General features: G+C 48.1%; 823 protein-coding genes, 28 tRNA genes, 3 pseudogenes and 2 riboswitches (2 of these 856 only partly in view). Of the genes and pseudogenes, 344 read left to right on the top strand and 510 right to left on the bottom strand.

The genetic code is table 11. The annotated features are described in order from the left end of the window. On the bottom strand, nucleotides 1–430 hold the 5' portion of the coding sequence (locus tag K0H59_RS06795) for a FlgO family outer membrane protein (RefSeq protein WP_088212103.1). Its footprint begins 203 nt before the window's first position; 430 of the gene's 633 nt are visible here — the first part of the coding sequence; it begins with the start codon at nucleotides 428–430; the stop codon falls past the left edge of the window. 239 nt (nucleotides 431–669) lie between these two features. Between K0H59_RS06795 and K0H59_RS06790 the strand changes: the two genes are divergently transcribed. The 5 genes from K0H59_RS06790 (at nucleotide 670) to K0H59_RS06770 (ending at nucleotide 6,113) form a co-directional block, all read left to right on the top strand. Continuing rightward, nucleotides 670–1,836 carry a flagellar assembly protein FlgT gene (locus K0H59_RS06790; protein ID WP_220055043.1) on the top strand — a complete coding sequence of 389 codons (1,167 nt, stop codon included), beginning with the start codon at nucleotides 670–672 and terminating at the stop codon, nucleotides 1,834–1,836. A 55-nt stretch (nucleotides 1,837–1,891) separates the two neighbouring features. Further along, a tRNA-Arg gene (locus tag K0H59_RS06785) sits at nucleotides 1,892–1,967 on the top strand. A 48-nt stretch (nucleotides 1,968–2,015) separates the two neighbouring features. Then, the gene (locus tag K0H59_RS06780) at nucleotides 2,016–3,305 is read left to right on the top strand and encodes a motility associated factor glycosyltransferase family protein (protein WP_088212018.1); all 1,290 of its coding nucleotides are present in this window, start codon (nucleotides 2,016–2,018) and stop codon (nucleotides 3,303–3,305) included. Beyond that, nucleotides 3,305–3,556 carry a hypothetical protein gene (locus K0H59_RS06775; RefSeq protein WP_088212019.1) on the top strand — a complete coding sequence of 84 codons (252 nt, stop codon included), beginning with the start codon at nucleotides 3,305–3,307 and terminating at the stop codon, nucleotides 3,554–3,556. Before K0H59_RS06780 ends, K0H59_RS06775 begins: the two co-directional genes overlap by 1 nt. Nucleotides 3,557–3,611: 55 nt before the next feature. Beyond that, nucleotides 3,612–6,113, top strand: a complete 2,502-nt coding sequence (locus K0H59_RS06770) for a 6-hydroxymethylpterin diphosphokinase MptE-like protein (RefSeq protein ID WP_220055042.1) — start codon at nucleotides 3,612–3,614, stop codon at nucleotides 6,111–6,113. Nucleotides 6,114–6,196: 83 nt separating this feature from the next. Here the strand turns inward: K0H59_RS06770 and tnpA are convergent. The 7 genes and pseudogenes from tnpA to pseB all read right to left on the bottom strand — a co-directional run bounded on the left by tnpA (nucleotide 6,197) and on the right by pseB (nucleotide 13,423). Then, nucleotides 6,197–6,653, bottom strand: a pseudogene (gene tnpA, locus K0H59_RS06765) (IS200/IS605 family transposase). A 410-nt stretch (nucleotides 6,654–7,063) separates the two neighbouring features. Beyond that, nucleotides 7,064–7,696: a pseudaminic acid biosynthesis-associated methylase gene (locus K0H59_RS06760; protein ID WP_088212022.1), complete on the bottom strand. Its 633-nt coding sequence runs from the start codon at nucleotides 7,694–7,696 to the stop codon at nucleotides 7,064–7,066. A 25-nt stretch (nucleotides 7,697–7,721) separates the two neighbouring features. Further along, nucleotides 7,722–8,771 carry a pseudaminic acid synthase gene (pseI, locus tag K0H59_RS06755; protein ID WP_088212023.1) on the bottom strand — a complete coding sequence of 350 codons (1,050 nt, stop codon included), beginning with the start codon at nucleotides 8,769–8,771 and terminating at the stop codon, nucleotides 7,722–7,724. A 7-nt stretch (nucleotides 8,772–8,778) separates the two neighbouring features. Next, entirely contained in the window at nucleotides 8,779–10,299 is a 1,521-nt protein-coding gene (gene pseG / locus K0H59_RS06750) for a UDP-2,4-diacetamido-2,4,6-trideoxy-beta-L-altropyranose hydrolase (protein WP_088212024.1), read from the bottom strand. Next, nucleotides 10,296–10,988 carry a pseudaminic acid cytidylyltransferase gene (gene pseF / locus K0H59_RS06745; protein WP_220055041.1) on the bottom strand — a complete coding sequence of 231 codons (693 nt, stop codon included), beginning with the start codon at nucleotides 10,986–10,988 and terminating at the stop codon, nucleotides 10,296–10,298. The genes pseG and pseF overlap by 4 nt, the downstream gene beginning before the upstream one ends. A gap of 291 nt (nucleotides 10,989–11,279) precedes the next feature. After that, on the bottom strand, nucleotides 11,280–12,431 hold the full coding sequence (pseC, locus tag K0H59_RS06740) for a UDP-4-amino-4,6-dideoxy-N-acetyl-beta-L-altrosamine transaminase (protein ID WP_220055040.1): 1,152 nt from the start codon (nucleotides 12,429–12,431) through the stop codon (nucleotides 11,280–11,282). Then, nucleotides 12,428–13,423: a UDP-N-acetylglucosamine 4,6-dehydratase (inverting) gene (gene pseB / locus K0H59_RS06735; RefSeq protein WP_088212027.1), complete on the bottom strand. Its 996-nt coding sequence runs from the start codon at nucleotides 13,421–13,423 to the stop codon at nucleotides 12,428–12,430. Before pseB ends, pseC begins: the two co-directional genes overlap by 4 nt. A 503-nt stretch (nucleotides 13,424–13,926) precedes the next feature. Here pseB and K0H59_RS06730 point away from each other — a divergent pair. Beyond that, entirely contained in the window at nucleotides 13,927–14,406 is a 480-nt protein-coding gene (locus K0H59_RS06730) for a DUF2947 domain-containing protein (protein WP_220055039.1), read from the top strand. Between the two features lie 245 nt (nucleotides 14,407–14,651). Beyond that, nucleotides 14,652–15,212 (top strand): chalcone isomerase family protein, encoded by a 561-nt coding sequence (locus K0H59_RS06725; RefSeq protein ID WP_220055569.1) that lies wholly within the window; start codon nucleotides 14,652–14,654, stop codon nucleotides 15,210–15,212. Here K0H59_RS06725 and K0H59_RS06720 read toward each other — a convergent pair whose 3' ends face one another. Both K0H59_RS06720 and K0H59_RS06715 read right to left on the bottom strand, forming a co-directional pair. Next, nucleotides 15,213–16,094 (bottom strand): autotransporter outer membrane beta-barrel domain-containing protein, encoded by an 882-nt coding sequence (locus K0H59_RS06720; RefSeq protein WP_258405915.1) that lies wholly within the window; start codon nucleotides 16,092–16,094, stop codon nucleotides 15,213–15,215. It abuts the gene before it with no gap. A 178-nt stretch (nucleotides 16,095–16,272) separates the two neighbouring features. Then, nucleotides 16,273–16,893, bottom strand: a complete 621-nt coding sequence (locus K0H59_RS06715) for a TetR/AcrR family transcriptional regulator (protein ID WP_220055037.1) — start codon at nucleotides 16,891–16,893, stop codon at nucleotides 16,273–16,275. A 137-nt stretch (nucleotides 16,894–17,030) separates the two neighbouring features. Here K0H59_RS06715 and K0H59_RS06710 point away from each other — a divergent pair, with 137 nt between their 5' ends. Next, a complete protein-coding gene (locus tag K0H59_RS06710; RefSeq protein WP_220055036.1) occupies nucleotides 17,031–18,152 on the top strand; it encodes an efflux RND transporter periplasmic adaptor subunit in 1,122 nt (373 codons plus the stop codon). 2 nt (nucleotides 18,153–18,154) lie between these two features. Next, the gene (locus K0H59_RS06705) at nucleotides 18,155–21,235 is read left to right on the top strand and encodes an efflux RND transporter permease subunit (protein WP_220055035.1); all 3,081 of its coding nucleotides are present in this window, start codon (nucleotides 18,155–18,157) and stop codon (nucleotides 21,233–21,235) included. Here K0H59_RS06705 and K0H59_RS06700 read toward each other — a convergent pair. Then, the gene (locus K0H59_RS06700; RefSeq protein WP_088212034.1) at nucleotides 21,232–21,465 is read right to left on the bottom strand and encodes a YdcH family protein; all 234 of its coding nucleotides are present in this window, start codon (nucleotides 21,463–21,465) and stop codon (nucleotides 21,232–21,234) included. The two genes, K0H59_RS06705 and K0H59_RS06700, sit on opposite strands and share 4 nt — an antisense overlap. Nucleotides 21,466–21,723: 258 nt before the next feature. On the opposite strand from K0H59_RS06700, the gene K0H59_RS06695 reads away from it, so the two are divergent. Then, nucleotides 21,724–23,727, top strand: a complete 2,004-nt coding sequence (locus tag K0H59_RS06695; protein ID WP_220055034.1) for a methyl-accepting chemotaxis protein — start codon at nucleotides 21,724–21,726, stop codon at nucleotides 23,725–23,727. Between the two features lie 457 nt (nucleotides 23,728–24,184). Here K0H59_RS06695 and cydX read toward each other — a convergent pair whose 3' ends face one another. The 4 genes from cydX to purL all read right to left on the bottom strand — a co-directional run bounded on the left by cydX (nucleotide 24,185) and on the right by purL (nucleotide 32,153). Further along, nucleotides 24,185–24,301: a cytochrome bd-I oxidase subunit CydX gene (gene cydX, locus K0H59_RS06690; RefSeq protein WP_011622029.1), complete on the bottom strand. Its 117-nt coding sequence runs from the start codon at nucleotides 24,299–24,301 to the stop codon at nucleotides 24,185–24,187. Between the two features lie 18 nt (nucleotides 24,302–24,319). Next, nucleotides 24,320–25,459: a cytochrome d ubiquinol oxidase subunit II gene (cydB, locus tag K0H59_RS06685; RefSeq protein ID WP_037420654.1), complete on the bottom strand. Its 1,140-nt coding sequence runs from the start codon at nucleotides 25,457–25,459 to the stop codon at nucleotides 24,320–24,322. A gap of 15 nt (nucleotides 25,460–25,474) precedes the next feature. Continuing rightward, complete coding sequence (locus tag K0H59_RS06680; RefSeq protein WP_220055033.1) at nucleotides 25,475–27,031, bottom strand: cytochrome ubiquinol oxidase subunit I; 1,557 nt, start codon at nucleotides 27,029–27,031, stop codon at nucleotides 25,475–25,477. A 1,240-nt stretch (nucleotides 27,032–28,271) separates the two neighbouring features. Further along, on the bottom strand, nucleotides 28,272–32,153 hold the full coding sequence (purL, locus tag K0H59_RS06675) for a phosphoribosylformylglycinamidine synthase (protein ID WP_220055568.1): 3,882 nt from the start codon (nucleotides 32,151–32,153) through the stop codon (nucleotides 28,272–28,274). A gap of 279 nt (nucleotides 32,154–32,432) precedes the next feature. On the opposite strand from purL, the gene mltF reads away from it, so the two are divergent. After that, nucleotides 32,433–33,869 carry a membrane-bound lytic murein transglycosylase MltF gene (gene mltF / locus K0H59_RS06670; RefSeq protein ID WP_011716320.1) on the top strand — a complete coding sequence of 479 codons (1,437 nt, stop codon included), beginning with the start codon at nucleotides 32,433–32,435 and terminating at the stop codon, nucleotides 33,867–33,869. A gap of 439 nt (nucleotides 33,870–34,308) precedes the next feature. Here mltF and tadA read toward each other — a convergent pair whose 3' ends face one another. From tadA to guaB, 3 genes are all read right to left on the bottom strand, one after another. Continuing rightward, nucleotides 34,309–34,827, bottom strand: coding sequence for a tRNA adenosine(34) deaminase TadA (gene tadA / locus K0H59_RS06665; protein ID WP_258405914.1), 519 nt, complete (start codon nucleotides 34,825–34,827; stop codon nucleotides 34,309–34,311). Between the two features lie 256 nt (nucleotides 34,828–35,083). Next, nucleotides 35,084–36,661, bottom strand: a complete 1,578-nt coding sequence (guaA, locus tag K0H59_RS06660) for a glutamine-hydrolyzing GMP synthase (RefSeq protein ID WP_220055031.1) — start codon at nucleotides 36,659–36,661, stop codon at nucleotides 35,084–35,086. Between the two features lie 117 nt (nucleotides 36,662–36,778). Further along, nucleotides 36,779–38,245 (bottom strand): IMP dehydrogenase, encoded by a 1,467-nt coding sequence (guaB, locus tag K0H59_RS06655; protein ID WP_011622022.1) that lies wholly within the window; start codon nucleotides 38,243–38,245, stop codon nucleotides 36,779–36,781. Nucleotides 38,246–38,367: 122 nt separating this feature from the next. On the opposite strand from guaB, the gene xseA reads away from it, so the two are divergent. Further along, nucleotides 38,368–39,714, top strand: a complete 1,347-nt coding sequence (gene xseA / locus K0H59_RS06650; protein ID WP_220055030.1) for an exodeoxyribonuclease VII large subunit — start codon at nucleotides 38,368–38,370, stop codon at nucleotides 39,712–39,714. A 156-nt stretch (nucleotides 39,715–39,870) separates the two neighbouring features. On the opposite strand, the gene der is transcribed toward xseA, so the two are convergent. The 8 genes from der to K0H59_RS06610 form a co-directional block, all read right to left on the bottom strand. Further along, nucleotides 39,871–41,337, bottom strand: a complete 1,467-nt coding sequence (der, locus tag K0H59_RS06645; RefSeq protein WP_011622020.1) for a ribosome biogenesis GTPase Der — start codon at nucleotides 41,335–41,337, stop codon at nucleotides 39,871–39,873. Nucleotides 41,338–41,416: 79 nt separating this feature from the next. Beyond that, complete coding sequence (gene bamB / locus K0H59_RS06640) at nucleotides 41,417–42,604, bottom strand: outer membrane protein assembly factor BamB (RefSeq protein ID WP_220055029.1); 1,188 nt, start codon at nucleotides 42,602–42,604, stop codon at nucleotides 41,417–41,419. Nucleotides 42,605–42,615: 11 nt separating this feature from the next. Next, the gene (locus K0H59_RS06635) at nucleotides 42,616–43,236 is read right to left on the bottom strand and encodes a tetratricopeptide repeat protein (RefSeq protein WP_220055028.1); all 621 of its coding nucleotides are present in this window, start codon (nucleotides 43,234–43,236) and stop codon (nucleotides 42,616–42,618) included. Nucleotides 43,237–43,248: 12 nt separating this feature from the next. Further along, nucleotides 43,249–44,526 carry a histidine--tRNA ligase gene (gene hisS, locus K0H59_RS06630; protein WP_011716313.1) on the bottom strand — a complete coding sequence of 426 codons (1,278 nt, stop codon included), beginning with the start codon at nucleotides 44,524–44,526 and terminating at the stop codon, nucleotides 43,249–43,251. A 159-nt stretch (nucleotides 44,527–44,685) separates the two neighbouring features. Further along, nucleotides 44,686–45,801 (bottom strand): flavodoxin-dependent (E)-4-hydroxy-3-methylbut-2-enyl-diphosphate synthase, encoded by a 1,116-nt coding sequence (ispG, locus tag K0H59_RS06625; RefSeq protein WP_011622016.1) that lies wholly within the window; start codon nucleotides 45,799–45,801, stop codon nucleotides 44,686–44,688. A 41-nt stretch (nucleotides 45,802–45,842) separates the two neighbouring features. After that, nucleotides 45,843–46,970, bottom strand: coding sequence for a RodZ domain-containing protein (locus K0H59_RS06620; RefSeq protein ID WP_220055027.1), 1,128 nt, complete (start codon nucleotides 46,968–46,970; stop codon nucleotides 45,843–45,845). Beyond that, nucleotides 46,967–47,755, bottom strand: coding sequence for a type IV pilus biogenesis/stability protein PilW (pilW, locus tag K0H59_RS06615; RefSeq protein ID WP_220055026.1), 789 nt, complete (start codon nucleotides 47,753–47,755; stop codon nucleotides 46,967–46,969). The genes K0H59_RS06620 and pilW overlap by 4 nt, the downstream gene beginning before the upstream one ends. A gap of 32 nt (nucleotides 47,756–47,787) precedes the next feature. After that, nucleotides 47,788–48,909, bottom strand: a complete 1,122-nt coding sequence (locus K0H59_RS06610; protein WP_220055025.1) for a bifunctional tRNA (adenosine(37)-C2)-methyltransferase TrmG/ribosomal RNA large subunit methyltransferase RlmN — start codon at nucleotides 48,907–48,909, stop codon at nucleotides 47,788–47,790. Between the two features lie 144 nt (nucleotides 48,910–49,053). Between K0H59_RS06610 and K0H59_RS06605 the strand changes: the two genes are divergently transcribed. Next, nucleotides 49,054–50,145, top strand: coding sequence for a CNNM domain-containing protein (locus tag K0H59_RS06605; RefSeq protein ID WP_088212047.1), 1,092 nt, complete (start codon nucleotides 49,054–49,056; stop codon nucleotides 50,143–50,145). Between the two features lie 97 nt (nucleotides 50,146–50,242). Next, a complete protein-coding gene (locus tag K0H59_RS06600) occupies nucleotides 50,243–51,994 on the top strand; it encodes a bifunctional UDP-sugar hydrolase/5'-nucleotidase (RefSeq protein ID WP_220055024.1) in 1,752 nt (583 codons plus the stop codon). 130 nt (nucleotides 51,995–52,124) lie between these two features. On the opposite strand, the gene K0H59_RS06595 is transcribed toward K0H59_RS06600, so the two are convergent. Next, nucleotides 52,125–53,018, bottom strand: coding sequence for a LysR substrate-binding domain-containing protein (locus K0H59_RS06595; protein WP_220055023.1), 894 nt, complete (start codon nucleotides 53,016–53,018; stop codon nucleotides 52,125–52,127). A gap of 164 nt (nucleotides 53,019–53,182) precedes the next feature. On the opposite strand from K0H59_RS06595, the gene K0H59_RS06590 reads away from it, so the two are divergent. Both K0H59_RS06590 and K0H59_RS06585 read left to right on the top strand, forming a co-directional pair. Further along, nucleotides 53,183–53,626, top strand: a complete 444-nt coding sequence (locus K0H59_RS06590) for a DoxX family protein (RefSeq protein ID WP_011716306.1) — start codon at nucleotides 53,183–53,185, stop codon at nucleotides 53,624–53,626. Between the two features lie 10 nt (nucleotides 53,627–53,636). Continuing rightward, nucleotides 53,637–54,332 carry a pirin family protein gene (locus K0H59_RS06585; RefSeq protein ID WP_220055022.1) on the top strand — a complete coding sequence of 232 codons (696 nt, stop codon included), beginning with the start codon at nucleotides 53,637–53,639 and terminating at the stop codon, nucleotides 54,330–54,332. Between the two features lie 97 nt (nucleotides 54,333–54,429). Here K0H59_RS06585 and K0H59_RS06580 read toward each other — a convergent pair whose 3' ends face one another. From K0H59_RS06580 to K0H59_RS06560, 5 genes are all read right to left on the bottom strand, one after another. After that, nucleotides 54,430–54,960 carry a GNAT family N-acetyltransferase gene (locus K0H59_RS06580; protein ID WP_220055021.1) on the bottom strand — a complete coding sequence of 177 codons (531 nt, stop codon included), beginning with the start codon at nucleotides 54,958–54,960 and terminating at the stop codon, nucleotides 54,430–54,432. A gap of 63 nt (nucleotides 54,961–55,023) precedes the next feature. Beyond that, nucleotides 55,024–55,545: a GNAT family N-acetyltransferase gene (locus K0H59_RS06575; RefSeq protein ID WP_220055020.1), complete on the bottom strand. Its 522-nt coding sequence runs from the start codon at nucleotides 55,543–55,545 to the stop codon at nucleotides 55,024–55,026. Between the two features lie 159 nt (nucleotides 55,546–55,704). Continuing rightward, entirely contained in the window at nucleotides 55,705–56,007 is a 303-nt protein-coding gene (locus K0H59_RS06570) for a hypothetical protein (protein WP_011622005.1), read from the bottom strand. Nucleotides 56,008–56,134: 127 nt separating this feature from the next. Beyond that, complete coding sequence (locus K0H59_RS06565; protein ID WP_011622004.1) at nucleotides 56,135–56,344, bottom strand: DUF3820 family protein; 210 nt, start codon at nucleotides 56,342–56,344, stop codon at nucleotides 56,135–56,137. A 147-nt stretch (nucleotides 56,345–56,491) separates the two neighbouring features. Beyond that, the gene (locus tag K0H59_RS06560) at nucleotides 56,492–56,950 is read right to left on the bottom strand and encodes a GNAT family N-acetyltransferase (RefSeq protein WP_220055019.1); all 459 of its coding nucleotides are present in this window, start codon (nucleotides 56,948–56,950) and stop codon (nucleotides 56,492–56,494) included. Between the two features lie 530 nt (nucleotides 56,951–57,480). On the opposite strand from K0H59_RS06560, the gene K0H59_RS06555 reads away from it, so the two are divergent. The 6 genes from K0H59_RS06555 to K0H59_RS06530 all read left to right on the top strand — a co-directional run bounded on the left by K0H59_RS06555 (nucleotide 57,481) and on the right by K0H59_RS06530 (nucleotide 63,597). Continuing rightward, nucleotides 57,481–58,263 carry an AAA family ATPase gene (locus tag K0H59_RS06555; protein ID WP_220055018.1) on the top strand — a complete coding sequence of 261 codons (783 nt, stop codon included), beginning with the start codon at nucleotides 57,481–57,483 and terminating at the stop codon, nucleotides 58,261–58,263. Next, nucleotides 58,223–58,705 carry a CopG family transcriptional regulator gene (locus tag K0H59_RS06550; RefSeq protein WP_220055017.1) on the top strand — a complete coding sequence of 161 codons (483 nt, stop codon included), beginning with the start codon at nucleotides 58,223–58,225 and terminating at the stop codon, nucleotides 58,703–58,705. Before K0H59_RS06555 ends, K0H59_RS06550 begins: the two co-directional genes overlap by 41 nt. A gap of 135 nt (nucleotides 58,706–58,840) precedes the next feature. Continuing rightward, on the top strand, nucleotides 58,841–60,334 hold the full coding sequence (locus tag K0H59_RS06545; RefSeq protein WP_258405899.1) for an ABC transporter substrate-binding protein: 1,494 nt from the start codon (nucleotides 58,841–58,843) through the stop codon (nucleotides 60,332–60,334). After that, nucleotides 60,331–62,067, top strand: a complete 1,737-nt coding sequence (locus tag K0H59_RS06540) for a GGDEF domain-containing protein (protein WP_220055016.1) — start codon at nucleotides 60,331–60,333, stop codon at nucleotides 62,065–62,067. Before K0H59_RS06545 ends, K0H59_RS06540 begins: the two co-directional genes overlap by 4 nt. Nucleotides 62,068–62,170: 103 nt before the next feature. Further along, on the top strand, nucleotides 62,171–62,995 hold the full coding sequence (locus tag K0H59_RS06535) for a zinc-dependent peptidase (protein WP_088212059.1): 825 nt from the start codon (nucleotides 62,171–62,173) through the stop codon (nucleotides 62,993–62,995). 62 nt (nucleotides 62,996–63,057) lie between these two features. Further along, nucleotides 63,058–63,597 carry a nuclear transport factor 2 family protein gene (locus tag K0H59_RS06530; RefSeq protein ID WP_220055015.1) on the top strand — a complete coding sequence of 180 codons (540 nt, stop codon included), beginning with the start codon at nucleotides 63,058–63,060 and terminating at the stop codon, nucleotides 63,595–63,597. Between the two features lies 1 nt (nucleotide 63,598). Here the strand turns inward: K0H59_RS06530 and K0H59_RS06525 are convergent, their stop codons facing one another. Continuing rightward, nucleotides 63,599–65,065, bottom strand: coding sequence for an HDOD domain-containing protein (locus tag K0H59_RS06525; RefSeq protein WP_220055014.1), 1,467 nt, complete (start codon nucleotides 65,063–65,065; stop codon nucleotides 63,599–63,601). A 164-nt stretch (nucleotides 65,066–65,229) separates the two neighbouring features. Continuing rightward, on the bottom strand, nucleotides 65,230–66,243 hold the full coding sequence (gene ltaE / locus K0H59_RS06520; protein ID WP_220055013.1) for a low-specificity L-threonine aldolase: 1,014 nt from the start codon (nucleotides 66,241–66,243) through the stop codon (nucleotides 65,230–65,232). Between the two features lie 287 nt (nucleotides 66,244–66,530). Here ltaE and K0H59_RS06515 point away from each other — a divergent pair, with 287 nt between their 5' ends. From K0H59_RS06515 to tpx, 3 genes are all read left to right on the top strand, one after another. Further along, nucleotides 66,531–67,121 carry an OmpA family protein gene (locus K0H59_RS06515; protein WP_220055012.1) on the top strand — a complete coding sequence of 197 codons (591 nt, stop codon included), beginning with the start codon at nucleotides 66,531–66,533 and terminating at the stop codon, nucleotides 67,119–67,121. Nucleotides 67,122–67,152: 31 nt separating this feature from the next. Next, nucleotides 67,153–67,980, top strand: coding sequence for a mechanosensitive ion channel family protein (locus K0H59_RS06510; RefSeq protein ID WP_220055011.1), 828 nt, complete (start codon nucleotides 67,153–67,155; stop codon nucleotides 67,978–67,980). 111 nt (nucleotides 67,981–68,091) lie between these two features. Further along, nucleotides 68,092–68,685 (top strand): thiol peroxidase, encoded by a 594-nt coding sequence (tpx, locus tag K0H59_RS06505; protein WP_011716290.1) that lies wholly within the window; start codon nucleotides 68,092–68,094, stop codon nucleotides 68,683–68,685. Between the two features lie 316 nt (nucleotides 68,686–69,001). Here the strand turns inward: tpx and K0H59_RS06500 are convergent, their stop codons facing one another. Further along, entirely contained in the window at nucleotides 69,002–69,643 is a 642-nt protein-coding gene (locus tag K0H59_RS06500; RefSeq protein ID WP_220055010.1) for a trimeric intracellular cation channel family protein, read from the bottom strand. 353 nt (nucleotides 69,644–69,996) lie between these two features. After that, nucleotides 69,997–70,557: a DUF4136 domain-containing protein gene (locus K0H59_RS06495; protein WP_011621990.1), complete on the bottom strand. Its 561-nt coding sequence runs from the start codon at nucleotides 70,555–70,557 to the stop codon at nucleotides 69,997–69,999. Nucleotides 70,558–70,736: 179 nt separating this feature from the next. On the opposite strand from K0H59_RS06495, the gene K0H59_RS06490 reads away from it, so the two are divergent. The 4 genes from K0H59_RS06490 to ruvX all read left to right on the top strand — a co-directional run bounded on the left by K0H59_RS06490 (nucleotide 70,737) and on the right by ruvX (nucleotide 72,618). After that, the gene (locus tag K0H59_RS06490; protein ID WP_011716287.1) at nucleotides 70,737–71,051 is read left to right on the top strand and encodes a hypothetical protein; all 315 of its coding nucleotides are present in this window, start codon (nucleotides 70,737–70,739) and stop codon (nucleotides 71,049–71,051) included. A 149-nt stretch (nucleotides 71,052–71,200) separates the two neighbouring features. Then, the gene (gene yciH / locus K0H59_RS06485) at nucleotides 71,201–71,530 is read left to right on the top strand and encodes a stress response translation initiation inhibitor YciH (RefSeq protein WP_220055009.1); all 330 of its coding nucleotides are present in this window, start codon (nucleotides 71,201–71,203) and stop codon (nucleotides 71,528–71,530) included. Between the two features lie 68 nt (nucleotides 71,531–71,598). Continuing rightward, nucleotides 71,599–72,162 carry a YqgE/AlgH family protein gene (locus K0H59_RS06480; protein WP_011621987.1) on the top strand — a complete coding sequence of 188 codons (564 nt, stop codon included), beginning with the start codon at nucleotides 71,599–71,601 and terminating at the stop codon, nucleotides 72,160–72,162. Nucleotides 72,163–72,192: 30 nt separating this feature from the next. Then, complete coding sequence (gene ruvX / locus K0H59_RS06475; RefSeq protein WP_220055008.1) at nucleotides 72,193–72,618, top strand: Holliday junction resolvase RuvX; 426 nt, start codon at nucleotides 72,193–72,195, stop codon at nucleotides 72,616–72,618. Nucleotides 72,619–72,678: 60 nt separating this feature from the next. Here the strand turns inward: ruvX and hemH are convergent, their stop codons facing one another. The 4 genes from hemH to K0H59_RS06455 all read right to left on the bottom strand — a co-directional run bounded on the left by hemH (nucleotide 72,679) and on the right by K0H59_RS06455 (nucleotide 76,601). Next, entirely contained in the window at nucleotides 72,679–73,662 is a 984-nt protein-coding gene (hemH, locus tag K0H59_RS06470) for a ferrochelatase (protein ID WP_220055007.1), read from the bottom strand. Nucleotides 73,663–73,731: 69 nt separating this feature from the next. Continuing rightward, nucleotides 73,732–74,265: a glutathione peroxidase gene (locus K0H59_RS06465; RefSeq protein ID WP_220055566.1), complete on the bottom strand. Its 534-nt coding sequence runs from the start codon at nucleotides 74,263–74,265 to the stop codon at nucleotides 73,732–73,734. Between the two features lie 176 nt (nucleotides 74,266–74,441). Then, nucleotides 74,442–75,554, bottom strand: coding sequence for a PilT/PilU family type 4a pilus ATPase (locus K0H59_RS06460; protein WP_011716283.1), 1,113 nt, complete (start codon nucleotides 75,552–75,554; stop codon nucleotides 74,442–74,444). Between the two features lie 9 nt (nucleotides 75,555–75,563). After that, a complete protein-coding gene (locus K0H59_RS06455; protein ID WP_011716282.1) occupies nucleotides 75,564–76,601 on the bottom strand; it encodes a type IV pilus twitching motility protein PilT in 1,038 nt (345 codons plus the stop codon). A 35-nt stretch (nucleotides 76,602–76,636) separates the two neighbouring features. On the opposite strand from K0H59_RS06455, the gene K0H59_RS06450 reads away from it, so the two are divergent. The 8 genes from K0H59_RS06450 (at nucleotide 76,637) to K0H59_RS06415 (ending at nucleotide 83,746) form a co-directional block, all read left to right on the top strand. After that, complete coding sequence (locus tag K0H59_RS06450) at nucleotides 76,637–77,353, top strand: YggS family pyridoxal phosphate-dependent enzyme (protein WP_220055006.1); 717 nt, start codon at nucleotides 76,637–76,639, stop codon at nucleotides 77,351–77,353. Between the two features lie 221 nt (nucleotides 77,354–77,574). Beyond that, nucleotides 77,575–78,393 (top strand): pyrroline-5-carboxylate reductase, encoded by an 819-nt coding sequence (proC, locus tag K0H59_RS06445; protein WP_220055005.1) that lies wholly within the window; start codon nucleotides 77,575–77,577, stop codon nucleotides 78,391–78,393. 76 nt (nucleotides 78,394–78,469) lie between these two features. After that, entirely contained in the window at nucleotides 78,470–79,018 is a 549-nt protein-coding gene (locus K0H59_RS06440; protein ID WP_220055004.1) for a YggT family protein, read from the top strand. After that, nucleotides 79,018–79,308, top strand: coding sequence for a DUF167 family protein YggU (yggU, locus tag K0H59_RS06435; protein WP_011621978.1), 291 nt, complete (start codon nucleotides 79,018–79,020; stop codon nucleotides 79,306–79,308). The genes K0H59_RS06440 and yggU overlap by 1 nt, the downstream gene beginning before the upstream one ends. Before the next feature lie 68 nt (nucleotides 79,309–79,376). After that, complete coding sequence (locus tag K0H59_RS06430) at nucleotides 79,377–79,811, top strand: DUF4426 domain-containing protein (RefSeq protein WP_011621977.1); 435 nt, start codon at nucleotides 79,377–79,379, stop codon at nucleotides 79,809–79,811. A gap of 160 nt (nucleotides 79,812–79,971) precedes the next feature. Next, nucleotides 79,972–80,589, top strand: coding sequence for an RdgB/HAM1 family non-canonical purine NTP pyrophosphatase (gene rdgB, locus K0H59_RS06425; RefSeq protein WP_220055003.1), 618 nt, complete (start codon nucleotides 79,972–79,974; stop codon nucleotides 80,587–80,589). Beyond that, a complete protein-coding gene (gene hemW, locus K0H59_RS06420) occupies nucleotides 80,589–81,746 on the top strand; it encodes a radical SAM family heme chaperone HemW (protein WP_220055002.1) in 1,158 nt (385 codons plus the stop codon). The genes rdgB and hemW overlap by 1 nt, the downstream gene beginning before the upstream one ends. Nucleotides 81,747–81,898: 152 nt before the next feature. Next, nucleotides 81,899–83,746, top strand: coding sequence for a DUF885 family protein (locus K0H59_RS06415; protein ID WP_220055001.1), 1,848 nt, complete (start codon nucleotides 81,899–81,901; stop codon nucleotides 83,744–83,746). Nucleotides 83,747–84,368: 622 nt separating this feature from the next. Here K0H59_RS06415 and K0H59_RS06410 read toward each other — a convergent pair. From K0H59_RS06410 to trmB, 5 genes are all read right to left on the bottom strand, one after another. Continuing rightward, the gene (locus K0H59_RS06410; protein ID WP_011625622.1) at nucleotides 84,369–85,310 is read right to left on the bottom strand and encodes a LysR family transcriptional regulator; all 942 of its coding nucleotides are present in this window, start codon (nucleotides 85,308–85,310) and stop codon (nucleotides 84,369–84,371) included. Nucleotides 85,311–85,728: 418 nt separating this feature from the next. After that, nucleotides 85,729–86,550, bottom strand: a complete 822-nt coding sequence (locus K0H59_RS06405; RefSeq protein ID WP_220055000.1) for a YggN family protein — start codon at nucleotides 86,548–86,550, stop codon at nucleotides 85,729–85,731. Nucleotides 86,551–86,728: 178 nt separating this feature from the next. Beyond that, nucleotides 86,729–87,643 carry a glutaminase B gene (gene glsB / locus K0H59_RS06400; RefSeq protein WP_011621971.1) on the bottom strand — a complete coding sequence of 305 codons (915 nt, stop codon included), beginning with the start codon at nucleotides 87,641–87,643 and terminating at the stop codon, nucleotides 86,729–86,731. Continuing rightward, on the bottom strand, nucleotides 87,643–87,969 hold the full coding sequence (locus K0H59_RS06395) for a YggL family protein (protein ID WP_011621970.1): 327 nt from the start codon (nucleotides 87,967–87,969) through the stop codon (nucleotides 87,643–87,645). Before K0H59_RS06395 ends, glsB begins: the two co-directional genes overlap by 1 nt. A 45-nt stretch (nucleotides 87,970–88,014) precedes the next feature. After that, entirely contained in the window at nucleotides 88,015–88,731 is a 717-nt protein-coding gene (gene trmB, locus K0H59_RS06390) for a tRNA (guanosine(46)-N7)-methyltransferase TrmB (protein ID WP_220054999.1), read from the bottom strand. A gap of 179 nt (nucleotides 88,732–88,910) precedes the next feature. Here trmB and mutY point away from each other — a divergent pair, with 179 nt between their 5' ends. Both mutY and K0H59_RS06380 read left to right on the top strand, forming a co-directional pair. Then, on the top strand, nucleotides 88,911–90,029 hold the full coding sequence (gene mutY / locus K0H59_RS06385; protein ID WP_220054998.1) for an A/G-specific adenine glycosylase: 1,119 nt from the start codon (nucleotides 88,911–88,913) through the stop codon (nucleotides 90,027–90,029). Between the two features lie 9 nt (nucleotides 90,030–90,038). Then, nucleotides 90,039–90,317: an oxidative damage protection protein gene (locus K0H59_RS06380; RefSeq protein WP_088212075.1), complete on the top strand. Its 279-nt coding sequence runs from the start codon at nucleotides 90,039–90,041 to the stop codon at nucleotides 90,315–90,317. Nucleotides 90,318–90,402: 85 nt separating this feature from the next. Here the strand turns inward: K0H59_RS06380 and K0H59_RS06375 are convergent, their stop codons facing one another. After that, a complete protein-coding gene (locus K0H59_RS06375; RefSeq protein ID WP_023266530.1) occupies nucleotides 90,403–90,978 on the bottom strand; it encodes a YceI family protein in 576 nt (191 codons plus the stop codon). A gap of 4 nt (nucleotides 90,979–90,982) precedes the next feature. Then, complete coding sequence (locus K0H59_RS06370) at nucleotides 90,983–91,534, bottom strand: cytochrome b (RefSeq protein WP_088212077.1); 552 nt, start codon at nucleotides 91,532–91,534, stop codon at nucleotides 90,983–90,985. A 388-nt stretch (nucleotides 91,535–91,922) separates the two neighbouring features. On the opposite strand from K0H59_RS06370, the gene K0H59_RS06365 reads away from it, so the two are divergent. From K0H59_RS06365 to K0H59_RS06350, 4 genes are all read left to right on the top strand, one after another. Continuing rightward, nucleotides 91,923–91,998, top strand: a tRNA-Phe gene (locus K0H59_RS06365). Between the two features lie 6 nt (nucleotides 91,999–92,004). After that, nucleotides 92,005–92,080: transfer RNA gene (locus tag K0H59_RS06360), tRNA-Thr, on the top strand. A 465-nt stretch (nucleotides 92,081–92,545) separates the two neighbouring features. Continuing rightward, nucleotides 92,546–92,621: transfer RNA gene (locus tag K0H59_RS06355), tRNA-Phe, on the top strand. Nucleotides 92,622–92,627: 6 nt separating this feature from the next. Further along, nucleotides 92,628–92,703 (top strand) — tRNA-Thr (locus K0H59_RS06350). Nucleotides 92,704–92,760: 57 nt separating this feature from the next. On the opposite strand, the gene K0H59_RS06345 is transcribed toward K0H59_RS06350, so the two are convergent. Further along, on the bottom strand, nucleotides 92,761–92,946 hold the full coding sequence (locus tag K0H59_RS06345) for a hypothetical protein (protein WP_011716270.1): 186 nt from the start codon (nucleotides 92,944–92,946) through the stop codon (nucleotides 92,761–92,763). A 153-nt stretch (nucleotides 92,947–93,099) separates the two neighbouring features. On the opposite strand from K0H59_RS06345, the gene K0H59_RS06340 reads away from it, so the two are divergent. Next, on the top strand, nucleotides 93,100–93,444 hold the full coding sequence (locus K0H59_RS06340; protein ID WP_011621963.1) for a DUF3634 family protein: 345 nt from the start codon (nucleotides 93,100–93,102) through the stop codon (nucleotides 93,442–93,444). Between the two features lie 75 nt (nucleotides 93,445–93,519). On the opposite strand, the gene K0H59_RS06335 is transcribed toward K0H59_RS06340, so the two are convergent. The 12 genes from K0H59_RS06335 to K0H59_RS06280 form a co-directional block, all read right to left on the bottom strand. Beyond that, a complete protein-coding gene (locus tag K0H59_RS06335) occupies nucleotides 93,520–93,729 on the bottom strand; it encodes a hypothetical protein (RefSeq protein ID WP_258405898.1) in 210 nt (69 codons plus the stop codon). 96 nt (nucleotides 93,730–93,825) lie between these two features. After that, nucleotides 93,826–94,374, bottom strand: coding sequence for a DUF3833 domain-containing protein (locus tag K0H59_RS06330; protein ID WP_220054996.1), 549 nt, complete (start codon nucleotides 94,372–94,374; stop codon nucleotides 93,826–93,828). Beyond that, the gene (locus K0H59_RS06325) at nucleotides 94,362–94,934 is read right to left on the bottom strand and encodes a chalcone isomerase family protein (RefSeq protein WP_220054995.1); all 573 of its coding nucleotides are present in this window, start codon (nucleotides 94,932–94,934) and stop codon (nucleotides 94,362–94,364) included. Before K0H59_RS06325 ends, K0H59_RS06330 begins: the two co-directional genes overlap by 13 nt. A gap of 54 nt (nucleotides 94,935–94,988) precedes the next feature. After that, a complete protein-coding gene (locus K0H59_RS06320) occupies nucleotides 94,989–95,534 on the bottom strand; it encodes a DUF2878 domain-containing protein (protein WP_220054994.1) in 546 nt (181 codons plus the stop codon). Between the two features lie 12 nt (nucleotides 95,535–95,546). Next, nucleotides 95,547–96,803 carry a cyclopropane-fatty-acyl-phospholipid synthase family protein gene (locus K0H59_RS06315; protein WP_220054993.1) on the bottom strand — a complete coding sequence of 419 codons (1,257 nt, stop codon included), beginning with the start codon at nucleotides 96,801–96,803 and terminating at the stop codon, nucleotides 95,547–95,549. 1 nt (nucleotide 96,804) lies between these two features. Then, the gene (locus K0H59_RS06310; protein ID WP_220054992.1) at nucleotides 96,805–97,596 is read right to left on the bottom strand and encodes a DUF1365 domain-containing protein; all 792 of its coding nucleotides are present in this window, start codon (nucleotides 97,594–97,596) and stop codon (nucleotides 96,805–96,807) included. Beyond that, complete coding sequence (locus K0H59_RS06305; protein ID WP_220054991.1) at nucleotides 97,593–98,843, bottom strand: NAD(P)/FAD-dependent oxidoreductase; 1,251 nt, start codon at nucleotides 98,841–98,843, stop codon at nucleotides 97,593–97,595. The genes K0H59_RS06310 and K0H59_RS06305 overlap by 4 nt, the downstream gene beginning before the upstream one ends. Further along, on the bottom strand, nucleotides 98,840–99,640 hold the full coding sequence (locus tag K0H59_RS06300) for an SDR family NAD(P)-dependent oxidoreductase (RefSeq protein WP_220055565.1): 801 nt from the start codon (nucleotides 99,638–99,640) through the stop codon (nucleotides 98,840–98,842). The genes K0H59_RS06305 and K0H59_RS06300 overlap by 4 nt, the downstream gene beginning before the upstream one ends. Further along, complete coding sequence (locus K0H59_RS06295) at nucleotides 99,640–100,086, bottom strand: nuclear transport factor 2 family protein (RefSeq protein WP_011625607.1); 447 nt, start codon at nucleotides 100,084–100,086, stop codon at nucleotides 99,640–99,642. Before K0H59_RS06295 ends, K0H59_RS06300 begins: the two co-directional genes overlap by 1 nt. A 45-nt stretch (nucleotides 100,087–100,131) precedes the next feature. Beyond that, on the bottom strand, nucleotides 100,132–101,613 hold the full coding sequence (phrB, locus tag K0H59_RS06290; protein ID WP_220054990.1) for a deoxyribodipyrimidine photo-lyase: 1,482 nt from the start codon (nucleotides 101,611–101,613) through the stop codon (nucleotides 100,132–100,134). Beyond that, a complete protein-coding gene (locus tag K0H59_RS06285; RefSeq protein WP_220054989.1) occupies nucleotides 101,603–102,676 on the bottom strand; it encodes a MerR family transcriptional regulator in 1,074 nt (357 codons plus the stop codon). The genes phrB and K0H59_RS06285 overlap by 11 nt, the downstream gene beginning before the upstream one ends. 73 nt (nucleotides 102,677–102,749) lie before the next feature. Then, nucleotides 102,750–103,703, bottom strand: coding sequence for a DUF523 and DUF1722 domain-containing protein (locus K0H59_RS06280; protein WP_220054988.1), 954 nt, complete (start codon nucleotides 103,701–103,703; stop codon nucleotides 102,750–102,752). 201 nt (nucleotides 103,704–103,904) lie between these two features. Here K0H59_RS06280 and K0H59_RS06275 point away from each other — a divergent pair, with 201 nt between their 5' ends. Continuing rightward, on the top strand, nucleotides 103,905–104,414 hold the full coding sequence (locus tag K0H59_RS06275; RefSeq protein WP_220054987.1) for a hypothetical protein: 510 nt from the start codon (nucleotides 103,905–103,907) through the stop codon (nucleotides 104,412–104,414). Between the two features lie 262 nt (nucleotides 104,415–104,676). Here the strand turns inward: K0H59_RS06275 and K0H59_RS06270 are convergent, their stop codons facing one another. After that, on the bottom strand, nucleotides 104,677–105,906 hold the full coding sequence (locus K0H59_RS06270) for a DEAD/DEAH box helicase (RefSeq protein WP_220054986.1): 1,230 nt from the start codon (nucleotides 105,904–105,906) through the stop codon (nucleotides 104,677–104,679). Between the two features lie 130 nt (nucleotides 105,907–106,036). Next, nucleotides 106,037–108,676, bottom strand: coding sequence for a GGDEF and EAL domain-containing protein (locus tag K0H59_RS06265; protein WP_220054985.1), 2,640 nt, complete (start codon nucleotides 108,674–108,676; stop codon nucleotides 106,037–106,039). A gap of 396 nt (nucleotides 108,677–109,072) precedes the next feature. On the opposite strand from K0H59_RS06265, the gene K0H59_RS06260 reads away from it, so the two are divergent. After that, nucleotides 109,073–111,490, top strand: coding sequence for a Lon protease family protein (locus K0H59_RS06260; RefSeq protein ID WP_220054984.1), 2,418 nt, complete (start codon nucleotides 109,073–109,075; stop codon nucleotides 111,488–111,490). 67 nt (nucleotides 111,491–111,557) lie between these two features. Here the strand turns inward: K0H59_RS06260 and K0H59_RS06255 are convergent, their stop codons facing one another. Beyond that, on the bottom strand, nucleotides 111,558–112,625 hold the full coding sequence (locus K0H59_RS06255) for an alkene reductase (RefSeq protein WP_220054983.1): 1,068 nt from the start codon (nucleotides 112,623–112,625) through the stop codon (nucleotides 111,558–111,560). Between the two features lie 129 nt (nucleotides 112,626–112,754). On the opposite strand from K0H59_RS06255, the gene K0H59_RS06250 reads away from it, so the two are divergent. Next, a complete protein-coding gene (locus K0H59_RS06250; RefSeq protein WP_220054982.1) occupies nucleotides 112,755–113,336 on the top strand; it encodes a TetR/AcrR family transcriptional regulator in 582 nt (193 codons plus the stop codon). A 126-nt stretch (nucleotides 113,337–113,462) separates the two neighbouring features. On the opposite strand, the gene K0H59_RS06245 is transcribed toward K0H59_RS06250, so the two are convergent. Together K0H59_RS06245 and K0H59_RS06240 are read right to left on the bottom strand one after the other, a co-directional pair. Next, nucleotides 113,463–113,687: a TIGR02922 family protein gene (locus K0H59_RS06245; protein WP_011621944.1), complete on the bottom strand. Its 225-nt coding sequence runs from the start codon at nucleotides 113,685–113,687 to the stop codon at nucleotides 113,463–113,465. 314 nt (nucleotides 113,688–114,001) lie between these two features. Beyond that, nucleotides 114,002–115,573, bottom strand: coding sequence for a methyl-accepting chemotaxis protein (locus K0H59_RS06240; RefSeq protein ID WP_220054981.1), 1,572 nt, complete (start codon nucleotides 115,571–115,573; stop codon nucleotides 114,002–114,004). A 391-nt stretch (nucleotides 115,574–115,964) separates the two neighbouring features. Here K0H59_RS06240 and K0H59_RS06235 point away from each other — a divergent pair, with 391 nt between their 5' ends. Beyond that, a complete protein-coding gene (locus K0H59_RS06235) occupies nucleotides 115,965–116,687 on the top strand; it encodes a YebC/PmpR family DNA-binding transcriptional regulator (RefSeq protein ID WP_220054980.1) in 723 nt (240 codons plus the stop codon). Between the two features lie 70 nt (nucleotides 116,688–116,757). On the opposite strand, the gene K0H59_RS06230 is transcribed toward K0H59_RS06235, so the two are convergent. Continuing rightward, entirely contained in the window at nucleotides 116,758–117,303 is a 546-nt protein-coding gene (locus K0H59_RS06230; RefSeq protein ID WP_220054979.1) for a cysteine hydrolase family protein, read from the bottom strand. Nucleotides 117,304–117,693: 390 nt separating this feature from the next. Here K0H59_RS06230 and K0H59_RS06225 point away from each other — a divergent pair, with 390 nt between their 5' ends. Continuing rightward, complete coding sequence (locus K0H59_RS06225; protein ID WP_408733570.1) at nucleotides 117,694–118,821, top strand: sensor histidine kinase; 1,128 nt, start codon at nucleotides 117,694–117,696, stop codon at nucleotides 118,819–118,821. A 46-nt stretch (nucleotides 118,822–118,867) separates the two neighbouring features. Beyond that, nucleotides 118,868–119,545 carry a response regulator transcription factor gene (locus tag K0H59_RS06220; RefSeq protein WP_258405897.1) on the top strand — a complete coding sequence of 226 codons (678 nt, stop codon included), beginning with the start codon at nucleotides 118,868–118,870 and terminating at the stop codon, nucleotides 119,543–119,545. A gap of 141 nt (nucleotides 119,546–119,686) precedes the next feature. Here the strand turns inward: K0H59_RS06220 and hpf (K0H59_RS06215) are convergent, their stop codons facing one another. Both hpf (K0H59_RS06215) and K0H59_RS06210 read right to left on the bottom strand, forming a co-directional pair. After that, a complete protein-coding gene (hpf, locus tag K0H59_RS06215) occupies nucleotides 119,687–120,043 on the bottom strand; it encodes a ribosome hibernation-promoting factor, HPF/YfiA family (protein ID WP_023266557.1) in 357 nt (118 codons plus the stop codon). Nucleotides 120,044–120,272: 229 nt separating this feature from the next. Then, nucleotides 120,273–121,841: a PAS domain-containing methyl-accepting chemotaxis protein gene (locus K0H59_RS06210; protein WP_220054977.1), complete on the bottom strand. Its 1,569-nt coding sequence runs from the start codon at nucleotides 121,839–121,841 to the stop codon at nucleotides 120,273–120,275. Nucleotides 121,842–122,262: 421 nt separating this feature from the next. Between K0H59_RS06210 and K0H59_RS06205 the strand changes: the two genes are divergently transcribed. The 5 genes from K0H59_RS06205 to K0H59_RS06185 all read left to right on the top strand — a co-directional run bounded on the left by K0H59_RS06205 (nucleotide 122,263) and on the right by K0H59_RS06185 (nucleotide 125,759). Continuing rightward, nucleotides 122,263–122,637: a DUF3649 domain-containing protein gene (locus K0H59_RS06205; protein ID WP_220054976.1), complete on the top strand. Its 375-nt coding sequence runs from the start codon at nucleotides 122,263–122,265 to the stop codon at nucleotides 122,635–122,637. Between the two features lies 1 nt (nucleotide 122,638). Next, nucleotides 122,639–124,321, top strand: coding sequence for a PepSY domain-containing protein (locus K0H59_RS06200; protein ID WP_220054975.1), 1,683 nt, complete (start codon nucleotides 122,639–122,641; stop codon nucleotides 124,319–124,321). Continuing rightward, nucleotides 124,318–124,668 (top strand): DUF3325 domain-containing protein, encoded by a 351-nt coding sequence (locus tag K0H59_RS06195; RefSeq protein ID WP_023266561.1) that lies wholly within the window; start codon nucleotides 124,318–124,320, stop codon nucleotides 124,666–124,668. Before K0H59_RS06200 ends, K0H59_RS06195 begins: the two co-directional genes overlap by 4 nt. 99 nt (nucleotides 124,669–124,767) lie before the next feature. After that, nucleotides 124,768–125,205 (top strand): OsmC family protein, encoded by a 438-nt coding sequence (locus K0H59_RS06190; protein WP_220054974.1) that lies wholly within the window; start codon nucleotides 124,768–124,770, stop codon nucleotides 125,203–125,205. 131 nt (nucleotides 125,206–125,336) lie between these two features. Next, nucleotides 125,337–125,759: a hypothetical protein gene (locus tag K0H59_RS06185; protein WP_220054973.1), complete on the top strand. Its 423-nt coding sequence runs from the start codon at nucleotides 125,337–125,339 to the stop codon at nucleotides 125,757–125,759. 106 nt (nucleotides 125,760–125,865) lie between these two features. On the opposite strand, the gene K0H59_RS06180 is transcribed toward K0H59_RS06185, so the two are convergent. The 6 genes from K0H59_RS06180 to thrA form a co-directional block, all read right to left on the bottom strand. Continuing rightward, nucleotides 125,866–129,147: a S41 family peptidase gene (locus K0H59_RS06180; protein ID WP_220054972.1), complete on the bottom strand. Its 3,282-nt coding sequence runs from the start codon at nucleotides 129,145–129,147 to the stop codon at nucleotides 125,866–125,868. 207 nt (nucleotides 129,148–129,354) lie between these two features. Beyond that, nucleotides 129,355–130,233 carry an ABC transporter substrate-binding protein gene (locus K0H59_RS06175; protein ID WP_220055563.1) on the bottom strand — a complete coding sequence of 293 codons (879 nt, stop codon included), beginning with the start codon at nucleotides 130,231–130,233 and terminating at the stop codon, nucleotides 129,355–129,357. A 167-nt stretch (nucleotides 130,234–130,400) separates the two neighbouring features. Next, nucleotides 130,401–130,670, bottom strand: a complete 270-nt coding sequence (locus tag K0H59_RS06170; protein ID WP_041412956.1) for a hypothetical protein — start codon at nucleotides 130,668–130,670, stop codon at nucleotides 130,401–130,403. Nucleotides 130,671–130,960: 290 nt separating this feature from the next. Then, entirely contained in the window at nucleotides 130,961–132,244 is a 1,284-nt protein-coding gene (thrC, locus tag K0H59_RS06165) for a threonine synthase (protein ID WP_220054971.1), read from the bottom strand. A 66-nt stretch (nucleotides 132,245–132,310) separates the two neighbouring features. Further along, entirely contained in the window at nucleotides 132,311–133,249 is a 939-nt protein-coding gene (gene thrB, locus K0H59_RS06160) for a homoserine kinase (RefSeq protein WP_220054970.1), read from the bottom strand. Further along, nucleotides 133,246–135,714, bottom strand: coding sequence for a bifunctional aspartate kinase/homoserine dehydrogenase I (thrA, locus tag K0H59_RS06155; protein ID WP_220054969.1), 2,469 nt, complete (start codon nucleotides 135,712–135,714; stop codon nucleotides 133,246–133,248). Before thrA ends, thrB begins: the two co-directional genes overlap by 4 nt. 642 nt (nucleotides 135,715–136,356) lie before the next feature. Between thrA and slyD the strand changes: the two genes are divergently transcribed. Further along, entirely contained in the window at nucleotides 136,357–137,016 is a 660-nt protein-coding gene (gene slyD, locus K0H59_RS06150; protein WP_220054968.1) for a peptidylprolyl isomerase, read from the top strand. A gap of 192 nt (nucleotides 137,017–137,208) precedes the next feature. Beyond that, nucleotides 137,209–137,586 (top strand): hypothetical protein, encoded by a 378-nt coding sequence (locus K0H59_RS06145; RefSeq protein WP_220054967.1) that lies wholly within the window; start codon nucleotides 137,209–137,211, stop codon nucleotides 137,584–137,586. A 30-nt stretch (nucleotides 137,587–137,616) separates the two neighbouring features. Here the strand turns inward: K0H59_RS06145 and trpR are convergent, their stop codons facing one another. Next, nucleotides 137,617–137,892: a trp operon repressor gene (trpR, locus tag K0H59_RS06140; RefSeq protein ID WP_011621923.1), complete on the bottom strand. Its 276-nt coding sequence runs from the start codon at nucleotides 137,890–137,892 to the stop codon at nucleotides 137,617–137,619. Between the two features lie 189 nt (nucleotides 137,893–138,081). On the opposite strand from trpR, the gene K0H59_RS06135 reads away from it, so the two are divergent. Continuing rightward, nucleotides 138,082–138,531 carry a cytochrome c gene (locus tag K0H59_RS06135; protein ID WP_220054966.1) on the top strand — a complete coding sequence of 150 codons (450 nt, stop codon included), beginning with the start codon at nucleotides 138,082–138,084 and terminating at the stop codon, nucleotides 138,529–138,531. 64 nt (nucleotides 138,532–138,595) lie between these two features. Here K0H59_RS06135 and K0H59_RS06130 read toward each other — a convergent pair whose 3' ends face one another. Then, complete coding sequence (locus K0H59_RS06130; protein ID WP_220054965.1) at nucleotides 138,596–139,285, bottom strand: cytochrome b/b6 domain-containing protein; 690 nt, start codon at nucleotides 139,283–139,285, stop codon at nucleotides 138,596–138,598. Nucleotides 139,286–139,581: 296 nt separating this feature from the next. Between K0H59_RS06130 and hpf (K0H59_RS06125) the strand changes: the two genes are divergently transcribed. From hpf (K0H59_RS06125) to K0H59_RS06115, 3 genes are all read left to right on the top strand, one after another. Beyond that, a complete protein-coding gene (gene hpf / locus K0H59_RS06125; RefSeq protein ID WP_011716231.1) occupies nucleotides 139,582–139,938 on the top strand; it encodes a ribosome hibernation-promoting factor, HPF/YfiA family in 357 nt (118 codons plus the stop codon). Between the two features lie 1,230 nt (nucleotides 139,939–141,168). Then, nucleotides 141,169–141,633, top strand: coding sequence for a DNA polymerase III subunit chi (locus K0H59_RS06120; protein ID WP_023266576.1), 465 nt, complete (start codon nucleotides 141,169–141,171; stop codon nucleotides 141,631–141,633). A 15-nt stretch (nucleotides 141,634–141,648) separates the two neighbouring features. Continuing rightward, nucleotides 141,649–144,525: a valine--tRNA ligase gene (locus K0H59_RS06115; RefSeq protein WP_220054964.1), complete on the top strand. Its 2,877-nt coding sequence runs from the start codon at nucleotides 141,649–141,651 to the stop codon at nucleotides 144,523–144,525. A 432-nt stretch (nucleotides 144,526–144,957) separates the two neighbouring features. Here K0H59_RS06115 and K0H59_RS06110 read toward each other — a convergent pair. The 13 genes from K0H59_RS06110 to recA all read right to left on the bottom strand — a co-directional run bounded on the left by K0H59_RS06110 (nucleotide 144,958) and on the right by recA (nucleotide 152,192). Beyond that, nucleotides 144,958–145,034, bottom strand: a tRNA-Arg gene (locus tag K0H59_RS06110). Nucleotides 145,035–145,128: 94 nt separating this feature from the next. Beyond that, nucleotides 145,129–145,220, bottom strand: a tRNA-Ser gene (locus tag K0H59_RS06105). A 36-nt stretch (nucleotides 145,221–145,256) separates the two neighbouring features. Beyond that, nucleotides 145,257–145,333, bottom strand: a tRNA-Arg gene (locus tag K0H59_RS06100). Nucleotides 145,334–145,377: 44 nt separating this feature from the next. Further along, a tRNA-Arg gene (locus K0H59_RS06095) sits at nucleotides 145,378–145,454 on the bottom strand. Nucleotides 145,455–145,497: 43 nt separating this feature from the next. Further along, nucleotides 145,498–145,574, bottom strand: a tRNA-Arg gene (locus K0H59_RS06090). Nucleotides 145,575–145,656: 82 nt separating this feature from the next. Further along, nucleotides 145,657–145,733, bottom strand: a tRNA-Arg gene (locus K0H59_RS06085). 28 nt (nucleotides 145,734–145,761) lie between these two features. Continuing rightward, nucleotides 145,762–145,838: transfer RNA gene (locus K0H59_RS06080), tRNA-Arg, on the bottom strand. An 18-nt stretch (nucleotides 145,839–145,856) separates the two neighbouring features. Further along, nucleotides 145,857–145,948, bottom strand: a tRNA-Ser gene (locus K0H59_RS06075). A 203-nt stretch (nucleotides 145,949–146,151) separates the two neighbouring features. After that, on the bottom strand, nucleotides 146,152–146,349 hold the full coding sequence (csrA, locus tag K0H59_RS06070; RefSeq protein WP_006082602.1) for a carbon storage regulator CsrA: 198 nt from the start codon (nucleotides 146,347–146,349) through the stop codon (nucleotides 146,152–146,154). Between the two features lie 118 nt (nucleotides 146,350–146,467). After that, on the bottom strand, nucleotides 146,468–147,724 hold the full coding sequence (locus tag K0H59_RS06065) for an aspartate kinase (RefSeq protein WP_220054963.1): 1,257 nt from the start codon (nucleotides 147,722–147,724) through the stop codon (nucleotides 146,468–146,470). 9 nt (nucleotides 147,725–147,733) lie between these two features. Then, nucleotides 147,734–150,358 (bottom strand): alanine--tRNA ligase, encoded by a 2,625-nt coding sequence (alaS, locus tag K0H59_RS06060; RefSeq protein ID WP_220054962.1) that lies wholly within the window; start codon nucleotides 150,356–150,358, stop codon nucleotides 147,734–147,736. Between the two features lie 275 nt (nucleotides 150,359–150,633). Further along, complete coding sequence (locus K0H59_RS06055) at nucleotides 150,634–151,101, bottom strand: regulatory protein RecX (protein ID WP_408733577.1); 468 nt, start codon at nucleotides 151,099–151,101, stop codon at nucleotides 150,634–150,636. Nucleotides 151,102–151,118: 17 nt separating this feature from the next. Beyond that, nucleotides 151,119–152,192, bottom strand: a complete 1,074-nt coding sequence (gene recA, locus K0H59_RS06050) for a recombinase RecA (protein ID WP_011716225.1) — start codon at nucleotides 152,190–152,192, stop codon at nucleotides 151,119–151,121. Between the two features lie 382 nt (nucleotides 152,193–152,574). Here recA and mutS point away from each other — a divergent pair, with 382 nt between their 5' ends. Then, a complete protein-coding gene (mutS, locus tag K0H59_RS06045) occupies nucleotides 152,575–155,160 on the top strand; it encodes a DNA mismatch repair protein MutS (protein WP_220054961.1) in 2,586 nt (861 codons plus the stop codon). 182 nt (nucleotides 155,161–155,342) lie between these two features. On the opposite strand, the gene rpoS is transcribed toward mutS, so the two are convergent. The 11 genes from rpoS to mazG form a co-directional block, all read right to left on the bottom strand. Next, on the bottom strand, nucleotides 155,343–156,323 hold the full coding sequence (gene rpoS / locus K0H59_RS06040) for an RNA polymerase sigma factor RpoS (protein WP_011621912.1): 981 nt from the start codon (nucleotides 156,321–156,323) through the stop codon (nucleotides 155,343–155,345). A gap of 80 nt (nucleotides 156,324–156,403) precedes the next feature. Next, on the bottom strand, nucleotides 156,404–157,300 hold the full coding sequence (locus K0H59_RS06035) for a peptidoglycan DD-metalloendopeptidase family protein (protein WP_220054960.1): 897 nt from the start codon (nucleotides 157,298–157,300) through the stop codon (nucleotides 156,404–156,406). Between the two features lie 97 nt (nucleotides 157,301–157,397). Next, the gene (locus K0H59_RS06030) at nucleotides 157,398–158,033 is read right to left on the bottom strand and encodes a protein-L-isoaspartate(D-aspartate) O-methyltransferase (protein ID WP_011621910.1); all 636 of its coding nucleotides are present in this window, start codon (nucleotides 158,031–158,033) and stop codon (nucleotides 157,398–157,400) included. Continuing rightward, nucleotides 158,030–158,779: a 5'/3'-nucleotidase SurE gene (gene surE, locus K0H59_RS06025; RefSeq protein WP_220054959.1), complete on the bottom strand. Its 750-nt coding sequence runs from the start codon at nucleotides 158,777–158,779 to the stop codon at nucleotides 158,030–158,032. Before surE ends, K0H59_RS06030 begins: the two co-directional genes overlap by 4 nt. After that, complete coding sequence (gene truD, locus K0H59_RS06020) at nucleotides 158,776–159,918, bottom strand: tRNA pseudouridine(13) synthase TruD (RefSeq protein ID WP_220054958.1); 1,143 nt, start codon at nucleotides 159,916–159,918, stop codon at nucleotides 158,776–158,778. The genes surE and truD overlap by 4 nt, the downstream gene beginning before the upstream one ends. A 29-nt stretch (nucleotides 159,919–159,947) precedes the next feature. Continuing rightward, entirely contained in the window at nucleotides 159,948–160,427 is a 480-nt protein-coding gene (gene ispF, locus K0H59_RS06015) for a 2-C-methyl-D-erythritol 2,4-cyclodiphosphate synthase (protein ID WP_011621907.1), read from the bottom strand. A gap of 51 nt (nucleotides 160,428–160,478) precedes the next feature. Further along, nucleotides 160,479–161,228: a 2-C-methyl-D-erythritol 4-phosphate cytidylyltransferase gene (gene ispD, locus K0H59_RS06010; RefSeq protein WP_220054957.1), complete on the bottom strand. Its 750-nt coding sequence runs from the start codon at nucleotides 161,226–161,228 to the stop codon at nucleotides 160,479–160,481. Nucleotides 161,229–161,238: 10 nt separating this feature from the next. After that, nucleotides 161,239–161,538, bottom strand: a complete 300-nt coding sequence (ftsB, locus tag K0H59_RS06005; protein WP_011625569.1) for a cell division protein FtsB — start codon at nucleotides 161,536–161,538, stop codon at nucleotides 161,239–161,241. Nucleotides 161,539–161,638: 100 nt separating this feature from the next. Then, the gene (gene eno, locus K0H59_RS06000) at nucleotides 161,639–162,934 is read right to left on the bottom strand and encodes a phosphopyruvate hydratase (RefSeq protein ID WP_011621904.1); all 1,296 of its coding nucleotides are present in this window, start codon (nucleotides 162,932–162,934) and stop codon (nucleotides 161,639–161,641) included. A gap of 213 nt (nucleotides 162,935–163,147) precedes the next feature. Next, nucleotides 163,148–164,788, bottom strand: a complete 1,641-nt coding sequence (locus tag K0H59_RS05995) for a CTP synthase (protein ID WP_023267550.1) — start codon at nucleotides 164,786–164,788, stop codon at nucleotides 163,148–163,150. Between the two features lie 116 nt (nucleotides 164,789–164,904). After that, nucleotides 164,905–165,783 carry a nucleoside triphosphate pyrophosphohydrolase gene (gene mazG, locus K0H59_RS05990; RefSeq protein WP_088210811.1) on the bottom strand — a complete coding sequence of 293 codons (879 nt, stop codon included), beginning with the start codon at nucleotides 165,781–165,783 and terminating at the stop codon, nucleotides 164,905–164,907. Between the two features lie 817 nt (nucleotides 165,784–166,600). On the opposite strand from mazG, the gene K0H59_RS05985 reads away from it, so the two are divergent. Further along, nucleotides 166,601–167,302 carry a hypothetical protein gene (locus K0H59_RS05985; protein ID WP_140418325.1) on the top strand — a complete coding sequence of 234 codons (702 nt, stop codon included), beginning with the start codon at nucleotides 166,601–166,603 and terminating at the stop codon, nucleotides 167,300–167,302. A 780-nt stretch (nucleotides 167,303–168,082) separates the two neighbouring features. On the opposite strand, the gene relA is transcribed toward K0H59_RS05985, so the two are convergent. Together relA and rlmD are read right to left on the bottom strand one after the other, a co-directional pair. Then, nucleotides 168,083–170,290 carry a GTP diphosphokinase gene (relA, locus tag K0H59_RS05980; protein WP_011716213.1) on the bottom strand — a complete coding sequence of 736 codons (2,208 nt, stop codon included), beginning with the start codon at nucleotides 170,288–170,290 and terminating at the stop codon, nucleotides 168,083–168,085. 189 nt (nucleotides 170,291–170,479) lie between these two features. Then, nucleotides 170,480–171,829: a 23S rRNA (uracil(1939)-C(5))-methyltransferase RlmD gene (rlmD, locus tag K0H59_RS05975; protein WP_220054956.1), complete on the bottom strand. Its 1,350-nt coding sequence runs from the start codon at nucleotides 171,827–171,829 to the stop codon at nucleotides 170,480–170,482. 101 nt (nucleotides 171,830–171,930) lie between these two features. Between rlmD and barA the strand changes: the two genes are divergently transcribed. The 3 genes from barA (at nucleotide 171,931) to K0H59_RS05960 (ending at nucleotide 175,643) form a co-directional block, all read left to right on the top strand. Continuing rightward, complete coding sequence (gene barA / locus K0H59_RS05970) at nucleotides 171,931–174,738, top strand: two-component sensor histidine kinase BarA (protein ID WP_220054955.1); 2,808 nt, start codon at nucleotides 171,931–171,933, stop codon at nucleotides 174,736–174,738. Beyond that, complete coding sequence (locus tag K0H59_RS05965; protein WP_011716210.1) at nucleotides 174,713–175,312, top strand: YjaG family protein; 600 nt, start codon at nucleotides 174,713–174,715, stop codon at nucleotides 175,310–175,312. Before barA ends, K0H59_RS05965 begins: the two co-directional genes overlap by 26 nt. A 97-nt stretch (nucleotides 175,313–175,409) precedes the next feature. Continuing rightward, nucleotides 175,410–175,643: a DUF3319 domain-containing protein gene (locus tag K0H59_RS05960; protein WP_011625558.1), complete on the top strand. Its 234-nt coding sequence runs from the start codon at nucleotides 175,410–175,412 to the stop codon at nucleotides 175,641–175,643. 5 nt (nucleotides 175,644–175,648) lie between these two features. Here the strand turns inward: K0H59_RS05960 and lldR are convergent, their stop codons facing one another. After that, complete coding sequence (lldR, locus tag K0H59_RS05955) at nucleotides 175,649–176,548, bottom strand: LysR family transcriptional regulator LldR (protein WP_088210817.1); 900 nt, start codon at nucleotides 176,546–176,548, stop codon at nucleotides 175,649–175,651. Nucleotides 176,549–176,824: 276 nt separating this feature from the next. Between lldR and K0H59_RS05950 the strand changes: the two genes are divergently transcribed. From K0H59_RS05950 to K0H59_RS05940, 3 genes are all read left to right on the top strand, one after another. Continuing rightward, nucleotides 176,825–177,787 (top strand): AEC family transporter, encoded by a 963-nt coding sequence (locus tag K0H59_RS05950; protein WP_089068228.1) that lies wholly within the window; start codon nucleotides 176,825–176,827, stop codon nucleotides 177,785–177,787. A gap of 129 nt (nucleotides 177,788–177,916) precedes the next feature. Further along, nucleotides 177,917–179,575, top strand: a complete 1,659-nt coding sequence (gene recN, locus K0H59_RS05945) for a DNA repair protein RecN (RefSeq protein WP_088210819.1) — start codon at nucleotides 177,917–177,919, stop codon at nucleotides 179,573–179,575. Between the two features lie 413 nt (nucleotides 179,576–179,988). Continuing rightward, a complete protein-coding gene (locus K0H59_RS05940) occupies nucleotides 179,989–180,864 on the top strand; it encodes a universal stress protein (RefSeq protein WP_088210820.1) in 876 nt (291 codons plus the stop codon). Nucleotides 180,865–180,935: 71 nt separating this feature from the next. Here the strand turns inward: K0H59_RS05940 and K0H59_RS05935 are convergent, their stop codons facing one another. The 9 genes from K0H59_RS05935 to glyA all read right to left on the bottom strand — a co-directional run bounded on the left by K0H59_RS05935 (nucleotide 180,936) and on the right by glyA (nucleotide 188,466). Continuing rightward, nucleotides 180,936–181,430 (bottom strand): phosphatidylglycerophosphatase A, encoded by a 495-nt coding sequence (locus K0H59_RS05935; RefSeq protein WP_088210821.1) that lies wholly within the window; start codon nucleotides 181,428–181,430, stop codon nucleotides 180,936–180,938. Further along, nucleotides 181,430–182,386 carry a thiamine-phosphate kinase gene (thiL, locus tag K0H59_RS05930; protein ID WP_011716204.1) on the bottom strand — a complete coding sequence of 319 codons (957 nt, stop codon included), beginning with the start codon at nucleotides 182,384–182,386 and terminating at the stop codon, nucleotides 181,430–181,432. The genes K0H59_RS05935 and thiL overlap by 1 nt, the downstream gene beginning before the upstream one ends. Before the next feature lie 78 nt (nucleotides 182,387–182,464). Then, a complete protein-coding gene (gene nusB / locus K0H59_RS05925) occupies nucleotides 182,465–182,869 on the bottom strand; it encodes a transcription antitermination factor NusB (RefSeq protein ID WP_088210822.1) in 405 nt (134 codons plus the stop codon). A 14-nt stretch (nucleotides 182,870–182,883) separates the two neighbouring features. Then, nucleotides 182,884–183,360, bottom strand: coding sequence for a 6,7-dimethyl-8-ribityllumazine synthase (gene ribE, locus K0H59_RS05920; RefSeq protein WP_011073313.1), 477 nt, complete (start codon nucleotides 183,358–183,360; stop codon nucleotides 182,884–182,886). Between the two features lie 139 nt (nucleotides 183,361–183,499). Beyond that, nucleotides 183,500–184,603: a bifunctional 3,4-dihydroxy-2-butanone-4-phosphate synthase/GTP cyclohydrolase II gene (ribBA, locus tag K0H59_RS05915; protein ID WP_011716202.1), complete on the bottom strand. Its 1,104-nt coding sequence runs from the start codon at nucleotides 184,601–184,603 to the stop codon at nucleotides 183,500–183,502. Between the two features lie 67 nt (nucleotides 184,604–184,670). Further along, on the bottom strand, nucleotides 184,671–185,324 hold the full coding sequence (locus K0H59_RS05910; RefSeq protein ID WP_088210823.1) for a riboflavin synthase: 654 nt from the start codon (nucleotides 185,322–185,324) through the stop codon (nucleotides 184,671–184,673). A gap of 7 nt (nucleotides 185,325–185,331) precedes the next feature. Continuing rightward, a complete protein-coding gene (gene ribD, locus K0H59_RS05905; RefSeq protein WP_220054954.1) occupies nucleotides 185,332–186,477 on the bottom strand; it encodes a bifunctional diaminohydroxyphosphoribosylaminopyrimidine deaminase/5-amino-6-(5-phosphoribosylamino)uracil reductase RibD in 1,146 nt (381 codons plus the stop codon). A gap of 75 nt (nucleotides 186,478–186,552) precedes the next feature. Further along, nucleotides 186,553–187,002, bottom strand: a complete 450-nt coding sequence (gene nrdR / locus K0H59_RS05900; protein WP_011073317.1) for a transcriptional regulator NrdR — start codon at nucleotides 187,000–187,002, stop codon at nucleotides 186,553–186,555. 210 nt (nucleotides 187,003–187,212) lie between these two features. Then, nucleotides 187,213–188,466 (bottom strand): serine hydroxymethyltransferase, encoded by a 1,254-nt coding sequence (gene glyA, locus K0H59_RS05895; protein ID WP_011625551.1) that lies wholly within the window; start codon nucleotides 188,464–188,466, stop codon nucleotides 187,213–187,215. A 190-nt stretch (nucleotides 188,467–188,656) separates the two neighbouring features. On the opposite strand from glyA, the gene ettA reads away from it, so the two are divergent. Continuing rightward, nucleotides 188,657–190,324: an energy-dependent translational throttle protein EttA gene (ettA, locus tag K0H59_RS05890; RefSeq protein ID WP_220054953.1), complete on the top strand. Its 1,668-nt coding sequence runs from the start codon at nucleotides 188,657–188,659 to the stop codon at nucleotides 190,322–190,324. Nucleotides 190,325–190,398: 74 nt separating this feature from the next. Here the strand turns inward: ettA and K0H59_RS05885 are convergent, their stop codons facing one another. Together K0H59_RS05885 and K0H59_RS05880 are read right to left on the bottom strand one after the other, a co-directional pair. Continuing rightward, nucleotides 190,399–191,406: a TIGR00341 family protein gene (locus K0H59_RS05885; RefSeq protein ID WP_220054952.1), complete on the bottom strand. Its 1,008-nt coding sequence runs from the start codon at nucleotides 191,404–191,406 to the stop codon at nucleotides 190,399–190,401. A 266-nt stretch (nucleotides 191,407–191,672) separates the two neighbouring features. Further along, nucleotides 191,673–192,596, bottom strand: a complete 924-nt coding sequence (locus K0H59_RS05880; RefSeq protein ID WP_220054951.1) for a LysR family transcriptional regulator — start codon at nucleotides 192,594–192,596, stop codon at nucleotides 191,673–191,675. A 186-nt stretch (nucleotides 192,597–192,782) separates the two neighbouring features. Between K0H59_RS05880 and K0H59_RS05875 the strand changes: the two genes are divergently transcribed. Continuing rightward, nucleotides 192,783–193,682: an MBL fold metallo-hydrolase gene (locus tag K0H59_RS05875; protein ID WP_220054950.1), complete on the top strand. Its 900-nt coding sequence runs from the start codon at nucleotides 192,783–192,785 to the stop codon at nucleotides 193,680–193,682. Nucleotides 193,683–193,783: 101 nt separating this feature from the next. Further along, the gene (locus K0H59_RS05870) at nucleotides 193,784–194,437 is read left to right on the top strand and encodes a DsbA family protein (RefSeq protein ID WP_220054949.1); all 654 of its coding nucleotides are present in this window, start codon (nucleotides 193,784–193,786) and stop codon (nucleotides 194,435–194,437) included. Nucleotides 194,438–194,565: 128 nt separating this feature from the next. On the opposite strand, the gene K0H59_RS05865 is transcribed toward K0H59_RS05870, so the two are convergent. Both K0H59_RS05865 and K0H59_RS05860 read right to left on the bottom strand, forming a co-directional pair. Then, nucleotides 194,566–194,901 carry a TapY2 family type IVa secretion system protein gene (locus tag K0H59_RS05865; protein ID WP_088210830.1) on the bottom strand — a complete coding sequence of 112 codons (336 nt, stop codon included), beginning with the start codon at nucleotides 194,899–194,901 and terminating at the stop codon, nucleotides 194,566–194,568. A gap of 22 nt (nucleotides 194,902–194,923) precedes the next feature. Beyond that, on the bottom strand, nucleotides 194,924–198,604 hold the full coding sequence (locus K0H59_RS05860) for a PilC/PilY family type IV pilus protein (protein WP_220054948.1): 3,681 nt from the start codon (nucleotides 198,602–198,604) through the stop codon (nucleotides 194,924–194,926). Between the two features lie 545 nt (nucleotides 198,605–199,149). Between K0H59_RS05860 and K0H59_RS05855 the strand changes: the two genes are divergently transcribed. The 4 genes from K0H59_RS05855 (at nucleotide 199,150) to K0H59_RS05840 (ending at nucleotide 205,794) form a co-directional block, all read left to right on the top strand. Then, the gene (locus K0H59_RS05855; protein ID WP_220054947.1) at nucleotides 199,150–200,307 is read left to right on the top strand and encodes a metallophosphoesterase; all 1,158 of its coding nucleotides are present in this window, start codon (nucleotides 199,150–199,152) and stop codon (nucleotides 200,305–200,307) included. 328 nt (nucleotides 200,308–200,635) lie between these two features. Further along, the gene (locus K0H59_RS05850) at nucleotides 200,636–201,343 is read left to right on the top strand and encodes a transporter substrate-binding domain-containing protein (protein WP_258405896.1); all 708 of its coding nucleotides are present in this window, start codon (nucleotides 200,636–200,638) and stop codon (nucleotides 201,341–201,343) included. A 198-nt stretch (nucleotides 201,344–201,541) separates the two neighbouring features. Beyond that, a complete protein-coding gene (locus tag K0H59_RS05845) occupies nucleotides 201,542–202,654 on the top strand; it encodes an efflux RND transporter periplasmic adaptor subunit (RefSeq protein ID WP_220054946.1) in 1,113 nt (370 codons plus the stop codon). Continuing rightward, nucleotides 202,654–205,794, top strand: a complete 3,141-nt coding sequence (locus K0H59_RS05840; protein ID WP_088210836.1) for a multidrug efflux RND transporter permease subunit — start codon at nucleotides 202,654–202,656, stop codon at nucleotides 205,792–205,794. The genes K0H59_RS05845 and K0H59_RS05840 overlap by 1 nt, the downstream gene beginning before the upstream one ends. Before the next feature lie 75 nt (nucleotides 205,795–205,869). On the opposite strand, the gene K0H59_RS05835 is transcribed toward K0H59_RS05840, so the two are convergent. Beyond that, nucleotides 205,870–207,048 carry a multidrug effflux MFS transporter gene (locus K0H59_RS05835; RefSeq protein ID WP_220054945.1) on the bottom strand — a complete coding sequence of 393 codons (1,179 nt, stop codon included), beginning with the start codon at nucleotides 207,046–207,048 and terminating at the stop codon, nucleotides 205,870–205,872. Between the two features lie 143 nt (nucleotides 207,049–207,191). Here K0H59_RS05835 and K0H59_RS05830 point away from each other — a divergent pair, with 143 nt between their 5' ends. Together K0H59_RS05830 and K0H59_RS05825 are read left to right on the top strand one after the other, a co-directional pair. Beyond that, nucleotides 207,192–207,959 carry a helix-turn-helix domain-containing protein gene (locus K0H59_RS05830; protein ID WP_220054944.1) on the top strand — a complete coding sequence of 256 codons (768 nt, stop codon included), beginning with the start codon at nucleotides 207,192–207,194 and terminating at the stop codon, nucleotides 207,957–207,959. Nucleotides 207,960–208,109: 150 nt separating this feature from the next. Further along, nucleotides 208,110–208,583 carry an NYN domain-containing protein gene (locus K0H59_RS05825; protein WP_220054943.1) on the top strand — a complete coding sequence of 158 codons (474 nt, stop codon included), beginning with the start codon at nucleotides 208,110–208,112 and terminating at the stop codon, nucleotides 208,581–208,583. A 20-nt stretch (nucleotides 208,584–208,603) separates the two neighbouring features. Here the strand turns inward: K0H59_RS05825 and K0H59_RS05820 are convergent, their stop codons facing one another. The 4 genes from K0H59_RS05820 to K0H59_RS05810 all read right to left on the bottom strand — a co-directional run bounded on the left by K0H59_RS05820 (nucleotide 208,604) and on the right by K0H59_RS05810 (nucleotide 214,396). Further along, on the bottom strand, nucleotides 208,604–209,569 hold the full coding sequence (locus tag K0H59_RS05820) for an HD-GYP domain-containing protein (protein ID WP_258405895.1): 966 nt from the start codon (nucleotides 209,567–209,569) through the stop codon (nucleotides 208,604–208,606). Next, on the bottom strand, nucleotides 209,570–209,872 hold the full coding sequence (locus K0H59_RS21220; protein ID WP_258405894.1) for a hypothetical protein: 303 nt from the start codon (nucleotides 209,870–209,872) through the stop codon (nucleotides 209,570–209,572). Between the two features lie 122 nt (nucleotides 209,873–209,994). Further along, nucleotides 209,995–213,144, bottom strand: a complete 3,150-nt coding sequence (locus K0H59_RS05815; RefSeq protein ID WP_220054942.1) for an efflux RND transporter permease subunit — start codon at nucleotides 213,142–213,144, stop codon at nucleotides 209,995–209,997. Nucleotides 213,145–213,157: 13 nt separating this feature from the next. After that, complete coding sequence (locus K0H59_RS05810) at nucleotides 213,158–214,396, bottom strand: efflux RND transporter periplasmic adaptor subunit (protein ID WP_220054941.1); 1,239 nt, start codon at nucleotides 214,394–214,396, stop codon at nucleotides 213,158–213,160. Between the two features lie 361 nt (nucleotides 214,397–214,757). On the opposite strand from K0H59_RS05810, the gene K0H59_RS05805 reads away from it, so the two are divergent. Further along, nucleotides 214,758–215,378 carry a TetR/AcrR family transcriptional regulator gene (locus K0H59_RS05805; protein ID WP_088210845.1) on the top strand — a complete coding sequence of 207 codons (621 nt, stop codon included), beginning with the start codon at nucleotides 214,758–214,760 and terminating at the stop codon, nucleotides 215,376–215,378. An 88-nt stretch (nucleotides 215,379–215,466) separates the two neighbouring features. On the opposite strand, the gene K0H59_RS05800 is transcribed toward K0H59_RS05805, so the two are convergent. Continuing rightward, nucleotides 215,467–215,895 (bottom strand): OsmC family protein, encoded by a 429-nt coding sequence (locus tag K0H59_RS05800; protein WP_220054940.1) that lies wholly within the window; start codon nucleotides 215,893–215,895, stop codon nucleotides 215,467–215,469. A gap of 202 nt (nucleotides 215,896–216,097) precedes the next feature. On the opposite strand from K0H59_RS05800, the gene K0H59_RS05795 reads away from it, so the two are divergent. Then, nucleotides 216,098–216,919 carry an ABC transporter substrate-binding protein gene (locus K0H59_RS05795; protein ID WP_220055561.1) on the top strand — a complete coding sequence of 274 codons (822 nt, stop codon included), beginning with the start codon at nucleotides 216,098–216,100 and terminating at the stop codon, nucleotides 216,917–216,919. A gap of 15 nt (nucleotides 216,920–216,934) precedes the next feature. Here the strand turns inward: K0H59_RS05795 and K0H59_RS05790 are convergent, their stop codons facing one another. Then, nucleotides 216,935–217,828, bottom strand: a complete 894-nt coding sequence (locus tag K0H59_RS05790; RefSeq protein WP_220055560.1) for a LysR family transcriptional regulator — start codon at nucleotides 217,826–217,828, stop codon at nucleotides 216,935–216,937. A gap of 135 nt (nucleotides 217,829–217,963) precedes the next feature. On the opposite strand from K0H59_RS05790, the gene K0H59_RS05785 reads away from it, so the two are divergent. Together K0H59_RS05785 and K0H59_RS05780 are read left to right on the top strand one after the other, a co-directional pair. Then, the gene (locus K0H59_RS05785; RefSeq protein ID WP_220054939.1) at nucleotides 217,964–219,220 is read left to right on the top strand and encodes an adenylosuccinate synthase; all 1,257 of its coding nucleotides are present in this window, start codon (nucleotides 217,964–217,966) and stop codon (nucleotides 219,218–219,220) included. A 189-nt stretch (nucleotides 219,221–219,409) separates the two neighbouring features. After that, nucleotides 219,410–219,823 carry a thioesterase family protein gene (locus tag K0H59_RS05780; RefSeq protein WP_088210848.1) on the top strand — a complete coding sequence of 138 codons (414 nt, stop codon included), beginning with the start codon at nucleotides 219,410–219,412 and terminating at the stop codon, nucleotides 219,821–219,823. An 8-nt stretch (nucleotides 219,824–219,831) separates the two neighbouring features. On the opposite strand, the gene K0H59_RS05775 is transcribed toward K0H59_RS05780, so the two are convergent. Then, complete coding sequence (locus K0H59_RS05775) at nucleotides 219,832–221,358, bottom strand: bifunctional diguanylate cyclase/phosphodiesterase (RefSeq protein WP_220054938.1); 1,527 nt, start codon at nucleotides 221,356–221,358, stop codon at nucleotides 219,832–219,834. Between the two features lie 83 nt (nucleotides 221,359–221,441). Then, complete coding sequence (locus K0H59_RS05770) at nucleotides 221,442–222,281, bottom strand: HDOD domain-containing protein (RefSeq protein WP_088210850.1); 840 nt, start codon at nucleotides 222,279–222,281, stop codon at nucleotides 221,442–221,444. A 384-nt stretch (nucleotides 222,282–222,665) separates the two neighbouring features. Here K0H59_RS05770 and yegQ point away from each other — a divergent pair, with 384 nt between their 5' ends. Together yegQ and K0H59_RS05760 are read left to right on the top strand one after the other, a co-directional pair. Next, entirely contained in the window at nucleotides 222,666–224,030 is a 1,365-nt protein-coding gene (gene yegQ / locus K0H59_RS05765) for a tRNA 5-hydroxyuridine modification protein YegQ (protein WP_011621855.1), read from the top strand. Between the two features lie 3 nt (nucleotides 224,031–224,033). Then, a complete protein-coding gene (locus K0H59_RS05760; RefSeq protein WP_011621854.1) occupies nucleotides 224,034–224,285 on the top strand; it encodes a YfhL family 4Fe-4S dicluster ferredoxin in 252 nt (83 codons plus the stop codon). Between the two features lie 82 nt (nucleotides 224,286–224,367). On the opposite strand, the gene K0H59_RS05755 is transcribed toward K0H59_RS05760, so the two are convergent. Then, nucleotides 224,368–224,904: an SCP2 domain-containing protein gene (locus tag K0H59_RS05755; protein WP_220054937.1), complete on the bottom strand. Its 537-nt coding sequence runs from the start codon at nucleotides 224,902–224,904 to the stop codon at nucleotides 224,368–224,370. A 138-nt stretch (nucleotides 224,905–225,042) separates the two neighbouring features. Between K0H59_RS05755 and K0H59_RS05750 the strand changes: the two genes are divergently transcribed. Together K0H59_RS05750 and K0H59_RS05745 are read left to right on the top strand one after the other, a co-directional pair. Further along, nucleotides 225,043–226,044, top strand: coding sequence for a peptidase U32 family protein (locus tag K0H59_RS05750; protein ID WP_220054936.1), 1,002 nt, complete (start codon nucleotides 225,043–225,045; stop codon nucleotides 226,042–226,044). A 31-nt stretch (nucleotides 226,045–226,075) separates the two neighbouring features. Continuing rightward, nucleotides 226,076–226,948 carry a U32 family peptidase gene (locus K0H59_RS05745; RefSeq protein ID WP_220054935.1) on the top strand — a complete coding sequence of 291 codons (873 nt, stop codon included), beginning with the start codon at nucleotides 226,076–226,078 and terminating at the stop codon, nucleotides 226,946–226,948. 59 nt (nucleotides 226,949–227,007) lie between these two features. On the opposite strand, the gene K0H59_RS05740 is transcribed toward K0H59_RS05745, so the two are convergent. After that, the gene (locus K0H59_RS05740) at nucleotides 227,008–227,715 is read right to left on the bottom strand and encodes a hypothetical protein (protein ID WP_220054934.1); all 708 of its coding nucleotides are present in this window, start codon (nucleotides 227,713–227,715) and stop codon (nucleotides 227,008–227,010) included. A gap of 704 nt (nucleotides 227,716–228,419) precedes the next feature. Between K0H59_RS05740 and K0H59_RS05735 the strand changes: the two genes are divergently transcribed. Next, nucleotides 228,420–229,778, top strand: coding sequence for a YjiH family protein (locus K0H59_RS05735; RefSeq protein WP_023266715.1), 1,359 nt, complete (start codon nucleotides 228,420–228,422; stop codon nucleotides 229,776–229,778). A gap of 505 nt (nucleotides 229,779–230,283) precedes the next feature. Here K0H59_RS05735 and K0H59_RS05730 read toward each other — a convergent pair. After that, complete coding sequence (locus tag K0H59_RS05730; RefSeq protein ID WP_220054933.1) at nucleotides 230,284–230,616, bottom strand: hypothetical protein; 333 nt, start codon at nucleotides 230,614–230,616, stop codon at nucleotides 230,284–230,286. 98 nt (nucleotides 230,617–230,714) lie between these two features. Then, the gene (locus tag K0H59_RS05725; RefSeq protein WP_220054932.1) at nucleotides 230,715–231,284 is read right to left on the bottom strand and encodes a hypothetical protein; all 570 of its coding nucleotides are present in this window, start codon (nucleotides 231,282–231,284) and stop codon (nucleotides 230,715–230,717) included. Nucleotides 231,285–231,826: 542 nt separating this feature from the next. On the opposite strand from K0H59_RS05725, the gene K0H59_RS05720 reads away from it, so the two are divergent. The 3 genes from K0H59_RS05720 to K0H59_RS05710 all read left to right on the top strand — a co-directional run bounded on the left by K0H59_RS05720 (nucleotide 231,827) and on the right by K0H59_RS05710 (nucleotide 235,336). Next, entirely contained in the window at nucleotides 231,827–232,897 is a 1,071-nt protein-coding gene (locus K0H59_RS05720) for a UDP-2,3-diacylglucosamine diphosphatase (protein WP_220054931.1), read from the top strand. Nucleotides 232,898–232,899: 2 nt separating this feature from the next. Next, nucleotides 232,900–234,804, top strand: a complete 1,905-nt coding sequence (locus K0H59_RS05715) for a lysophospholipid acyltransferase family protein (protein ID WP_220054930.1) — start codon at nucleotides 232,900–232,902, stop codon at nucleotides 234,802–234,804. 100 nt (nucleotides 234,805–234,904) lie between these two features. Further along, nucleotides 234,905–235,336 (top strand): CBS domain-containing protein, encoded by a 432-nt coding sequence (locus tag K0H59_RS05710; RefSeq protein ID WP_011716167.1) that lies wholly within the window; start codon nucleotides 234,905–234,907, stop codon nucleotides 235,334–235,336. Between the two features lie 25 nt (nucleotides 235,337–235,361). On the opposite strand, the gene K0H59_RS05705 is transcribed toward K0H59_RS05710, so the two are convergent. Further along, entirely contained in the window at nucleotides 235,362–236,714 is a 1,353-nt protein-coding gene (locus K0H59_RS05705; RefSeq protein ID WP_220054929.1) for an NCS2 family permease, read from the bottom strand. Between the two features lie 517 nt (nucleotides 236,715–237,231). Between K0H59_RS05705 and torE the strand changes: the two genes are divergently transcribed. From torE to torD, 4 genes are all read left to right on the top strand, one after another. Continuing rightward, nucleotides 237,232–237,402 (top strand): trimethylamine N-oxide reductase system protein TorE, encoded by a 171-nt coding sequence (gene torE / locus K0H59_RS05700; protein WP_011621844.1) that lies wholly within the window; start codon nucleotides 237,232–237,234, stop codon nucleotides 237,400–237,402. A gap of 26 nt (nucleotides 237,403–237,428) precedes the next feature. After that, complete coding sequence (torC, locus tag K0H59_RS05695; RefSeq protein ID WP_220054928.1) at nucleotides 237,429–238,607, top strand: pentaheme c-type cytochrome TorC; 1,179 nt, start codon at nucleotides 237,429–237,431, stop codon at nucleotides 238,605–238,607. Between the two features lie 15 nt (nucleotides 238,608–238,622). Beyond that, the gene (torA, locus tag K0H59_RS05690) at nucleotides 238,623–241,112 is read left to right on the top strand and encodes a trimethylamine-N-oxide reductase TorA (protein WP_220054927.1); all 2,490 of its coding nucleotides are present in this window, start codon (nucleotides 238,623–238,625) and stop codon (nucleotides 241,110–241,112) included. A gap of 67 nt (nucleotides 241,113–241,179) precedes the next feature. After that, nucleotides 241,180–241,809, top strand: coding sequence for a molecular chaperone TorD (gene torD, locus K0H59_RS05685; RefSeq protein ID WP_220054926.1), 630 nt, complete (start codon nucleotides 241,180–241,182; stop codon nucleotides 241,807–241,809). Nucleotides 241,810–242,059: 250 nt separating this feature from the next. Here torD and torS read toward each other — a convergent pair whose 3' ends face one another. Next, a complete protein-coding gene (gene torS, locus K0H59_RS05680; protein WP_220054925.1) occupies nucleotides 242,060–245,113 on the bottom strand; it encodes a TMAO reductase system sensor histidine kinase/response regulator TorS in 3,054 nt (1,017 codons plus the stop codon). A gap of 56 nt (nucleotides 245,114–245,169) precedes the next feature. Between torS and torT the strand changes: the two genes are divergently transcribed. After that, nucleotides 245,170–246,237, top strand: a complete 1,068-nt coding sequence (torT, locus tag K0H59_RS05675) for a TMAO reductase system periplasmic protein TorT (RefSeq protein ID WP_220054924.1) — start codon at nucleotides 245,170–245,172, stop codon at nucleotides 246,235–246,237. Nucleotides 246,238–246,289: 52 nt separating this feature from the next. Here the strand turns inward: torT and torR are convergent, their stop codons facing one another. After that, nucleotides 246,290–247,000, bottom strand: coding sequence for a two-component system response regulator TorR (gene torR, locus K0H59_RS05670; protein WP_011625509.1), 711 nt, complete (start codon nucleotides 246,998–247,000; stop codon nucleotides 246,290–246,292). Between the two features lie 200 nt (nucleotides 247,001–247,200). Between torR and K0H59_RS05665 the strand changes: the two genes are divergently transcribed. Next, complete coding sequence (locus K0H59_RS05665; protein ID WP_220055559.1) at nucleotides 247,201–247,572, top strand: PilZ domain-containing protein; 372 nt, start codon at nucleotides 247,201–247,203, stop codon at nucleotides 247,570–247,572. An 88-nt stretch (nucleotides 247,573–247,660) separates the two neighbouring features. On the opposite strand, the gene radA is transcribed toward K0H59_RS05665, so the two are convergent. Beyond that, complete coding sequence (radA, locus tag K0H59_RS05660) at nucleotides 247,661–249,025, bottom strand: DNA repair protein RadA (RefSeq protein WP_220054923.1); 1,365 nt, start codon at nucleotides 249,023–249,025, stop codon at nucleotides 247,661–247,663. 102 nt (nucleotides 249,026–249,127) lie between these two features. Here radA and K0H59_RS05655 point away from each other — a divergent pair, with 102 nt between their 5' ends. Beyond that, the gene (locus K0H59_RS05655) at nucleotides 249,128–251,500 is read left to right on the top strand and encodes a PilZ domain-containing protein (protein WP_220054922.1); all 2,373 of its coding nucleotides are present in this window, start codon (nucleotides 249,128–249,130) and stop codon (nucleotides 251,498–251,500) included. Nucleotides 251,501–251,517: 17 nt separating this feature from the next. Here the strand turns inward: K0H59_RS05655 and K0H59_RS05650 are convergent, their stop codons facing one another. Continuing rightward, nucleotides 251,518–252,519: an alpha/beta fold hydrolase gene (locus K0H59_RS05650; RefSeq protein ID WP_220054921.1), complete on the bottom strand. Its 1,002-nt coding sequence runs from the start codon at nucleotides 252,517–252,519 to the stop codon at nucleotides 251,518–251,520. A gap of 82 nt (nucleotides 252,520–252,601) precedes the next feature. After that, nucleotides 252,602–253,594: a phosphoserine phosphatase SerB gene (gene serB, locus K0H59_RS05645; RefSeq protein ID WP_220054920.1), complete on the bottom strand. Its 993-nt coding sequence runs from the start codon at nucleotides 253,592–253,594 to the stop codon at nucleotides 252,602–252,604. A gap of 79 nt (nucleotides 253,595–253,673) precedes the next feature. Between serB and K0H59_RS05640 the strand changes: the two genes are divergently transcribed. Beyond that, nucleotides 253,674–254,870: a YtjB family periplasmic protein gene (locus tag K0H59_RS05640; protein ID WP_220054919.1), complete on the top strand. Its 1,197-nt coding sequence runs from the start codon at nucleotides 253,674–253,676 to the stop codon at nucleotides 254,868–254,870. A 167-nt stretch (nucleotides 254,871–255,037) separates the two neighbouring features. Here the strand turns inward: K0H59_RS05640 and deoD are convergent, their stop codons facing one another. From deoD to pnp, 11 genes are all read right to left on the bottom strand, one after another. Further along, on the bottom strand, nucleotides 255,038–255,748 hold the full coding sequence (deoD, locus tag K0H59_RS05635) for a purine-nucleoside phosphorylase (RefSeq protein WP_011621831.1): 711 nt from the start codon (nucleotides 255,746–255,748) through the stop codon (nucleotides 255,038–255,040). A 91-nt stretch (nucleotides 255,749–255,839) separates the two neighbouring features. After that, the gene (locus K0H59_RS05630) at nucleotides 255,840–257,054 is read right to left on the bottom strand and encodes a phosphopentomutase (RefSeq protein ID WP_055647280.1); all 1,215 of its coding nucleotides are present in this window, start codon (nucleotides 257,052–257,054) and stop codon (nucleotides 255,840–255,842) included. Between the two features lie 9 nt (nucleotides 257,055–257,063). Then, on the bottom strand, nucleotides 257,064–258,395 hold the full coding sequence (gene deoA / locus K0H59_RS05625) for a thymidine phosphorylase (protein ID WP_220054918.1): 1,332 nt from the start codon (nucleotides 258,393–258,395) through the stop codon (nucleotides 257,064–257,066). Nucleotides 258,396–258,579: 184 nt separating this feature from the next. Beyond that, nucleotides 258,580–259,350, bottom strand: a complete 771-nt coding sequence (deoC, locus tag K0H59_RS05620; RefSeq protein WP_011716152.1) for a deoxyribose-phosphate aldolase — start codon at nucleotides 259,348–259,350, stop codon at nucleotides 258,580–258,582. Between the two features lie 411 nt (nucleotides 259,351–259,761). After that, on the bottom strand, nucleotides 259,762–260,613 hold the full coding sequence (locus K0H59_RS05615; RefSeq protein WP_220054917.1) for an outer membrane protein OmpK: 852 nt from the start codon (nucleotides 260,611–260,613) through the stop codon (nucleotides 259,762–259,764). Nucleotides 260,614–260,962: 349 nt separating this feature from the next. Continuing rightward, the gene (locus K0H59_RS05610; RefSeq protein WP_011716150.1) at nucleotides 260,963–262,222 is read right to left on the bottom strand and encodes a NupC/NupG family nucleoside CNT transporter; all 1,260 of its coding nucleotides are present in this window, start codon (nucleotides 262,220–262,222) and stop codon (nucleotides 260,963–260,965) included. A 176-nt stretch (nucleotides 262,223–262,398) separates the two neighbouring features. Continuing rightward, entirely contained in the window at nucleotides 262,399–263,163 is a 765-nt protein-coding gene (locus K0H59_RS05605; RefSeq protein WP_220054916.1) for a TatD family hydrolase, read from the bottom strand. A 10-nt stretch (nucleotides 263,164–263,173) separates the two neighbouring features. Next, nucleotides 263,174–263,353: a hypothetical protein gene (locus tag K0H59_RS21330; protein ID WP_309304159.1), complete on the bottom strand. Its 180-nt coding sequence runs from the start codon at nucleotides 263,351–263,353 to the stop codon at nucleotides 263,174–263,176. Between the two features lie 71 nt (nucleotides 263,354–263,424). Continuing rightward, nucleotides 263,425–265,005 carry a peptide chain release factor 3 gene (gene prfC / locus K0H59_RS05600; RefSeq protein WP_011716148.1) on the bottom strand — a complete coding sequence of 527 codons (1,581 nt, stop codon included), beginning with the start codon at nucleotides 265,003–265,005 and terminating at the stop codon, nucleotides 263,425–263,427. A gap of 99 nt (nucleotides 265,006–265,104) precedes the next feature. Next, complete coding sequence (gene nlpI, locus K0H59_RS05595; protein WP_220054915.1) at nucleotides 265,105–266,007, bottom strand: lipoprotein NlpI; 903 nt, start codon at nucleotides 266,005–266,007, stop codon at nucleotides 265,105–265,107. Nucleotides 266,008–266,198: 191 nt separating this feature from the next. Beyond that, the gene (pnp, locus tag K0H59_RS05590) at nucleotides 266,199–268,298 is read right to left on the bottom strand and encodes a polyribonucleotide nucleotidyltransferase (RefSeq protein WP_220054914.1); all 2,100 of its coding nucleotides are present in this window, start codon (nucleotides 268,296–268,298) and stop codon (nucleotides 266,199–266,201) included. A 193-nt stretch (nucleotides 268,299–268,491) separates the two neighbouring features. Here pnp and K0H59_RS05585 point away from each other — a divergent pair, with 193 nt between their 5' ends. Then, on the top strand, nucleotides 268,492–270,546 hold the full coding sequence (locus K0H59_RS05585) for a bifunctional diguanylate cyclase/phosphodiesterase (RefSeq protein WP_220054913.1): 2,055 nt from the start codon (nucleotides 268,492–268,494) through the stop codon (nucleotides 270,544–270,546). 87 nt (nucleotides 270,547–270,633) lie between these two features. Here the strand turns inward: K0H59_RS05585 and rpsO are convergent, their stop codons facing one another. From rpsO to rlmE, 14 genes are all read right to left on the bottom strand, one after another. Next, a complete protein-coding gene (rpsO, locus tag K0H59_RS05580) occupies nucleotides 270,634–270,903 on the bottom strand; it encodes a 30S ribosomal protein S15 (RefSeq protein ID WP_011621820.1) in 270 nt (89 codons plus the stop codon). Nucleotides 270,904–271,029: 126 nt separating this feature from the next. After that, nucleotides 271,030–271,983: a tRNA pseudouridine(55) synthase TruB gene (gene truB, locus K0H59_RS05575; protein ID WP_220054912.1), complete on the bottom strand. Its 954-nt coding sequence runs from the start codon at nucleotides 271,981–271,983 to the stop codon at nucleotides 271,030–271,032. Continuing rightward, entirely contained in the window at nucleotides 271,983–272,423 is a 441-nt protein-coding gene (gene rbfA, locus K0H59_RS05570) for a 30S ribosome-binding factor RbfA (protein WP_086903703.1), read from the bottom strand. Before rbfA ends, truB begins: the two co-directional genes overlap by 1 nt. A gap of 62 nt (nucleotides 272,424–272,485) precedes the next feature. After that, a complete protein-coding gene (gene infB / locus K0H59_RS05565; protein WP_088210877.1) occupies nucleotides 272,486–275,155 on the bottom strand; it encodes a translation initiation factor IF-2 in 2,670 nt (889 codons plus the stop codon). Between the two features lie 25 nt (nucleotides 275,156–275,180). Then, on the bottom strand, nucleotides 275,181–276,680 hold the full coding sequence (nusA, locus tag K0H59_RS05560) for a transcription termination factor NusA (protein ID WP_088210878.1): 1,500 nt from the start codon (nucleotides 276,678–276,680) through the stop codon (nucleotides 275,181–275,183). Between the two features lie 29 nt (nucleotides 276,681–276,709). Then, nucleotides 276,710–277,165 (bottom strand): ribosome maturation factor RimP, encoded by a 456-nt coding sequence (gene rimP, locus K0H59_RS05555; protein ID WP_011716141.1) that lies wholly within the window; start codon nucleotides 277,163–277,165, stop codon nucleotides 276,710–276,712. Between the two features lie 170 nt (nucleotides 277,166–277,335). After that, nucleotides 277,336–277,412, bottom strand: a tRNA-Met gene (locus K0H59_RS05550). 83 nt (nucleotides 277,413–277,495) lie between these two features. Further along, a tRNA-Leu gene (locus K0H59_RS05545) sits at nucleotides 277,496–277,582 on the bottom strand. A gap of 11 nt (nucleotides 277,583–277,593) precedes the next feature. Continuing rightward, complete coding sequence (secG, locus tag K0H59_RS05540; protein ID WP_011625494.1) at nucleotides 277,594–277,926, bottom strand: preprotein translocase subunit SecG; 333 nt, start codon at nucleotides 277,924–277,926, stop codon at nucleotides 277,594–277,596. A 1-nt stretch (nucleotide 277,927) separates the two neighbouring features. Continuing rightward, nucleotides 277,928–278,710 (bottom strand): triose-phosphate isomerase, encoded by a 783-nt coding sequence (gene tpiA, locus K0H59_RS05535; RefSeq protein WP_011071430.1) that lies wholly within the window; start codon nucleotides 278,708–278,710, stop codon nucleotides 277,928–277,930. A gap of 193 nt (nucleotides 278,711–278,903) precedes the next feature. After that, nucleotides 278,904–280,241 (bottom strand): phosphoglucosamine mutase, encoded by a 1,338-nt coding sequence (gene glmM, locus K0H59_RS05530; RefSeq protein ID WP_023268278.1) that lies wholly within the window; start codon nucleotides 280,239–280,241, stop codon nucleotides 278,904–278,906. Nucleotides 280,242–280,315: 74 nt separating this feature from the next. Beyond that, a complete protein-coding gene (folP, locus tag K0H59_RS05525; protein WP_220054911.1) occupies nucleotides 280,316–281,149 on the bottom strand; it encodes a dihydropteroate synthase in 834 nt (277 codons plus the stop codon). A 158-nt stretch (nucleotides 281,150–281,307) separates the two neighbouring features. Continuing rightward, the gene (ftsH, locus tag K0H59_RS05520; protein ID WP_220054910.1) at nucleotides 281,308–283,281 is read right to left on the bottom strand and encodes an ATP-dependent zinc metalloprotease FtsH; all 1,974 of its coding nucleotides are present in this window, start codon (nucleotides 283,279–283,281) and stop codon (nucleotides 281,308–281,310) included. A gap of 29 nt (nucleotides 283,282–283,310) precedes the next feature. Further along, nucleotides 283,311–283,940: a 23S rRNA (uridine(2552)-2'-O)-methyltransferase RlmE gene (gene rlmE, locus K0H59_RS05515; RefSeq protein WP_011621809.1), complete on the bottom strand. Its 630-nt coding sequence runs from the start codon at nucleotides 283,938–283,940 to the stop codon at nucleotides 283,311–283,313. 90 nt (nucleotides 283,941–284,030) lie between these two features. On the opposite strand from rlmE, the gene yhbY reads away from it, so the two are divergent. Next, a complete protein-coding gene (gene yhbY / locus K0H59_RS05510) occupies nucleotides 284,031–284,330 on the top strand; it encodes a ribosome assembly RNA-binding protein YhbY (RefSeq protein WP_011716136.1) in 300 nt (99 codons plus the stop codon). 58 nt (nucleotides 284,331–284,388) lie between these two features. On the opposite strand, the gene secF is transcribed toward yhbY, so the two are convergent. From secF to K0H59_RS05475, 7 genes are all read right to left on the bottom strand, one after another. After that, the gene (gene secF, locus K0H59_RS05505) at nucleotides 284,389–285,273 is read right to left on the bottom strand and encodes a protein translocase subunit SecF (protein ID WP_220054909.1); all 885 of its coding nucleotides are present in this window, start codon (nucleotides 285,271–285,273) and stop codon (nucleotides 284,389–284,391) included. Nucleotides 285,274–285,275: 2 nt separating this feature from the next. Beyond that, the gene (gene secD / locus K0H59_RS05500; protein ID WP_220054908.1) at nucleotides 285,276–287,150 is read right to left on the bottom strand and encodes a protein translocase subunit SecD; all 1,875 of its coding nucleotides are present in this window, start codon (nucleotides 287,148–287,150) and stop codon (nucleotides 285,276–285,278) included. A gap of 377 nt (nucleotides 287,151–287,527) precedes the next feature. After that, a complete protein-coding gene (locus K0H59_RS05495) occupies nucleotides 287,528–288,043 on the bottom strand; it encodes a hypothetical protein (RefSeq protein ID WP_220055558.1) in 516 nt (171 codons plus the stop codon). Nucleotides 288,044–288,355: 312 nt separating this feature from the next. Next, nucleotides 288,356–288,832: a transcription elongation factor GreA gene (gene greA / locus K0H59_RS05490; protein ID WP_011621805.1), complete on the bottom strand. Its 477-nt coding sequence runs from the start codon at nucleotides 288,830–288,832 to the stop codon at nucleotides 288,356–288,358. Between the two features lie 258 nt (nucleotides 288,833–289,090). Further along, nucleotides 289,091–289,909, bottom strand: a complete 819-nt coding sequence (locus K0H59_RS05485) for a DUF4198 domain-containing protein (RefSeq protein WP_220054907.1) — start codon at nucleotides 289,907–289,909, stop codon at nucleotides 289,091–289,093. 29 nt (nucleotides 289,910–289,938) lie between these two features. Continuing rightward, entirely contained in the window at nucleotides 289,939–290,451 is a 513-nt protein-coding gene (locus tag K0H59_RS05480; RefSeq protein ID WP_041412944.1) for a DUF2271 domain-containing protein, read from the bottom strand. 16 nt (nucleotides 290,452–290,467) lie between these two features. After that, a complete protein-coding gene (locus tag K0H59_RS05475) occupies nucleotides 290,468–291,064 on the bottom strand; it encodes a PepSY-associated TM helix domain-containing protein (protein ID WP_220054906.1) in 597 nt (198 codons plus the stop codon). Between the two features lie 405 nt (nucleotides 291,065–291,469). On the opposite strand from K0H59_RS05475, the gene K0H59_RS05470 reads away from it, so the two are divergent. After that, the gene (locus K0H59_RS05470; protein ID WP_220055557.1) at nucleotides 291,470–292,105 is read left to right on the top strand and encodes a hypothetical protein; all 636 of its coding nucleotides are present in this window, start codon (nucleotides 291,470–291,472) and stop codon (nucleotides 292,103–292,105) included. A 296-nt stretch (nucleotides 292,106–292,401) separates the two neighbouring features. Here the strand turns inward: K0H59_RS05470 and K0H59_RS05465 are convergent. The 10 genes from K0H59_RS05465 to K0H59_RS05420 all read right to left on the bottom strand — a co-directional run bounded on the left by K0H59_RS05465 (nucleotide 292,402) and on the right by K0H59_RS05420 (nucleotide 296,613). Beyond that, nucleotides 292,402–292,476 (bottom strand) — tRNA-Gln (locus K0H59_RS05465). 36 nt (nucleotides 292,477–292,512) lie between these two features. Further along, nucleotides 292,513–292,597, bottom strand: a tRNA-Leu gene (locus K0H59_RS05460). Between the two features lie 83 nt (nucleotides 292,598–292,680). Continuing rightward, nucleotides 292,681–292,757: transfer RNA gene (locus K0H59_RS05455), tRNA-Met, on the bottom strand. A gap of 1 nt (nucleotide 292,758) precedes the next feature. Further along, a tRNA-Gln gene (locus K0H59_RS05450) sits at nucleotides 292,759–292,833 on the bottom strand. A 22-nt stretch (nucleotides 292,834–292,855) separates the two neighbouring features. Then, a tRNA-Gln gene (locus K0H59_RS05445) sits at nucleotides 292,856–292,930 on the bottom strand. Between the two features lie 47 nt (nucleotides 292,931–292,977). Beyond that, nucleotides 292,978–293,062 (bottom strand) — tRNA-Leu (locus tag K0H59_RS05440). A 54-nt stretch (nucleotides 293,063–293,116) separates the two neighbouring features. Beyond that, nucleotides 293,117–293,193, bottom strand: a tRNA-Met gene (locus K0H59_RS05435). Between the two features lie 207 nt (nucleotides 293,194–293,400). Next, a complete protein-coding gene (gene ychF / locus K0H59_RS05430) occupies nucleotides 293,401–294,492 on the bottom strand; it encodes a redox-regulated ATPase YchF (protein ID WP_011621800.1) in 1,092 nt (363 codons plus the stop codon). A 139-nt stretch (nucleotides 294,493–294,631) separates the two neighbouring features. Further along, on the bottom strand, nucleotides 294,632–295,219 hold the full coding sequence (gene pth, locus K0H59_RS05425) for an aminoacyl-tRNA hydrolase (RefSeq protein WP_220054905.1): 588 nt from the start codon (nucleotides 295,217–295,219) through the stop codon (nucleotides 294,632–294,634). Nucleotides 295,220–295,386: 167 nt separating this feature from the next. Continuing rightward, on the bottom strand, nucleotides 295,387–296,613 hold the full coding sequence (locus K0H59_RS05420; RefSeq protein ID WP_220054904.1) for an FAD-dependent monooxygenase: 1,227 nt from the start codon (nucleotides 296,611–296,613) through the stop codon (nucleotides 295,387–295,389). Nucleotides 296,614–296,962: 349 nt separating this feature from the next. Between K0H59_RS05420 and K0H59_RS05415 the strand changes: the two genes are divergently transcribed. The 7 genes from K0H59_RS05415 (at nucleotide 296,963) to K0H59_RS05385 (ending at nucleotide 303,654) form a co-directional block, all read left to right on the top strand. After that, complete coding sequence (locus K0H59_RS05415) at nucleotides 296,963–297,295, top strand: hypothetical protein (protein ID WP_220054903.1); 333 nt, start codon at nucleotides 296,963–296,965, stop codon at nucleotides 297,293–297,295. A 139-nt stretch (nucleotides 297,296–297,434) separates the two neighbouring features. Further along, nucleotides 297,435–298,859 carry a tRNA (N6-isopentenyl adenosine(37)-C2)-methylthiotransferase MiaB gene (gene miaB, locus K0H59_RS05410; protein WP_089068288.1) on the top strand — a complete coding sequence of 475 codons (1,425 nt, stop codon included), beginning with the start codon at nucleotides 297,435–297,437 and terminating at the stop codon, nucleotides 298,857–298,859. 262 nt (nucleotides 298,860–299,121) lie between these two features. Then, complete coding sequence (locus K0H59_RS05405; RefSeq protein ID WP_088210888.1) at nucleotides 299,122–300,186, top strand: PhoH family protein; 1,065 nt, start codon at nucleotides 299,122–299,124, stop codon at nucleotides 300,184–300,186. After that, entirely contained in the window at nucleotides 300,176–300,637 is a 462-nt protein-coding gene (gene ybeY / locus K0H59_RS05400) for an rRNA maturation RNase YbeY (RefSeq protein ID WP_023268295.1), read from the top strand. Before K0H59_RS05405 ends, ybeY begins: the two co-directional genes overlap by 11 nt. A 39-nt stretch (nucleotides 300,638–300,676) precedes the next feature. Continuing rightward, entirely contained in the window at nucleotides 300,677–301,552 is an 876-nt protein-coding gene (gene corC / locus K0H59_RS05395) for a CNNM family magnesium/cobalt transport protein CorC (RefSeq protein ID WP_011716122.1), read from the top strand. 42 nt (nucleotides 301,553–301,594) lie between these two features. Then, complete coding sequence (gene lnt / locus K0H59_RS05390; protein WP_220054902.1) at nucleotides 301,595–303,151, top strand: apolipoprotein N-acyltransferase; 1,557 nt, start codon at nucleotides 301,595–301,597, stop codon at nucleotides 303,149–303,151. Between the two features lie 8 nt (nucleotides 303,152–303,159). Then, nucleotides 303,160–303,654 (top strand): Tfp pilus assembly protein FimT/FimU, encoded by a 495-nt coding sequence (locus K0H59_RS05385; protein WP_220054901.1) that lies wholly within the window; start codon nucleotides 303,160–303,162, stop codon nucleotides 303,652–303,654. A gap of 56 nt (nucleotides 303,655–303,710) precedes the next feature. On the opposite strand, the gene K0H59_RS05380 is transcribed toward K0H59_RS05385, so the two are convergent. Next, nucleotides 303,711–304,211 carry a zinc ribbon-containing protein gene (locus K0H59_RS05380; protein WP_011621790.1) on the bottom strand — a complete coding sequence of 167 codons (501 nt, stop codon included), beginning with the start codon at nucleotides 304,209–304,211 and terminating at the stop codon, nucleotides 303,711–303,713. A gap of 121 nt (nucleotides 304,212–304,332) precedes the next feature. Between K0H59_RS05380 and leuS the strand changes: the two genes are divergently transcribed. The 14 genes from leuS to lipA all read left to right on the top strand — a co-directional run bounded on the left by leuS (nucleotide 304,333) and on the right by lipA (nucleotide 318,450). Beyond that, entirely contained in the window at nucleotides 304,333–306,912 is a 2,580-nt protein-coding gene (gene leuS, locus K0H59_RS05375; protein ID WP_088210891.1) for a leucine--tRNA ligase, read from the top strand. Nucleotides 306,913–306,971: 59 nt separating this feature from the next. Next, complete coding sequence (gene lptE / locus K0H59_RS05370) at nucleotides 306,972–307,466, top strand: LPS assembly lipoprotein LptE (protein WP_220054900.1); 495 nt, start codon at nucleotides 306,972–306,974, stop codon at nucleotides 307,464–307,466. A gap of 52 nt (nucleotides 307,467–307,518) precedes the next feature. Beyond that, nucleotides 307,519–308,550, top strand: coding sequence for a DNA polymerase III subunit delta (gene holA / locus K0H59_RS05365; RefSeq protein WP_220054899.1), 1,032 nt, complete (start codon nucleotides 307,519–307,521; stop codon nucleotides 308,548–308,550). Between the two features lie 12 nt (nucleotides 308,551–308,562). Then, the gene (nadD, locus tag K0H59_RS05360; protein ID WP_220054898.1) at nucleotides 308,563–309,201 is read left to right on the top strand and encodes a nicotinate-nucleotide adenylyltransferase; all 639 of its coding nucleotides are present in this window, start codon (nucleotides 308,563–308,565) and stop codon (nucleotides 309,199–309,201) included. Nucleotides 309,202–309,309: 108 nt separating this feature from the next. Next, entirely contained in the window at nucleotides 309,310–309,639 is a 330-nt protein-coding gene (gene rsfS, locus K0H59_RS05355; RefSeq protein ID WP_037430791.1) for a ribosome silencing factor, read from the top strand. Next, nucleotides 309,639–310,109 carry a 23S rRNA (pseudouridine(1915)-N(3))-methyltransferase RlmH gene (rlmH, locus tag K0H59_RS05350; protein ID WP_220054897.1) on the top strand — a complete coding sequence of 157 codons (471 nt, stop codon included), beginning with the start codon at nucleotides 309,639–309,641 and terminating at the stop codon, nucleotides 310,107–310,109. Before rsfS ends, rlmH begins: the two co-directional genes overlap by 1 nt. A 60-nt stretch (nucleotides 310,110–310,169) precedes the next feature. Next, nucleotides 310,170–312,026 (top strand): penicillin-binding protein 2, encoded by a 1,857-nt coding sequence (gene mrdA, locus K0H59_RS05345; protein WP_086903351.1) that lies wholly within the window; start codon nucleotides 310,170–310,172, stop codon nucleotides 312,024–312,026. Continuing rightward, complete coding sequence (rodA, locus tag K0H59_RS05340) at nucleotides 312,023–313,126, top strand: rod shape-determining protein RodA (RefSeq protein WP_011716116.1); 1,104 nt, start codon at nucleotides 312,023–312,025, stop codon at nucleotides 313,124–313,126. Before mrdA ends, rodA begins: the two co-directional genes overlap by 4 nt. 17 nt (nucleotides 313,127–313,143) lie before the next feature. Continuing rightward, nucleotides 313,144–314,208 (top strand): lytic murein transglycosylase B, encoded by a 1,065-nt coding sequence (mltB, locus tag K0H59_RS05335; protein ID WP_220054896.1) that lies wholly within the window; start codon nucleotides 313,144–313,146, stop codon nucleotides 314,206–314,208. Continuing rightward, nucleotides 314,192–315,034, top strand: coding sequence for a septal ring lytic transglycosylase RlpA family protein (locus tag K0H59_RS05330; protein WP_088210895.1), 843 nt, complete (start codon nucleotides 314,192–314,194; stop codon nucleotides 315,032–315,034). The genes mltB and K0H59_RS05330 overlap by 17 nt, the downstream gene beginning before the upstream one ends. A gap of 144 nt (nucleotides 315,035–315,178) precedes the next feature. Then, the gene (locus K0H59_RS05325) at nucleotides 315,179–316,354 is read left to right on the top strand and encodes a serine hydrolase (protein ID WP_011621779.1); all 1,176 of its coding nucleotides are present in this window, start codon (nucleotides 315,179–315,181) and stop codon (nucleotides 316,352–316,354) included. Nucleotides 316,355–316,475: 121 nt separating this feature from the next. Continuing rightward, the gene (gene ybeD, locus K0H59_RS05320; RefSeq protein ID WP_011621778.1) at nucleotides 316,476–316,742 is read left to right on the top strand and encodes a DUF493 family protein YbeD; all 267 of its coding nucleotides are present in this window, start codon (nucleotides 316,476–316,478) and stop codon (nucleotides 316,740–316,742) included. A 92-nt stretch (nucleotides 316,743–316,834) separates the two neighbouring features. After that, a complete protein-coding gene (gene lipB, locus K0H59_RS05315) occupies nucleotides 316,835–317,488 on the top strand; it encodes a lipoyl(octanoyl) transferase LipB (protein ID WP_088211133.1) in 654 nt (217 codons plus the stop codon). Beyond that, nucleotides 317,485–318,450: a lipoyl synthase gene (gene lipA, locus K0H59_RS05310; RefSeq protein WP_088210896.1), complete on the top strand. Its 966-nt coding sequence runs from the start codon at nucleotides 317,485–317,487 to the stop codon at nucleotides 318,448–318,450. The genes lipB and lipA overlap by 4 nt, the downstream gene beginning before the upstream one ends. 68 nt (nucleotides 318,451–318,518) lie before the next feature. Here the strand turns inward: lipA and rimI are convergent, their stop codons facing one another. Continuing rightward, nucleotides 318,519–318,971: a ribosomal protein S18-alanine N-acetyltransferase gene (gene rimI, locus K0H59_RS05305; protein WP_220055556.1), complete on the bottom strand. Its 453-nt coding sequence runs from the start codon at nucleotides 318,969–318,971 to the stop codon at nucleotides 318,519–318,521. A 95-nt stretch (nucleotides 318,972–319,066) separates the two neighbouring features. Further along, nucleotides 319,067–319,417 carry a DNA polymerase III subunit psi gene (locus tag K0H59_RS05300; RefSeq protein ID WP_220054895.1) on the bottom strand — a complete coding sequence of 117 codons (351 nt, stop codon included), beginning with the start codon at nucleotides 319,415–319,417 and terminating at the stop codon, nucleotides 319,067–319,069. Between the two features lie 228 nt (nucleotides 319,418–319,645). On the opposite strand from K0H59_RS05300, the gene dpsA reads away from it, so the two are divergent. After that, the gene (dpsA, locus tag K0H59_RS05295) at nucleotides 319,646–320,113 is read left to right on the top strand and encodes a DNA starvation/stationary phase protection protein DpsA (RefSeq protein ID WP_011621773.1); all 468 of its coding nucleotides are present in this window, start codon (nucleotides 319,646–319,648) and stop codon (nucleotides 320,111–320,113) included. A gap of 84 nt (nucleotides 320,114–320,197) precedes the next feature. Here dpsA and K0H59_RS05290 read toward each other — a convergent pair whose 3' ends face one another. The 3 genes from K0H59_RS05290 to K0H59_RS05280 form a co-directional block, all read right to left on the bottom strand. Beyond that, nucleotides 320,198–321,403 (bottom strand): DUF1624 domain-containing protein, encoded by a 1,206-nt coding sequence (locus K0H59_RS05290; RefSeq protein WP_220054894.1) that lies wholly within the window; start codon nucleotides 321,401–321,403, stop codon nucleotides 320,198–320,200. Then, on the bottom strand, nucleotides 321,393–323,564 hold the full coding sequence (locus tag K0H59_RS05285) for a TonB-dependent siderophore receptor (protein WP_220054893.1): 2,172 nt from the start codon (nucleotides 323,562–323,564) through the stop codon (nucleotides 321,393–321,395). The genes K0H59_RS05290 and K0H59_RS05285 overlap by 11 nt, the downstream gene beginning before the upstream one ends. Nucleotides 323,565–323,625: 61 nt before the next feature. Beyond that, nucleotides 323,626–323,916: a hypothetical protein gene (locus K0H59_RS05280; RefSeq protein ID WP_041412562.1), complete on the bottom strand. Its 291-nt coding sequence runs from the start codon at nucleotides 323,914–323,916 to the stop codon at nucleotides 323,626–323,628. 648 nt (nucleotides 323,917–324,564) lie between these two features. On the opposite strand from K0H59_RS05280, the gene K0H59_RS05275 reads away from it, so the two are divergent. Further along, entirely contained in the window at nucleotides 324,565–325,146 is a 582-nt protein-coding gene (locus tag K0H59_RS05275) for a Rha family transcriptional regulator (RefSeq protein ID WP_220054892.1), read from the top strand. Nucleotides 325,147–325,213: 67 nt separating this feature from the next. Here K0H59_RS05275 and K0H59_RS05270 read toward each other — a convergent pair whose 3' ends face one another. From K0H59_RS05270 to K0H59_RS05065, 42 genes are all read right to left on the bottom strand, one after another. Continuing rightward, nucleotides 325,214–325,675 (bottom strand): hypothetical protein, encoded by a 462-nt coding sequence (locus tag K0H59_RS05270; protein ID WP_220054891.1) that lies wholly within the window; start codon nucleotides 325,673–325,675, stop codon nucleotides 325,214–325,216. Further along, entirely contained in the window at nucleotides 325,620–325,811 is a 192-nt protein-coding gene (locus tag K0H59_RS05265) for a hypothetical protein (RefSeq protein WP_220054890.1), read from the bottom strand. The genes K0H59_RS05270 and K0H59_RS05265 overlap by 56 nt, the downstream gene beginning before the upstream one ends. A gap of 148 nt (nucleotides 325,812–325,959) precedes the next feature. Continuing rightward, complete coding sequence (locus tag K0H59_RS05260) at nucleotides 325,960–326,970, bottom strand: contractile injection system protein, VgrG/Pvc8 family (protein ID WP_220054889.1); 1,011 nt, start codon at nucleotides 326,968–326,970, stop codon at nucleotides 325,960–325,962. Next, complete coding sequence (locus tag K0H59_RS05255; RefSeq protein ID WP_220054888.1) at nucleotides 326,961–327,170, bottom strand: tail protein X; 210 nt, start codon at nucleotides 327,168–327,170, stop codon at nucleotides 326,961–326,963. Before K0H59_RS05255 ends, K0H59_RS05260 begins: the two co-directional genes overlap by 10 nt. Further along, complete coding sequence (locus tag K0H59_RS05250) at nucleotides 327,148–327,546, bottom strand: phage tail protein (protein ID WP_220054887.1); 399 nt, start codon at nucleotides 327,544–327,546, stop codon at nucleotides 327,148–327,150. The genes K0H59_RS05255 and K0H59_RS05250 overlap by 23 nt, the downstream gene beginning before the upstream one ends. Then, the gene (locus tag K0H59_RS21325) at nucleotides 327,543–330,374 is read right to left on the bottom strand and encodes a phage tail tape measure protein (RefSeq protein WP_220054886.1); all 2,832 of its coding nucleotides are present in this window, start codon (nucleotides 330,372–330,374) and stop codon (nucleotides 327,543–327,545) included. Before K0H59_RS21325 ends, K0H59_RS05250 begins: the two co-directional genes overlap by 4 nt. A 122-nt stretch (nucleotides 330,375–330,496) precedes the next feature. Further along, nucleotides 330,497–331,063: a phage tail assembly protein gene (locus K0H59_RS05240; RefSeq protein WP_220054885.1), complete on the bottom strand. Its 567-nt coding sequence runs from the start codon at nucleotides 331,061–331,063 to the stop codon at nucleotides 330,497–330,499. A gap of 69 nt (nucleotides 331,064–331,132) precedes the next feature. After that, nucleotides 331,133–331,639, bottom strand: coding sequence for a phage major tail tube protein (locus tag K0H59_RS05235; protein WP_220054884.1), 507 nt, complete (start codon nucleotides 331,637–331,639; stop codon nucleotides 331,133–331,135). Next, nucleotides 331,639–332,808 (bottom strand): phage tail protein, encoded by a 1,170-nt coding sequence (locus K0H59_RS05230; protein WP_220054883.1) that lies wholly within the window; start codon nucleotides 332,806–332,808, stop codon nucleotides 331,639–331,641. Before K0H59_RS05230 ends, K0H59_RS05235 begins: the two co-directional genes overlap by 1 nt. Then, nucleotides 332,808–333,002: a hypothetical protein gene (locus K0H59_RS05225; protein WP_220054882.1), complete on the bottom strand. Its 195-nt coding sequence runs from the start codon at nucleotides 333,000–333,002 to the stop codon at nucleotides 332,808–332,810. Before K0H59_RS05225 ends, K0H59_RS05230 begins: the two co-directional genes overlap by 1 nt. Nucleotides 333,003–333,076: 74 nt before the next feature. Beyond that, nucleotides 333,077–333,385 carry a tail fiber assembly protein gene (locus K0H59_RS05220; RefSeq protein ID WP_220054881.1) on the bottom strand — a complete coding sequence of 103 codons (309 nt, stop codon included), beginning with the start codon at nucleotides 333,383–333,385 and terminating at the stop codon, nucleotides 333,077–333,079. A gap of 9 nt (nucleotides 333,386–333,394) precedes the next feature. Then, nucleotides 333,395–333,994: a hypothetical protein gene (locus tag K0H59_RS05215; RefSeq protein ID WP_220054880.1), complete on the bottom strand. Its 600-nt coding sequence runs from the start codon at nucleotides 333,992–333,994 to the stop codon at nucleotides 333,395–333,397. A gap of 11 nt (nucleotides 333,995–334,005) precedes the next feature. Continuing rightward, a complete protein-coding gene (locus K0H59_RS05210) occupies nucleotides 334,006–334,659 on the bottom strand; it encodes a hypothetical protein (protein ID WP_220054879.1) in 654 nt (217 codons plus the stop codon). 3 nt (nucleotides 334,660–334,662) lie between these two features. Next, on the bottom strand, nucleotides 334,663–334,968 hold the full coding sequence (locus K0H59_RS05205; protein WP_220054878.1) for a hypothetical protein: 306 nt from the start codon (nucleotides 334,966–334,968) through the stop codon (nucleotides 334,663–334,665). Next, nucleotides 334,965–335,159 (bottom strand): hypothetical protein, encoded by a 195-nt coding sequence (locus tag K0H59_RS05200; RefSeq protein ID WP_220054877.1) that lies wholly within the window; start codon nucleotides 335,157–335,159, stop codon nucleotides 334,965–334,967. Before K0H59_RS05200 ends, K0H59_RS05205 begins: the two co-directional genes overlap by 4 nt. A 180-nt stretch (nucleotides 335,160–335,339) precedes the next feature. After that, on the bottom strand, nucleotides 335,340–335,870 hold the full coding sequence (locus K0H59_RS05195) for a phage tail protein (RefSeq protein ID WP_220054876.1): 531 nt from the start codon (nucleotides 335,868–335,870) through the stop codon (nucleotides 335,340–335,342). Nucleotides 335,871–335,879: 9 nt separating this feature from the next. Further along, a complete protein-coding gene (locus K0H59_RS05190; protein WP_220054875.1) occupies nucleotides 335,880–336,644 on the bottom strand; it encodes a phage tail protein I in 765 nt (254 codons plus the stop codon). Continuing rightward, nucleotides 336,604–337,605 carry a baseplate J/gp47 family protein gene (locus K0H59_RS05185; protein ID WP_220054874.1) on the bottom strand — a complete coding sequence of 334 codons (1,002 nt, stop codon included), beginning with the start codon at nucleotides 337,603–337,605 and terminating at the stop codon, nucleotides 336,604–336,606. Before K0H59_RS05185 ends, K0H59_RS05190 begins: the two co-directional genes overlap by 41 nt. After that, entirely contained in the window at nucleotides 337,577–337,936 is a 360-nt protein-coding gene (locus K0H59_RS05180) for a phage baseplate protein (RefSeq protein WP_220054873.1), read from the bottom strand. The genes K0H59_RS05185 and K0H59_RS05180 overlap by 29 nt, the downstream gene beginning before the upstream one ends. Next, complete coding sequence (locus K0H59_RS05175; RefSeq protein ID WP_220054872.1) at nucleotides 337,933–338,592, bottom strand: hypothetical protein; 660 nt, start codon at nucleotides 338,590–338,592, stop codon at nucleotides 337,933–337,935. Before K0H59_RS05175 ends, K0H59_RS05180 begins: the two co-directional genes overlap by 4 nt. 2 nt (nucleotides 338,593–338,594) lie before the next feature. Further along, a complete protein-coding gene (locus K0H59_RS05170) occupies nucleotides 338,595–339,191 on the bottom strand; it encodes a phage baseplate assembly protein V (protein ID WP_220054871.1) in 597 nt (198 codons plus the stop codon). Continuing rightward, complete coding sequence (locus K0H59_RS05165; protein WP_220054870.1) at nucleotides 339,184–339,717, bottom strand: hypothetical protein; 534 nt, start codon at nucleotides 339,715–339,717, stop codon at nucleotides 339,184–339,186. Before K0H59_RS05165 ends, K0H59_RS05170 begins: the two co-directional genes overlap by 8 nt. Continuing rightward, complete coding sequence (locus K0H59_RS05160; protein WP_220054869.1) at nucleotides 339,714–340,352, bottom strand: hypothetical protein; 639 nt, start codon at nucleotides 340,350–340,352, stop codon at nucleotides 339,714–339,716. Before K0H59_RS05160 ends, K0H59_RS05165 begins: the two co-directional genes overlap by 4 nt. Then, nucleotides 340,315–340,656, bottom strand: a complete 342-nt coding sequence (locus K0H59_RS05155) for a hypothetical protein (protein WP_220054868.1) — start codon at nucleotides 340,654–340,656, stop codon at nucleotides 340,315–340,317. The genes K0H59_RS05160 and K0H59_RS05155 overlap by 38 nt, the downstream gene beginning before the upstream one ends. Next, entirely contained in the window at nucleotides 340,653–340,901 is a 249-nt protein-coding gene (locus K0H59_RS05150; RefSeq protein WP_220054867.1) for a hypothetical protein, read from the bottom strand. The genes K0H59_RS05155 and K0H59_RS05150 overlap by 4 nt, the downstream gene beginning before the upstream one ends. Nucleotides 340,902–340,956: 55 nt before the next feature. Then, on the bottom strand, nucleotides 340,957–342,807 hold the full coding sequence (locus tag K0H59_RS05145) for a phage major capsid protein (RefSeq protein WP_220054866.1): 1,851 nt from the start codon (nucleotides 342,805–342,807) through the stop codon (nucleotides 340,957–340,959). Continuing rightward, entirely contained in the window at nucleotides 342,779–344,176 is a 1,398-nt protein-coding gene (locus tag K0H59_RS05140) for a phage portal protein (protein ID WP_220054865.1), read from the bottom strand. The genes K0H59_RS05145 and K0H59_RS05140 overlap by 29 nt, the downstream gene beginning before the upstream one ends. Nucleotides 344,177–344,244: 68 nt before the next feature. Continuing rightward, a complete protein-coding gene (locus K0H59_RS05135; RefSeq protein ID WP_220054864.1) occupies nucleotides 344,245–344,763 on the bottom strand; it encodes a hypothetical protein in 519 nt (172 codons plus the stop codon). Then, complete coding sequence (locus tag K0H59_RS05130) at nucleotides 344,763–346,673, bottom strand: terminase gpA endonuclease subunit (protein WP_220054863.1); 1,911 nt, start codon at nucleotides 346,671–346,673, stop codon at nucleotides 344,763–344,765. Before K0H59_RS05130 ends, K0H59_RS05135 begins: the two co-directional genes overlap by 1 nt. A gap of 10 nt (nucleotides 346,674–346,683) precedes the next feature. Beyond that, nucleotides 346,684–347,253, bottom strand: coding sequence for a terminase small subunit (locus tag K0H59_RS05125; protein ID WP_220054862.1), 570 nt, complete (start codon nucleotides 347,251–347,253; stop codon nucleotides 346,684–346,686). A 551-nt stretch (nucleotides 347,254–347,804) separates the two neighbouring features. Beyond that, the gene (locus K0H59_RS05120) at nucleotides 347,805–348,089 is read right to left on the bottom strand and encodes a hypothetical protein (RefSeq protein ID WP_220054861.1); all 285 of its coding nucleotides are present in this window, start codon (nucleotides 348,087–348,089) and stop codon (nucleotides 347,805–347,807) included. Nucleotides 348,090–348,099: 10 nt separating this feature from the next. Then, nucleotides 348,100–348,588: a hypothetical protein gene (locus K0H59_RS05115; protein WP_220054860.1), complete on the bottom strand. Its 489-nt coding sequence runs from the start codon at nucleotides 348,586–348,588 to the stop codon at nucleotides 348,100–348,102. Between the two features lie 62 nt (nucleotides 348,589–348,650). After that, a complete protein-coding gene (locus tag K0H59_RS05110; RefSeq protein WP_220054859.1) occupies nucleotides 348,651–348,908 on the bottom strand; it encodes a hypothetical protein in 258 nt (85 codons plus the stop codon). 661 nt (nucleotides 348,909–349,569) lie between these two features. Continuing rightward, nucleotides 349,570–350,871 (bottom strand): hypothetical protein, encoded by a 1,302-nt coding sequence (locus tag K0H59_RS05105; RefSeq protein WP_220054858.1) that lies wholly within the window; start codon nucleotides 350,869–350,871, stop codon nucleotides 349,570–349,572. A 796-nt stretch (nucleotides 350,872–351,667) separates the two neighbouring features. Beyond that, nucleotides 351,668–352,009, bottom strand: coding sequence for a hypothetical protein (locus K0H59_RS05100; protein ID WP_220054857.1), 342 nt, complete (start codon nucleotides 352,007–352,009; stop codon nucleotides 351,668–351,670). After that, nucleotides 351,999–352,214 carry a helix-turn-helix domain-containing protein gene (locus tag K0H59_RS05095; RefSeq protein ID WP_220054856.1) on the bottom strand — a complete coding sequence of 72 codons (216 nt, stop codon included), beginning with the start codon at nucleotides 352,212–352,214 and terminating at the stop codon, nucleotides 351,999–352,001. The genes K0H59_RS05100 and K0H59_RS05095 overlap by 11 nt, the downstream gene beginning before the upstream one ends. Then, a complete protein-coding gene (locus K0H59_RS05090) occupies nucleotides 352,211–353,425 on the bottom strand; it encodes a tyrosine-type recombinase/integrase (protein WP_258405892.1) in 1,215 nt (404 codons plus the stop codon). The genes K0H59_RS05095 and K0H59_RS05090 overlap by 4 nt, the downstream gene beginning before the upstream one ends. Further along, complete coding sequence (locus K0H59_RS05085) at nucleotides 353,397–354,074, bottom strand: replication protein P (RefSeq protein ID WP_220054855.1); 678 nt, start codon at nucleotides 354,072–354,074, stop codon at nucleotides 353,397–353,399. The genes K0H59_RS05090 and K0H59_RS05085 overlap by 29 nt, the downstream gene beginning before the upstream one ends. Continuing rightward, nucleotides 354,071–354,898 (bottom strand): helix-turn-helix domain-containing protein, encoded by an 828-nt coding sequence (locus K0H59_RS05080; RefSeq protein WP_220054854.1) that lies wholly within the window; start codon nucleotides 354,896–354,898, stop codon nucleotides 354,071–354,073. The genes K0H59_RS05085 and K0H59_RS05080 overlap by 4 nt, the downstream gene beginning before the upstream one ends. Nucleotides 354,899–354,985: 87 nt before the next feature. Further along, nucleotides 354,986–355,258 (bottom strand): hypothetical protein, encoded by a 273-nt coding sequence (locus K0H59_RS05075; RefSeq protein WP_220054853.1) that lies wholly within the window; start codon nucleotides 355,256–355,258, stop codon nucleotides 354,986–354,988. Further along, on the bottom strand, nucleotides 355,251–355,859 hold the full coding sequence (locus K0H59_RS05070; RefSeq protein WP_220054852.1) for a hypothetical protein: 609 nt from the start codon (nucleotides 355,857–355,859) through the stop codon (nucleotides 355,251–355,253). The genes K0H59_RS05075 and K0H59_RS05070 overlap by 8 nt, the downstream gene beginning before the upstream one ends. A 12-nt stretch (nucleotides 355,860–355,871) precedes the next feature. Continuing rightward, the gene (locus K0H59_RS05065) at nucleotides 355,872–356,093 is read right to left on the bottom strand and encodes a YdaS family helix-turn-helix protein (protein WP_220054851.1); all 222 of its coding nucleotides are present in this window, start codon (nucleotides 356,091–356,093) and stop codon (nucleotides 355,872–355,874) included. A gap of 123 nt (nucleotides 356,094–356,216) precedes the next feature. On the opposite strand from K0H59_RS05065, the gene K0H59_RS05055 reads away from it, so the two are divergent. From K0H59_RS05055 to K0H59_RS05005, 11 genes are all read left to right on the top strand, one after another. Beyond that, entirely contained in the window at nucleotides 356,217–357,059 is an 843-nt protein-coding gene (locus tag K0H59_RS05055) for a S24 family peptidase (protein WP_309304158.1), read from the top strand. Then, the gene (locus K0H59_RS05050; RefSeq protein ID WP_220054850.1) at nucleotides 357,060–358,022 is read left to right on the top strand and encodes a hypothetical protein; all 963 of its coding nucleotides are present in this window, start codon (nucleotides 357,060–357,062) and stop codon (nucleotides 358,020–358,022) included. A gap of 4 nt (nucleotides 358,023–358,026) precedes the next feature. Then, nucleotides 358,027–358,353, top strand: coding sequence for an STAS-like domain-containing protein (locus K0H59_RS05045; RefSeq protein WP_220054849.1), 327 nt, complete (start codon nucleotides 358,027–358,029; stop codon nucleotides 358,351–358,353). Nucleotides 358,354–358,358: 5 nt separating this feature from the next. Further along, nucleotides 358,359–358,823, top strand: coding sequence for a hypothetical protein (locus tag K0H59_RS05040; protein ID WP_220054848.1), 465 nt, complete (start codon nucleotides 358,359–358,361; stop codon nucleotides 358,821–358,823). A gap of 166 nt (nucleotides 358,824–358,989) precedes the next feature. Further along, on the top strand, nucleotides 358,990–359,310 hold the full coding sequence (locus K0H59_RS05035; RefSeq protein WP_220054847.1) for a hypothetical protein: 321 nt from the start codon (nucleotides 358,990–358,992) through the stop codon (nucleotides 359,308–359,310). A gap of 11 nt (nucleotides 359,311–359,321) precedes the next feature. After that, on the top strand, nucleotides 359,322–359,486 hold the full coding sequence (locus tag K0H59_RS05030) for a hypothetical protein (RefSeq protein WP_220054846.1): 165 nt from the start codon (nucleotides 359,322–359,324) through the stop codon (nucleotides 359,484–359,486). Beyond that, entirely contained in the window at nucleotides 359,476–359,673 is a 198-nt protein-coding gene (locus K0H59_RS05025) for a hypothetical protein (RefSeq protein ID WP_220054845.1), read from the top strand. Before K0H59_RS05030 ends, K0H59_RS05025 begins: the two co-directional genes overlap by 11 nt. A gap of 36 nt (nucleotides 359,674–359,709) precedes the next feature. Further along, nucleotides 359,710–359,976 (top strand): adhesin biosynthesis transcription regulatory family protein, encoded by a 267-nt coding sequence (locus K0H59_RS05020; RefSeq protein WP_220054844.1) that lies wholly within the window; start codon nucleotides 359,710–359,712, stop codon nucleotides 359,974–359,976. A gap of 14 nt (nucleotides 359,977–359,990) precedes the next feature. Next, nucleotides 359,991–360,155: a hypothetical protein gene (locus tag K0H59_RS05015; protein ID WP_220054843.1), complete on the top strand. Its 165-nt coding sequence runs from the start codon at nucleotides 359,991–359,993 to the stop codon at nucleotides 360,153–360,155. A 10-nt stretch (nucleotides 360,156–360,165) separates the two neighbouring features. Continuing rightward, nucleotides 360,166–360,375, top strand: coding sequence for a DUF4224 domain-containing protein (locus tag K0H59_RS05010; protein WP_220054842.1), 210 nt, complete (start codon nucleotides 360,166–360,168; stop codon nucleotides 360,373–360,375). Between the two features lie 2 nt (nucleotides 360,376–360,377). Further along, on the top strand, nucleotides 360,378–361,403 hold the full coding sequence (locus tag K0H59_RS05005) for a tyrosine-type recombinase/integrase (protein ID WP_220054841.1): 1,026 nt from the start codon (nucleotides 360,378–360,380) through the stop codon (nucleotides 361,401–361,403). An 89-nt stretch (nucleotides 361,404–361,492) separates the two neighbouring features. Here the strand turns inward: K0H59_RS05005 and K0H59_RS05000 are convergent. The 4 genes from K0H59_RS05000 to K0H59_RS04985 form a co-directional block, all read right to left on the bottom strand. After that, nucleotides 361,493–361,569 (bottom strand) — tRNA-Trp (locus K0H59_RS05000). 306 nt (nucleotides 361,570–361,875) lie between these two features. Then, nucleotides 361,876–362,844 (bottom strand): hypothetical protein, encoded by a 969-nt coding sequence (locus K0H59_RS04995; RefSeq protein WP_220054840.1) that lies wholly within the window; start codon nucleotides 362,842–362,844, stop codon nucleotides 361,876–361,878. 44 nt (nucleotides 362,845–362,888) lie between these two features. Further along, nucleotides 362,889–363,800, bottom strand: coding sequence for a 3'-5' exonuclease (locus K0H59_RS04990; protein WP_220054839.1), 912 nt, complete (start codon nucleotides 363,798–363,800; stop codon nucleotides 362,889–362,891). Between the two features lie 104 nt (nucleotides 363,801–363,904). After that, nucleotides 363,905–364,831 carry a DUF808 domain-containing protein gene (locus K0H59_RS04985; protein WP_220054838.1) on the bottom strand — a complete coding sequence of 309 codons (927 nt, stop codon included), beginning with the start codon at nucleotides 364,829–364,831 and terminating at the stop codon, nucleotides 363,905–363,907. Nucleotides 364,832–365,122: 291 nt separating this feature from the next. Between K0H59_RS04985 and rpiA the strand changes: the two genes are divergently transcribed. Beyond that, nucleotides 365,123–365,782 carry a ribose-5-phosphate isomerase RpiA gene (rpiA, locus tag K0H59_RS04980; protein ID WP_011621766.1) on the top strand — a complete coding sequence of 220 codons (660 nt, stop codon included), beginning with the start codon at nucleotides 365,123–365,125 and terminating at the stop codon, nucleotides 365,780–365,782. 107 nt (nucleotides 365,783–365,889) lie between these two features. Here the strand turns inward: rpiA and K0H59_RS04975 are convergent, their stop codons facing one another. Beyond that, nucleotides 365,890–367,080, bottom strand: coding sequence for a class I SAM-dependent rRNA methyltransferase (locus K0H59_RS04975; protein WP_220054837.1), 1,191 nt, complete (start codon nucleotides 367,078–367,080; stop codon nucleotides 365,890–365,892). 468 nt (nucleotides 367,081–367,548) lie between these two features. Between K0H59_RS04975 and K0H59_RS04970 the strand changes: the two are divergent. From K0H59_RS04970 to K0H59_RS04960, 3 genes and pseudogenes are all read left to right on the top strand, one after another. Next, a pseudogene (locus tag K0H59_RS04970) lies at nucleotides 367,549–367,809 on the top strand (hypothetical protein); the annotation flags it as partial. 87 nt (nucleotides 367,810–367,896) lie between these two features. Further along, nucleotides 367,897–368,778 carry a DUF692 domain-containing protein gene (locus K0H59_RS04965; protein WP_220054836.1) on the top strand — a complete coding sequence of 294 codons (882 nt, stop codon included), beginning with the start codon at nucleotides 367,897–367,899 and terminating at the stop codon, nucleotides 368,776–368,778. Further along, the gene (locus tag K0H59_RS04960; RefSeq protein WP_220054835.1) at nucleotides 368,775–369,590 is read left to right on the top strand and encodes a DNA-binding domain-containing protein; all 816 of its coding nucleotides are present in this window, start codon (nucleotides 368,775–368,777) and stop codon (nucleotides 369,588–369,590) included. The genes K0H59_RS04965 and K0H59_RS04960 overlap by 4 nt, the downstream gene beginning before the upstream one ends. A gap of 11 nt (nucleotides 369,591–369,601) precedes the next feature. Here the strand turns inward: K0H59_RS04960 and K0H59_RS04955 are convergent, their stop codons facing one another. Then, the gene (locus K0H59_RS04955; RefSeq protein ID WP_220054834.1) at nucleotides 369,602–370,735 is read right to left on the bottom strand and encodes an endonuclease/exonuclease/phosphatase family protein; all 1,134 of its coding nucleotides are present in this window, start codon (nucleotides 370,733–370,735) and stop codon (nucleotides 369,602–369,604) included. Between the two features lie 680 nt (nucleotides 370,736–371,415). Here K0H59_RS04955 and K0H59_RS04950 point away from each other — a divergent pair. The 4 genes from K0H59_RS04950 (at nucleotide 371,416) to K0H59_RS04935 (ending at nucleotide 375,875) form a co-directional block, all read left to right on the top strand. Beyond that, the gene (locus K0H59_RS04950) at nucleotides 371,416–372,117 is read left to right on the top strand and encodes a hypothetical protein (RefSeq protein WP_220054833.1); all 702 of its coding nucleotides are present in this window, start codon (nucleotides 371,416–371,418) and stop codon (nucleotides 372,115–372,117) included. Between the two features lie 22 nt (nucleotides 372,118–372,139). Beyond that, nucleotides 372,140–373,513, top strand: a complete 1,374-nt coding sequence (gene mgtE / locus K0H59_RS04945; RefSeq protein ID WP_220054832.1) for a magnesium transporter — start codon at nucleotides 372,140–372,142, stop codon at nucleotides 373,511–373,513. A gap of 292 nt (nucleotides 373,514–373,805) precedes the next feature. Beyond that, nucleotides 373,806–374,894 (top strand): methyl-accepting chemotaxis protein, encoded by a 1,089-nt coding sequence (locus K0H59_RS04940; RefSeq protein ID WP_011716096.1) that lies wholly within the window; start codon nucleotides 373,806–373,808, stop codon nucleotides 374,892–374,894. A gap of 213 nt (nucleotides 374,895–375,107) precedes the next feature. After that, entirely contained in the window at nucleotides 375,108–375,875 is a 768-nt protein-coding gene (locus K0H59_RS04935; protein WP_220054831.1) for an ABC transporter substrate-binding protein, read from the top strand. A gap of 82 nt (nucleotides 375,876–375,957) precedes the next feature. Here K0H59_RS04935 and carB read toward each other — a convergent pair whose 3' ends face one another. The 7 genes from carB to K0H59_RS04900 all read right to left on the bottom strand — a co-directional run bounded on the left by carB (nucleotide 375,958) and on the right by K0H59_RS04900 (nucleotide 385,254). Next, a complete protein-coding gene (carB, locus tag K0H59_RS04930; RefSeq protein WP_088210912.1) occupies nucleotides 375,958–379,182 on the bottom strand; it encodes a carbamoyl-phosphate synthase large subunit in 3,225 nt (1,074 codons plus the stop codon). Nucleotides 379,183–379,209: 27 nt separating this feature from the next. Next, a complete protein-coding gene (gene carA / locus K0H59_RS04925) occupies nucleotides 379,210–380,370 on the bottom strand; it encodes a glutamine-hydrolyzing carbamoyl-phosphate synthase small subunit (protein ID WP_220054830.1) in 1,161 nt (386 codons plus the stop codon). A 168-nt stretch (nucleotides 380,371–380,538) separates the two neighbouring features. Then, nucleotides 380,539–381,351 carry a 4-hydroxy-tetrahydrodipicolinate reductase gene (gene dapB, locus K0H59_RS04920; RefSeq protein WP_011716092.1) on the bottom strand — a complete coding sequence of 271 codons (813 nt, stop codon included), beginning with the start codon at nucleotides 381,349–381,351 and terminating at the stop codon, nucleotides 380,539–380,541. A gap of 72 nt (nucleotides 381,352–381,423) precedes the next feature. Beyond that, nucleotides 381,424–382,041 (bottom strand): FKBP-type peptidyl-prolyl cis-trans isomerase, encoded by a 618-nt coding sequence (locus K0H59_RS04915; protein ID WP_011716091.1) that lies wholly within the window; start codon nucleotides 382,039–382,041, stop codon nucleotides 381,424–381,426. Nucleotides 382,042–382,233: 192 nt separating this feature from the next. Next, nucleotides 382,234–383,043, bottom strand: coding sequence for a M48 family metallopeptidase (locus tag K0H59_RS04910; protein WP_220054829.1), 810 nt, complete (start codon nucleotides 383,041–383,043; stop codon nucleotides 382,234–382,236). Nucleotides 383,044–383,183: 140 nt separating this feature from the next. Further along, nucleotides 383,184–383,777 carry a GNAT family N-acetyltransferase gene (locus K0H59_RS04905; protein ID WP_220054828.1) on the bottom strand — a complete coding sequence of 198 codons (594 nt, stop codon included), beginning with the start codon at nucleotides 383,775–383,777 and terminating at the stop codon, nucleotides 383,184–383,186. A gap of 145 nt (nucleotides 383,778–383,922) precedes the next feature. Beyond that, entirely contained in the window at nucleotides 383,923–385,254 is a 1,332-nt protein-coding gene (locus K0H59_RS04900; protein WP_220054827.1) for a DEAD/DEAH box helicase, read from the bottom strand. Between the two features lie 677 nt (nucleotides 385,255–385,931). Between K0H59_RS04900 and K0H59_RS04895 the strand changes: the two genes are divergently transcribed. After that, a complete protein-coding gene (locus K0H59_RS04895; RefSeq protein WP_220054826.1) occupies nucleotides 385,932–386,621 on the top strand; it encodes a hypothetical protein in 690 nt (229 codons plus the stop codon). 342 nt (nucleotides 386,622–386,963) lie between these two features. Here the strand turns inward: K0H59_RS04895 and dnaJ are convergent, their stop codons facing one another. After that, nucleotides 386,964–388,097 carry a molecular chaperone DnaJ gene (gene dnaJ, locus K0H59_RS04890; protein ID WP_011716086.1) on the bottom strand — a complete coding sequence of 378 codons (1,134 nt, stop codon included), beginning with the start codon at nucleotides 388,095–388,097 and terminating at the stop codon, nucleotides 386,964–386,966. A gap of 109 nt (nucleotides 388,098–388,206) precedes the next feature. Further along, entirely contained in the window at nucleotides 388,207–390,126 is a 1,920-nt protein-coding gene (gene dnaK, locus K0H59_RS04885) for a molecular chaperone DnaK (RefSeq protein ID WP_011716085.1), read from the bottom strand. Between the two features lie 285 nt (nucleotides 390,127–390,411). Here dnaK and K0H59_RS04880 point away from each other — a divergent pair, with 285 nt between their 5' ends. The 3 genes from K0H59_RS04880 to K0H59_RS04870 all read left to right on the top strand — a co-directional run bounded on the left by K0H59_RS04880 (nucleotide 390,412) and on the right by K0H59_RS04870 (nucleotide 392,366). Then, nucleotides 390,412–391,332 (top strand): DMT family transporter, encoded by a 921-nt coding sequence (locus K0H59_RS04880; RefSeq protein WP_220054825.1) that lies wholly within the window; start codon nucleotides 390,412–390,414, stop codon nucleotides 391,330–391,332. Between the two features lie 129 nt (nucleotides 391,333–391,461). Then, nucleotides 391,462–391,938 (top strand): Cys-tRNA(Pro) deacylase, encoded by a 477-nt coding sequence (ybaK, locus tag K0H59_RS04875; protein ID WP_011621747.1) that lies wholly within the window; start codon nucleotides 391,462–391,464, stop codon nucleotides 391,936–391,938. A 125-nt stretch (nucleotides 391,939–392,063) separates the two neighbouring features. Continuing rightward, on the top strand, nucleotides 392,064–392,366 hold the full coding sequence (locus tag K0H59_RS04870) for a hypothetical protein (protein ID WP_220054824.1): 303 nt from the start codon (nucleotides 392,064–392,066) through the stop codon (nucleotides 392,364–392,366). Nucleotides 392,367–392,438: 72 nt separating this feature from the next. Here K0H59_RS04870 and K0H59_RS04865 read toward each other — a convergent pair whose 3' ends face one another. From K0H59_RS04865 to K0H59_RS04845, 5 genes are all read right to left on the bottom strand, one after another. Beyond that, entirely contained in the window at nucleotides 392,439–393,716 is a 1,278-nt protein-coding gene (locus tag K0H59_RS04865; protein ID WP_220054823.1) for a glutamate-5-semialdehyde dehydrogenase, read from the bottom strand. Between the two features lie 12 nt (nucleotides 393,717–393,728). Next, a complete protein-coding gene (gene proB / locus K0H59_RS04860; RefSeq protein ID WP_220054822.1) occupies nucleotides 393,729–394,847 on the bottom strand; it encodes a glutamate 5-kinase in 1,119 nt (372 codons plus the stop codon). A 174-nt stretch (nucleotides 394,848–395,021) separates the two neighbouring features. Beyond that, on the bottom strand, nucleotides 395,022–396,311 hold the full coding sequence (locus K0H59_RS04855) for an NCS2 family permease (protein ID WP_011716079.1): 1,290 nt from the start codon (nucleotides 396,309–396,311) through the stop codon (nucleotides 395,022–395,024). A gap of 408 nt (nucleotides 396,312–396,719) precedes the next feature. Continuing rightward, nucleotides 396,720–398,885, bottom strand: a complete 2,166-nt coding sequence (locus K0H59_RS04850; protein ID WP_088210922.1) for a TonB-dependent siderophore receptor — start codon at nucleotides 398,883–398,885, stop codon at nucleotides 396,720–396,722. Between the two features lie 917 nt (nucleotides 398,886–399,802). Beyond that, entirely contained in the window at nucleotides 399,803–401,341 is a 1,539-nt protein-coding gene (locus tag K0H59_RS04845) for a leucyl aminopeptidase family protein (RefSeq protein WP_220054821.1), read from the bottom strand. 218 nt (nucleotides 401,342–401,559) lie between these two features. Here K0H59_RS04845 and K0H59_RS04840 point away from each other — a divergent pair, with 218 nt between their 5' ends. Further along, nucleotides 401,560–403,023 carry an aminoacyl-histidine dipeptidase gene (locus K0H59_RS04840; RefSeq protein ID WP_220054820.1) on the top strand — a complete coding sequence of 488 codons (1,464 nt, stop codon included), beginning with the start codon at nucleotides 401,560–401,562 and terminating at the stop codon, nucleotides 403,021–403,023. Between the two features lie 187 nt (nucleotides 403,024–403,210). On the opposite strand, the gene dinB is transcribed toward K0H59_RS04840, so the two are convergent. From dinB to K0H59_RS04755, 17 genes are all read right to left on the bottom strand, one after another. Further along, nucleotides 403,211–404,290 (bottom strand): DNA polymerase IV, encoded by a 1,080-nt coding sequence (dinB, locus tag K0H59_RS04835; RefSeq protein ID WP_220054819.1) that lies wholly within the window; start codon nucleotides 404,288–404,290, stop codon nucleotides 403,211–403,213. 151 nt (nucleotides 404,291–404,441) lie between these two features. Then, nucleotides 404,442–406,445, bottom strand: coding sequence for a methyl-accepting chemotaxis protein (locus K0H59_RS04830; protein WP_011716074.1), 2,004 nt, complete (start codon nucleotides 406,443–406,445; stop codon nucleotides 404,442–404,444). A gap of 298 nt (nucleotides 406,446–406,743) precedes the next feature. Beyond that, nucleotides 406,744–407,211: a bacterioferritin gene (gene bfr / locus K0H59_RS04825; RefSeq protein ID WP_220054818.1), complete on the bottom strand. Its 468-nt coding sequence runs from the start codon at nucleotides 407,209–407,211 to the stop codon at nucleotides 406,744–406,746. A 9-nt stretch (nucleotides 407,212–407,220) separates the two neighbouring features. Then, entirely contained in the window at nucleotides 407,221–407,694 is a 474-nt protein-coding gene (gene bfr, locus K0H59_RS04820) for a bacterioferritin (protein ID WP_220054817.1), read from the bottom strand. Nucleotides 407,695–407,933: 239 nt separating this feature from the next. Next, complete coding sequence (nqrM, locus tag K0H59_RS04815) at nucleotides 407,934–408,158, bottom strand: (Na+)-NQR maturation NqrM (protein ID WP_007645837.1); 225 nt, start codon at nucleotides 408,156–408,158, stop codon at nucleotides 407,934–407,936. A gap of 11 nt (nucleotides 408,159–408,169) precedes the next feature. Further along, nucleotides 408,170–409,228 (bottom strand): FAD:protein FMN transferase, encoded by a 1,059-nt coding sequence (locus K0H59_RS04810; protein ID WP_088211137.1) that lies wholly within the window; start codon nucleotides 409,226–409,228, stop codon nucleotides 408,170–408,172. A gap of 98 nt (nucleotides 409,229–409,326) precedes the next feature. Further along, nucleotides 409,327–410,583, bottom strand: a complete 1,257-nt coding sequence (gene nqrF / locus K0H59_RS04805; protein ID WP_011716070.1) for an NADH:ubiquinone reductase (Na(+)-transporting) subunit F — start codon at nucleotides 410,581–410,583, stop codon at nucleotides 409,327–409,329. Between the two features lie 46 nt (nucleotides 410,584–410,629). After that, nucleotides 410,630–411,238, bottom strand: a complete 609-nt coding sequence (gene nqrE, locus K0H59_RS04800) for an NADH:ubiquinone reductase (Na(+)-transporting) subunit E (protein ID WP_006080469.1) — start codon at nucleotides 411,236–411,238, stop codon at nucleotides 410,630–410,632. Between the two features lie 6 nt (nucleotides 411,239–411,244). After that, the gene (locus tag K0H59_RS04795) at nucleotides 411,245–411,877 is read right to left on the bottom strand and encodes an NADH:ubiquinone reductase (Na(+)-transporting) subunit D (protein ID WP_011621733.1); all 633 of its coding nucleotides are present in this window, start codon (nucleotides 411,875–411,877) and stop codon (nucleotides 411,245–411,247) included. Further along, nucleotides 411,877–412,665, bottom strand: a complete 789-nt coding sequence (locus tag K0H59_RS04790) for a Na(+)-translocating NADH-quinone reductase subunit C (protein WP_220054816.1) — start codon at nucleotides 412,663–412,665, stop codon at nucleotides 411,877–411,879. The genes K0H59_RS04795 and K0H59_RS04790 overlap by 1 nt, the downstream gene beginning before the upstream one ends. Further along, nucleotides 412,658–413,857, bottom strand: coding sequence for an NADH:ubiquinone reductase (Na(+)-transporting) subunit B (locus K0H59_RS04785; RefSeq protein ID WP_208661877.1), 1,200 nt, complete (start codon nucleotides 413,855–413,857; stop codon nucleotides 412,658–412,660). Before K0H59_RS04785 ends, K0H59_RS04790 begins: the two co-directional genes overlap by 8 nt. Next, entirely contained in the window at nucleotides 413,857–415,191 is a 1,335-nt protein-coding gene (locus tag K0H59_RS04780) for a Na(+)-translocating NADH-quinone reductase subunit A (protein ID WP_011716067.1), read from the bottom strand. Before K0H59_RS04780 ends, K0H59_RS04785 begins: the two co-directional genes overlap by 1 nt. Nucleotides 415,192–415,594: 403 nt before the next feature. Continuing rightward, nucleotides 415,595–417,646: a TonB-dependent receptor domain-containing protein gene (locus tag K0H59_RS04775; RefSeq protein WP_220054815.1), complete on the bottom strand. Its 2,052-nt coding sequence runs from the start codon at nucleotides 417,644–417,646 to the stop codon at nucleotides 415,595–415,597. 154 nt (nucleotides 417,647–417,800) lie between these two features. Then, a complete protein-coding gene (gene luxS / locus K0H59_RS04770) occupies nucleotides 417,801–418,310 on the bottom strand; it encodes an S-ribosylhomocysteine lyase (protein WP_011716065.1) in 510 nt (169 codons plus the stop codon). A 155-nt stretch (nucleotides 418,311–418,465) separates the two neighbouring features. Continuing rightward, complete coding sequence (locus K0H59_RS04765) at nucleotides 418,466–419,578, bottom strand: TRAP transporter substrate-binding protein (protein WP_220054814.1); 1,113 nt, start codon at nucleotides 419,576–419,578, stop codon at nucleotides 418,466–418,468. 260 nt (nucleotides 419,579–419,838) lie between these two features. Next, nucleotides 419,839–420,159, bottom strand: a complete 321-nt coding sequence (locus K0H59_RS04760) for a BolA family transcriptional regulator (RefSeq protein WP_011716063.1) — start codon at nucleotides 420,157–420,159, stop codon at nucleotides 419,839–419,841. A 134-nt stretch (nucleotides 420,160–420,293) separates the two neighbouring features. Continuing rightward, entirely contained in the window at nucleotides 420,294–420,953 is a 660-nt protein-coding gene (locus K0H59_RS04755; protein WP_220054813.1) for an alpha-ketoglutarate-dependent dioxygenase AlkB, read from the bottom strand. A 190-nt stretch (nucleotides 420,954–421,143) separates the two neighbouring features. Between K0H59_RS04755 and K0H59_RS04750 the strand changes: the two genes are divergently transcribed. Continuing rightward, entirely contained in the window at nucleotides 421,144–422,277 is a 1,134-nt protein-coding gene (locus tag K0H59_RS04750; RefSeq protein WP_220054812.1) for a methyltransferase, read from the top strand. 207 nt (nucleotides 422,278–422,484) lie between these two features. Next, entirely contained in the window at nucleotides 422,485–425,631 is a 3,147-nt protein-coding gene (locus tag K0H59_RS04745) for a DUF2339 domain-containing protein (protein WP_220054811.1), read from the top strand. 71 nt (nucleotides 425,632–425,702) lie between these two features. Here the strand turns inward: K0H59_RS04745 and K0H59_RS04740 are convergent, their stop codons facing one another. Together K0H59_RS04740 and K0H59_RS04735 are read right to left on the bottom strand one after the other, a co-directional pair. Beyond that, complete coding sequence (locus K0H59_RS04740) at nucleotides 425,703–426,995, bottom strand: O-acetylhomoserine aminocarboxypropyltransferase/cysteine synthase family protein (RefSeq protein ID WP_011625403.1); 1,293 nt, start codon at nucleotides 426,993–426,995, stop codon at nucleotides 425,703–425,705. Nucleotides 426,996–427,225: 230 nt separating this feature from the next. Continuing rightward, nucleotides 427,226–428,638: a PLP-dependent aminotransferase family protein gene (locus K0H59_RS04735; protein WP_220054810.1), complete on the bottom strand. Its 1,413-nt coding sequence runs from the start codon at nucleotides 428,636–428,638 to the stop codon at nucleotides 427,226–427,228. A 145-nt stretch (nucleotides 428,639–428,783) separates the two neighbouring features. Here K0H59_RS04735 and K0H59_RS04730 point away from each other — a divergent pair, with 145 nt between their 5' ends. The 4 genes from K0H59_RS04730 to K0H59_RS04715 all read left to right on the top strand — a co-directional run bounded on the left by K0H59_RS04730 (nucleotide 428,784) and on the right by K0H59_RS04715 (nucleotide 432,230). Next, on the top strand, nucleotides 428,784–430,124 hold the full coding sequence (locus K0H59_RS04730) for a cytochrome ubiquinol oxidase subunit I (protein WP_220054809.1): 1,341 nt from the start codon (nucleotides 428,784–428,786) through the stop codon (nucleotides 430,122–430,124). Between the two features lie 55 nt (nucleotides 430,125–430,179). Beyond that, nucleotides 430,180–431,187, top strand: a complete 1,008-nt coding sequence (cydB, locus tag K0H59_RS04725) for a cytochrome d ubiquinol oxidase subunit II (protein ID WP_220054808.1) — start codon at nucleotides 430,180–430,182, stop codon at nucleotides 431,185–431,187. Between the two features lie 60 nt (nucleotides 431,188–431,247). Further along, nucleotides 431,248–431,382 carry a DUF2474 family protein gene (locus K0H59_RS04720; RefSeq protein ID WP_084294915.1) on the top strand — a complete coding sequence of 45 codons (135 nt, stop codon included), beginning with the start codon at nucleotides 431,248–431,250 and terminating at the stop codon, nucleotides 431,380–431,382. 461 nt (nucleotides 431,383–431,843) lie between these two features. After that, nucleotides 431,844–432,230, top strand: coding sequence for a GreA/GreB family elongation factor (locus K0H59_RS04715; RefSeq protein WP_220054807.1), 387 nt, complete (start codon nucleotides 431,844–431,846; stop codon nucleotides 432,228–432,230). A gap of 568 nt (nucleotides 432,231–432,798) precedes the next feature. Here K0H59_RS04715 and K0H59_RS04710 read toward each other — a convergent pair. After that, nucleotides 432,799–433,578, bottom strand: coding sequence for a helix-turn-helix domain-containing protein (locus K0H59_RS04710; RefSeq protein WP_220054806.1), 780 nt, complete (start codon nucleotides 433,576–433,578; stop codon nucleotides 432,799–432,801). A 192-nt stretch (nucleotides 433,579–433,770) separates the two neighbouring features. On the opposite strand from K0H59_RS04710, the gene K0H59_RS04705 reads away from it, so the two are divergent. Together K0H59_RS04705 and K0H59_RS04700 are read left to right on the top strand one after the other, a co-directional pair. Further along, nucleotides 433,771–434,661 carry a DMT family transporter gene (locus tag K0H59_RS04705; RefSeq protein ID WP_220054805.1) on the top strand — a complete coding sequence of 297 codons (891 nt, stop codon included), beginning with the start codon at nucleotides 433,771–433,773 and terminating at the stop codon, nucleotides 434,659–434,661. A gap of 144 nt (nucleotides 434,662–434,805) precedes the next feature. Continuing rightward, the gene (locus tag K0H59_RS04700) at nucleotides 434,806–436,437 is read left to right on the top strand and encodes a methyl-accepting chemotaxis protein (RefSeq protein ID WP_220054804.1); all 1,632 of its coding nucleotides are present in this window, start codon (nucleotides 434,806–434,808) and stop codon (nucleotides 436,435–436,437) included. Nucleotides 436,438–436,521: 84 nt separating this feature from the next. Here K0H59_RS04700 and K0H59_RS04695 read toward each other — a convergent pair whose 3' ends face one another. From K0H59_RS04695 to K0H59_RS04680, 4 genes are all read right to left on the bottom strand, one after another. Continuing rightward, nucleotides 436,522–436,989, bottom strand: coding sequence for a hypothetical protein (locus K0H59_RS04695; RefSeq protein WP_088210941.1), 468 nt, complete (start codon nucleotides 436,987–436,989; stop codon nucleotides 436,522–436,524). Between the two features lie 56 nt (nucleotides 436,990–437,045). After that, a complete protein-coding gene (locus K0H59_RS04690; RefSeq protein ID WP_220054803.1) occupies nucleotides 437,046–437,894 on the bottom strand; it encodes an FAD:protein FMN transferase in 849 nt (282 codons plus the stop codon). Further along, complete coding sequence (locus K0H59_RS04685; protein ID WP_011625395.1) at nucleotides 437,894–438,445, bottom strand: FMN-binding protein; 552 nt, start codon at nucleotides 438,443–438,445, stop codon at nucleotides 437,894–437,896. Before K0H59_RS04685 ends, K0H59_RS04690 begins: the two co-directional genes overlap by 1 nt. Before the next feature lie 79 nt (nucleotides 438,446–438,524). Then, complete coding sequence (locus tag K0H59_RS04680; RefSeq protein WP_220054802.1) at nucleotides 438,525–439,433, bottom strand: DUF6662 family protein; 909 nt, start codon at nucleotides 439,431–439,433, stop codon at nucleotides 438,525–438,527. Nucleotides 439,434–439,967: 534 nt separating this feature from the next. Between K0H59_RS04680 and K0H59_RS04675 the strand changes: the two genes are divergently transcribed. The 3 genes from K0H59_RS04675 to K0H59_RS04665 all read left to right on the top strand — a co-directional run bounded on the left by K0H59_RS04675 (nucleotide 439,968) and on the right by K0H59_RS04665 (nucleotide 442,905). After that, entirely contained in the window at nucleotides 439,968–441,305 is a 1,338-nt protein-coding gene (locus K0H59_RS04675; RefSeq protein ID WP_088210944.1) for a Na+/H+ antiporter NhaC family protein, read from the top strand. Nucleotides 441,306–441,490: 185 nt separating this feature from the next. Continuing rightward, nucleotides 441,491–442,183: a hypothetical protein gene (locus tag K0H59_RS04670; RefSeq protein WP_220054801.1), complete on the top strand. Its 693-nt coding sequence runs from the start codon at nucleotides 441,491–441,493 to the stop codon at nucleotides 442,181–442,183. An 11-nt stretch (nucleotides 442,184–442,194) separates the two neighbouring features. After that, nucleotides 442,195–442,905, top strand: a complete 711-nt coding sequence (locus K0H59_RS04665; RefSeq protein WP_220054800.1) for a 23S rRNA pseudouridine(2604) synthase RluF — start codon at nucleotides 442,195–442,197, stop codon at nucleotides 442,903–442,905. Nucleotides 442,906–443,066: 161 nt separating this feature from the next. Here K0H59_RS04665 and K0H59_RS04660 read toward each other — a convergent pair whose 3' ends face one another. Further along, the gene (locus tag K0H59_RS04660; protein WP_220054799.1) at nucleotides 443,067–444,524 is read right to left on the bottom strand and encodes an OmpA family protein; all 1,458 of its coding nucleotides are present in this window, start codon (nucleotides 444,522–444,524) and stop codon (nucleotides 443,067–443,069) included. 927 nt (nucleotides 444,525–445,451) lie between these two features. Between K0H59_RS04660 and K0H59_RS04655 the strand changes: the two genes are divergently transcribed. The 10 genes from K0H59_RS04655 to K0H59_RS04610 all read left to right on the top strand — a co-directional run bounded on the left by K0H59_RS04655 (nucleotide 445,452) and on the right by K0H59_RS04610 (nucleotide 451,766). Then, the gene (locus K0H59_RS04655) at nucleotides 445,452–446,096 is read left to right on the top strand and encodes a hypothetical protein (RefSeq protein WP_220054776.1); all 645 of its coding nucleotides are present in this window, start codon (nucleotides 445,452–445,454) and stop codon (nucleotides 446,094–446,096) included. Nucleotides 446,097–446,218: 122 nt separating this feature from the next. Beyond that, on the top strand, nucleotides 446,219–446,593 hold the full coding sequence (locus K0H59_RS04650) for a hypothetical protein (RefSeq protein WP_220054798.1): 375 nt from the start codon (nucleotides 446,219–446,221) through the stop codon (nucleotides 446,591–446,593). A gap of 108 nt (nucleotides 446,594–446,701) precedes the next feature. Then, entirely contained in the window at nucleotides 446,702–447,307 is a 606-nt protein-coding gene (locus K0H59_RS04645) for a hypothetical protein (protein WP_011717327.1), read from the top strand. Between the two features lie 72 nt (nucleotides 447,308–447,379). Next, complete coding sequence (locus tag K0H59_RS04640; protein ID WP_220054797.1) at nucleotides 447,380–447,706, top strand: contact-dependent growth inhibition system immunity protein; 327 nt, start codon at nucleotides 447,380–447,382, stop codon at nucleotides 447,704–447,706. 599 nt (nucleotides 447,707–448,305) lie between these two features. Continuing rightward, nucleotides 448,306–448,842 carry a cysteine hydrolase family protein gene (locus K0H59_RS04635; RefSeq protein WP_000833722.1) on the top strand — a complete coding sequence of 179 codons (537 nt, stop codon included), beginning with the start codon at nucleotides 448,306–448,308 and terminating at the stop codon, nucleotides 448,840–448,842. Between the two features lie 125 nt (nucleotides 448,843–448,967). Then, nucleotides 448,968–449,408 carry a hypothetical protein gene (locus tag K0H59_RS04630; RefSeq protein ID WP_220054796.1) on the top strand — a complete coding sequence of 147 codons (441 nt, stop codon included), beginning with the start codon at nucleotides 448,968–448,970 and terminating at the stop codon, nucleotides 449,406–449,408. Between the two features lie 100 nt (nucleotides 449,409–449,508). Continuing rightward, on the top strand, nucleotides 449,509–450,414 hold the full coding sequence (locus K0H59_RS04625) for a hypothetical protein (protein ID WP_220054795.1): 906 nt from the start codon (nucleotides 449,509–449,511) through the stop codon (nucleotides 450,412–450,414). A gap of 178 nt (nucleotides 450,415–450,592) precedes the next feature. Further along, nucleotides 450,593–450,727: a zinc ribbon-containing protein gene (locus tag K0H59_RS21370; protein WP_082038639.1), complete on the top strand. Its 135-nt coding sequence runs from the start codon at nucleotides 450,593–450,595 to the stop codon at nucleotides 450,725–450,727. An 11-nt stretch (nucleotides 450,728–450,738) separates the two neighbouring features. Next, the gene (locus K0H59_RS04615) at nucleotides 450,739–450,966 is read left to right on the top strand and encodes a DUF2188 domain-containing protein (protein WP_220054794.1); all 228 of its coding nucleotides are present in this window, start codon (nucleotides 450,739–450,741) and stop codon (nucleotides 450,964–450,966) included. Between the two features lie 371 nt (nucleotides 450,967–451,337). Further along, the gene (locus K0H59_RS04610) at nucleotides 451,338–451,766 is read left to right on the top strand and encodes a hypothetical protein (protein ID WP_220054793.1); all 429 of its coding nucleotides are present in this window, start codon (nucleotides 451,338–451,340) and stop codon (nucleotides 451,764–451,766) included. On the opposite strand, the gene K0H59_RS04605 is transcribed toward K0H59_RS04610, so the two are convergent. From K0H59_RS04605 to gbpA, 3 genes are all read right to left on the bottom strand, one after another. Further along, nucleotides 451,740–453,896 carry a S46 family peptidase gene (locus tag K0H59_RS04605; protein ID WP_220054792.1) on the bottom strand — a complete coding sequence of 719 codons (2,157 nt, stop codon included), beginning with the start codon at nucleotides 453,894–453,896 and terminating at the stop codon, nucleotides 451,740–451,742. The genes K0H59_RS04610 and K0H59_RS04605 overlap by 27 nt on opposite strands. A gap of 238 nt (nucleotides 453,897–454,134) precedes the next feature. After that, a complete protein-coding gene (locus tag K0H59_RS04600) occupies nucleotides 454,135–455,310 on the bottom strand; it encodes an aromatic amino acid transport family protein (protein WP_220055553.1) in 1,176 nt (391 codons plus the stop codon). A gap of 560 nt (nucleotides 455,311–455,870) precedes the next feature. Beyond that, entirely contained in the window at nucleotides 455,871–457,289 is a 1,419-nt protein-coding gene (gene gbpA / locus K0H59_RS04595) for an N-acetylglucosamine-binding protein GbpA (protein ID WP_408733576.1), read from the bottom strand. A 182-nt stretch (nucleotides 457,290–457,471) separates the two neighbouring features. Then, nucleotides 457,472–457,567: riboswitch (cyclic di-GMP riboswitch) on the bottom strand. A gap of 399 nt (nucleotides 457,568–457,966) precedes the next feature. On the opposite strand from gbpA, the gene K0H59_RS04590 reads away from it, so the two are divergent. After that, nucleotides 457,967–458,521, top strand: coding sequence for a TMEM165/GDT1 family protein (locus tag K0H59_RS04590; protein ID WP_088210953.1), 555 nt, complete (start codon nucleotides 457,967–457,969; stop codon nucleotides 458,519–458,521). A 70-nt stretch (nucleotides 458,522–458,591) separates the two neighbouring features. Here the strand turns inward: K0H59_RS04590 and katB are convergent, their stop codons facing one another. From katB to fkpA, 6 genes are all read right to left on the bottom strand, one after another. Further along, on the bottom strand, nucleotides 458,592–460,052 hold the full coding sequence (gene katB, locus K0H59_RS04585; protein ID WP_220054790.1) for a catalase KatB: 1,461 nt from the start codon (nucleotides 460,050–460,052) through the stop codon (nucleotides 458,592–458,594). A gap of 346 nt (nucleotides 460,053–460,398) precedes the next feature. Next, on the bottom strand, nucleotides 460,399–460,644 hold the full coding sequence (locus K0H59_RS04580) for a YgjV family protein (protein WP_011716040.1): 246 nt from the start codon (nucleotides 460,642–460,644) through the stop codon (nucleotides 460,399–460,401). Nucleotides 460,645–460,697: 53 nt separating this feature from the next. Continuing rightward, the gene (locus K0H59_RS04575) at nucleotides 460,698–461,135 is read right to left on the bottom strand and encodes a PaaI family thioesterase (RefSeq protein WP_011716039.1); all 438 of its coding nucleotides are present in this window, start codon (nucleotides 461,133–461,135) and stop codon (nucleotides 460,698–460,700) included. Nucleotides 461,136–461,243: 108 nt separating this feature from the next. Beyond that, a complete protein-coding gene (locus tag K0H59_RS04570) occupies nucleotides 461,244–461,699 on the bottom strand; it encodes a hypothetical protein (RefSeq protein WP_220054789.1) in 456 nt (151 codons plus the stop codon). Between the two features lie 129 nt (nucleotides 461,700–461,828). Next, nucleotides 461,829–464,441 (bottom strand): extracellular exonuclease ExeM, encoded by a 2,613-nt coding sequence (exeM, locus tag K0H59_RS04565; RefSeq protein ID WP_220054788.1) that lies wholly within the window; start codon nucleotides 464,439–464,441, stop codon nucleotides 461,829–461,831. A gap of 625 nt (nucleotides 464,442–465,066) precedes the next feature. Next, nucleotides 465,067–465,837 (bottom strand): FKBP-type peptidyl-prolyl cis-trans isomerase, encoded by a 771-nt coding sequence (fkpA, locus tag K0H59_RS04560; RefSeq protein ID WP_011716036.1) that lies wholly within the window; start codon nucleotides 465,835–465,837, stop codon nucleotides 465,067–465,069. 154 nt (nucleotides 465,838–465,991) lie between these two features. Here fkpA and K0H59_RS04555 point away from each other — a divergent pair, with 154 nt between their 5' ends. The 6 genes from K0H59_RS04555 to pepN all read left to right on the top strand — a co-directional run bounded on the left by K0H59_RS04555 (nucleotide 465,992) and on the right by pepN (nucleotide 472,711). Further along, entirely contained in the window at nucleotides 465,992–466,942 is a 951-nt protein-coding gene (locus tag K0H59_RS04555) for a WD40 repeat domain-containing protein (RefSeq protein ID WP_220054787.1), read from the top strand. A gap of 9 nt (nucleotides 466,943–466,951) precedes the next feature. Beyond that, complete coding sequence (locus tag K0H59_RS04550; protein ID WP_011716034.1) at nucleotides 466,952–467,164, top strand: SlyX family protein; 213 nt, start codon at nucleotides 466,952–466,954, stop codon at nucleotides 467,162–467,164. 69 nt (nucleotides 467,165–467,233) lie between these two features. Then, a complete protein-coding gene (def, locus tag K0H59_RS04545; protein ID WP_220054786.1) occupies nucleotides 467,234–467,779 on the top strand; it encodes a peptide deformylase in 546 nt (181 codons plus the stop codon). Further along, nucleotides 467,776–469,176, top strand: coding sequence for a COG3014 family protein (locus tag K0H59_RS04540; protein ID WP_220054785.1), 1,401 nt, complete (start codon nucleotides 467,776–467,778; stop codon nucleotides 469,174–469,176). Before def ends, K0H59_RS04540 begins: the two co-directional genes overlap by 4 nt. 67 nt (nucleotides 469,177–469,243) lie before the next feature. Next, complete coding sequence (lpoB, locus tag K0H59_RS04535; protein WP_220054784.1) at nucleotides 469,244–469,837, top strand: penicillin-binding protein activator LpoB; 594 nt, start codon at nucleotides 469,244–469,246, stop codon at nucleotides 469,835–469,837. 240 nt (nucleotides 469,838–470,077) lie between these two features. Beyond that, nucleotides 470,078–472,711 (top strand): aminopeptidase N, encoded by a 2,634-nt coding sequence (pepN, locus tag K0H59_RS04530; RefSeq protein WP_220054783.1) that lies wholly within the window; start codon nucleotides 470,078–470,080, stop codon nucleotides 472,709–472,711. A gap of 61 nt (nucleotides 472,712–472,772) precedes the next feature. Here the strand turns inward: pepN and K0H59_RS04525 are convergent, their stop codons facing one another. Beyond that, the gene (locus tag K0H59_RS04525) at nucleotides 472,773–474,299 is read right to left on the bottom strand and encodes an EAL domain-containing protein (RefSeq protein ID WP_220054782.1); all 1,527 of its coding nucleotides are present in this window, start codon (nucleotides 474,297–474,299) and stop codon (nucleotides 472,773–472,775) included. Nucleotides 474,300–474,595: 296 nt separating this feature from the next. Here K0H59_RS04525 and K0H59_RS04520 point away from each other — a divergent pair, with 296 nt between their 5' ends. Further along, nucleotides 474,596–476,488 (top strand): methyl-accepting chemotaxis protein, encoded by a 1,893-nt coding sequence (locus tag K0H59_RS04520; RefSeq protein ID WP_088210961.1) that lies wholly within the window; start codon nucleotides 474,596–474,598, stop codon nucleotides 476,486–476,488. A 107-nt stretch (nucleotides 476,489–476,595) separates the two neighbouring features. Here the strand turns inward: K0H59_RS04520 and K0H59_RS04515 are convergent, their stop codons facing one another. Then, complete coding sequence (locus tag K0H59_RS04515) at nucleotides 476,596–477,993, bottom strand: diguanylate cyclase domain-containing protein (RefSeq protein ID WP_088210962.1); 1,398 nt, start codon at nucleotides 477,991–477,993, stop codon at nucleotides 476,596–476,598. 345 nt (nucleotides 477,994–478,338) lie between these two features. Between K0H59_RS04515 and K0H59_RS04510 the strand changes: the two genes are divergently transcribed. Then, nucleotides 478,339–479,232: a DUF72 domain-containing protein gene (locus K0H59_RS04510; protein ID WP_088210963.1), complete on the top strand. Its 894-nt coding sequence runs from the start codon at nucleotides 478,339–478,341 to the stop codon at nucleotides 479,230–479,232. A gap of 12 nt (nucleotides 479,233–479,244) precedes the next feature. Here the strand turns inward: K0H59_RS04510 and K0H59_RS04505 are convergent, their stop codons facing one another. The 6 genes from K0H59_RS04505 to K0H59_RS04480 all read right to left on the bottom strand — a co-directional run bounded on the left by K0H59_RS04505 (nucleotide 479,245) and on the right by K0H59_RS04480 (nucleotide 486,371). Continuing rightward, nucleotides 479,245–480,714 (bottom strand): inorganic phosphate transporter, encoded by a 1,470-nt coding sequence (locus K0H59_RS04505; protein WP_088210964.1) that lies wholly within the window; start codon nucleotides 480,712–480,714, stop codon nucleotides 479,245–479,247. A 194-nt stretch (nucleotides 480,715–480,908) separates the two neighbouring features. After that, complete coding sequence (locus K0H59_RS04500; RefSeq protein WP_164717923.1) at nucleotides 480,909–482,585, bottom strand: glucan biosynthesis protein; 1,677 nt, start codon at nucleotides 482,583–482,585, stop codon at nucleotides 480,909–480,911. Nucleotides 482,586–482,841: 256 nt separating this feature from the next. Beyond that, nucleotides 482,842–484,317 (bottom strand): carbon starvation protein A, encoded by a 1,476-nt coding sequence (locus K0H59_RS04495; RefSeq protein ID WP_011716023.1) that lies wholly within the window; start codon nucleotides 484,315–484,317, stop codon nucleotides 482,842–482,844. A gap of 225 nt (nucleotides 484,318–484,542) precedes the next feature. Continuing rightward, nucleotides 484,543–485,019, bottom strand: a complete 477-nt coding sequence (locus K0H59_RS04490; protein WP_220054781.1) for a GNAT family N-acetyltransferase — start codon at nucleotides 485,017–485,019, stop codon at nucleotides 484,543–484,545. A 183-nt stretch (nucleotides 485,020–485,202) separates the two neighbouring features. Further along, nucleotides 485,203–485,937 (bottom strand): LrgB family protein, encoded by a 735-nt coding sequence (locus tag K0H59_RS04485; protein ID WP_011716021.1) that lies wholly within the window; start codon nucleotides 485,935–485,937, stop codon nucleotides 485,203–485,205. Next, a complete protein-coding gene (locus K0H59_RS04480) occupies nucleotides 485,937–486,371 on the bottom strand; it encodes a CidA/LrgA family protein (protein WP_011716020.1) in 435 nt (144 codons plus the stop codon). The genes K0H59_RS04485 and K0H59_RS04480 overlap by 1 nt, the downstream gene beginning before the upstream one ends. Nucleotides 486,372–486,492: 121 nt before the next feature. Between K0H59_RS04480 and K0H59_RS04475 the strand changes: the two genes are divergently transcribed. Beyond that, entirely contained in the window at nucleotides 486,493–487,383 is an 891-nt protein-coding gene (locus K0H59_RS04475; protein WP_220054780.1) for a LysR family transcriptional regulator, read from the top strand. Between the two features lie 4 nt (nucleotides 487,384–487,387). Here the strand turns inward: K0H59_RS04475 and K0H59_RS04470 are convergent, their stop codons facing one another. Further along, nucleotides 487,388–488,212 carry a hypothetical protein gene (locus K0H59_RS04470; protein WP_220054779.1) on the bottom strand — a complete coding sequence of 275 codons (825 nt, stop codon included), beginning with the start codon at nucleotides 488,210–488,212 and terminating at the stop codon, nucleotides 487,388–487,390. Nucleotides 488,213–488,586: 374 nt separating this feature from the next. Here K0H59_RS04470 and K0H59_RS04465 point away from each other — a divergent pair, with 374 nt between their 5' ends. Genes K0H59_RS04465 through K0H59_RS04455 form a run of 3 tightly spaced genes read left to right on the top strand, consistent with a single transcriptional unit; the run spans nucleotide 488,587 to nucleotide 490,725 of the window. Continuing rightward, nucleotides 488,587–489,321: a basic amino acid ABC transporter substrate-binding protein gene (locus K0H59_RS04465; RefSeq protein WP_220054778.1), complete on the top strand. Its 735-nt coding sequence runs from the start codon at nucleotides 488,587–488,589 to the stop codon at nucleotides 489,319–489,321. Nucleotides 489,322–489,326: 5 nt separating this feature from the next. After that, nucleotides 489,327–490,007 (top strand): amino acid ABC transporter permease, encoded by a 681-nt coding sequence (locus K0H59_RS04460; protein ID WP_011625362.1) that lies wholly within the window; start codon nucleotides 489,327–489,329, stop codon nucleotides 490,005–490,007. Then, a complete protein-coding gene (locus K0H59_RS04455) occupies nucleotides 490,000–490,725 on the top strand; it encodes an amino acid ABC transporter ATP-binding protein (RefSeq protein ID WP_011625361.1) in 726 nt (241 codons plus the stop codon). The genes K0H59_RS04460 and K0H59_RS04455 overlap by 8 nt, the downstream gene beginning before the upstream one ends. A 442-nt stretch (nucleotides 490,726–491,167) precedes the next feature. Here K0H59_RS04455 and K0H59_RS04445 read toward each other — a convergent pair whose 3' ends face one another. The 8 genes from K0H59_RS04445 to K0H59_RS04410 all read right to left on the bottom strand — a co-directional run bounded on the left by K0H59_RS04445 (nucleotide 491,168) and on the right by K0H59_RS04410 (nucleotide 497,499). Beyond that, a complete protein-coding gene (locus K0H59_RS04445) occupies nucleotides 491,168–491,659 on the bottom strand; it encodes a hypothetical protein (protein ID WP_220054777.1) in 492 nt (163 codons plus the stop codon). A gap of 124 nt (nucleotides 491,660–491,783) precedes the next feature. Continuing rightward, nucleotides 491,784–492,428 carry a hypothetical protein gene (locus tag K0H59_RS04440; RefSeq protein WP_220054776.1) on the bottom strand — a complete coding sequence of 215 codons (645 nt, stop codon included), beginning with the start codon at nucleotides 492,426–492,428 and terminating at the stop codon, nucleotides 491,784–491,786. A 93-nt stretch (nucleotides 492,429–492,521) separates the two neighbouring features. Continuing rightward, nucleotides 492,522–493,079, bottom strand: coding sequence for a DUF4209 domain-containing protein (locus K0H59_RS04435; RefSeq protein ID WP_220054775.1), 558 nt, complete (start codon nucleotides 493,077–493,079; stop codon nucleotides 492,522–492,524). Beyond that, the gene (locus tag K0H59_RS04430; protein WP_220054774.1) at nucleotides 493,028–494,383 is read right to left on the bottom strand and encodes a hypothetical protein; all 1,356 of its coding nucleotides are present in this window, start codon (nucleotides 494,381–494,383) and stop codon (nucleotides 493,028–493,030) included. The genes K0H59_RS04435 and K0H59_RS04430 overlap by 52 nt, the downstream gene beginning before the upstream one ends. 88 nt (nucleotides 494,384–494,471) lie before the next feature. Next, nucleotides 494,472–494,804, bottom strand: a complete 333-nt coding sequence (locus tag K0H59_RS04425; RefSeq protein WP_220054773.1) for a hypothetical protein — start codon at nucleotides 494,802–494,804, stop codon at nucleotides 494,472–494,474. Between the two features lie 136 nt (nucleotides 494,805–494,940). Further along, nucleotides 494,941–495,405 carry a DUF2947 family protein gene (locus tag K0H59_RS04420; RefSeq protein ID WP_220054772.1) on the bottom strand — a complete coding sequence of 155 codons (465 nt, stop codon included), beginning with the start codon at nucleotides 495,403–495,405 and terminating at the stop codon, nucleotides 494,941–494,943. A gap of 98 nt (nucleotides 495,406–495,503) precedes the next feature. Then, nucleotides 495,504–495,866, bottom strand: a complete 363-nt coding sequence (locus tag K0H59_RS04415; protein WP_220054771.1) for a hypothetical protein — start codon at nucleotides 495,864–495,866, stop codon at nucleotides 495,504–495,506. Between the two features lie 622 nt (nucleotides 495,867–496,488). Beyond that, nucleotides 496,489–497,499 carry a sugar-binding protein gene (locus K0H59_RS04410; protein ID WP_088210973.1) on the bottom strand — a complete coding sequence of 337 codons (1,011 nt, stop codon included), beginning with the start codon at nucleotides 497,497–497,499 and terminating at the stop codon, nucleotides 496,489–496,491. Nucleotides 497,500–497,857: 358 nt separating this feature from the next. On the opposite strand from K0H59_RS04410, the gene nfsB reads away from it, so the two are divergent. The 3 genes from nfsB to K0H59_RS04395 all read left to right on the top strand — a co-directional run bounded on the left by nfsB (nucleotide 497,858) and on the right by K0H59_RS04395 (nucleotide 500,470). Further along, nucleotides 497,858–498,511, top strand: coding sequence for an oxygen-insensitive NAD(P)H nitroreductase (gene nfsB / locus K0H59_RS04405; protein WP_088210974.1), 654 nt, complete (start codon nucleotides 497,858–497,860; stop codon nucleotides 498,509–498,511). 308 nt (nucleotides 498,512–498,819) lie between these two features. Beyond that, nucleotides 498,820–499,464 carry a DNA-J related domain-containing protein gene (locus K0H59_RS04400; RefSeq protein WP_088210975.1) on the top strand — a complete coding sequence of 215 codons (645 nt, stop codon included), beginning with the start codon at nucleotides 498,820–498,822 and terminating at the stop codon, nucleotides 499,462–499,464. A 253-nt stretch (nucleotides 499,465–499,717) separates the two neighbouring features. Further along, on the top strand, nucleotides 499,718–500,470 hold the full coding sequence (locus tag K0H59_RS04395; RefSeq protein WP_088210976.1) for a thiol:disulfide interchange protein DsbA/DsbL: 753 nt from the start codon (nucleotides 499,718–499,720) through the stop codon (nucleotides 500,468–500,470). Nucleotides 500,471–500,594: 124 nt separating this feature from the next. Here K0H59_RS04395 and K0H59_RS04390 read toward each other — a convergent pair whose 3' ends face one another. The 3 genes from K0H59_RS04390 to hemG all read right to left on the bottom strand — a co-directional run bounded on the left by K0H59_RS04390 (nucleotide 500,595) and on the right by hemG (nucleotide 502,957). Beyond that, on the bottom strand, nucleotides 500,595–501,602 hold the full coding sequence (locus K0H59_RS04390) for a DUF4382 domain-containing protein (RefSeq protein ID WP_088210977.1): 1,008 nt from the start codon (nucleotides 501,600–501,602) through the stop codon (nucleotides 500,595–500,597). Between the two features lie 264 nt (nucleotides 501,603–501,866). After that, nucleotides 501,867–502,394 (bottom strand): cytochrome b/b6 domain-containing protein, encoded by a 528-nt coding sequence (locus tag K0H59_RS04385; protein WP_088210978.1) that lies wholly within the window; start codon nucleotides 502,392–502,394, stop codon nucleotides 501,867–501,869. Nucleotides 502,395–502,435: 41 nt separating this feature from the next. Further along, on the bottom strand, nucleotides 502,436–502,957 hold the full coding sequence (gene hemG / locus K0H59_RS04380) for a menaquinone-dependent protoporphyrinogen IX dehydrogenase (RefSeq protein WP_011716010.1): 522 nt from the start codon (nucleotides 502,955–502,957) through the stop codon (nucleotides 502,436–502,438). Nucleotides 502,958–503,399: 442 nt separating this feature from the next. Between hemG and K0H59_RS04375 the strand changes: the two genes are divergently transcribed. From K0H59_RS04375 to K0H59_RS04360, 4 genes are all read left to right on the top strand, one after another. Beyond that, nucleotides 503,400–504,605 carry an MFS transporter gene (locus tag K0H59_RS04375; protein WP_220054770.1) on the top strand — a complete coding sequence of 402 codons (1,206 nt, stop codon included), beginning with the start codon at nucleotides 503,400–503,402 and terminating at the stop codon, nucleotides 504,603–504,605. A gap of 125 nt (nucleotides 504,606–504,730) precedes the next feature. Next, nucleotides 504,731–505,570: a TIGR03899 family protein gene (locus tag K0H59_RS04370; RefSeq protein WP_220055552.1), complete on the top strand. Its 840-nt coding sequence runs from the start codon at nucleotides 504,731–504,733 to the stop codon at nucleotides 505,568–505,570. A 141-nt stretch (nucleotides 505,571–505,711) separates the two neighbouring features. Beyond that, nucleotides 505,712–507,943: an EAL domain-containing protein gene (locus K0H59_RS04365; protein ID WP_088210981.1), complete on the top strand. Its 2,232-nt coding sequence runs from the start codon at nucleotides 505,712–505,714 to the stop codon at nucleotides 507,941–507,943. A 17-nt stretch (nucleotides 507,944–507,960) separates the two neighbouring features. Further along, nucleotides 507,961–509,841 (top strand): sensor histidine kinase, encoded by a 1,881-nt coding sequence (locus K0H59_RS04360; RefSeq protein WP_258405890.1) that lies wholly within the window; start codon nucleotides 507,961–507,963, stop codon nucleotides 509,839–509,841. Here the strand turns inward: K0H59_RS04360 and cysC are convergent. The 5 genes from cysC to cobA form a co-directional block, all read right to left on the bottom strand. Further along, the gene (gene cysC / locus K0H59_RS04355) at nucleotides 509,833–510,450 is read right to left on the bottom strand and encodes an adenylyl-sulfate kinase (RefSeq protein ID WP_088210983.1); all 618 of its coding nucleotides are present in this window, start codon (nucleotides 510,448–510,450) and stop codon (nucleotides 509,833–509,835) included. The genes K0H59_RS04360 and cysC overlap by 9 nt on opposite strands. Before the next feature lie 49 nt (nucleotides 510,451–510,499). Then, nucleotides 510,500–512,224 carry an SLC13 family permease gene (locus tag K0H59_RS04350; protein WP_220054768.1) on the bottom strand — a complete coding sequence of 575 codons (1,725 nt, stop codon included), beginning with the start codon at nucleotides 512,222–512,224 and terminating at the stop codon, nucleotides 510,500–510,502. 3 nt (nucleotides 512,225–512,227) lie between these two features. Next, a complete protein-coding gene (gene cysN / locus K0H59_RS04345; protein WP_220055551.1) occupies nucleotides 512,228–513,670 on the bottom strand; it encodes a sulfate adenylyltransferase subunit CysN in 1,443 nt (480 codons plus the stop codon). 129 nt (nucleotides 513,671–513,799) lie between these two features. Next, nucleotides 513,800–514,708 (bottom strand): sulfate adenylyltransferase subunit CysD, encoded by a 909-nt coding sequence (gene cysD, locus K0H59_RS04340; RefSeq protein WP_011623816.1) that lies wholly within the window; start codon nucleotides 514,706–514,708, stop codon nucleotides 513,800–513,802. A gap of 78 nt (nucleotides 514,709–514,786) precedes the next feature. Next, nucleotides 514,787–515,617: a uroporphyrinogen-III C-methyltransferase gene (cobA, locus tag K0H59_RS04335; RefSeq protein WP_220054767.1), complete on the bottom strand. Its 831-nt coding sequence runs from the start codon at nucleotides 515,615–515,617 to the stop codon at nucleotides 514,787–514,789. Nucleotides 515,618–516,047: 430 nt separating this feature from the next. Between cobA and K0H59_RS04330 the strand changes: the two genes are divergently transcribed. Continuing rightward, nucleotides 516,048–516,932, top strand: coding sequence for a phospholipase A (locus tag K0H59_RS04330; RefSeq protein ID WP_088210987.1), 885 nt, complete (start codon nucleotides 516,048–516,050; stop codon nucleotides 516,930–516,932). Between the two features lie 186 nt (nucleotides 516,933–517,118). Beyond that, nucleotides 517,119–518,666 (top strand): S41 family peptidase, encoded by a 1,548-nt coding sequence (locus K0H59_RS04325; RefSeq protein ID WP_220054766.1) that lies wholly within the window; start codon nucleotides 517,119–517,121, stop codon nucleotides 518,664–518,666. Between the two features lie 53 nt (nucleotides 518,667–518,719). Here the strand turns inward: K0H59_RS04325 and K0H59_RS04320 are convergent, their stop codons facing one another. The 5 genes from K0H59_RS04320 to K0H59_RS04300 all read right to left on the bottom strand — a co-directional run bounded on the left by K0H59_RS04320 (nucleotide 518,720) and on the right by K0H59_RS04300 (nucleotide 526,659). Beyond that, nucleotides 518,720–520,456 carry a hypothetical protein gene (locus K0H59_RS04320; RefSeq protein ID WP_220054765.1) on the bottom strand — a complete coding sequence of 579 codons (1,737 nt, stop codon included), beginning with the start codon at nucleotides 520,454–520,456 and terminating at the stop codon, nucleotides 518,720–518,722. A 369-nt stretch (nucleotides 520,457–520,825) separates the two neighbouring features. Further along, the gene (mtgA, locus tag K0H59_RS04315) at nucleotides 520,826–521,611 is read right to left on the bottom strand and encodes a monofunctional biosynthetic peptidoglycan transglycosylase (RefSeq protein WP_088210990.1); all 786 of its coding nucleotides are present in this window, start codon (nucleotides 521,609–521,611) and stop codon (nucleotides 520,826–520,828) included. A 676-nt stretch (nucleotides 521,612–522,287) separates the two neighbouring features. Next, nucleotides 522,288–523,085 (bottom strand): phosphoadenylyl-sulfate reductase, encoded by a 798-nt coding sequence (locus K0H59_RS04310; RefSeq protein ID WP_011715997.1) that lies wholly within the window; start codon nucleotides 523,083–523,085, stop codon nucleotides 522,288–522,290. Further along, complete coding sequence (cysI, locus tag K0H59_RS04305; RefSeq protein ID WP_088210991.1) at nucleotides 523,078–524,775, bottom strand: assimilatory sulfite reductase (NADPH) hemoprotein subunit; 1,698 nt, start codon at nucleotides 524,773–524,775, stop codon at nucleotides 523,078–523,080. The genes K0H59_RS04310 and cysI overlap by 8 nt, the downstream gene beginning before the upstream one ends. A gap of 72 nt (nucleotides 524,776–524,847) precedes the next feature. Further along, the gene (locus K0H59_RS04300) at nucleotides 524,848–526,659 is read right to left on the bottom strand and encodes an assimilatory sulfite reductase (NADPH) flavoprotein subunit (protein WP_220054764.1); all 1,812 of its coding nucleotides are present in this window, start codon (nucleotides 526,657–526,659) and stop codon (nucleotides 524,848–524,850) included. A 417-nt stretch (nucleotides 526,660–527,076) separates the two neighbouring features. Between K0H59_RS04300 and K0H59_RS04295 the strand changes: the two genes are divergently transcribed. The 3 genes from K0H59_RS04295 to K0H59_RS04285 all read left to right on the top strand — a co-directional run bounded on the left by K0H59_RS04295 (nucleotide 527,077) and on the right by K0H59_RS04285 (nucleotide 530,643). Continuing rightward, entirely contained in the window at nucleotides 527,077–528,603 is a 1,527-nt protein-coding gene (locus K0H59_RS04295; RefSeq protein ID WP_220054763.1) for a Re/Si-specific NAD(P)(+) transhydrogenase subunit alpha, read from the top strand. A gap of 11 nt (nucleotides 528,604–528,614) precedes the next feature. Beyond that, nucleotides 528,615–530,099, top strand: a complete 1,485-nt coding sequence (gene pntB / locus K0H59_RS04290; RefSeq protein WP_220054762.1) for a Re/Si-specific NAD(P)(+) transhydrogenase subunit beta — start codon at nucleotides 528,615–528,617, stop codon at nucleotides 530,097–530,099. Between the two features lie 154 nt (nucleotides 530,100–530,253). After that, a complete protein-coding gene (locus tag K0H59_RS04285) occupies nucleotides 530,254–530,643 on the top strand; it encodes a hypothetical protein (RefSeq protein ID WP_220054761.1) in 390 nt (129 codons plus the stop codon). 128 nt (nucleotides 530,644–530,771) lie between these two features. Here K0H59_RS04285 and K0H59_RS04280 read toward each other — a convergent pair whose 3' ends face one another. The 3 genes from K0H59_RS04280 to hldE form a co-directional block, all read right to left on the bottom strand. Further along, the gene (locus tag K0H59_RS04280) at nucleotides 530,772–531,251 is read right to left on the bottom strand and encodes a TetR family transcriptional regulator (RefSeq protein ID WP_011623828.1); all 480 of its coding nucleotides are present in this window, start codon (nucleotides 531,249–531,251) and stop codon (nucleotides 530,772–530,774) included. Nucleotides 531,252–531,404: 153 nt separating this feature from the next. Beyond that, nucleotides 531,405–532,232, bottom strand: coding sequence for a hypothetical protein (locus tag K0H59_RS04275; protein WP_220054760.1), 828 nt, complete (start codon nucleotides 532,230–532,232; stop codon nucleotides 531,405–531,407). Continuing rightward, complete coding sequence (hldE, locus tag K0H59_RS04270; RefSeq protein WP_220054759.1) at nucleotides 532,229–533,659, bottom strand: bifunctional D-glycero-beta-D-manno-heptose-7-phosphate kinase/D-glycero-beta-D-manno-heptose 1-phosphate adenylyltransferase HldE; 1,431 nt, start codon at nucleotides 533,657–533,659, stop codon at nucleotides 532,229–532,231. The genes K0H59_RS04275 and hldE overlap by 4 nt, the downstream gene beginning before the upstream one ends. 102 nt (nucleotides 533,660–533,761) lie before the next feature. On the opposite strand from hldE, the gene K0H59_RS04265 reads away from it, so the two are divergent. Beyond that, a complete protein-coding gene (locus K0H59_RS04265) occupies nucleotides 533,762–534,688 on the top strand; it encodes an LpxL/LpxP family Kdo(2)-lipid IV(A) lauroyl/palmitoleoyl acyltransferase (protein WP_084796736.1) in 927 nt (308 codons plus the stop codon). 171 nt (nucleotides 534,689–534,859) lie between these two features. Here K0H59_RS04265 and K0H59_RS04260 read toward each other — a convergent pair whose 3' ends face one another. Continuing rightward, nucleotides 534,860–536,584: a potassium/proton antiporter gene (locus tag K0H59_RS04260; RefSeq protein ID WP_011715990.1), complete on the bottom strand. Its 1,725-nt coding sequence runs from the start codon at nucleotides 536,582–536,584 to the stop codon at nucleotides 534,860–534,862. 623 nt (nucleotides 536,585–537,207) lie between these two features. Between K0H59_RS04260 and K0H59_RS04255 the strand changes: the two genes are divergently transcribed. The 3 genes from K0H59_RS04255 (at nucleotide 537,208) to K0H59_RS04245 (ending at nucleotide 542,328) form a co-directional block, all read left to right on the top strand. Beyond that, complete coding sequence (locus tag K0H59_RS04255; RefSeq protein ID WP_220054758.1) at nucleotides 537,208–539,493, top strand: nitric-oxide reductase large subunit; 2,286 nt, start codon at nucleotides 537,208–537,210, stop codon at nucleotides 539,491–539,493. 192 nt (nucleotides 539,494–539,685) lie between these two features. After that, nucleotides 539,686–541,242, top strand: a complete 1,557-nt coding sequence (gene norR, locus K0H59_RS04250) for a nitric oxide reductase transcriptional regulator NorR (RefSeq protein WP_220054757.1) — start codon at nucleotides 539,686–539,688, stop codon at nucleotides 541,240–541,242. Between the two features lie 171 nt (nucleotides 541,243–541,413). Beyond that, a complete protein-coding gene (locus K0H59_RS04245) occupies nucleotides 541,414–542,328 on the top strand; it encodes a L,D-transpeptidase family protein (protein WP_088210998.1) in 915 nt (304 codons plus the stop codon). A gap of 99 nt (nucleotides 542,329–542,427) precedes the next feature. On the opposite strand, the gene K0H59_RS04240 is transcribed toward K0H59_RS04245, so the two are convergent. Beyond that, entirely contained in the window at nucleotides 542,428–543,255 is an 828-nt protein-coding gene (locus tag K0H59_RS04240; protein ID WP_088210999.1) for a M14 family metallocarboxypeptidase, read from the bottom strand. A 162-nt stretch (nucleotides 543,256–543,417) separates the two neighbouring features. Here K0H59_RS04240 and K0H59_RS04235 point away from each other — a divergent pair, with 162 nt between their 5' ends. Together K0H59_RS04235 and K0H59_RS04230 are read left to right on the top strand one after the other, a co-directional pair. After that, complete coding sequence (locus K0H59_RS04235) at nucleotides 543,418–544,833, top strand: pitrilysin family protein (RefSeq protein ID WP_220054756.1); 1,416 nt, start codon at nucleotides 543,418–543,420, stop codon at nucleotides 544,831–544,833. Next, nucleotides 544,830–546,368, top strand: a complete 1,539-nt coding sequence (locus K0H59_RS04230; RefSeq protein ID WP_220054755.1) for a pitrilysin family protein — start codon at nucleotides 544,830–544,832, stop codon at nucleotides 546,366–546,368. The genes K0H59_RS04235 and K0H59_RS04230 overlap by 4 nt, the downstream gene beginning before the upstream one ends. A gap of 5 nt (nucleotides 546,369–546,373) precedes the next feature. Here K0H59_RS04230 and K0H59_RS04225 read toward each other — a convergent pair whose 3' ends face one another. Next, nucleotides 546,374–547,216 (bottom strand): polymer-forming cytoskeletal protein, encoded by an 843-nt coding sequence (locus K0H59_RS04225; protein ID WP_220054754.1) that lies wholly within the window; start codon nucleotides 547,214–547,216, stop codon nucleotides 546,374–546,376. Nucleotides 547,217–547,445: 229 nt separating this feature from the next. On the opposite strand from K0H59_RS04225, the gene zapE (K0H59_RS04220) reads away from it, so the two are divergent. The 3 genes from zapE (K0H59_RS04220) (at nucleotide 547,446) to K0H59_RS04210 (ending at nucleotide 550,308) form a co-directional block, all read left to right on the top strand. Then, entirely contained in the window at nucleotides 547,446–548,648 is a 1,203-nt protein-coding gene (gene zapE / locus K0H59_RS04220) for a cell division protein ZapE (protein WP_220054753.1), read from the top strand. A gap of 50 nt (nucleotides 548,649–548,698) precedes the next feature. After that, nucleotides 548,699–549,136 carry a MerR family transcriptional regulator gene (locus tag K0H59_RS04215; RefSeq protein WP_088211003.1) on the top strand — a complete coding sequence of 146 codons (438 nt, stop codon included), beginning with the start codon at nucleotides 548,699–548,701 and terminating at the stop codon, nucleotides 549,134–549,136. Nucleotides 549,137–549,372: 236 nt separating this feature from the next. After that, nucleotides 549,373–550,308, top strand: a complete 936-nt coding sequence (locus K0H59_RS04210) for an NAD-dependent epimerase/dehydratase family protein (RefSeq protein WP_220054752.1) — start codon at nucleotides 549,373–549,375, stop codon at nucleotides 550,306–550,308. A gap of 88 nt (nucleotides 550,309–550,396) precedes the next feature. Here the strand turns inward: K0H59_RS04210 and K0H59_RS04205 are convergent, their stop codons facing one another. Together K0H59_RS04205 and K0H59_RS04200 are read right to left on the bottom strand one after the other, a co-directional pair. Continuing rightward, a complete protein-coding gene (locus K0H59_RS04205) occupies nucleotides 550,397–551,020 on the bottom strand; it encodes a LysE family translocator (protein WP_220054751.1) in 624 nt (207 codons plus the stop codon). Between the two features lie 75 nt (nucleotides 551,021–551,095). Further along, on the bottom strand, nucleotides 551,096–552,073 hold the full coding sequence (locus K0H59_RS04200) for a LysR family transcriptional regulator (RefSeq protein ID WP_220054750.1): 978 nt from the start codon (nucleotides 552,071–552,073) through the stop codon (nucleotides 551,096–551,098). Between the two features lie 136 nt (nucleotides 552,074–552,209). Here K0H59_RS04200 and K0H59_RS04195 point away from each other — a divergent pair, with 136 nt between their 5' ends. Beyond that, a complete protein-coding gene (locus K0H59_RS04195; RefSeq protein WP_220054749.1) occupies nucleotides 552,210–553,169 on the top strand; it encodes a sodium-dependent bicarbonate transport family permease in 960 nt (319 codons plus the stop codon). Nucleotides 553,170–553,268: 99 nt separating this feature from the next. On the opposite strand, the gene K0H59_RS04190 is transcribed toward K0H59_RS04195, so the two are convergent. Then, nucleotides 553,269–554,237, bottom strand: coding sequence for a diguanylate cyclase (locus K0H59_RS04190; protein ID WP_220054748.1), 969 nt, complete (start codon nucleotides 554,235–554,237; stop codon nucleotides 553,269–553,271). A 102-nt stretch (nucleotides 554,238–554,339) separates the two neighbouring features. After that, a complete protein-coding gene (gene glnE, locus K0H59_RS04185; protein WP_220054747.1) occupies nucleotides 554,340–557,204 on the bottom strand; it encodes a bifunctional [glutamate--ammonia ligase]-adenylyl-L-tyrosine phosphorylase/[glutamate--ammonia-ligase] adenylyltransferase in 2,865 nt (954 codons plus the stop codon). Nucleotides 557,205–557,461: 257 nt separating this feature from the next. Here glnE and K0H59_RS04180 point away from each other — a divergent pair, with 257 nt between their 5' ends. The 8 genes from K0H59_RS04180 to K0H59_RS04145 all read left to right on the top strand — a co-directional run bounded on the left by K0H59_RS04180 (nucleotide 557,462) and on the right by K0H59_RS04145 (nucleotide 564,483). Next, complete coding sequence (locus K0H59_RS04180) at nucleotides 557,462–558,439, top strand: hypothetical protein (protein WP_011623853.1); 978 nt, start codon at nucleotides 557,462–557,464, stop codon at nucleotides 558,437–558,439. A 15-nt stretch (nucleotides 558,440–558,454) separates the two neighbouring features. After that, entirely contained in the window at nucleotides 558,455–559,354 is a 900-nt protein-coding gene (locus K0H59_RS04175) for a DUF350 domain-containing protein (RefSeq protein ID WP_011623854.1), read from the top strand. 4 nt (nucleotides 559,355–559,358) lie between these two features. Further along, nucleotides 559,359–561,092 carry a polyamine aminopropyltransferase gene (locus K0H59_RS04170; RefSeq protein ID WP_220054746.1) on the top strand — a complete coding sequence of 578 codons (1,734 nt, stop codon included), beginning with the start codon at nucleotides 559,359–559,361 and terminating at the stop codon, nucleotides 561,090–561,092. 78 nt (nucleotides 561,093–561,170) lie between these two features. Continuing rightward, a complete protein-coding gene (locus K0H59_RS04165) occupies nucleotides 561,171–561,584 on the top strand; it encodes a YjfI family protein (protein WP_007645549.1) in 414 nt (137 codons plus the stop codon). A gap of 12 nt (nucleotides 561,585–561,596) precedes the next feature. Further along, the gene (locus tag K0H59_RS04160; protein WP_011715973.1) at nucleotides 561,597–562,286 is read left to right on the top strand and encodes a PspA/IM30 family protein; all 690 of its coding nucleotides are present in this window, start codon (nucleotides 561,597–561,599) and stop codon (nucleotides 562,284–562,286) included. Nucleotides 562,287–562,435: 149 nt separating this feature from the next. Beyond that, on the top strand, nucleotides 562,436–563,089 hold the full coding sequence (locus tag K0H59_RS04155) for a hypothetical protein (protein WP_088211011.1): 654 nt from the start codon (nucleotides 562,436–562,438) through the stop codon (nucleotides 563,087–563,089). 106 nt (nucleotides 563,090–563,195) lie between these two features. Continuing rightward, nucleotides 563,196–563,525, top strand: coding sequence for a hypothetical protein (locus K0H59_RS04150; RefSeq protein WP_011715971.1), 330 nt, complete (start codon nucleotides 563,196–563,198; stop codon nucleotides 563,523–563,525). A 133-nt stretch (nucleotides 563,526–563,658) separates the two neighbouring features. After that, on the top strand, nucleotides 563,659–564,483 hold the full coding sequence (locus K0H59_RS04145; protein WP_011715970.1) for an ion transporter: 825 nt from the start codon (nucleotides 563,659–563,661) through the stop codon (nucleotides 564,481–564,483). A 52-nt stretch (nucleotides 564,484–564,535) separates the two neighbouring features. Here K0H59_RS04145 and K0H59_RS04140 read toward each other — a convergent pair whose 3' ends face one another. Further along, entirely contained in the window at nucleotides 564,536–566,047 is a 1,512-nt protein-coding gene (locus K0H59_RS04140) for an inorganic triphosphatase (protein WP_220054745.1), read from the bottom strand. 231 nt (nucleotides 566,048–566,278) lie between these two features. Between K0H59_RS04140 and K0H59_RS04135 the strand changes: the two genes are divergently transcribed. From K0H59_RS04135 to K0H59_RS04105, 7 genes are all read left to right on the top strand, one after another. Beyond that, nucleotides 566,279–566,959: a TIGR00153 family protein gene (locus K0H59_RS04135; protein WP_011623862.1), complete on the top strand. Its 681-nt coding sequence runs from the start codon at nucleotides 566,279–566,281 to the stop codon at nucleotides 566,957–566,959. A gap of 25 nt (nucleotides 566,960–566,984) precedes the next feature. Further along, nucleotides 566,985–568,274: an inorganic phosphate transporter gene (locus K0H59_RS04130; RefSeq protein WP_208661781.1), complete on the top strand. Its 1,290-nt coding sequence runs from the start codon at nucleotides 566,985–566,987 to the stop codon at nucleotides 568,272–568,274. A 195-nt stretch (nucleotides 568,275–568,469) separates the two neighbouring features. Next, nucleotides 568,470–569,018 carry a TIGR04211 family SH3 domain-containing protein gene (locus K0H59_RS04125; protein ID WP_011715967.1) on the top strand — a complete coding sequence of 183 codons (549 nt, stop codon included), beginning with the start codon at nucleotides 568,470–568,472 and terminating at the stop codon, nucleotides 569,016–569,018. Nucleotides 569,019–569,276: 258 nt separating this feature from the next. After that, the gene (putA, locus tag K0H59_RS04120) at nucleotides 569,277–572,471 is read left to right on the top strand and encodes a bifunctional proline dehydrogenase/L-glutamate gamma-semialdehyde dehydrogenase PutA (protein ID WP_220054744.1); all 3,195 of its coding nucleotides are present in this window, start codon (nucleotides 569,277–569,279) and stop codon (nucleotides 572,469–572,471) included. A gap of 706 nt (nucleotides 572,472–573,177) precedes the next feature. Then, nucleotides 573,178–574,251 (top strand): hypothetical protein, encoded by a 1,074-nt coding sequence (locus K0H59_RS04115; RefSeq protein WP_220054743.1) that lies wholly within the window; start codon nucleotides 573,178–573,180, stop codon nucleotides 574,249–574,251. A gap of 709 nt (nucleotides 574,252–574,960) precedes the next feature. Continuing rightward, the gene (locus K0H59_RS04110; RefSeq protein ID WP_220054742.1) at nucleotides 574,961–575,695 is read left to right on the top strand and encodes a DUF599 domain-containing protein; all 735 of its coding nucleotides are present in this window, start codon (nucleotides 574,961–574,963) and stop codon (nucleotides 575,693–575,695) included. Nucleotides 575,696–575,791: 96 nt separating this feature from the next. After that, a complete protein-coding gene (locus tag K0H59_RS04105; protein WP_011623867.1) occupies nucleotides 575,792–575,971 on the top strand; it encodes a helix-turn-helix domain-containing protein in 180 nt (59 codons plus the stop codon). Between the two features lie 51 nt (nucleotides 575,972–576,022). Here the strand turns inward: K0H59_RS04105 and cyaB are convergent, their stop codons facing one another. The 4 genes from cyaB to K0H59_RS04085 all read right to left on the bottom strand — a co-directional run bounded on the left by cyaB (nucleotide 576,023) and on the right by K0H59_RS04085 (nucleotide 581,684). After that, nucleotides 576,023–576,622, bottom strand: coding sequence for a class IV adenylate cyclase (gene cyaB / locus K0H59_RS04100; protein ID WP_220054741.1), 600 nt, complete (start codon nucleotides 576,620–576,622; stop codon nucleotides 576,023–576,025). A gap of 52 nt (nucleotides 576,623–576,674) precedes the next feature. Then, nucleotides 576,675–578,426 carry a heme ABC transporter ATP-binding protein/permease CydC gene (gene cydC / locus K0H59_RS04095; RefSeq protein ID WP_220054740.1) on the bottom strand — a complete coding sequence of 584 codons (1,752 nt, stop codon included), beginning with the start codon at nucleotides 578,424–578,426 and terminating at the stop codon, nucleotides 576,675–576,677. Further along, a complete protein-coding gene (gene cydD, locus K0H59_RS04090) occupies nucleotides 578,423–580,390 on the bottom strand; it encodes a heme ABC transporter permease/ATP-binding protein CydD (RefSeq protein ID WP_220054739.1) in 1,968 nt (655 codons plus the stop codon). The genes cydC and cydD overlap by 4 nt, the downstream gene beginning before the upstream one ends. A 247-nt stretch (nucleotides 580,391–580,637) precedes the next feature. After that, the gene (locus K0H59_RS04085; protein WP_220054738.1) at nucleotides 580,638–581,684 is read right to left on the bottom strand and encodes a DUF3626 domain-containing protein; all 1,047 of its coding nucleotides are present in this window, start codon (nucleotides 581,682–581,684) and stop codon (nucleotides 580,638–580,640) included. Nucleotides 581,685–582,089: 405 nt separating this feature from the next. On the opposite strand from K0H59_RS04085, the gene K0H59_RS04080 reads away from it, so the two are divergent. After that, nucleotides 582,090–583,856 carry a DEAD/DEAH box helicase gene (locus K0H59_RS04080; RefSeq protein ID WP_220054737.1) on the top strand — a complete coding sequence of 589 codons (1,767 nt, stop codon included), beginning with the start codon at nucleotides 582,090–582,092 and terminating at the stop codon, nucleotides 583,854–583,856. Nucleotides 583,857–584,040: 184 nt separating this feature from the next. On the opposite strand, the gene K0H59_RS04075 is transcribed toward K0H59_RS04080, so the two are convergent. Beyond that, nucleotides 584,041–585,741, bottom strand: a complete 1,701-nt coding sequence (locus tag K0H59_RS04075; RefSeq protein ID WP_220054736.1) for a methyl-accepting chemotaxis protein — start codon at nucleotides 585,739–585,741, stop codon at nucleotides 584,041–584,043. 304 nt (nucleotides 585,742–586,045) lie between these two features. On the opposite strand from K0H59_RS04075, the gene K0H59_RS04070 reads away from it, so the two are divergent. The 4 genes from K0H59_RS04070 (at nucleotide 586,046) to K0H59_RS04055 (ending at nucleotide 590,310) form a co-directional block, all read left to right on the top strand. Next, nucleotides 586,046–587,293 carry a cysteine desulfurase gene (locus K0H59_RS04070; protein WP_220054735.1) on the top strand — a complete coding sequence of 416 codons (1,248 nt, stop codon included), beginning with the start codon at nucleotides 586,046–586,048 and terminating at the stop codon, nucleotides 587,291–587,293. A 67-nt stretch (nucleotides 587,294–587,360) separates the two neighbouring features. Further along, nucleotides 587,361–587,804 (top strand): SufE family protein, encoded by a 444-nt coding sequence (locus tag K0H59_RS04065; RefSeq protein ID WP_133178509.1) that lies wholly within the window; start codon nucleotides 587,361–587,363, stop codon nucleotides 587,802–587,804. A gap of 110 nt (nucleotides 587,805–587,914) precedes the next feature. After that, nucleotides 587,915–589,078 (top strand): membrane dipeptidase, encoded by a 1,164-nt coding sequence (locus tag K0H59_RS04060; RefSeq protein ID WP_220054734.1) that lies wholly within the window; start codon nucleotides 587,915–587,917, stop codon nucleotides 589,076–589,078. A gap of 59 nt (nucleotides 589,079–589,137) precedes the next feature. Then, nucleotides 589,138–590,310: an AAA family ATPase gene (locus tag K0H59_RS04055; protein ID WP_220054733.1), complete on the top strand. Its 1,173-nt coding sequence runs from the start codon at nucleotides 589,138–589,140 to the stop codon at nucleotides 590,308–590,310. Between the two features lie 24 nt (nucleotides 590,311–590,334). Here the strand turns inward: K0H59_RS04055 and K0H59_RS04050 are convergent, their stop codons facing one another. Next, nucleotides 590,335–590,658 (bottom strand): cupin domain-containing protein, encoded by a 324-nt coding sequence (locus K0H59_RS04050; protein ID WP_011715953.1) that lies wholly within the window; start codon nucleotides 590,656–590,658, stop codon nucleotides 590,335–590,337. Nucleotides 590,659–590,803: 145 nt separating this feature from the next. Between K0H59_RS04050 and K0H59_RS04045 the strand changes: the two genes are divergently transcribed. Beyond that, nucleotides 590,804–593,071 (top strand): toxin-antitoxin system YwqK family antitoxin, encoded by a 2,268-nt coding sequence (locus K0H59_RS04045; RefSeq protein ID WP_220054732.1) that lies wholly within the window; start codon nucleotides 590,804–590,806, stop codon nucleotides 593,069–593,071. A gap of 62 nt (nucleotides 593,072–593,133) precedes the next feature. On the opposite strand, the gene K0H59_RS04040 is transcribed toward K0H59_RS04045, so the two are convergent. Both K0H59_RS04040 and K0H59_RS04035 read right to left on the bottom strand, forming a co-directional pair. Continuing rightward, complete coding sequence (locus K0H59_RS04040) at nucleotides 593,134–593,508, bottom strand: PH domain-containing protein (protein ID WP_220054731.1); 375 nt, start codon at nucleotides 593,506–593,508, stop codon at nucleotides 593,134–593,136. Between the two features lie 152 nt (nucleotides 593,509–593,660). Continuing rightward, nucleotides 593,661–595,577 carry a U32 family peptidase gene (locus K0H59_RS04035; RefSeq protein ID WP_088211027.1) on the bottom strand — a complete coding sequence of 639 codons (1,917 nt, stop codon included), beginning with the start codon at nucleotides 595,575–595,577 and terminating at the stop codon, nucleotides 593,661–593,663. Between the two features lie 187 nt (nucleotides 595,578–595,764). Between K0H59_RS04035 and rluA the strand changes: the two genes are divergently transcribed. From rluA to K0H59_RS04020, 3 genes are all read left to right on the top strand, one after another. Continuing rightward, nucleotides 595,765–596,442, top strand: a complete 678-nt coding sequence (gene rluA, locus K0H59_RS04030) for a bifunctional tRNA pseudouridine(32) synthase/23S rRNA pseudouridine(746) synthase RluA (protein WP_220054730.1) — start codon at nucleotides 595,765–595,767, stop codon at nucleotides 596,440–596,442. Between the two features lie 95 nt (nucleotides 596,443–596,537). Then, nucleotides 596,538–596,999, top strand: coding sequence for a transcriptional regulator AsnC (asnC, locus tag K0H59_RS04025; protein WP_011073571.1), 462 nt, complete (start codon nucleotides 596,538–596,540; stop codon nucleotides 596,997–596,999). 209 nt (nucleotides 597,000–597,208) lie between these two features. Further along, entirely contained in the window at nucleotides 597,209–601,066 is a 3,858-nt protein-coding gene (locus K0H59_RS04020; protein WP_220054729.1) for a S8 family serine peptidase, read from the top strand. A 111-nt stretch (nucleotides 601,067–601,177) separates the two neighbouring features. On the opposite strand, the gene K0H59_RS04015 is transcribed toward K0H59_RS04020, so the two are convergent. The 9 genes from K0H59_RS04015 to K0H59_RS03975 all read right to left on the bottom strand — a co-directional run bounded on the left by K0H59_RS04015 (nucleotide 601,178) and on the right by K0H59_RS03975 (nucleotide 609,513). Then, a complete protein-coding gene (locus tag K0H59_RS04015; RefSeq protein ID WP_011715945.1) occupies nucleotides 601,178–601,948 on the bottom strand; it encodes an ABC transporter permease in 771 nt (256 codons plus the stop codon). Next, nucleotides 601,945–602,883 (bottom strand): ABC transporter ATP-binding protein, encoded by a 939-nt coding sequence (locus K0H59_RS04010; RefSeq protein WP_220054728.1) that lies wholly within the window; start codon nucleotides 602,881–602,883, stop codon nucleotides 601,945–601,947. Before K0H59_RS04010 ends, K0H59_RS04015 begins: the two co-directional genes overlap by 4 nt. 251 nt (nucleotides 602,884–603,134) lie before the next feature. After that, a complete protein-coding gene (gene hpt / locus K0H59_RS04005; protein ID WP_011623888.1) occupies nucleotides 603,135–603,665 on the bottom strand; it encodes a hypoxanthine phosphoribosyltransferase in 531 nt (176 codons plus the stop codon). A 7-nt stretch (nucleotides 603,666–603,672) separates the two neighbouring features. Further along, nucleotides 603,673–604,332 (bottom strand): flavin prenyltransferase UbiX, encoded by a 660-nt coding sequence (locus K0H59_RS04000; RefSeq protein WP_109286988.1) that lies wholly within the window; start codon nucleotides 604,330–604,332, stop codon nucleotides 603,673–603,675. A 1-nt stretch (nucleotide 604,333) separates the two neighbouring features. Continuing rightward, on the bottom strand, nucleotides 604,334–605,731 hold the full coding sequence (gene mpl, locus K0H59_RS03995; RefSeq protein ID WP_220054727.1) for a UDP-N-acetylmuramate:L-alanyl-gamma-D-glutamyl-meso-diaminopimelate ligase: 1,398 nt from the start codon (nucleotides 605,729–605,731) through the stop codon (nucleotides 604,334–604,336). Between the two features lie 168 nt (nucleotides 605,732–605,899). Beyond that, nucleotides 605,900–606,535: a hypothetical protein gene (locus K0H59_RS03990; RefSeq protein WP_088211033.1), complete on the bottom strand. Its 636-nt coding sequence runs from the start codon at nucleotides 606,533–606,535 to the stop codon at nucleotides 605,900–605,902. A 197-nt stretch (nucleotides 606,536–606,732) separates the two neighbouring features. Continuing rightward, nucleotides 606,733–607,596, bottom strand: coding sequence for a sterol desaturase family protein (locus K0H59_RS03985; RefSeq protein WP_220054726.1), 864 nt, complete (start codon nucleotides 607,594–607,596; stop codon nucleotides 606,733–606,735). A 52-nt stretch (nucleotides 607,597–607,648) separates the two neighbouring features. After that, on the bottom strand, nucleotides 607,649–608,680 hold the full coding sequence (locus K0H59_RS03980; protein ID WP_220054725.1) for a DUF2804 domain-containing protein: 1,032 nt from the start codon (nucleotides 608,678–608,680) through the stop codon (nucleotides 607,649–607,651). Between the two features lie 269 nt (nucleotides 608,681–608,949). Continuing rightward, nucleotides 608,950–609,513, bottom strand: a complete 564-nt coding sequence (locus K0H59_RS03975) for a porin family protein (protein ID WP_220054724.1) — start codon at nucleotides 609,511–609,513, stop codon at nucleotides 608,950–608,952. Nucleotides 609,514–609,649: 136 nt separating this feature from the next. On the opposite strand from K0H59_RS03975, the gene K0H59_RS03970 reads away from it, so the two are divergent. From K0H59_RS03970 to K0H59_RS03955, 4 genes are all read left to right on the top strand, one after another. Further along, nucleotides 609,650–610,216: a YajG family lipoprotein gene (locus tag K0H59_RS03970; protein WP_041412552.1), complete on the top strand. Its 567-nt coding sequence runs from the start codon at nucleotides 609,650–609,652 to the stop codon at nucleotides 610,214–610,216. A gap of 33 nt (nucleotides 610,217–610,249) precedes the next feature. Then, the gene (locus tag K0H59_RS03965) at nucleotides 610,250–610,837 is read left to right on the top strand and encodes a peptidylprolyl isomerase (protein WP_011625277.1); all 588 of its coding nucleotides are present in this window, start codon (nucleotides 610,250–610,252) and stop codon (nucleotides 610,835–610,837) included. A gap of 80 nt (nucleotides 610,838–610,917) precedes the next feature. Beyond that, nucleotides 610,918–611,238: a hypothetical protein gene (locus K0H59_RS03960; protein WP_220054723.1), complete on the top strand. Its 321-nt coding sequence runs from the start codon at nucleotides 610,918–610,920 to the stop codon at nucleotides 611,236–611,238. Between the two features lie 151 nt (nucleotides 611,239–611,389). Next, on the top strand, nucleotides 611,390–612,781 hold the full coding sequence (locus tag K0H59_RS03955) for an AmpG family muropeptide MFS transporter (protein ID WP_220054722.1): 1,392 nt from the start codon (nucleotides 611,390–611,392) through the stop codon (nucleotides 612,779–612,781). A gap of 96 nt (nucleotides 612,782–612,877) precedes the next feature. Here K0H59_RS03955 and K0H59_RS03950 read toward each other — a convergent pair whose 3' ends face one another. Then, nucleotides 612,878–613,363 (bottom strand): YajQ family cyclic di-GMP-binding protein, encoded by a 486-nt coding sequence (locus K0H59_RS03950; RefSeq protein WP_011715934.1) that lies wholly within the window; start codon nucleotides 613,361–613,363, stop codon nucleotides 612,878–612,880. 162 nt (nucleotides 613,364–613,525) lie between these two features. Here K0H59_RS03950 and K0H59_RS03945 point away from each other — a divergent pair, with 162 nt between their 5' ends. From K0H59_RS03945 to K0H59_RS03930, 4 genes are all read left to right on the top strand, one after another. Continuing rightward, on the top strand, nucleotides 613,526–613,888 hold the full coding sequence (locus K0H59_RS03945) for a VanZ family protein (protein WP_220054721.1): 363 nt from the start codon (nucleotides 613,526–613,528) through the stop codon (nucleotides 613,886–613,888). Beyond that, on the top strand, nucleotides 613,888–614,868 hold the full coding sequence (locus K0H59_RS03940) for a ketopantoate reductase family protein (protein ID WP_220054720.1): 981 nt from the start codon (nucleotides 613,888–613,890) through the stop codon (nucleotides 614,866–614,868). Before K0H59_RS03945 ends, K0H59_RS03940 begins: the two co-directional genes overlap by 1 nt. 295 nt (nucleotides 614,869–615,163) lie before the next feature. Beyond that, nucleotides 615,164–615,502 (top strand): P-II family nitrogen regulator, encoded by a 339-nt coding sequence (locus tag K0H59_RS03935; RefSeq protein WP_011625272.1) that lies wholly within the window; start codon nucleotides 615,164–615,166, stop codon nucleotides 615,500–615,502. Then, entirely contained in the window at nucleotides 615,499–616,869 is a 1,371-nt protein-coding gene (locus K0H59_RS03930) for an ammonium transporter (protein ID WP_258405889.1), read from the top strand. Before K0H59_RS03935 ends, K0H59_RS03930 begins: the two co-directional genes overlap by 4 nt. A 54-nt stretch (nucleotides 616,870–616,923) precedes the next feature. On the opposite strand, the gene K0H59_RS03925 is transcribed toward K0H59_RS03930, so the two are convergent. The 6 genes from K0H59_RS03925 to K0H59_RS03900 all read right to left on the bottom strand — a co-directional run bounded on the left by K0H59_RS03925 (nucleotide 616,924) and on the right by K0H59_RS03900 (nucleotide 623,176). Then, the gene (locus K0H59_RS03925; RefSeq protein ID WP_220054719.1) at nucleotides 616,924–618,483 is read right to left on the bottom strand and encodes an EAL domain-containing protein; all 1,560 of its coding nucleotides are present in this window, start codon (nucleotides 618,481–618,483) and stop codon (nucleotides 616,924–616,926) included. Between the two features lie 174 nt (nucleotides 618,484–618,657). Next, nucleotides 618,658–619,530 carry a DMT family transporter gene (locus K0H59_RS03920; RefSeq protein WP_220054718.1) on the bottom strand — a complete coding sequence of 291 codons (873 nt, stop codon included), beginning with the start codon at nucleotides 619,528–619,530 and terminating at the stop codon, nucleotides 618,658–618,660. A 164-nt stretch (nucleotides 619,531–619,694) separates the two neighbouring features. Further along, nucleotides 619,695–620,543 (bottom strand): 3-deoxy-8-phosphooctulonate synthase, encoded by an 849-nt coding sequence (gene kdsA, locus K0H59_RS03915; protein WP_011623905.1) that lies wholly within the window; start codon nucleotides 620,541–620,543, stop codon nucleotides 619,695–619,697. Between the two features lie 57 nt (nucleotides 620,544–620,600). Further along, nucleotides 620,601–621,848, bottom strand: coding sequence for a DUF819 domain-containing protein (locus tag K0H59_RS03910; protein WP_220054717.1), 1,248 nt, complete (start codon nucleotides 621,846–621,848; stop codon nucleotides 620,601–620,603). A 144-nt stretch (nucleotides 621,849–621,992) separates the two neighbouring features. Next, nucleotides 621,993–622,781, bottom strand: coding sequence for a tetratricopeptide repeat protein (locus K0H59_RS03905; RefSeq protein WP_220054716.1), 789 nt, complete (start codon nucleotides 622,779–622,781; stop codon nucleotides 621,993–621,995). Further along, nucleotides 622,781–623,176, bottom strand: coding sequence for a SirB2 family protein (locus K0H59_RS03900; RefSeq protein ID WP_011623908.1), 396 nt, complete (start codon nucleotides 623,174–623,176; stop codon nucleotides 622,781–622,783). The genes K0H59_RS03905 and K0H59_RS03900 overlap by 1 nt, the downstream gene beginning before the upstream one ends. Nucleotides 623,177–623,294: 118 nt before the next feature. Between K0H59_RS03900 and K0H59_RS03895 the strand changes: the two genes are divergently transcribed. Next, on the top strand, nucleotides 623,295–623,708 hold the full coding sequence (locus K0H59_RS03895) for a GNAT family N-acetyltransferase (protein ID WP_011715927.1): 414 nt from the start codon (nucleotides 623,295–623,297) through the stop codon (nucleotides 623,706–623,708). Between the two features lie 137 nt (nucleotides 623,709–623,845). Here K0H59_RS03895 and prmC read toward each other — a convergent pair whose 3' ends face one another. From prmC to hemA, 3 genes are read right to left on the bottom strand one after another with little or no spacing between them, the layout of a single operon-like run. Then, on the bottom strand, nucleotides 623,846–624,706 hold the full coding sequence (gene prmC, locus K0H59_RS03890; RefSeq protein WP_011715926.1) for a peptide chain release factor N(5)-glutamine methyltransferase: 861 nt from the start codon (nucleotides 624,704–624,706) through the stop codon (nucleotides 623,846–623,848). Nucleotides 624,707–624,708: 2 nt separating this feature from the next. Next, nucleotides 624,709–625,800 carry a peptide chain release factor 1 gene (prfA, locus tag K0H59_RS03885; protein ID WP_220054715.1) on the bottom strand — a complete coding sequence of 364 codons (1,092 nt, stop codon included), beginning with the start codon at nucleotides 625,798–625,800 and terminating at the stop codon, nucleotides 624,709–624,711. Nucleotides 625,801–625,814: 14 nt separating this feature from the next. Next, a complete protein-coding gene (hemA, locus tag K0H59_RS03880; protein WP_011715924.1) occupies nucleotides 625,815–627,065 on the bottom strand; it encodes a glutamyl-tRNA reductase in 1,251 nt (416 codons plus the stop codon). Nucleotides 627,066–627,319: 254 nt separating this feature from the next. Between hemA and lolB the strand changes: the two genes are divergently transcribed. The 3 genes from lolB to K0H59_RS03865 all read left to right on the top strand — a co-directional run bounded on the left by lolB (nucleotide 627,320) and on the right by K0H59_RS03865 (nucleotide 629,880). Next, nucleotides 627,320–627,964 carry a lipoprotein insertase outer membrane protein LolB gene (gene lolB / locus K0H59_RS03875; protein ID WP_088211045.1) on the top strand — a complete coding sequence of 215 codons (645 nt, stop codon included), beginning with the start codon at nucleotides 627,320–627,322 and terminating at the stop codon, nucleotides 627,962–627,964. 1 nt (nucleotide 627,965) lies between these two features. Beyond that, entirely contained in the window at nucleotides 627,966–628,820 is an 855-nt protein-coding gene (ispE, locus tag K0H59_RS03870) for a 4-(cytidine 5'-diphospho)-2-C-methyl-D-erythritol kinase (protein ID WP_088211046.1), read from the top strand. A 112-nt stretch (nucleotides 628,821–628,932) separates the two neighbouring features. Continuing rightward, nucleotides 628,933–629,880: a ribose-phosphate pyrophosphokinase gene (locus K0H59_RS03865; protein ID WP_011623915.1), complete on the top strand. Its 948-nt coding sequence runs from the start codon at nucleotides 628,933–628,935 to the stop codon at nucleotides 629,878–629,880. A gap of 181 nt (nucleotides 629,881–630,061) precedes the next feature. Here K0H59_RS03865 and K0H59_RS03860 read toward each other — a convergent pair whose 3' ends face one another. Beyond that, the gene (locus K0H59_RS03860) at nucleotides 630,062–631,924 is read right to left on the bottom strand and encodes a methyl-accepting chemotaxis protein (protein WP_220054714.1); all 1,863 of its coding nucleotides are present in this window, start codon (nucleotides 631,922–631,924) and stop codon (nucleotides 630,062–630,064) included. Between the two features lie 401 nt (nucleotides 631,925–632,325). Here K0H59_RS03860 and K0H59_RS03855 point away from each other — a divergent pair, with 401 nt between their 5' ends. Genes K0H59_RS03855 through K0H59_RS03845 form a run of 3 tightly spaced genes read left to right on the top strand, consistent with a single transcriptional unit; the run spans nucleotide 632,326 to nucleotide 634,390 of the window. Continuing rightward, entirely contained in the window at nucleotides 632,326–632,859 is a 534-nt protein-coding gene (locus K0H59_RS03855) for an RNA polymerase sigma factor (RefSeq protein ID WP_011715920.1), read from the top strand. After that, a complete protein-coding gene (locus K0H59_RS03850) occupies nucleotides 632,859–633,437 on the top strand; it encodes an anti-sigma factor (protein ID WP_220054713.1) in 579 nt (192 codons plus the stop codon). The genes K0H59_RS03855 and K0H59_RS03850 overlap by 1 nt, the downstream gene beginning before the upstream one ends. Then, nucleotides 633,434–634,390: a DUF4097 family beta strand repeat-containing protein gene (locus tag K0H59_RS03845; RefSeq protein WP_220054712.1), complete on the top strand. Its 957-nt coding sequence runs from the start codon at nucleotides 633,434–633,436 to the stop codon at nucleotides 634,388–634,390. Before K0H59_RS03850 ends, K0H59_RS03845 begins: the two co-directional genes overlap by 4 nt. 72 nt (nucleotides 634,391–634,462) lie before the next feature. On the opposite strand, the gene rsuA is transcribed toward K0H59_RS03845, so the two are convergent. Beyond that, nucleotides 634,463–635,170 carry a 16S rRNA pseudouridine(516) synthase RsuA gene (gene rsuA, locus K0H59_RS03840; RefSeq protein ID WP_220054711.1) on the bottom strand — a complete coding sequence of 236 codons (708 nt, stop codon included), beginning with the start codon at nucleotides 635,168–635,170 and terminating at the stop codon, nucleotides 634,463–634,465. A gap of 337 nt (nucleotides 635,171–635,507) precedes the next feature. Between rsuA and K0H59_RS03835 the strand changes: the two genes are divergently transcribed. From K0H59_RS03835 to K0H59_RS03820, 4 genes are all read left to right on the top strand, one after another. Further along, complete coding sequence (locus K0H59_RS03835) at nucleotides 635,508–637,592, top strand: M13 family metallopeptidase (RefSeq protein ID WP_220054710.1); 2,085 nt, start codon at nucleotides 635,508–635,510, stop codon at nucleotides 637,590–637,592. A gap of 197 nt (nucleotides 637,593–637,789) precedes the next feature. Then, nucleotides 637,790–638,575 carry a RelA/SpoT domain-containing protein gene (locus K0H59_RS03830; RefSeq protein WP_220054709.1) on the top strand — a complete coding sequence of 262 codons (786 nt, stop codon included), beginning with the start codon at nucleotides 637,790–637,792 and terminating at the stop codon, nucleotides 638,573–638,575. A gap of 235 nt (nucleotides 638,576–638,810) precedes the next feature. After that, a complete protein-coding gene (locus K0H59_RS03825; RefSeq protein ID WP_220054708.1) occupies nucleotides 638,811–639,218 on the top strand; it encodes an SMI1/KNR4 family protein in 408 nt (135 codons plus the stop codon). Nucleotides 639,219–639,259: 41 nt separating this feature from the next. Further along, a complete protein-coding gene (locus tag K0H59_RS03820) occupies nucleotides 639,260–639,760 on the top strand; it encodes a DUF4447 family protein (protein WP_011623924.1) in 501 nt (166 codons plus the stop codon). Between the two features lie 72 nt (nucleotides 639,761–639,832). Here K0H59_RS03820 and K0H59_RS03815 read toward each other — a convergent pair whose 3' ends face one another. Both K0H59_RS03815 and K0H59_RS03810 read right to left on the bottom strand, forming a co-directional pair. After that, nucleotides 639,833–640,462 (bottom strand): glutathione S-transferase family protein, encoded by a 630-nt coding sequence (locus K0H59_RS03815; protein ID WP_220054707.1) that lies wholly within the window; start codon nucleotides 640,460–640,462, stop codon nucleotides 639,833–639,835. Between the two features lie 117 nt (nucleotides 640,463–640,579). Continuing rightward, on the bottom strand, nucleotides 640,580–643,165 hold the full coding sequence (locus tag K0H59_RS03810; protein WP_220054706.1) for a TonB-dependent receptor: 2,586 nt from the start codon (nucleotides 643,163–643,165) through the stop codon (nucleotides 640,580–640,582). A gap of 201 nt (nucleotides 643,166–643,366) precedes the next feature. Here K0H59_RS03810 and K0H59_RS03805 point away from each other — a divergent pair, with 201 nt between their 5' ends. The 4 genes from K0H59_RS03805 to K0H59_RS03790 all read left to right on the top strand — a co-directional run bounded on the left by K0H59_RS03805 (nucleotide 643,367) and on the right by K0H59_RS03790 (nucleotide 647,855). After that, nucleotides 643,367–643,909, top strand: a complete 543-nt coding sequence (locus K0H59_RS03805; RefSeq protein ID WP_220054705.1) for a PH domain-containing protein — start codon at nucleotides 643,367–643,369, stop codon at nucleotides 643,907–643,909. Between the two features lie 83 nt (nucleotides 643,910–643,992). Then, complete coding sequence (locus K0H59_RS03800; RefSeq protein WP_220054704.1) at nucleotides 643,993–645,279, top strand: Nramp family divalent metal transporter; 1,287 nt, start codon at nucleotides 643,993–643,995, stop codon at nucleotides 645,277–645,279. Nucleotides 645,280–645,435: 156 nt separating this feature from the next. After that, nucleotides 645,436–645,900 carry a DUF1456 family protein gene (locus K0H59_RS03795; RefSeq protein ID WP_165953456.1) on the top strand — a complete coding sequence of 155 codons (465 nt, stop codon included), beginning with the start codon at nucleotides 645,436–645,438 and terminating at the stop codon, nucleotides 645,898–645,900. Nucleotides 645,901–646,166: 266 nt separating this feature from the next. Then, nucleotides 646,167–647,855: an NAD-dependent malic enzyme gene (locus K0H59_RS03790; RefSeq protein WP_088211059.1), complete on the top strand. Its 1,689-nt coding sequence runs from the start codon at nucleotides 646,167–646,169 to the stop codon at nucleotides 647,853–647,855. A gap of 66 nt (nucleotides 647,856–647,921) precedes the next feature. Here K0H59_RS03790 and K0H59_RS03785 read toward each other — a convergent pair whose 3' ends face one another. After that, a complete protein-coding gene (locus K0H59_RS03785) occupies nucleotides 647,922–648,356 on the bottom strand; it encodes a DUF3069 domain-containing protein (RefSeq protein WP_023268526.1) in 435 nt (144 codons plus the stop codon). Between the two features lie 24 nt (nucleotides 648,357–648,380). After that, nucleotides 648,381–648,908, bottom strand: coding sequence for a phosphatase PAP2 family protein (locus K0H59_RS03780; RefSeq protein WP_220054703.1), 528 nt, complete (start codon nucleotides 648,906–648,908; stop codon nucleotides 648,381–648,383). A gap of 114 nt (nucleotides 648,909–649,022) precedes the next feature. Between K0H59_RS03780 and K0H59_RS03775 the strand changes: the two genes are divergently transcribed. After that, nucleotides 649,023–650,963 carry a tetratricopeptide repeat-containing diguanylate cyclase gene (locus tag K0H59_RS03775; protein WP_220054702.1) on the top strand — a complete coding sequence of 647 codons (1,941 nt, stop codon included), beginning with the start codon at nucleotides 649,023–649,025 and terminating at the stop codon, nucleotides 650,961–650,963. A 1-nt stretch (nucleotide 650,964) separates the two neighbouring features. On the opposite strand, the gene K0H59_RS03770 is transcribed toward K0H59_RS03775, so the two are convergent. Next, nucleotides 650,965–651,786, bottom strand: coding sequence for an ABC transporter substrate-binding protein (locus K0H59_RS03770; protein WP_088211062.1), 822 nt, complete (start codon nucleotides 651,784–651,786; stop codon nucleotides 650,965–650,967). A 163-nt stretch (nucleotides 651,787–651,949) separates the two neighbouring features. On the opposite strand from K0H59_RS03770, the gene queG reads away from it, so the two are divergent. Then, nucleotides 651,950–653,131 (top strand): tRNA epoxyqueuosine(34) reductase QueG, encoded by a 1,182-nt coding sequence (gene queG, locus K0H59_RS03765; RefSeq protein ID WP_088211063.1) that lies wholly within the window; start codon nucleotides 651,950–651,952, stop codon nucleotides 653,129–653,131. Nucleotides 653,132–653,148: 17 nt separating this feature from the next. On the opposite strand, the gene K0H59_RS03760 is transcribed toward queG, so the two are convergent. Then, on the bottom strand, nucleotides 653,149–653,928 hold the full coding sequence (locus K0H59_RS03760; RefSeq protein ID WP_088211064.1) for a TOBE domain-containing protein: 780 nt from the start codon (nucleotides 653,926–653,928) through the stop codon (nucleotides 653,149–653,151). 202 nt (nucleotides 653,929–654,130) lie between these two features. Between K0H59_RS03760 and modA the strand changes: the two genes are divergently transcribed. The 4 genes from modA to K0H59_RS03740 all read left to right on the top strand — a co-directional run bounded on the left by modA (nucleotide 654,131) and on the right by K0H59_RS03740 (nucleotide 657,306). Further along, a complete protein-coding gene (modA, locus tag K0H59_RS03755) occupies nucleotides 654,131–654,916 on the top strand; it encodes a molybdate ABC transporter substrate-binding protein (RefSeq protein WP_088211065.1) in 786 nt (261 codons plus the stop codon). After that, entirely contained in the window at nucleotides 654,916–655,653 is a 738-nt protein-coding gene (gene modB / locus K0H59_RS03750) for a molybdate ABC transporter permease subunit (RefSeq protein ID WP_088211066.1), read from the top strand. The genes modA and modB overlap by 1 nt, the downstream gene beginning before the upstream one ends. Next, the gene (gene modC / locus K0H59_RS03745; RefSeq protein ID WP_088211067.1) at nucleotides 655,647–656,732 is read left to right on the top strand and encodes a molybdenum ABC transporter ATP-binding protein ModC; all 1,086 of its coding nucleotides are present in this window, start codon (nucleotides 655,647–655,649) and stop codon (nucleotides 656,730–656,732) included. The genes modB and modC overlap by 7 nt, the downstream gene beginning before the upstream one ends. A gap of 241 nt (nucleotides 656,733–656,973) precedes the next feature. Beyond that, entirely contained in the window at nucleotides 656,974–657,306 is a 333-nt protein-coding gene (locus K0H59_RS03740; protein ID WP_088211068.1) for a YegP family protein, read from the top strand. 142 nt (nucleotides 657,307–657,448) lie between these two features. Here K0H59_RS03740 and K0H59_RS03735 read toward each other — a convergent pair. Further along, nucleotides 657,449–657,535, bottom strand: a tRNA-Leu gene (locus K0H59_RS03735). Nucleotides 657,536–657,687: 152 nt separating this feature from the next. Beyond that, on the bottom strand, nucleotides 657,688–659,277 hold the full coding sequence (locus K0H59_RS03730; RefSeq protein WP_088211069.1) for a bacteriohemerythrin: 1,590 nt from the start codon (nucleotides 659,275–659,277) through the stop codon (nucleotides 657,688–657,690). 299 nt (nucleotides 659,278–659,576) lie between these two features. Here K0H59_RS03730 and K0H59_RS03725 point away from each other — a divergent pair, with 299 nt between their 5' ends. Then, nucleotides 659,577–659,708 (top strand): DUF3149 domain-containing protein, encoded by a 132-nt coding sequence (locus tag K0H59_RS03725; protein WP_011715898.1) that lies wholly within the window; start codon nucleotides 659,577–659,579, stop codon nucleotides 659,706–659,708. Nucleotides 659,709–659,821: 113 nt separating this feature from the next. Here K0H59_RS03725 and K0H59_RS03720 read toward each other — a convergent pair whose 3' ends face one another. After that, on the bottom strand, nucleotides 659,822–660,433 hold the full coding sequence (locus K0H59_RS03720; protein WP_088211070.1) for a superinfection exclusion B family protein: 612 nt from the start codon (nucleotides 660,431–660,433) through the stop codon (nucleotides 659,822–659,824). A 168-nt stretch (nucleotides 660,434–660,601) separates the two neighbouring features. On the opposite strand from K0H59_RS03720, the gene K0H59_RS03715 reads away from it, so the two are divergent. Beyond that, nucleotides 660,602–662,233, top strand: a complete 1,632-nt coding sequence (locus tag K0H59_RS03715; protein ID WP_220054701.1) for an ATP-binding protein — start codon at nucleotides 660,602–660,604, stop codon at nucleotides 662,231–662,233. A gap of 157 nt (nucleotides 662,234–662,390) precedes the next feature. On the opposite strand, the gene tcdA is transcribed toward K0H59_RS03715, so the two are convergent. Beyond that, nucleotides 662,391–663,209 (bottom strand): tRNA cyclic N6-threonylcarbamoyladenosine(37) synthase TcdA, encoded by an 819-nt coding sequence (gene tcdA, locus K0H59_RS03710; RefSeq protein ID WP_220054700.1) that lies wholly within the window; start codon nucleotides 663,207–663,209, stop codon nucleotides 662,391–662,393. 418 nt (nucleotides 663,210–663,627) lie between these two features. On the opposite strand from tcdA, the gene K0H59_RS03705 reads away from it, so the two are divergent. Beyond that, the gene (locus K0H59_RS03705; protein WP_220054699.1) at nucleotides 663,628–664,692 is read left to right on the top strand and encodes a porin; all 1,065 of its coding nucleotides are present in this window, start codon (nucleotides 663,628–663,630) and stop codon (nucleotides 664,690–664,692) included. A gap of 430 nt (nucleotides 664,693–665,122) precedes the next feature. Further along, on the top strand, nucleotides 665,123–666,184 hold the full coding sequence (locus K0H59_RS03700; protein ID WP_088211074.1) for a porin: 1,062 nt from the start codon (nucleotides 665,123–665,125) through the stop codon (nucleotides 666,182–666,184). A gap of 181 nt (nucleotides 666,185–666,365) precedes the next feature. Here the strand turns inward: K0H59_RS03700 and parC are convergent, their stop codons facing one another. The 7 genes from parC to nudF are packed head-to-tail and all read right to left on the bottom strand — an operon-like array spanning nucleotide 666,366 to nucleotide 674,319. Further along, nucleotides 666,366–668,642, bottom strand: a complete 2,277-nt coding sequence (parC, locus tag K0H59_RS03695; RefSeq protein WP_220054698.1) for a DNA topoisomerase IV subunit A — start codon at nucleotides 668,640–668,642, stop codon at nucleotides 666,366–666,368. Further along, complete coding sequence (locus tag K0H59_RS03690) at nucleotides 668,635–669,810, bottom strand: sorbosone dehydrogenase family protein (RefSeq protein WP_220054697.1); 1,176 nt, start codon at nucleotides 669,808–669,810, stop codon at nucleotides 668,635–668,637. Before K0H59_RS03690 ends, parC begins: the two co-directional genes overlap by 8 nt. Before the next feature lie 52 nt (nucleotides 669,811–669,862). Then, a complete protein-coding gene (gene parE, locus K0H59_RS03685; RefSeq protein WP_220054696.1) occupies nucleotides 669,863–671,749 on the bottom strand; it encodes a DNA topoisomerase IV subunit B in 1,887 nt (628 codons plus the stop codon). 56 nt (nucleotides 671,750–671,805) lie between these two features. Continuing rightward, nucleotides 671,806–672,381 (bottom strand): YqiA/YcfP family alpha/beta fold hydrolase, encoded by a 576-nt coding sequence (locus K0H59_RS03680; RefSeq protein WP_220054695.1) that lies wholly within the window; start codon nucleotides 672,379–672,381, stop codon nucleotides 671,806–671,808. Nucleotides 672,382–672,407: 26 nt separating this feature from the next. Next, nucleotides 672,408–673,247 (bottom strand): 3',5'-cyclic-AMP phosphodiesterase, encoded by an 840-nt coding sequence (gene cpdA / locus K0H59_RS03675; RefSeq protein ID WP_220054694.1) that lies wholly within the window; start codon nucleotides 673,245–673,247, stop codon nucleotides 672,408–672,410. 15 nt (nucleotides 673,248–673,262) lie between these two features. Then, nucleotides 673,263–673,703: a DUF1249 domain-containing protein gene (locus K0H59_RS03670; protein ID WP_041417110.1), complete on the bottom strand. Its 441-nt coding sequence runs from the start codon at nucleotides 673,701–673,703 to the stop codon at nucleotides 673,263–673,265. A gap of 4 nt (nucleotides 673,704–673,707) precedes the next feature. Continuing rightward, nucleotides 673,708–674,319: an ADP-ribose diphosphatase gene (nudF, locus tag K0H59_RS03665; RefSeq protein ID WP_011715886.1), complete on the bottom strand. Its 612-nt coding sequence runs from the start codon at nucleotides 674,317–674,319 to the stop codon at nucleotides 673,708–673,710. A 243-nt stretch (nucleotides 674,320–674,562) separates the two neighbouring features. Between nudF and tolC the strand changes: the two genes are divergently transcribed. Next, complete coding sequence (tolC, locus tag K0H59_RS03660) at nucleotides 674,563–675,870, top strand: outer membrane channel protein TolC (RefSeq protein ID WP_011715885.1); 1,308 nt, start codon at nucleotides 674,563–674,565, stop codon at nucleotides 675,868–675,870. 72 nt (nucleotides 675,871–675,942) lie between these two features. On the opposite strand, the gene K0H59_RS03655 is transcribed toward tolC, so the two are convergent. The 3 genes from K0H59_RS03655 to K0H59_RS03645 are packed head-to-tail and all read right to left on the bottom strand — an operon-like array spanning nucleotide 675,943 to nucleotide 678,145. Continuing rightward, nucleotides 675,943–676,680 carry a TIGR04219 family outer membrane beta-barrel protein gene (locus K0H59_RS03655; protein ID WP_088211081.1) on the bottom strand — a complete coding sequence of 246 codons (738 nt, stop codon included), beginning with the start codon at nucleotides 676,678–676,680 and terminating at the stop codon, nucleotides 675,943–675,945. A gap of 2 nt (nucleotides 676,681–676,682) precedes the next feature. Then, nucleotides 676,683–677,651 (bottom strand): DUF2333 family protein, encoded by a 969-nt coding sequence (locus K0H59_RS03650; protein WP_011623977.1) that lies wholly within the window; start codon nucleotides 677,649–677,651, stop codon nucleotides 676,683–676,685. 11 nt (nucleotides 677,652–677,662) lie between these two features. Continuing rightward, nucleotides 677,663–678,145 carry a copper chaperone PCu(A)C gene (locus tag K0H59_RS03645; RefSeq protein ID WP_220054693.1) on the bottom strand — a complete coding sequence of 161 codons (483 nt, stop codon included), beginning with the start codon at nucleotides 678,143–678,145 and terminating at the stop codon, nucleotides 677,663–677,665. A 34-nt stretch (nucleotides 678,146–678,179) separates the two neighbouring features. Here K0H59_RS03645 and K0H59_RS03640 point away from each other — a divergent pair, with 34 nt between their 5' ends. Continuing rightward, nucleotides 678,180–678,917, top strand: coding sequence for an enoyl-CoA hydratase-related protein (locus K0H59_RS03640; RefSeq protein ID WP_088211083.1), 738 nt, complete (start codon nucleotides 678,180–678,182; stop codon nucleotides 678,915–678,917). Nucleotides 678,918–679,056: 139 nt separating this feature from the next. Here K0H59_RS03640 and K0H59_RS03635 read toward each other — a convergent pair whose 3' ends face one another. The 5 genes from K0H59_RS03635 to K0H59_RS03615 all read right to left on the bottom strand — a co-directional run bounded on the left by K0H59_RS03635 (nucleotide 679,057) and on the right by K0H59_RS03615 (nucleotide 684,085). Continuing rightward, nucleotides 679,057–679,257 (bottom strand): PspC domain-containing protein, encoded by a 201-nt coding sequence (locus K0H59_RS03635; protein WP_088211084.1) that lies wholly within the window; start codon nucleotides 679,255–679,257, stop codon nucleotides 679,057–679,059. A 145-nt stretch (nucleotides 679,258–679,402) separates the two neighbouring features. Further along, the gene (locus tag K0H59_RS03630) at nucleotides 679,403–679,696 is read right to left on the bottom strand and encodes a hypothetical protein (RefSeq protein WP_023268555.1); all 294 of its coding nucleotides are present in this window, start codon (nucleotides 679,694–679,696) and stop codon (nucleotides 679,403–679,405) included. 208 nt (nucleotides 679,697–679,904) lie between these two features. Further along, on the bottom strand, nucleotides 679,905–680,912 hold the full coding sequence (gene dusA, locus K0H59_RS03625; protein WP_220054692.1) for a tRNA dihydrouridine(20/20a) synthase DusA: 1,008 nt from the start codon (nucleotides 680,910–680,912) through the stop codon (nucleotides 679,905–679,907). A 227-nt stretch (nucleotides 680,913–681,139) separates the two neighbouring features. Beyond that, nucleotides 681,140–681,814, bottom strand: coding sequence for a Fe2+-dependent dioxygenase (locus K0H59_RS03620; protein WP_220055549.1), 675 nt, complete (start codon nucleotides 681,812–681,814; stop codon nucleotides 681,140–681,142). Between the two features lie 75 nt (nucleotides 681,815–681,889). Beyond that, complete coding sequence (locus K0H59_RS03615; protein ID WP_220054691.1) at nucleotides 681,890–684,085, bottom strand: TonB-dependent siderophore receptor; 2,196 nt, start codon at nucleotides 684,083–684,085, stop codon at nucleotides 681,890–681,892. 568 nt (nucleotides 684,086–684,653) lie between these two features. On the opposite strand from K0H59_RS03615, the gene K0H59_RS03610 reads away from it, so the two are divergent. Beyond that, on the top strand, nucleotides 684,654–685,118 hold the full coding sequence (locus tag K0H59_RS03610; protein ID WP_011715879.1) for a chemotaxis protein CheX: 465 nt from the start codon (nucleotides 684,654–684,656) through the stop codon (nucleotides 685,116–685,118). A gap of 173 nt (nucleotides 685,119–685,291) precedes the next feature. Here K0H59_RS03610 and alr read toward each other — a convergent pair whose 3' ends face one another. Next, a complete protein-coding gene (gene alr / locus K0H59_RS03605) occupies nucleotides 685,292–686,368 on the bottom strand; it encodes an alanine racemase (protein WP_220054690.1) in 1,077 nt (358 codons plus the stop codon). 75 nt (nucleotides 686,369–686,443) lie between these two features. After that, nucleotides 686,444–687,850, bottom strand: coding sequence for a replicative DNA helicase (dnaB, locus tag K0H59_RS03600; protein WP_088211721.1), 1,407 nt, complete (start codon nucleotides 687,848–687,850; stop codon nucleotides 686,444–686,446). Between the two features lie 125 nt (nucleotides 687,851–687,975). Between dnaB and K0H59_RS03595 the strand changes: the two genes are divergently transcribed. The 8 genes from K0H59_RS03595 to hydF all read left to right on the top strand — a co-directional run bounded on the left by K0H59_RS03595 (nucleotide 687,976) and on the right by hydF (nucleotide 697,514). Further along, the gene (locus K0H59_RS03595; RefSeq protein ID WP_220054689.1) at nucleotides 687,976–690,174 is read left to right on the top strand and encodes a S46 family peptidase; all 2,199 of its coding nucleotides are present in this window, start codon (nucleotides 687,976–687,978) and stop codon (nucleotides 690,172–690,174) included. Nucleotides 690,175–690,810: 636 nt separating this feature from the next. After that, complete coding sequence (gene hydA / locus K0H59_RS03590) at nucleotides 690,811–692,034, top strand: iron hydrogenase large subunit HydA (protein WP_220054688.1); 1,224 nt, start codon at nucleotides 690,811–690,813, stop codon at nucleotides 692,032–692,034. 12 nt (nucleotides 692,035–692,046) lie between these two features. Continuing rightward, a complete protein-coding gene (gene hydB, locus K0H59_RS03585; RefSeq protein ID WP_220054687.1) occupies nucleotides 692,047–692,367 on the top strand; it encodes an iron hydrogenase small subunit HydB in 321 nt (106 codons plus the stop codon). A 31-nt stretch (nucleotides 692,368–692,398) separates the two neighbouring features. Beyond that, nucleotides 692,399–693,064 carry a cytochrome b/b6 domain-containing protein gene (locus K0H59_RS03580; protein WP_258405888.1) on the top strand — a complete coding sequence of 222 codons (666 nt, stop codon included), beginning with the start codon at nucleotides 692,399–692,401 and terminating at the stop codon, nucleotides 693,062–693,064. A 70-nt stretch (nucleotides 693,065–693,134) separates the two neighbouring features. Then, the gene (gene hydG, locus K0H59_RS03575) at nucleotides 693,135–694,574 is read left to right on the top strand and encodes a [FeFe] hydrogenase H-cluster radical SAM maturase HydG (protein WP_220054685.1); all 1,440 of its coding nucleotides are present in this window, start codon (nucleotides 693,135–693,137) and stop codon (nucleotides 694,572–694,574) included. Further along, nucleotides 694,575–695,213, top strand: a complete 639-nt coding sequence (locus K0H59_RS03570; RefSeq protein WP_220054684.1) for a hypothetical protein — start codon at nucleotides 694,575–694,577, stop codon at nucleotides 695,211–695,213. It abuts the gene before it with no gap. Beyond that, entirely contained in the window at nucleotides 695,213–696,292 is a 1,080-nt protein-coding gene (hydE, locus tag K0H59_RS03565; RefSeq protein ID WP_220054683.1) for a [FeFe] hydrogenase H-cluster radical SAM maturase HydE, read from the top strand. The genes K0H59_RS03570 and hydE overlap by 1 nt, the downstream gene beginning before the upstream one ends. After that, nucleotides 696,276–697,514 (top strand): [FeFe] hydrogenase H-cluster maturation GTPase HydF, encoded by a 1,239-nt coding sequence (hydF, locus tag K0H59_RS03560; RefSeq protein ID WP_220054682.1) that lies wholly within the window; start codon nucleotides 696,276–696,278, stop codon nucleotides 697,512–697,514. Before hydE ends, hydF begins: the two co-directional genes overlap by 17 nt. A gap of 157 nt (nucleotides 697,515–697,671) precedes the next feature. On the opposite strand, the gene rplI is transcribed toward hydF, so the two are convergent. The 4 genes from rplI to rpsF are packed head-to-tail and all read right to left on the bottom strand — an operon-like array spanning nucleotide 697,672 to nucleotide 699,109. Then, the gene (rplI, locus tag K0H59_RS03555; protein ID WP_011623996.1) at nucleotides 697,672–698,124 is read right to left on the bottom strand and encodes a 50S ribosomal protein L9; all 453 of its coding nucleotides are present in this window, start codon (nucleotides 698,122–698,124) and stop codon (nucleotides 697,672–697,674) included. Nucleotides 698,125–698,160: 36 nt separating this feature from the next. Continuing rightward, nucleotides 698,161–698,388, bottom strand: coding sequence for a 30S ribosomal protein S18 (gene rpsR / locus K0H59_RS03550; protein ID WP_006083042.1), 228 nt, complete (start codon nucleotides 698,386–698,388; stop codon nucleotides 698,161–698,163). Nucleotides 698,389–698,399: 11 nt separating this feature from the next. Continuing rightward, nucleotides 698,400–698,705: a primosomal replication protein N gene (gene priB / locus K0H59_RS03545; RefSeq protein WP_011073673.1), complete on the bottom strand. Its 306-nt coding sequence runs from the start codon at nucleotides 698,703–698,705 to the stop codon at nucleotides 698,400–698,402. Between the two features lie 8 nt (nucleotides 698,706–698,713). Next, entirely contained in the window at nucleotides 698,714–699,109 is a 396-nt protein-coding gene (gene rpsF / locus K0H59_RS03540) for a 30S ribosomal protein S6 (RefSeq protein ID WP_011623998.1), read from the bottom strand. A gap of 224 nt (nucleotides 699,110–699,333) precedes the next feature. Between rpsF and K0H59_RS03535 the strand changes: the two genes are divergently transcribed. Both K0H59_RS03535 and K0H59_RS03530 read left to right on the top strand, forming a co-directional pair. Continuing rightward, complete coding sequence (locus tag K0H59_RS03535) at nucleotides 699,334–700,077, top strand: YdiY family protein (protein WP_220055548.1); 744 nt, start codon at nucleotides 699,334–699,336, stop codon at nucleotides 700,075–700,077. Between the two features lie 181 nt (nucleotides 700,078–700,258). Then, nucleotides 700,259–701,683, top strand: a complete 1,425-nt coding sequence (locus K0H59_RS03530) for an MFS transporter (protein ID WP_220054681.1) — start codon at nucleotides 700,259–700,261, stop codon at nucleotides 701,681–701,683. A gap of 69 nt (nucleotides 701,684–701,752) precedes the next feature. On the opposite strand, the gene rlmB is transcribed toward K0H59_RS03530, so the two are convergent. From rlmB to zapE (K0H59_RS03490), 8 genes are all read right to left on the bottom strand, one after another. After that, nucleotides 701,753–702,493, bottom strand: coding sequence for a 23S rRNA (guanosine(2251)-2'-O)-methyltransferase RlmB (gene rlmB / locus K0H59_RS03525; protein WP_220054680.1), 741 nt, complete (start codon nucleotides 702,491–702,493; stop codon nucleotides 701,753–701,755). Beyond that, nucleotides 702,494–704,923, bottom strand: coding sequence for a ribonuclease R (gene rnr, locus K0H59_RS03520; protein ID WP_220054679.1), 2,430 nt, complete (start codon nucleotides 704,921–704,923; stop codon nucleotides 702,494–702,496). A 39-nt stretch (nucleotides 704,924–704,962) separates the two neighbouring features. After that, entirely contained in the window at nucleotides 704,963–705,619 is a 657-nt protein-coding gene (gene motX / locus K0H59_RS03515) for a flagellar protein MotX (RefSeq protein ID WP_011715863.1), read from the bottom strand. A 108-nt stretch (nucleotides 705,620–705,727) separates the two neighbouring features. Next, nucleotides 705,728–707,023: an adenylosuccinate synthase gene (locus K0H59_RS03510; RefSeq protein ID WP_086901986.1), complete on the bottom strand. Its 1,296-nt coding sequence runs from the start codon at nucleotides 707,021–707,023 to the stop codon at nucleotides 705,728–705,730. 66 nt (nucleotides 707,024–707,089) lie between these two features. Further along, complete coding sequence (locus K0H59_RS03505; protein WP_011715861.1) at nucleotides 707,090–707,278, bottom strand: DUF2065 domain-containing protein; 189 nt, start codon at nucleotides 707,276–707,278, stop codon at nucleotides 707,090–707,092. A gap of 113 nt (nucleotides 707,279–707,391) precedes the next feature. Beyond that, the gene (gene rpsI, locus K0H59_RS03500) at nucleotides 707,392–707,784 is read right to left on the bottom strand and encodes a 30S ribosomal protein S9 (protein WP_006083052.1); all 393 of its coding nucleotides are present in this window, start codon (nucleotides 707,782–707,784) and stop codon (nucleotides 707,392–707,394) included. A 14-nt stretch (nucleotides 707,785–707,798) separates the two neighbouring features. Then, a complete protein-coding gene (gene rplM / locus K0H59_RS03495) occupies nucleotides 707,799–708,227 on the bottom strand; it encodes a 50S ribosomal protein L13 (protein ID WP_011073682.1) in 429 nt (142 codons plus the stop codon). Nucleotides 708,228–708,523: 296 nt separating this feature from the next. Further along, nucleotides 708,524–709,636: a cell division protein ZapE gene (zapE, locus tag K0H59_RS03490; protein WP_220054678.1), complete on the bottom strand. Its 1,113-nt coding sequence runs from the start codon at nucleotides 709,634–709,636 to the stop codon at nucleotides 708,524–708,526. A 456-nt stretch (nucleotides 709,637–710,092) separates the two neighbouring features. Here zapE (K0H59_RS03490) and degQ point away from each other — a divergent pair, with 456 nt between their 5' ends. Both degQ and degS read left to right on the top strand, forming a co-directional pair. After that, nucleotides 710,093–711,445, top strand: coding sequence for a Do family serine endopeptidase DegQ (gene degQ, locus K0H59_RS03485; protein ID WP_220054677.1), 1,353 nt, complete (start codon nucleotides 710,093–710,095; stop codon nucleotides 711,443–711,445). Between the two features lie 125 nt (nucleotides 711,446–711,570). After that, on the top strand, nucleotides 711,571–712,653 hold the full coding sequence (gene degS, locus K0H59_RS03480; RefSeq protein WP_011625166.1) for an outer membrane-stress sensor serine endopeptidase DegS: 1,083 nt from the start codon (nucleotides 711,571–711,573) through the stop codon (nucleotides 712,651–712,653). Between the two features lie 181 nt (nucleotides 712,654–712,834). Here degS and K0H59_RS03475 read toward each other — a convergent pair whose 3' ends face one another. Genes K0H59_RS03475 through K0H59_RS03465 form a run of 3 tightly spaced genes read right to left on the bottom strand, consistent with a single transcriptional unit; the run spans nucleotide 712,835 to nucleotide 714,570 of the window. Continuing rightward, nucleotides 712,835–713,275 carry a PaaI family thioesterase gene (locus K0H59_RS03475; protein ID WP_220054676.1) on the bottom strand — a complete coding sequence of 147 codons (441 nt, stop codon included), beginning with the start codon at nucleotides 713,273–713,275 and terminating at the stop codon, nucleotides 712,835–712,837. 33 nt (nucleotides 713,276–713,308) lie between these two features. After that, the gene (locus tag K0H59_RS03470; protein WP_220054675.1) at nucleotides 713,309–713,713 is read right to left on the bottom strand and encodes a hypothetical protein; all 405 of its coding nucleotides are present in this window, start codon (nucleotides 713,711–713,713) and stop codon (nucleotides 713,309–713,311) included. Then, entirely contained in the window at nucleotides 713,710–714,570 is an 861-nt protein-coding gene (locus tag K0H59_RS03465) for an alpha/beta fold hydrolase (protein WP_220054674.1), read from the bottom strand. The genes K0H59_RS03470 and K0H59_RS03465 overlap by 4 nt, the downstream gene beginning before the upstream one ends. Before the next feature lie 79 nt (nucleotides 714,571–714,649). Between K0H59_RS03465 and K0H59_RS03460 the strand changes: the two genes are divergently transcribed. Beyond that, nucleotides 714,650–715,228 (top strand): TetR/AcrR family transcriptional regulator, encoded by a 579-nt coding sequence (locus K0H59_RS03460; protein WP_220054673.1) that lies wholly within the window; start codon nucleotides 714,650–714,652, stop codon nucleotides 715,226–715,228. A gap of 99 nt (nucleotides 715,229–715,327) precedes the next feature. Here K0H59_RS03460 and murA read toward each other — a convergent pair whose 3' ends face one another. Genes murA through mlaF form a run of 7 tightly spaced genes read right to left on the bottom strand, consistent with a single transcriptional unit; the run spans nucleotide 715,328 to nucleotide 719,951 of the window. Then, the gene (gene murA / locus K0H59_RS03455) at nucleotides 715,328–716,587 is read right to left on the bottom strand and encodes a UDP-N-acetylglucosamine 1-carboxyvinyltransferase (RefSeq protein WP_011621482.1); all 1,260 of its coding nucleotides are present in this window, start codon (nucleotides 716,585–716,587) and stop codon (nucleotides 715,328–715,330) included. A 12-nt stretch (nucleotides 716,588–716,599) separates the two neighbouring features. Then, nucleotides 716,600–716,851 carry a BolA family protein gene (locus tag K0H59_RS03450; protein ID WP_011621481.1) on the bottom strand — a complete coding sequence of 84 codons (252 nt, stop codon included), beginning with the start codon at nucleotides 716,849–716,851 and terminating at the stop codon, nucleotides 716,600–716,602. 16 nt (nucleotides 716,852–716,867) lie between these two features. Next, nucleotides 716,868–717,152 (bottom strand): lipid asymmetry maintenance protein MlaB, encoded by a 285-nt coding sequence (locus K0H59_RS03445; protein ID WP_220054672.1) that lies wholly within the window; start codon nucleotides 717,150–717,152, stop codon nucleotides 716,868–716,870. Between the two features lie 5 nt (nucleotides 717,153–717,157). Continuing rightward, nucleotides 717,158–717,811, bottom strand: a complete 654-nt coding sequence (locus K0H59_RS03440; RefSeq protein ID WP_220054671.1) for a phospholipid-binding protein MlaC — start codon at nucleotides 717,809–717,811, stop codon at nucleotides 717,158–717,160. Between the two features lie 11 nt (nucleotides 717,812–717,822). Further along, a complete protein-coding gene (mlaD, locus tag K0H59_RS03435; RefSeq protein ID WP_011715852.1) occupies nucleotides 717,823–718,296 on the bottom strand; it encodes an outer membrane lipid asymmetry maintenance protein MlaD in 474 nt (157 codons plus the stop codon). Between the two features lie 54 nt (nucleotides 718,297–718,350). Next, the gene (mlaE, locus tag K0H59_RS03430) at nucleotides 718,351–719,136 is read right to left on the bottom strand and encodes a lipid asymmetry maintenance ABC transporter permease subunit MlaE (protein WP_011715851.1); all 786 of its coding nucleotides are present in this window, start codon (nucleotides 719,134–719,136) and stop codon (nucleotides 718,351–718,353) included. Continuing rightward, nucleotides 719,133–719,951, bottom strand: coding sequence for a phospholipid ABC transporter ATP-binding protein MlaF (gene mlaF / locus K0H59_RS03425; RefSeq protein WP_011715850.1), 819 nt, complete (start codon nucleotides 719,949–719,951; stop codon nucleotides 719,133–719,135). Before mlaF ends, mlaE begins: the two co-directional genes overlap by 4 nt. 562 nt (nucleotides 719,952–720,513) lie before the next feature. Between mlaF and K0H59_RS03420 the strand changes: the two genes are divergently transcribed. The 11 genes from K0H59_RS03420 (at nucleotide 720,514) to mgtE (K0H59_RS03370) (ending at nucleotide 728,884) form a co-directional block, all read left to right on the top strand. Further along, on the top strand, nucleotides 720,514–721,491 hold the full coding sequence (locus K0H59_RS03420) for a KpsF/GutQ family sugar-phosphate isomerase (RefSeq protein WP_011715849.1): 978 nt from the start codon (nucleotides 720,514–720,516) through the stop codon (nucleotides 721,489–721,491). Then, nucleotides 721,491–722,042, top strand: coding sequence for a 3-deoxy-manno-octulosonate-8-phosphatase KdsC (gene kdsC / locus K0H59_RS03415; RefSeq protein WP_023268678.1), 552 nt, complete (start codon nucleotides 721,491–721,493; stop codon nucleotides 722,040–722,042). The genes K0H59_RS03420 and kdsC overlap by 1 nt, the downstream gene beginning before the upstream one ends. After that, nucleotides 722,039–722,599 (top strand): LPS export ABC transporter periplasmic protein LptC, encoded by a 561-nt coding sequence (lptC, locus tag K0H59_RS03410; RefSeq protein WP_208660126.1) that lies wholly within the window; start codon nucleotides 722,039–722,041, stop codon nucleotides 722,597–722,599. Before kdsC ends, lptC begins: the two co-directional genes overlap by 4 nt. Then, entirely contained in the window at nucleotides 722,586–723,137 is a 552-nt protein-coding gene (gene lptA, locus K0H59_RS03405; protein WP_220054670.1) for a lipopolysaccharide transport periplasmic protein LptA, read from the top strand. Before lptC ends, lptA begins: the two co-directional genes overlap by 14 nt. Continuing rightward, nucleotides 723,134–723,865: an LPS export ABC transporter ATP-binding protein gene (lptB, locus tag K0H59_RS03400; RefSeq protein WP_011621471.1), complete on the top strand. Its 732-nt coding sequence runs from the start codon at nucleotides 723,134–723,136 to the stop codon at nucleotides 723,863–723,865. The genes lptA and lptB overlap by 4 nt, the downstream gene beginning before the upstream one ends. A gap of 105 nt (nucleotides 723,866–723,970) precedes the next feature. Continuing rightward, nucleotides 723,971–725,446 carry an RNA polymerase factor sigma-54 gene (locus tag K0H59_RS03395; RefSeq protein ID WP_220054669.1) on the top strand — a complete coding sequence of 492 codons (1,476 nt, stop codon included), beginning with the start codon at nucleotides 723,971–723,973 and terminating at the stop codon, nucleotides 725,444–725,446. A 28-nt stretch (nucleotides 725,447–725,474) separates the two neighbouring features. After that, nucleotides 725,475–725,762, top strand: a complete 288-nt coding sequence (hpf, locus tag K0H59_RS03390) for a ribosome hibernation promoting factor (protein WP_007650503.1) — start codon at nucleotides 725,475–725,477, stop codon at nucleotides 725,760–725,762. Between the two features lie 2 nt (nucleotides 725,763–725,764). Next, the gene (ptsN, locus tag K0H59_RS03385; protein ID WP_011621469.1) at nucleotides 725,765–726,208 is read left to right on the top strand and encodes a PTS IIA-like nitrogen regulatory protein PtsN; all 444 of its coding nucleotides are present in this window, start codon (nucleotides 725,765–725,767) and stop codon (nucleotides 726,206–726,208) included. Continuing rightward, nucleotides 726,205–727,059, top strand: coding sequence for an RNase adapter RapZ (gene rapZ, locus K0H59_RS03380; RefSeq protein ID WP_011073702.1), 855 nt, complete (start codon nucleotides 726,205–726,207; stop codon nucleotides 727,057–727,059). Before ptsN ends, rapZ begins: the two co-directional genes overlap by 4 nt. Next, nucleotides 727,046–727,321, top strand: a complete 276-nt coding sequence (locus K0H59_RS03375) for an HPr family phosphocarrier protein (protein WP_011627201.1) — start codon at nucleotides 727,046–727,048, stop codon at nucleotides 727,319–727,321. The genes rapZ and K0H59_RS03375 overlap by 14 nt, the downstream gene beginning before the upstream one ends. A gap of 198 nt (nucleotides 727,322–727,519) precedes the next feature. Continuing rightward, the gene (gene mgtE, locus K0H59_RS03370) at nucleotides 727,520–728,884 is read left to right on the top strand and encodes a magnesium transporter (protein ID WP_011627202.1); all 1,365 of its coding nucleotides are present in this window, start codon (nucleotides 727,520–727,522) and stop codon (nucleotides 728,882–728,884) included. A 68-nt stretch (nucleotides 728,885–728,952) separates the two neighbouring features. Here the strand turns inward: mgtE (K0H59_RS03370) and K0H59_RS03365 are convergent, their stop codons facing one another. Then, the gene (locus tag K0H59_RS03365; RefSeq protein WP_220054668.1) at nucleotides 728,953–729,780 is read right to left on the bottom strand and encodes a molybdate ABC transporter substrate-binding protein; all 828 of its coding nucleotides are present in this window, start codon (nucleotides 729,778–729,780) and stop codon (nucleotides 728,953–728,955) included. A 264-nt stretch (nucleotides 729,781–730,044) separates the two neighbouring features. Next, on the bottom strand, nucleotides 730,045–730,737 hold the full coding sequence (locus K0H59_RS03360) for an OmpA family protein (protein ID WP_220054667.1): 693 nt from the start codon (nucleotides 730,735–730,737) through the stop codon (nucleotides 730,045–730,047). Between the two features lie 653 nt (nucleotides 730,738–731,390). Here K0H59_RS03360 and K0H59_RS03355 point away from each other — a divergent pair. Further along, on the top strand, nucleotides 731,391–731,624 hold the full coding sequence (locus K0H59_RS03355; RefSeq protein WP_220054666.1) for a transposase: 234 nt from the start codon (nucleotides 731,391–731,393) through the stop codon (nucleotides 731,622–731,624). Between the two features lie 721 nt (nucleotides 731,625–732,345). Here the strand turns inward: K0H59_RS03355 and K0H59_RS03350 are convergent. Together K0H59_RS03350 and K0H59_RS03345 are read right to left on the bottom strand one after the other, a co-directional pair. After that, nucleotides 732,346–733,203, bottom strand: a complete 858-nt coding sequence (locus K0H59_RS03350; protein ID WP_011715841.1) for a PA4780 family RIO1-like protein kinase — start codon at nucleotides 733,201–733,203, stop codon at nucleotides 732,346–732,348. A 270-nt stretch (nucleotides 733,204–733,473) separates the two neighbouring features. After that, nucleotides 733,474–733,809, bottom strand: coding sequence for a hypothetical protein (locus K0H59_RS03345; protein WP_258405887.1), 336 nt, complete (start codon nucleotides 733,807–733,809; stop codon nucleotides 733,474–733,476). 207 nt (nucleotides 733,810–734,016) lie between these two features. Between K0H59_RS03345 and K0H59_RS03340 the strand changes: the two genes are divergently transcribed. Further along, nucleotides 734,017–734,565 (top strand): DUF2799 domain-containing protein, encoded by a 549-nt coding sequence (locus tag K0H59_RS03340; protein WP_220054664.1) that lies wholly within the window; start codon nucleotides 734,017–734,019, stop codon nucleotides 734,563–734,565. Between the two features lie 34 nt (nucleotides 734,566–734,599). Here K0H59_RS03340 and K0H59_RS03335 read toward each other — a convergent pair whose 3' ends face one another. After that, complete coding sequence (locus K0H59_RS03335) at nucleotides 734,600–735,370, bottom strand: phosphatase PAP2 family protein (protein WP_220054663.1); 771 nt, start codon at nucleotides 735,368–735,370, stop codon at nucleotides 734,600–734,602. Nucleotides 735,371–735,575: 205 nt separating this feature from the next. On the opposite strand from K0H59_RS03335, the gene K0H59_RS03330 reads away from it, so the two are divergent. Next, on the top strand, nucleotides 735,576–737,516 hold the full coding sequence (locus K0H59_RS03330) for a GGDEF domain-containing protein (RefSeq protein WP_220054662.1): 1,941 nt from the start codon (nucleotides 735,576–735,578) through the stop codon (nucleotides 737,514–737,516). Between the two features lie 178 nt (nucleotides 737,517–737,694). Here K0H59_RS03330 and nrfA read toward each other — a convergent pair whose 3' ends face one another. Further along, nucleotides 737,695–739,098 (bottom strand): ammonia-forming nitrite reductase cytochrome c552 subunit, encoded by a 1,404-nt coding sequence (gene nrfA / locus K0H59_RS03325; protein WP_220054661.1) that lies wholly within the window; start codon nucleotides 739,096–739,098, stop codon nucleotides 737,695–737,697. A 242-nt stretch (nucleotides 739,099–739,340) separates the two neighbouring features. On the opposite strand from nrfA, the gene narQ reads away from it, so the two are divergent. Both narQ and K0H59_RS03315 read left to right on the top strand, forming a co-directional pair. Beyond that, on the top strand, nucleotides 739,341–741,137 hold the full coding sequence (narQ, locus tag K0H59_RS03320) for a nitrate/nitrite two-component system sensor histidine kinase NarQ (protein ID WP_220054660.1): 1,797 nt from the start codon (nucleotides 739,341–739,343) through the stop codon (nucleotides 741,135–741,137). Next, nucleotides 741,130–741,759, top strand: coding sequence for a response regulator (locus tag K0H59_RS03315; RefSeq protein WP_011621455.1), 630 nt, complete (start codon nucleotides 741,130–741,132; stop codon nucleotides 741,757–741,759). Before narQ ends, K0H59_RS03315 begins: the two co-directional genes overlap by 8 nt. Before the next feature lie 88 nt (nucleotides 741,760–741,847). On the opposite strand, the gene K0H59_RS03310 is transcribed toward K0H59_RS03315, so the two are convergent. After that, nucleotides 741,848–742,222, bottom strand: a complete 375-nt coding sequence (locus K0H59_RS03310) for a YacL family protein (protein ID WP_011715834.1) — start codon at nucleotides 742,220–742,222, stop codon at nucleotides 741,848–741,850. Between the two features lie 180 nt (nucleotides 742,223–742,402). On the opposite strand from K0H59_RS03310, the gene K0H59_RS03305 reads away from it, so the two are divergent. Next, on the top strand, nucleotides 742,403–743,368 hold the full coding sequence (locus K0H59_RS03305; protein ID WP_220054659.1) for a zinc transporter ZntB: 966 nt from the start codon (nucleotides 742,403–742,405) through the stop codon (nucleotides 743,366–743,368). A gap of 54 nt (nucleotides 743,369–743,422) precedes the next feature. Here the strand turns inward: K0H59_RS03305 and K0H59_RS03300 are convergent, their stop codons facing one another. The 3 genes from K0H59_RS03300 to K0H59_RS03290 all read right to left on the bottom strand — a co-directional run bounded on the left by K0H59_RS03300 (nucleotide 743,423) and on the right by K0H59_RS03290 (nucleotide 746,888). Next, the gene (locus tag K0H59_RS03300; protein WP_220054658.1) at nucleotides 743,423–744,538 is read right to left on the bottom strand and encodes a succinylglutamate desuccinylase/aspartoacylase family protein; all 1,116 of its coding nucleotides are present in this window, start codon (nucleotides 744,536–744,538) and stop codon (nucleotides 743,423–743,425) included. Nucleotide 744,539: 1 nt separating this feature from the next. Next, nucleotides 744,540–745,895 carry a lysine-sensitive aspartokinase 3 gene (gene lysC, locus K0H59_RS03295; protein ID WP_220054657.1) on the bottom strand — a complete coding sequence of 452 codons (1,356 nt, stop codon included), beginning with the start codon at nucleotides 745,893–745,895 and terminating at the stop codon, nucleotides 744,540–744,542. Between the two features lie 143 nt (nucleotides 745,896–746,038). Continuing rightward, a riboswitch (Lysine riboswitch) is annotated at nucleotides 746,039–746,213 on the bottom strand. Nucleotides 746,214–746,453: 240 nt separating this feature from the next. Beyond that, a complete protein-coding gene (locus K0H59_RS03290) occupies nucleotides 746,454–746,888 on the bottom strand; it encodes a DUF3293 domain-containing protein (protein WP_220054656.1) in 435 nt (144 codons plus the stop codon). A 586-nt stretch (nucleotides 746,889–747,474) separates the two neighbouring features. Here K0H59_RS03290 and arcA point away from each other — a divergent pair. Further along, the gene (gene arcA / locus K0H59_RS03285; RefSeq protein WP_007644695.1) at nucleotides 747,475–748,191 is read left to right on the top strand and encodes a two-component system response regulator ArcA; all 717 of its coding nucleotides are present in this window, start codon (nucleotides 747,475–747,477) and stop codon (nucleotides 748,189–748,191) included. Nucleotides 748,192–748,534: 343 nt separating this feature from the next. On the opposite strand, the gene K0H59_RS03280 is transcribed toward arcA, so the two are convergent. Further along, nucleotides 748,535–750,826 (bottom strand): S9 family peptidase, encoded by a 2,292-nt coding sequence (locus K0H59_RS03280; protein ID WP_220054655.1) that lies wholly within the window; start codon nucleotides 750,824–750,826, stop codon nucleotides 748,535–748,537. A 296-nt stretch (nucleotides 750,827–751,122) separates the two neighbouring features. Here K0H59_RS03280 and K0H59_RS03275 point away from each other — a divergent pair, with 296 nt between their 5' ends. Further along, nucleotides 751,123–752,115 (top strand): class 1 fructose-bisphosphatase, encoded by a 993-nt coding sequence (locus K0H59_RS03275; RefSeq protein WP_220054654.1) that lies wholly within the window; start codon nucleotides 751,123–751,125, stop codon nucleotides 752,113–752,115. A gap of 731 nt (nucleotides 752,116–752,846) precedes the next feature. Here the strand turns inward: K0H59_RS03275 and K0H59_RS03270 are convergent. Next, nucleotides 752,847–752,987, bottom strand: a complete 141-nt coding sequence (locus K0H59_RS03270) for a hypothetical protein (RefSeq protein ID WP_220054653.1) — start codon at nucleotides 752,985–752,987, stop codon at nucleotides 752,847–752,849. 469 nt (nucleotides 752,988–753,456) lie between these two features. Beyond that, the gene (locus K0H59_RS03265; protein WP_220054652.1) at nucleotides 753,457–754,026 is read right to left on the bottom strand and encodes a DUF7010 family protein; all 570 of its coding nucleotides are present in this window, start codon (nucleotides 754,024–754,026) and stop codon (nucleotides 753,457–753,459) included. 637 nt (nucleotides 754,027–754,663) lie between these two features. On the opposite strand from K0H59_RS03265, the gene K0H59_RS03260 reads away from it, so the two are divergent. Then, complete coding sequence (locus K0H59_RS03260; protein WP_220054651.1) at nucleotides 754,664–755,152, top strand: TIGR00645 family protein; 489 nt, start codon at nucleotides 754,664–754,666, stop codon at nucleotides 755,150–755,152. A 419-nt stretch (nucleotides 755,153–755,571) separates the two neighbouring features. Then, the gene (locus tag K0H59_RS03255) at nucleotides 755,572–756,042 is read left to right on the top strand and encodes a hypothetical protein (RefSeq protein ID WP_220054650.1); all 471 of its coding nucleotides are present in this window, start codon (nucleotides 755,572–755,574) and stop codon (nucleotides 756,040–756,042) included. A gap of 52 nt (nucleotides 756,043–756,094) precedes the next feature. Here the strand turns inward: K0H59_RS03255 and K0H59_RS03250 are convergent, their stop codons facing one another. The 4 genes from K0H59_RS03250 to K0H59_RS03235 all read right to left on the bottom strand — a co-directional run bounded on the left by K0H59_RS03250 (nucleotide 756,095) and on the right by K0H59_RS03235 (nucleotide 763,676). Continuing rightward, complete coding sequence (locus K0H59_RS03250; protein ID WP_220054649.1) at nucleotides 756,095–757,345, bottom strand: dicarboxylate/amino acid:cation symporter; 1,251 nt, start codon at nucleotides 757,343–757,345, stop codon at nucleotides 756,095–756,097. A gap of 731 nt (nucleotides 757,346–758,076) precedes the next feature. Then, nucleotides 758,077–759,297, bottom strand: a complete 1,221-nt coding sequence (locus K0H59_RS03245) for a hypothetical protein (protein WP_011715822.1) — start codon at nucleotides 759,295–759,297, stop codon at nucleotides 758,077–758,079. A gap of 42 nt (nucleotides 759,298–759,339) precedes the next feature. Then, nucleotides 759,340–759,993, bottom strand: coding sequence for a condensin complex protein MksE (locus K0H59_RS03240; RefSeq protein WP_037422308.1), 654 nt, complete (start codon nucleotides 759,991–759,993; stop codon nucleotides 759,340–759,342). 11 nt (nucleotides 759,994–760,004) lie between these two features. Next, nucleotides 760,005–763,676 (bottom strand): ATP-binding protein, encoded by a 3,672-nt coding sequence (locus tag K0H59_RS03235; RefSeq protein WP_220054648.1) that lies wholly within the window; start codon nucleotides 763,674–763,676, stop codon nucleotides 760,005–760,007. Between the two features lie 542 nt (nucleotides 763,677–764,218). On the opposite strand from K0H59_RS03235, the gene K0H59_RS03230 reads away from it, so the two are divergent. Beyond that, complete coding sequence (locus K0H59_RS03230) at nucleotides 764,219–765,118, top strand: intradiol ring-cleavage dioxygenase (RefSeq protein ID WP_220054647.1); 900 nt, start codon at nucleotides 764,219–764,221, stop codon at nucleotides 765,116–765,118. A 142-nt stretch (nucleotides 765,119–765,260) separates the two neighbouring features. Here the strand turns inward: K0H59_RS03230 and K0H59_RS03225 are convergent, their stop codons facing one another. Both K0H59_RS03225 and K0H59_RS03220 read right to left on the bottom strand, forming a co-directional pair. Next, nucleotides 765,261–765,881, bottom strand: a complete 621-nt coding sequence (locus tag K0H59_RS03225) for a response regulator transcription factor (protein ID WP_220054646.1) — start codon at nucleotides 765,879–765,881, stop codon at nucleotides 765,261–765,263. Continuing rightward, complete coding sequence (locus K0H59_RS03220) at nucleotides 765,878–767,800, bottom strand: PhnD/SsuA/transferrin family substrate-binding protein (protein WP_408733569.1); 1,923 nt, start codon at nucleotides 767,798–767,800, stop codon at nucleotides 765,878–765,880. Before K0H59_RS03220 ends, K0H59_RS03225 begins: the two co-directional genes overlap by 4 nt. Before the next feature lie 325 nt (nucleotides 767,801–768,125). On the opposite strand from K0H59_RS03220, the gene dsrO reads away from it, so the two are divergent. From dsrO to K0H59_RS21320, 4 genes are all read left to right on the top strand, one after another. Beyond that, complete coding sequence (gene dsrO, locus K0H59_RS03215; protein WP_220054644.1) at nucleotides 768,126–768,881, top strand: sulfate reduction electron transfer complex DsrMKJOP subunit DsrO; 756 nt, start codon at nucleotides 768,126–768,128, stop codon at nucleotides 768,879–768,881. Continuing rightward, on the top strand, nucleotides 768,871–769,965 hold the full coding sequence (nrfD, locus tag K0H59_RS03210; protein ID WP_220054643.1) for an NrfD/PsrC family molybdoenzyme membrane anchor subunit: 1,095 nt from the start codon (nucleotides 768,871–768,873) through the stop codon (nucleotides 769,963–769,965). The genes dsrO and nrfD overlap by 11 nt, the downstream gene beginning before the upstream one ends. Nucleotides 769,966–770,015: 50 nt before the next feature. Then, nucleotides 770,016–773,123 (top strand): tetrathionate reductase subunit A, encoded by a 3,108-nt coding sequence (locus K0H59_RS03205; RefSeq protein ID WP_220054642.1) that lies wholly within the window; start codon nucleotides 770,016–770,018, stop codon nucleotides 773,121–773,123. Nucleotides 773,124–773,377: 254 nt separating this feature from the next. Then, nucleotides 773,378–774,676, top strand: a complete 1,299-nt coding sequence (locus K0H59_RS21320; RefSeq protein WP_220054641.1) for a PAS domain-containing methyl-accepting chemotaxis protein — start codon at nucleotides 773,378–773,380, stop codon at nucleotides 774,674–774,676. Nucleotides 774,677–774,968: 292 nt separating this feature from the next. Here the strand turns inward: K0H59_RS21320 and K0H59_RS03195 are convergent, their stop codons facing one another. Then, nucleotides 774,969–775,670 carry a DUF3581 domain-containing protein gene (locus K0H59_RS03195; protein ID WP_220054640.1) on the bottom strand — a complete coding sequence of 234 codons (702 nt, stop codon included), beginning with the start codon at nucleotides 775,668–775,670 and terminating at the stop codon, nucleotides 774,969–774,971. Nucleotides 775,671–775,928: 258 nt separating this feature from the next. Here K0H59_RS03195 and K0H59_RS03190 point away from each other — a divergent pair, with 258 nt between their 5' ends. After that, the gene (locus K0H59_RS03190) at nucleotides 775,929–778,112 is read left to right on the top strand and encodes a TonB-dependent receptor domain-containing protein (protein WP_220054639.1); all 2,184 of its coding nucleotides are present in this window, start codon (nucleotides 775,929–775,931) and stop codon (nucleotides 778,110–778,112) included. 68 nt (nucleotides 778,113–778,180) lie between these two features. Here K0H59_RS03190 and K0H59_RS03185 read toward each other — a convergent pair whose 3' ends face one another. From K0H59_RS03185 to K0H59_RS03140, 10 genes are all read right to left on the bottom strand, one after another. Continuing rightward, nucleotides 778,181–778,411 carry a hypothetical protein gene (locus tag K0H59_RS03185; protein WP_011621428.1) on the bottom strand — a complete coding sequence of 77 codons (231 nt, stop codon included), beginning with the start codon at nucleotides 778,409–778,411 and terminating at the stop codon, nucleotides 778,181–778,183. Between the two features lie 134 nt (nucleotides 778,412–778,545). Beyond that, nucleotides 778,546–778,956, bottom strand: a complete 411-nt coding sequence (locus tag K0H59_RS03180; protein ID WP_088211768.1) for a DUF2391 family protein — start codon at nucleotides 778,954–778,956, stop codon at nucleotides 778,546–778,548. 169 nt (nucleotides 778,957–779,125) lie between these two features. After that, nucleotides 779,126–779,455: a DUF2185 domain-containing protein gene (locus tag K0H59_RS03175; RefSeq protein WP_220054638.1), complete on the bottom strand. Its 330-nt coding sequence runs from the start codon at nucleotides 779,453–779,455 to the stop codon at nucleotides 779,126–779,128. A 60-nt stretch (nucleotides 779,456–779,515) separates the two neighbouring features. Continuing rightward, a complete protein-coding gene (locus K0H59_RS03170; protein WP_220054637.1) occupies nucleotides 779,516–780,055 on the bottom strand; it encodes a hypothetical protein in 540 nt (179 codons plus the stop codon). Nucleotides 780,056–780,095: 40 nt separating this feature from the next. Further along, entirely contained in the window at nucleotides 780,096–780,533 is a 438-nt protein-coding gene (locus tag K0H59_RS03165) for a hypothetical protein (RefSeq protein WP_220054636.1), read from the bottom strand. A 173-nt stretch (nucleotides 780,534–780,706) separates the two neighbouring features. After that, nucleotides 780,707–780,985 (bottom strand): peptidylprolyl isomerase, encoded by a 279-nt coding sequence (locus tag K0H59_RS03160; protein WP_011627235.1) that lies wholly within the window; start codon nucleotides 780,983–780,985, stop codon nucleotides 780,707–780,709. Between the two features lie 77 nt (nucleotides 780,986–781,062). Further along, nucleotides 781,063–783,357 (bottom strand): penicillin-binding protein 1B, encoded by a 2,295-nt coding sequence (gene mrcB, locus K0H59_RS03155; RefSeq protein ID WP_220054635.1) that lies wholly within the window; start codon nucleotides 783,355–783,357, stop codon nucleotides 781,063–781,065. 78 nt (nucleotides 783,358–783,435) lie between these two features. After that, nucleotides 783,436–785,943: an ATP-dependent helicase HrpB gene (gene hrpB, locus K0H59_RS03150; protein WP_220054634.1), complete on the bottom strand. Its 2,508-nt coding sequence runs from the start codon at nucleotides 785,941–785,943 to the stop codon at nucleotides 783,436–783,438. A 169-nt stretch (nucleotides 785,944–786,112) separates the two neighbouring features. Then, nucleotides 786,113–788,119, bottom strand: a complete 2,007-nt coding sequence (locus tag K0H59_RS03145) for a TonB-dependent copper receptor (RefSeq protein WP_220054633.1) — start codon at nucleotides 788,117–788,119, stop codon at nucleotides 786,113–786,115. A 203-nt stretch (nucleotides 788,120–788,322) separates the two neighbouring features. Further along, nucleotides 788,323–790,512, bottom strand: coding sequence for a bifunctional diguanylate cyclase/phosphodiesterase (locus K0H59_RS03140; RefSeq protein ID WP_220054632.1), 2,190 nt, complete (start codon nucleotides 790,510–790,512; stop codon nucleotides 788,323–788,325). 172 nt (nucleotides 790,513–790,684) lie between these two features. Between K0H59_RS03140 and thpR the strand changes: the two genes are divergently transcribed. Further along, on the top strand, nucleotides 790,685–791,257 hold the full coding sequence (thpR, locus tag K0H59_RS03135) for an RNA 2',3'-cyclic phosphodiesterase (RefSeq protein WP_220054631.1): 573 nt from the start codon (nucleotides 790,685–790,687) through the stop codon (nucleotides 791,255–791,257). Nucleotides 791,258–791,389: 132 nt separating this feature from the next. Here thpR and K0H59_RS03130 read toward each other — a convergent pair whose 3' ends face one another. Beyond that, the gene (locus K0H59_RS03130; RefSeq protein ID WP_220054630.1) at nucleotides 791,390–792,169 is read right to left on the bottom strand and encodes a tetratricopeptide repeat protein; all 780 of its coding nucleotides are present in this window, start codon (nucleotides 792,167–792,169) and stop codon (nucleotides 791,390–791,392) included. A gap of 422 nt (nucleotides 792,170–792,591) precedes the next feature. Here K0H59_RS03130 and crp point away from each other — a divergent pair, with 422 nt between their 5' ends. From crp to K0H59_RS03110, 4 genes are all read left to right on the top strand, one after another. Beyond that, entirely contained in the window at nucleotides 792,592–793,227 is a 636-nt protein-coding gene (crp, locus tag K0H59_RS03125; RefSeq protein WP_011070954.1) for a cAMP-activated global transcriptional regulator CRP, read from the top strand. 82 nt (nucleotides 793,228–793,309) lie between these two features. Further along, nucleotides 793,310–793,657: a PepSY domain-containing protein gene (locus tag K0H59_RS03120; protein ID WP_011621417.1), complete on the top strand. Its 348-nt coding sequence runs from the start codon at nucleotides 793,310–793,312 to the stop codon at nucleotides 793,655–793,657. Continuing rightward, complete coding sequence (locus K0H59_RS03115) at nucleotides 793,638–794,312, top strand: response regulator transcription factor (protein ID WP_011715803.1); 675 nt, start codon at nucleotides 793,638–793,640, stop codon at nucleotides 794,310–794,312. The genes K0H59_RS03120 and K0H59_RS03115 overlap by 20 nt, the downstream gene beginning before the upstream one ends. Further along, entirely contained in the window at nucleotides 794,309–795,637 is a 1,329-nt protein-coding gene (locus K0H59_RS03110) for an ATP-binding protein (protein ID WP_220054629.1), read from the top strand. The genes K0H59_RS03115 and K0H59_RS03110 overlap by 4 nt, the downstream gene beginning before the upstream one ends. A gap of 139 nt (nucleotides 795,638–795,776) precedes the next feature. Here K0H59_RS03110 and K0H59_RS03105 read toward each other — a convergent pair whose 3' ends face one another. The 28 genes from K0H59_RS03105 to orn all read right to left on the bottom strand — a co-directional run bounded on the left by K0H59_RS03105 (nucleotide 795,777) and on the right by orn (nucleotide 823,214). Next, on the bottom strand, nucleotides 795,777–796,580 hold the full coding sequence (locus K0H59_RS03105) for a DUF1338 domain-containing protein (protein WP_220054628.1): 804 nt from the start codon (nucleotides 796,578–796,580) through the stop codon (nucleotides 795,777–795,779). A gap of 164 nt (nucleotides 796,581–796,744) precedes the next feature. Beyond that, a complete protein-coding gene (gene astD, locus K0H59_RS03100; RefSeq protein ID WP_220054627.1) occupies nucleotides 796,745–798,208 on the bottom strand; it encodes a succinylglutamate-semialdehyde dehydrogenase in 1,464 nt (487 codons plus the stop codon). Between the two features lie 9 nt (nucleotides 798,209–798,217). Beyond that, nucleotides 798,218–799,237 (bottom strand): arginine N-succinyltransferase, encoded by a 1,020-nt coding sequence (gene astA / locus K0H59_RS03095; protein WP_220054626.1) that lies wholly within the window; start codon nucleotides 799,235–799,237, stop codon nucleotides 798,218–798,220. Between the two features lie 127 nt (nucleotides 799,238–799,364). Continuing rightward, the gene (locus K0H59_RS03090) at nucleotides 799,365–800,582 is read right to left on the bottom strand and encodes an aspartate aminotransferase family protein (protein ID WP_220054625.1); all 1,218 of its coding nucleotides are present in this window, start codon (nucleotides 800,580–800,582) and stop codon (nucleotides 799,365–799,367) included. Nucleotides 800,583–800,890: 308 nt separating this feature from the next. Further along, nucleotides 800,891–801,802: an alpha/beta hydrolase gene (locus tag K0H59_RS03085; RefSeq protein WP_220054624.1), complete on the bottom strand. Its 912-nt coding sequence runs from the start codon at nucleotides 801,800–801,802 to the stop codon at nucleotides 800,891–800,893. A 55-nt stretch (nucleotides 801,803–801,857) separates the two neighbouring features. Then, on the bottom strand, nucleotides 801,858–803,003 hold the full coding sequence (locus K0H59_RS03080; protein ID WP_088211783.1) for an HDOD domain-containing protein: 1,146 nt from the start codon (nucleotides 803,001–803,003) through the stop codon (nucleotides 801,858–801,860). Between the two features lie 199 nt (nucleotides 803,004–803,202). Next, nucleotides 803,203–805,683 carry a prolyl oligopeptidase family serine peptidase gene (locus tag K0H59_RS03075; RefSeq protein WP_220054623.1) on the bottom strand — a complete coding sequence of 827 codons (2,481 nt, stop codon included), beginning with the start codon at nucleotides 805,681–805,683 and terminating at the stop codon, nucleotides 803,203–803,205. 168 nt (nucleotides 805,684–805,851) lie between these two features. Then, on the bottom strand, nucleotides 805,852–806,433 hold the full coding sequence (locus K0H59_RS03070) for an aminodeoxychorismate/anthranilate synthase component II (protein ID WP_220054622.1): 582 nt from the start codon (nucleotides 806,431–806,433) through the stop codon (nucleotides 805,852–805,854). 156 nt (nucleotides 806,434–806,589) lie between these two features. Continuing rightward, nucleotides 806,590–807,027 carry a ClpXP protease specificity-enhancing factor gene (locus K0H59_RS03065; RefSeq protein WP_011715796.1) on the bottom strand — a complete coding sequence of 146 codons (438 nt, stop codon included), beginning with the start codon at nucleotides 807,025–807,027 and terminating at the stop codon, nucleotides 806,590–806,592. Further along, nucleotides 807,027–807,656, bottom strand: a complete 630-nt coding sequence (gene sspA, locus K0H59_RS03060) for a stringent starvation protein SspA (RefSeq protein ID WP_220054621.1) — start codon at nucleotides 807,654–807,656, stop codon at nucleotides 807,027–807,029. The genes K0H59_RS03065 and sspA overlap by 1 nt, the downstream gene beginning before the upstream one ends. Nucleotides 807,657–807,752: 96 nt before the next feature. Continuing rightward, entirely contained in the window at nucleotides 807,753–808,451 is a 699-nt protein-coding gene (locus K0H59_RS03055) for a cytochrome c1 (RefSeq protein WP_011715794.1), read from the bottom strand. Then, nucleotides 808,451–809,665 (bottom strand): cytochrome bc complex cytochrome b subunit, encoded by a 1,215-nt coding sequence (locus K0H59_RS03050; RefSeq protein ID WP_011715793.1) that lies wholly within the window; start codon nucleotides 809,663–809,665, stop codon nucleotides 808,451–808,453. Before K0H59_RS03050 ends, K0H59_RS03055 begins: the two co-directional genes overlap by 1 nt. After that, complete coding sequence (petA, locus tag K0H59_RS03045) at nucleotides 809,665–810,255, bottom strand: ubiquinol-cytochrome c reductase iron-sulfur subunit (RefSeq protein ID WP_011715792.1); 591 nt, start codon at nucleotides 810,253–810,255, stop codon at nucleotides 809,665–809,667. The genes K0H59_RS03050 and petA overlap by 1 nt, the downstream gene beginning before the upstream one ends. Nucleotides 810,256–810,623: 368 nt before the next feature. Next, nucleotides 810,624–811,517 carry a protease modulator HflC gene (hflC, locus tag K0H59_RS03040; protein ID WP_086904175.1) on the bottom strand — a complete coding sequence of 298 codons (894 nt, stop codon included), beginning with the start codon at nucleotides 811,515–811,517 and terminating at the stop codon, nucleotides 810,624–810,626. Nucleotides 811,518–811,520: 3 nt separating this feature from the next. Further along, nucleotides 811,521–812,666 (bottom strand): FtsH protease activity modulator HflK, encoded by a 1,146-nt coding sequence (hflK, locus tag K0H59_RS03035; RefSeq protein ID WP_011715790.1) that lies wholly within the window; start codon nucleotides 812,664–812,666, stop codon nucleotides 811,521–811,523. A gap of 36 nt (nucleotides 812,667–812,702) precedes the next feature. Further along, the gene (hflX, locus tag K0H59_RS03030) at nucleotides 812,703–814,010 is read right to left on the bottom strand and encodes a ribosome rescue GTPase HflX (protein ID WP_220054620.1); all 1,308 of its coding nucleotides are present in this window, start codon (nucleotides 814,008–814,010) and stop codon (nucleotides 812,703–812,705) included. A 24-nt stretch (nucleotides 814,011–814,034) separates the two neighbouring features. Next, on the bottom strand, nucleotides 814,035–814,307 hold the full coding sequence (gene hfq, locus K0H59_RS03025) for an RNA chaperone Hfq (RefSeq protein WP_011070934.1): 273 nt from the start codon (nucleotides 814,305–814,307) through the stop codon (nucleotides 814,035–814,037). A 92-nt stretch (nucleotides 814,308–814,399) separates the two neighbouring features. Next, a complete protein-coding gene (miaA, locus tag K0H59_RS03020; protein ID WP_220054619.1) occupies nucleotides 814,400–815,326 on the bottom strand; it encodes a tRNA (adenosine(37)-N6)-dimethylallyltransferase MiaA in 927 nt (308 codons plus the stop codon). Next, complete coding sequence (mutL, locus tag K0H59_RS03015) at nucleotides 815,319–817,262, bottom strand: DNA mismatch repair endonuclease MutL (RefSeq protein WP_408733568.1); 1,944 nt, start codon at nucleotides 817,260–817,262, stop codon at nucleotides 815,319–815,321. The genes miaA and mutL overlap by 8 nt, the downstream gene beginning before the upstream one ends. A gap of 4 nt (nucleotides 817,263–817,266) precedes the next feature. Beyond that, on the bottom strand, nucleotides 817,267–818,658 hold the full coding sequence (locus tag K0H59_RS03010) for an N-acetylmuramoyl-L-alanine amidase (protein ID WP_220054617.1): 1,392 nt from the start codon (nucleotides 818,656–818,658) through the stop codon (nucleotides 817,267–817,269). A gap of 8 nt (nucleotides 818,659–818,666) precedes the next feature. Next, on the bottom strand, nucleotides 818,667–819,125 hold the full coding sequence (gene tsaE / locus K0H59_RS03005; RefSeq protein ID WP_011621395.1) for a tRNA (adenosine(37)-N6)-threonylcarbamoyltransferase complex ATPase subunit type 1 TsaE: 459 nt from the start codon (nucleotides 819,123–819,125) through the stop codon (nucleotides 818,667–818,669). Nucleotides 819,126–819,204: 79 nt separating this feature from the next. Further along, nucleotides 819,205–820,704 carry an NAD(P)H-hydrate dehydratase gene (locus K0H59_RS03000; RefSeq protein WP_220054616.1) on the bottom strand — a complete coding sequence of 500 codons (1,500 nt, stop codon included), beginning with the start codon at nucleotides 820,702–820,704 and terminating at the stop codon, nucleotides 819,205–819,207. A gap of 244 nt (nucleotides 820,705–820,948) precedes the next feature. Then, nucleotides 820,949–821,404 carry a hypothetical protein gene (locus K0H59_RS02995; protein ID WP_011621393.1) on the bottom strand — a complete coding sequence of 152 codons (456 nt, stop codon included), beginning with the start codon at nucleotides 821,402–821,404 and terminating at the stop codon, nucleotides 820,949–820,951. 560 nt (nucleotides 821,405–821,964) lie between these two features. Beyond that, nucleotides 821,965–822,040: transfer RNA gene (locus tag K0H59_RS02990), tRNA-Gly, on the bottom strand. A gap of 44 nt (nucleotides 822,041–822,084) precedes the next feature. Then, a tRNA-Gly gene (locus K0H59_RS02985) sits at nucleotides 822,085–822,160 on the bottom strand. A gap of 44 nt (nucleotides 822,161–822,204) precedes the next feature. Next, a tRNA-Gly gene (locus tag K0H59_RS02980) sits at nucleotides 822,205–822,280 on the bottom strand. 123 nt (nucleotides 822,281–822,403) lie between these two features. Next, a tRNA-Gly gene (locus tag K0H59_RS02975) sits at nucleotides 822,404–822,479 on the bottom strand. Between the two features lie 189 nt (nucleotides 822,480–822,668). Next, nucleotides 822,669–823,214, bottom strand: coding sequence for an oligoribonuclease (gene orn, locus K0H59_RS02970; protein WP_220054615.1), 546 nt, complete (start codon nucleotides 823,212–823,214; stop codon nucleotides 822,669–822,671). Nucleotides 823,215–823,326: 112 nt separating this feature from the next. Here orn and rsgA point away from each other — a divergent pair, with 112 nt between their 5' ends. From rsgA to K0H59_RS02945, 5 genes are all read left to right on the top strand, one after another. Beyond that, complete coding sequence (rsgA, locus tag K0H59_RS02965; protein WP_089068525.1) at nucleotides 823,327–824,391, top strand: small ribosomal subunit biogenesis GTPase RsgA; 1,065 nt, start codon at nucleotides 823,327–823,329, stop codon at nucleotides 824,389–824,391. Between the two features lie 80 nt (nucleotides 824,392–824,471). Then, nucleotides 824,472–825,350: an archaetidylserine decarboxylase gene (gene asd / locus K0H59_RS02960; RefSeq protein WP_011627258.1), complete on the top strand. Its 879-nt coding sequence runs from the start codon at nucleotides 824,472–824,474 to the stop codon at nucleotides 825,348–825,350. Nucleotides 825,351–825,364: 14 nt separating this feature from the next. Next, entirely contained in the window at nucleotides 825,365–826,249 is an 885-nt protein-coding gene (locus tag K0H59_RS02955; protein WP_220054614.1) for a DMT family transporter, read from the top strand. 68 nt (nucleotides 826,250–826,317) lie between these two features. After that, nucleotides 826,318–829,521 carry a mechanosensitive ion channel domain-containing protein gene (locus K0H59_RS02950; protein WP_220054613.1) on the top strand — a complete coding sequence of 1,068 codons (3,204 nt, stop codon included), beginning with the start codon at nucleotides 826,318–826,320 and terminating at the stop codon, nucleotides 829,519–829,521. Nucleotides 829,522–829,536: 15 nt separating this feature from the next. Next, nucleotides 829,537–830,259: a glycerophosphodiester phosphodiesterase gene (locus K0H59_RS02945; protein ID WP_220054612.1), complete on the top strand. Its 723-nt coding sequence runs from the start codon at nucleotides 829,537–829,539 to the stop codon at nucleotides 830,257–830,259. A 23-nt stretch (nucleotides 830,260–830,282) separates the two neighbouring features. Here K0H59_RS02945 and K0H59_RS02940 read toward each other — a convergent pair whose 3' ends face one another. Further along, nucleotides 830,283–830,618, bottom strand: a complete 336-nt coding sequence (locus K0H59_RS02940; RefSeq protein ID WP_220054611.1) for a DUF3392 domain-containing protein — start codon at nucleotides 830,616–830,618, stop codon at nucleotides 830,283–830,285. Nucleotides 830,619–830,708: 90 nt separating this feature from the next. Between K0H59_RS02940 and K0H59_RS02935 the strand changes: the two genes are divergently transcribed. Next, nucleotides 830,709–831,641 (top strand): D-2-hydroxyacid dehydrogenase, encoded by a 933-nt coding sequence (locus tag K0H59_RS02935; protein WP_220054610.1) that lies wholly within the window; start codon nucleotides 830,709–830,711, stop codon nucleotides 831,639–831,641. Nucleotides 831,642–831,759: 118 nt separating this feature from the next. Here the strand turns inward: K0H59_RS02935 and K0H59_RS02930 are convergent, their stop codons facing one another. After that, nucleotides 831,760–833,334: a PAS domain-containing methyl-accepting chemotaxis protein gene (locus K0H59_RS02930; protein WP_220054609.1), complete on the bottom strand. Its 1,575-nt coding sequence runs from the start codon at nucleotides 833,332–833,334 to the stop codon at nucleotides 831,760–831,762. A 247-nt stretch (nucleotides 833,335–833,581) separates the two neighbouring features. Between K0H59_RS02930 and K0H59_RS02925 the strand changes: the two genes are divergently transcribed. After that, entirely contained in the window at nucleotides 833,582–833,773 is a 192-nt protein-coding gene (locus K0H59_RS02925; protein WP_011715776.1) for a bacterioferritin-associated ferredoxin, read from the top strand. Between the two features lie 207 nt (nucleotides 833,774–833,980). Here the strand turns inward: K0H59_RS02925 and K0H59_RS02920 are convergent, their stop codons facing one another. Next, on the bottom strand, nucleotides 833,981–834,637 hold the full coding sequence (locus K0H59_RS02920; protein WP_220054608.1) for a thiopurine S-methyltransferase: 657 nt from the start codon (nucleotides 834,635–834,637) through the stop codon (nucleotides 833,981–833,983). Nucleotides 834,638–834,744: 107 nt separating this feature from the next. Further along, nucleotides 834,745–835,083 carry a hypothetical protein gene (locus K0H59_RS02915; RefSeq protein ID WP_086902944.1) on the bottom strand — a complete coding sequence of 113 codons (339 nt, stop codon included), beginning with the start codon at nucleotides 835,081–835,083 and terminating at the stop codon, nucleotides 834,745–834,747. A 247-nt stretch (nucleotides 835,084–835,330) separates the two neighbouring features. Here K0H59_RS02915 and K0H59_RS02910 point away from each other — a divergent pair, with 247 nt between their 5' ends. Continuing rightward, nucleotides 835,331–837,139 carry a protein kinase domain-containing protein gene (locus tag K0H59_RS02910; protein WP_220054607.1) on the top strand — a complete coding sequence of 603 codons (1,809 nt, stop codon included), beginning with the start codon at nucleotides 835,331–835,333 and terminating at the stop codon, nucleotides 837,137–837,139. Nucleotides 837,140–837,179: 40 nt separating this feature from the next. Here K0H59_RS02910 and K0H59_RS02905 read toward each other — a convergent pair whose 3' ends face one another. The 3 genes from K0H59_RS02905 to K0H59_RS02895 form a co-directional block, all read right to left on the bottom strand. Beyond that, a complete protein-coding gene (locus K0H59_RS02905; RefSeq protein WP_220054606.1) occupies nucleotides 837,180–839,582 on the bottom strand; it encodes a zinc-dependent metalloprotease in 2,403 nt (800 codons plus the stop codon). Nucleotides 839,583–839,665: 83 nt separating this feature from the next. Further along, nucleotides 839,666–843,376 carry a response regulator gene (locus K0H59_RS02900; protein ID WP_220054605.1) on the bottom strand — a complete coding sequence of 1,237 codons (3,711 nt, stop codon included), beginning with the start codon at nucleotides 843,374–843,376 and terminating at the stop codon, nucleotides 839,666–839,668. A gap of 220 nt (nucleotides 843,377–843,596) precedes the next feature. Further along, on the bottom strand, nucleotides 843,597–844,991 hold the full coding sequence (locus K0H59_RS02895; protein ID WP_011627270.1) for a PhoH family protein: 1,395 nt from the start codon (nucleotides 844,989–844,991) through the stop codon (nucleotides 843,597–843,599). 402 nt (nucleotides 844,992–845,393) lie between these two features. Between K0H59_RS02895 and rapA the strand changes: the two genes are divergently transcribed. Both rapA and K0H59_RS02885 read left to right on the top strand, forming a co-directional pair. Next, a complete protein-coding gene (gene rapA / locus K0H59_RS02890) occupies nucleotides 845,394–848,300 on the top strand; it encodes an RNA polymerase-associated protein RapA (protein WP_220054604.1) in 2,907 nt (968 codons plus the stop codon). Between the two features lie 238 nt (nucleotides 848,301–848,538). Continuing rightward, the gene (locus K0H59_RS02885) at nucleotides 848,539–849,540 is read left to right on the top strand and encodes a DUF3530 family protein (protein WP_220055547.1); all 1,002 of its coding nucleotides are present in this window, start codon (nucleotides 848,539–848,541) and stop codon (nucleotides 849,538–849,540) included. Nucleotides 849,541–849,604: 64 nt separating this feature from the next. On the opposite strand, the gene K0H59_RS02880 is transcribed toward K0H59_RS02885, so the two are convergent. Then, nucleotides 849,605–850,411, bottom strand: coding sequence for a crotonase/enoyl-CoA hydratase family protein (locus tag K0H59_RS02880; protein ID WP_220054603.1), 807 nt, complete (start codon nucleotides 850,409–850,411; stop codon nucleotides 849,605–849,607). Between the two features lie 578 nt (nucleotides 850,412–850,989). Here K0H59_RS02880 and K0H59_RS02875 point away from each other — a divergent pair. Together K0H59_RS02875 and K0H59_RS02870 are read left to right on the top strand one after the other, a co-directional pair. Further along, nucleotides 850,990–851,985: a response regulator gene (locus tag K0H59_RS02875; RefSeq protein WP_011621374.1), complete on the top strand. Its 996-nt coding sequence runs from the start codon at nucleotides 850,990–850,992 to the stop codon at nucleotides 851,983–851,985. Nucleotides 851,986–852,003: 18 nt separating this feature from the next. After that, complete coding sequence (locus tag K0H59_RS02870) at nucleotides 852,004–852,978, top strand: sensor domain-containing diguanylate cyclase (protein WP_011621373.1); 975 nt, start codon at nucleotides 852,004–852,006, stop codon at nucleotides 852,976–852,978. Nucleotides 852,979–853,035: 57 nt separating this feature from the next. Here the strand turns inward: K0H59_RS02870 and rraB are convergent, their stop codons facing one another. The 7 genes from rraB to K0H59_RS02840 all read right to left on the bottom strand — a co-directional run bounded on the left by rraB (nucleotide 853,036) and on the right by K0H59_RS02840 (nucleotide 858,434). Beyond that, the gene (rraB, locus tag K0H59_RS02865; RefSeq protein WP_011715766.1) at nucleotides 853,036–853,443 is read right to left on the bottom strand and encodes a ribonuclease E inhibitor RraB; all 408 of its coding nucleotides are present in this window, start codon (nucleotides 853,441–853,443) and stop codon (nucleotides 853,036–853,038) included. 43 nt (nucleotides 853,444–853,486) lie between these two features. Then, entirely contained in the window at nucleotides 853,487–854,230 is a 744-nt protein-coding gene (locus K0H59_RS02860) for a 1-acylglycerol-3-phosphate O-acyltransferase (RefSeq protein ID WP_041412535.1), read from the bottom strand. A gap of 183 nt (nucleotides 854,231–854,413) precedes the next feature. Next, nucleotides 854,414–855,193 (bottom strand): metal ABC transporter permease, encoded by a 780-nt coding sequence (locus tag K0H59_RS02855; protein WP_220054602.1) that lies wholly within the window; start codon nucleotides 855,191–855,193, stop codon nucleotides 854,414–854,416. A 4-nt stretch (nucleotides 855,194–855,197) separates the two neighbouring features. Continuing rightward, nucleotides 855,198–856,106 carry a metal ABC transporter solute-binding protein, Zn/Mn family gene (locus K0H59_RS02850; protein ID WP_220054601.1) on the bottom strand — a complete coding sequence of 303 codons (909 nt, stop codon included), beginning with the start codon at nucleotides 856,104–856,106 and terminating at the stop codon, nucleotides 855,198–855,200. Continuing rightward, a complete protein-coding gene (locus K0H59_RS02845; RefSeq protein WP_220054600.1) occupies nucleotides 856,090–857,271 on the bottom strand; it encodes a hypothetical protein in 1,182 nt (393 codons plus the stop codon). Before K0H59_RS02845 ends, K0H59_RS02850 begins: the two co-directional genes overlap by 17 nt. Before the next feature lie 81 nt (nucleotides 857,272–857,352). Continuing rightward, nucleotides 857,353–857,643 (bottom strand): ABC-type zinc uptake system zinc chaperone, encoded by a 291-nt coding sequence (locus K0H59_RS21200; protein WP_258405886.1) that lies wholly within the window; start codon nucleotides 857,641–857,643, stop codon nucleotides 857,353–857,355. 461 nt (nucleotides 857,644–858,104) lie between these two features. After that, the gene (locus K0H59_RS02840) at nucleotides 858,105–858,434 is read right to left on the bottom strand and encodes a hypothetical protein (RefSeq protein WP_088211808.1); all 330 of its coding nucleotides are present in this window, start codon (nucleotides 858,432–858,434) and stop codon (nucleotides 858,105–858,107) included. A 221-nt stretch (nucleotides 858,435–858,655) separates the two neighbouring features. Between K0H59_RS02840 and K0H59_RS02835 the strand changes: the two genes are divergently transcribed. Continuing rightward, nucleotides 858,656–860,308: a mechanosensitive ion channel family protein gene (locus tag K0H59_RS02835; RefSeq protein WP_220054599.1), complete on the top strand. Its 1,653-nt coding sequence runs from the start codon at nucleotides 858,656–858,658 to the stop codon at nucleotides 860,306–860,308. A 79-nt stretch (nucleotides 860,309–860,387) separates the two neighbouring features. Here K0H59_RS02835 and K0H59_RS02830 read toward each other — a convergent pair whose 3' ends face one another. Then, on the bottom strand, nucleotides 860,388–862,100 hold the full coding sequence (locus K0H59_RS02830) for a formate--tetrahydrofolate ligase (RefSeq protein ID WP_220054598.1): 1,713 nt from the start codon (nucleotides 862,098–862,100) through the stop codon (nucleotides 860,388–860,390). A 241-nt stretch (nucleotides 862,101–862,341) separates the two neighbouring features. Between K0H59_RS02830 and K0H59_RS02825 the strand changes: the two genes are divergently transcribed. Beyond that, complete coding sequence (locus K0H59_RS02825) at nucleotides 862,342–863,232, top strand: aldo/keto reductase family oxidoreductase (protein WP_220054597.1); 891 nt, start codon at nucleotides 862,342–862,344, stop codon at nucleotides 863,230–863,232. A 53-nt stretch (nucleotides 863,233–863,285) separates the two neighbouring features. On the opposite strand, the gene K0H59_RS02820 is transcribed toward K0H59_RS02825, so the two are convergent. Continuing rightward, complete coding sequence (locus K0H59_RS02820; protein ID WP_220055546.1) at nucleotides 863,286–864,116, bottom strand: MaoC/PaaZ C-terminal domain-containing protein; 831 nt, start codon at nucleotides 864,114–864,116, stop codon at nucleotides 863,286–863,288. 397 nt (nucleotides 864,117–864,513) lie between these two features. Here K0H59_RS02820 and K0H59_RS02815 point away from each other — a divergent pair, with 397 nt between their 5' ends. Beyond that, a complete protein-coding gene (locus K0H59_RS02815) occupies nucleotides 864,514–865,299 on the top strand; it encodes a methyltransferase domain-containing protein (protein WP_220054596.1) in 786 nt (261 codons plus the stop codon). A 142-nt stretch (nucleotides 865,300–865,441) separates the two neighbouring features. Here K0H59_RS02815 and K0H59_RS02810 read toward each other — a convergent pair whose 3' ends face one another. After that, nucleotides 865,442–866,338 (bottom strand): TraB/GumN family protein, encoded by an 897-nt coding sequence (locus K0H59_RS02810; protein WP_220054595.1) that lies wholly within the window; start codon nucleotides 866,336–866,338, stop codon nucleotides 865,442–865,444. 48 nt (nucleotides 866,339–866,386) lie between these two features. On the opposite strand from K0H59_RS02810, the gene K0H59_RS02805 reads away from it, so the two are divergent. Both K0H59_RS02805 and K0H59_RS02800 read left to right on the top strand, forming a co-directional pair. Next, complete coding sequence (locus K0H59_RS02805; protein WP_011715755.1) at nucleotides 866,387–866,695, top strand: hypothetical protein; 309 nt, start codon at nucleotides 866,387–866,389, stop codon at nucleotides 866,693–866,695. A gap of 138 nt (nucleotides 866,696–866,833) precedes the next feature. Continuing rightward, the gene (locus tag K0H59_RS02800; protein ID WP_220054594.1) at nucleotides 866,834–868,588 is read left to right on the top strand and encodes a GGDEF domain-containing protein; all 1,755 of its coding nucleotides are present in this window, start codon (nucleotides 866,834–866,836) and stop codon (nucleotides 868,586–868,588) included. 15 nt (nucleotides 868,589–868,603) lie between these two features. On the opposite strand, the gene K0H59_RS02795 is transcribed toward K0H59_RS02800, so the two are convergent. Continuing rightward, nucleotides 868,604–869,128, bottom strand: a complete 525-nt coding sequence (locus tag K0H59_RS02795; RefSeq protein WP_011715753.1) for a DUF3016 domain-containing protein — start codon at nucleotides 869,126–869,128, stop codon at nucleotides 868,604–868,606. A 272-nt stretch (nucleotides 869,129–869,400) separates the two neighbouring features. On the opposite strand from K0H59_RS02795, the gene K0H59_RS02790 reads away from it, so the two are divergent. Both K0H59_RS02790 and K0H59_RS02785 read left to right on the top strand, forming a co-directional pair. Next, nucleotides 869,401–869,709 carry a hypothetical protein gene (locus K0H59_RS02790; RefSeq protein ID WP_011715752.1) on the top strand — a complete coding sequence of 103 codons (309 nt, stop codon included), beginning with the start codon at nucleotides 869,401–869,403 and terminating at the stop codon, nucleotides 869,707–869,709. A gap of 149 nt (nucleotides 869,710–869,858) precedes the next feature. Next, a complete protein-coding gene (locus K0H59_RS02785; protein ID WP_011715751.1) occupies nucleotides 869,859–870,173 on the top strand; it encodes a hypothetical protein in 315 nt (104 codons plus the stop codon). 6 nt (nucleotides 870,174–870,179) lie between these two features. Here the strand turns inward: K0H59_RS02785 and K0H59_RS02780 are convergent, their stop codons facing one another. Next, nucleotides 870,180–870,689 (bottom strand): DUF4240 domain-containing protein, encoded by a 510-nt coding sequence (locus K0H59_RS02780; protein ID WP_220054593.1) that lies wholly within the window; start codon nucleotides 870,687–870,689, stop codon nucleotides 870,180–870,182. A gap of 124 nt (nucleotides 870,690–870,813) precedes the next feature. Here K0H59_RS02780 and K0H59_RS02775 point away from each other — a divergent pair, with 124 nt between their 5' ends. The 4 genes from K0H59_RS02775 (at nucleotide 870,814) to K0H59_RS02760 (ending at nucleotide 873,469) form a co-directional block, all read left to right on the top strand. Continuing rightward, on the top strand, nucleotides 870,814–871,197 hold the full coding sequence (locus K0H59_RS02775) for a hypothetical protein (RefSeq protein ID WP_088211818.1): 384 nt from the start codon (nucleotides 870,814–870,816) through the stop codon (nucleotides 871,195–871,197). Nucleotides 871,198–871,271: 74 nt separating this feature from the next. Next, entirely contained in the window at nucleotides 871,272–872,069 is a 798-nt protein-coding gene (locus K0H59_RS02770; RefSeq protein WP_088211819.1) for a response regulator, read from the top strand. 146 nt (nucleotides 872,070–872,215) lie between these two features. Beyond that, nucleotides 872,216–872,488 (top strand): HU family DNA-binding protein, encoded by a 273-nt coding sequence (locus K0H59_RS02765; RefSeq protein ID WP_011715748.1) that lies wholly within the window; start codon nucleotides 872,216–872,218, stop codon nucleotides 872,486–872,488. 288 nt (nucleotides 872,489–872,776) lie between these two features. Further along, nucleotides 872,777–873,469, top strand: a complete 693-nt coding sequence (locus tag K0H59_RS02760; protein ID WP_011715747.1) for a TorF family putative porin — start codon at nucleotides 872,777–872,779, stop codon at nucleotides 873,467–873,469. A 62-nt stretch (nucleotides 873,470–873,531) separates the two neighbouring features. Here K0H59_RS02760 and rimK read toward each other — a convergent pair whose 3' ends face one another. The 4 genes from rimK to K0H59_RS02740 all read right to left on the bottom strand — a co-directional run bounded on the left by rimK (nucleotide 873,532) and on the right by K0H59_RS02740 (nucleotide 878,922). Continuing rightward, complete coding sequence (rimK, locus tag K0H59_RS02755) at nucleotides 873,532–874,437, bottom strand: 30S ribosomal protein S6--L-glutamate ligase (protein ID WP_011715746.1); 906 nt, start codon at nucleotides 874,435–874,437, stop codon at nucleotides 873,532–873,534. A gap of 166 nt (nucleotides 874,438–874,603) precedes the next feature. Continuing rightward, nucleotides 874,604–876,322 (bottom strand): bifunctional diguanylate cyclase/phosphodiesterase, encoded by a 1,719-nt coding sequence (locus tag K0H59_RS02750; RefSeq protein WP_011715745.1) that lies wholly within the window; start codon nucleotides 876,320–876,322, stop codon nucleotides 874,604–874,606. Between the two features lie 9 nt (nucleotides 876,323–876,331). After that, the gene (locus tag K0H59_RS02745; protein WP_011715744.1) at nucleotides 876,332–876,766 is read right to left on the bottom strand and encodes a response regulator; all 435 of its coding nucleotides are present in this window, start codon (nucleotides 876,764–876,766) and stop codon (nucleotides 876,332–876,334) included. Then, nucleotides 876,763–878,922, bottom strand: a complete 2,160-nt coding sequence (locus K0H59_RS02740; RefSeq protein ID WP_088211823.1) for a CHASE domain-containing protein — start codon at nucleotides 878,920–878,922, stop codon at nucleotides 876,763–876,765. The genes K0H59_RS02745 and K0H59_RS02740 overlap by 4 nt, the downstream gene beginning before the upstream one ends. Before the next feature lie 315 nt (nucleotides 878,923–879,237). Between K0H59_RS02740 and K0H59_RS02735 the strand changes: the two genes are divergently transcribed. Then, a complete protein-coding gene (locus K0H59_RS02735; RefSeq protein WP_011070882.1) occupies nucleotides 879,238–879,414 on the top strand; it encodes a PA3496 family putative envelope integrity protein in 177 nt (58 codons plus the stop codon). 104 nt (nucleotides 879,415–879,518) lie between these two features. Here the strand turns inward: K0H59_RS02735 and K0H59_RS02730 are convergent, their stop codons facing one another. Then, a complete protein-coding gene (locus K0H59_RS02730; protein WP_011715742.1) occupies nucleotides 879,519–880,481 on the bottom strand; it encodes a PDC sensor domain-containing protein in 963 nt (320 codons plus the stop codon). Nucleotides 880,482–880,761: 280 nt separating this feature from the next. On the opposite strand from K0H59_RS02730, the gene K0H59_RS02725 reads away from it, so the two are divergent. Beyond that, nucleotides 880,762–882,117, top strand: a complete 1,356-nt coding sequence (locus K0H59_RS02725) for a flavohemoglobin expression-modulating QEGLA motif protein (RefSeq protein WP_088211824.1) — start codon at nucleotides 880,762–880,764, stop codon at nucleotides 882,115–882,117. A 43-nt stretch (nucleotides 882,118–882,160) separates the two neighbouring features. On the opposite strand, the gene K0H59_RS02720 is transcribed toward K0H59_RS02725, so the two are convergent. From K0H59_RS02720 to K0H59_RS02695, 6 genes are all read right to left on the bottom strand, one after another. Continuing rightward, on the bottom strand, nucleotides 882,161–883,603 hold the full coding sequence (locus tag K0H59_RS02720) for an MBL fold metallo-hydrolase RNA specificity domain-containing protein (RefSeq protein ID WP_220054592.1): 1,443 nt from the start codon (nucleotides 883,601–883,603) through the stop codon (nucleotides 882,161–882,163). Nucleotides 883,604–883,721: 118 nt separating this feature from the next. Continuing rightward, the gene (locus K0H59_RS02715; protein WP_220054591.1) at nucleotides 883,722–884,585 is read right to left on the bottom strand and encodes a DUF2927 domain-containing protein; all 864 of its coding nucleotides are present in this window, start codon (nucleotides 884,583–884,585) and stop codon (nucleotides 883,722–883,724) included. Nucleotides 884,586–884,589: 4 nt separating this feature from the next. Next, entirely contained in the window at nucleotides 884,590–885,828 is a 1,239-nt protein-coding gene (arsJ, locus tag K0H59_RS02710; protein WP_408733575.1) for an organoarsenical effux MFS transporter ArsJ, read from the bottom strand. 39 nt (nucleotides 885,829–885,867) lie between these two features. Then, entirely contained in the window at nucleotides 885,868–886,881 is a 1,014-nt protein-coding gene (locus K0H59_RS02705; protein WP_220054589.1) for an ArsJ-associated glyceraldehyde-3-phosphate dehydrogenase, read from the bottom strand. 65 nt (nucleotides 886,882–886,946) lie between these two features. Then, a complete protein-coding gene (gene arsB / locus K0H59_RS02700; protein ID WP_220054588.1) occupies nucleotides 886,947–887,966 on the bottom strand; it encodes an ACR3 family arsenite efflux transporter in 1,020 nt (339 codons plus the stop codon). Nucleotides 887,967–888,006: 40 nt separating this feature from the next. Further along, entirely contained in the window at nucleotides 888,007–888,351 is a 345-nt protein-coding gene (locus K0H59_RS02695; RefSeq protein WP_011715734.1) for a metalloregulator ArsR/SmtB family transcription factor, read from the bottom strand. Nucleotides 888,352–888,659: 308 nt separating this feature from the next. Here K0H59_RS02695 and K0H59_RS02690 point away from each other — a divergent pair, with 308 nt between their 5' ends. Beyond that, complete coding sequence (locus K0H59_RS02690) at nucleotides 888,660–890,768, top strand: TonB-dependent siderophore receptor (RefSeq protein WP_220054587.1); 2,109 nt, start codon at nucleotides 888,660–888,662, stop codon at nucleotides 890,766–890,768. Between the two features lie 66 nt (nucleotides 890,769–890,834). Here K0H59_RS02690 and K0H59_RS21365 read toward each other — a convergent pair. Next, nucleotides 890,835–890,951: pseudogene (locus K0H59_RS21365) on the bottom strand (radical SAM protein); the annotation flags it as partial. A gap of 576 nt (nucleotides 890,952–891,527) precedes the next feature. Between K0H59_RS21365 and K0H59_RS02685 the strand changes: the two are divergent. Continuing rightward, nucleotides 891,528–893,489: an Ig-like domain-containing protein gene (locus K0H59_RS02685; RefSeq protein ID WP_220054586.1), complete on the top strand. Its 1,962-nt coding sequence runs from the start codon at nucleotides 891,528–891,530 to the stop codon at nucleotides 893,487–893,489. 60 nt (nucleotides 893,490–893,549) lie between these two features. On the opposite strand, the gene K0H59_RS02680 is transcribed toward K0H59_RS02685, so the two are convergent. The 6 genes from K0H59_RS02680 to K0H59_RS02655 all read right to left on the bottom strand — a co-directional run bounded on the left by K0H59_RS02680 (nucleotide 893,550) and on the right by K0H59_RS02655 (nucleotide 900,857). Further along, a complete protein-coding gene (locus K0H59_RS02680; RefSeq protein WP_088211832.1) occupies nucleotides 893,550–895,265 on the bottom strand; it encodes a hypothetical protein in 1,716 nt (571 codons plus the stop codon). A gap of 199 nt (nucleotides 895,266–895,464) precedes the next feature. Beyond that, nucleotides 895,465–896,778, bottom strand: a complete 1,314-nt coding sequence (locus K0H59_RS02675) for a sigma-54 dependent transcriptional regulator (protein WP_254915784.1) — start codon at nucleotides 896,776–896,778, stop codon at nucleotides 895,465–895,467. Nucleotides 896,779–897,209: 431 nt separating this feature from the next. Then, the gene (locus K0H59_RS02670) at nucleotides 897,210–897,536 is read right to left on the bottom strand and encodes a putative quinol monooxygenase (protein ID WP_011715727.1); all 327 of its coding nucleotides are present in this window, start codon (nucleotides 897,534–897,536) and stop codon (nucleotides 897,210–897,212) included. 43 nt (nucleotides 897,537–897,579) lie between these two features. Then, on the bottom strand, nucleotides 897,580–898,053 hold the full coding sequence (locus K0H59_RS02665; RefSeq protein WP_220054585.1) for a GNAT family N-acetyltransferase: 474 nt from the start codon (nucleotides 898,051–898,053) through the stop codon (nucleotides 897,580–897,582). A 127-nt stretch (nucleotides 898,054–898,180) separates the two neighbouring features. Continuing rightward, complete coding sequence (locus tag K0H59_RS02660) at nucleotides 898,181–899,788, bottom strand: DHA2 family efflux MFS transporter permease subunit (RefSeq protein ID WP_220054584.1); 1,608 nt, start codon at nucleotides 899,786–899,788, stop codon at nucleotides 898,181–898,183. Between the two features lie 13 nt (nucleotides 899,789–899,801). Continuing rightward, nucleotides 899,802–900,857: an HlyD family secretion protein gene (locus tag K0H59_RS02655; protein WP_220054583.1), complete on the bottom strand. Its 1,056-nt coding sequence runs from the start codon at nucleotides 900,855–900,857 to the stop codon at nucleotides 899,802–899,804. A gap of 97 nt (nucleotides 900,858–900,954) precedes the next feature. On the opposite strand from K0H59_RS02655, the gene K0H59_RS02650 reads away from it, so the two are divergent. Then, on the top strand, nucleotides 900,955–901,908 hold the full coding sequence (locus K0H59_RS02650) for a LysR family transcriptional regulator (RefSeq protein ID WP_011621324.1): 954 nt from the start codon (nucleotides 900,955–900,957) through the stop codon (nucleotides 901,906–901,908). A gap of 184 nt (nucleotides 901,909–902,092) precedes the next feature. Further along, entirely contained in the window at nucleotides 902,093–902,503 is a 411-nt protein-coding gene (gene mscL / locus K0H59_RS02645) for a large-conductance mechanosensitive channel protein MscL (RefSeq protein WP_011715722.1), read from the top strand. Between the two features lie 83 nt (nucleotides 902,504–902,586). Here the strand turns inward: mscL and K0H59_RS02640 are convergent, their stop codons facing one another. The 7 genes from K0H59_RS02640 to K0H59_RS02610 form a co-directional block, all read right to left on the bottom strand. Continuing rightward, on the bottom strand, nucleotides 902,587–902,910 hold the full coding sequence (locus K0H59_RS02640) for an antibiotic biosynthesis monooxygenase (RefSeq protein WP_011627310.1): 324 nt from the start codon (nucleotides 902,908–902,910) through the stop codon (nucleotides 902,587–902,589). A 129-nt stretch (nucleotides 902,911–903,039) separates the two neighbouring features. Beyond that, on the bottom strand, nucleotides 903,040–906,252 hold the full coding sequence (locus tag K0H59_RS02635) for an efflux RND transporter permease subunit (RefSeq protein WP_220054582.1): 3,213 nt from the start codon (nucleotides 906,250–906,252) through the stop codon (nucleotides 903,040–903,042). A 77-nt stretch (nucleotides 906,253–906,329) separates the two neighbouring features. Then, nucleotides 906,330–907,613, bottom strand: a complete 1,284-nt coding sequence (locus K0H59_RS02630; protein WP_220054581.1) for an efflux RND transporter periplasmic adaptor subunit — start codon at nucleotides 907,611–907,613, stop codon at nucleotides 906,330–906,332. Nucleotides 907,614–907,628: 15 nt separating this feature from the next. Beyond that, nucleotides 907,629–908,999 carry a TolC family protein gene (locus K0H59_RS02625; protein WP_220054580.1) on the bottom strand — a complete coding sequence of 457 codons (1,371 nt, stop codon included), beginning with the start codon at nucleotides 908,997–908,999 and terminating at the stop codon, nucleotides 907,629–907,631. A 215-nt stretch (nucleotides 909,000–909,214) separates the two neighbouring features. Then, nucleotides 909,215–909,664 carry a hypothetical protein gene (locus K0H59_RS02620; RefSeq protein WP_220055545.1) on the bottom strand — a complete coding sequence of 150 codons (450 nt, stop codon included), beginning with the start codon at nucleotides 909,662–909,664 and terminating at the stop codon, nucleotides 909,215–909,217. A gap of 163 nt (nucleotides 909,665–909,827) precedes the next feature. Next, on the bottom strand, nucleotides 909,828–910,031 hold the full coding sequence (locus tag K0H59_RS02615; protein ID WP_011621316.1) for a DUF3012 domain-containing protein: 204 nt from the start codon (nucleotides 910,029–910,031) through the stop codon (nucleotides 909,828–909,830). Nucleotides 910,032–910,067: 36 nt separating this feature from the next. Next, nucleotides 910,068–910,433, bottom strand: a complete 366-nt coding sequence (locus K0H59_RS02610) for an STAS/SEC14 domain-containing protein (protein WP_011621315.1) — start codon at nucleotides 910,431–910,433, stop codon at nucleotides 910,068–910,070. 148 nt (nucleotides 910,434–910,581) lie between these two features. Here K0H59_RS02610 and arfB point away from each other — a divergent pair, with 148 nt between their 5' ends. The 4 genes from arfB to K0H59_RS02590 all read left to right on the top strand — a co-directional run bounded on the left by arfB (nucleotide 910,582) and on the right by K0H59_RS02590 (nucleotide 912,726). Then, nucleotides 910,582–910,995, top strand: coding sequence for an alternative ribosome rescue aminoacyl-tRNA hydrolase ArfB (gene arfB / locus K0H59_RS02605; RefSeq protein WP_220054579.1), 414 nt, complete (start codon nucleotides 910,582–910,584; stop codon nucleotides 910,993–910,995). 101 nt (nucleotides 910,996–911,096) lie between these two features. Further along, entirely contained in the window at nucleotides 911,097–911,531 is a 435-nt protein-coding gene (aroQ, locus tag K0H59_RS02600) for a type II 3-dehydroquinate dehydratase (RefSeq protein WP_220054578.1), read from the top strand. Nucleotides 911,532–911,565: 34 nt separating this feature from the next. Continuing rightward, on the top strand, nucleotides 911,566–912,021 hold the full coding sequence (gene accB / locus K0H59_RS02595) for an acetyl-CoA carboxylase biotin carboxyl carrier protein (protein ID WP_220054577.1): 456 nt from the start codon (nucleotides 911,566–911,568) through the stop codon (nucleotides 912,019–912,021). A 27-nt stretch (nucleotides 912,022–912,048) separates the two neighbouring features. Further along, nucleotides 912,049–912,726: an SDR family NAD(P)-dependent oxidoreductase gene (locus tag K0H59_RS02590; protein ID WP_220054576.1), complete on the top strand. Its 678-nt coding sequence runs from the start codon at nucleotides 912,049–912,051 to the stop codon at nucleotides 912,724–912,726. Nucleotides 912,727–912,812: 86 nt separating this feature from the next. On the opposite strand, the gene K0H59_RS02585 is transcribed toward K0H59_RS02590, so the two are convergent. Then, nucleotides 912,813–914,024, bottom strand: a complete 1,212-nt coding sequence (locus tag K0H59_RS02585; RefSeq protein ID WP_258405885.1) for an MFS transporter — start codon at nucleotides 914,022–914,024, stop codon at nucleotides 912,813–912,815. 91 nt (nucleotides 914,025–914,115) lie between these two features. After that, nucleotides 914,116–914,886, bottom strand: coding sequence for a hypothetical protein (locus tag K0H59_RS02580; RefSeq protein WP_220054575.1), 771 nt, complete (start codon nucleotides 914,884–914,886; stop codon nucleotides 914,116–914,118). A gap of 158 nt (nucleotides 914,887–915,044) precedes the next feature. Here K0H59_RS02580 and ubiD point away from each other — a divergent pair, with 158 nt between their 5' ends. Both ubiD and fre read left to right on the top strand, forming a co-directional pair. Further along, complete coding sequence (gene ubiD / locus K0H59_RS02575) at nucleotides 915,045–916,526, top strand: 4-hydroxy-3-polyprenylbenzoate decarboxylase (protein ID WP_011627318.1); 1,482 nt, start codon at nucleotides 915,045–915,047, stop codon at nucleotides 916,524–916,526. Nucleotides 916,527–916,636: 110 nt separating this feature from the next. Then, entirely contained in the window at nucleotides 916,637–917,335 is a 699-nt protein-coding gene (fre, locus tag K0H59_RS02570; RefSeq protein ID WP_220054574.1) for an NAD(P)H-flavin reductase, read from the top strand. Nucleotides 917,336–917,637: 302 nt separating this feature from the next. On the opposite strand, the gene K0H59_RS02565 is transcribed toward fre, so the two are convergent. The 6 genes from K0H59_RS02565 to K0H59_RS02540 all read right to left on the bottom strand — a co-directional run. After that, nucleotides 917,638–918,030: an SMI1/KNR4 family protein gene (locus K0H59_RS02565; protein ID WP_220054573.1), complete on the bottom strand. Its 393-nt coding sequence runs from the start codon at nucleotides 918,028–918,030 to the stop codon at nucleotides 917,638–917,640. A gap of 116 nt (nucleotides 918,031–918,146) precedes the next feature. Then, the gene (locus tag K0H59_RS02560; protein WP_220054572.1) at nucleotides 918,147–918,572 is read right to left on the bottom strand and encodes a hypothetical protein; all 426 of its coding nucleotides are present in this window, start codon (nucleotides 918,570–918,572) and stop codon (nucleotides 918,147–918,149) included. A gap of 227 nt (nucleotides 918,573–918,799) precedes the next feature. After that, nucleotides 918,800–919,174, bottom strand: a complete 375-nt coding sequence (locus tag K0H59_RS02555; protein WP_220054571.1) for a hypothetical protein — start codon at nucleotides 919,172–919,174, stop codon at nucleotides 918,800–918,802. A gap of 84 nt (nucleotides 919,175–919,258) precedes the next feature. Beyond that, the gene (locus K0H59_RS02550) at nucleotides 919,259–919,984 is read right to left on the bottom strand and encodes a TIGR02391 family protein (protein ID WP_220054570.1); all 726 of its coding nucleotides are present in this window, start codon (nucleotides 919,982–919,984) and stop codon (nucleotides 919,259–919,261) included. Between the two features lie 582 nt (nucleotides 919,985–920,566). Then, nucleotides 920,567–921,193: a flavin reductase family protein gene (locus K0H59_RS02545; RefSeq protein ID WP_220054569.1), complete on the bottom strand. Its 627-nt coding sequence runs from the start codon at nucleotides 921,191–921,193 to the stop codon at nucleotides 920,567–920,569. Nucleotides 921,194–921,342: 149 nt separating this feature from the next. Then, a protein-coding gene (locus tag K0H59_RS02540) for a S8 family serine peptidase (protein ID WP_220054568.1) crosses the window boundary here: on the bottom strand, nucleotides 921,343–922,746 show its final stretch. The gene runs 3,543 nt beyond the window's last position; 1,404 of the gene's 4,947 nt are visible here — the last part of the coding sequence; its start codon lies off the right edge, out of view — the gene reads right to left on this strand; it ends in the stop codon at nucleotides 921,343–921,345.

The following is a 922,746-nucleotide window of genomic DNA, read 5'->3' as shown; positions in this document are numbered from 1 at the left end:
TCGGGCTCATGGTCGACACCACGATATGATCAACGGGTAAATTGGTCGAAAGCTTTTGCCAATCGCGCGTCAAAATAAAATCGCCATCAGCCGTCACTCTCAGCCCATCACCTAAATTCAAATCCACCACATTGAACATAAAGCTATGCAAAGACGTCATCAGCCCTTGCTGCAGCTGCTGCGCCAGTGCATTGGTGCTACTCAAATTCCCAACTAACACAGGCGTAGCAACAACGATAGGCTGGTCGGGACGCAGTGCATCATTCTGCTTGACTAACTCAGTCACAATTCGCTGCGCGAGATGATTAATCGTCGCCGTAGGCGGCAAACCATTGCCGTCAGCTAAGCTAGGTTTGGGCGGTGCCACGGGTTTAGTCGCACACCCAACCAGCACTAACAGTGCCAGCGGAATGAATGCACGCTTCAGCATAAGAGTAACCTCGTCATCAATATCAATGTGGCCCAGTGGGAGCCGCAATCTTTGCCATAAAGCAAGCAAGTATTAGACCAAGTCAAAATAATGCGCTTAATGAACTCTTCAGATTATCGACAAATCCATTGATAACTTTATCCCTATAGCTCGATAAATCAGGCATACAATTTGCTTAAAGCCATAAAGCACTGCCAGTAAACTGACTCATCCCAGCAATTTTAGTTAAGGGCTTATTGATGAACATACTAAGAAAGAACTTGCTCATAATCAGCAGCCTACTGCTATTTGCTGCACAGGCAAACGCCGAATGGGTCGAGGCCAGTGGCGAAGCGGTGATCACTAATGGCAACATCGCCCAAGCGCGTGAAGAAGCCATCAATCAAGCCGTGAGTTATGCCACGCTAAGTACGGGTATCCAGATCACCAGTGAGCAGCAAACGACTAACGGCAATCTTACGCAAAACAGCTTTGCGATTAATCGTTATGCCCAGGCGATTAGCATTCAATTGGTGAGCGAGCGCATTGAAGGCAGCAAAATTTATGTTTCCCTTAGGCTCGATCTTAATGATGACCCCACCCAGCAATGCCCTGCAGGGCAGTTAAAAGCCGCCATCTTAATCCCCCAAGCGCAAATAAAAGACCGAGCACAGTTACGCTACGGACAACTCTCGGGATTTGAAGAAGTCATCTCCGAGAAACTGGGTAATAGTATTGATGGCTACTCATCTACTGGTTTTAGCCATATCCATGCCAAAGAACGGCTTGATATAGCACAGGAACTCGTCGATATCCGCGGCTATCGACTCCCTAGTTGGTTGAGTGAAATTACCGATAGCCAATATATTTTATTGCCACAAATCATCGACATATCAACAGAGCCTGTGCAATCAACCTTTATGGGATGGTGGGATGAAGCGCCACTCAGACAATTTCAATTTAAACTCAGTCTCTATCACGGCATTAGCGGCGAGGAAGTGTGGAGCAAAACCTACAGTACTTCTGCTCCGTGGGAGTTTGAAGAACAGGCCATCATAGCCCCTAATAGCGACCGATTTTGGCGTTCTTCCTATGGCAGAAATATCAGCCAAATCATGCAAGAAGCAACTCGAGATATAGACAACACGCTTAATTGCAGACCACTGCTAGGGCAAGTCGTCAGCCGTCAAGGAGATAGAATTATCCTCAACTTAGGTCGCAAACACGGCATTCGAGTTGGCGATAAATTCCAGGTCGTGTTACAACAAAACTTGCCCGATAGGCTCAACGAAATGCGTGCCGTAGCAACCAAGAGCCGGGCAACGGTGAAAATCGAACAAGTCAGCGAAGAAAGTGCAACGGCAGTACTCGTTGACCAAAATGCGGCTTACAATGTACAGATAAACGACATCGCGCTTAAGATTTAAGCAACTAAATCATAAGCCTTTTAATCAAAGATAAAACCAGTATAATCACTGGCGTCTCTTCATAGCTCAACAGGATAGAGCAGCCGCCTCCTAAGCGGCCGATCGGGGTTCGAGTCCCTGTGGAGAGACCAGATAGTGATGTCGGTGATATCAATTGACCAAAGCTTCCGAGGAAACGGATGACTGAACTATTTGCCACTAATTTGAGTATCATTACTAAACGCTGGCCAATTGTGGCTGCAGCCCTACAAAGTCAATCGATAGAACACCTGGATGCCTTCCTAGTTACTGGACGCAATCAAACCATAAGTGTAAATGGCATCCAATTAAGTAGCCGTCACGATCGTATTGCTGAGGCCCAACTCTTTATCAGTACACTGCCCCTCGATGCGACCCAAGTAACTGTCTACGGTGTAGGTATGGGTGATGTTCCAAGTTTATTAATCGATAATCCGCAATATCAAACAATCAATGTATGCATTCTCAATCTTGCTGTCTTTGCACTACTGATTAGCTACACAGATCAGAGTGAATGGCTGAGTCATCCACAAGTAGAATTGCTCGAAAACCTTAGCCAAACAGTTAATTTTCCAAATATCGCGATTACACCTGATCTCTCACTTGTCAGTGATGAAAATGCAACATTACGCGATTTATTAATTTTCGAAAAGTGCATCGAATTTTCGAATAAAAAACATCAAATAGACTACCCTAAGTTACAGATTCGCTTTGAAGAAAATAGTATATTTTTAAGAACAGATCCTAGCGCTGAACTTCTAAAGTCAAAATACAATAAAAAATCAGCATTTATAATAGGATCTGGCCCATCTCTTGAAAAAAAATACAATTACCTAAAGAAATGGCAGTTAAAAAATGAAAGCGAAAAACCATTAATAATATCAGTTGACACAGCATTTAAAGCATTAGAAAGTCAAAATATATTCCCCGATATTGTAATTAGTATAGATAAGAATATAACCAATGAGCATTTTCCAACTTACATCCCAGATAACATTAAATTAGTTTATTTTCCTACAACATCTCCAAGTGTTATTCGTTCATGGCCAGGTCCAAGATTTAATGCTTACTCTAAGGGAGGTATTTATGACAATTTTAACTTTAAAAACCCCAAAATTAGATTATATACTAATGGAAGTGTTATTCATCCTGCTATAGATCTTGCAGTGTCTTTAGATATTCGTGACATTACACTTTTTGGTTGTGATTTCAGCTACCCCAACAACAAGACACATGCATACTGGGAAGATGGGCAACTCGGACCGACTTCGAAAAATGCTAAGCATTGGGTCATTAATGGCTATGGAAAACGTGTACCAACAGACCTAAATTTCAGAGGATACTTACGCAGTTTAGAAAGTTATATAAAAACTAAGCCTAGTGTTAAATTCTATCAATCTAGTTTAGATGGTGCATATATCCAAGGCACTCATTTCAAGGAGTGTTCCTGATGGATAATCAAGAAAAAACTGAATTAATCCAGCTATTGATTTTCACCGCTCATCAGTTCCGTCTTGCTAGAGAGGCTGAAGGTTTAGATCATTTTAAGCTTTGCATCGATGAAATAGAAAAAAAACAATTTTATATGATGAAAGAAGAATTTGAAATTTTACAATATTCTATGCTTACTGCAATGGAAAGGCATGATTGGCTAAGTCTTGCGGATGACATTGAGTACGAGTTGTCTATGTTAATAAAATAACTTTTTACATTTAAGAACTAAATTCAGTAAATTTATTTAAACTTAAGGTGAAAATATGATTTTAAACAAAGAAAAAAATACTGACACTAAAAATAGCGACCTTATCATATCACCTAAATTAACCACCAGTAGATTTGGAGAATATTATTTAGCCAGCGTTAACCGTAAGAGCTTTGAAGTTATTGACTCAAGAACTTTATATAACAAAAAATTTAAAGAAGAATTTGAGATTAATGATAACCTAAATATCATTATCGGCTCTGACTCAGGATTACTTATTAAATACATAATGGAAAAATCGATACCAAAGGGAAGTAAATTTATTTTCATAGAACTTCATGAAGTATTAAATCTCCTATCAATAGAAATACCTAATAAATATAAAAAAACAATCACCATTTGCAATGAAAATAACTTTATTAAGTATTTCAAGAAAGCTAGTTTTGACATTTATTTCTTAAAAAACAAATGTACTCTACACCCTTCTATCGCAGTATCTCATGAACATATAGAAAATTACACACACCTTTATAATAAAGTAAAGAAAATAATAGAATCAATAATCAGTGAACATCAAATAAGTTTTTCACAACAAATATTTACAAAGGCTCAATTTGAAAATATTAGTGAAATGATACACCCTGCAAAAATCTTGAAATCAATCCTCCCAAATAGAACGGCAATAATTATTGGTGGTGGTCCGTCAATGGATGAACATATTGAATGGATTAAGATAAATAGAGCTAACTTGGTAATTTTAGCAGTATCACGCATTGCTGATAAACTAATTTTAAATGATATTATACCTGATTTTGTAATCACTGTTGACCCTCAAGATATTAGCTTTGATGTTAATAGTGAATTAATGAAACATTTTGATAAATTCATCTTGATTTTTTCTTATCACGCTTGCCCAAGAATTGTTAACCAATGGCAAGGTAAATGTATGTATTTGGGCAATAAGTACCCATGGGAAGAAGAGGGTAATATTCCAACAATTGGCCCAACCGTGAGCAATAGTTCGATTAGAATTGCATTAGAAATGGGATGCACGCAGATATTATTATCTGGCGTTGATTTTTGCTATTCGCAATCTGGATATACGCATGTAAAAGGAACTCTTGAAGCAAACCTTGGTCCCAATCTGGGTCAAATTGGTGAATGGGTCGAGACAAATGGGGGCTTGAAAGCTGAAACTCCAATACAGCTTCTATATGCACTTGATGCGCTTCAGAGTGAGGTTGCATTATATAATGATGTCGATTTTGTAAATTTATCTATAAACGCTGCAAAAATAAACGGCGTACGATACTGCCCAATAGAAAACATTATCCTTAAAGATACAAATAATATTTCCAATATCATAAGCAATATACATCTATCTGAAAACCGGATGGATGTTATTTCAAAAACAATAAATAATGTGCAAAATTCATTAAATAAGCTCTCCACATTACTTGAAAAGATCAATAGCGCTATAGAATTAGTAAAAAAAATGGACCGCACTGAAATCTCCCACAAAGAACTCATGCTTCATTCAAGAGAAATAAGTAAAATCGAAAAAAATATTCAATTTAAATTCCCAGAACTGATTAGTTTAGCAAAAAACTATGGATTATATGAAATCTCAAAATCCTTATCATTACAGGATAGTAATGACTGGGATCAGAATACAGTGAACTCAATGCATAGAATTTATTTCTCAGCATTAAAAGAATCGATTAACGCATTAATTAAATTGTCATCTGACTCTTTGGAAAGGCTTAAATCTAGAATGATTGAATCTGAGGGGGCTGAATTATCCAGGCTCTTTCCACAATGGAAAAATGACAATCAACCTGGTCGGGTTCTTATATGGTTAAAGAATGTCTCTAATAAAGAAATCAAACTTACCAAGAGTGAGATGAAATTAATAGAATTACTAAAAAACGATTACAAAAACCAAGTCAATAAAAAAAATTTAAATTATGAGAACAAAATAAAAAATTCTAATAAACTTGAAAGCATATTCAGAAAGGCATCATATTTTATTGAAAACAAGGACATCTCAGGTCTATATTATTTATTATCATGCTTAAATCCTGTTAAAAACAAAAATAAAGAAATCAGAAAATTATCCACTTATATAGAAGCTAAAGCTTTAGAGCTGGAAAATAAATTCAACTTAGCATTAAATAAAATTTTAGAAATCCCTATCAATCAATGTACAGAATATGAGCTTAAGCTCACTATAAAGCTTGCACTTAAAAACTCAAACTTACCTATCGCTGAGAGATATCTAGTTGAAACACTAAAAATCTCAAAAGAATTTATGCCGCAATATGCTCATCTATTACAGGTTGAAGGAAGACTAAAAGAGTCTTTAAATGTGTATTTAGATTATTTAGAGGAGTATCCTTCAGATGTACCAATTTGGTTAAAGCTTGGCACTTTCATGTTAGATTTAGAACAAATAGAATCAGCTAGGTTTGCTTTTTCACAAGCTTTAATAGCGGATCCCAAAAATATAATTGCTATTGAGTTTATTGAAAAAATTAATACCCATTTATTGAAGTAAAGAATCCACTTTCTTAGAAGTCAACTTTGATTTTCCTCTGAAAGGGTAATCCTCCGATTTTTAACCGTAGTTAAAAGTAGAGATTAAGCAGCCATCAAAGGGCTATTTCCTTTCAGCAACTTCATCGGTAGCGACAATTGAGCCTCATGCTCTGGATCTTGCTTATCTTGATGGCAAACATAGCGTCTATGATTTCCTCATTTACACCTACCGTATCAACAAAATAAGCCCTCGCGCAAAAGATATTTCCCCATATTTTTTGCGAACATGAGGGAATTCGTTAAAAACTCCGCCCTTCAATACCCCATTAATGTGGATACTTACAACTTTTTGAATATTATCACAACTAGATGCACGCGATCTATCTGGATAATTTAATTCTAAGAGCTCACAACGTTTCATATTGCATAGAATATAAATCGACCTGTATAGCTCTTTTACAAGTTTACCTTTTAGAATGTTGAATCTGTTCTTAGGCGTCCAAACGAGATGATATTTACAACGCCAGTAAACATCAGATGAACGTCTGTTATCGCCCATGTTTTCTCTTATTTGTGGTTAATAATAAAATCTCTTTTAACATGGATGTTATTCAGGCTATAGCCGGACAATCACCACCGCCAGAGGCGGTGGTTTTGGGATACCAATAAATAACCGTTAAACTATTCAGTCATACTTTTTGGAAATAAAATCTTAGACACTTTATATTGAATTTAAATATCAACATCGATATTGACAATTGAAAAAAGACAAAATTTAAAATCTAAATTTTATAAGGACTATGTTTCCTAACGGAGAAAAAGTATAACAATAATGCGAAATGGTACCCATTTAAAGACAATAAACATTTAAACATTATAGAACTTTTTAATATCTATAATAAGCCTATTATACTCGGTTACCCTCTAAGGAAACAAAGTTTTGTAAGAAAAATTGGTAGTAACTTACTATTATCCAATCTTTCTACCCCCCTTTTCAATTAGGAACCAATTAATATCATCTTGAGGAAAATTATTGTCCCTGTGATACATGAAGCCATAATCCACCAATTGTAAGTCGGGGTACTTGTCCAGCATCTCGCCAGCGAAATCCCGCTTGAACAACTTGCCACTGTGTCCACGATAGGACACTTCCACCGGTGCTGGGTTGTAGTATTCGGCGATGCAAATATAACGTTGGCTACTGTTGTACAGCTTGTCATATACCCCCTGCAACTCATCGGGGTTGATATGGATCAGTACCCCTTTTATCAGCACGAAGTCATAACGAGTTTCAGGTACGAAATCCAGTATCGACGAATGATATACGGTGAGATCCTGGAACTGCTTAAGCTGTGCAACCGCCTTCTCATTGATCTCAATTGCTGACATTTTTACCTGCGGCATGATTGAGTCGAAAGCGGCAATATTCAAACCTATATTGGCCCCAAACTCGATAAAGCTTCCGATGTTTTGCGTCCGTTGCAATACCTTGGCAAAGAAAGCGATGTTGGCGGCAACCGCCCTGGCCCCTTGGTTGCGTTTCAGGTATTCATCACCAAATTCCCCTGCCCAAAATCTTTCATGTTCAGTCTTGTAAGTCACCTTTAATTCCCCGCAAATGATATGCTTATTCTATTAACTCAAAACTTAAGGCCGTTCCTTTTGCAAGGTCATGCTTAGCCTTTCTTCCAAGCACGGCTTCATAATGCTTGGGTGCCAAGCCAAAACCCGGGCGAATGCTTCGGATATTGTCGGCGCTCAACAGCTCACCTTTGGCTATGTCTTTCACCACATACAAGGAGCGGCGAAACTTCACATTACCCAGCTCCGTCGTGGTCTTTTGGTAGTTGACCTGGCCGAGCGCCGACCACGCGGTTTTCGCATCACGGCACAGTGCCGCCAGCTCTTGGGGCTCCAATGAAAAGCTGTCATCCGGTCCACCGCCGTTGCGATCCAGAGTGACATGCTTTTCTATCACGCAGGCGCCCAGCGCCACCGCGGCTACCGCCGTCGCGTTATCTATGGTGTGATCCGAAAGGCCGGTTAACACATCAAATCGTCGGGCCATGTCCGGAATGGTCCGCAGGTTATATTCTGCTGCCGGGGCCGGATAGCCGCTGACACAGTGCAGAATAACCAATTCCTTACAACCGTTGTTTTTGGCTGTCGCAATTGCCTCTTGAATTTCGGCCTCATTTGCCATGCCGGTGGACATGATCATGGGCTTGCCGGCCTGCGCAACGCGCTTTATCAAGGGCAGATCCACCAGCTCAAACGAGGCAATTTTATAGGCAGGCGCATTCAGGGACTCGAGCAATTCAACAGCGCTGAAGTCAAACGGTGAACTAAATATGGTGATGCCCAGCTCTTTGGCCTTGTCAAATAAGGGTTTATGCCATTCCCATGGCATGTAGGCACTTTTATACAACTGATAGAGCGACTGACCATCCCAGAGCCCACCGTGCACCATGAAAGCATCGTCTTCGGAATCAAGTGTGATGGTGTCAGGCGTATAGGTCTGTAATTTGACCGCGTCTGCGCCGGCACGCTTTGCCTGGATCAGGATCTCAATTGCGTTTTCTATTTTGCCATTATGATTGGCAGACAATTCGGCAATCACATAGGGTGCATGGGACGCACCGATAAGACGGCCGTCGATACAAATTTCGGATTTCATTCCAACCTCACTTTAAGGGCTCGCGAATGAAGGTGTCGTCAGAGACTTGCCTGTAGTTTGCCGAGGAAAACAATCTCTGTGAAACCACATTCTCTTTCAAAACCTTGGCAATAATTGTCACATCCCCATGCAGGGTGTCTATCAGGGCTAATGCCTTGCCCGCAATTTTCTTTCCATATTGGGAGGGATCAATAAAAATCGAAATGACATATTCAGCCCGGGCAACCCTGTCCAATCGCACCACGCCCAGATCACTGTGGCTTTCACAATTGACTATGAAATAAAAAAAGTGTTCCGGATTGGCCAGTTGTTTTCGCATCCAGGTCTGATGCTCTTGCCAACCGGGGCTTTGGGGATTGTTGGCGTATTGGCGGGTGCTTGGATGGATCTGCCATCCATAAACTTGTTTTATATCGGCAACCGTCGCCTTGCGCAGGGTCAATGACGAGGACGTATCGTTAAGCAAATGATTCAGTTCCAGCATCACTCTTCTGGTCCCCAGTCCATCACACAGAGCGAAATTTCTGTTTCTGAAGTCACGGTAATCTGCAAGCAGAAGTTCATACTTTACAATCAACTCAGCTTCAATCTTGTCAATTTCAAGACTGATGACCGCGTTTGTCGCAACGAGGTTCTGACAGATGTCTTTCTGGTTATCCGCCAGGGGAATAATGATGCTCGGCAAACCCACGCAGGCTCTCTCCAGGGCTGTAGTGCCGGCAGCACCTATGGCCAGATCATGTTGACACATAAGTTCGGCCATGTTGTCGACATGCTCAATGTGGTTCACCCAGCCACCAGCCCGTATGCATGCCTCGCGCACCTGCTGATAATGGCGCGCATGTTTGCCCAGTAACACAGTCAACAATGGACGTTTGTCGGCGCCACTTAGGGCAAAGGCCTCTATCACCCTGAGTGTGACATTCGGCAAGTCCATCGCCCCCATAAACAGCAGTACTCTGGGACGGTTCAGGGTGGCTGGTTTACTTAACATAGCTTCTCTTGCCGCAGGAAAGTGCTCTGCCAGCAAGGCGTAGTCGCTGCCAACAAGTACCCGTTTGGCGACGCCAAGGGATACATAGGCTTGTTTCTCACGCAATAAGGTTTGGTCCAACAGCAGGTCGGCAGCGTGCGATCGCACCAAATCGTCTATGACGAATAACTTACACCCCAGTGCACCTTTAACCCATCTCTCCCATTCGATATTGATACCGTAATGATCGACTATCAGCAGCTCTATCTTTCCAGCCTGGGTGACCAGGCTTTCCGCGTCCTGCTGCCATGGGACACCCAACCAGGACGAATAATCCAGGGTTGAACCAAGGGAAGGCGCCTGCCCGGGGGCAATCAAGGCCATAACCCTGAACCCGCGTTTTTGGATAAGTTCAACCAGATCTCCCGGTTGGCGACGGCAGGCGAAGCTGACCTCATGACCTTGCTTCATCAATGCCTGCGCCAACACCAGACAACGCATGATATGGCCGCTGCCAATCAGAACGGATGCGTCGGCTCTAATCAGGATATTCATGGCCGTCCCTTTAACACAGCATATAAGGCTTCAGCACATTCCCAGTCTTCATGGGTGTCTATGTCCTGAACCTGGATTCGCGGCAGCATAACCACCCTGGAATGCGGAGCAAATATGGCGAGTCGCTGTTTAAAGGCTTCGGCCCGGCCCCAGTAAAACTGTCCCGCATCATGATAGGCTTCCTCCAAATCCTGCGATCGCCTCTGCTCAAATTCGGGAAAAAACATGCTCACCTCACCCGAATTGGATAATTTTATCGCTCTTTGGATCGGGAAGGGGAAACTGGTTGCGCTGAAAACGTACTCGACACCGGGTTGTTGTACCCGGGCCAGCCCCATTTGCAGATCACTCAGTTGAATAAAAGGAGCCGTTGCATACAGGCAGCAAACGTAACTCAGGTTCCAACTCTGCTGTTCACACCAGTCAATGGCATGCTGAATGACGTCGAGGGTAGTTGCGTGATCATCGGCGATATGTTGTGGCCTGATAAAAGGCACCTCTGCCCCATATTGCCTTGCGATTTCGGCAATGGCCTCATCGTCGGTAGACACTATAACCTTGTCAAAGCAAGCGGATGCAAGGGCAGCCTCAATAGAATAGGCAATGATGGGCTTACCGTGGAACAACCTGATATTTTTACGGGGAATACGTTTACTGCCCCCCCTTGCAGGAATAATCGCAACTTTCACTGTTTAGCTCCTGATAGTGACTCAGGGTATTTTCATAGTGAAACCATTCAATATCCCCAAGTTACTGTTATCGTTTGAGACTATGGTCCGTTCGAAACAAGTATTCTTCCTGATCCCGGCACTTGAGTCGGCTGAATAGGCCGACGATTAAACAACCAGATATTTATATTTGGCGTACTGTTACCCAGGCCACGGGACAAGAACAAAGCCATCACCATTTGGCTATTGCTATTTGCCACGCCCTGCCGGGGCCTGGCCGCTTGAGATCCTCAAAGCCCCGACATCTTCCAGTCAGGCCAACACATGGACCAATAAGCGCTGGACAATAAACTCAACCTGTTCTTGCGAGACTCCGGGATGCAGAGGCAAGGTCATGATTTCACTGTAAAACCGCTCCGCATTTGGGAAATGACCTTTGGCGAATCCTAGGCCCTGATAATAGGGCTGCAGGTGCACCGGAAAATAATGTACATGCACCTGAATGCCATCGGCTTGCATCTTCTCAAAGACGGCACGGCGCTTTGCGGGATCGGGGAGCCGAACTATTTGCAGATGATAGGCACTCAGGCTGCCGGCCAAGGGATCGACAGTCGTTACTACAGAATCAGCCAACGCACGCTGGTATTGCTCCGCCAGCCTGTTGCGGATTTCAACAAAGGTCTGCAAACGCTCCAACTGACTCAGCCCCAGGGCAGCCTGCAATTCCGTCATCCGGTAGTTAAAGCCCAACTCCTGTTGTTCATAGTACCAGGGCCCCTCATCGGACCGCTGCAGTTTCTCGACCGCTTTAGTGATGCCATGACTGCGAAAAAGGGCCATTTTCTCCGCTAACCGGGCATCTTTGGTCGTCGCCACGCCCCCTTCGGCCGTGGTAATTATCTTGACAGGATGAAAACTGAATACCGTGATATCCGAATAGCGACATGCACCTATCTTATCCCCGTCATGACTCCCCCCAACGCAGTGGGAGGCATCCTCAACCAGGCTCACACCATACTGTCTGGCAAGCGCGCCGATTGTTTTCATATCGCAACTATGCCCGGCCAGGTGCACGGGAATAATGACCTTGGGCAATCGTCCCCGGGCCTTTGCCGTTTCCAGTTTGGCCTTGAGTGCCGCGGGGCTCATGTTGCCTGTGCTTGACTCCACATCAACAAAATCCACCACAGCGCCGCAATACAATGCGCAGTTGGCCGATGCAACAAAGGTAATGGGCGAGGTCCACACCAGATCCCCGGCCCCCACCCCTAGGGCCAGACAGGCAATATGCAGCGCCGAGGTGGCGCTGTTCACCGCCACGGCATGGTCCGCATGAGTCAATTCACAAATTGCCTTTTCAAAAGCGGGTACACAGGGCCCTTGAGTCAGGTAATCAGAATTGAGAACCTCAACAACGGCTGCTATGTCCTGTGAGGAAATGTCCTGTCTGCCATATAAAATCATGCCTTGGCGTCCATACTGAGAATTTCACTTGGCGACAGAAAATGGGTGTTGGTACCTGAGTTATATTCATACCCGGCCTTCACCAATGTGCCCTTCTCACCCAACCGGTTTTGACTGTAGTCATTGTTGCCACTGAAAAACTGTATGCTGGGGGTGATCACGAAATGATCATCAAACTCCAGGGTGTGGTGAGAATCATCACTTGGACACATAATTTCGTGCATCTTTTCCCCAGGTCTGATCCCCACAATCTCTTGTTTCAAATCCGGGCCATAGGCGGTTGCCAGATCAACGACTCTGATAGAAGGGATCTTGGGAATGAAGATTTCCCCGCCCTGCATTCTGGCGAAATTTTTTAGCACAAAATTGACCCCGTCCTGCAGGGTGATCCAGAAGCGGGTCATATCCGGATGTGTAATTGGCAAAGATGTCGCGCCTTGGGCAACCAGGCCTTTGAAGAAAGGCACCACAGAACCCCGTGAACCGACAACATTGCCATAGCGCACAGCCGCGAATCGGGTTCGTCCACCCCCCACTATGTTATTGGCAGCAGTGAACAGCTTATCGGACGCCAGTTTGGTTGCCCCGTACAGATTGATAGGATTCGCCGCTTTATCTGTAGACAGCGCTATCACCTTTTCAACATTGTTGGCTATGGCCGCCTTAATCACATTTTCCGCACCATGGATATTGGTTTTGATGCATTCCATGGGGTTATATTCAGCTGCGGGAACCTGTTTGATGGCGGCGGCATGAATGACAAAATCGACATCGCGAAAAGCCTGCATAAGGCGGTCAACATCACGTACATCACCAAGAAAATAACGCATGCAGGGGGCATTGAAGCGTTGCTGCATTTCGAATTGCTTGAGCTCGTCCCGCGAAAATATAATAAGCCGCTTAGGTCGATACTCATCTAGGAGCGTTTTGACATATTTATGACCGAAGGATCCTGTGCCACCTGTTATCAAAATAGTCTTATCATTAAACATATAAACTCCCTTACAACGGCCAATAATCATTGACAAACGAAATGTTACATTAATTCATAACATTATAGTAGCATAATTTGGTCATCGAAAATGTCTACACTACACAGATTAGTGACAGACAGGGGAATGATGAACTTATTTTCTCATAACAATAATTATTATTGTGTAGTCAATGGGCAACAGAATAACCAAACGACTCATAATAATGACAGTTTGGTATCGAAAACCTATAAGGAAAGTGAATCTTTCCTAGTAATAGAAGCCACAAGCTATAACTTAAGAGCATTTCGGACCATACATAGATTTGATATGCTATACATAAGTCAACGTGCTCACAATCGGTAATATCGTACTAGAAATTTTTTCAACTGTTGAAGCTTTAGTAGAGCAAGTGAAAAGGCAATAGTTCAAATTACTGACAAAGCATATTACATATGTTTTGCCTACAAAGGCAATCAAACTATAATGCCTTATCAAAGCAACTTCCGGTTTGGAGATTTTGTTTGTCCAATAGTTATATTTCTCTCGATGAATATCGCCGTAAGTGGATTTTTAACCACAAAGACTTGCCTGTGAGCGATGAAGACAAGACTGGCATTCTGCCGCTGACGGATAAAAGCGCCATGTTGGTTTGGAATCAGTGGATTAGCAATAAAAGTAGCCGCGCCGAGCAGTTTGCTAAAGGGGATTGGGCCGCTAAAGCCAACGCATGGGTCAAAACGGATCATTGGCAGAGTGCGTGGGACAGTGAAGATAACAGTCTACCCGAGATGTTGGCCGAGTTTATCCAGTGGCCAGATGATACTCAGGTCTATTTTTGCTACGAAAAATATCAAGTGATTGAGACCCGTTGGGATGTCTTTGTTCGCAATTGGAAGTGCTTTCTGTTTTTCGATGATGGCCCAATCCTGATCTCCCCGAAGCAAAAACAAGCGGTAATGTTTGAACAAAACGGCCAATATAAATTAGGCGTTCGAGGCTAATCCCGCCAGCCAATAAGTCGAATGGGTCGAACCAATCATTCCGACTTTTTGCTTTCTTAGGGGGTTCATCAAAGAAAGCAGTCAAACTTGATTTACCTCTTTGGCGATAGCTTGGCACAGATCAGGCTATCGCTCCTCTTTGGTTTCGATTAGTATCGCTTGGCAATCAACAGATTAATCTTCGTTTGAGCCGTCAATCCCATGGATACGCTCAACGGCCATAACTAAAAAATATGAGGTGTATGATGAAGTTACTCTCAACCCTGACACTATCTACCGCTTTGCTTTTCCCGCTATTCACCCAAGCAAAAGAAGTCTCTGGTGTCCAAGTCGCCGACAGCATCACGCTCGATGCTCAGGCGCTGCAATTGAATGGCGTTGGTGTTCGCAGCAAATTCTTTATGGATTTGTATGTGGGCAGCCTGTATGTCCCCACCCCAAGCAAAACCATGACCGAAGTGATCAATGCCCCGGTTGCGGCGATTCGCCTGAATATTACGTCGGGAATGATTACGTCCGAAAAAATGCGTGATGCGATAACCGAAGGTTTTGAGCATGCGACCGCCGATAATACGACGGACATCCAGCCACAAATCGACGACTTTATGGCGCTATTTAAGGATGAAATCAAAGAAGGCGACCAATTTACCTTGGTCGCTGACAAAAGCCGTGGCGTTACCGCCTATAAAAATGGTCAAGAACAAGCCACGATTGAAGGGGAAATGTTCCGCCAAGCCTTACTCAAAATCTGGCTAGGGGAAAAACCTGCCCAGAAGAGCCTCAAAGAGGCTATGCTGGGGCAGTAATTAAAATCGGAACTCGAGATCCAAGGCGGCAGCGCCTTGGTTATCGATGTCGAGCGCCGCATGATGGGTGACTTCCAATTCACCATTAAAGTAGTAACCCGCGTAAAGATTCAGCGCTATGGCTGGCGTAGCTTGCCAACCGGCACGCAGATAACTCACCCATTCGTTCGTCTCCACCACGGTATCCTTATCGGCGACTAAAAATCGCTCGGTGCGACGTGAATTACCAAAGCCGACATTCCATGTAGGACTCACTTGATAACTCAGCTCCAAACCCGCAGGGCCACTAAACCCCGCTTGGAAGGGGTTAGCTAACCGCCAACGGTCATTAATCTGCCAACTCACCGCCAGGTAAGGCATAGTGCGCACTTCATCGATATCGTTTAAATACGCAACGCCAAAACCGAGCATATTGCCCGACTCGAAAGCATACATGGCCGAAGCCACCACACCATAACTCTGCGCATGGCTCGCCGATGCGGTATCGGCATAGGCATATTGAAGTTGTGGCGACAGCATAAAGGACCAATGCTTATCCATCCGATAGCTGAGGGATACACCCGCGCGGTAACGGTCAATATTTTCCCAGGTTTCACCCGCATCACTAAACAGGCCTGCGGTATTATTCGCCCCCGTTAAACGGATATTGCGCCAATCGTAGTCGAGCCTGTCGTAACCGACGCGCATGCCAATAGACCACTGTTTATCCAAAGGAATATTGACGCTGGCGTTGAGCAATAAGCTGTCCCGCTGCAACTCTGTATCGCCATTGGCAACCGACGCACTCTGGGTACTAATCTGCGATACGCTCAGCTTGAATGGTTTAAATTGTGCTTGTGGGCGCGCCTCAGCCGCAGAGACGGGGTTGCTTAAAAAAGCCATCAACCCCAATCCCATGCAAACTAGACCGGGTTTTATGCTGACTCGAGAATCAAGTGATGTAGTCACGCCTGCTCCTTGCGTTACTGTGAGTAATTTGTCGCGAATAATACGCTCGATTTAAAACAAAAGTTCACTCTTTTCGAAGAAGATACAAACTGATACTAACTGCTTAACGCCGTTACACTCGGTAGGCTTTCAAAAACATCTCGGCACAACCCCGAATATACTGCTCACGTTCTCCCAATAAACTCTCGGTTTCAAGCCCCAACTCTAACCTGAGTTTTAATTCACCAAACAGCATTAAACATAAACGAACCGCACAATGATGCGGCTGTGGGAAGCGATACACGCCAAGCGCTTCAACCGCCACTAAATACTTTGTCAACATTGCAAGCATATGCTGTGGCCCCGCCTCAAAAAACAATCGCGACACTTCTGGGTGGCTCTCCGATTGCGCCACACAGGCTTTAAAAACGGTAATTGCCTCAGGGCTAACAATCATCTCACCAAACTGCAGCGCAAATTCGGTGAGGGTAGCTTCGGGTTGACTTGGATCGCTGAGTAAGTCGGCATTTAGATTGTGGCCAACGCATTTGGATTCAATCGCCGCCACAAACAAATCATCTTTGCTGCCGTAGTGGGAGTACACCGTTTGTTTGGACACACCCGCCTGTTTCGCCACTTCATCCATGCTGGTATGGGGAAATCCCTGGCGGCAAAACAAGTCAATGGCCGCCACCAGCACCTGCTGTTTCTTTTGTTCACTGCGGCTCATCGGGATATCGGAGGACAGAGTCATATCTTCACTCAAGGTAGCAACATAATTAATTCGTATTAGTTAAGCATAAAATAGACTAGACAGTCCAGTTTTGCGCAACTAGACTAGCAAGTCTAGTTACATAAACTTAACCTTAAGCTTACAACGGAAGGATTCAAATGGATCGAGCTGCCCGACGTTCTTGGCGTGCATTTTACGTTTGCGTGATTGCCGTCACCACCTTAACGGCCTGTCAAAAGGAAGTGACAGAGCATAGCAATGCCACGCAATTGCAAACCGTAACGACGGCGCCACTGCGCTTGTCGACTAGCTATCAGAGTGAGCAAGTATTCACTGGCACGATCCGCGCGGGCAATACCACAGGTGTCGGCTTCGAATTATCGGGTAAGCTCAGTGAGTTAACTGTCGATAGCGGCGCTAAGGTGAAGCAAGGGCAAGTATTGGCCAAGCTCGATACCCGCTTGCTCGATGCCGAACATCAGGAGATCCAAGCCAGTCTGGCGCAAACCCAAGCCGATGTTGACCTTGCCACCAGCACCCTCAACCGCAATCTTGAGCTTAAAAAATCGGGTTATGTATCTGAGCAGTTGCTCGACGAGAACCGCACACAACTGGCGAGTCTCGAAGCCGCCAAAAAACGATTATTGGCCTCGCAGCGGGCCAACCAACTTAAACGCGATAAATCACAGCTACTAGCACCTTTCGATGGCATCATCAGCCAGCGGCAACACAATCTAGGGGAAGTGGTCGCTGCAGGCAGCCCAGTGTTTACCTTAGTCGGCAGTGTGAATACCGAGGCCTATATCGGTGTCCCAGTCGCGGTCGCTCAGCAATTCGTCAATGGGCAGAATGTGACTGTGAGCGTGCATAATCAGCAATTTACCGCAAAGATTGCCGGGATCAGTGCCGAAGTAAACCCTATCAGTCGCACCCTGCAGCTGCGGATCAGCCTGCCTTCGCATGCCAATGTGATCAACGGTGAAATCGCCTATTTGCATCAACAACAAACCGTCGAACAAGCGGGCTATTGGGTGCCAGTATCGGCACTTATCGATGGGATCCGCGGCCGCTGGAATATCTATGTAACCACGCCGCCTTCACATTCAACAACCGATAGCGCTTCAACTCATATAGAGCGTCGTGATGTCGATATCCTCTACACCACTCAAGATATGGCCTACATCCAAGGCGCCATTAAGGCGGACGAACAGTATGTGACTCAAGGCTTGCATAAGTTAGTGGTGGGCCAAGCCGTTTCTTCCATCGCGTCGACGAGGTAATCATGATTAAAGCCTTCGTCGAAAATGGTCGCTTAGTCAGCCTAGTGATCGCCCTACTGCTGGTCGCGGGATTTGGCGCTATGTCCAGTTTGCCGCGCACCGAAGATCCGCATATCACCAACCGATTTGCGTCTGTTATTACCCCTTATCCCGGCGCCTCCGCCGAGCGGGTCGAGGCGCTTGTCACCGAAGTATTAGAAAATCAATTACGTCGCCTTGAGGAAATTAAGCTTATTCAATCCACCTCAAGACCCGGAATTTCGGTGATCCAGTTGGAGCTTAAAGATACCGTCACTGACACAGACCCCGTCTGGTCCAGAGCGCGGGATCTATTAGCCGATGCCAGAAACACCCTCCCCGATGGTATGCAAACACCGACCTTAGACGATCAAGTCGGCTACGCCTACACCGCCATTTTAAGCCTAGTGTGGAACGATAGCAGTCAACCGCGGGTGGATATGCTCAACCGCTACGCCAAGGAATTACAGAGCAGGCTCAGACTCTTATCCGGCACCGATTTCGTTAAACTCTACGGCGCGCCCGAGGAGGAAATCTTGGTCCAACTCGATGGCTATAAGATGAGCCAGTTGCAATTAACGCCGGGAACCATAGCGAAAATCTTAAGCAGCGCCGACAGTAAAATTGCCGCGGGCGAGATCAATAACAATCAGTTTCGCGCCCTCGTCGAAGTCTCGGGTGAGCTCGATTCCCAAAGCCGAATTCGTCAAGTGCCACTCAAGGTGGATGCGCAGGGGCAAATTATTCGTTTAGGGGATATCGCCCACATCAGCCGCCAACCTAAGACCCCCGCTGACAGCATCGCCCTTGTCGATGGCGAGCAGGGCGTGTTTGTTGCAGCACGCATGCTCAACAATACCCGCGTCGATATCTGGCAAGGGCAAGTCAAACAGCTGGTCGATGAGTTCAATCAGGAGCTGCCGGCTAATATCAAAGTGCAATGGTTATTTGAGCAGAATAGCTACACCAGCGAACGTCTCGGCGGATTAATCGTTAACCTATTGCAAGGGTTTGTGATTATTCTGGCGGTCTTACTGCTGACCTTAGGCTTAAGAAACGCGATTATCGTAGCCCTGTCGCTCCCCCTGACCGCCCTCTTCACCTTGGCCTGTATGAAATATATCGGCCTCCCCATTCATCAAATGTCGGTCACAGGTTTAGTCGTCGCCCTGGGGATCATGGTGGACAATGCCATTGTGATCGTCGATGCCATCGCCCAGCGCCGCCAACAGGGAATGAGTCGCTTAAGCGCGGTAACTGAAACCTTACATCACCTCTGGCTACCCTTGGCAGGATCAACTATTACCACCATTTTAGCCTTCGCCCCTATCGTGCTGATGCCGGGCGCGGCAGGGGAATTTGTTGGTGGCATCGCGATGTCGGTGATGTTTGCCCTGCTGGGTTCCTATGTGATTTCCCATACTTTGATCGCGGGCCTTGCGGGACGCTTTAGCCTCGAAGGTAAACATCCTGTCTGGTACCAACATGGCATCAACGTGCCTTTAGTAAGTGGTTACTTTCAGGCAAGCCTAAGATTTGCGCTAAATCGCCCACTACTGAGCGCTACCTTTATCGGGATAATTCCCCTGCTAGGGTTTTATGCTTCCGGCAAGATGACTGAGCAGTTTTTCCCGCCGTCGGATCGGGATATGTTCCAAATTGAGCTGTATTTCGCGCCCCATGTCAGCCTCGAAAACACCTTAAACCAAGTGCAGTTGATGGATAAGCAATTGCATCAAATCGAGGGTATCACCCAAGTCGATTGGGTTGTGGGAGGCAATACGCCTTCGTTTTATTACAACTTAACTCAGCGCCAACAGGGAGCCACCAACTATGCTCAGGCCATGGTGAAAGCCAGCGACTTTGAGCGCGCCAATGCGCTTATTCCTGAGTTACAGCAAACCTTAGATAAGGCCTTTCCCGAAGCGCAGGTGTTAGTGCGTAAACTCGAGCAAGGCCCGCCCTTTAATGCGCCGGTCGAGTTAATGATTTTTGGCCCTAACCTTGAGACGTTACGCTCACTCGGTGATGAAGTGCGCAATATCTTAGCCGCCACGCCCGATGTGCTTCATACCCGCGCAACGTTGAGCGCTGGCGCACCTAAGGTGTGGTTGCAGGTGAATGAAGATGCGAGTTTGATCAGTGGCTTAACCCTGACGGATATCGCCAGACAAGTGCAAATGGCCACGACGGGTGTTATCGGCGGCAGTGTGCTCGAACAGACCGAATCGCTGCCGATTCGTGTGCGTTTGGGTGACACCAGTCGCGAGCAAGCCAGTCGCCTCTCTGAAATTCAGCTAGTGACCCCCTCTGGCACAGCTGTGCCCTTATCTGCGCTGTCCCACAATGAGGTGCAAGTCAGTCGCGGGGCGATCCCGCGGCGAAATGGCCAACGCGTCAATACGATCGAAGCCTATATCGTCAGCGGCGTCTTGCCCGCTCAAGTATTAAATGATGTAAAAGATAAAGTCGCAGCGATTTCGCTGCCAGCGGGTTATCGAATCGAAATCGGCGGCGAAAGCGCTAAACGTAATGAGGCGGTCGGTAATCTGCTCTCTAATCTGATTTTGGTTGTCACCCTGCTGCTGGCCACGGTCGTCTTGTCCTTTAACTCCTTTAGGCTCACAGCAATTATTTTACTGAGCGCATTACAGTCGGCGGGGCTTGGGCTACTTGCGGTGTATGTGTTTGGTTATCCCTTTGGCTTTCCAGTCATCATCGCCCTACTCGGCCTAATGGGGCTTGCAATCAACGCGGCAATTGTGATTTTGGCCGAGCTGGAGGATACCGAGAATGCCCGTGCGGGTGATAAAGAGGTGATTATTACTACGGTCAGCAGCTGCGGCCGTCATATCAGCTCAACCACTATCACCACGGTCGGCGGCTTTATTCCGCTTATTATTGCGGGTGGTGGCTTCTGGCCCCCCTTTGCCATCGCCATTGCAGGCGGCACCTTACTGACAACGTTGCTGTCGCTCGTTTGGGTGCCAACCATGTATCTGTTGCTGATGAAAACACGGCGCAAGGCACAAACATCGGCCTTGTCAGCCCAGACGGCATCCTAAACGAGATATTGATACAACTTATCTTTTAGGTGAAGTCGCTCTAATTTTAACGCCACGAAGTGCTCATCATCGGTGGGCACTTTGGTTAACTCTAGGGCGCGGATTTTATGGTCCAGCTCATGGTAGCGCTCCGCCATAGTAGCAAAGGTGGTATTGGTCGTTTTGAGATGCTGTATATGGTCAACAAAATCGGGAAATTCATAAATTAATGCGTGATTCTCGCCAAGCATAGTGTCACTCCTTGTTTCTGGTATCGACTTAATCGCAGTAAACCTTGGGATACTTCCATTTAGTCCCTCAACACTCGCCTTACGCCACTCTTCCTACCACTCAAATGTATATTTCTATCGACTAAAGTAAAGACTGGTCTACACTGGTATCTGTGAGCGAACTATTTATAAATAATAGAAAATCTTAGACCCATATCAAGACCACCACGTAAAAGTTCGGTTACATTAGCGTTAACCTCTACCCTATAGGATCGCACAATGAACTATAAAAATTGGCCTATTGCAAAACAGATTGGTGCACTCGCTTTTGTCCTTACCCTGATCATTTTCTGCATACTGAGTACCCTCTCCTACAAATCCGCGTCCAACGTGCTCGAAGATAAAGGCATCAGTGCCATGAAAGCCGAAATGCACGCCGTTTCCGACATGCTCGAGCTGCAATACGATAGCTTGCTGCAACTGGCAAGACGCAATGCCGATGTGTTTAAGGAAATGTACCCCGGCCAATTTAGTCGCCCAGATAAAACCGTGAATGTGCTCGGCGTCAGCACACCAGCACTACTGCATGAAAAAGAGCAAATTAATTCGTCAAAGAGTAAAGTTGACCGCTTTGCCAACCTCACTGGTGGGACCGCTACAGTGTTTGTGCGCGATGGGGATGACTTTGTGCGGATTGCAACCTCGTTAAAAAAGGCCGATGGTAGCCGCGCCCTCGGCACTTTCCTCGGTAAAACCCATCCTGGTTATCCAACGCTCATTAAAGGTGAGGTTTACGAAGGCTATGCCAAACTCTTTGGCAAAGACTATATGACAGTCTATCGCCCGATTAAGGATGCCCAAGGGCAAGTGATTGGGATCTTATATATCGGTTTTGAAATCACTCAATCCCTCACACAGTTACAGGCTGCGGTAAATAAAATCACCCTAGAAGAATCCGGTAGCTTCCTGCTGATGCGCAAAGCCGACAATGTGTTGGTCGCTAACCCTAAATTTAACGCTGGCGAACCAGTCACTGAATCCATGCTCGATGGATTAACCCTTAGCCAAGCCACACAGGATAAATCGGAGTGGCGCTACAGCAACAGTAAAAACCAACCTATGTTTGCCTACACACAAAGCGTGAATGGTTGGAACTGGATGCTGATTGGTCAAGTTAATGCGAACGAACTCAATGAAGAGAGCCTACTGTTACTGACCATCAACGCCATAGTCGCGGTCACAGGCATAGTACTCATCACAGTGCTGTTATCCTTAGTGCTGCTGCGTTCGCTGAAACCTTTACACGCTCTTCAGCAACATATGGAAATTCTCGGCAGAGGGGATTTTAGTCATCCGCTTCCCCCATCGGCTTCAGACAGCAACAACGAAGTCGATAAGATCACCACTAGCGTGTCGACCATGTCATCGGAATTGCGACAATTAATCAGTGCACTGCAAGCCTCAGTGCAAAGCATTGAACAACAAGCGTCTAAGGCACAGCGGGTTGCCAAGCAAAATGGCGAAGAAGCTCAGGCTTTGATGCAACAAACGGATCAAATCGCCACCGCGATTGAAGAAATGTCCACCTCCATCCGCGATGTAGCCAACCATGCTCAAGATGGTGCGAATCAGAGTCATCAAGTGGATATCGCCGCCAAAGAAGGCCAACAGCAACAAACCCAAGTGGTGCAGGATCTGTTGAAACTGAGCCAACAACTCAGTAGCAGCCATCAGGCCGTCGAAAAAGTCAGCCAAGAGAGTGAGGCCATCAGTAAAGTCACCGAGGTGATTAACAGCATTGCCGAACAAACCAACCTGCTCGCCCTCAACGCGGCCATTGAAGCGGCCCGCGCAGGAGAACAAGGCAGAGGCTTTGCTGTGGTCGCCGATGAGGTGCGAACCTTAGCGCAGCGGACACAATCCTCCATTCTGGAAATTTCGCAAACCATTGATAAGCTGCAATCTCAAGTGAAAACGACCACCAGCCAAATGGCGCAGAGCCACCAGCTGGGTATCGCATCGGCTAATCAAGGGGAAGAAACCGGCAAGCAGCTAGAGGAAATCACCCGCAGAATTGGCGAATTGGCGATTAGCTCACGCAATATTGCCTCGGCGACCGAGCAGCAAAGCAGTGTTGCCCAAGAGATCACCCATAATCTGCACCAGATAAGCGAACTGGCGAATGAAGGTGAGCACAGAGCGGCCGAAACCGTGAACTCGGCGAATGACCTATCCTCCCTCGCCGTCGCGCTTAAACAACAAATCAGCCAATTTAAAGCTTAACTCAAACTATTTCTTTGTTCAGATACCGCCCGCTTGGGCGGTATTTTTTTGACTTTTCAACTTAAGTTAAATCAATTCAGTTAAATCGACATGGCTAAATCACACAGCTGAATCGACTCAGCAACACCGCAGAATAAACAACCTCGCGTAATGTTTATCAAGTCGGTGCTGCACAGCCTAATGCTCGAAACCACCTGTTGGCTTTGGCAATTGAGCATTAGCTTTCAAATAGGCTTGAGCTAACACTTTAATAAGCTGTGTGCTTATAGATACAGTGCGGCTAAATCATATTGAGCCATGCCTCTTATGGAACCCCGTAGCTAGCTTGTTGCTTGTTACATTCGATATATCAGCAAATCAATGCCACCTAAGCGAATCCTTTGAACTGAGTAACCAGGTAATAAAAAACCCCGCAGTTGCGGGGTTTTAAAGGGTTCATGCTATTGGAGGTTAGCTATTACTCAGCGTCATCGCTTGAGCGGTCCATGTTCTCCGTGTTTTCAAGCCACAGGGCGTTGATCACACCAAAAGAACAGGCTAACAAAACCCCTAATATCCACGTGAAATACCACATAGTAGATGCTCCTTAATTCTAATAGAGTGAGGCTTTGTTATCTTCAATATGTTTGCGGTTTAAACGGCCAAACATTTTGAAGTAAGTCCATACAGTGTAACTTAACACGATTGGAACGAAGATAATCGCCGCCCAAGTCATTACTGTTAATGTCATTTCACTCGCAGTCGCATCCCACATGGTTAAGCTCACGTTAGGATCTAATGAAGATGGCATAACGAATGGGAACATTGCGGCACCACAAGTTAAGATCACCATAGCCACAGTCAGCGAGCTAAATAAGAACGCAAAACCTGAACGATTTAAGCGGCTCACAACGATAACCAGCAGTGGTAATGCCACACCTAATACTGGGAACAGCATAGTAATAGGATACTTATCGTAGTTGGCTAACCAAGCGCCAGATTCAACCGCAACGGTTTTCAGCGTTGGGTTCGACAGTGCATGGTGGTCAAGGGTTGAAGTGATAACATAACCATCAATACCATTGGCTAACCACACACCCGCAGCGGCAAATAATACTGCCACTAACAGTGCACATAGTTGAGTCGCATTCGCGGCACGTACACGCAGCTCACCGTCGGTCTTCATTTGTAACCAAGCAGCGCCTTGCATCATAAACATGCTCACGCTCACTAAGCCCGCCAGTAAACCGAATGGGTTCAACAGGCCAAATAAACCACCGTGATAAGTCGCACGCAGGAACTCATCGAAGTTAAATGGCACGCCTTGGAGTAAGTTACCGAAGGCGACACCGATGATCAGCGGTGGAATAAAACCACCACAGAACAAGGCCCAGTCCCACGACTTACGCCATTTTGGATTTTCAATCTTAGAGCGATAGTCAAATCCAACTGGACGAGTGTACAAGGCAAACAGCACTAACATCATGGCCACATAGAAGCCAGAGAAAGACACTGCATACACCATAGGCCATGCCGCAAATAAGGCACCACCTGCAGTGATTAACCATACTTGGTTACCGTCCCAATGGGGGGCAATAGTGTTGACCATAATACGGCGCTCAGTATCGTCTTTACCGATAATCGGTAAAAGTGCACCCACGCCCATGTCAAAACCGTCAGTGACCGCAAATCCGATGAACAGTACGCCGATCAGAGCCCACCAGATAACTCTCAATATTTCATAATCAAACATAATGAAATCCTCTGCTTAGGCTTCTAGTTTCTCGAAGTGATAACGACCAGTCTTTAAACTGCTAGGGCCAAGACGGGCAAACTTAAGCATCAAGAATATCTCGATCACCAGCAGCACAGTGTAGAACAGTGAAATCGAAAGAATACTGAACCACAGGTCCCCAGTCGTTAAACTCGAAGCAGACATAAAGGTCGGCAGTACCTCAGAGATGGTCCAAGGTTGACGGCCATATTCAGCCACAAACCAACCACACTCGATCGCAATCCAAGGTAATGGCAAGCTAAAGAGTGCTGCTTTAAGAACCCATTTCTTCTCTTCGATCTGATGACGTGTGCTTTGCCAGAAGGCCGCCGCGAACACAAACAACATCACAAAGCCTAAGCCAACCATCACGCGGAAGCTCCAGAAAATCGGCGCCACATTTGGAATAGAATCCTTCGCAGCCGCTTTGATTTGCTCTTCTGTCGCATCCACAACATTGTCGGTGTAACGCTTCAGCAGTAAGCCGTAACCTAAGTCAACTTTCGCCGCTTCGAACGCGTCACGTAACTCAGGAGACTTATCACCAGCGCGCAGTTTCACCAGCATCTCGTAAGCTTTCATACCGTTGCGGATACGCACTTCGTGTTCAGCCACTAAGTCACGTAAACCAGTCACTTCTTCATCTAAAGAACGTGTTGCCACGATACCCATAGCGTAAGGGATCTTCACCGCGAAATCGGTGTGCATGGTTTCTTGATTTGGGAAACCAACTGCAGTAAAGGCTGCAGGAGCTGGCTCTGTGTGCCATTCAGCTTCAATCGCCGCTAACTTAACGCGCTGCGCTTCACCCACTTTATAGCCTGATTCGTCACCCAGAACGATAACAGACAGGATAGACGCCATACCGAAGCTGGCTGCAATCGCAAATGAACGACGAGCAAAAGGTAAGTCACGTTTCTTCAGAATGTAGTACGAGCTGATCGCTAATACGAACATTGCGCCAGTCACATAGCCAGAAGCCACAGTGTGAACAAATTTCACCTGTGCAACAGGGTTGAAGATAACATCAGCAAAGCTGGTCATTTCCATACGCATGGTTTCGTAATTGAACACGCTACCCACAGGGTTTTGCATCCAACCGTTTGCCACCAGGATCCACAATGCGGAGAAGTTGGAACCAAAGGCGACCAACCAGGTTGTCGCTAAGTGTTGACGTTTAGAGAAACGATCCCAACCGAAGAAGAACATACCCACGAAGGTCGATTCTAAGAAGAACGCCATTAATCCTTCAATGGCCAGTGGTGCACCAAAGATGTCGCCCACATAGTGCGAATAGTAAGACCAGTTAGTACCAAACTGGAATTCCATCGCTAAACCCGTTGAAACACCCAAGGCAAAGTTGATACCAAACAACTTACCCCAGAACTTAGTCATATCTTTATAAATTTGTTTATCCGTCATCACATAGAGTGATTCCATGATAGCCAGCAAAAATGCTAACCCCAAGGTTAAGGGAACAAACAGGAAGTGATACATGGCTGTCAGCGCAAACTGCAACCGTGATAGCTCAACAACCTCTTCAACAATCATCGGTGACTCCTTACGTGGTGCGTCCAATTGCTACGACTACTTGAGCCATTCGTAGCAAGTGCCTTTGTAGGATAGTGAGTTTTCATTTTGTGTTTATAGCTGGATTCAGTATAAACCGTTAAATTTCATCTTTTTCATTACATCGAAGCAGCAAGGCATAAAAATCCCCTTTTTCCTCGCATACTGAGACCCTAGTCACACTATCGCTCGGCTTTGAGACTTCCACCTCACCACCCAATCCTACAAATGATCCCATCGATATAAATATCAGATAGTTAAGATATTTAATCGCTTTCATTTGTGAGTATTTTATACCACCCGCCTTTGATTCAAATCAATCAAACTCAGGGCTTTAGATGGGTTTTGCTACGGGGCACACACTTCACTTTTACCCACAGTTGACAGAGTCATAATTATGGGGTAGAGAGCGATTCGCACTGAATTAAAAAGTCCATTTTTGACCGTTTGAGTACAAAACTGCACCACAAACACCAAAAATCGATAAAAACAAATTAAAAACAATATTCACACTAATAAAACATTATCTATTCAATTTTAGATAATTCAAAATATTCATTTAAAATCAATAACTTAAATAATTAAACCAAATTAAAACAATAAAGGCATCACATATATTTATTAGTTTTTCTAATTGTTAAATGTACTTTTTCTCGTTTGAGAAGATAGATTGGAATGGTTAATATATCTCCTGTGTTAAGGAGACGGTTTGATGTGACTGGTGAAGCGCCCCAGGCAAGCCAAACTCCGCGCACATAGGTATAACTTTGGTGTGGAGAAAGAGATATGACAAACTTATTTGAACGTCTGGTTAACAGCTATAAGCGTGTTTTTGTTGAACTTTATACAGCTCGTGAGCTGTAATCGTTCACCGCTTACTCTGAAATAATACTGATTTGATTTGAAGTTTTGTTAGCGCAAAACGAGCCCCCTTCTCGATGAGTTGGGGGCTTTTTGTTTTTATCACTCGAGAATACAGGCAAGTACAGCGACTAAATTAAGGCAAGTCAGTTTTGTTTCACTTGTGTGAACTACTTATTAAGGGGTATTTAGTCTTTAAAATTGATATTTTTAAACTTCATTTTATTAGATTTAACAAATGTAAGACTAAGATCTTAAAATACCTTATCTTTTTAAAAGATGCGTTTTATATATAAAAAAGGAGCGAAAAATTTCGCTCCTTTTTTTGCTCACTTAAGTCGTGGTTTTCTCAATAAAAACCTTAGCCTAAGTTGACTCGCGCATTGCGGAACATGCGCATCCATGGGCTGTCTTCACCCCAGTTATCTGGATGCCAAGAGTTCGCAACCGTTCTAAATACACGCTCAGGATGTGGCATCATCAGGGTCACACGGCCATCGGTAGTACAGATACCGGTTAAACCGTTTGGCGAACCGTTCGGGTTTTGTGGGTATTGGGTGGCAATTTCACCTTTACCATTCACAAAACGCAGCGCGATAGTGCCAGAGGCCTCAGCTAACGCGAGCGCCTGCGCGTTGGCAAACTCTGCATGGCCTTCACCGTGGGACACGGCGATAGGCATACGTGAACCAGCCATACCTTGGAAGAACAGTGATGGACTTTGCTGTACTTCAACTAAGCTGAAACGCGCTTCAAAACGCTCAGAACGGTTACGCACGAAACGTGGCCAGTGCTCGCTACCTGGGATGATTTCCTTCAGGTTAGACAGCATTTGGCAACCGTTACACACCCCGAGGGCAAAGCTTGAATCACGCTCGAAGAAGCGTGAGAACTCATCGCGAGCACGGGCGTTGAACAGGATAGACTTAGCCCAACCTTCACCCGCACCTAATACGTCACCGTAGGAGAAGCCACCACAGGCCACCAGACCTTGGAACTCTTCGAGGCTAATGCGGCCCGACAGAATGTCAGACATATGCACGTCGCGGCTCTCAAAACCTGCACGGTCAAACGCAGCCGCCATTTCCACATGAGAGTTAACGCCCTGCTCGCGCAGAATCGCCATCTTAGGTGCAGCACCTTTGAGGATGTACGGCGCAGCAACGTCTTCACTTGGATCGAAGCTTAAGTTAACCGTTAACCCTAAGTCGGTTTCATCCTGCTTAAGTTTGAACTCTTCTAATGCACAGGCTGGGTTATCACGCAGTGCTTGCATGCGGTAAGTGGTTTCAGACCAGATAGTACGCAGTGCAACACGTGTCTCGCTGAACACTTCACGCGCAGCATCTTTAATGGTGATGCGTTGATCGTTCGCCAGAGTACCAATCACATGGCAAGGGACGCCTGCTTGGGCAAATTGCACAGCGATAAGCTCGGCATCCGCGCGGCTCACTTGCAATACACCACCGAGCTCTTCATTGAATAGACGTTCAACATCAGTACCTTGCAGTGCACTTAAGTCGATAGCAAGACCAGTGTTACCAGCAAAGGCCATTTCCACTAACGTCGTGAATAAACCACCGTCACTGCGGTCGTGGTATGCAATAACCGACTTCTTCGCCACCAGTTTTTGCATGGTTTCGAAGAAACCACGTAAAAGAGCAGTATCGTCTAAGTCTGGCGCGATATCGCCTAACTCACCGTAAACCTGTGCTAAACAAGAACCGCCTAAACGGTTTTTGCCAGCGCCTAAGTCGACTAATAACAGCGATGTTTCGCCTTTATCACTGCGAAGCTCTGGCGTTACCGTGTTACGGATATCCTGAACCACACCGAAGGCAGAAATGACCAGCGACATAGGTGCCGTCACGGTTTTGTTCGCGCCGTCTTGCTGCCATGCAGTTTTCATCGACATAGAGTCTTTACCGACAGGAATGGTCAGGCTCAGTTCTGGACACAGCTCTTCACCCACGGCCTTAACCGCTTCATAAAGACCCGCATCTTCGCCAGGGTGACCCGCGGCAGACATCCAGTTAGCCGACAGTTTGATACGTTTGAACGAACCAATATCCGCACCTGCGATGTTCATAATCGATTCGGCCACCGCCATACGGGCAGAGGCGCCAAAATCGAGCAGTGCCAGCGGCGTACGTTCGCCCATAGACATGGCTTCACCGGCATAGGTATCAAAACTTGCCGCCGTTACCGCGCAATCTGCAACTGGTACTTGCCATGGGCCAACCATTTGGTCACGGTTCACTAGACCGGTTACCGTGCGGTCACCAATGGTGATAAGGAAAGTTTTGTCCGCCACAGTTGGCAGGCTAAGAATGCGTTTAACCGCTTCTTTCACATCGATTTTGCTTTGCTCAAGCGCTGGTGAAACTGCCTTAGCAGACACCACATTACGGCTCATCTTAGGCGCTTTACCTAATAACACCTCGAGTGGCAAATCGATAGGATTGTTATCGAAATGGCTGTCGGCTAGGGTTAAATGCTGCTCTTGCGTTGCCTCGCCCACTACCGCAAACGGTGCACGCTCACGCTCACAAATCGCCGTAAATAAAGGCAGGTCTTCGGCAGCAACCGAAAGCACATAACGCTCCTGCGATTCGTTACACCAGATCTCCAGCGGGCTCATGCCCGGCTCGTCCGATGGCACGTTGCGCAGATTGAAGATACCACCACGGCCGCCATCGTTAACTAACTCAGGGAAAGCGTTAGATAAACCACCCGCGCCCACGTCGTGGATAAATTGGATTGGGTTTTTATCGCCTAACTGCCAGCAGCGGTCGATCACTTCCTGACAGCGACGTTCCATTTCTGGGTTTTCACGCTGAACCGACGCAAAGTCTAAATCTTCGCTCGATTGACCCGACGCCATCGAAGAAGCCGCGCCGCCGCCAAGACCGATATTCATCGCAGGGCCACCGAGTACGATCAGCTTAGCACCGACGGTGATTTCGCCTTTTTGTACGTGCTCTTCGCGGATGTTACCTAAACCACCGGCTAACATGATGGGCTTGTGATAACCACGGACTTCTACACCATTGTGGCTAGAGACTTCTTGCTCATAGGTACGGAAGTAACCTAACAGGGCTGGACGACCAAACTCGTTGTTAAACGCTGCGCCGCCAAGTGGGCCTTCGGTCATAATGTCCAGCGCACTGACGATACGCTCAGGCTTACCGTAGTTGCCTTCCCAAGGTTGTACAAAACCTGGGATTTTTAAATTCGATACGCTAAAGCCAGTTAAACCCGCTTTAGGTTTAGAGCCACGACCGGTTGCACCTTCGTCGCGGATCTCACCACCCGAACCTGTCGCCGCACCTGGGTATGGGCTGATTGCCGTAGGATGGTTGTGGGTTTCCACTTTCATCAGTACGTGCATTGGCTCAGTGTGATAGCTGTAAACACCGTTTGGATCGGGGAAGAAACGTCCCGCAACCGAGCCTTCCATCACAGCGGCGTTATCTTTATAGGCAGATAACACGTGGTCTGGTGTGGTTTCAAAGGTGTTTTTAATCATCTTGAACAGAGATTTTGGCTGCACCGCGCCATCAATTGTCCAATCTGCGTTAAAAATCTTGTGACGGCAGTGCTCAGAGTTAGCCTGAGCAAACATCATCAGTTCAATATCGTTTGGATTGCGGTTCAAACGCACAAAGTTTTCGACTAAATAATCGATTTCATCTTCGGCGAGCGCCAGACCCATTTCGACGTTGGCCACTTCAAGGGCACGGCGACCTTCAGCCAACACGTTCACACTCTTGAAAGGCGCAGGCTCAGTGCGCTTAAACAGCACATCGGCCTTAGCAAAATCGTCCAATACCACTTCAACCATACGGTCGTGCAATAACCCTTTGAGGGTTTGTTGCTGCTCGACAGTCAAAGTGTCTGACTCCACATAATAGGCAACACCACGCTCTAAGCGCTTCACTTTACCTAAGCCACAATTGTGGGCGATATCAGTGGCTTTAGAAGACCATGGGGAAATTGTGCCGGGGCGGGGAGTAACAAACAGGAGTGAACCTTGGGGGGTATGGGCTTCGATAGCAGGTCCATAGGTGAGAATTTTTTCAAGTTGCTCGCGCTCATTGGTCTCAAGCAACTCGCTCAAATCCGCTAAATGAACATACTCAGCATAGATTTGGCGTACCGGAAGCGCAGCGTTTACGCAGGCCTCCATTAGCTTTTGCACTCTAAACGTCGAGAGTGCTGGGGCTCCACGGATGATCTCCATCACGTCAATTCACCTTATATTTATAATTGCAGGGGTCAGAGATGGCGCTATTATAAGGAAATGTCTGTCACAAATCACCTGTGACCTTACGTAAAACAGTGTTTCCTATTAAGATAAAAAGCGGTCCTTTTCCCCTCCTTCGTATTCCATGCGGTACGATTTTTTTACGTAATTGGCGACAAACGGATATAATCACAGCAATGTCAGCCAGTTTATCCTTGTTACCTCACTGACCTTCTACTGTTCATCATTTTGATTTTATTTAATAAAGTGTGTTTAATGACTCGATTTCTGTTCGCGATTATCTTAGGTTTCTTACTGACGGCTTGTCAGCAAGTGACCGTGGAAGAAACAGAATATGTCCCCCATAAACTCACCGAATTAAGGGTTGGCACCCTTTATGGCCCACAAATTTATATGACCTCGGGCCAAGGCAACAGCGGCTTCGATTACGATATGGCGGTACTGTTTGCCGAGTATCTCGATGTGCCCTTAAAAATGGTGCCTTATACCAACCGCGCCGAACTCTATGATGCACTGAAAAAAAACGAGATTGATATCATTGCCGCGGGGATGACTGAAACCCCTGCCCGGCGCGAACAATTCCGTTTAGGCCCGCCGCTGTATCGTGTCAATCAAGTACTGGTTTACCGTGAAGGCATGCCAACACCAAAAGATATTACTGACTTAAAAGGCAAAATTACCGTAATTGCCGACTCTTCTTTTGTGGAAACCTTGACGCAATTACAGAAACGCCATCCGACGCTGGTGTGGGATCAAGTCACAGATAAAGACAGCGAAGAGCTGCTGGCGATGATCGCCAACAAGGAAATAGACTACACCATCGCCGACTCGAGCAGCGTGCAGATTAACCGCCGCTATTTACCGGATCTGCGCTCAGGGCTCGTGCTAGAAGAAAAGCTTGATGTGGTTTGGTTACTGCCCCCCACTCATAGTGACGGCTTGATGAGTCAGTTATTGGCGTTTTGGCACCAAGAGAAACTCGCTGGAACACTCGATCACTTAAACGAAAAGTACTTTGGCCACGTTAAGCGTTTCGACTATATCGACACCCGCGCCTTCCTGCGCGCCATCGAAACCGTGTTGCCCCGTTATCGGCAGCTTTTCGAAACCCATGCCGGAGACTTAGATTGGCGTAAATTGGCGGCGACCAGTTATCAAGAGTCCCATTGGAATCCTAATGCCCGCTCGCCGACTGGGGTGCGCGGCATGATGATGCTCACGCAGCCGACCGCCAAAGAAATTGGCATTACGAACCGCCTCGATGCGGAAGAAAGTATTCGCGGCGGCGCCGCTTATTTACGGGATATGATCAACCGTCTGCCCGAGTCTATCCCCGAGAGTCAACGCATGTGGTTTGCGCTGGCCTCTTACAATATCGGTTATGCCCATGTGGAAGACGCCCGTAAACTCGCCGAATCCATGGAGCTTAATCCCAACGCGTGGCGGGATCTTAAAAAGGTATTGCCACTGCTGCAAAAGCGTAAATATTATCAAAAGACCCGCTACGGCTATGCCCGTGGTAGCGAAGCCGTGCATTACGTCGACAGCATTCGCCGTTATTACGACACCTTAGTCTGGGTCGATAATCAATCTAAACAACAAAATAGCGATGAGGAAGAGCCGAGCGACCTCGCCTCGGAAGATGGCCCAGCGCCAGTGCCCGGCACCCTCAGCCCAGATAAGCCGAAATAGCCCTAACCGCTTCCCCCTCAATAACTTGACTTGTGCCGCAGCCTTGCTTTTTTGCGGCCATCAAACCACGATTTTAATCTTAGATTAAGCCAATACAGGCTAAAGTGAGTTCGCTTTGGGCTAAAAACGCTGCTTTATAGAGCAGATGAATCGAGGGGGATTGCCGCCTGAGATCTCTGCTGATACTGTCATAGTGACAGGTCAATATAATCATCATTGTGCGTTAACCCATAGCCGTTAACCAAAGCAAAATAGCCTTAACCTAGACAATAACAAGATTGAAAACGGGGTCTATATGAGAAGAAAAACCATCAATAACAGCGCATCACGCCGTCGCACTACACTGAAAATTCGTCATCGCCGGGTGCTTAATCGCCACAAACTGTTTTTTACGTTTATCCAAGCCCAAGACTAACACTTAAGCGAGCCCCAAAACTCCTTAGGATAGTGTCCCCTGCTGCGCCTTTTGAGCCTGTTTTAAAGCCTTCTTTTCCTCCCTGCGACGTTTAAAAAAGCGGCTTAATTGGTCAGCACAGTCCTGCGCTAACACCCCAGATGTAACCTCAACTTGATGATTAAAGGCTGGATGCTGCAAGAGATTAAGCACGGTTCCTGCGGCGCCCGTCTTCTCATCCTTTGCCCCAAATACCACGCGGGCAATCCTGCTATGCACCATGGCGCCGGCGCACATGGCACAAGGCTCAAGAGTTACGTAAAGAGTGGTATCGAGGAGGCGATAGTTTTCAATCGTTTGCCCCGCAGCTCGCAAACACTGAATTTCAGCATGGGCGCAGGGATCGTGCTCACCGATAGACAAGTTATATCCGACCGCGATTTGCTGACCACTTTTGACTAAAACCGCCCCCACTGGTACTTCACCCGCTGCCTCGGCCTTTTCAGCCATAGTCATAGCGACACGCATCCAATGTTCATCGACTCGAGCTTGTTCAAGGCTCACTGGATTGAGACTCGCTTGATTGAGACAAGGTTGCTCGCCAGTTAGCACATCAGCACTAGCTTCATCACAACCAAGTTCATCAGAGCCAAATTCATCACGGCTATGCGTCTTCCCATGCAAGGTTTTGGGGTTCAGTTTTGTCTGCTCCACTTAAGGATTCTCATTAATCAACAATTTGGGCAATTATACCCATAACCAATAAAAAAGGCGCACTTGGCGCCTTTTCATTAATGCATCATGTCATCAAGACAGGGAATTATTCCCACTCGATAGTTGCAGGTGGCTTACCTGAAATATCGTAAACCACGCGGGAGATACCGTCGATTTCGTTGATGATCCGGTTAGACACTCGGCCTAAGAAGTCATATGGCAAGTGTGCCCAGTGCGCGGTCATAAAGTCGATGGTTTCAACGGCGCGCAGTGACACCACCCAATCGTATTTACGGCCATCGCCCATCACACCGACAGAGCGAACCGGTAAGAACACGGTAAAGGCTTGGCTGACTTTGTTATAAAGATCAGCTTTGTGCAGCTCTTCGATGAAAATCGCATCGGCGCGGCGCAGCAGATCGCAGTACTCTTTCTTCACTTCGCCAAGCACACGCACACCTAAGCCAGGGCCTGGGAATGGGTGGCGGTAAAGCATGTTGTATGGCAGACCGAGCTCAAGACCAATCTTACGCACTTCGTCTTTGAAGAGTTCGCGCAGCGGCTCAACCAGACCTAATTCCATATCATCCGGCAGACCGCCAACGTTATGGTGCGACTTAATCACATGGGCTTTACCTGTGGCGCTGCCAGCGGATTCAATCACGTCTGGGTAGATGGTGCCTTGGGCTAACCATTTAGCGTTAACGCATTTCTTGGCTTCTTCGTCGAAGATTTCAACGAATACACGACCGATGATTTTACGTTTCGCTTCTGGATCGGCTTCGCCTTTCAGCGCGTCGAGGAAACGGTTTTCCGCATCGACATGAACAATGTTCAGACCGAAATGGTCACCAAACATTTCCATGACTTGCTTCGCTTCGTTTAAACGCAGTAAGCCGTTATCAACGAATACGCAGGTCAGTTTTTTGCCAATGGCGCGGTGTAGCAGCATGGCCACCACCGATGAATCCACACCACCAGACAGACCTAAAATCACTTCATCGTCACCCACTTGCTTTTTCAAGCGTTCGATAGCGTCTTCGATGATTGAAGAAGGTTTCCAGTTGGCCGCACAGCCGCAGATATCTAAGGCAAAGTGCGACAGCATACGCATACCTTGGCGGGTATGGGTGACTTCAGGGTGGAACTGCACGCCGTAGAAACGTTTTGCTTCGTTAGACATGGCCGCGAATGGGCAAGTATCAGTCTTAGCAACCGCAACGAAACCTTCAGGGATCGCAGACACTTTATCGCCATGGCTCATCCACACGTCGAGCAGTGATTTGCCATCGCTACTGACTGCATCTTCGATATCTTTAAACAGGGCCGATTGCGCTAACATTTCGATTTGAGCGTAGCCGAATTCACCTTCGCCAACGCCTTGAATCACTTTACCGCCGAGCTGCTCAGACATGGTTTGCATGCCGTAGCAAATACCTAGAACAGGTACGCCAGCATTGAACACATATTCAGGTGCGCGGGGAGAATTGTCGGCAGTCACACTTTCAGGGCCGCCAGCGAGGATAATCCCGTTAGGGGCAAACTCACGGATTTGGGCTTCGGTCACATCCCACGCCCATAACTCACAGTAAACACCAATTTCACGGATACGACGGGCAATTAGCTGGGTGTACTGAGATCCAAAGTCGAGGATCAGTATCTTATGCTCATGAATATCGCTCATGGATAACCTTTATCTCATCTATTGTTTTAACTTAACTCAAGACTGCGAGGTTCAATCTCGAGGGCATACAAATCTTAATAACGGGGCGGCTTATCGCCGCCCCGTTATTACAAACGTTTACGCACCTGAACGGTAGTTTGGCGCTTCTTTAGTGATAGTCACATCGTGAACGTGGGACTCGCCCATGCCCGCAGACGTCACTTTCACAAATTGCGCTTTTTCGTTCAGTTCTTGGATCGTGGCACAGCCCGTTAGGCCCATGCATGAACGCAGACCACCCATATGTTGATGGATGATTTCCTTGAGCTTGCCTTTGTAAGGTACACGGCCTTCGATGCCTTCTGGCACCAGCTTGTCGGCAGCATTGTCAGATTGGAAATAACGGTCAGAAGAACCTTGAGACATGGCACCTAAAGAACCCATACCGCGGTATGACTTATAGGCACGACCTTGGTAGAGTTCCGTTTCGCCTGGCGCTTCGTCAGTACCCGCGAACATTGAACCCGCCATGATGCACGATGCACCTGCAGCTAAGGCTTTGGCTAAGTCACCCGAGAAACGTACACCGCCGTCGGCGATAACAGGGATCCCTAAGCCTTTTACGGCTTCGGCAGCGTCAGACACTGCGGTAATTTGTGGCACGCCCACACCCGTCACGATACGTGTGGTACAGATAGAACCAGGGCCAATACCGACTTTAACCGCGTTAACACCGGCTTCAACTAGGGCTAATGCGCCTTCAGCTGTTGCCACGTTACCACCGATGATTTGTAAATCTGGGTATTTAGCGCGGGTTTCACGGATACGTTGCAACACGCCTTCAGAGTGGCCGTGAGAAGAGTCAATCAGCAGCACGTCAACACCGGCTTTCACCAGCGCGTCGACACGCTCTTCGTTACCAGCACCCGCACCCACGGCAGCGCCCACACGTAAACGACCTAATTCGTCTTTACAGGCATTAGGCTTACGCTCGGCTTTTTCGAAGTCTTTTACTGTGATTAAGCCTTTCAGCTTGAAGTTATCGTCGACAACTAACACTTTTTCGATGCGATTTGAGTGCATTAATTTTTGCACTTCGTCTAACTTAGTGCCTTCCGCAACAGTGACTAAACGCGCCTTTGGCGTCATCACTTCTTCTACGGTTTTGCTCCAGTCAGTCACGAAACGTACGTCACGGCCAGTGATAATACCCACCAATTCATTGGCTTCGTTTACCACAGGGTAACCCGCAAAACCATTCTTCGCGGTCAGTACTTTAAGATCCGCCAGCGTAGTTGAAGGCGTTACAGTCACAGGTTGTTGAACCACACCCGCTTCGTAAATTTTTACTTTACGAACTTCTTCGGCCTGCTTTTCTATGCTCATGTTTTTATGAATAAAACCTAAGCCACCTTCCTGTGCCATGGCGATAGCAAGACGCGCTTCGGTCACAGTGTCCATAGCGGCAGACACAAGCGGAATATTCAGTTCAATGGTATTGGTCAGGCGAGTTTTAAGGATGGCGGTGTTTGGGAGTACAGTCGAATGCGCAGGAACAAGTAACACATCGTCAAAGGTTAGCGCTTCTTTAATTAAACGTAGCATAGGCAACATCTCCCCAGTTGAGTAGGATTTTAGAGGTGAAATATTGCGGCGGGATTATACCTTGCATCTGGGGAGCGGTAAATGGAAAATAGTGAAAAAATCCCATTTGCACGAGAAAACACATGCAAGTCCCTAAAAATAATATTTATACCGTCTCACGCCTCAATGGTGAAGTCAGGCAAATTCTCGAGGGACAACTGGGAAAAGTCTGGCTAAATGGTGAAATATCCAACTTTTCCGCCCCCAGCTCGGGCCATTGGTATTTAACCCTCAAGGATCATTATTCACAAATTCGTTGCGCCATGTTTAAGGGACGCAACCAAAGCGTGAGCTTTAAACCTGTGAATGGTCAGCAGGTGCTCGTGAAAGGCGCGATTAGCGTGTACGAGCCTAGAGGCGACTATCAATTATTGATTGAGTCTATGCTCCCCGCGGGGGATGGCTTATTGGCACAACAATTTGAAGCACTCAAAATGAAGCTCGCGGCGCAGGGGTTATTTGCCGCCGACACTAAACGCCAGCTTCCGAAAAATATACAACGCATTGGGGTGATCACCTCCCCCACGGGCGCGGCTATTCGCGATGTGTTGCATGTGCTTGCCCGCCGAGACCCTTCCATCGAAGTGATTATTTATCCCACTCAGGTACAAGGCGAGAGCGCGGATCTCAATATCTGCCAAGCCATCAATATCGCCAACCAACGGCTCGAGGTGGATGTATTACTGCTCACCCGTGGCGGCGGCTCACTCGAAGATTTATGGTGCTTTAATAGCGAAGCGCTCGCCCATACCATTTACAACAGCGCCCTACCCGTTGTCAGCGCCGTAGGCCATGAAGTAGACACCACCATCAGTGACTATGTGGCCGACGTTCGCGCCCCGACGCCCTCTGCGGGCGCAGAGCTACTGTCTCAGGATAGCGACAATAAGAGCCAACGCTTAGCCACAGTACTGTCACGCCTCAAACAAAGCGCCAGCCACTATCAACTCAAGCAGGAAAGACGCTTAAGTTTGCTCGAGCATAGGCTGCAACGCTTAGATCCTAAGCGCACCCTGCAACAATTTGAGCAGCGTTTTGATGAAATGCAATTACGGCTCGAAGCCGCATTGTCTAACAAATTGCACGGTTTAAGTCGCCGTCAGCAGCAACTGGCCAGTCGCCTCGAGCAGCAGTCCCCAAAGCACAAGCTCGCACTCGAGACCAATAGGTTGAGCTATTTAGCGACGCGTTTGCAGGACGCTATGCAAGATACCCTTAACCAAAGTGAGCAGCGAATTAAATATGCCGCCCATCAATTAGAAACTGTCAGTCCATTAGCCACCTTGAGCCGGGGGTACAGCATCACCACAGATGCAAATAACCAAGTCATAGACAATGCCGCTCAGCTGAGTATTGGCGATAGGATAAACACTCGCCTACTCCATGGGCAGGTGCAGTCGACAGTGACGCACATAACAGATGAAAGCTAAGACACAACAGCCTTAAGGCTCAACACTCAACGCTCAAGCCCATAGCAATAAAGCATTTGATCGAAACAAGACTTAAGATTTCCCCCTAAAATGCGCCAACAAAAAAGGAACCCTAGGGTTCCTTTTTTATGTTCAGCTTAAGCCCAAAGCGCAGATTTACTTTGTCTTGCGATCTTTAATATGGCTCAGGGCGCGCTTACGGCGACGCTCTTGGCTCATGGTCAGCTTTTCAACCTTGTTTTCAAACGGGTTATCACCCTCTTGGAAACGTAGCTGAATTGGCGTACCCACCACTTTCAATGAACGACGGAAGTAGTTCATCATGTAGCGCTTGTAAGAATCCGGTAGCTTGCTGACTTGGTTACCGTGAATAACCACGATTGGCGGATTATAACCACCGGCGTGGGCGTATTTCAGTTTCACACGGCGACCATTCACCAATGGTGGCTGATGGTCATCCTGCGACATTTGCATGATGCGGGTCAGCATCGAGGTGCTCACGCGGCGAGTCGCACTGTCGTAAGCTTCTTCAATCGACTCAAACAGATGGCCAACACCAGTGCCATGTAGCGCCGAAATAAAGTGAATGCGAGCAAAGTCGATGAAGCCTAAGCGGCGGTCGAGTTCACTCTTAACGCGGTCTTTAATGCCCTGATCGATACCGTCCCACTTGTTGACGGCGATGACTAAGGCGCGGCCCGCGTTCAAGGCAAAACCTAATAGACCTAAATCCTGCTCGGCGATACCTTCACGGGCATCTATGATCAGCAGCACCACGTTGGCATCTTCAACCGCTTTGAGGGTTTTGATCACCGAGAATTTTTCAATCACTTCATGGACTTTACTACGGCGACGCACACCGGCAGTATCGATAATCACGTATTCGCGGCCATCGCGTTCCATCGGAATGTAAATACTGTCGCGAGTGGTGCCCGGCTCATCGTAAACCACCACACGCTCTTCACCTAAGATACGGTTAGTCAGGGTCGATTTACCCACGTTCGGCTTACCGATAATCGCAAGCTTGATCGGTAAATCCTGCAGACGTTTTTGCTCGGCTTCGGCTTCTTCTTCGGTGTACTGACGCTCGTCGACTTCTTCCTCTTCGCCTTGGCGTTCAATGCCCATAGCTTCAGCGTAAGGTGTCAGTGCGTACTCAATCATGTTGGTCACGCCGCGACCTTGGGCGGCAGCCATTTGATAGACCTCACCTAAACCTAACGACCAAAACTCGGCGCAGGCAGAATCGGCATCGATACCGTCAATCTTGTTCGCCACCACGAAAGTGGTTTTTTGACGGCTACGTAAATGCTGAGCGATAGACAAATCCGCGGCGGTTAAGCCCGCGCGCGCATCGGTCATAAATAAGACAACATCGGCTTCTTCGATAGCGGCGAGGGACTGCTCGGCCATCTTAGTTTCGATCCCCTCTTCGGTGCCGTCGATACCGCCGGTATCCACCACGATAAACTCATAGCCGGATAGGAATGCTCGACCATATTTACGGTCACGTGTTAGGCCAGGAAAGTCAGCAACCAGCGCATCACGCGTACGCGTAAGGCGGTTAAATAAGGTGGATTTACCGACGTTCGGCCGACCAACAAGGGCCACTACAGGGATCATGATTTTGCCTCTAAAAAACTTTTCAATAAAAAGCCCCCGGAACACACTTCCAGGGGCTCTACAAGGATAACACTTTTAACTAAGGAAGTGTTACAACAGCTAACTTTCCGCTGCGACCTTGCACGTAGATTTTATCATCCACCACTAATGGCTGGCTGAATAATCCAGAGCTGTCCACTTGGATACGACCGACAATACTGCCAGTGCTGCGGTCGATAAAGTGCAGATAACCTTCAAAATCGCCCACGACCAGATAGTCGCGATACACAGCTGGTGATGTAAGTGTACGGTTCGCCAGCTCAGAATTGCTCCACAATTCTAAGCCGTTACGTCTATCCACAGAGTAGATACGGCTGTGATCATCCACTAGAAATAAGCTTAAACCGGCAGACGCTAGTTCATTAAAGCTTGAGTACTTACGGGTCCAAATCACACGTCCGCTACGCAGTTCCATCGACACCAAGTTACCGTTGTAGCTCACCGCATAAAGGTTGTCACCTAAGATCAGCGGGGTCATATCCACATCGGCCATACGAGTAAACTCATTGCCGCCAGTTGGATTATAAATCGCTTGTTCCCATGCGGCTTGACCGTTGTTTTTTACCACAACAGCGACTTTGCCATCGGCGGTACCGATAAAGAAACCACCCGCCTCATAGGCCGCAGAACCCGTGCCACGTAAGGTCAGATTAGGCAACTGCATCTCATAGGCCCACAGCTTAGCGCCCGTATCGACGTTAAAGGCTTCGAGCGCGCCAGAGCTAGTGCTCACCACTACCACATCGTCAGCAACGGTTGGCTTAGAGAGTAATTCGCCCCCAGCCACGACATGCCACAGCACTTGACCATCTTCGGCATTCAGCGCGGCCAACAGACCACTCTCACCACCGACAAAGATTTTATTGCGCGCGGCAGTGACACCCGCGGCTAAGCGTGCGCCCTTGTTTTTGGCTAAGGCGTTATCACGAAACTCTTCACTAAAATCTTTTTTCCAAACGCGCTCACCCGTGGCTTCATCAAAGGCCACGACTTCGCCGTAACGGTCAGCTGCAAAAATTTTACCGTAACGAACTGCAGGAGTGAGGCGAGAGTAATAATCACCGACACCGTCACCTACAGAGGCGCTCCAACTTACTTCAGGAAACACTGTCGCCTGAATCGCAGTTAACTCACTTACCGGTTCTTCTTCCACATCGCTAGAAGAACAGGCGGATAACATAGCTAGGCTTAACCCAGCGGCTAGCAGGTTCTTGCACCAAGACTTCATCAAGGGATCCCTTATGCTTGATTTAGGTTATCAAGTTTGATTTTAAGTGCAGGGCTGGTCACAACACCGCCATTGTCCATTGCCGCTTGGTAAGCGGTTTTCGCTTTATCCGCTTCGCCTTGGCGTACAAAGAAATCGCCTTTGAGTTCTTCACGTTGTGCTAAGAAGGCTTTATCAGTCACTTGATCTAAGGTCGCCAGCGCAGTACCGATTTGGCCTTGCTCTGCTTGAATGCGTGCTAAACGCAGTGTTGCCACTGTGTCTAATCCGGCGCCCGGCTTAGCGGCAATCACTTTCTTCAGCGCTTCTTCGGCCTTAGCAAAATCTTTCGCTTCAACCGCGGTTTTCGCAACGATCAAGTCCAGCAGTGCTTGATAGCCCTTTTGGTCGTGATTTTTGGAAAACTCAGCAACGCCAGCTAGCATGGCCGCTTCGTCAGTTGATTTGGTGGTTAAGGTTTGGAAAGCCTGTGATGCTTCTTCGGCCTTCACAATTTTCATGTCGGAGTAATAGTTCCAACCGTACAGGCCGCCTAAACCAACGACCGCCCCGATAACAATCGAGGTTCCATAGTCTTTCCAGAACTGCTTGATAGCATCAACTTGTTGTTCTTCTGTGCTATAAATTTCCACGCGCACGTCCCCTTATTTGGTAAGTTCAGCTAAAAATGCGCTTAATGCATTTCGAGCGACCCGTTGTTGTTCGTTGTCATTGCGTAAATATTTAACGGTAACCACACCTTCGGCGAGTTCTTCTTCACCGATGAGTAAGGCTACTTGTGCGCCGCTTTTATCGGCACGCTTAATTTGCTTCTTGAAGTTACCGCCGCCGCAGTGGCTCATAACACGCAGTGTCGGTAAGGTTGAGCGTAACTCCTGCGCCACTTTAATGGCTTCAACCAAGCAGCTATCCCCCATCGCCGCGACATACACATCGACAGCCGCAGGGATATCTTGGGTCAGCTCTAAGGTTTCAAGCAGCAACACAATGCGCTCTAATCCCATCGCAAAACCGACGGCAGGCGTATCTTTACCGCCCAATTGAGCGACTAAACCATCATAGCGACCGCCCGCAAGTACAGTGCCTTGAGAGCCTAAGCTATTGGTAACCCATTCAAAAACCGTGCGATTATAGTAATCCAAACCACGGACTAAGCGCGGGTTAACTCGGTATTGGATGCCAACTGCGTCGAGGAGTTCACGCAATTGTGCAAAATGTTGTGAAGATTCTTCACCTAAGTAATCCATCAGCGCAGGTGCATCAGCTAAAATGCTTTGCACTTGCGGGTCTTTCGAGTCCAGTACGCGCAGCGGATTACTGTACATACGGCGCTGGCTATCTTCGTCTAATTTGTCCTTGTGTTGCTCTAAGAAGGCAATCAAGGCTTCACGGTAAGCGGCGCGCTCGGCTGGATCGCCTAAGGTGTTTAGCTCAAGCGTCACATGCTCGCTAATGCCGAGTTTTTCCCATAGACGGGCCGATAACATCAACACTTCGGCGTCGATATCGGCGCTACCAATGCCGTAGACTTCCACACCAAACTGGTGGAATTGGCGATAACGGCCTTTTTGTGGACGTTCGTGGCGGAACATAGGGCCCATGTACCACAGGCGTTGTTCTTGGTTATAGAGCAGACCATGCTCATTACCGGCACGCACGGTTGAGGCGGTGCCTTCTGGACGTAGGGTTAAACTGTCACCGTTACGGTCCTCGAAGGTATACATTTCTTTTTCAACAATATCAGTCACTTCACCGATAGAGCGTTTAAAAAGATCGGTATTTTCCACTATTGGAGTGCGGATCTCACTGTAACCATAAGCAGCCACGCTCGCACGTAGTACCGCTTCCACTTTTTGCCATAGAGGACTTTGAGTTGGCAGAATGTCGTTCATTCCGCGAATCGCTTGGATCTGTTTTGCCACTGTATCGACTCGTCCGATTTTCGCTAAATTAATAAAAAATGTCAGGCATTATAGGCTGTTCAACACTAAACGTAAAATGACCCCGTCGGTTTCGGGGTCTAGCTCAAGGCTTGAGTGTTTTTATAACGCTTAACCTATGGGTTGATTCGGCTGTGTCTGTTACTCAGTCGTGTCTTTCACTTGGATGCGATTGGCCATTTGGCTCGCCTTAGCGCGAATTTTTGCCTCGAGGGAATCGACTAGATTGTCATTGTCGAAACGCTCTTTTTGACGCTCGCCTTCATCGTAGTAACCACTCTTACGATGTCCACCCGTTAAGCCAATGTGAGACACTAAGGCTTCGCCTGGGCCATTGACCACACAGCCGATGATAGACACATCCATCGCAGTCGTCACATCTTCGAGGCGGCGCTCTAATTCATTTACTGTGCTGATCACATCGAACTCCTGGCGCGAGCAAGAAGGACAGGCAATAAAGTTAATGCCACGGCTACGAATACGCAGTGACTTTAGGATATCAAAGCCAACTTTGATTTCTTCCACCGGATCGGCCGCCAAGGAAATACGCAGCGTATCACCAATGCCTTCAGCAAGCAGCATGCCTAAGCCAACGGCAGACTTCACCGCACCCGCACGGGCGCCGCCTGCTTCGGTAATACCTAAATGCAGTGGCTGGCGAATTTGCTTAGCCAATAAACGATAGGATTCTACCGCCAAGAACACATCGGAGGCTTTTACGCTGACCTTAAATTGGTCGAAGTTCAAACGGTCGAGAATGTCCACATGGCGCATGGCCGATTCGAGTAAGGCTTCTGGCGTGGGCTCTTTGTATTTGTCCATCAGATCTTTTTCTAATGAACCGCCGTTCACCCCAATACGGATAGGAATATTTTTATCGCGGGCGCACTCCACCACACTGCGGATACGCTCTTCGTTACCGATATTACCCGGGTTGATACGCAAACAGTCCACACCATATTCCGCCACTTTTAAGGCGATACGGTAATCGAAGTGGATATCCGCAACCAAGGGCACAGACACCGATTGCTTAATCACTTTAAAAGCTTCGGCGGCGTCCATGGTCGGCACAGAGACACGCACAATATCGGCACCCACTTTCTCTAGGGCACGGATTTGGGCAACGGTTGCCTCAACATCTGTGGTCTTAGTGTTAGTCATCGACTGTACGGCAATCGGCGCACCATCACCAATCGGCACATTTCCCACATAAATGCGGGTTGAAGGACGTCTCTTTATGGGTGTTTCGTTATACATACTCAATACGCTCTTTTCGGTACTCTGCGTAGGCGCCAGACTTAAACCTGTGGGATAGTCAAACGCGCAACACGACCCTTAGGAAATTCAGCAAGGCTGATGGCTTTACCATCGACCGTAAACGTGGACACGACAGTGGGAGCGCCTAGGATCACTTTAAACGGAGGCACACCACTGGCTTGAATATTCGCACCCGCACCACGGACGCCGTCAACAATCGCTTTGCCCTTGGCATCGACTATGTTGATCCAGCAATCGCCCGTGAGCTCAATGGTAATGATCGACTGCCCTGCGGTCACTGGCATGGCTTGCGCTGTCGAAGCAGTATTAATTGCTGGTGCATTCGATGCGGTTGGGTTCTGCACTGGCGCGGTATTGGTCGCGGCGTTTTGTGTAGCGTTTGAAGCCCCAACAGTATTGCTCGCTGCCAAGTTCGACGCAGTGTTAGAAGCATTGCTCATCAGAGCGGTGTTAGATTCGCTCGGATTCACAGCTGAATTGGCAGGCGTCTGCTCTGCTTCCATCGCCGCCATATCGTTCATATTCGGGTCGATAGTGCTCTCATCGGTATCTTTTACCGGACCATCGGTCGCCATTGAGCCATTGACCGCAATCTCGCTTAAGCGCTCGCTAGCGTCGGTTTCCGTTAGCAGCACATCGCCCGGCAAAGTTTGATTCGCCGCCGCTAACTCTTCCGCCGTCGGTTGAGACACATCAACATGAGTCACTAGCGTGGTTCGTTGCATCCACCATAGGACGAACAGGCCCAATAACACGATGACAATAAAAAAGCTCAGCCACTTTAATTTAGTGTCACGAGCTTGATAGGTCGTCTTGCGGGAAAAGCTTTGCATGGCAGGCTGCGTCACTAACGGCACCTGCCGCGCTAGGCATGCCTCAATCAGGGCGTTATCCACCCCCAGCATGCGCGCATAGTTTTTGACGTATCCGCGAACATAGGTCGAAGAAGAAATATTGGAAAAATCGTCGGCTTCGAGATTTTCAACAATCCCTGGGCGCAGATGTAACTTCACCGCGGTATCCGCAATGCTTAAGCCCATCTGCTCACGAGCCGTTCTAAGTACAGTGCCGAGCGTTACATCAGGCGTCGACTCAGCTTCACTCGCTGCTACTGGTTCTACTGACGCGTTTATTTCGTTATCTTTCATTGATGCAAATTAACTCTGTATTGCTTGGCTTGAGGCGATGCTGGGAATTTGGCGAGCAATAAAATGCCAAATCGCTTCATAGCAGCATCATCATTCAACGCCTGCTCAATTTTTATTCCGAGCGTTAAACTCTCTGGAGTCTGGGCTGCCACTTGGTGATAGCGCGCTAATTGGTTTTGCGCATCGATATAATCACCTTTATCTACCCCAAGCTCAGCCAGCTCCAGTAAAGACACCGAGCGTCTCGGGTCATACTTTAACGCCATCTGAAAATACTGTCGTGCCTTTTCTGTTTGTCCCGCGTCTCGGCTGCAAATGCCTAAGTTTTCATAACTGGACGCGGTACGCGTATATTTGGGCATTTCTATCGCGGCCAAAAACATTTTTTCAGCTTTGTCGTATCGCTTTTGTTGGCACAAAAACACCCCAAAGTTGTTCATGGAATCGCCAGAGGCGTCCTTAGTATTGATAGCGTCTTGATACGCCTGTTCGGTACGTACTAAATCGCCAACGGTTTGATAGTAATAGGCCATGGCCACATGCACATCTTCGAGCTCTGGCGCATATTCAACGGCTTTATCAAGATTGTATTTGGCTTGTTCCGAGTTACCTCGATTAAGGTAGGTTAAACCGAGCTGCATACGCTCCCGTGCGGCGGCGACTTTATCGAGTTTTCGCTCCGACACGGGAATATCAGTCCCTGAATAGGTACGCTCAGTTACGCATCCTGTCACTAATAATGACAGGGCAATTGCTAATGATAACCCTGACAATCCATGCTTCATGGGCAAGCCTATAAATCTGTGCAAACAAAGAGTTAATTCATTGTGACCGAAATCTGATTTTCTTGCATGCGTTTTTTTGCTAAACGCTTGGTTCGATCGCGAATATCCCCCGCTAACTGTCCACAGGCCGCGTCAATATCATCACCACGGGTTTTACGTACAATCACAGTTAAGCCATATTCCATCAATACCTTAGAAAAACGGTCGATGCGCGAGTTTGACGAGCGACCATAGGGCGAGCCTGGGTATGGGTTGAATGGGATCAGGTTAACCTTGCAGGGCGTATCCTTCATTAATTGTGCTAATTCATGGGCTTGTTCAGTGCTGTCATTGATGTGATCGAGCATCACATACTCCACAGTCACGCGGCCACGGTTAGCATTAGATTTAGCGATATAACGGCGAATTCCCGCAAGGAACTCTTGCAATGGATACTTTTTATTCACGGGAACCAGAATATCGCGCAATTCATCGTTTGGCGCGTGGATACTCACGGCGAGCGCCACATCGAGGGCATCACCGAGTTTATCTAATGCTGGCACTACGCCCGAAGTTGACAGGGTCACACGGCGTTTTGACAGGCTGAAGCCGAAGTCGTCCAGCATGATATCCATCGCTGGGATCACGTTGGCAAGATTAAGCAGAGGTTCACCCATGCCCATCATCACCACGTTGGTGATTGGGCGCTCGCCAGTTTCTTTGGCGAACCCTAAAAAGTGGGAAACACGCCAAATTTGACCGACGATTTCAGAGACAGTTAAGTTGCGGTTAAAGCCTTGCTGTGCGGTCGAGCAGAAAGTACATTCGAGGGCGCAGCCCACTTGAGACGACACACACAGGGTGGCGCGGTCATCTTCAGGAATATACACGGTTTCAACTTCTTGGCCTTCGCCGACATGGATGGCGAACTTAATGGTGCCATCGGAAGATTTTTGATAGCTCGAAATCTCAGGCGCCACAATCTCACAGCGCGCCGCCAGCTTTTGGCGTAACACTTTGTTGATGTTAGTCATCTCTTCGAAGTCACTGACACCGAAATGATAGATCCACTTCATCAGCTGATCGGCGCGGAAAGGCTTCTCACCCAGATCCGCAAATAATGCGCGCATCGCCTTACGATCAAGGTCTAATAAATTGATCTTTTTTTCACTCATAGGACTAACCTCAACACCAAAACCTGCAACAGGGCGGCGAATTATACAGACGCAGAAAAATTTTAGCCAGCAACTCCACACTCCTATGCTAGAATCGGCGTGGGTCAATGTTGGCCTAAATTATGGAGTTGTAATACCACCTATATGTTAACCCTCATCATTATAGTGCTTGTCGCTGTCGGAGTTTCTTTTCTGTGCAGTGTATTCGAAGCAGTGTTGCTCTCGGTTACCCCTAGTTATATCGCCTCGCTCGAACAAACTGACAGTGCCGCGGCCGCCCGGTTGCGTAAACTAAAAGAAAATATCGAAGCGCCTCTCGTGTCTATTTTGACCCTAAACACCATTGCCCACACTGTAGGTGCAGCCGTTGCCGGTGCGCAAGCGGCCAAGGTCTTTGGTGATGACATGCTCGGCGTGTTCTCCGGAGTGTTAACTTTTATCATCCTATTCTTCTCAGAGATTATTCCGAAATCTGTGGGAGCCAACCACTGGCGCCGTTTAGCCCCGAGTGTATCGATTGCCATCACTTGGATGAAGCGTGTCACTAAGCCGCTGATTTGGATGTCGCAACAGGTGACTCGCCTGCTAGGTAAAGGGGAAGAAGGTCAGTACATTCGCCAAGAAATGAGCGCCATGGCCAAGATTGGTCAAGAATCCGGTGAGTTAGACGAGCAAGAGTCTAAAATTTTGACCCAAATGCTGAAGGTGCGTGACGTGCCTGTGACAGCGATTATGACGCCGCGTACCGTGATGTTCTCCTTGCCGGTTTCACTGACGCAAAATGAGTTTGTGCAGGAATATCGCGACAAACCTTTTACCCGCATTCCGGTATACGATCAGGACCACGACGATATTATCGGCTACATCACCCGTACCGATGTGTTGCTGGCGGAACGTTACACCCCTGATGCACCGATTGGTGAACTCAAGCGTAGCCTATTTGTGGTGCCCGAGACGGCTAAAATCCTGCCGTTATTCGAGCGGATGATTAAACGCAATACCCAAATTGCGATGGTGGTTGACGAATACGGTAGTAGCCAAGGTATTGTGACCCAAGAAGACATTATCGAATCGCTACTTGGCTTAGAGATTGTCGATGTGAATGACCCTGCGACCGACATGCAACAATTGGCCCGTAAACTCTGGACCAAACGCATGAAGCAAAAAGGCATTCGTCTCTCCGATGATGGCGATTTCGAAGCCGCCGCCGAAGATGACGAGGCACGCTCGGGTTAATGACATTATTTAGTCATTGTTAAAGTAAAGGGAGCCTGGCTCCCTTTCTTGTTTTTGGGGAGAAGGTTATAATCTCCCGCCGTAAAAGAGGTAGGTTATGACACAGGGATACACACTCTCACTCGCGCACATCAACGATACCCATTCGAATTTTGAGCCCAGCCGCGTACAATTTTCCTTCAATCTCGGGCTTAAAGCCTTAGATATCACCAGTCACAGCGGTGGCTATGCGCGCCTAGGGTATCAAATTAATCAGGCACGTGACCGAGCCGCACAAAGCCAGATGCCATTTTTATTTTTGCATGGGGGCGACAGTTTCCAAGGCACGCTGTATTTCAGCCATTTTAAGGGTAAGGCCAACGCCCATCTGCTGAATTTACTCGCACCCGATGCCATGGTGATTGGTAATCACGATATTGATGAAGGCAATGCGCGGCTCGCCGAATTTGCCAAGCAAATCGATTTTCCGCTACTGGCGGGGAATATGGACTTGAGTCAAGAGGATATCCGCAAGCCAGGTAACCTGCGTACTGTGGCGAATATTCTCGCCTATGATGAACAAACCCAGCTTGCCAGCTACCTCGAAAAGCCCTTCTACGACAAAAAGCTCGCCGTCATCGGCATTACTCTGGATCAGATGAAAGACATCGCCAGACCCGATCCCGATACCCACTTTGTCGATGCGATTGCCACCACGGCGCGCACCGTCGAGCATCTACATGCCAAAGGCATCAAGCATATTATTGTGCTGAGTCACTTAGGTTTAGATCAGGATAGAAGGCTTGCCGAACAAGTCGATGGCATCAGCCTTATCGTCGGCGGCCATACCCATACCTTGCAGGGCGATTTTAGTGTCTTGGGGTTAAGCAATATTCCCTATGGTGAAATGGTCAATGGCACTCCTATCGTGCATGCGGGGAAATACGCCGAAACCTTAGGCTTGGCCGAGATTGAATTTGATACAGCAGGCCGCGCAATCAGCCTCAAGGGTGGCAACTACTTTATGCTCGATAAACAGTTTATGTTGAGTTCGAGTGAACAAGTGGATGACACCGACTATCAAGCGGTGCAGCAACGCTTTAATGAGCATCCCTATGTATTGTGGGATGATGCCGATGAAGACATTCACGGCGTGATCCACGATATCTATCGCCCCGCGATTGCTGAGATGGAAAACAAAGTTTTAGCCCTTGTGCCTAAGAATCTAGTGCATACCAGACTGCCATCTAAGGCATTGCCCCATGGCAGCGAAATCGCCCCTTGGGTGAGCCGCAGTATGTTCCAAGAGGCCAAGCTTGAAGATCCCCGCATCCACTTTGCCCTGCATAACGCCGGCGGAGTAAGGCAATCGGTCGCCCAAGGCAGGCTGACCCTCGCCGATGTGTTGGGGCAATTGCTGCCCTTCGAGTTGCCATTAGTCAAATACGAAATCCAAGGCCAGTATTTATACCAAGCGCTGGAATCGGCGATTAACGCCGCGACAAACAACAGTGTGCGCGGCACAGGTGCGGGCAGCTTCCCTTATACCTATGGATTACGTTATTACTACGATGGCAGACGCCCATTAGGGGAGCGCTTGTTCAAGCTTGAAATGATGCAGCAGGATGGCTTATCACTCTGGTATCCAGTGCAGCCCGATGCGCTCTATGTGGGGGTGTCAACCTCCTATACCGCCGCGGGGAAGGAAGGTTATCACCCACTGTTACAGGCACGCTGGCAGGAATCGATTGAGACGCTCACCCTACCACAGGCCTTTATTCGCTTCCTCAATCGGGCGCCCAACCCCAATTTAGCGGATTTGCTCTCCCCCCATGTGCATTACACCAGCCATATAAAGCGCTCAGTGTAAGCGCCCTGCGTCAGGGATTTATATCAGCGCTGCCGCAAAGCAATGCTCTCTTAATTCATCACAGTACTTAGCAATGGTTAAGTACTGTGATTCACTCAATCCTGTACCCAAACGCACTATCGACATCTCACTAAAACAACCAGTCGCAATGGGGTAAACGTTCGGCAAACCACACCTGCGCTTTGCCTTGATTCCCCTTGCGCCACGCGAGAAACACTGGCTGCGCCGGTCTTGGGATCTCAACCTTACACGCGACTAATGCGCCAGAAGCGAGTTCTTCGCGGATCAAATGCTTAGGAAGATAACCCACACCCAGCCCAAGTTGCTGGGCTTTAATCTTGGTCTGCATGTTCGGCACACGAATAACTTGGCGACTATCAAATAGTCCACTGGAGCGCTGCGCGAGCGCCGTTGAGCTGTCGGCCACCACCACGGAAGGAAATTGCAACAAGGCTTCGGTGGGGATGGGATGGTCAAACTGCGCTAAGGGATGGTGAGGTGCTAGGGCAAACACGAATTCAAGCATGCCGATTTCGATTAAATGATATTGCCCCTTAGGTAACTCCCCCGTGACCCCAATGGCAATATCGGCGCGGCCCGAATACAGTGCATCCCAACCACCACCCAATGATTCCTCAGTGATATTAATAGTCACCTGTTTACCTAACTCGGTAAATTCAGCAATCAGTTTTAACAGTGGTAAATCGGGCACCACAGTATCAATCGCTAAGGTTAACGCCGACTCCCAGCCCGTTTCGAGTTGCCGAACCGCCTCTTCAAGCCTTGCGGTGGCGGCTAAAATCTCCCGCCCTTGGCGTAATACCAGCTGGCCAACTAAGGTCAGCTCAGCGCGCTGGCCCTTACGTTCAAATAATTTTACCCCTAAGTCGCTCTCTAATTTCTGCACTGTGTAGGTCAGCGCCGATGGCACCCGGAATAAGGATTCGGCAGCTGCCGAAAAACTGCCTTTTTTATCAATAGCATCGAGCACTATCAAGCCATCGAGACTCATCACAGGTAACATAGCCACCTCTTGTTCAAATTTTTTGAAATAAACCTTGAAAATGTTCCGATTTTCTTTCTACAAGGTCAAGACTAAACTTTAAACCAATGGAGAGATTAACGCTAAGCCTCCACCGATTAACCCATTAACGACATAGTTAAAAAATTTGAATTAAGGAACATTCCATGAAAGCACTTATCACAAAATTACTGACCTCTGCCCCAAGCTTCGCCCCATTGGCCCTGCGTATTCCTATCGGGATCATCCTCATGGCCCACGGCTCACAAAAACTCTTCGGCTGGTTTGGCGGCTACGGCCTAGAAGGCACTGGACAATGGATGGCCTCCATCGGCTTAACCCCTGGCTACTTAATGGCGCTGATGGCGGGCTCGAGCGAATTCTTTGGTGGCTTGCTGATCATTATCGGTTTACTGACTCGCCCTACGGCACTGGTATTGTCATTTACTATGGTGGTCGCGATTTTCTCGGTCCACATTGGTAACGGTCTATTCCTCAGCAATAACGGCTATGAGTTTGGTTTAGCCCTGTTAGCAGCCACTGTGTCTCTGGCCGTGTCAGGTGCGGGTAAACTGAGCGCCGACAACCTGTTAGCCGCACGCTTAAAATAAGGAGGAAATGATGATCCGTATACGTAAAGCGCAGGACCGTGGGCAGGCTGATTTGGGCTGGTTAAAGAGCCAACATACCTTCTCGTTTGCAAGCTACTACGATCCGCAGCATATGGGCGTGTCTTCCCTACGAGTCATTAATGATGACAGAGTCGCGCCGGGCGCAGGGTTTGAAACCCATGGCCATAAAGATATGGAAATCATCAGTTATGTGATTTCAGGCACCATAGCCCATAAGGACAGCTTCGGTAATGTTAAGACCTTACCAGCGGGTGAGTTCCAGCTAATGTCCGCCGGTAAAGGGATTTATCACAGCGAGTTCAATGCATCAAACACTGAGTCACTGCACTTTTTGCAGATCTGGATCCAACCAGACACCTTAGGCATTGATGCGGGTTATCAGCAAAAGGCCTTCGAGCAAACCTCGGCGCTGACCACCGTGGTCACCCCAACGGGTGAGAATGGCACCTTAAAAGTGCAGCAAGATGCGACCCTGTATCGCTTAATGCTGGCACCGCAAGAGCAAGTGCATATGCCGCAGCTTAAGCCACAGCGTCAGCTCTATGTACAATTGGTGGAAGGTACACTGAAGGTCAATGACCAAGTGCTCACCCCTGGGGATGGCGCACATATCACCGCCGAAGAAGTGGTTAGATTTAGCGCCGCAGGCAGCTATGTCACCGCACTTGTGTTTGACTTAGCCTGATGAATATTGTGACCAATAAAAAACCGCCTAGGAAACGAGGCGGTTTTTTTATGGCTAATCCTATGGCCTGAGGAGAGCTGTCTCTCCAAAGGCCCCCCTATGATAAGGACATAATCAAACTAAAGTTCACTAACACCTGCGCCCTGTCGTTTTGTTTGTCTTCGGCGGTGAGATAGCGACGTAGTTCATTACGGCGAATGCAATTAAAACCCTGTTTCTCAAAGAAAGGACGCGCCTGATAGGAGGCTTCAACGGTAAGCCGTTTAAGATTACGGCTTTTGGCCTCTTCGAGTAGGGCTAAATAGAGATGCGTCGCCACTCCGGCACGGCTGTATTCTGGGTGGACAAACAGGCAATCGACTTCGCCGACCATACAATTGAGCTCTTTATCGGAGCATAGCCTTAAGTTGGTAAAGCCAACCAACTTACTGCCTTCCTGCGCCACCCAAGTGGTGGTATCTTCTAACTTAGCCAGCCAGTAGGCATCACTTCGCGCCTCACCTTGGTTTTGCGCCCAAGCCAAACGTTCGGTAAGCGAGTAATATTCCTGCGCGCCCTCCATCACACTGGCGTTAAATACCGCCGCCACCTGTGCCACGTCCGCAGGAGAAAATAAGCGTATCTGCATTGGAGTCCACTCCTATGGGTTAATCATGACCAATGGGCACACAGGCAGTGTATTCCCATTCAGTTACAGTTTTTTAGTCATATAAAAACTCGGCAACACCTGGCCCAGTTTTTGTTGATAGCTGCGCTGCTGTTGGACAAATCCGAGCTTAATAAACAGCCCGCGGGAAAGATAAGACGCATCGGCACTCAATTGACAATAGCCCTGCTCTTTTGCCCACTGTTCGAGCTGTCGATAAGCTCGCTCCCCCAGCCCTTGCTGTTGCCAATCGGGATGAATATAGAGGCTATCTATATATCCTTTATGGTGAAAATCCGTTTCGACATTGATAAAACCTGCACAAATCTTAGATAAGCTCGCAGCATCTGTCACCAAAATAATCCAAGCTTGGGAACGACTTAAGCGTAAATGCCAATGCTGACTCGAACGGGGCGCCTGCGACCAAGCGTTAAGCTGCGCGGCGTTATAACGCTCATGTTGTATTTGATGCACGCTGTGATGAAAGAGTTCACTCACCGCGCGGGCATAACGGCGCCGATAAGGCACAACTTCAATTTGCTTATTGGCTTGTAAAGGAACGGACACGATTTATCGACCAAGCTTGGACTTATAAGCCTATTTTGCCGCGCTTTACCAACGAGTGATAGCCTAGATATGTATGGAATAGTAAATGCTGAAAACAAAACCGCCTCGACAAGGCGAGGCGGTTTAATGATTCTGGGTCATTTTCTATGCAGACCAAGATTATTTCTTCTCGATTTGGCCAACAAACAGCAGCTTGTCGAAGGTGCGGTTTAAGGTTTTGCTGGTGAATTGATTCATCCACATTTGCTCAACCACGGCTACTTTGTCACCTTTCTTGACTTCAGCTTCTGGGCCGGCTGCCCAAAACGTGTTGTCAGCTTCTTTAATTTGAACATAGGTGTAGCCGCCACCATTCATGGTATCCACAACTGTACCTTCATGAACGACGCCCTGTGCCCAAGCACTTGACATACCTAACGCTAATGTTGCTACAGCCGCTAATTTTACCAATTTTGCCATCATGCCTTTTGTTCCTTGTGTTTTACTAATATGCGGCATTAAAACATGCCATAGGTAATAAATCGCCAATCTCTATCACGAAATACAACACTTATAGCAAAATTAGGATTTTTATCGCACACAGGGGAACTCATTTCAACAGCGGTTTTAACATGCCCTCGAGGCCATTGAGTTTTACCTCATAAATCAGCGCTAACTGCTCCCCTAATTTTCCCTTTGGAAATCCCTGCTGATGGAACCAAACTAGATAAGGTTCGGGTAATTCAAGTAAGCGGCGGCCAGCATATTTGCCAAAGGGCATCACCTGATTTACGGCATCGATAAGCTGTTGTTGATCCATAAAGGTATTAGCTTGAACTTAGACAGTGGACTAGATGCAGGATGCTACCCTATTGCCTAATGAATGCCTATGGCTAATGTCGCCTAAAGTACGACGACGGCTAAATAGAATAGGGCAAGTCATAGACTTACCCTTATTGGCAATGCATTAGGCATAGAGTTTACGCAGATTCGGCCCGAGATTGGCACAATGCGAATGCTCAAAACCGTACTCAATGCAGAGCCGTTCTTCTTCTCCATGGACGTTAATGCTCACACAAGTCCCTTGACTGGCATGTTCATCCACAAAGGCCATAACTCGCTCTAACATTATTTTGGCCAGCCCCACATGGCGATATTCAGGTAAAACAATAAAATCCTCAATCGCCAGATGGTTAGCCTTATCACCGTATACGCAGGCGGCTGCAACTAAGGCGGAGGTATTTTTTTGTTGCTCAGCCGTTAGGCGAATAGAGACCCAATATAAAGGCTGTAACGGATGCCCATCAGCCATCTCAACGCCGATAGAAGGATACCCGGCCGCATCGCGTAAATTGAGCAACTCATGAAATAAAGGCGCAGATTCAACCAACTCAAATTCAATAGGCATTAGCATTTTAATATCCATTTTGGCATCCCTTCACGAATGGTAGAAAAATCAAGGTGATTAGACGGCATAATAGGAAAATCCTAACTGAATTAGGTGGCAATTTGATGACATAAAGCGCAGCAGCAAGACAACTTTCGACTGAAAAACAGCAACCAAGACTCAGTGTTTCAATAATATTTAAGAATAAAAACTAAAAACCATCTTCAAAAATGAAATATGTGCCATCAGCCAGATAGCTGAATACTGCTAAGCTGACCTAGCCCACCTCGATACACCGTAAGCCAAAAGACCATAAAACTGTTAAAAATCATAATATTAACCAACAATCAGCCTTATTCATCCTTTCGTCTGATAAGAGTCAAATTAACGGCACACGGCACTGTAACGTCAAATAATAATCGCGCGACAGTTTATAAAAAAGTGTCAAAAATCAGCTAATTGACCGCAATTAACATAGGGTTTACATTCATTTATGACAACAAGGTGCGGTAAAGCTCAACACATATAACAGCCGCCCAAGTGATACCCTAAGCATTGAGGAATTCGTCATGATAGTGTTAGTCGGCGGCGAAAAAGGCGGCAGCGGTAAGAGTTGCCTCGCACAAAATATCGCAGTATTTCTTACCACTGAATGTGGTGCCTCTGTCATCATGGTGGATTGCGATCCACAACGAACCACATCCGATTGGATCCAAGCCAGAAACAACAACCCCAAACTTGCCAGCATCAACTGCGTACAGCTCTATGGAAAAATCCGCAATGATCTCTTGAGCTTAGAGCAGCATTATGACTTTGTGATTGTTGACTGTGGCGGCCAAGACAACCTAGCGTTAAGGGCGACCATGTCGGTGGCATCCCATATTTTAATGCCACTGCGACCAAAACGCCGCGACTTAAAAACCGTGAGCCATATGGATGATATCGTCGCGACTTGTAAGATGATTAACCCTAAATTGCACGCCTCCTTCGTTATCACCCAATGCCCTAACCTGCCGAATCAAGCGAACCGTATTTTAGAGGCCAAAGAGGTCTGCAAAACCTACGATATCAATGTATTAGATGCGATAACCTATAGCCGTAATATCTATGATGACAGCGAAGAGTCAGGGTTATCTGTTATCGAGATAGAACCTAAGGGTAAAGCTGCCACCGAAATTCGTGCTATCGCCTGTGAAATGTTCCAAGTGGACTGCGCCGCCTCATTAACGGCCTTACTCAGACCAAGTTCACCAATGGCCGCGCATCGTGCCGCTATTAATCAACCTCAGCCGAATCATCTGAGAGGACAATATGGGACTCAGCGACCTCAAGAAAAACGCTATGCCATCTAGGGGAGGCGCACAGCCCCTCTCCCTCGATGAGTTTATTGATGCCGCGACCCTCTATGCCATGGGAGAAAACCGTCTCCCAAGTACGGGCGGCTCAGTGGCGGCGATGGAATTAGTGAAAGAATTACCGCTTCAAGCGGCGCCGCTTGACGTTACGTCACTTGAAGTCGCACCACTTGAAGTCAAGTTAGATGCTTCCAACGTGGTGACTTTGCATCGGCCTAAAACGGCATCGATGCAGCTGGATGAAAGCCATGAGGAGGAACGGCCGCATTACCGTAAAGCTACGTTTTCGTTGAGTGAAGCGGCAATCAGCCATTTAGCCAAGCTCTCTGAAGAAAGTGACATTTCCAAATCTAAATTGATCCGTTTTTTAATTGAACAACACTATGCTTTGCCAACCGCCTTGCGGCAGATGCGCGAGCAACAGATAAAAAAATCTTAGTACCGCGCCATCTCCCACCCTTTTCCGGTGATCCACATTGATTAGGTCACCGGTTTTTTTGCCTCAAAAAAACCTTACAAAAATTAAGTTATAATTTGTATCAAGCCTATCCTTAATGTACAGCTAAGTTTATTAATGCTATTTATTAGCATGTTAACCCTTGTATCTGAGGAGTCATTCTTGTTTAGACCTTTATCGCTCCTATTTATTGGACTTGGATTAACGCTAACAAAACCCGCTTTAGCGGAATTTTCCTTGGCGCAAATTCCCCCGCTATCGAATAAAACCCCCATCACCTTAGTCGCCGAAAAAGGCTTTTGGACTGACTATCTGACCCGCGAAATGCTGCCTAAATTCACCGAGAAAACCGGTGTCAAAGTCAATGTGGTGAGCACCGAGCTCGAAGGTATGTTTGAGCTTCAGACCCAAGCGTTGCTACAAGGTGAAGGTAAGTACGATTTGCTCACTATGGAGGCGGGTTGGGCCAAAGAGTGGGCGGCCAATGGCTATACAGTGCCGCTACCAGAGTTAGCCAAACTCTATGATCCCGATGGCGAAAAAGCGATGGAAAGGTATCTCGAACCTTACTATCCATCACTTCTTAACATTTTGTCTTATCACGGCGAGTTACACGCCATTCCCTACAATAACTATGTGATGGGCAGCCACTACCGTGCCGATCTGTTTGAGAATAAGACAGAGCAAACTCACTTTCAGCAACGTTTCGGTTATCCACTCAAACCTGCGACCAATTTTGATGAACTGCAGGATCAAGCGGTATTTTTTACTCGAAAGAGCGGTGAACTCCTCGCCGATAAACAGCTAAGCCACAACTTTTATGGCCTTGCCTTAATGTCTGGCAATAAGCCCCATATAAACGATGAATTTTCTAGCATTATCTGGAGCTTAGGCGGTGCTTGGATGTGGCCCATCTATAATCAACAAAAACAGTTGACGCATTTTGAAGTGCCCGCAGTCAATCAAGAGGCGCTAAAAGCGGCCATTATTTACCGTAAGCTGATGCCCTACGCGATACCTGCGGATGACAAATTTGCCTTTAACGAAGCGGCCAATGCAATGGCTTCAGGGCAAGTGGCTATTTGGCCTTTTGCTTACAACAATCTATGGTCGGCCTCCTTTAAAGTCGAGGCCAATGTGCCAAGTGCTCGTCTTGGCGTAGCTCAAGTGCCAGGCGGTACCCCCTATAACGGCGCTTACGCCTTTGCCGTGAGCTACGACAGTAAAAACCCACAAGCCGCCTATTGGTTACTTAAATACATGGGCACCTATGAAGCCCAATACGCCTATGCTCTCGGTGGCGGTAACCCCTGCCGAATGGATGTAGTGACGGCGCCCGAGTTTAAACAAGCCTCAAAAAGAGCCATTGCTGGCGCATTTGAGGCGAGCCATATCGCAAATTTATTTTGGTCAACTAAAGTCTTGGATGTCGGGCACTTTACCACGACCGCCATGGGACAAATTTACCCGGAATTAAGCCATGCGTGTTACGCCGCAAGCCGGCATGAGGCGGACAGCGCCGATATTTTTATTGAATTGAGTGCCAAAATTAAGCATCTGCAGAATACCTATGGGGAAGTGCCTGCAATTGATAAGAACAATAGCCAATGAATGCTAAACGACTCACCAGTCTAAAACATAAAATTACGCTGGCCTTTTATATCATTCTGGGCATGGCGTTGCTTAATGGCGTTATCGCTATCCTATTGTCACAACAGCTAAGATCGGAAATTGAACTCTTGGTTAATAGCGATGTAGTGAAAGTGACAACCGCGCTGCAACTGGCAAAAAACAGTGAAAGACTACAAATCATCACCACTGAGTTAAACCATTATGATACCGAGGAGCAGCGCCTACGTTTGTTGCAAGAACTCACAAGCCAATGGGAACACTTGCTTAGGGATACCAAAACCCTCGCCAGCATGGAAACCTCGCCGCATATGCATGATGCGCTTAACCATGCCATAGACACTCAACTTTATTATCAGCAGCAGTTGCCCCTGCTCAACACTTTGACCGACACGGCGCTGCAAGCCAAATTCCAAGCCCAGAATATTCAGGCGAATCTCTCGGGGATGGCAATAGCATTTTCCGATAGTATGCAAACTCAGTTGCAGCAAATTCATGGCCACTATAACCGCTTAATCGCCCAAAAGCAGTTGAATGCAATTTCAGAGAATCTATCGGAAGATCAAAAACTTTCAGCATTTCTTCATCAGGGTGAACATCTGTTTGTGCTCCTCGACAACGTAAAAAATGTGACAAGCCTAGTCGAGCTTAACCAATTACAGCGGGATGGAATGCGCCGATTGATAACCATGGACAACATCTCTCGCTCATTTAATCAAGACAGCGCGATTTACATCGACTGGTTATCGCAAATCAGGCAAAACATGGTGGGTAAAGACAACCTTTTTGACCTCTCCCGTAACGCGCTAAAAAGCACCCAAATTGCCAATGCACATTTTGGCTATCAGGCTGGTGCGGCGCAGGAAATCGCCTCCTTTACCCAAGAATTAGTCAACCATGTAGAAGAAGAAATTCAACTCGCGGGCGCAAATCTGAAGAGTGACAGCACATCCTTCGTGATTTTGATCTTTTGTGGCGGCATTCTCTATTGCTTCTTTATCTGGCTCACCAGTTGGCATTTTATCGCTAAAGGCATCATTAAGCCTGTTATCGCCACCCGTGATGCCATGAATGCTATCGCCAATGAAAAACTCGACACCCAAATGCCCATTACCGATAACCTCGAGCTACAACAGATGGTGAGTTCGCTCGAAACCCTTAAAACCTATGCGGCTCAGGTTAAAGCCATGGCCGAAACCGACGGATTAACGGGCTGTTATAATCGCCGCTATTTAGACAGCCAAATTCAGAAGGAATTGATTTACGCTAACGATCATAATATGCCCCTCAGCATAGTGATGTTCGATATCGATAACTTTAAGCAATTTAACGACAGATACGGCCATGTACTGGGCGATCAATGCTTAAGGCAAATCGTCAATGCCGCCAAATCGATTCTGCAACGGCCGACGGATATTCTCGCCCGCTATGGGGGGGAGGAATTTATGCTATTACTGCCCTCGAGCCATCTAGAGGATGCCTACAAAATTGCCGAACGTCTGCGCAAAGCCATCATCGCCCTGCATATTCCCCATGAGGATTCCGCGCATTCGGGATTAGTGACCATCAGCTTAGGTGTTGCCTGCTGGCAACCGTCACAATTAATCGACACCAATAGACTCCTTTGCCAGGCCGATGAAGCACTTTATCAAGCCAAACAACATGGCCGAAACCGCACCGAAGTTTTGCTCAACACCCCCTCACTTTATCCGTAAGCAGCACATCCTAGAGCGTTTTATTTTTAGCCAAACCATTGAGTTCGCCTCGCTGAATCCCCATTAGCTAATATACCTAAGGAAATAGTGCACTGAGGAATTCATGCTCGCAGTTTTCATTACCCTAACGCTTGGCCTCGGTGCGATCGCTTGGTTAGCGTCGAGCCGCTGGCGCAAGACGCTCCACCGCAAGCGCGTAATGGCCAGCGCCTTTCCTAAGGCTTGGCGAACGATTTTGAAGAAAAGATTGCCTTATTTCCACGCCTTGCCAGCGGATCTTCAGCTGCAACTCAAACGCCATATCCAAGTCTTTTTGGATGAAAAACGATTCGTCGGCTGCGACGGTTTGCAAATAACCGACGAAATTCGCGTCACCATCGCCGCCCAAGCCTGCTTGCTTCTGCTAAATCGCAATACCGATTTTTACCCCAATCTGAGGCAGATATTGGTCTATCCTGATGCTTTTATTGTTGATAGCCAACGCCAAGATCCCGCGGGTTTAATCTGGGAGCAACGTAATGTGCTGGCGGGGGAATCCTGGGAGCAAGGCCAAGTGATACTGTCGTGGAAAAATACTTTAGAGGGCGCAGCCAATCCCCACGATGGTAATAACGTAGTGATCCACGAGTTTGCCCATCAATTAGATCAAGAAGATGGTCACGCCAATGGCGCGCCGATTTTACAGCGCCGCCAGGATTACCTGTCGTGGTCGAGTGTATTTAGTCAGGCCTATAATGAGTTAGTTCAAGCTGCCGCCCTTGGCCGCCCGTCCCTGTTTAATTACTATGGTGCTACCAATCCAGCAGAATTTTTTGCCGTGGTGACCGAGGTCTTTTTTGAAAAGCCAGAAGCACTTAATCTAGAGCATCCAGCCCTTTACCGCGAGTTGAGCCATTTTTATCAACTCGATCCGATAAACTGGCATTGATCTAATTAGCATCTGTTCTAGAAACCATCAGACCGAATAACCATAACGATAAGGAATCCACGATGACAATTTTCACTCGCACGGAGCGCAGCTCCCATTCGACGCGCACTCGCCAGCATCTAGCCCTGTTCAGCGCCAGCCTGTTAATGCTTGGCGCCCTATGTTTTTATCCACAAACGGCCATTGCTAACGAACAAGTTGCAACAACGCTTAGCGATGAGCAAGCGGCCGCTCAAGTGCTGGATAAATTGAATCAATATTCGAGTAGTGCCGATTGGGACAAGTATTTTGCCCTCTATCGTCAGGATGGCATTTTTATTGGAACCGATGCGACTGAGCGCTGGGGCATGGCCGAGTTTGAACGCTATTCGCGCCCGACCAAAGGTTGGCGCTACGATTTAACCAGCCGCCATTTAGTGCAGCATGGTGATGTGATCCTGTTTGATGAACTGCTTAACAGCCCTAGTTATGGCGTGAGTCGAGGAACAGGCACCCTAATTAAAACCAATGGGGAATGGAAAATTGCTCAATATAATTTGAGCTTTCCCATCCCAAATTCGATTGCCAAACAGATTACCGCTGAAATTAAAAACGCTCAGTAAGCTATTTTAACGACACGGTAAAACACACATTGGCCAGCTGCGAGAAGTGGATAAAAGCTTGAAAATCCACTTCGCTAAAGGTTCTTTCCGATGGCCCCCGGTCAGCATAATAAAAACCAATCACTTTGCTATCGACCAAGAGTGGCGCCATCAAAAAACCCGACTCAGGCAGCTGAGTCTTGAGTTCTTTGCATTGCTCGAGCCACTTTTTAGCATTGGGGTTATTAATCCACTGGCATTCCTTATGCTCCATCGCCAGAGAAAATAAGCCCTTTTTATCGCCAAGATCGATAATGAACAGTTGCTTCATCTCTTCAGCATCTCGACCGAGCATAATCCTAGGCTGCAACTGTTTACGACTGGGCGACAGGAGTAACACCCCGCAGCGGTCCACGCCGACGCCTTCTAAAATCCCTTCGAGTACGGTCTGCATAATTTGGTTAAAATCGGCTTTATTGATCGCAAAGGCGGTGAGCTCACGCAGTTTGGCCAATTGCAAATTTAAGTTGGCCTCAAATACTGGCAGCTCTACCGCAAGTGGGCTGGGCTCAAGCTTATTGATGCGCTTAGGATCGGGCAGATAATCAATCAACACTTTAGCGCCATAGGCTTCGGCTAATTTATGGGTCGCCTTAGTGCAGCGCTGCATTCTCAGGGTTAATTCTTTCTCATCCAGCCCAGTAAAATTGGCGGCTTGGCCGATACGCTTATCCAACTCAGTTTTATCAATCACCTCTTGGGAAAGAATCTCACAGAGCTTATCGGCGAGAAAGATAGAGCGAATTTCAGGGCGTTGATCATCGGGATAATTCACCGCTTGGATCAATAATTCCCCTAATCCCCAGTGACGCGCAATACTCTGCGTCAGTTGCGAGAATGAGGTACCCAAGGCTTCACGAATGACACTACGCTCTTCGACGGGGTTTTCACACTCAGTTAATTGGCTGTCTAAGGTTTCGGTAAACTCACCGCCAATACTCCAAAATGCACTCTCACCAATGTGATAGAGCAAAGAGGCGATAAAGGCTTCTTCTTGAATATCCTCATCGTAATCACTGAGCATCATCCGCGCTAACATGGCGGCTTGGAATGCCTTCGCCATTAATTTGATTAAGCGTTGATAAACGGCGGGGGCAAGATTTTTGCTCTCTAACAGACTCGATAACAGCTGGGCCGTAATGCAGATATTTCGCACCGCATCAAACCCTAGCACTATGGCGGCTCGGCTGACGGTCGAAATTTGGGTACTGCCCTTATGGTAAATCGCGCTGTTAGCGACACGTAAAATGCGGGATGTGAGGGCGTTATCGTGCATCACGCTTCGCCCGAGTAAGGCGAGAGACGATACGTCATCCTTGGCAAGCTTTTCTAACGTTTGGACGGTGGAACAGAGCGCTGGCATTTCCAATTCACTGATCCGTTTTGTCCAATAATCGACCCCTTTATTAGTATTATTGTTAGGTTTCAACCCTGCTCGACCTCAATGATGTGAACTTATTGTTTTTAGTATAGATAGGCTTAAAAAAATTCGCCTAGCATCTGGCTCACAATTCGACTGTTGATTTTAAAATCCGCGATATAACAAGCCAGATGTATAAAAAAGCCCAAGTTTTCACTTGGGCTCAAAACAGATTATGCCTGCAGATGTAATTTAAACACTTGTAGCACTTTATCAATATCCTGACGTGACACATCTTTATGGGTCACAAAGCGTAGCGTGCGGCTAGGGCTGATGATAATGCCCGCCTCACGGCAACGTTTCGCCAGCGCTTTATCATCGACATGGGACGCAAGCGTTGCAAACACCATATTGGTTTGAACGGCGGCTAAATCGATTTCAAATTCACTCAACTGACTCAATTGCTGGGCAAGATACGCAGCATTTTCATGGTCTTCCCCAAGTCTCTCAACCTGCTCTGTGAGCGCTAATTTACCCGCCGCCGCTAAAATCCCCGCCTGGCGCATGCCGCCGCCAAGCATTTTACGCCAGCGCGTGGCCTTTTTAATTAGGCGCTCATCACCTAGGAGCAGCGAGCCAACAGGCGCGCACAATCCCTTTGATAAACAGATGGAAACCGAATCAAAATGCCCGGCAATATCGGCAATTCCTATCCCCTGCGCCACGGCGGCATTAGCAACCCTAGCGCCATCTAAATGAATTTTTAAGCCACGCTGAAATGCCAGTGCCTGCGCATTGGCAAGATAAGTCTGGGGCAAGACTTTACCGCCAATAGTGTTTTCTAAGCTCAGTAAGCGCGTGCGCGCGAAGTGAATATCATCGGGTTTAATCGCCGCTTCAATATCGGTCAAGGCGATAGTGCCATCCAGCTGATTGGTCAGCGGTTGTGGTTGAATGCTGCCGAGAACCGCCGCGCCGCCGCCCTCAAATTTATAGTTATGCGCCTGCTGGCCGCACAGGTATTCATCTCCACGCTCACAATGCGCCATCAATGCAAGCAAATTGGCCTGAGTGCCGGATGCCGTAAACAGCGCACTCTCAAAACCAAACATCTCGGCGGCCATATCTTGCAAACTGTTGACGGTCGGATCATCACCATAAACATCATCACCCACTTCAGCCCTCGACATGGCTAATCGCATCGCCTCTGTTGGCTGGGTCACGGTATCACTGCGTAAATCTATCATCTTGTCCTCGACTTCTTCTGCCTATCCCCGATGCGGATATTCATCGCATAAGTGCGACTCTAGCCTCAAAGGAAAAATTTGTATAGTTTGCCTTTATGTCTGCCGATAAAATCAACAAGGAGCCAATGTTATCTAGGCTGATGCGATTGATTTGCATCAAATAACGGGCAAAACTTGGCGTTAGGCCGATAAAAAAGATAGAATACCAGACTAAGATGCTCATGCTAATGCAGTGCAAATCTCTTAGTGGTTTTAGCTACTCAAGATAAAATACAAGGTGATTTGTGGTGAAAATATCCGTAATGCAATGGATTAAATTAACGTGTTTAGCGCTGAGCCTAAGCCAGATGTTACCCGCGTATGCATGGCAAGATACAGATCAAGACGGCGTCCCGGATATTAAGGATGCCTGTCCAAACACACCAGCAAACACCACTGTGATGGCCAATGGCTGTGTTTACCAAGCCGAAGTAAAATCCAGCAGTATTCAATGTGATCTCAATGACCCCAGTACTTATTCAGCCGCTGATTGTCATAATATTGAGACCGTGATTGTGTATTTTGAGTTTGCGATTGCCGAAGTAGATTTATCGCAATGGAAAGCTTTAGCCTTAGTGAAAGCTTTTTTAGACGCGAATACTGAGACTCGATTAACTTTAGTTGGGCATACGGATATTGTCGGTACGCCAGAGTTTAATTATCAGTTATCACTACGACGGGCTCAAAATGTGAAACGCATTTTGGTTGAAGACTATGGCTTCAATCCAAATCGCTTTACCGTTGTCGGTAAAGGTATATCTGAACCAGTTGCGGATAATCATTCCAGCGAAGGTCGCAGATTAAATCGACGAGTACAATTTATCGTCAATAATAACTAGTTTTGTTAGCGTATTTTTAGGGAGTAATTTAATGGATAACCTCGAAGGTTTATTAAAGCAGGCGCCAGATTTGGTCATGACCTATGGCTTAAAAATCTTATTTGCCCTCATTATTTTCTTCGTCGGTAAATATTTTTCTGGCGTCGCACAAAAGTTAGTGCGCAAGTTGCTTAACAGTCGCAAGATTGACCCAACTGTGGTGTCTTTTGTGGCTAACTTAGCTTGGGCAGTGGTGTTTGTGTTCACCATTATCGCCACCTTAGGCCAAATTGGCGTACAAACAGCCTCTCTAGTAGCCGTTATCGGTGCCGCAGGTTTAGCCGTAGGTTTAGCACTGCAAGGTTCTCTGTCTAACTTTGCCTCAGGCGTATTAATGGTGCTATTCCGCCCATGCCGCGTAGGTGATTATATTGAAGCAGCAGGTATTGCCGGTACTGTTGATGAAATCACTATTTTCTCAACCAAATTACGCACCCCAGATAATAAAGTGATTGTGGCGCCAAACTCTTCAATTATGAATGGCACCATCACAAACTACTCAGCCTCTGAAAATCGTCGTATCGATTTAGTGATTGGCGTGTCTTATTCTGCGGATATTGCGCTAACCAAAAAAGTATTAACAGAGATTTTAGATAACAACCAATACGTACTGAAAGAGCCAGGTTACACCGTAGGTCTTTCTGAATTGGCAAATTCTTCAATCAACTTTGTGGTTCGTCCTTGGGTTAAAACCGCCGACTACTGGACAGCGCGTTTCCAAATTTTAGAACAAATCAAAAATGCACTCGATGCAGCAAACATTGAAATTCCATTCCCACAAATGGATATTCATGTGAAGCAATTGCCAGAGAGCAAATAATCAGCAAGCATATTAAAAGGCCGGTGAATACCGGCCTTTTTTATGGTGATAGTTTAGGTTTTGTCGTACCTTAAGCCTATATGCACAACATACCTGAGTAAGGGAGAGAAAATGCAAAAGTATGTTTCATTTCTAGCCGCTGGCTGTGTTTTTAGTTTAATGGTTCTCAGCCCCACCGCTATCGCCAATGATAAAACCCAAGTGATGATGGGCGACAAGACTGTCACTCTCGCAGGGAAATTACCCAAACTTGAGCAAATGGCGCCACGGTTTAAAGTTGTCGATGAAAAATTTACCCCTATCAGCCTGAGTGACTTTAAAGGCAAAACCGTGCTGATCAGTGCCGTGCCCAGTTTAGATACGGGTGTCTGTGCGCTGCAAACTAAGCGCTTTAACAGTGAAGTCAGTCACTTCTCCGATGATGTCGTCATGCTGACCATCAGTACAGATTTGCCCTTCGCCCAAAAACGTTTCTGTAAGGTGGAAAATGTCGACAAAATCAAAGTCCTCTCCGACTCAGTGTGGCGTGATTTTGGTGAGAAATACGGTTTATTGATTGAGGATTACGGCTTACTCGCTCGGGCCATCTTTATTATCGATGCCGAAGGTCAGCTTAAGTACCAAGAGCTGGTCCCCAATATTACTGAACACCCCAATTATGACGCCGCGCTTGAAGCGTTAAAAACCATTCAAGCACAGCAATAACATAAAAAATGGGGCATTTAATGCCCCATTTTTTATTAGGGCGTGTTGACGTTTCGAGATTAGATTTTGTTCTTTCTGGTAAGCTCGTGTTCGCGAAACGAGGAATGATGTGTAGTTATTCTACTCAAATGACGAGCGGCTCTTATGACAGAAAGTAAGAGCAAGGGCTTGTCAGACGAACCCTTCGGGCAGCATTTGGCTGGCGTTTCTGCTGCGTTATCGTCCGTTTATGTAGAATAACTACACTGCACGGACTTTGCCTCGCATAAACGCCAGCCACATTGCTGCAAAAACAACCCTGAAACGTCAACACGCCCTAGTGCGTATGTTGGTCGCCGCTGGCTTGATAGTCAAAGGTCGGCATAGACCAATGGTAACGCAGCGCTAACATTCGTAAGCTAAAGCCAAGCGTTAAACAGACCACTAGGTTTATCCACTCAGCCAATTGATAAGCATTGAGGGTGATATATAAGCCTGCGGTAAAGAGCGAAATCACCGCATAGAGTTCTTTCTTAAAAATCAAAGGCACTTGATTACAGAGAATATCGCGGATCACCCCGCCAAAGACCCCTGTGACGAGCCCCATCACCACCGCAATCGTTGGACTAAAGCCTAACATTAGCGTTTTTTGGGCGCCAACAATCGAGAATACGGCTAGGCCTAAGGCATCAATGGCCAAGAATAACTTAGACAGGTAACGCATCACAGGCGCAATGGCGACCGTTAGTAAAGACGCAAATGCAATCGCCAGCAGGTAATGGACATTCTCGACCCAAATCAAAGGGTAATTTCCGAGCAGCATGTCTCTTAGGGTGCCACCACCAATTGCCGTCGCGCAGCCAATGATCACCACGCCGAATAGGTCCATCTGCTTACGACCCGCCGCTAATGCCCCTGTCATGGCCTCGGCTAAAATCCCAATCAGCCATAATAATCCGATAAATTGCGCTTCTTGCATTTAAACTACTTATTACCCATGCATAAAGAACGGATTTTGCCTGATAATCCACGGACTGGATAATGAGATTATTTAAATTTTGTCATTAGAATATTTAATCTATTGATAGTTTTTGTGCATTAGCTATTTCTACTTTTCTATATTGCGTTACACTACAGCCCTTCAATAACAATGCATTAACCAACAGACGACAGTTCCTCTCATTCAATTAAGCTTATTTTTTGATAAGTTTTAATAAAGCATAATCAATTAAAATTTTAAAATTTGTAGAAAATTCATCTTAATACCACTCAAGCCTAAATTTTAGCCACAAAAAAGCGGCCAAAGGGCCGCTTTTTTAGACTAAAAGTAAATTATTTGTTTTCAGGTTTTGGCGGGAAATTCGCCATCACACTGCCGACCGCTTCGTTGATCAGCTGTACTCTTTCCGAAGGAGTATTTTTATCACGGATAGTATCAGCTACTGAGCCACGCCAAATTAACTTAGCGGTTTTATTATCAACTAAATCAATGATCAGGGTGCCAACTTCGTATTCTCTAACTGTGGTCTGGGTTTGCATGTTACCGCCCCAGCCCCAACCTGGTCCATAGTAAGGGTTATAGCCAAAATTGGTATTGAAGGTATCTACATTAATCTTCTTATCGATTTTGGTCAGATAGTTCACTAATACATCGGCATCCTTTGCATCGACCAAGGTCATGCCCTTAGATGAAAGCTGAGAGTTCACCGCATCCCGCACGCGCTGATCCATTAAACCATCGAGGTGATAACCCGAAGCATCGGTCTTTTGCGCGACCCAAGCATAGGTCTTGTACTGAGTAAAATTGGCGCTAGGGTCAAAATCCCAACCCGACTTAAGGGAACTACAGGCACTCAATGCCAGTACGGCTAAACCTACAATTATATTTTTCATGGTGATTTCCTTGGTCGTTCTTATCGAACACAAATAAGCCGAAAATAAATTTAGCTTACAGAGCAATGGACGGTTCTACAACTCAATATGATGAAAAAGCAGTGTGTTATTCAGCTTGACTTCAGCAATCGCTTTAAATGATAATGATTATCACTTAAAGCGATTAAGGGATAAATAACATGTACTGGTTCATTAGCGCATTGATTGTGGCATCAGCGATTTTCTGGTTCGCACCGCAAAAAGTATCTGCTGATACCCATAACAGTAAGCTCACACCTCATCTCCCCATGATGTTGCTGTTTTTACCTTTAGTCGTATTGAGTTGGCTCGTGTTTGAGACTGTGTCGAACGGAGTGAATTACACCACGGTTGCCGCCTTTGGGTTTGTTGCTACCGCTTGCTTAATCGCTCTCCCTAAATTGCATCGTTTTATCATGCCCTGCGCCCTACTTACCGCATTGGCATTAATCGCTATGGTATTGCAGCATCTCTAAGTCTGCTTTTTAAACATGCTACTTCCCTGCAAAGAGCTAGCATTGACCTTCGGCCACTTTCAGTCTCTGTCAGTGGCCTTTTTTTACCTCCCCGAAAGACGTTGAGTTTGGTAAACTTAAGCGGCGTATATTCAGATAAAAGATGACTTATGAGAGTAGATCCCAACGTTTCCTTAGTGTACAGCACAGATAAAGGCCGCATTACTGCCGAGCCAGAAGCCAAAGCTATCCCCGCATCCGATGGGATTGTGCGTATCCACAGAGACAGCAAAGGCCGCAAAGGTAAAGGTGTCTCGGTCATTTCAGGCCTAGGGCTTGATGAAGCGGGCTTAAAATCCCTGGCACAAACCCTTAAAAAACAATGTGGTTGTGGCGGCACAGTCAAAGATTTCACTATCGAAGTGCAAACCGATAATCGCGAACAACTAAAACTACTGCTTGAAAAACAAAACTACAAAGTCAAATTAGCCGGCGGTTGATACGCCACCAGCCTAAGCCGCTGGATTTAATCTATTGGTCAACGCCTGTGGGCTGAACGGAGCATTTAATGGAGAGTTTGCAGAACCATTTTTTAATCGCCATGCCGTCGCTCGATGACACTTTTTTTGAGCGCACCGTCATCTATCTATGTGAGCACGATGAAAAAGGCGCCATGGGGCTCGTGATTAATAAACCGCTGGGCATTGAAGTGAACTCATTGCTCGAACAGATGGATTTACCAGCTGAGCAAGTGTCGACCGACCTAGCATTAGGCGCGCAGGTTTTAATGGGCGGCCCCGTTTCCCAAGATAGAGGCTTTGTCCTGCATACATCCCAGCCTTACTGGGCCAACAGTACAGAATTAAGCTCTGGCCTTATGCTCACCACCTCTAGGGATGTATTAACGGCGATTGGCAGCGAGCGCTCGCCGGAAAAATTTATCGTGGCATTAGGTTATGCGGGTTGGAGCAAAAACCAGCTGGAGCAAGAACTGGCCGATAACTCATGGCTGACTATCCCTGCCGATCAAGCCCTACTCTTCGATGTCAAACACGAGGATAGATGGCAACAAGCGAGCCGCGCGCTCGGCTTTGATGCTTGGCAATTGTCATCACAGGCAGGCCACGCCTAGCCGATTTTATTGTGACGAGTGAATATAGAGATGAACGCAAGAACCGTTTTAGGTTTTGATTTTGGAACAAAAAGTATTGGTGTCGCCATAGGGCAACAAATCACCGCCAGCGCCACGCCACTATTATCCCTAAAAGCCGTCGATGGTATTCCCAATTGGGATGAAATCGGCAAGCTCATTAAAGAGTGGCAACCCGATTTAGTCGTCGTAGGTTTACCGCTCAATATGGATGGAACAGAGCAAGAGATGACCCACAGAGCGAGAAAATTCGCCAACCGACTAAACGCTAAGTTTGGGGTCAAAATTGTCACTCAAGATGAAAGACTGACCACCACAGATGCAAAAGCTCGGCTATTTGAACTCGGCGGCTTTAAAGCCCTCACCAAAGGCCAAGTCGATGCCGTGTCTGCCGTATTGATTGTCGAAAGCTATTTTGAAAATCATTTCGGTGAATAGTAAGCGATAAAACAAAAGGATAGCCTGAGCTATCCTTTTTTATTTCTGCGCTTATAAAGTTTACAGGTAAGGCTTAACCAAGTTAGCCATCATGCTGATATGGTCATCATTATCGTTCAGCGCAGGAATGTAACGGAACTTCTCCCCGCCGGCATTAGCAAAGATATGACCGTTTTCACCGACAATCTCTTCTAAGGTCTCTAAGCAATCGGCACTAAACGCTGGGCACACAATAGCCACATTACGTACACCTTCACTCGGCAACGCCTGCATGGTGGCATCCGTATAGGGTTGTAACCATTTAGCTTTACCAAAGCGAGATTGGAAAGTCATTATAAACTCATCCGCTGTAAGCCCTAATTGCTCAGCCACCAGACGGGTCGTCTTCATGCAAAAGCAATAATAAGGATCGCCTAAATGCAGATTACGCTCCGGCATACCATGGTAAGAAAGCACTAACTTTTGCGGCTTACCGTGTTGCTCAAAGTCGGCACGAATCGAGTTCACCAATGCGGTAATAAAGTCGGGGTTATCATGATAAGAGTGAATAAAATGCAGCGATGGCAGATAGCGCCACAGGGTTAATTCCCTTGCAATAGCGTCAAAAGCCGAGCCCGTTGTCGGCGCCGCATATTGCGGATAGAGCGGTAATACGACCAGCTTATCAATCCCCTGCTGATGCATAGTTTGTAAGGTGTTCGCCACAGAAGGATTGCCATAACGCATGGCTAAATGCACCGAGACTTGATGCCCATCGGCCGTTAATTTTTCCGATAATTTAGCAGTTTGGCGCAAGCTGATATCCATCAGCGGTGAACCCGCCTCGGTCCAGACCTTTTGATAGAGCGCCGCAGACTTAGCCGGACGAACGCGCAGCACAATGCCATGTAAAATCAGCATCCACAGAAGTTTTGGAATTTCGACCACCCGAGGGTCGGATAAAAACTCCGCAAGGTAACGCCTCACCGCCGATGCCGTTGGCGCATCGGGAGTGCCAAGGTTGAGTAGCAACACGCCCACTTTGCCACGCTTTGCGTGACCCATCTCTTTTGATAATCCTGAAAACCTAGCCAAAGTAGCCTCTTAACATGAGTAAAATGAATAAATTGGGCATTAAAGCACTGATTCTATTGCCTGCTTAAGCTCGGCACTATCAGGTTTCACCTTAGAATTAAACTGCTGCACAGTATTGCCATCGCCACTGACGACATACTTGTAGAAATTCCACTTAGGCGAGCCAGCTTTATCTCCTAAGTATTTGAAGACACTGTTAGCATCGCTGCCTCTCACGGGCGATGTCGCTAGCATTGTGAAGGTAACACCATAGTTGATGTAGCACACCTTAGCAGTGTCTTTTTCATCATTTTCTTCTTGGAAAAAGTCATCGGAAGGGAAACCAATCACCACTAAGCCTTTGTCTTTGTATTCTTTATGAAGCGCTTCGAGGGCCTTAAATTGCGGAGTGTAACCACAGTTACTCGCGGTGTTGACCAGTAACACTGGCTTGCCCTGAGTCAATTCACACAGATTAATTTTCTCATCCGAGTGCAATTTACGCACTTCAACATCAAGATAACTCGGGCAAGTTGCCGCAAATGCGCTAGTGCTTAACAGGCTAGCAAAGATAGCTAAGGGGAGTTTCATCATAATGTCCTTCTCATTGGGCGCGCCAAGATTGGCAAACTCGTTATTCTCTATTACGTCACTCGCTAATATAGAGATCATATTGAATAAAAAAATAAAAGCTACAGCGAGTTATCGATTGTCTTAAGCGATAAAAAAAGCAGCTCAAGGGAGCTGCTTTAACATTACCGCGGACAGGGTTAATCCATATCCAAGGTCACGCCTTCCATAAAGCTTGAGCTGGTAGGCTCTTTATTTTGCAGTTTGATCATTAAACGCAAGTCGTTTGGCGAGTCAGCATGGTGAAGCGCATCGGCATAGCTGATTTCCCCATCGATATAGAGTTGCAACAAGGCTTGGTCGAAGGTCTGCATGCCTTGCTCATTCGATTTAGCCATGGTTTCTTTAAGCAAATGCAGCTCGTTTTTAGCAATCAAGCTCGCGACACGTGGCGTATTGATCAAGACTTCAATCGCCGCCCGTCGTCCTGTGCCATCGACCTTAGGCACTAGTTGCTGCGCCACAATGCCGCGCAAGTTGAGTGACAAGTCGAATAGCAACTGTTGATGTTTACTCTCAGGTACTAAGTGCATGATCCGGTCTAACGCTTGGTTAGCGTTGTTCGCGTGCAGTGTCGCCATACAGAGGTGACCCGTTTCGGCGAAGGAAAGGGCAAATTCCATGGTTTCTTGGGTACGAATTTCACCAATCAAAATCACATCGGGCGCTTGACGCAGCGAACTCTTCAGCGCCGCATCAAAGGATTCTGTATCTATACCCACTTCACGTTGAGTGATGATACTTTTGCGATGATCGTGCACAAATTCCACTGGGTCTTCGATGGTAAGGATATGACCACGGGCATGGGCATTACGATAACCCACTAACGCCGCCAAAGAGGTCGACTTACCGGTTCCCGTACCCCCGACCATGATGATAAGACCCCGTTTACTCATCACCAGATCTTTTAAAATCGGTGGCAGTTTTAAGTCTTCCACCTCTGGGATCTTGGTCTCAATCCGGCGCATCACGCATCCCGGAGATTCACGCTGCCAGAATGCGCTAACGCGAAAACGCCCTAAATCCTTCACCGCAAAAGCGAAGTTACACTCGCGAGTGCTGTGAAACTCCTTCTTTTGCGCCTCAGTCATCACGGATTCAACAAAATCCAAAGACTGCGCGGGCGTGAAGGCACTCTCGGCCAATGGGCGTAACTCACCATCGATTTTGGCGCTCGGCGGAAAACCTGCGGTAATAAACAAGTCCGAGGCTTTACGCTCCACCATGACTTTTAAAAACGGACGGACATCCATCATAAATCCTTAAAACGTCGCTTGTTTGTTTGAACTCTTCGACATGGCATCCTCACGGGTGATGAGGCCACGGTTGACTAAGTTTTGCAGACACTGTTCGAGCGTTTGCATGCCATGGGCCATCCCCGTTTGAATGGCTGAGTACATCTGCGCTACTTTATCTTCACGGATAAGGTTACGGATAGCGGGCGTACCCATCATGATTTCGTGGGCAGCCACACGGCCGCCACCAATTTTCTTAATCAGGGTTTGCGAAATAACCGCCTGTAATGATTCAGACAACATGGTACGCACCATGTCCTTTTCTCCAGCTGGGAAAACGTCAACCACACGGTCGATGGTCTTAGCCGCCGAGGTGGTGTGCAAGGTACCAAAAACTAAGTGACCCGTTTCGGCCGCCGTCATCGCCAGACGAATGGTTTCAAGGTCACGCATCTCACCGACGAGAATAACGTCAGGGTCTTCACGCAGTGCGCTACGTAGCGCTGCGTTAAAGCTGTGGGTATGGCGATGCACTTCCCGTTGGTTAATCAAACATTGCTTATTCTGGTGAACGAATTCAATAGGATCTTCAATGGTTAAGATATGGTCGTGGCGGTTCTCATTGATGTAATCCACCATGGCCGCAAGTGTGGTACTCTTACCCGAACCTGTAGGCCCAGTAACAAGCACTAAGCCGCGGGGAAAGCTGGAAATTTTTTTAAAAATCTCTGGCGCACCTAACTGCTCGAGCGACAAAATTTCGCTTGGAATGGTACGAAATACCGCCGCCGCGCCGCGGGATTGGTTAAAGGCGTTTACACGGAAACGCGCTAAATTAGGGACTTCGAACGAAAAGTCGATTTCTAAATGCTCTTCAAAGTCCTTACGCTGTTTATCATTCATAATGTCGTACACAAGGCTATGTACACCCTGATGATCGAGCGCGGGCAGGTTAATTTTTCTCACTTCACCGTCGACACGGATCATGGGAGATATCCCTGCAGAGAGGTGTAGATCCGAGGCTTTGTGTTTTACACTAAAGGCTAATAACTCAGTGATTTCCATAGTTTGGGATATCCTTGCAACCAGATAATTACATCATGACAACAATAGCAGACAGACTCGCCCTCGCCCAGAGCAGGATCGCGCAAGCGGCGCAAAAATGCGCACACCTACCTCACAGTATTCGCTTACTTGCCGTCAGTAAGACTAAACCCATTGAAGATATTATAGCAGCCTATGATGCGGGCCAGCGTTGCTTTGGCGAGAACTATGTTCAAGAAGGTGTGACAAAAATTGAGGCGCTAAAGGGCACACACCCTGATATCGAATGGCATTTTATTGGGCCACTGCAATCCAATAAAACCGCTTTAGTCGCCCAGCACTTCGATTGGATGCACACCCTCTCGCGGGAGAAAATTGCTCAGCGGCTCAATGAGCAGCGCCCAGCACACCTTGCGCCGCTCAATGTGTGTATTCAAATCAACATCAGTGATGAAGACACTAAATCTGGTATCGATGCCGAGCAAATGCTGCCGCTGGCCGATAGCATCTGCCAATTACCCCATTTACAACTGCGGGGCTTAATGGCGATTCCCAGTGCCACCAATGACATCGCGCAGCAGACCCGCGAACTCAGCAAGCTTAAGCAGTTATTCGATACGCTAAAGCAGCATTATCCCGCGGTAGATACTCTCTCCATGGGCATGAGTAATGATTTAGACGTCGCTATTGAGTGCGGCTCAACCATGGTGCGTATCGGCAGCGCCATCTTTGGTGAACGGGATTACGGTGCAAAAGAGACCACCCGCAATTAGTCGGTACGGGTTAAACCGTCATCATTGACGCTAAGAGAAATGACAGAGATAGTCAAAGGCGAGCCAGTAAAATCGGCTTTAGCCTTGTTTTTAGTGGCTAAAGCCCAAATACTGTTAGAGAACATCAAATAGAAATTTTTATCCGGCCTAATAACGCTAATTCAATGATATTAATGCTGAATGTTATCCACTCAGCCTAGGCCAGACATTATGGGGTACACATGAGTCAACAAAAAATCTGCTTTATCGGTGCGGGCAATATGACCCGCAGTATTATCAGCGGCTTAATTCGTAGCGGTTATCCTGCTGCGCTAGTGCAAGCCACCAATCCTAGCCAGGGTAAACTCGATGCCCTCGCCGCCGACTTTGGTGTGCGTGTATCCCAAGACAATGTTAGCGCCGCCCAAGATGCCGATGTCATCGTATTATCCGTTAAGCCACAGTTGATGGAACAAGTCTGCCAAGCACTGCAAGGCATTGATATGTCTAACAAGCTGGTCATAACCATTGCTGCGGGGATTAAAGCAGAGCGCTACAGCCAGTATTTAGCACAGTCCATCACGCTAGTTCGCACTATGCCAAACACCCCAATGCAAATCGGTGTCGGTATGACGGGACTCTACGCCCCGCAGCCCCTCTCTGATGCCCAGCAAGCCATTACCGAACGCTTGATGTCTAGCGGTGGTGAAATTGTGTGGGTGAATGAGGAGTCTGAGATTAATCAAGTCATTGCCCTTGCGGGTAGTTCACCTGCCTATTTCTTCCTACTGATGGAATCTATGATCGATGCCGGTAAGCAAATGGGTATGGATGAAGCCAAAGCCAGAAGCTTAGTACAGCAAGCGGCCCTCGGTGCTGCTATGATGGCAAAGCAAAATCCTGAGCTTACGCTGGGCAATTTACGGGAGAATGTCACCTCTAAGGGCGGCACAACGGCGCAAGCCATCGCCACATTTGAAGCGGCGGATCTCCGTGGTGTGGTCAAAAATGCGATGGAAAACTGCATCAAGCGTGCAGAAGAAATGGCCAATACTTTTTGATCCAGCAATGGCTGGGTGACTCATCTAACTTTTAACGCGGGCGTTTTTAATCGGACTCATATAGGCAGAAATCTCGATGAATGCATTAACCTTTTTGATCAGCACACTCTTCGATTTGTATTTGATGGTGGTGATATTACGGATCTGGCTCCCCTTGGCCAGTGCCGATTTTTATAATCCCTTCAGCCAGTTTGTGGTCAAAGCCACTCACCCGTTGATTGCACCTATGCGTCGATTAATTCCTTCAATGGGAAGATTCGACACTTCTTCATTTGTGCTAGCCCTATTAGTCGTGATGGTCAAAGTGCTGCTGATAAGTCTTATTGCCGGCGGCGGTATTGATATAGTGCTGTTCTTTGTGTTTGCGCTTGTCACTGTCATTAAGCAGGCGGGCATTTTGCTCTTCTGGATGCTGATCATCCGAGCCATCTTAAGCTGGTTCAATCAAGGCTATAACCCGATTGTGATGATCATGGGACAACTGACAGAGCCCATTTTAGCCCCAGTGCGCCGCATCATTCCGCCCATTGGTGGCTTAGATCTGTCGGTGATGTTGGTGATTATCGGCATGAACTTTATCAACATGCTGTTGGCGCAATACGTACCATTTTGGGCCGTGATTTAATGAGCGCAGTCATTATGCAGCAAGGCGACTTGCTGCTTAATTTGTATATTCAACCTAAAGCGAGTCGCGATCAGATAGTCGGGCTACACGGTGATGAGTTAAAAGTCGCCATCACAGCACCGCCTATCGATGGCAAGGCCAATGCCCATTTAAGCAAGTATTTAGCCAAGGCCTTTAAAGTCCCTAAAAGCGATGTTCACATCCTTAAGGGCGAATTAGGACGTCATAAGCAGGTACGCATTAGCGCCCCTAAAAACGTCCCCGCAGAAATCGCGACACTGCTCGAATAAACACAGCGTTGGAAGTCTCCTTCCTGCGACCTATACTCAAGTAATCCCTCATATGAAGGTACAACATCATGTTACGTAATCTCCTTATTATGCTCGCCTTAACCGCAAGCCTGTGCGGTGTCGCTAATGCCGAGCAAAAAGAAACCGTCGGTAACTTCGATATTCATTACATGGCACTGGGCAGCACCTTTTTAACGCCTAGTATTGCGAAATCCTATGGCATCGAACGCAGTAGCTACAGAGGCATCATTAACATTGCGGTATTAGATATGAGTGAAGAAGGCTCACCCGCAGTGCCCGTTGAAATCACTGGCGTGGCCAATAACCTACTCGATGCCCGTATCGATTTGAAATTTAGAGAGATCCGTGAGGGTAAGGCGATTTACTACATCGCCGAAGTACCTTACCGCGACGATCAAGAAATCAATTTCAACATCGCCATCAAACACGGTAATCAACTCAACACCAATCTGCAGTTTAAGCAAAAGTTCTACGTCGAATAATTCCAACCTCACAGGGCAAGACGATACCAAGTATCGTCCTGCCTTTTTCTGTCCTTTACCGCCAAGCTTGGGTATCATTGCCGCATACAGTCCAATGACATCGCTCAATGTTCACACTCAGTGACATACAGCCAAGAGCGCCCAATCCAATAGGTATTCCATGCAACAAATCGTCCTCGCCAGTGGCAATAAAGGTAAACTTGCCGAATTCGATCAAATGCTCGCCGCCTATGGCGTAAAAGTGCTGCCACAAAGCCAATTTAACGTTAGCGAAGTGGCTGAAACGGGCACCACCTTTGTCGAAAACGCCATTATCAAAGCCAGACATGCGGCGCAAATTACCGGACTTGCCGCCATTGCCGATGACTCGGGATTAGAAGTCGATTTACTCCAAGGTGCACCGGGCATCTACTCTGCGCGCTATGCGGGGGAAAATGCCAAGGATCAAGACAATGTGTTAAAACTCTTAGACACATTAAAGGATAATCCTGCGCCGCGTACGGCCAGATTCCAATGCGTTTTAGTCTATATGCGCCATGCGAAGGACCCAACGCCCATCATTTGCCAAGCCTCTTGGGAAGGCCAGATCGATTTCGTGCAACGGGGTGACAACGGCCATGGTTACGATCCGATTTTTATTCCAGAGCACCACGATTGCAGCGCCGCGCAAATGAGCAGTGACGAGAAAAATGCCTTGAGTCACCGTGGTAAAGCTTTAGTGCAACTGATTGCTGCCATGCAGGAAAAAGGCGTATTTACCGACGGGAACACCCAATAATGTCAGTGAATGTGTCACCTCAGTTAACCCTGCCGCCGTTGAGCCTGTACATCCATATCCCTTGGTGTGTACAAAAATGCCCTTACTGCGACTTTAACTCCCATGGGCAAAATGGTGAATTACCCCAAAAGGCCTATGTGGATGCGCTGCTAGCGGACTTACGCCAAGACTTGCACTTAGTACAGGGCCGTAAGTTACACACCATTTTTATTGGTGGTGGAACGCCGTCTCTGTTTGATGCTAATCAAATCAAACGGATATTGGATGGCGCCAATGCGCTCATTCCCTTCAGTGACGATATTGAAATCACCATGGAGGCCAACCCTGGCACCCTAGAGCACGATGACTTTAGTGCCTACCGCGCCGCAGGGGTCACCCGATTATCCATTGGTGTACAGAGTTTCTCTAAGGATAAGCTCAATCTGCTGGGGCGGATCCACGATCAAAACGAAGCCCAAACCGCCGCCCAAAAAGCCAGCCAAGCGGGTTATTTAAGTTTTAACTTGGATTTGATGCACGGACTTCCGAATCAAAGTTTTGCTGAGGCCATGGCGGATATCGATACCGCTGCTGCGCTCAATCCGCCGCATTTGTCTTGGTATCAACTGACTATTGAGCCCAATACCCTGTTCCACTCAAAACCGCCGCAGCTGCCCGACGATGAAGATCTCTGGCAGATCTACGAACAAGGGCAACAAAAGTTAGCAGCACTCGGTTATGAGCAGTATGAAATCTCTGCCTATGCCAAACCCGGTTATCAATGCAGGCATAACCTTAACTATTGGCAATTCGGCGATTATTTAGGTATAGGCTGCGGCGCCCATGGCAAAGTGACCTTGCCCGAAGAAAACCGCATTATTCGCACGGTCAAAATCAAACACCCTAAGGGTTATTTAGCTGCCGACAACTATCACTTCGAGCAGACTGAGGTCGCCGAAGAAGATCGCGCCCTCGAATACTTGATGAATCGTCTGCGCTTAATGACGCCTATCCCTAAGCAAGAGTTTGAAGACAGAACTGGTTTACATCGAGATACTTTGAAAGAGGGAATGGAAAAAGCCAAACAACGGGGGTTGCTGACCGAATCGGCTGAACATTGGCAATTAACCAGTAAAGGTCACATGTTTGTGAACGATTTACTGACGCAATTTTGTTGATTCACTAATTAAATTTCCCATATAAATAATGTGTTAGCTTAGGTTTCTCGATGAGATATCTTTTATGGCTAACACATTTTCTAACATTTATATTCATACATTTTTCCCCTGCTTCTTTAGAATTACCTGAACATTGTTAAGGAAGCCTGATCATGCCAATAAAAACGAACATCAGCTTAGTCGCATTTACCCTCTCCGCCCTGCTAGCACTGCCTTCCTATGCGGTGCCCACCTTAAGTGACTCACATAATGTGACCAGTGCAAGTGTAGCTGCCCAAAGCGAGTCAGAAAAAGCCAACGCCTTGTTTGAAGCCATCTTCATGGAAAACATCATGGCAAGCCCCATTGCGCAAACCTATATGGGTATAAAGCAGGACTATGATAAGTGGGACGACATTGGCGATGAAGCGGATGCCCGTGAGTTGGCGCGAACCAAGAAACAACTGGCCGAAGTGAATCAACTGGATGCGAGTAAGCTTGACCCACAAACTCGCCTAAGCCTGACGTTACTCACCCAAAACCTGAATAACGATATCAAAGACTACCAGTGGCGTTACCATAACTACCCAGTGAATCAGATGCATGGTGGCCACTCGATGATCGCCTCCTTCCTGATTAATCAACACCAGATCACCGATGTCAGCGATGCTAAGGCTTATATCAGCCGCTTAAATGGCGTGCCTAAGCGCTTAAGCCAACTGCAACAGGCGCTAGAAGTGCGCGCAGATAAAGGTATTATTGCCCCTAAATTTGTGTTCGGTTACGTGATTTCTGACAGCCAAAACATCATTAAAGGCGCCCCCTTCGATAAAGGCGAAGACAGTGCCTTGTTAGCGGATTTTCGCAAAAAAGTGAGCGCACTCAGCATCACTGAAGCAGAAAAAGCCCAACTTATTGCCGATGCAGAAAAAGCGCTAGTCTCGCAAGTTGAGCCCGCATACAAGACGCTTATCGCCTATATAAAAACCTTAGAAGCCAAGGCCGATACCCGCGATGGGGTTTGGAAACTCCCCGACGGCGAGGCGTTTTATAACAATGCGCTTGCGCGCACCACGACTACCCACATGACGGCGGATGAAATCCATCAACTTGGTCTTGCCGAAGTGGAACGCATCCATAATGAAATGCGCGCCATTATGAAAAAGGTGAATTTTAACGGCACCTTGCAAGAGTTCTTCGCCTTTATGCGCGATGATCCGCAGTTCTATTATCCAAATACCGCCGAAGGCAAGGCGGCATATTTAGCCGATGCAACCAAGCTTATCGATAATATGCACTCACGCTTGGATGAAGTCTTTAAGGTCAAACCTAAGGCGGCCATGATAGTTAAACAGGTTGAAGCCTTTAGGGAAAAATCCGCGGGTAAAGCCTTCTATGAGCAACCAGCACCCGATGGCTCTCGCCCAGGTAGCTACTATGCCAACCTCTACGATATGAAAGCCATGCCTAAATACCAGATGGAAGCACTGGCTTACCATGAGGGGATCCCTGGCCACCATATGCAAATCGCTATCTCGCAGGAGCTAAAGGATATTCCTAAGTTCCGTAAGTTTGGTGGCTATACCGCCTATATCGAAGGTTGGGGGCTCTACAGTGAGTCTTTCCCGAAGGAGATGGGCTTATATGCTGATCCTTACTCCGATTTTGGTCGACTGGCGATGGAGTTATGGCGAGCTTGTCGTTTAGTGGTCGATACCGGGATCCACGCCAAGAAATGGACCCGCGAACAAGGGATAGCTTATTACGTCGATAATACCCCTAACGCAAAATCCGATGCGAAGAAAATGGTCGAGCGTCATATCGTTATGCCATCTCAAGCCATTGCCTATAAAGTCGGGATGATTAAGTTACTCGAACTGAGACACAAGGCGGAAAAACAACTGGGTGATAAGTTTGATATCCGGGATTTCCATACTTTAGTCTTGGCAAATGGCGCGCTGCCTTTGGATGTACTGGAAGAACAAGTCGATCAATGGATTGCTAGCGTTAACAAAGCCTAAGCTTGAAACCGTGGGAGGCTAACGCTAGCCTCCCAAGGACGCTTTGCCAATAAAATCCTTAAATCGCAGCCAATAAAAAAGCCACTATTAAGTGGCTTTTTTATTGGATTTATCACCGGCTTGGTCATAAAACCCTATCTCACTGTGGGTCACTATATTTGATGTATTAAGCAAGTAGCTAACACTCGGTGTGACTTTAGGGTACAGAGAGACAAAACTCATTTCCCGCACTCAACCATCAGAAAAAAATTACCTCAGCCTAATGAGCTGAGGTAAACCAAAAACTAGGATGATGGTTTAAAAGCCAACATTGTTTTAGTTCGCAAACTTCTGCTGGCTGTGATCCGAAACTGCATTGCTGCCAACCTGTACGCTAATACCAAAAGGGGTCATTTCCAGTAAAAGTGTAGGACTCAGGTCATTCCGAATCATCTGGCAACCATTGTATTCATTTAAGAACAGACTTCAACATACCTACTAAAAAGCTGTTTTAGACAACCCTAAAAAACCAAACTAAAATACAAACCAATCTCGATACAAATAATTGATTTTAAATGAATTTTAAAACCGTCAAACTCTCTAAAAGTGCATTAGCCGCATTTTAAGAACAATGTTTCCAAAATTACTGACGTTCACTGAAGAGTTCCGCATAGGGAATGTCCCAATAAGGCGGATTACCAATGTGGTCTTTAATAAACTCAATGAAAGCACTCACCTTAGGCGCTAAGTGTTTACGGCGTGGGTAAACGGCCTGTAGCGGTAAATGATGAGTCAGTTGCCAATCCCTCAGCAGCGGCACTAAGGTGCCCTTAGCGATTTCATCTTCCATCAAGTAACTGGCAAGATATACAACCCCTAAGCCACTGATCGCAGCTGATTTTAATGCTGGAGCGTTATCCACTCTAAAGTTACCAGAGACACCTATTTCGCAGTAATCATCACCTTTTTTAAATTGCCACATGCTGTGCTCATGCCACTCACCTTGATAGACCAAGCAGTTATGGTCGACCAATTGTTCAGGGCGAGATGGCTCACCATGCTTAGCAATGTAATCGGGGGAGGCAACGAGGAGGAACTGGCACTTCATCAAAGGGCGCGCCACCATACCGAGAGGAAGCTGCTCAGACATAGTCAACAATAGGTCTAAACCTTCGCTGACCACATCCACCTTATGGTCTAATAAGCTGACTTGCAGCTCGAGCTCAGGGTGTTTTGCCATAAATGATGGCAGTGCGGGAATGATATGCATAGCGCCAAAGGACTGGGAAATCCCCACCTTTAACACGCCGCGGGTGGCATCGTTTAAGTTATGCACGCTAGCAATGGCCTGTTCGGCATCGCGGAGCAACTCTTCACCTTGCAGATATAACAAATGTCCAGCTTCAGTCAGACTTAAGCTTCGGGTGGTACGCTGGATCAGTTGAACACCGAGTCTATGCTCGAGATCGGCGACCTGCGTACTGACCTTAGATTTAGAGATCCCAAGCCTTCTTGCGGCGGCACTAAAACTACCAGCTCTGGCCACATGAGTAAAAATCGCAATAGGTTCTAACAGTTCTAACATGGAAAGTCGCCTTAAGCAGTTTCGACAGTGATATTAACTTTCGGAATAGCATAGGAATGCAGCACAAATGCCTCAAAGCATCCCTCAATGCCTTAATATCTCACAGCAATTGGGTTAGTTGTAGAGATTTAGCCCGAAAAAGTCCGCTAAAGTAGAGTGTTCTATCTGACTGAATTGCCAGCTTTTCATTATATTTTAAGAGTATACCAAACATTAGTCTTTAGAATGTAATATTCCATAGTAAATAGCCGCAAGCAATCAGATTAATATCAATCGGCTTGGCTAAAATGAATCAAGAAAAAGCCCCAGACACTAAAAGTGCTGGGGCTTTTTCACTTATATCACGGCATTGATGGTGTCAGTTAGGTCGACTTTACCTAGTTCAAACCCGTTTAGGCCTTAACTACCCTTGCGAGCACTATTCACGTAATTCATGGTGAGTGTTTTGCGTCAAAACATAGGGTGCTAACTCTGGCACTTCTTTACGCAGTTGTTTTTCAAGCACGAGCAGATTCTCAAAACGGTCACACAAACGGTCGGCTTTCGCTTCAATCCCCTTAGACTGGGACTCAATTTGCTGCTCAATATCGTCGCCTAATCTATCCATTTTTTGTGAGAATGCGTCCATCTTGGCTTCGAAGGATTCACCGTCGCCGGCAAGAATTTGGCCACCGATATTCATCATCAGAGTGCCAATGGAGTTTTGTACGATTTGCTCCATTTCCCGTTCAAATTCATCGTTAAAGGTGTTTTGCATCGACTCTTCGGTCGCGCCAAGGTAAAAACTATCGCCCTGCTTGTAGGCTACGGTATCGACACGCTTCTGCACGCCCGCCATCATCTCATCAAACTTAGCGCCTGCGGCATCGCCCATCAGTGGTGTTAATGCCATACTCACAGCTTGAGAGGCCAGTGCAACCGCTTCATTGACTAATTCAATGACTTCAGGAACCTGAGTCGACACCTCATCGGCATATTGGCTCACGAGTTTCTTCTGTTTATCGGTTAAGGTTACCTGCTTGCCTTCAACGTATAACTTGTCGACCTCGATGCGATACTTCTCGGCGCCCTTCTCGCTCATCACTAATTTTTTAGGCTCGACTCTCACATCATAATTAAGGGAAACCTCACAGCGCTCATCAATTTGCGGCTCAGTTTTCGCTTGTGCTGATTGCAAGCCTGAAGCGCCTAAAATAACGCCCGATAATGCCACTCCAGTTAATAGCGTATTTATCTTCATTGTTGTTCATCCTTTAATCTGAGGGATTCGACTAAGCTAACATGCTAAAAGACGAATAGCAGAAGACATGCCAACTTTGTAACAATATGATTAGTATGGATTTATAAAAATTAGCACCGATAGCAGATTAGTGAATTTCACTAATAGTTAGCCTAACAGTGCTAATAGAAGAGTTAAATCAGAAGATTGAACGTCCGAGACGCTGGCTAAGATGTTCCAGCATCGCCGTCCCCGCGAGGGAGTTACCTTGATTGTCTAATTCGGGAGACCAAACGCAGACCGAGAGTTCCCCGGGGATCACTGCAATAATGCCGCCACCGACACCGCTTTTACCCGGCATACCAACACGATAGGCAAACTCACCGGCGCCGTCGTACAAGCCAGAGGTTGCTAACAGGGCATTTAACTGCCGCGTCTGTACCTGCGAAATAAGCTCGGTGCCGTCTAAGGTTTTACCACGATTGGCTAAATACAGCATCGCCCGAGAGAGGTCGGCGCAATTCATTTTTAAGGCGCAATAATGAAAATAAGTGCGCAGCACTGTATCGACATCGCCTTGAAAATTACCGAAGGATTTCATCAGATAAGCGATGGCCGCATTGCGTGCACTGTGCTGATATTCAGAATCCGCCACTTGCTTGTCGAAACAAACTTTATCGTTTTGACTCAGCGCCCTGACCAATTCCAACATCCTATGCTTAGGCGCCCCTAAACGGCTCTGTAATAAGTCCGCAATGACTAACGCGCCAGCATTAATAAAGGGATTGCGAGGTTTGCCCCGCTCGAGTTCAACTTGGACTAATGAATTGAAGGAATGTCCTGAGGGTTCTTTGCCGACGCGGCTCCAAATTTCGGTTTCTTCATATAAAGTTAGCGCTAAGGTTAAGCTGAAAACTTTAGAAATACTTTGAATTGAAAATGGCTCAAGGTAATCGCCTGCGCCTATGGTTTCACCGTCGATTGTGGTCACGGCGATGCCCAATTTACCAGCATCAACATTGGCGAGCGCAGGGATGTAATTAGCAACCTTTCCTTGGCCGAGCAAGGGTCGAACTTTGTCGACCACTTCCTCTAATAACGCCTGTTCTGGCATTAACTCCACCAGATATCGTACAGATCGCTAACTTCGAGTTGAGTCACTTTTTGACCCGCCCAGAATGCCTTCACTGCAGCAACATCTTCCTCGGTGCACTTACCGATAGTTTGGGTAGCAATAATACCTTCCCACTCGATATGACCACCGCCGTGGAAACCTAACTTACGGGCTTCAATGACTTCATCGATAAACTTATCGACTGTTGCATCAATATCGGCTTCAGAGACAGATGCATCGAAGGTCCAAGTAATGTCAAAACCTAACTCTTGGAATTCATCAACGCGCATTTTCTTACGTAAACGACGGCTACGATTCTTTGCCATAGTGATTTTCCCCGTTGTGTTAAAAAATAAAATCAATAAAAGATGTTAAGCGATACGCTCAAACATCAGATCCCACACGCCATGGCCGAGGCGATGACCGCGAGCTTCAAATTTAGTCAGTGGACGATGATCTGGGCGCGGCACCACGGTACCATCGGCGGATTGGTTTTTGTAACCATTGGCCGCATTCATGACTTCCAGCATATGCTCGCTGTAGTTTTCCCAGTCGGTTGCCATATGAAACACGCCACCAATTTTCAGTTTACGACGGATAAGCTCAGCAAACTCCGCCTGCACGATGCGACGCTTGTGGTGGCGCTTTTTATGCCAAGGATCGGGGAAGAACAATTGCACCCGCGCAAGACTGCCATCGGCGATTGCATGTTCTAATACTTCCATTGCATCATGGTGATACACGCGAAGATTAGTCACGCCAGCGGCGGCTGCGTCACTTAAGCATGAACCAACGCCAGGCTTATGGACTTCAATACCGATAAAGTTCTGCTCAGGAGCTTCTTGTGCCATTTGTACTAAAGAAGCGCCCATACCGAAACCAATTTCCAGTACGGTATCGGCTTCGCGACCAAAGACTTCGGTCAGGTTTAATGGTATTGGGCTGTAATCTAAGCCCATTGTTGGCCACTGAGTCTCAATGGCTTGCGCTTGACCTTTAGTCAAACGACCTTCTCTTAGGACAAAGCTTCTGATCTTACGCAGATACTTGCCTTCTTCATTAAATTCAGCGGTAGTGACTTCGCTCATTTTTGCCTCGTCTCGTGGACAACACCATCTAAAAAGAAGGGCATTATCCAAAGTTCAACTTACAGTGCAAGCACTAATGGAGGCGAAGTATAACAAGATTATCCTAGAGAGCGAATCTAGGCCGATTTTTCGATGGAGTGTTACTTGTTTGCCAACCAATCTCCCGCTACACTGCGCCGATGAAATCTACAGCCTCCTTTGCTACACGTATCGTTAATTGGTACGACAACCACGGTCGTAAAACCCTCCCTTGGCAGCAAGATAAAACCCCATATCGCGTATGGGTTTCAGAGATTATGCTGCAACAAACTCAGGTTGCGACTGTTATCCCCTATTACCAGCGTTTTATGGCTCGTTTCCCCGATGTGTTAGCCCTCGCTAATGCGCCGGATGATGAAGTACTGCATCATTGGACTGGCCTAGGTTATTACGCCAGAGCTCGCAATCTGCATAAAGCCGCTAAGATGGTTCGCGATTTGTATCAGGGGCAATTTCCAACAGACTTTGAGCAAGTGTTAGCGCTGCCAGGTATTGGCCGCTCGACAGCAGGTGCAGTGTTATCCCTATCACTTGGGCAACATCACCCCATCCTCGATGGCAATGTTAAGCGCGTATTAGCAAGACATGGCGCGATTGCGGGCTGGCCCGGTCAAAAACCTGTGGAAGAACAACTCTGGCGCTTAACCGAGCAGTTAACACCAGAGCAGGATATTCAAAAATATAACCAAGCCATGATGGATATTGGTGCCAGTATTTGTACTCGCAGCAAACCCAATTGTGCCGCTTGCCCTGTGGCTGTCGATTGCAAAGCCCAACTTATGGGTAGGCAAACCGATTTTCCGGGAAAAAAACCGAAGAAAACTATCCCAGAGAAAGCCGCTTGGATGTTGGTTTTGCTAAAAGATAATCAAGTTTTCTTGGCTAAGCGCCCGCCTGCTGGCATTTGGGGTGGACTCTGGTGCTTCCCCGAATTTAGTACTCAAGCCGCACTCAATGCAGAGCTTGAGGCCAAGGGTTATCACGCCACGCAACTCGAACCATTAATCGGTTTTAGACATACCTTTAGCCATTTCCATTTAGATATTCAGCCCATGCTACTGAATTTAGATAGCCATGCGAATGGCTACAACAAGCAAACCTCGGGTATGCAGAGCGTGGGCGCAGTCATGGAACAAAACCAGTCTCTCTGGTATAACATCAATCAACCTTCCAAAGTGGGACTCGCCGCCGCAACCGAGCGCGTGTTAGCCAACTTGGGATCACTCGTAGCTATTGCTAGCAACCTCGACAGTCAGTAAGGAATAATCATGGCGCGTACAGTCAATTGCGTATATTTAAACAAAGAAGCCGACGGCCTAGACTTTCAACTGTATCCAGGTGATTTAGGTAAACGCATTTTTGATAACATCAGTAAAGAAGCTTGGGGCCTATGGCAGAAAAAGCAGACCATGCTGATTAACGAAAAGAAACTCAACATGATGAATGTTGATGATCGTAAGTTTTTAGAAGAGCAAATGACGTCCTTCCTCTTTGAAGGAAAAGACGTGGAAATTGAAGGCTTTGTGCCTGAAAAGGGTCAGGAATAAGCCTAAATGTCTTTCCATAGAAAGCAAAAAAGCGCCCATGGGCGCTTTTTTATTCGCTGATAAATGCAGCTCAGTAACCTTAAACTTACTTACGCACGCCTTCTACCACTAAATCTAACTCAACATTGGCAGACGCTGGGCCTAAGTCCATCTTGATACCGTAATCTTTCATCGCAAACGTGGTAGTACCGGTAAAGCCTGCACGGTATCCGCCCCAAGGATCTTGACCTTCACCCACAGCATGCGCTTGGATTGCCAGCGGTTTAGTCACACCGTTTAGCGTGAAGTTACCTGTGATAACCAGATCACCATTACCTTTGTCTTCAACCGAGGTAGAAACGAAAGTTGCTTCAGCAAATTTAGCTGTATTTAAAAAGTCGGCACTACGGATGTGTTTATCACGCTCGGCATGGTTAGAGTCCACACTTAAGGTATTCACTTTAACATTCACTTTAGCTGCCGTTGGATTTTTAGCGTCGTAGCTGAAATCACCGCTGAAATCATTAAAACGACCTACGACATAGCTGTAACCTAAGTGGCTTACTTTAAAAGTAATAGAGGCATGCGCGCCTTCGCGGTCAATCACATAATCGGCGGCAGATGCTGCCATAGGAGCCAGTAAAGACGCGCCAATTAAAGCAGCTAATAGTTGTTTTTTCATTATATTATCCTCGGTTAAATTTAATCATCTTGAGTAGTGTTGAATCTTTATCGATAAAATGGTGCTTTAACGCCCCTAACGCATGCAGTAAAACCAGAGCAATCAAGCTGTAGGCGGCGTATTGGTGAATATCCCCCGCGATATCAGCCTGATTTTCAATCAGCGGCGTTAGGCCGGGTAACTCAAACCAGTCAAACACCATAATTCCACGACCCTCTGCCGTTGAAATCAAAATACCTGCGGCCATAATCACCAGTAATAAGAGGTAAATCGCGCCATGGGCAATGTGGGCGCTAATCTTTTCCCATGTCTGGTGATTTTGCTCAGGAGCAGGCTTTGGATTAACCAAACGCCAAACTAAACGAAACAGCGTTACCACCAGCAGCAAAATCCCAACGCTTTTATGCCAATGTGGCGCCGTTTTGTACCATGCACTGTAGTAGGTCAATTCCACCATCCACACACCGACAGCAAAGAGTCCAATCACCACAACCGCACTCAACCAATGGCTGGCAATAGCAATAAGTCCATAATTCAACTTAGTATTTCTAAGCATATAGCTACTCCACACCTATGCACTTAAGTCGCACAATCAAATAATAGTCATTATCATAAAACGAAAATTAAAAACTAAAATCAGTAAAAATCGCTCATATCTTTCTAAAATTCAGAAAGATTAACGCTATTATGGTGTTAACGCTGATTCTGGGGCTTAAACGGGTCACTCACGCGACAGGGAAAACAACTTTACGGCATCAAATAAGCCCTATTCCAACGGGTTTATAGATAAAAAACAGCCAAAGTGCACATTAAACAGTCGAACACATCATTTATCAGGAAAAAGCGCTTGCAGAGGATAAACACCCTCGCTAATATAGCCGCACTTCGAACGAGGCAGCATTAAGTTGTCAGTTTAAAGTAGTCAACTAACGCTTAGTTTAGTTGCCCGAATAGCTCAGTCGGTAGAGCAGAGGATTGAAAATCCTCGTGTCCCTGGTTCGATTCCGGGTTCGGGCACCACCATTCGCCGGCATAGCTCAGTTGGTAGAGCAACTGACTTGTAATCAGTAGGTCCCGAGTTCGACTCTTGGTGCCGGCACCATAAAAAACAAAAAAGCCACTCAGTGAGTGGCTTTTTTGTATCTGGGATTTGAGTTAGCTAGAGCCCACTCAATGTTTAATGCAAGTTGCTGCTAGCCGACTCACGACAGTTCCGGTTGTTACCAAGCCCCCCTTCATGGTCATATCGCCATATAAACAAGTAATAAGCAAAATACTGACTAGCAACTTAATACTTAGCGATGCAAATTTTTAAAATTCCCAGTCATCCACTGCCGTTTTATTCATATATCTCACAACTAAATCCTATTAACCCATTGATAGTTCGGCCAAGTGAACCATTCGTATCTCTATAAAGCCTTAAATAAGGCGCTTTTTGTTTAATACTTGGTCAGTCGAATTAAAAGGGCTTGCACAGCGAAAGCGAGCACTATATGATACGCGCACTTCGAACGAATGGGGTGTTAAGCACTCGGTTTGAAGTAGTTAACTAACACTTAGTTTAGTTGCCCGAATAGCTCAGTCGGTAGAGCAGAGGATTGAAAATCCTCGTGTCCCTGGTTCGATTCCGGGTTCGGGCACCACCATTCGCCGGCATAGCTCAGTTGGTAGAGCAACTGACTTGTAATCAGTAGGTCCCGAGTTCGACTCTTGGTGCCGGCACCATAAAAAACAAAAAAGCCACTCACTGAGTGGCTTTTTTGTATCTGTGATTTTAGTAATTTACTTAGTCAGCTCATGCACTATCGGCCTATCCCCCGCCTGCACTTGATGTTGCAAATGCCGCCAACCATGGGTCAACTCATTAAGCGGTTCTTTTCGTTCTGGAAACTGTGCAGATAATTTATCAATAATATCAATTTGTTTTTTGCACAATAACGACCAACGGTCTGCATTCGATAGGTACATGGCGTTTTCCTTAACTGAGGGAGTACATTTCCTGAGCAGTTTAAGACTAGGCCAAATTCATTCCATTGCCAAATAAAAATTGCGTGTTAGCGCACTGTTAAAAGCCATAACTCCAGAGTATCTTTGTCCTATAAACATAAGAGAGGAGGCATTATGACAGCCACGATTTTAAAGCTCGTTTTTATCGCTATTGGTTTGTTTCTGGTTTATAAGCTGATTTTTGCAGGTAAGAAAGGACTGACAATTTTTGAAATGCATTTTAAAGATGGTCGCATGACTCAGCATAAAGGCAAAATCCCAGAACGCTTCGAGCGCGAATGCCGCCAACTGGCCAAAGCGGAAAAGTTGACTTGCACTATCAGAGCCGAAAAAAACTCCGGTGTGCGTCTGCATATTTCTGCCAATGTGAATGACAACCTACAGCAGCGGATCCGTAACCAATTTCCCTTTGAGTATTACGATAAAAAGGCGGTCGACAATAGCCGTCAAGCGGGCTAACTTTCAGAATCATCAGCCTTTATGTCAAAGTAAGGGCTGCACCATTTCCCCAACCTCTATTCAGATTTATCAACCTTAGAATTTAATCGGATCCTTTGGCTCTAGCTTTCCATCTTCGCGCGCATCACGAACACGGCGCTCATTATCCTGCACCATAGGATCGCTAATGGGTTGATTGGGATCAGCTTGCTTTTCTGAAGTATCTTCAAAGCGAAAATCAATATTTGAGCAAGCAGTTAAAGAAAGGTTTGCGACTACCGCCAATAAGATCCAATGCTTTTTCATCGTAAAACTCATATAAGATTGATTTATTTCACCCAGTCTAAAGCATGAAACGCTGGATTATTAGCCAAGCTATACCGTTAACTCGACAACAAAATACTAGTGCCTTTGGATCACTAAGGTCACTTTGGCGACAGTGACGCCCCATTTAATAATATCGCTTTGATTAATAATGGTATTGTCGTTCACTAAGTACATCCAATCATCAAAGTGTACTTGGTATTCATCACCATCGACGGGTAGTAGCATATCGTAGCGCCAACGCAGCGCACTCCCGCTCGCCTCCCCTTGCGCAGTACCGATAATATCGTCAGCCGTGCCAGTGTATTGCCCTTCCCCTTGGGATTGAATACGCCAAATACGAGTTTGGGTTTCACCACCATCATAGACAAACCACTCTTTGATAATGCCTTCCGTCCCCTGCCAACTCGCCTCCATGGTGACATTAAACCGACGTATCACTTTGCCACTGAAGTTCTCAACAATGCCCGATGCCTTAAGCGGGCCATTAAAGAAGCTTTCTAACACTAAGGGGGGATTAGTGCCTCGATAGTCACTCACATCGACGCTAGAACAGCTAGTCAAAAGACTGGCCATCAACAACCCTAAGACAACAGGCTTACCCCAGTTAAGTTTTAGCAATCGCATGATTTTTCTCCTAATAATTGTGCTCTTAAGATTGGCCGGCTGGTATTGGTCGATAACCAAATCGCCAGAAATGCTTCGGCTAATTTGGGCTCTTCGATAATCCCAAGCGGCTGGCCATTGAAAAAGAACTGACTGCGCTGCGCATCAATGAGTTTGAAACTTAAATGATCGCCAGGCACAACATTAGGCCAAATCCCCTTGAGCAATTGCAGCCAATTGGCAATCTCATCCTTGGTGTAGCCTAAGTGTCGCCACTGATCTGCCGTCGCCTCTAACAGAACATCCGCCTCAATATCACGATAATATTCAATGTCTAATAACTGCGGATAAATCCCACTCTGGTACTTACCCGTAGTGGTCATCAATTTGGCTTTATAGACATTAAACCAGAGCCAATCCATCTCGCCTCGGCCAACCTCAACTAGCCCTGAGTTCATAGTATTTTCGATGGCCGCAGGCGTGGCACTGTATCCTGCGACTGGCAGCAATAATCCACACAGAGCGCAGAGATATCGCCTTCTTGAAAACATCGCTGACAATATGGATGAAAGATGAGACATCAGATTTCTCCAGCAAGACAAGGATTAACGAGCATATAAGCGCGCCTAGATAGTTCACCCCATAGACCTATGGCTGCGCGAGAGTGTGATGAAAAGAGGCAATAACACAGCCCAAATAATCGCGAGGATCACCGCAGAAACGCCCTCACCATAGGGAAGGCTCACAGCATGAAATGCAGCACCAGCCAAGTAGCTCAGGCTGCCGAAGATAGCCCCTAAAATAGCTTGTAATACCATCGCAAAAGCGCGAATAAACTTAAGGCTATGGTGCAAACTCACCGCAAAATGCAACCAGAGGCAAGCCAGCCAAGCGGGAAAAGCCGAAAATTCAAATACCCCCGCCAACGTTAGCAAGCTATCAACCGCCATACCGAGTAACCCAATCTTAAGCATTGTGCTTAAGTCTCGAGGGATGGCTGTGGCGGTATCCACTCGCGGCAGTAATATAAAATGCAGCACTAACAGAGGGATACTCAGTAACAGCGCACGATTGCCAAACAACACGCCAGTCCACCAAACACATTGAAAACTCAAGGCGTTGTAGAGTATAAAGCCCTTATGTTTTGAGATATTGAGTATGGTTCCCGCCATAGAGGACATCTCATCACCACCTTAGTTACCGCTCACCACATTCGGTAAACGGTAGTCAGGGCGTACCGCCACTAAATGTACTGTGCTCGTGGTGCGCTCTAAAAAGCCTCCTTCGCAATAACTTAAGTAAAACTTCCACATGCGGATAAAGTCGTCGCCATAGCCAAGGGCTTGCACTTGCTCGATGGCACGGTCGAAGTTGCTATGCCAGTCCCTCAGCGTCTTGGCATAATCGAGGCCCATATCATCAATCGACCACACCTGCATATCAGTGCGCTTTGCCAAGTGTCCCACCATTTGCTGTACCGAAGGCAAGCAACCGCCAGGGAAAATATATCGCTGAATAAAATCAACACCTTTGCGATAACTGTCGTAACGTTGGTCGGCGATGGTAATAGCCTGCAACAACATGCGGCCATGGGGTTTGAGTAAGGATTCGAGCTTTTTAAAGAACCCCGGCAGGTACTCATGGCCAACGGCTTCTATCATCTCGATAGACACTAGTCTGTCGTAGGTGCCACCAAGATTACGGTAATCCTCAGTCAATAAGGTGATGCTATCGCTTAAGCCTTCCCGTTCGACTCGCGCTTTCGCGTAAGTATATTGCGCATCTGAAATCGTTGTGGTCGTTACATGCACACCATAATGTTTGGCAGCATAAATGGCTAATGCCCCCCATCCGGTACCGATTTCAAGCAAAGTCTGCCCAGGTTGTAGGTCGAGCCGCTCACAAATGGTTTTCAGTTTATGCAGCTGCGCCTGCTCTAGACTCGCGGCGCTATCGGGATACAGGGCGCTGGAGTACAACATTTCGCGGTCTAAAAACTGTTCATACAAGGCATTACCTAAGTCGTAATGGGCCAAGATATTACGTTTCGATCCCTGCTGAGAGTTGCGATTCAGCAAATGTTTCATACGGTTAACCGAACCTGTCAGCCAACCGAATTTCGCCTCAATCTTATCGAGCAAGGGGAGATTGCGGGCAAACAGCTGCACCACCTTAGTGAGATCTGGGCTAGTCCAATGGCCTTGAATATAGCTTTCACCTGCGCCAATGGAGCCCGAAAACATCGCTTGGCGATAGAAGCTAGGATGCTTCACCACCAAGGTGGCATGCAAATCACTGTGATGCTCACCAAAGCGATAGCTCTTGTCGCCCTCCACTAAGGTTAAACAGCCATGGGGGAGATTTTCTAATGCTTTAAGCAATAGCTTACGGGCAAGACTGTCAGGCAATTTTGCGATAATAACAGAAGATTGCGATGCCGTGTTTTCCATTTTATTTCTCCACTTGGGCTGGATGTGGCACAAAAGGTACGCGCTTAAAGAACAGCTTTAACGCCTGCCAATAAATCCCGCCAAAAATTTTCAGCGTCATAAATGGAAAGCGAAACAACAAGGCGCGAAGGGATTGCGCATTGATAGCTTGGCGAGTCATCGACAGGCTGGCATTGAACAAACGATTACCCGTCTGATTCGGTAGATTCTCGATGCCAATGTTTAAGCGTTCAGCGGGCGGTTCCACATGCCACTGGTAGCGCATATCGAGGTTCATAAAAGGCGAAACGTGAAACACTTTATCCGTGGTTTTAGGGGCGGATAAATCCACTAAATAACAGTGGCGTTGGTCCCATGGGGTGTTACTCACTTCGGCAAGCATATATAGAGGCTGTTGTGCTTGATAACAAAAGTAAAAATTCACTGGGCTGAAGTACACACCAAAGTGACGGATTTGCCCAACAAATAGCACTCTGTCGCAAGGTTGGTGACCGCCCAACTCAGCAACTTGCTCAAGCACCCGCTGCTTAAGGGCAAAGCTGCTTGGCTCATTTATCTCAAGCTGCCGACTCTGGTTATCCCTTGCCGTAAAACTGCAAAGGTAATCCTTGGGATTAAATCTGAGTAGCGCGCGCCGCTGACTGGCGAAACTGCGCCCCATAGCACTGATGCTATCGACCTCGTCTAAATCAATCGCCATGAGCGCCATTTGGTAGCTAAAGTGGTGTTTTACTGGCGTATAGCGACTATGGGTCACGCTGCCGTAGTAAATACCGCTATTGAGCTCACTCATAGCGTCACCCCAAAGTGGGCACACACATCTAAGGCGCTGCGGACACCGTCCTCATGGAAACCATTGTGCCAATAGGCGCCCGCAAAATGGGTATGGTTTTGCCCCGAGATTTCTTCCCGGCGCGCCTGCGCCTGTAAACTCTGCTCATTGAACACAGGGTGCGCATAGTTAAAACGGCGCAGAATTTTGGCTTCATCAATCAGCTCTGTCTGGTTAAGCGTTACGCAAAAGGTTGGCGCGTCGCTAGGTAGGCGCTGCAGAATATTCATATTGTAAGTCACAGAGGCGGGGCGTTTTTGATTGCCATCCAAACGATAATTCCAGCTGGCCCATGCCGCCTTGCGCTTCGGTAAAAGGTTGGTGTCCGTATGTAAAACCACTTCATTATTTTGATACTGCAAGTCACCCAGAATCGCTTTTTCGGCCGAGGTGGCATCGGTTAGCATTTTGAGCGCTTGGTCGCTATGACACGCAAGGATCACCTCATCGAATACCTGCCACTCACCATTCACATAGAGTTTGACTCCATCAGCATGGCGTTCGATGGCACTTACTGGGCTGTTTAAATGCAGATTGTCTTTAAAGGGGGCAATTAAATCAGGGATATAACTGCGTGAGCCGCCCTTGAGCACATACCATTGCGGCCTGTTACTGACGTTTAGTAAACCATGGTGCTCAAAGAAACGGATAAAGAAGCGCAGCGAAAAGGCGCGCATATCTTCAATGCTCGATGACCAAATTGCCGCGCCCATGGGCAAAATATAATGCTCGGCAAAAAAGTCGGAAAACTGCTCGCGGTCGAGAAAATCCCCTAAGTTGCCAGCGGGATAATTATCCTGCTGGTAAATCGCCTTACAGCTTTTATTGAAGCGCACAATTTCATTTAAAAAGGCCCAAAAGCGCGGATTCAGGAGGTTACGCTTTTGGGCAAACAAACTGGCAACGTTATGGCCATTGTACTCAAGCCCAGTTAGGACGTTGTGCACGCTAAAACTCATTTCGGTCGGTAAAATACTGACGTTTAAACGGGCTAGCAGCCGCTCAAAACGGGGATAAGTTCGGTCGTTAAACACGATAAACCCTGTGTCTATCGCATAGTGTTTACCAAGATGATCCACATCAACGGTCGCGGTATGGCCGCCTATATAGTCATTGGCCTCAAACACAGTAACCTTGTGGGATTGGCTGAGTAGATAACCACAGGTCAGCCCTGAAATTCCCGTCCCTACAATGGCAATATTTTTCATCGTCCTGCATCCTTAAGCGCCCTTGGCTGGTTATCCCGTTGGATCATTTTTTGCCAAACCAAGGCAGGTAGAAATGACATCAATTTCAATAAATAAGTAAATCGTTTGGGGAAATGGATCTCGGATCTGCCGCGCGAAAGCCCGCGGCGAATTGCCGTTGATGCCGCCTTTACATCGACTTGCATCGGCATGGCAAAATCATTCTTGGCCGTTAGAGGCGTCGCCACAAATCCGGGGCAAATCACACTCACAGATATCCCGTGTTGAGCAAGGTCGAGCCTCAGACAGGCGGCTAGGTACTGCACGCCCGCCTTGGAAGCGCCATAGGCCTCCGCACGGGGAAAGGCTAAATAAGTCGCGCTCGAACTCATCAATGCCAAGCGCGCGCCTCTTGGCATTAAGGGTAAAAACGCGCCAAGGCAGTAGCCCATGGCAATCAGATTGGTGTGCACAACACGCTCAAACAATCTGTCGTCGAAGTGTTTAGCGTCATCGATATACTCGCAGCCACCCGCATTAAGGATCACCAAATCTAGCTGACAGGCACACTGAGTCAGTAACTCATTGATGCGGATAGCATTCTCTTGGACTTGGCTGCGATCGCTAATATCAAAACTGATGCAAGTCGCCCCAATCAGCACGGTTTCGGCAAGGGCATCGAGCTTGGCTTTATCTCTCCCGCAGGCAATCACATGCCAGCCTGCGGCGAGATAATCCTTGGCTAATTGCAGCCCAATACCCGAGCTTGCCCCTGTGATCAGCACTGTGTTGATTTTGTGGATCTGCACCGAGGTCATCACTTTGCCGCCCTGTCTTTAAGTAGGCGAATCAGACCGCCCATGCAGGGCAAATGCTCATACAGCATTTGCCCTAAGTCGAAATAATCCCGATGAAAGTAAATCCGCTGATGAAACTTAAGCTGACTCATACCATCGACCCGGATAAGTTCGCCCTTGTTTAACTTGGGATGGCGATATTGCATCTGCCAAAATAGCGAAGCTTGGGAGTCATCCTGCAATACTTCTTTGATTTCAAAGTGAATGTAGCCAACGTTTTTGTAGAGTTTGGCAAAATACTCAGTCAAGGCAGTTAAACCATTCACTTGATGCATAGGATCGATAAAACAAATATTGTCATCGTAGACCTGAGCCAACAGATGCAGATTGTCCTTGTTTAATGCTTGATAGAGCGCGATAAACTCATCAACCACACCGCTCTGTTCAATCTTCGCTTGGTTTATCATCCAGATAACTCCCTAAGGGATAAGTTGTAAGGTTGAGCCTATGGCCTAGGCCTTTTTCAGCACCCCAAGTACCGCCAGCGCCCTCGCCCTTGCTGCATTGTGCTCCACAATTGCATAGGGATAAGCCGAGTCAGACTCCAGCATTGGCGCCTCAAACAACGAAGGCATTTTTTGCATGTTGGGTTGGTGCAAACGTTTAACGCCCCAACAAGCCAGCTCTGGTAAGTACTTACGGATAAAGCTGCCATCTGGATCAAACTTTTCGCTCTGACTGATGGGATTAAAAATGCGGAAATAAGGCTGAGCATCGCAGCCACAGCCCGCCGACCATTGCCAGCCACCGTTATTGGCCGCCAGATCGCCGTCGATAAGATGCTGCCGAAAATAGCGTTCACCCCAGCGCCAATCGATAAGCAAGTGTTTGGTTAAAAAGCTCGCCACCACCATGCGCAGCCGATTGTGCATCCAGCCAGTTTGATTGAGCTGGCGCATCGCTGCATCCACAATCGGGTAACCCGTTTTGCCCTCGCACCACGCCAAAAACTCAGCTTGGTTGTTGCGCCACTGCACATGGTCGGCCTGACGATTAAAGTTGTGCCCCTTGGATAAATCTGGAAAGGCGACCAACAAATGGCGATAAAACTCCCGCCAGATAAGCTCATTCAACCAGGTTCGCCCAGGGCTAGTATCATCGACAATCACCTCGGGGAAACGCCCAAGCAGCGCCGCGATACATTGCCTTGGGCTGAGCACGCCCAGCGCCAAGTAAGGTGAAATAACACTGGTGCCATCGAGAGCAGGAAAGTCCCTATCCAGCTTATAGTCTTGGGCTTTTTGCTGAATAAATGCGGTAAGAATACGTTTTGCCTGCCCCTCTCCCGCCGCCCATTGCTCGCTCGAGGTTAGCTTGCTTGTCGATTGAAAACGCTCTTTAAAACTGATTGGCTTTGGTTCAGGTAACATAGGGCCAAGCGGCGCGGGCACAGCAAGCGGAAAAATGGCGCGTTTGGCGGCAATTTCTCGCCACTTGCGGCTAAAGGGCGTAAACACCTTATACATATCACCGCTTAAGTTAAGCACAGTGCCTGGCGGCAATAGGCAATGCTCGTCGCTGAGCACCAAGGGGATACCCGTATCGAGACAGGCTTGGTCGCGCTTTTGCTCGTTGATTTCAGGTTCTCGCCCCGCAAACACCCGCTCAATCCCAAGCTTTTCGCAGTAACTCGCTAAAAAAGCGGGCACCTCTTTAAAGCTATCGAGCTGAATAAGCTCAAATTCAATCCCTAGGCTTGCGAGCCCTTGGGCGAGCAAATTCACATGCCGCTGGATAAAATCAATCTGGATCGGCGCCATATCGTGGCTGAGCCACTGGTTCGGAGTCGCAATATAAATCGCCCTAAGTTTTGCGCCAGGCGCTTGCCGCACCCAATCACAGGCGGCCGTCAGCGCTTGGTTATCCGTTAGACGCAGATCCTGGCGAAACCACATCAACGCGTGCTTTACCGCTGGGGTTTGATTATCGCTCATCGGCTTGCCCTCCTTGCTGCACTTCGGCCGCGTTTTTCTGCTTGCGTAGCTGTTTCTTCTGTTGCTCTTTTGTCGCCGAAACTTGGCTAACCCATTCAGCCAAGTCAGGCGCCATAAACGCCGATAAGGTCGTGAGAGTCGGTGCAAAGGGGCCTATGAGATAACAGGAAAGTGACATTTGCTCGAGCAAGCTTTGCAGCTCAAAGATTTTCGATGGCGGATGATTCGCCTCAGGCAGTAGCAAGAGTGCATCCACCTTGAGCCGATTGTTGATAAGCCCAAGGCTTGTGGTGTCGAGCACGCCAAGATGAATGGCTGACACTCTTAACTCTGCAAGCTCTAAGCGTAAAACCAAGCTATACAAGCGATTAGTCATACTCGAGCTGCTTATGCTCGAGTTGCTTATGCTTGAGTGAGTCATGTTCGAATGGCCACAAAGCTGCTCGGCCGTTTTTTGCCCTTGGACAGATGGCAAACACACTATACCGATTTGCGCCAAACTGGCCTGCCCAGCAAAACCGGCGCGCCCTCCGATTCGACTGGTTAACTCGCTTTCTAACCATACAAGCAACAGCTCGGCATCTAAACGAGGCTCAAGCAACGCAGGTAACTGTGCCATCCAAGCCAGCAGCAATTTTTGCTTAACCAATTGAAAGGGATATAAACCTAGGGCTTCATCAAGGACTTGGTGCAGCTTTTGTTGCTCCAATTCAAACAGCGCGCTATTTAAAGCTGTGATCAGCTCCTGCCACAAATCCCCTTCTTGCAGTGCAGTGCTGTCGGTCTCGGTCGCAAGTGCCGAACTCATCAGTAAGGGTTTGACCTTACTGATGGCGACCCCCTTGGCTAACCAGGCATTGATCTCATGGATTTGTTGAATATTTTCAGGTGTGTATAACCTATGGCCCTTAGGCGTGCGCGCAGGGATCACCAACCCAAAGCGTCGCTGCCATGCTCTTAGCGTGACCGCGTTAACCCCGGTTAGTAGCGACACTTCGCCGATAGGAAGCAGCTCGCGACTCTCGAGGTTTTCGGCCTCAACCTTTGAATCATCTCGTTTCATATCTATCACTTAACTCTTTAATTTTGATGCATTATTTAATCGCTCAAGCGCATATCTCGGCTAGTACCAGTGATTAATAGGCATAGCGCAGCTTTAATTCCTCTGGATGGGGATTTAAGTACACTTGGTCCTCAATATAAGGGGTGGGGAATTGGCGTAAGTAGTGGTTAATCAAGGTGATAGGCACCAGCAAAGGGAGGAGTCCTTGACGATATTTCATTATCATTTCAGACAGTTCTAACTTCTGTTCCTTATTCAAATGCTTTTTAAAATAGCCCTGAATATGCTGTAAGGTGCTGGTATGATTTCGACGGGTCGCATTGATTTTTAAGGCAGTCATAAAGCCCGCAAAATAGCGCTCTGCGGTTTGTGCTAAGTCTTCAATATTGGCCACTATCGGCCCAAGCTCGCGGTACCATTTGGGGCTATGGGCCATCAACAGATACTTATAGCGGGAGTGAAACTTGACTAGCTTGTGCTTAGTTAAGCCTTCATGACACATTCTGTGCCAGTCGTGATAGGCATAGACTCGGGTAAAAAAGTTTTCCCTAAGCACCATATCATGTAGACGGCCTTCTTCCTCGACAGGGAGATGGGGGTAACGCTCCATCAACTTACGGGCAAATACTCCAATGCCTGATTTAGTGCCATTATTGGTGCCAATTTTGTATTCGGTCACCCGCTCCATACCGCAGGTCGGCGATTTGGCGCAGAGTAAGTAACCGCCTAAAAAGCCTAATTCCTCAACCTTTTGCTCGCTAAAACTATTGAGTTTGTCGGTGACATCTAAGCTGCCATCACCACTCTGCACACGGATCTGCTCACCATCGCGCACTAATCGAATGCTTTTTCGCGGTGCACCTAGGCCAATAGCCATTTCTGGACACAAGGGAACATAATCAAAAAAAGGGGCAATCTCTTGATTACAATAGGAAGAATTTTTATGCCCACCGTCAAAGCGCACCTTCTCCCCTAATAAGCAGGCACTGATCCCGATTTGAATTCGCTGCGGATTAAACTTGTACATAATGCTATTCCTTGTATCACTTTGAATAATATTACGGACCATTCTTGTACAAGGATCAAGTTTTTGTACAAATTTTTATAAAAATTTCATGACGCTAAAAATCCAACGAAAGTCGCTAGGGCTTGGCCTTGATATTGCTTAGTTTATTCGCCCGATTGGCGCGACAACAGAAAGTGAACATCAACGAGGGAGAATAAGGAAATGACGGTTATCAATCCCAATAGCTATGCGGCCATTGCATTAAGTCAGTTAAAATCGGCTCAGACTCAACAAACGCAAGGCGTACCAAGCGCTGCGGCAAGTCTGAGCGCCCAAATGACAGTTCCGCAAGATACAGTTACCCTATCGGGCGGCGTGACTCGAAGCGCTGAAACCAGCGATACCTATAGCCAGCTCGCGCCCAATGCCAAGCAAAATTACACCACCAATGTGCAAAATATTGCCGGTACCGAAGAGAGCGCAAAACCCGAAGACAGATTAGCGGAAGCCATGCAGGCTATCCTCGATAAACGCACCGGAGTCGACAGGGAAAAACTGAAGCAGCTAGAAGAGGAAATGGCGAAAATTGCCGCCAATGACAGCTTATCCGAGGAAGAAAAGGCCAAGCAGATAGCGCTACTCGAAGCCCAAAAAACCGAGTTAATTAAAGAAGCGACTGAAAAAAATGAAGAGCGACAACGCAATAACCAAGCTGAAGTCTATTTTAGTTAATGCTTAATATTTTGTGCTAAAAACCTGAAAAATAAGACCTTGATAAGCAAGTCACTAGACACACAATGAGTAAGATGCGATCCCAAATGCCATCGGCAGCGTGAGAATCGTGAAAAATAAGTAAACTGCCGCGAAAGATAACAGAAGAATCGTGAACTGTTTATAAACGAAAGCCGCCCCATTTCTGGGGCGGACAAGTATCCAAGACAGGACTTTTTATCACGCTTTAAACCTGTAAGCTATGCCGATAAGCAGGCTATCGTTACCGCTTCTTACCGCCTAAGGCGCGCTTCTTAGCTCGCTGTTTTTGCGCTGCTTTACTATTGCGTCTTGGCTCGGGTTCCATTTTATTAAAATCAGGCTCAAAGCCGGGATACCATTGCTGCGGCAGGCGTTTATCGAGCAATGCTTCGACCTCTTCGAGCAGCAGTGCATCCTCTTGGCTAAAGAGAGTAATCGCCAAACCTGCGCTGCCCGCACGCCCAGTGCGACCGATACGGTGGATATAATCTTCGGCAATAAAGGGCAGTTCGAAGTTAATCACATACTGTAAGTCGGCAATATCGAGGCCTCGAGCGGCGACATCGGTCGCCACCAATACCTGCACCAGTCCTTGTTTAAAATCCTTTAAAACCTTCTCCCTTGCGCCTTGGGATAAGTCACCGTGAAATGCCTGCGTTGCCACCCCAAGCTGATTGAGCTGAGTGGTGAGTTTATCGACGCCCTGCTTAGTGCGGCTAAAGATCAGCACTTGTTGCCAATTTTTACTGCGCACTAAATGGCTGACAAACTCGGTTTTACGGTCACTGTCGATGGCATAAACCCGCTGCTCCACCTGTGCGGCCGTGGTATTGCGTTTCGTCACTTCGATAAGCTTGGGATCCCGCAAAAGGTTTTTACTGAAACCGAAAATCGAATCGTCTAAGGTGGCCGAGAACAGCAGTGTCTGCCGCTGCGCGGGCACTTGCTTGAGCACGGCTTTGATTTCATCCATAAATCCCATATCGAGCATACGGTCGGCTTCATCAAATACCAGCACGCTCAAGCGTTTAAGATTAAGCGCACCTTGACGCAGATGATCGAGCAGGCGGCCTGGCGTTGCGATAAGCACATCAATGCCAGCCTTAAATTCGGCTTGCTGGGCCTCAATACTCACGCCGCCGTAGGCAATCCCGACACGAATATCCGTGCCTTTGGCATATTTCACAAAACTCTGCTGCACTTGCACCGCTAACTCACGAGTGGGCACCAGCACTAAGGCTCGAATCTCTTTGGGTGCATCTAAGCTTTCGTTATCGAGGAGTAATAGCTGCAAAATGGGGAGAGCAAAAGCAGCGGTTTTCCCCGTTCCCGTTTGTGCGCCCGCCATCACATCCTGTTTTGCCAAAATAGCGGGAATGGCTTCAATTTGGATGGGCGTGGGCTGCTGATAGCCAAGTTCGGCTAAGGTATTCACTAACAGAGAATCTAAGGAAAGCGCGCTAAAAGACATGGAAGATCACCAAAAACAATAATGGCGCCATGTTAACAGACCGCCGCTAGAGCGACCAGTTGCATTGCATCTGTCAGTTGCTCACGGCTTTAATGGTGCACAATTGCACTTAGATTTTCGCTAGACACGCTTAGGGTTTCGCTAAAAACACCTCGACATCCACGGGTAATAGCGGACGGCTAAAGAGATAGCCCTGCGCCTGATCGCACCGGTTTTGGGTTAAAAACTCGGCCTGTGCTTGGGTCTCAACCCCTTCTGCCACTATCTCTAACTTGAGCGCATGCCCCAGGGCAATGACGGCTTTGGCGATAGCGGTATTGTTGGTGTCGAAGGGAATATCCCGCACGAAGGATTGGTCAATTTTAAGCTTATGGATAGGTAGTTTTTTCAGATAGTTAAGGGAGGAATATCCGGTTCCAAAATCATCGACCGAGAGCTCAATGCCAAGATCCCCTAGTAGCTTTAAGTCACGAATCGCCACATCGGGATTGTGCATCATCACGCTCTCAGTCACCTCAAGCTCAAGGCAAGTGGCAGGTAAGCCAGTTTGAGCCAAGATACGCTTAACATCTTCAACAAAGGAGCTACGTTGTAGCTGTTGTCCGGCAACGTTCACCGCGATTCGACCAAAGGGTTTGCCCTCGGCTAGCCAACGCATACCTTGTAGACAAGCGGTTTCAAGCACCCACAAACCTATATCGTAAATCAGTCCAATTTTCTCGGCGACGGGAATAAACACCCCGGGGGATATTTGCCCCAATATGGGGTCATTCCAGCGCAGTAGCGCCTCCACGCCAAGGGTTTTACGGGTCACTAAATCCAATTTAGGCTGATACATCAGATACAAAGCATTCTCTTCAAGCGCGCCATAGAGTGCACTCTGCAGCTTTAAATGCTCAAAGGATTGTTTGGTAAGTGACTCAGTGTAAAAGGCAAAGTTATTGCGGCCCTCACTCTTAGCGCGATACATGGCAGCATCGGCGTTACGCAACAGAGTATCGGCCTTATTGCCATCGCTAGGGTAAATTGAAACCCCCATACTGGCGGTAAGACGTAGATGATCGCCCGTGCTTACCACAAAAGGTTGTTCAAATACTTGGCGTAATTGATTGATGGCCGCAGCGGCATCCTCGTGATCTTGGATCCCCGAGATCAGCGCCACAAACTCATCGCCACCAATACGCGACAGCACATCTTGCTCCCGCAGTTGGCAACGCAAACGTTTTGCCAGCTCCACCAGCATCTCATCACCAATGCTGTGGCCAAAACTGTCGTTGATATGTTTAAACAAATCCACATCAATAAAGACTGTCGCTAACTGGGCATTGAGCCGTTTTGCATGCTTCACTTCCTGTTTAAGCTGCATCATCAGCTTCATGCGGTTTGGCAAATGGGTTAGCGGGTCAAAATAGGCCAGATGGGCAAGCTGGGCTTCATTCTGTTTTTGAGCGGAAATATCGGCAAAGACTGCAACAAAATAGCGCACATCACCACTGTCATCATAAATGGTGCTGATGGTGATATTTTGCGGGAAGATAGTGCCATCCTTGCGGCGATTCCAAATTTCGCCATTCCACTTACCCGTCTCGAGTAAGTGAGTCCACATGGTATCGAAAAAGGCTTTCTCATGACGACCCGAGTTAAATAACCGTGGGTTTTGACCGAGCAACTCTTCCCGCGAGTAGCCAGTGATCTCATAGAAGGCGCCATTCACATCGGTGATATTGCCGTGTCTATCCGTCACCACAACGCCTTCGAGGGAATGTTTAAACACATTGGTCGCCAGCGTGAGCTGCTCTTCCACTTCTTTATGCTTGGAGATATTGCGGGTCATGCCTATGACTCCCGCCAACGCGCCCTCCGGCGTTAAGGCGGGAATTTTCAGGGTTTCTAGCCATAAGTGCTTGTTTTGCTTTTCGCCATCCAAACACTCGGCGACAATAATCGGCGCACCGGTTTCAATCGCAAGCCTGTCACCATTGAGAAAAATCTCGGCGATATCTTTACCAAAGAGCTCTTCGTCTGTCTTGCCGACGATTTCACTACGAGGTAATTCCCATGCCTTTTCAACACTTTGGTTGCAAATGGTATAAACACCTGCGGTATTTTTCACCCAGATATGTTCTTCAAAGCTATCGATAAAGGTTTGCAGGCCAATCACGTCGACGGCTTTGCTCTCTTTACGCGTAGCCGTCACATCTTGTTGTTGCAACCTGAGTAATTCAGCCAAGTGAAATTGCAGGCTATTGACGGTCAAAGATGCCAGTTGCAACGCCCTATCGTCTAAGTGCAAAGCCGCACTGTGATAAAGACATAAAGCCCCGAAATGAGCGCCAGATGGCCAAAGTATCGGTAGGTAAATCAAGCTTCCAATCCCAGTAGCACGCCATTGGGGATCGGCGTTAACATCGCGGATCAGTAATGCAGACGGCTGATGAGCACCAGCACTCAGATCTTCGGGCAGATTCACCTGATAGTGGCTAAAAGCACTCGACTCATTAAAGGGATTATAGGATGAACTGTGTTGGGAAAAGACCTGAGCTTTAGGGGACGCATTTTGATACAGGCTAAAATGCGCTTTCAAATTGGCCTGTAAAAGGAGCGCCTCTAAATGGCGTGGCTCACAATCCACCGACTGCAATAATAGACTGCGCTCTCCTGCGGGGGTAACCCTAAAAATCGCTGCATGTGACTGAGTGATATCGGCAATTAATTGTAAGTCGCTTGCCCAGTTCGCTAACTGCTTTGGTGAAATTGCAACATCATTCATAAGCTTGCTAACTCTAGCCTCTACAATTCCATTGTGACTGAGGGCATTTACACTCCCTCACCATAAAACACAGCCATAACCAACACAGAGTATCAATAGATGGACAACGCGATAGTCGCATTCTGTAGGCCATATTACCGCAGACAATCAAGCATCGTCATTCACTAATACATAAATATTTGACTCATTCAGCGATTACTTTGTTTCGAGAGCCAGCATGGGCAAATGACAATATCTATCCTAATGATAATAGACTGTTTTTAAGTTTAGCTTCCGTCAAAAATCGACTCGTCAGCAACAACACTGATTTAACCGTAAATTACCGCCTTGTGATTGACAAAAACCTTATCTTATTGTCTACAATGGAAATAATCAGGATGAAAAACAAGGATCTCTATGCCTACCGTGCCCACTGCCACACCCGCCATCCCGTTAACGAGTCAACAGCTTTATCGGAAATCCGACCTTAAACAGCTTAACCCTGAGTGCCAGTCTACCGCTCAGCTCACGCCACTCGATGATATTGTCGGTCAAGAACGTGCCCAACAGGCGGTGGAATTCGCCATGGGGATTAAGGAAAAGGGCTATAACATTTATGCCATTGGCCAAAACGGCTTAGGCAAACGCACTATGATGCTGCGTTACCTGAATCGCCATGAGCCTATCGAGCCATCACTGTTTGACTGGTGCTATGTGGTCAACTTTGACGATACCCGCAGTCCCAAAGTGCTTAAACTCACCGCAGGAACGGGGCAAGAGTTTAAAAAGTCCATCGAAAAACTCATGCTAAAACTCGTCAAAGCGCTGCCCTTAGCCTTTGATAACGAAATGTATTATGCCCGTGCCGAAAAACTCAAAAGCCAGCTAGCACAAAAACAAGAAGCCGCGCTGACTGAGCTAAGTGAAGAAGCCAAACAGAAAAATATTAGTCTCAGTTTAACCTTGCAGGGTGACTATCAAATGGTTGCCCTCAATGGCGAAGAGCCCCATGACGAAGTCTCCTTTGGCGCCTTGACCGAAGCCGAACGCACTCAGTTTGAAAGCAATATTAATGGACTCGAAGTTAAACTTCGCGGCATCATTCGCCAAAATACCGAATGGGAAGAAGAATTTAGCGATACCCAGCAGGAACACGACGAACAAGTCGCTAAAGATGTATTAGTGCACTTTTTTAAGCCCTTGAAGGACAAGTACAAACATCAGCCCGAGGTCAGAGCCTTTTTGACGGGCATGCAGGCGGATATCTTAAGTAATTTAGATATTTTCCTTGAGGAGAGTGAGGAACAACTCGCCCTCGCTTACGCCTCCCTTGAGAAGAAGATGCCGCGCCGCTATCAAGTCAACGTCATCGTATGCCAAGGGGAGCAAACATTCCCCATTGTGGTGGAAGAAAGCCCAAGCTATCACAGCCTGTTTGGCTATGTCGAAAATGCCACCTTTAGGGGCACAGTGTTTACCGACTTTTCACTGATCCGTGCAGGCAGCTTACACAAGGCCAACGGTGGCGTGCTGTTGATGGATGCCATTAAAGTATTGGAGCGCCCCTATGTGTGGGACGGTTTGAAACGCGCGCTGCGTTCGCGCAAGTTAGATTTAAGCTCCTTAGAGCGGGAGGTATCGCTCTCTGGCACTATCTCATTGGCACCGGAACCTATTCCCTTAGATGTGAAGATCATTCTGTTTGGGGATCACGAAACCTATCAACTTTTACAGCATTATGATCCTGATTTCAGTGAGTTATTTAGAGTCACCGCCGACTTTGAAGATGTGATGGACAGAACCGATGTATCGGAGGCGCAATATGCACGATTTATTTCCAGCATAGTCCACGATAACAACATGTTGCACTGTGATCGCAGCGCCATCGCACGGATCATCGAATACAGTTCCCGTGAGGCGCAGGACCAACAAAAGCTCTCACTCCATTCGGCAAACATCGCCAATCTGCTGCGGGAGTCCAACTTCTGCGCCAAGGCGGCCGCAAGTCAATGCATTGAAAAGCAACATGTTGAGCAAGCACTGAAAAACCAAGAACAACGGGTCTCACGCCTGCACGACAATATTATGGAGAGCTTTATCAATGGCACCACATTAATTAATACCCACGATAAAGTTGTCGGCCAAATCAATGCGTTATCAGTTATATCCACCTCAGACCATCAATTTGGTCTCCCGAATCGCATTACCGCCACCACCGCCTTTGGTAAGGGTGAAGTGCTGGATATTGAGCATAGGGTCAAACTGGGTGGTCGCATCCACTCCAAAGGGGTGTTAATCCTGACGGCTTATTTAGCTTCGGTATTAGGTAAAACCGCGCAAATCCCTCTCACCACTTATCTTACCTTCGAGCAATCCTACAGCGGCGTCGATGGTGATAGCGCCTCGATGGCCGAATGCTGCGCCATTATCTCCGCCATCAGTGAGTTGCCCTTAAGGCAGGATATTGCCATTACCGGGTCAATGAATCAGTTTGGCGAGGCGCAGCCCATCGGCGGCGTAAATGAAAAAATCGAAGGCTTTTTCGATGTATGTAAGATTAAGGGTCGCTCATCGAGCCAAGGGGTAATTATTCCCGAGTCGAATATCGCGAACCTCATGTTACGCCAAGACATTGTGGAAGCCGTTGAGCGTGGAGAGTTCCATATTTGGGCGATTAGTCATGTCACTCAAGCGATGGCACTACTCTTAGGTAAAACGGCGGTGACCTTAGGAGGCGATGATGCGAAACACTCAGATCATTATACCCCCGAGTGCGTATTCGGGATTGCCCAGCAAAAGCTCAATGCCCTGAGGGCGCTCTCTAAAGCCAATTGATAGTAGGACCAAGAGCAAAAAGGGTTAGCTAAGCTAACCCTTTTTTATCGGTAATGACTGCGCTTAGTTACACTAGGCTTGCTAGCATCTCATCACTATAAGTCACCAATTCATGACCTTGGCGCACTCTTGCCACATAATCTGGGTTGGCAATAAAGGGGCGACCAATCGCAATTAAATCAAACTTATCGGTAGCAATCGCTTCACTGGCCGATTGCGCGCTGTAGCCACCGACACCTACTAAGGTTTTGCCATAGTTAGCTCGAACATAGCTAGAAACACGGCCATCTAAGTAATCGAACTCCATACTGTCGTCAAAGATACCGATATGCACAAAGGCCAGTTCACGTTTTTCGAGCTCAGGTAACAGATAATCAAACACGGCGCGGTCACGGTTATCGACGGTCATATTGAAATAGGCGCCGGGAGAAATACGCAGACCGGTTCTATCTTGACCAATACGTGCCGCAATCGCATCCACCACTTCTAAGGCAAAGCGTGACATATTAGCAGGTGTGCCGCCGTATTCATCAGTACGACGGTTGCTGTCATGGTGTAAGAAGGCATCGATTAAATAGCCATTTGCACCGTGGATCTCAACCCCGTCGAATCCAGCTTCAATCGCGTTTTCGGCCGCTTTCGCATAATCGCGGACTAAGCCCTGAATATCTTCAAGAGTTGCCGCTTTTGGAGTAACGTAGGTCAGCTCACGCATTCTGGGCACACTGCCCTCTACTTTTTCGGCCGAAGGCGCCAGTACATCACCGCCACCGAAGAAATGTGGGTGCGCAACACGGCCGGTATGCCATAGCTGTACAAAAATTTTACCGCCATTAGCATGCACAGCATCAGTAACTTTACGCCAGCCAGCGATCTGCGCTTGATTAAAAATGCCAGGGGTATTTGGGTAACCTTGACCATCTGGGCGGATGATCGTCGCTTCGGAGATAATCAATCCCGCTTCGGCGCGGCGAGCATAGTAAGCCACCATGTCATCGGTCGGCACTAAATCCGCATCGGCCATACAGCGCGTTAATGGCGCCATTAAAATACGGTTTTTTAAGGTAATAGTGTCATTAAGTTTGTAGGTATCGAATAAATTACCCACGGAATTCACTGCATGTTCAATCGTCATTGGTGTCGCCCCATTCTTGAATGTGCATTCAAGATATTCTTATTTGAACGATCATTCAAGAACATTTTTGAATGTTTGTTCAAAATTAGGTAGAATCTGCCGCAAGTATCGGTGAGAGGTGAGATTGCAATGCGAAACGCAGAGTTTGATAGGGCGCAGGTGCTCAGGGGGGCAATGGCCGCCTTTATGCACAAGGGATACACCAAAACCAGTATGCTGGATCTGACCCAAGCAACGGGGTTACATCCCGGCTCCATTTATTGCGCCTTTAGCAATAAGCGTGGATTGCTTATCGCTGCCATAGAGCAATATCAGCAGGATAGAAACGAGCAGTTCAAGCTTATCTTCTCCGATAGCCGCCCGGTGCTGGGTAATCTGAAGACCTACTTAGACAATATCGTGGTCGAATGTTTAAGCTGCGATAGCCAGCAAGCCTGTTTGCTCACCAAGGCATTAAACGAGATTGCAGAGCAAGATGATGAAATTCAAGATATTATCAGCCAGAATCTAAAACTTTGGCAGAATGCGCTGACGGCACAATTTGAATTAGCGACCTCCCAAGGATTATTGCAAGGCGAGCTCAATAGTGAGCAGCGGGCACAATACTTGATGATGGGCATTTATGGCTTAAGGACCTTTGCCCATACCCATCCCCAGGCGGAAATACTGCAACAATTGGCCGATAAATTGTTTGCCGATGTTTGCAGATAATGTTTGCAGATAACAGCCGAGCGTGACCACGGCTTATGCCGCTTTAGCCCCAAAAGCAAAAGGACGATAAATCAACTTTATCGTCCTTTTCGTTTTATGTTTTGCCAGTGCTATTTTTCGTTTTTGTTAACCTATATTAGCCTGTGCAAACACCCGCTCACCGAGTGAGTTCAATATCTTACACTCACCTTCTAGCACGGCGATAATCGATTTTCCCTTGCGAAAACTCGCAGGGATCATCACACGACCAGAGTCGCTAACAGGTAAACCTTCTAACACCGCATTATGCATAATTAACCCGACAGGGGCGTCATAATATAAAACGGTAACAGTCGCTTGTGTTGCTTGCATAACTTTTAACTCACATTAAGCAGAATCTACTGCTATCGATCAAAGTGGCAAGAGTCTCCCTTCATCTCTTATAACAACAAAACTCCAAGATGCTTTTTACCTTTAAAAATCAACAAACTAAAAAATACCAAGCGACAAGCCTAATTACAACAGATAGGAACATCTTAGCGCCATGAATATCCAGTTATTTAAGCACTTCAGCAAATGGATGCCAATCTATTTCTAGTTTGTTAATCAAATACGCGTGAAAGATCACATCTGCCCAACATTTTATACTGGGTCGTTATGCAATAAATTTAGAATAAATACACTAGTTAGGACTTCGCTTTAAAGCCAACCCTAAAGCCGCCCCAGTGTTTACCATTAACGTAGATAGGGACGGATAAATCGTGCATCACTTCTCCGGTATCTCGCTTATAGGTTTGCAGTAAAACTGGCTCAGTATGGGCGCCGCAGCGTATCCCGGTAGGGTCGTTAAACAAACGCTTAGTGCGGTTATGCACCATATCGATTTCCACCTTACCGGTTAAGGCTTGGCTAAAGCGTTTATTGTGGGTTGGGAAATAGCCTTTTCTATCCACGGCGCCGGCATAAATAATCTCAGCGTGCTTGGCGAGAATCGGCTCTTGTATGGCAGGAAAATGTTGGTCGGTATAGCGGTCAAACGCCGTGCTGTACTTTTGCGGCTGAGTATTAGCAATGGGCTGATATTGCGGGTTAAACAACTCTGCTTCAGTAAAACTACGATTAGCTAATCCCTGTGAGAGTTTTTCGCCACAAGCTTTAGCCGCTTCATTGGCAAGTAATAACACTTGTTGGTCAAAGGTATGAGTATCCCAATTTGCCAGCGCTTTAAAGATTCCTTCGGTAGTCAAAGACAGGGTAAACGCTTGCTCCGACACGCTGTGGCTTTGTTTGCCTGTGACGGTAAGGGAGTCGCGAATTTGGCTCACCGAGCTGCTGATTTCATTGGTGGTGTGGTTATATTGTTTGAGTGAATCTTCCATATCACCCAGAGCCTGCGCCGAATGAGTAACGGATGTCGAAATGTCGGTAAAATGGCCATCGAGCGTTCCCATCGCCATCACCACATCGGCGGTTTGCGAGACGACCCGCTCCATCAACCCCGAGGTTTTATCGGTTTCGGCGCGGATCTCGAGCAGCATATTGCCAATATCTTTAGTTGCGCCCGCCGTTTTACCCGCAAGGCTGCGGACCTCATCGGCGACTACGGCAAAGCCACGGCCTTGTTCGCCCGCCCGCGCAGCTTCAATCGCAGCATTGAGGGCCAGTAAGTTTGTTTGCTCGGCAACCGAGTTAATCACTTCGGTAATCTTTTGAATTTGTTCGGCTTTAGATTTTAGCGCTTGCACTTGCTGCGCGGCGGTATTGATGTCACCACTTAATGATTCAATCGCCGATACGCCCTTTTGCGCTTGGTCTCGTCCCTGCACACTTAACCGCTCCGCCTCTTGGGTTTGCCCTAAAATATGCGTGGCATTGTCGCCTAACAGCGCCGTGGTATGGCTTAATTGTGACGCCGCCACCGCAATAACGCTGGCATGTTCACCATTGGACTCGATGGATTTATTCAATAGATCAATAAAATGCGATACCTCAGCCGAGCCAATCGCAATCTTACTGGTTTGCACGCTTATCTCATGCTCCGGCGAGTTAACAGAGTTGAATGCCTTCGTTACTTGCTCAGGCTTTGGCGTGTAATGGCTCACCAAGCGCTGCACTATCCACAGCACCCAAGCACAGACAATTGCCCCTAAGATCAGCGCCTGCATGAAACCGGACAATGCTATCGCGTTAAGAAGAAGGCTACTGAGTACGACCAAAACAAAGCTGAGCGCAATGGCGACTTTATGTTGTAATTCCATAATGTTTCTCACTGAATACACGCACCAGGGGAGTGAGAGAAGCGGACATTCACATGCTATCCTTTGCTATTCGCTTCGCCGCAGCCAAGTTAAATAGGCAAGATTAAGATCGGTATAGTGAGTCTATCCCTCTGACTAAATTGAACTATTCACCCTTAGGAAATATAAGCTATATCGCTATCATCAGCACTCTATCGTGCTTATGGCATTAGACCTTAGTATAGATATTGCAGAATTGCCCAATCCTTCAAGTCAAAACTGCCAACAATTAATGCCACCATAAAATGTGGTATCCATCGCTTTATCCGCAATAATTCCAGTTCGAGTGACTGCACAACAGGACTGAAAACTGCTAATATCGGCGCAATTTTTTTGAGCTAACGAGATCAAGATGGGCAGAGCATATCAAAACCGTAAAGAATCCATGGCGAAAACAGCTGGCCAGAAAACCCGCCTTTACTCGCGCTACGGTAAAGAAATTTACGTAGTCGCAAAACAAGGTGGCGTTGAGCCAGACGGTAACTTATCACTTCGCCGTTTAATCGAACGCGCTAAGAAAGACCAAGTGCCGGCACACGTTATCGAACGTGCTATCGATAAAGCCAAAGGTGGCGGCGGTGAAGATTATGATACTGCGCGTTACGAAGGTTTCGGCCCAGGCAACTGTATGGTTATCGTGGACTGCTTAACCGACAACGTAAAACGTACCTTCACCGAAGTGCGTCAAGCCTTCGTGAAGAACGATGCCAAACTAGGTACGCCAGGCACGGTTGGCCATATGTTTGATCAATCTGCGGTATTCGTATTCCCAGGTGAAGACGAAGACGCCATCCTCGAAATTCTGATGATGGCCGATGTCGATGTAAATGAAGTGGAAGTCGAAGACGGCATGATCAGTGTTATCGCGCCGCATACTGAATTCTTCAAAGTCAAAACCGCACTGACCGATGCGATGCCAGACATCAACTTCGAAGTGGAAAACATCACCTTCGTACCACAGAACATGACGCCAGTGTTAGGTGAAGATGTGGCCACATTCGATAAGTTTATTGCTGCATTAGAAGATTGTGACGACGTACAAAACGTGTATCACAACGCAGATATTCAAGAATAAGTTGATTACGATATCAGAATCTTTGATATCAAAAAACGCAGCCTAAGGGCTGCGTTTTTGTTTGCGAGTATTAATGAAATTCAATATCCGCGCTCTTGGCTAAACGCACAAAGGCGCCCTGGAGCGTGGCATTATGGTGAGCAATAATTGCCTCTGCCGAGAGCTGCGCCGTATCCATACAAGTGTGCGCATCGGCGGCTAACACCACCTGCCAGCCAAGCTCTGCCGCAATCCGGCAAGTGGTATCGATACAATACTGGGTTTTCATCCCCACTATCACCAGCTCACTTATCCCCTCATGGGTTAACGCCTCTGCCAATCCAGTTTGATAAAAACAACTTGGCTTGGTTTTATCAAAGATATTATCCAGCTGCGGATTAATCGCTAAGGATTCAATCAATTGCCAATTTGCCGTTCCGGCAGCAATCGGGGAACCTTCAGGCCCCGTATGGCGAACCGCCCAAATGGGGGCCCCGACCTCACGGGCGTTGGCAATTAAGAGATTGATATTATTAAGCACCAGTTCCCGATTAAAGGGCGGCGCATCGGCGTAAAATAGTCCCTGCTGCATATCAATAATTAACAGCGCAGTTTTAGGCAAGCTCATATTATCCATCACATTCTCCAGCGTTATTGCCCAAAAGACGGAAAAAACAACCCCGCCACTTTGGGCGGGGTTGAGTAATCGATTTTTAGGCACAAATCGCTACGCACGCACCGCCGAAGCAGTTGTGGTCGTAGTGTGGGTGAAGTAAACGGCAAATTTGTGCATAAGGCCAAACTATGTCAGCCGCTTAAGAAGATCAAGCCAAGATTGATGACATTTTAATGAAATAAATCAAATTACTGATAAACCAACTGACACAGAAACTCTGTCACATTTGCCATAGTGACTTAGTGGCTTAGTGATTTAGTGACTTATTGCATTCTTGCCTTAGAATGGATGGCAGCATGAATAACAGGAAACCAATCAGTGCAGGGAAATCGATTCATCAGAGCAGAAACAATGCTGATTGGCGCAGGCAGCCTCACCTGGGCGCTTATCGCTTGGCTAGGGCTCAATCAGGATATGCAAGCAAATCTCCCCACACTCACGACCTTTAGCCATATCGCCCTGTATACCTTATTTATCTTGCTCTTCTTGTTATTAACGACACTGGAGTTTCCCCGAAAAAACCTCAATCTAAGCAGGCTGTTAAGCACTGCGCTCGTCGGCAGCGTCTTCGGATTGATGCTGTTGAGCAAACATCCATTGCTGCCCATTCTACTGGTGATCTGGGCTTCGCTCTTACCAGAGTTTTTTAGCCGCCGCATCGCGATAGCACAGATCCTGCTCGCCAATCTTGGTTATTACCTGCTCCTCCACGCCCAAACCTCAAACAGTGTGATGATTAATGTGCTTATTTACATGGGGTTTCAACTGTTTGCCTACAGCAGTAGCCAAGCGAGATTGTCGGAGCGAGAGTCTCGCCGAATACAGGAACAGCTTAATCAACAACTTATCGCCACCAGAGCCTTGCTGAGCCAAACGAGCGAGCAGCAAGAAAGGTTAAGGATCTCACGGGATTTGCACGATATTCTCGGCCACCAGCTCACGGCATTATCACTGCAACTTGAGCTCTTAAGTCATCAGGCACCTGCGGAGCTCAAACCCACAGTCAATCAGAGTAAATCGCTGGCCAAGGAATTATTAGAGAGTATTCGCGCCGTGGTTCGCGCGCAGCGGGTGAATATTGGCCTCGATTTAACGCCGCCGCTCGATGCCATTGCAAGTCGTTTGCCCAATGTTAGCCTGCGGTATGAATCATTAATGCCGCTCCAATCGACTGAACTGGCCCAAGCCTTATTGCTGGTGTTGCAGGAAGGGATCAGTAATGCCGTGCGCCATGGCAAGGCCAATCAGCTCACGCTGTCGATGCAAGAGGAGCAAGCTGAGCTTATCATTTGCCTTAAAGATAATGGCCAAGGGATAAGCCAAAGCGCCTCTCAGGGCGTTGGCCTAAACAGTATGCAAGAAAGATTGTCACCCTTTCACGGCAGCGCGCGTTTGCAACCCAATGACACAGGCGAAGATGGTTCGCACGCCCAAGGCTGCTCACTAATGATTCGTCTGCCGCGCGGCAACACAGCGTAAAACGGCATTCATAACGAAACAGTTAACCAAGGAATAAGTCACATTCATGGAAAGTCATCAAATAATGACCGAAGATAATCCGCCTGCGTCTCGCCCGATTAGAGTGGGATTAGTGGAAGACCAACAATTGGTGCGTCAGGGCATCGCCAGCCTAATTGCCATCTCACAACATATCAAAGTGATTTGGCAGGCCGAGAATGGTCAAGAGGCGCTGAAACTGCTGCAAACTGAAGCGGTAGATGTGTTGCTAAGCGATATACGCATGCCAGTGCTCGATGGTATCAGTCTATTAAAACAGCTTCGCGCCGCACAAAATCCCCTACCTGTGATTATGTTAACCACCTTTGATGACAGCGAATTGTTTTTAAATAGCCTGCAAGCAGGTGCAAATGGTTTCTTATTGAAGGATGTGTCACTGGATAAGTTACTGCATGCTATTGAAACCGTCGCTCAGGGCGGACACTTGATAGAGCCTTCAGTACTTGAACAGATGCAGCAATCCTCTGTAACGGCACAAAGAGGGCCGACTCACGGCTTATTATCCGATCGCGAGCGGGAGATCTTAGGCTTTATGGCGGGGGGATTTTCCAATAAAGAAATCGCCAATGCGGTATTCTTGGCCGAAGGCACGGTCAAAAACCATGTCTCCACCATACTGGCTAAACTCGATTGCCGTGACCGCACCCAAGCCGTGCTGAAGGGATTGCAGCTTTCTTTGATTTAATTGGTATGGCGAGTTTAAGGCAACGGGCTTTAAATGCCTTGGTTCTAAATTTTTTGACTTTAATGACTTGGCTTAAGCCAAATCGCAGCCAATAAAAAAGGGCCAACAGGCCCTTTTTTATTGCATCGTAAAGGTTAATCCCTAACGCAAATCCATCTCTTGGATAATTTCATGGGCGATTGGCGGCGTAGTGCAGGTTGGCTTTTCATGTAAGTCCGCCTTTAACTGGCCTTTACGGTGTTTAAGGGCAGCATCGAGTTTTTTCGCTGCGGCGGCAATCGCGGGATACATGATTTCATCCGTACCCGAGGCTGAGATGCGACTGCCTTCATAATTCGTTCTAATTTCAACCTGAAACTCGCCATGCTCCTTAGCAATAATGATATCGAGGCCGATCAATGTGGGGAAATGAGTGGCGATTTTAGAAAACTTTTCGTTAACGTGTTCTTTTACAGAATCAGTAACATCGACATGGTGACCAGAAAGATTAATTTTCATAGGTTGTCCCTTTTAGTGTCTTTACTTTTTTTCGCTTCACTATTAGAGCTTGGGGCATGGCAAATAAAACACAAGCCCCCTAGACAAATATTTCGACTTAAACGGGTATTAGCCGTCGCTAAATGTGAGACCAATCAAAGAAATAGCAATTGAAGGGAACTTTCAAAATGAGTAACTGGTTGATTTATAATCGACTATAAATATAAACCAACCAGCAACGTGACTAGATTTAATACTTACGCTGTACGCTCTGCTGCCAAAATTGTTGCGACAGGTGGTGGGTTTTAGTCGATAAGCGCGATACCTGATCGCCCCTCGCCGCCGCATCCTGTGTCTGTTGTAAGCTCTGCTGGGCCAAATCGCTGATCACATGGATAGCACGGCTAATTTCCGCCGCCACCGACGTCTGTTGCGTCATTGCCGCCGCATTGTCATCGCTTAAAGAATTGATCCTCGCAATAGAAGATAACAGCTCGCCAAAGGCAACACTGGCATCCTGCGCTAAGGAGACTGAGCGCTTAACCTGCTCCTGTCCGGCCGTCATAGTCGATGTGGCCCTTTGGGTGCTGTCTTTAAAGCGACTGACAATCTGCTCAATTTGCGAGGTAGACTGGCTGGTTCGGCTAGATAACTGCCGCACCTCGTCGGCAACAACGGCAAAGCCGCGGCCACTTTCCCCCGCACGCGCCGCTTCAATCGCCGCATTGAGTGCTAACAGATTGGTTTGATCGGCAATGGAGCGGATCACTTCTAACACTTGATGTATCGCTTGGCTATCCTGCTCAATCGTTTGCACCACATCGGAAAAATGGCTCACCTGCACGCTCAGTTGATGTATCGCCTCGATAACGGTTTCAAGCCGTGAGTGACCGCGCTGCGCCGCTTGATGACTAGAAACCATCTCGGATGCGGTGCGGTGGATATTGTCCGTCACTTCCGCAAAGCTGGCGCTCATTTGCTCCATCGCGGTTGCCGCCTGCGTGGTCTGCGCGCTCTGGCTATCGGCGTGCTCCCAGGTATTGGTGATAGTTTGTTTAAGATTGACACTCTGCTCTTGGATCTCACTGGCAGAATCCGCCATTCGGCCGACTACGCCGCCGATTTCGGTAATTAAAAATCGCAGGGCAAGATCAATTTTACCGATTTCATCCTGTCTGCCGGTGTAGACGCCCATAGCAACAGGGTCATCGATAATATTACTGGCCACCCGCACTAATTCCTGAAAAGGCCGCATAAGCATGTACCACAGTCCCCAAGCAATCAGCCCACCCGCTAGCACAGCCAAGATGGGCGAATAAGTCGCTAAGGATGCGGTTAACGCGATAGTAAACAACATCGCCGTGAGGACTTTCCCGCCAAATCCTAACCGGTCTTTTTTTAATGCTTTAGGCTGTTTACCTTGATTGATCCCTTGATAGATCTCTTCGGCCGCCTTGATTTGCTCAGGGGTCGCTTGGCGACGAACCGATTGATACTCATGGATTTTGCCGTTCTCATATACTGGTGCGACATAGGCATTGACCCAATAATAGCCCCCTGTTTTGGTTCTATTTTTAACAATGCCCATCCAAGGTTTACCGCTTCTTATCCTCTCCCAAAGCATTTTAAAAGCGGCGGCAGGCATATCACCATGGCGAACTATGTTATGTGGGCTTCCCTGCAACTCGGCAACGCTATATTCACTGATCTGCGAAAAGGTCTGGTTAACATACTTAATGTTGCCCTTCAGATCGGTCGTCGAGAGGAGAATAGCGTTTTCGGAGAGGTGTTTTTCACCATTTTTTGAATGTGTTTGCATAGGGCGCACTAACGGATTCCATGTGAAAGTTGCGCCGCATTTTGCCAAAATGACAGAATGCCTGCTTTGATTAAGCTCACAATGGCAGCATAAAAATTAACCAAATCCTAAACAAGTAAGATCAATCACATCAACAAAACCAAACATTTGTGACAGATTGCACATTGCTGAATTATTCCTGCGCAAATGAGTCCGGCGTGATTTCGCCCCGTCACAAATACGTTAAGGATCTCACAGATAAACGCAAATGATATTGTTTATCATTTAAATAAACTGAGTTATACTCCAAACCGAGTAGCAACTCTCCTTTGCTCATGCACCCAAGTGGACAGGGTTAGGCATAAGTACAATCAATGGAGTGGTATGCGTGACATGGCAGGTCGCCATAACGGTTTAATATTGACTGAAATAAGCAGCACTTATGTCTCATATCCCAGTATCAGATACACCTTCAGCAACTTCGGCAGCTTCAACTGCCGCTGTGACGGGTTATTTTCAAGCAGCCTTACGCTGGTTTAAGCAAGATCAAACCCAGTTTGGTTTTCAGGTGTTTGTTCGCGCCAGTGCCGCCTTGTTAGCGGGCTATATTGCGGCAGCAACACTAGCCTGTTTACTGACGCAAGTACTGCCTATGTCTCGATTTGAGAGCACATTAATGGCCAATATGTTGGCATTTTTGTTTTATGCCATCGCGATAATTTATGCCTTCTGCGTGCGTAAAACCTGGCATGCGTGGCGGGATCTCACGCTATTTAGTCTCCTGTGTTTTGCTCTGCTTAAGGTGTGTGGACAGTAAGATGAAAGAAACCTTTTTTAGAACCCTATCTTGGCTACATACTTGGGCGGGTTTACTCGTTTGTTGGGTATTATTGCTGATCTTCTTTGCTGGCAGCCTGAGTTATTTCCGCCATGAAATGAGCCTATGGGCCGAGCCTGAGCTTCACCGCGGGGCTTTTCAGGATTATCAAGTTGACCAAATCGCCAACCAACTTGAGAAGGGACAAAGCTATATTGAAACGCATTCAGCCCCTACCACACAGCGCTGGTTAATTAATTTCCCGACAGAACGCAGCCCAATGCTGAGTTTTGCTTGGCAACTGCCGCCTGAAAAGGGGCAACGCCGTGGCAAAATCGAGCAACATACCGCACTGGCCGATGGTAGTGGCGTCATCACCAATGTCCGCGATAGCCGCGGTGGTGACTTCTTCTATCGTTTACATTTCGACCTGCACTATATGTCCGCCATTACGGCGCGTTACATTGTGGGTGTCTGCACCATGTTTATGTTGATAGCCCTTATCAGCGGCATCGTTATCCATAAACGCATCTTTAAAGACTTATTTAGTTTTCGGCAGAACAAGGGCGCGCGCTCTTGGTTAGATGCCCATAATGTCAGCTCAGTGATTGCCCTGCCCTACCATTTGATGATCACTTATACCGGCCTCATTACCTTAATGTTGATGTATATTCCATGGACGGTGAGCACAGCTTATCCTGAGGATAATCAAGCCTTTTTAAAAGAACTCAATCCGGCGAGACAAACCGAAAAAGCTTCTGGCATTCAGGCAGAGCAAGTACGCTTAAGTCAACTGCTGCCGCAAGTTCAGGCTGAATGGGGCGATGCACCTATCAAGCAGGTGATTGTTTCTTATCCTAAAGATCAAAATAGCCAAGTCACCTTCTACCAAAATACTGGCAAAGAGGTCACCGATGAGTCATCAATCTTAGTCTTTAACGGTGTGACGGGTGAACTCAAATACGCCAGCCCCCATGAAGTCTCGGGAACCGTCGCCACGTACGACACTATGATGTCGCTGCACACCGCGCGGTTTGCTGCGCCACTGCTGCGTATTTTGTTCTTCTTCTGCGGCCTACTCGGTTGTGCCATGGTGGCATCAGGCACCTTAATGTGGGCGATTCGTCTACGACAGAAACAGCAAAAAGCAATTGATAAAGGCGAAAAAGCGAGCCGTGGTTTGCGCTTAGTGGAAGGCTTAAACTTCATGTTTATCTTAGGCTTGCCCTTGGGCGCGGCAGCATTTTTCTATGCCAACCGCCTGTTACCCGTCGATTTTGCGACTCGCTCTGCTTGGGAGGTTCACTGTTTCTTTATCGCCTTAGCGGCAATGGGCATTTGGGCATTTTTCGGTAGAAGCAGACGCCATTGGCAATTGGCCTTAATGATAATCGGAGCACTTTATTGTGCGCTGCCGATACTGAACGCATTTACCTCACCAAGCCACTTTATTGACAATATCCGCAGCCAACAATGGACACTGGTGGGGTTTGATATAGTCGCTTTACTACTGGGCAGTGCGATGTTATTTGCCAGTACACGACTCTCTGCTGTGATCAAAACACTGCAAAAACCGAGTCGAAAAAATACGGCTACAGCTGAAAAAGTCAGAAGAAAACAGCCAGATCCGAGTTATGCTAACGAACTTGCCTCGTCGTCTCCCTTGGAGGAAGCAAAATCATGATGCCAGAATTTATCCCTATGCTCGGCATTCTCGGGCTTAGTTATCTCTCCCTTGCGCTGTTTGCGTTAGCCAAGTTTGGCCATTTTAAGGATGTGTTTAAACGCCCACCGTCACAATGGCAGAGCCGCCTGTTAACCCTGTTTGCTTGGCTGTTATTAATCATCAGCTTAAGTACCTGCGCCCACGGGCAAGGCTGGGCCTATGGCAGCATACTGTTTATGGGGATCATCTCCCTAGCCGCCATGTTAGTGATTTTGACCCTAAGCTACAGCCCACGCCACCTTCCCATTGGGATAGTCACCGGCAGTGTATTGACTGGCAGCTTACTGTTAAGTGGTGGGATCTAAACCGTTTCACAGGTGGCGCACTAAACTGTGCGCCCCATGCTGGAGAAGTCTTTTTAGCTAAGCTATAGTGCCCTGATGTCCTGCTATGAGGAGAAAAACATGGGCTTTAACTTAACGGTGAATTGGCAAACCTCTCCAGCCGAAGAAGGCGAATTCTGCCGTGACCACAGCATTACGTTTGGCAGCGGTCAAACTATTCAGGCGTCTTCTGCCCCCGAATACAAGGGGAATGAACACTTGGTGAATCCAGAAGAAAGCCTGCTCGCGGCGCTATCTTCATGCCATATGCTGACCTTCCTCGCCATCGCGCACCTCAAACGCCTCCCAGTATTATCCTATATCGATGAGGCATCCGCTGAGCTGGGTAAAAATGACGAAGGTAGGCTTGCCGTCACCAAAATGATTTTAAATCCTAAGGTCGTATTTGCCGAAGGTGTTGAGGTGTCAGCTGAAACTCTTGAGAAAATTCACGAGAAAGCACACGCAAACTGCTTTATCGCCAATACGTTAGCGACAGACATTCAAATTAAGTTTTAACGATTTTGGGCAAGTTTATCACGATAAACTTGCCCTCTCCCGATAATCCATTCCCCCACCTTGTTCAGCTTAGCTCAAGCTCAGTTACCGTATGATAGTGCCATATCGCACGCTCACACTCGAGGTTAGCCATGCAGATCCAAGCCTATCGTAATACCGCAGCACCCTATCAGCAGCCAGCGACAACAGCCGCGACGAGTACGACATCAGCAACACCCGTCAGCGCCAGCACTGTGACCCTGTCTAATGAAGCGAAACAACTGTCGCAGGTGGACCAGATCCCACAACCTCATGCGCCAGACTTAAGCAAAGTGAAGGCGGGTGTTGAGCAATACGCCCATATTCAAGCGACCAAAATGAAGTATCAGGTCGCATCGGACATGGTCAATATCGCGATGGGAACGAACGATGGGATTTCGGCTCCCACGGCTTACTATTTGAGTCACAACGATTCGGCTAGGGCTGCTACTGTGGGGCAAATGGCGAATCAACAACAGGTCAACACCCTGCAAGCCTATGTTGATGCTAGCGAAAGCATTAATGAATGGGCATAAAAAAAGGTGTTGTCTCGGGAACCACAAGACAACACCCTAACATTGAACCAAGCCAGCTTAACTTGGCTAACTTAAACCTTAGTTAAATTTCTATTTTTTAAGCCAATTACTTAGCTTTTATGTCTTCTGCCATTCTTTTCGCCGGCATAGGCTGCGCCTTCAATGCGGGGATAGGCTGCTTAATCAACTCATCCTTAAGATAGCTGATGGCGGTTTCGAGCTGCGCATCGTGGCCGTTAAAGGTCGCAAAGGGTAAGTTATCCACCTCGATATCCGGTGTCACCCCATGTCCTTCGAGCACCCAGCGGCCATCCATCGCATACTGCGGATATTCGGCGACCCGCGCCATGCCTTTATCGGTGAGTGAATTACGACCCGATAACCACACGCCCGCGCCCGCAGTTTGCTTACCAATCAGCGGAGCAATGCCCAGCGCCTTAATCCCCGCCGAGAAGGTTTCACCATCTGAGTACGTTAGCTCGTCGGTTAACACCACTAAATGGCCGCGGAAGGTTTGCTGCATATTGGTGTTAGGCGTGCCATGGGTTGGCTGCCAGAAGGCCCAAGCGCGGCGTAACAGTTTTTCGATGATCCAACTATCAATATTGCCGCCGCGGTTACGACGCACGTCGATAATCAAACCGTCCTTGTCATAATTGGTGTAAAACTCACGGGCAAAACTCTCAATATCGCCGCCGCCCATGGCGTATAAGTGCAGGTAACCAATCTTGCCCTTACTCGCCTCAGTCACGACGCCCGCGTTGTGGTTAACCCAATCTAAGTAACGTAATTGGCTATCGACCTGAGTACTAACAGGCACCACCACGGTTTTATGGTTTTGGCTGCCGCGTTTAAGCTCAAGCAGAACCTGTTTATCCTGCTGATTACGCAATAAACGAGTCACATCGGCCACATTGCTCACAGGGGTACCATTGATGGCGAGTAACATATCGCCTTCTTTCGCATCGACTTCGATACGGCTTAAGGGCGATGCCTGGCTTGGCAACTCGGGATCATTACGATAGATATGGGCAATTTTTACCCCATCATTAGTTTGCTGTAACCGCGCGCCTAAACTCGCGCCTTTAGCCGCGTCTGGGTCTTTTGGCAAATCGCCGCCCCGCACTTGCGAGTGCAACGAGTCTAGCTCACCCATCATCTGCATAAAGATATCGTTTAACTCGTTACGGTCGGTCAAACGGTCAAGTAGCGGTTGGTACTTGGCCTTGGTCGCCTGCCAATCGAGACCGCGCATCTTCTTATCGAAGAAGGAGTCCCTGTGCATTAACCAGGCATCTTCAAACATTTGTTGCCATTCTAGGGTGGGGGAAATCGCTAATTGCCACTGATCCGTTTGCACCTTGGCATTTTCGGTATCGCCTAACTTGTCGCCCGCATCGACGATCAGCAGCGACTTTTCATTGCTTTTTTTACGCAGCAACAACTTGCGACCATCGGCAGACACACTGTAGTTCGCCACATCTTCGGCAAACACTTCGGCTTTAGGGCGCTGCTCGCTAAACTTAATCGTCATCAAGCTAGGCTCAGTGTCATCGCCAATGGCTTGGTCGAGCACATAGAGACGACCATCAATGGCAGTTAGCTGGCTGTAATTACCTGAATCGACAGGTACTTGCCATAAACGCTCGCCAATTCCCGCCCAATCAATTTTGACCGGCGTAGGTTTATCCTTAGAGTCTGCCTTTTCCGCCGTCTTAGCCGTCAGCTCTGTGGGTTTGCTGAAGGGGAACTTGGCATTCTTCACTAAGGCAATCGCAAAAATCTGGCTGCGTTTATCAAACACTGGCCCCATATTGCGGTCGCCCCAAGGTGAGCTTGGTGTTGCAGTAAACTGGCGATTGGAGAGGAAATATAGCCACTGGCCATCGCAGCTAAAGGTCGGCGAATAGGACTCATACTTGTCGCTAGTGAGCGTTTGAGCCTTATTTTCGTCCACTGAATACAGCACGATTTGTGGCCTTTGCTTGCCGATTTCGGATTTAGTTAACGCGATAAAACGACTGTCTGCCGACCAGCGAATATCAGCATAGGGGCCGAGTCCCTCACCGTTGCTGATGATTTTTTGATTGGAGTTTTTCTTCAGATCCAGCAACCACACATTGCCATCGTTATCGTCGTGGGCAAGGTAACGACCATCGTTAGACAGACTCAGCGTCATTCTTAAGGTATGGCCATCTTTGGTGAGTTGCTTCGCGCCGCTGCTACCATCGGCAGGGAATTGCCAAATTTCCTGTTGGCCACTCATGTCGCTGATGGCATAAACCGATTTACCATCCTGACTCATAATCGCATTGCGCACGCGATAGGTACCAGGCAGTGCCACTTGCACTAAACGTGAACCATCAATTCCCGCAATCGCCACATGGCTGCGGGCAGTGATCACCACTTTATCGCCCGCAAGCGCAAGGTTCGCTGAGGTCGCATAATCCATAGGATCTTTTACCCAATGCTCGCGGCGTTGGGCAAAATCGGATGTTAATTCAATATCTAATAATGAGTCTTTGGCAGCGGCGATATCAAAAACATGAATATCGGCGCCCTGCTGGAACACGACTTTGCCTTGGTCCATGCGCGCGCCGCGCACCTGCCAATCTTTATATTGGGTCAACTGTTTTGCATCACTGCCATCCAGAGCCATGGACCAGAGATTGTCGTTACCATCGCTGTCGCTGATAAAGTAGAGTCTGTCTTGCCATAGCATAGGCTGACGCACCGAACCTTGATGCTGACCACTGAGCAACTGCGCCTCGTCTTTGCCGCCGAGTTTAAAGCGCCATAACTCACCCTTAGCGCCGCCGCGATAAACCTTAGCGTTATCGCCGGTGACCTGCAGGCCAAAACGGGTAAAGTACACATATTGATTATTGGCATCGACTACCCCTTCCACCGCATCAGCGAGTGGTAAGTCGGTCGTCGCCAAGGTCTCAGGGTTAACCAGTCGCAACATCCAATTGTTCGCAGGGCCAAAGCCACTGTCGGTGGAATAAAGCACTTCGCCCTTTGCGGTCCAGCCTTGCACGCGCACTCGGCTGTTTTCGAAACTCACTCGTTTGGCCACACCACCCGCAACAGGAATGACATAAACCTCACTCGCGCCCTCATAATTGGCGACATAGGCCACCCATTTACCATCGGCGGAGATGGCCGCACCTAACTCTTCGGCGGGTAAAGTGGTCAGGCGCGTCGCCGCCTTTTGCCCGAGCGTTTGAGTCCAAAGATCGCCTTCGGCCGTAAAGACTAAGGTCTGGTCATGCAATGCTGGCGCACGGTAATAACCTTGATTGCTGGCGGGTTGAGCGATGACGTGGGCTGCGGACAAAGTGCCAAGGGCGAGCATGCAGCAGGCAACAGAATGACGAAGTTTCATGTGTAATCTCTATCCTATTGTTATTGTTAGCAATGGACTTTCTAGTGGGCGTGATTGACGAATGATGACCCAAAGTCTGGCAAAGTAATCCCACAAGCTAGCAGAAATTGATAGAGAGAGCAGTAACTGAAGGTAACAGAAGTTTTAGCAAATGTGTCATAGGCTTACCATTTGCTATACCGATAATCTGAAAGGTATTTGTCCGCTTCAATTGAAGGTGAGTAAGTCGGCATATTGCGCGGAGAGCGAATTAAACTGATGGCTGGTTTTCGTTTGCTGCGCTAATGAAATTTGCTGCCACTTATACACAATTCGAGCAATTTCACCGTTGGCACGTAACGCCTTGATAGCAGCATTAAATTGCTTTAATTGCGATGATGAAAGGGTTTGCTTGCTGAGCATTAAGTGAATTTGGTTGCGGTCCAACACGGGCTTTAGCGGTGATAACCTCACCCCTTGATGCTGACTGGCGATATAAGGCATGGCCATGGCATCACCGATAATCACATCCGCGCGGCCATAGGTAAGCATTTGCACCGATTTATCGGCATCGGGACTGAGTATCAACAGGTGCTCTTGCTCCAATCGCTGCCGGGTCTGTTCATAATCCACCCCATACCAACCACTGATGGGCACTAACAAGCGCAGTTTCTGGCTAAAAATGTCCTGCCATTGGGTTAACCGAATCTTGTCTTTGTTCTCATCCAGCACAAATAAACGCACGGTTTCATCACGGTAGGCGGCTGAAAATAAGGCATATTCTTCACGCTCAGCGGTTTTAGTGGCGCCCATCATCATGTCTAAGGAGCCACTTTTCAGCATTTGATGTGAGCGCTTCGCCGGTACATTGATAAAAGTGACCTCGCAACCTAAGTGTTCGGCAAAGGCACGAAGCAGCTCCACATCTAACCCCTGCGCTTCACCCTGCGGATCTTGCCAAGCATAGGGCGGCCAATCGTTATAACCAACTCTGAGGGGATTTACACAAACGGGCGCTACGGCCTCAGATGGAGCACCTAAAGCGGGGAAAATAAAAATACATAACAACAGGATATGACTAAGCTGAAAAACGAACCTAGGCACAATAGTCGCCCCATAATCGGTTGTTCTCGTCCTTATGTAGAATGTCTAACGCAGGAGTTTACCGTTAGCACCCGTGGCGTTCCCATCGCCTTCCTAAGCTTAGTCTGCATCAACCGAGGATGCCACGGGCTTGAACTCCCACTAGATAGTCAACGCTCAAGGCATCCGGTTTAAAGCAGGCATTTATAGACTATCGCCACCACTTTGGTTGGTTCGCCCATATCGGTTTGCAACCACACGATATGAGTACCTCCTAACTCTTCTCCTTGCAACGCAGCGGATTGCTTTGCCTCGGCAAGGTTATTGGCATGACGGCTCACACCTGTGACTAAAGCAAAACTGTCACAGTGAGTCACTTCAAAATCATAGGCTTCGTTAATGCGCCGTGGTAATTGAGGGGGTTCTAAGGCGCAACTTGAGAGAAAAAAGATAAGGCAAATCCCTGATAAGGCACATTTAAACAAAACAGTTTATCCAATTGTTACATCCTAAATAGGCGGGCGAACATAACGAATTCGATTCAACTTAATTGTGAAGCAACTCACATCCCTTTAACGACATCCAATACACAAAGTTACAAATATTAATTTGATTTCATATGGTTATATAAAGGTTTGATAATCACTGTGGATGATAAGCTTTGATTAATTCTCTCGAGCCTCATTTACACTTGTAAAAAAGGGAGTCAATCGACTCCCTTTTACCTGTGGTTTAGTGGCGATTAACCCGCTCAGCTTAATACCGCAAATAAATGTGACTTTAACTGAGCAAAATCGGCGGCTAATTCAGCCGAGAGTATGGGTTTATGCTCCACCGCTTTAAGCTCTGCTGGCAGAGGTAAATCGAGGTTAAGCTCTCTATCTACGACGTCCTTAAACTTGGCAGGATGCGCCGTGCCTAAAAATATCCCCACTTCATCAGGCACTAAGTTAAGTGTTAACGCTCTGGCTGCAATCGCCGCATGGGGCTCGGACACATAACCTTTGGCATGCAACTCCGCCAGCGCCTCCGAAGTTTGCGCCTCGGATAAACGAATCCCCACTAGGTCCGCCAATGGCCAACCGAGTTTCTCGCAAATGGCCTCGACGCGCGGCCAGTTACTTGGCTCGCTCACATCCATCGCATTGGACATAGTCGCTTGAGTGGGATTAGGTTGCCAATCGCCAGTCTCTAAATAACGCGGCACAGTGTCATTGGCGTTGGTGGCGGCAATAAAACGTTTAACCGGTAAGCCCATGGCTTTGGCAAATAATCCCGCGGTGAGATTACCAAAATTACCACTGGGCACGGCAATCACAGGATCGGCTTCATGACGCTGCTTCGATTGGGCGACCGCTTCGAAGTAATAACAAATCTGTGCCAGTAAGCGACTGATGTTGATTGAGTTGGCCGAGTTTAAATGCAAGCCATCACGTACATCGCTATCTTCAAAAGCCTGTTTGACTAAGTGCTGGCAAGCATCGAAATCGGACGCCACCGCCACTGTGTGGATATTGTTGCCTAAAGTCGTGAACATCTTTTCCTGTAGCTCACTGATTTTACCCTTAGGATAGAGCACCACGACATTGACTTTATCTAGGCCGTAAAAGGCATCGGCCACAGCTGCCCCAGTGTCACCCGAGGTCGCGGTTAAAATGGTTAAGCGCGAGTCTTGGGCAAAAGCATTGATGCATTGCGCCATAAAGCGCGCGCCAAAATCCTTGAATGCTAAGGTCGGTCCGTGGAAAAGCTCGAGGCACGAGCGCTGCTCATCGACAGCCACCAAGGGCAAATCGAAATTAAAGGCGCGCTCGACCAGTTTATCTACCGCGTCTTGCCCAAGCTCTGAGGCGAGCCAAGCGCCGAGCACTTTTTTACTGCGCTCAACAAAAGGCATAGCCAGCAGCGCCTCAATATCATGCAACACGGGGATTTGAGTAGGAAAAAACAGCCCTCTGTCTTTACCGAGTCCTAATTGCACCGCTTCTTTAAAGCTTACTTTCTGCGAAGGGTGTTTTAAATTATATAGTTCCATGCTCACTCGACCTTATCAGTGCCAAGCCTTTAGGCTTGGGCTTAATGCTTTTAAAAATAAGAAAAATTAATCGACTCGGCGCGTACCTTGCTCATCGAGGCGGCACACATGGGCAAAGCCCCCCGCTTCGGTCAGATAATGAGCCTCTAACCACGCCTTAGCGGCGTTAGCGGTCGCGAGATCGTCAGTCACCGAAAACAGCGTTGGCCCACTGCCCGAGATGCCAGTGGTTAACATGCCTAATTCGGCGAGCGCCACTCTGGCATTGTCATAACCCGGTATCGCCGCCGCGCGGTAAGGTTCGGCCAACACATCCTTCAAGACTTGAATCGCAAGCTTGGCGTTTTGCTGATAAGAGGCGTGTACAAAGGCACTTAAATAACGCCCAAAATCGATGACCACGGACTTATCGTATTGTTCTGGCATGAGTTTACGCATCATGGCCGTTGAGAGTGAAATCCCAGGATACGCCACCACCCAATACCATTGATTAAAACTGGGGATCGGCTCACAGATAGCGCCAGGCACATTGAGCATCAGCTGCATGCCGCCCAAATAACAGGGCGCGACGTTGTCGTAATGCACACTACCGCTGATCTTGCCCTCAAACTCCCCCATGAGTTCGAGTAGTGCTTGCTTATCGTATGGACGCTCAAAATGCTCGTTAAGCGCGTAAAGAGCTGCAACCACAGAGCTGGCGCTCGAGCCTAAGCCACTGCCGACGGGCAAGTTTTTTTCTAGGGTTAATGCCACGCCTTGGTTTGCTTTTCCAAGGGCTTTTAAGAAAAATACCGCACATTGATGGACGATATTCTCCTCGGGATTGCTGGGTAGCTTATGCGCCCAAGCTCCCACTTGAGTGAGACTCACTCCCGCATCCGCCGCCGTAATCGTGACTCTATCGCCTAGTAAACTGCCATCGATGGGCGCAAGTGCTGCGCCCAACAAATCAAAGCCCACACCCACATTACCCATAGAAGCGGGAGCGTAAACGGTCAAACTCATACACTCACCTCACGAGTCCAATTTAAGGTTCTTAATACATCGGCAAAGGCGCCAGCCGCTGTCACTTCTGTACCCGCACCATAACCACGCAGCACAAAGGGAATCGGCTGATAATAACGGCTGTAGAATGCCAGGGCATTTTCACCACCTTTTACGCTGTAGAGCGGATCGGTGGCATCGACTTCGGTGATACGCACATAGCACGCGCCCTCTTCAATCTGCCCCACATAACGCAGCACTTTGCCCAGCGCTTTCGCCTCTGCCACTCGCGCCGCAATCGCCGCATCAGCCTCAGGTAAACGCGCCATAAAACTTTCCACATCGCCAGAATCATCAAAATCGTCAGGCAAGACTGAGTCAACAACGATATCGCTTAGCTCAAGTTTCAAACCCACTTCACGGGCTAAGATCAGCACTTTACGCGCCACATCCATACCACTTAAATCATCACGGGGATCGGGCTCGGTAAAGCATTTTTCCCGCGCCAATTTAGTCGCTTCTGACAGCGTCATACCCTCATCGAGTTTACCGAAGATAAAGGATAAGGAGCCTGACAAAATACCGTTAAACTTGTGCAACTTATCGCCAGCAAATAACAGTTTTTTCAAGTTGTCGATAACGGGTAATCCGGCGCCAACGTTGGTCTCGTACAGGAACTGACGACGTTGTTTCAACGCTGTTTGGCGCAGTGCTTGGTAGTAGGCATAATCACGAGTGTTGGCCTTTTTATTCGGCGTCACTACGTGCATGCCCGCGTTCATCACCTCTAAATACTGGTTCGATACTTGATCGCTTGAAGTACAATCCACCAGCACAGGGTTTAATAACTGTTGCTCTTTCACCCACGCTAATAGCTCAGGAAGATCGCTTGACTGCTGACTGTCGGCAAGCAGGTTTTGCCAATTGTTTAAATCGATACCCGCACTATCGAGTAACATCTTGCTTGAATTCACGATGCCGCAGACACGAATGCTAATGTGCTGCTCTTTTAACACGCTCGCCTGATGTTTGATCTGATCGAGTAAGCCTGCACCCACATTACCGCAACCCACTAAAAACACATCTAAATACTGCTGCACATCGAAAAAGCCTTGATGACAGGCGGCGACCGCATGTTTGGTTTTACGTTGTTCTATTACCGTTGAAATAGAACGCTCGGAGGAGCCTTGTGCAATCGCGATGATATTTACACTCGCCTGCGCTAACGCTTGGAAGAACCGCGCCGCCACGCCTTTATGGGTACGCATTCCATCACCGATCAAGGAGACGATTGCCAAGTCATGGCGCATTTCGATTGGCTCGAGTAAGTCACTTTTGATTTCTAACTCAAACTCCTGCTCTAGCGCCGATTTCACCTTGGCCGCATCGCTGGTCGCTACACAAAAGCTGATGCTGTATTCGCAAGAACTCTGGGTAATGAGTGACACGGAAACGCCGCTACGGGAAATCGCCGCCAATGTGCGGCTCGCCATGCCGACCATGCCCTTCATGCCGGGGCCTGAAACATCAAACATGGTTTGATTATCCAGATTAGAAATGGCTTTTACCTGCAAACCGCTTTCATCGGCCTGATTAGATACCAGAGTGCCGGGCGCATCGGGGTTAAAGCTGTTTTTGATATAACAGGGAATATGGAACTGGGCGATGGGCGCAATGGTTTTAGGATGAAGCACCTTAGCACCAAAGTACGACAGCTCCATCGCCTCTTGATAACTGAGCTGTGACAACAACTTAGCATCGGTGACAACCCGAGGATCTGTGTTGTATACGCCGTCAACGTCGGTCCAGATCTCACAACTTGAAGCATCTAAACAAGCGGCCAGTACGGCAGCGGAGTAATCTGAGCCGTTACGGCCTAAGGTCACGACCTTGCCGTCTTCATCGGCGGCGGTAAAGCCGGGCATCACCCAAACCCGCTTCTCATCGAGGGCAAGATTTTTGAATCGCGGTTTGCTGACGGCAATATCCACCACGGATTCGAGCGGACGACCACGGCCTAAAAACAGCTCACGTGGGTCCAGCTGCGCCGAAGTGATGCCTTTGGCTAGCATGACTTGCTCCATCAAAGCAGCAGACAAACGTTCACCCGCAACCACGATTTCGGCGCGCACCCCGTCAGGGCATTCCTGCAGCAGTGTAATACCGCGTAATCTGTCCTGCCAACGCGCAAGCTGCGCACTCAGTCCGGCGAACAACACTTCGCTTTGACTGCTCGAGAGTCCAGAACTGACCGCATCCTGATAGAGCGAGGTAAACACCCGCTCAACGTGTTGAATGACTGGCGAATAATCTCCCCCTTTCACCGCCACATCGACCATTTCTAGCAAGGCGTTTGTCACTGTCGCGGGCGCAGAGAGCACTGTAGCCACCTGCTCAGCTTTTGCCGCCTTGGCAACGATATCCGCCGCCATTGAAAATCGCTGCCAATTTGCAAGCGAGGTACCACCAAATTTCATAACTTTCATCTTGATCTCCTGTACCGCGCCCGACTAAGAAACATAAGCTAGAAACAAAAAAGCCCGCTTCTTTGTGGGAAGCGGGCTCGTCGTTAAAATTCTTTAGGGTGTATCAGCCCGCCCCCACTCTGGTTGTAGTGGTGGTTGTAATAATGGTAATTACTACAAAACCTAGGCTATGCATACTTTTGGGCTAATCCATGTCAATGTGATGTAAAACAGAATTGCCTTTTTCACCTAGCCTTGTCAACCCCCTAACTGGATTATTTATAAACAAATCTTTCACAGCCTCAAATTCGCCTCTTAACATTCATTATTATCAAGTTTTCCTAGGGTAAAAATGCGATTTCATCAATAGAAAACTGTTAACGTAAACGTAATGCTTAACAAATACATCTATTTTTAAACATTTAAATTCAATCAATTATATCAAGCATGTTGTAATAACTTTAGATTAAGCTATGTAAATCCACTTTCGAGGCCAACAAACCGCAAGCGATAACCATCAACAATTTAGTGTAAATTCCTCTCCAAATGGCCGTTCATCACGCCAACAAAAAGCTGTGCGATATCTAACATAAGCAACTTCAAATTATCGCCAGCGCCCAAAAAGCACGTTATTATGCGCGCACATTCCGAACCGGAGGCGATATGAAGATCACCCAACACAGCGCGGTAACCATTCATTACCGTTTATCAGATCAAGACGGCAGACTTTTAGAAGACTCTTTTGATGCCGAACCTATGCTCTATCTGCACGGTGCAGAAAACCTGATCCCAGGATTAGAAGCTGCATTAGAAGGTAAAACCAAGGGCGAAACACTGGATGTGACTATTAGTGCCGAAGAAGCCTACGGTCCTTACCACGATGGTCTGCGTCAAGCTGTGCCATTAGAAGCATTCGGTGATATCGAAGATATCGTTCCTGGTATGCGCTTTATTGCCGAGACAGAAATGGGTCAACGCCCAGTACAAGTTGTCGAAGTCAAAGATGATGTGGTCATCGTTGATGGCAACCATCCTTTAGCGGGCCAAGCACTGAGCTTCAACATTGAAATTATCGATGTTCGCGCTGCGACGGCAGAAGAAGTTGCCCATGGCCATATCCACGCCCACGGCGGATGTGGCAGCCATGGACACAGCCATGATCATGACCACGGCGGCGGTTGCTGTGGTGGTTCAAGTAAAGATGAGGGTGGCTGTTGTGGCGGTGACGACCATGGTCATCATCACCATGATCACGATCATGAAGCGTGCGACACACCAAAAACAGGTTGTGATGGCAATGGCGGTTGCGGCTGCCGCGGCTAATTTAGGCCGTAACGCCTAAAGCTCACTAACCCGGGCAAGATAATGAAGCACTTCCTTACATAAGGAGGTGCTTTTTTTATCAACAAATGTTTATAATCTAACCGTAAACACGGAAGTTTTAGAGAGATTTAGCATTTTTAACTGGAATATTAGGGTTTTAAACCTATTCAGATATCACGCGACGGAGTGCATATGTTAACAAAACCGGTATATGAAGCTTTACCTTATGGTTATATGGCGTTAGGCATCGCAAGTTTTATGCTGCTCGACCCCAATTATGCCTTGATTGCTGCAGCCGTTATCTTTGTGCTTGGTGCAAGAATTTACACTATGCGCTCCCAAAACCGTCGCACCGACCCCGTAAAACGCAGAAAATCAGGCGGGATCCCTAAGATGATTTACGATCTATTACCCTTCTTATACTTGCTCGGTGCATTGTCGATCTTTAAGTTTTTACCCGAAAAGTTTTACCCGTTATTAGCCATATTACTCTTAAGCTATAGCTTCTACATTCTGGTAAGGCGCACGCTTTATCGTCGTCATAAGCTGCCTGTCACACCTATGTTTTAGGCTATTACGGACAAAGGCACCACAGCGTCGTTATTTGATCAGTTGTTGAATTTTTTCCCTATGGCTTGGTGCCATATTCTTTAAATAGTTTGAACAGCGTGTAATCGTGGCGATGCTGACCTCGTATTCTGCCGCGATCTGCCGCTGGCTCATCTCACCATCGAGTAATAATTGAAATACCTTTAATCGCCCCGCGATCGCACTGCGCTCTTCTTCTGTCAGCAATAAATGGAACAACACTGAGAGTTCTTCATAGTTTCCATGGCTCAAAATTTTCTCTAAAACTAAGTCCCAATTGGCTCGCATAATCGCCCCATAAGTATTGTTTAAGCATTACAACGGCAGTTTAGCAGATTTACTCTACCAACAAATAACTTGTTACGTTTATCCCTCCTACCTAGACAAAAACTGACAAAAATGCTTCTAGTACATTGAGTTAATTTGTGTACAATAGGAGCGCAATGTCACACTTCGACGCTAATTTGTGAGAATACGATGAAAAAATTACTCCTGACTCTCGTTGCCGGTACCTTATTGGCTTCAACTGCACAAGCACACAATTTTGAAGATGCAAAGGACGCGATTGAATATCGCCAATCTGCATTTGGCCTGATTGCTTATAACTTTGGCGATATGGGCGCAATGATGAAAGGTAAGAAACCTTTCGAAGCTGAAACCTTCGCGATGCGCGCCAACAATGTCGCTGCACTTTCGCACATTCCTTTCGAAGGCTTTATTGAAGGTTCAGATAAAGGCGATACCGAAGCGCTAGCCAAAGTATGGCAAGACAAGGCTGACTTCGACGCTAAGATGAAAACCTTCCAAGAAAATGCCACTATTTTGGCGACTGTGGCTCAAAAAGGTGACCAAGCTGAAATCAAGCAAGCCTTTATGAACACTGGCAAGAGCTGTAAAGGTTGTCACGACGTTTACAAAAAAGACTAATGACGAGTTGTAATGTCTAATAAAAAGCCTGCTACATGCAGGCTTTTTTAATGTTGAGCATTGGCTAGAGCACTTGCACTATGGGCCACATCAAATAGGTAAATACCACACCTGCGATGATTAACAGCACGATTAAAGCCAGCCAATGTGATTTAAAGGCCAATTCAGATTCTGCTTTGGCATGCTCAACCTTAGGCACACGTTTGTAACCACTGAGCATGGCCCCAACTAACTTGTCACCTTTAAGCGCGTGTACAACGACTGCCAACACATGCACGGCACTCAAGGCTAAGATCAGGTTGAAATTCATCTTATGTAACCAAGTGAGAAACGAAGCGGTATCAGAGCTCACATAGCTGTAAAGCGGACCTTCAGTAAACACATCATCGGTAGCAAACAGCCCAGTGATTAGCTGTAAGCTGATAATGGCAATCAACACAATCACCATATAACCGCCCATCGGATTATGCCCTAAGACCACTGACACGCCCTTTGCGCGAACGTCTTTCAAATACTCAAACACCACCTTAGGATGATGCACGAAGTGACTAAACCTCGCGGTATCACTGCCAATTAAGCCCCATAAAAGCCGAAAGCCTATCAAGATCAACAAACTATAAGCAAAGATTTGGTGCCATTGCATTTCGCCCACTTCGGCGCTCCACCAGAGTAAGGCCATGAGGGCCACCATGCCCCAATGAAAAAAGCGTGTGGGTAAATCCCAGACTTTAACTTTGATATGTTCGGTTTCCATAATACCTGCCACTCGACTGAGCAATGAAATAAGTGAAGGTATTTTATCGGGATCTAATGAAAAACTTAAAGTAAAGATAGGTAAATGATGGGAAAGACTGCGTAGTTATCCCATCAAATATGGCCTGTTCCGATAACCAATTCAAGCCTTTTCGACCAAGAATCCGCGAGATTTGTCTAAGCGATCAAATAACCAACGAACAGAACTAAACAGGGTTAAAATGTGATTTAGATCTCGTTTTTAAGGGTGTAGATTGGTAATCTGAAATCGAAGGAAACAAATAGAAGGTGCAACATATGCTAAAGATTACGAGCAAACAACTAGAAGTCACTGCCCCAATCCGTGAACGCATTGAAAGCCGTTTTGACAAACTTTCTAGGCACGATGTGCAGTTGATTAATCCCCATGTCATCATCACAGAGGAGAAACCTGGTTTCAAAATTGAAGCATCGGTTGGCATCCCAAATGGAGAACTTTTTGCTCAAGCAAAACACGACAATCTTTATGCAGCCATTACGGCCATGGGTCAAAAATTAGAGAAACAACTCAATCGATTAACCCATAAACCTGAAGCACAACGTTTCGCATCCATTACTCATCCCGAAGACGCTGTAAATGTCGAGGATGATTACGAGGAGGAAGATGCAGCTTAAGTTACTCGATGTTAGTGCGAGACCACATCACTTCGAGAGCATAAAGTAGATAAGGTTTAATAGGTCACGTTTTTTAGCAAAAGTTTGATAGACCATCCTAATGGTCAGTAAAAAGAGTGTGAACCTTTAAATAACTACTACACTTTACTAAGTGACAGCAGAATCGAAGTGATGTGAATTTCAACTTAAAACCGTTAAATACCACCACAAGAAGGAGTACGCCGCCACACTAAACTCACACTCAAAAACAGTGACACTAACAGTTACATTAAGACAGTTACATCAAGACAGTCACATTACGGCAGTCATATTAAGACGGCCACATAAATTCGGTAACGCCAAGCTGTAATATTTATGCGTTTTCCCTCTGATTATCAAATAAGATGCGAGGTTACTAAAAAAATAGAGACCGATGACCAACAACTAACGACAAACGCACTAATGGGTGTTAACACACGAGTCGAGCATTAAGGAGTAACCTACTACATCGTATTGCCAGTTTTAGTCTTACACACTCTTCAAGCCCAAATGTAACAATCAAGAGGAGGACGTTAGCAATAGAGCCACATAGGTACCATGAAAGACCACTTTAGGTGAATTAGCTTCTTAACAGTCAAACAATATGAGGAGGTTAATAGCGTTATCGGTAATATGAGCAACTGGACATATTACAAATTGTGAGTAAAAAAGAATTTAGATAACACGGAACAAGGCGAGCTGCTTAACAGCAAAATACCCAGTACCTTTTTGTGTACTAATATCGGCCAGATCCCTTTATTTATATTCTAAAGTGTAATCGTAAGTGAGAATGTAAGTTGAAATAGTTAGTAGAAATAGTTAGTTGAAATAGTGAGTTAACTACTGAATAAACAAAAGCTAATGCGATATCGGTTTGTTTATTCACAAAGCGTCAATAAATCCTTTAATAACAATGCTCAATAACCTAGGAGGAATAGTTTGTTTGACCAGTCTTTCAACCAGCGCACCTTCGGGTGCGCTTTGCTTTTATATCCCTATATCCTTCCCTAGTCGTTTAACCATTCATATATAAGATCTTAGCCTTAAGCTTGTACTTAAGCTGTGCACAGTTGGCACAGTAACGTTTTAAGTCCCCCCCTCTCCCCGTCGCTCAATCTCCCGCGAAAAAGCCCAGTGCCAAGCGTTAACCCTGCACGAGTTTTAGTGTAGACTAACCCGTTCGTCTATAACTTAAAGCAAGGCATTGAAATCATGACTCAAGCGCTGTTTTATTTACTGCCGCCGATGGGCGAGAACACGGCCCTTAGTGACATGTATCAGTTGGCTTGCCGCCTAGCCCAACAGGGATTTATAAACCAGCAGCAGGTCTATATTCACTGTCAGGACAAGAACATCGCCTTCGAAATCGACGAGTTACTATGGCAATTTGAACCCAGTGCATTTGTCCCCCATAACCTCAAAGGTGAAGGCCCAACCACAGGCTCACCCGTTGAAATCGGTTTTGACAGACTCGGGCCAAACAAAAGTCGCCAACTTCTGATTAATCTTGCAGACCAAGTACCTCCGTTTGCGGTAAACTTTGGTCAAATCTTCGATTTTGTGGCTAATGACGACCAACATAAAGCGATAGCACGTGAACGCTACCGCCAATATCGTGGCTTAGGGATTGAATTAACAACCCAAAATTTAGCAACACATCCACTTAATTTAGCTTGAGACAGATACGTTCCCATGGAAAAAACATACGATCCTCAGTCCATTGAGCAGACTCTTTACCAAAACTGGGAAGAGCAAGGTTACTTTAAGCCCCACGGCGATGCCTCACAGGGCAACTATTGCATCATGATCCCGCCACCTAACGTGACGGGCAGCCTGCACATGGGCCACGCTTTCCAAGATACCATCATGGATACTCTGATCCGCTACCAACGCATGAAGGGTAAAAACACCCTGTGGCAAGTCGGTACTGACCATGCGGGTATTGCGACTCAGATGCTAGTTGAGCGTAAGCTTGAAGCCGAAGAAGGCAAAAGCCGCCATGACCTTGGCCGCGATGCTTTCATGGAAAAAGTATGGGAATGGAAAGCGCAATCTGGCGGCACCATCACTAAGCAGCTACGTCGTATGGGCGCCTCTGTGGATTGGGACCGTGAGCGCTTCACTATGGACGAAGGCTTGTCTAAAGCCGTTCAAGAAGTGTTTGTCCGTCTCTATGAAGATGATTTGATTTACCGTGGTAAACGCTTAGTGAACTGGGATCCTAAGCTGCACACCGCGATTTCAGATCTCGAAGTGGAAAACAAAGAAAAGCAAGGCCACATGTGGCACCTACGTTATCCATTAGCCGATGGCGAGCTGACCGCAGACGGTAAAGATTACCTCGAAGTCGCTACCACGCGTCCTGAAACTATGCTGGGCGATAGCGCGGTAGCAGTTCATCCAAACGATGAGCGTTATCAAGCGCTTATCGGCAAGTTTATTCTGCTGCCTATCGTTAATCGTCGCATCCCTATCGTTGCCGATGACTATGTAGACATGGAGTTTGGCACAGGCTGTGTGAAGATCACCCCTGCCCACGACTTTAACGACTATGAAGTCGGTAAACGTCACAAGCTTCCTATGTTCAACGTGTTGACCTTAGATGCGGCCATTCGTACATCCGCCGAAGTCGTTAATACCGATGGCACAATCAACACTAGCTTAGATGGTAGCCTGCCAGAGCGTTTCGCAGGTCTTGACCGTTTCAAAGCCCGTGATGCTATCGTGGCCGAGTTTGAAACCTTAGGTCTGCTCGAAAAAATCGCGCCACACGGCCTAAAAGTGCCCTACGGTGACCGCTCTGGCGTAGTTATTGAGCCAATGCTAACCGACCAATGGTACGTTGCCGTTGCGCCTATGGCGAAAACCGCTATCGAAGCCGTTGAAAATGGCGATATTAAGTTTGTGCCGCAGCAATACGAAAACATGTACTTCTCTTGGATGCGTGACATTCAAGATTGGTGTATCTCTCGCCAATTATGGTGGGGTCACCGCATCCCCGCTTGGTACGATGCTAACGGTAAGGTGTATGTTGGCCGCAACGAAGCCGAAGTGCGTGCTAAGCACAATATCGATGATGCTATCGCCCTGCGCCAAGATGAAGACGTACTGGATACTTGGTTCAGCTCTGCTCTGTGGACATTCTCGACCTTAGGCTGGCCTGACAATGTTGAAGATTTAAAAACCTTCCACCCGACCGATGTGTTGGTAACAGGTTTTGACATCATCTTCTTCTGGGTTGCCCGTATGATCATGATGACCATGCACTTCATCAAAGATGAAGACGGCAAGCCACAGGTGCCGTTTAAAACCGTTTATGTGACTGGCCTTATTCGCGATGAAGCGGGTAACAAGATGTCAAAATCCAAGGGCAACGTACTTGACCCATTGGATATGATCGACGGTATCGATCTTGAAGCCCTCGTTGAAAAACGTACCGGCAATATGATGCAGCCACAACTGGCCGCCAAGATTGAAAAGAGCACTCGTAAAGAGTTCGAAAATGGTATCGAAGCCCACGGTACCGATGCCCTGCGCTTTACCCTAGCGGCAATGGCCTCAACTGGCCGTGATATAAACTGGGACATGAAGCGCTTAGACGGTTACCGCAGCTTCTGTAACAAACTTTGGAACGCGTCACGCTACGTGCTGATGAATACCGAAGGCCAAGATTGCGGCCCTAACTCACCGGATTACCAAGGCGGTGAGATGGAACTGTCATTGGCGGATCGCTGGATTATCGGTTTATTCAACCAAACCGTAAAAACCTACGACGACCACATGGCAAACTACCGCTTCGACCTCGCAGCTAACACCTTGTACGAGTTCACTTGGAACCAGTTCTGCGATTGGTACTTAGAGTTAACTAAGCCTGTACTGCAAAACGGCAATGAAGCGCAAATGCGCGGCACCCGACATACGCTGGTCAATGTGTTAGAAGCGATGCAACGTCTGATGCACCCAATGATGCCATACATCACTGAAACCATCTGGCAACGCGTTAAACCACTGACTGGCGCCCAAGGCGACACCATCATGCTGGCACCATTCCCAAGCTATGATGCAGCCAAAGTAGATGCGACCGCGATGGCCGACCTCGAGTGGGTTAAGCAAGTGATTGTTGCAGTACGTAATATCCGTGCAGAGCTCAATATCGCGCCTTCTAAGCCATTAAATGCCCTACTGCGTGGCGTGAGTGCCCAAGACCAAGCCCGTGTTGAGGCTAACCAAGCCTTCTTCACAACGCTTGCGCGCTTAGAGAGCATGACGATTCTTGGCGAAGGTGAAACGGCGCCTATGTCGACCACAGGTCTGATTGGCGAAATGGAATTATTAATTCCGATGGCAGGTCTGGTGGATGTGGAGGCCGAAATGGCTCGTATCGACAAGCAGCTAGAAAAGCTGACTCAAGAGATTGCCCGTATCGAAGGCAAGTTGTCCAATGAAGGCTTCGTGGCGAAAGCGCCGCCAGCCGTGATTGAGAAAGAACGCGCTAAAATGGCCGATCTGAGCCGCGATATGGACAAACTAAAAGAGCAAAAAGCCGAGTTTGCTAAGCTAGAAGCCTAATCACAACATCTACGCTAAAAAGGGCTGTATTTTACAGCCCTTTTTATTTCCCCTGATCCGTCCTAAATTGCTCCATCCTAAATCGCGTTAACACTCTTCAAACCTCTCTCAGGACTCGTCCCTAAGACGCAAAGTCACTCAGCAATCCCTTGTTCCATGCTTATCTCTCAGTCACTCTTTTACAGCTCAGCTTGCGAGTCAAGATACCCCTTACAGCTATCCCTTTATAGGAGCTAAACAGCAAGCTAGCGCGATAAACATTACCGCTTGAAGCATAGGGTCTTGGATTAACCATAACGTGGCGTAAGAGGCGGATTATCAAGGTGCTAAAGCTTAGGAAGAGATAAGGATTGAAGCGATATTATGCGGAAAAATCCCATTAAAAAAGCCCTGCAATCACTTGCAGGGCTTATCTAAATCTAATTAAGTAGATGGTGCGCGTGGAAGGATTCGAACCTCCGACCGCCTGGTTCGTAGCCAGGTACTCTATCCAGCTGAGCTACACGCGCTTAAATACTGGGTAAGTTGCTACCTTACCGACAGACTTGAGTCTAGAAGAAGCCCTTAAGTCTCGCAAATTAAATCTATTCACTAGGAATAGAATGGCGGAGAAGGAGGGATTCGAACCCTCGATGGGAGATAAAGCCCATACTCCCTTAGCAGGGGAGCGCCTTCGGCCACTCGGCCACCTCTCCGCAAAATCTGCATTTGTAAGCTAATGCTTACTAAAATGGTGCGCGTGGAAGGATTCGAACCTCCGACCGCCTGGTTCGTAGCCAGGTACTCTATCCAGCTGAGCTACACGCGCGATTTTTGCGTTTTGCTAACAAAGCTAAGGCTTTGCCTGCGAATTGGTGCGCATGGAAGGAGTCGAACCTCCGACCGCCTGGTTCGTAGCCAGGTACTCTATCCAGCTGAGCTACATGCGCATTTTTAACTGTTATCTCAACACATTCGCATTAAGATTGAATATGGTGCGCGTGGAAGGATTCGAACCTCCGACCGCCTGGTTCGTAGCCAGGTACTCTATCCAGCTGAGCTACACGCGCTTAAAACACTTACTTGAAGCATTGATTACAAAATTTCGTCTGAAATTCAAACCTGATGAGTTAAACATAACTAATGCAGAGATGGTGCGCATGGAAGGAGTCGAACCTCCGACCGCCTGGTTCGTAGCCAGGTACTCTATCCAGCTGAGCTACATGCGCGACTTGTATCTATCTTGCTTCAATAAAATGGTGCGCGTGGAAGGATTCGAACCTCCGACCGCCTGGTTCGTAGCCAGGTACTCTATCCAGCTGAGCTACACGCGCACTTTTATCGGTAAGAAATGGCGGAGAAGGAGGGATTCGAACCCTCGATGGGAGATAAAGCCCATACTCCCTTAGCAGGGGAGCGCCTTCGGCCACTCGGCCACCTCTCCGTTTTCTTGGCGCACATATTACTGTTTGACGAAAATAAGTCAAACCCTTTTTCTGAAACAACTTCTGTTTGAAGCGTTTTTAATCACATTGCTGTTATATCAATCCAATGTGTTGATTTGCGCCAATCTTTCGGTTCAAAAAATAAAAAAGCCAGTTAAAAAACTGACTCTTCTATGTCGTTAATACTCGCCTAAACGCCGTATTAAAAGTTACCACCTTCTGAAGGTGTACCTGATTTTTCAGATTGAATGCGTTGGTAGATCTCTTCACGGTGGACAGAAACCTCTTTCGGTGCATTCACACCAATACGCACTTGATTGCCTTTTACCCCTAGCACTGTAACTGTGACTTCATCACCAATCATCAGTGTTTCGCCAACACGACGAGTCAAAATCAGCATTCGATAGCTCCTTTATGTCTTAATTCAGCTTACACACGGCACTCATCCGGTAGATGGGCATATTATAGGGTCAGCTGAGTACAAATTAATAGTATTCAATACTCAAACAGTTATTTAATTACACCTTATTTAGCTCAAAGGCGTGATGTAACGCCCGAACCGCCTTGTGCAAGTCCCTTTCATCGATCACAGTTGACAATTTACTCTCCGATGTCGAAAGTAACTTAGCATGGATTGTTTCATTACCCAATACATCTAACATCTTAGTCAATAATCCAACTTTTGCCTGTAAACCTTTGCCAACTAAAGACACTTTTGCACGTTGGCGCTCAACAATCAATTGGCCTAGATCAAGACTTTCGCTTAAAAGCTCTAGCTCATGCAATAAAATATCGACCTTGGCTTCGGCCAGCATAAAACTGACACATTCGGCTGCTGAGGTTTCATTGAGTTTGAGCGGGGTAATAAATTCAACATCGATCTCAAGCCGTGCCAAACAGGCTAACAGTGCTTGATAATGCTCACTGCTGGTAAACAACCCTTTTATGGTTAAGGTCGCGAGCGCCTTATTAATCGCAATACCTTGCACGGATGCAGCCATCGCCAGCTCTGATTCGTCACCAAATTGGATCAATGTCCCATGTCCCGCCTCAAAGCTCGACAATACACGCAGTGGCACTTTAAAACGTTGTGCGTATTCAACCGAATCGGGATGCAACACCTTAGCGCCGAGTTTAGCCATTTCTAGCATCACATCAAAACCAATCACATCGAGGCGTCTGGCACTGCTGTCGATATTCGGATCGGTAGTAAAGACACCAGGCACATCGGTAAAGATTTGGCATTCATCGGCTTTTAACGCCGCAGCAAGTGCCACCGCCGTAGTATCAGAACCACCGCGCCCTAAGGTTGTCACATCACCATTGGGATCGATACCTTGAAAGCCAGCCACAATCGGCACAATACCGTCGTTTAGCAAGGAGGTTAAGTATGCCGTATCGACACGCTCAATACTCGCCCGACCAAACTGACTGTTTGTATGAATTTGCACTTGATCGCCAGTCAGGGATCTCGCCTTAATGCCGCAACGTTGTAACGCCATCGCCATTAACGCAATACTGATTTGCTCTCCCGTCGAGACCAGCATATCGAGTTCCCGCGCACTCGCGCGGGGATCGATTTGCGCCGCAAGCGCAAATAGTCTGTTGGTCTCCCCTGCCATCGCAGAAAGCACCAAGACCTGCAGCTCACCATTGTGAGCGGACTTTGCAATTTGCTCGGCAACCACTTCGATGCGTTCAATCGAACCCACCGAAGTGCCACCAAACTTCTTCACAAAAAGCTTGCTACCACTAAGCTTTCGTTTTTCGAGCACAGCAACCTCTTAAGCTAAACGCTCAGTAATCCAAGGTAATACTTGAGACAGTGCCGCATCCAGATTTTCTGGTTGGCTACCACCCGCTTGGGCCATATCAGGGCGACCACCGCCTTTACCACCCACCTGCGCAGCAACCATTGCAACCAGTTCACCGGCCTTCACTTTACCGACTAAGTCGTTGCTCACGCCCGCGATAAGGTTCACTTTGCCTTCTTGAGCCACACCAAGCAGGATAACGGCGGATTTCAGCTTTTGCTTTAACTCATCTTGCAGGCCACGCAGTGCACCTGCTTCAACGCCTTCAAGCTTCTTAATCAGCACATTTACGCCATTAACCACAACGGCATCACCGGCTAAATCCGCACTCGCTGCTGCAGCTAACTTATCTTTTAGTTGCTGCATGTCTTTTTCAAGTTGCTTCATTTTATCCAGTTGCGCTTTCAGCTTAGCCACAACCGATTGAGTATCGCCTTTCAGCAGTGCTGCAGCTTCTTCAAGTTGCGCTTGTTGCTGTGCCACATAGGCCATCGCCGCAGCGCCGGTTACCGCTTCGATACGGCGAACGCCCGCAGCAATACCGCCTTCAGAGGTAATTTTGAACAGACCAATGTCACCGGTACGGCCAACGTGAGTACCACCACACAGTTCGATAGAGAAATCGCCCATAGTGACAACACGCACCTCGGCATCATATTTCTCACCGAACAGCGCCATCGCGCCTTTTTCTTTCGCTTCATCAATCGCCATTTCAGCGACTTTCAGCTCATGGTTACGGCGAATTTGGGTGTTGACTAACTCTTCAACCTGTTTTAATTCCGCAGGTTTGACGGCTTCGAAATGAGAGAAGTCGAAACGTAAACGCTCAGGATCAACTAACGAACCTTTTTGAGTAACGTGAGTGCCTAATACTTGACGCAGTGCGGCGTGTAATAAGTGAGTAACTGAGTGGTTTAACTGAGTGCGGTGACGCAGTTTTTTGTCCACTTTGGCTTCAATAGCTTGACCAACACTGATAGTGCCAGCTGTTAATGTGCCCTTATGACCAGAGGCTTGACCGAATTTTTGAGTGTCGTTTACAACGAACTCAACACCTTCGGCTACCAGAACACCTTTATCGCCAACCTGACCACCTGATTCTGCGTAGAATGGCGTCACATCTAACACTACAACCGCTTCAGTGCCGGCAGAGATTGAATCTACTGATTCACCGTTAACATACAGTGCAGCTACCTTGCCTTCGCCCGCTAATTCGGTGTAACCGCAGAAGGACGTTTCTTCATCAATCTTGAGAGCTGCGTTGTAATCGGCGCCGAAGTTACCCGCGGCTTGAGCGCGACTACGTTGTTCAGCCATCGCAACTTCAAAGCCCGCTTCGTCGACGATAATGTTGCGCTCACGGCATACGTCAGCGGTTAAATCCACTGGGAAGCCGTAGGTATCGTACAGTTTGAAGACGGTTTCACCGTCCAAGGTATCGCCCTGCAATTCGTTTAACGCGCTATCCAGAATACCTAAACCACGCTCAAGCGTACGGGCAAACTGCTCTTCTTCGGCTTTAAGGGCTTTTTCAACAATCACTTGGGTATCGGCAAGACCTTTAGCAGCATCGCCCATCACTTCAATTAACGTCGGAACTAACTTGTAGAAGAAGGCTTCGGTGGCCCCTAACTTGTTACCATGACGCACGGCGCGGCGAATAATACGACGCAACACATAGCCACGACCTTCGTTTGATGGCATCACACCATCGGCAACTAAGAAGGCGCATGAACGGATATGGTCGGCAATAACGCGCAGTGACTTGTTAGTTAAATCAGTCACACCGATGATTTCGGCCGCTTTGGCAATCAAGGCGCGGAAAATATCGATTTCGTAGTTTGAATGAACGCCCTGCATAATCGCAGCAATACGCTCGATGCCCATACCGGTATCAACAGAGGGTTTTGGCAGCGGCAACATTTCACCAGACGCTTGGCGATTGTATTGCATGAATACGATGTTCCAGATTTCAATGAAACGGTCGCCATCTTCTTCTGGGCTACCAGGACGTCCGCCCCAAATGTGGTCGCCGTGGTCGTAGAAAATTTCGGTACATGGACCACAAGGACCCGTATCACCCATTTGCCAGAAGTTATCTGAAGCGTATGGCGCGCCCTTGTTATCGCCGATGCGAATGATGTTCTCAGCGGCAACACCAATCTTTTTATTCCAAATTTCAAAGGCTTCATCGTCTGTTTGGTAAACAGTCACACACAGACGCTCCTTTGGCAGCTTCAAGACTTCAGTCAGGAAGGTCCAACCAAAGTGAATAGCATCTTCTTTGAAGTAATCACCAAAGCTGAAGTTACCCAGCATTTCGAAGAAAGTATGGTGACGCGCGGTGTAACCAACGTTATCTAAATCGTTGTGTTTACCACCCGCACGGACGCAGCGTTGGGCAGTGGTCGCACGTGTATAGCTACGTTTGTCCATGCCAAGAAACACGTCCTTGAACTGGTTCATACCGGCGTTAGTGAATAAAAGCGTGGGATCGTTGCCTGGTACAAGAGAACTACTGTCCACAACTTGGTGACCATTGCTGCGGAAAAATTCGAGGAAAGCACTTCTAAGCGCTGCTGTCGTTTGATACATGAAATCGTCCTGAATTGGGTAAGCATGACCAGCTACACCATAAGGTAGCCGTATTTCTATTTGCCCAGCATTATAAGCAGACTGAGGAAAGACGACCAGCCTTGAATAGCGATATAGGCTTAGGAATCTCATATTTTCGGTGAGTTTGCCGCTAAGACATGGCTTATCACAAAGGCCAAGCGGTAAAGAGGAGTCGATGAGCCGGATCAGCACGTCGGCCGAACGTAAAGGACAATGACCAGACAAGCCAAGGGCGGCGAGTTTATGCCATGACGTTAGTCGTCATTATCTGCCAAAGGGTCGTAATCTAAGGCGTAGGAGACTTGTTCGTAATTAAAGCCTTGGCTCAGTAAAAACCGCACCCGTTTGGCTTTTTCTTTCGCCACTAACTCCCGGGATTGCGAGCCTTTAACCTCGGTGACTTTAGGGGTTACATATTTTTTGATGGCTTTGGCTTTTGCTAACTCAAACCAATCATGCTCATTTGCAGATAAGGCGGCTTCGATACAATCCTTTGAAAGCCCTTTTTGAGCAATGGCTTGACGGATACGAATAGGCCCATGGCCACGGGCAATATGGCTACGAACAAGAAGCTCGGCATAACGCTTATCATTGATAAAACCCGACGCTTCACAATCATCGAGCACGGGATCGATATCAACGACCTCAAAACCTTTTTCGAGCAGTTTGGAGCGGATTTCTTGGCGGGAATAGTCGCGGCGCGCTAACAGCGCGACCGCGATTTGACGGGCTGACTGGCTCAGAATACTTCGCCTGTTTCGAAATCAACATTGCCTTCGCTGTTTTCATCATCAGAAGAAGATGAAGACATAGCGCTTGGGTTACTCAGCAGTAACTCACGCAGTGTTTTATCGATTTCAGCGGCAATTGCTGGGTTTTCAGTCAGATATTTACCGGCATTTGCACGGCCTTGACCAATCTTGTCACCCTTGTAGCTGTACCATGCACCGGCTTTTTCAATCAGTTTATGGGCAACACCTAAATCGACTAACTCACCAGTACGGTTGATACCTTGACCGTAAAGAATTTGGAACTCAGCTTGTTTAAACGGCGCGGCAACCTTGTTTTTAACCACTTTAACGCGCGTCTCGTTACCCACCACTTCATCGCCTTCTTTGATAGCACCAGTACGGCGAATATCGAGACGAACAGAAGCGTAGAACTTCAGCGCGTTACCGCCCGTTGTGGTTTCTGGGTTACCAAACATCACACCAATCTTCATACGAATTTGGTTAATGAAGATTAATAGTGTATTCGATTGCTTGAGGTTACCCGCGAGCTTACGCATCGCTTGGCTCATCATACGCGCCGCTAGGCCCATGTGTGAGTCACCAATTTCACCTTCAATTTCCGCTTTGGGTGTTAATGCCGCAACCGAGTCAACGATGATCACATCTACCGCGCCAGAACGGGTTAACGCATCACAGATCTCAAGGGCTTGTTCGCCGGTATCGGGTTGTGAACACAGTAAGTTATCGATATCTACGCCTAACTTTTTAGCATAGATAGGGTCTAGCGCGTGCTCGGCGTCGATAAAGGCACAGGTTTTACCTTCGCGCTGAGCAGCGGCAATCACTTCTAATGTCAGCGTCGTTTTACCTGATGATTCGGGACCATAGATCTCAACGATACGTCCCATTGGTAAACCGCCAGCCCCTAAGGCGACGTCAAGGGAAAGTGAACCAGTAGAAATAGTCTCAACATCCATAGAGCGGTCTTCGCCCAGCTTCATGATGGAGCCTTTACCAAATTGCTTTTCAATTTGGCTCAATACCGCAGCAAGTGCTTTCTCTTTGTTTGGATCGACCTTCATTCCTGTTCCCTCATCAAGACAGTATCAGTACTGTCAAAAGTGATATTCAATTTAATAAAGCGGGTAATACAAAAAGCGAGGCTCTTTGTCATAATCTGCTGACTAGTATACTGTACAATCATACAGTATCAAGACCTGTGAATGATTTATTTTTCAGTCAGAAAATTTTCCCGTTGAGACAAGCTTTTACCGACTCGTGCTGCAGATTTGTCAGGATATCAGTGAATATCCATGGTTTAAGGGTCAATTTTCAGAAAATTATTGCTAAGATTGGCGTCAATTTATTTTAGACAGTAATAGTGCACATCCACTGATTTTTTATCCCATTACTGTACGACTTATTTCCCCGCTTTGGGCCGGCATAACGGACGAAAACGATTTAATGAATCCTATAGATACCGATGATTTAGAAAAACATACCCCTATGATGCGTCAATATTTGACCATGAAAGCCGAGCATCACGACATGCTGCTGTTTTATCGTATGGGTGACTTCTATGAACTCTTCTATGATGACGCAAAACGAGCCTCTGAATTATTGGGCATTTCCCTTACGGCCCGCGGCAAAAGTGGCGGTGACCCGATCCCGATGGCGGGTATCCCTTACCATGCCGTTGAAGGCTATCTGGCCAAATTGGTTCAAATTGGTCAATCAGTCGCGATCTGTGAGCAGATTGGCGATCCTGCTACCTCAAAAGGCCCAGTTGAGCGAAAAGTGGTGCGCATCGTCACCCCAGGTACTTTGACCGACGAAGCGCTATTGCAGGAGAGACAAGACAATCTGTTAGCCGCGGTTTACCAAGGTAAAGTCGGTTTTGGCTACGCGACCCTCGATGTGTCTTCCGGCCGTTTCGTGATTGCAGAATTAGAGACAAAAGAGTCCCTCGAAGCCGAGCTGCAACGTACCAATCCGGTCGAAATTCTCTATAGCGAAGATTTTGGCGCGATGGAGCTATTGCACCATTTTAAAGGCAAGCGTCGCCGCCCCGAGTGGGAGTTTGATTACGATACCAGCATTAAACTGCTGCTGGCACAATTTGGCACTAAGGATTTGCACGGCTTTGGGATTACCGATGCAAGGCTTTCGCTACAGGCGGCTGGCTGCTTGATGCAATATGTAAAAGACACCCAGCGCACCGCCCTACCCCATATCAATGCCATTACCCGTTTCAATCAAACCGATACGATTGTCTTGGATGCGGCAACGCGCCGTAACCTCGAGCTGACACAAAATTTGAGTGGTGGTCGAGATAACACCCTAGCAGCAGTGCTCGACAATACCGCCACCGCAATGGGCAGCCGGATGTTGCAACGCTGGATCCATCAGCCGCTAAGAGACCATGCCCAGATTTTTGCTCGCCAAACGGCCGTAAATGAGTTGCTCGAGACCACTGTCCATGAGTCATTGCATGAGCAGCTTAAAGCCCTAGGCGATATTGAACGTATCATGGCAAGGCTGGCGCTGCGTACCGCTCGTCCAAGGGATTTTGCCCGCCTACGCCAAGCATTAAACCTATTGCCTCAGTTGCAACATACACTCGCGCAGTTAAGTGCGCCCCATACGGTGAAACTAGGCCAACTCTTAGGTGAGTTTCCCGAAGAGCAACAACTGCTTGAGCGAGCCATTGTCGATAATCCGCCCATGCTTATCCGTGATGGCGGCGTGATCCGTGAAGGCTACAATGCCGAGCTAGATGAATGGCGTGGCTTAAGTGAAGGAGCCACAGATTATCTGGTTCAGCTCGAGGCGCGGGAAAAAGAGCGTACCGGCATTGCCACGTTGAAGGTTGGCTACAACCGAGTGCATGGCTACTACATCGAAGTCAGTCGCCTGCAATCACAACAAGTGCCATTAAATTACCAGCGCCGTCAAACCCTTAAGAATATGGAGCGTTACATCACGCCTGAACTAAAGGAATACGAAGAAAAAGTGCTGTCGAGCCAAGGCAAAGCGCTCGCCCTTGAAAAACAACTTTGGGACGAATTGTTTGATTTAATCCTCCCCAAGTTGCATGAGCTACAAGCCTTTGCCAGAGCCGCAGCCGAACTCGATGTGCTGAGTAACTTTGCCGAACGTGCCGAAACCTTAGGCTATACCTGCCCAGAACTGAGCAGCGAAATCGGAGTAAAAATCGAAGCGGGTCGCCATCCAGTGGTCGAGCGTGTGAGTCAAACGCCTTTTATCGCCAACCCTGTCACCCTGCACAATCAACGCCGGATGTTAATTGTCACCGGTCCAAACATGGGCGGTAAATCGACCTACATGCGCCAAGTAGCGCTTATTACGCTAATGGCACACATTGGCTGCTTTGTGCCAGCAGATCGCGCCATCATTGGCCCTATCGATCGGATTTTTACTCGGATTGGCGCCTCAGACGATCTCGCCTCTGGTCGCTCAACCTTTATGGTGGAAATGACTGAAACGGCAAATATCCTCCACAATGCGACCGCACAAAGTTTAGTCTTGATGGATGAAATTGGCCGTGGCACCTCAACCTACGATGGTCTTTCATTAGCTTGGTCCGCAGCGGAATATTTAGCGCAGCAGGTCGGTGCGATGACGCTGTTTGCGACCCATTATTTCGAGTTAACACAATTACCGGAACTCATGGCTGGCGTCTATAACGTGCACCTCGATGCGATTGAGCACGAAGACACCATCGCCTTTATGCATGCGGTGCAAGAAGGTGCGGCCAGTAAGAGTTATGGCCTACAAGTTGCGGCCCTTGCCGGGGTGCCAGCTCGGGTGATTAAGGCGGCAAAACACAAGTTACATCAGCTTGAGAGCCGCGATCATCAAGTGGAAGGTGCTAATGTTAACGGCACTAGGGCACCGATCCAAACCCTGCTCGCCCTGCCTGAGCCAGTGGAGAATCCCGCCGTCAGCAAATTAAAAGCCATCAATCCTGATAACCTGACCCCAAAACAGGCGCTGGATTTACTCTACGAGCTAAAACGCTTGAGTTAATACATTGAGTGAAAAACTCGCGATAGCATAAACGCAAAAGCATAAAAAAACGCCCTGAAAATTGGGCGTTTTTTATGACTTGTTGAACTGGTTTAAGGCTAAATATCGAAACTTTAATCTCTAAACTTTAGTCTCTTAACTTTTCTCTCTGAACCTTAATTTCTAAGCCTAATTTCTAAACCTTAGTTTCTAAAGAGTGCCTCTACGGAGAGACCTTGAGCGCCCAGCAAATCACGTAGGCGTTTTAGGGCTTCCACTTGAATTTGGCGAACACGTTCACGGGTGAGGCCAATTTCAGCACCGACGTCTTCAAGGGTTGAGGGTTCATAACCTAATAAGCCAAAGCGGCGCGCTAACACTTCTCTTTGCTTGGTATTGAGTTCGTTAAGCCATTTCACCACTGAGTTCGAAATGTCTTCATCTTGTACTTTATAGTCTGGGCCTACGTTGTCGTCATCGGCAAGCACATCGAGTAACGCCTTGTCGTTATCGCCACCTAAGGGGATATCGACAGAGGTGATCTTCTCATTGAGCTTCAGCATACGGCTGACGTCAACACTGGATACTTGCAGTTTCTCGGCAATTTCTTCTGCCGTAGGTTCGTGGTCAAGTTTTTGCGCTAATTCCCGAGCCGTACGTAAATACACGTTGAGTTCTTTTACAACATGGATTGGCAAGCGAATCGTGCGGGTTTGATTCATGATGGCACGTTCAATCGTTTGTCTGATCCACCAAGTCGCATAGGTTGAGAAACGGAAGCCTCTTTCTGGATCGAATTTTTCCACCGCACGGATCAAGCCAAGATTACCCTCTTCGATTAAATCCAGCAGCGCTAGGCCACGATTATTGTAACGGCGGGCAATTTTAACCACGAGTCGCAGGTTACTCTCAATCATGCGATTACGGGATTTTTCGCAGCCTTTTAAGGCCTTACGGGAAAAGTAAACTTCTTCTTCTGCGCTAAGCAGTGGGGAAAACCCTATTTCACCTAAATAGAGCTGGGTGGCATCAAGATTTTTTTGCAGGTCATCTTGAACCTGTTGTTCGAGTCCTAGTTCTTGAACTAAATCAGCGGCAATATCCTCTTTATCGAGATCAAACTCTGCGGTATCTACGGAAAAATCTACTAGTTCTTCTGCGGCAGTGCTATTTATGCGGCTCATGATCAAATCTCCCAAACCTAATGTAAACTGCTTGAATTACTGCAATTTTTTATCCTCCATGCCAACAAGGCCCTAAACAATCATTGCTTAGGTAAATAATTAAGTGGGTTAACAGACTGACCGTGGTAACGGATCTCGAAGCGAAGCATTACCTGATTAGTACCTGTACTGCCCATTTTTGCAACTGTCTGTCCAGCGAGGACATGTTGCTTTTCTTCGACTAAGATCTGATCTGCATGAGCATAGGCACTAAGGTAATCGTCACTATGTTTAATAATCACTAAATTACCATAACCCCTAAGAGCACTACCTGCGTATACCACCCGCCCATCTGCAGCGGCTTTGATGATATCTCCGCGTTTTCCTGCGATCTTAATTCCTTTATTTCCCTGCTCATTGGCAGAGTATGTCCCAATCAATTTACCTCTTACTGGCCATTGCCACTGACTGACACTGTCTGGCAGTGTTGATGTCGGGGCGACGATCGAAGGGTTAACATTTTGTTGAGAGCTTGTTGCAGAATACGCAGGCTTGGCTTTCTGATCAAGTGTTTTTTTCTGCTGTTCACTTGACAAGTTTTTCGCGGAAGAATTGTTACTAGCTGATTGTTTATCAAGAGAATTAGCTTTATTTTGCCCTTTAGAGGCAGAATTACTTCCACCTAAAGTTGTAGAGCCTTTGCCATTTTGCCCGCGATCATTCGTTAAATATAGAATCTGTCCAGGGTAGATGGTGTACGATTTATCTAATTGATTAATTTTAGCAATTTCGGCGAAATCTTTACCTGCAGCCCAAGAGATCGAGTAAAGGGTGTCACCTTTCTTAACTTTATATGAATTAGATTTAATGTGGCCTTTGTTATGTTTGGAATAACTGTGGGAAAGACTTTCGACAGGTGCGGGGCGACTCGCCTGAAAGCTACAGCCCGCAAGCAACAACACTAAACTGAGGTTTAAGAGTAAACCCACATTCAACAATAAAAACTCCTCTTTAGGGCTATCTTACTGTTTTACCTAATTATAAAGGTCAAGTATTTAACGAAGTGACCTAAAGCTAAAAACTTAAGCGCATAACTTAAGCGAGCTCGCCATTGACCAAGGGAACAAACTTGACGGTTTCGATCACTTCGGAACTAAAACGGTCCGAGCGGCGGGTAAAGCGCATCAATTGCTGCGTCTCTTCACCAACGGGGATAATTAATACGCCGCCTTCGGCTAGCTGGGACAATAAGGCTTCGGGAACCTTGGCCGCTGCCGCCGTGACCATAATACCATCAAAGGGACTGCGATTCGGCCAGCCCTGCCAACCATCGCCATATTTGAATGACACATTATGCAGATCGAGTCGCTTTAATCTTTGCCTCGCTTGGATCTGTAACCCTTTGATACGCTCAATGGTGCACAGTTCTGGCACCAATTGCGCGAGGATTGCCGCTTGATAGCCAGAGCCCGTTCCCACCTCAAGTACCTTTTGCGGCTGATGTTGGAGCAGTAACTCTGTCATACGCGCGACGATATAAGGCTGAGAAATGGTTTGTCCTTGACCTATGGGCAAGGCAGTATTTTCATAGGCTTTATGGGCCAACGCATTATCAAGAAACAGTTCGCGCGGGGTATGGGATATTGCCTTAAGAACGGCTGGATGGCGGATCCCCGCCTCCTGAAGCTTTTTAGCTAAATTCACCGCCGATGTTAAGGCAACTCGAGTCATATTTTATCTACCCAATCTTGCAATACCGATAATTGTCTATACGCGGTCAAGTCCACGGTTAAGGGAGTGATCGACACATAACCATGGGCTACCGCATGGAAGTCCGTTCCTTCACTCGCATCTTGTTCTACACCCGGTGGGCCAAGCCAAAAAATCTCTTTTCCCGCAGGATCCTGCGTTCGCACTATGCCTTCGGCCTTATGCCGTGCACCCAAGCGCGTCACCCTGATCCCTTTAATCTCATCGAGCGGTAAGTCAGGCACATTAATATTGAGGATCTGATCGCTAGCAATCGGATGAGCTAACAGCCCCTGCACGATCCGCCGCGCATACACAGCCGCGGTGTGATAATGCTTTAATGCCTTACCATTGAGCGAAATCGCAACGGCGGGGAAACCTAAAAAACGCCCCTCCATCGCCGCCGCTACTGTGCCCGAATATAAAGTGTCATCCCCCATATTCGCGCCAGCATTGATGCCCGACACCACCATATCCGGCTCACCATCACACAGCTCACGTATGGCTAAGTGAACGCAATCCGTGGGGGTACCGTGAACCGAAATATAACCATTATCTAACCTATTAATTCTTAATGGGTTAGTCAAGGTTAAAGAGTTACTTGCGCCGGAGCAATTACGATCGGGCGCGACCGTCATCACAGTAGCGATTTCGGCGAGCGCCTCGGTTAAGGCTTTGATCCCCGGAGCATTCACCCCATCATCATTACTGACTAGGATGCGGATCATGAAGCGGACTCATCATGCTTTGGCGCACTGGTCTCTGGGGTATTGAGCTCAGCCGTCTGACTCACTGTTGCAGTATTAGCCTCAGCATCATTCGCATCAGGCATGACTGTCGCTTGCCATTGCAGCTCTTTCACATCTTGATAATCAACCAACTCTCTTAACAGCGATGTCGCAAAGCTACCCGCAGGTAAGATAAATTCGAGCACTAATCCGTCCGTGGTTTGCTCGTATTTAAGGCCTTGAGGTTCAAGCAGCAATGGGCGACGCTCTTGTTCAAGCCCCGCGTGCTCAAGGCCGTAGCAATCTTCGCTCAGCTCTGCCATGGCGAGGGTTTCAACCTCGGCAGCTTCGCCCTGCGGCAGCATTTTTCCGCGTCCCCAGAGTGGCGCAGAAAGCTGAATATCCTTCTCAATCAAGCGTTTTAATACCACTAAGTCCCATTCTGGCGTGACGAAAAAGCTCTTACTGCCCGCCAGCATCACGCAATCCCCCGCTAAGGGTTTAGTGCCATGATTCGCCAAACGATAGGAAACAACGGTATTGAACAGATTGGAGCGCACCGCAGACAGATACATGCTGCGCTTATTACGGTCTTTCACCTTTTTGCCCGCCAGCATTTGCCGTCCCATCACGAGGTTTTTACCATCGTGGCCGAAACGCTGCTCACCAAAATAGTTAGGCACACCAATTTGGCTAACTTTTTCGATGCGGCTGATAATGTCTTCCACGTTTGTGACATTGCGCAGGGTAAGAATAAAGCGGTTGCCCAAGAGCGCGCCAATACGTAATTTTTTGCTGTGACGACTACTGGATAAAATGGTTAAACGCTCGCTGTTTAGCTCGCTCCACGCCGGGGTTTCTTTACCTGGGATACGAATGCCAAACCACTGTTCTGTGATGGCATTTTTATCTTTTTGTCCGGCATAGGTCACTTCTTTGGGATGAACCTTAGCGAACTTGGCCAGCATTTCAGCCACTTGCACCGTATTCAACCCATCCTTACGTATGTGGACTAAATGATGCTCGCCCTCGCCCGACGGGCTAAAAGGCAAAATCTCTTTCACGATAAAGTCGCTGTTAACGGTTCTTAAATCGGCGGTGGCCGTCGGTTTGCCATACAGGTAATGTAGTTCGCTCATGGGTCTTTCTTATCTCTTAAAGTTTCAGGCTATTGGCGGCTGAGTAATACAACGGCTTCGACCGCAATGCCTTCTTTACGGCCGGTAAAGCCGAGTTTTTCTGTGGTGGTGGCCTTAACGTTGATATCGGCAATGTCAGCATTAAGATCGGCCGCCAACACTTGGCGCATATCCTCGATATGCGGCGCCATCTTAGGCGCCTGGGCAATGATAGTGACATCCAGATTACCCAGCTCAAATCCCTTCGCCCGCGCTAACGCATAACAGTGTCGCAGCAAGACGCGACTATCGGCGCCCTTATAGGCGGCATCGGTATCGGGGAAATGTTTACCAATATCCCCAAGGGCCATCGCCCCTAGAATGGCATCGGAGATGGCATGCAACACCACATCACCGTCGGAATGAGCCACCAACCCAGTTTCGTAAGGGACTTCGACCCCACATAAAATTAACGGGCGCGCTTCACCAAATTTATGGACATCAAAACCATGGCCGATTCGGATTTTCATTACTTATTTCCTAACGTATTTAATAGATTGCGCAATTCACTCTGCTTGGCTTCAAGCATTCGCGCGCAGTAAAAAAAGCTCTGCCAACTCCAAATCATCGGGATGGGTGACTTTAATGTTATCCGCCCGTCCAGCGACCAAACCAGGGGAAATGCCCGCCCACTCCATCGCCGAGGCTTCATCGGTCACGACGGCCCCCGCGGCAAGCGCTGCTTTTAAATGTAATCGCAACAAGGAGGTTGGGAATAACTGCGGCGTCAACGCATGCCAGAGATTATCGCGGCAAACGGTCGAGATAATTTCACCTAAGCTATTGGCGCGCTTCATGGTATCCCGCACTGGCATGGCCAAAATCGCCCCTTGGGGAAAATGCACCCGCGATGCCAACAATTTATCTATGTCTTGCGCCGTCAGGCAGGGTCTGGCCGCATCGTGAACTAAAGCCCAACCATTATCAGGCGCCTTATCGAGTGCCGCCAGCACCGAGTCGGCGCGCTCAGAGCCGCCAATAACAGTCACCAGCTTGGGATGCTTGGCCTGAGGCAACGCGGCAAACTCGGTATCCTCAGGATGCAGCGCCACAATCACTTGGTTAATTTGCGGATGGGACAATAATTTATCTAAGGTATGGGCCAGAATGCTTTGTCCCTGCAAGGTTAAATATTGCTTGGGTTTGCCCGCGCCCATGCGGCTGCCAATCCCCGCGGCGGGCACAATCGCCACCACATGGTGCGAGAAAGGATCAATTTGAACAGCTACTTGGGTTTCGACCTGCGGCGCGGCCTCTAATACGGTATCCATAGGCGCTCCGTTACTGCGAGGGACTCGATACTGAACGGTCACCGCCTACCACGCGATAGAAGGTTTCGCCTTCTTTCACCATGCCTAGCTCGTTACGCGCCCGCTCTTCAATCGCTTCGGTGCCACTCTTAAGGTCGATAATTTCCTCTTTAAGCACTTGATTACGCTCATTGAGTTTTGCATTACCTTCTTGCTGAGCCGCGATCTGTTTTTGCAGAACAAAGTATTCGGGCAGGCTGTTATCGCCCGACCACAGCCGATATTGCAGCAAACCGAGAAGCACTATGAGTGCAATGACAAAGAATTTCATGGAGGAATTAGCGTCAGTATCTTGAATTAAAAAAATATACTGCAGATAGTACAACAAAAAAGGCCACCAAGTGGTGGCCTTTTTACATCAGACGACTAAATTACGCCTGACCTTTGATTTCTTTCAAACCACGGTATGGCGCTTTTTCACCTAATTGCTCCTCGATACGCAGCAATTGGTTGTATTTAGCAACACGGTCAGAACGGCACAGTGAACCGGTCTTGATTTGACCAGCCGCAGTACCTACCGCTAAATCAGCGATAGTCGCGTCTTCAGTTTCACCACTACGGTGTGAAATCACCGCAGTGTAACCCGCTGCTTTTGCCATACGGATAGCCGCTAAGGTTTCAGTTAATGAACCGATTTGGTTGAACTTGATCAAGATTGAGTTAGCGATGCCATTCTCGATACCACGGGTTAAGATCTTAGTGTTAGTTACGAATAAATCGTCGCCCACTAATTGGATCTTGTCGCCCATGATCTTAGTTTGGTATGCCCAACCATCCCAATCTGACTCGTCCAGACCGTCTTCAATAGAGACGATTGGATATTGCTCAGTCAGTGATTTCAGGAAGTCAGAGAAACCGTTTGAATCGAATACTTTACCTTCGCCAGACAGATCATATTTACCGTCTTTGTAGAACTCAGAAGCAGCGCAGTCTAATGCCAGAGTCACGTCAGTACCCAGCTTGTAACCTGCTAATTCAACAGCTTCTTTGATTACCGCTAATGCATCAGCGTTAGAAGACAGGTTAGGTGCGAAACCACCTTCGTCACCCACAGAAGTGCTTAAACCTTTACCGTGCAGTACTTTTTTCAGGGTGTGGAAAATCTCAGCGCCCATACGTAAAGCTTCGCGGAAGTTTTTCGCGCCAACAGGTTGAACCATGAACTCTTGGATATCAACGTTGTTATCCGCGTGCTCGCCACCGTTAAGGATGTTCATCATAGGCACTGGCATAGCGTATTGGCCAGGAGTGCCGTTCAATTCAGCAATGTGAGCGTATAGAGGCATGCCTTTGAATGCTGCAGCCGCTTTTGCCGCCGCTAAAGACACAGCCAGAATCGCGTTAGCGCCTAACTTGTCTTTGTTTTCAGTGCCGTCTAAGTCGATCATGATTTGATCAAGTTCAGCTTGTGCAGTCGCATCTTTACCGATTAACGCTGCACGGATAGGACCGTTTACGTTAGCCACAGCCGTTAATACGCCTTTACCTAAGTAACGGCTCTTGTCGCCATCACGCAGTTCCAGCGCTTCGCGGCTACCGGTAGAAGCACCAGATGGCGCAGCCGCCATACCGATAAAACCACCTTCTAAATGCACTTCGGCTTCAACTGTTGGGTTACCACGAGAATCCATAATCTCGCGACCAATCACGTTAATAATCTTAGCCATATTACCCTCGATTTAAGTTTAAAAGAGAAAAGAAAAAACCAATACCAATGGGAATTAACAGATGTAGAGTACGACCAAAATCTTTAAATTCCGTTTACTATTTCCGTCTATACGCATGTCGTTTATACACATGGGTATGAGTTTTGACTCATGATTACGCGGCCTGAGTGTAACAAAAGGCCGGGCCCACTGTCGCGGGTCCGGCCTTAAAATTTATTTCTTCAGATCACGTTTTTGATGTGCACTTGCGGCAGCAACGAAACCTTCGAACAATGGATGACCATCGCGTGGGGTCGAAGTGAATTCTGGGTGGAATTGACCCGCTACAAACCAAGGATGATCTTTAAGCTCAATCATCTCAACCAGTTTACGGTCAGAAGATAAACCACTAAATACTAGGCCCGCTTGCTCTAAACGTTCTCTGTACTTGTTGTTCACTTCGTAACGGTGACGGTGACGTTCAACACAAGTGTTACCTTTGTACGCTTGCGCCGCTTTTGAACCTTCAAGCAGGTGACATAACTGCGCACCTAAACGCATAGTGCCACCTAAATCAGAGGCCTCATGGCGTTGTTCAACGTTACCTTCTTCGTCAACCCATTCAGTGATTAAACCAACCACTGGGAATGGCGTTGCTTTATTGAATTCAGTTGAGTGTGCGTCGGCCATGCCAGCAACGTTACGAGCAAATTCAATCAGCGCCACTTGCATACCTAAACAGATACCAAAGTACGGCAGCTCGTTTTCACGGGCATATTTAGCCGCCAGGATCTTACCTTCCACACCGCGCTCACCGAAGCCGCCTGGGACTAAGATACCGTCTAAACCTTGCAGCACTTCATCGCCTTTCGCTTCAACGGTTTGTGAGTCAATATACTTGATGCTCACAGATACACGGTTCTTCAGACCCGCGTGTTTTAATGCTTCGTTGACTGACTTATAGGCGTCTGGCAGTTCGATGTATTTACCGACCATACCAATCACGACTTCGCCGTTTGGATTGGCTTCTTGGTAAATCACGTTTTCCCACTCAGACAAGTCGGCTTCGCGGCACTCTAAGCCAAAACGCTTAACGACTAGATCATCTAACCCCTGTGAGCGCAGCAGCGCTGGGATTTTGTAGATGCTGTCGACGTCTTTTAATGAAATAACCGCACGTTCTTCAACGTTACAGAATAACGAAATCTTCGCACGCTCGTTGGCAGGAATCGCACGGTCGCCACGGCAGATCAGCACATCCGGTGCAATACCGATAGAACGCAATTCTTTGACAGAATGTTGAGTCGGTTTCGTTTTCACTTCACCCGCAGCGCCAAGGAATGGCACTAAGGTTAAATGCATAAACAGGGTACGATCGCGGCCCAGTTCAACGCCTAATTGGCGGATAGACTCAAGGAATGGCAGTGATTCGATATCACCCACAGTACCACCGATTTCAACGATAGCCACATCGTGACCTTCACCACCTGCAATCACTTTTTCTTTGATCGCGTTAGTGATGTGTGGGATCACCTGAATCGTCGCGCCTAAATAGTCACCGCGACGCTCTTTACGCAACACTTCCTCGTAAATACGACCCGTAGTGAAGTTGTTGCGACGGTTCATCTTAGTGCGGATGAAACGCTCATAGTGGCCAAGGTCAAGGTCTGTTTCTGCGCCGTCCTCAGTCACAAACACTTCACCATGTTGCGTTGGGCTCATGGTACCTGGATCAACGTTAATGTATGGGTCCAGTTTCATGATGGTTACATTGAGACCACGGGCCTCTAAAATTGCGGCTAATGAAGCGGCTGCAATGCCTTTACCTAGTGATGAAACCACACCACCAGTAACGAAGATATACCTTGTAGTCATGCTGAACCTGAGAAAATGAGTTTGAAAATACGTGCTTGTAAGAAAGCACTAGGACGGGGCAGTAGTATACCAAAGGTGTTGCCATTCGACAAACACCAATCCGGATAATTTGCCCTTTATCTTGGCTCGCCCTGTTTAACCTTATCCCAATAGGCATCTAACTCTTCTAAGCTATGTTCTTCTAATGCTTTATTATTTTGTCTTGCAAATGCCTCTACACCTTTAAAACGGCGTTCAAATTTAACATTGGCTTGGCGCAGTGCTTGTTCTGGATCCACCTTTAAATGACGCGCCAAATTCACCACCGCAAATAATAAGTCGCCCATTTCGGCCTGTACTTTGGCTTGGTCGAGCGTTGGCTGATTCACCTCCGCCAGCACTTCACCAATTTCTTCATGGATTTTTGCGACCACTGGCTCAAGCTCAGGCCAATCGAACCCGACACGCGCGACCCGCTGCTGAATTTTGATTGAACGCGATAACGCCGGCTGCGCGCGCGGAATATCATCAAGCACAGAAACCTCGCTTGATGAAGCCACCCCAGCCGCCAGAGCCTTTTGTTCACGCTCGCTAGCTTTGATTGCTTCCCAATTGGCCTTCATCTGCTGACTACTGGCATCCGCCTCAAACGTAGCTTCACCAAACACATGGGGATGACGGCGGGTCAATTTATCGGTGATTTTATTGACGACAGTGCTGAAATCGAACCTGCCCTGCTCTTTGCCAAGCTGGCAATAAAACACCACTTGGAATAATAAATCCCCCAGCTCATCGGGCAATTCGTCTAGGGCTAAACGCTCAATCGTGTCAGCCACCTCATAGGCCTCTTCGAGGGTAAAAGGCACTATGGTTTGATAAGTCTGGGCTTTATCCCATGGGCAACCCGTTTGCGGATCGCGCAGCTTCTCCATAATCTTCAGTAGCGGCGCAACATCGGTTGCAGAAAATGATGTTGCTGAAAGCTCAGTAATAGAAGGCGTGGTATGGGAAGTCATGCAGATATCCTTTCAAGAGAGTCGACACAGGTGCTGGATGCGTAAACAGGAATACACTCAAGCTGAGTCGCAACTAAGGCTGTAATAAGGGCAATAAAGCGCTAATGATAAAGTAGCCAAGCTCAAAGTGCTATTTAGAGTCTGGGTATTAGGTTTTAACGAAGAGGATATGCCCTAAAACTAGATAAGTATGTCGTCAGGTGTGTAGGATGAATTGTCATTGTTTCCCCTGTGACACGCCATAAACTCGTCCCTGAGGGCTCGACGGCGGCATCTGCAGCACACGGAAGTGTAAATGCCGCGATCACATGGATGTGAAAGAGCGGCCATGTCGCCAACGGTCACAGTTGCAACAATGACAATCTTTACGACCATCGAACTGTTCATCTGGCTAAAAGCTTTTTGCCCCTCCCTTATTTCGGTTCGTTAGCTCAATCGAAAATTCCTACTCTTGTTGCCATACAAATTATCATTTAGTTACCTATGTTTGGCCCTACCGCGAAGCGACTAAGGACTAATAATGTATTGGTATACAGTCATATTTAAATTTAGGTGTTTTGGTATGATTTTCAGACAAAATCAGTGCGCACTAATTCCATCCGCAATAAATAAAACGCTATAAAATCAATTGACTATAATAGCTGGCTTTTAGTTCATAGGTTTGGAAAACGCGCATGCGCGTTTTTCCAGATGGTGTATCTGGCAGAAAGCTGATAAGTTCTTTGCATACAGATAGTTAACCGTGCGCGTTTTCACTGGTCCAACGAGATAAACGCGCATGCGCACGAATAAAATGTTAGAGCTCAACGAGGAAAGTATGGAAGAACTTCTAAATAATGGATGGGTTGTAGGCATCGGAGGTGGAGTTTTAAGTGGCCTCATTGTGGCGTGGCTCACTAGGACACTTTTCTCCAAAAAGGATCTTCGAGAGCTGGCAATAAACATCTCTTCTGCGAACAGAGAAATTCTGTACGCCATTCGCCCTGAAATCTCGGAAAGCAGCCTACCAGCGGTTGAAGTAATAGAAGCATTAAAAAACGCTACTGCTCGGAAGTACAAAATTGAACCACAACGATTACACGGCATCACGGAAATAGTTGAAGAGCTTATTAAGGAAATAATGGATTCAAGCTTTATTTCATCTTCAGCGAAAAAGGAATACTGTGAATCTCTTAAGACTCTAATACCAGAAAAAACCACAGAGATGGAAAATCTCTCAGAAGATCGCGAAGTCTTTGTTGCCCGCGTCGAGTACAAAGAGAAGATGACTTCTTTGCTTTCCCTTACGTTAGGGACTATTGCTGCCTTGGCTACGATGCTCACCTTCATTCGCAGTAGTTTTGAGTCATCTAGTATATTCGGCAAGGTAACCGAATCTTTTTTTCCAATGATTCTTATAATTACTTCTGTGATGTTGGTTATGACTGCAATGCAGGTAGCTATAAAGCTTAGGCATAAACGAATTAGAGCCGAAAATGGGATTCCAGATGAAGAAAGCTCTAACAAACGCGTCAATTAGGACGCTCGCAAGCTCGCGCCTATTACGCGGGCGTTATATGCCAAAGGAAGTCAATTGAAAACTCAGCTCTCACCCGAAGCACAGGCTCACCTTGAGGTTTTATATCAGGCGACGCTGATTGCAAGATCTCTAAGTTGGGACAACTCGAATGGCGCGAAATCAGAGCTCGTGGCTGACTTAATGGATGCTGTTCACAACATTCCATCTCACTTAAAGTCAGCGGCTATACCAGAGCAAGAATTTGTCCGAATATACTACGAGGCTTTTGATAAGAAGCACCCTATGACTGTATCGTTGGTCAAAATCTATAGTGGGTGCTTTTAGTTCAACCGCATATAACAACAAGGCCAGCCAGCAACGTTCCCTGCGGTCGCTGGACCTCGTTTCACTCGGCCGCTGCTGGCGGCGTTATCGCCATATAAATTTTTATCCGAAATTCACCAGATGCAACCGATGTCCTGACACGCTTTTGTCCCAAAGCATGCTGTGTGTCTCTTTGAAACCTGCAGCCAACAACGATGCTAGGAAGCTGAGCAATGGTGATTTGCGAGACGACCGTCCGCCCACGGCCGCTCTTTGGCATCCATGCCACCGCGGCATTCGTGAATCCATTCACATCAAACGGGGCGGTCGAGCATCCAAGGACGGACTCGCTGCGCGTCGGAGAGCAAATGCCATTGCTCAGAATGATGAACAGCCTCCCTGCCCCAATATATCTCTTATCAAAGTATTCTATATTGCTAATTTCGAGGCTAATCGCTTCGAAAGATATTGCTAACCTTAAAGCCGTCTTGCTTCTATCACGCTATCGACTTGGGAGAGCTTAGATAACACCCGCGATAAGCCATCGAGGTTATAAAGCTCCAATTCAAGCTCGATTGCCGCGGTTTGATTCTTAATATCCGATGACGAGCTCATGGCGAGCACATTGGACTTTTCGGCGGCGAGTACCGAGGTGAGATCCCGCAATAATCCACTGCGATCATGGGCCAAGACCCGCAGGCGCATGCGATAACCACCTGAATAATTCTCGCCCCAAACCACATCGACGCCACGTTCTGGGTGAACGCGCATTAACTCTTTCACCTGCTCACAGTCGGAGCGATGCACAGAAATACCGCGCCCTTTGGTGATAAAGCCCAAAATCTCATCCCCAGGTACGGGCTGGCAGCAACGGGCGATATGGCTGAGTAAGTTACCCACGCCATTCACCTCCACCTGTCCTCGGCTATTGGTGCCAGATTTGGGTTGGCTCTTCTTAACTAGTTCTTCAACCGCATCTTCTTCGCTCGCCTCATCGAGGCGCAACTTACTTTGGATATGGTTAACAACCTGATGTAAACGCACATCACCGCCGCCGATAGCGGCAAGCAAGTCGTCCATACTCGCCATATTAAAGCGCTCAACGGCGATGGCAGCATCTTTGATTTTAAGGCTGACTCGCGCCAGCTCGGCTTCGAGCATTTCTTTACCAGCGATAATGTTTTTATCGCGGTCTTGCTGCTTAAACCAATGCTGAATTTTCGAGCGCGCCCGCGATGTGCGGATATAGCCTAAGTTTGGATTGAGCCAATCGCGCTTAGGATTGGGGTGCTTCGAGGTGATGATCTCGATACGCTCGCCCGTTTCAACCTGGTAGGTAAACGGCACAATCCGGCCATCGACCTTAGCGCCGATACACTTATGGCCAACCTGCGAGTGAATATAGTAGGCAAAGTCGAGCACGGTTGAGCCGAGCGGCAAGTCAACGACTTCACCACTTGGAGTAAAGACATAGACTCTGTCTTCAAACACTTGGCTGCGGACTTCTTCGACCAAATTGCCGCTTTCGACCACGTCTTCCTGCCATTGCAGAATTTTACGCAGCCAATTGATTTTTTCTTCGTAGCCGCTCTGTTTGCCGGAGTGATTACCTTCCTTGTATTTCCAGTGCGCGGCAACACCCAGCTCTGCATCTTCATGCATATCTTGGGTACGAATTTGAATTTCAACGGTTTTACCTTCTGGCCCCACCACAACAGTATGGATGGATTGATAACCGTTAGGTTTAGGGTTGGCCACGTAGTCATCAAACTCGCGTGGAATATGATGCCAAAGAGTGTGCACGACCCCTAAGGCGCCGTAACAGTCCTGCAAACGTTCGGTGACAATCCGCACGGCGCGCACGTCAAACAACTCATCAAACTTGAGGTGTTTGCCCTTCATTTTGCGCCAAATGCTGTAGATATGTTTTGGACGACCATAGACCTTAGCGCGGATATGATCCTCATCGAGGCGCTGCTGCAACTGCTCGACAAATTTTTCGATATAGACTTCGCGGTCTAACCGCTTACCATCTAGCTGTTTCGCAATGTCCTTGTAGGTATCTGGATGCAGATAACGGAAGGAAATATCTTCTAATTCCCACTTTAACTGACCAATACCCAAACGGTTCGCGAGCGGCGCATAGATGTCGGCAATTTCGCGGGCCAGCAAGACGCGGGTTTCTTCATCGGCATTTTTCACGGCGCGAAGCAAACAAACACGCTCGGCCAGTTTAATCACCACGGCGCGCACGTCTTCGACCATCGCCAGCAACATGCGGCGGATATTGTCGATTTGCGGCTCGCTTGAGCGGCTATTGGGATTGATTTTTAACGCGCCAATCGCATCCATGGTCACGACGCTGGCAACTAACCGCGCCAGCGGCTCGCCAAATTTTTCTTTGATCGCCTCTTCATTTAGTAAGCCAGCATCAAACACCACAAATAGGATGGCCGCTTGCAGCGTCTCGATATCCATGTTCAATGGCGCGAGGATTTCAATCATCTCGCGGGCACGTTCGAGCAGTTCTCTTTTCGCGGCAGGACTCTTAGCGGGTAAGGCTTCCACCTGTGCAATCAGGGTGAGTAAGGTTTGCGCCTCCTCGACATGACTGACATAGCGAGCCACCCAATCTTCAAGATGAAAATCGGGATCATTAAAGTGCGCTTCGCGAACAGAGACCATCTAATTTATTTCCTTATTCGTGCTCAAAGAAAAGTGGCACCACCTCGGCACTCCTATCTTCAGCATTGGCACGGACTTGTCAAACCCAACGAGACGAAACTTCACATTTTTTACGTTATTCAAACGCTTTGCTTACTTTACACTCGAATAACGCGGGCAAGTGAGGAAACCTTGCCCAATCGATAAGCCTTATTTTGCAAGCTCAAACAATGCCATGGCTTCGATATGATGTGTCTGTGGGAACATATCGATTAAGCCTAACTTTTGTAACTTGTAACCACGTTCGAGCAACACCGCACTGTCGCGGGCCAAGCTCGCCGGATTACAAGAGACATACACCACTTGGCGGGGTTTCATCTTCTTAAGCCATTGCAAACTCTCAAACGCCCCCGCGCGGGCAGGATCGAGTAGCAACTTATCAATCTTACCCATCCAAGGCTCGCAGGATAAATCGGCGCTTAAGTCGCCATGGTAAAAGGTTAAATTGCTTAAGCCATTCGCCGCCGCGTTTTCGCGGGCTTGGCTAACCATTTCTGGCACCCCTTCAACCCCAATCACTTCGGCGCCCAGTTTAGCTAAAGGCAAACTGAAGTTCCCCATACCGCAGAAGAGATCGAGAATTCGCTCACCCGGCTGTGGTGCTAACCAGTCTAACGCCTGCGCCACCATGGCCTTGTTGATTTGCGCATTCACTTGCACAAAGTTACCTGGGGTAAATGTTAAGCTCACAGGCGTTGCATCGGCGTTATCATCAAGCAACTGGTAAACGGGCAATAACAGCGAGCCATTCACCCCATGGAACTCGCCGTTGTTGTCTTGCAAACAAATATGGATTTGATGCTGCTCAGCAAACTGCGCAAGCTTAGCCATGTCCTTATCATTTAAGGATTTAGTGATCCGAATAACCGCAAAATGGCCGTTGTCGGCATCAATCAATTCTACATGCCCAAGGCTCGATTTGGCCGCCAGTTGATTAAGCAACTTAGCAAATGGGGCGATTAAATCCGCTAAGGGTTTCGCCAAGACTAAACAGGTATCAATAGGCACCACTTGGTTGCTGCTCGAGGCGCGAAACCCTAGGCTCAACTGCTTGGTATTTTTATCAAATAGGGTCGCAAGGCGGGCGCGGCGACGATAGTGCCAACCTTCGCCCGTCAATGCAGGCACTGAGTTGCCTTCGGCGCCAGCAAATTTGGCCATAATATCAACCAAGGCCGCGGACTTATGCTCGCGCTGGCCAGCTAATGACATATGCTGTAAATCGCAGCCGCCACAAGTTTGGTAATGTGGGCATAGCGGCGTGACTCGCTCAGCGCTCGGCGTCTCAACTTTAATCAGCTTGGCTCGGGCATAGTTTTTCTTTTGTTCGGTCAGCTGCGCCTGCACGGTTTCATTCGGCAAGGCGCCGGGGATAAATACGACTTTTCCCTGATGTTGTGCTATACCTGCCCCTAGATGATCCAGCTGATGCACGCTAAAAGATTGCTTCGCGGACAGTTGCTTGGAACTATTTGGTTTTGCTTTAAAAAATTGTGCCATTTCGGCCTCTAAATCAATAAAAAACTGGTAAAGACCGCCCTTTTTCTGGCAGTCTTATAAAATTATATCGTCCCTAGAATTTAGGAAACTGCGCTGCTGCTATGAACCCTGTCAACAACATGACCAAATACAGCTTACGTTCCTGGGTTCTGGTGCTTGCGCTTGCGCCGACGATCTTAGTCGGTATTCTGCTGGGCAGCTACTTTACCATAAATCGCTTCTATGAACTCGAAGATACGCTGATTGAACAGGGCAGCAATATTATCGAACCTTTAGCGATTGCCAGTGAAGTGGGACTCGTGGGCAATGACAGGGAAGCGACCAAACGGCTCCTCGCCGCAGCCCAACTGAATAAATCCACGCTCGTTAAATCCATCGCTATTTTTGACATTCAAAATCAACTGTTTGTCACATCGCATTACCACAAAGATTTCGAAATCATGCGCTATAAAGAGGCGCTGACCAATCTGCACAAAACCGAAATCGAACATGTGGGCGACAGCCTTATCCTACGCACACCGATTTTTGCCACCGCACCACCTGCGGCGGGGACGCCCGTCAATTTTGATATCCAAACCGATAATGGCGAGCTGCTTGGCTATATTTCGGTGATTATCAATAAAGAACGCGCGCTGCTCGAACAACACAGGGCCGCCGTGGCCGCCTTTATTATCGTCTTGATTGGGGTGCAATTAAACCTGTTGTTTACCTTTCGTCTGGTTAAAAACGTTACCCAGCCAATTACCGAAATGGTACGGGTGGTCGCCAAAATCCGTGAGGGTAAACTCGATGCCAGGCTTGAGGGCAATCTTATCGGTGAGCTGGATTTGCTTAAACGCGGTATTAACGCCATGGCGGGCTCGCTATCGGAATATCACGATGAGATGCAGCAAAATATCGATCAGGCAACTTCGGATCTACGGGAAACCTTAGAGCAGATTGAGATCCAAAACGTCGAGCTCGACTTAGCCAAAAAACGCGCGCTGGAGGCCAGCCGCATTAAGTCGGAGTTCTTGGCGAACATGTCCCACGAGCTGCGCACACCATTAAACGGCGTGATAGGCTTTGCCCGTCAACTCGTTAAAACCCCGCTGCACTCGAGCCAAGTCGATTACATTAATACCATCGAGCGCAGCGCGACTAACCTACTGGCGATTATCAACGATATTCTCGACTTCTCTAAACTCGAAGCCGGCAAAATGGTGTTAGAAAATATGCCATTCGGCCTAAGGGAAACCTTAGGTGAGACAATCACTTTAATCTCCGGTAGCGCGCAGGCCAAAGGGCTGGAATTGGTAGTCGATATTGCGCCCAACGTCCCCGATAATGTTAACGGCGATGCGATGCGTGTTTGCCAAATTATCAATAACTTAGTGGGAAATGCTATCAAGTTTACCGATTCGGGCAGCGTGTTGGTCAAGTTAGAGTTACAAAACCAGACCGATGATCAAGTGGTGCTGCGCTGTGATGTGATTGATACCGGCATTGGGATTGATGAAAACCAACAGGACTTCCTGTTCCAAGCCTTTGGCCAAGCGGACTCCTCGATTTCTCGCCGCTTTGGAGGCACTGGGCTAGGGCTGGTCATCACTAAGCGCCTCGTCAATCAAATGGGCGGCCAAATTGGCTTTACCTCTTCGGTGGATAAGGGGTCTAACTTCTGGTTCACCCTGCCATTGGGTCTAGGTCAATTCCAGATTGGCGATTCGCTGCCCTTTGAAAAGCTTAAAGACAAAACCGTGCTGTTTTACGAACCCAGAGTACTCACCCATTCGGTGATTAGTCGCCAGCTAAAACAGTGGGATACAAAAGTGACTCACCATCAACACATTCCGAGCTTGCTGACGACGCTCTCGACCACAGAGCATCAGTTCGATTATGTGCTGTTGAGTTGCCATGGATTTAGCAATCCGAATCAATTGGTCAGTACCCTAAATCAAGCTAAGAGTAAAACAGATTGCTTGATTGTGCTGTTCGATTGCCAAGAGCAGGAAGTACTAAGCCAATTTATTCGCCCCAATGCCGATGTGGTGTTGTCACTGCCGGTGAGTGAACACCAATTGGCGCGTAATATGCTCTATCCACCAATGGAATACGACATTTTACCTCCCGTGGCGATTACCGTTCCCGCCGCGCGTCAGTCCCTTACTGTGTTGGCGGTGGATGATAACTTTGCCAATTTAAAACTGATTGATACCCTGCTTAACGAGTTAGTGACGACCGTCATCGCCGTTAACAGCGGTGAAGAAGCCGTCAAACAAGCCAAGAGTCGCACCTTTGATCTTATCTTTATGGATATTCAGATGCCGGGCACCGACGGCATCAGCGCCACTAAGCAAATCCGCCAAGGGTCGATGAACCGCAACACGCCCATTATTGCCGTGACCGCCCACGCGATTGCCGAGGAACGTGAGTTGATTTTAGGCAGCGGCATGGATGGTTACTTGCCTAAACCTATCGACGAAGCCGCCCTCAAAGCGGAGATAAACCGCTGGATAACTCGGCCCAAGTTCACCCACTTCGATTTACACACCCTCAACTGGGATCTTTGCTTAACCCAAGCCAACCATAAGTCGGATTTAGCTTTGGATATGCTGCGCATGTTATTGGATTCCTTGCCTCAAACTGTCTCGGCAATTGAGACTGCGCTGAGTAAGAACGATCAAACGACTATGCTCACCACTATCCATAAACTCCATGGTGCCAGTTGCTATTGCGGAGTACCGACCACACAGCGATTATGCCAAGAGATTGAATCGGCATTGAAACGTGATGCCCGTGTCGAAGATCTCGAACCGGAAATACTAGAGTTACTTGATGAGCTAACTAAGGTAGAATCGGCGGCAAAACAAGTGCTATCACAGCTATCAGCGGAAATAACAGATGACCAAAAAAACGGGCTTCTTTAAGCGTTTAAAGGCGCTAGAACTACCACAGAAAAAACTCTTTGCCATTGCCCTTTGCCAACGAATGTTACCTAACTATCAATTGTTTTCAGAGGTTTGCGAGTTTGGCGATCCTGCGGTATTAAGCACTGTGCTCGATCTTCTTTGGCAATCCCAGTACGACAACAAGCTGAAATTCAACATTGATGTGCATCTACAGCGCTTAGAAGATAACACCCCTGAACCCGCCGATTTTGATAACTATGGCGTATACCCAGCGATGGATGCCGTGGTTGCTCTGTCTACGTTACTCGGTGCGATTCAAACCGATCTTGAAGAAGATATCACCAATATCAGCAAGTTATCCTCAAGCACTGTGGCGAACTACATTGAGACCATCAGCGATGTGGATTTAACCGATGATGCCTTAGATGACTATGTCTTCGCCCATGAAGTGATGGAAGAAGAGCGTGAACTGCAGAATACACTGCTGGAAATCATCGAAGAAAATCCTAAGATCACCGCAGAGTTGGTGAAAGGTTTACGCAAAGAGATTATCGAAGCGGGTGTCTCGAATATCGGTATTAGCGTCGCGTAAATGAGTCCTGCTACCTAAGAGTGGTTCACTATTAGGTAGCATCTTACCCAAGGGATAACACTGCGAGGGATAGGATTAAGCCAAGTATCCATTCAATATGAAAAAACTCGTTTACCAAGGATTTATCTTAACCAATAGCGAAGGTCGCACCGATACCTGGAAACTCACCATAGGCCAGCAAAGCCGTATTGGTTCTCTGTTTGAACTGCGCCGTTTAGTCAATTACTACCTTGAACTGGGGATAGTGCCTGCCACCCGCGCTAGCCTGCAAGAGGCGAAGCAGACCCAAAACTCCATGAGTAAAAATCCGCTAAAACCCCGCAAACGCTAACGAGCTTAAATCATCGAAAACAGCTCGGGCGCCTTAGACTGCATAAACTCTATAAATACTTTTACCTTTAGCGGCTGCTGACTCCGCTGGTGGTACAGAATCGATATTCTGCGCTGCTCACCTATCCATTCGGGCAAGAGTACTTTTAACTGCCCCTCTTTAATCTGCTGTTTTACAAATAATTCTGGGCCATATAGAATGCCGCCGTGATCGAGAGTCGCCTGAATTGCACCGTGTAGATCCGTGAGCGTGAGCTTTGTCGGGCCATTAAAATAAAACGACTCGCCATTCGGGTGCTTTAAGTGCCAGTTAAACAGTGGCCACACTTTAATTAACTGATGGGCTTCAAGATCATCGGGATGGGTTAACTTAGGCGCCGAGGCTAAATATTCCGGCGTAGCAAACAGGCGGTAATCGAGCTCGCCTAAGGTGCTCGACACCCAAGAGGAATCGGGCTGGGCACCGCCCACAATCGCGACATCGATCCCTTTATCAATTAAATCCACCAACTCATTGCTTTGGGAAATATGCAGGCGAATATCGGGATATAAACGCCCAAACTCGTTCAATGCACGGATAAAGATGATAGAAATAATCGAAATCGGCGCCGCTATTCGCAATGTTCCTTCGGGCTTATCACTGCCAACACCACTGAGTTCATCAAATTGGGCAATGACGCTCTGGTAGCGTTGAAATAAAGCTAGGCCTTCTTCGGTTAACCGCAGCTTACGAGTGCTACGCATAAACAATTGCTTATCGAGCTTCTCCTCAAGTTTGGCCAGCTTACGGCTCACAGTGGCGATGGGCATATCGAGCTCTTTAGCCGCTTGGGAAAAACTCCCCGCATTCACTAAATGCACAAACAGATAAATTAACTGCAGCTCGGCGCCTATATCATCAGCCATTTTCTATCCCAATCGTTTATGTGAGTGCTTGCGTTCAGACTACGCACTAACTCATTGTGTTTTAAACGTAGAATTATTCACTTCTACGACCATAGCGCAATAGCCTCTAGAGGGAATGCTATGCTATTTTGCTAACAGATTTACTGCGCTAGCGCCGATTATCGTCAATTCGCTGAAATAACATCCCAACCGACCTCACCTTGGCGGCTTGAATGAAATCAAGCATCACTAAGGCTATCTCGCGGGATAAGCAACACAAAAGGATGAGTGAGGGTCATGAACATTTTAACCCCTCTGTTTGCCGTCTTCGGGATCATGCTACTGGGCACACTAGTGCAAAAACTGCGCTTTCTTCCAGTAGAAACAGACCAAGTACTCAATCAATATGTTTACTATATTGCGTTTCCTGCCATCCTCTTGATAGCACTAGCGCAGCAGCCCATTGAAGAGATCCTACAGTGGGGATTTATCGCCGGGTACAGCGCAGCCATGTTGGTGATTTACCTCGTTTGTATCGGCATCTCCCTACTGGTTAATCCTAAACAACATGCAATTGCCGCCGTGCGCGCCCTAAATGCGACTTTTGGTAATACCGCATTTATTGGTATTCCACTCCTTATCATCTTATTTCCCCAGCAACAAAGTGCCTTAGTTGCCGCTGCAATTGCCAGTTTATTGTCCGTACTCATGTTTGCCGTGGCCTTGGTCTCGCTAGAACTCGCCACCAATAAACAGCGGCAACATCACGCCGCAGTGATCATGCTGTTAGCCGTGGTGAAAAACCCAATTGTGATTGGTTGTTTTATTGGCGTGGCCATCTCGGCATTAGGGATAACTCTCCCCTCAGGCTTGGCAATGATGATCCAGCAGATAGGCAATACCTCCAGTCCCTGTGCCCTCTTTGCCGTCGGCATGGTGTTGGCTAAAGCTATGCGCTATCAAAAAGATAGCAAGGTCTTTAGCCTGACAAACTTTATCGAACTGAGCCTGATCAACCTGTTTAAACTTATCCTGCAACCCGCCTTGGTTTACTTCATGTTAAAAGGCGTGGGTGTCACGGGCGACTATCTCGTTATGGGCGTCATCCTCAGCGCCTTACCCACTGCGGCAAGTGTCTATCTGTTGGCTCAACGCTATAACACTCAAGCCTCCAGCAGTGCTCAAGGGATACTCTTTGGCACTATAGTGACCTTTTTCAGCTTACCCATTCTGGAGCAACTCGTTAAAACCTATTCATAAACAACTAATTAGATTTTACAATATAGCGACATGTCGAATATTCACCCAAAGCCACTTTACTGTATATAAATTCAGTATATACTGTTTATCAATACAGTGATTTGGTAAGTTTTTCGACAGGAACTCACTATGCTTTGCCAACTCAGCATCAACAATTTCGCTATCGTACGTTTCCTTGAACTGGACTTTCGCCCCGGTATGACCAGCATTACTGGTGAAACTGGCGCGGGGAAATCCATTGCCATCGACGCGCTAGGTTTGTGCCTAGGCAACCGTGCCGATGCCAGCAGTGTTCGCCCTGGCGCGAGCAAAACCGAAGTCAGTGCCCGATTTTCACTCGAGGATGTGCCTCTGGCAAAACGCTGGCTCGAAGATAACGATCTCGAACTCGATGATGAGTGTATTCTGCGTCGAACCATTGGCAGTGATGGCCGGTCACGCGCCTATATCAATGGCAATCCTGTGCCGTTAACTCAACTGAAATTACTGGGACAATTGCTTGTGGGGATCCATGGCCAGCACGCCCACCATGCAATGTTAAAGAGTGAACACCAGCTCACCTTACTCGATAGCTACGCCAATCACAGACTACTGATAGACACAGTAGCGGCAAGCTATCAGCGCTGTAAACAAATTGAAGCCGAACTCAAACAATTAGAAGCCTCACAGCAGGAACGTATCGCCCGTAAACAACTGGTGCAATATCAAGTTGAAGAGTTAGATGAGTTTGATCTCAAGGTCGGTGAATTTGAAGAGATTGAACAGGAACACAAACGCCTAGCAAACGGCACCGAGTTGGTTGATAGCTGCCAAGCCAGCCTGTTTTTGCTCACCGATGGCGAAGAAAGCAATATCGAGTCACTACTGAATAAAGCCGTTGGCCTTGCAGAGAATTTGCAAAGCTATGATCCCGCATTAACCAATGTCAGCACCATGCTGAACGAAGCGCTAATTCAAGTGCAAGAGAGCGCTGGCGAATTGCAGCACTACCTAAGTAAACTTGAACTCGACCCCGCGCATTTTGCCTATTTAGAGGAAAGGCTCTCTAAAGCCATGCAACTGGCCCGTAAGCACCATGTTAGCCCAGACAAATTAGCCGAGCATCATCTCGCCCTCAAGTCAGAACTCACCACACTCGATGATGATGAAAATAAGCTAGAAGATATCCAACGCCAAGTGGAGGCCAGTAAAGTGGCCTACCTCACTAACGCGCAAAAGCTGAGTCAGAGCCGCGCCCGTTATGCGAAAGAGTTGGATAAGTTGGTGACTCAATCCATTCACGAACTCAATATGCCTAAGGGGAAGTTCACCATTGAAGTGAATTTCAACCCAGAAATCATGTCGATGAATGGCAGCGATAATATAGAGTTTATGGTCACCACCAACCCAGGCCAGCCGTTACAACCTATATCTAGGGTTGCCTCAGGCGGCGAATTGTCACGTATTGGCCTTGGTATTCAAGTCATTACCGCGAAAAAGGTTGCCACTCCGACACTCATTTTCGACGAGGTGGATGTTGGGATCTCAGGTCCCACAGCAGCTGTGGTTGGACGTATGCTACGTAGCCTTGGCGAATCGACCCAAGTGCTGTGCGTGACCCATTTACCGCAAGTTGCTGGTAATGGCCATCAACATATGTTTGTGAATAAATTCAACAAGGCGGGAAGTACTGAAACCACTATGACGCCTTTAGATAGGGAACAACGTATCCAAGAGCTCGCCAGATTACTCGGTGGCGATACGATTACCACCAACACCTTAGCCAATGCACGGGAGTTATTACAGTAGTCATTCGCTTAATCCTGTAAATAAAGATGTACACATAATGAAGGTTCTGAGAGAGCCTTCATTTTTATTGTGCAGAATAATTATCCAAGCTAAAGCATAAATAATATTGATTTTAGAATACGTTAGAATATTCAAACAACCTAATATCTAAATACTAGAGACCAAATACCCTATGATGATAAAAATCACCCTTAGTGAAGGGTGAATGAATAAATTTTTATATAAATAGGCATGATTATAAAAAAATATTCGAAAACACTATCGTGGATTAAGGTAACTACATGATATTTAATTATTAACTTTAGTTAGATTATTATCGGCTAGATTGCAAATTTAATAGCGATAATTAATATTACCGTATGAGCCCTATTTTCCTAGACTTAATTACCTCTCAGGTCAATAGGAGTTTTAGCATGCCTTTCCAGCATATTCTCGCGGCGGTGGATGAATCAGTTCCCCCCAACGCGGTTCTAAAAAAGTCCGTCGTATTGGCCAGGAAATGCCACGCATCGTTAACTATCCTAAAAGTGAAACGAACCCACAATTTTAATCTTAATCTGTTATTTCATAGAGATAAGTCTAAGATAATGCCTGATGACAGGCGAAAGCCTATCTTGGCCTATCCCGATAAACAATATCCAATCCGTATAAAGGAATGCCTTTCCCATTCAATTCATAATGCAATCGTCAATGAATGTAGCCAGTTAGATTACGACCTCATCATCGTCAGTCATAAATTCTATCCACCTTTCTTCAGTGAATTTTTAATTGCAGATGAATGGCAATTACTGAGATTGCCTAATATTCCGGTGATGTTTGTCGATCTTGAAGATTGGCACGAAAATGGTCACGTACTCACCGCCCTTGAACTAGACAATGAAAATACCAGTCACCTTGAGTTTAATGAAACGCTGATAGAAGAAAGTAAACGGATTGCAACCTTATTATCTAATGATCTGCACTTAATTAACAGTTACTTGCCCGATCCCTTCTATATGAGCTTTAATCAACAGCCACAAGAACAACTCTGTGAACGGGACAAATATAAGGCAAGACTCACCACAGTGGCACGGCAGCATAATCTCAACACACGCAACTTACACATTGAAGAAGGCTTGCCCGAAGATACGATTGCCAAGGAAGCACGTAGACTCAACGTCAATATGCTGGTGATGGGCAGCGCCGAACGCAAAGGCATGTTGAGCGCATTCAAAGGTAATGCGGCGCGAAATATCATTAACAAACTGCGAACCGACCTCTTTATTGTCAAACCGAGACATCCGCATTAAAGCATCAATACAAACAAAAGCCGCCTTTAGTCTTCACTAAAGGCGGCTTAATTAACACAAAACTACTTTTGTTAATGGATAAAAGCCGCCAGGGCCTGCACACCAATAAGCGCAAAAATGCCAGCTAATACATCGTCGATCATAATGCCAAAGCCACCTTCGACCTTGGCATCGAGCCAACGGATTGGCCAAGGTTTGATGATGTCAAAGAGACGAAACAGCACAAAACCAACGACTAACCAGAGCACTCCGGCTGGCGCGGCAATCATAGTGATTAATAGACCCGCCACTTCATCCCAAACGATTGCACCATGGTCATGTACGCCCATGTCCTTAGCCGCCTTATCGCAGATATAAATCCCCGCGAGTATGCATACTAAGGTCACGGCTAAATACCAACTCAAGGGCAATTGCGCCAATAACAAATAGAGCGGAACTGCCGCTAAGGTACCAAAAGTGCCGGGCGCCTTTGCCGCTAAACCGCTGCCAAAGCCTAATGCTAAAAAATGGATCGGATTTTTAAGAGACAGGCGCGACAGCGCATGATCTTGGGATAACAACTTCATTAAAAATGCTCAAAACCATGATATGGCGGCGTAAACGGCTCACCATTGAGTTGCAATTTAAGTTTACTGCCCGCGCAAATTTGCCCAACCCGCACAAACTTAGTCCCAGCGTGGCTCAGTGCTGTTTCTAACGCACCTTTTTGCGCCTCTGGCACGGTAAAGAGCAGCTCATAATCCTCGCCCCCCGTTAGCGCATAACCTAAGGCATGCTCTTCACTCACGGTATCTTGCATGGCGCGGGACAACGGAATCGTGCCCACATCCACGACCGCGCCTACCTGCGATGCTTTGAGGATATGGCCAATGTCGGAGATAAAACCGTCGGATAAGTCGATGGCACTGGATGCCAAAGACCGTAACGATTGACCCGCTAACACTCGAGGCGTCGGACGATAATGGCGATTGATTAAGAACTCTTTATGCTCCGCACGCGCATGCTGCACGCCACGGATCAAATCCAGCCCTAATGCCGAATCGCCTAGCGTACCGGTCACATAAATCCAGTCACCCGCTTTTGCACCGTGGCGAGTCAATGCCTTACCCTGCGGCACTTGTCCATGCACGGTAATGTTAATGGCTCTAGGGCCGCGGGTAGTATCGCCACCAATAAGGGCAATACCATAGTATTCAGCTGCTTCGAAGAGTCCCTCACTAAAGCCACTCAGCCAGGCTTCGTTAACCTCTGGCAAAGTAAGCGCAAGCGTCATCCACGCAGGCTCAGCACCCATAGCGGCTAAATCGGAAAGATTCACGGCTAAGGCTTTGTAACCTAAGGCTTGAGGGGGAATATCGGGGAAGAAGTGAACGTTTTCGACTAAGGTATCGCAGGAGATGGCGATCGACTTGTTTTCGGCGGGCTGCACTAGGGCGCAATCGTCGCCAATACTCAGTTTGACATCACGGCGCGTGGGACCGCGGTGATTGAAATAACATTCAATAAGTTGGAATTCTTTCACTGTACAGTTTGGCGCGACTCACATCGGCCACCTTTGTTAGCAATGAAAAACGGCATCCTAAGATACCGTTTGTCCTTATTACTTACGTGCAACCAGTTTGTCGAGTAATCCATTAACAAACTTATGGCTTTCATCCGCACCGAAAGCTTTAGCCAGTTCAATCGCCTCGTTAATCGCGACTTTGAACGGCACATCTTTACGGAAAGTCAGCTCATAGGCCGCTAAGCGAACTATGGCCTTCTCCACTGGCGACACCTCATCAATGGGGCGGTCTAAGTGTGGAATGAACAACTCATCCAGTTGGGTTTTCTTAGTTGCTACGCCTGCAAATAACTCACGAAAATAAGCTATATCTACACCGTCGAGGCTTTGTTCAGTTAAAAACTCATGCTCGACATCGGCAATATTATTCCCGCTTAGTTGCCATGAATAAATGGCTTGTACGGCTAAACGGCGGGCCTTGCGGCGCTCAGAAGGCTTCATTATTTTTCCTACTATTACAACTGTTGTTCTAGCTGTTGCAGAACATTGACCATTTCAAGCAAGCTTAGCGCAGCTTCGCCGCCCTTGTTACCTGCTTTAGTACCTGAACGCTCAATGGCTTGTTCAATGGTATCTGTCGTCAATACACCGAAGGCAACGGGCAGATCGAACTCTAATGCGATTTGAGCTAGACCTTTGTTACATTCACCTGCAACAAAATCAAAATGAGGGGTACCACCACGGATCACAGCACCAAGTGCGATGATACCGTCAAACTTACCACTTGCGGCAACACGACGTGCAGCCAGCGGTAACTCAACCGCACCAGGTACACGGACGACAGTGATGTTTTCATCACTGACTTGGCCAAAACGTTTCAGCGTGTCAAGTGCACCTTCAAGCAGGCTCTCAACTAAAAAGCTGTTAAAACGCGAAATTACAATCGCAACTTTGGCATTCTTCGCTTCGATATTACCTTGAACTACGTTCATTTTCTTACCTAATTTAGCTAAAGCACCCGGCTTGGGCGAAAAGTGGCGACATGATACCACAGTCAATCGCCCACAGCCCTATGCAAATTATACAAATGATTAATTTTACCTTAGTGCAACGTCTAACAAGCTCGGCCTGTTACTCCGCTACGTATTCCGTCACTTCAAGCCCAAAGCCAGAGAGCGAGTGATAACGCTTAGGCGAACTTAAGAGACGCATTTTGGTTACCCCAAGGCTGGCAAGGATTTGCGAACCTACACCCACGCGGCGTGAAGTGCCTTGCCATTTTGCAGAGGCTGGCGCTTGACCTTGATCTTCTGCTTCAAAGGCTTTGACTTTAGAGAGAATTTCACAGGTATGCTCTTGATTGCCCAGTAGCACCAACACTCCACCTTCGGCAGAAATGCGCTCCATGGCTTTTTCAAGCGGCCAGCTACGCTGCTGATCGCGCTCCGAGTGGAGTAAATCGTTGAAGGTATTTTGTAAATGTACGCGCACTAAGCAATCCGGTTTCACCTCGCCCTTCACTAAGGCAAAGTGCAGTTGATTGTCGATAGTGTCCCTAAAGGTCACCATATCGAACTCACCAAAGCGGGTTGGCAGTTTACATTTGGCTTCGCGCACGACTGTGGTTTCTTTGGTGTTACGGTATTCGATAAGCGCCGCAATAGTGCCGATTTTAATCCCATGTAATTCAGAGAAAATCTCTAAATCGGGGCGACGAGCCATAGTGCCGTCTTCATTGAGGATCTCAACAATCACCCCCGATGGCTCAAGCCCAGCTAAACGGGCTAAATCACAGCCCGCTTCAGTGTGACCTGCGCGGGTTAACACGCCGCCGTCCTGCGCCATTAATGGGAAGATATGACCAGGTTGTACTAAATCCGATGCCTTGGCATCTTTAGCCACGGCCGCTTTAACCGTTACGGCGCGATCGTGGGCCGAAATCCCGGTGGTTACGCCTTCTGCCGCTTCAATCGATACCGTAAAGTTAGTCGAGAACTGCGCATTGTTGTTAGTCACCATCAAGGGCAGGTTTAACTGCTGGCAACGGGCCTTAGTCATCGTTTGGCAGATGAGTCCACGACCGTATTTCGCCATAAAGTTAATCGCTTCTGGCGTCACCAGCTCGGCCGCCATAATCAGGTCGCCTTCGTTTTCTCTGTCTTCGTCATCCATCAAAATAACCATTTTGCCTTGACGAATATCCTCGATGATCTCTTCTATACTGTGCAGCGCCATTGTAGGACCTTTATGATTTTACAGTTGTTATGAAATTCTATACCTAAGTGAGCTAAGTGCCAGTGCCCTAACGCACAAAGCCAGCACGGGCTAACATTTCCATGGTCACCCCGCCTTGGGTTTCTTTAGTGTCAAAGCGCATTAAACGCTCTAAATAGCGGGCGATTAAATCCACTTCAATATTCACCTTATCACCGGCTTTTAAATCCACCAGTGTGGTTTCACCCGCCGTATGAGGCACTATGGTTAAACGAAAACGGTATCCATCGACCTCGTTTACCGTGAGGCTCACACCATCGATGGTGATAGAACCTTTATGGGCGATATAGCGAGCTAGCTCCGCAGGCGCCGCTAACCAAAACTCAATCGCTTGACCACGAGCAAGACGCTGCTCTACGGTGGCAATGCCATCCACATGGCCGCTCACCATGTGCCCGCCGAGGCGAGTTGTCGGGGTAACGGCTTTTTCAAGATTAACCTTGGTGCCCACTTTATAGTTAGCAAAGCCTGTGAGACTGACAGTTTCAGCCGACACATCCGCCACATAGCCATCGGCTAATTGCTGAACCACAGTCAAACACACACCATTGGTGGCGATACTGTCGCCTAAACGCACATCGCTTAAATCCAGTTTGCCACTGGCGACCGTTAAACGAATATCATCGCCCTTACGTTCAAGTTTTCGCAGCGTGCCTACGGCCTCAATAATCCCAGTAAACATGGTTAACTCACTTATTCGCTAAAAATGGATTGGACGTGAGCCGCAAGGTGAAACGCATATCCGCGCCCACTTTACGCTCATCGACCAGTTTGAGGGTCGGAATATCGGCCATCATTTGATAATCGGGTAATTCGAGTAGATTACGTCCTTGTGCGCCAAGGATTTTCATCGCTTGATACAGCACTAACTCATCGGCTAATCCCGCGCCGATAAAGGCACCCGCTAAGGTCGCGCCCGCTTCGATAAGCACCTGATTACAGCTTTTGCCTAAATAGCTTAAGAGTGCGGGCAGCGAGATTCGACCATCAATCGCCGGTAATTGAAGACAAGTCACATGGGCGGGCAACTGCGCCACAAAGGCTGGCAAGTAAGGCTCTGTTGAGACTAATAAAATCGGCGATTCAATCGCAAGCAAGGCTGCCGTAATCGGCATGCGGCAGCGACTATCTAAAATCACCCGCAGCGGTTGTAAAATTTGCGCTTCACTCAATTGCGAGCTAAGACTGCCAAGCTCTGAGTCGCGCACATTGAGCGAAGGGTCATCGGCCAGCACGGTTTCAATCCCAGTGACCAGTGCGCAGGCGCGCAAACGTAAGCGCTGCACATCGCGGCGAGCTTCGGGGCCTGTAATCCACTTAGAGACACCGTTGGATAGCGCGGTTTTACCATCGAGACTCGCGGCAAGCTTTACCGTCACCCAAGGTAGGCCCGACTCCATGCGCTTCATAAAACCAAGATTTAAAGCGTAAGCTTCGTCGCGATGTAAACCGACATCCACTTGAATGCCCGCATCGCGCAGCATTTGGATACCGCGGCCACCCACCTGCGGATTGGGATCTTCAACCGCGACCACTACACGTTTTACACCAATATTGATCAGCGCCAAGGCACACGGCGGTGTGCGGCCATAATGGCTACAAGGTTCTAAGGTGACATAGGCGGTGGCGCCACGGGCAAGCTCGCCAGCCATCCGCAGTGCATGCACCTCGGCGTGGGGCTCGCCAGCTTTTTGATGATAACCTTCACCAACAATCTGATTATCTTTTACGATAACGCAGCCCACACTGGGATTGGGGCGAGTGGTATAAAATCCTTTGCGAGCCAGTTGTATGGCTCGGCTCATCATCTGGTTATCGAGTTCTGACCAATTCATATAAACCCTATGAAATCTTGAGGAAGCGTGCCCGAATGCGGCGCAAAACGAGGCGCTAACCTAAGATAACCCACATTACTTTTGCAGTTTCGCAATCGCCTCGCCAAATTCGGAGACGTCTTCAAAGGCGCGATAAACCGAGGCAAAACGAATATAGGCAACCTTATCTAAGCTCATTAACTGTTCCATCATCAAGTTACCTATCATCTCAGATGGCACTTCACGCTCGCCAGTAGCCCGCAGCGTTGACTTGATTTTACTTAAGGCCTGCTCGATTTCATCCATAGACACGGGACGCTTTTCGACCGCGCGTAACATACCTGCTTGCAGCTTTTCCTCATCGAAGGGTTGGCGCGTGCCATCACGTTTAATCACCCGTGGCATGACTAATTCAGCCCCTTCGAAGGTGGTAAATCTTTCGTGGCATTCGGTGCATTCTCGGCGACGACGCACTTGATGGCCTTCCGCCACTAATCGGGAATCGATCACTTTAGTATCTGTCGCGCTGCAAAATGGACAATGCATTGAGCCTCCTGCCGTGAATGGAATAAAGCCTATGGCTTTCGCTGTAGCTTGCTTAAACCGAGCGGGTTTAAGTCTAAGATTTTAGCAATAAAAATGGCCGCTTAATGCGGCCATGGGATTTTATCCTATTTATCGGCTGAGGTTAACTACCTAAGAGTGACCCCCTAAGCAGTTGTGAACTCAGCCGCCATATTCAGATAAATTAACGAATTAACCGTAAACAGGGAAACGGGCGCACAGTGCCAATACTTGGCCTTTTACGCGCTCGATGACTGCAGGGTTGTGGGCATCGTCGAGGATGTCACAGATCCAACCGGTTAACTCTTTCGCTTCAGCTTCTTTAAAGCCACGGCGAGTGATCGCAGGCGTACCGATACGCACACCAGAGGTCACGAAAGGAGAGCGTGGATCGTTTGGCACAGAGTTTTTGTTTACTGTGATGTTCGCACTACCTAAAGCGGCATCGGCTTCTTTACCCGTCAGGTCGCGACCAATTAAGTCCACCAGCATCAAGTGGTTGTCAGTACCGCCAGAAACGATCTTGTAACCGCGCTCTAAGAACACTTCAACCATGGCTTTAGCGTTCTTAACCACTTGTTGTTGGTAAGCTTTGAACTCTGGCTCTAAAGCTTCTTTGAAGGCTACCGCTTTACCCGCGATAACGTGCATCAAAGGACCACCTTGACCGCCAGGGAATACCGCTGAGTTCAGCTTTTTGTATAGCTCTTCATCATCGGCAGCAGACAGAATGATACCACCACGAGGACCGGCTAAGGTCTTGTGAGTGGTTGACGTCACAACGTGCGCGTGTGGCACAGGGTTTGGATACACACCAGCGGCGATAAGACCCGCAACGTGCGCCATGTCGACAAACAGGTAAGCACCGATTTTGTCTGCGATTTCGCGCATTCTTGCCCAGTCAACGATACCTGAGTAAGCAGAGAAACCACCGATCATCATCTTAGGCTTATGTTCAACCGCCAGACGTTCCATTTCGTCGTAGTCGATTTTGCCTGATTCATCGATACCGTAAGGAATGATGTTGTACAGTCTACCGGAGAAGTTAACAGGTGAACCGTGGGTCAAGTGACCACCGTGAGCGAGGTTCATACCTAAAACGGTATCGCCTGGTTTTAACAATGCCATGTAAACGGCGCTGTTTGCTTGAGAACCTGAATGAGGTTGTACGTTTGCGTAGGTCGCACCAAACAGTTGTTTTGCACGCTCAATCGCTAAGGTTTCAACTACGTCCACATACTCACAACCACCGTAATAACGCTTGCCAGGATAACCTTCGGCGTACTTGTTGGTTAATTGTGAACCTTGCGCTTGCATCACGCGTGGACTGGTGTAGTTTTCAGAAGCAATCAGCTCAATATGCTCTTCTTGACGCAGAGTTTCGTTCTGAATTGCGTTGAACAGTTCCGGATCATAATCTGCGATATTCATATCTTTTTTCAGCATTGCTTACTCCAGCTGCCAATTCTTGTAGGTAGGGTTGCGCGGTATTCTACTCGTAACTAGCCGACAATCCCAGTCTCTGAAACATGAAAATCCTACAGTTTTACCTTGAACTCGCCTCAATGCCGAGTTGAGTTCGGCGCGCAATCGAGTAGAATTAGCCGCATCATTAGTCACTTATAGATGCAGAAAAATGGCTCAGTTTGTTTACAGCATGCTGCGGGTGGGCAAGGTTGTTCCTCCCAAGAAGCAGATCCTTAAAGACATTTCCTTAAGCTTTTTCCCCGGCGCTAAGATCGGTGTGTTAGGTCTTAACGGTTCAGGTAAATCCACCCTACTGCGCATCATGGCCGGTATCGATACCGAGATTGAAGGTGAAGCGCGTCCAATGCCAGGGCTGAAGATTGGTTACCTGCCGCAAGAACCGAAACTCGATCCGACGCAAACCGTGCGTGAAGCGATTGAAGAAGCGGTTTCTGAAGCCAAAAATGCCCTCAAACGCTTAGACGAAGTCTATGCCGCTTACGCGGATCCCGATGCGGACTTTGACTCGCTTGCCAAAGAGCAGGGCGAACTCGAAGCGATCATTCAAGCGCAGGACGCCCACAATCTGGATAACATCCTCGAGCGTGCGGCGAACGCCCTGCGTCTGCCAGATTGGGACGAGAAGATTGAAGTCTTATCGGGTGGTGAGCGCCGTCGTGTGGCGATTTGTCGTCTGCTGCTGGAAAAACCAGAGATGCTGCTGCTCGACGAACCCACCAACCACTTGGACGCCGAATCAGTCGCTTGGCTCGAACACTTCCTGCAGGAATATTCGGGCACCGTTGTGGCGATTACCCACGACCGTTACTTCCTCGACAATGCCGCTGGCTGGATTTTAGAACTTGACCGTGGTGAGGGTATCCCATGGGAAGGCAACTACTCTTCATGGCTTGAGCAAAAAGATGCTCGCTTAAAGCAGGAATCTGCCGCTGAAAGCGCCCGTCAAAAGACCATCGCTAAGGAATTAGAATGGGTTCGCCAAGGTGCGAAAGGCCGTCAGTCTAAGGGCAAAGCCCGTATGGCGCGCTTCGAAGAGCTGAATACCACTGATTACCAAAAACGTAACGAAACCAACGAGCTGTTTATTCCGCCCGGACCGCGTTTAGGTGACAAAGTGATTGAGGTTAACAACTTAACCAAATCCTATGGTGACCGCGTGCTGATCGATAACCTGTCGTTCTCCATTCCTAAGGGCGCGATCGTCGGTATTATCGGTGCCAACGGCGCAGGTAAATCGACCCTGTTCCGTATGCTGTCAGGCAGCGAGCAACCGGATAGCGGCACCATCGAGTTAGGTGAAACCGTGCAACTGGCGTCGGTTGAACAGTTCCGCGACTCAATGAATGACAAGAACACCATTTGGCAAGAAATCTCTGGTGGTCAAGACATCATGCGTATCAACAACATGGAAATCCCAAGCCGCGCCTATGTGGGCCGCTTCAACTTCCGTGGCGCGGATCAACAGAAGGTTATCGGCACTCTGTCGGGCGGTGAACGTAACCGTGTTCACTTAGCTAAACTGCTGCAAGCTGGCGGTAACGTACTGCTCCTCGACGAACCAACCAACGACTTAGACGTTGAAACCCTGCGCGCACTGGAGGAAGCGATCCTCGAGTTCCCAGGTTGCGCTATGGTGATCTCGCACGACCGTTGGTTCTTAGACCGTATCGCGACCCATATTCTGGACTACCGCGACGAAGGCCAAGTGAACTTCTACGAAGGTAACTACACCGAATACTCTGCGTGGTTGAAGAACACCTATGGTGCCGATGTGGTTGAGCCACACCGCTTAAAATACAAGCGTATGACCAAGTAAGCGCAATCGTTTATAGGTACATAAAAAGCCCCGCAATTGCGGGGCTTTCTTTTAATGCACAAAAGTTAAGCCTACTAATCCTGCTCCTGAATCGCTTTAACATCACCATCGCGGTCAATCACATCGACCTGAAAGTAACGCACGCGCACGGTCGCTGGTTTTTCTTGCCCCGCCTGCGTCAACTCACTCTCCAGTAGTTGCACAAAGCTGGCATCTGGTTTTTTTATTCCGCCAACGGTCACCCTCACTATCCATTGACTGGCCTCTTCCTCAATCCCAACTTTAATCAACCGCATATTGGGGAACTTGAGTAGCTGCTCGCTCACAATGCGAGTCACTTTGCTCTCATACAATTGCCTTGCCACCACATTATGCAGATTCACGCTGAGGGCAATGACTAAAATAACCAGCAGGATCAATGTGATGAAGTTACGTTTCAGCAACTCCCACAGTGAGCTTTTTTGCCAAAAATAAAATCCATGAAAACCGTTCAACCACAGCACCACGGAGGACACAAATTGGATGGCGACTATGTTGGTAAACGTCAGTAAGAAGGCTCCTCGGGCGAGTTCAAAATTACCATGACCTAGCAATATCGCCGAGGCACACAGAGGCGGCACTAATGCGGTAGCAATCGCCACCCCCACAAAGGAAGTACTTAACCGCGGCGAAATAGTCGCATAGGCACCTGCCGCACCGCCCGCAAACGCGACCATTAAATCGAGAAAGTTCGGCGCCGTTCTCGCCATGATCTCCGGCGTGATAGGAATATCGGAATGCAGAAAGCCAATTAAAAAGGCGGTGAAATAAACCAGAATACTCCCCACGATTAAACTCTTAATGGCATGGCGAACTAAGAGTTTTTCCCCTTCTACCAGTCCTAATGCCAAGCCTAAAATGGGGGAAAACAGCATAGCGACAATCATGGCGCCAATGACCACGGCAGCGCTGTTGGCCAAGAGTCCGTAGCTGGCGATGATGGCCGCTAGGGTGTTCATCGCCAAAAAGGGCACATCGAGCTGGGCATTGACGCGAATATTCGCGCGGGTAATTTCTTTGTGATCTTTAATATCTTCGCTCATATCGTCTGCTCAGCAAGGGAGGGTGGGACCTAAGTTGCACATTTAAAACAAAAATATCCCAACCAATATAGCTGAACAGAAAATAGCCGCAATGGGCTTTAAGCGTCTGACGCAAAATATAAATCGAAGGAAGGAGCGGGGGCTGAATAACGATTCCCAAATGACGTTAACCGAGGGACAGAGTCGAACGAACAACGCAACCCAGTCACCGCTATCTCATAGAGATGCAAACACAAGTTGCAAGTCGCGCATTCAAGATCACGCCCTTATATTGCCCCATTAAAATGCTGCACTAGCATATCCATCATCACCCTTAATGCGGGCTGCATATGTTTGCGGGATTGATACACCCCATACACGCCTAGGGATTGAGGTTTATATTCCCGCAGCAATGGCACTAATGCCCCCGAATCGATGTGCGGTTTTGCCGCCCACAGGGGCTGCATGGCAATTCCCTCCCCCGCCAAGGTGGCATTTAACACCACCATAGAGTCATTGGCACTTAGATTGCCCTTCACCGGAATATTAAATACCTGCCCAACTCCCTGCGTTAGTGTCACCCTCGCGGCGACAGGCGTTTGAGTGAATCGCCACATCACATCGCCAAAGTAGGAATAGGTCAGGCAGTTATGCCGGGTTAAATCCTCGGGATGCGTGATGGCCGAATGGCTGGCAAGATAACTCGGTGCAGCGCACACCACAGACTCACACTCGCCTAAACGTCTTGCGATAAGCGTAGGGTCGAGTTCGTTGGTGATTCGAATGGCAAGATCGATTCGTTCAGCCACTAAATCAACGGTTTGACTCGTCACATGAAAATTCACACTCGCCTGTGGGTATTGGGCCAAATATGGACGCACGACGGTGGGAAGGAGTAAATGCGCCATAAATTGCGAGCAACTGATCCGCAGTAGCCCTCGGGGCTGGGCACTCTGAGCATGACTGACGGCGGGCACTTCCTGCGCTAGCTCAAGCAAGCGCTGACAATAATCGAGCACTTGCTCCCCCGCACTGGTCAAGCTCAAACGTCTTGTGGAGCGGTGCAATAAACGGGCGCCCGACCATTCTTCCATCTCGGCCAAATAACGGGTCACCATGGAGCGCGACATGTCTAACGCCTCGGCGGCGCCAACCATGCTCCCCCGTTCGACAATAGTCACAAACACTTTTGCCGCTTCGAGTCTATCCATGGTAATTCTCCCTTGTGGATTAGCTTGCACTAGATATTCGGCTTTCAACGCCAATTCATCCGAATTATGCAATAAACAAGCGCAATTTTCCGTGTTTATCTAACGTTTTTTGCAACCTAAACTAAGCTCACTTTTGCAGCAGTGCAAATCACCGAATGCCTATTGAATGAATAAGTGAGAACTGAAATGACACTATTGAACAACCTCAGCTTAGCCAGCTTCAAACCCCAATTCGCCGCTGCAATGCTGGTGACGGGAATGGCTACGGCGCAAGCCGCACCTTTGCAAGTGAGCCATTTTAATCCGGGCGAAAACAGCATCTTTGCCGTGTCTTCCAGCTTTATCAGTGGCGAGCATGAAATGATGTTGGTCGATGCTCAGTTCCAAAAAAATGATGCCCAAACCTTAGTGGATACCATTAAGGCCAGCGGCAAAAAACTTACCTTGGTGTATATCAGCCACAGCGATCCAGACTTTTACTTTGGATTGGATGTGATTAAGCAAAACTTTCCCGAGGTAGAAATCGTCGCCACCCAAACCACGGTCGATGATATTAAAGCCTCGATGGAGGGCAAACTCGCCTACTGGGGACCGATTTTAAAGGACAATGCGCCGAGCCAATTAGTGTTGCCAAAGGTGGTGACAACCAATAGCTTTAGTATCGACGGTGAACAAGTGCTGATTGAAGGTCTAGAGGATGCACATCCTAAGCATACCTTCCTGTGGGTACCTTCGGCGAAGACCATCACTGGCGGCGTTGAAGTATTTGATAACACGCACGTTTGGATAGCTGATACCCAGAGTATCGAGTCTCGCCAGGCTTGGTTAGCCCATTTGGATAAAATGAGCGCCCTCTCCCCCGAAACGGTGATCCCAGGACATTATCTTGGCAGGGCGAGATTTGATCAGCGCGCGATTAGCTTTACCCGCGACTATATTCATGCCTTTGAAAATGCGGCTAAAACAGCAAAAAATTCTGCGGACTTAATCGCCAAGATGCTCGCACTCTACCCACAAATCCCCAGCGATGTGGGCCTTGAGATCAGCGCCAAAGTGATTATGGGTGAAATGCGCTGGCCCATGTAAGCGCATCGGGGCATGCTATTCCCTGCCCATTCACTCTGATATTGTGCTTGGATTAGCACTCAAGCCAAAGTTCATTTAAGCCCGTGTTATAGGAAGTACCCATGAATACCACTGAAAATCCACCAGCCGTTTTACATGCCATTATAGATCCTCTGTGCGGTTGGTGTTATGCGGCCGCACCGCTGTTTGATGCCGCAGCCGCTGCCGGATTTACTATCAAACTCCACGCGGGCGGCATGCTCACAGGCCCAAAACGCAAACAGATTGATAATCAATGGCGCGACTATGTGATGCCACATGACCAACGTATTGCCGCGCTAACCGGACAAGCCTTTGGAGAGAACTACTACGAAGGCCTATTGCGTGATACGAGTATCCTATTGGATTCGGCGCCGCCCATCAGGGCGTTACTCGCTGTGGCCGCCTTAGGAGGCGATGATTTAGCCTACTTACATGCGCTGCAGCTAGCCCATTATCGCGATGGCAAGTGCGCAAGCGATGAAAATAACCTGCATCTTTTAGCGGAAAAATTGGGAATAGATGGCGCCGCCTTCGCCCGGGAATACGCCACAAATGAAGAGGCCCTTTATCAACATATCGTCGCTTCACGGGCATTAATGAATCAGCTCGGCGCCCAAGGGTTTCCCTCCGTGGCGCTAGAGACCGATGAAGGTCACTTAAAACTTATCAATCACAGCCGCTTTTACGGTCAACCCTCGAAGTGGCTTGAATATCTGAATGAGCAGCTATCCTAATCGGCAGCGTTCTTATCAAGTTGGTAATTAAAAGCATACGCCTTAGGAAGTTTACTACCTAAGGCGTCATATTTTAGTCCTGAGCACAAAGCGATTATCTAAGTATCTTTAAAGACTTAGCTAATCGGTTAACCTTGATTTTCAGGAGCAAGCTCGGCTTGCTTGGCCTCTTCGAGGGTAAAACTCTCCGTCTTTTTCACACATTCCAGCACCGTCTTAACATAGAGCGCTATCGGCTTATCCTGCGGTAAACGGGGTAATTTTGTTCCGGGTAAAGACAGTTGATACTGCTCGACTTTAGATTCAAACCAGGAGAAACGCATCAGCTTAAATCCTTGATTCGTTTCTAAATAGCATTTGTAATCCTGTCGTTTCTCTTTTTCTGCCGCCATCGCATGCCATTGAAGCCCCCATAACAGCAACAGACAAACGGCACCATATTTCATCATTAAGCTATCACTCATGTTAATTTGCTAAGGCTTTACATCATTGATCTACGTAGTAGTAAATCTTACGTGCTTTGGGCCAACTACCAATACACTTAGGATTACCGCTCTCGCAGGTCGCCTCCTCGGGTACAGCCTTACCAACCCCAATCAAAAACATATCCTGCGTGGGAGCCTTAGCATTGGGATCATCGGGCTGTGCAGCAGGGGGAACGACCAATTGCGGTGTATCCAAAACCAGTTCACCGGCATACAAGAAATCGGTTCTGTAACCATTTGTCCCCTTCTGTAAATTTCTCTTATGAAGAAATCCCCTGCCCGAACTCAAACATTGGCCCGCCAAAGCATCACTGCCAGGTGCAAAGCTAGTAAACTGAACAGCACCCCCAACTATGATTGCAGACGAAAGGCTCTTTTGACCTTTCAGAGGGAACTGATAGTACCACCCCCGTTTTTTGCTAAAGGCTATTTCACTAGCTTGATCCTGTGGTGCGGCAGCAGTCACATCGTATAAGTCACTTAAAGTTAAGGCGCTCGGCACAGGCTTTTGATTAGGTTTACCTTGGAATGATTGGGTCACAACATTCCTATCTTGCAAGGCAAAAAACATATCCGAGCGAGACACATCGTTAGGCTTCGCCCTATGACCGCTGCCTACAACTACGGCATCGTAGGGAATATTCTGCTTAGTCACTGTCTTGGTCGATTTCCCATTCACCACCTGAGTTAACTCGAAAGTATTAGTGATAATGGTCTGCGCGACCGTAGGGCCGGAGAAGAATCGTCTGTCACTTGCCACCGAACTCCTATCCCCTAATACGGCAAATTTAAATCCCGACCAAGTCGAGGTATTTGCAGAAGGCATATCCATTCGCCACACATTCCCTTGGGTGTCTGTGGCATAGATCCTATCCGTTCTACCATCGCCATTACCGTCTAACACGGCAACACTGCTCGGAATACTATTCGCAATCCCAGGCAGTTGGGTATTGGCGCCACTGCCACCAAATTGATGAATTAATGCGCCCGTTTCGGCATCGACAATAAACACGCCTCGGCCTTGGCTATCGTCGCTGCCAATCTCGGCGCCATCCTTAGTCGCAGGGGAATATCCCGCCCCGAAGATAAGCACGGGTTTATCCCCAGTGGCACTCGGAATCGTGGTGACGACAGGCGTCGACCAGGATTGACCTAACTCACCCATTCCCGGTGAGCTGGCATCAATCCTCCACATAAAACTAGGATTATCGGGGGAAGTGATATCGAGGGCATAATAAGCATTTCCCCCACGGCGCATCCCCACAAACACCCACGCTTTTTCAATACGTTTGCCCTGCATTTTGGTGTAAGCGACTGGCGAGCCATCAATGCCGTATACCGAGTGTACGCCCGTTGGTGCATTCGCCTTCAGATCGCGAAAATTCGGCAGCAACTCATAGGGGATAAAACCCCAAGTCTCAGACACGCTATCGCCTTCATCCTTGAACATATGCAGGAACCCATGGTTAGTCCCCACGATAATCCGAATATCGGGCTGGTCTTCTGAGCCAAAATTGAGTGCTAAGGGTTTGGAATGTAAAGCATCCCCCATAATATCGGCGCGCCAATTGGGGGTTGCGTCACTATCGCCACTAGCAGCACTGAGGTCCTGATTCTTATCATTATCGACATCGATGCCCTTAGCCCAATCAAAATGCTCGCTAAGCTCAGTTTCATCGACCCCCATATACAAGGCCAAACGTGCATCGCCCCCCGCTTTGCGAGAGGCATTCGACAGGGTAAATGGGCTTAATCCCGTGCCTAAATTACTGTACAAGGTGCGACTACTCGCCTGCTGCATTGCACCTAGCACTCCACCCCGCTTCACATCGTTACCATCGCCACTCGCACCACACTCTTCGGCCGAGGTCCAATAGGAGCAGGCCTCGGCTTTGATGTTGCCATCTTCACCTATCGCATTGTTACCTTTGCTATCGACAACATCACCACTGCTGGTCACCTTAAATTTCTTGATATTGCCTAACCATCTCGGCCCTTTGTTCGGCAAGAACATAGAGTAATAAGCAGAATCAAAGGTTTGCGTTCGGTTAAAGTTATTACTTGCCACCGAGGGCGAGGTAAAGCTGGCATTTTTTTCGAGGATATTGTTTAAAGCCGTTTGTAATGAAGAGCGTAACTTACTGGCATCGGTCGCATCGAAATACTTACCTCCGCCATTTTCGGCGGTCTGCTTAAGTAAATGTTCGGCACTGGCCGCACCTTCACTAAAGCCGATGGTAAAGGTTCTAACGGTTTGCTTACCCGCAGAATGAGGATTGACGTCTTCGTTTCTCATCCAGCCCGAAAGCGCACTAAGGTAACTGACAGGGCTTGAGGTATGTTTTCCCACACCTTTAGTTAACTGTTCAACCAAACCATCGGCCGCGTTATCCAACGTGGGTTCACCGTCGGTGATATAGATAATATAGGCTTCGTTTTGGCAACGTTTGAAGGGCGAGTTATAATTATTGGTCCCCACGACTAATGCTTCGGGATCGGTAAAAGGGTTTCTTTTCGCTTGGTAAGTCCCTTGATAGCGCCCCCACTGATCGTAATAATGGTAATCGCTATCGTCGTCACCAAAATACTGACTCTGCCCGCCAAAATAGCGGTACGCCTCATAGAGGGTTTCGCATAAGGGGGTATTTTGAGCGTAGTTAATATCATTGATCCCTTTGAGCAGATCAATTTTAGCGGCAGCGGACATGGGCTTAATCCCAGAGATAATCCGCCCACCGTCACGCTGCCCATCATAGGGGCCATTCATGTTGAAAATCGCTAGACCAAAATCCACACCCGGCGTGGTTAGAATCACACTTTCAATCGCATCTTTAGCCAAGGCCAGTCGCGTTTTATTGACCCTAGTTTTAGGACCATGCAGCCAGTTTAAGTAATCTTCGGTATAGACGGTAACCACTTTACCAGTACCAAACGCGGTTTTTTCCGCCTTAGCCTTGGCCGCGGACTTTACACTGTCTGACGAGCTAATACTGGCTTTAGTGTAACGAACCGGTTTGCTCGCCGTCCCTAGGCTATCCACGGGTAAACCTTGGGCTTCGCCTGTAGCGTTACCGAACTTGTTTTCCTGAATATCCTCAAAACAATCGACGGCGGAAATGGAACTCCCGTTAAGCTCTGAAAACTCTCTCCAAGACCCCGAGCTTCCCGAAAAACCATATTCTCTAAAGAATCCCGTAAAGGTGCCATAACGATTCAGATATTCCCATGAGCTTTCGCAGCCATTGAGCGCCCCTTTGAACTTACGTTTTTCCCGCCCTGAACTAGGGTTGGGCGCAGCCGCGTTTTCCGATGAGCCTCGGCTATAGAATAAATTACCCGATTGGGCATAGTTTACTGCGCGCTTATTCTCGTAGGGCGCCTCGACATCATAGGCGAGACTGCTCATGCTGCCCGAGTTATCGAAAATAATCAGCACCTGCGGACGTGAGCCATTACGGGCCGACGCTTCGAAAACATAAAGCTCAGTATCATCGGCGTGAGTCGGCGCCATAAATAAGCTGGCCGCACTCACAATTAAACTCGACAGAATAAGAGAAATGACGGACGTTAACGTATGACGAACGTTTTGAGGTCGAGTGTTAAGGGATATCAGTGAAGAAGCACGAGTAATAGAGGATACCAACCGATTATGTGGCTGGCATTTGAATAAAAACGGAATCATACGGTATGCATATCTGTTATTTAGATAAAAATAAAAACACTTTCACCTAGGATTTAATAAATTAAATCGCACGATTTAAAATAGAAAAGCAAAAATTACCGAATGAAGCACAGTAAAATCATACCATTAGGTGATACTCGTGACTTTTACCACTATCAACACTTATTTGGCAATAAATAAACAAAAATATTTAAACCTCAACACAAATATCCACATATCAGCGTTAATCAAACATTGTCACCCAATCAACTAAGTGGAATAAATCGATATGAACAGGTTTAAAAATAACCGTATACAGCACGATTAAAATAACGATGTAAATTTAAATAGAATATTTATTTAAATGGTTTTGATAAAAATAAATTCACTCTCATTTAAAACGCAGTATTCAATATAAACTCTCAAGTTCTCTTTGAGATAAGCATGACTTTCAATCGCTTACCCATGAACAGATCCCCTCTTGATGACTCTTGCCGCATTCAATTATTAACATTATGCTAACCAGCCCTAAATAGGTGACGTAAAACAATAATAAGGAACATCGAATGCGCATACTCTCCGAATCAGGCCTACCCCATGCCAACAGCCCATCGCGGGATGTGTGTTCGTCCGTGTCACCTAAAAAGCGCAGCAATATCGCCGCTCGAGGAGTTTTATTCTCACTGCTCAGTTTTTTTTCCGTTGCCAGTTACAGTGCAGAGCCAAACTCCCCAGTCACCGATGGCCCCTATGTGTTTCTCGACCAAGGAAAAGAAAACACTGCCTACTGGATCTGCCAGAGTGAGTTAAAACAAACTCCTATCGCAAACAATCAATTGGCTCGCCCCAATGATTGCGGCAACTTGCCACAACCTTTACGCCATAACGCAGCCCCTCAGGTTGAAGCCGACACTTATACCCATGCGGGTAAAATTGTGGCCCTGAGCGATGTGCATGGCCAATTTGACGTGATGATTAATTTGCTTAAAGCCCACAAGATTATTGATGAAAATAATCATTGGGCCTTTGGTGATGGCCATATGGTGATGACAGGCGATATGTTCGACCGCGGTCATCAAGTCAACGAAGTTCTGTGGTTTTTATATGAGTTAGATAAGGAGGCGCAAGCCGCCGGCGGTCGATTACATTTACTTATGGGTAACCACGAGCAAATGGTGTTTCGCGGCGACTTACGCTATATCAATGAGCGTTACAAAACCTCAGCCGAATTGCTTAATCGCAGCTATGATGCGCTCTACAATAAAGACACCGAAATCGGCCGTTGGCTTCGCAGTAAAAACACGCTGGTGAAGATCAACAATCTGCTATTTATGCACGGTGGAATAAGCCCGGAATGGGTCGAGCGTAAACTCAATATCAGCGATGCCAACCAGTTATTTCGCCAGCATTTAGACGATAAAAAAGAAGTGCTAAAACAAAACGATCTGCTGAACTTCCTGTTTTTCACCAATGGTCCGACTTGGTACCGAGGCTACTTTAAAGACGCACTTAGCGAAAAAGAGATTGACCAAATCCTTAACTATTTTAAGGTTGACCACATCATAGTCGGCCATACCTCGCAGGATCGGGTTCTTGGGCTTTACCATAATAAAATCATTGCGATAGATAGCAGCATTAAGAATGGTCAATCTGGCGAGCTATTGCTGATAGACAAAGATAAACTTACCCGCGGCCTCTATCGGGGTGAGCAAGTACAACTTTAAGCCATGGGTAAACATTAAAGGATTAAGGGCTTATGGCATTTTCCCATAAGCCCTATTTTTTCGAGGCGATGATTCGACTAAATATCCATTTTTCGCTGTAGTTATAGATAGTTGTCACCATAGTTATCGCCACTGCCGTTGTCATAGCTCTCACCATAATAACAACCACACAAAATTCCCACTCAAGGTTCAAACAGCCCCTATACTCAGCAAAGTGACGCTTTATTTTAAGGGACGAGTATGAACCTCAAGTCGCTAATCAAGATTAGCCTTGTACTGCAGCTCTTAGGATTATCCGCCCCCCAGTTTAGCGGGACGAGAGTTAACATTGGTCGCAACTAACTACCCTCCCTTTTATACCAGTGAGTTACCTGACCAAGGCGGCGTCGCGCTTGTGGTCAAAGAAGCCTTTAAACGTCGCGGCTACAATGCCAGTGTCAAATTCTATCCCTTCGCTCGGGCAGCCTTGCTTGTTAAAACCGGCCAAGCCGATGGCATTATTGGCCTTTGGTACCGTAAAGAGCGTGAGCAATGGGCGCACTATTCCGATCCCATCCAAGCAGTCCAAATTGTGTTCTATAAACGCAAGGATAATCCGTTAAGTTTTAGTCAATTAACGGAGCTAAAGCCCTTCACCATAGGTATTGGTCGTGGCTATGCCAATCCACCCGAGATAGCTGGTGCGGGACTCACAACAGAGGAAGGCAATTCAGATGAGATGAATCTTAAGAAATTATTTCTAAAACGCATCGACTTAGTCTTAATAGGTCACAACCTTGCTGAGTATTTAATCAAACAACATGGCGATGAATATACCGATGCCTTCGAGCAGGTTGGCGATCCTATCGCGACTGAAGTATTTCATTTAGGGTTTTCCTTGGCCGTTAGCGATCAAACAACCTTAGTGGCAGAGTTTAACAAAGGCCTTGAATCAATGAAGAAAGATGGCCGTTTAGCCGCGATTTTAAGCCGATTCCCCCAACTTCTATCTACTTCAGATCCGATAGAAAAAATACGAACACAAGCACATCCTTAGCCCGATAACTAGGCTATTTTAGCCACGCCCACACAGCCAGAAAAAATTGTTGGCCGTCTTTTCGACAAAAACACAATTTCTTTCACTTTCGTGCGCTTAACTTTACAAAGTTTTACTCACCTGATGACGGTTATTCACTAGAATAGCGCCATTAGTGCGATCGCCTCTTAACCGTCTTTGTGCGAGATAATTATTCCAATGAAAAAAACCATAATAGCCATTGCCTTAATTGCTGCGGTTGCCACCGCTGTGAGTTTTAGTGATGTACTGCAGGCGGCCAAACCCGAAAGCGCGCCCCATTTAATGCGCACTGTACCTGTGGTCACAGGAGAAGTGGTTGAGCATCCGCTGGCACAATCGATTTCACTCATAGGTAAACTCGCCGCCGATCGCGCCGTGGTTATCGCGCCGCAAGTCACTGGTAAAATTAAGCAAATCGCCGTTACCTCGAATCAGGCGGTCAAAAGAGGCCAACTGCTGATCGAACTCGATGATATGAAAGCACAGGCCGCGGTAGCCGAAGCCAATGCCTTTTTAAATGATGAAACCCGTAAACTCAGGGAATTTGAAAAACTCATCAGCCGCAACGCCATCACCCAAACCGAAATCGATGCGCAAAAGGCCAGCGTCGATATAGCTAGAGCCAGACTCGCCTCGGCGCAGGCAGATTTACATTACCATTCGCTAATCGCTCCCTTTGCTGGCAAAACCGGCTTGATTAACTTCAGCGAAGGTAAAATGGTGAGTATTGGCACTGAGCTGATGACCTTGGATGACTTATCCAGCATGCGACTCGACCTACAGGTGCCCGAACATTTTCTGTCACAGCTGAGCATTGGTATGCCAGTCTCGGCGACCAGCCGCGCCTGGCCGGGGGAAACCTTTATCGGCAAAGTGGTCGCCATCGATCCCCGCGTCAATGAAGAAACCTTAAACCTGAAGATCCGTGTGCAATTTGAAAACGCGAAAAACCGCTTAAAGCCCGGCATGATGATGTCATCGACCATCACCTTCCCGCCCATTTCCGCCCCGATTGTGCCAGTGCAAGCCTTAGAATATTCAGGTACTAAGCGCTATGTGTATGTGGTGGGTGAGGACCATATCGCCCATCGCACAGAAGTGATTTTAGGTGCCCGCGTGGGTGACCAAGTGCTTATCGATTCGGGCCTTAAGATTGGCGACAAAGTGGTAGTACAAGGGCTAGTGAACATGCGCGATGGCTTAAAGATCAATGAAGTGGTGCTAGAAGCTAAAAACGATGCTAACCGTCCAGCAGCCAAGTCAGACGTCAACACAGCGGAGACGAAATAATGTGGCTGTCCGATGTATCCGTTAAGCGCCCCGTCGTCGCGATCGTTTTAAGCTTATTGCTGTGTGTCTTTGGTTTAGTGTCCTTCACTAAACTGTCGGTGCGGGAAATGCCCGATGTCGAAAGCCCAGTAGTGACCGTCAGTACCAGCTACTCCGGCGCTTCCGCCGCGATTATGGAAAGCCAGATCACTAAGACCCTCGAAGATGAACTCACGGGGATCAGTGGTATCGATGAAATCACCTCAACAACCCGTAACGGCAGCTCGCGGATCACAGTGAAATTCCTCCTCGGTTGGAACTTAACCGAAGGCGTGAGTGATGTGCGTGACGCCGTGGCCCGCGCCCAGCGCCGCCTGCCCGAAGATGCCAACGATCCTGTGGTCTCTAAGGACAATGGCTCAGGCGAACCCTCTGTCTATGTCAACTTAAGCTCCAGCGTGATGGACAGAACTCAGCTGACCGATTACGCCCAGCGCGTATTAGAAGACAGATTCAGCCTGATCAGCGGCGTGAGTTCCATCAGCATCTCGGGCGGTCTGTACAAGGTGATGTACGTTAAGCTCAGACCCGAGCAAATGGCGGGACGCAATGTCACAGTCACCGACATTATTAACGCACTGCGTAAAGAAAACGTCGAAACCCCGGGCGGTCAAGTACGTAACGATACCACTGTGATGTCGGTGCGCACCAAGAGACTCTATTACACCCCGAAGGATTTTGACTATTTAGTGGTACGCACCGCCAGCGATGGCACGCCTATTTATCTTAAGGATGTGGCGGATGTGGCCGTTGGCGCCCAGAACGAAAACTCCACCTTTAAGAGCGATGGTATCGTTAACTTAAGCTTAGGCGTCATCACTCAGTCCGATGCGAACCCTTTGATTGTGGCGCAGGAAGTCCATAAAGAAGTCGATAGAATTCAAGACTTTCTCCCCGAAGGCACAAGCCTAGTGGTGGACTTTGACTCGACCGTCTTTATCGACCGCTCAATTAACGAGGTATACAACACCCTCTATGTCACTGGCGCCCTCGTAGTATTAGTGCTGTATATCTTTATCGGCCAAGCCAGAGCGACCCTTATCCCAGCGGTAACAGTACCAGTGTCGTTGATCTCGGCCTTTATTGCCGCCAATATGTTTGGCTACTCGATTAACCTCTTGACGCTGATGGCATTAATTCTCGCCATCGGTCTTGTTGTTGACGATGCCATCGTCGTGGTAGAGAACATCTTCCACCACATTGAGCGCGGTGAAGAGCCGCTACTCGCCGCTTACAAAGGCACGCGGGAAGTAGGCTTTGCGGTTGTGGCCACCACCGCCGTGTTAGTCATGGTGTTCCTGCCGATTTCCTTTATGGAGGGTATGGTCGGCTTACTCTTTACCGAGTTCTCTGTGATGCTGGCAGTATCCGTGCTGTTTTCCTCACTTATCGCCCTGACGCTGACGCCAGTACTGAGTAGCAAACTGCTCAAGGCCAATGTTAAACCGAACCGTTTTAACCGTTTTGTCGACAGTGGTTTTGCCCGCATGGAAAAGGTTTACCGTGTTGGCGTAACCCATGCCATTCGTTTTAGATGGTTAGCACCACTGGTGATCCTCGCCTGCGTTGGCGGCAGTGCCTGGTTAATGCAGCAAGTGCCCTCACAGTTAGCACCGCAGGAAGACCGCGGCGTACTGTTCGCCTTCGTAAAAGGTGCCGAAGGCACCAGCTATAACCGTATGACGGCAAACATGGACATAGTCGAAGACCGACTAATGCCCCTGCTCGGCCAAGGTGTGTTACGTTCTTTTAGCGTGCAAGCCCCCGCCTTCGGTGGCCGCGCTGGCGATCAAACTGGCTTTGTGATCATGCAGTTAGAGGATTGGGAGCATCGCCATGTCACGGCGCAGCAAGCCCTTGGCATTATCAGCAACGCCTTAAAAGACATTCCCGACGTGATGGTTCGCCCTATGATGCCAGGCTTTAGGGGTCAATCGAGTGAGCCAGTACAATTCGTGCTGGGCGGCTCAGATTACGCCGAGCTGTTTAAATGGGCACAGGTGTTAAAAGAAGAAGCGAACGCCAGCCCTATGATGGAAGGCGCGGATTTAGACTATGCCGAAACCACACCAGAGCTTATCGTTACCGTCGATAAAGAACGGGCGGCAGAGCTTGGGATCAGTGTCGATGAAGTCTCACAAACCTTAGAAGTGATGCTCGGCGGTCGTAAAGAAACCACCTATGTAGACCGAGGCGAAGAGTACGATGTGTATCTGCGCGGCGATGAAAACAGCTTTAACAACGTCGGCGATTTGAGCCAAATCTATATGCGCTCGGCCAAGGGTGAATTAGTGACGCTCGATACCCTAACCCATATCGAAGAAGTCGCATCGGCACAAAAACTTAGCCATACCAATAAGCAAAAATCGATCACCCTTAAGGCCAACATCAGTAAAGGCTACACCTTGGGCGAAGCCTTGAAGTTTTTGGATAATAAGGCCATTGAGTTATTACCTAAGGATATTTCCATCGGTTATACCGGCGAATCTAAGGACTTTAAAGAAAACCAGAGCAGCATTTTAATCGTGTTCGGTTTAGCACTCCTAGTGGCTTATCTGGTACTGGCGGCGCAATTTGAAAGCTTTATCAACCCCTTAGTGGTGATGTTTACCGTGCCTATGGGGGTATTCGGTGGTTTCCTCGGCCTGTTGGTCACCAGTCAAGGTATTAACATCTATAGCCAGATTGGGATGATCATGTTGATTGGTATGGTGACTAAAAACGGTATCTTAATCGTCGAGTTTGCTAACCAATTGCGTGACCGCGGTTTAGCCCTAGACAAAGCCATTATCGACGCCTCGACTCGTCGCTTACGCCCCATTCTGATGACAGCCTTCACCACTTTGGTAGGTGCTGTGCCGCTGATTTTCTCATCGGGCGCGGGCTCTGAGAGTCGGATTGCCGTAGGTACTGTAGTGTTCTTCGGCATGGCCTTCGCTACCTTTGTAACCCTGTTCGTGATCCCGGCCATGTACCGTTTAATCTCGGCCGCGACCCATTCACCGGGTTATGTTGAGGCCAAACTCGAGGCAGCCATCAAAGCTCAAGAATTAGCGGCGCAAGAGGCGGCGAAACAACAGGAACCCACTGCCAAAGCATAGCGATACAGTAAAGCGAAACGGCATAGGATGTTTGTTAAAACCATAAAGCCAAGGGAATCACCCTTGGCTTTTTATTTACGCTCGAGACGACTTCCCTCTTAGCACTGTCCTGCCTGCCAAACCCGCATATCCAAGCCCAACACATAGCAGTGCAGCTAAGGTAATCACGCCACCAAGATGACTTACCATGCCCGCACAGCCTAAACCTAGCCCCAACAGAATGTAATAAAACAGTCCAAACAGCGCACCCGCGGAACCTGCATAGGCGCGGTAGTTTGCCAGCGCCGAGCTCAGGATATCAGGAATCGCAATCCCATAAGCAATTACAATCAACAGCATGGGTAGTAAGAAGTAAACATTATTCAAACCAATATCAGTCGATTGGAACAGCCAAATACCGAGTCCACCGAATAGTGCCATAAGGCTTGCTAACCGCACCAATAGTGCACAGGAATAGCCTCTACCCAGCAATAGTTTATTAAAATAACTGCCAAGGAATGCGCCAAAGCCTAATAACAACCCACTGGCACCGAAGGCAAGCGTCGACAATCCTCGCGCCTCAAACATAAATGGCGCCAGCGAAAAGTAGCTAAACCACATCAAGTTAAATGAGGCCACCAGCAAAGTGTTTTTCATTATCCCGCTGTCGGTAAGCATCTTGCGAGCTAACTCAACGAGCGCGATTTTTTGGGTGTGTTCAGGCTTGGTTTCGGGCAAAGATTTTACCGACAAAAACAACAACACAATGGCAGAAACCATCAGGGCGACAAACACCCCTTGATATCCCCAATAAGCACTGAGGATGCTCCCCAATAGCAATCCGATAATGGGGCTGATCCCAAGAGACATGCCCATCACCGAAAAGACTTTCGCGAGTTCCTCCCCGTTGTAACTGTCACGCATCATGGTTTGAGTGATGACAGAACCCACTGCTGCACCAAAGGCCGATAATACCCGAGCGAACAACAACAGGGTAAAGTCGCTAATCATCAACGCGCATGCGGAACCAATGGCATAACAGAGTAAGCCCGCAAGCATGGCATTGCGGCGACCAATAATGTCGGCTAAACGACCCCAGCAAAATACGCCTACAGCAAAAGCGATAAAGTACACAGATAAAGTCTGCGAGGCGCTGGCAACAGACACCGCAAAGTTTTCTGCAATATTAGGCAACGCCGGGCTATAGATGGTTTCCATAATTTGCGGAAACATCATCAAGAGTACGCACAGCCAGAGTGGTGGTTTTATTTTCATGATTTTTATCTGCGTTTTAGCTTTCAGGGTTAACCGATAAACCAAAACGGCGCTCCATACTTGTCAAAGAGGGCGCAGTATAGATAGGATCCCTAAGTGACAATTAACGACACTTAGACAAAAAACATCAAAAATAAGACAACATGGCCTTTATTCAACCCGAGCAGCAATTTAATCCCGATGCCTTAGACAACCTAGTGATAGGCATTGCCGCCGAAATGGGCGAGCATGACTCAGGCGTACATCAGCATCGTAAGGCTCAGTTGCTCTACGCATCGGCGGGATGTATGCGGTTTAACTTAGCCGACACTCAAGTCGTGTTGCCGCCAACCCGTGCGGCTTGGCTGCCCGCAGGCGTGATCCACCAAGTCACAATGCCCAATGTTGTGGCCTATCGTTCACTCTACTTTGAGCCTGAAACAGTGGCGTCTTTGCCGGATAACGTCACGATTTTCCATGTGGATCCGTTACTCAAAGCGTTAATCGACACTATGTCCTTTTGGCCTTGGGACAAGCCCAGACACAGCCAGCACAATGCCTTTGCCCTGCTGATTGAAGAGTTACTCAATGCGGATGCACAGAATTTAAGCTTACCCCTGCCCAAGGACAAACGGCTGCAAACCTGGCTTAAGCAATTGCAGCAACAGCAAAAAATACCTGCCAGCTTGCAGGACATGGCCATTGAAATCGGCGCCAGCGAACGCACCATCAGCCGTATCTTTAGCAACGAAACGGGCATGGCTTATCAGGCGTGGCGGCAGCAATGGCGCTTGCTGTCGGCCATTGAGCAGTTAGCTGCGGGCGCCTCGGTGGCGCAGGTAGGGTTTAATTTACAGTTTTCTAGTGACAGCGCTTTTATCAGCTTTTTTAAACAATATACCGGCACCACACCGGCGCAATATTTTAGATAATCAATCCTTTAACCTAACTAAATTCGTTAAGCGCAGCGACACACGGCAACTCCCGATTAGACCCATTGGAGTTTTGCCTGCTCGCGCCATTAGCCGCCTTGCTGTGCTATAGTGCGAACAGTCTTCCAGCTGATAGCCATAACTTATCCCTTGAAAAAAATCGCCCTCTTTGTCGACGTGCAAAACATCTACTACACCTGCCGTGAGGCTTATCAGCGCCAGTTTAACTATCGCAAACTCTGGCAACAGTTAAGCGCGCAGGGGGAGATTGTCAGCGCCATTGCCTACGCTATTCATCGCGGCGACGATGGCCAGTTAAAGTTTCAAGATGCGCTCAGACATATTGGTTTTGAGCTAAAGCTTAAATCTTTTATTCAGCGCAGTGATGGTTCGGCGAAGGGCGATTGGGATGTGGGCATCACCATAGATGTGCTGGAAATGGCGCCCGAGGTGGATACTGTAATACTGCTGTCTGGCGATGGGGACTTTGCCCTCTTGCTCGATAAGATAAGGCAAAAATACGCAATCGAGGCCGAGGTGTATGGCGTGCCCTCCCTCACGGCCAAATCCTTGATGGATGCTGCCACAATGTTTACACCAATCACTCCCGATTTGCTGCTCTAACCTTTTACGCTAGTGAGCCACTAAGCCTCATACTCTTGTGTCGAGAGTTGGTAAAAATTATCGGCATCGGCTAGCAACACATCATAAACGTTCGAGTCCAACTTACCTTGTTGAACCATAGGCAACATAATCTCCAGCACCTCACTTAAGGACATTGAACCTCGATAAGGCCGCTTTTGGGTTAAGGCTTGAAACACATCGACGAGTGCAAGGATCCGCGAAGGTAAATCTAATTGTTCTGGTCCTTTTCTAAAGGGGTAACCCGACCCATCGAGACGCTCATGGTGGTTTGAGGCCCACTCACCAATCACAGACTTAGGAAAAAAGCTCTTTAAGGTGTGGTCGGTATCGACGGTGTGGCGCTTCATAATTGAGTATTCCTCCCTAGTCAGCTTGCCTTCCTTATGGAGTAATAAATCGGGGGTTTTGAGCTTACCAACATCGTGTAATAGCCCGGCCACATACAATAACTCGGCATCGGTATCCGATATGCCACAATCCTTAGCGACAAGTTTTGCCAGCAGTGCGACCTTGTCCGAATGATGAAAAGTAAAGGGACTCTTGGCATCGACAATCCGCGCCAGAAATCTTGATATCTGCTTAACGCCTTCGAGATCCAGCTGTTTGTCGTATAGTTGATTTGCTTCAAACTCGAGGGCCATTTGCTCAATATGGGCAGCCTCCATGTTGTACCAAAAACCGTCTTTGCTGACTAATTGGCACATGGCCGCCACCATATTAGGCTCGAACAGCACGCCACTGTGGGCTAGCAAATTATCCGCAACTAACCCCTCATGGAGGGTGATTAGCTCTTGATGACAACCATGGGTATAGCGTGCCCGCAGAAAATCGGTCCGATCGGCCAGAAACACCAATGCAGCAAGGTCACGATCAAACTCTGAGATTGCCGTGGTTTGCAACTCTAGCCAAGGGGTATGGTGATAAAGCACTGTGAGGGCAAAGACATCTAAGATAGGACACTTCATTTATGCCTCATACCCACGGCGGCTGTGGGAAGTGGCATCTTCTGGCTGCATTAATTTGAGTAGGCGGAGATGTTCCTCTGAGGAAGACACGCCGCAGTCATGGATAAGCCCCGCAAAATAGGCAAACTGCTTCTTTTCATCTGACCAGCCCAGCACATTAGCGCATTCGTAGGCCATATAGGCCACTCTATGTCCATGGTGTAAATCATCCACACCAACAAAATCCAATGCCGTCGCCACGGCTAACAGCGCATGCCGAACATCAATTTTGATGCTGATTTCCTGGGGCTGAAAAGCATTCATCGCATTTTCCTAATTTAATGCACTGATCTAACTATAGTTACTCCGTTGATATTTACCCGCGAAAATAAAAAAAGACCTGCAAATGCAGGTCTTTTAAGAGATAACAGATTGAACTAGAGGAACTATTGCGCCGTTAATGCTTCCACTTTGCGACGACCGCGTTTAGCGAGGGCATAGTAAAATAGCGGCGTCAGGATTAAGCCAAACAGTGTCACCCCTATCATACCGGCAAATACCGCGACGCCCATGGCTTGACGCATTTCAGCGCCCGCTCCGGTTGAGAACACCATGGGCACCACCCCCATGATAAAGGCGATAGAGGTCATCAAGATGGGGCGTAAACGTAAGCGCGCCGCCTCAAGAATAGACTCCATGACTTCCATTCCATGGTCTTGTTTTTCCTTGGCAAATTCGACAATCAGAATCGCGTTCTTGGTCGCTAAGCCCACGAGGACGATAAGACCAATCTGGGTGAAAATATTATTATCACCGCCATAAATAAGCACACCACTGAGCGCCGAAAGTAAGGTCATTGGAATGATTAAGATAATCGCCAATGGCAAACTCAAACTCTCGTACTGCGCCGCCAGCACCATAAATACCAGCAGGATCACCAGAGGGAACACTAACAAGCCTGTGTTACCGGCGAGGATCTGCTGATAGGTCAGCTCAGTCCACTCGTAGGTCATGCCTATCGGCAAGGTCTCGGCGAGGATTTTCTCAATCGCCGCCTGAGCTTGACCCGAACTAACACCGGGGGCTGGGCCACCGTTAATCTCAGCCGTGGTGAAACCGTTATAGTGCATCACACGGTCGGGCCCCGCGCTCTGGCTCACATTGATAAAGGAGCCGAGTGGGATCATATCGCCATTCACATTAGGTACTTTTAGCTGACTGATCTGCTGCGGGCTTTGACGGAATGCTTCGTCGGCCTGCATATTCACCTGATAGGTTCGACCGAAACGATTGAAGTCGTTGACATAGGTCGAGCCCATATAGGTTTGTAATGTCTGGAAAATTTGATCGAGCGACACTGCCTGCTGCTTCGCTTTAGTTCGATCGATATCCAGTTCAAGTTGTGGCACGTTCACTTGATAGCTAGAGAAAATCCCCGCTAATTGTGGATCGGCCCACGCCTTGTACATCACTTGTTGGGTCACCTGATACAAGGCCTCATAACCAAGGTTGGCTCTGTCTTGAATTTGCAGACGGAACCCTCCAATAGTGCCGAGGCCTTGCACAGGTGGCGGCGGGAAGATGGCAATAAACGCATCCTGAATACCAGCAAATTGCTGATTTAATTGGCCGGCAATCGCATTCGCCGACAGTTCAGGACTCTTACGTAACTCAAAATCATCTAGGGCGACAAACACCACGCCCGAGTTAGGACTATTGGTAAAACCGTTGATACTCAGCCCAGGAAAGGCAATAGAGTGCGCCACACCAGGGTGATTCAAGGCGATGTCGGACATTTTCTTGATCACCGCATCGGTACGCTCGAGTGAGGCCGCATCCGGTAATTGGGCAAATGCCACTAAATACTGCTTATCCTGTCCAGGCACATAGCCCGTTGGGGTATTCACAAATTGCACGCCCGTCAGCGCAACCATACCCAGATACACCAGTCCGATAATGCCGCCAAAACGGATAACCTTACGTACTAAATAGCCATAACCTTCTGATGCACGGTTGAATAAGCGGTTAAAGGGTGTAAATAACCAGCCACCAAACAGCTTATCCATTAACCGTGTGAGCGCATCCTTAGGTGCATCATGGCCCTTGAGTAACAACGCCGATAACGCCGGGCTCAAGGTGAGCGAGTTAATGGCCGAAATAAAGGTCGAAATCGTGATAGTCAGTGCAAACTGTTTATAAAACTGCCCCGTTAATCCGCTCATAAAGGCGGTAGGAATAAACACCGCGGCCAACACTAAAGTGGTTGCCACAATCGGCCCAGTCACTTCCTTCATGGCTTTTTGTGTTGCGGCAATAGGGCTTAAACCCGAAGCGATATTTCGCTCCACGTTTTCTACCACCACGATGGCATCGTCGACCACAATCCCGATGGCCAGCACCAGACCAAACAGCGACAGCGCATTAAGCGAGAAGCCCATCAAGTGCATAAAGGCGAAGGTACCCACCAAAGACACAGGCACGGCCACCAGCGGAATAATCGAGGCTCGCCACGTTTGCAGGAACAACACCACCACGAGTACCACTAAGAGCACGGCTTCGAGCAAGGTTTTCACCACCGCATGGATAGAGCCACGCACAAACACGGTCGGATCGTACACAATCTCGTATTGCAGCCCTTCGGGGAAAGACTTCGCCAGTCTTGCCATTTCGGCGCGCACATCGTCGGAAATTTGAATCGCATTCGAGCCTGATGCTTGGAACACAGGAATCGCGACCGCATCCTTGTTATCCAGCAATGACCGCAGCGCATAGCTAGTTGCACCAAGTTCGACGCGCGCCACATCCTTAAGACGGATCACCTCACCGTTTTGACCGACCTTGATGATAATGTCTTCGAATTCTGACAGTTCAGTCAGACGCCCCTTAACGTTAATCAAGAGTTGGAAGTCGGCATTACCGCTAGGCTGCGCCCCTAAACTGCCCGCTGCCGCTTGCTGATTTTGCTCACGTACGGCGGCAATAATTTCAGCTGGCGACATGCCAAGCGCCGAGACTTTATTCGGGTCAAGCCAGATCCGCAGACTATATTCGCCCGCACCGAATAAACGCACCGCGCCCACGCCTTTGATACGTGCTAACTCATCTTTTACGTTTAATGCCGCGTAGTTAGACAAATACAGCATGTCATAGCGGTTATCTGGCGACAGTAAATGCACCACCATGGTTAAGTCGGGCGAGGACTTTTCGGTCACAATCCCGAGGCGTTGCACCTCCTGCGGCAAACGTGGCATAGCACGGTCAACCCGGCTCTGCACTTGAGTTTGCGCCCTGTCCACATCGGTGCCAATGGCAAAGGTGATGGTCAAGGTCATGCGCCCATCGGACGTCGCCTGCGATGACATATACAGCATGTCTTCGACGCCGTTGATTTCCTGCTCTAAGGGCGAGGCAACCGTTTCGGCGATGACTTTAGGGTTAGCGCCAGGGTAGTTGGCGGTCACCACGACTGTCGGTGGCACCACTTCAGGGTATTCGGTAATAGGTAATTGCCAAACGGCAATCGCCCCAGTGATAAAAAATAGCAGCGAGAGTACGGCTGCAAATATCGGTCTTTTAATAAAAAACTGCGACAACATTCTGTTGGATTCCTTAACCGCGGCTCGCTACTTCAACGTCTGGGGTGGTGATATTTTCTTGATGTTTATCAAGCAGTAATTGAGCTTGACGAAGCGCATCTAGCTGCTCGCTATCGGCCATATCGACTATATGTGGCTCAATTTGCATCTTAGGACGAACCCTTTGCATGCCATTGACGACGATTTTGTCGTTTGCCGCTAAACCTTGCTTAACAATGCGTAAACCTTGAACTTTTTCACCTAGGGTGACGCCGCGATACTCCACAGTGCCATCGTTTGCTACCACTAAGACGAACTTGTTGTTCAGATCCGTGCCCACGGCTTTATCGTCGATTAAGATGCCGTCGTAGGCGCCGCTACCTGCGGTACGTAATCTGGCGAACAGACCTGGGAGCAAGCTGTTGTCTTCATTACTAAAAGTGGCACGTACTCGAATAGTGCCCGTCTGTCTGTCTACTGAGTTATCGACAAAATCCACTAAACCTATGTGTTGATATTCGCGCTCGTTGGCCAGCGCCATATACACGGGATTGTCGCCAGCACGAGGGTCTTTACGCTTTTTCTCGGCGGTTAACTTGACGTATTTCAGATAGGTTTGCTCATCCACATCGAAGTAGGCATACATGCTGGCGGTCGACACTAAGCTAGTTAACACACTCTGCCCCGCAGACACATAGTTACCCGCAGTGACATTGGCGTAGGAGGCACGGCCATCAATCGGCGCGCGCACTTGGGTGTAATCTAAGTCCAGCTCGGCGCGCAGCAGCGCCGCTTTCACAGAAGCCACGGCCGCCGTGGTTTGGCGTTTGTTCGACTCGCGGGTATCGAGTAATTCTGCCGATACCGCCTTTTGGGCAAAGAGTTTGCGGGCACGTTCTAAGTCGTTAGTGGCCAGTTGCTCAGCAGAAAGCGCGCTAGCAAGATCTGCTCTTAACCGGGCCACTTCCGCTTCGAACACACTCGCATCGATATGGAATAGCACATCGCCTTTTTTCACTAAGGCGCCTTCTTTAAAGTTTACCGACGCGATATAGCCAGATACCCGTGGCACTAAGGTCACACTCTCTGGCGCCTGCAAACGACCGGTAAATTCATCCCACTCGGTAACGCGCTCATGCAATACCTGCGCAACATCAACCTTAGGCGCACCCGGTGCTTGCCCCTGCAGGGCTTCGGGTTCACCACAGGCCGAAAGGACAAAAGCCGCCACGGCAGTCAACATCAATATCCGTAAAGGTTGGTTACTTTTCATCTTACAATCCTCATGTGGCAGGCATTTATCTCGTTTAAGACAGACATCAGTGATGGGCACTCGGTCAAAACCAATAAATACCGACTGGTAAAAAATATTATGTACTGGGCGGTAATATATAGTGTAAAATGACCCTGTCAACAGATTTCTGTACCGATGGGTATTTAATTTTTTGTGACAGCTTGATAAACATGTAGTTAAGCCTTTGAGGTAATTAGCCACGGCGAACGTGCTATGTGGGCTTGAATGGACGATATATTTTGGTGAGTTACTCACCTAACCCGCAGACAGCAGGCAAGAGTGGCTGGACATGAACTAAACCCATGTCTATCCTAGGGGCAATTGAGAATTGAGGAGCCTAATGATGTCAACCGTCACCCAGACGCCCTGCGTAGGTCGCCCACGAGCCTTCGACGCCGACGATGCATTGGCCAAAGCCTTGGAAGTTTTCTGGCAAAAAGGTTTTGAAGGTACATCGTTAACCGATCTAACTCAGGCCATGGGCATTAACAAACCCAGCCTTTATGCCGCCTTTGGTAACAAAGAGCAGCTGTTTCTAAAAGCGATCGAGTTATACGAGCAGCGCCCCTGTGCGTTTTTCTATCCTTCGCTTGAAAAAGAAACCGCCTATCAAGTGGTTGAGGCCATGCTCTATGGTGCAGCATCTTCCTTAGTGGATGAGAGTCACCCCCAAGGTTGCTTGATAGTACAAGGCGCCCTCGCCTGTAGCGAAGCCGGACAAGCCATTAAAGATACCCTGATTACCCGCCGTCGTGATGGTGAGCAGGCTTTATGCGAGCGTCTACAAAGGGCAAAGGATGAAGGCGATCTTCCCGCGGATGCCGATCCGCTGCTGCTGTCTCGATACATAGGCACAGTGCTGCAAGGCATGGCTGTGCAAGCCACTAATGGCATTTGTCCGGGAGAGCTTCGTAAAGTCGCCGAGCTAGTGCTGGCCAACTTCCCGAAAAATAACGCCTGATAGCACAATTAGCATATGACCATTAACATAAACCCCAGCAGACACTGGGGTTTATGCTTTTAAGCCGCTATCGAAATTAATCTTGAGATTAGGGCTGAACTTGGTGGATGACTAAACTTGGACGCAGCAGATTGTCGTGGACGGGACAACGGTTACACACAGTATCTAAAAACTCATTCTTTTCTGCATCGGTTAAGTCGGCATCTATGCTGGCATTGATGGCAATTTCCTTAAAGCCTACAGGGTCGTCCGAGGGCTGACCTAATAATCCCGCCGAATTCATCACGGCTCTCACATGCACATCAAACTGGCGAATGGTGATATTACGTTCACGCGCAACCATCTTGGCAATCGCCGAAATACAGCCTCCGAGCGAAAATAAGAACGTTTCTAAAGGGTTAGCTCCCTCATTACTGGCACTGGGTTGGTCGATGACAAGCAAATGCTCCCGTACCTGCGCCGTAACCTTCCAACCGCTTCCCATATGTGTGGTGACTTCTACTACTTTTTCAGCCATGACGAACTCCATTAGTTTTTTTTCAATCAGATTATTCTAATGATTAAAAAACCGAAAGTCACAACCTAAGATCACAGTTTTATGGCACAAAGAGTTTCGTCATAGACAACACAAGCCGTATCACAAATCGCAAAATGATTAGGTTCGTAATTCGCTCTTGTGGTATAAATTTCCATTAGGAATAGGATGATACGGAAATATGATGCGTGTTTGCAGCCCAACAAGGAATGAATTTCAGCGAGTCGTGAAGCTCCCGCTGACGTTATTATTCGCCACATTTCTGCAAATCGCCTCTGTCGGTCATAACCTATCGTTCGCCCAAGAAAGCCAAAACCTGCCAGTACAGTCCTCATCCCAAAGCATTACTTTAGCCGCAGAAGACAGCTGGCCGCCCTTTGCGAATCAGTTTGGCCAAGGGATTTCCCATCGCCTGATCGCGGCAGCATTCAAGCAATCTCAAGTGGAAGTCAACAGCCTAGTCGTGCCCTATAGCCGCGCCTTGATGATGGCCGAGAAAGGCGCCGTTGATGGGGTCTTTAACGTCACCCGCGAGGCGAGTACCGAGCAACGTTTTGTGTTTGGTAACACTCCGCTGTTTGTGGCGAAAGCGTCTTTTTATCAACGTAAACAACGCCCGCTCATCGCCGCTAATAAATGGGAACTGCCGAAAGGTACTGTGATAGGCGTAATAAAAAGCTATGAATACGGCGATGAGTTTCCCGAATTAGTGAAAAAGCGCCAGTTAAATGTTGTCACCGTCGCCAACCAACAGCAACTAATCAACTTACTGATGATTGGCCGAATCGATGCGGCGGTAATGTTCGACTTAGTCGCTCAAGAAAACCTGCAAAAGATGGGCGTCAGTGATGATGTGATCTCCGCCTTTAATAACCACAGCAGCGAGATTTATCTGGCTTTTTCGAAGGAAAACCCCAAAGCTGCGCAACTCGCTAAAGAGCTAGATCAGGGCTTAACCCAATTAAAAGCCAATGGCCAGTACCAACAGCTCGTTAGCGCTAAGTAACCTTTCAACCTGCTATTAGCTGCCTTGGGTACGGATAATCTCTTGATTCACCCAATGTAGTAGCTGCTTAATTGCTTTCGATAGGATCTGATTCTGCCGCACGATATAACCCAAACTGGTGCTCGGAAACTGTGGCAATGGCGTGACTTTACTCTTTAAGTGCTTCTTAGTGTAAATCGAAAACTCAGGCACTATCGCCACCCCAAAACCCGCCTCGGCCCAGTCGATTTGTGCGTCCACACTGCCGACTTCCATGATCCTATACCTTGGTAGATTTAATGAGGGCAATGCGGGATCCAGCAACTCGCGGGTACGAGTATCATGGCCGAGCAGGATCAACGTCGGCCGCTCCGCCAGTGGCATATCGTCACTTCCTATACTCTGCTGCCACAGCTCTAAATTATCCCCAAGGGCACACCATTTGATTTGCTGTAACTCGGTAAAATGCAGCGGCTGACTCTCCTTTTGCGCGATCACAAAACCTAAATCCGCCTCGGCATTAGTGACCAATTCCGAAGCTTGGGATGACGTGGTATTAAGCAGGGAAAAATCAATCCCAGGAAATTCCGCTTTAAATAACTGAAATGGCTGAATGAGCAGCAAACGCGAAATGATATCGCTGGCCGCTATGGTCAAGGTGCCTTGACTGAGATCGTTGATGGCATTGAGATCCGCCTGACACACTTGCAGCTCCATCAAGGTCTTCTGGCTGCTCTCAAGCAAACGAAACCCCGCCTGAGTTAACCTGAACGGATTGCGCTCAATCAGCTTAACTCGAGTGTTCTGCTCCAATTGCTTGATATGCAAGCTGACATTGGGCTGGGTCATATGCAGCGCCGCCGCCGCCTTACCAAAGTGCTTACACTCGGCTAAGGTCACGAAGGTCTTTAACCAATGAAGTTCGAGCATCACATTCATCTCCATCCATCAATTCAGCTCATACTATGATATATGATTTCCTTATCACGACGATAACTATAATTAATTTCTCTTATTCATTAAGCAGGTCTAGCATAACCGCTTAATTCCTGTGGAGATGATGTTATGCCGTCTATCGTAGTTGTGGGTGCAAATTGGGGTGATGAAGGCAAAGGCCGCATCGTAGATTATTTAGCCGCTGATGCTGCAGCAAGTGTCCGCTTTCAAGGCGGTAACAACGCGGGCCATACGGTCGTCAACGACTTTGGCACCTTTAAATTACACCAATTACCTAGCGGTATTTTCAATCCAAACTGCGTCGCAGTACTTGGCCCAGGCATGGTGATCAGCCCTGAAAAACTCAGTGTTGAAATCGCCGAAGTCGAAGCGGCAGGCATTGAAGTTAAACTGTGCATTTCTGACCGTGCGACCCTGTGCTTACCTATCCATGCACAGGAAGATACCTTAGAAGAACAACGTTTAGGCGATCTGGCCTATGGTTCAACCCGTCAAGGGATTGCCCCAGCCTACGGCGACCGCGTGATGAAGAAAGGTATTCTGGTTGGCTGGTTAAACCAACCAGAAGTGCTGCAAGAACGCATTCAATTTATGCTCGACTGGAAACTGCCCCAGTTAAAAGCACTGTACCCAAGCTGTGACTTTAGCCAAACGGCCGCCGAAATGACCCAATGGTTATTGGATGTGACTGCGCCATGGCGTCCATTTATTTGCAACGTCACCGAGCCATTAAAAGCCTTACAAAAACAAGATGCTAACTTGTTATTTGAAGCGCAATTAGGCGCGGGTCGTGACTTGATTTACGGTGAGTATCCTTACACTACTTCTTCTAACGTGACGGCGGCTTTCGCAGGTCTGGGTAGTGGTTTACCGGCTCTGCGCCCAGAGCGTGTAATTGCCGTAGCTAAAGCTTTCAGCTCATCTGTCGGTACTGGCACTTTAGTGACTGCGATGGAAGAGCAAGATGCCTTCCGTGAAAACGCCAATGAGTTCGGCGCAACCACGGGTCGTCCACGTGATATGGGTTACTTCGATGCGGTTGCAACGCGTAACGGTGTTGAACTGCAAGCAGCGACTGAAATCGCCCTGACTAAGATTGACTGCCTGACTGGCATGAAAGATCTTAAGATTTGTGTAGCCTACGAAGGCGAACACACTGAAAACCCGATTTGGCCACAGACGGCGGCATTAAGCCCAGTGTACGAGCAAATGGAAAGCTGGAGCGAAGACATCACTGGCTGTCGCACCTTTGAAAGCCTGCCAAAAGCAGCACAACATTATGTTGAGCGCATCGAAGCCCTGATGGGCGTGCGTGTGAGCATGGTGTCTGTAGGACCTGAACGCGATCAGATGATCATTCGCTAAGCGATACTCGCTTTAGCCACCGATTACCCTACAAAAAAGCCATATCCGTTTCGGCGGATATGGCTTTTTACTTTGTGTCACCTTGAACATCTCAACCCTAACCACCGTATTTACCCACATCTTGGGTTTTGTTTAGCCCGATAAACCGCTAGACTGCGCTCAATCCAAATACTTCATCTCGAAAACGCCATGCCACAATTTAGCCCAAGTTATTCTTTCCCTGTGCAAATTTACTATGAAGATACGGATTTTTCTGGCGTGGTGTATCACCCTAACTTTTTGAAATACTTCGAGCGCGCCCGTGAGCATGTGATTGGTGCCGAGCGCTTACGCGACCTCTGGCAACAACAGCAATTGGGCTTTGCGGTATATCGCAGCGACATGTTGTGCCACGAAGGAGTGGAATTTGCCGATATCATCGATATCCGCACTAAGTTCTACTTTGAGAGTAAATATCGTACCGTCTGGCATCAGGAAATTTGGCGCCCAAATGGTAAAAAACCCGCGGTCACCGCCACCATTGAAATGGTGTGTATGAATCAGGCGCGGCAACTCGCGCCCATGCCCGCCGACCTAATTGCCCAATTAAGCCAAGGGATGTAAAGATAAGTCTAGGGATGTGAGCCATTAACGCAGAGCATCTCTGGCGTTGGCCGCAGATGATTCCAGTTCATTTCAAGCTCTGCCGCCCGCATGGGTTTGGCATAAACCATCCCTTGAATACGGTCGACACCCATATTCACCAACATATCATGGACTTCGACAGTTTCTACACCTTCGACCGTCACTTCATAGCCGAGCTTTTTGGCGATATTGATGCTGGCCTCAAGGATATATTCCGAAGGTTTATTCGGCTCAAGATCCCGAAGAAAGGCTTTATCGATTTTGACTTCATTGGCGGGTAAATGCTTTAAATACGCCAGCGATGAATGGCCAGTACCAAAATCATCGATTGCCAATTTAATCCCTAAACGGCGGATTTTCTCTAGGGTATCCACGGCCTTATTTAAATCGGCCATCAGAGTGCTCTCGGTGATCTCAATCATTAAGCATTCTGGGGGTAATTTATAATGCTCGAGGCGAGCGGCAATATCCTGAGGCAAGGTTTCACTGTCGAGATCTCGGGTCGAGAGATTAAGCGCCACACACACAGACACCCCGGCCGTGCGCCATTTCACTTGCTGCTGCAACACTTGCTCCAGCGCCCAATGGCTGACTAAATCGATCATCCCCGCATATTCTGCCAACGGGATAAACTCACCCGGTGAAATAAAACCTAATTCTTCATGTTCCCAACGGATCAAAGCCTCTACCTGAGTGCAAGCCCCCGTGTGAATATCCTGCTTAGGCTGATACACCATATACAGATGATTCCGCTGTAAGCCACTGGGGAGACTGTCGATAATCTTAAGCTCCCTCAATTGGCGGATATCATCATTCTCGCTATAACAGGCAATAGCACTGCGAGTCGCTCGGGCTTTTTTAAGGGCAAGATCTAGCCTTCTGAGCATATTGCTAACATCGGCATGGTGCTTAGCAAGTTGCAGGCAACCAATCTGCATCCGCACACTGACAGGAGTATCTTTAATCTTAAAGGGCACCTGTAATCGGCCGCGTAAATGCAGCAATTGTTCTTCCGACAGACTTTGCTCGTAATAGAGGAAAAACTCATCACCGTTTAGGCGAGCTATCAATTTAGGTTTAAGGCTTAAGCTAGTTAGGCGGTCGGCAAATTGTTTAAGCAGAATATCGCCAAACACAAAGCCAAAGAGATCATTCACATAGCGAAAGCGATAAATATCGATAAGCACTAAAGTGCCTTGGGTGATGGGCATTAATGCGGTGAGTGAACGTTTAAGCCCGACACGATTATTTAGCCCTGTGAGTTTGTCCTTGCCCATGCCAGCGGGCAGCGCCGCGAGCATCTCGTTTAAGGAATGGTAAAGCGGCGCAAACTCCTGCGGCACAATGGGAATATTGAGGGGACGGCGTTCTATCTTTTGTTGATCGAGCTGCGGGCATAATTGCGCCAAAAATCGCTGCTGTAATCGCAGCGCTTGGTATCTTGCCAGTAATATATACAGCACAGCTATCAAGACGATAACCAGTGCTAAACCGATAAACCCCAAAATAATCATATTCAGGCCTCAATCTTACCACGTAAGCTTATTCACCCAACGCCCCTAAATCGGGCAGCAGGGGTTCCCTCTAGGCCTGAAGACTACTGGTAACTTTCTTTGATTGAATGGAATTTATCCATAAATTCATCACTAGCTAAATCATTTGCCGAAACGGGTAAGCCACGGCCAACAAAGACATCCATCCGTTGCTCGAAATCGGCACCGGCACGTAACTCACCAGTGTAGAAAGCCGCGGCACGGATAAAGTCTAAGTAGGTCACATGGTCAGGCAGATAAGGTAAATCCGCCCAACGCTCAACCACTTCCATCACCTCTGGCGCAAAATCCCAACTCTTCAATACCGCGCGCCCTAGTGGGCCCTGCATTTTACGAACTAAGGAGCGCAATTGATCAATACTGGTGAATAACTCAGGATGGGCTTCGGCTTCGGTCAAAACTGGTAACGCACCGATATTATGGACTAATCCCGCCAATGTTAACGTATCTAAATTGAGCTGACCGGGACGACGCTTATTATACATCTGCAACATAGCGCAGGCTGCGGCTGTCACATCGATAGAAGTGCGCCACACTTCATCCATCACTTCCCACACCATTTCATTGGTAGAAATAAATAGCTGCTCCATGGCGACAGAGGTCGCAATACTCTTGATTTGGATGAGGCCAATTCGAGACACAGCGCTACTAATACTCTCGGCGGGAATACCACGGCTATATAAGGCACTGTTGGCCACTTTAATGATACGCGCCGAGATTGCGGCGTCTTGACCTATCACTTCACCCACTTGCTTTAGGCTCGCATCGGAGCGACTCACCACTTCCTGCACTCGCATGGCCACTTCGGGCAGTGTTGGCAACACTAAGGCATCATCTTTTAATTTTTTGAGTAATCCGACTAACAGTAGATGTTCAGTAGACATCTTCGCTCCCATCAATCTGCAAACATAAATCTTCAATAGTTGGAGTATATCAGTTGGCTATCATTTGATGGGCAGAAAAAAGCAACAGACGTTAATTATTTGTATGACACTGTTATCAATTTCATCTTAAACGCGCCAACTTATTGCTTTAACGCTTAAGCCATTGTCGACTAAAAACCATCAAAATAAATCCGGCTAGATAGCACAAACAAACCATACACCCCGAGGTAAGAACCTGCGCCATCATAAGGCTTCTAGGTATATTCGTAAAATGCGAACTATACCTAATCTTAGACGAGGTGATTTGCATAACCCTACTTTGATTGTGTAAAATGCCGCCCCCGCGCACTGCGCCTCTATCTACCAACCAATTCGAGAGTCATTATGTTTAAACCTGAGTTGTTATCTCCCGCTGGGACGCTGAAAAACATGCGTTACGCCTTTGCCTATGGTGCAGATGCCGTGTATGCCGGCCAGCCGAGATACAGCCTTAGGGTTCGTAATAACGACTTTAAAATGGAAAACCTCGCAACAGGTATCGAAGAAGCCCATGCGCTGGGTAAAAAGCTTTATGTGGTGAGTAACATTGCTCCCCACAACGCTAAGCTCAAAACCTATATTAAAGATATGGAGCCCGTAGTGGCGATGAAGCCCGATGCGCTGATCATGTCAGACCCAGGCCTAATCATGATGGTGCGTGAGGCTTTCCCTGAGCAGGTGGTGCATTTATCGGTGCAAGCCAACGCCATTAACTGGGCGTCGGTCAAATTCTGGCAGACCCAAGGCATTAAACGGGTGATTTTATCCCGTGAATTATCCTTGGATGAAATCGAAGAAATCCGTCAGCGTTGCCCCGATATCGAGTTAGAAGTATTTGTTCACGGCGCCCTGTGTATGGCCTACTCGGGCCGTTGTTTGCTGTCGGGTTATATCAATAAGCGCGATCCAAACCAAGGTACTTGCACTAACGCCTGCCGCTGGAAATACGATGTGCACGAAGCGCAGCAAACTGACTCGGGCGATATCATTGCCACCCCAAATGCGGTGCAAATCGAAACGCCAACCTTAGGCACGGGTCCTGCGACCGACCAAATCTTCCTTCTACAAGAAGCTAATCGCCCCGGCGAATATATGCCAGCGTTTGAAGATGAGCATGGCACTTATATCATGAACTCTAAGGATTTACGTGCAATCCAACACGTTGAGCGTTTGGCGAAAATGGGCATCGATTCGCTGAAGATCGAAGGCCGTACTAAGTCGTTCTACTATGTGGCCCGTACTGCCCAGCTATACCGTCAAGCCATCGATGATGCCGCCTCAGGTAAGAGCTTCGACCGCAGCTTGATGAACCAACTCGAAGGCTTAGCGCACCGCGGCTACACCGAAGGTTTCTTACGTCGCCACGTACATGATGAATATCAAAACTACGACTATGGCTACTCGGTCAGCGACACCCAACAGTTTGTGGGTGAATTAACCGGTAAACGTAATCTGGCAGGCCTTGCCGAAATCGAAGTGAAGAACAAATTCTCTGTCGGCGATAGCGTTGAATTAATGACGCCACAGGGCAATATCAGCCTCACCATCGAACAACTCGAGAACCGCAAAGCCGAATCGGTTGAAGCGGGATTAGGTTCTGGCCATACCGTTTACTTGCCCGTGCCGAAAGAGGTTGATCTGAACCACGGCATTTTACTGCGTAACCTGCCTCAAGGTCAGGATACCCGCAACCCACACGAAGCAGGCTAAGGCATGGCATTACTGATCGACGACAGCTGCATCAATTGCGACATGTGTGAACCTGAATGTCCGAATCAAGCCATCACCATGGGGGAAGAAATCTATGAAATCGACCCAGACCGCTGCACCGAATGCGTAGGCCATTACGATAAGCCGACCTGCGTCTCCGTCTGTCCGATTGATTGTATTGACCCAGACCCTAACCGCGTCGAGTCCCACGACGAGCTGTTGGTCAAATTCGCCATACTCACGCAAAAAATTTGAGTGAGTATGGCGTCCTAGCTAAACAAAAAGCCCCGCAATCTAAGCGGGGCTTTTTTATCGGTTGGTTACAGCCAAGATAGCATCAACTCAAGCTTGGGGATTTAGCCAAAATCACCGTCGGTTTTGCCTCAAGCTGCAAACGCACAATGGCATCGGCCAGCTTTTCAACGCTTAAGCGAATGGGTGTCGGCAGGCTGGCAAATTCGATACTCAGCAGCAGGTTTTTCACCTCAAGCCCTAACTCGGTATCGCCTTCGATGCTCAGTTTGCGTTGGAAAAACAGCGTATCAGGATCTTCTTTTGCCGCGGCGACCAATAATAGCTCGGCAGAATTGGCACTAAAGCTGACCTGGGCATCGGTCAGCTCACGCACCTGCCAGCAACCATCGAAACTCACTTCAAAAAACAGATTTAAATCTTCGACTCGAATCGCAACCCACTTACCGGCCAAGAATGCTAACTCGCCGTCTTCGGCCTGCGGCGCCAGCAGCTGCGTTAGGAGTTGGCTAAGCACCTTGGCCTTGAGGCTAAAGGGCACTTTGGAGAGTGGTAAGCGGATCAGCTTTGGGGTGAGTTCAAGCAGTTGTTTTGCGAGGTTTGCTGAAAAAACAGCGGACATAATCAGTTACCTAAGGATAAAAAACACTATATCTCCCAGTTTACCGAGATTTTATGATCTTAAACCTGTTTTAAATCAATTCACCGCCAATCAATCTTCCCTACACTCTGCCCCTGTTATTTTATCGGGAGCACCATTATGGAGTTGTTGTGTCCAGCAGGAAACCTGGCCTCGCTAAAGTCGGCGCTGCAGGCCGGAGCCGATGCTGTCTACCTTGGGTTAAAGGATGATACCAATGCACGTTCATTCGCGGGCTTAAACTTCACCCCCGCAAAATTACAGGAAGCCGCCGAACTGACCCAACAGCGGGGCAAGAAAATCTTCCTCACCTTGAATACCTTTCCTAAGCCGAATGAGGAACACCGCTGGTATCAAGCCATCGACTTGGCGGCCAGCATTGGCGTCGATGCCTTAATCGTCGCCGATCTGTCGCTACTCGACTATGCCCATAGGCAATATCCGCAAATTCCGCTGCATTTATCGGTACAGGCCAGCGCCACCAACTTGGGCGCACTGAGCTTTTATAAAGAGGCTTTTAATATCGCGCGGGTGGTGTTACCCAGAGTGCTGTCGATGAAACAAGTGCGCGATTTAGCTAAGGTCAGCCCAGTCGATTTAGAGGTCTTTGCCTTTGGTAGTCTGTGCATCATGGCCGAAGGCCGCTGCCACTTATCATCCTATGTTACTGGCCAATCGCCAAACACTGGCGGTTCTTGCTCCCCGGCGAAACACGTGCGCTGGCAGGAACAGGGCCAAGACAGGCTGACTCGCCTCAACGAAGTCTTAATTGATAAATCAGGGCTCGATGAGCAAATGGGCTACCCAGTCGTCTGTAAGGGCCGTTATCTCACCCAAGACGATGATAAACCGCAATATCTGCTCGAGTCCCCCACCAGTTTAAATACCCTTAGCTTGCTGCCAGAGCTTGCCAAGGCGGGCATAGTGTCACTTAAGATTGAGGGGCGTCAGCGCAGCCCAGCCTATGTGGAGCAAGTGACCAAGGTGTGGCGTCAAGCGATTGATACTTATCTTAATCAGCCAGATAAATTCCAGACGCAGGCCCATTGGGAGCAAGCCCTCGCGAAAGTCTCCGAAGGCCAAATTACCACCTTAGGCGCCTACGAGCGTGACTGGCAATAGCCCTAGCGATAACCACGAAGAAGAAACGATTATGAAAATTTCCCTCGGCCCATTGCTCTATTGCTGGGAAAAACAACAGGTCATCGACTTTTACCAGCAGGTGGCCAACAGTCAGATCCCGTTAGTTTATCTGGGTGAAGCCGTTTGTAGCCGTCGACGCGAACTCAAGTTTGGCGACTATCTCGAACTGGCGAAAATGCTTAAATCTGCGGGTAAAGAAGTGGTGCTGTCAACGCTCGCCCTTATCGAAGCGCCCTCTGAATACACAGAGCTTAAACGTCAAGTCGACAATGGCGAATTTAGCATTGAGGCCAACGACATGGCGGCCGTGTATCTCGCCAAGGAGCACAAGCTGCCCTTTGTCTGCGGCGCCAGCATCAACAACTACAACCGAGCCAGTTTAGATATTTTGCAGCGTTTCGGTATGCAGCGCTTTGTGATGCCAGTTGAACTGTCGAAGACTTGGCTAAGCCAAGTGATAGAGAACAAGCCCGCGTTCGAAGTTGAAGTACTCGGCCATGGCTACTTGCCACTCGCCCACTCGGCGCGCTGCTTTACCGCGAGGCATCAACACTTGTCGAAGGACAGCTGCGAAACCGTTTGCCGCCAATACAGCAAGGGTTTACTGGCACAGACGCAAGAGGCGCAGCCCTTACTTAGGTTAAACGGCATCCAAACCCAGTCGGCCAGCTGTGTCGATTTACGCAGCGAAATCAATGAAATGATAAAGATGGGCGTCGATGTGTTTCGGGTTTCGCCCAGCAGCTTAGCCTGTATCACTAAGGCCGATGCGCTGGTCGAGGCGTTAAAGACTGGGGCAACTGACGCTCAGTACCCTCTTAGCGATGAGCACTGTAACGGTTACTGGTTTGGCGAAGCGGGACTGAAATCCTTAAGCTGCTGAAATACTTAAGCTACTGAAATACATGAGCTGATAGCATTATGGGCTATCAGCTAAATCACTCACTCGGGAGCTTGCTCCTGAGCGAGTGATTGTGGGATGAGCAGTAGCGCTGCCGTCCAACTTAATAAACTCCCAAGCGCAATCCACTCCAACAATGCTGGCCACCACAAATCGGGCCTAGGCAGTTGCAACACCATCTCTTGATAGAAAGGCCTGTCCCCCTCGGTTAAACCTAGCTCTAATAAGGGCGCGTAGAGAAAGGTCATCATACTCAGCAACACCACCAGCGCTAACAATAGCGTCCAAGGTTGTCGCCTTTGTGAATTAAGGCCAGCCCACAGCAGATAACAGATGGCACTCGAACTGCCGAAGTAGAAAAACCATTTCAGGGCGAGGATATGCAGGTGATACACATTGACCGGAAACAAACCCACGCAGGCCAAGGCTAAAAACGTCAGCGCCAGCGCGCAGTAAAAGGGATAGCCCCAAAAACCACTTACGGTTTGTAAGGATGAAAGGCAGTAGAAAACAATGCTTAAACTGCCAAAAAACAAGCCGCCATTGAGCACCACTGCAAGAGCGGAATGCCCATAGGTTCCCAATTCACTCAAGGTATGATTCAAAAAGTTGAAGGCTCGAGTCTCGGTCTGATCGAAGCCTAACACCGCCACGCCTATCCCGAGCAATAATCCAAAAATACCAAGAAAACCAAACTTAGTGGCGAGCGAAAAACCTCTTGTCGCGACATTCATTTTTGTAACAGTCATGGATAATTTAGCTAAACAAAAGTAGTACTAACTTACATGGAATTGAAAAGAATTAAAGCGGCGTTCATCCTCTTTAGGAGAAATATTTTATTTCACCACTATTTACGCTTATTTAGTCACTCGCGCGCAGCGCCCGCCATTAGTCAATATTCAATTTAAAATATGCAAATACCGACTCAAAACCGCATAAAAATGCACAAATCATTCAGCAACGATGAACTTATTATCGGCGATAACCTCGCGGTTACAATTCGCGTTAACTGCTTCACATTGCGTGGTGAGCAACTAGAGCGCTATTGCCATTAACGGATAAAAAACCGCAAAAGCGGAATATTCGAAGAATCTAAGGGAAAATTTTGTACAAAATCCCCCCATCGCCGCTAACAACACCAAGAATAAAACAACTCGATAAATCCGCTGCAACACCAATATTTAATTGCATGATTTAGTTATCAAAACATCTAGCTTACGCTAAACATCCACTAAGATAAGCATTCAGGAATAGCCCAAATAACTATGCTATTTTGCTGCTTATCTCAAACAAATTTCCGAATCGTTTTACATAGCGCCGCTAAGCGAGTAATCTTCCCCCTTCTCGATTTTGAGTTGAATGAAAATGCACCCAACATCCGCCTAACATGCGGCTTTGAGGGGCAATTTGTTCAAGTTTATTTGTGCGACTCGTACTTTTAAGGTGTACACCATTGGCTACTGAACATAAAAACCGCAACATTAAGACGATACTCACCTTTATCGTCCCTTCGCTGATCGGTCTGCTGCTGTTTATGACCCCTATCAGCTACAACGATGCGATTACTATTCCCATCGCAATCATCTCTAAAGCACTGCAAAGCGTGTTAAGCGATGTTTTAACCTTAATCGTGACTGTGATTGTTGTCGCCATGGCCTTGGCCTCTGTGTTGACTAAGTTACTCAAACCTAAGTTTGTGCTGAACAATCACTTCCTCAATGGTTTACTCAACATCAGCCCGCTCTGGCTTGCAACGCGTGTCGTCGGCGCCGTCTTTATCGTGCTGACCTACTTTGGCATTGGCCCCGAAGCCATCAACTCTTCAAGCACTGGCGCCTTAGTACTGAACGACCTATTACCCGTACTCTTCTCGGTGTTTATCTTCGCCGGTATGTTACTGCCACTGCTGTTAAACTTCGGTCTATTAGAGCTATTTGGCACCCTGCTGACCAAGGTAATGCGCCCCGTGTTTAACCTGCCAGGTCGCAGCGCCATCGACTGTATGGCCTCTTGGTTAGGTGATGGTAGCGTTGGGATTTTGCTGACCAGCAAGCAATACGAAGCGCGTTTTTACACCCAAAGGGAAGCAGCGGTTATCGGTACTACCTTCTCGGCGGTGTCAATTACCTTCAGCTTAGTGGTGATCTCTCAGGTGAAGTTGGAGCAAATGTTTGTGCCCTTCTACCTAACCGTATGTTTAGCGGGTTTTGCGGCGGCCGTGATTGTGCCTAAGCTGCCACCACTGTCGTGGAAAAAAGATAACTATATCGACGATACGCCACGTCAACCCGACGATGAGATGATCCCCGCTGGACACGGCGCTCTCTCTTGGGGCTTTGATAAAGCACTCGAGAAAGCTGCCAGTGCTGGTGGTGTGAAAGCCGTTTTAAATGAAGGCGTTAAAAACGTTATCGACATGGTATTTGGCATTATCCCAGTGGTAATGGCCATTGGTACTACGGCGCTGATCATCGCCGAGCATACGCCTATTTTCAATTACTTAGGTATGCCGTTTATTCCGTTACTGGAACTGCTGCATATCCCAGAAGCCACCGAAGCCTCTAAAACTATCGTTGTTGGCTTTGCCGATATGTTTATCCCGTCGATTTTAGCCAGCTCTATCGAATCGGATATGACCCGCTTTGTGATTGCCGCCTTATCAGTAACCCAGCTGATTTACATGAGTGAAGTAGGCGCACTGCTGATTGGCAGTAAGATCCCAGTGAATTTTGTTGAGCTATTCGTCGTGTTCGTACTGCGCACCTTAGTCACTCTGCCAGTGATTGCCGGCGTGGCTCACCTGCTGTTCTAAGCGCAACATAACCTTAAATATCAAGGGGAGTCAGATTTAACTGACTCCCCTTTTTTATACCGATTCAAACACGAATTCGTACACAAACAGACAGTTTTTGATTATGCAGTGAACTTAAGCGTATAAACTCCGCTTGTCACCATATAACTCAGTTTTACAGAAAGTCATTTAGAATTTCTGAATACTACTGCTGAAGGATAAAGCTTGGCCGTTTAATTCTTTAAGTGCTGAGCCATGGCATTCTCTCACCGACACGCAGCGAGTCCATCCTTGGATGCTCGTCCGCCCCGTCCGTGGGGCGGACGGTCGTCTCGCTAATCGCCATGGCTCACCTGTTTAGCATTGTCACAGCCTGTAGACTTCATAATCTTACTCAGCACGCTTTGGGACAATTTCCGAGTTAAAGCCTTAACTCTAACCGTCAGTTTCGGATAAATATTTCTATGGATTAACGCCAAGTACTATGGCAGTTTGTAAGTTGCGTGTTGCTGCGCCTTGTTTGCCTTTAGTCGTGATAGAAAGCCTCAGACACATAGAAATCGCAGAAAGATTTGATATCTTCCTCATTGTCGGACTCGATAGCTCTGGCTCGCAGTTTATAGCCACGCACAATTCGGCTGTTGTTTTCAATGGCGAACTGAATCATCAAATCATTGTTGCTTAAATCAAGCTTCTCTAATTCAGATTTAGCTGACTCCGCATTACTTTCAGTGAAAAAACTTTCCTTCATTTGCATATCTGGCTCAATACGCAATTCTCTATGTTCGCACAGCAATTTCTCTTCAGTAGCTTCCGCATGAAGAGAGAACAAGATGGCTATGACAGCTAAAAACTTCATCACAGCTCCTTAGGCATAACGCCGTTGTAACCGGCAAAAAATTGTTGGCTAAAATGTGAAGCGAAGCGTAACAGCCAACAGTTTTTTGTCCGCGTTTACTACTTTGTTAGCCCTTTTAACTTAAAGTAATGATAGTATTCCTGATGCCGCTCCCCCAGAATCGCCGCTACCGTTGGATTGGACAACAATGATTTCAATGAGTTTTTTGCAACTTCTTTTTCTGGCTCGGGTATATCTTTACTATCTATTTTGTCAATTAATGACTTTAAACCTTGCTCGATGACCAGTGAGTTATTATTTCCTATTTGAACATTACCACCACTTACAGAACCAACACTAAAATTCACTACACTTTGTTCTATTTTTTTATCAAAGTAATCATCGAAGTGTAAACCTCTGACAAAACGACCACCTTGTCGACCATCTTCAAACCTTATATATTTTTCATCTTGAAGTAGTGTTGCGGCTTCAGATAACTCATCAAGATGGTCATTCATACTTACACCAAGTGTAGAACGTACATTAGCTGAAAAATCAAACAACATAAGTGCTTTGTTACTAGGCTTATTTTTCAGTGTATCCATCAATAATTTTTTAAAATCATCTATCATTTCATTCTCATCTATTGCATATATATGATTGAGGGCTAACATTTTATTAGTGCGCATGCGCGTTTACCTCGTTGGACCAGTAAAAACGCGCACGATTAACTATCTGTATGTAAAGAACTTATCAGCTTTCTGCCAGATACACCATCTGGAAAAACGCGCATGCGCGTTTTTCAAATCTATTAACTAAAGTTCAGTTACTATATTCACCTGATTTTATGGAGTTTTATTTATTGTGTATGGAATTAGTGCGCACTGATTTTGTCTGGAAATCATACCAAAACACCTAAATTTAAATATGACTGTATACCCATACATTGTTAGTCGATTTCTGGTAAAGCCAAACATAGGCAAATAGATAAGAATATGCATGGCAGCGGGTGTGGGGATTTTCGGTTGAGCAAACGAGCCGAAACACGTAATGGCGCAAAAAATGAGTTAACTCAATCTATCGACTGTCATTGCATCCAGATCCAAATTTTGACGGTTAAGTCCAGCCTAATCCACTTGTTGTCATCTGCATGTCACTTAAGCTTCATCATTCAGTCAAAGCCCGTCACTAATCTCTAAGGCAGTCAACAGCCGCATAGGGTGAATATGAGATGACTGGAGCTAATTACAGGGGACTTGATCGCGCGCTTATCGACGCACTCAAGACTCCCCGCAACTCTTCCGACAATGCTCCATCCAGTGTTAACACTACTTCCTTCTCAACTCCACATATTGCCAACGCCAGCAACGCCGCAAATAACCAAACCATCACAGTCAACGCCCTCTGGTTATCGGATATCCATCTCGGCTGTAAGGATTGCAAAGCCGACTATCTGTTAAGCCTGTTAAATACCGTGCGTTGCCAGCACTTGTATCTGGTCGGCGATATTGTGGATCTATGGGCGCTCAAACGCCGCCTGCACTGGCCCGAGAGCCACAATAAGGTATTGCAAAAGCTGATTGAACTGGCACAAAACGGCACTCAGGTGATGTATCTGCCGGGTAACCACGATGAGTTAATCAAGCCCTATGCCGAACTGACGCTGCTGAATGTCAAAATTGCCCGCCAACATATTCATCAGGGCATTGGCGGCCACAAACTGTTAATGCTGCATGGCGATCAGTTCGATGCCGATGTTTGCGTTGGGCGCTTCTACGCCATCTTGGGCGATCATCTCTACGACTTGTTGCTGTTCCTCAACCGCAATCTCCATCGACTGCGAGAGCGTTTAGGCTACCCGTATTGGTCACTCGCCAGCTATATCAAATCCCGCGTTGGCAAGGCACAAACGGCTATCGCTCGTTTTCGCCAAGCCGTGGTGAATTATGCGCAGCACTATGATGTGGATGGTGTGATCTGCGGCCATATCCACCAGCCAGAGCTATCGATTCACCCTCGAGAGAACCAATACAGCACGCCGGATAAGCGCCAGATAATCTATGCCAATGATGGCGACTGGGTCGAAAACTGCAGCCTGATCACCGAAACCTTAAGCGGGGAATTACAGCTCTGCCGCTGGAACGAGCAAAGCTTAAACCTCGATATTCTGAGCAGTATTGTGCTGGCGCAAACGCCGCCTAAAGCGCCGATTCAAATGCCCACTCAAGCCCAAAAACCTATTCCACAAACGGCCACACACAGCCCCAAACAAGCAGAAATCCAACCAAGGGATGTCGCCTAATCATGAATCAATTAACTCCTCATACCCCAAATACCGAGTCATTAAGCCCTAACACATTAAGCGCCAATGCTTTAACGCAGGAAGCAGCCAGCGGAGCAGCAGCCATGCCACTGCCCGCCTTAAAAGCCAGTTCGATGATCTTTACCGTCGATAATGTGGTGGAGCAAAACCTGCCCGCCCTCAAGGACAAACCTTGGTTAGCCAAGCCGACTAAGGCCATGCTGCGTTACCTGTTGAATGAAAAACAATGTAACGAGATAGCCAATCAGTTTGCCTATCTGCAAGGGGTCGATTTTGTCGAGCAAGTGCTCGCCAGCTTCGATTTTAGCTTTACCGTGCCCGCCAACGAGGTCGAAAACATTCCCTGCGAAGGCCGCGTGGTGATCTTCGCCAATCATCCGATTGGCTCCCTCGATGCCCTCGCCCTGATTAAACTGGTCAGCGAAATTCGCCCCGATATCAAGGTTGTAGCAAACGAGCTCCTGATGGCACTCGAACCTTTGCATTCTATCCTGCTGCCAGTGCGCAATATGACGGGCGGCACGCCGAAACAGCACCTCGAAAAAATCCACCAGCATTTACGTAATGAAGGCGCGGTGCTGATTTTCCCGTCGGGAGAAGTCTCTCGCCTACGCCCCAATGGCGTGCGCGATACCCAGTGGCACTCAGGCTTTTTAAAGATGGCGATTTCCTGTAATGCGCCGTTGCTACCAATCTTCTTGGATGCTAAAAACTCGGCCACCTTCTACGGCGCCTCGATGATTTACAAACCCTTAGCCACATTGCTACTGGTCAAGGAGATGTTTAAACAGGCTAAGCGCAATATGCCTATTCGCATCGGCGAGCTTATCCCGAATGAAGCCGTGCGCTCGATGGATTTTCCGCTAAAGACCAAGATAAAACTGCTGAAGAATCATCTGTATCGCATCGGTAAAGATAAAGACCCGCTGTTTATCACCCAAAGCGCCATCGCTCACCCTGAGTCGCGCCGAGATCTGCAAGCCGCGCTGCAACAATGTGAACTGCTTGGCGAAACCCAAGATAACAAGCTGATTTATTTGTATCAGCATCAAGACAGCAACCCCATCATGCGCGAAATTGGTCGCCTGCGGGAAATCGCCTTTCGCGCCGTCGGTGAAGGCACGGGCAAGCGCCGCGATATCGATAAATACGATTCCTACTACCAACATCTGGTGCTGTGGGATAAAGAGCAGTTTGAAATTGTCGGCGCCTATCGTTTCGCCAGCGGCGAGCAAGTGCTAAATCGCTACGGCGACAACGCCCTCTACAGCCAATCCCTGTTCCAATATGCCGACGGCTTTATGCCCTTCGTCAAACAAGGCTTAGAACTTGGCCGCAGCTTTGTGCAGCCCAAATATTGGGGCAAACGCAGTCTCGACTACCTCTGGTTTGGCATTGGCGCCTTCCTCGCTAAACATCCCGAATATCGCTACCTGTTTGGCCCAGTGTCCATCAGCAATCAACTGCCTGGCAGCGCGCGGGAGATGTTAGTGCATTTCTACTCCAAGGAGTTTGCGCCAGCAGAGCAGCTGGCGGTGTCCATGTCGCCCTTTGGTCTGTCCAAGCAGCGCAAGTTGCAGTTGGATGAACTCTATTCGGGCGAGGATTACCCAAGCCACTTTAAGCAACTCAAACAAATGCTGGCGAGTATGGGCGCCGCTGTGCCAACCCTATACAAGCAGTATGGCGAGCTGTGCAAGCAGGATGGAGTAAAGTTTCTCGCCTTCGGGATCGATGCCGATTTCGGCGACTGTGTCGATGGCTTAGTCTTGGTCGATACCCATAAACTCAAGGGGAAAAAGTACCAGCGTTATATCGGCGCCCATTTACCCGAAGACTTACGCAACCCCTTGATGGCAGAGGATGAAACCGACGAGCAGGATTAGGCCTGTTCATGTCTAAGATATTGGCTAAATAAACATCGGTCTGTTATAAGTATCTGTAATACAGTGCATTAACGATACACGTCCTAGGAAGGGGTTTATCATGCCGATCATTATCGCCGATATTATGCGTACCCGAGTCGTCACGGTCGAAATGGACGATCGTTTAACCGTGGCGAAGGAGATTTTCGAGCAGGCAAATTTCCACCATCTGCTGGTGGTGGATGAATATAAACTCGAAGGCGTATTGTCGGAGCGCGACTTACTGCGTGCCATCAGCCCGAATCTAGGCAGCAGCGCCGAAACCGCTAAGGATCTCGAAACCCTACAAAAACGCGTTCATCAGGTGATGACCCGTAATCCCGTTACCGTTGCGCCGCATGTGTCGCTCGATGCTGCGACGCACACCCTGCTAGAACACAATATTGGCTGTTTGCCTGTGCTCGATAATGGCGATTTGGTCGGGATTGTGACTTGGAAGGATTTGCTGCGAGCCTATTGTGAACACAATGAGGTCAATGAAAGCGAGTGCTAACGGCACTCGCTTTCAACTTTATAAACTAGATCGCCCAGCCGCCCATATAGAAAGCCACCAGGCCCAGCGTAATGGCGAGCACGCCTAACTTAAGCTGACGGATTTCACCGCTAAAAATACGGCCAACCACTAAGGTCACAAAGCCAAGCATAATACCGGTCACAATGTTACAGCTGAGGATGATGAACACGGCGCAGGTTAAGCCTGCCATCGCATCGACCTTATCGTTAAAGTCCAGCTTAGTCACATTGCTGAGCATCAATAGCCCCACATACATCAGCGCAGGCGCCGTCGCATAGGCAGGCACTAAATAGCTGAGCGGCGCTAAAAACACCATCAGCAGGAATAAACCGCCCACTATGGTCGCGGTTAAACCTGTCTTACCGCCCGCCGCCGTACCCGCCGCCGATTCGATATACACGGCCGCAGGTGCGCCGCCAACGATACCCGAAAACATGCTGCTGACAGAATCTGACGTTAATGCCTTGCCACCGCCAACGATATTATCGTCTTTATCCAGTAGATTGGCTTGCCCCGCAACCGCGCGGATGGTGCCCGTGGCATCAAAAATCGCCGTCATCACCAGTGCCAGCACAATCGGCAATACCACAGGATTCAAGGCGCCCATAATATCCATTTGGCCAATCAGCGAGTGCTCAGAAGTAAAATCAGGCACGGCGAAGAAGCCTTGGAATGTCACGCTAGGATCAAACACTAAACCGAACAGGGACAGGCCGATAATCACCAGTAAAATCCCGCCGGGTACGCCGCGGCGCTCTAAACCAATAGTGGCCGCTAAGCCCAGCACGGTGGCGATAACGGGCAGGCTGTTAATGTCGCCTAACTTCACTGGCAGACCCGCGTCATTGGCCACAATCAACTGCACACTGTTAGTGGCAATTAAGAGTAAAAACAAGCCAATACCGATACCTGTACCGTGGGCAATCCCCTTGGGTAGGTTAGCCAGCACCCATTGACGCACGCCCGTGACACTCACGACGGTAAAAATCACGCCCATCCAAAAGATGGCGCCTAAGGTCACAGGGATACTCATGCCCTGACCTAACACTAAGCCGAAGGCGGTAAAGGCAGTGAGTGAAATCGCACAACCAATGGCCATGGGCAGATTCGCCCAGAGTCCCATCAGCAGTGAGCCAAAGGAGGCAATTAAACAAGTAGCGACGAACACGGCGCCGGGATCGAATCCCGCTTTGCCTAACATATTGGGTACTACAATCACTGAGTACACCATAGCGAGGAAGGTGGTTAACCCTGCAATCACTTCTTGGCGAACTGTGCTACCACGTTGTTGAATTGAAAAAAAACGGTCCAGAAACGAACCAGAGGGTACGGCTGTTGAACTCAATTGCTCAGACATATCTTGTTATACCTTGTGATCTCTTAAAATAGGGTCGATACCAATTGGCTTAACCATTGGCGACGCTGGCTGCGGCAGATTAGAGCCCCAAATCCAATGACTTGGGTGAGAGATCCACATCATTCTCCTACATCGGGAAAAATCCATGATCTGCAAGCAGTGACGCTTTGCATCGTTAAAATGGCTTCAACGACACAAACGCAGCCTTTGTTGGGCGCGGATAATACTGTAAACGCAGCCAGATAGCTAAGACCTCGCCTGCACTTCAGTAAATAATTAGCGAAAAAATTCAAAATCAGTGTTTAAAAAAACGCCTAAACCGCACAGCAAACTGCCGGGTTCGATCACAGAAATTAGATTAACTCTCTGTCAGTAAAACAAAAAGTCATCGGCTTTTTAAAATTTTCATAATTTTTCATATATTGTCAAAGCCCATTCATCCCTGCAGGCAAGTCCATTCACATCTGCCCTTTATAGTGCTCCCATCAAAAATCGCTTTCGAACGGAGCTCTTCCCAATGACAAAGCCCACTATGCAAACATCGGATAAGTCCTCACGCAGCAATGAGTTAAAGGCGCTGGGATTCATCATTTTCATACTCTTTCCCGCATTGACTGTCGCGGGGATCAGTCTCTACGGTTTCATCATTTGGATGATCCAAGCCTTCGGCGGCGTTGTCGGCCACTAATTCACTGATACTTTGAGGACGCTATTATGAAGTGGTTAATCAACCTCTGGCGCACACTAAACAAACCCACAAAAGCTCTCACCTTAGGCGCTGTCAGCATCAGTGCTTTTATCATGGGCATCATCTTCTGGGGCGGATTTAACACCGCGCTGGAAGCCACCAACACCGAAGCCTTCTGTATCAGCTGCCACAGTATGGAGAGCAAGCCTTACCAAGAGTTACAGGAGACTGTGCATTGGTCGAATCACTCAGGCGTGCGCGCCACCTGCCCCGACTGCCACGTGCCCCACAACTGGAGCCGTAAGATTGCCCGTAAAATGGAAGCCTCCCACGATGTTTGGGGCTGGTTATTTAACACCGTCAACACCCCAGAAAAATTTGAAGCTAAACGCCTCGAAATGGCGAGCCGCGAATGGAAACGTTTCGATCGCGACAATTCGCTGGCCTGTAAAAACTGCCACAACTACAACTCGATGAAGTGGGAAAGCATGTCACCACTGGCGCAAAAACAGATGAAACGCGCCGCCGAAATCGACCAAAGCTGTATCGATTGCCACAAAGGTATTGCCCACCATTTACCTGAAATGGGCACGGCCCGTGCACCCGAACTCATCGCCGAAGTCGGCGCTGGCGTCAGCTCAGTCGAAACCAACCAAACCTACTACAGCGCCCTGACTAAGCCACTGTTCTTTAGTGAAAAAGGTGACGTTGAAGCCGGTACCTTAAACGTGGCCACTAAAGTTAAAGTGATCGAAACCCAAGGTAAGCGCATCAAAATTGGTATCGATGGCTGGCGTAAGAAAATCGGTGCAGGCCGCGTGATCTACATGGACTTTGGCGTGAACATTCTGTCGGCGCAGTTAAGCAAAGATGCAGCCGAAACCGAAGGTGTTATCCAAACCTTTGAAGAGAAAGAAGACCCAATGACAGGCCTGAAATGGCAACGAGTAGAGGCCCAAATCTGGACCGATAAGGATTACCTGCTCACCGAGCTGCAACCACTCTGGGGCTATGCCCGCGACACGTTCCGCTCAAGCTGTAGTGTGTGCCACACCCAGCCAGATGAAGCGCATTTCGATGCCAATACCTGGCCAGGCATGTTCCAAGGCATGTTGGCCTTCGTGAACATGGACCAAGACACCCAAGCGCTGGTGCAGAAATACCTGCAGGAACATTCGTCAACCTTCGTGAAAAAAGAGCACTAATTCGGGAGTAATACCATGAACAGAAGAGACTTTTTAAAAGGCTTAGCCTCAACCTCTTTCGTTGCTTTAGGTGGCAGCTCAGTGTTAGCGCCCTTAAATGCACTGGCCAGCACAGGGCTAAATGAAGACGAATGGCTGACCACGGGTTCGCACTTCGGCGCCTTTAAAATCAAACGTAAAAACGGTGTGATTGCCGAGGTTAAAGCCTTCGATTTAGATAAATATCCAACGGACATGATTAACGGTATCCGCGGTATGGTCTATAACCCATCCCGCGTGCGTTACCCAATGGTTCGCTTAGACTTTTTACTCAAAGGCCATAAGAGCAATACCCAGCAACGGGGGGATTTCCGCTTCGTTCGCGTGACCTGGGATAAAGCATTAAAGCTGTTTAAACACTCACTCGATGAAGTCCAAACCAAGTACGGTCCATCGGGCTTACACGCGGGGCAAACTGGCTGGCGCGCAACCGGGCAACTGCATTCCAGCACCAGCCATATGCAGCGTGCGGTGGGGATGCACGGCAACTATGTGAAGAAAATCGGTGACTACTCCACCGGAGCCGGCCAAACCATTCTGCCCTATGTGTTAGGTTCAACCGAAGTGTATGCCCAAGGCACCTCTTGGCCGCTGATTTTAGAAAACAGCAACACTATCGTGCTGTGGTCAAACGATCCTTACAAAAACCTGCAAGTGGGTTGGAACGCCGAAACCCATGAGGCCTTCGCTTACCTCGCGCAGCTAAAAGAGAAGGTCAAACAGGGCAAGATCCGCGTGATCAGTATCGACCCAGTGGTCACCAAAACTCAGGCTTACCTTGGCTGTGAACAGCTGTATGTGAACCCACAGACTGACGTGACGCTGATGCTGGCCATCGCCCATGAGATGATCACCCAAAAGCTTTACGATGAAAAATTCATCCAAGGTTACAGCTTAGGTTTCGAAGAGTTTGTGCCTTACGTGATGGGCACTAAAGATGGTATCGCCAAAACCCCAGAGTGGGCGGCGCCAATCTGTGGGGTTGAACCACACATCATCCGCGATCTGGCGAAAACCTTAGTTAAGGGCCGCACCCAAATCATGATGGGTTGGTGTATTCAGCGCCAACAACACGGTGAGCAACCTTACTGGATGGCCGCAGTCCTCGCGACCATGATAGGTCAAATCGGTTTGCCCGGCGGCGGCATCAGCTATGGTCACCACTACTCTAGCATTGGTGTGCCTGCGACAAATGCGGCGGCGCCCGGCGCCTTCCCGCGTAACTTAGACGAGAACCAAAAACCCCTGTTCGACAGCACCGACTTTAAAGGCGCGAGCAGCACCATTCCCGTCGCCCGTTGGATTGATGCGATCCTCGAGCCCGGCAAAACCATTGATGCCAATGGTTCTAAAGTGGTGTATCCCGATATTAAGATGATGATTTTCTCGGGTAATAACCCATGGAACCACCATCAAGACCGTAACCGCATGAAGCAAGCTTTCCATAAACTGGAATGCGTGGTCACTATCGATGTGAACTGGACGGCGACGTGCCGCTTCTCCGACATAGTGCTGCCCGCCTGCACCACCTATGAGCGCAACGATATCGACGTATACGGCGCCTATGCTAACCGCGGTATTTTGGCGATGCAGAAGATGGTCGAGCCGCTGTTTGAGAGCTTGTCAGACTTTGAAATCTTCACTCGCTTTGCCGCGCTGATGGGTAAAGAGAAAGAATACACCCGCAATATGAGCGAAATGGAGTGGATAGAAACCCTCTATAACGAGTGTAAAGCCGCGAACGCGGGTAAGTATGAGATGCCAGATTTTGCCACCTTCTGGAAGCAAGGTTATGTGCACTTTGGTGATGGCGAGCTGTGGACACGCCACGCCGACTTTAGAAACGATCCGGAAATCAATCCACTAGGTACGCCTTCTGGCTTAATTGAAATCTTCAGCCGTAAGATTGAACAGTTTGGTTATGACGACTGCCAAGGCCATCCAATTTGGATGGAAAAAGCCGAGCGTAGCCATGGCGGCCCGGGTTCGGACAAATATCCTGTGTGGCTACAATCTTGCCATCCGGATAAACGTCTGCACTCACAGATGTGTGAGTCGAAGGAATACCGCGAAACTTACACAGTCAACGGCCGCGAACCCATCTACATCAGCCCTGTGGATGCCAAAGCGCGCGGCATTAAAGATGGCGATATAGTGCGCGTCTTTAACGACCGTGGCCAACTGTTAGCGGGCGCCGTGGTGTCGGATCGCTTCCCTAAAGGTGTAGTGCGAATTCATGAAGGCGCATGGTATGGCCCAGTGGGTAAAGATGGCAGCGTCGAAGGCGGCGCCGAAATCGGTGCCCTGTGCAGCTATGGCGACCCAAATACTCTGACCTTAGACATTGGCACCTCGAAGTTGGCTCAAGCCTGCTCAGCCTATACTTGTCTGGTCGAGTTTGAGAAATACCAAGGCAAAGTCCCTAAGGTCAGCTCCTTCGATGGCCCTATCGAAGTCGAAATTTAACCGAGCCAATAAGGCGATGCGCCTAGTCAACTAGGCGCATTCCACTGTTAATCTTGAGGAACATGCGATGAGCAACGTCGATATCAATCATGCCAGAGCCTTAGTGTATCAGCTGCTGTCTTCTCTGTTTGCCCGTGAAATTGATGAGCAGCGCCTTAAGCAACTCACCAGTGAGCAAGCGCAGCAATTCTGGACGCAACTGGGTTATGCACCCGAGTTTAGTGCGCCAGTGGCCAGCATACAGAAGGTGCTGAATGGCTTAACGAGCGATGAAGCCTTGATCGAACTTGCCGCCGATTATTGCGGTTTATTCCTCGTAGGCACAAAGCACAGCGCGTCGCCATATGCCAGCCTGTACTTGAGCCCCGAGGTAGAACCCTTGCTGTTTGGGCAGCAGCATCAACAAATGAGCGAGTTTTTACACCAGAGCAAACTGCAAGTGCAGAGTCACTTCCCTGAGCCTGCCGATCACTTAGCCGTGATCCTCGCCTATATGGGGCACTTAGCTTGCCACAGTGAAGATGCCGCCCAGTTAAGCTTTCTAAATGCCTGTATAGACTCATGGTTAGCCAAGTTTGTCGCCAAGGTCGTTGAGTGCGATAGCAAGCACAGCAATGGCTTTTACAGCGCCCTCGCCACACTCACCTTGGCTTGGGTGCAGCAAGATAAACAGCAGTTAGAACAGGCAATGCAATAATCGACACGAGCGTAAAGCCCTTGTAGCGTTAAACCTGAGTCGCATTAAGACTCAAGGTGATGGCTCATGTCTCGTCATAGAATAAACGAACAAAAGCGGCTCACATGGGAGCCGCTTTTTTATTCCTCGATTTGCATTGATTAGGCAGAAATACGTGCTGCTTAACTACTACTCAGGACGACTCACTCCTAATGCAAACTTCCTGTCGCTAACCCTTTACTGCTAGCCGTTTGTTGCTAAAATTTTGCTGCTAGCCCTGTGTTGTGAGCCAGTGCTCAAGCGCTGTCATCGATGCCTGCCAGCAGGCTGTTAATTCAGTGACGGCTTTGCTATCCAATCCATTTTCCCCTGTAGTGTTGAGTGTTTTCTCCCACTGCTGACAACACTGGGTCAATGCTTTTAGCCCCATGCTGGCACTGCTGCCCTTAAGCGCGTGCAATAGTTTTGCGCCCTCGCTGAAATGCGCCACAGAGGTTAACGCCGAAAGTCGCTCCATTTGCTCGGCACTGGAGGTTCGATAGAGCGTCAACATATCACTAACGGCTTTCACACCTAAGACCTCAAGATCTTGCTGTAACTGGTTAAGATCTAACAAGGTTTCAGCTTGATAGTTCTGGCTGGTAGGTTCAGCCCTATTCGGCGATTGAAGTGATTGTGCCGATTGCGGCGATGACTCACCTAGTGAAGCTGGTATTGAAGCTGGCACACGCGCAACACCTAACCATTCTGTCAGGGTTTGCAGGCTCAAGGGTTTAGCTAACACAGTATCAAACCCCGCCTTCCGATACAGGCTAAGATCCTCCGTCTGCATCTGCGCGGTAAAGGCGGCAAATTTCACCTTGCCATTGGCGAATAACGCCTTTAACTTGGGTAATAGGGTGAGCCCTGAGCCATCACTCAGCTGAATATCGAGCATCACGGCATCGAATGCCTTATCACCACTCACATGCGCCAGCGCCTGCTGACAACTGACGACCAAGCTGGAACTGTGGCCTAAATGCGCCAAAAAACCCTGCGCGACCATGGCATTGACCTTGTTGTCTTCAATCACTAACACCCGTTGGGGATTAACCTGTTTTTGCACCTGAGTTTGTGTATCTAATGCCTTATCACATTGGGTAAAGCTCAGCTCAAAACCAAACTCACTGCCCTTGCCTGGCTCGCTCTTGACCCAAATGCCCTGCCCCTCGGCATCCATCAGTTCAACTAACTGTTTGCAGATGGCAAGCCCCAAACCTGTCCCACGGCTGCGCCCCTGATTAGGCAATACGCAGTAAGGCATAAATAATTGCTCACGCACCTCGGGCGCAATCCCCACGCCAGTATCGGCCACCACAAAGGCCAACTTATCGCCTTGCACGCTGACATTGAGACTCACGCCGCCTTCTGGGGTGAATTTAATGCCGTTACCAATCAAGTTAAACAGCACTTGCCTCAGCTTAGGGCCATCGATCTGAATACACGCGGGTAACTGGGGACGATTCAGCCTTAAGCTCAATCCCGCCAAATTGGCGCCCGCCACCATAATCGCCAGCACTTCATCGAGCAGGGCATTAATATCCGTTGGCCGCGGTTCATTGGTTAAATTACCCTGCTCGAGGCGAGAGAAATCGAGAATATCGTTGAGCACGGTTTGCAGCAGCGTGCCGCTGTATTGTGACAATGCGAGCATCTGTTGCTGCGCTGGCGGCAGCTGACTATGGCCGAGTAAGGTGAGCGTCCCGAGTAAGCCGTTGAGCGGAGTGCGAATCTCATGGCTCATGGTCGCCAAGAATTGGGATTTTGCCTGACTCGCCTCCTCGGCAACGATTCTTGCCTTAGCGTGGCCTTTGGCCTCCGCATTGAGGCGTAGGTTGGCTTCTGCCAATTCCTGCGTGCGTGTGGCCACGGTTTGTTCAAGAGCCTTTTTATGCTCGGTCAGCTCATCGGCGACCTGGCGTAAATCCGTCTGTAATTTCAGGTTATGGGCGGTTTTTCGCTTAAATGCCTCGATGGCATTGGCCATGGCGGTCAACTCATCGTCACCGTGGGCATCGAGGCTCACATTGGTGTCTCCTAAACTTAAGCGCGACATGGCTTCGGTTGCCTGATTTAACCTCAAGGCAATGCCGCGATAGATCACCCGATAAACCACAACAGCTATGATAACCAACATTAATATGCCCGTGCCCCACAGCCCCAAGCGGGCGTAAGACAACTGCATTAAATAATCACTTCGCGCCAGCTCTGCCCGCTGTTGCTGTTGATTAAGCGCACTGTCCACCAGCGTGTTGAGGCTATAGAGTTTTTCCGCTAACTCCTGCTGCTGACGCTGTTGGCGCTGCAGGCTTTGGCTCAGTTCTCGCTGTAATTTAATGATTTTTGGGGTATGAAGAAGAATAGCCAACTCCGCCTTTAGCGCATTGAGCCTGCCGGGGTCGCGAATAAGCTCAGCCACTGTGGTGAGCGCCATTAAATCGATACCCACCTCTGCAGCTGGCGCCTCAGTGGTCGCCAGCTCGATAGCCGTTCCTTGCTTTGGATGATCTGGATGATTCTGTGCCATCGGGTGCGCTGGTGTCGTGCTGGCAAAGGTTGCCAATAAACGGGGAACACTCAATTGCAGCTCAGACTGTAATTCGGATGCCTCAAATAACTGACTGAGCAGCGCAATTTGATGTACTAACTTGAGCGCACGGTTGAGCTGCTCCTGCACATCTAACTCTCGCTCAATCACATCATCGAGCAATTGGCCACTGCGCTTATTCCCCGCAATATCCGGATAGGCTTGGCTGAGTTTTGCCAAAATCGCGGAGTCGACAACCGCCAATTCGGATTGCAATAGCTCTGAGGCTCGGCCTGCGGCAACCGATAATTCGCGGGCCCTGAGCTGTAACTCATCGCCTAAGGTAATGCGCTGGCCCACACTCTTACCCAGTAAGGTTAATTGCTCGATGATTTGCCCAGCTAATACGGATAAATGATTATCCTCGTTCACATCCAGTGTCAGTAACACTTTGATGCTATTTAACATTGTGGCGCTTTCAAGGCTGAGCTTACGGCCGATAAATTCCCGCTGCCGCTCATCCTCTACTTGGCCTAACTGGGTCACTCCATCGGATAAGGCATTAGAGGCCTGCACTAATTGGCGCGCGGCTTGAGAGGCGGGTAAGGATTCTTCATACAGATAACTGTCGGCCTGTTTGAGCCAATGCAAACTCAGGCTACCTAAGCTAACCAGTAGCAACAGCAATACCCCAAGCACGCCGAAGGCGAGCATAAGTCTGCCGGTTAAACTACTTCGCGATAAAGATAAAGGCGCCACACTTGTTCCTTCTGTTACAATGCCTTCGAGATAATCACTGTGGATGATACGAGACAATGGGAAAATTTTGGCAAGCTTTGCTCACACTCACCACTTTTGGGCTGTTATGTTTATCGTCTGCCAATGCCAACAGCCAAACTTGGCCATTGGAGCAACGCCATCCCTTTAATGCCAACATTCAGCAGGCGCAGGCACTTGATTATCATCCCCTGAGTAAAGCACAACAGGCTTGGCGCATTTGTGCCTTAGTGCCCCATCTTAAGGACGCCTATTGGATTGGCATCGACTACGGCCTGATCCAACAGGCTAAACACCTAGGTGTGTCGCTGGACCTGTTCGAAGCAGGCAGCTACTACCATCAAGATAAACAGCTCGAGCAATTAAGCGCCTGCATGAAGGGAGATTACGACGCGATTTTGCTCGGTGCAGTGAGTCCCAATCTGCTCGAACATTTCTCAGAGCCGTTAACCAAACCCGTGCTCGCCCTAGTGAATAAACTCAATGCAGAGCAAGTGCAGACCCATATTGGCGTTAACTGGTATCAAATGGGGCTAAGCGCGGGCAATTTTATTAAGGCAGATGCCAAGGCGCATTCGCCCAGCCAGCCGACCACCTTGGCCCTCTTAGCCGGCCCCGAAAACCTAGGCGGCACAGATTTAGTCGAACAAGGCATTCGCCATGCTCTCGAGGGCAGCAATGTCAGCATCAGTGCGATTCAGCATGCTGATAACAATCGCAATCTCTACCGCGACCAATTACAGATACTGCTTAAGGCTCAACGCCCCGACTATATTCTTGGCAGTGCGGTGGCAATAGAAGCCGCCGTCAGTACCCTCAAACAAAAACAACTGACACAAGACATCAAGCTGGTGAGCAGTTACTTATCTCCTGCAATTCTGCGCGGCTTGAAGCGACAAAAAGTGGTATACAGCAATGATGACTTAGTCGTGTTACAGGGCAAACTCGCCATCGATGTCACAGTAAAACAGCTCGAAGGCGCCGCACCTTTTGGCGATATAGGTCCCGCTATCGTTGAGCGCACGACCTCACCAAATACCCTATCGGATCTTAGTGTTAGCCTCGCCGAAGCGGATTTTTATCCCTTGTATCAAGTGCGCCCCTGAGCGCTTTACATCGCGATTAACTCAGCGCTCAACACAATATTTTAGTTAGCGATTAGTCATCCACCTTAGCGGCAAACAAATAGCCCTCACCATGGACAGTGACAAAGAGTTCGGGATTGAGCTTATTACGCAGGCGACGGATGATGACATCTATGGTTCTGTCATTCACATCCTGATTACGATGACTGGTTTGCTGCATTAAACGCTCGCGGGAAAGTACCTGCTGCGGATGCAGCGCAAAGGCGGTTAACAACTCAAACTCGGCCTTAGTGAGCTTGATAAGCTCCTCCCCTTGGCGCAGCTTACGGCTGTTTAATTCGAGCCGATAACCTTCAAAACTCATCACATCGTCGGGCTCGGATAATTCCTGCACCAACGCTTGTTCGGCCTGTTTTACCAGAGAAATCCGCCACAGTAGATTTTTAACCCTAACCAATAACTCCCGCAGCTCGAAGGGCTTAGTCACATAATCATCGGCGCCCATCTCGAGACCAACGATTTTATCAATTGATTCATCACGGCCAGAGACTAAGATAATCCCCACATGGGAGCGGCTACGTAACTCACGGGTTAAGCTTAAGCCATCCACCCCGGGCAGGTTAATGTCTAACATAATTAAATCAATATGTTGACGATTAAACTCGTGCCACATCTGCTCGCCATCGGCCGCCTCGACAACGCGGTAACCTTCTTTTTCAAAATACCCTTTCAATCGAGCACGAATCACCGCTTCATCATCGACAACGAGCACACTATAGGCCATGTTCTACATCTCTTATTTTGCTTAACTGCATTATTCATACTTTTTCATATTTGCATATGAGGAAAAGGTAAAATATGCGATCTCCGTTACTTTCTCGCACAAAAAACTGCCGAACTTTTACAGTAACATCAATATGACATATGCTTAGGCATATTGATTGGGGTGAGCACTAACAAACTATGAACAATAAAGAAGTCGTGATTGATGAAAGACGAAAGTTCTCGCGGATCCTCTTTGCCGCTAGCGCATCGGTACACCAAGGCGATAAACAGTGGCAAACCACCATACTCGACCTCAGCCTAAATGGCGCACTGGTGGACGAACCTGCCGGATTTAGCCATTCAAGTGAGCCTATCACCCTCAGTTTTACCTTGCCGGGCTCGGATATTGAGCTACAAATGGAGACCGAGTTAGTGCATCAACGCAACCAACAACTGGGGCTCAAGTGTAAATTTATCGATGTCGACAGCATCAGCCACCTCAAACGCATCGTTGAGCTGAATCTCGGCGATGCGTCGATACTGAATCGTGAATTGGCGCTATTTATCGAGAAACACAACAGCACCGATTAAGTGGAAAAGTTGAGTGTGACACAGGCTGCACCGCCGAAAAATCCATAAAAAAAACAGCGCCATTGGGCGCTGTTTTTTGTTTTGAGGATTATATCGCTTCGAGGGCTTCGGATAATTTTGCCACGCCCACCACTTCCATGCCTGCGGGCGGCTTTTTTGGCACATTAGCACGGGGCACAATCGCCCGCTTAAAGCCATGCTTGGCGGCTTCGACGAGGCGTTCTTGGCCATTGGGCACGGGGCGAATTTCCCCGGATAACCCCACCTCACCAAACACCACTAAATCGCTCGGTAAAATATCGCCACGGAAACTCGACACCATGGCCAGCAACAAGGTTAAGTCGGCACTGGTTTCCGTCACTTTAACCCCGCCAACGACGTTTACAAACACGTCCTGATCCGACATTTGTAAACCACCATGGCGATGCATCACCGCCAGTAACATGGCTAAACGGTTCGCATCCATCCCCACAGCGACGCGGCGCGGGTTCGACATGGCCGAATTGTCCACTAGCACCTGCAATTCAACCAACAGCGGACGCGTGCCTTCCCACACAACCATGACTAAGGAGCCCGAGGATTCCTCTTCGCCACGGGAGAGGAAAATTGCCGAAGGGTTAGCGACCTCCTTCAGACCGCGCTCGGTCATGGCGAATACGCCTAACTCGTTAATCGCCCCGAAACGGTTCTTGTGGGAACGCAAGGTGCGATAACGGCTGTCGCTATCCCCTTCAAACATCACAGAACAATCGATACAGTGCTCGAGCACTTTAGGCCCAGCAAGGCTGCCGTCTTTGGTGACATGGCCGACCATGATCACGGCAATGCCGTTTTGCTTGGCAAAGCGAGTTAAATAGGAGGCCGATTCACGCACCTGCGACACACTGCCGGGGCTCGATGCCACATCGCTCATGTGCATGACTTGAATAGAGTCTACGACGATGACTTTTGGCGATTCTTGCAGGGCGACTTCGCAGATCTGCTCCACACTGGTCTCGGATAACATCCGCAGTTTATTGGTCGGCAACCCTAAACGATGGGCCCGCATAGCGACTTGCTGCAGAGACTCTTCACCCGTCACATAGAGCGCAGGCATTTGCTCGGCTAAATGGCACAGGGTTTGGAGTAACAGCGTGCTTTTACCGGCACCGGGATGACCGCCAATCAGAATCGCAGAGCCTGGCACTATGCCGCCCCCGAGCACGCGGTCGAGCTCGCCAAAATGGCTCACAATCCGTGGCAAGGCATTGAGGTCAATTTGGTCTAAGGTTTTGACTTCGCTACTGCCCGCACCTGCATAACCCGCAAACTTAGTTCCCCGTCCGGGCGAGGCGGCGCCTAAGCGCACTTCGGTTATCGTATTCCACTCCTGACAAGCGTTGCATTGCCCTTGCCAGCGTGGAAAATCCTGTCCACACTCATTGCACACGTACGCGGTTTTATTCTTTGCCATAACTTATTAAAATCTGTATAAAATCAATTTAAGTAACTGTGAATACTGCCGACATTAGACTAACACAGCACGGCATAAAATCAGCATTAGAAAAGACCCTACATGAGTTTAGATAACCATAATGCACTCATAGAACAGCTCAAGCCGCTACTCATGGAACCGAATTTCCAAGAGATTTTTCAGCAGCTGACTGCCGATGAAAACAATTCGACCCGTTTTCTGTTGAAAATGGAGTTGAATCGTTTGGCTTCGCCCTGCACCCGGATTATCGATCTTAGGGACAAGTCTGAGTTGCCCTGCACCGAAGTCATGCTCGGCCAGCAGCGCCATTTTCTCGATGAGCCTGCCAAGCATAGTCTGCAAGCGGCTATGTCTTTATACCGCAATAAGTACACCTTAGGGGTGTATGAATACGTCATCAATGCCCATCAACAGCGGCGACAAAAACTGCGTCAGGTGACGCAACAACCGGATGGCGTCGAACCCGAACCTTTTATGGTGCCCGGTGTGGTGCTCGGCAGTTATTTTAACCGCGCCGAAGAACGGATGAATTACAGTATCCGCATTGCGGTGTCGCAACCCGGGCGAACCGAAATGCCAGGGATCACCGTCGATTTATCGGTTGGCGGTGCGCGCATTCGCTTGGCGGCGAATCACCCCTTCGACCTGGACAAGCCCCTCAAGGTCAAACTGCTCGAGCTTAGTGAAGAATATTACTACCCCGATTTACAACTCGGGGTCGATTATCAGATTGTCGATAGCCAAACCAATGGTGAATTCATTTGGTTACGCTTACGCCGGATTGGTGGCACGGATGCCCTAGGTGAAATGCTGGGCAACTTAATCCGAGGCTACAAGCTCCGTTATAAACTGGATGTGAATGATGTCCTAGTGACGGCCTCTGGTCTGGGGTTCGAACGCCATTACCTACCGCATCTGCCGCATTTGCCTTTGTTTCTCAATCAGCAGTCCCAATCCATCAGCCATATGCTGCTGAGCCGCGACAATCAGCAAATAGTGCATTATTTTCAGGATGAGAATGATATCAGCCAGTTACCCGCCATGCTGACGCCAGCAAGGCTCTCGGCGCTGGTCAATCATCCCGAAAATCCCGATTACGGATTGTTTTTTAGCTTTACCTACAACGCCCAAGGCTCACTGTATTTTTACTCGGCCACCTTAGCCGAATTAAAAGCCAAGGGCATGACGTCTTTATTCCTCGGTTTTGCCTCAACGAAACCGAGCTGGCGTATTTTCAAACTCATCCCAGATAAGATTTACCATGCGAAAGGTTATCGCCGTGCGACCTTACCGGGGGATGATGCTAAGTACAGCCCGCTGGTGGAGCAGCAATTGTCCCAGTTCAGCCATATGCTGCAACTAATAGACCTTACCAATGAGGATGAAAGGGCTAGCTACAAGGCCTGGCAGGACGATAGCAATGCCAATGCGCTCAAAGCCTTTGGCCAACAGCGCCTGACGGCACACCAAATCAAGCCAGTTTCGATGCAATTTAGTGAGCGTCGACAGGAAGCGCGTTTTGCTTTCAAAACCTTAGTTAATGTGTCGCAGGGAGCCTTAAAAGCGACGGGGATAAGCTTAGATATTTCTGGTCGAGGCATGCAGCTGACTCTAGATAATCCGACTGAGTTTGCGACCAACAAGCCGATAATGATCAGCTTGCCTAAGTTGCAGACCATTGCCGGTAAAACCCAACTGGATAATTTACCCTATCGCCTAGTGCGTACCCGTAAAAATGGCGTGACGCTTCATCTCGCCGCAGTCATGGGCCATACGCCCCACGTTGGCGTGGAGTTTTTAAATAAACTGATCGCCCATAACCGTGAAAAACTCGAACAGCTTACCGAGAACAACAGCGAGATAAAAGAGCTGGCCGATGGTTTGAAAAACATTCTGTTGCGCGAGCTGCATTCGGTGCCCTACTTTGTTGAAAAAACAACAAAATCGGCACAGGTCGCCTGTTTAGGGGTTAGCACTGAGCATGATGAGATCAGCGATATTTTTGCCGCAGGCTCTTCAGATACCCTGCAATATAATCTCGCGCCGCTGCTAAAAGATGGATTCTTTAAACGGGATATTCTCGACCCTATCCGCCAAATGAAGCCGCAGCAGGATATGGATTTTATTGAGGTATTTATCCAATTGACCCGCCAGTCCCGCGGTCAATTCCATTTAAAATGTGTTCCCGCCACCGAGCTTGGAGATGCGCAGGCCAAAATCGCCTTTATCAACCAAAGTAAACTGGCGGGACGCTTTATGGCGCTGCGGATTTACCGTGGTGCGACTGAGAAACCGGATATGGGTTATCTGCGCCGCGAATTGGAATACATCAACATCCACGCCAACCACAGAGCGAAACAACTCGAGGAACAACTCTGGCGGATTATCGGTGTTGGTGAGCTACTCGATATCACCCAAGAGGTAGAGCTGCGCTACCCTGCTCTGCAAAAATAAACTAGGGGGGCATCGCCCTAGTCTTTTAACACTGCCAATTCAAACCCGAGATACCAATCGCGGATCAGCGGAAAATGGTCACCCATCGCATCCAGATGGGTCAGCATATCCGCATGACCATAGTCGTGTTTAAAGCCGTTCGCCTTTGAGAGCAGAGTGTATTTCACTTGGCGAAAACCACACTCAGAGATCATATCGGCGACATCTTCGGGATGCCCGAGCACGGTATCGTTTTGCCCGGCAATAAACCACGCAACGGGCCAGTTAGCCGCCTTCGCCGCCTTACCATAATCGAAGCCATCATCATGGTCGAGCCACTCTCCACGCACCCAATCTATGCTTTGAGTTAACGAGGCGCGGCTCTCGTTATCCATACCGACACGCAGCTTATCGGCGGCGAGATACCCCTGCCCCACGGCTAAACTTGGGGCGAGGCGATTCCAAAACACATCGACCATCAACCATTTTTTAAAGGACTTCACTCGAATCGTGCGTTTACTGCCAAAGGTGAGCAGCGACCGCACACTCTGCTGCAACTCGGGATAACGCGCTAAGGCGCTCGCCATCAAGACGCCGCCCCAAGAATGCGCACACCAATGCAGCTGCGATGGTGCTGGTTTCCCCTGCTCCTGACAAAGCTGTTGATGCATAGTCAAAATATGCTGCTGCACTAATGGCAGTTGCTCGCGGATCACCTCCCCTTGCCCCAGAGTAAAGCCACGCGCAATTTTGGGTAGACTCAAACCCCTGCCCGCCGTATCCAGCACATACACCACAAAGCCCGCCTGAGCGAGAAAGCATCCTAAGCCTCGACCACTATGGCTGTAAAATACCCGGCCATTGGACATGGCACCATGTAACATCAGGATCGGTGGCTTCGAAAAATCCGCATTAGCAGGCAACAACTGACGCAGATGCAGCTGTCCATCTCGGTACGGAATATAGAAGGAAGTTTGTGCAGGCGTTGGCGCCGAGTGTTGGGATGAAGGAGAAGTCAAAATCAGTCGCTGGTAGTCCATTAATGAACACTAAACTACCAGCTAAGCATCAAAAAACAAGAGTCATTACTCTAATGTTAACGACTCGGATGTTGAGGATGAATTAAAACTGCAGTAGATAAGGCAATACCCGCAAGTCTAAACTGCGGATCCGCGCATCAGCCGCTGCCGCAAGTTTAGGCTTAGCATGGAAGGCAATCCCAAAGTCCGCCGCCTGAACCATAGGGATATCGTTGGCACCGTCACCGATGGCGACACGCTGCCCTGCAGGGATCTGCCAATCTTGGCTACAACGGTTAACCACATCGGCCTTAAACTGGGCATCGACGACTTTCCCCGCGACGGTTCCCGCCAGCTTACCGTCCGCAATCACTAATTCATTGGCAAAGGCCGCGTCTAAATTCAGCAGCTGTTTTAAGTGACCTACAAACGGCGTGAAACCGCCTGACGCGACAACCAAACGCCAATGGTGCGACTTAAGCTCGGTCAGCATAGCCTCAAGGCCTGGCATCAATGGCAAAGTGTCACACAAGGTTTGAATAATCTTGGCATCGGCGCCCTGAAGCTGGGCGACCCTTTGGCGCAAACTCTGCTCGAAATCGAGCTCGCCCTGCATCGCGCGCTCTGTGATCGCCGCCACTTGCTCGCCGACCCCTGCCATAGCGGCAAGTTCGTCGATACATTCAATTTGGATCGCGGTAGAATCCATGTCCATCACCAGTAAACCGGGTTCGCTCAGTTTAGGTAATGGGCAACGAATCAAGTGTAACTCCACCTGCGATGGACAAGTGGCTAACAGCTCGGCACTCGGCTCCACGGGAAGCGCTAATTCAACACAATGCAGCGCGACTTGACGGCGAATAGGTGCGATGGAGAGCGAAGTTAATTTAAGGCTTTTAGCCAGAGAAACAATCCAAGCTGCTAATGAGTCTTCAATGCTTAAATCTTCGTAAATCAGACGCATAGCCAATCCACTCTGGGATGGCCGTGTAGACGATTCCTGATAAGCCTCGAAACTGAGCCCCTGATATTCAAAGCGAGGTGAAGGGCTAGCAGCTAACCATACAAACAACGCATTTTGGTTCAAGCTTTCCATAGGACTCGTGTTCTCCAACTATCGGGCTTACTCAGAATCAATTATGATTAGGCAAGCGCTCTAACTATTAAGGGTCAAAGTGTTATATCTTAAAGGGCTAAAGAAAAGCCATAAAATCAGTAGACTGCTCCAAATCGCCATCGCCTTGACCTTGATGGTCGGCTTAGTGCAATTGTGGCAGACAAGCCTACTACAAGGTCAGCTGCTTCTAAAGTCCCAAACGCAAAAGATGGCCAGATTACTGGTACAACAAACGGCCTACAGCGCGGCGCCCGCCCTGCAATTGCAAAACGATGAACAGCTCCAATGGCTGGCCAGCGCCTTAGTCGAAGATCCTAAAGTAATGTCGGCGGCTATTTTCAGCGACCAAGGTATACGTTTAGCCTTCGCCCAAAGCCTGACCAATGAAGCCTTAGATCCCGAATCCGAAGACATGGGTTTGCTCCTGAGCAAATATCCGCCCTATGTTGAACCCGTGATCCAAGATGGAAAAAATTTAGGCTATGTCGAGGTTAGGCTCGATACCAAACTATTTTTTAATGAAATCAAAGAGGCACATAACCTAAATATGGAGCAGCAGCAAATGATGTTGCTGGTTGCTGGCCTTATCGGCATGTTGCTATCCCGCGCCTTATCCTTTAAGCGCGCCGATTTTGACCGCCGTCGCACCCGCGCCAAATTGCGTAAAAACCCTAAGAAAAATAAAGCCATAAAAGCAGCAGCGGAAGCTACGCCAGCGGATAATCAAGATACGCTGCTGGATGCAGTTATCGCAAGTGACACCGAGGCTCAGCAAAAGCCGACAGAAGCTAAAAAGGCCAAAGAAAGCAAAGCAGCACAGGATCTCGACGCTCAGCCCTTGGATAAATCGGCAGCAGGTAAAGCGCCAAATGAAGACAGCAATGAAGTGATTGCCGAACCTAAAGCAAGGAAAACCAAAACAAGCGCAGAAACAAAAGCTGTGCTTGTGCCAGAAAGAGTTGTATCAGAGAAAGCGCTTGATGCGGAACCAGAGATAACACCAGAGCTTGAACCAGAGAAAGATACAAAGGATGCGTCATCATCTGAGTCTACGTCTCTGTCTCAGTCTAAAGCGGATACCAAGGAACAAACGACCCAAGTTACAGCTTCAACAACTGAGGCGCAAAGCTCAACGCCTGCGCCAAATAAACCTAAGGTAAAATCGGTGCGCCGAGTCAAAACCAATGCGGCCAAATCCACCGCGGAGAAAGTCCCAGCACAACCGAGCGATTTAGATACCGATTCTACGGGTTAATCGGGCGTCTCTGCTCAAACTGAAGCGCCTTGGGTTTAGTTCCGCCTTGCAAAATTATCCATCTAAGAGCCAGCAACACAGCTAAACCGATTGAACTTGAAGATAACGAGGCAATAAAAAAGGGTTCGCTATGCGAACCCTTTTTTTATAACGAAATTAGCGACAAATTACAGCGTAATTGCAGCGTCTAATGTCATCACGATCATATCGTTGAACGTGGTTTGACGCTCATCAGAAGTGGTTTTTTCGCCAGTACGGATATGGTCAGATACAGTTACCACACACAGTGCACGGGCACCGAATTCATGGGCAACACCGTATAAACCAGCGGCTTCCATCTCTACGCCTAACACGCCCATTTTTTCCATCACGTCAAACATTTGTGGATCAGGAGTGTAGAACAAGTCGGCAGAGAAAACGTTACCAACACGGATCTTAGTGCCTTTCACTTTGGCAGATTCGATCACGGCATTCATCAGCTCGTAGTTCGCGATAGCTGCGAAATCTTGGCCTTTGAAACGTAAACGGTTAACTTGCGAATCAGTACAAGCACCCATGCCGATTATTACATCGCGCACTTTAACGTCAGTGCTGATCGCGCCACAAGTACCCACGCGGATCAGGTTCTTAACGCCGTAGTCTTTAATTAATTCAGTTGCATAGATTGAGCATGAAGGAATACCCATGCCTGAACCCATAACAGAAATACGTTTACCTTTGTAAGTACCGGTAAAACCTAGCATGTTTCGAACGTCAGTCACTTGCTCAACATTTTCTAAGAATGTTTCAGCAATATATTTTGCACGTAATGGATCGCCTGGAAACAGAACTGTCTCAGCGAATGCGCCCTCTACAGCATTAATGTGTGGTGTTGCCATCGAAATAACCCCTGTTTATTTTATTAAGACTTAAGTCTTTGTTTACTGGCGGCCCAATGCTGGCCACCAAATCGAGATCTTGCACGTTTACTTAGATAAACGACTCACCGTATTCCATCGGCTCAAGCTTGAAGTAGCTTGCGATAGATTGGCCGATATCGGCGAAGCTGTTACGGCGACCGAGTGAACCGGCTTTCAGCCCTGCGCCATAGGCCAATACAGGCACATACTCACGGGTATGGTCAGTACCTTGCCATGTTGGGTCGCAACCATGGTCGGCGGTGAGGATTAACAGATCGTCCTCATCCAGCAGCGCCAGCATTTCAGGTAAACGCGAGTCGAAATACTCCAACCCTTTCGCATAACCTGCCACATCACGGCGGTGACCATAGTGGGAGTCAAAATCAACAAAGTTAGTGAATACGATAGTATTTTCACCCGCTGATTTCACTTCGGCTAACGTCGCATCAAATAGCGCTTCTAAACCGTTTGCCTTCACCTTTTTGGTGATGCCACAGTAAGCGTAAATATCGGCAATCTTGCCCACACTCACCACTTCACCACCGGCGGCTTTTAACTTATCTAACACTGTCTTTGCTGGCGGCTCGAGGGAGTAATCCTTACGGTTACCAGTACGAGCAAAGTCGCTTGGGCCAGTGCCATCGAATGGACGCGCAATCACGCGGCCAATGTTGTAAGGCTCTAACTCTTCACGGGCGATTTCGCAAAGACGATATAAATTTTCTAAACCAAATGTGCCTTCATGGCAGGCAATCTGGAATACCGAATCCGCCGAAGTGTAAAAAATCGGCTTGCCAGAACGCATATGTTCTTCGCCTAATTCTTCCAGAATCGTGGTACCAGAAGCATGGCAGTTACCTAAAAAGCCATCGAGTCCCGCACGGGCTAGAATCTTATCTGTCAGCTCTTTAGGGAACGAATTTTGGTGCTCGCTAAAATAGCCCCAGTCGAATAATACGGGCACACCCGCCATTTCCCAGTGACCGCTCGGGGTATCTTTACCCGAACTTAATTCCTGAGCGTGGCCATAGGCACCAATCAGCTCAACATTGTCCGCAAAGCCTGGCGCAAACGCTCCCGTGCTTTCCATCGCCGCATGGGCCAAACCTAAACGCGCCAAGTTTGGCAGCGTTAACGGACCTTCACGGCCGATATCAGCTTTACCTTCGGCACACGCTTTAGCGATATGGCCAAAAGTGTCAGAACCTAGATCCCCAAACTTGGCGGCGTCACCTGCTGCACCCACGCCAAAGGAATCCAACATCATTATAACTGTACGTTTCATAATTCTTCCTTAAAGATCCGCTGCTCGGATATAAGCATAGATCTCAGGTGTTTTTTCTGGAGCGACGTCATCAATACGAATCGCTTTTTTCACGGCTTCTTCCGCCTGAGCAAAGGCATCTTCGGATTGCGCGTGGATAACGGCAATCGGCGTTGAAGCATCAATCTTATCGCCAAGGGCACAGACTTGCGTCAGACCAACACTGTAGTCGAGTGCATCACCAGGCTTGCGACGACCACCACCTAAGGTAACCACGGCTAAACCGAGCTCACGGGTATCCATGCTATGGGCATAACCTTGGGTATCCGCAAAGACAGGGCGAATAATTTGCGATTGCGGTAAGTACTTACTGTAGTTTTCGACAAAATCGACTGGACCGCCGAGGCCTGAAACCATCTTGCCAAAGATCTCGGCTGCGCGGCCGTTATCTAATACGCGGTTTAACTTGGCACGGGCATCCGCTTCATCGGTGGCGAGGCCACCAAGGAGTAACATCTCGGCGCAAAGCCCCATAGTCACAGCGTACAGACGTGGATTACGGTAAGCACCGGTTAAGAAGTCGATGGCTTCTTTCACTTCAACCGCATTACCCGCACATGAGGCTAATACTTGGTTCATGTCAGTGAGTAAGGCTGTCGTTTTAGTGCCTGCGCCATTGGCTACCGCCGCAATGCTGCGAGCAAGCTCTTCAGAGGCTTCGTAGGTTGGCATAAATGCGCCGCTACCGACTTTGACGTCCATCGCCAATGCATCGAGACTACAAGCTAATTTCTTAGAGAGAATTGAGGCGGTGATGAGGGAGATGGATTCGACGGTCGCTGTGTTGTCACGGATGGAGTAGAAACGTTTGTCGGCGGGGACGAGATCACCAGTTTGGCCGATAATCGCCACACCAACGTCTTTAACCACTTTGCGGAACAATTCACTCGAAGGTTCGGTTTGATAACCAGGAATAGCGTCGAACTTATCGAGCGTACCGCCTGTGTGTCCGAGTCCGCGACCCGAAATCATCGGCACGTAACCACCGCAAGCCGCAGCCATGGGGCCGAGCATCAGACTAATCACATCACCGACACCACCTGTGCTGTGCTTATCGACGATGGGACCATTGAGGTTTAACGCATCCCAATTGAGCACAGTGCCAGAATCGCGCATTGCCGTGGTCAAAGCGATTCTTTCATCCATATTCATGTCATTAAAGTACACAGCCATGCCCAATGCGGCGATCTGACCTTCCGACACTGCATTGGTGGTTATGCCCTTAACGAAGAACTGGATCTCTTCGGTACTCAAGGCTAAACCATTGCGTTTCTTACGTATAATTTCTTGAGCTAGAAACATGATACTGCCTCCAAGCTAAATACTAATACAACATATCCGTTATTTAGCTTTGCAATGAAACATCAAAACTGTAGCAATATTACAATTACATGCTATCGAAGTTTTGATGTTTCCAACTAGATTTAGGTCACACTTAATTAGTTTCGATATACGATTTTGGTATTAATCGAGATGCAATGTTCGATTAATAGCCTTGAGTCGGCTTAGGCGCATCGGCTAATTCTAATGTGTGTAACAAGCTGTTGAGTAAGCTTGAAGCACCAAATCTAAAGGTACGTGGAGAGACCCAATCAGCACCAAGAATACGCTCAGCCACACCTAAAAACTCAGCAGCTTGAGCAGCATCACGTACTCCGCCAGCAGGCTTAAAGCCCACTTTGGTGTTCTTTTCACTGATCACAGTCAGCATGATTTCAGCCGCTTCAAGGGTCGCGTTAACTGGCACTTTACCGGTAGAAGTCTTGATGAAATCAGCACCCGCATCGATAGACAGTTCAGAGGCGCGGCGGATAAGCGCAGGATCGGCTAATACACCCGATTCGATGATCACTTTCAGTAATACATCGCCACAGGCTTCTTTACAGGCTTTGACTAACTCGTAACCGACACTTTCGTTGCCTTCCATCAGCGCGCGGTAAGGGAATACCACGTCGACTTCATCGGCGCCATAGGCAACCGCGGCACGGGTTTCTAATACCGCAATCGCAATATCATCGTTACCGTGTGGGAAGTTAGTTACTGTCGCGATTTGAATGTCTTCGGCGCCCAGCTCATCGAGGGTTTTACGTGCGATAGGAATGAAGCGAGGATAGATACAGATGGCAGCAGTATTACCCGCTGGCGTCACGGCTTTGTGACACAGATCGATCACCTTCTGATCGGTATCGTCATCGTTTAAGGTGGTTAAATCCATAAGTTCGATGGCGCGTTGTGCTGCTTTTTTTAAATCAGTCATAATAGCTCTCCAAAAGAAAAAACAAATAAATAGAAATCAGTCGCTTATACGCAACGCTCAGAGCTGGCATTATTTTGATTATTTTTATATGGCCGGGCCTTCAGGCGATGCCGAGTAATTTGTGTAGGGCAAATTACATTTTTATTAGGTATTCAATCTTGCCTATGCATAACTAGGCATCCTGACACTTAAATTGACTATAAGTGATCACGACTTGAATCCTTGAAGACCGGAAGAGAGGATACGAATAATGTCTTGTTCCTACTTTTCCGCGAAAAATCCGTTTTAGCGCGAGAAAAACACAAACCTTTATATAAACGCACTGCTCAAATTATAAATGGGTTTAGATAAAGATTCATGACACATAAAAGATGGAGCCGCCATCGCGGCTCCAACGGCTCTTACAAGAAATTAGAACTTGTAAGTAGCTGACAGGTAGTGTGCCCAACCAGTAGTGTCTAAGCCAAAAGTGCCACCATCTTTAAGTAGGTAAACATCTTTGAAGCCTTTTAGACCATAGCCCAGAGCGTAACGATCTGAGTGCCAGTATAGACCGAAGAAAATATTACCACCGCTAGAAGTGAAAGTTGTATTTACGAACTGACCATTATTATCGTAAGCATTTACCTTATCGGCACCAAATTGGTAATCGATATAACCTTGGAATGACAGGAAGCTCTTGTTATCGAAGAAGTAGAAAGGCTTAAACCAGTTCGCAGAGAATTGATAACCATTCCATTCTTTAGTATCAATATTGTAGTGAGCATACAGGTTCATACCTGTTTTGCCTAACCAAGGCACATTTACATCGGCACCTACACCCCAAAATGAAGTATTAACGCTTTCAGCGCCATCAATTAACCCACCCCAGTTAAACAGAGTAGAAAAATACACTTCTTGTACTGGGCCAAAAGATAAATCTTTACCCGTTAATGCATCAATAGATACACGCGGGGCAAATTTCATGAACAATTTACTTTTGCCATCACCTTTGTCGCCAGAATCGGTATTTGCTAAGTTGAAAACATCAACATAACCATAAAGGTCGAAAACACCAGAACGACCACCAAACTCCATTTCTAAGTAATCATGCTTTGCATCAACACCATTACCTATTGGATGCTCATCAATGGCATACATAGCGTTGAACTGCATCCACTTGTAGTCAGAACCGTGAAGGTCAGAACGGTCTGCAGCAAATGCGTTACCAGACATTGCAGCTACTGCTGTAGCAGCTAAAGCTAAAGTTTTAACGTTTTTCATCATCAACCCCATTATTTTGTTTGCTACCGTCAAGGGTAGCGTTCTTTTTGTGGCGCTCGCATTCTACCTCGATTAAAAAAAATCTCAATAATCTGGCGTAAAATCACGAACACAAAATTCTTAATTGTGAACAAAGTCGCGACTTATTGTTTACGACTAATTAACTTAACCGTACGTCACGACTGTTAAGACAGCATCACAGCTAAAGTCTAGTTGTAATCTGACCTATACAATCGGAGAAACTATTCACTACAGGAATCACTACTGGAAAATGGTTGAATTAACTTAGGTCCCGCCCTGCATGGTCAGGACCCAGTTAGTGGGGAGCATCTCCCCTACATGTCTATGCTTAGATAGCTAAGAATAGACCTGCAATTGTTGCACTCATTAAGTTAGCTAAAGAACCGGCGATAACAGCACGGATACCTAACTTAGCTAAATCATGACGACGGTTAGGAGCCATAGCACCTAAACCACCCAGCAGAATCGCGATAGAAGACAAGTTAGCGAAACCACACAGTGCAAACGAAATAATCGCTTTGGTTCTGTCAGTCATTGCTAAACCAGTGTCAGCAACAATCATGCCGCCATCAGCGATGTCTTTTAGGTATGGAGCAAAGTTCAGGTAAGCAACGAATTCGTTAACAACGATCTTCTGACCGATGAAAGAACCAGCAACCAGCGCTTCGTTCCAAGGTACACCGATTAAGAAAGCTAAAGGCATGAAGATGTAACCAAGGATCAGTTCCAGTGTTAAACCTTCAACACCGAACCAACCACCTACACCACCGATGATGCCGTTGATCATAGCGATCAAACCAACGAAGGCTAACAGCATTGCACCTACGTTTAACGCTAAGTGCATACCAGATGAAGCACCCGCAGCAGCAGCGTCTAATACGTTAGCTGGCTTATCAGGATCTTCTGGTAATTCATCCATGTCGTTTTTAGCAACTTCAGTCTCTGGGTGCATCAGTTTAGCCATTAATAGACCACCTGGTGCCGCCATGAATGACGCAGCAACTAAGTACTCAATAGGCACGCCCATTTGCGCGTAACCAGCCAGTACTGAACCTGCGATAGAAGCTAAACCACCCACCATGATCGCAAACAGTTCTGATTGAGTCATAGTTGGAATGAATGGACGAACCACTAACGGCGCTTCGGTTTGACCAACGAAGATGTTAGCAGTCGCAGACATAGATTCAGTACGGCTTGTGCCTAATGCTTTTTGCAGACCACCACCGATGATACGGATGATCCACTGCATGATGCCTAAGTAGTACAGAACGGCGATCAGAGAAGAGAAGAACACGATAACTGGCAACACGTTTACCGCGAAGATAAAGCCAAGTTTGAAGTTAGCTAAATCACCGAACAGGAAGCCGATACCGTTTTGTGCGTAACCGATAACGCTAGAAACCGCGTCAGAGACACTTTTCAGGATATCTTTACCGACAGGAACGTACAGTACAAAACCACCGAAGGCGGCCTGGATGGCTAATGCACCACCCACAGTACGCAAGTTAATTGCTTTTTTGTTATTCGATAGGAGGAAACCTATCGCAAGTAGGACGACCACCCCTACTAAACTCATCAATATATTCATTAACCATCACCCTATTGTTAACACTTTTTAATTATGTTGTTAATCAACCTATTTCCGAGTCAGATTATACCCGAGAGAAAGTCGAAAATCGTCGTTTTGATCAAAATTTTGGAGTTTAATTTCAACCGCTTAGAGCAAAATGCTATTGCGACCTACACCTGTTTAACCAAAAACAACTAAAGGTCAAACAGTTGCATTGCATTCGACACCAAGTGTTCTGATATTAGAACACTAGATTTTTTTTGCAAAGTTGCAATTTTGTCTATAAAAAGTACAGCGTTAGCGGGTTGGTTCCGTTTTTCTGTAACATTTAACGGGGTCATGGCTGGAGAATCAGTCTCAAGCAGGAAGCTTTCTAGCGGCAGTTCACTGACGGTTTTAAGCAGTTTTTTCGCATTGGGATTCATCACTAAACCGCCAATGCCGAGTTTAAAACCTAGCTTAGTGTATTCAAGGGCGATATCGGGGCTACCAGAAAAGGCGTGGATTACGCCACCTTTTGGAAGTTTATGACGCTTTAAATGGGACAATACCTCTTGGTGAGCTTTGACGGCATGGACGATAACGGGCAAGTTCAACTCATGGGCGAGTGTTAACTGCGCATCGAAAAACGCTAACTGTTTGCTCCAATTATCAGCATAAAGTTTGTCTAAACCGCATTCACCAATGGCAACAAAACGGGGACATTCTCGTAACTGAGAAATGTGAAATGTTAATTCAGAGATTGCCTTATCAACATCTTCGGGGCAAAACCAAGGGTGGATCCCTAAGGCAAAATAACACTGATATTGCTCAGCAATTACCAATTGTTTTGCCCAATGCAGAGGGGAAACACCCGGGATGATCAGATTATCGATGCCCGCTTGTCGCATACGCTGCACAACCTGTTCACGGTCACTATCAAACTCTGCGAAATCGAGGTGCGCGTGGGTATCTAACATCATCAATCCGTTACTCCGATTTTGTGTCTCCATGGGATGCAGCAGCCTTTTGTTGGCAATTCGGCTTATTGCGGGCTAATGGCGGGTCCTCCAATCGAGGCATACAACAGCGGCGACTCTCTGGCGTCAGCCCCATCTTGTCACACCAACGAATATAGGCACGCCACGCCTGAGTTATCCAATGAATCATGTGTCATCCCCAAATTGTAGATACAAAAAAGGCGGTGAATCACCGCCTTTTACCCTAGAGTCACTGACCTGTTAGTGTTCGCGTGTTTTAGCGAACTCGATATCAGGGTATCTTTCCATCGAAAGATTTAAGTTAACCATAGTTGGCGCAATATAAGTTAAGTTATCACCACCATCGAGCGCCAAGTTTTGGCTACATTTGCGGCGGAACTCTTCTAGCTTACGCTCATCTTTACAATAAACCCAGCGTGCGGTTGAAACGCTAATACCTTCGTAAATCGCTTCAACGTTGTACTCGCTCTTTAAGCGGCCGACAACCACTTCAAACTGCAGCACACCCACAGCACCAACGATTAAATCGTTCGAGTCTAATGGACGGAACACCTGCACAGCGCCTTCTTCAGACAACTGAACTAAGCCCTTAAGCAATTGTTTTTGCTTGAGCGGATCGCGCAGACGAATACGGCGGAACATTTCAGGTGCAAAGTTTGGTACACCGGTAAAGCGGAACTTTTCACCTTGGGTGAAAGTATCACCGATACGAATGGTCCCGTGGTTATGTAAACCAATAATATCACCAGGATATGCCACTTCGGCGCGCTCACGGTCGCCCGCCATAAAGGTCAAGGCATCACTGACGTTAACATCTTTTCCGATACGCACGTGGTGCATCTTCATGCCTTGCTCATAGCGACCCGAGCAAACACGCATAAAGGCAACACGGTCACGGTGTTTTGGATCCATGTTGGCTTGGATTTTAAACACAAAACCGGTGAATTTTTCTTCGTCAGGCATGATCATCCGCGCATCGCTTTCACGAGGTAGCGGCTTTGGTGCCCACTCCACAATACCATCGAGGATATGGTCAACACCGAAGTTACCCAAAGCGGTACCGAAGAAAACTGGCGTAAGCTCGCCCTTTAAGAAGGCTTGATGATCAAATTCATTCGATGCACCGCGAACCAGTTCCATTTCATCACGTAAATCAGCAGCATAACTACCAATCGCTTTATCCAGCTCTGGGTTATCGATGCCTTCAATCACGCGGCGTTCTTGAATCGTGTGCCCCATACCGCTCTGGTACAGCACCACTTCATCACGCAGAATATGGTAAACACCTTTAAACTCTTTACCGCTACCAATAGGCCAAGTGATAGGCGCACAGGCGATATTGAGAACATCTTCAACCTCGTCCATCAGTTCGATGGGATCGCGAATATCACGGTCGAGTTTGTTCATAAAGGTGACGATAGGCGTATCGCGCAGACGCGTCACTTCCATCAATTTGATGGTACGGTCTTCTACACCCTTTGCCGAGTCGATAACCATCAGGCAAGAGTCAACCGCCGTCAATGTACGGTAAGTATCTTCCGAGAAGTCTTCGTGGCCGGGAGTGTCGAGTAGGTTTACGAGTGCACCGCCATAGGGGAACTGCATGACAGACGTAGTAATCGAAATACCACGGTCTTTTTCCATTTCCATCCAGTCAGACTTAGCGTGCTGACCCGATTTTTTGCCCTTAACGGTACCCGCTTTCTGCAGCGCGTTTCCGAATAACAGCACTTTTTCGGTAATGGTGGTTTTACCCGCGTCGGGGTGCGATATAATCGCGAAGGTGCGACGTTTATCGACCTCTACTTTATTGTCTGACATTTAACCTATGCACTCGTATCGCTAAAAAAGGCGCAAATTATAGCGCCTCAGTGCGTACTTGGCTAGGTAAAGCCCGAGATGTACCTCGGGCGATATGGCTTATTTTGTGCCTTCGAGCAAACCTTTAACTTTTGCTAGCTCAATTCGCGCGTATCTGTGCTCAACAAAGTCATAGATATTGGTCGCGAGGGCCAGACGGAAATAATTCGCCGCCTCTTGGTATTGATTCTTGGCGATTTCGATTTTGGCGAGGTAGAAATACGCTTCACATAAACGCTCAGCATATTCTTTCGGATGGGTCAGGCCTAACTTAGCATCGGCAAAAACCTGATCACGACTCTTAACGCCAAGATAATAATCAACAATCACGGTTGACCAAGCATCGGCTTCCAGCCCCTTGCGGTGCTCTAGTAACTGACGTTTGGCCTCTTCAGCGTTATCCTTTGACTGGATAAGATATAACCACAGGGCGCGGTAACCATCTTTATTGTCGCCAGCATAAAATGCCTGCATATCTTTTAAGGCGAGATCGTTCCGATCGCCATAATAAAGCGCGATACCGCGATTTAAGTAGGCATAATCATAGTTTGGCGACAGCTCTAATACCCCATCAAACGCCTCATAGGCGCTATCGTATTCACCCTCTTGGGTGTAATAAATACCAAGAAAATTATAGGCATCGGCTAAATCGGGTTGCAGTTTAAGTGCCTGCATAAAATCGATGCGCGCCATTAAGCGTAAACCGACACTGTCGTAAATCACGCCGCGATCGTAATGAAAACGTGCACGCTGCTCGTTGGTTAGCTCTACCGCCGATAAAATCTCATTCAGCTTGGCAAGGGTGACTTCGACTTTATAGTCAGGCATCACGGGGGCGATGACTAACTTGCCTTCAACGTCATTTTGGTTGTCTAAGGGAGACTTAGTGGTCGCACATCCAGCCAACATCAAGCTGGCACCCGCCAGCACAGCAACAACAGCGGTTCTAATTTTAAGACTCATCCATTTCTACCTTTTTAGGTTCCCAACTAACGCAGAAGAATGTTCATGATAGCAATCCCACTTCAGGACTGCTATTGAGGAATAGCATTAAACGCAATTTTATTAAACCTAAACAAACAAAAAGGAGATCAATTGATCTCCTTTTGGTCACGTCATGTCGAAACTGACGCCGATAATGTCAGTAAAGACGATTATTCAGCAGCAGGTTCTTTAGTCTGCGCTTCTTTGATTGACAGACGTACACGGCCTTGACGATCCACTTCCATGACCTTAACAGTCACTTCTTGGTTCAGTTCAAGGTGGTCAGAGACGTTAGCAACACGCTCATCGCTGATTTGCGAAATGTGCACTAAACCATCTTTACCTGGCAGAATGTTCACGAAGGCACCGAAGTCTACGATGCGGATAACTTTACCGTTGTAGATACGACCCACTTCAACTTCGGAAGTGATTTCTTCGATACGACGGATGGCTTCACGGGTTGCATCGCCATTTGACGAAGCAATCTTTACAGTACCGTCATCTTCCAGTTCGATAGTAGTGCCAGTTTCTTCGGTCAGTGCACGAATTACCGCGCCGCCTTTACCGATAACATCACGGATCTTCTCTGGGTTGATCTTGATCGTTGTGATACGTGGAGCGTGGTCAGAGATATCATCACGGTGTGAACCAATCGCTTGGTCCATCACGTTCAGGATATGTACACGTGCGCCGTAGGCTTGTTGCAGTGCAATTTCCATGATTTCTTTGGTGATACCTTCGATCTTGATGTCCATCTGCAGTGCAGTCACACCATCACGAGTACCGGCTACTTTGAAGTCCATGTCACCTAAGTGGTCTTCATCACCTAAGATGTCAGACAGAACAACGAAGTCATCGCCTTCTTTAACTAGACCCATAGCGATACCCGCTACAGAAGTCTTGATGGGTACACCCGCATCCATCAGCGCCAGAGACGTACCACATACTGAAGCCATAGAGCTTGAACCGTTTGATTCAGTGATTTCAGATACAACACGAACGCTGTACGGGAACTCTTCAGCCGTTGGCATAACAGCGTTGATACCGCGCCATGCTAACTTGCCGTGGCCGATTTCGCGGCGCTTTGGTGAACCCACCATACCTGTCTCACCCACAGAGTAAGGAGGGAAGTTGTAGTGCAGCATAAAGCGGTTAGTACGCTCGCCCATGATGCTATCAATCTTCTGTGCATCACGCTCAGTACCAAGAGTACAAGTTACCAGCGCTTGAGTTTCGCCACGGGTAAACAGTGCACTACCGTGAGTACGTGGTAATACGCCAGCTAATACGCTTAATGCACGAACCATGTCTGGCTCACGACCGTCGATGCGCGGCTCACCACGGATGATGCGACCACGAACCACTTTCTTCTCTAAGCTACCGAGCAGACCGTCAACTTCACGTAAATCCACTTCTGGGTTTGCAGCCAGCAGCGCTTCTTTAGCAGCGGCTTTAACCACAGCAACCTGAGCATAACGCTCTTGTTTAACTTGAATTTGATACGCTTCAACAAAACCTGCTTCAGCTAATTCTTTAACTTGAGCAACTAAGGCTTCGTTCGCCACAGGTGCAGTCCAGTTCCACGCTGGTTTGCCTGCTTCTGCTTTGAATTCGTTGATGGCTTTGACCACAACTTGTTGTTGGTCATGACCGTAAACCACAGAGCCTAACATCACTTCTTCCGGTAAGGCTTGAGCTTCTGACTCAACCATCAGTACTGCGCTTTCAGTACCAGCAACAACTAGGTTTAATTGGCTAGTCGCTAACTGTTCAACAGTTGGGTTCAGTACGTATTCGCCATTGATATAACCCACGCGCGCTGCACCTAATGGGCCGCTGAATGGGATACCCGAAATAGCAAGCGCAGCCGAAGTACCGATCATTGAAATAATATCCGGCTCGATTTGTGGATCGACAGATACAACAGTAATGATCACTTGAACTTCGTTTGTGAAGCCATTAGGGAAAAGAGGACGAATTGGACGGTCGATCAGGCGAGCGATTAATGTCTCATCTTCTGAAGGACGACCTTCACGCTTAAAGAAACCACCAGGAATTTTACCTGCTGCGTAGGTCTTTTCTTGATAGTTAACAGTCAGAGGAAAGAAGTCACGGCCTGCTTCAGCTTCTTTTTTACCAACAACAGTGACTAACACTGTCGTGTCACCCATGCTAGCTAAAACGGCAGCGTCTGCTTGACGTGCTATGACACCTGTTTCCAGGGTGACTGTATGTTGACCATACTCAAAACTCTTTACAATTGGATTCACGTGACCCATTCCTTAATTAATGACCTTGAATTACGCGCGTAAGTATACTGCAATTAGGAACAATAGATAAAGAGCAGATAATGATGACAAAGGTCTATCTTTTCACTAAAGTGGGTAAACGAACAAAGAGTTATGTTGTAACTTAATGTTGCAATAACCCCTATAGCGAAAACAATAATAAAGGATGAGCTGAATGACGGGTCGCTTTAAATCCCTAACTTGGAAACAAACGAATCTCGTCGTTTTTACAGCGCTTTTTTTCGCTATCGCCATCTTTATTGTTGAAATCGCCCTCGTCGTCGTCTCCACCAAGCAGCAACTCACTACCACGCAACAGGAATTACTGGATTCTGTAGAACAACCCGCCGCCAACGCCGTCTGGGCTTTAGATGATAATTTGGCGAGGCAAACCCTTGAGGGAGCGATTAAAGTAGAGCATGTGGGCTCTGCGGTAATCGAACTCGATGACGGCTCGATGTTTGTTTCCGTGAGCAATAATAAGAAAAACAACTCACAAACCTTTATCAGCCTTAGCAACAAACTCTTTGATGACTTAAAAGAAATTTCGCGGCCCTTGTATCGGCCCTTTTACTTTGAAGGCACACAAAAACAGCAGCTTATCGGCACGCTAACCATTTTTTACGACACGCAAGAACTCACCAACACCCTCTTTAGCCAGTTACGCTTCAGCTTTTTTGCTACCTTAGCCCGCGCGTTGCTACTTACCTTAGTGCTATCAGTGGTATTCCACCGCTTCTTAACTCAGCCGATTGCCAGGATCAGTGAAGCCATAGATAAGATTTCCCCCGATTCGCCCGATGAAAACCTGCTGCCTATGTCCAATGCCCATAAGGATGACGAATTAGGCCTAGTGACATCGAAGTTTAACCAGATCCTTATTCAATTCAGTCAAACCCAATCCAAACTGCGTAAGATGGCTACCCGTGACCCATTAACAGGCCTGCCCAATCGCACCCTGTTACTCGAAACTATTGCCGTGACAATTCAGCGCTCACGGGTTCATAAAAGTAGTTTTGCTTTGATGTTTATTGACTTAGATCGTTTCAAAAATATCAATGACTCCCTAGGACACGCCCTTGGCGATCAATTCCTCGCCCGTATCGCTCGTATTCTTGAACGTGTAGTCGGTGATAAAGGTTCAGTATCACGCCTAGGTGGCGACGAATTCGTGATTTTAGCCGACTCGGTCCACTCCCCCGATCAAGCCGCCGACTTTGTCGATAAGCTGTTAGTGCAGCTCAATGTACCGATTCAACTGAATGAACATGCGATTCACCCGGCGGCATCGATTGGGATTTCCATCTATCCAGAAGATGGCAACAGCGCCGAAGATCTTATCCGCCATGCCGATATCGCCATGTACAGCGCAAAGGCTGCTGGTTCGAATCAATGGGCCTTCTTTAAGCAACAGATGACCGAGCGCGCGGCCGTTCGTCTCCGCACCGAAGCATCACTGCATGATGCCTTGAAAAACAATGAATTTTTGCTCTACTTTCAACCCAAGTTGGATTTACAAACCGGCAAAATCACCGCTTGTGAAGCCCTGATCCGTTGGCAAAAAGATGGCCGCTTAATCAGCCCGATCTCTTTTATTCCAGTGGCGGAAGAAACCGGCATTATCATTCCCATCGGACGTTGGGTTATCGAGCAAAGCTGCCGTGTGCTGCGTGACTGGCAGAAGAAATATAACTTTGCGATACCGATTGCCATTAACGTCGCATCACAGCAATTTGCCGATGCCAGCTTAGTGTCGGACATCAAACAGATGGCGCTGCGTTATCAAATCCAACCGGAATTGCTCGAAATTGAAATCACCGAAACCTCGTTAATGAATGATATTGAGCTGGCGATCAACAAGTTAGAGCAGCTCAAATCGGCAGGTTTTGGTATTGCCGTCGATGATTTTGGTACAGGCTACTCTTCCCTGTCTTACCTGCGCCATTTGCCGATCACCACCATGAAAATCGACCGCTGCTTCGTGTCGGACTTACCGGGAGACAGCGCCATTGCCTCGACCATTTTAATGCTAGGCAAACAGTTAAATCTGACGATTGTGGCCGAAGGGATTGAAAACGAGATGCAACTCGACTGGCTCAAACAAAATCAATGTCAAATTGGTCAAGGCTTCTACTTTAGCCAACCGTTACCACAGGCAGAATTTGAGGCGTTGTATATTGCCAATCAAACCGCAACCATTAGCAATATTGATGGATTATGTGGCGCTTAATACGTCGAAGAAGATAGTATAGAACACTGAATTTGAGGCAATAAAAAAGGAGGCTTAGCCTCCTTTTTTACGTCAGTAAACGCGTGATTAACGACGTAAACCTAACTTTTGGATCAGCTCATTGTAACGCGCTGCTTCAGTACGCTTCAGGTAAGCTAATAACTTACGACGAGCGCTAACCATGCGTAACAGACCACGACGTGAGTGGTGATCGTGGATGTGCTCTTTGAAGTGATCTTGCAAATGGTTGATTTGAGCAGTTAACAGCGCAACTTGAACTTCAGTTGAACCAGTGTCGTTTGCGCCACGGCCAAATTCAGCCAGGATCTTTGCTTTCGCTTCAGTACTTAGTGACATGTGTCTCTCCAAATATAAAATGTGAATCTCTAGCCGATCACTAACTCAGCCAGAGGGCGCGCTATTCTACCCATAATCCTTGGCGCGCGCAATAAATGCGATGGATTAATAACCCAAGATAATCAATTAAGATGCTTTAGCTTGGTCGTGGATCACGACTAAACGCTTAGGCGCCAGTAAACCATCTTCATTCATCTCGCCAATGCCGACGAAACGACGCTCGCTTCCTAAGGTAATACGTACCAGTGTATCTGCAACTAGGCCAGAGACTCGTACCGCCTGACCTTGCATTAGGTAAGCTGCGCTCGCATCTGGCACATTGACCTCAGGAAAGTCGGCCACCGCTGTATCCATAGGGAGCAGCAGCGAGTCCAGTAAGCTGCTTGGGTCAAGCAGCTCCTCCTGCGCCTTAGCAACTAAGGCTTCGAGCTGCTCAAGAGTGACCATTTTGTCGTAGGGATAATGGGCAACTTGAGTACGACGCAACATAATCACATGGGCACCACAACCAAGCATCTCACCTAAATCATCGATGATAGTGCGAATATACGTGCCCTTAGAGCAATGAATGTCTAAGGTCAGCTCATCGCCTTCTAGACTGATGAAGTTCAGCTCAAATACTGTGATTGGACGCGCCTCGCGCGGTACTTCAATCCCCTCGCGGGCATACTTATACAAAGGCTGGCCTTGGTATTTCAGCGCCGAATACATGGAGGGCACTTGCTGGGTATCGCCACGGAAATGTTCTAAGGCGGACATTAACTGCGCCTCAGTGAACTCGAGCGGGCGAGTCTGCACCACTTCACCGTCAGAGTCGCTAGTATCTGTGCGTTGTCCCAGTTTTGCGGTAACCAGATAACGCTTATCCGAATCTAGCAAATGCTGCGAAAACTTAGTCGCCTCGCCTAAACACACAGGCAGCATACCCGTTGCCAAGGGATCGAGCGCTCCCGTGTGCCCCGCTTTGTTGGCATTAAAAAAGCGCTTTACCCGTTGTAATGCGAAGTTGGAGCTCATGCCAGTGGCCTTATCCAACAACACAATACCGTCGATAAAGCGGCCCTTCGAACGTCTCGCCATTACGCTTTACCTTCGGTGTCATCGGCTTCGTCGATGTCATTCTCAGTCACATCGTCGGCGCTACCAAACTGTTGCTGCTTGGCTTTATCGCTGTTGATCACTTGGCTGACGAGGTTAGACATACGCATACCTTCAACCAATGAACTGTCATACACGAAACGGATTTCAGGCATGACTCTCAGCTTCATACGGCCCGCCACTAAAGTACGGATATAAGGTGCGGCAGTAATCAAGGCATTAAGCTTTTCTTGCACAAGCTCTTTGTCTTCTTCGAAGAAAGTCACAAACACTTTGGCGTAACTTAAATCGCGGGACACATCGACATCATTAACGGTTACAAAACCAATACGGGGATCTTTCATGTCGCGTTGTAACACAACAGCCAGCTCTTGCTGCAACTGCTGGGCTATGCGACGTGTACGACTGAATTCTTTTGCCATAATAGAGTTACCATAGCTAATGTATTAAATTGAAAGGGCGGCTAATGCCGCCCTCTTTATCGTTACAGTGTACGTGCCACTTCGACGGTTTCGAATACTTCGATTTGGTCACCCACGCGGACATCGTTGTAGTTCTTAACACCGATACCACATTCCATGCCGTTGCGAACTTCGTTAACGTCGTCTTTAAAGCGACGTAGCGATTCGAGTTCACCTTCGAAGATCACCACGTTATCACGCAGTACACGGATTGGCGCGCTGCGCTTGATGGTACCTTCAGTCACCATACAACCGGCGATTGCGCCCAGTTTTGGTGACTTGAACACGTCACGTACTTCAGCCAGACCGATAATCTGTTGCTTGAATTCTGGTGACAACATACCCGTCATCGCCGCCTTCACTTCATCAATCAGATTATAGATAACGCTGTAGTAACGCAGGTCTACACTTTCGCTTTCGATAGTCTTACGCGCCTGAGCATCGGCACGGACGTTAAAGCCAACCATGATAGCGTTAGAAGCCGCAGCTAAGGTCGCGTCGGTTTCGGTCAGCGCACCCACACCGCGAGCGATGATGTTCACTTTCACTTCGTCGGTAGACAGACCCATTAAGGAGTCGGTAATCGCTTCGAGTGAACCTTGAACGTCTGCCTTTAGAACGATGTTCAGTTCCTTCACTTCGCCTTCGGTCATGTTCGCGAACATGTTTTCCAGCTTAGACTTCTGCTGACGCGCTAATTTCACGTCACGGAACTTACCTTGACGGTACAGTGCTACTTCACGGGCTTTACGCTCGTCGCGAACCACAGTTGCTTCATCACCGGCTGATGGCACACCTGAAAGACCTAAGATCTCAACAGGGATAGATGGGCCCGCTTCAGTGATTGAACGACCATTCTCGTCTTTCATCGCACGGATTTTACCGTACTCTAAACCACACAGAACGATGTCGCCTTGGCGCAGTGTCCCTTCTTGAACCAGAATCGTTGCCACAGGGCCGCGACCTTTGTCCAGTTGTGATTCGATAACCACACCCGCTGCCATACCGTCACGTACCGCTTTAAGCTCTAATACTTCAGCTTGCAGCAGAATGCCTTCGAGTAGGTCGTCAACGCCAGCACCTGTCTTAGCAGATACGAAGGCGAACATGTTGTCACCGCCCCAATCTTCAGACATGACGCCGTGTTGCGCTAATTCGCTCTTCACGCGGTCGATATCGGCTTCTGGTTTGTCCATCTTGTTGACAGCAACAATCAATGGCACGTTACCGGCTTTAGCGTGTTGAATCGCTTCGATGGTTTGTGGCATTACGCCGTCATCGGCTGCAACAACCAGTACAACGATGTCAGTCGCTTTAGCACCACGGGCACGCATTGCGGTAAACGCGGCGTGACCAGGGGTGTCTAAGAAAGTGATCATGCCGTTTTCGGTCTCAACATGGTATGCACCGATATGTTGAGTAATACCGCCGGCCTCACCCGCAGCCACTTTCGCGCGGCGGATATAGTCGAGCAGAGACGTTTTACCGTGGTCAACGTGACCCATGATGGTCACAACTGGCGCACGAGGCTCAAGCTTAACGCCGCCCTCTTCGTCACGCTCAGACAGTACTTGTTGCTCTAATTCGTTTTCACGGATCAGTACCACTTTGTGGCCCATTTCTTCGGCAACTAACTGGGCGGTTTCTTGATCTAACACTTGGTTGATCGTCACCATTGAGCCCATCTTCATCATTTGCTTGATGATTTCAGTCGCTTTAACCGCCATTAAGTGGGCAAGTTCTGCCACAGTAACGGTTTCACCGATACGCACATCACGGGTCACAGCAGCAACTGGCTTGTTAAAGCCGTGGGCCATTGATTCTGGTGCTGTGCTACGGTTACGCATGTGTTTTTCGCGACCGTCACGGGCATCTTTACCACCACGTTTAGTCTTGGCGGTATTTTTGTTACGTGCACGACGACCACGTTTTTCTTCATCCATATCCGATGAATCTTCAGCAGCACGAGCCACTTTAGAGGTAGTGATATGGTGATCGCTATAACGTTCAGCCTCTTTACGTTGACGCTCTTCTTCGTCCCAACGCTTAGAGTTCTCTTCCGCTAACAGACGCGCTTTTTCAGCCGCTTTAGCCGCTTCTTCGTCTTGCTTACGCTTAGTCGCTTCCGCTTGAACCGCTTTTAAACGCTCAGCTTCAATGCGTGCTGCTTCCGCTTCTGGCGAAGTGTCTTTTGCAGGTTTCGCATCCGTTGCCGCTTTAGCCTTAGCTTTTGCTTCGGCATCCGCTTTCGCCTTGGCTTCCGCTTTTGCTTCTGCGTCAGCTTTCGCCTTAGCTTCGGCTTCCGCTTTGGCCTTGGCTTCCGCTTCAGCTTTCGCCTTAGCTTCTGCTTCCGCCTTGGCCTTCGCTTCTTCTTCCGCCTTCAGAGCCGCTTCGCTAACATCGCGTTTAACGAAAGTACGGGTTTTACGCACTTCCACTTTAACGTCTTTAGATTGACCACCATTACCGGCCACACTCAGGGTCGATACGGTTTTACGTTGCAGTGTCATTTTGGTCGGTGCGCTTTCGCCGCCATGCTGCTTCTTCAGATAATCCAGTAACTGTTGCTTCTCAGCTTCAGACACGTTATCAGTTTGGCCTTTCTTAATTCCGGCCTGAGAGAATTGCTCAATCAGACGTTCAACACTTTTACCCACTTCCGTGGCCAATTTCTCTACGGTAGTATCTGCCATCAGTTAAATCCCCCTGTTGATCGACTTATGCTTCTTCGCCAAACCAACAGATGTTGCGGGCAGCCATGATCAGCGCACCTGCTTTTTCTTCTGTCAATTCTTCAATTTCGATCAAATCATCAATGCCTTGTTCAGCCAAGTCTTCTAGAGTCACGATACCTTTGCTTGCTAAAACATAGGCTAAGTGTCTTTCAACACCTTCAAGTGCTAATAACTCTTCACTTGGCTCCACACCATCTAGTGCTTCTTCAGAGGCGAGAGCTCGAGTTGAGATCGCCGCTTTAGCACGCTCACGTAATGCTTCAACGATATCTTCATCGAAGCCATCAATTGCCAATAATTCAGATACAGGCACGTAAGCCACTTCTTCGAGAGAAGTAAAGCCTTCGTCAGCCAGTACTTGAGCAAAATCTTCATCTACATCCAGTGCTTCCATGAATAAGCTCTTCACCTTAGCGCTCTCGGCTTGGTGCTTCTTGTTCATGTCTTCAACTGTCATCACGTTCAGTTCCCAACCGGTTAGTTGAGTCGCTAAACGCACGTTTTGACCGTTACGGCCAATGGCTTGTGCCAAACTTTCCGCTTCAACGGCGATATCCATTGAGTGGTTGTCTTCATCAACGATGATAGAAGCCACATCGGCAGGTGCCATTGCGTTGATCACATATTGTGCTGGATTATCATCCCACAACACGATATCGACACGCTCGCCGCCTAATTCATTCGAAACCGCTTGTACACGTGCGCCACGCATACCGACGCAAGCACCGATTGGGTCGATACGACGGTCGTTTGACTTCACGGCGATCTTAGCGCGTGCACCTGGATCACGGGCAGCGCCCATCACTTCAATAAGCTCATCGGCTATTTCCGGTACTTCAACACGGAACAGCTCAATCAGCATGTCTGGCTTAGTGCGAGTTAAGAATAACTGCGCGCCGCGAGCTTCTGGACGTACTGAGTACAATAAAGCACGTACGCGGTCACCTGGACGGAAAGATTCACGTGAAATTAAATCTTCACGGAACAATACGCCATCAGCGTTGTTACCTAAGTCAACTACCACGCTTTCACGGGTCGCTTTTTTCACCACACCAGTGATCAGCTCGCCTTCTTTATCTTGGAACTGTTCAACGACTTGTGCACGCTCTGCTTCACGTACTTTTTGTACGATCACTTGCTTAGCGGTTTGGGTAGTAATACGGTCGAAGGCCACAGATTCGATCTGATCTTCGATGTAATCGCCAGGTTGGATTTCTGGGTTTTCGTAACGCGCAGCTTCCAAGGTGATTTCGCGGTATGGGTTTTCTAACGCAACACCGTTATCGTCGATAACCATCCAGCGACGGAACGTTTCATAGGCGCCAGTTTTACGGTCGATAGAAACACGAACGTCGATATCGCCTTCGTATTTTTTCTTGGTTGCAGTTGCCAGCGCAGTTTCTAGCGCTTCAAAAATTTTCTCGCGTGGAACGGCCTTTTCATTTGAAACCGCCTCAGCGACTAGCAGAATCTCTTTATTCATTTCGTCTTGCCTCGTTCACCTTGAAACCATCAAAACTTAGCGATGATGTTGCCTTTACGGATATTATCCAAGGCGACAACTAGCTCTTTACCATTCACATTGAGTGACAGCATTTGGCCGTCAACCTGTGTAATGGCGCCTTTTAAATTACGACTGCCCGCGACAGGCATAGTCAGTTGAAGCTTGACATCCTCTCCAACGTAGGCCGCATATTGTTCAGCAGTGAACAGCGGTCTATCTACTCCTGGTGAAGAAACCTCTAAGGTATATTCGGTCGAAATAGGGTCTTCAACATCGAGTACAGCGCTGACTTGGCGACTTACGTTGGCACAATCTTCGATATTGATACCATTCTCACCATCAATGAACACGCGCAGGATTGAATGTTTACCCGCTTGTACATATTCAATACCCCAAAGTTGGAAGCCTAATGCCTCCACAGGCACTTTGAGCATGTCTGCCAGTCTGGATTCTAATGTTGCCAAAATTGACCCCCGGAAAAAACAAAAAAGGGCTTAATAGCCCTAGTAAAGCGTCGTATCGGATACGACAAATCTAAAAGTCCCAGATAACAAAAAACCCCGTAATGACGAGGTTATTAGCTTCAAGAACCTGTAAACCATAACGAATTCAAATACTATTCGTTACTAGGAGCTGGTTGCGGGGGCCGGATTTGAACCGACGACCTTCGGGTTATGAGCCCGACGAGCTACCAAGCTGCTCCACCCCGCGTCAACTGTGTGCAAGTATATTGACTATCGTCTTTTCTTGCAATAACTAAGTCAGCGCTTACTTCGTCTCACTTAGCTATATTATGGTGCCGAGAGCGGGACTTGAACCCGCACGTCCGTTAGGACACAGCCACCTCAAGGCTGCGCGTCTACCAATTTCACCACCTCGGCGACACCTTTTACTAGTCAGGAATTTTCGTTTCTGACTTTTCGGTTGCTTGATCAACTGGTTGAGTTACCTGTTCATCAGAACCTAAATTTTTCCATGCATCTTCATTTTTTGCGTGGTTTGCACTTAAGTTGCCAATCAGCAGACTTAACGTGAAAAACGCAATGGCCAGAATCGCCGTTGTACGTGTCAGGAAGTTACCTGAACCGCTTGAACCGAATAAGGTACCTGATGCACCGGCGCCAAACGAGGCCCCCATGTCAGCTCCTTTACCTTGCTGGATTAAGATCAGGCCAATTAAACCTAATGCAACCAACAAGTAAACAACCACTAAAACTTCATACATATTATGCGCTCATCGCTATGGTACACAGACTTAAAAACTCGGTAGAGTTTAAACTGGCACCGCCAATCAGTCCACCATCAACATCAGGTTGGGCAAATAAATCTGCCGCGTTACTCGGTGTCACACTGCCACCGTACAAAATCCTGATATTTTCTCCGATAAACGGAGACACTTCAGAGAGACGTTTGCGTATAAACGCATGTACTTCTTGTGCCTGCTCTGGTGTCGCGCTCTTACCAGTCCCCACAGCCCATAATGGCTCGTAAGCGATAATGGCATTATCAAAAGCCATAGTGCCATTTTTCTGGATCACTATATCCAACTCTTCCGCAATTACCTCAAAGGTACGTCTTGCTTCACGTGCTGGACCCGACTCACCCACACATAAGATTGGGGTTAGGCCGTGCTTTTGTGCAGCGGCGAATTTCTCCGCTACGATATTACTCGTCTCTCCGTACATACGGCGACGTTCTGAATGCCCGATAATGACATATCGACATCCGCAATCTTTAAGCATCTGGCCCGAAACTTCTCCGGTATAAGCGCCAAAGTCATGTTGACTTAAATTCTGAGCGCCCATCCTAACAAGTGAACCGTCTAACGCTTCCTTGTTTGCTTCTAGCAGTTGCCTGACGCTTTCTAGATAGATAGAAGGCGGGCATAAAACCACTTCAGCTGAATCATTTTGGAGCTTTGAGGCAAATTTCTTGAACAACTCTTGGGCTAATGCCGCACTGCCGTTCATCTTCCAATTGCCAGCTACCATAGGACGTCTGAGTGCCATCACTGTCTCCTCTGAAAGCGGCGTGAATAATAGCGAACCACTTATTAAGTTACAATAGCTAAATTCGAAATTTTTCAGATATTAGGTTGGAATGCTTACTTTTTACACGCCAAACCCTATTCTTGCTCATTAATGCAGCTAACACCTTCATTTTAAATCGGTATCAGCTGCACTCGACTAAAGATTAGTTTGATTAGCTCGCCGATTTTACCGCATCTGCAATCAAATTGGCGTGCGCTAACACAGTATTGTGATCATCACCTTCAACCATCACACGAATTAACGGTTCAGTACCAGATTTACGTAGCAATACGCGACCACGGGCACCCAGTTGTGACTCAACCTGAGCCTGAGCGGCTTTGACTTTATCTGAGCTTAATGGGTCGTGTTCCCCCTCAAAGCGCACATTCACTAACACCTGTGGCAACATCTCCATCGGGGCAGTGAGTTGTTCTAGTGTGGCATTTTGTCGACGCATTGCCGCCAGTACCAAGATACCCGCCACGATACCATCACCCGTCGTACCATGGTCAAGGTTAAGGATATGACCCGAGTTTTCACCGCCGATGCGCCAATCGAGTTCTTTCAATAACTCCATCACATAACGGTCACCCACTTTAGAGCGGGCAAAAGGAATATCTAAGGCTTGCAAGGCTAAATCGAGACCGAGGTTAGACATAAGCGTGCCGACAACGCCACCACGCAGCACGCCACGGGCTTTAGCATCACAGGCCAGAATATAGAGGATTTGGTCGCCATCGATTACTTCACCGCGGCTGTTGACCATCATGATACGGTCGCCGTCACCATCAAGCGCAATCCCTAAATCGGCGCCCTCTGTCAATACGGTTTCGCAAATTTTTGCCATGGACGTGGCGCCCACTTTGTCATTGATGTTGACGCCATTGGGCTTATCACCAATGGTAATCACCTCTGCGCCTAACTCACGAAATACCGCAGGAGCAATGTGATAGGTCGCACCGTGAGCACAGTCCACGACAATTTTTAACCCTGTGAGGGTTTGATCCGCTGGGAAGTTGCCCTTGCAGTATTCAATATAACGGCCACGTGCATCTTCAATACGTGACACTTTGCCCAATAGATGTGATTCAACACACTCTAAGGGCTTTTCTAATTCGGCTTCAATTTCCAGTTCTAGGTTATCGTCGAGCTTGCTGCCATCGGTTGAGAAAAATTTAATGCCGTTATCATAGTATGGATTGTGGGATGCACTGATCACCACCCCTGCTTCGGCGCGGAAAGTGCGAGTGAGATAAGCCACAGCAGGTGTTGGCATTGGCCCCATCAACATCACATTGAGACCCGCAGCCGATAAACCCGCCTCTAAAGCAGACTCAAACATATAACCCGAAATACGGGTATCTTTACCAATAATCACTTTTTTCGTGCCGCTGCGGGATAACACCCGCCCAGCAGCCCAACCCAACTTTAATGCCAGCTCGGGAGTCATCTGGCCTGAACCTACCTTGCCACGAATACCATCGGTTCCAAAAAATTTACGTTCGCTCATATTGCCCCACAAACTTCAATGTGTCCCTTCGGTTGGGATCATAATATTAATGAAATACTTAACAAAAATAGCCTTTATAGATATGCCTGTGTCGCTTGTAACACTTTCAGCACATCGACAGTTTCAGGGACATCATGGACACGAATGATATGTGCCCCTTTCTGGGCCGCTATCATGGCGCCAGCAAGGCTCCCCGCTAGACGCTCGGAGGTCGGTCTAGCAAGGAGGTTTCCTATCATGCTCTTACGGGATAAACCTATCAATATCGGCAGCTCAAACTGCTCAAAACTATCTAACTTCGCCAGCAGTTCATAGTTGTGTTCTAAGGTTTTACCAAAGCCAAAACCCGGGTCGATTAACAATCGCTCCCGCGGGATCCCCGCATCGATGCAGGCTTGAATACGCTCGTACAAAAACTCAGAAACATCAGCAACAAGGTCTTGGTATTCGGGCGCAGTTTGCATACTGCGCGGCGCGCCCTGCATGTGCATCAAACAAATGGGTACATTCAGCTGCGCCGCGGCCTCTAAAGCCCCAGGCTCCAATAAGGCACGCACATCGTTGATTAAATGCGCGCCAGCATTCACCGCTTGGCGCATCACTTCTGGTTTACTGGTATCGACCGAAATCCACACATCATGGTGTTTCGCCACATATTCCACCAAAGGGATAACACGGGCGAGTTCATCCTCAACCGTCACATCGGCCGCACCCGGCCTTGTCGACTCGCCACCGATGTCTATGATAAGCGCCCCTTGGGCGACCATCTCATCAGCATGTTGGCAAGCTAATTCAAAGGAAGAGAACTTTCCACCGTCGGAAAAAGAATCGGGAGTAACATTCAGAATGCCCATTACGACGGGCGAGGCTAAGGATAAACGTTTGGTTCCAGCAATTAATTCAAACACGCATTGACTCCATTTGGGACAGCTTGCTAGCGCGTTTCATCCGTTTTCTGCGCTGTTCACTCATGTGACTGATTTATATTGAATGACAGCGCAGTCAATTTTCTAGCAAGATAAAACAAGAAAACCCCTTAACGGGGTTCTCTTTCAATTAACAACCGCTACTTAACGGGTGACTCATCGGCATCTTTCAGCTCTGCCTCAGCGGGAGCGGTTTTTACCACTTCGTCGACTTTAACGGCAGGTTCACCTTTGCCATTGCCTTTGTCGTTTGAACCATTGTCATCCGCTTGCCAATCGGCAGGCTGACGCACTTCGCGACGGTTCATTAAATCGTCAATTTGCAGTGAATCAATGGTTTCATACTTCATCAGCGCGTCTTTCATCGAATGTAGAATATCGATGTTATCCAGCAGGATTTGCTTAGCACGGCCATAGTTTTTATCGATAAAGGCTTTCACCTCAGCATCGATAACCGTCGCGGTTTCATCGGACATCGCCTTGGCTTTACCCATGCTACGACCTAAGAACACTTCACCTTCTTCCTCGGCATAGAGTAATGGACCGAGTTTGTCGGAGAAGCCCCACTGAGTCACCATGTTACGGGCAATCGACGTCGCATATTTAATGTCTTGTGAAGCGCCTGTAGACACTTTTTCACTGCCGTAGATCAGCTCTTCGGCTAAACGACCACCGTAGGCAACCGAAATCTGGCTTTCTAACTTACGACGGCTTTGGCTAATCGCATCGGCCTCAGGTAAGAAGAAGGTCACCCCCAGCGCACGACCACGCGGGATAATGGTAACTTTGTGCACAGGATCATGCTCTGGCACTAAACAGCCCACAATCGCGTGACCCGCTTCGTGGTATGCAGTCATTTCTTTCTCGGCTTCTGACATCACCATAGAGCGGCGCTCAGCACCCATCATGATCTTGTCTTTTGCACGCTCGAATTCTTCCATACCGACAACACGGCGGTTACCGCGCGCCGCAAACAGAGCCGCTTCGTTAACTAAGTTAGCTAAATCGGCACCGGAGAAACCTGGAGTACCGCGGGCAATTACGCTTGCTTTCACATCTTCAGAAAGTGGTACTTTACGCATATGCACTTTAAGGATTTGCTCACGACCGCGAACGTCCGGTAGACCCACAACCACTTGACGGTCGAAACGACCTGGACGCAGCAGCGCAGAGTCCAATACGTCAGGGCGGTTGGTCGCCGCAATCACGATAATCCCTTCGTTACCTTCGAAGCCGTCCATCTCAACCAGCATTTGGTTAAGGGTTTGCTCACGCTCATCGTGACCGCCACCTAAGCCAGCGCCACGTTGGCGACCTACGGCATCGATTTCGTCGATGAAGATAATACAAGGGGCTGATTTTTTCGCCTGTTCGAACATGTCACGCACCCGAGATGCACCAACACCGACGAACATTTCTACGAAGTCAGAACCCGAAATGGTAAAGAAAGGTACCTTTGACTCGCCCGCAATCGCTTTAGCCAGTAAGGTTTTACCTGTACCTGGTGGGCCAACCATGAGCACGCCCGTTGGAATACGGCCACCCAGTTTTTGGAATTTGGTTGGATCACGCAGATAATCGACCAGCTCTTTCACTTCTTCTTTGGCTTCATCACAGCCTGCAACGTCAGCAAAAGTGGTCTTGATTTGGTCTTCGCTCATCAGCTTGGCTTTGCTCTTGCCAAAGGACATAGCGCCTTTGCCACCGCCGCCCTGCATCTGGCGCATAAAGAAAATCCATACCCCAATCAGCAACAACATCGGGAACCAAGAAATAAAGATCTGGGTTAAGAAACCCGACTCTTCGGCCTCTTGGCCTTTCATGGTGATGCCTTTACGGTCAAGATCATTAATCAAATCTTGGTCATACAGTGGCATGATGGTCGTGAATTTTTCGCCCGTGCGCTTAGAACCTTCGATAGTACGTTGGTCACTTTTCACTTCAACACTGGCGACTTGTCCATCACGAACATTGTCTAGGAAAGTAGAATAATCCATCTTCTGCGATGACGAAGAAGAGGGGGAGTAACCCTGAAACACTGACATCAGCACGACGGCGATGACAACCCAGAGTATTAGATTTTTTGCCATGTCACTCAAATTACTAGACCTCATAAAGTCTTGCGATGATTAACGCTAGGGTACTACAACTTGTACCCTGTCGCCACAAGATAGACTTCACGGGAGCGTGCCCGCGACGAGTCCGGTTTACGTGTTTTTACTACTTTGAATGCGTCTTTTACCGCCTTCATATATTCGTCAAACCCCTCCCCCTGAAAGACTTTGACCGCAAAACTGCCGTTAGGTGCCAATACTTGATGACACATATCTAACGCCAGTTCGACTAAATACATGGCGCGCGGCTGATCGACACCATCGGAACCACTCATGTTGGGCGCCATATCAGACAATACAACGTCAACCTTATCCGCACCGACGCGAGTTAGCAATGCTTCGAGCACTTTCTCTTCACGAAAGTCCCCTTGCAAGAAATCCACGCCGACGATGGGATCCATTGGTAAAATATCGCAGGCGATCACTTTACCTTTATCTCCGGTCAGCTTGACGGCTATTTGAGACCAACCACCAGGAGCCGCACCTAAGTCCACCACAGTCATACCAGGGCGGATCAATTGGTCCTTCTCCTGGAGCTCCTCAAGCTTGAACGCAGCGCGAGAACGCAATCCCCGTTTCTGTGCTAGTTTGACATAATGATCATCAAAGTGTTCCTGCATCCAACGGGTGGAACTGGCCGTACGTTTTTTACCTGACATTTAAAATCCGCAACAATTGAGAGTTACACAAGGGCTATATAAGGGTAGAATAGCGGTTTTTCAACAGTAACTCAGCAAAAGTTGGTAGAAATGAACTTAACAACCAAACAAAAACAGCATTTAAAAGGTCTGGCGCACAATTTAAAGCCAGTGGTGCTGCTTGGTGCCAATGGATTGACTGAAGGTGTACTCGCTGAAATTGAAAGCGCACTCGCTTATCATGAACTGATTAAAGTGAAAGTAGCCTCTACCGATAGAGAGCTAAAAAATGCCATCGTTGATGCCATAGTACGTGAAACTCAATCTGCAAAAGTGCAACTTATTGGTCATATTCTGGTGATTTATCGTCAATCGCCTGAAATGAAAATTGCCCTGCCAAGAGCGAAGTAATTTTCCAGCCTTAAACAAAACGGCCACTCAAGCGAGTGGCCGTTTTGTTTTTAGCCCTTTAAGGCGTGTCGGTGACGACTTGCACTTTATAATGCTCTGGCGTTAATCCCAAAAACTCGGGCAATGAAGTCCCGACCGATATCGATGAGAAAGTACCAGTCAAGATGCCGATAAACATGGCTATCGAGAATCCTTCCAACGGCCCACCACCCATAATCCATAACGCTCCGACCGTCATTAAGGTGGTTCCCGAGGTCACCATGGTACGGGAAAAGGTCGCCACAATCGCTTGGTTATTAATCTCCTGAATAGCAAGCTTTGGCTTAGCAATCAATAACTCCCGAATCCGGTCGGCGATAATGATCGAATCGTTGAGTGAATAACCTAAAATCGCCAGCACGGCAGCGAGCACGGTTAAATTAAACTCCATCTGGGTTAATGAGAAAAAGGCGAGCACAAAAATTACGTCGTGCACCAGCGCAAATAACGCGCCGGAGGCGAGACGCCATTCGAAGCGATAACTCAAATACCCTAAGATACACAGCATCGCCACCAACAGGGCAAGACCGCCCTGCTCGGCTAACTCTTTACCCACTTGCGGGCCGACAATACTGGTGTTTAGCACTTGTACCTCACCCAGTGGCGCTAAGGTTTGCGCAATATCGACATTACTTTGTGCAGTGTCTGCATAGCGCAATACCCAACGTCCGGGCTCACTGGCCGAAATCACCGTCACCTCTTGCTGATAAGCCGCGTTCAATAAGGGTTGCAACTCGCTGCTGGTGATACGCCTGTCGAGCTGAACCTCAGTCACCACACCGCCAGTAAAGTCTAAGCCCCAGTTAAAGCCTTTCATCCCGATGATGGTGAGTGAGGCCAGCATTAAAAAGATAGAGATAGCGCTCGATACATAACGCCATTTAGTCAGATTGATATTCTTCATAGTTATACCCTCACATGGCGGCGCGCATCACGCCCATACACTAGGTTGATTAAGGCTCTTGAGGCAAAAATACCGGTAAACATACTGGTTAGCAGGCCCAAACCTAAGGTCAAGGCAAAGCCTTGGATGGGACCATTACCGATGGAATAGAGCACAACCGCGGTAATCATAGTGGTGAAGTTAGCGTCGAAAATGGTTGAAAACGCACTGTCAAAGCCAGTGTCGATAGCGAGAGCGAAGCTGCGCCCCTCTTTCAACTTGTCTTTAATCCGCTCGAAGATCAGTACGTTGGTATCGACCGCCATCCCGACCGTTAACACCAGACCGGCAATACCGGGTAAGGTCAATACCGCGCCGGGGATCAGCGCCAACAAACCAAAGAGGATCACCATGTTAGCAATCAAGGCCACATTGGCCACCCAACCAAGACGGCGATACCAGAGCGCCATAAACAGCAAGGTAATTCCCATACCAAGGCCGAGCGCAGCAAAGCCGTTTTGGATGTTCTCGGCGCCAAGGGTTGGGCCAATGGTGCGCTCTTCAACAATGGCCACGGGCGCCGTCATTGAGCCCGCTCGTAGCAGCAAGGCTAATTGCTGCGCCTCTTGATAGGTGCCTGCGCCCGTAATTCTAAAGCGATCTCCGAGCTGTGATTGAATGGTTGCGACACTGATGATCTCTTGGGTTTGCTTAGCTTTGCCCTGCTCATCCCGGCTATATTCGCTGTAGGATGTTGCCATCGGCTTACCGATATTAGCGCGGGAGAACTCCGACATTTTTTGACCGCCGATACGGTCGAGGTGAATGTTCACTTCGGCCATGCCCATTTCGCCAATATTGGCGCGGGCATCGACAATATGATCGCCGCCCAATACGGGCGTGCGGGCCACATAAACAGGATTGCCAGATTTATCCTTCAGCACCTGCGCATTCACTGAACCCGATTCTTTAACTTCAAAAAAGGCCAGACTTGCGGTCGCACCAATCACGTTTTTCGCGGCAGCCGGGTCTTGAACACCGGGCAATTCGATACGAATACGGTGTTCGCCCTGACGCTGTACTAAGGCTTCTGTAATCCCTAACTCTTCAATCCGGCTACGCATAATTTGCAGGTTTTGCTGCACGGTTAAATTACGTAACTTGATTTGCTCTTCTTGAGCGAGTTTGACCACTAAGCCATTATCCGCATTGGTTAATTGCCAAGTCGGGTAGCTTTGCTGCATAAACTGGCGAATGGCTGAGCGCGCGTTATTGGCAGATTGAGCCGCGTCATTAAATGCAATTGCGATTTGCGACCCTGCGTCATCGCGCGTGCTATCAATACGCACACTGGCGCCGCGAATTTGCTGTTCACGCAAAAACTGTCGAAGGGACTCCACTAATGCATCAGCTTGGGCTTGATAGACAGGCTGCACATCCACATCGAGCAGAAATTGCACCCCACCGCGTAAATCGAGCCCGAGTTTAATCGGTTCAAAGCCCATATTTTGCAGCCAACTCGGCGCCGCACTCACCAGTGCCAGCGTGAGCTCTTTCGGCTCACTCACCATGGACGACACTAAGGTCTTTACCAAGGTTTGCTCGCTGTCATCATTGAGCACGATAAGGGTTTGCCCGCCTTCTGAGCTGTTGGCACTGCCCTGTTGGGCATGCTTAACTTCGATACGTTTAACCTCAACGCCCTGCGCCTTTAATTTATCCCGCAGTTCAATGGGGGTTAAGTTAAGCCCCGCTTTAGCGCCCACCTGCACGGCGGCGTCTTCTCCATACCAAGTCGGTAATGCACTGAATAACATCACAATAATCGTGACGATAAGCACAAGGTATTTCCAAGCTGAATAATGATTTAGCAGCTTTTTACTCTGAATTTTATCCATAGATATCACTCGCATGATATTGCCCGCTCTGATAGCCATCTGTAGCGCAAATAGCGCTAATAAACATGAGCGAACAATCACTGTATTACGGTGAAACCTGTAAACACGGATCCCACAAGGAGAACGCTAGATGCGAGCAAACTCAGTGGTGATAACCGATTAAAATCCGTCTAAACCGAATGGATTTAAATCCCATGCGATTTAGTCGCACCTTCGGCGTACACACCGCAGGCTTTGATGCTAGGTTATCGGGTACAGGTTTCGGATGACAAAATGCAAAGTTAATCAAAGGTATTCTTAACGACCTCTGGTTCAGATGATGAACTCAAACGGCATCGTTATGGATAAGCCTTGCTAACTTGCGACAGATAAGTGAGTTAAGCGGCTTGCTGACTAAAGCGATATTGGAGGTTGGAGACTTTCCAACCGGAGATCCGCGCGGGCGAAGATTCGGCTAAGAGGGTCCAATCCGGGCGAGCATCGAGGCGAATATTTTCCCCTAATGCGGACGCAGGCGCAGGTTCGAACTCAAAAGCCAACAGGTAAACAGGCTTCACCTCACGCATATCATGCTGAACAAGATTGATAAAACGCTGGGAGTTAGCCGGAGCAAAATTAAAATCATCCGAGTGACTGACTAATTCAGGCTCGGAGCAATCGGTGGCTTGTGCCTTATCAGCAGCACAGACAGCTTGGCTATCGCTTTCAGTCGATGGTGCCGTTGAGTGATGTGATGCAGTGTTCTCTTGCGCTGTAAGTGACGGCGTATCCGCGGTAGGCGCAGTTGTTACTACCGTTTTAGGCGCCAGATGCTGTTGCTGGGCGGTTAAGCTGCGCGGCGCATAGTAGCCACCCGCATGGGCGATCAAAATGATCGACACGCAGAGTAACATTAATCCTTGGCGCCAGAGCTTAATCAAACTGAGTTCCTAAAAGGTACACGCAACCATTTACGTGATGAAATATTTGCAGAAGAAACCACGCTTTCTTGGATAGCTTTCGTAAAGAACCTTGATGAATGCATAGAAAGCTCCAAGCATGCAGCTTAGGTAACGGCCGCTTTAGAGGCAAGTTAAACTTTATCCATCTTGCAAATTTGTGCACTTAAGCTACTGATTTTGAAGCGCTTTAGACATAAAGGGCCATAAAAAAGCCGCCCTAGGCGGCTTTTTATCGGTAAACAATCGAGTCTGGCGTACTAAGACTTAGATGTATTGCACCGAAATAATTTCGTAATCGGTCAAACCACCAGGGGTTGCGATCGACACTTCATCACCTTCATTCTTGCCCACTAAACCACGGGCAATCGGAGAGTTAACTGAAATCAGGTTTTCTTTGATGTTAGCTTCATCGTCGCCCACGATACGGTAAGTCACTTCCGCATCGGTATCCAGATTAAGGATAGTCACAGTGGTACCAAAAATGATACGACCATTGTTCGCCATCTTAGTCACGTCGATGATCTGCGCGTTAGAAAGTTTGCCTTCAATGTCACGAATACGCGCTTCACAGATCCCTTGCTCTTCACGGGCTGCATGATATTCCGCGTTTTCCTTTAGATCGCCTAACTCTCTCGCTGAGGCAATCGCTTCAGTGATTTTCGGGCGACGTTCAAACTTGAGCATATCTAACTCTTTACGCAGCTGTTCTGCACCGACAACTGTCATAGGAACCTTAGTCATAACTTCTTTCGTCTCCTTTAAAACAAAAGCAACCCGTGCCGACGCTAAAGGTCAACACAGTAAAATCAGGGTGGAATTGCGCTATTCTAATCGTTATGCGCTTGGGATGCATCAAGAACTATGCACCAGTGCAGCTTACTGAAGCTCAGGCTCAGATGCTAGTGCCAAAATATAATAGTGCGAACTTAAGTAGGATAAAACAAAATGCCCACAAACAAATTTGTGGGCATTGCTAAGGAGGAGCATTAAAGCCTGCGCTTATTCAAGCCCAGCTTCGAAGGTCAAAAAGATTTCGCTAACTGTTTTATCGGCAAGCGATTTATCAGGACTTGGACGTTCGATTGAAGCATGCAGCAGATAACGACCAGCAGCGGGCAGCGTCATCGCCACTTTACCTTCTTTATCCGAAGTTAAACTGATTTCTTCCGGCTTGTTACGGTACAGGCTGCCATCCTTCATAATTGCCACACTCACGCCTTCGACAGGCTTACCATCGTAAACAAACTGCAGTGTTGCGGGTTCATTTTCAACGATATCAGCGGGATGGGTAATAGGCACCAATTCCAAGTATTCACCTTTCGGCGCTAATACCTTATCGGTGGGTTTGTTGCGGGTCACATAGGTTTCGACCCGCGCCACATTTAATGAACCTTTAAGCTCATAGGCATCCTTTGGCATCACGGCCGCTGTCGCTTTTTTATCGAGTCGACTGCGCACCATGCCTTCTTTACCTTTGATTTTGTAGACAGAAAAGTATCTCGGCGTGACTTCTTTCTCGAACTTATAGCTACCGTCTTGCAGTAATTGCACATCGAAAACCGATTTACGACCGCCAGTGTAGCTTGAACTTGGGGAACTTGGCTTACCATCGGGTAAGTACACACGCACATCGCTGGCGGTTACCGGTTTATCAAACATAAACACTTGGTTACTGGCGGACACGTCGGATGTGATCCACACCGCCTCTTGGCTTTCGGCCGAGACGTTATAGTGGCTAGGTAAAATCCAGCGATCATGACTGCTCGCCAATGGGCTGATGCAGAGCGCGCTAACTAAGGCAAGTAAACGTAGTTTCATCTTCATATCCTTTCAGTAAAGTGCAGGGCTTAGCGAGTCATACCGCTTAAGCGAATATCAATCACGCCAGTTTCAGTGGTTGCTGGTAGCTGGGCGGTAAAATCCCCCGCCGTTAAATCCAGGTTTTGCCTCACGAGGTCGCGCCCGCCGTGCTCGCGAACCACTTCGATAAACACTGTGTAGGAGGCAGGCGTCAGCGGTTTACCCGCATCATCCGTTAAGTCCCAATCAATTTTGTAATGGCCTGCAGGCTTGGTCGCCGAGGCGATGCCGTCGACAAAGCTCATGTCTTCACGCCCGGCTTTACGCCACCAACGACGAATGTCCTTGAGCCATTTATGGCCCTCATCCCATACCCATAGGCTTATGGTTTTAACGGTTTGGCCCTTAGCATCCTCAACCCACACCGCCACATAGGGTCTGTGATACTGACCCTCAGTAATTTCTGGCAAGGTCAAATCAACGGTCATTTTCGGCGCGGCAAATACCGCTGAACTCACAAACAACGCACCGATGGCGCTGGTGCGAATAAGCTGACGCATCATTAATCGGTTCTCCCTATGGAACAAAATAGACATACACAAGTGCACAGCCTGAACTGACGAGCACCATATAAAACAAGGATTTTTTAAGTCGCTTCGTTTGAGGCAGCAGCAAATAGGCGCCTGTGAGCGAAAAGAGAATAATCAACAAGGCGCAAAGATCTAACACCCAAGCCCATACCGTTCCTGTATTGCGCCCCTTGTGCAGATCGTTGAGCACCGCAACAACGCCATAATCTAAGGTCTCAACATAGGCTTTGCCGTCGAGCAGATCTAAGGTGACGGTGCGATAGGTGCCAGGGCCTTTATTTACTAGGCTTATCTCATCCTCATCGATATCGGCAGTGCCAATATCCATATTCCACTGGCTTTTTAACCAATGCCCCGCCGCTAAACGCCACTCAGGCTCCTGCGGCGCTGCAGGTATTAAATAATTTGGAATATCAAACTGTTCACGTCGCGGTTCTTGATCCGCTGAAGAAAACCAATTGGGATGGTTTAAGGTGATCCCGGTTACGGCAAAAAACAGCATTAACAGCAGCAGTGCCATAGAGACATAAACATGAATAGTCCGAGCGAAGGAAAGCGATGATTTACTGACTTTTAATTTCAATGACTGACTCTCAAGAAGGGATATTAGGCGAGCGCCTAAATCGCCACCAACCTTTAGCTAATAGCCTGTATTAACGAAAGTTAATGGAATAGAGAGTAAATGATATTTATTATCAACAAAACCCAACTTTACATTCTTTACATCACAAGTACGGTATAACGGCAAAGTTGATGGGAAATATCACAAACTCGTAGAGCGAGAAAAACAGTGGAGAATACAGAAATAATTGTAAAACCAATGCAATTTCAATTAGATAAAACTTAACCTTTTACTCTCTAATCCCAGTAAAAATTTACTTATTCACCCCTCTCGTTTACAGAATCGCAATCGGCTACAATCCGCCGCCGGCGACTTGCTGGTACTTCCAAAGGAAATATCATCTTGAGTACAACTCTGCTCAAAAAAATGCGTTGCCTACACATTATCTGGCTCGCACTAATGCTTAATGCCTGTGTTGCCCCGCTGCTATTGATGTCACCCCAAGGCCAACTCATGTGGGCACTGCTAAAACCCCTGGTCGGATTAAATCCAAATGACGTGGGGCTGTTCGAACAGCCACTGATTAAAGATCGGATGAAAGCTCTGCTCGGAGACAACTACGAGACCACGGTATCGCTGCTAAAAACCGCCGATAAAATCCAACAAGAAGGTCCGCTGTTTTATATGGTGTCGACCTATACGCCAGTGCCGGAAATGGCCGAAAAAGCAGGCTTTGTGTGGAACTCAGAAACCAACCAAATGGCGGTGATGTTGCTTACGGGTGGCTCGCCAAAAATTATCTCTGAGCAATTTACCGATCAGGCTGAGAAACTGATACCGAGCTGGCCTAAAGAACTGGCTGACTACACAGATCCGCAAAAACTACAGCAAAAGGCGATAGATGCTGGCACGGAAAAGCTGCAAGAACAAATCCCAGCGGCTGCGCCCCTAAAAGCGGTTGCCACAGGCGATGTAAAAGCGACACAGGAAGCGGTGCTTGAAAAGGCGGTGAGCGAAGTCGCAGCCCCCGCAGCGGTTAAAGAAGTAAAATCCGTACAATAATAACTAATCAACGCTCGGCGAGCGTTTTAGTCGCACTTCACTTTTGTCGCTGTCAGCCACAGTGTTTATTCAGCACTGTGGCTTTTTTATCTCTAAAAACACCAATCTAAGCCAATTAAGCACATCTTAGCCATTAGCACATAACCAAAATTCAAGGCTTGCGCTAGTGATGCCATAGCACGCTAACGATATCGGAAAGAAGATTGGAAAATAACGAAGTAGTGAGAGAGTGACTCGATAAGCACATATAAAAGGCAGAAAGCAAAAAGCCCGTCGTAGGACGGGCTTTTTAACTATGGCTGGGGTACTAGGATTCGAACCTAGGTATGCCGGGATCAAAACCCGGTGCCTTACCGCTTGGCGATACCCCAATTAACTTGTCATCAACCTAAAAGGTTGCACTTTGATGGTACGGGAAGAGAGACTTGAACTCTCACACCTCGCGGCACCAGAACCTAAATCTGGCGTGTCTACCAATTTCACCATTCCCGCATCAAAATGTACCAGATTGGCAAACAAAGGCGTCTCTGGATTTTTACCAGATAAATCAAATTGATTTAACGTGGATTTAAATATGGTAGCAATGGCGGGACTTGAACCTGCGACCCCAGCATTATGAGTGCTGTGCTCTAACCAGCTGAGCTACATTGCCATGGCTGGGGTACTAGGATTCGAACCTAGGTATGCCGGGATCAAAACCCGGTGCCTTACCGCTTGGCGATACCCCAAAAACTGAGAAACATGAAATGATGGCTGGGGTACTAGGATTCGAACCTAGGTATGCCGGGATCAAAACCCGGTGCCTTACCGCTTGGCGATACCCCATCACTAACTTGTTTCATACATCCGCTAACGCCGATGTTTAAAAATAATGGTACGGGAAGAGAGACTTGAACTCTCACACCTTTCGGCACCAGAACCTAAATCTGGCGTGTCTACCAATTTCACCATTCCCGCACTGCTTCAAGTTGACATCCTGAATTGATGCTAGCAAACGCTAGTATAACGAAATGGTAGCAATGGCGGGACTTGAACCTGCGACCCCAGCATTATGAGTGCTGTGCTCTAACCAGCTGAGCTACATTGCCACTTCGTTATTGCGCGCCCCTCGTAGCGAGGAACGGGGCGTATTATGCTTATTCGAGGTATCGAGGTCAACAGCTTTTTTTCGCTATTTCCCTCGAGACAAACCGTTCGGCTATTACTTCACCAAACTGAGCAACAGATGCGCTAAATCGACCTCTGTTGCCCGTATTTTGCCTTACTTTCTAAAGCTTAGCCCTTTATCAAAGCTGTTAGACGTTAAACAGGAAGTGCATAACATCGCCGTCTTGAACAATGTATGTCTTGCCTTCTACACGTAACTTACCCGCTTCTTTGGCGCCCGCTTCACCTTTATAGGTAATAAAGTCGTCAAATGCCATCACTTGAGCACGAATAAAGCCACGTTCGAAGTCGGTGTGGATAACACCCGCCGCTTGTGGTGCAGTCGCGCCTACAGAAACGGTCCAAGCGCGCACTTCTTTCACACCCGCAGTGAAGTAAGTTTGCAGGCTCAGCAATTGGTAACCAGCGCGGATCACGCGGTCTAACCCTGGCTCTTCTAACCCTAGGTCAGCCATAAACTCATCACGCTCTTCGGCCTCCATTTCAGCCAGTTCTGACTCAATGGCGGCACACACAGACACCACAATGGCGTTTTCTTTTTCAGCAATGGCACGCACTGCATCTAAATGTGGGTTGTTTTCGAAACCATCTTCAGCCACGTTAGCGATATACATGGTTGGCTTTAAGGTTAAGAAGTTTAAGTAAGCAACCGCTTCTAATTCTTCCTTAGACAGTTCCATAGAACGCAACATATGGCCTTCATCGAGGATGGGACGCATCTTCTCGAGTACATCCACTTCAAACTTAGCGTCTTTGTCGCCACCCTTAGCGCGTTTTTGTTGACGGATCACCGCACGCTCTAAGCTGTCTAAGTCGGCTAATGCCAATTCAGTGTTGATGACTTCGATATCGCGCGCAGGGTCAACACGGTTAGCCACGTGAACAATGTTGTCATCTTCAAAGCAGCGCACTACATGACCGATAGCATCGGTTTCACGGATGTTGGCAAGGAACTTGTTACCTAAACCTTCACCTTTAGACGCGCCCGCCACTAGACCTGCAATATCTACGAATTCCATCGTGGTTGGCAGTACACGTTGCGGATTTACAATCGCCGCCAGCGCGTCTAAACGTGGATCCGGCACAGGTACTACGCCAGTGTTTGGCTCGATGGTACAAAACGGGAAGTTTGCCGCTTCGATGCCAGCCTTAGTTAACGCATTAAAAAGCGTTGATTTACCTACGTTAGGAAGACCAACAATGCCGCATTTAAAACCCATATTCTTACCTTTCTCTCGATGATAGGCTGGCGAGTCACACTCACCAGCAAGTTTATAGTCACCCTGCCCTTAGGCAGTACATTGATTAATTCGATTGTCCTTATGTTCGCCGTCCTTTCGCAGGCCACGAGCACAGGGCTTACTCCGCTTTAAAGGAGTGTAAGCGAGTCATGGCTTTCACCATGTCCTCTTTAAATAGCACTTCAGTGGAGCGTACAGCTTCATCCACGGCGGCGTTGATCAGCTCTTGTTCTTTGGCTGGCGCCTTACCCAGTACGTAACCACTTACTTTATTCTTATCGCCGGGATGGCCAATTCCAATCCGTAAACGGTAGAAGTTTTTATCATTAGCCAGTTTAGCAATAATGTCTTTTAAACCATTATGGCCACCATGACCGCCACCGAGTTTAAATTTAGCCACACCTGGCGGCATATCCAACTCATCGTGGGCCACTAGAATTTCTTCAGGCGTAATACGGAAGAAATTCGCTAAGGCCCCCACGGCTTTGCCGCTTAAGTTCATATAGGTGGTTGGGATCAGCAAACGCACATCTTTGCCATGCAATACAGCTCTGGCGGTGAGGCCAAAATACTTGCTATCCGGCACTAAGTTGACACCACAGATACGGGCCAATTCTTCCACATACCAAGCACCCGCATTATGACGAGTCTGCGCATATTCGGCGCCCGGATTGGCAAGACCTACGATTAATTTAATTTCGCTCATGACACTCACTAATGGCACTCAATACTGCGTTAATTGGTCGATGGCAAAGCGCACAGGGACCAGCATCTTGAGTTAATAATGCCGCTTATGCTCGTTAAAAACGCGGCATTTTAGCACTCAATGCGTAAGTCAACAAATGCCGAGTGAACCAGCACTCACGATGTGACCTAATTGAGCCCCATCGCATACTTCAGCACGGTTCGCTTGATGGGAGAATTAATATTGGCCAGTTTTAACGCGCCGTTACGCAGTAATTTTAGTGGCAGAATGTCATTACTAAAGCCTGCGTAAAACACATCCATAGTGGTCATCATCAGTTGATTATCGCGATAACGTTTAGCTTGATAGGCGTTTAATACCTCAGTGGACCACCAAGGTTTATCCTCAGTTAATGCAGACTTGATGACCGACAGTAAGGCCTCGACATCTTTAAAACCGAGGTTAACCCCTTGGCCCGCCAACGGGTTAATGGTGTGCGCCGCATCCCCTAAAATCACCACATTCGGCTTAAAATAGGCATTCGCGTGGCGGCGTGTCAGCGCAAAACAGCCTTTGGCTTCGACAGTAAAATCACTGTCCAAGCGAGCGGGAAAATGCTGGCGGATTTGGTCGGCAAGCTGCTTATGATTCAGCTGCATTAACTGTTTAATGCGATTGGCATCGTCATACCAGACTAACGACGCATGATTGCCAGGTAGAGGTAATAACGAGCGCGGGCCGTTAGGGGTAAATTGTTGCCAAGTGACATCTTGCTGGCCTTGGGCGGTTTGGATATTAATCAGCATCGCCGATTGGGCATAGTCCCACCCCGAAATGCCAATCCCCGCCCATTGGCGCACTTGCGAATTCGCGCCATCGGCCCCGATGAGCAGCTTTGCCTCAAGCTGAATACCGGATTGTAAGTGCACACTCACCCCGTCTGCGAGGCGCGAAAATGTCGCCACTCGCTCGGGGCAAAACAATTTAATCGCATCCCATTGCTGCATTTGCTCCCACAGAGCGAGTTGCACCAAGCGGTTTTCTACAATATGCCCTAAATGGCTCGCGCCGATTTGTGAGCTATGGAATTGAGTAATGCAGCCATCAAGCTCCCAGGTTTCTAAGCCCAGATAAGGCACATTACGCATGTTAAGCAGACTCTCGAGTGCGCCTAGCTGCTCGAGTAACTGTTCGGAGGCCACGCTTATCGCCGACACGCGCACATCTAATGCCTGCTCGGGGGAATAAGCCTCGGGGGCAAATGATTCAATCACCGCCACCTGCAAGCCTTGCTTCGCCAGCCCGATAGCCGTTGCCGCGCCCACCATACCGCCACCGACAAGGATCACATCAAATTGTTGAGTATCTGTGGTTGTCTGGCTTGGTTGCTGTGTTTGGCTTATCGCTTGGCTCATCTTAGTTACCACTCTTTAGAATTCTTTCCATTTATCTGACGCACTTTACTCTTAGCGAGAGCTCGAACTTAAGCCCCAAGCTTAAAGCGCATCACTCTGATCACGGGCATTGTATCAAAAGCATGTCAATTTCCGCTCAAAGGTGAGCAAATGTTGCTAGGGGCGCATTTGCTCACAGTTGCTTACAAAGGCAAGTTTTCACGCTTAACAAAGCCACTACACTCTAAGGCAACCCCGCGGGGATCTCAGGCAGTCTGCGGGATAAGCCGATTAGCTTCTCACTTAGCGAGCCCTAGCCGTTCGGGACGAGTTACCAGTGAATCCACTTAATAGAGTTAGTGAGGATGTCATGAAAACACTCATCCACTTGCAGATAGCCAGTAGTCTACTGATTTGCAGCGTGATCCCATTTAGTCATGCCTTGGCGGCAACGCCGGTGATGGAAACCATCACAGTCAATTACCGCGACCCGCTCGATTATGCCCTATATCTACATACCACGGAAATGTTGAGCGTATTTCGACTCGAAATCCGTGAAGACATTAGCATTCAAGCCCGTAATAGCTTGTTAGAAATGGCAAATGCGGCCCAATTTAGCCAGCCATCACTTGCACAAAACCCGTCAGCCGAGATAAACCTAGCTTCTTTGTGGGTATCACAATCTCAGGGGATTAGCGAGTAAAAATGTGGACAAAGCTGGTCAGCAGCCATAACTGCGGGTAAAATGTCGCGCTATTTTTACTGGGCGGCCGGATTTGTCTGTAACAGGGCAAAGGCAGCTTGGGCACATATTTACTGGGCAGCGTAGGGCAACACAACTGATGAGCAAAAAACTCCATATTAAAACTTGGGGCTGTCAAATGAATGAGTATGACTCATCCAAGATGGCGGATCTTTTAGGCGAATACCAAGGTTACACCTTGACTGAAGAAGCAGAAGAAGCGGACATTCTACTGCTAAACACTTGTTCTATTCGCGAAAAAGCGCAGGAAAAGGTGTTCCATCAGTTAGGTCGCTGGAAAACCCTTAAAGATAAAAATCCCGATCTGATCATTGGTGTAGGTGGTTGTGTTGCATCGCAGGAAGGTAAGGCGATCAAAGACCGTGCTCAATGCGTCGACATCATTTTTGGACCACAGACACTGCACCGTCTGCCGGATATGATCGATCAAGTGCGTCGTGGCGAAAAGGCCGTGATCGACGTGAGCTTCCCTGAAATCGAAAAATTTGACCGTCTACCAGAACCGCGCGCCGAAGGCCCAACGGCGTTTGTGTCTATCATGGAAGGTTGCAGCAAGTACTGTTCATTCTGCGTGGTACCTTATACCCGTGGTGAAGAAGTCAGCCGTCCATCGGACGACATCATCCTCGAGATTGCCCAACTGGCAGAACAAGGTGTGCGCGAAGTCAACCTGCTCGGTCAAAACGTTAACGCTTACCGTGGTGCAACCCACGACGGCGGCATTTGTACCTTTGCCGAGCTATTACGCTATGTTGCCGCAATCGACGGTATCGACCGTATTCGCTTCACCACCAGTCACCCGATTGAATTTACGCAGGACATTATCGACGTTTACGAAGATACCCCTGAATTAGTCAGCTTCCTGCACTTACCTGTGCAATCCGGTTCTGACCGCATTCTGACTGCAATGAAGCGTGGCCATATGGCGATTGAGTACAAGTCAATCATCCGCCGTCTGCGCAAAGCCCGTCCTGATATTCAAATCAGCTCTGACTTTATCATTGGCTTCCCAGGCGAAACCAAAGAAGACTTCGCCGATACCATGAAGCTGATTGAAGATGTGGCGTTCGACCACAGCTTTAGCTTTATCTACAGTGCGCGCCCTGGTACTCCTGCGGCAGATTTACCCGATGACGTTGATATGGAAGAGAAAAAACAACGTCTGGCGATTCTGCAAGACCGTATCACTCAACAAGCCATGCGTTACAGCCGCCATATGATGGGCACAGTACAACGTATTCTGGTCGAAGGCCCATCGGTGAAAAACCCTATGGAGCTGCGCGGTCGTACCGAAAACAACCGTGTCGTCAACTTCGAAGGTTTACCAAAGCACATCGGTAGCTTTGTGGATGTCGAAATTGTCGACGTTTACACTAACTCACTGCGCGGTAAATTTATCCGCGGTGAAGATGAAATGGATCTGCGCCGCAACCTGCGCCCATCGGATATTCTGGCCAAACACAAACAGGATGACGATCTCGGTGTGACACAATTTAAACCTTAAGGGTTTAAAATTTAGCGAGCAGCACCTATATCAGGGCGACATGGTTAGTTAACCTCAGTGTCGCCCTTTTTGTTTTGTGGGCTTTTGCCTTCTATAGAGCAGCTATTCAAAACCCTTGGGCTTAACGATTTTCCGTTAGCAATTATCCGCTATGGCTCGTAAACTGAGATTATCTTCTGATTAGAGACTGCGATAGCAAACAGGCATCGCACTAGGCTTTTTACTCAGCACTTTGCTTGGTATTTGACAATAGGAGTACTATTTGTCCAGTAAATTAACCACAATGAATCTGTATCTCGAACCCGCAGAAACCCGCCGTTTGGCCTCGCTGTGCGGTCCCTTCGATGACAATATCAAACAGATTGAGCGTCGCGTTGGCGTTGAGATAGTCCGTAAAAACAACCATTTTCAAATTACCGGACTGCCACGTAACTGTTTAAGTGCTAATAACTTACTTAAGCAGCTCTATATCGAAACCCAAACGGTCAAGGGCAGCACGCCGGATCTCGATCCTGAACAAGTGCACTTGGCAATCCAAGAAGCCATCGCCTTAGAGCAGGACGACAGCGGTGACGATAAAGCCTTATTTATCAAAACCCGCCGTGGTGTGATTAAACCGCGTAACCCCAACCAAAGCACCTATGTGGCCAACATTGTCCGCCACGATATTACCTTTGGTATTGGCCCTGCGGGAACGGGTAAAACCTATTTAGCGGTGGCCGCCGCCGTTGATGCATTAGAGCGTCAAGAAGTGCGCCGGATTCTGCTCACCCGCCCCGCGGTTGAAGCAGGGGAAAAACTCGGCTTCTTACCCGGCGATTTAAGCCAGAAAGTCGACCCTTACCTGCGCCCACTTTATGATGCCTTGTTCGAAATGCTCGGCTTTGAAAAGGTGGAACGCTTAATAGAGAAAAACGTCATCGAAGTGGCGCCACTCGCCTATATGCGTGGTCGCACCCTAAACGATGCCTTTATTATTCTCGATGAGAGCCAAAACACCACGGTCGAACAGATGAAGATGTTCTTAACCCGTATTGGCTTTAACTCACGCGCAGTAATCACCGGTGACATCACCCAGACAGACTTACCCAAACATGTTAAGTCGGGTCTACGCCACGCTATTGAAGTCCTGAGCCAAGTCGAGGAAATCAGCTTTAACTTCTTCGTGTCTCAAGACGTAGTGCGCCATCCAGTGGTTGCTCGGATTGTCGAAGCCTATGATGCTTACGATCGTAAAGAGCAAGCATTAAAGGCCGAAAAAGAGCGCCGCGACTACCAACAAGCGCATCCACAAACGCAACCGGAAGTTTTAAAACATGAGTCTTGATTTAGCCTTAGATGTGCAATACGCCACGGCGAGTGACTATCTGCCGAGTGAAGAGCAGTTTGCCCTTTGGGTAAAAACCGCCATTGGTAACAGCATGGAACAAGCGGAACTGACGATTCGCATCGTCGATGCCCGTGAAAGCCAAATGCTAAACAGCACCTACAGAGGCAAAGACAAACCGACCAATGTGTTGTCGTTTCCCTTTGAAGCACCGCCAGAAATTGAACTTCCACTGCTTGGAGATCTTGTCATTTGTGCCGCAGTCGTTGAAAATGAAGCGCGTGAACAAGATAAAACCCTAGAAGCCCATTGGGCACACATGGTTGTACATGGTTGCCTGCATCTGCTAGGTTATGATCACATTGAAGACGAAGAAGCCGAAGAGATGGAGTCGTTAGAGACTCAACTCATTGAAAGCTTAGGTTTTACTGACCCATATAAGGAACAATAATTAACCGCGGTGCCAAGCATCAAAGTTAATGAGAAAACTATGAGTGACGATATCCCCCCGAGTACGAGCGCCCAAAAGAAAGGCTGGTTTGACAGAGTAAGTCAGTTATTTCAGGGCGAACCTCAAAATCGCGAAGACTTAGTCGATGTGATTGATGGCGCAGAGCAGCGCGAGTTAATCACCGAAGACACCCGCGAAATGATCAAAGGTGTATTAGAGGTTTCTGATATGCGTGTTCGGGATATTATGATCCCACGAGCTCAAATTGTCGCGATTCAAATCGACAATACCGTCGAAGAATTGCTCGCAACTGTTATCGGTTCAGGCCATTCTCGCTTCCCTGTGGTGAACGAAGATAAGGACCATATCGAAGGTATTTTACTGGCTAAAGATTTGATCCCTTATGGTTTCTCAAACAGTGAAGAACCCTTCTCCCTTGAGCGCGTGATCCGCCCCGCCGTCGTTGTGCCTGAGAGCAAACGCGTCGATGTGTTACTCAAAGAATTCCGCTCCCAGCGTTACCATATGGCGATTGTCGTCGACGAATACGGCGGAGTATCGGGTCTGGTGACCATTGAAGATATTCTCGAAGAAATCGTCGGTGAGATTGAAGACGAATTCGACCACGATAGCCCTGAAGACACAGAGATCCGCAAGGTCGGTAACACTGTCTACATGGTGAAAGCGTTGACGCCTATCGAGGATTTTAACGAAGAATTCAACACTCACTTCAGCGATGAAGAGTTTGATACCGTCGGTGGTTTAGTGTCCCATGCCTTTGGTCATCTGCCAGAGCGTAATGAGAGTATTATGATCGAAGGTATTGAATTTAAAGTCATCAATGCCGATACCAGACGCTTAATCCAACTCAGAGTTAAACTCCCCGACCCCAATGTCGGTGAAGACGTAGAATAACCCTCTGCGTAAGAATAACGCTCAGTGTAAGAAGAATTATCCGTGCTAACTAAGATTCGGGCTTTTGCCCAACAAAAGTCCCGACTGAGCGCGTTACGGCTCGTGCTGGCGTTTATTTTAGGCGCCAGTACGGCGCTTTCCTTTGCGCCTTATTCCTTATGGATTATCTATCCCATCGCCATGGCCTTAGCCCTGTGGCTGAGTGGCTCCTTGGGTCCTAAAGCCAGCTTCTTCCATTGGTTAAGCTTTGGTTTTGGCTGTTTTGCCGTTGGGATCAGTTGGGTGCATGTCAGTATGGACACCTTCGGTGGCCTCCCCTTAGCCGCGTCAGTGGGGCTAATGGCGCTGTTAGCCCTCTATTTAGCCCTCTATCCGGCCTTAACGGGTCTCGGTTTAGCGTGGTTGACTCGCACTAATACTCCGTCGCTATGGCGTAACCTACTCCTCTTCCCCGCGCTTTGGGTCTTAACCGAATGGGCCAGAGGCTGGGTGATGACGGGGTTTCCCTGGATCTGGGCCGGCTACTCCCAAACCCAAGGTCCATTAAAAGAACTCGCGAGTATCATTGGCGCCTTGGGACTCAGTTTCTTAATTGCGATGCTCGCTGGCGCCTTGGCTCTGTGTTTTAGCAAGCGCTACAAAAGTCTGTTGATTTTACTGCCCATCATCGCAGTAGCAGCCTGGGTTACCCCAAAGCTAACGCAAATAAAGCCAACAGGTGAGTCAGTTAAAGTTGCCTTGGTGCAGGGGAATATCCCCCAAAGTATGAAATGGGAACCCGAAGCGCTCTGGCCAACCCTATTGAAATACATGGATTTATCCCGTGAGCACTTTGATGCTGACATTATCGTCTGGCCAGAAGCCGCGATCCCAGCGCCAGAATCTATGGTGCAAGACTTTTTGGATAATGCAAACAAGGTCGCCAACCTTAACCACACTTCAATCATTACGGGGATTATTAGCCGTCAACATGATGAGTTTTATAACTCTTTGATAGTGCTGGGTAACCATAATCAGAAGCAGCAAGAAACGCCCGATTATGAGAGCGATGGCAGCAACCAGTTTAAGAAACATCATCTACTGCCTATCGGTGAGTTTGTGCCCTTTGAAGCCTTACTGCGCCCGATTGCCCCTTTCTTCAATCTGCCGATGTCCTCCTTCGCGCGGGGCGATTATCAACAGCCGAATCTGAGCGCCGTAGGCCATAAAATTGCTCCGGCAATTTGTTATGAAATCGCCTTCCCAGAGCAGCTGCGTGACAGTGTTAACCTCGGTACGGATCTGTTATTAACCGTATCGAATGATGCGTGGTTTGGCACCTCAAATGGCCCGTTGCAGCATATGGAAATTGCCCAAATGCGCGCCATCGAATTGGGCCGTCCTCTAGTGCGCGCCACCAATAACGGCGTGACCGCGGTTGTCGATGAGAATGGCAATATCACAGCTGCACTGCCGCAATTTGAAACGGGCGTGCTGAGCGCGACGATTCCACTAGTCACAGGCCAAACCTGGTTTGCTAAAATCGGCCAAACGCCGCTGCTACTGCTCTGTGGTGCGCTCCTGTTATTCGGTTTTATTCGTCGTAAAAAACAGCAATAGAATTAGAAATGATTAATCAAAAACACACTCAAGGCTTTACCTTAATCGAACTCGTGGTCGTTATCATAGTGCTGGGGATTTTAGCGGTTATCGCAGCACCGAAATTTATCGGCATGAGCAAAGAGGCGCGGGAGAGAAGCCTGCTGCAACTCCAAGCCAGCGTAAAAACCGCCAATACCTTAGCCTATTCCAAGACCCAAATGCCGAGCTTGCAGAGTCAAGCCGTTGTGGGCCGTGACGATATTATCGACATCGACCTTGATGGTGATGGCAAAGCCGAAACCCGCCTAAAATGGGGTTATCTGGACAATACCGATATCGAGAAATGGATTGTGAAAGACGATAAACTCGTCATTCAATATCAAGGTATTGATATTACTTACATCGGCTACGACTTGAATGACAACACCTTAGCCGACGACGATCAGTGTTATTTCCGCTACACCCAAGCCGCCGATGCCAGCACACCACCGCTTTACGATATCAATATCCAAGGCTGTTGATGACGCATAAAAAACGACGCTAAGCGTCGTTTTTTATTTATGACACAACCACAGGACTAAGGCGTTAACGCCTCGCGGGTAAACTCTTCATGGTCACACTCGGGACAATCGGGGATCACTCCCGGGAACTCAATACTCATTTCATGACCGCAGTTAGTGCACACCATCACCCCTTGGCTGACGATATCACCACTCTGGTAATAACCATGATGTTTGAAGTCTTGCGTCAACTCGTGCCACTCCACTTGGCTACGGTCAGTGATTTCACTTAACCAATGCCAAAGGGTGTTTTCGAGGGTGATCACCGTTGGGCTGTGGCTTAAACTGTCGGCATTTTGCTCACGCAAAAAGCTGGCAATATCACGCTTTAAGAATTGCTCCACTAAGGCGAGCTCATCTTCCCCCGCTTGTTCTTTGAGGCGTAAAAACTCCTTCCCTTGAGTGACAGACTTAAATAAATTCTTTGCAGTCAGCGAGTTATCTTCCGCAAATTGCGCTTTCACTTCGTTAATTAAGGCTTGATACAGTCCTAGTAGCGCACTACTTCTATCATTCATAACCAATACTCCTTCATAGAACCTTTTTAATGCATCGCTTCTAGTTTATTCTATGCAGATCTTATTCGCGTCGATATGGCGTTAGATCAAATAAATAGGCGGCACTGCCGGAAATAGCGTGATGCAAGAGCAATATAATCCCTCAGAAATTGAAGCCTTAGTGCAAAAGCACTGGCACGACAACAAAACCTTTGAAGTTACTGAAGATGCGAACAAAGAAAAGTTTTATTGCCTTTCGATGTTCCCCTATCCTTCAGGTCGACTCCACATGGGACACGTTCGCAACTATACCATAGGCGATGTGGTTGCCCGCTTCCAGCGTCTTCAAGGCAAAAACGTGCTACAACCTATCGGTTGGGACTCTTTCGGTTTGCCTGCAGAAAACGCCGCAATCAACAACAAAACCGCTCCAGCACCATGGACTTATCAAAACATTGAGTACATGAAAAACCAGCTAAAACTGCTGGGTTTTGGCTATGACTGGAGCCGTGAAATCGCCACTTGTACCCCAGAATATTACCGCTGGGAACAATGGTTCTTCACTAAACTGTACGAAAAAGGCTTAGTTTACAAGAAGACCGCTTCTGTTAACTGGTGCCCTAACGATGAAACCGTACTGGCTAACGAGCAAGTACAAGACGGTTGCTGCTGGCGTTGTGATACCCCTGTAGAACAAAAAGAAATTCCACAGTGGTTCATTAAGATCACCGCCTACGCCGAAGAACTGTTAAACGACATCGACACTTTAGACGGCTGGCCTGAACAAGTTAAGACCATGCAGCGCAACTGGATTGGTCGCAGCGAAGGCGTGGAAATGACCTTCGGTGTAGCGGGTAGCGACAAGTCATTCGACATTTACACTACCCGTCCAGATACCTTAATGGGCGTAACCTATGTGGCGATTGCCGCAGGTCACCCATTAGCCGAATTAGCGGCTCAAACTAACCCTGAGCTTGCCCAATTCGTTGAAGAGTGCAAAAACAGCACCACGTCTGAAGCCGATTTAGCCACCATGGAAAAACGTGGTGTAGCAACTGGCCTATACGCCATTCACCCAATCACTGGCAAACAAGTGCCAATTTGGGCGGCTAACTTCGTCCTGATGAACTACGGCACAGGTGCAGTGATGTCAGTTCCAGGTCACGACCAACGCGATTACGAGTTTGCGAAAAAGTACAACTTAGCCATTGAAGCGGTGATCAAACCTGTTGACGGCGAGTTAGACATCAGCGAAGCGGCTTACACCGAAAAAGGTGTACTGTTTAACTCTGGCGAGTTCGACGGTTTAGACTTTGACGGTGCCTTCAATGCCATCGCCGACAAGTTAGTCGCTGAAGGAAAAGGCAAACGTCAAGTAAACTACCGTCTACGCGACTGGGGTGTATCACGTCAACGTTACTGGGGCGCGCCAATTCCTATGGTGACCTTAGCCGACGGTACTGTTATCCCAACACCTGAAGATCAACTGCCAGTTATTCTGCCAGAAGATGTAGTGATGGACGGTATCCAAAGCCCAATCAAGGCCGATAAAGAATGGGCGAAAACTCAAGTTAATGGTCAAGATGCCCTGCGCGAAACCGATACCTTCGATACCTTTATGGAATCTTCTTGGTATTACGCCCGTTACTGCAGCCCACAGGCTGACCAAATGTTAGATCCAACCAAGGCTAACTACTGGTTGCCAGTAGATCAGTACATTGGTGGTATCGAACACGCCTGTATGCACTTGTTATACTTCCGCTTCTTCCACAAGTTGCTGCGTGACGCGGGTCTAGTCAACACTAACGAGCCAGCAAAACAACTGCTGACTCAGGGCATGGTATTGGCCGATGCTTTCTACTACACCAACGACAAAGGTGCCCGTGTATGGGTGTCGCCGCTGGATGTAGTGACCACAGAAAAAGACGACAAGGGCCGTATCACTAAGGCTATCGACAAAGACGGTAACGAGCTGGTTTACACCGGTATGAGCAAGATGTCTAAGTCGAAAAACAACGGTATCGACCCACAGGTGATGGTTGAGAAATACGGCGCCGACACAGTACGTCTGTTTATGATGTTCGCCTCTCCACCAGAATTAACCCTGGAATGGCAAGAGTCTGGCGTTGAAGGCGCGCACCGCTTTATCAAACGTCTGTGGAAACTGGCCAGCGATTATGTGGCGCAGGACAACAGCGAAGCACTAGACGTTAGCAAATTAACTAGCGAGCAAAAAGCACTGCGCCGTGAAGTACACAAGACTATCGCTAAGGTGACCGATGATATCGGCCGTCGTCAGATGTTCAACACTGCGGTTGCCGCCGTGATGGAACTGATGAACCACCTGCAAAAAGCGCCACAAACCACAGGTCAAGACCGAGCCATTATCGGCGAAGCCTTAACTGCGGTAGTGCGTTTACTGTACCCAATCATCCCGCACGTGAGCTTCACCCTGTGGAATGAACTGGGCAACACCAACAGCATCGAAGACAGCCAATGGCCAACCGTCGATGAATCTGCACTGGTAGAAGACAGCAAACTCATCGTGGTACAAGTGAACGGTAAAGTGCGCGCTAAGATCACAGTCGCAGCCGATGCTGACCAAGCATCAGTTGAAGCCTTGGGTATGGCGGACGAGCAAGTCATCAAGTACTTAGATGGTGTTACTGTTCGTAAAGTTATCTATGTACCCGGTAAACTGCTCAGCATCGTTGCCAACTAACATCGTTGCTGTGATAAACGGATGCTGTCCACAAGACAAACAGGAAACCGCGAAAACTTATGCTAATTAAACGCTTAGCTTTCGCAATCATGGCGCTGGTCATTATGACCAGCGCAGGTTGCGGTTTTAAGCTTCAACGTAGCTATCAAATCCCCGAGCAGCTCAATCAACTCAGTTTGAGTAGCTCGGACGAATACAGCGAACTCACCCGTTTGGTGCGTGAGCGGTTACGTTTGAACAACGTCAAGATTGTCGATGAAGCCAATGATGTGCCAGTGTTAAGGCTCATCACCGACTCCTTAGAGCGTTCGACCCTGTCGCTTTACCCTACGGGCAATGTGGCCGAGTATGAGCTTATCTATTTCGTCGAGTTTGCCGTGGCCCTGCCAGGCAAAGAGGCGCAGCCTTTCAAGATTGAAATTCGCCGCGATTACTTAGACGACCCTCGCACTGCACTGGCTAAAAGCCGTGAGATGGAACTGTTAGTCAAAGAAATGCGTATCCAAGCGGCCGACCGGATCCTGCAATCCATGGCCAGCACAGAGGTGAATTAATGCAGGGTCCAAATTAATGTGGCACTGCAATAAAATGTGGAGAGTGGTTTAAATGCGCGTTTATCCTGATCAACTCTCCCGCCATCTCAATCCACTTCACGCTTGTTACCTGATTTTTGGTGATGATCCTTGGTTGCTCGAAACCTCCAAGGATCACATTCGCCAAGCGGCCAAACGCCAAGGGTTTGAAGAGCGCGTTCCGTTAATTCAAGAAACGGGTTTTAACTGGGGTGACTTGACCCAAGAATGGCAATCCATGAGCCTGTTTTCTAGCCGGCGCATTATTGAGCTAACACTGCCCAACGCAAAACCCGGTGCAGATGGTTCGGCGGCGCTACAAGCGTTACTGCAAACGCCTAATCCCGATGTACTACTGATCCTAGAAGGTCCCAAACTCGCCAGCGAGCAAACCAATAGCAAGTGGTTCAAAACCTTAGATAGCTTAGGGATTTATTTGCCCTGCACCACGCCAGAGGGCGACCAATTCAGACGTTGGCTCGACTCACGTATCGCGCACTTTAAGCTGAATTTACAACCCGATGCGCGCGCTATGCTCTACACCCTGTACGAAGGGAATTTACTAGCCGCCGATCAGGCCATGCAGTTGCTACAACTGTTAAGCCCAAGCCAACCTATTGGTGCTGACGAATTAAGCCATTACTTTGAAGATCAATCCCGCTTTACCGTGTTTCAGCTCACCGATGCACTGCTGAATAATCGTCAAGACAGTGCTCAGCATATGCTGGCCCAGCTCAACGGTGAAGGCACGGCCATGCCGATTTTACTCTGGGCTTTGTTTAAAGAGCTGCAGTTACTGCTTAGCCTCAAGAGTGAACAGGCCCAAGGCGCGCCCTTAAATAGTCTCTTTGGTAAACATCGAATTTGGGATAAACGCAAACCCTTGTATCAAACCGCGTTGCAGCGCTTAAGCCTCATCCAAATCGAACATATGCTTGCCTTCGCGTCTAAGCTGGAGCTGAGCCTAAAACAATTAGGCCATGAAGATTGGACAGGGCTCAGCCACCTGTGCTTATTATTCGATCCCAAGGCCCACGGCCATTTGGCCCATATCAGCTTAGATTAAGGCACTGACTGGATGCGTATCGGTATTTTAGGCGGCACCTTCGACCCCATACATTACGGCCATATTCGCCCCGCGATGGAAGTCAAAGCCAGGCTCAAGCTGGATAAAATCCTGCTGATGCCCAACCATATTCCGCCCCATAAAAACACTACCCACTCGAGCACAGCGCAGCGGCTCGAAATGGTCGCGCAGGTATGTGCGAGCTTAGCCGGCTTCGAGCTGTGTGATATCGAAGCTAAACGCGACAGCCCATCCTATACGGTTGTCACCCTTAAGCAGTTAAGTCGGCTTTATCCCGATGACGAACTGTTTTTTATCATGGGGATGGATTCGTTTATTCATCTGCAAAGCTGGCATAAATGGCAGCAACTGTTTGAATTAGCCAATATTGTGGTATGTCAGCGCCCGGGCTGGCATTTAGCCGAAGGGCATCCAATGCAGCATGAGCTAAGCACCCGTCACGTAACGCTTGAAACCTTAAGTCACTCAAGCGCGCCGCAACATGGACGCATCTTTACCGTCGATATCAGCCCACAGGATATTTCGTCCACCCAAATTCGCTCACAACTGGCGATGGGTGAAATTCCACAGGATGCCCTCCTGCCTGTCACTTTAAATTACATTCAAAAACAACGGCTTTATTTTTCTTAGGCCCAAAATCCCGCGCCAATAATACAAACTCGGCCGCTAAGATAATGTATTCCACCGCTTAAGACTGATATACTAGCGCGCTATTTAAAATAAATGAGGTACATCAGCGTGCAGAGCGCCGAATTAAAGCAGTTTGTTGTCGACAAAATCGACGATTTAAAAGCCCGTGACGTCGTGGTTATCGATGTCAGCAACCAATCTAACATCACCGATTACATGGTGATTTGTTCAGGTACGTCTAAAACTCACGTGAAAGCGATCGCCGAAAACCTCGTGCTCGAAGCGAAAGCCGCTGGCATTCCACCAATCGGTATCGAAGGCCGCGACAGCAGCGAATGGGTATTGGTGGATATGGGCAACGTGATCCTGCATGTTATGCAAGACCAAACCCGCGATTTCTACCAGCTTGAAAAGCTCTGGTCAGAAAAGCAAGCCTAATGAAGTTGCAACTTATCGCAGTAGGGACACGGATGCCCGATTGGGTCACCCACGGCTTTGAAGAGTACCAACGCCGCTTCCCCCGAGATATGGCGCTGGAACTGATCGAAATCCCTGCTGGCAAGCGCGGAAAAAACGCTGATATCGTTCGTATCCTGCAAAAGGAAGGCGAGCAAATGTTAGCGGCTATCCCTAAGGGCAATCATATTGTCACCTTAGATCTTCCCGGCAAAAACTGGACTACGCCAGAATTGGCGACCGCCATGAACAAATGGCAACTCGATGGCCGTGATGTGAGCTTACTGGTTGGCGGTCCCGAAGGGTTAGCGCCCGCCTGTAAGGAAGCCGCCCATCAGAGTTGGTGTCTGTCGGCATTAACCCTGCCCCATCCTCTGGTGCGGATTGTGGTTGCCGAAAGCTTATACCGCGCGTGGAGCGTGAACACCAATCACCCTTATCACAGAGAATAGCGGGATCTTGATGTTAACGAGTGTCAACCACCCGGATGGGATCAGCTGGAGATAGCCTAAGTGTCGCCAAAAAAGCGGATAACCATGCACGACCACGCCGCCGAGGCGTCACTGTTCAAGCGCCGTGCGCTGTTCACTTTTTTTTGTGTTGTCGCCCTCTTGAGCGTGTTGGTGACCAATCTTTATCACCTTCAAGTTGAATCCTATAAAGATTATGCAACACGTTCTAATGACAACCGCATTCGCGTCGTGCCCATCGCCCCAAGCCGTGGCCTGATTTACGACAGAAACGGCGTACTCCTCGCCGAAAACCAACCCTTTTATTCCCTCGATCTGGTGCCAGAGAAAATTGCCAATATGTCCGAGACCTTGGACGAGCTAGGCAAGTTAATCGAAATCACCCCAGATGAGCGCGAAACCTTTACCGACGCCTTAAAGTTTCACCGCCGCTTTAAGCCGCTTACCCTTAAAAATCAGCTGACTGAAGAGCAAGTGGCGATTTTTAGCGTGAACCAGCATCGCTTTCCCGGGATATCCGTCGAGGCGGGTTTAAAGCGTAACTACCCCTATGCAAGCCAGCTCACCCATGTGCTGGGCTATGTGGGCAAAATCAACACCCGTGATCGCGCTCAATTGGAGCGTAACGATCAATGGAAGAACTATGCCGCCACTAAGGATATTGGTAAGCAAGGCATTGAAAAGTTTTATGAATCTCTGCTGCACGGTACACCGGGTCACCTCGAAGAAGAAGTGAACAACCGCGGCCGGACTATCCGCACCCTTAAAATCGTGCCGCCGGAGCCGGGGCAAGATATTTACTTAACCCTCGATTTGCAATTGCAGCAAAAAGCGGTGGAATTACTCCAAGGCCACCGTGGTTCGATTGTCGCTATCGACCCGAGGGACGGCGGCATCTTAGCGTTAGTCTCGAGCCCAAGTTACGACCCTAACCAGTTCGTCCAAGGGATTAACAGCAAAGATTACAGCGATTTATTGAACGATAAATCCCGCCCACTGATTAACCGCGCCACCCAAGGCCAATATGCACCGGCCTCGACGGTCAAACCCATTATTGCCCTACTGGGGTTAGATGAAAAAGCCGTCACCGAGCACACCCGTATTTGGGACCCTGGCTTTTGGCAAATCCCCGGCGTTGAGCGTAAATACCGCGACTGGAAACGTTGGGGCCATGGCTGGGTGAACGTCTACAGCGCCATCGTCGAATCCTGCGATACCTACTTCTATGAATTGGCTTATAAAATCGGTGTCGACCCTATAGCCCGCTTTATGGAGCAATTCGGCTTTGGACAAAATACCGGGGTCGATATTTTCGAAGAGTCGGCTGGCAATATGCCGTCAAAGGACTGGAAACGCTTAAAATACAATCAGGCTTGGTACATTGGTGACACGATTTCCGTGGGTATCGGCCAAGGCTACTGGACTGCAACGCCATTGCAATTAGCCAGCGCCACCGCCATCCTCGCCAATGATGGCCGTCGTTTCCCGCCACATTTGTTAAAGTCGATTAAAGATAATACGGCCAAAATTGACTCGCCGATTAACGAGTTACCGCCAATTGAGCTTAAAAACCCGCGCAACTGGAAAATCATCAACGAAGCCATGCGCCAGACTGCTCATAAGTCACGTTTTACCGACGCCAGCTACACTGCCGCGATGAAAACCGGTACGGCGCAGGTCATTGGCGTAGCCGAAAACACTAAGTACGATGCCAATAAGATTGCCGAGCATTTCCGCGATAACGCCCTCGTTGTCGCCTACGCGCCCTTTGAAGATCCGAAAATCGTCCTCGCGGTGGTGATGGAAAACGCCGGCTGGGGTGGCGCAAACGCAGGGCCAGTCGCCCGCGCTATGCTCGATGAATACATGCTAAGAGACACTTGGAAACCAACGCCATGAGTGCCCAACCACGTCAAAATATCTGGCAACGAATGCATATCGACTTGCCCTTACTGCTCGGTCTGTTTGCCGTCATGGGCTTTGGCCTGTTTGTTATCTACTCCGCCAGCGGTGAAGATCTTGGCATGATGGAGCGGCAACTGTTTAGGATGTTTTTATCCCTAGGCATTATGTTTACCATGGCGCAGATCAATCCTGAGGCGCTAAAGCGCTGGGCCCTACCGATTTACCTTGCGGGGATTGTGCTGCTGCTTGGGGTACATTTTTTTGGCGAAATCAATAAAGGTGCGCAGCGCTGGCTGAACTTAGGCTTTATGGAGTTCCAACCTTCGGAACTGATTAAGCTCGCCTTCCCTATCACTATGGCGTGGTATATCAGTAAGTTCCCTTTGCCGCCTAAGAAACGCTACCTTGCTGGTGCGGCGGTGATTTTGTTAGTCCCGACGCTGTTAATTGCCAAACAACCTGACTTAGGTACCTCGATTTTGGTTGCGGCATCGGGCATTTTCGTGCTGTTTTTATCGGGCATGAGCTGGGCGATTGTGGGTGGTTTTATTGCCGCGGTATTAGCCTTCTTGCCGATCCTTTGGTACTTTTTGATGCACGATTACCAAAGAACCCGCGTGATGACATTACTCGATCCTGAGAAGGATCCGCTAGGCGCCGGTTACCACATCATTCAATCGAAAATCGCCATTGGCTCCGGCGGTCTCTGGGGCAAAGGTTGGCTTGATGGCACCCAATCCCAATTAGAATTTATCCCCGAACGTCACACCGACTTCATCTTTGCGGTGATCGGTGAAGAGTTTGGCCTGATAGGCAGTATTATCCTGCTCCTGATGTATCTGTATATCATCGGACGCGGCTTAGTCATCGCCTCTCGCGCACAAACCAGCTTCGCCCGCCTCCTTGCAGGCAGTATCACATTGACTTTCTTCGTTTATGTTTTTGTGAATATTGGTATGGTTTCAGGTATCCTGCCTGTGGTGGGTGTACCTTTACCCCTTGTCAGTTATGGTGGTACTTCCATGCTGACATTGATGACAGGGTTTGGCATTCTTATGAGCATTCATACCCATAGACGTTTTGTAGATAGATAATTTTTAGGGACTTTTTAATGCCTATTCTTCGAGCTTGTTTGGCTCCACTGGCAGTACTTTGCCTCAGTTCATATCTCCTTGGCTGCTCGACGGCAAACGAGCCTGCGGCACCTACACCGCCGCCAAGTGCGGCCGTGACCACACAGGCCCCAGCGCCAGTATTACCCGAAGCCTTAAAGGCTGAGTTTATTAAAACCCAAATGGCACAAGGCTTTACTCAAGCCGAAGTTGAAAGTTTTTTAGCTAAAGCCAACTACAACCAAGCCGTTATCGATGCCATTTCTCGCCCTTGGGAAGCCAAGCCTTGGCATCAGTATTATCCGATTTTCTTAACAGAAAAGCGCCTCAATGCAGGTCTAGCCTTCTGGAAAAAACACGAGGCGACGATTGCCAAGGCCGCGACAAAGTACCAAGTCGAGCCACAAATTATTGTGGCCATTATTGGTATCGAAACCTTCTATGGCCAGTACACAGGTAATTATCCAGTAATCGACGCGCTCTATACCTTAGGGTTTTATTACGAGCCAAGAGCCACCTTCTTTCGCAAGGAATTTGGCGAGCTGATGAAGCTGGTAAAAGAAGAACACTTAGATATCAATAGCCTCAAGGGTTCTTACGCTGGCGCAATGGGCTTTGGCCAGTTTATTCCTTCAAGCTACCGCCACTATGCCGTGGATTTTGATGGTAGCGGCAACCGTGATTTACTCCAGAGTCCAGAGGACGCCATTGGCAGTGTCGCCAATTACTTCCATGAACACGGCTGGCAGTTGCATGCCCCCGTTGCGCTCCCTTTAGTGAATAGCAGTGCCAATCCGCCTAAAGCCAAAGTGTGGGCTGGAGAGAAGTTACACTACAAGGTCTCTGATATTCTCAGCCCAAGCTTATCGCTGGCCAATGCCCGCGATTTAGATGCCTCGCAAAAGGCCATGCTCATCGAGCTGGAACAAGTGGATAGCAAGGACTACTGGTTAGGACTGAATAACTTTTATGTGATCACCCGTTATAACCGTAGCCCTTTGTATTCCATGGCCGTTTATCAATTTAGCCAACAACTGAAGCAACAACATGACGCTAAAAAATAACCTTTTACCGCTCTTGATGCTCGGCTGCTGTTTTGCGCTCGCGGCCTGCTCGAGTTCTAATTCTGGTTCTGCCAGCGAGAAGAACAAGAACATGGATCCCAACAAGGGCCGCTACGCGCTTAAAAACGATAAGATGCCCATCAATCCACCCAATGTGGACCATGTGCCAAACGCGACCCCAAAATACGAGCCCTACAGCCGCCGTGGTAATAAACCTTATACGGTTTATGGTGAGTCCTATACGGTGTTAGATTCGGGCCAAGGCTTTTCCGAAACGGGCCGCGCCTCATGGTACGGCGAGAAATTCCACGGCTATGAGACATCAAACGGCGAGCCCTACGACATGTATGGCATGTCAGGTGCCCACAAGACCTTGCCCCTGCCAAGCTATGCCCGCGTCACTAACTTAGATAACAATAAGCAGGTGATTATTCGGATTAACGATCGCGGCCCTTTCCATTCGGACCGGATTTTAGACTTATCCTACGCCGCCGCTTATAAGCTGGGTATGTTAGGCACAGGCACCGCACGGATTAAGCTAGATGTTATCTATATTGGTACTCAGGCCGCGACACAATCGGCCATAGCCAGTATCCAATCCTCAGGCAATCACTACATACAATTGGTGGCCTCTAAGGATCAGCATAGGCTGAACAAAATGGCGAAGGATCTGGAGAAGAAATATCAGGTCAAGACCCGTGTACAACCGGCAAACAATATGTATAGACTACAGCTCGGTCCAATTGGCCAAACCGAACTGGCCGACCGATTACTCAATAAAGTGAAACAAGACGGTTACCCCGAAGGCTATATGGTTTTAGAGTAGTGACCGCTCACTATAAGATGTAGATTTAGCTTAAAAATACCCCAGATGAAGGAACCTTCACTGAAAACCTTTGTCGAAGGGTGGTATACTCGCGAAACTATTTTGCCTTTTCTTTCAATACAACCAAAAAGACGTGCTAAGTTAATGATGAATTTTGTAAAAAGTCCCATTAAAACATTGCTGCTAATTTCGAGTGTTTCTCTTCCTGTTTATGCTGCGCAGCCGATTGTTACCCCTGATGCACCTACAGTTGCCGCCAAGGCTTACGTCTTGATGGATTATTACTCGGGCCAAATCATTGCCGAAGAAAATGCCTACGAAAGCTTAAACCCAGCCAGCTTAACGAAGATGATGACCAGTTATGTGATTGGTCAAGAAATCAAAGCTGGTAACGTATCCCCTGATGATGATGTGACCATCAGTAAAAATGCCTGGTCGAAGAACTTCTCTGACTCATCAAAAATGTTCATCGAAGTGGGTAAAACCGTTAAGGTTTCCGACTTAAACCGCGGCATCATCATCCAATCGGGTAACGATGCCTGTGTGGCCATGGCCGAACACATTGCTGGCACCGAAGGCGCCTTCGTCGACATGATGAACTCATGGGCGAAACAGCTTGGCATGCGTGACAGCTACTTCGAAAACTCCCACGGTTTAGACTCAGAAAACCACAAATCCACTGCCTACGATATGGCGTTATTAGGTGCTGCGCTTATCCGTGACGTGCCTGAAGAATACCGTGTCTACAGCGAAAAATACTATACCTTCAACGGTATCAAGCAATATAACCGCAACGGTCTGCTGTGGGATAACAGCATGAATGTCGACGGTATCAAAACCGGCCACACCTCTGGCGCGGGCTATAACTTAGTCGCATCAGCCACCAAAGACGGCATGCGTTTAATTTCAGTGGTAATGGGCACCCAGAGTGAAGCCGCCCGTAAAGCCGAAAGTAAAAAGCTGCTGACCTATGGTTTCCGCTTCTTCGAAACCGTCACGCCTTACAAGGCGGGCGACAGCTTCGTGACCCAACAAATTTGGTACGGCGATAAGAGCACTGTCGATTTAGGTGTTGCTACTGATACCCCAATCACCATCAGCCGTGGCCGAGCGAAAGATTTAAAAGCCAACTTCGAACTGACTAAGCCACTGGACGCACCACTGAAAAAAGGTGAAACCGTTGGCCGCTTATACTTCCAGTTAGATGGCAAAGATATTGCGCAATTCCCACTGGTTACTCTGCAAGAAGTCAACGAAGGCAGCTGGTTCAGCAAATTAGTTGATTATTTTAAGCAACTGTTTTCTGGTTGGTTTAGCTAATCCGAATCACAAAAACTAAGCCACCTTCGGGTGGCTTAGTTGTTTTTGGGGGAGTATCGCCCTTGAATCGGGTATAATCGTCACCATATATTTCCCATTAAAATGGTTATAGAGCACGACTATGTTAAACACGAAATTTGATGAACTCATGGAGTTCCCCTGCGCCTTCCCCTTCAAAGTGGTTGGCGATGCCCACGAAGCCCTGACCGACAGAGTCGTTGCCGTAGTGCAAAGACACGCGCCTGGTGATTATTCACCCACGGTTAAGGCCTCAAGCAAAGGTAGCTACTACTCAGTGACCATCCGCGTCACAGTGACCAGCAAAGATCATATTGAGACACTGTACACTGAGCTTGCCGGTATCGAAGGCGTACGCCGCGTACTATAAGTATTCCTCAAGGCCATGAAATGTGATCTGTCTTACATTTATGGTCAAGAGGCGTATAATAGCGCCACTCAATTCTAGGGGAGAGGTTGCCCTTGCAAGACACCACTTTGCATATTCGGCATCTGGGACAACAGGATTACGAGTCTGTGTGGCATGCGATGCAGCATTACACCGACACTCGTAACGGCGATAGCCCAGACGAGCTGTGGATCGTTGAACATCCAGCCGTATTTACCCAAGGCCAAGCAGGTAAAAGCGAACATATTTTGAATCCGGGTGATATTCCCGTGATCCAAGTGGATCGTGGCGGCCAAGTGACATACCACGGGCCGGGACAATTAGTTGTCTACCCTCTCCTCGATATTAAACGCAGCAAGATTGGCGTCCGTCAGCTAGTGACCCATATCGAGCAAAGCATTATCGATATGCTCGCCAAATACGATATCAATGCCTACGCCAAGGCCGATGCGCCGGGCGTGTATGTGGATGAGCGCAAAGTCGCCTCTTTAGGGCTGCGCATTCGTAAAGGCTGCTCCTTCCACGGCTTAGCACTGAATGTCGATATGGATCTGGCGCCGTTTCGCCGCATTAACCCTTGCGGTTATGCCGGGCTTGAAATGGTGCAATGCAAGGAACTCGGCGGCCCACAAACCGTGATAGAAGCAGGCGACCAACTCATAATTACCCTTAGCCAACTATTGGGCTACCAACAACTAGTTCATCATCAAGGATTAGCAGCGTCATGAATAGGCCTGAACGTTTACAACCCGGAGTCAAATTAAGAGATGCCGATAAGGTCTCGCGCATTCCGGTTAAAATCGTGCCCTCTGAGCGCGAAACCATGTTACGCAAACCCGATTGGTTAAGGGTCAAACTGCCCGCTTCTAACCAACGCATTCTCGAGATCAAGCAAGCATTACGTTCGAACGGTCTGCACTCGGTCTGTGAAGAAGCCTCCTGCCCTAACTTGGCAGAATGCTTTAACCACGGCACCGCGACCTTTATGATTTTGGGCGCAATTTGTACTCGCCGCTGCCCATTCTGCGACGTAGCCCATGGCCGTCCATTGAAACCTGATAGCGATGAGCCGGTCAAACTGGCGCAAACCATTCGCGATATGAAGCTGAAATACGTGGTCATCACCTCTGTTGACCGCGATGACCTGCGTGATGGCGGTGCACAGCACTTTGCTGACTGTATCCGTGAGATCCGTAAACTCAATCCTGAAATTAAGATTGAGATCTTAGTGCCCGATTTCCGTGGTCGTATAGATGCCGCCCTCGACATTCTGTCGACCGAGCCGCCTGATGTGTTCAATCACAACCTCGAAACTGCGCCTATGCATTACCGCAAAGCGCGTCCGGGGGCGAACTATCAATGGTCACTCGACCTACTGAAGCGCTTTAAAGAGCGACACCCCAACGTGCCGACAAAATCGGGACTGATGATGGGTCTAGGTGAAACCAACGAAGAAATCGCCCAAGTGCTGCGTGATTTACGTGAGCACAAGGTAGAAATGTTGACCTTAGGTCAATATCTGCAACCGTCTAAGTTCCACCTGCCGGTTGAGCGTTACGTGTCACCAGCCGAGTTCGATGAGCTTAAAGTCCTTGCCGATGAGCTTGGCTTTACTCACGCCGCCTGTGGTCCATTAGTGCGTTCAAGCTACCATGCCGACCTGCAAGCTCAAGGTAAAGAAGTGAAGTAATCTTCGCTTTATTAATCCCATAGAAAAACAGCGCTAATGCGCTGTTTTTTTTATCTTCTTCTAAAACCTTAAGCCGTTTCGCTTAAGGCTAAATCCATCAAAATTGCATCTTCTTTGCCATCAGCCAAAGGGTAATAGCCTTTGCGACGACCGGTTTCGACAAAGCCCCGCTTCTGATAGAGCGCGCGCGCCGCAAGGTTTGATTCGCGAACCTCCAGCATCAGCACCACCGCCTTGGCAGCCTTAGCGCAGTCGATAACCGCCGTGAGTAGCAGATGCCCATAACCTCGCCCTTGTTGCGCTGGCGGCAAACAAATATCCAGCAGCGTGGCCTCATCGACAATCTGCTGCACAATCGCAAAGCCGAGTAACTCGCCATCGCGTTGCATTAATCCAAGGACGCGGTACAAGTGGCCAAAACAATCGGCAAGATTATTCTCACTCATAGGATGGGAATGGGCACTCGCTTCAATGCGTGCTATTTGGCTTACATCCGTTGGCGTCAGGAGCACAATTTGCAACGATTCACTAAGGGTCTTAAGAACTTGATGACTCACGGGAAAATCCAAATTAAAAGGTAACTCACGATAATGTATACAGGGCGACCAATAGAGACTTAAGCCGTTAATTGCTGCTCACGCCACTGGCAGATCTGGGCCCACAAGGCACGCTTTGCCTCACTGCGAGACAGCAAGTCCGCTAAAGGATCTGACACTAACCAAGCCACTCTGGGCCTAACCCTGTGGCGGCGTAAATCCCAGACTATGGTTTTGCCCTTATGTGGCTCAGTGTTGAACTCACAGTCGTCCTTACTGATGCCGATTAATCCGAGCACGGTTTCGAGTAAAGGCTCGGCGGCGGGCGTCATCTCGTCTGCATCCCAAACCACTTGATAAGGTCGCACTTGAGTATCACGAAGCTGCCAGGGAGTAATCTCCATTGCGGCTAAATAGGCTGATTTATTCATGGGGTTATTGGGGTTTCATTAGGCACTGACACCGCATAAGGATACCAGCTAAATAGGCCGAATGTTATTGTCACGACGCAGGTCTCCATGTAAATCCATCCCAAAATCCCAATTAAGCTGTAATGATTAATCTGTAAATTCGATTCATAGAATCTATTTTAACCGCTTTAGATGTTTAGCTCATTTGATAAGCTATCCCCATTGAGTAGGACAATAGGAGGTATTTCCATGATTAACATCGGCATCAACCAGAGTCACAGAGAAGAAATCGCCGCTGGGTTAAATCAGTTATTGGCCGACAGCTACAGCCTTTACCTTAAGACCCACAGCTTCCACTGGAACGTCACAGGCCCCATGTTCACTAGCTTGCACTTATTGTTTGAACAGCAATATACCGAGCTTGCCTTAGCCGTCGATTTAATCGCCGAGCGAGTGCGCGCATTAGGCGCAAGGGCATTAGGTTCCTATTCGGCCTATGCCAAGTTGACCGAAATCCGTGAAGATCAAGGTGTCACTAAAGCAGAAACCATGATCCGTGAACTGTTAAGCGACCAAGAAGTGGTGATCAGAAACGCTCGAGCGCTCTATCCCTTGGTTAGTCAAGCCAACGATGAGGCAACGGCAGATTTACTCACCCAGCGTATTCAACTCCATGAGAAAAATGCGTGGATGTTACGTAGCTTATTAAGCGAATAACCCTTTCATCATCCCCAAGCCAAATGGCCGAGCAGTCACGCGCTCGGCCATTTTTATTGGGCATTTATCGATACTAAAACCAATTTAGAGATACTTAAGCCAAGCCTGCTGACTCTGTCCTTTGTAACGGCTAAACCAGCGTACGGGGTAATAGAGCAAGGGGATCAAGACTAAGCTTATTAGCCATACCCACCCCATATGCGCTACGCCAAAAAGCTCGCCATGGTTTGCTCCAAATCCCCATTTAGCCAGCGAATACAGCAACAGCAGCATATATAAGTGCAAGATATAGAAAAACATAGGCACTGAGCCAAACACAGCTAACCTCTGCCCCATCCAACCTAATACACTGCCTGTAGCAAAATAGCGCTCAAACACCACTAAGCCATAGAACATTCCGCCCAAGGTTACCAACAAAAAACTGAGGGATGGCGGATACTTAGTTAAGTTAAATACCGACATTAAGGTTTGGCCTAAGGTATCGCCAAACTGCCAAGGTAGCGTCTCGCCGTAGAGATTGAACCCACGCAGCAAGCCAAACAGCAGAGCGCAGCCAAGCCCTAGCAATATCAATTTTTGCTGACGCTGCCACGTATCTCCCCCTCGGCCAAAGACGGGGCCTGCTACATAGCCCAATAGAATCACGCCAATCCATGGTAGCGCTGGGTAACTAATCTTCAGCTTAAGCTCGCCCTCGGCAATCAAATAACCTCGATCATGCAATATCGTCCACAGACTATAGCCCCACTCGTCTGGCGTAAAATGAATAGGCGACAATAGGTTATGGCCAAAGATAATCAATAGCCCGAGTAATGCCATCCACAACCTAGGGAGGTTGATTAATGCCGCAAGGGCCAACATGCTCAGCCCTATCACCCAAATCACCTGCAACCACAGGGTGTGATAATTGCCCATCCATGAGAAATTAATCACCAGCACCTCAAGGGCGATTAAGAATAATCCGCGCTTGATTAAAAACTCGCGCGCAGAGCGCGGTTCGCCATAGCCACGATTGGCATAAAGCCAAGCCGATACCCCAGTTAAAAAGACGAAGACTGGCGCACAAAAGTGCGCCGCAAAACGGCTGACAAACAGCGCCCAGTTTGTAGTACTTAAATCCATTGGGTCACTCACCTGCATATGCAGGAAAAACCGCTCCCGCACATGGTCTAGCAACATAATCAGCATCACTAAGCCGCGCATCATGTCGATGCTATTGATTCGCTGACGCCCCTGCAGCTTAGGCGCAACAGTCGAAGCCTCGGGTGCCACTGTGGTATTAGAATTCATAGCTAACACTCACTTTAACGTTACGTGGCTCACCAGGTACGGCCCACAGCGCCGAGTAACTGCTGGCGATATAGTGCTCATCCAGCAGGTTATCGACATTGAGCGCGAGACTTAGGTTTTCACCAAGCCGAGTTGTGAAGAACATTCCAAGCAGCTGATAACTCGGTAATTGAAAACTCGGATCGGCCGAATCGCCCAAGCGTGAGTCCACATAACGCCAACTCAACCCTAAATGACCGTCGATAGAAAGATCATTTAAGTCCTGCTTGAGAATGACACTGCCCGTGTGTTTTGGCACATTGACCAGTGGGCTTCCCGTCGGAATTAACACGCCCCAATCCAGATTCAGGCTGTCGTTCGCCGTGCGGGTATTCAGGTAGGCATAGGACAAGGTCGCTTGTAAGCTCTCGGTCAACTCGGCCGCGACATCCAATTCAATCCCCGTGCTCTTGGCTTCGCCAAGGGTCGCCGAAAAGCCGACATTGACGGGATCTGAGGTCAAGATATTGCTCTTTTGCGCATCAAACCAAGCCACACTGCCATTGACGGGTCGCTCAAACCAAGTGCTGTTGAACTTAACTCCCAACTCGACGGATTTGCTTTCCTCGGGCTCGAAGGGATTACCCGCATAATCAGTGCCTGAAAGCGGTAAAAATCCTTCCGAATAGGAGCCATAAACACTTAACGCCTCAGACCATTGATACACTAATCCGACTTTCGGACTAACTCTGTGATCGTTTTGTTCCGACAGACTCGCGTTCACCCTCTCTGCGATTTCTTGGGAATAACGGTCAAACCTTAACCCTAAATGCAATTTCCAGTGCTCGGTTAACTCTAATTGATCCTGTAAATAGGCGCCCCAGGCATCTTGAGTCTCTCGGTTTTCATACAGCAGACTGACCTCGGGCTGAGCCGCGCCATACTGAGGCGCAAAAATATCGATAGCATAGGCGCCCTTCTGGCCTCGATAACGGTAGAGTCCCGTTTTTAGTCGATAATGATAGGCATCTGTCCCGAGCAGCAGATTGTGTCTTAGGCTGCCAGTATCAAACTGACCGCTGAGTTCGGCCCGCACTGAATGGTCTTCAGAGGCGTAATCTCGATAGCGATGCTGCCGCGTCAGAGTACGGCCATCGTCATATAAGGATTGACGTCCCTTTGCTAATTCTGCATCCGATGAGTAGCCATTCAGACTCGAATCGCGATAGTTATAACCCGCGGTAAGCGACCAATCCTCACTCAATTCATACTCATAGGTAAGCTGATGCCCAGTAGCATCCACTTTTGTTGGCCCATCATTGGGCTCGCCCAAGTAACGCGAACGGGACACGGTATTAAAATCGTTATCGAGCACTACTACACCACGGTCAAATAACTGTTCTTGTTTAAGATATTCAACCTCATACAGGAGTGATGACTTATCCGACAGTTGCCAGCGCAGCGATGGTGTGACGATCTTTTTATCGCTAAACACGTAATCGCGAAAACTGTCATGCTCCTGCCAAGCGCCATTGATCCTAAAGGCCAAGGTATCGGTCAGCCCCGAGGTAAAATCCCCTTCTAACCGATATTGATCAAAACTCCCCGCGGAGGCTTTTAAATAGCCCTGCGCCTCGTACTGCGGCTTTTTAGTCACTATATTCACAGTACCGCCGGGCTCCGAGCGTCCATAAAGCGCCGAGCCCGGGCCTTTGAGGATTTCCACATAGGCCACATTCGATAGGTCTCTGTGACCGCTAAAACCTCGGCCACCATTAAAACCATTGATTAAATAGCCCGATGGCATGTTTTCATTCCCAGGAAAGCCCCGTAACGAAAAGCTATCCCACAGCCCACCACCGTTATTTTGCCGGGCGATACTAGCGGAATAATCCAATAAGTCTTGAAAACGCGTCAGCCCAGTATCTTTAATCAGTTGCTCATCCAGCACAGTGATGGCCTGAGGTAACTCAGTCGCCGGCACATTGCCGCGGTAGGCCTGACGATAATGAATACTTAAACGCTCGATATCGTCATTAAGTCCAGCGGTATCCGTTGGCACAACCTCGGCGGCCAATAGGGGAACACTCGCATCCAACGCCAATAACGCCACGCCCAGCACTAATGCCGAGCGCTTGTGGCTCACATAAACAGCCATTTTTACTCCAAAAATAAACAGCATCGGGCACCTTAGTTAAGCCAAGGCGCTCGAAAAATAAGAGAAATAGATAAAAAAGCAGGAGTTAGGCTGTTAGCGGCGGCGCGCGGCTATGGAAGTGGCGCCTAAATGGCGTCTTAAAGGAAATAACATCAAACTCAACCGAGATAACACCCTGTTGAGCCACTTGAAAATCTAAAGGAGAGTATGAGAGGGCATGCTGCAATTGATGCTGATGCAAACACAGCGCGCAGTGGGCCTTGGCATCATCATTGAGGTGGGAAACACTGTGCACCGCAAACGCAACAGACAGCAACACTAAGATGGCTGCAAGCCATAGTGCTAATCTGCGCCTTGTTTGCATCACAGAGCTCAAACCATACATCCTCAAACCAAAGGGCTTGCGATTGTATGTTAGACACTACGAAAGTTGCAAATACCTTTACTTAACAAATGTAAGCAAATGCGCTGGGAAATTTTATCGCGCGCAAAATAAAACGGCTCGCATATTTCTATGCAAGCCGTTGTTTTATTTGGCAGGGGTGGCAGGACTCGAACCCGCAACCATCGGTTTTGGAGGGGGATATTAAAAACAGTAAAAACAATTTGTTGCCATGCTTTGTTGAAATATCATTTTTCTGATTGGCTCTATAACCAACTGATTTTATTAAGGCTTAAAAAGATAATTACAACAGTTTACGCAGTTAAATTGACTGTAAATTCAAGCGCAGGCTACACAATTTACTTATCAGGTAGGTCATAAATATTGTGTAACACAGGTGAAAAGGCTATAGTCCGCTGTACTAGAACACATAGCGGCCAGCCGCACCCGATAGCCTCGCGGTTTTTTTGTGCCTGTTTTATGGCATAAAACCCTAGCCATTTTTATGGCCGGGTGGAGAGGCGTTAATACAAGACCCGCAAGGGAAATAGGCCCGGAGCTCTATGTGGCTCTAGTTGACACCCGGCTGCCAGCTACTAACTGGCAGCGGTTAACTACTAAAAACACATAGGAGTCATATTTATGACCACACTCAGCACCACAATTACATCCGCAAAAGCTTCCGATCTAGTTTTTATCACTAAGAATAATCAGCTAGTAACTAACTCTCTCAAAGTAGCTGAGTATTTCGGGAAGCAACATCATCACGTTTGCCAGAAAATAAATAACCTCGAATGTTCTGCTGATTTTTTAACCCGCAACTTTTCGCGGGTTCAGTTCGAGCATAGAGGGAATCAATACGACTCTTACCAAATGACCAAAGATGGTTTTATCTTTCTAGTAATGGGATTCACTGGCAAGCGGGCCGCAGAGATTAAAGAAGCCTATATCAATGCCTTTAATGAGATGCAGCGGATGGTGACTCGCACCCAAAGCCCGTTTGAGCGTAATCGGATGGTATTTACGTGGGAGGGAGGCAAGATAGTGTCGGCGCAGCCACTGGATGATGATCACTTGGTGACTAAGCGCGACCGTTTGGCATTAATCATTCAGGAACCAGGCTTTTTATCGCTGGAGCAGTTGATTGCGATTAATGATGCCACGAACGAGCGCATCGCCAGCTTTGCCCGTCTTGCAGAAATTAGGCTCAAACAAGCAAGATAACCGTTAAGGCTATAGAAATAGAGAGGGGAGCCAAAAGGCTCCCCTTATCATCAATTCATATTATAAATTAAAGCTCTTTCGCATCACCTTGCTTAATGCTTGCATCGACGGCATCTCGAATTTTATTCATAAGTGCACGATTCGATTTTTCGAACTTTTCCCCAAATAATTGAGCATGATCCGCTAAGAAACGCAGCGATACGTACTCTTCACCTGGTGAGTCAGGATCTGGAGAAAACTTAACTACAACTAAAGGATCAATTGCACCCGCTACAATACGCCCGTGAAACAAATCACAATACTGGTATATAAACTTATTATTACCATCATTTTCACTAGGCTTAACTAGGGTAGGCTTGCCACTTGTCGGAGCAGTGTAAACACCAACAAACTTATCCTTTTTCCAAGTTTCTACTAACAAAGCCAATTCATAAGAATATGCTTTCGGATCAATGCTATATTGCAAAGATATTTCATGAAAAAGCGTGTTGATTTTGACTTGCGATATTGGTCTTTTCGTTACTGCCACTAAACATATCCATGAAAAAAGCTGCTATTTCTTCCACGTTGTCGCCTTTGATTGCAACATCCGCAGCATTATCACCACGGTCAAGGTTAAATTGTGCTTGGCGCAATTTATTACTTTTATTGACCTTAGTAACCATAATAATTTCCTCTAGGGAATGTAACACAAACCGGGAATCCAACATTCAAATGGACTCTTTGTGCGATAAGTATACAGGTAATGTTTGTTCCACACAATTAACACATAATGCATAATCCAAACATAATGCACAATTCACACATTTTGAGTTATTTGGAAGGTTGTGTGGCCACGACCGAACAACGGTAGCCGCCTTTGCTATCACCCCGGGCTGTGACCTTATCAATAGACCAATCACCGGCCATTTCTGGCGGGAACGAGTCATTAAGAGTCAGCAGGCCCTCGGCAACCAAGTAAGGATCACCTGGTAAGTCGAGCCTGACACTGGAACCGTGCCGGTTAACCTTTGTCAGTTCAGCACGGCATGCATGTTGCGCAGTCTCAGCGCTTTCGTATGCCTGGCGTAGCTTCTTAAACGGTTCTGCACCATCGAAGACTTCATGCTCTTGCCCAGTGGCGTTGTCCATCCATTTCGCTTTAACACCGCTGAAATTAGTTCGGCTAGGTTTGTCCAACTGACAGTTGATAAATTTACCAGCATCATTGGGATCATTATTACCAGGAACACAAACCACTACGGGCGGGATAGTCTGCCCAGTGATGGTCTTAACCTGCCCACGCTTAGCCAGCACATACAGCTCATTCACCGGCTTGGCCACGGCATCTCGCTCCTTAGCCAGCCGAGTTAAAAAAGCACTGTCTGTTTCGTCAACTTGGTCAACGTGTGCCAGAGTGATGCCCTCGAACTCGGGCGCCACCCGGGGACTGAACCCATGGGCGCTAACCACCTGGCGAAACAACTCTGCTAATGTCACGTTATCAAATGAGCGTGTTCGACGTTCCTTGAAGCGGGTTTTGTCATCGATCTGAAACGGCGCTGCCGTGGCCACGATGGTAACGGTCGGCGGGAACAGTCGAGGGATGATGCGGGTGATCTTAAACTCACCCTTATCAACCAACTTGCCGTCATACCCCTCAGACCACCCCAATGTTGCGCCCTCTTTGGGCATACCAGTTTGGCCGGCTGTGTCCACCGTCAGAGTAATTTGGTCAGACTGGATGCCTGAGGCGTCCACTCGCTCCCAAGAAATTAGCCGGTCATTGATAATGGCAGCACCCGGGCCACGAACTGACACCTTGGGAATAAATCCTAATCCCATACGTTCACCACCTTATCCGGCGTTTTTGCGGCAAGCTCAGGCAACTTCACCTCTATCCCTGCTGGCAAGATAGGGCCGTACTGCTCCAAACCAGGATTGAGTTGATACAGCGCCTCTTCGGCTTCATCATCATCTCGCTGCAGCTGTTGCCACAAAATCAGGGCCACAGAATCACCATCACGACTGCGTATTGTACTCACCGGCATACTCCTCCAGTTCTATGGTAAAACCCACAACAAAAGCGGTGCCGTCATCGATGATTCGGTCTTGCTTCTCCTGCAGGCGCTTGACTGTCCACAGCCCCAAATTGCGCCCATAGCCATCAGTCAGCACCAAAGGCGCTCGCTTAGCTTGGAGTGCTCTGAGCTTGTCCATATTGCTCATACCTTCGCCACGGAACCAGGTACCCGTAACACTGATATTTTCCAACGCTTGGCCAGTGTTTTGACTGATAGGTTTTTGGCCGTACCTGGGAACAGTTACCCATCCCCCATCACTGGTACGTTGCAGCCCCTCATAGGGCGTCCCCTCGCTAAGCGAGAAGACAAACCCTCCTAATGACATCATCTGTCTCATGTGTCGCTCCTATCTGACAAGCTGCCATCTGCCCTGGCTGATACATCACTATTGCCCAACAGCATAGGGCTAAGCTCAGCCTTCATTCTGGCCATCAGTTCGTTACCCACATCACGGTCATAGGCAGGATTGCCAGAAGGCGTGATCTGAATAGTCGGTGAGAAGGTGATGGTCTTGTTAGACTGTTCGAGTTGCTTGGTTTGTTGAGCCACGGCAGCCGGCGCGGGTTGGTCGGTTTTATCCTCACTGAACCAGCCGCCTATCTTAGTGCCAGCCCACTCTCCCACGGCCCCACCACCTAAACCGCCAACAATGGAACCAATGATCCCCCCGATAGCAGTACCAACAATAGGCACAACAGAACCTAATGCCGCACCGGCCATAGCGCCAGCAGCTGCTCCGCCCATACCGCCGACCATATCCCCGGCAGTGCCACCTATCTGCTTAGCATCACCGCCAGATATGGCAGACGCTAAGCTAGCCCCTTGCAGTAAAATATCCGCTGGTTTGAAGATCTTCCCGGCACCTTTCAATAAAGCACCACCTGCAGGTAGCATATCCATAACGCTACCCGCCGCACCGGCTATATCTGCACCCGCCATGGCTAACTCTCCGGCAGAAGCAGAGCCAGAAACCATAGACAAAGCAGCACCACCACCAAGTAATCCTGCCATGCGACCAAACCTACCAGCCCGACCAGGGCGACGACCTGGTACATTAGACCCCGCCATAGCAGGTTCTGGCATAAAGCCACCAAGCAGGTCCCCTATGCCACCGGCTAAACGGCTAGCACCTCCACGCATACGACCAAGACGGCCACTCGGACGTGCGGCACCTCGCCTAGTTCGCCCCTGGCGGCCATAGCCGCCTAAACCAGCGCCTAGACTGCCAAGCTTACGATTAAGCCTATCCAGCGCCCTAGATGCTCTGTTGGCGCTTGTGGTTGTTTCATCGGTAGAACTGGAGAGTTTGGTCTTGCCCAATTTGAAGCGGTCAAGGCCATTGCCCATGGTCAGCTTGGCCAGCTTAAATGCAATGGCGCCGGCTTTTACTACCGCAATGGCAGCAGCCACGCCAAGCAGGCCTGTAGCCAGCTTAGGGTTTGCCTCGGCAAAGTCTGATACCGCATCCACCACTGTCATCAGTGGCGGCACCACAGCATCGAGTACGGGGAGCATACGATCACCAAGAGTGATCACCATGCGATCAAACTTGCCACTGAGCTGCGCAAGTAAATGTTCCCGTGTTTTAGAACGGTTTGCATATTCGTCATTGACGCTGCCGGCGCGGTCAGCTTCTTTAGCAACCCGCCCAAAGGCAGCAATCAAGCCATTCTTGTCATCATCCAAGGTCGTGACCAACTTGGACACGGCACCCTTGATTTCAGAGCCAAACAGCTGCGATATGACCGCACCACGTTCATCAGCGGAAACGTCCTGCAACTCGCGTAATACGCCTAACAAGGTACCCTTGGCATCTTGCTGCATGGCGCTAGCGAGTTCTTCTGGGTCTAAGCCCAACTTGCCAAGTGCCTCTTTCTGACTTCCGGTAGCTGAATAGCCAGCAGTCAGCGCACCTGAGATATTTTTCAGGGCAGTGGCCGCTGTTTCTTCCGTGGCACCACCGGCGATCAAACTGGCAGACAATGCGGCGGTATCGTTGTAACTGAAACCGGCACCCATGGCGGTAGAACCCTGACGAACCATCACAGCAGCAATGTCTTTCGCCTTGGCGTTCATGTTGTTGCTGAGATAGTTGGTCGCGTCAGCTAAGTCGAGGGCGTTCTTCTGGGTGAGGCCCATAGCCGCTCGCCACGTTGCTAACGTAGAACCCGCCTCTTCAGCAGATACGTCCCATGCCACGCTCATTTTGGTGGCCGATTCTGCGAACTGCAGCAGTTGGTCTTTCTCGATACCAGACTGGCCTGCAGCCGTGACTATATCGGCAATGCCGTCTTGCTTCACACCCAAGTCACCGGCCATCTTCATCATCTGGCGGCGGTAATCGGCTTCTTCCTTCTCACTTGAAAAGTTGACGACTTTCTTTACATCGGCAAACTTGCTCTCGTACTCAATCGAACGCTTACCCGCCATCACCATAGGTGCAGCGGCAGCCGCCACTCCAACGGCCTGACCAACCAGCTCACCCTTCTGGGCATTTCTGGCATCGATGCGGCCTTGTAGGGTCTGAATGTGTTTCAGCTTCGCCGATTGCTGCTCGAGCGCCTTGTTCGCTGCCGTGGTTTGTTTGGCTAGGCGTAACTCTTCCGCGCCTAAGGCGTTAACCTTGAGCCCTGCTGCTCCCAGGTCACGGCGTAAGCCACCAAGCTCTTGAGCCTGGCGACCATAGGCAGTGGTTAACTTAGCCGTGGATTGCTCTGCCGATTTCAATGCCAGGCGCTCTTTTTTCAGCGCCTGCTCGGCATCCTTCTTGGCCTGAGTGAGACGGCCTACTTCCTTACGGGCCTTAGCCACTTCTGCCGATTCAGCGCCATAGGATAAAGTCAGTTTTTCTACCTGACTTTCAGCCGATTTTAATGCTGTGCTGTGCTGGTTCAACGTGGCAATTGCAGACTGTTCTGACTGCTGCAATAGTTTGGTTTCAATTTTGGCGTCAGCGAGCTTGGATTGGGTTATGTCCAGCTGTTCAGACAAGCTCTTGAAACGGGCGATCAGCTTTTGCTTATCACCCAGTTCCTTGAGCTTAGCGCTTGTCTCAGTGGCTGCGCTTCGCAGCTTGCCGACACTCTTGGTCGCATCATCGGTTGGGCCGCTAAAACGGTTTACCGCCGATAAGATGATCGATGTTTTTTGGTTGGTTTCTCCCACGGCTTACCCCTTCTTTATCCCCAGCTTTGCGGCCGCCAAGTGATAGCGGCGCATAGCTTCGTCAATGCGCCAACCTAAAACCTCCCCTGGGGATACGTGGTAAACCAGGGGAATAACATCCGTTAGGACTTCAACATCTTTTGGCGAAAGAAGTCCGCCGGTTTTTCCAAAAAATCAATCAGGCGCTCCTGCAGTAAATTCCAGTCAGGCAGCGAAAGGCGCTCCAACTCTTCACGGCTGAAACCTGAGCAACTGGAACTGATAAACAGGGTTCGGTCCCATTCATCCTTGTGCGTGTCCATTAAGTCGGTCGTGGCCACTGTCGGTGGGCGAAGCGTATAGCCGGTTTTATCCTGGCCATCGTCACCTTGGAACGGCACCAACAACACCGGCTCAGCAGATGAGTCGAATCCTTCAATAAGCTGGGCGGCGCTCATGTGCATAAGCTCCAATACTTGCTCCTGCAGGCTGGTATAGTCTGGCGTAACAAGGCGTTTTAATTCGCTCAACGTCAAGCCGGTACTGGAACAGATGCAGGCACGGAGCAGGTCGGTATCTTTGCCTTTATTGACCTTGCTCATTTCTCGGTGCTGACCCATGGTCAGTAATTTCACTGGGACCGAATTAAGCGGTTGTTTCTTGTCGTCTTCAATCGGCCATACCAGTTGATGCGTTTTAGGTTCAAACATTTCAAACTCCCAAAATGAAAAAAGGCCCACTCCTAAATGGAGGGGCCTGTGCGTAGCAGCGAAGAAAAATTATGCCATGCCGATATTGCGACGATGCTCAACCATGAGATCGCCTTTACCCAGATTCAAAATCTGCGCGTTGCGGTCAATCTCGTAGATCAACTTGCCATTTTCGGTTTTCTTGTAAGCACTGACGGCCATTTCCAACTCAGAATCGGGCAACTCTCCCATCTTGCTTGGTGATTCAGTGACAGAAATAACTTCACCGGTCAGGCTGTAGACGATCGCAAACTTATTGCCATCTTCATCCTGGTGCGATTCCTTCACATCCACTTGGCAAACTTCACCAGCGGAAAGACCAAACGCAGCTAGCAGCTCCTGGTTAGCACCCTTGACCTTGATCTTACTGTTCATCTTTTCCAAGCCGACCATGATTTGCCCAGGGATGAACGAGCCGCCCCGGGTGTCTTGCATGGCCTTCTTGATTTCTGGTGCGGTAAACTCTTCCAGTTCTTTAATCAACGGCTGACCGTTAATCATGCCTGCGCGGGTAATACGTGAGCGTTGTCCACCCATTACAGAACTCCTTCTAGGAAGGACTCGACAATGCCGACATCCTCAATTAAGTGGTACACCATGTGCTCGTTAGGGGCAAAGCCATGGTACTTGATCGCAATATGCCACTCGCCGTTGCGGTAATTGTCTACCGTATTCAGCGTGGGGTGCAGATACACTTGGGCGCCCATCACTGTCTCATCGGCCTGCAGCGACTTGAGCCAGTAGTTCAGCTTAGTAATCTCCTGCTCCATAAAGCTCTTACTGAGATTGCGCCCCATGGCACTCTGCGCGGTTTTAGCCAGCTTGCGCACAATCGCATACTCAAGCCCGACCTGTGACACAAAGCGCCCCATCACGCAGCGGTTGCCAATAAGCGAGAAGCCGCCCATTGATGTTCGCGCAAAATAAGAAACGCCGTTTTTATTCAACAAATCACCATTTGTTGATTTGTCCATGATGTTGTAATCAATGGTACGAGCCGTGCCTTGGATTAACGCCCCCATGCCGCCCTTGGCTGGACTCTCCCAAGCTCGAACCCTGGCAAAGCAAGACAACGCCACGGCGGCGCCAGAAAAGTACACGTTACCTTTGGCCGCTTGGCTGTAAACCGCCACTTGTGGATCGACTAGATAGAAAGACTCGTAGCCGGTGCCTTCACCACCCAATGACTGCGAGTAAGTCACCGCCGCTTGGTCGTTAGTGTTTGGACCATCCCCCACAGGAATAGCAAACAGGCGCTTACCCATGGCTGCCAGTGCATCAGCTACCGGCTTAGTATTGAAGCCAGGGGCCGCAATATGGGTAGGTGTTTCCTGACAATCTGGCAAGGCTTCGATACCTGTACGCTGTCCAGTTGCAGCATCTATTCTTCCGATGATGTTGTTAGTTGCAGCGGCAGCATCAAGACCTTCGTCGACGATCACCACATAAATTGGAACAGATACTAAGCAGAGGATCTCATAGCATGAACGCCACAACGTTCCGCGCTCGGTACCGGCAACATCCAACTTGGCTGCATCACCTGGATTAGCCACTCGAATAGGGCTGTTCTTAGGCAGTAAAGGATCTGCATCTGGCGCAGTACCGACCAAGCCAAGAACAATGCTACCCAAAGGTCCCATTGGTGGCGGCGCGGATTGACGCTCAATGCTGATCCCGTTATGCACAAACGATGGAATCTCAGGCATTAGTTATCTCCTTTAGTGGATTTGTCAGCCTTGGCAACGCCAATCTTGCCTGACAGTAATAGAAAATCTGCCTCACATGGCAGCAACTCAAGCACGGTACCGACTTGGTGCCAGTGCTTCTTATTCGGACACTGATAGGCTTCCAACACCTGATACTTCTGGCGCGGATTAGCCTGGGCTTTCTGGGGTGCCATATGGCCTCCTGAAATAAATAACCCGGCAACATGGCCGGGTTATAGGGATAAAAAAACCGCCTTTAGGCGGTTAGTTATTCTGGTTTTACTGGCCAGACAATTTCGTCTGGGTTATCCGTTGATTGCGGCAAATCGCGCAAGGATTGGCGGTATTCGGCGAACTCGGCTTTCTTTGATTCAGACAAAGGAGAGTCAGCAACTTGAGTCCAGTCTGTTGCTTGAATCAGCTTGTTTCGTTTAATCCGTACAGCCTCCCATTTTTGCTCTAACACCACATCAGGATTAACTTTATACTGCGGCTCCGCTGAAATAAAATTTTCGGCAGTTACATAATGTTCAGGGAAATGATATTCAACCCCTTTATAAAACTCAGTTTTAAACATACTCATTCCTTATACAACTGCCGCTGCAATATCAATCAGCTCGATTTCTTCGACCGTTGGGTTATCACCTTGCCATGTTGCTAGATTAACACTTCCCAATGACTCCACGTTTAGCGCCATATAACTGGCTATATATGCGGAAATATTGGCGTTATTCCATGATGTGTTTTTAATAGCAATATACACTGGTGCATCATAAACGGCTTTACGGTCAGTAAAGAACTTAATATCACCAGACCCACGCTTTGCAAACATTGCTGATTGGCCAGTGTAATAAGCATGAGTCTGTGCCAACGAACAGAATGTCGCAGACCCAACATTGTTAATACCTGTGAAACCAAAATGAATCCACGGATTTAACGCAGACGTCGAGTTCTTTACTCGATATAACTGAATCAAATGGTACTCGCCTGTGTTTTTATCTGATTCTGCATAACCGTCAGCGGCAGCAACATAATACTGTTGAACATAAGATGTTGTTGCCTTCCAAGTATTCAAATCAGATTCAGCATTAGTCATTCGCTGATCAATCTGTCCCATCTTACCGGCCACTGTGGCGGTCATCTGATTGACCGATTCAATTAGCGCCGCTGTTTCTTGCGTACTCATAGGTGCTCCTTTTATACGCTGTTAATTAAATTAGTGCCGTTATCAAAAGCGGCGGTTAATTGGGTTATCAGGCTACTGAGTTCCTGATTCGTGCTATCTAGTCCGGTTTGTTTGGCGTAGAACGCTGCCGCTTTACCATCTAACAAAGCGGCATCGGCTGCCTTAGCGCCTTTTGCCAGATACCTAGCATCGGCGGCTATTTTGTCGTATACATCAGCACTATTGGCCTTAGCGGCCAGCGTGGTAATGATGGTACCGATGCTGTCCTGGTTGCCCTTAAGCGCAGCGGCCAGCTCGTAGATAGTATCCAACTCAGCCGGCGCCAAACCGATAAGGTTCTGGATAAGCTGGTTAACCTCATCCTTGGTGTAAGTCACACCCTTATCAGCCTTGTTGGCCAGCTCAGCTATATTGATGGTAATTTCCACATCACCACTGCCGTCGAAACTGACTTGGCCTGATGCATCACCCGTCAGGCTAAACAGTCTTGCAACCTTAAGCACATGAGCGTAATCGGCGGTGGCGGCTAGGCGATTGGTTACCGTCAGATAATCAATGGTGCCACCGGATTTACTGAGCTTGTTGCGCAGCTTGCCGTCAATTGTGCCAAGCAGCTGACTGAGTTTACTCAGCATGATGTCTATTGGCGTTTGAGGTTCTGACATCCGTTACTCCTGGGCGCCAATGGCGCCAATATAATGATCCAGTGTTAGGCTCATGCCGCTAACCATACCCAACTGCGCTTGACTTACCTGCTCGGCTTTTTCGCTTGCCAAGGTAGCGGCATGCTGTGCCTGCTGCGCCATGGTCAACACGCTTTCTGCCACGGTGCCGACAGGCCCTTGAACGCCGATAGATACAACATTAAGCCGTGGCCGGCTAAGATGCTTAATGGTGACCTGATTGCCACCGATATCCATTCTCACTACTTGGCGAACAGTATGGCGCAGCGTTATTCGGTTGAGGTTATTCATTGCACTGCACCCACCGTCAACCGCGCCCAACCGCGCACCAGGCTGTAGGCATCACCACTTGGGAAGGTGACCCGCACTTCCCAGTGCGCATCCTGCCATTCATCAGCCTGCTGACTGGCGGTTTTCTCTGGGCTGATATGTATGGCCATACGGCCCTTGGTAGGCTCGGTAACAGTAATGTCACCAGCCATACTTGTACAACTAACCAGTAAGGCATTACTGGATGAACTACGCACCTGCAGAGTAACGCTGCAACCTGTAATATCCACCGGCTGTAAAATGCCCCTTTCGTCCTCCGTTTCCCAAGTCAGCTCGAAATCGAAGGTCGTGCCTGTGACAAGGGGCAGCTCTTGTTCGTCCATACGCCCCCCTTAGGCATGTTTCTTTTCCAATTCCAGCAGACGAAACTCCTGCTTGATTTGGCGGTGCATGGTGTCTACCTGGGCGATGGCCATCTTGGTAAACTCCTCATCAATGAGGATGTTGAGGTTTTCGGTGCCAACAACCACGGTCACGGTGTTACTGGGTAAGGCACTCAAGTCCAAGGTGATAGGTTGAATACAGTGGCCGTCCTTTGGCTTGTAGTTCAGCGTTGTGCCAGGGGAAGAGATCACCCCGAACAATGTACCTGAAGCCAACCAGAACCCTAATTCCCTAATAGAATATTCCTGGGGACCACTGAACTTGGCTGTAGCTTGCAAAGTGGCGCCGGCGCCATCCTTATATTCGCCAAACTCAACCCGCTGAATTTCGTTCTGCAGCGTGGTCTGTTCTGGATTTGGGGTGTAAGCTCTGTCACCTGCTGACACCCATTTGAGTTCAGCTTTAATCCCTTTGGACTTAGCGCCAATACATTCTTCCAAGCCCTTACGGGTAATAACTAATTTGAGTTGGTCGGTCATCTGATTACCTTATATAACTGCGCTCGCGTTAACGGCTGAGACTGTGATGCTGTAATGGCCCGCTACGGCCGTGATGCCCAACTGGGCATAACCGCTGACAACAGGCGTAATCGCCAGCAAGTTCAGAGGTTGAATGTTTATCCCTGGCAGTGCTCCACCGCCAATGGCCAGCGATACGGTAGCGTTAGGCATAGCCCAAAGCCCTGCCTCACAATTGGTCGGTTTAACATTGGTCGCAGGAGCTATCGCGCCGGCTAAGCCGAGCTGAGTTTCAACCCCAAACATCAGTGACAGCTCGATCACATCACGCTCTGATTTACTATCAGCGATGTAAGCCATCAGCTTATGCACATTGGCAACATTGACCGGCTTATTGCCTTTTTCCCACGCCAACACAGCGAGGTTATAGGGTGCAGCTTGCGGAACCTGTTGATACCAAGGCGTGATCTCACTCAGAAAATCCAATGACTCCAGCGCCATCTTCAAGCCGGCACGAGTGCCACTCAAGCGGCGAACCTGCCAAGCATTGCCGGTCAAATTTCGCTTGATATACTCCGGGTCAGCCGAGTCCCAAACTGGCAACTGGCGCTCAGCCGCAAGAAACGGCAACATATTAGGCGGTGTGTATCTCGCATCGAGTAACTGAGGGTATGGCTGAGTAACCGCATAAAGCTGTTCACTCAACGCCAGCTCCAGCCCACGCTCTAAGGCGCTGCGGTTATCTGGCAGGACGCTATAGGTTTTCAGTGCTGACGGTAATGTTGATTGACTCAAGATACGGCGCCTCACTGTGAGCACAGCGTATTGGCTGCGCGGGTTCGGTTAAATCGGCTCTGTGAGCCCCAGTTGATTTCAACAACACGCTATAAATCATCGAAGGTTCAATGCTACCGCCTAACCTATGCTGGCTGGTTGCATATTCCTGCACCGTTTTCTCTGCAGCCACTTTCACCATGCTGGCATCTGGTCCAGGACGAACATAAAGCTGTGCTCTACATGACCAGTTTTGAATGCTTGGCGTCTTCACTGTAATCAAATCCGTTTCTTGGGCTATGTCATCCCGACCAAGATAGCTCTGGGTCGCATCCACCAATGCCTGCTCGGGTATACCGTTGCCGGCATGGGCCAATATGTAACAGTCCACTACGCCGGGAGTGACTTGACGGGCTTGGGCATCTTTGGTTTTTCCAGCATCTTCATGCTCTGCAAACTCATAGGTCACCACCACCTTGTTAGGCTCAGGACTTTCCACCTTAACCATCGGCCGACCGCCCAAAGTCATAGCATGGAAGCGGTAACCTGAGCGCGTACCCGTAGTGGCCAAGGCGTAAGCTGCCAAGTAATAACGGGTTAACAGCGCCTCATTACTCTCCATCACTGGCAGGACTGGCGGGTAAGCATTGGGATCACCTTCTTCCAGCACCAGACGCTTAACGCCCAACTGGCTGACAATCAAATCAACCATGGCTTTGTCCGTGGCATACATGCCGAACATTTGCTGTGCCTGGGCGTTCATCTGCCTAAAATGGCTCTGCAGAATAACGGTAAATGCCTCGGTGAATTTGGTCAGGATTTCGGCCTCGTTGGCAAGCGTTTCACGCACTGCCGCGGCATCTCCTGGGGAATGTTGTTCTAGGTAATCCAGTAAGCTAGTTTTGACATTGGCCAGCAAGGTTTCAAAAGCCGGCGTGGTGATCACATCCGATTTAGGTAATGGGTTTTGATGTGGAAACATCCAGTGGTACCTCAAATCTAACGGGACGGCCATGCCACATGCCCTCAAAATACAGGCTCAGTCCTGTGGCGCCGCGCTTGGCCATGCAGCTGCTAGGGACAAAATCCTGCAGCCCGTTGGCCGGGTTATAAAAAGCCTCAATGGCAAATGCCTGGGCACGAACCAGCATGCTGTCCGACATATTGTCGGCCAAGGTTTCCCGCACTCGGCTGCCAAATCTAGGCCGTTTAGCACGGCCAACCAGCGGCGTAGTCATCACCTGGATTATCCGGCTCACCAACTGCTCAAAACCATCAATCTGACGGCCTGTGTTACGGTCGATTCCTATCATAGAAGCGCCTTTATATTCTCCGGTAAGGTCTTATCTAACGCTGCGCGGGTGCAGTCATTGTTCCATAAGGCCTCAATAGATTGAGCCAAAGACGATGCCATTAACTTATTTTTCATATCCGTTAAGAATCGTTGCTCTGCTGCAAACCGCTCAGCAATGCTGCTCATTGCAGAGTGAAACATTTCAGCAATGCCAGATAAAAAACTTTCTAAAGCAGACGATGACATTGAACCTGAAAAGTAAGCTGCAACTTTTTCAACGATGCTATTTGCAGCATCACCAATCGCATAAAAAAACTCGTCACATGCACCGTTAACCGTTGCAAATAAAGCCTCGGTATTGAAGCAGCTAGACGGCACTTGATTTGTCAGAGCATCTAATCTGTTAGCTTGCTGCGCCATAGACGAAAGCCGTAACGTGTCATTTGACATAGCCGTTATTTGAGACACATTCCCGAGTAAACTGCCATTTGCAGAACTCAACAGCTGGCGCGTACTGGCTAGAATAGCTGGATTAACGACACCTAAACTTTCTAATGGCCTTAATGCATTGTCAGCTTGATTTACCGCCGAAATAGCTTGATTACCCACTCCGATAGATGGACTCGAAAAACTCAGGCCGCCCGATTGGATTTTTTTAAATAAATCAATGTTCATCGCTATTTCGTCTCGTTAGGTGTACTCGTGTTAGGGTTGCCAGTTGGATGCGTATGTCCATTATAAATATTGCGATCATCTTGCATGCTGCGCGTGTGGTCGCTGACCTCGCCATCAGCCTTGACGTCCTTAGTCGCGTGCACCAACTTGGTATCGAGGGTGATCTTCTCGCTCGCTTTTAATGTCAAGGTGCCGGCATCCATGTCCCATATTTCTGCGCACTTATCCCCGTAGGCCGTAACCACTTGTATAGGGTTATCAGCAGGGAAAGGGAACTGAGTGGAATCTATACCAACCAGCGCAATGCTTTGGGCGCCGGTGTTGCCGCCGCCAAAATTCAAAATGAGTGCCTGCTCGCCGTTCGTCGGACAACGGTAATGAGATACCCGCCCTGCAGACTGAGCAAACCACTTAATAAAAGGAGTGGTCAGGTCACCATGTTTGACCTTGACCAGTTGATTGCTTCCGTGTACTTCGCTGACAACCCCCAAACGGATCATGAGTTGCTGGCGCCGGCGTAGTTCTTCCACCTCAGTGCTTAGCTCTTCAATACGATCAAGATATGGCCCAAGCATTTCACGCACCAAGAGTTCAAGCATCTGCCTCATTGAAGTCCTCCAGTGGGTGATATTCGGCGGGGTCATCCATGTTTACCGGATTCACTGCCAGACGTATGCCCCGTTCTTCATCAGGCTCCAGCGTTGGCATGCCGATGGTAACTTTCTGCACGTATTTGATTGACCACACTGAATAGGCATCAAGTTCAGGATCTAATGCATCTGGGTCGGCGCTGACGACTTTAGCCGGCATGGCCTTGAGTCCAAAATTAGCGTCCTGCAGTACCACACTGATGAACATGGCCGCATTACGGGCATCAAGCTGATAAGTGCTCTCTTTTACGCCCATGACGGCCAACACTTCACAGTGCAAATTGACCGCCAGCTGACCGTTACCAGGTTGTTCACCAACCGGCTCCCATCCCATTACCGAGATAAAAGCACACGGCGTTTCGAGGGTGTCTGTAATCTCAGGGTAATACTCAACGCCCTTGAGCCATGTCGCCTTAGATTTGAGCCAAAGGCGCACAGCCTCATGGTATTCCGTTAGGTGTATGCCTTTGCTCATGCGTATTTATTCCATTTCTGTTGACGGCTAGCGATTGAACTACGACCAGCCACCCGGCCTTTCATATCCGTGGTGAAGTGCTGCATGAACACCTCTGGTAACTCAGAAAAAATATCGTCTTCAAGCCTGGCATGCAGCGGGTCTGAAACAGCCACTTTCTTCTCCCGAATAGGGAATCTGGCGGCTCCTTTACGAGCGAAAATAGAGCGTTTACCGCGAACTCGACCAAGAAAGCCGTCTTCGTATTTCTGCTGGCCTAAGGTCTTTGATGTAAAAGCCGCACCAGCTGGAGAACGCTTGCTCCCAAGCCGAGACAATCGGCCTTTTAAACGACCAATAGACATATCGTTAAGACCAAACCACAGCTTAAGTTCATCAAGCTTCTCGCTTGTCTGTCCAAGTTTGAAAGCGCTTTTATACGCCTGCATACGCTTGCGCACTTCTTTAAGTCCCTTTGCATCCATGCCATCACGCATTAATTTGGAACCTCGTGACTTCATGGTCACAGACGTTCTCGCAATCGCGCGGTTATAGGCGGCCAGCATCTCCTTTTCTGTACCGCCCAACATCAACTGAACAGACTCAAGCTCACTTGGATCAATATCGAATAGCAGGCTTTGTTGATTGCTTTGCATCTTTGACTCCAAGATAAACCCGGGTCAGACCTGAACCTTCTGGAACGGGTTGTTTCACCAGTTGCCATTCGCTGCCAGCCACGGTCACACAATCCCGAATATTAAGCCATGCAGCATCACTATCGGGCAGCAGTAGGGAAGCGTTATTCCCCTCAACAAAACCGCCCCCTTTCAGCTTGGCCGTCTGCTGTGGATTTTTGTAAATCCCCACAACATGCTTATTTCCGCTTGATAGATGCAGGATGGCTGGCGTACCGAAGTCTTTGGGGTTAAAGAACACCCCAAAGTCATTAGCGCCTATCACTCTTCTATCTCCTCTTCTTCACCGAAGAAGTCATCAAGCGCATCGGCTTCGCTTTCAGGGTCTTTGATTTCAACAGTGACCTTGGTTGAGTCTTTAACCACTTTTGCCTGACCGGCACGTACTAAATCACGCGCTTCTGCTTTGGTGACTTCTACGACAGAATCCACAGCGCTCTTACCTTCGCCTGTCTTTGGAAAGACAGCGGTGCCACGGATCATCACGCCAGAAATAATTTGAACTTTCATGAGTTCACTCCAGATATAAAAAAGGCGCCTCATGGGCGCCGTAACTTAAGGGTTATTACACTTTCTTGCCGTAGGCAAAGGCTGCACCATGGCGAATCGCTACGTCTGCATCCTGGAACACGCGCAGCACAGTACCACCGCTAGCGGCCTTAGTTGACTTATCAACGGTCAGGTCAAGAGCACCCCACATACCGACCAGTGCCTGGCTAAAGTCACCATGCAACAGGGCATCTGTTTCAAGCTGGGTCGATACCACACCTGGATAACCGTTAACCTGGTCGCCTTCCCACAGGTACTTAGCCGTACCAGCGGCCTTCTCTGTGGTTTTTAGGGTGCCACGCAGTGATGGGCGCATGGCGTAAGCCATGTTCGCCGCCAGGGCGTTAGACTCGGCCACGGCAGTTTCAAACGCCACAATGGTCTTCCAGTCCCAACCGCCTGCGGGAATTTGAATAGCATGCACACCCGTCTGGTTTTTGATGCCCAGTGGCTGGTTATTGAGGCCAGTTCCGAGGAACACCGCCTTATCAATCCCTAGGCCAATGCCGCGCAGCATTTCATCACGCACCAGTAAATCAATATCTGGCGTAGATTGCTGCATCAGACGGCGTGTAATCGGCACGGCACCGGCAATGGTCTTAGGTGCCATCTTAACGATGCCTAAGCCCACATTTGACTCAGTACCGTCTTCGTCTTCGTCAATCCAGTAGAAAGACGCGCCGCTGGTCATTTTGGGAATATCGACGTTACCAACCAGGCCAGTCGCAAAACGCACACCCAAGCCGGCAGCGATTGAGTTAGGACGCAGCAGATCGATAAATTGGCTGCTCCATAGGTCAGTGGCAACCAACTCGCCACCCATGCCGGCACCAGTTGACTGCGCCGCACGGCCCAGTTGCGCTAATACTTCATAGTTGACGTAAAATCCGCGAGCATCTTTGCCCATTTTATCTGCCAGGGCGACAGAGATTTCACGCTCAAAACCTGCTGATTTCCAATTGCCGGTGATACTGGCGCGAACCGCATTGATAAGGCTATAACGGCGAACGTCTTTAGCGTCTAACCCTAGGTTCATTTCTGTACCTGTAGGTTTAACTTTCTTATCACGCACACCGTCAAGAACCAATTGACGGAATTTATCAATTGAATCGCCATTGGCCACGGCTTCTTGAGCTTCGCGGCTCATGCCAAATTGTGAACCCATCGCCATGATTTCTTGGCAGCGTTCAGTTTCTTGCTTGCGCACAGCTTCTTCATCAACTGGCACTGCAGGGGCTTTCGCACGAGGTTTTGCCACTGGCTTTTGGGCGCGGTTTTTTTCTTCTTGCTGATCTAGGATTTCTTCTTCGTCCATACCTAACTCTCTTAGTTCAATGTTAAAATCAGTTGTGTCGTCGTTATCATCACTTCGGCCTAACCCCACTGAAGTGTCAGCTGGCACAGATACAGATGAAATTTCATAGGGCTGCCATTTGGTTGCCCGATACCAATCAACCCCGTTCTCATCTCGCTTAACGTGGATGATCTCCAAAATACGGTACCCAACGCTGATATGCGGTCGAATACCATCTTTGAGGTCTTGCCATAGCTCTTCTCCGCGCTCGCTACTGGAAAGGCGAATAATGGCTCTACCTTTCTTGTTGTCGATAACTGCGCTTTCAATCGCTCCACGTTGGTCACGAGTGTTGTGATCCATCAGGAACGCGCCGCTATTATTCAGTCTCGACAAATCACACTCACCAGGCGCATGCCCGAGAATTTCCATGCCGAACCACCGTTCAACGGGTTCCTCGCTTGAGAAACTCAATTCAACGGTGCGGTTTTCTTCATTAATGGATTCACGGACAAAGGTGAGGGAACGAAACTGGCGGCCAAGCTTAAGAGTCTTGCTCTTCTTCTTTGCCATTCTGGTTTCCTTGTTGTTGAGTGGTTACGGCTCGCTTCTTACGTACCTGTTCCACCATGGTTTCAAACTCTAGCAACTCGTTGATCACCGTCTCAGGGTCTTCCCCCCGTTCACGAATGATCTGCAGTGGGGATTTGGTCATGTTGTTGATGGCCTCAGTGTTGGCCTTCTCATCTTTGAGCGGGTCAACCCAATCCCATCGGCGGCCCTGGAATCGATGATTATCAAGCCGTTTAAGTTCGCTAAATCGCAGGCCTGGGATGGCATTGCTAAGCAATGACATTCGCAACCATTTGGATTTAACCAAGTCACACAGCTCTTGCCTCATCCAGCGTTGTTTCTTCTTCCAGCCGTCCCTGTCCTCCAACACGAACTGGCGAAGGCTAGAAAAGCTAATTCCCTCACCATCATTACCTAGAGTGTTGTAACTGACATCTAGACCACTGGCTGCGCCGCGCTTACCTTCTTTCATGTAAGCCGCAAAGTTGCTGCCAGACTGATTGAAGTTCAGCTCTTTTAGGGTGTAACCATAGGGAACAACCACGGCCATGCCGGGTTCGACTTCTTCAACAAAATCGGGCTCATCGTCTTCTTCCTCTGGCTCAACGTCAGAGTCAGGCTCGTAAGCCAACATCTTGGATGCTGCAACCCGGGCACCGGTCAGCTCGGCTTCGCGGTAGCCATGCAAGTGGTGCATTTCCAGCAGCGCAGCATGTGCCCAGGGAACGCCACGACATTGACCAACCCTGAAAGGCAAAAAGGCCAGTAACATTTCACTGGCCGGGATACGTTCATAACGGGTGTTGCCGTAAAAATAAACCCTATCCCCCGGGTGATTAGTGAGGATGTGGTACGCCACTGGGCGGTCCCATTCATCCAATTCCACTCCCATCCGAATGCGTGTGCCGTCTTTAATTTCGCGGTTGTAGTTAATGTCTAAGTGGGCTGAATCGAGCAGCTGCAGCGCAAAGCCATATTGATTAGGGAATCCCTCAACAAAGCGCACCAGGATTTCACCATCCTCGGCAACTGTACGGATAAACAGCGTCTGAATATCTTGCCAGCTATAACGGCCGGTAACATCACAACTACCTTTCTTCCCCCAGTTTTCAAAGTGCTCCTCAATCAAATCATTGGCGGCCTTGTCGTCTGACTTACCACCAAACGACTTGGCCTTGCTCTGAAAGGCAAACCCTTCTGGGCCGACTATGTGGGTTTCGCACATAGACAGGAACTTGACAACATAACCGTCATCATTGCCGGCACGGCGAGACTGAGCCTTTATCACGGACAAGTCTCGGCGCAGTTCCTCGTTAATACTCAGCGCAAGTCCGCTAAGGCGTGGTCCCGTCAGCCCTTGCTTTGCCAATGCGAAGCGGTGGCTTCCAGGTTGGCTGCGGCGCGTTTTGCGAACATAGGTTTCTTGTTTTTCTTCTGTCATGCTGGCAACCTCGTCAACACTCGTTTAAGCCGGAAACCATTACCCTTCTCGCTTCTGACTTTTTGAATGTAAACCCTACGTAGCTTGTGCAATTCCATAATCGGAATGCGGTCTAGGCGGCGGTCGTCAATGGTATAACTCTCATGATCCGAAAGAATCCGGCCCTCGAGCACCGTATTAATGGCATCTAGCATTCGCTTGGCGTGACTACGTGGATCGTGTCCAGCTGTTAAGCTGGCAAAATCGGCCTCAATCTCCATCTGGCCAGACGCTATCAACTGACGGTCAGCGCCCTTGCTGGCATACAGACGCCAGTCATACAGCCCAGCAGTCCAGGCTGTTGTCACATCGGCTAACTTGGAGACTGTCACCAGTCCATCTGCAGCAGTAGTGTCTATGTCTATGACGCTAGGGCCACGAACGGCATAGCTAAACTGCCACTGGCCATCTGCCAACTCGTGACTAAACGACCAGCCAACTGAGGTACCGGCGCTTATTTTCTTGGGTTCATTCATTATCTATACCGGCTGACAAAGCCTCCACCGCCAGCGCGTTTACGGCTTGACCGTTTGCGCTTGACGGGCTTTCTGGTGGCTTTTGGTGGAGTTTCTTCATCTGGCTCGGAGCCATCGGGTTCATCTGGTGAAGCAGACGACTTCTTGCGGTCAATTCTCAGCATACGGGCGCACATGTATTGCATCCCCTCACAGTCCAGATAATCGTTCCGCTTGGCGGTCTGATTCCACTTTCCTGTTTCTTCGTTAAATTCTTCGGCAACAATATGGCGGCAGTATTCCTCGGTAATATCTGAGGGGATCAACCAATCACCGTCCTTGCCCTTGGGCCAGCGCACTCGGCTATGTACCCAGGCTTTGGCCAGCGTAGTATCAAAGTCCCATCGTTTATCACCGTGCAGGCGAGTTTTACCCTTCTTGTCTACTTCAAGGCGAACTAAACGAAACGGTTTAGGCAAACGCTCAAACCCCATAAGGGCGCGAGTTCGGCCCTTATACCGGCGCACGAACGCCAACACTTCATCAGTTCTGAAACCAGCATCGACACCCATCAGTTGGATTTGCTTGCCATCCCATTCCTGCTCTAGGAACTCTGACAGCTCATTCCAGACCTCAGGCTTATCCGTGTCTCCCCAAATTTCGCCCCACTCAATCAGGCGGCTAGACATGCCAGGGCGCCAAGCGCGTAGCACGTAGTACAGCCTGTTTTTTTGCACGTCTACCGTGCAAATGAGTTGGTCAAAACCTTCAGGGATCTGGCCGGATGCGTAGGACGAACGCAGCGCATAAACCTCTTCCCACTCTGGCGCCTCGCCGGCTATGGCGTATATCTCACCAAAACCAGTGTTATAGACAGTCAGTAATGCATTGGGGTTACCACTCTTTTGTGCTTCCAACAATTTCCGAGCAAGAAAGCCATAACTTTTCTTGCCAGAAAAACTACACAAACCACTGACCCAAAGACTGAAATGGTTGTTTTCATCGGAGGTATTCAAAAAACCCGCATAGGGAATGACATGTTCATCGCCATTCTGAGTGATAAGCACATGCCCATCTGCAAGCGTAGCAGCCTGACCAGGAGCAATTGCCACCCCGAGACGGTTCATTTCTTTACGGTGACGATCTTCAATCTGGCTCCCACAATGAGGGCAAATTAATCTCGCCGCTTTCACTGCTTGAGCGGGTGTACACTCATCCTCAGTCCCGATGCCTGGCCACCATAGAAGCTCACTTCTAGGCATAAAGTATTCGTGACAGTCGGGACAAGGTACCGCCCATTCGTGGCGAGTTCCCTTTTCCCATTGCCGCCAAATGGGGCTTGAAACTTTGCCTTTATCAGAAAGCGCCCAATGAACTAAGCCTGTATCAGGATGAGGCGATGTCCTCACAATACCGTGAGTTGGCGTGCTGGTGAGTCCAAGCTTTGAATCGGTATACGCATCACCACGCGCTTCGGCGATTTCAGCTAAATCCCCTTCACCTGTGGCGTTCTCATCGGGTCTATCCAATTCATCAACGAGCGTGATAACCGCTGAATCAGATGCCAGTTCTGTGGCCGAACCTGCCCATGAAAAACGCAGCGATGCGCCCGCGACACGTTTCTTATGTTTGGTACTTTTCTTGTCGAACTTCATCCATAAGGTTTTGGCCTCTTGGAACATTTCAATGATTTTGGGTTCGACGACATTGTTAATATTAGATTCTGTAGGGCCGACATAAATGATTGGTGCAGGATCATCGTCAAGCTTCCAACCAATGACATTCTGCATCGTTGCAGATTTACCCATTTGCGTTCCCATCACAAAGGTAACGCGATTAAACTGCGGACAAGCAAATGCTTCACAAACAGGAAGCATGTAAGGCGTTGTCGAGGTATCAAATGGCCCTGGTATCGGAGAGCCAGGAGGCATGATCCGATTCTCAGTCGCCCAAGTCGCTGCATTCCTCAGAGGCTTCGCATCCACTATCACTGCGCTGTTGAGAACGGTATTCAGCAACAAATCCACGGAGGCGTTCAGCTGTGGCAGCGCGGACACGGCGGCATTCACTGTCGATTCGATGCTTGCACATGGCTGGTTCATGTATTTGTGCGACCTCTGAAGCTAAACGCGCTCCCAAGCTGTTGAGTTCACTGCCATAGAGTGCGGAAATTGCATATAAAAATTGCCCAACATCTTCCAAATCAATCACTGATTGCTCGGCTTTCGCGGCATCGACATCGGCCTTACGCCGTTTAGCCATGGTTAAAAGCAACTCTTCACCATCTTTAGTGCCTTCAACAGGAGCACCGTTGGGACCTTGAAGCTCACCAACCTGTCGTTTCACTTCACGTTCGATCAGCCAATTGATCGCTAGCTCAGTATTTATCACTAACGCCTTACCTCTACTGCCACCTCCTTCAACGGGCAAACCCGAGTCAATTTGGTTAGCAACCCATTTAGGTGATTTCCCCAAAATGTCAGCAAATTCATTACGATTTACATATGCCATAACACACCAAAAGAAAGGACTTCTCAAATTGAGTGAAAATCAAACAAAAGTCCTTTCTTTTGCTCCAAAGTCCTTTCTTCATATTTAAAACAACGATCTGATTTCAAAAATCTTTTATCAAAAGTCCTTTCTCAAACCAGAAAGGAGAAAGGACTCAGTTTGAAAATATGAAAAGAGGCAGACTCCGCGAGTCTATGCCCCGTTGGTTACCCCCTTTCCTGGGAGTACCTTTTTTCTTTCATATCAAAAAATTACATAGAGTTGACTGCAACGCATTGGCGTAATTGTTCAATGTAAAGCGTGAGCTGAGCCATGTCTGATTGAGAAACAATAAAAACTTCATCACTCTCGATCACATTCGTTAGCACTGGAACTATTGCCACGCATGGGGTTTTGGGGGTCGGTAACATGCTGCACCCGCCCAAACTGACGCAAATAATCACCAGGATTGGTCTTAGCCAGTCGCAACCGTTCTTCACGCTTTGTTTCATCATCACGCCTTTTTAGTTGCACGCCCCACTCAAGCAGTAAAACGAACAACTTCAGCCAATTCACTGCTTATTCTCATTCTTTGCTGCACCGTAATTAGCAGCAATAAAATTCAGTATTGCTTTCAATGCATTAGGCAAACGAGAGGTAATAGACGTTGGCAGCAATGCAACAGCATGAGCAACACCATAAAGCACAGCAATCATCACTCCAGCCCATCCCGGCAATGCCTCAATAGGTGGAATTAGTTCTGGCGATGCAGCCAATGCCGCAAATGGCATTAACACTAAAGCAAGCATCAACCCGAAAACCGTGGCTAATTTCGTATTTGAAAATAGTTTTTGCATAATCAATCTCCTATGGAAGTAACGCATTAACACCTGCAAGCTCACACCGCACCAAATACTCCTCTGGTGTGCCCTTGCCTGCCGATGTGTTGTAATGTCGCTTCCAATACAGCGCTCGCCCTTCACGAGTCTCAGGTATAGGACTCTGCACAGCGAAATAACGTAAGCGACAAAAGATAAAACTCAGTAATGGCGAGGTTTCTAGCTCGACATAGCTAACCTTGCCCAGACAAATGCCAAATGCCTGATAAAGCGCATCAGCTAGTCGATGTTTTTTGTATTTACTCTTTAACCAATCAAACGTGCCTTCATCTACCTGTGTTACACCTGTTCCAGCGGCATAAGTAGTTAAGTCACGATAAGAGCCCAATAGCGTTTCGGCTGCTGCAGTCTCAATCAATAAATCAACGGCCTTATCACCACCGCCTAACACCCCACAAACCGCTTGAGCAAACACCATTACTTGCTGCTTATTAACGAGGCCGTAATACACGGTCATAGCAATCCTCCAGAAACAAAAAAGCCCCGAATATTCAGGGCTTATGGAATGAGTTGACTGTTTTATTTGGGCTTCTTAGCCTGCTGGCGCTCGTCTAAATATTTCCAAATATCAAACACTAATCGGCCTGCCACAACTAACAAGCCACCAACTGAAACTAACGTGGAAATAGTAAAAGCTGAGGTAGGAATTTGTGCTGCCATATCTGCGGCTTCCTGTGCCTTAGCCGCCACTTCACTAGAAAAAATACTGATACCACTACCGCCACCGTAGGCAATTAAACGCCCTTTCCATTCGCTGGCTTTTATTAATACATTCATAAGCTTTAGGCCAAAAAAATGCCCTATCCAAATGAATAGGGCAACAGGTGAAGTTCTCAGGTTATTGCTTTGGTGAGCATAGCTGTAATGTACAGTTTTTCGGCGTTTCAAATAGCCCTAAAAATGTCCCTTTTTAAGTCTTTTGCCACAGAAAACACCTTTTTTGCCTTGGCTCAGGCTCAAATTTTGTCACTTAACTGACATTTTTAACTTACCGATTCACCAAACTCATCCCAAATTGACTAAACCATTGCATCCTTCTCTGAGGCTGATGCAATAACTTGGCTGTAGAACTTGATATTACAGGGCTTAGGTCTAACTAAGAAAATAAGATGATCTCAGAATTGTCTCGGTCAGAGCACATCAAAAATTCAAGATAAAAAAACTATGGATAGCTATGCAACATAACTCAAGTATAGAAGAACGGAAGGGCTTTGTTTCCTAATAGATAAATCCAATGTTTATTTACCTTAAAACAAAATAAAATCCTGAATAGGAATGAACAGCTAACTGTGAAACAAAGGTTTTAAGCACTACGCTAGCACACAGGAGGTACTCCGTAATTGTTTGTGCTTTGAGGAAACAAAGCCAACAGGAAGAGATGATTATTCAGGAATGGTTCAAATAAACTTTAAGAATTAACATCAAGTTAAAAATAAAATCATTGGTGCACATCAGAATTTACTTCTAGTTTCATGTTGATGACAAATTGAGTCCTCTCTTTATTAGAAAAATCTTGGAAACTCCAATTATCATATTTTTCATAATGTTTTAAAAATCTCCAAAAAGTATTATACTCATTCTTTTCAATAAATTCTTTTTCAGAAAAACAAAAAACTGGAATTATAAAAACATATCTAAGATGTGTGTAATGAAACTCTCCAAATGCTAGCGGAAAATTGTTATCATCATCATTTCTCAAATATACATAAAGCTCAGGAATCTTAGTGAAATTATCATATGTAGAAAGCACTGCAATTAATGGTAAAGCATCAACGAAACCTTCTCCTTTTAACCATTCAATAGTTTTTTCAAATAGATGAATCTTAGATGAACTAATAACACTCATTGAAAACTTTACAAATGCCTTATAGACATTCTGAATCACGATACCTTGGTTAAATTCTAAAGATAATTCTTTAGGAAATGCATCACCTACAGATAAATCATCAGGACTATGCGTCAAAATAAAATCAGAATCATCATTAAAGCTATTCACTCTGAAGGAAAAATTTTTACCCTTAATGACAGGAACCTTATTCCCTTTAGTCTTAACCTTAAAAAAAGCTGTATGCATTTTAAACCATAGATCAATATCCATTTCTATAGTTTTAGAGAAATCACGATTACAAGTATCACACTCCTCATTCAAAATGATATTTTTATTACCTAGAGATTCGGAAATCGCATGCGCCTCATGTTTAAAAAAAACACCACTGCTTTCACTTCCTTTGCAAAACCTGCATATTCTCTTTGATTTCAGAGGTTCGCCAACTTTAATCTTTTTACCAGGATGAATACTAACAATACTGTATTTATAAAAAAAATCACCAAAGAGTTCATTTACATGCTCTAGAGCAACTTCAGGTTCTATATAGGGATTATTTAGAGCGAATAGCTTAGCATCAATTTCAAACTGTTCCTTCTGCCCAATACTTTTGCAATCAGTCAGCAAGCAAAAAAAATCGCCATCTTTCAGTTTATTCAAAAAATCATTATACTTATTTACTTGGGGACAATTATCTTTATATCTCTCAACATACTCCACAACCTTAGCTCGGAGCTTTTGAGTATTCCTAATAAATACATCTATTTTAAACTCATGCGTTATAGGCACAAAATAGCCACCAAAACACTTTAAAAGCTCAACAACCAACTCAGGAAGATCATCTTCATTATCACAAGACACATTCAAGCTAAATGATGATTTACCTGACAACAACATGAACCAGAATGTTTTCATTTAGATATCTCAAAAGTTAATGTCAAACTTAACACATACTAACTACAGTAAAAGATAATAACCATATATAAACCAAATAAACAAAATGTCAAGAGTTCTAACAATGTTTAACAATAAAACTAATAACCAATCGTGATTATTGTGCCTAACTTAACACAGGATGTCACACTGTTCATGATACCTTTTATTAGGATCGCTAGTCGTATTATCGCTTGACAAGCCCAGTAATACTGGAAATTAGAACAACTAAAAAATTGTTCGAGTTATTGATTGGTAACTATATTCTTTTGTACACCTTTAAATAACCAACAATATTTAGCTGATTAGATACCAACTAATTATTTCTGGTAGTAATAATAGATTTGTAGAATTTCTAGAGGCTACTGTAGTAGTTCATGTGGTTATAAAAATACATATTGGAAACTTAATAAGCCACTAGGAAATAAAGGTAATTTTGGATACATAGGATTAACCTTACATAACTAAATAGATATTCCTAAAAGTAGTTAGTTGCAGTCGATCAGTTTCTACAAGTAATATTGAGCTCGAGACGTGATCAGAGCCTTACAGCTTCGGAGGGTCTATCACACGATTGCTGTTATGCCTTACTCCACAAGATATAGTTCTATTAAGAGCAGTTATTTAGTCTCAGCGAGCTTACCATAAAAGTGGCAACCTTTACTCATTACGAATATATCTGAAGCTAAATCCCGACACTGGATATTGCAAGCCCCCAAGTAACGTGTTCCAAGCCAAGGCGTAGTATTAATTTTGATTTGTCAGCTAACCGACAAGCTCAAAGCAACTCCCCCTCCGCTCGCCGTAGCCAATACAGGTAAGATTTTTGTGAATCGAAACCTACTAAAGCCCAGTTGCGTTTACAGATATAGTGGACACGCAAGGCGCGGCGGCAATCATGGCTTAATCGGGTAATTTGCCGATCATAGTTGGCAATATGGGCAGGAACTGCGGCTTCACTGATAACCGAACCAAAGCAACGGACCTCACCCAATTTATCGCAGGCGCTGCGGCTGGCATGCCCTTGCCCATACTCTTTATTCGACCAATAGCGCCCCCACAGAGTCAGTTCCTTGCGCAGTTGTTTAATGGTGATCCTTTCTCTTACATCATCTTGCATAAACTGCCGCCCTTTGGATTTCACTCAATGGAATACGAAACACTTGGTCGCAAATCGCCGTTAAGTCATCATAGGAAACTGGCGTTTGTCCACGCTCCCAACGCTGATAAGTCTTTGAGTTAACGCCATAGGTTTCAGCAACTTCAGCTTGGGTCAAACCACGAATACGGCGACCCGTTTTTAAAATCTCAAATCCACGAGTCATGTTGCCCCCACATATCCGCGCTTAACCAGATGTTGGTGATAAGCCTCAAGCGCCGCCAAAACACCTTTATCTAAGGTGCTATGCACGTAAGTACGCAGTAATACTGGTAAGGCATGATTTAAAATGCGCTCACCAACCATAGTATCCACGCCCATATCGGCAATAATGGTTCGACAGAGTTTACGAAGCGCATGGCTAGTAAATTCTTTAAAGCGGATTTGTTCGCTCCAATACTGGGCTGTTCTCTTAGAGATAACGTCTTTCTCCCCGCAAAATAAGAAGGATCGCTTACCCACATTATTTAATTGCCACTGTTTGAAATTATATAATAGTGCCTTTGCTGCAGGGGTTAATGGTAACCGGTGCTCTTGGCGGGTTTTGGCATTTACGGCAGGGATAATCCAATAATCACCGGCAAAGTGTTCCCAACGGCTTAACCGGGTTTCATTAATCCGAGTTCCGAACATCAGCATAAGTAAAAACAGTAAATTGGCTGGACGTCTTGCCCCCTGTAATGCAGCAAACAGTTCGGTTAAATCCGTCTCTGTGAGCGCTGTTTCTAACTTTGGGCCCAACTTCAAGCTAAACTGCACTCTGTATCCAGCTAGCGGGTTAACCGCTAATAAACGTAAATCGCATGCCGCCGAGAAAGCTCTTTTTAAAACGTTTACACATAGACGGATATAATGGGGAGCATACTCAGCAGAAAGCATCGCTTTTACCAGTAAAGAGTCGATACAGATAAAATCAAACTCAGTGATTTTTTGGTGCCCTACTCTTGGTAATAGCTGCCTATGGATCATTGAGACACAGTTATCACGCCAACTTTTACTTAAGGTCGTATTGGTCGAAACATGCTCTGCATACCAAAGCAACAGGTCTTCAAGCGTTAGCAATTCACTACTATTGCTAATCTCACCAATCGCACGTTTGGCGAGTAATTGTGGTAAGCCATTAAAAAATGTCTTCAAACACATAGCAGGAAAATGGCCTTGCTTCTTCCAAAGACTTTTTCCGCCTTCATGTAATACCAAAAACACACTTGCTTTAGTCCTATTTGTATTCGCCCTAAATTTCACATTGGGATACTGCCAATCCCTAAATTCACGCGCCTCAGACTCAACTAACCAGCGTTTGATTGTTGTTGTGTTAGCCTTACCAAACTGCACTCCAACGGAAGGCTTAACCGAATTTGGCATTAATCCCTCCACCCAAACCATGCTTAGCCCTTAACTCAGCCAGTATCTGCCGAGCCTTAGTGGGAGCGGTTGGAACAGTCACTTCTGCTGGTAAAGCTTTCGGTAACTCAAAATCAAAATCCTCACCAGCCACATACCGCCTAACTAATTGCGTGTAATTATGGCTAAACACCTCAAAAACCTCTTTTTCAGCCCCTTGAGCAAATAACCAACTTCCAGTCTCGCGAACAGCCAAACGCACAATATCATGGCTCCAGCGGTGCCTATCGGGGCGATGGTAATGCTTTAACGCTTCGCGATAGGCAGCTTCCAACTCTGGCAATCCCGCATCATTTGCAGATGGCATACACCAAGCACAAAATTGCCTTGGAGTAGGCCAAAACTTACGGTCACCCACCTCGCGCCGCGCCCTATTTAAACCATGTTGAACTTGTTCACGACTACGAATCCCCTGCACTGCTAGTGTCTTAAGCCATTCAGATTTATGTATTCCTTCTTCATCCTGGCGAGGCGCACCAACAGGGAATAAGATCCTTAGTTTGACGAAAATACTATCCACAATGGCCCGATCTGCAGTAGTCGGTTCAGCCCTATTACCCTGCCCGCCATTCCCAACAATCGGCCGTGAATGCATTAAGGTTTGTATGCTTTGTGCGCTCATACCAAAGGGTCCTCCGGGTCAAACACATGGCGAGTCCAATCCTCTGTCGCTACTGGTGTATGACTAGGGTTTACGCCCGCATTCCCCAACCAGACAGCATTAAATCCACGCCAATTTCGAGTCACACATTCGGCCAAGCAATCATCAACGCTAAAACCAGCCCCTACGGCCAAATGCAACTGTGGTGCTAAACGATTAATCACCGTTTGGCTAACATCGGCCCTTTGTCGTTTTCGCATAGCCTGCCAATCAGCCAATGTCTGCTCACTCGGCATGGCTGGCCAAGCTGAAAAATCTAGCGCACTTTTTTGTATAGTTTTTTTAGAGCTTTTAATGACTGGTTTAATGACTGATTCGGTGCTATCTGGTGGCATAGGGTCTGCTACCTGCTGGCATACCCCTATGCTATCTGGTGACATAGGGTCTGCTATCTGCTGGCATCCCCCTATGCTATCTGGTAGCACCCCTGAGTTATTAGGCTTTGCGGCCTGTTTTAGTGTTAAAGACGGATTTTCACTCTGTTGCAAAGGCTCATGCTCAGACGGCTTACGCTCACCTTCTCGAAGGTGCAATTTATACACATTTGAGTCATTGCCTTTTGGGCCTTTTCTAGCCTTAATCGTCAACAGACCATCATCAGCAAGATCTTTAATGTGTTTACGCACCGTACTGTTGCCAATCTCGCACTGCTCTGCAATATATTGATAACTCGGCCAACACTCACCACTATCACTCGCATTGTCAGCGAGCTTGATTAGAACAAGCTTGCGTAGAGGGTTGCCGACTTTCACCTTCATCGCCAGCACCATTAGCTCCATACTCATACGCAAGCCCCCGTTCTTTCCCTCAAATTAGTCAAATTGACTAAACTCATTTGCTTATCTATCATGCTATTGCCTTTTAAATGGGTATTAAGCCTGCGCACTGTCGCCAAACATTCGGCAGGCTTTCTTCATTTTTTCAGACTTTAGTGAATCGCAATTAGAGCGCGCTAATAGAACTTCGCGCTTTATCCCAACCTCACTATCTGCTTGTAGCTTTGCTTTTTTGGCTTTAAGGGCAGTAATTTCAGCTTCAAGTTCTATCGGATTTTTGTCAGTTAACTGACTATTCAAATCATGTGAATGTGCACTGCAGTTTGCCGCACCATAAAAACAACAGATCAAGCATTCCTCATCAAACATGGTTCCCCTCCACAGCCTTTAAGCCGGCTTTATTGCCAACAAATGGATAATGCTTCTCAAGCAAATCAAGAGCGGCCTGGGTAGTTCCCCTTGACTCAGTTAGCTCACGATATGCAGCAATAACCTCATCACGGCTAGGCGTCTTACCGAGTTGAATAACGGCAACTTGAGCTTCGGAATTTTCTTTGGTCAGTGAAATAGCTAACGCCGCGGTATTAATCTCAGTTCCGGCGAATCCATGGTCGGCAACAACCGTCACCCCAACCATGCCGTAAACGGCATTAAGGTAGTTCAGCTTCAAGTGCTGAGGCATAGCCGCCAAAATGGCTTGTTCAACGTGGAATAAACGTTCAGGCATGGCATGGGTTTCCTGATACTGCCCAAGCCATCTAAAAATCTTTTGGGCATTGACCCGCGAATCGTTATACGGGTCGCTTGTGCAGTTAAAACTTATCCCCTCATTTGCCAACAAAGGCATTAGCCCAAGTTCATTAGCCGCTGTGACAATCTCAGAGGCAATAATCGAACGGCTCACCTTAGGCATTTCAAGCCACCGGTGAATCGCCACCATTAATAAATCCAACCGTGATTTGTGTTTCATGAAGATTAATCCCTAAGCTGTATGCTTGAGCTGATGATTAGTTTCGTGATCGTGTAGTAACTCATCCACACTGACAGCACCTTGAGTCGCGGTGGAAATAAAACGGATATATTTGGCAGGGGCTTGTTTATGACGATGGAGCCAATTCCACACATGGCCTTGTCTGATCCCTAACTGGTTGGCTAACACTGTTTGCCCACCAATAATCTCTACCGCTTTTTGAATAGCTATCATTCGCCCCCCAAAAACCACAAACTGTTGTTATTAGTTTAATTTGACACTGTTTTTTGTTGTTTGTCAAAAAGACTTCATATCTTCAGAATGGAATGTAAACAACTTGAAGTTGTGAAATGTAAAATGACTATTAGTGAAAGGGTTAAAATTCGGCGTTTGGCGTTGAATCTCACACAGACACAGCTAGCAGAAGCAATCGGTGTAACTCAAAATGCTATTCATAAAATTGAGGATGGCACTACAAAACAGCCGCGAAATATTTCTGAATTGGCACAAGCACTCAAATGTTCTCCAAACTGGTTACTTTTTGGTGAAGACATCAAGTCTAATGAGCAAAAAATGGATCTAGCACAGAGAGTAAAATCACGCAGAACAGCACTCGGTTTAACCCAAAAGGAAACAGCCGAAGCTTCAGGGATGATCCAGCAGTCACTTCAAAAAATTGAAGATGGTAAAACACAAAATCCAAGAAGACTTGTCGATTTGGCACGAGTGTTAAAATGCTCTCCTGAATGGTTACTGTTTGGTAGGGATGGCAAACCTTCTGATATACCCAACATATCAACAGGCCCTGAAATTAAAGGTTTTTTTCCGTTAATCAGTTGGGTCCGCGCAGGTGCTTGGTCTGCTATTGAAGAAATACACGCTCTAGAAGCCGAACGTTTTCCTTGCCCTGTGAACTGTAGCGCTAATACCTTTGTACTCAAAGTGCAAGGCATTAGTATGGAGCCCACCTTTCGCGACGGTGATTTAATCTTTGTCGATCCAGAAGTGGAATGGCGCCATGGCGCCTATGTGGTAGCGCGCTTAAATGACCAGAACGAGGCCACATTTAAACAGCTAGTTGTAGAAGGAAGTTTAAAATTTTTAAAGCCATTAAACCCTAATTGGCCTGAGCAGCTCATCCCCATTAATGGGAATTGCTCAATTGTAGGTGTGGTTGTTTTCTCAGGTAGGGCATTCTAATTGGCATCTCCACTATCAGATATTCCTTTCTATTTTAACCCAACTTATCTAGCAGACGGTCGAGTACAAATAGAGTCACCACAACATCTATGTGTCTACTTAATAAACCAAAGCTCTATTGATACAGTAAAAAAAACACTTAATTTTTTTACAATCATATCAAATGTCTGCCTTGTAAAAGGCAGAGAGTTACATATAGATTTCTCAAAATTACAATTTTTTTCCGCTGCGGCATCAGTATTACTATTTGCAGAGATAACCCGAGTTCAGCTAGTTACTAACAATCACGATGTTATCACCTTCACACTCCCAGAAAGCGGCCCTGTATTGAGATTATTTAGAAATTCTGGCCTTAATAAGGCAATCTCTGCTGGTGCAGACAGGAAGCTGAATAGTTTATTTAACGATAACAATCCGTATCAGTCAGGAAAAGATCCCAATAAATTCTTAATACCTGCAATAATGCACCTCAATGATCAAGGACTTGAATGGTCAAGACCCCAAAGTAGGATCATTAGTAAAGGTATTCAAGAAGCAATGCTAAATGTTCTTCACCATGCCTATGAAAACATTCCTGACAATAAGTCAGGTATAGGACAGAGGTGGTGGCAGCTTAGCTTACTAGATAAGGAAGAGAAAACCGTAACTTTCATCATTTATGATAAAGGTATGTCAATTCCTAAAAGTATCGCAGAAAAGCTCCCTGCTAACATATCGACAGACGCAGAAGCTATAGAGTTCGCATTCCAAAAAGGTGTAACTCGCTGCATTAATGAGCCAACAAGAGGTAAAGGCTCAGAAGATATCAAAGATGTAACAACAGTCAAAGACAACTCTAAGTTGCTAGTATATAGTGGAAATGGTATGTACTATATTGATAGGGAAGGTGGGGAAACGCTTAAGCTAACTCTACCTGCAAATATTAACGGCACCATGATTGAGTGGTTGATTCCATATGAGTAATGACATGAAGCTTAACTTAGCTAAAGATTTCTCTCCGAATCCATTTGGCCGCTATCCATCAGATGGACCCAACAGTGGCGAACGGTTTAGAGAAGAAAAATTAAAAAAAGCACTCACAGAGTGTAAACAACGCCAAGAAACTCTCGAAGTATATCTAGATGATGTACCTATTGGTTTGGGTTCTTCTTTCCTTGACGAAAGTTTTGCAGGGCTTGTACTTAAGCGCTATTTTTCACTGCAAGACCTCAAAAATTTGTTGGTAATCAAAACCACAGATCCTTCATATAAAGATGAGATTTGGTCATACATTGAAGAAGCTGCGGAACATTAAAATCAATGACTTTGGCACCATTAATACCAACCGGGATCTCAATTTTATTTGTCTTGGTTGGGTGGAGAGTTGTTTACAATAATGCCAAAAAGTTAGCATCGCGTAGTGAAACCTACGCGATCGTTAATCGGTTGATTACCTTACTGAATGATGTGCAAAAGCTTTCGGAAGAGTTTTGGCTGAAAGCAGAGTATAAAGAAACCCCACAGAACTACGACTTACTTGTACTATCTAAAACAAAACTGATATCGGCAAAACTTGATACTCTAAAAGGACGCGGCATTGATATCTATGAGTTGCAGCGATTGGTGTTCCCGCTACGTAAAGCCTGTACTCTCAACTCTTATAATATCGATAAACTATCTGAGGATGCCAAAAGAGAACAAGTTGATGGGATTTTAGTGTCCATCTCAAATTTTGAGAAACAACTAGACTCAAAAATGACATCTCTCTACCCTCCAAACTATTAAGTTATCCAAGCTCCTAAAACCGCCTTTTGGCGGTTTTTTTATGTTTGGAGTTCACTAACAACGATAATTAACACCTATAAAAACATAAAACAACTTAAAACAGTTGGCACCAAATACCCTTTAAAGTTGTAATACATCCACCTTAATACATTAAGAGGATGGATTTATGATACTCACCCATACACCAAGCACCAGTAAACAACGTCAGGAACATCGTCTGCTGGTATCAATCCGCTTTGCCGTCGTCTTACACGCTATACGCCATCCAAACAGCAATCCCATGGAAAGCGAACGAGTGAAACAGCGTCTGCTAGACCTAGAACAACATCTGTTTTTTAACAATGCGACTCAGCTATTCCACCAACAGTTTGTCGGCCGTAGCGGCGAACTTGGCCATGAGTATTCGCTATATGTTGATCCCCGTTCAGGTAAAGCATCTGTCAGTAAAGTTTCATCCCAAAACATAAGCCACTTAGCTTTGGCCTAAGGAGCTACGTGATGGCCTCAAATGTCTTTATCAGCTACTGCAACCATTGTATTGCCGAATTAGAGCGAATGAAGCGTATTTACCCTGAGGAGCACCGCTGCTTAGAGAGGTTGATTAAGCAATGGCAACAGACTAAACAGCGATTAATAGCAAGGAAGAATAGCCATGCCATTTAAAGGGCTCATCGGGTTACCCAATATTATTTTGGCTCTAGCTTATATCGTCGGGGAATTGTTTGGAGCGGCACAGGGGATCAGTATTTCATTTCCTGATTTGATTCTGCTTATTGCGATTTCTTTTAACATCGGTCACCTGTTGGCGGAAATTGTAGCAACCCGCGCAAATTCCAATAAGTACAGCTAAAAAAGGCACCATTTTAATAAGTTAGAAGGAATAACTATGAATTACCTAATACAAGGCGGTGAAACGTCAAAACGGCTCAAGCTGCTGGTATCACTCACCCGCATTGATTCAAAAGGCATTTGTGAGGCACTGGAGGATTACTACGTGTTGGGGTTTCAAGACACTATGGCAGTGGCCAGAAACAGTATTGACGCGGGCAACTTTTCCCGCGCACGCAAACGACTTGAAGCAGTAGCAGAAACCGTTGAACGGATAAAAGAAATCGACTGGATTAATAAAGAGTTGTCAGTTAACCGACAATAAAGGAGAACAACACTATGCAGTTATCAGAACAAGCAAATAACCAGGACATCATCATAGGCTCTGGTTGGATCGTTGCCGTAAAAGATGGTTGGGCCTTACCCGGAGGTGGATTTACCACAAATCGTGCCGTAGCCATTCGCGCCGCCAAAGGTATTCACAGAGCATCCGTTAAGAGATAAAGGACTCATCATGCAACAAATCCTAACAGAGCAAGACCTTGAGGAACTGTCAGGCCATAAACGTGCTTCTGGACAAATTGAATGGCTTGGGCAAATGGGGATTAACTTCTTTATTCGGAAGGACGGCAAACCCAGTGTCACTTGGCACTTTGTCAATAATCCCTATGGCATGAAAGCGAAAGCTGCTGCCAATGATGAACCTGATTTTGGTGCAATGTAATAATGCGTAAACGCAAAGCAGAAGATGCCTGGATGCCGCCTAGGGTATATCGCAATAAGGTACGTGGTCAGTATGTAAGTTTTATCTACAAGCAAGCTGGCAGCACCAAAACAATCACCCTATGTGGTATCAATTCGAGTCGTGCCGAAGTGTGGGTAGCCTATGAGTCCGCAATTGGTGAGCTCAATACCGTCTACACCATGCGCAGTTTGATCAATGAATACTTAACAAGCACTCACTTTATTGAGTTAGCTCCTCGCACTCAAAAAGATCGAGAACAGGAGCTTGAACGCTTCGGTAAGGTATTTGGCAAAATGCGCCCCGACGCCATTGAACCCCACCATATCCGCACTTATATGGATAAGCGTGGAGTAAGTAGCAAAACACAGGCAAACCATGAGTTAGCCTCTGCTAGTGTGGTATTTGCTTGGGGATATGAGCGTGGCCGCTGCAAAAGTAATCCAGCAAAAGGGATTAAAAAGTTTAAGTTAAAAGCGAGGGAGCGTTATATCACCGATGTGGAATATCATGCTATTTGTGACTGCGCAGAGCTGCGCCTACGACTGGCAATAGAGATAAGTTATTTATGTGCTGCTCGTCAGGGAGATGTGATCGACCTGAAATGGTCACAAGTAACAGAGGAAGGATTATTTATTCAGCAAGGTAAAACCGGCAAGCGCCAAATCAAAGGCTGGTCAAATAGGTTAAGAAACATCATCGACGAAGCCAAAAGCTTGCGGTCTTGTGTTGCCAGCATTTATGTCATTAATAAAGATAGAGGCGGAAAGCTATCATCGGAAGGTATTCGCTCTTCATGGCGCCGTGCGATTAATAAAATGAAGGAGCAATACCCACATCTAGCAACAGACTTCACCTTTCATGATCTTAAAGCCAAGGGCATTAGTGACTTTGAAGGAACTTTGGCAGAGAAACAACAATTCAGTGGTCATAAGACGTTAGCGCAAGTAAACACTTACGACAGAAGAGTGCCAGTGGTACCCACTTTAGGTGGAAATAAAGGTGAATAGAGATGCGATGAACTGCATATCTTTTTTCAACACTAATTCCAACAAAAAGGAAACGGCTCGCATATTTCTATGCAAGCCGTTGTTTTATTTGGCAGGGGTGGCAGGACTCGAACCCGCAACCATCGGTTTTGGAGACCGCTGTTCTACCAATTGGAACTACACCCCTGTTGACGTGGGGCATTATGCTAAAAGCACTCTCAAAGGTAAAGGACTTTTTATGACAAACTTAATTAACTGAGGAATTTTCAAACAAGTTTGCCATCTGCTGTTGATTTAATTGGCATAAAGCTGAAAAAGTCAGCATATGAGCTCAGTGCAGAGCGTGAAAAACCCGCCTGCAACCGAGTAAACATTAAAAACCGATGCTCTGTCTGTGGCCCAAAACTCACAAAAGAGTCATGGGTACGCCTTGAAAGATGAATTAAAGCGCGGCGTGTACCACGCACTCGCGACCAAATCTCATCGCTAATGGTTAATCATCAAGGGTTGAGATAAAAATTCGTCGCAAGTCATTGTCCCAAAGCTGGATAATTTTGCGGGTCTTATCCTTATTCCAAAAACACTTACCAAACAGGATAAGCCCTGCGCCTTCTAAATCCCGCTTATCTTCGATATTAAAGCGCTTAAACAGTTTAGTTTTGACGCCCTCGATAGGAATACCTATGTCTTTACTGTCGGCAGGATTGAGCCAAGATAAGGTCGGGTCGCTATGGGAGATAGTGCCCCAGTACATATGGGGTTTGTTATCCGTCGGATCCGCATCGGCAAAATTCACAAACAGATTCTTCGCCCGCCAGCGATACTTGCGCTCATCATCGGTGTAAACCCAAAGATCCGAAGTCACCAAATCCGAGCCGCGCAGCAGGCTATGGAGTAACTTTTCTAGCCCTTGGCTCGGAGTTCGCTTTGCCGTGATGGCTATCTCAGGCTTATCGGTTGCCACCTGATAGCCAGCTTTAGGCTCCTGCACTGACGCTAATTGCTCGGTTTCATTTTCAATTTCACTTTTGGCTCCAACCTCTTGCTCTTGGGAAGCCTTGATTTTGAGCGCTGAGTTAGAGGGTTTCTTATTACTGGGATTCAGCGAAAAATCAATAACCAAGGCATCGGCGTCGAGCAGTTGTTGCTGCACTTCGAGGGCATCTTGTTCTTCACGGGACTTTTGCGCCGACGGATTAAATTCGATGCAATCGAGCTTATGGTAACGGGAGCCAAAACAGGCGGCCTTACCATCCTTAGATGCTTTACGAAAATAGGCTTTGCCGTAGCAGGCGGGGCAATATAAATGTTGGCGCAAACGCTCAATCTCAGCCTCGGGTAACTGCTGAAACTTGAACACACTGTAGGTGACACTGGCCTGAGCATGAGGATTGAGTCGTAGTGGCGACGAAGCCTGCTCTGCCGCAGCCTCGGTTGTGAGTACACAAATCGCATCCAGCATCTCTTGATCCCCTAATCCTTATCTTCGCGAGCTTATCTTAAGTCTTAAGCCGGACGAAAATAGCTTGCTAATCGCGCGGCTAAACTCGACGGCAATAAGGTTTTATTACCGACTGTCGTTTTGCCATAAAAACCTTGCAGCTTGTCGATTAACTGCCAAAAACACTGGTTTGCCGCCAATGCATCGAGGGCGGCGTACTGAACTTGCGCTTGGGATAAAGGCACCTGTTGCCAATTCGAGAGGGTAATTTTTTTAGGCTTATCGATGCGTTTACGCAGTAATGCCGCCACCAATTGCCGCGTGCCCATTTCCTTCCCAGCGCCGAGTTGCGCCATCGCCCAATTCAAATCAAGTCGTGGAGAGACCTGAATATCCCAATCCCGTTTCAGTGCTTGGCCATCGCCCCTTAATCCAATCCCCACTTTGAGGATCTGCTCATTTTCGAGCAAAGGTTTAAGCTCGGCGAGCCTCTCACCCAATACCGCCCGCTGAAATAAATAGCAGGTATCAGAGGTCGCCAATTGCACTAAGCTCAAGGGATGTTGAACACCCGGCTCAAAGCTTGCCCGCGTTTCGGTATCAAACCCCAGTACGGATTCACGGCTAAGTTGTTGTAATGCGGTGGCAAGCTTATCGAGCGTGACTAATTCAACATGCATTTCAACCCGCCTCTCCTCCCGTATTTCGCCCCTAATATCCACCAGCGACAGTGGCGTAAGGTTTGCCAGCTCGGCATCAGTTAATCGCGTAGTTAAGGCAAGCTTCTGCTGAAACCATTGGAACTTAAGTTGCGAATCGGCTGCCGATAAGTCCCCTGCTTGGGACTCGGCGAACCCAGCAAGATATTGACTCCCAGCTTTATCCATCGCCGCGATAAGCTCGTCGGCGTGTTCGCCTAATTCCTGACGCAGCCAAGCCAACTTATTGGGAGAAAGGCAATAACGCATTAATTGCATACTTCGTCCTTGAGCGCTGAAATACTCGCAGCAAGCACCTTGGTACTCGCGCAACTCGGGTTAACTGACTCAATAATGGCCAGCAATAAAGGATGAAAAATGGATCAACTCCGCAGCTTTTGGAATCCCGTCATCAGCAGCACCGCCACTGCGCCCGCTGCAATACCAAAGAGCGCGTTGAGCACACTCGGCGTCAGTAACCCAAGTACAGGGCCGACAACGGCAATGGTTTCCACAAATTGCTCGGCATGGTGAATTTGCTCGCCAACCCAATGTAATCCATGGGTCAGAATGCCGCCGCCCACCATAAACATGGCGGCAGTACCAATAATGGTTAAGCTCTTCATCAACACGGGGGCCGCGCTGAGCAAACCAAAACCCAACTTACGATTAAAGCGAGTAAAACTCGATTCGCCCTGACGCTGGCTCAAATACAGACCCGCATCGTCCATTTTGACAATCGCCGCCACCAGACCATAAACACCTATAGTCATCACAATACCGATAATCGCGAGAGTAAAAAATTGCGTCGTTAGCGACTTGTCCGCGACTATACCTAAGGTGATGGCGATAATTTCTGCCGACAGCACAAAGTCGGTGCGAATTGCGCCCTTCACCTTTTCCTTCTCATAGGCCGCGAGATCGCTTATCTCGGGTAAGTCAGATTCGGCCCGCTCCGCATGTTTATCTTTTCGATGGCTATAGCTGTGGTGCAATTTCTCAAAGCCTTCAAAACATAAAAACAAGCCGCCGAACATCAATAAGGGTGTCACCGCCCAAGGAATAAAGGCGCTGATCAACATGGCTGCGGGCACTAAAATCAATTTATTGCGAAACGAGCCTAAGGCGACCGCCCAGACCACGGGTAATTCACGGTCGGCACTCACACCTGTGACTTGCTGGGCGTTTAAGGCCAAATCGTCCCCTAATACCCCAGCGGTTTTCTTGGCCGCGACCTTACTCATCACCGCCACGTCATCCAAAATGGATGCAATATCGTCGAGTAAGGTTAATAAACTCGCCCCTGCCATACATACTCCCTTAAATAATGCTGTTCTTATCAATTCTGCTTTCACCATAGTAACTTAGTTAGATTAAGCACGCCTAGCGAATCGTCAATAGCGAAATGGGCTTTATCTTAGGCACATCACTCATTTTAACGAGTTCGCTGAGTGATTAAATCTGTAAGCACATTAAGCCGGCTACTGCACGAGATCACCGCCCAAGATCACAGCTACAGTGCAATAGCACCACACACTTTGATGGAAAAGAGTATACTAAGCCCAGAATTTTTTACTCATTTGCCATTACAGGATGTCAACATGACTCAAGATGAAATGAAAAAAGCCGCGGGCTGGGCTGCACTCAAATACGTTGAGAAAGACAGCATTGTGGGTGTAGGCACAGGCTCAACCGTCAATCACTTTATCGATGCCCTCGCCACCATGAAGGCCGATATTGAAGGTGCGGTATCAAGCTCAGAAGCCTCAACCCAAAAGATGAAAGCCCTTGGCATCCCAGTTTATGACTTAAACAGCGTCGATAAATTATCTGTGTATGTCGATGGAGCCGATGAAATCAACGGCCATATGGACATGATCAAAGGCGGCGGCGCGGCATTAACCCGCGAGAAAATCGTTGCGGCTGTGGCTGAAAAGTTTGTCTGTATCGTGGATAACACTAAACAAGTGGATATTTTAGGTGAATTCCCACTGCCCGTTGAAGTGATCCCAATGGCGCGCTCTTACGTGGCCCGTGAACTGGTCAAACTCGGTGGCGACCCAGTGTACCGTGAAGGCGTTGTCACTGATAACGGCAACGTGATCCTCGACGTTTACAACCTTAAGATCATCAATCCTAAGGAATTAGAAGAGAAGATCAACGCCATCGTCGGCGTAGTGACCAACGGCCTGTTCGCGAAACGCGGCGCCGATGTGTTACTGGTTGGCACCCCTGAAGGCGTGAAAACCTTTACCGCTTAAGGCAAAGTGAGTCGAAAGACTCCCACGCGAGAAACAAAAATGCCGGTGCAACTGCACCGGCATTTTTTATGACCCTCATTTTTTATGACACTAAGGCTATTAAGCGATTACCACACTCGAGCCACTAAGCCCTTGAGGTAAAAACCTTCTGGGAAGGCGCTGCCAATCGGGTGATCGCTCGCTTGGCTTAAACGCTCGATAAATTGGATCTCACGTTTGGCATCCAAAGCCGCATCGGCAACGATTTTTTGGAACAGATCCGCTGGCATTAATCCCGAACAAGAGAAGGTCAACAGCACCCCGCCTGGATTTAATAATTGCAGCGCAATCATATTGATATCTTTATAGCCACGGCAGGCGCCATTGAGCTGCGACTTGTTGTCGGCAAACTTTGGCGGGTCGAGTACGATCACATCGAAGGTTTTACCCTCATCGCGGTACTGACGTAGTAACTTAAACACATCAGCTTCGTTGTAATGCACATTGTCATCATTTAAGCCATTGACTCGCATGTTCAAACGCGCGGTATCGAGGGCAAGTGCCGACACGTCAACGTTTTCAATGCTGGCCGCGCCCGCCTTAGCAGCATACAGGCCAAAGGTGCCCGTGTAGCAAAAACAGTTCAGCACCGATTTACCCTTCACAAACCGCGCGGCCATGGCACGGTTGTCGCGCTGGTCGAGGTAGAAACCAGTCTTATGACCCTTAGTCACATCGACGGCAATCTTGATACCGTTTTCTTCAATAATGATGGGCATCTCAGGCAACGTGCCATGGAGTAAGCCCATGGTAGAGGCTAAGCCTTCTTTCTTACGGGAATCGACGTCAGAGCGCTCGTAAATCGCGCAATCGGGATACAGCTCGGCGAGCACATCAACAATAGTGTCACGCCATACATCGGCGCCCATGCTCAGCAATTGGCAGACCAACACATTGGCGTATTTATCAATGGTGATACCGGGCAGACCATCGGACTCGGCGGCAATTAAGCGGTAACCGGTTAAACCTTGTTCACGAATAAGATCGTCGCGGCCCGCTTGGGCACGCAGAATACGGCGCTTAAAAAACTCACGGTCGATTTCTTCTTCGCGATCAAAAGTCCAAATCCGCACTTGGATTTGAGACTCAGGAGACCAGGCGCCACGGCCCAACCAATGACCATCATGGGCAACCACATCGACGGTCTCGCCCGCTTCGGGCTTACCTTTAACGTTGTGGATCCCGTTGGAAAAGACCCAAGGATGACGACGCTCAAGGGACTTTTCGCGACCGGGTTTAAGTTTGATTCTGACTGCCATAGTACCGCCTTAAAAAAGTACCGCCTTGCTAAATTGAACCGCCACAACAAACTGCGTTAAGTTCGTCAGGCGCCGTCTTCAAAAAATGGAAGCGGATAATATACCTAATATCGTTTGAGCGCGAGCCATCCACCGTAAACAACACACGTCCACCGTCAACCACGCGCGATAGTGCCGCGCTAAGTGATGGCGATCATAGCTTAGTTTTCGCCGTAAAACCCAGTTGTCACAGCCGATTTTTGGCAAGCCAGCGCGATTATAGATGAGATAAACAACATTGCGCTGAAAGATATTCTCCTCCCTTAAGGTCTTATTCCAGTAACAGGACTTAAGCAAAAGCTGCACAAGCAACTAGGCTTATTCCTGTATTTATCCATCCGCTTTATATGCTGCCTATTGGTGCTGTCGTTATAAAAGCAAGCTAATCAACAAGATACTCATATCGTCAGATATGCAAAGGAAGAGACCATGAATAAGAAAGCCCAAACCGCACTTTCAGGTGCAGCACTTGCTATGGCCATGGCCGGTATGGCAAGCCAAGTGAATGCAGCAGAACCCATGACCAGCGCCGACAGTAGCGACCTCGTCCACTGTTATGGCGTGAATACCTGTAAAGGCCATAACGACTGCAAGACCGCTGACAATGCCTGCGCCGGACACGCCAGCTGTAAAGGCAGTGGTTTTGTGGCCACCCCAGCCAAAGCCTGTGGCGACTTAGGCGGTAAAGTCGGCGCCTAAGACAAATAGGTGTTTATCGATAAAGAAGCGGTCGGAATATTGATCGCTTCAGCCACTCAGTCAACATAAGGTTTATACATGGATAAGCAGAGTCTCACTCACCCCACCCTAGGTTTTGGTTTAGGACTGCGAACCCAGCACTTCGATCATGTGCTTAGGCATCAGCCCGAGGTCGACTGGTTCGAAATACTCTCGGAAAACTTTATGGTCGCGGGCGGAAAACCCCGCTATTACCTGAGTGAGATTGCCGAGCGTTATCCGCTGGTGATGCACGGCGTTTCTTTATCCATCGGCAGTACAGATCCGCTGAATATGGATTATCTCAAGGCGCTAAAACAACTCGCGAATGAAGTGCAGCCCCAATGGATTTCGGATCATATTTGCTGGACCTCTATTCACGGCATCAATAGCCATGACTTATTGCCCCTACCCTACACCGAAGAAACCGTGAGACACGTGGCCGAGCGCATCGGCATAGTGCAAGACTTTTTAGGCCGCCGCATTCTGATGGAGAACGTCTCCAGCTATTTGTCCTACCAAGATTCGACCATGACTGAATGGCAATTTGTTAACGCGGTAGCCGAGGAGGCCGATTGTCTATTGCTGTTAGATATCAACAACATCTACGTCAGCGCCCGTAACCATCAGTTTCCCCCAGAGGATTATCTGCTGCAAATCGCGCCTAATCGGGTGCAACAATTTCACTTAGCGGGCCACTCGGATTACGGCGACTATGTTATCGACACCCATGATCACGACGTTTGCCCCAGTGTGTGGGAACTGTATCGGCAGGCATTAACCCGCTTTGGCGGCGTCAGCACTATGATTGAGCGCGATGCCAATATCCCCGAATTCAATGCATTGGAAGCCGAATTGGCGATTGCCCGTAACATCGCCCGCACCACGTTAGGCGAGTCACATCCTCTGGTCCACAGACCGCGGCAGGAGACGGTGGCATGAGTCAACTTCGCGAGATCCAACAGCAATTTATGGATTATCTGCTGGCAAGTGCCGCCCAAACGCCGATACCAGAAACTATAGAGAAATCCTTTAGCGACAAGGTTGCCGAGCAAGGCGGCGTTGGCCGTGATATACGGATGCAGATTTACGCCAATGCCTATCGCATTCGCTTAACCGAAGTCCTCGATACCGACCATGAAATACTCGGTCTGTATTTAGGCGATGACTTATTCGCGCGGATGGCCAATGGCTATATCGCCCACCAGCCCTCACGTTTTACCTCGCTACGCCAATTTGCTGATGCCCTGCCCGACTACTTAGCCAGCGACGCTTTTTTTAGTCAGTATCCGATTATCAGCGATATCGCCAGATTCGAGCGCCGCCTACTCAACGCCTTCGATGCCAAGGATGAACAACGCGCAAGCTTTGCGGCGCTGCAATCCTTACCCGCCGATGCTTGGCCCTATTGCCAACTGCGTTTTCACCCTAGTGTGCAGCTATTTGAATGTGCCAGCAATGCGGTAGAAACCTGGCAAGCCTTAAAGCATCAACAAGTCCCGCCCGCGCCCGATTATCAAGGTAAACGCGCTTGGCTACTCTGGCGCGGCGAGAGCAGTTTAACGGAGTTTATCTCCCTTGCAGAATACCAATTAGCCTTAATTCAAGGATTTATTCACGGCGCCAATATTGCCGAGCAATGCGAATTGATGCTGGCGTTTTTTGCGCCAGAAGAGGCCATGCAACAGCTGTTACAAGCACTGCAAGCTTGGTTTCAATTAGGCTTGATATTGAGTGTTCAGCCGAACGATTAAAGTTTGAGCTGCTAGCGCCACAGTGCCAATTCCACCATCACGGGCGCATGGTCGGTGCTATAGGCATCACGCTCATATTCCGGCCTGACTAAGTGTCTATCACAGGTCTGATAATCCACCACCTGCGCCAAACTGCGGCTATCGCTGGCATCAAACTCATTGGAAAGCAACACATAGTCCAGCACAGATCCTTTAGGGCCATAGTAATGGGTAGGCGCCCTATGCTCCCGGTAATGGACGGCGTTGTCGGCTACATTGGCTTCGATAAATAGCTCATAGGCATCTTGTAATCGATAGTGGCCAAACACTTGCACTAACGCCGCATCGGATAAATGCCCAAGCCCAGCGGCTTTTATGTCGTTACTGTGCAGCGCTTCGCCTTGGAGCGTTAACGCATCTAACGCGCCTAAGGACAAACTATCGTTAAAATCCCCCATCAGGATCACCGGATAGTTGGCACTCTGTCTTCTGGCGAGTATGGCATGGAACAGCAATGCCGCCTCAGCCCCCCGCTGCATGGTCGAGGCCCAGCGCCCGAGGGCCTGTTCGGTTAATAACTTAGTCTCTGCGTGTAACTTAAGATCCGACGGCGCATTCAACGACAAGCCCAAAGGATGCGGCTCTAAGGCTAATCCCGGCCGCTTAGATTTAAAATGCACCACATAACAATCACTGGGGCCAATCTGCGGCACAACCACCGTCGCCCGTAACACTTTACGGCTAAAGCTAAATTCGCTCGACAGCCCCATCGCCGCCACTAAGTGCGCCTCTGGTTCAATGGCGTGTACCTCAAGGATAGGGAAGCGAGACGCCAAGGCCACCACAGGGCTTTGGTAGATATAGTCACTGACTAAGGTCGCGCTATCGACCACCGCAAAGTGAGTGAGTCCCTGCTGCAACGCAAGCTGGCGTAACGGTTCGGGGCTAAACACCTCCTGAAACCCGACAATATCCGGATGATGTTGATTCAACAACTCGCTAAACCATTGGCACTTTTTCTGCCATTGGCCGTGGCTATAGATATTCTCAAAATCGTAAAAGGCTGAGGGCGGCTCGATAAAGTTAAATAGATTCACGGTCGCAATTTTAATATTCGATTGCGTTGACTCAGTTGAACTCGACAATTCTGGGGAATGCTGCGCCACGGTATTATTCCTCTTTAGCCAAATCATGCACTCAACAGCGCCTTTAACGGATTTGCGCGTCAAAATATCTCTTTACCCAACAACTTAGGCAAGAGATGCCATCTTAAGGCGTGATACCCAAGGTTATACCTAAATCGATTGGGTCATCAATCACAGCATGCTCATTGCCACCAGCGACCTAGGCAGGAAAGTCCATAAAACCAACAATAACCCCACTCACAGAGAACATTTAGTCACCAAGGCACAACAAGATTAAAACCAACCAACTCAATTCACCCAAAAATAAAAACCACATTTAAACATAAACATGACGAATTGGCGTTCAGGTTTGACTTTGCGTTTTCGCGGTTTAGAATCTAGCCACTTTTATCATTGCGGAGACCCACTGTGGGCACACACATAAGTGACAGTAGATGCCCTGTCCAAGTGACAGGATTAAACACCTAGCACTAGCCCGCAATGTTTTTGCTGCTACCTGCTAGGCAGGGTAGTAGCGTGACGCTTTCTCACTCCACTCCCATATATTCAATTTAAGCCTTTACTCATGGCCAATCATGCCCGTGCATGTGCTCGGCTATTGGTTTTATCCGGCCTTACGCTGGAGCTAGAGTGCTGGCCATTGAATACATCTTCACGCATGTTTTGCCCCAGTAGGCTTCCCTTACTTTGGGAGTTTACCTATGGCTTATATCAAGCATACATCCACCTTAGCTCGGCAACCTTTGGCCCTATTTGGGCTATGCCTTAGCGTCACGGCAAACGCTTCTTTGCTGGACCTTGATGATCCCGGCATCGCCGAGCGCTGCGAGCTGCAACTCGGCTGGCAACAACCTAGGTCCGATCACTCTGCGACAACGCTCAAAACGGCGGCGACCTGCAACCAAGGACAATGGGAATGGCACTTAGGTTTTGAACATCAACATCTAAGCGTTGAAGATCAAGCAGACAGCAGCAATAGCGAACAGCAAACCGAGCTGGGCATTAAATTGCCCTTGCACGTTGGCACGGGCCCTTGGCAGAGCGCGCTGGCCATGAATCTGCAACACCATCATCAAGACCATCACCCCATTAGCGCAGAAGTGCTCGGCATTATGGGATATCAGATGGCGGAGCTGGATTTACGCCTCTATAGCAATTTGGGCTTTTATCAGCATGCGGCTCAGTCACCGCAACTGATCGCGGGCGTCGCCATTGCCCTAGCGCCAAGCGCAGATCAGCAATGGGTCGGCGAAATTTATCGCAAGGCACCCGAGGCACACGCCTACCGGCTTGCCTATCAATGGTTACTCAAAAGACAGTTGCAACTCGAATTCAGCCTAGGCAACGACCTTAAGGGAAATGCCCAGCAACTCGGTGCAGATATCACTTTTTTCTTTGGCTAATAGCTCGTTGGGAGAATGACCTATGAACATGAACAACAACCAAAAAAACACTAAGCAAATCATCTTAGCCCTGCAAATCATACTAGAACAACGCGACAGCGCGAGCATGGTCGCCTTGGCCAAAGAGCGCCATCCCGCGGATATTGCCGCCGCGCTCAGCACCTTTAGTCAGCCGCAGCAATTAGTATTTTTGCAACTGGCACCGGCAAAAGTTGCCGCCGATTTACTGCGCTATTTAAGCGATGAGCAGCAAGCCGCATTAGTGCAACAGCTTGATAAAGCCACACTATCGTCGCTCTTGCTGACGATGGCGGCGGATGAGCGCGCCGATCTCTACAATCTGCTTGAACCTGAGCAGCAACAACTCTTCTTGCCCGTGTTAGCGCAGGCTAAACGGGAAGATCTGCGCACCTTAGCCGCCTACGATAAAACCAAGGTCGGTGCGGCGATGACATCGGATTATACCTTGCTCAATAGTCGACATACCGCCGCCCAAGCGATTGATATGCTTCGCACGGAAACCGCCGACAAAGAAACCATATATCAAGCCTATGTGGTTGATATGTTGGGGCGCTTAATTGGTACCGTCTCGCTGCGGCAATTACTGCAGGCTCAGCCGGAAGAACGGGTGGTCGATTTTATGAAACCCAACCCCATTGCCTTAGATGCCAACGCCCAATGCCAAGAAGCGGTGCAGATGATCGCCCATTACGATTTGCTGGCCCTGCCCATCATCAATGGCAAGGGGCAATTGGTCGGGATTGTGACCTATGACGATGCAATGGACATTGCCAGCTCGCAGGCCGATCTCGAGTTCACCAAAAACGCGGCCATAGGCAATATCGAACACAATTTAAAGACTGCAAGCATAGGGCTACTCTACCGTAAGCGTGTAGTCTGGTTGGTGATTTTGGTCTTTGGCAATATCTTCTCGGGAGCAGGTATCGCCTTTTTCGAAGATACAATTTCGAGCTATGTGTCTTTAGTGTTCTTTCTGCCTTTACTTATCGACAGCGGCGGTAATGCTGGCTCGCAATCCGCTACCTTAATGGTGCGGGGATTAGCCACGGGCGAAGTGATACTCAAGGATTGGCTCTCACTGCTAGGGCGCGAGTTAGGGGTAGCAGGATTACTCGGTGCCAGCATGGCACTGGCGGTGTCCTTGCTCGGTTTCTGGCGCGGCGGCCCTGAAATTGCCCTCGTCGTCGCACTGACCATGCAAATTGTGGTGCTCATTGGCAGCCTGATTGGTATGTCACTGCCCTTTTTACTCAGCAAGTTAAAAATGGATCCCGCTTCAGCCAGCGCGCCACTTATCACCTCAATAGCCGATATCATTGGTGTGCTGGTTTACTTTAGTATTGCCACTCTGATACTCGACTTACCGACGGCATAGGTAAATTGAGACTTAAAGTGCCGTTGATCAATACACTCGCCCAAAGGATAACGGCACTGCTCTAGGCTCAAGATTGATGATGGGAATACAAGGTATTCAGCAATAACTGACTTGTATTCCCTCATTATTAAGCATTTATTTGCTCAAGCTCATAAATCCGCTGTTCTTTTATCAATGAAGCTTGGGCATACACTAATATTTAACCACCAGCAGCTTGCGATTTATTTCAACCTCGCTGGGGTTGCACCATAAAATTAATAAGCTGTCGCCATAACAATAACTAGAGGTTTATATGTGGTTTAACGCTCAACTCAAGTCTGAAAATAACGCTCTCAAGCAACAGCTCATTCAATTACAACAGCAGCATCAACAAGAATTAGATGAACTAAAAACTATCATCCATGAACACGAAACAATGAAACAACAGTCACGCCAAGCGGCCGATCTGTTTACCGAGGTCATAGCCTGTCAAAATCAGGGCGGCGAAATGTTAAATGCGATCCGAGATGGCTTAGCGGGCAGTGCGACTCAACTCACCGAAGAAAAGGATTCTCTCTCCGAACTTGATGCCATTTTCGATCAAACTAGGCTCGCCATTGCGAACTTAGGCCAAAGGGCACATGAGATAAACACTCAAGCGAGCCAAAGCATGGAAGCCGTGACCGCTCTTAATGGCACGACAGCGTCCATCAACCAGTTTGTTTCTGCCATTCAAGGGATCTCAGAGCAAACCAACCTGCTTGCCCTCAATGCCGCCATTGAAGCTGCCCGCGCGGGCGAAGCAGGCCGCGGTTTTGCAGTGGTCGCCGACGAAGTTAGGCAACTAGCGAGTAAGGCTCACGAGGCCAGCAGCCAGATTGAAAAGTTGGTAAAACAGATAGTTACCCAAGCAAGCGAGATTAAAAATATTGTTCATACCAATCAATCCAGTGCCAGCGATATTGCCGCCTCATCGACACAAATCGGCCACGTGGTTGAGGATGTCCTTCAGCGGTCACATAAAATGCAGCAGGTGATCCATAATGCGGCGACCACCTCTTTCCTAAACACCACTAAACTCGACCATGCAGTCTGGAAGAGTAATGTTTACCAACTAATTGAAAAACCAAAGCATGATCATAGCGTTAATTCACATACTGAATGTCGCTTAGGCCAATGGTATTTCAAAGGATTTGGCGCGGAAAATTATCAGCATTTAAGCAACTTTAAAGCCCTAGATACTCCCCATAAGGCGGTACACGATGCGGGTAAAGCGGCGTTGGCAGCGAGACAAAAAGGCAACTTGTCCGACATGGTTAAACAACTCCATGTGATGGAAGACGCCAGTATGCGGGTAGTCCAGTGCATAGACCATTTGATGCATGATGTGTATCAGCGTTAATGGATTTTAGTCCCCCAAAGAGCACTCGCTGCTCTTTGGGTTTATTTATCCTGTAAAAGGCAAATTAGTAGCTTAGCCGAGATACTTTTTTCACATTGCTATTTACAAAATAATCTCGGTTAGCTATTGATAGCCGTACACTTATCATCTTTAATTCATTCAGAGCACGCCGTGAGACTCTAATATAACGTTCTAATTTTTTTAGGGTTATTAATGAAATTTTTCACAGGCCTACTGCTATTACTCACCGTTGGCGCCTTTCCCTTGCGCGTAGCAGCCACACTGAATATTTATACCGAAGAATGGGCCCCCATTAGTTTTTCCGTCGACGGTAAAGCCGATGGTTTAGCGGTACAAGTGGTGCAAGAAATCCAAAAGCGCGTGAATAATCAGGATCCCATCAAGGTGGTGCCCTGGGCACGCGGCTGGAAAATCATGACGGAACAAGCTAATACCGTGCTGTTTACTATGACTCGTACACCCGAGCGAGAACAGCTGTTTAGTATGATAGGCCCAGTCGCCGTTGGCACGACAAACTTCTACGCACTCAAAAACAGTCAACTCAACATTAGCTCGATTGATGATGCTAAACAGGCTAAAGCTATAGGAGTGTATCGCTCCTCCGTTGAGGAACAATTATTAATGGAGCATGGTTTGACGAATCTCGCCCCCTCATCGACACCACTACTGAGCGCTAAGCAACTGATGAAGCGCCGAATCGATCTCTGGTGCAACGCCAATCTTACCGCCCCAAGTATTCTCGCCGAAGCGGGCGCAAGTATTGATGATGTCAAATCCCTCTACACTATCAGTGCGAATCATCTGTACATTGCATTTTCGAAGGGAACGCCAAGTGAAGAAATCGATAAATGGAAAGAGGCACTTATCAGTATTAAGGCCGATGGCACCTTTGCACAAATCTATCACCACTGGCTGCCCAATGATGCGCCGCCAATGGAAACCGAGCGCATTGGGCAATAAATTTGAGCGTAAGTTTTTGAACGCAAAAACAAAGGCCGGATAACTTAAGTTATCCGGCCTTTTGATTACAGAGGCTTATGGCTTATTTAGCCAATACGCGCTGATGCAGCTCTTGCACTGAGGTCACGTTAGTGCGGTCGTCCGCAGCGTGTGCCATACAAGTGGCGAATGCTGCGTTCATGGTCGTGGTGTAGTTCACTTTGTAACGCAGTGCACCGCGACGTAATTGACGAGAGTCTTCAATCGCTTGACGGCCTTCGGTGGTGTTCACGATATAGGTGTACTCACCGTTCTTGATGCGGTCAAGAATGTGTGGACGGCCTTCGTGTACCTTGTTCACTAAGCGTGGGTTGATACCCGCTTCACCTAGGATAACCGCGGTACCGTGGGTGGCATCAATTTGATAACCCAGCTCAATCAACTTAGCGGCTAAGTCGGCAACACGTTTCTTGTCGCTGTTACGCACAGACAACAGAGCACGACCAGACTTAGGCACTTCAGAAGTCGCACCTAACTGCGCCTTAGCATAGGCTTCGGCGAAGGTATCGCCCACACCCATCACCTCACCTGTTGAGCGCATTTCAGGGCCTAACAGTGGGTCAACGCCAGGGAACTTGTTAAATGGCAGTACCACTTCTTTCACTGAGTAGAAAGGTGGGATCACTTCTTGAGTGAAGTTTTGCGCCTTCAAGCTTTGACCCGCCATCACACGGGCGGCAATCTTAGCTAACGGTACACCTGTCGCTTTCGATACGAATGGCACGGTACGCGCTGCACGTGGGTTAACTTCAATCATGTAGATTTCGTTATTCTTCACGGCAAACTGTACGTTCATCAGACCGACAACACCCAGCTCCATCGCAAGCTTACGCACTTGCATGCGCATTTCGTCTTGGATAGCTTGGCTTAAGGTGTAAGGAGGCAGTGAACAACCAGAGTCACCTGAGTGAACACCCGCCTGCTCGATATGCTCCATGATCGCGCCGATAACTACAGTTTCACCGTCACATACTGCGTCGATATCCACTTCGATAGCATCGTCTAGGAAGTGGTCTAACAGTACTGGCGAAGCGTTAGATACGCTTACCGCTTCGTTGAAGTAGCGCAGTAAATCCTGTTGGTCGTAAACGATTTCCATCGCGCGGCCGCCCAGTACGTAGGATGGACGAACAACTAATGGATAACCAATACGCTCAGCGGCAATCACAGCACCTTCAACTGTGGTAACTGTATCGTTTTCAGGTTGCTTCATTTCCAAGCGTTGAATCGCTTGCTGGAAACGCTCACGGTCTTCTGCACGGTCAATCGCATCTGGGCTAGTACCAATAATGGGCACCCCCGCCGCCTCAAGGGCGCGAGCCAGTTTCAGCGGTGTTTGACCACCGTACTGTACGATAACGCCCTTTGGCTTCTCGATACGGACGATTTCTAACACGTCTTCTAAAGTAACAGGCTCGAAGTACAGACGATCTGAAGTGTCATAGTCGGTAGAAACGGTTTCAGGGTTACAGTTCACCATGATGGTTTCATAACCGTCTTCACGCAGGGCTAATGCCGCGTGCACACAGCAGTAATCGAATTCGATACCTTGACCGATACGGTTTGGACCGCCACCTAACACCATGATTTTCTCACGGTCTGATGGGTTCGCTTCACACTCTTCCTCATAGGTTGAGTACATGTAAGCAGTGTCGGTGGCAAATTCAGCCGCGCAGGTATCTACGCGCTTGTACACTGGGTGGATGTCGAAACGGTCACGCAGTTTACGGACTTCAGTCTCGTTTACGCCAAGGACCGCCGCCAGACGCGCATCGGCAAAACCTTTACGCTTAAGCTTACGCAGCAGCTCTTCGTTAAGACCGGCTAAACCACCTTCGGCCACTTGGCCTTCCAGCTTAATCAGCTCTTCAATCTGGACTAAGAACCATGGGTCGATATTGGTTAAACGGAAGATTTCATCCAGCGTTAAACCCGCACGCATAGCATCGGCGATGTACCAAATACGGTCACAGCCTGGCTCTTTCAGCTCGAGGCGAATACGCGCTAAGGCATCGGGTTTGGTTAAGTCAGTGATTGGGTCAAAACCGTGACGGCTCACTTCTAAACCGCGCAGGGCTTTTTGCAGTGACTCTTGGAAAGTACGGCCAATCGCCATCACTTCACCCACTGACTTCATCTGAGTGGTTAAGCGATCGTTTGAACCAGCGAACTTTTCAAAGTTAAAGCGAGGTACTTTAGTCACGACGTAGTCGATGGCTGGCTCGAATGACGCTGGCGTACGGCCGCCAGTGATGTCGTTCATCAGCTCATCGAGGGTGAAACCGACCGCTAACTTGGCGGCGATTTTCGCAATCGGGAAGCCTGTTGCTTTAGATGCCAGTGCCGATGAACGTGATACGCGTGGGTTCATCTCGATGATAACCATACGGCCATCTTTCGGGTTGATACCAAACTGTACGTTCGAACCACCGGTTTCAACACCAATCTCACGCAGTACCGCCATAGAGGCGTTACGCATCAGTTGGTATTCTTTGTCTGTTAGGGTTTGTGCTGGGGCAACGGTAATAGAGTCACCAGTGTGCACGCCCATTGGGTCGAAGTTTTCGATAGAACAGACGATGATACAGTTATCGTTACGGTCACGAACCACTTCCATCTCGTATTCTTTCCAACCGATTAAGCTCTCGTCGATGAGTAGCTCTTTGGTTGGCGATAAATCTAAACCTTGAGAACAGATTTCTTCAAACTCTTCCTTGTTGTAGGCGATACCACCGCCCGAGCCACCCATAGTGAATGATGGACGGATAATACAAGGGAAACCAACGAGGTCGAGTACACCATAGGCTTCTTCCATGCTGTGGGCGATGCCCGCACGTGGACACTCTAAGCCAATGCTCTTCATGGCTTTGTCGAAGCGGCTACGGTCTTCTGCTTTATCAATCGCATCGGCGGTTGCACCGATCATTTCAACGTTGAATTCAGCCAGTACGCCTTTGGCTTCAAGTTCCAGTGCACAGTTCAGCGCGGTTTGACCGCCCATGGTTGGCAGAATCGCATCAGGACGTTCTTTAGCGATAATGTTACGTACCACTTCCCATTGGATTGGCTCGATGTAAGTGGCATCGGCCATTTCAGGGTCGGTCATAATGGTGGCAGGGTTAGAGTTCACCAGAATGACGCGGTAACCTTCTTCACGCAGGGCTTTACAGGCTTGAGCGCCTGAATAGTCGAATTCACACGCCTGACCAATAACAATTGGGCCTGCACCTAGGATAAGAATACTCTTTATATCTGTACGTTTTGGCATTGCTTCTCTCTTCTCCTAGCTTGCGTATTACTTAGCGTTCTGACGGTATTGTTCAATAAGCTCGATAAAGTGATCGAACAGTGGGGCCGCATCGTTCGGACCAGGGCTCGCTTCAGGGTGACCTTGGAAGCTGAACGCAGGCTTGTCCGTCAGATGGATACCTTGCAGTGAACCATCGAACAGTGACTTGTGGGTCACTTTGATATTGGCAGGTAATGTGGCTTCATCGGCAGCAAAACCGTGGTTTTGGCTGGTGATCATCACGTTACCTTTTTCGATATTGCTCACTGGGTGGTTAGCACCGTGGTGACCAAACTTCATCTTTAAGGTTTTCGCGCCTGATGCCAATGCCAGTAACTGGTGGCCTAAACAGATACCGAAAATCGGCGTATCGGTTTTCAGGATTTGTTGAATCGCTTCAATTGCGTAGTCGCATGGCTCTGGGTCGCCAGGGCCGTTAGAGAGGAACACACCGTCTGGGTTCATCGCTAACACTTCAGCAGCCGATGTTTTTGCCGGAACAACGGTGACATCACAGCCACGGTCAACCAACATACGCAGGATGTTTTGCTTAACGCCGTAGTCGTAGGCAACGACTTTGTACTTCAGCGCTTCGGCTGGCGTATCTTCAGGCAAGCCGCCCACTAAACGCCAGCTACCCTTGCGCCATGGGTAGGCTTTGTCAGTAGTCACTTCTTTTGCTAAATCCATGCCCTTTAGACCTGGGAAGGCTTTAGCCGCAGCCAGTGCTTTCGCTTCATCTAAGTCAGCACCCGCCATGATGCAACCCGCTTGGGCACCTTTTTCACGGAGGATTCGAGTTAATTTACGAGTATCGATATCTGCGATGCCAACAACATTGCTTGCTTTGAGATAATCACTGAGGGTTTGCTGATTGCGGAAACTACTTGCTACGAGTGGAAGATCGCGAATGATTAAACCACAAGCGTGAACCCCATTGGATTCGACGTCTTCATTATTGGTACCAGTGTTACCAATGTGGGGGTAGGTTAAAGTTACTATTTGGCGTGAATAAGAGGGATCAGTTAAAATTTCTTGGTATCCTGTCATGGAAGTGTTAAAAACAACTTCACCAACAGAGAGACCATCGGCACCAATTGCTGTGCCAGTGAATACGGTTCCATCTTCGAGTACGAGTAAGGCAGACTTTGTCAACGCGACCTCCATAAAGAGCCAAGCCACTGAAATATAATGTTTTTATGCTATGTTAAGATACCAATTTCCGCTTATTTACGAAATTTTGACAAATTCCAGCGAGTTTACAGGATAAATCCAAACTCGTCTACACTCTGGTGTCTGAGTGCAAAAAAAAACGCCAATATGGCGTTTTTTCTGTTAATTCAAACCTAATACCTGCTGCATGTCATACAGACCCGGTTTTTGCTCCACTAACCAATGGGCGGCACGCATAGCGCCATTAGCAAAGGTCATACGACTAGAGGCTTTATGGGTGATCTCTAAACGCTCACCGATATCGGCAAACATGGCGGTATGCTCACCGACTAAGTCGCCCGCGCGCACAGTCGCAAAACCGATAGTTTCACGGTCGCGCTCGCCAGTGATCCCTTCGCGGCCATAGACGGCGCATTTTTCAAGATCACGACCTAAGGTCTTGGCAATCACTTCACCCATTTTTAGTGCCGTACCAGATGGCGCGTCTTTCTTATATCTGTGGTGACCTTCGATAATTTCGATATCGGTGTAATCGCCCATGACCTCAGCGGCCAACTCGAGCAATTTCCACATCAGATTGACACCCACAGACATATTCGGCGCCATCACTACCGGCGTTTGCTCGGCAAAGGCATTGATCTGTTCTTTTTGAGCATGATTGAAACCAGTTGTGCCGATCACCATGGCTTTCTTATGGCGCACACACCAGTCTAAATGGACAATACTGGCCTCTGGCGCAGTAAAATCAATCAGCACATCAAAGTCATCGGTCGCATAGTCGAGCGAATCCATGATAATGACATTTAACTTACCCACACCGACGAGTTCGCCCGCATCCACGCCAACTAAGCTTGAACCGGGACGCTCGATAGCCGCGCCTAAGCGAATGTGCTCTTGATGATAAGCCGATTCAATAAGAGTCCGTCCCATGCGTCCACCCGCACCGACAATTGCAACTCTCACTTGTCCACCCATTTCAATCTCCTCAAACCTGTTCATCACTTCCATACAAAAACGCCTAAGACTGGCTTAGGCGTTTCAATCACATTAGACGATGTCTAATAACTCGACTTCGAATACTAACGTTGAGTATGGAGGAATAGAAGCACCCGCACCACGCTCACCATATGCTAAGTGATGTGGAACGAATAACTTTAACTTGGTACCAACTGGCATCAGTTGCAGGGCTTCAGTCCAGCCAGCGATAACACCAGATACTGGGAATTCAGCTGGTTGACCACGAACTACAGAGCTGTCGAACACGTCACCATTGATGAAAGAACCATGGTAGTGAGTACGCACTGTGTCTTCGTAGGTTGGTTTTGCACCGCTACCTTGAACTAATACTTCATATTGCAGACCAGAGTCAGTCACGATCACGCCTGCACGTTTAGCGTTTTCAGCTAAAAAGGCTTCGCCTTCGGCAGAAGCTTCTGCAGCAGCTTGCTCTTGAGCCGCTTGAATGCGACGGCTGATCTCAGTGAATGCAACTTGCATATCTTGCATAGATACAGCGCTTTCAACGCCAGCAAATGCATCGGCTAAACCTGCTTGAACGGCAGCAATATCCACACCTTCAAAAGAATTAGCAGCCAGTTGTTCGCCCATTTGTCGACCTACACCATAGCTTGCTTGCTGTTCAACAGTACTGAATTTATCAGACATAATTAACGACTCTCAATGTTCAATGGAATTTTGCGCGCCAGTTTATCATAGTTCCACGCCCTATGCTGATAAACTGACTGCTTATTTAACTTTGGCGGCGATTTTACGTAACCGATGCGTATTTATCCAGCAATAGCGCCTAATTGCGGCAAGATAAGGTCTGCCTCTAAACGAGCGCCACGTCCTAAATCGCTATTTCGGCAACACGCATTGGTTTTTAACACTTGCCTTTGCGCTCTGATACAAAGGCTGCATTTGCCCCTGTAATTGCTCGAGTTGGGCAATGCGATTACTGTTGGATGGATGGGTTGATAACAACTCTGGCCCTTGGCTACCGCCCGCTTTCGACATATTGTGCCAGAGCACCACGCTCTGCGCTGGGTCGAACCCTGCCCTAGCCATCAACTCCAGCCCCATCACATCCGCCTCACTCTCTTGAGCGCGACCAAAGGGTAAAATCACCCCGACCTGCGCACCTAGTCCTAAGGCCGACATATATAAGTCACGGTTTGAGACGCCGCTCGCGCCAAGGGCGGCATCGGCGATTTGCATCCCCATGCCCGTCATCTGCGCCCGAGAGACCTGCTCATTACCGTGCTGGGCCAATACGTGGGCCACTTCATGGCCTAATACGGTCGCCAGTTGGTCCGGGGTACTCGCGACGTTAAGTAAGCCGGTATACACGCCAATGTGTCCACCCGGCAATGCAAAGGCGTTAACTTGCTCGGAGTTGAACAAGACGACATCCCACTTCTGGCTTTGGTCGGGCAGCGCCGCAGTGACGCGATTCGCCACGCAACTTACATACTTGGTCAGCTTTTTATCGCTACTGATCTTTTGCTGCTTTTTCATTTCTTCAAAAGAAGCATCCCCCATTTGCTGCATTTGCGATGCCGAATACAGCAAGGTTTGACCCCGCCCCGTGGGCGATTTAGTGGTCGCGCAGCCCGATAATCCTAACGTGAGTCCAACCGCCACTAAGGCGAGTGTTGTTGCTTTCATAGGGAACTCCTTAATCCGAACTAGGCCGAACCTAGCAGCCAAGTGACTCAACTAATCATGATTAAGATTTTACTGAGATAGCAAGCAGAAGCCAAACTACATTCAAAACTTGCCTTAAAGCCGAGTGAACTTCGAGCAAGTTAAGGTGCTATATAGTCTTCCCTTAACATGGCATAGAGATATTCATCGCCCCATGCGCCCTTAAAGAAGATATTTTTCACATAATGGGCTTCGCGCCGAAAACCGAGTTTCTCGAGTAATCGACAGCTGGCAAGATTTTGAGTATCAGTTATCGCAATAACACGATGTTTATCTAATTCCACAAAGAGATAATCCAGTAATGCGCTGACGGCTTCAAATGCAACCTGTTGACCTTGATACTCAGGCGCAATCGTAAAGCCGATTTCCATTTGCTGCTCATCGATAAAATGCAGCGCCAGATCGCCCACTAAGGTGGCAGGCGTCTTTGCTGATGCAGCGCTGACAATCGCCAATTGAAACCAAGTGTCCGCCGCGCCAAATTGTGCGTAATCCATGTTCTCAAATAACGCGACAGCATCGCTATAACAGTAATCCGTCCAGCTTTGATATTTAGCGACCTTAGGCTCGGCTCGATAGGCGGTAAAAGCCTCGAGATCCGCTCGCTGAAATCGCCGAAGCGTAAAACGTTGGGTAGTTAACCCGTGAGTTACCATGTGGTGAAGTGCATTACTTCTCGCTAATGTCGACGCCATGCCGGATCCTTTAATCTGAGTAAGCCTCTAATATGAGCAAGCACCTAATCCCAGTTCCGAGGCGAACTATATAGTTCACCCAGCGGAAACAGGTAAACAGCAGCCAATAAGTGCTAGCAATTTATGGATAGCAGCGTAGGCTCTCTCAACGCTTGCTTTTAAAGGCTTTGATGCTGTGCTTATTAAGACTGCGACGATTTGCCTGTTTGTCCCGAGGTGGGCGCTTAGGTGCCACTTTATTATCAGTACCGTTTTCTCTAACTCTTTCGCTCGGCTTATCGGTCACTGGAAAGTCCGCCAATGATGCTAACGGTAACTCACGCGCCGTCAAGTTGCGGATCGCGGTCAAGCTTGGCATTTCACCATGGCACACCAAAGAGATGGCAAGCCCATTAGCGCCTGCCCTTGCGGTGCGGCCAATGCGGTGCACATATACAGGAGCACTCATGGGTAAATCTAAGTTGACCACCACAGGCAAGGCATCGACATGAATACCACGGGCCATCAAATCTGTTGCCACCACCACTTGAATGCGATGGGCTTTAAAGTCGGCCAAGGTTTGACTGCGAACGGTTTGATCTTTTTCGCCGTGCAGCGCAGCAGCATTTATCCCCGCCTTAAGTAGTCGTTTCGCTATCGCATCCGCATCGTCGCGGGCACTGATAAACACCAGTACCTGCGGCCATTGATATTGTTTGAGTAACGCAATCAATGCCTGCGCTTTGCTGCCCTTATTGACTAAATACAGTCGCTCTTCGATTTCGGCGGCGACAGCATTGCGCGTACTGGCCTCAACCCGAAGGGGATTATTGGTCAGCAATTTACCCGCCAAGGAATCTAAAGCCTCTGGCAAGGTGGCGGAAAACAGTAAGGTTTGCTTACGCTTAGGCATCATTGCCATCAGCTTTTGCACATCGGGCCAAAATCCCATTTCCAGTAAGCGGTCGGCTTCGTCTAGTACTAGGTATTTTACCGAGTCGAGACTGATATGGGGCTGTGTGCATAAATCCAATAAGCGCCCTGGGGTTGCCACCACAAGCTTCGGTTTAGCGGCAAGTTCGGCTAATTGCTCTTCCTGCGCGATGCCGCCACAGAGGAGTTGAATCTTCAAAGGGACAGGTGATAACTGAGTCGCCAGCGCTTGCAGCGCCATCGTTACCTGCTGCGCTAACTCCCGTGTCGGCACTAGCACTAAGGCCTGCGCATTGCTGGCCGAGGATGACACTGACTCGAGTTGTTGATGGATGGCTTGCAGCAAGGGCAAACCAAAAGCCAAGGTCTTACCGCTACCGGTTTGCGACAGCGCTAACACATCTCGCCCCGCAAGAATCGCCGGAATCGCTAATTGCTGCACCCGTGTCGGATGCTTGAGCCCGGCAGGCAATACCGAACATAACGCCGAATTGATGCCAAGCTCAGCAAAGGTTAACGACTCAGGAGAAGGCTCTGGGGAAGTAGAAGGCTTAAGAATGGTCATCGCAACACCAATATAAACATGGGAGCGAAAGTTTACGCAGAGTTGGCAGTTAATACCAATGTTGTTTGGGCTTTGACTAAAGCCTTGGGGTAGTTTTCGACGGGATATTTAACTATTCACGTTACGTAGGCCCAAAGCCTAATTTTCAAACTTCATTTAAATTTTTAAATCAAAGATAAAATCAAAGTCAAAGTCGTGGGGCTTCACCCCACACCCGACCAAGGAGGACTGCTCGTCCTATCCTCCTTGGATGCTCCAAGACGCCCCTAGCGAAGTTGAAAGCTCCTTGTGCTCATTGCCAAATTTGCTATCGCTTCCGAAGGATGCGTCCCTGCACCTGCGAAAGCTAGCCGGTCATCCATGACCGGACTCACGCAATTTGTCTATTCGCCCTGCGGCAACTCCGAGGGGAGGTGTATTCCTTGGAGTTTTGAGTAGTTTGATAGCGATTCATCTGCAAAAAATAAGCGTTATAAATAACAAATCAAATAATATCAAATAATTACAAACAAAATCGTATGAAAACCGCTACCGCAAAAAAGCAAATTCCTATAGCATCATTTATATCAATTGACATGGATGTCGCAGCGGCCAAGTCCAACAAGCGATTTATGCCCTGCAAACAGCGCAGCGCATAAATACTAAGACGTTAGGTAACTAAATCAGGAGTTGTGAGTTTGAATCAAAGACAAAATCAGTTTCTACACTATCTTGGAAATACTCTCTCTGAGTTAGAGTATCGACTTAATGAAATTCTAAATTTATGTGATAGATCCATTGAACAATATCAAAATGGAAATTCAGAGCTCAAAGATCAAGAACTTAACTTTGCATTTTCTGCATTCAGTGGGCAATTACAAACCATAAAGGATGTATTACCTGTAATATCTGAAGATCAAATATCTTGGGCAATGCTTGAGACGGTTAGGCATGCAAAATTTATCAAAGGTTGTCGCAATGCTATAACTCATGATGGTCAACAAGTTATCAATATGTGGGTAAAAGGAAAATATTACGTAGCCTGCGACTTTCATCGGATAGCCTTTAAAGAGGTGGAGCTCATTACGGCACCTTCTGAAGATATTGCTACTATCTGCACTGAGTTTACGTTAGAGCTTCTCGACTTAATTAAGCAATGTTTAGATGGCTTAGTTGATGATTTAAGTAAGTGTCAACCTTTGTATGATGTTCACTTTTATGAAGCCGCAATCCGTCACCCTGCAATCAGCGATTCGGTTCGAGAAATGTACGTTGATGCAGATAAAAGTAAGTTAGATCGACCAGTCGACCTAACAGCTGAACTCAACTCTAAAATTGATAAATTGCGCTCGATATGCCCCCCAATACTTACCGAACAAAGCATTTAAGAGGGATTCTCAACGCTTGGCACTTTATGCTTCTACTTCAAATTTAGTAGTCTACCGAAAGATCGGACAGGCATAACATTTATCAGATATACGCAGGACTTAAAAGGAATTAAGCGCTGCCATGGAAGTGACCGTTGACGGCATGGATGCCGTCGTCGAGCCCTCAGGGATGAGTTCATGGCGAGTCACTGAAATGACAGTGCTTAATTTATTGCTGCGGACAGAGTTTGAAATTTGAGCATGCAATCAAGCATAAAAAAGCCCCGCTAGTGTTAAACACTGCGGGGCTTTATTCATCTAGTGCGCTGCTAACTAACATAACAGCGGCGCCACCCAACCTAATTAGCTATTTAGGTCTTGGAAAAACTTCTTCACGCCATCGAAAAAGCCTTCAGCCTTTGGGCTGTGCTTCTTTGATTCGCCGGTTAGGGTCGCCTCAAACTCACGCAGTAATTCTTTCTGACGCTCGTTTAGGTTGACAGGCGTTTCCATCACGACTTTGCAGAGCAAGTCGCCCACCGCATGGCTGCGAACCGATTTAACCCCTTTGCCACGCAGACGGAACATGCGGCCCGTTTGCGTTTCGGCTGGGATCTTCAGGCTGACTTTGCCGTCCAGAGTTGGGACTTCAATCTCGCCGCCGAGCGCCGCTTTGCTGAATGAAATTGGCACTTCGCAGTAGAGGTTGTTGCCATCACGGACGAAGATAGCATGTTCACGTACGGTGACCTGAACGTATAAATCGCCCGGTGGCGCACCAAACTCGCCCGCTTCACCTTCACCCGCTAAGCGGATACGGTCGCCAGTGTCGACACCCGCAGGGATCTTAACTGACAGGGTTTTGGTTTTCTCGACACGGCCATCACCATGGCACTTAGAGCAAGGATCTTTAATGATCTTGCCGCGACCATGACAGGTTGGACATGGCTGTTGTACGGTGAAGAAACCTTGGCGCATTTGCACTTGGCCTTGACCATGGCAGGTGCCACAGGTAGTCGCCGAAGAGCCTTTTTTCGCACCGCTGCCGTCACACACATCACAGCTGGCTAAGGTTGGAATACGCAGTTCTTTGGTGAGGCCTTTTACGGCTTCTTCCAGTGATAACTCTAGGTTGTAACGTAAATCTGAGCCGCGGGCCGCTTGGCGTTGACCGCCACGACGTCCACCGCCGAAAATATCGCCAAAGACATCACCGAAAATATCGCCGAAATCTCCCGCACCGCCGTAGCCACCACCGCCGCCGCGATTAGGATCCACACCCGCATGACCAAATTGGTCATAGGCCGCTTTTTTGTTGGCATCGGTAAGGATCTCGTAGGCTTCTTTAACTTCTTTAAAGCTCGCCTCGGCAGCTTTGTCGCCAGGGTTGCGATCGGGGTGAAACTTCATCGCCAAACGCTTGTAGGCTTTTTTTATTTCACGTTCGCTGGCGTCACGACCAACGCCTAATACTTCGTAATAATCTCGCTTTGACATAATCTCATGCTTCTCAGCTTAAGTTGAACGAACGGGCGTTAGGGTTTCCCCGTAACGCCCGCCTAGAAATTAACTATTTGAAATCAATCAATTTGATTGAGAGCAAATGTTATTTCTTGTCGTCTTTCACTTCTTCAAATTCAGCATCGACAACGTCATCGGCAGTCGCGTTAGACTGTTTAGCAGCACCTTCTTGTGCGCCGCCTTGAGTTTGAGCTTTAGCCTGAGCAATTTCCATCAGCTTAGCAGACGCTTCAATCAGCTCTTGAGTCGCTTTTTCAATGGCTTCTTTGTCGTTGCCTTTGGTTGCAACTTCAACTGCGCTCATTGCCGCTTCAATCTTAGCTTTGTCGTCTGCTGGCAGTGCATCGCCCGCTTCTTCAACTTGTTTCTTAGTTGCGTGAACTAAGCCGTCAGCTTGGTTGCGAGATTGCACTAACTCTTCAAACTTCTTGTCTTCTTCAGCGTGTGCTTCAGCGTCACGTACCATTTGCGCCACTTCTTCTTCGCTTAAGCCTGAAGAAGCTTTGATGGTGATGTTTTGTTTCTTACCGGTTTTCTTGTCGGTCGCAGAAACATGCAGAATACCGTCAGCGTCGATATCGAACATCACTTCGATTTGTGGCATGCCACGTGGTGCTGGCTCAATACCGTCAAGGTTGAACTGACCTAATGACTTGTTCGCGCTCGCTTGCTTACGCTCACCTTGCAGTACGTGAATGGTTACTGCACTTTGGTTGTCATCGGCTGTTGAGAACACTTGCTGTGCCTTAGTCGGAATAGTGGTGTTTTTCTCAATCAGCTTGGTCATTACGCTGCCCATGGTTTCGATACCCAGAGACAGTGGTGTTACGTCTAACAGCAGAACGTCTTTCACGTCGCCTGACAGTACGCCCGCTTGAATCGCGGCACCTACGGCTACGGCTTCGTCAGGGTTTACGTCTTTACGAGGTTCTTTACCGAAGAAGTTAGAAACCGCTTCTTGAACCTTAGGCATACGGGTTTGACCGCCCACTAAAATCACTTCGTTAATGTCTGATACTGATAAGTCAGCGTCAGCCAGTGCCACTTTTAATGGCTCTAAAGTACGAATGATTAAGTCTTCAACCAGTGACTCTAACTTCGCACGGGTGATTTTCACCACTAAGTGCTTAGGACCTGTTGCATCGGCAGTGATGTATGGCAGGTTCACTTCAGTTTGGTTGGTGCTTGAAAGCTCAATCTTCGCCTTTTCAGCCGCTTCTTTCAGACGTTGCATTGCTAATGGATCTTTACGCAGATCTAAGCCTTGCTCTTTCTTGAATTCGTCAGCTAAGTAGTTGATTAAACGGTTGTCAAAGTCTTCACCACCTAAGTGAGTGTCACCGTTAGTCGCTAATACTTCGAAGGTTTGGTCGCCGTCGTTGCTGTCGATTTCGATGATAGAGATATCGAATGTACCACCACCTAAGTCGTACACTGCAACGATGTTGTCACCTTGCTTCTTATCGATACCGTAGGCCAGTGCGGCAGCCGTTGGTTCGTTGATAATACGTTTAACTTCAAGACCCGCGATGCGGCCCGCATCTTTAGTGGCTTGACGTTGTGAATCGTTAAAGTATGCAGGAACGGTAATTACCGCTTCTGTCACTTCTTCACCTAAGAAGTCTTCTGCTGTTTTCTTCATCTTTTTCAAGATTTCAGCAGAAACTTGTGGTGGAGCCATTTTGTTGCCACGTGATTCAACCCATGCATCACCGTTGTCGGCTGCAATGATTTTGAATGGCATGATGTTCACGTCACGTTGAACTTCGTCATCTTTGAAGCGACGACCGATCAAACGCTTGATCGCGAAGAATGTGTTATTTGGGTTAGTTACAGCTTGGCGTTTTGCTGGCTGACCCACGATGGTCTCATCATCGGTGTAAGCGATGATAGACGGGGTTGTGCGATCGCCTTCAGCATTCTCTAATACGCGTGCTTTGCCACCATCGAGGACAGCTACACAAGAGTTTGTTGTGCCTAAGTCGATACCAATAATTTTACCCATGAGGTCCTCCGAAAAATTTCTGTCTAACTAAATTTATAAGTTGGTTTTGATATGGGGCCGGACGGTTTTTTTTCAAGTCCACTGTTGGCCACCTTCTCTGCCTTAACACCTATATTGGGACAGGGAATTTAATTACAAGGGCCGATAAAAAATTTTTCTGATTTATCTTTTCAAAGGGCTCGACTGTATAAAATATTCAAAACCGCAAAATCCGCTTGCTTATCAGCAATAGCTGTTATTCAATCTGCGCACATTGAGTGATGTTTAAGCGCATAGGGTAATAGTGTGAAATCTTCAAATTTGGCATATGTGTACGGCATGGCCGCGGTATTCCTCTGGTCGACGGTGGCAACCGCCTTTAAGATTGCCCTCGGATTTTATAGCCCATTACAGTTGGTGTTCGTGGCGGTACTCACCTCAATCATCGCCCTAGGTGCCATTCTCGCTTGGCAGAAAAAACTCCCGCTTCTTAAAGCGCAGCTCCTGCGTCGCCCGGCGTTTTATCTGGTTACCGGGCTGATTAATCCCTTTCTGTATTATGTGGTGCTGTTTAAAGCCTATTCACTGTTACCCGCCCAGCAGGCGCTCTCACTCAATTACACTTGGGCGGTATTGCTGCCGCTGTTAGCCGCGCCGCTCTTGAAACAACATTTGCGTAAGAGCGATATGATTGCGGCACTGATCGCCTACTCAGGGGTATTTATTATCGCCACCGGCGGCGATGTCAGCGGTTTTCGCTTCGACAGTCCGCTCGGGATTGGGCTTGTATTAACCAGCACTTTGCTCTGGTGCCTATATTGGATTGTAAACACTAAAGATCAAGGCGACCCCGTCGTCAGCCTACTATTAAGCTTTTTGATTGGTTTGCCCTTTATTACCGTAACACTGCTGCTGACCGATACCCTACCCAGCTTTAGTTTGAGCGCCGTGATGGCGGGGATGTATGTTGGCTTATTTGAGATGGGCATTACCTTCGTGCTGTGGTTAATGGCACTTAAAACCGCGACTCGCACGGCCAATATCAGTACCTTAGTATTCTTATCGCCAGTAATGTCGATTGGCTTTATTGCCTGGATTCTGCAAGAGACTATCGCCACCGCAACGTATACCGGATTAGGTTTTATTTTGAGTGGCATGATGTTGCAGCAGTTATTCCCGCGCTATCTGGAGCGCAAAACCAAGCTCAATGCCAAGCTTGCAGACTGAGTAAGGCATATCGGGCATAGATAATTTATGCCCGAGCTAACATTTTAACGCCGCAGAAAGGGCTACTATGGCGGACTTTTATTGCCCCTAGACTTTTATTGCACCTAATTGGGGCGCGAGGACGAGAGCATGACACCAGCCGTACAAATGGCAAAGAAAGCCAAAATTCCCTTTGAAATCTTAGAATACAGTCACGACCCACACTGCGCCGCCTACGGCGAAGAAGCCGCCAATGTGTTAGGGCTCGCCCCCGCGCAGGTATTTAAAACCTTACTGGTCGCGACCGATAAAGCCCATCCGCCGCTTGCTGTTGCGCTCGTTCCAGTTGATCATCAACTCAATTTAAAAGCCGTCGCTAAATGTTTAGGCCAGAAGAAACTGCAAATGGCCGATGCGGATTTAGCGCAAAAATCCTCTGGCTACCTCGTTGGCGGCATTAGCCCCCTAGCTCAGAAAAAACAGCTGCCAACGCTGATCGATGCGACGGCTCAGCAATTCGATAAAATCTATGTCAGTGCCGGCCGCCGCGGCCTTGAAATCTGTCTTGCGGCGAATGACTTAGCGAAATTATGCCGCGGATCATTTGCGGATATTAAGACCCTTTAAGGCAAAAACATCAGATATTGCTAAAATATGCTGAGAGCGTCACAGCATTTATCCTCAACAGAGTTGAAAACTGCAGCATATCCGTCTATAAATTGAACTGTACGCAGACGACTAAGGATAGTCAGATGGAAAAATCAACTCAATGGAATCAAGAAGATGGCATAAGCCCTATCGGTTGGGTCGCCATGCTCATTTGTATTGCCCTTTTTATCTATGAGCATTTTTTCGGAAATGGTTTCACCACCATGGTGGTGATGCTCTATTGCACTTTTTTACTTCCCTCGGTACTGATCACCCGCAGAGTGCAGGAGAAGTATTTTCTGTATACCTTGGAGTACATTAGAGCCTTTCGTAAGTTCACCACTGCGATGTCGGTAGCATTTCTGTGCCTATGGTTACTTGCCACTTACACCCCGCTTATCCATTAACCGAGATCTTTGCCAACAAAAAAGCCGCTATTGCGGCTTTTTTAATGGGACGATTTGATAAAACGATAAAGACTAAGCGCGGCTAGTGTAATCACCCCATGCTAACCACTTATAGGTGGTCAGCGCCTCAAGCCCCATAGGACCACGGGCATGGAGTTTTTGTGTGCTCACTGCCACCTCGGCCCCTAAGCCAAATTGGCCGCCATCGGTAAAGCGGGTACTGGCATTCACATACACAGCAGCCGAATTCACTTCGTTCATAAAATGCGTTGCCGCGTGGATATCATCGGTGAGAATCGCCTCAGAGTGCCCACTGGAATAGGTACGGATATGGGCAATGGCTGTATCTATATCGCTCACCACTTTAATGCCTAAGGTCAAAGACAACCACTCTGTCGCAAAGCTTTGCTCAGTTGCAGGGGAAATATCAAAACCCAGCCCATCGAGCAGTGCATAGCTTTGTTCACACACTGAAAAACGCACACCTAAGCGATGTAAGTACTCGGCAATTTGCGGCACAAAGCGCTCGGCAACTGCGTTATCCACCAGCAAGGTATCCAGCGCGTTGCATACCGTCGGGCGTTGCACTTTTGCGTTAGCAATCACCTCGAGTGCGCGCTCAAGATCGGCATGTTTATCGACATACAGATGGCAGATCCCAATGCCGCCTAAGATCACCGGAATAGTCGCTTGCTCGGCGCAAAGACGCTGCAGTGCTTGTCCACCACGGGGGACTATCATATCGACATATTGGTCTAGCTTGAGTAAGCCAGTGACTAAGGCTCTATCGGGAGAATCAATCAGCTGCACCGCATCGACTGGCAGACCTTGGCTCGCAATCGCGCCACGGATCACTTCACTAATCAGTTTGTTAGATTCGAGCGTCTCTTTTCCGCCGCGCAGAATCACCGCATTACCGGTTTTCAGCGCCAATACCGCAATATCGACCGTCACATTCGGCCGCGCCTCATAGATAACCCCGATCACGCCCAGCGGTACGCGGCGGCGCGTGAGCCTTAACCCATTGTCCAACACTCGGCTGCCAAACTCTTCGCCAACGGGATCGGCAAGACGAACCACATCGCCGATATCACCGATAATCCCCGCCAGACGCGACTCGTTAAGCAACAGCCTATCGATCATTGCATCATTCAAGCCTTCAGCCTTAGCGGCGGCAACGTCTTTGGCGTTAGCAGCGAGAATCGCCTGAGTATTCTGCGTCAGGGCCTCGGCAATCGCCTCGAGTAAATCCGCTTTCTGTGCGGCACTAAGATTGGCTAAGGCATAGCTGGCTTGCTTAGCCTGGCTGCCCAGTTGTTGTAAATATTGCGCTTGATTAGTTTGACTCAAACCAGACCTCGCTTATAAGACGACCATGTCGTTGCGGTGCACTATTGCGTCACCATAATCGTAACCGAGCACTGACTCGATTTCGTCGGAATGTTTACCCGCAATTAACCCTAAGGCCTCACCACAGTAGCGAGTGATGCCTCTGGCAATAATTTTGCCTTTTGGGTCAACCAATTGCAGGGTTGCACCACGTTCAAATTCCCCTTTAACGCCAATAATTCCCTTCGATAACAGGCTGCGACCTTTTTCGGTCACAGCTTTCACCGCACCCGCATCGAGCACCAGTGAACCTTGGGCGGCAGGTCCCGCTAAAATCCACTGTTTGCGGCTCTCTAACGGATTTTCGATGGCACTAAAATGCGTGCCGACAGACTCTTTGCCGACAACCTTTTTAATCACATCGGGGTGATGACCCGAGGCAATCACCACTTCAATGCCCGCACGGCGAGCAATATCCGCAGCTTCTAGCTTAGTCGACATTCCGCCCGTGCCTAAGCCCGACACCGAACCACCCGCTAACAGGCGCAGACTGTCGTCAATTTTCTCGACCTGAGAAATCAGCTTAGCATTAGGGTTAGTGCGCGGATCGGCATCGAATAGGCCCTTTTGATCCGTCAACAAAATCAACAGGTCGGCATCACACAACAGTGCCGCACGCGCCGACAAGTTGTCGTTATCGCCCACTTTGATTTCATTAGTGGCGACGGCATCGTTTTCATTGATGATGGGGATAATATTGTTTGCCAGCAAGGCATTAAGGGTATCGCGGGCATTCAAATAGCGCTCTCGATCGTGTAGGTCCGCACGGGTCAGCAGCAATTGCCCCACATGCAAACCGTAGATGCTAAAGAGTTGTGCCCAAGCGAGAATAAGCTGACTCTGCCCGACAGCGGCTAATAACTGTTTATTGGCCATAGTGTCGGGCAATACCGGGTATTGGAGATGTTCGCGTCCGGCGGCAATTGCGCCAGAAGTGCATAATACGACTTCGACCCCTGATCTCATCAGTGCGGCCATTTGACGAGCAAGCTCAACCATATGGGCTTTATCTAGCTGTTTACTGCCAGACGTCAGCACACTCGTCCCTAACTTCACTACCACGCGGCGATACGCAATCTCACTTAAATTCATTATTCATATGTAGAAAATAACCGGATAATCCTTATACCTAATCCGCAGAGCAATTGGTAGTTAGTGGGCCGGATGTTGGTAGAAATTTTCAATTCTGCTTGGGATCGCGCATAAAAAAGGGTCATCGATTAGATGACCCTCAAAAAAACCGTCTAATTGGCGACTGGCTAAGTATCAGCCGTAAATAAATTTCGCAATAAACATCGCCGCGAGCACAATCACCCCGATATTTAAATCGCTAAAACGGCCTGTTAACAGTTTGATGGCGGCATAGGAAATAATCCCCAGCGCAATCCCTGTGGCGATAGAGAAGGTAAGCGGCATTAGGATACAGACCACAACTACTGGCGCAGCTTCCGTTAAATCTTCCCATTCGACGTGAACCAGTCCGGACATCATCAGAATCGCCACATAGAACAGCGTACCAGCCGTGGCATAGGCGGGGATCATCCCTGCTAATGGTGATAAGAATAAGGCCAAGATAAACAGTAAGCCGACCACGACAGCGGTTAAGCCAGTGCGGCCGCCCGCGCTCACACCCGCTGTACTTTCGATATAGCTGGTAGTCGTTGACGTACCTAAAGCTGCGCCCGCAATCGTCGCTAAACTGTCCGCGGTTAAAGCACGGTTTAAGCGAGGTAAACGGCCCTTTTCATCGAGGAAACCACCACGCTGCGCCACCGCAACTAAGGTACCAGAGGTATCAAAAAGATCCACAAATAGGAAGGCAAATACCACGGATAGCATTGTCACTTCAAATACTTGGGATAAATCCATCGCCATAAAGGTCGGTGCGACGGAAGGTGGCATAGAGACGATGCCGTTGTAATGCACATCACCGAAGATTAATCCAAGTCCTGTGATGATAAGGATGCTTAAAATCACCGCTGACTTCATGCCACGTTGCACCATGGCGATGATAAGGAAGAAACCTAACACGGCCATTACCGCAGGGAAGGCGGTGATATCACCCATAGTCACTAAGGTCGCAGGGCTTGCTACCACAATGCCAGCACTCTTGAGACCGATCAACGCGAGGAATAAACCAATACCCGCGGCAATACCGATACGCAGCGACATAGGAATACTGTTCACAATCCACTCGCGAATACGCACTAGAGACAGAATTAAAAAGCAAATTCCCGACAGAAAAACTGCGCCGAGTGCCGTTTCCCAGCTGTAACCCATTTCACCCACGACTGTGTAGGTAAAAAAGGCATTGAGTCCCATACCTGGAGCCAGTGCAATGGGATAGTTCGCCATGACACCCATCACAATACAACCCACCGCCGCCGCTAAACAGGTGGCCACAAACACGGCGCCATGATCCATACCCGCATCGGCTAACATCATTGGATTCACAAAAATGATGTAGGCCATAGTCATAAATGTTGTCAAACCTGCTATCGCTTCCTGCTTGAGGCTCGTTTGATTTTGTTTCAGTTTGAACAGCTTTTCTAACATGGAACTGGGTTCCTTTTCTTTTAAAGTAGGTAGGGTCAAAAATGTAAACACTATGTAGTCGTGTTTTTCGCTGGGGATTATAGGGAGTTTGTGCTGGTCAGGCCAGAAAATTGATGGAGATTTTCTTGATAGAAATCGCTAAACAGAACAAAAAACCACCGTGCTTAATTTACATTAAAGCTCACACTAAATAGGGGTTAGCAAGCCAATCTTAACACTGGGAAAATTCGAATGCCGTTCAAGATGAACAGCACATTGTTTTTAAAGCGAAATAATCACAAAACAGCACAATGCTTATCCCATGCAGGCATATTCGGTCGCCTCTGCGCAGCAAATGGGAGTGAAGTCGATAGCAAAAAAGCCGGTGCCCTTAAGGGCGCCGGCTTTTTGAGTTCAACGGGAAAATGCTTAGAAGCGATAGTTAAAGCTAACGGTAAAGTTACGTGGCGCGCCGTAGTGATACGCACTGTAAGCTAGGCCAGACGCTGTCATATAGGCATAATATTTCTCATCCAACAGATTCTCTACGTTAACCTGCAGATCCATATTCTCAGCCAGATCGTAGCGCGCCATCAGATTCACTAAGGAATAGTCATCCTGTTTGATTGTCGCACCGCCGCCTTCTGAGTAACTGTCACTTTGCCAATTCACCCCACCACCTATGGTTAACTCGGGTAATAAATCCACAAATTGGTAGGTGGTAAAGAGTTTAAATTGCTTCTGCGGGCTGGTCGTTGCGACTCGCTTACCCTCTGCATCTTCGGCATTAAATTGCGAGTAACCCGCAGAGATATTCCAGCCATCGGCAGGCTCACCTACGACTTCTAGCTCAAAACCCTTACTCTTAGTACCTTGTGCGGCTTCATAGTAATTCACGGGTTGACCACCGATAACAATCGTTCCAGCTAAGGTTGCCAAGTTATCTTGGTCAATTTGGAACACGGCCACTGTGGTATGTAAGCGATCGTCAAGATAGGAACTCTTCAAACCTAATTCGTAGGCTTTGCCCTCTAATGGATCTAAATATTCTTGATTAGCATCGAAATAATTTTGCGGATTAAAAATCCCGGTATAGCTGGCGTAAATACGGTGCTCTTCATTGATATCGTATAAAGCACCAACATAGGGCACAAACACACCATCATCGCCAAAGTTAGTATCGGTACCATAGCTCACGCCTTCACGGTTCCAGCTTGAGATACGTCCACCGGCAATCAGTTTGAAATCATCGGTGATGGTCAGGCGAGTCGCAGCATAAAAGCCTTTTTGCTCGGTATCCATATTGAGCTGACGGTTCGCATTGGTCGACCATTCAGGCTCGGCAAACTGATTTTGTTGCCATTCGTAGAAGTTATCGACCACTTGTGAGTCCCAACCCGTCATATCGTCACGGATAGGCTCATAGGTATCGGCGTAGGATTTTTGCTTACTATACAAGGCGCCAGTCACAAACTCATGGGTTTGACCAAAGAGGTCATAGTCTCCCTTAAGCTGCACATCAAAGTTATTCGAGTTACTTTCACCATGGCTGTGATAACGCTGACCACTGAGCCCAGCACCCGTGTCTTTATCGAGTAAACCCGACATGTAGATCATCTTAGTGGTGGTCTCATACTCCATGCGGTTGTAGTTAGCGACTAGTTGCCAACCATTGCTGAAGTAATGATTTAGGTTAGCAAAGTAGTTGATATTCTTGGTTTCCCAGCGGCTCCAATCGGCGGCTGTGGTGGCGGAAGTATCCCAATCTGTGGCTGAGCCATCGCTAAAGACGGCGGGCAACGCGCCCCACATCGCGCCTTTTGGATCGTTGTGGTTATAGCTAGCACCGACACGCAGTAAAGTGTTGGCGGTGATATCGCTATCGACAACACCATAGAGAATGGTTTTACGGTCTTGATACAGATTTTGATAGGAATCGCTATTCACATACTTAGCGACTAAACGGCCACGGACACTGCCGTCTTCATTCAAACCATTGGACACATCCGCAGTGACTTGTTTTTTATCCCAACTTCCCGTTGCGACATCCACATAACCTTTAAGATCTGAGCTGTCGGCATGCTTACGCACTAAGTTAATCGAAGCAGAAGGATCGCCTGCGCCCGTTAATAAACCGGTAGCACCACGCACAACTTCAACACGCTCGTAGATAGACACATCCGATACCGTTTCACCAGCATCGCCGCCTAAACTCCAAGATAAAGGCACGCCATCAATTTGATAGTTTTGCACGGTAAAACCGCGGGCCGAAAAACCGTTACGCACGTTATCGGTTTTTGAAGAAGACAGGCCCACAGTGTTATTCACCACGTCGACCACAGTATTTAACGCCTGATCTTCAATCCGATCCGCCGTCATGATGCTGACCGACTGTGGCGTTTCCCGCAACGTGAGTCCGAGACCTGTCGCTGTATCAATATTTCGACTCACAGTGTATTTACCCATCACGGTGATTTTTTCGATATTTTGATCTTGTGTCTCTGTTTTAGAAGAGGTTTGTTCTTCGGCCATCAACGCCAAAGGATTCAATGCTAGTGTTACCGCAGCCGCAAGAGGAAGTAGATTAAAACGCATAGTCGTTCAGCAAGTTTTGTTAAGGTGCGCATACGGTAACATCATTGAGAACGATTTGCATTTGTATTTTATGTGATAAATATAACAAATTTGTCATTCTTAAGTCGTATCAAATAAAAGCCGCGCTCACAAAAAAGTTTTACGCTTTAAAAACAAATAATTAAAGAGACTCATCAACACAGGACATTTTTGCCATTAGGCAAAAATTTTTTGACGAGATACCAGGATATGAGCGAAATCAGTTATCTAAGCTGAAAAACAGGTAAAAAAAAGCCTGCTCAATGAGCAGGCAAGACATATTTCAAGCGTCCCTTTCGGGGAAGTACATTACCGCGCTAGCGGAAAAACCTGGCATACCCATGCAAAAACACCGATATGCTACTTGAGTCTAAACACGCCAAAAAGGCGATACAAAGGTTGATGGATGATGGAAACTAGGTTTAAAGGGATAGTTAGCCCTTAAAGCTCATAGCGAATAAACCGCCACGCAAAACATCTGAGTTAATCCAAGTGTTTTGCCAAACAAAGTGATTCTTGCCTGTATAAGACATAGTCAATTACTCCTAAGTAAAGTTGAGATTAAGTACTCTAGTAAAGCTTGGCTCGGTTCCTTGGAACTAGAGATTCTCAAATCCGTTGAGACGACTTGTCACTCGGGTCCTTGGAGAAGGATATCCATCCTGGATAGACTAGAGGGGATGGGCGCATTGCCCTGTCCACGAAAACCATTATATGTTTTCGTAGTTTTATTACAAGCTTTATTTGTATTTTTTTTAATTAAGGCTTTTTAATGTAATTAAATTACGTAAAACCATCAGAAATCTTGGCGACCTGCGTCACATAAAAACAGAAATAATCCTGTAACCACCTAATAAGTAAGATATTACAGAATTATTTCTATTTGTTACGTAAAATTGTTAACGATTGATCAGATATTGATACAGACCGACTAAGGGACTCGCAGTGGGTTTACCATAGAGCGGATCGCCCTCAGTGGCACTGCCAGCGATATCTAAGTGTGTGTAAGCTAAAGGAATTGCGGCGTTAATACCGTGATCAAACAATCCCGAAGCCTTGAGCAGAAAGGCCGCAGGATATTGATGCCCACGGGCCGTCACCGAAGATGGCGCATTGTTAGAAGATAAAATATCGGCCGCCCCCGACACTTCGCGGATCTTGGCAAAGTCCTCGCGACGTAATGTAGAAACCTCAAAGGGTTCGCCCCATTGGCTCGCCTGTAACGCGAGAGTCTGCGCACACTGGGCGCCACTGGCGACCGCATTTTCAACCGCAGCAGGATACGCCCCGTAACAACGCACCACGTGGCCCGTCAGCGTCGCGACCGAAAACAGCTCTGGTTGCACCGCCGAAACCGCTTTAATACGCAGATGACTTAACAGGTCTGCCAATACTAAGCGCCCTTCCGCATCCGTATTACCAATGCGTACCCGCACGCCCGCATGGCTAGTGATAATTTCATCGGTGACAAAGGCTTCGCTACCAATGCTATTACGCACTAAGCCCAGCTCGGCGATCACCCGGATCCCTTTAGGCTTGAGCATAGACAAGGTTTTAAATAACCCCGCCACGGCAGAGGCGCCGCCTTTATCACGGCTCATGCCGGCCATTGCGCCGCCGACTTTTAGATCGGCACCGCCCGTATCATAGACCACACCTTTACCAGCAAATAAAAAGGTACGAGTAATCTCACCCTCGGGCAGATATTCGAGTTTCACCACCCGCGGTTGATGCCGGCCAACGGCAAAGGAAGAACGCGCCACCGCACTTAACAGTGGATAATCCCGCTCGAGAATATCCCTATCTTCCACCACTGCGGTTTTAATCACGCTGCCTTTAAAGGCTTGCAAACAATATTCGGCAAAGGCCTTAGCCGACATGCGCTCAGGTTCAGTGCCACATAAATCCCGAGCCAACACACGGCCAGCTTCTAATGCGTTGAGCAAGTGGCTCTTTTCAGATGATAAAGACAACAACCCTATGGCTTCCAAGGCTGGCGTTAAGCCCGTTGCCTCGCGCAATTCTAAGGTTTGCCATAATTCTTGGCCGCAGGCGAGCGCCGCAACTTCACTCGCAAAACCAAACTTAGGCGTGGCAGAAGGCACCACATACAGTAGAGGACGCTTAGCGCCCGCGTCTTTAGCGATAGCAATCGCGGCTCTTGCCGCATCGCCATAAACACGCACATCGGCATAATCATCAGCCACTTGAGTGACGGGCGCTATGATTAAACGGCCACCGGCTAAACCGGGGGCAAACAGTAACGTCGGGCTCTTACCGACACGCTTATCAACCTTAGCGCCATGCTCGGCCAATAAACTGATCTCATCAATTCCGATAGAAACGAGATCCGGAGTAACCACCACAACCGCATCCCAACCTTCACCATCAAAAATGGCATTTTCTGCTTGTACATCAACAAAGTTAACTTGAAACATGACCCATCCTTTTTCATTATTGTGCCTGCATTATTCCCGCTATAACGCTTAATTACCAATCAAAAAATCCCTTTGTCCCCATCGAAAAGACTGAGGGTGGCAACTTTCGCTGCCACAAGCACACAGAGGCTTATCGAGAAGATTAATCGGCCGAGCAGAATGTGGTAGGATCAAGCCAAATTTGCCCTATACCCACAAGACCTGATGAGGGACCTCCTGTGACAGCGTTAAGTCAGTTATACCCACAGCCTTTATGGCAATGGTTCGAACAAATCTGTGCAATTCCCCACCCTTCCAAACATGAACAAGCACTCAGCCAACACATCCAAGCCTGGGCTAAGAGTAAACAACTCGATGTAGTAGAAGATGCGGTCGGCAATTTAATCATTCGCAAACCCGCAACCGCGGGAATGGAAGATCGCAAAATCGTCGTGATCCAGGCTCACATCGATATGGTGCCGCAAAAGAATGCCGACAAAGTGCATGACTTTACCAAAGATCCTATCGAAGCCTATGTTGATGGAGACTGGGTTAAGGCCAAAGGCACAACCTTAGGCGCCGACAATGGTATTGGCATGGCGTCAGCCTTAGCGATTTTAGGTAGCAACGATATCAAACACGGCCCGCTGGAAGTGCTGCTCACGATTGATGAAGAAGCGGGCATGACAGGCGCCTTCGGCCTGCAAGCTGGTATGCTCGATGCTGAAATCCTGATCAACACCGACTCAGAGCAAGAAGGTGAAATCTACATGGGCTGCGCTGGCGGCGTTGATGCCCAGATCACTCTGCCTATGGTATGGCAAGCGTCAGAGCAAAGTTACGCAGCATTTAGTCTGCATTTATCGGGCTTAAAAGGCGGTCACTCTGGGGTGAACATCCATTTAGGTCGTGGTAACGCCAACAAACTCTTAGCACGCTTCCTGTTTGAAAATGCCGATGAATTAGCGCTGGAATTAACCCAATTTACCGGTGGTTCACTGCGTAATGCTATCCCACGCGAAGCCAATATCAGCTTTATGTTACCCGCTGAAAATGTCGATACACTGAATGAAAAAGTGCGTGCTTTTGAAGCCTTAGTCCGCGCCGAGCTGGCCATTGCCGACCCAGACATGCGTTTAGTGTTGAGCGAAATCCCAACGCCAAAACGTGTGATGAGTGAAAACAGCCAAAACACATTGATAGACCTGCTACATGTATGCCCTAATGGCGTGATGCGTATGAGCGATGAAGTCGCGGGCGTGACCGAAACCTCACTCAACGTAGGCGTGATTAGCACTAACGATGAAGAAGTCAGCATTCTGTGCTTAATTCGCTCGCTCATCGATTCGGGCCGCACTCAGGTTGAAGGCATGCTCAATGCGCTAACCAACCTCGCTGGCGCTGAAATTGAATTCAGTGGCGCTTACCCAGGTTGGAAGCCAGATAACAGCTCACCCGTAATGGCGATTGTGCGTGAGACCTACGAGTCTATCTACCATAAAGAACCAGTTATCATGGTGATCCACGCGGGTCTTGAATGTGGTCTGTTCAAAAAGCCTTATCCAGAAATGGACATGGTGTCGATTGGCCCTACCATCCGTTATCCACATGGCCCGGATGAAATGGTCAATATCACCACAGTTGGTCAATACTGGGATCTGCTCCTTGCTGTGCTAGAACGCATTCCCGCTAAAGGTGAATAATCACTACGGGTGAATAGTCGCTAAGACTTAAATAACAAAGGCCGCAGAGGGTTTACCCATGCGGCCTTTTTGTTGCTTCTATTTGCGCACTGCGTAAGGCTGATTGTCGCGCTAACTAAGCAAAGTTAGGTTAAGTTAAGTCAGGTCAGATTGGCGCTGAGCCAGAGCCGCCCAGATTAGTTAAACACTAAAACACAAAATCCAACTGCTTCGTTTCGCGTACCATGAGCGGCGAAAGCGTGTCTTTACTCTCGGCGAGTCCAACAGAAACCCCGAGTAACCGAATTCCACGTCCCTCTTGCCTCGCCATAGCTTGGCTCAGTAGCTCATAAAACATCACCACGGAGACCTCGTCACTACGGTGCTCGATTGTGGTCTGTTTAAAATCATTAAATTTAAGTTTGACCACCTGCTTATGGATTTGCCTCCCCTTAGCGCTTCGCCCTAAACGGCTGGACAACTCTTGAATTAATCCCGGCATCACCTGCTGGCACTGCTCCAGCGTGTAAATATCCTGAGCGAGAGTGGTCTCAACGCCTACGGATTTGCGTTCGCGGCTCACTGAAATCCCACGATCATCGACACCATGGGCCCGCTCGACTAACACGGCGCCAAACTTACCAAAACGGGCAATCAACTCTTGCTTTGGATAAGCCTGCACATCGGCGCAGGTATTTAAGCCTAGCGAAGACAGTTTTTCAGCGGTCACCTTACCCACTCCGGGAATTTTCCGCAGGGATAAGCTTTTAACGAACTCGGCAACCTCATCGGGTGGAATAACACATTGCCCGTTGGGTTTATTTAAATCAGAGGCGACCTTAGCGAGAAATTTAATCGGCGCCACGCCAGCCGATGCCGTCAGCCCAGTTTCGGCCAAAATATCCCGGCGAATTGCCTCGGCGATTAAAGTGGCAGAGCCCTTAAACAGCTTACAATCGCTGACATCTAAATAGGCCTCATCGAGGGAAAGCGGTTCGATTAACTCTGTGTATCGGGAGAAAATGGCGCGAATTTGCTGTGAGACCTCTTTATAGACCTGCATACGACCGGGAACGAGGATAAGATCGGGACACAATTTCAATGCGTAGCCCGTCGCCATGGCAGAACGCACACCAAATTTGCGCGCCTCATAATTACAAGTGCTGATGACGCCACGCTGCACCCGACTGCCGCCGACGGCCAAAGGCTTACCGCGGTATTCGGGAAAATCCCGCATTTCCACCGCAGCAAAATAGCAATCCATATCGATATGAATGATTTTTCGCACCTTGCATTCCTCCGACACCCAAAATACTGTATATAAAAACAGTAATCAAGTGTCACTTATCAATTTGCGGCGGTGCGGTTTGCGCTTGGATTGTTAGCGCCCAAAAAAACAAAGGGAGCCCTAAGGCTCCCTTGATTTACAACTATTTGAATTAAATCTTAAATTGGCCAATGTTGCGGGTCAGTTCATGAGTCGCTTGCTCAAACCCTTGCAAACTTTGGGATAAATCTTGGCTTGAGAGCAAAGACTGATCGGACAGACCGCGCACGCTAACAACGTTTTGTGCCACCTCTTCAGCCACAACGGCCTGCTGGCCAATCGCCACGGTAATTTCCACCGTTTGCTGCTGAATCGACACAATCGCACTGGCGATATCACTCAAGGCTTGCTCCACTTGTGTGGTCAAGTCTTGTCCGACCCTTGCCTGCTCAACCCCAGACTCCATCACCTGCTCGGCTTGTAGCGCGCTCTGCTGCAGGGTTTGGATAATTCCTTGAATGTTGGCGGTAGAATCTTGGGTACGAGACGCGAGAGTTCGCACTTCATCGGCCACCACGGCAAAGCCTCGACCTTGCTCACCCGCCCGCGCCGCCTCGATGGCCGCATTCAGCGCCAGCAAGTTGGTTTGGTCGGCAATGTTGCGGATCACGCTTAAAACTTCGCCAATTTGCTCTGAGCTGCTACGTAACTCCTTGATGACTTTAGCAGCCTCAATCACTTGAACCGATAATGCCTTCATGCCTTCGGTCGCGCGGGATACGATTTGGGTACCGTCATGGGCCTGAGTCTGCGCCTTTTCGGCAAAATCATTCGCCCGTTGAGCGCTTATCGCCATTTCTTGGCTCGTCTGTGCCATTTGGGTGGCGGCCGTGGCCACTGAGTCGATTTGTTGTTTCTGCGATGACACCGAAGAGACCGCTAAATCACACACTTGGCGTGCATCCATCACCCCAGTGCCGACCTCTTGAGTTAAGTTACGGGTATGCAGTAACATCTGCTGCACCTTTTCGGCAAAGCGGTTGAAGGCATCACCCAGCTTGCCTAACTCATCTTCCCGTTCCATTAGAATGCGTTGGGATAAATCGCTATCACCTTCGGCAATGTCTTCCATCGCATCGAGTAACTTGCTGAGCTGGCGTCTAAAGGGCAATAACATCAACCATACTGTGATGCCGACTAAGAGCATAATCCCCAAAGCCACAAAACAGGCATTCCAGAAGGCTTCGGTCACAGGCGCTTCAATCACCTCATGGGGCAACATAAAGGCTAAGTGCCATTTCTGCTTAGGATAATCACCGCCCACAGACACAAAGGTTACCCGCTGTGGCACACCGTTAAAGGTGACTTCGGCAAAGCCCTGCGCTTCGCGCTGCATTTGCTGTCTTAAGGCGGTAAAGCCTGAGGTGTCCTTAAACTGGCTATCGATTTGATTCGCAAGTGAACCCGGCGGGAATTTATCCGAGAATCCGGGGAAATACACCAGCTTACCTTCATCCGTCATCAGGAAGGCTTGACCATAGTTACGGTATTTGATTGGCGCTAACAGGGTTTTGCCAATGGTATCGATGAGAATATCCATACCACCAATCCCAATCAGCTCACCATTGGCACCATAGACTGGGGTTTTAACCGTGGCCGAAATCGAGCCATCGTTGGCATCGACCGCAGGGTCGCCCACAAATAGGCCGCGCTGATCGATAGCCTCCTGCCACCAAGGACGTTTATTGGTGTAATAGTTTGGATCGCCATCGAAACGGCCATTGAGGTCGAAATACTCGAAGGTATTCGCCGAGCCGAAGAACACTGACTTCACATCGGTATCACGATCGGAAAACGAGCGGAAATAACGAATAATATCTTGGTACTGTTGGTCATTGGCTAGGTTACTGCCACGGGCATGGTATTGGCTAAACCAGTTGATAAGCCCTGGCTCGGCAAATACCGAGTGGATCACTTGCCCCTTAGCCACAAAATAACCACCTATCTCATTGGCCTTTAAGGCAACAAGCGCCGAAATGTCCGCGTCCACTTGCTTACGTGTGTTATTACTTTCTTTATTCACGAGCAAAGCGGCAACTAAAGTAAGAAGTACAGCAAGGGCACCGACGATAGTGACCACTAACTGCAAACTTAGAGAACGTTTTATATATCTCATTCATCTTCCCGTCTGGCTGACCAACCACTTAACAAAAAATCATGCAAAAACAGTTTCACACGGTAACAATTTTTACCAGTCAACAACAGATGAAAATGTGAGAAAAAACGTAAACAAGTATTTGTAAAGAATAGACATTAACCCAATAACAGGAATCACTAAAGATCGAATAACACTCAGAACATCAGATTGCATAAGCAATATTTTACAGAGTGTTAGACTAAATACTCGAAATAAAAAAACAAAGGCCAGTCATTTCGTGACTGGCCTTGGTGCTTGAGCCGCGCAACCGGCGCTATTACATCTTAGTTTGCAGGTAATTCGCTAAACCGATACGGTCAATCAAACCGAGTTGTTTTTCTAACCAATACATATGGTCAGATTCGGTATCGTCGAGTAAGACTTCTAAGATCTCACGGGTTTGGTAATCTTTCTTCGATTCACACAAAGCAATCACCTTACGCAAATCATCGGCCACCTTGTACTCATAGGCCAAATCGTTACGCAGCATCTCTTCGACGTTTGAACCGATATTGAGCGCTTCCCGTGCGGCTACATTCGGCACGCCTTCGAGGAATAAAATACGTTGTACCAGTTTGGCCGCATGGTGCTTTTCATCATCCGACTCATGGGCAATACGTTCATAGAGTTCGTTCAGGCCCCAGTCTTCGTACATATGGGCATGCACAAAATACTGATCCATCGCCGATAACTCTCCCGTTAGGAGTCTATTCAACGCGTCGATGACCTCTTTATCACCTTTCATATTCTGCTCCTATGACTCACTAATTTGCGATTGAAGATAGTTTTGAATGCCAGTTAAGCTAATCAGCTCCTGCTGCGATTCGAGCCAATCTAAGTGCTCTTCTTCATCTTCAAGGATATCTTCGAGCAGATCGCGACTGACATAATCCTGCTCGGCTTCGCAGAGGTTAATGGCATCCCGTAACAGTGTGAGTTGCTCCTGCACCATGGCTAAATCGCAATCAAGCATCTCTTGGGTATGCTCGCCAATACGCAGTTTTTCAAGCTGTTGCAGATTCGGTAATCCCTCTAAAAATAATACCCGCTCGATAAGCTTATCGGCGTGCTTCATATCTTGGATGGATTTCTTGTATTCGACGTGATTTAGCTTCTCGAGGCCCCAATGTTTGAACATTCTGGCGTGGAGAAAATATTGATTAATGGCCGTTAACTCACAGGTAAGTACCCGATTGAGTTGTCCCACCACTTTAGGATGACCTTTCATAAGTAACGATCCTTGATATGAGTGAAAGATTGATCTAAATCAAGCTTCTAGCCTAGTACAGTTTTCAAGCTAACTCAAATTTTCTTTATTTTTCACAAGCTTAAAGATAAAAAGCATTCTCATTATCGCTTAGATTAGCCCGCTATCCTCCTCATATATCAAGGATTAATTTTGCCACTGCAAAAAATCGAGGCAAAAAAATAGCCTCCAGAGGAGGCTATTTCAGTTGAAGCGGATAATTAAATGATCCTGTCTTTCGTTAACTTCTCACGGCGCGCTTCTTCTGCGGCCATACGACGCTTACGCTTGTCGCAGGGATCATCACAATCGCAGGCTTTTTCAATCCCTAATACACCTAAACCGCCACAGCTTCCTTCAACGGCTTTGCGCTTGATGAGATAACCTATCGACATAAGCAAAAAGAACAGTAATAAAATCACAAATGCCGCGATAAAAGTGCTCATGTTAACTCCAACTACTTAAGGAAAGGCTTGAAGGCGTCACTGTAGTAGACTTTAAATCCTTCGCCTTGCTTTTCTATTAGCATTATCGCCAAGTGTTCTTTCTTGGCAAGCTCCAATGACGCTTCTGTGCCTAAAACCATCATCGCCGTCGCAAAACCATCGGCCGTCATACATTCTTTATGCAAAACGGTCACAGATGCTAGCTTATGATTAATAGGCAAACCGGTACGTGGATCAATTATATGAGTAAAGCGCTGACCTTCTTCCTCATAATAATTACGATAATCCCCCGACGTTGCCATCGCCATAGTGCCAGGCTCAATCACCTGTTGCACCGCCATACCATCGTCAGTCGGTTTCTCTATCGCGACGCGCCACGAACTGCCATCGCCTTTCGTGCCCTTAATGCTCAGCTCGCCGCCAATTTCGACTAAGTAACCGCTTGCATGGTACTTATCTAAAATCGAGGCCACTTTATCCACGCCAAAACCTTTGGCGATTGAAGACAGGTCCACATATAGATGCGCATTGTGTTTGCTTAAGCGATTGCCTTCGATAGAAAGCTCACTGATACCCGTTTTGGCTTTAGCCGCATCGATATCCGCTTGAGTCGGCACTTTGGTTGGGCGCTTATCGGGGCCAAATCCCCATAGGTTCACCAGCGGCCCTAAGGTAATGTCTAAGGCTTTGTCTGTCACGTTATACAAACGCATGCCTTCTTTAACCACTTTGATGGTATCAGGAGAGACTTCTACACTCTGCTCAAGCGGTAACTGGTTGAAACGAGACAATTCTGAATTGGGTCGATAGGTCGACATCTGGTTATTGACCAGCTCTAAGGCTAAGTCAATCTCGGCCTGCAGTAACTGGGCCGTCGGCATCTGCTCATTGGGAACCACTTTAATGTGGTAGGTCGTGCCCATTGTGCTGCCCGCGAGGGAGATAACCTCATCCTGTTTGCTACAGGCTGAAATAAAAAAGGCTAGACCTACAAGGACCAGCCAGCTCACTGAATGCTTTAACACTGAGGTTTTTAACACGGGGGTTTTTAACGCTAGGGTTTTAAACATAGTGACTAACAACTCTTTTGGATGCCCTTTAATGCAAAAGTTGCAGATGAGAGCTTTACTCCACATCTGCAACTCTTCTCACCTTGGGCTAATTCACATTAGCCGCCGAAGTCATCCAATAGGATGTTTTCGTCTTCGACACCAAGATTTTTCAACATACCGATCACGGCCGCGTTCATCATTGGAGGTCCACACATGTAGAACTCACAATCTTCTGGCGCTTCATGGTCTTTCAGATAGTTTTCATACAGTACGTTATGGATGAAACCTGTGTAACCATCCCAGTTGTCCTCTGGTTGAGGATCAGACAGGGCCACATGCCATACGAAGTTGTCGTTTTCAGCCGCTAGGCCGTCAAAGTCTTCCACGTAGAACATTTCACGCTTAGAACGTGCACCGTACCAGAAGCTCATCTTACGCTTAGACTTCAGACGCTTCAGTTGGTCGAAAATGTGTGAACGCATTGGGGCCATACCCGCACCACCACCGATAAACACCATTTCAGCATCGGTATCTTTCGCGAAGAATTCACCGAATGGACCAGAAATCGTGACTTTATCGCCAGCCTTCAGGCTCCAAATGTAAGATGACATCTTACCGCATGGTAAGCTCAGGTTACGTGGCGGTGGCGTTGCGATACGCACGTTCAACATGATGATGCCAAACTCTTCTGGGTAGTTAGCCATTGAGTAAGCACGGATCGTTTCTTCGTCAACTTTAGATTCTAACTTGAAGAAGCCAAAGTGTTCCCAGTCACCACGGTATTTTGCTGGTACGTCGAAATCAGCATATTTAACATGGTGTGCAGGCGCTTCGATCTGGATGTAACCACCCGCACGGAACGGAACAGATTCACCATCAGGAATTTGCAGCTTCAGTTCTTTAATGAAGGTCGCCTTGTTATCGTTAGAGATAACAGTACATTCCCACTTCTTAATACCGAAGATTTCTTCGTCAAGCTCGATTTCCATGTCGTTCTTAACGTTCACCTGGCAAGACAGACGACAACCTTTACGGGCGTCACCCTTGCTGATGTGATCTAATTCTGTTGGCAGAATATCACCGCCGCCAGACTTAACCACTACGCGACATTGGCCACAAGAACCACCGCCACCACAGGCGCTCGATACGAAGATACCACTGTTCGCTAGCACGCCTAACAGCTTGCCACCGGCACCGGTTGTAATCGCTTTTTCAGGATCGTCGTTGATGCCGATCGTGATGTCACCGCTAGACACTAGCTTAGATTTAGCGAATAAAATCACTAACACTAAGACTAGGACGATAGCAGTAAACATACTCACACCGAGGTAAACCTCGAGCGGAGTAGATTTAAAAATACCAAGAATATCCATTAACTTATCCTTAGAAGGTCCAATTCAAGAAGCCGTTTGGTGTCTCTTACAGAGACACACCAGAAAACGACATGAAACCTAAGGCCATTAAACCAGCGGTAATAAAGGTAATACCTAAACCACGCAGGCCATTCGGCACATCGGCATACTTCAGCTTCTCACGGATACCGGCCATCAATACGATAGCTAATGCCCAACCTACTCCAGAGCCGAAACCAAACACCACACTTTCGCCCAGCTTGTAGTCACGCTCAACCATGAATGATACCGCACCGAAAATCGCACAGTTCACAGTGATCAGAGGTAAGAAGATACCTAACGCGTTGTACAAAGGAGGAAAGTACTTATCCAGTGCCATTTCCAGAATTTGAACTAAAGCCGCAATCACACCGATAAAGGTAATGAATTTCAAGAAGCTTAGATCAGCTTCAGGTGCACCAGCCCAAGCCAGTGCGCCAGGTGCTAACAGCCCTTGGTAAATAACTTGGTTAGCAGGAACAGAGATAGTTAACACTACAACTACCGCAATCCCTAGGCCCATCGCAGTAGTCACTTTCTTCGATACCGCTAAGAAAGTACACATACCTAAGAAGAAGGCCAGTGCCATGTTTTCGATGAAAACAGAGCGAATTAACAGGCTAATATAATGTTCCATCTCAAATTACCCTTTTGCTTCAACTTGCTCTGGCTTATAGGTACGAATAATCCAAATCAGAATACCGATCAGGAAGAACGCACTTGGCGGCAGTAATAACAGACCGTTTGGTTGATACCAGCCACCTTCAGAGATCTTGTGCAGGATTTGAACACCGAACAGAGAACCGTTACCAAACAGTTCACGCACGAAGCCAACGGCTAACAGAATCGCACCGTAACCTAAACCGTTACCGATACCATCCATAAAGCTCATCATTGGCGGTGTTTTCATCGCATAGGCTTCAGCGCGACCCATTACGATACAGTTCGTAATGATCAGGCCCACGAATACCGATAACTGCTTAGAAATCTGATAAGCATAAGCCTGCAGCAATTGGTCAACCACGATTACCAAAGAGGCAATAATGGTCATCTGTACGATAATACGTACGCTGCTAGGAATATGGTTACGGATCATTGAGATAAACAGGTTAGAAAACGCTGTTACCGCAGTTAATGCCAACGCCATTACCAGTGCAGTTTCGAGTTTGCTCGTTACCGCTAACGCACTACATACACCAAGTACTTGTAATGCAATCGGGTTGTTGTTGACGATAGGTCCAGTCAGAACCTGTTTCAGTTCTTTAGCGTCAGACATTAGCTGAGACCTCCATTGCGTGCTTTTTCAATGAAACTCGCAAAACCTTCTTTACCTAACCAGAATGTCAGAGAGTGTTGAACACCGTTACTGGTCAGAGTCGCGCCGGATAATGCATCCACACCGTATTCAGTGCTAGCAACAGCGGGGTTTTTAGTTACGCTGATAGCAATGTTACCTTGCTCATCAAATAACTTTTTACCGTGCCATTTCGCTTTCCACTGAGCATTTTGAACTTCACCACCAAGACCTGGGGTTTCGCCTTGCTCGTAGTACACTAAGCTTTGAATCGTGTTCAGATCAGCATCTAACGCGAGGAAAGCATACATAGTCGACCACAGGCCATAACCATGAACTGGCAGGATCACGCTGGTTAACTTACCTTGCTCATCGCGAACTAAATAAACCACTGCATCTTCAGCAACACGCTTAACCGAAGCGATGTCGTTTTCAGGTACAAATGAGGTCTTCACATCGCGAGACGCTTTGCGTTGATCGAATGCGTTGGCATCAACACCTTCAACCCAATCACCAGTTTTTAAGTTAACTAACTTAGCTTCGATGTGCTTGCTGTAAGTATCCAAAATCTGAGCTTTGGTTACTTTGCCCGCTTTCGTGTCAATCAGACCCGCAGCTTCGAGGATGTACTTTTGCTTATCAAGCAGCTTGTTTTCTGCTTGAGTTGGGCGCAGTAATACTGCCGCAGTCGACACGAATATCGCACAAATTAGACATAAGCCAACGACGATAAATAACGTTCTGCCGAACGAATCTTTATTACTAGCCACGAGCAATCCTCCGCTTGATATTTGCCTGAACCACGAAGTGGTCGAACAATGGCGCGAACAAGTTAGCAAACAGAATCGCTAACATCATGCCTTCTGGGAATGCAGGGTTAATCACGCGGATAAACACAGCCATTGCACCAATCAAGATACCGTATGCCCATTTAGCTTGGTTAGTGAATGACGCAGACACAGGGTCAGTCGCCATAAACATCATGCCAAATGCAAAACCACCTAACACTAAGTGCCAGTACCAAGGCATTGCAAACATTGGGTTAGTGTCGCTACCGATCACATTTAACAGTGTAGAGATAGCAATCATACCGACCATCACGCCGCCAACGATGCGCCATGAAGCGATGCGGGTATAGATGATAACCAGACCACCTAACAGAATCGCCAGAGTCGATACTTCACCCACAGAGCCTGGGATGAAACCGAAGAACGCATCCCACCAGTTTTGGTTGAATGTGTAATCTAAGGTACCCGCTGCCGCTTGGCTCAGAGCCGTTGCACCAGAGTAACCGTCAGCCACAACCCATGAAGTGTCACCAGACATGTTCAGTGGGTAAGCGAAGAACAGGAAGGCACGACCAGCTAATGCTGGGTTTAAGAAGTTACGACCCGTACCACCGAACACTTCTTTAGCCACAACCACACCGAAGGTGATACCTAAGGCCACCATCCACAATGGGATAGTTGCTGGCAGGGTTAATGCGAACAGGATAGAGGTAACGAAGAAACCTTCGTTAACTTCGTGGCCACGGATAGCGGCAAACAGCACTTCCCAAATACCACCGATGGCGAAGGTCACCGCGTAGATAGGTAGGAAGAAACAGGCGCCGTACCACATCAGTGCTGGCCAGCCAGAGTTGGCGGTCAGTTCGGTACCGAACATGCCGAACAAGCTCACTTGCCATACGTCAGGGGTTGCAAAACCCGCGATTAACGCAAGTTGTGCTTGCAGACCGACGTTGTACATACCCACGAACATCGCTGGGAAGGCACAGGCCCAAACCGTGATCATCATACGCTTCAGGTCGATGTTGTCGCGAACGTGGGTTTTACCCTTGTTCACTTTACCTGGCGTATAAAAAATGGTGTATGCCGCTTCGAAGAGGGCATAAAACTTTTCGTATTTACCGCCTTTTTCAAAGTCGGGTTCAATACGTTCGAAAAAATCTTTCAAGCTCATTAGCCTTCCCTCTCGATCGTATCTAAACAGTCACGCAGATATGAACCGTAGTCATATTTGCCTGGACATACGAACGTACACAGTGCGAGATCTTCTTCATCCAACTCTAACGCGCCTAAAGTGGCAGCACCGTCAAAGTCACCTGAGATCAGGTCACGCAGCAACATAGTAGGAAGAATATCCAATGGCATTACACGCTCGTAGTTGCCGATTGGCACCATAGCGCGGTCTGAACCACCAGTGCTCGTTGTCATGTTGAACAGACGAGAAGCGCTTAAGTGGCCTAGGAATGCACGGGTAATAGAGTATTTGTTTGAGCCTGGTAACACCCAACCAAAGAATTCTTTTTCAGTGCCTTCTTCTAACAGACTCACCTGCGCGTGGTAACGACCTAAATATCCTTGAGGACCTACAGCAGTACGGCCATTCAGCACAGAACCCGAAACAACACGTACGTTACCGTCTAAGGTTTCGCCCGCGGTCAGTTCAGTCATGCTTGCACCTAAAACAGTGCGCACCAAACGTGGCTTAGCCGCTTTAGGACCGGCAATTGCGATCACACGTTCGGTATTCAGTTGACCGGTAGTAAATAGCTGACCAATGGCTATTACATCTTGGTAACCGACATGCCAAACAGTACGTTTTGCAGAAGCTGGAAGTAGGAAATGGATATGAGTACCAACAAGACCCGCTGGGTGAACACCGGCAAATTCTTCAACTTGGGCATTAGCGGCAGGAATATCGGCGCCAGGCGCTTTACAAAGGTAAACTTTACCTTCGGTAAGTCTTGCTAAGACCTTAAGACCATTAGCAAAATCTTCTTTATGCTCACGGATCACTACAACAGGATCGGCGGCATGGGGTTGCGTATCAATCGCGGTGACGAAAATACCAGCGGCAGAAGAATCTACGGCAGGCACTTTGCTGAAAGGACGTGTACGCAATGCAGTCCATAAGCCTGATTCGATCAGGTTGTCACGGACCAGTTGCGAGTCTAGCGTATCGAGAGCAGTGGCGTCATACTTAGCAAAGGCAACGCTTTCGTTCCCTTCAACTTGAATAACAACAGACTGCAGCACACGCTGGGCGCCCCGGTTAATGTCTAATATAGTACCACTGGCTAAAGCCGTATATTTTACGCCAGGATTTTTCTTATCTTCGAAAATCACCTGACCTTTTTGTACTTTATCGCCCACTTTGATCTTCATCGTTGGACGTAAGCCAATATACTCTTCACCCAAAGTAGCTACATGTTTAATGGCTGGGCCATTATGGATAACTTGCTCTGGTCCGCCTGCTATAGGCAGTTCCAATCCTTTCTTAATTGTAATCATATCCACAAGCACTACGTTTTGAAGGAAAGACAATGCGCCGCGTTCCTGCTAAATACTGAGGTTTTAAACAAAACCTACTGCATTGAGCTAGCGCAGATTTATCACAGAAATGCGATCGCAATCACGCTGGTCGCGCGCATTTTACCCCAATTGCCGTGGCATCGCCACGAAAATTATAGGTGATTTCAAACCTCAAATAAGGATTTAAAAGAATCATGCGCTACAGCGTTCACCTTCCGACCGAGTGAGGGCGCAGAAAGAGAAAATATTACGGTCGACAAATACTATAACATTAATTTTTAAAGAAATAATTTAGCGAAAGGTCGATACCTCTTTATGACGATAGCTAAAACGACCTTTTCGCTTTCTCGTTGAATAATCTTTAAACAAGATTTAATTCAGTTTAGAAACGCCACTGATAACCCAAATAGCTGATCCGTCCATTTTCAGTCCGAATTCCGCTATTTGATGCTGTGGTCACAAGGGACTCATCGAGTAGGTTTTCGACCCTAAAATACAGCCTATGGTGTTTATCAAAATCATAGTTTGCCGCTAAATCGACCCGCCACTGGCCTGATACCCGTTGCAACTCACTGCCAAATTGGCTGAAATCGCGCTCAGATTGATAGGCCGCCTCAAGATTTAATTGATATTCGCCATAGTTAACCCCTGCACTCAATTGCAATTGATGTTCGGGTAACCAAGCTAATCTATCGCCCTCTAAAACACAGCCTTGAACATCGGTACAAGTGCTGGTTTGATACTCAGCGTTAAGATATTGATAATTTAGCCCTAAGGGTAGCTCTACCCCGCCCAAGTCCCAGCGATAACCAAGACCAAGTTCTACACCATAGGTCAGCACATCGGGGATATTCTCTTGGGTTAACAAGCGTGCATCGGCGCACATCGAATAGCTATCGCAGTCCACATGCAAATTGTCGAACTCTTGCACATATGCCCGTAAATCGGCTTTTATCCCTTCGCGCGCATATTGGGCGCTCACTTGATAATGCAGCGACACCTGAGCCTCTTGCGTAGTATTCCCCGCGCTTGCCGCAGTCCAGGCCCGGCGGATATCGGTACTAAAACGCCAATCGCCCGCATCATAGAGCACACCTAATTGCGGCATCCAATCACTGTCGGAGAAATCCGCTTCATCGAGTCCCGCAACAGCCTGATTCACTTCACGATTAACACTGACATGCTCGTAAGCCAGCCCTAACTTGAGTTGCATGCCTTGCCAGCGGAATAGCGAATCAATGGCCGACGTCAGCGCAGTCGCATCATCGGTATAAGCGAACAGCGCGTTTGACTCATCAACCGCAAGGCTTCTATCCGCTTGCCATAAAGCCGTTTGCTCGCCAAAGCGCATTTCCGCCTTATCCGTATGATAACGAGCGCTGTAAATGATTTGATGTTCGCCGTACTGGTTTATGGCTTGGGTCTGGGCGCCAAAGGCACTGTAATCGTTATCTTGAACGAGCAGATTTAAATCGGCGCCATTTGCACTTGGAGCTCGATCAAAGGCGGCGATATCGGCAAGCGTTGCAGTGTCAATCTCTTGCCCATTAAACAAGCCAAGTTGATTCAACTGTTGTGAATAGGACTGATAGTAAAAGTCACTGATCACTTTACTGCCGCCTAAATCCACTTGGTGTGAAAGCTGATACTTGTGCTGCCGCCCTTTATGCTTATCCTGCGCCGTTGCCGAGTACAAGAGTAAGGGATCCTGCTGCCAGTCTGCCTCGGTGACACCAAGCTGCGAGCGATAACTGTTATCATCGATAAATTGGTAGGTAAATTCCGTCTGCTGCGGACTGCGTGCGCCAAGCAAACTTGCCGCATTCACCTTGAACAACATATCCGTTTTGGTTCTATCGGCATCGCTGCCATTGAAAAAATTCGCATCACCTTGTTCTTTCTGGTAATTCGCAGCGAATAATGCACCATATTCTTTTTGCTTCACGCCCCAACTCATACCGGCATTCAAATCCGACTCTGTCGAACCTTCAACGAGAAAACTACCAGACTGAGGTCGGTTAGCTATTTCAAGGCTCTGATAATTCACCACACCGAAAGCGCCCTGCCCGCCTACCGTCATATCCGCCAGTGGTGTGCTAGTGACATTTTGCTGTAGTAAAAGGTTAGGCAATAACTGCAACTGCGGCGCCGAATAAGGCGCGGGAGAAAAATACACCCTATCTTGCATCACTGCCACACCTTGGCTGGCGGAGCGCATACTGATATTCGCGGTATTTCCACTGTGGTCGGCCCGCAATAAGGTTAAGCTATTTAAGTAACTCAGCTGCATCCCATCATCACTGGAGTGATATTGGTCATTGAGCTCAATCAGATCGAGTGTTTGAGAATAGAGTGGGTTTGCATTGAGGGGATGAGTGTAGACACAGGAAACCGCAAGCGCGGTCAGCGACATGACAAAGTAGCGACTAGACATACCAAGCTCCCAAAAGTGTTTGTTAGCGTACGGCGTTTTTGTTGTTATTTTGTAAAATAGCTGAATTTACTCGAAAAAAAAAGCGACGAATGTCGCTTTCTTGACGCTAAAGCCTTAAGTCTAGGCACCACGCCTTGTGGTGCCTTAGCAAAGCTTAGAGCTGCCCTAAGATCTCATCGCTGAGTTTTAAGTCATCATTACGGTTAACACTCACGCCTGCGGCGATAATGTTACGGGCGATATCTTGGGCTTGTTCTAACGAGTGCATCTCGTAAGTGCCGCATTGATACTCGTTAAGCTCGGGGATTTCAGATTGCTCAACCACTTTGAGCACATCTTCCATTGAGGCAAGCCATGCATCGGCCACTTGACGCTCACTCGGCTCACCAATCAGGCTCATGTAGAAACCGGTGCGGCATCCCATTGGTGAAATATCAATAATTTCAACATCGCTGCCGTTTAGATGATCACGCATAAAACCCGCAAACAGATGCTCTAGAGTATGGATACCACGCTCGCTGAGGATATCTTTATTCGGTGCACAAAAACGTAGATCGAATACGGTAATCGCATCGCCTTTTGGGGTACTCATATGTTTGGCAACACGCACGGCTGGCGCATTCATCCGAGTATGGTCAACGGTAAAGCTATCAAGTAATGGCATAGGAAACTCCAAATTCTTAGGGCGATACAACCGCTATCGGTTTATGGGCGCAAGCATAACACCAAATGGATTAGGTCGATAACAAGATAATGTAAGATGAAATCATCTCACATTAATCAGACGCTAATATGAACATTTTGTTCAAATTAGCGGCATTAGTGCTGGCGCTGCTGGCTGTAAGCATCCTCTGAAATCTTATGATACTCACGCACTCCCTGCTCATAGGCATGGTAAGCGCGGTACACTTTTCGCATCATAGGATCCTGCTCGGCCTGCTCTTCAATGACCTGCTGCGAGATACGTTCAAGCTCGGTGAGCACCTGGGGTGGAAAAGCCTTAAGCACTACACCTTCATCTTTGACTAAGGTGTCAAGGGCTGTCACATTACGTGTGGTGTATTCGTCTAGCATATCTTGATTGATGGCGCGTGCAGCCGTTTTGACTATGGCTTGTAAATCTTGGGGAAGACTCTCGAACGCACCCTTATTAATCAAAAACTCCATATTGGAACCAGGCTCGTGCCAACCGGGGTAATAGTAATATTTGGCGACTTTATGTAAACCAAAGGCGAGGTCATTCACAGGCCCAACCCACTCAGCTGCATCGATAGACCCCGTTTGCAAAGCGCCATAAAGCTCCCTGCCCGCCATATTGACGGGTACAGCACCGACACGCTTGAGCACTTCGCCCCCCAAGCCCGGCATACGGATCTTCAAGCCTTTAAAATCGGCAATGCTATTAATAGGTTTATTAAACCAACCGCCCATCTGCATCCCAGTATTACCACCCGCTAATGGAATGATGCCAAAGGGGCGATAGACTTCTTCCCACAATGCCATGCCGCCGCCATAATGCAGCCAGCCGTTCATCTCTTGGGCCGTCATGCCAAAGGGGATCGAAGAAAAAAACTGCGAGGCGGGCGCTTTCCCCTTCCAATAATAGGAGGCGGCGTGGGCCATTTGAATTTTACCTTGGCTCACCCCGTCGAACACCGCAAAGGCGGGCATTAATTCTCCCGCACCGTACACATGAATTTGTAAGCGGCCGTGGGACATCTCGTTCACCAGCTTGGCAAAACGCTCAGGTGCCATACCTAAACCTGCGAAATTTTTCGGCCAAGACGTGGCTAAACGCCACTCGATAACATCTTTAACGGGAGTCGCATCGGCATGAGGTGCTGCAGTCTGCTCGATATGCTGGGGCGCGGGATTACACCCACCGAGACCAATAAGCAATACCGTAAAGATCAGGCACCCCAAATGACGCATCGAACACTCTCCCTGAATGCGAAGTTAGTTAACAGTATGAAAATTAGCGCTCTTAAGTATCGGCTGATGTAAAGCACTCTTGTTTAGATGCTTACGACTTACATTCCATTCACTATAAACAGTGAGCACTAATTCAGTACAAAATAGAACATATTGTTAACACAGAAAATTCAACAGGGAAACCGCATATTGTCGTCTATTTGACCTAAAACAAAAAAGCCACGTTGATAACGTGGCTTTTATAAAGTTCGGTGGCCGAATTAACCGCGGCAATTTGGCGTTTTAGGCACTTCAACATCCTTAGCCCACTCACTCTGAGTGAAGGTATGGATAGAAAGTGCATGCACACCATTAGCTAACTCGTTGGCTAAACAGTTATTTACCAAACGATGGCGGGCGAGCAAACGAAGCCCATCAAATTCATCACTGACGACAACCACTTTAAAGTGAGTCTCTGAATTAGGCGGAACATGGTGACGGTGACTTTCGTTAAGGACTTCTAAATGAGTTGGCGAAAAGCTTTCAGTCAGCTTCTGATCAATGGTCTGTGCCACTGTGCCCTGCGCATGGGTATTGGACATATTCAAATCTCAACATGGGAAAATCCAGTGGCCGCAGAGTACTGCTTCAAGTACAAAAGATCAAATTTCAACGTCAGCTTTGTGGCTCTAAACTGAGCCAATTTAGTAACAGTATGAAATGCTTTGCCTTTCAATCAGCCATGATAATTAACAATCAATTGCCTAAAGGTGTAGTTCCAGCGAGGTGCTTTAACCTTTAAGCGCTTAGGCACACTGTGCAACCAATCTTGCTGCATTGGCCAGTGCATAATGAGTAAATCACCGCTATGCAAACTAATAGTGTATTTCACTTTGCTGTGTTTATGTTTAATCACAAAATCCCGCGAGGCGCCAAGGCTGATAGAGGCAATATCATTGCCGCTTACAATCTCGGGCTCATCATCGCTGTGGGCGCCCATGCAATCTTGACCATCTGCATAGCGATTCACTAACACACCATTGCTGCCAAGGCTAAAGTCCCGCTGCAACTTGTCACGCAATTTTTGCAAATACTTAGGCCAAGGCAGAGCACGAATAAATAGCCCCGAATATAAATAGTCGCATCCCGCATCGCCATACCAAACCTGCTGCCTTGGAATGGCATGATATTCACCAAACACTTGAATTTGTGGGCGACTCAATGGGTAAGACTCGGCCTCCTTGAGTAGGGCATTCTGCTGTGCCACATTCAAATAATCCCTAACTAAGGTGATAGGCGGCTCGACTTGTGCCGCACCTTGATGATGGACGCAAGAGGTGCCGCTATCAGCTTCAAGATTGACCTCTGGTTCGAGTCCTAAATCGACTTGTTTCATACAGTACCTTATACCACTGACGACTGTGATTGACCCCACCCAATCCCCCATAAATGCGCGAGCGGATATACAACCTCAGGCAAGCATCGCACGATAAGGGGAAATCTGCGATAATCTGCGCCTTATTTAATTGGCGCTGTTTTAATGGCAGCGTTTTTATTGGCACCGTTTTTATTGGCTTAGCACAAAGATGACGACACAATTTTCAGTGGCAGGGATTGAGCTTGAACTCTTTCGCTACCCCGCTTCGCAGGAATCCAATCTCCAAGCTTGGGATGCGGCAGACGAGCATTTGATTAATACCCTAGTCGAAGGCGGACAAACCGCGGTGCCAACGGCCATTATCAACGACAGCTTTGGCGCCTTAAGCTGCGCCCTATCGCGGCTTAATCCCGATTGGCCACTGAATGTCGAAACCGATGCCAGAACCAGTTTTTTAGGTGCAGAGCAAAATCATCATCGCAATCAGTTACCTATGGATAACCTAACCTGGTTTACCAGTCGCGATGCCTTGCCTGGCGATCTCGCCCTCGTATTGATGAAGCTGCCTAAAAACCTCACTTACTTTGCCCACCAGCTGATGCGCTTATCCCAAGTGTTGCCCGCGGGCTGCAAAGTGTTGGTTGGCGCAAAAGCCAAGTCTATCAACGCGAGCTTATTGGAAGTATTTGCAAAATACTTAGGGCCAGCGAGCGCCAGCCTCGCTTGGAAGAAAACCCGCGTCATCACCTGTATTAGCGATGGCAAGTCACGCGCCTTACCGAAGGAAGTCACTTGGGATATTCCCGAATTCAACCTCCACATCAGCAATTTAAGCAATGTGTTTGCCGCCAATAAGCTCGATATCGGCGCGCGCATTATGTTGGATAATCTCCCTCAGGGCGACTTTAAAACGATTGTCGACCTAGGTTGTGGCAATGGCGTGCTCGGTCTGCGTGCGGCCCAGTTATACCCTAATGCCGATATCCATTTTATTGATGATTCCGAAATGGCGGTGGCCTCAGCCAAAGCCAATTGGGCCAGTAATCAACTCCCCGCAGATAAAGGCCATTTCCATTGGGATGATTGCATGACCCATTTACCCGATGGAGTAGAACCCGATTTAGTGCTCTGCAACCCGCCCTTCCATCAGGGCGAGGCGATTACCGATCACATTGCTTGGCAGATGTTTTTAGACGCACGTCGCCGACTCAAAAATGGCGGCATTTTACATATAGTGGGGAATCGCCACTTGGCTTACCACGTCAAATTGCAGCGTTTATTTAAAAACTGCACCACAGTCGCCTCCAACGGCAAATTTGTGATCCTGCAAGCGCAGAAATAACCGCTTTAGCTCAGCAAAGATAGGGCAAAATCATTGCGCTATCTTTGCCTCATCCCCTCCACTTTCGCATTCGCACATACTGAGTAACGGCTTTTTACTAGCCGTTATGCCTAGTTGTCAGTACAATCTTTCACAGTAAAAGCATAAAAGTGAGTCACTTAGACTTTTATGCCCCATGGATATGGAAAGCATATTTAGGATATTGAGATGCCGTTAAAGGATGACGTTGACCAACTCAAGGCAGAATTGGCGCAGTTAAAACTGCAGCACCTGTCGCAGCAATCTTCACTCAGCCGCCAACTGGCAGAATTCTCGGCCAAGCTCGACAGTATCAGTCTTCAGCTTGAGCAGCAAGACAATGGCCCTCTCACCACCCCATCCGCGAGTGTGGACGATATCACGGCGCCATTCGGGACGACGATTGAGCCAAGGGATGAGCGCGCCTCGCTGCAATCTGAAGAAATGGCTCCCGATATCCAGCCACAAGCGCCCGAGGCAAATCCTTGGCAAGACGACCCTAGGCAGCGCCACGCAAAGGCTCCCTCAAAAGCCGTGCATTCACCAGTGGATTCGCAGCAGGATGATTTGCAGCAAGATAAGGCCTTTTCTCAGCAAGCCGGACTTGAAGTGGGTGTGCAGGCCACAAGTCAGTTAGGGACCATCTTATCCCAAAGCGTTGCCGCCATTATGGCGCCATTTGCAGCCATCACTGAACAGGTCAAAGGCTTTTATCAACATTATCAAGCCAAGGGTCTAGGCCCAGTGTTTTTGATGACGGTCGCGGGCATCATCACCCTGACCCTAGGCTTTGGTTATCTACTGCAATATTCCATCAATCATTGGTTTTCCGAACTCGGCAAAGCCCTGCTGGGTTTTGGCTGCGCCAATGCGATTATTGCGGGCGGGATTTTTATCCGCCAAAAAAGGGTGGGCATGGCCGACTTTGGCTCAGGGATTGTCGGATTAGGCCTCATCCTAAACTATCTCTGCGCCTATTTTATTGGCCCCTACTTTGAGATTATCCCGAGCAGTGCCAGCTTTATCCTGCTGCTATTGATTACCTTAGCGGGCTATGGCCTGTCGATGCGGCTCGATGCCAAGGTCATTGCCGTGATAGCCTTAATCGGTGGCTCGATGGCGCCTATGATGTTGTTATCTCAAAGCTATGCGCCGCTACTGTATATTCCCTATCTGTTGCTGATTGGTATGGGCGCCCTCGCCCAAAGCCGTAAATTACACTGGCCATTACTGCTGGAAATCACCGCCTTCCTGCATATCGCCTGCATCGAAGCCTTCAGCTATTTTGTCGATTTACCGCTCACTCAATGGGGCGGCGCAGCAGTGCTAGCCCTAGTGAGCATTAACGCACTGTTTTATCTCTATGGCCTATTTGGGTTTATCGTTAATTCCTCTACGACCTCACTCAGCCATAGAGCCTTGGTTCTGCCGATTGCTCTGCTGGCCTTTGCTATCTTCGAAATAACCCAATTTACACCATTCGCTGGGGAGATATTTATTGCCAACGCACTCATCTGTACGGGCTTATACCTTAAGCTCAAGTCTCGACTCGCCCCGTCCCAGCGCAGTCTCTTATTAGTTTTCGGCGGCAGTTTTGCCGCCTTTGCCGCCCTTTATCTATTAAGCCATGATTTCCTGGGATTAGTGCTTATCCTCGAAGCATTGCTCCTGCTATGGATTGGCCTTAAGGAGAAACTGATTTCGGTGCGCGCCGAAGCCTATGTGTTATTGCTGACAGGGCTGGTTCTCAATTTATATGCGGTGCTGACAGGTTTTTCCCTGCTCGGACTTGGCGAGCAAACGCCGGTGGCGGCGCTTGGGTTCCCGCTGCTCGCGTTAGCCTTAAGCGCGGCGGCCCTGCTATTTGTTATCCGCCAAATTGGCAATGATGAGTTACCACTGTCGCGGCTCGAACGGCAACAGACTTATTTATTCAAAGAGTTCCTCAGCGGCTTTTATGTGGCGACCCTTTTGCTGGCGGCTTACCTTGTCAGCAGCGATTATTACCTCGCCATCATCCCGCTTGTGAGTCTGTTGCTGTTGTATTTAAGTGGTAAAGACAAGTTGATGGTCAGCGAGTTTGCCGCTTGGCTCTTGCTGCTGCCACTCTTATTTACTGTGGTCGAAGGCGTGACCCTCACTGGCAGCCTGAGTTTTAGTGCGCAGCCACTGATGGCAAAGCTGGCACGCATTGAATTATTCGCCGCCCTGCTGCTGGCCCACTATTGGTATCGTAAGCATTACCCAAGCTCGCTGTTCGCCCAGGCCGCCAAGCAGATACAACTCGGCTGTTATCTGCTGCTGCCACTAATCTTATTGCCTAAGGTGATGCGCAGTTATTGGGAGTTTACCGCGGTTGCACTCTGGCTCAGCAGCTTGTTCAGCCTCGCCCTTGCCTATGTTATCAAGCATAAAGCCCTTGAGATTGAAACCAAGATTTTGACTTGGCTAGCGATCCTCACCACCGCCAGCTTGTGCCTATTTGAAGTTTGGCAAGGACTTATCGCACTGCTAATTGGCGCCCTAGCCATGGGCTTTGTACTGCTGCGTTATCGCAAGCTTGCTAAGCCCTGGATATCACTGCTTATCCTGCAATGGCAACTGAGCCCTTATTATTTCGCGCTAGTGCTGGCCGTATTGGTTTATGGATTTAACCGCGTCGATGTAGTGGCATGGTCGATGACCGCATTGGCATTAAGTGGCTACTTTGCCCTCTTGATCCAAAGACGCACCAAACATGGTTCAGTGCAAACGGGATTAATGGCGCACTTAGCCATCGAAATCCAAGCCGCGGTGCGCTCAAGCTACAGCTTGGCCTACGGGCTTTGTCTGGGGCTCGCGCTGCTGCCGATAATGCTGCACTTTGAGTTGTCGCTAAGACTCGATCTGGATAACGTGTTATTGATCCTCTGTGAATTAATGGCATTAACACTGCTCGCGCTACTTATCTTACGCCGCGGCGTCGCTATTCGTTTGCATCAGCGTTTCTTACCGCTGCAATGGCTCAAATGGGGCTGGCATGGATTGCTCGCGCTGAGTTATCTCACCTGGAGTTATGCGTTCGATAATATGATTGCCGCGCCGCTCAGCGCCATTTTGCTTGTCGTGCATGGCAGCGTGTTGATGTTTATCAGCCTAAAACCCCAGCATGGGGATATGATCCGCCTTGCCGCCGGGCTCTTTACCTTAGCCACACTCAAAGTGTTATTGCTGGATATGGCGTCCTTCGAGCTAGTGCAAAAGGTTATCGCCTTTATGTTGATTGGGGTGATCTTACTGACCGTCTCTTACTTCTATCAAAAGGCCCGTAATCGCCTACAAGAAGCACACCAATAAGTCGTCAGTTATGCAAAGTAAAAGGCCGCTAACATTAGCGGCCTTTTCATTCAAATAATCAATCTGCTACGTTAAGCCAAGGCTTTTTCCAGCGCCTGCGCCACATCGGCAATAATATCGTCGATATGTTCAATGCCAACGGAGATTCGAATTAAGTCCTCAGACACCCCGGCTCTGGCAAGCTCGTTCGCATCCAACTGTCTGTGGGTGGTACTGGCGGGATGGCAAGCCAGCGATTTGGCATCACCAATGTTCACTAAGCGCAAAATCATCTGTAGCGCGTCGATAAACTTGCCGCCAGCGATTTTCCCTTCCTCGGGTGTGGCCGCCTTAATCCCGAAGCTGATAATCCCCGAGGCTTTACCGCCGGTGATTTTTTGGCAATTTTCACGGTAAGGGCTGCTCGGCAAAGCACCGTAATTCACCCAACTGACCGAAGGATGCAGTATCAAGTATTCGGCCAAGGCCAAGGCATTCGAGCAGTGACGCTCCATACGTAGGCTCAAGGTTTCCAACCCTTGTAGCAGCAAAAATGCACTGTGGGGTGAAAGGGCCGCCCCAGTATTACGCAGCGGCACCACGCGGCAACGTCCAATAAAGGCCGCGGCACCAAAAGCCTCGGTATACACCACACCATGGTAGGAAGGATCGGCTTGATTGAGCAGAGCAAAGCGTTCTTTGTTCGCGACCCAATCGAACTTGCCCGAGTCAATAATCACGCCGCCAATCGTCGTTCCATGGCCGCCAATGTATTTGGTCAACGAATGGATAACGATATCGGCGCCATGCTCAAACGGGCGACATAGAACAGGGGTAGCGACAGTGTTATCGACAATTAAAGGCACGCCGTGTTTATGGGCTATCTCGGCTAAACGTTTAAGATCGACAATATTGCCAGCGGGGTTACCGATGGACTCACAGAATAGCGCCTTGGTCTTAGCATCGATTAAGGCATCGAGCTCTTCAAAGTCATCGAAGGCTGCCATCCGTACTTCGACTCCTTGGCGCGGCAATGTATGGGCAAACAGATTATAAGTGCCGCCATAGAGCTGACTGGTACTAACAATATTGTCCCCCACCTGAGTAAGCGCTTGAATCGCATAGGTAATGGCCGCCATTCCCGAGGCAAGTGCCAGCGCGCCTATGCCACCTTCAATGGCCGCAAGTCGCTGCTCGAGCACGCTGGTCGTCGGGTTCATAATCCGAGTATAGATATTGCCTGCGACTTTTAAGTCAAATAAATCAGCACCATGTTGGGTATCATCGAAGGTGTAGGAAGTGGTTTGATAAATAGGTACCGCAGCGGCTTTCGTGGTCGCCTCTGATTCATATCCGTGGTGTAACGCCAGTGATTCAAGTTTCATCTTTGTGTCCTTCCCCAATAAATTCCCCGAACAACTCCAAAAAAAGTTCCCTAAACTGTTCTCAAAACATAGCCACTCCCCAAAGCAAATTGAGGGGGAGCGTTATGCTAACCCATGCTCTAATCGCACAAGATTTGTGCACTGCACTCAAGCTAACAGATGGACATCTAGAAGTCTAAAGCTTTTTAAGTCGCCATAGAATTTACCGCAACGGCTCACACTTTGGCGTATCAACTCGGGGAGTGATCTAGGAGCTGCACGAGCGCTTTTACCGCGCGCACTATCTCGGGTGAGCAATCGTAGGAGGCATTAATGCGCATAAAATGACGAAACTCTGTTTGATTACTAAAGAGATTCCCCGGCGCGATACTGATCCCTCGCTCAAGTGCGCTATGGTATATCTGCGTAGCATCCATATGGGCAGGCAACGCCAACCAGAGGAAATAACCGCCCGGCTCAAAGTTCACACTCACGGACTCAGGAAAGTGAGCCCGCAGCAACTGATACATGGCAAATTTGCGATCCGCTAAGGTGTGGCGTAAGCGCTTTAAATGACGCTCATATTGGGGCGACTGAATAAAATCGGCGATGGCCAGTTGCATAGGCGCACTGGTGGAGAGGGTCGACATTAATTGCAAGCGTTGCAATTGCGGGGCATGGCGCCCGGCGGCGACCCAACCGACTCGATATCCCGCAATCAAGGATTTCGAAAAGGAACCGCAATGCAGTACACAGCCTTGGGTGTCTAAGGCTTTAATCGGCCTAGGCGCACTCGAACCGACATAAAGCTCCTGATATACATCATCTTCAATCAGACTGACATTATGTTCACAAAGCAGTTGATAAATAGCCTGTTTTTTCTGTTCCGATAAACTACAACCTAAGGGATTTTGATGCAGACTCATCAACCAACAGGCTTTGACGGGATAGGTCTTCAGCACTTCAGCTAAAGCGTTAAGATCAATCCCTTCGCGGGGATCCGTCGCGACCGCAATCGCCCTCAGTTTGAGGCGCTCAATGGCTTGCATCGCACCATAAAAGGCCGGCGATTCAATCACGACCCAATCCCCCGCCTGAGCCAAGGCCGCTAAGCTCAAGTTCAGCGCCTCCATCGCCCCCGAGGTAATCAAAATTTCATCGGGCGCCACACTCATGCCTAATTTGGCATAACGCTGGGAAATCGCCTTGCGTAACCCTGCATTACCGGGGGGAAGATTATCGGCCGCAAACGACGGTGACATCTGCCGAGTGACCTTGACCAACGAGCGCGCTATGGCTTGCTGTGGAAATAAACTGGGATCGGGAAATGCCGAGCCAAAGGGCACAATCCCCGCCTGTTTCGATGCCTGCAATACGTTAAACACAAACTCGTTAATATCGACCTTATCGGAGAAATAGATCTGCCGTTGAGTCTCAGGGTAACGAAAGGCTTCAGGCTGAGGCGCCACTATGTAACCCGATTTTGCCTGCGCCAATATCACGCCTTGGCTTTCAAGTAACTGATAGGCGTTCAGCACTGTCATTAAACTCAGCCCCGAATCCGCCACAGTTTGCCGCAATGAGGGCAATTTATCCCCCGCCTGCCAGACACCTTGAGTAATTCGGTTTTTGAGATCCTGCGCTAACTGTTGGTACTTAGGCATCTGTTATAGCTAACTTAGCCAATTCTGTGTCTGTTATAGCCAGATTACCCCATGGTCTAATAGCGCACAAGCCATCAGCGGTACGAATCTGAGGCGCTGAGCGACTTGCATTTACACATCCCTTTGCTGCACTCCTGAGGACACTATGTTTGATTTTGATGCCACCGTACTCGCGAGGATCCAATTCGCTTTTACCGTTTCTTTTCACATTATCTTTCCCGCAATCACTATTGGGTTAGCCACCTATTTAGCCGTGTTAGAAGGACTCTGGTTGAAGACAAACAATCAGATTTATCAGCAGCTTTATCAATTCTGGGTCAAAATTTTTGCCATTAACTTCGGCATGGGCGTGGTCTCAGGCATAGTGATGGCCTACCAATTTGGCACCCACTGGAGTGGTTTTTCGGCCTTTGCGGGCAGCGTAACCGGCCCTCTGCTCACCTATGAAGTACTGACAGCATTTTTCCTCGAGGCGGGATTTCTTGGGGTGATGCTGTTTGGGCAAAATAAGGTTGGTAAAAAACTGCACTTTTTTGCCACTTGCATGGTGGCCACGGGCACTGTGATTTCAACCTTTTGGATCCTCGCCTCCAATAGCTGGATGCACACACCTCAGGGTTTTGAAATCATTGATAACCGAGTCGTCCCCATCGACTGGTGGCAAATCGTGTTTAATCCTTCATTTCCCTACCGTTTAACCCATATGACGGTTGCCGCCTTTCTCTCCTCGGCCTTCTTTGTTGGCGCCTCCGCCGCGTGGCATTTACTGAAAGGAAACGATACTCCCGCGATTCGTAAAATGCTTTCCATGGCCATGTGGATGGCATTGATTGTTGCGCCGCTGCAAGCAGTGATTGGTGACTTTCACGGGCTAAATACCCTTGAGTATCAACCGGTAAAAATCGCCGCGATGGAAGGCCACTGGCGTAATGAAAAGGATGAACCCACGCCGCTCATCTTATTCGCCTTGCCCGATATGGATAAGCAAACCAATCATTTCAGTTTGGAAATTCCAGGATTAGCCAGTCTGATTTTAAAACACGATATAACCAAGCAAGTGCCAGCACTCACTGAGTTTCCTGCCGAGGATTGGCCCAATGTGCCCTTAGTGTTTTGGAGTTTTAGGGTGATGGTGGGCTTAGGCGTGCTGATGATTTTGGCGGGCGTGTGGAGCCTCTACCTTAGACGCAAGCAGACGCTATATAGCAATCACCTGTTCCTGCGCTTGGTACTGCTGTTAGGTCCCGCGGGATTAATCGCAACCCTCGCGGGCTGGTTTACCACTGAACTTGGCCGCCAACCTTGGGTTATCCAAGGGTTAATGCGCACTCAAGATGCGGTTTCGTCCCACAGTGTGACTCATTTAAGCCTCAGCCTGATGATGTTTGTTATCTGTTACTTCGGCATTTTCGGCGTGGGATATCGCTACATGATGCGGCTCATCAGTAAAGGGCCGATAGCGCAAGGGATTGAGCACCATGGATAACAAATCCAGTTTTTTAGCATATCAATTGATTAATCAACCCATTTAAAGGCACAACATGGAATTCGACTTACCCCTGATTTGGTTTGGGATCATCATCTTTGCCACACTCATGTATATAGTGATGGATGGCTTCGATCTTGGCATCGGCATCTTATTTCCCTTCATCCATGATGAGGACGATAGGGATGTAATGGTCAACACCGTCGCGCCAGTGTGGGATGGAAACGAGACTTGGCTGGTACTCGGTGGTGCTAGCCTGCTCGGCGCCTTTCCCCTCGCCTACGCCATAGTGCTCGAAGCCCTGACCATTCCCTTACTGATCATGCTACTCGCGTTGATTTTTCGCGGCGTCGCCTTTGAATTTAGGTTTAAATCCAGCGCAGAGACCAAACCCTTTTGGGACAAAGCCTTTATGTTCGGCTCGATTATTGCCACCTTTGCCCAAGGCGTAGTGCTCGGCGCATTTATCTCGGGCATTTCGGTAGATGGACAAAGGTTCAGCGGTAGCAGCTTCGATTGGTTATCGCCCTTCTCACTCTTCTGTGGTTTTGGGCTGATGCTGGCCTACGCGCTGCTTGGCGCAACTTGGTTAGTGAAGAAATGCACAGGCACACTCAAGACGACCATGCAGCAACTCGCTAAGGTTCTCGCGATTTGCCTGTTGATGACCATAGGAATCGTCAGTTTATGGACGCCCTTCGTACAACCCAATATTGCCCTGCGCTGGTTTAGTCTGCCGAATTTATTCTATTTTGCACCTGTACCTCTGCTGGTATTGCTTTGCACTAAGGCACTTATCCGCGCTTTAAATGCTGAGGATGACTATCGCCCCTTCTTGCTAACACTCGCGTTAATCTTCTTAGGCTTTAGTGGCTTAGGTATCAGTATCTGGCCACATATTATTCCGCCAACGATCAGCCTATGGCAGGCGGCCGCACCAGAGAGCAGCTTAGGCTTTATGCTCATCGGCGCACTGATGATTATTCCCTTGATCTTGGCCTACACCTTTTGGAGCTATTACGTGTTTCGCGGCAAAGTCACCAAGGATGCGGGTTATCACTAAAACGACTTCATGCAGCCGATATCGACTCGGCTGCCAGCAACACACTCTTAGGAGATTGCTATGACGACTCAAACTTCATCGCTCCCCAAACGGCTCGGCTGGTTACTGCTGATTTGGTGCACCAGCGTCAGTTGCTTACTGCTGGTTTCCCTTTGCCTTAAAATCATCCTGCAAGGCGCAGGGCTAACGACTTAGCGGCTTAACATTCAGCCACGTTAATCAATTTATGCGCTAATAATTGCCTAAAAATATCGCCGGTTATTAAGAAAATATTTTTATTTAATAGGAAAACGTCATTCCAGAAATAAAGAGCCTAGAGTTAAAACATGGGTTGCTTTATTTTTTCAGTTGGCCTATGGTATGGACAGTTTATTAGTCATTAATCATCAACCTAATTGGATGATTAATTTAGCCTTAATTTGATATGGAGATGTAGCAACATGTTAAACAATGCATTTTCATCTATCACATTTGAATCATCGCCTTTTACGCTAAATAAGCCTCATTATTTAGCCAGCTTTGTACGCCTTTCACTTAAATTTCCAGTTTAAGCCGAGTGCCACTCGCACTCGGCATCGAATTCCCATATTTTAATTTATCGCTTCCATTTTTATTTTGGGGCATGGCCGCTATCTAGCTCATATTTTGAGGTAGTTATGTTTTATTCTTTTTTTAGCAATCTATTTCAGTCTTTTATGTTGAAAACTGAAACCTATTACCTGCAAAACAGTTTTAATGCCTCACTGCGCCCGACTTCATTAGCCGCGGTGATAGCAAAACTGGATCAACTTAAGAGTGAAGAAACCCAAGATAAAGTGACGGTTGGGCGAGAAATTTTACTGGTTAATCAACAGGACCAGCAGGAATACCGTATCGAGCTGGTGTATCCGCAAAGGCACAAACCCAGAGCGGGACGTTATTCGGTGATCTCCGATCTCGGAGTCAGCTTACTCGGGCGCACTAAGGGCGAATATGCCGAAGTCAATATTCTAGGTAAACCCGTGCTGTTTATGGTGAAAGATATCGCCTTAAGCAGAAAATAAATTAACGGTAAAAATAGTTTTATCAGCATAAAGCATGTTCAAATTTCAGTGGCAGCATGCTTTTAGGTCGCTATTTGCGGCGGCATCTAGCATTGGCATAAATAAAATAGGGAGAGCGCTATTTTGAAGTCTTTAACAGGCCGCGACACAAATTAAAGCCGATGAGCCAAGGCTTAGACCTCTTGGATATTTACCGAGTATGGCAGCGCTTATGTAAAAACCATCAAGAGGTATAAGTTTATTTATCTGGCTCATTTGGCTTTTTCATGAATTAATTTTGCCGACGGGTAATATTAACGACACTATCGGTAAGAATGCGGCGCTACAGTCGATAGTCTCATTTTATGAAGTTTCACTTTACTAAGTATCACTTTGCTGAGTTTAGATTCAGTTAGGAGTCATTGTCATGAGTAAAGAAAAAGCGAAAAAACCGCCGATGAAAACCTTAAAAGAGAAGCGTCAGGATAAACGGAATCGACAGAAAAACTCCGATTAATCCCTGTGTAAAAAATCCCTTAAATCCTCTCTTTATGAGCAAGAGGGCGTGGTAATTATCACGCCCTCTTTTTTATCCCAATTGTCGGCGATATTGCTCAGGCGAATATTGGGCATATTTTTTAAACATCACTATATAAGGTGAGGTTTGGTTATAGCCCAAGGTCAGCGCCACCTCCTTGATTGCCAATCCTTCACGCAAGAGCTGTAATGAATAAATAAACTTATGCCGCTGCCGCAGCTCGGTAAAACTCATCCCAAGACTGTCTTGGCAACGCCGAGCCAGTGTGCGCTCTGTGGTATGTAGTTCACTCGCCCAAGCCTTAAGGCTCTTTTGGCTGGCGGGATCGAGTTCGAGTTGCTGCAAAATGGGCTGCAATAATTTATCGCCACTTGAGGGTAAAAATTGCGGCTGTGCCTGACCTAAAATCAACTGGTCGATTAGCACCTCAAGCAGACGTTTATCTGCATCGCTCTCGGCCACTCTTATTTGCCGCTCCCTCAGGTCGTTCACTATCGCCAGAGCGATGGGCGTGATCGCCAGCAGGCAGGTTTCATTCGGAAAAGCCCCCGCACGACTAGCCACGATATTCATCGAGCAATAATGGATACTGCGGCGAGTAAAGCTCTCATGTTCAATCCCCGCCGGCACCCAAATCGCATATTGGGAAGGCGATAAAAACCGCTGCCCTGCGGCATGCAGCTCCATAATACCACCGCTGTTCAGCTGCAACTGCCCCCAAGTGTGACTGTGTTTTGGGGTGATGGTATTAGGGAGAAACGCTTCATAGTTGAAGAAAATATCGGCAATAGGCGCTTGTTCTACCTTGAGCGGATGATAAACGGGACGCATCAGACCTCCGAAAATAGGCTGGCAAATTCGAGGCGAATACTGAGACTTAAAAAGGATTGTCCGCCGACGAACTGACATTGTCTTTTAAGCGATATTTATATCATAAAAGACCAGAGATAATAGTAGCAGCCTAAAACATCGGGTTTAAGCCCCTTCGCCTAACCCCGTCTCCACACCAATTAAGACTGACCTATGCTGTATTTATTTCCGCTTCTCGCCGTCGTGATTTGGGCGGGCAACTCCATTGTTAACAAACTCTCCTTTGGGATCATCGCCCCCGAAGCGATAGCCTTTTATCGCTGGTTTTTTGCCATGCTAGTATTAACACCTTTTATGCTAAAACCCGTCTGGCGTAAGCGTAAAACGATTGCACCATTACTGCCCAAACTCGCCACCTTGGCCGCCTTAGGCATGGTATTAAACCAAAGCCTGGCTTATTTTGCGGCGGCAACCACAACTGCGACCAATATGGCCCTAATCAACTCGCTGGTGCCTATGGTGAGCTTGTTCTTGGCCGTGCCACTACTCAAACAAAGGCTGACGCCTTTGGTCTTTGGTGGCACTGTGATTTCGCTCTTGGGCTTAGTGTTTATGTTAAGCCACGGCGATATGGCCAATCTTGCCATCGGCGTGACCCAAGGGGATTTACTGTTACTCATCAGCGCCTTTGTATACGCACTTTATGGGGTATTGCTTAAACGCTGGCAATTGCCGATATCGACGTGGGAGTCAGTGTATATTCAAGGGCTTATCGCGGTGTTGATGTTAACCCCGCTGCTGTTTAGCGCGCCAAGTACAGCCATTAGCAGCCAAGCCGCACCGTTAATTATCTATGCCGCACTGGGCGCTTCGCTCATCGCACCTTGGGCCTGGATTAATGGCATCAGCAAGTTAGGGGCCGAGCGCACCAGTATTTTCTTCAACTTGATGCCAATCCTCGCGGCAATCTTAGCGGCGATTATTCTGAATGAAACCTTAGCCGTTTATCACTATATAGGTGGTGCTATGGTCATCTTTGGGGTGATGTTAGTACAGGTAAAACCTAAACCGAAAACACCCGCGCCTATCGCCTGCACCGAATAACTCGCTTAACTCAACGCCCCAAAACCTTGGGGTGTTTTTTTTATCATCGCTTCTAATACAGACTTTTCGCAGGCTGCTGCAAACAACCAAATAGCGACTAAGCTATTTAATAAGTCGTTTTGTCAGAGAGTTATGGAGAGTCCTATGTTTAACAGCATTAGAGTCAAGTTTTCGCTGATGTTTGCCATTATGGCGACAGCCTTAATTGTGATGGCCGTGACGGATGCGATGCAAAACCGCACCACCCTTAAGCAAATGCAGGAGTTTAGCCAACGCTTTAATCCGGCGATTTCGGCTATCCTCAACGCCGACCGCGATCTCTATCAGGCCCAACTAAGTGAAGAAGTACTGCTTAGAGCCGAGCTCAGCAGCGAGAACCGCAAGAGTGAGATAGACAACTGGCAGGAAAACGTCGACCAAGCGCGCGATCGCATGGGGGAATTTAAAAATTATCTGCAAGACCATTTAGAAGTTATCAAGTCCACCAGCGGTTTTGAGGCGCAATTTTCACTCTGGTATCAAGCCTCATCGGAAGTGATCAATGCAGTGAAAAACAATGATTTTGAACTTGCAAGACAACTCCATGAAAACAAATCTAAAAAAGAGTTTAAGGCCTTAAGGAGTATCTACAACGCCGCCGGTGAAGCCGCCGATAACCGCGTTAAAGAACTGGATTTACAGGCCTCAGAGCAGGCCACCACGCAAACCCAAATTTCGGTCACCATAGCCACCTTAGTCGCGATAGTCGCCCTCGTGATTGCCTACTTTGGCCCCAAAATCATAGTCAATGCGATCCGCGATATTACCGACAGGATCAAGGATATTGTCGATGGCGACGGAAACTTAACCCAGCGAATCCCCATCACACGTCAGGATGAAATTGGCGAGCTAGCCAATGCCTTTAACTTGTTCGTGGCCCAATTGCAGCAAATGGTTATCGCGATTATCAGCCAAACCAAAGATGTCAGCCAAACTGTTGAAAACCTCGCGACAAAATCAACCACCACCATAGGCATCAGTTACGAGCAGGAACAGTTTGTCGATACCATAGTCACGGCGGTGAATGAGATGAGCGCTGCGGTGCGAGAGGTGGCCAGCAACGCCCTGCATACCGCCACCGAAATCACTAAGGTCAACGACCAAACCATTGAAGGTAAGAACATTCTCACCCAGTCGGTCAACCATATTCAGCAACTGTCGGAGTCGGTGAAACAAGCCGTAGCGGTTATCGAAAAACTCTCAGTGAATTCCGCCAATATCGCCTCGGTATTGGATGTTATCCGCTCGATTGCAGAGCAAACTAACCTACTTGCCCTCAACGCCGCCATTGAGGCGGCCCGTGCGGGTGAGCAAGGGCGCGGCTTTGCGGTGGTTGCCGATGAGGTGCGGACACTGGCGAGCCGCACCGAAACCTCGACTCAAGATATTCAGCGAATGATTGAAGAGTTACAACGGGGCGTGAATGATGCGGTGAAGAGCATTGAATCGGGCGCCAGCCTCACGAGCTCGACCGTGACCCTCGCCAGCCAGACACAGGATGCCTTAGATGAGATCCTGAACTCCACCTCTAAGGTCAGTGAGATGTCGACACAAACCGCTACGGCCACCGAAGAGCAAACCCATGTAACCGAAGAAATCAATCGTAACTTGACCGAGTTGTCTGACAAGACCCGCTACTGCAATACCGTTATCCAAGAGACTCAGCAAATCGTCGTCAACACCCAAACCATTTGCAGCAATCTGCAAAAAGAAGTGTCACGCTTTAAAGTCGCTTAAGGCGAGTAACGCGCCCAGATGTCCCTGACTTCGCGTCGCTCAAAGACAGATAAAAAAGAGTGCCTAGGCACTCTTTTTTATGGATTAGAGGATACGCTGACGCGTTAAGGATTGCTGCCGAATTTGCCGGCCGTGCCAGTAATGCCAACCAAAACCGCCACAGAGTAATAGCCCTAAAAAAGTGTGCAATAAACTCGCGGCTAACTGTGCCGATTCTGAGCTTAAGTAATACAACCCAACGCCCGTTAATGCCAGCGCCAACAGACTGAGTGACATCACTAATCCACTCTTATGGTTAAGCTTTTTACGCCAGCCTGCACGGATATGGCTATGCCACAGTGCGCCCAGCAAGATGAGCATCAACCAGCCGAGTAGCACATGCATCACAACCGCGGGTAAACGCAGATCCCCGCTCAAGCCAAAATCCACATCCCACTGCAGTTTAAACTCCATCACCCAAGGCAGCATAAATAAGCCTGTAAGGCCCGTTACTGTGATGGCAAGAATGATCAACCAGAAAAACCAATTGGGATAACCACTTAATTTTTTCATTTTTATTTATATCGTTAAAAATACTAAAGAATAATGCAAAGCTTTATCGACACATCTTAGGGCGCGAAATTGACTAAATCGCCACCCAACTGCTGAATTTTTGTCGCGGCGGTGGCATCGTCAAGGTATCCCGCCACCTTGGTTAACGCATCGGCGCGCCAAGCAAACGGTGCCCGCACACTCACAACCCTTTCTTGGTCGCTGGCACACTGCTGCTCGTCTAAATTACCCGTCGGTAACAATAACGCGGGGTAATCGTGGCTTAACTGCTGGGAAACCCGCGAACTGGCAAAGGCGGTATTGCTGACGTTGATCTTTTGACTCAATCCGTTCGGCCCACGGCACAACACATTTAATGAAGCGCTACCAAACACTTTTAAATCGCCACCCGCATTCACCCAGCCACCGCACACGCCCGCACGGCGCAGCTCGCTGACCGCCATATCGACCGCATAGCCTTTAGCGATGCCATCTAAGGTCAAAATCAGTGGGCGAGCCAATCTGGCTTTATCCGCTTGGATCTCAATGTCTCGCCAATCCCCCTGCAACAACAGCGGCATTCCAAGATAAGCGGGCAAAGCGCCGCGGGACATCATCTCACCGCCCACAGTGCAGTTGAATAGGTTGTCACTGGCTCGCCCAAACCATTTAGCAAGCTTCAACACCCTCAGGCTATCAGGACTTAAGGCTATCCACTGCCCCGGCTGGCGATTCAGTAAATTCAGCTCACTATCCTGCTGGTGAAAACTGAGTAAGCGGCCAATATGGGCCACACGCGAAAAAGCCGCTGTTATAGCGGCTTGAAGGGCAGGCTCATCCAATGAAGGATGAGCATTGTGCTCGGCAACGGACTCAGCGGCAATTTCGACTAAGGTCCCGAGTAAGGGTTTGGCTCTACGTATCACTATGCGACTGACTGCGACAAAAAGAGTTGATGGATTACAAGTAACCGTTTTACGCCATCGAGTAAATTACGGCAACTTAATGTGGCCCCACTAATATTGCTGACATCCTCATCGAGTTTAAAGGGATCTTTGAGGGTTTTACCGTGGAACTGATCGCGCCAACTAGCTTCACGCACTTGGCCGCCGTGGGTTTCACGGTAACTGAGCACCTCTAACCCGAGCACTTCGCCCTGCGGACTAATGCCGATAGCGTAGGTAATATACTCATGTTTACCGACAACATCATCCACCACAAACCAACCGAGAAACTGACCGTCCTTTTCCACTTTCCAGATAGGTTGCTGATCTTGACGTTGGCGTACGCCCGATAAGTCTTTGATCTGATCTTTCGCATCGGAGCTCAGTAAGGTTGGGCGCTCACTAAATACCGCTGCCTTATCAAAAATCAACGCCTGCGCTTGGGCCACTGTTAAATAATCCGCAGAAAATGCAGGGGCGGCCACGATGACCATTGGCATAAACCACAAGCTATTCAGATATGTATGCGCCATTTCAATACCTAGTGTTAAAGCAAAACCTTGATTCATCGCAGGCAGAGCAACGCTGCCCTGCCTATGAGTAAAGTACAAATTAGAAGTTAAATGCCACTTTTAATCTGACTTCTTGTTCCGTTTTTTCAATCAGATGCAGGCTAGTATCCTTTTGACCTTCGTACTGCTCACCGCCACCACTTAACTGGGGTAACCAAGTGAGGGTCGCCCACCAATCGGCGCTGCCGTAGTGTAATGAGGGGCCTGCGAAGAATGACCAACGCTCTTGACCAATCTCGGTCTCAAATTCGGTTTCGAATAACACTTCGGCACTGATAAACCAGTTAGGGGCGAAACGGTAGCTCAGGCCAGTGCCCATTTTCAGCTCCAGTTCCATCTCAGGATCGGTTGACCAGTCAAAGTCTTCAGGCAAATTCGCAATTGGTGCGCGGTCGGCATAGGTCGATTCCATGCCAAGGTTGCCAACCCAAATTAACTCGCCTTCGAGCATGTACTTTTGAGTCTGTAAGCCTAAATCGAGTGACAGAGTATCTTTGTCTTGACCAGAGTGCACATCAATCCAGTCATAGTCTAAGGAGGCGGTCATAGACAGACCAATATCATCCTTAGCAGGGCTTAAAAACATGTAGCTTAAGCCGACTTCAGCGCCAGAGGTGGCAAAACCAATGTTTTTCTCTTTCGGCAGATAACCATCGATGATTAAGCCGCTGGTATCTAAAGACATAAACTTAGCCGAACCCGATACCGCAAACTTGTCGGTCACACCGTATTCCAGCTCAGTCTCGTAATTAATGCCGCGGTAAGTACCTTGGCCTTTGTCGTTACGCAACGTCACTTTTTGATAGAGTTCAATGGCTTCTTTAGGCATAGCCTCAGCACCTTTGACATAACCAAATAAATCTTCACCTGCAGTGGCAGTGTGGCAGATGCCGAGTGTTAACACAGAGGCAGCAACTAAACTCAGGCGATGACGAGAAAATGTGCGCATTTAAACAAAGCTCCAAAGAGTTATTAACATAATTGGGAGGCGATTCTAGTAGAGCAACAAAAACAACGCAAATCATTATCATTAGTGTTTTATTGGATAAAGTACCAAATAATAAGGATATTTCATTTAAAACATGATGTTACAAATTAATGTTGAATTAATATTTTTTTGCTATGCAATCGGCTAATGGCCCAAATAGGCACATTTCTGCCTAAAGGCTATACTCACCATGGCATTTGTTACAGATCACACCTATACAGCTTTCATGCCCTGTATCTTTTCGAAAAAAGTGCTATAGGTAATAGGTTGATTAATAAGGTCTAAAATGGCTGTTCACCACGATTTAAACCTCTTTTTAACGAACAGATTACAACGGAAGTAAAAACATCTAGACGTCTAGATTGACAGTAAAATGGCAATCCAATATGCTTGGCACCAAGTTGCTAGGATATGATGCCAAAGCGGCATAGATTTTAAGCGAGTTCGACTGCCAAGGATCCCGCGGACAACCCGCCGAGTAAAAGAGACATTACATTGAGTCAATCAGCCCAAACCACTGCACCGAGTAGCCCGGCATCCTTTATTGCCCTGTTACCCTTATTCGTTTTTTTAAGTCTGTTTATTGGCGCAGGCGTCTATTTCCAAAGCCAAGGTGTAGACTTTGCCTTCTATCAATTACCGAGTGTGATTGCCATTCTGCCAGCTATTATTCTGGCCTTGGTATTATCAAAACAAAAACTCAATCAAGCGATTGATACCTTTATCGGCGGTATTGGCCACAGCAATATTATTGCTATGTGTTTGATTTACTTGCTGGCTGGCGGTTTTGCTGCGGTAGCGAAAGCCACTGGTGGTGTCGATGCAACCGTTGCCTTAGGTTTATCCCTTATTCCTTCAAACCTATTACTGCCCGGCTTTTTTGTGATTGCCGCCTTTATTGCCACCGCAATGGGTACCTCAATGGGCACAATCGCCGCCGTGGCACCTATCGCCTTAGGCGTTGCCGATCAGGCACAAATTGATTATGCCCTGATGGCGGGCGCCGTGATGTCTGGCGCACTGTTTGGCGATAACCTCTCGATTATTTCGGATACCACTATTGCAGCCACTCGTACTCAAGGCTGTGATATGAAAGATAAATTCCGCGAGAACCTGATTTTTGCGATCCCAGCTTCACTGCTGACCTTTATCGCCTTTGTGATTGCAGGCCAAGGCCAAGCCGATCTAGCCGCTCAGGATATCGACTTTATCAAGGTGATTCCTTACCTGACGATTCTGGTATTAGCGGTCGCAGGGTTAAACGTGTTCGTCGTCTTGACCTTAGGCATTTTGCTGGCGGGCGCTGCAGGATTCCTCACCATGGACTATGGCGTTATCCAATTTGGTAAAGATATCTACGCGGGCTTTAGCAATATGCAGGAAATCTTCATCCTGTCGATGTTAGTCGGTGGTTTAGCCGCGCTGATGCAGCAACAAGGTGGTTTAGCCTTTGTAAGCAAACAGATTGAAAAGCTCATCACCCGTTTCTCAAAAGCTCAAGGTGAAGCCTCATGCCGCGCGGCCGAATTAGGCATGGCTGGGATTGTGGCCGTCACCAACAGCTGCGTTGCCAACAACACAGTGTCTATCGTTGTGACCGGTGATATTGCTAAAGATCTGGCTGAGAAACACGGTGTTAGCCCCAAGCGCGCGGCCAGTGTACTCGATATCTTTGCCTGTATTATCCAAGGATTAATTCCCTATGGCGCCCAAGCACTGCTGATCGCCTCAACCTTTAGCATCACACCGCTGGCGGCCGTCTCCCACGCTTGGTACTGCATGATCCTAGCCGCTGTTGCGATTGCGATTGTGATTTTCCGTAAGCGTCACTAACCTTATTTGATTATCGATAACACCAAGGGAGCTATTAGCTCCCTTTGTTTTTATCAGCCGAAAGATCAAATCAGGCCGAGACTTGCCATCAGTTTCGGATTCAGGCAAGTTACAGCGGGTTATTCGCGCGGTATGAAGCTTAATTTACGGCATAGTCATTCACCACAAAATGCATCCATCACAATATGAATCCGCAGCATGAACCCAGTTTTTACGACTTACATCGCCTGATCACTTGGTTGATTGTGGGCGCTGCGCTGCTGAGTGCCACTGGGGTTATCATCGCGCTCTACGGCGAATATCAAACCGTGGGCACTCCTGCCCTGTTTATGCGTGCCGATTTTCTCGGTGACTATATCAACTCTCCCCTCGCCTATGTATTTAACCTCGGATTACTCGCCGCGGGGATTTGTATGTTGGTCTCTATGGCTGGGCTCTACTTACTTAAGCTCGACAGCTTTAGCCAATATATTGCGCTCACAGGCGCCTGGGTTGGCACCTCGGTGATTTTGATGGGGATATTTCCGATTAACTTTTTAACCATGCACAGACTGGTTTCCACTAGCTATCTGTTAAGCACGCTAACCCTGCATGCCTTGGTGATTATTGCGGGAATCGTGCCTAAACTAATCTGCCCAAGACCTTTGTTTTACTTAAGCTTATTCAGCTTTATCAGTGCCGTGTGTCTGAGCTTACAACTGGACTGGAGCCAACTAGATTTCCCGCCCTGCGAGACAAACAATCACTTCTGTTTTGTCGCCGCCAATATGTGGCTGCAAACAAACCTCAATATTATTTGGTGTATCAGCCTTGCATTTGCCATGCGCCGTTTATCCAAAATCCTGTATTATCGCGCCCAAGTCCATCACCCGTTTTAGCTTAGTCATTTATGCGTCTCGCCAAATACCTTGCCCAATGCGGCATTAGTTCACGCCGCGAAGCCTGCCGCTTAATTGAGGCCGGACGCATCAGCCTCAATGGCAACATTGCTCAGCATACCGATGCCGTGCTTTTCGATGCTGACGGCCAATGTCTCGATAGCCTCTGCTTAGACGATAAGCCCATTACGGGCGCCGAAGCACTCAGCTATTGGATCTTCAATAAAGCCGAGGGCACAGATTGCCGTTTGTTAGACACGGATAAATCCAGTTTGCTGCATTTACTGCCAACTGCGCCAAGACTCTACCCAGTGGGTAGATTAGATAAGGATTCCCGTGGCTTATTGCTGCTCACCAATGATGGCGAACTCACCCATAAACTGATGCACCCCAGTTTTGCCCACAGTAAAACCTACCATGTGCAGCTCGATAGGCCCTTCAACGATGCCTTTATCGAACAAATGGCCAGCGGCGTACAATACAAAGAGGTGCGCACACTCCCCTGCCAAGTCACACGGTTAAGTGCAGACCGTTTTGAAATTGTGCTTACCCAAGGGTTAAATCGCCAGATTCGGCGCATGTCCAACGCCTTAGGTTATAAGGTGATTGACTTACAACGCGTCGCGTTAATGACATTAACGCTAGGCTCCTTAGCCGAAGGCGAAATGCGCCCACTCAGCCCAGAGGAAGTTACAGCGCTTAAAGCCGCAGTAACGATTTAGTGAGGATAAGTGGTGAATGCACTCAAGCAGTTAACCTCAATTTGAGACAATGCCTGCGTGAACAATATCTGCCAATAAACGCCGATGAAGATAGAAACGCCTGAGATGACTCAGGCGTTGTTGATGAAGCCAAAGTAGTCTTTCAAACTTTTGAAATTGAGCTACTTTTTATCGGAACGAAGCACTAACTCCACTCTGCGATTCAACTTTTGTCCGGCGTCATTAGTGTTACTGGCCACAGGGCTGTATTCCCCGTTACCGTGGGCGGTTAATTGAGCCGACGGAATTTGAAACCCGTCACTCAACTGCTTAATCACTGCTGCGGCGCGGCGCTCCGACAGGCTTTGATTGTAACTCCGCTCGCCCTTGTCATCGGTATGTCCGACCACATAGAAACTCAACGCAGGGTTCTGCTTAAGATAACTCGCGAGGACCTCAAGAACTGGCTTGGACTCAGGCAACATACGCTCACTGTCATAATCAAACAACAATCCCTCTAACGTCGCCTTGCCTGTTTGGCTAATCGCATCGGTCAAGGCATCGAGGTCAATCGCCACACGATCATCCTTCAGACTAGAAAGTTCCATTACCCTGAGCGTAGTATCGGCAGGTGTGCCATCAAAATATCCTTGGGAATAGATATCGAAGTAAACATCTCCCTTGGCGTGACTCAGCTTAAACAGCTGATACTCCTGCCATTCATCTTCTTTATCGTCCTTGATTAATTTGATGGCATTGATCAGGTTATCATCGTCGCCGCAGGCCGTACCTTTACAGTGGAACACCCGCTCAGCCTGCAGTTTTTGTGCTGCTGCGGCATAATTGCTGTTGATTTCAAACAACGAATAGCTTTCAGGCATCTGATACGTTATTTGGGTAAGCTTGGCGTCCAGCGATTTGGTTTGATAATCTGCGCCCGAGATCCCCACCAATACAGGCACTTGGGTAAAGTTAGTTTGTTTGTAACTGGTAATATAACTGCCGGGCATACGCCCCAGCAAAGGATGGTCGGTCGCGCCTTGAGCATCATCACTGCGCCTATCTTTAATCTCAATGTCCTTCGGCGCCTGCTGTAAGAAGTCACTATTCGCTTGGATCAAATCCAGCGGCTCAGGGATAGCGTCGAGGATATCGACCTGCAGGTAGGTGTATCTATCCTCCCGATTGACGACATAGATACTGGTGTAAACCTCACCGCGAGTACCTTTTAGTTTTGCCGCCGCATAAGCACTGTGATAATCGGCATTCACAGTTTTAAGTGGCTTTAGCTGAGTTTGCATGGCTTGACCATCACCACAGGTGGCGGCCTTGCAGCTAAATAACACTTCAGCATTCAGCTTTTTAAGCTGTGCCAAATAGTTATTGATCACATGCTCGGGACTATACCCCTCTGGCAACTCAACGCTTTGTCGAGTCAATTTCCCCGATACAGGCAACAGAGTGAACTTGTCACCATTCACTTCGGTGATAAGCTCAAAGGGCGTAAAGTGGATGCGCTTTTCTTCAGGCGATTTGGCGTCTGGGAAGGGAGTAAACAGTGATTCGGCATTCACCGCAAAAGTGGCGACACCGCAGGTCGCAGTCAAAAATACAGCACTCAGTAACGTCTTATGTCCCATAAAAAATCCTTTTCTGTAGGGAAAGTTAGCCCTCGCGAACTAACTAACTAACTAACTAACTAACTAGATAAAAAATAGTGACGGGATAATACGATATAAATATTTACCTAGGTATTAACCCGTATGAAAGTAATACTTTTTATTGAAAAGGAAATACGGGCAATACTGAGATATCCTTCTTTAAATAGCGTGGAATAACCTCCATCTATACTTGATTAAGCATTGAACAAGGAGATTTATATGCCGCCAACGGTCACTGTTCATCTTGCTAAAAGCTATTGCCCCAAAGCGAGATAAGTTTGTCGTCAGGTGTGTAGGATGAATTGTCATTGTTTCCCCAGTGACACGCCGTCCTTTTATTTCACAAGAAGTATTCCTATAGGCTCGACGGCGGCATCTGCAACACATGGAAGTGTAAATGCCGCGTTCACATGGATGTGAAAGAGCGGTCATGTCGCCAACGGTCACTGTTGTAACAATGGCAATTTTGACGGCCATTGCACTGTTCATTTGGCTAAAAGCTTTATGCCCCAAAGTGTGTTTCGGCTCGTTATCTCAATCGAAAATACCTACTCTTGTTGCCATACAAATTCTTATCTAGTTACCTATGTTTGCCCCTACCGCGAAACGGCTAATAATGTATGGCTATACAGTCATATTTAAATTTAGATACTTTGGAGTGATTTTAAGACAATATCAGTGCGCACTAATTCCATCCAAAATAAAACTCTTTAAAATCAGGTGAATATAGTAACTGAATTTTAGTTAATAGGTTTGGAAAACGCGCATGCGCGTTTTTCCAGATGGTGTATTTTATAAAAAGCTGATAACTTCTGCATAAACAGATAGTTAACTGTGCGCATTTTTACTGGTCTAACGTGATAAACGCGCATGCGCACTAATAAAATGTTATACGGCAACGAAACTATGAAACACGGAGTCAAATTAATAGTTATGGGAATACTTTCGTTATTTGGCTCGAAAGCAAGTGCAGCGGTTGAAGCTGATTTTTGGAAATGGTTTCAAAAGAATGAAGATATGATCTTTAACTTCGAAAGAGATACAGAAAACACTTTTGATAAACTATCTGCAGCACTTTCTAAAGTTGATCCCGAACTTACTTTTGAATTTAGCCCTATTCGAGAGAATGGTAAAAGGGAGTTTGTAATAAGCGCTGGAGGTATAAAAAATTCATTCCCTTCAGTTGAATTGCTATTTAACTCAGCACCTGAATTGAAAAAATGGATAATCATAAAATTTCGGCCTCGAAGATCGCCCCTTAATGATCTTAACTTTGGTGGTGTTTCAATAAAATCTGAAGACGTTTATTACAACTTATATAAAGATGAAGATAAGTTGGGCATTGTTTTGTTTTTTGATAACTACAACGAAAAAGAACACACGACTTATGGCAACTTAGGTTATTTGTTCCTAGATGAAGCTCTTGGTGAGTATGACGTTGAAACTAAGTTGGGCTTTGTTGAGTTTCATAACAAAACGTCAGAGTATTTTGATGGAGCTAAACCAATAAAAAACTTATCAAAACAAGTAGATGAGTATTATGGGAATTAGTGGAAAATGCCGTATAACAAGTTGCTTAATTTCGTTCCGGCCACAAGTAGCGTGGCCTCCACTGGACTGCCTACGCTTCGCTGCGGCAGCCAATTAGCAAGGCGTTAGGCACTAAAATTGACATGAAGATTACGAGATTTTTTCAAAGCCTATTATTCCGCATTAAGAGTGGTGGCGAAGATATCTTTGAAATAAAAGTAAATAACAAAAGTATTTATTTGTTTAAAAATAATATGGCTATCACAGTTATCGACTGGGACAATATCTGCTCCATTACCGCTTTTAAGCAAGATAACTTAACTGTAGATCCAGTTGTGTTGTGCTTATGCCATTCACCTGACACCAAGCACGGAACAGCCTTCAATGAATTTATGAGCGGTTTTGACACACTTGTTTCAGAAATTAATGAAAGGTACGGTTTAGAATGCGATTGGCTAAATCGAGTAAATTTAGGGGCATTTAAAAAGAACTTGGAAGTGTTGTGGCAACGTGCCTAACAAACCAAGGCAGCGGGACACTAACACGTAGGCTCCCGTCACTTCGTTCGGTATGTTAGCCTACGTGTTATTGCCCCTGCTTGGGGCGTTACGTGCTAAGGATTTATTGTGTCATCCGATGATTGGTACAGGAATAAAAATTGGAATGCTTCTATCGAAGAACATTTCTATTCGAAGTTGAAGCGAGCAAGAACGCAGCGAGATCAATATTTAGTAATCCAAGCTCTCACTTTGGCTGATAATGATCCAGAAGTATCGCTTCGTTTGGTTAATGAATACTTCGAATCAAGAAAGGATAAATTTGATGATGTTCGTGCTTTATTGGCAAAAGCAACCGCATTTAAAGCGCTAAACGATTTGGATGGATGTATTTCTGCTTTCAAAGAAGTGCTTGAGAGGGAAAGAGAATTTCCAAACCACCAAACCGGGGTGTACCTTGATTATCCATATTTGGTAGCAACTCGAAAAATTGAAAACGAGTACGCCAATGCTCTTGATGTGCTTAATGAGCATGTTGATAGACTCACGTTTCCTCTTGATCATTATAAGTGGCACGCATCTAAAGCATTAATCGGTAGCGATGGCTCAGAGGCAAAAAAGGCTCTCGAAGCTGCTAAAGTTAAAAAATCTGGATTTCGATTTCATCAAGATGTTGGCTTAGTCGGTAAGGAACATGAAAAGACAATTAAACATCTGTGCAAGATCTGCACGTAACAAAGCCAGCCAGAGGGACAGCCAAACCGCTGCGCGCTTTGTCTGCCCCTGCTGGCGGCGTTAGGTGCTTGAATGGAATCCCAGAAATTCCCGAGACTTAAGTACTTTATGTCCTGCTATTACCACCAGGACTGGGCGCTTGATATTGGAAATTCAAACGAGCAGGAGCTCTGGAACTCTTACTTTGAATGCGAAAAACTCGCCAATGACAAAGTACTTCTATCTGACGTCAACGAGCTTCTATCCACTTCAAATAACCAAATTTTAGACACACTACGTAGATACCAATCCGGAGGCAGGTATTGGAACTCAGAAAATGATGCCAAACAATGGCTTAACTCATTTAGTGAATATCTGCTGCTCAGAGTCAAAAATACAGAAGGTGGGGCAAGCACCTAACAATGCGCTCAACTATCGCTCACTTCGTTCGCTGGAATTAGGAAGATCCTAAAGTTAATAGTCTATTAGCCTTGGTCAGAGGTTCTAGCTTTACACCTGAAAGTCCGCGCTTTACCGCCTATCTCGCCAGTGGCACTTTTCGTGAAGTGGTTGAACTAACCCGTATTAGCTTACGGGAAGTGGTGCGGTTGTTGAGTTCTTTGTTGTGGCTTCTTTGGTTTTGAAACGCTGTCGTACCCAAACTGTTTCTGCGCACGTGGTCGTCGGCTTCTTCGAAAGAATTCTTTGCAAATTTAAGCCCGCATGGCTGATAAGTTTATCTGCTATTTCTTCTTTGTCATGCGCGTTTCGTGGTTCGGATTGTAGTTTTCGAGTTGTCTGTTTTACATCGTTGTTTGAAAGCAATAATGTGTTTTCAATTAGGCCGTTGGGTGGCAAACCTCCGGCCAAAACGTCGCAGCTAACAAGCAATTTAAGCAGATTCGCAACGCTTGGCATTTTTGGTTTGCGGTGAGTTTTGTGTTTATGGCGCAATGCGTTGGCTTTTGTAGTGAGTTGCTCACTACTTAATTGGGCGTTAGCCCTATCAGAGGAATATTATGAAATCTGCGGTTTTAGTGATCGATGTTCAGTCGATTTTATTTGATCCAGAACCACGCCCATTTGAGTCACAATTGGTGTTGGAAAAAATTAATGCCGTCACTGAATCAGCTCGAAGTTACTCAATCCCAGTCATTTTTATTCAACATGAACAACCTAATACAGGCATTGAGTACGGCTCAGATGGTTGGAAGTTACAAGCAAGTTTAGTGATAGAGTCCAGTGACTTATTTGTACGCAAGACAACTCCAGATTCGTTTCTGCATACCAATCTCGAGAAAGTATTAAAAGAGCTTGAAGTTGAGCGCGTACTTTTATGTGGTTACGCGTCAGAGTTTTGTGTTGATACGACAGCTCGTCGAGCAGCAGGTCTTGGCTATCATGTAACATTGATAGCTGATGCGCATACGACTCACGATAAAATGCATGCAACTGGCGCAGAAATACGAAAACATCATAATTCGACCTTGCCGAATATCTCGAGTTTTGGCGTGAAAATTGAAGCGATTCCATTTGATAGCATTTGGTCATCATAGGGCTAACAAACGCCTCAAGAGGGACTGTCAACGCGTGGCGTTTCCAGTCCCATTGAGCTGCGGTGGTTGCAGTTGTTGTGTTTGAGTTTAGTGGTAATGCGTTGCCAGCCCCTTAGGCGGGCGTTATGAGCCATATGAATAATTTCCTAATTTTTAGCCTAACAATTATTTTGGCTGGTTGCACAACCATAAAGAATGTTTCAGACCGTTATCAATTTGAAGGTGACATAGGCATAAAACATTTAGTAAAGAACGCTTTCATTTGCTCCATTGATAACAATGCAATGTTTGCGAGAGGCTTACCCGTCAATGAGCTATATGAAAACCATGGCTTCGAGTCCTGTCCTCTTGGTGTGGATGTTGCTTCTCTTATCAAAGGTACAGAAATTAAAGTTTCAGAGGCTTCTCATCGCTCACATTTCGGCTTAGTGTCTTATACAGATCATTGGTATTTTGTTGGTTCCGCTGACATTGGCGGTAAAATGGTAAGTTTTTATTACTACTTGGGGTTAACTACTGATGGAAAACCTCCTGCGAACTATAAAGATAATTTGTTGTGGCACTAGCAAAAGCTCATAACAAGGCCAGCCAGCATCGCTCCCTGCGGTCGCTGGACCTCGTTTCACTCGGCCGCTGCTGGCGGCGTTAGTTTACTAAGGAGAAGTCGTGCACAAATATGAGCTAGATATTATTGGAAATGCAATCGATAGTTTAGATGAAGCTTTAGCCAAATATGCACAAGGGCAAAATGGATGTAGACGATCTCATAAATTTGCTTTACTACATTTCTGTCACTTTATGGAGTTAATTTTAAAACACTACATTTCAACAATAGACGAGAACTTAATATACTCAAAAGTATTTAGAGTCGTTGAAAAAAGAGCTAAAAAAGATGAAATATCATTAATTGACGCTTTTGAAGTTTTGGAAGACGAAGAGTTTGACTTTGAATTACCTGTTAAAGGCAATCTCAATCCACATACAATCACTCTAGATATGGCACTCGCATACGTTGAATCTGATAAAGACTATTTTGATTCCGAGTTGGCTTCTGAAATTAGATCGCTAAAAGATCTTAGGAATGATATCGAACATCACAAGTTTGTAATGGATACCAAAGAAGTCAGGTTAGCATTAGGCCGATTAACTCGTGGGTTTGATGAGTTTACAGATATATTTAGTGTCGTTGGATTGCAAGATGTAATAAGTAAAGATCATCTTGGTGTTTTTCAAACATTAGCTGATGAATATGAACACGAATTAAAAGAAGCTAAGGTAGAAGTTAGAGATGCTCATAACGCTGCTTTTAGAGGAGTAAGACTAAAGCATCAATATGACGTACATTGGGCTACATATGATTGCCCAGAGTGTAACGTGAGTGATTTGATGATTCCAAACGAAGACTCTTCAACTGGTTTTAAATGCACGATGTGTGGAAACGAAGATTCAGAAGATATTGAAGTGGATTGTGAAATATGTGGTTCATCTTGGCCAAATGGTGAAATGAGTAGCTGGGTCGATACATATACTTATACATGCCCAGATTGTAATGACTTCGATAGCAAATATTAACGTAAACTAACAAAGCCTTAAAGTCAGATTCGTAACAGTTGGCTCGGTTTCAACTCGCTTCACATTTTAGCCAACAGTCACTCACCGCTTAAGGCGGCGTTAAATTTCTTGGCACCTTTCCGCGCATCCCTCACGGTAAGTGCAGTGCCATTTCAAGGGAAGTGAATGGAGAAACGATATGTCTACTACTGGGGAAAAACCAGGAAAAGGTGCATACACATGTGATAACTGTGGGCAGGTGGTTGTCTTAGATGACAATTCAGACACCTTGCCGCCATGTCCTAAATGCCAAGAAACTGAGTACACGCCATAGGAGGAAATACAATGACTGGTAAATCTACACATGTTGTTCCAAACCCTGATGGTGGTTGGGACATTAAGCAAAGTGGTGGCCAACGTTCGTCCGGTCATTTTGATAAAAAGCAGGATGCTGTCGACCGAGCAAGGGAAATTAGCCAAAATCAAAATACCGAACTAGTTATTCATAATAAAGATGGACAAATTGGCGGAAAGGATAGCCACGGTAACGATCCTTTTCCTCCAAAAGGATAACTAAAATAACAATTCAATGCAGCCGACCGCTATCGCGTCGGCTGATTGAGGTGTTAGCCCATAGAGATTTTCATCCGAAAATGACGAGTTAGAGTTAATAACCTAACTCATTTTTGTCCCTTAACTTCTTACGTACATATCGCAAATGGGTAGTTAAAATTGGCATTGGGGCACCAGTGACCGTTGGCGACATGGATGTCGCCGTCGAGCCTATAGGGATACTTCATGTTAAATAAAGAGGCGGCGAGTCACTGGGGAAACAATGACAATAAACTCCATAAATAGATAAAAAGGTTAATCGCTTTTGTCCCAAAGCATGCTGTGTGTTTCTTTAAAACCTGCAAGCTACACCGATGCTAAAAGAGTGAGTCATGGTGATTAGCGAGACGACCGTCCGCCCCATGGCCGCTTTTTGGCATCCATGCCATCGCGGCATTCGTGAATCAATTCACATCAGATGGGGCGGCCCTACATCCACGGATGGACTTGAACAACATCCCTGTTTAACGGCCAGTTCGCCATCCATGGCTCTCGTTCATAAGCTTAGAAACCCTAGGTTTCTATTCTCCGTGTCGGTGAGCGAATACCATGGCTCGCCTAGCAATACTGCTTTCAACAATTATCTGCAAGTCATTACATACAAAAAAGCGATAAACCACATTGGTTTATCGCTTTCTTCTTATCTTGCAATTGCTACCTATTTATCCCGTAAATCATATGACAGAAGCGGCTTTGCAATCATACTTGCCGCACCTGTGCGATGCGGCGATGGATTATTTAACGATCTCCATCTCGGCTAATAGGTTGTCGGCATTATCTAAATACTTCATCACCCACAGCATATAACGGCTATCGACTTGGATTGAGCGGTTGATATTATCGTCGTACGCCCAGTCACCGATGATGCTTTCATACACGCCATCGAACAGTAAACCCACTAATTCGGCACGGCCGTTTAGGGTTGGAGAACCAGAGTTACCACCCGTTGTGTCTAAGGTCGACAGGAAGTTTACCGGCACAGAATCGATGGCTTTCACATAAAAATCACCGTATTGCTTCTGCTTGATAAGCTCTAACTGCTTTTTCGGCGCATCGAATGGGTCAACGCCCGTGTCTTTTTGCACTATGCCTTCGAGGCGAGTAAAGGGCTTAGCTACTAAACCATCTTTAGGTTCATAACCTTTAACATGGCCAACGGTCACGCGCAGGCTAGAGTTCGCATCGGCGTACACTGGCTTACCTTGCTCACGGTTATAGGCAATGATGGCATCCATATACTGTGGACGCACTTTCATCAGCTCGCCATCTAACTCTTTCTCTTTCTTCTCTTCGCTCATGTTGGTGTCATACATGGCCACGGCGAATTGAATAAAAGGATCCTTAGAGGCTTTGAAATCATCAACGGATTTTTCCATCCAAGCTAAACGCACATCTTTGTTGCCCAGCTCGGTTTTGGCGTACATTTTGTCTAAGGTTTTCGCCAGTTTAGCTTCGTTAACCTTTTTATCGATACCAAAGGCTTTATCCATTGCAGGTAAGCGCTGCGCCTCAGGTAACGCGGCATAACGTTTAAGCATATCCAAGAGCACGGCCTTATCGACACTTGGGGCATAACGGCGATCGATACGCTCCATGCTCGCCTTGAAACGCGTCATATCGCGGTCTTGGAAGCCGGGTTCACGCTGCATATCAGGCAGTTGCTTCTCATGGGCTAAACGGTACAGATTGGTCGCCGTTGGCACCATAGTAGTGTTGCCAATGTAGCTTAAAATCATATCCCGTTCTTGATGGGCTTTGCTCTTGGCGATCAGCGCGTCTAATTCACTTAAGGTTTTACCGTATTTGGCTTCGCGGCTGCTGTCTTTAGCAATCCATGCGGCGAGCTCGGCTTCACGGGCCTTGCGGTCGGCTAACATGGTGGATTTGCCATAAAACTCGATCATAGAGGTAAAGTTTTTAGCGTAGTTCGCTAAGCCTGCGATTTGGCTCTCGTACTTAATGCGCTCGTCGCTGCCTTCTGGCGCGGTTTCTTTGATGATTTCAATAAAACGTTCGCGCAGCATCTTGCCTTCTGGGTAAGCCCATTCGAACTGATTTTGCACTTCGTTCGCGGTGCGGTATCTGTTGGTACGGCCGGGGTAACCCGCCACCATCACAAAATCCCCTTCACTCACGCCTTTGGCCGAGACTTTTAAGAAGCTCTTTGGCTCGTACGGCACATTGTCGGCGCTAAATTCGGCAGGTTTACCGGTTTTAGACACATAGGCGCGGTAGAAGGAAAAGTCGCCCGTGTGGCGCGGCCACATCCAGTTATCCACATCGCCGCCGTATTTACCGACGCTGCCCGCGGGGTTATAGACTAAACGTACGTCGCGGATTTCTAACTGTTTTACCAGATAGTATTCTAAGCCGCCGTGGAAGCTATACACTTGGCAGCGGTAGCCTTCATCCTTTTCACACTCGGCAACGAGTGCTTTTTCTTGGTTCTCAACACCTTGATAAAACTCACGGCCCGTCTTGTTTTCAAGCCCAGCGTTAACGCGCTCAGTCACGTTGGTGACATCTTCGGTGACATAAACGCGAGAACCAGGCGCCGCGGGTAATTCATCGGCAAAGGTTTTAGCTAAGAAACCGTCCTGTAACAGGTTTTTCTCTGGAGTCGAGTTATATTGAATCGAACCATAGGCACAGTGATGGTTTGTCACGACTAAGCCTTTTGGCGATACAAAAGATGCCGTACAACCACCTAGGCTGATCACGGCATTCATGGGGAATTCGGTCAGTTTGGAAATCGATTTTGCATCAATCTCTAAGCCTTTCGCTTTGAGTTCATCGGCCATTGCGGGCAATTGGTGTGGCTGCCACATACCTTCATCGGCATGGGAGGCAAAACTCGCCGCCACGGCAACTGAGAGTAACCATTTTTTCATTATCTTAAGTCCGTTTTAGGTGAAGAAAGCCGAGCGCTTGCGAGGCCATTTCTTATATTTATTGGGATTACATGCCGCTTTGGTTAACGCTAAAAAGCAAAAAGTCAGGCACTGGGCCTGACTTTAGCATATCGCACGCACTCTATAACAGAGTTAGAAAAATTCGCTTACAAAGCAAATACATTCATCATATATATCGGTTTCACTCTGCCGTATCAGCGCGTGAAACAACCTTCAGTTACAGCGCGACAAATAGCTGAGCGCCGATAATCACCGCGCCTAGCAGACCGGCAATCCCGAGGGCAAATGTGCCGCCGGACACTTGGTATCCCTGCGGCGTGGCTTGGCGCTGACGCAGTGCCATTACGATCGGCAGGAAGATAATCATCACCACCAGCGGCACGGCGGCAAAGCCTAATACGGCAACAAAACCTTCGGGGACATAGAGCGCACATAACAGCGGCGGCACAAAGGTTAACAACCAGGTTTGGGCGCGGCCGAGGAAGGTCTTCTTCGCGCGGGTCAGTTCGGCCACAAAATCATACAGGCTTAAGGTGACCCCGAGGAAAGAGGTGATTAAGGCTAAATCCGCAAACAGCGAAATACATTTGCTGATCCAAGGCGTGTGGGCAATCTCTTGTAATGCACTGATAAGCGCAGGTAAAGAGCCATTAAAGCTACTGATTTCGGTGCCACCGACTGTGCCTAAGGTCACCAATAACCAGAAGATATAACAAGCGAGTGGAATGGTTGAACCGATTAATAATACTTTGCGCAGCGACACTGCATCGCCATCTAAATAACGCACTAAGGTCGCGATACACACGTGGAAACCGAAGGAAGTAAACACCACTGGAATCGCCGCCATCCAACTGCTGGTCATGGACTCGGCCACTGCACTGGTTGCCATACTCGAGATGCTGACTTCGGGTAATAAAAACAGCACGACCACAATCAGCAATAAAATCATCAGCGAAAACAAGAAGCGCGAGGCTTTATCGACCCAAGCCACCCCTAAGGCCGCAAATCCACCCAGCACTAAGGTAAACAGCACCACCGCCAGCTGGTTGTCTAACACGAGATCAAACATATTTTTGGCTTTAAGAACTAACAGCGATGAGCCGCCCGTCAAATACGCTGCTGTTAAAGCAAAGAGCAAACTGAGAAAGGAGGCGCCTTGCACCATTTGGCCTTTCTTGCCGAGGAGTTTGCCCGTGATCGCATGGACGTTATCACCGATGCCAGAGCGCAGGTTAATCTCAAGCATTAACAATGAGGTATAGGCTGACAAGCCCCAAATCACCACCATTAGCAAAATGGCTGGCACCATGCCTAAGGCGGCCGTGGCTAAGGGTAAGGCTAACATTCCCGCGCCAATGGCGGTCCCCGCGACAATGGCTATCGAGCCTAACATTTTTGAATTCACACAATTATCCTGTTCAAGTATTAATTATTATTTTTTAAGGTTTTTTGAGTAGATTTGAAGGATAAAGCCTTGCGCACTCTGTGATTAAGCCAACAGCAATCTCAAACGAAAAGCGTCACTAAACTTAAAGCATCCAATCCGATCTCAAAGAGCAGATCAATTGGCCCCAATAGCTTTTGAATATTTCAACCCAGTCGCCATTGAGGCTAACTAAATCGTTTGCAGAAAAGTGACATTAATTTCAACCGTGATTGCCTTAGCAAAGCAGCGACATCGCGCGTAATAGAAGATAGCTAGGGACATTAACAGAGCCTATCCCAGCGGGCAAGCCAGTTATAGACAAAGATGACGCTGCTTTGGCTATCCGAAGAGGAAATGTGAGTAAAAGATAAAAAATCGAGGCGGATCTGTTATCAAAACAATAAACCCTGCAACACCTGTGGCATTGCAGGGTTTATCTATTGGCTTTGCGATTCGCTAACTGGGATACGGGATTGCGCTAACGCGGATTAACACGACTCACAATCCCTCATTCCCCTGTTAACGGGTTACAACTCAGTCCAGGCCATAGCCCAAGAGCCGCCGACATCCGGTTCAAACCCAGTTGCCGTTGGCGACCATTGCATGCAATAACCACTGTAGGGCCAAGGTTTACATTGATAGATCTTGCCGGTTTTAGGTTGCAGCACCTTAGTACCCGCCACATAGTTTTTAATGCCCTCGGGGAAGACAAAGTCGGCATCGGGCGCTGTGGCTTGATCTTTTAAGAACAGATCGAAGTTTTGCTGGATAACCTCGCCTTGCTTAGGCTCGCCCTTCACCTGTAAGTGATAATGGCCCGCCTTTGGCGCAACGACATCAAGCACTAAACTCGCGCTGGTATTGTTGACCGCTTGCGTGACATACCCTGCTGCCGTGCCATCGTGGCTAAACAGGTAAGCCGAGACCTGCATATCGGTATTGGTGCTAACATCGAAACTGACCTGAGCGGCACCATCGACAATGGTGTAATCATCGGCCAGTGACGTGACATCGAGCTGATTGCCCGGCGCAGGCGCAATATCAAAGCTCACTTCCACTCGCTCTAGACCCGAATTAGGCGCGGCATAAATCTCATTTTTACCGTAAACGGGCGAGATCACTCCAGAGGCATTCTTCTGCCCCGCCTTAAGTTGTGGCTGCTGGGCATTAATCGCGCTGGCTAACAGGAATGGCCAATTTTGCTTGGCGCCTTGGGTGGCATCGGCAATGGTTATCTGGGTTTGCTTGGCTGTTTGCTCACCGTTGGCGTCAAACACCCGCGTCATCACCTTATCACCCGCCTTAAGATCGAGTGACGGATTAATATCACCAATATCGGTCCACTCGCCCGGCACCACGGAGCCAGAGCTAAAGTTCACATCGATGGCATTGTAGAAGCTGTTAGTGGTGTCCCCCACTTCCCACACGGCCAAAATCACGTGATAACCGGTTCTGCCTTCAGGCACATAACAGTTATGTGTCACTAACTTAGGCGGCTGCACCATGCCACCATCGACCACACAGAAGGGCGCTAAGTCAAAACTTGCACGGCTCAACGCTTGATTTTGATCCCACCCTTGGCGAGTTAAATAGTAACGCCAATTGCGGGTCACATGGTTAGCGGTGAACTGCCAAGAAAAGTCATTCCAACCCGACTTGATATCACGCTTAGACCAACGACTTGGGCTCTGTTCATCCAAGGGAGAAAACGCCCCGTTGGCGGCGCTGGCAATTTTACCGTCGGCAGGGCCTGACTCAGGAAAACCTGATGGACCTTCAACACTTTGCGGTTCCCACTGAACGGCGCCGCAGTTTAAATTGCTGCCGGTTTTACAGGCGTACGAGCGTGACTCAGGTGATACGACATAACCGTGGGCCGACGCCGTTTGGCTGACGAGGGCACTCGTGGCGCTTAAAGCTAAGGCAATTAGGCTTAAGCGAGCCAGTTGCGGACGTTTGAGTTTAGCGTTTGTGATTGGTGAAAAAGCAGTTTGATGTTCCACTTTAATGTACTCCGTAGGGTGCCTTTCTCGATGAGATTGGCATAGGTATAAAAGTGGTATTTAGGCAAAACAGCATTAAGCAAAGCCGTTTATTTTTCAAAGAATTGAAAGCATTAAATCAATTCAGAGGCAACCCCGCTATCTTAGTTACAACATCCCTTTACAACCTTAGACCGGAGGCTTTGCGTCCTAATTTTTCAATTAGTTTGCCAAATACGGTGGTTCTCCATTCAAGTTAACAATATGTAACTTAAATTGAGACAGGGCTAACCTAACAATAAAAGACAACGTTGTCAAAAATTAAAATGTTACAATTCAATGCATTACAAAACGTTGAGCGGTATTTTATTGGCGTCTGTCAGATTATTTGCCCTCTGACTTGATGAGTTTAATCTTGAAACCATGTTTCACTTGGGTATAATGCCCTCCTCGCTTCGGGGGAGTAGCTAACTGGATTTCGAGCCATCGATATTCAGGGTGAACATCAACATACTTGGCCGCATGCCATGGTGTTCACAGCAAATCATCGATTTGTCCTGCAAGACCTGAGCACAGTAACCGCACCTAGGGGTGGACGGTCTATTGTGCTTATGTCAAAAACCACCCCTAAAGGATCACACTTGGAAGCGTTACTCGCCTCAACCTTTACGGTTGCCATCGCCGAAATTGGCGATAAAACTCAACTGCTTGCCCTATTACTCGCTGCAAGATTTAAAAATAAAACCGCGATTATCTTGGGGATTTTACTCTCAACCCTGTTTAACCATTTTGCCGCCGCTTGGCTTGGCCAATGGGCGATTAACTGGGTAAGCCCAGATGTAGCACGCTACTTGGTTGCCGCTTCCTTCTTTGCGATTGCGCTATGGGTGTTAATCCCCGATAAAGTAGACGCCGAAGAAAGCCGTTTCTATAAGATGGGGCCTTTTATAGCGACCTTTATTCTGTTCTTTATTGCCGAAATGGGCGACAAAACCCAGATCGCGACTGTCGTATTAGCCGCTAAATACGATGCCTTAGCCATGGTGGTTGCAGGTACCACTTTGGGTATGTTGCTGGCGAACGTCCCAGTGGTGATTGCAGGGCATTTTAGTGCCGAAAAACTACCGATGAAGTGGATCCATAGAGGTTGTGCGATTTTATTCGCCCTATTAGGTGTCGCAACGCTAGTGCTTTAACTAATTGATTAAAATTAAGTAAACAAAAAGGCCAGTGATAACACTGGCCTTTTTTATGGGTTGATTAAGCTTATAACCCGAGTGCAGTTTGGATCCGTTGACCGTAATCCGCATCGGCCTTGTGGAAGTGTGCCAGCATACGTTGCTGTACATCCAAACTCGCCTGACGCAGTGAGCCAGAAATCGTTTCCACTAAGCGCGCTTTCTCTGCTTCGCTGAAGATACGATACAGGTTACCCGCTTGCGTGTAATCATCCTGATTGTAACGGCTGTAACGCGCCGCTTCGCCATCTAAACGCAATGGTGGCTCGGCAAAGTTAGCCGGTTCAACTAAAGCCCCCGCAGTGCTGTTTGGACCATAGTTAGCCGCGGCATCACCACCAGTTTGGCTACCATGGTATGGGCATTGCGTTCCCGCCATAGCGCCAGCACGTTGGTGATGATTCGCTTTAGTCGCATGTGGGCAGTTTACTGGTAACTGGTTGTAGTTCGCCCCAATACGGTAACGCTGCGCATCGGCATAGGCGAATAAACGTGCCTGTAACATCTTATCGGGCGATGCGCCTACACCTGGTACTAAGTTGCTCGGTGCTAATGCCACTTGCTCGACTTCGGCAAAGTAGTTTTGCGGTAAACGATTCAGCTCTAACACACCAATCTCAATTAACGGGTAATCGCCATGTGGCCACACCTTAGTTAAATCGAATGGGTTGATATGGTAAGTGTTGGCGTCGCTCTCAGGCATAATCTGTACGTTCACAGTCCAACGAGGGAAGTTACCGTCAGTCACTGCTACCACCATATCGCGCTGGGATGAGTCAGGGTCGATACCCTTTAACTTATCGGCTTGCTCATTGGTTAAGTTCACCACGCCTTGCTGCGATTTGAAGTGGAACTTCACCCAGAAACGCTCACCTTTAGCATTCCAGAACGAGAAAGTATGCGAACCATAACCATGCATTTGGCGGTAGTTTGCCGGAATACCACGGTCAGACATCAGAATCGTCACTTGGTGCATGGCTTCAGGGTTTAATGACCAGAAGTCCCACATAGCTTGTGGATCTTTCAAATTAGTCAATGGGTTACGCTTTTGGGTATGGATAAAGTCTGGAAACTTAATCCCATCACGCAGGAAGAAGGTCGGCGTGTTGTTACCCACGATATCGTGATTACCACGAGCGGTATAGAAGCGCAGACCAAAACCACGGGGATCGCGCTCGGCATCAGCAGAACCCATTTCACCGCCCACGGTAGAGAAGCGTACGAAGGTTTCAGTTTGCTTACCAACACCGTTAAAGTGATCGGCAATGGTGTATTCGCTTAAGTCTTTGGTCAGGGTGAAAGTACCGTATACGCCAGTGCCTTTGGCATGCACAACACGCTCAGGAATACGCTCACGGTTAAAGTGGGCAAGCTTTTCAATTAAATGCCAATCTTGCAGTAGTAAAGGACCACGCTCGCCCGCTGACAATGAGTTTTGATCGTCAGCAATTGGAGAACCGCTTTGGCTTGTTAAATACTGTTGACTCATACCTTGCTCCTCATTCTTGATTGGTGTTAACCCAAGATTCAATTAAATCGTAAATTGTGGCCATGGCTTATCTCCTTGGCGGGGCGACGTTTTGTCGATGGAGTTAGAATAGACAAAGATACAGATTCAATAAAACGATTAATATAGATTCAAACAATCTACATTTCAGATTAACGAAGAGTGCTTAGATCATTCAGGGAGTAAAGTTCACTCCCCGTATGCGATGAAATAGCCAGCGACAGAATAAAGAGTATGCCAGCCGTAACGCAAACCGACTTGGCAAAAATGAGAACTCGAGCTTAAGACAAACTTAAAAAATACTTCAATTGATTCAAAGTGCTACATATTACTCATTGACAGAGGCCGCCTGTTCACGATAGATGACGACTAAGTAATAGGCATCGATTATCACGATAAAAAAGTTAACCGCCGCCACCGGGTAAGCTTGTATCGCTACCCCATAGGCAACGAATAATGCCGACCCCAGCAAGTTCCACCAGCGTAACTTTTTGATATTAGACATCATCAAAGAGATGGCTACCACTACAGACGCTAAATAACCAACCCATTCCCACATCATTGCACTATCCATATCACGTCCTTATTTATCGATTGATACAACTAAAACAGGTTGGTTGAGCCTTCTTAGCGTTTTACTACCGCCGCCGTCATCCGTGAAATACAGGTCAACTCCCCTGCACTATTATGGATTAAGATTTCCCACACCGAACTGCGTTTTCCCAAATGAACCGGTTTAGCCGTCGCGGTCAGCACGCCATTACGCGAAGCGCGTAAATGGTTGGCGTTAATCTCTTGTCCAACACAATAATATTGCTCGAAATCCACCGCAAAGTTTGCGGCGTAGCTGGCAACCGTTTCGGCCAGCGCCACGTTCGCACCGCCATGAACTATGCCTAAGGGATTATGTACCGCGGGCGTGGCAGGCATAGTCGCCTTCATATAGTCATCGCCAATCTCGCTGATCTCAATCCCGAGAGTCTGCATCAAGGTGCCTTTGCCCCCCATACCAGCATCTAAACGGGCACAATCCTCTAAGGTGACAGGTCTAAACCAAATACTCATTTCAACATCCTAGTAAAGAAAACCAGCTAGCAGTTTACTAAGAAGTGACTGAAGTTCAACACATACGCATTGGCTTAATCAGTATAAGACGGCAAGGAGTCGCTGCGCCTAAGTTAACCAATGCTTTGTGACAGCCAAACGACTAAACCAGACTAAAAACAGCCCCCACAGGATCACCACACTCGGCATCATAAGGGCATCGCTGCCTAATACCGCTGCCGCCTGCTGAATCCCAAAGACATAGCCCATCTGCACCAATACGGCGACCAGAGACGCGAGCAACACTTTATAAGAAAAGGCTTTTTTAATGAGTAACAACAGACAACCGATAACGCCAGAAACCACCGCAAAACCAAACACAAAGTCGAGCCAAGCGGGTGTCGATTCATAGAGTTTTATCTGATCTGGGCTCATCTGCGCCATAGCCTCAGGCGTCATGGTCATTTGAATAACAAATGCCAATAAACCCATGATGTTCCATAACAAACTGATGAGTGCGACAAAATAAAACCACAGTGGCGCTTTCGCCACTTCGATTGAATGGTAGGAGCCTGTCACTGCCATCTTATCTTCTCCGTTTGACGAACCTTCTCGGCATTTCACCCGATGCGAGCCATAAAAAAGGGATGGTAAAACCATCCCTTAGCTCTGAGTTTAGCTCACAAACTTAGCCGTGAGCGTACAAACTCTCGATTAACGGCGACGGCGTTGCAGGCCAAATAGCGATAGTAAGGCTAAACCTAAGTATCCTAATGCACCACCATCATCCTTTGGCTTGGGCTCAGGTTTTGGTGGCTCAACCGGCGCTGGGTAGCTCAATGCCACAATCACTGGGTCATGGTCAGAGGCTGAGAAAGCATTCTCAGATTTGGCCAGTTCGCCAGAGAATTTTTTGCCGTATTCAAACAGGTTAGATTCAACCGAGTTGATATGCCAATCTTCGATATCCACTAAACGCTTGGCAAGACTAGTGTTTGCTAAGGCATGGTCGAGGTTACCTAACTCACCGTTGTAGCTGTATGAGTAAGTACCAGCGCCATGAGCCTTGGTATTGAGGTTGATTAGGCCATAGCCCTTCTCAATCTTGCTACCTTGGCGCTCAAACACTTTGCCATCAAGAGTAGTCCAAGAGGCAGTAATGATATCGCGCTCAGACTTGCTCGCATCGTAATCGGTCAATACGCGGATTGGATCTTCCATGCCGTAGGCGTTCATATCACCAATGACCAGCAGATCGCCCTTAACGTCTTTTAAGGCTTCGCCGAGCACTTTAGCCGCCGATACACGGAAGGCGTTACACTTGCCCTGTTGATCGGCAGGATCGACTGACTCTTCGAAGTTGACCCAATCTTCTAAACAGCCTGAACCTTTTGATTTCAGATGGTTAACAACAACGGTTAAGTTTTCATCATGGATCTTAAAGGTTTGCGCTAAGCTGTGACGTTGGTAAGCATCGTTACCTGGATTAGTCTCAGTCTTGCCGTCTTTAGTGCGAGTCACACTGCCAGCTGTCGCGTGTTGCTCAGGGGTGTCGATCGCACGAGCCGCACCCGCTAGGCTCACTTTACCCGCGCGGTAAAGCATACCCACAGTGATGGCATCGCTACCGAAGTACTTACCGTCGTATTTATCTTCATCGGTGATTTCAACGAAACTATAAGCATTGTCAGCGGTTTGCTTCTCGTTTAAGGCATCGACTAAGTTCTTAATCGCGCTCTTTTCACCAAAGCCGTTGTTAGCGATTTCCATTAAACCGACGATATCGGCGTTCATGGCGGTGATAGCACTGACGATTTTCGCGCGTTGCAGCAGCATTTCTTCTTCGGTTAATGCGCCGCGGTTACTGCCCGATGGGTTAGTATCACCACCGACCACATCGTTAAAGAAGTTCAGCACGTTAAAGCTAGCAACACGGATATCGCCCTTAGTGGCCACACTTGGCGCGTCGGTTCTATCGTCACCGCGGATAAAGTCGCCAGCGGTAATAGTATTGGTTGCCACTAAACGGTAGGCGCCATAGCTGTAACCTATCACCCCTTCGAGGTTGGTCAGTTGGTCGCCCACACGGATATAACCGGTTTCGACGTTAAAGTCAGGGAAGTAAGGGATAACACCGTCGGCTGGCTTGTAGTCAGATTCGATAAACAGCTGATTTTCAAGGTTAGATTTAACTAACGCCGTCGCTTCTGGTGACAATGCTGGATAGAGCTGAGTCGGCTTCATCAACGGCGCCTTGTAAGACACCAGCATGTTATTACGACGGCCCGCATAATCGTAACTGAAGGTACGGCTGATCTTCAGATCGCTACCCGCATCCAGTTTCACGTTCATGCCTTCGTAGCGCTCTAATGCCTGCGCTAAGGTTTCGCCATCAGCTACGTAGAATGGTGTTGCAGCAGGGACTTCACCCTTAGCACCGACTTCAAATTTCTTATCGGCTTTAATATCGATTTGGGTTAGGCCGAAGTATTCCTTCACCTTACCCTGAACGCAGACTTCAACACCTGGTTGAATCGCTTCTGGGGGATTCTCACCTAAAAACACGAACACACCGTCGGAGGTGTATGGCGAGTTATCGCCTTTCACTTCTTGGAGGTAGAAGCCTTTAAATAAGCTTTCGCCACGGGCGGTCACTACGCCGCGAACCGTCACTTCGGTTTCAGACTCGAATGCGCCTTCAGGTACATAAGGGCTGGATTCACCCGCACCTTGGACTTGATAAATAGGGACGATTTTCGCACCGCTACAGCTAAAGACAGGGGTTTCAGGCTCAGTCGCAGCTTCTAGCGAACCTAAACCGGTGAAGGTGTCCTTAGGTAATTGTTCCCACTGGGCAGGATTAAAAACAGTGTTGGCGACTAATGAATCGAGTTTACGCTGCAGGGTGACATCGAGGCCCCATCCTGTCGGCGTAGGCACATCACCGATAATATCGACTACCGCACCATCTTTGACTAAGGCAACCGCATCACCACCGTTAAAACTTAACGTGCCCGAAAAACTATCGACACCTTGAGGCAGGGTAATGACTGCGCTTGAGTTTAAAATCACTTTCGTGGATTTTGGCGCGATACTTTGTCCATCTAATGCTTGCATATCTAAAGCATCAGTGGCGCCATCTTTATAACGAACGAGTTTATAACCCGCCAGATCAATTGCCGTATCACCGCTGTTATACAATTCGATAGCTTTGTTGTTTGAGCTACCTTCAACATATTCAGTGATCATCACATCAGCGCTTGCCATCATTGGCAAAGCTGCGGCCACAGCTAAAGAAATAGCCGTTAACTTATTAACATTATCCATATTATCAACCCCATTATTATAATATCGCCGCTAATTTTTATTAACGTGCGGGCGGATTATTCCAGAGTTGAAAAGCTAAAAAAAGAGGGGAAGATCCCACTATGCGCTCATAAGATATTGATGGAAATGAAATTTTACAACTCAAACTGTCCTATATACAGAACAGTGATATAACACAAAAGTATTAAGCGGTAAGAAAACAATAAGTAAGATAAAGACATCACAGTGATATATCAGAGCGAAAACGAGCAAATAACAATCAAAAAATAAATATGATATTTTGATGATATTTTTAAGAATGCCATACCGAATAAAATAGGCGTTTTCGATAATTTCAATTATGGAAATTTATTTAAAACTTAATTATTTGATCATTATTTTGAAATATTATTCGTCGTCAAAAGAATACGCCTTCATCCTCTTTTAAACGCTAACTCTATTTAAAAATCCTAGCCCTTGGTCGTTTGCGAGATGCTGTAAAACAGTTAAACAAGTTGCCCCATGGTTTTATTTGTATCGCTTACAGCACTGCTTAGTCATTTCGAGTGCAAAAAAATACCGCCCTAGGTGGGCGGTATTCTATGAGTGCAAAACTTAACCTGAGTTAAGTTGTTGTCACTGCAAATTACTTTTTAGCAGGCTCAGCAGCAGGAGCCGCTTGTGCTTTCTCAATTGATTTCAGTTCAACTTCAAAAATCAGGGTTGAGTTTGGTGGAATAGTACCAGTATCACGGTCGCCGTAAGCTAAGTTTGCAGGGATCACAAACTTGTACTTAGCGCCCACAGGCATTAACTGTACGCCTTCGGTCCAGCCTGGAATAACGCGGTTTAATGGGAACTTAGCCGTTTGACCACGCTTGTATGAGCTATCAAACTCAGTGCCGTCAAGCAGAGTACCCACGTAATCCACTTCTACAGTGTCTTCAGCCGCTGGCTTGTCACCAGAACCTGGTGTTAACACTTCGTATTGCAGACCCGATTCAGTGGTCACTACGCCAGGCTTAGCTTTGTTTTCCTCGAGGAACTTTTTACCGTCCTCGATGTTTTTCGCTGCAATGGCTTTAGCTTGTTCTGTGCGTTTGTCGTTTAACTTTTTGTCTAAACCTTGAAGAATGGTTTGCATTTCTTCTTCGGTTAATTTCAGTTGATCATTCAGACCGTTAGTAAAACCAGTCACGATCAGCGCACGGTCAACTGGCAGGCCTAATTCTTCTTGCTCTTTGATATGGCCAGACATATAACGACCGATTGAAGCGCCAACACTGTAGGCTTCTTTTTGTGCTTCAGTCGTTAATTCAACATTTGTGCTTGCATTTGTTGCTTTTTCTTCTTGATTACAAGCAGATAGGCCAATAACAGCCAATGCAACTAACGATAATTTATAAATCGATTTCATTAAAGCTTCCTCAGCATCCTCAAGCGGTTACAATAACCTAAGCGCGACAACTGTATACTAGTTATCTGGGTTATACCAACTAGATTCTGTTATGTGTTAACTGTGATTAATCTCACTCTACCGGACTAGAGACACCAACTTTAGGAGCAAGTTCATGAAGAAAACCCTACTGCTGGTATTTTGCACACTTTTTTTAGCGGCCTGTCAGCCCAAAGCCGATGATATTCGAGTGCTTTCACAGGAGCCATCATACAGCGCGAGCCTCTCTAGCGGCGGCAATATCGCCATTGTCGCCACCCAAAGCCAAGGGGTGCAATGTTGGGACTTAACCACCCATAGCCTCAAGTACCAATGGGTGCATGGCGACCTCAACACTGGCGTCACGGCCACCGCCATTTCCCCTAACGGCGAGTTCGCCGCCTCGTTAAGCCGCGATTCAGTTGCCCTATGGACAATAGCCGACGGCAAATCCCACGGATGGTGGTCGCTGCCCGCCTCGGGTGAGAGTGTCGCTGTGGCTAACAATGGCGCCTTACTGATTGGTTTGAACGATGGCAGCGTGATGTCACTCAATGCCGCTAAAACCGCATTGATAAAATTCTTAGGGCATAAGGAAAGAGTGAATACGGTTGCGCTTTCCGCCGATGGACGCATTGCCCTCTCGGGTTCCAATGATATGCAAGCTATCCTGTGGCAGGCGCAAACGGGGCAGCCTATCCACACTTGGGATATAGGTAGCCGAGTAACTAAGGTGGCACTCAACGACAGCGGCACATTAAGCTTTACCAATGGCAGTACCAATGAGGCGAAGATTTGGGACAACACTAATGGTAAGCTGTTAAATCAATTAGAGATTAAACGTCGGCAAATGACCTTCTCGGCGGTACGTTTCGCCAAGCAAGATACTCAGTTGCTCACAGGCACGCCCGCACGCGAAGTCATACTCTGGCAACGCCAAACGGGTAAACCTATTGCTAAGTGGCAAATTGCGCTGACTAAAAACAGCCAAAACCGAGGAGCCGTTGTATACTCTGTGGCAATTCGAGATACCAATAAAGTAGTTAGTATCAGTAGCCAAGGCCTAGTTGAGACTTGGCAGGAGTAGAGGTTAGTCATGCAAGGCGTACAAGAACAGATTGAAGAGCTGCAAATGAAATTGGCTTTTCAAGAGCTCACGGTCGAAGAGTTAAACCAAGAGGTCATTAAGCTGAACCAGCTCATCGCCAATCAGCAACATCAAATTCAGTTATTGATTGGTAAGTTAAAGGCGATGGAACCCAGCAATATTGCGACCCAAGCCGAAGAAACGCCACCGCCCCATTATTAATGTGATAACGAATAATGGGTAACAAAACCCGCTAACAACACTATGGCCACTAAATATCCAGGGAATGCGATGTTTAAAGATGCGATATCACCCACACCCAGTCAGCCACTGCCTATTGCCGTGGTGGGTGAAGCCATTTTAAAAGAGCACGCCATTGAAGTACGCGACTTCGATACGGCCTTGAGTCAATTAGCTGAGCAGATGGCGCTGAGCATGGTGGCCGCCAAGGGCGTTGGTATTGCCGCACCACAAGTGCACAGTCCACTAGCACTGTTTATCATGGCATCTCGGCCGAACGAGCGTTATCCCGATGCGCCGCTTATGGACCCTGTCGTGGTGGTTAATCCACAGATCTTGTCTGCCTCTGCGGAATTAGTTAGCGGTGAAGAAGGCTGCTTATCGGTTCCCGGACAAAGGTTTAGCATTTGGCGCCACCAGACGATTGTAGTGCGCTATCAAGATCTTGCAGGGCACTGGCAACAAACTGAGTTAACAGGTTTTATTGCTCGTATTTTCCAACACGAGTTTGATCATCTACAAGGGATCACTTTGCTAGAGCGTTCACAAATGCCGGAGCAAACAGTAATGGCGCAAGCAGGTAATCATCAGGCATGAACAGCACCTTCATTCATTCTTTAATCAGACCCACAATCAGCACACTACTGTTCGCGGCCATTTTAGGCTCGAGCGGTTGCGCCTATAACAGTATTTTTATCAATTATCCGGCGCAAATTGCACCGATAAAACAAGAGCTCAATACCGCAACGCCCATGGCGGATATCGAGAAATTAGCCAGCAATATCCAAGGTAACGATGGCCTACTCTACGCCCAAGAAGCGGGACGCGTGGCACAGGTGGCCGGAGATTTTGCCAGCAGCCGTAAGTACTATCAGCAAGCGGTAGATGCCTATACAGCCTTCGATGATAAAGCCAAGATCAGCGCCAGCGACATAGGTGCAACGGCTAGCAGCTTAGTGTTAAACGATAATGCCATCCCCTATCGCGGCCCTGGCTATGAGCGCATTATGCTGCACCAATATCAAGCCTTGAATTACCTGTTCAGCGGTGACTATCAAGGCGCATTGGTGGAAGTTCGCCGCAGTAATGAGCTGCAAGGCTCTGAGCAGGAACGTTATCAAAAATCGCAAAAATCCGTGCAGGCTATGGCCAATGGCACCATAGATGCCGAAGTGAATAAGCTCGGTCAAGCCGCAGGCACAGTGACAAGCTCCTTCCTCAATGCCTACAGCTACTACACTACGGGTCTGTTGCATGAAGTATTAGGCGAGCCAAACGATGCCTTTATCGACTACCGTAAAGCGGCGCAAATCACTCCAGATAACACTTATTTGCAACAGGATTTAGTGCGTCTAGCCAAACAACTTGGCATGCCGCAATACGATGAGTTTAAAAAGCGCTGGGGCGATGCCCAGCTTCCCAAGGCGGGTGAAGGCCAAGTCATTCTTATGGTCGAAAAGGGCTTTGTACCCGAAAAACAAGCGCTCACAGTGCCCTTCACTATCCATGGCAACTGGCAAACTGTGTCCCTCGCTACCTATGGACCGAACAATAACTTTGTCGCCGAAACCCAAGTACAAGGCTTAGGCACAGTGCTTAAAACCGAGCCCATCGCCAATATCGATGCCTTAGCGATTAATGCGCTCAAGGAAGATTTGCCCGGCACCTTAGTTCGCCAAGTCGCGCGGGTATATGCCAAATCGGAAATGGCCTATCAGGTCGAAAAAAGCGGTAAGCCCGGTAACAATGCCGCCGATATTGGCAGTATCGCGATGCAGATTTTTAACGTAGTCACCGAACAGGCGGACCGCCGCAGTTGGTTGACCCTGCCGAAACAAGCGCAAATTGGCAGACGTTATCTCAATCCGGGGGAATACACGCTGCAGTTAGACAAAGCACCACCGGCCAAAATTGACGTTGCCGCAGGCAAGACCACCTTGGTCTGGGCAATTGATACTGGTAATTACACCCGAATTTATTCAATAATCATTTAACCTAGCGGTGAATGTTTGAATAAAACGAGTGTCATTAAGTTTTTACAATCACAAAATGGAACTGACTATGAAACAATTTAAACTGATTTTTGTGCTGGCTGCCGTAATGGGTCTGGCTGCATGTCAATCGAAAGTCGAGTATGGCGATGCCACAGAAGTGGAAACCGTTAACGTAAACTTTGGCTCAACGGATCTGCAAGCCATCGCCGCTAAGATGGTCGATAGCATGATGACTTTCCCACCTATCGTAGCAATGACGGCGAACAACCGCCCAATTTTGTTTGTCGATAGCATCAAAAACAAAACCTCTGAGCATATCGATACTGAATCAGTAACCGACTCTATCAGCAACAAGTTACTGCGCTCAGGCAAGTTCCGTTTTATCGATATGACAAAAGTCGATTCAGTTCGTAAGCAACTGGATTACCAAAACAATACCGGTATGGTTGACCCATCAACCGCCATCAAGTTTGGCCGTCAAATCGGTGCCCAGTACATGCTGTATGGCAACCTGTCTAGCATCGTTAAGCAAGATGGCAGCACTAAAGACGTTTACTACAAGATGACTATGCGTCTGATGGACTTAGAAACAGGCCTTATCGAATGGTCTGACGAAAAAGAAATCCGTAAGACAAAGTCTAAGTCTTTCTTAGGTATGTAATCTCGCTCAGCCCCATGGGCTAAAGCCGAAATACTCAAAAAAAGCCAGCATTTTCGCTGGCTTTTTTTTACATTTTTAACATTGGTTATCCATGCTAAATAAGGTAGTGTACTCGGCCAAAATACCCAGGATGGGTGCCGCTTTTGAACGGGATAAGTTTGCCACTTCACAGTGCCTAAACTTACCAGCCTGCGCCGCATCCAAGCCACAAATAAAGTAAATCGTTGAAGGATTGAAGTCGTGAATTTGTTTAAAGCCAGCCTAGTCGCCCTCACCTGCTCGGCCCTGATGTCGTGCGCCGTACAAAGTCCGTTAAATACGGGCCCTAGGGATGCCAGCCCTTATATCAGCCAATATCAGGCGAGCTTACGTTCACAGGTGATTTCGAATGTGCATTATGAGCTGGATTTTCAACTGACTGGCGACACTGAGTTTAGCGCCACCACTAAGGTCCATTTCAATCTCAGCGAAGTGCCTAAGCAATTGAGCCTCGATTTAAACAAGGCACAAATTAAGCGCTTTTTGATTAACGGCACCGTGGTTTACCCTAATTACAATGGCGCCTATATCAGCCTGAACACCCGTTTACTGTCGTCGGGCGACAACACGGTCGAAGTGCAATTTACTCGCGCCCACAGCACCAATGGTGAAGGTTTACACCGTTTCCAAGACCCAGTCGATGGCAAGGTCTACCTGTACTCACACTTCGAACCTGCTGCGGCGCAGCAAATGTTTGCGGTGTTCGACCAACCCGATTTAAAAGCCAACTATAAAATCAGCGTAACCGCGCCGAAGGACTGGCAAGTGATCAGCACCATGCGCGAGTCTTCAGTCACACCTGCAGGGGCAATAAATCGTTGGGAATTTCCTGAAACACCTAAGTTAAGCCCGTATAACTTCTCGATGCATGCAGGGCCATACCATATGTGGCAGGATAATTCAGGCCGCTATCCAATGCGTTTATTTGCACGCCAATCTGTGGCTAACCAAGTCACGCCTGAGGATTGGTTTACCTATACTAAACAAGGCTTAAACTTCTTTGATGCCTATTTTGGTATCCCTTACCCCTTTAAAAAGTACGATCAACTCTTAGTACCAGATTTCCTCTACGGTGCGATGGAAAATGCTGGCGCAGTGACCTTTGCCGAAGATCATTTCCTCCACAAAGCGGCAATGACCGCAGAGCAAAAACAAAGCTTAGCCGGCGTTATCATGCATGAGATGGCACACCAATGGTTTGGCGATCTAGTCACCATGAAATGGTGGAATGGCCTGTGGTTAAACGAGAGTTTTGCTTCTTTTATGGGCACACTCGCCACCCAAGAAGCCACCGAATTTACCAACGCTTGGCGCAGTTTTTACGCCCAAGGCAAACAGCGCGCCTATGAGCAAGATAGCCTAGTGACCACGCATCCTATCGAAGTGCCCGTGGCGACCACCCAAAATGCCTTCGATAATATCGATGCCATCACCTATCAAAAAGGCGCCTCGACCCTCAAGCAGTTACGCCATTTGCTCGGCGATCTGGTGTTCCAGCGCGGCGTGAGTAACTACTTAAAGCAATACAGCTATCAAAATGCCGAGCTGGATGACTTTATCAATAGCCTAGCCAAAGCCGCTGGCCGAGACTTAAGCGCCTGGACGAAGGACTGGCTCTACAGTGCGGGAGTCAACACCATCAAGGCCGAGTACCGCTGTGACGGCAACCGCATCAGCGAATTTAGCCTGTTGCAGTATCCTGCCAGCAGCGAACTGCCGACACTCAGGGAGCAGAAAGTCCAAATCGCCCTGTTCACTAAGGGACGCTTCGATTTAAGACATGAGACCACAGTACCAGTCACCTACAAGGGCGAACGCACTGAGGTGAAGCAATTAGTCGGTGAGCGTTGTCCAGATTTGGTTTACCCCAACTACGATGACTGGGGCTTTGTGAAGGTGCAACTCGATGACAAATCCTTCGACACCGCTAAGCAACAGTTAAGCCGTGTTACAGATCCGCTGCTGCGTTCTATGCTGTGGCAAAGCCTGTGGGACAGTGTGCGTGAAGGCAACCTGAGCCTAGATCAATACTTAAGCACGGTATTCGTCAACGCCCCTGCGGAGAATGACTACACTGTGGTCGGCCAGATTATTTCGAGCTTGCTACGCAGTAAAGAATACCTCGCACAAATCGCGCCGATTCAGCAAAACTATGCTGAAAACGCGGTCAAAGGCTTAGCGCAAATGAGCCTTCGTAAGACCATGGAGAGCCGAGGCGACAATGACTTCCAGCGCCGCTGGTTCAATGCCTATATCCAGTTGGCTGGCGATCGCGACAGTCTGCGTCACTTAGCGCAATTGCTAGATGGCACAACCAAAATCAAGGGCTTAACTTTAGACCAAGATCTACGCTGGGCCATCATCACTCAGCTGAATCGCTACGACTTCCCGAATGCGCAGCAACGTATTACCCAAGAAGCCGCCCGCGATAACTCAGATTCGGGTGAAAAAGCCGCATTGGCCGCCCAAGTTATCCGCCCAGAAGCAGCCGCAAAACGTCGCTGGTTGAGTAAAGTCCACGCCGACGCCCTGCCGTTTGCTAAACAGCGCATCATTATGGAAAACCTCTATCCTGCGGAGCAAAAACTCTTAAGCGCAGCGACCGCCGAAGAGCGCCTCGCCAACTTAGGGGATATGGATAAAAAAGGCCCAGTATTTATGCGTAGCTACAGCCGTAACTTGATCCCAACCGACTGTAACTACACCAGTATTGCCGCCTTGGATAAAGTGCTGGATAGCCAAACTGGATTATCGAATCTTGCCCGCCGCACCCTGTTAGAGACTCGCCAAGCCGAGCAGCGCTGTGTACTGATTAAGAATAAAATGACCCATTGATAAATCGGTTCATCATCCATAAAAAAGAGGCTCATGGGAGCCTCTTTTTTATGCGTCCATCTTACATTTTATTGGATAAGTTCTGGTAAAACGTCAACAAATCCTCAAAGGCCAAAGGCTTCGAATAAAAATACCCTTGATGTTGATATACCCCTTTGGCAGCCAAATACTCTACCTGCGCTTGGGTTTCGACACCTTCGGCCACCATATCCATCTGTGACTCACGGCCAAAGGCAATAATGGCATCGAGTACCGCGCCCTTTAAGTCCTGCGTGCCTATGGTATCGGTAAACATCTTGTCGATTTTGATGCTGTTAATCCCAAGCCGCTGCAAATAACTAAAACCACCAAAGCCTGTGCCAAAATCGTCCAGTTTAAAGTCATGGCACAGGGGAGTGACCGCCTTCATTTCGGCCAAGGCTAATTCGAATTGTGTGATGGGTTTACGCTCGGTCAACTCGAAGGAAATTCGCTTAGCTCTAGGATCGGGGTGAGACGAAAACCATTGACTGAGTAAACCCGATTCTAAATGTTGGGCGACAATATTAACGCTGACCCAGCCCTTAAGCTGAGGCAAGTCCTGATATACCTGCTCCAAAATCAGATCGGTGATCGGCAGGATTAATCCCGAATCTTCGGCATAGGGAATAAACTGATTCGGCTGAACGAGCACGCCATCGAACCTTCGCCAACGGACTAACATTTCCTGACCGACCACCTCGCCGCTGCGACAATCGATAATAGGTTGATAGTAAGGAATAAACTCTTTACGACTAATGCCCTTTTGGATCAGAATTCCCATAGACACCCGAGCCGATTGCCAATTCCAATAAAAAATCACCGCTAAAAAGGCCACAATAAGCGCAGAGATAAACAATACAATCCCAACCCGAGAAGCCTCCCGCCAATAAAGCTCATCCCCCGCTCTCAAGGTCAAAGTCACATCTAATACGCTGATATAACGCGAATCTTCGATAAAGGTTTGGGTTTGCAGTAAATCTTCAACGCCTCGCTCGAGGGAGGAAAGACCTTGGTAACCAATCATTAATTGGTAACAACCATGGCACAGAGTAGATAGGGTTTCGTTATAGACAGAGCTATTAGTGAGCACCACTAACCTCTGCTCACCAAGATGAAAAATATAAGCGATGCTGCGGGCTCTATCATTGGCGGCGACTGTGGTGGCAATATCCACCAATTGCGAATCGATAAATAGGCTGCGAAATCGGTCAAACTGATAATGCACAGGCGGGCCAATATTGGAGCATTGCCGACCATCGGCGAGTTCGAGTTGAATAAAGCGTACGATTGCGGGGCTCAGTGAGGGGCTATTCAGTAGGGCAATATCCTCTGAATCACAACTAAAAGATAACTCGACAAACGCCTGCTCAACACTGCGCTGCTCAAAACCATCTAAACCACTCGCAAAATCGGTGGCAATATTATCGAGATCTTGGGTAAATCTTTTCTCCATGCTGTAAGACGTTAACCAAGGTTGCAGTGCGCTCGCCAGCAGGATAGGCAAAATAAATAACAGGCTTGTATGTAGCCAAGGATTTAAGCACCAGCGCGGAAAATTCCATTTCATATAGGTCACTCATTGTATTAATCGGTGCTGTTTGCACTAACTGATCGTTCCCTCAGCGTATGCTCCATAGCGACTAAAAGCTGTGCAATAAATCAAATTCGTCATGTTAGCGGTATAAACTCCTATAAAAGCAATTAGCTAACTCAATTGACTATTTGCCGAGATTACACTCACAGCGCCATGAATTCCAATTTCAACCGTCATAAAAAGAGTGACTTATCTATTCATGCTTTCACACTTTCAGCCGCTATACTCTATTAACGTTAGACAGCTAACGGAATTTAAAGGAATTACATATGAGATCAACACTCAAAACCCGCTTACTCTTTAGTAGTCTCTTCGCCGTTCTCATTACTGTCGCAGTGCTGGTAAGCATTTCAAGTTACTTCATTAGAAATAATGCCTTAGAAAACACTCAACATGAAATTGACCAACTGGCGAACACCTTTGCCGAAGGGATTGGACTGTGGATGCAAGATAGAAAAATGGCCATCACCAGTCTTAAAAAGACCATAGAGGCCGATCCCAGTGTGCAGATCACCCCTTATTTATTACAAGCCCATAATGGTATGGGATTCGCGCTGACCTATTTTGGAGATGAACAAGGCAACATGTATCGCCAAGATCCTGCGCTTAACGTCGCTAACTATGACCCCAGAATTCGTCCTTGGTATATGGATGCCAAAGCCGCCAATGCCATTGTGATGACGGCCCCCTATGTCAGCGCCACCTTAAAAAAACAAGTAGTGACCATTGCCGAACCTGTGATGGTCTCGGGTAGCCTATTCGGGGTGGCAGCAGCTAACCTCACCATAGATCAACTCACAGATGCGGTGCAGCGCCTTCAAGTGCCAGGCAAAGGCTACACCATCATGGTGGACAAGACAGGGCTTATCATTAGCCATCCTAAAAGCCAGCTCAATAACGAACAACTCAATAAAATCGATAACAGTTTTACCCCGAGCTGGTTATCTCAACGTGCCAACGCCAATACCCTAGAAGAGCGCGAACTCGATGGCGAGACCCAACTTATTTATGTTGCAGCTGTGCCATCCACCGATTGGGAATTGGTTTTCGTAATGAATAAAGACGAAATCATGTCGCAGGCCACCACACTCGCCTGGTGGATGTCCGCCGTCGGTGCTGGCTTACTGGTGATTTTCGGCTTAGTTCTAGTCGCCATCTTCAAGATCCAATTTAAAGACTTAGAACGCGTTGCCTTGGCACTCAATGATATTGCCGAAGGGGATGGTGACCTGACGGTGAGAATTCACACCGCCAACAGCCACGACGAGATTGGCATCTTAGCCTCGGGCTTTAACCGCTTCGTCGAGCGTCTGCACGGCATGATCTCAAGAATGCACAAGATTGCAGGCCAACTGGAATATCAAGCTCAAGGCAGTAGCGCCTCGGCCACAGATAATAGCCAGCGCATCGCCGTACAGCAGGACGAAGTGACTATGGTAGCCACCGCTGTGACTGAAATGGCCAGTGCCACCGAAGAGATTGCCAGCAATGCCGAACACACAGCGCAAACGGCGCAAGATGCGGTTGGTCTGTCGAACCACGGCCAAAAACAAGTGATGCAGAGTCAACAATCAATCCGTAACTTAGCCAACGAGGTCGAAACTGCGGGCCGTATTATCAGCGAGTTAAACGAACACTCGCAGAAAATTAATAGCATCCTGCTCACCATCAGTGGCATTGCCGAACAAACCAACTTACTGGCGCTGAACGCCGCCATTGAAGCCGCCCGCGCCGGTGAACAAGGTCGTGGCTTTGCCGTCGTAGCCGACGAAGTACGCGTGTTGTCGCAGCGCACTCACTCCTCGACCCAAGAAATTCAAGCCATGATCGAAACCTTACAGCAAACTGCGGGTAAGGCGGTTAAATCTATGACTCAAAGTCATGATATGGCTGAAACCAGTGTCGCCGACGCTAACTCGGCCAGTGAGAGCCTGCTACAGATCAGCAAAGCTATTAATGAGATCTCGGATATGGCGAGCCAAATTGCCACGGCCGCAGAGGAGCAAACCTCGGTCACCAGCGAAATTAACCGGAATACAGAATCGATTCGTGAGGTCTCTGAAAACCTCTCTATCGAAGCACAAAGCTCTATGGTTCAGGCGCAGGAATTGGCTCACTTAGCCGCCTCGCTGCAACAGGAAGTTGGCCGCTTTAAGCTATAAATGCAGCAACGGCTTATGCCGTAACGCATAGCAACGCTATAAAAAATCCCCGATAATCTTAAACTTATCGGGGATTTTTATTTATGCTAAAACTATCTCTTAAACACTTAGAGATGATGCGGGCTCAAGGATTCAAAATAGCTGGTCTTTAAGCCTTGATAGCCCATTTCAACCCGATTCCCCCCATTACGCTTCGCCTTATACATCGCCGAATCGGCGCAGGACAGCAGCTGTTTTTCATCCTTACCGTGTTCGGGATAAAGGGCAATGCCTATGCTGGGCAAAATATGGATCTGTTGATTGACTAATTCGAAGGGGTGATTAAGCACTTCAAGAATTTTTTGGGCAACGAACAGGGTATTCTGCGCCGAATCGACACGCTCCAATAGGATCACAAACTCATCGCCTCCAAAACGAGCAACCGTATCAGAGTTTCTGACGCAGCCCAAAATCCGCTGGGCGGTGATTTGCAGTAACAGGTCGCCCACACCATGGCCATAGGTATCATTCACCCATTTAAACTTGTCTAAGTCTAAATAGAGTAAGGAGAAATAGCTCGACTCACGATTTGCGCGTGATAGCGCCTTCTGGAATCTGTCATAAAACAACTCACGATTTGGCAAATGGGTAAGTTGGTCATAAAGCGCAATATGCTCTAAACGCGCCAACATCTGCCGCCGCTCAATCGCGAAGGCGATTTGGGTCGACACAAATTCCACCAGCTCGCAATCTTGCTTAGTGTAGGCCCGAGAATCCGGGGTGCTATGCATGATCAGCGCGCCAATTATGCCCTTTTGTAGCTTTAGCGGGACCCCAAGCCAGCTAATAGGTTGATTTTGAAAATCTTGCTCCTGAGCATGGGAAACTGGCATGGCAACCGGACAAATCAGCAGTGACTCGGCGCTTTGGATCACTTGTTCGGTAAACAGATCGAAGCTGGCACACTGCGCCCGATTCTGCTCGCCAACCCAAACACGATAAGGAAAATCCAGATCATTAAGATCTTGATCATAAAGCGCAATGGCAAAATTCGCCGCCGGTAATAACTTGGCCATGATCTGATGAATATGCCGATACAGGGCTAAGAGATCTTCAGCCACATGCACGGCTTCTGAAATTTCATAGAGCGCGGCTTGGCGCCGCTCGGCAATTTTATTCTTAGTGATATCACGAGCCACGGCAATCCGCTGCTGACGGTCCTCGGACCAACGGGCGGACCAAAGAATATCGACGAGTGTACCGTCTTTTCGTACATAACGGTTTTCAAAGTCGAGCTTAAAACGCCCTTCCATTATGTCATTGGCTGCGGCGAGAGTCCGTTCCCTGTCCGGTGGATAGACAAGATCTAACATCTGCATGCCGAGCATTTCGTCCGGGGTATAACCAAAAATACGTTCGGCCCCCGCACTGACAAACTCAAAGTGCCCCGTTTTATCGACGACACAGATGGCATCCAATAGCAGATCAACAAATTGGCTTAGGGAAGTATAACCATCGTTTTTCACACAACTCTCCAACCATGCCTGCGGCTCATATACATCTTCATACTGAGTCAATTTATCCCCAGTCGTTAAAGCTCTCACCACACAATAACATACTATTAGAGTAGGTTAATTATTATGACAGTTCCATGCGGCCTTAAACACTAAGCCAAGCACTGTAAGTTGTGGGCAAAAGCGATTTGACCTATATAAAGGGATTTGAGCACAATACTCACATAAAGCGGCGATGATAAGCCCGCAACGCTGTTTTATCCATTGAATATCAGGTAATAAGCTTAACTAGGAGCATTTTTGGCGTCACTCAAGTCCCCTTCCCATAGCGCGCGACATTTACGTCTCGGGCTTGCCATGTGGTCGCATAACCACTGGCAAGAAAGTGTTTATGGTTCAAGCACTAAACAGGCAGACAGACTTGCTCGCTATGCCAGTATCTTCAACACAGTGGAAGGTAACACCAGCTTTTACGCGACGCCAAATGCCCATACTGTGATGAATTGGCACAGTGCCACCCCTGATGATTTTCGCTTTACCTTCAAACTGCCACAGACCATCACCCATCAAAGACAGTTGCAGGATTGTCAGCAAGAGTTATTGGCTTTCTTCCAAGTGATGTCACCCTTGGTCGAAAAAACCGGTTTGTGGAAAATTCAGCTCCCCGCCGCCTTCGGCCCCGAACAATTGCCTGCATTAGCACGTTTTTTTGATCTTTTACCGCAAGGTTTAACTTATGGCGTAGAGGTTCGCCATTTAGCATTTTTTGCCAAGGGAGACGCCGAGCGCGCGCTAAATCGCCTGCTGATGGACAGACAAGTCAATCGCATCATCATGGACAGTCGGCCGCTATTTGCCCTGCCGCCCGCCAACGAGGCGATTATCGATGCCCATAAGAAAAAGCCTCAGGTGCCCGTTCACGCTATCGCGACCGCCCATACGCCCGTGGTGCGTTTTATTGGCCAAACGGATGGCACGATTGAAGCCTTAGCGGCGAGCAACGAGAGATTGCAGGTGAAGAATAACGATAGCTTTTTTAACAATTGGTTGCGGCAACTCGCACTGTGGATAAAAGAGGGTCGCGAGCCTTATCTCTTTATCCATACGCCCGATAACCAAACCGCGCCCGAATTAGCGGTACGTTTATACCAGCAGTTGCAGCAACAGTTGGCCGATGAGGTCAGCTTACCTACGATTCAGTTGCATAAGGCCTTGGCACAATCCACAGCGCAGATGCAACTGACCTGGTAAAGGGTATTGAGCTTAACCCCAGAGCACGTTAGCCAAGATAAACACCAAGGCCGATAAGAGCATGGTAATCGGCAGTGTCAGCACCCAAGCCAATAAAATCTGCTTAATGGTTTGGCTTTGTAAGCCTGAACGATTGGCCACCATAGTGCCCGCCACCGCCGATGACAGAATATGGGTGGTTGAAACGGGCATGCCCGTCACGCTGGCGATCCCAATCGATGCCGCCGCCGTCACCTGCGCCGCAATTCCTTGGCTGTAGGTCATCCCCGAGGAGCCTATCTTCTCACCCACCGTATAAACAATGCGGCGCCAACCCACTAAGGTGCCACAGCCCAAGGCCGTGGCAATCGCCACTATCACCCACAAAGGCGCGTATTCGGTCGGCTTAGTTAAATCCTTACGCCATTTATTGAGTGAGGTTAACTCCTTGGCGGGTAAGTCTAATTTTGCCACTTTGCGCGCAGTATCATCAATGCAAAGCAGTAAGCGTCGCACTTCACGTCGCTCCGCGACACTCATCTCTTGAAAACTGCTGGCCTTATCTAAACGGCGATCGAGCAGCGACATGGCTGGTAACACGGTTTGTGCCGAGCAGTGGCTCAGTAAAGTGTCTGTCACATTCACTTGGGCTTTAACATCCACGAGATCGCTAATCACAGCTTGATTGCGGCTATATATCGCCATAATGCGACGGTTAGCATCTTGCGTTCTCGCCAAATCGTAGGATTGGCTGCTCATGTCGAGGGCAAAATACGCCGGCGCCATACAGATCAGCACCAGCATCACTAAGCCAATGCCCTTCTGGCCATCGTTGGAACCGTGGGCGAAGCTCACCCCCATGGCCGAGGCTATCAGGCTGACGCGCGCCCAGAACGGCGGATGGCGTTTACCATTAATTTGAAATTGCTCATCTGGGGTGCGGTGGATCTTGTGTTTTTGCCACACGAACTTCATTAGTAACAACAGTATCCCCGCCAGCACAAACCCGAGCGTGGGCGAGATGATCAGCGACAGCATGATCTGCGTGGCTTTGGTAAGGTTGATACCATGCAGTACAGGTTCATTGTGTATCCAAGCGAATGCGCCACCAACACCCATAATCGAGCCAATCAGGGTATGGGAACTGGAGGCCGGAATGCCAAAATACCAGGTGCCTAAGTTCCAAATAATGGCCGAGAAGAGTAGCGAGAACACCATCAACAACCCTTGGGTTGAGTCCATTCCCAGTAAAGAATCGACGGGCAAGAGATGCACTATGGCATAGGCCACGCCAAGTCCACCGAGCAGCACTCCAGCAAAGTTGAACAGGGCTGAAGAAATCACCGCGAGGTTGGCAGGCATTGCCTTGGTGTAGATGACTGTGGCAACAGCATTGGCGGTATCGTGGAAACCATTGATAAATTCGTAGGCCAGCACAAATAATACCGCCAGCACTAAAGCTACCGACCAACCCAGGCCGATAGAAGACAATATCTCAAACATGAATCGCTAACCTATTACGAGGACGCCACAGATTACGCCTAAGGTTGGCCTCTTTGACAGTGAAAAATTATTTAGATTTGCAAAAAGTGAATCAGTCCTCAATAACTCCGAGTCAGGCTTGCATTTAACAAATCCGCTAAAACAAAAACGCCAGCACAGGGCTGGCGTTTTAAGATTTAAGACTGAGTCACGGCTTACTGCAGATGACCAGCGTTATGCAGCTCACGCTCGTTCACTGGTGGTGGTGTCCACTGGTACATCCAAGTTTCAGTTAACGGCTGACCGTCGACCTCTAAGTAAACTCTGAGGTTAATCGGCTCAACGCTGTCTTCTGGTGGCACTAGGTCAAACATAGCGCGGTAACCGTTGATCGCATGTTGTGGGCGAGCAGATTCGATTTCGACACGACCCTGAGAGGTCGAAATCACCGCCTTCACTTGGGTATCTTTACCCAGCATAGGTAAGGAACCACCAGCAAAATCAATCACAAAGCGCTTGCTATAGTACTTACGCTTTTGACCAACCACACCACCAATACCGGTAAAGGTATCGACTACGCGGGCACGGGGTGACTGAACGGGTGGAATACCGCCCCAGTACATGTTGTAGCTGTAGAGTAGTTCTTGACCTGGCTGAATAGGCTCAGCAGGATTCCAAAACGCCACGATATTGTCGAAGGTTTCATCCAGCGTTGGAATTTCCACTAACTGCACCGAACCTTTACCCCAGTTACCCGTTGGCTCGATCCACAGGCTTGGGCGCTTCTCGTAGAACACACCATCATCTTGATAATGGTCGAAATTACGGTCGCGCTGCATTAAACCAAAGCCCTTTGGATTCTCATCGCTATAGGCATTGAAACGCAGGTTGCTTGGGTTGCCCAGCGGACGCCAAATCCATTCACCGTTACCCGTGTGCATGGCAAGACCGTCTGAATCGTGGATCTCTTGGCGCCAGTCGTAACCGGTGCGACGATCGTTTTCACCCACCATGTACATACTGGTCAGTGGCGCAACGCCTAAACGTTCGATGGCCTTACGCGGGTAAATCGCCGCATCGACCTTCATTTTTAAACGTTCACCCGGCTCGATATCGAAACGGTAAGCCCCTGTTACACTTGGTGAATCTAACAGAGCGTACACAGTCGCAATATTAGATCCCGGTTGTGGTTTCTCTAACCAGAAACGGGTAAACATAGGGAATTCTTCAGGTTTAGGCAGCGCAGTGTCTACCGCTAAACCACGGGCAGATAGACCATATTGCATTTCCTGACCTACGGCGCGGAAGTAGCTGGCACCTAAGAAGGCGACCACGTCACGCTGCCAGTCAGTGTTGAACTGCATTCTAAACCCAGCAAAGCCTAAGTCTTTCGGTAGTTGGCTACCCTTTACCTTAGATTTGCCGTAATCGAACATAGAAGACGAATATTCGATAAGCTTTGCCTTGCCATTCTCCAATTGGTAAATATGCACAGGCGTATCGAAGTACAGGCCTAAGTGGAATAACTCGGCGCGAAACTCCGAATCATCCTCACGCCACAAGGCAGCTTTTTTCTTGAAATGGAACTGCTGGTAATCATCCCAGCTCATGCCCTGTAAGCTTTTTGGCAACTCGCCCTTATGGCTCACATAGGACTCAGTCGCCAGCGTATGGGCATAGCCTTTCAACCAAGCGTAGCTAAACTCTTCTTCCTGCGGTGCACTCGCCTTACCCGCTGCACAAGCAGATAAGCTTAACAACACGCTGCAAGTGAGTAGCACACTGCCGACCATGCGTTGTAAACGGCTACGGGTAGACTGAGCTTCCACCGACGGCATCACCATCGGCTCACGATTTAAATGTCTTTGTTCGGGAAATAAATTGGGTTGCATAAGCAGACTCTGATTTGGTGTAACTTCCTGACACTTCTCTGCAAAAGTAAACAATATTGCAGTGACTGCCCTGTGGAGAACTGTTGATGACAGTGATAACCATACCTCTATCTCCATCAGTTCGCCAGAATCTAACATAATTTCGACGCAATGGAATATGTCACAGTGACAATATTCAATACTGACGCCAGTTTATGAAAATAGTATTAAAAAGGGCTGCAAAATGCAGCCCTTAGCAGTCATAAAACCAATGAGGTTAAGAGTTTGTATCCAGCACTGTTTTGCGTTTGTTATGGGCAATAATCAAGGCCACTAAACACACCACGCCGACCGCAATCCCCACGGGTTGGCTCAGAGATTGAGGCAAACCTAAACCAATACCCGCCGTCATGATGTAAGAGATGGTCACACAGGTTCCGGCAATCGCAGGCAAACTCACAATCCAATGGAAGCTGCCTCTATCGAACAGGTACTTAGTCGCCAACCACAGCACGCTTGTCGATAACAGCATGTTTGAGAAAGCGAAATAACGCCAGATCAAGGAGAAGTCGATCTTAGTCATAAAGTAAGCGATTGTCAGGATGGGCGCCGCCACCAGTAAACGGTTACGCATACTCTGTGGGATATTAAAGGCGTCGATAATGGTGAGACGCAGCGATCTAAATGCAGTATCACCCGAGGTAATCGGGAATACCGCCACCGCAATAATTGCCATCACACCGCCTAATACACCGAGATAACTAGTCGCCACCTGGTTAACCACTAGGCCTGGACCACCTTGGTCGAGTAAGCTCTTAAGCTCAACATAACCACCTGGGAAGGCCGCAATACCCGCAGTCGCCCACACACAAGCCACAACACCTTCAGCCACCATAGCGCCATAGTAAACGGGGCGAACGTATTTCTCGTTGGTCAGGCAGCGCGCCATGATAGGTGCTTGAGTCGAGTGGAAACCACTGATAGCACCACAGGTAATAGTCACGAACAGCAATGGCCAAATCGGTAAACCGTCTGGGTTTGGCTCGAGCAACTCATTGTTGTAATGGCTGTGGTTGAAGTAAGCGAACACATCGCCCATTTCGGGTAACTGTGGCGCGCTGATAAGTAGAGCAACCGCAATCGAGGTGGTCATAACGATCATCAACAGACCAAAAGCGGGATATAGCTTAGTGATGATCTTATCGATTGGCAGCATAGTGGCTAAGAAGTAATAAGCCAAAATCACCAACACCCAGAAGGTGTTATTGCCAAAAATGGTGTCTTTAAAATAGTCGAGGTTACTTAACAGACCCGCAGGGCTCATGATAAACACCACGCCCACGAAGAACAGTAACATCGCAGTAAACAGCAGCATCACGCCTTTAAAGTAGACATTAAAGTAGTGACCGGCGATTTCTGGCAGGCTCTTACCATCTTCTTTAATGCTTAACACGCCAGAGAAATAGTCGTGTACCGCGCCGCCAATAATGTTACCCAACACAATCCAGAGTAACGCCACTGGGCCATATAAAGCCCCTAGGATAGGACCAAAAATCGGCCCGACTCCAGCAACGTTTAAGAATTGGATCAAAAACGCTTTGGCTGGGTGAACGGGCACATAGTCCACACCATCTTCGAATCTTGCTTGGGGTGTTTGCGCTTTAGGATCGATCCCAGCTTGGCGCTCAACAAATGGGCTATAAAACTTGTATGCCAGCACTAAGAGCGCAAGACATAAGAAGAAAATAAACATTATTTAATTATCCATACTTTAGTAGGAGGTGATTAAATGGAGAGTTTCATTGAGTTAGCCAATGAGGTCAAGCCATCACGTACTAGACTAAAGTCGGGTTGATAAATCTAAATTTACGATAAAACACGTATATCTAAATAGATTTCTTAAATAATGTTCTCCTAAAAATAAACCAAAGCCACAGGAAAAGCGTTTTAAACTATTGGCTAGCGTGACTGTTTAGCATCAGGCCAGTACAAACTCAAACAAGGGCGCCGCATCATCCTCTTCTTGAATTAGCCTGTCCGTCTTTACAAATCCATGGCGCAGCAACACTCGCTGAGACGCCACATTATGCTGAGCCACATGGGCAAAGAGCGGCCTTGAGGTCACTAGAGGCAAAAACGCGCTTAAGGTTAGCGTTGCTACCCCACGTCCCCAAAATGCACGGTCAATCCAGTAGCCAATCATCGCCTGACCATCCATATGCCAATGGCCAATATTGCCAACGAGCAAGCCATCGACTTCTATCCCCCGTGCTAGCACCGATGCCTGCCCGAGGATATTTTGCTGCCAATGAAGGTAAAACGCCTCACGTTCCCGCGAGGGAAATTGTGCCAATTGGGAAGCTATCGGATCCTGCTGGTGGGTGAAGATCAACTCCAGATCGTCTTGTCCTATGGGTCTCAATGTCACATTCGATACCCGTGTTTGCTTGTCCATCCTATATCCCTATTCGATTTAATTGAGTGTCACTAGATTTCGATATTCGCCGCCAGCTAAAAAAATGGGCGCATAACCCAGCAGAGGTTAGCGCCCTAAGAGGCAAAACAACATCGCTTAAACAAACAAAATCGCAATAAGGTGGAGAGGATTAACGCAAACTCAGCACATCACTCTCGAACACTAACTGAAAATAACCGCAAATACAGGCGCGCCCAGCACCATGGCAATCCCGATAAAAATCATGGTTAAACTGGCAATAACCCCCTCTTGCTGGCCTAACTCACTGGCTTTAGCAGCGCCCGCACCGTGGGCCGAAGCACCCAATGCCACGCCTTTACCTAAAGACGTACGAATGTGCATCAGCTTGAACAGCGGCTCGCACACTAACATGCCGATAATGCCAGTGATGAGCACCATCATGGCAGTCAATTCTGGCACTCCGCCAAAGGCGCTTGTCGCCTCCATCGCAAAGGGCGTGGATACCGAACGCACCAACAAGCTCTTAGATAGCTCCACCGGCAGCGGCACAAATTTCACTAACAGCCAGCTGGAGATCATGCCCAGCAACAGTCCCGCTATCACCCCTAGGGCAATGGTCAACGGATATTGGCGAATAAGTTTACGCTCCCGATAAATCGGTAAAGCAAATGCGATCGTCGCCGGCGCTAACATCGCCATTAACCAATGGGTGTATTCAAAATAAGTCGGCAGTGGAATATCGAGATTAAACACCAAGAGCGTGATCACCACAGGCGCGAGCACAATCGGCGCCAACCACCACACACGGTGGAGCCTGTATAAACGCTTAGCCGCAAAGTAACAGAATAGCGTTAATAACAAGCTGATAAGCGCCAGTCCCGTCTGCGAAAACAGTAACTCAGAAATAGCCGCTGGGCTTAAGTTAAGGCTCGACATTAGGCGGCCTTAGCATGACGGCGTGCATGCTTTTTGATATTGAGTTGACGCTCGAAACGAAATACTCGGTCGACCACAAATCCTGTGCCCACCATCACGCACACACTGCCCATGACTAAGGTGAAGAGAATATTCACCCCATATTGCTCAAACAGGCCTTCGTACTTGATCACAGAGATCACTGGCGGAATAAAAAACAGCAGCAACTCACCAATCAACCAAGCGGCACCAAGCTGCACAGCGTTTTCAGGGATTAACTTAGTCGCAAGTAAAATCAGTAAGATACCTAGACCCAGCACACTACCAGGCACAGGTAAATGCGCCCAAGTGGCTAACCAATGGCAGGCGAAAGACAATAAACAGAAGAGGCCAATTTGAGTTAACAATAAAGCCCCATGACGGCATCGACGTATTGCGGCTTGTAGGAAAGACATGCGGTTTCTCGATTTACACTAAAAGTTGCTATGGGATTATTTTAGGCTTGCCTATTTGATAAAAAAAATGAATATTAAGAATGTAATCCATAAATTTTAAGAATGTATTATAGGGAAGATAATGGATCTTAAAGTGCTGCGTTATTTTATCGAGATCATCGATGCTGGCGGTTTTGGTAAGGCCAGCGAAAAAGTTCACCTCACCCAACCCGCCCTTTCTAAGGCGCTGCGCCAATTAGAGGAAGAACTCGATCTCGTGCTACTCGAGCGCGGCAAACGTGGCACTCAGGTCAAACTCACCCAAGCGGGAGAAGTGGTCTATCGCCATGGCAAGGAGTTACTCGCTGGCCGACAACGCATGCTAGCCGAACTCACTGCCCAGCGCAGTTTAACCGCTGGCGAATTAAAACTCGGTCTCGCGCCGCTCGGCAGTGCTGAGATTTTTGCTCCTATCATTGCCAAGTATCGCCAGCAATATCCGCAAATTGATATGCATCTGCTGGTGCGCGGCGGCGTCGAGCAAACCTTAGCGATTCAAAAGGGTGAAATCGAACTGGCAACCGGGATTATCAACCTCGACGATGGTTACCACGGCATTCGGGTGTTTAACGATCCCATGGTGGTAGTGCTGCCCAAGGAGAATCCCCTCACCTCGCGGCCAATGCTGTCGATCCACGACTTAGTCGACGAGCCGCAAGTAATGTTTGAGACAGAGTATACCTTGTATCAACTGGTGTTAACCGCTTGCCAGCACGCCGGATTTACTCCTAAAAACATCACTCGAGTCAGTCAAGCCGACTTTGGGATCGCTCTGGTGGCAGCGGGAACTGGTGTAATGATACTGCCGCGCTCTATCGCGCGGCGTTACAGTGTGTCGGGGGTGGTGAATATTCCATTGGCGAGTGATGAACTGCGCTGGGAGTTATCACTGTTTTGGCGCAAAGAACAGGTATTGTCCTTTGCGGCACAGGCGATGATTGCGTTAGTGGAGAAACACTTAACCCAAAAGTAGTTCACTACCAAGGCACGACTAAGCTAAAGCGCACTAAGGTGTCGTTATCCCAAGGCAGAATGGGCAAGTAGTTAGGTGAGTGCACACTCTCCTTGGCATAGTGGTCTAGGTTGTATTCGGTATGCTCCACATACAGTAGCCACTGACTGCCCTTCTCCCAATAATCCGTATCGTAACTCATGCTGAAGCGATATTGATTTTCGAGCCATTTGTCGCCGTCATTCCAGTTTTGCGCGGCAAAATTCATCTTTAACTTAGGCGTGATATCAAAACCAAAACTGCCCATTAAGGTGTAAGCAAACGTGCCATTGCCAAAGTCACCCCGATCGTAACCACGGGTACGAGGCACATCGTCATCGATTTCTAAATAGTAATAGCCCGCGCCCGCCTTTACCTGCGCCTGCGATTCCTGGCCTTGATAATTGGCGGTTAATCCAGGGAATAACTTGGCTTGCTTTTCGATAGAACTCACAGTGTTACGTTTACCCTGCAAGTCGACCTGCCAACCGAAGAAGAAGCGAGGGTCGATATGGTAGAACTCACCCGAAGCCACATAGTCCGACTTAAACCACACGGGAATATGGTCAGGGTCGAGATCGTCGGTATCGATGTCGATAAACATATCCAGCATGGCGGACAGGTAAATATCCGATGCCGTGGTATGTTCAATCATGATATTGCCGTTAAAGCCAAAGGTGTGTGAACTTTCCTGTTCCACAATAAAATCGTGTATCCCCATGGTGTAATGCCACTGGGTAGATTCTTCTGCACTGACTGAAGTTACTAAGCCTAAAAGGAGTGCCGCAGGTGCTAGAGTTAGGTATCTCACATTTCGCTCCATAAATTGCTATTTGTTCCTGCATTAAGATTAGATTAACGCGCATAATTTAATGAAGTTTTTACGATTTTTGTTGGAAATAGCTCATAAAATTTCATCGCCGCCTAAAAAATGAATAAAAATTGCCGTCTTGTGCACAAGTTTACACAGCTAAATTGCTATCCACGGTCATCCTAAACAATTCACTAACGCTTTAAAAACGTATTGATATCAACCCAGCCTAAGCCTGTAGTCATAAGCTTTCCCTTGTAAATCACCCACTTCTTAAATTGAATTTTTAATCAGATTTACAGCATAATTATTGACACTTATGCTGCATATCCCTATAGTCGCCACATTGCGAGTCATTCAAAAGAGAGTCTTAAATGAAAAAATCCATGTTATTAGGCGGCCTAGCGCTGACTGCCACCTTGTTGTTAGCTGGATGTGGGAAAAGCAACGATGTTTTAGTGGTTGGAACCAATGCGGCCTTCCCGCCCTTTGAATACGTAGGCGGACAAAGTGGCGACGAAATCAAAGGCTTCGACATTGAGCTTGCCAAGCAAATCGCTAAAGATGCCGGCAAGACGCTTAAAGTCGAAAATATGAAATTCGATTCACTGATCGTTGCGCTAAACTCAGGCAAGATTGATTTTATTGCCTCGGGCATGACCATCACCCCTGAGCGGCAGGCCAGCGTTAACTTTTCGGAGCCCTACTATGAGGCGACTCAAGTGCTGCTCGTGAATAAAGATAACGACACAATTCATACCCTTGATGACATCAAAGACAAACACTTTGCGGTGCAGCTCGGTTCAACCGCCGATATGATGTCTAAAAAATACACCCAAAATGTCACGGCTTTTAATACAGGTTTTGAAGCCATCATGGAGCTGAAGAATGGCAAAGTCGACTTAGTGCTATTCGATAGCGAACCTGCGGCGAACTATCTGGCGAAAAACCCCGAACTCAAACTGATCAAGCTGGATTTCCCCCCTGAGTTTTATGGTTTTGCGGTGTCAAAGCAGCAACCCGAACTCCTCACTAGCATTAACAACACGCTGAAAAACTTGAAAGCAAGCGGCCAATATCAGGCACTCGTTTCAGCCCATATCAAGTGATCCCTATGTTAGAAGCAATCAATACTTCGTTGTTTAGCCCGATTGGCGACGACGGCATGATAGGCATACTGCTGATTTTAAATGGCTTAAAAGTCACCTTGATTGTGACCTTCTTCGCCATGTTATTAGGCGCAGTATTAGGCGTGGGTACCACACTGATGAAGATGTCATCTAAGTGGTATATCCGCTTCCCCGCTGAACTCTATGTTGGCGTCATCCGCGGCACACCTGTGGTGGTGCAGTTAGTGATCCTTTACTTCATCGTGCTGGCAGCGCTCGATGTCGATAAAATTACCGCCGCCATTATCGCCTTTGGTTTAAATAGCGGCGCGTATATCTCTGAGATTATTCGCGCAGGGATCCAAGCCGTCGATAAAGGTCAAACCGAAGCGGCTCGCTCGCTCGGCCTGTCGCAGGCGATGACCATGAAGCTGATTATTCTGCCGCAGGCGATTAAGAATATTCTGCCCGCGTTAGGCAATGAGTTTATCGTGCTACTCAAAGAAACCGCCGTAATTGGCTTTATTGGCGGCGTAGATTTGATGCGGGCGGGCGAGATTATCCGTAGCCGTACCTTTGAAGACAGTATCCCACTCTTTACCTGTGCACTGATTTACCTGTTCCTGACCTACAGCTTCACATTTATGCTGTCGAAATTCGAAAAGAGGTTGAAGCAAAGTGATTAACATAACCAACCTACACAAAAGTTACGGCGATAATGCGGTCCTTAAGGGCATCAACGAACATATTCGCCAAGGCGAAGTGGTGAGTGTTATTGGCCCCAGCGGCAGCGGTAAAAGCACCTTTCTACGTTGCATCAATCTGTTAGAAAAACCCACCCAAGGGGATATTGAAATCGAAGGGCAATCCATTACCGCCAAGGATGCCTGTGTCGATAAATTGCGGCAAAAAGTGGGCATGGTGTTCCAAAACTTCAACCTGTTCCCCCATAAAACCGTATTGCAAAACATTACCTTAGCGCCTGTGAGCCTAAAGTTAATGACCCAAGCCGAAGCCGATAACAAGGCGCTGGCGCTGCTCACTCAAGTGGGTTTGCAGGATAAAGCCAATGCCTATCCTTCGAGTCTCTCGGGCGGACAAAAACAACGGGTTGCCATTGCCCGTGCACTAGCTATGGAGCCGGATCTGATGCTATTCGATGAGCCTACCTCGGCACTCGACCCCGAAATGGTCGGCGATGTACTGGATGTGATGAAGGACTTAGCGCAAAAAGGCATGACCATGGTGATTGTCACCCACGAAATGGGCTTTGCACGCGATGTTTCCGACAGAGTCATCTTTATGGATGGCGGCTATGTGGTGGAGTCCAATATCCCCGAGGAATTATTCACCCGCCCCAAAGAGGCCAGAACCCAAAGCTTTTTAAGTAAGGTGCTGCGTTAATTAAGACTTATACAACATTGAAAAAGTTGAACAATAGTATTTGCTCGTTGATACGCAGCATGCTTTGAGACACTTAAAAGCTGGCTCTGATTGATGGATGAGTCATGGCATTCACTCGACGACTCGCAGCAAGTCCATCCGTGGATGCTCGACCGCCCCATCCTTGGGGCGGACGGTCGTCTCACTAATCACCATGACTCTCCTGTTTAACATCGGTGTAGTCTGGTTGTTTTAAAGAAGATATGTGACTCGTTTTGGGACATTTTCGTGCCAAAGCCTTAACTCAAACGCGTCTGTTTCGGATAAAAATTTCTATGGCTAACGCCCTGTTAAGGGGTGAGCAACGCAATACCGATGCCATCGCATACCACCTTAAACACTAAAACCAACGCATAATGAAAATGCCACGCGTTGCGAATCCCTCTTGAACAGTTTGTTAGGGCTATAGTTTGACTAAAGCAGGAATTTTTTTTGATGTTCCATCACATAGGACACCTTTATTAGCCCCTCGACCTTTAATGTTCATTCCAGAGCATGACAAAAACGGCTTCCACTTTTGCCCTCTAATTGGCGTTTTTATTTGCACATACCTAGTTTTGCATTTCGGACACTTTAATATCTCATCATCGTCTGAGTTTTCTTTAAGACGTTTTAGAATTTTAACCATATTGTTTTCAAGCGAGTCGGTAGACGTACACTCGAAATTTGTACCAACCATATCAGCAAGACATATTGTTACATTCTCATAAACCTCTTTGTTTACCGCTCCGGCAAATGGGTTACCATCAAAAGAACAATACGCAGAGACTTTCCAGCCATTATCAAAAGCTAGATAATATTGGTCTCCAAAATTACTCGTATTTCCTAACTCAAAACCATGTTTCTCTAGGATTTCCAGTACTTGATCTTTTTTAACATATTGCTTCCTAACCAATTATATTTCGATAGCCCTAACGCCTTGCTAATTGGCTGCCGCAGCGAAGCGTAGGCAGTCCAGTGGAGGCCACGCTACTTGTGGCCGGAACGAAATTAAGCAACTTGTTATACGGCATTTTCCACTAATTCCCATAATACTCATCTACTTGTTTTGATAAGTTTTTTATTGGTTTAGCTCCATCAAAATACTCTGACGTTTTGTTATGAAACTCAACAAAGCCCAACTTAGTTTCAACGTCATACTCACCAAGAGCTTCATCTAGGAACAAATAACCTAAGTTGCCATAAGTCGTGTGTTCTTTTTCGTTGTAGTTATCAAAAAACAAAACAATGCCCAACTTATCTTCATCTTTATATAAGTTGTAATAAACGTCTTCAGATTTTATTGAAACACCACCAAAGTTAAGATCATTAAGGGGCGATCTTCGAGGCCGAAATTTTATGATTATCCATTTTTTCAATTCAGGTGCTGAGTTAAATAGCAATTCAACTGAAGGGAATGAATTTTTTATACCTCCAGCGCTTATTACAAACTCCCTTTTACCATTCTCTCGAATAGGGCTAAATTCAAAAGTAAGTTCGGGATCAACTTTAGAAAGTGCTGCAGATAGTTTATCAAAAGTGTTTTCTGTATCTCTTTCGAAGTTAAAGATCATATCTTCATTCTTTTGAAACCATTTCCAAAAATCAGCTTCAACCGCTGCACTTGCTTTCGAGCCAAATAACGAAAGTATTCCCATAACTATTAATTTGACTCCGTGTTTCATAGTTTCGTTGCCGTATAACGCTTCGCATCACCGGAGGCCAAAATCGGCGCGACGAAGGAGCGACGCTTTTGGCTGTCCGAGTGCATGCGTTTGTTAGGCATTATCTTCTGCCTGACCTTCGTTTTCTTGTTGGTTGGCACGATTTGCATTCCAAAAGGTGTTAAATACAAGACGAAAAGCAAGCCACCAAGCATAGATTGAATATACATTTTGGCTTTCCTCATACCCGATAAGACCGTGCGCCAATTCATTTCGTAGATTAGGTCCGAAAGGATCACAAAATATTGCTTTTAATTCGAACGAAAGATCTTTTCCAAAGATTTCTTCTACCTTTGGATTATCCATTAGTGTACTAAGACCGTTTTCGTTCTCTATTCCATTAATATCTATATTGGTTGTCTTTTCCCCATGTTGTTTTAGGTGATATCTAACTAAGTTTTCAATCTGGGGAATAAGCAAATGCAAGGCACTAATAAAATCACCATCGAAGCCTTGAAAAAGAGCTTTTGTCACAAGCCGAATTCTATCTGGCGGCACTACCGGAGACCTTTTTACAACCGAATAAAAATCCGCCTCCTTCAATCTGTGCTCTTGCCTAATTACTTCAAGAGCTGGCCAGATATCACCCTGCACCACCAAGCTGAGTTCCATAGAGTAGTGCTTAACCATTTCGGGCCAGATGACTGATTCTTGATTCTCTCCCCCAAGATCAGCAGCAGTTTTTTTGCAACAACTCTGCCGTCAGATGACATATGAGTAGCTGCAAACAGTGACTGTAATGGGTGATTCCTTACCATTTCTTCAGAGAAGCTTCGTATTTTGTCAGCTCGTGCCCCACTGTAGATGTTTGCAAACTGCAATAGCGCTTCCGATAATTCTTTTCCCTTTACTGCTTTCACTGAGTTTTCAATTAGTTCGCTGATATCTATTGGCCCAGATGTAATCTGGCACATTTCATTAAGTGAGTTTTCTCCTGCCTCATTCATTAGTCCCCTGAGTTCAACGATCCTTTCTTCAACATTGTGCTGTTCGCGTAGAGATCTCGGAATAGTTCTGTATTTATGTATCGCGCTTTCATAAAAACTCGCGGCAACCATGTTGCTAGGATTATCACCAGCCTGTCTAGCGATTGCCTCCTTAACCCAACACTCTGCATTTCTAACAATCATTACTGCTGATTGTGGTGCATCTTCTGATTTTTTATACCATTCTGATGCTGCATCTAAATAATCTCTTGCCCTATGAAGATCGCCAGAGTCTTCAAAGTAAGTAGCAAGCGCCTCAAGTTTTTCAGCAATACCCTTCTTATCTTTAACGCCCAAGTGGTGCTTTGAAAGTAAATCAGCTAGCCAATTAGCCAAATATCCATCTTCCGGCGAAGATTCTTTCAGCGCCTCAACTATTTTTGACTCTATCTCTTTTATCCTTTCGCCGGCGCCAGCCCGAAGCATTAGACATAGCTGTATAGCTCTATCCCAACATTCCCGACCATCTCGAATCCAACTTTCGGTACCGATTTCAATACTTCTATAATTATCTATCGCAGATAGTGCATGCTGAGGATTCTTCGGCTTTAATAGCAACCACGCTATATCTGAAATTCTTGCACATAATTTCGGCTCATCAATCAAAGGTATGATTTGTGAAAAGAATTCGATGTCTTCATTCTTAAAATCTTCCGGAAGTGCCGAACGTTTTCCATCCATAACCATAAAAGGTGCAAACGGCTCGTTCAAACTATTAGGCTTCAACATCATTGAGCAGGCATCTGCAAGTAACCAAAGGACTTTCCCTGCTTCTAAATTACCTTCTTCTGTTGCCTTCCGAGCTCTCGACGATAGCTGTTGCCACATGGATGAATAGTCTTCTCGACGTGCTTCTTCCAATGCCTCGCGCCAACCACAAGCATTAAAGTCATCCAATGAAATATTTGTATTTTCTGGGTAACGTTCCATGATGTTCCAAGCCTATTTAATGCCTAACGCCCAAAGCAGCGGCGCGCGTTAGCGCGTCCAGCCCGCAGGGCGATGCTGCCTTTGTTTGTTATGTGTTGCATTTTTGGAGCGCCCTAGAAAAGGCCTGTTTACTTGCGTAGACGATGTCACCTTCTTTTTCGTCACAGGAAATCCAATGAGCAATGCCCTGCAATGAAAAGAATTCGTCAGCTTGTGTTTCAAGCTCTCTTAGTGCCTGGAATACTCTATGCAGTATCTCGTTAGCATCCCGTAATAGACGAGGCTTATTTACACCTGGACCTTGAAATTCGTATGCATCCCTCGCCATTACGGTTAACTGGTGTCCATAAGTCAGTAAGAGAACCGACTTTTGACGACTATCTAATTTATCTAATTCTATTTGTATGGCTTCAGTATTCATGGCCGATTACACATAACGCCGCGTACAACGGCAGTTTGTAAGTTGTAGTTTTGTGGGTTATTTTTGCGCAGCAAAACCACAAAACTGCGACTTACAAACTGTCCAGCGCACGAAGTGCGCGAGTTGCTACGCTTTGTTATGTTTTTGCGATACTGCGCTTACCTAACCAAGCTGAACCATTAGTTAGAACTAACGCTAGTTCGTGCTCAGGTAAAACCAAAATACAACCTTCGTCTTCGTAAAGGAAATTTACCCAATTGTTACAGAACACGCCCCATTCTGTTCTTATGCCTACTTCCTTCATCCAAAACACATACAAAGCGCTATTTATCGGAATACCCAGGCCAAGTAAACGGAATGTGAAGGGATTTAAATTATTTTTGTTCCAGTCTTCAAGCCAATAATACCAAGCATTATTCCCTGCTACGATTTTCGAAGGCCACTCCTCTTCTTCCATTTCCATAAAGTGGCGATGGGCCACACTAACGTATTCTGTCCATTTCTCAGAGGTGGATTCTTTGCTTAGAATATTGATTTTATTTAGATCAGTCTGAGGCATCTCGGGATCGTTATAAAACACACCTTCAATTTCCTTTTTCACTCGATACCTCTTGAAACATAACGTTTGGTTAAGGGGCCGGCTTTAGCCGGTCCCGAGTGAGCGAAGCGAACGACTTGAACCGTTTGTTAGGCATGGCTCTAGACGCCTCTGATGATTGGCTCATTGCTAAAGCCACCTTTCAAAAAGGATACGTTGATAATTGTTGAGCAACGTATGCAGATTGAGCCTGTGAAATTTGAAAATTCTTTGGTTCCGAGTTGTTGATATGTGCCTAAGGTTTTTCCATCGTCGGCCTGATCATCTGCGTCGTTGTACCAATAGCACTCGTTAAGCTGGAGAAAGCCTTGATCGTTACCACTCAGGAGTTGCTCAATTTTCTGTTCATCTGCTAGGCCACGATAGGTTCTGACCTTGTAATCTGATATTTGGGCCTCTATTTCTATCCAGATCATTGCGATGCCTGCAGGTATTTGTATGCCTAACATTTTATTAGTGCGCATGCGCGTTTACCTCGTTGGACCAGTGAAAACGCGCACGGTTAACTATCTGTATGCAAAGAACTTATCAACTTTCTGCCAAATACACCATCTGGAAAAACGCGCATGCGCGTTTTCCAAACCTATTAACTAAAACTCATCCTCTATAGTCAATTGATTTTATAGCGTTTTATTTATTGCGCATGGAATTAGTGCGCACTGATTTTGTCTTAAAATCATACCAAAACACCTAAATTTAAATACGACTGTATACCCATACATTGTTAGCCGATTTCTGGTAAGGCCAAACATAGGCAGATAGATAAGAATTTGTAAGCCAACAGGAGTAGGAATTTTCGATTGAGCTAACGAGCCCAAACAAAGAATGGGGCAAAAGCGCGTTCGCCAGAAGCGAACGAAAATTGAAAATGGGTCGAATTTAACAAGACTAGGCAAGTCTGATCCACTTTCACGTTCAAATATTGATAGTGCAATTTCAAATTAATACAGCAACAGATTACCAATGATCTTTTATCACCGACGTATCGATATAAAAGATGGATATAAAAGACTGTGCAAACATCTGTTTGTGACTTCTTTGAGGCTGCACACTCTAAAACTGTTCCTAGAACTAGGCTAGAGGGCATTACATTCCCGCAGGTTTCTCGCAGGTCTCATAGTTCTGTTGAGTGCAGAAGGTCACAGGCGTGTAGATAATGTCGTCGTATTGTTGTTTGGTGACAATTTTATATAAGGTCAAAATGGCCTGCCTTCCCATTTCATAGGGACTTTGACCAATGTTGATATGGGCAAGGCGGTCTTTCAACATGGTTAATTGTTCTGGAGAGGTATCGGTAATAATAATGACGATGTCCTTGTTATCGATTTTATCTTGATAGGGAGCCATCATTTCACGGTAGAGAGCTACATCATTTTGCGCCCAACCGCCTACGGCAACGAAGGAGTCGGCCTTCACTGGCTTACCTTTCATCACGGACTCCATTTGCTTAACCGCTTGACTAAGTTGGTCAAAATTAAACAAAGGCTCCCGCACTTCAGTCCAGCCCAAATCGTTATTGAGCAATTCACCTGGAGGGGTATTGTAAGTTTTGCCTGATAACGCAGAGCGAACGCCCATTAGCCTTAAATTCAGATTCGGAGAATCGGGCCGGCCCGATTGCATGATAAGGGTTCCCCCATTGGGTCGTAACTTTTTAAGCTCCTCCCCTAACGACTGACCTAGTGCAAAATTATCGGTGCCGATATAAGCCAAACGTAAACTCTTAGGATCTTCATCGATAGAAGCATCAAAGTCTGAGTCATAGGTAACAACGGGGATACCGGCTTCCTTTGCCCTCTTTAGACTATTTTCGGCAAGATATTTAGATTGCGTAACCGCGACGGCAATTCCATCCACACCTTCGTCAATCAGCTGATTTATCACTTGGTCTTGCAATCTCACACTACTTGATTCGGGTCCTCGATAGATGCATTCAACCCCTTTAATGTGTGCGGCGGCGTCAACACAACCCGTTTTGCTTTGGTCAAAGAAAACACTATAGAATTTAGGCACAACTGCAAACTTAAGATCCTTTCCGTAGCCACATGACAGCGGTAATAGGCTAAAAGCAATCAGCAGCATCAATAATCTCGCCATACATTCCCCTAAACAGTAAGCTCGACTTAATAAAATGTAGCAAAGGAATAGATTAAACCACACAAGTGGCAACTGTATTATGGAAGACTTTTGATCTCACTCAGTATTTTTGAGTTAGCTCATCTCGCCCACAACAAAACAGTACTCAACAATTTGTTAGACGAGTCATAACGCCAATAGATGATTCTTGCTATTCACTGCAATTCACCAAAGCCTATAAGCATTCATTGCGTAAAACGGCTATTAATTTCAAAAATATTTTGAAACTGATAGCTGTTTTGATCACATTGTTTTTTGTCCAAACCTGCTTAAAATGCTGAGGTTGAATTTGTATTCCTAGATGATTTGGAGCCGTTACATGAGTGATTTAAGTTTTCTAGCTAAAAAGCGTTACACCACTAAGGCCTTTGATCCAACCAAGACGATTCCTGCCGACAAGATCGCCGAAATCAAGACCTTACTGCAGTTTAGCCCATCATCGACCAACTCACAGCCTTGGCACTTTGTGTTAGCTGGCACGGCGGAAGGCAAAGCCTTGATCGCACAAGCGACCGAAAACTACGCCTTCAATACTCAAAAAATTCTCAACGCTTCCCATGTAGTCGTGCTGTGTACACGCACACAACTCGATGAAGCCCATTTGCTGCAAGTGCTAGAGCAAGAAGCCAAAGATGGCCGCTTTGCCAGTGAAGAAGCCAAGCAAGGTCAACATAATGGCCGCTCTTTCTTCGCCAATATGCACAAATATGAGCTAAAAGACGCCCAGCACTGGATGGAGAAGCAAGTGTATTTAGCACTGGGTACCCTGATGTTGGGCGCAAGTGTGCTCGATATCGATGCCTGTCCTATCGAAGGTTTCGATGCGGCTAAACTCAATCAAGTCTTAGGCCTGCGCGAAAAAGGCCTGTGCGCCTCTGTAGTGGTCGCTCTAGGTTATCGCTCCGAAGAAGATTTTAACGCTAAGTTACCTAAGTCACGTTTAGCGCAAGAGGTTATCTTTACCGAGATCTAAACCTCGCCCCTTGAGCGAATTTGTATATGCCCTTGTTTGTATTGCAAACAAGGGCATTTTTATCGCCAGCTCTCCAGCATCAGCCAGCTACCATAACCGCAGTTAAAACCAACCAAAGGCGGAGTGACCTTGGGGTAAATTGCTCTAGAATCCTTCTTTGCCTACACTTTTCCTCTATGGCATAGTGTATTCCAAGCTCAGTAACGACTCGCATCACAATAAGATAAAAACATTTAAAATCTTATAGATAGTACAGAGTTACTTTTAACCACACTCGCTTGATAACAACTTAGGATGGGACAGTCAGTATGCTACTCGCTAAACCTTCACTCAGTGCAGAAGCTCAATCGGCAACGCTCTCGACCACTAAGGGCGATAACCCGTTAATCTGGCCCGTGTTATCCGTGTTACAAGCCACTAATCAAAGCTGGAAAATCCATCATCTCGCCACCGAACTGCAAAATCGCGGGCTAATCCATCCGTTAGATGAAAACCCAGGTAATGATTTGTTTAAACGCAATTTTTTACTGATGAATGCCCTGTTTGAACTGCAAGAGATCCTGATGCCAAAGCAATGGCTGCAAGTCAAAGCCATGGAGATCCAAATTTTCCGTCTCGTACCTTCCAACGTTAACCTATTGATAATGGAAGATACTTCCCTGCGGGAATACTATCTTGACTGGAATAACTATGACACCAGTGAAAACGTGGTGCGCGAATTATTAGAAGCCTTCTGGAGCAGTTATAAGAGCTATATTGGCTTGAATGTGAATTTGATGCACAAGGGCCATGCGTTGAGGGTATTCGAGTTAGATGAAAGCGCAACCCCAAGAGATATCCGTAAACAGTGGCGCCGTTTAGCGCTGAAATGGCATCCCGATAGACCCGAAGGCGACGCCGCGCGTTTCCGTGAGGTCTGTGAGGCTTGGCAATCCCTGCGGGATATTGCTTAAGTTTTCCCTTTTATAACTGTGATCCCCTTTGCAGTCCTGCAATTCTCACGGTGAAACTCCCGCGGGATCACAGATTTAGTCCGATATCCGCCGCCTAATTCAGCGATAATTAAGCCTTGCCATCTAACCTAAAACCATATTCACGCGGCTACAAGCCCAGCGTATTTTTCAGTTTGAAGTCATCTCGCCAATTGAGTTAATTGCGCATCTCAAGCGATACGATGAATTCACGCTAACCGACTTTGAGGGAACTATGATCAAACCATTAGCCTTGGCTGTCGCCTTAATCGTTGCACCATTTAGCGCCTTTGCCGCGAATTATGTTGAAGGTACTCATTACACTCAAATCTCTGACAAAGCGCCGAGCAGCGAGCCAAAACTCACCGAGTTTTTCTCCTTCTATTGCCATAACTGCTTCAACATGGAAACCAACTATCTGCCCGATATCAAAGCGAACCTAAACAAAGGCATTGCATTTGATACTAAGCATGTCGACTTTATGAATAGCGACATTGGCACCGAAGTGATGCGCTCGCTGGCAGTGATCCAAGAGTTAGACAATAAAGATGCATTAACCCATGCGATGTTCGCCGCCATCCAAGGCGAAGCAGGCGCAAATGGCCACGACCACAGTGCGCCAGGCCATAAGCACGAGCCACAAATCAATAGCCGTGACGACATTAAACAAGTCTTCGCTAAGTTTGGTATCGATGCAGCCAAATATGACAAACTGGCCGACAGCAAGAGTACAGATGAGAAGCTTGCCCTATGGCGTGCCCAGCAGAACCAATTCCGCGTAGAAAGCGTTCCAGCCTTTATCGTGAATGATAAATATGCGGTTAACTTAAGTAGCATCAGAACCTTAGATGAATTAATTGGCCTGATTAACTACCTAGCAGTCGAGAAAGATGCTCAAGCACCTAAGAGTTCTGGCGGTAGCCTAAACTGGTTATTTTTAGCCTTTGCCGCAGCGATTGCTCTTGGCCGTCAAAAGCGTTTGAGCTAACACTCGACTGACGAATTACCAATAAAAAACCAGCATCTCTGCTGGTTTTTTATTGTGTTTGATTCGCGAACTAACTCTACAGGGCATGACTCCTACGGAAAGTTACGCCTATGGGACATTAGGCCTACGGAAAGTTACGCTCGGCAACGCCATTAGCGGTAACTGTCACACCAGTTTCTGCGGCATGGATAAAGAAAGGCGCTTCCACATCATCGGGATTGTTACTCACATCCGGATCATCATTTTGCGCTAAGCAGGTATAGCCTAAGCTGTAATCACCCGCGACCACAAAACCAAATTCATAATCGTGGCCGACGACTTGGCCGTTTGTATCTGTGGCATCATTCACCCGAGCGGCAGCGATCGGCGCGATTTCAGTCGCCGTGTCGGCTTCGGTTCTAAAATCCTTCATCTGCTCAAGCGTGGTATTGGCAGGATACAAATAAACCGCTGGCGAGAACTCAGAGCCACCTGCGGCGACTTCACAGCCTTCCATCACGGTCGCGCCCACAGTGCCTTTAATCGCACCCACTTCGGACTGATTAAATAATTGCACTGAAGTCGGTTTTAGCGTCCAGTAATCCTTGTTGCCATGGGGATCTTGCAAACCTTTGCTTAAATCAAACTCGGCAACAAAGCTGTTTACACCCGCCGCAATGGTGAATTTTTTATTAAAAAACAATCGGCCAGTGTCACTTTCATCAGCCCCCACTCCACCGCATGAGCCATTGCTGTTGGTCGTTAGCCCATAAAGAGTGTCATCGAAGGTTTGTACGTGTGAGCTTTCGCTATTGGCCACAGTGCTGTTTTTCATATACAGGCACATTTGGTATTCACCGACTGGGATGGATTGACCACTCACCAGCGTTTCTACCGCACTGCCTTGAAACTCTAATAGATCGACAAACTTGAGCTCACCATTTGGAGTGACATTAAATGAGTAGCTACCCGTGTCGTTCTTCAGCACGACCTGCCTAAATGCGATAGTGACCGATTTTGCATCGGCGGGGTTGTCTGAAACCCCTAGGCTAAAGGTCGCCATTTGAGTTGCGGGCTCGCCCGAATCAGAGCCGCCGCAACCAAACAGTAAACCCGTCAACGCTATCGCTAGAGCACTTTTTTGAATATTCATAGGATACCTTCATTAGTTTTCCAAAAAATTCTCAACATCGCCTACCTCAATCTTTGAGCACAATTCAGTAAAGCCAAAGCATGAAAACATCGGCTCAAACGGCTAGGTAGGCATGTAGAGATAAGTCTAGGGCTGAGTGTGCAGCTTGTCGATGAACGTACGCTGAACGGTGAAAACTCGCTCAACCGAGAATGAGGTAAACCTATAGTGGGAGGAGGCACACAAATAGGCCAAAATCTTGAGCGAACCTGACAGAGTAAAATGCTATTGGCGAATAAATTCAATAATATGTGTTGCTGCCAATACCAAGTGAACGACTAAAAAACCAATAAAAAAATCGGCACAGACTTGATGATAACCACGCCAAGTCATCGCGAGCGGGGTGCCTTGATAAATAAACCATATCGCGCCAGTCACGCCAGTAGCCACCAGCAGCAACATGCCTATGCCTTCCACAGTACAGAACAAGCCCTTACCACCCGCGACCGGCAGTTTGCCCTTAAACAGTCCTTTAATATCCTGCGCTAATTGCCCCCAATCTCCCACTAACCAGGCAAAATACTGATGCCATTTCCCTTGGAGGGTATTGCGCAGTAAAAATAAGATCCCGAGTGCGGCACAGATTAATCCAAGATAAACATGCAGATAATCCCAGATACTGGCATTAGCACGCAGGCTTCTGCCGATAAAGATCCACGGGCTAGTACAGACGAGTAAAGCAGAAGACAGCACAATCCAAACGTGCAAACGTGCCAACAAAAAACCGAGTGCCTGCGTTAATTTTTCTGACATAGTTGCGTTACCTTTGCGGCAGACTTATCCCATTCGCCCATTTAGGCTTGATGGATCTGTTGGCCAAAATCATTCACTTTTTGCCAGTCAGTGTATTCAACATTAGTGACAGGATCCGTAGGCCCCTTAGTTAACCACATGATAAAGCGGATGATATTTCTATCTAAGGCGTTATAGCCTTGGTAATTTAAGTTACCGCCAAATACCTGTAACAGCTTAGGACGCCACGTCGTTTTACTTAAAAATGCCTGCATATAGGGATTGGTTTCAGGGGTATTTTTCTCTGGCTTACGCGCGACTAAACTGACGGAGAAAAAGCCACTCACCTTTTGCGTGAGGATCTGTTGATGCTTCTGAATAAACTCATACAGCGCGGGGTTATGTTTCCCGTGACGAATGCTGGCGCCAATAATGATCTTATCGAAGGATTCCATCGCAGGGACGGCCTTAATATCCGCAATCACCACTGAGTTGCCTAACTCTTTGAGTTGCTGCGCCAATTGATTGGTGATTTTACGAGTTTGACCATGAACACTAGAGAAGATGATCAGAATTTTTTTCACTTAAGCCTCGATTATCTCAACAAAAATAAGAAAAAGCGGCCAAAAAAAAGACAAAGACGGCGGCTTTATGTTGACCTAAACAAACGAATAGATTCAGCCTCGATGACCCAATCAACCACTGCGCTTATTAAGCACCAGAGGGGTGCTTTATGGCTCACCAGTCAAATAAGAAGCCGTTTAGGTTTATCACGCAAAAAGCAAACTGCCTATTACGATATTGCATACTAGGTGATTTAGTCATCAATTTACATGAAATAGATCACGGGCTTAGCGCCAAATGTGCCCTAGATATACGGTAATTCTAGCTTGCTCACAAAAACAAATATCCACTACCTTGGGATCAAAATGTTACAAAATCAGGAATGAGTACTACGGCTCTCGAGTGGCTAATAACAGGTAAAAGCATTAGCATTTGTTCACTTATCGCCTGAGTACCCCATCCATGAACGCAACTCAAACCCCAAATCCAAAGGCATTACTGCTGTGGATGACCTTTGTTATGTCGCTGGTCTTCGCCGTCTGGCAAGCCTTGCTCAATAACTTCGTGATTGAAAAAGCGCAATTTACCGGCGCCGAAATCGGTATGCTGCAAAGCCTGCGGGAAATCCCCGGATTCTTAGCCTTTACTGCTATTTTTGTTTTGCTGTTAGTGCGCGAGCAAGCCTTCGCTCTACTGTCGTTAGCCCTTCTCTGTATTGGTGTGGCGATTACTGGCTTTTTCCCACAGGTGTTGGGGTTATATCTGACCACAATTCTGATGTCAGTTGGGTTTCATTATTTTGAAACCATTAACCAATCCCTCACTCTGCAATGGGTCGATAAACAAGACACTGCGGCGTTTATGGGTAAAGCCCTCGCATGGCGCTCGGCGGCGGCCTTAGTCGGTTATGGCAGTATTTGGCTAGTCATGACTTGGCTGAAGCTAGACTACTGGCATATGTACTTGATTATTGGTGTATTAGGTTTACTGATGGTCATCAGCATGAGCCTGTATTACCCCCAGTTCGATACCCATGAAGTACAACATAAAAAAGTCATCCTGCGTAAACGCTACTGGCTGTATTACTTACTGACCTTCTTCTCCGGCGCCCGTCGGCAGATTTTTATGGTGTTTGCAGGCTTTATGATGGTCGAGAAATTCGGCTACAGCGTTAGCGAAATCACCGCCCTGTTCCTTATCAATTATGTGGTTAACCTGCTTTTCGCCCCAGCAATTGGCCGCTTTATCGGCCGTATTGGTGAACGTAATGCCCTCACAGTGGAATACATTGGGCTGTTTTTTGTGTTTGTCAGCTATGCCCTTGTCGAACAACCCCATATGGCCGCCGCGCTCTATGTGATTGACCATTTACTGTTTGCGATGGCGATAGCCATGAAAACCTATTTCCAAAAGATTGCCGACAGCAAAGATATTGCCGCCACTATGTCGGTCAGCTTTACCATTAACCATATTGCCGCGGTCGTTATCCCCGTGCTCTTAGGTCTGCTCTGGCTAAGCGATCCTGCCCTCGTCTTCTATATAGGTGCAGGCTTTGCGGTGTGCTCACTCGTATTGGCTCTCAATGTGCCGCGCCACCCATCCCCCGGAAATGAAATCTACTGGGCATGGCCAGCTAAAAGCATTGATAAACCGAGTCTCGACAGTTAAAACGGTAGGCTGCGCAATAAAAGCAATCCAGCGCAGAGACTTAAGGATTGCAATCGACTAAGCTGGTCACGCGGGATAAGCTAGTATCCCGCGTATCAACAGTGATTAAGCCACAGGATAAAGGCATGAAGGATTCAGATATTTTAATGCTTGCGGATGAAGCAGCTCCCGCAGCCGAGGTCTCGGCCCGTAAAAAAGCCCTACTCCTTGGGCGCCAACTCGGGCTCGCCAGTGAGCAGGAATATCGCCCCGCCAATGCCTCTATTGCCGAACGCGCACAGCATAGGGAGCGTAAACTCGCCAGCCAATATCAAGCCAATGTCGAAACCATTTTCGCCCTCGCCTTGAGCTACACGCCATCGGATGTTACGGGTGTCGATCTCGACCCCGACTGGAGTCATCAATTCTTCCTGATGGCGGAGCAAATCCACAACCGTAAAATGCAGGATCTGTGGGCCCGTATTCTCTCGAGTGAAATCGTCAACCCGGGTAACTTTAGCCTGCGCACCTTAGCGCTACTCAAACAACTTACCCACAGAGAAGCGCAAATCCTCGAAAAGGCCCTCGGTATGGCGGCCAAGGTCAATAATGAGCAGCGCTTAAAACTGATCAGCGGCTATCGACTCACTGGCGGACTCGGGCAGTATTTTCGCAAAAATAGCACTGTCACTCTTGGCTTATCCCAATTCGGTTTGCCCTACTCCAGCATTCTTACCTTAGTCGATGCTGGGATCCTCCACAGCAGTGAATTTGAAACCGGGTTACTCAACAGTAAAACCCCCATCCAACTGAGCATGCCCGGCATCCAAATGAAGCTCACCCCCAAGAGCGGAAACTTGCTGTTTAGCTACTATCGATTGACGCCGATTGGCGATGAACTGGCGCAGCTCGTATTGCCCAAACAGGATCAAGAATACCTTAAGGCATTACAGGCGCTGTTTTCTAAGGATTTCAAAATCGAGTAATTGCTTAAAAAGACTTATATATCTGACCACAAAAATATTTTCTTGAATAAAGCCTAGCTGTCGCAAATACTTTGAGTATAAAAATTGCTCACTTCTAGGCTGAGTTAATAAGGATGCTTAGGCATCTCAAGGAAAGAGAATATGGTTAGTCAATCGCAAGAAATTGTTTTTTTAGATGAGCCCATAGCAAGCACAGCGGTAAAGGCTGCAAAAGCTGTCAAAATACTCACCGTTGATGACGATATTAACTTCCAACGCTCTACCGCATTTGCACTGTCTACCCTGACCATTCTTGGCTCAAAAATAGAATTAACCCAAGCATTTAGCTACGCAGAAGCCTGCCAAATCGTCGCCAATGAAGACGATTTTGCCATTGCCTTAGTCGATGTGGTGATGGAGACCGAAGACGCAGGGCTGAGATTAGTTCGCGGCATTCGAGAAGTGCTAGGCAACGAGAAAATTCGCATTATTCTGCTCACCGGACAACCCGGTATGGCACCGGTTTTTAACGTGATGCGTGACTATGATATCAACGATTATTGGACTAAGTCGGAACTCTCCGCCGATCGCCTACAAACCATATTGACCACCAACCTGCGCTCCTATCAACAGATCAGCAATATCGCCAACGCAAAACGCGGGCTGCAATTAATCGCCGAGTCCAGCGGCGCCCTCTATACCTCGCGCAATATCAAAGAACTCTCGAGCAAGATGCTACAGCAACTGGCCATACTGCTGAATTTGCCTTCAGGCGGGATTGTCTGTGTCAAAGCCATTAATGATCTCAGCGAGTTTGGTCATATACATCAGATCATTGGTGCCTCGGGGGAATTTGAGTCTTACTACGGCAAAGCCTTACAACAGCTCGAGCAGCAACATATTCGCATCCAACTCGAATTATCGCTCAGCAGTAAACAATCACGCATCGAGCCACAATACACTTGTCTGTTCTTCCCCGGCGAACTGGCTGGCAATGACTATGCGGTTTACCTCGCCACGGGGCGACTCTTAGATGCGACCGAAACCGAGCTAATTCGCGTCTTTAGCATGAATATTTGCGGCGGCTTGCACAGCGTCTCCTTGATGAGTCAGTTGGATAAAATCGCCTTCGAAGATCCTTTACTCAAGATCCCGAATCGCAATGTACTCATTCGGACACTCGATGGCATTTTAAAGGAGGATGTTCGCGATAAATTTAATCTATTACTCATTGATATTGATAAGTTTTCAGACTTTAACCATGTGTTTGGCTCTGAGCATGGCAATAATATGCTCAAACATGTTGCCAATAGCCTGAGGGAACAGTTCGATGCGAGCGTGCTCGTCAGCCGCTTAAAGGATGATAAGTTTGCCATTTTAGGCCCGAAGCACTTAGTCACCGCCGCACTGATTGAGCAGCTGTTTGTCGCCCCCTATCAACAGGGTACCTCCTGTATTACCGTCAATATCAGCACTGTGACTCTCCCTCTAGAGCTCGCCGAAGGGGATGCGGTCGCCGCCATCACTCAACTGAATATGGCGCTCAAAAAGGCCAAGAGTCTGGGCATTCGTCAGCATGTGACCTATCAACCCAACAACGATGATGTGACGTCACATTTTGAATTACTTCAAGCACTACAGTTAGGCATTACCCAAGGGGATATTCATATTGCTCTGCAGCCACAGGTCTCGTTACAAACGGGAGAAGTCGTTGGGGTCGAAGCGCTGGCGCGCTGGACTTTACCCAATGGTGATAAAGTGCCGCCCCTACGTTTTATCCCCATCGCCGAAGCGACGGGGCTAATCACTCAGCTGGGGGAACAACTGTTTGTGCAATCATGCCAAGCCATGCATGCTCTCGCCGAGGCGGGTTATCAAAACTTACGTATTGGCGTTAACCTCTCCGCAATGCAATTTGAGCAGGAAAAAATCGTTAATCAACTGCATAGCCATATTGAGGCCGCGCAGATTGCCAGCAAACATATCGAAATTGAAGTCACAGAATCCATTGCCATGCAGAATTTTGAGGTGATAAATAAACAACTCAAAGCCCTGCGCAATATGAATATCAAGGTCGCGATCGATGACTTTGGTACTGGGTTTTCTTCCCTTGCCTACCTTAGCAAGCTGACCTTTGACAGGATTAAGATTGATAAATCCTTTATCGATAATATCACCACCGACGATGGCGCCGCAGCGATTGTCGACAGCATTATCCTGCTGGGTGAACGCTTCAAGATGAATGTGATTGCCGAAGGCGTTGAAACCCGCGAGCAAGCCCGCTGGCTTAAGGATCGCGGCTGCCATGATGCCCAAGGCTATTTTTACGCTAAACCTATGCCGCTCCAAGAGTTATTAGTGTGGCTCGCCAATTATCAAAAAAGCATTCTGTGATGATATTGAAACGCGTTATGACCTCCCAACAGTTATTTTGGCGATATTGGCTTAAGCTGATGTTACCTTGGCTGTTATTGGTGCCGCTGCTCAGCTTGGTGCTCTACCAAAAGCGCCACGAAGATGCGATGACCCCCTTATATCGACAGGCCGATGCCGTGCTTGCCGATGCCAATCAAACCATAGCTTACTATCTCGGTAGCCTGAAACGAGACGCGCTATTTCTCGCTAAATATCAACTTCTTCTCGATACCGCGTCGGGCAAAAATGCCGATCTGACAGCTGTTGAGAACTTCTTTAAAGCCTTTAGCGACGCCTCGTTACAGTACGATCAAGTGCGCTGGCTCGATAACGACGCCATGGAAAAGGTGCGCATTAATCTTATCAACCATGAAGCACAAATTGTCCCGCAAGCAGAATTGCAATCTAAACAAGGACGCTACTACATAGCGCCGAGTTTAGCGCTCGAACCCGATACGTTTTACTTTTCCCCTTTAGATTTAAATGTCGAAAATAAAGTCATTGAGACCCCTATCAAACCTATGCTGCGCATCACCACACCCGTGTTTTTAGCCTCTGGGGAGAGAAAAGGGTTTATTGCGCTGAATTTTCTCGCGCAAACCATGCTGGATGCCATCGCCAATATGGCTAAAGAGGGCGTCGAGCTGTCGATGTTAAACTCAGATGGCTACTGGCTTTTAGCCCCACAGCCACAAATGGCATGGGGATTTATGTATGGGCGGGAAGAGGTAAACTTTAGCAAATTCAATCCCTCCGCTTGGCAAGAAATCCGCAAAAATACCGAGGTAGCCTTTACCACCCCAGATGGACTCTGGGACTACGAAAATGTGCATGACATAGGTAATGCGGCCCTTCCTGAGTGGCGGCTCGTGACTCATATTTCCCACAGCGTATTGGCAAGCATCACCAAACAATGCATTGTCGAAGCATTGAGTATTGGTCTGTTGCTGTTGTTATTGGGCAGCGCCGTTTGCTGGCGTACGGCAAAATCAATGTGCGAGCGGGATAAGCTCCATGATGACTTAACCGAGCAGCAGCGACGGCTAGCAAATAGCAATAAAGCGCTGGCGCAGTCACTGCAACACCTGCACGATACTCAGCAGCAACTGATTGAAACCGGTAAATTATCTTCTCTTGGGATGATGGTGGCGGGTGTCGCCCATGAGCTCAATACCCCAGTGGGGGCCTCTTTAATGACCCTATCGAGCATGAAGAATGAGTGCAGCAAATTGCAATCTGCCTTCGAAACAGGCCTTAAACGCTCCGATGTCGATACGTATTTTGAGCACTTTTATGAAGGCGCCGAGATAGTCCAAGCAAACCTAGAACGCGCAGCCGCCTTAGTGAAAAGCTTCAAACGGTTAGCGGTCGACCGCACAGGTGAAGAACGTCGTGTCTTTAAACTCACTAGCCTAGTGCAAGATATGCTGCACACCTCATGGCTAAGGATGAAGAAACAGTTTCATGAACTGAATATCGACATATCACCTGAGATAGAGCTCAATAGTTACCCCGGCGCCCTTGGGCAAGTACTCGAGAATTTAGTCTCAAATGCGCTCACCCATGCGTTCGAAGATGTCGGTAATGGGCAAATCAATATTACGGCCTACAGCCTCGAAGATGCCTTTGTCGCCATTACCGTCACAGACAATGGCGGCGGCATGGACGATGCTACCTTAAAGCAGATCTTCGATCCCTTCTTTACCACTCGAAGAGGCAAAGGCGGCACAGGTTTAGGATTACATTTAGCACATCAACTGGTGACCCAGTTATTAGGCGGGTATATCAAAGTGACGAGTGAACTGGGCAAAGGCACTTGTTTTACATTAACCATTCCAACAAATGCCCCTGAGTCCCATAAAATCAACTTAGGCTAATGCTTTAGCCTTATCGGGATTGATGACCCCAATCGCGGTTAAATAATCGATTAAAGCACGCACTTGCGAGGCTAAATCCCCTTTACTGGTATCAATCGTTAACTCCGCAGAGAGCGGCGCCTCATAGGGTGATGAAATACCAGTAAAGTTGCTGATCTCACCGCGGCGAGCCTTAACATACAAGCCCTTAGGATCGCGCTGCTCACATATGTTAAGCGGAGTCGACACATGCACTTCGATAAATTGACCTTCAGGAAAACGTGCACGTATGCTATCGCGCTCCTCGCGGGTCGGCGAGATAAAGGCCGATAGTACGACTAACCCCGCATCCACCATGAGTTTTGCCACTTCGCCAACGCGGCGTAAGTTTTCATCCCTATCGGCAACGCTAAAACCCAGATCCTTACATAAACCATGGCGAACATTGTCACCATCGAGCAAATAAGTGTGAAAGCCCGCCTCAAACAATGCGCGCTCAAGCGCCCCAGCCAAAGTCGACTTACCCGCACCAGACAGCCCAGTAAACCAGAGTAATACCGGATTTTGGCCCTTAAGTTTGGCTCTGGCCGCTTGGTCGACACTATGTTGGTGCCACACAATATTGCTCATAAACACTCCTCAAATCTTAGGTTGAGTAACAACCTAAGACAAAAAATCATTAAAACGGAAAGATAACTGGCACCATAAAAATCACTATCAAGGAATAAAGCACAGATAGCGGTAGCCCTAAGCGCAAAAAGTCACTGAAACGATAGTTGCCCGCGTTAAACACCATCAAGTTAGTTTGATAGCCGTAGGGCGAAATAAAACTGGCACTGGCCCCAAACACTACCGCCATAATAAATGGCCTAGGATCGACGCCATAATTCAGCGCCACCGCATAGGCAATCGGAAAGGCCAAGGCCGCCGCGGCATTATTGGTAACGAGTTCAGTCAACAATAAGGTGACTAAATAGACACCCACAAAGGCGCCAAACACCCCATAACCATTGATGGTACCGAGCAAGCCTTGCGCTAACCCATCGGCAAGGCCAGTGCTCATCATCAGATTCGCCAACCCTAAGGCACTGCCAACTATCACCACTAATTCCAGTGGGAAGCGACGCTTAAGCTCCGACAAGGTCACGGCGCCAATGGCAAAGTAGCTCAGCAGTAATAGCACCAAGCCCTTGGCCAGCGGTAATACGCCGGTCAGACTAAGCACAATGGTGATCACAAAACTGCTTAATACAAAACGGCTGCGGCGGCTGTCTAAGCGCACATTCAAATCGAGTCCGCTGACGGCGGCAAATTCAGTACTCAGCTTAGCATTGGTGCTAAAACCATCCCCCGGCGTCAGCAGTAACACATCGCCCGGTTGTAATACGATATCGCCCAAACCACCTTTTAACGGATGATGGCCGCGACGAATCGCCATAACCGCCGCATCAAACTGTTCGCGAAAGCGAGACTCCTTTAAGGTGCTGCCCACTAGACTCGATGAAGGTGCTAACACGGCTTCGACTAGGTTTTGCCCTTTTGCTTGATGTTTACCAAACCAATCCAGACCATCGAATTGATGCAACAGCTCCACCGACTCCACCGCGCCACTGAAACGCAGCACATCGTCAGCCTGTAACACTAACTGTGGCGGAACCGGACAAATACAGATGCCGCTGCGCTCAAGCTCGACTAAATAGAGCTTTTTCAGGGCTCTTAATTTGTTGTCCACCACGCTACGACCGACTAAAGACGAGCCTTTGGCCACGTGTGCTTCCAGCAGATAGGGCAGTGTCTCTTCGGTCGAATCCTCTCGCCTGTCAGGTAAGGTATTGGCCAATACAATCAGCAGCACTATGCCTAACAGCACAATCAGCGTGGCCACTGGGGTGAACTCAAAGAACCCCAGCGCAGGCAAGCCTGCATTCTCGACAAACGAGTTAACGATAAGGTTAGTGGAAGTACCAATTAAGGTCAGCGTACCGCCCAGAATCGCCGCATAGTTAAGTGGTAACAACAACTTAGCCGGAGCGTGGGCCTGATTACGGCGCACCACCCCAATCAAAGATGCGACGACGGCGGTGTTATTGGTAAAAGAGGACAGCAGCGCCGTCGAAAATCCCAATTTTGCCATAGTCACCGCAAGCGAATTATTGCCAATCACTTGGCTTAACTTGCCCAGCAGTGAGGTTTTCTCCAGCGCCGTCGCCGCCAGTACCAATAACACGAGTGTGACTAAACCTGTGTTAGTAAAGCTAGTGAGCGCCGTGTCGAGTGATACCATACCTAGGAGGTAACAGAGTAAAAAAGCAAATAAAAACAACACTGCGGGATTGATGCGGCCGGCGATTAAGCCAGCCACTAATCCAAACAACACTATAGCTAATAGCCACAAGTCACTCACGTATTAGGCTCCAAGCTTTGAAATATCGATCGCTTGCCAATGCGGGAAGTGCTTACGCACCAGCGCATTAAACTCGATTTCAAAGGCGCTAAATTGTGAGGACGCTTGCTTGTTCACATGCTGTCCCGATACCACCATCACAGCCGCAACAGTAACATTGGATAAACGGTCAATCAGGATCATGCCGCCAGTATCACGCACCAGAGAATAGGCATCGAAGACGATATTTTCGGTCAGCTCTAAGGTCACGCGGGCGATGGCATTGAGCCCTAAAGTGTCGGCGCTGCTGCGCGCAAGCGTGTTCACATCAACCACATAGTCGATGGCAGTAACAGAGGCTTGGGTCTTCTTACCCGCAACTTTAATGTCGTATAACTGGCCGAGTTGTAATGGTTTTTCATCCATCCACACTAGGTCAGCCACGATTTGATTGGCAACCTGTGGCGCACTCTCTGGCAGTGCCAGCAAGTCACCGCGGGAAATATCGATTTCATCTTCTAAGGTGATAGTGACGGCTTGCCCAGCCGTTGCTTCGGCGAGATCGCCATCGAAGGTCACAATGCGTTCAACCTTGCTACGCTTACCCGAAGGCAGCGCAACCACCTCGTCACCCACCTTGATGACACCAGAGGCTAAAGTACCGGCAAAACCACGAAAATCGAGATTTGGACGCGACACATATTGCACTGGGAAGCGTACAGGCAAGGCGCTGAGTTCACGTTGAGTATCAATGGTTTCGAGTAGCTCCAGCAGTGTGCCGCCCTGATACCAAGGCGTATGCAGACTCGGCTCAACCACGTTATCGCCATTGAGCGCTGATAAGGGCACAAAGTGGATATCTAAGTCGCCAAAGTCTTTTACAAACTCACTGAAATCATTACGGATACGATTAAACACTTGCTCATCGAACCCGAGTAAATCCATCTTATTAACCGCGACCACAAAGTGACGAATACCCAGCAAAGAGGCAATAAAGGCATGACGCTTGGTTTGAGTCTGCACGCCGTAACGCGCATCCACTAAGATCACCGCTAAATCACAGGTTGAGGCGCCAGTCGCCATATTACGGGTGTACTGCTCATGGCCTGGGGTGTCGGCGATGATAAACTTACGCTTGTCACTTGAAAAATAACGATAAGCCACATCGATAGTAATGCCCTGCTCGCGCTCGGCTTGCAGACCATCGACCAACAAAGCCAAGTCTATGGCTTCGCCCGTTGTGCCCATCTTAGCGCTATCATTTTTTAAGCTGGCGAGTTGGTCTTCATAAATCTGCGCGCTGTCATGCAGTAAACGGCCAATCAGAGTGCTCTTGCCATCGTCTACGCTGCCGCAGGTTAAAAAGCGCAACAAACCTTTATGTTGTTGCTGGGCTAGATATTCCTTTACCCCGTGCTGGCTAATTTCTGCCGCCATACGATTGGTTTTATTGACCGCTTTATCCATCTTTATCTCACTCTTATCTTGCTCAACTGTTCGTGAAGTCACTGGTACTCGATTGCTCTAAGAGCCTTCATCGGGACATTCACGAAATCGGTTTAATCTGTCTCTAACCTGCGCTCGAAATGCCTTGGTTTAGAAATAACCTTGGCGTTTCTTCTGCTCCATCGATGCACTCTGATCCGAGTCAATCAATCGCCCTTGGCGTTCGCTCGAGCGAGTTAGCAGCATTTCTTCGATGATTTTTTCGAGATTATCCGCCTGCGAATGCATCGCCGCCGTCAATGGATAACAACCTAAGGTTCTAAAACGTACCACCTCATGCTTGATGGTTTCGCCTTCCTCGAGCTTCATACGCTCATCGTCGGCCATAATTAACTGACCGCCACGCTCAACCACAGGGCGCTCGGCGGCAAAATACAGTGGTACTAACTCAATGTTTTCTTGATAGATATATTGCCAAATATCGAGTTCGGTCCAGTTAGATAACGGGAAGACACGAATACTTTCGCCCTTATTAACCGCGCCGTTATAGGTGCGCCACAGCTCGGGACGCTGATTCTTGGGATCCCATCTATGGTGACGATCGCGGAACGAATACACCCGCTCCTTCGCGCGGGATTTTTCTTCATCGCGGCGCGCACCACCGAATGCGGCATCGAAACCATATTGGTTTAAGGCTTGTTTTAAGCCTTGGGTTTTCATGATGTCAGTGTGCTTGGCACTGCCATGGTCGAAGGGATTAATCCCTTGGGCAACGCCTTCGGGGTTGGTGTGGGTTAATAATTCAAAGCCAAACTTTTTCGCCTGCGCATCACGAAAGGCAATCATCTCTTTGAATTTCCAGCCCGTATCCACGTGCAGCAAGGGGAATGGGATCTTGCCGGGATAAAAAGCTTTACGCGCAAGGTGTAACATCACCGAAGAATCTTTTCCGATGGAATACAACATTACTGGATTGTCGAATTCGGCAGCGACTTCACGAATGATCTGAATGCTTTCGGCTTCCAGTTGTTGTAAGTGGCTTAATTCACGCCCGGCCATACTCTTCTCCGTTTACCTAAAATGGGCTGCGACAGGCAGCTGGATTTAACTTAACTATTTCTAAAAAATCTGATTTAACTAAACTTTTGCCACAATCTTGGCGGCATCAGTGGTATTGAGTGCTGACTCGCCTTCACCCTTAGGTTGGAACCAGTTTAAGCTGTCAGCTAACGCAACCACTTCGCCAATAATCATCAGAGCGGGCATTTGCAATTGCGGATCGGCCGCGAGCTGCTCGAGCGAATCTAATTGACCAATAAAACGCTGCTGCGACTGAGTGGTCGCCTTAGAGACAATCGCCACAGGTGTGTTTGGGCTACGGCCAGCATCGATTAATCCTTGACGAATAATGCCCGCATTTAAAATCCCCATATACACAACTAAGGTATTGTTTGGATTAGCGTAACCCTGCCAGTCCATCGGACGGCTTTCAAGCTGACAATGGCCAGTAATAAAAGTCACCCCTTGGGCATAATCCCTGTGAGTCAATGGAATGCCCGCATAGGCCGAAGTGCCGCTGGCGGCGGTAATGCCAGGAACCACTTCAAATTCGACGCCCGCTTCGACTAAGGTTTGTAACTCTTCACCACCGCGGCCAAAAATAAAGGGATCGCCGCCCTTGAGGCGTACCACGTTTTTACGGGTATAGGCTTTCGTCACCAGTAACTGATTAATTTCATCTTGCGCAGCACTATGCTTACCGGCACGTTTACCGACGGCAATCTTCTCAGCATCCTTAGGGATCAAATCGAGGATATCTTGACTGACGAGCGCATCGTATAGCACAGCGTCGGCGGACTTAAGAATGCGCCAAGCCTTGAGGGTTAAGAGTTCAACGTCTCCAGGGCCTGCGCCAACCAGCCAGACTTTGCCCTTCGCCCTTTGGCCTGGTAAAGATAAAATTTCCATCACATTCCCCGATATGAGATCAATGTGTAGCAATATAGCCCTAGTTATATTCCTTAATAAATATAAAATCATTAATTATTATATCAAAAAGAAATAACAACAGAACTTCGAATCCAGCCAATTAACTATAAGTGAGGGCGGCAAAAGTGCCATAGGCAGGCAAATCATTTAAATAAATGAAATAATTAGATAAAGTATGCTTTCAAGGCGAATATATCGGCAATCAAAACTTGCATCAGCTCACATAACCGCACTATGTTATTGCAAAAAATTCTACTTAGTTGCTTCTTTAGACCACGAAAATAGGCTCCATCTCGCCAGAACGGAATAAGACACATGGCAGGATTTCTCATAATAAATCCACAAACTAATGTTAAGCTGGGTAAACAACGAGAAAGCGTAAGGCAAACAGACACATCAAGGAGGGCCGATGTCCCTATTTTATAAAGGTATCGCATTAATTGGGCTGTTAACTTGTACTGGACTTCAAGCGGAAGAATCCCTCGTTAAAGGACGGGTACAGGACGAGCTAGCCACCTCAGAACGTCCATTCGTGATCACGCCGCATAAAGTGAATTACATTTTACCCGCCACTTACAACCCCGATCCCAATATGGCGCCCTTCGCCCAAGATGCGGCCGAAAACGACTACACCCTGGACGAAATGGAAGCTAAGTTCCAGATAAGCTTTAAGTTCCCTATTTGGTACAACGTCTTTGGCGACAATGGTCACCTGTTTTTTGCCTACACAAACCAATCCTACTGGCAGCTGTATAACAAGGATATTTCTTCTCCTTTCCGTGAGACTAACCACGAACCCGAAATCTTTATGCTGTTCAACAATGATTGGAAAATCGGCAGCGTGACTAACTCCTTCTGGGGTTTTGGCGCTGTGCATCAATCTAACGGTAAGTCAGGGTTATTATCCCGTAGCTGGAACCGTATCTATGGCACCATGATCTTCGATGCCGGCCCGCTGGCCTTTGCCACTAAGGTGTGGTGGCGTATTCCAGAGGACGAAAAAACCGATATCCATCAACCCCGCGGTGACGATAACCCCGATATTGATGAATACATAGGTAAAGCCGAGTTTGTAGGGGTTTACGGCATTGATGACCATAGATTCACCCTCACCCTAAAAACTAACTTTAAAGATATTGATCGAGGATCGGCAGAATTTACATGGAGCTATCCGATAATCGGTAATTTACGCCTTTATACTCAATATTTTAACGGCTATGGTGAGAGTCTTATCGACTACAACTACCATAACCAACGCATAGGTATCGGCCTATCACTCAACGATATTCTCTAACGCTACAACCGTGACAGAGCACAAAAAACAGCCATAATTCTATGCTGACTTGCAAAAACTGCTGCTAAATTGCTCAAATGGATATGGGCAAAAGGTGCGCAAAGACGATTTTTATTGCCAAAATAGGCATTTACGTCGATAGTCGCACACCTTTTTAGCCGTAAGCGTAAGTGGTCATGGAGGAATATGAATTTTAGCTATCGCACTGTCGTGACTTTACTGGGCGTGATCATTTGCGCGAGCCTTATCAGGCTCGCGTTTTTCGCTATTCCTGAAAAAGCACAGCCCACACTAACGACCAAAGATATTCGCCAAGATCTCTATATTCTGTTCGACCAAATTGAGCAACACTCGGCATTTTACGCCCTAGACCCACAAGCTAATGAGCAGCAGCTCAAACGACTGGCAGGATTAATCACAGAACAATATCAAGATGTTGTGCCAAAAGAGCGCTTCGCTGCTGAGCTCACTAAACTGCTGAATACCTTAAAGGACCCAGGGACACAGGTTGCGAAAGTCGAAAATAGCAGCGGTGAACTGCCCTTAACACTCAGGCCTGTCAACGAACAATGGCTCGCCTTGGACAACAAAAATAACCCCATCAGCGCCGATTTTCCCTTTATCACTCATATCGATGGCATCCCTTTAAGCAAATGGATTTCGGCCAGCCAAGCCTACTTATCAGAGCCAGCGAAAAACAGCCAAGAGATGCAGCTGATTTGGCTCAAGCGACTCAATTTATTGCGGGAGGACTTAGGCTTAAGTATCAAACCCCATGTGCTTATCAGCTTGATTAATGATGATTTGCAGACCACGCAAGTGACTATCGCCCTGCCGCAGCCGTCAAAAACCATAGTTAAACCGATTGAGGATGAGACTGAGCTGAGTTTTGAAAGCCTGCTCACCCAACTCGATAATTTGGCCCCGACGGCGCCAATCAGGCCTGATTATTCATTGGAGCAGATCAATCAGGCGACAGCACGGCTCAAGATTGATGATCTCTATGGCTTTGAACTCGATAAGAGGCAACAAGACGCCCTACGCCAAGGCATGGAGCACCCCTTGTTGATTGTCGATTTAAGGCAAGCGAGGGGCTTTAGCCCTAAATTACTGACCATGTTGTCGCGTTATCAAGATGTCCCTCAAAATGCGACGCCCTATACCTCAGCCATGACACAAGTTATGGGTTTTGCCCATTATCGCCGCTCGCCAGAACTGAGGAATGATTATTTAAGGCCCCTAAATTTTAGGCCGCTCGAGGCACTGGAACTCAGCTCGCCTCGGCTTAAGGTGCTAACGAGGCGTCTGCCAAGCATAGATGAGAGCCGATTTAGCCCTTGGTTTGTCCGCACAAAACCCGAAGTGCTCGCCGAAGGCAATAATCGTCTTGCACTGCTAGTAAGCCCTTTATGTAAACAGGAATGCGAGTGGATAGCCTACCGCACAAAAGCTTGGTCGAGGGTGAATCTGATTGGGGAGAAAACCTCGGGAGATTTTGCCAGACAATATCAACTCACCTTACCGAATAGTGATTTAGATGTTCGTTTTAGTAGCTCACTCACCTATGACGCCGCAGGCGAGCTGCTTTCAGGAAAAGGCACAGAGCCGGATATTTGGCTGCCACAGAACAGCGATATTGAATGGCAGGGACTGGTCAGTTTAGTGCGCGCAGCGAAACCGAAATCCATAGACACGCCCCTCGGTTCTCAACCTAAGTTAGCGCAAGCCAATTAACAAAAAAGCCAGCAATCAGCTGGCTTTTCGATTAACACTCTAAGGTATCAAGCTTACTTCTTCTCACTCGCTTTTGAGTTCATCACTGAACCAAACACTATGCCCTGTTTGTTCACATCGAAGCTCATTTGCACGCGCATATTGTAATCTTTCAGCATTTGCAGCTCTTCAGGAATCGGCTCGCCAGTCAGTTCTAACAGGGTCAGTACTGGGGTAAACATCTTACCGTAATCAGCCGACATGCTGTAAAGCCCATTGGCCGATGGCTTCTCGCCAGCCAGTTTATTGGCTAACGCTAAGCCTTTATCGCCAGAGTAAACCACTAAGTGTTGTCCCTTAATGGCCAGCATCGGCTTGATGTTCATCTCAGGCGGCAACATTAACAGTGGTGATAAATCAGTAGGCTCGCCATTATCAGCAACTTGCAGTTCAGCCAGCATTGGAGCAAAAGGCTTCACCATGTTGAACAACATTGATGGGTTATCGGCCGTTAAGCTCACTAAGGCATCTAAGCTTTCAAGCTTAGGCTCTTGGTCTTGAGAACTCATCTTATAATCGAGCAATGACAGGCTCACACCTTTAACACCGTTAGCCATGCCGGTAAACATACCCAGCATCGCAGGGCTTTGTTGGCTTAACTCGGCTTGCAACTCGGCAAGCGGCGCACAAGTTAACTGTGGCTTTTGCAGGTCATCCCAAATCGCCGTCAGTGAAGGCGCAACTTCATTAACGTCAATCCCCAGCCCCATAGAGAAGATAGTGCTGTTAATATCGGCTAAGTGGGTTGGAATGTAGCCGCGCATTTTTTGCAGCGCGGTTAGGATTGCTTGATTTTTGCTTTCAACCACAAAAGAGGCCGCCATATGGCTTTCTTTTTCGGTCGAGCTAAATGCGGTTAACCCAGCAACAGTACGTGGCCAGTTAGCAGCAATAGCGGTTAGCTCAGCTTTACATTCAGGGGTACGGATCTCTGCAAAAGGATCTTCACCTTGGCTTTCTTCTGCCATGAACTGAGTGAGCTGCTTACCTAGCATATTGCCATCGGGAGAGGTAATCGCTTTAACAATCTCAACATGGTTGATAAAGCTGATGCTATCTTCCATAAAACCATGGGTTTTGATGATGTCTTTCAGCATGCCTGAAGCGGCTAAGGATTGAGTCGGTTTCTTTATCCCGAAGGCCATTTCTAAAACTTCTGGCTCAATCGTTGTGCCAGACAAGGTCACAGTTAAGATGCCATCTTTATGGGCAAATAACAGGTCAACCTTCTCAGTAGAACCTTCTTCGGCCAGTGAATAAGCGCGATAATCAACGCCCGCTAAAGTGCGCTTTTCATGGGTGAAGCCGCTGTCTTTCTCGGCTTTATCCAAGACGGCCCAAAATGCATCGATTTGATCCACATTGGTTTTAAGAACAGGGATCACACCTAAGGTATAGAAAAAAGGCTCGACTTCATTTGGCAAACCAAAGGTCTTAAGCAATTGGGTTGGATTTTTTATCCCATCCATATACTGCGTATAGATGCTGACAAAAAACTTGGCCATAGGGCTATCTAATTCGCCTAATTCGGCCAACGAATCTGTTGAATATTGCTGGTAATTGCCAGAAATAGATTGCAGGTAGTTTTTCAGTGGGAAAGGTTTTAACTGACCTGAAAATACTGGGGTGTCGGCAGGGATATAATCAAGCAAAGGATTGGCCGAAGCACTCGAGCTAGTTCCATGCTGAGTGTACCAATAAGCACCTGCTCCCGCTGCAATAATTGCCGCAGCAATAACAATCTTCTTCATCTAAAACTCCATTTAATAACCGTCAAAGTGACAAAAATAATACCGAAAGCACTCACCTCCGGTATTTAAATACTGACCTGTTGTCATTCCTTTTTACACGCGTCATGGCAAACCAATATCCGACACAAGCTAAAAATTAGCGAGGGGGAATAGCCAAAGGACTGAGTGTATTTGAAGGGGAAATTCGTGCGCTAATTTACCATTAATTAACTAAGGATGCGAATCAAGCTGCGCGATTAAGTCAAATTCGCTTGGCAAACTAAATGAAATTTACATTCAGAGCCTAATTCATCTTGAGGATAAAGTTCATATTAACGATAAAGCGCATGACATATTAATTAAGACTAAGGTTATCGCCTTATTTACCCATTAATCGGCATTATGAACACGGTTAAGTGTCACTTCCCCTAACTGGCGCATTTGCTTACGGATCCAAGCGGAGCGCTGCTCAACATAGGGTGAAGGCGATGAGACTTTATAACGCCAAGGATTAGGCAAGACCGCCGCTAATAATGACGCCTCATAACGAGTTAATTTGGCGGCACTCTTACCAAAATAATGTTTCGATGCCGCTTCGGCGCCATATATTCCGGGGCCAAATTCGACGATATTCAGATACACTTCGAGTATGCGCGACTTATCCCAAATCAATTCCATCAACAGGGTAAACCAGGCCTCAATTCCCTTGCGGATAAAACTGCGGCTTGACCACATAAACAGGTTTTTCGCCGCTTGCTGACTTAAGGTACTCGCACCGCGAACCTTGTTGCCCTTTTGGTTGTATTCGATGGCCGAACTTATCGCGGCTATATCAAACCCCGTGTGGCTGGCAAACTTTTGATCCTCTGCGGCAATCACGGCTAATTGCAACTCAGGGGAGATTTGCTCGAGTGAGCGCCATTGATGCCTAACCTCAGTAATCGGCGCGGGCGGGAACATTGCCCGCTCAATCCGCCAAGTCCACATCGGCGGATCAATAAAACGCAGTAGCACCACGCTTAAAATTGAGGCGAGTAATAAACCTAAGATGAGTTTAACGAGCCAAGCGACTAGTCGCTTAAGGCCGCGTGCTTTGGGCTTGGGCGCTGGGCGATTAGATTTATTCCCTTGAGGACGATGAACATGATCGCGCATGGCATACATAGGGGCGGTCATCCAGTAATCCTCATCAATAATTCCATCAAAGGGGCCATATGCGGCGGCATTAGCCACTCAGCATAAAATAGCACAGTGTAAGTTGATGATAATATTGTCATAAACAGCGCCAAAAACCGAGCTGAATTGATGAATTAACGAAATAAACGATGTTAACTATGTTGACTCAACCTCGGCAGCTTTGACCACAGCTGACCGAGGTGAAATGGGCAGATTAACGAGGGCTAGCAAGTCAATCAAACTGCTTGATACTCGCGGCGGCGAGCAAGGTCTTTTGGAAGTGCGACTGTTTTCCGTCTCGTTATATCGTTACACAGCAAACTAAGCCCATAAATAACGATATTCAACAACTTAACTTGGCAAAATACCGACTAGGGCATATCTGCGCAGTAAACTCCCTCAAAACCATCTACGGGAACTTTGTAATATAGCTCAGAACATTCTAATGTGCATAACTCTGTGAGTAAAAATGTACAAAAATTTTATTCTCGGTGAATAAGCACAATCTAACTCTATGAAAACAAAATTTATCTGACTTTAATGACGGCAGAATGACACTCAAAATACTTTAACGGCCAAACCGCTGCAAAATTAAGCAAAACATTCTTTTGGCGACATGAAATAAAAAATGCCACAGGGAATACTGTGGCATTTATCTATTAAATCAGATAGATGGTTATATTTCGTAATGCAAACCGCATTCGCGTTTTAAGCCATTAAAGCGGGTTTCTTCTTCAGTCATCCCTAATTCTAAGGGTTTACTCGAGTGGGTATCCCCAACAGAAACATAACCTTGATCCCATAGAGGATGGTAAGGCAAGTCAAATTGCGTCAGATACAGGTGCACATCTTTGTTCGACCACTCGATAATCGGCAGCAGCTTAAAGCGAGTTCCGTGGATAGCCAATATCGGTAACTCTTCGCGAGTGCTCGACTGACTGCGGCGCAGTCCCGCAAACCAAGTACCGACTTCAAGTTCCGCCAAAGCACGTTGCATCGGCTCCACTTTATTCAGTCGATTGTAACGCTCGAGCCCATCTAAGCCCTGCTCCCACAACTTGCCGAAACGTGCCTCCTGCCATGCAGAGGTCATTGGCGCTTGGTAAACCTTGAGGTTTAAGGATAAACGCTCGGTAAGCTGGTCAATAAACTGATATGTCTCAGGAAAGAGATAGCCAGTATCCGTTAAGATCACCGGAATATCCGATTGCACCTGACTCACCATATGCAGCATCACCGCCGCTTGGATCCCAAAACTGGATGACAGCGCGTGATTACCCGGCAGATAGGCTAAGCCCCAGAGCACTCGCTCTTGAGCCGTCAAGCCGGCCAAAAAGCGATTAATGCGCTCCAGTTCAGCTTGCTGCACATCCTTAGGTGCCGTTAGCAGCGCTTTAAGTTCGCTGTGACTTACCACGCTCTGCAACGCGTTCGGCAAGCCAGAACCCGTTACCCCAGAATCAAGATCAGCCATGGAAATCCTTAGCGGCATCTATTACCGCCTTCACTACGCCCGTGCGGACGGTGAAGTTACCAAAGGTTTCGCCTGCATTACGCTCAACCGCGTAGCGGGCAAATAATGCATCCAATTCAGCAAGGATCTCAGCCTCTTGGATATTCTCTCTGTACATCTTATTCAGACGAGTGCCTTCGAAGTTAGCCCCGAGATACAGGTTGTAGCGACCCGGCGCCTTACCCACTAAGCCGATTTCGGCGGCAAATGGGCGGGCGCAACCGTTTGGACAGCCCGTCATACGCACCACAATGGCTTGTTCGCTAATGCCATTTTTAGCCTGAAGCGCATCGATATGGTCGATAAACTCAGGGAAATAACGCTCAGCTTCCGCCATCGCCAATGGACAGGTTGGCAAGGCCACACAGGCAATCGAATGACCGCGGGTTTGGGTCAGCACTTGGCCGAGTAAACCGTGTTTACGGGCAAGGCCTTCGATGGTCGCTTTATCCTCGGGAGCCACACCAGCAATAATCATATTCTGGTTAGACGTCATGCGGAAATCGCCCTTGTGGATCTTCGCGATTTCACGCATGCCGGTTTGTAAACTCTTACCGGGCACGTCTTTGATGCGGCCACTTTCGATAAACAGAGTTAAATGCCACTTACCATCGACACCTTCAACCCAGCCGTAACGATCGCCGCGATCGCCAATCACCACATCGCGCTTGGGCTCCAACTTGACGCCAGCACGGGCTTCCACTTCGGCCTTAAACTTCTCATAACCATGGTCGACGATAGTGTACTTAAGGCGCGAACGCTTACGATTGGTACGATTACCCCAGTCACGCTGCACTGTCATCACAGCTTCGGCAAACTTCATCACATCTTCAGTTTTGATAAAACCAAAGTCATCGGCCAAGCGCGGGAAGGTTTCGACCTCACCGTGGGTCGAGCCCATGCCGCCACCTGCTGTCAGGTTAAAACCGACTAATTCGCCGTTTTCTGCCACCGCAATAAAGCCTAAGTCGTTGGTATAGACGTCAACATCGTTATCCGGTGGTACGGCAACAGCCATCTTAAACTTACGTGGCAAGTAGGTTTTGCCATACACAGGTTCAACAGTTTCGTCTTCTGTGGTCAGTAACTTCTCTTCATCTAACCAAATCTCGGCGTAGGCACGAGTGTGAGGCAGCAGGTGATCAGACAGTTTTTTCGCGACTTCATAGGCCTGCGCATGCAGCTTAGATTCCACCGGATTCGGGTTACACATCACGTTGCGGTTAACGTCACCACAGGCGGCGATAGAATCGAGCGCCTCACGGTCCAAGCCTTGAATAATGGTCTTGAGGTTACGCTTTGGAATGCCGTGGTATTGGAACGTCTGGCGCGTCGTTAAACGAATGCTGTTAGAGCTAGTAAGTGTCGAGGCAATTTCATCCACACCTAACCATTGCTTAGGTGTACACACACCGCCTGGCACGCGGGCACGTAACATAAAGCTATATAAAGGCTCGAGTTTTTGCTCTTTACGTTCGTTACGTAAATCGCGGTCATCCTGCTGATAGAAGCCGTGGAATTTGATCAATTGCTGATCGCCGTCGCTAAAACTGCCTGTCACCGAGGAGTCTAATCCCTCTTTAATGGTACCACGCAGATAATCACTGTCGGTCTTTAGGTATTCGTTTAATGCTAACTTTTGCTCACTCATGGCAACAGCCTCTTAAAATTCGTTCGGCGGCAGTATCTCAGTGGATACTGCTCTATCTTTGGGATCGATTAATTAGTACACGTCTTTTTGGTAACGTTTATGACTGCGCAGGCTCTCGAAATATTCTTCCGCCGCCTCGCTCGACAGTCCGCCAAACTCCACCGCAACCGCTAATAGGGCTTGATGTACGTCTTTGGCCATACGCTCGGCATCACCACAAATATAAAGATGCGCGCCATTTTGCAGCCATTGCCACAGGGTTTGTCCCTGCTCTTTAATGCGGTGCTGCACGTAAATCTTATGGGCCTGATCCCGCGAAAATGCCACATCGATACGGGTTAAATCGCCGTTTTTCAGATACTGTTGCCACTCGGTTTGATACAGGAAGTCCTGCTCAAAGTGAGGATTACCGAAGAATAACCAGCTATCGCCCTCAGCGCCTTGCGCCACGCGCTCCTGCATAAAGGCGCGAAACGGCGCAACACCAGTGCCTGGGCCAATCATGATGACAGGCGTTTGTGGATCTTCAGGTAAACGGAAATGCTTGTTCGGTTCAACATACACTTTTACTTCGGCGCCTTCCTGTGCCGAGGCTAAGAAATGCGAGGCGCCGCCAAAACGGGCTTGCCCTTGGTGCTCATCCTCCACCAAGGCCACTGTCAGATGCACTTCGGTATCGACTTCACTCTGGCTCGAAGCGATGGAGTAGAGTCTTGGCGTTAATGGGCGTAATAGCTCCACTAACTTGTTTGCATCCAGATTAGCATCGGCCTTGAGCTGATAGTTCGCCACTAAGTCTGCAAATTGATGATGTAAGATAAACTGGCGAACCTGTTCTTTATCTTCGCTAATAGTAAGCAGCTCAGGGCTTGCGGACAACTCGGCCCAGGCTTTGACTAAACCAGGATATAACTGCGTCAGCTCTTTCTTCTCGATTAAGGCTTGTTTGAGGCTGATTGACTCATTACCGACGGTCACAGTGGTATCGGCCGCTAACCCTAAGCCCGCTAAAATCTCATCGACCAAAGTTTCATTGTTGCTAAACCACACCCCAAGGGCATCACCCACTTCGTAGCGTAAGCCTGACTCGCCTAAATCGATTTCAACGTGGCGTACGTCTCGGTCTGAACCGCGTCCGGTGATCTTCTGGCTCACCAACACCTCAGCACTGTAAGGGTTTTGCTTAGTAAATTCGCTCTCGCTGGCAACTTGTGCCGAGCCGGTATCATTGAGCGCCACCACGTTAGCCGTGGTTTGAATGAGTGGCTTCACGGCGGTGAGCACATCGGCGTGCCACTGTCCGGCCGCAGCCTCATAATCCACGTCACACTCAACCAGAGGCAGCAGCGCTTTGGCACCTAATGCCGACAGACGGGCATCGAAGTCTTTACCTGTCTGGCAGAAAAACTCATAGCTCGAATCGCCCAGCGCCAACACTGAGTAATGCAGGTTGTTTAATTGAGGTGCGCGTTTCGATGCTAAAAACTTATGTAATTCAATCGCATCATCCGGCGCTTCACCTTCACCATGGGTACTGACCACCAGCAATAGCAAGGTTTCTTGCTTGAGCTGACGCACATTGTATTCACCCATAGAGGCCAAATTCACGCCATAGCCCTGCGCTTTCGCCTTCTCGGCCAAAGCTTTGGCAATACCACGGCCATTGCCGGTTTGGCTGCCATAGAGAATGGTCACTGTCTGCGCCGCCTGTGCGTCGGACACGGGCGCGAGCTGGGCCTGATTGCCCGCATTGGCCGTTGCGGCTAAATAACCGCTCACCCAAGCAAGTTGCACCGCGTTTAATTCAGCGGTGAGTTGTTTCAGCTTTTCGACCTGCGGTTGCGACAGGGGTGAAGCCAGTGATGAAAGTTCTTTTAACAACATGAGACGGCCCTATGACAGTGTAATGTCCAGCAGATTAACGTGGTTTTAGAAAAGCAAAAAAGAATAATATTTGATTTTTAATTCCATTTTGGAATATACAAAGTGCAAAATTTAAGCTACAAAAGTGTGCACTGGTTAAAAGTTTTTGATACGACCAGTTCAGAAACGACCAGCTTGAGCAATATGCGCTTGTGTCAAACCAAAGTATTGCCACAATGGTGACGAGCCTGCTGTACAGTGACCTCTGTTGCTCGCAAAGAAGTTTGTTTTCAAGCACAAATTTCATACCAAGATTGAATGCGCTAACTGCCACAACTGAATAAACGAGTTCATTCTTATCGCGGCCTAGCCCTACCTAGGTTTAGCTCAGGGGAAGCACTCAGGCGGAACGATTATATAAACCACCAGGGAGTAATCATGCAGATTGGAATACCGAGAGAGAGTCTCGCCGGTGAGACTCGGGTCGCCGCGACCCCTGCCACCGTCGAACAACTTAAAAAGCTCGGCTTTGAAGTTGTTGTTGAGGCCAATGCTGGCTTACTGTCTAGCTTTGACGATGCCGCTTTTGAAGCCGCTGGAGCGAAGACCACGGCAGAGGTTTGGCAAGCGGATCTGATTTTTAAAGTCAATGCACCGACCGATGCTGAAATTGCGCAAATTAAAGAAGGCGCGACCTTAATCAGCTTTATCTGGCCCGCTCAAAATGCTGAGCTGGTCGAGAAACTGTCTAAACGCAACATCAATGTGATGGCGATGGACATGGTGCCACGTATTTCCCGTGCCCAATCCCTCGATGCTCTCTCTTCTATGGCCAATATCGGCGGTTATCGCGCCGTTGTTGAAGCCGCGCACCACTTTGGCCGTTTCTTTACCGGACAAATTACCGCCGCGGGTAAGGTTCCGCCAGCCAAAGTGCTGGTGATTGGTGCCGGTGTAGCGGGTCTTGCGGCCATTGGTACCGCAGGTTCGTTAGGTGCCATAGTACGCGCCTTCGACACGCGCTTAGAAGTGGCCGAACAAATCGAATCCATGGGTGGCCAGTTCCTCAAACTGGACTTCACCAATGAAGATGGCAGTTCATCGGATGGTTACGCTAAAACCATGTCGGACGAGTTTATCGCCGCCGAAATGGCACTGTTTGCCGAGCAAGCCAAAGAAGTCGATATCATCATTACCACAGCGCTGATCCCAGGCCGCCCCGCACCTAAGCTTATCACCAAGGCGATGGTTGACAGCATGAAACCCGGCTCTGTGATTGTCGATATGGCCGCGCAAGCGGGCGGTAACTGTGAATACACTCAGCCAAGCGAGCTGTTTGTGACAGAGAATGGCGTTAAAGTCATCGGCTTTACCGATCTCCCCGGCCGCCTGCCCGCGCAATCTTCACAGCTTTACGGCACTAACTTAGTCAACCTGATGAAGTTGATGTGTAAAGACAAAGACGGCGTTGCTAGCATCAACTTCGATGATGTAGTGATGCGCAATATGACAGTGGTCAAAGCGGGCGAAGTGACCTTCCCACCACCGGCGATTTCGGTGTCGGCAGCGCCCGCCAAACCTGCGGCTAAGGTTGAAGCCAAAGCGGCAGAGGCCAAAAAGCCATCCAAACTTAAGTATATTCTCGCCGCCCTTGGTGCTGCGGGTTTTGCTGCGGTTGCCTCAGTTGCTCCAGCCGAGTTCTTATCCCACTTTACGGTTTTTGTCCTGTCCTGCGTGGTGGGCTATTACGTGGTGTGGAACGTATCCCACTCACTACATACGCCTTTAATGTCAGTGACTAACGCGATTTCGGGCATTATCGTGGTCGGCGCCTTGCTGCAAATTGGTCAAGGTTCAACCTTGGTCACTGTGCTGGCGTTTATCGCCGTGCTGATCGCCAGTATTAACATCTTCGGCGGTTTCACCGTCACTCAGCGCATGCTGAAGATGTTCCGTAAAGATTAAGGGGGTATAACGTGTCTCAAGGACTGGTAACAGCAGCTTACATTATTGCCGCCGTGCTCTTTATCTTCAGTCTCGCAGGATTGTCGAAGCAAGAAACGGCCAAACACGGCAATTTATTTGGTATCACAGGTATGGCCATCGCCCTACTGGCGACCATTTTTAATCCTGACACCAGCGGTGTCGCTTGGATTATTGTCGCCATGGTGATTGGTGGTGCCATCGGCGTGCGTTTAGCACTTAAAGTCGAAATGACGGAAATGCCTGAACTGGTCGCAGTACTCCACAGCTTTGTGGGTATGGCGGCGGTATTAGTGGGCTTTAACAGCTTTATCGACCTACACCCAGAGCAAGTATCGCAAGTGGTTGTGGCCGTTGGCGGAGATATCAACTCCACCTTAGCCGCAGTGCAGGATGCGCTAAGCGAAGCGGCCAAAGCCGCCGAGAAAGCCCATTTAACTGGCGCAATGCTCAACATTCACTTAGTGGAAGTGTTCCTCGGGATCTTTATCGGTGCGGTGACCTTCACGGGTTCTATCGTCGCCTTCGGTAAATTACGCGGATTAATCTCCTCAAAACCTTTGATGTTGCCACATCGCCATAAGCTGAATCTCGCGGCGGTATTGGTATCGCTTGTCCTGTTGGTGTACTTCGTACAAACGGGTGGCACTATGCCTGCCCTACTGTTGATGACACTTATCGCCTTCGCCTTTGGCTGGCACTTAGTGGCTTCAATCGGCGGTGCGGATATGCCAGTAGTGGTCTCTATGCTGAACTCCTACTCAGGTTGGGCAGCGGCGGCAGCGGGCTTTATGCTGTCAAACGATCTGCTGATCGTGACAGGTGCGCTCGTGGGCTCATCGGGTGCGATTCTGTCTTACATTATGTGTAAAGCGATGAACCGCTCGTTTATTTCTGTTATCGCAGGTGGATTTGGCACCGATGGTGTGGCCTCATCTGGCGATGAAGAAATGGGCGAATACCGCGAAACCAACGCCGAAGATGTGGCAGACATGCTGAAAAACGCGACTTCAGTCATCATCACCCCAGGCTATGGCATGGCAGTGGCACAGGCGCAATATCCTGTGGCGGAAATCACCCAAAAACTGCGTGATCGCGGCGTGAAGGTACGCTTTGGTATTCACCCAGTGGCGGGTCGCTTACCTGGCCATATGAACGTACTCCTGGCAGAAGCCAAAGTGCCCTACGATATCGTGCTCGAAATGGACGAAATCAACGAGGACTTTAGCGATACCGACGTAGTACTCGTCATTGGTGCCAACGATACGGTGAACCCTGCGGCGATGGAAGATCCGGGCAGCCCAATTGCAGGCATGCCAGTGCTCGAAGTGTGGAAAGCGCAAAACGTGATTGGCTTTAAACGCTCGATGAACACAGGTTATGCGGGTGTACAAAACCCACTGTTCTTTAAAGACAATACCCAAATGCTGTTCGGCGATGCCAAGGCCAGCGTTGAGGCGATTTTAAAAGCGCTGTAATGCTTAAGTTTGCTTATTAATCATAAAGGGAGCCACTTGGCTCCCTTTATCTTTTCCCCTGTTTACGGATGTGTTTTCACACGTTTTTAAGCCAGCTCAGCTAGTCTCTGCGCAACTTGCTTGTGGTCGCCCCATTCATTGAAAGGATAGCTTGATGCTGCTTGGATTATTTATGCTGTCGGCAATTTTGATTAAAACCTCGCTGCTGGGGCTCGGCTGGATATCGATTGGCATTGGCCTCGGTGGTTATCTATTTTGCCGCTATTACCGCCTCAATCTCGCCGCTCGCTTGGTGCAAAAGTTTAAGCGTCTCTTTATCACAGGGGCGATATTGCACTTACTCTTGTACCTTGGGCTTATCGTTAAACTCTTCCTTATCGATAGTATTGAGGATATTCCTACCTTCTTTATCAGTCATTTGGTGTTCCATCACGCGCTTTGTGCCTTAATCGCCGCGGCGCTGACCTTTATGGCTGTCGGCGTTTATCTTACCCAACAAAAGTTAAAACAAGCGCAGCTGACGCCCCCATTGCAGCTTAACTAACTGCAACTTAACTAACTTAAGGGTGCATAAAATCTCTGACGCCACGGCGGATAAAACCAACTGCTATTCGCCAAACCATAGAAACAAAAAAGGAGCCTAAGGCTCCTTTTTTGTGGTGATGCTTAAGATTATGCCGCTTTGGCAACATCAAAATTCGACAGCAGCATGACCGCAGTACGGCCTAATAGGTGATTGATTGTACGATCGCCGACCAATCCTAATTCAGCAATAGCTTGCTGACGTGCTGTGCTGACCGCTCTGAAGAGGGTGATTTCGTTATTCGCGCCACCACAGAGGCTGAAGAATAATCTTAACACTGCGCGGTAATGCTCTTCTTGCATCGCTTTCATCCAAGAGGCTTCTAAGGCTTCTTGGCTAGAAAAGTCGAGCGCAGCAACAAATAAATTGCCAATACGACTATCTAAACGGATTAAGAAGTCGTTTTTACGCGGAAAGTGATGACTAATACCGGTGCGGCTAATCCCCGTTGCTTCAGATAACGTGGTATAAGACATAGTCTCAAAGCCAATAGTCAAAATTTGTCTTAACGCTTCATCCATAATCTGATTTATGGTCTGCTCAGTCTGTACTCGCGAGCGCTTAGCCATAGTAAAGTCTCCCGTTGTTCTTTTTCTGGGGTAGAGCTTACCAAAGCCTTTCAGGGATTACTGCTGTTTGGAAACGCCAAACAAGTGTATTTCGCTTTTGTTCAGCTAGGGTTCAGTTTGAAACAGGGAGATTTATCGATTCTGTTTACATATTCACAACATTGAATTTTGTACTAACCAGTCGTGTGCTTTTGCCTCCCCCATCAGCAATGTCAGTGTCGGGGTAAGGTAACGCCCAAGATCCGGCTTGCGCCAAGATAGGTATGCTGGCAGGGGTTGCAGCACAGTCTCACCAAAAGTGCGCTGCATTAAACTCGAATATTCACGTAAAATCTGTGGATCAATTTGTATTATTTTAGGATAAAAATCGGCGACAAAATCACGATATTGGCTGTAATGAGCAATCTGACCTACTTGATACTTTTTTAACACTTGTATCATCATCGGACTGGTCCAGTGAGACATATACTGCGAACTTGTTAACGCCGCAAGGTTGCGTCTGTGATATTGCTGCCAGGCTAAATCAAGATTGTCCTTGGCCTTAGCGACACGCCAAACAAGGTAGAGATCCGCCAACCACTCATGCTGATAAGCTGTTAATTCTTTAGGTAATAAACTGCCCTGCAAGGCAAGATTTTCAAGGTGTCCTAGCTCATGCCATAGGGTCAATAATGCCTGTTCTTTGAGGTCATATTGATAGGTTGTGCCATCGATATTGAGCAGTTGAAACTCTGGTGTTTCTCGCTCATTTACCAGGATTAAACCGGAGAAATAACTATTTTCGACGGGTAACACCATGGCACTGCGAAGCCCAAGTTCAGTTTGAAACTGGGCTTCGCTGTGGGGGAGTTGTTCACGAACCTGAGTAGGAAAGCTTGCCAGACACTGACTCAATTGCGCTAACGGGCAAATTAACGCCTGCTTGTCGCCGATGGGCACCCAAGTCAGGCTAGAGATCAGCGTCAGGGCAATGAGACTCACTGTTTTGCCATGATATTTTGGATAATGGCCGTCGTTGATATCCCGTCTTCAAACCCTAACACTTGAACTTGGCCACCCGCGGCGATCACCTCGGCGCCCCCGGCGATATCCTCAACCTTATAATCTCCGCCTTTGACGAGAAGATCGGGGAGCAATCTGGCGATAATCCGCTGTGGCGTATCTTCACTAAAAGGCACAACCCAATCGACGGCGGCTAATCCCGCTAATACCGCCATACGTCTATCCACTTGATTGACAGGGCGACCTTCACCTTTTAAGCGTTTGACCGAGGCGTCGTCATTCACAGCCACAATCAATCTGTCGCCTAAGGCTCTGGCTTGCTTGAGGTAACTGACGTGCCCCGCGTGCAGAATATCGAAGCAACCGTTAGTCATCACCACTCGCTCGCCGCGCAATTTGGCTTGCTCTAGGGCATAGGCAAGTTGATCTTCACTCACTACCCCAAAACCCGACTCACCATGGTGCAGTGCTAAGGCTTCAATCAGCTCGATACGAGACACGGTTGAAGTACCTAATTTACCCACTACAACCCCTGCGGCGGTATTGGCAATGGCGCACGCCTGCGGCAGTTCTGCACCCGCGGCGAGTGAGGTCGCCAGAGCTGAAATCACAGTATCACCGGCGCCTGTCACGTCATACACCTCACGGGCCACTGTAGGAATGTGTAACTCTGGGGCATTGGCCGTCACTAAGGTCATGCCCTTTTCGGAGCGAGTCACTAAGATAGCGTCGAACTGGTGTTTGTTCAGTAAGCCACGGGCCTTTTCGAGCAGATCCGCCTCAGAGGTTACCGCGCCAACCACGGCTTCAAATTCACTCATATTGGGTGTGATGAGTGAAGCGCCATGGTAACGGCTAAAATCAGAACCCTTTGGATCGACAAGCACTTTCACGCCTTTAGCGCGAGCCAGCGCAATAAAATCCTGCGGTTTATCAATAGCGCCCTTAGCATAATCCGACAGCACCACTACATCGACCGAATCGAGTAAGGCTTCAGACTGTTTGAGTAAACGCGCACTATCCTGCTTATCGAAGGACTCTTCAAAATCGAGGCGAATGAGCTGCTGGTTACGCGACAGTACCCGCAGTTTGGTAATGGTCGGTTTATCGGCAATATTCAACCACTGTGGCTCAACGCCCAGGGCTTGCACGCCAAGGGTTAATGCCTTAGCGGTATCATCTTCGCCCACTAACCCCGCCAATTGCACTTGGCCGCCTAGGGTCGCGATATTTAGCGCCACGTTGGCCGCACCGCCCGGTCTGTCTTCGACTTGGTTAATCTTCACCACAGGCACAGGCGCTTCGGGCGAGATACGCCCCGTTGGCCCAACCCAGTAGCGATCTAACATCACATCGCCGACAACTAACACTTTGGCTTTTTCAAATGCTGGCAGAGAAACCTTCATAGCGCTCTTATCTATTGCAGAAATTAAACCGTGATTGTACCTAATTTTCGGCAAAATATGAGTTAGAATAAGCAGTAATTTTCAAAAGTAGTGAGTATTTTTGTGGTCGAGAAAGCTGAGTTTTCATCATCCTTATATCATCCGAAGCACTGGCCCATGTGGTTTGGGGTGTTAGTGATGCGGATTACCCAAGTGTTACCTCTCTCGTGGCAGATGAAGTTAGGTAAAGGATTAGGCCGATTAGTTAAGACTATTGCAGGCAGTCGAACCCATACCGCGCGCCGCAATTTAACTCTCTGCTTCCCCGATATGCCCGAGTCAGAGCGCGAAGCCCTCCTGACCCGTAACTTTGAAGAAACGGGTAAAGCGATTTTCGATACCATCAATGCTTGGTGGTGGACCGATGAAAAAATCCAACAGCATATGCAGATCACCGGCAAAGAGTACGTGCAAGACACCTTGAATGCCGGCCATGGAGTGATTCTGTTTGCCGTGCACTGTTTACCACTGGAAATGGGCGCGCGTATTTTTGGACAATTCCAACCCGGTGTTGGGGTATACCGTCCACACAACAATCCGGTGATGGAATACCTACAGGTCAAAGGCCGCTTACGCTCAAACAAAGCCTTAGTGCCGAAACGCGATCTGCGCCAAATGGTGCGTTGTTTACGCAATCCTGATGTGATTTGGTATACCGCCGATCAGGATTTTGGGCGTTCGAGTGCGGTGTTTATTCCCTTCTATGCAGTGCCCGATGCCGCGACCATTACCGGTGCCACCACACTGGCCAAACTCGGCAAGGCCAAAGTGCTGCCCTTCTTTGTGGAGCGCACCGAAGGCGATAAGGGTTACCATATTGAGATTATGCCGCCGCTGGATAACTTCCCCGGTGAGGATGAGCTAGCCGATGCCATTCGTGGTAACAAAATTATCGAAGGGATTATCGATAGAAATCGCGCCCAATATATGTGGCTTCACCGCCGCTTTAAGACTCGCCCAGATCCCACGGACAAGTCCTTATATAAATAAGCTTTCGCTCTATCTTTTCGATATAAGTGTTTGAACGCGGATAAAAAAATGCCAAGCAATTGCTTGGCATTTTTTATGTTAGATGTTTTGTTTAAGGCATTTGAATGTTTGAAATACCAAGAACCATATCCGGTGAAGCCCTGCATTGCTGGCACTTCAATACAGCTTCACTTAAGCCTCTGCCGGTAAGCGAATACCCACATTGGTGACTTTGCCTTCATTGAGTCCTGCAACTACCCAATGCAGTGACTGCCATAGGAACTGATCCCCAAGTACCGGATGTGAGCCTAATTCAGCCGCCACTAAATCTGCGACCGTCATGTCACCAGTTGCTTCATCTAACTCCAGACCATAAATCGGCGCCAGATCCAGCAGCTTAACTTCTGTATCGATAAAGAAGTCACCGAAGAAACGTGGCACTTCCTTGGTTTCAGGCGCCTGACTAAAGAGGTTACTCAAGGCCTCTAGGCTCTTCTCTTGCCCAAGCACACACAAAATATCCCCCGCTTCGAGGCAGGTACTGCCCGATGGGTGCAGCAATGTATTATGGCGAAATACCGCCGCAATCCGCGTACCATCAGGCATAGAGAGGCGTTTAAGTGGCTCGCCGATGCACCATTTGTTTTCACTCAGATGGTACACAAACACTTCCCACTCGCTGCTCGGGTATATTTCGACCCCAGAACGTGAAATCGGCAACGGCTTAGGCGGTAACTCAACCTTAGCTAAACGCGCCGCCGTGGTGAGTGACGCCCCCTGCACAAGCAGTGACACTAACACCACGAAGAATGCCAAGTTAAAGTACAACTGAGCGCCCGGTAATCCCGCCATCATAGGGAATACCGCTAAAATAATCGGCACCGCGCCGCGAAGCCCGACCCAAGAGATAAACCAGCGGTCACGGCTACTAAAGCTCTTAAAGGGCAGCAAGCTGAGCCATACGGCTAACGGTCTGGCAAACAGGATCATCCCAAAGGCTAACGCTAAGCCCGGTAGCCAAATATCCAACAAGTCAGACGGTGTGAGTAGCAGCCCTAATACGAGGAACATACCGATTTGGCTGACCCAAGTCATGCCATCCAATACGTTTAGGATGGAATGGCGACCGCGGGTAGGCTTGTTGCCGAGGAAGAGACCGACGAGATAAATCGACAGAATGCCGCTACCGCCGAGTTTGTTCGACGCGGCATAAATCATCAGACCGCCACTGAGCACTAAAATCGAATACAAGCCTTCGGCAAGCTTGCTTAAATTCACCAACTTCCACAGCAGCCAACCGCCGCCAAGACCGAGGAAAATCCCCAAGCCAAACTGCTTGATAAAGCTTATCAGCATAAAGCTTACGGATAACTCGGCGTCCACATTGGCGAGGATGGCAATCAGAGTCACGGTTAAAAACACCGCCATTGGGTCGTTACTGCCCGACTCGATTTCCAGCGTCGCGCCTACACGCTCGTTTAAGCTACGTCCCTTTAATAGTGAGAATACCGCCGCCGCATCGGTGGAGCCGACGATCGCCCCCACCAGCAAGCCTTGCAACCAGTGTAAGTCAAATAACCATGCGGCCATCACGCCCGTGATACTGGTGGTAATAGCAACCCCAAAGGTCGCCAGCGACAATGCTGGCCACAGTGCCACCCTAAAGCTCGCGACACGCGTGCGCATACCGCCATCGAGCAAAATAATGGCTAAGGCTAAGTTACTGACAAGATAAGCGGTTGAGTAGTCGTCAAACAGAATACCGCCGGGGCCATCCTCCCCGGCTAAAATCCCTACTGCGAGGAAAATTAATAAGATAGGGATACCCAAGCGCGAAGACACGGGACTTAACAAAACACTCACTGCGGCAAGCAAGGCACCGATCAGAAAAAAACTATTGATGGAATCTGCATCCACACATGCCTCCTTAAATACAAGAGTGTTTAGTTAAACGATAAAGAAATCACCCAGATTAAAAATGACTCAATTGAAAATTTTTTGTGTTTCTATACTAGCATAAAAAATGCAAATTAATGGAGTTTTAAATATTAAATTTCAAACATCTACATCCAAATCCTCAGTGAAAGGCCATTTTGACTAACTTTTACATAAAAACCAGTACAACCACAAACGCCTATCGAACATGAACCCAAGCTCATAAACAAGATAAAATCTTTATTTATCAATATATTTAAAAATAGCATTCCATATAAACTCACTGTATACCGCCAAAATCGCGAGGATAACTATATAAAAATATGCCGTATTCGCTAAAAGTCGGCTTAAGTCCAGTTAAACTCTGCAATAACTTGAAAGCATAGATAAAATCACCTTTTCCATTGTGTTATCGACATACAAGCCTCTAAAGCTGTCATAAAGACAATCGCTGTCATATCAACAATCAACATTCAGTATCAAAAAGACAATTAAGCATAGAATAAAAGTTATATTCTTCTTTATTTTCAACAACAAAAAGGTTTGGCACGTATTACGCAATAGCAGGTGAAACGTATCAAAATGACGTTGCATCAAGGAGACTTATGAGCAAACAAAAACTCACCGCTATCGCACTGTTAATAGTGCTGATTGCTTCATTCACTGTGCTGCTGAGCATAGGCAGTGAAATTTATCGGGAAAAACCGCCAATCCCCACTGCATTTACCGATGTAAATAGTCAGGTTGTGTTTAGCGAAAATGATATCGAACAAGGTCAATTGGTCTGGCGCTCCATGGGCGGCCATCAACTGGGGTCGGTTTGGGGACATGGCTCTTATGTTGCCCCGGATTGGACCGCCGACTGGTTACACAGAGAAGCCGAAGCTTGGCTCGATATTCGCGCTGAGCAGCAATATCAAACGCCGTTTGCCCAATTAAACTCCCAACAAAAGGCTGGGCTTGAGCAGGCATTAAGGGAAGATTTACGCCATAACAGCGTCGAGCCACAGGCCGATGGCACTGTGCTGATCCGCTTGTCCGACACTCGTATCGAGGCGATAAATAAGGTCGAGCAGCATTATTTATCCCTGTTTGGGAGCGATCCAGAACTCAGCAACCTTCGTGAACAATACGCCATGAAAGAAGGCACTGTGCCCGATCTAGTGCGCCGCGAACAACTCAATGCGTTCCTCTTTTGGGGAGCCTGGGCGGCAATCACCGAGCGCCCCGATGCCCCCTATACCTACACTAATAACTGGCCCTTCGATCCCCAACTAGGCAATACACCGACCTCAGATAATATCGTCTGGTCGATACTCAGCATTGTGACCTTAATTGCGGGGATTGGCGGATTAATCTGGCACCATGCGAGCGGCAAGCATGAGAGTCTACCCAAGCCCTCGGAGCAAGATCCGCTGTTTTTCACTAAGCCCACCGCCTCACAAAAAGCCGTCGGCAAATACTTCATCACGGCAATTGGACTGTTTTTACTGCAAATTTTACTCGGCGGGATCACAGCGCACTATGCGGTTGAAGGTCAAGAGTTTTACGGTTTACCGATTTCGGAAATACTGCCCTACTCAGTGACTCGTACTTGGCACACCCAATTAGCGGTATTTTGGATAGCCACAGCCTGGTTAGGCACTGGGCTGTATATTGCTCCCGCCTTATCGGGTTATGAGCCGAAATACCAACGTCTTGGCGTGAACGTACTCTGGGTAGCCTTAGTCGTCGTAGTGCTTGGCTCCATGGCCGGCGAATGGATTGGGGTGCAGCAGTATTTTGACCTCGATATGAATTTCCTCTTTGGTCATCAAGGATATGAGTACATAGATCTTGGCCGAGTATGGCAAATCTTACTCCTCGTTGGATTATTGATATGGCTAGCCTTAGTCACCGCCGCCATCAAACCCGCCCTTAAAGTGCAAGGCGAGATGCGCCCTGTGATTTGGGTACTCTATGCCTCCTGCGTGGCGATTGGTTTGTTCTATGGCGCCGGCCTCTTTATGGGTAAACACGCCAATTTAGCAATTGCAGAATACTGGCGTTGGTGGGTTGTACACCTGTGGGTTGAGGGCTTCTTCGAAACCTTTGCCACCGCCGTTATCGCCTTGATGTTGGTACGTTTAGGTTTAATCCGCGGTCGCAGTGCCAACGGTGCGGTGTTATTCACGACAGTGATCTTCTTAACAGGAGGTTTGATTGGCACCCTACACCACCTCTACTTTACTGGCACGCCGACCTCAGTGATCGCCTGGGGCGCCATCTTCTCCGCCTTAGAAGTCGTCCCCCTCGCCATAATTGGTTTTGAAGCGATGGAAACCTACCGTCTGCGCAAAGCCAGTGGTTGGATGCAACGTTATCACTGGGCGATTATGTTCTTTGTGGCGACCGCGTTTTGGAACTTAGTCGGTGCAGGTATGCTGGGCTTTTTAATCAATCCACCTATCTCGCTCTATTACATTCAAGGATTAAACACCACAGCCACCCACGGTCACGCCGCCTTTATGGGCGTTTACGGTATGCTTGGCATGGGCTTGATGCTCTTCTGCCTACGGGGCCTCACCGGCAATATGCAGTGGAATGACAAAATGCTCAAAGGCGCCTTCTGGAGCCTCAATATTGGCCTAGCGGCTATGGTGTTCATGTCGTTATTACCCGTGGGGATTACACAGTTTTTTGCCGTCATCGACCATGGATATTGGTTCGCCCGCTCGCCAGAAGTGATCCATAGTCCGCTGGTTGAAAAGCTGGTTTGGATGCGTATGTTTGGGGATGTCATCTTCAGTATCGGCGGTCTCTTAATGGGCGCCTTCTTGCTCGATTTGATCAGAAAAGCCCTGAATAAACCAGCCAAAGTGCAACAGGAAGTCTTACAACCCCATCACTAACCACAGCAATTAATCCATTCTGACCAAGGTGTCGTTTAGGCACCTTGGTTGCTTAGTTGATGGGCCTGCGCCGTTTATCGTTTACCACGCTTTTAGAGCCATACCGCAATAACGGTTACCAGTGTCTAAATAACCTGTGTCAATATAACAATCAATGCTATAAATCAGGGGAACCTCGCTGCAGGAGTTTTTATGGCCCTTAGTCAAACCGACCTTACCCGTATCGCTCTGGATATCACCTCTGGTTTAGCCCACAGGGATCGCTTCACACGCTTGCTCGATACGGTGAGAGCTAACCTACACTGTGATGCGGCAGCGTTACTCACCTTCCATGGACACTATTTTACCCCGCTGGCTATCGACGGTTTGAACGAGGATGTGCTCGGCAGACGCTTTATCCTGAATGAACATCCAAGGCTTGAAGCCATTGCCCGTGCAGGCGATATAGTGCGCTTTCCCGCCGACAGTGAACTGGCCGATCCCTACGATGGCTTGATCCCCAATCAAACCGGGGCATTGAAGGTTCATGCCTGTATCGGACTGCCCTTATTTGCCGACGAACAGCTTATCGGCGCCGTGACCATCGATGCCTTTAATCCCCTGCAGTTCGATCAATTCAGTAATACTGAGCTGCGCAGCTTAAGTGCGATTGCCGCCGCATCCTTAAGCAACGCCCTGCTGGTTGAAAAACTGGAGCGCATGGCACTCAATAGCCACTCGACCCATGTGCAGGAAAAGAGCCCGAACCTTAACCACGATGCCGAAATCATAGGTAACTCGCCCCAGATGCAAAGCTTGAATCGTGAGATTGAAGTCGTTGCCCATAGCGACCTTAACGTACTGATTTTAGGCGAGACAGGAACGGGCAAAGAATTAGTCGCCCAGGCAATCCATCAAAAATCCGCGAGACAGCACAAACCCTTGGTCTATCTCAATTGCGCGGCGCTTCCTGAATCGGTTGCCGAGAGTGAACTTTTTGGCCATATCAAAGGCGCGTTTACCGGTGCCATTAGCCATCGCAGTGGCAAGTTTGAAATGGCCGATAAGGGCACACTCTTTCTAGACGAGATTGGCGAGCTTCCGCTCACGCTTCAGGCCAAGTTGCTGCGGGTCTTACAATATGGCGATATTCAGAAAGTGGGGGATGATCGCAGCCTTAAAGTCGATGTGCGTATCATTGCTGCCACCAATAAGGATCTGAAAACGGAAGTGCTGGCTGGCCGTTTTAGGGCCGATCTTTACCATAGGTTGAGCGTGTTTCCCCTGCTGGTGCCGCCACTGCGCGAGCGCGAGCAGGACATCACCTTGTTGAGCGGATTCTTTGCCGAGCGATATAGGCAAAAGCTTGGGATGAAACAACTTAACTTCAGCCCCAGTAGCTTAATCTTGCTCAATCAATATACCTGGCCGGGCAATGTGCGCGAGCTCGAGCACGCCATTCACAGGGCGACCGTACTGGCGCGAGTCTCGGCACAGGATGGCTGCTGCACCATAGCGCCACAACATTTTGATTTACCGTTTAAACAAAGTCCTTTAGAAACAAGCGCATCGACAAGTTTAAGCGTAAACGAAACACAGCTTCGCCCGTTGGAAGGCGTCAGTTTAGCCCAAGCGACCGACACCTTTCAGCGTGACTATATCCAGCAAGTGCTCACGGCGCATCATGGCAATTGGGCCGCCTCGGCCAGAGCCTTAGGACTCGACCCAGGCAATTTGCATCGTCTCGCAAAACGCTTAAGGCTAAAATAAGTGATAAATACGCCGTACGGATCATATTTCAGTTGAAATAATGGCCAAAATAAGGAAGGATGCGAGCTTCGCGCGCCAGTGCACTTTGCCCGACAATTTGCCGCCCTGTTTTGGGAAGAAAAAGCCGCGTAAAACAGGTTATTTTATTAACAGGAATCGTAGTATCCGCTTATGAGTATGCTTCGCACCACAGCTTTATTATTGACTCTGGTTTTTCCGAGTCTTTCCGCTTTAGCAACGGAATACCCTTTACCGTCTTCGAAGAGTCGGTTAGTTGGCGAGAACCTGTATTACACAGTGCCAGAGGGTAAACACACCCTCGAAGATGTTGCCGCTAAATTCCAACTCGGTCTAAGCAACTTGCTGGAAGCAAACCCTGGCGTGGATCCTTTCCTACCTACACCAGGCAGCAAGCTATTAATTCCTCAACAGCTCATTCTGCCCAATGCACCGCGTGAAGGCATAGTGATCAACGTCGCCGAAATGCGCCTGTATTACTATCCAAAAGGTAAGAACACCGTTGAAGTGCTGCCCATCGGTATTGGTCAAATTGGTAAAGATACCCCTGAAAACTGGGTCACCAGTGTTCAACGTAAACGCGCTAACCCAACTTGGACACCAACCCCACGTATTCGTAAAGAATATGCCGCAAGGGGCGAAATTCTGCCTGCGGTATGGCCAGCCGGTCCCGATAACCCAATGGGACTCTACGCGCTCTACATAGGTAACTTGTATGCCATCCATGGTACCAACGCCAGTTTCGGTATTGGTTTACGTGTCAGCCAAGGCTGCGTACGTTTACGCCACGATGACATTGAACACTTATTCAAAACGGTTCCAGTGGGTACCCGAGTACAATTTGTGAACCAACCGATTAAAGCGACCGAAGAGCCAGACGGTAAGCGCTACTTAGCCGTGCACCAACCACTGTCACGCACTATTGCCGAGTTTGAATCAGAAGAGCCCGTCTCTCTGACCTTACCGAAAGATATCGCTAAGTTTATTGCCAAGGCCGATACCGATTCAGCCGTGATTAAAAAGCTGCTCGATGAGCGTACAGGCGTGCCAACGATTATTAATCAATAATCGGCAAAGTAATAGATTGCAGCGGTTGATGCCGCTGCGCCCATAAAAATACCCGCCTAGGCGGGTATTTTTGTTTCAATCGAAATAAAACCTATCGGCTCAATCGCATAATGGTGCGCAAAGGGCCAAGAAATGGGTCATTGCCGCGCTATTTGCCAAGATGCGTTGGTCGAAGTTTTGCAGTGCGGGGGTTTCGGTACAGGCACCGACACGCGCGCCGCTACGCACTAAACACGCCTCAAATGAGGTATCGAAGTGATTGAAAATCAAGCCATCTTTAACAGGGCAACCATCAATCTCACCGTCAGCGGCGATAGGGAAATAGCCCCCTAAGGTATCGCGTAAATCGAGACTAAAACGTCCCGGCACTTGGCTTGGCTCGAAGGAATACACATAAGCCTCACGGCTCAGTACGTCCTCATGGCAGGTTAAAATACCGTCACGGCTCGCCGCGATGAGTAACTGCGCATGATCCAACAGCAGCTTACCTTCCACCGAAGTGCTCTCGTTGGCCTTAGGTTTACCGTTTTCAAACACGAAGCCACGGTTAGGGTTTTCACCAAACTTGTTAAATCTGTGGCCACGCTTAAAGCCGGTTGGGTTCACCAGAGGCAGAATGCTCAAATTCACCCGTTCGAATAAATCGGCCGATGCCTCACTTAAAAAGTGCAGTAAGCCCCACGGGCCTGCCGATTCTTCACCGTGAAACCCTGCGCTGATCAATAACGAAGGTAAGCCAGATTTGGCGGCGGGAGATTGATACAGACTGACACTGTATTTGCCGACTTCACCGAGTTTTTTCTCAACCATCCCCAAACGGGACATTTCCTGCTCAAGCTGTAGATAAAAATTATCGATATCAGTGCTTTCACAGTTAAAAATATCGCTTTTCCACTGAAAGGATTCGAACGGAGATCTGCTTACCATATCTTGTACTTATGCCAGAAAAAGAACTGTGCCATCATAGCAGTTCTTTTCAAAAACTGAATGCTATTCAACTGATTTAGATGAAATCAGAGGAGTAGGTTAAGCTGCTCACACAAGCACACAGATGAAAGCCTTCAGAGGGTAATTTAGATAGGATGCTAAATGAGACCATACCTTAACGGTTATTTCGGCCTAGTTATCGCGTTGCTTAGCCCTTCGCTTAAGGCGCAGTGCCAGATAACGGGCGCCGAGCGCCTGTATCAACTCGAGTCGCAAATTGAGACTTACACTTTAGCCAATGGCCTCACTGTGCACCTCTTGCCGCAAGCGGATAAGCATACCTTGACCATTGCCAGCCAATTTAATGTCGGCGCGCGCAATGAGGCCAAGGGCCAAACTGGCTACGCGCACTTATTCGAGCACATGCTCTTCAAGGGCAGTGAGCAGGCACCCGGCGACAGCTATGCCCAACAGTTAAGTGCCCTTGGAGCGCATTTTAATGCCAGCACTCACTTCGATTACACCAATTATTACGTCACTCTACCAAGCCAAGCTCTAAGCTTGGGGTTGTTCCTCGAGGCCGATCGTTTTATTCGCCCCGATTTGAACGAGACTACGGTAAAAAATCAGCAGGAAACCGTGCTCCAAGAAATGGCGCAAACCATAGATAACCAGCCCTATGTGCGCAGTGCGATGGAGTTTCTGCTAGAGCAAGTTAAAGTTACGCCCTACGGCCACAGTATTATTGGCAGTCGTGAGGATATTACCGAGGCGAGTCCCGAGCGTTTAATCGCCTTTCACCGCGCCCATTATCGTCCCGATGCGATGCAGTTATCCTTAGTCGGCAAGCTTCCCTCAAACGTCAAGTCGCTTATAGCACAACACTTTAATGCTTGGTCTACGCCTGTTCAGCCCATAGCCGAATTTGATGAACTAAAAATCACGCCTAAGCCCGTACATGCAGAGCTTATTGATGAGCGCGGTCCTTGGTCCGGCTTACTGCTCGCCTGGCATACTGTGGGTAAAAATCATCCCGACGCTGCCGCCATTCGCCTGCTCGAAGGCTATTTATTCCAAAATACCCGCAGCGTTATAGCCCAAATCAGCCAGCACGATCCGGCGCAAATGTTGAGTTATTCACAGCCCTTTGAACTGGAAAATCATGGCATAACCAATCTGGTCTTAGTGCCTAGGGCCAAAACCTCCCTCGATGACTTAACGGAAAAGGTTTTAGGCGTGGTTGCCAAAGTGCAGCAGACACCATTGAGCGACGCTGAACTGTGCCAACTCAAACAAACCTGGCTGAACAATCAGTTAGCACAGCTCGATAACACTCAATCGCTCGCCACTCTGCTATCCGCCACGGCGAAACAAGACCAAACGCATCCCTTAACTGCCCAATGGCAACGGATTAACTCAGTGACGACAGAAGATCTTCAACGGGTTGCCACGCTCTACTTTACCAACAATATGGTCAGGGTTGACCTGTTACCGCCTTGGTATATCCGCGTTGGCAAGACGTTGCTGGAGTGGCTGCCATCGGGTGTGAGCGATAGCCTTGAGGACGCCGTACTATGATAAAAACGATTCCATTCAGTAGATTGGCAATAGCGCCAACTCTCCTTAAAGGCCTAAAAGCCATGAGCCTTGGTCTTTTCAGTATCACGCTAATGGCTTGCCAACAGACCCAGCTGAACTTTACCGCCACCCAAGCGCCCAGTTTGGCAAGCTTCGATATCCCAACTCAACTACCGGAGGTGGGGCTGATCCGCCTGCCCACTGAACCGGCTTTTATCGATATAATTCCCGATGGCCTAACACTCCCCTACCAGCTCCACACAGCACACAGCAGCCAAGGACTGAGTAATAGGGTGAGCCTTGTAGCCATTAGCCCCAGCATGCCCTTCGAAAATCCGGATATTTTACAGTTCGCCCTGCAGGAGAAAGCCCGTAGTCTGGCGCTTAACCAACCCGATGCTTGCCTTGAAACCTTCGAGACTCGCGTTACCCTGCACAGTATCAATCTGAGCCTAGCCTGCCCCATGCCGGTTAATCATCTCTACCGCCTATTGATACAGTTTTGGCAAGCCGATGCGTTTAGCGAACATGGAGTGGCAGCGGTCGATATCGACAATATCCGCCGCCAATTGAAACTCAATAAGCACTTAAATGCCTTTAGTGGCGCTGAAATTGATAAAGTCTGGCGCGATAAACTCCTTGGGGCGACACATCCCTATAATCAGACCATCAATAATCAGGCACTGTACGACTCACTCACCTTAAGTGAACTGTCGCAATTGCAGCAGCGCACGTTTGCCCAAGCACAGTGGCACCTGTTTTTAGAAGGCACAGAGGCTGAAGAGGCCGAGTTTGATCTCAAGCAAAGCCTCGCCCAGTGGCCGAGTAATACAAACTTAAGCTTGCCCACAAGATCAACTAAACCAAAGCCGTTTAATCGAGCGACTTCGTTGATAAAGCAGTCCCACACTATCTATCTGATTGATGCGCCGGGCAGCGTACAGACTCAGGTACGAATTGGTTATGCCCTCGACGATAAACACTTATCAGCACAAGATATTCCACTCGCTTGCCGCAGTTTAGCCGCCATCTTGGGACGCAGTTTTTCGGGCCGGCTCTATTACGACTTACGTGAACAGCGGGGCTTAACCTATGGCATTTACGGCCAATGCGCTAATGCGCCGCTCGCCACCAGCATTAAGTTTTATGGCAGTACGGCGATAGAGCACACGGGCGCCTTTGTGGTGGGGATTTTAGATCATCTCAACCTTCTGGCCTCGACGCCCGCGAGCGAAGGGGAAATTGCCGCCCTTAAAACCTATCTGATTGGTGAAGCGCTGTTAACGCAAGACAATCCCAGCCAGCGTGAAACCCAGTTTATTCATCAACTGGTGTTGGGATTAGATCCCCTGTCGAACCAAGCTATGAATGTAAAGCTGCAGGATCTGACGCCCGCTCAGTTACAGCAATTAACTCAGCAAGCCTTTAGCGGCGAACCTTTGGTGATTTTACGGGGGGATGTCGATAGGATAACGGCCGACCTCACCCACAAGCTGCCGGGCTGGCAGCTAGAGGTTGTCAAAGTAAACGATTAATTTTTTTAGAGTTTACCGCTAGGTACATCGCTCGCAGTGCCCTGTTGTAACATCTGGGCATGGCCTTGCTCCATTTGCGCTAAGTCTTCCATGGCGGCGCCAGATTCCATATCAGGATGCCCTTCGCTTGGATGTTCTGGATTACTGCCATCATGGCTATCCAATGCCATGGCTGAAGCCGTTTGTGTGTCGTTATCGCTTGCGGCACCGCTATCCTTGGCGAGCGAGTCATCTTTCACGGGGGATGGCAGCAGAGTTTCACTATTCAGGGCATCCCCCTGCGCAGTATTTGCTGTAATGGCCGCTGGTTGACCAAGGGTGCTTAGCCAAGTAGTTAACTTTGCTGGTGTTATGACACTGACCAGCACAATAACGGCGGCGGCCGCGGCGCCATAGGGTAACCATTTGCGCGCCCCCGGCTGATTATCCCGAGCATATAAGGCGTTGGTCTGAGCGGTTTTAGTATTTTGGGCTGTGCTTTCTGGCGCTAAGGTTTGCAATAGCTCGGGTAAATGCTCCAACTCTTGGCCGATAATGCGCTGACCGATAAATTGCCCGCCCTCATAAATTTCTAATTGGTGGCTAAGCACTTCGCCCTCGACCGTACCAGAGCTGACAATCACTAATTTATTGCAACGCACCTTGCCGCGAAAAACTCCGCAGACTTTCAGTTCATCACAGCTGAGCTCACCCGAAACTTCGCCACCAAGCTCGATTTTAATCTGTCCGGCGCAGCGGATATTTCCCGCTAATTTCCCCGCAACTAATGCCGTGCCCGCCAGTTGCATCTCGCCCTCAATGGAGGTTGAGGCACTGATAAAAGTGACACCATTACCTTTGCTACCCATAGGTTTAATTCCATCTCATTATTTTTGTGAAAAAGATGTTAAGTGAAAATACCTGAAGAATAAAGCATTGGATTCCTTTGATATTTAACTTGAGTCGGTTTTAGGTAAGATTTTAGTCCGCTAATTAACTGTGTTAGGCTGGCAAGGTTTTTCAGCAGACTTAGGCTTAGCACCTCACACAAAATAAGCCCTAGCTTGCTGCCGCAAAGGGATAACAATGGCTCAATTGATGACAAATTCCATGGTCTTAAACCCGCTCACAACGGCAACCGCACCCCAATCACCTCTGGCCATTTATCAGGCCAAAATCGGCGCCGAGCTGATTGAGGATCCCGCGCAGGCACAGGCGGTGCTCGCCTTAGATAAGCTGTATCAGCAGATTATTGGTCGAACAGACGCTCAGCCAATCAAAGGCTTATATCTGTGGGGTGATGTCGGTCGGGGTAAAACCTTTCTTATGGATTTGTTCTTCGATGCCCTGCCACCACAGGGAAAGCTTAGATTGCACTTTCATCGCTTTATGGCGCGGGTGCACCAAGCCTTAAAGGAACATGCAGGGCAGCGCGATCCGCTTAAGCTGATCGCAAAAAATCTAGCGCAGGAGTGCAAGGTGCTCTGTTTCGATGAGTTTTTTGTCTCAGACATAGGGGATGCCATGATCCTCGCCGGTTTGTTTGAAACCTTGTTTGCCCAAGGGGTGGTGCTAGTCGCTACATCCAACATACCCATCGAACGCTTATATGAAAATGGCCTCGCCAGACACAGATTTTTACCCTGCATTGCCCTGCTCCAAACCCATACCCAAATGCAGCATCTCAATGGCGAGCAAGACCACAGGTTGCACGCCTTGAATCACGAGCCGTCGGAAGAGGCCATTGCCGCCACCTCAAAGAATATTGGCCTGACTGGCACACTGGATTTCGAGACCATTTTCACGGCGCTGACGCATGGTGCGCCCGCGTTTGAAACCAGCACGTTGCGCGTCTGTCAGCGGGATATTCCTGTCCTGCGCGCCACTGCTGAAGGCCAGCAGCCTTCGGTCGCCTGGTTTGATTTTCATGCCCTGTGCGATGGCCCGCGCTCGCAACTCGACTATATTGAAATTGCAAGCCGATTTAAGGTGTTAATGCTGAGTAATGTGCCCAGACTCGGGGGCGAAGTAAAAGGTTGGATCCGCGCCCGCGGCACTGAAGATGGCACAGGCGACAACCAAGCGGCCACCACGGGAGAGCGGCGACTGTCCTACGCAGCTAACGACGACCCCGCACGGCGTTTTATCAGCCTTATCGATGAGTTATACGACCAAGGGGTGAACTTATATTTAAGCTGCGAAGTGCCACTGAGCGAACTTTACCAAGGCGGCGCCCTCAGTTTTGAGTTTCGCCGCACCTATAGCCGACTCATTGAAATGAGCCAGCAAAGAGTAGAATGAGTCGTAACGCCCATGGTCACGATTAACATCAGCAAAAAAGTGATATCAAGATGAATATTGGTGAATTATCCCAAAAGACTGGACTTGCGGCGTCGCGGATCCGATTCTACGAACGCATTGGTTTACTCAAAGCGGTGAAACGTCAAGCGAATGGTTACCGCAGTTATCCGCCTGAGGCCGTGATGGCGCTCGAGATGATCACCACTGGGCAACAGGCGGGATTTAGCCTCGATGAACTGCGGTTATTACTGCCAGCCGATCTGGCCAACTGGGATCATCAACATTTACTCACTACGCTAAGACAAAAGGTCAACGATCTCGAAGAAATCGAGCGAAAAATCGCACTCAACAAAGCCAAGTTATTGGAGGTCTTAACCGAAATTGAGGCTAAACCCCAAGATATGGACTGCCAAACCAATGCGCAGCGGGTGATGTCTCAATTCGGTTGGGATATTTTACCCACTCAATCGCAGCCAAAGTCCAAATAACCCGATCACTGAAAGCCTCACATCGAAGACAATAACGGCCCCCTCTTTTTGGCCACCACTTTGCTGGCAGTGGATTTAGCCTAAATGAGTCACCACATTCCAACTAGCTTCTTTATTCTTATGGCATCACTAGGTGCGGTTTAAGCTCAAGCGAATAATCCCAAGATTGGCTATTGACCTTAAACTTAGCTTTAACCTTAGGATAGCGGCAAACGAGTCATCCCTTTGGAGAAAACATGAGACAAACCATACTCGGAGCCAATGGCCAAATCGGCAGAGAACTAGCCCTTAGCCTTAACCGCGAGTTTGACTGTGACATTCGCCTTGTTAGCCGTAAACCGCAAAAAGTGAATGCCACGGACGAGTTAAAGAGCGCCAACCTGCTCGACTTAGCACAAACCTTAGCCGCGGTGGAAGGCTCTGACATCGTTTATCTCACGGCGGGACTGCCAATGGATACTCAGCTTTGGGTCGAGCAATGGCCTGTTATCATGGGTAATGTTATCCAGGCCTGTAAGACTCACGGCGCCAAGCTGGTGTATTTCGATAATACCTATATGTATTCGCAAACGGCGGCGTCGCAGCACGAGGATGCAGCATTTGCACCCAATGGTGCCAAAGGCCGCGTGAGGGGCGACATCACCCAAATGTTACTCGATGAGATGAAGGCCGGGCGACTCGAAGCGATGATCTGCCGCGCGCCAGAATTTTACGGTCCAGGCCAAACCCAAAGCATCACCAATACAACGGTTATCGACAATCTCGCCCAAGGGAAAAAGGCCAAAGTGTTTTTACGTGACGATACGAAACGCAGTTTGATTTACACCCCAGATGCCAGTCGCGCCATGGCCTTACTCGGGAATACTGCCGATGCCTATGGCCAAACATGGCACTTACCCTGTGATGACAATAGATTGACCTATAAGGAATTTATTACTCTTGCAGCCGACATTTTTAAAGTATCTGCTCGATATACTGTGGTCAAAGAATGGCAACTGTGGCTCGCAGGTAAATTCAACCCCACCATACGTGATGCGGGAGAATTGCTGCCCCGTTATCGCTGCGACAACCTGTTTATTTCCGATAAATTTAAAGCCCGCTTCCCTGATTTTAAGGTCACTCGCTTTGAACAAGGGCTGGCTGAAATCGCCAAGGAACGCAAGTTAATCTGAGAGTATGCTCGATGGCGTCGTGGATAAGTGTGACGCCATCTCATGCATTCACTAACTGGCAGAGAGTAAGAGGCAGACGCTTGGGTTATCAGTCGCTAATAGCGACTTTTCCGGCAAGGCCGACCAATAACACGCCGGAAACGCCCTCAAGTCCGCGAGCGTAACGCTGTGAATCGGCTCGATTAAATAGCCAGCTGCCACTAGCGGCATATAACAGGTTGACCAAGGTTGCTAAGCCACTGAAGAGTAAGCCTAAGATCAACAGCTGCGTGGCAACCTCGCCCGAGGCGGGGTCGATAAATTGCGGTAAAAATGATAGGAAAAACAACGCTACCTTAGGATTTAATACACTCACCACCACGCCCTGTAAAAACACATTGGTGTTTGACGTGGCGTTGTCGCCAATCACTATTCTGCTCTGGCCCTGCCAGCAGGATATCAGAGCTTTTACACCTAAATACAATAAGTAAGCCGCACCGAGCCATTTCACTATATTAAAGGCCAAGGCCGAACTTAAGATAATGGCGGAGAGCCCTAAGCAAGCGGCCAAGGTATGCACAAAATAACCCGCGCCTAATCCTAACGCCGCTTTAAGACCGCTGGCCATCTTACCCTTCATAGTGTTCGAAACGATGTAGACCACATCGGGCCCAGGGATCAGATTGATTGAGAGGCACGCAATCACAAACATCAGCAACGAATCTAGCTCCATTTATATTCCCCTGATTATCGGCACCAACATATTTTCTTAAACTACCCTATCCCCACTGCTGCGCCAAGGCGAGTATCATCCATTAAATCGCTGACTTAACTGCTGAATATCCGCAGCGACCCACTCAGGTTCAATACAGTCTGCAAGTTGGCTCGCCATAAACGACACCAACTGCATTGCAGCATAGGGTAAGCGCCTATCCTTGCGCCCCACCAGATACCAGTTACTCTCCAGTGGAAATCCGTTCACCGACAATATTGCAGGTTTTTCACGCCCCTCTTGCAGAGTGTGGGCCGAAATTACCGATAAACCTAAGCCCGACGCCACGCTCAACCGAATCGCCTCGTTGCTCTCAATTTGCATAGTGTCGCTCAAGGCAATCCCTTGGGCGCTACACCAAGATTCAAACATTAGCCTCGTGGCAGAGCCCGGCTCGCGCATGATAAAGCGCTCTTGTTTCAACTCATTAAAGTTGAGGTGTTGGCGCTCAACCGCCCAATGATCCTTAGGGGCTATCAGTTGCAGCGGATTTTTAATGATCCGCGCCGATAACACATGCTCACCACTGGGTGGATGACTAAAAAGATATAAATCATCTTCTTGACGCTCGAATCGCCCCAAAATATGCGCACGATTGCCAATATTTAAGGTGACTTTGACCTGCGGAAATTGGCGATAGAAGGCCCCTAGAATCCGAGGCATCACGTATTTTGCCGTGGTAACTAGACCGATATTGATATGGCCCACACTGCCCCCCCTCGCCTGCTGGATAAAGGCATCGAAGTCTTCGAAACGACTCAAGGTATCGCAGGCAACCCGATAGAGCTCTTGCCCGACTAAGGTCGGCTGCATTCGCCCCTCTGTGCTTACCAACAAAGGCTCGCCTAAAATATCGGCCAATTTCTTCAGTTGTAGCGAAACGGTAGGCTGAGTGAGATGCAAGGCGCGCGCGGCGGCTGAGATATTGCCAAGCCTGACAACCTGCACATACACCTCGAGCAAACGAAAGCTTAAGTGCCGAAGTTTAAGTTGGCCTTGGGAAGATTTATCCATAGATGATTATCTATACCTAATCAGCAAACAATTTATTTTTCAATATAACGAATTGGGTTCAGAATCTCCAGCCATCGATGCCCGCAGAACTTTCTCGGCGCATTATTCTGTTGATATCGTTATTAATGAGATACTTATGCCAGATATTGTCATTGCGTTTTTCGCCTTAGGTTTACTCGCCGGTTTAGTTAAATCCGATCTTAAGGTCCCACCCGCCATCTACGAAACGCTCTCGATTTTGTTAATGCTGACCTTAGGGCTTAAGGGCGGTATGGCGCTGCACGGTCACACTCAAAACCTAGTGGTCACCGAATTGGTTGCTGTGGTCGCCTTAGGTTTACTTATCCCCTTAGTGCTTTACCCAGTGCTGACGCGCTTAGTGCAACTCGGTCGAACCGATGCCATTAGCATCGCCGCCCATTATGGTTCGGTCAGTGCGGGCACCTTTGCCGTGGTGCTCGCCATGGTGGAAAAATCAGGGATGACATTAAGACCCGAAACCACCCTATACCTAGTGCTACTCGAACTGCCCGCGATTGTGGTTATGCTCTGGCTGCACAGATACTTAAGCTCAAAACAGGCGGGACAAGATGCCGCGCCAATGGCCCATAAATCCAGTGTGTTACACGAGGCGCTAACCAGCCGTGGCGTCGTGCTACTGGTAGGTGGTGTCGTGATAGGTTGGCTCTATGGCCCGACGGGACTAGCCCCTCTCACACCTGTACTGCTCGGCGGCTTTAAAACCCTACTGGCACTGTTTTTACTGGAGATGGGTTTAGTCACGGCGAAAGTCTGTTTACCGCTGCCGCTACAACAATGGCGCCTGTTAGTATTTGCCGCCGTTACGCCATTAATCTTGGCATGGTGTGGTATCGGAGTCGGTTTGTGGTTGGAATTGCCCGAAGGCAGCATCTTAGTGCTTGCGGCCTTAAGTGCTAGTGCCTCCTATATTGCAGCGCCTGCCGCTATCCGCGCCGCCATTCCCGAGGCCAATATCGGTTTGGCTATGCTGGCATCGCTGGGGATTACCTTCCCAGTAAATGTGTTAATCGGTTTGCCCTTGTATCAGCATTGGGTGTTACAAATTACCGCTTAAACTTCGACTATAAAAAAGGGAGACTCCTGTCTCCCTTTTTATCTTATAAATCTGATTATCTTATAAATCTGTTTATCACTGAGTCAGCGACCCGATTAACTAAGGCTTATCCGAGTGATGCACCGCTTTATCTCGATACATGGCTCGGTCGGCGGCGTCGAGTAGATCATCCAGATTCATATCGGATGCTGGCGACCAATGGGCTATTCCTATACTGGTTTCGAGGGGATGTTCTGGATGTTGTTGATTATACTCGGCAAGTAACAGCTTAAAGCGCTCAATCGCAAAGTTCACTGTATCGCGCTCGATAAAACTTAATAACACCACAAACTCATCGCCGCCCAGCCGTGCAATCACATCGGACTCCCTAAAGGCCGCCATCAAAATATGGGCAAAGTCATAGAGCAGTTGATCGCCCTTGCGGTGGCCAAAGCTATCGTTTACCTCCTTAAAAAAGTCGAGGTCGAAAAAGACTAAGGCAGCCTCGGCATCGGTACGACGACAACTCGCCAGCGATTGATAGGCGAGCAACTCAAACCCTCGGCGGTTGGAGATCATGGTCAGCGGATCTAAGGTATTTTGCGCGATGGACAAGAGCTCAGCCTCCACCATTTGCCCCAGATCCGTTAAGGTTTCGGCGTCTTCTTCGGTAAAATCGCGCGGCTCATTACCGATTAAGCACAGAGTACCAACCCGAAATTCACCATGAATAGTGAGGGGATAACCCACATAAAAACGAATATGGGGCGGCTCAGTGACTAAAGGATTATCACAAAAGCGTGGATCCTTTAGCGCATCATGCACAACGAAAATCCCATCATGATTAATCGCATGGGCGCAAAAGGAAATATCCCTTGGAGTTTCAGTCACCTCTAACCCTTGACGAGACTTAAACCACTGTCGATTCGCATCGACTAAAGTCACCACACAAATGGGCAGTGAAAAGATCCGCCGAGTCAATCGAGTGATCCTATCGAATCTTTCTTCGACATCGGTATCGAGTACATTCAGCGCTCTTAGAGTAGCTAAACGCTGCAACTCGTTTTCAGGAACTGGAGGTAATTGCATAGTACGCTCCGCTAACGGCTCTTAATCAAGCTTAGTCTAAGCCCAAGGAGTGGAACAGCAAGGAATGGCGTTAACCGCCCTGCTATTCCTCCGTGGCTTTAGCTATTCGAGTATATTTCGATAAATATTCATCACCCTTTCAGCATGTTCTTCCACATCGGCGTAGGCTAACTTACCGGCTTTTTGTTGCAAGGTGAGACGATGATTTTCATCCCTTAGCCAGCAATAACTCTGGGTTAAGTGCTGCGCGCTCATTAGCGGCAAAAGCTCAAGCTCGGCCAACACCCCAAAAATACGCACGTTATCAGACCAAATCGACAACTCGGGATACTCATGCGCATGAGCGAGCACTAAATATTGGGCGATAAACTCAATATCCGAGATCCCGCCGGGGCTTTGTTTCAAGTCGAATTCACCTTCACTGACCTTGAGTAAATGATCGCGCATCTTTTGGCGCATCTCACGCACGGCCTTTTTCAGCTCGTCTTTGTCCCTTGGCTGCTCCAGCACCGATGCTCGGATCTGGCTAAATTTAGCCGCTAAACTATTATCACCAAACACAAAACGTGAACGCACTAAGGCTTGATGTTCCCAAGTCCAAGCCTCCTGCGTTTGATACTCACCAAAGCGCGCAATCTCACTCACCATTAACCCCGATGAGCCAGACGGACGCAGGCGCATATCCACTTCATACAACTCACCCGAGGTGGTTCGGGTCGAGAATAAGTGCAGAATACGTTGAGCCAGTTTCAAATAAAAATGGCCGACTTCTATCGGTCTATCGCCATTGGTGAGGCTATTGGCCATGTTTTCGGGCGCTTCGTAGAGGAAGACTAAATCCAAATCCGAACCGTAACCCAGTTCGATACCGCCTAACTTGCCATAACCTATGACCGCAAAGCCGGTGTCGTTGCCTTCCTCAAGATAACTGGGCACACCATGGCGCACCGCTACTTGCTGCCATGCCTGCATCACCACTTGCTCGATAATGGCTTCGGCCAAAAAGGTTAAGTGGTCGCTCACCTGCATCACAGGCAAAACGCCTGTCACATCGGCGGCGGCAATTTTCAGCTGTTGTGACAACTTAAACTGGCGCAGCGCCTCCATTTGCAGCTCCATATCATCCTCAGGTACTCGCAGCAGATACTGGCGCAATTCACTGGGATAATCATCGAGCGATGTCGTATCGTACAGATGCGCAGGGTCGATAAGCTCATCGAGCAACATCGGGAATTTAGCAAGTTGCGCCGCAATCCAAGGGCTGGCGCAGCACAGGCTCACGAGCTGCTGACGGGCGCCGGGATTTTCGCACAGCAACTCAAGATAAGTCGTGCGCGTCAGAATTTGCTCCAGCACCTTTGAGACAGGCTCGAAGGCCGCTGAAGGGCTCGGCTGATTGAGTAATTCGTCGAGCAACCTTGGCATTAATTTATCCAGGGTCTCACGGCCACGGGGACCAATCGAGCGTTTCGTCACGGTTTCGCGCCAACTGCTGAGCAGCGGCCAGAGTTTATCGTCATCAATCTGCTGCTCGGCGAGGAGATTAACTGCGTGGTCATCCTGCTGCACATTCCACAGCTGCGCAGTCCAATGCTCGGCTTTCTCCTCGCCTTCTTCACCGCCAACTGTGGCTTTAAAATGACGGTGAATCTTCGCCATCGCCGCCTCGATATGGGTGCGAAGATCGGTTTCGTTGGTCATATCCAGCACTGCGCACAATCTTGCCCAATCGAGGGGATTATTTGGCAGAGTCTGGGTTTGCTTATCATCAATCGCCTGTAACAGGTTCTCGACTCGGCGCAGTAATAAATAACTGTGTTTTAACTCATCGACCGCTAAGTATTCGAATTGACCTAGGCTGTAAAGGGTATCCATGGCCCCAAATAGGCTCTGCTGGCGCAGGGCGGGCTCACGGCCGCCGCGGATCAGCTGAAAGCTTTGCACCACGAACTCCACCTCACGTATCCCGCCGGCACCGAGTTTAATATTGTCGGTTAACTGACGGCGACGCACCTCTTGGGCAATGAGTTGTTTCATTTTGCGCAGGGATTCAATCGCCGAGAAGTCGATATAGCGGCGATAAACAAAGGGGCGCAGTAAGCTGTGTAATTCGTCGGAAAAATGGTTCCACGGCCCAAGCGAGCGGGCTTTGACCATGGCATAGCGTTCCCAGTCGCGCCCTTGCTCTTGGTAATAATCCTCAAGGCCGCTGAAGCTCACCACCAATGGGCCACTCTCGCCGTAGGGACGCAGGCGCATGTCGACGCGGAACACAAACCCATCGACGGTAATTTGGTCGAGTAAATTAACTAGCCGCTGCCCCATACGGATGAAAAACTGTTGGTTATCGAGGCTTCGGCGCCCGCCCACGGTTTCGCCATGTTCGGGGAAGGTAAAAATCAGGTCGATATCGGAGGAAAAGTTAAGCTCACGCCCACCGAGCTTGCCCATGCCCAAAATAAGCAAAGGCTGCGGATTGCCCGCCTTATCCATTGGCGTGCCATATTGGGCACACATTTCTTTATAGAGCCAATCCCTTGCCCCTATCACTAACGCTTCGGCGAGTGCCGAGAGGTCTAGCAGTGACTCTTCTAAGCTGGCGTAATCTAAAAAATCTCGCCAGGCTAAACGCACCATTTGATAGTTACGGAATCGGCGTAATTGACGTTTTGCGAGATCTTCAGTCGTCGCACTACTTAACTGCTCGTGTAGCAGGGCATCAAAGGTCTGCCGCTCCACTTGCTGCAAATCGCCCGCGAATAAAGTGTTAATCCACTCGGGTGACCGAATTAACTGCGCTGCGATATAATCGCTTAATCCTAAAACGTTTTTCAGTTCCTGCTGCTGCGCAGGCGTTAAATTTGCCAGTCCTTCTGACCATACTTCGGCGAGGCGTGCCCAATGCCGCTCAGCGGCTTGATTGATGAGGGGAGACAATGACTTATTACTGTCTTTTTGTACGGCCATAATAATCCCTAACAAATTTAAACGTCGACATATTATGTCGTAAATGATATAGAATGAAGCCACATCAGGTTTGATGCCATTGCCATGCCTCAAGGCAAATTTCCCTCCATGGCAAATGCAAGCTCAGCCCAACAGAAAGTGGCCCCCTCTTTCTTGGCTGTTTAGGGTACTATAACCTGTGAGGCAAACATATTGGGCAAGTAGATTATTATTGTCCGCCCATATTTGAGTTTTATTTCAGCACTTTTGGAGAAAACATGGCAGGAATGCTAATGCGGGTTCTCACGTCGATACTCATTTTGGCCGCAACCTTATCGCTTACGGGTTGTGGCGATGACAGGCCAGAGAAAATTGAGAAGTATCAACAACTCACTCAGCAGCGCCTCTCGACACTCAATACCATGCTCGAGGACGGCCAAGTACGTAACGCCAATCTGCTCAAGCAATACAGCAGTTTGCTCAAACAACAAAAGCCCGATTTCGCGCCACTCTTGGATGAATTAGCCAAGGATTCAACCGCCGAAGGGCCTATGTATACCTCGCTGAAGCGCCGCTTAGACGATGCCAAAAACTCGGCTAACTTTACCGATCTCGACCAGCAACTCGCCGAGGTTGAGAACCTTTATCAAGCGGCCGATCCCAGCCTGTATAACGACATGCTTTCCGATCCCGTCAACGTGATTGCCGATATGTCGGATGGCAAGCTTGCCCGTGTAAATGCCATCAGCCGTGAAGCTGCCGCCCTTGCTAATAATGCCGAAGATTTTGGCCCTGGTAGCCAATTGGTAGGTAACCCGGCTTACGGCAGTTGGCAGACAGACTCAAGCGGCATGTCTTTCTGGGCTTGGTACGGCATGTACTCGATGTTTTCGAATATATTCCACCGCCCCATTTATTACGACCGCTGGTCGGGTAACCGTGGCTACAGCTATTACAACGACGTAGGTCGCTATCGCTACACTTCGCCAAAACAAGCACAGGCGCAGGAAAAAACCTTCGAGCAGACCAAAAAACGTTTCGATTCTCAAGGGAAACGCTTCGACAGCCCCTATTCAAAATCGCGCACGGGTGCCACGGCTCTCTCCCGTGAGAGCAGCAGCGCGCCTAAAACCAATACCACAGCGAATAAGTCGAGCGCGCAGTCGGGCAGTAAATTCCGCTCTAATTATTCTAAAGACAGTAGCTTCCGTAATTCCAGCAACCGCACGACCCGCAGTGTGCGCCGAGGCAAGTAAACTAAAGGATCTCCCATGACATTATTTCAGGATTTCGGTATCACACCAGAGCTAGTCACTATACTGGCAATTGACCTCACCATTGCGGTTATCTTATTGACATTAATGCGTTATTTGCAGGGCTGGAGCGTCAGAGTCAATAGCAGTAAAGAACTGGCTGAACGCGATAACTTTGCCTTTGGGATCAGCACCGCCGGCGCCGTTGCCGCGCTCGGCATAGTGCTAACGGGTGCAATCACTGGCGCCGCTGCGCCCTCGTATTTAACCGAAGCCATTGGCATGAGCGCCTACGGGTTATTTGGTTTAGTGCTGATTAAACTCGGGCGCTTTTTACACGACAAAATCGCGCTAAATGAGTTAGATAAGAATCAGCAAATCCTTAAAGGCAACGTGTCTGTCGCCATTGTGGATGCGAGCGCCGCCATCGCTACCGCGATCATTATTCGCGCCGTACTGTTATGGGCCGAGGATTTAACACTCGATACCTTTATCGCCATCTTCAGCGCCTTTGCGATTTCGCAGTTGATGCTAGTGCTACTCACCCGCCTACGCGAAAAACGCTTCGCGAGTCGTAATCAAGATTCCTCAATGCAACAAGCACTCGCCCAAGGCCACACGGCATTAGCCATTCGCCACGCAGGCTTTATGATCGCCATGGCGCTAAGCTTTAATGCCGCGAGTCATTTTATCCTGTTCAACCCAACTGCCTATGTGACTAACATCATCGGTTGGTTAGTGTTCTCCATCATCATGCTGGTCGTACTGACACTGCTGCTATTTGTGATCAAAAAGCTCGTGCTGGCACGAATCGATTTAGCGGATGAAGTCGAAAGACAGCACAACATTGGTATCGCTGCCGTAGAAATGGCCATCAGTATTGCTATCGCACTTATTCTCACGGCCCTAATGGCGTAATCCAATGTACGAATCCCAAACAACTGGCTCGGCGACTCAAGCGGTAAAAACGAGTCGCCTAAGCTGGTTCGATGATGTCCTGCTGTTGGGCATTATGGCCGTACTCGCCGGGTGCGGCCTGATCTACGAATACCTGTTGTCCCACTACGCAGGCCGGATCTTAGGCGCATTAGAAGCCGCCATTTACACTATGATCGGCCTGATGATCGTCTCCATGGGTCTTGGCGCCTTTGCCGCTCGCAAAATTAAAGATGCCTTTACCGGCTTTGTGGTGCTGGAACTCACGGTCGCGCTCTGTGGCTCGCTGGCGATTTTAATTACCGCAGCCGTGATAGGTTTTGGTCAGCAACTGCCGATGCTTATCGCCTCCACCTTAGGCTTACCACCGGATCAACTGCCCGAGGGTGGCATGATTGGCTCGCTGCAAAAGCTGAGCGAACATCTGCCCTATGTCTGGGGCGTTTTGCTCGGCTTGATGATCGGGATGGAAATTCCGCTGATCGCGAGGGTGAGACAATCCCTGTCAGATGAACACTTACTGCATAACGCTGGCACCATTTATGGCGCCGACTATATTGGCGCAGGGATTGGCGCGGCCATTTGGGTCGGCTTTATGCTGGCCATCGATATTCAACTCGCCGCCGCGCTGACCGCCAGCTTTAACTTGCTCGCGGGCTTTGTGTTTATCTGGCGTTTTTGGCCCAAAATCCAAAACGCAAAATTATTGCTCGCGGGGCATTTTGTGGTCACGGGCGTATTATTGCTGCTCGCCATCCAAGGACCTAGTTGGGAGCAACAGTTCAACAATCTGCTCTATAAAGACAAAGTGGTTTACGCTAAGGCCACGCGTTTTCAACAACTCACCTTTACCGAGCGCTTACGCGGCAATGGCCTCTCTCCCGTATACTCTTTGTATATCAATGGCCGATTACAGTTTTCGAGTATCGATGAACATATCTACCATGCGTTTTTAGTTCACCCAACGCTTGCAGCCAGCGCTCGCCACAACAAGGTATTAATCATTGGTGGTGGTGATGGGTTGGGCCTAAAGCAAGTGCTGCGTTGGGAGCCTGAGCAAGTGACCTTGCTCGATCTTGATGCCGCATTGGTGCAACTCTTTAAAACGCCCGATACGGATATGCCTAAGCGTCTAAGCCAAGCCCTGTTAGCCCTCAATGGCAATGCCTTTAACGATCCTCGCGTTAACGTGATCCACGACGACGCCTTTAATGGTGTCGATAAACTGATTGCCGCAGGGGATAAATACGATGCCATTATTGTGGATCTGCCCGATCCTAGCCATCCCGATTTAAATAAGCTCTATTCGGATTATTTCTATCGCAAGCTCAAGGAACTAATGAGCAGTGATGGTGCTCTGACTGTACAGTCAACCTCACCCTATCACGCGCAAAAGGCCTTTATCTCGGTAGCCAAAACTTTGGCCTTAGCGGGATTTGACGTAAAACAGTATCACCATAACGTCCCAAGCTTTGGAGAATGGGGCTGGAGTATTGCCACCCTATCGGGAAAGGATGCCCAGCATCGCCTTGGCGAGCTGACAACACTACCGATAGCGGATGACTGGTTAACCTTAGGTTTAGTCAAAGGCGCCTTTGAATTTCCTGCCAATTTTTATCAGGACGCCGCCAGTATTAAGCCTAACGAACTCGGTTCGTTGCAGTTGTACCATTATCATCAACAGGCATGGTCCGAAACCCAAGGACTGGATCTTTTTTAACGGATAAAGATAGTGCTTGACATATTATGTCTCGGTGCTATCTTTGAACATAGACATAATATGTCAATAAGGACAAATATGAATATCCATACTCTTGCTAATCACCTCAACAGCCTTGGCAATAACAGCCAGACCGGCTTCCAATTCGATTGCTATCCAATTGATGGTGAAGTCGAAGTGTTGCAAGTGAATGTGGTCGGCCGTGAAGAAATCCCGGTATTCGTATCGGTGACGGACAACCAAATTCTCTGCATCAGCTACCTGTGGGGCGAGAACGAAGTAAACCAAGAACGTCGCAGCGAAATGTTTGAAACCATGCTCGAATTAAACATTCCAATGCCATTGTCAGCCTTTGCCAAAATTGATGACAAATACGTGGTTTACGGCGCACTGTCTCTGCAATCTAGCATGCTCGAAATCGAGCAAGAGTTAGCAGTCTTATCCGATAACTGCTTAGAAGTTATCGATGAAATGGTCGACTATCTGAAATAAGGAGCCACAATTATGGGCATTCTGAACAAAATTTTAACAGCGTTTCGCGGTGGTGCCACCGAAGTTGGCCAAAGTATCGTAGACGCAAACTCGACTCGTATTTTCGAACAGGAAATCCGTGATGCCGAGAAACACTTAACCAACGCTAAGCGCGAACTGACCGATGTGATGGCGAAAGAAATGCAAGCCAGCCGTGAAGTTGACCGCTTAAAGCGCTCAATTGCCGAACACGAAGGCTATGCAACGCAAGCTTTAGATAAAGGCAACGAAGCCTTAGCCATTGAAGTGGCTGAAAAAATTGCTCAATTAGAACAAGAGCTAGCTGAGCAGCAAACTGCTAATGATAGCTTTAGCGCTCACGCAGTACGCCTGAAAGATTTAGTGAAAAAGACCGAGCGTCAACTGTCTGATTATCAACGTCAGTTAAGCATGGTTAAAACCACTGAAAGCGTACAAAAGGCGACGGCGACCATTACCGACTCTTTTGCCTCAAGCAACTCTAAGCTGCTGAATGCTAAAGATTCATTAGAGCGTATCAAGGCACGTCAACAACAGTTTGACGACAGACTGAAAGCCGCTGAAACCTTAGCCGAAGAAGGCAGCGATAAATCATTGCAGGCCAAATTAGCCGAAGCTGGCATAGGTGAGCAAAAATCGAATGCCAACGCCGTGCTCGAACGTATCAAGGCACGTAAAAGCTAATTCATGATTGACCAAACGCCGAGCACCGATGGGACCATCACCCCCTATTGTGCTCGGCTTTTTTGTTTTTTGTTTTAGACACGCGGATATGTCCAATCACCCACTCATGGTGTGAGCTTTGGCATGGTGCGCACTGTTTAGGAGCGAATATGGGATTTTTTAACAGTATTTTTGGTAAAAAGGCGCCGCCAGCGCGTGAACTCAACCATCCCTCTGCGCTCAAGATCGGCGATATGATCTCCATCGACAATAGTTTTGCTCTGCCGCCACAATTACGCGGCCAACAACTGAAAGTCGAAGCGGTGAATACCTATGAGTTTGAACGCAATCAGCAAACCGAGTGGGTGCTAAAAGGGCATGGTAGCGAGACGCTATTTTTGAGTCTTGAAGAAGACGATGAAACTTACCTCGCCTTCTCTATGAAAATTACCCGCGCACAGGTGGAACAGTTATTCGATTTAGAGCAATTCAGTACCCTGTTCGATGAGCCAGGTCATGCCGAACTCACCACCCAAGAATTGTCGCCACAGTTAGCCGAGCAGCTCGAACAATGGCTGGGTAAGCAATACCATCAAGTGACCTTTGCGCTGTTTGGCTATTTTCACCGCGAAGACTACCGCGGCCTAAAACCGCCGCAGGATGCCAATGGTGCAACCGGCGAGCCCTTCGAATATTATTTACTGCTCGATGATGACGAAAGCCGCGCGGTAGAAGTCGAAGTGTATGAGGGTGGCGATACCGATGTGGTACTGACCTTGTACCGCCCCTTGTCGGACATTCGCGACTACTGGCCCGGTCAGTAAGCTTTAGCATACGATAAAGTGCGCGACTCGCACTTTATCGCTTAAGCCATTACAATCCCAATAAATTCGCTCGAAATGTACGGTTGATAGCAACAGGTAACGCCTAATGAGTAAAACGAAACACCCTCTCCCAGAGCAATGGCAAAAGAACCAGCAAGCCGCAAAAGCGACACAAGTGGCCTTCGATCTCGATGAAAAGTTTCAATATTCTATTCGTAAAGCCGCGCTCGATGCGGGTGTCAGCCCTTCCGATCAGATCCGTACTATTTTGGGTTTAAGTGTTTCAAAACGTCCGACTCGACCCCGCTTAACCGTCTCACTCAACGCCGAAGATTATGTACAACTCGCTGAAAAATACGGCCTTAGCGCCGATTCTCAGCTCGAGATCAAACGCCGCGTACTCGAAGACTTAGTACGCTTTGTCGCCGAAGATTAATTGCGGTTACGCCTCTAAGCATTTAAGCGCCCGACAAACCTAAGTCGGGCGATTTATCACAAAGTTAATTTACTCATAGCGTAAACTCTTTTACCTTAGACATTCGCCTTAAAACACAGGGATCATGTTAGGCATGACAGATAAAACCCCTTGGTCGCTCCGCTCTTTGGGTAATCCATCTCCCTTCGAATTCGCCATGATGCTGTTGTCGCTGCTCTCGGTCATCATAGTGCTAGTGATGACCTTTGGCCGTCTCGACAAAGAAACCTACCGATTACTGTTTTTTATCGATACCACGATTTGCATGATTTTTATGGTCAACTTTTTCGTTGGCCTGTTTCGCGCACGCGATAAAGTTTTTTATCTACGCCATCATTGGATCGATTTTATCGCCAGTATTCCCGCCATCGAGGCACTACGCATCGCGAGGGTGTTCCAAATTTTGCGGGTAATTCGTTTAATCCGCATGAGTCGCTCCTACCTTATTCCCTTGATAAAGCAGCGTAAACAAGCCACCCTCGCCAGTTTACTGGTCGCTATGGTGACCATTCTAACCTTCGCTTCTATTATCATTTTGATTGTCGAAAGCGGCACCGAAGGCGCCAATATCCAAACCGCCGAGCAAGCCATATGGTGGGCCTTAGTGACCATTTCGACCGTGGGTTATGGCGATTTTTATCCCGTCAGCACCGCAGGGCATATTGTGGGCGGCATAGTGATAGTCAGTGGCGTAAGCTTTTTCGGGGTGATTTCGGGTTATATGGCCTCGGTATTTGTCGCCCCCGATGAAAGTGAGCGCCAAGAACGCCAGGACGCCCATAAGGCAGAGATTAAAAGCGAACTCGAAATGGCTCTTGCCAGAATGGAAGAAAACCAGCGGCAGATGGAGCAGAATCAGGCGCAGATGTTGGCCAAAATTGCCGAGTTAAAACAAGCATTAGAAGCCCAAAAGAATTAGGAAGGCAATGCCTTCCTAAGCTTTATTCAAAGTGATGCCGACCAATCGGCCGTTACCAATAAGTTGTTTGCGTCATCGCGTTTTGTCTCGACGCCTCCATCGCAAAAAGTAAGCTTTGCTGCTTAGCCTCAAGCCAGTCGCTTAAGTCGATGCCAAGGGTTTGCGCCGCCTGCGTTAATTGCTGATAACAGGCCAAGGTTCTAATCCCTAACACTAAATCCTGCCAAGGTGCCCTAAAGGCATCGCGGGATTTTGCTTCATACAAAAGCCCATAGGCTTGTCCCACTTGAATACTCTCATCGAGTAACGCTGCGCACTGCAAATAATCCTCGGCGGTCATGGTCTTATCGCTAGGCATCGCAGCCAAAACCGCCTGCCATGAGGCTTCCTGCGCATGATCAGCATGCTGGGACAACCCAAGCTCTGCGGGCAGTTCTATGTTACCCGCGCGGAGTGCCAATAGGATCTCGACAATTGCTAACTGCAATTGACCGTATTCAACTCTTTGCCAAAGTGAGTTTAACCGCCCCGTGATATCTAGGGCTTCAAATTGCAGCTGTAGTTGTTGCATCAAAGCTTGACGGGCATCGTGCCGAGTGAATAAGCCTTTTTGACTACCCAGCAAGGCCGCTAGGGCCTGCGCCTCCTCAATGAACACCAGTTGGGATTCAATCAGAGTAAAGTGCTGCATCAAAGTAGCATTAGCGAGGCCAAACTGGCTCAGCGTCATCCGTAATAAACGGATACAGGCGCGCATCCGCCACCATAGGACAATTACGGCTTCGTTATCGTGTTCTTCGGCAATCATGGCTTCGAGCAACTGCCAACGTTCGAGCGCGGTTTCCAGTAAGACTTGGCAAGTAGCGGTTAAATCCTGTTGATGGGGCTGATGAAGGTTGAGATCTTCAGGCACGGGCAGAGGTAAAAACTCGAGTGCACTCAAGGTTAGCGGCTTAGATTGCCCCGCGAGTCGATAGCCGCGCTGCGCTTTACTGGCTTTACCTAAACGAACAGGAATGCTGTCGGCCACTTGCGTCGCCAAGGTTAATAAGGCACTGGCATCCCCCGACAATAGCTCAAATTCGAGTTCGCAGAGGGCTTCATGCTGACCATTAGCGGTAATATCTCCCGTGTCCAAGGCTACCTCGATAAGGCTCTCTCCGAAACTCACATGCCAAGCTCGGCGATAAAAATCGGTGTGAAATACGCAGCCCAGCGCCGCTTGCACTGAGGCTAAATCGGCATTGGCGGGCCAGATATTGGCGGGAAAGAGGCTTAAATTTGGGCTGTCGGCTTCAATGGTGACGTTATATTCGGGACGAGAATGGATCCCGCCAACCACTTGCCCCGCCTTCTTAATGGTTTGCTCTTTGTGACCATCGAACCCGCGCACCCTTAACCCCATGTCCCATTGGCGTAATTGTAATCCGGGTGTATCAAAGTAACCGTTGCTTAAGCGGCGCTTTCCCTGCGGAGTGGCGTTTGGCAGGCTATCTAACTTATTTATCAAGGATTCTTGAAACTTAGGGAGGAAAAACAGTTTTAATTCTATCTCTGCATTCATTGCGGCACCGCTCATTTTGTCATCAAAGATTCATTGATGCGTCACTTTTAGTTCATAATGTCACAAATGTGTCATAAAAATCCCGTAGGATTTGGTTTTGAAGTTGGTATATAACCCGTTAGAATAAAGCTGTGATTTTTTCTCAAAAAACACAGTTTCAATACGCGGACGCATAGGGTAACATGCGCCCGCTTTTTCCAATCATGGAACAATCTAAATAGGTAAACGGCAATGCCAGTAAACTCTATTTTGGGCGTGTTTGCAAAATCGCCAATCAAGCCTCTTCAAGAGCACATGGACAAAGTCTACGATTGCGCATCGTTACTGGTCCCCTTTTTCGAAGCCACCATCACAGGTAACTGGGATGGCGCAGTTCAACTACGCAAGCAAATCAGTTTAGCGGAAAAGCAAGGTGACTCACTCAAGCGTGAAATTCGCCTCACTCTGCCAAGCGGTTTGTTTATGCCAGTTGAGCGTACAGATCTATTGGAACTACTGACTCAACAAGACAAAATCGCTAACAAAGCAAAAGATATCTCTGGTCGTGTTATCGGCCGTCAATTATTAATCCCTCAGGTCATGCAAGTGCCCTTTATTGCGTATCTACAACGTTGTATCGACGCAGTAGGTCTTGCAAAACAAGTCATCAACGAACTCGAAGATTTGCTCGAAGCAGGTTTCCGCGGTCGTGAAGTCGACTTAGTGGCTAAAATGATCAACGAACTCGATATCATCGAAGAAGATACTGACGATCTGCAAATTCAATTACGTCGTCAACTATTTGCATTGGAATCAGAATTGAATCCTGTCGATGTGATGTTCCTCTATAAAACGATTGAATGGGTCGGCGGTCTTGCAGATCTTGCCGAACGAGTCGGTTCGCGTCTTGAGCTTATGCTGGCTCGCGTTTAATAAATAAGGTTATCAAGGTATCAATATGGTTGATGCAGGTATGGAGGTGGCTAACGTCTTAGCCACTAATGGGCCGTGGCTTATTGCCATTGCGGCCGCGTTTGGTTTTCTAATGGCGTGGGGTATTGGTGCGAACGACGTGGCCAATGCAATGGGAACCTCTGTGGGTTCCAACGCTATTACTATTAAACAAGCGATTATTATCGCAATGATCTTCGAATTTGCTGGTGCTTACTTAGCCGGCGGCGAAGTAACCAGTACGATCCGCAACGGTATTATTGATTCAAGCTACTTTACCGAAACCCCTGAATTGCTGGTATACGGCATGATTGGCTCACTGCTAGCCGCAGGGATTTGGTTAGTTGTCGCATCAGCCTTAGGCTGGCCAGTATCGACCACTCACTCAATCGTGGGTGCGATTATAGGCTTCGCGGCTGTGGGTGTTGGCACTGATTCAGTCGCTTGGGAGAAAGTAGGTGGTATCGTTGGCTCTTGGGTCATCACCCCTGCAATCTCTGGCTTTATGGCTTTCATTCTGTTCCAAAGCACGCAAAAACTGATTTTCAACACAGATAACCCACTCGCTAACGCGAAACGCTATGTGCCTTTCTACATGGCATTTGCGGGCTTTATCATGTCGTTAGTCACCATCCTTAAGGGTCTATCACACGTTGGTATTCACTTAAAAGGTGCCGAAGCGTACTTGTTAGCCGGTGTGATTGCGCTGATCGTGGGTATCGTGGGTAAAGTGGTAATTTCTCGTTTAAAAATGGATGAGAAAGCCACCCACAAAACCATGTACGCTAACGTTGAAAAAGTGTTTGCTATCCTGATGGTGCTAACCGCCTGTTGTATGGCGTTTGCCCACGGTTCAAACGACGTAGCTAACGCGATTGGCCCATTAGCGGCGGTTGTCTCTGTGGTAAACAGTGGCGGTCAAATTGCGTCTAAGTCTGCGTTAGTTTGGTGGATCCTGCCTTTAGGTGCCGTTGGTATCGTGATGGGTCTGGCAATCTTCGGTAAGCGCGTGATGCAAACCATTGGTAAAAACATCACTCACTTAACCCCAAGCCGTGGTTTTGCTGCCGAATTAGCCGCGGCATCAACCGTAGTTATTGCTTCTGGTACTGGTTTACCTATCTCTACCACACAAACCTTAGTCGGTGCGGTATTAGGTGTGGGTATGGCCCGTGGTATTGCTGCAATCAATATCGGTGTAGTGCGTAATATCGTTGTGTCTTGGGTGGTAACCTTACCTGCGGGTGCGGGTCTGTCGATAATCTTCTTCTTTATGATTAAAGGTATCTTTAACTAAGAAGCCCAAGGTGACTATGGCAAGCTTGCCGTAGAAACGCACAAAACACACAGGAATCGCTAGCATGGATGCGGCAAAGTTGAGGGAAGTCTATGACTTCCCTCTTGCATTGCAGGCCTCAAATCCCTAGCATGTGGTCACTATTTCGTTGATGAGAATACAAAAGTGTTAAGAATGCTGACTCTGGTGGGAATGATGTTACTCTCCCCCAACCTGCTGGCCGAAGGCCAACCCCGTTATATCTCGGACAACGTGTTTCTTTATATTCTCAATGGTCCGAGTACAGACTACCGTATCTTAGGCTCGATTGAAGCGGGACAACCTATTACCTTATTGGGCGAAACCCAAGGCGATTATTCCAAAATTGTCGATCATAAGGGACGCGAAGGTTGGGTACCAACTAACATGATTAGTTCTACCACCAGTTTTCGCGAGCAAGTATCGTCACTCACCAGTGAACTGGCTGAAGCCAAGGCAAAACTGGACGAAGTGATGAGCTCAACCGATAACCATGCCGATGAAGTGGCCGAGCTTAAAGCCAAGCTGACCGAAGCCGAAGCTATGCTTAACAAAACCACTCAAGAGCGTGACAGTTTAAAAGTGGCCGTGGACCGCAGCGCTCAGGAAGCACAATTTGCCCTATGGCGTGAAGGTGGTTTGATAGCAGCGGCCGGTTTAGTGGTCGGAGTGATTTTGGTGTATCTGCCGAGACCACAGCGCCGCAATAAAAAGCGTTGGATGTAAATTTTTACGCAAACCACCTGAAAGTAAAATCAAAAGCCAGTGTTTTCAAACACTGGCTTTTTTGTCAATTGAGCGTTACATCTGGCGCGTAACAAGCTAATCAAACAATCTTCACATTCTTTCACGCTATAGTGTTGTCCGTCACATTTTGGTTGTATAATCTGCGCGCGCAAAGCTTCATATTGTATACAAAATATCAAATGCGTTTCGCGCCCCCCATTTTTGTTTCAACAATAGAGCCGAAAACAACTGGCCAAGATGGAAGCGATTACTATGTTCAAAGCGAGTGAAGTGCTGGCAGGCCGCTACGATTCTGCCAATCTCGACGAACTGTTCAAAGCCGTCACCGACAACTACATTGTCGATGAAGAACAATACTTGTCAGAGCTAATCAAACTAGTGCCCTCCAGTGATGAAGCCATCGAGCGCGTCACTCGTCGTGCCCACGAACTGGTCAACAAGGTTCGTCAATTCGATAAGAAAGGTTTAATGGTTGGCATCGACGCCTTCCTGCAGCAATACAGCCTAGAAACACAGGAAGGGATTATCCTGATGTGTTTAGCCGAAGCCCTGCTGCGTATTCCCGATGCGGCCACTGCCGATGCTTTAATTGAAGATAAACTCTCAGGCGCGAAATGGGATGAACACTTAAGCAAGAGCGATTCGGTACTGGTTAACGCCTCCACTTGGGGCTTAATGCTCACTGGCAAAATCGTCAAACTCGATAAAAAAATCGATGGTACGCCAAGCAACCTGTTAAGCCGTTTAGTGAATCGTTTAGGTGAACCAGTGATCCGCCAAGCCATGATGGCAGCGATGAAGATCATGGGTAAGCAGTTCGTTCTCGGTCGCACCATGAAAGAAGCGCTCAAGAACAGTGAAGACAAGCGTAAATTAGGTTACACCCACTCCTACGATATGCTGGGTGAAGCCGCGCTGACGCGTAAGGATGCCGAAAAATACTTTAACGATTATGCCAATGCGATTACCGAGTTAGGCGCGCAAAGCTATAACGAAAATGAATCTCCACGCCCAACCATTTCTATCAAGCTGTCGGCACTGCACCCACGTTACGAAGTCGCTAACGAAGACCGTGTACTGACCGAGCTGTATGACACAGTTATTCGCTTAATTAAGTTAGCCCGTGGTTTAAATATCGGTATTTCTATCGACGCCGAAGAAGTTGACCGCCTCGAACTGTCGCTAAAACTGTTCCAAAAACTGTTTAATTCTGACGCCACTCAGGGTTGGGGCTTACTCGGTATCGTAGTGCAAGCTTACTCTAAGCGCGCCCTGCCAGTACTGGTATGGTTAACCCGCCTAGCGAAAGAGCAAGGCGATGAAATCCCTGTGCGTTTAGTGAAAGGCGCTTACTGGGATAGCGAGCTGAAATGGGCACAACAAGCTGGTGAAGCTGCATACCCACTCTACACCCGCAAAGCCGGTACCGACGTTTCTTACTTAGCCTGTGCACGTTACCTGTTATCTGACGCCACCCGCGGCGCGATTTACCCCCAATTTGCCAGTCACAACGCGCAAACCGTTGCGGCGATTTCTGATATGGCGGGCGATCGTAACCACGAATTCCAACGTCTACACGGCATGGGACAAGAGCTGTACGACACTATTCTGTCGGAAGCTGGCGCGAAAGCGGTACGTATCTACGCCCCTATCGGTGCCCATAAAGATCTGCTGCCCTACTTAGTGCGTCGCCTGCTGGAAAACGGTGCGAACACCTCGTTCGTACACAAACTGGTCGACCCGAAAACCCCTATCGAGTCTTTAGTGGTTCACCCACTGAAAACCCTGACAGGCTACAAAACCCTGGCTAACAACAAAATCGTTTTACCTACCGACATCTTCGGTAGCGATCGCAAAAATTCCAAGGGACTCAATATGAACATCATTTCAGAAGCAGAGCCATTCTTCGCGGCCTTAGACAAATTCAAATCGACGCAGTGGCAAGCGGGCCCTCTGGTTAATGGTCAAACCTTAACTGGCGAGCACAAAACCGTGGTGAGCCCATTCGATACCACTCAAACTGTGGGTCAAGTGGCCTTTGCCGACAAGGCGGCTATCGAACAAGCTGTCGCCTCTGCCGATGCAGCCTTTGCAACTTGGACTCGTACTCCAGTTGAAGTGCGCGCCTCCGCCCTGCAAAAGCTGGCGGATCTATTAGAAGAAAACCGCGAAGAACTGATTGCTCTGTGTACCCGTGAAGCGGGCAAGAGCATTCAAGACGGTATCGACGAAGTGCGTGAAGCCGTAGACTTCTGCCGCTACTACGCGGTGCAAGCGAAGAAGTTGATGTCAAAACCTGAACTGCTCCCAGGCCCAACGGGTGAGTTAAACGAACTCTTCCTCCAAGGTCGCGGTGTGTTCGTCTGTATCAGCCCATGGAACTTCCCATTGGCTATCTTCCTAGGCCAAGTATCAGCAGCCCTCGCTGCGGGTAACACTGTCGTTGCTAAACCTGCTGAACAGACTTCAATCATTGGTTACCGTGCAGTGCAATTAGCGCACCAAGCGGGTATTCCAACGGACGTGCTGCAATATCTACCCGGCACAGGCGCTACCGTAGGTAACGCACTGACGGCTGATGAGCGTATCGGCGGCGTATGTTTTACCGGTTCAACTGGCACCGCCAAACTCATCAACCGCACACTGGCAAACCGTGAAGGCGCCATCATTCCGTTAATCGCCGAAACCGGTGGTCAAAACGCTATGGTGGTTGACTCTACTTCTCAACCAGAACAAGTGGTTAACGATGTAGTATCTTCATCCTTCACCAGTGCGGGTCAACGCTGCTCGGCGCTGCGTGTACTCTTCCTGCAGGAAGATATCGCAGACCGCGTTATCGATGTACTCCAAGGTGCGATGGATGAGTTAGTTATTGGCAATCCAAGTTCAGTGAAAACCGACGTAGGCCCAGTTATCGATGCGACTGCGAAGGCGAACCTTGACGCCCATATCGACCACATCAAGCAAGTGGGTAAGTTGATCAAGCAAATGTCTCTGCCAGCGGGTACCGAGAATGGTCACTTTGTGTCACCAACCGCCGTTGAAATTGATTCAATCAAAGTGCTTGAAAAAGAACACTTTGGTCCAATCCTGCACGTGATCCGTTACAAGGCATCTGAACTTGCCCATGTGATCGATGAAATCAACAGCACAGGTTTTGGCTTAACTTTAGGTATCCACAGCCGTAACGAAGGCCATGCCCTCGAAGTAGCTGACAAGGTTAACGTAGGTAACGTGTACATCAACCGTAACCAAATCGGCGCTGTGGTTGGCGTACAGCCTTTCGGCGGCCAAGGTCTGTCTGGCACAGGTCCAAAAGCCGGTGGTCCACACTACTTAACTCGCTTCGTGACTGAAAAGACTCGCACTAACAACATCACCGCCATCGGTGGTAACGCGACTCTGTTGTCACTGGGTGATAGTGACGCCTAAGTCCTAATGACTTATTGATAAACGAAAGCCAGACTCTGTCTGGCTTTTTTATTGGGTAATGAATGCTTATACCTAAATTCAATTTAAGAAATGAGCTAAGGAATCAATGACTTTTACATCATTTTTAGGGGTAGCTTTTTAGATATCTGAACATTATGGGAGTCTTCGCATTTTTCATTTAAGTTAATCAATACAAATCAAAGTCGTGGGGCTTCACCCCACACCCGACCAAGGAGGACTGCTCGTCCTATCCTCCTTGGATGCTCCAAGACGCCCCACCGGAGTTGAAAGCCCCTTGTGCTCATTGCCAAATTTGCTATCGCTTCCGAAGGATGCGTCCCTGCACCTGCGAAAGCTAGCTCGCCATCCATGGCGAGACTCACGCAATTTGTCTATTCGCCCTGCGGCAACTCCGAGGGGAGGCGTATTCTGTTGCTTCAGAGTTAGATGTTAATCCTAAGAGAATGATGCCTGTCCCATCAATAAGACATGAGCGGAAAAGAATGAAAAAGCCAAAACGATATCAAGTAATTACCATTCAAACTGTATAAAAAAACCGCTACCGTAAAAAAGCAAATTCCTATAGCATCATTTGTACCAATTGACATGGATGTGGCAGTGGCCAAGTCCGACAATAAATTTATGCCCTGCAAACAGCGCATAAACACTAAGACGTTAAGCACCATCTTAAATTCGAGTCATATATATGGATGAAAATAAAAAACTAGATGCCGAGTGGCTTGCACTTAATGCCTTTAGAGGGATGACAAAGATTGCTTCGCATGGGGATATGGAAAGATCGACTTATGATGCCGCGCTGGATTTGGGTGGCGAACTATATCCTGAATTGCTAGGACCAGACGTCAGTATTCTTAAAAGTGAACGTGAAAGTGATATAACTAAAGAATATCGTCAAAAGGCGAGATTGAAATCTATCAAAGACAATACTCAGGTAACAGCTCTTGACCTTGTAATGAAAGATATAGAAGAGCATGAAGGTCTATTGGAAATAGCAAAACAAGAGAAAGGGAAGAAACAGAGAGTGGATCTGCTCCAAAGAAGACTTGGAATGCTGAATAAAGCTAGAAAAGAGCTTGAGCCTAAATCACATTCAGAGAATCAGCTAATTTTCCGAGATGCCTACAATGTAGAAAGAAATCTAAAAGCCTTAGAGTCAGGCCAAGGTTATAGAGATTTTGAGTTGCCCAACTCTAATATCCTTCGTGTTCGAGTGCTACATCCCGACAATCCAGAGCATATTACAGGCTCCGATATTATATACGAAAGGCATTCGCCGAAAGATGATAAGGTGAGTATTGTTGCTGTGCAATACAAGATATGGGAGGATAAAAAACTCTATCTTTCGGATCAAAGAATGATAGATCAAATTAACAAAATGAAATTATTTTTGTGTGACAAGAAAGTTTGCGAGTCAAAGCAAAATTCTAATTATTACAGATTTCCTTGTTGCTCCGCATTCCTAAGACCTACTGACAAGCTTCAACGAGCAGACCAAAAATTTCTATCGAAGGGTGAGCATATTCCAGTCTGTAAAATAGACGAATGTTCTAGCGAAGGGCCTCGAGGTGGAAAACTGCTTGAATATAAAAATATGAGAGAAGTGGCGTTATCAAATGAGGCCTTCGAATTCTTATTCAATAGAGGGAAAATTGGTTCAGACTATATGACTCAAGATGAACTTCATGATTTATATTCGGGAGCTCTCGTAGAGGCCTCTGCCGACAGAGTGGTGGTATATGCGCAAGAGTTTAGTGCATAACGCATAGGGATATATCTTGCGTAGTCAACCTTACCCTAAGTCTTGAACAAGCTCAGTGCTGGTTGGTTGACACTTTATTACGTAAATAGCTAATTGAGAATTTGAGCAGGCGCAGATCTTTAGGGATTAATAGCTCGCACAGTTGCGTCAGGAGTTCACCTTCCCCTGCGAAGTTGCTGAAGAGCGTTGAAGGAAATCGCGTGAGCGAGACATGGATGTCTCGCTAGCTTTCGGACTCTCTGTTTAACATCAAGGGGATGTACCATCGGAAGCGTTAGCGATTTTCGAATAAGCACGAAGCCACTCATTAATGCATGTAACTTCGCTAGGGACGCCGGGGGATTTCCAAAAGGGGAACAGGCGTTTTTCCCCTTTTGGTCGGGTGTGGGGTGAAGCTCCACGACTTTGATTCACCTCGGCCGTTAGGCCGCTATCTAAAGCAATGGCATAAAAATACTTAATGCCCAAATGCCCCGCTCCAAGGTATGACCTGAACTCAGTTTCTAACTCACTTACCTCATATGAGTTTCCCCCAAACTAAGTCTCACCAAGCGAAAGGTTTCAACACCAATGTGAGCAGCTTCAAATTGTGAATAGGCGAGATTTGAAAGCGATATGAGGGGATTGCGCCTAAGAGATAAAAACCTTCATAATCGCCATTCAATCAACCTATTTTTTACTTTCTCAAAGTCACTTTCTCAAGGCAACTATGACATTCTCGCTATTAGATATTTCTGCATTAACGTGGTTTATCGTTTCTTGGGCTGGCTATACCGCCTTTGCCCGACGTAAGGCGAAGGATACCGACTGTATTGCCCGTGGCCTGCATAAACACAGGATCTACTGGATGCTCGAGCTGATGACTCGAGGCGTGCGCGTCGGCGATGCGGCGTTATTAGCGAACCTTGAGCGTAATATTGCCTTTTTTGCCTCGACCACACTGTTCGTGCTCGCGGGGGTATTAACCTTATTTGCCCAGGTTGAACGCCTCGAGGCCGTGATTGCCACTATTCCCTATGCCACACCGCCAAACCACTCCTTAGTCCAAGTGAAGTTGGCGCTATTGGTGGTTATCTTCGTGATGGCATTTTTCCAATTTACTTGGTCGATGCGCCAATATGGCTTTGTAAACGTGATGATTGGCGCAGGCCCCATGGATAGCGAAGGCGCCAACGACAACCTCAAAGCCTACGCTCGGCAAATGGCAACGGTGCAAGACCAAGCCGCCCATTCCTATAACTATGGCCTGCGGGCGTACTACTTTTCGATGGCGGTGCTCTGCTGGTTCGTGCACCCGATACTGTTTATTTTGGCCAGCCTGTTTGTGGTGGTCACCCTCTATCGCCGCGAATTTAAATCCCGCGCAGTGATAGCTATTACCGCCGCCAAGGCACATTTGGGCAGCGAATATCAGGCGCGAGAAGCCCAGCGCCAAGCCAAGTAGTTGCCAGCCAACCTCAGACTGCGCCCGCCAAAGCGCAGTCTGATTCTTGTTCTATACTCATTGGGTTAATCACCAATCAATAAGTGGGAGTGAACCATGAGTGATAATCTGTTAACTGTGGATGAAGTGTGCAAGTTGCTGGATAAGAGTCCGGCAACGATTAAACGCTATGCGCGGGAAAACCTGCTCAGCAGCGTGAAAGACGGTGAAGAATTACGATTCCCCGAAGAAGAGGTCAAACGTTACTTAGCCTTTTCGCAGCGCTTAGGAAGATAAGCCGCCGCGCCTTGTATCGATCCATCCCCAAATGGACTTGGGATGCCTCGCTTATCCTTGTATAGCCATCTGTAACTGCCTGTAAGATAAGAATTCCCGTTGTGATTCCTCTAGCCCAAGCTCAGCGGCTAAGGCGAGGAGCTGCGCCTCATAGATTGGCAGCTTAGCTTCATCATTAGTCATGATTGCAAGCTCGGCAAAGTCACCTAAGTCTTCGAGCCAATCAAGCGTTAAATGAAATTCCCCAAGAAAATACACGCTGCGGCGTTTTTTAATCTCAAGCACACATTGATAACCCAAAGTACGTAGCATACTTTTGGCTTTGTTGGCATCCGTAATATTGACCGCCTCACAGCGGTCTTTCTCGGGCCCTTTCACAATCCACAGCATGATGCCGGAGGGCTGCATCTCGCGAATACACAGGCTTTTATGCTCCGCCGCTAACGATGCCGAGGGCGAATCAAAATAGCAGTCATGTTCAAGATTATCCTCGAGCATCACCTCCGGTGATTTAGCGCTTAAGCGCGCCCAAAAGGCCTCGCGGTCTGTGAGTCGATACTTAAGCTCAACCTCAAACTTGCCGTTAAAATGGGCGTTAATTTGCGGGGCTAATTCTTTTGGTGCTGGATCTGCTTGCATAGGGTTATTCATCTAACGGCTTTACTCCTGCTGCACATATTTCTCACCCAGTCGACATCCTGACTCAAGCTAAGCGACGATAGAGCGCCTGATAGGCGGGACAAGTTTGCAGTAACTGCTGATGATCGCCCGATGCCACAATTTGCCCCTCGGCGAGGAGGTGAATTTGGTCCATCTTGGCCATCGCCGTTAATCTGTGGCTGATCATTAGCAGGGTTTTATCCTTTGCAAATTCAAGCAGTAAACTTAAGATTTCCCGCTCGGTGCGTTTATCTAAGCCCTCGGTTGGCTCATCAAGCAATAATAGCGGCGCATCCCGCAGCAGTGCTCTCGCCACGCCGATACGGCGCTGCTCGCCGCCCGATAACTGCCGGCCACCCTCACCAATCCACATATCGAGAGGCTTGTCGCCTTTAAGTAATTCGCCTAAACCAACCTGCTGTAAGACTTGGATAAAACGCTCGTCATTGGCGGTGCGCTTTTGCCCTTCTGGCACATGCAAGGCAATGGCAAGGTTCTCCCGAAGCGTGCCCGCGTACAGGTAAATCCGCTGGCTCACCACAGTCATCGCCGATCTTAAGGCGGCCTCGCTATAGTCAGTCAGTGGGTGACCATCGAGGCAAATTTGGCCACGCTGCGCCTGCCATTCACGGGTGATTAAGGACAATAAACTGGATTTGCCGCAGCCCGTGGCGCCCAATAACGCCACCTTTTGCCCAGGCTCTACCGTTAAGGATAAGCCCTGCAGTACGCTCTGATTGTCGTGATAGCCAAAGTGGATATCCGTCATCTGCAGCCCGCCCGATGTCGCGCTAAGCGTTGAATCTTCGTTAAAACGAATATCGCTTTCCTGCTCGGTGATTTCGTGAATACGGGTCGCCGCCAGCACACAGCCCGACAAATGTTGGAAAGCGCCGGCGATTGGCATCATCATTTCGACACAGGCCATAGTGGCAAACACCATCAAGGCGAACATGGGGCCGGGAGGCACGGCATCACCCACGCCATTGGCGGCTAAAAATAGCATCATGATGAGCGCCGAGCCCGTCGCGAGGATCAGCATGGCTTGGCTCAAGGCGGTGATATTTGCCATCGCCCCTTGGCTGGTAAATAACGCCTGCTCGGCCTCGTCAAGCTTGTGCCTGTATCTGGCGTTTGCACCAAATAAACTCAGCTCTGCTTGGCCCTGCAGCATCTCAAGCAACTGCACCCGATATTGGCGTTTGGTCTCCAGCATATTGCGACTTGGCTCGTGCCCAAGCCGATAAAACAGCAGTGGTAGCAGCAGCCAAACCACCACTAAAAACAGGCATAAACTTAGGGCCAGCTTGGCATCAAACCATGCGAGGAACAGATATAACAACGCCGTCATCAGTAAGGAAGCCGCCATCGGCGTCAACAATCGTAAATACAAATGGTCGAGTGTATCTATATCTGCTACGAGGCGGTTGAGCATATCCGCACGGCGCAGCCCCTGCAGATTTTTAGCGCTGAGCGGGAAAAGTTTTCGCCACGCCCAAACTCTGAGTTCCGTCAGTAACTTAAAGGTCGCCTCATGGGTCGCGAGGCGCTCACCGTAACGGCTGGCCGTTCGCGCGATAGAAAGGAAACGCACGCCACCCGCGGGGGTAAAAAAGTTAAAGGATTGGGAGCCGATAACCGTTAATCCCGCCACCGCCGTCGCCGATAAAAACCAGCCCGACAGCGACAATAAACCAATCCCGGCCATAAGTGTGGTCAGAGTGAGCACTAGCCCAACGACCATCATTAACCATTGGTGGGAGAACAACCGAATAAAGGGAAGGAGTATTTTCATTGTGCGGCTCCTTCGGTTGTCCCTAACGCAATATCGCTGTGGGTATCAGGCATGGGCGATTCCAGCTCAATATCGGCTACTGACTCAGTATTTTCATGCAACATGGTTTGGAATAACCCCGCCTCAGTAGACAGCGTCGCAAAATCCCCCCGCTGGACTATCTTGCCCTTATCGAGCACCAGGATGGACGACATATGATCCAGCTGATCGACCCTGTGGGTCACCATAATGCCCATCTTACCCGCCATCGCCGCTTTTAAGGTGCGGCTGACGAGTTGTTCGCTGACGCTGTCTAAACTCGCCGTCGGTTCATCGAGAATAAAGACCTGCGCCGCCTGACCCAATGCCCGCGCAAGCGCAATACGTTGCGCCTGCCCAACCGATAAGGTCGATGACTGCTCGCCTATCGGCGTGGCTAAACCAAGGGGTTGCGCGTGGACAAACTCATGGATATTGGCCTGCTCCAGCAATTGCCACACCTGCTCATCCGTCATTTCGGGATTGGCTAAGGCGACGTTTTCCCGCACTGTGCCATGGAATAACTGCGGCTCTTGCCCAAGCCATGCTAACTGCTGCCGCCAATGGGCAAGGTCGAGGCTCGCGAGTTCAACGCCATCGATTAGCAGCTTGCCTTTATAGGGCAAAAATCCTAATAAGGCATTGAGTAAACTTGTTTTACCGGCGCCGCTTGGGCCAACCAGAGCCAAGTGTTCGCCCTGCTTCAACTCAAAACTGATGGGGCCGAGCAAACGACTGCCATCGGTACTAAAGACTTCCAGATCTTTAACACTAAGGTGAGTCAGCTTATCGAGTCGCGTTTGCTGCCCTAGCTTGTTCTGCGAAGAACCAGGTTCAGAATCTGGCTCAGAACCCGGCTCTGGCTCAGGGTGTTCCAGCAGTGTCATCAATGCTTGGGCAGCGCCAATCGCCTGCGCTTTAGCATGATAGTGAGTGCCCATATCCCTTAGGGGCTGATAAAACTCAGGCGCCAAGATTAAGATAAATAAGCCGACAAACAGGCTAAAAGGTAAGCCTTCATTCGCATTAGGCCCAAGTTGAGCGTGCGCGCCATAGTAGCCAAAATCGAGGTGACCTAAATAACTGAAACCAAAGTAAACCGCTAATACGGCAATCGATACCGCGGCAAAAAACTCCAGTACCGCCGAACTTAAAAAGGCCATACGCAGCACAGACATAGTACGGCTACGGAACTCCTCCGAGGCTTTTTCGATAACCTTAAGTTCAGCATCACCCCTATGGAACAGTTTTAAGGTCGCAAGCCCTTTTAATCTATCCATAAAATGGCCGCTTAATCTGGCTAAGGCATTGAAGTTTTTACGGTTGGCATCGGCCGCGCCCATACCGACAAGGATCATAAACAGCGGGATAAGTGGCGCGGTTAACAGCAAAATCAGCCCCGCCGCCCAGTTGATAGGAAACACGGCGATGAGGATCAATAAGGGGATCACGCCAGCAAGAGTCATTTGCGGTAAATAACGGGCATAAAAATCTTGTAAATCTTCCACTTGCTCTAAAACTATGCTCGCCCAACTGCCTGCGGGTTTACCTTTAATAAACGCAGGCCCGAGCCGAGTTAACTTATCCATTACCGCACCGCGGATCTGTTGGCGTAAGCGCTTACCCGCTTCAAAACTGGCGCGCTCGCGGCCATAGGCGAGTAAGGCTCGCAGCAACATTAAGCCAATCAGGGCCATAAAATGTGGCAGATAATCGCTAGCCCCAACTGTAGATTGTGCTTGAGTGCTATTCGCTCCCTCAGTCAAAGCCTGCAAGGCATTACCAACAATAACCCCATCGAGAAGTGTGGCTATCAGATAAGCCTGTGCTATCAATGCAATAGCACTTAACATTCCACACCATACTGAGAGCTTAACAAACCAGCCACAGGCTTTTTTTTGCGACTTGAGCCAAACGAGAAGGGACTTTTCTAACGACTTATCCATGGTGCTCCAACAGAAACTAGCAAAGCAGTAGGTTGTAGAAATAGGCTAAACACTGAATCCCCCCGAGGGGCTTGCAAGTGTTGAAAAGGTTCGATAGGGACGCAGTATCGCAGGCATCCAAGGTAGATGAAACCTTAGCGAAAGCTTTTGTTAGCCTATTCACAAAAATGAGATAAAGATCAATAAATTCCCAAAGTACGGGAACCCAGAGCTGATTCTCGCCGCCAGCTTAATCAATCGGCCTTAATTATTGCTGAGCGCCGTATTTGACTAACACATGCCAGAGCAGCTTGAGTTCGTGTGCCACCTGAGCGCGATTCCCCCGATCGCGCCAATGTTGGGTCGAATGGTACAAATCCCGCGCCGCCACGCCAATGGCATAGGCATCGACACGCTCATCGATAGCGATGCGACTCGCCAAAGATGGCATAGTCGGGCCACGGAAATCACTGGGGATCTGCGCCGTGTGCAGGCTAAAGCCATTATGGTATTGCAGCTCGATATCATAGCGATCGCAGAGCTTGCTTAAGGTGGCACCGATTTCAGTCCCTTTAAAACTCGGATCTGCCACCAACATGGCAATATCTTCATCGAGGGACACATCACCGTGGATCTGCGCCTCAATATAATGGTCGAGATTCGTCGACATCGGCCGTTCAAAGCGCGACAGCAGGGAGGAGTTCAGTTGATGCGCCAAATATTGGATCACGTTTAGCGGTTTAAAATCCACTTTACCCAAGGCATAGTGGCGCTCAAAACTCTCGGTGAGCAGCGCCGCCAATACATCATCAAAACAGGATAAGGTGCCCTTTTCCTTAGGGTTACGGTAGGAATCTAAATAAGTGAAGGTCGAGCGCGTGAGCAACTGCGAGTGAGTTAGCAAATAACAGCTGCCAAAACGCGGGGCAGGACCATCCTGCCACATGCCTAAATCCAAGGCACCATACTTAGGCCGAGACTTAGTCCCCTTGTATGCATCGCCAAAGAGTTGATTTTCCCAGTGATCCCTTGGCCCACCTAACTCGGGGGATAACTGCCCGTTAGAGATATGGGTTTCGAATTGGCTACGGTATTGACCATCACGCAATAATCCTTCTGCCACTGTGATACCGCGGCTATCGATTCTGTCGGGATGAAAATGCAGTGCGACTCGGCCACAGTGTAACAATTGCTTCAGCGCCGCTTGCATCTCCTGCATGGGAATGTTGGACATCTGCTGCACGTTTCGAATAACCGCCACGGCCTGTTCACTTCGGCTACGAGCGAGGCGTTCAATATGCTGTATTGCTGTCATAATCCACCTGCCATGGAGCGTCAATATGCCTAAGAGGACACATCCTAAGAATTCAATGGTGCAGAGTTCAAGCTGCAAGGGGAAATATCCCCGGTTATCTTTACTAATCTGATTTACGACAACGTCACGCTAATGTCTTTGCAACCTATTGAGGATGTTTGTTAATTTTACCCCAAGTTGAATTACTTAGAAGCAATGAAATTAACACAAGCGTGATCTTTCCCTAAATACTGAACAAGATACTGATAGGTCGATAAATTAGCCACTCCTGAATCGGCTTTTGCGGCAGATAAACAACAAACCACTTTCAAACATGGCGATCTAGCGCCTCTTCATGTAAGCTGCACGCCCGCCAATTCGGCCATACTACTGCTGCGACCCTTTGCTGCCACAAGAGACCCATTAATGAGTTTTTCCTCCCTAGGTTTATCTGCTCCAATCCAAAAAGCCGTGACTGAACAAGGTTATGACACACCCTCGCCCATTCAAGCACAGGCGATTCCCGCCGTACTGACGGGTAAAGACGTGATGGCTGCGGCCCAAACGGGGACAGGAAAAACCGCAGGCTTTACCCTGCCGTTGCTCGAATTACTCTCTAAAGGCAATAAAGCGAAGGCGGGACAAATCCGCGCCTTAGTACTCACCCCCACGCGTGAGTTAGCGGCTCAAGTCAGCGAAAGTGTTGAAACTTATGGTAAATATCTGCCATTACGCTCAGCGGTCGTCTTTGGTGGCGTGCCGATTAATCCCCAAATTCAAAAGCTACGCCACGGGGTAGATGTACTGGTCGCAACGCCAGGACGATTATTAGATCTTGAGCAGCAAAAGGCGGTGAAGTTTAATCAACTCGAAGTTTTAGTGCTGGATGAAGCGGATCGCATGCTCGACATGGGTTTTATCCGCGATATCAAAAAGATCCTCGCTATGCTGCCCGCTAAACGACAAAACCTGATGTTTTCGGCAACCTTCTCCGATGAGATCCGCGAGCTTGCCAAAGGCCTAGTGAATCAACCGGTAGAAATTTCAGTTACACCACGCAACGCCGCGGCAAACACAGTCAAACAATGGATTTGCCCCGTCGATAAGAATCAAAAATCGGCGCTGCTTATTCAGCTCATCAAGCAGGAAGACTGGCAGCAGGTATTAGTGTTTTCACGCACTAAGCACGGCGCCAACAGACTGGCGAAGAGTCTTATTCAAGCCGAGATCAGCGCCGCCGCTATCCATGGCAACAAGAGCCAAGGCGCACGCACCAAAGCCTTAGCCGACTTTAAGAGTGGTGAAGTACGCGTGCTTGTGGCGACCGACATTGCGGCGCGCGGACTCGATATCGACCAATTGCCACAAGTAGTGAACTTCGATCTGCCCAATGTCCCCGAAGATTACGTGCACCGCATTGGCCGTACCGGCCGTGCTGGCGCCTTAGGCCAAGCCGTTTCCTTAGTCAGTAGCGAAGAAACTAAGCTACTCAGAGACATTGAGCGTTTGATCAATCGCGTGCTTGAAAGGCAGGAAGTTGAAGGCTTCAGCCCTGTCCATGCGCTTCCCGAATCGACCCTAAATGCCCATGGTAAAGAGAACAAAATCAAAGCCGTGGCGAGCCAACGTAAGCACCGCAGTGCGGGTAAACCCGCGCCAAGAGCCGGTTCTGGCCGCGATGCTCGTAAAACGCCTGCACCTAAAACAATAGACAATGGTGACTCAGCACAGCAAAAGGGCCAAAACGCGCAGCCAAACTCAGGTCAGCGTAGCAATCAAGGCCAGCGCAGTCACTCAGACCAAAGAAGTAATCAAGGCCAGCGCAGTCATCAAGGTCAACGCAACCAAGAGCAACGCAATCAGCAAGGCGAGTCTAAGCGTCCGCAAGCGGCAAAAAACACTGAGCACAGGAATGCACCTTCGACAGCCGAACAGGCCCGCTCGCCAAAACCGCAGGATAAATATCCGCAACGCGGTAAAGGCTCTGCTAACTCAAGTAATAGCGAACATAAGGCTAATCGTGAGCATAAAGCCAAAGGCCAGTCTCATTCAGGCTCGCAGCAACGCAGTCAACAGGCTCGCCATCACGAAGGGTCTAGCGAAAAAACAAATCACGGGCAGCGTCGCCAAGGCAAGCCACAGGGAAGAGTTCAACCGAGTACAAACTCCGCAGCGAATACCCCGAAAAAGTAATCCTATCGCCCAGATAATCGCGGTAATGGTGTGAAGTAAGCAAGTAGCCACACTTATTTATCACCACACTAAATATGATGGCAAAACCGTGGTTTTAAGCAATGTGATACCTTGAGTTAAGATCCATAAAAATGCCCAGCTTATGAAGTTGGGCATTTTTTATAGATGTCACACACGCTTAAATCTAGACGATTCGAACCTTAAACTGCTGCATCCCCTCCCGCAACGAATTCGCCTGTTGCGATAATGACTCACTGGCTTTAGCCGTTTCGAAAGCACTATTTAAAACGAGCTCCCCCGAATCACGTATCGCATTAATGCGTTCGCTAATATCCTCCGCCGTGACCGCCTGCTCCTCACTTGCGGTCGCTACCTGCGAGTTCGCCTGCGAAAGTTGAGTCAATGCATCTAAGATCTCAAATAAGTTCTGTTTGATTTGATTAACCAGTACTGATGACTCACTGATTTGACGTTCATTTTCCTCAAACGAACTCACAGCCGATTTAGCATCGACCACTAAGGTTTGGATAAGCTCACTGATTTCCTGTGTTGCCGTTTGGCTGCGAGTCGCTAATGCACGCACCTCATCGGCCACCACGGCAAATCCTCGGCCTTGATCGCCCGCCCGCGCCGCTTCAATCGAGGCATTTAACGCCAACAGATTCGTTTGCCCAGCAATCGCATCCACTACCGACACAAAGTTTAAGATCTTGCCCGTACTGGCCTGTAATTGCTGAATAAGTTGACTCGAATGTTGAGCGCTAACGACCAATTGTTGAGTGATTTTCTCGCTAGCCTCAACAACGCCACAGCTTTCCTTCGCTCTGTTTTCCGCCTGCCCCGCCGAAAAGGATGCCGTCTCGGCGCTGCTCGCCACCTCGGTAATCGTCGCGGCCATTTGTGTCATGGAGGCGGCGACCTGATCCGTATTGTCCTGCTGTTTCAGTATCGCCTCGCGATTGTTTTCGGCCACCGCATTAAGCTCTGTGACCATCGAAGCGATTTCTTCACTGCGGTCAACCACTTGCCCCACAGTTTTACTTAAGGTCAATGCCATTTGATTCATGCTTATGGTCAACTCACCTAATTCGTCCTTTGAGGTGACGGCAAGTTCGTGGCTAAAATTTCCCGATTGCATTAAGGAGGCTGCATTACGCAGCTGGGTGATGGATTGCACTATGTAACGACTAGAAAGCAGTCCAACAAATAAACCGATAATCACCGCAATTGAGGAGATAATCATCATACCGTAGGCGGCCTTAATCTCTTCCTCTTCGGTCACCGATACCGCCGTCTTCGTCATTTGCTCCAATTGCAGCGCAAATTGGCTTAACTTGGTATTGAACTCTTTTTGCGTTTTCTCTAACTCATCAACTCGCTGCGCTAACAGGGCAGACTCCTGTTTTTGCTCAATTCCCGCTATCACAGCCACCAATTGGGCGTCGTAGTGACGAAAGCCTTGGATGATGTTGGCAATCTCTTGACTCAATTGTAGGGTTTTGTCGCGCAGCTCAGCGGGTTGAGATAATTTAAGTGCATCATTGAGCATGGTTTGAGTCGATTGTAATTCATGATTTATCAACTCTTTATGCTTTATCACGTCGGCAATAAAACCATCTATCAACCTTTGTTCGGGAGAGACTTTAATGTCCGAGGCACGGAAAGCCTTTTCGAGGATAATCGAGCTTTCAAGCTGTTGAATCGTCACATCGGTAGACAGCCTAACGAGTGGAATATTCTCGGTCGCAATACCATGGACTTCGTCCGACACTCGCTTCATTTTCAGCAAACTAAAGCCTGATAACAGCAACATCAACACTAGCATCACCCCAACGAGGGCAAACATCTTATGCTTGATGCTGAGATCTTTTAAAAAACGGCCCATAAAACCTCTCTCCATGAATAGCGCTGCTCATCCTTTATTTAGGATAGTCGTAGTTTTCAACAAGAGCGGAAGAATTGAAGCTAAACTCAAGAAAAAGCTAACTTATATAGAAACACTTGAGCACAAAACTTCCCATTTTCTTTGGTGTTTGGCTACAAAGGAGAGGGCTAAAATCGCTTCATCTCTGGCGTATTTCAACCCCAGTAACCACAGCAACAATAACGGGAAATTAGCCCGCGAAAACTTGCATTCGGCGGGGAGATAACCGAAGATCCCAAAGCCTTTTTATTGCGTAAAGCCCCAGATGACACACTCAGCCTCGACCGACACTGCATTGCCCGATAGCCATAACCAAATCCGCGCGCAATTTCCTACCCTCACGCAAATGTTGGGCGATTATCCCCTGTGTTATCTCGATACTGCGGCCACCAGCCAAAAGCCGCAATCCGTGTTAGATGCCATGGCGCAGTATTACCTGAACGACAATGCCAATGTGCACCGCGCGGCGCACCAATTGTCGGCGCGCGCGACTTCTAGCTACGAGAAGGTTCGCGATGAGTTACAAGGATTTATTAATGCTAAGCGCCGCGAAGAAATCATCTTCACCCATGGCACCACTGAGTCGATCAATCTAGTCGCCTATGGCTTAACGCCACAGGTTGCAGCGGGCGATCTGATTTTGATCGATACCGCCGCCCACCACGCCAACATAGTGCCTTGGCAAGAATTGGCAAAACGCACGGGCGCCTTCATTAAACCTATCCCTCTCGATAAAGATGGCAGGCTCGATCGCCATGCCTATCAAGTATTGCTCGCCCTCAAGCCTAAGGTAGTTGCCCTGTGCCATGTGTCGAACGCCTTAGGCACAGTGAATCCAGTTATCGAGTTAGTGCAGCAAGCCAAGGCGCAGGGGGCTATCACCTTAGTCGATGGGGCGCAGGCGGTTGCACATTTAAGCTTAGATATGGCCGCCATCGATTGTGATTTTTATGTATTTTCAGGCCATAAGATGTATGGCCCAACCGGCATTGGCGTGCTTTATGGCCGCTTCGATAAGTTAGATACGCTCACGCCACTGTTAACGGGCGGTGAGATGATTAAACGAGTGAGTTTCGATGGCACCGAATTTGGCAGTTTGCCTAATCGCTTAGAGGCAGGCACACCACCCATCTGTGAAGTCATCGGCCTAGGCGCCGCTATCCGCTTTTTGCAACAACACTTAACGCCAGCGGTTCAGGCCCATGAGGCAGAACTACTGCAGTATTTACAGCAGCAGCTGCGCGCCCTCGGAGATGTGCATCTCTATGCTGCCCATAGTGATAATCTCGGTGCGGTTGCCTTTAATCTGGGTGATGAACATCATCAGGATGTCGGGATTTTATTAGATCAACAAGGCGTTGCCGTACGCTGCGGCCATCACTGCGCCATGCCCTTGATGCAAAGCCTTAACCTGAAGGGCTGCTGCCGAGCATCGATTGGGATCTACACCAATAAAGCCGATATCGACCGCTTTATTGCCGCCTTAGCCTCTGTCAAAGAGTTACTGCTCTAATCCACTCGCTAAGGGCTTACATCATTGCGCCATCAGGCAACACGCTTAAGAAGAGGACATTTTCCCCATGACATTGCCAATCATGCCCGCTGCCACCGAGTTTGATTACTCCGTTGAGGATTCATCGAGCCTGTTAGCCCGTTTTGAGCAAGCGCCAAACTGGCAGGAAAGATATCGCCAAATCATGTTATTAGGTAAAACCTTACCGAGTTTAGCGGATGAATTTCGCCTTGAGGCCGCCCAAGTCAAAGGCTGCGAGAGTGATGCCTGGCTGTACCATATTGAGCAAGACGCTAAGCATTATTTTCTGGCCGATAGCGATGCGCGCATCGTGAAGGGGTTAATCGGTTTACTGCTGAGTGCCTGTCACGGCAAACAAAGCGACGAGATACTCGCCTTCGACCCTTCCACCTATTTCAAACAATTAGGGCTTGAGGGCCAATTAAGCCCCTCGCGCACCAATGGCTTACACGCCTTAGCCAAGGCGATGATTGATGCGGTAAAACCCTAAATCAATCTGCGGGTTAAATCGGTAAAAGAGGGATTTAATCAAAGACTTCTACACCTTAACAGGGTATAAAGAAGTAAAAATTAGCTTCATCTGAAGGAGAGCGCACGCCCATGAAGGCTGTTAATCAAGATCGTCGAACGCTGTTAAAAGGGATTGGCGCCGCCACGCTACTTTGTCCCTTTGCCAGTTTCTCCAGCCTTGCTGCGCCGCGCTCTCGGCGCTTATATATCGATGGTTTATCCTTTTTGCCCGATGACTTAGCCGATGTCCCCGCATCGGGGCTCGATGCCTTTTTATGTGATATCTCCGCCATCGAAACCATTGAACAAGCCGACGGCACCTTAAACTACAAGCGCACCTACAAAGCATGTATGGAAAGCATCCAGCAAGCCGCGAAACGCGTCAGCGAACATTCAGACATTCTCCTGCAAGGCTTAACCGGACGCGATATCCAATTGGCAAGGGAGAGCAATCGCACTGCGGTTTTCTTCCAAATCCAAGGTGCGGATTGCGTTGAAGAAGACAGCGAGGCCAACCAATGGGCCCGCGTTGATAAGTTTCACCGCCAAGGTCTGCGAGCACTGCAGCTCACCCACCATTACGGCAATACCTTTGCGGGCGGCGCCCTCGATAACGATGCCAATGGCGGACTCAATAAACCTCTTACGGCACATGGCCGTGCACTGATTGAAAAACTCAATCATGCCAATATCTTAGTCGATGTCAGCCACTCGAGCGCCCAAACCGCGTTAGATGTTGCCAAACTCAGCCGCGCGCCCATAGTCCAAAGCCACGGCGCGGCGCGTGGTATCGTCAAACATGCTCGTTGTAGCCCCGATGAGGTGATCCGCGCCATTGCCGACTCAGGCGGCGTATTCGGGGTCTTTATGATGAGCTTTTGGCTCACCAATAATGCCGTCCCGACCGTTGATGACTATATCCGCCAGTTAGAATATGTCGCCCGTGTCGGCGGGGTCGATTGTGTCGCCATCGCCAATGATTATCCGCTCAGAGGCCAAGAAAATCTGTTAGCCCTGAATAACGACAATGCCCAGGGCGTGAAGGAATATCAGGAATGGTGGTACAGCCTAAGAGCTAAAAAAGTGTTAGGTTTTGATGCTGAGCCAAGGCATGTGGTCATTCCCGAACTAAACCATATCGAGCGTATGAGCCGTATCGACGATGCGTTAGCTAAGGCCCGCTTTAAGTCGACCGATCGCGACCGCTTTATGGGCGGAAACTGGCAAAGAGTGCTCAATCAGGTACTCATCTAAGCCCGCACTAACAAAGTCATGGTTGAATTGCGAATAATCACTCGAGTAAATGGACCGTCATGCTGACCACCCTAGCCATCTCTAACTATCGTACCTTGAGGGAGATAGTCTTACCCCTTGGACGTCTGAATCTAGTGACTGGCGCTAACGGGAGTGGCAAATCCAATTTATACAAAGCCTTACGACTATTGGCTCAAACGGCCCAAGGTGGCGTTGTTAATGCGTTAGCGCAGGAAGGCGGCTTAGACTCCTGTTTTTGGGCAGGCCCAGAAAATCTCACCAAGGGCATGTTAGCGGGCGATACGCCAATTGAAGCGACGGTCAGGCAAGCGCCCAAACGCCTAAAACTCGGATTTGCTGGCGAAGATTTTAGTTACCTGATCGAACTTGGCCTCCCCAAACCCGACTCCACCACCCTATTTGGCTTAGATCCGCAAATCAAACGCGAGGCGATTTGGAATGGCCCCAAATATCGCTCCGCCAGCGTGTTAGTGGAGCGCCGCGGTCCTATGGTGAAGAGTCGCAGCCCCGAGGGACAAGGTTGGCTCACCTTGAGCGCTCATCTGCAAAGTGGTGACAGTATTTTTACCGAACTTGCCGATCCGGAGCGTAGCCCTGAAGTGTTAACGCTAAGGGACAGCATTCGCGCCTGGCGCTTTTACGATCATTTTCGAACCGATGCCGAAGCGGCAGCGCGTCGTCCGCAGCTCGGGACAGCCACTCCCGTATTGCACCATGACGGTCGAGATCTCCCCTCTGCCATACAAACTATTTTTGAGATTGGCGATAAAGCGGCATTCGATCATGCGGTAACCGATGCTTTTCCGGGGGCCAAGGTGCGTATCACGCCCCAAGCGGGCGGGATACTCCAACTCGAATTCCACCAGCAGGGCTTGTTAAGGCCACTACATGCCAGTGAACTCTCAGACGGTACCCTGAGGTATTTACTGCTTATCGCCGCATTACTTACCCCAAGACCACCCGAGCTAATGGTATTAAACGAACCCGAAACCAGCCTGCACCCCGATCTATTGCCCGCTTTGGCTCGGCTTATCGCCAAGGCTTCCGAGGGGTGTCAGCTTTGGGTCGTGTCCCACGCTAACCGCTTGATTAATGCCTTGAGTCAGTTTGAGCATTGCAATACCTTGGCACTCGATAAAAATCTAGGGCAAACCCAAATTGTGGGGCAGGATTTACTCAATACGCCGAGCTGGCAATGGCAACTCAAATAGCCGCTAAGATATAACGTCTCTGCATCATTCGGCATCGTAAAACACGGCCAGCCATAGGGTTTCATCCTCTGAACTGGTCGACGCAACTCTGTGCTTTTGATGCGGCGCTAGGGTGAGGTAATCCCCTGGTTTTAGGGTAACTAACTGAGCATCTTCGAATTCGAGCTGCGCCTCTCCTTTGAGCAACATGACCCACTCATATTGAGATTGATCGTACCACTCCCCCGACGGCGTCGAATGACCTTGCGAGATAATGCGTTCAATCTTCACCTTGCCATTGCAAGCAAGGGTTTCGAACACTTCTAGTGATAAATCATCGGGGAGTGACTGATAAAAATTTTGTAGCATCTTGAATCCTTATCATGGCTCGAGAGCAAGATAATCTATTGAGAAACCAAAGTATAAACCGTTATCATAGGCGCTCTTAGGGCTAAGAGCCTTATGAGATGACAAAAAAGATCGTTGTATCATATGGATATGGAGAAGTTGACCTATGTCGTTGTTTCGCGCATTTAAAGCTAAGCTATTTAATGCCAAGAAAAATAGCTGCGCCCATCAAGACATACCTCTTCAAACCTCTCCCAATCCCGCTCCACTCCCATCCAGTACCTTCAAACCCTATTTTAGTCTTGCCATTCAAGCGACTCCGGCGCAAGCCACTCATTCAGAAACCCTCGAAGAGTTTACCCGCCACTACTTCGACAGCCCGCAAACGATCGAGCTGCTCGGTTGGGAGCGAGAGCATGAATCCTGTACCTTTCACGAGACCCAATTTGACCGCATCGAGATACACGGCCCAGTGCAAGATTTTTATCTCGGTCAGGATAAGACCTGTAGCCTAGAGCCGGATACTGATGCAGCGACAACTCAAGCCCGCTGGCAAGTGGCACTGGTAAACCCGCAAGAATTAGTGATCTGCCGTTTTCATGTCGATGCTGAGCACAGAGTACAAGGCGATATGCAGGACTTCGGCAGTCTCACGGGCAAACTGCAACGGACATTCCATCAGATTGAGACAGAGCAAGGTCAGAATCTACTGCGAATTGTCACCCAATCCCCCAACCTCACTCAGGCCGTCGATTGCAATTACTTTGGTGAGCGCAACGGCATCACTCGCCAATTCAATGCCTTAGGTGTATTGCAGTTCGAAGGACATTTTATTGAGGAGCAACAGCTCGGGCGCCAGACTTGGTATGACAATGAAGGCAAAATCAATCAAGTCGAAGAGCGCCACTCCGAAGGAATGCTACTAACCCGCTACTATAGCAATGGTCAGATCAAAGAAACCACCGAAAAGGATAGTGAAGATAATTATATCAACCAGTTAACTCGCTATTATGAATCAGGCGCCCTGTGGCTGATACGCCCCATGCAGGCGGGGAAAATCCATGGTACCGAACATATCTACTATGAAGATGGCACGCTGCAGGCCGAATTAAGCTATGACATGGGAGAGCTGGTTAAAGAGCTTTGGTACCATTCCAACGGTAATCTGAAACAAAAAGTGCATCTAGATGCAGCGGGCAAAAGCCTCGAAACCTATTACGAAGATGGCCAACTCGCCTGGCGAGAACAGCTCAATCCACAGGGAGTAAATTGCGGTTTACGTCAGGAATGGCACCCCAATGGCGTGCTGGCAAATCAACTCAATTTTGTTGATGGCCTTGCCCATGGTAACAGCGAGAAATGGTATCCGAACGGACAGCTTGAACAATGCATCCCCTTTGAAAATGGCCATGAGCAAGGTCTTGCCACTTGGTACCATGAAAATGGTCAACTCTCCCTTGAGATCTACCTTGAAAAAGGCTTAAGAGAAGGCCTTTTCCGCAGCTATTACGAAAGCGGCGTATTGTCAGCCGAGGGCCAATATCAGCACAACCTCTCCATCGCGCCCTTTATCGAATACTATGAAAACCAGCAAATTCAAATGTATTTGCCCCACACTCAAGGCAATCGCGATGGCACGGCCCGCTGGTTTTATGAAGACGGTACCATCAAGACGATTGCTGAATATGTTGTCCGCGATGGCCAAGGTTACCTTAAGGAACGCTCCTCCTATAACAAACAAGGTGTTCTCGAATCCTTTGAGAGCCACTCCAACACCCGTTGCGGCTACCATCTTGAGGATAATCAACGGGAATATTATCAAACGGGTCACCCAGATACTCGCATCGAATACTATGAAGATGGAGCTATCCGTTGGCTGCTCACTCGCCTAGATGAGAACCTATTCAGCTCAAAAGCCTTTTCAAAACAAGGCGAATTGCTCGAATCTGGCTTTGTAAAAGTGATAGAAAATGATTATCAGGATGTCGGCCACTGGCAACGTTTTACAGCTCAAGGCCAGTTACAACGCGAAGCCTGGCTCAGCGACGATGGCAAGCTCAATGAAACCCGCCACTATTTTGATGCTACCGAGCAGGAACAGACGGTAGCAACGGAAACCTGCGGCGATGACAGCAACATTGTCGAAGCAATGGCTCGGGCCAATGATGCGAAGAAGCCTCAAACGTCGGCGCCTATTCTTAGTTACCATTTGAAATTTGACCCAGCTAGTCAACTCTATGCCATGAAACGCTATCATCCGAATCGTCAAATCGCCGAAGAAGGCAACTTACTTTTTCAGGGGCAAGAACACTTTTGGGTGGGGATCCACAATCAGTACGATAAACAAGGCCGGCTCGAACTATCAGAAACCTATACTATGAATGGTGAACCGATAGAACAGTCCAGCGGTTCAAACCATAGAGTCTTGAATTGATTGAATATCAGCAAGTCTATGCAGCAACGACCTGCTGATAACTCAATCGCTAAAACAAGGGATTAGAGCGCAAACGTCGCTATGGTCTTTTGGATCCCAACGACATCGGTACCGCGTTTGAGTTCTTTAACCAGTGGTTCGCTTTGGCCTGAAATCCAAATTTTAAGTTCAGCATCCATATCGAAATGGCCAGTGGTTTCCACTTCAAAATGAGTAATGGATTTATAGGGCACTGAGTGATAGCTGGTTTTCTTGCCCGTCAGTCCTTGCTTATCGATTAAGATCAAGCGTTTGTTGGTAAATACAAACAGATCGCGGATCACTTTATAGGCCAGTTTTAACTCTTCCTGAATACCCATAATTGGGCGCAGCTCTTCGGCCAGTTCCTGTAAATCGACCTCAGACGCATTCCCCAATAACCCATCTAACAATCCCATGCTGGCATCCTTTATTATTGAAATTTTTCAATAAAATATCCTGTAGTTAACCAAGTGGCAACAAAGAGAGCGGCAACGGCCCTAAAAACAAAAAGGGAGCATTGAATACTCAACGCTCCCTTGATAACCATTCAAGCCTAGTCAAACCTAGATTAAACAGCTTTTTGACCGCGAACCTGGCGGTTTTCACCAACGACCATCATCTCGCATTTTGGACAGTCGAACACCAACTTCAACACATCGTTACCAATCTCAAGCACCATAGGGTCGGCCTTAATGCCCGGTACTTCCTTAGGACAGAGATTGAAGTTAAATCGTAGGCAATGCTTAGTGATCATTAACGGCACATCTTCGGTCACGCCGTTTTTCTCGTAGGTGTCCTGAATTTCAATCACGCCATGGCGCTGATAAAAATCCTTCGCCTTTTCGTTGGCCACGTTACCTAAGTAACTTAAGTGTTTGAAGGGATACACGGCATCTTGGTTATATTTCCAAGGTTTGGGACGCTGGTAGCCTTCCACTCGGGCAAGTTCTAATGCAGCTACCGCATCACGGCGCAGACCATTGAGCACAGATGCTGGCAGGAACCAAGGCTGAGCGGTTTCGATACTGATCTGGCGCGCAGTAAAGTCGGTACTGCCCAGTTTCGACAATTGAGTACGGATAGTCTGCAAGGTTTTTTCAGCGTCGGTGGCGGGCGTCTTTTCGACTGCAAGCTCAACCGTTGCACTGAGACCGTAGATATCCGTTAAGGTCAACGCCACGCCCGTAGCGGTATCAGTTAAACGCATATCGACGCCGATAATACGCTTGGCAGACTCCTTGGAAAGTAAAGTCTCGAAGGCTTGGTTATGGTTACGATACAGCGTCATACCAACACGCAGATCGCGCGGCACCTGCAATACATGCAGCTTATGACCTTCGGCACGGTTAACACGCAGTCCCTGCAATTTGTCATCGGACTGTTTGGCCATCGCATAGTTTGGCGGGAAATAGGCTAAGCCATCGCCGTTATTAAATTCGTGGGTTGAACTGACTTGAATAAAATCTTTGCCGATGGCGACCACTTTACCCACATCTTGACCGATATATTTTGGCGAGCGGAAATCTTTAATCCCTTGGCTACGCTCATTCACAAAGTAATCTGTGCTGCCACGGTTAAAGGTTTTTTCGGGATCCGGAGTAAAAGTATGTTCAGTACGGCCGTGGGATGACGCTACAAACTCAGGGCGACGCGCCATAATAGCATCGAGCTTTTGACGATAATGGGCAGTCACGTTTTTAACGTAACTTAAGTCTTTTAAACGCCCCTCAATTTTGAAAGAGCGCACACCGGCATCAATCAAGGCTTCGAGGTTATCGGTTTGGTTATTATCTTTTAATGAGAGTAAATGCTCGTTTTGCGCCAACACATCCCCTTGGCGGGTCTTTAGATTGCCCGGTAGACGACACATTTGCGAACATTCACCGCGGTTTGCACTTCGATTACTAAAGGCATGACTTAAGTTACATAATCCACTGTAGGCCACACACAGTGCGCCGTGGATAAAGAACTCAATCTGCATATTGGTATGAGCTGCAACCTCACGGATTTGGCTTAAGCCTAACTCGCGCGCCAATACCACTTGTGAAAAACCCACTTGCTCTAAGAAGGCGACTTTCTCGGGATTACGATTGTCCATTTGCGTACTAGCATGCAGCGCAATCGGCGGCAGGTTAAGTTGCAATACGCCCATGTCCTGCACAATCAGTGCATCAGCGCCCGCGTTATACACATCCCAAATCAGCTTTTCAGCAGTTTCGAGCTCATCGTCCATCAGAATAGTGTTAATAGCCACAAACACTTGCGCATGATACTTATGAGCAAAAGTACAGAGACGGGCGATATCTTCCACACTGTTACCCGCGGTCGCACGCGCTCCAAATGCGGGACCACCGATATAAACCGCGTCGGCACCATGGCGAATGGCTTCAATGCCATAATCGGCATTTTTTGCAGGCGCCAATAACTCTAAGCGGTTATTAACGTGAGAAAGTGTCTCAGGTGTGTAAATCTCTGGCTGGCTCATACTTCACTGGCTCAAAATGAACAATCACGAAAAAGGTGACGAGTATAACAAAAACTCAAATCCAGCTCTATCTGCAAATCATTTTTCGCTGGATTAAAGCGAGGCGAGATCAGCAGGAGAGAGAACAAACTTGCGCCCCAGAGCCGAGCAGAGTATCTTTTCCGCGCATTGTTTAATAGGCGCGATTATGACTGATTTTATATACCAACCACCGACAACTCCCTGGCTCGATGTGCTTTATCAAGATAAAGACATAATCGTGGTCAACAAGCCATCTGGATTATTGTCCGTGCCCGGTCGCGATCCTGCCCATTACGACAGTGTGTATGCCCGAGTCAAAGCCGAGCATCCCCATTGCCAAATCGTCCATCGCCTCGATATGGCGACCTCGGGTGTCATGGTGGTTGCGCTCATTCGCAGCGCCGAGCGCGAGCTAAAACGCCAATTTCACGATAGAGAAACCAGCAAAACCTATCTCGCCAGAGTCGCTGGACACGTTAAAGATACAACGGGTAGCGTGGATTATCCGCTGATCTGCGACTGGCCCAATCGCCCAAAACAGAAGGTTGACCACGAAATAGGTAAACCCTCATTAACCCACTTTGAAGTGCTAAGCCGCGCCAAACGCTCGACTTTGGTAAAGCTAAAGCCGATTACAGGGCGCTCACACCAACTCAGGGTACATATGATGGCGCTGGGGCATCCAATCCTCGGCGACGGTTTTTATGCGGATCCGCTGGCAAAATCCCTAGCACCGCGATTATTACTCCACGCCGCAGAGCTCACCATTAAACACCCTTACACGGGTGAGAGCATGACGTTCAGCGCCGATGCTCCCTTTTGTGAGCCAGAAGGTGAGCAATGATCACTAAAAACAATAAAAACACCTAAAAGCAGTAGCAATTCACCATAAAAGAACGTAACTTTATGACAATTCATTATGTTATAGAGAGTTTATTTATGGAAACCGCATTTCAGCGTGATCAGCTAGATAACCATATCCTCGAAGCCTTAATGCAAGACGCACGCACCCCGTTTGCCGAGCTTGCCAAACGTTTCGGCGTGAGTGCGGGGACTATCCATGTGCGTGTCGAGAAAATGAAACAAGCGGGGATTATCACCGGTGCCCAGATCACCATCAATCCCAAGGCTCTCGGGTATGATGTTTGCTGTTTTATTGGAATTAATCTCAAAAGTGCCGGCGACTACCCCGCCGCCATCGCCAAGCTGAACGCCTTAGAAGAAGTGGTAGAAGCCTACTACACCACAGGCAACTACAGCATTTTTGTCAAAGTCATGTGCCAATCCATCGATGGCCTGCAGCACGTGCTGATTAATCGCATCCAATCCATCGACGAAATTCAATCGACTGAAACCCTTATCAGCCTGCAAAACCCTATCACAAGAGCAGTAAAGCCTTAGTTACGGCTCTCACAAAAAAGCCTTCAAACAGAATGCTATATCGCAAGAATTTGACTTAAGTCTTTTTTCTGACAAAAGTGTTAACCGCACGATATTTTTGTGTTACAACTTCATTGCTAGCCATCACAATGAGCAGCATAACAATAACAATTTAGCTACAAGGTGCTATTAACAAGTACCAAAAGCATTAATTGACAAGGAATGAAGTTGTGAAGACAAAATTATCTATCGCTATCTCGGCGGCACTATTATCAAGTGCAGCAGTTGCTAACAGTGGGTTCACTTTTGAAACTTACTCACCAGAAATCACCGCTCAAGACCAATATACCAAACCTAAACTAGCTGGAACTAACCTTACTGCTCCACAACGTTTTATCGTTGAAATGGAATCACCAGCTCTAGCCAAATATAAGGGTGGCATTGGCTCTTACGCTGCGACAGCCACAACTCAGAAGGGACAAAAGCTAAACGTTCAGTCTTCCGAAGTGAAGAGTTATTCAAACTACCTAGCAAAAGAGCAAAACAATTTTGCAGCAGCTTTAGCCAAGACTATTCCTAACGCTAAAGTAGAGCGTCAATTTCAAACCTTATTCAATGGTGTAACTGTTGTTGGTCAAGGCCTAACCGCTGACACTTTGGCGAAAATGCCTAGCGTGAAATCTGTTTATCCAGAAAGTATGTACGAAATTAGTATGGACGCATCACACCAAGTCATTAATACCCAAGCCATGTGGAATGCTGTTTCTGGTATGGAGAATGCTGGTAAAGGTATTCGAGTTGCGGTCATTGATGGTGGTATCCGTCCAGAAAACCCAATGTTCGCCGATGCAGGTTTTACAGCACCAAGCGGTAATTTACCGAAGGATGACTACTGCTCAACTGTAGATGCTTCATTTTGTAACAATAAATTAATTGTTGCGCGCTGGTCACAACCAACATTCCAAGTATGTCCAAACGAATATATGAGCCCTCTCGGGTATGGCGGCCATGGTACGCACGTTGCGGGCACGGCTGTTGGCAATAAAGTATCAACAACATTTAAAGAGATCCCTGTTGAATTATCAGGTGTTGCACCTGCCGCCTATTTAATGGTCTATAAAGCACTCTATAGCAAGGCAGACTGTACTGGTGGTAGTGGTTCTAACATTATGCTGATGGAAGCGTTAGAACACGCTGTAAATGATGGTGCAGACGTTATTAACAACTCATGGGGTGGAGGTCCTGGTGGCGATCCAGCTAGCAGCCCTTACAAAACCATGTTTGAAGCCGCTGAAGCCGCTGGGGTAGTTGTTGTAACTGCCGCAGGTAACGACGGTAATGGTCCACAAACGATCGGATGTCCAGGGTGTATCGAGTCAGGTATCACAGTGGCAAACACAACGACTGGACGTTATTTTGCTAATAGCTTCAATACTGGTGGTGATGATCTATTAGCCATTCCTAGTTCAGATGCTAACTTAGTAGCAGATATTACTGGTACTGTAATTGCTGCAAAAAATTTAGATGCTGAAAATGCGAATGGCTGTAACGCTTTTGCAGCGGATTCTTTTAAAGATGGCATCGCCTTAATCTCTCGTGGCAGCTGTAATTTCACATTGAAAGCTGCAAATGCCAAAGCCGCGGGGGCTAAAGCCGTTGTTGTTTATAACAACGCAGCAGGGGCCCCAATCACCATGTCAATGCCTGGTGAAGAGTTTCCTGCGGTGATGATTACAATGGATGCAGGCTTGGCCATTATTGAGTCAATGGGCGAAACTGCAACTTCAGGCACAATCGTTGCCAAGACTAAACGTATTATGGTTCCTGAACTTGCAGATAACCTAAACAGCACTAGCTCTCGCGGCCCAGATGGTAACCAAAATATCTTAAAACCAGATATTGCTGCTCCCGGTACAAATATCCTATCCGCATTCTCACCAGACGATGGCGGTGAAGACTTCAATATGATCTCAGGAACGAGTATGGCAAGCCCACATGTTGCAGGTGCTGCAGCATTGATGAGCCAACTCCATCCAGATTGGAGCGCAAACGATATTAAGACAGCCCTCACATCAACAGCTAAGTTTGATGGCATTCTTGATGATGATGCTGTTACGCCAGCCACACCATTCGATATGGGTGCTGGACGTATGGATTTAGATGCTGCTGCGAAAGCAGTGCTTACATTTGATAAACCATCCATTGCATCAGATTCTTGTGTTGGTCCATGTACTTTCACTCGCACTGTGTACAATAAGGGAAATACCCAAACATCTTGGAATTTATCCGCCTCTTCTGATAGCACTGGAATTACGGTATCTCCTGCAACTCTCGAATTAGCTGCAGGGGCTTCAGCAACCTTTACCGTAACGGTTGACTCTACGTTTGCGGAATACGGTGAGTGGATCTTTGGTAATACCATGATTACCAGTGCGGATGGCTTACAAGATGCTCATTTACCGCTGGCTGTTTTAGCTAAAGAATCAAGTGACTCTAACCTGATTTCAACCTACACAACTAAAACAGATATCAATGCTAGTGATGTCATTCCCGTTGTGGCTTCAATCAACAATACCGTATTTGAAAATACAGTCACTGTTACTGCACAAGCTCCGGTAGGCACTAAACTTACCTCTAAAGATGACGTTAAAGTTACACTTACAGGTGCGACACAAAATGGATTACAAGTTAACGAAGACCTTGGCTCAGTGACTTGGGTTGGTAAGCTCGACCTACCTCAAATGAACACGGTAAAAGGCGCACAACGATTCCCAAGTATTGTTGAGTTAGGTGTGAAACCTATTGCCTGTTCAGATGGTTGTGATGAGCAATCCTTTACCTTTACCGTTCCTAGCTTTAAATACAACGGCGTAAGCTACAACAAAATAACCATTTCAGACAACGGATTGGCGATTGTTGGCGGCGGTAGTGCTAGTGGAACCTATGCTAACAAGGAATTACCTGACGGCAGCAACCCTAACAATATTCTAGCGCCATTCTGGTCTGATTTTGACTTGTCAGATAATACAGCTGGCGATACGGGTGGCGGTAACTTAGCGGCGAGTGTCTTCACTGATGATGATGGCGCTAAGTGGCTTGCGCTTGAATGGAATAAAGGTCAGCTCTATGGTGATACTTCTGGTACTGCCTATACCTTTAGCATCTGGATAAAAACAGGTGATACTGAAGAAGTCGTATTTAACTATATTGACATCCCGAATATGCCTGCCAGTGTTACTATCGGTGCCGAGAATATCGGTGGCACGATCGGAACAACTTATCACTACAATGGTACTGGAAGCAGTATCACTTCAGGTGATTCGTTAGCGTTGAAAACAACGACTGCTGGTAATGTCACCATTAACTATGATGTAAAAGCAACAAGCCTAAATGCAGGACAAGCTGATACAGCTGAAACAAATGAAGAAACCTTAGTCTCAATTGATGTGTTAGCTAATGATGACAAACCAGATATGAAAGTTGCACGAGCATCTATCACTGGTGATGGCATCACAGCAAACGCACAGCGTATTTTTGAGATTATGCCAAAAGGTGCCTTAGGCAATATCAGTATCGTAAAAGCACCATCACATGGCACTGCAACCGTCAATGCGACTGGAGGTATAGACTATACGCCTGCGGTCGATTACTTCGGCTCTGATAGTCTCAGTTATACCTCTCAAGATGAGGACGGCAATACTGGTGCTGCGGCAATGGTTTCAATTACTGTCAATAATGTGAATGATGCCCCTGTAGTAACACCACAACCACATAGTGGTACTGTTGGAGAAGCCATTACGCTAAAGCCAAATCCATTCGATGTTGATGGTGACAAATTAACATATGTGTGGACACAAACTGGAGGAGAAAGTCTGAGCTTTACTTCAACAAACGAGAATATAACTGTTACACCTAAAAAAGCAGGTGTGTACACCTTCACTGTTGTAGCTAACGATGGCAAGCTTCAAAGCAATACAGGCGAACTCACTCTCACCGTCGCAGACAAGCCTGATTCAGGTGGCGGTGCACTGGGTTGGTTAACAGCATTGTTATTACCTCTGGCGGCAATACGTCGTCGTATGAAGTAATCTGTTCATATAAGTAAGCAAACAAAAGGGAGTCTAAGTGACTCCCTTTTTTATTATTTAATGTCCCGTCCTGAAAGACGTTAGACATTGATGGTATCAACAAGAAGCTGATTACGAGCGCAGCCCTATGCCTCTGGAGATCAGGTAATAAGCAACGCCCCAAAGTACGGCGCAAAAGCCCACCATAATGCCAATTGAAAGCGGAATGCTGATATCGGCAAAACCTAAGAAACCGTAACGGAAGACGTTGATCATATAGACCACAGGGTTCAGTGCCGAAACGCCTTGCCAGAATGATGGCAGCAACGACAGTGAATAGAATACCCCGCCGAGGTAGGTTAAGGGCGTGAGCACAAACGTCGGGATGATGCTGATATCATCGAAACTCTTGGCAAATACTGCGTTAATTAATCCCCCTAAGGAGAACAGCACTGAAGTTAAAAATACCGTCATGACCACAAGGCCTGCATGATGTAAGCTGATGTCGACAAAGAACATGGCGACTAGCGTGACGATTAAACCAACGCATAAGCCGCGAGCGACACCGCCACCCACGTAGCCTGCGATCATCACATAGTGAGGTACGGGCGCGACCATTAACTCCTCGAGATTGCGCTGAAATTTCGCGCTATAGAAAGAGCTCGCCACATTCGAATAGGAGTTAGTAATCACCGACATCATGATTAGACCTGGCGCGATAAACTCCATATAAGATACGCCACCCATATCACCAATGCGGCTACCGACCAAGTTACCAAAAATCAAAAAATATAAGGTCATAGTGATTGCTGGCGGAACTAAGGTCTGGATCCAGATCCGGGTAAAACGATTAATTTCCTTAGTTAATATGCTTTTGAAGGCGATAAAATACAGCTGTTTCATGCCTTAGCTCCTTGGGTTTTCTTCACTAACTCGACGAAGAGTTCTTCTAAACGATTGGATTTGTTACGCATCGACAAAACCTCTACCTTAGCGGCGGTTAGTTGCGTAAACACATCATTGAGATTGTGATCCTTCGCCACATCCACCTCTAAGGTATGCGGATCGGTTAAACGGCAAACCATACCATTGAGTGCAGGAGCGACATCGATGTCGCGGCGCAGGTCAAGGATAAAGGTTTCAAGATTCAGCTTACTCAGCAAGGCCTTCATGCTCGTGCATTCCACCAACACGCCCTTATCGATAATGCCGATATTACGACACAGCATTTCTGCTTCTTCAAGGTAGTGGGTGGTCAGAATGATAGTCACGCCCTGTTGGTTGATTTGCTTGAGGAATTCCCACATTGAACGGCGTAGCTCAATATCGACCCCTGCAGTTGGTTCATCTAAGATCAGTAACTTAGGTTCGTGCATCAGGGCGCGGGCAATCATTAATCGCCGCTTCATCCCGCCTGACAGCGTACGAGATTGGCTGTTGCGCTTATCCCACAAATCCAACTGGCTTAAGTATTTTTGGGCTCGCTCAAGAGCCACGGCCTTAGGCACACCATAATAACCCGCCTGATTCACGACGATTTGCAGTACCGTTTCAAACTGGTTGAAGTTAAATTCCTGTGGCACTAAACCGATGCACAACTTGGCTTCCTCAAGCTGCTTGTCGATATCAAAATCAAACACCTGCACAGAGCCTGCGGTTTTCTGCACTAAGGAGCTGATAATGCCAATGGTGGTCGACTTACCTGCGCCATTCGGGCCGAGTAGAGCAAAAAAGTCTCCCTGTTCAACGGTAAGGCTAATCCCCTTTACCGCCTCAACGCCGCCTTTGTAGGTTTTTTTTAGCCCCTCGAGTACGAGAGCATGGGCATGATTGGCCATAGTGCTACCTGATCCTGAAAGAATGAACAAAACAATAAGATGGTGTCGAAAACAGCAAATGCAATACGCCAAGCTGTATAAAAACGAAGTATGACTCTAGTTGATTGAATCAATACAGATTAATTTATTAAAAATTACTAATAGATCACCAAACGCGGATAAATGCAACCAAACAGTATTTGCGTCGCCAACTTACAGCACAAAACAAAACTCCCGCCTAGGCGGGAGTTTGAGTCATAACGCATCGGGGCTTATTCGAGCGGCACCACTTTGGCTATATAAGGCAAGTTGCGGTATTGCTCAGCATAATCGATGCCGTAACCCACAATAAACTCGTCAGGAATCGTAAAACCGATAAAGTCGACCTTAACATCCACTTCACGGCGCTCGGGTTTATCCAACAGAGTGCACAGGGCTAAGCTCTTTGGCTCACGCAATAACAGCATTTCGCGCACTTTGTTTAAAGTGTTGCCCGAGTCAATTAAGTCTTCCACAATCAGCACGTCGCGACCCGCGATATCCGATTGCACATCCTTCAGCACTTTCACATCCCGTGAGCTGGTCATGGCATTGCCATAGCTCGAAACCGACATAAAATCGATTTCAACATGGCCTTTAATACGGCGGCACAGATCAGCCATAAATACGACTGAACCTTTTAATAATCCCACCATCAGCAAACGCTCGCTGTTGGCATAGTGGGCATTGATTTGCTCGGCCATTTGATCCAATTTTTGGCTGATCTCTTCCGCGGAGATCATCACTTCGGTGGTGTGTTTCATATCAGTCTCAATTGTCGATGTCATTAGGGGAGTGTTTGTCATAGCCCCAGCGACTCGTTAATGCATGGTCAACGCCCAAATGATCGAGGATTCGAGCGACCATGAAGTCTACCAGATCTTCTACGGATTTGGGATTATGATAAAAGCCCGGCGCCGCAGGCATAATAGTGGCACCTAAGCGCGATAGGGTTAGCATATGCTCTAAGTGTATGGCATTAAACGGAGTTTCCCGCGGAACTAGGATCAGCTGACCGCGCTCTTTTAATACCACGTCCGCCGCCCGTTCGAGCAAATTATTGCTCATGCCAGTGGCAACAGCTGCCAGTGTCCCCGTCGAACAAGGGCAAATCACCATTTGTTTAGGGGCTGCACTGCCTGAAGCTGGAGGCGAAAACCACTCATCTTTGCCTAATACCACTAACTCGCCAGATAAGGTTATCTTCTTCTGTGCCAGCACATCGAGCAATTGTGCCTTGGCTTTATCGCTATTAGCACTGAGCTGCAGGCCATGTTCAGTGGCCAGCACCACACGGGCAGCGCTCGAGATCATTAGAAATACTTGGTAGCCCGAGGCTAATAAACATTCTAATAATTTCAAGCCATAAGGCGCGCCCGAGGCTCCCGTCCAAGCTAAGCTAATGGCTTTCTCTGATTTGGCATAGGCCATATTAGTCCGCCTGCTGAACAAACTGAGGGCTGACTTCGAGCGCCGCCAACAGTTTCTTATGTAAGCCGCCAAAGCCGCCGTTACTCATCACCACGATAGTGTCACCCGCTTTTGCCGAGGCAGAGACTTTAGCCACAACATCATCAATCTGATGTAGGACTGTCACAGGGATCACCGCCGCTTCCATCGCCTCTTTCATATTCCAATCGATAGTATCGGCTTGATATAAAAAGGCTTCGTCCGCTTGCAGCATAGAATGAGCCAGTGTGTCTTTGTGCACACCACTCTTCATGGTGTTCGAGCGCGGCTCTAATACGATAGTGATTTTGCTTTGACCGACCTTGGCACGCATGCCCTTAATAGTGGTCGCAATCGCCGTTGGATGGTGAGCAAAATCATCGTATACGCTCACACCGTGAACAGTACCCAACAGCTCAAGACGACGTTTCGGCGGTACAAAGCGGGTTAATGCCGCGATAGCGGCACTCGGTTTAACCCCAACATGGCGCGCGGCCGCGATGGCCATTAGCGCATTCTCGATATTGTGCTGACCAATCAGCGCCCATTCGAGTACACCTTGGGATTCACCATCGAAGAAGACTTCAAACTCATGGCAATCATCACTTAAAGCCTTAGCATGCCAGCCCTTAGTCACCTCCGCGGTGTGGAAGGTCTCTTGCTCGCTCCAGCAGCCCATATCAATGGTTTGTTTTACCGCGTGGGAATCGGCAGGCCAAATCACTTTGCCTTGTCCTGGCACGGTACGGATCAGATGATGGAACTGTTTTTGGATCGCCGCTAAATCAGCAAAAATATCGGCATGGTCAAATTCGAGGTTATTGATCACCAGCGTACGGGGATGATAATGCACAAATTTAGAACGCTTATCGAAGAAGGCGCTGTCGTACTCATCGGCTTCGACCACAAAAAACGCCGATTCCCCTAAACGGGCCGACACGCCAAAGTTTTGTGGCACACCACCAATCAAAAAACCAGGTTGATAACCACAATCCTCTAAGATCCACGCCAGCATGCTTGAGGTAGACGTTTTTCCATGGGTACCAGACACGGCTAGCACCCAACGCTCAGGCAGAATATGATCGGCTAAAAACTGTGGTCCAGAAATGTAAGGGATCCCAAGGTTTAATACCGCTTCGACACAAGGATTACCTCGGCTCATGGCATTACCAATCACCACAAGATCGGGATAACTGCCCGCTTCACCTAACTGGCTTGGGTCAAAACCTTGAATGAGTTCAATACCTTGCTCTTCAAGCTGCGTACTCATCGGTGGATAGACGTTGGCATCCGAGCCTGTCACTCTGTGCCCTTTTGCCCTAGCCAAGAGTGCTAGACCACCCATGAAGGTTCCACAAATTCCTAAAATATGTACGTGCATACCGCTCGCTCTGATGTTTTTGAATTCAAGGCTATTCTAATCCATAGCACCGCAGATTGGCAGGTTAGGATCTCGGAAAAGCCACTTGTTTGGCAAAGATACTGATAGAGAAAGGGATTTTTACAATTGAGTGAAGTTTAGCTAACAGAATTGTGCCACTCAGCTCACTTATCCGCGCAAGCTGGCATAGAGCTTTGGATATTGACTGCGGTGGCGATTAAAGAGGAACTGACGCAGGGCTTCTCGCTCTTCAGCTTCGGCCTGAAACCTGACAATCGCTAGTCCCTCTTCATGGCGGATAGGCTCGATTTTAACCCGCATGGTTTCACCCTCGGGTAACTGTAATTGCAACTCTTGACTATCGACTAAGCGCTCAAACTGTTGTGGTGATTTAGCTCGGATCGCCATGCCAGAACTCGATAAAGACACCACAGACCATTGTTCACCCCGATCTTGGTCGAATATCCATACATCTTCTGGCTGAGTCAAACGCCAACTTCGCTCCGCGCCAGTCGCGTCAAAGACTTCAGGCACCCCAAGAGTGGGCTGTAATTGACCAAAATCATCGAGGCGCATCTCTAAGGGAAACCAGAGTTTATAGGGGCCGACCTCGGCCAGCAGGGTTAACTTGGCCTTACCCAATAGCGAAGCCAGCGCCTGCGGCACATCGGTTTTGACCGTTAATACATGGTTAACCAAAGGCTCAGGATGAGCATCCTCGGCGTTATGGGTTATGCGATTAGGAGAAAATAGCTCTCTAAAACAAGCCAATTCCTCTAAGGTTAAATGCGGCTCATCGACCATACTGCAACCTACTCAGATGAATCCCTTGTACAAAAAATTACCACCAAAGCATGATTCTGTACATTTTTTCATCTACAAATTTGCAAAAAAAGAAAAGTAGGCTAGCAAGGCTAAGGTATGACTCCTATTAGCCATTTGCACTATTTAATGAAGAGCGAACCACTCGTTAAGGGCTACAGCTCGCGTATTGAGCTAAATCATTCATCCCTTTGCTGGCTTGCAGGGGGCGCGAAGAGGATTTTACATCGCTCCGAGAACGTCAGCCCCCGAGCCGTCACCTCGCTGAACATATCGCGCCATTCGCTAAAGGTCACTTTGAGTGGATTAAAACTGTTGACGGGTTTAGTGATCCCGTAAATCACCGTCTCGCCCTCGGGTACAAAGGTACCGAAGAGTTTGTCCCAGATAATCAAAATACCGGCATAATTTTTATCGATATATTGTGGATTACGCCCATGGTGCACCCTGTGGTGGGAAGGCGTATTAAACAGCCATTCTAATGGGCCAAGTTTTCTCACCGCTTGGGTATGCACAAAAAACTGTAACCCTAAATTCAGTAGCACCACAAAGACCACCCAATTAGGGTCGAAGCCTAATATCACCAGCGGCAACCAAAACACCCACATGCCGGCGAAGGGATACATCAAACTCTGCCGAAACGCAGTGCTAAAATTCATATTTTCCGAGCTGTGGTGCACCACATGGGCCGCCCACATCCACCGCACTCTATGGCTCGCACGATGGAACCAGTAATAGCAAAAATCTTGGGCAATCATCAGCAGTACAAAGCTGAGTGGCCCCATTTGAATATCGAATAATTTCCAACCAAATACCGCTAGATACAACTTAGCGATCAGCAAACCCGTGAGGATATCCGCGCCTTGGTGCATGGCGGCGAGACTAAAATTACACAGCACTTCCTTGGTGTGATAACGGGCACTCACTGGTAGTTTTTGTCTTCTGTCGCCGAAATACCATTCCAGCAAAATGCAGACAAAAAATAGCGGGGCCAATACCAGCAGCAACACCTCGGGGTGATTGATTAACGCGGCGATATCCATATACCTTTATCCTATTGTTATTATTGTATTAAAGCGTAAAACTGCCCATAGCCTACCAGCGGGCGTAATGGTCCTCGGTCAATCCCAATACATTGTTGAGTTGGAATTTACGTCCCTGATTGTCAATGATAAAACCGCTAAAAAGCCCCAGATATTGGCGGAAGTTACTCTTCAGCAAGATAAAATTGCGTTTCTCACTGCGGCAATTTCGCGCCGTAAACTCTAAATCGACGCGGCCATCGTGACTATAAATACGCCAGAGATCTGTGCCCTGCTGGCCATGTCGGTCAAATTCAAATTGCACAGGTCCGAGTAAATGCCGCTCGCCGTTGATCCAAAACACGTTTTCATTGGCACCGGTTTCATTAACGCCCGCCGCAAGATTTAATCCGATCACCCCTTCATCTATTTGGGCATTGATAGATGCCCAGCGCCAGCTGGTATCACGGCGCATAAAGCCAGCGGAAAAATCATAACCTGCGAGAGCAAAATTTAATGGTTGCGGTTCATGGTCTATGGTGAGTTGTCCTTTGACCGATAAGCCATTGTGTTTTTGGGTATAGGTCCAGCCGTTGTATCCCGTGGGGCTACACATGGCCATAGGTAAACTTAAGGGTAAGGCATGCAGGGTTAAATCGGCTTGAATGCTTTTAGTATCAATCACTAAATGCCAATTCCCCTCTTGGATCTCAAAGGTCACGCTAGCGCCTTTGCCGCCGATAGCGGCTGTGCCATTCGCGGGTGAAGGCGTCATCCGATAACCAAGCCCAAAGGGTTTTAACCAGTCATATTGAGTTAACCTGTTGTTTTTAATATCATATAAATAACAGAAACCACTGCCCAGATAGACGATATCCGCCAGTGCGATGCCAAGGATGTAGCGCGGCGTGATAATCGAAATAAACTGAAATTGCTTATAGTCAAACCGTTTTGCCCAAGCTGATGCGGGCTTGTCCATGGTATCGAAATAGGCAAAATCCGCTAAACCTAAGCTTCCCACTATGCCGTCGAAATGGCCGAAATGTGGCTGACCTTTGGCATTGATTAAACTGTCGGGGGCGATTTGGGTAATAATCCTAGACATAAACTCGCCTTTGCTTGTGCAATCGAAGGAGCATTTATGCTCTCTTATTTAATGTTGAATTTTTACTCTAACCTGTCGCCCATTGCATTAAAAGAGTGCAAGCTCAAATTGTTGTGATTTTGTTGCCGACAGGAATTCGGTTTAATCCCACCTGCGGATCATAAAAAAAGCGCACGAAGGCGCTTAATCGACACAGACTGCTCCACTAAATGATAGTGAATGACTAAGTAAACCTGATTCCGTAAACCTAATTCCGCAAACCTAAGTCGTTAGAAACGATAACTCATGCCAAAGTTTACCCCTTGTAGCTCGAGCTGTTTCATTGGCACATATTGGTATTCAAGGTTTAGCCCAAAGCCCGAGCGAAAACGATATTGCCAACCGACCGCGCCGTAAAAGCCCACATCGTCCGAATCCATCTCTTGCTTATCCATCTCATAACTCACTTGGGTGTAAGCAGCGCCGAGTTTGGCGTACAGACTATTACCACGGGAGAGCGCATATTCGCCGTAGGCGGTAGTTCTAACACCTTGGAAGCGTAAATCTTTTATCTCGCTGAATGTACTAACGAGCGCACTGGCCACACCACCAGAGCCCGTTAAATACCCCGCTTCAACGCCAAAGTTGTCGTTAAGCATATAGCGATAATACAAGTCGCTGGTGAAGGTATCGCCCGCATCATATTTGCCACTCTTAGTTTCAAACTCTTGAGTGCCATAGCCTAAGCTGCCACCTAACACATGGGGAGAATCGCCAGCATTCGCCTTGCCCACGACAGCCCCAGCCAACAGTGCGAACGACAACAGCCAAGTATTAATTGTTAAGTATTTCATATTGTTTAAATTCAGTATCCAGATGTAGGCACATCATAACCTTTGCACCTGTATCGGTACTGAACCCGAGTGCATTGTGGTAACGGGGGGGATTTCTGGTATGCTGTAGCCACTTTTTACTTGCATGAGATCCCCCATGAAAAAGTTATTATTGACGCTGACTTTCCCCCTGCTCTTCGTGGGCTGCGCGAGCCAAAATCCAACTCATATGGCATTTAGCCCACAGGTTCCCGATATTAGCCAACAGACCACCAGACCCGTACAGATCTCATTGGATACCATTGATACCCGTAACGTTGAGTACGTGGCGCGTTTTATCGAAGAAGGCACTAAGACTCGCCTCGTCGGCCCGAGTGAGCCACCTAAATTATTGCTCGATGAAGTTTTCCGTAACGGTTTTACCCAAGCGGGCTACCAGATTGACCCAAGCGCGACCAACTCAGTGCAAGTTCAGTTAGAAGAACTGCAAATGGATGTCACCAAAAAGACCTTCGGTTATGAGGCCAAGCACAGCGTACTAATTGCCGTGCAAGCCCGTAACTCCAGTCAAGAATTGGTCAAACGCTATAAAGCCAAGGGCACCTTAAAAGGTCCGTTAACGCCAGACTTTGCCACTCTTGAGCTGGATATGAACAAGTTACTCGGCCAACTTACAGGGGAAATTTTGAATGACCCTGAGTTAAACCAGTTCCTGCAACAATAATAGTGCTAATTGGTAATTAATAAGGAAATCATAATGTTTCGTTGGATATCTGCACTCTTAGTTCTCTGTGCCAGCTATAGCAGCTGGGCGGCAATCGACATTCAACCCGATACCTTGTATCCCCAAGTCGAGTTTGATACTAGCCTAGGTAAGATTGTGGTCGAACTCGATAGAACCCGCGCACCGATTACCGTCGATAACTTCCTGACCTATGTGGTCAAAGGCGAGTACAACAACACGATTTTCCACCGTATTATCAGTGACTTTGTCGTTCAAGGTGGCGGACTAAACCCACAGTTAGAAGAGTTACCCGCGGGTAAGCCTATCGTTAACGAGTCTGGCAACGGCTTATCCAACAGCATGGGCACTATTGCGATGGCGCGCGACAATGATCCTCATTCGGCTACCCGCCAGTTTTACTTCAACGTGGCGGATAACACTAAGCTGGATCCATCAAAACGTCGTTGGGGTTATGCGGTATTTGGTGAAGTGATTGAGGGCAAACAAGTGCTGGAAGCCATGGCCGTGGTCGAGACCACTACCAATGCGAAACTCAATTGGCCCGATGTGCCCGTGACACCTATCATATTGAAAACAGCTAAATTACTGCCGAAAAAATAATCGAAAAAATAATCGAAAAAATTTGAGCAAAAGCCCTAATCCTCTGTCTATACTCAAAAAGCAACAGAAAGGAGGCAAGGGTGACGATTGAAGAATTTATCGATAATAAAGCGCCCCAGCTTGCTATGTATGGCAAAGCATTTTTGAGTGACGAGCTCGATTTCCATGAAGTCCAGCTCTATCTTTGGGACACACTCGAGGAATGGCAATTACTCATTCCAAGTAATGAAGCGCAAACAGAAACAGAAACCGTGTTTTGGCATTTGCTCCATAGCTTTAACAAGTGGCCAGACTGGATGATCCGTGGCAATCAGTACCTATGTCAGCAGTTACATGCGTGCTGTGACTTCCTTAGTTTGGGAGGCCAAATGCCCTCGGGGTGCATTGGTGTTCGACCTTGAGTAATACACTCGCTAAAGACTCAGCTTGCTGGGTCTTTTTTATTTTCAGTCCTTTCGGACAGAAACCCAGCGAGCATCAAAAGGATACGCATTAATCCTTGAATCCCACCGCATCTTCCCCGTAAGCTAGGCGGATTCGACTCCTCGGCCCATGCTTATGTTCGTAATCGGTTTAAATCGACGCATCTTAGAATTCTTCAGCGTTTACTACCATAAGCGCGTGTTGATACTGCTGTTACTCGGCTTTTCTGCCGGCCTACCATTAATGTTGGTTTTTTCAACCTTGTCTTTTTGGCTACGGGAAGCGGGAGTCGACCGCACTTCTATCGGGTATTTCAGTTGGATAGCCTTGGCTTATGCCTTTAAATGGGCCTGGTCACCCTTAGTGGACAGATTATCTCTGCCCATACTGACGCGCTTTTTAGGCCGGCGACGCAGTTGGATGCTGTTCGCCCAACTGCTGTTGGTCGGCGCCATTTTGGGTATGTCCTTTAGCGACCCACTCCAAGATCTCGAACGCTTGGCCGTATTTGCCCTCATGGTCGCCTTTGCATCCGCCACCCAAGATATTGTGATTGACGCCTTTCGTATCGAATCAGCTCCCGAAAAAATGCAGGCCGCGCTTGCCGCCGCCTATCAGGTGGGCTATCGCAGCGCCATGATTGTGGCGACCGCTGGTGCACTCAGCATCGCCGCTTGGGTTGAGCCCGGCAATACCGAATATAACCTGCTCGCTTGGCAAACTTCCTATTTGGTGATGGCAGGACTGATGTTTGTCGGGGTGTTAACAACGCTTTTTAGCCGCGAGCCACAGGTCGATACCCGCGCCGCCGATGAAACCGAATTAGCGGTAAAACAACGCTTGAGTGAGCGTTATCCCAAGCCGCTTGCGGCGAGCATCTCATGGATTTATACCGCCAGCATACTGCCCTTTATCGACTTTTTTAAACGCTATGGTCGCAGCGCCATTTTGATTCTATTGCTGATTTCCTGCTATCGCATTTCGGATATTGTGATGGGGATTATGGCCAACGTGTTCTACGTGGACATGGGATTTAGCAAAGAAGAAATTGCTTATCTGAGTAAGATCTATGGCCTTATCATGACCTTAGTTGGCGCCGCCTTCGGCGGTATCCTATTAGCCCGCTTCGGCACCATGAAGATTTTATTCCTTGGCGCCCTCTTGGTCGCCGTGACCAATTTGCTGTTTGCTTGGCAGGCGATGATTGGTTACAACGTCCAATTTTTAACCTTTGCGATCTCGGTCGATAACTTTAGTGCTGGTATTGCCACCGCCGCCTTTATCGCTTATCTCTCGAGCCTCACCAGCAGCGGCTACAGTGCAACCCAATATGCGCTACTCTCCTCAATTATGTTGCTCTTCCCTAAGTTTATTGCTGGCTTCTCGGGCGCCTATGTCGATGCCTATGGCTATGTAAACTTCTTTGTCGCCGCCAGTGTGATTGGTTTTCCCGTGTTACTGCTTATTCATTTAGTGAATAGATACGTACCCCATGTCAGCAAGGGCGACGCCGAATCCTAAGCAATAAAAAAGCCCCTCGCCTTTGATAGCGGGGGCTTTTGAACCTCTATCAGCACACCGACTCGAGGTGAATCACATGCTGGCTAGGCTTTGCGATTAATCGCGGAAGTTATTGAACTGGAAAGGCTGACCCAGATCCGCTTGACGCACTAACGCCATCACAGCTTGTAAATCATCGCGGGCTTTACCCGTTACACGCACTGTGTCGCCTTGGATCTGAGATTGCACTTTAATCTTGCTATCTTTGACCATCTTAACGATTTTCTTGGCGATATCCGTCTCGATCCCCTGCTTAAAGCGCACTTTCAGGGAGAAGGTTTTGCCGCTGTGAACCGACTTTTCGTCGACATCCATAGTCGAAGGCTCAACATTACGTTTGCTCAATTGGGTACGCAGAATATCGACCAACTGCTTGCACTGGAAATCATCTTCTGCGGTGAGAGTCACCACATGATCTTTATATTCGATGCTGGCCTCTTTACCACGAAAATCGAATCGGCTGCTGAGTTCACGGCGGGAGTTTTCAACCGCGTTACGTAATTCAACCTCATCCACTTCAGACACAATATCAAATGAAGGCATAGTTGCCGCCCCTTAGGTGATTGTAAATGCCCATAGTTTACCGACTCCCTCCCCCAAGTTGAAGGTTAACTTTACCCAAGCAAGATAAAACTCGGGTTATGGATGACTTTGGCGACACATTTTCCTATTATGGCGTCACACTAAGATAATCAAATTGTATTTGTGATAACTAAAAACACCCTATTCAAATTGGCTTTAGCCGTAGCCTTTGTCGTGATCAGTTATCTGGTGTTTTCCAGACCAACCTATTCGCAAAGTATCCCCAATATCGATAAGGTAGGCCATCTTGGGAGCTTCTTCTGCCTCTCTTATCTGACCTTTCTCGCCTTTCGCCCTAAGTGGTATTGGCTCTCACTGATACTCGCCGCCTACGCGATTTTGATTGAGCTAGTGCAATCGCGTTTACCCTACCGCAGTGCCTCTGTGGGTGACGTGTTAGCGGACTTTGCCGGTATCGCTTTGTTTTACTTCTGTCTTTGGGCCTATCGAAAATATTTTAGCGCCGCCCAACTCAAGGAAGAATAATGTTCGGCCAAGGTGCGTCATCGACTGTAGAGTCTCAAGTCACCGATATCGCGATTTTAGGTGCTGGCGCTGTGGGACAATTGATTTGTCATCAACTGCATTCGGTAGGATTAGCCGTAGGCTTGATAGCGCGTGAGGCCTCTGCATCCACCACTGAGACGTATTGGCAAGAGCTCGTGTTTTGCCCTCTGTCATCAACGGATGCTGATACCGACTCAGTGTCATACCGAGTGCCTACATTTAATCTAAACAGCACAAGTTTGCAGCAGATCAGGCTGCTAATTGTGTGCGTCAAGGCTTATCAAGTCATTGATGCCATTAGCCCTTTACTCGGCAAACTCTCGCTTCAGTGTCATATCCTTTTACTGCATAATGGCATGGGCCCACACTTGGCACTGGCACCTCAATTACAGGGTCGAGGCTTAAGCCTAGGTACTACCTCCCAAGGCGTGCTGCGCCAGTCCCGCTGGCAAGTCAAACAAACTGGCCAAGGCTTGACCCAGTTTGGTCACTTTACCGGTCCCGCATTACCACAAGCACTGCGTGATGGGCTGCTCAACGCTATCCCCAACAGTGAATGGGTTGAGGCAATTATTCCGAGTCTTTGGCAAAAGCTTGCGGTAAACGCCGCGATTAATCCCCTGACTGCCCTGCATCAATGCCCCAATGGCACCTTGGCTCAGGCGCAATTTACCCAGACCATCGCCAGTATCTTAGATGAGCTGGTCGAGGTGGCCGCCCAGGATGGCATAGCGCTGGATAGACAAATGCTTGAAGAGCGTGTGTACCGGGTGATTGAACTCACGGCCGCGAACTTCTCGTCGATGCACCAAGATGTAGCACACCATAGGCCAACCGAGATTGAACAAATTAGTGGTTATATTTGTGACCGCGCCAGCGCGCACGGTTTAAGTGCAGCCACCAATGCCCAAATGTGCCAAGCGATTAAACAGCTGTCGGCGATAACACCACAAGCTTAATCAATTCATTTAATTGATTTTAAATGGATTTAGCCATAATCAACCGAACTAAATCAAACTCGGTGATATTCCAGCATCGTTAAATGCGCTCGAATTGGCATTTTGATACTAAATGCACCATCACAGCGCACCAAATCGGGGCGTAATCACCTGTTTTTGCACTGTTTTGCGGCAAAAACGCTGTCTATTTGAGTGCGCCACATTGTTAACATAATGATAATAAAAACATTATTGTTATGGCCTGATTCCTGCTTTGTTCACCTAACTTACGTCTGAAGTTCGTTGGAGAATAAAGTTGAAACTCATCACCGCTATTATTAAACCCTTTAAAATTGATGATGTACGTGAAGCGCTGACGCAACTTGGTATCCAAGGTATGACAGTGACCGAAGTACGCGGCTTTGGTCGCCAGAAGGGACATACAGAGCTGTATCGCGGCGCCGAATATGCGGTCGACTTTCTCCCCAAAATGAAGCTTGAAATCGCCATCCATTCCGAGCAAGAAGATGCGGTCATCGAAGCGATTGTTGCCGCCGCTCACACGGGTAAAGTCGGTGACGGCAAGATATTCGTCACCCCACTCGAACAAGTGATCCGCGTGCGCACCTCGGAAGAAGGGAGTGATGCGATATGAGCCAACAGACAGCCGCACTTAACGCTAAGCTCGAGCGCAGCACGAATACGCCAAACGCCCGTTATTCAAAATTGGGTTATCAGGCATTATTGACTCTGCTCGCCAGCGGCTTTGCGGGCACAGCTTTGGCCGATGAGGCACAGCTCAGCGGCGCCAACACCGCATGGATTTTAAGCTCATCGGCCCTCGTCTTATTGATGACACTTCCAGGGCTGGCGCTGTTTTACGGCGGTCTGGTGCGCAGTAAAAACGTGCTATCGATTTTAATGCAGTGTTTTTCTATCGCTGCTATCGCCTCTGTGCTGTGGTTTGTGGTGGGTTACTCCATCGCCTTCGATACCGGCAACGGTTTTATCGGTGGGCTGAGCAAAGCTTTTCTCGCCAGCATTGGTCGCGACAGTGTCAGCGGGGATATTCCTGAACCTCTGTTTATGCTATTCCAAATGACCTTCGCCATTATCACGCCAGCGCTGATCATCGGTGGCTTTGCCGAGCGAATGAAGTTCTCCGCCGTACTGATGTTTTCAAGCGCTTGGTTGCTGTTAGTCTATGCACCCATCACCCACTGGGTGTGGGGCGGCGGCTGGTTAGCCGAACTTGGACTATATGACTTTGCTGGCGGCACAGTAGTACACATTACCGCTGGGGTGGCGGCACTGGTGGCGGCAAAAGTGTTAGGGCCGCGTAAGGGATTTTTAAACTCGGCCATTATGCCCCATAACTTGACCATGACAGTAACAGGCGCGGGCATGCTGTGGGTGGGCTGGTTTGGCTTTAATGGCGGCAGCGCCTTAGGCGCCAATGGCACTGCGGCAATGGCGATACTCGCGACCCATTTAGCCGCGTCGATGGGCGCCATTACTTGGGCGGGTATCGAGTGGTATAAATTTGGTAAGGCCAGTGCACTCGGTATCGTCACTGGTATGGTGGCAGGCCTTGGCACTATCACGCCCGCATCAGGCTATGTTGGCCCTGCTGGCGCGTTAGTCATCGGTTTTCTTGGCGGTGTGGTTTGCTTCTTTTCAACTGTCTACATTAAACAAAAACTCAAGATTGACGACTCGCTCGATGTGTTCCCAGTACACGGTGTCGGCGGTATTCTCGGTACTTTGCTGGCAGGAGTGTTTAGTTCGACTCAGCTTGGGATCTTCAGCGGTTATGGTTTTGCCAGTGTTAACCCCACTATGCTCGACCAACTCGGGGCGCAGGCCATTGGGGTTATTGCCACCTTGAGTTACACCGCTGTGGTGTCTTGGTTGTTGTTTATGGTCATTGGTAAAATCCTCGGCGGACTTCGTGTCAGCACAGAGCAGGAAGTGAATGGCCTCGATCTTTCCGAACATGAAGAAACAGGCTACAGCCTCTAATACTCGCCTCGCAAAACTGACCGTCAAGGGCATGTCTGCCCTGACGGTTATTAACTAGTTATGCTCCTTAAGCCACAGTTCCAGTTCATTTAATTTCATCGGCTTAGCGTATAAATAGCCCTGCAAAAAATGCACATCTCGACTGATTAAATAGTCCGCCTGCTCTTGAGTCTCCACCCCTTCTGCCACGGCCACATAATTCATCTTATGGCAGAGTTCGATGATGGTATCCAGCACATGGGAGGTCACCGAATCTTGGCCTATGGTATCGATAAAGCATTTATCGATTTTAAGATAATCCAGCGTAAAGGTTTGCAGCAGCGACAAGGTTGTCTGCCCAGTGCCGAAATCATCAATCGCCACCAGAATGCCCAGCTCACGCAGCGCCGCGATTCGCTCACACATATCCACCGTTAATAGTTGCCGCTCGGTGATTTCGATTAACGGCTGCACGCCAATTTCGGCAAACGCATCCCTAAGGTAACGAAACTTAGCCTCGATATCGCTTTGGATAAAATGCTCGGGCGCCACGTTAAAGCCAATCCTAAAATCTGTGGTTAACTGCAATTGGCTAAAATCCGCCAAGGCGCGCTCAAAAATATAATTGGTCAAAGGAACTATTAATTGGCTTTCTTCGGCTATGGGAATAAACAAATCGGGTCGTACTAAGCCCATTTGCGGATGCTGCCAGCGCACCAATGCCTCGACACCTTTGGCCTTACCGTCTTCACTGCTTACAACGGGTTGGTATACCAAGAAAAACTCTTGGTTCTCGATACCACTTTTTATGTCATCGGCTAGCGAGTGACGCCCATTACGCTTCCACAACAGTAGGCTAGATAAAACGAACAAGGTGAAAATCAGTGGTAATAACAGGCCAAAGGCAATCCAATAAAAGTGCCAAAACAGCGCCTTAGAGATCTCCAGCAAGATAACGAAATCTTGGTGGACCTCAAATTTATCCCCAGCAAACACAGTAATCACTTCGTTACCGCTAAACTGTGGCGCCGCTGGCAAGGTCGCACCATGCAAACCTAAGACAACGGTTTTGACCGCGCGGGGAAATACATCGGGTTGAATAAAGCTATCAATCAGATATTGACCTTCGAATATCACAACCGCGCCGTATTGCGTTTGTTCATTCTTAAAGGTGGTGATAATGGCTGGCACGCCCGGTCGCGCTGGCGTTTCCGGCACTATATGTTGCGAACCATCTTTGAGTCTATCGACGGGCAATAGAGTATTCAGGGGTAAATTGAGGTTCCCGGTTGTCGAGGAACAGTAAAATGACTTGTCATTGAAGAGTAACACGCCCCGAAAATAAGGCCGAAAACGCATGTATTCAGTTAACTTGCCACAATCCTCTTCGGTTAGGTTCATGGCATATTCACCTATCTGATCCGACAGCTTTAAGATGGCCTCTAAACGCTCTAGGTTGAACTCGCCAATCTCAGTCGCCTTGTTATGTGCCAGATAAGCCGCGATAAAATAGCTAAAAACAAAAGCGAATACGACGGGTAACAGCAGTAAGAACAACCACTTTTTTAAAAGTAATTCGAAGAGAGAGGCAAAGTTACGCATCGACGCTTGGATAAGATTTGAACGGTTTGGCATAGTAACAAATCCCTTTCGAGTAAATTGTTAATTTTTGCATCAAGAATATTTAGCATAGATAAGGAGAGTGAGATATAAACTATAGGGCATTTCTGTGAGCTATGTTTTTGATAATTAAAAATATAAGCCTTTATGACTAATCTCATTAATAGCAAACACGGTCAATAATGAGCCTTACTCCCACATCACGAGTATTGCCGCGAGCGCGATCAAGACGAGGCCAAGCAGCTCTTTTATTTTTACTTTTTCCTTAAGCCAGAATGCCGAAATCAACATCATAAAGAAGATTTCCACTTGGCCTAGGGTTTTCACATAGGGCACGGCCTGTAAAGACATGGCACTAAACCAACCAATGGAGCCAAAACAGCTGGCGGTACTCGTCAGTATGGTTAACCTAGGACGTTGGATTAAGGCACTAAGAGTGGCTTTATCCTTCCAGACTAAATAACCGACTAACACTAAGGTTTGTAGACAGATCACGCATAACAACACCCAAGCGGCGCTATGGGGAAAGCCGACATTTAACCTTAGGCTTGCTTCCCTCACCCATAAAGAGGTCAGTGCAAAGGCGCTGCCGCTAGCAATGCCAAGGAGCACAGTACTTAGGGATAACTGCCTAAGCCCTTGCTTCGCACTCAATAAAAACACGGCAACGCCACCTAAAATCACCCCAATCCAACCAAGTAACGATAAATGGGTGCCAAAAAAGAAGGTGCCTAATATCGCGGCGACAATGGCCTCACTCTTGGCAAGCCCGGCACCTATGGCAAAATTTTGTTGTTGAAACAACTTAACCATTAAGCCAGTCGCGAGGATCTGCATCATGGATGCACCGACAATAAAGCCGATAAATTCCGCCGTAAAATGCGGTAATCCCACATTGTTCCAAAGATATAACAGCCCAAGATACAAGGCCGCAATCGGGCCAGCCCAAATAAACCGCGCCAAGGTGACACCCGCCACCTTAACCTCTTTACTCAGTTGGCTCTGAAAGGCATTGCGCCACGCCTGCATAAATGCGGCTAATAAGGTAAAGAAAATCCACATCCGAGCCATCCTGTTACTGCCAGACTGCACTCTGACATGGGTTATGCGCTAAATTGGAGCCAACATCATAAACACAAGGTTTTGATATCGCTATGGAGAAAATTTCACCCAATAAAAAACCCCGAACGATTCGGGGCTTTTTAGTTAATAAGGTTCAGCCAAGCTTACTTACTGGTATCTATCGGGTCGAAGGATTTCACCAAATCATCAATCGCCTTCATCTGCTTCAGGTAGTTTTCTAACTGGTGCAGTGGTAAGGCACATGGACCATCACACTTAGCGTTATCTGGATCTGGGTGAGCCTCAATAAACAGACCCGCTAAGCCTAACGCCATGCCACTACGAGCTAATTCAGTCGCTTGAGCACGACGCCCGCCCGCCGAATCGGCACGACCACCAGGACGTTGCAATGCGTGGGTGGCATCGAAAATCACTGGGTAACCGGATTGCTTCATCTCATCCATGCCCAGCATATCAACGACTAGGTTGTTGTAACCGAAGCATGAACCGCGTTCACACAGGATAATCTCATCGTTACCGGCTTCGTTAAACTTAGTGATGATATGGCGCATTTCGTGGGGCGCTAAAAACTGTGGCTTTTTCACGTTGATGATAGCGCCCGTTTTCGCCATGGCGACAACGAGGTCAGTTTGCCGCGCTAAGAAAGCAGGGAGCTGAATAATATCAACCACTTCTGCGACAGGCGCACATTGGTAAGGCTCATGCACGTCGGTGATTAATGGCAGATTGAAAGTCTTTTTGATTTCTTCAAAAATCTTTAAGCCTTCTTCCATGCCAGGACCACGGTAAGAGTTAACAGAAGAGCGGTTAGCCTTGTCGAACGACGCCTTAAAAACATAGGGAATACCCAGTTTTTGCGTCACTTCGGCATAGGTTTCAGCAATCGACATAGCGAGATCGCGAGACTCAAGCACGTTCATGCCACCAAACAACACGAAAGGTTTATCGTTAGCGATCTCGATTGAACCTAGGTTTATGATTTTATTACTCATCGCAACTTCTCTCTAAAATGCTGGAACCTTACCAGCGCTGAACAGGAGCTAAGGCAACTATACCGCGACGGCCTGCAGTAACTGACCGCAGAGCCACGCCATATAAGTGCCTAGCGCATAACCAAATACGGCTAACAATACCCCTACAGGGGCTAAAGCTGGGTGGAACGCCGCTGCCACAACTGGCGCCGATGCCGCCCCACCTACGTTTGCCTGACTGCCCACGGCCATATAAAACAATGGAGCCTTAATTAATTTAGCAATCAATAACATAAATCCAGCGTGCACTATCATCCAAATAATGCCCACTAAAAAATATAGCGGTGTATCAAGCACCTTGCTTACATCCATATGTAAACCAATGGTCGCCACCAAAATATACAAGAACGCCGACGCCACCTTAGAAGCCCCCGCCGCCTCTAAATGGCGCATAGGGCTAAAGGACATGGCTAAACCTATGGTGGTCACAATCACCACTAACCAGAAGAACTTAGAGGTTAAGCTGTAATCCTCTGTCCAAGGATAGTTGGCCTCAAAATAAGGGCCGAGGAAATCGGCGGCAATATGGGCCACGCCCGTTATGCCAAAACCGACGGCCACAATCAGCATCAAATCACGCAGGCTTGGAATACGCGCATTTTCAGCGTGATACTGTTCAACCTTGTTCTTTAAGGTCTCAATTGCTGAGGTATCCGCACCTGTTTTGGCATCGATTTCTTTAGCTTTTGACGCCATAAACAACAATACCGCCATCCAAATATTGGCCACAATCACATCGACTGTCACCATCACGGAGAAGATATTGCCGCCCACTTCATAAATTTCCTTCATCGCGGCTTGGTTCGCACCGCCACCAATCCAGCTCCCTGCGAGGGTTGTCATGCCGCGCCACACCGCATCAGGACTATCGACACCAATTAATGAGGGCTCGATAAAGGACACCACGAGCAGCGCAATCGGCCCGCCAATCACAATACCAACTGTCCCAGTTAAAAACATGATCACCGCCTTAGGCCCAAGTCCTAAGATGGCTTTTAAATCCACACTTAAAATCAATAACACCAAACAGGCGGGCAATAGGTAGCGCGAGGCAACATAGTAAAGCTGTGATATACCACCATCGATCACCCCAAAGGTATTCAACAACGATGGCAAGAAATAGCAGAGTAATAACGCTGGGATAAAACGGTAAAACTTTTGCCAAAATGGATGACTACTACTGCTGGTATAAAACACAAATCCCAGAATAGTTGCCAATATTCCCAGCGCCACCGCGTCATTGGTGACTAATGCCGTGCTTGCCATGTGTATTCTCCCTGTTTGGTACAGTTGTTATTGTATTTATGCTAAAAACTGCCGTTTGCAGTTAGTGGGCAAACTTCCCATTCGCCCCATTTATTGTTGTTTTTTAGAAAAACAAGGAGAGCCTGTTAGGCTCTCCTTTAAGATTTAGTGATAGATTTCAGCGTGTTCGCTGAGCTCTTTGAGCTGCATTTTGACGATTTCGATAACAGGATCATGCGGGCTGTTATCGACAAAGTGTTGCAGATCGGCCGCCGCGACATTGATACAACCCAGTTGCTGGGCGATAAAAGCGCGCTCCCGATTTAAGTGCACATCATCTGGGTGCCACTGTAGCAGCAAGTTGCAACATTCCATCGCCGCCTCAAATTGATGCGACACGATACACCCTGCCTTAAGCTCATGCAGCATGCGCGAAATCAGCTTCTTCACCGACGCCGCCTTTAAGTAGCTTGGCTTAAGCTCGGCCGCGTTACCCAGTTCACCGCGCACTAACACATGGAGCTGGTGTTTCGTCAGCTCTTTGCCCGTCAGCGGATCGTGATAACGCACAACGCCAGCAATGTTACTGCGAAGCACGGTATTCCCCGGTAAGAGTAAGGCTTCGAGCTCTAAATCGAGCTGCTTGGCCAGTAGCATCAATACCGTCGCCAGTGTGGTGCTATTGCCCTGTTTAGTGATAAGACAAGTGCCTAAATCCGCCGCTTCGGTACTGAAGTAATTGTCGCGGACACAAAAACCCAAGTCCTGATAAAACCAATGCAGCAACGCATTTAAGCGTTGCTGTTGATCCACCAGGTAATGACTTAATACGGCTCCCGCCAATTCAAACCAAGCCCATTTCGCCGCTTCGAGGTTTGAAAATCCAAGGTGAGCACCTACATCCAATGCCGACTCGGGCAAAGAAATGCCATCTTGCAGATTGTATTTACCCATTAACCCAATAATACCGCTTGTTTAAAATGCGCCAATTTGGCCGCGTAAACTAACCAGCCTAATGCACCTAAAAAGGCAAAAACTTTGAACAATTTGTTTCTGTTCGCTTTTATCGCAATCACACCCAAGGCAATATACGCGAGCACGGCGCCAATCTTTTCGGTCAACCAAGGGTCCACAAAGGGATATTGCTTGATCATAAAGCACAGGGTTAAGCCCGACAGCAGTAAAAAAGTGTCGATAACATGGGGCGCGATTTTGAATACTTTCTTGCCCATCAGTGCTGACTGACGTAAGTGCAACACAAAACGAACGACAAAAAACAGCACACTCACGGCAATTAAGGTTAAATGCAGGTGCTTAACAGCAGGATAAAGACTGTAAAAAGTTTCCATTGTGATACTTATGGCCAGTGACAAAGGCGCTAGTTTACCCTAATCATAACGCCAGACCAATGCCTAACGCGCGAGATTCGCAGACGAAACCCCGTCCCTCAGTTTGTAGGAAACCACAATGAATTTAATGATAATTGACGATGAGTCCGCCGAATTTGCCGATGCGGTAAAGCAAAAAATCGTCGAATTTAATCAACTGCACTGGCAAACGCTAAAGCGTCAAAACCTAGGATTAAAATTACAGGATGAGGACGGTAACTTGCTCGCGGGCTTAAGCGGTAAAACCTTTGGTAATTGGCTATTAATTGATTACCTTTGGGTCGATGCCGCATTGCGCCAGCAAAACATCGGCTCACGTTTATTGCTCGAAGCCGAAAGCAAGGCCAAACAACGCGGCTGCCAATTTGTCCTGCTCGATACCTTAGATTTTCAAGCCAAACCTTTCTATGAGCGCCACGGATATCGCGTGCAGTGGGTACAACAAGCCTACCCAGAAACCGGTAGTAAATTCTTTATGGTCAAAGTGCTATAGCTTGAGCCTAAGCTTAGAGCTGATTTTAAAGATATTGAGTCGAATACTTGTCAAAGCTAACCATTTCAACAGATACACAAATAAAAACGCCATTGATAAATAACCAATGGCGTTGTTTTGCGCTTTGCGGGATTGGATTAAATTCCAATTAATCCCATCCACTTACCCATAGTGCATCTGTCGTTACTGCCAAAATCCCGCACGGTCGCGACATTCTGATAACCCAGCTCGGTCAGTTTTTCTCTGAGCTTTACTGCCTGCTCAAAACCATGTTCGAGTAGAATATAACCGTTAGGCTTCAAATAATCCCGAGCGGTTTTGGCGATATAGTAGAGATCGGCAAAGCCCTCATCGGCGGCGGTGAGCGCACTTTGCGGCTCGAAGCGCACATCCCCTTGATGTAAATGCTCATCGGCCTCATCGATGTAAGGCGGATTTGAGACAATTAAATCAAAGTCGTGGGCCTTGATCGCGCTAAACCAGTCACTTTGGAGGATCTCTACCTGCTCGAGCTTAAGGTTAGTCCGGTTTGCCTTGGCCAATGCCACCGCATCTTCCACCTTATCGACGGCGGTGATTTGCCAAGTCGCTCGCTCAGAAGCCAGCGCCAGCGCAATCGCACCAGTTCCAGTTCCTAAATCCAGCACCTTAGCATTGCTCTCAAGGGGCAAGTTTAAGGCGGTTTCGACCAGGATTTCGGTATCAGGACGAGGGATTAACGTAGTGTCATTCACGATAAAAGGCAACGACCAAAACTCACGCTCACCCACAATATGTGCCACAGGTACGCCCTGCTGGCGACGTTGCACCATTTGCTGGAAACGTTTCCACTGCTCCACCGTCAAGGCTTTTTCGGGCCAAGTGTAGAGAAATGCACGGTTTTTATTGAGGCAATACAGCAGGAAAACCTCTGCATCCAGATGGGCGGATTCAGAGGTAGGCGCTAACTGAACATAGGCCCATTGCAGGGCCTCGGCGATACTCGATTGATCAGCCAAAATTACCCCTGCTCATCAGCCAGAGCGGCTAATAGGTCGGCCTGATGCTCTTGCATCAGCGGTCCTAAAATCGCATCCAAGTCGCCTTCCATCACTTCGTTTAAGCGATATAAGGTTAAGTTGATACGGTGTTCACTCACGCGGCCCTGCGGGAAGTTATAGGTACGCACACGTTCGGAGCGGTCACCACTGGCTACCAGACTACGGCGAGTCGACTCTTCGGCGCTGCGGCGCTTTTCATCTTCAACGGCTTGGATACGCGCTGCTAACACGCTCATCGCTTGCGCGCGGTTTTTATGCTGTGAACGTTGGTCCTGACATTCCACCACAATCCCGGTTGGAATGTGAGTAATACGAATGGCAGAATCGGTTTTGTTAACGTGCTGACCACCCGCACCCGATGAACGGAAGGTATCGACCTTCAGATCGGCTGGGTTGATTGAAATCGCTTCCGCTTCAGGCACTTCGTGCATGACTACCACAGTGACAGCAGAGGTGTGTACACGGCCTTGGGATTCAGTTTCAGGCACACGTTGAACACGGTGACCACCGGATTCAAACTTGAGTTTACCGTAGGCACCTTCACCACTGACTTTAACGATGATTTCTTTAAAACCGCCATGCTCACCTTCGTTCGAGCTCATGATCTCGAGCTGCCAACGGTTGGCTTCGGCATAACGGCTATACATACGGAACAGATCACCCGCGAAGATTGCGGCTTCGTCGCCGCCCGCACCGGCACGAATTTCGATAAAGGCGTTGGTGTCGTCGTTAGGATCTTTTGGTAATAACAGAATTTGCAACTCGGCTTCGAGACGCTCGAGTTCGGCTTTAGCCGCCTTGATTTCTTCCTGCGCCATTTCGCGCATTTCAGCGTCATCTTCTTCCAGCATTTCCTTGGCAGACTCAAGATCCGCCTGTGCTTGCTGGTAGGCTTTAAAGCCTGCAACCACTTCTTCTAACTGAGAATATTCTTTGGATAACGCGCGAAAACGCTCCTGTTCGGCGATAACGGACGCATCACCAAGCAAGGCTAAGACTTCTTCATTGCGCTCGAGCAAGCCTTCCAGCTTGCGGATAACGGATTCCTTCATTTAACTCGCTAACCTTAGTTTTTATCTAATCCGAGCGCTGTTCTTAACTGACCTAAGGTATTCAAATCACCCTGACGACTCGCCACTGTGAGGGCTTGGGTTGGTGCGTGAATGAGTCTATTCGTCAGGCGATTGGCTAGTTCAATCAATACCTGCTCAGTGTCGCCCCCCTGCGCTAATTTATTCAGGGCGCGTTCCACTAACTCATCCTTTATCGCCATGCTTTGGCTGCGATACTCGCGAATACTGTCGACCGACTCTAAAGAACGTACCCAATCCATAAACAGGTAGGATTGTTCTTCAGTAATTAATTCAGCTTGCTCGGCGGCCTCCTTACGGGAAGCCTTATTCTGTTCAATAATGCTATGCAGGTCGTCCACTGTATACAGAAACGCATCGTCCAAATCGGCGACTTCCGGCTCAATATCCCGGGGAACTGCTATATCAACCAATAACATAGGTTGATGGCGACGCTGCTTTAGCGCTTTTTCTACCATGCCTTTACCAAGGATTGGTAGCGGGCTGGCGGTAGAGGATATCACGATATCGGCTTTAGGGAGAAAATCTGGTATCTGTGCCAGCGTAATTGCCGTGGCATTAAACTCTTCACACATGCTTTGGGCACGTTCGAGCGTACGGTTTGCCACCACCATAGAAGCAACGCCGTTATCCTTAAGATGTTTAGCCACCAGCTCAATGGTTTCACCGGCGCCAATTAACAGCACCTTAGTGGTCGACAGCGAAGAGAAGATATGTTTTGCCATGCTCACGGCGGCAAAGGCCACCGAGACAGCCGCAGCACCGATTTCGGTTTCGGTACGCACTTTTTTCGCCACGGAGAAGGTATTTTGGAACAAGCGGTCGATGGTCAGCGCAACGGTACCCGCTTCTTTGGCTTTGACAAAAGCCTGCTTAACCTGCCCAAGAATTTGCGGCTCACCTAAAATCAGCGAGTCGAGACCGGAGGCCACGCGCATTAAATGCCTTACCGCCGCTTGACCGTGGTAATTGTAGAGGCACGGCGCTACATCTTGATGATCTAGGCCGTGATATTCTTCAAGCCATTCAATGATGTCGGCCTCATCGCCATTGTTACAATACAATTCAGTGCGATTACAGGTCGAGACGATAACGGCTTCACCCGAGCGTGTACGACTGGCCAGACTCTTCATGGCATCATGAATTTTGTCCGGAGAGAAGGCAACTTTCTCACGCAGGTCTACCGTGGCTGTTTTATGGTTAATACCGATTGCTACAAGGCTCATCTGACTCTTTTCTAGATTCTTGGCGTCTCTCTTAATAAGGGCATTCTACTGAATTGGCCCAACTAAAAACAGAATACGCTTAACAAAACCGAATAAAGGTCTAACTTCTTACCTAAATTTTCTATCAATGATAGACAAATGCAGATTATCGCGACCGAAGTTATCCCAAGTGACCGCCAATGGAAATTTTACGATTGGCATTGGTATTCTTTACAAGCCCTCGTATCATAAGGACTTTGGTATATCAGTTATAGATGAATAATTTGAAGCGCTTCACAAAATCCATTTTCTCTTGTATCGCCTTGAGCGGCCTATTGTTTTTGGGCGGCTGTGAAACCCTGCCGCCAACAACAGATCTCAGCCCTATCACGGTCGATAATGCCGCCCAAGCCAAGGCGTGGGAATTACAGGGGAAACTCGCTATCCGCACGCCACAGGATAAGCTCAGTGCCAATCTCTATTGGCGCCACAGTGAGGAGCGAGACGAACTCACCCTTACCACTATGCTCGGCACCACAGTGTTGACCTTGGATGTTACGCCTAACTCGGCTCACCTGCATGTCGATGGCAAAGATTTTCGTGATAGCAACGCCCAAGCATTACTCGAGCGAGTCAGCGGCTGGTCCATCCCGATTAACGACTTACCTCTTTGGATCACCGGCCAAGTCGGCGCTTTAGACCGTGTGCTTGCCGTCGATAGCAATGGCAAAACCAAACAAATTCAAAACTCGCAAACCTTGCCGCCTTGGGTCGTCACATTTTTGAGTTGGCAGCCCCAAAGCGGTGCCGAGGTGCCCTATCAGTTAAAGCTTGAACGTGGTGATTTACAGCTCAAGCTGCAACTCAATCAATGGCAAGCCTTAGGTAAACCCTCAATACTGCTCGGAGAAAAACCTTAGCATGTCGAATGAGATTTCACGCAACTGGCCCGCGCCCGCCAAATTAAATCTGTTTCTGCATATCAACGGCCGCCGCGCCGACGGTTACCATGAGTTGCAAACCCTGTTTCAATTTATCGATTGTTGCGATCAACTCGATTTTAGGGTGACACAGACGCCAGAGCTGATATTGCACTCGAACATGTCGGCCGTTGTCGCCGATAGCGATAACTTAATTCTGCGAGCCGCAAAATCATTACAGCAAGCGACAGGTTATCCTGGCGGCGCCGAAATCTGGCTCGAAAAACGTTTACCCATGGGCGGTGGTTTAGGTGGCGGTTCCTCCGATGCAGCCACCACACTCGTGGCCTTAAATCAGTTGTGGAACACCCAATTATCTAACGATGAATTAGCGACGATTGGTTTAAAACTCGGTGCCGATATCCCTGTTTTTATTCGCGGTTTCGCAGCATTTGCCGAAGGTGTTGGCGAACGTTTACAGGCGGTGACGCCCACTGAATTTTGGTATTTAGTCATCGCGCCCGATGCCCATGTTTCCACCGCTGCGGTGTTCCAAGATCCTTTGCTACCCCGCAATACACCTAAGCTTGGCATCGACACCTTAATGAGCCAACCTTGGGCAAATGATTGCCAAGATCTGGTCGTTTCCAAATACCCTCAAGTTGCCAAGGCCTTAGGCTGGCTGCTAGAATATGCGCCGTCGAGAATGACCGGAACGGGCGCATGCGTGTTTGGGGAGTTTTCTTCGCAGCAGCAAGCTCTCGCAGCCTTGGCGAAATTACCGTCTGATATGCAAGGATTTGTTGCAAAAGGGATGAATATTTCGCCGCTCATAGTGCGACTCACTCATCCATAAACTACTTTCTTCTAGAGCAACTTTTTACGATAGCCCACGGGTTCCGCTCCCGTCCCCGCATCGTCGTTGCTCTAGCCACTAAAATATAAAGCAAACGCCTGAGGTTCATACAGTGCCCGACATCAAGCTCTTTGCTGGGAACGCCACCCCCAGTCTCGCTAAGAAGATAGCCGATCGTCTATTTTGTAAACTCGGAGACGCAGTGGTTGGTCGTTTCAGCGATGGTGAAATCAGTGTCCAAATTAACGAAAATGTACGTGGTGCCGATGTGTTTATCATCCAATCCACCTGCGCCCCAACTAACGATAACCTAATGGAACTTATCGTTATGGTTGACGCGCTACGCCGTGCATCTGCCGGTCGTATCACTGCCGTTATTCCTTACTTTGGTTATGCTCGTCAAGACCGTCGCGTACGTAGCGCACGTGTACCTATTACTGCGAAAGTCGTTGCTGACTTCCTGTCAAGCGTCGGTGTTGACCGCGTTCTGACCTGTGATTTACACGCAGAGCAAATTCAAGGCTTCTTCGACGTACCAGTAGACAACGTGTTCGGTAGCCCAGTGCTGCTCGAAGATATGCTGGCGAAGAAATTAGATAACCCAGTCGTTGTTTCTCCAGATATTGGTGGTGTTGTTCGCGCTCGTGCAGTGGCAAAACTATTAGATGATTCGGATCTGGCCATTATCGACAAGCGTCGTCCACAGGCAAACGTTGCGCAAGTGATGCACATCATTGGTGACGTTCAAGGCCGTGACTGCATTATCGTTGACGATATGATCGACACAGGCGGCACTCTGTGTAAAGCGGCTGAAGCCTTAAAAGAACACGGTGCAAACCGCGTATTTGCTTACGCGACTCACCCAGTATTCTCTGGCAAAGCGGCTGAAAATATCGAAAACTCAGTGATCGATGAAGTTATCGTGACCGATACTGTACCTTTAAGCCCTGAAATGCTTAAAGTGGCTAAAGTGACTCAACTGACTATGTCGGCCGTATTGGCAGAAGCCATTCGCCGCGTCAGCAACGAAGAGTCTATCTCTGCAATGTTCAGCCACTAATCGCGGCGCTTTGCATAAAAAACGCACCTTAGGGTGCGTTTTTTGTTGGTGGGTTTTATCACGGTTTTCATTGAGAGCCATTCGCGTGAATAATAGCTGAGCATCCGAAGGCAAACCTCAGCACTTAACTTCGACATAAAAAACGCACCCTAAGGTGCGTTTCTGACAGACAAAAGTGCGACTAGATCTTAAAGTGGCTCACCGCACTGACCAGATATTCGGCGCGGGATTTAAGTTCATCCGAGGCCGACGCATTGGCATCGGCAGCCCGAGAAGAATCCTCTGCAATATCACGGATAACGACCACGTTCTTATTCACTTCGGCGGCAACCATGCTCTGCTCTTCAATCGCTGCGGCAATCTGAGTGCTCATATCCATAATATTATGCACATCGGTATTGATAAGCTTCAGCAATTCTCCCGCAGCTGCGGCCTGCTCGGCACTCTCGGCGCCTTGCTTTTGGCTTGCATCCATTAATTGCACTATGGCGCGGGTTCGACTTTGCAGGGTTTGAATAATATTGGCAATCTCCTGAGTTGATGTCTGAGTTCGCATCGCCAGACTACGTACTTCGTCGGCAACCACGGCAAAACCACGGCCTTGTTCACCCGCGCGGGCCGCTTCAATCGCCGCATTGAGTGCCAGTAAGTTGGTTTGCTCCGCAATACCGCGGATCACATCGAGCACGCTACCAATGGTTTCACTATCACGCTCGAGCTCATCCACCACAGAGGCGCTGCTATTGATCTGTTCAGATAATTGTCTGATCTTGAGGATGGTTTGCTCCACCTCAGTTTGCCCTAATTGAGCGTTATCATGGGTTTTACCCGCTTTGAGGGCCGCAAGCTCGGTCGTTTTAGCAATTTCATCAATGGTCGCGCCCATTTCGGTAATCGCCGTCGCCACCATATCGGTTTCATTAAGCTGCTGAGCAACGCCTTCAGAGGCAAGCATTGCATTCTCTGACACACTCTTACAGGACGTGTTAATCGTGGCGACAGAGTCAATAACCTGTTCGATAAGCTGCTGGAAGCTCCCCACCATGCTGTTGAAATGCTGCGCGATTTCACCCAGCTCATCCTGAGTCGAGCCATCGCATCTGAGGGTTAAATCCTTGCTGACCTCGATACGTGAAATCACCTGCGTGATACGCTCAACTGGAGTGATAATGCTGCGGATAATAAGGTAGGTGATCACAGCAAGGATCAAGGCAATAATCACGAAGACCAAAATCCCGATATTCACACTGCTGCTTGCAGTATCATCGATGGCCTTTAACGCTAGGTTATGCAGCTCGTCGGCACTGGCCTCGGTCAACTTATTCGCGGCGATCAATTTCGCCATAGTGCCATCTTTTTCACTAAGCCCCAGTTGCTGCTCTTTATTGACTAAGCTCTTAAAATCCTTTTGGTATTGCTCAATTAGGGCCGCAATTTTATTTTGAGTATCAAAATCTAAGCTGGATGCGCGCAGACTTGTGTTGAACTGAGCAATATTCGAGTCGAAGGTCTCGACATAGCTCATCTCGCGGCGCAGCATAAAGTCTTTTTCGTTGCGTCTTAGCTGCAACATCGCGACTTCGAGGGATAACTGGTCATATTCCTTCAGCATGGACTCGACATTATGCACCGCCGTTCTTAAGGTACCGTAGAGACCCGTTTTAGGCGTTAAACCAATTTCTTGCTGAAGTTGTACCACTTCATTGAAGGCAACTTGGTACTGATTGAGGTTACGGTCAAAACTTTCGAGTGGCGCAGTGGAAACCTTGTATTTTTTAAAAATACTCTCAAGATTCGGGACTAACTCATCAATCTTGGCATGTACCTCACCATGCAGTTGAACATACTGCATATCTTTACGACCAAAAAAATCCTTTTCATTTTTACGCAGTAAAAGTACATCTCGCTCCAATTCGAGAACGCTTTGTGCTGCGTGGGAGAGTTCCGACTCAACCGAATTTGAATGAAGCTGCAATCCAAACATGGCAATCAAGGCCGTAACGGATACAGCGGCACTGAGTAACAACTTTGAGCGGATTAACATAAAAAGCCCCTAATAAATAACTTCTCTTAAAAAGATAGCTGGGAGTTAGGCCTTTAACAGCAAAATATCCCTGATATACAAAGTTTATCTTCTATTTATTTTGCATCGGTCGTTCAATGCTCCTGTTTTGATACTCACCTCTGACAGTCACCCCACGGTCATGCTTAATGTCAGTGATAATCCATAATATGATTTTAGCTTTCTACTCAGCATACCATTTGGTATAAAATTAATAACTTCATAAACTTAGCGCTAAAAGTTTTTGCTAATGTTACTACAACAAGGATGTGAGTTACGCAATATCTAACAATAAACCGAATATTTTTTTATAGGATACAAACCTTTTGCGCTTTTCAAAGCGTCCAATCAGTAACCATTCACCTTGATGACAGGAAAATACAGTGACGGCAGGGAGACTCCCACTCAACAATGCGATGTCAGAACTTGACCTCATCACCTTGGCTAGCCAAGGGAATAGAGCCGCATTCAAGCAGCTGTATTTACACCATCATCCAAGGGTATATGCCCTGTCACTGCGGTTATCAGGCCAAGCCTCGCAGGCGGAAGAGATCACTCAGGAGTGCTTTATTCTGGTCTGGCAGAAATTGCCGCAGTTTAGGGGAGAGAGCCAATTTTCCACTTGGTTACACAGTATCTGTGTGAATCAGGCGCTGAGCTTTATCCGTAAGCAAAAGTCGTTTTGGGCGCGTTTTATCCCAATGGAGAGTGACGATGAACATTCAAGCGCAGATGAGCATTATCAAGGGTTAGACAAATTGATCCTCAGACTGCCAGAGCGGGCGCGTATCGTGTTTGTGCTCTGCGCCATTGAAGGCTATCAACATGAAGAAATTGCACAATTACTTGGTATTGCCGTGGGAACCAGTAAGACCCAGTACCACAGAGCCAAGCAATTACTACAGGAGATGCTGTAATGTCCTTATCTAACGATCCCCGCGAGGCCAAACTCCAGCAATTGATTGATAATGCCCCCAAAGCCTTAACCCCCGAACGGGATCTTTGGCAAGGCATCGAAAAACGTATGGATAAGCCATTGGCGTCGCAAACAGCTGTTCGCCAAGCGCCGCGACTACAAGGCGCGCAATGGGCGATTGCTGCAACTGTGATTCTGGCGGTGTTCTTCGGGTTCTACACTCAAGCGCCAGTAAAAAAGTCACTCCCTGAACAAATCGCTAGCCAACCGGCGGATGATGAGCAAGCGCTGCACACTCTGCTAAGCCAAATTGCCCAGACACATGAAGCCCAAGTGACGAGCCTCGAACAAACCCCAACGGTTGTCGCGTGGCAAACCAGTCGCTTTAGCGCGCCGCTAGAGCAAGGCTTAGCAGAATTACGCCGCGCAGGCGAACAGATCTATCAAGCATTACAGGCTAATCCAACCGACAAACAACTTTGGCAACTCTGGCTTTGGGTGCAACAACGTGAACTCGATTTGCTACAGCAAGGCCAAAAACTTCCAATTCAAAACTCAACACAAGGAAATAGCATATGAGCCATTTTACCCTCACGAAAACCAGTCTCTTAGTATCAACGCTTTATCTTGGCCTTATGGGCAGTGTATTTGCCGCTGAAAGTGTGGATAAACAGTTACCGATAAGTAGCGATACTCTGCTGCAAATCAAAGTCCAACGGGGCGAAGTGCAAATTCAAAGCTGGGATAAAAATGAAGTCAGCGTGACGGGTACTCTCGATGAGCTGAGCGAAGGCTTTGTCTTCGAGCAGAAAGGTAACAACCTAAATATCGAAGATAAAATGCCACGTCACTATAACGGCAGTGACAACAACGGCTCAAAACTCACCATTAAAGTGCCTAAATCCGTCAAGCTGAACGCCGATACGATTTCAGCCAATCTGCAAATCAGCCAGACTCAAGGTGAGCTCGAGCTGAATACCGTTAGCGGTAATATCACCGCCGAAGCACTGGATGGCACACAGACATTGCACACTGTGTCTGGCGATATCACCACTAAGGAATTAGCGGGTAAAGTGATGTTAGATACAGTCTCAGGTGAGATTAAAGACACCCAGAGCAAAGGCGAAATCAAATACCGTTTAGTGAGCGGCGATCTCAACAGCCAAACCTTAGCCGATAAAGTGAAAGTCGAGCAGGTTTCAGGGGAAGTCAAAGCCGACTTTAACAGCGCCAAAGAAGTTAATGTCCGCACCGTAAGCGGCGACACTCAAGTCTCACTGGCGAAAAGTTTCGATAAAGCCAATCTTGAGAGCGTCAGTGGCGATATTATTGTGACATTTTCGGATACACCCGATGCTAATTTCGAGCTCAATGGCGGCCCAGGTGGCAAAATCAAAAATGGCTTAAGCCAAGATGTGCCACAAAGACAAAAATACGTGCCGAATGAATCCTTAAGCTTCCAAACAGGTTCTGGTAGCGCCAGTGTGAAGATGGATACCATTAGCGGTAATCTGATCCTGAAAAAACAATAGTTTTATCAGAAAACACGAATCAGCAATAAAAATGCCGCTCATCAGGAGCGGCATTTTTTTAGCCAAACGGTGTTAAATCGAGGCGATTTCTTCGCTCGTCAGATAACGCCATTCACCGAGGGCAAGTTCTGTGTCTAATTCAATTTTGCCAATGCTTTCACGGTGTAAGCCAACCACATGATTACCTACGGCGGCAAACATCCGCTTCACTTGGTGATACTTGCCTTCGGTAATGGTTAAACGCACCAGCTGCGGCTCGATGATTTCAAGCACTGCGGGTTTTGTCAGGCCGTCTTCGTTTCTCAGCTCCACTCCAGCGGCAAAGACGCCAATCAGACTCTCATCCACAGGCTCGGCTAACGTCACTAAGTAACGCTTGCCACAGTCTTTTTTCGGCGAGGTGATCCGATGCGACCATTGACCATCGCTCGTGATCAACACTAGGCCAGTAGTATCGGCATCTAAACGCCCGGCAATATGTAAGGTTTCGGGCTTTTCAATATCCAGCAGGCTCAATACCGAAGGGTAGACTTCATCTATGGTCGAGCAAATCGTATCCACGGGCTTATTAAGCATCAGGTAACGCTCACCAACGAGGGAGATAGGCTCACCTTCGAGGCATACTTGCATCCCCTCGAGCACTTTAAAACCAGCATCTTTAATCACAACCCCATCACAGGTGATGTCACCACGGTGCAGGGCTTTTTTCGCTAAAGAACGGGTAAGCGAGGTACTTTCACAGATAAATTTGTCTAAACGCACGGGACGACTCAACTTCAATAAATGAAAACCGCCGTATTATGAGGCCCAACGAACGAAAGGGCAAAGCCTAGCCAATCAAATTGCCCAAATGCCCCCTTAGTTACGCCAGACAAACCTAAGTGCTTACTAACTTGTCAGAGCTTGCGTACGGTATGTTTGGTGGTTTTTAGGCCAATTTCAACCATGGTAATTTTTAGTTACAACTGACGGATAAGAAATCTGACTGAAAAAGTGTGATCACCTTGTTTAGATTCCCACTAAAGCATTAACATACGTTGCGTTGCGCCTGAAGCAATCCCATTTTGCACCAAACAGCCCCAGAGATGGGCACAATAACAAACTCGAAGGAAACGACATGAGAAAAGTACTCATTGGGGGACTGTGTGCCTCACTCATCGCGGGCCTCACTGCCTGTAATGACAAACCCGCTGAAGTTAAAGCGCCAGAAACTGCTAAAACCGCCACTGCTGCCGCTGTCACTAAAGCATTGGGCTCAGGTATCGAATTTGAAAACTTCGATAAATCAGTGCGTCCACAGGACGACTTCTATGAATATGTTAACGGCGCTTGGCTGAAGAAAGCCGAGATCCCAGCCGATCGCACTAGCATTGGTGCCTTCTACGATCTGCGTGAAAAATCCCGTGATGACGTTAAAGCCATTATCGAAGAAGTGGCCGCCACGCCAAATCTGGCCGAAGGTACTGACGAGCAAAAAGTGGCTGACCTTTACCGTTCATTTATGGACACTGCGACGCTAAACAAGCTGGGCGTGACGCCACTGAAAGGCGAGTTTGATGCCATCAACGCTCTAAAAGATAAAAATGAGCTGGTGAAATACTTCGCCCACAGCCAAATCATGGGCGCCGGTACGCCTATCGCCTTCTACATCGATATCGATGCGAAAAACTCTAGCCGTTACGCCACTCACCTATGGCAATACGGTTTAAGCCTGCCGGAAAAAGATTACTACTTCAACGAAGCAGAGCGTTTCGTCAATATCCGTAAAGCTTACGTAGCCCATATTGAAAAAATGTTCACGCTGGCTGGTCTTGCAGATCCAAAAGCTAGCGCTGAGTCAATCCTCGCACTCGAAACTGCGATTGCCTCTAAACATTGGGATGTAGTTGAAACACGCGACAGCACTAAGACCTACAACCTGTACCAAGTCAAAGATCTGCCAAGCTTAGCGCCAGATATCGACTGGACTGGCTACTTAACGGCATTAGGTGCTGACAAGCAGACTGACATTATCGTTAACCAACCAAGCTATATCCAAGGCCTGAACGAAGTCCTCAAAACGACCGATCTGGCGACTTGGAAAACCTACATGCAATGGCAAGTGTTGACACACGCGGCGAGCAACTTGAGCGAAGAGTTAGACAACGAGAACTTTGCTTTCTTCTCTAAAACCCTTAACGGACAAGAAGAACAAGAGCCACGTTGGAAGCGCGGTGTTGCGGCAGTCAACGGCGTATTAGGTGAAGTGGTGGGTAAAGTGTACGTGAAGCGTCACTTCGCTCCAGAAGCTAAAGAGCGTATGCAAGCATTGGTTGAAAACCTGCGCGGCGCCTACGGCGACAGCATCAAAGATCTGACTTGGATGAGCGATACCACTAAGCAAGCTGCTGCCGAAAAATTAGCGAAATTCAACCCGAAAATTGGTTATCCAAACAAATGGGAAGATTACAGCAAGCTGACCATCAAAGCCGATGATTTGATTGGTAACGCGGTTCGCGCAAGCGAAGTTGAGCACGCTAAGTCACTGGCTAAGTTAGGCGCGCCAATCGATAAAGACGAGTGGCACATGACCCCACAAACGGTTAACGCCTACTACAACCCAACCATGAACGAAATCGTGTTCCCAGCAGCCATTCTGCAACCACCTTTCTTCAACATGGAAGCGGATGATGCCGTCAACTACGGTGGTATCGGTGCGGTTATCGGCCACGAAATGGGCCACGGTTTCGACGATCAAGGTGCTAAGTTCGACGGCGAAGGTAATATGCGCGACTGGTGGACAGAGAAAGACTTAGAAGAATTCTCTGCACGTGGTAAGGCGCTGATCGCACAATACGATGGCTACTATGTGTTTGACGATCTGCACGTCAACGGCAGCCTGACCTTGGGCGAGAACATCGGTGACTTATCGGGCGTGACTATCGCTTACCGTGCGTACAAAAAGTCGCTCAATGGTAAAGAAGCACCAGTTATCGACGGTCTGACTGGCGACCAACGTTTCTTCATCGGCTTCACGCAAATTTGGCGTGCAAAAGCCAAAGAAGAAGCCCTGCGTAACCGTGTAGCGACAGATCCACACTCACCTGCGGAATTCCGTGCATTAGGTGCGCTGTCTAACATGCCAGAGTTCTACACTACCTATGATGTGAAACCTGGTGATGCTATGTATATCGCGCCAGAGAAACGCGTGAAAATTTGGTAATTCCAAATTAATTCAAGATAGTAATCAACAAACCCAATGGCGCCGCTCACAATAGCGGCGCCATTTTTTTAGGCGCGAAAAATGTGAACCTAAGCCAAACATGAACAAGTCTTCATCATTGATTCAGCTTTAATTAAGCCACTCCAGCCTATGGTATTCCCGTGATGTGTATCACTCCCATAAGGAAGTAGGCCGTTATGAATAAGTTATTTCGTACCTTTTTTATCTTTCTACTCTTATTATCGACCCGCACAGGCGTAGCCAATCCTTTAGATATCAATGACAGCAGAGCCGAACGCGGTAATTACAGTGCAAGACAGGCTCAAAGCCATGATCTGCATGGTCTTTATGCGCTCAACACTCAAACTTTCGACACTCCGCGTCAAGCGTCGACCTGTTTAGACAACTTATATTCCAACGCCCACACGGCCCAGAATGAACTCGCAAGCCTGTTGCAGACAGTGACAGCCTGTTCACAGGCGCAGGTGATTTTGCCTGACGTGAAAAGCTATCAACGCGCCGCCGAGAAGGTCGCCACCAAATTTAATGGGGATGCTAGCCAGATCACCGATCTTGCCCGCGCCAGCATCGTCAGTAACAGCATCTCCGAGCTGATGCAAAGCTACTACGCCTTAAGCGAGCAAGCTCAGGTCGTAAAACAGAAAAACCGTTTCGCCGAGCCTAAAGCCTCAGGTTATCGCGACCTTAACTTACTGGTACGTTTGCCCGAAAGCGGAATGATTGCCGAGGTCCAATTACACCTTAAGGATATTGCCGACATTAAAAGTGGCCCAGAGCACAAGGTTTACGAACAGGTTCAACAGATTGAGGCGAATGCAATAAAACAACAACGTGCATTAAGTGAGTTTGAAACCGCACAGATCGCTAAGCTGCGCCAAGAGTCCCATAAGTTGTATCACAAGGCTTGGCTTAACTACAAACGCGTCGATGAAGGACTGCTGCTGACTAACTCAGTTGCTTAATCACCCGTTTCTTTAATCGCTTAACCGTTTAACGCTGTACCACTTCCACTGTTGCGCTGGCTATTTGTGAAAACAGATGCCAGCGCTTTTTTATGGCGTAACACCAGACTTAGCCCAAAGCGTCATCTCGCTAACAATCGATCTATGCACACTATCCGCTCACAGCCCTTCCCTCGCATCCAAACTGGTTTCCCTATATAATCCCGCGCCATAAGGCGACCCTTAAGGAAATTCCATGCACGACATTATTGAGCAACTTCAAGAACGCAACGAAACCGTGCCTGTGCCACTCGAGTTACCCACATTCGAGCAGTTAGTGGAGGTTGAGGAACAGATTTTGATCCCACTGCCACGGGAATTAAAGGAATACCTACTCCATGCCAGTGATGTGATTTATGGCGCGATTGAGCCTGTGACCGCAGCCGATCCCTATTCGCACACCTATTTACCCGAAGTCACCTGCTATGCTTGGTCAATCGGCTTGCCGAGGGACTTGATTGCCATCTGCCAATTGGGCGATGACTTTTACTGTATCGATCAGGATGGCCAAGTTCACTTCTGGCAAAACGGTGACTTTACCGATACTTATTGGGAATCCTTCTGGGAATGGGTCGAAGATATTTGGCTTAAAAACAAATACTGATTTTACCGAGATTTTATTTTTATCAACTTGAGAACCGCATTATGTCTAAAAATATTGGCTTGAACGCCATCGAAATGAGCTACTTACGCCAATCACTCAGCCTCAGTGCGGCTCAAGTAGGACAACTGACCAACCACAGCGAAGCCGATGTATTAGCTTGGGAAAATGCTGAGACACAGGCCCCTGAACTGGCGCAGAAAAAACTGTTAGATCTCGACGATATTATCGAGATGCAAGTACTCAATACCACAGACGGCATCGAAGCCTTATTTAAGAAAGAGCCTAAGCGTCACTTGGCCTTCGTGGTGTATCCAACCCAGGCCGTTTACACCCAATATAATCCGGAATTTTTAAGCTCGCTGCCGTTAACTGAGCTGTACAACACAGCGGCATGGCGCATTAAGAAAGAGTGTAAACTGGTGCTCGAAGTGGATGTTAGCTTAGTCAATCTCGATGTCGAAGCCTACAAAGCATTCCGTGAACAAAATGGGTTAAGTGAGAGCCGTGAAAGCCGTGCAAAATGGGCGGCGACGCAGCTATAAACACTAAACGACTTAAGCAAAAAGGGCAGAAGTGAATCTTCTGCCCTTTTGTTTTTTATCGCTTAGTGCAGATTAAGCCTGTGCCGCTGCTGCGACAGCTTCCATTTTGGCGAGTGCCGATTTACGCGAAGGACGCGCTGCAATTCTATCGCGATACGCCGCTAATTTAGGCGGGATCTGCTGCTCAAATAAGGTGCCCCAAAGCAGGGTATGGGCCAACAGGATATCTGCAACCGATAAGGTATCGCCGAGTAAAAAGTCGCTATCGGGCAGCATAGCTTCGGCCAAGGCCGCCGCCTTATTAAACTCCCACACAGCGCAGGGCATGATGGAAGGATGACGCTGCGCTTCCGGCAGCGCGAATTTATGCTTGCCTAGGGTCCACAAAGGCTGCTCGAGTTCGGTAATAATAAAGCTCACCCATTGATGATGCAGAGCCGATGCGGCACTGCCCGCTTCAGGTAACAAGTTGCCAAACTTCTCCGCCAGATACAGGCAAATAGCCGCAGACTCAGACAATACAAGATTATCGTCGGTTAACACTGGCACTTTACCGCAGGGATTAAGCGCTAAGAAAGCGGTGCTACGGTGCTCGCCCTTATTCATATCCACAAACGAAAAGGCCCACTCGGCGCCTAACTCTTCTAGCACCCAAGCGACTCGTAATGCACGGCTGCGGGGCATGCCATATAAGGTGATCATATTAACGTCCTTTTAGTGATGACTGATTAACGAGAACGAAGATACACTGTATCGCAGCAGAGTAAAATACAAAAACGGCGCCGAAGCGCCGTTTCCAATGACTCTACCAATGACTAATTAGAAGTTCATGGTCAGTTTGGTATAGATATAACGTCCCATTGGGTTGTGTACAGAAATCACATAACCATAGAGGTCGGTATCGCCGTCACCAATCGCAAACGGTGGTTCTTCATCGAACAGGTTGTTCACGCCTAATGTCAGCTTAAACATCTCGTTGAAACGGTAACTGCCTGACATATCGACTAATAACTGTGCATCAACCATACGAGACTTGTTGGTTTCGAAGTCTAACACGCCGTCAAAGTCGATATCTGGAGTATCTTCGAACTCACCGATGTAGCTCAGGTTTACGTTGGCCGCGAAGTTATCCATGGTCCAGTTCGTGGTGAGCAACCAGCGATGTTGTGGGAACTTGTACTCGCCAGTGTAATCGAGACCGTCTTTTTCGAAGTTATGTAAGTAGCTGTACTCTAGGCCAAACTTCAAATCACCAAAGCTATCTAGCTCAAGACCATAGTGGGTTGACAGGTCAACACCCTGCACATCCTGCGAGCTTAAGTTGATAAAGCTTGAGTGAATAATGCTGATAGGACCTAAGGTTTGACCCGCTTGCGGAGCTAAACGCTCACACACAGTGCTGTTTTGATCGTTACAGTTTGCGGTATAGATATCACCCAATGGCTGCTTATCGATCTTGTTATCTTGAGTAATGCTGTAAACATCGAAACCGATATCAAACTTCTGGCTTGGCGCCCAGATGAGTCCAAGGTTCCATGTTTCTGACTCTTCGGCATCCAACTCAGAGTTACCTTGGAATTCAGTGTTGTAGTCGAGCGCTTCGCAATCCACACCATCGGCGGCGCAGCGATAAGTATCGATAAAGAAACTACTTTCGCGTGATGGGCCTAAACCAATTTGTGCTAATGAAGGCGCGCGGAAACCCGTTGACCAAGAACCACGGCTAGTCAGCTCATCGGTGATGCCCCATTGGAACGCCACTTTGGGGTTAGTGGTTGAACCAAAATCGCTGTAGTGGTCGTAGCGACCCGCGAGTTGCAGCTCAAAATTATCTGTGACAGGAATAGAGAACTCCACATAACCCGCGTATTGGTCACGAGAGGCCGCCGCAGAAACCGCTTCGGTACCGAAAATCAGTCCACGTTGGAACTGTTCATCCGGCACGTCGCTCACGCTTTCTTCACGGTATTCCACACCCGCTGCCATCATAATATCGCGATCCGCCAGCGTGAAAGCCTGACCGGAAATATTCGCCGCGTAAGAGGTCATGCTCGATAAACCTTGGCGAACTAGGCTAGTCGTGATGGCATCAATCACATCCTGCGAGTTCATGGTGCCGCCAAAAGGATTGTAGCGACCCGCATCGATCTCAGCTTGCAGGTAATCGGTTCTGACCCAACCTTGAGTACGATCGCCCGTTTGAGTCGATTCACTGCGGCCGCGTTGTACCGAGGCTTCCCAATCCCACTCTTTAATCGTGCCACGTAAACCCGCCACTAAACGCAGGGTGTCGGACTCGATATCCCAACGGCGTGCGCCTGCATCCACAGTACGGAAACGACCGATTTCAATATCTTTGCCCCAAGGATTATTTGGGTGAGTACCAGGCACAGTTAAGGCCGCATCTTCATCCAAAGGGGTTGGTGCGCCACCCGCAATAGAAGAGTTATGTTGCGCCGCTAACTCGAGGAAAGCGGTTAAATCGTCATTGAAATGGTAATCGAATTGACCAATAGCCCCGATACGCTCAGCTTCAGGGATCACTAAGTTGTATGGGCCATAGTCAAATAAACAGCTGCCGCTGGCCGTGGCACGATCGGGTGGACAGGATGGATCGATAGTCTTCACACCATCGACATAAAAATAACCGGGGAAACCGCGTGAAGAACGGAAATCTTCACCACCGTAAGGGCTTTGATCAGCTGTGCCAAAACGGCCCAAATCGGTTGCCGCTAAGGTGTCATTTTTAAAATAGTCGAGAATAACCGACGCACTGCCCTTTTCGGATTTCACGCCCCAAACGACGCTCGCCGTGGTTTCATCGTAACCCGTACCCGGGGTATCACCGTAACCTAAGTTAACCTCAATCCCTTCGATGTCTTTTTTTAAGACAATGTTGACTACGCCCGCAATTGCATCGGAACCGTAAATCGCCGATGCACCATCTTTAAGAATATCGACGCGTTCAATCGCAGAAACCGGAATGTTGTTAATGTCGACGAAGGAGTTAGTGATACCTTCGGCAAAGGCACTGGCCGCAACACGGCGACCGTTAATCAATACCAGAGTGGCGTCGGGACCTAAGCCACGCAAACTGATCGAAGCACCACCGTTGGCGGTCGAGTCTTGGCTGTTACCACGGGTCGAGAAAGCGCCGGCACCGTTGGCAGGCATACGTTCGAGTAACTGCTGCAGGTTATCGAAACCCATGTTGGCAATATCTTCTTTACCAATGGATTGAATGGGTGACGGTCCTTCGATGTCGGTGCGCTTAATACGAGAGCCCGTTACTTCAATACGTTCAACTTTATCGGCACCATTGTCGGCTGCATAGCTAATACTCGGGGCAAATGCCATGGCAATTGCGATAGCACAAGCGCTGGGTAGAATCTGAGGTCTTTTCATTTACATCCCCTAATCTTCATTTGTTAAATTTATTTTACTTTTATTAAACTAATTTTTAACACAACCAAGGTAATCGGTTGTAAAACAAAGTCAATGGGGCACTGCAAAAAGTTAAGCTTTTGTTACTAATAAAAACCATGTATTTTCCAGCAGAGATCTCTCAAGATAGTTAACAACTGGATGCAAACATTAGGGAAGAAAATGCAAGAACAAACGATTCATGAAGCTGAATTTGAAGCTAACTTAGGCATGTATTGGTTACTCTCTGGAGCCGCTTACTTCACCCTAAGCATTGTAGGTATCCCCTTGTTACTACTATGGTTCCCTATCGGCCTGTGGGGGACTCGTCGCTATATTCGCAATATGAGCGCACGCTTAACCAGCAAAAAGTTGATTGTGCGCAGAGGTATTTTAACTCGCACAGAAAATACGGTTCCCTTAGATAAGATTACCGATATCGCCCTCATTCAGGGGCCGATTATGCGCCTGATGGGATTACATAAACTCACTGTAGAAACCGCAGGACAATCGGGCACTGGCGCCTTAATTAGTCTGGTGGGCATAGTTGATGCGCCGGGTTTTAGGGCGCAGATTTTGGAGCAAAAAGAACGCTTAAGTGATCTACACTCACCCGCCGAGGCGAGTGCTCCCACGGAAGATAACGCCCTGCTGACCCAACTTGTGGAGATGACGGCAAGCTTAAAACGCATCGAAGCCCTACTCGCCGCCAAATACAATTCTTAACAGTTAACACCGCGACTTAAGTGCTTAGATAGCTCAGTATCAGACAGACCATGTCCAACGGATAAGGAAACACCCAGCGTATTATGGCGACTTCTCAAGTAAAACCCTTCCCCATGAATTGGACAGCACAACTGGCTCTCGGCATAAAGGCCATGGGACCCGGTGTATTAATGGCCGCAGCCGCGATTGGGGCCTCACATTTAGTGTCATCCACCCGCGCTGGCGCAGAATTTGGCTGGCAACTCGCCTGGGTGATTCTGGGAGTGAACTTGCTGAAATACCCCTTCTTTGCCGCGGGTGCGCGCTACACCGCCGCCACAGGGGAAAGCCTGTTGCATGGTTATCTTAAACAGGGCCGAGGTTATCTGTGGCTATTCACGGGCCTCAATGTGATAGCTTCTATCGCCAGTACCGCGGGGGTTTGTATGTTAACCGCCGCCATGCTGACTCAGTTTATCCCCTTACCTATTGATGTGTTGGCGCTGTTGGTGCTGATAAGTTCGCTGTTGTTATTGATTTTAGGGCACTATTCATTGTTAGACAGGCTGACCAAGATGATCATGTTCGCCCTGACGCTCACCACTTTAATTGCGGTCGCGCTGGCATTGGATCATATGAAACCGCTAGAAAGTCAGTTTGTCTCCCCCTCGCCTTGGCAGTGGGCCCATGTGGGATTCTTGGTCGCCATGATGGGCTGGATGCCAGCGCCGATTGAGGTCAGCGCATGGAATTCGTTGTGGTTATTGGAAAAACAAAAGACATCACCCGTTACTCCCGCCCAAGCTATCTTAGACTTCAACTTAGGTTATCTAGTCACCGCTCTGTTAGCCGTGGTCTTTTTGGCCTTAGGTGCGCTGGTGATGCATGGCAGTGGTGAGCACTTTTCCGACTCTGGCGCCAAATTTGCGAACCAATTAATCAACTTATATAGCCAAGTCATGGGGGGTGAAAGCCGCTATTTGATAGGCATAGTGGCGTTTTTATGTATTTTCAGCACCACTGTCACTGTCATCGATGGCTATAGCCGAACCTTGAACATGGGCTGGCAACTGCTGTCACACACGGCAGTCAGCGAAGTCCAATCGGACAAACGCCTGACAGGCATCATGCTCAGCGTAAGTGCATTAGGGTTAATGCTCATCCTGTTTTTCAAGGGCGCACTGTTGCCACTGCTAGAGTTTGTGATGATTTTAGCCTTTATGACCACAGTGGTTTTTGCATGGCTCAACTATCGCTTAATGACTAGCACCCAACTGCCAGAGGCTCATCGTTATGGCACAAAAATGAAATGCCTATCTTGGATAGGATTAAGCTATTTGCTTATTTTTGCAGTGCTTTTTATTTACTGGTATCTAGCGGTTAAGGTGTAGTTCAACTCATTTGAGCATGAGTCCTCAGCGCGGGCGCGGGCTCATGCTCTACTGTGCCACTTGCTCATCCACGCTAGACTTTCCTGCTTTTCTGTTACTTTGAGTATATAATGTCTGCTCTTAAACCAGACAGCGCAGCCGCGCCTAGAGATGACCATGATTAACAATGATATTTTGCGCCGTTTGCGCTTCGTGTTTGATTTCAACAATGCCAAAATGATTAAGATCTTTGCCAAAGTTGGAAGAGAAGTGCCAACCGAAGAGATGATTAGTCTGCTGCGCAAAGAAGAGGAAGAAGGCTATAAGGCCTGTAACGACACGACCCTATGTCAGTTTTTAGATGGTCTTATCATCGAAAAACGTGGTTTACGCGAAGGGGCTGAACTGCCCAAGCCAGTATCAAAATTAAACAACAACTTAATCTTCAAAAAGTTACGTGTTGCCCTCGAAATGCGTGAAGAAGATATTATGGCCACCTTAGCGCTCGCCGAAGTGCAAATGTCTAAGTCTGAGTTAAGCGCGCTGTTTCGCAACCCGGATCATAAAAACTTCAAGGCCTGTGGCGACCAGATCCTGCGTAACTTTATCCGTGGCTTATCGCTAAAATACCGCGGTGTTTAATCCCCAAAAAACTTAATCCCAGAAACGCAGCCTAGGCTGCGTTTTTTGTTTTAATAGCACCTTAAACAGCCATTTACTCTGCAAAAGCATTTACAACCAATTAACAGAACCCTGTTTAAAACAGTAAGAATTGTCTCTGCTGCAAAAAAAGCCACAAATAGCGCACGATACAGGCAACAAAGATCACATTTCATGATAACCTTACGTGACTTACAGCACGTCTCAAGCACGTACCGAACCATTAAACAATAACTCAAAGGTTACCCATGGACGATAATAAACGCCCCCTCTATCTTCCGTTTGCAGGACCTGCCATTCTTGAAGCACCCTTAATTAACAAGGGCAGTGCATTTTCGGAAGAAGAGCGTATTTTCTTTAACCTCGAAGGCTTAGTACCCTACGCCATTGAAACCATTGAAGAACAGGCTTCACGCGCCTACGATCAGTTCAGAAGTTTCAATAACGATCTCGATAAGCACATCTATCTGCGCAACATTCAAGACACCAACGAAACCCTGTTTTATCGTTTAGTGCAAAACCACATCAGCGAAATGATGCCAATTATCTACACCCCGACGGTAGGTTTGGCCTGTGAGCGCTTCTCGAAAAACTATCGCCGTAACCGTGGTCTGTTCATCTCCTACCCGAATAAGGACAGAATCGACGACATCCTCAATAACTCGACTCGCCAAAAAGTAAAAATCATCGTTGTGACCGACGGTGAGCGCATCTTAGGCTTAGGCGACCAAGGTATTGGCGGCATGGGGATCCCGATTGGTAAATTGTCACTGTACACTAGCTGTGGTGGGATCAGCCCCGCATACACACTACCCATTACCTTAGACGTAGGTACCGATAATCCACAATTGCTGGAAGATCCTATGTACATGGGTTGGCGCCACCCACGTATTGGCGGCGAAGAGTATGCCGAGTTTATCGAAGCCTTTATGCAAGCCGTGCATGTACGTTGGCCAGATACACTGATCCAATTCGAAGATTTTGCCCAAAAGAATGCGATGCCAATCCTTGAGCGTTATAAGGATCGTTACTGCTGCTTTAACGATGACATTCAAGGCACGGCCGCTGTGACTGTGGGCTCGTTACTCGCCGCCTGTAAAGCCGCGGGCACTGAGCTGAACAAACAACGCATTGCCTTTTTAGGTGCCGGTAGCGCTGGCTGCGGTATTGCCGAAGCCATCGTTGCGCAAATGGTGTCAGAAGGGATCAGCGACGAGCAAGCTCGCAGCCAAGTCTGCATGGTTGACCGTTGGGGCCTGCTGCTCGACAACATGCCTAACCTGTTGCCATTCCAACAAAAATTGGCTCAAAAATGTGCCGAAATCAGCAACTGGAATAACTTCAGCGACAATATTTCACTGCTCGATGTCGTGAATAACGCTAAGCCAACGGTGCTGATTGGCGTATCGGGTGCACCGGGTCTATTTACCGAAGAAATTGTTCGTGCAATGCATAGCCACTGCGAACGCCCAATTATCTTCCCACTGTCGAACCCCACTAGCCGTGTTGAAGCGACGCCAAAAGATATTCTGCACTGGACGTCTGGCCAAGCCTTAGTGGCAACGGGTAGCCCGTTTGAACCTGTGGTTGTCGATGGCGAGACCTATGAAATCGCACAATGTAACAACAGCTTTATCTTCCCAGGTATTGGTTTAGGTGTACTCGCCTCGGGGGCTCGTCATGTCTCCGATGCGATGTTAATGGCATCGAGCCGCGCGCTCGCCGAATGCTCACCGTTAGCCATTAATGGCTCAGGGCCGCTCCTGCCAAAACTGGAAGACATTCACTCAGTGAGTAAGCATATTGCCTTCGCCGTCGGTAAAGTGGCGATTGAGCAAGGACTATCCTTGCCTGCAAGTGATGAGCTACTGATGCAATCTATCGAAGATAATTTCTGGAAGCCAGAGTACCGCCGTTATAAGCGTACTTCGTTCTAATTTCAGACATTATTTCAATAAAAAGCCCGTCAATCGACGGGCTTTTTATTGAGTCAAACTCACCACTTAAGGCGCCATCACCTGTTTAAAGCTGTTGAGCATAGAACGGTCGGTACGCGCTTTCTTTAATTTCCGCACGCATTCTTTCAGTGATTCATCGGCTAAGCGACCGAAAATCCCGTTGTATTCCTTCTCATTGATGGCTTCATCGGTATCGGCCTGCTCAGAAATCTCCTGGGCAACACGGCTAAGTTGCAGCCACGCATTGGCAATATAAAAACCGTGGAACTCCGCCTGTGGCATCAAGTTACGAGCGCTGGCAGGCAATGCCTCCCAAGCCGCAGCAAATTTACCTTCGCGATCGAGTAATAACTCGGCGCATAGACCTTTATAAGCCTCTAATAGGCTTTCTGGCATTTTTGCCATAGGCAATACTTTATTGGCAACATTGTGGGAAATCCGCTCAGCGGTTTCACGATACTCAACTGATACTTCAGCCATAATTTCTCTCTTAACTTAAACGGCTTAAAATTGGCCGCTAATATATAAACCATAAACCCCATTGTGGGCCAAAGGTGTCACTGTGATCCCTTTATAGGGCTCCGTAAAATACCAACCCGCCAGTGCGCCAATGGCAGCGCCTGCAAGGACATCTTCTAAATAGTGCTTATCGCTCTCGACTCGGGTATAGCCCACATAAGTCGCCGCAAGATACGCTGACAGACCATATTGCCAACCATAGCGCTGCTGAATAAATGTCGCCGCCATAAAGCTGTCCGACGTGTGTCCAGACGGAAAAGAATCATCACCACTGCCATCGGGTCTATCCTTACTGACACCCAGTTTAAGCCCTTCGACTATGACCCTGCTCGAGACTGCTGCTTTAAGTAATTGCCACGAACCTTCATTCCCCTCTTCATAGAATAGGGTCGCGCCCAAAGCCGTCGCAGGCAGGAGTAAATGCACTACATCGCCCGAAGTTTCGATATCATCCGAGTTTGCCCAACTCGCTCCCGTGAACAGCAACAGTGCGGCACAGAGTAATTTTTTCAAAGGGTTTCCTTATTGGGTGAGATCCAAGGCGACGTTTATACCTTGATAGCGGAATGAATGCAAAAATTGCAAACTTTACATGTAAACAAGACGTAAAAAGTTTATGCTAAGATAATGATTAGCTATCTGTTTCAGTGCGAACAGGAAACCTTTCCCTTGCCACACACTCAGCGTAATTTATCTCTGTTTCTGATGCTGCTGTTAGTGCCGCTAAGCCTGACCGTTGCAGAAGAAAAGCCACAGATCGATCAAATATTCAAATTATTTGAAAGTGGTGAGGTTATGGCTCGCGAGTCGGTAGAGCAAAATATCGCGCTACTGGATAAACTGATTGCCAGCGATGATGTAGAACACATCGAAAAGTTAAAAATGCTCAAATGCTGGAATCAACCAGCCGAGACAGAAGCTGAAATCCTTCTCGCCCGAGACAAAGCACAAGAAGCACTCAATAGCATTCCCACCACAGCCTCAGTCCATTTTGCCACCGATCTAACCCTATGCCACTCCTGGTTTCTACAATTGAGTGGAGATATTAATGGCGCTATGGAAGGGTATTCTCGCAGCATTAAAACTGCATACGAACATGAAGATATCAAGCTTATCGCCGATGCTCGCAGCTTACGTGGCGCACTCTACTCCTATATTGGTGACTTTTCCGCCGCCTTAGACGATTTAGTCACCGCACAAGGACTGTACGAATCCTTAAATTTAACTGGCTGGGCAAACATCAATCTAACCGACATTGCCACCAGCTTTAGGCGCTATGGTGATCCCGAGAGTGCAATCAAGTATTACAACAAACTCAAAGAATTATATCTAAAGAAAGGGAACGAGGAGCAAGTCGCTAATGTCACCTCCGATATAGGGATTGCCTTAGATGAAATGGGCGAGCACGAACAGGCCATTGAAAACTTTCGTTTTAGCTATCAGTACTTTAAAAAGCATCGACTCAACAATGCCGCCGCGGTCAACGCCACTAACATTGCCTACAGCTTGATCCAGCTAAATCGTTTAGATGAGGCCGAAAAATATCTAAAAGAAGCCGAGTTAGAGATCACGGCGAACGAACCCGCAGCTTACAGCTTTATGAAGTTGTTTATGGGAAAAATTCGTTATCAACAAGGTCGTTATCAAGAGGCGTTAAGCGAACTCGCCGACGCTGAAAATGCGTTTCGCGCCATGCAGAATGATCGCGGCTTAGTTCAGCTATTGCAGCTCAAGAGCAAAGTCTATGCGGCAATGAATGATTTGCCGTCTGCCTACCAAACTTTACAGCAGTTTGTCGCCTTAACTCGAAAGGTGGAAGACAATTCGTTTGCGCATCAAACCACTGAGTTAAAAGTAAAATTTGATACCAGTTGGATTGAGTCAGAAAACAAACGCTTACTCGATAACCAAAAATTAAAGGAACAAGAGTTAGCACTGCTCGAGAAAAATAAGTCGCTGCAACTTATCATCCTACTACTCACGGGCTGCATTTTGGCCATAGTGTCACTCTTTGCCTACAAACAAGTGCACCGCAATCGTCACCTACAGACCATAGCCCTAACCGATTATCTGACCCAATTGCCCAATCGTCGGCACATCTATGCCAAGGCGGAACAATATTTTCAACAGGCATTAAAGCAACAAACTCCATTCTCGGTAATCATCTTCGATGCGGATCATTTTAAAAAGATTAACGATAATTTCGGCCATGAAATTGGCGACCAAGCACTATTAACCATAGCCCAAGCCAGCCAAGCATTAACTGCTGACCGCAACTTGATTGGCCGTATCGGTGGCGAAGAGTTTTTAATTTTATTACCCAATACCAACGCCGAACGCGTGTGGGAACTCGCCCAGGAGTTGCAAACCTTAATCACCCGTTATGGCGCCATTAATTTACCCGTAGAGTTAAAGCTGACCGTGAGCGCCGGGGTCGCCACCTTAAGCCCTGAATCCAAGCCACAGGATGAGAGCTTTGCCCGTTTACTTAAGCGAGCCGATAACGCGCTCTACGACGCTAAAAATGCTGGTAGAAACTGCGTCAAAGCCGCAAAAGCCACGAGCTAACTTAGGTATTGCGATGCCAAAAGATTTGATGTTGAAGAGGTGGCGGTAAGGCGCCAAACCATTTTTGATAGAGCCGCGCAAAATCTCCCGACTCTTTGAGCTTTTCTAGCTCAGCTTGCCAACGTTGCACCGTGTCGGAAGACGTTCCTTTTGAGAATGCCAGATAAAGATGGATTTCGGAGAGCACATACACAGGCTTGATATCCGACTCCTTCGCGCCAATATCTTGCAATATATGCTTGACCGCCAAATCGGCTTGACACCAGAACCGCACCCGAGAAAACAACAACTGTTTAGCCGATTGCTGCGGAAAACTCGCCACTAAGAGAGCATCGATACCTTGCTGTTGCAGTAATTGCGCGCCGACTGACTCACGATACACGCCTACGATCCCAGCGTTATTAACTTCGGATAACTGATTGATACTAATCGGATCATCAGCTCTGGCATAAAGAGTAATTTTACTGGTGGCAATGGGGCCGATAAAATCGAAATGGCTTTCCCGCTCATCGCTGATAGAAGTGGCAAACAACAACACGTTCGGCGACGAATGAGCAATAGAGTAAGCCCGCGCCCAAGGTAAGACTTCAATTTTTTCCTGCTGCCCGATACGCGTCTGCAATTGATTAACCAGTTCAACACCAAAGCCGGTTGGCACGCCATCTTGCTCGAAGCTCATGGGAGGCCAAGCCTCTGTCACTAACCGCACCGTCTTGGTTGTAGCTTCTGTTGCCACATCTGTTGCAGCTAAGCTAATGCCTGCATAGCCTAAGCATATGCACAACAATAGGCGATAACCGTGTTTGCAAAGGGTCAGCAACATAGACAAGACCGAAGGGGAAAGTTACTACTCATCATAGATCTAATTTACACACCGAAGAAAGTAACAATTGCTGTTTGGCTAAAATCCCCTAAACACTAAACTCGTCCGCGGCGGCTTAAAACTGCTATCATAGCGCCATCCTGTTAAGCCCAATACCGTTTCCATGTCGACCACAATAACCTCTCCCGCCAATATTCCCGACGCAGCCACCCTTGGCCGCCTTGCTCTGCAAATCAAGACTTGGGGAAAGGCGCTCGGTTTTGCCCAAATAGGGATCTGCGACACCGACTTAACTGCGGAAGAACTCAAATTACAGGCTTGGCTGGATAAAGGATATCACGGGGAAATGGGCTACATGGCGACCCATGGCATGATGCGCGCTCGCCCCCACGAATTGCACCCAGGCACAGTTCGAGTGATTTCAGCACGGATGGATTATCTACCGCCAGAGGCGGGTTTTGCCACTAACTTAGCCTCGCCAAATATGGGCTATATCTCGCGTTACGCGGGTGGTAGGGATTACCACAAACTCATCCGTGCTCGCTTAAAAAAACTGGGGGATCAAATTAGTAGCGAGCTTGTCTCTCTCGGGTTCGATGCTGCCGACTTTAGACCCTTTGTCGATTCGGCCCCAGTGCTGGAACGTCCACTCGCCGAAAAAGCTGGCATAGGCTGGACAGGTAAGCACTCACTTATCCTTAATCACGATGCGGGCAGTTGGTTCTTCCTCGGGGAATTACTGATCAACCTGCCTTTACCCGTAGACATTCCTATCCAAGAAGACTGTAACACCTGCGTAGCCTGCATCACCTCCTGCCCAACAGGCGCTATCGTCGAGCCTTATACTGTGGATGCTCGGCGCTGTATTTCTTATCTGACAATCGAATTGCAGGGCGCTATTCCAGAAGAATTCCGCCCTTTGATGGGCAATCGCATTTACGGTTGTGATGATTGTCAGTTGGTGTGCCCGGTCAATCGCGAGGCACCGTTGACTCAGGAGAGTGACTTCCACATTCGGCCTAAGCTCAAGCAGCCAGAACTGCTTACCTTATTTGCCTGGAGCGAAACCGAGTTTCTCAAACAGACCGAAGGCAGCGCCATTCGCCGTATTGGTCATCAGCGCTGGCTACGCAATATCGCCGTCGCCCTAGGCAATGCGCCGAGTTCGCCGCAAATCATCACCGCCCTCGAACAACGTAAAGCCCAGGTGGATGTCGATGATATGGTGAAAGAACATATTGATTGGGCTCTAGCGCGGCAACATCCGGGCGGCTCACCAGCCAATAACCGTAAAACTGAGCGACTGGTTCGGGTCATTCAAAAAGGCCTACCACGGGATGCCTAGCATCTTAGCTTAATGCCTTAATTCATACTGGCAACAATCACTTGTGTGGCATCAAAACAGGCAAAACAGGGTTCGCCTACTTTGAGCGTTTGAATATCGGACAATGGCATCACCGAATAGATAATATCTTTAGCGCCAATTTCTATGGCTAATTCAGCCTTATCGGCCAGTTCAGTCACACTCAGTAAGTGCCCACTGACGCAATTTTGCCCCACGCTCAGGCAAGCATCACGACTGGCCGTCACGGCTGGCGCCTTAAACAACAATAGAATCGATTGATTAAGCGCTAACTGCAGACGCTCAAAACTGGCATGAGTCACTGAGATTTGGATCTGCTGCCCTCCCGCCAACGTCACCTTCAGGCTGTCATTCAAGCCGAGCGGCTCAATGCTGTGGATGCGAGCAGTTAACTGGTTGCGGGCGCTGGTTTTAAGGGAGAAATGCGCCATCACATCTAACAAACTGTGCATATCGACCGAATCATCCAGCAGCGCCGACAGCGCCATTTCCTGCACCTGCGAGGTGATGGAATACACCTTAAGTAAACGCTCACCAAACTCGGTGAGTTTAGCGCCGCCACCGCCCTTACCGCCCTTTTCGCTGCTGACGACAGGCTCAGGCATCGTGGTGTTCATCTCGTTTATTGCATCCCACGCGGCCTTATAGCTAATCCCCGCCAACTTAGCGCCCTGGCTGATAGACCCAGTATTGGCTACTTGGCGCAGCAAAGCTATCCGCCGCGGATTGGCGAAGGGTTTGTCCCCCAATGACAGTGTCAGTAGTGCGTGTAAGTCCATGTTCCTGCTCGCCCTAGCTTAAGTGAATGTTATTGTCCCCGATCAATCTTGAGATACCAATACGCACAGTCGGAAATATCCACCAAGGCATTGCTGTTTTCGCAGATAAATCTAGCAGAGATCACTAATTTACACATCGGGGCTTGAATGATCGATATATAGATTGGTATATAACGATCACTTTTTATCACGGAGGAACACCATGAGCTCGCTCAAACACTTTTTACGCTTTACCACAGCCTCAGCCGTTGGCTTAGCCCTCAGTTGCAGCGTCAGCTTTGCCGCAGAAAAAGAGCAAGTGACTGTTTTTGCTGCCGCATCCCTCACGAATGCGCTTAATGAGATTGGCCAGCAATATGAGAAAGAACATCAAACGAAAGTGATTTTCTCCTATGCCTCCTCCTCAACACTCGCAAAACAAATTGCCAATGGCGCGCCTGCCGATCTGTTTATCTCCGCCAACCAAAAATGGATGGATTACCTCGTCGATGCCAAGGCGGTGAATACCGATAGCCGTATCACCCTATTAAAAAATACCTTAGTGCTGATTGCCGAGAAGAATAGCCCAGTAGATCAAGTCACCCTAAACAGCGATTGGGATATTAAGGCCGCGGTCAATGGCAGCCGTTTAGCGGTGGGCGATCCTGACCATGTCCCAGCCGGACAATACGCCAAGCAAGCACTTGAAAACCTGAATCTTTGGAAAACTGCCGAGCCACTACTGGCGAGAGCAAACAATGTGCGCGCCGCTTTAGCGTTGGTAGAACAGGGCGAAGCCCCGCTCGGTATCGTGTATTCGACCGATGCCAAAGTAGCGCAAAAGATTAAAATTGTGGCGACCTTCCCCGCGACCAGCTATAGCCCGATTGAATATCCCAGCGCTTTAACGAAACAGGAATCCACCGCCAGCGCGAAAGACTTTAATCAATACCTTCAAAGCTCAAGTGCAACAGCAGTATTTGAAAAATATGGCTTTGGAGTGAACTAGTGCTGAGTGATGTTCTCTTGAGTGGTTCGCTGTTTGACGGGCCACTCCTCAGCGAATACGAAACCGCCGCGCTGCTGCTGAGCCTCAAAGTCTCAGCGGTTGCCGTGCTGGCCAGCTTACCCTTAGGCATTTTATGCGCTTGGTTGCTCGCACGCGTTGAGTTTCCCGGTAAAGCCATTTTCGACAGTCTCCTGCATCTCCCATTGGTGTTACCGCCCGTGGTGGTGGGTTACCTACTACTCATCAGCATGGGGCGCCAGGGCGTAATCGGGCAGTGGCTCTATAACTGGTTTGGCGTTAGTTTTAGCTTTAGCTGGCGCGGCGCGGCACTCGCCGCCGCAGTGGTCTCCTTTCCTTTGATGGTCAGAGCCATACGCCAATCCTTCGAAACCGTCGATATTCGCCTCGAACAGGCGGCGCGCACCTTGGGAAGCAGTCGCTGGCGGGTATTTTTGACCATCACCCTGCCGCTCACCTCACCCGGCATAGTGTCGGGAATGATCATCGCCTTTGCCCGCAGCCTTGGGGAATTTGGCTCAACCATCACCTTCGTCTCCAATATTCCCGGCGAAACTCGCACCATTCCGCTGGCCATGTATTCCTTTATCGAAACACCTGGGGCGGAATATCAGGCGATGCGCCTATGTATCATCTCGATAGTGATAGCTCTGGCCTCCTTACTCGCCTCCCAATGGCTCACAAAAAAGGCCCTCAAAAGAACGGCAAGTGTATGTTAAACATTAATATTGAAAAACAGCTCGGCCAACTGAAACTCAAGGTGAACACCCAGTTACCGTTACAGGGCGTCACCGCCGTATTTGGCCGCTCGGGAGCGGGCAAAACCTCCTTAGTGAATTTACTCGGCGGATTAACCACTCCAGATAACGGCGAAATTAGCCTTGGCGATACGCAGTTGTTTAAACATAAAACCGTAAATCTGCCCCCTGAAAAACGCCAGATTGGCTATGTATTTCAAGAAGCGAGATTATTTCCCCATTACAGTGTGAAGGGTAATCTCACCTATGGGATGCGCCATAAAGCACCTGAATTGTTTGACAAAGTGGTCTCACTGCTGGGCATAGAAAAACTCTTGAGCCGCTATCCCAGCACACTCTCTGGCGGTGAAAAACAACGGGTCGCTATTGGCCGTGCCCTGCTCACCTCACCGCAAATGTTGTTAATGGATGAGCCCTTAGCCTCCCTCGATTTACCTCGAAAACGCGAATTACTGCCTTATCTACAAACCCTAGCGCAGGAATTGAAGCTGCCGATCGTCTATGTCAGCCACAGCTTGGATGAAATCCTGCAACTCGCCGACCATATGCTGGTGTTGCATCAAGGAAAAATGATCGCCCAAGGACCACTAACACAGGTATGGAATAGTGAACAAATGCGCCCCTGGGTGCCATTGCAGGAATTAAGTTCACTGCTGAGCGCCAGAATCGCCGACAGACATCCTGATTATCCAATGACTAGACTGTTGATGGATGATGGCAATCAGCTCTGGGTCAGCGGCCAATTGCCCCCCACCCATAAGCAGTTAAAGGTGCGCATTCAAGCGAACCATGTTTCGGTTTGCACTGAGGAACCTAAAGGTTCGAGTATTCGTAACTTACTAAGAGGAAAAATAAAAGAGCTCTACCCCAGCGATAATGGCGAGCAAATTCAACTTAAAATTGCCCTAGGTAAAGACGAACTGTGGGCCAACATCACTCCATGGGCTTGTGACGAGTTACAACTCGCTCCAGGAAAAGCTATCTATGCCCAAATAAAAGGCGTAACTATGACGCAGATGGATATTGCCGAATCTCACTGACGCAAATAATCAAAACTATAGGCTTGTTGAATATCGGTCAATGAACAAACCACTCTATTTGAAAAACAGAGAGATAAGGTAAATCTTCATATACCGGTTCAAATAAATGAGCATTTTCCATGCATTTAAAGTATGAAAGCTGTCATATCAAATCTGTGAATATCGACTAAACTGGGGCTCGAGCAGGAAATGGTTTCCTCGCTTGCGCTATGCAATGCCTTAAAGAAGAAGGAGCAATTCCATGTCAGGATGGTATGAATTAAGCAAAAGCAGTAACGATCAATTTAAGTTTGTTCTTAAGGCTGGTAACGGAGAAGTCATCCTCACCAGCGAACTCTACACGGGTAAGAGTGGTGCCATGAATGGTATCGAATCCGTTCAAACCAACTCCCCTATCGAAACCCGATATGCTAAAGAAGTGGCGAAAAACGATAAGCCGTACTTCAATCTAAAAGCCGCGAACCATCAGATCATTGGCACTAGCCAAATGTATTCGAGTACCGCAGCGAGAGACAATGGGATCAAGTCGGTGATGGAGAATGGGAAAACCACGACGATTAAAGATCTAACCTAGATAGGTATGTGCAGAGTGGTGATATTTAGGGAAATAAACGTACCAACAAAAAGCGGGATTTAAAGCGGTAAGTATCTAACAATGCTGGATTTTAGATACAAAAAACCGACTCTATGTCGGTTTAGTCCCTTTGTATAAGGGATGGTACCAGAGGACGGACTCGAACCGTCACGCTTTTAAGGGCGGCGGATTTTGAATCCGCTGTGTCTACCGATTTCACCACTCTGGCATTATCAAAATTAGAGCTAACAAAAACAACTAGCTGGCTCTAAGTGCTGGGAATTATACCTTTGCCTTTGACAATGGCAAGCCCTTTTCAAAGGCTGGGTGGCAAATTAGTTTTAACCGCTCAAAAATCCAACTCTGATAAACCAAGGCCGGTTATTCGGCCCCATGGGCGAGTAAAAATTGGGTATATTCCTTATCGCTCTTTTGAATATGATTGACGAGCCATGCTTTTAAAAATGCCATAAGTTCATCCGCGACATCTTCACCTCTAGCTACCCGCTTTTGAAAATCAAGCACTTGACCAACCAACTGGGCATGCTTTTCCTTATGGGCCACGGTTTGAGGATAGCCAAAACGGGCAAACAATTCTTCTTCATAGGAGAAGTGATTCGCAGTGTAATCCACCAGCCCTTGGACGATGCGCTTAATCGCCTCAAGCCCGTATGCCTCACTTAACGTCCGGTGTAATTCATTGATTAATGATACTAAGCGTTGGTGCTGACGGTTAATCTCTGGCATGCCGATATCAAGCTCTGGTCCCCATTTCACAAACTGTTTGCTTTGTGCTTGGCTGGAATTAAACAACTTGGCATCCACATGGAATCGATGCAGCAGGGAGCCAATTTCCTGCGACATGTTATACACCTTAAGGCTGGATAAGTTGGTGTGGTTGGTATGGCGTGCATTTTTTAATGCTAGATCGGCCATCACACTGATATTTTTGTTAATTTCCTCGGCAACCGCATGTTGCTCTTCGGATGCCGTAGCAATTTGATGGGACATATCGGTAATGCTTTCAACCTGAGTCACTATGTCACCAAGGGCTTGATGAGCTTGCTCCACCATCAGGGCGGTTTCGTCGGCAATAGTGACATTCTTAAGCATCACTTCTACGCTCTGCTGCGCGCCCTTTTGCAAGGTTGTGATCTGCTGCTGAATTTCGGCGGTAGCCTCTGAGGTGCGTTTAGCTAAGTTACGCACTTCATCGGCAACCACCGCAAAGCCGCGACCATGTTCACCGGCACGCGCACTCTCAATCGCCGCATTGAGCGCCAATAGATTTGTTTGCTCCGCCACTTGGGAGATGGTTTCAATAATACTGCTGATGCTATTGGTATCGTCGGCAAGGTGCTCAATAACGCCTTTAGTTTGGTGAATTTGCGATTTCATATCGTTGATTTTATTTACGATAGTGCCAATTAGCTCATCACCATGTTTCGCCGAACCTTGGGCAATATCGGCCGCTCGTGCCGTACTGGCGGCATTTTGTGACACTTCTTGTACTGTGGAGACCATCTGCGTCATGGCCGTTGCTGCCAGTTCGGTTTGACGTTCCTGCTCGAGCACGCCCTGTTTTGCCTGCTCACTGATCGCTTTGATATCGGTCGCGACTTTCTTCATCCATTCGCTGGTATCGACGAGGGAGAGAATCGTGCGACTAACATCCTCGCCCATGCGGTTGATACTGTGAACTACCGTGATAAACACACCCGCATCTTTCTCATCGAGCTGATAACTTAAATCCCCATCACCCAAATGATGAGCTGCGCGTTCTAAGTGCCTTAAGTTACGGATTAATTTGTTAATGTTTAAAAAGAGAATCACGGCAAGAGCAATTAAACAGAGCGTCGCCACCCAATGCGCACTAGTGACTAAACAATAGAGGGGATATAAGAGTAAGACCATAGGCGCAAAGATAATACCGTAGCCCATGGTGCCATTCTTAGCTGTAACATTGGCCATTTTTGGCTCCTTCCAAAATGCAGTCGACTCAATCAACAACTCGTTAGGTAAAGTTCAGATCTCAATATCATTTCGTGACAGGCACTCTTAAGACTAGTTCTTAACGAGACAAGAAACAAAGGCAAGACAATAGAGATAAGTGCTATTTCATTCAAGCCTAAATTTGAACCACATCACATAGTTAACTTGTGGTTACAACTTTGTTTTAAGATGTCGGATTTTTATTGATCAGGATCAGTATTTAGAAACATTAAGGACGCTAGTGTAGAGGGGACTTCACAGGAAAGAGGATTTCAATCATGGCATTTTGGTTAGATTTAATGTTCGGTAACCCAATTGGTTTACTCTCAATGATCGTTATCTTTAGCACTATAGGGATAATTTCTTATATCACTTGGATGTTCATTGTGAAGTCCGCGCAACAATCGTAGTTTTTGCTTCCAAATTGTTATTCTGTTCATTGTAAAAATTGCACGTTGTTATGGGGGTTAATCTAACCCCCATTTTTTGTGCCTGTGATTTCTGCTTTAGCACACAACCTGCATTAAGCAGCGTGTTTACGGCTTTGCACTACCCCATTTAAAAACTGCGGGCGCGCTTTAATCAAGTGCTGCATTTCTTCCTGGCTCGGTTCACCTGCGGGTAAACGCAGCACGCCACGATTAAGATACATGCGTGCCTTCATCGAAATTTTATAATCCGCCGTAGGGCCTTGGATCGCATAATGGCGCTCATTACCTAAACATTCGAGGATGCAGGCATTGAGTAAGCTTTTTACTGCGGGTTCATTTTGTGGCAATGTCAAAATGGTGGCGCCCTGTAAAAAGAACTCCCGTAATAAAGCGCGCTCGGCACGGTCCATCAGATTGACCTTAGCCTCAATCGTTTCGATCATTCGTTTATCACTCAAGTGACGAATCGACTCATCTAAGCCAAGGTTCAATAATTGCGTTAAAAAATAAGCAATAGAGATAATCAGCCCTAGGCCAACAAAATGGGCATGCTCGGGGACAAACTTATCCAACGCCAGCATGGCAAGCACATTGGATGGGATCGCCAATAACACAGCGCAGCTTACCATTAGCCACAGCATGACTCGAAACATCATCTTTTTAGGGCTAAACAATTTCACTGAATCCAGTTTGAATTTAATCATAGTCTTATCCCAGCGACAAAAAATTGAACTTAGACGGCATCAAGCAAGTTTGATGCCAGTGTATCAGTCAAAATTGCGGGATATTTCATGGAGATAAAATGCACAATCTGGATGCTTGAGTCTATGCTTATAAGCATCCAACTCGCTATTAGCTATAGATAATTTAAGATGCCGACTTTCTTTAGCCAATTTATTAAAAGCCCGATAGGCAGGCATCTCACCTTGTCTATTATTCTCTTTAGCTCCCTCATCACCTTAGTGACAACGGCCTATCAGCTGATTAACGACTATCGCGGCGATGTGACTCGTATTGATCGCGTATTCTCCAATATTGAAAAAGCCAATCTCGATGTACTCGCCGCCAGCATTTGGGTTATCGATGAAAGACTGATTAATACTCAGTTGAATGGTTTAATCCAACTACCTGATATTAATTATATTTCGATAAAAGATGATAGCGGCCAATCGTGGAACGCCGGCAATAAGAAACCAACCCATACCCTCAATAAAGTGTTTCCTCTGGTGTATAAGTCGCCAACTGACAGCATTAATGTCGGCACTTTAGAGGTTCAAGTGGATATGGATGCCATTTACCAACGCCTCTACGATAAAGCCATTCTGATCTTGCTCTCCAATGCGATAAAAACCTTCTTAGTCGCTGGATTTATTCTGTTTTTAGTCTGGTACAACATCACTAAACACTTAGACAAACTCAGTAATTACTGCAAACGCATCGATCTCGATACCGATGTCGAGCCATTAGCCTTCGATCGCAAACAAAAAGTCGATGAATTCACCCAAGTTGCCGATGCCATCAACAATATGCAGTCGCAACTGCGCGGCTCATTCGCAGCCTTAAAACGCTCTAAAACCGAATTGCAAACTGCCTTAGAGGATAGAGAACGCTTACTGACGCTCGAACGCAGTTATAAGGAAGAACTCGCAAGGCAAGTCAAAGAAAGAACACAGGAATTAGAGCAATCATTAACGGCGCTGAAACGGGCGCAGCAAGTGTTAGTCGAGCAGGAAAAAATGGCGGCATTGGGCGGTTTAGTCTCGGGAGTGGCCCATGAGATCAATACACCTATCGGCATTTGTTTGACGGCGGCCAGTACCCAACTGAGTCATATCGAAGAGCTTATCGAGCTTATACATAGCGAGCATGCCACTCTAGATGAAATCAACGCCATTTTAGATGAGTACCAAGAAAGCTGTGAGTTGATAGTTCGTAATATCAGTAAGGCCAGTAGCCTGATCCAAAAATTTAAAACGATCGCCATCGACCGTAGCCACGAAGAACATCAATGTATCAATCTGCAACGTCAGCTTAAGGAGATTTTAGAATCGACCTTAATTATGTATCCCAAGGTCAAAGCCCAAACTCAGCTACAGGTTAATTCTGCGCTCAACATCCAGACCAATGTCAGCCTGCTCAATCAAATCGTCAGTAATATTCTCTCTAATGCCTTCACCCATGCCTTTCAGGATAGAGAAGATAATCTGATCCAAATTACGGCTAAGCTAGAGCAAGACTACGTGAATATCAGCATTGAAAACAATGGTATTGCCATTCCACCCGAGGTGGCAGAGCATATGTTTGAGCCCTTCTTTACCACCAGCAGGAGTAAAGGTGGCACAGGCTTAGGCTTATCCGCCGCCTTCAATGCCGCCACGTTGCTAAAGGGCACCATGAACTATCAAGCAGACTCACAACTGGGCGGCGCACAGTTTAATATCCGCATTCCCCTCACCCAATGCGATTCGCCCAAACTCACCACACACCATGACTTTACGATTTGATGGAGTGTCTGATACGAGTTTGATGACAAGTGGAGCCAGTGGAAGGCGAATAAAGCAAACACTGGCGTCACTAAACAAAAATCCACAGCATTGGCTGTGGATTTAGTTTTTAACCTTGAGACTTTATCTTATCGATTACCGCTTATTCACTCGCAGCTTATTCATCTACGGCAGGTTCATTTGCAATTTGGGCGAGCCTAGCGAGTACGCGGCTTGCTGCTACAAAGCCAAAGGTGCCTGTCACCATAGTGACGGCGCCAAAGCCTGAAGCACAATCCATACGCATCGAGCCATCTGCGCTAGCCTTGCTGTTACACACGGAACCATCGGCCTGGGGATAAACTAATTGCTCGCTGGAAAACACCGCATCGACGGCAAAACGGCGCTGCACATTCTTAGAGAAGTTATATTCACGGCGCAGAATATTACGCACTTTGGCCAGTAAAGGATCTTGATAGGTCTTAGCCAGATCGGTGAGCTGAATTTGCGTAGGATCGGTTTGACCACCCGCGCCACCAACCGTCACTATCTTAATTTTTTGACGTTTACACCAAGCAATCAGCGCCGCCTTTTGTTTAACGGCATCAATACAATCAACCACATAATCAATATTGCCCCCAGCCTTTGCCCCGAGCAAATACTCACCGAGGTTATCGACCGTAATAAAGTCTTCCACTTCATTGACTTGGCAATCAGGATTGATCGCACGGATCCGCTGCGCCATTACCGCCACTTTAGACTCGCCTACTGTCGATGTCAGTGCATGAATTTGACGGTTAGTATTAGTCACGCAGATATCATCCAAATCAATCAAGGTGATTTGACCAATACCACTGCGCGCCAACGCCTCAGCCGCCCATGTGCCAACGCCGCCAATGCCAATCACCACCACATGGGAGGCGGCAAATTTAACCAGCGCCTTTTGCCCGTACAAGCGGCCAATGCCACCAAAGCGATTCTGATAGGCTTCAGTCATCAATACTTACCTTATATCTAACTAACAATGGCCGCCCTTAGAGGATGTGAAAGACAATCTACAGCAGCGTAACGCAATAAAAATGCACCGTGGATTTTATACGATTTGGGCGAAAAACCGAAATCTATCTCAGCCAAGGTGTACCTAGTTGCACTCAGATACAAAAGTACCGCAAATGTGGTAATTAACACTTTCCTGAATCACCTATCCATACATTAGGTAAAATCAGATTAAAAATGCGTTTTCACCTTGTAAAACATGATGTTGAAAACAGTACCATTTCAGCACGAAGCGATCTTGATCACATTTTAAATTCATTCACCTGCCACACTGCGCTGCATCAAAGCGCCTCCAACCGCAGTGAAAAGAGATAACTCTTGCTGCATAAAAATAATGATATAAGCACAGGAAAATGAAGATGAAAAAGAATCTGCTCACTACAGCGATTACCGCGAGTCTCGCATTTTGCTCATTCAACTCCCTAGCCGATGGCCCAGAATTTTATGGCCATGTCGACCTGAGTATCACTGACTCAGAAAAAGGCTATGCCGCTCAAAATCAGAAAGAGGGCACAGTACTCGAAAACAACTTTTCATGGGTGGGTGTCAAAGGCTCTGAAAGCGTTAGCCCTTACTTTGATATCATCTATCAAATGGAATTTGGCGTAGAAAACTTTGATAACTCGAATAAAACCTTCAATGCACGTAATACCTTCCTCGGTGTGAGAAGTGTTGCCGGCACAGTGTTAGCCGGTCGTAACGATACAGTATTTAAAACCTCTGAAGGCGGTTTTGATTTGTTCGGCAATACCAACGCCGATATCGACCTGTTACTAGCGGGCCAAACGCGCTCCGCCGATGGTATTTCCTATTATTCTCCAAAGATCGCCGAGCTTATCACCTTCAACGCCACTTATTTGATGAGTGATAACTATGATCAACGCGATAGCCAAGGCAACGAAGTTTACAGCCAAGATCAAATGTATGCCTTAAGTGCCACCTTAGGCGACAAAACCTTCAAGACCCACAATTACTATGTGGCCGCCGCCTATAACGACGGTATCGAAAATATCGAAGCCTACCGTGGTGTGGCTCAAGCAAAATTTGGGGATTTTCTCTTTGGTGCCATTTATCAGCACAGTGAGCATATTGATGATAGATTCTCCAACCTCTCGGGTGAGACCTATTTTGTCAATGCAGCTTATCTGATGGGTGATGTGAAATTTAAGTTGGTTTACGGCAAAGATGACTCAGGTTTAGGTAAATATGTCAGCCGTTTTGTCGGCAGCCAAGACAGTGGCAACCTTGAGCAAGTCAGCGATGTTGACCTGCAACAGCTCAGTGTAGGCGCAGATTACCGACTCAGTACTAAGACTATGGTCTATGGTCACTACACTCGCTTCGACGGCGACCTTATGCTAGCAGGTACAAAACAAGACTTAGATGACAATGTGTTTACTGTAGGTTTACGTATTGATTTCTAATAGTATTATCCTAATTCAAAAGTGATGATATTTGATAAAAAAGCGGCTTTGGCCGCTTTTTTATTGTACCTCATACTAAATAGCACTCTCTCTCCCCATTTATGACAAACTTGCGACAACATTAGTATATGCTACAGTTAGCGTCGCCGACTCACTTAAGCCTTGGCGCTTTACCTACCTCTTTAGTAGTAAGTGAAAAATACCGTTTTACCACTTTCACGCCGATTTGCGGTTGAGATATAGGGAAATATCCTAAAAAACCCCGAATACGGACAAGGAGAGCCAAAAACATGATCTGCAACACAGCCAGTAAGTCGTAAAACTGTAAAAATCGGCGGCAACTTTGTTACCGATTCCAGTAACAAATGTGTTAAACCACACAAAAACCATGAAAAATGGAAAAGAACTTAGGTTCGAGGGAGCACAAAACATGAAAAAGACATTCATCTCTGCATCAGTTGCATCAGTACTGGCACTGGCTTCATTCGGCGCGCTAGCCGAAGGCCCAAGCTTCTACGGTCGTTTAGAGCTTGCAGTAACCAATACTGAGACAGGTGCAACTCTACAATCTGGTACTAACGGCTTAGACGCAAACTATGCCGATGAGAACAACGCTGGTACCTATTTAGAAAACAACTTCTCTCTATTAGGTGTTAAAGGTTCTGAAAAGATCGCTGATGGCTATGATGTTGTTTATCAAATGGAATTCCAAGTTGAAAACACTTCTGGCACTGGTGATGTTTTCAAAGCTCGTAACACTTACTTAGGTTTAAAAACTAACGCAGGTACTGTGTTAGTGGGTCGTAACGACACTGTATTCAAACAAGCTGAAGGCGCGGTTGACGTATTTGGTAACACCAACGCGGATATCGACCGTTTAGTTAGCGCTCAAACTCGTAGCGCTGACGGTGTTTGGTACTACTCTCCAAAAATCGCTGACTTAGTGACATTAAACGCAACTTACCTGTTCGACGATAATGACACTACTGCTAAAACTAACGAAAGCTTATACGCTCTGAGCGCGACTCTGGGTGATAGCAAGTTTAAAGAGCAAAACTACTATGTAGCAGTTGCTTACAACAAAGGTATTGCTGGTGTTGACGCATACCGTGGTGTAGCTCAAGTTAAATTTGGTGATTTCAAAGTTGGTGGTTTATTCCAAAACTCTGAAAGCGTAACTGACAGCTCTGTTGACGGTAACACTTACTTCGTGAACGTAGTTTACACCTTAAACGGTGTTAACCTGAAAGCTGAATACGGTTCAGACGAAGCTGGTTTCGGTAACTACTACAAAAACGTAAACAAAGGTGGCGCAACTGGTACTGATATCAGCGTGCAAAACTTCAACGTTGGTGCAGACTACCGTTTATCTAAATCAACTATGGTATATGGCCAATACGCAATGTACCGTGGTGATCATGTCGTAGCTGGTAACAAAGTTGACTTACAAGACGACAACGTATTCTCTGTAGGTGTACGTTACGACTTCTAATATCCTTTCGGATATTCGCTAATAAAAACCTACCGCTTGCGGTAGGTTTTTTTATGCCTTGTATTTAAGACAAGTGACTCTTTAGTGCATAACACAAGTCATAAAAAAGCCACTCAAGTGACACTTAAGTGGCTTTGATTAGCCTGTTTCGATTACAGCTTACACAAGCTCAAATTAACAGTTAAATGCTAGGTAAAACCTCTGCGCCTTCGCCTAATTCCACGCTATCAACACGCTGTAACCCGCGCGGTAGTTTGGCGCCACGGCGGCCACGTTCACCACGATAATGCTCTAAATCGCTCGGTTTTAAAGTGAGTTTACGCTTACCCGCCCATAGAGTCACAGGTGTGTCGGCTGGCACTAACTGTAAATGGGTCATCAGTTCTTCACGATTCTTAGCACGCTCGCTTGGAATACCGATAATCTTGTTTCCTTTGCCCTTAGACAATTGTGGTAATGCTTCCAATGAAAACAGCAACATACGGCCTTCATTGGTGATAGCAAGAATCGACATCTCACGATTGCGGTCAATCGGTCTCGGCGGTAAGGACTTAGCATTCGTCGGCAGGCTTAACAGGGCTTTACCCGCCTTGTTGCGCGAAACCATATCATTGTAAGTACAGATAAAACCGTAACCCGCATCGGTGGCGAGCAGGAAACATTGCTCGTCTTCACCCAAAATCACATGCTGCATGGTTTCACCCGGCGCCATATTAAAGCGCGTAGTAATTGGCTCACCTTGGCTGCGGGCCGATGGCAGGCTGTGACTGTCGGTCGCAAAAGCGCGGCCCGATGAATCAATAAATACCGCCGCCTGATTGCTGCGCCCCATCGCACTGCATAGATATTGATCGCCAGCTTTATAGGACAAAGACTCGGCATCGATATCATGGCCCTTAGCACAACGCACCCAGCCTTTTTCAGATAACACCACAGTCACTGGCTCGCTCGGCGTCAGCTCTTGCTCGGTTAAGGCACGGGACTCATGGCGCTCAACAATCGGTGAGCGGCGATCGTCACCATAGGTTTCGCCATCTTGAATTAATTCTTTCTTGATCAAGGTTTTTAAGCGACGGTCTGAGCCTAATAACTGCTCTAATTTCTCGCGCTCGGCTTCAAGCTCATCCTGCTCGGCCTTGATTTTAAACTCTTCTAGCTTGGCTAAATGACGTAATTTTAACTCGAGGATGGCTTCTGCTTGCCTATCCGTCAGGTTAAAGCGCGCCATTAACTCGGCCTTTGGCTCATCGTGGAAGCGAATGATTTCAATCACTTCATCGATATTGAGGAAGGCAATCATCAAGGCTTCGAGGATATGTAACCGTGCCAGCACTTTATCGAGTCGATACTCGAGGCGACGTCTTACGGTATCGACACGGAACTCTAACCATTCGGTTAATAAGTCTTTTAGCCCCTTCACCCGTGGGCGACCATCGAGTCCCAGTACGTTAAGGTTTACCCTAAAGCTTTTCTCAAGATCTGTGGTCGCAAACAAGTGCGCCATAAGTTGGTCGCAATCGACGCGGTTTGAGCGCGGCACTACCACCAGTCGCACCGGGTTTTCATGGTCGGACTCATCACGTAAGTCCGCCACCATAGGCAATTTTTTCGCCTGCATCTGGGCGGCGATTTGCTCTAAAATCTTACCGCTACTGGCTTGGTGTGGCAGTGCTGTGATCACTATCTCACCCGCTTCGACGCTATACACTGCTCGGGCTTTTATGGAGCCACGGCCCGTTTCATAGACTTTGGCAATGTCGGCCGATGGCGTGATGATCTCGGCTTCAGTCGGATAATCCGGTCCTGGCACATAGCCCATCAACTGCTCAAGTTCGAGTTTAGGATCGTCCAGCAGCGCCACACAGGCATTGACTAACTCCCTGGCATTATGGGGCGGAATATCCGTCGCCATGCCCACAGCAATACCTGTGATGCCATTGAGTAAAATATGCGGTAAACGCGCAGGCAGCACTTTAGGTTCTTTCAAGGTGCCATCGAAGTTAGCGCCCCACTCAACCGTTCCTTGTCCAAGTTCTGACAATAAGACTTCGGAGAACTTAGACAGGCGCGCCTCGGTATAACGCATCGCTGCGAAGGACTTAGGATCGTCTGGCGCCCCCCAGTTACCTTGACCATCTACCAACGGATAACGGTAAGAAAATGGCTGCGCCATCAGCACCATAGCCTCATAACAGGCGCTGTCGCCATGGGGATGGTACTTACCTAATACGTCACCGACGGTACGGGCTGATTTTTTATGTTTTGACTGAGCCGATAACCCGAGCTCACTCATGGCATAAATAATCCGCCGTTGTACAGGCTTAAGCCCGTCACCAATATGGGGCAAGGCTCGGTCCATGATGACGTACATGGAATAATTCAGATAAGCTTCTTCGGTAAAGCGCCGCAGGGGCATCTGCTCTACGCCATCTAAGCTTAACTTGATCGCGTCACTCATTTTCTTCTAGTTCCTGTGGTTCTTCAGTCGTATCGCCATCCTTATAAAACAGTCGATACACGTTACCTTTTAAATCATCCGAAATGTACATAGCACCATCATCTGCCGACAACAAGGCATAGGGACGGGCAACGGGAAACTCACCGTCGAGGAAACTGACTACGGTTTCACGACTCACCACCTGCTGATTTTCAAGCTTCAACATGACGATTTGATAACCCACTTTGCTCGAACGGTTCCACGAACCATTTTCGGCGACAAAGAGCTGATTATGATACATTTCAGGGAATTGCTTGCCGCGATAAAACGCCAGTCCCGTGGGCGCCACATGGGCCGGCAGTTCATATACTGGGACGGTAATTTTTAAATTCTTCGGTTTTTCGTAGGCCGGCTCGACCACTGACGAGGCATGCAAATAGGGGAATCCATAATGGCTACCGACCACATCGATACGGTTGATTTCATCGGGTGGTAAGTTATCTCCCATCCAATCACGACCTTGGTCGGCAAACCATAACTTGCCATCTTGGGGAGACCAGTCAAATCCGGTCGCATCCCGTACGCCCAGCGCTATTTGCTCACTGGCACCCGTATCGACATTAATTGCAATAATGCTGCTGTAGGGCGCACTCGCCTCACATACGTTGCACGGTGCGCCGATAGAAACATACAACCTGCCATCGGGACCAAAATTCATCGCACGGGTACTTTTCTTATCGGATTCAGGCAGATCGCTATAGATGTCTTTAGGGCGACTGGGGCGACGCAAGCGCTGCTCGATATCAATAAAACGTACGATACGGTTTTCTGTCGCAACAAAAAGATCGCCATTATGGAAGGCTATCGCATCGGGAGATTCCAGCCCTTTGGCAATCACATAACGTTTATCGACGCGGCCATCTTGATTGCTGTCAACGAGCGCATGCACAGTGCCACTCTTATTGGAGCCCACAAAGAGCGTACCATTCGAGCCCATGGCTATCTGCTTTGCATCCCCGAGATCGGAGGCATAAAGGGATAAACCAAATCCCTTCGACACGGTAATCATGATCGACTGAGACCCCGCTATCGCCGCCTGGCTCGTTAATAACGCCAGACTCGCCAGTAGGGCCCCGAAGGCAGAGAATACCCTTAAATATTTATAATTATTAGTTTTTATATACAACATGGTAATTTTCTTTATGCCTAAGTTTTATTGTTATCGGCAATAGTGCACAACATTAAAGTACCGCCATGTCACCCTTATCCTCGAGCCAGTTTTTACGATCGGGCGAACGTTTCTTAGCCAGCAACATATCCATCAGTGAGTCAGTTTCTTCTACATCATCAATGGTTAACTGAACTAAACGGCGAGTGTTTGGATCCATAGTCGTTTCACGCAATTGCAGCGGGTTCATCTCACCCAGACCTTTAAAGCGCGTAACTTGGACCTTACCCTTTTTATTCTCGGCAGTAATACGGTCGAGAATACCTTCTTTTTCAGCCTCATCTAAGGCGTAATAAACGTCTTTACCTATATCGATACGGAACAGCGGTGGCATAGCGATATAGACATGGCCGTGTTCGACCAGCACACGGTAATGTTTCAGAAACAGGGCGCAGAGTAAAGTTGCAATATGTAGCCCGTCGGAGTCCGCGTCGGCGAGAATACAAATCTTGCCATATCTTAGCTCGGAGATATCGTTGCTATCGGGATCGCAACCAATCGCCACCGAGATGTCATGCACTTCCTGCGAGGCCAACACCTGTGAAGCATCCACCTCCCACGTGTTTAGGATTTTACCGCGCAGCGGCATAATGGCCTGAAACTCACGATCGCGCGCCTGCTTCGCACTGCCGCCCGCAGAGTCCCCTTCCACTAAGAAGAGTTCGCCGCGCATCGGATCTTGGCCGCTACAGTCGGTCAATTTACCCGGTAATGCCGGGCCAGAGGTGACTTTTTTACGGGCCACTTTTTTCGCGGCTTTTAAGCGGCGCTGGGCGTTGTTAATACACATGTCCGCCAGCGACTCGGCCAATTCGGTATTCGAGTTGAGCCACAGTGAAAACGCGTCACGCACAATGCCAGAGACAAAAGCAGAGCTTTGACGGCTCGAGAGTTTCTCTTTGGTTTGACCGGCAAACTGCGGATCTTGCATCTTCACCGAGAGAATGAAGGCGGCGCGGTCCCAAATATCCTCAGGCGATAGCTTGATGCCGCGGGGGATCAGATTACGAAACTCGCAAAACTCGCGCATCGACTCCAGCAAACCTTGGCGGAAACCGTTCACGTGGGTTCCACCCAATGGCGTTGGGATCAAGTTAACATAGCTTTCGTTAATCGCATCGCCACCTTCAGGCAGCCAAGTAATGGCCCAATCAGCGGCTTCGATTTGGCCTTTAAAGCTGCCGATAAAGGGCTCTTCTGGCAGCATTAAATTATCGCCAACCGCCGCCTTGAGATAATCGGTTAAACCACTCTCGTAGTACCATTCATGGACTTCATTGGTGTGCTTATTGGTAAATTTGATCCTAAGGCCTGGGCACAACACGGCCTTAGCGCGCAGCAAATAGATGAGTTTAGAGTTGGAGAAATTCGCCGAATCGAAATAACTAGCGTCAGGCCAGAAATGCACTCGGGTACCAGTATTGCGACGCCCACAAGTACCAGTAACTTTTAACTCTTCAACCTTAAAGCCATTTTCAAAAGCAATATCATACACTTGGCCGTCACGGCGTACCGTCACTTCAACGCGACGAGACAGGGCGTTAACCACCGAAATCCCCACACCGTGCAAACCACCGGAGAATTGGTAATTTTTATTCGAAAATTTACCGCCGGCATGCAGTTTAGTAAGGATGAGTTCGACCCCAGGAATACCTTCTTCAGGGTGAATATCGACCGGCATCCCTCGACCATCGTCGGTGACTTCAAGGGAATTATCGGTATGGAGCACAACTTCGATTTTAGTGGCGTGGCCCGCTAAGGCCTCGTCCACACTGTTATCTATGACCTCTTGGCCTAAGTGGTTAGGTCGGGTGGTATCGGTATACATACCTGGACGGCGTTTAACTGGGTCGAGTCCGTTAAGAACTTCAATGGCGTCAGAGGTGTATTGATTCGTCATAGTGTACGCTATAAGTTGTTATATCCGGCCATGTTGCGGCTCTGGACGACTATTTGTCAAGGTAAGTGTAAAAATTGGCTTACAGTTTGCAGATATCGCTCATAACCTACAAAACTGTGATCGCCACCGGATTCAATCCGTAACTGGCAATGGTGATACTTATGCAGTGCTTCTCGATAATCCAGCACTTCATCGCCCGTTTGCAATAGTACCAAAAAACGATCGGGATTGCGGATAACAGCCGTATTAAATTCAGCCACTTCCAGCTTATGTTCCAGCAAAACCTGATAATGCTCTTCGGTATAAGGGTTAAATTGCGGTCCCATAAATTCATCAAACAGCTCAAAGGGCTTAACGGCCGGATTCACCAACACAGCGCGGCCACCATAATGTTCTGCCAAGTAACTCGCAAAATATCCCCCCAAGGATGAGCCGATATAATTGAGTGGCTCGCCCGCTTGCTTGGCAGCCTCAACATATTGCTGCAGCAAGGCCATGGCGGCCTTAGGTGTATTGGGTAATTGCGGTTGATGGAAGGCTAAGGAAGGGTGATGCTCGGCCATATACTGCGCCGTCATCACCGCTTTATCGGAGAAAGGTGAACTGTTGAATCCGTGAATATAGAGCAGCATAGTTCCTCAAGCTGCGGTCACTCGCGTTAATAACCGCTGGAATCTTTATCGGGGGAAAACAGATTTCCCGGCACGCGATACACATTAGTGCAGATGCTACCATCGGCCTTCAGCTCCAGCAAACGATAACCGGGTTGCAGTCCATCGAGGGCAAAATAAGGCGATTGCGGTTTAAACTGAATACAAGTAGAAGGCGTCGCCATTAATTGTAGCGGGCCATGGGGACCGTCATATTCGGTATCCAACTGTTGATGCACATGGCCCCAGAGTAACCCCTTAACCTGTGGGTATTGGGCGACACGTCTGAGAAACTCTGTGCCGTTATCCATGCAATGTTGGTCTAACCAAGCGCAATTCACCAATATAGGGTTATGGTGCATCACCAGTAGAGTGTGGCGGTCTGGATGCGCGGCTATGGCCTGTTCAATGAGTTCGAATTGACTCTCGGCCATATTGCCGCCGGGCTTTCCCCGCACGGTGGAGTCCAGCATCAAGATTTGCCATTTACCCGCAAGGATACGCTGCTGACCAAAAATCTGCTCGCCCTGCATATGCAAATACATGATCCGCGGATCATCATGATTACCCGGAAGATAATGGCAAGGTAAGTTAAGTGGCGCCACTGCGGCCACAAATTGACGATAGGATTCGGGGGAATAATCTTGGCTTAGATCGCCCGTGGCTAACATCAGATGCGCTGGATAGTCGACAGCGCGGATCGTATTAAGTACAGCAGCAAAACTTTTACTGGTGTTGACCCCTAATAACTGCGCCTCAGGATCGGCAAAAAGGTGCGGATCAGTGACTTGCACTATGCGCACACTTTCTTCTTCAGCTATTGAGTAAGAGACAGCCTCTTTCAGCACATTGAATACCCAATTCTAAGATTGACACACCAAACGTTGTTGGCAGCCAATCTTCAATAACTCCCCCAGGAATGCATTAACCTGGTACTTTTCATCGCTATGATACATGCGTAAATTGGGATAATCATACACTGGGCGCAATTGGTAAATCTGTTGACCAGTTAACACTTCTGCTAATTTAGCATCATGATAAATTCTCACTAACACCTTGGGAGTATTAATAAACTCCATGATTTTAACCGGGCGTGAGATCTCAACTAATTGAGTGTATTTGGTATTTTCTAAAATACGGATTACTAATACACCCGCTTCACCTTCGAGTTGCCAGGACTGGCCCACTTCAATATCGAGCGGTAACCACTTCTGCATATAGCCGTAGTTACGCCCGCATAGCGCTAAAAAGTCGCTCACGTTAGGTTGGTAGCGCGGTTTTCGGTGCGATGTTGAAGTAGCCAAACCTTTATCCAACTTTAACCAGTTGCTGATAGTTTAATTGCAACCACTGCAATCCAATTACGGTCGACGCATTGTCTATTGCCCCGTTGACGACCTGATTATAGGCATCCTCACGGTCTAACACATGCAATCGAATATCTTCGTGTTCGTCAGCTAATCCGTGCAGACCTTGCGCCAAGGATGAATCCACCTCGGCCCAATAGAAATAGAAACGCTCCGTACTGCCACCAGGACTTGCCAGATAACTGTTCACATAATGCATATTGCGGGCGGTTAAGCCGGTTTCTTCCAGCAGCTCGCGGTGCGCAACATCCTGCGGCGTTTCGTCGGGCGCAATCATACCTGCGACCAACTCCATTAGCCAAGGAGATTTAGTGGTCGCTAATGCAGGAAAACGAATTTGTTCAATTAAAACAATCTTGTCACGCGCAGCATCATAGGGCAGGACCACCACGGCATGGCCACGCTCGAACACTTCGCGGGTCACGGGTTGGCTCCAACCACCAGCAAATAATTTGTGTTTAAAAGTGAACTGTTCGAGGGCGAAAAAACCTTGATACAGCGACTTTTTCTCGAGAATTTCCACATCTGTTTGCGAAAAACCAGCAGGCTTCATATTTCAATCCTTAAGCGTTAAATTTTCGCCTATTATCAAGGCAATTTGGCTCATTTTTAAAATAAAATCTGTTACACTTCGCAGTTGACTTGAACGTGTGGGAGTTTTTAGACTCTACGACATTAAGTTTTAGCTGTATCGGGAAGCGTCGGGAAGCGCAAACCGCCTTGGTAAAGGCATTACTTAGTCTAAACGAAGTTACATATTTCTCCTTTGGGAGAATTTGTCTAATAAGGACAGCAAATGAAATTTAAGATCCGTTCTCTATGCGCAGCATTAACTCTCGCGGCTTCCGCTCAAGCGGTTCAAGCAGATGATTTACTGCAAATATATCAACAAGCACTGACGAGCGACCCGCTAGTATTACAAGCACAAGCTCAACGTAATGCCTTGTTTGAAAAGATCGAACAAAACCGTGCACCACTGTTACCGACCATCAGCGCTAACGTGGGTTATGACAAAGCATGGAATGATCCTAAGAGCGATACCAGTGGATTGACCGGTAGCCTAAAGCTGAACCAAGTGATCTATGATCACAGCGCTTGGGTTGGCTTAAGCCTTGCCGAAAAAGCCGCTTCTCAAGCCGATTCGACCTATGCATCAGCACTGCAAAATTTGATCACTCGTGTGACTAAAGCCTACTTCGATGTATTAACGGCAAAAGATAACTACGAGTTCCAAGGCGCAGAAAAACGTGCGATTGAGCGTCAACTCGAGCAGACAAAACAACGTTTTGCCGTAGGTTTAACTGCGATTACCGACGTACATGAAGCGCAAGCTCAGTATGACTTAGCCTCGGCGACTGAAATTTTGGCTGAAAACACACTAGCCAACAGCTACGAAGCCCTGCGTGAAATCACAGGTATCGATCACAAGACCATTAATGTGCTCGACACCAACCGTTTCTCTGCGGTAACGCCAGCACCTACATCATCGAGTGAGTGGCTAAAGATTGCTGAAACCAACAGTGTCGATCTGATGACTCAACGCATCGGTAAAGATATCGCTCAAGAGACCATTAGCCTCTACAAAGCGGGCCATATGCCATCTCTTAGCCTAAACGCAGGTTATAACAAAGGCTTAGAGCAAAAAACGGGTGATGTGAACGAGCCAGATTTTGACAATGTGAACGTTGGCGTGAACTTAAGCATTCCGATTTTCGAAGGCTTTAAAGTCACATCACAGGTCAAAGAAGCACAATTCCAATACGTGGAAGCGAGCGAGAAGTTAGAGCAAACCTACCGTAGTGTGGTGAAAAACGTTCGTAACAACTACAACAACGTAGGCGCTTCAATCAGCTCAATCCGTGCCTATGAGCAGTCAGTGATTTCATCTGAAAGTGCGTTAAAGGCAACACAAGCGGGCTTCGAAGTTGGTACTCGTACCATTGTTGACGTACTGAACCGTACCCGTGATCTGTACGACTCAAAACGTAAATTGTCGGATGCTCGTTACAGCTACATCAACTCAATTATTGCGTTGAAACAAGCTGCTGGCACCTTAAATGAAGACGATGTTATCTCTATCAACAACGGTCTAAAAGCCGAATAAGATAGCGATACCTCCCATAAAAAAACCGCCTAAATGGCGGTTTTTTTATGGCTGATTCATTCGCGTTAACGCTTAGAAGTCAATTTCTACACCGGCGAAATAACCGTCAAACTTGGTATCGGCGCTGATGCCAGAGAAGTTGTTTACATCAAAGGCAAACTCACGATAACCAACGCGTACACGGGTATCCACCGCCACGCCGTCAAACTCCCAACCTAAGCCGATAGCGTAGTCGTGTACGTTAGACTCGTTTACCCCAAGCATTAAATCCGCAAAGCCGAATAACCCAAGGCCTGGCATGCTCACGTGTGTGCTGGCATAACCCATTACAATGCCGCTATCGACGTCTTTCTCTTCTGGGTGACCCGCATCTTGAACGCGCAGAGAACCGTTCATCAGCTTATAGGCAGCACCGAGATCCAAAGACAGAATGTCGTTATCCAGCAACTCGTAATACAGCACAAAATCGGTGTTGCTCAGATCGGTATAGCTGGTCACATTGCCAGTAAAATCATGGCCATTGAAGCTGAAGTCAGCATTAGCCAGACTGCCCTTCTGATCTAAGCTATTTTCACGAATTTTAAGATTTGGGATAAACGGCAGCGGATGCTCAACCGCAATCCAGTAGCTACCTTGAGCCGATGAACTGTAGTCAAACCCTTGTTGTGGCTGACCTTTATCGGAAAAAGTACCACTGGTATCGGCGCGCCAGTAATCGCCACCAATTTTGAATCCAACCACAGTTGCCGCTTGGGCAGAAGTGGCCATTAAGCATCCTAATACCGCACTGGCGAGGAGTGTTTTTTTCATAATTAACCTTGAGATAGCAAGTTCGTTAAATCAATCACCGCGGCATTCGCACGGGACACATAGTTAGCCATAACCAATGAATGATTAGCGACTAGACCGAAACCACTGCCATTAAGTACCACAGGGCTCCAAACTGTTTGTTGAGTCGCCTCCAGCTCACGAATGATCTGTTTCAGGCTGACCTCAGCATTTTTCTTTTTCAATACGTCAGCAAAGTCGACTTCGACTGCACGCATAAAATTCAGCAGTGCCCACGAGGCACCACGGCTCTCATAGAACACATCATCAATTTTCCACCAGCTGGTTTTCACCTGATGGCTAGCTAAATTCGGGGTAGATTGGCGCGCAGCATTATCGCCAGCTAAATCGGTATTTAACCGCTCCTGGCCAACACTCGCCGATAAGCGTTGCGACATACTGCCTAAGCGTTTTTGAACTTCTTTGAGCCACTCGTTGAGGTTGTCGGCACGGGCGTAAAACTGGGCATCCTGATTGTTTGGATCCATCATGCGCGCGCGATACAACTTGAGCAGCTTAACGCCATCGCGATATTCGCTCTCGGCGCTTGGCACTAACCAACTGGTATGGTCGATGTTCAGCTTAGCTTGCGCTTCGCTTAGGTCCTTATCCGCAGCGGATTGGGACTGGGAGCGGCTAAACTCTTTACGCATAATCAGTGCTAAATCACGGACTTGCTCTAAAGCGCCATACTCAAACGCGGGCATGTTATCCATAAAAATCGAAGGTGGCATCACATCGTTCGATAACCAGCCGCCCTGCTTATCCAGCAGTGTTTCAACGGTCAGGATCAACGACGTAGTGGTTGCATAACCCACGACATTCTTCTCTGTGGCCGTCAGCTGTTGTGGTGTCAGGGTATCGGGTTCAATACTCCACCACACGCTGACTAGATAACCAATTAAAACAACAAATAAACCAACTCCGGTGACCTTCTTCCATGTTATTTGCATCAAGTGACTCCTTAATGATGGTGATGATGCTCATGTTCAGCAGCATTCTCGGCCTGCTTAGCAACAGGCAATGTAATCGTTATATTCTCGCCATCGTCAAACGCTAACTGCAGTTTAACTTGCTGATCTAGGGCTAATGGGGCTTTGAGTCCGATGAGCATCACATGCTCTCCAGACGGCGAGAAGGTTAATTTTCCGTGGGAGGGTATATCGAAACCTTCAACATGGCGCATCTTTACCATGCCTTGTTCTTCGATGATGGTATGTAATTGCGCTTCCTTCGCGACCTCAGTTGCCACTCCGGTGAGGCGAACCGTTTTATCACTATGGTTCTCCAGCGTAAAGTAAGCGGCGGTATTTGGTACTGTATCAGGCATTGCACGGACATGACCTTCGGTCATCACTACGTTAGCGAAAACAGAAAATGAGGCACAGGATAATGCGACAAAATTAAACATCTGTTTGAATATCGGTTTCAATGTCTTAAACTCCATGTCTACCCAATGTCGTCGTAAAGGAAAACAACCCATGAGTCATATACAGGTTCGGGATGATCAGGGCGTTCGTATTATCAGCTTTAATCGCCCAGATAAACGCAATGCACTTGATCTTAATATGTATAAACAACTGACAGAATACCTGATCGAAGGTGAAGCAGACAACGACATTCGTGCCTTTATGCTCCATGGCGAAGATAATTGTTTCACCTCGGGCAATGATGTTGCTGACTTTTTGAAAAATAGTGACTTAGGTCCAAATCACCCCGCAGTGCGCTTCCTATTTTGCCTATTGGAACTCAAAAAACCGCTGGTCGCCGCCGTCTCTGGTGCCGCCGTTGGCATTGGCACAACGGTGCTGCTGCACTGTGATTTGGTCTATGCCGATAACACGGCTAAATTCCAACTGCCCTTCGTGAATTTGGCCCTAGTGCCCGAGGCTGGCGCAAGCTTACTCTTACCCGAATTGGTGGGTTATCAAAAGGCGGCGGAGCTATTGCTGCTCGGCGAAAGTTTTGATGCCAATACAGCGCACAGGCTGAATATCATTAACGATGTTATCGCCCAAGAAGAGTTGCTCGGTTATGCCCTAAATCAGGCCAAGAAACTGGCTAATCAGCCACCGCAAGCACTGCAAATTACCCGTCAGTTGATGCGACCACATAAAAACCGCGTGCAACACCAGATGCATCAAGAGCTAGAACAATTTAGTGCAAGACTTAAAAGTGATGAAGCAAAAGCCAGATTTCAGGCTTTTCTTAAAAAGTGATACTCACTTAAACAGTGTTCACTATTGGCATGAGGGTCGATGTGCCCTCTTGTTGATAGCATCCCGCTAAAGGCTGTGTCCATAAACTTGCATCGGCTAATCCATTCACGTTCCCAAATTGAGGGAGCAAAAACGTGGGTTAAATCGGTCTTTTCCATTGGTTCACAAGTAAGGCCAGTACAAAGTAAACTAGCAGACTCACACCAGGCATAAATAGAATCGCGCCGGCCCACACTACACGAGTCCAAAAACAGGACCAACCGAATTGCCACGCCATACCAGAGGCAACACCACAGACTAAACGTTCTGAATTGTCCATTCGCATTTGCGCTCGTTTCATTTTGAACTCCAATTGATGAATATTTTACTTATCGCTGACACTGTGCCACTGAAACCAGCAGATAATTCCTGAAAACAACGCGAGGCTAATCACTGGTAGCAGTAGCAGAGTCATAAGAGGTGCTACAAACCACATAGGCAGCTCCTTACTTGTTTGCGCTGTATTCGCCTGAGGTGACAGACTCACCTTGGTTATCCGCGCTGAGTGTTAGCTGGCTATTGAAGTCATAGATACTTTCAGCTAATTGTGTTTGCAGTGATAACACCAGTTCACGCTTAGTGTTAACCAGCAACTCCTGTGCTTGGGTGCTCAGCGTTTGCTCGATGGCGCCCACTACATCAGATACAGGTGCCGCTTCGGCGTGTACTGCAACACTCGCCATTAATGCACCGAATAACACACTTGCTTGAACTGATTTTTTAACGTTTGAAGTAAACATGATGTCGTCCCTTTCCGATTGATTAACTTGACATAGAGACTATTACAAAGGGCGTGCCAACTTATCAAAACAAACTTAAGTCGATGATTTACATTGATTTAATAATTTATTTAAAGCAGGAACGATATAGGCGAGATATTTGAGAAAGGTAAAGTGGTGAAAAATACTACAGGCATTAGTCAATCTCACCACTTTTTAAATCGAATAATTATTGAGCAACCATTTCACTCTGGATACTTTGATAAGCCTGCTTGACCACCTCAATATCTGCACCGTTTTTATGGGCGTTTTCGCTCAAATAACGACGCCACGCACGGGCACCCGGTAAGCCTTGGAATAAGCCAATCATATGGCGAGTGATATGATTTAAGCGCCCGCCCGCCTGCAAGTGAGCCTCGATATAGGGCAACATAGTCTCAATCACAGCTTCACGGCTAATCACCGCCTTCTGACTGCCACAGAGCAGTTGGTCAACCTGCGCCAGAATATAGGGGTTTTGGTAAGCCTCACGTCCTACCATCACACCATCTAAGTGCTGCAAGTGGTTTTTAGCCTGTTCAAGGCTAGTGATACCGCCGTTAATGCTGATATTGAGCGTCGGATAATCACGCTTAAGCTGATACACCCGGTCGTAGTCTAAGGACGGGATCTCGCGATTTTCCTTCGGACTTAATCCCTGTAACCACGCCTTACGCGCATGGATAATAAATTCACCACAGCCTTTAGCCATAACAGTATCAATAAAGTGCGTCAGAAACTCATAGCTATCCAGCTCGTCAATGCCGATGCGCGTTTTTACCGTCACAGGAATATCAACCACTTGCTTCATGGCATCGACACACTCAGCCACCAGCTCAGGTTCGGCCATCAAACAGGCACCAAAGCGACCGTTTTGCACCCGATCGGAAGGACAACCCACATTGAGGTTTACTTCATCATAACCGCGCTCGGCGGCAAGTTTGGCGCAGCGAGCAAGTTCAGCAGGATTCGAGCCACCCAATTGCAATGCAAGGGGATGTTCCTCTTGGTTATAGGCAAGATAATCACCACGGCCATGCAAAATCGCCCCCGTTGTCACCATCTCGGTATACAGCAAGGCATTGGCCGACATTAAGCGAGCAAAATAACGGTAATGACGATCCGTCCAATCCAACATGGGCGCAATGGAAAAGGTGCGGTCGAGCTGTAGACCATCATTAAGATTATTTTTCAACACGTGACTATCGACTCAAGTAATTAAAATTTGCCAGTAAGTTAAAGCTTAGAGGGATAAAGCGCCTTAATTTAAGCCGCTGATGAGCAATGCAGCACCAGCGTAAAAATACAAAAACAGTAAACGAGTTAACGTTTACTGTTTTGTTGCCCCTCAGAGCTGGCGGGATTATACCCTAAACCGCCCGCTTTGGGGAGATGAAGCGAGGAGAGAAGCCTAGCTTAGAATCACTACAACTCGCTCCAACGTCTGAGCAAGTTATGGTAAACCCCCGTCAGATTAAACAACTCTTGTTCTGGCGCGGCCTGCGCCGTCAACGATTGAATCGATTGATCGAGTTGAAATAGCAAACGACGCTGCCCCTCATCGCGCACCATACTCTGCAGCCACATAAAAGCGGCGGTACGTTCACCCGAGGTAACAGGAGTAACCTGATGCAGACTTGTCGAGGGATACAACACCAATGAGCCCGCAGCGAGCTTAATGGATTGCTGGCCATAGGTATCTTGGATCACCAGCTCACCACCTTGATAAGTGTCTGGTTCACTTAAAAATAAGGTGGCAGACAGATCGGTACGCACCATGCCTTCGCTGGTCGAGCGAATCGCATTATCGATATGATAACCAAAGGTTTCGCCACCTTGATAACGATTAAACAAGGGAGGATAAAACTGTAATGGCAGCGCCGCCGAGACAAATAAAGGGTGGGCCAACAAGCGTGCCATGATCAGCTCACCGATTTGCAGTGCGACAGGGTCATCTTTGTCTAACTGCTGGTTACGTTTACGGGTGCTCGCCATTACGCCCGAGGTCTGGTTGCCATCAATCCAAGTGCGGGCATCGAGCTCTTCCCTTAGCTGATTGACTTCTTCTTTAGAAAAAACATTCGGAATTTCAATAAGCATTTCAACATCCAATTGGAATAGCATAAACATCAAAGGCAGCCCTAGGGCTGCCATTCAGATCTCGATTAATACGGCTTAGAAGTGCATATCGGCACTTAACATCACTAAGCGACCAGGGGCCATATTAGCAAAGTGCGCGGTGTACGCCTTATCGTAATAACGCTCATCCGTTAGATTCTGCACGTTCAGGCGTAAGGTCAAGAATTCACTCATTTTATAAGATGAAGTCAAATCAAAACGCCAGTAGGATGGAATCGATAACGTGTTAGCCGTATTACCATAAACTTTACCCATGTAGTACGCGCCCGTACCAACAGTAAAATCCTCAGTCACATCGTAAGTCGTGAATAAACTTAAGCTATTTTTAGCGGTATTGGGGAAGCGGTTACCATTTTGCGCTTGGTTATAACCATTGCTTTCCAAGGTCGCATCCAAATAAGTGTAACCACCAAAACCGTGCCAATGCTCAGTAAAGTCACCGGAGAAGCCAAGTTCGAAACCTTTCACCTTTTGCTCACCGACGTTTTCCTGCGGCGAGTTACGATCGCCAGAGGTCGCAACTCGAGCGTTGTTTTTCTCAATTTGGAATACCGAACCATTCAGAGATAAACGTCCAGCAAAGAAGTCCCACTTAGTGCCTAACTCATAGCTTTCCGTATCTTCCGGCTCTAAATCGGCGTTGGTACTGCCGAGGCGATCCGCACCATCACCATTTGAGGTCCCCGGTGGGTTAGAAGAAGTACCCCATGCGGCATAAATACTGCCGTTTTCGGCAGGCTTATAAAGTACCGATAATTGATAGTTAAAGAAGTCGGTATCGTTACTGAATTCAGAGGTCGAATTCTCAGCACTGGTGCTGTAATCATCCCAACGGATCCCGGCGTTCACCATCCAGGCTTCGGTTAACTCAATGGTGTTAAAGGCATAAAGCGAGCGAGTATCGGTTTCTGTAACAGTCGCATCGGTACCTAGGGTAATAGTGCCAACCCAAGGATCGTGCGGATTTGGATTATCCAGCAGCGTACAGTTGTAGTTGTCCAGCATCGCCTGATTACAACCCGCGTTGCGGCCATTACCCGTATCGACGGTGTAACTCAAGTTGCTGGTACGTTCGTTACTGAGTTCAGTACCGACGGCAAAACGGTTAGTCATTCCCGCGAGTTTTGCTTCACCCGAAAGCTGCAATTGAGTTGCTAAGGTCTTAGTGACCGAATGGCGCGACTTGGTGTTTCGCCAAACATAACCATTAGCCACGTTGCCCGTAGTGTCGTCTGGGTTAGTCACAATATAGTAATTGCTGTTACGGCTATAGATGGAGGTCGAAGTGAACTGCATGTCGTTGTTAAAATCATGGCTGATCAACACTGACGCCGTATCATCCATAGTGTCGCGAAAATCGCGCGACAACAAACCGTAGAAGTTATCAGTGTCGACATCCGCAGGTTGACCCGTTGCCTGATCGTAGGGAATACCGTAATCAGGAATATCATGATTTTCAAAGTGATAATATTCGAGCGTGACTTTGGTTGGCGTGGTTAAACCAAAGGTCACCGAAGGCGCTACACCCCAACGATTCCCCGTGACTTCATCGCGCCCCGGGGTGTCGGCATCGTGGGCCATCATGTTGATACGGACCGCAGCCTCATCGGCAATCACATGGTTGACATCGACACTGGCGCGTTTAAGCGAATCCGTTCCGACGGCAACATCGGCATTAATAAAGTCTTCGGATTGGGCCTTTTTAGTCACAATGTTGATGCTACCACCTACGGCGCCACGACCGTTGTATACAGAGCTTGGGCCTTTCAGAACTTCAATTTGTTCAATGTTAAAGGTTTCGCGGCTTTGTGAGCCCACATTACGCATACCATTGATAAAGGTTGAAGATTGAGCATCGTAACCACGGATAAAGGGTCTATCACCGTAAGGGTTGCCGCCCTCACCTGTCCCTAGTGTGATACCGGGTGTTGCACGCAGTGCATCGGTAAAACTCTGGGCGCCCATATCCTTGATCAAATCTTGATTAATAACGGTAACGGTTTTAGCGGTATTGAGCAGATCTTCGGTAAATTTACCCGATTGCACTTTACGGGTGTTGTAACCTAAGTACTCACCGTTCACTTCAATATGTTCAACTTTCTTCTCAACGACTTGTGGCTGCGGCTCCGTCGCCATAGCCGGAGCGGCTGAAACCGCCATACCAATCGTTAACGAACCTAAAACATGGGCACCGAGCGTAACTCGGCCATTGCGGCGTTTTGCAAATTTCATCAAAAGCATTCCTGTTGCGGAGTAAACTCTGTAACAGATGTCCCCCATCTGTTAATCGCCGCTAATATATGCAAAACATAAATTGCAATCAATAATTATTATCATTTACATTACAATTTAATATTGGTCACAATTTGAAGCTGAAATGCGCGCTAGGTCTTACTGACGGTTGAATAAGTAAGATTTCCATACCTAATCCAAACTAACACTATGAAAATTAATGCAATTAAATTTATATAACGGTGACAATCGAGAATATTCTCAGGAACGACCTCTGTTTATTTAGGTGAAATTGGCTGATCTACAGGGAGTAAGCAAACTTAGGCTGACAAAATCGCGTATCGATAATCGGAGCTAAAAATGTCGAAAATGCGGCTCTTGAGTGATGTGGTTTTAAGCTGATTCTAGGATAAATAACAATAAAATCGTGAAATTAACCTCACATTTCCATTTGTGTCATCTAAGCTGATAGAGTGTGATTAAGATTGCTGTGGTTCAGCGACTTTTCGTCTAACCTTAATGACATGGTGACCATAAGGCTTAAGTTCACAAGAGGAAACACTGAAGCATGAACGTCAATTTTATTAACCCTTTTCTGCAATCCCTGCTCAATGTCATTTCGACGATGGCAAGCATGGATCTCACTCCGGGCAAGCCCCAAATTAAAACCGACAACTTAGCCAAGGGTGATGTGTCCGGGTTAATTGGTATGGTTGGGCCGCAGACTAAGGGGTCGTTATCTATTACCTTTGAACAAAAACTGGTACTGCAGATCATGCAAAATATGCTTGGGGAAAACCCAGGTAAGATAAATGAAGAAGTCACCGATCTCGTGGGTGAAATCACCAACATGGTCACAGGTGGAGCAAAAAATCTTTTAGGGCAAAAGGGTTACGAGTTCGAAATGGCAACTCCTATGGTGGTTTCGGGTAAAGGGCATACCATTTCCCACAAAGCGAATGGCACCAAAATTATCATGCCCTTCAGCAGCCCATACGGCACTGCTTTTATTGAAATCTGCTTTGAGAATTAATCCGTTACCACTAACTCCCCTTTAGCCTTCCTTTCACGTCGCTCTGCAAGCTTGATTATTGCCTCAATGGTGCAATAACCAAGTGCAGAACGGCTGACAGTTCTCTCAATCATCCGCTTGCAAGGCATAAAAAAACGGCGCAAATGCGCCGTTTTAGTATTCACTCCGATGGCTTATGCAAGACACACAGCGACCCTTGGGGTGAGTTTAGTCACTAACTCATAGGCGATGGTGCCAATATGTTCAGCCACTTCCTCAACGGGTAAAGCGGCGCCCCAAAGCAATGCTTCATCGCCCACAAGGTCTGTCGCATCTGCACCTAAATCAACAGTTAACATATCCATAGATACACGACCAACGATCGGTACTCGGCGACCATTAACCCACACTGGCGTGCCTTCTGGCGCATTACGCGGATAACCATCGCCGTAACCAATGGCCACAACACCAAGGCGAGTATCTTGTTTCGCCGTCCAATAACAACCATAGCCAACGGGTTGTCCTGCCTTGTGGTCACGCACCGCAATTAAACGCGAAACTAAATTCATCGCCGGGATCAGACCATGATTGGCGCCGCAATCCCCCGTCACCGGAGACACACCATAGAGCGCGATCCCAGGACGGATCCAGTCCCCTTGGCTCTTCGGCCAATAGAGGGCACCCGCAGAATTGGCTAAGGTTCGAAACCCAGGTAAATCCGCGGTTAACTGGTTAAAGGTTCGCATTTGCACTTGGGTGTAATGATTTTCAGGCTCATCGGCACAGGCAAAGTGAGTCATCAAATGGATGGGCTTGGCGACATTGTCACAGGCCATCAAGCGCGCATACACCTGCGTAAATTGCTCAGGGGTTACGCCTAACCGATGCATGCCAGAATCCACTTTCAACCATACAGTGACAGGTTTTGAGAGCGTCGCCAGCTCTAGCATTTCGATTTGCGACTCGTGGTGCACTACAGTATCGATATCGTGGGCCACCAACAAAGGTAAATCCGTGCTGCGAAAGAAGCCTTCAAGCAATAACAAGCGCGCCTTCACGCCACCAGCACGGAGCTCTAAGGCCTCTTCTAAACGGGCTAAGCCAAAGCCATCGGCCGTGTGTAAACAGTTGGCGACATTTAATAATCCATGACCATAACCATTGGCTTTCACCACCGCCATTACTTGGCTGCGACTCGCCTGTTGACGCAAGACGGCGAGATTGTTCTGCAGTGCACTACTGCTAATTTCTGCTCGGGGAAAAGGTTTCAAAATTTGCCTTGTCTATTTGGAAAGTCAGGAAATAAAAAGAATACATAAGCAGTGCTTAGCTTCTAACACCAGCAATTAATCTTCTTCAAACTGCGGGCCAGCGTAATTATCAAAACGGGAAAACTGGCCTTGGAAGGTCAAGCGCACACGTCCAATTGGGCCGTTACGCTGCTTACCGATAATGATTTCTGCGGTGCCCTTATCGGGAGAATCGTTGTTATACACCTCATCACGGTAAATAAACATGATGAGGTCCGCATCCTGCTCAATAGAACCCGATTCACGTAAGTCCGAGTTTACTGGGCGCTTATCGGCACGTTGTTCGAGCGAGCGGTTAAGCTGGGACAGTGCAATCACGGGGATCTCTAACTCTTTAGCCAATGCCTTGAGAGAGCGAGAGATTTCGGCAATTTCTAGGGTACGGTTGTCCGATAAGGCCGGCACTTGCATCAGCTGCAAGTAGTCGACCATGATCATCGACAACCCGCCATACTCACGGGCAATACGGCGGGCACGGCTGCGTACTTCGGTCGGCGTTAAGCCAGAGCCGTCGTCGATATACATCTTGCCCTGCTCGAGCATAATCCCCATGGTCGAGGATACACGCGCCCAATCCTCATCATCGAGTTGTCCGGTACGGATTTTGGTTTGGTCGACGCGGCCCAAGGAGGCCAACATACGCATCATGATCTGTTCCGAGGGCATCTCGAGACTGAAAATCAGCACTGGCTTGTCTTCATTCATCGCCGCCTGTTCGCAGAGGTTCATCGCGAAGGTGGTTTTACCCATAGAAGGACGCGCCGCGACAATAATCAAGTCGCCGGATTGGAAGCCAGCAGTCATGCGGTCGAGATCGCTAAAGCCGCTCGACACCCCAGTCACACCGTTGTGTGGGTTATTGTAGAGCTGCTCAATCTTATCGACGGTTTTTTCGAGAATGGTTTTAATGCCTTCTGGACCTTCGTTGGCATTGGTGCGCTGCTCGGCAATCTTAAAGACTTTACTCTCGGCCAAGTCGAGCAAGGCGCTGGAATCACGCCCTTCGGGATTGTAACCCGCATCGGCAATCTCATGGGCGACACGGATCATCTCCCGCACCACGGCGCGCTCGCGCACGATCTCGGCGTAGGAAACAATGTTACCCGCGCTCGGGGTGTTTTTGGCAATCTCGCCTAAATAGGCAAAGCCGCCCGCTTCTTCAAGCTGGTTTTCAACTTCAAGCTGTTCAGAAACCGTAATCAAGTCGATGGGTTGACCACTTTCGACTAAACGGTGCATGGCCGCAAAAATCATTCGGTGCGAGCGGGAATAAAAATCCTCTTTCACCACAGTCTCGGCCACTTTATCCCAAGCGTCGGCGTCTAACATTAGGCCACCTAAGACCGATTGTTCAGCCTCTATCGAATGCGGCGGCAGCTTTAAGCTATCGACCTGCACATCTGTCGGCTTATTCTTAGGTTTAAACGCACCTTGTTGTGACATTAACACTCCCGATTTCCAACAACTTAACAAAATATGATATAAAACCCGCGTCAAGCAAACAGGCTGTTTACATTCGCCTGTTACCTCATTCCAACGGACACTCTAACTAAAAATAAGGAAAGAACATGCGTATTGCATTGGTTGCAGCCTTAGTACTGACCTCAGGCGTAGCAACAGCCGATGAAGGACAATGGCAACCTTACCAAATGCCTTCAATTGCGGACAAACTCAGCGCGCGTGGAATCGATATTCCCGCTGACAAATTAGCCGATCTCACCAGTTATCCTATGAATGCCGTTGTCGGGCTGGGCTATTGTACCGCCAGTTTTGTCTCGCCCCAAGGGCTAGTTGTGACAAACCATCATTGTGCCTACAAGGCGATACAATATAACACTAAGAAAGAACATAACTATCTCGAACAGGGCTTTTTAGCCACCTCGATGGATAAAGAACCGTCGGCGGGCCCTAACGAGCGTTTATACATCACCGAAGCTGTGACCAATGTCACCAGCGATGTCACCAAAGACTTAAGTCAAGATCCGCTCAAACGCTACGAAGAGATTGAAAACCAAAGCAAAGCCTTGATCAAAAGCTGTGAGGCCAATGATAACTACCGCTGTAACGTTCGCAGCTTCCACAATGGTTTGGAATATTACCTCATCAAGCAATTGATGATCCGCGATGTGCGCTTAGTGTACGCGCCACCAGAAAGCGTTGGCGCTTACGGCGGTGATATTGATAACTACGAATATCCACGCCACTCGGGCGATTTTGCCTTCCTGCGCGCCTATGTGGGTAAAGATGGCAAACCTGCTGCCTACAGCGAAGATAACATTCCTTACACGCCAAAGAGTTACCTGAAAGTAAACGCCGATGGTGTGAAAGCGGGCGACGGCGTGTTTGTGGCGGGTTACCCTGGCACCACCAGCCGTTACAATCTCACCAGCGAGCTAAAATTTGCCAGTGATTGGCTGTATCCCACTCAGGCAAAACGCTATCAATTACAGATTGATACTATCGAAGCCATGGGTCAGGAAGATGCCGACATCGCCATTAAATATGCGGGCAATATGGCGTCGATGGCAAACCGAATGAAAAAACTCAACGGTCTGCTGGCTGGCTTTAAAGCCACGGATATAGTCGGCATTAAGCAGCAACGCGAAGATGATTTTCTGGCTTGGTTAAAGAAAAACCCTAGCCTTAATCAAAACCTTATCAGCGAGCTAGAAGTTTTATTGGCCGAGCAGCAACTGCAAACCCAAACCAATTATTACTTCACCAACGCCCAATCAAGCACACTGCTCACTGCGGCCAATAGCCTCTATCGCTTAGCCAAGGAAAAGCAAAAGAGCGATGCCGAGCGTGAAATCGGTTACCAAGAGCGTGACCTTGCCATGTTCAGCTCGCGCCTGAAGCGTATCGACTCCAGCTTTGATGTTAAAGTCGATAAAACCCTGTGGTTACAAGATTTAAATGCCTACTTGTCGCAGCCTAATCGCGTTGCTGCTTTAGACAATATGCTGAATCTAGACGATAAAAACGTCAGCCTAGAAGCAAAACTCGATGGTTTGTATTCACTCACGACGCTAACCGACCAAGCGCAACGTCTGGCGTGGATGGATGCCGATGCCAAAGCCTTTGAAACCAGCAGCGATCCTTTTATCCGCCTCGCTGTCGCGTTGTACGACACCAATATGGCGCAGGAAAAGGCAGAAAAAATCCTTGCGGGTAAACTGTCTACCGCGCGTCCTGCCTACATGGCTGCCGTTATCGACTACTACAAAGCCAACAACTGGCCAGTGTATCCCGATGCAAACGGTACCCTACGTATCAGCTACGGCATGGTCGATGGTTATCAATCCCGTGATGCCCTGTACAAACAGCCCTTTACACGCCTCGATGGCATAGTCGCTAAGCACACCGGCGTTGAGCCCTATAACGCTCCGAAAAAACTGCTCGATGCAATTCATGAGCAGCGTTTTGGCGATCACTTAGTGAAATCTGTCTACCAAGATCCACGCGGCTGGATTTGCCGTCTGTTCTCTTGCTTAGACAAGCCAGAAGAGTTTAACTCTGTGCCAGTTAACTTCCTGTCGAGTGTCGATACCACAGGCGGCAACTCGGGCTCGCCCGTCTTTAACGGTAAAGGCGAACTCGTCGGTCTTAACTTCGATTCCACCTATGAAGCCATTACCAAGGACTGGTTCTTCAACCCTACCATCACCCGTGCCGTGCACGTGGATATTCGATATATCCTGTGGATGATGGATGAAGTCGACCATGCTGATAATTTAATTAAAGAACTCGAGTTAGTGAGAAATTAATATTAAGTTAATATTCAGCATTAATGGATAATAAAATTCGCCAATATTAACTCAATTAATTTAACCGATATAAATTAAGCATATTTAAAAGCCGTTCAAGGAATATTCTTTGGACGGTTTTTTATTTTAAGCAATTTACTAATTTGTGATCTATTACATTTTCCATTCGCCATAATAGTTCATCAACCATCTTAATTAGCATTATTTAAATCAAGAGAGATCATGGACAATTTGTCCAAGCACAAAATCAAAACGAGTGATAACACCCTCATAATGCAATAAATCACACAAAAAGCCTTTAAAATACAACAAACAGTGTTAGGCAACTAAGATCAATGCTACAACACACTGTATATAAAGAATAAACTTAAAGATACCAGATAAAGCACAAACGGAAAATCCTATTTTTATTTCTAAAAAATTATCAAAAACGACTAATAAAACCATTAAAAACGTCTATTTTATCAAAAAGAATAAAACTTGATCGCTCTCAAGTTTTTTCCAGAATCAATTTCCTATTATCCAGCCGTCTAAAACTTACCAATACGCTTTTGCCCTAGGCATAAGCTGCTAAGTAAATACATTAAATAACACTGAAAATATAATTCAGGTTGAAAATGAGGAACGCGAAATCCTATGACAGCGACAACTTATCAACCGGGAGAAATCCAAGGGCTGATCAAGATAAATGCATCTAAATGTAAAGGATGTGATGCTTGTAAACAGTTCTGCCCAACCCATGCCATTAATGGCGCCTCGGGTGCAGTGCACTCTATTGATGAAGATAAATGCTTAAGCTGCGGTCAATGTTTAATTAACTGCCCCTTTAGCGCCATTGAAGAAACCCACAGCGCCCTTGAAACCGTCATTAAAAAGCTCGCCGATAAAAATACTACCGTCGTCGGCATTATCGCTCCTGCCGTGCGGGTCGCAATTGGTGAAGAGTTCGGTTTAGGCACGGGCGAACTCGTGACGGGTAAACTCTATGGTGCCATGAATCAGGCAGGCTTTAAGCTTTTCGACTGTAACTTTGCCGCCGATCTCACCATCATGGAAGAAGGCAGTGAGTTTATTCATCGCCTCCATGCCAATGTCAAAGGTGAAGAAAATGCAGGGGCGCTACCGCAGTTCACCTCCTGCTGCCCAGGTTGGGTGCGCTACCTTGAAACCCGCTATCCAGCGCTACTACCTAACCTATCCACCGCTAAATCACCTCAACAAATGGCTGGAGCGGTCGCCAAAACCTATGGCGCTAAGGTGTATCAAATGCAGCCGGAGAATATTTTCACTGTCTCTGTGATGCCTTGTACCTCGAAAAAACTCGAAGCCTCACGCCCCGAATTTAACTCGGCTTGGCAATACCATGGTGCTAACACGCCTTCGTACCAAGATATTGATGCCGTGCTGACCACCCGAGAAATGGCTCAATTGCTCAAAATGCTCGATATCGACCTCGCTAATACCCCCGAATATCAAGGCGATAGCTTGTTCTCTGAATACACTGGCGCGGGCACTATCTTTGGTACCACAGGTGGTGTGATGGAAGCGGCATTACGTACCGCCCATAAAGTGCTCACTGGCACTGAAATGGCCAAGTTGGAATTTGAACCCGTACGCGGGCTAAAAGGCGTCAAATCGGCTTCCGTCAGCCTGTTTGATACTCAGCTCAACCAGAATGTGACGGTCAATGTCGCAGTAGTACACGACATGGGCAATAACATCGAACCCGTGCTACGCGACGTAATGGCTGGCACCTCGCCCTATCACTTTATCGAAGTGATGAACTGCGCTGGCGGTTGCGTCAACGGTGGAGGCCAACCTATTGAAGGTAAAGGCTCTTCTTGGCTTGGTAACATTTAACGGGAAACAAAAATGAACAAGAAAAAACACCTATTTGCCGAGGACAGTTTCTTTCTGTCACGCCGTAAGTTTATGGCCGTAGGCGCTGCCTTTGTCGCCGCCATAGCCATTCCTATTGGTTGGTTTAGCAGCAAGCTTGAGCGCCGCAATGAGTACATAAAGGCCAGAAGCCAAGGGTTATATAAGGACGACAGCCTAGCGAAAAAACGTGTTAGCCACGCCAACCCTGCGGTAGAGAAATACTACAAAGAATTCGGTGGCGAGCCATTAGGACATATGTCCCATGAGCTACTGCACACCCATTTTGTCGACCGCACCAAATTAAGCTCTTGATTGGAGATGAAAAATGCATCAAGAACATGATATGAGACCCATTTTAAAACATCCGTTAAACGTCAGGATCTTCCACTACATTCTGCTACTGAGCTTTTTGCCGTTAGCCGCGACGGGTTTGTTATTGTTTTTTAAACCGCTTTCCCAGGAAGGCATGCAGCTAACCTATGATGTGCACATCATTGCGGGGATTGTTATGGCCCTCGATGCCGTGGCATTTACCATCATGGCATTCGACCGAGTGGTGTTATTTATCGCCCGCGTGTTCAGCTTCTCCGGACGCGACGTGAAATGGTTTATGGTGTTAGGCGGTTACCCACAGAAATTCTTACTGGGTAAAAAAGTGCCTATCCCTCCGATGAACAAGTACAACTCTGGCCAGAAGCTATTTGGTGCCTGTGTACTGATTGGCGGCACAGTGCTTATCCTCTCCGGTTTAGTGCTGTGGCTTATCCCTCACGCCGCACCACGGGATATAGTGTGGTTTTTAGGTCAAGCCCATTTGGTCTCTGGACTAGTGTTAACCGCTTTCTTACCCGTGCATTTATTCCTCGCGGTGTACCGCTTCGATGACTTCAAAGCCATGATGATCCACGGCAATGTGCCCTACCATGATGCCGCCGAGTACACCCCGCTATGGGTCAAAAATGAAATTGCCCCCGTTGCCACGAACGGCGAACAACTGACCAGAAAATAGCTAAGTCATCTGCGGCAGTTGCTCAACAACTGCCGCATTTCTGTATTCATATTCAAGGGCATAGATAACCATGAGCACACACGAGCATCATTCCATTACCGTCTCTGACTATAATCCCAACGTCAGCTTTATTGACGATCAGGCGATTTGGCAGGCCATTGAAGAGGCCAGCAATCCGAGTCGTGAACAAATCCAAGCCATTCTCGAAAAGGCCCGTCGATGCGAAGGCTTAAGCATTCGCGAAACCGCTCTCCTGCTACAAAATCAAGATAAAGCGCTGGATGAAGCACTCTTTGCCGTCGCCCGTGAAATTAAAAACACCATCTACGGCAATCGTATCGTGATGTTTGCGCCGCTCTATGTGTCCAACCATTGTGCCAACAGTTGCAGTTACTGCGGCTTTAACGCCGATAACCATGAGCTGAAACGCAAGACCTTAAAACAGGATGAGATCCGCCAAGAGGTCAGCATCCTCGAAGAAATGGGCCACAAGCGGATCCTTGCGGTCTATGGCGAGCATCCACGCAACAATGTGCAAGCCATTGTTGAAAGTATTCAAACCATGTACAGCGTGAAGCAGGGCAAGGGCGGCGAAATTCGCCGTATCAATGTCAACTGCGCGCCAATGAGTGTGGAAGACTTTAAACAGCTCAAAACGGCGGCGATAGGCACTTATCAATGTTTCCAAGAAACCTATCATCAAGACACTTACAGTAAAGTGCACCTAAAAGGTAAAAAAACCGACTACTTATACCGCCTCTACGCCATGCACAGGGCGATGGAAGCAGGAATCGATGATGTCGGTATCGGCGCGCTCTTTGGCCTGTATGACCATAGATTTGAGCTGCTCGCCATGCTCACCCATGTTCAGCAACTCGAAAAAGACTGTGGCGTTGGCCCACATACCATCTCCTTCCCGCGGATAGAACCCGCCCATGGCTCTGCCCTTAGTGAAAAGCCTCCCTATGAGATTGATGATGTGTGCTTCAAGCGAATCGTTGCCATCACTCGCCTAGCCGTACCTTATACCGGGTTGATTATGAGCACGCGGGAAAGCGCTGCGCTGCGTAAAGAATTATTAGAGCTCGGTGTTTCACAAATCAGTGCAGGCTCACGTACCGCCCCAGGAGGCTATCAAGATAGCAAACAAAATCAACATGATGCTGAACAATTTAGCCTTGGCGATCATCGCGCCATGGATGAGATCATCTATGAATTAGTCACAGATTCGGATGCCATCCCCTCCTTCTGTACGGGCTGTTACCGTAAAGGGCGCACTGGCGATCACTTTATGGGATTAGCCAAACAGCAGTTTATTGGCAAATTCTGCCAGCCCAATGCCTTGATCACCTTTAGAGAATATCTGAACGACTACGCCAGCGATAAAACCCGTGAGGCAGGTAACGCCCTGATAGAGCGAGAGCTCGCCAAAATGAGTCCATCACGGGAACGTAACGTACGCGTCTGCCTGAAAAAAACCGATGCGGGTGAACGGGATATCTATCTGTAAATGGCATCTTATTTATTTTCTGAGCCCGGCGTACAGTTGCATTTTGGCCTTAACACTAGCGCCTTACTGAATGCGATAGAGCGCGCTGATGTAATCGTGTTACACGCGGCGATTTACAGCAACTTTGCTAATAATGCGGTGGGCCAATTACTCTCACAGCGCTTACAAAACGCAAGTTTCAAGCAACTCACCCTGATAAAGCTTGAGCCCACTGGTTCTTGGCGGGATGAATTCGCCACTATCCTAAGGCCCGAAATGCCGCAGCGGGAAGTGGAGCGACTCTATGAAAACTCCCGCCACTGGTGCGCCGAGCTAAAGAGACAATTTCCTGAGACGATCAATTTAGTGTCGACCCAAGCGCTGCCACTGCAACCTATATTGCTGATTGGCGATAGACTCTTTGTCGGTCACTACGCCCATAGCCATACCACTTCGGCACAGGGGCTTTGGATAGAGTTTGATGTTATTGCTTTAGGCCTTGCGCCAAACAGCTTAATCGATTGGTTTTATTCCGGCGTCACCGCAGAGCAAGACTCGCCGGTGGCAATAACCCTTGGCCGTTACGTAGAAGAATGTCGCCGCGCCGTGGGCGATCTCTGGTATCAAAGTGTGATTGCGCTGGATAAGGAGCGTCACTGATGCATACCAGCCATATCCCAATCATTCAGCAAGCATCGTTCAGCCCACAACCGAGTTTGCTCAAACCTATGGCGCTCAGTTATGCGCAAATCCTTGAGCTGCTTCAAGGGCAGGACGATGAATGGCTGTTTAGCCGCGCCCAGCTCGCCACTGAGCTCGAATTTCAGCAACAGGTCTATTTACGCGGCATTGTTGAATTCTCGAATCATTGTCGTAACCACTGCCATTACTGTGGACTGCGTAGCGAGAATCGGCAGGTAAAGCGTTATCGGCTCTCGAACGAAGCAATCCTCAGCGCGGTGGATAGCATAGCCGCACTCGGCCTCGGCACTGTGGTGCTGCAATCGGGAGATGATTTTAGCTACAGTTGCAAGCGCATCAGCGCCCTTATTAGTGAAATTAAGCAGCGCCATAACCTAGCAATCACCCTCTCCCTCGGTGATCGCAAACATCATGAGTTGGAAAACTGGCGTGAGGCGGGTGCCGATCGTTATTTACTCAAGATGGAAACCTTCAACCACGCACTCTTTGCTCGCTGTCGCCCTAAAGCCCATTTCGATGAGCGCATCGCAAGACTTGCTCACCTTAAGTCACTCGGCTTTCAGACAGGTTCCGGCATTATCATCGATTTACCTGGGATGACTGACGCTATCTTAGCCCGCGATATTCAATGCTTAACTGAGCTGCAGCTCGATATGCTGGCCTGCGGCCCTTTTATCGCCCATGCGCAAACTCCATTTGCCACATCGCCCAATGGCAGCGCCCTTAAGAGCCATAGGGTGAGTGCGATTTTGCGACTGATGAATCCTGGGGCAAATATCCCCGCGACCAGCTCCCTCGATGCACTCGAAAAAGGCACTCGGGAACTGGCACTCAAGCGAGGCTGCAATGTGATTATGCCCTCCTTCACACCAACACAGGTGAGTGGTGACTACAGCATCTATCCAGGAAAAAACCAGCAACAACATCCGGTTGCGGAGCGACTTAATCATATCTGCCAGCAAATACAAAGCCGTGGGCTAACCCCCTCCTTTAGCCGTGGTGATTCGAAAAGGACTCAATATGTGTCAAGGCATTAATCCACAAGAGCATTCCCAAAACCAATCGGCACCACGGGGCATGCGTTACCATATCGCCTTAGTCGGTCGACGCAATGCGGGTAAGTCATCCCTGCTCAATATGATCGCAGGGCAACAAATCTCCATAGTGTCCGATATTAAGGGCACCACGACAGATGCCGTAGCAAAGGCCTATGAGTTGCAGCCCCTAGGGCCTGTGACCTTTTACGACACGGCTGGGATCGATGATGACGGAGAATTAGGTGCTATGCGGGTGAAGGCGACTCGCAAAGTATTGTTCCGCTCCGATATGGCACTCTTAGTAGTGGACGAACAAGGGCTTTATCCATCGGATATTGCCTTAGTGAACGAAATACAGCAGATGCGAATGCCGATATTGGTGGTATTCAACAAGGCCGATATCTGTACACCTAAAGCTGAAAATATCGCCTTCTGCCAACAGCAATCCTTGCCCTTTATTGTGGTCTCGGCCACCACAGGTCTTGCGACCAAAATGCTTAAGCAGCAGATTATCGATTTAGCCCCCGCGGAATATAAGCAAGAACCCCTGCTAGCGGGCGACCTCTATCAATCGGGGGACGTTATTCTCTGCGTCGTACCAATCGATATGGCTGCACCTAAAGGACGCTTGATCCTGCCGCAGGTACAAATTCTTAGGGAAGCATTGGATCGCAACGCGATCGCTATGGTGGTGAAAGAAACGGAACTAGAAAAGGCATTATCCGTCGTCACACCCAAACTAGTTGTCTCCGATGCACAGGCGATTAAGCAAGTCGCCGCCCTAGTGCCAGCATCGATTCCACTCACGACTTTCTCAACTCTGTTTGCGCGTTTTAAAGGGGATTTGGCCACCCTTGCCGCAGGCGCGGAGGCGTTAGATAAATTGCAAGATGGCGATAAAGTGCTCATCGCCGAAGCCTGCAGCCACAATGTGCAGGAAGATGATATCGGTCGAGTCAAACTCCCCCGCTGGATAAATAGCTATACGGGTAAACAACTCGAATTTATCGTGACGTCCGGCCACGACTTTCCCGATGATTTAGAGCAATATGCCCTCGTCATCCACTGCGGTGCCTGTATGTTTAACCGTAATGAAATGCTCCGTCGCATCCACGAATGCCAACGTCGCAATGTGCCTATCACTAACTATGGGGTCGCGATTTCAAAGCTACAGGGCGTACTACCACGGGTGCTCGCGCCTTTTAACAGCAGTCCTCAGTAATATTTGAGCCTTAGCTTCAGGCTTAGTTGTGATGAACTAGCTAAGCCTATTTATCCTTGATATGAAACAGATAGCCACTTACACAGCAATACGAGCTAAATCGCGCCCATAAAAAAACACCGCCGAAGCGGTGTTTTTCATTTAAAGCAGTTGGTAATTAAGCTTCTGCAACAACAGATACTTTAACAACAGCTTTAACTTCAGTGTGTAACTGAACTTCAACTTCGAAGTCGCCAGTAGTACGCAGAGCGCCTAATGGTAAACGAACTTCAGCTTTAGCCAGTTCAACGCCAGCAGCAGTTACTGCATCAGCGATGTCACGAGTGCCAACTGAACCAAACAGTTTGCCTTCATCACCAGCTTTAGAAGCGATAACAACAGCTTCCAGAGCAGCGATTTTTTCAGCGCGTTGGTTAGCAGCAGCCAGATCAGCAGCTAATTTAGCTTCTAATTCAGCGCGACGAGCTTCAAATACTTTAACGTTGCTTTCGTTAGCAACAACAGCTTTACCTTGTGGCAGCAGGTAGTTACGAGCGTAACCAGCTTTAACTGCAACTTGGTCACCCAGGTTACCCAGGTTAGCGATTTTATCAAGCAGAATAACGTTCATTATCAAATCCTCTATATTCGATTAGGAATACTGCAATTACTGATGTAAATCAGTGTATGGCAGTAGAGAAAGATAACGAGCACGCTTGATTGCGCGAGCTAGTTGACGCTGATATTTAGCACTAGTACCAGTGATACGGCTTGGAACGATCTTGCCGCTTTCAGTGATGTAGTTCTTTAAAGTAACGATATCTTTGTAATCAATTTCTGCAACACCTTCAGCGGTGAAACGGCAGAACTTGCGACGACGGAAATAACGTGCCATTTGACAGTCTCCTAAGTTTTCAATTCGACATTTTCGGCATGGATGACTAAGCGATTTTGGCCATTGCGCCCCTGTTGAAGCGTCATAAAACCTTGAACTTGTACTTCCACACCTGCTTTCAGATTGTCTGCCACGCTTTCAAAGCGTGGGCCACTCAATATCACTTGTATTTGTACGTAGACGTTGCGGAGCATATCTGCTTCATAACGCTGCGATTTGTGTTCTAGCATTATCACACTGTGTGCGATGCCTGCCGGGCTTTTAAAGCGTCTGGAACGGGTTATGGTTCCTGACAACACCAAGTTATTGGTGGTCACAGATAAACTTACTCAGCGATTTCTTCAGCGTTAGCTTCATCATATGAGCGGTCGCCAGCTGGGCCACGACGTGAATCGCGCTCATCTTTAGCTTTCGCCATTGGAGATGCTTCAGTAACGGCAACTTTAGTACGCATTACCATGTTACGCAGAACTGCGTCGTTGAAACGGAAAGCAGTTTCTAGCTCTTCAATCGTCTCTGCTGGTGCTTCAACGTTCATCAGAACGTAGTGAGCTTTGTGCAGGTCTTGGATTGGGTAAGCCAGTTGACGACGGCCCCAATCTTCTAAACGGTGGATTTTGCCGTTAGCTTCGGTGATAACACCGGTGTAACGCTCAATCATACCTGGTACTTGTTCACTTTGATCTGGGTGAACCATAAATACGATTTCGTAATGACGCATTTATTGCTCCTTACGGTTATGTAGCCTCGTTATTGGCTCAGTCAGACCAAGTGGAGGCAAGGAACGAAAATAGTGACTGATTCGAGCGCGAGATAGTACAGAAAGCAGACGCGAAACTCAAGCAATAACTTTGCCTCACCTCTCAATACGGGTATGATGACGCCTCACCCCTATTCGGATATCAGACACCAGCCATTCAAGAACCCTGACTAATGTTACGAGCAATGCTAAAAGTTATCGCCCCTTTGAGTTTGTTTTGCCTATCTTTTCCGGCACTTGCGCTTGTACCTCCCGATTATCAGGAGCCGCCAAGCGATTTTACAGCAGAAGTCGAAGCCGGCTTACAGTTGAACACGGGCAATACCGAGTCGAGCAGTTTTAATGGTCGCACCCAGCTGATCTACGATGCCAAACAAACGAAACAAGAAGCCACGCTAAAAGCGTATTTTGCTTCAGAGAAAAACAAAACCACTTCAGAGAAGTACGAACTCCAACTGCAGAGCAACTATAAACTCACCAAGGGCTATATCTTTGGCCGTGGCGACTTTACCTGGGATCAGTTCGGTAGTTATACCCAAATCTCAACCCTTTCTTCGGGTTATGGTTTTAATGCCATCAGTACCTATAAGACCAAACTCAGCCTCGAAGTCGGTCCGGGTTATCGATACAACCTGCCTGCGGAATCGGTCGCGGAGCCCGATCCCGCCGCCGAAAAGGATGTGATTTTACGTACTGCGGCAAAGTTTTCGCAAAAATTGCAGGAATACACCAGCATCAATGCCGATCTCACCGCCGAGGTGGGCGAGAATAACAATACTCTCACCCTCGACATGAACTACAAGAATTTAGTATTTCAGGACTGGGCATTTAAAATCGGCATGAACATCAAGTACACCGAAGTGGTCCCCGAAGGCAGTAAGCAGACAGACACAGTCACCACCTTTAACCTGCTCTACACCTTTAGATAATCGTGATACCCAGTGGTTTGGCTGAAACTAGGTTCATCCTCTCAGCCAAATCCCATTTCAGTCGAATTGAGTGACTCATACACAAAAATGATAAGTTAGTCATTAAATCCCAACATTTTGCAACACGGAATACACACCAACTCCTGATATACTCTCCCTGCAACCATACAAGGAGTAGTTAATGGCAAACCCGCTACGCACTTTCGCCTCTTTATATAGCACGACTCTATTAACTGTGTTGGCAGGCGGTTTACTCACCACCTATTTAGGCCTACGCCTGTCGGTGATGCACGTTCCACAGCTGTGGATAGGCGGCATGATGTCGGCCTATTACGTTGGCCTAGTGGCGGGTTCTAAGATTGGCCACCGTTTGATTGCCCAAGTTGGGCATATTCGCGCCTTTGTCGCCAGTGCCGGGATAGTCGCCGCTTCCGCACTCGGCCACGCCTTAGTGGATGAGCTAGCAGTTTGGATCCTGTTAAGGCTTATCGTCGGTATGGGCATGATGTGCCAATACATGGTGCTCGAAAGCTGGCTCAATGAGCAGGCCGAAAGCAGCCAACGCGGCACTGTGTTTGCCAGCTACATGATAGTCTCGTACTTCGGTTTGATATTGGGCCAAGGTGCCATCAGCCTCTATCCTGAACTCGGCCTAGAGCCGCTGTTACTGATCGCCATCTGTTTTGCTCTGTGTATTGTTCCCATTTCCTTGACCCGCCGTATTCACCCGGCGCCACTGGTGCCCGCGCCCTTAAAAATCGCTCATTATTGGCGCAAAGCCCCGCAAGCACTGACGACTATTGCGATAGGCAGCATGATTGTCGGCTCCTTTTACGGCTTAGCACCCGCCTATGCCAGTAACTTAGGTTTACCGCCCGAGAAAGTCGCCACCTATATGACGGCCACCATTCTCGCGGGTCTGCTGGCGCAATGGCCGATGGGGAAATTATCCGACATCATGTCCCGCAGTCGACTTATCCGCATTAACTGCGTACTGCTTGGGATCTTAGCCTTAGCTATCGCCCTCACGCCTTACCATCCCACGCTCTCACTGGTGATGACGTTTCTGTTCGGTATTCTTGGCTTTACCTTCTACCCCTTGGCGACGGCACTGGCCAACTCCCGTGTCGAGCAAAGTGAAAGGGTTGGTCTGTCGGCCACCATATTACTGACCTTCGGCCTTGGCGCCAGTATCGGCCCACTTATCGCCTCAACCCTTATGCAATGGCTCGGCAATAGCATGCTTTATGGCTTTATGTCGGCCTGTACCTTAATTCTGTTTTTACGCCTGCGTTATGTTCACTCACAACAAAAGGCCGAAACTAATGTGACTCAAGACTACATCATGGCAACCGGTGACTTAGTCTCATCTCCGCTCGCGGCCGCGCTCGACCCAAGGGTTGATGTCGAATCGGTGCAGGAGCAAATGACCCCTACGCACAGCGACGATGAAGACGATTTAGGTGCCGATGCCCTCGAGGATAATGACACTGACAGCGAGCAACAGCTGACATTCGAGTTTGACGTCAATCCGGAGCCGACTTTTGTTGAGGCAGAAACGAACGATATAGAAGAGTCAGATCTCGATGCGGTGAAAACCGCTTAAGAGGGAGTTCAGTTATTCGAGACAATAAAAAAGACGGGCTAGCCCGTCTTTTTTATTGAAAGCTATCGATTAGCTACGGCGTTGACGCACGGCTTCGAATAGGCAGATGCCCGTTGCGACCGACACGTTTAAGCTAGAAACGCTCCCCACCATCGGAATCGAGACCAAGGTATCGCAACATTCACGGCTTAGGCGGCGTAAGCCTTTACCTTCGGCGCCCATCGCAATCGCCAGCGGCCCTTTAAGATCGGCTTGATATAGCTCGCAATCCGCCTCGCCCGCCGTGCCGACAATCCACACGCCCTTTTCCTGCAGATGACGCATGGTACGCGCAAGGTTAGTCACTTGGAATAAGGGCACGGTTTCGGCGGCGCCGCAGGCCACTTTGCTCACCACAGCCGTTAAGCCTACTGAGTTGTCCTTAGGCACAATAATACCTTGTACACCTGCGGCATCGGCGTTACGTAAGCAAGCACCTAGGTTATGCGGATCGGTAACACCATCTAAAATCAATAAAAACGGTAAGTCGGTTTTAGCTAACAACTCATCTAAGTCATGCTCACCAAGGATTTTAGCCGCCTTAACACGGGCAACGATACCTTGATGCTGAGTGCTTTCAGCCTTATCGTCCAATACTTTGCGTGAGGTCACTTGGATGCTAGTGCCAAAGGCTTTAGCCTGGCGGATCAGCGGCGTTAAACGCTCATCCTCACGGCCCTGCAACAGCCAAAGTTCAATAATGCGCTCAGGGCTGCGTTTTAACAGCGCTTCAACCGCGTGGATCCCAAAAATAATATCTTGTTTCTTCATTTACTTCTTTCTCGTGCTCCGCTTCGCGGCCTTTGGCTTTTTCGCCGAATTTTTTACGCTTTTCTTAGGCTTAGCGCCTGCTTTAGACTTGGACTTACTCGCCCCAGCTTTATCTGAACCTGCTTTCGATTTCGCGCCAGTCGATTTAGCCGCCTTAGCCATTTTTGCGCCTTCACGGTTTACCCGCTCACGCGCTGTCATCGGTTTTTCTCGACTCGGCGCAGACTTACGGCGACCGCCTTTTCCGCTATCGCCAAGCATGACTAAGTCAATCTGTCTATCATCCAAGTTTACCGCAGCCACTTTTACCGTGACGGGGTCACCCACTTGATAGATTTGACCCGTATGCTCACCAATCAAACGCTGACGCATAGGATCGAACTGATAATAATCGCTGCCCAAGCTAGAAATATGCACTAAGCCATCGATAAATAAGTCATTTAAGCGAACGAATAAACCAAAGTTAGTGACAGAGGCAATCACCGCCTCGAAGGTGTCACCCACATGGTCCTGCATAAATTCACATTTCAACCAGTCGCTTACATCACGCGTGGCTTCATCGGCACGGCGCTCGGTGTTCGAACATTCTTCACCTAAGAGGTCTAACTCATCGAGCTGATAATGGTAGCCACCATCGGATGTCCACTTCTCATTGGCTACGCCTTTTTCCTTCGCCAATAAATAGCGGATCACGCGGTGCAGCACTAAGTCAGGATAACGGCGAATTGGCGATGTAAAGTGCGCATATTCTTCGAGTGCTAAACCAAAGTGGCCTTCGTTATCAGGTGTGTAGATAGCTTGGCGCATTGAGCGCAGCAACATCACTTGGATAAGCTCGGCATCGGGCCTATCGGCGATTTGCAGCATCACATTCTGGTAATCCGCAGGGGTTGGCTCGAGACCGCCGCCCATGCTTAAACCACGTTCGGCCAAAAACTCTTTAAAGTTTGCCAATTTCTGCTCAGAAGGCGACTCATGCACGCGATAGAGGATTTCACCCTTGTGCTTTTTCACAAACTTAGCAGCCGATACGTTGGCCAAAATCATACATTCTTCAATGATTTTATGAGCTTGATTACGCGCTCTTGGCACAATCTTATCGATCTTGCGCTGGTCGTTAAAAATAAACTGCGTTTCTAAGGTCTCAAAGGCAATCGCACCACGCTCGGCGCGCTGTTCATCGAGCGCCAAATAAAGCGACTGCAAACATTGCAGATGCGGGAATAGCGCTTCATGCTCAGGCGCAATCGGTCCGCCTTCGAGCATGGCGGCCACTTGGGTGTAAGTGAAACGCGCATGTGAATGCATCACTGCGGGATAAAACTTATAACCAGAGAGCTTACCGCGGGCCGAAATCGTCATCTCTGCAACCATACACAGGCGGTCGACATGGGGATTGAGCGAACACAGGCCGTTAGAGATTTTCTCCGGCAGCATAGGGATCACTTGCGACGGGAAATACACCGAGTTACCACGGGCACGGGCTTCGGTATCTAAGGCCGAATCGGTACGCACGTAGTAGCTCACATCCGCAATCGCCACCCAAAGACGCCATCCGCCACTGGGTTTAACTTCGGCGTATACCGCATCGTCAAAGTCGCGGGCATCCTCGCCATCGATAGTCACTAAGGGTAGATCTCGCAGATCGACGCGGCCAACTTTATCGGCTTCGGTCACTTCATCAGGGATGCGGCGCAGTTTTTTCTCAATCACGGCCGACCAAGTGTGGGGTAAATCGTAATTACGCAGGGCAATTTCGATTTCCATTCCCGGCGCCATTTGCTTGCCGAGCACCTCAGTGACTTTACCGGCAGCTTTAACGAATCGACCCGGACGACGGGTTAATTCGACCACGACCACATCGCCTTGACGGGCGCCATTGCGATCTTCCGTGGCGATTAAGATTTCTTGGGTAATGCGCTTATCATCGGCAATCACAAATGCCATGCCGCTATCGACATGGAATCGCCCCACAATGGCGGCACTACGCGGCTGGATTAGGCGGACGATACGGGCCTCGCGGCGGCCTTTGCGATCCATACCGGCTTTTTGTGCCAACACTTTATCGCCGTGGAAATACATCAGCATGTCGCGATTTGAGATAAATAAATCGTCGCCACCTTCGTCAGGTTTAAAGAAGCCGTAACCTTCTCTGTGCCCAAGGACAGTGCCGGAAATCAGATCCATTTTTTCAGGTAAGCCATAGCTTTGACCGCGGGTAAATACCAGTTCACCGTCGCGCTCCATCGCCCGTAAACGGCGACGCAGGGCTTCTAACTGTTCTTCATCATGGATCTGCAGTGCAACAGCGATGCTGTCACGGGTAATAGGTGATTTTTGAGAACGTAAGTACTCGATAATATACTCACGACTTGGGATAGGGTTTTCGTACTTATCCTGTTCACGCTCGAAATGAGGGTCTTTGATCATTCAATATCCAATATTTCTGTCTCAATCAGTAGAGACAACTCAACGGGTTCGCAAGTGCTCTTGCTGGGCCCGCGCCACTGCACTGGCGGGCATTTTAGCGGCTAACACCTGCAGTAATGACAAGGCTTTTTTCTTGGTCGCCTCATCGGTAAATACATTGTTGTATAACCAGTTATAGGCCATTTCATAGTCCCTTGGACTACCATAACCTTCACCGTATAAACGAACCAGCATCATCCGCGCGGCTAAACTGCCGCTCGCCGCCGCTGGCAATAAATAATTGACCGCACGGTCTTTATTACGAATAACAAACTTACCATTTTGATAATATTCGGCAAGTTTCACCATGGCTTCGGGGCTGCCCTGCTCGGCCGCCTCTTGCAATAACCCCATTCCTTTGACTGCATTGGCTTTTACGCAGGTGCCATGGTTGAGCATTTCCCCCCACAGAAACTGATACAGGGGCTGCTTTAAGACTTCTGCGCGCGCTTCGATATCTTGCACTAACTGACAGTCATCTTGCTTAACTCTTGCCAGATATTTTTCGCCGCGGATCATTTCAAGTAATTGATCTTGAGAATAAATATCCACCGCCTGTGTTTCAGCAAAGCACATTGAAGATACTAAGGGCAGCAGCGCAACTAATGCAGTACGTAGCATAACGACTCTCAATGACAATAGGGTGAATACTTGCATCGGCAGTATAACCTATTTCTTGAGCTCAAGCCGAATTTCTAACCACAGAAAACAAACAGGAAGGAACAACAAAGGAAGAAAAGGCCGTGAAACACGGCCTCTAAGATTTTAGTTAAATGGGCTAACTAAAATCATCGTTTCATTACGGTCTGGACCGGTAGAAATGATGTCGATCGGCGTTTCTAACAACTCTTCAATGCGCTTGATGTAGTTGATAGCTGCTTGTGGTAACTGCTCTAAAGAGGTCGCACCGAAAGTTGACTCGCTCCAGCCTGGCATAGTTTCATAAACAGGCGTGACCTGCTCATAACCTTCAGCCGCTAATGGCGTAACCTTAGAGATAGTGCCATCTGGATGTTGGTAACCCACACAGATCTTCACTTCTTTCAGGCCATCGAGTACGTCTAACTTAGTTAAGCAGAAGCCGCTTACGCTGTTGATTTGTACTGCACGGCGCATTGCCACTGCATCTAACCAACCTGGACGACGCTTACGACCAGTAGTCGCACCAAATTCATGACCTTTAGTCCCTAAATGATCACCCACTTCACATAAGAGTTCAGTTGGGAAAGGACCTGCACCCACGCGAGTGGTGTATGCCTTCATGATACCTAAGACATAGTCTAAATGACGTGGACCAAAGCCGCTGCCTGTCGCCACACCACCTGCGGTAGTGTTTGACGAAGTCACAAACGGATAAGTACCGTGGTCGATGTCTAACAGCGTACCTTGTGCACCTTCGAACAGAATTGGTTCACCCGCTTTACGCGCGTTATCCAACAGTTCAGTTACGTCAACACACATGCTCTTCAGGTAGTCAGCTAAAGCTAACGCATCGCTCAATGTTTGCTCGTAATCTACGGCGTCAACTTTGTAGTACTCTGTCAGCATAAAGTTATGATATGCCATAACTTCTTTCAGCTTTTCAGCAAATAGTTCAGCATTGAACAGATCGCCAACACGCAGACCGCGACGGGAAATCTTGTCTTCATACGCAGGACCAATACCACGACCCGTAGTACCAATAGCTTTGTTACCGCGCGCTTTTTCGCGAGCGATGTCTAAGGCACAGTGGAATGGTAGGATCAGCGGACATGCTTCAGAGATCAGCAGACGTTCCTCTACAGGAATACCGCGCTCTTTGAGCATTTTGATCTCTTTCATCAGGGCGTCAGGTGCAAGCACCACACCGTTACCGATAATGCATTTCACATTGTCGCGTAGGATGCCTGATGGGATCAGATGAAGTACGGTTTTATCGCCATTGATCACTAGAGTGTGACCCGCGTTGTGACCGCCTTGGTAGCGAACTACATATTTTGCCTGTTCTGTTAGAAGGTCGACAATCTTACCTTTTCCTTCGTCACCCCATTGGGTGCCGAGAACAACTACGTTTTTGCCCATTGTTTGCTGCAAGGTTGTGGTTAAAAAAGAATTCTAACAGATTTTAAACCGCAAGTGGTAAGGCATTTATGAAAAAATAATCAAAATGACCAGCCCTGCGGTGACTAAAGAACCGCCTATTCGGCGTAAAACTTGCTGATTTTGATGGGAAAGCTCGTTTAAATATCGGCGCCATTTATTGGGGAATAACAAAGGCCCCACACCCTCTAAAATCAACACCAATGCCACGGCCAGCATAAATAACTGTAAGCTCATCTTCCCCTCTCTTCGAACTGTCAGCAAAAAACACTTTCATTAACGCGAGCATAGCCAATTTTAGGCAATAAAAAACCCAGCATAAGCTGGGTTTTTTGAGATTCCAAAACGTATTAACGCTTAGAGAATTGTGGCTTACGACGTGCTTTACGTAGACCCACTTTCTTACGCTCAACTTTACGAGCGTCACGGGTTACGAAACCAGCAGAACGTAATGATGGACGCAGAGCTTCATCTAATTGCATCAGAGCACGAGTGATACCGTGACGGATTGCACCTGCTTGGCCAGTGATACCACCGCCCTTAACAGTTACATAGATGTCCAGCTTGTCAGTCATTTCAACTAGTTCTAATGGTTGACGAACAACCATACGAGCAGTTTCACGACCAAAGTATTGGTCCAAAGGACGTTGATTTACAACGATGTTGCCACTACCAGCTTTAGCGAATACGCGTGCTGTAGAGGTTTTGCGACGGCCAGTGCCGTAGTACTGAGTTGCAGCCATTTGCTTAATCCCGTTTAGATATCAAGAACTTGAGGTTGTTGTGCAGCGTGGTTATGTTCTGCGCCAGCGTAAACTTTCAGTTTACGGAACATGGCACGGCCCAGAGGACCTTTTGGTAACATACCCTTAACTGCTTTCTCGATGATCATTTCTGGCTTGTGAGCTTGCAGCTTTTCAAAGCTGATTTGCTTGATGCCACCAGGGAAGCCTGAGTGCGAGTAGTACGTCTTGCCTTGCGCTTTGTTACCAGTAACAGTAACTTTCTCAGCGTTGATAACGATGATGTAATCACCAGTGTCAACGTGAGGAGTGTATTCTGGCTTGTGCTTACCGCGTAAACGCAGAGCGATTTCGGTAGCGATACGACCTAAAGTTTTGCCGTCAGCATCAACGACGAACCAGTCACGAGTTACAGTTTCTGGTGTAGCAGTAAAAGTCTTCATTATTACAAAAACCCAAAGTTAATTTCTGTCTCACATGTTGCCTACAATGGTAAACAACACAAAATTGCCTTTCAGTACCCCTTCGAGTACTTAACTCGGCGTACAACTTCCACCTAATTTGGTGGAGTAACGTGGGCAGGTGGCGGATTATAGACAAACGTGAGCTAAAAATCACCTGATATTTTGACAAAAATCATAAAAAATCGATCTGTGAGGCTGATTTTCACTGGGATGGATGAGCCACAGGAGGTTTGCCTAAAAAACGCGCTAACCTCCAATGATTGGCACTCGCTAACCTAAGGTAAATGCTCTGATTTTAAGTAATCGTGGGATTGCATTTCGACTAAGCGAGAGCGACAGCGTCTAAATTCAAAACTCAATAAACCATCGGCGTAAATCTCTTCCAGCGGCACCTGCGCGGAAACGATCAACTTAACGTTACGCTCGTAAAACTCATCCACCATGGCTAAAAAACGTCTGGCGATATCATCACCCGTTAAAAACGCGCCCATTTGCTCGATGCCACTCACCAACACGGTATGATAAATCCGCGCCAGCTCCATATAATCCCGCTGACTACGAGGCCCATCGCATAAGGCCCTGAAATCCGCGAGCAACACACCTTGCGCCTGTTGACGTATGCTGATTGCCCGCCCTTCGATTTCAATCGCATCGGTTGAAATTTCGGCCTCGGGGGCTAACTGGCGGAAATAACGCAGCAGGTTGGTGTCGGCCTCTTCATCGAGTGGATGGTGATAAATCTCGGCCTGCTCAAGTGTGCGTAGACGATAGTCGATGCCCGAATCCACATTAAGTACTTCACAATGCTGATTAATCAAGGCGATCGCGGGAAGGAATCGTGCCCGTTGCAACCCGTTTTTATACAAATCATCGGGAATGATGTTTGAAGTAGCGACTAAGACCACGCCTTCTTTAAAGAGGGCTTGGAATAAGGTGCCAAGTAGCATGGCATCTGTGATATCAGAGACAAAAAACTCATCAAAACAAATGACTCGGTATTTCGCCGCCATTTGTTTGGCAATCACTAATAAAGGATCGCGAGTGCCTTTGAGCGCATCCAGATCCAAATGTAGTTGATGCATAAAACGGTGAAAGTGCGCCCTTAGTTTTTGATTACCTGGCAGCGCATCAAAAAAAGTGTCCATAAGATAGGTTTTGCCGCGACCGACACCACCCCAGAGATACAATCCCTTAGGCGCGACAGGTGCAGACTTGAGGCCAAAGGAGGTCAATAACTTGCCTAAAAGTGAGCCTGGTGCTTCGGCAGCGGTTAAATCTTCGTAGACGCGTTGCAGTGCCTTTACGGCCATTTCCTGCGCGGGATCATGGGAAAAACCATCACGAGTAAGATCTTTTTGGTAATGCTGCCAAGGGCTTAACTGGGGCACGTTATAATTCTCTTTTATCCTTTGGAAAAACTGCGTCGATATTACCACGGCCACTCTGATGCGGCATATATTTATCCCCTAACAAGCTAAAGGACGCTGGATTCCATATTTCGGCACTCGGCGGCAACAAAGCAAGATTGAGCGTGAAAGGATAAAAACTTATTTATAAAACGCTATGCTGTTAACTTATTTCATTCGATGATTGAAACATTTTAAGACTTGAAAAAGACCTTAAAAGCCCACAGGTTTCACTTAAGTTACACTCAATAAAATGCTGATAAAATAGCCGTTAAGAAATTAACCTTTGTTAATATTGATGAACTTTTTCAATGAGGTGCGTGTCCGAATGGTTACCTAGGCAAATAGCCGGTAACGATACAGATTCGATCTGGTGCGGACACAACTCACGACGCATTACATCCAGATCCTTGATCCCTTATTTGGAGTTATGAATAGATGAAAACGAAACTATCTGTACTTTCAGCCGCAATGTTAGCCGCAACTCTGACAATGATGCCCGCTGTCTCACAGGCCGCTATTCCGCAATCTGTTGAGGGTCAATCCATTCCAAGTCTTGCGCCTATGTTAGAGCGCACGACCCCCGCCGTGGTTTCAGTCGCGGTTTCTGGCACACACGTCTCCAAACAACGTGTACCCGATGTGTTCCGTTATTTCTTCGGCCCCAATGCACCGCAGGAACAAGTGCAAGAGCGTCCTTTTAGAGGCTTAGGCTCAGGCGTGATTATCGACGCGGATAAAGGTTATATCGTCACCAACAACCATGTGATCGATGGTGCCGATGATATCCAAGTCGGCCTGCACGATGGCCGTGAAGTCAAAGCCAAGCTGATTGGTACCGACTCAGAGTCAGATATTGCCTTGCTGCAAATTGAAGCGAAAAACCTGATTGCAATCAAAACCTCTGATTCTGATGAACTGCGCGTGGGTGACTTTGCCGTTGCCATCGGTAACCCCTTTGGTTTAGGCCAAACCGTCACCTCTGGGATCGTCAGCGCCCTAGGTCGCAGCGGTTTGGGCATTGAAATGCTTGAAAACTTTATCCAAACCGATGCAGCGATTAACAGCGGTAACTCGGGTGGCGCGCTAGTCAACCTTAAAGGTGAGCTGATTGGTATTAACACCGCGATCGTAGCCCCAGGCGGCGGTAACGTGGGTATCGGTTTTGCGATCCCCGCCAATATGGTGAAAAACCTCGTGGCACAGATTGCCGAGCACGGTGAAGTTCGCCGTGGCGTACTGGGGATTTCGGGCCGCGACCTAGATAGCCAACTCGCCCAAGGCTTTGGCTTAGATACCCAGCACGGTGGTTTTGTGAATGAAGTCACCGCGGGCAGCGCCGCCGAAAAAGCAGGCATCAAGGCAGGTGATATTATCGTCAGTGTCGACGGCCGTGCGATTAAATCGTTCCAAGAGCTGCGGGCGAAAGTCGCGACTATGGGCGCGGGTGCCAAGGTTGAACTGGGACTTATCCGCGATGGCGATAAGAAAACCGTGAATGTCACCTTAGGTGAAGCAAGCCAAACCACTGAAAAAGCTGCGGGTGCAGTACACCCCATGCTACAAGGTGCCTCGCTAGAAAACGCTTCGAAAGGGGTGGAAATTACTGAGGTGGCCCAAGGCTCACCTGCGGCAATGAGCGGCTTACAAAAAGGCGATGTGATTGTCGGCATTAACCGTTCGGCGGTGAAAGATCTGAAATCACTCAAGGAGCAGCTCAAAGATCAAGAAGGCGCTGTTGCCCTGAAGATCCTCCGTGGTAAGAGCTTGTTGTACTTAGTGCTGCGTTAATCGGTACGCCGCGCTGATCTTTATCCCATTATCAGATGCGGATCAGCATAGGGAACGCGGGTTCCCTATGCTTTAACTTGTTAAACATGTTAATCTAACTCACCTTTTTCAATACTTAGCCTGCCATGACAATAAAAGAAACCCTGTTATATCTCGGTAAAGCCGTGCTCTTCGGCCTTATCATGGCGGCCATGTTTTTGTTAGTTACACACTACTTCGACAATAAGAATCTCGGCAGCTCGTTACTGCAAAACCGTGGTAACAACACAGTCGAACTCTCCTTTGCTAAGGCCGTACGCCGCGCCGCCCCTGCCGTAGTCAATATTTATAGCTTAAGTATCGATCAGAGCCGTCCGCTGAACTCTGGTTCCCTCCAAGGCCTAGGCTCTGGGGTGATCATGAGTAAAGAAGGCTATATTCTCACGAATTATCATGTGATTAAAAAAGCCGATGAGATTGTGGTGGCCCTGCAGGATGGCCGCAAATTCACCTCGGAAGTCGTAGGTTTTGATCCCGAAACCGATCTTTCAGTGCTTAAGATCGAAGGTGATAATCTTCCTACTGTGCCCGTCAATCTCGACAGCCCGCCGCAGGTTGGGGATGTAGTATTAGCGATTGGTAACCCCTATAACCTCGGCCAAACCATAACCCAAGGTATTATCAGCGCCACGGGTCGTAACGGCTTAAGTTCTGGTTATTTAGACTTTTTACAGACAGATGCTGCAATTAATGCCGGTAACTCTGGCGGCGCCTTAATCGACACTAACGGTAGCCTGATTGGTATCAACACCGCCGCCTTCCAAGTGGGCGGCGAAGGTGGCGGCCACGGCATTAACTTCGCGATCCCGATTAAATTGGCCCACAGCATTATGGGTAAACTGATTAAAAATGGTCGGGTGATCCGTGGTGCCTTAGGGATCTCTGGCGAGCCGATTAATCCCGTTGTTGCGCAAATCCTCAACCTGCCCGATTTACGCGGCGTATTAGTCACTGGTGTCGATCCTAATGGCCCCGCAGCACGGGCGCAGCTACAACCAAGGGATGTGATCATCAAATACGATGGTGAGGATGTACCAGGGGTCGAAATGCTAATGGATAGAATTGCCGAAACCACACCCGGCAAGAAAATCATGATGACGGTTATCCGCCAAGGCAAAGAGCAAGTACTGCCCGTGATTATCGATGAAAAGGTCGTCGTCGATAATTAAGCTCAGTAAGCTACCTTGATAAATCTCAGAATGAGGCATGTATAAAACCTCATTCTGAGCCATCCCAAAACCACTTATTACCTTATCCCTCAAATGGCAGAGCTATTTATCTTGCACTGTGATTTTTCACTGACTTTGCTCAAACAGTGAGTATCTGTTGCTGCGGCTATAGTTATCGCTTTTAGAGGTTTGGTCTCTTGATAAAACAAGTGGCAGAACCACTCGCAAGTAACTTACCTTCACTGTTTCGAATCGTGCCTTCGGCAATACCCAACGAGCGAGAAATATGTGTCACTTTCGCTTCAGCAATAAGCTGCTCATTCATGGGAACTGGTCTCATCATTTTAACGGCTAAATCCACAGTTCCGTAGCTAACACCAGCTTCTAGCAGGCTATGTACGGCGCATCCAGTGACAGAATCCAATATCGTTGCAGCAAACCCTCCGTGTACCCCTCCCATAGGATTACAATGTTGCTCTGTTGCACGGCAACCCAATACAACCGCTCCAGGGCTTACTTGAAGATTAAACATACCCATAGTGTCAAAAATCGTTGGAGGTGGTATGTCGCCGTTGATGATTGCGCTTAAATGCTCCAATCCGCTGAGATGAGAGATATTCAATTTTAATCCTTTAAATTATTTATGTTTAGTAAATTAACGAGTAACAGTACGAAGCGAATTTTTATAAAGCAGCAAAATGTAACCGATCAATATGAATCCCATTATTGCTTCTAAAGCGATAAACAAATGAATTTTGACGGCAATACTTTCTAGCGGAGCGAACTTGTAGTGTCCAAGCGTAAGCATGTTGCATGCCCCGTAAGCGATAAGAAGCAGTGCGCCTATATTATGGTGCCCTTTTTTAATCGCGTAGAATCCTAACGGCGCCAGAGGTGTCATAACAAACCAAAAGAGGTCAACAAGCTTAGGATTTAACCAGTTTGGCTCAGGGTAATGAGCGAAAAAGAGGATGTTGTCGACGTAATGTAAAACACTGCTAAAGAACGTAGCGATCAGTATCCATTTAAGGGGAATTAACCAAGGTCTCGATGTACTCATATAGCTTTATTTTCCTTATTAATCGCCGTGAACCAATCTAAACTTGCTTGCCATAAAGGAATCGCGTTTTTACGAAAGTACCCCATATGGCCAATCTTGCCCCCTAAGAGCTTTGGTGATAAATCAAGACAAGTTAATGGCGCATTACTGTAGTGCTGAATAAAAGCATCTCGCGATTCAGGCATAGCCCAAAGATCATCTAGCGCATTGGCTGCAACCATAGGGGTCTGTACCGATTGGAAGAGTTTTTCAATTCCATCCATGGTGGGATCATCAAAAAAGTAATGACGAAAACGACACCAGTACCGCCATTGTTTAAACACGTTTTTTGGCAGATCTTCGCCCATTCCTAATAGGTTCCAAGCGCAGTATCCCTTCCACCACGTTAGGATCGGCAGAACGATATTCCACATCGTTAATACTTTAGCTTGTTCAAACAAGGGCATATAACCATGCCAACCCGCGCCTGTACCAAATATATAAGCACCTGTGACTTTTTGATGATTTGGCAGTAAACCAAATGCATGACCACCATAGGAATGGCCAACAATAAAGAGTGGGGCGTCATCTTTACTCATAAACTGAACCGCGGCAGCAAGATCTTGTTTACCCCAGTCGAGAAGGTTCATTTCAAAACCCTCTAGCGTTTCAGGTTTGGATTGCCCTATTCCTCGGTAATCAAAGGTTAATGTTTCAAATCCTTGTTCACTTGCAAATTGAGCAAAGCGGCGATAAAACGCCTGCGGCACACCAGTCGCCCCCGCAACAATGACTCGACCTTGAATAGCTTTTTCTGTGCAAAACAGCTGACCACGGAGTAAATAACGATCTTCCGTGTAAAACGATGTTGAGATCATAGTGCTCACTAATTATAACGAGTGTCTTAATGTATTTTTGATGCTAGCCTATAACAACTGTTATAACAAATGGATTTTCATGGGCACAATCTCTAATGAAGGTCGTCAGCGGGTCATTGAAGCCGCCGCAATCATGCTTGCTTCAAGCGGTTTACGAGCCATAAGCATTCGTGAAGTGGTCAAGTTTTCAGGTACTCCGCTTGGTTCCGCGTATCACAACTTCCCCGGTGGAAAACAGCAGATAATTACTGAAGCCATTATTTGGGCAGGCGCTCAAGCATCCGCACAACTCAGTGCTTGTCTTGATAAAGATCGAAACAACGGCATTAATTTGTTTTTATCACTATGGCGCCAACGCCTTGTTGGTTCACAATATCGTCATGGCTGTCCGATTGTTGCAGCTGCGATAGAACTGCCAGAAGAGGATGAAGCTTCAGAAATAAAAGCGGCAGTAGCGCGAGTATTCAGTGATTGGCAATCATTATTAGCTCAACACTTTGAGTCTTTAGGTCACACAAAGACCTCAGCCAATGCCATAGCACTTAGCATTATTGCCTGCATTGAAGGCGCGGTTGTGATGTGTCGGGGATACCAAAGCATTGAACCCTTCGATGCTATTTTGGAATGTATCCCTAAATTAGTTGAGAAGACGCTCTAACCAACTCTTACTTATTCCCCTTTCTTTTTAGCTGAATGAATACAATAAAAAACCAGCACTTGGCTGGTTTTTTTATTGGAAGCGAATCCTACGTAAATGTTATTGCACACGCTCTACATGCGCGCCCAATCCTTGGAACTTCTGCTCGATATGCTCATAACCGCGATCTAGGTGATAGATGCGATCGACGATGGTTTTACCATCGGCGACTAAACCTGCAATCACTAGACTTGCCGAAGCGCGTAAATCGGTCGCCATCACCTGCGCACCACTCAAAGACTCAATGCCTTGAATAATGCAGGTATTGCCTTCAAGCTCCATGTTCGCGCCCATACGGATAAGTTCTGGCACGTGCATAAAGCGGTTTTCGAAGATGGTTTCGGTAATGGTCGCCGTGCCCTGGGCTAATACGTTGAGCACGCAGAACTGCGCCTGCATATCGGTTGGAAAGCCAGGATATGGCGCCGTCTTGATATTTACCGCTTTCGGACGTTTGCCTTCCATGTCTAGCTCAATCCAATCTTCACCTGTGGTGATCTTGGCGCCCGCATCTTCAAGTTTCGCGATAACAGACTCTAACGAAGCTGGATCGGCCTTTAAGCAACGGATACGACCACGGGTCACTGCCGCAGCCACGAGGAAAGAACCGGTTTCGATACGGTCAGGCATCACACGATATTCACAGCCCTGTAGACGCTCAACGCCTTGAATACGCAGTGTGGCACTGCCAACACCGGTGATCTTCGCGCCCATGGCAATCAAACAGTTCGCCAAGTCGATCACTTCTGGTTCACGGGCCGCGTTTTCAATCACGGTTTCGCCATCGGCGAGTGCCGCGGCCATCAACAGGTTTTCGGTCGCGCCTACGCTCACCATGTCCATAAAAATATGGGCGCCCTTTAAGCGACCATCGACACGGGCCTTGATATAACCTTCTTTCACTTCAATCTTGGCACCCATCATTTCGAGGCCATGTAAGTGAAGGTTTACTGGACGAGCACCAATGGCACAGCCTCCGGGCAATGACACATCTGCAGTGCCATAACGCGCTAATAACGGGCCAAGGATCAGAATCGAGGCACGCATGGTCTTAACGAGATCGTAAGGTGCGCAGAACTCGTTAAGGTTCTTGGTCGAAATACGGATTTGACCATTGCCTAATTCATCCACATCGGCGCCTAGGCAGCGCAGCAATTTACAGCTGGTGCTCACATCGCGCAAATTGGGGACATTCGACACAATAAAATCAGTCTCGGCTAACACGCCTGCCATCAGAATCGGCAGCGCAGCATTTTTAGCGCCGGAAATAATCACATCACCAGCAAGCGGAGGGCTTGCTTGAATCGCTAATTTATCCACTTTTCCTCACTACTAGCTGTTGAAAATTTTCTCGCGTTTCCATTGAGTCGGCGTGAAAGTTTTAATCGTTAATGCATGTAACTCACCGCTGGCGATATAGCTCATCAGGGGTGCATAAATGGCTTGTTGCTGTTTTACACGGCTCATGCCGTCAAAACATTCACCGACCGCGATCACTTTGTAGTGGCTGCCATCGGAGCTGGCGTGCACTTCATCGAGTGCTAACGCGTCACGTAAAATCTGTTCTATTAAGCTGCATTCCATGAAATTCGTTACCTTTTCAATTCGCTTCTTCGGTGAAGAAGGACTGTAAATCATATAAATCGATTAATTTTTTTAGCTGATCCGACGCTGAGCACAACTGCAATGGCGTGCCATGCTGACGCACTAACGCCAGCAAAAATGCCACGCCAGCACTGTCGCTGTACTCCAGCTCAGTGAGCGACAACATTTGGGTATCTTGGCTTAACAGGCTTTGCCTTTGCGACCAAAGTGCGACCACTTGCTCCTGTGATAAACGCCCTTTGAGGTGGCAAATTTTACCCTGTTGCACAAATTCAACCACGGCGCTTACTTCCCTGCTTTAGACTGTTTAGTCACTTTGTCTTTGGTGCGCTCTTCCAGCATCTTGATCACGGCATCAATTCCCTGTTGGCGGATAAGATTCGAGATTTCAGATTGCTTAGAGGACAGTAAACTCACGCCTTCGGCAACTAAGTCAAACGCCTTCCAAGAGTCATCCTTAAGGCGACGCACTTTAAACAACAGCTTAATCGGCGGACGACCCGCTTCGATAATCTGCACGTTGACATCGACAATCTTCTCATTGCTGAAATCACTACCGGGAGAAAACTCTACTTTTTGGTTAGTGTATTCGGTAAACGCTTGGGCATAGGTTGAGACTAGGTAGCCTTCGAAGGCATCGACGAAGCGATTACGCTGATCTTCGGTTGACTCTTTTAAATACTGGCCTAACACTTTGTAAGAGGCGTATTTATAGTCGATATAAGGCATCAACTCTTCGCGCACGATCACCTTTAAATGATCCGCATCGGCGTCGATCAAGGCTTTATCTTGATGAAAGCGGTCGAAGGTTTTGTTGGCAACGGATTTCACCATGGCGTACGGGTCCATAGTGTTAATCGGTGCATCATCCGCCAGTGCGGTCGTTGCGGTAAATATCCATACTAACGGCAGTAAAAAGCGCGATAAGCGTTTAAACATAGCGGTAACCCCTATTTATCCTTTGAACCCATACTATATAAGAACTGACCAATCAGATCTTCTAACACTAATGCGGAGCGAGTATCGTCAATCTTGTCGCCATCTTTAAGCATACTCACATCATCATCGACAAAGCCCGGTGTTAATCCGAGGAACTGCTCACCGAGTAAACCTGAAGTTAAAATAGCTAAGCTACTGGTTTCAGGGAATTTATCGAAACGCTTGTCCATTACAATCGTCACCACAGCCACCAGTTTGACTGGGTCTAAATCAATCTTACTCACGCGGCCAACCACTACGCCGCCGACCTTGACCGGAGAGCGTACCTTTAAGCCACCGATGTTGGTGAAGTTGGCAGTGAGGGTATAGCTGCTGTCGCTGGTCTGCACTTCGATATTGGCGACTTTAAACACCAACACCAAAAAGGCCGCTAAGCCCGTTAAGAGAAACATACCCACTAATAATTCAATTTTTCGTGTCAACATGCTCAGTTACCACTCTGTTAATCCGTCTATCTGTATCCTTGGCGCTGCAATCCGTTAGCGGCCAAACATCAGGGCTGTTAGTAAAAAGTCCAATGCCAGTACGGCGAGGCTCGATTGCACCACGGTCGAGGTGGTTGCACGGCTGATCCCTTCAGGATTCGGCACCACTTGATAGCCGCGATATAAGGCAATCCAAGTCACCACCACGGCAAAAACGCCGCTCTTAATCAGGCAGTTCACTATGTCTTGGCGCCATTCGACCGAGGCTTGCAGAATCGACCAGAAGGCCCCGCCATCGATGCCTTTCCATTCCACACCCACTAAATGGCCGCCATAAATGCCTACCGCAGTAAACATCAGTGCCAACAGCGGCATGCTGATCACCCCCGCCCAAAAGCGTGGCGCAATGATTTGCCTGAGCGGATCAATCGCCATCATCTCTAAGCTGGATAACTGCTCGGTACTCTTCATCAGGCCGATTTCGGCGGTCAGCGCCGAACCTGCGCGGCCAGCAAATAATAATGCTGTGACCACAGGACCGAGTTCACGCAGTAAGCTTAAGGCCACCATGGGGCCTAAGCTCTCCTCAGTACCGAAACCGACTAAGATGTTGTAGCCCTGCAGCGCCAACACCATGCCGATAAACAGGCCCGAGACCACAATAATGACCATAGATTGTACGCCGACCACATAGATTTGGCGCACTAATAATGGAAAACCTTTACGCACCCGAGGCCAGCGAAAAATCGCGCCCCAGAGCATCAGGCCCGCACGGCCAAAACCGAGCACTAAATCGATAGCGCTGCGGCCGAGGTCGGCAATACTGTCGAATAACTTCACTTGCCAGCTCCTTTAGCCATTAATTCTTGCTGATAATCCTTCGCCGGATAGTGGAAAGGCACAGGGCCGTCGGGCGCGCCTTGAATAAACTGTTTGAGCTGCGGATTATCCGCATGCTTTAACTCTTCAGGCGTGCCATGGGCGATCACTCTTTTATCGGCCACCACATACACATAATCTGCAATTCCGAGCACTTCATCCACATCGTGGGACACCACAATCGAGGTCAGATTCAACGCATCGGAGAGTTCGCGGATAAGCTTCACCAGCACGCCCATGGAAATCGGGTCTTGACCGGCAAAAGGCTCATCGTACATCACCATTTCAGGCTCAAGGGCGATCGCCCGAGCAAGGGCGGCACGGCGCTGCATCCCACCGGATAATTCACTTGGCATCATCTGCGCGGCGCCACGCAGGCCAACGGCTTCGAGCTTCATTAATACGATTGAGCGAATAATCTCTTCGGGTAAGCCCGAGTGCTCACGCAGCGCAAAGGCGACGTTATCGAAGACGTTGATATCGGTGAATAAGGCGCCACTTTGAAACAACATGCTCATGCGCTTACGCAGTTCGAACAATTGGCTACGACTCGCGGCATGCACATCCTGACCATCGAACAACACTTGGCCGCTATCGGGCGTTAATTGGCCGCCGATAAGCTTAAGCAAAGTGGTTTTACCTATACCACTGGGGCCCATAATGGCGGTGACTTTGCCCCGAGGGATAGACAGACTAATATCTTCATATATGACACGCTGGCCACGGCTGAAGCCCAAATGACGGATCTCAACCAACGGCGTTTGTTCTTGAGTCATGCTTGATTCCGATATTTGAAAAGAGGTGGCCTACGCTTCCTGCCCAGACCAATCGAAGAGCCGCAAATTGTACGTAATTGCGCTTTAACCTACAACAGAATCGACACTATCGTCCTGCGATACTTTCAATTTGCCTCATTTCCAGCGAGAATGCGCCCTAAGTTTTCGCTCTGTGAAGCTAAAGTGTTACTTAATGTTTTCGCCCTTGTTGATAAATCAGCAAGTTTGTTTAGTTAAGGCTAATAAGATAAGCGAAATCACACTGAACTAGGCAAGACAACTTAACTCAAAAGCCATATTGAATGTCAAACTGGTTATCATGGCGGCCATAGCCATAAAAGTGGCTGCGCTAAAACAACCAAGACGATGATTTTGCTCAAGGCATTCAATCGCTAAACGGGTTATCCTGCCCCATTGCCGCCAACCCTATAGGCAAGGGCAGAACAATAAAACGCTACTCCGAGTAAGAAGCCGTTAATTTTATCATCTTTATCGCGTACCAAATTGTGCTATTCCAATCCCAGAACGGGGCGACAAAGACAATGCAAGAAGAGAGATAGACATGGTAGACCAATCACAATTGCGCCAGTGGGGCTGTAAAGTCATCGATATTGAAAAATCGGCCCTCGACAATCTTTATCAATATGTCGATTCCGTTGAATTTGCCCAAGCCTGCGAGTTAATTCTCAACTGCACCGGCAAAGTGATAGTGATGGGGATGGGGAAATCAGGCCACATTGGCAATAAAATCTCGGCCACCCTCGCCAGCACAGGCACCCCAGCGTTTTTTGTCCACCCCGGCGAAGCCAGCCATGGTGACCTAGGCGTGCTTTCGGACAATGATGTAATTCTTGCGATTTCAAACTCGGGCGAGTCGAGCGAAATCCTCGCGCTGATGCCGGTCATTCAACGTAAAGCCATTCCCGTGATTGCCATGACAGGCAAGCCAGAATCCACCATGGCGCGTCTCTCTAAAATTCATTTATGTATTGAGGTGCCAGAGGAAGCCTGTCCGCTTGGGCTGGCGCCAACTTCAAGCACCACGGCAACCTTAGTCATGGGCGATGCCATCGCCATTGCGCTGCTGCAAGCTAAAGGCTTTACCCGGGAAGATTTCGCCATGTCCCATCCGGGCGGCGCCTTAGGTCGTAAGCTGCTGCTTAAAGTCAGCAATGTGATGCACAGCGGTGATGATTTACCTTTGGTTAAACACGATATCTGCATTACCGATGCCCTGTATGAGATCTCCAAGAAAGGCTTGGGCATGACTGCGGTTATCGATGAACAAAACAAACTCGTGGGTATCTTTACCGACGGCGACCTGCGTCGCGTTATCGATGCCCAAGTCAACCTACGCACTACGCCTATCGCCGATGTGATGACGCGAAACTGTGTCACAATTACTGAAAACGTTTTAGCGGCGCAGGCGCTGCAAGTGATGGATTCCAAAAATATCAACGGCCTGATAGTGATAGATAAAGAACATCATCCTGTCGGTGCCCTCAATATGCTCGATATGGTTAAAGCGGGAGTGATTTAATGCCACAGCAAGGTTTTTACGGCCCCATCAGCGACGATGTTTGGCAAAGGGCGCAAAAAATTAAACTGCTGATCTGCGATGTGGACGGGGTGTTTTCCGACGGCCGCATTTATTTGAGTAACTCGGGTGAAGAGCTCAAAGCCTTCCACACCCGCGATGGTTATGGTGTGCGCTCGTTACTAACCAGTGGTTTTAATCTGGCGGTGATCACTGGCCGTCAGTCTAAAATTGTCGAAAACCGCATGACGGCGCTGGGTGTGACGCATATTTATCAGGGCGTAGATAATAAATTCGTTCCCTATGAAGAGCTGCTGTCGCTCTACAATGTCACCCCAGAAGAAGTCGCCTATATCGGTGATGATATTGTCGACCTGCCGGTGATGAATGTGGTCGGCTTGGCTGTCTGTGTCGCCGATGGCCATCCCTATGTCCGTCAACACGCCCATTTTGTGACTCACTTAAATGGTGGACATGGCGCACTCAGGGAACTTACGGATCTGCTCTTATTGAGCCAAAATAAGTTCACTTCCGCCCATGGGATGAGCATATGAGTCGTGTGACCCTCGCCATTATCGCCTTTTTTGGTACTGCGCTGGTGCTATATTGGCAAGTGCAGCAAAAACGCGGTGGCGATACGGATGACAGCTTGAACGTCAGCGACAGGCCCGATTACATTATCGAAGATCTGCGCAGCATTGAGTTTAATGAGCAAGGGCAAGTTAACAGTCGCGTCACGGCAAAGCACATGGAACACTATGAGCTGAAAAACCAAACCGACTTTACTCAGCCCGTCTATCTTGTCTATCCCGACCAAGGTAAAGCAAAATGGCAGATCCGAGCCGACCAAGGTCGACTCAACAAAGATACCGGCAAGGTTGTATTAGAAAATAATGTTATTATCGATGCCATCAGCCCTGGTGAACCCATACAGACATTGTCCACCAGTTTTTTAGAACTCGATCTCAACACTATGATAATGACCTCTGACCGCATCATTTACGTCACAGGGAAAGATTTTAATATTCAAGGGCAAGGCCTTTATGCCGACCTTAACGCGCAGGAAGTGCAATTGACCAGTCAGGTAGTAGGAACCTATGAAGCAAAATAACATATTACTTGCCGGCCTAATGCTAATCACCAGCATAAGCGCCTTCGCCAAGGTCGGTGACTTACAGCAAGAAGTGAAAATTAAAGCCGTCAGCCAAACTGCGGACATTAAAAACAACCAGATCATTTTCTTCGGTCCGGTTGAAGTCACCCAAGGCTCGATTAAAATCCATGCAGATCAACTACGTGCATTTTCTGCCGAAGGGGAAAACAGCAAGATTTTAGTGGCAACGGGCAACCCTGCGACCTACAGCCAAATTCTCGACGATGGACGCCCAGCTTCGGCGAGCGCCAAAGAAATTCGCTACGAAATGGCGACCCGCACCCTGACCTTGACGGGCTCTGCGACCCTAGACCAAGCGGGTAGCCAAGTTACGGGTAACCTCATCCGTTACGATATTATTCAGCAAAAACTGATCGCTGAGAGCACGGGTAGCGGCGATGATCGCGTGATTACCATTATTCAACCTGACAACTATCAGGAAGAACTCAAGAATCAGCCTGCGGACAAACCTGTGAAAAAACAGGATTCTAAATGACCCAAATCACTTTAAAAGCACAGAATCTCGCTAAGAGTTATAAGAGTCGTCAGGTTGTGAAAGATGTCAGCCTGACGGTCAAAACGGGTCAAGTCGTCGGCCTACTCGGCCCAAACGGCGCGGGTAAAACCACCACCTTTTACATGGTCGTGGGCTTAGTCAAAAGTGATAAAGGCCATATATTTATCGACGATGATGATTTAACTGCCGATCCCATGCACCTGCGCGCTCGCAAAGGCATTGGTTACCTGCCACAGGAAGCCAGTATCTTTCGCAAGCTGACAGTGCACGACAATATCATGGCGGTACTGCAAACCCGTAAAGAGCTCAATCGCGACCAACGCGAAGAAGAGCTGGAACATCTACTCGAAGAGTTCCATATCACCCATATTCGCGATAGCCAAGGCATGTCGTTATCGGGCGGTGAACGTCGCCGCGTCGAAATTGCCCGCGCCTTAGCGGCCAATCCTAAGTTTATTCTGCTCGATGAACCCTTCGCCGGTGTCGACCCGATTTCGGTTATCGATATCAAGAAAATCATCGAACAACTCAAGAGCCGAGGCCTTGGGGTACTGATCACAGACCACAATGTGCGCGAAACATTGGACGTCTGTGAACATGCCTACATTGTCAGTCACGGAAACCTGATTGCCGAAGGAACTCCCGCAGAGATCTTAGACAATCAGCAAGTTAGGGCTGTGTACTTAGGTGAACAATTCAGGCTATAGTTACTTAAACAGAGCCAATTAGCCTTGAATTTTGGCTTATCAGCGCCATCAATATGATAACAAGCGGCCTAAATTCAAAATAATAACGTAGGGATCAGCGGTAACATGAAAGCGTCACTCCAGCTCAAACTGGGTCAACAGTTAACCATGACGCCACAACTTCAACAGGCCATTCGTCTGTTGCAATTGTCGTCATTGGAACTGCAGCAAGAGATCCAGCAAGCCTTAGACTCTAATCCTCTTCTCGAGCTGGAAGAGGAGCAATTCGATGCGCCTACCGAACGTAAGCAAGATATCGCCGATACCGACTTTAGCGAAACGACGGCCCAGCCACAGGAACAAGACAATTCCACCGTGGACATTGCCGAGTCGCTGACCAAAGAATCCCTACCCGAAGAACTGCCCATGGACACCACTTGGGATGAAGTCTTTACCGCATCGCCAAACTCAGGTTCAGGCGCGAGCCGTGAAGATGACATGCCCTTCCAAGGGGAAACTAGTGAAGGCCTGTACGAACATTTAGAATGGCAAAAAAACCTCACGCCCTTCTCTGAAACCGATTTAGCCATCGCCACCGCGATTATTGATGCCATCGACGATCAGGGTTATCTCACTCAAAGTACTGAAGATATCCTCGAAGCTATGGGCAATCCAGAGATAGAACTGGATGAAGTCGAAGCCGTACTCAAGCGCATTCAACACTTCGATCCCGTCGGTGTCGCAGCAAGGGATTTAAGCGAATGTCTGCTTATCCAACTCTCCCACTTTGCGCCGGATACCCCACACCTCGAAAACGCCCGCATGCTGATCAAAGATCATTTAGATCTGATCGCTGCCCGCGACTTTAGGTTGTTGATGCGTAAAACCAAGCTTAAGGAAGATGACCTGCGCGAGAGCATTGCCCTCATCCAAACCTTAAACCCTCGCCCCGGCTTACTCATCACCCCTGTTGATGAAGAATATGTCATCCCCGATGTGTCGGTGTCGAAGAAAAATGGTCGCTGGGTGGTCGAGTTAAACCCAGACTGTATGCCAAAAATCAATGTTAATCAGCAATATGCAGCCATGGCGCGCAGCACTAAAAGCCAAGCCGATAGCCAATTTATCCGCGGGCATCTGCAAGAAGCCAAGTGGTTTATTAAAAGCCTTGAAAGCCGTAACGAAACACTGCTCAAGGTGGCAAACTGCATAGTGCAATATCAACAGGGTTTCTTCGAATACGGTGAAGAAGCCATGAAACCTATGGTCCTAAACGATATCGCCGAGGCGGTAGAGATGCATGAGTCCACCATTTCACGGGTAACCACACAAAAATACATGCATACCCCAAAGGGACTTTTTGAACTAAAATATTTCTTCTCAAGCCACGTCGGGACTGATGATGGCGGTGAGTGCTCATCCACGGCAATCAGAGCCTTCATTAAGAAACTGGTTGCAGCGGAAAACCAGAAAAAACCATTAAGCGATAGCAAGATGGCGCAACTTCTGGCAGAACAGGGAATTAACGTTGCGCGCAGAACCATTGCGAAGTACCGAGAGGCGATGCTTATTCCCCCTTCCAATCAGCGTAAAAGTTTATAGCCTAAAGTGGAAATCGGAGGACGTTTATATGCAAATAAACCTGAGTGGACACCATATCGAGATTACTGAATCGTTACGGGCTTATGTTGAGGAAAAGTTTTCAAAACTTGAACGTCATTTCGAACAGATCAATAATGTGCACGTTGTGCTCAATGTTGAGAAAATGCAACAAATTGCCGAAGCGAGAATCAACCTCACCGGTGGTGAAGTCTTCGCGACTTCAGAGCATGCAGATATGTATGCTGCCATAGACGTCCTGATCGACAAGCTTGATCGTCAGGTTATTAAACACAAAGAGAAGTTAACAAAACACTAGCAATGGAACTTCGTACCATACTGCGGCCGGAATGCACGACCTGCGCCACTCCGGGCAGTAAGAAAAAGGTACTGGAACTTATCAGCGACTTAGCCGCTGCCCAGTACCCCACCCTCTCATCTCAAGAGATCTTCGAAAGCCTAGTGGCGCGCGAAAAGATGGGGAGCACAGGTATAGGTAACGGCATCGCCATTCCACATGGTCGATTAACCGATATAACACAACCCATAGCCATATTGGTGAAATGTGAGGAGCCGATAGCCTTTGATGCTATCGATAAACAACCTGTCGACATTTTATTTGCGCTGCTGGTGCCTGCTGACCAATGTCAACAGCACTTAAGCACTTTGTCCTGCATGGCTGAAAAGCTCAGCGACAAACAAATATTGAAGCAATTGCGCAAGACGCATGATGAAACGGAACTCTATCAGGTAATCACTGGATGAAACTGGTCATAGTGTCAGGGCGCTCAGGCTCAGGCAAATCGGTCGCACTAAGAGTGCTTGAAGATCTCGGCTACTATTGTGTCGATAATCTTCCTTTGCCGCTGATTGGCAGCTTACTCGAACAGCTCAAGGGCAGTAACGATCTCGTCGCCATCAGCGTTGACGTGCGTAACCTGCCGGAGCAAGACAAGGTACTCGTCAAACAGCTCGCCAGCCTGCCAGAGGGCACTGAACTTACCAGCTTCTTCTTAAATTCCAGCGATAAAGTACTGCTAAAGCGCTACAGCGAGACTCGGCGCTTACATCCCTTATCTAAGAGCCGAGTATCACTGCAGGAAGCCATTAAGCTTGAAGGCAAATTGCTCGAGCCACTGTCGCAACAGATGGATCACTACATAGATACCTCGAATCTGAATATCTATGAACTCAGCGACCAAGTACGGCAAATCCTGCTTGGCAGTGTCGATAAGGAACTGGTGATCAACTTCGAGTCCTTCGGTTTTAAGCATGGTATGCCAACCGAAGCCGACTTTATGTTCGATGTGCGCTTTTTACCCAATCCCCATTGGGAACCCGAGCTGCGCCCCCTCACTGGCTTAGATGAACCTGTGGCAGAGTTTTTAAATCGCCAGCCACTGGTCAATAAGTTCATCTGGCAAATCGAGAATTTACTCGAAACTTGGTTGCCCCATTTAGAACGTAATAACCGCAGCTATTTGACCATCGCCATCGGCTGTACTGGCGGTCAACACAGATCGGTTTACGTGGCCGAGCAACTGGCTAAACGCTTTAGCAACGGCAAACACAAAGTGAATGCCCGCCACCGAGAGTTAAGCCATGCCAAAGCTTGAGCGCCAAGTCACCATCTGCAATAAACTCGGCTTACATGCCCGCGCCGCCACTAAGCTCGTGGTGTTGGCCTCAGAGTTTGATGCCAGCATTACGCTGATCCAAGGTGAGAAACAGGCCTCTGCCGCCAGTGTGTTAGGGCTACTCATGCTGGAAACGGGTATGGGTAAAACCATTACCCTGATTGCCGAAGGCCCGGATGCCGAACCAGCGCTCAATGCCATTTGCGCGCTTATTGACGCTAAGTTCGACGAAGCCTGCTAATTGCCTCGACATCTCATCTCGATGATCTCTACCGTTATTCAGTACCCTGTTTGGTTTTGATTTCAGCACCTTATACCAGTAAAACACATTTGTGACTCGACGCCCTCCCGTGCGCTCAATTACAATACACTGCTGCGCTTTGGCTTAAGTCCTCAACAGCCAAACGTCCCTATCCACCGTCGCCATCTTGGAGGAAACATGCCTGTAGAAGCCTCAGACAGCTTACAAGTCGAACAACGTCTCGACCAACTGAGCCATGCCCTCAATAGCGGTATGTTTGTGCATGTCAGGCAAATGCTGCAAAACATGGCGGCGTCGGATATCGCATTGATTTTAGAGTCCTCGCCCCCTAAGGCGCGGCAAGTGTTGTGGCAACTTATCGATCAAGATCAGCTCGGGGATATTCTCGATGAACTCAGTGAAGAGTTAAAAGATCCACTGATCCGCGCCATGAGCCCTGAGCGGGTTGCCAAGGCGACCGCCAGTATGGATACGGACGATCTCGCTTATATCCTGCGAAGCTTGCCGGATACCGTTTATAAGCAAGTATTGCAATCAATGAGTCTGCAAAACCGCCAGCGGGTGGAGCAGGCGCTTTCTTACCCAGATGAAACTGCGGGCAGCTTAATGAACACAGATACTGTGACCTTAAGGCCCGATGTGAATATCGATGTGGTACTGCGTTATTTGCGCCAACGGGGCAATCTGCCCGACACCACTGACACCTTATACGTGGTGGATAAGCACGATCGCGTACTTGGCGGGGTCAAACTTGCGGATCTGCTCACCTGCGATCCCAATACTCATATCAGCAGCATTATCGATACCGATATCGAGAGCATTCCCGTGGGCATGTCCGACAGTGAAGTCGCGCAGCTGTTCGAGCGCCATGACTGGGTATCCGCCCCCGTGGTCGATAGTGAGGGCAAGTTACTCGGGCGTATCACCATCGATGACGTGGTGGATGTTATCCGTGAAGACGCCGAGCACTCCATGATGGGGATGGCGGGGATGGACGACGATGAAGATACCTTCGCCCCTGTAGTGAAGAGCACTTTCCGCCGCTCACTCTGGCTGACAATTAACCTGTTTGCCGCCCTGTTAGCAGCCTCTGTCAGCAATATGTTTGAAGGCACAATCGAACAATTCGCCACGATTGCGATTTTAATGACAATTGTCCCTAGCATGGGCGGGGTCGCGGGTAATCAAACCTTAGCTCTGGTGATCCGTGGGATTGCTTTGGGTCATATTGGCCAGAGTAACGCCCGCTGGCTGATTGGCAAAGAACTCGCCATTGGCTTTTTGAACGGCCTCATGTGGTCGATTTTGGTGTTTATCGCGGTATTAGTTTGGAAAGATGATATGGCGCTTGCCAGCCTGATTGGCGGCGCAATGCTCATCAATATGACGGTCGCAGGACTGGCTGGCGCCAGTATTCCGCTGATCTTAAAGCGCTTAAAAGTGGATCCTGCGTTAGCGGGCGGCATGGTGCTCACCACAGTCACCGATGTCATTGGCCTATTTGCCTTCCTAGGATTAGCGACCCTGTATTTAATGCACTAGTACTCAACCTGCTAAAACGAACAACAAAAATGGCGCCATAGGGCGCCATTTTAATAAGTCAATTAGCACTATTTTTTAGGCGGCTGAAAACCATAACCCGTTAAAATCGCTTGTCCCTCAGGAGACAAAATAAACTCGGCTAAAGGCGCAGCTGCATTATTGGCATCCTTTAACACCAATAGGCCATAGTCGGCACCAACCGCTAGCTCAGGCGGTAAATCGACAATCTTGAGGCTTGGCACTTCTTTTTGTGCCAGCACCGCATTGGTGCAATAGGTTAAGAACACGTCCGCCTGCTTATTTTCCATCACCCAAGCATAGGGATTACGATCTTTCGGCGGTTTAGCGCTCTCAGGCCCACCCGTTAGCTGCAAGGCTTTGGTTTCTAATGTGGTTTTTGCATTGGCTTTTAAGGCCTCGGCTTTCGCAAACACGGCCCAAGCATAATCCCCCGCAGGATCGGCTTTTGGCGTCGACGTTCCGACTTTAGTTTGCGGCGCGAGCAGGGTATCTAATAAATTCGCACTGGTGAGTGGCACATCCGCCTGGGCAATGGCGCAGAGCTGGTTACGGGCAAACATTTGCACCTGTTGACCCGCTCCCGCATCGACTAAGGCCTGCGGGTGTTTCATATTCGCCGAGGCGAAGATATCGACTCGCTCACCCTCTTGGATCCGCTTGAGTAATAAGCCCGAAGGCGCATACTGCGCCGCGACTTTGGCGTCGGATTTCGCTTGATAAGCGGCAATAATATCGTTCATCGCCGCCTTTAAACTGCCAGCGGCCCTGAGTTCAATTGGTGCAGTTGCCTCAGAGCTCATTGTTGCGCCTTGCGCCATTCCCGCCATCAATGTCGCCCCTAAACTGATTGCGAACACTAAACCTTGTTTTGCCATGCTGTACTCTCCATTCACACAGAAATGTCCTAGTGCATACAAGACGGCAAAACCTTTAGCGGATCAAGTATTACCGCAGCTGGATAAATGCAAATCGGGACGATTGTGGCCAAGATCACTTAAGTCTTTTAGGTGACTGGACAAATTGTCCACTAAGGTAAATTGTTCCCTAATGCCCCCTAGAGCACATAGTTCGTTCACACAAATTGCCACCCAGTGCAGAAAGTAAAAAGTCGCCCGTAGGCGACTCTTATTTTATGGCAATTATTGCCCCGTTGGGGTTAACACAATTTCCACTCGACGGTTTTGGGCGCGACCTGCGGCATTCGCATTCGATGCGATAGGGCTCGCTTCACCCATGCCCTTAGATTTAACCCGAGCAGAAGCGACGCCCTTGCTCATCAGGTAGTTGCCCACTTCGCTGGCACGCACTTGTGATAAACGTAGGTTGTAAGCATCTGAACCGCTGCTGTCGGTGTAACCTAATACGTTCAGTTGAGTCTTGCTGTATTCCTTGGCCACCAGCGCTACTGAGTTCAATACGCGCTTAGCGCCATCGCTCAGCTCGGTTTGATCAACACCAAAAGTCACTTCGTTTGGCATGTTGAGAATAATATTGTCACCGTCGCGGGTCACACTCACGCCTGTCGAGGCCAGTTGTTGACGCAGTTTGGTTTCTTGCACATCCATGTAATAGCCAATACCACCGCCGACGGCGGCGCCAGAGGCTGCACCAATTAAAGCACCTTTACCGCGGTCACTCTTGCTTGATGACGCAACCCCAACAGCCGCACCGGCAACCGCACCAATTAAGGCACCAGTCGTCGCTTTCGCCGTTTGTTGTTCGTTGGTATAGGGATTGACAGTCGAGCAACCCGAGGCAATCAGGGCACTGGTAACCACGACAATCGCCAGCTTAGACGCTGGCAGAGATTTAATCAGAGAAGGCTTCATCATTTATGACCTCATAACATGATTGATGATGGTATTTGCCCGCCAAAAGGCAAAGGGCGTGGCAAGTCGCCAAAAGACACCATAAAAACCGCAGTATATAAACATTCTCTGTTGAGACAATCTTTAATCGCTTTATCGCTCAGTTTATGACTGATTTAATCGAAAACAACACTAAATGGAAACATCTCAAGATCATCTGCACAACATTTAGAGTAAAAGCACTGAAATAGTGCAAGCTGCACCGTTTCTGACATGACTCAAAAAAGCCACCGTTTGAAACATTTTAATAAGCATATGATTTTAAATAAAAATATAAATTTTAAAAAATTGGCACGGATCTTACATACTAATAAATAGGTAGAAGAGCAGAGGCGCTCAAGTGACTCACTCAACACCTTAAGTAAGCTGTTTGACATCGATGGACGTTAATCTAAGTGCCCGTTGTGAGGCATGGTAATCGAAGCACAATCCCAAAACGGATTGAGGAGGAAGAGATGAAACATCTGATGAAACTTATTAGTCATTGTCGCCACGAATGGTTGTCCCTGCGCCACCTAGGACATAGCCAGTGGGATATAGAGCAGCGTCACTAATCAGCAAGGAAAACACCGAAAGAACCAGCAAGTAGGCAGATCATAGAGTAAGAGGGATAGCCCATGGGAATCGCCAATCATAGTCTTAAACCAGACGTTATTTTTGAAGTGAAAGTTAAAGGCAGATTACTCTCTGATGTCGCACGACAGTACGGTATTTCGGCTAAAGCGGTTTACCAATGGGTAAGGGAAAGTGAGCAACAGCCGCAGCAAAGGGAATGCGCGTTAATGACTGAAATAGCGCAATTGCAAAAACGCATTAAACAGCTAAACAGTGAATTACGCACTATAGGTTGAGGTAACCTCGCCAGTGCCCTTATCGACAAGGCCGGACCCCATTGCATATTGCCCTGTAGGTCTAACGCGATATGAAAGTTGTGCTAAAAACAATAATAACAGCGCCCTTTTATGTCCGGCCTTGTCATCCAATTAATTGAATTAGATATAAATAACAGTTTAGACAGGGTCGGATGGGTATCTATTATCGCTCCCCAACGACCTAAGATATAAATCGTACAAATAACAATAATAACTGTGCTGTTTACTATCCGGCTCTGTCAACTTAATGCTCAAAGGGTATGCAATAGCAACAAAGGAAAGGTTTTGACAAGGCTTTAGAGGGAGTTATCTCCCCCAAAGATCAAATATGTGAATTGTGCTCCCCCAAGTCACGAACATATTACCCTCTTGGGTCTTGTCCTTTTATTCACGGATCAATGACGATCCAGCGCTAGGCTAGGATAGCGCACCACGGATGGCTGTGTTGCTTGCAACACCTCAGGTTTCGGCAAGGCTCGAGGGAGTTATCTCCCCCAAAGATTAAATATGTCGATTGTACTCTCCGACCAATCCAACATATTTTCTCCCTTTGGTCTTGTCCTTTTATTAAGTGGTCAATGGAAAGGAAGGGGCATTTGCCCAGCCAAGGATGGCAATGTGAGATATTCAAAATCAACACGTTAATAATATTCTCCAATAAAAAAGACGCTTATAAGCGTCTTTTTTATTGGGATGTCAGCTAATAGTTTTCGTTAGCTTCTTGAAGTCGCAGCTTGCGCTCCTGCGCCTCATCATAGGCGGCTTGAATTTCATCCAATACAGAATTGACATCGGCATCGACTAATACTTCGGTAAATTTACCCGTGAGCGGCGTATCCGCTTTTAATTGTCCCGCCTCAAACAGCGCCCACATTTCTTTGGCATATTGGGTCTTGAGTAGCTCGGGAGCGTACTGACCGTAATATTGCGTCATGTTATTAACATCACGCTCTAGCATCCATTTAGCATGGTTGTTGGCTGCGGCATCGACGGCCTGAGGTAAATCGATAATCACCGGGCCATTAGCATCCACTAGGACGTTAAATTCGGATAAGTCGCCATGGACTAAACCTGCGCAGAGCATACGTTTAACATAGGTCATCACTAACCCATGGTCGTGGATGGCTTGCTCAGCACTAAAGCTCACATCATTCAGACGGGGCGCGACATGGCCTTCGCTGTCGGTGACGAGTTCCATCAACAATACGCCATCGAAACAGCCAAAGGGCGTAGGCACTCTCACTCCCGCATCGGCTAAACGAAACAACGCATCGACCTCGGCGCTCTGCCAAGCCTCTTCCATCTGTTCGCGGCCAAACTTAGAGCCTTTCTCCATCGCCCTAGCGCGGCGGCTATTACGGACTTTGCGCCCCTCTTGGTAAACCACCGCCTGCTTAAAACTGCGTTTCTCCGCTTCCTTATATACCTTGGCGCAGCGAATATCCTCACCACAGCGTACCACGTACACTGTAGCCTCTTTACCGCTCATCAGTTGGCTAATGACTTCGTCAACCAGCCCTTCATCAACCAGAGGTTGGATTCGTTTAGGAGTTTTCATACCGACCTTATACCTTACTTAGGCGTAAGATGGAATGTGCTGGGCAAATCTTCATATAAAAGCAGCCTTATAAAGAGGATAGATAAAAAGATTCAGTTAAAGATACCTGACTTCAGTAAAAACTAAAGCACCTCGTGCAGGAACACAATAGCAAAACGCTGTGGATTTACCGTCAGTAAAGCTGCTGAAAATTACCCTCTATTGCCTGTACCTTGACTTAACGAGCGCATCGATTGACTCAAGCAACAAGACACTGAAATCCATTGTGATTTATACGAAGAGTGCTATCACACTGCCCACGCTTGCGGCGACTTTCAGCAATTGCCCGGCTTTGTAGTAGCCTTGGGTACTCTCTTGAGGTGGAGTTTCGCGATCACAAAGAGGTTCATGGGTCTTAGGTTCTGCCAAACCAAGTGCGCCATGGGCGAAAGATTGCAGGGCACCGACCTCTGTCGGAGTATTGTTATCACTCGATTCTTGAGGTTCAGTGCCTTTTTTAAGTTCTGCTTGCACCTCTTGAGAAGACGTAGAGGTCGTCGCCATGTGCGGCGCAGACCGTTTTACCCCCAAGGGCGAGCTATCTGATGGCGGCAGCGGAGCCAACATAAGGATTTCCAATACAAGATACTGAAAAGTAAAACTAACATTAACTCAATGCCTTAGCATTATTGCATCGCACGAGTTGTGACTCAGATAGGAAAAGTCCCCCAGAACTCTGCGCCAGCTAACCGTATTCGCGGCGAAATATAGCGCTAGCTCTCCCCTTCCCTAGGCTTTATGCTGATGCCATTTTGTGACTTGTCAGATCTTAGAATGCGCTACCTTAATTTTGCTTTGGCTCTTACCGCTCTCTCCCTCACCCAATGCACTAGCCTCTCACTCGAGGAATGTCGAGATAATGACTGGTACGCCACGGGTTTAGCCGACGGTAATCGGGGCGCTAACGCGAGTCAGCTCAATCAGTATCAGCAGGATTGTCGTGAGTTTAATCTCAGAGTGGATGTAGCCCAGTGGCAACAGGGATATCAGCAGGGACTTATCAGCTATTGTCTGCCCGAAAATGGCTATCGCGTAGGTTTAGCTGGAGAGAATTACTATGGCGTTTGTAACAACAATCAGTTTGTTGAGCGTTATAACCAAGGACACGAGCAGTATCTGGTGAATAAACGTCTAGCCGAAATTGCCGACCGCTTAAATGCTATCGATAGCGAGATCAGTAGCATCAACAACAAGCTAAACAACCTCACCGATAAAGCCGAACTGCTAAAGCAAAAGAACGCCCTTTTGAACGAGAAAAACCATCTCCTCGACGAAAGACAACGCCTTCGCCGAGGCGATATCCGCTTTGAGTTTCGCTTCTAAGTGTTCGTGTCAGAATGGCTTAAGGGATAAGCCATCACTTAGAGATGGCTTCTTTGGTATTGATAATACTGATTTTGTTGGCGACTTTAATCTTGTTAACCTTAGGCACACGCAGGAAGAAGCCATAGTAGAGCAAGCTAGCGGATGTCCAAGCGATGGCCAAACTCCATAAATCATGGCTTAAGAAGTGGGCACCACGAAGCTCCTGCGCAAAACCAAATACTGCACCTAAGACAATGCCGAAGATTAAGCCGGTCTTAGCATACTGGGGGCGGTATTCCTTCAACACATAATAGCTTGCTACCCAAGCAAAACCGCCGCTCGAATGTCCACCGGGGAAACACTGACCAAACTCGGCGCCCTCTGGCAAACGAGCAAATAGGGATGAGTGCATCATGCGACCACCAAACTCAAGCACATCCCAGGGACAAGTCATATGAGTAAGACTCTTACCAAGGCGCACTAAGACCACACTCGCAAGCACACTGCAAAACAAATAGATAAAACCTTTACGATAAGGTCGCAACTTGTCGACGCGAAAGCTTAAGCCAATGCAGCTAGCGACGACAACCGCAAGCAGAATCACCAGATTTCGCCCAGTGACATGCAGCAGCCCCTCTGTCAACCAATGGCCACGCAAAGGCCAAGAATCGCCCCCACCCTGCCAGTGAAATAACAAGCTGGCGAACCGCATATCGGCATGGGTCAGTTCGAGCCAAAAAATAATCACCGCAAACACAAGCCAAGGTGCAAGCAAATGTCCCTTTGCGAAGCTGAAAAATGTCGTACTAACATTACTTTTCATAGTGTGATGCACTTAGTTATCCACTCGCCAAAATACCCAGCACCAGACTACGGGCTAATTCTTATCAAAAGCTTAAGGAAACCAAAACACGGAAATTAACATAAATATTACAAATCAAAGCAAACTTAATCGTGGTGGAAAACTCGAAAACGAAGAAAAAGGCTATAGTGTATAAATAACAAAGTGCTTTTTGGATGAGCCTCAAATGCCCTACAAGTTTGCCCTCCAACAATCTCAAAAAGAACGTTTATTCGCGGATATCGCTATTGATACAGGCAAGATTACCGTGCCGCCTGAGATGCTAGAGAATTGGCAACAAACCTTAGATCTGCTCTCCGAGATAGTGGATACGCCGGCCGCGCTTATCATGCGCGTTCACCCTACCGAGATTGAAGTATTTGCCTCAAGCCATAGTCAGGGAAATCCCTACAAGCCCCACGACAAAGAACATTTAGGCCATGGCCTGTATTGCGAAACCGTAATGAAAGAATGCCGAGAACTCCACATCCCCAACGCCTTGAAGGATGCCGATTGGGATAAAAATCCCGACATAAAACTGGGGATGATAGCCTACTGCGGCCTGCCCTTGCATTGGCCCGATAACAGCACCTTCGGCACCATTTGTATGCTCGACAGTAAGGAGCGTAACTACAGCCAGCAGTTCCGCAGTTTATTGGCACGATTTCAAAATGCTATCGAAACCAATCTGATCACTCTGTTCCAACAGGCTAAGTTGCAGCTCCATAACCAACAACTCGAACAGAAAGTGCAGCAACGCACCCATGAACTGGCAGAACTCAGCGCCAAGTTAATCCGTGAAATTGAAACCCGTACGACGACCGAAAGCTCACTTGAGTATCATAAAAGCTACGATCCGCTGACAGGGTTACCCAACAGGCTCAATCTCATCAACACCCTAGCGAATATGCTGGAAGAGATTAATCGTAAAGAAAAAATATCAGTGTTTTACCTAGGGCTGCGTAACTTTAAATCCATTAACGACAGCTACGGTTATCTTATCGGCGATAAGATACTCACCATCTTGAGCCAACGCTTACAGCATTGCACAGACGGTCATACCTTTATTGCCCGCATCGCAGGGGCGGAGTTTGTATTGGTGCAAGCACATAAACCCTCGCAGCGCGAAACCAATAAAGTGCTTAATCAGATCATCAACTGCTGCAATTCGCCCTTTGGTATCGCCGACTTTGTGATCACTATTCCCTCGTCAATCGGCATAGCCCAGGCACCAAGCGACGGTATTGATGCCGCAACCCTGCTGCAAAAAGCAGGTGCCGCCATGACCATTAGTAAGGCCGAGGGCACACCCTATAGCTTTTTTAATCAAGATACCCAAACGGCACTGAGCCAGCGTTATCAGCTCGAGTCCCACTTAGTCGATGCACTGCAAAAAAACGAACTGAGCCTTCAATATCAGCCCTTTATCGAGTTGAAAACTCACAAAGTGATTGGCGCAGAAGCGCTGCTGCGTTGGCACAATCCCGTGCTAGGACAGGTTCCCCCCGACCGATTTATCGCCTTGGCCGAACGTAATGGGCAAATCATGGAGATAGGTAACTTCGTGCTCCACAGCGCCATTAAACAAGCCGCCGACTGGTGCCAAATGCTGCAGCGGGACTTTAAAATCGCCATCAATATCTCCCCCGTGCAAATGCGTAATCCCCGCTTTGCCGAACATATTGCCGAGCTACTAACCCTTTACCAATTACCTGCTACGGCACTGGAGCTCGAGATCACCGAAGGAATGCTATTGCAGGACGAGCACTTAGCCCATAACGCTATTCAGCAATTGCAGGAACTGGGGATCCGCATCTCACTCGATGATTTTGGCACCGGCTACTCTTCCCTAAGCTATCTGCAAAAGTATTCCTTCGATACCTTAAAAATTGACCGCTGCTTTATCAGTAAGCTCGAAAACAGTGAGCAGGACAGGGAGTTAACTAAGGCCATTATCGCCATAGGTAAAAAACTCAAACTGAAGGTGATTGCCGAGGGAGTTGAAAACACCCATCAGGACAGTTTTATCCGTAGTGAAGAATGTGATTTAGGCCAAGGCTATCTCTATGGCAAACCCATGACGCCAGCACAATTTGAGCGAGAGTTTATCCGCAAGCCAGAGGCTTAAATTGATTTTGTAAAAGAAAGCACTGTGACTTGATGCCGTCATGCCTTGTTAATGCCGAACAAACAAGCATCTAGCTTGAATAAGCGCGAACAAACAAATCGGCCGTTAAAATAAAAAGCCCCCGCAACCTAAATTGCGGGGGCTTTACTATGAGGGGTTAGCTCATATTCAAGAATGTTTACTTGTAAGTTGCTTCGCGTTTTTTCGCTTCTTCATCCCACTTAGGTAACACGTCTTTCTTGAATGCTTCTTTCTCTGCATTCATCTTGTCCATGTCCATACCCAGTGCAGCTTGAGCTTTCGCTTTGGTAGAGATATCAGGGATAGCAACCGCGTCAGTCACGCCTTTCTTCGCCAGTAATTGGGCTAATTTCACGCGAGCATCAGCCGCTTTATCAACTGCAGTACCTAGGATACGCAGTGCTTCTTCTGGCGCGTGAGCCGCAACACCGTGAGAAGCAATCGCGAAGTCCCAGCGCCATTGAGCGTGACGGATATCAGTCAGGATTGGCTTCATTTCGGCTTCAGTGGCACCCACTTCCCACGCCTTAGCGGCTTCGAAGTGTGCTTTCACTAATTGACCTTCAGCGCGAGCTTTCAGCTCTTTCACTTTGGCATAACGCTCTTTAGTGATGCCTTCTAAGAACTCTTTGCTTTGGCTATGGCAAGTTGCACAGGTTTCGTCGAAGCGGTCGAATGGGTTACCCACTTTATGATCTGTGTACTTACGACCTTTGTCGTTAGTCACTTTAGGCATGTGACAGTCAACACAGCTTACATCGTTCTTACCGTGTACGCCCAGTTTCCAAGTTTCATAACCAGGGTGTTGTGCCTTCAGCATTGGCGTTTTAGACAGCGCATGAGTCCAGTCAGAGAACTCGATAGCATCGTAGTAAGCTTCCATTTGTTCAACAGTAGTACCTGAATCCCATGGGAATTTTACGAAGCCTTTGCGATCGTCTTTCTTCTCGAAATAGTATTCAACGTGGCACTGACCGCAAACCATAGATTGCTTGTCTTTCTTCGAAGCTTTGTCGAATGGTGTGCCGATAGTTTCCATTGCGCGCTCAGCGAATGGACGTGAAATGCGTAGTTTGGGGGTGCCTTTTTCGTGGCAGTCGCTACAACCGATAGTGTTAACGACTTCTGGACCACCTTTAGCCCACTTGCCTTTGAAGTAACCGTCTTCACCTTGTTCTTCGATCAGGCGAGGTACGTCAGGACTCTTACAGCTCCAACATGCCATTGGCATTGGGCCGTCTTCGGCATTGGCTGGTGCGCCAGTACGTAGCGTATTACGCACGTCAGTCACGGCATACATGTGGCCGCGAGGTGCGTTGTAATCTTTTGCGAAACCATAACCGGCCCACAGGATCACTAAGCTAGGATCGCCCGCTAATGCGTCGGTGATCTCTTCACTTTTTGCAGTGTCATGCCAGCTATTGTATTGATTAGCAAACTTATCTTTGTATACTTCGTTGCGTGGCTCAGTCTTATCGCTCGCCATCGCACCCGCCGCCATGAAGCTCGCGGCAACCAATGCACTGAGTGCAAAGGACTTACCTGTCATCTTCTTCATCATCTCATCTCCGTGTTGCATTATTTTAATAAATCACGACATCTCCAAGGCCAAAGTTAGTGGCTTAAACCCTCCAAAGACATACCTCTTAGGGGGTATCTAGAACGAAGTTTGCGCTAGATCAAAATGTAATAGTGTTGTTGTTCACACTTTTATGTTTTCGTTAATGTAGTACATTATTTTCTAATGTAAAACACGACTAAAGTGCCATTAAATCAATGGCCCATATATTAGGTAATGGACATATGAAACGAGGCAGCCTTACCTCTAAAATTTTGGGTTTAATGTTAGTACTGATTTTGCTTTCTAGCAGCTTGGCCATCTTCGCAATCATCAATTTGTCTTACAGTTTAGGCGATGCAAAGGCCATCAACGCCTCGGGTTCACTGCGGATGCAAAGTTATCGGCTGATGTTTTATGCCAATTCGGGCAGTGACGCCGCCCAAGAGAAGATTGCCGAGTTTGAAAACACCTTGCACTCCGAGGCATTGCAACCTTCCACAGGATGGCTTAGCCCGAAAAAGCTCGCCGATCAGTATCAGCTCGTTATCGATAAATGGCTGGTGATGAAGTACTACATTGAGCAGGAAAACTCCCGCGATTACGCCGCCTCGCTCAAGGACTTTGTCGATACCATTGATTTATTGGTGTTAGAAATGGAGCACCACGCCGCCTTTAAGCTGCGCCTGCTTGCCGCGAGCCAGATTTTTGGACTCGGGTTAATGCTCGCCATCGCCTTTTTAGCGGTACGTTTTACCAAGCGAAAAGTCGTAGTGCCCTTACAGCAGTTAATGGAATCGGCCAACACCATTTCGAAAGGCAACTTCGAGATAGAAATGCCCGAGACCGAATATATTGAGCTCACCGCCCTAACCCACGCGCTACAAAAAACCGCCCGCGAGCTCGCGACCCTGTATGGCAACTTAGAATCCCAAGTCGCCGAAAAGACCCTAGCGCTCACTAGGGCAAATAATGAACTCGCGTTTTTATACGATAACCTATTGACGCTTAACGCGAATAAGCTCGACTACAAGGCGCTTAGAGCAGCGTTAAATCAATTAAAAGATTATGAGTCTATCGACTATTTACGGCTTATCATCCAATACCCAGAGCAGGAACTCGAAGTCGTTGAAGCCGATGGTGGTTGGCCAGAAGATCCCCCAAACAGTACCCGCTTCCCACTGCAATTTGAGCAGGCCGACTTAGGTTACTTAGAGCTTATTTCAGCGCAGGATACGAATACGCCACTGTTTAAAAACTTCGCCATCATGCTCACTCGTTCCATCGTTATCCATAACGCCACCGAGCAACGCCAGCAACTGGCCTTGATGGAGGAACGCGGAGTGATTGCCAGGGAATTACACGACTCCCTCGGTCAGGTACTGTCCTTCCTCAAAATCCAAATTAGCTTGCTGCGCAAAAACTTAGATCATAGTTGCCGCAGCCCTGCTATCGAGGGACAACTGACGGAAATCAATGAAGGTGTCAGTACAGCCTATGTACAGCTCAGAGAGTTATTATCCACCTTCAGATTAACCATCAAAGAACCGAATCTGAAGAACGCGATGGAAGCCATGCTAGAACAGCTTAGGGCCAATACCGATATCAAAATCCATCTCGATTACAAACTCTCGCCCCAATGGCTCGAGGCGAAGCAGCATATTCATATTCTGCAGATCACCCGCGAGGCCACACTCAACGCGATAAAACATGCCAATGCCAGCCAGATCAATATTCGCTGTTATAAAGATGACAATGGCATGGTCAATATCAGTGTGAGCGATAACGGCATAGGAATTGGCTATCTAAAGGAGCGGGATCAACACTTTGGCATAGGGATCATGCACGAGCGTGCCAGTAAATTAGCCGGTACTGTTGTATTTAGTAGCAATGATACGCACACTAATAGCAAGGGAATTACCGAACAACTAGACCAAGAACAACCGGATGTGCCCTTAGCGTCTAATAACAAATCCAATTTGTCACAGGGAACCAAAGTTACTTTAATCTTCCCTTCCCAACAGGAGCCTACACATGGGTAAACCTTATTCAGTCCTTGTGGTCGATGACCATCCCCTCCTACGTAAAGGGATCTGCCAACTGATCGCCTCCGATCCGGATTTTAGTCTCTTCGGCGAAGTCGGCGGTGGCTTAGACGCCTTAAGCGCCGTTGCCACCGATGAGCCCGATATTGTACTGCTCGATCTGAATATGAAGGGAATGACAGGACTCGATACCCTCAATGCCATGCGCCAGGAAGGCGTCACCTCACGGATAGTGATCCTCACAGTGTCAGATGCCAAACAAGATGTTATTCGACTGCTACGCGCGGGCGCCGATGGATATTTGCTGAAAGATACCGAGCCGGATCTGCTGCTCGATAAGCTCAAAAATGCCATGTTGGGCCACAGAGTGATCAGCGATGAGGTCGAAGAATATCTGTACGAGCTTAAAAATGCCGCCGATGAGCAGGAATGGATTTCAAGCCTCACGCCAAGGGAGCTACAGATCCTGCAACAGCTGGCGGAAGGGTTAAGTAACCGAATGATTTCAGAGCACTTACATATCAGTGAAGGCACGGTAAAAGTACACGTGAAAAACCTGCTGCGTAAGGCCAATGCCAAGTCGAGAACCGAAATGGCGGTAAGGTATCTGAATAACTAACGCTTCAAATCGAGTGATTCAGCACTAAGCTAAAAAACAAAGGCAATCAATCGATTGCCTTTGTTGTCTGTAGGAAAAGAAATTTGTATTATCGCCCTTTTTGCACAAACTCATACCAACTTAGCAATGCTTCCTCTAAGTCTTCTAAGCCGCAATAGGCTTCCGATTCCGCATCGTAGAGGGACATCGACTCCTCGAGTTCATACTCTTGCTCAAACCCTAAGGCATTGGCATAAATGCGCGCCTGCTCTTCATCCAGATCTAGGGTGAGATCGCCGCCGATTAACCGCCAAGAGTCACGCTTACCCGCTTGAATTTCTTTGATAATATCGAGCACTTGTTGAATTTTGGCTAACTCTGGCCCCAACTCTTCCGAAAACCATTGGCCCAGCACTTCATGGTCCATACTAAAGCTGGCTAAATAAGTGCCCGTCAAACTGTTACGCCGAAATTCATATTCCATTTTATCTTCTCAATGCATTACAACTATGGCTAATTTTAATCTATTTCATCGTAACTTGCTTGGCCAGCAATTTAGTCCCACCAAGGGCTGCAATTGTCAGCACAATCGTCGCCTAGACTTCATTTTCACAACGAAATCAGTTAGCTTGGGTCCATGATTTAGCAAGAGATGGAGTGCGATATGCACGATGGATTTATCTACAGCTTAGTGCTTAGCGGCGCGCGCGCGGGGTCAACCTTAACCCCAGAAGAGCTTGAGAACTGGGATCCCAAGGATGGGCTGATCTGGATACACCTACGTTATCGCCACAAAAAAGCCCGCCACTGGGTATTAAATAGCGGCTTGAATAAAGTCGAAAGCGACGCCCTGCTCGCTCAGGATACCCGTCCGCGGGCAGTACTGGCTGGTGAAGGCGTTTTGCTGGCCCTGCGCGGGGTAAACTTAAACCCCAATTCAGCCCCAGAAGACATGGTCGCTGTGCGTATTTACGCGGATAAACAGCGGATTATCTCTACCTGCGATCGTGAGCTGCTCTCAGTCAAAGATGTTGCCGAACTCATCATGGAAGGCGCAGGTCCCACCACCACGGGGGACTTTATCGTCGCCGTTTGCGAAAGACTCACCACCCGTAAAGTGGATTTTATCGACACCCTCGAAGAGCAACTGTCTGAGTTAGAGGAACAAGTAGTCTCTGGCAATGTGAAAGATTTACGCACAGATATCGCCGAGTTACGCAGGCAAACCGTGGCTCTGCGCCGTTATCTAGGCCCGCAGAAAGAAGCTTACGCTAAGATGCTGTCCGATCAGTTTGTCCTATTTAACGAGCCCGAAAGACTCAAGATGCGTGAAACCACGGACAAACTGATCCGCACCATTGAAGACTTAGACGCCCTGCGTGACCGAGCCAATGTGACCCAGGAAGAATTACTCAGCCAACAATCGGAGCAGCTAAACAAGCGCTTGTATTTCTTATCCTTAGTCTCGGCAATCTTCTTACCGCTAGGCTTTTTAACTGGCTTGCTTGGGGTGAATATTGGCGGCATTCCCGGTGCGGATAACACTTGGGCCTTTGCGACCTTCTGCGGCATTCTTATCTCGCTGGTCGCCCTGCAAATGGCACTCTTCTATCGCTTTAAGTGGTTGTAGATTGGAATAAAAAACGCCAATCACATGATTGGCGTTTTGTTTTGTGGATTGCTGTTACTGCGGCAACTCAAATAGATTCGTCATGACTTTATACAGCTCAGTGCCTTGATGCACTGACGCCGAGGCAAAATGGAGTATGGGCACACAATCCTGCGGCAAACTTAGCGCCGTCAGTTCCTGCTCGCTGCCATATAAGTCAAGGCGCAGCAGATTGACTAAGGTCTCACCCGCCGCCAGAGGCTCTCCCACGGGCGCCACATATTCCACCAATCCCGCCATAGGCGCATGGTACTTTTTGTAATCCTTAAGATAACAGCCAAGACGCGGCATCTTTGCGGGCGCAACTCGCTCGGCGATCACCCCTCGATGGCTCAAATAGGCCAAAATGCCCTTGGCATCGACTAAAGCATCCTCAAGGCAGATGCGTTCTTGGCTCGCCAGTTCCAAGGTAAAGGCTGAAACGGCAATCCCGAGATCTCGCCCTTGTGCTTTAGCTACTTCACTCAATTGCCACCAAGGGCAAAATGCCGCTTCATCCATAGCGCCGCCAAAACTATTGGGGATCACTAAGGTGTAAGGAATCGAGAAATACTGTGCCGCTGCAAGGTCATATTCAGGACAATACAAGTGTTTACATGATTTAGGCCCGGTATGCAGATCCAATACTATATCCGCCTCGTGGGCCATGGCCTGCAAGTTAACCGCTAATCTGTGGCCCGTGGTCACGCCCCACTCATTGCGTAAACGCTGTTGACACGCCTCGACTAAGGTGCTGCGGTAAGCTTGGATAAGCGCACTATCGCTCAGCTCAGCATGTTCACGGTACCAAGCGGCTAAATCAATTGAGTGATTTAAGTACTCGCGGTTCCAGTTTGCTCCTGTGATAGGGTCAAAACGCCCCAGCGTAAACTCACCGCTCTTTTGATTGATCCCCAGCGGATTCGCCAAGGGCACTAAGGTAATTTCCCCTAAGATATCGCAGCGTTCGAGCTGCTTCATCAATTGAAAAATCACCGCATTGCCCTGCACCTCGGCGCCGTGGACATTGGCCTGAATATACACTTTAGGGCCAGCGGCATGGCCACTTGGCTTAAAGTGGTAAATCGGCAGGGTGAGTGCTTGCCCTGCGGCAAGCTCCCCAATGGTTAAAGACGATGCAGTCGGTTGCATATTACACGCCTTCGAACAGGTTTTCGTGCAGCGCTTTAACCACTTGCGCCGCTTCAGATTCGGCAACCAATACGCACAAGTTATGCGGGCTGGCGCCTTGACAGATCATACGCACATTGTGGGGTTCGAGCACTTCAAACACCCGGCGGCAAATGCCCGCTGTGGTGGCAATGCGGTTACCGATAATCGCCACCAGTGCTAAACCATCTTCAACACGCACGCGGCAATGCTGTGATAATTCCTGCAACAGCGCTTCGCTCAATAGCCCCTGGCCGCTCGAATCAGAGCCAGTTTTATCTAGGGTAAGCGATACGTTAACTTCGGAGGTGGTGATCAAGTCCACACTGATCTTATGTCTTGCCAAGGTGGCAAAGGTTTCAGCCAAGAAGCCCTGAGCATGCAGCATTTGCAGGCTGTGTAAATTGAGTAGCGTTTGGTCGCGGCGCAACGCAACCGCGCGAAACACGGGCGCATCTTCAACCTGATGACGGATCCAAGTGCCGCCCTTTTCAGGCTCCTTACTTGAGCCGACAAACACTTGAATTTGTTGGCGCACCGCAGGCAGAATCGTCGCAGGGTGCAGCACTTTAGCACCGAAAGTCGCCATTTCGGCGGCTTCGTTAAAACTGATTTCGGCTATAGGATGGGCGTTTGGCGCAAGGCGTGGATCAGTTGTGTAAATCCCGGCCACATCGGTCCAAATCTCAACCGCGGAGGCTTTTAAAGCTTCGGCTAACAGTGCCGCAGAATAGTCGCTACCGCCACGGCCAAGCGTGGTGGTTTGTCCCGCCTCATCGGAACCAATAAAGCCTTGAGTCACAATCACTTGTTCAGATAACAGCGGCAGTAAATGCTCACGTGAGAGAGAGGCAATTTGCTCAACCTGTGGTTCGGCGCGGCCAAAATGGCTGTCGGTGCGCAGCACACGGCGCACATCGAAGGCACTCGAGTTAGCGCCTTTTTCCCGCAATACCGCCGCAAATAATGCCGACGAACACTGCTCGCCAAGGGACAATAACTCATCCATGGTGGCCTTGCTGCGCTGGGATGCTAGCGCTTCGCTCAATACAGCCATACGGCTTAACAGCTTGTCCAATACCGCAGCTACATCGTTGGGGCGACCCAGTTTATCTAAGATAGCGTATTGAATTTGCGCGATTTGCTTTAAGCGCTGTAAACGACCATCGTCGTTCATCGACTCTTGAGTGAGCTCAACCAAAAGGTTAGTCACGCCACTGGAGGCGCTAACCACCACTAAACGGCAATCGGGATTGCCCAGTACGATATCGGCGCAGCGATTCATTGCACCGTAATCGGCGACTGAGGTACCACCAAATTTTGCGACAACAAGAGACATTATCGTACCTCCGCAGAAGCAGAAGACACGGCACAAACTAGGATAAGATATTGATTAACTAACATGATTACGCTCCGAACCAACTTCGTTCGAAGAGCCTGGTGCTCAATGATACGCACCCCAATAGAAGGGAAACAGCAATCGTCACCAGAAGCTCTCCACCAATTACAGGTGACAATCGTTAGGATTCAGCCTAAGCGACCGACATAAACATGCAGCAACCACATCTATGCCTCGGCGTTAATCTCCCTCATCAATCATCGCTGGAGTTTGTGCTCCTCTGACTGACTACCTAGTTAACGCTCCTCTTCTGTTCCTTTCCGCCGGAAAGGGACGAAAAAAGTAGCAATAAACCCCTAATGAAGTCAATGCTAATTTCACATCGCATAAACAAATTCAATAAACGCTTTTAAAAACAATGAGCAATTTAGCGGTAAAGCCAAAGCAAAAAATGGCGGTGAGGTATTGAACAGACATTCAAAGGATTAAAAAAGAAGTGACCGAGCCTTGCCCTTTACAGGCAAAGCCGGATAAGAAAATAGCAAAAAACGCTCGCAGTTAGGTCGCTAGATCGGGCAGTTCGTAAACCAAACGCACGTGATCATTAAACAGGCCTAAACACACTTCATCATGCCCGGCTAAGGTGCAAGGCACTAAACTCACCTCACCCTTTTCCACCATATAGATGGCATATTGATTAAACTTTTTCCCTAACTGCAGCGCCATGCTTCTATCGACAAACACCGCCCAGCTCTTTTCCATATGGGATAAATCTGGCGATGCGCCCACCATTGCACGATAGGGGCTGCCGATTAATTCAATATCACGGAGAAGTTGGCGGTCGAGTAAACGGTTTTGGCTGGGACTGAGGCGAGTTGAAGCGGGATTATGGGCGGTAATTACAGCAAAGGAAAAATCACAGGATAATGCTTGAGTAAGCAAAAACAACGGCTTCTGGTAATGCTGCCACAAATCTTGAGTCATGTTGTCCATTGGTAGTCTAGTCGAAAAATGAACCCGAGTTAGTGTAGCAGAGCGCCTCCAAAATCCAAAGAGGCGTGAACTAGGTCACAAGAATTAAAAATACATTAGTTATACTAATCAATGACTAAAGTAAATATCATGGTAAATCAGGGCCTCATCCAGAAATTTGTTAACATTTCATTTGTTAACAAATGCCTAAAACGAGTACAATGACGCCATTGGCTAGTTGAGCAGATAACATTAAGTTTGCTTAATCTTGACAAGGGTTTGTTAGATTCCTCTGTGAAATCACCCAAGGCTAGCCAGACATCTTTTAAAATGTGTTCTACATTTGAGTTATCATTTAAACATTTTAAAAAAAACAATAGTTAAGGAACTATTTATAACTATTGCTTATCGAAGTTGATACTGGTTACGTTTTATCGTATTACACTTTAAACGTGCACTTTATATACATCCTGATGTGTCGCCGTAAAGATCTTTCCTTTGAAGCACAGAGCAGTTAGAGGAAGTATCAACATTTTATGAATATAAGGATCCGATGTAAGCGGTCCTTATGGTTAGAATAAAATTGGTTAAAATTTAGGTAATTAATATGCAAAATCCGCACATTCTGATCGTTGAAGATGAAGCCGTTACCCGTAACACGCTGAGAAGTATTTTCGAGGCAGAAGGGTATGTGGTAACTGAGGCCAATGATGGCGCAGAAATGCATAAGGCTATGCAGGAAAACAAAATTAACCTAGTGGTTATGGACATTAACCTACCAGGTAAAAACGGTCTGTTGTTGGCACGTGAATTACGTGAAATCAACAACATCGGTCTGATCTTCCTGACAGGCCGTGACAACGAAGTCGACAAAATCCTTGGACTTGAAATTGGCGCGGACGATTATATTACCAAGCCGTTCAACCCACGTGAATTGACGATTCGTGCTCGCAACCTTCTGACTCGTGTGAATAGCGCTGGTAACGAAGTCGAAGAAAAGAGCTCTGTCGAATACTACCGTTTCAACGATTGGAGCCTAGAGATCAACAGCCGTTCTCTGGTGAGCCCGCAGGGTGAATCTTACAAACTGCCACGTAGCGAATTCCGCGCTATGCTGCACTTTGTTGAAAACCCAGGCAAAATCTTAACTCGTGCCGATCTGCTGATGAAGATGACTGGCCGTGAGTTAAAGCCACACGATCGTACTGTTGACGTGACTATCCGTCGTATCCGTAAGCACTTCGAAAGCTTGCCAGATACGCCAGAAATCATCGCAACGATCCACGGTGAAGGCTACCGTTTCTGCGGTAACTTAGAAGACTAATCTTCTCAGTCCGTTTGAATAATAAAAACCAGATCCTCGGATCTGGTTTTTTATCTCTGCAATTTGGCCAATCCTCTGCCCTGCTTTATCCCAATCAATAAACCTAAGCTTGAAAGGCCAAGCTTAAATAGCCATCGCAAACTTTAAGCGTATCAATTGGAATGGAGCAGTTACTCACGACTAAGTGCTCTCCACAGCCTAAATTCAGCTGTTAGCTAAGGTGTTAGCTAAGGTATTAGCCAAATACCGCGTAAAAAAAGAGTGAGGTGTTAACCTCACTCTTGGATAACTGCATGCGCTAGATTAACTGCATACACTTGGTTAAATAGCACTATGCTCTAGGCTACTTTCCGCTTTTAAGCTGTCTATCGAGGAAATCCGCCAGCGAGCGATATAAGTGATTACGCACTTTCTCACCGCGCATCGAATGCTTTGAACCAGGATAATCAATCATCTGGAACAGTTTGCCTTCGTCCTGCAGCGCCTTATACACGCGAGTGCTGTTTTCAAACAATACGTTGTCGTCAGCCATGCCGTGGTACATCAACAGCCCCGACTGGTAGTTTTTCACATAGGGGAACACGCTACTGGCTTCGTAACCCTGTTCATTATTCGCGGGATGGGCGAGATAACGCTCGGTGTAGTGAGTGTCGTACAAGCGCCAATCAGTGACGGGCGCGCCCGAAATCGCCGCCTTAAAGTAATCCGGCGCCTTAAACAGGCTCATCAAGGCCATATAACCGCCGTAGCTGTGGCCATAAATCGCCACATTATTGCTATCGACAAAGGGCAAGCTGCGCAGATAATCGACGCCAACCTTTTGGTCATTCACTTCCGCTTCGCCCAAGTGACGGTAAATCACTTGCTCGAACTGGGTGCCTCTGTGGGCGCTGCCGCGGTTATCCAGTTGAAATACCACATAACCTTGCTGCACTAAGTATTGGGTAAAGTAATCCTGCTCACTCCAGCTATTAGTCACCAATTGTGCATGCGGGCCGCCATAAACACGTACGACTACCGGATACTTTTTGCTCGCATCGAAGGGCACAGGTTTAAAGAGGCGCGTTTGCAAGACTTGTCCGTCTTCCGCCTTGAGTTCTTTAAACTCTGGCAATTGCCACAGGCCAGCATAGTCATACAGAGGATGGCCCGCTTTGACTTGGTTCTGCTCTACCCACGCCAAATGTTGGCCCTTATCGCCGTGCAAACTGATCTGGGGTGGCTGAGATAAGCTATTGAAATAATCCAGATACACGCTTTGACTATCGGCAAATACCGGATTGTGCATCCCCGCCTCGCTGCTCACACGCTCAATCTTGCCGCCCACTAACGGCACACGGTAGAGGTGTTTTTCGATAGGGGTATCTTTGCGGCCTGTGAAATACACCCAACCTGCGGTTTCATCAATATATTCCAGCTCATCGACCGCCCAATTGCCCTTGGTCAGTTGCGTCTTCAGCTTACCTTTTAGGTCAAACAAATAAAGATGATTAAAGCCGTCACGCTCCGAGGCCCAAACAAAAGCCGATTGCTGCTTTAAGAAGTGCAGGTCGTTGTTAAGATTCACCCAAGCATCGCTACGTTCTTTGACTAAGGTTTTCGGCTTGGTCAGCGCATCGAGAGCCACCAGTTGCAGGTCTAAGTTTTGTTGATCACGGCTCTGCCACTGGAAGGATAAATGCTTGCTATCGGGCAACCAATCGACGCGAGGCAGGTAAATATCCTTATTTTTATCTTCACTTAAGGTCACCCAATTGATTGCTTTATTGCTTAACGTCACAACACCCAGTTGGATCTCAACATTGTTTTTGCCCGCCCCCGGATAACGCTGCTCGGTAAGCTTAATGCCATCAGCATAGATTTCATTGCGGGTGACCAACTCAACGCCAGACTCATCGATGCGGGTAAAGGCGATGGCCGACTCATCGGGCGCCCACCAGTAACCCGTCATGCGATCCATTTCTTCCTGGGCGACAAATTCCGCCATGGCATTTTTAATCGCACCGCCACCATCTGTGGTCATGGCCTCAAGCTTTTTAGTTGCTAAATTGAGCACATACAGATTTTGGTCCCGCACGAAGGACACGAAATTCCCCTTGGGCGATAGGCGCGCATCGGTGGCAAAGCCCTCACCTATCGGCAGTTGGCTGACGCTGTTATCCGCTAAGGAAAAGTAATACAGATTACCCGAGGCAGGGATCAACAGCGCCTTGCTATCGTCCGCCCAGAAATATTCCATAATGCCTTCGCCATAAATACGTTGACGCTCGCGGCGGGCCTTTTCTTCATCGGATAACTCATTGCTCGCCAGCTTATCGGCGTTTAGCAACAGGCTAGATTCGCCCGTCTTCACGTCCATCTGCCAGAGATCGTAAAAGTTTTGGTTGTCTTTACGTCCCGCAAGGTAGGTCACCCTTTGACCATCGGGGGATAACTTTAATCCACGGGGACTCGTGCCCGCCAAGGCAGGCGACGCATTCATGCGCTCGATAGTCAGCGGCGTTGTGCCGCCTTCAAGCGCATAGGCGGGGGTCAATATCGCGCTAGAAACCATGGCCAGTTGACTCGCTATCAGTAGGGATGAGGCGCCCAATGTCACCGAGCGCAGGGAAGAAGCTAACCCATTTTTAGTCATTATTATTCCTTGGAAGCATACTCGCCTTGAGGTGGCGATGAAAAACTGCCGTCATTGTGCCAAGGCAAAGCCTAAATAAAAAGCGCAGGCAATATACAGATACAAATTAGCTGGCGAACTCCCGAAGTTCGCTTAATTTTCACGATAACCCACTCAGCCTGACACAAAGGGATAACCCTCTTGGGTTAATTTGATTAAAACCCACAGCAACATCGCTGAAATTGTCGACTAACTGAGTTATTATTCGCGGCAAATAATGAAATTGACCTCAATGTTGAACCCCTAAAGGACCTAACATGCAGACTCTTGCCCAGCACTTAACCTCAAAGGCAGTGAACGAATCCCTCTCGCAACTGATTTTGACCTTAGCCGACACCTCCAAAGCCATCAGCCATGCCGTGCGCCACGGTGCCTTAGCCGGTGTGTTAGGCGCGACCGAACAGGAAAACGTGCAAGGTGAAACCCAGAAAAAACTGGATATCATCACCAACGATATGCTCAAAGATGCATTAAAAGCCGACGGAACAGTGCGCGGCTTAGCCTCTGAGGAAGAAGATCATGTGGTTGAAGTCAGCACCAATGGTCAATATCTGGTGTGTTTCGACCCCTTAGATGGTTCATCGAATATCGATATCAACTCGCTGGTCGGCACAATTTTCTCTGTTTTACCTGCACCACAGGGTGAGTTAACTGAAACAAGCTTTTTGCAATCGGGTCGCAATCAGTTAGCCGCAGGTTATGTGCTCTACGGCCCATCAACTATGCTCGCCCTCACCACAGGTCAAGGCGTGCAACTCTTTACCCTGCACCCAGAAACTAACGAATTTTTACTGACCAACGCGGCCATGAGCATCAGCCCAGACACACAAGAGTTCGCCATCAACATGTCGAACCAACGTTTTTGGGAAGCGCCAATGCAGACCTATATCGCCGATTTACTGCTAGGCAAAATTGGCCCACGCGAAAAATCCTTCAACATGCGCTGGATTGCCGCCATGGTGGGTGACGTGCACCGCGTACTTTCTCGCGGCGGTATTTTTACTTATCCAACCGACAATAAAGATCCGAAAAAGCCATACAAGCTGCGTTTAATGTACGAAGCCAACCCAATGGCCTTATTAGTCGAGCAAGCTGGCGGTAAAGCCTCTACGGGTTATGAAACCATTTTAGATATTCAACCGACACAAATTCACCAACGTGTTGCGGTTATCCTAGGTAGCGCCAATGAAGTGGACGCTTGCCTAAGCTACCATGGTTTGGATTACAGTGAAGAACCCAGCCTAGACTAAGCCGAATCGCTTAGATTTTGATTTTTATGATAAAAGCCACTGACCACAGTGGCTTTTTTGTTGTCGCGGAATGCGACATTCATTTTAAAATGCGGCCTTACGGCTAAGAAAGTTTAACGTCGTGGGTCTTCAACCCACACCCGACCAAGAGGGGATCAACAGCAATTCCCTCTTGGATCTCCCTTGCCGCCCCTAGCGAAGTTACATGCATTGAATACTGGCTTCGTGCTTATTCGAAAATCGCTAACGCTTCCGATGGTACATCCTGTACCCCGAAAGCTAACTCGGCATCCATGCCTCGCTCACGCTATTTTCTTCAACGCCCATCAGCAACTTCGCAGGGGGAGGGGCACTCCTGTCACTACTGTATAGTCTGTAAATCCAGAAAAAATTGTACCTGTCCGATCTTTCATACTTGTTATGGGCACTTTTCGCCATGTCTATCATAGGGATAAGACTGGAGTTCGGTGCAAGTACTACCATAACAGCTAACAATAAAGTTTATGCATCGGCCACCGCCTTTATACATAAAAGAGAAGTCAGCAATATCTCTATTTTGAGAAATTGAAACTTCTAGATTTTCATTCAGAAGGTTGTGACCATTTAGATATTTAATCACGGTAGCCGTAGCTCGATCTCGCATTTCAGGCGTCAATTCTTGAGGCTCATTTGAGCACCCAAATATGAAAAATATACTGGAGAGTAAAAGGCCTACTCGATTCATAATGTGCCTATAACGCCGCCAACAGCGGCCGAGCGTAGAGAGGTCCAGCCCCATAGTGGCGATGCTGCTTGGCCTTGTTATCACGCGCATACTCTTTTGCAATCGTTCCGAGATCATCTAGATAATTCTTATATTTTTCGTTATCCATAAGACTCATAACAGTGTATTACCCGCACTTCTAATAAAACCCAAACCGTATAGAGTTGAGCATTGAAATGAAAAGAGAAAATAATTCAATCATGCCAACAAGTTAGCATCAACCCAATTATGCTATCAATATTTTTCATTCAAAAAAATCGGAGAAGATCGGACATGCATAACTCTTTTGGAATTAACAGCCAACGCAGAGTTCACAGAAGTTCCCCCTCCCCTCGGAGTTGCCGCAGGACGAATAGACAAATTGCGTGAGTCTCGCCATGGATGGCGAGCTAGCTTTCGCAGGTGCAGGGACGCATCCTTCGGAAGCGATAGCAAATTTGTCGATGAGCACAAGGGGCTTTCAACTCCGTTGAGGGCGGCAAGGGAGATCCAAGAGGGAATTGCTGTTGATCCCCTCTTGGTCGGATGTGGGGTGAAGCCCCACGACTTTGACCTACCTCGGCCGTAAGGCCGCAAAACTAACTGGCAACACAAAGATTTTGCTGAATCTTCCAACGACGTTCCATGAGTGGAATCGAAAACCCATAACATGCCACCACAATCAAAGGTTGAAGCTGAAAACTCAACTCAGGCCACAACATAAAGGCAACCACGCAAGCCACAGTGCGCACAATTGCATGCACAATCGCCACCTTTTGCGCCGCTAACACGCCGAAAACCAACCACATTAATCCTGTTTGCACAGCAAGGACGAAGGGCAAGGCTAAATAGTTTTCCATAAAAAAGGGAATACTGATGCTGAAGGTTAAAAAGCTCATCCCCACCGCAGCCAGAAACACTGTCTCAAACCAATTACGCTCAGTGCTTTTCTTGAAGGAGATATTCTCGCCCGTAAGACGTGAAACCCCCATAGCAAGATAGACAATAGAACCCGTGCCGATAAACGTTGCCATCACCATTTGCGATGCTGGAAGCATAAAACTCAAGATAAACAATAGCCCCCAGACCATCATGCCAGATAAGGGCATAGCTAAAGCACGTTTTTGGCGGTATTCGATAAGTTGTTGATCCAGTGATTGATGTTGCATGATTAAGCCTCCTTGTTGGTATGGCTTAAGTATCTCTGCATCCGCTAAATCACGGCAGTGTGAGTTGTCAGCAGTTACGGATGACAAATGTCATCAATGGCAAATTTCTTAGGAAAATGAGAAGGAAGAATGGCACAGGCATAACTCTTTTGGGATTAGCAGCCAACAGCGAACCCACAGGAGTTCACCTCCCCTCGGAGTTGCCGTAGGGCATTTACGTTCGTTGCGTGAGCGAGGCATCAAAAAACAGCACAAGCATAACTTTTCACTCAATGGTTACACCAAAACTGGCATTGTTGCACCAGTGACCTTCTAAAACAGGGATGTTTTAGTAGAGCTTACAGGGACGTATTTACAGCGAGTCACTGGTGTAACAGTGCGAAAGCCTGCGGCAGGCAATGAGTTAATGCTTTAGCCAGAAGCCGCAAGGGAGAAGATGGGATAGTTAACCCCACTAACCTAACTGACCTCGGCTGTAAGGCCGCAAAACCAAATCAGCTAAGCCCGCAACTAGGACTTAGCTGCATATACCTCACGCCTTTGCGATTGGCCGATAGCGCGGCGTTAACCCAGTATGTTATTGTTTTGGCTTCATAGATTCGATTATCAAGCTTTAACCACTAAGGGTTCACTCCATATGGAACAAATATTTGAAAGGCTAATGTACGCATCACGCTGGATTATGGCGCCCATCTACTTGGGGCTGAGTCTAGTGTTGTTGGGTTTAGGCATTAAATTCTTCCAAGAGATCTTCCATATTTTGCCAATTATTTTTGAGATGACCGAAGTGGATCTGGTGCTGGTCACCCTGTCCTTGATTGATATCACCCTAGTGGGTGGTCTGATTGTGATGGTGATGTTTTCTGGCTATGAGAATTTTGTCTCGCAGCTGGATGTCGGCGAAGACAGTGAGAAGCTCAGCTGGTTGGGTAAATTAGATTCTGGTTCACTGAAAAACAAAGTGGCCGCATCCATTGTGGCGATTTCGTCTATCCACCTGCTAAAAATCTTTATGGATGTAAAGAATATCGATAACGACAAAATCATGTGGTACTTGCTTATCCATATCACCTTTGTGCTGTCGGCCTTTGCCATGGGTTACTTGGATAAACTGACGCGTAAGTAATGCGGCATCGCCCGTAGGCGCCTGCGCTGTTTAAGTATCTGTGCTGTTTAAATGTGAATGCTAAACGGCATTCATCCAACCTGTGCCAAACAATGGCCGATGACCTAAGATTAAATCAAGCCACTGATAATAGTGGCTTTTTTATTTTCTGAATAAAAAATGTACCTCGCACTTTGGTATTAATTTAAGCTATCCTGCATAACCTCATGTTTAAATTGAAATTATTGCTTGAGATAATAGCCCGAGTCTTAACCTAAACGGCGCTTGATACCAAAGGCTAAGCATTTGAATCAAATTCAAGACTAAATAGCCCCAAAGGGTTATTCAAACGTGTCAAAATTCTTTATAATCGCCAACATTTTGACAAAGAGCTATACATCATCATCGGTATTCGTCCGCACAATTAACAAGGTAGTAAAGTGAAAACACAGTTACTGGCCCTCATGCTTGTCAGTCATTTAGGCTACGCATATGCCAAGGAAGATTTAGCCACAACCTTAGATATCGCAGAGCCCGCCCCTAAGAGCCATAGTATCGACTTTATCGATAAAGGCCTCAAACTGAGCTTAAGCTGCTCCGTAGGCGAAACCCAACCCATGTTAAACGTGACTATGGGCGAATCCTTTGCATTTGGTAGCGATCCGAGCGTGTTGATAATTCGCAGCGACAAGCAGCACAGTGTGAAATTTCGCGGCACCGCGACCTTGATGAACTTTACCAGTCTGCCAAAGGCGGATGACGATCTATGGCAGGCATTGGCTGAACTACAGACCCAAGAATTAAGCCTTGAGGCGGTTTCGTTTCGCTCAAGTAAATATACTAGCTCAACCTTAGTGGCCGTGGGATTTAGTGAAGCGGTCAGCCAGCTAAAACAGCAGTGTAGCCAGTAAGGCCATGATACAAAAAAGCCACTGTTATCAGTGGCTTTTTTAGTTATGCGGTTTAATACTCGCGATCGGCCAGCTCGACTTGATGGGCCTTTTCGGTTTGATCGACTATGGTCAACACCGCCGTATCCCCCACCACGTTGCAGGAGGTCAGCACCATGTCGATGATGCGATCCAGTGCGGCCACAATCGCAAAGGCTTCAATCGGCAGACCCATTTGATGGATTAACACCCCAATCATCACCATACCGCCACCGGGTACACCACCCGCGCCAACGGATAATAAAAAGATACTAAACAGCAGCGATGGTAATTGCTCGCTGGTGATTGGCATACCGAAGGCATTGGCGACAAAGAAAATCGCAATCGTGATATAAATCGCCACGCCGCCCATATTCATGGTCGCCCCGAGTGGCACACCAAAGCCTGCCACGGCGCGGTTAACCCCAAGTTTTTCCGTTAGGGTGCGCATAGTCACAGGAATCGTGGCATTAGAGCTGGCAGTAGACAGGGAAAACAGCACTTGCTCTTGGGTTTTCTCGCGAAAGCTCTTGGCCGAAATCGGTGTGAAGAATCCCACCGCCAGCGGATAGACCACAAAAATCCACAGTAATAACAGCGCCAGAATGATCACGACATATTCGAGCACACTGATAAATACCGCCGCATCTAAGGTGGCGCCTAACTTAAACATCAGCGCAAACACGCCATAAGGCGCAAGACTCATCACCACAGAAATCAGTTTCATCATGATTTTATTGGCGGTTTGAAAACCTTGTACCGCGCCAGCCACATGCTCGCCGAGGGATTTAATCACCCCGCCCAGCATCAGTGCCATAAAGATCACTTGCAGCATATTGCCCGACATAAAAGCCGCCACCGGGTTACGCGGCACTATATCAATCAGCAGCGCCATCAAGCTGGGGAGTTCGGTCGCGGTAATGGCCACACCATCGGTGCTGCTCATATCGACGCCTTTACCTGGGTCGAGCAATAGCACCACTAACAGGGCGGTTGAGATCGCGACTAGGGTATTAACGATGTAAAAGCCGAAGGTTTTGCCGCCAAGGCGGCCAAAGCTTTTTAAGTCCTGCAGCTCACACACGCCGCAAACGATACTGACAAACACTAGAGGCACGACCAACATCATGATCATATTGACGAACATAGTGCCGACGCCGCCAGCCAGTTCAACTAAATTGCCAGAAAAGAAGCCAATATCGTTTAGAAAATATTGCACTAAGGTGCCAAGAATGAGTCCCGCAAACAGACCGATAAAGATCCGTGTCGAAAGTGATTTAATCATGCTTATGGTTTCCCCAAATAGCTCATCTTTTATTCTTCATCTTCCTTGATGAGCAAAATCGCCATTCCCTTTTCGGTTCAGGCGGGGATAGTGAAACATGCTGGCAGTAAATTCAATGAATAAATTTACTTATTTCATTTTCAATTAAGCCAAACTCATCACAAAAATTTTGTATTTAGCTGATTTTTATTAAAAATAAAATTATCGATTAATAATCACGCTATTAAAGTGCAAGTTAAAAAATCAAAATTTAAACAGTATTCAAACCAAATAAACACAATTGAACGATTCAGCTTGAATAACGCTAGATTTAAAAACCAAATAAATATTTTAATTAGAATTAAAAACTACACATTATGATATTTACAGAGAGATGGGGAAGGATAACGACTAACAATATGCCAGTGGCACTAGCTCAAGCCGATGTGCCAGCAGGTGCTGCTGTTTAATGCTAATACGTTGCAGAGTTAACCAAAGGCTTAATTGCCGCCAATTTTTTAAGTCGGCTGAAGGTAAAGATTAAACTAACGAGACTTAGTGATGTGAAACACTTAGGAATTAAAATGCGTGACGAACCAGACGATGGCCAAAACGGCTATTCCATATTCCCCAGTGTATTTGCTTGTACTGCTACTCGGGTAAATGACTCGCCCATTAGGGATTGAGACTAAATGTAACCCTTGGAGCGCGGTTAAGATAAACGCCCTCCAAGAGTTGCAACTGCTGCTTGCCTAAGCGAGCCATAATTCCACATCGCGGATAATAAAGTTACCGCTGTAGATGGGGTGAGGTTCGCCTAATGGCTCTAACTCGAAGTAAGCCTTATGCTCATCGGGTAAGCCTTCGTAGCCACCAATCACTTGATAAATCCAGCTTTCGGCATCCCACGGCAGGGCTTTTTCGGCTAAGTAATCGAGCGCCGACTGACGTAAGCCCGACTCAATCACGTCGACAAAGTAAGTGTCGACCGCTTGCTTGAGTGGATTATCAGGAATATCAAAGTCTTCATTCTGCGTCAGCGGCACGGCCACATCCTGCTCGCGCACCGTTTCGACTATGCCCTGACGACTAATCGCCTTGATATGGGCGACAATGTTCATCAACTCAAACTCTTGGCTGGCGTTATGCACATCCACAGACGCTGGGGCCAATAACACTTCGGCGCGATTGAATAGACTCGGGATTTCCTTGTGAGACACATGGTCCGCAGGGCGATAATCCGGATGCAAGTCTGTGTATAGCAACCAGCCCTTAAGCAAGCGGGTACGACCGCGAATTTGCCTAAAGCGGCCGAGGAGTTCCAGCAACCTGCCCTGCACAACACTGAGTTCCTGGGCGCAGTCGCTCATGGTCTCCTGCAAGGTCGTGACCAGTAACTTACGCAGCTCACGGATATCACCGGCGATTTCACCTAATTCGCTGAACTGGAACATCTCCAAGCCATTGAGTAATTCAGACACTTGGCTCTGGGCGAGTTCGTTTTCACGGATCTTAGCGTTAATGGTCCCGACATAACCGAACTCGTTATTGATCCGCCCCCACAACACGCGAATGGAGTAGCGTAAACTGTCGGCAAAGCTATACACATGCTCACTTAAATCAGACAAATAGGCCTCGGCGGCGCTGTAATCTGAGCTGTGGCGCGCTTCTTTATAGTGGTCGGCCAAGGTCTTAATGGTGGCGAGCGCCGAGCCGACGTTGGAGTCGATTTGGCGATTGCGCTCATCACTTAAGCCCTCTTCGAGCAAGGCACGCACCGAGCGTTTAAGGCGCAACTCTTGGTCTGGCTCTGGGCGCCATAAAATCCCCGCCTGCTTTAGTTTTTCAACTACGGCAGGATCATGGCTCTCTTCCTTAAGCGAGCCAGCAAGATAGGCATCCATAATGATGTCTGCATGGCGACCTAACTGCTTGAGTAGCTTCACCCCAGCCTGATGTAAGTTACTGCTCATCACGGCCTCCTTGGTTGATGCTGTGCGTTATCGTCCAAGGCATCATAGTAAATCCCGCTGCGTCGCCGTTTCCGCCTGCGCTTCAAGGCTTAGGCCTTCGGTCTCGTCGATAAAGCGGATCACTTCGTACAGGTAATCCAACTTGCCGGTGGCGATATAAATTTGTTTTTCAACGTTAGGGCGCACCAGATAACCAAGCTCCACTAAGCGTTTGAACACTAACTTAATTTGCGCATCGCTATTGGTACTGGTTGAACCGAATAAGCGGTATTGGCTGAGTTTGGCCAACTGCTCACGAAACGCGGGGGTATCTTCAATTCGGCTTTGCAGCTCGGTTAAACGCACTGGCGCGCCTTCGCTTAAGGGGGCATCTTGGCCGCTGGCTTCCTGCACTAATACCAGCCACTCCACCATAGGGATAAGTGCCTGACAAATATCCTTAAACTGCGATGAAATCACCTTGCGTTCGCTTTCACCTAACTGCAAATAACCGCAGAAAAACACATCGCCCTCGGCGGCCGAAGCCACGGTGCGATTGATTTGATTCAGATACGCTTCAACCCGCTCGCGGGTGCTGTTATTTTTCAATGCGCGCCAGCCATCTTCATTGGTGGTGCGGCAAATAAACTCACCTTTTAGCAAGAGTTCGATGATGGCGCCCGTGCCGACTAATACGGTTTGGTTTGACTCATTCATGGCAGCACTCATTAGATGGCCTCCTTGCTCAGGCGTTTACTCAACATATCGGCAATCGGATTGGCTTTGGGCTTCACCACCTGCAACTTCTTGGTTTGTTTATTAATAATATAACGGTTTTCGAACAGGTTCAGCACTTCTGACTCTGGGTTCGGGAAGGCGCCTAACACGCTGATATTGTTGTTACCACAGGCATCGAAAATCTTCTTCACGTTGGTATGGTGCAGCGTGCCCAGCTCGTCGATCGGCCAGTGAATGGTCACATCGGCACGGCCACGTAGCAAGCGCGTGAATGCCAACAGGAACTTACACAAGATCAGATAAGCCATACCGTGGCTCGAGGATTCGTTCAGCTGTCTGTCGGTGCGGATAATCAGGTCGCTATTGCCCTCTTTGAGGCGCAGCTCGATTTCCAGCAACTTAGCAATGCCGCCGGTTAAGGCCGCGCGACCAATAATGTCTAAGGCGCGGCGCATGCTGTTGGTATATTCCTCATCGGGCAGACCATTAAAGCCGTCGGCCTTCCACTGTTTAAAGGCTTTAACGAACTGCTCAAGCTCGGGCCAAAACTCTAATTCACTGATCTTAGAGCGAATACGGACCGCAGACTCGGATACGCCATCGAGGAATAACTCCTCGCCCACTTCGCGGGTAATGCGCGCACTCTGGGAGGCGATGCGACGGTCGATATCGGCAAGTACATCATAGAAGGCGGTTAAGTCGACCCCGAAGATCCGCCCCTGTTCGCGCAGCGCCATAATCGATTGCGGCACAATCACATTGAGTAACTGCTCCAGCTGCGGCACTAGCTTACGGTAATCCAGCAGGCGAATACCTTTGTCGTTGATAAAGCTCGACTCTTCGCGGGCACGCTCCCAAGTCTCGGCTAAACCTGAGCCTGATTTGCTGGCAATTACAGAGTCGAAATGCTCCACATATTGCTTAACCGAGCCCATCAAATAATCGCGTTTTAGCAGTAAATCTTCGCCCTGACGCAAACGCTCACCTAGGCTACCCTGAGCTTCTTCATTGTTGGCGGGCAGTTTCAGCTCGGCCAGCTTACGCATCACGGCGCGCAATTTAGTTAAGTTTTCAGAGGCTTCAATCTGCGCCGCATCCGAGGCCTTACGGTCGGTCTCGAGTTGTTGACGGCGAGTCTTCACTTCTTGGGTCTTGGCTTTAAGCTGCTGATCGATTTCCGAGGCGGCACGTTTCACGTCGCTCAATTGGGTCTGCAACTTAGGCTTACGCAGCAACCAAGTGTGTTGATACCAATCATCGAAGCGCAGTACTTCGCTGCGGCGCTGCTCGGCGCGGCTGATTTTGGTTTCAAGCTCACGGATTTGTTGCTTGAGTTTAAGGATATTGTCCTCATCCACACCGCGGGATTTAAGCTCGTTTTTGTACCAGGTTTCGCAGGCTTTCTGCTCGGCCTTAGCGCTTTCGCGGCGGGCGTCGATAGTGGCCTTGATTTGCCCCAGTTGATTGTCGAGCGCGCCAATCACTTCCTGCCAGTAGGCTTGTTTTTCCATCCGCGCTTCGAGCGCCTGCTCTTTTTGCTCTTCGAGCCAGAGCTGGTGTTGATGCTTAAGCTGCTTCAACTCGCCATCGAGTTGAGTTAAGCGCTGCTGGGCAAAGGCTTTACGCTCGGCCAGCGCCTTGTTGATCTTGTCCTGCTCACTGCGTTTCTCATCGAACAGACGACGTAAATCATCGCGGCTATTCTTGTAAGCCGTGCGGGCAAAGGTCAGTTCACGGCTGAGTTTATCCAGCTCGCCGTTGATCGCCACCAGCTGTGATTCGGCCTCGGCCTGTAATTCCTGCGCGCTTTGCAGTGCTTCTTCGGCCTTGCTTAAACGAATGCGCAGCTCCTGCTCGGAGGCGGCATATTCAGGCACATCAATGGCTTTAAGATCCAAATGCACCCCAAACAGGGTATCGCTCGCCCCTGTCACGCTCGGGTGTAAATCGGTGCGATGCAGTAACTCGGGCGCAATCACTTTACCCAGACTCTGCTCCCAACCTTGAGCTTCCTTACGCAGGAACTCGAGCAAGGTATGGGACTGCGGGAACAGCATATGGTGCAGTTCATCGAGCGATGTTTGGCGCTCGTTAACCCGCAGGCTGGCAATACGCAACGCTTCGTTGGCTTGGTCGCGTTTGGCGCGCAGCTTACGCTCATCGCTACTTAAACGTTCCACCTTAGCGTTGCAGCTTTCTTGCTCTTCGTCGGCGCGGTGAATGCGCTCGTCGAAAATCGCGAGGCTTAACTTTTCTTCCTCGGTGTAGGTCACGCCATCGACACGTAATTTAAGCTCGGCGGCATTGAGTTTGAATTGATATTCCTGCTCGCTAAAGCTCGCCTTGCCCGCATCCATTTGGCTGCGCCATTGGGCTTCGAGGGCATCGAGATCGGCTCTTGCCACTTCACGCTGTTTGTCGCGCGCTTCGCGTTGTTTATCCTGATCCGTGTGTAAGCCTTCCAGCTCGCGGTTTAACTGCTCGCCAATTTTGCTGCGGCGGGCATTGTAAGCTGCTTCAATATCTTGGTGTTTTTCGGTTTGTAACTTATGGCGCTCGCTTAGGTTTTCCATGTCTGCGCGCCAGTTTGGCAGCATGTCCAAATCGGCCTTGGCTTGCTCGATATTGGCATCTAAAAAGGCGCCGTGCTGATCTTCAATCGCATCTAGCTCGTACTCGCACTTAGCCACGTCGCCCTTGGCGGCAGATAGATCGAGGTTTAGCTCGTCACGCACTTCTTTCCATTCGTCGTCCAACATTCGAAGCTTTAAATTCAGCTCCTTAGACAGGGTTTGTTGGATCTCTAACCGATCGGCCTCTAGGCTTTCGTCGTTGCGATAACCACGGGACAGGCTCGAGAGGCGCATCTCGGCGCTGAGCAATTGGTTAAACTCCTGCTCGAGCTTTTCAAACTCGGGGCGGATCACTTCAAAGCCTTGGATTAACTGACTCTCGCGGATCCACGCCTCGACGCGCTGCGGATTGAGGCGTGAGCTAGGTGGATTCACCCCGTCTTCTTCCAAAATGGCGGCGATCATCGATTTGACCGTTTCCATTTTGCCTTCTTTGGAGTGCACCGCCTTGGCGAGTTTTTCGATATGGCGCAGTGAATGCTCACCTTCACACAGGGCGAATTGGTGCGCATAGGCTCGCAGCTCGCTGCGGTTGCTGCCCGTGCTTAACAGAGTGCGATCGTTTTGAATAATCGCGCGGTATTCGCGGGTGTTCAACAAGTTAGTGGTGGCCACGCCTTGGCGTTTTAATTCGCGGCCGAGTTCTGCCATGGTGTGGCATAAAATGGTGTCACCATTTTGGGTTTTAATGTAATCGCTTAACTCGAAACCTTTGCCGATAAAGCGGTAGTTCACCCCTTTACCATCGCCCGCCGACGCCAGCACGGCTTGGTAGAGCAAACCGTCGGCCTTTTGATATTCGTAAATGATGTAGCTTGAATCGTGTGGCAAGTACCAACGCTCGAAACTGTCACGGGTTGAAGGAACCACGCGGCTAGGATATTCGCCATAAAATACAGGCACTAAACGTTGTAGAGTGGTTTTACCCGAGGCGTTAGTACCACAAATATTGGTATGGCCATTGAGGGCGAGTTCCACAACGCCCGGAAGGTGCGTATCAATCAGCACAATACGAATCAAGCTTGGCATTTCATTCCTTATCCAAACGGGGTCAAAGCTAACCCAGATAAATCGAGCCCAAATCGAGACCATGACTCAAGATTAAACGCCGAGGCGTAAAACCTAAGTTCAACACACCTAAGCTCAACACAATAAAGGGTGGTCAGTCTCAATGGACAAAAGCATGTGACGGGTAATCATCCTTGCGAAAATTGCGAGGTAAAGTCCCATTTTGTGCCCCTAAAATAAGGCAAATAGGGGGCATAAGCAATCGAGCACCCGAGTCTTTCACCTTCGCGAAACAAGTCTGCTCAATGTTACCTCAATTCCCGTCCATTTAACGGTTAACAAAACGTCAGTAGATCACAATTGGGTATAAAAGCTCAGGGGAAAACGCTCGGTTTCTACGCTCCAAGCTGATATAGAGGCGTTGACAGCCGTTAACATTTTCAGCAACTGTCAACTTGGGTAAAACAGTGAAAGACTCGGGATCAAAGCCGAACCAAAATCACATTTCATTCACTAATCACTGCAAACGTTAACAATAAAACCCAGCTAAGTGAGTAGCCCAAATGACAAAAAATACCCGCTCCCCTTCAGCGCATAAAACGGCGCAAAACACCACGATAGACAACGCCCCGCGCCGCACCTTACTCAAAGCCATCGGCTGGACATTGGTCGCGAGCCCCTTGGTCGGCTTAGTCGGCTGCGGCTCGGAGTCCGAAGAAAGCACCAACGACAGCAACAATAGCAACACTGATACCGGCGCAGGCACAGATGTGACGACACCGAGCGATTGGGCCAGTGGTGGCACCGCCAGCATGACGGTCAACTTCCCCGACACCAGCCTCTTCACCGCCAGTGGTGCCTGTGCCTTGGCATTAACCCAATCGGCGGTGGAAGGCCCTTGCTATTTCCAAGTCGATAATCGGGATGATATTTCGGACGCCGAATCGGGTTTGCCTATGCAGATTTGCTTTCAAGTGATTGATAAAGATTGCAATCCATTGAGCGGATTAGAGGTGGAAGTCTGGCATTGTAATGTCGCTGGCGTTTACTCAGGCGACACCAGCGGCAGCGCGGATAAGAGCCGCTTTAACAGTGGCTACTGCACCGGAAATTCGAGCAAGGCGCTGCAATCCCAATGGTTTAGGGGAACCCAAGTGACCGACAGCGAGGGGCGAGTAAATTTTAAATCCTGCTTTCCGGGCTGGTACTCGGGGCGCACTATCCATGTGCACTTTCGGATACGGAACAACAATAACGACCAGTTGGTCTCCCAACTGGGCTTTAGCGAGAGTTTGACGACCGAGATTTGCACCAGCCATCCCGAATATCTGACCCGTGGCCAGCAAGATACCAGCCTCAGTCGCGACAATATTTTTGGTAGCAATTACAGCGCGTTTCTATTCAATACCAGCCAAAATGACGATGGCTCATTACTGGCGTGGCGCACACTCCAGTTGAATTAATTGAGTTGAATGAACTAATTCGATATGCATGATTGAGCCCGATAGAAAAAGCGCATCTTTCGATGCGCTTTTTCCTGTTAAATCTTTGGTTGCAGGAGTTTAGCTGTAAAGGCTTGGCGGCAAGCTGAGGCTTCTCGCACCATTAATCAGAGTCCAAGGCCTTTAAATGTTCGGCGATACGACCATAGATTAAGATCATCTCGGCGAGCGACCCGACTTGCATGCCCCGCATGAGATTGGAGCGGTGGATCTCGACCGTGCGCATAGCGATGCACAGCGTATCGGCAATCTCCTGATTTTTATAGCCTTTGGCGATAAGGGAGAGGATTTCCCGCTCACGGGGCGTAAGCGCCAGATAGGTTTTTAGATATTGATTATCTTGATAATGCGCCTTGGCATGTTCTAGCGCTTTAACGACCGCGTCGGCGAGCTTAGCGCCATCGGCGGGCTTTTGGAAAAAATCCACCGCCCCGAGTTTTAGCGCCTCCACTGCCATGGGCACATCGCCGTGGCCAGTAAGATAAATCACCGCCAGCGGACTATTGTATTGCACTAATTGCGCATGTAACTGCGGCCCGCTAAGGCCAGGCATACGCACATCGACTAAGGCACAGCCCGGCTCGCTCAAGTCGATGGCGGCAAAAAACGCCTCGGCGCTATCAAAATCGTGGATATTCAGGCCATAGCTTTCGAGCATAAACCGCAGTGAGCGGCGCACCGACTCATCGTCATCGATTAAATACACGGGCAATTCATGGCTCATGCTGGTGCTCCATCTAGCTTACGGGGTAAGGAAACCTGTGCTTGACAGCCGCCACCGAGGGCGGTTTCGAGACTAAAGCGGCCACCATGACTCTCGGCAATATCACGGCAGATCACCAGCCCCAGCCCTAATCCCTCAGACTTAGTCGAATAAAAGGCCTGCATCAGCAGATTGGCATCCTCGGTCAGCCCAGTACCGTTGTCTGTCACCGTGAGCAGTATCTTACGCTCAAGATACCTAAGGTCGATATCGATAGTGGGCAAATAGGTTTTTGCCGCATCGATCTCACTCTGCTGACGCTGTACACAGGCATCGGCGGCATTTTTCAATAGGTTGAGCAGCAGCTGCTGCATGCCGACTTCGTCCAAGGGCAATGGATAGGCTTCTCCGCTAATATTGGTGGAAAGCAAGATCTGATGCTGCTCCAACTCATAGGCGAGCAGCGGCGCAGTGTCGTTCACAAGCTGGTGCAAATATAGGGGTTGTTTTGAGACTGACCGTTTTTTCAATAAATTACGCAAACGGCTGATAATACTGTCGGCGCGGCTGACCTCTTGCTGAATCAAATTCAGCACGGATTGTAACTCTTCTGGACTCGTCCCACGCTGCAAACGCACCTCGGCGCCATGGCAGTAATGGCCAATCGCCGCCAGCGGTTGATTGAGTTCATGGGATAGACTCGCCCCTAACTCCCCGGCAATCGCGATGCGCTGGGCATGCTCCAACAGGGCACGGTTTTCAGTGAGTTGTCTCTGGGTGTTTATCAACTCGCGGCCACGGCGGCTAAAGCGATATTCGAGCCAGAAATGGTACACGTTGAGCAGCACTAAAATCGCCAACGCTAGCCAAGCCCAATGCTGATGCCGCTTCACCCATTGCCATGCTCGCTGCCACCATGGAGTTTGCAGGGGATGCATATCGAGATCTTTAAGCAGTTGATCGATCGCCAGTTGGCTCACGGCCGTGGTCCAACCCGCGGATTCGGCGGCTCTCGCGGCGGGGCTGTCTTCGGGTAAGGCCAGTAGTGCTTGAGTCACCTGCTTGGCTAAGGTTTGTGTCGCACGATTGGTCTTAGCCATAGACCAGTTGGGATAGAGCCGACTCGACACTTGGCAATGAAACCCAACGGGCACCTGATTATCGAGTACCCGATAATCCTTTATGTTAATCAAGCCTTCAGCCTGCATTTGCTCAAGCTGGCACACGGGCACAATTGCCGCATCTAAGCCAGGAGCTTTAACGCTGGGTACTTTAACGCTGGGTACTTTACCGCTTAGTGCTTTACCGCTTGGTGCATCTGTACCACTAAGTTCATTTGCCCCACCCAGCTGACCTGTAGCGCCGAGCTGATAAACCAGGTTATCGAGTGGAAAACCTAAGGGAACAATTTCCCCAACCAAATCAGGTAAATCTATGCCCTTTAGCTGCGCCTCGTAGACCATAGTGAGATAACCACCGAAGGCATTTTTGGAGACTATGCCAAGGCGCTTGCCCTTGAGATCCTGCAAGGTTTGATAGGGGGAATCGGCCCTGACCACCAGCGCCGAACCCACCTGCATGGCCGCGCCATTGTTGATTGGGCTTCGTAGGGTGGCGAGCCAAGACAGGGAATACTGCCGCGCCAACATCACCGACTGCCCGGGGTTAGTGATCACAAAATCGAGGCCCTCGGTTTCAACCCCTCTTGCGAGCTCCTCAAGGCTTAAGGGATGCAACCTAAAGTAACTATTGGGAATTTGTGACTCAAGCCAGCCCATCAGCGGTTGCCAACGATTGATGGTGCCCTTATAGCCACGAATAGCCAATACGCCCACATCGACCACTTGATAGTTAGCGCCAGCTTCATCCATCAGCTCTCCCGCGGGCGCAACCGTTAATGCGCCTAACTCAGTAGCTTGAGCGGCCGAAACTTCAGCCATGGTTGAGAGACTCAGCAGGCCAAATAAGACGATGACGAATGTGAATCCCGTTCGCCAACTCTTGATTGATACTATGGTTGATACGACAACACTCAACACTGTGCCCATACTCCTTAGCCCTAGGATGAGATCCATTTTGTTGCTAAATCATAAACCCTAATTTTTGAGAGGTCATTCTAACTGATATTTGTTGCGCTAGATCAAGTCCCTATCGGGTATGTGGAAAACCACTATAGAGATGCCACCCCGCCTTTTACAGAATGCCCCTAACGCTAAACCTTAAGTCTTTCGACCCGTTTTATCTGTAAGAGTGAAGGAAATTCCTATGGACAAGAGTAAACGTCAGTTTCTCGGAAAAATGGCCAGTGTGAGTGTCGGCGCCGCACTCATTCCCGTCGTGCAAGTGCAAGCCCAACCGGCTCAAACTGCAGCTACGGGCAAACGCTACGGCATGGTGATTGACCTGCGCCGCTGTGTCGGCTGTCAGGCCTGTACCGTGGCGTGCACCTTCGAAAACCTGCCGCCCTTGGGGCAATTTCGTACCACAGTGCAGCAATATGAAGTGTCGCAACAGGATGCAGCTACGCCCCCCGCATTTTTGATGTTGCCAAGACTGTGTAATCACTGTGAAAACCCGCCTTGCATCCCGATTTGCCCTACGGGTGCCACCTTCCAACGCCCAGATGGCATTGTGGTCGTCAACAACGAATGGTGCGTCGGCTGCGGATACTGTGTGCAGGCTTGCCCCTACGATGCGCGCTTTATCAACCACGAGACCAACACCGCCGATAAATGCACCTTCTGCGCCCACAGGCTCGAAGCAGGACTCTTACCCGCCTGTGTCGAAACCTGTGTCGGCGAAGCGAGGGTGATTGGCGATCTAAACGATCCTCACAGCCATATCAGCCAACTACTCAAAGCGAATCAAGCGGATATCAAGGTGCTCAAGCCCGATGCCAACACGGCGCCTAGAGTGTTTTATATCGGCATGAACAGCGCCTTCGAACACAGGATCAGCGGCCAAGCCCCCGTTCGTACCCTACTGACAGACACTGGCGAGGAGATCCACCATGGTCATTAAAGAAATCTTTACCCCAGATATCGCCATCACTTGGCTACCTTGGGCGGTGCAGTACTTCTTTTTAATGGGTTTGGCCTACGCCAGTGTGTGGGTGGCGACCATTCATTTATTTAGTGCGAAACAAACCGATGCCAGACTGCTCAAGCTCTGCGCCTGCTTGATGCTCACCGCCGGCATAGTCGCACCGATTGCACTGCTTGCTGACCTACACCAACCGCTGCGGGCATGGCATTTCTATGCCCAAATCAGACCGCATTCGTGGATGTGGTACGGCGCCTTTTTACTACCGATATTTTCGGGCTCGAGTCTAGTGTTTGCTTGGTTGTTACTGCGCCAATACTTGCCAACCAAAGCCTCGACACAAGGGGAATCGTCCCAAGATTGGGTAAGGCGTATTGCCCAACTTATCCGCCTAGGAGACTGGGATAGTGATAAATGGATCAAGCCAATTGCACTGATTGCTAGCCTAAGCGCCTGCAGTATTGCGCTTTATACCGGAATGGAGACCATGGCGATTAAAGCGCGGCCGCTCTGGCATACCTATTGGTTACCGCCATTGATGGCGACCAGTGCCCTGCTCGCCGCCTGCGGCACACTCGCCCTACTCAATCGCATTTTGCACGGTTATCAAGCCAGTACCCAAGACAGATTACTGCAATGGGTCAGGGCAAGCTTTGGCCTCTTCGCCCTGTGTCTTATCGGCTGGGCCTTATTCGATAACGGCTCGGCGCACGAAGCGGCGTTGTTATTAGACACCAGCCCAAGCTGGCAACTCGCCGCAATCTGGGTATTGGTCACCCTCGCTTTGCTGGCATTGGTATTAGCAGTGCGCCGCCTCCCCTCGGTATTGATGTTAGTCGTCAGTCTGACAGCGGTACATCTGGCATGGGGATTTCGCTGGATTGTACTTATCCAAGCGCAAACCGACCCTAAATACGGCGCTGGCACTTATTTCTATCAACTGCCATGGGGGCCAGAGGGCCTATTAGGTATCGCGGGCACCTTCGGCCTCTGGCTCGCACTGATGGTGTTAGTGTCTGAATTTATTCGCTATCAACCCAGCTCAACTAAGTTGGCCTCTTGAGACACAGCATCGTCCATATCAAGAGAAGTTACCGCATTAAGGAGTCCGTAATGGATAAGAGTAAACGTCGTTTTATCAAAGGCGCTGCTGTGACGGGTGGCGTGGGATTATTTGCCGCAGGTTACAGCCATACCTTAGCGCAAATGGGCAAAGGAGTGGTGAATGGCAGTTCGGGCAAGACCACCCAAGATCCTATTCATGGCAATTCGCTAGCCCCTGAATATAAAGTAGATTTAACCTCAGGCCAGCTGATTGGCAACGATGAACAACGCATCGCTAATACCATGTGTCTCGGCTGCTGGACCAAATGCGGCGTGCGCGCCCGTATCGACAATAAGACAGATAAAATCCTCCGCATCAGCGGCAATCCCTATCATCCGCTCTCAGCGCGGGAACATATCGACTTCGATACCCCGGTCAAAACCGCCTTAGTCGGCTTAAGTGCCTATCAGGAGCAGGGCTTACAGGGGCGCTCTACCGCCTGCGCCCGTGGTAATGCCATGTTAGAACAATTAGATAGCCCCTATCGCGTCACCCAATGCCTTAAACGGGTCGGGCCGCGCGGCAGTGGGCAATGGCAAAGCATCAGTTTCGAGCAACTGCTGACCGAGGTTGTCGATGGTGGTGACTTATTTGGTGAGGGGCATGTCGAAGGCTTAAGGGCAATTCGCGATATCAGCACGCCACTCGATGCCAATAATCCTGAATATGGCCCCAAGGCCAACCAATTATTGGTGTCAAACGCCTCGGATGAGGGCCGAGATGTCATTATTAAACGCTTTACCTTCAATAGCTTCGGTACACGAAATTTTGCCAACCACGGCGCCTATTGCGGCTTTACCTATCGCGCTGGTGCGGGTGCTCTGCTCGACGATTTAAAAAAGTACGCTCACCTTAAGCCCGATTGGGACAATAGCGAGTTTCTACTGTTTATCGGTACTTCACCGCAGCAATCGGGCAACCCTTTTAAACGCCAGGCGCGGCAGTTGGCCAATGCTAGAGTCGATGGGCGAAAATTCAGCTATGTGGTGGTATCGCCAATGCTGCCCAACACCTCGAACCAACCCTGCGCAGGCAACAATACTTGGCTGCCCATTCGCCCCGCAACCGACTCCGCCCTCGCCATGGGCATGCTGCGCTGGATTATCGATAACCAGCGCTATGCCAGTGCGTTTTTAACCGCGCCCAATGCCGAGGCGGCGAAAGCAGCAGGCTACCGAGGCTTTAGTAATGCCAGCTTCTTAATCATCAGCACGCCGAATCACCCCAGATACGGCCAATATTTGTATGCCAGCGATCTCGGCCTGCCCTTCGAAGGCAAACCTTATGGCGAGCAGGATTCTCCACTGGTTGTCGATGCCGCTACTGGGCAGATCCTACCAGCGGGACAATGCGCCAAGGCGCAACTTGAGGTTGAGCAAAGCATGAATACGCCAAAGGGTGAGCTGAGCGTGAAATCGAGTTTCCAGCTGCTCAGTGAAGCCGCGCGCAGCGTCGAGATGGCCGACTACGCCAAGGAGTGCGATATTAGCGAGGCGCAAATTGCCGCCCTCGCCCACAAGTTTACTAGCCATGGCACTAAGGCGGCGGTGATTTCCCACGGCGGCACCATGAGTGCTAACGGTTTTTACAGCGCATGGGCGATTATGATGCTTAACGCCATGATAGGTAACTTAAATCTTAAGGGCGGCGCTATAGCTAAGGGCGGCACCTTCCCCGCCTTTGGACCTGGCCCAAGGTACAATTTGCAGGAGTTTGACGGCATGGTCGAACCTAAGGGCGTATTCCTTTCCCGCTCTAAGTTCCCCTACGAAAAAACCTCTGAGTACCGCCGTAAAATCGAGGCAGGAGAGTCGCCCTATCCGTCGAAGGAACCTTGGTTTCCCATCTCATCGCCCCTGCTCGGTGAGCATTTAACTGCGGCGGTGCATGGTTATCCCTATCGACTCAAGGCATGGATCAACCATATGGGTAACCCGATTTATGGTCAGGCGGGCCTTGGCGAAGCCATTGGTGAACAATTAAAAGATCCCACAGTATTACCGCTATTTATCAGCATCGACAGCTTTATCAATGAGACCTCGGCGCTGTCGGACTACATAGTCCCCGACACCTTAACCTATGAATCTTGGGGCTGGAGCGCCGCGTGGCACGGCACGCTCACCAAAGAAGCCACAGGGCGCTGGCCGATTGTCGAGCCGAGGGTCGCCAAAACCGCTGACGGCGATGTGATTTGTATGGAGTCTTTCCTTAGCCAAGTGGCGATAAAACTCAATCTGCCCGGCTTTGGTGACAATGCGGTCAAGGCCGCCGATGGCAGTCTGCATCCTCTGAGCCGCGCGGCGGACTTCTCGCTCTACGGCGCAGCGAACGTGGCTTACCTTGGTAAACCCGTTGCCGATATCAATGCCGAGGATATGTACTTCAGTGGTGTTGGGCGCATTCAAGCGGACCTCAATGCCAGACTTAACCCAGAAGAGGTCAAAAAAGTCAGTTACTTATTTGCCCGTGGCGGCCGCTTTGAGAATATCAGCGCTGGCCGTGACGAGGCGGGCAACCCCAGCAAGGTTTGGCCAAAACCTTTAATGCTGTGGAACCCAGAGGTGGGCAGTCGGCGCAACAGCTTAAGCGGCGAATATATGAGTGGCTGTCCAAGGCGTTATCATCCATCGCTCGCCAACGGCACCCCCTTGGAGCAAGCATTCGATAAGTCACAGTGGCCGCTGCTGATCAGCAGTTATAAGTCGCATACCATGAGTTCGATGAGCATAGGTTCGGACCGTTTGCGCCAAGTGCACCCCAATAATCCGGTGCGCATCAATGAGCAAACGGCCAAGCGCTTCGGCATTAAAACCGGTGATACGGTTAAGATCAGCACACCTAATGGCAGCGTAGTGGCTTTAGTGGAATGTGTGGCGGGCGTACATCCCGACTGTATTGCCATCGAGCACGGCTATGGCCATAAGGAGTTAGGCGCGCGGGACATAGTTATCGATGATAAAAAGATCGCCGCCAATCCGCTGATCCGCGTCGGAGTCAATATGAACGACTTAAATCTGTTCGACCCAAGCCGCCATGGGCGCTATCCGCTGGTGGACTGGGCCAGCGGCGCATCGGCGCGGCAAGGACTGCCCGCCAAGATAGAGAAAATCGCTTGACCTAAGCTCGCCATCCAAGGCGCTTGTATCAGCGCCTTGGATAAATAACCCACCTTTGAAGCTCGACACATGTCGCTCTTTTTTATCCTCAGCTTGATCTTATTTTGGCGATAATTGGTATCTATCTCACAGCATTAAGTTTCGTTGAAAAGCCACTTACGCGTAAAATCATGGCTATATTTACACTATGCCTAAATCAGCAGCTTAGGCACTCAGCGCCGTTTTTGAGTTAACCCACTCATCAGGAGTATTCAGTGTTTAATTCTTCACTACGTAAAGACCTAGCAGAAAGCGAAATAAAGCGCAGGGAAGCCGAAGCCGTTGTCGATTCAATCAAGGCGAGTATCGCAACGATTGAGTTTACCCCCGATGGCATCATCCTCGACGCGAATCCGCTGTTTTTAAAGGCTGTAGGCTACTCACTGGACGAGATTGTCGGTAAGCACCACAAATTATTTTGTGCCGCAGACTATGTAAACTCCTCTGAGTATCAACAGTTTTGGCGCGAGTTAAAGCAAGGACAGGCGAAGGAAGGCAAATTCCCCCGCGTGCATAAGAATGGCCAAGAGATCTGGCTTAGGGCGACCTATTTCCCCATCAAGCTGGATGGTAAAATCACTAAGATCATGAAAACCGCAGCGGTGATCACTGAGGATAAATACCAACTGGATGCTCAGGCGGCACTGTTTACCGCCCTGCAAAAATCCCAGGCGATTATCGAGTTCAGCCCCGAGGGTAATGTCCTCAATGCCAATGCCAACTTCCTCAGAACCATGGGGTATAGCAAGGAGCAACTGCAGGGCAAGCATCACCGTCTGTTCTGCTTCGATAACTTCTATCAGGATAATCCGCATTTTTGGGATGACCTACGACGCGGGCAATACAAGAAAGGCCTATTCCAACGTAAAAATGCCTACGGGGATTCGATTTGGCTTGAGGCCGTCTACAACCCCGTGATGGATGATCACGGCAAAGTGGTGAAGGTGATCAAGTTTGCCAGTGACATTACCCAAAGGATCATCAAGAGTCATGCGATTCGGGATGCGGCCAATATCGCCCATGCCACCTCGCAGAGCACGGTGGAACAGGCTAACCGCGGCGTGCAATTGCTCGACGCGACGGTAAACACCTCTAATGCTATTGCGGCGCAGACCCACAAAACCACTGAGTCTATGGTGAAGCTCAACGAGCAATCCCAAAGTATTCAAGCGATTGTGGCAACCATCAGTGCGATTGCCGATCAAACCAATCTACTGGCCCTCAATGCCGCCATCGAAGCCGCCCGCGCGGGCGAACAAGGTCGAGGCTTTGCCGTGGTGGCCGATGAGGTACGCCAATTAGCGGCGAGAACCAGTAAATCGACTGGCGAAATTGCTGCCGTGGTTGATAAGAACAGCCAACTGACGGCCAGTGCCACCAGCATGATGAATGAGGTTGAGCGCATCGCCGAGGAAGGCAAACAGCAATTAGCGGAAGTCACCGCCGTGATGGGCGATATTCGCACTGGCGCAGAGAATGTCGCCGAGACAGTCTCGCAACTGTCTATTGATTAACCTATTTTGGCTAAGCGTTAATGGATAAGCGAGAGGCTTAACCTATGGCTAAACAGAAAGGCAGAGTTGATAAGTGAAGTGGGAAAACGGCTGGAGAGCGAGGGTAGCAAGTTAAATAACCTAGCTAAGCTCTTGGGATAACAGGCTTTAAAGCTGTTGTTATCCCATGTGGTTTAAATTGAGCCTTATCCATTATCGGCGTCTTGGTTCATCCTAGGCGCCACACTTACCGGATCACTCAGGCCTTACTTGAAACAGGTCTTGGTTAAAACAGGTCGACTCAAAATACCGCTTAAAAATCGGTTTTACGCCCTTCATAGGTGGCGCACATTTGCTGCATTTGCGCCTCTTCGTAGGGGCGTAGGCCGCTCATGACTAAGGTTTTAATCCCAGTGCCGACTAAGATATCGCCGCTATGCAGTTCGAAGTGCAGTGTCACATCGCCACGCTTACCATCAATTTTAAGCTCTTGTTGTACTAGCGATAATTTTACTTCCACAAAGTCGAGACTGGTTAAGTCGAATGACATGCTCTCGTAGATCACTAAGGGACGCTCGGGATTGATCATCACTTGATGCTGTTTCATCAAAGGCACCAAGATATCGATAAAATTGTGCCCCGAAAACGCCACATAATTGCGAATAAAGGATTCGGTTTGCGCGTCACAGCGACTCACATCGCCCTCACGACTGACCTGCAAATAGGTTTTCTCGCGGTTATCGCAAATCGAAAAACTGTCGTTCACCTGCGCGGGAAATTGCAGCTCGACGCCATCACCGACCATGCCAGCAAAGGTAAACTTCATGTTCTGGCTTAAACCGTATTGGGTTAAGACGAGGGCAAACAGCAAGTCACCGGGCACACAAAAGCGCTTAGCACCCACATCGTGAATAGGGTTAAAGTCTTGGGCGATTTTCTTGGCGAAGTCACTGGCTTGTTGTGCAGATACAGAAATTGATTGATTTTGCTTAGAAAAATACGGCGATAGGAACATATAAACTCGATCTTAACTGGCTCAATATTGGGCGAATAACAAAGGTGCAACGAGTCTACCTCAGTTTCGGCATTTCACTCACCCGATGACTTATCCTCTTAGGGTAACGAACAAAGTAACATCTGACTTACATTTGTAAAGACAAAGAGTTTTAAGTTGGTTTTAAGTTAATAAAACTAAGCTCCGCGGCCGCAAACGAGAACAATTCCTGTTTGCAAAAAAATAAAGACAAGCACCATGTCCGATTCGGAGAGCCCAATGACCCAACTTAGCCCAATGCGCCTTAGCCTATTAGCCTGCGCATTAACTACCGCCTTCAATACCCAAGCTAATTCGCCCAGCCAAGCCCCCGCAAAAATAGAACAGATCAGTATTTTCGGCAGTAAAAATCCTCTCGATACCACGCCAGGTAGCGCCCATCAAATTACCGAAGCCGAATTAGAAACCTTTAAATATTCCGATATTATGCGCACTTTGGCCTCTGTGCCCGGTGTTTATATTCAAGAAGAAGATGGTTATGGTCTGCGCCCAAATATTGGTATGCGTGGCACTGGGCAAAATCGTTCTGAAAAGATTACCGTGATGGAAGATGGTGTTCTCGCCGCTCCCGCCCCCTATGCCTCCCCTGCGGCTTACTACTTCCCCACCTCAGGCAGAATGCAATCGGTTGAAATCCTTAAGGGAAGCTCAACAGTAAAGTATGGTCCACGTACCACAGGTGGGGTGATTAACATGCTGTCTCGGCAAATTCCTCAAGAGGCATTAGCCGGCAAAATTGATCTTGCCTTAGGCCAAGATGGCTTCGGCAAATTACACACCTATGCGGGCGGACAAGGCGAGCGGATTGGCGCAGTGGCCGAGATTTATCGCTATCAAGCCGACGGATTTAGGGAGATAAACACGGTCGGAGGCGACACTGGCTTTACTAAAAATGATGCCTTAGCCAAGGTCAGAGTTAACACCGACAGCACGGCTGCATACCAGCAATCCCTTGAACTTAAATTGAAATTTGCTGATGAGACCTCTAATGAAACCTATATGGGTCTGACCGATGCGGATTATCAGGCCTCGCCCTATCGTCGCTATTCTGCCTCGCAAAAAGACCAGATGACCACAGAGCATAAGCAAGTGCAGCTCAACCATATTATCGATTTTAGCGACACGCTAAGCCTTAGCAGTATTGGCTATTACAATGATTTTCATCGAAATTGGTATAAGGCCGACAAGGTTGGTGGTGAATCATTAAGTGGCAAAGGGATCCAAAATGCTGCCGACTTTGATGCGGGTTTGCTCACTGAGCTTGAGGTCAATGTCAAAGCCAATAATCGCAGTTACCTCGCCCAAGGCATACAAACGGAACTCAATTGGTTACTCGGGGATCACGACCTCGCCTTTGGTCTTCGCTACCATGAAGATGAAATGGACAGATACCAATGGGCCGACAGTTATGCAATGGACGCCAACAGTGTCATGTTACGCACTAAGAGTGGTGCCCCGGGCACCGACTCCAACCGTGTCGATAGCGCCACGGCATTTGCGGCCTATGTGCAGGATAAAATCAGCCTAGACGCGCTCACCATTACCGCTGGCCTGCGCTGGGAAGATGTCGAAACCCAACGCCGCGATTGGGGTAAGAAGAACCCGGGCCGCGAGGGACATCCCGATAAACAGGTTGAGAGCCAGTTCAATGCGCTGCTGCCTTCGTTATCAGCAACTTACCAAATTAATGAGCAAGTATTAATTCTGGCTGGGGTACAAAAAGGCTTCTCGCCCGCCGCGCCCGGCAATGCCAAAGGGCAAGAAGAGCAGAGCTGGAACTATGAGGCTGGCGTTCGCTACCATCAAGATGCATTTAATGCAGAGTTAATCGGTTTCTATAGCGATTACAGTAACATGCACGGCAACTGCACGGCGGCGCAGGGGTGTGATGACACTAAACTCGACAACCAGTACAACGCTGGCGAAGTGGAAGTCAAAGGCCTCGAACTCAGCCTTGCCCACGAGTTTAACCGCGCTGGAGCGATGAGTTTTCCAGTCAAACTCGCCTACACCTACACGGATGCCGAGTTTGGCAATAGTTTCGAATCTGAGTTTGAAACTTGGGATAAAGTTGAAGCGGGTTACAAGTTAACCTATCTACCTGAAAACCAATTGTATATTTCTGCAGGCGTGCAATCGCAAAACTGGCAAGTCACAGTGGCGGCGCGTTATACCGATGAGATGCGAACAAAAGCAGGTGCAGGCGCCATTCCCGCAGATGAAGTGATTGAGGCTACAACCTTAGTGGACTTATCGGCGCGTTACTTTGTCACTCACAGTCAGGAAGTGTACTTAACCGTAGACAACCTCTTAGATGAAACCTATATGACGACGCGAGTACACGGCTCTATCTTTGCCGGAAAACCTCAAACGGTCACACTCGGTTACAGCTATAAATTTTAATCTCTCGTAAAACGAACAAGGGCAAACCCAGTTTGCCCTTGTCAGTCATCTGTCAGCAATCACTGCGACTAAACTCGCTTAAATTCGCGCTTTAACTGAAAACTCTCGTCGGTCACCAGTTGTTCTAACACCTCAACCCGTTCGCGCAGTTTATCAAGCTCAATACGTAACAGTTGGTTTTCGGCTTGAAGCTTATTACTGACCGAATTGCCGCGCTCGCGGATCTTCATAATCGCGACAGTATATCCGCCGACAATGGCAAAAATAGGGATAAGTAATGCAAGCGTTGCTGCGTTCATAACGGGTCCTTTTCGAATTTGTCTCTTAATCCAGTATGTGCAACATAACCTAAATGCACCAGTGACAAAAGTCATGAGTTGCCAGTCATGAGTTGTCACCCAAGCAATTGAGCGATTCTTTATGAAGTCCAGCACTACTCTTTATCGAAACTATCCACCACAATCGCCCCCATAGAGGCCGGCATGGTAATTACAATAATCCGTTTAATGGAGGTCATAGGATCGTCAATAAAGGGCAGCTTATCCAGGCAAAGGAGCACCAAACTCACCACACAGGCGCTAATCAGATAGGCCATAACAATCCGAAAAATAAATACTGGCAGGCGGTGACGAATATTCTGTTGGAACACACTCTGGTAAGTAAATACCCCGAGGAACAGTAACGACAAGCTAAACAACATCAACAGATTCAGCAGCGGCAAGGTCTCCCCGAGTTGCCATGCCTCCTCCGAAAACCCAATAGGCACGGCAAGCGCAAAGGCGCCGACACAGACTTGAATCGCATCTTCGGTATTAAAACGGTAGGTATCAAAGTTAAAGCTCATCGCGCCTCCCTGTGATTTCACGGCAAATCATCATCGCACATTGAATAAGCAAATCTAACCCGTAAAAATTTACCGATTGATGCTACTTCAATTGCGTTTTTAATGCGTCGGCTAAAACCTTAAAAGCTGTGGAAAGTCGCTGCACTGCGCGAATTAGCTTGCTGCGTATCTAGTGCGTAATTGCCTTTTTAAATTTACCCGTATAGTCGTCTCTTTCGTATTCTGAGCCGATGGGTTCATTCAAAAGCCCAATAATATCTCGGTCATAGTTTACGATTGTATTTACCGCGTAAACACCATGATTATCGTTGTCTGCCATGTAATCTTCATCTTCGTCACCAGCGAAAAAGCGCCAACCACTATCGTCGATATTGATGGGCTTATCCCTATACATATAGCCCACCTTGCAACCATCTACAGTGATTCTATCAGTCGCTAAACACCCACCCATAGAGACTAAATCTTCAATTTGATCATTTGGCAGCTTATATTTCTTCATGCTTTTCCTCGCACTTTATGTCTCTATAATTGGCGTGCAGAGCATATCCATGCTTATTGGTTAATTTGTGGTAATTTCAAATAGTGCATCAATATTCACTCTCATGGGACCAAGCTCCCAATCGACAATATCATTGGTCATGAAGGACATAATGACTTTATATTTGTCCTGATATTGGGATTCACTGATTTTGATAGTTGCATTGATAATCGGCTCATGCTCAAAGTAATAGATGAGAGCATCACAGGAGTCATCCTCATCGTTTTCTATTCCCTTATGGAAGAACTCTGTGCCAGCGAGCTTACTTATATCATTACCAGGTGCTTGCACACCTAACTCGATCACGGGAAACATTCCACAATCTACAGTATCAGGATTACATTTGGCATCTTCGGCAGAACCCTTAATATCAAACCATAATGTTTCACCTACGAAATACATCCTTGCCATAGAATAGTTATACAATTCTATTCCTTCTTTACGGACTAACTGAATCAATATGCCTCCCCAATGTGGTACACCTAAGGTTGAAATAAATGGCCGTCCGTTGACACCCCGCTTAGGGATAAGAATATGGACCATATTCGCCAAGCGGCCCATATTTTGTCCCTGCGACCGAAGGGAGCGACTAGATCAGATTTTAGCTTTTCGCAGGTCCCAAATAATCAAACAAGCGATTTCTTTGCTCTTTATTTAACGCGTAGTAACTAAACTCTATATGTTCGCCATTAGCCTCTAATAGCTGTATTTGCTTTGGATACTGCGAGGTAACTTTATAGCCACAATATGAAGCTTTATCTATTTGCTGGACTTCACCATAGGTCGAAACAAGCATTTTCTGGTCGTCTATTGTAATTGAAAATGAATCAATTTTTGATTTGCCAGTGTTGAAGAGGAGTAACCATAGGGGAATTAAAATATTCACCGCTAGAAAAACAATAAACATCAGCAAAAAAGTATATTGATCGCTTTTTGAACCAACGATGGTGAGTAATCCTAATTGTGGGAGGAGTAGTAACAACGCAGTCTTATAAAGTCTGTCGAGAATGCTCTGCAAATTTGTTTGTTTTAAATCCATTTACACATACCACAGAAGCTAACGTCTTATTCGTGCATTTGCGCGTTTATCCCTTGAGAACACTGAAAACGCGCACAGTTAACTATTCTTTGAAAATAAGCGTTTAGATTGGTGTTTAGATGCAGTTTAATGCGTCGATAGGTCAGCTTATTGACTCAATTAACGCAACCTGTTTAAGTGCGATACAACACCTTCACCACATGCCAACCAAACTTGGTTTTAACGAGATGTGGCACCAGTAGCTCACCGGAAAAGGCGACTTTATCGAACTGTGGCACCATTTGGCCACGCTTAAACTCACCGAGATCGCCGCCCTTTTTCGCCGATGGGCATGAGGAATAGCGCTTGGCTAACGCGCCAAAATTCGCGCCTTTATTCAATTGCTTAATAATATCTTCCGCCTGCTCTTTGTGTTTAACAAGGATATGCACTGCGGCTGCGGTTTTATACATCTGGTACTCTCTTTTTCAAATATAGCGGTGCCATCTTGCAGCACCGCCGTTATCGCTTTACCTATCAAGAATAAGTATTATTGACCTAAAATCTTCTGCCACCACTGCAACGGCTCGCCACAGTTTTTCGCCGGATTATAGGTGCCGCGCAGGGCGGGCAATGCCTCGGTATTGCGGCATCCCGCTTCCTTAGCCTCACCGGTATCACGGTCAAAATAACCTTGGATCACACCCGTTGGCGGAATCGAGCGCAGCCCAATGGGTGATCGTTCCTTCAAGAAGGCCTGATACACCGCCATGGCACCACTGCTACCGTAAAGAGTCGTCTTACCGTTATCGTCGCGTCCGACCCAAATCGCCGCGACGTTACGCTCGTCAAAACCAGCGAACCAAGAGTCGCGACTATCGTTACTGGTACCGGTTTTACCCGCTAATGCAACGCCTGGGAAGGCATTACCTAAACGTGTTGCCGTACCCGAACGTACCACTTGCTGCATAGCATATTGCACTAGGAAATCTGTATCCGGCGCGATAGCTTGCTCCTTCGGTGAGCGGGTCACAGGTAATGGCTGATTGTGACTGTCGAGCACCGCCGTCACTGTGGTGAGTTTGCGATAGGCACCATAATCGGCCAGCGTCTGGTAAACCTGCGCCACCATTAAGGGCGAGCCATTCACGGCGCCCAGTAGCATAGACGGATATTCGTTAAGCGGTTCTTGCCAGCCCGACTTAGCCAAGGTGGTTGCCACCGCATCCACGCCCACGGCAATCCCGAGGTTCACCGTAGGTACGTTCATCGACTTTTTCAGCGCCGTTAATAACGAGACTTGTCCGCTAAACTTCTTATCAAAGTTCTGCGGTGACCAAGTTTTGCCCTGTTCATTCTTTAGGGTAATCGGCTGATCTTTGAGTGGCGAAGCCAAGGTAAACTGGCTATTCGGCGCCAATGCGGTCGCATACACAAATGGCTTGATGAGCGAGCCTATAGGCCTGCGGATCTCAACCGCGCGGTTATAGCCGTCAAAGCCTGGCGTTTTATCGCCCACCATAGCCGCAATACCGCCAGTGTATTTGTCCGTCACCACCATACCAATCTGCAATGACTTATTGCCTTTATCTAAGCTCTTAAAGGTTTGAGTCACGGCGATTTCGGCGGCTTCCTGCGCCATAGGATCGAGTGTAGTGTAAATCTTCACCCCAGATTGTTTTAATAATTCGTCACCATAGCGCTCGTTAAGCTCTTGTTTAACCAAGGCATAAAACGCAGGTAATTTTTGATGCACTGGTTTATTGGCATTACGTAAGCCTAGGGGCGACTCGACCGCCACCTTGTATTGCGCGGTAGTCAGCTCACCCGACTCCATCAAGAGACGCAGCACTAAATCGCGACGCTCTTGGCTGCGCTCAGGGTAACGCCATGGGTTGTAATAGGAAGGCCCCTTAATCGCCGCCACTAAAAACGCTTGCTGCGCCGTGGTTAGCTCGCCGATGGGTCGACCAAAATAGAACTGTGAAGCCAAGCCCATCCCATGCACGGCGCGTGATTTATCTTGCCCCATATATACTTCGTTGAGGTAAGCCTCAAGGATTTCTTCCTTGCTGTAACGAAAATCGATAATCACCGCCATTAAGGCTTCGCGAATTTTACGCAGCAAAGAGCGCTCGCTGGAGAGGAAGAAGTTTTTCGCCAACTGCTGGGTCAGTGTCGAGCCGCCCTGTACGGTGCGACCCGCGCTGATATTCACAAAAGCCGCGCGCAGAATCGCGAAGGGGTTCACCCCATGATGCTCGTAAAAACTGCGGTCTTCCACCAGCAGCAAGGCTTTTACGATCGCCTTGGGCATTTCTTCAGTTGGGACAAACAATCTGTCTTCGCCATCACCCGCAATAATGCGGTCGAGCAAGACGGGTTCTAAATGGAATACCGCCAACTGGCGCTTATCTGACATACGCGCAATCGAGCTGATCCCATCACTGTCGAAGCTAATCATCACCCGCTGCTCGGCCTGATCGCCCTCGGGGTGTAAGAAGGGACGACGCCATAATTCGATTTTGGTGCTGGATGCCGAGAACTCACCCACCTCGCGGGGATTGGCGACTTTGCGATAGCCCAAGAGTTTGAGCTCGGCCATTAACTGTGGATGACTCACGGCAGCGCCGGGATATAAAGCCATCGAGCGGCTAAATACCTGCGCGGGTAAGTGCCATTTTTGCCCCTCAAACTTACGGGCAATAATTTGATCGAGGTAAATACTGTAGAAGGTCACAACGGCTAGCCCGATTAGGGCGAGCTTCCAAGTGAGCGACCAAATTTGCCCAAACAGGCCACGGCTGCGCTTCGCTTTCGCTTTTTTTGTCGTCTTAGTTGTCATATCTACTTCATCATTTATGCGTTAACGGCATCAGTCACAGGCACAACACTGAGGTTGTAAATCAAAGCAGTCTAAAGGCTATGACTGAGATAAACCTAAGGTTTTCTTCTTGGTAAATTTTGTGGGCTGGGTATTGGCAGGGTCGTCCGGCCACAGGTGTTTAGGATAACGCCCACGCATTTCTTTTTTCACTTCCACATAGGGCCCTTGCCAAAAACTGGCGAGATCCGCTGTCAGCGCCAAGGGGCGCTGCGCCGGTGACAGCAATTCCATCGTCACCTTAAGCTTGCCTTGGGCCAGTAGCGGGCTGTCTGCCATGCCAAAGGTTTCCTGCAAGCGCACCCGCAGCAAGGCTCGCCCCGAGGCATCGTACAATATCGGCGCCGAAGTCCCCGTGGCTAACGGCCATGAGGTGGGCAACAGCGCATCGAGCGCCTGTTGCTGTGACCAAGTTAATTGGTTTACCAGCAAACTAAAGCAATCGAGTTTTTGTAATTGCGGCAGATTATTCACATTTTCAAGGTAGGGCGCCAGCCATGTTTCAAGGTTTGCCAGCAGCGTGGTATCGCTCATATCCGGCCAATCGGCATTCGGATCTAAATCGCGCGCTAACTGTAATCGTGCTTGAAACTGCGCTAAGTTATCGTGCCAATTGAGGATTTGTAGCCCTTGCTGGCGAATGTAACTCAGCAATGCCGCCACAATTTGGCCGCGATTCGGATTAGGAATAGCCTCTGATTTCAATAAAATCTGCCCGACTTTCATTTGGCGTTCGGCCACAGCGCGACCTTTAGCTTCATCCCAGCCACATTGTTCGTGGCGCTCCACCAGCTCGGCCAATTCCTCATCGAACAGACTTGGCGATAATGGACTGGCGAGATAAATCCGTCCGGCATTCTTGCCTTCGGTTTCTTGAAAATCCGCGACCACCAGCCAAGGCGTTTGCGCTAAAGCATCTTCGGCGTTGAGCACCACACCCGTTCCATTGGCCAATTGATAGCCCTCAACGCCACGGGATTTGGCAATGCGGTCGGGATAAGCCAGCGCCAACAGCAAACCGACATCCTGATGATGGGCATGGGAGGCGATGACCACTAAATCGGCCTGAGAGAATTGCTTATCTAGCGCCAGCTTTTTAAGCCATTGTTTGGCCTGCTGCCCCGCACTGCCTTGGGTGGCAAAGTGCAGGTAATTCATGATATCGGCGCCTTTTCGTGGCAATCCCCGCGCCTCTAAAATCCCCGCCAGTAAACAGGCTAAGGCTGCCAGTTGATGTTCGTCACGAGATTTGGCCACTAATAACATATGGGCGAGGCGCGGATGACACCCCAGCTCATAGGCCGCTTTGCCATGCAAAGTCAGTTTGTTTTGTTCATCGACCATGCCTAAACGCTGAAGCAGTTGCCAAGCTAATGCCTCGTTCACCGTAGGCGGCGCAGTCAATAACAGTAAGTCGCTGAAGGATTTCGCGCCCCAGTAGGCGCAGTCATGAGCCATGGCGACTAAGTCGGCTTGGCTGATTTCGGGCTCATCGGCCTTGAGCAGACGTTGATGCTCCTCTTGGCCCCATAAACGGATACATACGCCCGCCGCCAAACGCCCCGCACGGCCAGCACGCTGGGTTGCCGAGGCTTGGCTGATGCGCTTAAGGCTTAAACGTGTCACCCCAGTTTTAGGATTAAAGCTGGCTTGGCGTTTATAACCGCTGTCGATAACCAGGCCAATGCCCTCGATGGTCAAGCTCGACTCGGCCACGTTGGTGGAAAGCACTATCTTGCGCCTGCTGCTGTCGGCTTTTATCGCCTTATCCTGCTCCTGCGCCGATAGCTCGCCATAGAGTGAGCACACCGCCACGCGACTGCTATCGAGGCGCTCTTCCAGATACTGCGCCACTCTAAGGATTTCGGCTTTACCGGGCAAAAACACCAAAATATCCTGCGGACCGTTATCACTGAGTGACGTTGCGGCATCCAGCACAACGCGGCTTAAATGATCGAGCCAATGCTGCTGCCCTGCAACGGGGCGATAGCGAATTTCGACCGGGAAACTGCGCCCCTCACTCTGTAGCAGGGCAGCATCGGGCATCAACTCGGCTAATGAGAGGCCAGATAAGGTTGCCGACATGGCGAGGATTTTTAAGTCGTCCCGCAGTGAACTTTGCACTTCGAGCGCCAAGGCTAAACCGAGATCTGTGGTCAAATGCCGTTCGTGGATCTCGTCGAAAATGATCATCTCGATACCTGTTAATTCAGGATCTTGCTGGATCATTCGAGTTAAAATCCCTTCGGTGACAATCTCAAGTCGAGTCTCACCACTGACCTTTGACTCGCCCCTCACTCGATAACCGACCTCTTGCCCTACCGCCTGCTGCCGACAACTGGCAATAAATTGCGCCACGCTGCGCGCAGCCACACGCCGAGGTTCCAGCATTAAAATCCGTCCCGAAATCTCAGGCCAATCCAGCATAGCTAAGGGCAATGCAGTCGATTTACCCGCACCCGTTGGCGCTTCGAGGATCACTTGCGCATGTTTCGCAAAGGCATCGCGCAGGGAGGGCAATAAGGAATGAATGGGTAGATTGTTCAATGCAACAGTATCAACAGGGAAAAATGATGGGGCAGTTTAACATAGGCCTCAGGCAGTGTCCCTCCTGAGGCCTTAGCTTTGACACGTCGCAGTTTGGCATTGGCTTGCTAAAAATAGCATCGCCCCGACACCAAGGCTCTCGGGGCGCCAATAGTACAAATAAGCCCAGTTAGAACTGATAGGTCAACTTAGCCCAGAGATTACGGCCCGGCTCGTTGACCCTAAACATGGCCTCACTGCCCGGCAGATCGTTCCCCGTGCCCGCCTTACTCACATGCTCGGCGTAACTGGTATCAAACAGGTTTTCGACACCAAAGATAAAGGATAAATCCTTGCTGTATGACCAAGATGCATTCAGTGCCAGCGTACCAAAGCCGCTACTTGGGCCTAAATCTTGGCCCACGATGTTGCCATGACCTAAGGTGTAACGATCCTGTGATGCAACCAGCCGCCACTGGGCCGCCATGGTCCAACTTTGCCATTGATAGTTAATGGTTAATCTGGCCTCTAACGGCGATATTTGCCCAAGCGCGACCTTGTCGGTGTCGTTTTCACCATGGGTATAACTCACCGTGAGTTGGCTCGACCATTGCTCATTAAGCGCATAATCTAGGCTGGCCTCGCCGCCGTAGAGGCTCGCATCGATATTACGGGCAATTGTGGTTGAGCCGCTGGAATCAATCAGAATATAGTCCGCAATCTCACCATAGAAGAGTGAAACCGAAGCCTCGACAGGCCCCTGATAAATCCAACCTATATCGAACTGATTAGTGGTTTCCGCTTTAAGGTCAAAGGCTTTTTGTGCGGGGTTATCGGCGCTAGCCTTCATAATCTCCCAATAATCCGGCATCCGCTGCGCCGAGCCAAAGCCTGCATAGTATTGGTACTGTGCGGTTTGAAACTCATAACGCAGGTATCCGCTATAGAGGGTATCGTCCCGCTCGCCCTGCTGGGCAATCAAAAGTTCACTATTCCAGTCGTCGAGCCTCAACCCTGCGTGCAAACTACTGCGCCCAAACTCGCCCTCTTCAAAACGATAGCGCGACTCGGCAAACAGACCATAGTTTTGATAGCGCATATCCTCTTTAAAAGGTTTATTGAGTAAGTCATTTAGCCCAACATCACCGGGCGCCATGCTACGGCCATCATGCTTGCTCGACATATAATCCAGCCCAAGAGTGACATCCAGAGCATCGAGTGGCGCTAACTCAAACCACAAATGGCCACCCTCTGTCATCCGGCGCACATTGGCGCCTGAATTAACCCCTTCATCGAACCTATCCATAATGTGGTCGTTTTTATTGCTAAAAGCTTGCAGTTCGATCGCCGTTAACCAACTCGACTCAAACTCGTGTTGTAGCAGTAACGCCGCATCACGGTTATCGATTTGACGTGCCTTGTTTAATCTGTCGGCATACTCGGCTTCGCCGCTCGATTCACCATAGGCCAACTCAAGTACCGTGCGCTCTGTCGGTGTCCACCCCAAGGCGAGGTTCGCGTTTTGACGATCGTAACTCGATTGCACTTTATTGCCATTACCGTCTTCATAATGGTCACTACTGGATTGATTCATATCGAAATCGAGGTAGTAATTCTTATCGCCAGCACTCAGCTCCACCATGGCATCTCGCCTATCGAAACTGCCGCCCGTCGCGCTGGCTCGTCCTTCAAGATCCGCTTGATTAAAGCGATGGCGGTTTTTCTCAAACAAAATCGTGCCCGCGCTGCCAACGGGGCCGTACTTCACCGTCTGCGGCCCTTTGATTACCGTTATCTGATCGTAGCTTTCGGGATAAATATAATTGGTTGGTGGATCCATACGCCCACCACAGGCGCCATACACATGCTGACCATCATCGACTATGTTTAAACGCGAGCCGCCCAGCCCCCGAAACATAGGATCGCCACCTGAGCCGCCTTTGCGAGTGATATTAAATCCGGGGATAGAACGTAAAAATCCCGAACCATCGTAGGCAGGCAATGGCAAGCGGTTCTGTTTCGGATCGCTCACAAGATGAACGGGCTGGCGCATCACATCGCCGGAGACCCGCAGGTAATCCTGACATTTTTTATCTTCACCACAATCGCTCACCTCAGCAGACCAAGCCAATTGAGGTACAGCGGTGCCGAGCACTCCCGCTAAAATAACGGCTAATTTGATAGGTTGATACAGCACGATATTCCCCTACATATTGTTTTTAATGATTTTTGTGGGGGTATTGTTGTTACTAGCGGAGGAAGCGCAATCAAAAGTCGGCTGGGCGCGACAATCTGTCGCAGCCCAAATGGCGTGGAGTCACAATCGGATTAATATTGATAAATTAATCACTTATAGATTAAGAGTTGCGGATTTTAAAAAATTGCCCATCGAAAATATGACTAATCTAGCATCCAAGGCCGAGCGAGTCCTGAGGTCAAGGTCAGCAGTGACGCGGGTTTATTGATGGCATAGCCCTGCGCATAATCCACGCCTAAGCTTTTCAACTTTAAAGCGATTTCTTTTGATTCAACAAACTCTGCCACCACATCGAAGCCCATATCTTGCCCTAACTGACAAATGGCTTTGATGATGGCTTGGTCAGCCTCATCCTCACACAGGTTAATCACGAACTGACCGTCGATTTTGACATAATCCACGTTCAAGCGTTTAAGGTAGGCAAAGCTTGAGAAACCCGCGCCAAAGTCATCCAGCGCGAGTTGACAGTTTAACGCCCGCAGCACTTCAATCAGTTTAGTGGCTTGATCTAATTGGCTAACGGCAGCGGTTTCGGTGATCTCGATGCAGAGCTTGTCCACCAGCTCAGGTTCGGTCATCAGGCGCATTTCGAGCCAATTCATAAACTCGCTGTCACCTAACGAGGTCGCCGACAGGTTGACCGAGACCAACTCCAGCTGTTGCCAAATATCCAAATGGCTACTGCCCCACTTCAGCAGATTATCTATCACCCATAAGTCGACCTTAGCCGCCAAGTTGTAACGCTCCGCCGCTGGGAGAAAGATCGCCGGAGAAACAATAGTACCATTGGCCTGCACCATCCGCAGCAGCACCTCTAAATGCAGGCCGGACTCTTCGCGATTGAGTGGGGTAATGCTTTGAAAATAAAGTTCAAATTGATTGAGTGCGAGGGCGCTGACGATATCGACCGACGCCATCATCTCAGTATAGAGGCGGGTCATTTTAGGATCTTTGGCACTGTACAAATGCCAGCCGTTGCGGCCCTTATCCTTGGCAAGACGACAGGCCGCATCGGCCTGACTCATTACCGTATAAATATCCGTTGCGGACTTTTCGAGCTTAGCGATCCCCATGCTGACACTGACATTGTGGCAACGGTTTTCCCAAATAAACTCGTGGGTTGCTAACTGAGTGCAGATCCGATTAGCGATATGCTGCGCCGAATCCACATTGCAATAATGCATTAAAATTCCAAACTCATCGCCGCCCAAACGCGCGACAATATCACCCTTACGCACCAGTTGTTTAAGGCGTAATGCAAGCTGACACAGTAGCTTATCACCAGCCTGATGGCCGCTCACATTGTTGATCACCTGAAACTGGTCTACATCGATAAAGGCCACGCAAGTGGGCATATCATCTTTGGTTTGCAGCAGATTTTCGAGCAAGGCCTCAAAATGCAGCCGATTCGGTAACCCAGTCAAGGCATCATAATTCGCATGGAAGGACAGCTCATCGGCGAGGCGATATTTTTCACTGACATCTTCGGCAATCATCACTAGAGTGTCTTTATTGCCGTGGATTTGGCTAAAGCTTAACCTCAGCCAATCTAACTGTTGATTCGATTTTAGGGGCAACTCACACCATGCTTGCCCCAATACGCCTTCGCGCACCATGTGCAGCGTGTCGGTGAGCATGGCATGCTCCTCTTCGCGCACCATGCTGAATAAATCGTATCCATGCTGCACCGGCAGGGTTTGCAACGCCACTTTGTTCAGCATGGTCAGTTGGTTCTGTTTATCGAGCAAGGCGCAGGCTAGAGGCAGCTGATTAAAGACTTCGCGGTATCTGTGCTCACTGGCCAACATATCGTGGGCGATACGGGTGAGTTCCATCGCCGAGCCAATCATCACCGCCGCATGCTGAAATTCCTGAATAAACTCCTCGCTCCACTCGCAGCATTCGGAGCAATTAACCGCGCCGAGGGCAATACGGGTTTCCCCAAACACCACAGGCGGTAACACCAATAGGCTTTTAACGTTCCAATCCCGCAGTAATGCCCGCTCCGCTTGGGCCTCCGCAGGCAAGGTATCGACATCGGGGAGATTCAGCAGTGTGGGGGTTCTGACTAAGGAGCGAAAAAACGGCATACGCGCCAATGGCCAAACTCGTGTCTGTTGGCCCTGGCTAAATTGCGGTTTTAAGTACAAATTACGGGTACGCAGATGATCTAAGGCTAAACTGCCCGTCAGCACAAATACCCCATCACAGTGAAGTTGTAATGTGATTGCTTCTAAGGCTTGATCAACATTTTGCTCTAGGGTTTCTAGTGGCGTTTCGCTAAAAATCGTCACTAATGCCTGTTGGAGTGGATTTGCTAAACCATCTGACATGAAAAGGGATTTCCTTACCTACAAGTCCATTTAAGGTATTATTTCTACACTTCCCGCGATGAATCTCAAGTCGTCTAAAGTCTATCATTAACCATTACAGCGGGAATTTCTGTAATACCAAACAAAAGCATAGCTTATGTTTGGCGTTTGAGTAGGTGATGGAGATAAACAGGTGTTACAACGACTCTTCCTTGGATTTGCCCCCACGAGCATACAGCGGCAACAACTGCTGCAATTACAGCAAAGCTTGAGGTCGCAGTTAGCGCCTAATGCCAACGCTGTGACACAAAACAATTTGCACTTAACCCTCGCCTTTTTAGGGCTCGCCAATCCAACTCAAGTGGCACAGTTGCTCGACGGCGTCGATAAGCTGACTAAGCCTAAATTTAGCGTCACACTCGATAGCATCGCCGTGTGGCCTAAGGCGCAGGTCTGTTGTTTAAAGGGGGATAGCATAAGTCCTGAGTTGGCTTTACTCACATCCCAAGCGCAGGATTTAGCACTGAAGTTGCAATTGCATCTCAGTGAGCATCCGTTTCGGCCCCATATCAGCTTGTTTAGAAAAGCAAAGCCGTCAGGCATCTTGGTCAGAGAGCTAACGCTCAAAGAGTTGGTGCAGCAGAAAGTCATCCAAGCTTCGATGCTTGAACTCACACTCGCACCCGAGCAGCTGCATTTGTATCTTTCCACCAATGGCGGACGCGGCGTGGAGTATCAGATCTTACATTCTTGGCCGCTCGCATAAGCCCAATCCGCTAACGCGAATAAACATTGCGCCAGAAACCATCCGCAAAAATAATCCGTAAAAGTAATCCATAAAAACAATCAGCCCGAGCATGGCTCGGGCTGATAACAAGACAAGCAACCACAGACGATGTTAATCGAGTAAACGCAAAGTCTCACGGTAGGCGCGCTTTTGCTCATAGCTGTGCAGGCGCTGCTGAAACTCATCTGTCTTGGTGGCTTCGGCCGTCATCTTTAATGCGGCTATCGCTTTTTGCTGGGTCGATACCGCTGCGCCAAAATCACCGACTTCGGCATAGGCAGCCGCCAAGTTATCGAGGTTGGTTGGGTCGTTCTCGTTCACTTTGAGCAGCTGCAAGGATAATTCGAGCGCTTTATTACCGTCGCGATATTCGGCTTCGGGGCAAGTTGCTAAAATCCACGCCACATTACCAAGGGCAATATCATCCCCCACGCGGGTAAATTGCTCTACGGCTTTACCGCAGTTACGCGCAATGCCATCGCCACCCGAGGCATAAATAAAGCCTAACCGGAACTGCGCCCAGCGATTACCGCGCTCCCCCATGTCCTTATACCAACGTTCGGCCACGGCTAAGTCACGCTTCACTAACTGCCCTTCAAAGGAGAGATCCGCTAAGGTTTGCTGCGCCTTTTCGTGTTGCTGTTCGGCGGCAAGTGTCATCCAATGCAATCCGGTCGGCACTTCTTGCTGTACGTAACGCCCAGAGAGAAACATCAGCCCCAGTAAAAATTGCGCGTCGGCATCGCCCTGCTCAGCCTGCACTTGAATGTGCACAAATTTACTCGCCGCAACTTCATTGGCTGGTTGTGGAATAGAAAATGCGTGCGCGGCAGCACTCATCCCTAGGGATAAAGTGAATCCGGCGCCTAAAACCCATTGTCTGTATTTCACCTGGTAACCTCTTTACGAAAAACAACCGCGCCCTCAAGTTAGCCTGAATTATTCCCATAAGTCGAGCCTAAATCGGCGTAATCGAACCTATATTAAATAGAAATACCCCTTAAGGGGCCGCAATTATCCCATTCCTTTGATTCATTAGTCGCAATTGAGGTTATTTTCTTCGCAAAAACCCTTAAAAGCCTTTATAAGATGTGATTAACTCTACAGAGTTAAGTGAATCCAGTGAGTTTGGCACCGATTTAGTTGACTAATATCACTAAAGTAGCAAAATAAGCTCTAATTTTAGGTGGTTAATTGCATTTATTCACTCATTCTAAACTAAGAGGTGTATCAAGTTTTTATGAGTGTAATTGACGTAAAATGCTTATTTAGAATATTCTTACTTTCGTTTTAATCAATCGAGGAACATCGACATGGCTCTGATTGGTAAGCCAAAACCGGACCCAACTTTGGAATGGTTTTTATCACACTGTCACATTCATAAGTATCCCGCTAAAAGCACCTTGATCCATGCTGGTGAAGACTCAGATACCCTTTATTACATCGTAAAAGGTTCTGTAGCGGTATTGATTAAAGATGAAGAAGGTAAGGAGATGATCCTTTCTTATCTTAATCAAGGCGACTTTATTGGTGAGTTAGGATTGTTCGAAGAACAAGCTGAACGTACTGCTTGGGTTCGTGCGAAACAAGCATGTGAAATTGCTGAAATCTCTTATAAGAAGTTCAAGCAATTAATCCAAGTTAACCCCGAAATTCTGATGAAGCTATCGGCTCAAATGGCGTATCGCCTACAAAGCACTAGCCAGAAAGTGGGTAATTTAGCGTTCCTCGATGTGGCTGGCCGTATTGCCCAGACATTGTTGCACTTAGCTAAGCAACCCGATGCCATGACTCACCCAGACGGCATGCAAATTAAGATCACTCGCCAAGAAATTGGTCAGATCGTCGGTTGCTCCCGCGAAACTGTGGGTCGTATCTTAAAGATGCTTGAAGAGCAGAATTTGATCCAAGCACACGGTAAAACCATTGTGGTATATGGTACCCGTTAAGATAGACTTCAGCTTGATTTAAGCCTGTTTCATTAAAGTGGCCTAGCATAAAATCTAGGCCATTTTTTATTGGGGAGCATAAATGAAACGGCTGTTTTTTATCTGTTTTTTCAGTCTGTTTACGCTGGTGCATCCAACAATAATTCACGCCGAACCGATTGAATTAGAACATTATCAAGCCAAGGCTTTAGTCAATTCCGGGCAAATTTTATCCCTCAATGGCACCCTTGCCGTGGTGAATCAATTTTGCCAAGGCGAACTAATTGACGCCCATCTCTATCAAGAAGATCATAAATGGCGCTATGATTTACAAATCAAAGTGCAACGCGGCCAAATAGTGAATCTGAGTATTGATGCCACCAATGGTCAGCTCGAACACTCCACCGCACTACCGAGCGAATGTCGAAAACATGAAACTGCTACTCGTTGAAGATAATCCGATGTTGGTCTCCGAATTGGAGAAACAACTCAAACAGGCTGGCTACGTTACCGATATTACTGACAAAGCACTTGAAGCCGATTACCTCGTTAAAGAAACCCAATATGACTGCGTGATCTTAGATATTGGCCTCCCCGACGGCAATGGACTGGAATTACTCGAAGGCTGGCGTAATCAAGGCATTAGCACACCGGTTATCATGCTGACGGCCCGCAGCCAATGGCATGAAAAGGTCGAAGGCTTTAATGCCGGCGCCGATGATTATTTAGGTAAACCCTTCCATGCACAGGAATTATTAGCGCGTATCCAAGCGCTTATTCACCGCGCGCACGGCCGATTAAATAATCCCAGTAAACAGTTGAGCTATGGTGGAGTTACCTTAGATGAGGCCGAGCAGACCGTTAGCGTTGGCGAGCATTTGTACGAGTTGACAGCCATGGAGTTCAGGCTGTTAAAAATCTTCCTCATGTCGCCTAAGAAGCTGTTATCTAAGGCACAACTGACGGACAAGCTCTATCAGTTTGACGATGAGAAAGAGAGTAACGTGGTTGAAGTTTACGTGACTCACCTGCGTAAAAAACTCGGCAAAACCGCGATTGAAACCCGCCGCGGCCAAGGTTATATCTTCCACGGCCTGACTGCATGATCTCCATTCGCACTAAGCTCAGTTTATGGTTAACGGGCTTATTAGTGTTAGGCACAGTGATTGGACTCATATTGTTTGAGTCCATGCTGCGCCAAGCGTTTCACGACTCGATTATCAACCGCTTAGAAGAAGATCTTGAGCACATCATGTTGGCAACCCATATCAATAATGGGGAGATCCATATCGATCAGAGCCAACTGTCGAGCTTCTATCGCCCTGCCTATTCGGGGCGTTATTTCCAGCTCAACCTGCCCAATGAAGTGATCCGCTCCCGCTCCCTGTGGGACATGCAGCTCGATATCGAACCTTTAGCGCCAAACCAGACCCGCGTCTGGCAGGCAAAAGGGCCGAAAAACAATGATATGCAGCTATTATCCCTAGGGCTAAACTCGAGCAGCGCCAATGTCACCGCAACCCTAACGGTAGCGCAGGATTTGAGTATCGGTCGACGCGTATTTAGTGAAGTCTATGGCACTAAGCTTGGGATTAACCTCGCCATGTTGGTGGCCATGATCGCGGGGATATTCTTGATCCTGCGTCAATCCTTTAAACCGGTAAAACAGATCCAACATGCGCTCTCCCGCCTGCAGGAGGGCGAGATTAACGCCTTAGAGCTGAATAACATTCCGCCCGAAGTGCAACCGCTGGCGAAGACCTATAACGAGTTATTGGAATACACCGCCAAGCAAATTGAGCGCAGTCGCAATAACTTAGGTAACTTAAGCCATGGGTTAAAAACCCCACTGGCGGTGATGCAACAACAGGTTGAAGCCTTAGGGCTGAAAGATCCCGATACCGCCATGGCGCTGCAACAACAGCTCGACGCTATCCATAAAATGGTCGAACGTAAACTTGCTGCGGCGCGGATCACCGGTGATATGTTACCTGCCGCCCAGTTAGTGGTACCGAGGGATCTTCACAGCCTCGCCAATACCCTCAACAAAGTGCATAGAAGCAAAAGCATCAACTGCAACTTTGAGCTTGACCCTAGTATCCAGCGCCTGCCCATCCATAGGGAAGATGGTATGGAGCTCTTAGGGAATCTGCTCGATAACGCCTTTAAATGGGCGAGCAGCCAAGTCACGGTTAAACTGTGGAAGGAACAGAACAAGCTCTGCCTCAGCATAGATGATGATGGTCCAGGTGTTGCAGACGACGAACTCGATAAACTCACCCAAAGGGGTACGCGACTCGATGAATCTGTGATGGGCCATGGTCTAGGGTTATCGATAGTGAAAGAAATTGCCGAGCAATACGGCATTGATCTTAAGTTTAAGCACAGCAGCCACTTATCAGGCCTCAGTATTGAACTGGTCTTTAGCTAACGAGTGCTTAGCTAAGAGTGCTTAGCGAACAAGTATTGAGCTAACTATTTGCTCTGAGTGTTGCTCTAGTGCCACCAATAAAAACGCCATCTATCGATGGCGTTTTTGTTTAAGATGACTCAACAACTACCTTAATTCATTAGCCCTTTTTCGCGTTGGTGCTCTCAAAAATCTTATCGGCTGATGCAGCCACGAACCCAGTGTACAGCTCGCCATTCGCCTTGGGATAACGCAGGGCAAATTCATAGAAGCAGCTTGGGATCTCAACCGTTGCATCGCTAAATGCCACTGCGATTTTATCAGCCATGGTCGATGATTGTTCCAGTAACACCTCTGGCGAACCTTTGATCTCGCCACCTGCACTATTCAGCACAAAGCCCGCTTGCTTAAGCGCATCATTCACAGACTCTAATGTCTCGAAGCCCTCGAGGTGATTGATAGAGACAGTGAAATGGTTCGCACGATAGCCAAAGGCCGCTACCCAAGCCGCATATTCGCTCTCTTCGAGCAGCGTCTCATAGGTCTTAGCATCCAGTGACCAATGGCGACCCGAATAGATAAAGTTATCTGCTTTAGTCGCCTCTTCATCCACTTGAGCCATCAAACCTTGGATAGTGCTTTGCAATGATGGGCTAAACTCTTCCACCAATAACTCAGAAATAAACACCTTTGGCTGAGTCGCATCTGGGTGCTCAAAATGCTTAGCCACCAGTTTTTTCTGTTCAAACTTATAATCACCACAAGCCACATAACCTAAAGAGGTAAAGTGTTCGGCCAATACGGCTAAATTCACCTTAGCGATGTTAAAAGTACGCAGGGCGATATGGTCGTTGATAATCGGCTTGCCGTGACCGAGTAGCTCGTGCACCTTGGCCGCAGATGGGGTCATTTGAATATAGTCTTGCCAGAGAGCGGCAAATAACGCATTGATATCTGTGTGCATAAAAACTCCTTTTATTGTGCTGCGACTATAGTGCGTATTGTTTTGCCGCTCGCACTCAATGTAACGACCCTAGCCACTTGCTGTACAACGGCGCTCAGTAGCAGCCCAAGTAACGTTACTGCTTGTGATGAAAAAGGAAGAACCTAGGTTCTTCCTCAATGATGTCACTCTAAACTTAACCCTGGACTTAAACTTGCGGGTAAGCTCACCGCATCCGCCTCAACGGAGGCAACGGGGTAAGCACAGTAGTCGGCGGCATAAAATGCACTCGCCCTGTGGTTACCCGAAGCGCCTACGCCGCCAAAGGGCGCTGCGCCAGAAGCACCAGTGATCTGCTTGTTCCAATTCACAATACCGGCACGAATGCGGGCGAGGAAGTAGTCATAATCATCACGGCTATCGGCCAAGATACCTGCGGATAAGCCATAACGGGTTTGGTTAGCCAGCTTAATCGCTTGGTCAAAATCGCTGTAGCGTACTAATTGCAGCAGTGGTCCGAAGTATTCCTCATCGGGTAACTCGCTCACCGCAGTCACATCGATAAGTCCGGGTGAGACTAAGCCCGTTCCTGCTTGCAGGTGGGTGAGTTCAACCAGCGACACACCGCCTAAGTTCTGCAGGTTAGCCTGCGCCGCAACCATGCCTTTCGCCGCGCCTTCGGAAATCATTGAACCCATAAATGGCTGTGGCTGCGCGTTCCAAGGACCGACTTTAATCTGCTTCACTGCTTCAACCAGCTTGGCGACTAAGGCATCGCCCTGCTCGCCTTGCTCAACATAGAGCCTGCGGGCACAGGTACAACGCTGGCCAGATGAAATATAGGCCGATTGCAGAATATCGTGTACCGCCGCTTTAATATCGGCGACGCCTTTAATAATCAGCGGGTTATTACCGCCCATTTCTAAGGCGAGAATCTTACCCGGATGACCCGCATATTGCTGGTGCAACAGGTGACCAGTGCGAGAGCTGCCGGTAAAGAATAGGCCGTCGAGTTGTGGGTGCGACGCCAGCGCCTTACCCGTATCGACTTCACCTTGCACTAAGTTGATAACACCCGCAGGCAGACCCGCCTTTTCCCACAGAGAGACCATCAACTCGGCCACTTTAGGCGTCAATTCAGAGGGCTTAAACACCACGGTATTGCCCGCGAGCAGCGCTGGCACTATATGGCCATTGGGTAAATGCCCTGGGAAGTTATAGGGCCCAAAAACAGCAACCACACCGTGGGGCTTATGACGCAGTACCGCGCGCCCTGCTGGCGTATCATTGGCCTCTGTGCCAGTACGCTTGTTATAAGCCGTTGCCGACAGGCCAATCTTACCAATCATGGCCGCCGCTTCTGTCGCCGTTTCCCATTGAGGTTTACCGGTTTCCTGAGCAATCGTTTCGGCTAATTCGGCTTTGTTCGCTTCGAGTTGGCTGCGATAGGCTTCAACTATCTTTAAACGCGCATCAAAACCTAACATAAACCAATCGAACTGAGCTTCACGGGCGGCATCGACAGCGGCGTTGACTTGGTCGGCCGTCGCCGTTTGACCACGCCAAATGATTTCGCCATTTGCTGGGTTGCTAGAGGTCACATCATGACCCTTGCCAGCTTGCCACTGGCCTTTAATAAAATGTGTCATTTGCTATTCCTACATTGCCAAAATACGGATTTGATCGCCTTTTGCGAGTAACAAACCCTCGGCGAGTTCTGGACTAATTACCACCTGCTCGGTGCTGTCATCGACAGCAAGACAAGCGGAGGTCGCACGGTAATTGGCTAATTGAGTGTTAGAGACAATAAATTGCTTATCGGATTCAGGCATTTCACCAATATCTACGGTCAGCAGACGGCTCTCACGCACGGCGCGGATATCCGTGAGACGGCATTCCACCGTTGGGCCGCCATCGAAAATATCCACATAACCACGGCATCTAAAGCCTTCGGCCTGTAGCAAACTCAAGGCAGGGCGCGTATTGGTGTGCACTTCGCCAATCACTTTTTGCGCTTCTTCTGGCAGCAGGCAAACATACACTGGGTTTCGAGGCATCATCTCCGCCATAAAAGCTTTTTTGCCTAGACCAGACAGGTAATCAGCCTGAATAAAATCAATGCCTAAGAAGTTTTTCTGTAACCAGCAGTAGAAGGGAGAATTGCCAGCGGTGTCGCTCACGCCACGCATTTCAGCAATCACTGTCTCACCAAAGCGTTTAGCGTGCTGTGCCAAAAACAGAAAACGGCTGCGGGACAACATCCGGCCATTATTCCCTTTGCGATAACCTTCACGCAAAAACAGGGTACAAAGCTCGGCGGCGCCAGTGTAATCGTGGCACAGGGTTAAGGTTTCCACCTCGTTGCGAACTTCAATTTGCTCAGAATGATAAACCTCGGTCCCGAGGCGATAGTGGTAGAAGGCATCTTCCATACCTACGGCGGCTTCAATGGCACAGGTACCGACCACTTCGCGGGTCGCGGTATCCTCAAGCACCATCAAATAGCCTTCATCGAAGGGCTTATCAATCACCTTAACGAATGAGGCTTCTGCGCGGGCAATTTTATGCCTCAGCAAATCGGCATTGACTGGCAATGAGGTAAAGCCATGGCCAGATTCTTCGGCGATTTGATATAGAGATTCAAAATCGCCTGCCTGAATAGGACGTATGATTAACATCTTAGTGTCTCCTCACTTAAGCTTGCTGTGCAACAAGGCACCTATCTTGAAAAAGACAGGATGGATGCACGCAAGTATTCCCTGACAAAAAAGGAGTGCGAATAAGATTCAGCACTCCTTTGGTCGCTTAGGCAGCAGCGATGCTCGCCACAGCACGCTCAAAACGTGCTAGGCCTTCTGCAATATCTGCCTCAGGGATCACCAGTGAAGGAGCAAAACGTACCACGTTAGCACCCGCCATCAGGCTCATTAAGCCTTCCGCAACAGACGCTACTAAAAAGTCACGTGAACGACCTTGGTACTGTTCGTTTAGAACCGCCCCTAACAGCAAGCCTTTACCGCGAATTTCAGAGAAAACATGATATTTTTCATTAATTTTGTTCAGACCATCGCGCAATAACTGCTCGCGATGTTTCACACCATTCAATACTTCAGGTGTGTTAACCACGTCTAATACTGCGTTACCGATAGCGCAAGCTAATGGGTTACCACCATAAGTAGAACCGTGAGTACCCACTTTCAGGTGCTCAGCAATTTCAGCGGTAGTCAACATAGCGGCGATAGGGAAACCGCCACCCAACGCTTTAGCCGTGGTCAGGATATCCGGCACTATGTCGGTGCCCATGTAAGCGTAGAGTTCACCAGTACGGCCGACACCGGTTTGTACTTCGTCGAAAATCACCAGTGCGTTGTGCTTATTGGCCAATTCGCGAACCGCTTTTAAGAATGCAGGATCGGCATCGATAATACCGCCCTCACCTTGCAGTGGCTCAAGCATAATGGCGCAGGTTTTATCCGATACGGCCGCTTCTAATGCCGCAACATCGTTATAGGGTAAGTGGGTGATACTTTGCGGTTTTGGACCAAAACCATCTGAATAGGCCGCTTGACCACCAACGCTCACGGTGAAGAAAGTACGGCCGTGGAAGGCTTTATCGAAGGCGATAATTTCATCTTTCTCTGCGCCGAATTTTTCTAAGGCATAACGACGGGCCAATTTCAGTGCCGCTTCGTTCGCTTCGGCGCCTGAGTTGGCAAAATACACACGCTCAGCAAAAGTGCTGTTAACCAACTTAGTCGCAAGCTCAAGCGCTGGCTCGTTGGTCATCACGTTAGACAGGTGCCATAATTTTTCGCCTTGCGTTTTTAAGGCATTCACTAAGGCGGGATGACAGTGACCTAAGCAATTTACCGCGATACCGCCGGCAAAATCGATAAACTCGTTACCCTCTTGATCCCATACTCGGCTTCCTTCGCCACGTACAGGGATCACGGCAGCAGGCGCATAGTTAGGCACCATAACCGCATCAAACTGGGCACGATTCAACTTCATATCAACGCTCATTCTTCTTCATCCTTTGTTTAAATGTAACGGCCTCGGGAGCCGTCTGAGTCCCCAACGTATCTTTATCTTGAGTTAGTGATACAGGGTATGCTTGTGTTTATTAATAGCCATTATTAGCGAAATTGTGATCAAAATACCAGTTTTTCACAAACAACATTCGCCACGCTTTGGGTCAAAGTGCATAAAGATTGTAGTTTAAGAACTATACAAGCGTTTACGCTAGAGGCCTTTAGCATATTTAGTCAGAAAAAAAGTTATTTACCCCTATTTTTGCTAGCTATTCACTGAATATGAATAACTACACAATTTTAACGAATCAGCTGTGAAAGCACAAAATCTGCAATTTGCTCCCTCGCCTCAAGCGCTTCTGGCAACAGATGGAACAGAGGAAAAACATGGGGCATGTTATGATAAAAACGCGATTCGACCGCACCACCATAGGCCTTAATTTGCATAACCAGTCGTTCTGAGTCCTGTAAAAGCAACTCGCGCGTACCGGCAATCACTAAGAGTGGCGGCAAGTCAGCCAAGTTCCCTTGTAAAGGTGAAACCCGTTCAGACATAGGATTCGCCCCGGCAAGATACGCTCCGCGCAGCCGCAAAAGCGACTCAATGGTAAAGAACGGATCATCCGCCCCCAAAATCAGCTCGGTATCGCCAGTTATCGCTAAATCGAGCGCGGGTGACAACAACACACAGGCTTTAGGCATGGGCAGATGGCGCTTTTTAAGTTCGAGCAACAAACTTAAGGCTAAATTGCCGCCGGCAGAATCGCCCATCAACACCAGATTATCGCTGCCTTTCAACTCAATTAAGTGCAGATAAGCCTCGAGCACATCGTCACAGGGCGCGGGATACGGATGCTCCGGCGCTAAACGATAATCCGGGATAAACGTATCGAGGCGACAACGCTCACTGATATCGGCCACCAGTCTTGCGTGGGCATGGGGAGTTTTAAAACAAAATCCGCCGCCCCGAATGTAAAATAGATTGCCCAAACGCGGCGTGTCATTGAGCAGCACATAATGCAACAGGGTGGAATGTTGTAAGGGAATCGAGGCGGTAACGAGTTTTTCGGGCCACGGCAGCCAGCGCTTATCCAGCTCTAATAAGCGTTGCCGCACTTGATTTAGAGGGAGTTTGGCCTTACCACGGCTGATGGATGGCCGTGCCACATAGGATAAAATAGTATTTAATACAGAAGCTTGCCAGCTTGGCATTTCCCGTCCTCCACATCAGTGCCGCAATTGGACACCGATGGGAACGGCGTGCAGATTACAGCAGATCCAACTTCCGATAATTCTGTGCTTTTAGGCGCAGTACTTCCTGTTCGCTCAACTCGTAATAATCGAACATCAGACGTCTCTCCTGAGGTTCGATTTGGCGCATCTCTTCGAGCAACAGCACCTTAGCATAACAATTCGCCCGTGCCACTAATGCGGCTGGCATAGAGAGTTCACGGTAAGTTAAGGTTTGGTCCAACTCTTTAAGCAATTGAGTTAACGGACTCTGTTCAAACTTAAGTAACTCTAATAGTTGCCAATTAAGCTTATGCCCATGGCTCAGCACTTGCTCAAATACCGCCTTGGCCGGAAACTCAGTGGCAATGACCGCATCATACACTTCTTTATCGCGACTCGAGCTAGCCTCGCGGATCCAATTGCCCCAAGTTTTATCGAATAAGCGAGCACTGAGACTCAGCACAACCGAGGTGCCTAACTGATTCAATAATGCGCCACTATAAACTAAGGCTGAGTCAGTATTATGAAGCTGCGCTAATGCATTCGCTGCTATTCCGCTCACAATGCTATAGCGCCACAACTTACGGGTGGTCCAGAGTAACTTAGCGTTGCCACTGGGCAGCCAATTACGCAGGCAAAAGTAAGGAATAATAGTGCGCAGGTTTTCGATGCCAATGTAATTCATCACTAATTTGATATCAGTGACGCGCACATCAGAGCTCTGCGGGCGGCGCGCCCGAAATGCAGGACTATTGACCATATTGGTTAAATCGCGGCATAACCAGCTTAAATTACTGATTAAAGGTCTTAACCGGGTCGCATCGAGGTTTTTTGCCAGCAACAGCTCGAGTAACAGGATCTGTGACTCGTTAATATCCGACTTTGCCAGCACTAACTCTGGGGATGCCAGTTGATGCTCAATGGCATTATTGACCGTTTCGATGAGTTGCTTGGAAATGGCCTCAAAGACTTCACGGGCCTGAATTTGTTTGAGTAGCCGCGACAGAATCGCCTCTCGCTCGACATCGAGTTTATTGGCATCGGCCTCAAGCTCTCGGTCTAAATCATCCAATAAGGTTGGGCCGGCCTTTTGCTTACCGAGGATCAGTTGCTGATAGAGCCTATGTTCTATCTCTATAATTTTGCCGGGTCTAACGCCGCCCGCTACCGATATCGCCACAGTTTATCTTTCCTATCTCGCCCGTGCTAAGTGGCGCGCATACGCTAAAATCGTTAAAAACATGACAATTTCAGCATATAGGTTACATCTTGGCAATAAGCAAACAGGTGACTATTTTACAGCCCTGATTAGATTCACAGCCGCCGAAATCCGCGCAACAAAAAGGCCTCATATAGAGGCCTTCATATTATCGCGCGATTTACTTAAGCTCTTGTTCAAACAGCTTATAAATACGGCGATATTCGTCTAACCAGCTCGATGGCTGACGGAAGCCGTGGGGCTCGACCGGATAAATCGCGGTTTCGAACATAGGCTTTTCCAGCTCGATAAGGTGCTGCACCATACGCACGCTATCTTGGAAGAACACGTTGTCATCCATCACGCCACTCATGATCAGTAATGGCTTAGTCAGACCTTGGGCGTGCTCGATGGGCGAGCTACGCTCGTAGGCGATAGGGTCAACATCCGGTGTGTTTAAGATGTTGGAGGTGTATGGCGCGTTGTAATGCGCCCAATCCGCCACAGGGCGCAGTGCTGCGCCTGCTTGGAATAATTCCGGCTCAGTAAATAAGGACATAAAGGTTAAGAAGCCGCCGTAAGAACCACCATAGGTACCGACACGCTTAATATCCACGTTGGCATTTTGCCCCATCCAAGTCACACCGTCTTTTAAGTCTTCGACCTCAGGGTGGCCCATGTTGCGATAAATCGCCGTACGCCAGTCACGGCCATAACCTTTAGAGCCACGGTAATCCATGTCCATCACCACATAACCCTGCTGGGTCAGTAGGTTGTGGAACATAAACTCACGGAAGTAACCACTGAAACCATAATCTGCATTCTGTAAGTAACCCGCACCATGGTTGAAGATAACGGCGGGGTATTTCTCGGCGCGGGATTTGTCGTAGCCCTGCGGCAAATAAACCCGAGCATACACTTGGCCTGCACCATGGTTAGAAGGGACGGCTACCACTTCGGGCGCTTGCCATGGATATTGCTTAAAGGCATCGCTGGTGTATGACGTGAGCTGTTTTAACTCACCGCCAATCGGCTGAACATACAGCTCATTCGGCTCTGTACGGCGAGACGCATTCAGCAGCAACTTTGTGCCATCGGGGCTTAAGCTATAATCTAAGTTACCGTCCCACTGGGTTAATTGCTCATTTTTGCCCGAAGCGATATTCACACGATGAACATTGTAAATGCCAGGGTGGCTTTGGTTAGCCTTGTAGTAGATGTAGTTTGCATCAGGCGAGAGAGTAATATCGCTCACCACAAACTTACCTTGAGTCAAGGCGCGGGGCTTTTCGCCACGGGGCTTGATATAAAGCTGGGAATAACCTGTTTCTTCAGAGAGATAGTAAAGTGTGTCTGTTCCAGGTAACCAACCAAATTGGTTATAGTCGTAGTTCACCCAAGCATCATCATGGAGGCGGTGCTCGGTGATAAACTTGCCCTTTGCCAGATCGACACTGGCAATCCAGCGGTCTTTGTTATCGGTCGCTTCGACCATCACCGCCAGCTTGTCCTCAGACTCATGCCATTGAATCGCGCTTTGAGTCCAGCCCCAATCCTGCATCAGCTGGATTTTACGGGGAGCCTTAGTGCTTTGATACGACTCACCTTTTGCCTTGGCGTTTTCAGTCTTCACCTTAGCTAAAACGTCCTCATCGAAGCCTGTTAAGCCTTCGATAGTCACATCGATCTGTTTATGCTCATTTAGATCGAGCACCACAAAGCGTTGTCCCGGAGGCGTATCTTCTGCAACACGGGCGCGGACTGGTACAGGGTCGATATAGCCTTCGCTACCGAGGTAGTTTGGCATGATGTCGTGTTCACTGCTGCCGGTGTAGTTTTTATCGGTTAAGGCCACAAACAGATAGCGACCGTCTGGCGACAGACTCAGCTCAGACACCACCTCGGCATCACCGAGATACCAAGTGTTGGCGGCGAGGGTCGGATCGCTCTTTTGCAGCTCGTTCTTAAACTGTTCTTTGGCTTTGGCATTTTCTTGCTGCAGAGCAACATATTGAATGAGTCTGTGCTGCTGCTTGGCTAAGTAGCTGCTCGGCTCTTTCACGCCCTCGGGCGCTTTCGCCATTTTGATTTCAGCCAACTGCTCCACTAATCCACTGTCTTGATGGATTTGGAAAACATTATCCCCTTGCCAATAGGCGATATCGCCATTGTTGAGGTAACGCAGGCCACTGATCGCCGTGCGCTGGCGGGTAAGCTGGGTGATTTTGCCTGAGCTTAAATGCTTAACAAAAATATTGCCTTGATAGAGATAGGCCTTGTTGGCCTTAGCACTGTCTAACACACCAAATTGTTGGTCCGCCGCGTGTAGTTTATCGATGGCCAGTTCAACGGCGCGGCTGTCATTAATGCCCTGCTGATAATAATTCCGTAGCGGCGATGCGCTAGGTTGGCGGGCAAAGAAAACGCTCTGGCTGTCATCGCTCCAGTAGGCTTCCTTAGCGAAAATCCCCATCCAATCGGGGTTCGCCATAATTTGATTCAGCGTAAGGGGTTGTGAAACTTGGGGAGGCTGAGCTAAAGGGACTTGATAAGCCTGTGGTGTGGTCGCGGGAGTCGCCGTTTCAGTTGAGGTGGCGGCGCAACTCGTCAATACCGCAACGGCTAACGCACTTAAACCCAAATTTCGCATTACGCAGTTCATTCGTCCTTCCTTTTATTGTTATCGCAGCCCTAGCAACACTATGGAGTAGACTCCAACGCGAGTGGGTAAGCGTCGTTTTGCGGCAGTTATATCACACTTGGGCGACATATTTGCTTAAAAGGAGGAGAAATCTTGTAACAAAGATTAGAGCTGAATGGATCTTTTCGATTAAGCCAGAGCCGATTGCGACAAGAAATTTGCCAACAATTCATGGCCTTGCTCGGTCAAAATCGATTCAGGGTGAAATTGCACGCCAAAGAGTGGCAGCTGCTGATGGCTCATGGCCATGATTTCGCGCCCATGGGTTGGGTCGTCAAACCAAGCGTCCAGCACAAATCCCTCTGGGACAGCATCAACCAACAGTGAATGGTATCGGGTTACAGTTAATGGCTGATTTAACCCTTTAAACAGGCGCTCGCCAGTATGAGTAATCGCACTGACTTTGCCATGCATAACCCGCTGCGCTCGCACAACCTTAGCACCAAACACCTGCGCCATAGCTTGATGCCCTAAACACACACCCAGGATAGGTAAACGAGTGGCAAAATGCTCAATCGCCGCGAGGGAAATCCCCGCCTCATTGGGCGAACAGGGGCCAGGAGATATGACTAAATGGCTCGGTGCCAGCGCCTCGATTTCCGCTAAGCTGATTTCATCATTGCGTTTAACCACGATCTCTTGCCCTAACTGCTGAAAATACTGCACTAAGTTAAAGGTGAAAGAGTCGTAATTGTCGATCATTAGCAACATACAAAATCCATTGGCTCAAATGGTAAGTCGATGCACTCCACGGCCGAAATGCGGCGCAAATGCTACCACAGGCCTTTGCGCGGATTAAACCTTTATCCAATAAAAAAGCCAGTCGATAGACTGGCTTTCAAGAGTATAGAACAGGGTGTAATTAACCTATTTAACTAAGGTTAAATGACTGCGACGCTTAGGCGGCTCATCCGTTGGTTCGGTTGGCTTCTCGTTTGTCTCGATAACAGACAAAGTCGATTCGGCTTCCTCTTCGACTAAGTACGCATCTTCAATATCGAAGACAGTCCCTGCGCCATTTTCACGGGCGTAAATGGCCACAATCGAGGCCATTGGCAATAATACCTGTTGAGGTACACCACCAAAACGCGCATTGAACTCCACAAATTCATTACCAATTTGCAAATTGCCCACCGCGCTGGCCGCTATATTTAATACGATCTGGCCATCCTTCACGTACTGCTGTGGTACTTGGGTGCCTTTCACAAAGGCATCCACGACAACGTGAGGCGTTAATTGGTTGTCCATCAACCAATCGTAGTAAGCCCTGAGTAAATAAGGACGATTTGGAGTCAACGCTTTCATTACATTCCCATGCGCATTTCGCGTTCAGCTTCAGTCAACGAAGCTTTAAATGATTCACGCTCGAAAATACGTGTCATGTAAGCTTTGATGTCTTTCGCTACGCGGCTATCTAACTCGATACCTAATACAGGTAAACGCCATAATAATGGGCCGAGGTAGCAATCCGCTAAACCGAATTCTTCGCTCATAAAGTAAGGCATTTCACCAAATACTGCTGCGATTGAAAGTAAACTTTCAGTCAGTTCTTTACGGGCCGCTTCAGCGCGATCGCCTTTGCGAATACGGTCAACGAGTGAGTACCAGTCAGTATCGATGCGGTGCATCATCAAACGGCTTTGGCCGCGAGATACTGGGTAAACAGGCATCAACGGCGGATGAGGGAAACGCTCATCCAAGTATTCCATGATGATACGTGATTCATACAGAACGAGTTCACGATCTAACAAGGTTGGCACTGAGTTATAAGGATTTACTTCAAGTAAATCTTCAGGCATTTCGTTTGGGTCGACCTGTAAAACATCAACAGTAACCCCTTTCTCAGCTAACACGATACGCACTTGATGGCTATACAGATCATCAGCACCTGAAAACAGTGTCATGACAGAGCGTTTGTTGGCAGCAACAGCCATTGATACCCTCCAGAGTCGAAATAAAACAAAAGTAAACGAGGGGCAAAGCCCCCCGTTTACACTATGCGGATACTATATTTTACCCGTTATTGGTGCCTAGTGTACATCTTTCCAGTACTCTTTCTTCAAGAGGTAGGCCACAATAAAGAAGATAAACAGGAATCCAAGTACCCACCAACCTAAAGCTTGACGCTCTAACTTAACAGGTTCAGCCGAATAGACTAAGAAGCCAGTGATATCACGTACTGCTTGGTCATACTCTTCTGCATTTAACTTACCACCAGAGACCACAATAGTGCCATCTTCTTGCTTAACAGGTGTGCCTTGCAGTTCTTCAAGAACGTGTGGCATACCCACTGATGGGAAGACAGTGTTGTTTACGCCGAATGGACGGCTTGGGTCTTTGTAGAAGCCTTTGAGGTATGAATACACCCAGTCTTCGCCACGAACACGTGCGACTAAGGTTAAGTCTGGTGGTGTAGCACCGAACCACTTAGCAGCATCTTTGTGTGGAATTGCGTTTTGCATCAGCTCACCGATTTTGGCATCGGTGAACATATACTTGCTACGCATATCATCGGCAGAAATACCGATGTCGTTTGCCACACGCTCATAGCGTTGATACTGAGTGCTGTGACAACCAGAGCAATAGTGTTGGAACATATCCAGACCACGCTCTAAAGAAGCCTTATCATGCAGATCAACATTGGCTTTTTCTAAATGTACATTGTGTCCACTCGCGGCCATCGCCAGCGTCGGGATCAATGTAACTAATGCAATCAGTAATTTTTTCATTAGTGTGTCAACCTCGCTGGAACAGGCTTAGTTTTCTCATTTTTGCTGTATAACCACAGTAATAAGAAGTAGCCGAAATACGTCACAGTGAAGATACGTGCAACAATAGTCAGCTCTGGTGTTGCAGGTACAGCGCCTAAGTAACCTAAGACGATGAACGATACAGCGAACTGAGCGATGTTCAACTTGTGCAGCGTGCTGCGGTAGCGAATTGACTTCACTTTACAACGGTCTAACCAAGGCAATACGAACAGTACTGCAATCGACAGACCCATCATTACCACACCGCCCAATTTATCGGGAACAGCACGTAAGATGGCGTAGAACGGAGTGAAGTACCATACAGGTGCAATGTGCTCTGGTGTCTTCATTGGGTTAGCCGCTTCAAAGTTTGGCTTCTCAAGGAAGTAACCGCCGCCTTCAGGGATGAAGAACAGTACGTAACAGAACACGATCAGGAAGCCCGCAACACCCATAATGTCTTTAACTGTGTAGTATGGGTGGAATGGAATACCATCGACTGGCCAGCCATTCTCGTCTTTGTTCTTCTTGATTTCGATACCGTCTGGGTTGTTTGAACCCACTTCGTGCAGAGCGATTAAGTGTAAGAACACTAAAACCACTAACACTAATGGCAGTGCGATAACGTGCAGAGCGAAGAAACGGTTCAGTGTCGCGCCAGAGATCACGTAGTCACCACGGATCCACAGGGTTAAGTCATCACCGATAACAGGGATAGCACCGAACAGAGAAATAATTACCTGCGCGCCCCAGTAAGACATTTGTCCCCATGGCAGCAAGTAACCCATAAAGGCTTCAGCCATCAGCACGAGGAAAATCAACATACCGAAGAGCCACAGCAGTTCTCTAGGCTTTTGATATGAACCGTAAATCAGACCACGGAACATATGTAAGTAGATCACCACGAAGAATGCAGACGCACCAGTTGAGTGCATATAACGCAATAACCAGCCGTACTCTACGTCACGCATGATGTATTCTACAGAGGCAAAAGCACCTTCTGCTGTTGGTACATAGTTCATGGTCAACCAGATACCCGTCAGTAATTGGTTAACCAATACCAACATGGCTAATGAACCGAAGAAGTACCAGAAGTTAAAGTTAGTTGGCGTCGCATACTGACCCACGTGACGGTTATAAGTCGCCGTCATTGGGATACGCGCATCGATCCAATTAATTAAATTCTTAACCATTACGCCACTCCTTTATCTACACCGATGATAACGGTGCCATCATCAACGTATTGATGTGGAGGGATAACTAGGTTCAATGGAGCTGGAACGCCTTGGAATACGCGGCCCGCCATATCGAACTTAGAACCATGACATGGACAGAAGAAACCAGAAGTCACACCTTGAACTTGCTCACCAAATGAATCTGGTAAATAAGTGGGTGAACATCCTAGGTGGGTACAAATACCGACGGCAATAAAATACTCTGGCTTAATAGAACGCAGAGGATTTGTTGCATATTCAGGTTGTTGCATTTCTGCAGACGCTGGATCTCTTAGCTTATCGTCGTGTGTTGGCAGTTCATTAATCACTGCTTCTGTGCGACGGACAACCCATACAGGTTTTCCACGCCATTCAACACGGATCAGCTGACCTGGCTCAATTTTACTGATATTTACTTCTACCGGCGCACCTGCAGCTTTCGCCTTGGCACTCGGATTCCATGACTTGATGAAAGGAACCGCTACAGCGACGGCACCAGCACCACCTACTACGGCGGTTGCGGCTGTCAGGAATCTGCGACGTCCGGTATCGACTGGCGCATTGCTCATCCACTTATCTCCCAGAGGGTGTTGGAATTTTTGTTTTTCAAAGACTTTCTGCCCCCTAGTTATCACCATGGGCAAAAATCGAAGTTTGAAGCGGGGCTCATTATAGCTAAAAATTAGAAGCAGATCATAGTGAAAACACTCAACTAAGTTAGGGAGATTGCGTGTTTTTTATAAAATGGACAAAAAAAGCACAACTATTAAGCGATTTTAATCGTTTTGATATACTTTTTGAGCAAATGGTCTGTGAGGTCGGCATAATCCATGCATCGCTAATATAACTCCAACTCTCATTTTGCAACTTTACGTTTTCCTGCAGATAAAAAAATGGGCCCTGTTGTCAGGACCCATTTCAATACATTTCTGATTGCTTACTTCTTAGGCGAAGTGCTCTTCATATATTTGAAGAACTCGCTATCTGGTTCTAATACCATCACATCAGAGTTACCGGAGAAACTCGCACGGTATGCATCTAAGCTACGTAAGAAGCTGAAGAACTCAGGATCTTTACTGTAAGCGTCAGAATAAATCTTCGCAGCTTGCGCATCACCTTCACCACGGATGGTTAAAGCTTTACGCTCGGCTTCGGCAATCTTCACGGTCACGTTGGCATCAATCGTAGCGCGAATGATTTCAGACTGCTCTTTACCCTGTGCTCTATGCTCTTTGGCAACCGCTTGACGCTCGGCACGCATACGTTGATAAATACTGTTACTCACGTTTGCGGGTAGGTTGATTTGCTTCACGCGCACGTCAACCACTTCAATACCTAAGTCTTTAGCGCTTTCTGAAGCGTTTTCTAACGCATCATTTTGCAGCTCATCGCGTTTACCAGAAACGATTTCCTTGATAGTGCGACGACCAAACTCGGTACGTAAGTCGTTGTTGATCTTACGTTGTAGTAAGGTCTCAGCATTCGACTTAATCCCGCCGTTAGTGGAGAGGTAGTATTTTTCGAAGTCGAAAATACGCCACTTCACATAGGAGTCGACCATCAAATCTTTTTTCTCAGAGGTAACGAAACGATCGGCCGCACCATCTAAGGTTTGGATACGCGCATCGAGTAACTTCACTTTATCGATCACAGGCACTTTAAAGTGTATGCCTGGGGCGAAAACGCGGGTCACTGGTTTGCCGTCAACGTTGTCTTTAACGATTTCACCGAAACGCGCCACAATCGCACGCTCGCCTTCGTTAACCACCATAACAGATGACAGACCTATGCCTAATACGATGGCAATCAGAACAATACCTAATCTACCCATGGATTACTCCCTCCCTTGGCGAGCACGGTCCTCGCGAGAAGGGCGTCCACTCAAAGGCTCACCAATGCGAGTCGTTGACATAGATGAAGAATTGACGTTCTGCTGAGCCTTATGCTCAACCTCTGGCGTAGTCACAGGCTTCTCTTTCATTAACTTGTCTAAAGGCAAATACATTAAATTGCCATTGTTCTTGGCGTCGATCAGTACCTTGTTGGTATCTGTCATCACCTGCTGCATTGCATCGAGATACAAACGTTTACGGGTCACTTCAGGTGCCGCTTGGTACTCAGGTAACAGCAACTCGAAACGAGCCACTTTACCGCGAGCCTCAAGAATTTCACGCTCTTTATAGGCATTCGCTTGTTGCGCCATACGCTCAACTTCACCGCGCGCTTTAGGCTCAACTTCACGGGCATAAGCTTCGGCTTCACGGATAAAGCGTTGTTCGTCTTCTTGCGCCGCAATCGCATCATCGAAAGCATCTTTCACTTCTTCAGGTGGACGAGCAGGCAAAAAGTTAACGTCAACAATGGCTAAGCCTAATTTGTACGGCTCAATGATGCGCTCGAGTTCTTTCCAAGTATCGCGACGAATCGCATCACGACCTGTGGTCAGAATATCGTCCATCTTGTTGTGGCCAATGACATAACGCAGCGCACTGTCTGTGGCTTCACGTAAGCTGGCATTCGCATCAACGGCACTGAACAGATAAGAGTACGCATCTAGAATACGATACTGTACGTCCAACTCGACCTTCACGACGTTTTCATCTGAGGTCAACATGCTGCCAGAAGCGGGAATGGAGCGAACAGACTGCACATCAACGGGATAAATCTGGTCGATAAACGTAGCCTTCCAATGCAGACCAGGTCCCACCTCACCAATGTGCTGACCAAAACGCAGCGCAACACCACGCTCAGCTTCTTTAATGGTGTAAAAACCCGAGAGTCCCCAAACAACAAAAGCGATGGCAAGAATGATGATTAAGCTGAACGAACTAAAGCTCTGGCCTGATGAGCCATTGCCTTTGCCGCCAAAGCGTTTTGAAAGATTACGAAAAACCTCATCAAGGTCTGGTGGTCCTTTGTCGTTACCACCTTTATTTCCCCAAGGATCATTACCCTTGTTACCGGGCTCGTTCCAAGCCATTTAGCACTCCATAAGTGGATGAAATAAATTAGATTATTAACAAACAGCCTTTTCTGTCGACGGATCGAAGATAAAGGTTTCTAACTCACCCTGACTCTGTTTAGCTAATCGGCGCCAATCGGCATCCGATAAACGAACAGACAAAATACAGTTCCCCAGATCGTCGTACTCTTTCTGCTGTATCGCATCCAGTCGATAAAACTGGCCAAGATAATGTCCAGCAGTTGCCGGAATCTTAAGTGTAAACTCATGAATAACTTCACCAATCAACTCGGTGATCGCCTTCAGGAGCAGATCAAATCCCAAACGTTTTTGTGCCGAAAGCCAGACGCGTATCGGCTTACCACGTTCATCGTATTCAATGCGCGGCGCGACATCCTCAAGCAGGTCGATTTTATTACAAACGACCAACTGCATCACTTCGGCAGCATCGATATCTTCGAGCACGTTTTGCACCTGCTCGAAGTTATCCGCCATGTTTTCATCAGCACAATCAACAATATGCAGCAGTAATTCCGCTTGACGCGTTTCCTGCAATGTTGCCTTAAACGCGGCAACCAGATCGTGTGGTAAATGGCGAATAAAACCTACAGTATCCGCTAAAATTACGGCACCGTCGGGCAGATCTAACTTTCTCAATGTGGGATCGAGTGTGGCAAATAGCTGGTCGGCTGCATAAACATCAGATGAGGTTAAGGCATTAAACAGCGTTGACTTGCCCGCGTTGGTATAACCCACTAATGAGACTGTTGGCATGTCACTACGCTTACGGGCGCGGCGACTCTGCTCACGTTGTTTATCAACACGCTCTAAGCGTTTATTGATATTTTTAATGCGGCCCCTGAGCAAACGTCTATCGGTTTCTAGCTGGGTTTCACCCGGACCACGTAAACCGATACCGCCTTTTTGGCGCTCAAGGTGAGTCCAACCACGCACAAGACGCGTCGACATGTGGCGCAATTGCGCTAGCTCCACCTGTAACTTACCTTCATGGGTCCGAGCACGTTGAGCGAAAATATCCAAGATCAGCGTGGTCCGGTCCAATACTCGGCACTGACACACCTGTTCAAGGTTTCGCTCTTGAGCAGGACTCAAGGCGTGATTGAAAATAACCACATTAGCCTCAGTTGCAGCCACTAATGCAGCTAACTCCTCGGCTTTACCAGAACCAATAAAAAACTTACGGTCTGGTGAGCGTCGACTTCCAGTAATGACCCCGACTGAGCGTGCTCCAGCTGACTCGACTAATAGCTGTAACTCGACTAAGTCTTCTCGGCGTTCCTCATCGGAAAAGTCGATATGGACAAGAACCGCTGTTTCTCCCGCCTCATAACGATCAAACAAGAAGCAAACTCCTCAAACTAAAACTTATTCGCCACTTGGCATATCGTCTTGCGCGCCATAACCGCCCTGGGCATTTTGATGGCCAGCAACGTTAAATGGACGAGCAGGTACTACGGTAGAAATAGCGTGTTTGTAAACCATTTGGCTCACTGTGTTTTTCAACAGAATGACAAACTGATCAAACGACTCTACCTGTCCTTGGAGTTTAATGCCGTTTACCAAGTAAATTGATACAGGAACGCGCTCGCGGCGTAGTGCGTTCAAAAATGGGTCTTGTAAAGATTGCCCCTTAGCCATTTTATTATTTCCTTTTTAATTTATATAAAAATAAATCGTTATCAGTGAAGTTTTTTGTTTAGTTTTAGTATTATACAGCAAGGGCTAATAAGCTAGCGGCATTGACGCATAAGTGTAACTAAATTCCCCTCAGCACCACTTTCAAGCCAATTCAACTCTGGCCAACTACGCAACCATGTTAATTGACGCTTAGCTAATTGCCTAGTAGCGGCAACGGCTTTTTCGACCATAGTATCATAGTCAAATTCACCATCGAGATACTGCCAACATTGTCGATATCCCACGCAACGCATTGAGGGCAAATCTAAATGTAGGTCACCTCTCGCTTTCAGCTGGGCGACTTCATCAATAAAACCTTGCTCTAACATTATCCGAAAACGCTGCCCGATTAACTCATGCAGCACTTTGCGCTCACGGGGCGCAATGGCAAATTGCACCACATCGTAGGGTAAAGGAGCCGACTTGGTTTGAGTTAACTCGGTCAGACTCTTACCGCTTATTCTATATACTTCTATCGCTCTTGAAAGCCTTTGTGGATCATTAGGATGAATTCTTTCTGCCGATACGGGATCTATCTCCCTTAATTGTGCGTGCAGTGCTTCCCATCCGTTTGCGTCCGCTTCGGCTTGAATATCGGCCCGAATCGCTTCATCGGCACTCGGTAACGGCGATAATCCTTCTAATAGCGCCTTAAAGTACATCATGGTGCCGCCCACTAATATGGGGGTCTTTCCCATGCTAATAATCTGTTCAATCTCGCGCAGCGCATCGGCTCTAAAATCGGCGGCGGAGTAGCTCTCTGCCGGATCGCGGATGTCGATCAGTCGATGCGGACCTCGTGCTAATTCCTCGGCAGAGGGCTTAGCACTGCCAATGTCCATGCCACGATAGATCAATGCTGAATCAACCGAGATAATCTCGCAATTATGCTTTTCGGCTAATTCGATTGCTAAAGCGGTTTTTCCGGACGCCGTTGGTCCCATCAAAAAAACCACTTTTGGCTGTAATTCTTTATTCAATTGCTTGCTCTTCTAGCCACGATTGCCAAGGTAAGGATACTGCTTTATCGGCAATTTGCTGTCTTTTCTCTTCAGTTAACTGGCAATAGGCAGCCCAAATATCCGCAGCCGAGGTAAATCCAGTTAAGCTCTGCTCTGCCAGCCACACAGCCAATGCATTAGGTGCTGGCGCTTCAAAACGTAGCGATTGCAACCACTCGGGGATCACCTTCGCTAACTGGCTATCCCTGAGATATGGGGGCACTTTTTTGATTATCAACTGCTGATAGCGAATTGTTAGTTCTAATCCTAATTGCCGGATAAGTGTTTCATGTTCTTCGAGTAATGCTGGCCAATCCGCATCGGCGGCTATCGACACTGGCATCAATAATGGCTGACCTATCAAACCAGTTGCCAGCTTTGTTTCTATCTCATGGCTACGTGTCGCTAACGCCACAGATTGAATCGGCAACAGACTCAAGTTTTGCCCCTGCGCTAATACCCAATATTGACCATTGAGTATGGCGGGCATTGCAAGCACGGGTTGATACGGCTTGTCCTGCACGCTATAGGATGGCGTTTGCAATAATTCGCCGTAACTGGCGATAGCCGCCTTAGAAGGAAGCTCGGCTCGGGCACGATTTTCCCCAGCCGAACCACTACGTGACTCCCGCGGAACCGCCATACTGCCGTAGGCATTGCTCTGCACGCCAGCGTACGGACGCGTGCTAGCAATATCCCGAGTACGCTCAGCTAGCTGAGAATCCCGTGACATCTCGGCGCGAGAAGTATCAACACGTGAAGCTTCATTCCTAGTTGAATGCGTTTTAGACTCAGGCGATTGCAGCTCGAAGGCATGATGCTCTGTTTGTGTCTGCGCCCCAGATTCGGAGAGAGAGACCTCATCCCCAACCTGTGGCGAACTTGGCTCGAAAGGATGCTCAAAACCCAGTTCACCCGCTTCTTCGAGCGCCGATTGCAGTGCCTGCAGAATATAATCATGCACATAACGGCTCTGATGAAAGCGCACTTCGTGTTTCGCCGGATGCACGTTCACATCTACCTGATGGGGATCGATATCCAGCATCAACACATAACCCGGCTGTTCGACCTCGGCTTTTTGGGCAAATGCTTGGCGCACCGCATGATTGACTAAACGGTCACGCACTAAGCGACCATTCACATAAAAGTAATGGGTGTCGGTTAACACCGTTGACCAAGGCGACTGTAAATAACCACTTAAACGTAGGTCATCGTGTTGGCATTCGACCCGCAACGCCTCATCGGCAAATTGGCGTCCAGCAACCTGAGTCAATCGCTGCAAATACTGCGGCTCATTCATCGCTGGACGATAATTACGTACGGTTTTGCCATTGTGGGTCAAGGTAAAGTGGATATCCCCACGCACTAACGCAATGCGTTTTAACCATTCATCGATATGGGTAAATTCGGTTTTATCGCTTTTAAGAAAACGTCTACGGGCGGGCGTATTAAAAAACAGGTCGACAACTTCGATAGTTGAACCAACAGGATGTGCGGCCGGCATCACCTTAACCGCCATGTCGACGCCTTCGGCATAAGCCTGCCAGGCTTCCGTTTGCTCGGCCGTACGCGAGGTCAAGGTTAAGCGGGACACAGAGCTGATACTCGCCAATGCCTCGCCGCGAAAGCCAAAGCTGAGGATGGCTTCAAGGTCGTCAAGGGAATGCAATTTCGAGGTGGCATGGCGCGACAAGGCTAAGGCCAGCTCATCCTTTGGGATCCCCGAACCATTGTCGCGGATCTTAATCAGCTTGCTGCCGCCCTTATCGATTTCGATATCGATACGCGTCGCCCCAGCATCTAGGCTGTTCTCGACAAGTTCCTTCACCACAGAAGCCGGCCGTTCGACCACCTCTCCGGCGGCGATTTGGTTGGCTAGTTGCGGCGGAAGGATCTGGATCCCCATAGACTTCATCCTATTAACTCTCAGGAATGACGAGTGTTTGCCCGAGTTGTACCACATCCGTCTTCATGCCATTGGCGCGCTTAATGCTTGCCATAGGCACTTGATAACGCTGAGCAATTGCCGAAAGTGACTCGCCGCGGCTCACCTTGTGTTTAATATTTCCCGAGGATGATTTCGCGCTCGTGCTGGCCGTTGTACCACCGCTATTACGCTTCGCGAGCAAGGTGTCTGCTGGCGGGTTATTGTGGAAATAACGGCTAACGCCCTTATGGATAGCGGTTGCGATACTTTCCTGATGGCGACTGCTATTAAGTAACCGCTCTTCCTTCGGATTCGAAATAAATCCTGTCTCCACCAGAATAGAGGGAATATCGGGGGATTTTAATACCGCAAGACTCGCAGACTCAGGGCGACTCTTATGCAGCTCAGTTACAGAACCGAGATCCTTCAAAATATCCCCAGCAACAGAGTGACCTATGGCCATCGAACTGTTCATGGACATGTCGAGCAGAGTCATTGCAAGATACTGTTCGTTATCGGTATTTTGGATAATTTCCCCTGCACCACCCAAGAGTTCTGAGTGTTTCTCTTTTTGCTCTAACCAACGACCAATTTCACTGTTCGCGCGGCGCATCGACAACACCCACACTGACGCCCCCTTTGGCTGGGGCGAGGTAAAGGCATCGGCGTGGATAGAAATCAGTAAATCGGCCTTACTGTTACGGGCGAGCTCGGAGCGCTTGTTCAAATTCACAAAGTAATCGCCGGTACGGATCATCACGGCGCGCATACCCGGCGTGTCGTTGATCTTGCTGGCCACTCTTTTTGCTATTTCCAGTGCGACTTTTTTCTCGTAAACACCTGAAGGTCCAATAGAACCTGGATCATCACCACCATGACCCGCATCAATGGCCACCACAATATCACGGGACGATTGCGCCGATTGAGTCACCGTTTTAACGGGAGTAGAACTCACCACAGCTGTCGCCGTGGTTAAGGTTTTATCCTCGAGATCGACTACCAGACGATTACCATAGGGCGCCGTCACCGGTAGGGAAAACAGGTTAGCATTTAATGGCTTAACCAGATCGATCACCAAACGTAAATCACCTTTAGTGGGTGATTTGCTGACGCGAACCCCTTTAACCAATTTACTGTTGTTATCGATATTTTTCAGGCTCAGTTTTGTCGACGCCTTTTTAAGGTCGACCACCAAACGATTGGGCCCATCGAGGGAAAAATAAGTGTAATTAGGCGCTTCGCTCAAATCGAACACCACACGGGTCGACTCGGGGGCAGCCCAAATACGTACGCCCTCAAGCTGGTTAGCCGCGTGGGCTGCTACAGCAAAAAAAGCGCACAGAAAAAGAGTAATAGTCTGAAAGTAATGCTTATTTTTAGTCATCTTTGTTTTTATTTTATTGCGGCTAATAGCTTTTTACCTGATTCTGTTAAGGCTCGAATTTGGATTTCACGTCCTTGGTTAACATAATTTAAATGCAGGTGAATATCGGCATCGGGCAAGAGTCCATGACCTTTGTCAGGCCATTCCACAATGCACAGGCTGCTATCGGTAAAGTAATCACGGATCCCCATGAACTCGAGTTCTTCAGGATCGTTTAAACGATACAAATCAAAATGATAAACTTCGACACCGTCTAGCTCATAAGGTTCAACTAAAGTGTAGGTCGGGCTCTTTACCGCTCCTTTATGCCCTAATCCTTGGATTAAACCGCGGCTCAGAGTGGTTTTACCCGCCCCTAAATCCCCCGTCAAATACAGAGTCAAAGGCGCTTGAATATGGCGGGCCAGTTTTTGCCCAACTGCAATAGTCTCGTCTTCGTTATTTAATTGAAAGGTTAACTCTGTCATTTCCGCTTTTATCACTGCTGTTATGGATGGAGGAGGCAACTTAAGCGCGGGAATGCCCCGCGCTTAAGTTTTACAGCGCCTAGAGTAAATCACTATTTACTAATTGGCGAATAAAAGGCATCAAATCGCTGGCTAACATGCCCCGCTCACCCTGCACTGCAGCCAAATCCGCCGCGCAGCCATGAACGACAACCCCAACAACGGTCGCCTGCATGTTATCCATTCCTTGAGCCATAAGTGCGCCTATAATACCAGATAACACATCGCCGCACCCACCACTCGCAAGCCCAGGATTTCCAACAGGTGCCACGACCATCTGTTTTCCATCATAAATGACAGTGCCGGCGCCTTTGAGCAGCACCACGCCACCATATTTTTGCTGCAGAGCACGCACGGCAGCAAATCTATCCTGCTCAATGTCGGCGACACTGCATCCCAAGAGCCGCGCGGCTTCCCCGGGATGAGGCGTGAGTACCCAGTTAGTTTGCCTGCGCGGTTCTTGACTGAGCAGATTCAGGGCATCGGCATCGAGCACACAGGGTTTATCGCTTAAGCCCGCAGCTTTAAACAAGTTATAACCCCAGTCGTGTTTTCCTAAACCGGGGCCAAGTACCACCACCTGTGCCCAACCTAGGCGCAGATAGACTTCCATATCGACCAGTTCACAGCCCCAAAACATCAATTCGGGGCGCGAGACGTTTACTGTCAGTTGATGCTCTGGCCTGCTGATCACTGTCACCAATCCGGCGCCCGCACGTAAACAGGCTTCACTGGCAAGGCGAATGGCTCCTGCCATACCAAAGTCACCACCGATCAGCGTTACCTTACCCGATTGTCCCTTGTGGCTGTCCCGTGCTCTTGCGGCAAAATGGCTTTTTAACATTTCACCGCCGACTCGCGTAGCACTCTCAGCATCGAAGAAAGGCGTTAATCCCAGATCGGCAAAGGCTAAATAGCCGCAGTGATGTCTCGCCTTGCTGGTCAAAAGCCCCTGTTTTAATCCACCAAAGCACAAAGTGACATCCGCCATCACGGCGACCTGAGCGACAACCCCCGTATCGGCAACAATCCCCGAGGGCAGATCTAAACTCAGCACCCAAGCCTCACTCTGATTGATGGCATGGATCAGTGCTGCAATATCCTCACGCACGGCGCCCTTAACTCCCGTGCCCAGTAAACCATCGATAATGACTGGTGCCTGTTGTATCGCTTCGATATTTGGGGCATCGATAACACCGCCCTTGGTTAGATAGGCAGAAAGTGCCTGCTCGAATTCAGCTGTGCCTTGGGTCTTGAGTAAGTACACCTTGACCTGATGCCCTGCTTCTAAGACTAGGCGCGCGCAAACTAGCGCATCGGCACCATTATTGCCGCTGCCCGCCAATACCAGTAAAGGCATTCCTTCAAGCTGAGGATGCCGTTCACTCTGCTGAGTAAAGCACTCAAATGCCGCTCGACCAGCACGTTCAACTAATTGATATAAAGTGGTTTCCCCTTCTGAAACAGCGAGCAATTCGGCGGTTCTCACCTGCTGCTGCGTATAAAGCGCCGTGGGTAAACTCGATAAATCTTGTGCCATAGAGGATCTCCTGCGCGACAAATAATCAAAAGGACAGCTCACCTAACACACCCTGTGATTGGTGAGAACCAAGCATTACAAGGTCAAATCAACCAATGAGATCAAGAAAGTAGCAAAAACCGCCCCAAAAAATTATGACGTAAATCAGTTGCCATGCAAAAAGCGTCCAAAGTGAAAAATACTCATCCGGTAAAGACAACAAAGCCAGCATTACGCTGGCTTTGAAAGGTCATTCTGAATCGAATTAGATATCGTCCATCCGAATTGTGCTATGCACTAGGCGTTGCTGCTGAGTTTTCTCTACTCGAATCAGGCCCTCTAATGCGGTGCGGGCATCCTCGGCAGTAGTTGAGTTAACGGTTTTTTCCAATAAGCCGATCAGTCGATTTTCTAAATCGAGGTGCAGATTGAGCACATCATCCTCGGTCATATTGGCGGGCAACATAGTGTCTTGGCAGCGCTTAGTAAAGTCTTCAAATACAAAGTCTTTATACCAAGTATCTAATACTCTAACGGGCGCCTCATCCATATAATCACGCAATTTTTCAGCCACATGTTTTTGGTGAGACTCAAAATATTCCAGCATCATCTTCACGCGGGCAGAATCGGCCTGATTATTCAGTCGGCCATAGAGTTGCGCCATATCTAAGCGGCAGTTCGCCACATACTCAAGTAAATCACGCAATTGTTGAATACGCATATAATGCACTCCAGTGTTAAGCCAACTACTTGGCGCTATTAACTTTGTCTGGATTCATTATGTAAGTAAAAGCGTTGCGAATATTTGAACAAGGTCATAATTTAACTTTCGCAACGCCATCTAATTTAGGAAATCTTGAAGAAACAAGGCGCAGATCACGCATTAACCTTGCTGTTTTATTTTTTACAAAATAGAAAACATCAGCGACAACAGCCGTAGAGCAGGCAAAGTTTGCCCATACTTCACCGCATTAGCATTAAAAATAACCGTGCAAACAAAGGTTAATAAATTACAGCGATGAAAGAGCTAAAAAACGCTTGGAGTAATCAAGCACGAAACAGGCATGCTAAGCAAACAGAAAAGCAAAATAGCACTGCGTAAGTTGCGATATATCAGTTTGAAATCGAGAAGATTTTATGAGGGAATGACTAGAAAAATTGGAGCGACATATCGGGTTCGAACCGATGACCTATACCTTGAAAAAGAAAGGTATCGCAATATTAAAACCACAACTGAGCTAATGCTAATTGAGAACTTGATTATGGGGAGATTCATAAAATTGGAGCGACATATCGGGTTCGAACCGATGACCTATACCTTGGCAAGGTATCGCTCTACCAACTGAGCTAATGTCGCATAATTTTGTATTTAATGACTTGGTGAATCACTAAATTTGTATTTGGAGCGACATATCGGGTTCGAACCGATGACCTATACCTTGGCAAGGTATCGCTCTACCAACTGAGCTAATGTCGCATAATTTTGTGTTTAATGACTTGGTTAATCACTAAATTTGTATTTGGAGCGACATATCGGGTTCGAACCGATGACCTATACCTTGGCAAGGTATCGCTCTACCAACTGAGCTAATGTCGCATAATTATCGCTGTCACATCCGCCTTCAACATTCACAAAGGTATCGTCTATCAACCTTTATCAACTGAGCTAATGTCGCATAATTTTTTATTTAATGACTTGGTGAATCACTAAATTTGTATTTGGAGCGACATATCGGGTTCGAACCGATGACCTATACCTTGGCAAGGTATCGCTCTACCAACTGAGCTAATGTCGCCTTTTGTATCGCTGCCACATTTGCCTTCAACATTCACAAAGGTATCGTCTCCTAACCTTTATCAACTGAGCTAATGTCGCAATCACTTATATCAGCAGCGCTTCGTGTCCGCATCAAAAAGTTGAGGCCGCATTATATGAAAAATTTATGCGGCTGCAACCCCTTCTTGCAGATTTATCTGCTGATCGGTCAAATTTTAAATACTTTGCTGCGGTAATACTGTAATTCCGCGATCGACTCTTGGATATCTTGCAGCGCTTGGTGAGTATTTTGCTTTTTGAAACCCGCCATGGTTTCAGGGCTCCAACGCTTCACTAACTCTTTTACCGTGCTCACGTCGAGATTGCGATAATGGAAGTAGTCCTCCAGTTCACGCATATAACGATTTAAGAAACGACGGTCCTGACCCACGCTGTTACCACACATAGGTGAGGCACCTTTAGGCACATATTGCTCTAAAAATGCGATGGTTTGTGCAACGGCCTGTGCTTCATTCACTTGGCTAGCACGCACTCTATCGATCAGACCCGATTCACCGTGGTGTTTTTGGTTCCAATCATCCATGGCCACCAGCACATCATCCGATTGATGAATAGCAATTACAGGCCCCTGACCGATAATATTGAGTTCTTGGTCTGTTACTAAGGTAGCAATTTCAATGACTCTATCGACATCGGGTTCTAACCCTGTCATTTCGAGATCGATCCAAATGAGATTATTCGCGTCCGCCGCCATAATTCAGCCTTATCATGTCAGTTAGCCTAAATTCAGGCTTTTTTATTCAAGAGCGTGTATCATACTGCTTTTTTCAGACACAAAAAATCATCTAATTGACGAAGACAAATCAGTGAGTAAAAAGAAACCCCTAAGCCAAGGCCAATTACGCCGTATGCGCGCCAATCACGAGAAACGTCTCAATCGTGACAATGGTGATAAAAATGCGCCTGAGTTACAGGATAGCTCACTCGGCCCTGAACAGAGCGGAACCGTGATCTCCCGCTTTGGCCAACATGCCGATATTGAAACCGAAGATGGCCAAATCGTGCGCTGCAATATTCGCCGCACCATTAAAAGCTTAGTCACCGGCGATAAAGTCATTGTACGCCTCGCCATTGAAACCCAAGCCAACAGTGGCATTGCCGGCATTGTAGAAGCGGTACACCCTAGACGCTCTTCGCTCTCGCGTCCCGACTTATACGATGGCGTGAAAATTATCGCCTCGAATATCGACCAAATTTTGATTGTGTCGTCCGTGCTGCCTAGCTTTACCACCCAGATTATCGACCGCTACTTAGTGGCAGCCGAAGACACGGATATTCCACCGATCATCATTTTGAATAAAATTGATCTACTAACGCCAGAAGAAGCCCCCGCTATCGAAGCCGCCTTAAAGCGCTACGAAGATATCGGTTATCCCGTGTATAAGGTCAGCAGTAAATTAGGCGAGGGTTTAGATACCATTAAAGCCCTGCTGAAAGATAAAGTGAGCGTATTTGCTGGCCAGTCCGGTGTAGGTAAATCTTCACTGGTCAACGCCTTACTGCCCGAAGCCGAATTATTGGTGGGCGATGTCTCCGACAACTCTGGGCTGGGTCAGCACACGACCACCACGGCTAAATTGCTGCATTTACCCAGCGGTGGTGATTTAATCGACTCTCCCGGTGTGCGCGAATTTGCCCTCTGGCACTTACCCGCCCAACGTGTCGGTTGGTGTTTTATCGAATTTAGAGACTTTTTAGGTGGCTGCAAATTCCGCGATTGTAAACATGGAGATGATCCAGGCTGCGCCTTAAAAGCCGCTGTCGATGCGGGTAAAATTAGCGAAGATCGCTTTAATAACTACCATCGTATTATCGCAAGCCTTGATGAGCAGCGCCACGCACGGCATTTTCGAGCCCAAAGCGATGAATAACTAACGCCATCGCCTCGCATAAAATTAACGTAAAACAAGTCTCAACCTAAGTTGAGCAACATAAAGGAAAGGAACATAAATTGGATAAAGTTAAAATTGCGCTGCAGTACATGCTGCCAAAGCACCTGTTATCTCGCTTAGTCGGTAAACTTGCCGCTTCCGAAGCTGGCGCATTAACGACTGCCGCGATTAAATGGTTTATCAAGCAATATAAAATCGATATGAGCGAAGCGGCTCAGAGCGAACCCGAAGCCTATAAAAGCTTCAACGACTTTTTTACCCGCGCACTAAAGCCTGGCATTCGCCCAATTAATACTGCGGCCAATATCATGGTGCATCCCGTTGATGGCGCCGTCAGCCAACTCGGCCCCATCAAGGATGGCCGTATTTTCCAAGCTAAAGGCCATCACTATTCCTCACTCACACTACTGGGCGACCAAGCCGAAGATGCCAAACGCTTCGAAGGCGGGGATTTTGCGACGATTTATCTGGCTCCCAAGGATTATCACCGCATCCACATGCCGATTAAGGGCACACTGTCGAAAATGACCTATGTACCGGGCGAGTTGTTTTCCGTTAACCCCTTAACGGCGCGCCATGTACCTGGCCTGTTTGCTCGCAACGAACGTGTCGTAGCAATTTTTGAAACCGAGCTTGGCCCGCTAGCTATGGTATTAGTGGGCGCAACCATCGTGGCCAGTATCGAAACCGTGTGGGCAGGCACAATTACGCCACCAACGGGTAAGCAAGTGTTCACATGGGAATACCCAACAGTAGGTCCAGACGCCATTACCTTAGATAAAGGCGAAGAAATGGGCCGCTTCAAGCTTGGCAGTACCGTCGTCATGCTGTTTGCTAAAGATGCTATCGACACCTTCGCCGAAGGTGTTGAACCCGAGGCCGTAACGCGTATGGGTCAAGCCTTTGCTAATCTGAAAAATCAGGCGTCAGCCGACTAACTACGGCGACCCAATTGAGCCAGACCAGTAAACCTTCGGGATTAATCGAATTACATTTAGCTGTGCTGATGTTTGGCGGCACAGCTTTGTTTTCCAAATTAATTCCTTTAAGCGCACTCGATATCACCTTCTTACGGTGTGTGGTCGCGGCCTTGGTCTTGGCATTACTCATCAAATTCCGCGGTAAATACTTAAGCCTTGCCAGCAAGCAGGATTATCTGGTTGCTATCGGCTTAGGTGTGATAGTCAGCTTACACTGGGTCACCTACTTTGCCGCGATGCAACTCTCATCGGTCGCCATCGGCATGATTGCCTTCTTCACCTATCCGGTGATGACAGTCATTGCCGAGCCGTTATTAACTGGCAATAAAATAAAGCTGATGGATATTATCAGCGGTGTTTTAGTGCTGATAGGCGTAGTGCTATTGATCCCCGAAGCCAATCTTGGCAACGATACAACCTTAGGGATTGCGGTTGGGATTGTCTCGGCGATGTTATTTACCGCCCGTAACCTGCTGCAAAAACGCTATTTTTCCCAATATAGCGGCCCCCATGCCATGTTTTATCAGACCTTAGTGGCGGCGGTGTTTCTTATGCCCTGGCATCAAACCGAGTTACAGACTATCTCCCTCGATACCTGGGGCTTGATTGTGCTGCTCGGGGTGGTATTTACCGCCGCGCCCCATGCACTATTCACCTCGGCATTGCGCCAATTAAGCGCTAAAACCGTCGGGTTAGTCTCCTGCCTACAACCCTTCTACGGGGCCATGTTGGCATTGGTGATCTTAGGCGAAGCACTGAATCTCAATACCCTGATAGGCGGAACCATCATAGTCGCCACCGCCATCTTCGAAACCCATCAATCCCACCAGTCACAACGGCGAAAAAAGAACGTCTGAAACATACCAATCTTGGCCTAAGTTGGCTAAGATGAGTGCGTCTTTCGCCCCTAATTGCTTTTGCTTATATGCCACGTATTTTATTGTTCGTTATTGCTTTTTTCTCTTTTTCTCTCCATGCCAATTCGCCACTGCAATTGGACAAACGCCTTGGCCTAAATAACCAAAATCAGCAACAAAATATTAGCATTGACGATCAAATTGTTGAGCTTAAAAATAACATTGATAGATTGGCAGCGAATGCCAGCAGTTTTCAGCAGGCTCAGCTCGATTTTGAAGAAAACAAAAAGGTCATCGACCACGGCTTAAAGGAAGCCGCTAAGCCCTTAAAGCTGGATAAAGCCACAGATCTTAACCAGCAAGCCTCGATGGCTTATTTACGACTGTCGGAATTAAAAGAGAGCGAAACGGCCCTAGGCAATCAAGTCAGCGAACTGTTGCAACGCCACAATCAGTTGCCCTCCGTCATCGCCAACGCAAGACAGAATGTGCTGCAAAATAAGAAAACCGACTTGGCCCCACTGGATACGCCAACGGGCGAGTTACAGCAAACACAGCGGATTTTCTTCGAGCAAAGCCTCGCCACTAACGAGGCCGAGCTGGCCAGCAGCCAAAAGCGCATCGAACTCACCCAGCTACAGTTACAGTTGGTTCGCCAGCAATTGAGCCAACAGGAAGCCTTTATTGAAACCATCAATAAGGCGATGAATAAACAGCGTCAACAACAAACCGATGCAACCCTGGCGAAGAATTTAGTGGATACCGCCAAGGTCGTGGATCCTGTGACCCGCAATATTGCCGACACAAACCAGATCTACGGCCAAAAACTCCAAACCTTAACCTTGCAAATCAACAATGTGGTTGAGCAGCAAGAGCAGGCCGAACTGCAATATCAATCCCAAGCAAAACAGCTGGCGAATATCCAAGAACAAATCACTTGGGTCAAAATGAACTCCGCCTTTGGCGAGCGTTTTCTGCAGATGTTGCAATCTCTGCCTAAGCCGCCAAACCATGAGAAGCTACAAACTCTGATCGCCGATGCTCGCCTCGATAGGTACCACCTCGAGCAACAACAGGCACTCAACGAACAAGAGTTAGAGCAAACCAACCTCTACAACGAGGGACAAATTAAGCTACTGCGCTCACAACAAGTGCTGCTGACGCAGCTGATGCAAAGTTATGATCAATATTTGAGTGAGCTTGGCAAACTCAAAGTCAATTATCAGCAACTTAGCCAGCAACACCTGACCTTAAAAAACACCCTCAACGAGCACTTGTTTTGGGTCCCCAACGCCGCCAGCATGAACAAACTCTGGCTCACCGACGTGCAGCGCAGCGCTCTATGGCTCATCCAAGAGGCGCAGTGGGGACAATTGGGCAAAGCCTGGCAGGAGCAAAATGACTACTGGTCCTGGTGGATCATTCTGTTAGTGCTTTGTTTGGTCATCCAAGATTTAATCCGTCCTAAGTTCAAACGCTTACTCAGCCACTATGTCACCTACGTGGGTAATGTGACGCAGGATAAATTTATCTACACCTTTAAATCCTTAGTCCTGAGCCTTGGTTATGCCCTGATCAAACCGCTACCCATAGTCGCGGCAGGATGGATTTTCTATCAATCCGAACGTAACTTTGTGCAAGCCGTCGGCATGGGGATTTTAGCGATAGGATTAGTTTACCTCTTGTATCGCTTGATATTTATTCTCGCCCTCGACAAAGGGGTCTTGGTTGGCCATTTCAAACGCCCCTCAAAACTCATCCAAGCAGGTCAACTCAGGCTCAAACACTTTGTGTTTGTCGCCAGCCCCCTGCTCGGCATTATGGGCTTTACCGAAGTCCTCGACGCATCCCTTATCCGCAATAGCATTGGCCGCGGTGCATTTATCTGTTTTTGCGTGGTTTTATTCTTGTTATACAAGGATATCTTGGTGCTAAGCCGCCAAAATAGCGACACTCAAAAGGATGGCAAAAACAAACGACTGCTGCAAAAAATGCTCTGGGCATTGCTGATTTCAGTCCCACTGCTGAGTGCCGTACTGGCCTTTAGGGGTTACTACTTCACCGCCTTCCAAATGCTGTTGCAGTTACAACTGTCCATCGTATTGGGATTAAGTTTTTTACTGCTTTATCAATTAATTAAACGTTGGATGCTCATCGAGCGCCGCCGCATTGCCTTCGATCGCGCCAAGGCCAAGCGGGCCGAACGGTTAGCACAGCGGGAAAAGGGCGAGACTCACCACGTCTCTAGCGATGGCCTAGATACCTACGAAGAGCCAGTCGTCGATCTTGAAACTATTTCGAGTCAGTCGCTCGGCTTAGTTCGCTCCCTATTGCTATTGGCGTTTTTAGCCAGCTTGATTGGCCTGTGGACGCAAACCCATACGGCGCTATTTTCCTTCTTAGATGGCATCACCCTCTGGACGACAAATACCAGCGTGAATGGTGTCGAGCAACAGCTGCCTATCACTATGAAATCGCTGTTATTGGGCTTAGTCATCGTTGGCTTCTCACTGATGATTGCGACCAATTTACCCGGTCTGCTCGAACTGATGATCCTACAACGGCTCGATCTAACACCCGGCACCGGCTTTGCCATCACCACGGTAAGCCGTTATTTAGTGGTGTTTTTAGGCCTGCTGATTGGCTTTTCCAATCTCGGGATGGAATGGTCAAAACTGCAGTGGTTGATTGCCGCCTTGTCACTGGGTCTAGGTTTTGGTTTGCAGGAGATTTTTGCCAACTTTATCTCGGGCCTGATTATTCTGTTTGAAAAACCAGTGCGGATTGGTGATACGGTGACGATCCGCGATCTGACGGGGACAGTGAGTAAAATCCAGATCCGTGCCACCACCATTATCGACTGGGACAGAAAGGAAATTATCATTCCAAACAAGGCTTTTATTACCGAGCAATTGATTAACTGGTCACTATCAGACCCCATCACGCGGGTGATAGTGCATGTGTCGGTTGCCCGCGACTCCGATCCAGCCAAAGTCGAGGCCACCCTGTATCAAGCGGTGCAGGAATGCGAAGATGCACTGCCGAATCCAGAGCCTGAAGTCTGGTTTGCAGGCTTTGGCAAACATACCCAAGATTACGAAGTTCGTGCCTATGCAAAAGAGATGTCGGCCCGTTGGCCGCTACGCCACGATTTGCATAAACGCATCACCCGTAAGCTTAAAGAAAACAACTTAGAACTCGCCTATCCGCAAATGGAAATCCATCTTAAAAATGGCCAGAATCGCGATCAGGTCGGCATTATCCGCAGTTAATAGGACGAAAATCAGATGCTTATTTTTGCTCACCGTGGTGCCAGCGGTTATGTGGCGGAAAATACCTTAGCCGCCATGGCCAAAGCCATTGAGTTAGGTGCCACAGCCATTGAGCTGGATGTGCATAATGTCGAAGGGGAGTTAGTGGTATTTCACGACCGCAGACTCGACAGTAAGAGCTCGGGCCAAGGTATCATCCACTTAGTCAACAAAGAGTATTTGGGCAAGATCACTGTCAAAGGTGAACCGATTCCCACACTCTGGCAAGTGCTCGAACTGGTTGCAGGCCGTGCCACAATCAACATCGAACTTAAAGGGGTGAATACGGTAGCGCCGCTACTCGAGCTTTATCCTAAGGCGATTGCCGAGCTGGGATTCAGCGCGGAGCAATTGCTGATCTCATCCTTCAATCATCCCTATTTACAGCAAGTCAAACAGGCGTTGCCACAGGCATTAGTGGCGCCCTTGCTTGCCAGTATTCCCCTCGATGGTGCGGCGGTGGTGAGCGAGCTAAACGCCTATTCCCTGCATTTAGATGTGAGTTTTATCAGCAAGGCCCTAGTGGATGATGCCCACCAGCGGGGCGCTAAGGTGTATGTTTACACCGTCGATCATCGCGATGATATCCATGCCCTTCAGCAGTTGGGTGTCGATGGGATCTTTAGCAATTTCCCCGACCGCGCCATGCAGGCGCTGTTGCAACCCACCAACACGGATTACTGCGGCTACTTCGAATAATCCCTTGGAGTGGATTTAGCGGCTTAGGCTTGGCTATTTCGCTGCGCCCAATAGCCGATAAAAAAAAACATGGCGACGATCAGCAAGAACATCCAATGGGATGGCATGGCAACGATTTGCCTTGCCACCCAAGGCGTAGCTTTAACGATCAGCAGCCCATAGCCAAAGGCATTCACAATAATAAAAACAAAGGTTCGCAGGATAAACGAATGGCCCAGTAAATGCCGTCTGAGGATACGATTCACATCGGCTGAAAACACTAAAATCAAACACACTACCATGGCCGTGGCGATATCGAAGGACCAAGGGCGAAGCATATTTCCTAAATGGCCAATAATGGCGACTAACTGATCAAACATAATCACTCAACCTAAAATGACGCTGCAAAATCAAAACAACTACAGCAGCGTATTGAAAAATAACGACAACCAAGCATAAAGGGAGACGACATGGGGCACAAGTTACTCTTACTGACCAAGGCGAATGAGCAGTATCGCCAGCTCATTGAGGCGCAGCAGTTACCAGGGCTTGAGTTGCTCGATGATAATCCCGCAAATATTGCACAGGCCAATATTTGGCTTGCCGAACCTAAGCTTGCCGCGCCGCTGCTGCCCCATGCCAAACAGCTAAAATGGCTGCAATCTAGTTTTGCAGGCATTGATGCCCTGATGGGCCCAAGAGCAAGAAAAGATTATCAACTCACTAACATTAAAGGCATTTTCGGCCCCTTAATGAGTGAGTATTTGTTTGGTTATCTGCTCGCCCACGTGCGAGGACACCAGTTCTACCAAGCGCAGCAGCGGCAAAAATCTTGGCAAGTGCAAAGTGCTACGCGCAGCAGCTTGCAAGGGATGCGATTATTGCTCTTAGGCACAGGTTCTATCGCCCAGCATGTGGCCAAGACAGCTAAGCACTTTGGCATGCATGTTACTGGGATAAACCGCAGCGGCCGTGAAGTCGAAGACTTTGATGCGATTCAACCGCTCTCGCAGCTCGGGCAATGCTTAAGCCAAAGCGATGTGGTAACCAATTTACTGCCAAGCACCCCAGAGACACGTTTGCTGTTAAATGCAGACATGCTCGCCACGCTCAAAGCCGATGCCATTTTAGTGAATGTGGGCCGTGGTGACGTGCTCGACCTCGATGCCCTCAACACCCAGTTGATTGCGCGTCCTGAACAGCTGTCCGTTCTCGATGTGTTCACTCAGGAGCCACTCCCTACGAGTCATCCGATTTGGGAAAGACCCAACGCCATCATCACGCCCCATATCTCGGCGCCGAGTCATCCTGAACAAATCGTGCGTATTTTTAGTGACAACTATCGCCGCTATATTGCAGCCGAGCCACTGCAAAATCAGGTTAATTTTACTCAGGGTTATTAATTTATGGGCGAGTTTGGCGGTTGAATGAAAAGCGGCAAATCCCAACTCTTGCAGGAAAAAAAATAAAAGGCAATCAGACTGCTGATTGCCTTTTGATTAAGGATTCTTGCGATAAAAGTTAGACTTTAAAACTGCGCTTTAAAAACTGCCCAACCAACACAGTATGGGAGTCCATTTCACCTATTACTTCATCATTGAGACTCACCATTTCACAGCCGAGTTGATGGCTGGAATGGGTAAATTGCGACACATTCACCACGCTGCGATTCATTTCGTTCGCCACGCTCGATTGTTCCTCCACCGCACTGGCAATATGGTGGGTCATATCCGTGATGGTAGTGATAGCTTCACGTATGGTACGTAGCGCCGCGCCCGCAAGATCCGCCGTGGTAATACATTCGCCAGCCGCATCAACGCCCTCCTGCATACTGCGCACGGCCTTGTGAGTGCCCTGCTGCAACAGATTGATCATTGTGTGGATTTCTTTGGTGGCATCATGGGTGCGCTGTGCTAATGCCCGCACCTCATCGGCAACCACGGCAAAGCCTCGTCCTTGTTCCCCCGCCCGCGCCGCTTCAATCGCCGCGTTCAGCGCCAATAAATTCGTTTGCTCGGCAATGCCTTGGATCACATCCAGCACTGTGCCTATGTCTCGGCTGTGCCCTTCTAATTCAGTGATCACCTGCGAGGTTTCCTGCAACTGCTGCGCCATGGTCTGAATCGACTGAATGGTGGTGACGACGGTTTTATCGCCGTTGATTGTCTGCTGCGACGCCATTTGCGAAGCGTTCGCCGCATCGGCGCAGTTTGAGGACATATCCCCAAGCGTCGCCGTCATCTGTTGCATAGCCGTGGCAACCTGTTCAATCTCAGCGAGTTGTGACTGACTTGTTCCTTGAATTTCTTCGCCTTTCGCCGCAGAAATCTTGGCTTGCTTACTCACCTTATCGCAGGAGTCGCGGGCGCGGCCCAACACGGACTTTAACTCCGAGGTTTGCATTTGCAGCGCCAGATCGATAGCCCCTAAATCGTCGGATTGCCCCGTATAAATATGTGCCATCAAAGGGTTATCGTAGATTTTCTTTGCCTTAGCAACCAGCGCCCGATAACGCCCTAAGATCAGATTACCGCCGAGAAACAGCACGAGGGCACTGATGGCAAGCGCCACAAATCCCACCGTCCCAATCTGCAACGCCAAATACAACATGGGCAACAGGGCGACGAAGGCGAGCAGCATCAACTTAGTCGGCATATCTAAGGTGCGTTTTAACGCTTTAACATTACCGCTTTTATTCAATTCGGCGTAGGCAGCTTCTGCTCTGTTGATCTGGTCACGGCTGGGTTTAGTGCGTACCGATTGAAATTCGGCCACCTGACCATTGACCATAATCGGCGACACATAAGCATCGACCCAATAATGGTCGCCATTGGCGCAACGATTTTTGACTATGCCTTTCCAAGGCTCGCCTTTACGGATGGTTTTCCAAAGATCTTCAAATGCTTGGGGAGGCATATCGGGATGGCGCACCATATTATGGGGTTGCCCCAACATGGCACTCAGCTCGTATCCCGCAACGGTGCAAAACGATGGATTGGCGTAGGTGATATGACTCTTAGTGTCCGTCGTAGACAATAAAATCCAATCCGCTGGATAGTCGTATTCCCGCTGTGTCACTGGCAAATTCTTTCTCATGATAACCCTTGGATCTATTGTAAATTTATTATTCCATCGTCCATGAGTTATCCATCCTTGATCGCGTCCAATGACCCGTAATCGCTAAATCATCCCTCTTTTTCTTGTCTTCTGAGCACTGAGCATAGACTAGAAAATGTGCGATGTGTAACAAAACAGGAAACCAGCACAACAAGTTTACTACTAGGATTGCATTTGATAAGCGTTTTCATTTAGAATTAGCTCAATTCGTTTTGGAGTCCAAAAAATGTACGTTTGTCTCTGCCATGCCATCACAGATACGCAAATCAAAAACGCGGTAAGTCAGGGTGACTCTAGCCTTGCTGACGTTAAAAAGCGTTTAGGCGTTGCCGATCAATGCGGCAAGTGCGCAAGAATGGCCGTACAAATTATTCAGAACCAATTAGAAATTGAACCTAATTACTACGAAGTGGCTTAACTTCGAGCCTCCAGCTCCTTTTCTGTCAAACTAAACCTGTATTTCAATGCTTGTTCCTTGGCGATGCCATCGCCTTAAAGGGGCTGTCGCAAATCTCAGCGCAGATGCCTATTTTGCGATAATTGTATGACCCCTTAATGACACATCCCACGTCCCCCAAAGCATTAATTCTTTGAGTTCAATGGGATGCATATTTTTATCGGCGAATTATCTGCGTGTTAATAAATACGCGGCTTCATTCAGCCAAGGGACTTCTTTCTTAACGAATCTCGGGTTGTCCGCAAGCACGTCCTGACAATCCAAGAGCTGGATTTCAAAATCGTCACTTAAATGTGTTTCAACCCAAGTTGGCGACACCGCAAAAGGTGGCCCACTTAAAGCGTCCTGCGGGTAATCTAAAGTCACCAATAAACCCACACTGCCCGAAGGCAATAACTGCGCTAATTGCTTGGCGTATTGCGCCCGCATACTCTCAGGCCAGGCAATCAAGGCGGCGCGATCATAAAAACCACTTACCTTGGCCGTAATCGACTGGGGTAAAGTGAAGATATCCCCTTGATATAAACTGACCTGCTCAGTGTGGTAATGCTGATGCTCGCCCAGCGCACTTTGCTGCATAGGTAATTGGTTATCTTCAAAAAATTGCTGCACTGCGAGTTCATTTAACTCACAACCAATCACTTGATGCCCCTGCTCGGCTAAAAAGCACATATCTAAAGATTTACCACACAGGGGAACGAAGACTTGAGCCTCGGCGGACAATGCCAAGGTATGCCAATACTTTACGAGAAAGGGATTGATATCTTGCTGGTGAAAACCAATCAGCTGTTGCTGCCACTTCTCATGCCAAAAACCGGGTTCCATAGGTATATCTCAAATGACTAAAGTTATCCTTACTCTAATGGCATTCACGGGTGGATGCAAAATCTCAGATACCGTATGTTAATCAGAGAGATGTAAACAGTTAATGACTAAGCCAGTGCCGTTTGTACCCGGCGAAGCCAAACGCAATTCTCACACTGGCATTGGCGGCGCGATAAATGATGCGGACTTAGGGATGAGTCGATAAAGTCGACGGCGATCAGCAACTGCTGCTTAAGCTCGGCGACGGATTTTTGCTCAACGGCCACCAGCTCATCGTTCTGGTTCATCCAAATACATTCCATGCCCTGGTGGCAAGTGAGACACTGCTCATCGCGATCATTAAAAAATACCGCATGTGGACAATGGGTCACCTCCATTGACTGCAAAATTCGCTTACGCGGAAACTCTAATAACTCGATCAATAAAGCCTTATCTTGGGCGGGCATATGCCCTCCTTTCATCCACTTTGTCCACGGGAAATTTAACAAAAATGTATCCCATCCAATGTGCTTAAGATTACCTAGACTCCATACGATTTAACTTGATATAAATCAAAGTCAGCGACGAAATGATGGGATAGGTAAGCCCTAAAAATCACAAGTTTATCGCAGGCAACATCAGTCACAGCATCCTAAGCCGATTTGCTTATCAGCCTCGCTTACTGTTTAAATAACCAAAACAAGGAGTCGCGCATTGCAAACACCCCAATTACAACATTTTTACATTTCCGAAGAGCAATCTATTTACTTGCTCAAAGCCAACGATGCCCGTAAGCACAAGGCGTGGATCCGTTTATGTAAACAACAGTTAAGTAAGTTGGGTTATCGCGACATTGAGTTTATCGGTAAGGGGGCTTACGGCTTTGTGTTTGCGGGGATTAATCAGGCCGACGAAGCCCATGTATTTAAATTCTCAAGAATTAATCTGCCACAGCATATTCAAGATCGCTTAGAGGAAGAAGCCTTTATGCTGTCCTTACTCAAACACCCTAACATTCCGGGGGCAATCAAATTTGAGCGGGTCGGCAAACAAGGGATCTTAGTGATGGAGCGTGCTAAGGGCGAAGACCTCGAGCAGCTTTGCCGCCGCTTAGGCGCCCTGCCCCCCGCCATGGTAATGAGCATTGCCCGCCAACTGGCCGATATTCTCTACTATCTGCGAACGGGAAAGCCCTTAGTGCATGGCGACATTAAGCCCTCGAACCTTGTCTATGATATTGAAAGTCAACATTTATCCTTAATCGACTGGGGCTCGGCGGTATTTGCGCAACGGGATGAATATAACAAGGCCGTCGAAGACAATGTGATGACGTTGATGTCGAGCGATCAACAGCACACTAACGCCCGCATGGGGGACGTGTATTTTATCGGTGAAGAACAGCTAAATGGTGCGCTCTCCAGCCCGCGTTTCGACGAGCAAGGCGTAGCTGCGACCTTGTATGCCTTGGCCTCAGGACAGGCGAGTCGCTTCGGCGCACAGGTGATCCCGCCCACCAGCATAGGCTTACCCATGGAGTTGGCGCGCACCTTGGAAGGCATGCTGAGTAGTGATGCCGTGCAGCGCAATCTGGCGGGGGATTATTTTCTCAAAAGCATGCGCCACAGCCATAGAATACACTTACCCGAGCTGCCCAAAACCGAACTGCTGGGTGAAATCCCAGTCTGGGTACAATCCCGCGAAAAAGATGTCGAAACCGTCAGTTACAGCTCGCGTAAATCCTTTTTAAAGGAACATAACGCGCAGGATCCCATCGCTAAGATGGATGACATTCAGCTCGAAAAATACTATCGCAACTTCTTAGCCGGCATGGGCGATACCGAAAAGGGCTTTATCGCCGCCGTGGGGCGACTCGGTCAATACCCTATCGTGGGTGGCCTTGCTATCCATTGGCAGGAAACGGGCGTGTTTATCGACTCCAACCTCGCCATCTACGATGCTAAACAAAAGAGTGCGCTTATCATCGCCGTTAATAATATGGTGACACTCGCGCGGGGGATTAAGCGTATCGGGGTGTTTAAGGCCTGCTTCTTTAACGCTAGGGACACGCTGCATATCGAGCGCGAAAACACCAGTGAACCCTTTATCGCCAGCGCCGATCTCCAACTGCCCTTCGAAGTCGGAGATGTGCCGACCCTCGAAGATAAATCGCGGCTGCACTCTTACTTTGAAGACGGTAAGGACCCGGATGAAAACCTCGAATTACCAAGTGAAATCATGGAGGAATTGGCGCGTATCAACCAAATCCACCACACGGGCTGCATCATTTTCGAGGCGCTACCCAATCACTTAAAGATCCACAGCTACTTAAAACTGCTCAATCCACGTAAACAGGCGGCATTTCGCGCTAGCCTCGACCGCATTTTGCATTATGTAGGTAAAATTCAAGGCCATGGGGTATCGGGTTTTATGAAACTGCCCTATAAAAATACTCGCCGCTTTACCCATATTGAGCGTAAAGCCGAACATTTTTATCCTAGAAACCCAAAAGAAATAGGCGCATAACGAATCACCTCGTTAGCGCCTATGATGCTGAAAACCAAGCTTAGATAGGAGAACCCGGCGGCAATCTCAAGGGTTTAGGAATGAGTTTGCTGTTGGCATCAGTCAGCCCTGCACTCAGCCCCTGTTGCAACCAAGTGTAGTGGGAGGCCACCTTAGCATTCGCGCGATTCGCTTTGGCTTTAAGCTGTTTAATCAGGAATTGGGCGCGCTCATAAATTGCCGCCTTCACCTCTGCTGAGGTTTGCGGATTGTGATACGCAGACAAGAGTTCATCAATCACCACCGCATTCACCCGCATCCACACACCTTCAATCAGAGCGAGCTTATCTTCTTGATAAAGGGTCGCGGCAAACAGCTTGTTGAGTAAAGTTTCGACCGAGAGCTGTTCATTATCTGCCATTGCCCCTTGGCTGACGCGATTTAAGCGCTGTGGCATTAATAACTGACCCACAGTATGGCGCGCTAACACTTCCGCCATACCGAGGGGATCGCTCACCACCCCAAGCCCTGACTCGAAGGACTCCCGCGTCGCTTGATAATTGCCCGCTTTAGGCACCAGCGTATCGAGCAAGGTTTGCGGAACCGTTAAACTGGCCGCATCTAAGGTGCTGAGCAACGCATCGAGGGCCGACATTTGTAACTGCGGCGCAATGTAGCTCCAGCGACTGCCCTCACCGATAGACAGATAGTTATAGTCAGTGCCGCCAATAAACTTAGTGACCGCATCGATTTGATAACGGTTAAGCAAATAGATAGGCACAAAGGCATCGGCTAATTCACCCTGTGGCTCGCCCGGCAACAGTGCTGTGCTGCTAAAACCTTCGATGGCCTTAGCGCGAATACGGTTCAAATCCAGCAGCTGCGCGATAGGGTCGTCACCGCTGTCCCACAAACTCGCATAGGCTTGGCTGGCATCCGCTTGGCGCGAATCGGCTTCGCCAATATAGCGCAGCCCTTTTCGAGCCACTTCGGCCAGTAACTGATTTTGCAGCGCCTCCTGCGCCGTGGCATCGCCTTCATCGCTATAGCCGTAAGCGATAGCAAAGTTATCCCACGGCCCGACACCTACGCCATAAGGTGCTGATATATCGATGTCATTGCCTTTCAGCATGATCTTAGGATGGGGATAATCCATCACTGAGGCGTCCTGATTGGTCGATGCGGCAAAGTTATGATCTAAGCCTAAGGTATGGCCGACCTCATGGGCGGCAAGTTGGCGAATACGTGCCAAGGCTAAGTCATTAGCCGCTTGCTCGGCGGCGCTTCTATCACGCCAGCCCGCAGTTAAGCCTTTGGCAATCAAGTAATCTTGGCGCACTCGCAAGCTACCTAAGGTCACTTGGCCTTTGATGATTTCGCCAGTACGCGGATCGGTTAGCGCCGCGCCGTAGGACCATCCGCGCGTGGCGCGGTGTACCCACTGGATCATGTTGTAGCGAATATCCTGCGGATCGGCATCGGGCGGCAAGAGTTCAACCTTAAAGCCGTTGATAAATCCCGCTTGGGTGAAGGCCGTTTCCCACCAGCGTGCGCCATCGAGTAGCGCCGAGCGGATAGGCTCAGGCACGCCTGGGTCGAGGTAATAGGTGATGGGCTTGACTACTTCGCTCGGCGCCGGGCCAGGATTCACTTTTTGCAGACGGTGACGCAAAATAAACCGCTGCACCAATGGCGCCGAAAACGGCGTGGCATAGTCGCGATACTCATCGGATAAATAGCCACTCATAGGATGATAAGCGCGGGGTTGATAGCCCTCATCGGGCAGCTCGACAAAGGAGTAGCGCATCCGCACCGACATTAAGGTGCCATCGGGCGTGACCTTAGCCACTTGCTCACCCGCCGCATCGGCTTTAAAGGTAAGCTGCACATCCACATCACTATTCTTTTCAAAGGATTTCACCCCGGCGGGTAAAATCGCCGAGCGGGTTAAATCGAGGCGATAATTCCCCTGCCCTCGATGCAGAAGAGCATCTGCGACGCCGTGCAGATCGTTGAGCACTAACTCGCTGATAGCCACCATATCTGGCTTACCATCGAGTAACTTACCCTGCCACAATACCGAATCGGCAAAGGCCTCATCCACGGCGCGCTTTTCGGCGGCATCTTGGGTATTAGCGCGATATTGGGTGTTTAGTTGCTTAAGTTGGATGTAGGGACCTTGGCGCTCAAACTGCACCATGCGGGTTTGACCTAATTGACCACGGTCGAGACCGATATCGTTAGAACCGACCCCTTCAGGCAAACTAGTCACCAATAAAAAAGGCTGATTTAAACGGCTCACCTCGAGGTATAACTCCCCCTCGCTTGGCTCATAGTAAAGATTAAGAAATCCCTTAGCGGCTTGGCTCTGCTTAACGACTTTAGTGCTCGGCAGATCCGCGGCGACACTCAGCGCGGGTAAACCTAAGAGTAGGATGGCGAGGGCTAGGCTATGGGGTTTCATCTTTCCTCCTGATAGGGCTGTCTACGTGGTCATGTTACACAAAACTAAACCACGCGGGGCCATCATTGGCCCCGGGCAAACAATTAATGATGATTATTCTTGTGTTTTATCCAATGCGATAAGGTTTCAAACAGTTCAGTTAACACTATCGGCTTAGTAATGTGGGCATTCATCCCTGCCGCGAGACTCTTTTCTCGATCGCCCGACATCGCATGGGCTGTCATGGCGATAATAGGCAGCACGTCGGCACTAAAGCGTTCACGCAGTGCCCGCGCCGCGGTTAACCCGTCCATCACTGGCATTTGAATATCCATTAATACCGCATCGAAGGGGCGAGAGTCGATAATATCGAGGGCAATTTGGCCATTCCCTGCAACAACGACTTCGTATCCAGCACTCTTTAGCAGCTCAGTCGCCACCTGTTGGTTGATAAAGTTATCTTCCACCAAGAGCACAAGCCCTGTGTGTTCGCCCTCTTCTATCGGCACTTCATCAATAGGCTGCACCACATTAAGCCTTGGCTCATCGGCAAAGGCGGCGATGATCTCATCGAACAGACTCGATGCCTTAAAGGGCTTTTGCAACACGGCAAACACATTGGCACTGTCGACTTCGTGCTGTAAAGGTTCCGCCGCATAGGCGGTCATCATGATGATAATGGGCCGTTTTGCGATGCGGCCTTCGGCCACCATGGTATCGATGGCAGTGATCACATCGCCACCATCCATCTCTGGCATCATCCAATCGAGCAACAATAAATCGATAGGATCCCGCGACAACTTATACAGCGCCTCGGCGCCGCTCGCAGCAGTATCCACCTCGAAGTGGAAGTCACGCATCAACGCCGAATAAATTTGCAGCGCCGTCGGGTTATCATCCACCACAAGTGTGCGTAAATTATTGAGTTTTTCAGGCACAACTAAGGGCTCAACCTTGGCCTCTTCGGCAATCTCAAAGCTGATGGTAAAGCTGAAGGTACTGCCAACGCCTAACTCACTCTGCACCTGCATCTTGCCACCCATCATGGAGACCAAATGCTTACTGATCGATAAACCTAATCCCGTACCACCGTACTTACGGGTCGTCGAGCCATCGGCCTGGGCAAAGGCATCGAACAGTTTTTCCTGCTGATCTTTACTGATCCCAATCCCCGTATCCCGTACCCAGAATTTTAAGGTAATCCGATGGTCGCGCTCGCCCACATCTTCGCAGCCCAGTTCAATCTCACCGGATTGAGTAAACTTCACCGCGTTCGATAACAGGTTAATCAGCACTTGGCCTAAGCGCAGCGGGTCGCCCTTAAGAATGAGGCCTGCCGTGACTGGCGCATACAGTAATAACTCGACGCCTTGCTCCTGCGCCTTAAGGGCATTGAGATCGAGGGCATGGTCGAGCACTTTATCCAGTGGGAATGGCACCCGCTCTAGCTCTAACTTACCCGCTTCAATCTTAGAGAAGTCGAGAATATCGTTAATAATCCGCAGTAACGACTGCGCCGAGAATCCGGCCTTTTCGAGGTAATCCTTCTGCTGCGCCGTCAGCGAGGTACGCTGCGCTAACTGCAACATACCGATAATGGCGTTCATTGGCGTGCGGATTTCGTGGCTCATATTCGCCAAGAATTCACTCTTATACAGGTTCGCCAGTTCTGCGTCCTGCTTCGCCTCCAGCAGTGCCACTTCGTTACTCTTATGGCGCGTGATGTCCTTGTGGGTACCGACCATACGCTTAGGCTGACCATCGGCGGTAAATTCCACCACCCGACCGCGGGAAAGCACCCAGTGATAGCTGCCGTTTTTGCCTAAAATCCTAAACTCGATCTCATAGGCATCGACGGGATTTTGCAGATACTGATTACGGTATTCTTCGACGCGAATTCTATCGTCGGGATGCGTCAGCTGGTCGATAGCCGACACTAACGCAGGGAATTCATTGGGTTTATAGCCCAGCATCGAATAATAGGATGGGTTGCAAATAATATGCTCCGAATCCAGATACCAGTCCCACAGACCGTCTTCTACCGCGTCCATCGCTAAATGGTAACGCTCCTCCGACAAACGTAACTGCTCGGCGGACTCGTACTCACGCGTCACGTCGCGCCACACGGCAATCAAGCCTTGCAGCTCGCCACGGCGGTTATAGAAAGGCAGTTTAAGAGTATCGAGTAATACAGGTTTGCCGGCTAACTCAACCTTCTCTTGATAACGTAGCGGCGTGCGATCTTTTAAGATCTGCTCATCCTCGGCGCGAATACGAATGCCCATCTCTGGCGAGGTTAAATCCTCCGACGACAGACCGATCATCTCGCTTTCGGTGTAACCTAGCATCCGCTCGGCGGCCTTGTTACAGCCGAGGTAATTGCCTTCTTTATCTTTAAAGACAATGGCTTCTGGGATGGAGTCGAGTAATGAGCGCAACAACGCATATTCCCGCTCACGGCGCTCGGTCGCATCTTTTAAGCGCTCGGTGCGGCGCGCCACCAGTTTGTCGAGTCGCTTATTCTGCTCGGCCAAATGATGGGTGTATTGCTTGTTTTCCTCAAAGATGCGGCTCACCAGCAGGAACCAAGGTTCCCAGCCCGGAGTGATTTTTTCCGGCGGTTTACGCGGCTCTTGGGAACAGCCCTCTAAGTGCGACAACAGGCGCGATGCAGGGCTCACGAAGGAGCGGCGCGTTTGCCAGTGCACTATGGTTACCAGCACCGACAGGGCAATGACAACGAGGATAAAGGTCAGCTGCAGTTTTTCGACCGAATCTTGGAACAGGTCGTCCTCATTTTGCAGATACAACAAGCGCCACGGCGCGTTATGCAGCGCGACCGAGTGAATATAGTAACCGTTACGAATAATGCCTTCATGGGCATCGAACAATTCGGACTCGGGGAGCGAATGCAGCTCAGATGGAATGCGCTGACTGATGTGATATACCCGATTGATATCTGAGCCATCGAAGTCGCTGTGGGACAAGATATTGTTCTGCTGATCGAGTAGGATCACAGTCCCAGGCATTTTGAAGTACACCCGAATTTGCCGCGCCAATGAGGCCAAGGTCATGTCGAGGTTGATCGAACCCATAAACTCATCATCGAGATAAACGGGCACACCTAAGGTGGTCAGCAAGCCTTTACCCGTCGAATCGACATAGGCCTCACTCCAAAACACGCTGCGCTGCGGGTTCATCGCCGGGGTGGCGTATTGGAATTGTTTCTTATTGAGCAGCTCATCCCTAAAACGCTGGTCACCGTTGGTCCAAGGGAAGTAGGACATCATCCGTTGGCGGGATAAATAATAAATCGCCGAGGCTTTAGGCGCCGCTTCTTTGGCGACAGGGAAAGACAGCGACAACTCGAACAGCATTTCCAGCTCTTGGTAGAACTTATCGCTGCGGCCATCGAGGGAACCCGCGCCCGTGATCCGCCCCATGTTGGTAAAGGGTTTGCCACCCTTGGCGTAGTTAGGCTCTAAGGTAAAATACTGACCACTCTCGTTAAATTTGCCGTATTGCGGTAAACGATCCTTACGCACTAGTTCACCTAAACGTAGGTGATCCACGGCCACATCCCGCAGACTCTTGACCGCGCGGATGCTCGACTCCAACAGCAAGTCGATTTGCAATACGTGGCGCTCGACCTGTTCTTCGCGCTGCTCCATCTGCTGGGTTTTCTGGCGATCGAAAAACATCCATGCCGTCAGCAACGACAGGACAATCACGCCGATATAGGTATAAAAAACGGCGCGGTTATAGTTCTTTTGGATCGGCGATTTTAATTGGAGATCCGGCTCACTCGATTTCATCCACTACCCTTGATTGCAGCGCTTGATTTTAGCCATCGGTGGCAAAAGTGACTGAGTACATTTATGGCTTCATATATTAGCAGGAAGAAACCCCGAGTCGCATCAAATAATTGCCGTACGAAGGCTGTCAAAGTCTATGATTAGTTGCTTGAAAAATCATAGAAATGCGTAAAAACAAAGGTCCCACGAGTGAGACCTTTTGTAACAATAAAGTAAATAGTTAGAGATGTTCTTCGGCGTATTCGGCCAAGCGTGAACGCACCACCCCATTCAAGTACAGGTTGGCGCTGCCTTCAAAGTCTTTAAAGCGTTCAACAATGTAGGTTAACCCCGAGGTTACCGCGGTGAGATAATTCGAATCGATCTGCGCTAAGTTACCGCAACAAATCAATTTTGTGCCTTCTCCCATCCGAGTGATCATGGTTTTGATCTGCGATGCCGTCAGGTTTTGACATTCATCCAAGAGCACGATGGAGTTTTGGATCGAGCGGCCGCGCATAAAGTTGATCGACTTAAATTGGATATTCGCCTTCTCCATGATGTAGTTCAAACTGCCGGTCGGATTCACATCATTCTTGTGCAGCACTTCTAAGGTATCGGTAATCGCCGCCAGCCATGGCATCATCTTCTCTTCTTCGGTGCCGGGTAAGAAACCGATGGACTCGGCAATTTCTGGCGTATTACGAGTCACAATGACCTTATCGTAACGATTGCGCTCCACTACTAGCTCAAGTGCCGCCGCCATTGCCAGTAAGGTTTTACCGCAACCCGCGGGTCCCGTTAAGATCACCAGATCGATATCGGGATCAAGCAGCGCCTGCAACGCCATCCCTTGGTAAACATTCTTAGGTTTAACTCCCCACGCCTCGAGGTTTTTTAAGCGTTCGCGGCCCAGATCTAAAATATGCAGATGGGTATCGCTACGCTCGGTGACGCGGCCACAAAAATCAGATTCGGTATCAATCAGATACTGGTTTATGTAGAAGGGTTCGTTATCTAAATCTTTCAGTGGGACTTCGTGAATCGTATGTCGACCATGGCGCTCGGTGGATACCTTGTTTAAATGCTCCCAAAAATTCCCTTCGAATTGATAAAAGCCCTTGCTGAGGAAACGAATATCATCGATCAGCTGGTCGGTTCGATAATCCTCAACCAATTGAATGCCCGCGCCCTTGGCCTTAAGACGCATATTGATATCTTTGGTAACTAACACCACGGTACGTGGATGGTGGAGGTTTTGCAGGTGCAGAGCGGTATTGATAATGCGGTTATCGTTGCCATCCCCCGGCAGGGCGCCTAAGGTAAAATCGACAAGATGGTCAGGGAAAATAGACAGCGCCCCTATCGCATCGGCATGCCCTTCTCGACTCGGTAAAGGGACACCATTAATGATTTGTTCCGGTGTTGTATCACCGCCTAGGGTATCTTCCAACGCCCGTATGGCGACCCTAGCATCCCGACTCACATCACTCTTTCGATCTTTAATCTGGTCTAGCTCTTCTAGCACTGTCATCGGAATGACCACATCGTGCTCTTTAAACGAATAGATCGCCAAAGGTTCATGTAGTAACACATTGGTATCCAGTACAAACAACTTTCTGTCGTCTTGTTCCATGGCGCCTCCAGAGTGCTCGATTGTTTTTATGCTACATCTCTTTCCAGGTGAGTGGATATGGCTCCTATGTCAGTTGGCGAGCTAAAGAATGATCTTAAAGTTCAAGCCTCTACTTAATAAAGACGGCTAGCGGCTTAAACTAATATTGGCACCATTCTCTCTGAATGCCAACCGAATGAACCTGTGTTTAAGTCGGTGACTCGAGGGCAGTGTAGGTCCCTCGATATGACAGTAGCATGACAAATCATCGTACGACTACAGAGAATTTTCTTCACTGTTCAATTTGTAATCTAGTGTGTGGGGAATTAGGCTCTAACGGGTGAGAGGGCGATTCAAATATCCCTAGTATTGATATAACATACGCGCCCTTTGTTAGAGTCCGCCCAGAGATGAGAATTTAAGATGCCGTTTGCCTTAGGACAACGTTGGATAAGTGATACCGAGTCAGAGCTTGGTTTAGGAACAGTCGTACAAGTTGAAGGCCGTATGGTCACAGTGTTATTCCCTGCGACTGGTGAGAACCGCATGTTCTCGCGCAACGAAGCCCCCCTGACCCGTGTCATATACAACCCTGGCGATACGGTTGAAAGCCATGAAGGCTGGAGCCTCTCGGTTGAAGAACTCACCGAAAAAGACGGCCTCGTCGTCTACCACGGTATCCACAGCGAAACAGGTGAGAAAGTCAGCCTGCGCGAGACCCTGTTAAACCACAACATTCGCTTTAACAAACCGCAGGATCGCCTGTTTGCTGGTCAGATTGACCGCCTAGACCGTTTCGGTATTCGTTACCAATGCCAGTTACTGCGTCATCAACTGGCGACCTCAGATTTACTCGGCTTACAAGGTCCACGCGTCGGCCTTATCCCCCACCAGATGTGGATTGCCCATGAAGTGGGTCGCCGTTATGCGCCGCGTGTATTGCTGGCCGACGAAGTGGGTTTAGGTAAAACCATCGAAGCGGGTCTGATTATCCATCAACAACTGCTCACTGGCCGCGCCGAACGAGTGCTGATCATTGTGCCGGATACCCTGCGCCATCAGTGGTTAGTGGAAATGCTGCGCCGCTTTAACCTGCGCTTCTCAGTATTTGATGAAGACCGTTGTGTCGAAGCCTTTGCCGACCATGACAACCCTTTCTACACCGAGCAGTTAGTGATTTGTTCCCTCGAATTACTGCGTAAAAAGAAACGTCTCGACCAAGCACTCGATGCCGACTGGGATCTGCTGGTCGTCGACGAGGCTCACCACTTAGAGTGGACCGAAGAAGCCCCGAGCCGTGCCTACCAAGTGGTTGAAGCATTAAGCGAAGTAGTGCCTGGCGTATTGTTATTAACGGCAACGCCAGACCAACTCGGCCATGAGAGCCACTTTGCGCGCCTGCGCCTACTCGACCCAGATCGTTTCTACGACTACGATGCCTTCCTCGCCGAAGAAAACAGCTACAAAGATGTCGCCGTTGCCGCCGAAGCCTTAGCGGGCGACGCAAAATTATCCGATGCCGCCATCAACAGCCTCACCGAATTACTCAGCGAGAAAGACATAGCGCCGAGCATTCGTTTAATTCAAGCCGAAGATATCGATAGCGAACTGCAACAAGCGGCTCGCAGCGAACTGCTGCAAGAGTTGCTCGACCGCCACGGCACAGGTCGCGTGCTGTATCGCAACAGCCGCGCCTCGGTAAAAGGCTTCCCGAAACGTATTTTCAACGCCTATCCCCATGCAATGCCTGAGCAGTATCTTACCGCTGCCCGCGTGAATGAGATGATGGGTGGTCGTAAGAGCTTAGAAGCGAAAGCGGCTCAAGCCCTAAGCCCAGAAAAACTCTACCAAGAATTTGAAGATAACAGCGCCAGTTGGTGGAAGTTCGATCCTCGCGTGGATTGGTTAATCGAGTTCTTAAAGTCGCACCGCAGCAAGAAAGTGCTGATCATCGCCAGTGGCGCCGATACCGCCCTGAGCTTAGAAGAAGCCCTGCGTACCCGTGAAGGCATTCAAGCTACCGTATTCCACGAAGGCATGTCGATCATCGAGCGCGACAAGGCGGGAGCCTACTTCGCCCAAGAAGAAGGCGGCGCCCAAGCGCTGATCTGTTCTGAAATCGGCTCCGAAGGTCGTAACTTCCAGTTCGCCAGCCACTTAGTGCTGTTCGATCTGCCATTGAACCCAGATTTATTAGAGCAACGTATCGGCCGTTTAGACCGTATCGGGCAGAAGAACGATATCCAAATTCACCTGCCTTATCTGCAAGATACGGCGCAGGAGCGTCTGCTCAACTGGTATCACCAAGGTCTGAATGCCTTCGAGCTCACCTGTCCAAGTGGCCATGTGCTGTACAGTGAATTTGCCGAAGATCTGTTGAATGTTCTCGTCGGCGGGGATGAAGATGAGCTAACCAATCTGCTCAACCACACTCAAAGCCGTTACAAAGAACTGAAACACGCTATGGAGCAAGGCCGCGATAAGCTGCTGGAAATCAACTCCCACGGTGGCGATAAGGCCAAGGCGATTGTCGAGCGTTTAGCCCAAAGCGATCAGGACACTAAACTGATTGGTTCGGTGATCCGCTTGTGGGACATTATCGGTGTCGATCAAGAAGATAAAGGTGAGAACTCTATCATCCTGCGTCCAAGCGAACACATGATGTTCCCAACCTATCCGGGACTGCACGAGGATGGCGTGACGGTCACCTTTGACCGTGATACTGCGCTCTCCCGTGACGATATCGCCCTGATCACCCAAGAGCACCCGTTAGTGCAAACAGGCTTAGATCTGATCACTGGCTCTGACACAGGCACGACGAGCGTGGCGATTTTGAAAAACAAAGCCTTACCCGCAGGCACCCTGTTCTTAGAACTGATCTACATGGCGGATGCTTCGGCGCCTAAATCGAGCCAGTTATATCGTTATCTGCCACCGACACCTATCCGCGTACTGCTGGATAAAAACGGCAACGATTTATCTGCTAAGGTGGATTACACTAGCTTTGACAAACAGTTAAGCGCGGTTAACCGCCATATTGGCAGCAAGTTAGTCACAGCATCCCAACCGATTCTGCATCCGTTATTTGCTAAGGGTGAAGAATATGCCCAAGCCGCCGTGAACGAGTTAGTGGCGCAGGCGCGTGAGAAAATGACCAGCCAACTGACGGGCGAATTGGACCGTTTAGAGTCCTTGAAAGCGGTTAACCCGAATATCCGTGAGGAAGAGTTGGAATACCTGCGTAACCAAATGCAGGAACTGAGCACTTACCTCGACGCGAGTCAGCTACAGCTCGACGCGATTCGTATGGTTTTGGTTAGCCATGTCTAATCCGCAATGACGGTAAGCTAGAGCCTCCCTAGGCTCGCTTAAGCGAATATGCAAACGCCCAGCAAATGCTGGGCGTTTTTATTTTCTCTTCACGATAAGTATGGCTGTAGGCTGGGCCTAGGCACTGCTGCGCGCGTTCGTCGTCACGAGCTCAAGCAAAAATTGCTTCTGCTACGCCGCTTCAGGTTATACTCTAGCTAATTGAATTTATGAGACTACACAGGTGGTTATCAATTCTATGGCGCGTATTATCCCCTCGGTATTGAGCCTAGCCTTAGCTCTCGCCAGTGCGAGCTTATTCGCCGCCGATCCCAGCACTCAAGCGCCAGCCCCCAATACTCAGGCGCCAGAAACAAGTACTCAAGCACCTGAATCCAGCCCGCAGGCGCCAGAGACAACTCCCCAAAACGCCGAGACGAACCAAGCGAGCAAAGCGCCCAATGGGCAAGCTGTGGCGAAAAGAACAAGCAGTTATTTACCCGCGAGTGAAATCAAGCTGATCACCATAGATGATCAACCGCTCGAACTCTTAGTTCGTTCATGGGAAGGCCGCAAAAAACTCGGCGCCGCGATTATCTTACCCGCCACCAATGGCACCGCCGATGCGCCCGGATTAATGGCTTTTGTCAGACGTAATATCAATGCTGCTGGCTGGGCCAGTTTAAGCCTTACCCCGCCCACAGAGCCGCCCGCACCCAACTTTGCCACTCCGGCGACCGAAGTGACCTCCGCAGGGGCGGCACAGTTAAGCAGTCCTTCGAATAAACCGAGTCAAAAAGTGAAACCCGAGCAGAGCAATAAGCATTTGCTTGAGCAGGAAGACTTTTTAGTCAAAAGCATGTCACAGCTCGACAGCGTAGGCACCGACTTTCCCGGTAAACGGGTGCTGATCACCGCCGATCAAAGTGCGGGATTATTGATAAGTCTATTAAGCCAAAAGAAAATTGCCGATCCCGATGTATTAATCGTCATCAACCCCTACAGCGAAGATGAGGCGCGTAACCAAGCCATTGCCGAGAAACTGGCCAAGCTCACTATGCCAATACTCGATATTCAATCACCCGATGGTCACCCCGCATCGTTAGAAACGGCGGAGCAACGCAAAAGCCTCGCCGTGACGTTAGAGGCGCCGAATTATCGGCAAACGACATTAGCATTAAATCTGGATAACGAGAGTGCATGGCAGAACTGTTTGAGCGCCATAAGGGGATTCGCCGCCCGTATGAGCGGCGCCAATTGAGGTGCAAGCCTTTCTAAAGCTTAAGTAATCCGTTATGGGGCGTTATCGAAATAGAGTTACGCTGCTACCAACCCGATTGGCGATCTTGATAGGCTTTGTTGGGATCCTTTAGCTGACGCGTCGCTGCAATCGCGCGATTTTTACCAAGTAACAGTCTGACTTGGCTCCACGACTCACGGCAAAGAAGTGCACGAATCGAAGCCGTCCAGCTACGATTGATGCTCAACTTGATCGCCGCTGCGGCATCGGGGGAGGTATTGAGAAGCTCCTGAGCCAATTGCTGCGCGCTTAACATCGGATGATCACTTAGCTGAGTCACTAACCCTAAGCGACTCGCCTCTTCGCCCGACAACACTTTGGCCGTAAGGCTGAGTAACATCGCCTGATCCTTGGGCATTATTTGCCTCAGCGCCACTAAGCCAGCCATGTCCGGCACTAGCCCCCATTTGGCTTCCATAATAGATAACTTGCTGTCTGGGCTCGCTATTCTAAAATCAGCACCTAAGGCGATTTGCATGCCACCGCCATAGCAGCAGCCTTCTAACACCGCGATGACAGGCACGGGTAAACCTTGCCACCCAAGGGAGACTCTCTGCGCTAAGTTGGCATTGCCAGGCAGCCATTTAAACAGCAATTTGAATGCTTGCATCGGTGCCGACATCACACTCTTTACGTCCAGCCCCGAACTAAAATGGCCTCCAGCTCCAGATAAAATAACCAGTCGAATCCGAGTATTTGATTTAATACGTTTGATCGCTCTGTCCAACTCGCTAAACATTAAATAATTAATTGCATTATATTTTTCTGGTCGATTGAGCTGGACATATGCAATGCCATTCTCAATCGTTACTTGCACACAAGGCTCACTCATGAAATATTCCGTTACTGGTCAGGCCAGAGCAAATGTTAACACGTTTGGAATAATTCACCAAAGGATGTAACATAAGCCTAAATTTTGACATCCGTCAAAATATTGTCGACTGTCATTAAGTTTTAATAGGTGAGTATGCTAGGCTTGCGCTGAAGCATGAGAACCTCAAAAGTATTAACCCCTTATGTTCAACCATGGGTGCAACTTGTCGTTTTAACGAGTCATCTTCTCTGAACATCGGTTGCATCACCAACGGCGCTGCTTACCCACAAATTTGCATAATCGTGTCGAGATGGGTCCCGTGGGGAAACAGCCTATTGCAGGATTGAGCATCGAGCTATTCGCAAAAATCGATGCCCTGCTTACGACAAATTCGCGAAATTTGATTTAATTCTCCAAGGCTTTTTACTGCCAGCGCCTCGCGCTCGAGAGATAAATAAATTGAATTAACAAATAAAATCTATAGGTTACATATAGATGTTATAAATCAAACTTGCCCGAAGAGCTTAATTCGTCATTCAAAGATTTAGAATTAGTGTTATCTTCAATAAATGGGCAATTAAGGATCAGTAGTCAGCATGACAATCTCTGTACTCATCTGTGACGACTCCGCCATGGCGCGCAAACAAATGGCTCGTACCCTACCGAAAGAATGGGATGTCGAGATCACCTACGCCACCAATGGCGCCGAGGGTTTAGATGCCATTCGCGCAGGTAAAGGCGAAGTTGTCTTCCTCGACCTTAATATGCCAGTCATGGATGGTTATGAAGTGCTGCAAACCGTGCAGCAAAACGATCTTCCCGCGCTGATTATTGTGGTCTCGGGTGATATTCAGATCAAAGCCCATGAAAGAGTGAAAGCCTTAGGGGCATTGGATTTTATTCAAAAGCCCGTCAGTGCCGACGCCATCAGTAATATCCTGCAGGAATACGGCATCCTCACCTTAACGCAGAAAGATCAGGCGGAAGAAACGCCGATGATCAAAGTCGATATGCGTGACGCCTGCCAAGAGATCGCCAACGTCGCCATGGGGCGCGCCGCCGATCTGTTAGCCAAACTTCTCGATGTTTTTGTCCTCTTACCTATTCCAAACGTGAACGTGCTCGAAGTCAGTGAGCTGACGATGGCGCTCAAAGCGACGGAAGAAAGCTCAACGGTATCAGCCCTCTGCCAAGGATTTATTGGTGCGGGCGTGGCGGGTGAAGCCCTGCTGCTATTCCACGATTCGAGCTTTCAAGATATGGCAAAACTCATGGGGCTAGCCAATCCAGAGGACATCAGCACTGAGATTGAAGTCTTGATCGACACAGGCAACGTATTGATTGGCGCCTTCCTAAACGGGATCTCAGAGCAGCTCGACATGAAGTTCAGCCAGGCTCACCCTGTAGTGCTAGGCCGCCACTGTACGGTGAATGATCTTATCCATGATAACTCGGAAAAATGGCACAGAACCTTAGCAATGGAGATTAACTATCGTATTGAAAACCATAATGTTCAATGCGATTTGTTACTGTTATTTACCGAAGACTCTATTCCGACGCTCAGTTATAAGCTCGGTTATTTACTCGATTAATCAGTTGGATTTTACCTTATGTCAAACGATCAAAGCGCAATGAACGAACTCCATTGGCTTATCGATATGGTGCAAACCATCGAAGTGGGTCTAGTGGTATTAGATCGCGATTATAATATCCAACTGTGGAACGGCTTTATGGAAAACCATAGCGGCGTATCCCCTAATTCGATTAAAGGGCAAAACCTGTTCACCCGTTTTCCTGAGCTACCAGCGACTTGGTTAAAGCAAAAGATGGAATCGGTTTTTATGCTGAAAAATCGAGCCTTTATCAGCTGGGAACAAAGACCCTACGTGTTTCAGTTTAAAAACTACCGCCCCATTACCGGACGGGCCGATTTTATGTACCAGAACGTGACACTGTTGCCTCTGGCCTCATTAACCGGAAAAATCACCCATATCAGCGTGATTATTTATGATGTCACCGACATCGCCGTCAACAAGCTACAGCTCAAGGCCGCCAACGAGCAGTTAGAACGCCTCAGCCAGACCGATGGCCTGACACAGCTCCATAATCGCCGCCATTGGCAACAATGTTTAGAGCATGAGTTTGACCTCCACGCCCGTTATTCGGGGATGTCGAGCTTGGTCATGATAGACATAGACCATTTCAAAAGAATCAACGATACCTACGGCCATGTCGCGGGTGATAAGGTGATTCAGCATATCGCCCATATCCTAAGCCATTCATTACGGGAGACCGATTGTGTCGGCCGCTATGGTGGTGAGGAGTTTGCGGTGGTTATGCCTAATACCTGTGGCGCCGATGCCCTCAACTTTACCGAGCGTTTGCGGGAAAGAATTGCCGACTCCACCATAGTGTACGAAGGGCTGAAGATCAAAGTCACAGTAAGCCTAGGCGTGTGTGAAATTGGCAAACATATCACTAGCAGCTCTGGCTGGATTTCTTGCTCAGACAAAGCCTTATACGAAGCCAAGCAGAAGGGGCGTAACTGTAGCGTCCTGCACACCGCGCAAACTAGTGGTTACTAAAACCAAAAAGCCCATCGATGATGGGCTTTTTGTTACTGAAATCTCAATGGTCGCGAATTAGTGCGGAAAACCATCGTCTTCTTCGTCATCACCTTCTTCATCATCGATATCGTCGCCAACGAAGTAAGTGCCCCAGCCGTCGTAATCCACTTTCTGTTTAGCCGCAAGTTGCAGCAACTGCTCGGTCGCTTTATCCAGTAAAGCAACTTCCAACTTGTGGTAAGCAATAGCATCAAAACAGAAAATCACTGAGCCATCTTCCAGCTCCATCTCTTCAGCGTCATTGACTTCAAAACCGAGTTTGAATGCATCAACGGCGGCTTTTTCTAAGCGGTCGAAGTTGCTAGATGAGAAATGGTGCTCAATGGTGTATTCCGCATCTGGCTCTGAGCCATCGTCAAGCAGGGCTTGCACTATGTCACGATTCTCGGCAAGTTGGGCTTTTAATTGACTTTCAATAGACATGGATTTGTCTCCGTTAAGGTAAAACTGGCTCAAATTGGCGCTATTATACGTCATCGCCTTCGAGAGTTTTACCCATTAATGTTGCCGCTTCACGATTTATCTCGTTAAATTTGGCTGACATAGTCTCATACACTTGGGCAGAAAAGGCCTTCACATCGGCTTTGTCTAATCCTTCGGTCGGGATAGGCGCCATCATCTCAATGATCACTACCCCGTTATCCCAACGGTTTAAATTAATATGGCTCTGACAAGAGGCAAGCACTGGCACTATCGGCACTCCAGCGGCAATCGCCGTATGGAAGGCGCCAGCCTTAAAGGGGAGCAAACCGCGGCCACGTGAGCGGGTCCCCTCAGGGAAAATCCACACAGATAAACGATTCTGTTTAATCTTTTCGGCGGTTTTAGCCATGGTATCGAAGGCACTGTTGCGATTTTTTCTATCGATCAGAATATTGCCCGATAGCCAGTAGATCTGCCCGAATAGCGGGATCCACACTAAGCTCTTTTTGCCTAAGCTGACGGTGCTTTTCGGCACAGCTTTAGTATGAGTGAACAGATCGAAGTTATTTTGATGGTTTCCTAAAAAGATATAAGGGCCATCCTGAATTTCTTTATGCCGACGCACTATGACTTTAAGCCCTAGAATAGGGGCGACGGATGAGAAGATCTTGGCGAACATATGTACATTGTCACGGTGACGGGGTCGCAACAAGCAGACCAATCCACCAAAAATAAACGCGAGTAACAATGACACAGCCAACAACACAGATCTGACGAGTAACAGCACGACATACTCCAAGGATGAAAGTGGCGACAGTATAGCCACCCAGCCCTAGGGACTCAATATAATGTTTACATCTGTAAGCTGAGTTGCTAACAATCCAAACAAAAGCCCATCGGTACTCGCGCAATCATGCACGACGATGGGCTTTTAAATCAATATCTAAGCTTAAACGGCTAAACTAAAAACCTAGTTTGCGACCTGGCGCACTGCCGCGGTTTTACTTAAGCCTAAACGGAAGACCAAGGCACTAAGGGCCAAAGTCGCGACAATTGCCGCGCCGCTCGGTAAGTCCAACGTTGCCGAGAGCACCAGCCCCAGCAAGTAACCCATAAGGCCGACCAGATAAGCGTAAAATAGGCCGCTCTTACCTTGGTACTTGTTGAGTGCAAGTGCTGGCAAAATGAGTGTACTAAACACTAAATAGACCCCAACCAGCTCTACCGACAAGGTGATCACCAGTGCAAACAGCAGATAGAATCCCGCACCGTTTAAGATCTGTGGCCGCAGAAAAATCACCGCTAACACAGCCGTATAAACCACGGTCGGCAACACTAATTGCGACCAACTCACCCAAAGGATCTGGCCCGACATCAATTGCTTTAACAGCTCAGCCCCGTGGGGATCGTTCGCCAGCAATAGCATGGCCGCCACCGCCGACAACACGTAAAAGCAACCTATCATCGCTTCTAGCTCACCCGCCATCCGCTTAGATAACCAAGCGATAAACCCCGCCCCCGCAAGGGCGAATAAGGCCGGCATCCACACATTAGAAAATGGCATATCTTCTAACCTGTGGTCCATGTGCGCCACAATCGCCCCCAACGCGGCGACTTGAGCAATGGCTAAATCGATAAAGATGATCCCACGTTTAAGCACTTGTTTGCCAAGTACAATATGCGTTGAGAGCACTAAGATCCCCGCCGCCAGTGCTGGCAGCAGGATCGACATCAGTTCCAGATCCAACATAGGCTTATTTCACCCCGTTTAAGAGGGCAATAGCGCTGTCGTAGAGGCTGAAGAGATCTTGACTCGCATCGTTGCCACCAACCGACATTGGCAACATAAGTACTGGTAGATTAGCCTTTTCACCCAACCACTTAGCACCACGCTCATCCTGATATGACGCCACAACTACCGCCAGAATATCGCCCTGCTCGGCGCGGCTCAGCAAACTCGCTAAATGGCCGCTAGTCGGTGCCAGACCGGGTTTAGGCTCAAGATCTGCAGCTTGTTCAATCCCCAACCAGTTGAATAGATATCTAAAACTGGTGTGATAGGCGATGACCTTTTTGCCTTTTAATGCTTTAGCCTGCTCTTCCCAGCGGGGAATCGCCGCCTGCCAACGAGTACTAAAGTCCGCTAATGCCTTTTGGTAATTCGCCGTCTCACTCGGGTCGAGTTGACTCATCTTAGCGCTGAGCGCATTCGCGACGCTTAGCAAACGCGTCGGATCGAAGTGGATATGCGGATTTCCCTGAGCATGCACATCCCCCATGCTGCGGTCCACACTCGCTAACTTATCTAAGGTATCGATTTGATCGGCGGCGAAAAATAGCCCCTGATCGGTAGAGCGAACCTTAGCGTTAGCCGACTTCATTTGCAGCATTGGCAGCCAACCGATTTCTAAATCGGCGCCCGCACAGACCACCAGATCCGCTTGGCGCATTTTGGCGATCAAACTCGGACGCGCCTGCACTTGATGCGGATCCTGCAGGGCCGTGGTTGCCGAATAAATGTTGGCATTTGGAGCCAGCTCTTTTGCCAATGCGGCATATTCGGGTTCACAGGCAAACACATTCAGCTCAGCGTGGGCAAAGCCTGAACAAGCGATAGACAGGGCCGCTGCGGCCGCTTTAACAAAATTAGAATTGATGCGCACCGTGAGCCCCCAGAGACATAATGTATTGAATAGTGAAAACATTGTCGTCTTCGATTCCATTGAAGTTAGTTCCCTTCTGATTGGTGTACTGGAAACGTACAGTCGAGAAATGGCTCGAATGCCACGCCAGACTCACCTCAGATTCCTTTAACTTCTGTCCATGGAAATGATCGCCATGGAGCTCTTGGGTATCCACCTCGCCGTAACGCACACCCGCAGACCAGCTAGGCGTGAATTGATACACGCTGCTCAGATACCAACCTTGATGATAGTCCTTGCTCGGCGCATCCTCAGGATGCAGGTCGCTCGGCACAAAGTCAGTCACGCGGTAATACTCACCGCTCAGGGTCAGGTTTTGGTATTTATAGTTGCCATTTGGCGCCCACTTATACACAAAATCAGCACCATAGGTGTTTTTACCTGTGTAAGATGCCGCATGGCTGTGGTCATGGCCTTCTTCGGCCGCTTCGTCTTCGTGCTCGTCACCCTCTTCATGGGCTGTGGCTTGACCATTTTCGTTACGCAGGTAGCTCAATCCCGCCTGCCATGAGCTGTTGTCACCAATGTCGCCACCGATTTTTGAGTATAAGGTGTACACGCCTACGTTTTTAAACTCACGCTCACCGTGTTCGTCGGCAGCTCGCATGCTCTCGCCTTTAAAGGCTTCGGCACCTATGGTCCAATACAAGTCCGTTGGTGCCACAAAGTTTAAGCGCACACCATCATCAAAATAATGGCCGCCGAAAAATGCGCGGTAAGCAATTGGGCGATCGGTGAATGAATCGGTATGTAAATGCTGGTTATTTAAATAACCGATATCCGAGAGGAAACGTCCGCCACGGATTGAAAAGCCCGCTGGCATCGCCATGGTTTGGATAAAGGCTTCTTCGAGATTCAGTTCAGTTTCACCATCGTGCATCTCAACAACGGCGGTTACTTTGCCGTAGAACATGTCGTCGATATTGGCACTCATCGCCAGCTCAGTTTCACCTAAACCAAAGCCTTCGGCGGTTTCAGCCAATGGGCGCTCGGCCGTTTGGTAGTAGCCATTGAGTACTGCGCTAATCGCAGGATTGGTAAGGCTCGAATCTTCCGCTAACAGTGCCGGCGAAACGAAGGCGCACGCCAAGGCCACCAAAGAAATTCGGTTGTTCAAAACAGTCATGATATCTCCAAAATACAACTAGTACCCGATGACTGTGTAAAGTCACCAAGAAATACAATAAGTTAAAATGTAAAAGTTGATTTAACGGAGAACTGGTGGCGCGCGGCTTAGGTAAACACTAACGTGTTTAGAGAAGGTAATGGGTAAGACAAACTCACAAACATCGAATCGCTGTATCGCTAAATCAAGCTTAAGCGGCTGGGTGAGCAGAATTTTATTTAGCTGATGTTGATGGAAGCACAGGGTACAGTGCGTCTTTGCCCCATCATCAAGGTGGGTCACACTATGGGCTGAGGCAACAAAAGACAGCAACACCAATACGGCGGCTAGCCATACCGAAATTGTGCGTCTTATGTGACTTTGCAGTCTCACTCAGTCGTCCCCATAGTAAAAAAGTGGCACAAGTTTAAGTCAGGCCACTAGCAAGTTGCAATAAGGTAATAGGCGCCCAATGCGTTACAAGATATTTACCATTGCAACTTTAGGATGAAAAACGCACAACAAAAAACCGGCTCAAGTTGGCAAAAAGAGTTATTTAAGATTAGCTTAAGTCAGTAAAACTATGATGTGCTCGGTGTGATACCCGCTCAATCTAGAATCCATTCAATCCAGCAAAAGGCAACCAAAATGCTAGCATTTTTTCGTGAAAACTTAGGATTAATCTTAGGGATAGTGATTTTCGGCGCAGTAATTTTGGGTGGTATTTATTACGTAGAACACTCATTAGAGAGTCAAGAACAGGTTGTTCAATAGCCAAGCTCTAGTCTAAACCAAGTTGAGCCTGTGCGATAAAACCTGCGCGGCTCCACTCGGTTAATCCAATCCCCTCGCCTCTAGCGATACTTTTGCCGTTGATCGCTATCGTCTTCTTTCTCTGGTGCCTCAATCGTTTGCAATTGATCCATAAAATGGCTTACCAGCAGCAACATCACACAGAAGATCATCACAGGGATCAAAAAATGCCGGGTCGAAGCATCGAAGTAGCTGTATAGGCCTGTAGCTACACTCGCATAAAAGCCAAAAAGTTTTAGCTTCAATAATTTAGGGTTATGCCCCAGCCATGCTGAACAATGGGGACATTGCACTTGAGCGTGAAAACCTTTGCCACGCTGTTGGGTAATTTGAGCAATTTTAATTGACTGATGGCAATGGGAGCACAGCATTTACGGTACATTCCTAACTATGGGGCGCTAAGTTTATCAGATCCTCATCCCATTCAGTCGAACTAATTAGCCCTCAAGTTTCAAAACCTCCCTCAAGAGCTTAAAGCTGCCAAGCAGCGCACAATTTTTGTACTCAAGCAGCATTTTATGCTGTTGCGATTTTACAGTGTTTCGCGCACCTCCTATTATGTACCTACCTATTTTTATTGAAGATAACGCCTATGCGCCGCTCACTCATATTAATACTTGCCCTAAGCTTTCCCCTGCTATTGAGTACCGAAGTTTTCGCGACGGATGCAGAACCAGTCGCCGCCACGCAAACTGCGCCAATCCCGAATGAAGCTCAAGTTGAGCTCACAACATTACAGGCAGCCATTAAAGAAGATATTGCGCGCTTATCCCAATCCCAGGGTGAATTGCGCACCATTGTTGAATATCGCATTCAAAACAAGACATTGCAGTTACGCAATAAGATTAAAGTGCTGTTAGAAGATGAGAACTACGATAAAGCCTTTATGTTGGCATTGGTGCAAGAGCAGCTGACATTTAACCTTAAAATCAACGACTACTTCAATGATATCGTGACCAAGTTGTCCCATAAGCTCGGCACGGCGGATGATGAGTCGACCTTACTCGAAATCTCTAAACGTGAGCTCGATAAGGACAACAACTACAAACAACGACTCGAGACCTTAAACTGGCTCGGCCAAATGGGCGAAGATGTCGCAGCGCAGAAAGCGGAGCTGACCCAAATCCTCTTAAGTCGCGCCGATAACTTCGATAGCTTTGTCACTTTTACCCAGCAGCAGTTACAAAATGCAGTTAACGCCGCAACTAATGCCGGTAAAGATGTGACCGCCGCGCAAACCAGTCGCGTCATGCAGCTAAAGGACAGATTGGCGCTCAACAGCCAGAGCCTTAGCATAGATATCGACTTACTCGATGCGCTCGAGCAAAACACCGCCTCGCTGAAAAAGACCCTGTTCAGTATCTCAGGCGATATCACTCAGGATGTCTTGAGTATCGATGTGGCCTCAAGCTTAGTCGAGCAATGGCTGCATACGGCCAAAGAACAGTCCATCAACCATGGCCCAACTTTAGTCTTTAAGCTATTTATCTTCTGTATGATCCTGTTTGTCGCAAGCCTTGCGGGCAAACTGGCGAAGAAGATTGTGAGCAATACCGTTAGTAACTCTAAGTTAAATTTCAGTAAGTTACTGCAAGACTTCTTTACCTCGCTCTCGGGCAAAGCGGTCTTCACTATCGGTGTACTGATTGCCCTCTCCCAGCTTGGGATTGAGTTAGGCCCGTTATTGGCAGGCTTTGGTATCGCCGGTGTGATCATCGGTTTCGCCCTGCAGGATTCACTCTCGAACTTTGCCTCGGGCATGATGATTTTGATCTATCGTCCCTATGATGTGGGTGACTTGATTAGCGCCGCTGGCGTAACGGGGCGCGTAAGCCATATGAGCCTAGTCTCCACCACAATTAAAACCTTAGATAACCAAAGGCTTATCATTCCAAACAACAAGATTTGGGGTGATACCATTAACAATATTACCGCCGAGCACCAACGCCGCGTCGACATGACCTTCGGTATTGGCTATGGCGACAATATTGAGCACGCCGAAGCCGTGCTTAAGTCGATTGTTGAGGCGCATCCTAAGGTGCAAAAAATCCCTGCACCGCTCATTAAACTGCACGTTTTAGGGGAATCCTCGGTCGACTTTATCGTCCGTCCTTGGGCTAAACCCGAAGATTATTGGGATGTGTATTGGGATATTACCCGCGAAGTGAAAATGCGCTTCGATACCGAGGGCATCAGCATTCCTTTCCCGCAGCGCGATGTGCATATTTACCGAACCAATAAATAACGCTTCGCCAAGGCGAGAAGTAAACAAAAGGCGCAATCCTAGATTGCGCCTTTTTCATGATATTCAAACAGTTAATCTATTAACCTAAACCGGTAATCTCGCCATCTGCGCCGATATCAATCTTCAAATAACCCGGAACTAATCCAAGCCCAGGCATAGTCATCACATTCCCCACCAACGCGGTAATAAATCCGGCTCCTGCATTTAACACTAACTCGCGCACAGGCACGATAAAACCTTGCGGTACGCCTTTAAGTTGAGGGTCATGGCTAATGGATAAGGGTGTTTTTGCCATGCAGACGGGTAAATGGGCGTAACCAAGGGCACTGAGTTCTTGTAATTGGAGCTTAGCCGCCTCGGATAAACTCAACCCTGCAGCGCCATAGCCGACTTCGGCCAAGGTCGATAATTTCGCCTCAAGCGCCATGTCATCGGGATATAGCAGGGTAAACTCGCTTGGCTGCTCACAGGCGCGCATGACGGTTTGCGCCAAGGCCAGCGCTCCCGATTCACCTTGACTGAAAGCCTCGCTAAGCTCGCAGCCAAAGGCGGCAGTGCCCGCAACGGCCTCAATCAACCAGTTAAGCTCGGCATCCGTATCGGTTGCAAAGCGATTAATAGCCACCACAACCGGAATACCGTAACGCGCCACATTGTTGATATGCCAGTTTAAGTTGGCAAATCCCGCCTCGAGACGGGCCTGGTCGGGCGCATTGATATCTGTATCCGAAATTAAGCCGCTATTGGCCTTCAGTGCCTTTAAGGTGGTCACTAACACCGCGGCGCTCGGAGTTAATCCCGACTGGCGCGCCTTGATATTACAAAACTTCTCAAACCCCATATCGGAGCCAAAACCGCCTTCCGTCACTACAAAATCGACCAGTTTTAGGGCGATATCGTCGGCAATCACCGACGAGTTACCGTGGGCGATATTGGCAAAGGGCCCTGCGTGGATAAGACAAGGCGCACCGTTTAAGGTCTGCATTAAGGTAGGTTTTACCGCATCCGCCATGATCGCCGTCATCGCGCCAGCAACTCCAAGGTCTTCCGCGCTAATTGCCGCACCTTGGCGATTCACAGCTAGTACTAGCTTGCCAATACGCGCGCGCATATCCGCCAGATTATGACTCAGTGCTAGAATCGCCATTAACTCGGAGGCGGCGGTAATATCAAAGCCAGAGGTGTAAGCGGGGCCATTATTTTCACCCAGCCCGACTTCAATCTCACGTAAACAGCGATCGTTATGATCGACCACTCGGTGCCAGCGAATCCCGTTAGGATCTATATCTAGGTAATTCTGCCCGGACTGCTGCTCAAATTCGGCCTTGCCTAACCGCGTTTCATGGTACAGCCGAGAGGCTATCGCCGCCGCGCCAAGATTATGGGCACTGCTGACGGCATGAATGTCACCCGTTAAATGCAGATTCAGCTCCTGCATGGGCACCACTTGGGCGTAACCACCACCAGCGGCGCCACCCTTTACCCCAAATACAGGGCCCATACTGGGCTGGCGAATACAGGCGCACACCTTGTTACCTAACGCTTTGAGGGATTGGGTTAAACCAATGGTGGTGACGGTTTTGCCTTCGCCGTGGGGCGTTGGTGTCACGGCGGTGACAATGATCAGCTTACCCTGTTGCTGCTCAGCTAAACGCTGCTGCACACGCAAATCGACCTTAGCTTTAGTCGTGCCAAATAGCTGCATCTCATCGGGCAATAACCCCAATTCGGCGCCAAGCGCGGCGATATCTTTTAGGTGCGCGCGGCGCGAAATATCCATATCAGTTAGCATGGGGTCATCTCTCCCTTGGGTATTTTGGTATCCACGCTAGGCATGCAAGCAGTGAATACAAAATAGGTACGCAAAATCGGTAAGTATCAGCGACGGCTGATTGAATATGGCGGATATTAGGTGATTAGCTTTAAGATATATAGCCATCGAAAGGGTTAATGAGCGATTCCTTAATCTGCATCAAATAAATCGACTCGGGTCCTTTCCCCTACAAAATACAGATTCCCAAAAGAGAAACAACATGAGCGGATCCCCTTTTAGTTTTTCAGAGTTCGTTGCCGGCTTTTGGCGAATGCATAGTTGGCAAATGTCACCCGCCGAGCGCCTTAACTTGATAGAGCAATATCTCGACCTAGGTGTGACCACTATGGATCACGCCGATATTTATGGCCAATACCAGTGCGAAACCCTGTTCGGCGAGGCGTTAGCGCTAAAACCCGGCTTAAGGCAACAGATGCAATTGGTCAGCAAATGCGGCATTAAGCCCGCCTTCGATTGTCGTCCCGAGCGCTATGTAAACCATTACGACACCTCCAAGGCGCATATTATTGCCAGTGTTGAGCAATCACTAAAGCAGCTGAAAACTGATTATTTAGATCTGCTGCTGATCCACAGACCCGATCCTTTAATGGACGCCGATCAAGTGGCCGACGCCTTTGCTGACTTAAAACAGGCGGGCAAGGTACGACATTTTGGGGTATCTAACTTCACCAATGCGCAGTTTTCACTATTGCAGTCGAGATTAAGTGAGCCCTTAGTCACCAATCAAATCGAAATCTCACCGCTAACAATGGCGAGTTTGCACGATGGTACTCTCGATTTATGTCAGGAGCGGCGCATTCGGCCTATGGCTTGGTCCTGTTTGGGTGGCGGAAAAATCTTTGACAATAACCATCCACAGGCCATTCGCCTGCAACAAACCTTAGCGGTCATCGCCGATGAGGTTGGTGCCCAAGATATCAGCCAAGTGATTTATGCTTGGGTGCGGATGTTACCGAGTCGGCCCGTGCCGATTATCGGCAGTGGCAATATCGCGAGGATAAAAACGGCGGTGGCCGCGCAGTCACTGACCCTAGACAGACAGCAATGGTTTAGTATCTGGCAAGCATCAACCGGACACAGCGTGCCTTAGCACTGCAAACAACACCAACAAAAACGGCGCCTTAGGCGCCGTTTTCATCATGCTTAAAGCTGCACTTCACCACTGAGATGTGGTCTGCGACCTTTACTGTCGCGTAGCTCAAATACCCATTTGTCATGTGATTGTTCGTAACCAAATCCCACTTCGGCGGGCATCAGCAGCGGTAACTTAAAGGCCACATCGACTACGAAGGGGCGCTCACCAATCTCAGGCATTAATTCTGCTAAGCAGCGCGCCTTGGACCACATACCGTGGGCCAACACACGGTCAAAACCAAAACGTTTCGACAGCACGGGATGCAGGTGGATCAGGTTATAGTCGCCTGATGCTTTGGCATAACGGCGACCTAAATCTTCACTCAACTCCCATGATTGGGGTGATTCCCAAGCCATCTCGAGCGCCTTAGGTGGACGAACGCGGCGGCCAGCAGTCTCGATACGATAGAGGTAAGTCGACAGCGATTCCCACACCAACTCTTCACCCACAAAGGCCTTAGAGACAAATTCAAACTCTAAGCCTGAATCGGTTTCACGGCTGGTGGTTAAGGCGCATTCGAGGGAGAACACTTCATCGACTGTCGTCGGACGATAGACTTGAATGCGGTTCTTTAAATGGATCATCCCCAGCAGCGGGAAGGTAATACCATCGTGGGTAAAAATCACCGCGTGCAGGCGAAATGCCATCACATACAAATAGGTTGGCGGTAATATTTTACCGTTGAAATCAAAGCCACACACTTGGGCATATTGGCTAACTTTGGCCTCGGACACTTGCACATTGGGCGCCGACACCTTGATATAAGGTAAGGGCTGTTGGTCCCAACCGGGTTTACGACCAAAGAAAATCTTGCGATAAAGAGAAAACAGCGAGGGCATCGCGTTCAATTCAACACAATATGCATTATTCAAGTCTGAGTACCTTTTAATTAACTATCCCTACGCACGAATAACCAGAAATACCCCGTACAGATGCATAACATCTGAAAAATCAAAAAGCTCACGAGTGTAAAACAGGCAAAACTGTGTCTAAAAAGGGCTGATGCTGACTCACCGAATGGACAGCTAAAGAGTCAGGTTTATCGAAAACGGCGTGATTATACCCCAGCGGATAGAGTTCTGGATATCCCCCACTTTACTGTGATTTTTTATCCCATTAAAAATCAATATATTATAAAATCATGGCCCTGTATGACTTTGCCTTATCCACACTGCGAGTGCGAAAAGATTACGCCTGTGCCACACTATCGCCCCCAGTCTTTAACTTAGTTAACCCGTGCAAGATAAGAATTTCGATAAACTCGCGCAAAAGTTCGCGAAGAACATTTACGGCACCCCTAAGGGTGAAATCCGTGCAGCCGTGTTATGGCGCGATCTCGCTCCCGCCTTGGCGCAATTTGGCGATAAAAAACTGCGGATTTTAGATGCGGGCGGCGGTTTTGGTTATTTCAGCCAAAAGCTGGCACGTCTGGGCCATGAAGTGGTGTTGTGCGATATTTCCGCTGAAATGCTTGCCCAAGCAAAAACACAAATCGATGCCAGCGACACGCCATTGGCAATCCGTTTGGTTCATGCACCGATTCAAGCCCTCTCCGCCGCCGAGCATGGCAGATTCGATCTTATCCTTTGCCATGCCGTAGTCGAATGGCTCGCCGATGCGAAAACCACCATGGAAGGCTTGCTGACCATGCTTAAGCCTAATGGGCTGTTTTCGCTGATGTTTTACAATAAAGAGGCAATGCGTTTCCATGCATTAGTGTCAGGTAATTTCGACTATGTTGCCGCCGATCTTAAGGTGAAGAAGAAGGTGCGCCTCACGCCCACGCACCCGCTTTATATTCATGATGTTAAACAATGGTTTGCCGAATGGAACATGGATCTGCTGCGCGAGTCGGGCGTGCGAGTCATTCACGACTATTTGAAGAAACATCAGCCTGCGGATTTTGACTATCAAAAGCTGCTGACGATGGAGCTCGAATATTCCCAACGCGAGCCCTATATTTCGCTCGGTCGTTATGTGCATTTTCTGGGGCAAAGCGCCGCAACCGACACATCCGCATAAGCTCGCGAAACAATAAAGGACGCCAAGGCGTCCTTTATTGTTTCATCACCAGATGATTCGACCCTAGTTCTGCTCACTAAGTGTATTCAACCCCTGTGCGTTCAAATCCAGAATCCCCCCAATCATCCGTCATATAGCTATATCAGTCACATTGATCACGCCAACAGGCGGTTACGGTTGCGCCCTTCTGTTTAAGCAACTGCACCACGCTTTTATCACCCACCACATGGCCGGCGCCTACCACTACAAATAGCGGTTCACTGGCGGCTTCTGCGGTCATTAACCTCATCATGCCATCGGCCATGACTTTATTGCGCTGCCAGAGAATTTTATCCAGCATCAGGGTGTCGCCCTCCCCTCCAAGCTGCTCCTGCATCAAAGTATCCAACGCAGTTTCATCACCGGAGCGCCACGCCTCAACCAGTGAGAGTAGTTCGGCATCAGAGGCATTAATGGCTTCGCGCACCATAGACCACTGAACTTGGCTATCGAAGGAGGACAGTAATTGGAACTGCGACTCAGCCGTCTCTAACTGATACACAGGCTTACCCGCACGGCCAAGCAACTGCATATCGACACCATAGTCGGTGCTAAAACCTAAGCTATTGTAGCGCAGTAGATTAAGTTGAGATGCCTGCAACCAAGGCGCAAAGGCTTGAATCGACTGGCATAGGCTGGCCTTGTCTTCACAATAGTGGCGCATTACCTCTATCGTTTGTTTATCTCGGCTCTGCCAATCGAGCCCCTGTACGTGAGTCGCCATACCATACTTTTGCAATAGGGCACGGCTGTCGATTTTATTAGTATCGATTTCAACCACTAATCCCTTGGACTTGGCAAATGCCGCCTCCACTTGCGCTGGCATAGGATAAAAATCGGCACGGCCAATATGAATCGAACCCAAAAGGTAAGCGGATTTCCCCTGCCATTGCACCTGATAAAACGGCGGTTTATCCGTCGGCGCCGCCCAACTCGACGCACTGGTAAACATTGCGACGCCGCACAGCGCCAGTAATAGTCGCCACCGACTTGTTGCCATATCCTTTGCCCCTTATAATTCCTGCAAATTTTGCAATGAGACGCTGTTATGCCACACACTAAGGTTATAGAGCAACTGAAAGAAAATCTTCAAATCGCCTATCGCCAAGCCATAGACGCTGATGCTAAGTTAGATGAATTGAAAAAAGCGGGCCATGGGAAATTCACTAGCATCTTCACCGCCGAACAGGGCTTTATCGTGTCGAGCAACCGCTTTTTGCCCTATGTGCAAGAATTGGTGGACGACCTCACTAAGCTGCAACAACAGAGCAGCCTAGATCCCGCCGCACTGGAAACCTTAGTGCGCCAACTGGCCACCCTACTCAAAACCCTGCACGCCTTCAAAAAGCAGAGCTAATTCAATAAACGCTGAAATATCATTAATTTCAGCGTTTGCTCTCATTTCCTGTACACGGATTTTCGGCAAACAAAATTGTCATCATTTTGTCATTTCTAAGTCATAGACTCCGCAAACATTGTCGTGGGGGCTGAAGTAATGACGAGTTTAGATCTGGCAAAAGAGCTTGATAAGATAATCGCAAAGGGGGCAATCAGCCCGCTTTTTCAGCCCATTTTCAATATCTTGGAACACAAGATCCACGGATTTGAAGCGCTCAGCCGTGGGCCGGAGTATAGCCCGCTCTACTCACCCATTCCACTGTTTAAAACCGCGGAACATCAGGGCAAATTGAGCGAACTCGAGACACTCTGCCGCCGCATTTCGCTGGAGCAATTCAAACTGCGTCAGTTCCAAGGCCGTTTGTTTATCAATATTTCCCCTAAGGCCCTACTCGATCCTACCCATCCCAAGGGCATGACGCTGCAACTGCTACAGCAATTGGGAATTTCCCCGTCACAGGTGGTGATTGAGTTATCGGAGCAATATCCCGCCGACGATATCGACTTACTGAAATCTTGCCTGAATCACTATCGCAGCCAAGGCTTTATGACGGCTATTGATGACTTGGGTGCAGGTTATTCGGGTTTACGGCTCTGGTCTGAGTTATCGCCCGACTATGTGAAAATCGATCGCCACTTTATCCACCAAATTGATTCAACCCCGGTGAAACAAGAATTTGTGCGCTCGATTGTCGAACTGTGTCAAAGCCTCACCTGCAAAGTGATTGCCGAAGGGATTGAAACCCAAGAGGAACTCGCCGTACTCAAACAGCTAGGCATAGTCTATTGCCAAGGCTATTTACTCGGACGCCCCGAGGCGCTGCCAAGCCGCGCGATGAAAGCGACCTTAGTGCCGAATAATACTCAGGTTCAGCCCAGATACAGTGAATCCGCCGAAAGCCTCTGCACCAGCGCCATTACAGTGGTGCCAACACTCAAACTTAAGCACTTAAGCGATACCTTTAGCTCTCAACCCGCCTTACAGGCCGTGGTTGTGGTGCAAGATCAACTGCCGCTGGGGATTATTAGCAGAGCGACTTTGCTGGAGCTTTTTAGCACGCCCTATGGCCGAGCCCTGCATGAAAACCACGCCGTCAGTGAAGTGATGGACCCGCAAGTGTTGCAGATTGAAGCCAACGAGCCCCTGTCGATTGTGAGTCAATTACTGACCTCGGAGAGCGCCAATACCGTCGCCCAGCAATTTATCATTCTGCGTCGGGGCAAATTGCTCGGCATTGGCCACACCAAAGATTTGCTACAGCGGATCACCGAGCACAGGATCAAGATGGCAAGGCATGCCAACCCGTTAACGGATTTACCCGGTAATGTGCCCATTCAGGAAGAACTCAAACGCCTCAGAAACCAACAAAAGCCCTTCTACTTGGCCTATTTCGATCTCTGCCAATTCAAGCCCTATAACGATATTTACGGTTTCTGCCGCGGCGATGAGGTGATCTGCGAGGTCGCCAATCTGTTAGTGAAATACAAGACGGACAACTGTTTTATCGGCCATGTCGGTGGCGATGACTTTGTGGTGATCAGCACTTGCGAGCAACTCATCGAGCGCTGCCAACGCATATTGACCGAGTTTGAGGCCAACAAGTCGCTCTTTTATAGTGCAGAGCATTGGCAAGCCCAAGAAATGCTCGCCGATGATAGGCAAGGACAAGCCTGTTATCACAAGTTAATCAGCCTGTGTGTCGGCGTGCTTACTCCCGCCCATACCTATAACTGCAATGAACATAGCTTATCGACCTTAAGCGCCAAGGCAAAAAAACAGGCAAAATCCGCGAGTAACGGATTTTGCCTGTTAGAAGAAAGAGACATGAGCCCTCAAGCATTAAGTGCTTAGGCTGGTTTAATCAGCCTAGAGTTTAGGCGCAACGGTCTTTTTTAACCAATCACTTAGCATTTTGGTTTCATAATTAAATGGCTTGTCATTTAACGGCTGAATGCCCGTCATAAAGCCCATATCGGAGAGCTTTTCATCCCCGGCGATGATCACTTTGTCATTTTCAAGTACTTGATAACTAAAGGTCATGCGTGGTGGGTAGATCTCTTTGATCACCCGTAAATCATCGGCGGTTGCCCCAAAGGTTGGACGCATATCCCCGGCGAGATCGACATCGGTCACCGTCATCTCTAACTTTTGATTCGGTTTTAAGACTTTTGCCGCTTCTTTATTGATATTCGTAGTTAAAGTATCGAATAAACGCTGTTCATAACGCGACTGAATTTCGCCCGATGACTTAATATCACGGAAATCTTTTGGGTTTTGCCAAACAATCTTAACCACCCCATCTTCTGTCACAGGATCGGTTTTCGCCTCGTCTGCGGCCCATACAGCACTGCAACTCAACACACTGGCGAGTAATAGGAACTGAACTTTCATCTTTGCCTCCTAGGCCTCATTGTTTCTGCCATATACCGTACAAAATCTAACCTGAACTTCAGCTTAATGCAAAATCGTATTTATAACAGCATAGACGAAGTAAGCTTTTGTATAGATTAGTAAATAATTTAAGCTAACCGCTATCAATCCGTATCTTTTTGTATCTTAACGCACCAAACGAGTGCAAAGTTATTAATTTGTGATCATTTAACGCGCATCTTACTTAAAAAAGTATTATCCTTCGCTCAATCTTTTATGACCACGACTCAAAAATGAAATTCCCCGTTGTACCTGTGTTTGTATTAATCCTCTTTACATGCTTTGCCAGCGCCATTTGGTTTATCTCTTCGGGAGAGAAAGACACGCGCCCCGAAACTTGGTCATCCTTTATTTATACCCATGGTTATGATTCTGGGAAGTATAAGAAAATGGATAATTTCGACAGTTATGAAGCCTGTCGTGACTATGCCAAGGAACAATCTTCCTTTTACGATAATGTGCCTTGGGAGTGTGGTCTAAAGTGCGGCTTCGATTCCCGTAAACAGGGTTTTCAATGCCAAGAGATGCGAAACGAGCAGTAAGATAGCGGTTCAGCCAAGGTTCAAGATCCCTCCAGTATGCTTAATTTCTCAGCAATACCTTTGGTTTTGTTTGTCATGGATGCACGATGAAAGCCAAACGACGATTTAAAGACTAACCGATTATCGGTAATTTAAATTTGGAGTGATCTATGAAACTAACAACCGCAAAGCTACAACAACCTATGATGGCAAAGCTTGCCTTACTGACACTGCTCACCCTAGGCACACTCATCAGTTTACCTAGCCATGCCACCACCCTCAGCGCTGCGCAGCAGCAAGTGGTGAAATCGCACTTTGATAAACTGGCTCAGTCACAACAGCAGGCAGAAGAGCGCATGACTGAGCAGCTCGACCAAGACTTTAGCCGCGAATTAGTGGAGCAAGAGCATCAACTGATGCGCCAGACTTGCCCTCGCTACGGCATGACCTTCGATATCAGCCGCAATGCCTGCTTACGCTCGTAAGCCAAATTAAAACGGAAAACGCGCACTAAGCTCAGGATATTGCTGCTTTAAATCTTTGGGCTTAGTGCTAAATTTTTTACCCGCAGGTGTCGCCTTGCCCGACGGCATAAAAGGCAACTCCTTACCCGTTCTGTCTTCAAATAGTTGACCCGCGATCAAGTCGTAATCTTCGATAAAAGGATAGGCGTAGCCGTCTTTCTCGGGCCACGCTGGTAACTGCGCCAAAGTGTCGGGATTGGCAATCACCGCCTCATAACGGGCCTGCCCAAGTGAGATCAGAAACGCGCGAAATTCGGCAAAGGCATAATCGGAATCACAGCCCGTGATGATATAAGCCGCTCCCCACACCGACCATAAGTAGCTTCGGCGCATCTGTTGGCCAAACAATTTATCGAAGGCTTTTAACTCGTCGTCACTCAGCTCTGCCAACTTTTGCTTTAATGCCTGCGCTAAAGATTCCTGGGATTGCGCTGGCTCACTGCGGGTCACTAAGTCCCAAAATTCTACTTCTGTCATCACTTAACCTAATATTGAATGCCCAAGCAAAGGCGTATTCTACATGATAATACGGTTATGCTGGACTCAGTTCAGGGCTTTTCCTACACTTGCTCCACTTAAAATAACCAATAAACCCAAGTCAATGCCTAAACGCCTTATTCTACTGATTGCCCTCTACACCCTCTTTGCCGTAGTCGCGCTACTGCGTGCCGTTACCACAGGTTCGTTCGATCTCTTTAGCTTAGGTGTTTTGCCAGTTTTGTTTGGCATACTCACTCAGGCGCCTTGGTCTAGCTTAGTGCTGAAAATTTATATTGGATTACAAACCTTAGGCCTGTCAGCACTAGGGGTTACTGCGATTATCGCCTATCAAATTACCCCGCAGGACGTCAAAGTGGTGGTTGAAGGCCACAACATCCCTATGTTGCCCTTAGTCTTAAGCATCATCGCCCTGTTATCTGTGCAGTATTGGATAGCCTTTTCCCGCGTCAGCCATAATTATTTAACCGCAAAGGTAAAAGCATAAGCCTGTTTATTGCTAAGCCCTTGTTTATAGCCTAAGTTAACGGCTCCCTAAAAGACCTGATAAAGCCAGCCACTATGACTCATTTATCGCCCAGCGAACTCTCGATTCTCATTGTTGAGCCATCGGAAACCCAGCGCCGGATTATCATCAAGCGCTTACAGCAAGAAGGCATTATCAGCATTCAAAATGCGGCTGATTTGGCTCAAGCGAAAGAACTGATAGCCCGCCATAAACCGGATCTCATCGCCAGCGCCATGTATTTTGAAGATGGCACCGCGACCGAGTTTTTAAGCTACCTGTGCACCAACAGTGAATACAAAGACATTCAATTTATGTTGGTTTCGAGCGAATGTCGCCGTGAGCAATTAGAGATTTTTCGTCAGTCTGGCGTGGTCGCGATTCTGCCAAAGCCCTTTAATGCCGAACACTTAGGCAAGGCGTTGAATGCAACTATCGATTTACTCAGCCATGATGAGCTCGACCTGAGTCACTTCGATGTACACGACGTGCGTGTGCTCGTGGTTGATGACAGCCGCATGGCGCGCAATGTGATTAAACGTACTATTGGCAACCTTGGGATCAAGCAGATCACCGAAGCGGAAGATGGCGCTCAAGCCATTGAGTTAATGCGTAATAATATGTTTGACCTGATCATTACCGATTACAATATGCCCAGCGTCGATGGTCTGGCACTCACCCAATTTATCCGTAATGAAAGCCAGCAATCCCATGTGCCTATCCTCATGGTGTCTTCGGAGGCAAATGATGCTCACTTGAGCAACGTCTCGCAGGCGGGCGTCAATGCCCTGTGTGATAAACCCTTCGAACCCAAATTGGTGAAGCAGCTCTTATATCAGTTGCTCGAAGAATAAAACCTAAGTCACGAACGGGACAAATATTCTGCATTTTTGTTACTTATAGGACACAAGCCCGCAGCAAAGGGCTTTCCAACGGCTAAACCTTGTGGCATGTTAGGCACGCTGACTTAATAAATCTACGGAAAGAAGAGACAATAAAGATGAACAAAACTGAACTTATTGCCAAGATTGCAGAAAATGCCGATATCACTAAAGCTGAAGCAGCACGTGCATTGAAATCTTTCGAAGCAGCTATTACTGAATCAATGAAAAACGGTGACAAGATCTCTATCGTTGGATTTGGCTCTTTTGAAACCACGACTCGCGCAGCTCGTACTGGCCGTAACCCACAGACAGGCAAAGAAATCCAGATCGCTGAAGCCACTGTGCCTAAGTTTAAAGCGGGTAAAACCTTGCGTGATAGTGTGAACTAATTCGCTCGACATCATTCTATAAAACGCCTCCTTTGTGGGGCGTTTTTTTGCCCTGCGAAAAGCATGAAAGATGATTTTTTGCACAAATACAGTGCGCACACCGCTCCATTTTCGAGCATTTTAAAACATTTTATTAACAATGATTTTATAACCATTTGTTTTTAATGATGTTCAAATAATGGCATGTGATTAGCAATTCCCTTATCAGAAAAAACCATGATGCACCAATGTCACCCGCTCGGTGGTGACATGAGTGAATCGATAAATAAGTCAATCGAGGGGATGAGAATGAGAAAATCACTGTACAGCGTTTTGGCATTATCGACGGGATTGTTACTAACCACCAACGCCTTTGCGGCCGTGTCCGGCAATATTGGCGGCACGTCTAACTATCTATGGCGCGGGGTCACTCAAACCAATGATTCGGTCGCTATCCAAGGAGGCATAGACTACAGCCATGACTCCGGATTCTATGCTGGCACTTGGGCATCGAATGTCGACTTTGGCGACGATACAAGCTATGAGTTGGATCTCTACGCAGGCTACGGCGGCAACATCACCGAAGACCTCAGCTACGATATTGGTTACCTCTACTACGCTTACCCCGATGCCGAAGGCAGCATCGATTTTGGTGAACTGCATGGCGCTATTACCTGGAAATGGTTTGAACTCAGTTACTCACAGGTGATCAATGCGGGTGATGATGTCGCAGCCGAGCCATTAGATAACAAGGACATGAGTTACCTTGCGGCCACGGCATCTTTCCCGCTGACGGATAAACTCAGCCTATCTTTGCACTACGGCTACTCCAGCGGCGATGTGGTTGAATCTTGGTTTGGCGAAGATAACTACGCAGATTACAACGTTACCCTGAGTGCCGATACCAGTATGGGAACCGTGTCATTTATGGTGTCAGATACAGATCTGCAGGGTGATGATGCCAAGGTAGTTTTAGGCTATTCCTACGGCTTTGATTTATAAGATTAAGCACTAACTTAAGCGCTAGTAAAACAAAAACGCCGCGATAATCTCGGCGTTTTTTATTAGGCAATTACGGCGCGATTCGATTTACGCGCCGATACCATTTTCTCAATGTACTCTACGATGGGTTCAGTGACCGAGATTCCTGTGGTCTGCTCAATCCCTTCGATACCAGGCGCCGAGTTCACCTCAAGGATCAAGGGACCACGATTAGAGCGTAAAATATCGACCCCCGCCACCACTAAGCCCATGGCTTTCACTGCGGCGACCGCCATCTTGCGCTCCGCAGGGGTGATTTTCACTTTTTCACCGCAGCCACCTAAGTGCAGGTTAGAGCGAAAATCTCCTTCGGGTCCTTGGCGCTTCATCGAAGCCACCACTTTATCGCCAACCACAAAACAGCGAATGTCGCTGCCGTTGGATTCCTTAATATATTCCTGCACCATGATATTGGCTTTCAGCCCTAAAAAGGCTTCGATCACGCTCTCGGCAGCAGTTTTAGTTTCGGCCAATACCACGCCAATCCCTTGTGTGCCTTCCAGCAACTTAATCACTAAGGGCGCGCCGCCCACCATGTTAATTAAATCGGGAATATCATTGGGTTTATTGGCAAATCCAGTAATAGGCATGCCAATGCCTTTGCGGGAAAGCAATTGCAACGCGCGTAACTTGTCCCGTGAACGCGCGATTGAAATCGAGTCGTTGGCGGCAAATACCCCCATCATTTCGAACTGGCGCACTACCGCGCAGCCATAAAAGGTCACGCTGGCGTGAATGCGTGGGATAATGGCATCGAACCCCGTTAACTCTTGGCCTTGGTAATGAATGCTAGGCTTGATGGAGTTGATATTCATGTAGCAATTCAAGGTATTAATAACCACAGCCTCATGACCACGGCTCTCGCAGGCCGCCACTAGGCGTCGGGTGGAATACAACTCAGGGAACTGGGATAAGATACCTATTTTCATTGCCAAATGACCAAATTAAACACTGTGATTGAAGCTCTGTGCACACGGCATCAGAAAGGGGCGCAGATATTTGTCTATTACTGAGTGTAAAGCAAGAAAATATTCCTCACCAGACGAAAACCTCAGCCTTAGCCAAACGTAAGATAATCTTCACAATTTAGGGTCATTATTTTGTAAGTAGTGGAGTAATGTACTTGGCCTCAAATTCGCTCGCTTCTAAGGGCCGCGAAAATAAATACCCTTGGAGCACATTGCAATTTCGTGCGGTGCAAAACTCGGCTTGTTCAGCCGTTTCAATGCCTTCGGCAACCGATGTCACGTTAAAACCATAAGCAAAATTGAGTAATGCCGCGAGTAACCGCGTATCTTTGTCATCCTTATCGTAGGAGGCAATAAAGCTCTTATCAATTTTTAATACACTGATTGGAAAGAGTTTTATATGCTCTAGGGATGAAAAGCCTGTACCGAAGTCATCGAGTGCAAATCGCACTCCGAGTTGCGCAATTCTATCGAGTACCTTGGCATGTTCATGGGGTTCTTCAATTAAGCTGTTTTCGGTAATCTCAAGCTCTAGCGCTTTCGCATCTAATCCCGTCACCTCGAGGGCATGAACAATTTTTTCATATAGATCAATGTGCCCAATTTGCGATGCCGACAGATTCACTGCAATGGTAAAGCTATGTCCAACGGGGGTTAGCCGCGTGAGCCATTCCTGCGCCTGACGACAGGCTTCGATAAGCACCCAATCACCGATTTCTTCCATCAGACCAATTTCCTCTGCAATGGATAGGAATTGATCCGGTGCAATCAAACCATCTTGCGGATGCAACCAACGGATTAACGCCTCCATCCCTATCACCTGATGGGTTTGAGAATCTACTTGTGCCTGATAATAAACCTTGAATTCATTCTGCTTGAGCGCCATGCGCAAGCTGGACTCGATATGATTACGGTAACGGACTTCTTTATCTAAGGCCTCAGAATAAAACTGAATTTGGTTGCGCCCCATTTTTTTGGCGCGATACATGGCAATATCGGCGCATTTCATCAACTCAGAGCTATCAGAGGCGGCCTCATTATAAAAAGCCACGCCGATACTGGCGCCAATCATCACATCGTTTTCACCCAGGCAGAAAACCTCCTCAAAGGCCTTAAGCAGGCGATTGGCGACTATCATAGGGAAATATTTGTAGTCATTGTCGGTCACGAGTACCACAAACTCATCGCCACCTAAGCGGGCGATCACATCACCATCTCGCAGCACAGAGCTTAATCGCGAGGCGACTTTGACGAGTAAGATATCGCCAGTTTGATGACCTAAAGTATCGTTAATTGCTTTAAAATCATCTAGATCTAGCAAAATAACGGCGAGAAAGTCATTGCTGCGTTTTGCCCTTGCTATAGCGCGGTTCAAACACAGTTCAAACCCGTAGCGGTTCACTAATTTGGTTAGAGAATCATGCTCAGCCAACTCTTTGAGTTTTTGATGGCTATTTCTTAGGGCTAAGGCCATGGAGGAACGTTGTTTAGCGTAACGAATCGCACGGCTTAAGATCCGTGAATTGACTTCATCTTTTAACAGAAAATCCTGCGCGCCCAGCTCGATACAACGCTGTGCCAGTTTCTCATCCTCATAGCGACTCAGCATCACCACCACAGTTTGGTCTTGAGTCATCGAATTGAGTTTGATCAGCACCTCTAAACCATTGGCATCGGGTAATAGATAATCCAATAAGATACCGTCGAAATGCCTTTCAAGAGCCAAGTTAAGGCCATCGAAAGCACAATTTGCTTCAACCACATTGAAGGCTAATTTGGACTGTCGCAGTGCCCGAATAATCGCAGTTCTATCGACTTCATCATCATCGATCAGCAGTAAATCCATATACACACCCTATACGGTTGGAAGCTCCACTATGCGCCAATAACCTTCCAACATATTGAAAATGTTGTTGAAACCATCCTTAATATCCGTTTTCACCATATAGCCTGCGACATGGTGACTATAAGCCTTCATCCGATCCTCATCGGTACTCGAAGTCGTGAGCATAAATACCACGGAGGAAGACAGGGTTGGGTCGGAGCGAATATGTTCAAGGAATTCAAACCCATTCATTCTGGGCATATTAAGATCGAGCAAAATGAGGTAGGAACCTTTTATCGCTTCGCTGTGGGTCAAAATACTTAATGCTTCTAGGCCATCTCGTGCACGTACTAAGGGGTTGAGCAATCTCAGTTGCTTCATCGCCCGCTGCACCGCCATATAATCCACATCATCGTCATCGACCAACAAAATCGTCACTTGTTTGTAGTTATTAGTGCTGCTCATATCCCCTCCTTGTTGACTATGCGCATCGGCCAGCTAAATCGAAAACAACAACCACGTCCCTCTGATTCTAGTTGAATTTTTCCACCAAGACTTTCTACCGTCTTTTTGACTAGCGACAAACCTAAACCGCTCCCCTCCACTTCATCCCTCGGCCTAAGCGTTTGGAACATCTCAAATACCTTGCCATGGTATTTAGTGGATATGCCTGGACCATCATCGATAACACTAAACCAGTAATGGGTGTTGGAGGCACTACACACCACTTTAATCACACCTTCAGCCTGATCATGGTGTTTAATCGCATTACTGAATAAATTCCTTATCACTAATTCGAGCAGAGTTTTTACGGTTTTAAATTGTGGGAAATTTCCTTCGAGCTCTAGGGAAAAGCCCTGCGGCGGTGCGACTAAGGCGAACATATCCTCAATCAGTTGCCGTGAATCAACATCGACAATCTCCGCATCGACTCGCCCAATACGCGAAAACATCAGCAAACCATCGAGTAGTAACACCATACGTTGGATACGACTTTGGATTAATCCTAAGTATTTTTGGACGTTTTCGTCCGTATTCTCGGACAAATCTTCACTTAACCAACTCGTTAGCTGTTCAATGCCCCGCAGTGGCGACTTAAGATCGTGGGAAGCGATATAAGCAAACTGGTCGAGTTCCTTGTTGATGCGCTCAAGTTCAGCTGTATGTTCAATCCGCTGCGCTTCGATCCGTTTGCGCTCCGACACATTGTTTATCGTTGCCAATATCGACACGCCATTGCTGAAGTGAATGGGGGTCAGCCCAACTTCAATCGCCAAGCGAGTCCCATCTTTGCAACAACCGAACAAGTCGTCTCGCAGTGACATGTTTTTCGCAATCGGTTGGGCGAGGTAACTGCCCATATGTTGCTGATGTATTTCCCTTAACCCCTCGGGTAATAACATATTGATTGAACGCCCGAGTAACTCATCCCGTGCGTAACCAAAGAGGCGTTCGGCATGGGTGTTCACTAAGGTGATAATGCCTTTTCTATCCACCATAAAGAGCGCACTAGGTGAAGCTTCAATCACGAGGCGGAAGCGTTTTTCATTGGCAATTAACTCTGCGGTTAACCTCGACTCTTGATAGCGATTTCGCGCCATCGTCAGCACTGAGTAAAACAAGGCTAAGATAAACGCACTCCCAATCACCTGAAGCCATACACTTTGGGTTTGTTCCGCGCTTGAGATAAAGCGTGATTCAGAGGACACCTCTAAACGCCAAACTTGGCCTTCCATGGTTTCTAGCTGGGATTGATAAAACACATCATTTGTAGAGGGCAAGGCTTTATGGCTGCTAAACATCAGGCTCTCGTTGTTGGCCTCCATACCATCGTAAATCGCCAGTTTTAATCCCGAAAAACGTTTCCCCATAATGCCTTGCATCAGATCATTCATACGAAATGGGGCGTACACCACGCCGATAGCCTGTTGCTTACGTTCTTCCTCCGTCATCGGCTGACCGCGGTATAACGGGACATACATTAAAATACCGGCTTGCGCATCATCAGGGGTTTCTTGCACTAGAGTCACTTTACCCGATGCGGTGGGGAGCCCTGTGGCAATGGCGTGTAAGATGGCAGCCCTGCGGGTTGATTCGGAGCACATATCGAAGCCAAATGCCCGTTGATTGCGCCAGTCAAATGGTTCTAAGTACTTAATCGCACAATAGAGATCTCTGTCCCCAACAGGGGTCACTCTATAGTCATCGAATCCTTCCTCTTGCACTTCTTGAGTAAAAGCCTCCACAGTTGCAGGCGTTAAGAGTTGGGCAAAGCCTAAGCCTTGAATCCCGGGGTAATATTCGGATAAACGAGCATTAGAAACATAGAGTTGCCATTCACGGCGAGTCACTCCATCCGAGGCAAGAAATAGCCCTACGCCGCCGCGCAATACCTGCTCATAGGCAGTCATACGACTGCTGACGGCACTAATAAGATCTTGAACATTATTGTTAAAACGCTCTTCACCCCGATCTCGTAAATATTCTTCAAGCACAAACCAAGAAAGCCCCATAAAAAAGACGGCGGCGAGTAACATCAACCAACTGGAGCTGATCACACTGGCATAAAAGCTTTTAGAGCTGTTGAAGTTGAAAGAATCAGGGAAACTATCCTTGTCCATACCCGCTAAATCCCTAGCACCGAAGAAGATTAAACACTGATCCAAGTGTTGTTGGTGTTTTAGGCAAATTCAAGTCTATCCGACTATTTAAGTAGGAATTAACTTAGAAAATAAAAATAATGAGTTATGCGCTAAATCACAAAATTCAGCGGTTGCTGAATGAGCACAAAAATAGCGTGACAATATGACAAGCTTACAGGGTCAATACTCCGCTTTACGGGAAGAAAATTTTACGTTCAGTCGTAAAATTTTTTGCTTTTCTGCCACACTCTTTTTAGATAGAAAGGCGTTAGGAACAACAATGAGGAATTCGTTATGGCTCATATTACTGAAGTCGTGCCCAACGATACTGAAATTGAGGCAATGACCACCCCTAGAAACAGCAAAGCAGCCGAGGCAATGCAACATAAGCGTGAGATAAAGAAACGCTTAGAAGATTACCTCGAACGCGCCGAGTTAAGACGTGCATTAGGAGATGACGACTTATTCTAAGCTTCCCGTTCCCTTAAGGCGTTAGGTCTCTCAAACCCGACGTTTTTCTAAAAGCCTCACCCAGCTCCTAGGGGCTGGGTGTACAATTTACTATTATTTTGATACTACTTTTTGCCACTCTTATAGGCCTGAGTTTTGATCAGTAGCCATTCCGCTTTTGCCCCAAGATACACATAAGCCCCTAATCCAACTAATAAACCCACTACAGCAAGCATCATCCAAATCGCCGGCTCGATATATTGTTTCTCCCCCAGTGACGCCTTAAACATGGTCAATAAAGCCTCAATTGAAATGGCGATCAAAATCGTTGAAACAAATCGAGTGATGGTTCGGCGGGTGGAGCTGTGACGAAAAATATCCTTATGCATTAATACTTCTTCCTCCAGAATTGTTTTCCCGAGGTCGAAGATCGCTAATGCCAGAGTCATAAAGATAATAATCCCAAAGGGTTGCAATGGGTCTTGCCCGACTTGCTCCACCACAAATAACCCATAAATATCCCTAAGCGCCGTCCAAAGTAGCACCATGACTAGCACAAAAAGCCCCGCGACTATCACGCCATACACGGCTTTAAACGCTGGCGTGACCCGCCGACGAGCACTGTCGCCCATCATAAATTCAATCATTCGCGTCAAATCCACATCGACGACTAGATAGCCGAGCTTTTGCTCCTGCTGCACAATCGCTAAGGAGGCCGATAAACATAAGTTCCCGCTGGCATTGGATAAATAAGGGCGAGTGATATTAACCCCATCAGACTCATCCCTATTGGTAAAATAGGGCCGTTGACTACGATCGCGATTACCGCCAAGGGGCACTAACTTGATCTGCTGATCGACCACTGCGATATTTTGGCTAATTTGCACCCCTTGGGTATCGAGCAAATACATCAGCTCGACAAAGGGATAACTGCCCGCAATACCCTTCATGGCCTTGATATCGACTTTTGGTTGGTGAAATAAGTCCGCATCGGCAATGCCCGTTAAAATAGACTCCATCAGCTCATGCACTGTGGCCTCATACTCGTGATAACGCTCAATCACACTCAAATAGCTCATTGCAGCCATAACTCTCTCCCATCGACGTTATCCGATTGCTCACACACGCAAAGCAGCTTTGATGCCAGCAAAATAAGTTAATGTTTAACAGTGAGTTATGAGATTAAGCCAGCACTGTCTCGCGCCAAAATAAGTCGCATTGCACCAAAATGATTCATTAAACCGATAACTTGTCAGTAATTTAATCGACAATATTCAATTGCTTGAGGGGAGAAACCTATAAATGCAGCGGCTTTACCGCTATGATTAAGCTAATTTTTATCGTCCAAGTCGCAACAGGATTACGGGAATGTCAGAGTCGTTAGCCCAGTATCAAGAAGATTTACGCCGCCTTTCCGATGAGCTTATCCGCATCCAAACGCCGATTAAAATTTTAGATGCCATCAAATGGCCACGGGAAATGGAAGAGCGTTTTCTCTCCGGTAAAGGCACGGTTCTGCCAGCGATTAGCCAAGATTTTTATCAAAAAATTGCCTTGCCCTTCGATCCCGTTAAAACTCAAGCCGAGCTGCTTGACCTAAAACAAGAAATCCACCGCCGTTTAGGTAAAAAAGACAAGCTGGGTAAGATCTTAATTGCTAACGTCGATCAATATCGCTTGGTTGTCGATATGCTGGGTCATCGAGGAACACCCGTCTTTGGTCAGCTGAGCCAAGAACTCTACGGCAGCGCCAGCCACAGACTACATGGCGATCGCCACACCCTGCGCCAATTGGGCGATAAACTCAGTTATATTTTCTCATTGCCCGCCGCGCGGCATATGAATAAGCATCATCCCAAAATCATTAGTGCCCCTGAAGCCGTGAATGTGCTGAGCCAGCGATTGGAAAAATACTTCCACAGTGATGATATGCGGGTGCGCTTGAGTGACGGGATTGTGTCCGATGCTGCAGTCGGTGGCGATACGGTCAAACTCAACAGCAAAGCTATGTTCAGCGAGTCAGATCTCAATGTGTACGAAGTCCATGAAGGCTGGGTGCATGTGGGCACTACCCTCAATGGCCGTGCTCAGCCCCATGCTACTTGGCTTAGCGTCGGGTCTCCCCGCGTAGCAGCCACCCAAGAAGGGCTTGCGGTGTTACTCGAAATGCTCACCTTGAGCTCAAATCCAGGCCGAGCACGCCGTATTAGCGACCGTGTCGCTGCGGTAGATATGGCGGAAAAGGGGGCGAACTTTATTGAAGTGTTCAACTATTTTAGGGAGTTAAATCTTAGCGCTAAGGACAGTTATCGGGTCACGCAAAGGGTGTTTCGTGGCGGCATGGTCGAAGGTGGCAGCTTTTTTACCAAAGATATTTCCTATGTGCGCGGCTATGTTGAAAACATCAACTTTATCCGCAGCGCCATCACATCGGGTTTACCCGAACTGATCCCTATGCTGTTTTTAGGCAAGCTGGCCATCGAAGATATCCCTGTACTCTATCAAGCTTGCCAAGAAGGGATTCTTACACCACCTAAATATTTACCGCCGATGTTCGACAACTTCAGCGGCTTGTATGCTTGGTTTGGTTTCGCCTCAGGATTAGCCGGAATCGATCTGAAAGGGGTGCAACGTCACTTCACCCGCTTATTTAAAGACGTCCCCAGTATCGACCCAAGCCTCGAGTTACTCGACGACACTGAATTTGATAATAACTCGGACTAACACTGTAATGTGGCCCACAGAACTCAGAGCTGTGGGCAATCACTTAAGCTGTCACCCAGACTAATTTGGGTAAGGCATTTAAATCCAATATATCGCCTCGGGTAGCGATGGCCAGCGCCTTAGGTTTGGTTTTTGAGTCTTGATTCATCACAGCGACTAATCCCTGCTGGGCTTCGGGCTCACCGTGAACAAGCACCAGGGGCGGCTGCGCTTCAAAATGTCGATACCAACGTAATAACTCCGCCTGATCCGCGTGGGCCGATAAGCCTCCGACTGTATGCAATTTAGCGGCAACTTTGATGCTATTGCCATGGATAGTGAGCTCCTCGGCGCCATCGACTAAGGCGCGTCCCGGCGTACCAAGTGCTTGATAGCCGCAGATAATCACATCGCATTCTGGACGCCATAGATTGTGCTCTAAGTGACTGCGGATGCGGCCACCGTTACACATGCCGCTGCCCGCAATAATGATCAATCCTTTGTGCACATCGTTAAGGGCGATAGACTCCTCAGTCGTTTGGATAAATTCTACATTCGACAATAACGGATGTTGCCCCGGATGCTGGCGCGTAAAGCGCTTAAAATCATCATCCATTAAGGGGTAGTTATTGACATACACCCGCGTCGCCTCAATTGCCATAGGACTATCGAGGCAGACTTTCCAGCGGGAGAGATCCCACTCTTTGGCATATAAATGAAATAGATACAAAAGCTCCTGCGCACGCCCAACGGAGAAGGCAGGCAACAGAATATTGCCGTGACTCTCGGTCACCGTCTTGGCGAAAATCGCCTTTAACTCGGCCAGAGTATCGGTCCAACTACGGTGGAAACGATTACCGTAGGTGCTTTCCATTAACACTAAATCGGCGGTGTCGACTAAGGTGGGATTACGTAATATCGGCATGCCAGCGCGGCCAAGATCGCCACTAAATACCAGTTTCTTCTGCGCTTTCCCCTCACCTAACCAAAGCTCCACCAGTGCCGAGCCTAAAATATGCCCCGCATCCGATAAGCAAATATCCACATGGGGCTGCACTCGGGTGACTTGGCCATATTCAAGCGACACAAACTGAGTAATAGCCTGCTCCGCATCTTCTACGGTAAATAACGGCTCTAAAGGCTCCAACTCATGCTTCGCACGTTTTTTATTGGTTCTTTCGGTATCGCGCACCTGCAACATGGCGGCATCTTTCAGCATGATGGCACACAGCTCAGCCGTCGCTTTATGGGTAAAAATCGGCCCGGTATAGCCTGCCTTAACCAACAGAGGTAAGCGGCCCGAATGATCAATATGGGCGTGACTCAAGACAACGGCTGAAATCGCAAGGGGATCGAAGCTAAAAGGTTCGTGATTACGCAACTCATCGGCCTTGCCGCCTTGAATGAGGCCGCAATCGAGCAGCATTTGCTTACCTGCCACTGTGAGTAAGTGGCACGAGCCAGTCACTTCCTCGGTCGCGCCCAAAAACTGCAATGTCATCTGCATAACTTGCCTCCAGCATGTTTATCTCTTTTAAAGATAGACTATGCCCTTATTCCTAAAAGAAAAAGGAATAATTGGTAAAGCATGATCAAAGCCAACTTTCGATGTAAAAGCTTGGAGATCAATAACCTAACAGAGGGTACAACTGGCCCTGACGAACCGTTTTATCGGCTTGTGTCAGCGTGCCATCCCGCAGCCATTGTTCGAGTTGTTTTTGCAATATGGGTTGCACTTCGGCGGCCGTCATGCCGGCATGAATATCCGCATTGTAGAGCAGTTTCAGCAAAATATAATCCAGCCCGGTGAGTAAATCCTGCGGTGTTTTATCGTTAAAAATGGAAGGAAATACTTTCACCGAATCATTGGGTAGGCCCAACACTTGGGTGATTTCTTCCACCACGCAGGCCACCAATTTGCCATGCATTTGCGCTTGGTCGACCGGGATAACGACCCAGGCGCGCTCAATCTCACTCTGGGAATTAAGCGCAAATTTCCCCATACAAACAGAGCCATGAATATTACTGGCCGCACTTGCCCCCATAAGACGCATCACCACATCGGCCCATTGGGATTGACGGGTAAAGACTAAATGTAAGTTGGCCTCTTCGAGCGTATCCACCTTGGCAATACTGTGGCCGGTGATTTGTGCCAGATGACTTAAATGCATTTGCACTAATTGTGCATGCAACCCATTATCACTCACTTGATGCTCGACAAAGACGCGCACGGGCTGACGCCATTTCCGTACTCGATGTTTATCTTTATCGTATTCATTTTTAAGGGCTATCTCATCAAAGGCTTGAATAATATAGGCGGGATTTTTCCAATCTCGAATAGGCTTTGGCGCGAGATTTGGTTTCTCAGCCAATGCGGAATTTGAAGCAGGTGTAACCGATGCTAAGAGCGGCGAAACAGCGAATAGCGAAGCCATGCAGACAAGGCAAATAGTTCTAACGCCCGGTAAACGCTTTCGCCAGCTCAACATCTTGCTATCCTTTGACTTGTCGAGGCAGCTTGATAGAGATCAGTGCCGTTATTGCAATAAAGGCCGTCGAAATCCACAAACAGGCCACCAGTCCATAACTCTGATACACCCAGCCCGAAAGCACAGTTCCCACTAAACGCCCCATGGCATTAGCCATATAATAGAACCCAACATCGAGGGATACCGCCTCTTCACTGGCGTAACTCACAATTAAATAGCTGTGCAGTGACGAGTTAATCGCAAACAGTCCGCCAAATAACATCAGCGCCAAGATCAGACTGAGCTGTGGTGAGAAATCCAGATACAAACTGAGTGCAATTAACGCGGGAATAAAAGCTAATAAGGTCGACCAAACTAAGGCGGTATAACCATCGGGGATGCGCTGCGAAGTGCCAGCTTCCGCTTTGCTCGCACCAGTAATCTTCGGTGCTAAGGTTTGCACTATGCCGTAGCCTATCACCCAGAGCGCCAAAAAGCCGCCCACGGCCCAATGATCCCAGCCCCATTGACTCGCCAGATACACGGGCAAAGCCACCACAAACCACACATCCCTTGCGGCAAACAAAAAGAGTCGCGCCGCCGAGAGAATATTTACGCTGCGACTCTTAGAAAAAATCTCGGTAAACTTAGGTTTATTCTTCGCTTTCCCCAAGTCTTTTTTCAGCAAGACCAGACTCATTAACCACACCAGCGCAAGCACGGCCATCATGGCGGCAATCGCTATATTGAAACCCAATCCCGCCAGCAAGGCGCCACCGAGGAAAAATCCCGCCCCTTTAAGGGCATTTTTAGACCCGGTTAACAGGGCAACCCAATGGTAAAGCCTGCCCTGCTCGCCCTTTGGTACCAACAATTTAATCGCGCTTTTTGCGCTCATCTTGTTGAGATCTTTAGCAATGCCCGAAAGAGCCTGCGCCGCCATCACCCAGGGTACGCCCGCGAGCCACAGCGGTAAACTGGCAGCAGGCACCAATAACATCCCTAATGCCAACACCTGCATACCAAGGCCTAGATTCATGGTGCGATTAAGCCCCAAGCGAGCGCCGAGATAACCGCCCACCAGATTGGTCACGACACCAAAAATCTCATAGAACAAGAACAACATCGCAATCGCGAATGGCGTATAACCGAGATCGTGAAAATGCAGCACCACCAACATCCGCAGCGCACCATCGGTTAAGGTAAAACTCCAATAATTGAAGGTGATCAGCAAATATTGCCGCACGGCCGCGGGCAATTGCATCAGTTGTTCAAACAGCTTGGCAGCAGGCACAGTGCTCTCCTAACGCGGCAAATCAAGCTGGCCGACTAAGCGGGCAAGCTCTGCCGTACGATTGGCATATCCCCACTCATTGTCGTACCACACGTAGAGTTTTAGCTGAGTACCATTCACCACCATGGTCGAAAGCGCATCGACAATGCTCGAACGGGGATCGGTTTTATAATCAACCGACACTAACGGCCGCTCCTCATAACCTAAAATTCCCTTGAGTTCGCCTTCGGCGGCGCTTTGTAGCAGCGCATTCACTTCCGCTTCGGTCACGCTGCGCTCAAGCTCAAAAACACAGTCTGTAAGAGATGCGTTGGCGAGCGGCACCCTTACGGCATGGCCATTCAACTTGCCCTTAAGCTCTGGGAAAATATGGGTAATTGCCGTCGCACTGCCCGTGGTGGTGGGGATTAAACTTAACCCACAGGCACGGGCGCGGCGCAGATCCTTATGCGGTGCATCCAGAATCGTCTGGGTGTTGGTAATATCATGAATAGTGGTCATAGAACCGTGCTTGATGCCAATCTGCTCATGGATCACTTTCACCACAGGCGCAAGACAGTTGGTAGTGCAGGAAGCCGCGGTCACAATCGGATGAATCGCCGGATCGTATAACTGATGATTCACTCCCATCACCACATTTAACACACCTTCCTCTTTGACTGGCGCCGTCACTACCACCCGCTTCACGCCTTGATCTAAATAGGCTTGCAGTAAGGCTTTGGTTTTCATCACCCCTGAGGCTTCAATCACCACATCGCATCCCGACCAATCGGTCTCGGCAATCGTCTTATTACGTGTGGTGCGAATGGTTTTGTCTTGGATTTGAATACCATCCTGATTCGCCGTGACCGGATAACGCCAGCGACCGTGAACTGAATCGAACTCAAGCAAATGGGCCAAGGTAGCCGCATCCCCAGCGGGATCGTTGATCTGCACAAACTCTACATCATCCCATTCCCACGCCGCACGTAGAGCCAAACGTCCCATGCGCCCAAATCCATTAATCCCGATTTTAATTGCCATGATTTATAACTACCTAGTTAACTTACAATTTATTGATTTTTAATATTATTTATTTTAAAAACAGATTAAGTCGTAAACCAATGGCGGGTGCGATTGGCAAAGTACACTAAAGACAACATCACAGGCACTTCAACCAACACGCCCACCACGGTCGCCAGCGCGGCCCCCGAATGTAAGCCAAAGAGCGAAATCGCCACGGCCACGGCTAATTCAAAGAAGTTAGAAGAACCTATCATGCTCGCGGGCGCGGCAATCGCATGGGTCAGTTTGAGCTTTAACGCCAGCCAGTAGGTCAAGATAAAGATGCCATAGCTCTGAATAATCAATGGGATGGCGATTAATAGAATGTTCTGCGGTTGGCTAAGGATGGTCTTCGCCTGAAAACCAAACAACAGCACAACTGTCGCTAATAGCCCAATCACAGACCAAGGTTTGAGTTTAGCAAGGAGCTGTGGCACAGCTGTGGCGTCATGGCTTGCCTCGAGGCGCTTTCGAGTCAACACGCCTGCGACTAAGGGCAATAGGACATACAACACCACAGATAGCAGCAGGGTTTCCCATGGCACTTGAATATCACTCACCCCCAGCAACAATGCGGAAAGCGGCGCAAATAAAAACACCATAATGATATCGTTAACAGAGACTTGCACTAAGGTGTAGTTAGGATCGCCCTTCGTCAGTTGGCTCCAGACAAACACCATGGCGGTGCAAGGGGCGACACCAAGGAGAATCATCCCCGCGATATATTCACCCGCCGTTTGCGGGTCGACCCAATCGGCAAACACCAGTTTAAAGAATAACCAGCCGAGTAAGGCCATAGTAAAAGGTTTAATCAGCCAGTTAATGGTCAGCGTTAGCAGTAATCCCTTCGGGGTCTTACTGACATTCTTGACTGCCGAAAAGTCAATTTGCACCATCATGGGGTAGATCATCACCCAGATAAATAACGCAATAATCAAATTCACATGGGCAAATTCAATCGCCGCAACGGCAGCAAATACATTTGGTGCGAGATTACCAAGCACAACCCCAGCGAGAATACTCAAGCCAACCCAGACACTTAAATAACGTTCAAAGATCCCCATAACGACCTCTACTTATCTAATATCGAATCCATCTCTTAATTTAACAGCAAGCTTTCGCGCGTTCCGGACGAGCGCCCATGCTGCACAGGTTTTGCATACTCTCAGCTAAAAACGCGCTATTTGCCTCACAACTTTGCGCCAACACTTGCTGACACCAAGCATTAAGCTCTGGATTAATTTGATAAAACACCCATTGACCTTGGCGCCTATCGACTAAGATCCCTGCTTTTTTTAACTGCGCTAAATGCCTCGAGATCTTAGGTTGGATCTCCGACAGTGCGGCCATTAATTCACAGACGCATAGCTCCCCTTCCCGCTGAATAAGCAATAAACATTTCAGCCGAGTCTCATCGGCAAGGGCTTTAAAAAATGCGACGGGTTGCATCGAGTGCTCCCAAAATGATCAGATTACATATGGAATAAAGTATATATGAAAAAACATATATACATAATCAAAATAAATTCTGTCTATAGCCTATTTAAATTTAAGAAGGATATTGTTTGAACAAGATCACATCAGCTAAATGGATATAAAAACCATCAATTGCAAATGATAATAGTTACTATTAAAATCCGTACTAAGCTAAAAGTTATGGTGCAATATGTTGTTTTCTCTTCTCTACCACATCATCAAACCAAAGCTCTGTAATCATAAAAACATTAGGTAATTGCCAAACTCCGGAGCCAATCCATATGTCTACTAAAGGCATTTTTCGTGTATCCCTTATTCAAATCGCCATCTTAAGTGTGCTTACTCAAACAGTTTATGCCGAAGAATCCACGCCCAATATCGAACACCTCGAAGTCAAAGGTATTCGCCAACCATTTCGGGGGGATGTGCCACTGAAAGCTCAGCCACAGGCGGTAGAAAGCCTGTCGATGGAGCAAATTAGCGATGCAGGTATATCGACGCTGATGGATGCGCTGGATTTATCGAGCTCAGTCAATCGTCAAAATAATTTTGGTGGTATGTGGGATAGTTTCGCCGTGCGCGGCTTTGTGGGCGATGAAAACGTCCCCTCGGGTTATCTAGTTAATGGTTATGATGCGGGACGTGGTTTTGGTGGTACCCGTGATACTGCGAACGTAGAAAGTATCGAGATTATGAAAGGTCCAGGATCTGCTCTTTATGGCCGTGCAGAACCTGGCGGCACCATAAATATCATCACCAAAAAACCTAAACTCTTCCAAGAAGGCTATCTGCAAGCCAGTGCTGGTCGCTGGGATAATTACCGTCTTGAGGGGGATTATACTAACGCCATTACCGATGATTTAGCCTTTAGGGTTAATGGTGCAATTGAAGATAAGGGCAGTTTCCGCAATCCCGTTGATTCGGAAAAACGGATTTTAACCCCCTCTTTGCTTTGGGTAGCCAGCGATACTACGCGCCTAAGCTATGAACTGGAATATGCAAACCAAAAAGTCCCCTTCGACCGCGGGATTGTGGCTATTGATGGCGACATTAAAGCCTTACCCATTGATAGATATCTAGGTGAAGCCAGCGATGGTGCAACCCAAATAGATTTGTTAGCCCACCAATTTACCTTAGAACATGACTTTGGTAACTGGAGTTTGTTATCGGGTATTAGCTACCGCGACACAGGACTTGAAGGCTACTCAAGCGATCCAGAGCTGGTGAAAAGTCGCCAAATGCTCAACATCGACGGTGAAACCCTCAGCCGTCAACATAACTACCGTAACTTCACCTCAACTGACTTATCGGGCCGCGTTGAGCTAAGCGGCAAAGTCGAGACCGGCGATATTAGCCACCACCTTCTCATTGGCGCAGACGGTTATCACTTCCATTTCGACAAATATTGGGAGCGTTTCCGCCCAGTAGCTGGCGATACCACTTACAGCATCAATGTTTACAATCCAGTTTATGGACAAATTGCGCCCGAAGGCGCCCTGCTCTACAACCAAGTAGAGACTCAGGATAACTACGGGATCTATCTTCAGGACCAACTCGATCTCAGCGAAAATTGGAAGCTCACCTTAGGTGGCCGCTTTGACAGTTTCGAGCAAAGCATTGAAAACCATAAAAATCAGACAGAATCCAATCAAACCCAAAATGTCTTTAGTCCAAGAGCTGGTATCGTTTACGAATGGCAACCTTGGTTAAGCCTCTATGGCAGTTACTCTGAAGGTTTTCGCCCTAACACAGGTTCTGATTATCGCGGTGTCGCATTCGAACCCGAAGAGAGTAAATCCTATGAGTTAGGTACTAAGTTTGAGTTAGAAAACCTGACAGGCTCTATCGCCCTCTTCCGCGCCGAAAAGAGTAATGTGCTAACTGCAGACCCTGTGAACTCAGGTTTTTCAGCGGCACTGGGTAAAGCCGATAGTCAAGGGATTGAGCTGGATTTGGCTGCCTACCTAACAGCCAATACTCAGCTGTTGCTATCCTACGCCTATACCGATGCCAAGACTGCTAACGATATTCTCAACGCAGATTGGGGCGTGAGCATTCCCGAAGGCAGTCGTTTAATCAACATCCCAAAACACAATGGTCATCTCACGCTAAAACATGATACTTCATTGTTTGGTTCCGATGCCTCCGCGGGAGCGACATTGCTTTATGTGGGCAATCGCTTAGGTGAAACCATTGATCCAAACTACATACTGCCGGCATATACCTTAGTGAATTTATTTAGCACCTACGCGTTAAATCAGGATGTTAGTCTGCAATTTAATATCACTAACCTATTCGACGAAGTTTACTATCAAAGCTCTTATTCATCGATGTGGACTATGCCTGGCGAGCCACGCAGCTACAAAGTCAGCGTTCGTTATAATTTCTAAGCACTGCTGATCCGTTTCCAATAAAAAAGCCCCTGCATCTTCCAGGGGCTTTTTACTCGGGCTCAATTACAAACCCCGCTGCCATTCCTGTCTTAAGGGAATGCTGCGCGGCGCGTTTATCGCCTGTTTGACCTGTGTCAGTAATTTGGCCTTGTCCTTATCTAATACTCCATTTAAGACAAGGTCACTACAAGCGTGTTGCTGCAACAGCGCAACACCACCTCAGCTATTGAAGAGCATGACCTAGGACTTCATCCCTGCAGCACGAACTTTTTTGTAACGCGCCAGCAATGACTCGAAAGTTTATCCCTCTTAGCTCTTGCCCTGCACTGGGCCATAGCCACTTTCACTATGCCATGAAGACAAAAGCCAAACATCGCTAGCGAGTGACAAAAAACAGGTGTCAAAATTTAGACATTGCCATTTTTATTTGACTCACACCAATAACTGGCTGTTTCTGTATCCAAAAACATTTTCAACAATAAACTAACTGCTAAATGAATGAAAAACAGTCAAAATTCAGTCTGGTTTAACCAGTATATTTTTTGAACAATTTTATTTCTTTCATTTCAACGATATCAGCTGAAACCCTCATTTTTACTGGGTTTCAGCCTATATACATTCATTTTTCTCTATCCTAGAATGCCCCCGCGAAACAGCTCAAAAACTGTTTGCCTTGTTAAATGGAACTTATGTCCCCTAATTGAACGTTAGTGCCCATAAGTTTCACGTTTTGCCCTAAACCTGAAGAGATAAACAATGAAATACTCTGCCATGATGCTAAGCAGTTTACTGCTCACCAACACTGTCCTCGCTGCAGATATGCGTCCTTTTGAAGGCACGTTGTCCCTCGAGGTGGAAGATTTCCCGGAGCATGCCATTGAAACGTTTCGTCTCCACGGTAAACAAGGCGAAGTACATAATTTAGCCTTAGCATCGACACCTCGTTGGTTAAAACCCGGTCAAAGCGTCCGTGTGTTTGGCCATGCTAATGGCAAACAATTGCAGGTGAGTGATAGCAGCGTCAGCTTACTGCAAACCAATGAAACGACTTCTTCGGCTCAAACCGTCAACTCAGCCATCACACCTATCAGTGGCAACAGAAGCGTATTAGTGGCGGAAGTCAACTTTGCGATCAATCCGATCGTAAAACTGACTGAAGCCGAGATCCAAGATCTGTTGTTTAATCAATCTTCGGCCTTCTACGAAGAAAACTCCTATGGCGCAGTTTCCCTCTCGGGCGACACTACCAGCCCAGTTACTGTCGATGTGGATGTCTCTGTATGTAACACAGACGCCGTCGCCTTAGCCGCAGACCAAGAACTCAGTGCCCGTGGCTTTAACCTCAATAATTACGACCATGTCATGTACTTGATCCCGACTCACCCTAAGTGTACTTGGTCAGGTAAGGCCAATGTGGCAGGCAAGCGTAGTTGGATCAAACGAGTACAGTTATCCACGATTAACCATGAATTAGGGCACAACCTTGGCTTATTCCATGCCAATAAAAAGGATTGTGGTGCCGTTACCACCGCTGACAGCAGCCAATGCACTATCACTGAATATGGCGACTATCTCAGTGCAATGAGTGGTACTAATACACCTAAGCATTTCAATGCATTCCATAAGGAGCAATTAGGTTGGCTGAGTGGCGATCGCATCAAAACCGTCACAGCCGATTCTCGGGTAACCCTATCACCCGTCGAGGCTGAAGGTAACTTCCCCCTGCTGTTAAAAATTCCCAATGGCCAAGATTCTTCAGGTAACGAGCTGTTTTACTATGTTGAATATCGCCAGCCAACCGGCTTTGATAGCTCATTGGCCACCGAAGCTGCCGCTATGCTCAATGGCGTAAGATTACGCGAAGGCGCTAGCAACAATGCCGCTAGCAGCTATTTGCTTGACCCAACACCAAACAGCAGCAGCTATGATTGGGATGACATCAGCTTGGCTCCAGGACAATCCTTCGAACAACAAGGTGTCCGTATCGATGTCGTCGCATCAGACGCTTCCTCTGTCACCTTAGATGTAGTCATGCAAAACAGTACTGCTCAGTGTATCCGTGGTACTAGCAGCTTGACGGTACAAGCGGCTGTCTCACAATTGCAACAGGGGCAACAAGGTTCAGTCGATTTACTGCTCACCAACAATGACAGTAGCGCCTGCCCAGAAACCACTTACAGCCTGACAACCCAAGCCGATGCGGGTTTATACGCAAACTTAGCAAGCAACAGTGTGACACTTGCGCCACAAAGCAATCTGCATCTGACACTGTCGTTAGAAGCGCTGCAAGCAAGCGGTAGCAATACTTGGAAAGTGATTAGCAGCAACCAAACTAGCTCACAGCAAGCGGTGAGTTCAGGTAGCGTACTATTAACTGCGGCAACCAGTAATACTGCGCCACTCGCTGTGAATGATGATTTCAACGATATCAGCGCCAGCACGGTATTGAATGTGCTGGCCAATGACAGCGATTTAGATGGTGACAGCCTGTTTATCAGTGGCACCACTCAAGGACTGAATGGAAAAGTAACTGTAAACGCTAACAATACCCTGACCTATGTGCCCTCTAAGCGCTTTAAAGGCAGTGATAGCTTTAGCTACACAGTGAGTGATGGCAAACTGACCGCAGTCGCAACTGTCACTATCAGCCCTAGCACCACAAGCGGCGGCACGACGGATACCAGCACAGGTACTGGTGGCAAAGGTAAAAATAGATAATATGAGCAAATAAAAAGGGCCGTAATGACGGCCCTTTTTGCTAATACACAACTCAGTTAACTATTCTTGCACGGGTAATGGACACAAGTCGCAGCTCGCGGTATCCGAGTTACCAATTGTCGCTAAATCGCCCGTATCGACCACAGGAGAAGTCGCCCTCGCCGTTGCGGTGTTAGACAAAGTACCGTCGGCACCTGTAGGTAATGTGCTTGGGAAGTAATGGCTTTGGGTTAACTCACAAACATTTCCCCCAAAGTTACCTTCCACTTCACCCGCCGTATTGGTACACATTAGGCTGTTACCATCGCAGCTATAACCCGAGCCACAATCGTTGTTGGTCAAGCACTGTTTCGCAAAATCCAAACTGAATGTGGCATTTAAACTACTGTCCACAGAGTCGGTCAGAGAGACATCCAACGGTGCATCCCCCGTGTTACAGACGGTAATGTCGTAGTCTTTTCGCAGAGCGACCAAACCGCTGTTTTCTGCCAATGAAACGCTACAGTTTTTCACAATGGACAACATAGGACTCAACGCCAACGAATCGCAGGTTGCAGTGTAGGGATCGGCACTAATGCTAGCAGAGCCAAAGCTCACACTGGCATCGACAGTGTTAGTACCACCATTCACATCAGAGATGTAATACCCTGTATAGGTCAGCATTTCGTTAGGAGCCCAACCATCAGCACCATTAGCAAACGCGCTCAAGGCTTGGCTAATGCTAAATGCATTACCGTTGCTAGGTGTATCGTTGATGGTGACCGTTTCACCGGCACCAATGCTACCAACCCCGGTATTAGTGAGTTGCAAGGTGTAATCGATACGGAATTGATTACTGCCGGTCAGCTCTGTCGCACTACAGGTTTTCGCAATCGCAATACTACAGAGAGGGAAATCGCCGCCTAAAAAGTCCTTCAATTGGGCGGTTTCAGAACGAGACGACCGGGTTTCAATCAAGAAGCTGCTAAAACAAGGGATCTCATTCACACCCGCCGCCAAGAAGGCTTGGGTTACATTCAAACGACCTTCAAAGAAGGATTCATAGGGATAAGTGTTAGGTATGCCCGCTTTGTTTTCATAGGGCCACAAACCATTGGCCACGCCAGCAAGTTCGGAGTTTTCATTGGTAATGGCACAGGCTACGCCAGTATCACCAGCGGATAAACATTTGGCTCCGGCATCGCCAGAGGCATAGAGCAATTCCAAATGTTCAGAGACATCACCACCCGAATTCACCCAGCGCATCACTTGTACAAAGGGCACAGAGTTCGAGTCCTGAGGGTATTCCATGATGATAAATAAGTCGTTTTCTTGGTGTTGTCCGGTAAACTTATTACCTGGGCCTGGGCCGACTTTATCTTGGAAGAACCAAAATCCCATAATAGCGTCACCATTGTTGGCATAACGCTCTGCACCAAAGTAAAACACTAAGTCATCACTACCACTGCCGTTATTAATAAAATAGGCAGCTGCATATCCATTGCGCAGGTCATCCTTATCGGGTACGGCACCGTCTTTGTACCACCATTCGGTCACATCTAAGGTGTCTTTCGAGCCCCCTTTCCAAAAAATCGTTTGTGGTGGCAAGTCGGCAATCACTCCAGTGGTGACATTCGCTGTACTGCTACCTAAGTTAATCGTTTGCCAATCATCGAGTGTAGTCTGCTTGACAATATTACCATCCAGCTCGACCTTATCTACCGTAGCCTGTACACCGTATACCATCAATGTGCAGACCCAAAGTAGAAGGGTACGAAACAATAATTTGAGTTTCATAACATTCTCCTCATTTCCTGTGGACGGAATCCCGCTGCACCCACCAACCTCTGCATATGCGCATTCCGGATTGTGAACATCTGCACTAAGCAAGCCACAAGCCAAAACTTAATACATTGATATATAAGAAATTAAAATGGATGACTGGATAAGATGTGTCACAGCGGTGAAGCAGACTGTCGCAGGATAAATAGACGAACTAAGGCACCTTGATCTGACACTTTTTCAGGAGTCGATAGAAGGTCGCTCTGGAGATATTTAAGGAGCGGGCGGCGGCGGAAATATTATGTTTATGATCGCTAATGGCTTTCAGTAATACTTCAGCCTCATGCTCTGCGCGGCAGCGCGCAAGATCTTGGCTGGTACGGTTTGCCGTGAGTGAATCTAGCCCTAACAACTGCGCAGTAATAATGCAGTCATCGGTTAAAACCATAGCCCGGCGGATCCGGTTACGCAGCTCGCGCACATTGCCCGGCCAATTGTAGTGTTTCATCGCACAGCGGGCGTCGTCACTAAAATGAAACTGAGTACAGTTGTCCGAATGTTCTAACAAGAATTGTTCAGCGAGCAGCATGACCTCATCACTATACTGTCTCAAACTTGGCACATGCAGGCGTAACACATTGATACGGTGATATAAATCATCACGAAAGCGGCCTTCGTCAATCGCGGCCTCTAAATCTTGATGGGAGGCAAATAACAAACGGCAATCCACTTTTATGGGCGCATTACCGCCAATTCGCATAATGTGTTTATCATCCAAAAAGTGCAGTAAGTTGACCTGTAAGTCTAAGGGGAGATCGGCAATTTCATCTAAAAACAATGTCCCACCATGGGCCTGCTCTAAATGACCGATATACCGTTTATCGGCGTCGGTAAAGGCACCTTTCTCATGGCCAAAGAGGGTGGAATGGATAAGCCCTGTAGGCAGCGCGCCACAATTTACTGTGATAAATGGCCCTTCGTGCCTTTTAGATAAACTATGTAAAGTTTTAGCACATAGTCCTTTGCCAGAGCCCGTTTCACCGCTCAGTAATACGGTTTCATCCGACTGACTAAATTTATGCAGCCGCTGACGCAGCTGCTGCAATAAGGGATGTTCACCCTTAATGGTCGTTAAAACCTTTGCCGGCCCCTTCCCTCCTTTCGATGGCGTCAGCTGCGCCATGCCCCAAGCGTGTCCAAGGGTATCGGCAAAGCGATTCCAATCAAATGGACGATGGTAATAATCAACAAAATTAGCGGCGCTGAGCCAGCTGCAATGCTGCTCCAAGGCGCTATCGGTAACGGCAATCCAATGCAAGGAGGGATATTCGGCTTGAATAATGGCAATTTCTTTCGCCAGCGCAGTTTGGTTAGTGTCGCTGATAAACGCAATGGCGACACGCAACTCATATTTTTGCAGCAATACTAAAGCTTCGGCCGCCGACACTGCTTTTACACAGTTCCAAGCCGCTTGTTTCAGTTCTTCACTACACTCCGGCAGACATTGCTCGGGGTCGAGTACTAACAACCACCGTTTCCAACGTGTTTTTGCGGGAGCAGGCTTACCGATGTCATCCATAGGAAGGGGTGGGAGATGAGCCTATTACTAATCAAGTCTAGAAGGACAATGGCCTCCCGACAAACCTGACCAGCATGAGTTAACTGGCTTAAACGCAGTAATTGCTGACGTTAAGCAGTAAGCTTAGCGACTTGATAGGCACAAAGCATAGTATGGGATTGAAAGGATTAATAAACCGCGATGACACAATCGATAATGCAAGTTGTTGCGCGCTGCTAACACTTTGCAGTGAATAGTTTTGATCGAATAGAGATTAAGCCATCACGCCCTCCCCATAGCACTTATGATGAGCTTGCAGTATCAAATCCACCTCGAATAAATCAACAGATTAAGGTTTTTGCTACTGCAAGCCTCTGCCGCTACGCGACTTAACCAGTCAGTTAAGCAATCACTTGATGGTAAGTTTCCACATGGAAAGACTCGACTAACTCGGGCATCACCTGATGGAAATAATGCTGAATGGCATCCTTAGCGCAGTGCTCATCGAACGCGGCGATATCGACAAACTTCTCCACAAAGGTCACGCGGCGCGGCTCATCACGGCTGACGTTGAGCTCATAACGGATGCAGCCCGCTTCGCGGCGCGTATCGGGGATCAGCGAAGCGAGCGCCGCAATCAAGGCCTCGGTTTTACCTTCTTTTGCTAAAAAGCTCGCGACGCAAACGAGTTGTTGTTGATTGATTTTATAGTCCGTAACAGTAGTCATTTGATTTCCTTAATAAGATTAAATTCAGCTAGTTAAAACAAGCTCACTTAGGCTGGTAGCGCATATCAATATGGGGAATGCCATCTTCCAAATACATTTCGGAACAGGCGCTAAACCCGAGTTTTTGGTAGAAGCTTTTCAGATAATCCTGAGCACCGATTTGGATCCCCGCAGCAGGCCAAGTGCTAAGAGCGGCATCAATCGCCCGCTGCATCAAAGGCATAGCCAATCCTTTACCTCGTCCAGCAGATGACACAACGACTCGGCCAATACTGGCCTCGGGATAACTCAGCCCCGGAGGTAAAATGCGGGCATAGGTGAGTAACTCGCCAGCGGGCGATAGGCCAATAAAATGCTGGGTTTCAGGGTGCCTATCTTTATCGTCAAGCTCTGGGTAAGCACAGGCTTGCTCAACCACAAACACATCGACTCTCAGTTTGAGAATGTCATACAAAGTGTTAGCAGTTAATTGATTAAATTTAAGATTTTGCCACTCGACTGAATCTTGTATCGACATAAAAAGGCTCTGCGTACAACCGGAAAAGAGCTCGAGTCTATCACAGGTCTACACATAAAAAAGCGCCTTAATCCTGGGGGAATTAAGGCGCAAGGGTTACGCATTGCGAAAACGAAATGAGTCAGTCTTATTCGACAACCGCATCGTGGGCGACAGGCCCTTGAGGTTTACGGATAAGCAGCACAGCCACCACGGCAATTAACAACAGGGCACCCATAATCAGAAACACATCGTTATAGGCTTGAATATAGGCCTGCTGACTCATGGTTTGCCCTAATAGCGCCTTGGCCTGCATGGAGGCGGTATAGGGATCCGAGCCGCCCTGTTGCAACATACTGGCGCTCTGATTCAAATACTCCTGCGCCTGCGTGCTGACCGCAGGCAGAGACTCCTTCACATGGGCCAAATGGCTGCGGGCCAAGTTATCGGTTAAGGTCGCCACCAGCGCGATACCAAAGGCGCCACCTAAGTTACGCATCACGTTCAGCACGGTCGAAGCCGAAGGATTCTCGTGGGGCTTTAAATGGGCCGTCGCCAACATGCCAATGGGCACTAAGATAAAGGGCTGGCCTAAGGCGCGCACCACTTGGGAGGCGATCATCTGCGGCCCGGCGTAATCGGCGGTCATTTGGCTATTCATGTAATAACTGAGGGCAAACATAAAAAAGCCGAAGGCGGCTAAGTAACGCCCGTCGAAACGTTGCATCAACCGCGGCACTAATGGCAATACCAATAGCTGCGGGAAGCCCATCCACATAATAACTTCGCCAATTTCCAGCGGAGTGTAATCATGCACTTGGGACAAATAAAGTGGGATCAAATAGATAGCACCAAAGAGTGCCATCCCCAGCAAAAAGTAAGCTATGGTCGAAAGCACAAAGTCGCGTTTACCGAGCAAGCGTAAATTCACTAAAGGATCTTTACGTTTAAGCTGGATCCACACAAACAGCACTAAATTCACCGCGGCAATAATGGCGAGATTGCGGATCAAATCCGAGCCAAACCAATCTTTACGATTACCTTCCTCAAGCACCACTTCGAGGCAGCCCATGCCCAGCGCCATGGTGACAATGCCGGCTAAGTCGGCATTTTTCAGTTTGTCCCACACCACAGGGCGCTTTTCGAGGCCATAAGCCAGCATCGCCATTACCAGCAAGCCTGGCGGCACGTTGATATAAAACAGGTAATGCCAGCTAAAATGCTCAGTTAACCAACCACCTAGGGTTGGGCCAATCGAGGGCGCAAACGTCGCCGTCACCCCGAATAACGCCATCCCCACTGCACGTTTATTCTCGGGTAAAAATTCTAAGATCAGCCGAAAGGCCAGCGGGATCAACGCTCCACCAAAGAAGCCCTGCAACGCCCGAAAGGCGATCATGGCCTCAAGGTTCCACGAAATCGAACACAGGATAGAGGCAAAGATAAAGGCAGCAGTGGTCCACAGCAGATAACGCCTGACCGAAAGCCCTGTGCTTAACCAGCCCGAGAGCGGGATCGCAATCATCTCGGCAACGAGATAAGCCGTTGAAATCCAACTGCCTTCCTCCAGTGTTGCGCCGAGGCTACCTTGGATTTCCTTCATCGAGGCATTGGTGATTTGAATATCGAGGATCGCCATAAAGGCGCCAATCAAACCACCGAAAACGGCAATCCACGAACGGCGACTACCACGCTCATATTCGCTCGGTATAGCCCCCGCGACTATAGCCTCAGGTGCCGCTGCAATTGTGCTCATGTTAACAACCTACTTAGCGACCGACGTTAGCAGCGATGGCTGTCGTCGGATGCGACGCAGTATCGACCTTGACCACAGCACTTAAACCGGGGACGACACGCGCCTCTTCTTCGGAGAGATCTAAACGGATCCGCACAGGGATACGTTGCACGATTTTCGTGAAGTTACCCGTGGCATTTTCGGCGGGCAGCAGACTAAATTTGGCTCCGGACGCCGGTGACAGACTATCGATAACACCTGTAAAGGTTTTGTCGGGAAACGCATCGAGACTGACCTGCACCGACTGCCCAGGTTGCATATGTTGGATTTGGGTTTCTTTAAAGTTCGCCGTGATCCACACAGCCCCATCCGGAACCAAACTGTAGAGTGCCTGGCCGGGCTGCACATATTGCCCCACCATGGCGCCGCGTTTACCAATCACCCCAGAAAAAGGCGCGGTCACGCGGGTATCATTAAGCTGAATTTTAGCCAGCTCCAATGCCGCATTCGACTGTTCAACCACTGAACCAGCCTGATTCAGCTGGGCATTAAACACGGCGAGCTCACGCTCTTTAGCCACTAACAGTGCTTTGGCTTCATCTAGCCCTGCTGCGGCAGAATCAAAACCAGCCTGTAATTGGTCGACATCGTCCTGTGAGCTGTAGTTGCTGACTTTTAACTTTTTAGCACGAGTTAACTGTTGCTCGGCACGCAGTTTGTCGGCCTGCGCCGCAACCACGCCCGCACTCGCTTGACTGATCAACGCGTGCTGCAATTCCACCTTAGCGGCTAAGGTTTGCAGATCGGCCTTAGCACTGGCGAGTGACGCCTCGGCTTGGCTGACTTTGGCGCTAAACTGGTTATCTTCAAGTTGCGCCAATAACTCGCCCTTGCGCACATGTTGGTTATCGGTCACATCGGATAACACCACATAACCCGGTACTTTCACGCTCACATGGGAGATATCGGCCTCGACATAGGCGTTGTCAGTGGTTTCGATAAAACGTACTTGCGTCCACCAGTAATAACCGCCACCCGCAACGGCGGCGAGCAATAGTGGAACGGCGATGATGAGTTTACTTTTGGACATGAATTACTCCTTGATTAGTGAGTGCTAGTGTACTACTGTCTCATCACGTTTATTAGATAGCTAAAAATCAACCCACTGTTTCACAGGTGTAACAATCATGGATCTCAATCGTGTGCAGATATTTGCCCAAGTCGTCGAGCAAGGTAGCTTTACTGGCGCCGCTAAGGCCCTTGGTTTAACTAAGGCCACTGTCAGCCGCAAGATTGCCGAACTGGAGTCAGATACAGGCACCCAATTGTTATTCCGAACGACCCGCGCCCTCAAACTCACCGAGGCGGGATCGAGTTACTACAATCGGATCAATAAGATCTTGAGCGATCTGCAGAGCGCAGAAAACCAACTCAGCGCCCATCAGCAATTGATTAAAGGCAACCTAAAAATAGTGTGCCCCATCGAATTAGGCCAATTGTTCCTCGGGCCTATCTTCGCCCAGTTTTTAACCCTTTATCCCGATATCACCATTGAGGCTGAGCTCACTAACCGCAAGGTGGATGTGATAGAAGAAGGTATCGATTTGTTATTCCAAATCGCCGACTCGAGCGATACTCGTTTGCAGAGTTATTCCTTAGTTAACGCCTACAAATCCTTGATGGCAAGCCCAAGTTATTTAGCCGAACATGGCACGCCAAAAGTGCCGCAGGACTTAGCCAAGCATAAAGCGATTCGCTTACAGTCGGCGCATATCGAAGGTGCGTGGAAGCTGTTTGATGGCCAGTCTTGGGTGGTGATTGAACCGGTAACCCAACTCACGGTAAACAATGTCACTATTGCCCGCGAAGCCGCCATTGCGGGGCTTGGCATTACGGCCGTGCCGTCGATTATTGCGCAGGAGGCGATAGAGAAAGGCTATTTAGTGCCACTCCTCGACGATTACCCGATGGTGCAAACCAAAGTGGTGCTCAGTTATCCCAAACGGGCGTATTTGCCGCGCAAATACCGTGTCTTTATCGAGTTTATTTATACCGCCCTGTTCAAACGCTGGGGTTCACAGGTATTAGAAGTGCCGGAATTTATTGGCCAGCAAGAACCCAATAACCCTCGTTCGACTTAACAATTGTAACCTTGCCGAGCTGAAATTAGCCGATGAAGGATAAATCCAGAATGTCAGAATTGCCTTAATCCTTAAGCCCCTATAAGCTTGGCAAGGTAACAGGCAGCAAAAGACCCTTAGGTTTTCCTGATACAGTTAACACAATAAAATTTAACATTTCATTTTTAATTTCGGAGGAAACCTAATGAGCTTAATTAAAGAGTTCAAGGCTTTTGCGTCCCGTGGCAATGTGATCGATATGGCGGTGGGTATTATCATCGGTGCCGCTTTTGGCAAGATAGTCTCATCCTTTGTGGCCGATATCATTATGCCGCCAATTGGGATCATCTTAGGTGGCGTGAATTTCAGCGATCTGAGCATAGTGTTGCAAGCCGCCCAGGGCGATGCGCCAGCGGTAGTGATTGCTTACGGTAAATTCATTCAAACCATCATCGACTTTACCATTATCGCCTTCGCGATTTTTATGGGCTTAAAAGCCATTAACAGCCTAAAACGCAAACAGGAAGAAGCGCCGAAAGCCCCACCAGCGCCGACCAAAGATCAAGAGCTGTTATCTGAGATCCGCGATCTGCTTAAAGCGCAGCAAGAAAAGTAAGCTAACGCTATTTTCTTATCCGATTGATTGTAATAAAAAACCCATCGACTTCGATGGGTTTTGTTTTTGTTCAAGTGCTTAGCTTACTCGGGCACGTCGTGCACGGTTTCACTATAGTCTTGCACCACTTCGGCAACGCGGATGCGATAAGAGTTAAATAAGCAAGGCACAATGCCGGATTGCTCAGCAATGCTGTGGGCCATTTGATTACGCCATTGGGTAATAGAGGCCATATCATCCCAAAACGATAAACTCAGCACCTTGCCATCGTCGGTTAAGCTCTGAAACCGTTCAATTGAAATCAGCCCCTGACGCCCTTCTAAATATTGGCGCATCTCGGCTGCCACATGCAGATATTCTTCCTTGCCTTCTTTCGTGGGCACGACTTCAAAAATGACTGCGATCATAATGCTCTCCAAAGATAGTAATCCTTAATACCAGAGCTAAGCCTAGCCTAGATCGCACGCGATAGCTCACTGATTTTTAACTTTAACATTGAGCCTTGCCACAAAATGAGGCCAAGGCTCTACATCTCACTAAGCTGACGACTTATCGTGGCGATATAACCAACGATACAGGGTCGGCAACACCAATAACGTCAGTGCCGTAGAGCTAAACAGCCCGCCGATAATCACCACCGCCAGTGGCTTTTGGATTTCACTGCCCACACCCGATGACACTAAGATGGGGATCAAGCCCAAGGCCGAGGTCAAGGCCGTCATCAGTACGGGGCGTAAGCGGCCAACTGTGCCTTCGTAAACCGAGTCATAGAGCGACTCGCCGCTCTGCCTGCGCTGGTTAATCGAGTCCACTAATACCACGCCATTGAGCACCGCCACCCCAAACAGCGTGATAAAACCGATGGAGCTCGGCACCGACAGATAAGTGCCGCTGACAAATAGCGCCACGATCCCGCCGATCAATGCCAGAGGAACGTTCGCCATGATCAATAAGACCTGCTTCACTGCGCCAAAGGAGAAGTACAACAGCAAAGCAATCAAAGCGATAGAGATAGGCACCACCAACATCAGCTTTTGTTGTGCCCTCTGCTGATTTTCATACTGACCGCCCACTATCACTGTATATCCCGCGGGCAAATCGGCCTGAGGCACTAGCGCATAGATATCTTTGACCACAGATCCCATGTCCCGCCCCGCCACGTTGGCTTGCACCACCACGCGGCGCTGCACATCATCACGGCGAATATTCGGCGGCGCCATTTCCACCTCAACACTGGCAACCTCGCCTAAACGTACAGTTGCGCCATTGCTGCCGCTAAGGAGTAAATCCTTAATCACATCCGGGCTGCTGCGATACTCGGCAGCGAGGCGCAAATTAATGTCGTATCTAGCATTACCGTCGATCACCTGTCCAGCACTCGCGCCACCAATCCCTTGGCTAACTAGCGACATCACTTGATCGACACTGATGCCATAGCGGGCAAGTTGTGCGCGGTCTGGCCGCACTACAAGCTGCGCCTCACCACTCACCTGCTCGAGTGACACATCCACAGCGCCGGGGATTTTTGCCACCAGATCGGTGAGCACTTGACCCTTTTCAGATAAGACGTCTAAATCGGGGCCAAAAAGTTTAATCGCCAACTGTGCCTTTACCCCAGAGAGCAGCTCATCGACCCGCGTCGCAATCGGTTGTGAGAAGGTGAGTAGCAGTCCTGGGAAGACACTGAGCTTTTCCTCCATTAGCCGTTGCAGCTCCAAACGCGAGCTAGCCGATTGCCATTCTTCGATGGGTTTAAGGCCGATATAGACTTCGATATTGCTGACAGGCTCAGGATCGCCGCCTAATTCGGGCGCACCGATACGGCTCAAGGCATATTCCACCTCGGGGAATTCCAGCAGCATGGCCTCAAGCTTTGGCGCCACATCTAAGGAAGTGCCAAGGCTCGCGGTCGGTGCCAGCGTCACCCTCAGGTTAATGGTGCCTTCCTCTAGCTCGGGCACAAACTCGGTCCCCAGCCTTGGCAGCAAAACCATACTCATTGCAAACATCAGCAACGCGCTGATCATCACCAACTTTGGCCGAGCAAGGGTTGCACTCAGCAGCTTGCGATAGGCCGAGTCCAAAGGTGCTAAGACGACGCTCTCCTTAAGCACAACGCCACGCTTAAACAGATAAACCGCCAGTGCCGGCACGGCAATCAAGGCCACCAGTAAGGCGGAAATCATCGCCAAAATAATGCTGACCGCCATAGGTTGGAACAACTTGCCCTCAACCCCTTCTAGCGCAAATAGCGGCGCAAACACCACAATGATGATGGCGGTCGCGAAGAAGATCGGACTGCACACCTCTTTCGCCGCCAGCATGATGCGTACAGCCATGCTGTTATCCGCCTCAACGGCGCGGATACTACCATCCTCATCGCCATGGTATGGGTCGACTTCGCCATCCGCGCGGCTTCTCGCCTGGGCTAAATGACGGCGATCTGGCTGAGTTAAATGTTTGAAAATATTCTCAACCATCACCACAGAACCATCGACCAACATCCCAATGGCCACCGCTAACCCGCCGAGGGACATCAAGTTGGCAGACAGGCCATAGTAAGACATCACCATCAGCGCCAAACCAATGGATACTGGGATAGACAGCAGCACCAACAGGGTGGCGCGGATATTCACAAGGAACAGCGCCAAGATCACCACGATAAACACAAAGGCCATCAGCAGTGCATCTCGCACTGTGGTAACGGCTTTATCTACTAAGTCCGCTTGGTCGTAAAACACTTCGAAAGACACACCCTTAGGTAGCGCCTGCTCAATCAGATTAATCCGCGCATCGATATCATCAATCGTCGCCTTAGTGTTGGCGCCCATGCGCTTAAGCACCACGCCCGCCACCACTTCGCCCAAGTCTTGCGCCTGACCCGCCTCATCGCGGCGCGTCATAGTCACGGCCCCAACACGGATCTCACTGCCAAAATCGACCTGAGCAATGTCGCCCACTCGCACTGGCGTGCCACGCACTTCAGTCAGCGGAATTTGGGCAATTGCGGCAAGCCCAGCTTCACCCGCGGGTAACATGCCATAACCCCGCACCACCAATTGCTCCTGACCTTGGTCCATAAACCAACCACCGGCGTTGCGGTTATTGCTCTCAAGTGCCTCGCTCACCTGAGCCATCGACAAACCATAGGCTCGCAACTTGTTAGGGTCGACCTGTACTTGATACTGACGCACCTCGCCGCCAAAGGATAAAACATCGGTCACGCCGCCCACGGGCATCATGATCAGTTTGACGAGGTAATCGTTAAGGCTTCGCAGCTCGGCGGCATTAATACCCGAGCTAGGGTCGGCCCGCAGAATGTACTGATAAATCTGCCCTAAACCTGAAGTGTTAGGGCCAATTTCTGGCACCCCCACTCCGCTTGGGATCATCTCCCGCGCCGCCTGTAACTGCTCAAACACTTGCTGGCGAGCAAAGTAAATATCCGTGCCCTCGGCAAATACCACGGTCACGATGGACAAGCCAGTACGCGAAAGTGAGCGCACCTCAGTCACCGCCGGCAAGGCATACATGGCCGATTCGACCGGATAACTGATGAGCTTTTCCACCTCTTCGGCGGCCAAGCCCTCGGCCGCGGTATTGATGGTCACCTGTACGTTGGTGACATCGGGAAAGGCATCCAAATTCAGTTTGGGCAACATGGCCACACTGGCGGCCACCACAGCAAGCAGTGCCAGCACTACTAATAGCCGATTTTTAATCGCGGCTTCGATTGCTTTTTGCAACATAAAAATTCCTCGCGCATTCGCCCTAAGCCTTTAAAAAGGCGTAAAAAGAGGGCTTGAGAAGGTTCGACTCATCGGCATTAGTGGGCATGAATATCAAAGCCAGCTTTGGCCAGCTCCGACGCCAAGAAAAATGCGCCTCCCACTACCACTTTTAGTTGTGCCTGTCGCGCCTTATCCAACTTGTCGCCGCGCACTAGGCTTAAGCCGCGCTGACGCTGTACTAGCTCCACCTCAATGGCTTCGAAACCATCTTCGTCTTGAATAAAGATCTGCCAATCACCATCCCCACTGCGGGTAAGCACCGCATCGGGCAAGACGATTCCAGCAGATAAGCCTGATGATAAGTCGCCACCCTTAGGCGCATCGGCAAAATACAGCTCGGCAAATTGCCCCGCGTGCAACACATGCTCAGGGTTTGGCATGCTGACTAAAATCTGCTCGGTACGGGTCACACTATCCAGCTCATGGGAGCGGCCAATAATCTTGCCCGCCAGCGTTTTATCCCCCACTTGCACCAACGCCGGGCCGCCGACATTCACATTGGCCGCCTGCGCCGGAGTTAATTGCGCTTCGACCCAAAGGTGCGATTCATCGGTTAATTGCATTAATGGTGTGCCAGCGGTGAACACTTGGCCTAGCATGGCGATATCCTGCTGCACACGGCCATCGATAGGCGCTAAAAGTTGATAGCTGCCGATAGCTTCAGGGGTCGACTCTAAGGTACGAATCTGTTCAGGGGTCATTTTGATCGCATCTAAAATCGCTCGCTTCAGTTCGGCATCGACCTGCGCCTGCATTCTGCGGCTCACGCTCACCGCGCCCTCACTCATACGACGCACTCGACTCCACTCGGCAGCGGCATTAATATATTCCGCCTGCGCCTTGGCGACTTCTGCGCCGCCTAAGGTCAGTAAGGGCTCACCTTTTTTCACCTCTTGGCCGGGCACCACATGGCGCGCCTGCACCCGCACATCCAGCTGCGGCGCTAAGGTCGCGGTTCTATCACGATCAACCACTAGAGTGGCGGTCGCCATAGTATCGAGGTTGAGATTGCTAAAACTTAAACTATCGCTGCTCAAGGGCAACAGGCGCACGCCTGCGAGTTCCAACTGCGCAGGCGTAAAAGTGAGTGCCTGCTCACCATGGTCATCTTCAGTCGCTGAAGCACTTTTTTCTGCCTTATTGGTAACCTTTTCAGCGTCGTGATCATGGCCTTCACCCGCGAAGGTCGGCGTCGTCAGGGTTAAGAAGGTCAGCATCAAGGCCAATGCTAAGCGGGAAGGAGTAAATAACGACCTTAAGCCCGCAGCAGACACTGTGCCCAAAGTTTGGAAAGACGATTTTTGAGTAAATGAATTCATAGTATTACCTCACGATTACTTTGCTGGCACGGCGTGTATGGAAGAAATGGATGTTGATTTGCCGACGGATGTGTCGGCTAAGGTGTCAATCATGGGCAGCAGCTGACCGCTGTCCCCCATCCAAGTTAACCAACTCTGATAAATTGCCGTTTCGAGGTTTAAACCGACCAAATAACTGGCCGCGAGCTGGCGCCGACTCTGCAAATACTCGCTAGTACTCACATCACCCGAACGCCACTGCTCACTTAAGGATTTAGCGGCTTTACTCCCCGAGGCTGCGACTCGCTCGCGCCAATCTTGGTAGCGCGCCAGTAAACGGGGTAAGGCATGGGTAAATTGTGCCTGTTTGGCAGTAAGTACTCGCTCACGGGCTAAGTAGTTCTGCTCCGCGATAGCGATGCCTTTATCGGCAACCGCCTGTAACTCACTGTAGTTATTCCGCACCTGCAAAGGGATGGCCACGCCGACGCCAAACTTGTTGTCATCGCCTTCCTTTTCAACACCGAGGTTGATGGTGGGATCGGCCGCCGTGTCCGCCTTAACCTTCATGGCATTAGCCTTGGCCAACAACACCTGTTGATGGGCACTGGTCAATGCGGGTAAATCCACTTTCGGGGTCAATTGCGACACCCATTGGCCAATTTCGGGGATAAACTCCCTAAATCCCAGCTTATCGACGCCGAGTAATTCGATGACTTTGCCATCGGCCACTAACGCCGCTTGCTCGGCCAGCGCATAGTCGGCGGTGTTACTCGCCAGTTCGAGCTTTAGCAGTTGCAACTCAACATCGGATAAATCCCCCGCAGCAAAGCGCTGCTCGGCAATATTGAGCTGTGCCTGCGTAAACCTTAATTGCTGCTCGGCGAAGGTCAGCGCCTTATTGCTTTGCGCCTGCTCGGCCAGTGCCAATAGCCGCTCGGCCAACATCTGACTGCGCTCTAGCTGTATATCCGCTAACAGGATTTGCGCCTCGAGCTGAGCAAGGCGAGTCGCCACGCCGCGCTTATCGCCCCAATCTAGGGTTTGACTCAGCCCTAGACTGTAGGTATCTGTGTCGGCATTTTGATAATTGAGTCCAAGCTCTGGGTTATAGATAGCGCGATCCGCTGCCGCAATGGCGAGCTCAGCCTGTTGCTGCCTAGCAATTTGCGCCTGCACTTCGGGTAACTGATTAATTTGCTTGAGTAACTCTGGCATCCACTGCTTGAGGGAAGCTTGAGTTTCTTCGGTTAATAGCTCGCCTTGCGCTAATAAAGTGCCTTCAGCATTTAGCTCGCTCACTTCAAGGCTTGAGGTTGCTGCAACAGCAGAGTGAACCTGTCCGCCAACGAGCACGAGTGTGCTAAACAGGCCAAACAAGGTCTGGGCGATAATGGTTTTATTCATCGCAATTCCTAACAATATCTAATATTGATTGGCCCACGCCATAGGCATACGGATACCAATCGAACACTCCCCAAAGGCGTTAAATATCGAATAAGCTCAAAGCGCTAGCGCGAGCCATGGGCGTTTTAGACCCATTATCGATGCTGTGGGGATAAATAAAGGGCTTATGGCGACGCACAAAAACGCTGCGATACGCGATAAGCAAATATTGAAGGTTAAGCGATGGGAGGGCGGTACTTAGGTAATTGATCTGCCGAGAAATAAGCTAAATCAGCCGGCACATAGGCCATATCAAACGCGACAGTCGTTTGGTTCTCGGTATGGGATAACAACGCCACATGACCGCCGTGACATTGGCAATCAAGGCAAAGGTCAAAATCTTGAATTTCAGTGGTTTGCACTAAGTGTGAGTGGCCACTCACGCTCGCCGTTGCTATGCCCGACTTAAGTGCCGTTTCGCCAAACGCCTCGGCACTGAATCCGAGTGTCTGCTCATTGGGACACACACAATCCACACATTCGGCCAAGGTGGTCACGGGAGCACTAAATTGGAGATGGGGATGATTCTCGGCTTCTTCAGCACCATTACCCGCATGTAACTGATGCGCACCCAAATTCGCGCCCGCAAATTGCAGCACGATAATGGCTATCAGTAGGGTGACCATTCGGCTAAAGAATGGCTTGGCGGTCGAAATCAAATATCACCTTTGGACAATTCAGTAGGTTGTTAAGCAATAGCTTGTGCAACTTCAGACAGGGATTCTAAGCATAAGTTCACAGCTTGCAACTAAAAAGAAGCCAAGCTGTGACGCTACTAGCTTGAAAAGCTTATTTAAACACGCAGTGTTTTGCGTAATCGGCGGCTTCGTTCGCCGTCCAATCACCAGAAGGTTTATCCTTCATTTGCTTACACCAAGCTTCACTGCCCACTTCTGGCGCACAGGCACTTAAGCCTGCGGTAAAGGCCAACACTAAGGCGATAGCGCCTAATTTAGCGGTCGGTTTGGCAGTCATAGTTTTCAACAAAGACATAGTTAATTCCTTATAAGTAATACCCACCATGGGCCGTTAAAAAGTTGAACGTTTCGCAATCCAGTCGATGGCTTTAGCTTTTTGTTCTAAGGGGAACCAAGCCACTTCGCCCTGCATAAAGGGGCCGAGTAAACGCACTGCGTTACCCACCCAATCTGGGCCACCAACAAATACTAAGGCTTCAAAATTAGGGAGTTGGACTTCGCCGCTGCCCGTTAGCGACTCAAATTCCCAGCCTTCGAGTAAGACGTCCGCCTCGATATATAGGCAAACTTGTCCCCAATCCTTGCGGTAACTCTTAATGGCCGGCTGTAAACGGGTACGATAATCGGTTGATGAGAGTCGACCACTGGCGAAAAGACTGATAACACCCTTAGCAATATCGGGGATTTGGCATAACATAAAGGCACTCCGAAACGAGAACACTATTTTGCAAACGGGCAAACACGCCTGCCCAGCAAGAATGCGCCGATGATAACAAATCTATTGAAAAGCCATAAGCAGTTATTGCTCGCTTCTCAAAGCAATTGGACAAAACCCTAAGTCTGCCATGATAAAAATCTCAAACCGTGTGGAACTTCCGGAAAATGAAATCGAGTGGCAATTTATCCGCTCAAGCGGCGCTGGCGGGCAGAATGTCAATAAAGTCTCCACCGCCGCCCAATTGATTTTTGATATCAGAAACTCGTCATTACCCGAGTTTTATCAGCAGCGCCTGCTACAAAAAGCCGATCATCGCATTACCGCCAGCGGCAAAATCATTATCAAATGTCAGGCAAGCTGCAGCCAAGAGGCGAATCGGCAAACCGCCTTGGAGCAATTTATCGCCCTGGTTGCCAGCGTGGCCGAAGTGCCCAAAAAACGTATTCCAACCCGCGCGACCAAAAGCAGCCAAACCAAACGCTTAGATGCGAAAAAACAACGCGGCGCCACTAAGGCCATGCGACAAATTAAGTTTGATTAACCCCACCGACAACGCGGTGACATTCATAATGCAAAATCCGCCCGAACAGGTTAAGTTAATGGCATTCAACCCGTTAAGGCATGTCGTAAAAGGAAAGTGTAATGAATCATAAAGTTCTGCTCATCAATGGCCCCAATTTAAACCTCCTTGGCCGCCGTGAGCCCAGTGTTTACGGTCATCAAACCTTAGCCGATATTGTTGCCCTGTTAACTGAACAAGCGCAGACGGCGGGCGTACAACTTGAGCATATTCAATCGAATGCCGAATTTGAGCTGATCAACGCTATCCATGCCACCGATGCGCAGATGATCATTATCAACCCCGCCGCCTTTACCCACACCAGTGTGGCCCTGCGTGACGCACTGCTTGGGGTGGACATCCCCTTCTTTGAAGTGCATTTATCCAATGTCCATGCCCGCGAGCCCTTCCGCCACCACTCCTATTTGTCCGATAAGGCCATTGGAGTGATTTGTGGTTTCGGCGCCCAAGGCTATGAGTTTGCCCTCGCGGCGGCGATTAAGAGATTGAAGGCATAAACGCGATTAGCGTGAGTACTGGGAGCCACAAGCCATGGCGGTTGACCTTCGAAAGATCAAAAAACTGATTGAATTAGTGCAGGAATCTGGGATTGTGGAACTCGCGATTACCGAAGGGGAAGAATCCATTCGCATCACCCGCTACAGCCAGCATACCTCAAGCACACCTGAGGGCGCGCACAATCCTGCGCCCTCTTCAGCACTCATGCCAAAGCCTGCCAAAGCCCGTGACGCCTTGCCCGTGATTGAAGGTTTTGTGCAATTATCGCCCATGGTCGGTACCTTCCATGCATCGCAAGGCCAAACCGAGGCGCCGCTGGTGCGTGTGGGCCAAAGGGTGGCGCGCGGCGACACGCTTTGCATTATCGAAGCCATGCGAATGCAAAATCCCATCGAGGCCGAGCGTGACGGCATAGTCGGCGCCATTTGGGTGAAAGACGGGGACGATGTCGCCTTCGACCAGCCGCTGTTCACTCTGATCGAAACTTAGACTTCGAAATAGAATTTAGAGGTAAAGATGATACTGATTACTGGCGCAAGCAGTGGCTTAGGCGCGGCTTTAGCCGCCCTATATGCCAAGGATAACCAAGCACTCACGCTGACGGGGCGCGATGCCAATCGCCTGCATACCGTGGCCAATGCCCTCAGCCCATTTTCGACCCAAAGCATCAGCGCCATCAGTGCCGATTTAGCGGACGAGGCGAGTGTCGAAGCCCTATTCGATGGCCTTACCGATTCCCCCAACACGGTTATCCACTGTGCTGGCAGTGGTTACTTCGGCGCGCTGGAAACCCAAGGCACGAGTGAGATCCAAGCGCTGCTGAATAACAATGTCACTTCAACCATTCTGCTGGTACGTGAATTAGTGAAACGCTATAAACAGCAAGCAGTTAAGGTAGTGATCGTGATGTCCACCGCAGCCCTTGCCGCCAAAGCGGGAGAGTCAACCTACTGCGCCGCCAAATGGGCGGTGCGGGGCTTTATCGAATCGGTACGTTTGGAGCTCAAGCAGAGTCCGATGAAGTTGATTGCGGTTTATCCCGGCGGTATGGATACCGGCTTTTGGCCAAGCAGTGGTAAGAGTCTAGACACCTCAAGCTTTATGTCCGCCGATGAAGCCGCAGGCATGCTAAAACAAGCGTTGCTTGCCACCGAACATGGTTATATCGCCGATATCACCATTCAACGGGGTTAACGGATTAAGACGACGAGTTAACGATAAACACATGGGCGGCCAAGGCATCAAATTACCTTGGCCGCCCATTTTTTTGAATCAATCCCTTAGTCGATGCAGTTAGCGGTGCACAGTGCACTGCTTCGGCGGCTCTCCCTATGGGTTAACCACCACATAACTAAACCGCCGAGGGACAACAGCGCTGCGGCATAGCCGGTCGCGGCGATGCCTTGGCCTGATAAGATCACTAAGCTGCCCACCCAGGGGCCAATCGCATTGGCTAGGTTAAAGGCACATTGTACTAAAGCGCCGGTCATGGCCTGCCCATCGGGGGCCACATCCATTAATCGCGCCTGCACTGTGGTAGCCAGACCTATCCCCGAGCCCACAAAGAAAACAATCGGCATCAACGCCCAATAAGATCCCGTCAAACTCGGATACAGCGCCAACACTAAGGTGCTTAATACCAACGACCAAAATGCCGCCGCCAGTGCCGACTTATCCGCCGCCCAGCCACAGACTAAAGTGCCTAAGGTGGCGCCAATCCCAAAGACTGCCATCATTACTGGAATTTTAAAGGGTTCGACCTGGGTGACTTGGATCAGCGTCTCGGCCAGATAAGTATACACACAGAAAATCCCGCCAAAACCGATAGCAGCAATGCCGAGCGTGAGCCAAACTTCGCGGTTCTTCAGGGTTTGCAGCTCTTTTTTCGGGCTGGCATTTTGCGGTACGGCGACATTCGGCGCGAGAAAATACAGCATCACAGCGGTAACGGCGGCAATAATCGCCACTATGCCAATACCTGAGCGCCAACCGACGGTTTGCCCCATCCAAGTCGCGAAGGGCACGCCAACGATAGTGGCTAAGGTTAAGCCGATAATCACCCGGGAAACCGCTCGAGCCTTCATCTCGGGGGGCACTAAGGACGCCGCCAGTAACATAGCTACCCCAAAGTAAGCTCCATGGGGCAAGCCACTTAAAAAGCGGAAAAACACTAACCAATTCAAGCTGGGTGCCAAGGCGCTTAAGCCATTGGCAACCGCCATCATGGCGGCCAAGGCGATTAACAGCGTGCGCCGCTTAATCCTCACCCCCAGCACCATAATAATGGGCGAGCCTACCACCACCCCAAGGGCATAGGCGCTGATGGCATAACTCACATGGGCGACATCGACACTTAAATCGCTAGCGATATAAGGCACTAAGGTCATGGCGGCAAATTCTGTGGTGCCTAGGGCAAAGGTGCCTAATGCCAAGGCGAGTAACACCCAAAGCGTGCTGCTTTGAGCCTGAGTCTGGGGTTGAACTGCTTGCAAACGATTTCTCCGCGATTCTATAAAACGACAACTGGCTAAGAAAAAAATAGGAGCCCACTCGGGGCTCCCGTCGATAAGGCCTAAAACAACATTACTTCACTAACTGTTCTTGATAGGTGTGGCTATTCCAATCGAAGGCGTAAAGCGTACCTTGCCACTCATATAAGGTACGGCCATCCTGTTGCACTATTCTGGCATTGCTCGGCAGACTCGACACACTGCGCGCCGCCCGAGCACGGGGAACATTCGCCATTTGCTCCGCCGAAGCTGTTGATGCGCTCGCCGTTGATGCTCCAGTCTGTGATATCACAGTCGCGCTATTGGTTGGCATATTCGACACCATACGACCTTCGCTGGGCGAATATTGCATACTGGTGGTGACTCGCACTGGGGGCGAAACCGCCACTGGCGTATCATCATAGGCCATAGGAATCGACAAGCCTATGCCCGAATAGGGGGAGTTCCAATAGCGCGCGCTATTCCAGCCCCAATCGTTCCAGCCATTATCATTCCAACCATAGCCAAGATTCCAACCCGTTCCCCAACCCGTCGCTAAGCCAATGCCTAAGCCCAATCCCCAAGGATAATAAGGGCGGTAATAGGGGCGATAGTGGCGGTGGCTATCCCCATGTTTATGGTGATTACTGTAGTGATTGTCGTGGCGACCATGACTCTCGCTATGGCGATCATTGCCGCGATCGCGCGCCGCCGCCAGATTCGGCATGGCTAAGGTGCAAATCAATAAGGCACCCAGTAAAGACAAGACGAAGCCTGTTTTATGCCAAGGCTCAGCCGGCTTAGGTAAGCAAACTGATTGAAGTTGAAGATATTTATCTTTAACAAGGCATGGAGAGAGTGTCATATAAACCTCGAAATACCGGGCACTGGTCAAATAAACATCGACCTAGGACAAGCATTTTACGCTTCCAAAGCTGGAAGATCACTGAATAGGTTAACCCTAAAACAGAAAAATGCTATAGTGCGCGCCACACGGATTTCCACTGCAGAGGCTATTTCCACATGAGTTTTAAGGATTTACGCAGCTTTATCGATCATCTGGAAGCCAATGGCGAACTCAAACGCATTAGCTATCCCGTTGATCCTCATTTAGAAATGACAGAGATCGCCGATCGCGTTCTACGCGCTAAAGGCCCTGCACTCCTATTCGAAAATCCAACCAATCATTCAATGCCAGTGCTGGCCAACCTCTTTGGTACCCCAAAACGTGTCGCCATGGCGCTGGGCAAAGAAGACCCTCTCGCGCTGCGCGATGTGGGTGAGCTGCTGGCGTTTTTAAAAGAACCCGAGCCACCACGCGGCTTTAAAGACGCGATTTCAAAAATCCCCATGTTCAAGCAAGCCTTGAATATGCCGCCTAAGACGGTGCGTAATCCCGCCTGTCAGCAAGTGGTAAAAACTGGCGATGAGGTCGATTTAACTCAGCTGCCGATCCAGCATTGCTGGCCGGGCGATGTCGCGCCGCTGGTCACTTGGGGCTTAACTATCACCAAAGGGCCGCGTAAGAGTCGCCAAAACCTTGGGATCTATCGTCAGCAGTTGCTCGGCAAGAATAAACTCATTATGCGCTGGCTGTCTCACCGTGGTGGCGCGCTTGATTTTGCTGATTTTAAAGAGCAATTCCCCGGTGAGCGTTACCCTGTGGTGGTTGCCTTAGGCTCTGATCCTGTAACCATTTTAGGCGCAGTCACCCCAGTGCCCGATGCCATGAGCGAATATGCCTTCGCAGGATTACTGCGCGGCGAGCGCACCGAAGTCTGCAAGGCCTTAAGCTGTGATTTAGAAGTACCCGCCAGCAGCGAGATCATCCTCGAAGGCTATATCGACCCCGACGAAATGGCCGAAGAAGGCCCCTACGGCGACCACACGGGTTACTACAACGAGACGGATAAATTCCCCGTCTTTACCGTGACCCATATTACCCACCGTAAGGATCCGATTTACCACAGTACCTACACAGGCCGTCCACCGGATGAACCCGCCATGTTAGGTGTGGCACTCAACGAAGTGTTTGTGCCGATTTTGCGTAAGCAATATCCTGAAATTATTGATTTTTACCTGCCGCCCGAAGGTTGCTCCTATCGGATGGCGGTGATTTCGATTCGTAAACAATATCCTGGCCATGCGAAACGGGTAATGATGGGCGCTTGGTCCTTCCTGCGCCAGTTTATGTATACCAAGTTTATTGTGGTGGTCGACGACGATGTGAATTGCCGCGACTGGAACGATGTGATTTGGGCCATTACCACCCGTATGGATCCTAAGCGCGATACCGTGATGATCGATAACACACCTATCGATTACCTCGACTTTGCCTCCCCCGTGGCGGGCCTCGGCTCCAAAATGGGCCTCGATGCCACCAATAAGTGGGAAGGTGAAACCAACCGCGAATGGGGCACGCCGATTGTGATGGATCCTAAGGTTAAGCAAAAGATCGACTCAATCTGGGATGAGTTAGGCATAGACGACAGCCCAACCCTATAATTCAGCTTAAGCACGACTCTCGTACCCACTTAAGCCAAGAGAATAGGCCGCCAACGGCCTTAATGTGACACCTAACGACAACAAATGATGAAAGGTGCAAAGGAAGTTTGATGAAAACCATACGTTGTAAGATAGAGAAAGTAACCCCCTTTAACGACGCCGTGTATCAGGTGTGGTTAAAGCCCGACACCCCCTTTGAGTTTCAAGCGGGACAATACCTGTGTGTTGTGATGGGTGAAAAAGATAAACGTCCCTTCTCTATCGCGTCCGCCCCTAATGCCGAAGTGATTGAGCTTCATATTGGCGCGGCCGTCAGCGAAAGCTATCCAATGCAAGTGGTTGAAAGATTGCGTAATAGCACGCATATCGACATCGAAGCACCCGGCGGCGAAGCCCATTTACGCCACGACAGCCAGCGCCCACGTTTATTGATCGCCGGTGGCACAGGCTTCTCGTACATCAAGAGTATTGTCGAGCAACAAATCGCCCTAGACCAACAGGTCGAAACCACTCTCTACTGGGGTTGCCGCACCCAAGATGCGATGTACTACGAAAGCATCGCCCGCCAATGGCACGACGCCCACCCTTGGTTACACTTTGTGCCCGTGGTGGAAGAAGCCCCAGCTAACTGGCAAGGTAAAACCGCTAACCTGCTCGCGCAAATCAAGCAAGATTTTATTAGCCTCAATGGCTATGACATCTATATCGCAGGTCGTTTCGATATGGTCGGCGCCGCCCGCGAAATCTTCCGCGAAATGGGTGTCGATGAAGCCCATCTCTATGGCGATGCCTTCGCGTTTATCAAATAACGCGTTGATTTGTAACTTGACTGATTAACCTTTGCCAACCTAGATTCAAAACAATAAACCCCAGTTTTCACTGGGGTTTTGTTTTTAAGGGCGATTTGATTAAGTGTAAGGATTAAGCACTGTCATTCCAGTGACACGCAGCGAGTACATCCATGTATGCGCGACGGCGGCATCCATGCCGCCAACGGTCACTTTCATGCCAATGCTTAATCTCTCAAGCCCAACGAAATCTTAAACTCTTCAGTTAAATCAGATATCTAAAGGTTTTCACTAAGGAAAAAAGATGATGCGACTGACTCAGCTTACAACTTTTCAATTCCATTAAATGAAGCGGCTAATTGTTGGAGCTCACCAGTTTCATGCAGCCACAAATACACAGTGTCCAAAATCCGGTCTGATTCTTTGATAAAAACCATTTGGTCGCCTAACCCATTGCCCGCAATCGCGACGGCATTATCGGGGAAATGGTGGAACCCTTTGCACGACTCAGTTTCATAAAGGATATGATTGCAAGTGCGGGAAATTCGTTTCCTATCGGAAGTATCTTTAATCGGATAAAACTCCCAATCATCTTCTGCTGTAACGGCTTCGCCACCATTATCCAATTTCATTGCTTCACGGTACTCACGAGGCAGTGTCGCCCCCAACTCTTGTTCCGTTAGCGCTAACTGTTCTTCCGATAAATCAAAAGGCACCAGTATTTCCTTAGCTATTTAAAGGTTTTAGCTTTAATGAAAGCAAAATCAAAGTCGTAGGAGTTTAATCCGTCAAGAACCACTTTCTATATAAAATAGAATGACCATTTTACACTCTAGAAAGTTTCAACATTGTAATACTGAAAAAACTTTTTAATTATAGGTTTATAAATATAGTTTTCCATTTCAGTTTTATTAGTACTTTTTATATAAAAAATTTTGTCATCATTAGATTCATGATTTAGTAATCCATAACATTGCTCATGTGACATATATATAGAAATTAAATACACTCTTTTCATTTGCTCAGCTATTTCCGATGAAACTAATAAGTATAGGTCCAATTTACCGAGCAGCCTATCCATATAAATAGGGGAGAGTGAAACCTCTACTTTTTGTCCATAGAAAACAAAATAAGATAAATTAGCATTTCCGATTTCATGCTTAACAAGCCAATTTGCAAATCCTTTGCAAAATAAATTGCAAATATCTAACGTTTTCTTATGACCATTTACCGCATCACTGAAAGGTATAGAATTCATTTACTACTCCTTTTCCTCAACTTTTATTAAAAACAACTTGGCACATAAAAATAATTATAAATCACTGTGTAAAACAAAATTTAAAAAGCATCTCTAAAAGTATTGACTATTCAATTATTCTTTAATTTTTGTGTCTACTTCATTTCTTCCACTATCTGTCCTAAATCATTACAGTCTAAAACCTTGAACTAAAATACTAAGCGTAATGAATCACTCTAAATGCTTTGTCATGACACTATGTGAAAACCTACACCATCACTCTCTACCGAGCGAAACTCAACGTTAAAGGTATGGATAACAGTACTTGAAAACTTAACTTGTAACTGCTTTTTGTTAAACTTTCCTTTGTTGCCATGGCAATAGTTGAGTAAATTATTCTTAACTTGCACTTCGCGTACAACTATATCTACTACAGATTCGATATGACGAAGCAGCATATTCATATCATCACGTTGATTACTATTTATAGGTTTTAATTCCGTTGATATCACAAGGTTTCCATCTATCAATTCTGCACTAGTTAGAATTCCATTGACATCCTCACAACCTAGCTCATATTGAAATTCAAAACCTGTACCACTTTTTCTTAACGATGATTTCATACAACTCCATTTTCAGATTAACTCTCACGGCATAATACTGGAATTAGGTAAGCCTCGCGTAGCGAGGTTAGATTAAACAACTTGTTAAGCTTTGAAGTACACAGCTTTATCAAGCTGACGAAACAAATAGGACAAAAAACCGAGTAAGTCTAAACAATCTTGCTTGTTAACAGGCCAGTCCATCGCAGGCTCATGGGCTGTAGGGTTTCGAATTGCCTGCATCAAACCAGCTGATAGAAACTTTATTCCATTTTGAGTATTTTTATCTGTATCGGTTTGACAAGGAGTAATTTTAAGAACGCCATTTTCTGCGCCCCATACTTCAAGCATTAATGCTTGCCCATCCTTTTGGGAAAAGGATTTTGACTGAACCATTTTATTGTATACTTTGCATGCCTCAAACACAGTATGAAAATAATGTGACTGTAGGAAAAGTGTCTTGCAGTGTTTAATTATCTCAGGATGAAAGGTGCGCCCCATGAATTCAACTAATGCCTCTTTGTTTACAGCAACCGAGTTTATGCCTGTTCTATCAAAAATATTTTCAATTTGACGAGATAACTGCTCAGGACATATTTGCCTGCAAAACATCACAAGAAGATCATTTCTCTTGTTATTATCCATTTGCTGTTTCGCAAGCGAAAGTATCCAATCATGAATCGTTTGAGCTCTTACAGAAGTAATCGAATCATTCGGAAAGCTCTCCCGCGGAAACCGAAATAGAGCCTGCCCAATTCGATTTATCTGATTGACAGACGTATCGTATTTGAGCAAGTCTCCGACCTCCACTGCGACCAATCTGTAATTCATTACCCAAATCCACCCTAATTTTGCATAACATTTGTATCGCGTGCATGCGCATAATCTGACTGCCAACTATTTGGCAAAATTATTCACAACCCACTGATTTAAAGATTTTTACACAATAGCAAAAATCATTATGGGTAGAAAGTGAGCATGTGCATGATTTTTTGATTGTTTTATTTTCGTATTGTTTATTACTAATTGAATATTAAGACTAGATATAAAAATCGAACTGACAGCTATTCACTTCCCCAGCGAAGTTGCTGAAGGGCGTTGAAGACACTTTATTTAAAGGATTGCGCGTGAGCGAGGTATGGATGCTTCGCTAGCTTTCGGACTCTCTGTTTAACAAAACAGGGGACGCCCCATCGGAAGCGTTAGCGATTTTCGAATAAGCACGAAGCCACTAACCAATACATGTAACTTCGCTAGGGGCGTCATGGAGCATCCAAGGAGGATAGGACGAGCAGTCCTCCTTGGTCGGGTGTGGGGTGAAGCCCCACGACTTTGACTTTGATTTAAAACTAGAAATTACAACCAAACCCACGATGAACAGTAAAAACTCAAACGAAGTTTGAGTACCACCACCTACACTTGTGGTCTATATAGATCGAAACGCAGATCTTCCGAGATCCCATAGTAGGCGGATGGGCCGCCGGCGCGCAGCACGGGTTCGGCGAGGGCGGTTTGATACACACCTTCACTATTGAGTAAATGCTTAGCGATATGCACGGCAACGACTTCACCTAAGACGAGCCAAGTATCAATCTTGTCACCATTGGCGGCAGTTAATTGAATGCATTGAGAAAGCTTACATTCAAAGTTTACTGGGCTTTCGGCCACCAGCTCGGCCTGGACGATAGTGCCCGCCTTGGGGGTGAGTCCGGCAAAGGCAAACTCGTCCTCCCCGTGGGGTAACATGGCGGAAGTTTGATTCATTTTCTCTGCAAGGCTGCGGGTGGTGAGGTTCCAGACAAATTCACCGGTGTCGACGATATTGGCGACACTGTCCTTCCAACCCGTGCTGGCAAAGCCAATGATCGGTGGTTTGTAGTTGAAGCAATTGAAAAAACTATAGGGCGCGAGATTGCGTTGCCCCTGGGTACTGCGCGAGGAGATCCAGCCTATAGGTCTGGGGGCGACAATCGCATTTAAGGGGTCGTGCGATAGTCCATGTCCCTTGCTCGGCTCGTAAAAATAGCGTTCTGTAGTCATCTTCTTCCCTTATCGATTTGTGCCTAATAAAGCTTAGCATTCACGCATGTCATTCATCTTAACCCTTGAACAGTTCGAATAACAGGAAGATATTAACCCAATAAAAAGAGGGACATGCGTCCCTCTTTTTGACTGGATAATTAAGCTAATTAAGCACGAGTGGCTTTTTTAGCGCGGCGAATAAATGCCATAGAAAGCAAGCTGAGTAAACTCCATCCTAAGGCACCGCCTGAGCTAGATTCTGGCTCTGGGGTCTCAGGAGTCACAGGGGTGACTGGCGTAGGTTCAACGCCATCAGACTCTACCGTCAGCATAAAGCTAGTGCTGGCGGTATCAGAGCTGATTTCGTTATCACGCACAGTCACTGTGACTAAGGTGTCACCGTGGAAGTTCGCTTCTGGGATCAGGGTAAACTGACTACCCTTGATCTCGGCACTAATGTGCTCACCCGTGACTTCAACCGTGTTCGGAACCTTGTTCGCATCCACATAGGATACTCTCAGTCCTTCGAGACGGGTGTTTTCGGCCACGACTTGGTTAGCGATTGGCGCTAACTTGATATTGCCATTCACAGCAATGCTGTGGACCAACGTGGTTGGCGTTGCACCTTCAAGATCGTAGTTCAGTTCAAGATCCAAGGTTTTTCCTGTTGCTTCTGGTTGAACAGCCACTTTAAAGCTGACTTCCATACGGCTCTGCTCAGGACCCACATAGTCATAACAGACCACCAGATCGTTTTGCAGTTTTTCGTCCAAGTTATCGAAACCTAAGACTTCGTAGAGGTTGCCATTTTTTGGACCGACTGTTTTTGACCATGGAGAGTCAAACCCTTCCACAAATACCGCGCCTTTTGCCACATTTGCACCTAAGTTGCTATAGGCGTACATGATCTCGTATTGGCCCGGACGATCGTCGATACCGCTGCGTAGAATGGTTTCAAAGTCAAACTCTTCACCCGTTTTACTGTCGGTGACATTGTCGAACTCGAGGAACAGTAGATCGCCCAGATCTGGACGGTCTTCAGCATACTGAGTCGCAATGGTTAAACCCCATGGCTCAGAAGGATCACGACGATACTTGCTGGTGAAAGTGCCACGCCAGAATGGTGCCAAGGCTTCGTTCAAGAACCCTGGGCCACGGTGTTGTGACATGTACCAATAACCTGTGTTGAACTGCAACGCCCCCACGGTATGCATACGCATGTAGCCCGCGTTAGGTTGGTTGTAGACTTCAAACTTGGCGTTTTGCTTGTAGAACAGCCAATTGATAGGCACATCGAATGCGTTGTTGAAGTCACCGACAAACCAGTCTGCGTTAGGCTGGATGCGGAACTCGCCCCACAGGTCGATATAACCGCCTTTCGAATATTCATCGATCAACGGTGTATGACACATCTTATCGGTTAAGCTGGTGCTGACCTTGTACTCACGTCCAACGTTACGTGTCGACAACTGTAAACCACTCAGGGTTAGGTTGTGCTCATCGGCAACGATCGCTTTAGTCACATCATCGTTATTGGTTTTGATCGTTCCCGCTGCGAGACGCATACCTTC

The organism is Shewanella sp. FJAT-51649, from assembly GCF_019457435.1.
Classification (GTDB): Bacteria; Pseudomonadota; Gammaproteobacteria; order Enterobacterales; family Shewanellaceae; genus Shewanella; species Shewanella mangrovisoli.
Note: the sequence above shows the minus strand (reverse complement) of the source record. Positions and strands in the feature narration are given on the sequence as shown.

Bases quoted from the DNA above. Each gene is read 5' to 3' on its own strand.
- K0H59_RS05795 (WP_220055561.1), top strand. From the start codon at position 216,098: ATGCGTGTTTGCAGCCCAACAAGGAATGAATTTCAGCGAGTCGTGAAG.
- K0H59_RS05745 (WP_220054935.1), top strand. From the start codon at position 226,076: ATGAAAATTTCCCTCGGCCCATTGCTCTATTGCTGGGAAAAACAACAG.
- K0H59_RS03620 (WP_220055549.1), bottom strand. From the start codon at position 681,814: ATGCTTATTGAAATTCCGAATGTTTTTTCTAAAGAAGAAGTCAATCAG.
- K0H59_RS03075 (WP_220054623.1), bottom strand. From the start codon at position 805,683: ATGAACTGCGTAATGCGAAATTTGGGTTTAAGTGCGTTAGCCGTTGCG.
- rbfA (WP_086903703.1), bottom strand. From the start codon at position 272,423: ATGGCAAAAGAATTCAGTCGTACACGTCGCATAGCCCAGCAGTTGCAG.
- ispG (WP_011622016.1), bottom strand. From the start codon at position 45,801: ATGTATAACGAAACACCCATAAAGAGACGTCCTTCAACCCGCATTTAT.
- K0H59_RS03245 (WP_011715822.1), bottom strand. From the start codon at position 759,297: ATGAGCAGTAACTTACATCAGGCTGGGGTGAAGCTACTCAAGCAGTTA.
- K0H59_RS04430 (WP_220054774.1), bottom strand. From the start codon at position 494,383: ATGGAACGTTACCCAGAAAATACAAATATTTCATTGGATGACTTTAAT.
- K0H59_RS05100 (WP_220054857.1), bottom strand. From the start codon at position 352,009: ATGCAAGATGATGTAAGAGAAAGGATCACCATTAAACAACTGCGCAAG.
- glmM (WP_023268278.1), bottom strand. From the start codon at position 280,241: ATGAGCGAACGTAAATTTTTTGGAACCGATGGTATTCGTGGCAAGGTA.
- mltB (WP_220054896.1), top strand. From the start codon at position 313,144: ATGCCTATTCTTCGAGCTTGTTTGGCTCCACTGGCAGTACTTTGCCTC.
- K0H59_RS02810 (WP_220054595.1), bottom strand. From the start codon at position 866,338: ATGGCAACAAGTCGGTGGCGACTATTACTGGCGCTGTGCGGCGTCGCA.
- K0H59_RS05415 (WP_220054903.1), top strand. From the start codon at position 296,963: ATGAAAACACTCATCCACTTGCAGATAGCCAGTAGTCTACTGATTTGC.
- K0H59_RS05805 (WP_088210845.1), top strand. From the start codon at position 214,758: ATGATGTCAACCGTCACCCAGACGCCCTGCGTAGGTCGCCCACGAGCC.
- K0H59_RS04910 (WP_220054829.1), bottom strand. From the start codon at position 383,043: ATGAAAGCAACAACACTCGCCTTAGTGGCGGTTGGACTCACGTTAGGA.
- arsJ (WP_408733575.1), bottom strand. From the start codon at position 885,828: ATGCAATTGCCCGCGGCCGTGCGGCAATATTTGCTGATCACCTTCAAT.
- K0H59_RS03975 (WP_220054724.1), bottom strand. From the start codon at position 609,513: ATGAAATACTTAACAATTAATACTTGGCTGTTGTCGTTCGCACTGTTG.
- K0H59_RS04810 (WP_088211137.1), bottom strand. From the start codon at position 409,228: ATGTTTAAAACCCTAGCGTTAAAAACCCCCGTGTTAAAAACCTCAGTG.
- K0H59_RS06115 (WP_220054964.1), top strand. From the start codon at position 141,649: ATGGAAAAAACATACGATCCTCAGTCCATTGAGCAGACTCTTTACCAA.
- K0H59_RS05800 (WP_220054940.1), bottom strand. From the start codon at position 215,895: ATGGCTGAAAAAGTAGTAGAAGTCACCACACATATGGGAAGCGGTTGG.
- K0H59_RS04215 (WP_088211003.1), top strand. From the start codon at position 548,699: ATGAATATTGGTGAATTATCCCAAAAGACTGGACTTGCGGCGTCGCGG.
- K0H59_RS04175 (WP_011623854.1), top strand. From the start codon at position 558,455: ATGACATTATTTCAGGATTTCGGTATCACACCAGAGCTAGTCACTATA.
- rimK (WP_011715746.1), bottom strand. From the start codon at position 874,437: ATGAAAATAGGTATCTTATCCCAGTTCCCTGAGTTGTATTCCACCCGA.
- K0H59_RS06310 (WP_220054992.1), bottom strand. From the start codon at position 97,596: ATGAGTGAGCTCAATAGCGGTATTTACTACGGCAGCGTGACCCATAGT.
- K0H59_RS04240 (WP_088210999.1), bottom strand. From the start codon at position 543,255: ATGGTAAGCAGATCTCCGTTCGAATCCTTTCAGTGGAAAAGCGATATT.
- K0H59_RS03275 (WP_220054654.1), top strand. From the start codon at position 751,123: ATGCAGACTCTTGCCCAGCACTTAACCTCAAAGGCAGTGAACGAATCC.
- K0H59_RS06250 (WP_220054982.1), top strand. From the start codon at position 112,755: ATGCGAAACGCAGAGTTTGATAGGGCGCAGGTGCTCAGGGGGGCAATG.
- nlpI (WP_220054915.1), bottom strand. From the start codon at position 266,007: ATGAGTCTTAAAATTAGAACCGCTGTTGTTGCTGTGCTGGCGGGTGCC.
- mlaF (WP_011715850.1), bottom strand. From the start codon at position 719,951: ATGACTCAAGAACAAACGCCGTTGGTTGAGATCCGTCATTTGGGCTTC.
- K0H59_RS05880 (WP_220054951.1), bottom strand. From the start codon at position 192,596: ATGGATAGACTCGAAGCGGCAAAAGTGTTTGTGACTATTGTCGAACGG.
- K0H59_RS05205 (WP_220054878.1), bottom strand. From the start codon at position 334,968: ATGAATAACCTCAACCGAATAACGCTGCGCCATACTGTTCGCCAAGTA.
- astD (WP_220054627.1), bottom strand. From the start codon at position 798,208: ATGACACATTTTATTAAAGGCCAGTGGCAAGCTGGCAAGGGTCATGAT.
- K0H59_RS04385 (WP_088210978.1), bottom strand. From the start codon at position 502,394: ATGTCAGAAAAATTAACGCAGGCACTCGGTTTTTTGTTGGCACGTTTG.
- K0H59_RS05210 (WP_220054879.1), bottom strand. From the start codon at position 334,659: ATGTCAGAACCTCAAACGCCAATAGACATCATGCTGAGTAAACTCAGT.
- K0H59_RS03365 (WP_220054668.1), bottom strand. From the start codon at position 729,780: ATGGCAAAACAAGGTTTAGTGTTCGCAATCAGTTTAGGGGCGACATTG.
- K0H59_RS03335 (WP_220054663.1), bottom strand. From the start codon at position 735,370: ATGAAAAGTAATGTTAGTACGACATTTTTCAGCTTCGCAAAGGGACAT.
- K0H59_RS03530 (WP_220054681.1), top strand. From the start codon at position 700,259: ATGGCAAACCCGCTACGCACTTTCGCCTCTTTATATAGCACGACTCTA.
- K0H59_RS06705 (WP_220055035.1), top strand. From the start codon at position 18,155: ATGATTAAAGCCTTCGTCGAAAATGGTCGCTTAGTCAGCCTAGTGATC.
- pseB (WP_088212027.1), bottom strand. From the start codon at position 13,423: ATGTTTAATGATAAGACTATTTTGATAACAGGTGGCACAGGATCCTTC.
- K0H59_RS03225 (WP_220054646.1), bottom strand. From the start codon at position 765,881: ATGAGCCATGAATTGCCCGTGTATTTAATCGATGACGATGAGTCGGTG.
- deoC (WP_011716152.1), bottom strand. From the start codon at position 259,350: ATGACTGATTTAAAAAAAGCAGCACAACGCGCCATCGAACTTATGGAT.
- K0H59_RS06190 (WP_220054974.1), top strand. From the start codon at position 124,768: ATGGGCTTTAACTTAACGGTGAATTGGCAAACCTCTCCAGCCGAAGAA.
- K0H59_RS05885 (WP_220054952.1), bottom strand. From the start codon at position 191,406: ATGAGCGAAGATATTAAAGATCACAAAGAAATTACCCGCGCGAATATT.
- K0H59_RS04775 (WP_220054815.1), bottom strand. From the start codon at position 417,646: ATGTCTAGTCGCTACTTTGTCATGTCGCTGACCGCGCTTGCGGTTTCC.
- pilW (WP_220055026.1), bottom strand. From the start codon at position 47,755: ATGAAGCATGGATTGTCAGGGTTATCATTAGCAATTGCCCTGTCATTA.
- K0H59_RS04040 (WP_220054731.1), bottom strand. From the start codon at position 593,508: ATGGGATTGTTAGATGGGTTATTGGGGAATGCGTCTGAGGTCGATTTA.
- K0H59_RS04245 (WP_088210998.1), top strand. From the start codon at position 541,414: ATGAGTATGCTTCGCACCACAGCTTTATTATTGACTCTGGTTTTTCCG.
- fre (WP_220054574.1), top strand. From the start codon at position 916,637: ATGAAAACCATACGTTGTAAGATAGAGAAAGTAACCCCCTTTAACGAC.
- nudF (WP_011715886.1), bottom strand. From the start codon at position 674,319: ATGAAGCCTGCTGGTTTTTCGCAAACAGATGTGGAAATTCTCGAGAAA.
- K0H59_RS05135 (WP_220054864.1), bottom strand. From the start codon at position 344,763: ATGAATGAACCCAAGAAAATAAGCGCCGGTACCTCAGTTGGCTGGTCG.
- K0H59_RS02880 (WP_220054603.1), bottom strand. From the start codon at position 850,411: ATGAGTGAGCCTTGTGTGCAAGTAACGATTGAGAATGGCATTGCATAT.
- K0H59_RS06265 (WP_220054985.1), bottom strand. From the start codon at position 108,676: ATGAATGATGTTGCAATTTCACCAAAGCAGTTAGCGAACTGGGCAAGC.
- K0H59_RS05480 (WP_041412944.1), bottom strand. From the start codon at position 290,451: ATGCGTCAGCTTATTCGCACCAGCGCCATCGGTGCGTTGTTTGTGAGT.
- petA (WP_011715792.1), bottom strand. From the start codon at position 810,255: ATGAGCAATGCGCCAGTCGATACCGGACGTCGCAGATTCCTGACAGCC.
- K0H59_RS05065 (WP_220054851.1), bottom strand. From the start codon at position 356,093: ATGATAGCTATTCAAAAAGCGGTAGAGATTATTGGTGGGCAAACAGTG.
- corC (WP_011716122.1), top strand. From the start codon at position 300,677: ATGAGTGACGATATCCCCCCGAGTACGAGCGCCCAAAAGAAAGGCTGG.
- K0H59_RS05775 (WP_220054938.1), bottom strand. From the start codon at position 221,358: ATGATTATTTTGGGGTTTATCGGTTTAGCACTGGTTATCGTCTTGATA.
- K0H59_RS02560 (WP_220054572.1), bottom strand. From the start codon at position 918,572: ATGAATTCTATACCTTTCAGTGATGCGGTAAATGGTCATAAGAAAACG.
- K0H59_RS05610 (WP_011716150.1), bottom strand. From the start codon at position 262,222: ATGAATATATTGATGAGTTTAGTAGGGGTGGTCGTCCTACTTGCGATA.
- K0H59_RS03450 (WP_011621481.1), bottom strand. From the start codon at position 716,851: ATGGAATGCAGCTTAATAGAACAGATTTTACGTGACGCGTTAGCACTC.
- K0H59_RS02775 (WP_088211818.1), top strand. From the start codon at position 870,814: ATGCCTAAACGCCTTATTCTACTGATTGCCCTCTACACCCTCTTTGCC.
- mltF (WP_011716320.1), top strand. From the start codon at position 32,433: ATGACTCGATTTCTGTTCGCGATTATCTTAGGTTTCTTACTGACGGCT.
- K0H59_RS06695 (WP_220055034.1), top strand. From the start codon at position 21,724: ATGAACTATAAAAATTGGCCTATTGCAAAACAGATTGGTGCACTCGCT.
- K0H59_RS02870 (WP_011621373.1), top strand. From the start codon at position 852,004: ATGTCAAACGATCAAAGCGCAATGAACGAACTCCATTGGCTTATCGAT.
- K0H59_RS02900 (WP_220054605.1), bottom strand. From the start codon at position 843,376: ATGAAATCGAGTGAGCCGGATCTCCAATTAAAATCGCCGATCCAAAAG.
- K0H59_RS04575 (WP_011716039.1), bottom strand. From the start codon at position 461,135: ATGAGTATTTGGTTTAGACCTGTCACCTTAGAGGATTGTGCCCGTTTA.
- K0H59_RS02740 (WP_088211823.1), bottom strand. From the start codon at position 878,922: ATGGACAAGGATAGTTTCCCTGATTCTTTCAACTTCAACAGCTCTAAA.
- nusA (WP_088210878.1), bottom strand. From the start codon at position 276,680: ATGAATAAAGAGATTCTGCTAGTCGCTGAGGCGGTTTCAAATGAAAAG.
- K0H59_RS05840 (WP_088210836.1), top strand. From the start codon at position 202,654: ATGTGGCTGTCCGATGTATCCGTTAAGCGCCCCGTCGTCGCGATCGTT.
- K0H59_RS06545 (WP_258405899.1), top strand. From the start codon at position 58,841: ATGCTATTTATTAGCATGTTAACCCTTGTATCTGAGGAGTCATTCTTG.
- K0H59_RS06380 (WP_088212075.1), top strand. From the start codon at position 90,039: ATGGCGCGTACAGTCAATTGCGTATATTTAAACAAAGAAGCCGACGGC.
- K0H59_RS05085 (WP_220054855.1), bottom strand. From the start codon at position 354,074: ATGAGCGCACAAAGCATACAAACCTTAATGCATTCACGGCCGATTGTT.
- K0H59_RS05810 (WP_220054941.1), bottom strand. From the start codon at position 214,396: ATGAAAAGTAACCAACCTTTACGGATATTGATGTTGACTGCCGTGGCG.
- K0H59_RS02590 (WP_220054576.1), top strand. From the start codon at position 912,049: ATGATACTGATTACTGGCGCAAGCAGTGGCTTAGGCGCGGCTTTAGCC.
- arfB (WP_220054579.1), top strand. From the start codon at position 910,582: ATGATAAAAATCTCAAACCGTGTGGAACTTCCGGAAAATGAAATCGAG.
- K0H59_RS05865 (WP_088210830.1), bottom strand. From the start codon at position 194,901: ATGAGTGATAGCTTAATGATGAAATATGGTGCCGTTTGTCTGTTGCTG.
- katB (WP_220054790.1), bottom strand. From the start codon at position 460,052: ATGAGTCAACAGTATTTAACAAGCCAAAGCGGTTCTCCAATTGCTGAC.
- lptA (WP_220054670.1), top strand. From the start codon at position 722,586: ATGAAGCAAAATAACATATTACTTGCCGGCCTAATGCTAATCACCAGC.
- K0H59_RS04950 (WP_220054833.1), top strand. From the start codon at position 371,416: ATGGCTTATATCAAGCATACATCCACCTTAGCTCGGCAACCTTTGGCC.
- K0H59_RS03835 (WP_220054710.1), top strand. From the start codon at position 635,508: ATGAGAAAAGTACTCATTGGGGGACTGTGTGCCTCACTCATCGCGGGC.
- K0H59_RS04600 (WP_220055553.1), bottom strand. From the start codon at position 455,310: ATGTTAGGCTCGATAGCCATTGTCGCGGGGACCGCCATTGGCGCGGGA.
- K0H59_RS06195 (WP_023266561.1), top strand. From the start codon at position 124,318: ATGATGCCAGAATTTATCCCTATGCTCGGCATTCTCGGGCTTAGTTAT.
- mutS (WP_220054961.1), top strand. From the start codon at position 152,575: ATGAATCCTATAGATACCGATGATTTAGAAAAACATACCCCTATGATG.
- K0H59_RS06260 (WP_220054984.1), top strand. From the start codon at position 109,073: ATGCCTACCGTGCCCACTGCCACACCCGCCATCCCGTTAACGAGTCAA.
- K0H59_RS06430 (WP_011621977.1), top strand. From the start codon at position 79,377: ATGTTACGTAATCTCCTTATTATGCTCGCCTTAACCGCAAGCCTGTGC.
- K0H59_RS03820 (WP_011623924.1), top strand. From the start codon at position 639,260: ATGTCTAAAAATATTGGCTTGAACGCCATCGAAATGAGCTACTTACGC.
- K0H59_RS05185 (WP_220054874.1), bottom strand. From the start codon at position 337,605: ATGTTTCCACATCAAAACCCATTACCTAAATCGGATGTGATCACCACG.
- dsrO (WP_220054644.1), top strand. From the start codon at position 768,126: ATGGACAAGAGTAAACGTCAGTTTCTCGGAAAAATGGCCAGTGTGAGT.
- def (WP_220054786.1), top strand. From the start codon at position 467,234: ATGTTTAAAGATGCGATATCACCCACACCCAGTCAGCCACTGCCTATT.
- bfr (WP_220054818.1), bottom strand. From the start codon at position 407,211: ATGAAAGGTGATAAAGAGGTCATCGACGCGTTGAATAGACTCCTAACG.
- K0H59_RS04135 (WP_011623862.1), top strand. From the start codon at position 566,279: ATGCCAGTAAACTCTATTTTGGGCGTGTTTGCAAAATCGCCAATCAAG.
- K0H59_RS02650 (WP_011621324.1), top strand. From the start codon at position 900,955: ATGGATCTCAATCGTGTGCAGATATTTGCCCAAGTCGTCGAGCAAGGT.
- K0H59_RS05025 (WP_220054845.1), top strand. From the start codon at position 359,476: ATGCCATTTAAAGGGCTCATCGGGTTACCCAATATTATTTTGGCTCTA.
- mpl (WP_220054727.1), bottom strand. From the start codon at position 605,731: ATGCACGTACATATTTTAGGAATTTGTGGAACCTTCATGGGTGGTCTA.
- K0H59_RS04660 (WP_220054799.1), bottom strand. From the start codon at position 444,524: ATGGGACATAAGACGTTACTGAGTGCTGTATTTTTGACTGCGACCTGC.
- K0H59_RS06495 (WP_011621990.1), bottom strand. From the start codon at position 70,557: ATGAAAAATATAATTGTAGGTTTAGCCGTACTGGCATTGAGTGCCTGT.
- K0H59_RS04010 (WP_220054728.1), bottom strand. From the start codon at position 602,883: ATGGCCAATCATGCCCATGCTCTCGTACTCGAGGGGCTAAAAAAAACC.
- K0H59_RS03115 (WP_011715803.1), top strand. From the start codon at position 793,638: ATGAAACTGCTACTCGTTGAAGATAATCCGATGTTGGTCTCCGAATTG.
- K0H59_RS02665 (WP_220054585.1), bottom strand. From the start codon at position 898,053: ATGTCGATACAAGATTCAGTCGAGTGGCAAAATCTTAAATTTAATCAA.
- hflK (WP_011715790.1), bottom strand. From the start codon at position 812,666: ATGGCTTGGAACGAGCCCGGTAACAAGGGTAATGATCCTTGGGGAAAT.
- K0H59_RS04230 (WP_220054755.1), top strand. From the start codon at position 544,830: ATGATAAAAACGATTCCATTCAGTAGATTGGCAATAGCGCCAACTCTC.
- K0H59_RS04850 (WP_088210922.1), bottom strand. From the start codon at position 398,885: ATGCGTTTTAATCTACTTCCTCTTGCGGCTGCGGTAACACTAGCATTG.
- K0H59_RS05195 (WP_220054876.1), bottom strand. From the start codon at position 335,870: ATGACCGACCAACTCAAATTAGTTATTACCCGTAAGGGCTTGGAAGAA.
- K0H59_RS03505 (WP_011715861.1), bottom strand. From the start codon at position 707,278: ATGAGCTTACAGTTATTTATGCTGGCCGTGGCATTGGTGTTGATTTTA.
- guaA (WP_220055031.1), bottom strand. From the start codon at position 36,661: ATGAGCGATATTCATGAGCATAAGATACTGATCCTCGACTTTGGATCT.
- secF (WP_220054909.1), bottom strand. From the start codon at position 285,273: ATGAAGAATATCAATCTGACTAAATGGCGTTATGTATCGAGCGCTATC.
- parC (WP_220054698.1), bottom strand. From the start codon at position 668,642: ATGAGTGACGCGATCAAGTTAAGCTTAGATGGCGTAGAGCAGATGCCC.
- K0H59_RS04155 (WP_088211011.1), top strand. From the start codon at position 562,436: ATGGGATTTTTTAACAGTATTTTTGGTAAAAAGGCGCCGCCAGCGCGT.
- K0H59_RS04720 (WP_084294915.1), top strand. From the start codon at position 431,248: ATGACGACTCAAACTTCATCGCTCCCCAAACGGCTCGGCTGGTTACTG.
- lolB (WP_088211045.1), top strand. From the start codon at position 627,320: ATGAATAATTTGAAGCGCTTCACAAAATCCATTTTCTCTTGTATCGCC.
- proC (WP_220055005.1), top strand. From the start codon at position 77,575: ATGAGTCAACAAAAAATCTGCTTTATCGGTGCGGGCAATATGACCCGC.
- K0H59_RS03760 (WP_088211064.1), bottom strand. From the start codon at position 653,928: ATGGACTTACACGCACTACTGACACTGTCATTGGGGGACAAACCCTTC.
- K0H59_RS05010 (WP_220054842.1), top strand. From the start codon at position 360,166: ATGCAACAAATCCTAACAGAGCAAGACCTTGAGGAACTGTCAGGCCAT.
- K0H59_RS04080 (WP_220054737.1), top strand. From the start codon at position 582,090: ATGAGTTTTTCCTCCCTAGGTTTATCTGCTCCAATCCAAAAAGCCGTG.
- K0H59_RS03055 (WP_011715794.1), bottom strand. From the start codon at position 808,451: ATGAAAAAATTACTGATTGCATTAGTTACATTGATCCCGACGCTGGCG.
- K0H59_RS04395 (WP_088210976.1), top strand. From the start codon at position 499,718: ATGATCAAACCATTAGCCTTGGCTGTCGCCTTAATCGTTGCACCATTT.
- K0H59_RS03860 (WP_220054714.1), bottom strand. From the start codon at position 631,924: ATGTTAATCCGCTCAAAGTTGTTACTCAGTGCCGCTGTATCCGTTACG.
- K0H59_RS04295 (WP_220054763.1), top strand. From the start codon at position 527,077: ATGCAGATTGGAATACCGAGAGAGAGTCTCGCCGGTGAGACTCGGGTC.
- arcA (WP_007644695.1), top strand. From the start codon at position 747,475: ATGCAAAATCCGCACATTCTGATCGTTGAAGATGAAGCCGTTACCCGT.
- K0H59_RS06460 (WP_011716283.1), bottom strand. From the start codon at position 75,554: ATGGATGTCCGTCCGTTTTTAAAAGTCATGGTGGAGCGTAAAGCCTCG.
- K0H59_RS03340 (WP_220054664.1), top strand. From the start codon at position 734,017: ATGCGCTACCTTAATTTTGCTTTGGCTCTTACCGCTCTCTCCCTCACC.
- K0H59_RS03305 (WP_220054659.1), top strand. From the start codon at position 742,403: ATGCACGATGGATTTATCTACAGCTTAGTGCTTAGCGGCGCGCGCGCG.
- K0H59_RS05485 (WP_220054907.1), bottom strand. From the start codon at position 289,909: ATGAAACTACGTTTACTTGCCTTAGTTAGCGCGCTCTGCATCAGCCCA.
- K0H59_RS02705 (WP_220054589.1), bottom strand. From the start codon at position 886,881: ATGGCAATTAAAATCGGGATTAATGGATTTGGGCGCATGGGACGTTTG.
- K0H59_RS04485 (WP_011716021.1), bottom strand. From the start codon at position 485,937: ATGTCGAGCCTTAACTTAAGCCCAGCGGCTATTTCTGAGTTACTGTTT.
- K0H59_RS04255 (WP_220054758.1), top strand. From the start codon at position 537,208: ATGAGCAAACAAAAACTCACCGCTATCGCACTGTTAATAGTGCTGATT.
- K0H59_RS03090 (WP_220054625.1), bottom strand. From the start codon at position 800,582: ATGAGCGTTGATATGAAGTTGAATCGTGCCCAGTTTGATGCGGTTATG.
- K0H59_RS05935 (WP_088210821.1), bottom strand. From the start codon at position 181,430: ATGAAGTTGTTATCCCAAGATCATGCGCTGTCGCGCCTGTCTCTTAAA.
- K0H59_RS04695 (WP_088210941.1), bottom strand. From the start codon at position 436,989: ATGAAAAAATTAAGTGGTTATCCCAATTGGTTTTTCTGGTTGATCATT.
- nqrM (WP_007645837.1), bottom strand. From the start codon at position 408,158: ATGAGCACTTTTATCGCGGCATTTGTGATTTTATTACTGTTCTTTTTG.
- rpoS (WP_011621912.1), bottom strand. From the start codon at position 156,323: ATGAGCCGCATAAATAGCACTGCCGCAGAAGAACTAGTAGATTTTTCC.
- ribBA (WP_011716202.1), bottom strand. From the start codon at position 184,603: ATGGCGCTGCACAGTATAGAAGAGATCATCGAGGATATTCGTCAAGGC.
- K0H59_RS04070 (WP_220054735.1), top strand. From the start codon at position 586,046: ATGACACACTCAGCCTCGACCGACACTGCATTGCCCGATAGCCATAAC.
- K0H59_RS04000 (WP_109286988.1), bottom strand. From the start codon at position 604,332: ATGGCCTATGCCAAATCAGAGAAAGCCATTAGCTTAGCTTGGACGGGA.
- K0H59_RS04845 (WP_220054821.1), bottom strand. From the start codon at position 401,341: ATGTTTCAAGTTAACTTTGTTGATGTACAAGCAGAAAATGCCATTTTT.
- K0H59_RS03770 (WP_088211062.1), bottom strand. From the start codon at position 651,786: ATGTTGCTGACCCTTTGCAAACACGGTTATCGCCTATTGTTGTGCATA.
- K0H59_RS02685 (WP_220054586.1), top strand. From the start codon at position 891,528: ATGAAATACTCTGCCATGATGCTAAGCAGTTTACTGCTCACCAACACT.
- K0H59_RS03310 (WP_011715834.1), bottom strand. From the start codon at position 742,222: ATGGAATATGAATTTCGGCGTAACAGTTTGACGGGCACTTATTTAGCC.
- carA (WP_220054830.1), bottom strand. From the start codon at position 380,370: ATGGAGGTCGCGTTGACAAAGTCTGCCTTACTCGTACTCGAAGATGGA.
- K0H59_RS05705 (WP_220054929.1), bottom strand. From the start codon at position 236,714: ATGTCTGAGCAATTGAGTTCAACAGCCGTACCCTCTGGTTCGTTTCTG.
- K0H59_RS03270 (WP_220054653.1), bottom strand. From the start codon at position 752,987: ATGGATAACGAAAAATATAAGAATTATCTAGATGATCTCGGAACGATT.
- K0H59_RS05300 (WP_220054895.1), bottom strand. From the start codon at position 319,417: ATGAATAAATCAGCCTATTTAGCCGCAATGGAGATTACTCCCTGGCAG.
- mtgA (WP_088210990.1), bottom strand. From the start codon at position 521,611: ATGACCGCCCCTATGTATGCCATGCGCGATCATGTTCATCGTCCTCAA.
- K0H59_RS05015 (WP_220054843.1), top strand. From the start codon at position 359,991: ATGCAGTTATCAGAACAAGCAAATAACCAGGACATCATCATAGGCTCT.
- K0H59_RS05790 (WP_220055560.1), bottom strand. From the start codon at position 217,828: ATGCTCGAACTTCATTGGTTAAAGACCTTCGTGACCTTAGCCGAGTGT.
- degQ (WP_220054677.1), top strand. From the start codon at position 710,093: ATGAAAACGAAACTATCTGTACTTTCAGCCGCAATGTTAGCCGCAACT.
- K0H59_RS04400 (WP_088210975.1), top strand. From the start codon at position 498,820: ATGCTACTCGCTAAACCTTCACTCAGTGCAGAAGCTCAATCGGCAACG.
- torT (WP_220054924.1), top strand. From the start codon at position 245,170: ATGGGAAAATTTTGGCAAGCTTTGCTCACACTCACCACTTTTGGGCTG.
- K0H59_RS03595 (WP_220054689.1), top strand. From the start codon at position 687,976: ATGCGTATTGCATTGGTTGCAGCCTTAGTACTGACCTCAGGCGTAGCA.
- K0H59_RS03300 (WP_220054658.1), bottom strand. From the start codon at position 744,538: ATGCAACCGACTGCATCGTCTTTAACCATTGGGGAGCTTGCCGCAGGG.
- purL (WP_220055568.1), bottom strand. From the start codon at position 32,153: ATGGAGATCATCCGTGGAGCCCCAGCACTCTCGACGTTTAGAGTGCAA.
- K0H59_RS02840 (WP_088211808.1), bottom strand. From the start codon at position 858,434: ATGCTGTGCTCCCATTGCCATCAGTCAATTAAAATTGCTCAAATTACC.
- K0H59_RS04475 (WP_220054780.1), top strand. From the start codon at position 486,493: ATGGATCTTAAAGTGCTGCGTTATTTTATCGAGATCATCGATGCTGGC.
- infB (WP_088210877.1), bottom strand. From the start codon at position 275,155: ATGGCAGATACTACCGTAGAGAAATTGGCCACGGAAGTGGGTAAAAGT.
- K0H59_RS03355 (WP_220054666.1), top strand. From the start codon at position 731,391: ATGGGAATCGCCAATCATAGTCTTAAACCAGACGTTATTTTTGAAGTG.
- K0H59_RS05175 (WP_220054872.1), bottom strand. From the start codon at position 338,592: ATGAACATTGATTTATTTAAAAAAATCCAATCGGGCGGCCTGAGTTTT.
- K0H59_RS04480 (WP_011716020.1), bottom strand. From the start codon at position 486,371: ATGTCTTTCCTACAAGCCGCAATACGTCGATGCCGTCATGGGGCTTTA.
- thrB (WP_220054970.1), bottom strand. From the start codon at position 133,249: ATGAGTTTGACCGTTTACGCTCCCGCTTCTATGGGTAATGTGGGTGTG.
- asnC (WP_011073571.1), top strand. From the start codon at position 596,538: ATGGAAACCGCATTTCAGCGTGATCAGCTAGATAACCATATCCTCGAA.
- K0H59_RS04635 (WP_000833722.1), top strand. From the start codon at position 448,306: ATGAAATCTGCGGTTTTAGTGATCGATGTTCAGTCGATTTTATTTGAT.
- K0H59_RS06410 (WP_011625622.1), bottom strand. From the start codon at position 85,310: ATGTTAGAACTGTTAGAACCTATTGCGATTTTTACTCATGTGGCCAGA.
- K0H59_RS02790 (WP_011715752.1), top strand. From the start codon at position 869,401: ATGAAATTCCCCGTTGTACCTGTGTTTGTATTAATCCTCTTTACATGC.
- K0H59_RS04140 (WP_220054745.1), bottom strand. From the start codon at position 566,047: ATGAATGCAGAGATAGAATTAAAACTGTTTTTCCTCCCTAAGTTTCAA.
- K0H59_RS04055 (WP_220054733.1), top strand. From the start codon at position 589,138: ATGCTGACCACCCTAGCCATCTCTAACTATCGTACCTTGAGGGAGATA.
- hydF (WP_220054682.1), top strand. From the start codon at position 696,276: ATGTGTCAAGGCATTAATCCACAAGAGCATTCCCAAAACCAATCGGCA.
- K0H59_RS04045 (WP_220054732.1), top strand. From the start codon at position 590,804: ATGTCGTTGTTTCGCGCATTTAAAGCTAAGCTATTTAATGCCAAGAAA.
- K0H59_RS02550 (WP_220054570.1), bottom strand. From the start codon at position 919,984: ATGAATTACAGATTGGTCGCAGTGGAGGTCGGAGACTTGCTCAAATAC.
- K0H59_RS04170 (WP_220054746.1), top strand. From the start codon at position 559,359: ATGTACGAATCCCAAACAACTGGCTCGGCGACTCAAGCGGTAAAAACG.
- K0H59_RS06450 (WP_220055006.1), top strand. From the start codon at position 76,637: ATGACAACAATAGCAGACAGACTCGCCCTCGCCCAGAGCAGGATCGCG.
- K0H59_RS05770 (WP_088210850.1), bottom strand. From the start codon at position 222,281: ATGTCTACTGAACATCTACTGTTAGTCGGATTACTCAAAAAATTAAAA.
- K0H59_RS06595 (WP_220055023.1), bottom strand. From the start codon at position 53,018: ATGTTACCTGTGATGAGTCTCGATGGCTTGATAGTGCTCGATGCTATT.
- K0H59_RS03205 (WP_220054642.1), top strand. From the start codon at position 770,016: ATGGATAAGAGTAAACGTCGTTTTATCAAAGGCGCTGCTGTGACGGGT.
- K0H59_RS02995 (WP_011621393.1), bottom strand. From the start codon at position 821,404: ATGCGTATTCAACAATTGCGTGATTTACTTGAGTATGTGGCGAACTGC.
- fkpA (WP_011716036.1), bottom strand. From the start codon at position 465,837: ATGAAATCGATTTATAAATTATCGTTAGTTGCATTGGCTGTTATTGGC.
- K0H59_RS06440 (WP_220055004.1), top strand. From the start codon at position 78,470: ATGAATGCATTAACCTTTTTGATCAGCACACTCTTCGATTTGTATTTG.
- rdgB (WP_220055003.1), top strand. From the start codon at position 79,972: ATGCAACAAATCGTCCTCGCCAGTGGCAATAAAGGTAAACTTGCCGAA.
- trpR (WP_011621923.1), bottom strand. From the start codon at position 137,892: ATGCGAGCCAATTGGGACTTAGTTTTAGAGAAAATTTTGAGCCATGGA.
- K0H59_RS05720 (WP_220054931.1), top strand. From the start codon at position 231,827: ATGACTGGAGCTAATTACAGGGGACTTGATCGCGCGCTTATCGACGCA.
- K0H59_RS06210 (WP_220054977.1), bottom strand. From the start codon at position 121,841: ATGCAAACACATTCAAAAAATGGTGAAAAACACCTCTCCGAAAACGCT.
- K0H59_RS04540 (WP_220054785.1), top strand. From the start codon at position 467,776: ATGAACAGCACCTTCATTCATTCTTTAATCAGACCCACAATCAGCACA.
- K0H59_RS06255 (WP_220054983.1), bottom strand. From the start codon at position 112,625: ATGACGATTGAACATGCAGTGAATTCCGTGGGTAATTTATTCGATACC.
- ispF (WP_011621907.1), bottom strand. From the start codon at position 160,427: ATGAAAATCCGAATCGGCCATGGTTTTGATGTCCATAAATTTGGTGAA.
- K0H59_RS06275 (WP_220054987.1), top strand. From the start codon at position 103,905: ATGACGGTTATCAATCCCAATAGCTATGCGGCCATTGCATTAAGTCAG.
- K0H59_RS04520 (WP_088210961.1), top strand. From the start codon at position 474,596: ATGAGATCAACACTCAAAACCCGCTTACTCTTTAGTAGTCTCTTCGCC.
- rluA (WP_220054730.1), top strand. From the start codon at position 595,765: ATGACTGATTTTATATACCAACCACCGACAACTCCCTGGCTCGATGTG.
- hpf (WP_011716231.1), top strand. From the start codon at position 139,582: ATGCTAAAGATTACGAGCAAACAACTAGAAGTCACTGCCCCAATCCGT.
- K0H59_RS05910 (WP_088210823.1), bottom strand. From the start codon at position 185,324: ATGTTTACTGGGATTATTGAGGCCGTAGGCACGCTGCGAAAACTTGAA.
- K0H59_RS04550 (WP_011716034.1), top strand. From the start codon at position 466,952: ATGCAAGGCGTACAAGAACAGATTGAAGAGCTGCAAATGAAATTGGCT.
- K0H59_RS03570 (WP_220054684.1), top strand. From the start codon at position 694,575: ATGGCATCTTATTTATTTTCTGAGCCCGGCGTACAGTTGCATTTTGGC.
- nfsB (WP_088210974.1), top strand. From the start codon at position 497,858: ATGAGTGATTTAAGTTTTCTAGCTAAAAAGCGTTACACCACTAAGGCC.
- cobA (WP_220054767.1), bottom strand. From the start codon at position 515,617: ATGGAAATTTTATCTTTACCAGGCCAAAGGGCGAAGGGCAAAGTCTGG.
- K0H59_RS02950 (WP_220054613.1), top strand. From the start codon at position 826,318: ATGCCACGTATTTTATTGTTCGTTATTGCTTTTTTCTCTTTTTCTCTC.
- parE (WP_220054696.1), bottom strand. From the start codon at position 671,749: ATGACGAATCAATACACCTCTGACGCCATTGAAGTTCTTAACGGACTC.
- K0H59_RS03580 (WP_258405888.1), top strand. From the start codon at position 692,399: ATGAGACCCATTTTAAAACATCCGTTAAACGTCAGGATCTTCCACTAC.
- K0H59_RS05130 (WP_220054863.1), bottom strand. From the start codon at position 346,673: ATGCCTCCTGGCTCTCCGATACCAGGGCCATTTGATACCTCGACAACG.
- K0H59_RS03850 (WP_220054713.1), top strand. From the start codon at position 632,859: ATGTCCTTATCTAACGATCCCCGCGAGGCCAAACTCCAGCAATTGATT.
- K0H59_RS05420 (WP_220054904.1), bottom strand. From the start codon at position 296,613: ATGAGCCAAGCGATAAGCCAAACACAGCAACCAAGCCAGACAACCACA.
- dnaB (WP_088211721.1), bottom strand. From the start codon at position 687,850: ATGTCACAACAAGGTGCGTTTAAACCTAAGAATAAGCCGACAGATGTG.
- ispE (WP_088211046.1), top strand. From the start codon at position 627,966: ATGTCGAATGAGATTTCACGCAACTGGCCCGCGCCCGCCAAATTAAAT.
- K0H59_RS04435 (WP_220054775.1), bottom strand. From the start codon at position 493,079: ATGGAACTCAGCTTGGTGGTGCAGGGTGATATCTGGCCAGCTCTTGAA.
- dnaK (WP_011716085.1), bottom strand. From the start codon at position 390,126: ATGGGTAAAATTATTGGTATCGACTTAGGCACAACAAACTCTTGTGTA.
- ettA (WP_220054953.1), top strand. From the start codon at position 188,657: ATGGCTCAGTTTGTTTACAGCATGCTGCGGGTGGGCAAGGTTGTTCCT.
- K0H59_RS03000 (WP_220054616.1), bottom strand. From the start codon at position 820,704: ATGGCACAAGATTTATCGAGTTTACCCACGGCGCTTTATACGCAGCAG.
- K0H59_RS03655 (WP_088211081.1), bottom strand. From the start codon at position 676,680: ATGAAAAAAACACTCCTCGCCAGTGCGGTATTAGGATGCTTAATGGCC.
- K0H59_RS03350 (WP_011715841.1), bottom strand. From the start codon at position 733,203: ATGAAAACTCCTAAACGAATCCAACCTCTGGTTGATGAAGGGCTGGTT.
- K0H59_RS02935 (WP_220054610.1), top strand. From the start codon at position 830,709: ATGGGGCACAAGTTACTCTTACTGACCAAGGCGAATGAGCAGTATCGC.
- mlaD (WP_011715852.1), bottom strand. From the start codon at position 718,296: ATGTTGACACGAAAAATTGAATTATTAGTGGGTATGTTTCTCTTAACG.
- K0H59_RS03790 (WP_088211059.1), top strand. From the start codon at position 646,167: ATGGACGATAATAAACGCCCCCTCTATCTTCCGTTTGCAGGACCTGCC.
- lipA (WP_088210896.1), top strand. From the start codon at position 317,485: ATGAATAGGCCTGAACGTTTACAACCCGGAGTCAAATTAAGAGATGCC.
- K0H59_RS04465 (WP_220054778.1), top strand. From the start codon at position 488,587: ATGAAAAAATCCATGTTATTAGGCGGCCTAGCGCTGACTGCCACCTTG.
- K0H59_RS04375 (WP_220054770.1), top strand. From the start codon at position 503,400: ATGAACGCAACTCAAACCCCAAATCCAAAGGCATTACTGCTGTGGATG.
- deoA (WP_220054918.1), bottom strand. From the start codon at position 258,395: ATGTTTCTAGCTCAAGAAATTATACGTAAGAAACGCAATGGTTTAGCC.
- cysI (WP_088210991.1), bottom strand. From the start codon at position 524,775: ATGAGTGAGCAAAAGTTAGCATTAAACGAATACCTAAAGACCGACAGT.
- nrfA (WP_220054661.1), bottom strand. From the start codon at position 739,098: ATGATGAAGAAGATGACAGGTAAGTCCTTTGCACTCAGTGCATTGGTT.
- K0H59_RS03065 (WP_011715796.1), bottom strand. From the start codon at position 807,027: ATGAAAGCGTTGACTCCAAATCGTCCTTATTTACTCAGGGCTTACTAC.
- K0H59_RS04680 (WP_220054802.1), bottom strand. From the start codon at position 439,433: ATGCGCACATTTTCTCGTCATCGCCTGAGTTTAGTTGCTGCCTCTGTG.
- lysC (WP_220054657.1), bottom strand. From the start codon at position 745,895: ATGTCTCTTGTTGTCGCAAAATTTGGTGGTACCTCAGTCGCCGATTAC.
- K0H59_RS04235 (WP_220054756.1), top strand. From the start codon at position 543,418: ATGAGACCATACCTTAACGGTTATTTCGGCCTAGTTATCGCGTTGCTT.
- K0H59_RS05235 (WP_220054884.1), bottom strand. From the start codon at position 331,639: ATGGGTGGACAACGCTCACGTATTACCCGCGCAGGCATGATTAACGGT.
- K0H59_RS04505 (WP_088210964.1), bottom strand. From the start codon at position 480,714: ATGTTTGAGATATTGTCTTCTATCGGCCTGGGTTGGTCGGTAGCTTTA.
- K0H59_RS06295 (WP_011625607.1), bottom strand. From the start codon at position 100,086: ATGATAAACCAAGCGAAGATTGAACAGAGCGGTGTGGTTGATGAGTTT.
- K0H59_RS02895 (WP_011627270.1), bottom strand. From the start codon at position 844,991: ATGGAACAAGACGACAGAAAGTTGTTTGTACTGGATACCAATGTGTTA.
- K0H59_RS05105 (WP_220054858.1), bottom strand. From the start codon at position 350,871: ATGAAAACATTCTGGTTCATGTTGTTGTCAGGTAAATCATCATTTAGC.
- K0H59_RS05655 (WP_220054922.1), top strand. From the start codon at position 249,128: ATGAGTTTAGATAACCATAATGCACTCATAGAACAGCTCAAGCCGCTA.
- K0H59_RS02580 (WP_220054575.1), bottom strand. From the start codon at position 914,886: ATGACACTCTCTCCATGCCTTGTTAAAGATAAATATCTTCAACTTCAA.
- rpsF (WP_011623998.1), bottom strand. From the start codon at position 699,109: ATGCGTCATTACGAAATCGTATTTATGGTTCACCCAGATCAAAGTGAA.
- K0H59_RS04205 (WP_220054751.1), bottom strand. From the start codon at position 551,020: ATGGAGCTAGATTCGTTGCTGATGTTTGTGATTGCGTGCCTCTCAATC.
- K0H59_RS03925 (WP_220054719.1), bottom strand. From the start codon at position 618,483: ATGCCAAACCGTTCAAATCTTATCCAAGCGTCGATGCGTAACTTTGCC.
- K0H59_RS03510 (WP_086901986.1), bottom strand. From the start codon at position 707,023: ATGGGCAAAAACGTAGTTGTTCTCGGCACCCAATGGGGTGACGAAGGA.
- K0H59_RS06120 (WP_023266576.1), top strand. From the start codon at position 141,169: ATGACTCAAGCGCTGTTTTATTTACTGCCGCCGATGGGCGAGAACACG.
- K0H59_RS06285 (WP_220054989.1), bottom strand. From the start codon at position 102,676: ATGAAACGAGATGATTCAAAGGTTGAGGCCGAAAACCTCGAGAGTCGC.
- K0H59_RS04710 (WP_220054806.1), bottom strand. From the start codon at position 433,578: ATGCGTCCCGTTTATCATCCGCTCAAGGTAGAACAAGCGCCTATTGCC.
- K0H59_RS02785 (WP_011715751.1), top strand. From the start codon at position 869,859: ATGAAACTAACAACCGCAAAGCTACAACAACCTATGATGGCAAAGCTT.
- K0H59_RS03190 (WP_220054639.1), top strand. From the start codon at position 775,929: ATGACCCAACTTAGCCCAATGCGCCTTAGCCTATTAGCCTGCGCATTA.
- K0H59_RS03940 (WP_220054720.1), top strand. From the start codon at position 613,888: ATGTTCGGCCAAGGTGCGTCATCGACTGTAGAGTCTCAAGTCACCGAT.
- K0H59_RS04785 (WP_208661877.1), bottom strand. From the start codon at position 413,857: ATGAGCTTGAAAGATTTTTTCGAACGTATTGAACCCGACTTTGAAAAA.
- K0H59_RS06330 (WP_220054996.1), bottom strand. From the start codon at position 94,374: ATGCGATTGCTAAAACTTAACTGGGGTAAGCCTGTTGTCTTAGGGTTG.
- serB (WP_220054920.1), bottom strand. From the start codon at position 253,594: ATGGAAAGCTTGAACCAAAATGCGTTGTTTGTATGGTTAGCTGCTAGC.
- K0H59_RS03690 (WP_220054697.1), bottom strand. From the start codon at position 669,810: ATGTTGTATATAAAAACTAATAATTATAAATATTTAAGGGTATTCTCT.
- secG (WP_011625494.1), bottom strand. From the start codon at position 277,926: ATGTATGAAGTTTTAGTGGTTGTTTACTTGTTGGTTGCATTAGGTTTA.
- K0H59_RS21330 (WP_309304159.1), bottom strand. From the start codon at position 263,353: ATGATTCATTGGATAACTCAGGCGTGGCGTGCCTATATTCGTTGGTGT.
- K0H59_RS06395 (WP_011621970.1), bottom strand. From the start codon at position 87,969: ATGGCAAAGAATCGTAGCCGTCGTTTACGTAAGAAAATGCGCGTTGAT.
- K0H59_RS05730 (WP_220054933.1), bottom strand. From the start codon at position 230,616: ATGAAGTTTTTAGCTGTCATAGCCATCTTGTTCTCTCTTCATGCGGAA.
- K0H59_RS04750 (WP_220054812.1), top strand. From the start codon at position 421,144: ATGACGACACAATTTTCAGTGGCAGGGATTGAGCTTGAACTCTTTCGC.
- K0H59_RS02660 (WP_220054584.1), bottom strand. From the start codon at position 899,788: ATGAGCACAATTGCAGCGGCACCTGAGGCTATAGTCGCGGGGGCTATA.
- K0H59_RS03785 (WP_023268526.1), bottom strand. From the start codon at position 648,356: ATGGCTGAAGTATCAGTTGAGTATCGTGAAACCGCTGAGCGGATTTCC.
- K0H59_RS04195 (WP_220054749.1), top strand. From the start codon at position 552,210: ATGCCAGATATTGTCATTGCGTTTTTCGCCTTAGGTTTACTCGCCGGT.
- K0H59_RS03775 (WP_220054702.1), top strand. From the start codon at position 649,023: ATGATTAGCTATCTGTTTCAGTGCGAACAGGAAACCTTTCCCTTGCCA.
- rpsI (WP_006083052.1), bottom strand. From the start codon at position 707,784: ATGGCTGCAACTCAGTACTACGGCACTGGCCGTCGCAAAACCTCTACA.
- K0H59_RS04210 (WP_220054752.1), top strand. From the start codon at position 549,373: ATGAGACAAACCATACTCGGAGCCAATGGCCAAATCGGCAGAGAACTA.
- K0H59_RS05835 (WP_220054945.1), bottom strand. From the start codon at position 207,048: ATGAAAATAAAACCACCACTCTGGCTGTGCGTACTCTTGATGATGTTT.
- truD (WP_220054958.1), bottom strand. From the start codon at position 159,918: ATGAGCGAACTACATTACCTGTATGGCAAACCGACGGCCACCGCCGAT.
- K0H59_RS03470 (WP_220054675.1), bottom strand. From the start codon at position 713,713: ATGAGTACATCGAGACCTTGGTTAATTCCCCTTAAATGGATACTGATC.
- K0H59_RS02830 (WP_220054598.1), bottom strand. From the start codon at position 862,100: ATGCTAACTGATATGGATATTTCGCGCCGCGCGCACCTAAAAGATATC.
- K0H59_RS03420 (WP_011715849.1), top strand. From the start codon at position 720,514: ATGGTAGACCAATCACAATTGCGCCAGTGGGGCTGTAAAGTCATCGAT.
- K0H59_RS04440 (WP_220054776.1), bottom strand. From the start codon at position 492,428: ATGAAACACGGAGTCAAATTAATAGTTATGGGAATACTTTCGTTATTT.
- K0H59_RS06280 (WP_220054988.1), bottom strand. From the start codon at position 103,703: ATGTACAAGTTTAATCCGCAGCGAATTCAAATCGGGATCAGTGCCTGC.
- exeM (WP_220054788.1), bottom strand. From the start codon at position 464,441: ATGGATAATGTTAATAAGTTAACGGCTATTTCTTTAGCTGTGGCCGCA.
- K0H59_RS04615 (WP_220054794.1), top strand. From the start codon at position 450,739: ATGACTGGTAAATCTACACATGTTGTTCCAAACCCTGATGGTGGTTGG.
- K0H59_RS05585 (WP_220054913.1), top strand. From the start codon at position 268,492: ATGACGGGTCGCTTTAAATCCCTAACTTGGAAACAAACGAATCTCGTC.
- K0H59_RS06720 (WP_258405915.1), bottom strand. From the start codon at position 16,094: ATGGCTTTTTTAAGCAACCCCGTCTCTGCGGCTGAGGCGCGCCCACAA.
- K0H59_RS04360 (WP_258405890.1), top strand. From the start codon at position 507,961: ATGACCTCCCAACAGTTATTTTGGCGATATTGGCTTAAGCTGATGTTA.
- K0H59_RS05830 (WP_220054944.1), top strand. From the start codon at position 207,192: ATGGCCTTTATTCAACCCGAGCAGCAATTTAATCCCGATGCCTTAGAC.
- cysN (WP_220055551.1), bottom strand. From the start codon at position 513,670: ATGGATAAAGCGGTCAATAAAACCAATCGTATGGCGGCAGAAATTAGC.
- K0H59_RS03805 (WP_220054705.1), top strand. From the start codon at position 643,367: ATGCAAGAACAAACGATTCATGAAGCTGAATTTGAAGCTAACTTAGGC.
- K0H59_RS05495 (WP_220055558.1), bottom strand. From the start codon at position 288,043: ATGTTACTCTGCGTGTCGATCATTTTGATCGCCCATGCGGGTGGCTAC.
- K0H59_RS03615 (WP_220054691.1), bottom strand. From the start codon at position 684,085: ATGAAATTTGCAAAACGCCGCAATGGCCGAGTTACGCTCGGTGCCCAT.
- rapZ (WP_011073702.1), top strand. From the start codon at position 726,205: ATGAAACTGGTCATAGTGTCAGGGCGCTCAGGCTCAGGCAAATCGGTC.
- K0H59_RS03440 (WP_220054671.1), bottom strand. From the start codon at position 717,811: ATGTTTAAACGCTTATCGCGCTTTTTACTGCCGTTAGTATGGATATTT.
- K0H59_RS05385 (WP_220054901.1), top strand. From the start codon at position 303,160: ATGATTAATCAAAAACACACTCAAGGCTTTACCTTAATCGAACTCGTG.
- K0H59_RS03920 (WP_220054718.1), bottom strand. From the start codon at position 619,530: ATGTGGATTTTCTTTACCTTATTAGCCGCATTTATGCAGGCGTGGCGC.
- K0H59_RS03160 (WP_011627235.1), bottom strand. From the start codon at position 780,985: ATGTATAAAACCGCAGCCGCAGTGCATATCCTTGTTAAACACAAAGAG.
- recN (WP_088210819.1), top strand. From the start codon at position 177,917: ATGCTTTGCCAACTCAGCATCAACAATTTCGCTATCGTACGTTTCCTT.
- K0H59_RS04870 (WP_220054824.1), top strand. From the start codon at position 392,064: ATGGAAAAATCAACTCAATGGAATCAAGAAGATGGCATAAGCCCTATC.
- K0H59_RS04630 (WP_220054796.1), top strand. From the start codon at position 448,968: ATGAGCCATATGAATAATTTCCTAATTTTTAGCCTAACAATTATTTTG.
- K0H59_RS04115 (WP_220054743.1), top strand. From the start codon at position 573,178: ATGGATGAAAATAAAAAACTAGATGCCGAGTGGCTTGCACTTAATGCC.
- K0H59_RS05170 (WP_220054871.1), bottom strand. From the start codon at position 339,191: ATGCTTGAACTCTTGGTGCGTGAAATGCTTGGGCCATATCTTGATCGT.
- K0H59_RS02745 (WP_011715744.1), bottom strand. From the start codon at position 876,766: ATGAGCAGCACTAATAACTACAAACAAGTGACGATTTTGTTGGTCGAT.
- cyaB (WP_220054741.1), bottom strand. From the start codon at position 576,622: ATGAATAACCCTATGCAAGCAGATCCAGCACCAAAAGAATTAGCCCCG.
- K0H59_RS03715 (WP_220054701.1), top strand. From the start codon at position 660,602: ATGCCGACTTTCTTTAGCCAATTTATTAAAAGCCCGATAGGCAGGCAT.
- K0H59_RS05330 (WP_088210895.1), top strand. From the start codon at position 314,192: ATGACGCTAAAAAATAACCTTTTACCGCTCTTGATGCTCGGCTGCTGT.
- norR (WP_220054757.1), top strand. From the start codon at position 539,686: ATGGCCCTTAGTCAAACCGACCTTACCCGTATCGCTCTGGATATCACC.
- K0H59_RS05855 (WP_220054947.1), top strand. From the start codon at position 199,150: ATGCGCATACTCTCCGAATCAGGCCTACCCCATGCCAACAGCCCATCG.
- eno (WP_011621904.1), bottom strand. From the start codon at position 162,934: ATGGCTAAGATTATTAACGTGATTGGTCGCGAGATTATGGATTCTCGT.
- mscL (WP_011715722.1), top strand. From the start codon at position 902,093: ATGAGCTTAATTAAAGAGTTCAAGGCTTTTGCGTCCCGTGGCAATGTG.
- K0H59_RS06220 (WP_258405897.1), top strand. From the start codon at position 118,868: ATGGAAAGTCATCAAATAATGACCGAAGATAATCCGCCTGCGTCTCGC.
- K0H59_RS06510 (WP_220055011.1), top strand. From the start codon at position 67,153: ATGGATAACCTCGAAGGTTTATTAAAGCAGGCGCCAGATTTGGTCATG.
- K0H59_RS05240 (WP_220054885.1), bottom strand. From the start codon at position 331,063: ATGTTTGAACCTAAAACGCATCAACTGGTATGGCCGATTGAAGACGAC.
- rlmD (WP_220054956.1), bottom strand. From the start codon at position 171,829: ATGGCACAATTTTTTAAAGCAAAACCAAATAGTTCCAAGCAACTGTCC.
- tpx (WP_011716290.1), top strand. From the start codon at position 68,092: ATGCAAAAGTATGTTTCATTTCTAGCCGCTGGCTGTGTTTTTAGTTTA.
- K0H59_RS06770 (WP_220055042.1), top strand. From the start codon at position 3,612: ATGATTTTAAACAAAGAAAAAAATACTGACACTAAAAATAGCGACCTT.
- K0H59_RS04180 (WP_011623853.1), top strand. From the start codon at position 557,462: ATGGCAGGAATGCTAATGCGGGTTCTCACGTCGATACTCATTTTGGCC.
- K0H59_RS04300 (WP_220054764.1), bottom strand. From the start codon at position 526,659: ATGTTGTTAAAAGAACTTTCATCACTGGCTTCACCCCTGTCGCAACCG.
- K0H59_RS05215 (WP_220054880.1), bottom strand. From the start codon at position 333,994: ATGAGTACGCAAGAAACAGCGGCGCTAATTGAATCGGTCAATCAGATG.
- proB (WP_220054822.1), bottom strand. From the start codon at position 394,847: ATGAATTTAAGTGAGATTGCGTATCGCCGCGTGGTAGTGAAGTTAGGG.
- ftsH (WP_220054910.1), bottom strand. From the start codon at position 283,281: ATGAGGTCTAGTAATTTGAGTGACATGGCAAAAAATCTAATACTCTGG.
- K0H59_RS02930 (WP_220054609.1), bottom strand. From the start codon at position 833,334: ATGAGAAAGAATTTGCCAGTGACACAGCGGGAATACGACTATCCAGCG.
- astA (WP_220054626.1), bottom strand. From the start codon at position 799,237: ATGTTAATCATACGTCCTATTCAGGCAGGCGATTTTGAATCTCTATAT.
- yggU (WP_011621978.1), top strand. From the start codon at position 79,018: ATGAGCGCAGTCATTATGCAGCAAGGCGACTTGCTGCTTAATTTGTAT.
- K0H59_RS06370 (WP_088212077.1), bottom strand. From the start codon at position 91,534: ATGCTTAGAAATACTAAGTTGAATTATGGACTTATTGCTATTGCCAGC.
- K0H59_RS02730 (WP_011715742.1), bottom strand. From the start codon at position 880,481: ATGGCTGCAATGAGCTATTTGAGTGTGATTGAGCGTTATCACGAGTAT.
- K0H59_RS03980 (WP_220054725.1), bottom strand. From the start codon at position 608,680: ATGTCTAGGATTATTACCCAAATCGCCCCCGACAGTTTAATCAATGCC.
- K0H59_RS03110 (WP_220054629.1), top strand. From the start codon at position 794,309: ATGATCTCCATTCGCACTAAGCTCAGTTTATGGTTAACGGGCTTATTA.
- K0H59_RS02630 (WP_220054581.1), bottom strand. From the start codon at position 907,613: ATGAATTCATTTACTCAAAAATCGTCTTTCCAAACTTTGGGCACAGTG.
- K0H59_RS06180 (WP_220054972.1), bottom strand. From the start codon at position 129,147: ATGAAACTTCGTCATTCTGTTGCCTGCTGCATGCTCGCCCTTGGCACT.
- K0H59_RS02635 (WP_220054582.1), bottom strand. From the start codon at position 906,252: ATGTTGCAAAAAGCAATCGAAGCCGCGATTAAAAATCGGCTATTAGTA.
- zapE (WP_220054753.1), top strand. From the start codon at position 547,446: ATGACAAATTCCATGGTCTTAAACCCGCTCACAACGGCAACCGCACCC.
- K0H59_RS04065 (WP_133178509.1), top strand. From the start codon at position 587,361: ATGACATTGCCAATCATGCCCGCTGCCACCGAGTTTGATTACTCCGTT.
- K0H59_RS04325 (WP_220054766.1), top strand. From the start codon at position 517,119: ATGAATTTTAGCTATCGCACTGTCGTGACTTTACTGGGCGTGATCATT.
- K0H59_RS03800 (WP_220054704.1), top strand. From the start codon at position 643,993: ATGGCGACTTCTCAAGTAAAACCCTTCCCCATGAATTGGACAGCACAA.
- K0H59_RS04035 (WP_088211027.1), bottom strand. From the start codon at position 595,577: ATGAGCCAGCCAGAGATTTACACACCTGAGACACTTTCTCACGTTAAT.
- K0H59_RS06235 (WP_220054980.1), top strand. From the start codon at position 115,965: ATGGGCAGAGCATATCAAAACCGTAAAGAATCCATGGCGAAAACAGCT.
- rraB (WP_011715766.1), bottom strand. From the start codon at position 853,443: ATGTCTATTGAAAGTCAATTAAAAGCCCAACTTGCCGAGAATCGTGAC.
- yhbY (WP_011716136.1), top strand. From the start codon at position 284,031: ATGAACTTAACAACCAAACAAAAACAGCATTTAAAAGGTCTGGCGCAC.
- K0H59_RS05095 (WP_220054856.1), bottom strand. From the start codon at position 352,214: ATGACTCGTGGATTTGAGATTTTAAAAACGGGTCGCCGTATTCGTGGT.
- K0H59_RS06340 (WP_011621963.1), top strand. From the start codon at position 93,100: ATGACAGCCACGATTTTAAAGCTCGTTTTTATCGCTATTGGTTTGTTT.
- K0H59_RS05845 (WP_220054946.1), top strand. From the start codon at position 201,542: ATGAAAAAAACCATAATAGCCATTGCCTTAATTGCTGCGGTTGCCACC.
- secD (WP_220054908.1), bottom strand. From the start codon at position 287,150: ATGGATAAAATTCAGAGTAAAAAGCTGCTAAATCATTATTCAGCTTGG.
- K0H59_RS04940 (WP_011716096.1), top strand. From the start codon at position 373,806: ATGTGGTTTAACGCTCAACTCAAGTCTGAAAATAACGCTCTCAAGCAA.
- greA (WP_011621805.1), bottom strand. From the start codon at position 288,832: ATGACTAAGGTTCCTATGACAGTTGTCGGTGCAGAACAGCTGCGTAAA.
- K0H59_RS05020 (WP_220054844.1), top strand. From the start codon at position 359,710: ATGAATTACCTAATACAAGGCGGTGAAACGTCAAAACGGCTCAAGCTG.
- K0H59_RS03085 (WP_220054624.1), bottom strand. From the start codon at position 801,802: ATGCCAAGCTGGCAAGCTTCTGTATTAAATACTATTTTATCCTATGTG.
- cydC (WP_220054740.1), bottom strand. From the start codon at position 578,426: ATGAAAATACTCCTTCCCTTTATTCGGTTGTTCTCCCACCAATGGTTA.
- K0H59_RS02715 (WP_220054591.1), bottom strand. From the start codon at position 884,585: ATGTTGAGCTGGCGAAAGCGTTTACCGGGCGTTAGAACTATTTGCCTT.
- K0H59_RS06710 (WP_220055036.1), top strand. From the start codon at position 17,031: ATGGATCGAGCTGCCCGACGTTCTTGGCGTGCATTTTACGTTTGCGTG.
- K0H59_RS06345 (WP_011716270.1), bottom strand. From the start codon at position 92,946: ATGTACCTATCGAATGCAGACCGTTGGTCGTTATTGTGCAAAAAACAA.
- K0H59_RS03965 (WP_011625277.1), top strand. From the start codon at position 610,250: ATGTTTCGTTGGATATCTGCACTCTTAGTTCTCTGTGCCAGCTATAGC.
- K0H59_RS05985 (WP_140418325.1), top strand. From the start codon at position 166,601: ATGGAAGAACTTCTAAATAATGGATGGGTTGTAGGCATCGGAGGTGGA.
- K0H59_RS02820 (WP_220055546.1), bottom strand. From the start codon at position 864,116: ATGCCCTCGCTGTTTTCTCTTTATCGCAAGATTTTCTTTGGTCGTAAA.
- leuS (WP_088210891.1), top strand. From the start codon at position 304,333: ATGCAAGAGCAATATAATCCCTCAGAAATTGAAGCCTTAGTGCAAAAG.
- cydD (WP_220054739.1), bottom strand. From the start codon at position 580,390: ATGGATAAGTCGTTAGAAAAGTCCCTTCTCGTTTGGCTCAAGTCGCAA.
- K0H59_RS04975 (WP_220054837.1), bottom strand. From the start codon at position 367,080: ATGGCAGTCAGAATCAAACTTAAACCCGGTCGCGAAAAGTCCCTTGAG.
- K0H59_RS03280 (WP_220054655.1), bottom strand. From the start codon at position 750,826: ATGACTAAAAATGGGTTAGCTTCTTCCCTGCGCTCGGTGACATTGGGC.
- K0H59_RS04365 (WP_088210981.1), top strand. From the start codon at position 505,712: ATGGTTAGTCAATCGCAAGAAATTGTTTTTTTAGATGAGCCCATAGCA.
- K0H59_RS04425 (WP_220054773.1), bottom strand. From the start codon at position 494,804: ATGAATACTGAAGCCATACAAATAGAATTAGATAAATTAGATAGTCGT.
- K0H59_RS05040 (WP_220054848.1), top strand. From the start codon at position 358,359: ATGACTTTGGCACCATTAATACCAACCGGGATCTCAATTTTATTTGTC.
- K0H59_RS02915 (WP_086902944.1), bottom strand. From the start codon at position 835,083: ATGCCCGCCCAAGATAAGGCTTTATTGATCGAGTTATTAGAGTTTCCG.
- hflC (WP_086904175.1), bottom strand. From the start codon at position 811,517: ATGGGTAGATTAGGTATTGTTCTGATTGCCATCGTATTAGGCATAGGT.
- mutY (WP_220054998.1), top strand. From the start codon at position 88,911: ATGAAATCTACAGCCTCCTTTGCTACACGTATCGTTAATTGGTACGAC.
- tcdA (WP_220054700.1), bottom strand. From the start codon at position 663,209: ATGACTGAAGCCTATCAGAATCGCTTTGGTGGCATTGGCCGCTTGTAC.
- K0H59_RS02835 (WP_220054599.1), top strand. From the start codon at position 858,656: ATGCGCCGCTCACTCATATTAATACTTGCCCTAAGCTTTCCCCTGCTA.
- K0H59_RS06570 (WP_011622005.1), bottom strand. From the start codon at position 56,007: ATGATGGCAAAATTGGTAAAATTAGCGGCTGTAGCAACATTAGCGTTA.
- K0H59_RS04655 (WP_220054776.1), top strand. From the start codon at position 445,452: ATGAAACACGGAGTCAAATTAATAGTTATGGGAATACTTTCGTTATTT.
- K0H59_RS04780 (WP_011716067.1), bottom strand. From the start codon at position 415,191: ATGATTACAATTAAGAAAGGATTGGAACTGCCTATAGCAGGCGGACCA.
- K0H59_RS02640 (WP_011627310.1), bottom strand. From the start codon at position 902,910: ATGATCGCAGTCATTTTTGAAGTCGTGCCCACGAAAGAAGGCAAGGAA.
- K0H59_RS02885 (WP_220055547.1), top strand. From the start codon at position 848,539: ATGGCGCGTATTATCCCCTCGGTATTGAGCCTAGCCTTAGCTCTCGCC.
- K0H59_RS04370 (WP_220055552.1), top strand. From the start codon at position 504,731: ATGAAGGATTCAGATATTTTAATGCTTGCGGATGAAGCAGCTCCCGCA.
- K0H59_RS06715 (WP_220055037.1), bottom strand. From the start codon at position 16,893: ATGACTCTGTCCTCCGATATCCCGATGAGCCGCAGTGAACAAAAGAAA.
- tpiA (WP_011071430.1), bottom strand. From the start codon at position 278,710: ATGGCACTCAGACGTCCTATGGTAGCTGGCAATTGGAAGATGAACGGC.
- K0H59_RS02680 (WP_088211832.1), bottom strand. From the start codon at position 895,265: ATGAAACTCAAATTATTGTTTCGTACCCTTCTACTTTGGGTCTGCACA.
- glnE (WP_220054747.1), bottom strand. From the start codon at position 557,204: ATGGCCGTACAAAAAGACAGTAATAAGTCATTGTCTCCCCTCATCAAT.
- K0H59_RS04060 (WP_220054734.1), top strand. From the start codon at position 587,915: ATGAAGGCTGTTAATCAAGATCGTCGAACGCTGTTAAAAGGGATTGGC.
- accB (WP_220054577.1), top strand. From the start codon at position 911,566: ATGGCGGTTGACCTTCGAAAGATCAAAAAACTGATTGAATTAGTGCAG.
- K0H59_RS04460 (WP_011625362.1), top strand. From the start codon at position 489,327: ATGTTAGAAGCAATCAATACTTCGTTGTTTAGCCCGATTGGCGACGAC.
- kdsC (WP_023268678.1), top strand. From the start codon at position 721,491: ATGCCACAGCAAGGTTTTTACGGCCCCATCAGCGACGATGTTTGGCAA.
- K0H59_RS04320 (WP_220054765.1), bottom strand. From the start codon at position 520,456: ATGAAGAAGATTGTTATTGCTGCGGCAATTATTGCAGCGGGAGCAGGT.
- K0H59_RS06130 (WP_220054965.1), bottom strand. From the start codon at position 139,285: ATGGAAACCGAACATATCAAAGTTAAAGTCTGGGATTTACCCACACGC.
- K0H59_RS03910 (WP_220054717.1), bottom strand. From the start codon at position 621,848: ATGGCAAGCACGGCATTAGTCACCAATGACGCGGTGGCGCTGGGAATA.
- lldR (WP_088210817.1), bottom strand. From the start codon at position 176,548: ATGGCTGATGATATAGGCGCCGAGCTGCAGTTAATTTATCTGTTTGTG.
- K0H59_RS04935 (WP_220054831.1), top strand. From the start codon at position 375,108: ATGAAATTTTTCACAGGCCTACTGCTATTACTCACCGTTGGCGCCTTT.
- K0H59_RS04110 (WP_220054742.1), top strand. From the start codon at position 574,961: ATGACATTCTCGCTATTAGATATTTCTGCATTAACGTGGTTTATCGTT.
- K0H59_RS03985 (WP_220054726.1), bottom strand. From the start codon at position 607,596: ATGGATATCGCCGCGTTAATCAATCACCCCGAGGTGTTGCTGCTGGTA.
- rlmE (WP_011621809.1), bottom strand. From the start codon at position 283,940: ATGTCAGGTAAAAAACGTACGGCCAGTTCCACCCGTTGGATGCAGGAA.
- nusB (WP_088210822.1), bottom strand. From the start codon at position 182,869: ATGAAGCCTTCTGAGCGCCGCAAGGCCCGCCGTTTAGCCGTACAAGCC.
- slyD (WP_220054968.1), top strand. From the start codon at position 136,357: ATGAAGATCACCCAACACAGCGCGGTAACCATTCATTACCGTTTATCA.
- K0H59_RS03845 (WP_220054712.1), top strand. From the start codon at position 633,434: ATGAGCCATTTTACCCTCACGAAAACCAGTCTCTTAGTATCAACGCTT.
- K0H59_RS04555 (WP_220054787.1), top strand. From the start codon at position 465,992: ATGAAGAAAACCCTACTGCTGGTATTTTGCACACTTTTTTTAGCGGCC.
- K0H59_RS03725 (WP_011715898.1), top strand. From the start codon at position 659,577: ATGGCATTTTGGTTAGATTTAATGTTCGGTAACCCAATTGGTTTACTC.
- mgtE (WP_220054832.1), top strand. From the start codon at position 372,140: ATGAACATGAACAACAACCAAAAAAACACTAAGCAAATCATCTTAGCC.
- narQ (WP_220054660.1), top strand. From the start codon at position 739,341: ATGAAACGAGGCAGCCTTACCTCTAAAATTTTGGGTTTAATGTTAGTA.
- csrA (WP_006082602.1), bottom strand. From the start codon at position 146,349: ATGCTGATTTTGACTCGTCGTGTTGGCGAAACACTGATGATTGGTGAT.
- rplI (WP_011623996.1), bottom strand. From the start codon at position 698,124: ATGAACGTTATTCTGCTTGATAAAATCGCTAACCTGGGTAACCTGGGT.
- glsB (WP_011621971.1), bottom strand. From the start codon at position 87,643: ATGCCAGAACAGGCGTTATTAGAGGAAGTGGTCGACAAAGTTCGACCC.
- der (WP_011622020.1), bottom strand. From the start codon at position 41,337: ATGATCCCTGTAGTGGCCCTTGTTGGTCGGCCGAACGTCGGTAAATCC.
- K0H59_RS04915 (WP_011716091.1), bottom strand. From the start codon at position 382,041: ATGTCTGATAAATTCAGTACTGTTGAACAGCAAGCAAGCTATGGTGTA.
- K0H59_RS06535 (WP_088212059.1), top strand. From the start codon at position 62,171: ATGCTCGCAGTTTTCATTACCCTAACGCTTGGCCTCGGTGCGATCGCT.
- K0H59_RS02875 (WP_011621374.1), top strand. From the start codon at position 850,990: ATGACAATCTCTGTACTCATCTGTGACGACTCCGCCATGGCGCGCAAA.
- K0H59_RS05165 (WP_220054870.1), bottom strand. From the start codon at position 339,717: ATGAGCAAAGGCATACACCTAACGGAATACCATGAGGCTGTGCGCCTT.
- K0H59_RS02555 (WP_220054571.1), bottom strand. From the start codon at position 919,174: ATGAAATCATCGTTAAGAAAAAGTGGTACAGGTTTTGAATTTCAATAT.
- K0H59_RS02725 (WP_088211824.1), top strand. From the start codon at position 880,762: ATGTCAGAGTCGTTAGCCCAGTATCAAGAAGATTTACGCCGCCTTTCC.
- K0H59_RS04150 (WP_011715971.1), top strand. From the start codon at position 563,196: ATGAGTAAAACGAAACACCCTCTCCCAGAGCAATGGCAAAAGAACCAG.
- K0H59_RS03460 (WP_220054673.1), top strand. From the start codon at position 714,650: ATGGGCACAATCTCTAATGAAGGTCGTCAGCGGGTCATTGAAGCCGCC.
- K0H59_RS06320 (WP_220054994.1), bottom strand. From the start codon at position 95,534: ATGTCCTCTATGGCGGGAACCATACTCAATATCTCAAAACATAAGGGC.
- tsaE (WP_011621395.1), bottom strand. From the start codon at position 819,125: ATGACAGAGTTAACCTTTCAATTAAATAACGAAGACGAGACTATTGCA.
- K0H59_RS05035 (WP_220054847.1), top strand. From the start codon at position 358,990: ATGATACTCACCCATACACCAAGCACCAGTAAACAACGTCAGGAACAT.
- K0H59_RS02690 (WP_220054587.1), top strand. From the start codon at position 888,660: ATGTCTACTAAAGGCATTTTTCGTGTATCCCTTATTCAAATCGCCATC.
- hydG (WP_220054685.1), top strand. From the start codon at position 693,135: ATGAGCACACACGAGCATCATTCCATTACCGTCTCTGACTATAATCCC.
- K0H59_RS05710 (WP_011716167.1), top strand. From the start codon at position 234,905: ATGCCGATCATTATCGCCGATATTATGCGTACCCGAGTCGTCACGGTC.
- K0H59_RS05630 (WP_055647280.1), bottom strand. From the start codon at position 257,054: ATGAAACGTACAGTTATAATGATGTTGGATTCCTTTGGCGTGGGTGCA.
- torE (WP_011621844.1), top strand. From the start codon at position 237,232: ATGACAAAGCCCACTATGCAAACATCGGATAAGTCCTCACGCAGCAAT.
- K0H59_RS04310 (WP_011715997.1), bottom strand. From the start codon at position 523,085: ATGGCTGATCTTGATTCTGGGGTAACGGGTTCTGGCTTGCCGAACGCG.
- recA (WP_011716225.1), bottom strand. From the start codon at position 152,192: ATGAAGGTCGATCCAAACAAAGAGAAAGCACTTGCTGCGGTATTGAGC.
- cysD (WP_011623816.1), bottom strand. From the start codon at position 514,708: ATGGCCGGGCGTGAATTAAGCCACTTACAACAACTGGAAGCCGAAAGC.
- K0H59_RS04755 (WP_220054813.1), bottom strand. From the start codon at position 420,953: ATGAAACAAGTCGATTTAGGACTCGAACCAGAGGTCAATCTTGAAGCT.
- K0H59_RS04125 (WP_011715967.1), top strand. From the start codon at position 568,470: ATGTTACTCTCCCCCAACCTGCTGGCCGAAGGCCAACCCCGTTATATC.
- K0H59_RS03970 (WP_041412552.1), top strand. From the start codon at position 609,650: ATGAAAAAGTTATTATTGACGCTGACTTTCCCCCTGCTCTTCGTGGGC.
- K0H59_RS03360 (WP_220054667.1), bottom strand. From the start codon at position 730,737: ATGATGAAGCCTTCTCTGATTAAATCTCTGCCAGCGTCTAAGCTGGCG.
- K0H59_RS02945 (WP_220054612.1), top strand. From the start codon at position 829,537: ATGCTTATTTTTGCTCACCGTGGTGCCAGCGGTTATGTGGCGGAAAAT.
- K0H59_RS05750 (WP_220054936.1), top strand. From the start codon at position 225,043: ATGGAGTTGTTGTGTCCAGCAGGAAACCTGGCCTCGCTAAAGTCGGCG.
- K0H59_RS06790 (WP_220055043.1), top strand. From the start codon at position 670: ATGAACATACTAAGAAAGAACTTGCTCATAATCAGCAGCCTACTGCTA.
- K0H59_RS03930 (WP_258405889.1), top strand. From the start codon at position 615,499: ATGAGCCAACAGACAGCCGCACTTAACGCTAAGCTCGAGCGCAGCACG.
- K0H59_RS04525 (WP_220054782.1), bottom strand. From the start codon at position 474,299: ATGAAATGGAATTTTCCGCGCTGGTGCTTAAATCCTTGGCTACATACA.
- bamB (WP_220055029.1), bottom strand. From the start codon at position 42,604: ATGAAGTCTTGGTGCAAGAACCTGCTAGCCGCTGGGTTAAGCCTAGCT.
- truB (WP_220054912.1), bottom strand. From the start codon at position 271,983: ATGGCGAGACGTTCGAAGGGCCGCTTTATCGACGGTATTGTGTTGTTG.
- K0H59_RS03465 (WP_220054674.1), bottom strand. From the start codon at position 714,570: ATGATCTCAACATCGTTTTACACGGAAGATCGTTATTTACTCCGTGGT.
- cysC (WP_088210983.1), bottom strand. From the start codon at position 510,450: ATGAGCAATATTGTGTGGCACCAACATAGTGTCGACCAAGCGGCCAGA.
- sspA (WP_220054621.1), bottom strand. From the start codon at position 807,656: ATGGCTGTTGCTGCCAACAAACGCTCTGTCATGACACTGTTTTCAGGT.
- K0H59_RS02940 (WP_220054611.1), bottom strand. From the start codon at position 830,618: ATGTTTGATCAGTTAGTCGCCATTATTGGCCATTTAGGAAATATGCTT.
- K0H59_RS04015 (WP_011715945.1), bottom strand. From the start codon at position 601,948: ATGAAACAGCTGTATTTTATCGCCTTCAAAAGCATATTAACTAAGGAA.
- ychF (WP_011621800.1), bottom strand. From the start codon at position 294,492: ATGGGTTTTAAATGCGGCATTGTTGGTCTTCCTAACGTAGGTAAATCA.
- K0H59_RS03830 (WP_220054709.1), top strand. From the start codon at position 637,790: ATGAATAAGTTATTTCGTACCTTTTTTATCTTTCTACTCTTATTATCG.
- lptC (WP_208660126.1), top strand. From the start codon at position 722,039: ATGAGTCGTGTGACCCTCGCCATTATCGCCTTTTTTGGTACTGCGCTG.
- rapA (WP_220054604.1), top strand. From the start codon at position 845,394: ATGCCGTTTGCCTTAGGACAACGTTGGATAAGTGATACCGAGTCAGAG.
- K0H59_RS05030 (WP_220054846.1), top strand. From the start codon at position 359,322: ATGGCCTCAAATGTCTTTATCAGCTACTGCAACCATTGTATTGCCGAA.
- K0H59_RS05940 (WP_088210820.1), top strand. From the start codon at position 179,989: ATGCCTTTCCAGCATATTCTCGCGGCGGTGGATGAATCAGTTCCCCCC.
- K0H59_RS03630 (WP_023268555.1), bottom strand. From the start codon at position 679,696: ATGTTTACTTCAAACGTTAAAAAATCAGTTCAAGCAAGTGTGTTATTC.
- K0H59_RS04855 (WP_011716079.1), bottom strand. From the start codon at position 396,311: ATGTTAGAAAAGCTGTTCAAACTGAAACAAAATCAAACGAGCCTCAAG.
- lptB (WP_011621471.1), top strand. From the start codon at position 723,134: ATGACCCAAATCACTTTAAAAGCACAGAATCTCGCTAAGAGTTATAAG.
- rlmH (WP_220054897.1), top strand. From the start codon at position 309,639: ATGAAGTTGCAACTTATCGCAGTAGGGACACGGATGCCCGATTGGGTC.
- K0H59_RS04610 (WP_220054793.1), top strand. From the start codon at position 451,338: ATGGTGATTAGCGAGACGACCGTCCGCCCCATGGCCGCTTTTTGGCAT.
- glyA (WP_011625551.1), bottom strand. From the start codon at position 188,466: ATGCTGAAAAAAGATATGAATATCGCAGATTATGATCCGGAACTGTTC.
- ribE (WP_011073313.1), bottom strand. From the start codon at position 183,360: ATGAACGTAGTTCAAGGTAATATCGAAGCGAAGAATGCCAAAGTTGCG.
- K0H59_RS03220 (WP_408733569.1), bottom strand. From the start codon at position 767,800: ATGGCTGAAGTTTCGGCCGCTCAAGCTACTGAGTTAGGCGCATTAACG.
- K0H59_RS03120 (WP_011621417.1), top strand. From the start codon at position 793,310: ATGAAACGGCTGTTTTTTATCTGTTTTTTCAGTCTGTTTACGCTGGTG.
- bfr (WP_220054817.1), bottom strand. From the start codon at position 407,694: ATGAAAGGTCATCCTAAAGTGGTGGGACAACTCAATCGGGTACTTACC.
- K0H59_RS04285 (WP_220054761.1), top strand. From the start codon at position 530,254: ATGCTGCTTGGATTATTTATGCTGTCGGCAATTTTGATTAAAACCTCG.
- hldE (WP_220054759.1), bottom strand. From the start codon at position 533,659: ATGAAGGTTTCTCTGCCAGCATTTGAAAAAGCCAAAGTGTTAGTTGTC.
- K0H59_RS04165 (WP_007645549.1), top strand. From the start codon at position 561,171: ATGAATATCCATACTCTTGCTAATCACCTCAACAGCCTTGGCAATAAC.
- K0H59_RS03290 (WP_220054656.1), bottom strand. From the start codon at position 746,888: ATGGACAACATGACTCAAGATTTGTGGCAGCATTACCAGAAGCCGTTG.
- K0H59_RS05125 (WP_220054862.1), bottom strand. From the start codon at position 347,253: ATGGCATATGTAAATCGTAATGAATTTGCTGACATTTTGGGGAAATCA.
- hemW (WP_220055002.1), top strand. From the start codon at position 80,589: ATGTCAGTGAATGTGTCACCTCAGTTAACCCTGCCGCCGTTGAGCCTG.
- K0H59_RS02805 (WP_011715755.1), top strand. From the start codon at position 866,387: ATGCCACACACTAAGGTTATAGAGCAACTGAAAGAAAATCTTCAAATC.
- K0H59_RS21220 (WP_258405894.1), bottom strand. From the start codon at position 209,872: ATGAATGCTTTTCAGCCCCAGGAAATCAGCATCAAAATTGATGTTCGG.
- K0H59_RS04900 (WP_220054827.1), bottom strand. From the start codon at position 385,254: ATGACCATTCTTAAGCCTTCTACTTCCCCAGAGCCTTCTCCTGAGTCG.
- K0H59_RS06725 (WP_220055569.1), top strand. From the start codon at position 14,652: ATGAAGTTACTCTCAACCCTGACACTATCTACCGCTTTGCTTTTCCCG.
- K0H59_RS04570 (WP_220054789.1), bottom strand. From the start codon at position 461,699: ATGGCAGTGACAGGCTCCTACCATTCAATCGAAGTGGCGAAAGCGCCA.
- K0H59_RS03645 (WP_220054693.1), bottom strand. From the start codon at position 678,145: ATGGAGTTTAAGACATTGAAACCGATATTCAAACAGATGTTTAATTTT.
- torD (WP_220054926.1), top strand. From the start codon at position 241,180: ATGAGCAACGTCGATATCAATCATGCCAGAGCCTTAGTGTATCAGCTG.
- hfq (WP_011070934.1), bottom strand. From the start codon at position 814,307: ATGGCTAAGGGGCAATCTTTACAAGACCCATTTTTGAACGCACTACGC.
- rplM (WP_011073682.1), bottom strand. From the start codon at position 708,227: ATGAAGACTTTTACTGCTACACCAGAAACTGTAACTCGTGACTGGTTC.
- K0H59_RS03050 (WP_011715793.1), bottom strand. From the start codon at position 809,665: ATGGTTAAGAATTTAATTAATTGGATCGATGCGCGTATCCCAATGACG.
- K0H59_RS04650 (WP_220054798.1), top strand. From the start codon at position 446,219: ATGAAGATTACGAGATTTTTTCAAAGCCTATTATTCCGCATTAAGAGT.
- K0H59_RS06415 (WP_220055001.1), top strand. From the start codon at position 81,899: ATGCCAATAAAAACGAACATCAGCTTAGTCGCATTTACCCTCTCCGCC.
- K0H59_RS03140 (WP_220054632.1), bottom strand. From the start codon at position 790,512: ATGTCAGATGGTTTAGCAAATCCACTCCAACAGGCATTAGTGACGATT.
- nrdR (WP_011073317.1), bottom strand. From the start codon at position 187,002: ATGCATTGTCCATTTTGCAGCGCGACAGATACTAAAGTGATCGATTCC.
- K0H59_RS05265 (WP_220054890.1), bottom strand. From the start codon at position 325,811: ATGGTTACTAAGGTCAATAAAAGTAATAAATTGCGCCAAGCACAATTT.
- K0H59_RS03635 (WP_088211084.1), bottom strand. From the start codon at position 679,257: ATGAAACGAGCGCAAATGCGAATGGACAATTCAGAACGTTTAGTCTGT.
- dnaJ (WP_011716086.1), bottom strand. From the start codon at position 388,097: ATGTCAAAGCGAGATTATTACGAAGTATTAGGCGTTGGTCGTGACGCC.
- pth (WP_220054905.1), bottom strand. From the start codon at position 295,219: ATGAGCGAAATTAAATTAATCGTAGGTCTTGCCAATCCGGGCGCCGAA.
- K0H59_RS05615 (WP_220054917.1), bottom strand. From the start codon at position 260,613: ATGAAAAACGTTAAAACTTTAGCTTTAGCTGCTACAGCAGTAGCTGCA.
- K0H59_RS06145 (WP_220054967.1), top strand. From the start codon at position 137,209: ATGTTAACAAAACCGGTATATGAAGCTTTACCTTATGGTTATATGGCG.
- barA (WP_220054955.1), top strand. From the start codon at position 171,931: ATGAACCCTGTCAACAACATGACCAAATACAGCTTACGTTCCTGGGTT.
- K0H59_RS02770 (WP_088211819.1), top strand. From the start codon at position 871,272: ATGACTCATTTATCGCCCAGCGAACTCTCGATTCTCATTGTTGAGCCA.
- K0H59_RS03180 (WP_088211768.1), bottom strand. From the start codon at position 778,956: ATGAGCTTTAACTTTGATACCTACCGTTTTAATACCGAAGATGCGATT.
- K0H59_RS06455 (WP_011716282.1), bottom strand. From the start codon at position 76,601: ATGGAAATCACTGAGTTATTAGCCTTTAGTGTAAAACACAAAGCCTCG.
- K0H59_RS04500 (WP_164717923.1), bottom strand. From the start codon at position 482,585: ATGCAACCCAATTTATTTCCCGAACAAAGACATTTAAATCGTGAGCCG.
- K0H59_RS02855 (WP_220054602.1), bottom strand. From the start codon at position 855,193: ATGTTGGATCTGGAACTGATGTCGATCCTGCTGCCAGCACTGGCGGCG.
- K0H59_RS05230 (WP_220054883.1), bottom strand. From the start codon at position 332,808: ATGCCTGAGATTCCATCGTTTGTGCATAACGGGATCAGCATTGAGCGT.
- K0H59_RS06480 (WP_011621987.1), top strand. From the start codon at position 71,599: ATGGAGAGTTTGCAGAACCATTTTTTAATCGCCATGCCGTCGCTCGAT.
- K0H59_RS05760 (WP_011621854.1), top strand. From the start codon at position 224,034: ATGGCATTACTGATCGACGACAGCTGCATCAATTGCGACATGTGTGAA.
- rodA (WP_011716116.1), top strand. From the start codon at position 312,023: ATGAGTGCCCAACCACGTCAAAATATCTGGCAACGAATGCATATCGAC.
- cydX (WP_011622029.1), bottom strand. From the start codon at position 24,301: ATGTGGTATTTCACGTGGATATTAGGGGTTTTGTTAGCCTGTTCTTTT.
- K0H59_RS03330 (WP_220054662.1), top strand. From the start codon at position 735,576: ATGCCCTACAAGTTTGCCCTCCAACAATCTCAAAAAGAACGTTTATTC.
- alaS (WP_220054962.1), bottom strand. From the start codon at position 150,358: ATGTATCAAACGACAGCAGCGCTTAGAAGTGCTTTCCTCGAATTTTTC.
- K0H59_RS06325 (WP_220054995.1), bottom strand. From the start codon at position 94,934: ATGTCTCATCTTTCATCCATATTGTCAGCGATGTTTTCAAGAAGGCGA.
- K0H59_RS05080 (WP_220054854.1), bottom strand. From the start codon at position 354,898: ATGAGTATGGAGCTAATGGTGCTGGCGATGAAGGTGAAAGTCGGCAAC.
- K0H59_RS03680 (WP_220054695.1), bottom strand. From the start codon at position 672,381: ATGCTGCTCTATATTCACGGATTCAACAGTTCACCTTTCTCCGATAAA.
- K0H59_RS06225 (WP_408733570.1), top strand. From the start codon at position 117,694: ATGCTGATTGGCGCAGGCAGCCTCACCTGGGCGCTTATCGCTTGGCTA.
- K0H59_RS05160 (WP_220054869.1), bottom strand. From the start codon at position 340,352: ATGCAAAGCAATCAACAAAGCCTGCTATTCGATATTGATCCAAGTGAG.
- modA (WP_088211065.1), top strand. From the start codon at position 654,131: ATGAGCTCGCTCAAACACTTTTTACGCTTTACCACAGCCTCAGCCGTT.
- K0H59_RS02925 (WP_011715776.1), top strand. From the start codon at position 833,582: ATGTACGTTTGTCTCTGCCATGCCATCACAGATACGCAAATCAAAAAC.
- K0H59_RS03240 (WP_037422308.1), bottom strand. From the start codon at position 759,993: ATGAATGAGTCAAACCAAACCGTATTAGTCGGCACGGGCGCCATCATC.
- K0H59_RS03105 (WP_220054628.1), bottom strand. From the start codon at position 796,580: ATGCACACAGATATCAATGCGTTATTTGCCGCTCTCTGGCAAGACTAT.
- K0H59_RS03955 (WP_220054722.1), top strand. From the start codon at position 611,390: ATGCTTATGTTCGTAATCGGTTTAAATCGACGCATCTTAGAATTCTTC.
- degS (WP_011625166.1), top strand. From the start codon at position 711,571: ATGACAATAAAAGAAACCCTGTTATATCTCGGTAAAGCCGTGCTCTTC.
- K0H59_RS03730 (WP_088211069.1), bottom strand. From the start codon at position 659,277: ATGGCCAATGTTACAGCTAAGAATGGCACCATGGGCTACGGTATTATC.
- K0H59_RS04410 (WP_088210973.1), bottom strand. From the start codon at position 497,499: ATGGCGAGATTATTGATGCTGCTGATTGCTTTTAGCCTATTACCGCTG.
- kdsA (WP_011623905.1), bottom strand. From the start codon at position 620,543: ATGAGTAATAAAATCATAAACCTAGGTTCAATCGAGATCGCTAACGAT.
- K0H59_RS02845 (WP_220054600.1), bottom strand. From the start codon at position 857,271: ATGACTGTTTTGAACAACCGAATTTCTTTGGTGGCCTTGGCGTGCGCC.
- K0H59_RS06315 (WP_220054993.1), bottom strand. From the start codon at position 96,803: ATGGAAAACACGGCATCGCAATCTTCTGTTATTATCGCAAAATTGCCT.
- K0H59_RS06490 (WP_011716287.1), top strand. From the start codon at position 70,737: ATGTACTGGTTCATTAGCGCATTGATTGTGGCATCAGCGATTTTCTGG.
- nqrE (WP_006080469.1), bottom strand. From the start codon at position 411,238: ATGGAACATTATATTAGCCTGTTAATTCGCTCTGTTTTCATCGAAAAC.
- yciH (WP_220055009.1), top strand. From the start codon at position 71,201: ATGAGAGTAGATCCCAACGTTTCCTTAGTGTACAGCACAGATAAAGGC.
- deoD (WP_011621831.1), bottom strand. From the start codon at position 255,748: ATGGCAACACCACACATTAATGCTGTAGAGGGCGCATTCGCTGAGACA.
- lpoB (WP_220054784.1), top strand. From the start codon at position 469,244: ATGAAACAATTTAAACTGATTTTTGTGCTGGCTGCCGTAATGGGTCTG.
- rpsO (WP_011621820.1), bottom strand. From the start codon at position 270,903: ATGTCACTAAGTACTGAAGCGAAAGCAAAGATCCTGGCTGAATTTGGC.
- K0H59_RS06600 (WP_220055024.1), top strand. From the start codon at position 50,243: ATGACACAGGGATACACACTCTCACTCGCGCACATCAACGATACCCAT.
- K0H59_RS06375 (WP_023266530.1), bottom strand. From the start codon at position 90,978: ATGAAAAAACAACTATTAGCTGCTTTAATTGGCGCGTCTTTACTGGCT.
- ltaE (WP_220055013.1), bottom strand. From the start codon at position 66,243: ATGATAGATTTACGCAGTGATACCGTGACCCAGCCAACAGAGGCGATG.
- guaB (WP_011622022.1), bottom strand. From the start codon at position 38,245: ATGCTACGTTTAATTAAAGAAGCGCTAACCTTTGACGATGTGTTACTT.
- K0H59_RS05290 (WP_220054894.1), bottom strand. From the start codon at position 321,403: ATGAATTCTAATACCACAGTGGCACCCGAGGCTTCGACTGTTGCGCCT.
- K0H59_RS05725 (WP_220054932.1), bottom strand. From the start codon at position 231,284: ATGCGCACTAATAAAATGTTAGCCCTCAATCATATATATGCAATAGAT.
- mutL (WP_408733568.1), bottom strand. From the start codon at position 817,262: ATGAAGTCTATGGGGATCCAGATCCTTCCGCCGCAACTAGCCAACCAA.
- K0H59_RS06590 (WP_011716306.1), top strand. From the start codon at position 53,183: ATGAAAGCACTTATCACAAAATTACTGACCTCTGCCCCAAGCTTCGCC.
- K0H59_RS02620 (WP_220055545.1), bottom strand. From the start codon at position 909,664: ATGGTCACCCTACTGATAGCCATTATCGTGCTGCAATTTGCGGGCGCG.
- rpiA (WP_011621766.1), top strand. From the start codon at position 365,123: ATGACTCAAGATGAAATGAAAAAAGCCGCGGGCTGGGCTGCACTCAAA.
- K0H59_RS04495 (WP_011716023.1), bottom strand. From the start codon at position 484,317: ATGTTTATTTTCTTCTTATGTCTTGCGCTCTTAGTGCTGGCATACAAG.
- prfA (WP_220054715.1), bottom strand. From the start codon at position 625,800: ATGAAGGAATCCGTTATCCGCAAGCTGGAAGGCTTGCTCGAGCGCAAT.
- K0H59_RS02825 (WP_220054597.1), top strand. From the start codon at position 862,342: ATGAGCGGATCCCCTTTTAGTTTTTCAGAGTTCGTTGCCGGCTTTTGG.
- trmB (WP_220054999.1), bottom strand. From the start codon at position 88,731: ATGAGCGAAGTCACTACCGCTGAATTTAATGAAGAAGGCAAGTATCTG.
- K0H59_RS06550 (WP_220055017.1), top strand. From the start codon at position 58,223: ATGGGACTCAGCGACCTCAAGAAAAACGCTATGCCATCTAGGGGAGGC.
- lptE (WP_220054900.1), top strand. From the start codon at position 306,972: ATGCTAATTAAACGCTTAGCTTTCGCAATCATGGCGCTGGTCATTATG.
- K0H59_RS05755 (WP_220054937.1), bottom strand. From the start codon at position 224,904: ATGTCCGCTGTTTTTTCAGCAAACCTCGCAAAACAACTGCTTGAACTC.
- K0H59_RS03535 (WP_220055548.1), top strand. From the start codon at position 699,334: ATGCTAAAAGTTATCGCCCCTTTGAGTTTGTTTTGCCTATCTTTTCCG.
- K0H59_RS03905 (WP_220054716.1), bottom strand. From the start codon at position 622,781: ATGGGTAAATACAATCTGCAAGATGGCATTTCTTTGCCCGAGTCGGCA.
- hydE (WP_220054683.1), top strand. From the start codon at position 695,213: ATGCATACCAGCCATATCCCAATCATTCAGCAAGCATCGTTCAGCCCA.
- K0H59_RS06585 (WP_220055022.1), top strand. From the start codon at position 53,637: ATGATCCGTATACGTAAAGCGCAGGACCGTGGGCAGGCTGATTTGGGC.
- rlmB (WP_220054680.1), bottom strand. From the start codon at position 702,493: ATGAAGAAACAAGATATTATTTTTGGGATCCACGCGGTTGAAGCGCTG.
- K0H59_RS05820 (WP_258405895.1), bottom strand. From the start codon at position 209,569: ATGAAGTGTCCTATCTTAGATGTCTTTGCCCTCACAGTGCTTTATCAC.
- K0H59_RS05960 (WP_011625558.1), top strand. From the start codon at position 175,410: ATGAAAAAACTCGTTTACCAAGGATTTATCTTAACCAATAGCGAAGGT.
- K0H59_RS06620 (WP_220055027.1), bottom strand. From the start codon at position 46,970: ATGAAAGATAACGAAATAAACGCGTCAGTAGAACCAGTAGCAGCGAGT.
- K0H59_RS03070 (WP_220054622.1), bottom strand. From the start codon at position 806,433: ATGTTGCTAATGATCGACAATTACGACTCTTTCACCTTTAACTTAGTG.
- K0H59_RS05740 (WP_220054934.1), bottom strand. From the start codon at position 227,715: ATGACTGTTACAAAAATGAATGTCGCGACAAGAGGTTTTTCGCTCGCC.
- K0H59_RS04960 (WP_220054835.1), top strand. From the start codon at position 368,775: ATGAGTCAACTTCGCGAGATCCAACAGCAATTTATGGATTATCTGCTG.
- K0H59_RS04280 (WP_011623828.1), bottom strand. From the start codon at position 531,251: ATGGCTAAGCGCTCGCGAGTACAGACTGAGCAGACCATAAATCAGATT.
- cydB (WP_037420654.1), bottom strand. From the start codon at position 25,459: ATGTTTGATTATGAAATATTGAGAGTTATCTGGTGGGCTCTGATCGGC.
- K0H59_RS04985 (WP_220054838.1), bottom strand. From the start codon at position 364,831: ATGGCAGGGGCGAGTTTATTAACCTTACTCGACGATATTGCATCCATT.
- K0H59_RS02720 (WP_220054592.1), bottom strand. From the start codon at position 883,603: ATGCAGATGACATTGCAGTTTTTGGGCGCGACCGAGGAAGTGACTGGC.
- K0H59_RS04965 (WP_220054836.1), top strand. From the start codon at position 367,897: ATGGATAAGCAGAGTCTCACTCACCCCACCCTAGGTTTTGGTTTAGGA.
- ftsB (WP_011625569.1), bottom strand. From the start codon at position 161,538: ATGAAATTCTTTGTCATTGCACTCATAGTGCTTCTCGGTTTGCTGCAA.
- K0H59_RS05285 (WP_220054893.1), bottom strand. From the start codon at position 323,564: ATGCTGTTTATTTTTGGAGTAAAAATGGCTGTTTATGTGAGCCACAAG.
- carB (WP_088210912.1), bottom strand. From the start codon at position 379,182: ATGCCAAAACGTACAGATATAAAGAGTATTCTTATCCTAGGTGCAGGC.
- K0H59_RS05325 (WP_011621779.1), top strand. From the start codon at position 315,179: ATGATGAATTTTGTAAAAAGTCCCATTAAAACATTGCTGCTAATTTCG.
- K0H59_RS02670 (WP_011715727.1), bottom strand. From the start codon at position 897,536: ATGACTACTGTTACGGACTATAAAATCAATCAACAACAACTCGTTTGC.
- K0H59_RS04050 (WP_011715953.1), bottom strand. From the start codon at position 590,658: ATGCTACAAAATTTTTATCAGTCACTCCCCGATGATTTATCACTAGAA.
- K0H59_RS03250 (WP_220054649.1), bottom strand. From the start codon at position 757,345: ATGATTAAATCACTTTCGACACGGATCTTTATCGGTCTGTTTGCGGGA.
- K0H59_RS06555 (WP_220055018.1), top strand. From the start codon at position 57,481: ATGATAGTGTTAGTCGGCGGCGAAAAAGGCGGCAGCGGTAAGAGTTGC.
- K0H59_RS02695 (WP_011715734.1), bottom strand. From the start codon at position 888,351: ATGCAACCCGTCGCATTTTTTAAAGCCCTTGCCGATGAGACTCGGCTG.
- K0H59_RS04745 (WP_220054811.1), top strand. From the start codon at position 422,485: ATGCCGTTAAAGGATGACGTTGACCAACTCAAGGCAGAATTGGCGCAG.
- K0H59_RS05005 (WP_220054841.1), top strand. From the start codon at position 360,378: ATGCGTAAACGCAAAGCAGAAGATGCCTGGATGCCGCCTAGGGTATAT.
- K0H59_RS05260 (WP_220054889.1), bottom strand. From the start codon at position 326,970: ATGGGATTAGGATTTATTCCCAAGGTGTCAGTTCGTGGCCCGGGTGCT.
- K0H59_RS04830 (WP_011716074.1), bottom strand. From the start codon at position 406,445: ATGAGATATATAAAACGTTCTCTAAGTTTGCAGTTAGTGGTCACTATC.
- K0H59_RS04580 (WP_011716040.1), bottom strand. From the start codon at position 460,644: ATGGATAGTGCAATGATGTGGGAATGGGTTGGTTATTTAGCGTCTGTA.
- K0H59_RS03395 (WP_220054669.1), top strand. From the start codon at position 723,971: ATGAAAGCGTCACTCCAGCTCAAACTGGGTCAACAGTTAACCATGACG.
- rnr (WP_220054679.1), bottom strand. From the start codon at position 704,923: ATGATCAAAGACCCTCATTTCGAGCGTGAACAGGATAAGTACGAAAAC.
- K0H59_RS05120 (WP_220054861.1), bottom strand. From the start codon at position 348,089: ATGCAAAAACTATTTTCAAATACGAAATTAGCCACGGTTTTCGGGTTG.
- orn (WP_220054615.1), bottom strand. From the start codon at position 823,214: ATGGCGGCGGACGCGAATAATCTCATTTGGATCGATCTCGAAATGACA.
- K0H59_RS04735 (WP_220054810.1), bottom strand. From the start codon at position 428,638: ATGCCTAAGTACCAACAGTTAGCGCAGGATCTCAAAAACCGAATTACT.
- hpf (WP_023266557.1), bottom strand. From the start codon at position 120,043: ATGAAAATTAATCTTTCTGGTCACCATGTCGATGTTACTGATTCTGTA.
- K0H59_RS05045 (WP_220054849.1), top strand. From the start codon at position 358,027: ATGAAGCTTAACTTAGCTAAAGATTTCTCTCCGAATCCATTTGGCCGC.
- K0H59_RS04795 (WP_011621733.1), bottom strand. From the start codon at position 411,877: ATGTCTGACGCTAAAGAACTGAAACAGGTTCTGACTGGACCTATCGTC.
- hydB (WP_220054687.1), top strand. From the start codon at position 692,047: ATGAACAAGAAAAAACACCTATTTGCCGAGGACAGTTTCTTTCTGTCA.
- K0H59_RS06500 (WP_220055010.1), bottom strand. From the start codon at position 69,643: ATGCAAGAAGCGCAATTTATCGGATTATTATGGCTGATTGGGATTTTA.
- hydA (WP_220054688.1), top strand. From the start codon at position 690,811: ATGACAGCGACAACTTATCAACCGGGAGAAATCCAAGGGCTGATCAAG.
- prfC (WP_011716148.1), bottom strand. From the start codon at position 265,005: ATGTCAGACAATAAAGTAGAGGTCGATAAACGTCGCACCTTCGCGATT.
- K0H59_RS04225 (WP_220054754.1), bottom strand. From the start codon at position 547,216: ATGGGTAGCAAAGGTAATGGTGTCACTTTTATCAGTGCCTCAACCTCC.
- K0H59_RS04730 (WP_220054809.1), top strand. From the start codon at position 428,784: ATGTTTGATTTTGATGCCACCGTACTCGCGAGGATCCAATTCGCTTTT.
- K0H59_RS05605 (WP_220054916.1), bottom strand. From the start codon at position 263,163: ATGTTAGATACCCACGCGCACCTCGATTTCGCAGAGTTTGATAGTGAC.
- K0H59_RS03315 (WP_011621455.1), top strand. From the start codon at position 741,130: ATGGGTAAACCTTATTCAGTCCTTGTGGTCGATGACCATCCCCTCCTA.
- K0H59_RS06560 (WP_220055019.1), bottom strand. From the start codon at position 56,950: ATGGATATTAAAATGCTAATGCCTATTGAATTTGAGTTGGTTGAATCT.
- K0H59_RS05150 (WP_220054867.1), bottom strand. From the start codon at position 340,901: ATGAAAGTTCAAATTATTTCTGGCGTGATGATCCGTGGCACCGCTGTC.
- K0H59_RS03195 (WP_220054640.1), bottom strand. From the start codon at position 775,670: ATGTTCCTATCGCCGTATTTTTCTAAGCAAAATCAATCAATTTCTGTA.
- K0H59_RS03795 (WP_165953456.1), top strand. From the start codon at position 645,436: ATGATTAACAATGATATTTTGCGCCGTTTGCGCTTCGTGTTTGATTTC.
- yegQ (WP_011621855.1), top strand. From the start codon at position 222,666: ATGTTTAAACCTGAGTTGTTATCTCCCGCTGGGACGCTGAAAAACATG.
- ruvX (WP_220055008.1), top strand. From the start codon at position 72,193: ATGAACGCAAGAACCGTTTTAGGTTTTGATTTTGGAACAAAAAGTATT.
- K0H59_RS05225 (WP_220054882.1), bottom strand. From the start codon at position 333,002: ATGGCACCCCAGAAAGCCCAGGCTAATCCGCGCCAGAAGTATCAGGTG.
- K0H59_RS02795 (WP_011715753.1), bottom strand. From the start codon at position 869,128: ATGAAAGTTCAGTTCCTATTACTCGCCAGTGTGTTGAGTTGCAGTGCT.
- K0H59_RS05250 (WP_220054887.1), bottom strand. From the start codon at position 327,546: ATGAGACAGATGATGTCATTAGGAGGGTTTGTCTTCTCGCTTAGCGAG.
- miaB (WP_089068288.1), top strand. From the start codon at position 297,435: ATGAGCAAAAAACTCCATATTAAAACTTGGGGCTGTCAAATGAATGAG.
- thrA (WP_220054969.1), bottom strand. From the start codon at position 135,714: ATGAAAGTTATGAAATTTGGTGGTACCTCGCTTGCAAATTGGCAGCGA.
- hpt (WP_011623888.1), bottom strand. From the start codon at position 603,665: ATGAAACACACCACCGAAGTGATGATCTCCGCGGAAGAGATCAGCCAA.
- K0H59_RS05110 (WP_220054859.1), bottom strand. From the start codon at position 348,908: ATGAATGTATTAATAAAAGCCAGCGAATGGAAAGGGCGTTTAATTGCC.
- K0H59_RS04705 (WP_220054805.1), top strand. From the start codon at position 433,771: ATGCTGTATTTATTTCCGCTTCTCGCCGTCGTGATTTGGGCGGGCAAC.
- K0H59_RS02750 (WP_011715745.1), bottom strand. From the start codon at position 876,322: ATGGATTTACTGCTGATCGATGATGATGAAGTCGATAGAACTGCGATT.
- K0H59_RS06680 (WP_220055033.1), bottom strand. From the start codon at position 27,031: ATGATTGTTGAAGAGGTTGTTGAGCTATCACGGTTGCAGTTTGCGCTG.
- K0H59_RS02780 (WP_220054593.1), bottom strand. From the start codon at position 870,689: ATGACAGAAGTAGAATTTTGGGACTTAGTGACCCGCAGTGAGCCAGCG.
- mazG (WP_088210811.1), bottom strand. From the start codon at position 165,783: ATGACTTCCCATACCACGCCTTCTATTACTGAGCTTTCAGCAACATCA.
- K0H59_RS04665 (WP_220054800.1), top strand. From the start codon at position 442,195: ATGCGTCTCGCCAAATACCTTGCCCAATGCGGCATTAGTTCACGCCGC.
- motX (WP_011715863.1), bottom strand. From the start codon at position 705,619: ATGCAAGTATTCACCCTATTGTCATTGAGAGTCGTTATGCTACGTACT.
- K0H59_RS04145 (WP_011715970.1), top strand. From the start codon at position 563,659: ATGACAGATAAAACCCCTTGGTCGCTCCGCTCTTTGGGTAATCCATCT.
- K0H59_RS06405 (WP_220055000.1), bottom strand. From the start codon at position 86,550: ATGAAGATAAATACGCTATTAACTGGAGTGGCATTATCGGGCGTTATT.
- K0H59_RS02610 (WP_011621315.1), bottom strand. From the start codon at position 910,433: ATGTTATGCCAAATCCCCGATATTGCTAAGGGTGTTATCAGTCTTTTC.
- K0H59_RS05875 (WP_220054950.1), top strand. From the start codon at position 192,783: ATGACACTATTGAACAACCTCAGCTTAGCCAGCTTCAAACCCCAATTC.
- ubiD (WP_011627318.1), top strand. From the start codon at position 915,045: ATGAGTTTTAAGGATTTACGCAGCTTTATCGATCATCTGGAAGCCAAT.
- xseA (WP_220055030.1), top strand. From the start codon at position 38,368: ATGCAAGTCCCTAAAAATAATATTTATACCGTCTCACGCCTCAATGGT.
- K0H59_RS05780 (WP_088210848.1), top strand. From the start codon at position 219,410: ATGCCACAATTTAGCCCAAGTTATTCTTTCCCTGTGCAAATTTACTAT.
- K0H59_RS04760 (WP_011716063.1), bottom strand. From the start codon at position 420,159: ATGTCCAATACCCATGCGCAGGGCACAGTGGCACAGACCATTGATCAG.
- K0H59_RS05200 (WP_220054877.1), bottom strand. From the start codon at position 335,159: ATGGCTGGTGACATTACTGTTACCGAGCCTACCAAGGGCCGTATGGCC.
- K0H59_RS05055 (WP_309304158.1), top strand. From the start codon at position 356,217: ATGACTATTAGTGAAAGGGTTAAAATTCGGCGTTTGGCGTTGAATCTC.
- K0H59_RS05275 (WP_220054892.1), top strand. From the start codon at position 324,565: ATGACCACACTCAGCACCACAATTACATCCGCAAAAGCTTCCGATCTA.
- K0H59_RS04740 (WP_011625403.1), bottom strand. From the start codon at position 426,995: ATGAAACTTGAATCACTGGCGTTACACCACGGATATGAATCAGAGGCG.
- K0H59_RS02765 (WP_011715748.1), top strand. From the start codon at position 872,216: ATGAACAAAACTGAACTTATTGCCAAGATTGCAGAAAATGCCGATATC.
- pseG (WP_088212024.1), bottom strand. From the start codon at position 10,299: ATGAATATCCTGATTAGAGCCGACGCATCCGTTCTGATTGGCAGCGGC.
- K0H59_RS06135 (WP_220054966.1), top strand. From the start codon at position 138,082: ATGAAAAAATTACTCCTGACTCTCGTTGCCGGTACCTTATTGGCTTCA.
- K0H59_RS05650 (WP_220054921.1), bottom strand. From the start codon at position 252,519: ATGGACTACCAGCGACTGATTTTGACTTCTCCTTCATCCCAACACTCG.
- K0H59_RS04670 (WP_220054801.1), top strand. From the start codon at position 441,491: ATGAATCCGCAGCATGAACCCAGTTTTTACGACTTACATCGCCTGATC.
- K0H59_RS06185 (WP_220054973.1), top strand. From the start codon at position 125,337: ATGCAGATCCAAGCCTATCGTAATACCGCAGCACCCTATCAGCAGCCA.
- tolC (WP_011715885.1), top strand. From the start codon at position 674,563: ATGAAATTTAAGATCCGTTCTCTATGCGCAGCATTAACTCTCGCGGCT.
- K0H59_RS05715 (WP_220054930.1), top strand. From the start codon at position 232,900: ATGAATCAATTAACTCCTCATACCCCAAATACCGAGTCATTAAGCCCT.
- K0H59_RS06240 (WP_220054981.1), bottom strand. From the start codon at position 115,573: ATGGAATTACAACATAAAGTCGCCATTGCGCTCAGCTTTGTTTTGGTC.
- K0H59_RS03705 (WP_220054699.1), top strand. From the start codon at position 663,628: ATGAAAAAGAATCTGCTCACTACAGCGATTACCGCGAGTCTCGCATTT.
- K0H59_RS02920 (WP_220054608.1), bottom strand. From the start codon at position 834,637: ATGGAACCCGGTTTTTGGCATGAGAAGTGGCAGCAACAGCTGATTGGT.
- K0H59_RS06270 (WP_220054986.1), bottom strand. From the start codon at position 105,906: ATGTCTTTTAGCGCGCTTTCCTTAGATTCTCTGTTAGTGAATACCTTA.
- dapB (WP_011716092.1), bottom strand. From the start codon at position 381,351: ATGGGTGGACAAGTGAGAGTTGCAATTGTCGGTGCGGGTGGACGCATG.
- K0H59_RS04905 (WP_220054828.1), bottom strand. From the start codon at position 383,777: ATGGCGTCGACATTAGCGAGAAGTAATGCACTTCACCACATGGTAACT.
- K0H59_RS06565 (WP_011622004.1), bottom strand. From the start codon at position 56,344: ATGGATCAACAACAGCTTATCGATGCCGTAAATCAGGTGATGCCCTTT.
- K0H59_RS05470 (WP_220055557.1), top strand. From the start codon at position 291,470: ATGCGTTGCCTACACATTATCTGGCTCGCACTAATGCTTAATGCCTGT.
- K0H59_RS06200 (WP_220054975.1), top strand. From the start codon at position 122,639: ATGAAAGAAACCTTTTTTAGAACCCTATCTTGGCTACATACTTGGGCG.
- K0H59_RS03265 (WP_220054652.1), bottom strand. From the start codon at position 754,026: ATGCAACATCAATCACTGGATCAACAACTTATCGAATACCGCCAAAAA.
- K0H59_RS05180 (WP_220054873.1), bottom strand. From the start codon at position 337,936: ATGATAGGAATCGACCGTAACACAGGCCGTCAGATTGATGGTTTTGAG.
- K0H59_RS04085 (WP_220054738.1), bottom strand. From the start codon at position 581,684: ATGACAGCAATACAGCATATTGAACGCCTCGCTCGTAGCCGAAGTGAA.
- K0H59_RS04990 (WP_220054839.1), bottom strand. From the start codon at position 363,800: ATGCAATTAATGCGTTATTGCCTTTCTCCCAATAAGTTGGCTTGGCTG.
- K0H59_RS03010 (WP_220054617.1), bottom strand. From the start codon at position 818,658: ATGACTAAAAATAAGCATTACTTTCAGACTATTACTCTTTTTCTGTGC.
- K0H59_RS04415 (WP_220054771.1), bottom strand. From the start codon at position 495,866: ATGCGCACTAATAAAATGTTAGGCATACAAATACCTGCAGGCATCGCA.
- hpf (WP_007650503.1), top strand. From the start codon at position 725,475: ATGCAAATAAACCTGAGTGGACACCATATCGAGATTACTGAATCGTTA.
- K0H59_RS02800 (WP_220054594.1), top strand. From the start codon at position 866,834: ATGACGAGTTTAGATCTGGCAAAAGAGCTTGATAAGATAATCGCAAAG.
- K0H59_RS21370 (WP_082038639.1), top strand. From the start codon at position 450,593: ATGTCTACTACTGGGGAAAAACCAGGAAAAGGTGCATACACATGTGAT.
- K0H59_RS04390 (WP_088210977.1), bottom strand. From the start codon at position 501,602: ATGAATATTCAAAAAAGTGCTCTAGCGATAGCGTTGACGGGTTTACTG.
- K0H59_RS02655 (WP_220054583.1), bottom strand. From the start codon at position 900,857: ATGTCCAAAAGTAAACTCATCATCGCCGTTCCACTATTGCTCGCCGCC.
- arsB (WP_220054588.1), bottom strand. From the start codon at position 887,966: ATGGGGATCTTTGAACGTTATTTAAGTGTCTGGGTTGGCTTGAGTATT.
- K0H59_RS03740 (WP_088211068.1), top strand. From the start codon at position 656,974: ATGTCAGGATGGTATGAATTAAGCAAAAGCAGTAACGATCAATTTAAG.
- hemA (WP_011715924.1), bottom strand. From the start codon at position 627,065: ATGAGCCTTGTAGCAATCGGTATTAACCATAAAACAGCCACGGTAGAC.
- K0H59_RS04330 (WP_088210987.1), top strand. From the start codon at position 516,048: ATGTCCCTATTTTATAAAGGTATCGCATTAATTGGGCTGTTAACTTGT.
- K0H59_RS06030 (WP_011621910.1), bottom strand. From the start codon at position 158,033: ATGACTCGAGTTGCCTTAACATCGGCGGTGAATTTAGCTAAAAAGCTT.
- K0H59_RS02760 (WP_011715747.1), top strand. From the start codon at position 872,777: ATGAGAAAATCACTGTACAGCGTTTTGGCATTATCGACGGGATTGTTA.
- K0H59_RS03170 (WP_220054637.1), bottom strand. From the start codon at position 780,055: ATGGGCCGCTTGGCGAATATGGTCCATATTCTTATCCCTAAGCGGGGT.
- K0H59_RS06540 (WP_220055016.1), top strand. From the start codon at position 60,331: ATGAATGCTAAACGACTCACCAGTCTAAAACATAAAATTACGCTGGCC.
- K0H59_RS05965 (WP_011716210.1), top strand. From the start codon at position 174,713: ATGACCAAAAAAACGGGCTTCTTTAAGCGTTTAAAGGCGCTAGAACTA.
- nrfD (WP_220054643.1), top strand. From the start codon at position 768,871: ATGGTCATTAAAGAAATCTTTACCCCAGATATCGCCATCACTTGGCTA.
- K0H59_RS05070 (WP_220054852.1), bottom strand. From the start codon at position 355,859: ATGAAACACAAATCACGGTTGGATTTATTAATGGTGGCGATTCACCGG.
- K0H59_RS05950 (WP_089068228.1), top strand. From the start codon at position 176,825: ATGAACATTTTAACCCCTCTGTTTGCCGTCTTCGGGATCATGCTACTG.
- K0H59_RS06700 (WP_088212034.1), bottom strand. From the start codon at position 21,465: ATGCTTGGCGAGAATCACGCATTAATTTATGAATTTCCCGATTTTGTT.
- surE (WP_220054959.1), bottom strand. From the start codon at position 158,779: ATGATCCGCATCCTAGTCAGTAATGATGATGGGGTGAATGCTCCGGGG.
- phrB (WP_220054990.1), bottom strand. From the start codon at position 101,613: ATGAGCGATAATCAAACCCCAGCGGTAAAGCACGCGTTGATGTGGTTT.
- radA (WP_220054923.1), bottom strand. From the start codon at position 249,025: ATGGCAAAGAATAAAACCGCGTACGTGTGCAATGAGTGTGGACAGGAT.
- hemH (WP_220055007.1), bottom strand. From the start codon at position 73,662: ATGGGTCACGCAAAGCGTGGCAAAGTGGGCGTGTTGCTACTCAACCTT.
- K0H59_RS03825 (WP_220054708.1), top strand. From the start codon at position 638,811: ATGCACGACATTATTGAGCAACTTCAAGAACGCAACGAAACCGTGCCT.
- K0H59_RS05860 (WP_220054948.1), bottom strand. From the start codon at position 198,604: ATGATTCCGTTTTTATTCAAATGCCAGCCACATAATCGGTTGGTATCC.
- mrcB (WP_220054635.1), bottom strand. From the start codon at position 783,357: ATGACAACTAAGACGACAAAAAAAGCGAAAGCGAAGCGCAGCCGTGGC.
- K0H59_RS02625 (WP_220054580.1), bottom strand. From the start codon at position 908,999: ATGAATAAAACCATTATCGCCCAGACCTTGTTTGGCCTGTTTAGCACA.
- ispD (WP_220054957.1), bottom strand. From the start codon at position 161,228: ATGGATACCGTATTAGAGGCCGCGCCGCAGGTCGAAACCCAAGTAGCT.
- K0H59_RS03895 (WP_011715927.1), top strand. From the start codon at position 623,295: ATGAATTTAATGATAATTGACGATGAGTCCGCCGAATTTGCCGATGCG.
- modC (WP_088211067.1), top strand. From the start codon at position 655,647: ATGTTAAACATTAATATTGAAAAACAGCTCGGCCAACTGAAACTCAAG.
- K0H59_RS02905 (WP_220054606.1), bottom strand. From the start codon at position 839,582: ATGAAACCCCATAGCCTAGCCCTCGCCATCCTACTCTTAGGTTTACCC.
- K0H59_RS03990 (WP_088211033.1), bottom strand. From the start codon at position 606,535: ATGGTCGATGAGCCGCATTTAACCTTAGAGGAATTGGCTTGTTTTAGA.
- K0H59_RS03175 (WP_220054638.1), bottom strand. From the start codon at position 779,455: ATGAAGAAATATAAGCTGCCAAATGATCAAATTGAAGATTTAGTCTCT.
- K0H59_RS04700 (WP_220054804.1), top strand. From the start codon at position 434,806: ATGTTTAACAGCATTAGAGTCAAGTTTTCGCTGATGTTTGCCATTATG.
- nqrF (WP_011716070.1), bottom strand. From the start codon at position 410,583: ATGGATATTCTTGGTATTTTTAAATCTACTCCGCTCGAGGTTTACCTC.
- K0H59_RS05785 (WP_220054939.1), top strand. From the start codon at position 217,964: ATGCCGTCTATCGTAGTTGTGGGTGCAAATTGGGGTGATGAAGGCAAA.
- K0H59_RS03260 (WP_220054651.1), top strand. From the start codon at position 754,664: ATGGAACAAATATTTGAAAGGCTAATGTACGCATCACGCTGGATTATG.
- K0H59_RS06305 (WP_220054991.1), bottom strand. From the start codon at position 98,843: ATGAAAAATATTGCCATTGTAGGGACGGGAATTTCAGGGCTGACCTGT.
- ybaK (WP_011621747.1), top strand. From the start codon at position 391,462: ATGACACCAGCCGTACAAATGGCAAAGAAAGCCAAAATTCCCTTTGAA.
- K0H59_RS06580 (WP_220055021.1), bottom strand. From the start codon at position 54,960: ATGCAGATACGCTTATTTTCTCCTGCGGACGTGGCACAGGTGGCGGCG.
- K0H59_RS06780 (WP_088212018.1), top strand. From the start codon at position 2,016: ATGACTGAACTATTTGCCACTAATTTGAGTATCATTACTAAACGCTGG.
- K0H59_RS03345 (WP_258405887.1), bottom strand. From the start codon at position 733,809: ATGTTGGCTCCGCTGCCGCCATCAGATAGCTCGCCCTTGGGGGTAAAA.
- pseC (WP_220055040.1), bottom strand. From the start codon at position 12,431: ATGATTTTATATGGCAGACAGGACATTTCCTCACAGGACATAGCAGCC.
- holA (WP_220054899.1), top strand. From the start codon at position 307,519: ATGCGCGTTTATCCTGATCAACTCTCCCGCCATCTCAATCCACTTCAC.
- K0H59_RS04490 (WP_220054781.1), bottom strand. From the start codon at position 485,019: ATGGACAAGCAAACACGGGTATCGAATGTGACATTGAGACCCATAGGA.
- ribD (WP_220054954.1), bottom strand. From the start codon at position 186,477: ATGAATTGGTCAGAACTCGATAACCAGATGATGAGCCGAGCCATACAA.
- K0H59_RS06610 (WP_220055025.1), bottom strand. From the start codon at position 48,909: ATGAGTGAAAAAAAGATCAATTTATTAGACCTTGATCGTAAGGCGATG.
- K0H59_RS05220 (WP_220054881.1), bottom strand. From the start codon at position 333,385: ATGTTTAAAACTGAGTTTTATAAAGGGGTTGAATATCATTTCCCTGAA.
- K0H59_RS03230 (WP_220054647.1), top strand. From the start codon at position 764,219: ATGACAAAAAATACCCGCTCCCCTTCAGCGCATAAAACGGCGCAAAAC.
- nadD (WP_220054898.1), top strand. From the start codon at position 308,563: ATGCGTATCGGTATTTTAGGCGGCACCTTCGACCCCATACATTACGGC.
- K0H59_RS06300 (WP_220055565.1), bottom strand. From the start codon at position 99,640: ATGACCTCGGTGCAGATCCACAAAATCAACACAGTGCTGATCACAGGG.
- K0H59_RS04995 (WP_220054840.1), bottom strand. From the start codon at position 362,844: ATGCTGGATGCGATTTGTGTACTCACAACCGAGGCTGCGGCAGAGCAG.
- queG (WP_088211063.1), top strand. From the start codon at position 651,950: ATGTCGACCACAATAACCTCTCCCGCCAATATTCCCGACGCAGCCACC.
- K0H59_RS03640 (WP_088211083.1), top strand. From the start codon at position 678,180: ATGAGTCATATACAGGTTCGGGATGATCAGGGCGTTCGTATTATCAGC.
- relA (WP_011716213.1), bottom strand. From the start codon at position 170,290: ATGGTCTCTGTTCGCGAAGCGCACTTTAATGATCCCGATTTTCATCTT.
- luxS (WP_011716065.1), bottom strand. From the start codon at position 418,310: ATGCCATTACTTGATAGCTTTACCGTTGACCATACTCGGATGAATGCG.
- K0H59_RS06335 (WP_258405898.1), bottom strand. From the start codon at position 93,729: ATGAAAAAGCATTGGATCTTATTGGCGGTAGTCGCAAACCTTTCTTTA.
- K0H59_RS04105 (WP_011623867.1), top strand. From the start codon at position 575,792: ATGAGTGATAATCTGTTAACTGTGGATGAAGTGTGCAAGTTGCTGGAT.
- K0H59_RS05815 (WP_220054942.1), bottom strand. From the start codon at position 213,144: ATGTTGTCGCAGTTTTTTATTAAAAGACCGATATTTGCAGCCGTACTC.
- K0H59_RS03610 (WP_011715879.1), top strand. From the start codon at position 684,654: ATGAACGTCAATTTTATTAACCCTTTTCTGCAATCCCTGCTCAATGTC.
- K0H59_RS05870 (WP_220054949.1), top strand. From the start codon at position 193,784: ATGAATACCACTGAAAATCCACCAGCCGTTTTACATGCCATTATAGAT.
- K0H59_RS02735 (WP_011070882.1), top strand. From the start codon at position 879,238: ATGGCTCATATTACTGAAGTCGTGCCCAACGATACTGAAATTGAGGCA.
- K0H59_RS05115 (WP_220054860.1), bottom strand. From the start codon at position 348,588: ATGACCGTGTATTACGGCCTCGTTAATAAGCAGCAAGTAATGGTGTTT.
- K0H59_RS04685 (WP_011625395.1), bottom strand. From the start codon at position 438,445: ATGGCGCATACATATCTGAATAGCTTGTGGTTTATGCCAATGGTCATC.
- K0H59_RS06775 (WP_088212019.1), top strand. From the start codon at position 3,305: ATGGATAATCAAGAAAAAACTGAATTAATCCAGCTATTGATTTTCACC.
- K0H59_RS03235 (WP_220054648.1), bottom strand. From the start codon at position 763,676: ATGCCAAGCTTGATTCGTATTGTGCTGATTGATACGCACCTTCCGGGC.
- K0H59_RS06605 (WP_088212047.1), top strand. From the start codon at position 49,054: ATGTTAACCCTCATCATTATAGTGCTTGTCGCTGTCGGAGTTTCTTTT.
- torR (WP_011625509.1), bottom strand. From the start codon at position 247,000: ATGGCCTATAGTGTGCTCGTTGTCGATGATGAAGCGGTGATTCGTGCT.
- K0H59_RS04200 (WP_220054750.1), bottom strand. From the start codon at position 552,073: ATGGATAAATCTTCCCAAGGCCAACTTAAACTTCGGCACTTAAGCTTT.
- crp (WP_011070954.1), top strand. From the start codon at position 792,592: ATGGCTCTGATTGGTAAGCCAAAACCGGACCCAACTTTGGAATGGTTT.
- K0H59_RS04130 (WP_208661781.1), top strand. From the start codon at position 566,985: ATGGTTGATGCAGGTATGGAGGTGGCTAACGTCTTAGCCACTAATGGG.
- K0H59_RS03900 (WP_011623908.1), bottom strand. From the start codon at position 623,176: ATGGAAACTTTTTACAGTCTTTATCCTGCTGTTAAGCACCTGCATTTA.
- K0H59_RS04715 (WP_220054807.1), top strand. From the start codon at position 431,844: ATGTTTTATTCTTTTTTTAGCAATCTATTTCAGTCTTTTATGTTGAAA.
- K0H59_RS05145 (WP_220054866.1), bottom strand. From the start codon at position 342,807: ATGGCAAAGAAGAAGAGCAAGACTCTTAAGCTTGGCCGCCAGTTTCGT.
- K0H59_RS06230 (WP_220054979.1), bottom strand. From the start codon at position 117,303: ATGGATAATATGAGCTTGCCTAAAACTGCGCTGTTAATTATTGATATG.
- ptsN (WP_011621469.1), top strand. From the start codon at position 725,765: ATGGAACTTCGTACCATACTGCGGCCGGAATGCACGACCTGCGCCACT.
- K0H59_RS04605 (WP_220054792.1), bottom strand. From the start codon at position 453,896: ATGAAAAAATGGTTACTCTCAGTTGCCGTGGCGGCGAGTTTTGCCTCC.
- ybeD (WP_011621778.1), top strand. From the start codon at position 316,476: ATGTTAAACACGAAATTTGATGAACTCATGGAGTTCCCCTGCGCCTTC.
- K0H59_RS03720 (WP_088211070.1), bottom strand. From the start codon at position 660,433: ATGATTAAATTCAAACTGGATTCAGTGAAATTGTTTAGCCCTAAAAAG.
- K0H59_RS03950 (WP_011715934.1), bottom strand. From the start codon at position 613,363: ATGCCTTCATTTGATATTGTGTCTGAAGTGGATGAGGTTGAATTACGT.
- torA (WP_220054927.1), top strand. From the start codon at position 238,623: ATGAACAGAAGAGACTTTTTAAAAGGCTTAGCCTCAACCTCTTTCGTT.
- cydB (WP_220054808.1), top strand. From the start codon at position 430,180: ATGGAATTCGACTTACCCCTGATTTGGTTTGGGATCATCATCTTTGCC.
- rpsR (WP_006083042.1), bottom strand. From the start codon at position 698,388: ATGGCACGTTATTTCCGTCGTCGCAAGTTCTGCCGTTTCACCGCTGAA.
- K0H59_RS06530 (WP_220055015.1), top strand. From the start codon at position 63,058: ATGACAATTTTCACTCGCACGGAGCGCAGCTCCCATTCGACGCGCACT.
- K0H59_RS06205 (WP_220054976.1), top strand. From the start codon at position 122,263: ATGTCTCATATCCCAGTATCAGATACACCTTCAGCAACTTCGGCAGCT.
- K0H59_RS05995 (WP_023267550.1), bottom strand. From the start codon at position 164,788: ATGACTACAAGGTATATCTTCGTTACTGGTGGTGTGGTTTCATCACTA.
- K0H59_RS04075 (WP_220054736.1), bottom strand. From the start codon at position 585,741: ATGGGCCGTTTTTTAAAAGATCTCAGCATCAAGCATAAGATGTTTGCC.
- dpsA (WP_011621773.1), top strand. From the start codon at position 319,646: ATGATTAACATCGGCATCAACCAGAGTCACAGAGAAGAAATCGCCGCT.
- K0H59_RS02615 (WP_011621316.1), bottom strand. From the start codon at position 910,031: ATGTCTTTGTTGAAAACTATGACTGCCAAACCGACCGCTAAATTAGGC.
- mgtE (WP_011627202.1), top strand. From the start codon at position 727,520: ATGCCTGTAGAAGCCTCAGACAGCTTACAAGTCGAACAACGTCTCGAC.
- K0H59_RS03700 (WP_088211074.1), top strand. From the start codon at position 665,123: ATGAAAAAGACATTCATCTCTGCATCAGTTGCATCAGTACTGGCACTG.
- pseI (WP_088212023.1), bottom strand. From the start codon at position 8,771: ATGAAATCCGAAATTTGTATCGACGGCCGTCTTATCGGTGCGTCCCAT.
- putA (WP_220054744.1), top strand. From the start codon at position 569,277: ATGGAAGCGATTACTATGTTCAAAGCGAGTGAAGTGCTGGCAGGCCGC.
- K0H59_RS03815 (WP_220054707.1), bottom strand. From the start codon at position 640,462: ATGATCACCTTATATGGCATGCCCCGCAGCCGTGCATTACGAGTCGCT.
- K0H59_RS03810 (WP_220054706.1), bottom strand. From the start codon at position 643,165: ATGAAAAGACCTCAGATTCTACCCAGCGCTTGTGCTATCGCAATTGCC.
- K0H59_RS03165 (WP_220054636.1), bottom strand. From the start codon at position 780,533: ATGGATTTAAAACAAACAAATTTGCAGAGCATTCTCGACAGACTTTAT.
- K0H59_RS03185 (WP_011621428.1), bottom strand. From the start codon at position 778,411: ATGAACGCAGCAACGCTTGCATTACTTATCCCTATTTTTGCCATTGTC.
- K0H59_RS04190 (WP_220054748.1), bottom strand. From the start codon at position 554,237: ATGCAATTACCTCCAGTTCCTGAAAACGAGTTGCAGCGTTTAGCTACT.
- aroQ (WP_220054578.1), top strand. From the start codon at position 911,097: ATGAATCATAAAGTTCTGCTCATCAATGGCCCCAATTTAAACCTCCTT.
- K0H59_RS04160 (WP_011715973.1), top strand. From the start codon at position 561,597: ATGGGCATTCTGAACAAAATTTTAACAGCGTTTCGCGGTGGTGCCACC.
- K0H59_RS04640 (WP_220054797.1), top strand. From the start codon at position 447,380: ATGGAATCCCAGAAATTCCCGAGACTTAAGTACTTTATGTCCTGCTAT.
- K0H59_RS04510 (WP_088210963.1), top strand. From the start codon at position 478,339: ATGTGGTCGCATAACCACTGGCAAGAAAGTGTTTATGGTTCAAGCACT.
- thrC (WP_220054971.1), bottom strand. From the start codon at position 132,244: ATGGAACTATATAATTTAAAACACCCTTCGCAGAAAGTAAGCTTTAAA.
- K0H59_RS04765 (WP_220054814.1), bottom strand. From the start codon at position 419,578: ATGCGTCATTTGGGGTGCCTGATCTTTACGGTATTGCTTATTGGTCTC.
- K0H59_RS05380 (WP_011621790.1), bottom strand. From the start codon at position 304,211: ATGAATGATAGAAGTAGTGCGCTACTAGGACTGTATCAAGCCTTAATT.
- K0H59_RS02545 (WP_220054569.1), bottom strand. From the start codon at position 921,193: ATGACTACAGAACGCTATTTTTACGAGCCGAGCAAGGGACATGGACTA.
- ybeY (WP_023268295.1), top strand. From the start codon at position 300,176: ATGAGTCTTGATTTAGCCTTAGATGTGCAATACGCCACGGCGAGTGAC.
- K0H59_RS05075 (WP_220054853.1), bottom strand. From the start codon at position 355,258: ATGTTTGATGAGGAATGCTTGATCTGTTGTTTTTATGGTGCGGCAAAC.
- K0H59_RS03650 (WP_011623977.1), bottom strand. From the start codon at position 677,651: ATGCAAATAACATGGAAGAAGGTCACCGGAGTTGGTTTATTTGTTGTT.
- torC (WP_220054928.1), top strand. From the start codon at position 237,429: ATGAAGTGGTTAATCAACCTCTGGCGCACACTAAACAAACCCACAAAA.
- K0H59_RS06245 (WP_011621944.1), bottom strand. From the start codon at position 113,687: ATGCAAGCAACACAAGCGACTGTTACCGTTTTATATTATGACGCCCCT.
- K0H59_RS06465 (WP_220055566.1), bottom strand. From the start codon at position 74,265: ATGATGAAACTCCCCTTAGCTATCTTTGCTAGCCTGTTAAGCACTAGC.
- K0H59_RS03375 (WP_011627201.1), top strand. From the start codon at position 727,046: ATGCCAAAGCTTGAGCGCCAAGTCACCATCTGCAATAAACTCGGCTTA.